Origin of the sequence: Providencia rettgeri, assembly GCF_023205015.1 — a bacterium.
Classification (GTDB): domain Bacteria; phylum Pseudomonadota; class Gammaproteobacteria; order Enterobacterales; family Enterobacteriaceae; genus Providencia; species Providencia rettgeri_E.
On the sequence record NZ_CP096258.1, the window covers coordinates 1095758 to 2018503 of the forward strand.

The following is a 922746-nucleotide window of genomic DNA, read 5'->3' on the forward strand; positions in this document are numbered from 1 at the left end:
TGATGGTTCATTGACTGGGCACGTTACAAAAGTCACCCCTCAAATGACAAAAGAAAATATTCGTTCACTTAATCGTGAAAATGAGAGTGCTCAAATATTATCTAAATCAGGTTTTCATGTAGAACAAAACCCGGCCGTTTTAGGAAATAAAGACCCTGATTATCGTATTAATGGTGAAATTTTTGATAACTATGCACCTAAGTCAAGTAGTGTGCGAAATATATGGTCTGAGGTAAAAGGAAAAATAGATAAAGGACAAACTAACAATGTAGTTATTAATATGTCCGATACTAAAGTTTCTGTTCCTGAGTTACAACAGCAGCTTACTAAATGGCCAATTATGGGATTGGATAAAGTGATTATTATTGATAAATCTGGGAATGCTGTTAGAGTGAAATGAGGGTGATATGTCTATAGATTTAAGATGTTACACGACTTTATCGGTCGATGAGTTACAAAAAAAACTGGATGTATTTCTGACTAAATACCCAGAAATTTTCCCAAAGCATTATATTTTATATAGAGCAAGAGAATTAGGACCATTTGACAAAGAAATTTCAAATGAATACGGTTTAGATCCTGAGTCTTATTTCTATATTAGTGTATCGAATAAATTACTTGAAATATGTACAAATGAAATTGCTCACCTAGTTAAAGAAGAGTTAGGGAAAGATAGGGTTATAGTCCTTCATAATGGTGAAGATCTAATATGAGATATGATCCCAGTTCAATACTGGGATCTCTTTAGCGGTTTTACTCCCCCTCAGCCAACCGGATAATCAACTGTCCGGCTTAGCGTGTGAGGGTAAAGTGATTGCCTACCGTAAACCCCAACTCATTCAGCCACTTACCACTTAAAGTGAGTTGTGGGCTGGGGTTGGGTTTACCTCGGTTCGGGGTGTAACCCACTGTATAGTGTCTGGTTTTAACCCCTTCTTCTTTATCTGTCGGTGTTTTTACACGACAATCGCGCTTAGCCATGGTGACTACTTCGTATAGTTGTTGTGGTTAGCGACTGTTGTGAGGTGTGAACTCATAATTGCCATGCGTTCTATCTCAACGTTTTATGCTGTTAGATCTCGTTGAGATCCGTTAGACATATTTCAGTCATAATCTAAATAAAAAATTTAAAGGTTTTATTAAGTGTAGAGAGTCTGGTTTACTGTTAATTATAAATATCTTTATATTTCACCAAATAATGTGATTACTATAACGCTTGAAATACAAGTTAAAAATAAATATATAATAAATCAGTTATATATAATTATAGTTTCTTTAAGTCAATATAAATATTGATAGCAGTTGAAAGCTATTTTAATCATTTGTTTTAAATCATATTTACATGCATTTTATGATGGGTAATAAGTTAATTTATTGATTTTAAATAATAATAAAATTCCCAATAATATTGATCAACTAATGGATAAGAAGTGATATATTATCGAGTATATTGTTTCTGTATGTTAGTTCAGGATAAATTGATAAAAAGGCAGCATAGAATGCACAATATCTTATCGCTAGATAGTGATAATTTCTCGAGTACACTTTACCCCCTAGAGCAAGATGAGCAACAAACTGTAGTTGTTTATTTTTCGGCATCGTGGTGTTTACCTTGTAAAAATATGAAACCTATTTTCATTAAACTTTCTGAATATTTTCAAGGAAGTAATATCATTTTTGGCATTGTTGATATTGCTCAATCGCCCACTTTAGCTCCTCGATATGGTATAAAATCAGTGCCGACAATTGCGGTTTTCCAAGATACTCGGTTAATCGATATTATTGCAGGAGAAGTACCATTTAATAGGGCATTAATGGTATTGGAGAAAACGCTCGGTAAGCGTTAATATTCAGCGAATATATTTAATAATAATGATAAGAAATTCATAATGTTAATATTGATATTAGAAGGGTTATTGATAGGCTGTCTACTCGGTTTGACGGGAGCTGGCGGGGGAATTCTTGCTGTTCCTGCTTTAATGGCAAGCCAAGGTTGGAGTGTTGCACTCGCTGCGCCTGTTGGGCTTCTAGCAATTACAATAGCGGCTTTTATCAGCGTTATTCAAGGGCTTATAAAAAAAAGTATTCGTTATAAAGCCGCAATTTGGATAGCATTATTGAGTATCCCTTCTGCTAAGTATGGTATTTACCTTGCCCATATTGTACCTCCAGTTTGGTTAACACTTATTTTTAGCCTTGTTATGCTTTATGTCGGGGGGCGTATATTTTTCAATAGGGTTGATGAGCAAAATGATGCACATTGTTTAATTAATACAGAAACTGGGAAATTTATTTGGAACACTAAAACAGCGTTAATCTTTGGGGGGATTGGTGTCATTACAGGATTACTTACTGGTATGCTAGGTGTCGGTGGTGGTTTTATTATTGTTCCTGCATTGCGAAAGTTCACTAATTTGAATATGAAGAGTATTATTGCAACATCGTTAATGGTTATTTTCTGTATTGGTAGTATTAGTATTTTTATTAATGTTTTGAATGGGTTTCAATACCCTAAAGAAATTAGTATTATATTTATTGTCTCTTGTGTCATTGGTTTATTAATCGGTCGATTAATAATGCATTATATTTCCAATAGAACCATTCAAATGCTATTTTCAATTGTTGTTATTTTTGTCGCTTTAGGATTGATTTTATCAGTGCTGATTGAGCTAAAAGTTATTTAAAATATATTTTAAATGTCAATTTGTTTATTTAACATTTCTAATTCATGCGGTATGTCAATATTTTGAATTATCAGTCATTTATTCTTCTTAAAGAAAGTGAAATTGATTTATCTTCAAGCTCAAAACGGTATAATGAATAATCGCATATTTCTCCCTGATAATAGCCAAATGGATTACTAGCCTATTCTTCAGGGGATTCATTAAAGGTTGACTAGTATAATTATGACAAAACAAGATAGCTCAACAACAATAATTGATATAGCAAAACGTGCCAATGTAACCGATATTACCGTCTCTAGAGCATTTAATCATCCTGAGATGGTAAAGAAGGAAACTCGGGATAAAATATTAGCTATAGCACAAGAACTCAATTATGTGCCAAATCTTTTTGCACGTAATCTGAAAAATAAAAATAGCCGTATAATAGGTGTGGTTACTGACAGCACATTTAACCCATTTTATGTTGTGCTTATTCAAACAGTCTCACGCTTAGCGAAAGAAAAAGGCTATCAAGTCATGATTTTTGATTCAGATAGCGATGAAAAAGCAGAGAAAACAGCAATTGAAACGTTAGTCAGTTACAAGGCGAGCGGTATTCTATTATCCCCCGTTCGTGACGATAAAGATTACCAACCAAGTTATTTATCATTAATTGATAAACATAATGTGCCTTTAGTCTTTGTTGACCGGTCAATTTATGGCTATCAAAATAAGTACTCGGGTTTATTTTTGAAAAATTTTGAAATTGGTGCCTTAACAGGAAAATTTCTTAGTCAACAAAATAGCGAAAATACACTTATTGTTTCAGGACCAGAAGGTTCTGAAATTAGTTTGTCTCGTTTAGCGGGTATATATGAAAATTTTCCCAATAGAAAAAATATTAATGTCTTATACAGCAGTTATATGTTTAATAAGAATGATGAAGATTATCTAAGAAGAAAAGTTCAAGAGCTTTATACACCTAATATGTACATCGTTGGGTTAAATGGAATTATTACCGCTGGGATGTATAAAATTATTATAGAATTAGGCCTCTCTTGCCGTTATTTTTCTGTTGATTTACCTCCTTATGCAGATACTTACCATTTATCTATTTCAGGTGTACATCATGACTCGGTATATCTTGGTGAATTAACGACTGAGCTATTGTTTTCTGAGATAGAGCGAGACTCCCATAAAGGTCATAAAACTAAGCAAATATTTGTTGATGGGAAACTTGTTGTTTATGAATAATAGTTAAAGTGTAAATACAAGTAGGCAGGTAATGATACCTGCCTACTTTAATAGTTATGAGGGGTAATTCATTTAGCGTTTCATTGAGCTAATTAATGTCGCCCCCCAAATAATTAGTCCTTTTACAATATATTGAACATAAGGTGAAATACCTAATAAATTTAAACCGTTATTAAGTACACCTAAGATCATTGCGCCAATGAGTGTGCCAATGATCATACCACGGCCTCCTGCTATTGAGGCGCCGCCGAGTACGACCGCAGCAATCGCATCTAACTCAAAGCCTACGCCTGCATTGGGTTGCCCACTCATGACTCGAGAGGTAAATATTAACCCAGCGAATGCAGCAGTAAAACCGCTAATAACGTAAACTAACATTTTATAACGTTCAACGCGGATACCACTCAGGCGTGCTGCTTCTTCATTACCACCAATAGCGTAAATATAACGGCCAAAAGAGACATGATTTAGTACAACATAGAAAATAAGATAAAGGCCAAGCATTAATAAAATAGGAACTTGAATTCCCATTAATTCTTCTCGTCCCCAAAAAGCAAACTCTTGAGGTAATCCTGAAACTGGGTAGCCACCGGTATAAATTAAGGCTAACCCTTTAGCAATAATCATGGCGCCTAAGGTGACAATAATTGGTGGCATTTTACCATAAGCGGCTAAAATCCCATTAATAAAGCCAAAAGCAACACCCGATAATAGTCCAAGAGCGATGGCTGCATAGGGGTCCATTCCATAATATTTCATCAAGCCAGCCATCAAGGTTCCAGACAGCGCCATAACAGCACCAACGGACAAGTCAATTCCACCTGTTAAGATAGCAAATGTCATACCGATAGCGATAATGGCATTAATAGAAACCTGACGAGCAATGGTCGAAAGGTTATTTACAGTTAAAAAATGTTCATTAAAAATGGACATGCAGACAAATAAAAGAATTAAACCAACAAGTGGTAAAAATGCAGGTATTTTTGTTAGCTTAGAAAAACTAAATTTATTTTTAGTTAATGGAATTGCACTTTGATTAGACATAGTCGTTATCCTATATAATATTGCCGGCCGCATGTACCATGATCTGAGTTGAGTTTATTTCGTCTCCAGTTAACTCAGCGGCAATTTCACCATCTCGAAAAACCAAAACTCTATCACTGACACCAATAACTTCTGGTAGCTCCGATGAAATCATAATAATGGAAATTCCTTTTTCAGTTAGAGAGCGCATTAATTGATAAATTTCTGATTTTGCCCCAACATCAATACCTCGAGTGGGTTCGTCGAAAATAAGAATTTTGGCTTGTTTATTTAGCCAGCGAGCAATAACAACTTTTTGCTGGTTTCCACCGCTTAAAGTAGAAACTGCAGTGTGAGGCTCTGGTGTTTTAACTTTTACTTGGGAAATTAAATCAATAGATAAAGTGAGTTCTTTTTTGTTTTGAATTAAAAATAATTTTTGAGCGTGATTGTTTAGCCATATATTTTCTTTAACGGAAAACGGCAATACAAGTCCTTGAGTTTTTCGGCTTTCTGGTAATAAACCGATACCTAATTGCAGTGCAGTCGCAGCTGATTTAACTTTAACTTCTTTGCCTTCTAAAACAACTTTTTTCTTGTAAGCCTTATCAGCACCAATCATGGCAAGAATAGTTTCTGTGCGACCTGAACCGACTAATCCAGCAAGCCCTAAAATTTCACCTTTTTTTAGTTGAAGGTGGTTAGTTGGGCTATATGAAAAACGCTGAACTTCCGCATCTAAGATGACTTCTTGCTCGTTAAATTGGCGTTTATGAGGGTAAATATTTTCAACCTCACGGCCAACCATCATTTCGATAATAACGTCTAAATCTGTTTCATCGACCTTACGCGACCCTATATATTGTCCATCGCGTAGTACACTGATGGTGTCACAGATTTCATAAATCTCTTCTAAATGGTGGGAAATAAAAAACATTCCAACCCCTTTAGCTTTTAAATCGCGCATTACATCGAATAAATGGTTTGCTTCATTGGGGGTTAATGTCGCAGTTGGCTCATCTAACACTAAAATTTTAGCATCCAAAGACAGTGCTTTTGCGATTTCAACAAACTGTTGTTCTGCAATACTTAAATGGCTAATGGGTTCATCAATATTGATGTTTACACCCAGCTCAGCTAGGATTTCCTGCGATTTTTTTCGCATTAATTTTCTATCTAATAAACCAAACTTATTTTTCAACTCTCTATTTAAAAATATATTTTCAAAAGCATTTAAATAAGGAATAAGAGAAAATTCTTGGAAAATAATACCTACGCCTGCTTTTATTGCATCTCTGTAGTTATTAAAGGTGTGTTCTTTGCCTTCAATCAGAATTTGTCCGCTATCAGGTTTATGTATTCCACATAACACTTTCATTAGCGTTGATTTACCTGCGCCGTTTTCACCTAATAATGCGTGAACCTCCCCCTTTTCTAGGGAGAGATTAATATTATCTAACGCCTTAACCCCAGGGAAAGTTTTACTGACATCTTTTAATGCTAATAATTGCATCATATTGCTTCCCTATATTTCTCAACTGCTTAAAAATGGGTAACAAAGCCATTTGGAATTTTTATTCCAATATGCATTTAATAATTAATATTTATGAAAATGTATTGCACCGAACATCAGAAATACAGGTGCAATACATCGGTTATTGATAACTAACGATTACCAGTGAAAGTCTTTAGCATTTGTTTTGTCAATCAATTTAACATCAATTGGGACTTCTTTAGGGACATTGGCGCCCCAGTATTTTGCTAAGCCCATAGCTAAACCAATACGAACTTGGTCACGAGGGAATTGCGCCGAAGTAGCAATAAATGGCGAGTTACCTTTGGCAATCTCAGCAACCGCTTCAGGAGAACCGTCAACACTCACTAATTTGACATCACGGCCAGAAGACTCAATCGCTGCTAACGCACCTAAAGAACCGACATCGTTAACACTGAAGATCCCATTGAGGGTCGGATTTGCTTGCAACATGTTTTCTGTCACATTCATCGCAGTATCGCGTTCTTGTTTACCGTTCAATTTAGTTACGATTTTAATATTTGGGTATTCTTTCATTGCCGCTTCAAAGCCACGAACACGCTCAAGAATTGGTACAACAGGGATACCATCTAAAATTGCTACTTCGCCTTTGCCGCCTAATGCTTCACCTAAACGTTTGCCCGCCATTAAGCCCGCGTCATAGTTTTTAGAACCGACGAAAGAGTCAATTGGGCCATTTGCTTGTGCATCAATGGCGATAACTACAACTCCGGCTTTTTTCGCAGCCAGTACAGCCGTTTCAGCACCCACGCTATCTGCCGGGTTAATTAACAGAATATCGATTTTTTTCTGTAACATATCTTCGATATCACTGGTTTGTTTTGATACATCATGAGCCGCATCTGAGATATATAGTTGTGCGCCCATATCGCCTGTAGCGCTCTCTAAGGCTTCCTTCATGGTGACGAAATATTCATTGTTTAATTCTTGAAATGACATGCCCACTGAAACTGGCTTAGCGGTAGCGTTAAATGCCATACCTAAAGTCAGTACACTTGCAGCGACAGCTAACTTTTTAAATTTACTCAGCATAAGATGTTCTCCTAAAAGAGCGTTTAATTATATGTAGGGTTTTTACTTATTTAGTGTTTATTTGAATTATCAATTATTACTGCCAGTTAAAACATGTTTATGGCTTGATGACGACTTTAATTGAGTCTGCCGATTTCGCCATGACAAAAGCTTCTTCCCACTCATCGATGGAATAGAAGTGAGTAACGATATCATCAGCGCTAACTAAGCCACGGCTAAACAGGTCTATAGCAACTTCATAACTATATGGGCCTAAGTGGGCTCCGCGGATATCGAGTTCTTTGCGGTCACCAATGATTGACCAGTCAACAGTTGTTTCTTTACCGAATACGCTAAATTCCACGAAACGGCCAAGTTTGCGGATCATTTCTAGTCCTTGAGTAACACCAATTGGCGCGCCCGTTGCTTCAATATAAACATCACAGCCATAGCCTTCCGTCATATCTTTAACTAATTTAATGGCATCTTCTTTCAGTGGGTTGATAACAATATCAGCACCAAATTTCTTTGCTAATTCAAGGCGTTCATCAATCGCATCGATAACAACCAGTTTTTTCGGTGTTTTTAATTTGGCGACTTGGATCATACACAGCCCTAGTGGGCCTGCACCCGCAATGACGACGACGTCATTTAAATCGATATCACCACGGCGTACAGTGTGGATAGCACAAGCCATTGGCTCAATTAATGCGGCATCTTTATCGGATAGTTCATCAGGGATTTTATGGATAATAGCGCGTTCTGAAAAACGCATATATTCAGCCATACCACCGTCGGCAACTTCTTTTTGGAAACCGTAAATATCATGGGTTTCACACATCCAGTATTTACCTGATTTACAGAAACGGCATTCCCAACATGGGACAATTTGTTCTGCTAAGATGCGATCGCCGATTTTCAATTTGAATTTTTCAGCGGAGCCTTCACCTAGCTCAGCAACGCGGCCATAAAACTCATGGCCAGGAACTACTGGGGCTTTGATCCATGGGTCATCACCCCAAAACATTTGAGCACCATCGTTGGCTTTACAGTCACCCGCACAGATCCCGCATCCATCAACTTTGATGACAACTTCTCTAAATCCTGGCGTTGGTCTTTTAATATTTTCAAAGCGATAATCATGTGGGCCATGACAAACAACTGCTTTCATTTTTTCAGGTAGGTTACTCATGTTCTAAGACCTCTTTCTAGTTGTTAACCCTAATGTTGACGTCAACATTAAGCGTTTTTTTATAACGCATTTGCTTTAGTTTTTTAACGCTTAACTATGAACAGTGTATGTATGTAAGAAAAATGGTTATTTAATGTTATAGATAAAATAAATTTTTTTTAATATGACGACGTCGTCATTTTTGAAAGTAAGTATCTTAAAAACTAAAATTTGTGATTCAAACCCTAATCTTAGTCACTTAATTGAGTACTTTCATTGGGAAATGAGACTGCCGAAATTGACTCTGTAACATGATGAAAATCATGATAAAAATCTTAATTCATTCCTTGTTTTGTTTTTTTAGAAATGAATATGAAGTCGAGTATAATTATTTTAACTATTTTCAGAAGCGGATATTTCATGCAAAAACATTTCAGCTCACACTTTTGAATGAAAACAAACTTAAACTACATTTAATAAAGAGATATTGAATGGCTAATAGGCCATTATTTTTAATTTATAAAATTTAATTTAAAAAATTAAATAGAGTAATGAGTCATTTTGATACGCTGTCATAATATTTTTTGCAGATATACCTATGGGTATGAAAAAAATAGCTTTATACCTCGTAATTGTATTTTGCCAATTAAACAAAGTATAAAGCTAAATAGAGCCAAAGTTTAACTTCATTTTGTCAATAAAATCATTTTATTACAGCGTAAAGGGTGTGAGGGAGACTCACACCCTTGTGCTAGACAATCATTGGTGCAATGATAAAGCCGAAAGCGACACCGGCAATAATTCCACCTAGCCCTGGTAACATAAAGGGATGATTTAAAATATATTTTCCGACTCGAGTAGACCCAGTAGAGTCGAATTCAATGGCAGCTAATGATGTTGGGTAAGTGGGTAAGACAAATACCCCGGTGACGGCGACAAAAGAGGCCAAAATTGCCCATGTCGGGACATCTAAGGCAATGGCTAATGGAATTATTAACGGTGTTGTGGCACCTTGCGAATATAACAAGGCACAGGTCAAGAACAGAACTAAAGCCAATAAAATAGGATATGCAGATAATACATCTCCCGCGATGGCCTTGATTTGGTCCATATGGGCATCAACAAAAGTGGTACCTAATGTCACAATTCCGAGGATCACTGCAAGAGAACTCATTCCTGAACGGAATGTTGGTGCTAATACAATGGAATCCGGTGATGTTTTACAGAAAACCACCATCAAACATGCTGCACTTAGCATACAAATGATGATGATATCTCGTGTTCCCATCGGCTTACCGATATCAAAACCGGGACGTAATTGTGGGAATGCAGCGAGGATCACGATAGCAATCGTGGCAATAATAAATAGAACAACAGAGAATTTTTCTCTCGTTGTGCTCTCGCCTTTTTTCTCTTCGTATTTATGAACTAAGCCTTTTTGTAAACGTTCTAAATAGACCTCATCGTTTTCAAGTTCGCAGCCCTGACGTGATGCAATAAAAGCGGCAACCATGGCAGCAACAAAAGAGGCGGGTAAACAGACTGACATAACCACAATAAACGTGATGCCGTTACCTTCCATAATGGTCAGCATCGCGGCCATTGCGGCACTGATTGGAGAACCGGAAATCGCAATTTGTGAAGCAACCACTGAGCCAGCTAATGTTCTAGATGGTCGGATGCCCGAATCTTTTGCAATTTCTGCTATCACAGGCAGCATAGAAAACACAATGAAACCTGTACCAGCCATGATAGTCATCACCCAAGTGGTGATTGGCGCTATAATGTTTAGATACTTAGGATTTTTACGCATAAATTTACTGGCTAGGCGGACTAGATAATCCATCCCGCCCGCAGCTTGTAATGCAGATGCTGCTACCACAACTGTCATAATAATCAGAATAACATCAACAGGTGGTGAACCTATAGGTAAACCAAATCCGATAGTTAATACCGCTAATCCTAACCCACCACAGAGTCCTATACCTATTCCGCCCATGCGTATACCAAAGAATATTGCACCTAATACAACAATGATTTCTAGCCAAACCATAATCGTCTCCAATAGACAATATATTGTCATTAGTAATATTAAAAAATTAATTTTGATATTTGATATAAGTTAAATATTTTTATTTATCATTAAATTTTGTTTTCCGACTCTGTTTTCATACCAGTGAATACTTGCTCTGACTAATGAGCTGGTTGAGTCGATATATTTATCTGGATAACTATTAATTTCATTTTCAAGAATAACGGGAACCTCGGTGCAGCCAAGAATAATAATTTCAGCGCCTCGGGAAAATAAAATTTCAGCTTGCTTTTTCATAATTGACTCAGCAAATTTTTTATTTCCTGATTTTAATAAATAAATGCTTTCCATTACATTTTCTTGGCTTTTTTTATCAGGGGTAATGCAGTTTAAATGTTTATTCTCTATATTTTTTTGATATAGTCCCATATACATAGTGGCATTTGTTGCAAGTAATCCGATATTTTTTTTCTTGGTTTCTAGTACTTCTTTCATTGTCGTCTCAACAATGCTTAGCATGTCGACATGGCAAAATTTTTTTAGTTCACTAAACCAAAAATGTGCTGTATTACAAGGTATAACAATACATTCGGCCCCGGCACTTTCTAGTTTCTTTAAATAGTCAGTCATTAAAGGTAAAGGTGATTCACCATGGTTTAATAGCGCTTCTGTTCGATCTGGTATATCAGGAATAGATGATATAATTAAAGGGATATGCTCTTGGTCTCTATTTGCTACGGTATAGCTTACAAATTTATTAAATAAATCAACAGTAGCGGCAGGCCCCATACCACCTAATACACCAATTAAACCTTTCATTTTAATACCCCTGCATTTCATTAGCCTTTTTATAAAATAAAAATCAATAAATGCTTATCTTTCTTCATTTATTTAACATATTGGTTAATATTCAAATGATTATTAACTTACTTATTGCTGCTTAACTTGTGGTTAATATTTATCAATGTTTGTCTTGGATGAGAAATGCAAGTAAGTATGGTTTGATGCAAGATACGCATTAAGAACTTTTATTCAAAATAAAAATATTTTTATAAATTGCTCTGAAGGCCTGAATAGGCTAGGTTTTATGAATTAAATAAATTAAATAAAATTTATTTTTGATTTTTGTTAATGTTTTAAATGGTAGGGCTATGCATAATACAAATAACATAACTACAAATCTAGCTTTGTTATTTAACTAGTCATTAACTTAAAATATCAATAAAAATACGTTTTATTTTTTATATTTTAACAGCAAGTCAATTTAAGGCTTAATAAAATGAAAAATATAGAAACAAAATGGCTATATGATTTTTTAACTCTAGAATCATGTCGACATTTTTCTCATGCAGCAGAACAGCGGAGTATTTCTCAGCCCGCATTTAGCCGTCGTATTAAAGCTTTAGAGGAAGCCATTGGCGTTGAATTATTTGATAGAACGACTTCCCCTTTACAGTTGTCTGAAGAGGGCAAAATTTTTCATTCTCAAGCGCGTAGTTTATTACAACAACTGGAATGTAACTTAAATGAACTATCCGGTCACAATGTATTGAGCCTACCGAATATTAAAATTGCTGCCGCTCATTCGCTGTCACTGACATTACTGCCTAAATTGGTTCATGGGCTGTCTGGTTACGGTGAGGAGTTTGTTTACCATGTTGAAGCCATTGATGTGGTGCAAGTTGTGAACACATTGAGAGAAGGGAAAAGTGATTTTATTATCTCATTTTATGATGAAGATTTAATGCAATCCCCATTTTCCTCATTGAATGTATTTGAATCTGAATTATACCCAATTTGTGCAGCGGATGAGCATGGTAAGCCGCTATTTGATATCTACCAACCTCAAGTGCCATTGCTGAATTATACCAGTGCTTCATATATGGGAAGGTTAGTTAATCGTCGGTTAAGTGAATTTGGTGCGATCAATTCGAAAACACTTTTCATGTCATCAATGAGTGAGTTGTTAAAAAATATGGCTTTGGATGGCCATGGAATTGCATGGTTACCCATTTATTCGGTAGTGAATGAATTAAAAGAGAAAAAGCTAGTTTGTTTGGAGACCCCTGAATTAACAATACCTATCCAAGCGTATATTTACCGCATGGATACACGGCTAAATAAAACCGCAGAGGACTTTTGGCGCATTTTGAAAAAGAATATCCCTGAGGATTTACGGAATTTATCGTAGTAGAAGGGGCTTTTTCATTATCACCTCTACAATTTGTTAGGCAGAATTTAATTATAGCTGTCTTATTTTTTAAGGGAAGTGAACAAATCAGAGGTGGGTAAATCAATGAAATTGTCATTTCCTTGGGAGATAACATGCTATGTCCACCTAAATGGGGCAGATATGAGGGCGAGTTGAATTTAGTTGAGTTGAAATTGGGCGAGTGTTGACCTCAGAGAGGTATAAAGCAAAAACCCGCCTTTTGGGCGGGTTCTTTGAATAAGTGGTGCCCGGACTCGGAATCGAACCAAGGACACGGGGATTTTCAATCCCCTGCTCTACCGACTGAGCTATCCGGGCAACGGAGCGTATTAAACCTGATTTCATTGGTTGAGTCAAGGCGCTTTCAATAAACTTTTGACTGTATGCGCTTTTTTTCAACATGTTAGCTAGTTTTTAATCGAAATAGTATGGAAATACTAGGGTTATTATCAAACGCCAGTCTTCGGTTACTTGGACTGGCGTTTGAATGCATAAAAATTTTAGCGGTGATAATTTTTCTGTGCTTTATTCACTTTAATGAGGTAATTACGTGACTCAGCAGCTGGGTGCTTAGTGGACAAGGTTTCATACACTTCACCCGGTTCTAAATTATTAATACGCTGCGCGGCTTGCTTTTTATCGCTGTGGAACACCCGCAGAACGCTGCCTGCGCCGCCATTATATGCGGTAATAACAGCATAGCGGCGTGAGGTTTGGTTACGAATATCGCCTAAGTAGGTGTTTTGCAATATAGCTAAGTAAGCTGTACCCGTATCAATGTTTTTCTCTGGGTCAAATAAATAGCTACGGCTAGGAACACCGGATTTTCCTTGTGAGCGGAAAACATCTTTGCCGGCTGTATTTGGCATAATTTGCATTAAACCAAGCGCATCAGAGCGGCTAACCGCATAAGGGTTGAAACTCGACTCAATTTGCATAATCGCAAGGATTAATGACTCATCTACGCCATATTTGGCCGAGGATTTCTTAATATAAGGTAAATATTTATGAGCCCGTTTATCTAAATGGTTTGGTACTAGTTGCATAGTTACGGACCAAACAACATTCATACCCGATTGGCGGCGCTGCATTTTATTTTCAATCAGATAATCAGCAAACTTTGTGGCTCGCCATTCCCAACGAATCGCTTCACCTGTGTTATCAAGCACTTGGCCAAATAAAAAGGGTTCTTTGCTATGGGGAATGTCATTGATATCAGAATAGAGGTCAATGGAACTTGGGTCGTCTCCCATTAATAAGGTGGTGACAATCGCTTTTTTTAAATACTGTGAAGGTTCTACCGCTGAAATAGTCTCTACAGTAATGGTCCCCGCTTCAAAATTAATATGGCTACGAGTTCGGTACTCATCGGTATATTTAACGTAGTCTTTTGGACCAGCAATTAACACTTCTTTAATGCCCCAAATATTTTCAATATTGTGGGCAAATTGGCCCATTAAGATATTGAACCCATTGGTATCTTTGACATAATCCGGGTTAAAGTCAGGTTTTTGCTTGCTTGAACAAGAGATAATTAGAGGGATCAATAAACTCAGCGCAAATAGTTTTTTCATACGATTCACAGTCTTGGGGCAAAAGTCTACCTACTGAGTAGGTAGACAAACAGATTATTTTTCAGGTGTATAGCCATCAATATGGATGTCATGGCCTTCAAACAAGAACTTAATCATTTCTTGTTCTAACATTTTACGATCATCGGGGTTCATCGTATTGAGTTTCTTTTCATTAATGAGCATGGTCTGCTTAGTCATCCACTGACTCCACGCCTCTTTTGAAATCTCGTTAAAAATACGTTTTCCTAACTCACCTGGGTAAAGCTGAAAATCTTGCCCATCTGCATCACGTTGTAAAAATGTACAAAAAATGGTTCTACTCATTAATTTTTCCTCAAATATCAGGTAGTAAGGCGAGCTGTTTTAGTAAACTTTCAACTGGGGCTGCAAGGCCGATAGTTGCGCCTAGGTGTAAGTTATACCAGAGTCCTTTGCCTTCATCCATGGCAGAATTAAATGCCTGAATGTTAACTTTTACAGGGATAATATCTAAATGAAAATGGCTAAATGTGTGGCGGAAAGAAATTAATTGCTCTAATTGAGAATATTCTAAGCCTGATTCGGCCAGATAATCATTAAGTTGCTCTAAAGAGTCAAACTGTGGGAAGGCAAATAGGCCACCCCAAATGCCAGATGGTGGACGCTGTTCTAGCCACACATTATCGTCGTACTGCATAATCAAAAACCAAGCACTTCTCTCAGGGATTTTTTGCTTAGGTTTTTTGCCCGGGTAGTTTTGCCATGAATGATTGGCATAGGCCATGCAGCCAAAATTAAGTGGGCACAGCTCGCATTTTGGCTTACTTCGGGTACAGACCATCGCGCCTAAATCCATCATCGCTTGATTAAAAAACTCGACTCCCTCTTTGGGGGTGACATCAGTGCTGATTTCCCACAAACGGTTTTCGACTTCTTTTTTACCCGGCCAGCCATCAACCGCATAAGCGCGAGCTAATACGCGTTTAACATTACCATCTAAAATAGGATAATGCTGTTTTTGCGATAATGATAAAATTGCCCCAGCAGTGGAGCGGCCAACACCGGGCAGCGCGAAAACTTCATCAAATGTAGTGGGAAATGAGCCACCATATTGAGTCGCGATCACTTGAGCGGCTTTATGGAGATTTCGAGCCCGAGCGTAATAGCCGAGCCCTGTCCATAAGTGTAAAACTTCATCAAGAGGTGCGTTGGCAAGGGCGGTGACGTTCTCAAAGCGAGAAATAAATTTCTCAAAATAGGGGATTACCGTACTCACTTGGGTTTGTTGCAGCATAACTTCAGATAACCACACATGGTAGGACGATTTTTCCTGTTGCCATGGCAACGTTTTACGACCGTATTTGTGATACCAGTTGAGTACTGCAGATGAAAATTGTTGAGCTTCCATTAATAATTTTATTTTTTATTGATATTTCCAGTCATGATAGGAATTGCAACATAGACGAAGAGGGCTGTAAACCGCTATTGTGTTGTTTAGTGTAAAGTTAGCGAATTATCAACTGCATCCTTGTGGAAGTTTTGCTAAACTCCGATATCCGCCATGCCTCAAGGGTAAGATTAATCACTATTACTTAGGCATTTAGGGCTGTAAATTGATAGATTTGGTAACAAATCACTTTATAAACTTGATTGTTGGCACATTAACTTAATTGGGCACTCATTTTAGAACCTTTATTATGATCAATAATGTTATCTCCCCCGAATATAATGAAGATGGGCGGGTTATGCGCCGAGTCCGTAGTTTTGTCCGCCGTCAAGGGCGTCTGACAAAACGTCAGGAAGACGCATTAGAAAAAGAATGGGCAGAAAAAGGCATTGATTTTATCAATGAGCCTTTTGATTTTGCCAAAGTATTCAATAACTCAAATCCAGTGACTTTGGAAATTGGTTTTGGGATGGGCGCCTCATTGGTGACCATGGCATCTCAAAATGCAGATAAAAACTTTTTAGGTATTGAAGTTCATGCACCCGGTGTTGGCGCATGTTTAGCATCGGCAAAAGAAGAAAACGTCACTAATTTACGGGTGATGTGCCATGATGCAATAGAAGTTTTAGACTGCATGATCCCAAATGGTAGCCTTGAAATGGTTCAGTTATTTTTCCCTGATCCATGGCATAAAGCGAAACACAATAAGCGTCGTATTGTGCAAGTTCCATTTGCAGAAAAAATTCGCAGCAAACTAGCTATCGGTGGTGTTTTCCATATGGCAACGGATTGGGAGCCTTATGCAGAGCACATGCTTGAAGTGATGACGAGTGTCGAAGGGTATAAAAACTTATCACCATCAGGTGATTACGTTCCTCGTCCAGAAACAAGACCAGAAACAAAATTTGAAAAGCGCGGCCAGCGGTTAGGGCACGGTGTATGGGATTTAATGTTTGAGAGGATCAAATAATGGCTAAACAACCACGTAGTCGTCGTTTACGTAAAAAATTACGCTTGGATGAGTTCCAAGAGTTAGGCTTTACCGTTAAGTGGAGCTTTAAAGAAGGTACGCCGATTGAGGAAGTTGACAGCACCGTTGACCAACTGATTGCAGAAGCGATTGAACCGAATGGTTTAGCGTTTGAAGCTAGTGGCTATATGAGCTGGGAAGGGATCGTTTGCCTGCAAAAAATTGGTAAATGTACCGAAGAGCACCGCCAAATTGTTGAAAATTGGCTAAAATCAAAAGGGATGAATGACGTCGTCGTTTCTGAGCTTTTTGATGTTTGGTGGGAATAATAATTTTATTGAGTAAATCTCAATAAATAAACTGATTTTTCAGTCGATTGAAGAGGCATCCAAAAATTGGGTGCCTTTATTTTCTGTTGCAAATACTATCTGGAGTCAACGTTTTGAGCGCCATGTTTTCTAACCAGCTACTCAACGATATCCTAGACCAAGTTCGCCCACTGATTGGGCAAGGTTGTGTTGCAAATTATATTCCTGCTTTAGGTTGCGTACCTTCCCACCATTTAGGCATTGCGGTATCCACGATTGACGGTGATATTTTCACCGCAGGGGACGCATATCAACGTTTTTCAATTCAATCTATTTCAAAAGTATTAAGCCTCACGCTTGCAATGACACGTTATGAGGAAGAGGAAATTTGGAGCCGCGTAGGTAAAGAACCCTCAGGGCTACCCTTTAACTCGTTAATTCAAATTGAAATGGAAAAGGGGATCCCACGAAACCCGTTTATTAATGCGGGGGCAATTGTTATTGCGGATATGCTGCAATCACGCCTAAGCGCACCGAAACAGCGTATGTTGGAGTTTGTCCGAAAGCTATCTTGCGAACCTGATATCAGCTATGACACGGTTGTTGCTCGCTCAGAACTGGAACATGCCAGTCGTAATGCCGCTATTGCTTATCTTATGAAATCTTTTGGGAATTTTGGAAATGATGTTTTAACAGTTCTCGAAACTTATTTTCATTATTGTTCTCTAAGTATGAACTGTGTTGAATTAGCGAGATGTTTTTCCTATTTAACATCGCAAGGAATGTCATCTTGTTCCATTGATCCTATCATCACACCGCTACAATCAAGGCAAATTAATGCATTAATGATGACTTGTGGTATGTATGACGGCTCTGGTGAGTTTGCATTTCGGATAGGAATGCCCGGAAAGTCAGGCGTTGGCGGGGGCATTGTCTGCGTAGTACCAAACCAATTTACTGTTGCGGTTTGGTCACCTGAGCTAGACTCAGCGGGGAACTCTTTAGTCGGCTGTGCGGCTTTAGAATTGCTATCGAAACGAATTGGGCGTTCTGTTTTTTAATTCATGCTCTACTAGGAGATTTTATGTTACGCCGTACATTAATTGCATTTTCACTCCTTGCTTGTGCAACGAGTCAAGCTGCAGACTATAGCTGTTCTGTAACACCAAAGGATGACATCTTTATGACACCTGAAAGTGTGCAAGTCATTGGTGCGAGTGGCGATTTAAAAATTACGCCAAATGGTGATATCACGCTTAACGGTAAAAATATTGCTGCAACAGATGCCCAAAAGCAGCAAGCTATTCGTTACCAAGCCGCTATTCGTCAGGACTTACCTTGGATAAAACAAGAATCAGAAAAAAAATTATCAGCCTCCAGGGAAACGATAGACAAAGTTGTCGTTAAAGTGGTCGGTAGCGATAGCAATATCCGTAACCGGTTAACAAAATTAGAAAAAGAGCTTAATGGGCAAATCAATCAAATTATTGAGACTCGCCCTAGTGGTTATGTGTTTCACCATGAAGCCATGAAAACTGTTGAAACGAAAGGGCGCGAGCTAGTTAATGAAAGCCTAGGTGGTATTTTACAAGACAGCATCAACGAAATGGGGCGCAAGCAATTGTTATCAGGTGGTGACGCCAGTAAAGCGCTACAAGGCATGTTAGGGAACTTAGGTGGGTTACAGCAAGAACTCGAATCAGAATGGAAAAAACAAGAGAAAAGTTTCCAGCAATTTGGCCAACAAGTTTGTTCTAAAGTGACTTCAATAGAACAACAGCGCGCTTCGTTACTTAATTCAATCAAAAGTAGCTGATAGCGCTAAAATCACCAATAACCTTATGAACAGTAATGTATTTTTTGTACATTACTGTTTTTTTATTTAGCGATATTATTGTCATCATCAATTTGTGTGATATTAATTCCATTAATGGGAATGAAAATGAAATTGATTCTTATTTGATTGACATCTAAGCCACTCACTTTACAATGCGGGTTTGGCTTAATGACTAAATTGGGATCATTTAAATGAAAAAATTCATACCTGCTCTACTTGTTTCTGTGTTGTCATTCTCTGCGCCTATCGCTCTAAGCGCTGAATCTACCACTTTCACGCCAAATGCGGTGATAGCGCAAGGTGCGGAGAAAGTAATGATCAAACACCTATCAGGTGAAACTGAAGTCGTGAAAAAACCACAAAAAGTGGTTCTGTTTGATTTTGGTGTTTATGACTCAATGCAAAAACTCGGCTTAGGCGACAAAGTTGTTGCACTCCCAACAGGCAATGCTCCCGCTTATATAAAAGGCAGCATTCCTGCATCAATGGAAAATGCAGGTGGAATGAAACAACCTGATTTAGCCAAAATCGCGCAATTAAAACCTGACCTGATTGTGATCACGGGTCGTCAAGGCAAGTCTTATGATGAGTTATCAAAAATTGCACCCACTATTAATTTAGGTTCTGATAGCAAACACTACATTGATTCTGTGAAAGCCAATATTGGTGTGATTGGCGAACTTTATGGTAACCAAAAAGCGGTTGATGAGCAGTTAGTCCAATTAGATAAAGTCATCGCAGACGCCCAGAAGAAAGCGGCTGATTCCAATAAAAAAGTTTTAGTATTGATGCATAATGACGGCAAATTAATTCCAAATAGCCAAGCCGTTGTTTACAGCGTTGTGAAAGCGCAACGCGCTGACCTACCGGTTGATGAAAGTGCAGATAAAGCAAAACGCCGTGTAGTGGATACCAAAACTATTGCTCAAGCTAATCCAGATGTGATCCTGATTGTTGACCGTAGCGAAGCGATTGGTGCTGGTAAATTGGATAAAACAGTATTTGAAGATAGCAACATTCAAGAAACCAAAGCGTATAAAGATGGCAAAATTACTTACCTGCAATCTGACTTATGGTATTTGTCAGGTGGTGGTTTAGTTAGCTTAACAGAGCAAGTTAATGCGGTGGTGAATGCTCTATAACAGATATCTGCCACTGTCTTATTGATAGTGGCAATATGTATTACCTCAATTGTTATTCTTGTCTATTTCGTTTTTACCTCTAAACAAAAAGCCCACTTTAATTTGAAGTGGGCTTTCATCTAATTTACAAGCGAAATGATTTATAAATGAACGGAATAACCGCTATTCTTCACCTAAAAATAACTCTAATAGAGAATTGAGAAACAATTTTCCATGCTCTGTGATCTGCCATTCATCCGCCGTTTCTGTGATATAACCTTTAGCTAAGGCTTCATCAATAGCCGCTCTAACTGTTGACTCTGGTAACCCAGTATATTGGGTAAACTCAGTTCGAGGCATGGCTTCAAGTAAACGAAAACGGTTCATGAAATATTCAAATGGCCTATCAGAGGCGTCAACATCATAAGATTGATGCATGTATCGGCCTTCCATATAACCTCGAGGATGCTTTGTTTTTACGGTTCGTAAAATTTGCCCATCTTCAAAAGAAATTTTTCCATGAGCGCCACAACCAATACCTAAATAGTCACCAAAGCGCCAGTAGTTGAGGTTGTGTTGGCATTGGTAACCGGGTTTAGCATAGGCAGATGTTTCATATTGCTGATAACCTGCCGCACTCAATAATTTATGGCCTTCGGTATAAATATCCCATAGCGTATCGTCATCGGGTAATACCGGAGGACGTGAGCCAAATTGGGTGTTTGGTTCAATGGTTAATTGGTACCAAGACAGGTGTGGAGGTGCAAGTTCAATGGCTTGGCGCAGGTCAGATAAACCTTCAACTTGAGTTTGCGCAGGTAACCCGTGCATTAAATCGAGGTTAAAGCTTCTTAAATTAAGATTGGTGGCTAACTGAGCGGCGCGCTTCGCTTCATCAGCGCCATGAATACGGCCTAAAGTGATTAACTTGTCATTACCGAAGCTTTGTACGCCAATAGAAATACGGTTGATCCCTGCTGCTTGGTAACCAGCAAAACGGTCAGCCTCAACAGTACCGGGGTTGGCTTCCATGGTGACTTCCGCATGAGGGTCTAGAACAACTCGCTGACGTACGCCATCCATTAAGGCCTGCATTGACTCTGCACTTAATAAACTGGGCGTTCCACCCCCAATAAAAATGGTTTTTACCGAACGCCCAGCAACTAATTTTGCATCAATGTCTAAATCGGCCAATAAGTGCGCCACATATTCTTGCTGAGGGATTTCCCCTTTAAGTGTGTGTGAGTTGAAGTCACAATAAGGGCACTTTTGCACACACCAAGGGATATGGATATACAGGCTCAGCGGAGGTAATTTAAGCATTCTTTAGCACATCCAACATCATTGTGAGTGCTCTTCCACGATGTGAAACGGCTTGTTTTTCTGCTTTAGTTAACTCTGCTGAGGTGCAACCTAATTCAGGAACATAAAATATTGGGTCATAACCGAAGCCACCTTGGCCTTTGCGTTCATGAGTTATAACACCGTGCCAGCGACCATGAAAAACCAACGGCGTTGGGTCTTCTGCATGGCGTAAATAGACTAATACACAGTTGAATTGAGCCTGACGTTGGTCATCAGGCACATTTTTCATTGCTTCTAATAGCTTAACTAGGTTTTGCTCGTCTGTTGCTTCTTCACCTGCGTAGCGGGCAGAGTAAATTCCCGGCGCGCCACCGAGGGCATCAACGGAAATTCCTGAATCATCAGCAATTGCGGGTAACCCGGTTTGCGCTGCTGCATGGCGCGCTTTTAGGATCGCATTCTCAATAAAGGTTAAGCCCGTTTCTTCTGCGGACTTAACACCTAATGAGGTTTGAGCGACGATATCCATCCCAAAATCACGTAGTAGGTCAGCTAACTCATTCACTTTTCCCGGGTTACCGGTGGCTAAAACAACTTTTTGCATTATTTAAAACTCGTTTTTACATAATACCAATGGAATACATCATTGCAGTTAATGATGGGTCAATCATCAGTGAAATATCAACACGCAAATAATTCAGAGCGATTAAAATAAACATGACAATCATTGCGGAGAAATCTAACCCGCCCATCGCAGGGATGATTCGGCGAATTGGTGCCATTAAAGGTTCTGTTAATTGGTACAATAAATAATCTACAGGGTTACGGCCTTGGCTAACCCAGCTTAAAATCGCACGGATTAAAATCATCCAAAAAATCAATTTACCAGTATAGGTTAATAATAAAATCAGCCCCATAGGCAGAATGCTTACACCTAAAATTGGGAGTAAGTTAGTCGCCCACATACCAAAGATAATGGCTGCAATCGCTAAAATAAACGCAACAACGACAGATGCGGTATCTATCGCACCAAAAGAAGGAATGACTCGGCGCAATGGTGCGACAATAGGTTGTGTTGCTTTAACGACAAATTTAGAAAAAGGGTTATAGAAATCTGCACGTACCCACTGCATCCATACGCGCAGTAGTAATACAAAAATGTACAGTTGGATCAGGGTCGTAACGACGAATACTAAGGTCTGCATGGTGAGTTCCGCGATTAATTTAAAAAAGTTTTTCCATTTCTTCAGCTCTATTTATTGCGCTTTGCATTGCATCGGCAACAATCTGCGGAAGATTTCCATTATAAAATTGCTCTAAAGCCATCGCGGTGGTACCGCCTTTAGAGGTGACTTGTTCACGTAGAGTCGAAAAAGCCGTATCGTTTTGCGACTTAGCAAGCTCTACAGCCCCTTCAATCGCCTGAAGAACAAGGTCTCTAGCTTGCTGTTTATCATAACCGAGTTGTTCCGCTTTTTGTTGCATCGATTCCATAAATAGAAAGAAATAAGCCGGAGAGCTACCAGTAATGGCAATAATGTTATTGATTTCTTGCTCTTGTTGGCACCAAATCGTGGAGCCGACACTCTGCATCAGTTCTTGTGCAAATTGTTTGTCTTGCTCTGAAACTTTCCCTTGAGCAAATAGCCCACTAACGCCTTTCCCTACCAATGATGGTGTGTTTGGCATGATGCGTACTAAATTCAGCGAATGAGCGAAATAGTCGTTATAACGTTCAGCTGGGATCCCAGCCGCAATGGTGAGGATTAATTTTTGCTCAAAATCAGCCGCATTTTGTAGTGGTTCACATACTTCTTTCATCATTTGCGGCTTAACAGCAAGGACAATCACATCTGCAGCTTTAACAGCGGCTAAGTTATCATCACTGCTGATAATGCCATATTGTTCAGCCAGTTTTTCTCGACGTACAGGCGTAGGAGAACACACCGTGATCATCGATGCAGGGTAACCATGGTTAACCTGCCCAGCAATGATGGCGTGAGCCATATTTCCGGCGCCGATGAAGGCAATTTTACGATGTTGCATTCTGTTCTCCTATTTATGGGTGATATTGGCGCGCGCCAAAAATAGCGGTTCCTATGCGAACAAGTGTTGAACCGCAATGGATTGCTGCGCGCATGTCGTCAGTCATCCCCATTGAAAGCGTGTCAACTGTGGGATAAGTAATTTGTAATTGCTTAAATGCCTCATTCATTTGATGAAACACAGCACATTGGCGCTCATAATCCGTTTCAGGTGCAGGAATTGTCATTAGCCCACGTAACACAAGGTTGGGCATAGTCGCGACTTGTGCAGCGAGCTCTGCCACTTCTTCTCGCGTTATACCCGATTTACTGTTTTCATCGCTGATATTAATTTGGATTAGCACATTGAGAGGGGCTTTTTCACTGGGACGCTGGTCATTTAAGCGCTGGGCAATTTTCGCTCTGTCTAAGGTATGGAACCAGTCAAAATGTTCAGCGACAAGGCGGCTTTTATTTGACTGTAACGGGCCAATAAAATGCCAAATAAGGTCATTTCTGTTCGAAAAATATTGAATTTTTTCAACACCTTCTTGAACATAATTTTCACCAAATTGGCGCTGACCTGCCTCAATGGCTTCTAAAATAGCCTCACAAGGTTTTGTTTTACTTACCGCAAGTAGCGTAATGTCTTGTTGTGAGCGCTGACACTCTGCGGCAGCATGCTCAATACGCGCGGTGACATCAGAGATATTATTTTGAATGGTCATTGTTTTATTCAATATAGTTTATTCAATACTATTTTATTCATGTCATACATGAACAGCGACTGTTGACCATAGTGTAAAGCAAATTACATCAGAGCGGCACCTTTGCATGAGATTAAGACGAAAAATAACCTCATATTCGTGTAAATTTAAAGATGTTGCTCAAACCAGCTTTCAAGGATCACTACGGCAGAGGCTGAATCCACTTTGCCCTTACTGAGTGCGCGATAACCACCTTGTTCAAAAAGACCTGCTTTTGCTTCAACAGTGGAAAGACGTTCATCATGTAATTCGACTTTAACACCAAAACGGCCATGAATGCGATTTGCAAAATTACGGGCTTGGCTTGTAACGAGTTGCTCGGTACCATCCATATTAAGGGGAAGTCCAACAATAACCAACTGAGGTTGCCATTCTTTAAGTAACTTTTCGATTTGTTGCCAATCAGGGCGGCCGTCACTCGCTTTTAGTGAGGTTAATGGTCGTGCAGTACCTGTAATTTCTTGTCCAACCGCTACACCGATGCTTTTGGTTCCAAAATCAAAGGCTAACAAAGTTCTTCCAGACATTAAGCATGCCCCGCTTGCATTGAAATGGTATAAATATCAACACCAATTAATTTAGCCGCAGCGCTCCAGCGCTCATGAATGGGGGTGTTAAAAATAAGCTGAGGAGAAGCTTCGACAGTTAGCCAGCTATTTTCCATAATTTCCCGTTCAAGTTGGCCAGGTTCCCAGCTTGCATAACCTAGCGCAACTAATGAGTTTGCAGGTGAGTGCTCACTTCCTAACGTTTCTAAAATGTCTTTTGACGTTGTCACCATCACTTCATCATTTAAATGCAGGCTAGATAAAAAACCCTTAATCGGTGTGTGTAAGATAAACCCATGCTCTTCTGCAACTGGGCCACCTGCGATGACTGGCTTTTTTAAATTACGATCATCAACTTTATCTGAAATTGTGATTTCGAGTTTTTTGAGCATCGTATCGACGGAAAAGTCATCAATAGGTTTGTTAATCACAATCCCCATCGCCCCTTTTTCGTTGTGCTCACACACATAAACGACCGATTGTTCAAAATAAGGGTCTGTTAAGGATGGCATGGCGATAAGAAAATGGTTTTGCAGATTCAAACTTAGACTCCAGCAAATTTAATCATAATTAATAGAATACAATAAAAGGTTAGATTATAGGTGGTAGAGCAAACTGATGACGTTTACCGTCTAAAAACAGTAAAAATCATCAGTAAAGATAAACCACCGCTATAAATTATTTATTGAGACGGCGTTCAATGGCATCCATTAACATACCGGTAATGGAGATATCAAATGCAGCTTCAATTTCCCGTGCACATGTTGGGCTAGTCACGTTAATTTCGGTTAAACGGTCACCAATGATATCGAGGCCAACAAAGATTAAGCCTTTTTCTTTTAATGTTGGTGCAACGGCTCGTGCAATGGCCCAATCACTTTCACTTAAAGGACGCGCTTCCCCGCGCCCACCTGCAGCAAGGTTACCTCGGGTTTCGCCTTGAGCTGGAATTCGCGCTAAGCAATAAGGAACAGGTTCACCATCAACAACTAAGACACGCTTATCACCATCTTTAATTGCCGGCAGAAAGTTTTGTGCCATGCAGTAGCGAGAGCTATGTTCTGTTAGCGTTTCAATAATCACACCCACATTTGGGTCATCTTGCTTGAGGCGGAAAATCGAAGCGCCACCCATGCCATCTAGTGGTTTAAAAATGACATCGCCATGTTTTTGGTGGAATTCTCTCAACTTTTGTGGGTTGCGAGTGACTAATGTGTCCGGTGTTAGCTCAGCAAACCAAGCAGTGAAGAGTTTCTCATTGCAGTCACGTAGGCTTTGTGGTTTATTCACAATTAAGGTGCCAGCTTGCTCCGCTCTTTCTAGAATATAAGTCGCATAGATAAACTCAGTATCAAAAGGCGGGTCTTTACGCATTAAAATGGCATCAAGAGAACTTAGCGCAATATCTTGCTCTCCTTGAAACTCATACCATTTTTCTGGGTTTTCTTCGACCGTCACGATTTTGGTTTGTGCGCGAGCTTCACCTTGGTGTAAATACAGGTCATTCATTTCCATATAATGGATTTCATAACCACGACGCTGAGCTTCCAACATCATTGCAAAACTGGTGTCTTTCTTGATTTTGATGGATGAAATAGGATCCATCACTATACCGAGCTTGATCATTTTTTCTCCTTACCCCAGATCACCTAAGCGCACTTGCAGTGCTGTGATAGCGGTTAGCGCAGTCGTTTCTGTTCGTAATACTCGAGGCCCTAACAGTATATCGGTAAATTGATAATTTGCTGTCATGGCAATTTCGTCTGCTGACAAGCCACCTTCAGGGCCAATCAACAATCGTACTTTCTTCAGTTCAGTGGGTAACGTATTAATACTTTCTGTTGCCCTTGGGTGCAAATTGACTTTAAACGCGCCGTCATTTTCCGCGCACCAGGCTTCAAGGGGTTGCACTGGGCGAATTTCTGGAATTCGGTTGCGGCCGCATTGTTCACAGGCTGCAATTGCAATTTTTTGCCACTGCAGTAATTTTTTTTCGAGCCGTTCACCGTCTAAGCGAACACCACAACGTTCTGATAATAAAGGTGTTATTGTATTAACCCCGAGTTCAACAGATTTTTGGATGGTAAATTCCATTTTTTCCCCACGAGACATGACCTGCCCAAGGTGTAAATCGAGTGGGGATTCTCTATCGTCAATTTGGCTATTTTCAATATGCACGAATACATTTTTTTTAGTAGCTTCAGTAATTTCAGCGCTAAAGATCTGATTGCTGCCATCAAAAAGTTCGAGTTTTTGGCCCGCTGTCATGCGTAGTACCCGACCTACATGGTTTGCAGCATCATCACCAAGAGAAATCGTTGTCTTTATTTGAAGAGGCTCAGGGTGATAAATGCGTGGAACGCGCATAGTTTTTCCTTAGTACAGACTGGGTTAATAAATAATATAGCTTTGATGAATATGGGGGTTGAATTGTTAAACTCAAGCACTGCTACCTAGTTTATAACGAAATACTGGCCTTTTATAGTATGTCTGTGCCATAAGGGACATCATTAAACAGTAATGAAAGTGAACTAAGTGATAATAATATTCGAATAAACCGACTTTAATCTACGGAATTAAAGTGTTTGGACTAGATGAAATTCACAGTATATTTATTTTTATCTCCATAAAGGAATAAGGAGTTAATATGAAGGAACTAATCTGTGTTTTAATATCATCGGTTATATCTATTATTGCACCATCAGAGCAACTCACCCCATCGTGTCAAAATGAATCTGGTATCTATTTCATTGATTTTGTTTATATTTTCTTTTGTTTTTTTATGTTGTTAATATCGATTTTCTTAACTAAAAAACTGCTCATCTATTTGCCGGTTGTTTGTTTTGATAAATCGGCAATCATTATGAAAAACACTATTTTGTTTCTAATATATAGTGCGTTAATTTCTATAATATATTTGGTATCTAATGATTTTAGAATGATTTTATTTTTAATTTTATATATTAATTTAATAATTCCATTATTTATCATTGATAATAAAATAGGTTATCTTCCTGATATCCTGACATACCCATTATTATGGTTGGGGCTGTTATATCAAATCCATTTGCCGAATGGGAATGTCGTTTCCGCTATTTATGCGGTGTTACTCGGTTACTTAGTGATGCTAATGGTGGTGACATTGGTTGAGAAAAAAACGCATCAACCACAAATGGGAAGAGGGGATTTTAAACTCGTTGCAGCTTGTTCGGCCTGGCTTGGGGTTTGGCAATTACCTTACTTTCTGGGGGTTGCCGCAGGGGTGGGGCTATTACAATACTGGGTAACCTATGGGTTATTGCCTAAAATATACACAAAGAAGCAACAGACAAACCTAGCTGATTTTGAGGGAGCATCTTTGGTACAAATAGCTAAAGAAACGAAGACAATCCCATTTGGGCCTGCGTTAATTATTAGTGCTAGCGTATGGTTGTATTTATCAATAAGGGAATACTGAATAAAAAAACAACCATACGTGCATACAGGAAAGGGAATTTATTAAGATGCTGCAGTGACTAAAGAATCTAAAAACTGCTGCCACTTACTCGGTTCACCAAGGTAATTTTGTAATGGAACGCGTAACCATTTATCTTGCTGTTGTATCAACAGCGTTGGGAAACCGGAAGCCCCTGACTGTGCTAACAGCGCCTTACTGCTTCCGATGTGGGCTGGAGTTTCATGCTGTTCACATTCGCTGTAGTCGGACACATACTGGGTGACATCAAGGCCAATCTCTTTTGCGAGGTCGAGAAGCACGTCGGCATCTTTAATATGGCGCCCTGAAACATAGTGCGCTTTTTGGATGGCTTTAAGCATCTCAAAGCCTTTGCCTTGCTTGGTTGCCGCTAATATCGCGGTTTGTGGTGGCGTTGAATCCATGACCAAATTAGGTTCGTGTAGCATTTTTATGTAGCCATCGCCAAACTCTTGCCCAGTCATTGATGCAATTCGTTTATCGGATTGCAGGATATATTGGCGAAACTCATCATCTAAGTGTAAGCGTGCATTACCTGCTAACATGCCGCCACCGTGCATTTCAATGTTGATATTTGGGTGTTGGTTAGCAATTTCAACTAAAGGTGCGGCAGCGTAACACCAGCCGCAATAAGGGTCATAAATATAGTGTAGGGTGATGTTGCTCATAATCGTTCTCTTGGTTTGCTATTTTTAAGTAATTTGAATTAAGTTGTATCATTATCATCAAAAGATTAATACCACTATCATTCCATTAAATCAGCCAAATTGTTTTGGGTAAGTCATTCAGTGAGTAGATGCGGGATATACTCACTGAATGGCTGGAATAGTGAATATTACTTGGTTATTGAGGCCATTTCATTTCGCCTTTAATGACTTTCGCACTAAGCTCTAAACTTGATTTGTCATCTAATTGTGGATACTTCGCTGCAACTTTTTGGATGAGTTCATCTGAGTTTCTACTTGTTTTATATGCACTTTCAAAGTCCTGTAAATATTTTTGAGTGAAAGAAACCGTCGTTACATCTAATTTAGACGCCCCCGTAAAGTGGCCGGGAACAACGGTTGCTGGGTTCAGAGCTTTGATGTCTTTTAATGTTTGTAGCCAATTTTTGCGTGACTCTTCTGTTTGGGTATCCGCTACCCATACATGAATATTGTCAGAAACAATAACGCCACCCACAACGGCTTTTAATGATGGAACCCAGAGATAAGTTCTATCTGGTGACACGCCATCAAGGCCTTTAATTTCAAGTTTTTCGCCATCAACGGTGAAGTAGTCTCCTTTAATAACTTCAGGGACAATAACATGGGCAGGGGCTTCATCTTTTAATACACCGCCCCAGTAAGCCAGCTTGCCATCTTTAGTGGCTTTAATGGCTTCAACTGTGTTTGCTGTTGCGATCACTTTAGCCTCTGGGAAGGCGTTTGTTAGGGTATCTAGCCCAAAATAGTAGTCTGGGTCAGAATGGCTAATGTAAATCGTAGTTAATTTTTTATTGAGTTTTTTAATCTTATCAACCAATTGTTGTGCATCATTTTTTTGAAATTGTGCATCAATCAACACCACTTCACTTGAACCGCTAATTATTTCAGAGGAAACTGGAAATACGCTGTTATTTCCAGGGTTATAAACATCTAGTGTGAGTGTTTCAGCTTGGGCCAGATTTATCGTTGTGGCAAATAGCGCGGTTGCCGCTAATAAGGTCAATTTCATGTTGTATCCTAAAATGAAGTTATACAGAAAAGTTTGTTTTGCATGTCGTGTATACTAAATTGCAATGATGAGATGAAAAACCCCATAATTAGGTGTTGTTTGTTGCATAATTCGGTCAAATGAGAATGGTATGGATAGATTAAAAGCGGCGGAAGTATTTATTACTATTGTTGAACAGGGCAGCCTAAGCGGCGCAGCTGAAAAACTGGATATGTCTAGAGCGATGGTGACACGCTATTTGTCGGAAATGGAACAATGGGCGGGAGTACGTTTATTAAATCGCACCACACGGAAATTAAGTCTAACTTCAGCAGGGGAAGGGGTATATCAACAATCTTTGCAACTTAATGCGATTTCCCAAATGGTGCCTGTGCAGCAAGAGCTTGATGCAAAAGCATTATCTGGTTTAGTGCGTATTAGTTGTTCACAATCAATCGCCCAAAGTGCGCTTTCTGTGGCTATTTCTGAGTTTATGCAGCTCTACCCGAATATGGCTATTGATATGCAAATATCGAATAAATCGGTTAATTTGATAGAAGAACGAATTGATTTGGCTATCCGTATCACAAATCAATTGGAACCGAGTTTAATCGCAAAACCCTTGTCAACTTGCCATTCTGTCATTTGTGCTTCACCTGACTTTTTAAAAGGAAAAAAACAGCCTGAAAAGCCAGAGGATTTAGTTTTGCTTGATTGCTTAACCTACAATTTTTTTGGTCGTAGCTTATGGGTATTTGAAAAAGCAGGCGTGCAGTATAGTGTATTAGTTGATGGGCGCTTAAGTGCTAACGAATCCGTATTTCTCGCTGAAGCAACATTGCAAGGCGCAGGTGTCTCTATGCAACCTTATTATTCAGTTGCTAATCATTTGGCTTCAGGGAAGTTAGTTCAGTTATTACCTGAATATACGCCAATGCCGCTAGGTATTTACGCTGTGTATACTAGTCGGCAAAAAATGCCAACCGCCCTGAGGGTGGTGATTGATTATCTGGCCAATTGGTTTGAAACTTCACCTCACTGGCAGTTATTGATGCAACAGCGCGGAAGTTAGCTGGGTTTTTATTTGATTAAAGTTATCCTCTAAATGTTGAGTAAAAATATTGGTCAATTGTGATGAGGGGCGGTGAATAGGCCTTATCAAGCTAACAGTAAAAGGAATCGAAAAACTGAGTGGGCGCAGCGCTAACTTCCCAGCGGATTGTTGGTGAAAATCTAATGCAGTTAACGGGTTAACAATAGAAACTCCAATCCCTTTTAGTGCCATGGCGCAAATGGATGATGCCGAATGCGTTTCCATGACCATTTTGCGTTCGACGTGATGTTCCGCAAAGGTTGAGTCAATTAACTGACGATAGCTGTCAGTTAATGACAGGCTAATAAAACGTTGGCCTTGAAAATCGCTGGGGGTTAACACGTCTTTTTGGGTTAAAGGGTGGCTCGCCGGTAAGACACACACTTCATTTAAACTTCCCAGTGTTTGTTGTTCAGTTCCTGGTGGCATTTGTAGATGCTCTGTTAAGCCGAAATCGTAACGTTGGGCTGACAACCACTCTTCTAGTACAGGGGACTCTTGTGGGATCACCGTGATACTGACATCAGGGTAGTTTTCCATAAATGACTGGCAAACTTGGGGTAATAAAGATTGGGCGAAAGCCGGTAGACAGGTTATCGATATTTGTGCATGTTCGAAGCGGCGGATGGTTTCTGCTGAATTTTTAATGCGTTCCAAGCCATAATAAGAGCGTTCAACCTCTTCAAGAAAGCGTAACCCTTGTGCTGTTGGCTGTAAACGTCCTTTGACCCTATCGAATAACTTAAACTGTAAAAGGTATTCTAAGCGAGCAAGTTCACGGCTGATAGTCGGCTGTGAGGTGTTTAGCAGCGCAGCGGCTTCCGTTAGGTTAGGGGTCGTCATTACTGCACGGAATATTTCGATGTGCCGCCATGAAATGGCTTGCATAAAAAGTCCTTAAATAAAGTCCATATCAAATATGAATAGACTTTAGCAAAATAGATATTTTTTTTCCCGTATTATTCTTTGAATAATAGCTTTTAATATAATAAAAACTTGCAAACGAGAAAGACAATGACTTCATTCGCAACGACAACAAGCCAATATTTAACCCCTGAGTATTTACGCGCATTACCTGAGCAGTATGGTAGCCCTGTTTGGGTTTATGATAGCGCGGTGATCATTGAGCGTATCAAGCAATTACAAGTTTTTGATACCGTGCGCTTTGCACAAAAAGCGTGCTCGAATATTCATATCCTGCGCTTAATGAAGCAGCAAGGCGTTAAAGTCGATTCCGTTTCCTTAGGGGAGATTGAACGTGCGCTGGTGGCAGGGTTCCAGCCCGGGCGTGAAAACTCAGAAATCGTCTTTACAGCGGATGTGCTCGATAGGGCGACATTAGCGAAAGTCACTGAGTTAGATATCCCTGTGAATGCTGGCTCGATTGATATGCTTGAACAAATTGGCGAGCAAAAAGCTGGCCATCCTGTTTGGCTGCGTATCAACCCTGGTTTTGGTCACGGTCATAGCCAAAAAACTAATACTGGCGGCGAAAATAGTAAGCACGGTATTTGGCATGAAGACTTATCTTTAGCGTTAGAAAAAATTCGCCATTACAATTTGTCATTGATTGGTATTCATATGCATATTGGTTCTGGGGTTGACTATCAACATCTTGCCGATGTATGTGATTCTATGGTGGCGTTAGTCACAACCGCAGGGGTTGACCTTCATGCCATTTCAGCAGGTGGCGGGCTATCAACACCGTATCGTGAAGGCGATGAATTAATCGATGTGCAGCATTATTACAGCTTATGGGATAACGCTCGCCAACGTATCGAACAACACTTAGGACACAAAATTGAACTTGAAATAGAACCTGGCCGATATTTGGTTGCGGAATCAGGCGTATTGTTAGCTGAAGTGCGAGCCGTTAAAGATATGGGTAGCCGCCACTATGTGCTTGTAGACAGTGGTTTTAATGATCTAATGCGCCCAGCAATGTATGGCAGCTATCACCATATTTCAGTATTACCCACGGATGGACGTAACGTTGATGGGGCTCAACTAAAAGACACTATTGTCGCTGGCCCTCTGTGTGAATCAGGAGATGTATTTACCCAGTTAGAGGGCGGTTTAGTGGTAACTCGCGCTTTACCTGAGGTAAAAGTTGGCGATTTTCTGGTTTTTCATGACACTGGCGCTTATGGTGCATCCATGTCATCAAACTACAATAGCCGCCCATTATTACCCGAAGTGATGTTTGTGAATGGCAAACCACAATTGATTCGCCGCCGCCAGACGATAGAGGAATTATTGGCGTTGGAGTTGTAATTTAAATAATTCCTCAAAAAATTAATGGGTCCAGCTATTAAATAAATGGCTGGATTTTTTTGTTTTTAATTAAGGTTAAAATTACTCTTTTAGGTTATTTACAATACTTTTTTATATGTAAAAATAAATTTGTTTTCTTTTAATGATTGATTTTATTTAAATGAGAATAATATGAAATTGATGATTTTTATACTTGGCTTAGCCTTTTTAGAGTGTAAAGCTAATGGTTTTAAAAGAGATATCATTATGCCATCATATAGGATGTTATCATTTAATTATGATAGTAAGTATTTAATATATGAACCATCTATTAGTGATGAGTACCCACCACCAAGAAATGAAAAAGATTTCTTTTTGTTAGTTGAAAAGGCTGCATCAGGAGATTCAAATAGTAATTTATTATTATTTAAATTATTCCTTAAGGATTCTAATTGCAAGTATTTTGATTTTAAACCGTCGATACCTAATTTCATCTGCAAAAAAGCTGTTAATTACTTAATTGAATCAGTTAATATAAATCCTGATAATAATATGGCGTTATTTGAAATGAGTAAACTTTATCATAAAGGGGTTGTATTGAATAAAAATGAAAGTAAAGCAAATCTAATTCTAGATAAAATAATAAAAAAAGGAGGGAGAGATTCTGTATTAGTCTGTGACTACTTAGTTGAAATTACTCTTTTTGATGATGATGGAAATATAAAAAATATTGATAAATCTAGATATTATGCAGATATTGGAGCTAAAAATGGTAGCGAAAAATGTAAAAAATATCTCAATGATATAGATAACTATATGAGAAATTAATAGAGATAAAAGGGGGGATGTATGGATGTTAAAGAATATATACCAGAACATTATTTACAAAGCGTAAATGAAGGTGATAGTCGATTGTTTGAATTAGATGATAATGGTTTCTCTAGCTATGGAGGACCTAGCTTTACTATATTTGTTTCTCCGCCAGATAGCCAATATATAGATGTTGTAGGTGATAATACAAATATAGGGGATTCTTCTTTTGGTCATGTGTTTATTGGTCTTAAAGGCACAAATCCGGAAAGTAACCAATTTGAAAGCGTATCTATAGGTTTTAGTGCTGGTAATAGTTTTTTGACCAATACGGATAATATTTCATTCGATGATCATAATAAGTATTCAGAAGCATCATCTTTGACAATTGTGGGACAAGGACCTGTGTTTGATAATGATTTAAATAATAATGGAGTGGAAACTTTACCATATGATTTTGGTGTGCTATTTAAATTTAATGGAGAGCTAAAAAAAACCGGATGGGTTTCTCCCAGTGATGCATTATTGGTAATGGATAAAAACAGTGATGGTAAAACGCAGTCTGAAGAATTATTAGGTTTGAGTAAGGCCGGTATTTCATCTATAAGCTTAAATAATGAATTAATGACTACAATGAAAAATACACTACCATTTTTAAAATCAAATAACGATCGCGTATTTAATGGGTTAATATGAAATGGTTATTGGTTGTGCTAGTTTTTATTCTCAGTGGATATGATTCATATTCATACAGTGAAAATTTTTTACAAAGTAGTGACGTGAAACCTCCGTCGTATAGGATGCTTGCTTTTTCTACTAATAATATGAAGTATGAAGAAGAGAAAAAATTTTTTCAGGCCATGACACCAATTGAGACAGCAGAGAAATTTTATCTACTCAAAAATAAAGTAGATAAAGGTGACGCCAAAACCCATTATCTTTTATTTTTATTATATTTTGATGATTCGACCTGTTCTGAAAAAAGTCTAGTCAATTTAAAGCGAATTGCAGATGAAAATTGTTTAATTGGTTTAGAATATTTAAATAAAGCTGTAATGATTGATCCTAATTTCCAGCTGGGTTTATACCGATTAGCTTACTTTAATAATCACGGAGTTGGTGTGGATATTGATTTGGATCAGTCAATAAAATATTGGGAAAGGTTGATAGAAACTAAAGGTTATTACCGTCTATTAGCGTTAGAGGCCGCCTCTGAAATCTATTTTTATGAATTTGGAAAAATAGACAAAGCAAAAGAGTATCTAACAATTTGTGCAAATGAAGGTGGGGAGATTTGCCAATTTAAGCTAGGTGACTGGGATAATAAAATTAAATTACGACCTTATATATTAGAGGCTAAACAGCGAAAAAACTCCCCGAGTACGTAGAAAATTGATGTACAATTTACACTAATAAAAAACTCAAGGGGCGAATAACTCCTTGAGTTTTTTATTACTTAATAATCAATCAAGCCGCTTTCTTTTTCTTACTGGTTTCTTCATTTGACGGCTCATTTGGCGACTTTTTTGTAGGAAGTACACCCAAATCATCAAATTCAAACTCATCGACATTAATTGTCCGTAATCGACTTGCTTCTGCTCTACGCAAGATATCGGCTTCTTCTTGCGTAATCACATTTTCAGGAAGTAATTGGTCAGCAAGCTTATCTAAGCGAGTAAAGCTGAGCTTACGCTCTTTTAAGCGGCAAATACGTTCGAAAATAGGTTCAGCGGCAATGATATCCAGCAAGGCTTGGTTAACTAAGCCATGAGGGTTGTTTTCCGCAGGTGTTAAATACTGCCCACGGCCCAATCTGTCGCGCGTTTCTGATGGCTCCATCAGGATTTGAGCCAGTTTATGGTCAAGTCTGTCAGATGGCATAGACATTGAACGACCAATTGGGAACAGCGTGAAACGCATAACTGCTGCTACAGCTCTGTTTGGGAAGTTTTTCAATAAATCATCCATTGCCTTTTCAGACTGATACAAACAATCTTCAACGGCCCATTTCACGAGTGGTAAGTCAGCTTTTTGGCGGCCTTCATCTTCATAGCGTTTTAAAGTTGCAGATGCGAGGTATAAGTTACTTAAAATATCCCCTAAACGAGCTGAGATACGTTCGCGACGTTTTAAACTGCCACCTAACACGCCCATGGCAACATCGGATAGCAATGCTAAGTTGGCACTTTGGCGGTTTAGCATTTGATAGTAACGACGGGTTTCATCTTTGGTCGGAGCATGACTTCCACGGCCATTGGTCAAACCAAGCCAGAAGCTACGGAATTGATTACTAATTACATGACCAATATGGCCAAATACGGCTTTGTCGAATTTATGTAAGTTATTATCCTGTGCTGCGGCCATTTCTTCTAATACAAAAGGATGGCAACGGATAGCCCCTTGGCCAAAGATAATCATACTGCGGGTGAGGATATTTGCCCCTTCAACCGTAATGGCGATTGGTGCGCCTTGATAGGCTCTAGCAACAAAGTTTGAATCCCCAAGGCAAATGCCTTTACCGCCAGTAATATCCATGGCATCAATAATGGCGCGCTGGCCTCGGTGCGTACAATGGTATTTAACAATAGCAGATAGAACAGCAGGTTTTTCACCTAACATAATCCCAGAGGTAATGAGAGTTGCCGCCGCATCCATAAGATAAGTATTACCCGCAATGCGTGCTAATGGCTCTTCAATCCCTTCCATTTTACCAATGGGTAACTTGAATTGGCGACGAATATAAGAGTAAGCACCCGTTGCGATGGCAATACTCTTCAAACTACCTGTTGAGTTAGATGGCAATGTAATACCACGGCCCACAGAAAGGCACTCAACCAACATTCTCCAGCCTTGGCCTGCCATTTTTGGACCACCGATAATGTAATCGATAGGTACAAAAATATCTTGTCCGCGGGTAGGGCCATTCATAAATGGAATATTTAGTGGGAAGTGGCGATGACCAATTTCAACTCCTGGGGTGTTGGTTGGAATTAATGCACAGGTGATACCAAGGTTTTTCTCACCGCCTAATAGCTTATCTGGGTCTGAAAGTTTGAATGCGAGGCCTAATACGGTGGCAATTGGCGCTAAGGTAATATAGCGTTTGTTCCATGTTAAACGCATTCCTAATACTTGCTCGCCTTGCCATTCACCCATACAAACAACACCTGAGTCTGGGATAGCACCGGCATCGGAACCTGCTTCAGGGCTGGTTAGCGCAAAGCATGGAATTTCTTCACCCGTCGCTAAGCCAGGTAAATAACGTTGTTTTTGTTCGTCAGTACCATAATGTTGCAGTAATTCGCCCGGGCCTAATGAATTTGGCACACCTACCGTGATAGCAAGAATACCAGACACGCCTGCGAGCTTCTGTAGAACCTGTGACTGTGCATATGCAGAGAACTCAAGGCCACCATATTCTTTTTTGATGATCATAGCGAAGAAGCGGTGATCACGTAGGTACTGCCATACTTCAGGTGTTAAGTCCGCAAGTTCATGGCTCACTTCGAAGTCATTGACCATGCCACAAACCGTTTCAACAGGCCCATCAATAAACGCTTGTTCTTCTGCCGTTAATTGAGGTTTCGGGTAGTTGTGTAGCTTGTTCCAATCAGGAGCACCACGGAAAAGATCACCCTCCCACCAAGTTGTTCCCGCATCAATCGCTTCTTTTTCTGTACGTGACATCGGTGGCATGACTTTTTGGAACATTTTCATCGCACGAGCGGAGAAAAGAGATTGGCGGACTGGGCTGAATACAAAAGGAAATAATACCAAGGCGACTGGTAGTAACAGCCAGTAGCTCCAAAGGTTCATGGCGCCCATCACTGCGGTGTAGGCTAATAACAATACTGTGCTAAAAATTAAAGCGGTTCTGTGATAACAAAGTACGCCGATTAAGGCGAGAAATAACACAATGCTGAGAAGGATCATAATTAAGCTCCCATCCACTTGTAAGAGGTCTGACCTGTTTATTGCTTTAATCTATACCCATTAATAAAGAGTTAGCAATATATTTACATCTTAATTACAACTTAGCTCACAAAAACGTCATATAAAGGAAGTTATCGTCGGAATTTGTTTTATTGGCTTTATAAAAAGTAAGGTGATTGGTTATGAGTTCCGATGAACTTTGTCGATAGGATCAAGACAGCACAATCAAAAGTAGAAACAAAGTTATCCCTGTGCAACAATCTGACTATTAAAGATTAATTACTGATATCTATTTGAGTTTTGCCATGGAGCGCTATTTTTCTTTTAGGATAATTTGGATATGAATTAATCGTACTTTCTATAACGTATTCTTAATTAAGAGGAAATCTCATGTATCAAGACTTAATCCGTGGTGAGCTGACAGAAGCGGCCGAAACGTTATCGAATTTTCTTAATGATGATGCGAATATCGCTGCTATCCAACAGGCCGCAGTTCTACTCGCTGACTCTTTTAAAGCGGGTGGCAAAGTATTATCTTGTGGTAATGGAGGATCTCACTGTGATGCAATGCATTTTGCTGAAGAATTAACAGGACGTTACCGCGAAAATCGCCCTGGCTATCCTGCGATCGCAATATCAGATGTGAGTCATATATCTTGCGTGAGTAATGACTTCGGCTATGAATATGTGTTTTCACGTTTTATCGAAGCTGTAGGTATGAAAGGGGATGTTTTACTCGGAATTTCTACCTCTGGTAATTCAGGAAATATCATTAAAGCGATTGCGGCTGCACGTGAAAAAGGCATGAAAGTCATCACGCTAACAGGTAAAGATGGCGGGAAAATGGCCGGCACCGCGGATATCGAAATTCGAGTCCCACACTTTGGGTATGCCGACCGTATCCAAGAAATTCATATTAAAGTTATTCATATCTTAATTCAGTTAATTGAAAAAGAGATGGTGAAATAACAGTTATTACTGTTTCAGGAGTTTTTAAATGTGCGAGTTACTTGGCATGAGTGCCAACGTTCCAACCGATATTTCGTTTAGCCTAAGTGGGTTAATTTCCCGAGGTGGGCAAACTGGCCCACATAAAGATGGCTGGGGAATTACCTTTTATGAGGGGCTCGGGTGTCGCACATTTAAAGATCCCCAACCGAGTTTTTTGTCACCAGTCGCTCGCTTTGTGCAGGAATACCCGATTAAGTCAGAAAGTATTGTTGCTCATATTCGCCAAGCAAACCGAGGGGATGTGTCGTTAGTAAACACTCACCCCTTTACTCGAGAGCTATGGGGGCGCAATTGGACGTATGCGCACAATGGGCAGTTAAAGGGATATCGCACACTGAAAACTGGTCGCTATTGCCCGATAGGTGAAACCGATAGCGAATGGGCATTTTGCTGGATACTTCATCAACTCAGTGAAAAGTATCCACGCAGGCCATCGAATTGGAAAAGTGTATTCCGCTTTATTGCGACCTTAGCTGACCAATTGCGTCATAAAGGTGTGTTTAATATGTTGCTGTCTGATGGGCAATATATGATGGCATTTAGTTCAACGAATTTACATTGGTTAACGCGCAAGGCACCATTTGGTAAAGCTAAATTACTTGACCAAGATATTGAAATCGATTTTGAGCAATGCACGACACCTACTGATGTCGTTTCTGTTATTGCTACGCAACCACTAACGGGTAACGAAAATTGGCAGCGAATTGAACCTGGCAACTTTGTCTTATTCTATCTTGGTGAGCGCATATTGTGATTTAGACCCTAACAATTTTGTTGGGGTTTCAGTTTGGTCAATAACTGCATATTTACCGAACGCGACAGACACCTCGGCGGGTCTTCCTGTACGGTTGAAATAGTCGTAAGCAGGTTGGAGTTGTTTCCAAAAGCTATAGTGGCTGGAATTGCGGTAGCGCAGCATATTTTCATTTGTCATTCTAAATGGATAAATGCTGACGTTAATGACAGGTTGGCCACTGAGTAGGGCCGTTTCTACTCTTTGGTAAATTTCTCCCATATATTTATCCGTCATGGCATAACATCCTACAGAAACGCAACTGCCATGGATCATAAGATAGCTACCGTTATAGCCTTGTGCTTTATCAAACTCATTAGGAAAACCAATATTGATAGATCGGTAATACCGACTGTTAGGATTGAGCTGTTCTGCTGTAATTTGATAAAATCCTTCCGGGCTTTTCAGGTCACCCTCAATTTTTTTGGGACCTAGCCCGCCTGAAAATTTACAAATTGGGTACGTTTTCGATAACTCATATTTTCCTGATGGCGTTTTTTGATAGAGTTCTAATAAACCTTCTTGCTTAAATATTTGAATAAAAATAGATGTGTTTAGGTTATCAGATACGTTATTGTTAAGTAGAAATGAATAGTTACTCGCCTGAATAGCAGGGGAATATATGAGTGTAAATAAGAAAATTGCACTAAAAAATTTACTTAATTTCATATTTAAGCCATATCACGAAAATGTTATTGAATAAAAAGAGTACATATTTTATGCATTCTAGATGAGTAAATCGGAAATTAATATAGTTTGTTAATAGTTTTTAGATGGACCTTTGTTGCTTAAAAAATAAACATTAGTCGATAAATATGAGCTAAAGCATCGATAATAACGAATTGTTAACAGAAAAATTTAAATATTAATGCAATTTGCTTGAACTATGTCACTTCTATAGCCGGACATAGCGAGTGGGAACTGATAAAATTATAGTTGGCAGAAGATAAAATTTAGTAACAATTATGTGAGAATACCTGCTTAAGTGATGACAATTGCTTGAGCTATTTTTTATTTAATGAGTCGCTATCATTCATTGCTGAATCGTTAGCTTAGGGTTTAACTGATAAACTTGTGCAGATCTTATGATTAAAATTAAAAAAGGCCTCAACCTTCCTATCGCAGGTGAGCCAGCCCAAGTGATAGAAGACGGCCCGAAAATTCAACACGTAGCTTTGCTAGGTGAGGAATATGTCGGAATGCGTCCTTCGATGCTGGTTAAAGAAGGTGAGCGTGTAGTTAAAGGACAGGTTCTTTTTGAAGATAAAAAGAACCCAGGGGTTTTGTTTACAAGCCCCGCCTGTGGTCAAATTATTGCGATTAATCGTGGTGAGCGTCGTGTGCTTCAATCTGTTGTCATCGAAATTGATGGTGACGAACAAGAAACTTTCGCAGCTTATACTCGTGATGAGCTATCAACGTTAACTCAACAGCAAGTTGAAGATAATTTGATAAAATCGGGTATGTGGACATCTTTAAGAACGCGTCCATTTAGCCGTTCACCTCAGCCTGGTTCTTCACCTGTCGCTATTTTTGTCACTGCAATGGATACTAACCCACTTGCAGCGGATCCTGTTTTAGTTATTCAAGAGCAAGAACAAGCATTTAACGATGGGCTTTTGGTTTTAAGTCGCTTAACGGAAGGTAAAATCCATGTGTGTCATGGAGAGGGAGACTTACCGAAGAACACAACACATAACCAAATTTCTTATACTCAGTTTGCAGGGCCGCATCCTGCTGGTTTAGCGGGAACTCATATTCATTTCTTAGAACCTGTTAGTATTAAGAAAAAAGTTTGGAGCCTTAATTACCAAGACGTTATTGCTATTGGTAAGCTATTTGTTACGGGTCACCTATACACAGACCGCGTAATTTCATTGGCAGGGCCACAAGTTGAAAAACCACGTCTTCTGCGTACTCGCCTAGGTGCTGATTTATATGAATTAACACAAGGTCAGCTTAAAGCAGGTGAAAACCGTATTATTTCGGGTTCAGTCCTTTGGGGCGTGACATGCGATGATACTCATCACTATCTTGGTCGTTTTCATAATCAAGTCTCAGTGTTAGCCGAAGGTCGCGATAAAGAATTATTTGGCTGGATTATGCCTGGTGTTAATAAATTTACGATTACTCGTACCACAATCGGGCACTTCTTGAAAAATAAACGCTTTAATTTTACAACGACAATGAACGGTGGCGAGCGTTCGATGGTACCAATTGGTAACTACGAGCGAGTCATGCCTCTTGATATCATGGTCACTCATTTATTGCGCGATCTCCTTGCCGGAGACACTGACACATCACAAGAATTGGGCTGTTTAGAGTTGGACGAAGAAGATTTAGGTTTATGTACCTACGTTTGCCCAGCGAAATATGAATATGGTCCGGTATTACGTGATGTTCTGACCAAGATTGAGCTAGAAGGGTGATTCCATGGGTCTGAAAAATTTATTTGAAAAGTATGAGCACCATTTCGAGCCCGGTGGAAAGCTAGAAAAATACTATGCGTTATTTGAAGCAGTTTCGACTGTTTTTTATACGCCGGGTACGGTAACAAAAGGGCGTTCTCATGTCAGGGATACCATCGACCTGAAACGTATGATGATATTGGTATGGCTAGCGGTTTTCCCAGCAATGTTTTGGGGAATGTATAACGTTGGTAACCAAGCTATCCCAGCATTGCACCAATTATATAGTGGGGTTGAGTTACAACAAGTTCTCGCGAGTGATTGGCATTATAGCTTAGCGCAGTTTTTAGGCGCATCGCTTTCGATGGATGCAGGGTGGGGAAGCAAAATGCTGCTGGGTGCAGTGTATTTTCTTCCTATCTATGCAGTCGTTTTCTTAGTCGGTGGTTTCTGGGAAGTGTTATTTGCCATGATCCGCGGCCATGAAATAAACGAAGGCTTCTTTATTACCTCGATTCTGTTTGCCTTGATCGTGCCGCCAACTATTCCTTTATGGCAGGCTGCATTAGGTATTACTTTCGGGGTTGTTGTCGCGAAAGAAATTTTTGGCGGAACTGGGCGTAACTTCTTAAACCCGGCATTAGCGGGGCGTGCTTTCTTATTCTTTGCTTACCCTGCTCAAATATCAGGTGACTTAGTTTGGACTGCCGCAGATGGCTTCTCTGGTGCAACACCATTATCACAATGGGCAACTGGTGGTGAGCATGCGCTAATGAACACGGTGACTCATGAACCTATTACTTGGATGCAAGCTTTTTTAGGTAACATGCCAGGTTCAATTGGTGAAGTGTCTACACTGATGCTGTTTATTGGTGGGGCTCTTATCATGTTCTTCCGCATCGCATCATGGCGTATTGTCGCTGGTGTGATGGTTGGTATGATCGTAATGTCCTACCTATTCAACGCTATCGGCTCTGATACCAACCCATTGTTTGCTATGCCATGGTGGTGGCACATGGTACTCGGTGGCTTCGCATTCGGTATGATTTTTATGGCGACAGACCCAGTATCAGCTTCATTCACAGACAAAGGTAAATGGGCGTACGGCATTTTGATCGGTGTAATGTGTGTCCTTATCAGGGTTGTTAACCCAGCTTATCCAGAAGGGATGATGCTGGCGATCCTATTCGCCAACCTGTTTGCTCCTCTGTTTGACTATCTGGTCGTTCAAGCAAATATTAAGCGGAGAAAAGCTCGTGGCTAATGAAAAACCAATGAATAACGATAGCGTCGGCAGAACATTTCTAGTTGTTTTTATTCTTTGTCTAGTGTGCTCTATTGTCGTCGCAGGTGCTGCCGTTGGTTTAAAACCACAGCAGCAAGAACAAATTCAGTTAGATACTCAACGTAACATTTTAAGTGTTGCTGGATTGCTACAGCCTAAAATGACCGCTGAGGAAGTTCAAAATGTGTATAAGGAACGCATCGAACCTAAGCTTTTGAATTTTAAAACTAATGAATTATCTGACAGCACTAGCCGTTATGACTTAAATAGCGAGCTACGCAGCGAAGAAACGAGTATTGCACTCTCTCCTGCAGAGGATATTGCAAAAATCCGCCGCCGTGCCAATAGTGCTGAAATCTACTTGGTTAAAGATGAAGCAGGAAAAATATCACAAATTATTTTACCTGTTTATGGCTCTGGTTTGTGGTCTGTCATGTATGCCTTTATTGCGGTAGATGCAGATGGCGTTACCTCTCGTGGTATTACTTACTACGCACATGGTGAAACACCAGGGCTGGGTGGTGAGGTTGATAATCCTCAGTGGAAAGCACAATGGCCAGGTAAAAAACTGTTCAATGAACAGGGGATCCCGGCAATTAAAATCGTGCGCGGTGGTGCTACAGATAACCCATACGGTATCGACGGCCTTTCAGGTGCGACTCTAACATCAAACGGGATCCAACATATGTTTGATTTCTGGTTAGGGGATAACGGTTTTGGTCCGTTCCTGAAAAAAGTACGTGAAGGAGCGCTGAATAATGGCTGATTCAAAAGAAGTAAAACGCGTCCTGCTTGGGCCGCTATTTGATAATAACCCAATTGCTTTACAGATATTAGGGGTTTGTTCTGCATTGGCAGTGACAACAAAGTTAGAAACCGCGCTTGTTATGACGATTGCTGTAACCTTAGTAACGGCTTTTTCTAACTTCTTTATTTCACTCATTAGGAACTATATTCCGAGCAGTGTGCGTATTATCGTTCAAATGGCGATCATTGCATCTTTAGTTATTGTCGTTGACCAAATTTTACGTGCATACGCCTATGAAATATCAAAACAACTTTCTGTATTTGTTGGCTTGATTATTACTAACTGTATCGTCATGGGACGTGCTGAAGCTTACGCAATGAAAGCTCCACCAATTGAAAGCTTCATGGACGGTATTGGTAACGGTCTAGGTTATGGTGTGATCCTTGTTTTAGTCGGTTTTTTCCGTGAGTTATTTGGTTCCGGCAAATTGTTTGGTATCACAGTTTTTGAATCACTACAAACCGGTGGTTGGTACATGCCAAATGGCTTGTTCCTCCTCGCGCCAAGTGCATTCTTTATCATTGGTATGCTGATTTGGGGACTACGGACTCTGAAACCAGCTCAGGTAGAGAAGGACTAATCACATGGAACACTATATTAGCCTGTTCGTTAAAGCCATCTTTATTGAAAATATGGCATTAGCATTTTTCTTGGGAATGTGTACTTTCCTTGCGGTATCGAAGAATGTAAAAACCGCTTTTGGACTGGGTATCGCTGTAACGGTCGTTCTTGGGATCTCTGTTCCAGCCAATAACTTGGTATACAACTTGGTATTACGTGATGGTGCGATTGCGGAAGGTGTTGACTTATCCTTCTTGAACTTCATCACTTTTATCGGGGTTATTGCCGCGTTAGTTCAGATCCTGGAAATGATTTTAGACCGCTACTTCCCGTCACTGTATAACGCGTTAGGTATCTTTTTGCCATTGATTACCGTTAACTGTGCAATTTTCGGTGGTGTTTCTTTCATGGCTCAACGTGATTATAACTTTAGCGAATCGGTCGTGTATGGGTTTGGTTCGGGGATCGGTTGGATGCTCGCAATCGTATTACTGGCGGCTATCCGTGAGAAGATGAAGTACTCAGATATTCCATCGGGTCTAAAAGGGTTAGGTATCACCTTTGTGACAACCGGTTTAATGGCATTGGGCTTTATGTCCTTCTCCGGTGTGCAGCTATAAAGGCGAGAAGAATTCATGGAAATTATTATTTTAGGTGTCGTGATGTTTACCCTGATTGTCTTGGTGCTGACAGGTTTAATCCTGTTTGCAAAATCCAAGCTAGTCAATACAGGGAACATCAAAGTTGAAGTTAATGGCGATCCAGACAAAAGCTTTGAAGCTCCAGCGGGTGACAAGCTATTAGGCATGTTATCAAACCAAGGTATTTTTGTTTCATCAGCGTGTGGTGGTGGTGGTTCTTGTGGTCAATGCCGTGTGACAATCAAAGAAGGCGGTGGTGATATCCTGCCGACTGAGCTTTCTCACATTAACAAGCGCGAAGCAAAAGAAGGCTGCCGGTTAGCGTGTCAGGTCAACGTTAAACAAGATTTAAAAATTGAGCTTCCAGAAGAAATTTTTGGTGTGAAAAAATGGGAGTGTGAAGTTATTTCTAATGATAACAAAGCCACTTTCATTAAAGAGCTAAAATTGAAAATCCCAGAAGGCGAGGTTGTACCTTTCCGTGCAGGTGGTTTTATTCAGATTGAGTGTCCACCACATGTTGTCAAATATGAAGATTTTGATGTGCCTGAAGAGTACCGAGAAGATTGGGATAAATTTAACCTGTTCCGTTATGTGTCTGAGGTTAAAGAGCCAACTGTTCGCGCCTATTCTATGGCAAACTACCCAGAAGAGTATGGCATTATTATGCTAAACGTGCGTATAGCTACGCCACCTCCTCGTAATCCAGATGTCCCACCGGGGATCATGTCTTCTTATATTTGGTCATTAAAGCCAGGGGATAAAGTAACGATTTCTGGGCCGTTTGGTGAGTTTTTCGCGAAAGAAACGGATGCAGAAATGGTGTTTATCGGTGGTGGTGCAGGAATGGCGCCAATGCGTTCTCATATATTTGACCAGCTGCGTCGTTTGAATTCTAAACGTAAGATCAGTTTCTGGTATGGTGCACGTTCAGTCCGTGAAATGTTCTACACAGAAGATTTTGACCAACTGGCTGCAGAACATGAAAACTTTACATGGCATGTCGCGCTTTCAGACCCTATGCCTGAAGATAATTGGGATGGTTATACAGGTTTCATCCATAATGTTTTATATGAAAACTACTTAAAAGACCATCCAGCGCCAGAAGATTGTGAGTTCTATATGTGTGGGCCTCCAATGATGAATGCTGCTGTGATTAAAATGTTGAAAGACCTCGGTGTTGAAGATGAAAATATCTTATTGGATGACTTCGGTGGTTAAGCAACTCAGCTGATTTTATTAGACTTATCAAAGTCAGTAGACAGTAATACTTTAAAGAGGGGAAATATTTTCCCTCTTTGTGATTTTAGTAAATCGATTAAGTGCTAATTTGTTAGCATTTAATCGATATATTTATAATTATTTTGACTGGAACATTCTCTGCATGGGTGACGATGTAAAGTGTGTTAATAGTCTGGGCGACCTTAACAAAATGCGCTCATGATTGACGCGGAGAAAATTATGCTAAGTAAAAGAATCTATACCCCAATACTGCTATTTGTTGCGGCTCTGTTTCTTACTGCCTGTGGTGGACCTGAACAACAGAACCTTCAGGGACAAACGATGGGCACGTACTATTCGGTTAAATATGTTACAGACTCTTCGGAGCCAAAGCCTGAAGCTATTCAAGCTGAAATAGATAAACGGTTAGAAGAAGTTAACGACCAAATGTCAACATACCGCCCAGATTCAGAATTAAGTCGTTTTAACCAATTTAAAGAAGTGAATACACCATTCCCTGTTTCTGCTGCAACGGCAACAGTGGTTAAAAAAGCGATTGAAATTAATAAGCTGACAAGTGGTTCATTAGATGTAACGGTTGGACCTTTAGTTAATTTATGGGGTTTTGGCCCTGAAGGAAGAGTGACTAAAGCACCTTCAGATGAAGAGTTGGCTAAACGTAGAGCCTGGACAGGTATCGAAAAACTCTCCGTTCAAGATAATAACCTAATTAAAACAATCCCTGAGCTGTACGTCGACCTTTCCTCAATTGCTAAAGGTTATGGTGTTGACGTTGTTGCTGAATATTTAGAATCATTAGATATCAATAATTATATGGTTGATATTGGTGGTGAAGTACGTACAAAAGGAACAAATGGTAAAGAAGTACCATGGCGTATTGCAATAGAAAAACCTGTAGCGGATGGGGTAAGCCAAACAGCACAGGAGGTCATTGAACCCGGTGACCGTTCTATTGCCACATCAGGGGACTATCGCAATTATTTCGAACAAGATGGTGTTCGTTTTTCTCATACCATTGACCCGAAAACAGGAAAACCAATCACCCATAATTTAGTTTCTATTACGGTGATTGCAGAAAATTGCATGAGTGCTGATGGCTTATCTACAGGGCTAAATGTTTTGGGGCCTGAAGCTGGCTTTGCTTTAGCTGAAAAAATGAATATTCCTGTTTTCATGATTGTTAAGACAGATAAAGGTTTTGAAGAGCGTTATACTAAGGCATTCGAACCGTTTTTAACCAAAAAACAGTAGTTGTGGGAGGACAAAAAAATGCTTAATATTTTCATTGCAGCCTTTGCACTGTTTTTGTTGGCCTTTTTAGGCATGTCACTTGGGTACATTATTAAGCGTAAGAGTATTCAAGGTAGCTGCGGTGGGTTAAGCAGTATTGGTGTTGAAAAAGTGTGTGATTGTCCCGAACCTTGTGATGCACGTAAGAAACGCATGGCACGCGAAGAAGCACGTAAAAAACTGCTCAATAAAAACCGTATTATATAATTCAACTCTTCATTTATAGACCTTAGCTAACAGTATTGTTGGCTAAGGTCGCTATGAAAGACCATTATACAATTTAATCTTACAGACACGCTTTAATATAACTTGTTATTATGTAATAAAATAAAATGATTATTTTAAATAATGTAAGTTAAAACTAAGCTATTATTGAAATAACTTAGTTTTTATATTGAAGTATATTATTTTCTAAATGCTTTAGGTGAATCAACCATTACAGCATCAGCACCAATTTCTTTTGCGAGTTGGTAGTCACTTTCATTATTAACACCAAAAACAATGATATAAGCCTTGCCATTTTTTCTAAAACAATCAATAGCTTCTTTGTCCCATGAAATAACCGCAGGTGAACGAGCTTCACCTAGAGTGTATTTCTCAACAACTTCAATTTTTCGATGTAATTCAAAACCGAACCAACGGGTTTCAGATTCATGATTTTTCATAGGACATTGATGGCTTATCACACTATTTGCCAGTATAGTGCGAGTTTCATCTCGGCTTTCGAATAACTGTAATTTAGGCTCAAGAGTTTTTAGTGCATTTAAAAATGCGCCATTAGTTGAATAAAAACGTACTCGATTAACACTATGTGTGTCTTTCAATAGATTAAGAATAGCTTTTGCTTGAATATTAGGGTCTGCATCAGGTGATTTCAGGTCAACATAGAAAGTTGTATTCGGATATTCCTGCAAAATAGTTTTTAACGTACTAATCGTGGTTTTCTGCAAAGGAAATTGTTGATTATGTTTTTGGCTAAATTGGTAAGCTGCATTGACTTGGTTTAGTTGCTCAGCTGTGTAAGTGGATACCTTACCTTTTTTATCGGTTAGTTCATCCAATTTACTTGGACGATATAAAACTAATTGATTGTCTTTACTTAATTGTACGGTTACCCAAATCGCATCTGACTTATTTTTAATCGCTAAATCAATAGCGTAAAGCGTATTTTCAGGAGCATCCGCAGTTCCTGCTCGGTGCGCAACAATTTTAGGGGATAGTGCAAAAGCGGTCTGGCTAGCAAACAGTATTATGAGAGTTGCCATAAACTTAACATATTTTGATGTTGATATAATTGCCATAGATATAATCCATAGATAGTTTTCAAGGTATTGTCGTTGATAAAACAACTCTTTTTATTACTTTCTTGTTTAAAAGTAAGTATTAATGCTTGTTTTTAAGACAAACTTTAAATAAAGCATTTAATTAGGTAGCTTGGCAGATAATTATTGCAATATGATGAATTGACTAATTATCATTAAGTTATCTCCCTGCTCATCAATTTTATGGTGACGTAGCAATAATTGCATAGCCAATAAATATACTGTATATTTAATCAGGTGTTTGATTGGCAGAGCTAACCCGTGCGTAAAATTATTCATATTGATATGGACTGCTTTTATGCAGCGATAGAAATGCGGGACGATCCCAACCTTCGCAATGTGCCTATTGCGGTGGGGGGAAGTGCAGATCGTCGAGGTGTGATTAGCACTGCAAATTATGAAGCTCGTCGCTACGGTGTTCACAGTGCGATGTCCACAGCAATTGCACTTAGGCTTTGCCCGCACTTGAAAGTTGTTCCTGGGCATATGGCACTTTATAAAGAAACCTCTTTGCATATTCAAAAGATATTTGCACGCTATACAGACCTCATAGAACCGCTTTCTCTTGATGAAGCTTATTTGGATGTCACGGATTGCACACAATTGCACGGCTCTGCAACGTTAATCGCAGAGGCTATTCGTCAGCAAATTTTCGATGAACTGCAATTAACGGCTTCAGCAGGGATAGCGCCAATAAAATTTTTGGCAAAGATTGCTTCAGATATGAATAAACCTAATGGCCAATTCGTAATCACTCCGCAAAATATCGAACAATTCGTTCTTAACTTGCCTCTAAAAAAGATCCCTGGTGTGGGTAAGGTAACAGCCCAAAAATTAGCGGATATGGGGTTGATGACTTGTGCTGATGTTCAAAAATATGATGTTGTTGCATTGATTAAAAGTATGGGTAAATTTGGTCAGGTACTATGGGAGCGTTGCCATGGTATCGATGAGCGAGCTATTAACTCTGATAGGCTAAGAAAATCAGTGGGGGTTGAACGCACGCTTGCAGTGGATATTGACCAATGGACCGATTGTTTACAGTTACTTGATAAATTATATGACGAATTACAACGGCGTTTGGCGAAGGTAAAACCTGACCTACGAATTGCTCGCCAAGGTGTGAAATTTAAATTTGCAGACTTCCAGCAAACCACACAAGAACACGTATATCCAGTTCTTAATAAACAAGATTTGGTGCAAATAGCGAAACAAGTTTGGGATAATCGTCGCTTAGGGCGTGGTGTTCGGCTAGTTGGTTTACATGTCATGCTGCAAAGCCCGCAGCTTGAACGACAATTGTTACTCGAATTATAAAAACACCCATCTGGTGATGGGTGTTTGGCCTTTAGGTCATCAACAGTTTATTCTTTGACAGGAATAGCTTTTAAAACCGCTGTTAATAATTTCCAATACTCACCAACGCTTGCAATATGCACACGTTCATCAGGGGAGTGTGCACCGCGAATCGTTGGCCCAATTGAAACCATATCCATGTCTGGGTAAGGTTTTTTGAATAGACCACATTCAAGGCCTGCGTGGATCACCATCACATTAGGGATTTTACCAAACAGCTTGTTATAGGTCTCGCTGACTAAATGCATGACTGGTGAGTCTGCATCCGGCTGCCAACCAGGGTAACTGCCTTCTGCTCGGTATTGGGCTTGTGCTAGTTTACTGATAGATGTCAGCATGTTAACAACGTAGTTTTTACCGCTATCAATGAGTGAGCGAACAAGGAAGATAATTTCTGCTTTATCTTCAGTAAGGCGTACAACACCTTCGTTAAGTGACGTTTCAACGACGCCGATAGCAACATCACTCATGCGAATTACACCGTTTGGCGCCGCATTTAAGAAGAAAACAAAACGTTTTTGGCAGTCATCAGAAAGCGCTTTTAGCTCACTCTGTGTTTCGTCTAGTAGCAGCACAAGGTTAGGTTCGACGACAGCTAATTCGTTTTTCAGAATATCTTCATAGCGTGTTCTTAATGCCGTTAATTCAGTAACTTTGTTTGCTGGAACAGCAATAACGGCATAGGCTTCACGAGGAATCGCATTACGGACAGTACCGCCTCTGAAATCTAATAATTTTAGGCTTAAATCTTCTGCGTGTCCTGCCAGAAAACGCGCTAGCAGCTTATTGGCATTACCTAAGCCTAAATGTACATCACCACCTGAGTGCCCACCTTTCAAGCCTTTTAGGGTCATTGTGAAAGTTTTATAGCCTTGTGGTAATGCTTCACGAGTCAGGTCAAATGTGGTTGTGAAATCAACACCACCGGCGCAACCCATGTAAATTTCACCTTCTTCTTCTGAGTCGGTGTTAATCAGAATATCGGCTTGCAACCAGCCTGCTTTCAAGCCAAAGGCACCTTCCATACCGGCTTCTTCGGTCATGGTCAGGAGAACTTCCATTGGGCCATGTTCAACACTATCATCGGCAAGAACCGCCAATGCAGAAGCCAAACCAATACCGTTGTCAGCACCTAAAGTGGTGCCTTCAGCTGTGACCCACTCTCCGTTAACATATGGGCGAATTGGGTCGGTTTTAAAGTCATGTACCGTGTCGTTATTTTTTTGTGGCACCATGTCTAAGTGAGCTTGTAAAACAACACCTTTACGGTTTTCGTAACCAGGCGTAGCCGGTTTACGGATCAGAATATTGCCTACTTCATCACGTTCAACGTGAAAGCCTTTTTGTTTTGACCAATCAACAATATGTGCGGCTAAAGCCTCTTCATGGTATGAAGGGTGTGGAATAGAGCAGATTTTAGCGAAAATGTCCCATAGCGGTTGGGGGGATAATGTAGCAAGTTCAGACACGTTTTTCTCCTTTTCCCGTCATATTTTGAGTTGTAGCGTTGTTGGCTTCACTCGTAAACCCTAGTCACATACTTATGTATGTTCCTAGGGATTTTCTCATTTGCCGCCTAGCCACAACCCAAATTATTTAGGGAAAATATTTAATTTCCTTGGGGTATGGCATCACTAGTTTTATTGACCGAGCAACTCAAATTACCTCAGAGATTTTTAGTTGAGTTATGTTAGTTACTAGCTTGATATGCAAAATTAAATGATGCATTGCTGATAAACTCAGGATAACACTTTCTTTTAAGCAATGGACAGTGTAAATGATAATAATTAATGGTGAATGACGCTTTTTGCTGGTTTTTAACCGGCCAAATCACTATAATCTCGCGCAACCTTTTTTCCGCAAGACACATTTCAGATTTACTCAGCAGTCGGGACCCGAATTTTATGAGCGAAAAATATGTCGTAACGTGGGATATGTTGCAAATACATGCCCGTAAACTCGCACAACGTTTATTACCAGTAGAGCAATGGACTGGTATTATCGCGGTTAGCCGTGGTGGCCTTGTTCCTGGTGCACTTCTCGCACGTGAGCTTGGTATTCGTAACGTTGACACCGTTTGTATTTCTAGCTATGACCATGACAACCAGCGTGAATTAACCGTGATTAAACGCGCCGAAGGTGATGGTGAAGGCTATATTGTCATTGATGACCTAGTTGATACTGGCGGTACAGCACAAGCTATTCGTGATATGTACCCTAAAGCGCACTTTGTGACTATTTTTGCTAAACCAGCGGGTCGTCCATTAGTTGATGATTACGTAGTCGATATCCCACAAGACACATGGATTGAACAGCCATGGGATATGGGTGTCGTTTTTGTTAAACCGTTGTGTGAACAAGATAAATAAGTCTGTGTTTCAGGCGATTTTTAGGTGAAAAAATATTGTTATTATAAAGTGTTATCGACTTTATTGATTGCAAGAACACATTAATACCTAAAATATTTAAGCTAAACACGATATAATTTGGGGAATGCATTTTTGCATTCCCTTTCTTTTTTTTGGCCAAATTCAACTCCGATAGACAAGGAAATAGGGATGACTCAGCAAAACCTTTCAGAAAAACTTTTCAAACCTAAAGTCAGGCAAGTTGAAACGTCAACATTAGTCTCTTATTCATCTCAAACCATTTCTCAAATCAAAGAACATAGCGTGTTAAGTGGGTCCCATCATGCGGGGTGGTATCGTATGATCAACCGCTTAATGTGGATTTGGCGGGGGATAGACGCCTTAGAAATTGAAGATGTACTGAGCCGTATTGCTATCTCTGATGCACAGCGCAGTAATGATAACTTATTGGATACCGTCATTGGCAATCGTCGCGGAAACTGGTGTTTCGAATGGTCCCAGCAAGCCATGCATTGGCAACAAAAAGCATTAGAGTTTGAGAAAGGTGCAGAGGCAGGGGATGCTTGGTTGCGTTCAGCTAACTTGTACAGTATCGCTGCTTACCCATTTATTAAGGGCGATGAGCTTGCTGACCAAGCTATTTTGCTGGCATGCAAAGCTTATGATAGTGCAGCGAAATTTTCTCAATACCGCTTAAAGAAAATTCCATTTAAAGTTGATGGTGGAAAAGAAGTCTGCGGTTTTCTACATATCCCTTCACAGGGGCAAGGGCCTTACCCGACTGTGATGATCTGCGGTATGTTAGATAGCTTACAGATTGATTTTTGCCGCTATTTTCGTGATTACCTCGAACCTCTTGGCATTGCGATGCTAACACTGGATATGCCATCCATTGGTTATTCGGTTAAGCAAAAGTTGACGCAGGAAACAAGCACTTTACATGAGCAAATCGTTCGTCAACTAGGGGATATTGCTTGGATTGACCATACGCGTTTTGGTATTGTGGGCATGCGTTTTGGCGCAAATATAGCATTAAGATTAGCTTATATGTGCCCAGATAAAATTAAAGCAGTCGCTGTCATAGGGCCAATTGTGCACAGCTTATTGCATGAAGAGAAGTATCAGCAAGATATTCCTCGGATGGTTTTGGATGTGTTCGCCAGTCGTTTGGGTATTTATCAAGTTGATGGTTCTGCTTTACGGCATGAATTAAGCTGTTATTCACTTAAAAATCAGGGGCTTTTAGGGAAACGTAGTCAAGTCCCAATGTTATCAATTAGCCTTAAGGATGATATTTATAGTCCTAAAGCGGAATCTGATTTAATTCGACGTTCATCGATGGATGCTGACACGATAATGCTACCAAGCAAGCCTGTTTTTGCTAATTTCGAAAAGGCATTAAGTGAAACTACCAGCTGGTTGAAAGCAAAAATACTTTAATTTTATTTAATAACTTGCTTATTTTTTCCCATTTGTTAAAAAGGGGTCTTCCCAAGAAGGAGATCCTTAACATGGCTTTACCGACTGATTACTCAAATGGAAAGTATTTAAAGAAGTTTGCTACGATAGGACCTTATTTACGTGAAAAACAATGTGTAAATGGTTGTTATATATTTGATAGCCTTGTTGTTTGTGTAAACGCAAATATTGCGCCAGAAAAACGTGAATTTTGGGGGTGGTGGCTAAAATTGGTTGCAACTGATAAAGGCTTTGAGTTTACTTATCATTTTGGCCTATACAATAGCCATGGTAGTTGGCAAGTTAAAACACTGAAAGATGCAGCAACTATTGAGGCAATTGAGCAAAATTTAGTGTCTTTTCATCAAGCCCTTGCTAAACAATTATCTGAACTTGAGTTAAGCCTCTTTCCCTCCCCGCTAATGGCAGAATTAAAACTGGAATTAAGCGCATAAATTTGTTTTAAACCAACTTTTGTTGAATTTTGCGTTATGCCTGTTGGCATAACGCGCTTCTCCTGATAAAAATGATACCTACTTTTTGGTTTATTAATCCTAATGGCAGAAAAATGATGAAAAATAGCCAGACGCTGGTAGTTAAATTAGGGACCAGTGTATTAACAGGGGGCTCGCGCCGTTTAAATCAAGCTCATATTGTTGAGCTGGTTAGGCAATGTGCGCAGCAATATGAAAAAGGGCATCGTATTATTATTGTGACTTCTGGGGCAATTGCCGCAGGTCGTGAACACTTAAATTACCCCGAACTGCCGGCTACCATAGCATCTAAACAGTTGCTTGCGGCGGTCGGCCAAAGTCGTTTAATTCAGTTATGGGAACGGTTATTCTCCATTTATGGTATTCATATCGGGCAAATGTTACTGACACGAGCCGATTTAGAAGACAGAGAACGTTTTTTAAATGCACGAGATACCTTACAAGCACTGCTAGATAACGGAATCATTCCTGTTATCAATGAAAACGATGCCGTTGCTACTGCGGAAATCAAAGTCGGTGATAATGACAATCTCTCTGCTTTGGCTGCGATCCTCGGAGATGCTGACAAACTGTTATTACTGACTGATATCGAAGGCTTATATGATGCAGACCCACGCAGTAATCCAAATGCAAAATTGATCCCGGAAGTGTATGGTATTAATGATGAGCTTCGTGAAATGGCGGGGGGAAGCGTCAGCGGGTTAGGAACCGGTGGAATGGCAACTAAACTGCAAGCGGCAGATGTCGCGGGCCGCGCAGGGATTGATGTTATCATTGCAGCTGGAAATAAACCGGATGTGATTAATGCGGTTATTGAAAACCTTCCGGTTGGCACCCGTTTTTATGGGCAAAAAAATCCAATGGAAAATCGTAAACGTTGGATTTTCGGAGCTCCAGCCGCTGGGGATGTGTATATTGATGATGGTGCACAATTGGCGATCATGGAAAAAGGCAGCTCGTTATTGCCAAAAGGTATTCAGAAAATTGAAGGCGATTTCTCTCGAGGTGCAGTGATCCGTATTCGTAATATGGCAGGAAAAGACCTTGCTCATGGGGTCAGCCACTATAATAGTGATGCACTGAGAATGATTGCGGGGCACCATTCACAAGAAATCAGCAAAATACTTGGCTATGAACACGGTTCTGTGGCTGTTCATCGTGATGATATGATAGTGAGTTAATTATGTTAGAGACAATGGGTAAGGCAGCAAGGGTTGCTTCATGGCAATTAGCTCAGTTAAGCACCAAACAAAAAAATGCAGCATTATTACAAATTGCTGATCTATTAGAACAAGACAATGCCGTTATACTCGCAGCGAATCAAAAAGACATGGCGCAGGCAAAAGCAAGCGGTATGACCGAAGCGTTGCAAGACCGCTTATTATTGACGCCAGAGCGTTTAAAAAGTATTGCTGATGATGTCAGAAAAGTATGCCAATTAGCGGATCCTGTTGGGCAAATCATTGATGGAAGCCAATTGGATAGCGGCTTAAATTTACAGCGCTGTCGTGTCCCATTGGGGGTTGTCGGTGTCATTTATGAAGCTCGCCCTAATGTCACTGTTGATGTGGCCTCGTTATGTTTAAAAACAGGTAATGCGGTCATTTTGCGTGGCGGGAAAGAGACGCATCATACTAACCTTGCGGTGGTGGAAGTTATTCAAAAAGCATTGGAAAATAGCGGCTTGCCAGCAGATGCAGTACAAGCTATTAATAACCCTGACCGTGAATTAGTCGCACAATTACTCAAATTAGATCGCTACGTTGATATGCTAATCCCTCGCGGTGGTGCGGGTTTACATAAATTATGCCGTGAGCAATCAACGATCCCAGTCATTACGGGGGGAATTGGCGTTTGCCACACATTTGTTGATAAATCCGTAGATTTTAATAAAGCGATTAACGTGATTATTAATGCAAAAGTTCAGCGCCCAAGTGCCTGTAATTCACTTGAAACATTATTAGTTCATAAAGAGATTGCGAATGAGTTTTTACCATTTTTAAGTGAAAAAATGGCGCAGCAACAAGTGACATTGCATGCGAGTGAGAAAGCGCTTCCCTTGCTAAAAGAAGGCCCAGCAAACGTTGTTGATGTAAAACCTGAAAACCTTGTTGATGAATGGCTATCACTGGATCTTAACGTCGAAATTGTTGATGATATTGACGCGGCTATCGACCATATTCGCCATTATGGCACCGCACATTCTGATGCTATCTTGACAGAATCCATTCATCAAGCTGACTATTTTGTTCAGTGTGTAGATTCAGCAGCGGTATATGTTAATGCAAGTACGCGTTTTACCGATGGTGGGCAGTTCGGTTTAGGTGCAGAGGTTGCCGTGAGTACGCAAAAACTGCATTCACGTGGCCCTATGGGGTTAGATGCTCTGACAACGTATAAATGGATCGGATATGGCGACTTTTTAAGTCGCCCATAAAGAGTCAACATGATGAGATAGCCACACTTGTGTGGCTTTCTTTTTTTATTTGCCAAATAAGGCAATTTATCATAAGCAAATTTGTAGTTAGTATTGCTTAGTATTTATGATGATGGGATGAAATTTAATGTTTTACATTATCGGTCCAAGAGGTTCGGGGAAAACCACAATAGGTAAAAAACTTGCAGAATCTAAAGGTTATCAATTTGTTGATACAGATAAATTGATTTTAGAAAAAGCTGGAAAAAGTATTGCTGAAATTGTTGAACAGCACGGCTGGGATTACTTTCGTCAATTAGAGACTGACGTTCTTAAGTCGATTAAGCAAAATAACATGATTGTATCTACTGGTGGAGGCCTTGTTCTTGCAGAAGAAAATCAGCAAATTATGCGTAATAACGGCACCGTTATTTATTTAAATACCAATCCTGAAGTTTTAGCAAAACGCCTTGCTGCGGAACCACAAGCCGATCAGCGGCCAAGCTTGACGGGGAAATCTTTAGTTGAAGAAATTGAAGAAGTGATGCAGCAAAGGGAGCCTATATATCGCGCGACAGCACACCATATTATTGATGCTGCGCAGCCAGTCGACGATATCATCACACAACTTAATGATTTAACTTAAACGTATTTATGGTAAGTCATCGGTATTTTAGGAATATACCAATTAGAGTAAATGGAGCGGCTCAGTAAGATAGACGCAGCTAAGGGTAGAAACGTATCACTCTAATATATCAAAATATAATCATAGTATAGGGATTCATTATGTTGGCAAAGGTAGTCAAAACAGTACTTAAATTTTTATTTCGTGTACAAGTTATTGGCGATGCGAAAGAATTTAATCAAGATAAATGCTTAATTACACCTAATCATGTTTCTTTTCTTGATGGTGTATTGATTGCACTTTTCTTGCCTGTTAAGCCTGTATTTGCTGTTTATTCGACATTTGCCACACCAAAAATGGTGAAGCGCCTTAAGCCTTATGCAGATATTGTTCCTCTTGATCCCGCCAACCCACTAGGTATTCGTCACCTTGTTAAAGAGGTAGAAAAAGGTCGTCCGATAGTTATTTTTCCCGAAGGTCGAATTTCAGTTCATGGTTCTTTAATGAAAATATACGAAGGTGCAGCGTTTGTGGCAGCTAAGTCAGGAGCAAAAATTGTTCCTATTCGTATAGAAGGTGCACAATATAGCCATTTTGGGCGTCTGAAAGGGATTTTTCCATTAAAATGGTTCCCGAAGATCACATTGCATATCTTGCCGGCACAAGAAATTCCTATGCCAGAAGCTCCTAGAGCGGTAGAACGTCGTGCTCTGGCGGGTGAACATCTGTACCAAATCATGAAATCCGCACGTATGTCTTGTTTACCACAAGTCACATTAGTTGAAGAATTTATTCAAAGTGTCCAGTTTTTTGGGCGCCGCACGCCTTGTATTGAAGACATCGCATTTAAAGAAGATTCATATCAATCTCTATTGAAAAAAACCTTAGGGGTTGGTCGTATTATTGAACGTTATACTCATGAAAATGAAAGGGTTGGCTTATTACTGCCAAATGCGACAGTCACCGCGGCTGCAATTTTCGGTGCTTTAATGAGAGGCCGAGTACCTGCTATGCTTAATTACACTGCGGGCAGTCATGGTATTAGCAACGCGTTAAAAGCTTCTGCTGCAAAAGTGGTCTTTACTTCCCGCCAGTTTTTGGAAAAAGGCAACTTAACGCATATTCCAGAGCAAGTGCCAGAAGCTAGTTGGATTTACCTTGAAGATTTAAAAGACACAGTAACATGGCAAGATAAATTATGGATTATTAAGCACTTATTTAACCCTAAAAAAGCTATTATTCCCCGTAAACCGTCCGATGAGGCGATTGTTTTATTTACATCCGGCTCAGAAGGTACACCAAAAGGTGTTGTCCATAGCCATGCCAGTTTAATGGCAAACGTAGAACAAATTAAAACAATCGCTGATTTCACACCACGTGACCGCTTTATGTCGTCACTGCCGCTGTTTCATGCATTTGGTTTGACGGTTGGGCTATTTATCCCGCTATTTTCAGGGAGCCGAGTTTTCCTTTACCCAAGTCCATTGCATTACCGGATCATTCCTGAATTAGTCTATGACAAAAACTGTACCGTCTTATTTGGGACATCAACCTTTTTAGGTAACTATGCACGGTTTGCTCATCAGTATGATTTTGCACGTTTGCGTTATGTGGTTGCCGGCGCAGAAAAATTATCAGATAAAACGAAAAAGATCTGGTTTGATAAATTTGGTATCCGAATTCTTGAGGGCTATGGGGTAACTGAGTGTGCACCAATTGTATCAATCAATGTCCCTATGGCTGCGAAAGAAGGTTCTGTAGGGCAAATTCTACCTGAAATGGAAGCGCGAATTATCCCGATTTCTGGTATTGAGCAAGGCGGAAAATTACAGCTTAAAGGCCCAAATATCATGAAAGGGTATTTGCGTGTTGAAGCGCCAGGCGTACTTGAAACACCGCAAGCTGAAAATGCACAAGGTGAAATAGAGGAAGGTTGGTACGACACCGGTGATATCGTTGAATTAGATCATAAAAATTTCTGTACGATAAAAGGCCGTGTTAAGCGTTTTGCTAAACTTGCAGGCGAAATGGTTTCCCTCGAAAGTATTGAGCAAATGGTGGCCTCTCTTTCTCCTAATGCAAATCACGGTGTGGTGACAAAGCCAGATAGCAGTAAGGGTGAAGCGCTTGTTTTGTTCACAACAGATAAAGAATTAGACCGTAGTGCATTGTCTAGCGCAGCCAAAAGCAAAGGGTTAACCGAGTTAGCGGTTCCCCGCGATATTCGTTTTGTTAAAGAGTTGCCAGTACTTGGTAGTGGTAAAACGGACTTTGTTACATTAAAACAAATGGCATTAAAGGATGAATAAGATGCAAGAAAGTACTTCCAATTCGCCGCTAATGAGCAGAGGAATGAAAGCCGTACTTGCTTCACAGTTTCTCTCTGCATTTGCAGATAATGCACTATTGTTCGCCATATTAGCCCAGCTTAAAGCCGAGTTCTATCCTGAATGGAGCCATCCTATCCTGCAAATGGTGTTTGTTTTCACGTACATCGTTTTAGCGCCGTTTGTTGGGCAAATTGCAGATAGGTTCTCAAAGGGCCGAGTGATGTTGTTTTCTAACATCTTCAAATTTATTGGCGCATTAGGAATTTGTTTTGGCCTAAACCCATTCCTTTGTTATGGGTTAGTGGGGATCGGAGCCGCTTCATATTCGCCAGCTAAATACGGTATTTTGGGTGAACTGACCGGGGGAGATAACCTTGTTAAGGCCAATGGTGTCATGGAAGCTTCAACAATCGCAGCCATTTTAGTGGGCTCAGTTGTTGGCGGAATGCTTTCCGATATTAACTTAATCTTAGCGCTGGGAACATGTGCTGTACTCTACGCACTAGCCGTTATTGCGAATTTTTTCATCCCACATTTAGACGCTGCGAGGCCGGGAAAAGGTTGGGATCTTAAATTGCTGATGACGTCTTTTTTCAGTGCGTGCCGCGTGCTATGGGCAAACCAAGAAAGTCGTTTTTCACTAGTCGGAACCAGTTTGTTCTGGGGGGCCGGGGTAACACTGCGTTTTCTGCTTGTTGCATGGGTACCTGTGGCATTGGGGTTACAAGACAACACAACGCCGACTATTCTAAATGCGATGGTTGCCGTGGGAATAGTCGCAGGTGCTGGGCTTGCTGCCAAATTTATTACCCTAAAAACAGTTTATCGCTGCATTCCTGCAGGGGTTATTATCGGGATGATGGTGGTGTTACTTTCCTTGCAAACAAATATCATTCCATCCTATTTCATTTTAATCATTCTCGGTGTTTTTGGTGGTTTATTTGTTGTTCCATTGAATGCATTATTGCAAGAAAAAGGGAAAGAAACCGTTGGGGCAGGGAATGCGATCGCGGTACAAAATTTAGGTGAAAATAGTGCAATGCTGATTATGTTAGGCTTGTACTCATTAGCAATTAAAGCAGGTTTGTCAGTTGTGAATGCAGGTATTGGTTTTGGTGCTGTCTTCGCAATTGCGATAGCGGGTTTATGGGTTTGGGATCGCGCTCGTAAAAAAATGGCATAAAGGTAGATAACATCATGATAGATGAGAAGCGGCTTGAAACATTGAGTATTCAGGTTGGGCTGAAACTGAAAGAACAGGGTAAAACAGTCACAACCGCGGAGTCTTGTACTGGAGGCTGGGTTGCTAAGGTTTTGACTGATATATCGGGTAGTTCCGACTACTTTCAGCGCGGTTTTGTGACTTACAGCAATGAGGCAAAGCACCAAATGATCGGTGTTAAAAGTGAATCTTTACAGCGGTATGGCGCGGTCAGCCAACAGGTTGTTACTGAAATGGCGGAGGGCGCTTTACAAGCAGCTTGTGCAGATTTTGCTATTTCAGTCAGTGGGATTGCAGGCCCGGGGGGCGGTAGTGTAGAAAAACCTGTTGGTACGGTATGGTTTGGTTTTGCACAAAAACAGGCAGACCAGACAGTATTTGTCACTACACAGCATAGAGTGTTTCAAGGAAACAGAAACGAAGTTCGTTTTCAATCAACAGTTTATATACTCGAAACACTTTTAGAGCAGTTAAATTAAAAATTTTCTTGATACTGTATGATTATACAGTATAATTAATTTCAACAAACCGAATTCAATCGTTTTATCTGCAGTGGTCAAATCATTGCACTTAGGGAGTAAACATGGCTATTGATGAAAACAAACAAAAAGCACTTGCAGCAGCATTAGGCCAAATTGAAAAACAATTTGGTAAAGGTTCCATTATGCGTCTTGGTGAAGACCGCTCTATGGATGTTGAAACTATCTCAACAGGCTCCTTATCCCTTGATGTTGCATTGGGTGCTGGTGGCTTGCCACTAGGCCGTATTGTTGAAATCTACGGCCCTGAAGCTTCAGGTAAAACAACACTAACTCTGCAAGTTATTGCTGCCGCACAGCGTAGTGGTAAAACGTGTGCTTTCATCGATGCTGAACATGCTTTAGATCCCATCTATGCTAAAAAGCTAGGTGTAGATATCGATAACTTACTGTGTTCTCAACCCGATACCGGCGAGCAAGCCCTAGAAATTTGTGATGCATTAACTCGTTCAGGCGCAGTTGATGTGATCATCGTTGACTCCGTTGCCGCGTTAACACCGAAAGCTGAAATTGAAGGTGAAATTGGTGATTCACATATGGGCTTAGCAGCTCGTATGATGAGCCAAGCAATGCGTAAGTTAGCGGGTAACTTAAAAACATCTAACACTCTATTGATCTTCATTAACCAAATTCGTATGAAGATAGGTGTTATGTTTGGTAACCCAGAAACAACAACGGGTGGTAATGCATTAAAATTCTACGCATCTGTTCGCTTAGATATCCGTCGTATTGGCGCAGTGAAAAATGGCGAAGAGATCGTTGGTAGTGAAACTCGCGTTAAAGTAGTAAAAAACAAAGTTGCAGCACCATTTAAACAAGCTGAATTCCAAATTTTGTATGGTGAAGGTATTAATACCTTTGGCGAGTTAATTGACTTGGGTGTAAAACATAAGTTAATTGAAAAAGCTGGGGCCTGGTATAGCTATAACGGCGACAAGATTGGCCAAGGTAAAGCTAATTCAACAAATTATTTAAAAGAGCATCCAGACGTCGCTCAAGAAATTGATACTAAACTGCGTGAAATGTTATTGAACCACACGGGTGAATTTAGTAGTGCGGCAACAGACTTTATCAATGATGCTGATGAAGAAGAAGCACCAGAAGAATTTTAATATCAACATAATTATTTGATTTATATGTTATTTGTAGGCGTCCCGCTCAAGTGGTGGCGCCTGTTTTGTTTTAGACCTATCGCATTAATAGTTTATTGAACAGTTTTTCTGTGGAAAAATACATCAGTGCAAGGTATAAACATACTTTCAGAAAATATCTATACGCTTTACAATGAAAGCTGCGAATGGATGTATCTATATTTTACTTCTGCACAAAGAGACTTTATCTTATCAGTCACTTTTTAATCGGAGAGTTGATTAGAGGTGATGTTACATTCCATCTCAACAATTCGTAATTCTGTTTCCAGCTTGATATCGGGATAAATATGAGTAAAAGCACCGCTGAGATCCGTCAAGCGTTTCTCGACTTTTTCCATACAAAAGGTCATCAAGTGGTCTCTAGTAGTTCACTAGTGCCAAATAATGACCCTACACTATTGTTCACAAACGCAGGGATGAACCAGTTCAAAGATGTATTTCTTGGCCTGGATAAAAGAGCATATTCCCGAGCGACAACCGCGCAACGCTGTGTGCGTGCAGGTGGTAAACATAACGACTTAGAAAATGTGGGCTATACCGCCCGCCACCATACATTTTTTGAAATGTTAGGCAATTTTAGCTTTGGCGATTACTTTAAGCATGACGCTATCCGTTTTGCTTGGGAGTTATTGACTAGCGATGAATGGTTTAACTTACCAAAAGAAAGGTTGTGGGTGACCGTTTACGCAACTGATGACGAAGCTTATGATATCTGGAATAAAGAAATAGGTATTCCAGTTGAGCGTATTATTCGTATTGGTGATAACAAGGGCGCACCATATGCGTCAGATAACTTCTGGCAAATGGGTGATACTGGTCCTTGTGGCCCATGTACCGAGATTTTCTATGATCACGGTGATCATATATGGGGAGGGCCTCCGGGAAGCCCTGAAGAAGACGGTGACCGCTATATTGAAATTTGGAACTTAGTCTTCATGCAATTTAACCGTCAGTCTGACGGGACAATGGAGCCTCTACCAAAACCTTCAGTTGATACAGGAATGGGCTTAGAGCGTATTTCTGCGGTACTGCAGCACGTTAATTCAAACTATGAAATTGATATCTTCCGTGACCTTATCGCTGCGGCAGCTAAAGCAACTGGCGCAACAGATTTAGAAAATAAATCATTACGTGTTATTGCTGACCATATTCGCTCTTGCGCATTCCTTGTTAGTGATGGTGTTATTCCATCGAATGAAGGCCGTGGTTATGTTTTGCGTCGCATTATCCGTCGTGCTGTTCGTCACGGTTATATGCTTGGTGCAAAAGACACTTTTTTCTACAAATTAGTTGCGCCACTGATTAAAGTCATGGGGCCTGCGGCAGAAGAACTTGGACGACAGCAAGCGATAGTTGAAAAAGTTCTCAAGACTGAAGAAGAGCAATTTGCGCGTACTTTAGAGCGCGGTCTTCAATTATTAGATGAAGAACTTGCATCACTGAAAGGGGATACCCTAGATGGTGAAGCGGCATTCCGCTTATATGACACTTATGGTTTCCCAATTGATTTAACGGCAGATGTTTGTCGCGAACGCAATATTAAAGTCGACGAAGACGGTTTTGAGCGAGCGATGGAAGACCAGCGCCGTCGTGCGCGTGAATCCAGTGGTTTTGGTGCGGATTATAATTCTTTAATTAAAGTCGATAAGCGTAGTGAATTCTCCGGTTATCAATATGATGAGCAACAAGCTACTATTACTGCACTCTATAAAGATGGCCACCCTGTAGACAGCTTGAATGCTGGTGAAGAAGGCTTAGTTATACTCGATAAAACGGCATTTTATGCCGAATCTGGTGGGCAAGTCGGCGATACGGGTTACTTAAACAATGACAATGCAAGCTTTAAAGTCACTGACACACAAAAATATGGTCAAGCAATTGGGCATATTGGTAAGGTAGAGGTGGGGTCACTGGTTGTTAACCATAGAATTACAGCTTTTGTGGATAGCGCTAGACGTGATGCGATCCGCTTAAACCACTCAGCAACACATTTACTGCATGCGGCATTACGTCAAGTATTAGGCGACCATGTTTCTCAAAAGGGTTCATTGGTTAATGATAAATACTTGCGTTTTGACTTCTCTCATTTTGAGGCGATGACACAAGAACAACTACGTGAAGTAGAAGATATTGTGAATGCGCAAATTCGTAAAAATTCAGAAATTGAAACTGAACTAATGGATTTAGAAGGTGCTAAAGCAAAAGGTGCTATGGCATTGTTCGGTGAAAAATATGAAGAGCGTGTGCGCGTTCTGAGTATGGGGGATTTCTCTATCGAGTTATGTGGTGGCACACATGCGCGTCGCACTGGTGATATTGGTTTATTCCGTATTTTGAGCGAATCAGGTACGGCTGCAGGTGTTCGCCGTATTGAAGCGACGACAGGCTCAATGGCGATTGAAAGCATACATAATCAATCAGAGCAACTTTCGGCAATTGCACACCTAGTAAAAGGTGATATTAATAGCCTTGTCGAGAAAGTAAAAGCGGCATTAGATAAATCTCGCCAGCTCGAAAAAGAAATTGTGCAACTAAAAGATCAACAAGCATCTCAAGAAAGTGCTTCACTAAGTAGTAAAGCGAAAGAGGTGAAAGGCATCAAATTGTTAGTCACTCAATTAGGAGATACTGATCCTAAGTTATTGAGAACTATGGTTGATGACCTTAAAAATCAGTTGAAATCAGCGATTATCGTGCTTTCAACAACAAGTGGTGATAAAGTCAGTATGATCGTTGGGGTAACTAATGATTTGACGGCTAAAGTTAAAGCAGGGGATTTGATTTCCCACATCGCAAGCCAGGTAGGTGGTAAAGGTGGCGGTCGCCCAGACATGGCTCAAGCAGGAGGTACTGACGTTAGCGCATTACCTGCTGCTATGGCGAGTGTCGAAGAGTGGGTTGAAGCACGCCTGTAAGCACTTACAACGTTGCCTCATTGAAAAATGAGGCAACTTTAATCTGTTGCGGCATTGTTAATGTATCGTTTGTAGTGCTATATTTTGTTTGTAAATAATTAGAATGCTTGTATTGATGGCATCAATGCTTTAGGTGAATGTCATTGCTTTGCGTTTTCACGGTGTGTGATGGACAATAGCGGGGATACCTAGAGACCCGACTCTTTTAATATTTCAAGGAGCAAAGAATGCTTATTCTGACTCGTCGAGTTGGTGAAACACTCATGATAGGCGATGAGGTAACAGTTACTGTATTGGGTGTCAAAGGCAACCAAGTTCGTATTGGTGTTAATGCCCCAAAAGAAGTTTCTGTTCACCGTGAAGAAATTTATCAACGGATCCAGGCTGAAAAGACTCAACCAGATAATCAATAATAATGAATAAGCGTCCAATGATTGACCACACAGCAAGAATGGGCGCTTGTCTTACTCTCATTATTTCTAGGAACATCCTTTCTTTTTTATAACTATCTTTCCTCGAACTCATTTTATTGTTTAGTCTTAGGTCCCTTTGTGCTGAGAGTTTATTTTCTTTTGTTTGAAATATAGGCAAATCAATCCTGTGAACTCATTTTTATTCATTTATAGAATGATTTTGTCCCTGTATTTTTATTTATAAAGTTAGTGCCATAAGGGCTGAAATGTCTCTTTTTCGGTGTTAAACTAATCATCTTGCTTGTGAAATGTGCAAACAGACAACGGAATGCAAAAAGTTTGGAAAAATTGTTTGACTTCTAAGTCTAGGAAAGTAATATGTGCGCCACACAGCAACGAGATGTTTGAAAAAACAAATCGTGTGTAACTAAAATATGGTGAGGTGGCCGAGAGGCTGAAGGCGCTCCCCTGCTAAGGGAGTATGCGGTCAAAAGCTGCATCGAGGGTTCGAATCCCTCCCTCACCGCCATTTTAGATTATGCATCCGTAGCTCAGCTGGATAGAGTACTCGGCTACGAACCGAGCGGTCGGAGGTTCGAATCCTCCCGGATGCACCATCTTTAACCCTATGAGAACATCTGATGGGGTGTTGTTTCGGTTTTAGCAACCAAACAAAGCAGTAACTAAGAAATTGATTTATAGAAGTAGAAGTTGATAAAGAAGTTTGAGAGAGCAGCACATCTTGCATTAAGTATGCATCCGTAGCTCAGCTGGATAGAGTACTCGGCTACGAACCGAGCGGTCGGAGGTTCGAATCCTCCCGGATGCACCATCTCTTAGCTAATAACTTAGCGATATCAATAATACCTTATTAATTTAATTCAATAATAGTTATTGTAACTATCGATTTACTATCGACCAAATTTTGCATCCGTAGCTCAGCTGGATAGAGTACTCGGCTACGAACCGAGCGGTCGGAGGTTCGAATCCTCCCGGATGCACCATCATTAAGAAACTCCTCATTCGAGGAGTTTTTTTTTGTCTAAAATTGCCATTCATAAAATTAACTAAATCATATTTTCGATAGCTCTTTGATTTATTCCCTCATAAACAACACATCTAGACAGCGACAATTTCTGTGATTTAGGCTAAAGTAATTGCCTTAATAAAATAAATTAACATCACAGGCGGGAGGTCGACTTGATCCCGGACGTATCGAAAGCGCTCTCATGGTTAGAGGCGCACCCAGAAACACTAAATGGCATTCAACGTGGTATAGAGCGTGAAACATTGCGTGTAACCCCAACAGGCGCAATTGCAGAGACCTTGCATCCAGAAGGGCTGGGAAAAGCTTTAACACATAAATGGATCACGACAGATTTTGCGGAGTCCTTACTCGAATTTATTACTCCTGTAGATAAAAGCATTAGCCATAATTTGGCTTTTTTGCGGGATTTGCACCGCTATACTGCTCGTCACCTTCAAAATGAAAGAATGTGGCCGTTGAGTATGCCGTGCTTTATTGAAAGTGAAGATAGAATCACTCTTGCGCAATATGGCTCTTCTAATGTAGGGCAGTTTAAAACACTGTACCGTGAGGGCCTTAAAAATCGTTATGGCGCTTTGATGCAGACGATAGCAGGGGTGCATTATAACTTCTCTTTGCCGATTGAATTTTGGCAAGCATGGGCTGGTATTGAAGATGCAGAAAGTGGCAAAGAAAAAATTTCTGAAGGCTATTTGCGCCTGATTAGAAATTACTACCGCTTTGGTTGGGCTATTCCTTATCTATTTGGCGCATCTCCGGCTATCTGCGGCTCTTTTTTGAAAGATAGAGATACTACACTATCATTTGATAAAACGGACTGTGGTACGTATTACTTGCCTTATGCGACATCATTACGCATGAGTGACTTGGGGTATACAAATAAATCACAAAGTGATTTAAATATCACATTCAATAAACTGGATGAATACGTCGAAAGCCTAAAAAAAGCCATCCATAAGCCTTCAGCTGAATTTGAAAAACTGGGTGTAAAAAAAGATGGCAAATATATTCAACTGAATACGAATGTGCTACAAATTGAAAATGAGCTCTACGCCCCAATACGGCCTAAACGCGTACCTAAAGGTAGTGAATCACCGTCTGATGCGTTGTTGCGCGGTGGTATTGAGTACATTGAAGTCCGTTCACTTGATATTAATCCATTTAGTGCAATTGGTGTTAATGAAACTCAAGCTCGTTTTGTTGATCTATTCTTAATCTGGTGTGTACTTGCTGATGCACCTGAAATGAATGCACAGGAATTAGACTGTTGTCGTCAAAACTGGAATCGTGTCATCCTCGAAGGCCGTAAACCAGGTCAAGTTATTGGTTTCGGTTGTGGCAGTGAAGTTAAGCCATTAGTTGAAGTCGGGCAGCAATTATTTAATGACTTGATTCGCGTGGCTGAAGTATTAGACACTTGTTGTGATGCCAAGTATCAAGAGGTTTGTCACCAATTTGTTGCTATGTTTAAAGACCCTACTCTCACATATTCAGCACTTGTTATGGATGAAATGCTAGAGAAAGGCATTGGTGGCTACGGGTTAGAATTAGCTGAAAAATATTTTGAACAGTTAGTGAATGAGCCGTATGAAGTGATAACTGAAGAGCAATTTGAGCAAGCACGATTAGCTTCAATAGAGAAGCAAGCAAAGATGGAACAAAATGAGAGCGAAAGCTTTGAGGACTATCTGCGCATTCATGCAGGGCGTTAAAAGAAATGGCCACTCTAGGTGGCCAAATAAAAAATCTCTTAGAGAATTAGGGATGATAACAAATTGCGCGTCTTTCAATAATTCAGACTATGTATTTTCAAAATAGTTTCATTTATTTTAGAAAATATTTTTTATTTTCGAGGAGGTCACGAAATGCCATTATTAGATAGCTTTACTGTCGATCATACTCGCATGTCAGCACCTGCTGTACGTGTGGCAAAGACCATGAAAACACCAAGTGGTGATACCATTACGGTTTTTGATTTGCGCTTTACTGTGCCCAATGAAGAAGCCATGACAGAAAAAGGAACGCATACTTTAGAGCACCTTTTTGCAGGCTTTATGCGTGATCACCTCAACGGTAATGGTGTTGAAATTATTGATATTTCACCAATGGGGTGTCGTACTGGTTTTTATATGAGCCTTATCGGTCAGCCAGATGAACAGCGTGTTGCTAAGGCATGGAAAGCTGCAATGGAAGATGTTTTGCAAGTGAAAGATCAAAACAAAATTCCCGAATTGAATGTGTACCAATGTGGTACATACAAAATGCACTCGCTAGAAGAAGCTCAGCAAATTGCACGTAATGTTATCGCGTCAGAAATTGGAATCAATAAGAACGATGAGTTAGCACTACCAGCAGAGAAACTTGAGCAGTTACACGTTTAGTTTTTTATGGCATATCCGCTATTAAAAAGAGCCAATGAAGGCTCTTTTTTTATATGAGAATTTACTGGCAAGTTTATAGTCAACTCAAAGATCAGGGACTTGAGAACTAAAAGTAAGTGGCGTGATCCTCACCTGCTTAACGATATTTTCACTCATCGTTAATACTTCGATAAGGTAATGGCCTACCACGATTTGCTCTTCAGGTTGTGGGATGTCACCGATAACCTCTAAAACCATCCCATTAACCGTTCTAGGGCCATCTATAGGGAGATTCCAGTCAAAAGCCTTATTCAGTTCACGAATATTTGCAGTGCCGTCCACAAGAACACTCCCATCACTTTGTGGCAAGACTTCCTCGGCTAAGGATGGCGACATAGAGGTTGTAAAGTCACCCACTATCTCTTCTAATATATCTTCTACAGTGATAAGGCCTTGAATTTCACCGTATTCATCAACAATGATCCCGAGTTTTTCTTTATTGTGCTGGAAATTAACTAACTGAACATTTAAAGGTGTACTGTTAGGAATAAAATAAATGTTATCAGCAGCTTTTATGAGGTTTTGCTTATTAAACTCACGTTTTTCCATCATAAGACGGTAGGCTTCACGGACACGTAAAATACCAATAGAGTCATCGAGTGAATCACGGTATAACACAATACGGCCATGAGGTGAGTGGGTGAGCTGCCGAATAATTGACTTCCAGTCATCATTGACATCAATGCCAACAATTTCATTCCTAGGCAGCATAATATCGCCGACAGTGACTTTGTCTAAATCTAAAATTGAAATCAACATATCTTGATTTCGGCGGCTAATTTTATGCTTTGATTCGTTAACAATAGTGCGTAACTCTTCCTTATTAACCGCATCAGTTCTTGCGGTTAGTGATTTCACGCCAATGCAACGTAACAGCAACGCTGAAATCGTATTAAATGCCCAAACAATGGGCATCATGACCACTTGTAATGGTTTTAAGAAATAACTACTTGGAAATGCGATTTTTTCAGGGTAGAGCGCAGCCAGCGTTTTGGGCATAACTTCAGCAAAAATGAGGATCACAAAGGTCAGGATCCCCGTCGATATCGCGACTCCTGCGTTACCATACAGCCTCATACCGATAATCGTCGCTAATGCAGAAGCGACGATATTAATTAAGTTGTTACCGATAAGGACGAGACTTAACAGCTTGTCTGGATGTTTAAGAAGTTTTTCAACACGGATCGCTGAGCGATTGCCTTGTTTTGCTAAATGTTTTAACCGATAACGGTTTAGCGTCATCATCCCTGTTTCTGATGCAGAAAAATAGGCTGACATAAAAATTAAAACAATCAATATGATGATTAGCGTACTCGTGGACACATCATCCAAAACAAGTTTCCTTATGCTGTGAAAAGAGTGACTTTATTTGTGTCAAAATACCATAAACTCCTGTATTAGACGGTTACCAAAAAAAGCCATGGTTAAAATGATTGACCCGCCAACATGGAAAAATAAGACGCGCTTACCTCGCCATCCTCCATGGAAATGGCCCCAAAGTAGAGTGATATAAACAAACCAGGCGATCACGGATAACACCGATTTATGGATATTTTCTTTATCAAAAATATTATCCATATAAATAAAGCCGGTACATAAGGTAAGAGTCAGCAAAATGACGCCAACTTGAGTGACGTGGAACATTTTACGTTCAATTACCATCATAGGTGGCATATCGGGACTAAATTTTAAGGTTTTGTTTTTTAGCTGATGGTCAATTAAAGCCACTTGTAACGCATATAAGGCGGCAATAAGAAGTGTTGCATAGCTCAATAAAGCGAGGCCAATATGAACAAAAAGTGGTACTCGTGCTTCGAGATGCGTAATAAACTCCCCAGGCATTAGCGTCGACAACATCAAGTTAATGATGGCAAAACTATAGACGATGGGCGTTAAGTACCAAGCTTTTCCCCAATAAGCGACAACAGTCATAATCACACACATGAGCAAGCTCACTGTTGAGCCTAAATTCAGCAGTGTGAGGTTTTGTCCTTCGGCTTCACTGAAAATCAAAAATTTCAATGTAATAGCGTGAGTTACTAACGCAATCACAGCAAGAAAAAGTGCAAGATAGCGGTAGAGTGGCTGCTTACGCACTTGGCCAGGGACGATCAGTAATAGACTGACCATGTATGTACAAACTGCTATGACTGCAAATACGGGCATAGTATAGTGTCGTTAATCGTTTTTAGTGGAAAGTTATTTCATAGTATAACTTGTACGAGTGTAGGCTCCAACTATTGGACGGGCCAATCACAATATATTCATTGCTGATAGCACTTCATGCGCCTACTGCTTGGTTCGTATTATTAAATTCAAGCCATAATAACCTGTATCATCTGTTTCAAACAGGGGGCAGCGAAAAAACTGTGGGCATGTTACAATGGGGCATTATTTTGCCGCGATTATTTTTAGTGTTGGTTTCCCTTCATCATAGTGAAGGCATTGATGCTTATAATTCAAGTTGTTAGATAATGACACTTGAAATTATCTGTATTAGCAACCAGATCAGGCTGACATCGGCCCATCAACAGAATTGAGCTAAGACATATGTTTGATAATTTAACTGACAGACTATCGCGCACGTTGCGCAATATCAGTGGGCGTGGCCGTCTAACTGATGAAAATATTAAAGAAACACTACGCGAAGTTCGCATGGCCTTACTGGAAGCTGACGTTGCTTTACCAGTTGTCCGTGAATTCATTCAAAAAGTTAAAGAAAATGCCGTTGGGCAAGATGTCAATAAAAGTCTAACACCTGGCCAAGAGTTCATTAAAATAGTTCAAAATGAACTGACTAGGGCGATGGGGGACGAAAACCACCAACTTAATTTGTCTGCACAACCCCCCGCGGTTGTTTTAATGGCGGGGTTGCAAGGTGCCGGTAAAACAACCAGCGTTGCAAAATTAGGTAAGCTATTAAAAGAAAAGCAAAAGAAAAAAGTATTAGTTGTCTCTGCTGACGTTTATCGCCCTGCAGCGATTAAACAACTAGAGACATTAGCTGAAAGCGTTGGAATTGACTTTTTCCCTTCAGAAGTACAAGAAAAACCCGCAGCAATTGTTCAAAAAGCATTAAAACATGCACAATTGCAATTCTACGATGTGTTGTTGGTGGATACCGCAGGTCGCTTGCATGTCGATGAAGCGATGATGGAGGAAATCCAAGAGGTTCACCGCATTATTAAGCCCGTTGAGACCTTATTCGTCGTTGATGCGATGACAGGGCAGGATGCGGCAAACACAGCGAAAGCATTTAACGAAGCCTTACCACTGACAGGGGTTGTGTTGACCAAGGTGGATGGTGATGCACGAGGCGGTGCGGCGCTTTCAATTCGTGCGATTACGGGGAAACCTATTAAGTTCTTAGGTGTTGGTGAAAAAACTGATGCCTTAGAACCATTCCATCCAGAGCGTGTAGCGTCTCGTATCCTTGGTATGGGGGATGTGATTTCTCTGATTGAAGAGATTGAGCATAAAGTTGACCGTGATGAAGCTGAAAAGCTTGCTAAAAAACTTAAAACGGGAGATGGCTTTGATTTAAACGACTTTTTAAGTCAATTAAAGCAAATGCGTAATATGGGCGGCATGGCGAGCATGATGAGCAAAATGCCAGGAATGTCTCAGTTACCGGATGCCGTTAAGTCCCAAATGGATGATAAAATCACCGTTCGTATGGAAGCGATGATTAATTCCATGACACGTAAAGAACGTGAAAAACCAGAAATTATTAAAGGTTCACGAAAACGTCGTATTGCGGCAGGTTCGGGAACTACCGTGCAAGAAGTTAATCGCCTCTTAAAACAATTTGATGACATGCAACGCATGATGAAGAAAATGAAAAAAGGCGGCCTAGCCAAGATGATGCGCGGCATGAAGGGTATGATGCCACCGGGCTTTCCGGGGCGTTAAGCAATAAAGCCTCAAACAAAACGCACTTTTGATTGATTTTTGCGTCAAAGTGAGTAAACTTTTCGGGCTTTTTATATGACAGCCGGACTCTATCCCTCGATGGAGTCTGGTTGTTTTGTTAACTAATGAGGATGTTATGGTAACAATTCGTTTATCTCGTGGCGGCGCTAAAAAACGTCCGTTCTACCAAATCGTTGTGACTGATAGCCGCAATGCGCGTGACGGTCGTTTCATTGAGCGTATCGGTTTCTTCAACCCGATCGCTGCAGGTCAAGCAGAAGAACTGCGTTTAGACCTAGACCGTGTTGAGCATTGGGTTGGCTTAGGCGCAACTATTTCTGACCGTGTTGCACAACTGGTCAAACAAGCTAAGAAAGCAGCTTAATCTGTCGCGGTGGTAACAATGAGCAAGCAAACTAAACTACAGCCACCTGAAAACCCAATAGTATTGGGGAAATTAGGTGCGGCATACGGTATTCGTGGTTGGCTCAAAGTTTTTTCGTCCACCGAACATGCTGAAAGTATTTTTGAGTATCAGCCTTGGTTTATCCAACGTTCAGGTCAATGGCAACACATTGAAATTGAAGATTGGAAACATCATAACAAGGATATCATCGTCAAGCTGAACGGGGTCGATGACCGCGATGCAGCAGCACTCTTGACTAATTTTGAAATTGCGGTTGATTCAACCCAACTTCCTGAGTTAGAAAACGAATACTACTGGAAAGACCTGATGGGCTGCCACGTAGTGACGTTACAAGGGTATGACCTTGGTACCGTCACTGACATGATGGAGACCGGTTCAAATGATGTACTGGTCATTAAGGCGAATTTAAAAGATGCATTTGGCATCAAGGAGCGGTTGGTTCCGTTTCTTGATGGGCAGGTTATCAAGAAAGTCGATCTCGATGCCAAACTTATTGAAGTGGATTGGGATCCTGGTTTTTAAATCTCCGGTTGAACGGTTTTGATGAGTGGGACAAAATCATGTGGATTGGTGTAATTAGCCTGTTTCCCGAAATGTTCCGCGCAATAACCGAGTACGGGGTAACTGGCCGGGCAGTGAAAAATGGCCTGCTAACATTTGAGTGCTGGAATCCGCGAGATTTTACTCACGATAGGCACAAGACTGTTGATGATCGCCCCTATGGTGGTGGTCCAGGCATGCTGATGATGGTGCAGCCGCTTAAGGATGCAATCAACGCAGCAAGAACTGAGGCTGGTGAGGGTGCAAAGGTTATTTATCTTTCACCGCAAGGGCGCAAACTCAGTCAAGACGGTGTTTGCGAGCTGGCAACCAATGAGAAGTTAATTCTTGTTTGTGGCCGCTATGAAGGCATTGATGAACGTATCATTCAAACCGAAGTTGACGAAGAATGGTCAATCGGTGATTACGTTCTCAGTGGTGGGGAACTTCCCGCGATGGTGTTGATTGACTCAGTTTCACGGTTTATACCCGGGGTACTTGGTCATCAAGCTTCTGCCCAAGAAGATTCTTTTGCAGATGGTTTGTTAGATTGTCCACACTATACCCGTCCTGAAGTGTTAGATGGCATGCAAGTTCCTGATGTTTTACTTTCAGGAAACCACGCTAAAATAGATAGCTGGCGCATGAAACAATCACTCGGCCGTACCTGGCTTAGAAGACCTGAGCTTCTGGAAAGCCTAGCTCTGACTGACGAGCAGAGGATGTTGCTGGCTGAATTCCAACGGGAATATCAGTCTGAGCAACAAATGAATCCAGACAATTAATTGTCTAAATATATCAGTTTACCTAGGGTAAGAGAGTTATTATGAGCAACATTATTAAACAAATCGAAGAAGAGCAAATGAAGCAGGACGTACCTTCATTCCGTCAGGGTGACACCGTGGAAGTTAAGGTATGGGTCGTAGAAGGCTCTAAAAAACGTCTGCAGGCATTCGAGGGCGTGGTTATCGCTATTCGTAACCGCGGTCTGCACTCTGCATTCACTGTTCGTAAAATTTCTAACGGCGAAGGTGTTGAGCGTGTATTCCAAACTCACTCTCCAGTCGTAGATAGCATTGCTGTTAAACGTCGTGGTGCTGTTCGCAGATCTAAACTGTACTACCTGCGTGAGCGTTCTGGTAAGGCAGCTCGTATCAAAGAGCGTCTGAACGCCAAGTAATACGCTTTCGCTACATCCGAAAGTTATGTTATAGAGAGGCCCGCTTTTGCGGGCCTTTTTATTCGCCACTATATTCTTCATATTTCAAATTGTAGCTGTGTTGGCTGCGTTCAGTCACACTAGTCACATCTATATTCGTCATATTTCAAGCTGTAGCTGTGTTGGCTTTGTTCAACCACACAGGTCACATACTGATGTATGCTCCCTGCGATGTCCTCACTTTGCCGCCTTGCTACAACTTGAACTATTTAGAATATAGCTGGTAACTCATACTTATCTGTAAATAAATATTTACAGATAAGTGATTTTCAACTCTAATTTAAATGGTGGAAATATCTATCTTTCTTTAATTTATTTAACTATCAATTAGATATGTTTGTGTAAATAAAAATATACATCAATAGAGATATTTTACATAAATGGATTGAATTGTTTACGATGCATGGTATGTTATTACTCATGCACTCAAACACAATACGTAAATAATAAACTAAGCAAATATAAGCTAATAAGTAGGTAAAAAATGATCATGCAAAAAGATGTACTCAACAACGTGAATATTCAAGACGAGCAGGTATTAATCACTCCTGAGAGTCTGAAAGAGAAATATCCGCTGAGTAACAGCAGCCTGCATGCCATTGCGACATCGCGCCAAGTGATTGCTGATATCATTCACCAACGTGACCCTCGCTTACTCGTGGTATGTGGTCCTTGCTCAATTCATGACGTGGATGCCGCTATTGAATATGGTGAGCGTCTAAAAGTATTAGCCGAAGAATTAAGTGATAGCTTATATATTGTGATGCGTGTCTATTTTGAAAAACCTCGTACAACAGTGGGTTGGAAAGGCTTGATTAGTGACCCATTTATGGATGGCTCTTTTGAAATGGAAAAAGGCCTACATATTGCTCGTGACTTATTAACTAATTTAGTGAATATGGGGCTACCATTAGCAACAGAAGCACTGGATCCTAACAATCCCCAATACTTAGGGGATCTATTCAGTTGGTCTGCAATTGGTGCAAGAACGACTGAGTCACAAACACACCGTGAAATGGCATCAGGCTTATCTATGCCAGTTGGTTTTAAAAATGGGACAGATGGAAGCTTATCTACAGCAATTAATGCATTAAAAGCTGCTGCCATGCCACACCGTTTTATGGGAATTAACCAATCTGGCCAAGTTTGTTTATTACATACTAAAGGTAATAGTAATGGCCATGTCATTTTACGTGGTGGAAAAACGCCAAATTACAATGCGGAAGATATCGCGGCTTGTGAAGCGGAAATGAAAAAAGCAGGTTTAGCGCCATCGCTTATGGTGGACTGTAGCCATGGAAACTCAAATAAAGATTACCGCCGTCAACCATTGGTTGTTGATTCTATTATTGAACAAATTATTAATGGTAATGAATCAATTACAGGTATTATGTTAGAAAGCCATATTAATGAAGGGAATCAAACATCTGAACAAGCCCGTGACGCAATGAAATACGGTGTGTCAGTGACAGATGCCTGCATTAACTGGCAAACGACGGAAACGGTATTGCGTAATTTACATCAGGCATTGCTACCTGTGCTTGAACAACGTGCGCAAAAATTGAGTAAAGTGAGCTGATCAAGGTATTGGTATGTCTGTTGAGTTAACCCATTTACGGGAACAAATTGATGAAGTTGATAAATCTTTACTCGATTTATTAGCAAAAAGGCTGCAACTGGTTGCTGAAGTTGGTGAAGTGAAAAGCTTACACGGCTTACCGATTTATGTGCCTGAACGAGAAACAAGCATGTTGGCAGCACGCCGTGCCGAAGCTGAGCGTATGGGGATCCCGCCTGATCTGATTGAAGATATTCTTAGACGGATCATGCGTGAATCTTATGCACGTGAAAATGATAAAGGGTTCAAAACACTGAACCCATCAGCAGGACCAATTGTGATTGTCGGTGGTGATGGGAAAATGGGACGGCTATTTCATCGTCTCCTTAACTTATCAGGCTACCAAGTTAAAACCTTGAACGAAGGTGATTGGCCGCAAGTAGAGTCTATAGTTGCTGGTGCTAGCATCGTGATGATTAGTGTACCAATACATTTAACGGTGCAAGTCATTAACCAGCTGCCGAAACTGGATAAAAGCACGGTCTTGATGGATATTGCATCGATTAAGCAACAGCCATTAGAAGCGATGTTAGCAGCCCATGATGGGCCAGTACTTGGGCTTCACCCGATGTTTGGCCCTGATATTGGTAGTGTTGCAAAGCAAGTATTTGCTTACTGTAATGGCCGTAGCTCAGAGGCTTATCAGTGGTTCCTTGAACAGTTATTGGTTTGGGGAGCTCGCTTGAAAGAAATATCAGCCGAAGAGCATGATAAAAACATGAGCTTTATTCAGGCATTACGCCATTTTACAACATTTACTTACGGGCGAAACCTTGCTGAGGAAAATATCGATTTACAGCAATTACTTGATTTATCATCGCCTATATACCGTTTAGAGCTTGCGATGGTTGGGCGGTTATTTGCCCAAGACCCTCAGCTATATGCAGACATTATTATGTCTTCAAATGAAAATGTTGAATTGATACGTCGATATCACCAGTTGTTAGGTGATTCAATCGCACTACTAGAGAACAAAGATAAAACAGAATTTATTCGCCAATTTAATCAAGTTAGCCAGTGGTTCGGCGAAGATGCCCATCATTTTATGAAAGAAAGTCAATCATTATTGCAACGAGCAAATGATAATCGGAAATAATCATCCCCCGCTCTCTATCGTATTTTATAGCGGTAGGGGGCTTTAATTTTTGTTAATTTATTATTATCTTCCATAGCCTCCTGTTTTAGCTAATCTTTCCGTATATATTTATTTAAAATAAGCAATTGTACTTATCTATATAATTTCTATCGAATAATATGCCACTCAGTCAAAAATTAAATTTATTCACTATTTAATTCTAAATTAATCGATTTATAAAATTAATATTTATGAATCGATCGATTTATATGATAAAGATTTCATCTATTTTACCGATAACACTACTCATTAAATGATGGTTAGCGTGGTAAATATATGTTTTTTAAAAATCTTAAAATCAGTATGAAGTTAACGGTAGCATTTGGTAGTTTTGTTGCGCTTATTATCTTAAGTTCAATATTTTCTTTAGCGAATATGAACCGAGCTAATGATGGCATGAAACAAGTGTTGTATGAAAGTTATCCTATCGCCTCTACCGCAGGGCAAATGATGGATAACTTCTATTCTTTTATAGGGATCCAAGAGCTAATTTTACTGGATGATCGTGGTAGTGATAAACGCAGAGAAGAATTGGCTAAAATTACATTAAAAATTAATGAATTGATGGAAAACTTAGAAAATAACGTTACAGATGATCGCTCTAAAGAAGTCTTGGCTGATTTGCGTGTTATTCGCCAACAGTTTCATTCATCAATTACTCGCATCAATACCTTTTTATCAGAGAATAATCGCCAGGCTGCTATTGACGAAATGATGACGAAAACGTCGAGTATTCAGCGTGATTATCGAGAACAAATTCAAACGTTAATGGCAATTCAAGATTTGCAGATGCAAGAGATTGGCCGGAAAGTTAATGCAGACTATGAAAGTAATAAAATATTACTGGCAGTGCTATCGATCTTGAGTATTGGCGTGGGCTGCGTAATGGGGTGGTATATTACGACAATAATTACCAGGCCATTGGAAAATGCAGTTAATTTCGCTCAGTCAATTGCAAATGGGGATTTGACTAAAGATATTCAGGTTACTTCAAAAGATGAAACGGGTGTGTTGCTAAATGCACTGAATGCGATGAAAGAACACTTACTGGAAATCGTCCAAGAGGTTCAGCAAGGTTCTGAAAGTATTTCGGCAGCAGCAGGGCAAATTGTTGCGGGGAACCAAAACCTGGCCGCGCGTACTGAAGAGCAAGCCGCATCAGTTGAAGAAACAGCCAGTTCAATGGAACAAATCACGTCAACGGTTCAAAACACGACTGAACACACTCATGAAGCAAGTATGCTTGCAGACCAAACTGCGATTATTGTACAAAACAATGGTGATATGATGAGCCAAGTTACGAATAAAATGCGTGCAATTAATGGCTCATCATCACAGATGACAGAAATTATTAATCTCATCGACTCCATTGCATTCCAAACTAATATTTTAGCATTGAATGCATCGGTGGAAGCGGCAAGAGCGGGTGAGCATGGGCGAGGCTTCGCTGTTGTTGCTGGAGAAGTAAGGTTGCTAGCACAGAAAAGTGCTGCTTCCGCGAGTGATATTCGTGGGTTGATTGAAAATTCATCGTCCCAAACACAAGAAGGCATGGAACTTGTCGAAAAAGCAACGCAACAAATACATGGCATGGTTGATAGTGTAAAAGAGATGAATGCGTTATTACGTGAAATTGGGCAAGCTAGCCGTGAGCAAAGCGATGGTATTTCTCAAATTAATAGTGCGGTCGGGCAGCTTGATTTAACCACACAACAAAATGCGAGTTTAGTTGAAGAATCTGTTGTCGCAGCGGACTCATTAAATGAACAGGCGTACCATTTGAAGGAGCTAGTCAATTATTTCAGAGTGAAATCGTCGAATCACCAACCTGAAGTGAGAGTATAGTTTCAGTTTAATAGGCTGCACTGAAAAATGCAGCCTAACTATATCTTATTAAGGTGTAATTTTTTCAGGTTCAACAGGAACCACATTTTCGGATGGGTAGCAGCCTAATATTTTAATTGACCTAGTAATTGTTGAAAGTTCTCTTAAAGCTTGTTGCATATTATCTGAACGCAAGTTTGCATGAACATCGACATAAAACATCTCTTCCCAGGGTTTTCCATTAATTGGGCGTGATTCTAACTTGCTCATAATTATCTTATTATTTTTCAAAATAACTAATGCATCAACTAAAGCACCAGCTTGTTGGCCAGTGGTCAGAAGCAGTGTTGTTTTTGCAGGAACTTGTTCTGTGACTTCAATTGGTTGTGGTGCAACAACAATAAAGCGAGTCATATTAATTTGCTGATTAGCAAGGTTATGCTCTATTACACTTAAATCGTATAATGCGCCACCGGCTTCACTTCCAAGAGCTGCGACACTCGGTGAGTTTTGATCGGCAACCATTTGCATTGCGGTTGATGTGCTATCACAATATTTTATTTCCCAGTGTGGGAATTGCGCTAAGTACTGGCTACATTGCTGGAAAGGCTGTGGGTGGCTATAAACGGTTTTGATCTGGCTGAGATCGGTATTTCCTGTCGTTAAGAGGCAATGATTAATTGGGAGTCGAATCTCTCCGACGATTGATAATGACGTATTTTGCAGTAAATCGTAAACATCGTTAATTGCACCTGAACTGGTATTTTCTATTGGCAAAATACCGTATTCTGCTTGCCCATTTTCAACTAATGAAAAAATATCTTGGAATTTGTGGCAACTGCATTCAACCAACTGGTCAAAATGACGGGCTGAGTACTGGCGTGCAGCAATGTGTGAATAAGAGCCTTTCGGCCCTAAAAATGCGAAACGGGCAGTGTCACTAGGGGTTAAATTTAAATGCTTTTGTAAAATCGCCTGTTGTGTAAGAACAGAGTCCTCAATAATCATTTGAAATAAACGAGTAATATAAAAACCATCAAGTCCTAGAGGTTTGCCTTTGTTAATTAAAACATCCAAAAGCTGGCGTTCACGGTCTTTATCGCGAATCGGGCGGCTATCATCAATTTTTGTTTCAGCAACTTCAACAGCATAACCACGGCGCTTTGCTAAAAGATTGAGTAACTCACTATCTAGTTGGCTTATTTTTTCTCTTACTTTCAATAAATTAGTGCTGTTTTCCATTCTGCCCACCCCTGTTAATATTATGATATAAAAAAAGCCCCCTAGAGGGGGCTTTTTAATTTTGTCTTCTTTTCTTTCTCGAACGACAAAAGCCCCTAATTAGGCGTTGCTAAAGAAGAAAAAGAAAACAAAATTAAGATTCATATGGATACCTTTCGTCAGATTCAATTTAAATAAACCCGATACTCACTCAGAAGTCAATAGATAAGGATCAGAAACATAAAAAACGCGCCCATAGTGAGCGCGTTTATAAGGTTCAAGATTAGTTGATAGATAATATAAAATTATAACGTAACAGTATTATTCGCTTCTTTTACACTATTATAGGCTCTTCTTGATTCTCCTTTATGTTGCACTTTATTGAGTTGTCTTTCGAGTTTGTTAATTAGTTCATTAATTGCAACGTACATATCTTCATGCTTGGCACTTGCGACCAATTTTCCTGTCGCTGTTTTTATGTTGGCATCAACCATAAAACCTTGTGGCTCTTTTGATAATACAACATGGGTATTTATCAGAGATACTTGCCACTTGTCGAGTTTTGTTAGACGGCTCTCAATGTGCTCACGAATCGCTGGGGTAATGTCCATTTGCTTGCTAGTAATGTTCACTATCATATAGTTACCTCTCATTGTTTCCGTCTTTGTTGAGTTCAGAATACCTGTTCTTGCTAAGAAAAAATTGATGTAGATCACATCTCATTCAGGGGAAGAGTTGCACCCATCCGAAGTGTGATTTCACGTAAAAAAGGGGCGAAAAAGCATTGCCAAGATGAATGGTTTAAGGGAAACTGATTGGGTTGGCTAACGGAACGGTTATTGGCCTGAGTTTTTTTTGGGTTAAAATTAGTAACTTAAATGAGCAAGCAACTAAATCACTGCTAACAAAGAAAAACAGCAGCCATGGCTGCTGTTTTAGATCTTACGATGGTATTATTGTGGGTTTACAGCAATAATACTCGCAACTTTATTCGCTTCTTGGTTTAGCCCCATCTCATTATAAGCAATTTCCATGTATGCTAAGGCATTACGTGTTGCTTCTGTGTCTGGGTAGTCTTTTAGCATTTGTTGAACACGATTAACAACCGCGACATAAGCACCGCGTTTGTTGTAGTATTCGACAACAGAAAGGTCGAATTTCGCTAAGCGGTCTTTTAAGAAGACTAACCGCTTACTCGCATCATTGGAGTATAGGCTGTTAGGGTAGTAGCGCACTAGCTGACTGAAATCTTTGAATGCAACTCGTGCATGCTGTGGGTCTCTGTCTGAGCGGTCGATACCAAAAAGGCCTTGCAATAAGCTATCATCCAGAGCCATTGCGGTTAAGCCTCGCATATAGAGGACATAATCAATATTTGGATGAGTTGGATTCAAACGCATGAAACGGTCAATCGCGGCTATCGCCATTGGCAGCTCTGCTGATTTATAATATGCATAAATCAGGTCTAATTGAACCTGTTGAGCATATGGACCAAATGGATAACGGTTATCAAGAGCTTCAAATTGTTTAATCGCTGCTTTAAAATTGCCGTCCTGTAACTTTTGCTGACCCGTTGCATATATTTCAGCAGGGGAGCTATCAGGGCTGACTTCAGGAGTGCTGGAACAGCCGACTAAAATCAGGCTCAACGTGGCTGCAGCCACCAGATTTTTCATACGTATCATCACGTGTAGGTTATCCTCTGAGTGTTTCGAGGGAGTCTATCCATAAGGCTCCCGGCAAAATTCGAGTTACAATAGCATATATTTTAAATGAAACGGCGCTGCCGTCAAAATACAAACACCAAAAAGTAGATTAATTTATGGCTCAACAAGTACAACTTAGTGCAACTATCGCTGAATCACAGCTTGGTCAACGTTTAGATCAGGCTTTGGCCGAATTGTTCCCTGATTATTCACGTTCTCGCATAAAAGAATGGATTTTAGCTGATAGAGTGCAGGTTAATGGCAAAGTTATCAATAAGCCAAAAGAAAAAGTTTTCGGCAGTGAACAAATTTTAATCGATGCCCTCATTGAAGAAGATAATCGCTGGGAACCACAAGATATCCCACTTAATGTGATTTATGAAGATGAAGATATCCTAATTATTAATAAACCACGTGATTTAGTTGTTCACCCTGGTGCAGGGAACCCTGATGGCACAATTTTGAATGCGTTGTTATATCGCTATCCTGAAATTGCAGATGTGCCAAGAGCCGGTATTGTTCATCGTTTAGATAAAGACACCACTGGCTTAATGGTTGTAGCAAAAACAGTTCCTGCTCAAACCCACCTTGTTGAAGCATTGCAACGTAGAGAAATTACGCGTGAATATGAAGCGGTTGCGGTAGGCCGTATGACAGCGGGTGGCATGGTAGAAGAGCCTATTTCACGTCATCCTACCAAAAGAACGCATATGGCTGTTCATCCAATGGGGAAACCTGCGGTAACGCATTATCGAATAATGGAGCACTTTAGAGCCCATACTCGGTTACGTTTACGTCTGGAAACGGGGAGAACCCACCAAATCCGTGTTCATATGGCCCACATCAATCATCCATTAATTGGTGACCCTTTATACGGTGGCCGTCCGCGTCCATTAAAAGGGGCGACAGAAGAATTTCTGGAAGTGATGCGTAATTTTGATAGGCAAGCACTGCACGCCACCATGTTACGCTTATATCACCCAATTTCAGGTATTCAAATGGAGTGGCATGCACCGTTACCTGATGATATGGTTAAGCTTATTGAAGCTCTAAAAGCAGATACTGAACTGCATAAAGACGATATGGACTGGTAATGAATACATTGATTTTCCCTGATTGGCCACAACCTAACAATATAGCTAGCTGTAGTACAACGCGTGCTGGTGGAGTGAGCCTGCCACCTTTCGATAGCTTGAATTTAGGTGATCATGTTGGGGATATCCCCAATGCCGTCAGTGAAAATCGTCAGCGTCTTGAAAAACTTGCTCAGTTACCGCAACAGCCTGTTTGGCTTGATCAAGTTCATGGGACGGATGTACTCAATCTTGTTGGTAAGAAAGTTCACAATAGGCAAGCAGATGCCGTGTATAGCAATCAGGTAGGGCAAGTTTGCGCTATTATGACAGCGGATTGCTTGCCTGTGTTATTGACTAACCAAGCAGGAACGGAAGTGGCAGCAGCCCACGCAGGCTGGCGTGGGCTATGTCATGGGGTTCTTGAAAATACAGTTGCTCAATTTATTAGTCCTGCAAATGAAATTATTGCTTGGCTTGGTCCCGCTATTGGTGCTGAGAAATTTGAAGTCGGTCAGGAAGTCAAAGCGGCTTTTGTTAATCAATCATCTGATTTAGCCTCTGCTTTTATTCCTTATAATGATAAATATCTGGCTGATATTTATTTATTAGCACGTAAAAAACTACAGGCTGCTGGCGTAACGAAGGTCTATGGTGGTGATTTTTGTACCGTAACAGACAAAAACAGATTTTTTTCCTATCGAAGAGAAGGAAAGACCGGTAGGATGGCTTCGTTGATATGGATAAATACCTAGTTTTGGTTTTTTATTCTAAATTAACGAATATAACAAAAATAATTCCTTGCAAAACTTGAATATTTAAAAACTGACCTCATCTAGTATCCAGTAGCAAATTTAATCTCATTTATTGGAGGTGTTATGCGTCTGGACCGTTTAACGAATAAATTCCAGCAAGCTCTCGCTGACGCCCAATCACTAGCCCTTGGGCGCGAAAACCAGTTTATCGAACCTATTCATCTATTAAGCGCCCTTTTTAATCAAGAGGGTGGCACCGTTCGTCCATTGCTGACGACGTTAGACGTGAATGCCGTACAATTTCAGCAAAAAGTCGAAGATGCATTAGGGCGTTTACCTCAAGTGCAAGGTGTAGCAGGCGATGTTCAACCATCAAGTGACTTAATACGTCATTTGAATTTATGTGATCAGTTGGCACAAAAGCACGGAGATGAATTTATCTCCTCAGAATTATTTCTTGTCGCTGCTTTAGAAGCCAATACGACATTAGCAGATATGCTCAAAGCTGCTGGTGTTAATAAAGATAATTTAAAAAAGGCAATAGAACAGATGCGTGGTGGAGAAAAAGTGAATGACCAAAGCGCTGAAGACCAGCGCCAAGCCTTGAAAAAATACACTGTTGATTTAACCGAACGTGCAGAGCAAGGCAAATTAGACCCAGTGATTGGTCGAGATGAAGAAATTCGTCGGACCATTCAAGTACTGCAACGCCGTACTAAAAATAACCCAGTGCTGATTGGTCAGCCAGGTGTTGGTAAAACAGCCATTGTTGAAGGGTTAGCACAACGTATTGTAAATGGTGAAATACCTGAAGGGTTAAAAAATAAGCGCGTACTATCCCTAGATATGGGGGCGCTGATTGCAGGTGCGAAATATCGTGGTGAGTTTGAAGAGCGTTTGAAAGCGGTTCTAAATGACCTTGCTAAACAGGAAGGTAACGTCATTCTGTTTATTGATGAGTTACACACCATGGTTGGTGCAGGTAAAGCCGATGGTGCGATGGATGCGGGTAACATGTTAAAACCGGCTCTAGCTCGCGGTGAATTACATTGTGTTGGTGCAACCACATTAGATGAATATCGCCAATACATAGAAAAAGACCCAGCTTTAGAGCGTCGTTTCCAGAAAGTGTATGTGGCAGAGCCATCGGTTGAAGACACAATTGCCATTTTACGTGGTTTAAAAGAGCGGTATGAATTGCATCATCACGTACAGATAACAGACCCAGCGATTGTGGCGGCAGCAACGTTATCGCATCGGTATATTACTGACCGTATGTTACCTGATAAAGCAATTGACTTGATTGATGAAGCGGGTGCGAGTTTACGTATGCAAATGGATTCGAAACCTGAATCCTTAGATAGGCTGGAACGTCGTATTATTCAGCTCAAACTCGAACAGCAAGCATTGAAAAAAGAATCGGATGACGCGAGTAAAAAACGTCTTGAAATGTTAGAAGAAGAGCTCGCTGAAAAAGAGCGTGAGTATTCTGCGTTAGAAGAAGAATGGAAAGCTGAAAAAGCATCATTAACGGGTACTCAGCATATTAAAGCTGAACTTGAAAATACACGTATAGAGATGGAAAAAGCACGCCGTATGGGTGATTTGGCAAAAATGTCCGAATTGCAATACGGTAAAATTCCAGAATTGGAAAAACAGCTGGAAGCAGCAACGAAAGCTGAAGGTAAAAGCATGAAACTGTTACGTAACAAAGTAACAGATGTCGAAATTGCTGAAATCTTAGCGCGTTGGACTGGTATCCCAGTATCTCGAATGCTAGAAAGCGAAAGAGAAAAACTGTTACGCATGGAACAGCAACTCCATCAGCGTGTTATTGGGCAAGACGAAGCGGTCGTTGCCGTATCGAATGCAATTCGTCGTAGCCGTGCAGGGTTATCTGACCCAAATCGCCCAATTGGCTCGTTTATGTTCTTAGGGCCAACTGGGGTAGGTAAAACTGAGTTGTGTAAAGCGTTAGCAAACTTCATGTTTGATAGCGATGATGCAATGGTTCGTATCGACATGTCTGAATTTATGGAAAAACATGCGGTATCACGCTTAGTGGGCGCACCTCCAGGTTATGTCGGTTATGAAGAAGGTGGGTATTTAACCGAAGCTATTCGACGTCGTCCATATTCCGTCATTTTATTGGATGAAGTTGAGAAAGCACACCCTGATGTTTTCAACATTTTATTACAAGTGCTTGATGATGGACGTTTAACAGATGGGCAAGGTAGAACGGTAGACTTCCGTAACACGGTGATCATTATGACATCTAACTTGGGTTCTGACTTAATCCAAGAAAGGTTTGGCATGATTGGTTATTCAGAAATGAAAGATATGGTCATGGAAGTGGTATCCCATAGTTTCAGGCCTGAATTTATTAACCGTATCGATGAAGTCGTCGTGTTCCATCCATTAGGTAAAGAGCAAATTACGAATATTGCCAATATTCAACTGGCTCGTTTATACAAACGTCTTGAAGAGCACGGTTATGAAGTCAGTGCGACACCTGCTGCACTGGAGAAAATTGGGGAGGCTGGTTTTGACCCAATCTTTGGAGCAAGGCCATTGAAACGTGCAATTCAGCAGGAAATTGAAAACCCTCTGGCACAAGAAATCCTGTCAGGTAGGTTATTGCCAGGTAAACCAGTCATTTTAGATGTAGAAAATGACGAAATCATTGCTAAACAGTAATTGATATTATTGTAGAATTAAAAGGTGGCTATCATTAGCCACCTTTTTTATATCAAATTACGTATAAAACCGCTTTTTTTGGTTGCGAGTTAGCCGTAAAGTATAAAATATAGTCACTTGAGGGTTTTTTTCAAAAAAACACTTGCTAGATTTTTCTGACTCCCTATAATGCGCCACCACTGACCGGGAACAAGACAACGCAAAGCGCGATGAACACTGAAACGGCAGCGAGAGATTCTGAAAAGAAAAAGCAAAAAATTGCTTGACTCTCACGGAGGAAAACGTAATATACGCCTCCTCGCGACAACGACCTCGAAGTCGAAAATCGAAAGATTCAGTCGCAACGCTCTTTAACAATTTATCAGACAATCTGTGTGGGCACTCACAGGACACTATCAAAAAAATATTTGATTTTAAGTCTTGAAGAGTGACTAACACGTTAATTCATATATATGAAATAAGGTAGTAACGCTTATTTTGGAAGGATAACGCGAAGGCAAGCAGAGATAACCCGAGGCAGTACTTAGGTACGGCGAGGGGAAGCGATGCGAAGCCGACAAAGTTAGCCGAACAAAAGAACGTTACGGTCAGTAAGACATTCTTTGAGCATCAGACTACTTTTAATTGAAGAGTTTGATCATGGCTCAGATTGAACGCTGGCGGCAGGCCTAACACATGCAAGTCGAGCGGTAACAGGGGAAGCTTGCTTCTCGCTGACGAGCGGCGGACGGGTGAGTAATGTATGGGGATCTGCCCGATAGAGGGGGATAACCACTGGAAACGGTGGCTAATACCGCATAATCTCTTAGGAGCAAAGCAGGGGAACTTCGGTCCTTGCGCTATCGGATGAACCCATATGGGATTAGCTAGTAGGTGGGGTAATGGCTCACCTAGGCGACGATCCCTAGCTGGTCTGAGAGGATGATCAGCCACACTGGGACTGAGACACGGCCCAGACTCCTACGGGAGGCAGCAGTGGGGAATATTGCACAATGGGCGCAAGCCTGATGCAGCCATGCCGCGTGTATGAAGAAGGCCCTAGGGTTGTAAAGTACTTTCAGTCGGGAGGAAGGCGTTGTTGCTAATATCAACAACGATTGACGTTACCGACAGAAGAAGCACCGGCTAACTCCGTGCCAGCAGCCGCGGTAATACGGAGGGTGCAAGCGTTAATCGGAATTACTGGGCGTAAAGCGCACGCAGGCGGTTGATTAAGTTAGATGTGAAATCCCCGGGCTTAACCTGGGAATGGCATCTAAGACTGGTCAGCTAGAGTCTTGTAGAGGGGGGTAGAATTCCATGTGTAGCGGTGAAATGCGTAGAGATGTGGAGGAATACCGGTGGCGAAGGCGGCCCCCTGGACAAAGACTGACGCTCAGGTGCGAAAGCGTGGGGAGCAAACAGGATTAGATACCCTGGTAGTCCACGCTGTAAACGATGTCGATTTGAAGGTTGTTCCCTTGAGGAGTGGCTTTCGGAGCTAACGCGTTAAATCGACCGCCTGGGGAGTACGGCCGCAAGGTTAAAACTCAAATGAATTGACGGGGGCCCGCACAAGCGGTGGAGCATGTGGTTTAATTCGATGCAACGCGAAGAACCTTACCTACTCTTGACATCCAGAGAACTTAGCAGAGATGCTTTGGTGCCTTCGGGAACTCTGAGACAGGTGCTGCATGGCTGTCGTCAGCTCGTGTTGTGAAATGTTGGGTTAAGTCCCGCAACGAGCGCAACCCTTATCCTTTGTTGCCAGCGATTCGGTCGGGAACTCAAAGGAGACTGCCGGTGATAAACCGGAGGAAGGTGGGGATGACGTCAAGTCATCATGGCCCTTACGAGTAGGGCTACACACGTGCTACAATGGCGTATACAAAGAGAAGCGACCTCGCGAGAGCAAGCGGAACTCATAAAGTACGTCGTAGTCCGGATTGGAGTCTGCAACTCGACTCCATGAAGTCGGAATCGCTAGTAATCGTAGATCAGAATGCTACGGTGAATACGTTCCCGGGCCTTGTACACACCGCCCGTCACACCATGGGAGTGGGTTGCAAAAGAAGTAGGTAGCTTAACCTTCGGGAGGGCGCTTACCACTTTGTGATTCATGACTGGGGTGAAGTCGTAACAAGGTAACCGTAGGGGAACCTGCGGTTGGATCACCTCCTTACCATTGAAGTGTTTTTGTGAAGTGCTCACACAGATTGTCTGATGAAATAGAGTAGCGGTATCGATAGGCTTGTAGCTCAGGTGGTTAGAGCGCACCCCTGATAAGGGTGAGGTCGGTGGTTCAAGTCCACTCAGGCCTACCACTTTTCTCTTATGCTGCGTTATGGCTCAGCTCGTTTACCCAAAAGTAAACGTCGCTAATCCACGCCTTGCCTAAGAAAAAAGACCTCGAATAAGAAAGTCTTATAAAGAGATTCATCGATACCAAAAATACCTTTATGGGGCTATAGCTCAGCTGGGAGAGCGCCTGCCTTGCACGCAGGAGGTCAGCGGTTCGATCCCGCTTAGCTCCACCATAAATTTTTCTGATTATTCAGAATAGATTAGTCAACTAGTCTATTGCGAATAATTATGCTCTTTAACAATCTGGAACAAGCTGAAAATTGAAAACAACGCACATTGTTTATCGCTTAAACAATGTGAGAGTCTCTCAAAATTTCAGACCTGAAATTTTCGGTCACTTTAGCGAGTGGCATGAGCGAGCACTGCCCAACAAAGAAGGAATGCACGCACAGCCATGACAGTAAGGTGAACGTTGAAACAATTTCGGGTTGTGAGGTTAAGCGACTAAGCGTACACGGTGGATGCCTAGGCAATCAGAGGCGATGAAGGACGTGCTAATCTGCGATAAGCGTCGGTAAGGTGATATGAACCGTTACAACCGACGATTTCCGAATGGGGAAACCCAGTGCAATTCGTTGCACTATCGTTTGATGAATACATAGTCAAACGAAGCGAACCGGGGGAACTGAAACATCTCAGTACCCCGAGGAAAAGAAATCAACCGAGATTCCCCTAGTAGCGGCGAGCGAACGGGGAGCAGCCCAGAGTCTTAATCAGCATTAGCATCAGGAGAACGGTCTGGAAAGTCCGGCAGTAAAGGGTGATAGCCCCGTATCCGAAGGTGTTAGTGTTGTGAACTCGACGAGTAGGGCGGGACACGTGTTATCCTGTCTGAATATGGGGGGACCATCCTCCAAGGCTAAATACTCCTGATTGACCGATAGTGAACCAGTACCGTGAGGGAAAGGCGAAAAGAACCCCGGCGAGGGGAGTGAAATAGAACCTGAAACCGTGTACGTACAAGCAGTGGGAGCCCCACCACCAAAGCATTTTCTGGTGTTGAGGACAACTTTGAAGTGACATTCAACACGCGTTGGCGGAGCGCTTTTTGCGACGCCCAACACACAAAACAAGCAGTGAATGTGCTTTGGGGTGGGGTGACTGCGTACCTTTTGTATAATGGGTCAGCGACTTATATTCTGTAGCAAGGTTAACCGTATAGGGGAGCCGTAGGGAAACCGAGTCTTAACTGGGCGAATGAGTTGCAGGGTATAGACCCGAAACCCGGTGATCTAGCCATGGGCAGGTTGAAGGTTGGGTAACACTAACTGGAGGACCGAACCGACTAATGTTGAAAAATTAGCGGATGACTTGTGGCTGGGGGTGAAAGGCCAATCAAACCGGGAGATAGCTGGTTCTCCCCGAAAGCTATTTAGGTAGCGCCTCGTGAACTCATCTTCGGGGGTAGAGCACTGTTTCGACTAGGGGGTCATCCCGACTTACCAACTCGATGCAAACTACGAATACCGAAGAATGTTATCACGGGAGACACACGGCGGGTGCTAACGTTCGTCGTGAAGAGGGAAACAACCCAGACCGCCAGCTAAGGTCCCAAAGTCATAGTTAAGTGGGAAACGAAGTGGGAAGGCTCAGACAGCCAGGATGTTGGCTTAGAAGCAGCCATCATTTAAAGAAAGCGTAATAGCTCACTGGTCGAGTCGGCCTGCGCGGAAGATGTAACGGGGCTAAACTATGCACCGAAGCTGCGGCAGCGATATGTAAATATTGTTGGGTAGGGGAGCGTTCTGTAAGCCTGTGAAGGTGTACTGTGAGGTATGCTGGAGGTATCAGAAGTGCGAATGCTGACATAAGTAACGATAATGCGGGTGAAAAACCCGCACGCCGGAAGACCAAGGGTTCCTGTCCAACGTTAATCGGGGCAGGGTGAGTCGACCCCTAAGGCGAGGCAGAAATGCGTAGTCGATGGGAAACGGGTTAATATTCCCGTACTGGTGATAATTGCGATGGGGGGACGGAGAAGGCTAGGCTATCCGGGCGACGGTTGTCCCGGTTTAAGAATGTAGGCAGGTGAATTAGGCAAATCCGGTTCACTACATGCTGAGGTTCGATGACGAGTCACTACGGTGATGAAGTAGCTCATGCCCCGCTTCCAGGAAAAGCCTCTAAGCTCTAGATTATCATTAATCGTACCCCAAACCGACACAGGTGGTCAGGTAGAGAATACTCAGGCGCTTGAGAGAACTCGGGTGAAGGAACTAGGCAAAATGGTGCCGTAACTTCGGGAGAAGGCACGCTGGCGCTAGGTGAAGTCCCTCGCGGATGGAGCTGAAGCCAGTCGCAGATACCAGCTGGCTGCAACTGTTTATTAAAAACACAGCACTGTGCAAACACGAAAGTGGACGTATACGGTGTGACGCCTGCCCGGTGCTGGAAGGTTAATTGATGGGGTTATCCGTAAGGAGAAGCTCTTGATCGAAGCCCCAGTAAACGGCGGCCGTAACTATAACGGTCCTAAGGTAGCGAAATTCCTTGTCGGGTAAGTTCCGACCTGCACGAATGGCGTAATGATGGCCAGGCTGTCTCCACCCGAGACTCAGTGAAATTGAACTCGCTGTGAAGATGCAGTGTACCCGCGGCAAGACGGAAAGACCCCGTGAACCTTTACTATAGCTTGACACTGAACATTGAGCCTTGATGTGTAGGATAGGTGGGAGGCTTCGAAGCGTGGACGCCAGTCTGCGTGGAGCCAACCTTGAAATACCACCCTTTAATGTTTGATGTTCTAACGTTGCCCCGTTATCCGGGGTGCGGACAGTGTCTGGTGGGTAGTTTGACTGGGGCGGTCTCCTCCCAAAGAGTAACGGAGGAGCACGAAGGTTGGCTAAGCATGGTCGGACATCATGCGGTTAGTGCAAAGGCATAAGCCAGCTTGACTGCGAGAGTGACGGCTCGAGCAGGTACGAAAGTAGGTCTTAGTGATCCGGTGGTTCTGAATGGAAGGGCCATCGCTCAACGGATAAAAGGTACTCCGGGGATAACAGGCTGATACCGCCCAAGAGTTCATATCGACGGCGGTGTTTGGCACCTCGATGTCGGCTCATCACATCCTGGGGCTGAAGTAGGTCCCAAGGGTACGGCTGTTCGCCGTTTAAAGTGGTACGCGAGCTGGGTTTAGAACGTCGTGAGACAGTTCGGTCCCTATCTGCCGTGGGCGTTGGAAGATTGAAAGGGGCTGCTCCTAGTACGAGAGGACCGGAGTGGACGCACCACTGGTGTTCGGGTTGTCATGCCAATGGCATTGCCCGGTAGCTAAGTGCGGAAGAGATAACCGCTGAAAGCATCTAAGCGGGAAACTTGCCTTGAGATGAGTCTTCCCTGACCCTTTAAGGGTCCTAAAGGAACGTTTAAGACTAAGACGTTGATAGGTTGGGTGTGTAAGCATAGCGATATGTTGAGCTAACCAATACTAATGAACCGTGAGGCTTAACCTGACAACACCGAAGGTGTTTTAGAGAGATTGGGTTGTTTTTGATAGTGAGTGAGAAGCCGAGAGGTGAAGGACACACAGCTTGTTTGAGATTGACGTTTTGGTTTAGTGAATAAAAAAGCTAAACGGGAACAAACAGAATTTGTCTGGCGGCAATAGCGCGGTGGTCCCACCTGACCCCATGCCGAACTCAGCAGTGAAACGCCGTAGCGCCGATGGTAGTGTGGGGTCTCCCCATGTGAGAGTAGGGAACTGCCAGACATTAATTAAAAGTTTATTGCTCAATAGCAGTAAGCTGCCGAAAGGCAAAAGAATAAGTGGAGCGGTAGTTCAGTTGGTTAGAATACCTGCCTGTCACGCAGGGGGTCGCGGGTTCGAGTCCCGTCCGTTCCGCCACTTATTTAAAGCCCCGTGATGAAAATCACGGGGCTTTTTTACATTATTAACATATTGAATTTTATGGATAATGACCCATTGTGGCTTGGAGCGTTATTTGAGGAAAACACAGTCTTACGTCTGCTTTAATTGGTTCTACAACTATATTATTAAATCGTTTTAGGATAGAAAGTAACTGTTCACTATTTGGGGGGAGAATTTAAGCTATATTAATATCAAATATACGCTTTAAGGCTTTTTTACCATCCGAAGTAAAAGTAACTTCTCTATAGCCTTTTGTTTTATCTATCCATTTGTTTTCTTCAAAGAATTGTAGCAGTAATGATCCTGCGAGCCCTCCTAAGTGCATACGTCTTTCACTCCAATCTAAACAAGCACATGCTATTTTCCGTTTTGTATGAGGAACAATATCTATCCCCAATTTTTTGAATTGGTCGGTACCAATCATCGATAATTTATTTTCTTTAGCTGTAAACCAGCCATTTTTATCCATAAATTCGTAGATCTGAACGGCAATTTCTCCTGCTAAGTGGTCATAGCAGGTGCGTGCTTTTCGTAGATGTGTAGGTGTTGTTATTGGGTGGGTATACTCTAATTTCATAGATACCCCCATTAATGTTTCTAATAATTCGGCAATGTCTGAGCCAGCAAGTCGATAATAGCGGTGCCTTCCTTGAGATAGACAACTAATTAAGTGGCTATTTAAAAGCTTAGCTAGATGTGCACTTGTTGTTGATGGAGCTATATCTGCAACTGCGCTTAATTCAGTTGCTGTCCACGCTCTGCCATCCATTAATGCACACAAAATGCTGACCCTTGAAGGATCAGCAATTGCAGAAGCAACTTTTGCGATGGATTGTTCTGATGGTTCTTTTTCTTCAATGAGGATGCTATTTTTGCTGGGTATCATGGTAGGCTTTCCCATGGTTTTGTCACTTCAGCAGTTACTATATCATTGTCTGTTATTAATATTAGCCTGTTATTGTGGTCGCTATATTGGACTAAGATATTAATGTGGTGAAGCGCGAGTTGCGAAACAATTTCGCCGAGCTCGCCAGGACGCTCTTGCTTTAATTTGCGGATAACCGGTTGTGTAATACTCTCAATCTGTAAACCCACCGTTGCTAAGGCACTACGCGCTTTTTCTGGCTGGGTAACAAGAAAATGCGCGTGGCTTTTTCCTTCGATAGAAAAAACACCACCGCCTTCAAGACCAACACCATGTTTCCCTAATGTTGTTGCCAATAGTGCTAAAGTTTCCACTTGGTTTTCAAGAATAACATGAATGTCATACATCGGAACTATCCTCTTTATTGAATGAATAATCCTTTAGTGTATGGGCAATTCGAATTCGATAATGAGAAAAAATGGCTTGCTGCCCTTCAACTTGTGCATTGATATGCATGAAGTGGTTTTTCCATTTTTTTATAGCTTCTTCTGTTTCCCACCATGAAAGTGAGAGGATTTTTCCTTCTGTTGTGACAGATTGAAAACGCTCGACAGCAATGAACCCTTCAATGTTCATCAGTTCAGATTTAAGTTTGGCTGCCAATTCGAAATAACGGTCTTTTTGCGCAGGTATTGGGATGGCTTCAAAAATAACGGCAATCATAAAACTCTCCTTAATGTAGATGGCTCAACTATAAGGATTTAATTTATAGTTACTTCGATGGTGAGCGAAATATTGAAAATAGGAATGTAAAAGATTGGAAAAAGAAAGGTGAGGATCATTTGAAGGATTGATACATGCTATATCCAGCGACTGCTCCGGCGACATCATAGGCAAAATCATGCCAACTCCAACCGGTGCCCGTAGGCCTACTATCATAAAGCTCTTTTGCTACGCCAAGAGATACAGAAAAAAGAATACCAAATATCGCTGCATCACGGTGTTGTATATTTTGTTTATCTGCATAAGCATTGCCAGCGGCAGCCATAGCCGCTGAAAATGCAAAATGCTGAGCTTTATCTTTACCTTGCCAATTATCATTAGCCCAATGAAAACCATGACATCCAGCCAAAATAAACATAAATAAGCTAATGATTAGTAATTTGAGCATATTTGCTGAAATACCTAGAAAATTAAAGTTGCAAAATAAAAGCGCCACTGGTGTGACGCTTATTGTTTAAATTCTAAAGAATGCGGCTAATTAAACGATCGACCCGTATTCGACGTAGCCGTCGGATTAATTTTTTCACTTTAACTGGATAGGTTTGAATGCTGTCCAGTTCACGATAATGGTTAACAACTTTTGTATGCGTTCGGATACACGCGAGTTCGTGGCTACGCTGTTCTTGCAATTGTTGTTTTGGATCGTGAATTAATACTGCATTTTCAAGATCTAAGCCCCATGCACGAGGGTTTAAGTTATTACCCGTGATCAACTGCCACTGATTATCAACCCACATGCCTTTTAAGTGATAGGTATTATCGCCATCTTTCCAGAGCCTGACTGTGAGTTGTTGGCTGTCAATAAAGCGTTGTAAGCGGCTGACAAAACGACGCAGATTAATTTCGTAGAGATAGGGTAATGCACCTATAATTTTAAACGGCTCTTCGGGAGGAATATAAAAATCATTGGCGGTTTTATCACCAATGATAATTTCAACCTGTTTACCATCACGCAGTAACCTGCTGATAATCCGGACTAAAACCGCGGGTAAATTAAAATAAGGTGTACAGATAGTTAATTTATTACTGGTCGAACCCATTAAGTGGGTGATGACTCGGTTTAAATCGTTTTTCTTACCAAGCCCGACAAAAGGGGTAACCGATAATGCGTCATTTGATGTATTTCCTGTAAATTGGTAAGAAGCTCCCCTTAAGCTTAAGCGAAATTGTTTGATTAAATGCTTAAATTCTGCTGTTTTAGGACGAGGTTCAGTATTGAGCAAATGAACCGCTTCAGCAGGCAATAATGATGCATCAATGAATTTTTTCATTGATGCGGTGAGCTGCCCATTTTTAATCAGGTGGTATCTGTCATAACGGTATCTATCATGACGTTGTAAATACACGTCATTAATACTCGCTCCGCTATATAGCAAGGTATCATCAAATAAAAAGCCTTTGAGGTGTAGTACACCAAGGGCTTCTCGTGTATTGACAGGAATACCATAGATAGGAATTTCGATATCAGGATAATGCTGAGCAACATCATAATACCAATCGGCATTAGTTGCATTTGCAGCAACGCCTATACGCCCTCGTTGAGCACGGTGCCAGTCTACGAGAATTTTGATATCCAATGATGTATTAGCTTGTTTTGCAGCATATAGCGCATGAAGTACGTCTTTGCCTGCATCGTCTTTCTCTAAATACAAAGCCGTTATGTAGATAGTATTTTGAGCTTGAGAGATTTGCTTAAGCAGTTCATCACGAAAATCTTCTGTCTTATATAGCGTTTTTACATCAGCAACTTCTTGAGATAGTTTTGGTAAACTGGCCAAATATTGTTGATGTTTTGCTTGTTTTAATTTTGACAACATCACAGTGTGAATTTTCTCTTATTAGTCCAATAGCAACTCGCTTTGCGCACATTTTTAAGCGAATGATCTGTGGATGATAGCATATTTAACCAAACCATTTAGTATAAATTGACGACTTGTTTAATTACTATACAAATTGAGCCCTGTTCTTAGGGGTTTTTATAAATGAAGCGTCAGATTAACCACTCCATCTTCAAACTGAACGTCAATCTCAAAGCCCAGTTTTTTCGCTAGGCTTATCATATTACGGTTTTCAGGCATGGTTATTGCTGTTAGCTTTTTAATGCCGTGACTCCGAGTGTAGCTAAGTAGCTTTTGCATAAGTTGATAACCCAGTGTTTGCCCCTTCATATCGGAGCGAACCAGTACTGCAAATTCGGCTTCTTGGTTATCAGGGTCAGCCATTGCTCGTGTGACCCCGATAATTTCAGGCGCAGTATTTGGGTTTTTTACCGCAACGAAAGCCATTTCTCGGTCATAATCAATTTGGGTCATATTGGCGAGGTCATCATGGGTAAATTCGCTGATCTCGCTAAAATAGCGATAATAAAGATCCTCTTTTGTCACTTGTTCTATAAAGGATTTTAGCAACGGTTCATCTTCAGGAAGGATCGGACGTAGCAAGCACGTAAGATCTTCTTTTAAATGGATTGTTTCTTCTAGTTCACTAGGGTAAGGCCGGATCGCTAGCCTTGATGTGGTCGCATCATCTGTTGGGCTTAATGTCATTGAGACATCAAGTAAAGTGAATTCATCCCCTGAAGCGAGCAATGGGTGGATGTCTAACCTTGTAATATTTGGGCAATCTATAATTAAATTTGAAACGCGCACTAATAAAGCTGACAGCCCTATAATATTTAAGGGTTCTAAAGCGCTTCGAGATTTGATTTTATAACTTTTGATAGCATTAATAACGAGGTAGCGAGCTAAAGCCATATTTAGTGGAGGAAGAGCAACTGCCGCTTGGCTCTCTTGTTGCCACTCAATGCCACCTTCTCCGAGCATGATAAGAGGACCAAAAACAGGGTCTAGCTCAACAGCGATTCTGAGTTCTTGAGCGCCAGCTCGATTTGCCATACTTTGTACTAATAGCCCTTCAATTCGAGCATTAGGAAAATTTGTTGAAACACGCTCCATAATCGCTTTCGCTGCATCTTCTACCTCTTTAGCATTGCGCAAATAGAGCATGACCCCTTGTACTTCTGACTTGTGTACAATATCAGGAGAACGCAGTTTCAAAGCAACGGGGTAACCAATTTTTTCTGCAATTTCAATGGCTTCATTGCTAGAGTGCGCTATCCATGTGGGTAAACTATTTAACCCGTAGGCTTTTAAAATAGGTTGAACTTCATGTGTATCCAGGTGCAACTTATTATTTTCCAATGCTTGCTGAATATATTCATGAGCCTGTTGTGTATTAGCGGTGATACCTACTGGAAGGGCTGGCGTTTCTTTTAATTGTTTTTGGTTGCGGCGATATTCCACCATATGCATGTAAGCGGTTATTGCCCCTTCTGGGGTACGGTAGGTTGGGATCCCCGCTTCACTAAATAGCCGACGAGATTCTTGAGATGAATATTCACCACACCAGTTAGTTAAGATAGTTAGCCATTTTCCGCGTGGGTGCTGTTTTATGGTTTTAATGATTTTTTCTGCCATGGTTTTGCTTTCAGTAATCGCACTGGGGGTGTGGATAAGCAATAAAGCGTCATGGTCGTGACTGTCGAGCATTTTGTTCAATACATTGATATAGCGCTCAACGGTGGAGTCATCTCCTAGGTCAATTGGATTTTTCGTCGATAAATCAAGCGGTAGAAGTGAACTTAATTCATTTTCTGTTTCAATACTTAACGTTGCAAGTTTGCCACTTCGCAAGAGAAGTTCATCGAGTGCCATCGCGGCAGGGGCTGAGCCATTGCTCATGATTGAAAGGCGTTCACCGCGTAATGGCGTCATGTAGCTTAATGTTTCGACAGCAGAAAACATTTCGTGAGTATCTTGTACACGAAGTAGCCCTGCACGCTGTATCGCAGCATCATAGGCAGCATCTAGGCTCGGTTTATCGCCTAGAAGTTCTTGTGCTTTGCGGGTTCGACCGCTTTTTATCACCAATATAGGTTTATTACGTGAGGCACTGCGAGATGACGATAAAAAGCGCCGTGCATCACTAATGCTTTCGAGGTACAACAAAATGGCACTGGTTTTGCTGTCACGCGCTAAATAATCGAGTAAATCGTCAATATCAATATCGATGCTATCACCCAAGGCAATAAAATAAGAAAAACCGATGTCTCGGTGCCTTGCCCAATCCAGAACGGTATTTGATACCGCAGCAGATTGAGAGATAAAAGCGAGTTTTCCTTTTAAGATTGGAATTGGCGAAAAACTGGCATTCAAGCCCTGCCAAGGGGCTAAAAAACCTAGGCTATTCGGGCCTAATAGGCGAATTTGATATTGCTGGGCAACTTTTTTTAATTCATTAAACTGAATTGAAGGGGACGATAAAATAATCACCACTTTACAGCCCGCTTCCCCTAATTGCTGTAAACAGGTGATATTACGAGAGTAATGAGTACAGATAACGGCAAGGTCAGGTTTGAGCGGTAATTTATCTATAGACGGATAGGCAAGCACACCAAGAACAGAGTCTCGGTTTGGGTTAACAGGCAGAATAGGGCCTTTAAAGCCACTGGTAAGAAGGTTTTTCATCATTACCGAACCTGCACGGCCCGGATTTTCAGATGCTCCAATGACAACGATAGACTTTGGCCTGAATAAAGATTCTAACTGACTGACTAAACCCATAGTTGATAACCCTTTGCTTTGCTGAACGAGATAAGCGGCCAATAGATAAAAATTGGCTGAGTAATACTTATGAATACTATGCCTTATCTTTGCGATTGCGCTAGTTTATCCGGTGAGTTTAGTTAATTTATACAAGCACGTTCACGTTTTATTAGCACGACGATCTAAAAGTTGTCATTTAATGGTACTGGGCTCGAAAAGAAAGAGGAAAACAGTACCAATAAATAGTTAGAGGTAGGATTCGGTAAGTAGCTTCTGTGCAATAGGGTGGTGTGGTTTTCCTTCAAGATATTTTTGACGGAAAAGATTGAAGTGGCTAAATAGTTGTTTTGACGCGTTTAAATCTCCCGCGAGTTCTAAAACGGTAGCGGCGACCTCAGCAGTACAATGTTGTTCTTCCCTTGATGGCGTACGTAGTAAATAATCCGTTCTTGCTTTGGTATTAATTGAAAGCATCGGAATATCATTAAGATAAGGACTTTTACGAAACATTTTACGTGCTTCTGGCCAGGTTCCATCGAGTAAAACAAATAAAGCGGGTTTATCCGACAAAGTAGGTTCATTGACCACGACACGTTCATTTTGAGCGTAGCTTTCTGGAAAAATAAGGTAAGGTTGCCTTGTAGTGTCTTGCAATGCCGCCAGTAGTTGCGCATCAGGCTCTGTTCTTGACCATTGAAAGGCCAAAGTATCGGGTAAAATATCTGCAATCAGTTTTCCCGTATTACTTGGCTTGAATACTTCGCCATCAAACATAATCAAGCAGAATTGACTTTTTGCTTGTGACGATATGGTGTCTTGGCACAGGCATTGTGGAATAGGTAACAAGCAATATTGGCAACGTTTTACTCGGCAGCCCCGCGCTTTAAACGGTTTAGTCGATAACGCGAGGCGTTGTTGACGCAGGTGATAAACGGCATTCGGAGTCATGTTAAGTGATATTTTTTAGGCCTAAAATGAAAGCGCATATTGTACGCAAAACGATTTCTATACGATAGAAGTATATTCAATAACTTTTAGATGAGATAATAGTGTGAATCGGTAGCGTAGCCATGCAACATCATGTAATCTTCGCGCCATAGCTTAGTAGGGGATAGTGATGAACGACTCGAATGATTTTAGTGGTAAAAACGGCAAAGTAAAAGTGATGTATGTCCGCAGTGAAGAGCAGGGCAACACGACAGGTAATGATAAACGCCGAGGCGGTGGCCGTGATGATAGGCGTGGTAATGACAAACGTGGTGGCGATAGACGAGATGGTGCTCGCCAAGATCGTGGCGGTCGCTCAAATCGCCCTGAAGGCGGTCGTGAAGGTCGTCGCTCCGATAACCGTAATGATGCACCTCGTGAACGTTCACCTTGGCGCACTGTTTCTAAGCCAGATAGCGAAGAGTTAGCGAATGACCATGGTGGAATTGTCGGTAAGAGCCAAATTGACCCTGAACAATTGCGTAAGCAGCGCCAAGAAGAAACCCGTATCTATGGTGAGAATGCATGTCAAGCCATGTTTAAAAACCGCCCTGATGCGATTGTTCGCGCGTGGTTCTTGCAATCTGTCACGCCACGTTTTCGTGATGCATTAAAATGGATGGCTGCAAATCGCAAGGCTTACCACGTTGTCGATGATGAAGAGTTATCGAAAGCATCGGGAACTGAACATCATGGTGGTGTGTGTTTTATCATCAAAAAACGTGGTGGTATGAGTGCCGATGCTTACTTGCAGCAAGCGACAGGCAATGACTGTGTATTAGCGCTGGAAGATGTGGGAAATCCACATAATCTGGGCGGTATTATGCGTAGTTGTGCGCACTTTGGTATCAAAGGGGTGATTTTGCAGGATGCTGGCATGCTGGAGTCTGGTGCGGCAATTCGTACCGCAGAAGGTGGTGCTGAGCACATTAAAGCGATTGATGCCGATGGATTAACGGATACTTTGGATAAATTCCGCAAAGCGGGTTATACCATTGTGACGACTTCCAGCCATAAAGGCAGCCAAGATCTCGCAAAAGCGAAGTTACCTGCCAAAATGGTCTTAGTTTTAGGCCAAGAAAGTGATGGTTTAAGTGATAGCACGTGGGACCAAGGTGATATGAGCCTGTATATCGGCGGAACAGGTAAAGTGGAAAGCTTGAACGTGTCTGTTGCAACGGGAATTATGCTGGCGCAGTGGTGGCAGCAGAACCAAGTTAAATAATACTTTTTCGTTATAAGATATCTAAAGCCATACATAAAAGGATGTGTTTCCTGCTATGTATGGCTTTTTGATATCTGTCATCAAGACGACTTAGTGGGATGGCCTCATTAATGAGCACCACCGTCTTTTGAACCCGCCCCAAATGGGGGCTTAGCGAACCAAACAATTACCATCAATAGGATAAAGATCCCAGCGGAGAGCCAAAATATCTCATTGGCTGACATGATCAGCCCTTGGTCAGTAATGGTTTTAGCTAGGTAGGCTGCACTTTGCTGCTCATTCATACCCATTTTTGCCAGTTCACTGTACATCTGTTGGGCATTTGGGTTGTATGGGTTAACAAACTCAGCAAGGTTTTCGTGGTGCATTGACTCTCTTTGGGTCCACATGGTTGTGGTAATCGATGTCCCGATCGCACCAGCTAAGGTACGTGTAAAGTTGGACAAACTTGATGCAGAGGCCATTTTTTCTGGTGGTAAGCCAGATAACGTAATGGTTGTTAAAGGCATAAAGAAGCAAGCGATGGCTAAGCCCTGCACAAATTGTGGCCAAGCGGCTTCAGCAAAACTCATTCCAGGTTCGAAAGTATAAGCACGCCAATAGTAACAAACGGCATAGATAATAAAGCTGAATGTAACTAAATAACGCATATCAATTCGGTTACCAAAGCGGCCTATAATTGGCGTAATCAGTAGCGGTAATAACCCTACAGGAGCAGAGGCTAACCCAGCCCAGGTTGCGGTATAACCATAAACCTCTTGCAGCAATTGTGGCAGTAAGACAATCGTCCCAAAATAGAGCATGTAAGCCAGACTTAGGGACAAACAGCCAATCGTAAAGTTGCGTTCTTTAAACAGGGACAAGTCGATGACAGGATGGTCGTCTGTGAGCTCCCAAACAATTAAAAAGGCAATTGCGACAACGGCAATAACGGTTAGGACGATAATTTCAGTCGAATTAAACCAATCCAACTCTTTGCCTTGGTCAAGCATGATTTGTAACGCACCAATACCGACAACCAAGAGTACTAAACCAATAGTATCAATACGCTGAATAGATATTTTAGTTTCACGGCCTTTTAAGGTATGCATGATGGCAAAAATAATCGCAATACTAAATGGTACATTGATAAAAAATATCCAGCCCCAATGGTAGTTATCACTAATATAGCCACCAAGAATAGGTCCACAAATCGGGGCAATCACGATAGTCATTGACCAAAGCGCGAGTGCCATATTGCGTTTAGCGGGAGGGTAATTATTAAGCAGCAGACTCTGGGACAAAGGAATGAGCGGCCCTGCAACTAAACCTTGTAAAACACGGAATAAGATCAACATCTCTAAGCTGCCGGAAATACCGCACAACCATGAAGTTAAAGCGAATAAGCCTGTAGACCATAAAAATAGCCTGACTTCACCAATCCTACGCGCTAACCAACCAGTAACAGGGATGGAGATGGCATTGGCAACACCAAAAGAGGTTATTACCCATGTCCCTTGTGAGTTGGATGCTCCTAAGTTTCCAGCAATGGTCGGAATAGCTACGTTAGCAATTGTGGAATCAAGAACTTGCATAAATGTTGCCAACGAAAGGGCAATCGTCATCCAGGCGAGTTTTGATCCCGTTAAAGGTGCTGTCGTCACGATTGCACCTCCACCTATTGATTTCCTAGGTTATTATTAATTATCTCAGTAACTATTTTGTCGGCAGGAGACATATCCACCGCTAGTGCAGCAGTATGGTAAGCGGGAGTGTCGCGCATCCCTTTAGAAAGTACTTTGCCGTTTTTATCTAACGTATCAACCGTCACTTCGGTGGATAAACCGATACGTAGTGGATGCTCTTCAAGCTGAGTTTCATCTAAGGCAATACGTACAGGAAGGCGCTGGACGACCTTGATCCAGTTACCACTGGCATTTTGTGCAGGTAATAAAGAGAATGCGCTACCTGTCCCCATATCAAGTCCCACAACAGTGCCGTTGAATACGATATCTTTACCGTAAAAATCAGTCGTGACCTTCGCTGACTGGCCGATTCGCATATCTGCAAGTTGTGTTTCTTTAAAGTTCGCATCAATCCACATTCCCTTGGAAGGGACGATGGCCATTAACGGTGTTGAAGGGGTGATTTGTGAGCCCACTTGTACACTGCGACGAGAAACATAGCCATCAACAGGGCTAACAATCTTAGTTCGTTGTAAGGTCAGCCAAGCATTTCTAACTTGGGTCGCTGCTTGTTCTACAGCCGGTTGTTTTTCAATTGAGCTATTTAAAACGATGGCTTGATTCGCATTATACTGTTCTATTGCCATGTCTAACGCAGCTTTTGCACTGACAACGGCTTCTCTAGCGTGTTGCAGTTCTTCTTTACCAATAACATGGCTGCTGCCTAACACTTCTCGACGTTTTAAATCATTCTGTAAGCGGTTTAATTCAGAACGTTTTACCTGAATATTGGCTTGGAGTTGGCGGCTATTAACCATGTGCTGGCGGGTCTGACGCACGCTATTTGCTAATTCTGTTTTTGCTTTATCGAGGGTTAACTCGGCATCTCGTGGGTCGAGTTCAACCAAAACGGTACCACTGGTTACAAAATCGGTATTATCCACATTGACCGTCATGACGCTCCCGGAAACTTGGGATTGTATTTGCACCTGATTCCCCGCGACATAAGCGTTGTCTGTTGACTCATAGTGGCGAAGAACGAGATACCAGTAGACCCCCCAGCCAACGCCTATAATAAGAAACAATAGCGTCAAAAAGATAAGCGCATTTTTGCGTTGTCTTTTTTTATTTGGTTGGTGAGTTTGCGTTTGTTGCATTTCCTCAGGGGAACTCATACTCGTATTTCTCCATTTTTATGGATAAGGATCACGGTTGTTTCCAGTAGTTAGGTGTTAACCACTGGAAACTGAGACTACAAATGATTTTGCTGTTTGATGGGATATCGTAAAGCATAAGGGTGAAAGGATAATGATATATTATTGGGTGAAAAGTTTTTTTTCACCGTTGAGCTTAAGAATGGCTCAAATACATTAACCTTACAAAAATAATGGTTAATCTTTTATAGTATCCAGTTTTGTCAGTAATTTACGCATCAGCGTATTAAGTTGTTGTTTTTCATCAATATCTAAAACAGACCAAATATCAATTAATGCGCTGTGTTGAGGTGGTAATAGACCATTTAAAAATTCAGCCCCTTTTTCTGTGAGGTGTAGATGAAGGCAACGTCTATCATTGTGACTCTCTTTGCGTTCAATCCAACCATTTTTTTCCAGTTCATCTGCAATGCGTGTCGCATTGGTTCGAGAGGAACCAAGGGCAGCACTGAGTTCAGATGGCTGAATACTGCGGGAGTCTTTTGTATCAAGGATCATGAGCGCCATAAATAGTGTTTCATTAATACCTTGGGACCTTAACATATTATTTCGCGCTTCAAGTAATTTCCCATGAACATGCATACATAGGCGTGTTAAAAGAATTTCTTGATACGGAATAGGGTTTTCATGTGAATCTTGCTGTTCTACACGAGTATTGAGTAACTCTTCAGTAGGTGTAAATGAACTTTCCATTATTGGGATACCTTATTAGTTTCAGTTGGTAAGATTACAACTGTCATCAACCATCTAAATGGTATATTAAAAGATAGAATTAGCAATTGTACTTAATTAATATCGCCGATTTTATTTTGATAATGATACATGATTCATAAATTTTATGAATGTAATTTACCTATTCTAGTATAGCGTACTAACTATTTTATACTGATAGCGTCACTTTTGGTTGCAAAATAACCAATTTAACACTCAATTAAAGGCTAATTTCAATCATATGAAACAATATATAATCACATGACATTAACTCAATACCATTTTTTTTGTTACCCAATAATTACAACTTAGATAGATACACTTAGCTAATAGGTATAACTACCTATTTTTGTGTAATTAAAACATTATTTGACGTAACAGTAATTTGAGATCTTAACAGTTATACTACCTTTTTATAGAGTCATTGTATTTGTTTAACTGTGTCATTCACTAATATTTACTTTGTTTACTATTACAGTTGATAACTATTAGTTCTATGATAAATGGTTTACTTGTTCAACATATTGGTAGATAAGATTGAGGCTCATCACTTTAATGTATTATGATTTTTTATATATTAAGGAGAGCTCAAAAAATCGTTATCTAAAAAGAGATTGATATCAGTATGAGTAGCAACTAGTCATCAGTTATGGTGATGATGGGATCAAAACGAATACCAATAGCCCAAATGATTAAACTTAGGGTCGTCAAAATAGCCCCTGCAACAGCTACGCCTTCCCAACCTGCATGTTCATAGGCATAACCTGAAAGCAGGGAACCGAGTGCTCCGCCTATGAAATAACTCGTCATATAGCCGGCCGTTAGGCGATTGCGCGCTTCGGGTAATATACGATATAACGTACTCTGGCTCGTGACATGGACGGCTTGCACCGCAAGGTCTAGCACCAAAACTCCGATGATAAAGGCGACGAGAGAATATTTAGCTAAACCGATGGGTATCCAGGACAATAGTAATAAAACTAGTCCGATTGTTGTGATGATTTTTCCTTTTCCTTTATCGACAAGATGCCCTGCTTGGGAAGCCATGAGTGCACCTGCGGCACCGACTAGGCCAAATAAGCCAATAGTCCCTTCAGAATAGTTGAATGGTGGGCTGGCTAACAAAAAAGCCATTGCTGTCCATAACAAACCAAAATTGGCAAATGATAATGCACCGAGCGAAGCGCGTACCGCAAGTACTGGGGTTCCAAAAAATAGTCGGCCAATAGAGCAAATCAGCTGAAAATAGTTTAGGTTGGTTTTTTGATGGTAACGAGGGAGTTTAATTGCTAGAACAATCATTAACAGCATCAATAATGCAAAAGCCACCCAATAGATAGCACGCCAACCACCGACCATAGCAACAGCGCCTGAAACGGTTCTTGCAAGTAGAATTCCCAGTAATAACCCACTCATGATCATTCCTACCGCTTTACCGCGTTTATGTGGCTTAGCAATAGATGCAGCGAGTGGGATCAGGACCTGTGCGACAACAGAAAACAGCCCTGTCAGGGCGGTACCTAAAAGGATTTGCCAAACATTATTTGAAAGCGCTGTAATTAATAACCCTAATGCCGAAAGAAAGGTCATGGTTAAAATTAAACGCTTACGTTCAAACAAGTCGCCCAAAGGGACTAAAAAAAGTAAACCTGCCGCATAGCCCAGCTGGGCCGCAGTGACAATAAACCCAGCCATATTCGTGGTTAAATTAAACTGCCCCGCAATAGTGTCTAAAAGCGGTTGAGCATAGTAATTACTGGCAACGACGAGACCTGTGGCAATGGCCATTAAAATAGTGAGGCCTGTTGTTAGCTCTGCAGTTTGGGTCTGTTTCATGAGGATTACCTATTATTAGCTAGGCGACTACTATAAACAAAATTTATTACCTTGGTTTATTTCTTTTTGTCATTGATACAAAAAAGCCACCGGCTAGGGTGGCTAAGGTTATTAATTGGGTTGTTTGTTCTTATTTAGCGGCTGCTTGGGCTTCCTTTACCCAACCATCAAAAGTGGATTGGTGAGCTTTGATCCAAGCATTTGTGTGGCGCTGAATGTCTGATTGTGATGCTTCACCGTTATGCATTCTTAAATTCTGCGCATTAATATCGGCAATAGGCAGCTTCATTACTTCAAATAATTTTGCTGCAGCAGGGTTATCCGCAGCCCATTTTTTATTGGCGACGATATGCATGGTATTCGGTGGGAAACCATAGTTTTTTCCGTTAGGTAATGCGGTATCTGTTTTTTCACCATTTGGCATCGAAGAGAATGGTACTTCTAACCAGACCACGTCACGACCCGGCTTGAGGACATCACTTATCCAGTAAGGCGTCCAAGTATAATATAAAATAGGCTTACCTTCTTTATATCGGGTAATGGTATCCGCCATCATCGCGGCGTAGTTACCTTGGTTATGGTCGACCGTTTTTTCTAGGTCATAAGCTTTTAAGTGGTTATTAATCGCAGCTTCACAGCCCCAACCTGGGTTACATCCCGTTAAATCCGCTTTACCATTACCATTTGAATCGAAGAGTTTAGCAATTTTAGGGTCTTTGAGTTGCTCAACATTGGTAATGTTGTATTTCTCAGCCGTTTTTTTGTCAATAAGGTAGCCTTGGGCCGCATTGACAACGTAGTTGCCTTGGCGGTAGAACACATTATCACCGCCAGCGGCGTCATATTGCGCATTATGTAAAGGAACCCAGCTGGTGGCTAAGTAAGTTGCATCACCGTTCGCAATAGAGGCGTAAGCCACGTTATAGTCGACCTCTTTGATAGGTTGAACATCATAGCCGAGCTCTTCAAGGGCTTTCGCCACAATCAGTGTTTGGAACGTTTCCTCACTGATCGTACTTTGAACAGGGTTAATTTTTATCCCTTTGCCCGGTAGGTCGTCAGCACTTGCTAATGGGACGGTAAATATGGCTGTTAGTGCAGATGCAAGAATGATTTTATGTTTCATTATATTGTTCCCTCTGTTTTTTCGCAGCGAGCTTGGCTTTAAAGTTAAGAGCCAAGTTAGGTGCCACGTGAATGGCACTCAGGTGAATGGAGGATGTTTTGATTAATGGTTTTTTTTACAAAATGGGCGCATAACTAACCCAATAGGGCCTTTTTGATACCAACGACATGATGTTTTGCCGCGCGTATCTTGCCCCAAAGATTGGGTAAAACGGTCTAAAATGATAGCTAGGATAACAATACCGACCCCTCCGACAGATGCGAGACCCATATCAAGGCGACCAATACCCCGTAAGACCATTTGGCCTAAGCCTCCGACGGCGATCATTGATGCGATAACAACCATCGACAGCGCTAACATTAAGGTTTGGTTTACCCCGGCCATAATGGTTGGCATTGCCAGTGGCAATTGCACTTTAAATAGCATTTGGCGGGGACTTGCACCGAATGACTCAGCGGCTTCAATTAAGTCAGCTGGGACTTGTTTGATCCCTAAAATGGTTAAACGAATGATTGGCGGTAGAGCAAATATTATGGTGACGACGACACCAGGCACATTACCGATACCAAATAACATAACAATCGGGACTAAATAGACAAATGCGGGTGTGGTTTGCATCGCATCAAGTAATGGGCGAATAACTTTAGCGGCTCTATCACTACGCGCTAGCCAAATACCTAACGGTAGTCCTATCACAATACAAAATAGTAAAGACGTGAGGACCAGAGAGAGTGTCACCATGGCTTCCGACCAAGCCCCAATTGCTCCGATGACTATCATCGAAATAAATGTGGCCACACCCATTGCACGTCCTGCTAATTGCCAAGCGAGTAACGCGAAAATGATAATGGCAACGGGGGACGGAAGTGAGGTAAGAAATTGTTCAAACCCACTCAAAATGAAATCAATAGGGGCTCGTATCCCTTGGAATACCGGACGAAAGTTGAGGACAACCCAGTCAATTGCATGCGCAACCCATGAATCAAGGGGGATCAGTGTGTGCTGGAAGGGATCCATAATATTAAACTGGTCAGGTATGATGCTATCTGTTGGGGCGGCATCAAGCCAATCACTCGAACTGGTATCAGCAGGTGTTGTTGTGTCCGATGCATTGCCCCAAGGATCATCCGCAGAGGTATTTGTCTCGCTAGAGCTTGTTGCTGCCCATGGGTCATCAGCTGGTGTATTTTCAGTACCTTGTGTTGGTGTATCAGTGACTTCAGTATCAGCCCATGGATCTTGTTGATTCGTCGTTGTTTCTTGATTTTGCTTACTCATTTGGTGTCTCCTTATCCAGCGCTTGTAACAGCATTCCTTTTGAAATCACGCCCAAATACCGGTTTTTTTCGTTAATAACCGGAACGGCGCAAGGGGCCTGTGCTACTGTAGAAATAACTTCATTTAAGGATGTATCACCTTGAATGGGTTCGATATCAGTTAAAATTGCGGCTTCAATACCTGCTTTTTCATGAAGCGCTTTCTCTAAGGATTCAACAGAAACCACACCAGCAAAAGTATGTCCTCGGGAGATTAAATAACCGTGATAGCGATCTTCATCGTTGAGGACTTTTAGCGCGGAACGGGGACCAAAACCCGGTGCGATGTGCAATAGAGCATTTGGCCGTCTGCGTGCGATGTCCTTAGCACTGAAAACTTGGCTGATATCTACACCACGGAAAAAGGTCTTAACGTAGTCATTCGCGGGGTTATTGAGTATCTCATCAGGTGTGCCGACCTGAACGACAACGCCCCCTTGCATAATGGCAATGCGGTCACCAATTCTCATGGCTTCATCAAGATCATGGGAAATAAAGACAATCGTGCGTTGTTTGTCCCCTTGCAAGGAGAGCAGTTCATCTTGCATTTCAGTACGGATTAATGGGTCGAGAGCTGAGAATGCTTCATCCATTAACAGAATATCAGGATCATTGGCGAGTGCTCTGGCTAACCCGATACGTTGGCGCATCCCGCCAGATAGCTCATCTGGATATGAATTTGCCCATTTTTCAAGGTTAACTTGCTCAAGCGCATTCATGGCTTTCTTATGGCGCTCTTCTTTTGGGATACCAGAAAGTTCCATGCCAAAAGCAGTGTTATCGATAACGTTCATATGTGGCATCAATGCAAAGGATTGAAACACCATACTAATTTTTGTTCGCCTAACTTCGCGCAGTGCTTTGTCAGAGATATTGGAAATATCGTCTCCATCTATCATGACTTGCCCGCTAGTCGGTTCTATCAGGCGATTGAGGAGGCGCACCAAGGTCGATTTCCCTGAGCCAGAAAGTCCCATGACAACAAAGATTTCGCCTTCTTCAATCGTCAGATTAACATCTTGAACACCTACGGTAAGGCCTGTTTTTTCAAAGATATCATCTTTATTCATACCTGATTCTAATAGCTTAAATGCTTGATCAGGGTTATCCCCAAATATTTTATATAAATTTTTAACTTGTAATTTTATTGCCATATATTATTTACCCAATTTTCAATCAACAAGGAAGATAAATTACCTATATTGAATGTGATGAATTCTATAGTGATAGCTAACACTATGTTTCCTAACTATGCTTTCTAACTATGATTATCCTTTGAAAATTATTAGGGCAGAGATTCCTATATTTAGTTTAATGGGCTAGTTAATTATGGATTAAATTCAAATTCCTCCGTTTGAGTTATTAGTAAAATTTGCAAGCAATAAACCCTAGCATAATAAAATCAGCTGACAACCCTAGGTTAAGTATAATTAATCAAAAAATTAGAGAGGAATAATGATTTTATTCGTGTAAATAAAATCGATATCTAAGCTATATACTAATGACCTCTATAATATTCATGTTAATGTTAACTTGCTGGTGAGATTGAATTTATTTAAAAATAATTTACATTTAATTTATCAATGTGGGGATTACATGTTCTGTTCTATTTTTAGGTGAAACAGATGCTAGGTTGATAGGTGAAAAAAAAGAAATTAACAGTGAATGTATTAATTAAATTTATCTAAAATGAAGTGAAACTTGATTGAATTGAGAAATAAGGCCAGATTAACTCATTAAAAATGAACAATTGAACAGATATACATATAAAAAACGAACGAAATTGTTCGTTTGTTGAACTAAAAAATACCATGATAAATAATTTCGTTATAATTCATCATGGTATGATTTTTATTGTGAGTTGTTTTTATTGATAAACCAAATTAACGATTTGATTAAAAATCCCAGTCATCATCTTCGGTACTCACTGCTTTACCAATAATATAAGATGAACCTGAGCCTGAAAAGAAATCATGATTTTCATTTGCATCAGGAGATAATGCCGATAATATCGCGGCACTCACATCGGTCACAGTATCTGGAAATAAGGCTTCATAACCTAAGTTCATTAATGCTTTATTTGCATTGTAATGAAGGAATTTTTTGACATCTTCCGACCACCCTACATAGTCATAAAGTTCTTGGGTATATCTCACTTCATTTTCATATAAATCGAATAATAATGAGAATGTGAAATCCTTAATTTCTTTTTGGGCATTCTCATCATATTGTGTTAATGATTTTTGGAATTTATAACCAATATAATAGCCATGTATAGCTTCATCTCGAATAATTAAACGTATAAGATCGGCGGTATTAGTTAACTTCCCTCTACTTGACCAATACATTGGTAAATAGAAGCCTGAATAGAATAGGAATGACTCTAAAAAGACGCTAGCGACCTTTTTCTTTAAAGGGTGTGAATCACAATAGTAAGATAGGATGATCTTCGCTTTATTTTGCAATGCAATGTTTTCTTCACTCCAGCGGTATGCATCATCGACATCAATCGTTGAACAAAGTGTTGAAAATATTGAGCTATAAGAGCGTGCATGTACGGCTTCCATAAAACTAATATTTGATAAAACCGCTTCTTCATGAGGTGTTTGAGCATCTGGCATTAAACAAGGCGCACCAACCGTATTTTGAATGGTATCTAGTAGAGTGAGGCCAGTAAATACACGTATAGTCAGCTGTTTTTCTGCAGCAGTTAGGGTATTCCAAGAAGGAATATCATTAGATAATGGCACTTTTTCTGGAAGCCAGAAATTACTGGTTAATCGGTTCCATACTTCTAAGTCTTTATCATCCTGAATGCGGTTCCAATTAATGGCTTTTACTGGTGTGTTAGATGTGCTGGTGGTCATAAATATTTTCCTATTACAAAGTGCAAGATACGCAGCCTTCGACCTCTGTTCCTTCGAGGGCGGTTTGGCGTAATCGGATGTAATACAATGTCTTAATTCCTTTTCGCCAAGCATATATTTGCGCTCGGTTAATATCTCGTGTTGTGGCATCATCTTTAAAAAAGAGTGTCAGAGATAAACCTTGGTCAACGTGCTGAGTTGCCATGGCGTAAGTATCAATAATTTTTTCAGGACCGATTTGGTAAGCATCTTGGTAATATTCTAAGTTCTCATTCGTCATAAAAGGAGCAGGATAATAAACACGACCAATTTTACCTTCTTTACGAATTTCAATTCGTGAAACAATGGGGTGGATGCTTGATGTTGAATTATTGATGTATGAGATAGACCCTGTAGGCGGGATCGCTTGCAAGTTCTGGTTATAAATCCCATAGGTAATGACAGACTGTTTTAAGGCTTGCCAATCTTCACGAGTTGGAATTTCGATACCCGAACGCCGGAATAATTCCTGAACGGTTTGTGTTTTTGGTAGCCAAATATTGTTGATATATTTATCAAAATAATCACCAGAGGCATAAGTTGAATGTTCAAAACCAACAAATGCAGTTTTTCTTTCAATAGCTAATTGATTGGATGTTTTTAATGCGTAATAGGTGACGGCATAAAAATAGATATTGGTGAAATCGAGCGCTTCTTCTGAGCCGTAATAGATATGCTCCCTTGCCAAGTAGCCATGTAAATTCATTTGACCTAACCCAATCGCATGTGATTGCCGGTTACCTTCAGCAATGGAAGGGACAGAACGAATATCACTCATATCTGAAACCGCACTCAATGCTCTAACAGCAGCAGCTATTGATTGAGCGAAATTTGGTGAATCCATCGTTTTAGCGATATTCATGGAGCCTAAATTACAGCTAATATCTTTACCAATTTGTTGATAGCTTAAATCGTCTTCATAAACACTTGGGCGATTAACTTGCAGTATTTCTGAGCACAGATTGCTCATATTAATGCGCCCTGCGATAGGGTTAGCTCGGTTGGCCGTATCTTCAAATAAAATATACGGATATCCAGATTCAAACTGGATCTCAGCTAAAGTTTGGAAAAACTCACGCGCATTAATTTTGTATTTTTTTATCGCTTTGTTATTGACCATTTCATGGTATTTGTCTGTAACACTAATCTCAGACATAGGGACACCATAGATGCGCTCAATATCATAAGGGGAGAACAAATACATGTCCTGGTTATCTTTCGCTAGTTGGAAAGTGATATCAGGGATCACGACCCCTAAAGATAGTGTTTTAATCCGTATTTTTTCATCCGCATTTTCACGCTTAGTGTCAAGAAAACGCATAATATCAGGGTGATGAGCGTTCAAATAGACTGCACCAGCACCTTGCCTAGCACCGAGTTGGTTCGCATAAGAAAATGCGTCTTCCAACATTTTCATGACAGGAACAACCCCAGAAGATTGGTTTTCAATCAATTTTATTGGGGCGCCTTGCTCGCGTAAATTAGTCATCAGAAAGGCGACACCACCCCCGCGTTTGGATAACTGCAAAGCGGAATTTACTGAGCGGCCAATGGATTCCATGTTGTCTTCGATTCTTAAAAGAAAACAAGAAATTAGCTCACCGCGTTGTTTTTTTCCGCAGTTCAGGAAAGTGGGCGTTGCAGGTTGAAAACGACCCGTAATAATTTCATCGACATATAACTTAGCAAGGGACTCATCTCCTTGAGCAAGTGTTAAGGCAACCATACAGACGCGATCTTCATAGCGTTCGAGATAGCGTTTGCCATCAAAAGTTTTCAGTGTATAGCTAGTGTAATATTTAAAGGCACCTAGGAATGTTTGAAAACGGAATTTGTGAGCGTATGCCTGTTTAAATAATGCTTTGATAAATTCAAAGTCATATTGTTCTAATACACTTTCTTCGTAATAATTTTCTTGTACTAAAAAGTCTAACTTTTCTTTTAAATCATGGAAAAATACGGTGTTTTGGTTCACATGCTGTCGAAAATAGTGGTGAGCCGCTTCTTTGTCCTTATCAAATTGAATACGGCCTTCGTTATCATATAAATTTAACATTGCATTGAGTGCATGATAATCGACATCTGATGTATTTTGCATTTTATCCATTTGAAATAACTCTAGTTGTTTGTACGTTGCCAAAACGTTTTTAGGCCTCGTTGAACGGATTGAACATCTTTATCAGTACCAAGAAGTTCAAAACGATATAGGTAGGGGACATGGCATTTTTGCGCGATGATATCTCCAGCGATCGCATAGGCATCACCAAAATTGGTATTACCCGCGGCAATAACACCACGGATAAGTGCGCGATTGACGTCAATATTAAGAAATTGGATCACTTCTTTTGGAACGGCACCTTTTGTTCCGCCACCACCGTAGGTCGGTAGTAATAAAACATACGGCTTTGTTGCAATTAGGCTACTTTCATGATTGCCAATAGGTAGCCGTGTTGCAGGGACATCTAGCTTTTCAATAAAGCGATGACAATTTTCTGAGCGACTTGAAAAATAGATGAGTGATTCCGTTTCCATGACGTCACCTAAGCGGCTAATAGGCTAATCATGTCTGGCCGAAAACCCGCCCAATGTTTGTCACCCGCAATAACGACAGGGACTTGCTGATAGCCTAATTTTTTTACAAGTTCAAGGGCTTGACTATCTTCAGTAAGGTCAATTATTTGGTAGGGAATCGCTTTGCGATCTAAGGCTTGATAAGTAGCATTACACTGAACGCAGTTAGGTTTACTATAAATGGTAATCTCAGCCATGTTATTTACCTTTTGAATGTTTATTAGCATTAAAAATAAGATATGCGATACACAAATACTATATATGGATTTTAAATTTATCAACCATACAATATGTAGTGAATATGAAATGTTGAATGATAATTATTCTAATTGTTGGCTAGGTGGTTATTAACATTGAAAATAAAAAAATAGTGTATTAGATGATTCAAAGAGACACTCTAAGAAAAAAGATCATTGCAAAGTGGAAATAATTTACTCTATAACTGTATATACAATCAGGTAATTGAGTCCTTTTGAGGAGATACTATGTACCATCAATATTTAGCAACCCCGGATAAATTTCCTAAACCGTGGATCCATATTACGGCTGATGATGACGGAGTAACTAGCCTCTATTTTGTTGATGAAAAAACAGAAAAAGAAACGAAGAATGATCATTCCAAGCTTTGCGTGAAAGAATTAAAGGAATATTTTAATCACAAAAGAACCGCGTTTACGGTTGCATTAAACCCACAGGGAACAGAATTTCAGAAAAAAGTCTGGAAACACCTTTGTGGGATCCCTTATGGGGAGCGATGGAGTTATAAAGATTTGGCCTTAAAGCTAGGATCCGTTAATTATTGCCGTGCAGTCGGTATGGCAAACTCCCGTAATCCAATCTCATTAATTGTTCCTTGTCATCGAGTTCTTGGACACGATGGGAAATTAGTGGGATATACAGGGGGCTTAGATATTAAAGATTGGTTACTGTTGCATGAGAAGTAAAATCTAAATAATTAACTATAAGTAATACTATTAGTTGTGATAATTACTATTGTTAAGAATTATTATCGAAATTAGAGCCTATTCTGTCGATAAATAATATTTTTTTACCTTTTTAGTCCATTTTCGTGATCTAGGTTGTAGACAAGTAACTGAGAAATCTGATGTACTGAGCTCGATACAGATGGTGTGTCTATTTTATTTTAAAGGTAATATTTGATGTCTAAAGTTAAAGGTAACGTTAAGTGGTTCAACGAATCTAAAGGTTTTGGTTTTATCACTCCAGAAGATGGTAGCAAAGATGTATTTGTTCACTTTTCTGCGATTATGGGCGATGGTTTTAAAACCTTAGCTGAAGGCCAAAAAGTGGAATTTGAAATTACTGAAGGTGCTAAAGGCCCATCTGCTGCTAACGTTATTCCTCTGTAATTTTTATAATTACGATTAAAACGAACAGCTGAAAACTCGCCCTAGCTATCTAGGGCGAGTTTTTTTATCTATAAAAAATAAAAAAGGCCTGATATAAACCAGACCTTTTCATCTATAAATTAACCCGTTGAGACTATTTAACTTCTTCACCTTTAGCTTGTAAATCAGCGTGGTAAGAAGAGCGAACGAATGGGCCACAAGCCGCGTGAGTGAAGCCCATAGCCATGGCTTCTTCTTTCATTTCATCGAACTCAGCAGGGCTGACATAGCGTTTGACGGGTAAGTGATGGCGACTTGGTTGTAAGTATTGGCCTAGTGTAAGCATCGTTACACCATGGCGACGTAAATCGCGCATAACTTCAATGATCTCTTCATTGGTTTCACCAAGACCGACCATTAACCCAGATTTAGTTGGGATGTCGGGGTGCGCTTCTTTAAATTTTTCGAGTAATTTTAAAGACCATTCATAGTTAGCACCTGGACGAACTTGGCGGTAAACACGCGGCACGTTTTCAAGGTTATGGTTAAACACATCTGGCGGTGTTGCGGTTAAAATCTCTAACGCGCGATCCATACGGCCGCGAAAATCAGGAACCAGTGTTTCAATTTTAATTGATGGGCTTTTTTCACGAATAGCACGAATGCAATCAGCAAAATGTTGTGCTCCGCCATCACGTAGGTCATCACGGTCAACTGATGTGATGACAACATAGCGTAATGCCATATCTTTAATTGTTTGCGCTAATTTTTCAGGTTCGTTTGCATCCGGTGCATTGGGTCGACCATGGGCCACATCACAGAATGGGCAACGGCGGGTACAAATAGCGCCCAAAATCATAAAGGTCGCAGTACCGTGGTTAAAACACTCAGAAAGGTTAGGGCATGAAGCCTCTTCACACACAGAGTGTAAGCCATTTTTACGCATGGCGGCTTTAATACCTTGAATACGAGTGGAATCAGCCGGCAGCCTAATTTTCATCCAGTCAGGTTTACGTAGAATCTCTTCTCGTTCAGTCACAACGTTTTTGACAGGGATCAGCGCCATTTTGTCGGCGTCACGATATTTAATTCCGCGTTCTATCTGAATTGGTTTACTCATAATATGACGGTTCCAGTTATCTTTTATGCTGATGGATAAGTGATAATTCTAAATAAAACTAAATGGAGGCTGTTATCCATTCATTAAAATAATTTTTAAAATTGTTAAAAATTATAGCATTATTATTGAACAATATGAAATCCCAGTGTGTCACAGAATTGGCGAATTAGCACAGGCTGAACATCAGAAACTGACACTTTGGGAGCAAGGTCACTCACCTGAGTCATTTTTAATTCGCTGTAACCACAAGGGTTAATGCGGTTAAAGGGTTCAAGATCCATATCAATATTTAATGCGAGACCATGAAAAGAACAACCTTGCCGTATGCGTAATCCGAGGGAGCAAATTTTATCGCCATTAACATAGACACCAGGAGCATCAGGGCGAGGATACGCTGCAATATTAAAATGGGCAAGGGTATTTACGACGGTATTTTCTAGTGCGCTGACGAGTTCTCTGACACCAATTTTATTGCGTTTTAAGTCAAGCATCACGTACATCACTTGCTGTCCTGGGCCATGGTAGGTGACTTGGCCACCTCTATCACTTTGAATGACTGGAATATCCCCAGGCGCCAGAACGTGTTCTGCTTTTCCGGCTTGGCCTTGAGTAAATACGCGAGGATGTTCAACCAGCCATATTTCATCATGAGTTTCAGGCGTACGGTGTTCAGTGAAATGGTGCATCGCATCAGAAACAGTTTGATAAGGAGCAAGGCCGAGTTGGCGTATGGTTATACATCTATCTGACAAAATTTAGGTGTCCACGTTGTCTTTATCGTTGCGGGCAGTATAACGCCTATGTTTGCCATACTTCAAGCTAACATCGTATCTGGTACTTGCATAAAATGTGATTCAAATTGGAATCAAATGTTATTTAGATGTAAATGTAATCCACGCTAAAGTAGAGGAACAAAACGAAAAAAGGCCGAATAGCAACAGACTATTCGGCCTTTGATGTGGGTCTTTAATACAGTTTTGATTAAAGCACTACTTTCACTAACTCTAATGCACCTAACTCAGTATACAAGGTTTCAACTTGTTCAATATGAGTTGCATTAATAGTAATAGAAACTGAGTGATAATTGCCTTTGCTACTTGGTTTTACGTCTGGGCTATAGTCACCTGGCGCATGGCGCTGTACCACTTCAACCACTTGATCAACCAGTTCAGGCTGTGCCAAGCCCATTACTTTGTAGGTTAATGGACATGGGAACTCAAGCAGTTCACCTAATTTCGTTTTCATGGGCACTCCTAATTTTTAAATTGGGCTGCTGGCTGAAAAAGATTGGCTGGTATTATTAAACCAGCCAATGAGAAGTATTCATCCAACAAACATTTCGATACTTACTATATTTCAATATTTACTATATGAGGGCGACTTGTTTTAGTTTCAAGTCTTAACCAAACCAGCGATGAAAGAGTAACTTGATGTAGTCAATTAATCGGCTGAAGAAACCACCTTCTTCAACATCTTTTAACACCGCTAGAGGGTGTTGTTCGATGATTTTGCCATCAAGCTGAAAGCTAATTGTTCCGACTTGTTGGCCTTTGGTTAACGGGGCTTCGAGCTCAGCTGTCGATAATTCATAGCTAGCTTTTAAATCTTTTAAGCGGCCACGTGGGATTGTGAGGTATAAATCTTCTGTGACACCTAATTTTACTTCATTTTCATCACCAAACCAGACTGGCACACTGGCAAAGTCAACATTGGCTTGTAATGGCTTAACGGTTTCATAAAAACGGAAGCCATAAGTGAGTAATTTTTTGCTCTCTGCATCACGGCCTTTGCTGCTTTTACCCCCCATAACAACGGAGATCAGGCGCATGTCGCCTTCGGTTGCTGATGCGACAAGGTTGTAGCCCGCGGCATTAGTATGGCCTGTTTTGATGCCATCAACAGCTAAGCTCTTATCCCACAGCAGCCCATTGCGATTTGTTTGGCGGATATTGTTAAAGGTAAATTCTTTCTCTTTATAGATAGCGTATTCTTCAGGTACATCACGCACTAGCGCTTGGCCAATAAGGGCCATATCACGGGCTGAGCTGTACTGACCATCCGCATCTAAACCATGAACCGTTTCAAAATGGGTGTTTTTTAGCCCTAATTTGTTCACGTAGCCATTCATTAATTGTACAAAGTTGGTTTGGTCACCTGCAATATAGTCGGCCATTGCAACACAAGCATCGTTACCTGATTGCAAATTAATACCCCGAGTTAACTGGGATACGCTAACGCGATCGCCAGGCTTTAAGAACATCAATGATGAGCCTTTAAATATTGGGTTACCCGTCGCCCACGCATCATTTCCAACCGTGACAATATCATTTTCACCAATTTTGCCTGACTTAATTGCCTGACCGATAACATAGCTGGTCATCATTTTAGTCAAACTCGCAGGGTCGCGACGTTGGTCTGCATTACTTTCAGCAAGAACTTTGCCTGAATTATAATCAATTAATATATAAGCTTCTGCATCAATCGCAGGTGCAGCAGGAATTGATGGGGTCGGGAAAGTTTCATTAGCATTTGCAATATTAGCAGTCATAAGAAGGAGTGCGGAGCCCAGCACTGTATGACGCACGATGCGTGATGGAGCGACATTATTCATGGTTTTACCATTACATCCGAAATTCGGTTAACACAAGGAGGCGCAGTTTAGCAAAAGAAAGGGGTAAGAAAAAAGTGACTTTTGCGCTGCACCAATGATTTTTTGTCAGTTCAATATTGCCTGAATTTAGGTTGCTCCAAATAGACGTGAGCGACCTAAGTTAGCATCGTTTTATGGCGCAACGACCATTGACGATTGATTTTTTTCAGACTGTAAACGGCCTTGAACCTCAACAGCTTGCTGTCTTGTACTAAATGGCCCTAATTGTACTCGGAAAATACCGTTGTAGGGTTGTAACCGTCCAGGGACATTAAATTGCGTTTTCAATTCATTCAGCATGTTTTGTGCATTAGTTTGGTTACTAATCGCACCAGCTTGAACGAGAAAACCACGTTCTGGCACAGGTTCTTCAGCGGTAGTTGCAGTTGGCGGTGGTGTAGGGGTTTGCAGGTTCATATCTGGCATAGTAGGCTGCATTGGCTCTTTTGGCTGCTGAACGGGCAATGTATTTTCTGGCGTTGGCAAGTTCTCCATTACAGGGGTACCCATTGGGCCAGAACCTAATTGTGGGCGCCCTGGTAATGCATAACTTTGTTTCACAAAATTAGAACCTACGGTCCCAGGACCTGACAAGGTACCATCTTGGGCAACTTGAATAGCATCAATTTTAATTTTTGTCGTCGGCATTAAATTCAGGCGGTCAGCGGTCGCTCTTGATACTGCAATACTTTTACCCGGGACATAAGGGCCGCGGTCATTAACACGCACGACCATCATGCGACCATTCATCATGTTAGTGATACGAACATAACTTGGGATAGGCAAAGTAGGATGAGCGGCAGTTAATTCCACAGGGTTAATACGTTCACCTATCGCTGTCATATTGCCGGCAGACTCCGCACCATAAATGGATGCATAGCCTACTTGGCTAAATTGTGATGGGTCACGCACAATTTGGTATTGTTGGCCATTACGTGAGTAATCATTATTTGCGGTTGGATGATACGGCTCATAATGAGGCTCTGCACCTAATACATCTTGAGTGGGTACATTGGTTGGCACTTGGGCTGGTTGTTTAACATTTTCTGTCACACAGCCACTAAGTAGCGCGGCTGTGACGCCAAGCATTATCCATTGTAAACGCATACTAAGCCTCATCTTATAAACTTTTAGAAAGGAATTTTCGGTGTGTATGTATCGACATGATAATACCGAATCCAGCCATTAAAACAATCAAAGCGGATCCCCCGTAGCTCACTAAAGGGAGGGGAACACCAACCACAGGTAATATACCACTGACCATACCGATATTCACAAATACATAGACAAAAAGGATTAATATCAAACCACCAACCATAACCCGGCCAAATGTATTTTGTGCGCTAGCAGCAATATAAAGTCCGCGAATAATCAGTAAAAGATATAGGCCAAGTAAAATAAGCACCCCGACTAAGCCAAGTTCCTCTGCTAACACGGCAAAAATAAAGTCGGTATGTCTTTCTGGCAAAAATTCAAGCTGTGATTGTGTGCCATGTAGCCAACCTTTCCCCACTAACCCACCAGAACCAATCGCAATTTTTGACTGGATAATATGGTAACCAGCCCCTAATGGGTCAGTTTCTGGGTCTAATAACATCATGACGCGGGCTCTTTGGTAGCCATGCATCAAAAAGAACCACAGCAATGGAATAAAGGCAGCGAGAGCAATGGCTGCGACAGCAATAAGCCGCCAGCTCATCCCAGCAAGGAACAAAACAAACAAGCCGGAAGCGGCAACTAAAATTGAGGTACCAAGATCTGGCTGTGCAGCCACTAATAGTGTCGGTACAAAAATCAAGACGAGTGCGATTAAGGTGTTTTTGAATGAAGGAGGGCATAGGTCTCGGTTCATGAAGCGAGCGACCATTAAAGGGACGGCAATTTTTGCAATTTCAGAGGGCTGAAACCGAATAAACCCCAAGTCTAACCAGCGCTGAGCCCCTTTACTTATTTGCCCGAACACATCAACAAAAACCAATAAAATAACGCAAAAGATAAACAGGTGAGGTGCCCAGTTTTCATACATTCTAGGGGGGATCTGCGCCATCACGATCATGACGATGAAGCCTGATGCTATCTGCCCCAATTTGCGTTCCATCATTTCAGGATCTTGACCGCTAGCACTCCACATAATAAATGCGCTGTATGCAAGCAACGCGATAATAATCAGAAGCATAGGCACATCTATATGCAGACGTGTGGATAACGAAATCTTTTTCTTATCGTCTGTCATATTCTTTATAGCCCATGGTTATTCATTAGATTGTGCATCAGCGATCTTCTCCTGGATTGGTTGCTGACACCGGGACATCAGTGCTGTTATCACCAAGAAGAACGTGGTCAAATATTTGCCGCACAATGTCGCCGACTGCAGGGCCCACGCCCCCGTTTTCTAAAATAATCGCAACAGCGATAGTGGGTTTATCATACGGAGCGTAAGCAATCATCAACTTATGGTCGCGTAAGTGTTCAGCAAGTTTACTGGCATTATAGGTTTCATAACTGAAGACTTGCGCGGTACCCGATTTGGCCGCAGCTTTATACGGCGTACCAATGAAACTGCGGCGGCCCGTACCATTTGGTGCGTTGGCAACACCGTACATGCCATGCTTAGCTAATTCCCAAAAACCTGAATTCACGTCGCCAATTTGCTTGGTTTCTTTATCTTCATAAGGCACCATGGCATTACCCAATTTTGTGCCGTAGAGCAAATGAGGCGTTTTAACTTGGCCATCATTAATTAATGTCATCAATGCTTTTGACATTTGAATTGGCGTTGCGGTCCAATAGCCTTGTCCAATCCCTACAGGAATAGTATCGCCTTGGTACCAAGGTTTTTTATAGCGTTTTTGTTTCCATTCACGGGTCGGCATGATCCCTGAGCGTTCTTCAGCAAGGTCAATTCCTGTATAATCGCCAAAGCCAAACCGGCTCATCCACTCAGAAATACGGTCAATCCCCATGTCATAGGCGACTTGGTAGAAGAAGGTATCCGCAGATTCAATAATCGATTTTGATACGTTGAGTTTGCCGTGTCCCCAGCGCTTCCAGTCACGATAACGTTTTTCTGAACCGGGTAATTGCCACCAACCAGGGTCAAAAATGGTGGTGTTGGGCGTGATCACCTTTTCACTTAACGCAGCGACAGAAATAAACGGTTTTACTGTCGATGCAGGGGGATAAAGCCCTTGAGTTGTTCGGTTAATCAATGGCCTATCAGGGTTATTCAATAATGCTTGATAATCTTTATTGGAGATACCGTTAACAAACAAGTTAGAGTCATAACTTGGATTCGACACCAGAGCCAAAATTTCCCCATTACGCGGGTCAGTGACGACGACGGCTGCACGGCTGGTGGTTAACAGCTTTTCGATATAAATTTGCAGTTCGAGATCAATGGTGAGGTAGATATCTCGACCTGCTTGCGGTGGTTGCTCATGAAGTTGGCGAATAACACGCCCGCGGCTATTCACTTCAACTTCTTCGTAGCCTGTTTTACCGTGTAAAATATCTTCATAATAGCGTTCGATACCTAATTTACCGATATCGTGACTAGCGGCATAGTTGGGTAATAAACCTTCTTTATCAAGACGTTCAATATCTTTATCATTGATTTTTGCCACATAGCCAATCACATGGGTTAATGCAGAGCCGTATGGGTAAGAACGACGTTGGTAGCTTTTGACCTCTAAACCAGGAAAACGATATTGATTAACAGCAAAACGCGCGACTTGGACTTCGTTAAGCTGTGTTTTTAGTGCAATAGAGGTAAACCGACGTGAGCGCTTACGCTCTTTTTCAAAGTTGGTGATGTCTTCGTCAGTTAAATCGACCACACTACGAAGATTATCTAAGGTTTCTTGTAGGTTACTGACTTTTTCCGGCACGATTTCTAGCTGATAAAACGTGCGATTAAGAGCGAGTTGGGTTCCTCGGCGATCATAGATAATCCCGCGGCTTGGTGCGATAGGCACTAATTTGATCCGGTTATCATTTGACCGCGTTTGGTAATCTTCGTGGCGGACAATTTGCAAATGATACAAATTGGTCACAAGAATAGACGTTAAAATGACAATCACACCGAAGGCGATAAGCGCTCGGCGGATAAACAAAACTGATTCAGCGGTATGGTCGCGAAAAGGGGTGCGTTGTGTTTTCATCCCATTGCCATTTTGAACATATTTAAACCTGACTATTCCCTGTGATAAGGGTGGTTAGTCGTAATACTCCATGCGCGATACAGACTTTCGGCAACAAGGACACGAACCAGTGGATGGGGAAGCGTAAGTGGTGAAAGTGACCAGCTTTGCTCCGCGGCCGCTTTGCAAGCGGGTGCAAGACCTTCGGGACCACCGATTAATAAACTGACATTACGGCCATCTTGTTTCCATTTATCGAGCTGTACGGCAAGTTTTGGAGTGTCCCAACGATCGCCTGGAATATCCAGAGTAACGATGCGATTTCCTTTGCCTACCGCAGCGAGCATTAATTCGCCTTCTTTTTCTAGAATGCGTTTTATATCTGCATTTTTTCCACGTTTCCCTGCTGGAATTTCCGTTAATTCAAAGGGCATATCTTTAGGAAAACGGTGGAGGTAATCCATAAAGCCGGTCTGGACCCAGTCCGGCATTTTTGTTCCAACGGCGATGAGCTGTAATTTCAAACTCAGCTCCAGAGCTTTTCTAATTCATACATACGACGACTTTCATCTTGCATTATATGAACAATGGCATCGCCAAGGTCGACGACAATCCAATCAGAAATACCTTGCCCTTCAACACCTAATGGCATTAAACCATTTTTGCGGCAAGCTTCGATTAATCTGTCAGCAACTGACATCAAATGGCGGCTTGATGTCCCTGTACAGATGATCATCTGATCAGTAATACTTGATTTCCCTTGAACATCGATAGTAATGATATCTTCTGCTTTAGCATCATCAAGCTGATCGATAATAAATTGTTGGAGTTCAGTTCCTTGCAAAAGGTTCACCTTTTATTCAAATAAACAGAATATCACGTTAAACACTGTTTGTAGTTTGTCGATAAAATAATCGCTGATAATGAATCAAAGACATTAACAGCCTTGCTATTTTACCCTAGATTTTAAGAAAAATCGGCTAAATTCTTTTTTATTCATTGTGGAGTGAAATTTATAGGGATATCCGTACATTTGAGCAAGAAGTTTGTGCTAACTTTACAAAATAGCGCTAAAAACTGTTCCCCAGATAAATATTTTAGGATGAGATACGTATTGTGCAAATAATTAAACCAAAAGTTTTTATATTTGAAGGGATTAATCACCTGCCTGCTAATATTTATCGGCAAGTGAATTCTACGGTTGAATTTGTAACGAGTTTTTCCCATGAGGACGTGCAGGACAAAGTTAATGGTATTATCTGCTCTCAGCCGCAATTCAGTGAATTACAAGGGCTATTCCCTGCAAGCATTCCGATATTAACCGATGATAAACTACAAAATGTTGCGTTCTGGGACTGCTTTTTGACGAAATTATATACGATACAAAGATTAAATGGCTTATATCGCGTGTTAACACATCACAATATTATCCAATTTCATAGTTGCCACAAATATCTCATTATGGCGTATTCCCCAGTTGGCTATCAGTATACCGGGCGCTTAGTGGCAAGTATTAAAAGCAATACCGATCTTGAGTGTTTTTTTAATCAATATAAAGCCTGTTTAATGGAAATATTGGCAACGGTACCTTCAAGAAACATTGAAGTTAATGCGCTAAGTCATATGCAAGGCTATTTTAAACACAAAGCTACGAAAGATGAGAAAAAACGCTTATTGTGGCTGATTAATGACTACTTAGCGGGGAATTTACCGTTAAACCGGCCGTTAGCGATGATGAAACAGTTGCTTGTTCAATACCCAGACAACTATTTAATAGAGCAAGTTATTTTTGAACCATACCCTAATTGTAATTCAATAAGAGAGATCCCTTATTGCTGATAAAGGTGTTGTTGATGAATATATTGCAGAACCGCATCTGGAATTAAATCCTGACACGAGTCACCGGAGCTTAATTTTTCACGGATTTCGGTTGCAGAGATATTTACCAATGGGGTATCCCCAATAAAAATATACCCATTCGCTATTTGGTTTAAGGTAATAGGGTCTGTTGTTTGATGCTCTAACAGCCAATTTTGCATTTTAGGGTCGGCAAACTGCGTGGCATATCCCGGTCGGGAACAAACTAATAAATGGCAGTTATCAAGAATGCGATCCCAACCGTGCCATTTATTAATCGACAATAAGGAATCTTGGCCAATAATAAACGCCAGGGGTTTTTCTGGCCCAATTTCTTGGCGTAATTCAATTAGCGTTTCTATTGTATAAGAAGGGCTATTTTTCGCTAATTCACGGGTGTCGATAGTAAACAACGGCAGGTTTTGAATCGCAAGTTTCACCATTTCTAAACGTTGTGATGGCGTCGCTTCGGGTTGTGGGCGATGGGGGGGGACGTGGTTAGGTAACAAGAGAACTTTTTCGAGACCAACCTGTTGGGCAAGGGCTTGCACTGGGCGTAAATGGCCAAAGTGAATAGGGTCGAATGTCCCTCCGAATAGCGCTAGCAAGTTATGTTGTTTTGGAAAAGAATTACTCATGAATAAAGTTCTCTGCAAATGCTTTACCACATAATAGCATAGACAGTGACTGTAGGTCAGGCCATGGGGAATGGCTAAAATCTTGTTTAATATTGATTTCTGCTTGCGTTAATAACATTAATGCAGATTGCAATTGATGCAGTGTTAAACGTTGTAAAGCTTCCGTGAGCACACCTCGGCGGTTTTGCCACACTTTGTGTTGATCAAATAATGTCTTTAGCGCGGTGGTTGCAGATTGGCGTTTTAATGTAATAAGCAACATGAGATCACGTTGGATTGAACGCAATAAAATAACAGGCTCGACATCTTCTTGTCGCAACTGCTCTAAAATATGCCATGAACGGCGGGATTTACCAGCCAATAGGGCATCAACCCAATGGTAGGGGGTAAAATGCGCAGAATCATTAACGGCACTTTCGACCCGAGGGTAGGTGAGTTTACCGTCTGGATAAAGAAGAGACAGCCGCTCAAGTGCTTGCGCCAAACCAAGTAAATTGCCCTCATAGCAGTAACAAAGTAGCTGGTTAGCTTCAGTTTCTAACGAAAGCCGCATACTGTAGGCGCGTTTAGAAACCCATTGTGGTAACCGCTGATATTCAGGAGTTAGGCAGCTGATATAAATAGCATCTTGGCTAATTGCTTTAAACCAAGCACTGTTTTCTTGTGCTTTAGTGAGCTTATGACCGCGTAACACAAGAAGGAGATCTGAATGCAGTAGTTGTGCTAGTTGGTTCAGCTTTTCTGCCATGGCGGCGTTAGGGCCATTTTCAGGTAATAATAGCGTCAGAGTTTGGCGGCTTGCGAATAGGCTGAGGGCTTGGCAGAGGCTAAAAATTTCATCCCAATCGGTATTTTGTTCAAGAGAAAACGAAAAATGCTCTTCAAAGCCTTGCTCTTGTGCGGCTTTTCGGATGGCATCTTGGCTTTCTTGAAGAAGAAGGGGCTCATTGCCCCAAATTAAATAGCGGCCTCTTAGAGACTCTTGTAACGAAGAGGCCAGCTGTTCAGGGTAAATACGCGTCATTATGGTTGAGTATTCGTATCAGCCGCTTGGTTTTTTGCTTTTTCAAGCTCTGCTGAATGAACAAGCAATAATTTACGCACGATATTACGTGCAGCTTGTTCTTGCATTTCTTGTCTAACAATTTCTTTTTCTGCATCTTTTGCAAGTGCTTCTAAAGGGTTGTCGAAGAAAGTGCGTTCAACACGGCTTTGTAATGGATAGATAGCACCATCAGGCATTAACACTTGCACATTCATTACCAGTGTTAATTGTTTCTCTGCTGCTTTACCATCTTGATAAACGGATACAGTTTCAGTGTTTTCATTAGAACTCAGAACTTTCAAAATGGGAACACCGGCTCTTCCAGTTTCGAGAATGGTCACATTATTGAGCCGCAGTTGCTCCCTAAGCGCTCTTGTGAGGTAGCTATATGGGTCACTTGAACTTAGCTGCAAAGTTCTCAGTTCCTCAGGAATTTGAGTTGTTCCTTGAAGACGAAAACCGCAACCTGCGGTGACTAGCACCGCCAGGCTCAAAAATAAAGTTATCAGATAACGCACCTGGCCTCCTTATCAGCCAACAACCTAATATTAACCTACAACAAGGTTTAGCAATTTGCCTGGGACATAGATTACTTTGCGGATGCTAACACCTTCAAGGTATTTCGCTACGCTTGGCTCATTTTTTGCCATGTCTAGGACAAACTCTTGGGTTGCATCAGCCGGAACGGTAATACGGCCGCGAACCTTACCATTAACTTGAACGACAACCAGCTTGGTATCGTCAATCATGGCTTTTTCATCAGCAACAGGCCACTGTGCAAAGTCAATGTCTGTTTGGTGACCGAGCGCTTTCCACATTTCAAAGCAAGCATGTGGAATGATTGGTGATAACATTAATGTGATAGCTTCAAGAGACTCTTGGACTAATGCACGGTCTTGTTCAGTTTCTTGTGGTGCACGAACTAATTTGTTTAAGAATTCCATGATGGCTGCAATCGCGGTATTAAATGCATAACGACGACTGAAATCATCAGAGACTTTAGCAATTGTCTTGTGTAGAGCACGACGTAAGTCTTTCTGTTCTGGTGTCAGTGCGCTGATATCTAAAGGCGAAGTCGCACCTTTTTGAGAATGTTCATGCACTAAACGCCAAACACGACGAACGAAGCGGTTAGCACCTTCAACGCTAGACTCTTGCCACTCAAGGGTTAACTCAGGTGGCGCTGCAAACATCATAAACAGACGAACAGTATCGGCACCGTATTTCTCGACCATCAATTGTGGGTCAATACCGTTGTTTTTCGACTTAGACATTTTGCTCATACCGGTATACACCAGTTCATGACCTTCACTGTCTACGGCTTTAGTAATACGGTTTTTATCGTCACGTTCAACAATAGCATCTGCCGGGGAGACCCAAACACGTTGGCCATCGCTGCCGGTGTAATAAAATGCATCAGCAAGCACCATGCCTTGGCACAGTAAGCGTTTTGCTGGTTCATCGGAATTTACTAACCCTGCATCACGCATCAACTTATGGAAGAAGCGGAAATACATTAAGTGCATGATAGCGTGCTCGATACCACCGATATATTGGTCAACCGGTAACCAGTAGTTCGCTGCCTCTGGGTCTAACATGCCTTCGTCATATTGTGGGCAGGTATAACGTGCATAGTACCAAGATGATTCCATAAAGGTATCGAAAGTATCGGTTTCACGTAGTGCAGGTTGACCATTAATGGTCATTTTTGCCCACTCAGGATCAGCTTTAATTGGGCTGGTAATGCCGTTCATCACGACATCTTCTGGCAGAATGACAGGTAATTGGTCTTCAGGAACAGGCACGACAGTACCATCTTCCAGTGTTGCCATTGGGATTGGTGCGCCCCAGTAACGTTGACGTGAAACGCCCCAGTCACGTAAGCGATAGTTTACTTTACGTTGGCCTGCGCCCAGAGATACAAGTTTATCTGAAATCGCATTAAAACCAGCTTGGTGGTCTAGTCCATTGAACTCACCTGAGTTAATCAGGGAATTCTTCTCGGTCATCGCTTCTTGGGATAAATCAGGTTCATTGCCATCAGCATCGGCAATAACAGGTTTGATGGGTAAGTTGTATTTGTGGGCGAATTCCCAGTCACGTTGGTCATGGGCTGGAACGGCCATAACCGCACCCGTACCGTATTCCATTAAAACAAAGTTAGCGACCCAAATTGGCAGTTTTTCTTGGGTTAATGGATGAATAACGAATAAGCCCGTAGCCATCCCTTTTTTATCCATGGTTGCCATATCTGCTTCTGCAGTTTTGGTGTTACGGCACTCATCAATAAATTGGGCTAATTCAGGGTTATTTGTCGCAGCTTCTCTCGCCAGAGGGTGACCAGCTGCGACAGCGACATAAGTTGCCCCCATAAAGGTATCAGGGCGAGTGGTGTAAACCGTTAAGGTTTCATCACGGTCTGCAACATTGAAAGTGATCTCAGTCCCTTCGGAACGGCCGATCCAGTTGCGCTGCATGGTTTTAACTTGCTCTGGCCAGTCATCTAATTTGTCGAGGTCGTTGAGCAATTCTTCTGCGTAGTCGGTAATTTTAATAAACCATTGTGGGATTTCTTTGCGCTCAACAGGAGTGTCACAACGCCAGCAGCAGCCATCAACCACTTGTTCATTCGCTAAAACGGTTAAGTCGTGAGGGCACCAGTTCACCGCAGATGTTTTTTTGTATACTAAACCTTTTTCATACAGTTTAGTGAAGAACCATTGTTCCCAACGGTAATATTCAGGGGTACAAGTCGTGACTTCGCGATCCCAATCGTAACCGAAACCGAGCATTTTCAGCTGGTTTTTCATGTAATCGATATTGGCATAAGTCCATGGTGCAGGAGCGGTATTATTTTTAACCGCAGCACCTTCAGCAGGTAGACCAAACGCATCCCAACCAATGGGTTGGAGAACGTTTTTCCCCAACAAGCGTTGGTAACGAGAGATAACGTCACCCATGGTGTAGTTACGTACGTGGCCCATGTGTAGTCGACCAGAAGGGTAAGGTAGCATGGACAGGCAGTAGTATTTTTCTTTGCTGTTGTCTTCAGTCACTTTGAAAGTTGCTTTTTCATCCCAGTGACGCTGTACTTTAGGCTCTATATCTTCTGGACGATATTGTTCTTGCATGGCACCGATAATCCTATGGTGAGTAAAGGCTACATTAAGTAGCATTAATGTCTTTCTTAAATTAGATCCGCATAGCATAACGGATCATACCCGAAAACAACAATGCCTTATCACAACAATCGTTGATTAGCTGAACCGATAGGGGAAGCTGGATCTTGTTTTTGGGGGGCGAAGTTAGAATTTTACATTCCAATGACCATCAAACTTAACCAAAAAACAGCAAGATTGGTAGTGTTTTACACAAAAAAAAACGAAACTATCAAATATTTTATAGTGCCGTTTTTAATTGTGGAAGGCATGCATCCAATGAACATCAATTGGGCTTTTAATTTTTATTTGTGCCTTATTAAAAATGGAAAAGGCACAAAATCATTAAGCGGGTGAGTGGACCTTTGCTTTATAGTGGCTGCTATTAATTTATCTGACAACAATTATACAATTGTGGAATTGTTATGGAAAAAAGAGCTCAATGCCACTGTGGTGCAGTGAAGTTTAAGGTTGTATTAACAGATGGACTCAATACAAAAAGACGCTGTAATTGCTCTTTTTGTCGAATGCGTGGAGCTATTGCAGTTTCAGCCCCTTTGTTAGGGATCACTATAATAGAAGGGGCTGACAAACTCACCGAGTATCGTTTCAATACCCAGAAAGCGGTTCACTTTTTTTGCTCTGTATGTGGTATTTATACTTTTCATCAGCGCCGTTCTAATCCTGAGCAATATGGTGTGAATGTTGCGTGTCTTGAAGGTATCTCTCCATTTGATTTTGCAGAGGTTGATGTTATGGATGGCGTGAATCACCCCAAAGATGGCGGGGGAGGCGTTATTGGGAAGCTTATTTATAAAAAAGTAAATGAAAAATAGTGCAGTTAATGGTGAATGATTTTAATCAGGAAAGTGGCAGAAAACCTGATAGTTCTCTGCCAAATAATAAATAAACTTAATGCAAGATTTTCGCTAAGAAATCTTTTGCACGATCAGATTGCGGGTTTGCAAAAAAGTCTTCTTTTTTACTGTCTTCAACAATCTTCCCTTCATCCATAAAAATCACGCGGTTAGCCACTTTCTTGGCGAATCCCATTTCATGGGTCACCACCATCATGGTCATGCCTTCATTGGCTAATTCAACCATAACGTCAAGAACTTCGTTGATCATTTCTGGGTCTAGCGCTGAAGTAGGCTCATCAAATAGCATTGCGATGGGGTCCATACACAGTGCGCGAGCGATAGCGACACGTTGCTGTTGCCCACCTGAAAGTTGAGCCGGAAATTTATTGGCATGGCTAGATAAACCTACACGCTCCAATAATTTCAAACCTTTTGCTTCCGCTTCTTTTTTATCGCGGTTTAATACTTTAACTTGCGCTAATGTCAGGTTTTCAATGATCGACAAATGAGGAAATAGCTCAAAGTGTTGGAACACCATCCCAACTTTAGAGCGAAGCTTTGCAAGGTCAGTTTTTTTGTTATTAACTTGAATGTCATTCACAAAAATCTCACCCTGCTGAATAGGTTCTAAACCATTCACTGTTTTTATTAATGTGGATTTACCAGAACCAGATGGCCCGCACACCACCACAACCTCACCTTTTTTAACTTCAGTTGTGCAGTCTGTAAGCACCTGAAATTGGCCATACCATTTGGATACATTTTTCAGGGTTATCATGAAACAGTCCTTTTCTTAAGATAATTCACTAACATAGAAGCGCCAAAACTGATAATAAAGTACACCAGACCCGCAAACAGAACCATCTCTACTTGTGTTCCATCACGCTCGCCTATATTGGTGGCGGTACGGAAGAAGTCGGTCAAACTGAGCACATACACGAGAGAGGAGTCCTGAAACAGTACAATCCCTTGAGTTAACAACAAAGGCACCATGGCTTTAAAGGCTTGCGGTAATACGACGAGCCGCATGGTTTGCATATTTGTCATTCCCAAGGCTAACGCAGCGGAGGCTTGTCCTCGAGAAATACTTTGAATACCAGCACGAATGATTTCAGAGTAATAGGCCGCTTCAAAAAGAGAGAAGGCTATCATTGCAGAAATTAAACGAATATCATTTTTTGGTGATAAGCCTAGAACATTTTGTAATAAGCTAGGCACAATTAAGTAGAACCACAGTAAAACCATGACTAATGGTATGGAGCGAAATGTATTCACATACAGAGCTGCAAACCAGCTAATGGGTTTGAATGTGGATAACCGCATCACAGCAAGGACAGTACCCCACAAAATCCCCACCACTATCGCGGTCAGTGTAATTTTCGCGGTGACAATAAAGCCATCGATTAAAAAGGGCATACTCGGAGCAATTGAGCTCCAATCAAATTCATACATCATTTTACCGCCCTCCAATGGTGCCAGGTAAGCGAACTTTGCGCTCTAATAACGTCATTAAAATCATAATAATGACGTTAATTCCGACATAAGCTAACGTAATTGCGGTAAAGGATTCCCATGCGTGAGCGGAGTAGTCCAATAGTTTCCCTGCTTGTGCCGCCATATCAACTAAGCCAATGGTTGACGCAATGGCTGAGTTTTTGACTAAGTTCAGCATTTCTGACGTCATGGGGGGCAAAATGACTCGATAGGCGTTGGGTAATAAAACGTAGCGATAGGTTTGTGGCAAAGTGAGCCCCATTGCGAGAGCAGCGCTTTTTTGTCCTCTAGGTAGTGATTGAATGGCTGCACGTACTTGCTCGGTCATTCGCGCTGCAGTGAATAACCCAAGGCAAAGCATTGAAGATATAAAGAATTGATAGTTAGGATCTAAATCCATTTTAAACCAATCCCCGATTGAGCGAGGAAGCAGTTCGGGGATCACCAAATACCAAGTAAAAAATTGCACAATAAGCGGTACGTTGCGAAATAGCTCTACGTAGGCGGTTCCTAAAAAGGCTAAAAAACGGTTAGGTACGGTACGTAAAATACCGAAAAATGAGCCAACTAAGAATGCGATAATCCATGCGCAAATGGAAAGCGTGACAGTGACTTCGAGGCCAGATATTAACCACCCTAAATAGGTGGTATTCCCAAACGGGGCTTCCTGAAGGAAAATCCCCCAATTCCAATTAATAGACATAATATTGACTTCCTGTGGGCAATGAAATTCCCGAATACTGTCGTAAAAGAGGATGCAAGGCGGGGAACGACCGCCTTGCAATTCTTACTTCAGTAATACCCTGTTTGTCTTTTTATTAGTTTAATGCTTTGTCATTCGGTTCTTTAAATAAGGCTTTCATTTCATCGGACAAAGTAAATTTCAGGTTCAGATTTTTCGGTGGAATAGGTTGGTTGAACCAGCGGTCAAAGGATTTCTCAGCGGCACCCGAGGTTTGTGCATTCGCAATGGTTTCATCGATAAGCACTTTAAATTGAGGGTCGTCTTTACGTAACATACAGCCATAAGCTTCTTCAGTTTGTGGCTTGCCGACGATTTCCCAGATCTCTGGTTTTTTCGCTTTTGCTCTCTCACCCGCTAACAATGCGTCATCCATCATAAAGGCGACAGCACGACCAGATTCCAAAGTACGGAACGAGTCACCATGGTCTTTCGCGCTGATAATGCGCATTTTCATATTTTTTTCATCATTTAACTGATTTAACAGAATTTCAGACGTCGTACCTGAAGTCACGACGACATTTTTACCCGCTAAGTCAGCAAAGTCTTTTACACCAGAGTCACCTTTGGTGAGTAAGCGCGTCCCAACCACAAAGATAGTGTTAGAGAAAGCGGCTTGTTTTTGTCTTTCTACGTTATTGGTTGTTGAGCCACACTCAAAATCAAATGTGCCATTTTGCAGGAGTGGAATACGGTTTTGTGATGTAATTGGAATGAGTTTGACCTGCAGATCAGGCATGTTTAATTTTTTCTTCACTGCATCAACAATGGCATTTGAATAATCCTGCGAGTAACCCACCACTTTCTGGCTATTGTCATAGTAAGAAAAAGGGACGGATGATTCACGATGACCAACAACTATTACACCGTTGTCTTTGATTTTTTTCAGAGTGCCGTTTAATTCTTCTGCTTGGACTGCGCAGGTTGCACCTAAAATCATCATCGATAATACAAGTTTACTTATACGCATAATTACAACTCCTTTAGAACATCGGTGTAAGCCCGCTGTAATTTTAAGGGGCTATCGCGAGATAACGCCTGAATTACTGTGGTTTTGTTGTGTTGTGTTTGCAAATATTTCGCTGATTTAGATAACACCGCGATTATCCGCTATATGTTTTATTCTTGTTAAAAAGTAATTAAAATTGTTAATTAATGAAAACAAATTGTTTCAATTTCGGGAGCTGTCTCGCATATTATTTGGGTAATTTTTGAGTTACCGCACTAACATGGTGGTTTGCTATCTAAAATTGTTTGAAACTGATAATCACGCACTATTAAAGTGCAATTTATCTTCGTATCATGGCATACATTGGATTAAGCAATTTACGTGCCGAGTTTTGATGGAATTGCATGTTTACTGATTTGAAATGGAATAATATTTGTAAAGTTAGCTGATGGTACTTGTACGGAATATTTTGCTGTGTAAGATGTAACCTCTATTTAACTTATAGATAGATGGGGTAATGGTATTAGCCAAAGACTGGTTTTTATCGTTATGGTTATCAAAGTCGCATAATGAGTGTTATTTCAGGAAGTTATACAAAGATGCGCATGAACAGGCATTTAAGATTAGGTAAAGGATTAGTGTTATTCGCCTGTCTGATGGTATTGGTTTGTATAAATCAACGCGCCGTCGGAGAGCGTCTGTTCGCCAATTTTTTTGTGCCGGATGTACTCGCGCAAGCACAAATTAATACGGGAATTAACCTTTCTTACATCAGTGAATTCCAAGTAAATCAAAGTGATAGCGGCAGTGCGCAGCTTTCCAGTTGTGAGCTGAGTGCTAAGTCATTGATGACTTTGCTACCTGCTGTTCTTGAACCTCTCTTCTTCATGTTTCTTTCTTTAGCGGCATTAACGTTATTTTGTACTAATCTATTTATATCTAGAGCAAATAATGAAGAGAAACATGCCCCTCCAAGAGTCAGACGACACTTACAGTTTTGTAATCTTCGGAATTAGCGCACAACGAATAGGGACTTGTTTGTGTAATTTATTCTGGAGGAAACAATGCGTTTTTTAATTAATTCATTTTTTATATTTTTTGCACTATTTTCGAGCAGTTTATATGCTGCGGATACGGGGTGGTTGCAACCTGCGAATACGGGGTGGATGAGTGATAATACCCCGCAGCATGCGCAGGTCAGGTTATTAAGTTCGGCACAGGAAAATGGCAAAGTCGACATTTTGCTAGATGTAAAGCTTGATGAAGGCTGGAAAACCTATTGGCGCTCGCCTGGTGAAGGCGGAGTTGCGCCTGAAATTGTGTGGTCGTCACCTGTTGAATCAACGGATTGGCAATGGCCAACGCCGGGTCGCTTTGATGTTGCGGGCGTTTCAACTCAAGGCTACATGGGGGATATTGTTTTCCCCATTACAGTCACAAGTAATGAAAAGTTGGATAAACTTGAAGGTACGTTAACATTATCAACGTGCAGTAATGTTTGTATTTTAACAGATTACCCGTTTGAGCTCGATTTAACAGAACCTGTTCCAGCTGACTTTACTTGGGCGTTTAATCAAGCCAAAGGTGCGGTTCCACCATCAAGTGGTTTAGTTGAGCAAACTAAAGTTGGTTTTGCGAATGATAAGCTAATCATTGAATTGCAAAAAAGCACAGGAACCGCGTGGGAGCAACCGAATATTTTCACTGATGTGGTTGAAGGGGCGGCATTAGGCGTGCCTGTAATAGAAACATCAGGTGACCATTTAACAGCAACAATAGATGTCAGCGATGATTGGGGTAGCGATTCTCCTGATTTAACTGGAAAAACCATTTCTTTTGTTGTTGCAGATGGCGATATTTCACAGCAAGTTAGCCATCAAGTTAGCCCATTTACCGGCACGGTAGCGTCTAAAGTGAGCAGTGCTTCTTTATGGCAGGTGATGCTATTTGCTCTTTTAGGGGGCTTGATCCTTAATCTAATGCCGTGCGTACTTCCGGTGTTAGCAATGAAACTTGGTTCTGTTTTGATGGTGCCTAATGGTGAGCAAAAGACCATTCGCCGCCAGTTTTTATTGTCCTCTCTCGGTATTCTAGTTTCCTTTTGGTTACTGGCGCTCTTGATGACGTTATTACGAGTCGGTCAACAAGCAGTTGGCTGGGGTATTCAGTTCCAAAACCCGTGGTTTATCGGCTTTATGGTGCTGGTAACGGCGTTATTTACGGCGAATTTATTTGGCTTATTTGAAATCAATCTCGGCAGTAAGGCCAATACATGCTTGGCGACAGCAGGCGGTCATGGTAACAGTGGCCATTTTTGGCAAGGGGTATTTGCGACATTACTGGCAACGCCTTGCTCTGCACCATTTTTGGGCACAGCCGTGGCATTTGCATTGGCAGCACCAATGGAAGAGTTGTGGTTGATCTTCACGGCATTAGGTGTCGGAATGAGTTTACCGTGGCTACTGATCGCGGCTTTTCCGGTTATCTCTCGTTTACTACCAAAGCCTGGTATGTGGATGCTGAAGCTGCGTGCTGTACTTGGGTTAATGATGCTGATATCCAGCTTATGGTTAATTAGCTTATTAATACCGCATTTTGGTGTCACCACATCGACCGCAATTGCTGTTGTTTTCTTAGTGTTATTGGTGGTCTTTATCGCGATAAAACGGGGTATTAGGGCGGCAATCTTACCATTGATATTATTTGCTGTTTTTGCTGGTGGGTTTGTCTGGATGACACAAGAACAGCATTCCGGTAGCCGCTCTCTCGTTAAAGATACCGTGAATTGGCAGCCGTTAACTGAACAGGCAATTACTGACGCGTTAGCGGATAATAAACGGGTATTTATTGATGTCACCGCGGAATGGTGCGTAACCTGTAAGGCAAATAAATACAATGTACTGCTAAGGGATGATATCCAACAACTGCTCAGTGAACCTGATGTGGTTGCTTTACGTGGGGATTGGACCAAACCTTCACCTGAAATTACAGCATTTTTACAAAAACGTGGGCAGGTCGCTGTTCCATTCAATCAAATTTATGGCCCTAACTTGGCCGAAGGCGAAGTACTGTCAACGATACTTGATCGTGAATCGCTAATATCCATTATGAATCAGGCCAAAGGAGCCACAAAATGAAAAAAACAATTTTAGCTGTCTTATTTTCATCACTAATGATGGGAACAGTAGCACAGGCGGCACCTTTGAGTGCAGACCAAGAAGCACAAGTGCGTAAATTAGTGCGTGATACTTTAGTTGAAAACCCTGAAATTTTAGAAGAAGCCATTGTTGCCCTGCAAGCGAAACAAGGGGAAAGACAACAAGCTCAGATGAAAGAAACGTTAAAAGCGGAGCAGGATGCTCTGTTTAATGACCCAACCAGCCCACTTATCGGTAAAAAAGATGCGAAGCTCGTCTTAGTTAACTTTACGGATTTCAACTGCCCATTCTGTAAGCGTTTCGACCCTCAACTGATGGATATTGTGAAAAAATACCCTAATGATGTGGCTGTGGTAATCAAATATTTACCATTTAAAGGCCAAACATCAATGGATTCAGCTCAGTTAAGCATGACGTTATGGCAAGAAAACCCGAAAGCATTTGAAGCTCTACACCACAAATTTATGCAAAAACAGGGCATGCTATCAGATGCAAATATCAAAGATGCCCTCAAAGCCACTGGTAATGATAAGCTGAAAGCGAGTGATAAGAGCCGTGATGGTATTCGCACCAATATGATGTTGGCAGAGAAATTGGGTGTGAATGGAACGCCAGCAACATTGGTGGGGGATGAGTTGATCCCTGGCGCTATCGATGCGCAGCAGTTTGAAGAGATAGTGAAGGAGCAGCTCGCTAAGCTCAAATAATCCTCGTTATCCTCGTCATACTTCGCGCTGTGGCGTTGTTGGCTGCTCTCGACTACGTGAGTCACATACTTGTGTATGCTCCTCACGATAGTCTCGTTTGCCGCCTAGCCACAACACGAATTATTTAGAGGATAAAGTTAAGCTAAAGATTTACTTAGAAAAGTATTAGCGAATTAGGAAAGAAAGCATTTTAACTTAATAACAAAGCATTAATTTCGATTAAATGCTTTGTTTTCCTATACGTTAAATTTGGGCTATTTGAAAACTAAGTGGTTAAAAACGTATGTCTAGACTAAAAAAGTGGTCTAAAGAAATTATTGTTTTGGCAATTATTTTATTTATTGCTTTTACAGTGATGGATTTATGGCGCAAGCCACAAACCCTTGCACCTGTATTATTGGAACAGCACACGCTAGTGAATGGTGAGAGCGTTTCACTAGCTGAGTTAAGCAAAGAAAAACCAATATTGGTTTATTTCTGGGCGACGTGGTGTGGGGTATGTAATTTGACTTCGCCAACGGTATCAGAATTAAGCCAATCAGGTATGCCAATTATTTCAGTAGCGATACGCTCAGGTGAAACATCTCGCTTAATCAAGGGAATGGAAAACAAAGAATTAACGTTTCCTGTGATTAACGATACCAGCGGTCAGCTTTCCAATGCGGTCGGGGTCAGTGCGACGCCCACCTTTATGGTGATTGATAACGGCGAATTAGTTAGCTTTACATCGGGTTGGACTAGCTCTTACGGCTTAAAAATGCGTATGTGGTTTGCATCGTTTTAATTTTGCTATATCCCCTTTAGATAAAAAAGGGGACTTTTCTGCCTATAAGTTTAATTTATCATTATGGTAAACTCATTCGGCTATATAAATAATAAAATAGGTGAGTGGGATGGTTATGTTTAAAAAAGTAGTTGGATTATTTTTAGGGGCGGTATTAATCACAGGATGCTCCCCTGAGGTGGAAGAAAAAACAACAACGAAACAACCGTCAGAAACGATAAAAAATTCAAAAATAGACCAGCGCTATGATGAAATAAAAGCCAACTCGACAGAAGATAAAATCAATGCATTTAATGCAAAAGGGGATGATGACCCAACGATGTTACGGGGCATTTTTCTGTCTGATATGGCTAAATCTCTACCTATGTTGATTGATGATGTAACTCTATTGACGGAAGTGACTGCTAAAAATGGCATGTTATTTTACCAATACACGATCAAAGGGATCCCTGACAATATATTGGAAGGTGATAGCTGGCAGCAAAATATGCGTGAGATTTTAAACCGCAACTACTGTGATAAAAATGCAGGTATGGATATTCTGCATGAAATGTTCCCCGAAGGCATTACACATAATTATCATAAGTCGAACAAACTCATTTTTACCTATATTGTGACTCCAGCTATTTGCCAATAGCATTCATTAAAGTGCCTGATAATATTTATTTATCAGGTATATCAATTACTAAAATTCTAAATTACGAATAAAACGGTAATCCGCGGATTGTGGTTTTAAACGATACAAATTAGCGGGACGGCCGCGCTCGTGGCGTTTTTCTCCAGTATCAATCAACAAATCTGCTTGTTCGAGCCGACGTCTGAACGATTTGTTTTGCAAAGGTTTGCCAATCAAAACTTCATGGACATGTTGCAGCTCAGCTAAGGTAAAAACGTCAGGAAGTGCGAAACCTGGCACGATTGAGTAGAGTGATTTTTGCTTTAGACGCTCTCTTGCTTGTTGATAGAGTTTGAAGTGGTCGAATGCAAGAGAAAGCTGATCTATCTCATCAATAGAGACCCACCTGACAGAATCCACCGTATCAATATGCGCTTCGCAGGATTGGTAAGCAATTAACGCCGTATAACAAACAGTGACAGACCAGCCTCGAGGATCCCGTTGATGGTTGCCTTCAGTACAAAGCTGCTCAACATAGGGTGGGATAACCCCTGTTTTTTCTTTCAGCTTACGTAACACCGTCTCTTCTAAATTTTTATCATTTATTTCATCAATAAAACCACCCGGCAACCCCCACTTTCCTTTTTCTGGAAAATTAGCGCGCTCGACAAGTAATACTTTCAGCGTGTTTTCATGATAGGTAAATACTACAGCGTCGACAGTGATAAGCGGCGATAGAAATTTTTTTCTATCGTAGTGAGCTAAAAATTCTTTTTCATTCATTTGGTTATCACTCAAAGTCTGATTGGCATTGATGAATAAACTATACGCTAAAAAACAGTTAATGTCATTAAGACAATTATTGCTTGACTAATTAATGTCTATAGGACAATAATTAATTAAAGTCATAAAGACAATAATGAGGAGCACACTATGATTAACTTTAAATATTTCAAAGCAGATTCATCGACTTTTGTTATTCAATCCGTGAATGGGAAAGTGCGTAAGCAAGGTAAAGGGCTCAGTTTTTGGTATAACTCCGATAAAACCTCCATTGCGGCGCTTCCATTGAATGCACAAGAAGCCCCATTTATTTTTAATTTACAAACAGCTGATTTCCAAAGTTTACGTATTCAGGGGCAAATTTCTTTTCAGGTAAAACAGCCCGAAAAAACAGCGGACGTCTTAAATTTTAACTTATCTAAGGACGGGAAAAGTTACGCTTCAGAAGACCCCCTTAAATTAAATGATCGAGTCGTACGAGCGGCTCAAACGGTGATCCAAGCCAAAATACAAACCACTTCACTGCGGGATGCATTGTTAATTAGTCAATCATTAGTTGTTTTGGTAAGCCAGCAACTCGCCGTGCAGGCGGTCATTGAGTCTCTGGGGATTGAAATCTTGGATGTTTCTATCTCAGCCATTGCACCGTTACCTGAAACGCTTAAAGCATTAGAAGCACAAGCGAGAGAATCCATACTGAAAGAGGCTGATGATGCCATTTATGCAAGACGTAAATTTTCTGTCGAACAAGAACGCACAATCAAAGAAGCGGAATTAGAAACCGACTTATCTGTTCAAGCCAAAGAACAGCAAATTGAAGAGGCGCGCCTTGATAATGAGCGGAAAATATTGCGAGAGCGAGCAGAAATCGAGCAAGAGGAGTTAATCGCACAGGTGAACGCAGAAGCAAAACGCAATGAATTGGTTGCGCTTAGTGTTGAAAACCAACGCATACAGTCGGACGCCGATGCTTACTCTATTGAATCTAAAATGAAAGCCTATAGTCAATTACCGGTTGAAAACTTAAAAGCATTAGCGTTAGCAAAAATGGGACCAGAACAATTGATGGCGATGGCATTCGAATCATTAGCACAAAATGCCGGTAAGATTGGTGAGCTCAATATATCGCCTGATTTATTTGGCCAGCTAATGAAGAAAGGGGGGTAAATAATGCAAAGGAATAATGACGTACGTTTTGTCTTAGTAATGCGTAAAACACGTTTGCAGGAATTGATTGAGCGCTTTAATACTTGGCCTCAAGCCAAATTTTACTTGGAACACAACCATGTAGAGGTGAGTGACTACTTAAATGAACATGACTTATATCAACGCCAACTAATACAAGCCGAATCGATATTGAAATCATTAGGTAGGTTTCAATTATTGGAGAGAAAATTATTGCCCAGTTACCAATTTTCTAAACACGATATTGTTATCGTGATTGGCCAAGATGGTTTAGTGGCGAACACCTTGAAGTACTTAAACGGACAACCGGTTATCGCTATTAATCCAGATCCTGAAAGGTGGGATGGTCAGTTGCTTCCTTTTGAAATAGGACAATTGCAGGAAGTGGTGATGAATACCTTAAAAGGAAAAATAGCGCAAAAAAAGGTGACATTCGCACAGGCAACGACCAATGACGGGCAATCCTTACTCGCGGTGAACGATTTATTCATTGGTCCGAAAAGCCACACGTCGGCACGTTATTTGTTAAATTGGAATGGAGAGCAAGAGTTTCAATCATCCTCTGGCATTATTATATCCACAGGACTTGGGTCAACAGGGTGGTTTCAATCTATTTTAGCGGGAGCACAGGCAATTATGGGGGGACATAATCATCCGTTGGCAAAAGGGTTTGGCTGGGGAGAAAGTAAATTACAGTTTAGTGTTAGGGAGCCATTTTTAAGTAAAACAACAGGAACGAAATGGGTATTTGGCACGATTGAGCCAGGGAGCCCGTTAGCCATTGAATCATTAATGCCCCATAACGGTGTTATTTTTTCCGATGGTATCGAAGATGATTTCTTACAATTCAACTCAGGTTGTATTGTGACAGTGAAAATTGCGGATCTACAAGGGTTACTGGTTGCTTAGCGGGTTACCCCACCTCATTGATAGCGACTGAGGTGGGGTCAATATCGTTATTTTTGACGGCGATTCAGAGCAAAACCAAGAATACCAAATATAACGACTACTCCCCACATCGGATAATGGCTCCAACGTGCGTAAGGTGTCAGTCCAGTTGTTGGTGTGACTTCAGTAGCAAGCGTCGCTGCTTTAAATTGTGGCAGCATATCTTGTATTGAGCCATCTGCACTGATCACCGCAGTTATCCCGTTATTGGTGGAACGTAATAATGGGCGTCCCAATTCTAATGAACGCATACGCGCCATTTGGAAATGCTGCCATGGGCCGATAGATTGACCAAACCATGCATCATTGGAGACGGTAAGTAAGTAATCGCTATCAGGTTTAAAATTATCCCTGACCTGTGTACCTAAAATAATTTCATAGCAAATAGCGGCAGTTAGATGAATATTACCAACCGCTAATTGCGCTTGCTCATAATCGCCACGGCTAAAACCTGACATTGGCAAATTAAAGAACGGTGCGATAGGGCGCAGCAAATCTTCTAAAGGTACATATTCACCAAATGGCACTAAATGGTGTTTGTTATAGCGGTTTTTAGATGGGTACAAGTACGGGTTTTTATCGCCTAATACAATGATTGTATTATAAAAAGTATATTCACCATCTATCGGGCGTGCATCCACAATTCCAGTAATTAATTGGGTATTCGACTCTGCCAATAATTGGTCGAGAGATTTAAGCCACGTTTGGTTATCGAGCTCAACAGAAGGGACCGCTGATTCAGGCCAAATAATCAAAGACGCTTTGCCGATATAAGGGCGAGAGAGCGCCATATAGGTGTCTTTGGTTTTTTGTAAGAAGCTGGCTTCCCACTTCATTGATTGGGGAATGTTGCCTTGAACCAATGCCACTTCCATTTTCTTGCCTTCAAGGGGGGTAAACCACTGTACATTTTTGGCGATTAATGGGGCAAAAATGAAGGCAGCTGCAACGGCGAGCGCGATAAAGCTGCGGCGTAGGATAGCGAGTACTAACAGACCACTAATGCTAAATAAAAGCAATGTGATCATTTCTACCCCAAATACAGGGGCGAGTGCTTTCATCGGCCCATCAATCTGGCTATAACCAAATTGTAGCCATGGGAAGCCAGTTAATACCCAACCCCGCAGAAATTCAGTGACTTGCCAGAGCGCTGGCGCCATAAAAACGAAACGCCAAATATTAGCTTTAGGAGCAAGCTTAGCCAGTAAACCACCAAAAAGGCCAGTATAAAGCGCGAGGTAAGCGGCTAATAAAATAACAATAAATACGTTTACAGGGCCCGGCATGCCACCAAAATCGGCAATACTGACGTAAACCCAGTTAACCCCACTACCGAATAAGCCAAATCCCCAAGCGAAGCCAATAGCAAAAGATTGTTTGGCTGTACGCTGCAAGGTCAGTAGTTGGAGGAAAAGGATAGAAAGCAGCGCGGCAGGCCAGATGTCGAAAGGCGAAAAAGCCAGTGTTCCACTGGCTCCGAAAATTAAAGCCAGCAATAACCGTAACCGCTGGCTTTGATAAATAGACGTTGAGTTCATTAAGTCTGTTCTTCTTCCAAAGTTGGAACTGGCGCGTCGTCTGGAATTTTCACGTGAAGCAGAAGGATCCTGCGGCTGTCAGCCATCGCAACTTTAAATTGGTAGTTGTCTATCGTGATGATTTCACCACGAGAAGGCAGATGTCCAAAGGCTTGCATAACGAGGCCACCAACGGTATCGACTTCATCGTCACTAAAATGAGTCCCAAAGGCTTCATTGAAATCTTCAATCTGTGTAAGGGCTCGGACAGAATAAGAATGACGGCTGAGTTGACGAATATCAACATCGTCTTGGTCGTCATATTCGTCTTCAATTTCGCCTACGATGAGCTCTAAAATATCTTCAATGGTCACTAGACCAGAGACGCCACCAAACTCATCGATCACGATAGCCATATGATAGCGTTGAGAGCGGAATTCTTTGAGTAGTCTGTCTACTCGCTTACTTTCAGGGACAACAACCGCTTGGCGTAATACCTTATCAATACTAAAAGGCTCTGCGTCGGTACGCATAAATGGCAGTAAATCTTTTGCCATCAATAACCCTTCGATATGGTCTTTGTCTTCACTAATAACAGGGAAGCGTGAGTGAGCTGAGTCAATAATGACATCAAGGCACTCATCAAGCGTTTGATTACGTTTTAAGGTAACAATTTGGGAACGCGGGATCATAATGTCGCGTACGCGCTGATCCGCAATATCCATTACCCCTTCAAGCATTTCGCGGGTATCAGGATCGATCAAATCGTTTTGTTCAGAGTCGCGGATTAATTCGACTAAATCATCACGATTTTTAGGTTCACCATGGAATAGGTGATTTAACAGTGCAAAGAACCCTTTCTTAGGACCAGGGTTATCGCTACTCGAAGAGTTATCGTCGCTCATGGCGGTTAATTTAATATTCCTCAAAAAAATACTCGTCATACTTCGAACTGCAGCGTTGTTGGCTGCACTCACTTACCCTAGTCACATACTTATGTATGCTCCTAGGGATAAGCCTCGCTGGCCGCCTAGCTGCAATTCGAATTATTTAGAGTATTCACTCGTCGTATCTCGAACTGCAGCGTTGTTGGCTGTACTTGGTACCAAAAGTAGGCCAAGTTAAAGTATTTGGAGCTTAGGTTAGTTAATAAAAACAGCTTACTGGATTCTTTTTAGCATAAAATTGACGGTTTATCTGCAAAATAACCGTCAATTTTTTGTAAAGTAATGCTTTCTATCAGAAAGGCATTTCAAAAAATTATAGTTAGGTCACTCTTTTTCTGCAAGATATGGGTCTTCATAGCCCAATTCAGCCAGAATTTCGGTTTCTAAACCTTCCATTTCTTCTGCTTCATCATCTTCAATATGATCATAGCCTAAAAGATGAAGGCAACCGTGAACAACCATGTGTGCCCAGTGTTCTTCTGCCGTTTTTTGTTGCTCAACCGCTTCTTGTTCAACGACTTGGCGACAAATAATTAAATCACCGAGCAAAGGAAGCTCAATTTCAGGTGGGGCTTCAAAGGGGAATGACAACACGTTAGTCGGTTTGTCTTTACCGCGATAGGTTAAGTTCAAGTGATGGCTTTCAGGTTCATCAACTACCCGAATAGTGACTTCACTTTGTGCTTGAAATTTCGGCAACACCGCGGTTAACCAACGCTGAAACTCGTCTTCCGAAGGCAAACCATCAGGGTTTTCACACGCAATTTGTAAATCGAGAATAATTTCGATGTCACTCATTTATGGGTTTTCCTGCTTTTCAAATTGCTTTTGTTGTTCTTTTTCTTCACGTAATTGTTGGCGACGTTTATTATCTTGTTCTTCCCATGCTTCATAAGCCATGACGACTTTTGCAACGACGGGATGGCGAACCACGTCTTCGCTGTGGAAGAAATTAAAGCTTAAATCATCCACTTCAGAAAGCACTTCAATGGCATGACGTAACCCTGATTTACTACCGCGAGGTAAGTCAACCTGAGTAATATCACCCGTCACAACCGCTTTGGAATTAAAGCCAATACGTGTTAAAAACATTTTCATCTGTTCGATGGTGGTGTTTTGGCTCTCATCTAAAATAATAAACGCATCATTCAAGGTACGACCACGCATATAGGCGAGCGGTGCAACTTCGATAACATTACGTTCAATGAGTTTTTCAACTTTTTCAAAGCCCAACATTTCAAATAGCGCATCATAAAGTGGACGTAGGTAAGGGTCGACTTTTTGGCTGAGATCCCCAGGCAAAAAACCCAGTTTCTCGCCTGCTTCAACCGCTGGACGGGTAAGCAAAATACGACGAACTTCTTGGCGCTCTAACGCATCAACAGCCGCTGCGACTGCTAAGTAGGTTTTACCCGTTCCGGCGGGGCCAATTCCAAATGTAATATCATGGTCTAAAATATTGGCGATATATTGCGCTTGATTTGGGGTGCGTGGTTTGATCACACCACGTTTAGTTTTAATATTCACCGCCTTGCCATAGTCAGGCACGCTATCGGCAGATTGCTCTAAAACGCGGCTATCCATAATGGCTAAGTGAATATTTTCAGGGTCGATATCAGGGGTCACACCGCGCACGGGTGCGGTATCGACATACAGTTGACGCAAAATTTTGCTCGCCGCTTGAACATTCAGTGGCTTACCCGATAACTTAAAACGGTTATCACGGCGATTAATTTCGATAGCAAGGCGGCGTTCTAGCTGCTTGATATTATCGTCAAATGGCCCGCAGAGGCTCATTAAACGCTGGTTATCTGCGGGTTCTAGAAAGATTTCTTGTGTTGCGATTTGCAAATTTTTTGTCTCGGTCACTGAATATCCTATGGTTGCGGCTTAGGGTTGAAAGCTACCAACACCTAGCTCATCTTCTTTACGGGTACGTGCAATAACAGATTCTGGCGATTCATGAACGCGAAGACCCATTTGGTCTTCTGTACGAATGACTTTACCGCGTAATGAGTTGGTATAGACATCCACAATTTCGACATCCACAAATTTACCGATCATATCCGGTGTGCCTTCAAAGTTTACCACACGGTTATTTTCAGTACGTCCAGATAGCTCCATAACGTTTTTACGGGATGTTCCTTCAACTAAGATACGTTGAACGGTTCCCACCATTTGGCGGCTGAAGCTTAGTGCCTGCTGATTAATACGCTGTTGCAGTAAGTATAGACGCTGTTTTTTCTCATCTTCAGTTACATCGTCAGGTAAATCTGCAGCGGGTGTGCCAGGACGTGCGGAGTAGACAAAGCTGTAGCTCATGTCAAAATTCACGTCTGCAATGAGTTTCATTGTTTTTTCGAAGTCATCGGTTGTTTCACCGGGGAAGCCCACGATAAAGTCCGAACTGATCAGAATACCAGGGCGTGCTTCACGCAGTTTGCGAATAATGGCTTTGTATTCAAGTGCGGTGTGCGCACGTTTCATCATTGTTAGAATGCGGTCTGAGCCACTTTGCACGGGGAGATGCAAGAAGCTGACTAATTCAGGGGTATCGCGGTAGACTTCGATGATGTCGTCAGTAAATTCAATTGGGTGGCTAGTGGTAAAGCGCACACGGTCGATACCATCAATTGCAGCGACTAAACGCAATAATTCTGCAAATGAGCAAATTTCACCATCAAAGGTTTCACCGCGGTAGGCATTCACGTTTTGGCCAAGCAAATTAACTTCACGTACACCTTGTGCCGCTAACTGCGCGATTTCAAACAAGATATCATCACAAGGGCGACTAACTTCTTCACCTCGGGTGTAAGGTACTACACAGAAGGTGCAGTACTTGTTACAGCCTTCCATTATCGAAACGAAAGCCGTTGGTCCTTCGGCACGAGGTTCAGGTAAACGGTCAAACTTTTCAATTTCAGGGAAGCTGATATCGATAACTGGGCTACGAGTGCCTTGAACTTGGTTAATCATCTCAGGCAAACGGTGCAAAGTTTGCGGGCCGAAAACGATGTCAACACTTGGTGCACGTTGGCGAATAAAATCCCCTTCTTGTGAAGCGACACAGCCGCCTACACCAATAATAATGTCAGGGTTTTTGTCTTTAAAAAACTTCCAACGACCAAGTTGATGGAAGACTTTTTCTTGTGCTTTTTCACGAATTGAACAGGTATTAAGCAGTAATAAATCGGCTTCTTCTGCAATTTCAGTGAGTTGATAACCATGGGTATTTTCTAATAAAGATACCATTTTGGATGAGTCATACTCATTCATCTGGCAACCCCAAGTTTTAATGTATAGCTTTTTATTCGTCGACATGTCGTATATCCGGTGTTTTCGAAGCGGCTAGTGTAATGGACTCCGAAACGCGTTGTAAATCCAAAGTCCTACCCTTTATATTTGGGAAGTCGCATGCATTTTGATTAAGGACATCATTGTATGATGGGATAAATGCAAAGATATTTAAAATAATATCACCACACGAAATCTAAGGGCAGGCAATTTGCCTATTGTTTTAAAATTAGCACGTATTGTATTCATTTGCGGCATCAGTGACCAGAGGATGTTGCGAAATTGTGGTTGTTTTTTGTGCAAATCAAAATGTTTTCAGCAAAATACACTATTTGTAAGGTTATAAAGAAGAGAGAAACGCATGAGCTCTAAGCCTTCAATACCTATATTTCCTGTGACAGCCATCATTTTTCGGTACAATACCTTTATTAACGTGGTCACTGTTATCAAACGATAACCTTTATTAAACAATAAATAGTAGCGAACGTATGAATAAATTAATCGAATCTTATGATGTTGTCGTCGTTGGCGCAGGGATGACTGGCGCGGCAGCAGCATTGGGCTTTGCTCAAGAAGGCATGCGAGTCGCTTTGCTTGAAAAAGCACAACCTGCGGCCTTTGACTCACAAAGTGCTCCTGATGTTCGTATTTCTGCGATTAGCCGCGCTTCTGTTGAATTGTTGGAACAATTAGGGGCTTGGCAACATGTGAAAGCAATGCGGAGTGCGCCATATCGCCAGTTAGAAACATGGGAAGAACCCGATAGCAATGTGGTTTTCGATGCTCAAAGCCTTGGGTTGCCTGAACTCGGTTTTATGGTAGAAAACCGTGTGTTACAACTTGCATTGTGGCAAGAATGTGAAAAATACAGCAATCTAGACCTTATCTGCCCTGCGAGACTTATCAATTTATATCAATCTAAGCAGCAAAAAGAGTGGATGTTGGCATTAGATGATGGCCGAACTTTACAAGCTAAGCTTGTGGTCGGCGCTGATGGCGCTAATTCGCAAGTCCGTAAAATGGCAGGAATTGGTAGCCGCGGCTGGCAGTATCGCCAATCATGTATGTTGATTAGTATTCAAACACAGCAGCCTCAGCAAGACAAAACATGGCAGCAGTTTTTTCCGTCAGGGCCGAGGGCATTTTTACCTCTGTATGATAATTGGGCCTCATTAGTCTGGTATGACAGTCCCGCAAAGATCAGACGTTTACAAGGTATGTCAATGGAACAATTGACGGGAGCGGTTTCTGAAGCTTTTCCTGAACGCTTAGGGCCGATCACTGCGATAGCTTCCGGGGCGTTTCCACTGACCCGTCACCACGCAAGTCGCTATGTAATGGATGGGCTGGCACTGATTGGCGATGCCGCTCATACTATCAACCCTTTAGCGGGGCAGGGAGTGAATTTAGGCTATCGAGATGTTGATGCATTGCTCAAAGAAGTGACTTACGCGCGTGAATACATACAACCATGGAATTCCATTGATGTATTGAAACGTTATCAACGCCGTCGTTTACCTGATAATTTAATCATGCAAGCTGGAATGGATGTGTTCTATATGGCATTTAGTGAAAAGTTACCGGGATTGAAAATAGTTAGGAATCTTGGGTTGATGGCGGCACAGCGCGCCGGAGAAGCAAAAAAACTGGCTCTGAAGTATGCGTTAGGGTTATAGAACTTATCTTAGATATATAAATAGGCCGCAAAATTAGAGGCCTATTTATAATTAAATGAAGAAGTTAGCGCTATTTATTATTAGCTAAATCAATTGGCTGAATGTGACTTATATCTGTATTGATGCTGTCGTCTTCAGTAATCACTGAATCTATTGTTTCATTTTTTGCTGAAAACGCATGAGCCAGTTTTTCTGTGTCGAGTTCTTTTTCCCAACGTGCAACAACGATACACGCACATGCGTTACCGACTAAGTTAGTTAAAGCGCGGCACTCAGACATAAATCGGTCGATACCTAAAATAAGCGCCATGCCTGCAACAGGAACGCTTGGTACCACCATCAAAGTGGCTGCTAAGGTAATAAAACCTGCACCTGTTACACCAGCTGCCCCCTTCGAGCTTATCATGGCAACTAGCAGCAATGAAATTTGTTCCCAGATAGTCAGCTCAATATTGGTGGCTTGGGCAATAAATAATGCGGCCATCGTCATGTAGATGTTGGTACCATCAAGGTTGAATGAATAACCAGTAGGGATCACTAAGCCCACAACAGATTTTTCACACCCCGCATGCTCCATTTTTCGCATTAAACTTGGTAATGCGGCCTCAGAAGAAGAAGTCCCTAATACTAACCAGAGTTCATCTTTGATGTACTTAATCAGTTCAATGATTGAGAAACCGTTATATTTGGCTACCGCTCCCAACACCAGTAAGACAAATAGCAGTGATGTTATATAGAAAGTCATAATCAGCATCATTAAATTGCCGATAGAGGATATTCCATATTTACCAATGGTAAATGCCATTGCACCGAATGCCCCGATAGGGGCGAGTTTCATTAGCATCGCCACCATTTTGAACACAGGTTCAGAAAAGTTTTGCAGTAACTTAACGATAGGCTCGCCGTGTTTACCCGTTGCAGCTAGCGCTAACCCAAAAATAACTGCAATAAACAGAACTTGCAGAATATTTCCATTAACTAATGGGCTGATGACGGTATCAGGGATGATATTCATCAAAAAGCTGACAATCGAGGATTCGTGTGCTTTTTCAACGTAGGTGGCAACTTTGCTGCTATCCAAAGTCGCTGGATCAATATTAAGCCCCGAACCTGGACGAATGATATTCGCGATGATAAGACCGATGATGAGAGCAATTGTCGAGAAAGTGATAAAGTAGAGCATTGCTTTACCTGCGACACTTCCCACGGCCTTCATGTTTGACATCCCTGATATACCGGTGACAACAGTTAAGAAGATAACTGGTGCGATAATCATTTTAACGATTTTGATGAATGCATCACCAAGCGGTTTTAGTGACTCACCAATGTCTGGAAAAAAGTGACCAAGTGCTATACCCAGAACGATGGCTACTATCACTTGAACATATAATATTTTATATATTGGTTGCTTTATCATGTTTCGCATAAATTTTCTCTGTAAAAATGTTGCGTTTGGCAATTTATAATTATTAGGTTTAAAACTTTTATTAGAGTTTTTGAGAGCTAATTTAGTTGGAATGGAGGAAGGGGCTGAATTCATTAGTACCAGTGAGTGATAATAATTTGACTGGTAATAATCATACCTAACTACAATTCCATGGAAGGTTACCACTTTAAGTGGTTATATAAAAATGATTGAAGTCACATATTTGATATAAAAGTTACCCAAACGTAAATTTTATAGGGTAAATGTTGCTCTAAGATCACTTTTAGCGATTAAGTTGCTACTTATTTAGTAGTGTTGGGATTAAATAAATAAAGATATCGCAAAAAATAATCCGTTAAGCTAAAAAACAGAGGTGAAAATATAGAAAACAGTGGAAATGGATCCCCTGTTTATTAAAAATCGAACGTGTCTGCTGTTTTTTTTATTTTTGTTTCATTTATCAATAAAAGTGATAAATGAAATTAGAGGTAGGGTTTATACATAAATACGTTATGCCTAAATGCACTACGGGGTGTTAAGGGAAATCTAATTTATGGGGGATTAAAGAGAGAATGGCTGGGGTACCAGGATTCGAACCTGGGAATGCCAGGATCAAAACCTGGTGCCTTACCGCTTGGCGATACCCCAACAAAAAGAAATGGTAGCTACGACGGGATTCGAACCTGTGACCCCAACATTATGAGTGTTGTGCTCTAACCAGCTGAGCTACATAGCCATTATTATTTCTTTGGAATGATTGTTGCAACAAGAAGGGAAGTAGATGGCTGGGGTACCAGGATTCGAACCTGGGAATGCCAGGATCAAAACCTGGTGCCTTACCGCTTGGCGATACCCCATCCGGGAAATTCTACTATTGATTGTATTAAGATGGCTGGGGTACCAGGATTCGAACCTGGGAATGCCAGGATCAAAACCTGGTGCCTTACCGCTTGGCGATACCCCAATCTTAAATTCAATACTACCGAGAAGGAAAATGGTGCGGGAGACAAGACTTGAACTTGCACACCTTGCGGCGCCAGAACCTAAATCTGGTGCGTCTACCAATTTCGCCACTCCCGCAAAATAATGGTGGCTATGACGGGATTCGAACCTGTGACCCCAACATTATGAGTGTTGTGCTCTAACCAGCTGAGCTACATAGCCATCTTTTTTTGCATTACCTTCGTCGGCGTTGCGGGGCGCATTATGCTAATTACACACACGACAGTCAATAGCTTTTTGCACTATTTTTTAGAAAACGTGACTGTTTGTTTGTTGAATAATCATTTTGTCGATAAAGCCAGCAAAAAACAAGCCCGTATTTGAAAAAAATCACTTTTTGTCTTACCTGTTAGATAAATGTAATTTGGTGACGCGTGAAGTCATACAGTGAAAGAACGCAAAAATTTGTAACAGGAACAAAGGAGGGAGAAGACGACGCGATAGAAAAATAGCTTATGAAACGAAACGTTCAGATTGTCGCTAATAAAAAAGCAGGTATCTCGACCTGCTTTAAAGAGAACAACGGTAAAAATTAGCTTTCAAACAGTTTTTGTAATAATTCACCATTGAGCATTGCCCGTTTAGTGAGTGCGAAAGCGCCTATCGCAGAGTTATGAACTAACTGTGACGTGACGATGGGGAGATTCTCCCTAAACCCTTTTAAGGCTTGTGTGTCAATGCAGCTTTGAATCGCGGGTAACAGAATTTGTTCTGCTTCCGTGATATCGCCTGCAATGACGACTTTTTCAGGGTTAAACAAGTTTATTGAGATAGCAATCGCTTTACCAATTTGACGGCCAACATGCTGAATAACTTCATTGGCAAGTGGGTCTCCTGTATTGGCGGCTTGGCAAATATGGGAAATCGTACAATTTTCCAATGTAAGGGAGCTTGAATAGCCTTGTTCTAAACGTTGTTTTACACGAGCTTCAATCGCTTGGTTTGAGGCAATGGTTTCTAAACAACCAAAATTGCCACAGTGACAAAGTTCACCGAGTGGGTCAACTTGGATATGGCCGATTTCCCCGAGGTTACCTCGGTGGTTGAGCAATATCTCTTTATTGATGACCAAACCTGCCCCTGCCCCCCTGTGAATACGGACGAGGAGTGAGTCTTCGCAATCACGGGTTGCACCAAAGTAGCTCTCAGCGAGCGCTAGGCTGCGAATATCGTGCCCTGCATAACACGTTATTCTAAAGTGCGCTTGTAAATTATCGATGAGATGCCAATTGTCAACTTTGATATGTGGCATGTAGTAGACAATTCCACTATTTGGGTTAACTAACCCAGGGAGAATAATCGAAATTGCGATTAACTCTTTTAAGCGTTTTTGATTATGTTCGATAAAATCTTCAAGGGCGGAAATCAGCTTTTGTTCTACCGCTTGCTGAGAAGGTTCCGTGATAGGGTAATGAGCATCGATAATCATTTTGCCACCTAAGTCGTATAAGGCGATGGTGGCATCATAGCGGCCTAAACGAACGCCAATGGTGTGAAAATTTTTGTGTTCGGAGACAATCGATATGGCACGTCGGCCCCCAGTGGAGGCCTGTTGGTCAACTTCTTTAATTAAGCCACGTTCGAGTAGTTGGCGAGTGATTTTAGTGACACTGGCTGGGGCAAGTTGGCTTTGCTCCGCGATTTGAATTCTTGATATCGGGCCATGTTGGTCAATCAAACTATAGACGACAGCGCTATTGAGTTGTTTGACGAGATCAATATTACCAATTTGCTTCAGCGAGTGGCTTTGATTCATTAGCTAGTTACTCATTTTTTGTAGACTTCTGCTCCGTTAACATAGGTTGCGAGGACGTCGAAGTCGTGGTTAAACGCGGTTAAATTCGCAATTTTACCCGGAGCGATAGACCCTAACGTCTCATCAACTCCAATGGCTCTTGCGGGGTAGAGCGTTGCCATTCTCAGTGTTTCATCTAATGGAATACCCACGTACTCTACACTGTTTCTTACTGCTTCTATCATTGTTAGTGATGAGCCGCTGAGTGTGCCATTTTCATCTACACATAATCCATCGCGGTAGTATATGGTTTTACCTGCGAAGATAAAATGATCCATTTCACCAGTTTGAGGATCTATTCCTGCGGGCGCGGTGGCATCAGTCACTAAAATTAATTTATCACCTTTTAAGTGTTTGCTATTACGGATATTTGCCCATTGGACATGTAAGCCATCCGCAATAATTCCGGCGTAAACTTCAGGGGTGTCATAAATAGCCCCTACTAAACCCGGGCCACGGCCTGAAATATATGGCATGGCGTTAAAAAGGTGCGTTGAAAAGCGGATTCCGGCTTTAAAACCTAGTTTGGCTTCCTCGTAAGTTGCATTTGAGTGCCCAGCTGAAATCACAATCCCTGCATCTTTCAATTGATGAATATAATTAACTTCAACCATTTCAGGTGCTAATGTGATTTTCGTTATCGCATCTGCATGGGCGGCTAAATAATCAATCATCTGCGCGGATGGTTGGCGGATAAATTCAGGGTTATGTGTGCCTTTTTTAATAACATTAATATATGGGCCTTCTAAATGGAGCCCGAGAGCTTGGTTCTTGTGGTCTTTTAAATACTCGGTCATGACCTCAATACCATGCTTCATTAATTCGTCAGAGCACGTAATCAGCGTTGGCAAATAACTGGTACATCCCGTGCGTTCATTGGCTTTTTGCATGATATCCAAATTCTTTAATGTGACATTTTCTTTATTATCATTGAATTGGACACCACCACAGCCGTTGACTTGCAGGTCAATAAACCCAGCGGACAAGATTGCACCTTGTAGGTCATGCTGTGAAATATGGGAAGGTAATTCAGAGACAGGACAAACATCTTTGATGATTTCACCATCGACGATGACCGCATGGTTATCCAGTCTTTCATGACCTGTATAAATAATGCAATTTGTTAATGCATACATGGCTTAAACTCCTGACCTCTGGAAGGTGGGTCACCGATCAGCCTTCGCTGACCGGGTGATTGATAAATATAATATTAGTTAAACTTTTCAATAATTTCAGATTCTAGCTGTTTGAAATATTTAAGCGTTTTGACTTTTAATTCGAGTGTTGCGGGTTCATCACAGACGACCAGTGCTTTTGGATGCATTTGCACGCAGCTTACTGTCCACATATGGTTGATTGAACCTTCTACCGCAGCATGAACTGCATTGGCTTTATTTGCACCTGTCGCGAGTACCATTAACTCTTCAGCATCCATTAATGTGGCAACTCCCACAGTTAAAGCGAATTTTGGTACTTGGTTGATATCGTTATCAAAAAAACGTGAGTTAGCTTGGCGTGTTTCGGGCGTTAATGTCTTAATGCGAGTACGAGAGTTCAGTGAAGACCCCGGTTCATTGAAAGCAATATGACCGTCGTTACCTACGCCGCCCATAAATAAATTAATTTTGCCGTAAGATTTAATTTTATCTTCATAACGTTGGCATTCTGCATCAACATCAGGGGCATTGCCATTCAGTAAATTAATATTTTGCGCTTGAATATCGATGTGGTTAAAGAAATTCTCATGCATAAATGTGTGATAGCTTTGAGGATGATTAGCTGGAATACCAATATATTCATCCATATTAAATGTGACCACATGCTTAAAACTGACTTTTCCTGCGTTATATAAAGCAATCAGTGCCTTATAAGTTGCAAGAGGGGTGCCACCTGTTGGTAGCCCAAGAACGAAAGGGCGATCAGCAGTAGGGTTGAATGCGTTGATTTTATCAGCGATATACTGTGCGGACCAAATGCCGACATCATGCGCATTGTTAAGTGGAATTAGCCTCATGTCTTAATTACCTCTAATAAGTCTGTGAAATCTTTCATATATATATGTATCCCTGATGTTATTCATTAGATATAGGAATACTCGTTATACTTCAAATTTATTGTGCATTATCACTTGCTTGACCTGCTGTTTTTGTTTCAGTTCATGCATTCAAGTGTGCTGAGAATATACAGGTTAATAGCATAAAAAAGTTATTTTTAATCATAAAATAAGTTTTCAATAATAGCTAGTAATTTAGTCATATCAGTAACTCTTTCGTTGATATTTATCACAAATCGAACCTATTTATTTTGCATCGCGAAACAATTAATTTAGACTATGAAATTGATACTCTCAATAACCTAAATTATGATTTAGGTGTGTGAACAAGAAGATCCCGTAAATGGGACAAAAATAGGGCGATAAAGGGGGAGTTTGTGAATATTCTTAGCTACTTACAGCGGATTGGTAGGGCACTTATGGTGCCAGTTGCGGTACTACCAGCTGCAGCAATCCTGATGGGGATTGGCTATTGGATTGACCCAGATGGTTGGGGAGCCAATAGTGCAATCGCGGCGTTACTGATTAAATCGGGCGCGGCTATTATTGATAATATGTCCGTGCTATTTGCTATTGGTGTTGCTTATGGGATGTCAAAAGATAAAGACGGTGCTGCTGCACTGACCGGTTTTGTTGGCTTTTTAGTCGTGACAACACTGTGTTCGCCTGCATCTTATTCCATGATCATGAATGTTCCGTTGGAAAGCGTTCCTGCGGCATTCGGTAAAATAAATAACCAGTTCGTGGGTATCTTAGTTGGGGTACTGTCTGCAGAATTGTACAACCGCTACAGTGGCGTAGAGCTACCAAAAGCATTGTCTTTCTTTAGCGGCCGTCGCCTTGTACCCATTCTGACATCATTCTTAATGATCATCTTAGCCTTCATACTGATGTATGTGTGGCCAGTGGTCTATAACGGTTTAGTCTCTTTCGGTGAAAGCATTAAAGACTTAGGCTCTGTGGGCGCGGGGATTTACGCATTTTTCAACCGTTTATTAATTCCTGTGGGTCTCCACCATGCACTTAACTCAGTGTTCTGGTTTGACGTTGCAGGGATCAATGATATTCCAAACTTCTTAGGCGGTGCTAAGTCAATTGAAGCAGGCCTTGCAACAGTAGGTATTACGGGTCGTTATCAAGCGGGCTTCTTCCCAATCATGATGTTTGGTTTACCTGGTGCGGCATTAGCGATTTACCACTGTGCACGTCCAGAAAATAAGGCAAAAGTTGCTGGTATTATGATTGCCGGTGCGTTCGCGGCATTCTTCACCGGTATCACTGAGCCGCTTGAATTCTCCTTCATGTTCGTGGCACCGATTCTGTACGTAGTCCACGCATTGTTAACCGGTATCTCGGTTTATATCGCAGCAACAATGGAATGGATCTCAGGGTTCGGCTTCAGCGCAGGTTTAGTCGATATGTTATTGCAATCACGTAACCCATTAGCCGTTCAGTGGTATATGTTGATTGTCCAAGGCCTAATCTTCTTCTGCATTTATTATGTCATTTTCCGTTTCATGATCCGCAAATTCAACCTGTTAACCCCAGGCCGTGAAGAGAGTGCAGGGGATGAAACTATTGATGGTTATGACGAAAGCATTAGCCCTGCCGATAGCAGTGATAGTGATATTCAAAAAGAAGCTCGCCAATATGTTGCAGCGGTGGGTGGTAGCGACAACATCGTCAGTATTGATGCCTGTATCACTCGTTTACGTTTAGGTGTTAAAGATTCAGCGATTGTTAATGACGCCATGACAAAACGTTTAGGGGCTTCAGGTGTTATCCGCTTAAGCAAACAAAATGTGCAAGTGATTGTCGGTACACGTGCTGAATTAGTGGCAAAAGCAATGACTGAAGTGATTGCAAAAGGCCCAATTGCAGGTTCTGCGCCAGTTGCAGCGGCAGAAGAGAAAAAAGCCACAGAGCCTGCGAAAGCTAAAGGCAATGTGATTTTATCTCTGGTTGCGCCAGTGAGTGGTCAAGTTTTCTCACTTGACGATGTGCCAGATGAAGCGTTCTCTAGCCGTATTGTGGGCGATGGTATTGCCATCAAACCAACAAGCAGTGAAGTGTTAGCGCCGGCATCAGGTACGGTGGTGAAAATTTTCGAAACTAATCATGCATTCTGCCTTGAAACAGAAAATGGTGTCGAACTCATTGTTCATATGGGGATTGATACTGTTGCACTGAAAGGCGAAGGTTGTGCACGTTTAGTGGAAGAAGGAGCTGAAGTAACCGCTGGCACACCAATTCTGAACCTCGACCTTGCGTTCCTTGAGGCCAATGCTAAATCAATGATTAGCCCAGTTATCATCAGCAATATTGATGACTTCGCTGGTGTCGAGATTTTAGTTGAAGGCGATGTGAAAGCAGGCGAAACGGTTATTTATAATGTTCTGAAATAATTTAGTTTAATATTATAAGTGAGTAAGAGGGTGGCTTAGGCCACCCTTTTTTTATGGTGGTTAAATAAGAAAAAGATAATCATACAGGGTATAACAAATAATGATAATCACTATCAATTGAGTTTGGTTTATAAAGAAAATATAATTAATTGTTAGCTTTGTGGGGAGGTGTTTTTTCTAAAATACGCGAATAATTAAAATTAAAGCGCCTAAAATAATTATAAAAAAGTATCTATAAGGAGAAAGGAATGGGATTAAAAATTCATTTGGTTTGATAAATAAACCAAATGAATATGTTGGTGAAGAGTATTCTCTTGGCTTAGGGGATGATGGTAGCATTATAGAAAAACTATTAACCCTGAAGGAAATATTATTATAATGGTTGTTTTGATGTGCTTTTTGATTGGGTCTCTAATCTTCAAAAGCATATAAAAAATAAAGTTAAATATTAATAAATATGATTATCAAGTTTTATTAGATTATCGAGAAGAATGGTAATTATCTATATTTATAAATTATTAGTAAATAATTTAATTTACTTGTTTTATACAAATTAATATTTATCTAAAACAAAAACATAAGGAATATGTAATATGACTGAATTAGTGAAATACTTATAACTTCACTCTCGACTTATGATTTAGGAGAAATTTCGTGAGGTTGATTTCATGGTTTATCGTTATAGGAGCGTTCATAATAGGGACTCCAACTTGGGGAGGAAATACAAATCCTCCTTTAATTCCAACTGTAAGAGATCGTCTATATACCATTGGGTATAATGAAACAGAACTACGTTATGACCCTGACCTACCTAAAAAAGTTTCTTATCCTGCAAACCAACAGCAAGTGCTTGAGTTATATCATCGGGCATTAAAAAATAATAATGAAGATGATAATTATGTCTTGTTTTCTTTTTTCAGAATTGGTTGCACCGATTTTAAGCATTTACATAATGTGAAAGCTGCAAAAGAAGAGTGTGCACTGGCAAATTTCTTTTTGAAGAGAGTATTAAAAATTAATTCTAATAATGGGTTAGCTCTGTTATTTACAGGGGTAAACTATCAGCATGGTAATGGGGGGGAAATAAATATGCCAGAAGCAATTTCATATTATGAACGAGCTTACCACCTTCATGGTAATAAGGTACTTGTCGCAGTAAAAAATCTTTCGACGATTTATTTACATGGACTCGGCGGGATCCCTCAGGACTTTAATAAAGCTAAATACTATTTAGAAATGGCCGCAAGAGATAACCCAAAGGGGCAAGATGCATATTACCTCAAGAATTTTGATACATATGTTGATTTACTCAAAATATCAAATGAAGGTGATAAATGTAAGCAACAAAACCCGAATAACCGTATCTGGGTAAAAGAATGTAATGATAAAGTAGAAAAGAAAATAGAAGCGTACTTAAAAAAACATAGAGGAAATCAGAAAGAGAAAGATGCGATTGGTTAATTTACCAAAATTTTATTTTATGACTAATATGAAAGGTAGTTATGAATAATACGTTAAAAATTGCATTTATTAATAACATTGGCGAAATCTCAAACAAGGTTGTCAAGTTTGCATAAGCAAGGCGCTTTTTTCATCGATAAGATAACTTTTCAATGACTCATGAGGACTTATCTGTGGATTGGCTACTGTGTTTATTTGGATTCATTTCAGGAATAACAACGGCACTATTCGGCTTCGGTGGCGGTTTTATTACGGTTCCACTGTTATATGCCTTGATTACCTTAGTGTGGGGGCCACAAAGCGATGCAGGAACTGTGGCAATGCAGATTGCGGTGGCAACTTCAACCTGCGTGATGATTTTTTCATCAACGTTATCAAGTCGCGCTCATTATTTAAAAGGGAATCTCAGCTGGCCAATTATACGTCCTTTTATTATTCCAATTTCAATTGGTGGCATATTTGGGGCAATTGTTGCGCTATCCGTAGATAGTGCATTAATTCGTTGGATATTCATCGGTTATCTCATTATCACTATTCTAGATTGTTTTATACGTCCTGGTTTTATGAAAACAGGATCTATAGGTATACAAGCCTCCCGTGGTGGTATTTTTGCCGATACCCCGATTGGAGTGGTGATTGGTGCGGTGGCGGCATTTTTAGGTGTTGGTGGCAGTGTGATGACAGTTCCTTTAATGCGACGTAGAGGTGCGAGTATGATCCAAGCCGCTGCCTTTGCGAACCCATTGACATTACCAATGGCAATCACGGGTACATTAACTTATTTTTATTTCGCCATTGATAAACACATTGACCTCGGAGCAGGCTTTCTGGGGATGATCTATATCAAAGGGGCATTAATTCTCATTGTGACATCGTGGTTAGGGATCCGTTTTGCTTCTTTATTAATGCCTTACCTGAGCGATAAACGTCATGCTCAAAGTTATCCGCTACTGTTACTCATTGTTTTGACTGTTATGTTACTGGCTTAAAAATAGCGTATATCGGCGGGTAAAGATGGGCTTTTTGCCCTAAATTCTTCTAGGTCATCGCTTTTGCTGCACTTGGCGCAATCAAACGGTTGTTTCCTGATTGATTATGGTAGAATATATTCAGATACTACACGCTTTTAGCGCGCTTTTGGCATTGAGGAATGATGACAATGAATGAGGCAGATGCTCGCCCAACAAATTTTATCCGTCAGATCATAGATGAAGATCTGGCGACTGGAAAACACACGTCAGTGCATACGCGTTTTCCACCTGAACCGAATGGCTATTTACATATTGGTCATGCTAAATCAATCTGCTTGAATTTTGGCATTGCCAAGGATTATCAGGGCCAATGTAACTTACGTTTTGATGATACAAACCCTGTAAAAGAAGATGTCGAATACGTTAACTCAATTCAAGAAGACGTTAAATGGCTTGGTTTTGAGTGGAGCGGCGATGTTCGTTATTCCTCTGACTACTTTGATACCTTGTATCAATACGCGATCGAGCTGATCAAAAAAGGCTTAGCTTATGTTGATGAGCTCAGCCCAGACGAAATTCGCGAATATCGTGGGACACTCAAAGAGCCCGGTAAAAATAGCCCATACCGTGAGCGCCTAATTGAAGACAACTTAGCATTATTCGAAAAAATGCGTGCGGGTGGCTTCGAAGAAGGAAAAGCGTGTTTACGTGCGAAAATCGATATGGCATCCCCATTTATGGTGATGCGTGACCCAGTTTTATATCGTATTAAATTTGCGGAACATCACCAATCTGGCAACAAATGGTGTATTTATCCAATGTATGACTTCACGCATTGTATTTCTGATGCATTAGAAGGGATTACGCATTCATTATGTACGCTAGAGTTCCAAGATAACCGTCGTTTATATGATTGGGTATTAGATAATATCACCATTGATTGCCATCCACGTCAGTACGAGTTTTCTCGTCTGAATTTGGAATACACGGTGATGTCTAAGCGTAAATTGAACCAACTAGTCACCGAAAAACATGTTAATGGTTGGGATGACCCACGTATGTTAACCATTTCGGGTTTACGTCGTCGTGGTTATACCGCAGCCTCAATTCGTGAATTTTGCCAACGTATCGGCGTGACTAAACAAGACAATAACGTTGAAATGGCCGCTTTAGAGTCTTGTATTCGTGATGACCTGAATGAGTCAGCACCACGTGCGATGGCGGTTATCGACCCAGTTCGTGTGGTGATTGAAAACATGCCTGCTGGCGAAGAGATTTTAACAGCGCCAAACCATCCAAATAAACCGGAGATGGGTACGCGCCAAGTACCATTTAGCAATGAAATCTATATTGACCGTGCAGACTTTCGTGAAGAAGCGAATCGCCAATATAAGCGCTTAGTATTAGGCAAAGAAGTTCGTTTGCGTAATGCATACATTATTAAGGCAGAGCGTGTTGAAAAAGACGCTGATGGTAATATCACAACTATTTACTGTAGTTATGATGCAGGCACACTGAATAAAGACCCGGCAGATGGCCGTAAAGTCAAAGGCGTTATTCATTGGGTTAGCGTCGCTCATGCATTACCAGCAGAAATTCGTCTGTATGACCGTTTATTTACAGTACCAAACCCTGGTGCAGAAGATGATTTCTTATCAGTTATCAACCCGGAGTCACTGGTTATTCGCCAAGGTTTTGTTGAGCCAAGCCTGAAAAATGCAGAGGCAGAAAAGGCGTATCAGTTTGAGCGTGAAGGCTATTTCTGTGCTGACAGCCGTTTAAGCAGCGAAGATCATTTAGTGTTTAATCGTACTGTGGGGTTGCGTGATACTTGGGCTAAGCTCGAGTCTAACTAAAATCCTCGTTATCCTTCGCGCTGTAGGTGTAGTAGCTTCACCCATTTGCCCTAGTCACATACTTATGTATGCTCCTAGGGTCTAGCGGTCTTGCTGCTTTCCTACAACACGAATGAGCCCCTGATAAATGAATTATTTAGAGGGCTGTTCGAGAGCATTTGACTAGTCCTGATATAGGTTGACAACTTTTCAGGCATAAAACGCTCGGTGAACCTCATCGGGCGTTTTATAGTTTAATGATAAATGCGGGCGCCTTTCATTATAAATCTGGATTGATTCTTCAACCAACCTTCGTGCCTGCTCTAAATTTCTTGGTTTTACTAGAAGATACTCCATTTTTAATATTCCATTAATTCTTTCTGCTAAGGCATTTTGATAGCAATCATAGCCATCAGTCATAGAACATTGAATATTATGATTTCTATGTATTTCTTGATACTCCGACGAACAATACTGTAGCCCACGATCTGAATGATGGATCAGCGATGTTGTCGAACAGCGTTTTTTTAAAGCCTGAACCAGCGACTTCTTCACCGAACTTGTTTTCATATTGTCATCTAAATGATATCCCACGATTTTTCGCGAGTACGCATCCGTAATTAAACTTAAATAGGTATCACCCTCATGTGTCGATAAATAGGTAATATCCGCTACCCAGAGTTGCTCAGGCTGTGTGGGGATAAATCCTGACTTAATTAAATTTGGATGTCGATGAAAACGATGATGGCTTAAAGTTGTTCTATGATAAGCCCGCTTATTCGGCACAAGTAACCGATGTTCCTTCAATAAAGTAAATAGCCGGTCACGACCAATAATCATTTGTTTTTGCTTTAAAATAAAATGTAACTTACGCCCTCCCAGTCTGGGATGAAAGGCGCGTTCAGACTTAACAATATCAATAATGGCCGTATCGATTTTTTGTCGTTCTTCAGTCTTATCCTGTCGCTTGTAGTAGGCTTGCCGGCTAATATTCATAAAACGACAAGCTATTGTTACGGTGAGGTTTTTAACCGTTTTTTCTTTAATAACTCGGCCTTGCGCTTTTTTGACAAGCGAACTCCGAAGTCTCTATCCATAACTTTGACAACAGCTTCAAAGAAATCGGATTTAAGCCGAGCTTCTTCAAGTTCCCTTTCGAGTAGTTTGATGCGTTGTTCTGGGGTTTGTTGCTCAGGAGTTTGGGTCATAGCAGTACCTTTATAAAGAGTATTGGGCGTACCTTCAGACCAATCTAATCTACCATGTTTACGAAGCCATACCAAAACGGTAGAACATCCTTGTATCCCATATTGATATTGAGCTTGTTTATAGGTGAGTTCGCCTTTTTCTACTTGGTCAACAACCTGTAATTTAAAAGCGAGGGAATAATCGCGTTGAGTTCGTTTAGTGATTGCTTTCATTACACTCTCCAATTTTAGATTGGAAAAGTGTCAACCTTATTTAGGATGGGTCAATTAGAACAAAAAAAGCCGTGATATTTCTAGTTAATATCACGGCTTTTTCTATGGGTAATACGACTTATTGAGGTTTGTTATCCACTTTTTCTTTTAATAATTCATGCAAATATTTATTGGCTGAGATCACATTTCCTTGTGCATCTTTGACTTGATACTCTTCACCAGTAATGGATGATTTTGAAGCAACGTTATCAATAAATTGTTCTGCAGTATTGAGGCGTTTCTCTGTTTTACGTAGTTTTAATCGCAAGTGAGACTCAGCATCGACAGCGGAATACTCAGTGCCATTACGAGTAAAAGTAAGATCCTGCTGTTTACCAAGTGCTGCTAATAATGATTCAGTACGAATTTTTTCTTCAGGACTCAATGCAAGGGCTTGAGTGGTTACAAAAACACTTAAAAAAAGCACTAATGCAGATGAAAAACGATTTGATAGTTGGGTGGTAAGCATTTGCACGAATTTCTCTCCATAGAAATAAAGGTGAAGAAATTATAAGCAGACTTTTAATTTAAACTATCGGTAAGATTCTTAGAATTCAATTCTTAATAGTCGATTAAGGCATAAAGCGATAACCAATCCCTGTTTCGGTTAATAGGTGAATTGGGCGTGCTGGGTCATTCTCCAACTTTTGCCGTAGATGGCCCATGTAGATGCGTAAGTAATGATTATGTTCCACATAATTAGGCCCCCACACTTGTAGTAATAAATGCCGTTGAGTCAATACTTTGCCACTATTAGCCACCAGTTCACTGAGTAAACGGAACTCAATCGGGGTAAGGTGGAGCTCTTCACCTTGCTTGGTAACAATTCGATTAATAAAATCGATAGTGATATCCCCAAACTGGCATTTTGAGTTTTCTTGAGTTACTTTGCCAAAACGCCGTAAAGCGACTCTAACACGAGCCAGTAATTCACTAATACCAAAGGGTTTTGTCAGGTAATCATCAGCGCCGGCATCCAATGCAGCCACCTTTTGCGACTCCTCTTCGCGAGCGGATAAAATAATGATAGGGATACTGCTCCACTGGCGTAGTTCACGAATTAAATTGAGTCCATCGCCATCAGGTAAGCCAAGGTCTAAAATCAATAAATCAGGTTGTCGCGTACCGGACTCAATGAGGCCGCGTTGATAGTTTTCCGCCTCAAAGACTTTCCAGCCTTCACCTTCCAGCGCCAAGCGAACAAAGCGACGAATTTCTTTTTCATCTTCAACAACTAGAATTTGATGGCTAGTGCTCACAATATGCTAATCCTTTATGTTTCTACTTCGATATCAGGTAGTTGCTTTAGAGGTAAGACAAAGTGGAAACTGGCTCCACCTTTATTATTATTCTGCGCCCAAATTTCCCCTTCATGTAATTGAATTATAGCACGGCAAATAGCGAGCCCTAAGCCAACCCCTGGGATCGCTGACTCTTTTTGCGCCCGAGAAAATTTGTCGAAAATATTTTTTTCTTGCCCATTTGGGATCCCATTGCTGGCATCCCATATTTCAATATGAATTTTTTGCCCTTCAACGGCAGCTCGAATACCAATCGGGGTATCGTTATGGCTGTATTTTACGGCATTTTCTAATAGATTGATTAGAACCCGTTCAATCAAATTAGCATCGCAATAAAGTAATAAATCGGCTGGAATATCAATTTCTAAAGGGTGACTGTGTAAGGTGTAATCTAAGGTTCTAACGGCACTACTGGTAATTTCTTGTAGTGATTCCCATGCTAAATTGGGTTGAATACTACCCGATTGCAAGCGAGCCATATCCAATAAATTATTCACTAAACGCGAAGTGCTAAGTACTTGTTGGCGCATTTGGTTGACTTGCTCTGTTAATGGCGAGTTTTCCGCCGATAAATTCAACATTAAAATTTCGGTTTGACCGAATAAAACGGTGAGCGGTGTTTTTAGGTCATGAGAAAGTGCAGCAAGTAACGAGTTTCTCAGTTGTTCACGTTCAATATCTAATTTGGCAGACTCAGCTTGTTTGGTCAGCTGTAGACGAGCAAGAGCACTCGCAATCAGCCCCGTAAAGGTTTGCAGCATACGCTGTTGCTCAGGGATCAATAATTGGCGCATATTTTTTGGCTCAATCGCAAGAACAGCAAGGGTTTGATCTGCCGTGGTGATCGGTTGTAATTGATAAGGAACACTTGGCAAAGTATCCGTACCAGCACCAGCAGGTTGGCGCTTATCAAAACTCCACTTAGCAATGGCTTTATCAATTTGCATTGCAGTATAGCCATCACATTGCAACGGTGTTAATTGGCCATCCTCATCAGGTAATAATAAGCAACTTTTGGCTTGGAAGGCATTATTGAGAAAATGGTACCCTGTTTTTCCAATATCATCTGTGGTAATGGCTTGGCCTAATTCTTTTGTCATTTCATATAAATGACGTGTCCGTTGTTCTCGATACCGAGCGATACGTGCTTGGTATCGCATACCCGCAGTTAAATTCCCCACAACAACCCCAACAATTAGCATCACCGTAAAAGTGACTAAATATTGCATGTCCATGATCGCAAGGGAAAAATGAGGTTGAACAAAGAACAGGTCAAAACTGATCACGTTGACCAGCGCGGCAAAGACAGAGGGCCGTCGACCATAAAATAATGCAATTAACACGACACCTAATAGATAGAGTGTCACGAGGTTGGCTTTATCGAGGGCCAATAAAAAGGTACGTGAAAATAAAGTGATAGCGGCGCACATCACAATAGCCATTAAATAGCCATTCATATCCGATCGCCATTTTTCAGAGAATGGTTTTCTTTCCGGCTCTTTATCCCACTCACTTTGCTCTTCAAGTGCGACGATCACTAAATCTAGATCAGGGCCGAGCTTACCAAGACGATCGGCAAACCCGGGACGTAAATTGAGCTTAAACCATTTGTTTGCTTTATTACGCCGACCAATTAATATTTTCCCTAAATTATGTTCTCGTGCATAACGTAATATGGCTTTTTCTTCTGAAGGATCGGATAACGTGGCCGTTTCTGCCCCTAAGTCTTGAGCAAGGCGTAACGCTTTTAAGATAGCTCTGCGCTGGGTTTCAGGTAGCTGATGAAGTGAAGGGGTTTCAACATAAACAGCATGCCAGACACTGCCAAATTTTGCGGCAAGTCGCGCGGCTGTACGGACTAATTTTTCATTTCCCGTATTATGGCCAATGCATAGCAAGAGTCCATCGCGAGTGTGCCAAACAGGTGCTTGGCCTTTACCGTCGCGAAATTCACGCATCTGGTCATCAACCCGGTCGGCAGTACGGCGAAGAGCGAGTTCACGAAGTGCAATTAAATTTCCTTTACGGAAAAAATGTTCAATGGCGCGTTCGGCTTGTCCTGGGATATAAACTTTGCCTTCTTTAAGGCGCTGTCGTAGGTCGTCAGGAGGAAGGTCGACTAATACCACCTCGTCTGCAGCATCAAAAATATGATCTGGAACCGTTTCACGTACACGAATACCTGTAATGCTTCCCACAATATCATTCAGGCTTTCAATATGTTGAACGTTGATGGTTGTCAACACATCAATACCAGCATCTAATAATTCTTCGACATCTTGCCAGCGTTTAGGGTGACGGCTGCCATTAGGGTTACTAAATGCTAACTCATCCATTAAAATTATGGCTGGATGCCTAGCAATTGCGGCGTCAATATCGAAGCTGTTTAGACGACGACCGTGATGAATAATACGTCTGGGGGGCAATAGTGAAAGGCCGTCAAGTAGCGCGGCCGTTTCTTCTCTTTCATGGGTTTCTACTACGCCAATCAGCACATCTAGCCCTTGCGCTCTGAGTCTTTGTGCTTCTTGGAGCATGGCATATGTTTTTCCAACACCCGCACAGGCCCCGAAAAAAATCTTTAATTTGCCACGTCCAATTTCATTGGCTTTGACCAAGAGTTCATCGGGGTTAGGGCGGATAGGTTCCTGATTGTTCATCATAGCCCCTAGTGAGTTTGACTATTTATTTGTTGTTGATATTCATCAAGTGCTAAGTTCAGTTTTAGCACATTAATGACGGGTTCGCCTAAAAAGGATAACAATGTCTGTTCAGTATGCGTTTCTATCAATAATTTTACCGCATCCAATGGAATTTGCCTGCTTTTTGCAATGCGTGGCGTTTGGTACAACGCGGCATCAACGGAAATATTGGGGTCTAAGCCACTGGCAGACGATGTGAGTAAATCGGCTGGAATGGCATGACTGGCATCGGGATTTTCTGCGCGCAGTTGTTCACTGCGTTCAGTCATAACTTGTTGTAATAATGGGTTGCTGACCGCTAAATTACTTCCACCAGAAGCTAATGTATTGTAGGGGCTATCAATAGTTGAGGAGGGGCGACCGTGAAAATAGCGGGCGTCATCCACATTTTGCCCGATCAAGGCTGAGCCAACAATGCGTTCATCTTGAGTGAGCAAAGAGCCGTTAGCTTGCCATGGAAAGAAAACATGGGCGAGGCCGGTTACCATTAATGGGTAGGCTATACCAGTAAAAAGCGTGAGTATTAATAGCATAATAATCGATGAACGGATCATATTCATAATCAATTCCTTATATCCCAAAGAGACTAATAAATAGGTCAATGAGCTTGATCCCAATAAATGGCACGATCAGCCCGCCTAAACCATAAATGCCTAAGTTACGTTGCAATAATGATTGTGAGCTCATTGGGCGATAATTAACCCCTTTAATTGCTAGAGGGATCAGGAAAATAATAATTAATGCATTAAAGATCACTGCGGAAAGAATTGCAGAGGCCGGTGAGTGCAAATGCATTACATTTAATGCGTTAAGTTGTGGCCATGTTACGGCGAAGGCCGCAGGAATAATCGCAAAGTATTTAGCAATATCATTGGCAATACTGAAGGTAGTTAATGAGCCTCGGGTCATCAGCATCTGTTTACCAATGTGCACCACTTCAATCAGCTTGGTTGGGTTAGAATCTAAATCCACCATATTACCGGCTTCTTTTGCTGCTTGGGTGCCTGAATTCATTGCCACCGCAACATCCGCTTGCGCGAGTGCCGGTGCATCGTTGGTGCCGTCACCAGTCATGGCAACCAAGCGACCTTCAGATTGATATTGGCGGATCAACGCGAGTTTGGCTTCAGGAGTGGCCTCTGCAAGGAAATCATCGACACCTGCTTCGGCTGCAATTGCGGCGGCTGTTAAGTGGTTATCCCCCGTGATCATCACGGTTTTGATGCCCATACTGCGCATTTGTGCAAAGCGTTCTTTCATACCCCCTTTGACGATATCTTTTAATGCAACGACACCTAAAACCGTTTTATTATCAACCACCACAAGTGGCGTTTCACCTAAATGGGCCACTTTTTCGACCAGCTGATCCGCTTCAACAGGAAATTTACCGTGGTTAGCTTCAATATAACGGCGGATGGCATCCGCAGAACCTTTGCGGATCATTCGTTCGCCAATATTGACGCCACTCATACGTGTCATCGCGGAGAAAGGAACAAAGGTTGCATTCAGGGCGTGAATATCTCTTTCGCGTAAATTAAACTTTTGTTTTGCTAGCACCACAATGCTGCGGCCTTCGGGTGTTTCATCGGCTAGGGAAGATAATTGCGCGGCATCAGCTAGTTGCTGCTCAGTGATACCCGTTAGCGGTAAAAATTCGGAGGCTTGGCGGTTGCCCAGTGTAATCGTTCCCGTTTTATCGAGTAATAGAACGTCAACGTCTCCTGCTGCTTCCACAGCACGACCGCTGGTGGCTATTACATTTGCCCCTAACATGCGGCTCATCCCTGCTACACCGATAGATGAAAGCAAGCCTCCAATGGTGGTTGGAATTAAACAGACTAATAGGGCAATCAATACTAAAATAGAAACCGCATCACCGGCACCTGCATAATCTGAGGCAAAAAGGGTAAAAGGGTACAATGTTGCACAAACGAGGACAAAAATTATCGTGAGTGCAGTTAACAAAATAGTTAACGCAATCTCATTGGGCGTTTTACGGCGTTGCGCACCTTCAACCATGGAAATCATTCTATCTAAGAAGGTTTCACCGGGGTTAACGGTACACTCCACGATCAGCCAATCGGAAAGTACGCGAGTTCCTCCTGTTACAGAGGAAAAATCACCACCGGATTCACGGATCACAGGGGCGGATTCCCCTGTGATTGCGCTTTCATCCACCGAAGCACCACCTTCGATGACTTCACCGTCACAAGGAATGGTTTCTCCTGCGCGGATCAACACAATATCACCTTTACGTAACTGGTCTGAACTCACTATTTCTTGACTTGCCTCCAGTGAGGGGGAAGCTAAACGTGTTGCGCTGCTTTGTTGTTTAACACCTTTTAAGCTTTGGGCTTGTGCTTTGCTTCGTCCTTCAGCGAGCGCTTCCGCAAAGTTAGCGAAAATAACCGTAAACCATAGCCAAAGTGTGATCATTCCACTGAACCAAGCACTGCCTTGCGTGTAATCCATTACCATGGCTAACCAGAGAAACGTGGTGATAATACTGCCAATAAAAACTACAAACATCACAGGGTTACGCCATTGCGCTTGTGGTGTACATTTCTTGATAGATTCAAAAATAGATTGTTTGATTAGCTTATTATCGAATAATTTAATATTTTTATTGTTCATATTTTCCTCCTCATCATCCCGCAAAACCAATGTGTAATTGTTCAGCAATTGGACCTAAAGCAAGGGCTGGTACAAAGGTCAGGGCACCAATGAGAAGCACAGTGAAAATCAGTAACCCAATGAATAAAGGGCCTGTTGTGGGTAAAGTAGCGTGGCTTTGGGCTTGTGGTTTTTTATTGGCCATAGAACCCGCGATCGCTAAAACAGGAAGAATGACACCAAAGCGACCGATAAACATTGCTATCGCAAGTAGCACATTGTAATACGGGGTATTTGTGCTGAGACCTGCAAAAGCGCTACCATTATTATTAGCAGCAGAAGAAAAAGCATATAACACTTCACTAAACCCATGAGCGCCTGGATTTAAAATCCCAGCACGCCCAACTTCAGTCATTAATGGAATAGTTGTACCTAGTAGCACTAAGGTTGGGGTGACCAAAATCGCCAATGCGACCATTTTCATTTCGCGCACTTCGATTTTTTTACCGAGGTATTCAGGGGTCCGGCCAATCATCAGGCCTGCAAGGAACACGGCAAGTAGCACAAATAGCAACATACCGTATAAACCGGAGCCGACACCACCAAATACGACCTCACCAATTTGCATTAACCACATTGGTACCATGCCGCCCATCGCGGTAAAGGAGTCATGCATTGCATTAACCGCACCACAAGATGCAGCGGTAGTAACGACGGCAAATAAAGCGGAGCCAACGATCCCGAAGCGACTCTCTTTTCCTTCCATATTGGCGGAACTCGTTGCGTGTAGCTCGGTTAAAAACGGGTTTCCTACATATTCCGCTTTAACCACGACGATGGCAGCAACCACAAAAATGATCCCCATAACCCAGAGTAAGGTATGACCTTGTTTGTTGTTGCCGACAACACGACCAAAAGCAAAGCAAAGGGCGGTAGGAATGAGGAAAATAGCTAGCATTTGCACAAAATTACTGAGTGCCGTTGGGTTTTCAAAGGGGTGTGATGAGTTAGAGCCAAAAAATCCACCACCATTTGTGCCGAGCAATTTTATCGCTTCCTGCGAAGCAACGGGCCCCATCGGCAATAACTGCTCACTGCTATCTAAAGGATGAATAAGTAAATAATTAGAAAAATTTTGAATAACGCCTTGGCTGACAAAAAATAGTGCAAAAATAATCGCTAGAGGGAAGAGTAAATACACCGTAATTCGGTAAATATCTAACCATGCATTGCCAACCGTTTTACTACCATGGCGTGAAAATGCACGAATAATTGCGAAGGCAACGGCAAGTCCTGTAGCTGCAGATAGAAAGTTTTGCACTGTCAGTCCAGCCATTTGGCTTAAATAGCTTAATGTATTTTCACCACTATAGGCTTGCCAGTTTGTATTAGTGATAAAACTAACTGCGGTATTGAAGGCTAAATCCCAGCTCATTCCCTCAAAATGTTGTGGATTAAGCGGTAAATAGCCTTGATTCATTAAAATAGCGAATAATAAAATAAAACCTAAAATATTAAATAATACAATCGCTAAGGCGTATTGTTGCCAATTCATCTCAGCCATGTGTCTTCCTGGCTGTTTAACACCGGTTAAACGCCAAAGTAGGGATTCACTTGATGCTAATCGACGGGGAATGTCATTGTCGATTAACCGAGCGATCCCATTACCTAAAGGTTTTGCTAAGATGAATAGGATCAGCAAAAAACTACCTAAAAATAGCAATGTGGTCGTCGTCATATCAGAAATCCTCCGCGTTAAGCAGGGCATAAATCAGATACGCTAGCAGTAAAATGACAAGAACTGCCCCAGTAATGGAAAGTAATGACACGGTGTTTTCTCCTTATTATTTCCATGTGATAAGGCTAAAGGGTTCGCTGTAAAGAAGCTGATAAAAAGCATGGGCTGGGTGTAAAAAAAGTATAAAAATAACGATTTATTCGCTTGGAAGAGCGGGTGGTTGTTTATGAAATGAACTGCCTATTGTTAATTAGTTGTGATTTTTATGTTCAAATAAAACACCACTTGGTTAAATTATGTAGTAAAAATACGGAATGGTCAGTTTTTTTAGTCATATTTACATTTTAAGTGGTCAGATGAGTGGTTTTATTACACAATTTGCAGTATTCTAATCACAGTCAATATATTTCATATTATCTGCTCGGTTTTAGTCGCTCTTTACTACTGTGTTAATGAAAAATGTGTATTAATGGGGAATGATAGGGCAAAGCTAGGATCGGCAAATAAAGTGGCAACTGAAGGAGGATGTCGATGTCCACATATCGCGAATATTCCCGTAATCAGGTACTTGCACGCCGCACTGCAGCTGTAACAGCTGGCATTATTGCGTTTCCGGTTATGGTTTTTTATCCAAAAAGAGCAAAATTTTATAGCCATTTACATAAGGTTTGGGCTAAGACCAGCGATAAACCCGTTTGGCTAGAACGCTCAGAGACAACGCTGGAAAGTCATCGCTAATTTAAAACTTAGTGTCCAGTCATAACCCCTGCAATGTCGAGTTGTGGGGGTTTTGTTTTTTATCTTCCATTCTTTATTTAATCGCCAGTTATTTTTCATGGGCAATAGACCTGATTTGCTCTAAATAATACAGAAAAAAATCATGTTTCCGTTTATGCTTATTGATTATCAGTTAATTACCTTCAAACTGGTGGGTAAACCGTTTAGCTGTGCAGTAAAAAGGACAATATAATGCATAACTTAAGATTAGAAGAAATCATTAATGATGAATTGAAAGTTAGTGAGTTCCAAGATTTTGCACCGAATGGATTGCAAGTTGAAGGGCGGCCACATGTACATAAAATCATCACCGGTGTGACAGCTTGCCAAGCTTTGCTAGATGTCGCTGTTGAAAAGAAAGCCGATGCCATCATTGTTCATCATGGCTATTTTTGGAAAAATGAGCCAGCGATCATCAAAGGGATGAAAAAGAATCGCTTAAAAACATTATTAGCGAATGATATCAACCTGTATGGTTATCACCTCCCATTAGATGCGCATCACCAATTAGGTAATAATACCCAGCTTGCTTATATTATGGGGGTGCAGGTGAATGGCCAAATCGACCCGTTAATGCCATTTGGTTTTTTTGATCAACCCATTACACCTTCAGAATTAACGTCTCGCTTAGAAACTCGCCTTGGCCGTAAAGTTCTTCATTGTGGTGATAATGCAAAAGAAGAAATTCGCCAAATTGCATGGTGTACAGGTGGAGGGCAAGGTTTCATCCTACAAGCGGCGGAATTTGGCGTAGATGCTTTTGTAACAGGGGAAGTTTCTGAGCAAACCATTCATATAGCAAGGGAAATGGGGATCCATTTCTACAGCGCAGGGCATCACGCAACGGAGCGTTATGGGATCAAAGCACTGACTCAGTGGCTCGTAGATGAACATGGGTTAGATGCGGAGTTTGTTGATATCGATAACCCAGCCTAATTTTCGTCATATTTTGTGTTGCGGCGGTGTTGGCTTCTCTCGGCTACTTGGGTCACATACTTGTGTATGCTCCCCAAGCTATCCTCTTTTGCCGCCTAGCCGCAACACAAACTATTTAGAAAATTGAATTTTCGTTCTATTCGAGCGGCGGCGGTGTTGGTTTCACCTATAGTCAGTTGTTCTTTGTGTGAAAATTACTTATCAATATTATTCACTTTAAAATAAAAATAATCAGATTAATACACTGTTAATTTAAGACGGTGATCTCACTGAAATTGAAGTCAGTTGACGGTTTTCATTTTAATTGTTTTAAATCAATACATTACATCAAGTCTATCGGCTGTAACATTTAGTAACATAGTTTATTTCTATGTACATTAGAACTTACTGGGCTTATCGCGGTTTAGTCTATTTTTCACTCGATGATTATTCTGTTTTCGTTTGTTTGTGGTGTTTTTGTTAGCATTATATAGCGATATTTCAACCAGTTTACGCTAAGTCACTTATCCTAGAGAGATACGTAAGTAGTACGTGTATTTACACGCTATTCATCTGCTTTTATCATCCTTAACTCAAATCTTACCGTGCGCACGGGCTGAGATGACGGAAATTAATCGATAATTATGTCGACTTAACCCAATTTGTCATTCTTGATAAAGGATATCGCTATGCCAACTCCATGTTATATTTCCATTGAAGGAAAAACCCAAGGCAACATCACTGCCGGTGCATTTACTGCGGATTCTGTGGGCAACATCTATGTACAAGGTCATGAAGACCAAATGTTAGTGCAAGAGTTCTCTCACGTTGTGACAGTGCCGACTGACCCACAATCCGGTCAACCTTCAGGCCAACGTGCGCACAAGCCGTTCCGTTTTACCGTGGCGTTAAATAAAGCGGTTCCGCTGCTGTATAACGCATTAGCGTCTGGCGAGATGCTGCCGAAAGTGGAACTGAAATGGTACCGCACATCGGTTGAAGGCAAGCAAGAGCATTTCTTCACCACTACCCTGACCGATGCAACCATCGTCAATATCGATTGCCAAATGCCACACTGCCAAGACCCAGCGAAAGCGGATTTCACGCAGTTAATCGAAGTCTCTCTGTCTTACCGCAAAGTGGACTGGGTGCACACGGTTGCAGGCACTTCGGGTGCGGATGACTGGCGTGCGCCGCTCGAAGCATAAGTTCGAATTTAGCGAGCCTTTCGAGGCTCGTTTGCGTTTTTCGCTTTTTCTCCTATAGAGGAAACCCCCATGTCTTGGACAGACCCCAATAAAAACAAACGACTCGGCAGCCCCGAAAATAACCCGCTTATTCACGGAGGGGGCTATGCGGGTGGCAGAACCTATGCACAGGACCAAGCCTTGCAAGAAGCCCATGGTCAACTGCTAGACCGTATTATGAATGGCGAAATGGGGACGGGATTAGTATTTACCTGCACGATTGGTGGACTCCCTGAAAATACGTTTCAAGTGACCCAGTTTGATTTGCAAGAAGGGCTTTCCCAACTCTTTTCACTGTCGATTCAGGCGGTCAGCCCGTTACCCGAGATTGATTTTCAAACGGTATTGGGTGTGGCCTCCTCGCTGACCGTAAAACGAGATGGAAAAGTTCTTCGCACAGTACAAGGCATTTTAGCCGGGGCAGAGCAAGGCAACACCGATGGGGTTAAAACCTGGTATCACTTTGTGATACGCCCTGAAATGTGGGTGATGACGCTTAAGCAAGATAGCCGAATTTTCCAAAATATGACGGTGCCCCAAGTTCTTAAGGTGTTACTGGATGAAGCGCGTGTGAAGCACGATATGCAATTCTACCATTCGGAAGAGCATTCTGAACGTCCCTATATCACCCAAAAGCGCGAAACGATGTATGAATTCTGGTGTCGACTTGCTGCTGAAGAAGGGATTAATTACTGGTTCGAAGAAGGTCCACAACTGTTTTACAGTGACCGCCACTTAGGCATGAAAGCGGGTATTTCGCTCACCTATAATCCGCAATCTGAAACGGATATCACCGACAGTACGGCCACCACATGGCGTTACGCTGAACAGTTGTGCAGCGATATCCGCGTGGATAAAGACTACAACCAACTCCGCCCCTCTTACCCACTGAGCCACCAAGTCACCGGCGAAGTCCATCAACAACATGAAGTGTTTGAAAGCTATGGTCGTTTTCAAGAGGATGCAGAAGGTAAACCCTTAAATCAAATTCGTTACGAGCAATCGCAAAACCAGCGTCAAATAGGAACGGCTACGACGAACTGCATTGAGTTAGCACCGGGGCGTATTTTTACCTTGTCTAACCATCCTAGCCCTCGAATGAATACGACGTGGCAGGTGGTGAGTGTCTCCCATCATGGCGTGCAACCCCTTGCCGATAACAGTGGCGGTGAAGGGACTCAGATGAGTAACCAGCTGTCCTTTGTGCCTAGCACCCAAGAGTGGCGACCGCCCTATCGGTATAAACCTACAGCGGATGGGGATGAGCTGGCTACCGTTGTCGGGCCGCCGGGTGAAGAAATTTATACCAATGCGCAAGGCGCTGTGACCGTCTATTTCCATTGGGACAGGCGCGGCAAACCTGACCATAGCGCGTCTTGCTGGGTACGAGTCGCCCACGGTTGGAACGGCGATGGCTTTGGGTTTATGTCCATCCCGAGAGTTGGGCAGGAAGTGATTGTTTCCTATCTTAACAATGATATAGATAAACCGATTATTACGGGCTGTACCTATAATGGCCGTAATCGACCGCCCATTGATTTACCGAAACACAAAACACGCACGACATTTCGCACCAAAACCCACAAAGGGGATGGGTTCAATGAGCTGCGTTTTGAAGATGAAGCTGGCCAAGAAGAAATCTATCTGCATGCGCAAAAGAATTTGGCCATCAATGTGCTGAACTCACGGGGTGAACGGATTAATTACGACCGGACAACCAGTATTGGTCATAACGATGAACTGGTTGTTGCCAGTAATCGGACCGTGACGGTTGAAGGTAATCAAGCGCACAAAACAACCGGTAACTACCAAGACAAAGTTGAGGGAGACCACCACCTTTCGGTTGAGGGCGACCTAGTTGAGGCAATACAAGGTGTGGTCAGCGTGAATGCACAAGGGGATATCACCTTACAAAGCAGCAGTAAAATCACGTTAAAAGTGGGCGGAAGCTTTGTTGTCGTTCACAGCGGTGGCGTGGATATTAAAGGACCTGCGATAAACTTAAATTCAGGAGGAAGCCCTGGGGATATCCTGCAAGCGACTAACCCTGCGGTACTCAAAGCGGCGGCGAGCAGTGGCGCGGCCTTTGTGGCGCATTGTCCTATGAAAGAAGGGCAAGAGGAGGCTGAAAATGGTTAAACCTGAAACGTGCTATGCCATTATCGATGCGGCTTCCGAGCCTGATGTTTTTAATTTGTTCGCCGAGCACGAACCGCCGGCGAGTTGCTTATACAGCGAACCGATTCAACCGGAGATTGTATCATTAGCGCCCTATTTAGTGGAAGTCACCGAAGAGGTGCAACGCTGGTTAAGTACGCGAGAGACGCCTTGGGGAATTTATGTTTATACGCACGCAACCATGCGTGAGTTACGTCAGCATCTGCGCAAATACTTGATGGTGATGATACCGGGACAAGAAAAGCCGGTCTTTTGGCGTTTTTATGACCCTCGCAATGTGTGGGATGTGCTTGGAACCTTTGATAATTGGCGTTTGCATGTATTTTTAGGTCCTATTACGAAACTGAAGACATTGTTATGGGGAGAGGAAACCGCTTCCCGCTTTGAGCGTGAGCGCCGCGGATTTCCCGATAATGCAAAGCTTGGGGGCAAGCTGATGCGTTTTACTGATGTAGAAATGAAATTATTATCTCAACAAAAAATAGCGTTATTAACAGCGAAAATGGCACTTTTTTTTGTTCGAGCAACTGAAAAATATCAGACCCAAAAAGAACATGAAACGATTGAAAGTTTAATCTTGCAAACTATCTGTAATCCCAAAATACGTTCATTAAAATATTTTACGTCAGATTTGTGTCATGAAAAAACATGGGCATTTTACTTTGAGTATGCAAAAAGGATCGTAGATATTTGTTATGAACACGATATCAATCACGAAAAATCAATAAGTCTATTTTGTTATCTTCTTGTCTATTACGAAATATATGATGTGGATTCTCTTCCTTCGGAATGGCGTGTGATTTTATCAATACCGGATGCAATGGACTTTTATAAAATTGAAAAGTTATCGATGATGTTAATAAATACCATTCCAGATTTTTATCGGCAGTACAGTGCCTAAGGAGATTGTAGTGCCTAACCGGCTATTACCAATAAAACTAGTTAGTCCTGAGGGACTCATATTTCACTACTATCCCTACTTATCCACTATTAATGGAAAAGTGACGATTGTTCGATAAGGAACTAATTTATGCCCAAAATTATTCTCATGGGTGATTCCGATACTGGCCATGGCAAGTATGGCCCTACCCAAGTAATTACAGGTTCATCAACAGTAAAAGTCGATGGCAAGGCAGTGGCTCGGCAAGGAGATGCGTTAGCGCCCCATGGTGGGCATTCAAGAACTATCGTTGGTGGTTCAAGTAGTGTATTTATTGATGGCAAACCTGCGGCTCGAACTGGCGATCCGGTAAGCTGCGGCGGTGTATTAATGGGTAACTCGTCGGTAACGATTGGTTAATTGATAGAAACGAATATAACCTTCAGGGATTTAATTTTTTATCTAGCATAGTCACCAACATTTTTAATGTCTTTATCTCGGCAGAGGTTTATTTTTTTATAATACCGAAACGTGACATTTCTAAACTGGGGCTACTGCGGAAGCTTGCTTAAGCACTCTTATATTAAGTTAAAACTAATATTTAACTTATGTATTTACAGTCTACCTTGTAATACCTAAAGCTAAGTAAGGGATTATGATGTCTTCATCTGAAAATAAACAGTCAAGTGTATTTGCGAATATTTGCCAATCATGCAATATCCCCACAAACTGCACTTTAGAAGCCACAATAAATTTTGATGGGAAAACTGAAATATACCGTCAAGAACAACATTTTTTTAGGCGATTTACTTATCTAATAGAACCTAAAAAAGGTAAAACGGTTCCATTAAAGTTAATGGCTACACCAAAAGGTTGTATTTCGCATAATCCTAACTGCCCTATTGGGAACGTATTTAATGAAAATGGTTCACTCTATGGGGATTTTTCCCCACAGAAAGTATTTGATGATGTCCTTGTTTATACCAAAAGAACATCTGAGTTTTCTTTCGGGGAAAATAATCCAATATCTATGCTTGATAGTTTTATTTATCGAAAAGGTTTCACTGATGACCCTCGTTATCGTCAAAGGTATGGTATGAGATTATCAGAATGTGGAGCGGCGCCATTTCTGACCGTTCCCAATGCCATAAAATTACTCCAGGTGACACTGAACCCAGTGACTCATGGTACTGCTTTACTTTTTAAAGAAGGAAAAAAGCATCTAGCATCCGCTCAATTTGATCTTATTTTATACCGTGAATTTAAAGTTAGTGTTGAGATCGGCCTTGAATCTGCATTAGAGGAAAAGAGTAACGAAGCTCGAAAAGCTGAACAAACAGCAAATAATGTAGCGAGAGGATACAGACCAACGCACAGTGGCTGGACTAAACACACAAAAAAATACGGTATTAAAACTGGATTAGGTATTAAAGGTGAGATCTCTAGTATTATAGGTGATGAAACAGTCGCCTTTAACACTGAGCTTAAAAAAGAGTTTCTTACAAATAAGAATAAGCTCAACTTAACAAATAGTATTGATACTGCATTTAATAAAATCAATTCTGTATTAAGCTCAGGAAATAGAGTGCAATATCCCTTGGTTTCAACTGAATTCTGCTATCCAGTACTAAAAATAGAAGGAGGAATAAAAACACATCAATCTTCAAATTATGGTGTTATTACTCAAGGGAATGTTTCGGTTGGTTTTGCGCCTCTATTTGGTTTTCAAATTACTGTAGACCTATTAACCGCTTTTGCTACCTATGCACATGTTGATTTTGTTGTTAACAATGCACGAGAATTCCTTGAGAAAAATGAAGAAGCTGTTAAGGAAGGCAACGAAGGTGCTTATGCCAAAATGGTGCTTGAACTCACGTTTAGCTGTGGATTGCATGGTAACTTTAAATTTAAAACTGACGATGAAGGTGAGTTTGAGTCTGACGGACGAGATATTGAAATTCAAGGTGAATTAATCGGTAATGCGCACTTAGAAGCAGGTATTAACTATTGGGGAATACAAGGTTTTTTTGAAGCTGGTGCTGAAATTGCGGCTAAACTAAATATCGCTTTTGACAAAGAAAAGGGGGACGATTTAACGGTTGTTATTTATCACGAAGGCATTAAAGCAAAAGTTTATGCTAAATACGGAGTTGGAAAAGATAAAGATAAAAACAAAAATAATAAAGATCTTCCAACCTCTATAAAACCAGGTGTCTATCAAGAATGGATAATTTATGAGGCTTTGAATAAAGATGAATCAGACTGGCGTTTTACATTGGGTTAAAATTGTATTTTTGTTGTTTGGAATGGTGGGCGTTATGAGTAATTCAAATGCAGAAGAAAAAATGAAAACAAACTATATCGTTAGCTTTAATACTAATGATGCTTTGTGTTTTATAAAAATTAACGACATGTTGGTTATGGATAATGTAGATTCAATTGAGGGTAATTTTACTATAGGAAAAACCATAAGTTCCTATCTTCAAAATGGAGATAATAAACTCAGCATTACTATGCTAAATGATTCATTAAAAGGTGACCATAAAGTAACTAGTAATATGTGGTGCTCAGCAATTGTGACCGAAGTAAACGGAAAACATCCAGTTTCAGGAGTTAAACTTATAGTCGAAGACGGTAAAGTTTCGGTTGACCCACATTTTAACCCAAGGGAAATATCTTATTTTGGCAATAGTCCAAGGTCGGATGGCAAAGAAAAAGGTATGATCGAAGTTTCTCAATCTTTTCATGCCAGTAATTTGCCTAATTGGGCATGGACAACAGCAACACCTATGACGGAAAAAGACATCCCTGCCATAAAAGAGTTTTATGTCTCATTGCAAAATGATTTTAAAAATCAAAATTTGAATACCATATACCAAAAAACAGAAGGAATGTGGCATTCATTAGCAATAGAACAAGGTAGTACACCACAAAAAATGTGGGAATCTATGCCATTTAAACGTTTTTTTAATGATGGTTACAAAGCAATTCCTATTGATTGGGAAGATTATGAGCTTAATTCATATATGAATGGGCGCATTTTTAGATTTGAAACAGGGTATGATAGAATTTCTCCATTAACAATTGAGAATGATGACAGGGTTTTTTCTCTCATGCCTTATTTATCAATAATCGATGGTAAAGTAACGGTTGTTAAATAAAATCCGTAAGATAATTTATTAATACAAATAGTTGTAGATCCAATTTAGTAGTGCCACTTTTTGCGGCATAAAGGAGTAAACCTTTTGCCGCGATAAGGACATTCAAAATGTGGAGTAGATATAGTTACTATTCACTCAAGGCTCTTATACCCAATTAACTTGAAGATGCAGGTTTCAGAAAAGTGTCCTAATTTTGTTGCGCAGAACAGAGATTGGGAGAAATACATCAAAGGTATTAATGATGGAAAGCTAACGATTACTAACAAGCCTACAGGATTAAAAATAATGACAATTGAAAATAACCAAGGCGGTGAATTGATACTTGTTATCAGAAAATATATTGATATTGAGTGGAACAGAACGAGCCGACGTTTTGTGAAAAAGTATATTGACCCCACTAACTTTATTGATGGAGAGCTTTATGTTGCTGATACTATTAATGAGTTGCCATCTACAATTTTTCGTCCCAAAGATGAACGCAATCATCAAGATTTTATTGCTATCTTAAAAGCGGCTGTTGAATCTTATCACGGAAAAATTGATTGGGTTTTAGCCGGAAGACAAAAAACGAATACGCCAGAATATAATTGGGCTGTAGTACCTTCTATTTTTTTGGAGCTTTTAGCATTCTTGTAATACTTGTTAATCAAAGCGTCGAACGTGAATATGTCTAATCTAAACCTAAGTTAGAGCAAATTGTTCATGAAAAGGTAAGTAGTATAAAAAAGCGACAATGGATGCAACTAAAGGAAAAGCGTAGATTGCGCCATTGCGTTACCGAAACGGTGATCCTGATGATAAACTTTATGGCTGTATTGATGAGGAAGGCACCGAATGACGAGTTTATATACGGCAACAAAGCACCCAGAGCAATTAGAAACCACGCCATTGATTGAAGAAAGTCATCACTACGATGATCCGTTGGAGCCTCAAAAGCTGGTATTTTTAGATACGGTCAATAAACAGCGTTGTGTGATTAACTCCCCACAGCGAAATAGCCAGCTCACCAACACGATACCTTTTTTTATCGTGCTCTTAGTAATGGCATTTTATACGCTGTTCGGGTTTATTGAAAACCATAAGTCAAATTATTTTACCCTTCAAGATAGGTCTAGCTACTACAATGAAAAATATGGGGTAGATAAGTTACCAAAAGAGTTATCGCGATATTTGCCATATATGAAAGCTAAGGAAATCAGTCTTGGAACATATTTGGTCGATTACTATACTGATAAAATTTATAGAAATGATGATCTTAAGGTATTGATGATTATCGGCTGGCTAATTTTTTTCCCCGGTTTTTTGTGGCTATTGGGTTATCTCTCTTTCTTCACTCCTCCGGTTTACCTTATTGCGGATAGGCAAAGAGGAATACTGTATAGCTATGGGATGGGGAAAGTACGTTTAACGCGCTATGAAGATGCACAATTCGGCTATGCAGGTAAAATGCTGGCGATTAAACTGTATGGCATTGATGAAAAAACAGGGCAATTGAAAACCATACTTTACAAGCCAAATGTTTCCCATTACTCCAGTTTCCTGACCAGCACCGACAGTGAAAACCATCGTTTTATCACGTTTCTCAATGCTTATATGCAAGAGGGGCGAGATGCCGTTTCGTCTGTCGATTACCAAGCTCGTAAACCCTTTTTGTTTTTTGGTAAAAACCCACTTCCTACTGATTTTGAGCAACAGGTCGAACAGATTTTAGCAAAGCTTGATCAGGAGAAAAAACGCAATGCGTAGTCTTGTGAATGGCAGAAAACTCATTTTAAAAAGTGATACGACGAATACTGGTGGCACGGTTCTAACGGCTTCTTCTCTCGCCAAGCAAACCCAAGGAATCGCCTGTGTGGGCGACTCTGTTTATTGTCCTTCATGTAAAAAAACAGGGACTATCGTTGAAGGCGATAGCTTAATGAAAATTAATGGTATCCCTGTTGCATTAGAAGGTCACAAAGTCGCTTGTGGATGTTCTGGGGGCTGTGTACTTGTTGCTGTAGGCTAAATGTTAATGTGTTTTAACTTGCTCATATAGCTCGCATATCAGTATCACGTGTTGCTGCTTTACTTTGGTCACTCGTTAGTGAGATAAAACTAACCGTTTAATCAAGCGCACAAAACAACCGGTAACTACCAAGACAAAGTTGAGGGAGACCACCACCTTTCGGTTGAGGGCGACCTAGTTGAGGCAATACAAGGTGTGGTCAGCGTGAATGCACAAGGGGATATCACCTTACAAAGCAGCAGTAAAATCACGTTAAAAGTGGGCGGAAGCTTTGTCGTTGTTCACAGCGGTGGCGTGGATATTAAAGGACCGGCGATAAACTTAAATTCAGGGGGAAGTCCTGGGGATATCCTGCAAGCGACTAACCCTGCGGTACTCAAAGCCGCTGCGAGCAGTGGCGCGGCCTTTGTGGCGCATTGTCCTATGAAAGAAGGGCAAGAGGAGGCTGAAAATGGTTAAACCTGAAACGTGCTATGCCATTATCGATGCGGCTTCCGAGCCTGATGTTTTTAATTTGCTTGCAGAACATGAACCGCCGGCGAGTTGCCTATACAGTGAGCCGATTCAACCGGAGATTGTATCATTAGCGCCCTATTTAGTGGAAGTCACCGAAGAGGTGCAACGCTGGTTAAATACGCGAGAGACGCCTTGGGGAATTTATGTTTATACGCACGCAACCATGCGTGAGTTACGTCAGCATCTGCGCAAATACTTGATGGTGATGATACCGGGGCAAGAAAAACCGGTCTTTTGGCGTTTTTATGACCCTCGCAATGTGTGGGATGTGCTTGGAACCTTTGATAATTGGCGTTTGCATGTATTTTTAGGTCCCATTACGAAACTGAAGACATTGTTATGGGGAGAGGAAACCGCTTCCCGCTTTGAGCGTGAGCGCCGCGGATTTCCCGATAATGCAAAGCTTGGGGGCAAGCTGATGCGTTTTACCCCCATTCAATATGATGCAGTAAATCTCGTTTTTGAACGCCAATTTTTAGACCAGTTAATTTACTTTTTTATTCACGCCAAAAGTATGAGTTATCAATCACAAATGGATTTTTCATTAGAGGATTGGGTTGTCAGTGCGTTTGAACGGCCAGCACCGAGAGCACAAAAAATACAAGAGCGTTATGGTGAAACCACTTGGCGGCAAAATTGGCAATTAGCGAGTGATTTGTCGTCATTTTGTCAGCAGCATAGAATTGATGATAAACATTCCTATCAGTTAATTGCTTATATGCTGGCATTATACCAAATTTATCGAATTGAAGATGTTCCTGAAGAATGGCGTGTGTCTTTAGCTAATGAAACGGGCTCCGGAAATTATCGGATACATAGTTTGGCTAGTCGTATCTTAAATATGTTGCCAGACTTAACAAAGGAAAATGGACAATGAGTGATAAATTAATATCACCTAAAGTAGGGTGTGCAACGCAAACGTGTGACATACCGGAACCTTGTTATCTGGATTTACTTGTCAAAGACACCTCAAAGGATAAGGTGATTTTAGAGTAGCGAGGTGAAAATGTTATATCACCGGAAACAGTGATTGATGAGGGTGATGGGGTTCCATTAGAAATCCTGCTCAATGATAAGAAACATAATAATGCCCAACATAATGCAATACTCACTTCAAAGAACTATGAACAAGCACTGAGTTTGGGGTCTTCTCAATCGGTTTCAGTTTCCTATAATGCAAGTCGTGATGCGGGTACTTTTAGCGCAAGTAATTTACTCAATACCTTTGTCAATATGCTGGCGCCTATTGACGCATTCAAATCGCCAAGAAGGTACAATATTACAGCGGCTAATTGTCTTGGTACGAAACAAGATTGGTTCTTTGATGTTATTCCTTCGGTGAAGTTTGGGTTCTCTGTCAATTTTAGTTACTCCTTTCAAACTCGAGAAGCGAATGATAAAGAGCGAAAAGATAAGCAAATTAGTAAATTAAAGTCAGAACGACTCAAGGGCGGGCCAGGGAAAAATACGTTACCGAAGAAGCTGAATAAGTACCATAAAGGCTGGACATTAGCGCCGATCCCATTTGTCAAAACGACCTCACTAGGTATTGATGTCGGCTTTTTTTATGAGCTAGCAGGGCATCCCTATAATTTAACGCCCATTAAGCAAATAAGCGAAACAAAAACGTTTCTTGATGACTTGTCAGGTATATTGAAAGTCAGTCAAATTATTAATGATATCGAAACAAAATTTTTATATCAGCAAAAAGGTAAATTGACCCCTTTCGCCGATAAATATCCTATTTTCTCTTTCGATTTCTCAGATATCGAGATTGGATTAACCTTCTTTATGGAGAATGTGACTCAGCGTGATTCAGCTCGATTAGTTTGTGCATTAGAAGGGAAGCCTTTTTGGGGAGGGTCATTTAAAATTGATGTTTTGCAAGTACTTGCGCTTTATGGTGGCAAAGCCTTGAGCAGCGGTATCAGTAAGTTACGTGAAGCTTTAGAAGAAAGGAAAAAAGGTAAAGATAAATTTAGTGCGGGTATTAATATTGATATTACTTTCTCTTTTGCTGTTCACTGTTTTGTGGGGATGGCGCAAACTCCTGACAAGCAACAAGAGTTTGCATTTGATGGCAATAATAAGTTTGAGGTAGGCTTTAAAGCCGATGCGGGGGCTTATATCAAAGCTAATGTCCTTTTTTTAGAGGCGTGTTTTGAATTTCATCTACGATTCGAAACAAAAGGTGCGCTTGCTTTAGATGCCCATGACGATGGAATAGACTTAGTGCTTTGCCATGATGGTATTGTGCTGAAATTTCAATTTACGGCGGATGTTTCTCTTCGAACCAAAAAAGATGATAGTGCTTTTTATGAGGGTGCTCCACTCGACGCAGATTGGACTATCTACCAATTTGCAGACCCTTTAGCACTTACCGAGTCAGATATTCGTTTTAATTTAGCGGGGCAAGTTAGAAAAGTGCCTGAAAGACAACGACCGGAATTAGCCACACTTACTTCAGCAGTCAATGCCGTACCGACATCTATAGCAGGCGCGGCTATAAAAAATACTTTTGAAAAAGGTTAATGATGAAACTAAGCAACTTACTGTGTATGACGACAATCTTAATATTAGGAAATATGTCTATGAGTTATGCCGATGATAATGACTTTCTTATTCGTACTTCTGTCGATATGAAATACGCATTTTGTGATGTTAAAACCAATGGGGTAAGTGGAACTAATAACCGCTCAGGTCTTGTAAGTGGCGGATTAGGTTTTGGTACGACAAGCACAAACTCGATGATAATGATGCGTAATGGTGAGAATACTATTACCATTGAGATGGCTTCGCCAAATTGGTTTTCAACTAAAGGTATATCCGCAGACAAACTCAATCAATTTAATCCAAATGCAAAATGTGAGATTACGGTTAATAAAATAACAGATAATGGCGATATTATCCCATTAACAACTCTACTGGTTAAAATTAATGAAAAAGGTGAGCCAGAAGCGTATCAAGGTGATGCTCTGGACAGACAAGTAGAGAAAAAATTGATTAAAGCTCCCAATATAGAAAAAGTGCATCAGAATAGAATACGCCAGAATATTCGACCGAATAAATACCCACGCGATATGACTGTATTCCAATTTGATAAAAAGATAAGTATGGCGGGGTTACCTGAATGGGAATGGGTGAACTCTGACAGGTATCAAGATACCGTGGAGCAACGGAAACTATTACAAATAGCGTATTCAGAATTATGGGCGGCTTTTAATCAAAAAAACTTATCAAAAATAGAACAAATATTGACTCCCTCACTTAAAGTTTGGGCGGAAACAACTGGAGGTACAATCCATGAACAATTTGAATCGCATGAATTAGCAGAAGCATTTAATCAAAAGGATTTCGCAATGATCCCGCTTAATTGGGATAATTTTGAACCTTTAATTATGAATAATGGAAAAATGGTGAGGTTAGTTTATAAAGAAGATTTTGATTATTCCCCGTTATCATACAGTTATATCGATAATGAAAATGATAAGGTAACTGGATTCTACGCACCTATATTTTCCTTAGTAAATGGAAAATTCATTCCAGTCATATAGTCGGGTACTATTATATGCCAAACATTATTCTTATTGGTGATTCTGATACAGGCCATGGAAAACATGGCCCTACTCAAGTAATTACAGGTTCATCAACAGTAAAAGTCGATGGTAAAGCGGTTGCTCGGCAAGGAGATGCGTTAGCGCCTCACGGTGGGCATTCAAGAACTATCGTTGGTGGTTCAAGTCGTGTATTTATTGATGGTAAACCTGCGGCCAGAACAGGTGATACAGTAAGTTGCGGTGGCGTATTAATGGGTAATTCAACGGTAAAAATTGGTTAGAAAATACGATGTTATGACGGATAATGATTGAGTTCGCTAGGATTGATGATAGTAAAGAAATTAGTGCTACACCAGATAGTCAATATTAACATTAAGTGGTTAATATAAGGATATTTAATGCGCAAGTTAGCGATCGGTTTGGTATTAGTGATAGTTGTAATTTTTACTCTGTTAGTTAATTCCTACAATACAATCCAAAAAAATGATGAGTTAGTCTCTGCGGCAGCGTCAGAATTATTAAACCAATATCAGCGTCGATTTGATTTGATCCCTAATCTGGTCAATACAGTTAAGGGATATTCAAGTCATGAAAGCAATGTGTTACAAGAAATTGTAAAGGCGAGAGCGTCTGTCGGAAAAATTAATGCGGATAGTCGCGTGTTTGATGATCCTGAAATTTCTGCGAGCTATCAAAAAGCTCAAGATAATTTAGGGCAATCTCTATCACGTCTGTTAGTCATTTCAGAAAATTACCCTGAATTGAAAGCAAACTCACTCTATCAAGACCTGATGGTACAGTTGGAGGGGGCTGAAAATCGTATTTCAGTTGCAAGAGGGCGATATATCGAAGCAGTACGAAATTATAATACTCAAATCAGGCTGTTCCCTTATAACTTCATTGCGAAATTTATGGGGTACGATAAAAAAATTAATTTTAACGTTGAGAATGTGCATGAAATCAAAAAAACACCAATGGTGGATTTTAGCTCATGATACGCAATATTTTATTTTTATTCTCTTTACTATTATTGAGTGTCATTGCGAGCGCATCAGTGAATAATATACCTCCATTGAAAATGGATCGGGTCATTGATCGTGCAAATTTATTGACGGCGCAGCAATTTAAAACGCTAAACAATTTATTGATTAATTTTGAAAATAATCGAAATGATGGTTCACAATTTGTTGTTTATATCGTTCCGACTACTGGGAGTGAAAATATCGAAATTTTCGCAAATCGTGTTTTTAATCAATGGGGGATAGGTAAAAAGGGGCTTGATAATGGATTATTGCTTGTTGTGGCAATAAGTGACCGCAGTGTTCGCTTTGAAGTCGGGTACGGCTATGAGGAGACATTTACCGATGTTCTTGCTGGGCGAATTATTCGAAAAAATATGTTGCCGTATTTTAGAGCAGAAAACTATTATAAGGGTATTGAGCAAGGGATTATAAATGCCATTCATGTAGCTAATGATAGACCAATAAGCTCAACGAATTCTCTGATAGATCTTATTCCCCTTAAAATATTACAAACACATTTTATTTTAATTTATATGGTAATATTAGGGCTAATTTATTGTTTTCAGCTTGTATTTTCAACGAAAAAACTGAAAAGAAAAATTAATCACGTGATAGCACAGTCAGGTAAAAAAAAGAAAGATTCAGAAAAGCGGGGATATAAGTTAGGTGCAAATCAGCTAAAACGGTTAAAAAATTATCTGAATTACTCATTCTATTTTCCAACATCATTTTCGCTGTATTTCCCTGTAGTGTTTTGTTCAGTCGTTGTCATTTTTTATACACAAATAATTTTTAATGGTATTGTTAACCCTTTTATCTTGTTACTGATGGTGGTGTTATCATTATTCTTTAACCTTATTTCATTAACCGTGCTGTTTATTGGCATTAATATCTTATTTCCGATTTATCGACAGCAGAGAAAAGAATGGAAAGCGATTTGTGAGTTCAGTCGATTGGGTTCGCCTTTTTATCAACCTTCATATTCAGTAAACACATCCCATAAACACGCTTCTAATTTTACTTCCAGTCACGATTTCAGTTCATCGAGTACATCGAGCTCATCAAGTTCATCAAGCTCATCAAGTTCATCAAGTTCATCAAGTTCATCAAGCGGTGGGGGAGGCGGCTCTAGCGGGGGTGGCGGTGCTTCTGGCCATTGGTAAAGTATCTGGACTTGGCTTTTTAATAAGTTTTATATTGCTGTTAAGGAGGGGGAACTCATATTAAAACTAAATAAAGGATATGAACCTGCTGGAATCGATTGGAGTAGATACACATTTAGTTCATATGAAGATAATCGTACTTTCCGTTATGAAATTAATTTTAGTCGGCTATCACCAATAAAATTAGTTATTCCTGAAAGTCGAGCATTTCACTATAATTTCTACCTGTCGATTATCGATGGAAAAGTCATCATAGTTCGATAATAAAGGGGGGATTAACGATTAGTTCCCAAACAAAGTTTATTTTGTTAAAAAACTAATAATAGGACAGAATTGACCTACTGTTATGTTTTTATTGGGATGGCTTATCCTCATAATCGTTCTCGCTGTCAAGTTAGCGATAAATTTTGGGCGAATTGTCTAAATGGATTATTCAGACTTGTTTTAAATGTGGTATTTAAGATAGTAAAGTCAGTCTGGAGATATTATTTTTCACTCTGCTATCATTGGCAGCTAATTTAATAAGGAACATTAATTACTATGTCTATGGTTCATAACCGATTCAGCTTGATTGCTACCATCATTGGCGCGTTTAGCATTCTTGTCATACTTGCTAGTCAAAGCTTTGAACGCGAATACGCTCAATCTAAACCTAAGATAGAGCAAATAGTTCATGAAAAGGTAAGCAGCATTAAAAAAGCAACAATTGATGCCATTAAAGGAAAAAAATATCAGGAGCCACCTGTAGACGAAGCCAAAGAACAGCGACAGATTTTGCTCGATAAAATTGAATTAGCAAAACAGCTCAGTATCACTCTTGGCGTATTTGGGATTATTTTTGCAGCCATTTCATTTATCCGTGGTGAGAATAAAAATTCAGGTCGGATAGCTTTGGCGCTCAATGGCAGTGTACTGGCTATCTCACTTTTATTATACGCAGCGACAGGCTTAGCCGGTATTGTTGCGGTTTTACTTGTTATTTGGTTAATTGGTAACTTTTTTGATATTTTTAGCATTTGTTAACTAGGTTTTGAATGCTTGTTTATCCTGAGGCTACGGTTAATTTATATTCTATAAAAAGCACTTTTAAGGTTATTGTGGGGACACGGTAACGTTACTCCTCTAAAAACTGAAGAAAAGTTATCCGTGTCTCTGAATTATGGGCCGACCATAGGCTCAAACAGGCATTTTTGAACTGATAGCGACATAAAAGGGGTTCTCTAAATCTATTTAGTGTACTTGGCTACTCCATCTTAGTGATGCAAAAACCAATACCAAACCCGAAACAGTGAGTACTAAGCCTAAGTGTTGGCTCCAGCCAGCGACCATTAGACCGATGGCGAGTCCGATGTAGTAAAATAAACCTAAAATTGCGCCAGCGGTGCCTTTTCTGTCACCATAACGGTTTAATGCATGGGCAAGTATGTTCGGGATCGCAATTCCGTAACCAATAACGACTCCGATAACGGGTAAAACGAACCAAATTGAATCCATTAGCACAAAAACCAAACAGCCACTCACTAAGGAAATCGCGCTAGACAGTTTTACAAGCTGCTCAGATGTGTGTTTTTTAGCCAATAAATAGCGATTTGCTATCGAACCTAAACCAACCCCAAGCGCTAATAATATCCCGGTTAATCCAAACTGTTGTTGAGTGAGCATTAATTGTTCAAAACTGAATGGAGCCAGCTGATAATAGCTAAATAAATTAATGTTGAAAAATGCAATCAAGATCACATTTCTAGCAATTTCTTTATCAGCGATCATGCGTAAAAATGTCTCAGTAAATGAGACTTGGGTCACGTTTTCAGGCTTAGTCTCAGGTAAACGACAGGCTGACCAGAGAAAAAGCACCACAGCTAAAATAGCTAAGCCGATAAAAACAGTTCGATAACTGCCAAAGCTGACGAGTCCAGCACCCGATAACATTCCCAAGGCGGGACTGATTGCCAAAGCAACACCCATGATAGAAAAAACTTTCGCTAATTCATGGCCTTGGTAGCTATCACGCATAGCGGTTTGTGTTCCGATTGAACCGACGGCAGCGCCAAATGCTGACAACATTCTCATTAATAATAATAAATAAAAATGTGTGACAAATAACGCACCAATAGACGCAATGCCGTAAATCAATAAACCCGCCAAAATAGTCGGGCGACGCCCTAAGGTGTCACACATACGTCCCCAAAACACCACGCCCAATGCAAAAGCAAAGAAATAAAGCGACAGTGTTTGTGAAGCTTGTTCCGCATTTACTGAGAAAGCGCTGGCAATATCAGTGAGAGCGGGGCTGTATATGGTTTCCACAATTTGAGGAAACATCATTAAGGCAACAGCAAGCCATAATGAAAGAGGATGTTTCATACTTTTTCCTACCAATCTACTAAAAAGAAAGGGTCTAATCAGACACAACGATTCAATGGCAGGCAGTTTAGTGTTATTTTTATTGTCTTATTACAATAATAAAGACTATAAATATCAAAAAAGAGACATTATGGCTTGGTTAAATCAAACAGATGAGTTTCAAACGCATTGGTACAGCGCCCCAGTATTGGGCATTGCAGCAAAAATGGGGCAGCATGACTCTGGTTTTCATAAACATGAAATGGGACAACTTTTGTTTACACAACAAGGGTGTATACGAATTTCACTGGAAAATCGCCTCTCTTTGCTTCCTCCTGGTCGGGTGGCTTGGATCCCACCATTTGTCCTTCATCGGGCACAAATGCAGGCATCCGTGGGGTATCGTTCGGTTTATTTATCAGAAGAATATGCCAAAGAAATTGGAAACGATGTGGTTATTTTGAATATTTCCCCATTGCTAAGGGAAGTGTTAGAACGTATTGCGATTGCGCCGTTTGAGAGTGATTGGCTGCGGGGGCGTTTGGCCAACTTATTACCGGTATTTATCGATGAATTACAAAGTGCAGCTTTAGAGCCAACACTGTTGCCATTACCGCAAGATAGACGCTTTAAAGGGATTGATATCGAGCAATTACCACCGAATTTAAATCAGTTAGCGCAGACTATCGGTGCGAGTGAGAAAACAATCACGCGTATTTTCTTGAAAGAAACAGGCATGACATTTCAAACATGGCGACAACAATGGCGGTTTATTAAAGCGATTGAATTACTCGCACAAGAAAAACCTTATCACTATATTACTCAAGAACTTGGTCTGACAAGTGATAGCGCGTTTATTAGTTTTTTCCGAAAAATGAGCGGGATGACACCAAGGGAATATCAACAGCAGTAAGCTGAATGATCCTCGTAAAAAAGAAAAAGCCCCGAAAATTCGAGGCTTTAGCATATGTAGGGGTTCAGATTTAATTAAATATTATTTTTTTGCTAATTCAGAGTTGAATTCACGTTTGTCATAGCCGGTATATAGCTGGCGAGGGCGGGCAATTTTCAGGCCGTCATCGTGCATTTCATTCCAATGTGCAATCCAGCCAATGGTACGTGCGATGGCGAAGATAACTGTGAACATTGAAGATGGAATACCCATTGCTTTCAAGATGATACCTGAGTAGAAGTCAACGTTCGGGTACAGTTTTTTCTCAATGAAATACGGGTCGTTCAATGCGATGCGTTCTAGCTCCATTGCAACTTCCAGCAGGCTGTCATTCAAGCCCAGTTCGTTCAGAACTTCATGGCAAGTTTCACGCATTACGGTTGCACGTGGGTCGTGGTTCTTATAAACACGGTGACCGAAGCCCATTAAGCGGAAAGAGTCATTTTTGTCTTTAGCGCGCTCGATAAATGCTGGGATGTGCTCAACGGTTTGGATCTCTTCCAACATACGTAAGCAAGCTTCGTTAGCCCCACCGTGAGCAGGCCCCCACAGTGAAGCAATACCTGCCGCGATACAAGCAAATGGGTTTGCACCGGATGAACCTGCAGTACGAACTGTCGATGTTGAGGCGTTTTGCTCGTGGTCAGCGTGCAGAATCAAAATACGATCCATTGCGCGCTCTAAAACAGGATTAACTGTGTATTCTTCACATGGTGTCGAGAACATCATATGCAAGAAATTACCCGCGTATGACAGGTCATTACGTGGATAAACAAAAGGTTGGCCAATTGAATATTTGTAACACATCGCTGCGACTGTTGGCATTTTCGACAGCAGACGATAAGCCGTAATTTCACGATGGCGAGGGTTATTAACATCCAATGCATCGTGATAGAAGGCTGCTAGTGCGCCAGTAACACCACATAATACAGCCATTGGGTGTGAGTCACGGCGGAAACCATTAAGCATGCGAGTAATTTGCTCATGGATCATGGTATGGCGAGTCACCGTATTTTTAAATACGTCATATTGTTCTTGAGTTGGTGCTTCACCGTATAGCAGGATATAACAAACTTCGAGATAAGAGGCTTCAGTGGCGAGTTGATCGATAGGGAAACCACGGTGCAACAGGATGCCTTGATCACCATCGATATAGGTGATTTTTGATTCACAGGATGCAGTAGAAGTAAAACCAGGGTCGTAGGTAAAAAACCCTTTAGAACCTAAAGTTCGGACATCGATAACGTCTTGACCAATCGTTGGGCTTAAAATATCTAGGTCAATATCACCCTTACTACCAGTCGTTAGCTTAGCTTTGTTATCAGCCATTACGGTCTCCTTAGCGCTTGATAATCGACACCCAACAACCCAGAAGCCCAGCGTTATACTGTGTCTTCGTGCATTGTTCTACCGGTATGCTTTGGAAATCAGCTCGCTATCACATAAAACCTGAAATCTGAGACCGACGACAATGTAGTTAGGTTGTTTATGAGTGTGTAGATGTTATGTTCTTTTTGTTGTTTTCCCTACAATATCATTATTTGTGGTAAGAGGAACAACTTTCATAACTTTTGTTATTAATACCCATCATAGTTCAAATTGAAGAGTATTTAACATTGCAACATTCACGTTTTTTTCTTTTACGATGAAGTGTCAACAGCACCGTTAAGATAATTCTGCCAGACCTATATGTAAGATAAATGTTGAATCATTGTCAAATAAGATAAGCACATTTATACAAAATGTTTAAATCGTGATCCCTCTCACTGTTCGGGCTAAATGTCTCCAAACATTTTGTGTGGGAATTGTAATGGCATTGTGAAGACTTTATACTAGCGGCAGGTCTCCGGATTACCCTGTAGTAGGAGCTCCCAGCGTGATCAGTATGCAACTTTATTTAAACATGATGGATTAGAGTTTGTGTTAAGTTGCATTTTGTACCCCTGTCGCTGTCTGATTTCCACCCCAGGTCCGGAGGATGGAAAATAATAAAGAGCTGTGTGGGCAAAATTGTGAAAAAACAAAGACCTGTCAACCTTGATTTGCAGACGATTCATTTCCCGATCACTGCAATATCTTCGATCTTGCACCGTGTCTCTGGCGTCATTACTCTCATCGCAGTTGGTATTCTGCTTTGGTTGTTAGGGACATCTCTCTCCTCTCCAGAAGGTTTTCAATACGCGTCTGAAATAATGACTGGCTTTTTTGCTAAGTTCATTCTTTGGGGCATCTTGACAGCTTTGGCTTACCACATCTGTGGTGGTATTCGTCATATGCTAATGGATTTCGGTTGTGTTGATGAAACGCTTGCTGCTGGTAACTCATCTGCAAAAATTACATTTGTCATTACCGTGATTTTAGCAATTCTGGCGGGGATTTTAGTATGGTAAGTAATGCTTCTGCTTTAGGCCGTACTGGTATCCAGGACTGGCTATTAATCCGTGGTTCTGCGATTGTTATCGCGCTCTACGTACTCTACATTGTTGGTTTTGTTGCTATTAACGACATTACCTATGACGTCTGGCGTGGCTTTTTTGCTTCTTCTGTGACGAAAGTATTCACTATCCTCACGTTGTTCTCGATTCTTGTTCATGCGTGGATTGGCATGTGGCAAGTGCTGACTGACTACGTTAAACCTTTAGCAATTCGTTTAGTATTGCAACTGGCTATCGTTGTAGGTCTGTTGGCTTATTTAATTTACGGAACAATTGTTGTGTGGGGTGCATAAATGAATCTGCCAATCAGAGAGTTTGACGCTATTGTTATCGGTGCGGGTGGCGCAGGTATGCGCGCAGCACTTCAAATTTCACAGATGGGCCTATCTTGTGCGCTTCTGTCAAAAGTTTTTCCAACCCGTTCTCATACTGTATCAGCGCAAGGTGGTATCACGGTTGCTTTAGGTAACACGCATCCTGATAACTGGGAATGGCACATGTATGACACTGTTAAAGGTTCCGACTACATCGGTGACCAAGACGCTATCGAATATATGTGTCAAACAGGGCCAGAGGCTATCCTCGAATTAGAACACATGGGGTTGCCATTCTCTCGCCTTGATGATGGAAGTATTTATCAACGTCCATTTGGTGGTCAGTCTAAAAACTTCGGTGGTGAGCAAGCTGCGCGTACTGCAGCCGCAGCTGACCGTACTGGCCATGCACTGTTACATACCTTGTATCAGCAGAACTTAAAAAACCACACAACCATTTTTTCTGAATGGTATGCCCTTGATTTAGTTAAAAACCAAGACGCCGATATTGTAGGTTGTACAGCAATTTGTATGGAAACCGGCGAACTGGTTTATTTCAAAGCGAAAGCAACTATTTTAGCAACGGGTGGTGCGGGTCGTATTTACCAATCAACCACTAACGCGCACATCAATACGGGTGATGGCGTGGGAATGGCTGCTCGTGCAGGAGTACCACTGCAAGATATGGAAATGTGGCAATTCCACCCTACGGGGATCGCTGGCGCGGGTGTTCTCGTGACAGAAGGTTGCCGTGGTGAAGGTGGTTACCTGTTGAATAAAGACGGCGAGCGTTTCATGGAGCGTTATGCGCCGAACGCGAAAGACCTTGCGGGTCGTGACGTTGTTGCGCGTTCAATCATGATTGAAATTCGTGAAGGTCGTGGTTGTGATGGCCCATGGGGTCCACATGCTAAACTGAAATTGGACCACTTAGGAAAAGAAGTTCTGGAATCTCGTTTACCGGGTATCCTTGAGTTATCTCGTACCTTTGCTCACGTTGACCCAATCAAAGAGCCAATCCCTGTTATCCCGACTTGCCACTACATGATGGGCGGTATTCCGACTAAAGTTACAGGCCAAGCCATTCGTTATAACGAAAAAGGTGAAGATGAAGTCATTCCTGGCTTGTTTGCAGTCGGCGAAATTGCCTGTGTATCAGTACACGGCGCTAACCGATTAGGCGGTAATTCACTGCTCGACTTAGTGGTATTTGGTCGCTCAGCGGGTCTGCATCTGAAAGAATCCATCATGGAGCAAGGTTCAATGCGTGATGCATCTGAATCTGATATTGATGCAGCAATGACACGTTTTAACCGTTGGGAAGGTGCTCGCACGGGTGAAGATCCAACTGAAATCCGTAAAGCACTGCAAACCTGCATGCAGCATAACTTCTCGGTATTCCGTGAAGGTGATGCAATGGCGAAAGGTTTAGAAGAGCTGAAAGTGATCCGTGAGCGTTTGCAAAATGCACGCCTTGATGATACTTCGACTGAGTTTAATACGCAGCGTATCGAATGTTTAGAACTGGATAACCTGATGGAAACGGCTTATGCAACGGCACAAGCTGCAAACTTCCGTACAGAAAGTCGTGGTGCGCATAGCCGCTTTGACTACCCTGAGCGAGATGATGCGAATTGGTTATGTCACTCATTATATTTACCGCAATCTGAAACGATGACGCGTCGTGAAGTCAACATGCAGCCAAAATTGCGTGAAGCCTTCCCACCGAAAATTCGTACCTACTAATGCGTGGTGTTAATCCAGTTGCGGAGAAATAAACTATGAAATTACAATTTTCGATTTATCGCTACAATCCTGATGTGGACAACGCACCACGTATGCAAGATTACACGCTAGAAGTTCCTGAAGGGCGTGACATGATGTTACTGGATGCGTTAATCCAAATCAAAGAGCAAGACCCAACACTCTCTTTCCGTCGTTCTTGTCGTGAAGGGGTATGTGGTTCCGATGGCCTGAATATGAACGGTAAAAACGGGTTGGCGTGTATTACGCCATTATCCGCGTTAATCCGTGGTGGGAAGAAAATTGTCATTCGCCCATTACCGGGTCTGCCTGTTGTGCGTGACCTGATTATCGATATGACTCAGTTCTATACCCAATACGAAAAAATTCGTCCATATTTGATTAATGATAACAAAAATCCACCAGCGCGTGAGAATTTACAAACTCCTGCACAACGTGAAAAACTCGATGGTTTATATGAGTGTATTTTGTGTGCTTGTTGTTCGACTTCTTGCCCATCGTTCTGGTGGAATCCAGACAAGTTTATCGGGCCTGCAGGCTTGTTGGCAGCGTATCGCTTCTTAATTGATAGCCGCGATACTGAAACTGATTCACGATTAGATGATCTGAACGACGCTTTTAGTGTCTTCCGCTGTCATAGCATCATGAATTGTGTCAATGTATGCCCTAAAGGGCTAAATCCAACGAAAGCTATCGGTCATATTAAATCTATGTTGCTAAAACATAGCGCTTAATTATGAATATTTAACCCACAGTGCTTAGGTGCTGTGGGTTAAAATAGGAATAGCACAAAATAAAAACATAAGTTAAAAGAATCGCGTAAAGTAAAAACAATATTAGGAGTTTAATGCGCGGAAGCTCACAAAAGCGCGAAAACGAAATACCAACAAAGAGCATCAGAAAGTAACATTGTCACCCATAAAAAGTAGTACTTATTAAAACGTTGTCATTACAAAAGCGTAAAAAAGTGAAAGCAAAGAAAGTAACAGTAACAAGTAGAAAAAATAGCCAACTGCAAAAGATGAAGACGACAGCCCACGCATAGGGGCCTTTAAAAACCGCAGCCAGTTTTTAAAGGTTCCTTAAAAGGGAAACCCTTACTGATAAAGGGCCTCCCAAAGAGAGAACATGCATAAAGCACGTCCAAGAGAACCTTTATCGAGGTCGCTTAAATGCGGCAATTAGTTAACCACGGCGAAAACTAAAGCTTTAAAAGCTTAAGGGATCACAATGCAGAACGGCGTAATGAAGGACTGGCTGGATTCAAGCTTTCTGGCAGGCGCGAACCAGACTTATATAGAACAGCTCTATGAAGATTATCTGACTGACCCTAACTCTGTCGATGCCGAGTGGAAAGCAATTTTTGAGCAACTTCCTGGTGCAGCACTCGGCACTAGCGGTGAGCAATTCCACTCCCAAGCGCGCGATTACTTCCGCCGCTTAGCAAAAGACTCTACACGTTATCACACTTCTGTTAGCGATCCAGCTATCGACGCAAAACAAGTTAAAGTTTTGCAATTAATCAATGCGTTCCGCTTCCGCGGGCACCAAAATGCGAATCTTGATCCGTTAGGTCTTTGGAAACGTGAATCTGTTCCAGATTTAGACCCAGCATTCCATAACCTGACGAAAGAAGACTTCAACGAAACCTTCAACGTGGGTTCATTTGCGATTGGCAAAGAAACCATGAAGCTGAGTGAGCTATATGACCACCTGAAACGTATTTATTGCGGTTCTATCGGTGCAGAATATATGCATATCACTAATACAGAAGAAAAACGTTGGATCCAACAGCGCCTTGAGTCTGTTGACGTTTCTAAAATCTTCTCAGTAGAAGAGAAGAAACGCTTCTTAGCAGAATTAACAGCAGCTGAGGGGCTTGAGCGTTACATCGGGGCTAAATTCCCAGGTGCAAAACGTTTCTCATTGGAAGGTGGTGATTCACTGATCCCAATGTTGAAAGATTTAATCCACCACGCAGGCAAACAAGATACCCGTGAAGTTGTTTTGGGAATGGCTCACCGTGGTCGTTTAAACGTTCTTGTTAATATCTTAGGTAAAAAACCGGGCGAATTATTTGATGAGTTCGCGGGCAAACATAAAGACCACTCTAGTGCGGGTGACGTTAAATATCACCAAGGTTTCTCCTCTGACTTTGAAACCGCAGGCTCTCGTGTTCACTTAGCATTAGCATTTAACCCGTCTCACCTTGAAATTGTTAGCCCAGTGGTTATTGGTTCCGTACGTGCACGCCGTGACCGCCTGGACGAAGGCCGCAGTAACATGGTTCTGCCAATTACCATTCATGGTGACTCAGCAGTCACTGGCCAAGGCGTTGTGCAAGAAACATTGAACATGTCTCAAGCTCGTGGTTATGAAGTTGGTGGTACTGTACGTATCGTGATTAACAACCAAATTGGTTTCACAACTTCAAATCCGAAAGACACCCGTTCTACAGAGTACTGTACAGACGTTGTGAAGATGGTACAGGCACCAATTTTCCACGTGAATGCGGATGATCCAGAAGCCGTGGCATTTGTAACGCGTTTGGCATTGGATTTCCGTAATACGTTCAAGCGTGATGTCATGATTGATTTAGTGTGTTATCGCCGCCATGGCCATAACGAAGCGGATGAGCCAAGTGCAACTCAGCCAGTGATGTATCAAAAAATCAAACAGCATCCAACGCCACGTAAAATTTATGCAGACCGTTTAATTGCTGAAAACGTATTAAGTGCCAATGATGTCACTGAAATGGTTAATCTGTATCGTGATGCATTAGATGCGGGTGACTGTGTGGTTGAAGAATACCGTGAAATGGGCCTGAACTCATACACGTGGGCTCCATATTTAAACCATGAATGGGATGAGTCGTATAAATCAACTGTTGATATCAAACGCCTAACTGAGCTAGCAACCAAAGTTAGCACAATCCCTGAAGGTGTGGTTGCGCAATCACGCGTTGAGAAAATCTACGCAGACCGTGCCGAAATGGCGAAAGGTGAAAAATTACTCGACTGGGGCGCTGCTGAAACTTTAGCGTATGCAACGTTAGTTGATGAAGGTATTCCAGTGCGTTTATCGGGTGAAGACGCGGGTCGTGGTACATTCTTCCACCGTCATGCCGTTGTTCACAACCAAACGAATGGCTCAGTTTACGTTCCGCTGCAAAATATCCATAACGGTCAAGGCGTCTTTAATGTTTGGGACTCTGTTCTGACTGAAAACGCGGTATTAGCATTCGAATATGGCTATGCCACTACTGAGCCTCGTGCACTGACTATTTGGGAAGCCCAATTCGGTGACTTCGCTAACTGTGCGCAAGTGGTTATCGACCAATTTATTAGCTCTGGTGAGCAAAAATGGGGTCGTATGTGTGGTCTGGTAATGCTACTGCCTCATGGTTATGAAGGTCAGGGTCCAGAGCACTCATCTGCACGTTTAGAACGTTACCTGCAACTATGTGCTGACCAAAACATGCAAGTGTGTGTGCCGTCAACACCGGCTCAGGTTTATCACATGTTACGTCGCCAAGCCTTACGTGGCATGCGTCGTCCTCTGATTGTGATGTCACCAAAATCTCTGCTACGTCATCCATTAGCGGTCTCTAGCATGGAAGAATTGGCAAACGGTAAGTTTGAGCCAGTTATCGGTGAAATCGATGAAATCAATCCGAAAAATGTGAAACGCGTCATTCTGTGTTCAGGGAAAGTCTATTACGATCTGTTAGAACAACGTCGTAAAAATGAACAAACTGACGTTGCTATCGTGCGTATCGAGCAGTTATATCCGTTCCCACACGAAGACATCCAAAAAGCGTTGGCGCAATTTACTGATGTAAAAGACTTTGTATGGTGTCAAGAAGAGCCATTAAACCAAGGTGCTTGGTATTGCAGTCAACATAATTTCCGTGAAGCTATCCCAGCAGGGGCAACTTTACGTTATGCAGGTCGAGCTGCTTCTTCATCTCCAGCAGTTGGCTATACGTCCGTACACCAGGAACAACAAAAAGCCCTGGTTAATGACGCTTTGAACATTGAATAATTAAAGGATAGAAAATGAGTAGCGTAGAAATTCTTGTTCCCGATCTTCCTGAGTCCGTTGCAGATGCTACGGTTGCCACATGGCATAAAAAACCAGGTGACAGTGTTCAGCGTGACGAAGTACTGGTTGAGATCGAAACAGATAAAGTCGTATTAGAAGTTCCTGCAAGTGAAGCTGGTGTATTAGAAGCTATCGTTGAAGATGAAGGTGCAACGGTGTTGTCTAAGCAGTTACTGGGGCGCATTCGTTTAGGCGATAGCACAGGTATTCCTGCTGAAGTAAAAGAAGCACAAGAATCAACACCTGCCCAACGTCAAACTGCAAGCTTAGAAACAGAAAGCAACGATGCGCTGACGCCAGCTATTCGTCGTTTAATTGCTGAGCATGACTTAAACCCTGCAGATATCAAAGGTACGGGTGTTGGTGGTCGTTTAACGCGTGAAGATGTTGAAAAACATTTAGCTGCAAATAAATCTGCGGCGCCAGCGGCGAAAGCACCAGCGGCTCCACAAGCGCCTTTAGCACACCGTAGCGAAAAACGTGTTCCAATGACGCGTTTACGTAAACGTATTGCTGAGCGCCTGTTAGAAGCGAAAAACACCACTGCAATGTTGACGACCTTTAACGAAGTCAATATGCAACCAATCAAAGACTTACGTAAACAATATGGCGAAGTATTCGAAAAACGTCATGGTGTTCGTTTAGGCTTTATGTCTTTCTATGTGAAAGCTGCGGTTGAAGCACTGAAGCGCTACCCAGAAGTGAATGCTTCTATTGATGGCGATGATGTGGTTTACCATAACTATTTCGATATCAGCATTGCGGTTTCAACACCACGTGGTCTGGTAACGCCAGTTCTGCGTGATGTCGATGCAATGAGTATGGCGGATATCGAGAAAAAAATTAAAGAACTGGCTGTTAAAGGTCGTGACGGTAAATTAACTGTCGAAGACTTAAGTGGTGGTAACTTCACTATCACTAATGGTGGCGTATTCGGTTCTCTGATGTCTACACCTATCATTAACCCACCACAGAGCGCGATTTTAGGCATGCATGCCATTAAAGACCGCCCTATGGCTGTAAATGGTAAGGTAGAGATTCTTCCTATGATGTATTTAGCACTGTCTTACGACCACCGTTTAATCGATGGTAGTGAGTCAGTTGGCTTCTTAGTCGCTATCAAAGATATGCTGGAAGATCCAACTCGTTTACTGCTGGACGTATAGCAACATAACAGGGCAGGATACAACTTGCCCGGTCTGAAGTAACCGATGCAACCCGTTCGCGGGTTGCTAAATCAGTAACAATTGCAGGAGGCGAATAAACGCCTCTTCAGACTCAATTATGGATAGAACATCATGAATTTACACGAGTACCAGGCAAAACAGTTGTTTGCACGTTATGGGATGCCTGCACCGACAGGTTATGCCTGTTCATCAGTCGCTGAAACCGTCGATGCTGCTAAAAAAATTGGCGACGGCCCATGGGTAATTAAATGCCAAGTTCACGCAGGTGGACGCGGTAAAGCTGGCGGCGTAAAAGTCACTAGTGATATCAATGAAGTTAAAGCGTTTGCAGAACACTGGTTAGGTAAAAACTTAGTCACTTATCAAACAGATGCAAATGGCCAACCGGTTAACCAAATTTTGGTTGAAACGGCAACTGATATTGCGAAAGAACTCTATTTAGGTGCGGTTGTAGATCGTAGTACTCGTCGCGTTGTATTCATGGCATCTACCGAAGGTGGCGTGGAAATTGAGAAAGTCGCAGAAGAGACTCCAGAGTTAATTCACAAAGCGATTATCGACCCACTGACTGGCCCAATGCCTTTCCAAGGTCGTGAGTTAGCATTTAAATTAGGCTTAACTGGCAAACAAGTTAGCCAATTCGCGAAAATTTTCATGGGTCTGGCTACATTATTCTTAGAACGCGATTTAGCATTAGCGGAAATCAACCCATTGGTTATCAGTACTGCAGGTGATTTAGTTTGCTTAGATGGTAAATTAGGTATCGATAGCAACGCGTTATATCGTCAGCCAGAAATTCGTGAACTGCGTGATGAATCACAAGAAGATGCACGTGAAGCACAAGCTGCTCAGTGGGAACTGAATTACGTAGCATTAGACGGTAATATCGGTTGTATGGTTAACGGTGCGGGCCTTGCTATGGGTACTATGGACATCGTTAAACTACACGGTGGTGCACCGGCTAACTTCTTAGATGTTGGCGGCGGCGCAACAAAAGAGCGTGTAACTGAAGCATTTAAAATCATTCTTTCTGATGAAAACGTGAAAGCGGTTTTTGTTAACATCTTTGGTGGTATCGTTCGCTGCGACCTGATTGCAGACGGCATCATTGGTGCAGTTGAAGAAGTTGGCGTAAATGTACCAGTCGTTGTGCGTTTAGAAGGTAATAATGCAGAGTTAGGTGCTAAAAAACTGGCAGATAGCGGCTTGAACATTATCGCTGCAAACAGCCTGACAGATGCAGCTAAGAAAGCAGTAGCAGCAGCGGAGGCTAAATAATGTCTATTTTAATCGATAAAAACACTAAAGTAATTTGCCAAGGTTTCACTGGTGGTCAAGGTACATTCCATTCAGAACAAGCGATTGCTTATGGCACGCAAATGGTCGGTGGTGTAACACCAGGTAAAGGTGGCACTGTTCACTTAGGTTTACCTGTATTTAACACCGTTCGTGAAGCCGTAGAAGCTACGGGCGCAACAGCCTCTGTTATTTATGTTCCAGCACCATTTTGTAAAGATTCTATCTTAGAAGCTATTGATGCTGGCATCAAACTGATCATCACTATTACTGAAGGTATTCCAACACTGGATATGCTGACAGTTAAAGTGAAATTAGACGAAGCAGGCGTTCGTATGATTGGTCCTAACTGCCCAGGTGTTATCACGCCGGGTGAATGTAAAATTGGTATCCAACCAGGCCATATCCATATGCCAGGTAAAGTCGGTATCGTTTCACGTTCAGGTACGTTGACTTATGAAGCTGTTAAACAAACAACAGATGCAGGCTTAGGTCAATCAACTTGCGTAGGTATCGGTGGTGACCCAATTCCAGGTTCAAACTTCATTGATATTCTGAAGTTGTTCCAAGAGGATCCACAAACTGAAGCTATCGTGATGATCGGTGAAATCGGTGGTAACGCAGAAGAAGAAGCGGCTGATTATATTAAAAAGCATGTGACTAAGCCTGTTGTCGGTTATATTGCTGGTGTTACTGCACCAAAAGGCAAACGTATGGGCCACGCAGGTGCAATCATTGCAGGCGGTAAAGGGACTGCAGATGAGAAATTTGCTGCACTAGAAGCTGCTGGCGTGAAAACCGTTCGCAGCCTTGCAGACATCGGTGATGCAGTCAAATCACTGTTGAACAAATAAGTAATTCGCTAGGTAACTAGCAAGAGTAAGAGACGAAAGCCCGTGCTCAGTGAGCGCGGGTTTTTTTATCTCTTTAAAAAATTATCCAAATAATTTTTATAGGGTTATGCGGTTTTTTGAAAAGTATGCCTATACTTAAAAATACGTTCTATAGGCTTATATGAAGGCAAATAGATTATAAAAAGGCAATTTAGGTAAGCATGGGCGATGTTAATCGCACTTTATGCAAAAAAGAGAGAAATTGCGGCATATCAATATTTAAAATATTGTCGGTTATTCAATTTGGCCAATATAACAGTTTTGTTGAGAAAAACGGCTATATTAATAAAATTCATAATAAGTTTAAAATAAGATACTATTACAAATTAAATATTCTTTTTTCGAGTCGTTAATTCAATGATTATATTTTTTGTTAATCTTTAGAAAAATTAAGAACATTTATGTCATTATCAATAACAGCAATTTAACAAGTAAATAACCATTAATTGACTGACAGGTATAGCAATTAACAACAGGAAAAAAATTGACGCAAATCAATTCATTGCCTCTGGCTTTATTTGTTCAAATTGCTTAAATTGGTGCTCGATCAAATACTCGATTTTCTATTAAAGGGTATAATTATTGATGTAAATTCAGAATTCAAATCTGAATCACGTAAAAGAAGTTTATTGTGTGTGAAGATAAGCGTACTATTATTATAGTAACGTTTGTTCTTTTAATTTTGTTAATTTTTTGTTGTTTTGAGGCATTTTTTGCTGGTAGTTAAGAGGCTTTCTAAGTATTTAAAACTGGAAGCTGGGTTGCCGCAAGTCGGTGTCTTCCTGCTAGGAGCAAGGAGTCAAGATGTTTGATATTGTCGAACTGTCACGATTACAGTTTGCCTTAACTGCGATGTATCACTTCCTGTTCGTACCATTAACGCTAGGTATGGCGTTTTTGCTTGCGATCATGGAAACGGTATATGTACTGTCAGGCAAGCAAATTTATAAAGATATGACTAAGTTCTGGGGTAAGTTATTTGGTATTAACTTTGCTCTGGGTGTTGCAACGGGTCTGACCATGGAGTTCCAATTCGGTACTAACTGGTCTTACTACGCGCACTATGTTGGAGATATCTTCGGTGCACCTCTTGCAATCGAAGGTCTGATGGCGTTCTTCTTAGAATCAACGTTCGTCGGTTTATTCTTCTTTGGTTGGGATCGTTTAAGCAAAAAACAACACCTAGCTGTAACATGGTTAGTTGCTTTAGGTTCTAACTTCTCTGCTTTGTGGATCTTAGTTGCGAACGGTTGGATGCAAAACCCAATCGCTGCTGATTTCAACTTTGAAACAATGCGTATGGAAATGGTTAGCTTCTCAGAGCTAGTCTTAAACCCAGTTGCGCAGGTTAAGTTCGTCCACACAGTTGCTGCGGGTTATTGTACCGGTGCAATGTTTGTCCTTGGTATTAGCTCTTACTACCTACTTAAAGGTCGTGATGTTGCTTTTGCTAAACGTTCTTTTGCAATTGCTGCAAGCTTTGGTATTGCTGCCGTACTGTCTGTTATCGTTCTTGGTGATGAATCAGGTTACGAAATGGGGGACGTTCAAAAAACCAAATTGGCTGCTGTTGAAGCAGAGTGGGAAACCCATGCTCCACCAGCTGCGTTTAACTTAATCGCTTGGCCGGACACTGAAAAGCAAGAAAATAAATTTGCTATCTCGATTCCTTGGGCGATGGGTATTATTACAACCCGTTCAATCGATACGCCTGTATTAGGTCTGAAAGACTTAATGAAACAACACGAAGTTCGTATTCGTAACGGTATGATTGCATACGGTCAGTTACAAGAGCTTCTTGCAGGTAATAAAGACCCTGAACTGCGCTCAGCATTTGAAATAAACAAAAAAGATCTTGGATATGGTCTTCTGTTAAAACAATATGCACCAAATGTTGTTGATGCAACTGAAGCTCAAATCCAAAAAGCAGTGAAAGATAGTATTCCTAACGTTGGGCCTCTGTTCTGGGCATTCCGTATCATGGTTGGCGTTGGCCTCCTGTTACTATTGATTATTGGCTGGGCATTCCTGTCAGTAGTTCGTAACCGTATTGGTCAAAATAAACTGTTGCTACGTATTGCACTATTCGGTATTCCACTACCATGGATTGCAATTGAATCAGGTTGGTTTGTTGCAGAGTATGGTCGCCAGCCATGGGCAATCGGTGAAGTGTTACCTGTTTCGGTTGCACACTCCAACTTGACGACTCATGACCTGATCTTCTCTATGGTATTGATTTGTGGTCTGTACACACTGTTCTTAATTGCAGAAATGTTCTTAATGTTCAAATTCGCTCGTAAAGGGCCTAGTAGCCTGAAAACCGGTCGCTACCACTTTGAACAGAAAAACACTTCTACACACGACGTTCAGTAAATAGGAGCCACTTATGTTTGATTATGAAGTTCTTCGATTTGTGTGGTGGATCCTTATCGGTGTATTACTGATTGGGTTTGCTGTCACGGATGGCTTTGACATGGGCGTTGGCTTCTTATTACCTATTTTAGGTAAAACAGATACTGAACGCCGTATCATGATTAACGCCGTTGCACCGCACTGGGATGGTAACCAAGTTTGGTTAATCACAGCGGGTGGTGCGATGTTTGCTGCATGGCCTCAGGTTTATGCTGCATCATTCTCCGGTTTCTATATCGCGATGATTTTAGTGCTAGCAGCATTGTTCTTCCGTCCGGTTGGTTTCGATTACCGTTCAAAACTGGAGAACCAAAAATGGCGTAATATGTGGGACTGGGGTCTGTTTATTGGTGGTTTCGTTCCACCATTAGTTATCGGTGTTGCGTTTGGTAACCTGTTATTAGGTGTTCCACTGCAAATTGATAACCAACAGTATTTGACCTACACAGGTAACCTGTTTGGTCTGCTAAACCCATATGGCCTGTTGGCGGGTGTCGTTGGTTTAATGATGATTGTTACCCAAGGTGCAACTTATCTGCAAATGCGTACCACTGGCGAACTGTATCTACGTGTGCGTAAAGCAACCTATATCTGTGCGTTAGTCACATTGTTAACATTTGCGGGTGCGGGTGTTTGGTTAGTCATGGGCATTGATGGTTATGTTATCACTTCAACTATTGATACTATGGCTGTGTCAAACCCACTGAACAAAACAGTCGCTGTTGAATCAGGTGCTTGGTTGACTAATTTTAATACTTACCCAATCCTGTGGGCATTGCCTGCTCTGGGTGTAGGATTACCGTTAATCACAATGCTGTTTAGTAAAGCAGACAAAAATGGTTGGGCGTTTGTGAGTTCTTCATTAACTATCGCTTGTATCATTTTAACCTGTGGTGTAGCAATGTTCCCATTCATCATGCCTTCAAGCATTATGCCAAACGCAAGTTTGACCATGTGGGATGCAACATCTAGCTTGTTCACACTGCAAGTAATGACTGTTGTTGCTATTATCTTTGTACCAATCGTACTGGCATACACCGCATGGTGTTACTACAAAATGTTCGGTCGTTTGGACAAAAACTTCATCGAAGGCAACAAGCACTCACTGTATTAAGGAGCATAACTATGTGGTATTTCGCCTGGATCCTCGGCACGCTGTTAGCTTGTAGTTTTGCAGTGATTGCAGCATTAGCGTTAGAGCACTCTGAAGACTCTAAAGCCGCTAAAGATGGTGAGTAATAAAAATGCTGGTGGATAAAACCTATCAGCTATTGGATAAGGGGCCGATAAGGGCCCTTATCCTTATTTTAGCTTTAGTTACTGCAGGTGCAGTCATGTGGGATCCAACCCTATTTGCTGCAAAAACCAGTTCATTTCAAATATGGCAAGGGCTGTTGTTAATATGGGCAACGTGTACCGCGATGATTTTTGGTGTGGGTTTTAAACCTAAAAAAGTTATCTTTCGTGCAATTTTTCATCCATTGCCTGCTGCCATCATTCTTATTTGGGGACTTTTTCAGGTCTTTAGATAATTCTAATTGCTAATTATGGGTCAATGGACCCATAATTATTTTTGATATCTTTACTTTCAAAGTGATTCCAAACTGGCACTGTCTTGCGTATAGTGGCACCGTTAATTAATTTAACCTAAGACGGAGTGATTGTTATGTTATTTCGCTGGCCTGTTCGCGTGTATTATGAAGATACAGATGCGGGCGGTGTTGTTTATCATGCACGCTATTTAGCCTTTTTTGAGCGAGCAAGAACTGAGATGCTGCGAAATAAAGGTATCAATCAACAAAGTATGCTTGCTGAGAACCTTGGCTTTGTTGTGCGAAGCATGACAATTGATTTTGTTAAAGGGGCGAAGCTGGATGACCTGCTGGAAGTTGAAACACAAATTATTGAAATGAAACGTGCTTCACTCACTTTTCAGCAAAGGTTAGTTGATTCGCAAGGTAACCTGCTTTGTGGGGCTAATGCCCTTATTGCTTGTGTGGACACATCAAAAATGAAGCCGATTGCGCTTCCTAAGTCTATTGTCGCGGAGTTTAAACAGTGACTGACATGAATATCCTGGATTTATTCCTTAAAGCGAGCCTTTTGGTTCAGCTCATTATGTTCGTTTTGATCGGTTTTTCTATCGCATCATGGGCGATCATTATTCAAAGAACAAAAATTTTAAATGCGGCAACGCGAGAAGCGGAAGCATTTGAAGATAAGTTCTGGTCAGGTATCGAGCTATCGCGCTTATATAAAGAAAGCCAAGCTCGCCGTGATGAATTAAGTGGTGCCGAACAGATTTTCCACTCTGGTTTTAAAGAGTTCGTTCGTTTACACCAAGCGAATATTCATGCACCCGATGCGGTCGTAACAGGCGCTTCTCGTGCAATGCGTATTTCAATGAATCGTGAGCTTGAATCAGTTGAAGCGCACATCCCATTTTTAGGTACTGTAGGTTCAATTAGCCCATATATTGGTTTATTTGGTACCGTTTGGGGGATTATGCATGCGTTTATTGCATTGGGCGCGGTAAAACAAGCAACATTACAAATGGTTGCACCGGGTATTGCCGAAGCACTTATTGCAACCGCAATTGGCTTATTTGCAGCGATCCCTGCCGTTATGGCATTCAACCGTTTGAACTTACGTGTTAGCAAATTAGAGCAAAACTACGATAACTTTATGGAAGAGTTTTTGGCCATCTTGCATCGTCAAGCCTTCTCTGCTGATAAGAAATAAGACGGGGAGATAAGCGAATGGCGCGCACAAGTCGCAGACGTGAGCTGAAATCCGAAATCAACATAGTTCCATTACTGGACGTATTGTTGGTACTGTTGCTGATATTTATGGCAACAGCACCGATTATTTCTCAAAGTGTGGAAGTTGAGCTGCCGGATGCAACAGATACACAAACCGTATCATCAAGTGATAACCCACCGATTATTTTAGAAGTGTCGGGGGTTGGCCAATATAATATGCGTCTTGATGGTGAGGTTTTAGAATTGCTACCACCAGAGCAAATTGCGGCAGAGGCAAAATCTCAATTAGAGAAAAACCCCAAAGCAGTTTTCTTGATTGGTGGAGCAAAAGAAGTCCCTTATGAAGAAGTGATTAAGGCGCTGAATATATTACACAGCGCAGGGATAAAATCGGTTGGCTTGATGACTCAGCCTATTTAGGCTGGGTTATTGTCGTTTGAATAAGTCACAATTCTTTTTTTGGATACCAGAGTGGGAAAGACAAAAGAGAAAAAAGATAACTTAAATCGATCATTAGTGATGTCAATCGTATTGCACATCCTATTGATTGGGTTGATTGTTATAGGCTCTTTAGTTTCCGTCGTCAAACTTGGTGGTGGCGGGGAAGAGGGAACTGTCATCGATGCGGTGATGGTTGACCCGGGCGTGGTTGTTGAGCAATATGAAGAAATGCAAAGGCAGCAAAATAACGTCAGACAAGCGGCGAAAGAGCGCAAAGAGCAGGAACAAAAGCAAGAGGCTGAGCTCAGAGAGCAGCAAGAAAAGGAACAAAAGCGTCTTCAGCAACTTGAAGAAGAGCGTATAAAGACTGAACGGGCAACGGCAGAGCAACAAAAGCAAGCTGAAGAACAACAGAAAATAGCATTAGAAGCGGCTAAAAAAGCGAAGGAAGAGCAAAAAATAGCCGAAGAAGCTGCCGCGAAAGCGAAAGCAGAAAAAGAAAAATTAATTAAAGAGCAAGCCGCTGAAAAGGCGAAAGCTGAGGCACAAGCTCAGAAAGAAGCAGAAGCGGCGAAAGCCAAAGCCGAAAAAGAAGCCAAGGAAAAAGCAGAAAAGGACGCGAAAGTAAAAGCTGAGAAAGAAGCGAAAGCTAAAGCGGAAAAAGAAGCCAAAGAAAAAGCAGATAAAGAAGCGAAAGCCAAAGCGGCAAAAGCTAAGGCTGAGGCAGCAAAAAATGCCGCTTCCGTTGACGATTTACTCGGCGATTTAACTGCATCAGGCCCTAGCAAGCAAGGTGGCGAAGCTGCAGCTGGAAAAGGCGGCGGTAAAAAATCGGGCGCATCCAATGCGGATGTGGACAGCTATGCGGGCAAGGTAAAAGCGGCTATCCAAAGTAAGTTTTATGATTCGGATACTTTCCGTGGGCGTACTTGTGAACTTCAATTGAAGCTTGCACCTGATGGGCTATTAGTGAGTATTACACCAAAAAATAGTCCAGCTAATGACGCAGCGCTTTGTGATGCAGCAATCCGAGCAGCAAAACTTGCAACGATGCCTAAGCCACCTAGCAGAGAAGTCTATGATACATTTAATAAAGCAGGTAGCACAGTCGTGTTTAAGCCTTGATTTTCAATAACTCAGAGCAGTCTGTATTGATATTATTAAGGCAATAGCATAAATAGTTTGTGTGGTATCTAGTTTTGTTATTATACCTTTGTTAAAATTCAGCGAATTATTGCGGTAGTAAATAATCCGCAGTAAGGGAGATAAGAATGAAGCAGGCTTTTAAAGTAGTTTTAGGGTTCCTAATGCTATGGGCGACAGTGGCTCAGGCTGAAATACGTATTGAGATCACTGAAGGTGTTAACTCAGCTCAACCTATTGGTGTTGTGCCGTTTAAATGGTCAGGTGCTGGTGCGCCACCACAAGAAGTTGGCCAAATAGTGGGCGCTGATTTGCGTAATAGCGGGAAATTTAACCCTATCGAACCAAGCCGTATGCCTCAACAACCGGGTACCGCTTCTGAAGTGATCCCTGAAGCGTGGACTGCATTAGGTATTAATGCCGTTGTTGTAGGGCAGGTTCAGCCTGCAGCCGATGGTAGCTTTGTTGTTAGCTATCAGTTAGTCGATGTCGCAGCTAACCCAGGGGCTGTTTTATCTCAGAACCAATATAAAGTAACCAAAGAATGGTTACGCTATGCAGCGCATACTGCAAGTGACGAAGTCTTTGAAAAATTGACGGGTATTCGTGGCGCATTCCGTACACGTATTGCTTATATTGTTGTCAACAAAGGCGGTCAATACCCATATGAATTACGTGTTTCTGACTATGACGGTTTTAACCAGTTTACGGTTCACCGTTCACCAGAACCTTTGATGTCGCCAGCTTGGTCACCAGATGGTGAGAAACTGGCTTACGTTACATTTGAAAGCGGTAGTTCAGCACTTGTCATTCAAACCTTATCGACAGGAGCAGTTCGTCAGGTCGCATCATTCCCTCGTCACAATGGGGCACCTGCATTCTCTCCGGATGGGACTAAATTGGCATTTGCATTGTCTAAAACTGGCAGCTTGAACTTATATGTAATGGACTTAGCAAGTGGGCAGATTCGTCAGGTAACCGATGGTCGTAGTAACAATACGGAACCAAGTTGGATGCCAGATGGCCAAACTTTAGTCTATACTTCAGATCAGGCGGGACGTCCGCAGATTTATAAAATCAATATTAATGGTGGCAGCCCTGAGCGTGTATCCTGGGAAGGAACACAAAATCAGGATGCTGATGTTAGCCCGGATGGCACTTTCTTAGTGATGGTCAGCTCCGGCGGCGGTCAGCAACATGTCGCCAAACAAGATCTGGCAACGAACAACGTTGAGTTTTTAACGAAAACGTTCCTAGATGAAACGCCGAGTATCGCACCTAACGGCACTATGGTAATTTATAGCTCCTCTCAAGGCTTGGGGACTATATTGCAGCTAGTTTCGACCGACGGGCGTTTCAAAGCGCGTCTTCCGGCTACCGATGGACAGGTTAAATTCCCTGCCTGGTCGCCGTATCTGTGATGCATAATAATAATGTGTGGCAAAAAATATTAAGGATCAAAACGATGCAACTGAATAAAGTGCTTAAAGGGCTGATGATCGCGTTACCAATCATGGCAGTCGCAGCTTGTAGCTCTAACAAAAACAATGACCAAGATGGCGTAGATACTTCTACTAACCAAACTAACACTGGTCTGTCTGCGGAAGAGCTGGCACGTCAGCAAATGGAACAGCTGCAACAAAACAACACTGTTTACTTTGGTTTTGACAAATACAACGTATCTCCAGAGTACGCTGACATGTTAGATGCGCACGCAGCATTCCTGCGTAGCAACCCATCTGTACGTGTTGTTGTTGAAGGTCATGCGGATGAGCGTGGTACTCCAGAATACAACATCGCGCTGGGCGAGCGTCGTGCTAATGCAGTTAAAATGTACCTGCAAAGCAAAGGTGTTTCTGGTGACCAAGTTTCACTGGTTTCTTACGGTAAAGAAAAACCAGCTGTGTTAGGTCACACTGAAGCAGACTACGCGAAAAACCGTCGTGCAGTCATTGCATACTAATAGATAAGCGAAATTATCTATTATGAACAGTAACTTCAGACACTTACTAGTCGGTCTGTCGTTATTGGTTGGCGTAGCGGCCCCTTGGGCCGCTATTGCCCAAGCGCCAATCAACAATGTCGGATCTGGTTCAACAACAGACCGCCTTACCCAACTTGAGACAGCAGTTAGCTCTCAAGGTCAAATTCTGTATCAAATCCAACAGCAACTCGCTGACAACCAACGCGACATCGATATGTTGCGCGGTCAGATTCAAGAAAGTGAATACAAATTGAATCAAGTCATTGAGCGTCAGAAAGATTTATACATGCAATTAGACAATGCAGGTGGTGGTAACTCAGCAGCTTCAGGCGATACAACAACGACTGGAACGAATGCATCGTCTTCCTCAACAACACCTGCGGCAGCGGCCAATACGGGTGGGAATGAGAAAGATGATTACAATGCCGCAGTCAAACTAGCTATGGAAAGCAAATCCAAAGCTCAAATTGACCAAGCAATAGGGGCATTACAAGGTTTTATTAAAGCCTACCCTAAGTCTGGGTATCAATCTAACGCCAATTATTGGTTGGGGCAGTTAAACTACAACAAAGGTAGCAAAGACGATGCTGCTTTTTATTTCGCCACTGTAGTTAAGCAATATCCTAAATCCCAAAAAAGCAGCGAAGCCTTATATAAAGTTGGGCTGATCATGCAAGATAAAGGACAAAAAGATAAAGCGAAAGCTGTTTACCAACAGGTATTGAAACAATATCCAAACAGTGCTGGTTCAAAATTAGCCGAAAAAAAACTGAGTACACTTTAATTTATAGCCCCGAAGCAATATTACCGAATATTTCGGGGTTATCAGTATGATAAGTGCGCATTTAAACTTTTTTTTAAAAAAAATCGTTGCACCCTCGTCAGAAATCAGTAATATAGGCCGCCGTTGAGACGAGAATGTAGTTAGCCAAAAATCTCGAGATACAGAAAGAAATTTAGTTAGAAATATTGTTTTAGATGGGTCGTTAGCTCAGTCGGTAGAGCAGTTGACTTTTAATCAATTGGTCGCAGGTTCGAATCCTGCACGACCCACCATCTAAACAATACAAAATCAGAAATTTCAAGATGGGTCGTTAGCTCAGTCGGTAGAGCAGTTGACTTTTAATCAATTGGTCGCAGGTTCGAATCCTGCACGACCCACCATCTCAAAGTCGTAAATTCGAATACACCCCTAATCAAGTAAGCACTCAGTCGCTAAGCCATGCCTCGACAAGCTGGTTGCAGGTTCAGCCCGTAAGGTAAATCCGAAGGATTTAAATCCTGCACGACCCACCATCTTAAGCCATTCCCAAACAAAGAATCCAAATCAATAATCACCTAAGTAAGCACTCAGTCGCTAAGCCATACCTCGACAAGCTGGTTGCAGGTTCAGCCCGTAGGGTAAATTCGAAGGATTTAAATCCTGCACGACCCACCATCTTAAAATATCTAAAAAATAAACGGACTGAAGAACCTAACGTCTATATTGGCGTAGAGCACGGACGAAAAAAGCGTGTTTAGGTTGAAGGGAATTAAAATACATATGTAACTAAAAACACAGCACTCCTTTGCTGTATTTTAAATGGATCACTTAAAATATTTCAGGTATTAATCCATTGTCCTGCAAAATACCAATAAGTAATTCTTGCATATTCTCTGCCATCGCCTGCATGTTATCGAAGCCTTGAAGGCTAGCGACCTCGGTAGTGGCCTCATTAAAGTAACGCATTAAGCATTGAAGAGACAGTGCGGCACTTTGTGCGGTTGCACAATTAAAGATAATTTCTAGCGCTTCGATATATTTCTTAGGCATCCATTCATGGTAGTTACGTCCTTTATACCAAACATCATTATTTTGCATGGCGACTAGACGCTCTATCATGGTCAAAAAATACTGTTTCATATCAGCACTTCTTGACCATGCGACCCATAATTCATCTCGAGTTAAAGCTACCGTGACCTGATGAGCTTCATGCCAAAAGTCAGAGACAACTTCAGTAAATTGCTCCGCAGTGAATTGAGGTGGTGTGAGTACTTGTTGATTAATACTTTCAGGTAAGTTTTCGGTGATCCCTGTTTTATCGAGTAATACAGCAAAACCACGAGAAAAAGTGGCATCTAAACCTTCCTGCTTCATCTTAGATAATCGCTCAGGTTCAGCAAAAGTAAAATCTACTTTACGACCCTCTTTAAAAATGACCAAACAGGTTGGCCAATCAGGCGCATCTTCTTCAAGATTTAGCAAATGAAGAGCAACTAAAGGTTCACCAAACTGATTAATCCAAGACTTCTGCTTAAATATTTCAGTTGTACCATGGCCAATCAATTCAATATCAATATCTGAATAGCTATCAGCGTCTTGTTCCCGAGCGCGAGACCCCGTCAATATGACCGCTTCAATTCTTGGATCGAGTAATGAAATAGAGATAATTTTATTTATTAAAGATGCAGGTGATTCCATAACTGGCCTATTAAGTATAACAATGGCTGCTACGATACCGATAAAGGCATATAAAAGCGAAGGTTTAAACGTAAAAAGTGTAAGAAAGCCGAAATATGAGCTCAAAAGGTCATTCGATAGGTAAAAAGAAAGGAGACTTATTAAGCTAAGTGGGGTATCTTGTTTAGTATATAAAACAAAATGTGCGTAAACTTGCGGTTTTAAACTTATATAAGGTGATAAAATCGCTTTTTGCTAAACAGAGGCAACCAATGAGCGTGTTTATCGATTTTGACCAGTCAGTTTATCCATTCCCAGCAAAACCAGCACGATTAAGCTCGGATGAAAGCGCTTTTTATCGGCAGAAGATTAAGTCGCTTTTGGTTGAGAAAAATGCGGTAATCGTTGCACACTACTATACCGACCCTGAAATTCAAGCATTAGCTGAAGAAACGGGAGGCTGCGTTGCAGACTCTCTGGAAATGGCGCGTTTTGGGGCTAAACATTCAGCATCTACATTAGTTGTTGCTGGAGTGAAATTTATGGGCGAAACCGCAAAAATTCTCAGCCCAGAAAAGCAAGTATTAATGCCAACATTAGAAGCCCAATGTTCTCTGGATATAGGCTGTCCTGAAGAGGCGTTTATTCGTTTTTGTGATGAGCACCCTGATAGGACTGTTGTGGTGTATGCGAATACATCAGCAGCAGTAAAAGCGCGGGCTGATTGGGTAGTGACATCCAGTATTGCTGTTGAGTTAATCGAGCACCTTGACAGCTTGGGTGAAAAAATCATTTGGGCACCAGACCGTCATCTTGGGCGTTATGTTCAACAGCAAACAGGTGCTGATATTCTTTGTTGGGAAGGGGCTTGTATTGTTCATGATGAGTTTAAAACCCAATCATTAGAAAAAATGAAAGCGTTGTACCCCGAAGCTGCGGTATTGGTTCACCCTGAGTCACCACAAGCGATTGTCGACCTTGCGGATGCGGTGGGTTCTACAAGCCAGTTAATTAAAGCCGCACAAAATTTACCTAACCCATCGATGATAGTGGCGACGGATAAAGGTATTTTTTACAAAATGCAGCAAGCTTGCCCGGAGAAGACGCTTTACATCGCTCCGACAGCGGGTGAGGGCGCAACATGTCGAACTTGTGCACATTGCCCTTGGATGGCAATGAATGGCTTAAAAGCGATTGCTGAAGCTTTAGAAGGGAGTGCCCAAGGCCACCAAATTCAAGTTAGTGAAATATTACGAGAAAAAGCATTACGGCCATTAAATAAGATGCTAGATTTCGCAGAGAGTCTAAAATAATAAAATACCCTTTAAATGAAGTACTGAGCAATACAAGATTAACGATCACTTATAAAGGATTTTGGGATGGATTTCTTTAGTACAGCCAATACGTTAGTGCAGATCCCACTCTGGGGTTCAGTTTATGATTTGTCTTACATTGAAGCGGTGGGGACGGTTGCTGGTTTACTTTGTATTTTGCTTGCTAGCTTAGAAAAAACGATTAATTACCTGTTTGGGCTAATTAATGTTTCTCTCTTCGCAGTTATTTTTTTTCAAATTCAGCTGTATGCAAACTTATTGCTACAAATATTTTTCTTCGTTGCCAATATCTATGGTTGGTATGCATGGAGCAGAGTCTCCAGTTCGCAACAAGCAGAGCTAAAAATTCGTTGGTTAAGCTTACCAAAGGCCGCTATCACACTCGTTATTTCAGTCATCGCTATTATTTATCTGACATTTAATATTGATGCGGTATTTGGTGTGCTGGCGAGATGGGCTGTCGAGTTATTAAACCTATTTGGTGCCAACCTTGCGATGCCTACGATAGAACCTGACGCATTCCCATTCTGGGATTCAGCAATGACCATTCTTTCTGTTGTCGCAATGATTTTAATGACGCGTAAGTATGTTGAAAACTGGTTATTGTGGGTCATTATTAACGTCATCAGTATTGTGATTTTCTTTATTCAAGGCGTTTATGCCATGTCATTAGAATACTTAATTTTATTAGGTATCGCCCTAAATGGCTCTAGACTTTGGATAAAATCAGCAAAAGAAAACGGCTCTTTGCCTATTTCCCGTACTTAGAGAGAAAAAATCGACTAAAACAGCGAAAGTGACATTATCGTCATTTAGCTGTTTTAGCTATTATTTGCTCTGTAAAATGCTATTCTTGCTGACTTATTGTGCTGAATTTCAACATTTCACCTCATTTTATAATTGGCGACTAATAAACTCCTGGTTTTATCGTGCGCTTGGCTGTTTACAGATGTCTGTTGAACGGTTAGATTAAAATTTCGATGCTAATTATCTTTTATCCTTTGGGTACAGCGAAGAAACTCAGCTGTCTACTCTGCGCTTTGTTCGAGCGAAACTAACGTGGATAAATTTGGCATGTAAATCAACTACAGTAAAAAATAATAAACATTGGATATACGGGTATGAATTATCAGAACGATGACGTCAGAATAAAACAAATTAAAGAATTATTACCACCAATTGCTCTGCTCGAAAAATTTCCAGCAACCGACAAAGCTGCGTTTACCGTTCATGAAGCACGCCTGGCAATCCACAATATTTTAGCCGGTAAAGATGACCGTTTAGTGGTCGTCATTGGCCCTTGTTCAATTCATGATACTAAAGCGGCTTTAGAATATGCTGAGCGCTTGGGTAAATTACGTGAGGAATTAAAAGGCTCATTGGAAATCGTGATGCGGGTGTATTTTGAAAAGCCGCGCACAACAGTAGGCTGGAAAGGGCTAATTAATGATCCTAAAATGGATTGTAGCTTTGATATTAACGAAGGTTTACGTATTGCTCGTGAATTATTGCTGACAATCAATAACCAAGGCTTACCAACTGCGGGTGAGTTCTTAGATGTCATCAGCCCACAATACGTGGCAGATTTGATGAGTTGGGGGGCAATCGGTGCTCGAACCACTGAATCACAAATTCACCGTGAGCTAGCGTCTGGTTTATCTTGCCCTGTTGGTTTTAAAAATGGTACAGATGGCACAATTAAAATTGCCATTGATGCAATTAACTCTGCGCGTTCAGCCCACTGTTTCTTGTCAGTGACCAAGTGGGGACACTCTGCGATAGTGAACACCAGCGGAAACCCAGATTGCCATATTATTTTACGTGGTGGTAAAGAACCAAATTACAGTGCTAAGCACGTGAAAGAAGTCCGTGAAGGGCTAGAGAAAGCAGGGCTTGTGCCTAGCATCATGATTGATTTTAGCCATGCGAATAGCTGTAAAAAATTCGAAAAACAAATGGAAGTAGCAACGGATGTTAGCGAGCAAATTAGCCAAGGCGACCGCTCGATTACAGGAATTATGATTGAAAGTAATCTTATTGAAGGTAACCAAAACCTCGAATCTGATGAGCCACTCGTTTACGGTAAAAGCGTGACGGATGCGTGTATTGGTTGGAGTGATACTGAAAAAGTATTACGTCAATTATCGGATGCAGTAATTGCCCGCCGTAATAAATAATTTAATAATAATAAATATATCAAGCCAGATATTTTAATATCTGGCTTTTTTTATATATATACAGCACGATGGAGTTTTATATTTTTTATTATACAAAAAATAAATTAGTTTTTTATTCTAAGCTGCATTATTATTTTTTTGTCATTTTTATTAATGGTATTCTTTAAAGTTAGTTAAGTTTTAATATAAAGGAGTATATAAAATGGTATTAACTGATAAATCAAGAATTAATTATGAAATCAATCTTAGAGTACTTTCTGCTAAGCTGAAGAAAGATGCTGAAATAATGCAAGAAAGTATTATGAACGCTAGGGAAGAGCTAGAGGAAGACACGAAAAAACTGATTAATGATTTGGATGTTAGCATTGCAGCTGGCTGGGGAAGTGAGAAAGATAGAATAGATTCATTTAAATATGCTGATTCGTTAAATGAATATCTAAACAAAAGAGCTAGTGAATATAAGGATAATATTAAGTTATCTGAGTTAATAGATGAGTACATTGAAAACCCAGATAAAAGAACGGCTATCTTAGCGAAAATCCGTCCTCTTGCGGAAAAGGTGAGTCAATTAAATGATGCATCCATTTTGTCTCGAAATGATTATCCAACAATGGATTCAGCAATTTGGTACGACTTGAAAGCAAATATCTCTAGACCTAGATTAAATAATGATTTCAAGTATGAAGTTGAAAACATATTTAATTTAATGAATGCAGAAATAGATTACAATAACGATTATATTTCTAATAATATTTATAGCTATATGGAGGATATTCGATATATTCGTGAAGGGATTTCTCGTATGGAGGCATCTATTTTAGAGTATGAGGCAGATTATGCAGCGGCGGAGAATTTATTTCACAGTGTTGAATATTATAATGATTTCATATCAAGTTTAAAAAATGAAGTTAAAGAAAATAAAAGAATAGTTTCTATTATTAATGAAGCTATTAAAGAATATGGAGTTGAAAATCCAAATAGTACAATTCATTTAAGTGGGAACAGTGGTTTTTCTCCAGTGGATATTTTAGGGGAATGGACCGTTTCATTCATCGATAACAACTTTATTAGTATAGGATCTCCAAGTGAAGTGAATATTATTAACCTTACTCCACCTGCACTGCCTAGTATACCTTACGCATATTAATCATAATGGCTGCAGGCTTGTAAGCCAGCAGCCATTTTATCAACCAGTTACTGATTTTGGGGAATTTGGCGAAGGAAGGTATCCAATTTTGTTTTTTCTTCCGGTGTTGCATTCGCTGGTGTTGCCGTTAATTGTAGTACTCCATTATCGGTCTGAACATCAAAGTGTACTTTACCTTTCTCGCCTTTAACATATTTCACCTCTTTTAATGGAATACGATAGCAGTAGGCAAAAATATTTGGGCGAATATAGAAATAGGAATCTTTAGTCGCTAAATAGACACCATCACTCGCTTTTTTGCCAAAGTAACCAAGGAAAATGGTGAAAACAAAGAGGAACATCCCCAAACTTTGGCTCAATATAATAAAAGTGACACTGATTAAACCAAGTGCAACGACTAAAATACGGTTATTGCGTTTGTTAAACTCAACGCGTTGGTCAAATTGAACATTTAAAGAGGTATCAAATTGGGTTAACTGGTGATAACGCCAACGGATCGCAGAGAAAATCATGCCCATGGTAAACACAATGGTGATTGGCATTAATGCGAGGCTACTTAATACGGCAAGAACAATGGATAACCTAGGTTTATAAGTCATCACCATCATACTAATAATTTGTACTGGAAAACTGACACAAGCAATGATCATTAAGGTTTTCATCAGTTCGGCATTAGCAGCACCATTTGAACCATCAACGACGAGTTCACCGCCTTGGATCATATATAACAGAGAACCTAATATACTGGCACTAAGTACAAGACCAACCCAAACATACATATTAAATTTATTCATTTTACTGTTTTATCAACCTTTCAATCTGTTTTCCCTATGATAATCGGTTATTGTGATTTCTTACACCTTGAGTTAATGAATTTTGTGGGAAAGGAAGATAATCATAACAAAAAAGGGCTAAGCTTTCGCTTAACCCTCTATTGATAATAACCGTAAGTGCTTACTTCGCTTTACCTTGGTTTGCTACAGCAGCTTGTTTAGCTGCGATTTCATCTTGGTTACCTAAATAGTAACGTTTGATTGGTTTCATGTTTTCATCGAATTCATAAACCATTGGAACCGCAGTTGGGATATTCAGGTTTAGAATTTCATCTTCACCCATGTTATCTAAATATTTAACTAAGGCGCGTAAAGAGTTACCGTGAGCTGCAATGATGACTTTTTCACCGCTAGCAACGCGAGGTTTAATCACTTCTTCCCAATAAGGGATAACACGTTCGATCGTAGTTGCTAAGCTTTCAGTGACAGGTAGCTCTTTTTCTGACAGTTTCGCATAGCGAGGGTCATGGCCAGGGAAACGCTCATCATCTTTAGTCAATTCAGGAGGGGTGATGGCAAAACCACGACGCCATAATTTAACTTGTTCGTCACCGTATTTTGCCGCAGTTTCTGATTTGTCCAAACCTTGCAGTGCACCGTAATGGCGTTCATTCAGTTTCCAGCTTTTTTCAACAGGCAACCATTGTTGTTCAACTTGATCAAGGATATTCCATAAAGTATGGATAGCGCGTTTCAGAACGGAAGTGTAAGCAAAATCAAAAACAAAACCTTCGTCTTTTAGCAGTTGGCCTGCAATTTTTGCTTCTTCGCGGCCTTTATCAGACAGTTCTACATCAGTCCAACCGGTGAAGCGGTTCTCTTTGTTCCACTCACTTTCACCGTGTCTTACTAAAACCAGTTTAGTTACAGCCATAGCTAAAACTCCTATCAGTACACTCAAATTAAAAATGAATTATTGCTGACCTACATTATAGGGATAGTCAACTCGAACGCCAGTAGCAACTTACGTTTTATCTAAACCAAATCAAAAAAGTCACGATCAAAGAAACTTTCATGTGAAACTCAGTTTAAAATTCGTTGACTTGCCTTTTTATTGACTCATCACCATTTTTACAGGATAAGTAAAAAATAACAGATGCCCCAAATTTAACCCGAAGTGAATCGATACAGCAAGCCATAATTTACCGCTCCACATCCAAGCTAGGCCATAAATCAAACCCGCTAACGTAGCGAAAAGAATTAGCAACGGCCCACCTGCAAAATGCACGGCGCCAAATAATAGCGAAGCAATCACTAATGCGAGGTATGGGGATTTAAACCAAAGGGTTAAACGTTGCTGAAAATAACCTCGAAATAGTGCTTCTTCAGCTAATGAAACAAAAAATAGATTACAGAGCACAAAAGCAGGTAACCAACTTGGAAAATGCCATTCAAAGGCTAATCCACCGGCGGCTGTCGCAATCAGTAATAAAAGTGGCACAGAAACAACCAGCAGAGCCCACTGAACTTTAGTTGCATGTTTGGCTGGCCGGCAAACAAATAATGTGGGTAAGCAGGCGAGTAAAATAAAAGGAACCAGTGCTTTATCAAAATTAAAATACATTGTGAAAGGAGCACTATGTTCCCCTACGGTAACTTTATCGAGATATCTCAGGTTATTAAACCCAGGGAATAAGTGAATAAATAACCCAATCGTACATGTTAGTAAGGTGATTTCACTGATAATTTTGATGGATAGATAGTGTTGGAAACGCAAACGAATAATGGCAATTATTGTAATACAAATCAATAACAGAATTGCTTGCCAATCAATAAGCTGTGTAAGTGCTGCGGTAATAATTGTGCATACGAGTAAAAAAAGTGCAATTAAACGATGTGTTGCAAGCGCTGTGAGTGAAGAGGCTAACATTAACCAAGCCATAAAAATACCCATTAAGATGTCTAAATTATTAGAAGGGGCGCAGTGTAATGGTTTTGTGTGAACTTTCTAATTTAAAATAATCAAAAAAATGACAAATTAAATAAAATCAATTAATTGTAAACATGTGATTTCGTCGCTATCTATTAAACAGTAGATTGAATTTGCCAATAGTTTTATCGTATCTATTGGCAAATAAGTTAAAAATTAAAGTTCTTCAATATCGTAACGGTATGTCCCATTGTCAGGGACAAAAGTGAGCCGATGTGTAATACAAGCAGGAGCGTCTTCTTGATGATGGCTGACAAACAAGAGCTGTGTGTTACCTTGGCTTAGCATGACATCAATAAACCGCAGAACTAACAACCTATTAAGGCCATCGAGCCCTTGCAATGGCTCATCTAAAATTAGCATGGCAGGGTGTTTAACCAGAGCTCTGGCTATTAGAACTAAGCGCTGTTGCCCCCACGAAAGACTGTGGAAAGGGTTCTGAGCTATTTGCGTTGAAAAACCTAACAAAGCTAACCATTCATACGCTAATTGGATTTGGCGGTCGGAAGGGGTTTGGTACAAGCCAATAGAATCATGAAAACCGGAAATAATCACATTGAGTACGCTGGTTGCGACACGGTATTCTTGGTGAATGCTATTGCTGACGTAACCAATATGACGCTTGATATCCCATATGGTTTCTCCTGTTCCACGACGGTGACCAAATAAGGTTAAGTCATTACTATAACCTTGAGGGTGATCCCCTGTGATCAGGCTCAGTAACGTTGATTTTCCAGCCCCATTTTCACCGATAATTTGCCAGTGTTCGTTTGGGTTTACCTGCCAATTTAACCCGTGCAATATCGGTTTGTCATTGTAGCTAACAGTTCCATTTTTCAAAATAATACGAGGTGTCGTGTCATCCAGTTTTTCGTCTGTGGTGGGGTCCTCTGTTTCAGGGATGGAAAGCCGCTTAATTTTCTCGCTGTGTTGTAATTGCGTTATTAGCGTGTTAGCGAGTACTGACTCTCTATCTCCTGCCATGGTTAACTTGCAGTCAGCGACGACACCGATGTTTTCAATAAAGTCTGGGAGCTCATCGAAGCGGTTTAGAACTAATATTAAAGTTAAGCCTTTTTCAGACAAACTGGATAGCAGCTCGCTAAGATGGCCTCTGGAATAGACATCTAGACCATCAAATGGCTCATCGAGGATCAGTAGGTCAGGGTTGCCCATTAATGTTTGGCATAATAGTACCTTGCGTGTTTCTCCTGTGGATAGGTATTTAAACCGACGAGACAACAAGTCACTGATACCGAAGCGAGCGGCAAGCTCGAGGCAATATTCATTGTCTTTATGGTTAAATTGGATGATTTCAGCGGCGGTATACCCTGTGTCATCTTCATCATCACTGAGCAGATCAGTGTTATTGCGCTGCCACTCTTCATTGATGATTTTTTGTAATTGTTCAAATGATAGACGAACCGGAGAGGTGAATGTATTTTTTACTACGCCAGAAAGTGGTGGGAGCTCATTGGAAAGTACCCGAGCAAGTGAAGATTTACCGCTGCCATTAGCACCAATAAAAGCCCAACTTTCCCCTTTTTCGATGTTAAGTTGTTGAATGTCTAAAGTTTGTATTTCACTGAGCTTAAAGTTGCCATGTTGTATTGTTATTGTGCCCATCAAGCTTCCTTATCATGATTATTTACCGAGTCATCTATCACAAATAATCAGGATTGAAGCTAAAGTCAACAACAGAACGATATGATAAGGAAAAAAGGTGAATGCTTACTTACTTTTATTGTAAGTAAGCAAGGCAAACTAACAAAGTGTGGCAACAATTACTTGGTCCGCATTGAATAATGCGGTAACGCTATTATTCACTTTCAACGATTGATTATCAATTTCACTGTTTGGCATGGTTGAACATAATGTTTCACCACCTGTGAGTGTCACAATCACTTCACTGTTCTCATCACCCCGCTCTAAGGTGGTAATTTTCCCTTCAAGATGGTTATCAAAGCCTGTTGGGTTAGGCTGTTTAGTAATTTTGACCCAAGGTGCTTTAATTAATGCGAGCACTTCTTTACCTTCCGTTAACCCTAAACGGTTAGCACTCTGCTCTGTTAGTGCGGCATTAATCACCGTACTGTTATCTGACAAGCGAATTTGCACATGTTGCTGAACTTGCATGTGGTCGCGTGCAATTAAAGTCCCAAAAAACTGGTTGCGGGCACTAGTTTGCAGTGAAAAACGCGAAATAGCTGCTAATAAGCTGTCTAAAGGGAGATTATCTTCTTTGAGTACATCAAAGGCTTTTTGCTGAATTTGTGCTAGTAGATCATATAGTTGAAGTAATCGCTCACCATAGTGAGTGAGTGTTGTACCGCCACCGCCTTTACCCCCAGTTGCACGGTCAACAAGGATATCATCAGTAAGCTGATTCATTTCATTGATGGCATCCCAAGCACTTTTATAGCTGATCCCTGCAAGTTTGGCACCTTGGCTGATTGACCCTGTCGCTTTAATTTGTTTTAGTAGCGCGATACGGCGAGGATCAGCAAATAAACTGCCCTGTAGTTTCAATGTGAGTAAAATTTCGGCCTGCATAAATTCCTCCCTTCCGGTGTGGCTGGTGATGACAGACGTAAAAAGCACGTTTAGTATGTCGTTAGTATAATATTTTGTCTAAAATAGTCTCCATTATAACGTAATTGTGCGTTATTATTTTGATTTGATTTATACTCAATATATTGAGAGTCAAGTTTTCCCTCGTCAGCGTATCTTGTAGGCTGGTGGGTACAGTATCACTGAAGAGGTTTTTTCCTATGTTTGAACTAATTAAAAGTTTGGGTTTTGCCCTGATGATGGTTCCTGTCGTGATGTTTTTGATCATGGGCTTGATTTATGGTCTTGGTGCGTTCTTTAACTTACTGTCTAAAGCGCACGTACCTCATCATCACAATACTGAGAATAAGTAACGTTTAGCGAATACTATTCGAATTAATTATAGACCCCTTGATGGTAAATGCTGTCAGGGGGTTTTTCATATAGCAGTGGGCATTATAATGATAGATATTTGCTATCATGGTAATTTGAATATAGCTGTCTGCGGTTTTGAATATTAAACTCTTTTTGTTCAGCCATCGTCTTTTTTATAAAATTTTCTTGAAATTCTTTTAATGTATCATAAGGATCTTGCTGATTATTTTCAGTGAGTTGCTTAATAGCTTCAACAACAAATAATCCACATCCGTTAGGGACTTGTTGTTGGATATTCCCTTCAATATAGGTTATATCTTTTTCTATGATACCTGCCTTTTCTGCGGCTTTTGCTATTTCATTAGTAATTTCAAGGCTGACATTTTGGTATGAATTAAAGACGACACATTTCATATCTTGCTTATGTTCTGGCTGATAGAACACAGCTAAGATCCAATGATTATCATTGATATTGATAGGAAATAACTCACATTTATCTAATGTTTTGTTATTTAAAATTTTTTGTTCAATTACATCGGCTAATAAATTGTAGCCATTTTGCATAAGTCCTATTGAGCAATTGATGGTCATGTTTGATGGCAACGTTGGGTTATTTTTATTGCTTGCATCAATCTCATCACTTGTTGTCATCCTGTTATTATCCCAAAGAGTGGATCCCTTGGGTTCATTTTTCATCAATAGTTTTGTTAAACTAATTTTATCAATAACTTTTTCTATTGCAGATCCGACAATATAGAGGAGTTTAGAAGGGGTCGTTAGTTTCGAGTCTGTTAGGTGTTTTTTGATTTTTGTATTAAGGTGTAATTGATATAATTTTTTGCTCGTTTCTTGTATTTCTTTATCTATACCTTTCTTTGCGGGTAGCTTTCCACTAAATAAATCAAACAGAATATTTTCTGCTTTTCTTCCTTCGCTGTCGTGCCGTAGAGCGATATTGTGTAGTAAATCAATGCTCTCTAAGTTCCCATTACCCGCTGATTCTGCTAAAGAATCTAAGGTTTCAGGCGCTATTTTTTTATCAAACAACCCATTAAATTGTTCGACTGTTAACTCGGCCATAAGATGAGTAGTTAGTTTTGCTGGAAACATCACCATATCATTACCTTTGCTATGTGGTTTATAAAAATGGAATGAAATACTGAAATGTGCACAATTTGTGCCGATAAAGTTACAAAGGATATAAATTGTTCTCTATATAAAAACGATTTTATGGGTAGGGAATTTTTCATCATTCGTGAGATTTTAGAGATAAGATACAACAAAATTGCATCATTTCTTGCGCCAGCACACTTTTATCACGAGTTTGACTTTAAGTTATCGCTGTGTCCTGTTATATATAACGTGTCGATAAATACTAGGGTAGATAAAAATGAAAAAAGGTTTGGTATCACTTCTTGCTGGCGCAACATTGACGTTAGCGATGGCTAGCAATAGCTTTGCAGCTGATAAAATTACGGTTTTTGCAGCGGCTTCTTTGACAAATGCATTGAACGAAATTTCAGAGCAGTATAAGAAAGACACAAAAGTTGACGTTGTTGCTTCTTATGCGTCTTCTTCAACATTAGCGCGTCAAATTGAGCAAGGTGCACCCGCTAACTTGTTCATTTCTGCTGATCAGCAATGGATGGATTACGCTATCGATAAAAAGTTGATGGTGGAAGATACGCGCTATACATTATTAGGTAATGAGTTGGTGCTAATCGCACCGAAAGATGCAAAAATCGATAAAGTTGAAATTAATAAACAAACGGACTGGAAAAAACTGTTAGACGGTGGCCGTTTAGCTGTTGGTGACCCTGACCACGTTCCAGTTGGTATCTATGCAAAAGAGGCATTAAGCAACTTAGGTGCATGGGAAACGGTTAATCCACTATTAGCACGTACAAATAACGTGCGTAGCGGTATGGCATTAGTTGAACGTCAAGAAGCCCCTTTAGGGATTGTTTATGGTTCTGATGCCGTAGCAAGCCAAAAAGTCAAAGTGGTCGGTGTATTCCCTGCGGATACTCATAAACCTGTTGAATACCCAATGGCAATTGTTAAAGATCAAGATAACCAAGCAACGCGTGATTATTATGAATACTTAAAAACTCCAGCGGCTTCAGAAGTATTCAAACGCTACGGTTTTGAACCTCGTACTCAATAAACGTTAAGAGAGCATTTTTTTGCAGATGTTAAGTCCTTATGAATGGGAAGCGATTTACCTAAGCCTAAAAGTATCCAGTGTGGCAGTCATTTTTAGTTTGCCATTAGGTATTTTAGTAGCATGGGTGCTAGTTCGCTGTAATTTTCCTGGAAAAACACTGCTCGATAGTATTATCCATCTACCACTGGTGCTGCCGCCAGTGGTCGTGGGTTATTTACTGTTGATCAGTATGGGTAAACGCGGTTTTATCGGTGAGTGGTTATATAACTGGTTTGGCTTTAGTTTTACTTTTAGTTGGCGTGGTGCTGCACTTGCATCTGCGGTGGTTGCATTTCCACTGATGGTGCGTGCTATCCGTCTAGCGCTTGAGGCTGTTGACCAAAAATTAGAACTAGCCGCGAGGACACTAGGCGCAACACCGCTACGTGTCTTTTTTACGATCACTATTCCGCTTTCTCTTCCCGGTATTATTGTCGGAACGGTATTAGCATTTGCACGCTCACTGGGTGAATTTGGTGCAACAATCACGTTTGTATCGAATATACCTGGTGAAACACAAACCATCCCATTAGCGATGTACACCTTAATTGAAACGCCGGGAGCTGAGGTAGACGCGGCACGCTTATGTGTGATCGCAATTATTTTAGCCTTGATTTCATTATTGATTTCAGAGTGGCTCACCCGTTGGGGTAAAAAGCGTTTGGGGGTGGCTTAGCATGTTAGAACTCGATTTTTCTCAAAAACTAGGGGACTTACAGCTTGAAGTCACAACACAATTGCCAACGGAAAGTATTACCGCGGTTTTTGGGCTTTCAGGTGCAGGTAAAACCTCGCTTATCAATGTGATAGGTGGGTTAACAAAACCCAATACAGGGCGCGTTGTTTTAAATGGTCGCACATTGGTGGATATCGAAAAAGGCATTTGTTTACCGCCTGAGCAGCGCCATATCGGCTATGTATTTCAAGATGCACGGTTATTTCCTCATTATCGAGTGAAAAACAATTTGCGTTATGGCATGTCCCCCGTAATGAAAGACCGCTTTGATGATATTGTGGGCTTACTGGGTATAGAAAAACTGCTCAATCGTTATCCCATCACACTATCTGGCGGTGAAAAACAGCGTGTCGCTATTGGGCGAGCGCTATTGACAGCCCCTGAGATTTTGCTGATGGATGAGCCGTTAGCCTCTTTAGATTTACCTCGAAAACGCGAATTATTGCCCTACCTAGAGAAACTGTCCCAAGACGTTAAAATCCCCATTTTGTATGTCAGTCATAGCTTGGATGAGATTTTACGTCTGGCTGACAAAGTCATTGTGATGGCGCAAGGAAAAGTTAAAGCGTTTGGCGCCTTGGAAGAGGTTTGGGCAAGTAGTGCATTGCGCCCTTGGTTACAGCAAGAAACACTGAGCAGTGTGGTCAGTGCAACCGTACATAGTCAGCACCCTGATTATGAGATGACCGCCGTGACTGTTGGTCATCAAAAACTGTGGATCCCTAGAGTTGACGCACGACAAGGCACTAACGTTCGGATACGTATTGATGCATCGGATGTATCTTTGGTACTCGAAAAACCACAAGTGAGCAGCATTCGCAATATTTTAGCCGCAGAAGTGGTTGAATGGATTGAAGATGCTGAACAAGTGGATGTGAAACTCGATTTAGGCGAAGAACATTATTTATGGGCGCGGATCACTCGCTGGGCAAGGGATGAGCTTTCTATTCGCAAAGGACGTAAAGTCTACGCGCAGGTGAAGGCGGTGTCGCTTTCTCGCCACCTCTAAATCCCCGTTATAGCTCATGCTACCGCGTTGTTGGCTACATTCAGCTGTAGTATAAACTACCTCGAGGGTTAAAATTTTATCAAAACAAAAAGGAAAGCTGAGCTTTCCTTGAATTGATAATTAATGAGTAGATTACAGAACGTATTTGCGGATAACTTCAGCAATACCCGGCTCTGTGTTGATGCGAGTGACTAATTTAGCCTGCTGTTTGATTTCATCCACGGCATTGCCCATTGCGACACCGAGACCAGCGGTGGTTAGCATGCTTAAATCATTGAAATTATCTCCAAAAGCGACAACATCATTCATTGTCATCCCTTGAGATTCAACCCATTCCTTTAAGCGTTGGCCTTTGCTATTGCCTTTGCGGCCGACATCCACTTGATCTGCCCAAGACCATTCACAATCTAAACCAAAGTCATTTTCAATTTCGCTAACGACCTGATGGAGCTGATCAATATTCGGTGAGCTAACGGCAAATTTCCAAATAAAATCATAATCATGCATCACATTTGCATAGTCTTCTACGAACTCGATAGTAGGACGCTGTGCAGCAGGTAATGATTCCGCCCAATTAAGTGTACGCTGGATTCCCTCTGTTTTTGCGTTGTATAACATAGCGTTATCAACATACATTAAATGCTGAATATCCGTTCCACGCAGCTTGTCGATCATTTGCGTGACGGAATCGAGGGTCATAGGGTCTGATTTTAGAACTTTTTTACCTAAATAGTCGTATAGGTAGGTTCCGTTACAGCAAATGGCGGGGGTATCAAGATCTAAAGTTTGATAAAACGGGTGAATCGCAACATGATGGCGGCCAGTGACGATGATCACTTTAACGCCTTGGCGACGTGCTTCTTGTAAGGCGGCTAAAGATTCTGGCAGAATTTTCTTTTGGTGATCAAGCAGTGTTCCATCAAGATCGAGCGCAATAACGCGGTATGACATAAACGGCTCCACGTGATTTAGTAATGACCTATCTGCCTAAAGAGGCAGAGATAGGCAGAGGATGAATTTTTAATAGTAACGAGAAATTATTGCTATAAAAATAGTCAACTTGATATGATTTATCATCATAACGTTAACTGAACCGTTTTAGTATCATTATTATTTTTTCTTGATACGATATATAACAGCCGCAATGGCGCTATTTACCCAACGTAATTTACCTCATATAGAGTATAGTGCAGTCAATATAGTGGACGATAGATACGGTTTTGTATTTTTATCATGAATTAAGGAGTCAGGATGAATCAGGTTGTTTATATTGCGAGTCCCGAAAGTCAGCAAATTCACGTGTGGTCGATGAATGAGGTAGGGGAGCTTACTCTTCTGCAAACGGTAAATACACCAGGCCAAGTGCAGCCTATGGTACTGAGCCATGATAAAAAACACCTTTATATTGGTGTACGCCCAAATTTCCGTGTTGTAACCTATGAGATTGAAAAAAAAGGGTTACTACGTTTAAAAGCGGAGACATCAATTCCTGGTACACCGGTTCATTTATCCCTTGATAATACTGGCAAATATCTATTTGTTCCTTCATACCATCAACATAACTTATCAGTGTTAACCATTAATGAAGAAGGCGTTCCAGATCGCGTTGTTCAGGTGATTGAAGGCTTACGTAATCCACATTCTTCCCATGTTGATGTGGATAATCAACAGCTTTGGGTTCCTTGCTTGGGCGAAGACCATATCCGTTTATTCAATTTACATGAAAATGGTTATTTAACTGAAGCCACCGCAGATCAGATTACCACGGCTGCGCAATCGGGTCCTCGTCACTTAGCCTTCCATCCAACTGAAAAAGTTATTTATTGTGTGAATGAGCTAGATTCAACGGTAGGCGTGTATCGTAAATTTACTCGCTATCGTAACATGCAAACTTTGGCAAATTACCCATTAGGTAACGAAAGCCAGCGCTGGGCTGCCGATATCCATATTACGCCAGATGGCCGCCATTTATATGTTAGTGAGCGCTCAGAAAGCTACCTTAGCCACTATCTGGTTTCTGATGACGGTTGCGAGCTAACATTAGAAGCACGCTACCCAACAGAGACGCACCCAAGGGGCTTTAATATTGATGCAACAGGGCGTTTCTTAATTTCCAGTGGGCAAAAATCAGACCATATTTCAGTCTCTGAAATTGACCCAATTACGGGGAAATTGCGTTTGTTAGCACGTTATGGGGTAGGGAAAGGTCCTATGTGGATCACTATCCTTTAATCTTCGTCATACTTCGAGCTATAGCGGTGTTGGCTTCACTCGGCTACTTGGGTCACATACTTGTGTATGCTCCCCAAGATATCCTCGATTGCCGCCTTGCTATAACTCGAATTATTTAGAAGATTCTCTAGTTAAAAATTCAGTAAAAAATCGACTTAGATTAAGATTGAATTTATTGCGTTATCTCAACACGTTTGCCATTGTATTTGTCACTTTACTGAGTTGCTCGGGGGTGATGATATACGGTGGCATCACATAAATCAGTTTGCCGAATGGGCGAACCCAAACGCCATTTTCTACAAATACTTTTTGTAAAGCCGCTGTGTTGACAGGCTGCTTCATTTCAACCACGCCAATGGCACCCAAAACGCGCACATCTGCCACGCTTGGGTGGGAGATTAAAGGCATCAGTTCAGCTTTAAGTTGTTGTTCGATAGTCGCAACGGTTTCCTGCCAAGGGCTATTGAGTAATAAGGTCAAACTGGCATCGGCCACAGCACAGGCAAGAGGATTTCCCATAAAGGTTGGGCCATGCATAAAACAACCCGCTTCCCCATTGCTAATGGTTTCTGCCACATGGCGGGTTGTAATTGTTGCCGAAAGGGTCATATAACCACCGGTTAATGCTTTACCCAAACACATAATGTCGGGTGATATATCAGCATGCTCACAAGCGAATAGTTTCCCTGTACGACCAAAACCAGTCGCAATTTCATCAGCAATCAATAGCAAACCATACTGATCGCACAAATGGCGGACTCCCTTTAAATATTCAGGGTGATAGATACGCATGCCACCAGCCCCTTGAACGATCGGTTCAAGGATGATCGCCGCAATTTCATCGCTATTCTCAGCAAGTTGTATCTCAAGAGGATGCAAATCGGCGCTGTGCCATTCGTCGTAAAAACCACACTGAGACGCTTCCACAAAAATATGCGGAGGTAAATACCCCTTATATAGGCCATGCATTGAATTATCAGGGTCACAAACGGCCATTGCACCGAAAGTATCACCGTGATACCCATGGCGTAATGTGAGGATGCGCTGACGTTTTTCCCCTTTGGCTTGCCAATATTGCAATGCCATTTTCAGAGCAACTTCAACCGCCACAGAGCCGGAATCGGCAAGAAATACACATTCTAGCGGCTCTGGTGTGATAGAAACCAATTGCTTACATAGGTTCACAGCAGGTGGGTGGGTGATCCCACCAAACATCACATGGGACATTTTCGCTAATTGCGTTGTTACCGCTTGGTTTAATACAGGATGATTATAACCATGAATAGCAGCCCACCATGAAGACATACCATCAATTAATTTTTTTCCATCGGCCATGATTAGCTCAGCGCCATGGGCTTCAACTATCGGGTAAGCCGGAATTGGTTGGCTCATCGAGGTATAAGGGTGCCAAATATGTTTGGCATCAAACTGAATATCTACATTATCCATTTGCTATTATCGTCAACTTTTTTAGATCATTTTAGTTGACATGATAGTCGCAATATTTAAACTGGCAACAACTTTTTCAACTGGAGAGTTTCCGTGAGCCAATTAAAACAGTGGACAATAAAACAAGCTAATGAACTGTTTTCAATGCCTTTTTTTGAATTATTATTTCAGGCACAGCAAATTCATCGCCAACATTTCGACCCGCAGCAAGTGCAAGTGAGTACGTTGTTATCGATTAAAACCGGGGCTTGCCCTGAAGATTGCAAATATTGTGCGCAAAGTGCGCGCTATAAAACAGGGCTAGAAACTGAAAAGTTAATGGAAGTTCAGCAAGTTCTGGAATCCGCGAAAAAAGCGAAGCAAGCAGGCTCAACCCGCTTTTGTATGGGGGCTGCGTGGCGGAATCCGAAAGAACGCGATATGCCTTATCTTGAGATGATGGTAAAAGAAGTGAAGTCATTAGGGATGGAAACCTGTATGACATTAGGGATGATTGATAATTCCCAAGCTCAACGCTTAGCAGAAGCAGGATTAGATTATTATAACCATAACCTTGATACCTCTCCAGAATACTACGGCAATATTATTACGACTCGCAGTTATCAAGACCGCTTGAATACACTCGAAAATGTCCGAGATGCAGGGATCAAAGTCTGCTCTGGTGGGATTTTAGGCTTAGGCGAAAAAATCAGTGACCGAGCGGCATTATTAGTGCAATTGGCAAATTTACCAAAGCCACCAGAAAGTGTGCCGATCAACATGTTGATGAAAGTTGAAGGAACCCCAATGGCGGATAACGAAGATGTCGATGCATTTGATTTTATTCGCACGATTGCCGTTGCACGTATCATGATGCCAACGTCATACGTTAGGCTATCGGCAGGTCGTGAATATATGAATGAGCAAACTCAGGCATTGTGCTTTATGGCCGGTGCAAACTCCGTATTCTATGGGTGTAAATTGCTGACGACGCCGAACCCAGATGAAAATAAAGACTTGGCACTATTTAGAAAACTGAATATTAACCCTGAGCGTATTGAAACCGACGAAGGGGATAACCATCACGCCGCTAAGTTAGCTGAAACGCTGTTAACCGCTGATAACCCTCAATTTTATAACGCAGCAGTATAATGAGTTGGCAATCATTTATACAAAACCAGATAGCGCAGCGTAAGCAGGCTTCTATCTGGCGTCAACGGCAGTGTATTGATAGTGCCAATGGTCGTTCGCTTTTTCTAGCTGGAAAAGAATTTCTTAATTTTTCATCCAATGATTATTTGGGATTAGCCCATCATCCTCAAGTGGTTGCCGCGTGGCAACGTGGGGCTGATGAATATGGTGTGGGAAGTGGGGGATCGGGGCATATTACCGGGTTCACCAAAGCACATGATAAATTAGAGCAAGCGCTCGCTGATTGGTTAGGCTACCCGAAAGCCTTATTGTTTATTTCAGGTTTTGCTGCGAACCATGCGGTGATCACGGCATTAATGACGGCAAATGATCGTATTTTGGCTGATAAACTCAGCCACGCATCGATAATGGAGGCCTCGATTCATTCGGGGGCTCAATTAAGGCGCTTTCAGCATAATAACCCTCTATCACTAAATAAGTTAATTCAAAAACCCGTTGTAGGAAAAACGCTTGTCATCACGGAAGGGGTTTTTAGTATGGATGGCGATAGCGCCCCCCTTCAACAATTGCAGGAAATCGCTAGAAATCAGCAAGCTTGGTTGATGGTTGATGATGCTCACGGTGTTGGCGTTACCGGAGAGCAAGGCCGTGGCAGCTGTTTTGCGAGCGGAATTAAACCTGAAATTTTAGTCGTCACCTTTGGCAAAGCATTTGGTTTAAGTGGCGCAGCGGTACTGTGTGATGAGCCTACGGCGGACTTTTTTGTACAATCCGCACGTCATTTAATTTATAGCACGTCAATGCCACCTGCTCAGGCTGTCGCGCTGCTAGCAGCCGTTGAGCAAATTAAACAAGCGGATGAATTGCGCGCTGATCTAAATCAACATATTGAATATTTTAGAGAAAATGCTGAATTCTCAGGAATGAGATTGGCTAATTCAACGACGGCTATTCAGCCACTAATTGTTGGTGAAAACCAAGCGAGCCAACAGTTAGCCAATTTTTTACGCCAAAAAAATATTTGGGTGCAAGCGATCCGACCGCCAACGGTTCCACCAGGGAGTGCTAGGTTACGGATCACATTAAGCGCTGCACACCAACGTCAAGATATCGATCAATTATTGGAGGCTTTACATGACTTTATCGCTCAGTCGTGAAAAGCATAAAATTGCAGCGGCATTTGGCCGCGCAGCTAAGAGTTATGATTCTGTAGCAAGTTATCAACGATCAACAGGAACACAGCTACTTGGCCAACTGACTTCGGTCTTAAACCATTCATCGTCAACAGCGCCATTGGATATTTTAGATGCTGGGTGCGGTACGGGGTATTTTAGTCATAAGCTGAAAGAGAAGGGACATCGTGTCACGGCGTTAGATCTTTCTGCGGGGATGCTCGAAATGGCGCAAACGAAAGCGGTTGCCGATCATTATTTATGTGCGGATATAGAATCCATTCCATTGGATCCACAACTCTTTGACGTGGTTTTTTCCAATTTATCGGTTCAATGGTGCCGAGATCTCAATAAAGCATTAAGTGAATTATATCGAGTGACAAAACCGGGGGGAGTTGTGGTATTTACCACACTTGCAGAGGATTCTCTCGCTGAATTATCCTCAGCTTGGTATTCACTTGACGGATATTCGCATGTGAATACCTTTCTCAGTGCTCAGCAGATACAAAATAGTTGTCAGTCATGGAGAAATGAACTTACTTTACAACAAGATACGCTCTATTTCTCTGGGTTGACAGAATTACTACATTCACTTAAAGGCATTGGTGCGACACATTTAACTACGGGGCGTAAAGCCGGCTTGATGACGCGCCAACGTTTGCAACAACTCGCCTTAGCTTACCCAATAAAAGCGCAAGGCTTACCTTTAACTTATCATACGGTGTTTGGAGTGATTTATCGTGACTAAAGTGTATTTTGTAACCGGAACAGATACTGAAGTCGGAAAAACGGTGGTGAGCTGTGCTTTGTTGCAAGCTGCAGGGAAACAAGGTTGGAAAACAGTGGGTTATAAACCTGTCGCATCAGGAAGTGAACGCACGGCAGAGGGGCTACGTAATAGTGATGCGTTATTATTACAAGCCAATAGCCAGGTTAAATTACCCTATGAGGCGATTAACCCGATCGTATTTGAGGCGCCAACTTCACCGCATATTATCAGTGAAGAATTAAATCAACCTATTGAATTTTCAGTGATAAATAAAGGTTTGGCTTATTTGAAGTCCCAAGCAGATTGGCTATTAGTGGAAGGTGCTGGTGGCTGGTATACCCCGTTATCCAGAGAAAAAACTTATGCAGATTGGGTGATTGAACAGCAGTTACCCGTTATTTTGGTCGTTGGGGTTAAGTTAGGTTGTATAAATCATGCACTGTTAACCATGGAATCTATCAAAGCTTCAGGTTTATCAGTAGTAGGCTGGGTAGCCAATGAAGTTGAACCTGCAGGCGTTTTCCAATCGCAATATTTGTCGACACTTAGTCGAATGATTAAAGCACCTTGTTTAGGCGTGATCCCGCACCAAAAAATACTCAGTGGTCAATTAGGACGCTATTTGGATCTTTCTTTATTAACTATTTGATTATATCAAAATAGACATGTTTTCCCCAAGCAACGTGAATGGCTTGGGGTTGTTCGATTGTTAAAAAAGGATCCGATCTTTTTTAACGTTCTCAACTTAAATACTGTCAAGTTTTTCAGTAAAAATACCACTCAGATCTGAATAAAAAATATAAAATCTGTTTTTCATCGCGGTTACTACGTAAAAATTTTTTCATTAAACTGCCATCTTTTTGTCATTTAGCTTTCATTGAACAAATCTTCAAGATCTCGTGAATCCATGAGCCGAAAGGGCTTCAAGAGTTATCCACCATTTCTGTGGATAACCTTGTGCATTAACGTTATAAAACAAGTTCTATGCTAGGTGGCAAGCGGCTTTGACTTTATTTGATGTGATTCTGGACTTTAAATTAATCTATAATAAATACAAATGGTTAAATAAAATCAAGACTTCAATTAGTATTTGAGATACGGCATAAAAAGGCAATAGCATAAAATATAAAGTTTCAAAAAGGTCAAGTACTTTTTTGGGGATAACATTTTTATAAACATATCAGAACGGAGAATAACAGAAAATTTAGCTTCAATACTTGAAGCTGGTTTTTTATCCAGTATCATAATGGAAGAAACTAGTTAAGGGGCGTTAATATGAGTAAGGATTTTAAGCTGTATTCTGATTTCCAGCCGAGAGGGGACCAGCCGGAAGCCATCCATAAACTAAGGGAAGGGCTACAAGATGGACTCGCTCATCAAACTCTATTAGGTGTAACCGGGTCCGGTAAGACGTTCACGATTGCCAACGTTATCGCGCAAGAGAACCGCCCTACCATGTTAATGGCGCATAATAAAACCTTAGCCGCACAGCTTTATAGCGAAATGAAAGCTTTCTTTCCAGACAACGCGGTGGAATATTTCGTTTCTTACTATGACTATTATCAGCCTGAAGCATACGTCCCAAGCTCAGATACTTTTATTGAAAAAGATGCCTCTGTAAACGAACACATTGAGCAAATGCGCCTATCTGCGACCAAAGCCTTACTCGAACGCCGAGATGTGATTGTGGTGGCTTCTGTGTCCGCTATTTACGGTTTGGGTGACCCAGATAGCTACTTAAAAATGATGTTGCACCTCACCGATGGCATGATCATCGACCAACGCTCAATTTTAAGGCGTTTAGCGGACTTGCAATATTCGCGTAATGACCAAGCTTTTACACGAGGGACTTTCCGTGTCCGTGGTGAGGTCATCGATATTTTTCCTGCAGAATCAGACGAATATGCCTTACGTGTTGAGTTATTTGATGACGAAGTTGAACGGTTGTCATTATTTGACCCATTGACAGGGCAAATACAGCATCGTGTTCCTCGCTTTACCGTTTATCCAAAAACGCACTATGTCACACCAAGAGAACGTATTCTTGAAGCCATGGAACAGATTAAGGTTGAATTGGCAGATAGGCGAAAAGTCTTACTGGAAAACAATAAATTACTTGAAGAACAACGCATTACTCAACGAACACAATTTGACTTAGAAATGATGAATGAGCTCGGTTATTGTTCAGGAATCGAAAACTATTCACGCTACTTATCCGGTCGTGCTCCCGGCGAGCCACCGCCGACATTATTTGATTATTTGCCTGCAGATGGCTTATTGGTGGTGGATGAGTCCCACGTTACCATTCCGCAAATAGGTGCGATGTATAAAGGGGATCGTTCAAGAAAAGAGACCTTAGTGGAATATGGGTTTCGTCTCCCTTCTGCATTAGATAACCGTCCAATGCGCTTTGAAGAATTCGAGGCTTTAGCACCGCAAACTATTTACGTGTCGGCAACACCGGGTAACTATGAGCTCGATAAGTCAGGCAATGAAGTGATTGAACAAGTTGTTAGGCCAACAGGCTTACTTGACCCAATTATTGAAGTTCGCCCAGTTTCGACACAAGTGGATGATTTACTTTCTGAAATTCGTATACGTGTGCAGAAAAATGAACGTGTATTAGTCACCACATTAACTAAACGCATGGCAGAGGATTTAACGGAATATCTTGAAGAGCACGGGGAGCGAGTACGCTATCTTCACTCCGATATCGATACCGTTGAGCGCGTGGAAATTATTCGCGACCTGCGATTGGGTGAGTTTGATGTATTAGTCGGGATCAACTTGTTAAGAGAAGGTTTAGACATGCCAGAGGTATCGCTGGTGGCTATTTTGGATGCGGACAAAGAAGGTTTCTTGCGTTCAGAACGTTCGCTAATTCAAACCATAGGGCGTGCGGCTCGTAACTTAAATGGTAAGGCAATCCTCTATGGAGACAGGATCACCAACTCCATGCAAAAAGCGATCACAGAAACAGAACGTCGCCGAGCGAAACAAATGGCGTTCAATGAAGAACATGGCATCATTCCACAAGGTTTGAATAAGAAAATCGGTGATATCCTACAGATTGGCCATAAAGTGGGCGGTAAAGGAAAAAGCCGTACGAAAGACAATGGCAAAAATAATAACTCGGTTGATATCCAATCACTGTCGACAAAAGAGTTGGAGCAACGGATTTCGCAGCTTGAAGCGCAAATGTATAAGCATGCTCAAGACCTTGAATTTGAAGCGGCAGCGCGAGTCCGAGATGAATTGCAGGAGATACGCTCCCAGTTTATCGCTAATTCCTAATTTTCATCATTTTCTTCATACTTCACGCTGTAGGGGGTTGGTTTCGTTCAGTCACTCGGGTCACATATTTATGTATGCTCCCCGAGCTGCCTTCACTTGCCGCCTACCCACAACGCAAAGTATTTTGAAAATAGATTTAGTGGAAATATGGGAAACATGGGAAACATAGGGCTAATTTTAGGGAAGGTTTTCCGCTGCGGGTATTTAGCAGCGGAATAAGAAAAATTATAGCAAGTTGATGGTTTCTTCGATGGCTTGTAGTAACAGCTTTCTATCATGGCGATAGGGAATATCGTCAGCTTCGAGTACCCGTTGGATTATTTTACGCTCAGGGCTGATATTGCTTGTTTGTGTGCGAGGACCTAAGATCAACGCATCTATTTTTTGGCAGCCAATATAATGTTCCATCATTTTTAGTTTTTCAGGCAAAGACAGTTTTGCAGCTGGGGAACTGATTTCTTTTGCTAAATTGCCAATATAAATCATTGGGGCTTTACATTCGCGCAGTGCAGCCGCAATTTCATCCAAAAGCAGTAATGGCATTAAACTGGTAAAAAAACTGCCAGGGCCGATAATAATTAAATCTGCTTGGTGGATGGCTTGTAAGGCTTCTTTCGTTGCCTTGACGGTCGGGTACAAACGTAACTCTTGTGGGATTTCATGTAAGGCATCAACATTCACCTCACCGTATACTTCATTGCCCATTTCATCGATAGCCATTAAATCAACAGGAGACTCCGACATTGGGATCAACTGCGCATCAACTTTTAGCATATTGCGGATAAGATTTATGGCTTCTAGCGGGCGTACACTTAGGTGGTCTAATGATTTTAACATTAAATTACCTAAATTATGGCCTGAAAGTTCGCCATTACCGCTGAAACGGTATTCAAACATCGCTGAAGCAATAGATGGCTCAGTAATTAGCTGATTCAAACAGTTACGCATATCTCCCCAAGCGATCCCGCCTTCGGAACGACGAATACGACCTGTAGAGCCTCCATTATCGGTTGTGGTGACAATACCCGTTAAACGAGAACCTAAAGAAGAAAGTGAAGACATCACGCGACCAAGTCCATGCCCGCCCCCAAGAGCGACAACATGCCTAAGATCCGCCAGACTGCAATTCGGCATAGTGTTCCTATATCAGTTAATTTCCAGTACTTATAAAAGCAAGTAAACCAGCGAGTTACGAAATGTGTTTTTTACACTAAAGCCCGTTTTATAGCGACTAAAATAAATTGGGCGTTAATCTATCATAAAACATCATTCTTAGCTTAAGTACTGTGACAAAAAACAATAAAAGAGAGGATTCTGTATTGATGTTGCCCTTAGACGGAAAAATACGCGCGAGAGTTTTCATTTTAAATTATTATCTATATTATGTAAATAATTCTCATTTTCATTGTTTATTTTGTGGATCAATATGTCTGATTCAGAATTACAGCGTCTGTTTGCTCGCCATTCGTCGTCGTTATGCCGTTATCTGAACATCTACCTTAAAGACCATAGTTTAAGTATGGATATCACGCAGGAAAGCTTTGCTCGGTTGGCCGAGTTGATGAAAAATCCCGCCATTCAAGATTTTGAGGCTTATTTGTATCGAATTGCGAAAAACCTGATGGTCGACCATTTCCGCCTACAGAAAAAACAACGATTAATGGCGATCAGTGACCAACAGTGGGAAGAGATCCCATCGCGGGTGAAAGGCCTTGAAGCTACCGTTATTTATGATCAACAACTAGAACAAATTCAGAAAATTATTCAAACTTTGCCATTCAGGACTCAGGAGATATTTCGCTTGCATCGAGAAGAAGGATTAACCCAAACGGAAGTGGCGCAGCATTTAAATATTTCATTAAGTACAGTCGAAAAACATTTAGCCAATGCATTGGCAATGCTAATTCATAAATGGAGAGACTAGTCATGAAGCCATCTGATAGTCCATCTGAAATTGAAAACAAAGCCGCAATGTGGGTTGTGAAAACAACGCATCGCGAGTTGACGCCGCAAGAGAATGAAGCATTTCAGTCTTGGCTCAATGCGTCAGAACAACATGTATCAGCTTACTACCGTGCTCGGCAATTATGGGCACTAACGGCGAGTAAACCGCGACAACAAACAGCAGAAAATCAACAGGCAATGAAAAAAAAGAGACGCCCTCGCTATGTTGGTTTATCGATCGCCGCGGCTGTGCTAGTGAGTGTGTTATCCATGTCAATTTGGTATTTTCAATATACACAGCAAGTGGATTACTATGCGAAAACCGGTGAAATACAGCATATCACCTTACCGGATGGTAGCCGTGTAGATCTCGACAGTGGCGCACAGTTGCAATTAGCGTTTAACTCGCAGTACCGGCAAGTCAATTTGTTACGGGGGCGTGCTTACTTCACCGTCGCACCCAAAACGAGTACGGAACCAAGGCCTTTTCAGGTTATGGCGAAAAATGGCATAACTCAGGCGCTTGGCACTGAATTTTCAGTTGATAATGAAAATAGCGAAGTGGCGGTCAGTGTTTACCAACACAGTGTAAAGGTGTCGCTATTATCAGGGCAGGAAATGGTTATTCCAGCAGGAAACGCCACACAATATCAGTCAGAGATAACACCTATGACTCCTATGGTTAACTCGCATTCTACAGTATGGCGCGAAGGGCAAATTATTTTTCAACAGAAAACATTTTCAGAAGTTATCGCTGCAATAAATCGTTACCGAGACAAGCAAATTATTTTGTTGGCTGATAAACGAGCAGATCACATTAGTGGTGTATTACAAATTAGCACGCTCGATAGTGGGCTAACGCATCTGGCATCATCGTACAATCTATCTGTTTATGAAATTCCATTTTTTACTTTAATTTATTGATTATAAATAATTAATATTGATGTAGATAAATAATGAATAATTTTTATAAAAATTTATTTACGGGTTTTCCTAATCCCTACGTCTTAACCTAAGTGATTATGATTTTTATTACCATTATCATTTTAGGGATGGGAAATGACTCAAAAAAAGCACCACTATAAAAAAGCAACACTTTGTGTTCACCTTGCATTATTTACGTTACCTGCATTTTCGTTCTTTAATCTAGCACAGGCAAACCCAGCGGTAGCGCCTACACAACAAGAAGTCGCCTTTTCTGTTGCAGCGGGCTCGCTTGAAAACAGCTTGCTTCAGTTCGCCCAGCAAGCAAAGGTAGAAATTATTATTCAGAGCCGAGAAATTAATGGTCTACAAAGTCAGGGCTTGAAGGGGAGCTTTACGCCACAGGAGGGGCTACGCCGATTAATCGGTTCAAACCCTGTGCAATATCAGTGGCAAAATAACCGGATTACTATTGAGCGTATTGCGCCTGCTACCAGTGATCCAGTGATTGAGTTAGACAATATTACCGTCACAGCAAGCCAGATCCAGCAAGGGGACTGGGTATATAACAGTCCATCGTCCGTCAGTGTGATCAGTAAAAAACAAATTGATGACCGCCCACCAAAGCACATAGCCGATGTGCTAGAACTCACGACAGGCGTCTATTCGAGTGTTAGCCAGCAAGACCCTTCCTTATCTGTGAATATCCGAGGGATACAGGATTATGGTCGCGTGAATATGAATATCGATGGTATGCGGCAAAACTTTCAAAAAAGTGGCCACGGGCAGCGCAATGGTTCTATGTATATCGATTCAGAACTGCTTTCTGGAGTGGAAATACAGAAGGGCAATACGAGTGGAATGGGGAGTGGTGGAACCTTAGGGGGAGTAGCGACATTCAATACGGTCAACGCGTCTGATTTTTTATCAAAAGATAAAACCTTTGGAGGAAAATTGCATGCGAGTACAGGGTCAAATAATACGCACTTTATTGGTAGCAGTGTGCTGGCATTAGGGAATGAAAAAGCGGATTTACTGTTTGCGGCAAGTGAACGGCGTCTTGGGGATTATAAACCGGGAACTCACGGTAATATTGGTAATATACGTGTCAACAATGGAGCCGGACATTACGATGAACTTGCGAACCAATTAAAGCACACTCGCATTAATGACAGTAATTACAGAATGACCTCTTATCTGGCAAAAGCCGGTTGGAATATCAGTGATGAGCAGCGTTTGCAATTTAATTACTTAGAAACCAAAGTGGCCACGCCAAATGCAGGAACATTAACGAACTTAGGTGGTACATGGCCCTACAAGTTAGGGTGGAAAAGTAGCGGTTTCAGTGATGTAACCGCCAAAAATTATTCTCTTGATTACACCCAATTTAGCGATAACCCATGGAGCACTGAGTTAAAGGGAAAAGTGTATTTTGTTGATACAAAAGACAACACAGACACCTATTCCACAAGCCAAATTTATAATAATGGCTACCAGATGGACACGCGAGTCAAAACGGTAGGGGTACAGCTTGAAAACCATTCAGAAGTTGAATTTAACCATAACAATGTATTAAAAGCACATTATGGTTTGGAAACCTTTCAAGACAAAGCGAGTAGTAGTTCAACACGTGAAGCGGCGAGTGGCGTGACACCGGATGGAAAGCGTTCATTGAGCTCGTTATTTACTAATTTAACCTATGAATACGATGATTGGTTAACATTAGAGGGGGGAATGCGTTATGACCATTATTCTCTCAAAGGACAAACCAGTATGCGTTATGGCGTACTTCCTTATACTAAAGATAATCCATGTACAGGAAGACGGTTACGTGATTGCAAAGTTGTTATGACGACTGAGAGTTGGGACGTTGATAACTCAGAAGGGGCATTTTCACCCCATATTCGTTTAGCGGTACGCCCTAATCTTGAGTGGATGGAATTATTTACCAGCTATGGGCGATCATGGCGCCCGCCTGCCATTACAGAAACGTTAACCACAGGAAGTGCTCACAGTAGTTCGACCCAATTCCCGAATCCGTATTTAAAACCTGAGCGTTCAAATGCTTGGGAGGTGGGAATGAACATCAATTATCCGCAATTGTTCATTGAAGAAGACCGATTTGTCGCGAAAATTGCCTATTTTGATACCCGAGTGGATAACTACATTAATTTAGCAATTGACCGTAAAAAACCAGGGATGGTTAGCCCTAATATTGGTAATGCCGCATACAGCAATAACTTGGTTGCAACCCGTTTTAGAGGGTTTGAATACCAACTGAATTATGATGCTGGTTTTGTGTATGCAGACCTGACCTTTACCCACATGATCGGCAAAAATAAATTCTGTTCACGGCCCGCATGGTTAGGTGGCGTATTGAAGTATGGCGAAGACGTTGGCCCCGGTAACTGGTATGTTGAGCCAAATGAAGCATCAAATAACCATGTGGATTGTGATAGCAGCGCCATTTTTAGTAGTGCTGCGAATTTACCCGGTGACCGTGGTTCCTTTACATTAGGAGGGCGAGCGTTTGATAGAAAACTCGATGGGGGAATGGTCATTCGCTTTACACCTGGTTTTCAAGACTATTCAACAGGCTCTAATTCCCCTTACTTAGCCGACTGGCCTAAATATACACTGATTGATTTATATGCAAGTTATGCATTAACTGACAATTTAACGATCCGAGGAAATGTCGAGAACTTGACCAATCGAGCGTATGTCGTTAGTTACGGGGAAAGTTTGGCGAATACCTTAGGCCGAGGACGAACGGTATCGGGAGGGATAGAGTACCGTTTCTAAATACACGTCATACTTTACGCTGTGGCGTTTTGGTTAATAAATTTTGCGCCTTATTATTTATTTTTAATTGATATGCCAATTATTTAATTTGAAAAAACGGATTTGATAAGCGTTAAGTGTTGGTATTTACAACGTAAACAATTAGATGGGGAGCTTGCTCCCCATTTTAGATCTATATCAATAAATGTTTAATTAAATAGTTAGAGATGTTAATCAATTAACATGGAATTATGCGTTTTATAGGGAGTCAAAACAGAAAATTGTCAGTGATAATAATAGCTTCGGTGAACTCATGGTATCTTTTGTAAGTCGTTGTATATAATGATATATATCGAATTGCGATTCGCTTTTTCAATTTCTATCGGCTAGAATCCTTACATAAATTAAGTGAACAGAGTGACGTATTTTATAGTTTAAAATCAGTAACTCGGTTCCAAATAAAACTCCTAGCCTTTGCGTCTAAGTTTGAACGACTGAATATGATGCACTGGCCGTGGCTTAGAGCCACCAGGGTGCAAGATAGAAATGTCTGCATCTCCCGTACTTGGAAAGGTGTGATTATGCAGCAACTTGTCGATCAATTTGACCGGAAATTTTACTATCTTCGGCTCTCTATAACAGATGTTTGCAACTTTCGTTGCACATACTGCCTACCCGATGGCTACAAGCCAAGCGGTCGTCATGAATTCTTAACATTAGATGAAATTCGTCGTATCAGTGCGGCATTCGCAGAATTAGGCACAGAAAAAGTGCGTATTACGGGCGGAGAGCCAACTATGCGCAAAGACTTCAGTGATATTATTGCTGCCATCAATGAAAATGAATCAATCAAAAAAATAGCCGTGACAACTAACGGCTATCGTATGGCGAGAGACGTGCAAGAATGGAAAGCAGCAGGGCTGAGCGCGATTAATGTGAGTGTTGATAGCTTAGATCCACGTCAATTTGCCGCCATCACAGGGCAAGACAAATTCTTTCAGGTGATGAAAGGCATTGATGCTGCTTTTGAAGCTGGCTTTGAGAAAGTAAAAGTCAATGCCGTGCTCATGAAAAATGTCAATGACATTGCGTTGAAGTCATTCCTAAATTGGATCAAACATCGTCCAATTCAATTACGTTTTATTGAACTCATGGAAACTGGTGATGGTAGTGATATCTTCCAACGTTTTCATATTTCAGGCGAAACTATTCGCGAACGTCTAATTGAAGATGGTTGGTACATGCTTCCTCGTTCTCGTAGTGATGGGCCAGCGCAAGTCTTTAGTCATCCAGATTACCAAGGCGAAATCGGGCTTATCATGCCGTATGAAAAAGATTTTTGCCAAAGTTGTAACCGCTTACGCGTTTCCTCATTAGGAAATCTGCATTTATGTTTATTTGGTGAAAATGGCATTCCGCTTCGTGATTTATTGGGCGCAGATGACCAAAACGAAGCGTTAAAAGCCCGTATTCAGCGAGGCTTGCACCATAAACGAGAAACCCATTTTCTGCATATGGGTGATAGCGGAATTACACCAAATTTATCCGTAATAGGCGGCTAATCCTTTTTTGATTTCAGGAGAAAATATGTCCCAACTGACTCACCTCAATGCGTCGGGCGAGGCGCATATGGTTGATGTTTCAGCCAAAGCTGAAACTGTCCGTGAAGCTCGCGCAGAAGCTTATGTCACTATGAACCCAGCAACCCTAACGATGATCGTTGATGGTAGCCACCATAAAGGGGATGTGTTCGCCACAGCGCGTATTGCGGGTATTCAAGCGGCAAAAAACACCTGGCAGCTTATCCCATTATGTCACCCACTATTGTTAACTAAAGTTGAAGTGATCCTGAAAGCGGAATCTGAACATCACCGTGTTCGTATTGAAACGTGTTGCCGGCTAACAGGAAAGACAGGGGTCGAAATGGAAGCGTTAACCGCTGCATCTGTTGCTGCTTTGACGATTTATGACATGTGTAAAGCGGTACAAAAAGATATGGTGATTGGCCCTGTTCGTTTGTTAGAAAAGACAGGCGGTAAGTCTGGACATTTTAAGGTGGAATAATGATCACAGTATTATTTTTTGCTCAAGTCCGTGAGCTAGTTGGAACGGATCGCTTAGAACTTACAGAGACTTACCAAAAAGTGGAAGATTTACGTCAAGCTCTTTCACAAAAAGGCGATCGCTGGGCGTTGGCACTTGAAGATGGCAAATTACTTGCCGCTGTTAATCAATCATTTGTTTCACTAGACCACCCACTCTCAGAAGGGGATGAAGTGGCCTTTTTCCCTCCGGTCACAGGGGGGTAATATGGAAAACACTCATATTGCAGTACAAACAGAAAATTTTAGTGTTGGTGAACAATATCAATGGCTTGCACAGTGTGATAGTGATGGCGCTGTTGTGACTTTCACAGGAAAAGTGCGTAACCATAATTTAGGGGACAGTGTTGCGGCATTAACGCTCGAGCACTACCCAGGAATGACCGAAAAAGCCTTAGCAAATATAGTTGTAGAAGCAAAAGAACGTTGGCCATTGCAGCGAGTCAGTGTGATCCACCGCATTGGTACCTTACAACCAGGTGAAGAAATTGTTTTTGTTGGGGTCACGAGTGCCCATCGTAATGCTGCATTTCAAGCGGCTGAATTTATTATGGATTATTTAAAGACTAAAGCTCCATTTTGGAAAAAAGAAACCTTACCTGAAAATGAACGTTGGGTGGAGGCGAAAGAAACTGATGAAGCGTCTGCAAACCGCTGGTAATCGCATTTTTTCCGCTAAAAAATACGAATTTGCTGAATGGTATTGTCAAAAGAATGTGTTAGACTTTGGTTAATTTCTCCGATTGCAGTATTTTTACTGCGTCGATTTTTCTTTTAGCGAAAGGGTAACCATCATGGGTCAGTTTGATCAACGTAATGATTCTCTTGTCCAGGGTGCCAATACTGGCGTTCAGGCATTTATGTCGCAAGTATACGGCTGGATGACAGTCGGTCTACTGCTGACAGCTTTTGTTGCATGGTATTCAGTTAGCAGTGGTTTGTATTACACCATTGCAACCAATAAAATCCTCTTTTTTGGAATGATTATTGCTGAACTTGGTTTAGTGATGGGGATTTCATTTTTGCTGCAAAAAATTAGTGGCATGGCAGCAACGGGCATGTTTATGCTCTATTCATTGCTCACCGGCTTAACAATTTCAGTTATTCTTGCTGCGTATACTGGTGAGTCCGTTGCGGGCACATTTGTCATTACCGCGGTGATGTTTGGTGCATTAAGTTTTTACGGCTATACCACTAAGCGTAGCTTAACAGGTATGGGTAACTTCCTGTTTATGGCACTGATTGGTATTGTTGTCGCTTCTTTGGTTAACATCTGGCTGCAAAGCACCATGATGTATTGGGTGATCACTTACGGTGGTGTTTTACTGTTTGCCGCTTTAACCGCTTATGACACTCAAAAACTGAAAGAAATGGGTTCACAAATTGATGAAGACGACAGAGAAACAATGCGTAAATACTCTATTATGGGGGCACTGTCTCTGTATTTAGACTTCATTAACCTGTTCTTAATGTTACTGCGTATTTTCGGTGACCGTCGCTAAATTCAGTGACTCTCCTCATAACGCGATGAAATGAGGGGATAGAAGCCGTTAAAAATGAAGACCCTTGTTACTTTGGTAACAAGGGTCTTTTGATCTAAATGCTACCCTAAAATATGATTTGGATATTAGTAGATTGCTTGCTATTCAAAGCATTAATTATACTTCTAAAGCGGAATATGATTTCTTTTTATCACGCTATTTTCTTCCTAAACAAATAATAAGCCACTGAGCTGGTTATTATCGTAATGATAAATAATGGCCATAAACTGTGGAAGATAACTGAAAAATCGGCATTTTTTAAGTAAATCTGTTTGGTGATTTCAGTGAAATGGCGAATTGGGTTAATCCAAGTAATTTGTTGCAGCCAAACTGGCATATTCTCGACGGGGGAAATGTACCCCGATAACAGCACCGCTGGCATCATAAATACAAATACTCCAATGAACGCTTGTTGCTGAGTTGAGCACAACGCTGAAATGAGTAACCCAAACCCCACCAAGGACAATCCATAGAATAACATGGTGGCATAAAAGAGGAGTAGGGAGCCCGCAAAAGGAATTTGATAGAAAAAGATCCCAATAACGAGAACCAAACTTGCCTGTGCAGTCGCTACTATCAATGCAGGCACCGCCTTACCAATAAATATTTGCCAAGTGGTCAGGGGAGAAACCAGCAATTGGTCCAGGGTGCCTTGTTCTCTTTCCCTCGCGATAGAAAGGGACGTCACAATCAATACCCCGATTGTGGTTATCAAAGCGACCAATGAGGGCACAATAAACCATTTATAATCTAAATTTGGGTTGTACCAATTACGAACGATTAATTCACTGTTGTTTGGCAGAGTCTGTGATTGTATTAGCTCGTGTTGGTACTGAGTGACAATTTGTGCTACATAGTTTGCGGCAATTTGCGCACTATTTGAATTACGTCCATCAAGGAGTAACAGCATATTAGCGTTATGGTGGCTGGCAATATCAGCACTAAAGTTTTGCCCAAAACGGACAACCAGCAGAGCCTTGCGGTTATCCAGCGTTTCACGAATTTCATGTTCATTCTTCAATAATAACACCTGAGAAAACGCACTGGCTTTGGCGAGACGTTGAGTCAACTCGATAGAATGCTCACCATTGTCTTGGTCAAAAATTGCAATGGTGGTGTTAGTGACCTCAAGCGTGGCTGCTAGGGGAAATAAAATCATCTGAAATATCACGGGTAAAATCAAAATAGCCCGTGTTTGTGGTTCTTGAAGCAATGACTGAAGCTCTTTCATAATTAAGGTGTATAGGCGATAAAACATAACTTCACCTCAATCCAAACGACGGCGAGTTTTTAGTGCCGTCAGTCCAATAAATAGTATTGCAGAAGCGATTAGTAACAGGAAATCTATCAATAAAACAATATAGATATCACCCGCAAGAAAGAGAGTTTGTAAGCTGCTGACAAAGTAGCGGGCAGGGATAAAATAAGTCACAGCTTGAATAATAGCTGGCATACTATCAATTTCAAAAATAAACCCAGATAGCATAATGGCAGGTAAGAAGGCGGCATTCAGAGCAACCATCGCTGCATTAAATTGGTTACGAGTAATTGTTGAAATTAATAACCCCATCCCCAATGCCGTTGCCAAATAAAGGCTGGTAATGACAAATAATACTAATAGAGAGCCGCGATAAGGTACTCCTAAGACAAAAGTGGTGACAAACATGCATAACACCATCACAAAAGACCCAAGCACTTGGTAAGGCAATAATTTTGAAAGTAATAATTCAGTTTTAGTGATTTGGGTTGAAAGCAATGCTTCCATCGTGCCACGTTCCCATTCTCTTGCGATAACCAAAGAGGTCAAAATAGCACCAACTACAGTAATAATGATACTAATTGCCCCTGGAATAATAAAATGCTGACTAATTGCAGCTTCATTAAACCAATAGCGCATATTGAGCTCGATTAATGGATCTGTTGGGTAGCCTTGATTTACCCCTTGCTGCACCAGCCAGGTTTGCCACACACCTTGGGTATAAGCTTGCACAAAGTTGGCCGTATTCGGTTCGCTGCCATCAGTAATGACTTGAATTGCGGCATGACCTTGTTTTTGCAGCAATTGGGCTGAAAAATTGACAGGAATGACGACAATACCGCGAATTTCACCCGCTTGCATTTTATCGATTAATAAATGGCGGTTATTACTAATAGTTGCATCGATAAATGGCGAACCCGTGAAGGTATCAACTAATTCACGAGCTTGCGAACTTTGTTGCTCAAGTAAAATACCGACACGCAATTTACTTGAGTCTAAATTGATACCATAACCAAAAATAAATAATAACATCAATGGAATAAGTACAGCGATAAGAGCGCTGCTAGGATCCCGCACAATTTGTTTACTTTCTTTCCAGCAGAGTGCTTTAAGCCTACGCCATGAAAAATAAGAAGCGGTGTAAGTCATTGTGCCTCCTGTTGCTTATCATAATTCATGATGAGCTCAATAAATGCATCTTCCATGGATGGGTCAGGGTTTTCAGCACTTGCAACTTGCTGTTTCAGTTCATCAGGGGTTCCCGCCGCAATAATTTTTCCATGGTAAACCAGCCCTATACGGTCACAATATTCTGCCTCATCCATAAAGTGAGTCGTGACCATAACGGTAACGCCTTTATCAACCATTCCGTTGATATGTAGCCAAAATTCCCGACGAGTTAGTGGGTCAACGCCTGAGGTTGGTTCATCTAAAAATAAGATATCAGGCTCATGCATCAACGAGCAGGCGAGGGCTAAACGTTGTTTATAACCCAGAGGAAGGGATTCAGTAACCTGATTGATAATCGGTTTGAAATTAAAAGCCTCAACCATTTCGTGGATTTTTTGGGCTTGTTGCTGATGGTGTAATCCATAAACACCTGAAAAGAATTTCAGGTTTTGTCCCACCTTCAGGTTGCCGTACAGCGAGAATTTTTGTGCCATATAGCCAAGGTGCTGTCTGACTTTGTTTGACCTCGTTTTTAAATCCATCCCAAGAACGAGTGCTTGCCCATCAGTGGGTTTCATTAGCGCACACATCATTTTAAAAGTTGTCGATTTTCCCGCACCATTTGGCCCCAATAAACCAAAAATCTCTCCGCGTTTAACTTGGAAATTTACGCTGTCAGTTGCGGCAAACTGGCCAAATTTTTTGGTTAAATTACGTGCTTCTATGACAGTTTCTTCAGGATTAGGTGGAATTTGCGGTACGATAGCGGCTAATTCCGAACGGTGAGATGGACCCCCACCTAATAAGTCAATAAATGCATCTTCGAAACGAGGCTGCGCCTCAATGAGTTTCCCATCTGCCATATTTAATGCGGTTAACAAATTTGTCTGTGATGCATTCGGCTTCAAAATTAAACGAATATATTGGCCTTGGATCACACCATCGGTGGTTTCTGGTAATACGAGTGCGTTTTGTAATATAGTGCGTTTTTGTGTGGCTGGTACATCAAGTAAAAACGAGCGTCCCGCCATTTTTTCAGTTAATAGCTCGGGTTTGCCAGCATAAAGCTGTTTGCCTTTATTTAATAGCAGCACATTTTTACATTGCTGAGCTTCATCTAAATAGGAAGTACTCCAAAGAATTAGCATTCCATCATCAGCAAGAGTATGAACCATTTGCCATAGTTCGCGTCGAGCGATGGGGTCAACACCGACACCAGGTTCGTCGAGTAAAAGAACCTTGGGTTTTCCTAATAATGTACAGGCCAATCCGAGTTTTTGCTTCATTCCTCCCGATAATTTACCAGCTAGTCTATCGGTAAAAGGGGCTAGGCTGGTGAATGAAAGCAATTGCTGATAGGTTTTTTGGCGTTCTTCGCCGAGTACCCCACGCAAATCTGCGTACAAATTTAAATTTTCTTGTACGGTCAGATCTTCATATAAACCAAATTTTTGGGGCATATAGCCAAGACTAGCTCGCATAGCAATACTGTCGTCGATGGGGTCGAGCCCCATCACGCTAATTTTTCCTGCATCTGGCTTTAATAGCCCTGCAATCATGCGCATTAAGGTTGTTTTTCCTGCGCCATCAGGGCCGACAAGGCCAGTTACAGATCCCCCATGAATATCGATTGTTAAGCTTTCAACGGCAGGTGTATCCAAGCCCGCAAAAGTTTTTTCAACGTTGGATAGGTGAATACTGTAATCATCACTCATAGCAAACTCTTACTGTTTATTATCAGTGAACTGAATAGTCACAGGCATACCTTGGCGTAACGCATCATCTGCATCATTGACGACGATACGTAATCGATAGACTAAATCGGTTCGTAAATCCGGTGTTTGTACGCTTTTAGGCGTAAATTCGGCGGTAGGGGAAACAAACCCGATGGTACCATGGTAGGGTTGATTTGGACGGCTATCGGTATACAGTAAAACTTCTCTACCGGGGATGGCATCACCAAGGTGTGGCTCGCTAACATAGGCTCTGACCCAAACAGGGTTTGTTAAAGTGACGCTAAATACGGTATTACCTGTACCGATGATTGTGCCCGGTTCTATTGCTCGGGTTAAAATAGTCCCAGAGGAAGGCGCAATTAAAACGGTGTCTTGTAAGTCGAGTTCAGCTTGAGCGACAGCCGCTTCGGCTTGTAACCATTCGCCTCGAGCGGCAGCTATCTCTTCTTGACGAAAGCCGCTTTGGTATTGATTCAGCTTATCTTTTGCTGCTTGAAGGGCTGCAAATGCTTGGTTTCTATTGTTCTTCGCGTTATCTAAATCATTAGCTGAAATAACGCGGGAGGCAGCCAGCCCTTGCTGACGTTTATAGAAGTTGTCGGCATATTGCCAAGCCGCTTGTTTTTGAGCCACTTCAGCTTCAACTTGCGCAACCTCTTGAGTACGGTAACCACTTTCTTTTAAAGCAAGTTGTGCTTTGGCTGTGTCGCGCACCCCTTTGGCTTTATTTAATGCGTTAATGTAGGGAGCGTCATCCAGTTGACCAAGTTGCTCGCCTGCAATAATTTTTGCACCTTCATCAACACTTAGGGATTTGAGCTTACCTGACACTCGAAAACCGAGATTTACCGTGCGCACATCAACATTGCCGTAGAGTGTTAATGTCTTGTCCTGCTGTGATTGATAGTAGTAATAACCACCAATTGCAGCACCGATTAATATGAGAATAATGAAAACAACAACAGAACGGTTTTTATTGCTCATAGCTAACCTTACTTAAAGAATCCACGAGATGAAAACAAATTTGTTGTTAGAGGCTGCTGTTTTTAATGGAGAAGTGTGGCACCAGCTGCAATAAAATCACCAACCTCTAGTTATTATCAATGTGAATGAATCACTTTAATTATTTTATCATATCACTTTTCATATTGTTTGCGATGGCGCAAGCCCGCTAATAATATATTTGTATGTTCAATAAGAACTTGATTAATAATTTTAAATTCATTTTCATTAATATGTTTCCAGCCGGTTTGACGTAATAATGTTTCCCGAGCAATACGAAATGAAAGTGTTTCGCCAAGGATCGCGTGTGTGTGAATCAGTGTTGTTAAATGGTTGGGATCCGCACCAATGTAAATGGCAATCAAACGGTTTAGACGCGAATGTATTGGGCCTAAAGCCTGCTCGTGGATGATGGTGTAGGCTTCGGTTGGGTTGAGTTGTTCGCGGGCTAAGATGCGAGAAAAACTTAAATTTTTCTTTTCCAACTGAAAGTGATTATAGGCAATGACTGTTTTTTGGAGTAAATCAAGTGCATCATCAGTGACTTGAACTGATAAAGGTTGATTTAGAAAGTTGTCAATTTCTTGAAAAACATCATAGAAATCGTCCCGGATTGTTTTTGTTATAAGCTGAGCTACAGCTAAGTAAAGTCCTTCTTTTGAGCCAAAGTAATAAGAAATTGCGGCAATGTTTTGCCCTGATGCCTGTGCGATTTTGCGTGTGGTAGCGCCATCAAGCCCTTGTTCTCCATATACATCAGCAGCAGTGAGAAGCAATTGCATTTTCGCATTTTCTCCACGTAATGTTGACGATGAACTTGTATTCATAACCATTCCTTTAAAAATTCAGAATTAAATAACATCTAATTAGCTCTTAATGGCTTTTCGTGTTTATAAAAAGTAAAAAACGACATCTCATAGTATCATGTAAGTATATATACTATACGGATGAGATTTTATATTAATTTATTAACCAAACTAAATTAATATATTTATCATCAGCAAATAATGTTAGAATTTTACACAGTGTCGCACGGCAGTTTGCGCTTTTCTTCTGACTCACTTCCCCATAACTGCCACATTCAATTTGAAGCGGTGAAGCCCGGAGTAATTAATTTGACTACATTTTCAGACCTCGCGTTAAACGAGGAAATCTTGCTTGCCATTAATGAATTAGGCTATGAAAGCCCTACGCCTATTCAACAACAAGCTATTCCAGCTGTGCTTGCAGGAAATGACCTTCTAGCTAGCGCCCAAACCGGTACGGGTAAAACAGCGGGTTTTACATTGCCAATTTTACAAAAGCTTATTACAACTCCTCGAGCTGGGAAGGATCGCAAGCCTATTCGTGCGTTAATTTTGACGCCAACTAGGGAACTTGCAGCGCAAGTTGCTGAAAATGTAAAAGAATATAGCCGTCATTTACGTATTCGTTCTTTTGTCGTCTTTGGTGGGGTAAGTATTAATCCACAGATGATGAAGTTACGTGGTGGCGTTGATATCTTAATTGCAACTCCGGGGCGCTTATTAGATTTAGCGCACCAAAATGCGGTAGATCTTTCTCAAGTCGAAGTTTTCGTACTTGATGAAGCTGACCGTATGTTAGATATGGGGTTCATTCATGATATTCGTAGAGTGATTAATAAGTTACCCAAAAAGCGCCAAAACTTATTATTTTCAGCAACATTTTCTGACGAAATCAAACAACTGGCGAATAAACTACTTAATAACCCAGTGACTATTGAAGTTGCTCCGCGAAACTCAGCCTCTGAGCAAATCACCCAGTATGTACATCTGGTTGATAAAAAACGAAAAGCAGAGTTACTTTCGTTTATGATTGGCCGTGAAAATTGGCAACAAGTCCTCGTCTTTACACGTACAAAACATGGCGCAAACCGTCTTGCTGAGCATTTAAATAAAGATGGCGTTAAAGCTGCGGCTATTCATGGCAACAAGAGCCAAGGGGCACGTACTCGTGCACTAGCTGACTTTAAATCTGGAGATATTCGTGTTTTAGTGGCAACGGATATTGCAGCTCGTGGTCTTGATATTGAACAGCTTCCTTATGTGGTGAATTTTGAGCTACCTAATGTAGCAGAAGATTATGTTCACCGTATTGGCCGTACAGGCCGTGCAGAATCAACTGGGATGGCCGTTTCCTTAGTATGTATCGATGAGGCTAAGTTACTCAAGGATATTGAGAAATTATTGAAAAAAACGATCCCATTGATGGCGATTGAAGGCTATGAGCCCGACCCATCCATCAAAGCGGAGCCTATTCAAAAAACACCACAACGGAATGAACGTCGTTCAGGCGGTTCTGCTGGTGATAGGAATCAAGGCAAAGCGCCTCGTCGTAGCAGTGCCCCATCGTCAAAGTCGAGTTCAGTGAAAGGGGCAAGTTCTCCATGGAAAAACGCCCAGAAAAAAGTCAAACAAGGACGTAGTGACAGTTAACCTCCCATAATCTTGTCGCTCTTTTTAATGTTAATAGCATTGACTAGACTAACTTGAAGATCATTTCAAGCTAGTCTCTTGTCACTCCTACCTTAGAATTTTTCCTGCTTATCAATTAAATAAACGGTATGATAAGCAGGAATTATTACGTTTTTTGTGAGTCACTTATGCGCGTTTTATTAGCTCCTATGGAGGGGGTTTTAGATCCTCTAGTTCGTTGTTTACTAAGTGAAGTTAATGACTATGACCTGTGCATAACAGAGTTTGTTCGTGTGGTTGATACCCTTTTACCCGCAAAAACATTTTACCGTTTATGCCCTGAGCTAAAACATGGGAGCCGTACTCCTTCAGGGACATTAGTCCGTGTACAGCTGTTAGGGCAGCATCCTCAGTGGTTAGCAGAAAATGCAAACCGAGCGGTCGAATTAGGCTCTTGGGGGGTTGATTTAAATTGTGGTTGTCCATCAAAAACAGTCAATGGCCATGGTGGTGGTGCGACGTTATTGAAACAACCTGATTTGATTTATCGAGCTGCTAAATCAATGCGTGAAGCGGTTCCAAAAGAATTACCTATTTCGGTTAAAGTCCGTTTAGGGTGGGATAGCTCTGAATTTGCTTATGAAATTGCAGATGCGGTCCAACAGGCAGGAGCAACAGAACTCACTGTTCACGGTAGAACGAAAGAAGACGGTTATAAAGCAGAATGTATTAATTGGTCCGCTATTGGAGAGATCCGCCGTAAATTATCGATCCCAGTGATTGCTAATGGGGAAATTTGGGACTATGCGAGCGCACTGCGCTGCCTTGAAATTACAGGATGTGATGCCGTGATGATTGGCCGTGGCGCATTAAATACGCCAAACCTTAGCCGAGTGGTTAAATGTAATGAATCTAAAATGCCTTGGGAGCAAGTTGGTAGGCTGTTATTAAAATATACAGAACTTGAAAAACAAGGAGATACTGGTCATTACCATGCTGCTCGAATCAAGCAATGGCTAGGTTATTTACGCAAAGAATATCATCAGGCAGATGAACTCTTTTCTCAGGTTAGATCATTAAAAAATGCCCAACAGATTTCGCAAGTGATAACTGAAATAGTGAACAATTGATTATGAATAATGTTAATAAGCCAAATTTTATATTTGCGAAATTAACTTATAGGGTCTTTACTTAATTGGTGTAAGAACGATTTAATTTATTTAAAGCTTATACTGTTGTCTGAGAATATTTTGATGTATATAGTGAAATTACCTAGTCTGGGAGGCGTAAGATGGGCGTAATTGCTTGGATTATTTTTGGTCTAATTGCTGGTGTTTTAGCTAAATGGCTGATGCCAGGTACTTACCACATGGGGTTCATTATGACCACCGTGTTGGGAATTGTTGGTGCTGTTGTGGGTGGTTACATCAGCACTTTCTTTGGTAAAGGAAAAGTTGATGGTTTCAACTTTGGGAGCTTTGTTGTCGCGGTTATCGGAGCCATAGTCGTGCTGTTCTTAGCTGGGCTATTTGGTAAATAGCTATTTTCTCTACTCGATAAATCTTTATTCTATAAGCCACTTGAATCTCAAGTGGCTTATATTTTTATGGCAAAGGTAGGTTACGACTCAATTGGCAGGCCGTTATCTTGCCCCCATTGGGCCCATGAACCATCATACAAACGTACGTTTTGGTTACCTAATAATGTTAATGCCATTAATACCACCGCAGCGGTCATTCCTGAACCACAGGTCGTTACAGAAGGAGCATGGATATCCACACCTTGCTTAGTAAAGATAGCTTTAAGTTGTTCTGGTGATTTGAATTCACCTTTTTCAACGAGAAGATCCCATGGGACATTTTTGCTCCCAGGAATATGCCCCATACGCAATCCCGGACGAGGTTCTGGCGCTTGGGCGAGAAAGCGTGGCTCAGCACGAGCATCAATAATTTGAACCTTGCCTTGATTAACAATATCAAGAACTTGTTCTTGATTCAGCGCGTTCGCGTCTTTACGTGTTGCATGGAATTGCTTCGGAGCCGGTGGAGTGACTTCCCCAGACTGAACATCAAAGCCTGCCGCTTTCCAAGCATCGATGCCACCAGCTAGAATTTTAACGTTTTTGCAGCCCATAGTGGTAAATGTCCACCATGCCCTTGGAGATGAAAATAAATTATTTTGCGAATAAATAATAACTTGGGTGTCATTGCCAATACCCATAGCACTAACTGCTTGGCTAAAAACATTAGCACTTGGCAGCATATGGGGCAAATCACAGCTTTTGTCTGCAATTTCGTCTTGATGAAAGAACTGAGCATTAGGAATATGCTCTGCTAAATATTGTTGGCGGCAATCATAAGGTGCTGTAGGTGGGGGAGACGAAGCATCAAGTACAATGATATTGTCATCAAATAGATGTGAATTTAACCATTGTGGGGTGACGAAATAATCGTTGTACATAAGCTATCTCCATCCTGGGTTGATAAATTATTTTAAAATTACTGAATTTGATTGGGTGCTGGCAGTGCTGAAGGGGATTGCGGCTGCCCTTGTTCAAGGGGAGTTGTTGAACGTGTATAAATGTTCATACCCGCTAAAACAATACCGCCTACAGAACCAAAAGCACATAATGCGCAAAGTGCGATAACAACCTTTTTCATTTTTTATAGCCTGCCTAGTGATAAAAACCCAAATAGTATATGAACTCAAAGTATAACCGGATGAGTGTTGCAAACAAGTTAAAAGCTATTTTTTCTGTTGCATAATGGGCGTTTTGCAAAAAGCTTCCCAATTTTTATGTATAATGGGTATTAATACAGTAGTTTTGCGAAGCGGTTGGCAAAAGCGTCTTTTTCATATTTCGTTCTGTTGTCGGCTTCGTTATTTTTCATCTTAACTTTGGTCACCTGCACAATTTATGTCCCTGTCAAAGAAAACTAAAGAACAAATAACTCAGTGGTATAAAGGGTTGTCCATACAAATTGATGGGTTTGTTTCCCGAGCCCCACAACGGGAGATGATCGCGCAAGTCGCAAAAAATCTAGCTGATGATGATGGTCGCCATTTGGTCATAGAGGCCCCTACAGGGGTGGGGAAAACGCTATCTTATTTAATACCGGGGATTGCCGTTGGTAGGGAAGAAGGCAAAACCTTAGTAGTCAGTACGGCAAATGTGGCGCTACAAGACCAAATTTATAGTAAAGATTTACCGTTATTAAGCAAAATTATTCCTGATCTAAAATATACGGGGGCATTTGGGCGTGCTCGTTATGTTTGTCCGCGCAATTTAGAAGCTATTTGTGCAGCAGAAGGCGAACAAATTGATTTAATGTTATTGGTGGAAGATAAAACAGAAATAGCGAATAGTGAAGAGCGGGCAATTTGTCAGCAACTGAGGCATGATTTTCAGAGCTTTGCATGGGACGGGTTAAGGGATCACCACAAACGTGCATTTAGTGATAGTTTATGGCGTAAAGTTAGTACTGATAAAATGAATTGTCTGGGGCGTAATTGCCAATTTTATCAGCGGTGTCCATTTTTTATTGCTAGGCGGGAAATCGAAGATGCCGATGTGGTGGTTGCTAACCATGCATTGGTTATGGCTGCAATGGAGAGTGAGTCGGTTTTGCCGGACCCAAAAAATTTATTATTAGTGCTTGATGAAGGCCACCATGTCCCAGACGTTGCGAGGGATGCCCTTGAAGTGGAAGGCGAGATTACGTTAGTGCAATTAACGGCACAGCTTGATAGCTTTATTCAGCATGTTGGGCAATATATGGGGCAATTTCGTCCCGTGAAGCCACCAAAGCTAGCTAATCCTGAGCGGTTACAGCAGCACGCAGAAAAATTGCGTGAAACATTTCGCGATTTTTCATTATTAGCGAATGCATTATTACCAGAGACATCAAAAGAAACTGAATATTTATTTCCGCTTGGAGTATTGCCTGAAGCTATGCAACTGAGCTGTCAAGCCTTGTTTAAGCAAACTGATGCATTACAGGGACTGGCGGAAGCCATCTTAAATGATTTGACGGAACAAACTGCGAAGCAAGATATTGTCCGCTTACATCGCTCCATTATTGTGACTAGTAGGGCAATGGGGTACTTTGAAAACATGTCGAAACTTTGGCGGTTGGCGGCATTAGAGCAAAGTTCAGGTGCCCCTGTGTCAAAATGGTTAAGTCGGCGTTATGAGAAAAACCAATCGCGTTTCTTTATGCATTGCGCAGGGATCCGAGTAAGTGAACAGTTACAACATTTGTTATGGCGTAACGTGCCTCATATTGTCATTACCTCGGCAACACTGAGATCGTTGAACAGTTATTCACGTTTTATGGAACTTACTGGGTTATCCGAAAAAAGTGATGACCGCTTTGTGACATTGTCTTCTCCTTTTAACCATGTTGAGCAAGGAAAAATTATTATTCCTAAAATGGAATATGAGCCAACTATTAATAATGAAGCTGAACACTTAGCAGAAATGGCGGTATTTTTCCGCGAGCAATTCACTCAAAATACTCACCGCGGAGTACTGGTTTTATTTAGTAGCCAAAGAGCGATGGAAGGTTTTCTTGAGCACGTAAAAGATTTACGTTTACAGCTTTTAGTTCAAGGAGATCAACCTCGTTACCGATTAGTTGAAACTCATTGTGAAAGAATTAACCAAGGGCAAGCTAGTGCCTTAATTGGTTTACAATCGTTTGCAGAGGGGTTAGACCTAAAAGGGGAATATTTAACTCAGGTCCATATTCATAAAATTGCATTTCCACCAGTAACAAACCCGGTAATCATCACCGAAGGGGATTGGTTGAAATCGTTGAAGAGATACCCATTTGAAGTACAAAGTTTACCAAGCGCTTCATTTAATTTAATACAGCAAGCTGGCAGGCTAATACGTAGTCATGAGTGTTATGGTGAAATTATTATTTATGATAAACGTTTGCTAACTAAAAATTATGGTAAAAGGCTATTAAATGCATTACCTGTATTTCCGATAGAACAACCCGAAATACCTAAAAAACAGTAAATAATAATCATTAAGTTAACGTGTTTTATTTTTAAGTGACTTAATTGCAATAAAGGTTTGATTTATTGTTAATTATCATAAAATAAAATGGCCACTTTTCAGTGGCCACTGGTCAATTATAATTGACTCTATTTACGACATTACTCAATATTCGCTTCTAAAAACCAGAGGAATTTATCCATATCGCGGGAAGCCGCAGTAAACATATCTGCAGTGTCTTCGTCTTCTACTTCATCGATGGCTCTACGGATATCATTCGCGACAACCGCATAACGGTCTGCTAATGCTTTCAAATGGTCTTGTACATTGTGAATATTAATTGGGTAAGCTTCTAATGATGTGAAGCGGTTAACCTCTTGGGTTGTACCAATAGCAACACCACCCAATTGAACAGCACGTTCAGCGAATTCATCTAAGTGTTCTACTAACGTAGTCCTAAAGCCATCTAACATTTCATGTACAGCGATAAAATTGCGGCCGCGCATATTCCAGTGGGCTTGTTTAGTCATTAGAGAGAGATCGGTAAAATGGACCACCATAACATTAAGAATTCCAATGGTTTCCAATTTTACACTGTCTTCCATATCATTACGGGTATATAAAAGTTCAGTTGAAGATGCTTTAAATAATTTAGCTGTGCTCATGATTCATCCTCTCTTAAATATGAATTTGTCTAGTAACCTCATCTGTGAATAAATATAAAACAATCTAACGGCTTTGTCATAATGTAATAAACGATTAGTATAATAGGTCTATTCGATATATTTTATTAACTGTTGTTTTATTGTGGATCTTGAATACTGATTATTTTTAGCAATAAGTGCTATAACCAAAATTAGATAATAAAATAAAAATAAAAAATGATTATTTCAAATTGATGAATAAATCTTTACACGAAAAAAGGTTAATAAATATCAACATGTCGAATTTATTAACCTAATCGGTCTTCTTTGTTATAGATTTCGTGGCTAGGTCACTTTTTCGATTTTTGACTTTGGCACCGCTGTAGAGGTGGAACCAATAGAAGCACAAACAATACATAATAATGCTAACCATTGAGTCATCGTTAAGTGCTCATTTAGGAAAACAATTCCTAAAAATGCGCCCATACAAGGTTCTAGGCTCATCAATGTACCAAAAGTTCGGGCAGGCAAACGCGTTAGCGCGATCATTTCTAATGTATAAGGAAATGCGGTTGATAAAATCGCGACTGCTAGTGCAATGGGTAAAATTGAGGGATCAAACATCACTTCTACCCCGGTTTGCATTAAGCCGATCGGGAAGAAAATCATCGCAGAAATAAATGAACCGATAGCCACGGTGGCCGCACCATAGCCGGCTCCCGCTCGTTGGCCAAATATAATATACAATCCCCAACAGACACCAGCTCCGAGAGCATAGATGGCACCGAGTGTATCAATGGACTCAATATTATCGCCAATTGGAAGCAAAAATAGTAACCCAACGATAACAAGGGCTATCCACAAAAAATCAATTGGGCGGCGGGAGGAGAACATTGCAACAGCTAAAGGGCCAGTGAACTCTAGTGCAACGGCTATTCCTAATGGAATGCGCTCAAGGGAAAGGTAAAATAAATAATTCATCGTACCTAGGGATAAGCCGTAGGCTAGCAGTGGAACTAACGAGCTTCTTCTGAATTTTAAACGCCAAGGTTTAAAAATAACAAATAATATAATCGTAGCAAGCAATAAACGTAAACCAGTAACACCGGGAGCGCCGATAACAGGAAATAAAGTTTTAGCTAAAGAAGCTCCGCTTTGAATAGAGGTCATAGCAAGCAGTAATAACCCTATAGGTAATAGCGGAAATGCGCTCTTTTTAGTGTCGGCAGACATAAATAAGTAAACCTCGGAAAACGTAACTTAATTGATAATAAATATTTAGAAAATAATTATTCAGTGATGAAAAATAATTTCTTAAAGATTATCTCATAAAACAGCACGGTTTTATATTTGTTTATGGTTTAGCTATATAGAATAAGGGGGTAAATGTGCTCTATTGGTTGCCAACATGTTGGTTTAGGTGAATAGCAGTGCTATAAACATGAATTAGTCTCATTTTATTATGGCGAAGAGTGAAGCTTGAGCTTCTTTATTAGGCTCGTATAATTCAGTGCTCTAACTAAAAAGTCACAATAAAAATGGAAAATGAGGAACAAATGGGAAAAATTAAAAGTATTGCAGTGTATTGTGGTTCCAGTATGGGAAAAAATAAGGTCTATCAACAAAAAGCCATTGAGTTTGCTAAAGAAATGGTTAAACGTGATATCACGTTAGTCTATGGTGGAGCGAGTGTGGGGATTATGGGAATGGTTGCTGATACCGTATTGTCATTAGGTGGTAAGGCGATTGGTGTGATCCCATCATTGCTAGAAGAACGTGAAATTTCTCATAAGAATTTAACTGAGCTGTATAAAGTTGAAACGATGCATCAGCGTAAAAGTAAAATGATTGAACTTGCCGATGCTTTTGTCGCTTTACCTGGCGGTTATGGCACGCTTGAAGAGTACGCAGAAGTCTTTACTTGGAGCCAAATTGGTTTACATACTAAGCCATGTGCGTTGTTTAATATTAATAATTATTGGCAACCATTGATAGATATGACAAATAAAATGGCGGATGAAGGTTTCCTACATGAGAAATATCGTCATATGGCGATTGTGAATGATTCTTCCGCTGAGTTATTAGAAAGTTTTGAATCTTATGTTGCCCCACCAATTAAAACCTACGACTAGCGTTAATATCAAAATCACAGAGAGGAATGCATGCTGATAAGGGAAGCTATTAAAAGTGATATAGAATCCATTTTATCGCTTTACCAAATTTTGTTTTCGGAAATGGCACTGCTTGACCCTGAGCGCTTACAACCTGCAGAGCAGGCTGGGGAATTTATTGAAAATGCGATTATCGATGATAAATTTTATTTGTTAGTTGCTGTATTTAACGGTGAGATTAAAGGTTTTTGCATCGCGCAACAACAAGTTTCAGATCCTTATAACTGCATTGTTCCTCGAAATTTTGGTTATATTTTTGACTTAGTGGTTGACCCCAATTTCCGTGGTGAAAAAGCAGGACAAAAATTACTCGATGGCATGAAAGCATGGGCGAAGAGTAGGCAGTTTAGCCACTTGGAGCTGTCGGTATTAGCGCAAAATCGTAAAGCCATTAAGTTTTATGAACGAGAAGGGCTAACAGAAATCAGCCGTACTATGGGGATCACGCTTTAGTTTGGCATTTAGTCAGCCTTTCCTTCCGTGTTAATCAATTTGCTGAAAACAGCACAAGATCTAAGCGGCGTAATATGGCATAATGCGCCGCTATTTATACCTGTCGTACTCTAATGACCATGCATGGAATGTATTTCGCTGCTCAAATCACTATTTTGGGTTGTTTTGCACGCCGCAGTCATGGGCCTCTAATCATCGCAGGCTATTTTACACCGTTTAATTTAAGGCATAGCAGTGTTAACAACGAACAATATCACTATGCAGTTTGGCAGTAAGCCACTGTTTGAAAACATTTCAGTTAAATTTGGCACAGGCAACCGTTATGGTTTGATCGGCGCAAATGGCGCGGGTAAATCCACATTTATGAAGATCTTAGGGGGAGATTTAACCCCTACAGCTGGAAATGTGAGCACGACTGATCCAAATGAGCGTATTGGTAAACTTCGCCAAGATCAGTTCGCATTTGAAGAATTTACCGTACTTGATACCGTGATTATGGGTCATAGCGAGCTGTGGGACGTCAAACAAGAGCGCGATAGAATCTACGCCTTACCTGAAATGAGCGAAGAAGACGGCTACCGAGTGGCTGATCTCGAGGTCGCTTATGGTGAAATGGACGGTTATAGCGCGGAAGCTCGTGCCGGTGAATTATTGTTGGGTGTAGGTATTCCTGTCGAACAACACTATGGGCCGATGAGTGAAGTTGCACCTGGCTGGAAACTGCGTGTACTGTTGGCACAAGCCCTATTTTCTGACCCAGATATTTTATTACTCGATGAGCCGACGAACAACTTGGATATCGATACGATTCGTTGGTTAGAGCAAGTGCTGAACGATCGTAACTGCACGATGATCATTATTTCCCATGATAGGCACTTTTTGAATACCGTATGTACGCACATGGCTGACCTAGATTACGGTGAATTGCGTTTATTCACAGGTAACTATGATGAATATATGATTGCGGCAACCCAAGCGCGTGAGCGCCTATTATCGGATAACGCGAAGAAAAAAGCGCAAATTGCTGAATTACAGTCTTTCGTTAGCCGCTTTAGCGCGAATGCCTCTAAGTCGAAACAAGCGACTTCTCGTGCACGTCAAATTGATAAAATTCAATTGGATGAGGTGAAAGCGTCTAGCCGTCAAAACCCATTCATTCGTTTTGAACAAGAGAAAAAATTGTTCCGAAATGCACTTGAATTAGAAGCAGTGACCAATGGTTATGATCAAGGGCCATTATTCAAAAACGTCAATTTATTATTGGAAGTTGGCGAAAAAATGGCGGTTATTGGTGCTAATGGTATCGGTAAAACGACATTCTTAAAAACGTTGGTGGGCGAGCAGCCTGCAACGAGCGGAATGGTTAAATGGTCAGAAAACAGTAACATTGGTTACTATGCCCAAGACCACGCAGAAGATTTTGAAACAGATTTAACCGTGTTTGACTGGATGAGTCAGTGGAAAAATGAAGGGGATGACGAGCAAGCGGTGCGCAGTATTTTAGGCCGTTTACTGTTTTCTCAAGATGACATTAAAAAGAAAGTTAAAGTGTTATCCGGTGGTGAACAAGGGCGTATGTTATTTGGCAAGTTAATGATGCAACAGCCAAACATTTTGATTATGGATGAACCAACCAACCACTTGGATATGGAATCCATCGAGTCATTAAACTTAGCCCTCGAATTATACAAAGGAACGTTAATTTTCGTTTCCCATGACCGTGAGTTTGTTAGCTCGTTAGCGAGCCGTATTTTAGAAATCAAAGAAGATAAAGTAATTGATTTCAAAGGTAGTTATGATGAATACCTGACAAGCCAAGGTGTCGTTCTTTAAATCTGGTTTTTGGATGAAAAACAAAAAGCCCTCAATTTTGAGGGCTTTTTAATGGGCGAAGTAAACTTAGTTTTTCTTCACAAACTCAGATTTCAATTTCATTTGACCGAAACCATCAATCTTACAGTCGATATTGTGGTCGCCCTCGACCAAACGGATACCTTTAACGCGGGTACCGATTTTTAGCATTGAAGAGCTACCTTTGACTTTGAGATCTTTAATCACGGTGATGGTATCGCCATCAGCTAGCAGGTTGCCATTGGCATCTTTTACAATCAATTCATCAATATCAGCTACAGGCTCGGCATCATTCCATTCATGCGCGCACTCAGGGCAGATATACATATCGTTATCAGTATAGGTGTATTCAGACTGGCATTTCGGGCAAGGAGGGAATTGCATATTCATACTCTCAGTAACTTTATCAAAAGAATAAACAGTGGTGATATTTAAACCATCAAGCACCACAAAAGAGAGATAGTATAAGGTGAAAGGACAATTAAATTATTTTTTCAGATTATTCTTAATTTTGATATGGTGAAAATAGGTAAAAGGCGAGAAAACCTCGCCTGAATGATGAAAAAAGTCAACTTGCTCGAAAATTTAGCCGTTAGCCTTTAGCACAGACTTCACAATGGGGGTCTTTGCTAAGTTTAAATTGGCGAAAATCCATGGTCATTGCATCAAATAACAATACTTTTCCTGAGTTAACTTTCCCATAATTAGCTAATAATTTAATGGTTTCCATCGCTTCTAGCGTACCAATGGTACCCACTAAAGGGGACATAACCCCTGCTTCCACACAAGTTAAGTTATTTTCACCAAATAAACGGCTTAAACAGTGATAACAAGGGGTGCTTTCTTCATAAGTGAAAACAGATAATTGCCCTTCCATACGGATGGCTGCACCTGAAACCAATGGTTTTTTCCGTGGTAAACATAAGCGATTGAGCTGTTCACGAATGGCGACGTTATCGGTGCAGTCTAAGATCACATCATGATGTGCGATTAATTCATCAAGTTGCACATCATCTAGCTGTGCATTGACGGTGTCAATTTGAATATGTGGGTTAATGGCAGCAAGCTGTGTTTTCGCAGAATCAACTTTTGGTATATCAATGGTTGCATCACGATGCAACACTTGCCGTTGCAAGTTAGATAATGACACGGTGTCGAAATCCACCAATGTCAGGTGACCGACACCCGCAGCGGCAAGGTATTGCGTTGCTGCGCAGCCTAAACCGCCGAGGCCAATAACCAGCACTTTACCAGCTTTAAGTTTTTCTTGCCCATCGAAATCAAACCCACGGAGGATGATTTGACGGTTATACCGCAACATTTCCAGATCGCTAAGCTCTTGCACAGTTATTATTCACTTTTTAATAAATAGTTAAACATTTCGACTTCAACCATTTCACCGGCTTCAACACGCCCACGCTCTCGTTCAAGGACAATAAAGCAGTTAGCTAAACTAAATGAACTAAACACGTGTGAGCCTTGGTGGCCCGTTGTGGCGACTTGCAACTGCCCTTGTTCATTGGTACTTAGAATGCCACGTTGAAAATCTAAACGTCCTGGGCTTTTCTTCAACGCAGTAGTAACTGGAACCTTAAAGCGTAACGGAGCGCGCCATTGGCTGTGCCCTGAAAGGCGAGCAATCAGCGGTTGAACCAATTGGTAGAAGGTGAGCGCCGCGGAAACAGGGTTCCCCGGTAGACCACAAAACCAAGCGTCACTCAGCTTGCCAAATGCAAAGGGTTTTCCTGGTTTTATAGCTAACTTCCAAAAACCAATGGTGCCTAATTCATCCAAAATTTGTTTGGTATAGTCGGCTTCACCCACGGAAACGCCACCACTACTGATCACTAAATCAGCGTGTTGGTTAGCTTCGATAAAGGTTTGTTTGAGTTTTTCTGGCGAGTCCGGTATCACACCTAAATCGAGTACTTCGCAGTTAAGTTTTTCCAGCATCAGACGGACGGTAAAGCGGTTAGTATCATAAATTTGCCCATCTGCTAAAGGAAGGCCAACCGCTTGCAGTTCATCACCCGTTGAAAAAACGGCAACTTTAAGGCGACGATATACGGTGACATCTGCAATACCTAGTGAAGCAATTAAAGGCAACTGAGCGGTCGTTAATAAAGTGCCAGTAGAGAATACCGCACTACCTTGGGCAATATCTTCTCCTGCTTTACGAATATTACTGCCTTGTTTAATGGGCTGGGTGAATACAATACCTTGTTCAGTTTGCTCTGTAGACTCTTGCATCACAACGGTGTCCACACCTTGAGGAATGGGTGCGCCTGTCATAATACGCACGCAGCAACCTGCTTTGAGTTCGCCTTCCATTGGGTTGCCCGCAAAAGATTTACCCGCTACAGGCATTGGTGTTTTACCATCCCAGTCGGCAAAACGTAAGCCATAACCATCCATCGCAGAATTATCAAATGGCGGAACATTGATAGGGGAAATTAGGTCTGTCGCAATGATGCGCTGTGCAGAGGAGGTCAGTGGAATGATTTCGGTATCTGTGACGGTTTTCGTTTGAGATAGTAATTTTTCCAATGCAACATCTAGAGAAATCAAATCGTTAGTATGACACTGATCCATAAATAATGACCCTCATTATTGTTATCTGCCTTGAGGCTTTAAAATGTGTTCGTAATGCATATTATGGCAGAAATCCATTAATGGGTGAATGAATAGAAATTGATTACAGATAGCTTTTGGTCAGATTTAACCAAGAAGGTGGCATTATTACAGGCAAAATTATGCACAGAATGGTTAATGCTTAGGTTATTTATTGTGTTACTTATTGGCGGGTTATTGGTTTCTCACCATTCAAGGTTAAAGGATTGATAAAAAATGTGCTACAAATCACGTTATATAAGGTGTAAAACCGTTTAAAGAAAGCATTCATTGGGTGAATGAATTGCAGGGTTAAATGCAATTATTTCACGGCAATTATCTATGTTGTACTGGATTATCTGTACCTGCTGTTTTAGAGTACCGCACACCTGCATTTTATAAAAATAGTTATACCATTTGTGGAGGATCACATGTCATCTCTGAGTAAAGAGGCCGAATTAGTTCATGCCGCGCTGGAGGCTAGAGGCTTAGAAACGCCTTTACGTATCCAGCCAAAGTCAGGCGACGAACGTAAGAAACTGATTGAAGGGCACATGACAGAGATCATGACGCTGCTAAATTTGGATTTAACCGATGACAGTTTAGCTGATACCCCTCGTCGTATCGCAAAAATGTATGTTGATGAAATTTTTTCAGGACTTGATTACGCAAACTTTCCAAAAATCACTTTAATTGAAAATAAAATGAAAGTGGATGAAATGGTCACGGTGCGTGATATTACGCTCACAAGTACCTGTGAACACCATTTTGTTACGATTGATGGAAAGGCTACGGTTGCCTATATTCCAAAAGACAAAGTGATTGGTTTATCGAAAATTAATCGCATTGTGCAATTTTTCTCACAGCGCCCACAAGTGCAAGAACGCTTAACGCAACAAATTTTGGTTGCTTTGCAAACATTATTAGGAACAACAAATGTGGCAGTTTGTATAGATGCGGTGCATTATTGCGTGAAAGCACGTGGTATTCGCGACGCGACAAGTGCAACAACAACAACGTCACTTGGTGGGTTATTTAAATCAAGCCAAAATACACGGCAAGAATTTTTGCGTGCAGTTCGTCACTTATAATTTATGACAGCAACGACACCGTCAAGCCGCATTGACCAACTTGACGCTGTTCGTGGTATAGCAATTTTAGGTATTCTTTTAATGAATATTTTTGCTTTTGCTTTACCACAAACAGCGTATTTAAACCCTTATTATACCAATACAACATCCGATTCAGAGGCCTATCTCTGGGGTGTTTTCAATGTCCTTTTTCAAGGTAAAGTTCTCGCGATTTTTTCAATCCTATTTGGAGCAACACTTGCTTTATTACAGTCTCGCTCTCTTCGTTGGAACCGGTGCCGTTTATCTGTTTTAGCCCTATTCGGGGTGATCCATGGGGTTGGACTTTGGGATGGTGATATTCTGTTGGCTTATGCATTAACCGGCTTGTTGGTAACCTATTTGCTTAATCAATATGATGATGGTTTTTTATTGAAAATAGCACTATCAATCTATTTGATTGGGTTAGTTATCTTGCTCATGTTGGGGAGTAGCGTGGACCCTTCCGGTTTTTGGCAAGCCTCGGATGAGCAACTGGCATTTGAATATGCGATGCATACCTCGGGGGGAATGGATGGCGTGCTTTATCGTGCGTCAGAGATGCTAAAAATGGTTGAAATGTTGGTTATCCAATATGGCTGGCAATTAGCGGCATTGATGATTATTGGCGCACTATTAATGAAAAATGGTTGGTTGCAAGGGCAATTTAGCGCTCAACACTATCGTAAAACAGCCTACATATTTATCTTGCCATCGATATTAGTCCAAATATTTTCGCTATACATGCAAAGCCAATTTAATTGGAGTTATTTTTCAACGTCGATCATTGGTTACATTATTAATGAGCTAGTTATTCCATTCCAATCTTTAGGATATATCGCTTTGGTATATGGTTTTTGGGAAAAAATCACAAATAGCAAGGTAATCCATGGACTGCAATATGTGGGGCGGGTGGCGCTGAGTAATTATATTTTGCAAACGCTAATTTGCACCACACTGTTTTACCAATTAGGCTATTTTGGTCAATTTACACGGTTTGAATTAATTGTCTTGGTTCCCATTATTTGGGGAATAAATATATTGTTTTCTTATTATTGGTTGATATTTTTCAGGCAAGGCCCACTTGAATGGTGTTGGCGCAAATTAACAGTGAAGTTAATAGGTAGATGAGTATTCATCTACCTATATATCTACTTCAATTTATTGACTTCATCCGGTGAAACCGCCGGATAGCCTTTAATTCCAGCAGGCATTTTAATCGGGGCTGGGATTGATTCTTGTTCACCTAAAAATTTAGGTTCCCGTTTTAAGATATATAAATCTGCTAAAGCGCCTAGCCGTGCAAACACTTCACGTACTCTCACTTTATACATCCCAGAAGGTGTCGGAACCGCTAAACATTGTGCATCAATGCCTTTATGTTTGGCGATAAAGACCGCTCGTTCACAATGAAAACGCTGGGTAATAATCGTAAAATTATCGGTATCAAACACTTTTTTCGTGCGTACTACGGAGTCTAATGTCCTAAAGCCAGCAAAATCGAGCACAATTTTAGAGGCTGGAACCCCTTCTTTAATTAAATCTTTGCGCATGTTGATTGGCTCATTGTAATTATGAGCCCCATTATCACCACTGAGGAGCAAATATTTCACTTTTCCACTGTGGTATGCCTCAGCCGCACCTTTAATGCGATAGGTATAATAGAGATTATTAACTCCAGAGGCATAATATTTGGATGTACCAAGTACCATCCCGACATCGCGCGCAGGCAATTTTTCTACATCTTCATAGATATAGGGGGCGGTATCCCAGCTTATCCAGCGATCAAGCAACATTATGGTCGTAAATGCGATCCCTGCAAGAATAATAAGACCAAAAAACAGACGTTTCCTCATGTCCTAGCCTTGATAATAAAGAGTCATAATCCGAAATTGTTAGCCTCAGTAGGCCTGTGTCTCTAGGCTACTTGACTTAAATTAGTGACGCAAGTCGCGTAACGTAAAGTCATGTCAATGTCTACACACTAATCAAAGTTGACTAATATTAAGCCTAATAATTGAATCAAAATTAATCAGACATTGGATGAAAAAGATAAATCACGTTCTCATCAAAGAGTGAGTAGCTTCACATCATGGTAGTTTTTATGGAATGAAGCTATATATTATGAAATTTTAATTCTATATTTTTATTCTGAAGTGAAATATTGTTTCTTTGATGGTTTTTTGTGGATAGCAGATCTTTAATTAGATAGGTGAGGAAAGTATGAAACTAACGACATTATTAGCCGTGAGCGCTGTATTTGTTACCGCGGGTGTGGCGGCGAAAGAGTACCAAATCAATCATACCGCTCAGTTAAAATCACTCGATGATGCGACTAAAAGTACGGAAGTTTGGGAAAAAGCAGAGGTATTAACCGATTTTACTTACCCATGGGAAAAGGAAGCAGCTCCTAAAACAGATTTTCGCGCTTTATGGAGTGATGACGCATTATATTTCCGCTTTATTGCAGACGATAAAGATATTCAGTTAGGTGATAACCCAGATAAAGACCAAGCGGTGTTAGATTCTGACCGAGTCGAACTCTTTTTTGCGACTAGCCCTGAATTAAAACCTTATTACACGGCTGAAATGGACCCGAAAGGGCGTACTTTCGATGCAAAAGCTAATTATTACCGTGAAGTTGATCCAAGTTGGAACTGGGAGACATTACAAACCGTGGGTGAAATAACGCCAAATGGTTATGTATTAACGGGAAAAATTGATTTGGATGAATTTACCAAACTCAATTTATGGCAAGACGCGGACAAGCAGACACTAATGTGTGCCATTTTGCGTGGAGAGTTCAGCGCGGGTGAACCTAAGCAAGTGCGTAAATGGATTAGCTGGATCAAACCTGATTCCGTTAAACCTGATTTTCACATCCCATCCGCCTTCGGAACCTGTAAGTTCGTAAAATAGGGCTATCGCCGGTGGCTTTCGTCACCGGTATTTTTCAATACAAACCTATTATTGTGAGAAAGATCATAACCCGCAATTAAGTTGTACAAAATTGCAGTGATTTAAATTGAAATAAAAATTCATTTAATGTATTTTTTAGTGAAATTAAATTTCATGAGGGCGTTTGAATGTCTCTAGCCGAAAATACTCTGAGTGACTGTCTACACAATGAATTCAACCAGGAAACGCAGCAGTTTTCACGTTTGGATACGCTATCGATGGTGAACGTCATTAACCAAGCTGATAGCACGGTTGCAGGTGCCATTCAGGTTGTGCTACCTGCGATTGCTCAAGTGGTTGACGCTGTTGCTGAGTGCTTAAAGCAAGGTGGACGTTTGTTTTACATTGGCGCGGGTACTAGCGGTAGGTTAGCCGTATTAGATAGTGCAGAATGTCCACCCACATTTGGTACTTCACCTGAAATGGTGCAATCGATTATTGCGGGTGGCCAAGATGCCATGCTAAACGCGGTTGAAAATATTGAGGATTCAGTAGAGTCAGCGATTGAAGAGCTAAAAAAACGCCAACTCTGTGCCAAAGATGTCGTGGTGGGTATTGCAGCCAGCGGACGCACACCATTTACCTTAGCAGGTATTGAATATGCCAATGAAATCGGTGCGTTAACGGTGGCGATTACTACGCGAGGCCGAGGGCTAGTCAGCGAAGTAGCTAAATTGGCGATTGCCCCCGATGTTGGCCCTGAAGTGTTATCAGGTTCGACTCGCATGAAAAGCGGTACTGCGCAAAAAATGATTTTAGGCATGCTAAGTACTTGTGTGATGGGGAGATTAGGTCGTATTCATACTAATTTAATGGTTGATGTTGTTGCGAGTAATATCAAATTACTGCGCCGCGCAGAACGGATTGTAAGTGAAGTCTGCGGTATTGATGAACACACCGCAGCAGGGTTATTGGCACAAGTGGATTATCATCCACGACGCGCAATTTTAATGCATGAGCTACAAATTAATGCACAGCAAGCGACGGATATCGTTCAACAACATCCAAATACCACCTTGGATAGCATGTTAGCAATTACCGTTAAGTAATGGGATAGCATGTTGAAGAGCGGGTTTATTGGCTCAGTCAACACCGGGGGAATAATATGGCTAATAAGATAGAACATCTGGATGTACTCGCCAGAGAAATAGAAAAATATGCGGGCGGCTTTGATAACGTGGCAACATTAACGCATTGTATGACGCGTATCCGTTTAGTTTTAAAAGATAATAGCAAATTCGATGCTGAGGCCTTGAAGCAAATTGAAGGCGTAAAAGGCGTGATTTTCAATGGTGAACAACAACAAGTGATTGTTGGGATGGGCACGGCAGCGAAAGTCTTTTCGGTGATGAACAAACGAATGCAAGGTAGCACCTCTACGGCAACAGAGAGCGTAGCACAGGCAGAGAAAAAAGCGTTTTCAATTCGTCGTACTTTAAATACGTTAGCGGCTATATTTGTCCCAACCATTCCAGCTTTGATTGGTTGTGGTTTGATTATGGGGTTAATCAATATCGTCCGCTTGGTTGCTCCGGGTGTTGTCGACCAATTCCCTGAGTTATTTAAGTTATTAAAATTGATTGGTAGCGCAGTCTTTGTTTATCTTTCAATTATGATTGGGGTGAATACCGCGAAAGAGCTTGGTGCTTCCACCTCAATTGGTGCGGTCATGGCTGGGCTACTTTCGATGCCAGGTTTAGCGGATATCACCTTATTTGGTTCGAAATTAGTCCCAGGTAGTGGGGGGATTTTTGCGGTACTGATGGTAGTCGTTTTCTCTTCTAAATTTGAAGTGTGGTTTAGAAGTATCATTAAAGAAAGCCTAGATCTTATCGTGACGCCATTTGTGACCATTTTAGTCTCTGCGATGGTCGCAATTGTGGTGTTCCAACCTGCGGGGCATTACTTAAACCAAATTTTAGCGCAAGGCGTTTCTGTTGCGCTGTTAAACAGCGGTGGTGCCGCCGTGGCGACGGGCGGTATTTTAGGCGGCAGTTTCTTATTCTTATTATTAACGGGTTTACACCAAGGCTTGATCCCAATTCATGCTGAAATTTTACAAACCTTTGGTCTGAATTACTTGTTCCCAATTTTAGCTATGGGTGGAATGGGGCAAGTGGGTTCATGTTTCTGGGTTTATTTAAAAACCAAAAACCAACGTTTGAAGAAAACCTTAGTCGGTGCGTTACCTGTGGGTATTTTTGGTGTCGGCGAACCGTTATTATTCGGTGTGTCATTACCATTAGGAAAACCATTCATTGCAGGTTGTATTGGTGGAGCGGCTGGCGGGGCATTAATGGCATTCTTCCATGTCGGGATCATCATTCCTTTTGGTACTGCTGGGTTATCATTAATTCCATTAGTGGGTGATGGCCAAATCTTGGATTTCTTAATTGCAGTTGCGGGTGCATGGATTGTCGGGTTCATTGCCAGTATGATAATAGGCTTCACTGATCCAGAAAAATAATTAGAAGGAAAAGCCATGTCGACACTGACGGTAAAACTGGAAAGCTTGCAGACACGCGGTAAAGGCACAGAACAACGTATTGCCACATTTTTGCTGGATAACCGCGAAAGTCTTATCGCGATGAATGCAGCGGAATTGGCACAGGCGGCTGGGGTCAGTAGTGCATCTGTTATCCGCTTTTCACGCCAAATGGGGTACCGTGGCTATCCTGAATTTAAAGTTGATTATTTGTCTGATGAGAAGCAACACAAAGCAGAAAGTTTATACGGTAATCTGAGTCGTCACGATGATACCTCTCAGATTATCGCCAAAACAGGGCAAATGTTTATTTCGGCTATTGAAAAATCACTGGATTTACTTGAGCCCTCTGTCGTAGATACCATCGCGCAAAAAATGTTTCAGGCCAAACGTATCGTGCTGTTTGGTGTCGGGTCTTCAGCCATTGTTGCCAGTGATATTTTCCATAAATTAATTCGCATTAATAAACACGCACTGTTTAGTTATGATTTGCATGTTCAGCTAAGTTACTCGGCAAACTTAGGGCCGGAGGACCTTGCTATTGCAGTAACGGCGCGTGGAAACACTCAAGAAATCAATAGCATGCTTCGTGCTGCAAAAGAAACAGGTTGCTCGACAGTCGCACTGACACGTTTTGGTCAAGATGAAGCAATAAAGTTAGCGGACTTCGCTTTGCCTTATTTTTATGATGAGCAACATTCCCAATTAGGCATCATCACCCCACAAGTATTACAGATGATTACTTTCGATACATTATTTTTTAAATACCTCACGTTAGCAGATAGTGATGCAAATGAAGCATTACAAAAAGGGCGACGCGCACTGATACAAGGCAAGAGTTAATGATTGTAACGGAGTTAGCGATAGGTGCACTTATTGGGCTGATTATTAGCACAACGGGTGTCGGTGGTGGTGTGATTGTATTACCGATACTGACCTATTTTTTTGGGCTGAATGCATTAGCGGCAGTCGCCACGGCCAATTTCCTTTCGATGCTAATGAAGGTTTCTTCTTCTTATATGCATTTTCGCTTAGGCAATATCCCCTTTAAAGGTGCACTCATTGTATTAGCGATTATGTTGCCGAGCACCTTTCTCTCAAGTCTGTTTGTGACATTGCTGGGGGGATTACCGGGGTATGAAAAACAAGTCGAGTGGGGTATTAACCTGTTAGTGGCTGCTGCCATTATATTTTCGCTCTATTTATTTGTTCAGCGAATGTTTTTTGTTTCGATCATCAAACAAGAAGCGGCAAAAGGAGATCAGCTAAAATCCATGGCTGTGCCAGCTGTTCTAGCGGGTGTTGTACTTGGTGCAACTGGAGTTGGTGGTGGGGTGGTTGTTCTCCCAATGTTGTTGCGCTATATGCAACTGAATATTAAGCAAGCAATTGGCACATCGATTTTTGTAACAACTGTGTTGTCTGGCTCTTCTGCTTTGGCCTATGCGCAAGACGGTTATACCGATTTAAAATTGGCGCTGATACTGTGTGCGGGGGCATTGATTGTGATGCCACTGGCTAAATATTTACTGATCCGTTTATCCGAACGCACTTTCCAATACATTACATTGTTATTAATTACCTGTAGCGCAGTTATGATGACAATGAATTTATTCACTTTCTAGATTTACGCGTCCTATTATTGACGGTATCAATAATAGGACTGCTCTCTTACCAAAAAACGGTATTTTTTATCGCTGATTAAGTTCTTTTGCCATTTCTTGGTAAATAAACTGGCGCTCATAGTTTAGGTCTTCGTCTTGTAAGGAAGAAAACTGGCTGAGTGTCATGGCCAGTAAGGTGGCAGCTATAAGTACAATTAAGCCACTAGACAGCAGTTTTGCCCGAAATGTTGCTTGTGGCGCAAGCACAAAAGCACCGCTAATAACCGCACCAAGTACAGCGCCACCAATATGAGCAGCGTTATCAATACCTGACTGCAAACCATTGATGAGAGTTAGTGCAATCATCCCAATAATATTATATAGCGGGCGTTTTAATTGGTTGAGTTCTTCAAGAGAGAGACTCGGGTTATTAATTCTTTTTAATAAATCAATTACAGAAGCGGCAGCTAACCCCATAATAGCGCCAGATGCGCCAATACCCACGGTAATATATACCGTGTTATCAGGTAAATATAAACTATTCCACGCATTCATTGATGCTCGGTTCGCTACTGCATTAATGGCTTCACTGTATTGCCAATAAGCACTAAAAAATGCCGCGCCAATACCTGAAAATAGGTATATCGCGAGCATCCTAAATTTTCCATAGGTACGTTCGCATTCAATCCCAATAACAAACAAAGCCAACGTATTCAAAGCAAGGTGCATACCACCTGAGTGCAATACCATACTGACTGGATAGCGCCACCAATCCCCCGTTAATGAAAGTTGGTAAACATTGGCACCAAATAACAATAAGTTATTTTCTTGGGAATCGAGTGGGGCGGCATAATTGAGCTGGTAAGAATAAACAACAATATTCAGCGCTGCAATAAAAAGTGTTAGAGCTATTGCCCATAGGGAAAACTTAGGTTTCTGTGGAATAGCAGCATTGAGGTCGCCAGTCATGTCAATATCCTATTAATCAGTCATGGTCGTTATCTTAAATAAGTGATTTGTTTAGCGCAATTTATCATTATCTGAGAATGCAGATATCATTCTGTCGGGGGAGGAACATAAAAAAACAAAAAAGGAGCTCTAAAGAGCCCCTTTCGATGGAATTACGTGTGATTAAAACGAAGTCCGTTTATAAGTACGGTACTCAGGCTTCCAGAAATTCCGTTCAATGGCTTCATCCAATGCGCTATCAGAGGTGACCGTTGCCACACCTTGAACTTGTGCTTCTTTGGCCACTTGTTTAGCAATAATGCGAGAAACATCTTGGATATCAGATAGCAGAGGCAATAGCGCACCTTCACCATTTTTAGCAAGAGGTGAACAGCTGGCAAGCGCACGGCTGGCAGCCATTAACATGCCATCAGTAACGCGTTTAGCACCAGAGGCAATCACACCAAGACCGATACCCGGGAAGATATAGGAGTTGTTACATTGTGCAATTGGGAACACTTGGTCTTTGTAAGATACTGGGCTAAATGGACTGCCTGTTGCGACCAATGCTTTGCCATCAGTCCAATTGATAATATCTTCAGGGCGAGCTTCAACACGTGACGTTGGGTTAGATAACGGCATCACGATAGGGCGTTCACAGTGTTTATGCATCTCTTTAATGATTTCTTCTGTGAATAACCCAGCTTGGCCAGACACACCAATCAATATGGTTGGTTTGGCATTGCGTACGACATCTAACAGTGAAATTGAGTCACTGTTAACATCCCAGCTGGCTAAATTCTCACTGTTTTGCGTTAACTTAGCTTGGAAATCGAGTAAATTAGGCAGTTTATCGGTTAATAAACCAAAGCGGTCAACCATATAAATACGTGAACGCGCTTCTTCGTCGCTTAACCCTTCAGATTTCATTTGAGCGATAATTTGTTCTGCGATACCGCAACCCGCTGAGCCTGCACCTAAGAAAGTCACGCGTTGGTCACTTAGCTTACTGCCTGCGGCATGGCTGGCGGCAATTAAACTACCTAATGCAACCGATGCGGTGCCTTGAATATCATCATTGAAACAGCATAGCTCATCACGGTAACGGGTTAATAAAGGCATCGCATTTTTCTGGGCGAAATCTTCAAATTGCAGTAATACGTTTGGCCAACGGCGTTTTACTGCTTGAACAAATTCATCAATGAACTCGTTGTATTCATCACCCGTAATACGTGGGTGACGCCATCCCATATACAGAGGGTCATTCAGACGCTGTGGGTTGTTGGTTCCTACATCAATAACAATAGGCAAAGTATAAGCAGGGCTGATACCCCCACAAGCGGTATAGAGAGAGAGTTTCCCAATTGGGATACCCATACCGCCGATACCTTGGTCACCAAGGCCTAAAATACGTTCGCCATCGGTAACAACAATCACTTTCACATTTTGTTTGGTGGCGTTTTGTAGCATGTCGTCGATATATTCACGGTTTGGATAAGAAATAAATAAACCACGTGCACGACGATAAATGTCAGAGAAATGCTCACAAGCTTCACCCACGGTTGGGGTATAGATAATTGGCATTACTTCTGTCAGGTGGGCATCTATAAGGCGATAAAATAAGGTTTCGTTGGTATCTTGAATATTTCGCAAATAAATGTGTTTATCAATATCTGATTTAAAATCAATTAATTGACGGTAGGCACGTTCAACTTGTTCTTCGATGGTTTCAACTTGTTCAGGAAGTAAACCATGCAAGTTAAAATTTGCACGCTCTTCTTCGGTGAAGGCGCTTCCTTTATTCAGCAAAGGGAATTCAAGCAAAATTGGGCCAGCGTAGGGTATATAGAGAGGGCGTTTTGTTTCGTACTCATGTTCCATGAAATATCACTCTTCGGACGATTAATCAACAAAGTCAGGGTAGATCCTAAGCTAAACAGCAAATATGTACAGTAAATAATGATAAAAAAGCGTTAAAAAATTTACTGAAAAATATTGTGCATATGATAAGGAGTTTAAGCGCGAAAGGAAATGAAAGCCGATAACGGCATACGCATTACGGTAGGTAGATCACGGTTAGCCAAGTATGAATGAATTCTTTTTATCTCAGCGGGTTTTTAAACAATGGTTTAACTTCCTTATGGATAAATTTTCTTAATGTTTTTTTCTCTATTTTTAATGAGTTAGTGAGTGAAAAAATTAGTTTACTGTAAGCGAAATTATATTTTCAAATATCATATATTGCTGCATGTTTTTAACTGTTTTAGCTTAGGGTTATTAATTTATATTTCAATCTTGGGGTAAATCATAGATGAAAATTAAAAACATATTAATAATATTCATATTATTGATTATTTCTCTTTGCAATCTGTCATATGGAAATGGCTTTTTAACAAACAAAAAAGAGAAAGTAAAATCAGATAATATTGAAAATTCTTATAATAGTAAGAAAGAAATAGGTATTTTTATTATTTTGATTAGAGAATATATGAAGCAAGTGATGGTTGAATATAATAAACCATTATCAAATAAAGATTTTAATAAATACCATTATGAACACGCATTAGCTCATCTAGAAGTGCTTTTAAAACGTTTTGAAAATGGCAGTACTACGACTCGCAGGGATATTAGTTATCAAGAGGCTGCTGAAATAAATAAAAAAGCATTTGCAGCCTGTGACATGCCCTTTGATGCTTGGTTCTTTGCAGATGTTTTTGATGTCTTAGATCATGAAACTAATCAAAAAATTTGGGATGACATGCTAAATGCATTGGCGAATGATTCCCATGAAAGTGAAAAAAAAGTATTTTTATTTCTTTGGAATAAAATGAAAAATGTATCGGATTTAGATAAGATCGAAAAAAGCAAAAGATGGCTTAATAGACTTGAGCGCGTAATTATATCATTTAAATCATGATTGGAAATTATATTTTATTATTCTAGTTTTTATAATTTAATTATTATTAAATTAGTTCAATAGGTGAAGTTATGGAATTTGGTGTTTTTGTCAACTATATATTTAAGTTAATTATTAATGTATTTCTATTATTAATTTCTATAAATGTTTATGCAGAAAATAGACCGGGCTTTGTTTGTGGGCAGTTTAATAAGAATATTATAGAAATTCCTAGCGAGTATGTTTTTTTATTTGCTGAATATGAAGGGTATAGTTATTTTGACCCAAGGTTTATTGAAAATAAAAAAGGGTGTGAGGCTAATTTTAGAATTCTGCCAATGAGGATGTCATGGCCAGATTTAAAGCCATTTAGTGAAGTCAGCCATGATGTTAAAATGATAGAAGTCTATATTGAGCCATTAAATAGTGACCCTGAAAAATATTTCAGTCATAAAAAAAATATATACCTAAATATGGGGAGGCTTAAAAGAAAGGGTGAACTATATTATGATGAGGAATTAGAACTTTATTTTAATGAGGTTTCTATTGAGTTTAAACATATTAATGGTAATAAAGTGGATGTCAATATAATAAAGTATGGTTACTATTGGGATGAAGATAATGGTGAAGTCAATGTTTTAATGGAGTGTTCATGGAGACAGTTAGATGATAGTTATCGGCGTTGTAAATTATTATCATTAATGCCTGAGTTTGGTCTTAAATATAGTGTTTCATTTGAATTTTCAAATCTTGTTAATTGGGAGACTATTCAAAACAAGGTAAGGCTATTTTTATCTGAATATATTAAAAATTAGGGGGTAAAAATATGAATGGTCGCGACCGTAGGCAGGGAAACTTAGAATTAATATCAACAGATTTATCTAATGTTACCCGAATTTTAATGGTTAGTAAGAATCTAGAGATTATGTATGATTAGTTTATTTTAATAGGTATAAATATGAGACTTAAACTAATAATTAGTTATATAATTAAATTTACAGTTAATTGTCTTATGCTATTAATCTCAATAAATAGTTACGCTGATAATCGTCCCGGTTTTGTCTGTGGGCAGTTTAACGGAACAGTTATAGAAGTTCCTGACAAGTATGTTTTTCCATTTGCTGAATATGAAGGGTATAGCTATTTTGACCCAAGGTTTGTTGAAAATAAAGAAGGATGTGATGCTAATTTTAGAGAATTAACATTAATAACGCATTGGCCTTATATGACAAGTGTTGATCCCCAAAAAAAATTTCATCTTGAAATAGATGAAAAAACGATAAGAATTATATTGAGACCAATTAGAGAGAAAGATTATTCATTAACACAAAAAATGAAAAATTATCTAAATGCATCATATTTAGGAAAGCGAAGTCAAATATTTTATGACGATGATTCCGAACTTCAATATGTTGACTATTTTGATGAATATAATGTATCTGAAAAACTATATAGTGGAAAAAAAACTCAAAAGAAAAGATCTTTTTTTTGGTTCGAAAAAGAAAATGAAGTTATTGCTATCTTAGAATGCTTATGGCTACCATTGGAAAATAAATATTCAAGTTGTAATATGAGTTTTTCAATATTAGAAAAAGGTATACTTGCAGAGATTAAATTTGGTTTTGATAAGTATAATCAATGGAGGGATATAATGAATGAAGTTAAGGTTTTTGTCTTCGGTTTTATTAAGGATGAATATTATGAGTAAAGGTATGGCTAGTTTTTCAATTAATTATAATGATATCGCAAGTTTAAATGTTATTTTATTAGAAAGTAAATTTGCAAATTCTATGGGCGAAGAAAATGTTTCAAGTATACCTAGTGAGGATATTTTTATAATTTAAAATATATTGATTTATTTAAACAGGTGCAGTATGAAATTTGAAATGATAATTAATTATCTAATTAAATTTACAGTTAATTGTCTTGTTTTATTGATTTCCATAAATAGTTTCGCTGATAATCGCCCCGGTTTTGTCTGTGGGCAGTTTAATAAGAATATTATAGAAGTTCCTGGCGAGTATGTTTTTCCATTTGCGGAATATGAAGGGTATAGCTATTTTGACCCAAGGTTTATTGAAAATAAAAAAGGGTGTGAGGCTAATTTTAGAGTGCTGCCAATGCGAATGTCTTGGTCTGATTTGAAACCATCTAATGAGGTAAGTAATGATGTTAAAATTATAGAGGTTTATGCTGAACCATTAAAAGGAAACCCTGAAAAATATTTGAGTTATAGAAAACACCTGTATTTAGATATGGGGTACCTCAAAAGAAAGGGGGAGTTATATTATGATGAAGAGTTGGATCTTTATTTTACTGAAGTGACTGTAACAATACGAAGAAGTATTGGTCATAAAGATGATATGTATTTTAATAAAAAAGGATATTATTGGAAGGAAATTAATAATGAAGTGTTTTTTTTAATTGAGTGTGAATGGTTACCAATTGATGAGAAGTATCATAAGTGTTTTCAATATTTTTTGATTCCAGAAATAGGAACTAAGGTTAAATTTTATTTTGATGCTAAAGAATTATCTAATAGCAATATAATGAGGGAAAAAATACGAATTTTTTTACTCGACCATGTTAAAAATTAGGAGATGATATGAGAAATCAAGAAATCAAGAAATCAAGAAATCAAGAAATTAGAAAGGGTGATTTAAAGTTAACTCGTAGTGATGTTTCTAATGCAATTAAAATTTTATACGTAACCAAAGAACCAAAGTTGATGTATGAATATTTGGAAAGTAAAGGAGACCGATATGCTAAATTAGCTAATAGTGTGGTTAAAGGTGATTCTCTTTCAGGTGCTTTTGCGCTTAATTATTTAGATGAAGCTATTTTAGCAAGATGAGTTTATAATTGAGCTTATTCGCTATGATATGGCAATAGCTTATGTTCAAACCCTAAAAAATAGATTTGAAGATGGAATGGATGTAATCTATGGTGATATAAATCACATAGAGGCTAAATTATTTCATAGTAGTGTATTTTCTTATTATAATCTTCCTTCTGATGCATGGACTTTAGAACCTGTATTTTTTGTGTTACCTAGAGAACAAAGAGAGAGTTATTGGCAGAGAGCTTTAAATTCTGTAGGTGATATAGAAAGTGAAACATTATTAAGTATAAATACTAAAGATATAATGTTTAGAGCATTATATGAAGCTCCAGCGCATATGCAGCCTAAAATACATAGTTGGACTAAACGAGTTCTGGATATTGATAATGTAGTAGATGGCGTGGTGGTTACAGCCAAGAAATCTTATCAAAATATTATATCTCATATAGAAGAAGATAATATGGATAGAATAAATACAATTATTTATAATACAGGAAACCCTTTAATTGATAGAGGAACAGAGCGTTTTTCATTTTGGGATTATCCTTCACAACATTTAGAATCATTTCAAGTACAAACAGATTGGCGTGGCCAAACGGAATTTACACATAAAAATCTATTGTCTGAATATTATTTAGAAAGACCTGACTATATATTACCAGAAACAGGCTTATTTGATTCACCATCAGTTAATTATCAACCAGATGTTGCTCATTATGATCGTATGATTGATGATTTAAGGGGAAATATGCCATCAATAAACAACAAGCCAACACCTCCAATTAAGTATCCACATAATATGGTAGATAAATCGATATTGGAAAGCACTTATCCAAAATCCGAACCGAATAGGCAATTAGCACCTCGTACAACAAACCTACTTGATAGGTTTAAGGATAATGAAACACCAACAAATTATTATCTAGAACGCCCGAGTGTTGTTCTTCCGGGAACGCCAGGATTTAAAGACTTCCCTACAGATACCATAAGAAATAACCATCATTTTGAAAATATGATTGGCCAGTTAAGAGACAATATGTCATCAATGAACAATTCAATGGACTCATTTGATGATAAATACTCAATACCCTCAATGCCAAGTATACCTGAATTTAGTTATAGTGGTTATTCTTCTGGAGGATCTTTTAGTTTTAATTAATATTTAAAAAGTCCGCTTATAATAAAATAAATTATTTCAGTTATTAGTAATCTAATGGTGATTGCTGATGTTTTTTTGTATGTGGGCAATGTTTTTTTACATAATTGTTTTTAATATTATTGGTTTCTAACTTTATGAATAACAAGGATGTATATGAATTATAAATTAATATTTTTGCTTTCAGTTTTTCTTCTCAGTGCTTGCCAAAATCCTCAAGGAAATAATGTAAAATATAATAAAAAGAATATAATTAGTTTTTGTGAAACAAAAGGTGTTAAAACGCCACGTCTTTTCTTTATGCTACAGATGTTATACTTTTCTGAATCTAAGGATTTAATATTTGATAGAAAAAAATTAGTCATTTTTAAGGGTGAAAAAGATAATAACCCAATGTTAGAATTTTTAAAGTATCCAAAAGAAGCATTTATTAAAAAATTAAGCCATGAACAGGCAATGGATTTTTATCGTGAGAATTTAAATGAAATGGGAATGTCTTATCATGCTTGGATTTTAGCAGATGTTTTAGATGTTATTAATGAGAGAAACCGAGAGGCACTATGGCAACAGTTCGTTTTTGTGATGAATAACAACGATCCTGAGAAAGAAGCTAAATTATTCATAATGCTCTGGTATGCAATGGTAAGGGAAGCCGCTAAACCATTATCAGACAAGCAAATTAAAAGTAAAAAATGGCTGGAAAAAATGAGGCGGATTACTTTAGTTAAAAATATAGAAAAAGAATTAGACTTTATGTTTGAAGAAATGATTAATGATTCAATGAACTTTAATAAGAATAAAAGGAGTTCTAATGATGGTTTCTAAATCTATTATTCCTAAATTAATTTTTATAATTTTATCATGTTTAATTCTCATAAATAAAGGTTACTCTTTTAATGAAAAATATAACCCTCAAAAGGTAAATGATTCAAGTGATAAATATTTCAGTATTTTTATTTATCTAGAAAAAGAGTTTTTAAATAATTATATGAAGGCACAGGGTGAATCATTCACCAGTGAAAAACGGAGTCGGTATCAAAAAGAAGTCAAATTAGCATACGGACGAATTATGAAAAATCGCAAAGAAAGTGATAACATCCCAATTGGTGATATTACACATCAAGAATTTATTAAAATAAAAAAAGAAGCGATGTTAAATTCAGGAATTCCTTATGAAGGTTGGTTGTTTAAAGATGTATTTGAAGTATTATCTATAGATAAACAGAATAAAATTATAGGGAAACTATTAAATAGCTTTTCTAATAAATCACTTAATGGTGAATCAGCGTTATTTGCTAGCATTTGGCTAGACATGAAAGAAGAAGCCGCGCAATCTGCATCGATAAAACAGCAACAAAGCCAAGCTTGGCTAGATAAAATGCGAAAGATCCCTTTAGTTATTACATTAGAAGAGACGATAAATGAAACAGAGAAATTGTTTAATGAATTCACTTACTAGGGCATATATTAATCAAAACTAGTGAGTCCTATTATGGATGGCCACTTTGCAGGTAAATGGTTTTGTGAACAAGATTAAAGTTCTAATAACAACTATACGGTTATTGCTATTTATTCAAGCTCCCAGCAATAACCGTTATATTTAAATAAATATAAAATTAATCCAAATAAGCTAATTCAATATTTTGGCAACCCAGTGCTTGTAATGTATTTTCGGTAACATACCAATGTTTGATAATTGCATCTTGCTTTTCAACAAACTTAGCTTGGTCGATGGCGTGAATATCTTTACCTGCAAGGTTAATCATAATTAAAGCGGCTTGTAGTGGCGGTAAACTTGGGTTAAATGCGGCATTTTCTGCGTAGCGTCCGGTAAACAGTGAGCCATCTTTTAATTGTAACGCAATTCCTGAATGGGATTGGCTATAAGGTGCATGGGATTGGTTTGCAGCCTCAATTGCTGCACTTAATAACCGGTCACGGCTTTGGTTTTTATAGCCATGGTCAACAGGGTCGAGTAGTAAAGTAGTAATGTTTAAGTCAGACGGCCCAAATGAGTCGGGTAAATAGTGGTGTAGTACTGCGGGTGTGCGGCCTGGTAAATTCACCATAATTTTACCACCTTCACGTAATTCATTCATAAATTGGCGGCAGTGGCCACAAGGTGTGTAATTCACAGTAATTGAGGTAATCTGCGTTTCACCTTTCATCCAAGAGTGTGTCACTGCACACTGTTCTGCATGGATCACTTGGCCCATTGATACATGGCTAAATTCCATATTGGCACCAAAATACAAGTTACCACTTGCTCCACGTGCGATTGCACCCACGTTAAAATGGGAAATAGGAGTGAGGGCATAGGCAGCAGCAAAAGGTAATAATGCAAAGGCTAACTCAGCGTCGTCTACACTTGTTTCAGCTTTAATCTGTTTAACTTGTTCCGCCGTTAACATGCCTTGAAAATCAGATTTATCAATGATAGGTCTAAGTACTGACTGTAACTTTTCTGGAAGCTCGGCCCAAGCGGCCTTAAATCTTGAATGCATGAGTTACTCTCCCTATTTTAATTGTTTTTATTCTATTCAATAATACGTAGAACTATATGTGATGATTGTCACTATTTTGAATGTAATACATGAAACATATTCTTTTGTTGTGAGATATATCTCATATTTTATCAGTGTGCGTATGAGCAAGAGGCTATTGAACTCCTCTTACCCATATATTTGGTTATTGGCTTAATGAATTAAGCTTAGCTAAAAAGATGTAAAATGACAGGGAATATAAACGGGGCAATAAGTGAGGTGATAACCCCACAGGTCATTAATGCAAGAGAACTATAAGCACCTTCAATGTAATTCACTTCGGCACAGCGGGCAGTGCCTAGGGCGTGGGAAGCGGTTCCCATCGCGAGCCCTCTTGAGGCGTGGGTTCGTACACGCAGTACATCAAATAAGCTATGGCCAAACATGGCGCCTAAGATCCCAACAAACAACACGCAAGCGGCACTAATCGCAGGGATCCCGCCAACCGAATCAGCAACAGCCATCGCAATAGGGGTAGTGACAGATTTAGGTAAAATAGAACCCGCGATATCCGGGGTTGCCCCCAACCATAACGCGATGGCGGCACCGCTAAACATGGCCACTAAACTACCTGCAAAACAAATACTTAATAAAGATTTCCACTGGGCTCGAATTTGGTGCATTTGTTCGTAAAGTGGAAAAGCGAGCGCAACGACTGCGGGTTGTAGTAAATCATTGAGTATTTTGCTACCTGCAAAATAGTGCTCATAAGAAGTATTTGTGACGACCAATAGTGCAATCAATACCGCAATAGTAATTAATAGTGGGTTTAAAATCGGTAACTTAAATGTAGTCGACAACTTACGAGCCAAATAAAACACCACAATAGTCAGCGGCAATGACCACCAAATATGTTCTAACATTATTCATTCCCCTTAGTTTTATCATTATTAATGACCGAAGAAACTGGCTCTTCGGGGGGTAAAGGAACGTCATCAGGTTGAGCCCCAACGACAGGGCGTTCCTTATGAATATAGTTGGAGCTGATGGCGACAACGACCATAACGATTAAGGTACTAACCACACAGGAAACGATAATAGGAACCATTTGTTGGCTAATTAATTCATAGTAATTCATTATGCCAACACCAATAGGAACAAACAGGATGGTCATGTTTTTCAACAAAATGCTGCAACCGGGTTGTGCCCACTTTGCGGGGATAATTTGTAACGCAAGCAATATGAATAAAATTAACATGCCGACAATGCTGCCGGGAATGGAGAATGGAAGTAGTGTTGAGATAAGGTTTCCAATAATCAGGCAAAGGTAGAGTATTGCGAAAGCTCGCAAATACTGCCATCCCGTTATCAGTACCTGTTTAAATGACATGAGACTGGTCCTGTAATGTAATATCTATTCATCATACAATTAACTTTATTATTGTGCTACCGATCACAATAAAAAGCCAATAAAAAAGTGGGAAGTATTTAGCTTCCCACTTTTGATGAATAACAGACTAGAGCAAGTATGGGTTATTTAACTTGCATACCGGGTTGTGCGCCACTGTCAGGGCTGAGTAAGAAGATATCTTTACCGCCAGGGCCAGCAGCCATTACCATACCTTCAGAAATACCAAAACGCATTTTACGAGGTGCGAGGTTGGCAACCATCACCGTCAAACGACCTTCTAATGCTTTAGGGTCTGGATAAGCGGAGCGAATACCAGAAAATACTTGGTGCGTTTCACCACCGATATCTAATTGTAATTTCAGCAGTTTGTCTGAACCTTCAACAAAATCAGCTTGCTTGATTAATGCAATTCGCAGGTCAATTTTCGCAAAATCATCAAAAGTGATGGTTTCTTGAATTGGGTCATCGGCAAGTGGCCCTGTAAGTTGCTGTACGGGTTTGATGCTCTCTTTTGAGGCTTCAACCATCGCATCCACTTTTGCCATTTCAATGCGGTTAAACAGCGCTTTGAACGGAGCGACGCTGTGCTTCAATAACGGGGTATTAATCGCATCCCATGACAGTTCACTATTTAAGAAGGCTTCAGCACGCTCAGTGAGGCCGGGTAAAACCGGCTTCAGGTAAGTCATCAGAACGCGGAACAAGTTGATGCCCATCGAGCAAATGTCTTGCAGTTCTTGATCTTTACCTTCTTGTTTTGCCACAACCCAAGGGGCTTTTTCATCAACATAGCGGTTTGCGATATCGGCTAATGCCATGATTTCACGGATCGCTTTGTTATATTCACGGTTGTTATAATCCTCACCGATAACTTTAGCTGCATCAATAAATTGTTGGTATAGCTCAGGCTCAGCCAGATTTGCCGATAATTTGCCATCGAAGCGTTTAGCAATAAAGCCCGCATTACGTGATGCCAAGTTAACCACTTTATTGACGATGTCGCTGTTGACGCGCTGGACGAAATCTTCCAAATTGAAATCGATGTCATCAATACGCGAAGACAGTTTTGCTGCGTAGTAATAGCGCAAGCAGTCGGCATCTAAATGATCTAAATATGAACGCGCGGTGATGAATGTTCCGCGAGATTTAGACATTTTTGCACCGTTAACGGTGACATAACCATGCACAAATAGGTTTGTTGGTTTACGGTACTGGCTACCTTCTAACATTGCAGGCCAGAACAGGCTATGGAAGTACACGATATCTTTACCGATAAAGTGGTAAAGGTCTGTTTTCGAGTCTTTATTCCAGAATTCATCGAAATCAAGGTCGCCACGTTTGTCACACAGGTTTTTAAAGGAGCCCATGTAACCGATAGGGGCATCTAACCAGACATAGAAATATTTACCCGGCGCATCTGGAATTTCAAAACCGAAATAAGGTGCATCACGGGTGATATCCCATTGTTGTAGGCCTGATTCGAACCATTCTTGCATTTTATTAGCGACTTGCTCTTGTAGCGCGCCTGAGCGAGTCCACGCTTGAAGCATGTCGCTAAATGCAGGAAGATCAAAGAAAAAGTGTTCTGAATCACGCATGACAGGTGTGGCGCCAGAAATCACTGAACGTGGGTTAATCAGTTCTGTTGGGCTATAGGTTGCACTACAGACTTCACAGTTATCACCATATTGGTCTTCGGCTTTACATTTTGGACAAGTGCCTTTAACGAAGCGATCCGGTAAAAACATGCCTTTTTCTGGGTCGAAAAGCTGTGAAATAGTGCGGTTTTTAATAAAACCGTTATTTTTCAGTTTCCCATAAATCAGCTCTGATAAAACTTTGTTTTCTTCACTGTGTGTGGAGTGGTAGTTATCATAACTAATGGCGAAACCAGCAAAATCGTTCTGATGCTCTTGGTTCACTGCTGCAATCATCTCTTCTGGCGTTACGCCAAGCTGTTGAGCTTTAAGCATGATTGGAGTTCCGTGCGCGTCATCGGCACAGATAAAGTGAACCTCTTTGCCGCGCATTCGCTGATAACGGACCCAAATATCAGCCTGAATGTGTTCCAGGATATGACCAAGATGGATTGAACCGTTAGCATAGGGTAACGCACAGGTTACCAGTAATTTATTCGCGACTTGAGACATAGTAACTTTCTTACTTCCATTATTTGAAAAGGGTCTTTGATGTTAACCGATCAAAACCATCGCTGCTAGGGGTATAAAATATTAATTGGAAATTTGTTTGAAAAAGAATTTTTACCTCTTCGTGGCTTTTCCTATCTCGATATAATAACTTTCTCCCTGTTCTCTGTTATGATTAATCTCAGTCAAAGTATATCCGCCCAATTTTCTGTAACTTATTCTAGGATATACATAGTTCAAAAATATAAATAAAGGAGCCGGGATGAACGATAAATCCCCCGAGCAGAACAAACCAGAACTGCTGACTGAACAAGTCTCCAAAGTTTTGGCTTCATTTACACACCCAACACTGCAACGTAATTTGGTTTCTATCAAAGCGTTACATCATTGTGCAATGTTGGACAACGTGCTGCATGTCGAATTAGTTATGCCATTCGTTTGGAAAGGGCCGTTTCAAACTTTAATTAGTGAAAAAACCGCTGAATTAAAGCAACAAACAGGGGCTCACGCTGTTGAATGGAAACTGCGCCACGATATCACCACATTAAAACGTGCAAATGATTTGCCGGGTATTAATGGTGTTCGTAATATCTTAGCCGTCAGTTCGGGTAAAGGTGGTGTTGGTAAATCCAGTACTTCTGTAAACTTAGCGCTCGCACTGGCACAAGAAGGGGCAAAAGTCGGTATCTTGGATGCGGATATTTACGGCCCATCAATTCCAAACATGTTAGGCACAACATTAGAACGCCCAACTTCCCCAGATGGTCAGCACATGGCGCCAATTATGGCCTATGGCTTGGCTACCAACTCCATCGGTTACTTAGTAACGGATGACAACGCCATGGTTTGGCGTGGCCCAATGGCAAGTAAAGCATTAATGCAAATGCTACAGGACACGTTATGGCCTGATTTGGATTACTTAGTTATCGATATGCCACCAGGAACAGGTGACATCCAATTAACACTTTCCCAAAACATCCCTGTAACAGGGGCGGTGGTGGTGACAACACCACAAGATATCGCCTTGGTTGATGCCATGAAAGGTATCGTGATGTTTAAGAAGGTCAATGTCCCAGTATTGGGGGTTGTTGAAAACATGAGCGCGCATATTTGCAGTAATTGTGGCCATGTTGAGCCAATTTTCGGTACCGGTGGTGCTGAGAAATTAGCCGAAAAATACCATACTAAATTATTGGGGCAGGTGCCTCTGCATATCTCTTTACGTGAAGACCTTGACCGTGGCCAGCCTACTGTCATGCGTGATCCAGAAGGTGAATTTGCAGATATCTACCGTGAAATTGCTTCAGGTATTTCAGCCTTGATGTATTGGGAAGGGGACAAGATCCCAACAGAAATTTCTTTCCGTGCAGTTTAACCGATTGCAGTTTAATCCGTTATAAAGCAAAAAGGCTATTTAGTTTTACTACTAGATAGCCTTATTTATTATTGATACTTTTCTTTACTAAACACGTTGACTTTAACCTTCTATTTTTCTTAATTGTTCGCGGAACATTTCTTTATTGAGTCATGTTCGCGTAGAATAGCCACATCTTTTATTTAATCAGTTTTCTTTCTACGGGTAACCCGAAAAGGTGACTATGAAATTTTTAATTTTTATTGTTGTCGTGGTGCTGATCGTTATTTATTTTTATAACCGTATCGTTGCATTGCGAGAAGCTGTTATTTCGAGTGAAACAGAGATTTCAGTTCAATTAGATCGTCGCGGGAAAGTATTTGATAGCTTATTAGCAACAGTTAAAAAATATTTAAGCCATGAAACCGAAGTGTTCAGTAAAATTACTGAGCTACGAACACAAGCACAAAATGCGACAGGGGATAAAGCCCGTGAAGCCGAAGATGCGCTTTCAAAAATGGTGACAAGTGGGGCAATTAATGTCGCAGTTGAAGCTTATCCTGAGCTAAAATCAGATGCCATTATGGCAAATTTACAAGAAGAAATCGTTTCTTCAGAAAATAAATTGTCATTTGCTAAACGTGGTTATAACCGTTCATTAGAAACTTATAATGCGTATATTGCTTCTATGCCCGCAGCGCTAATTGTTGGCATGATTCCTAGCTTAAAAATTTCAAAGGAATATTGGCGTCTTGATGAAGAAACCATTAAGACTGAGGAATCACGTCGTATTAATTTCGATTAAAAATCGCTTAGCCTTTGAAGTGATAAATCATCGGAATGCCTTATGGTGTTCCGATATTTTATGAGCGGTAGATAACAGGTCACATTATGGATTTTAGAAACGTCATTCGTAAAAATAATATTCGCACACGTTTGGTGGTGGCGAGCTATATTTTTTTAATGCTAATTATTGGCTTACTGGCTGATGTTGCAACGCATCCAAATGAACAATTGGATTTAGTCGATAATGCAATGATGTTTGTGACATTTCATGAATTACCTATCGCCACATTGATTGTTTTAGGCTTAACTTTCCTTGGGCTAATTTATATTCATTTTAGAGGCCATAAAATGATGTTAGCAGGGATGAATGCTAGAGAAATTACCCAAGAAAGTGCGAGCAGCCCCCAAGAAAAGCAACTTTTCAATATTATTGAAGAATTAAGTTTAAGTGCCAGTTTAGGCTACATTCCCCGTTTATATATTTTAGAAACGGATGAACCGAATGCTTTCGCCGCAGGGTGGAATAATCGTAATGCCCTTGTGGGGGTGACAAGAGGCTTATTACAGACACTTAATCGGCAAGAGGTTCAAGCCGTTCTTGCTCATGAAGTTGGCCATATTATTCATGGTGATTCGAAATTAACCTTGTATGTTGGCATTCTGGCCAACGTAATTTTAACTGTGACTAATTTATTTAGTCAGATTTTTATTCGAACAGCAGGGCGCAGTCGCAATAATGCGGCGAACAAAGCGCAAATGATCCTATTAGTTCTGAATTTTGTTTTACCGTGGATAACTCAAATCCTCTATTTTTATTTATCTCGTACCCGTGAATATATGGCGGATGCTGCAGCGGTGGATTTGACCTCAGATAACCAAGCCATGATAAGTGCGTTGAAAAAAATCTCAGGTAACCATGAAACCCATGAATATGATGACAGCACGACTGGACAAGCTTACCGAAAAGCCGCTTATATTTTTAATAAAGGGGATTCTGTGTTTTCAACTCATCCCTCGATTGAAAATCGAATTGCAGTATTAGAAGGAAAAAAACAGTTTTAGAGTATAAATGACATTTTGTCCGCTTCGATTTACGGTATTTCCTCTCAAATGGGTGTTTTTTTAGCGAACTTTGTTGAGGTATGCTGGAACAACACGCCATTACCCCCTATAATTCCGCCAACATGACATTTTACTGTTGTGTATTTTCATTTCTAATATTCAACCAGGTTATCATTTTATGACTGACATAGCGCATCACTGTACCATTGTAGGTATATCGGGAGCCTCTGCATCTGGCAAAAGCTTAATTGCAAGCACGTTATACCGTGAGTTAAGGGAACAGGTCGGTGATCATAATATCGGTGTTATTCCAGAAGATTGTTATTACAAAGACCAAACCGATATCCCAATGGAAGAACGCCTTAAGGTAAATTATGACCATCCTAACTCGATGGACCACAGTTTGCTTTATGAACATCTCAAATCACTGAAAAGTGGCAAAGCAGTAGAAATTCCACAATACGACTATGTCGCTCATACACGCAAACAAAAAACCATCACGTTTAAACCAAAGAAAGTCATTATCATTGAAGGTATTTTATTATTAACAGATAAACGTTTACGTGGTGAAATGGATTTTTCTATTTTTGTTGATACACCGCTCGATATTTGTTTGATGCGCCGTATTAAACGTGATGTTAATGAAAGGGGCAGAACGCTTGATTCCGTTATTGACCAATATAATAAAACGGTTCGCCCAATGTTTTTGCAGTTTATTGAGCCATCAAAGCAATATGCCGATATCATTGTACCTCGCGGTGGGAAAAACCGTGTTGCGATTGATATCTTGAAAGCGAAAATTGGCGAATTCTGTCAAGATTAGACCGCGCAGAAATTAAAATAATGAAGGGGGAAACAACCATGCGTCTTTGTGACCGCGATATTATTCAATGGATGGATGATGGTAAATTAGTGATTAGTCCACGCCCACCAGTTGAACGAATCAATGGTGCAACTGCAGATGTTCGTTTGGGGAATCAATTCCGCGTTTTTCGAGGACACACGGCCGCATTTATTGACCTGAGTGGCCCTAAAGATGAAGTTAATGCCGCATTAGATCGCGTCATGAGTGATGAAATTGTTCTTGATGAAGATGAGCCGTTTTTCCTGCATCCAGGGGAATTAGCACTTGCAGTGACGCTAGAGTCTGTTACGCTCCCTGATAACCTTGTAGGCTGGTTAGATGGGCGCTCTTCATTAGCGAGGTTAGGTTTGATGGTGCATGTCACTGCACACCGAATTGATCCCGGTTGGCATGGGCAAATCGTGCTAGAATTCTACAATTCAGGTAAATTGCCGTTAGCGTTGCGTCCTGGTATGGTGATTGGCGCATTAAGCTTTGAGCCGTTATCCGGCAGTGCGGATCGACCTTATAATAGTCGACAAGATGCTAAATATAAAAACCAACAAGGTGCTGTTGGTAGCCGTATCAGCGAAGACTGATAATCGCTGAACTTTGCGGAAATTGTTACGTTTAATGGATATTAAACAGGTAATTTCCGCCCATTTTCAAGGATAGGTTTGAGTTCATTTTGTGGCGAGCGCAAGCGGAATTTAAGAGAGGGAAGGATGAAACGTTTTTTGACGACACTGATTATTTTACTTGTGGTGATTGTAGCCGGGCTAACAACACTTGTAATGCTAGTGAACCCGAACGATTTTCGTCATTATATTGTTGAACAAGTAGAGAACAAAAGTGGTTATCAACTTGAATTCAACGGTGATATGCGTTGGCATGTATGGCCAACTTTAAGCATTATTACTGGGCCTATTTCCCTTACCGCACCGAATGCCGCTAAGCCTATTCTAAGTGCCGATAATATGCGTTTAGATGTTGAGTTATGGCCACTCATTTCCCATAAGCTTTCTGTTGAGCAAATTGTTATCGATGGCGCTGTTATCCGCAAAACGCCAGATAGCGAAATCCAAACTCACCATAACGCTCCTGTAGCACCTGGCGGAGCACCGGCATCAACGGCTTCACAAGAAAAAAATAGCTGGTTATTAGATATAGAAAAAATTAATATTTCTAATAGCTTAGTTATTTGGCAAACATCTAAAGATGAATTTAACCTGCGGAACATTGATTTATCACTGAAGAAAAGTGATAAAAATCAGGTCGCTGTTAAATTCAGTGGAAATCTAAATAAAAACCAACAAGAATTCGCATTTAATTTACGTGCGGATATCGATTTATCAGATATTAATCAAAAGATTAGCGGAGAGTTAACACAGTTTGACTATAAACTGAGTGGTGTCGATTTGCCAGAAAGTGGTATTGAAGGGCAAATAACCAGTGATTTTCTATACACCAAAGGGAAGGTGGAAAGTGCGAGTTTAAGCAAGCTGGCAATAACGGCCAATCAAAGCGCTTTATCAGGGGATGTCAGTATCCAATTAACCGATACACCGCAAATTGTGATTGAACTAGCCGCAGATAAACTGGATTTAGATAACTTATTAGGCACGACTTCGGTAAATGTTGGTTCAGAAACAGAAACGAATAATAACCGTGTAGGTGTTAAACCTGTTATTTCAGGCTCTAATCCTCAACAGTATGACTTATCAGGGTTAAAGGCTTTTACCGCGAATATTCGCTTAGGAATAAATCATTTGATTTATCGTGGAATGACAGTAAATGACGTCATTTTTGAAGCGCAGAACCAAACCCCGCGTTTAACTGTTTCAAAATTACAAGGTAAAGCCTTTGGTGGTGAATTTTCATTACCCGTGACATTTAATTACAGCTCAACGCCTGCCTATGTTTCAGCAAAACCAGATTTAAAAAATATCGACCTAACACCGTTATTAAATGCCTTCAATATGCCACAAAAATTGAGTGGGGTTATTTCGTTAAATGCGGCGTTATCAGGTGTGGGTTATGATGACAATGCAGTGAAAAACCAGTGGCAAGGGCCTGTTAATTTTGAGTTAAGAAATGCAAAATTACAGGGACTGAATATCCCGCTATTAATTCAGCAATCCGTTTCTAGAGTAACCAGCAAGATTAATGCACCAGTCAATTCTGGAAATTTCACGGAAGTTGATTTATTCACTGTGGCCGGTAAATTGAATAAAGGTAATTTGAATATTTCCTCCATGAATGCAACCTCAGCTTTAGTTAATATTAGCGGGCAAGGTCGGATAAATATTCCTAATGAAACCATTAATGTCAATTTAGGGGTGAATATTGCTAATGGCTGGGGTGGGGATTCACGTTTAGTCCAGCAATTGCAAGCAATGACTATTCCATTGCGAATTTATGGTGGTTGGAATAATTTAAAATACCAATTAGATGTGGAAAAATTACTGCGTGATGAGTTACGGACCCAAGCTAAAGAAGCCATTGGTAATTTCTTAAAGAAAGAAGAAAATAAAGGTCTGAATGATCTATTGAACGTATTGTAATGATCGATGTATCTTTGGTTCATGTCATCATGTAGCCACCTAACATAGGTGGCTTACTTTGTCGTGTTTATTTACTGGTCATCAAATTTGGATGGAGTTTTTTTCCCCTGACTTAAGTCAGATGCTTTTTGTGTATTATCAAGAAGAACTTGCTTATCTCTAATAACATTAAACTGATTGTTTCTTTCTGCCTTACTCATCTTTCCAGTCACTGTTGATAATTTAGTTTCTAGCGTGGTGATTGTTTTCTGCTTTGAACTATTATGTGCGTATGAAGAGCTATTTAACTTATTTTGATAGTTATTGACTGATGTAGTTAGCGCCTTTAGTTCTACCTTTAATTCATTGATTACATTATTTTGGAAAGGAGCAGATATTTTGTCGCTTAGAATTGCGTCCAGTTTTGATTTAATCTTACTTAATCCAGCTGTAACGTTATTATTCAGTTTTGTAATGTCTTTTTTATGAACGGTTTTTTCTGATGTAGTCACAGGACATTCTTGATTATTGTTACTAACGTTGTTAGCGCGTCCACTTATACCTTTCGATGACTTACTTGTATTTTTACTCACATGATGAGTCATTGTCTGTGTTATGTTTGAATTCTGAATTGGTTTTGGCATGATATTACCTTTATTAAAGTTTGGGTGTATTTAATGCTATGAATTATTCAGTGTTTCAATGTTATTTTCTTTAATAAAACGCTACTGTTTTTATTGTTAACGGGTAAAAGGATAATATCTGCGGTTTTTAGACAAAAAAATACCGGCTCTATAGGCCGGTATTGTAGTAAAGAAATAAAACTAATTAGTCATCTTCATACTCATAACCATCCCCTTCAGGGGCTGGTGGCGTGATTAATACTTTATTGACGCGGTGGCTATTTACTTCTAATGGTTGGAAGATACAACCATTGATGGTGATCTGCTCCCCCACTTCTGGAACGCGTTGTAAGTGTTCCATTAAAAGACCAGCAATCGTTTCGTACTCACGCTTATCATCCAATTCCATCGGTATAAACATGATAAGGTCTTCAAGTGGCATAAATCCGTTGGCTATCCAGGTGCCATCATCCAGTTTTTGAATGTCATGGCGTGAGTCATTTTCTTCATCACCCACTGGCAAATTACCCGCGATTGTTTCCATCACGTCGGTCAATGTGACAATACCTTCGATAGAGCCAAACTCATCCACCACAAAAGCAAAGTGAGTATGGGCTTTACGGAATTGCTCAAGTGCTTTTAACAGTGATAACCCTTCAGGGAAGATCAACGGCTGGGTAATCAACGCACGCAAGTTTAATGGCTGGCCTTTTAATTGCTGTTTAACCAAATCCATCACATGTACAACACCGACAGGTTCATCGCTGATAGTTTCATCAATGACAACTAAACGTGAGTGTGGGTTCTTCTCCATTAATTGCAGTAAATCTGCAGAAGATTTACTAATGTCGAGATAGTCCACATCATGGCGTGAAGTCATGATGCTTTCAACGTTGCGCTGAGCCATGCCAAGTACGCGAGCAATCATCAAACGTTCTTGGGGATCAAAAACCGACTGATTATCAGCGATAAGGTCAGAAGTATGGGGGTCTAATTCCCCACGCTCACTATTACCGCTAAGAATACGTAATACAGCTTCTGCCGTACGCTCACGTAATGGGCGAGAGCCTGTTAGGAACTTACGACGGTTAAATTGGGCAAATTGGTTTAGGACTTCAATCATGATAGAGAAGCCAATTGCAGCATATAGATAACCTTTAGGAATGGCATAACCAAAACCTTCGGCAACTAAGCTGAAACCAATCATTAATAAGAAGCTTAAACACAGTATGACAATGGTTGGGTGCTGGTTAACAAAGCTTGTTAGCGGCTTACTTGCCCAAATCATTAATACCATCGCAATGGTTACAGCAGCAATCATTACACCGATATGGTCAACCATACCGACAGCGGTGATCACTGAGTCCAATGAGAATACGGCATCAAGAACAATAATTTGTGCAACAACAGCCCAGAAATTCGATGTCTTTCTTTGGGTATTGGCATGTTCGTCTTTCCCCTCCAACCGCTCGTTTAGCTCCATTGTGGCTTTAAACAAGAGGAATAGACCACCCACTAACATGATTAAGTCTCGAGCACTAAAGGCGTGATCAAAGAGAGTTAATATCGGTTTCGTGAGGGTAATGAGCCATGACAGGCTAAATAGAAGCGCAACACGCATAATCAGGGCTAATAAAAGTCCAGTTACACGGGCTCTATCACGCAGCTTTGGCGGGAGCTTATCGGCCAGAATGGCGATGAAGACGAGGTTATCAATACCAAGAACGATTTCTAGAACGATTAGGGTAGCGAGGCCCGCCCAAATCGAAGGATCTGCGATCCATTCCATACAGTTTGTTTTACCTTCTGATATGACGGCTTATACCGACGAGTGAATAATGCGGTTTGTTGAACGAAATATCAATAAAAAATCACGTTAATTGGACAATTCTTGACAAAAATGGCCCTGTATACGTCATCGATTGCATCAATAACTACCATGCAACACAATCCTAGGTTAATATGTGATCCCGTTAACAGAATGTCAGCACGGTCGAGGCTGACTTAGTCCTAATCAGACAGGAGTTGTTCATGTCAAAGCAGCAGATTGGTGTTGTCGGAATGGCAGTCATGGGGCGTAACCTTGCGCTCAATATTGAAAGCCGTGGTTACTCAGTGTCTATCTTTAATCGTTCTAAAGATAAAACAGACGAAGTGATTGCCGAAAATCCAGGGAAAAAATTAGTTCCCAACTATACGATTGAAGAGTTTGTTGACTCTCTGGAAAAACCTCGCCGCATCTTGTTGATGGTAAAAGCGGGTGAAGCAACGGACAAAACCATTGCCTCGCTGACTCCTCATCTGGACAAAGGGGATATCTTAATTGACGGTGGTAATACCTTATTCACTGATACTATCCGTCGTAATCGTGAATTATCCGAGCAAGGCTTTAATTTCATCGGAACTGGTGTTTCAGGTGGTGAAGAAGGTGCACTTAAAGGTCCTTCAATTATGCCTGGTGGCCAAAAAGAAGCTTATGAATTAGTTGCGCCAATCTTAAAAGAAATCGCAGCACAAGCCGAAGGCGAACCTTGCGTGACCTATATTGGTGCAGATGGTGCGGGCCACTATGTGAAAATGGTTCACAATGGTATCGAATATGGTGACATGCAGTTAATTGCAGAAGCCTATTCATTATTAAAAGGTTCACTGAACCTCAGTAACGAAGAATTAGCAGGTATCTTTGCTGAGTGGAACAAAGGTGAACTGAGCAGCTACTTAATTGAAATCACAGCTGATATCTTCAAGAAAAAAGATGAAGAGGGTAAATATCTCGTTGATGTGATCCTCGATGAAGCCGCTAATAAAGGTACTGGTAAATGGACTAGCCAAAGTGCGCTGGATTTAGGCATCCCTCTGACTTTAATTACTGAGTCTGTCTTTGCGCGTTATATTTCTTTCTTAAAAGATCAACGTGTTGCGGCATCTAAGGTATTAACAGGTCCAGTCCTAAAAGCGGTTGAAGGTGATAAAAAAGACTTTATTGAAAAAGTTCGCCGTGCGCTGTATTTAGGTAAAATTGTGTCTTATGCACAAGGCTTCCAACAACTAAAAGCGGCATCAGAAGAGTATAATTGGGATTTAAACTACGGTGAAATCGCAAAAATCTTCCGTGCTGGTTGTATTATTCGTGCGCAGTTCCTGCAAAAAATTACGGACGCCTATAACCAAGATGCGAAAATTGCCAACTTGCTGTTAGCTCCATATTTCAAGCAAATCGCTGACGAATACCAGCAAGCACTGCGTGATGTTGTTTGCTATGGCGTACAAAATGGTATTCCAACACCAACATTCTCCGCCGCTATTTCTTATTATGATAGCTACCGTTCAGCAGTATTGCCTGCAAACTTAATCCAAGCGCAGCGTGACTACTTTGGTGCTCACACTTATAAGCGTACCGATAAAGACGGTGTTTTCCATACTGAGTGGATGGAATAAAATTCGTTATCATTTATTTTTGATAACACAAAAGGCGCTAGGTTTAGCGCCTTTTTTGACTTTGAAGAGCAGTAAAATGTTTAATTTATAATTATAAGTAACTTATTAATTTTGTGGTAATTTTTGATTTATTTTCATTGATTATATCGCATGTTTTCTGAACTACATTTATTGAGTCTAGGCATGGTTTATGCGTAATTTTCTTATCTTATTACTTTTATTAGTATTACTTGGTCCATTAGGGATTGATTTATATTTGCCAACAATACCTGATATTGCGAGGGATTTGGGAAGTAGTGAGTCAGTGATTCAGTCTACGATTGCCTTGTTTATTTTAGTTTTGGGGTTAGGGCAGTTAATTTCGGGCCCATTAGTTGATAGATATGGTCGAAAACCTATCGCGATTTTGGGCATCGTGTTGTACATCATTGGTTCAGGTGTTGCTATTGTGGCAACAACACCCACAATATTTATTGCCTCGCGTTTATTACAAGGGGTTGCCGTTTGTTGTACTTCGGTGGTGGCATTTAGTTGTGTTCGTGACCGAATGAATGGCACAGAAGCGGCTCGAGCCTTTGGTTTCTTAAATGGGACATTAAATATTGTTCCCGCGTTAGCGCCACTACTAGGAGGTCTGCTGGCAGAAGCATGGGGCTGGCGGGCACCGTTTTGGTTTCTTGCTTTGTATGCATTGGTCATATTAGCGCTAATTGTGTTTTTGTTACCGGAGACACGTCCAGTTAATTTACCTAAAGCCAAAGTTATTCCGCTGAAAACCTATTGGCGAATTTTGGGAAATCATCAATTTATTATTTTTGCTTTAGTGAACGCAGGCACGATGGGTATGGCATTAACATATGTGTCACTTGCACCAACTGTGCTGATGGGGGATGCCGAATTAACCCCGCTTGAGTTTTCTATAGTATTTGGTGTTAATGGTTTTTGGATCATGTTTGCCAGTTATATCGCTAATTACTTTATTCATAAAATAGGGCGACCAACCTGTTTATTAGTGGGTAGTTTAATGATGGTACTTGGCTGCTTAGGATTATTGCTAGGTTTTATCGTATTGCCGATAGAAATACAAAGTCATTGGCTTGTTTATATGTTACCTGTCGCTTGTGCTTGTACAGGGCTAGCTTTTATGATGGGAACGGCGACAAGCTATGCTTTAGAACCGTTTGGTAATGAAGCAGGCACCGCATCTGCCTTAGTGGGGTTTGTTCAAATGGCAGGGGGAGCAACTCTCGGACTTTGTGCAATCGGTTTGCCTATCGCGCCAAAAATGTCATTGGCATTAGTTATGTTGGTAGGCTGTTTGTTTGGATTGCTTGCAAGAAAAAAGAGTTTATTTCTTGTTAAATCAATATAGAGTAGGCCGTTTGAAGATTTTATTTTTCGTTATGTCGTATATAGTTATCACTAATTAATTTAGGTAATTAGTGATAACTTAGATAATATTATGCAATATCACCATTAATCGTTGTTAGGAGCTTATTCTTTTTGATTTCAATTTCTCTAGAATGAACAATTTTATTATCAATATAAAGATTAGCTTTTATAGGATTCAAACTTCGTTCAATATTAATATGAAACTTATTCATCATCTCTTCATTTGAACGGAAGTTATTAAGTTGGTAGTGGCTTATTGTTCCATCTTCAAAAATAACCTCTAAATATGGCATTTGAGTATCTATTTTTTTATCATGACTATAAACCATGCCATAAGAACCATATAAAGAAGGGTAGATATAGCTATCGATTACATCTTTAGGGTCATAGAACCCCATTAAAGTCACAATAGGTACTCCTTGTTTATAGGGAACTTTATAGAGGATTGTTTCATTATTATCTTTTCTCTTCCAATTGTAACAATCTGAAATATAGCAAATTAAATCATTTTTTTTGATTGGTTCAATCTGGTTGTTAATATGAAGCTCACTATCGAAATCTGCGCCTGACTCTATTCTTAAAACGGCATTTTTGTTATTTTCATTTGCTAATGGAACGTTAATTCTTGGGGCGTGATAACCATTTCCATTATAAATAGTAACGTTATTATTTTTTTCTAATAGTGAGCTTAGGTCGTCAATTGTAATATCTGAACCATTTATTGCAGTAAACTCGATGGCATTAAATGGGGAAAGGTCTAAGTATGCATCTACCATTTCCTTTATTTCTGGATCCCATTTTTTATATCCTGTTTTTGATTCAGGACTAAATACATAGCTATTTTCCAATCTATTTTGAATTGCAATGAAAGAGCTGGGCGTATAAGCCGTATAAGCGTTGTAACGAGTATCATAAGCTTCACCTCCACTCATTGCATCATGATTTAATGTACCATCTTGATATGTATTTGGAATAAAATAGTTATTATCTGAATCCCACAGCCAGGTTGAATTTCTTTTATTGGCAGTAGCATGGGAGCCGCCTTCATCTCCTCCATAGTAATCACTTAAGCCAAAATTATGGCCGAATTCATGACTAAGTTCGTTACTATCTGTCCTATTTAAGGTTGCTTTACCTCCACCACCAGACCAGCCGTGGACGACTCTACCATTTTTATACATCCCGACAGAGTTATAGGCAGTTATTTGGGAGGTTGGAACAAAAGAATCAGCATCAGGAGCCGAACTATTGACACCATAATTTGCCATATTAACGCCGTTAGCGTAAAAGTCTTTCGTGATCCACTCTCTCATGCTACCACTATGGCCGCCTCCTTCATCGGGGGCTTTGTCTGTAAAAACTCGACCATCAGGCATAACCACTTTTAATAAATGGATGGGTTCGTAGCGAGAAACGATGAGTTTTTTGACTGGGATCGTTTGATAATACTGACGATTTAGTTCAAATTTATCTAGAAAAAGAAGCGTGTCTCTTGGTGGTGTCAGCAATCCAATATCAAAAGTATTAATGAGTAACTCATTTGGTGCACCTACATCAATATGAGATAACATGCTTTTCTGACCTTGATAAATAAATTCAAGTTTTATCTCAGGATGGATATATTCTTTTGGGATTGTCGTAGACCATGTATTCTCGATATATTCGAAGTTGTTAATAAAATTTTCTTTATTATTTTGATTAATAGGAACCCATTTTTTATCTAAATCATAGGTAAAAAGGATACTTTCACCCGTTTGTAGCTTCAAGGTATTTTTTCCATAATGAATTTGGCTACTATATGATGCATTCGAACTAAATAGTATTTTTTTATTATGAAATGCATCATTTTTATCAAGAGTGAAGTCACGACTCCAATTACCATCACTTGTAGATATTTTTATCGAATTATTGTTTTTTATTAATTGATTGAAGTGCTTTTGCTTTTTGGAAATTTCGATAATCGCTTTATTATTATCTACAGTAATATCGAATTTACTCGGATGTGAATCGTTAATTTTTGATTTGTTATCAGGAACTAAAATATTTTTCCATATTCCATTAGAATTACAATGGAATAGTAATAAACCGTCTTTTTTTAGTTCGTAAACTTTATTTTTAGTTTGGATAAAGGTGGGCTCTTCGGATTCTGATGTAAATATAATTTTTTTAGAGGCGAATTTTTTGTTCTGCATGAGTGTGAGTTTTTTGACTCTATCATAATCCATTTTAGTTATTTTTATGGTGCCATTTTTTTCTAGTATATCTTCAAAGAACTCGGTATCTATTTTTTCTCCATCTATATCTGGTAGATTACCAATTTCATAATCGATAACTGGAAGCGTGTTTGAATGTGTTTTTTTAGGTGGGCTGTAATATTTTATTTGTTTAACGTCGTCCTTTGTTAGCCAATACCCATTTTCATCGCATATAAATCGAGTCGCTGATTTTGATGGTAGAGTGACGGTGTTATTACCATAGTTAACTTCAATTTCATTATTATTAGTGTTGTGTAGGGTTACCGTTTTACCGCTATAGTTGATGTTATTATGTAGAATAAACGGTTTTTCTACATGATTAAGTTTTAAGTTTATTCTATCATTATTTAATATTGTTTCATGTAAGTGGTTTTGATTTTGGGATATTTCGATTAATTCACTGTTAGACCTAATGATAAGGTCGAATTTTACTGGCGATTTAAAATCATGAGGCGATAAATTAGTTTCTTTTAGGCTGTTATTGGCTATTTTTGGGAGTTTAGATGGAGGGGATAGTAGCTTGTTTATTATTAGCTCATCATTCTTATCATAAATATTTAATTGAATCTCATTGAATTCAGGGATATGTGCATGAGGTTTAAACATAATTAATGTTTTTCGCTCTTTAACTAATTTAGGCTTGCTATCTCCATCTATATGGAGTTTAGATGGGATGATATTAGCTTGAGCGAAAAATACATTTCCTTTTAACTCCCCCGTTACATCACTCGTGAGTCGGTTATTGTTGAAATAATGTTTGCTTTTTTCATTTTGTAAAAAGGAGAGATTGTCAAACGATTTGTTTATTTCTGATATTAAATGAAAATAATCAATAACGGAATTAAATTCATTTTTGGTGTCTATAAATGAATGGTTTTCTTTAATTGAATGTGAGTAGTTATTTAAGCTATTAATAAATAATAAAGATGAGGTCGGGCTTAAGTTTTTATTTGGCATAAATATTATCTTATCTGTTTTGATTTAGTAGAAGCGGGTAGGACTTATAGTTGATGGTAAAATAAAATATCTTTAAAAAAAAGATATTTTATTTAATAGTTACTCCTAAATGATACGCGAAGTATTGGAAGACACACTATGAGTGAGGAAACTAATTTTATTTGAATTTGTGAGGTTAAAATAAATTATTACTAAACAAGCCAATGATTACTTGGTGTAATGCATATTGACGGTGAATGCATCACCAGAGAAAGCGTTCTGTGGTAAATATAAATAATTGATGGAGGGGGATCCGGTGGAGTCCCCATTTTGTATAAAGGACTAATTATCTTCTGTGCGAATAAACTCAACTAAAGTCGGTGCAGCTATTCTTTGATAATCTTCTGTATTTAAAATAATAGAGCGCTCTAATGTACCTGCATTAAAGGCGAGCTCTTCAAAGCGTTCAAAAAGTAGTGGGTCCGCAATTAATTTTAAATTGGGGTGAAAACTAAAAGGGGGGATTGCCCCGAATACACACTGAGTGAGCTCATCAACTTCCTTTGGGCTTGCTAGGGATGCGCGAGTCCCGCCAATCGCGGTGGCAACCTTATTTAAGTCAGCTTGTTTATCGGCAGGTAAAATTGCCAGTACGTGTTGGCGGATCCCATTTCCTTTTACATGACAGACTAAACCTTTAGCACCTTGACCAAGTTGCGTACCACGTATTTTCGCCACTTCTTCTGATTTACCTGCAGTGGGATGCTCCATCACCCGATATTTGGCATTATTTTTATCAAGTAATTGTGTGAGCTGCAAAAAAATAGAATTTTCAGACACCGTTTTTTCCCTTTAAAACCACATCAATAGCAGGGAATGATATCAAGTTCATTGAGAGATACAATCGTAAAAAGAAATGAATCTAAAATCATACTGTTGGGAAATTTTTTAAATTGCATATCAGATGCTGTTTTTATCAGTATTGTTATCTTAATGCTGCTTTTTTCTATTGGATATTCTGCCTGTTATTTTATTTTTAATAAATTCAACTAATTATAAAAAAATATTTCAATGGGGTAATGAGAATACATATTGTTAAGAATTGAGTTTGATCATTTACGGTGCATTTTATTCTCGGTAATATAAAGTTTTATATAATGAAAATAGATAACATGAAACGTAAAATAAATTTATATGTTCTAATGCCTCTTATTGCAGGGATCGCCCCATCATTTGTTGCTGCACAATCCTCTGAGCAACCTACGAGTTCCAAGCAAGACAAAATGTTGGTGACAGCGGCTTCAGGGGATGTCACAACAGAAGCTCAAGCCGGCGCGGGCTTCTTTACCTCTCAAATTGATTTAGGCCCGTTAGGGGATTTGGATTGGATTGATACTCCCTATTCCACAACAACAATCAGTCGTGAAATGATTGATAATCAGCAAGCGAAAAGTATCAGTGAATTACTTAAATATGCCCCGAGTACTCAAATGCAAGCACGTGGAGGAATGGATGTGGGACGCCCACAAAGCCGTGGGATGCAAGGAAGTGTCGTAGCGAATAGTCGGTTAGATGGCTTGTATGTCGTCTCTACAACGGCATTTCCGGTTGAAATGTTGGATAGAGTGGACATTATTAATAGCCTTACGGGGTCTTTGTACGGTCCTTCTAGCCCTGCGGGTCAATTCAATTTCACGGCAAAACGCCCTGAAGATATTCAGCGATTATCTTTAGGTTATCAAAGTCGCAATGCCTACAGCGGCCATGTTGATCTTGGGGGATATTTTGATACAGATAAGCGCTTTGGTTATCGTTTAAACTTAATGGATGAAGAAGGAACGGGAAATTTAAAGGATAGCACTCTACGTCGTAAGTTGGCTTCTGTTGCCTTTGATTGGAACATTCAACCGGGGACACAGTTACAGCTCAATGCTAGCCACTATAATTTTGTACAAAAAGGGTATGTGGGGAGCTTCAGCTATGGCCCTAAAATTAATTTACCAAAAGCACCGGATCCGCAAGATAAAAACTTAGCTATGCACACCGCGGGGAATGATTTAACCACAGATACAGTGAGTACTCGCTTACTTCATGATTTTAATGAAGATTGGACATTGAATGCCGCAGTCGGATATCAACAAGCAGATAGAGCGATGCGCACGGTGACCAGTATGGTGGTCAACGATAAAGGTGACATTAAGCGTTCACTCCGTGACTCTCCGGCTTCTGGGCGTTTTCGTGTACTTAGTAACTCAGCGACACTTAATGGACATGTAGACACGGGGGCTATCGGACACGATTTATCATTCGCGACGAATGGCTATATTTGGTCTATTTATAGTGCAAAGGGGGCAGCTACGGCCTATGACCTTGGCTCAACGAATATGTACCACCCATCGTCATTGATAGAACCTGCAAATGGTAAAATTTACACTGGCGGTTCACGCTATAAATCTGCGGAAAATAGTCAACAAAGTATCACTATCGGCGATACCGTTACATTTGACCCACAATGGTCAGCGATGTTTTATCTCAGCCAAAGTTGGATAGAAAGTCGTAATTTTGACAAACAGAACCATAAAACCAGCCAAACTAACGCCAAGGGGTTAAGCCCAAATGCTGCCGTGATGTACAAAATTACTCCACAATTGATGACTTATGTAAGTTATGCAGACTCATTGGAGGAAGGGGATACGGCTCCGATAGGACAAGGCGTTAAAAATGAAGGACAAACTTTAGACCCATATCGTAGTAAGCAATATGAAGTGGGGGTTAAAGCCGATGTGGCTGATTTAAACCTTGGTGTGGCACTGTTCCATTTAGAGCGGCCATTTGCTTATGTGGATAGCGATAGTGTGTTTCGTGAGCAAGGCAAGCAAGTGAATAGAGGGCTTGAGTTAACCGCCACAGGTCATGTGTGGCAGGGGTTAAATGTTTATAGCGGCATAACATTTTTAGACCCTAAACTGAAAGACACAGGCTCTCCAACCACTCGGGGCAAACGCGTGGTTGGAGTTCCAAAAGTCCAAGCGAATATGCTAGTTGAATATGCGCTGCCAGCTATGCCTGAGTTGGTTTACAGCGCAAATGTGCATTACACCGGTAAACGAGCAGCAAATGATACTAACTCAAGTTGGATTGGTAGCTACACAACGTTAGACTTAGGAACTCGCTATAGTACGAAAATTAGCCAAGTCCCCACCACTATTCGCCTCTCGGTCGATAATGTCACAGACGAACGTTATTGGGCGTCTATTTTCCCATCAGGCAATAACGGCCAAGGTGGCGGTAATAGCGCATTCTTAGGCTCTGGCCGTGAAGTTCGCGCAACTGTCACATTTGATTTTTAATAGCCGAACAATAACTGTAAGGAGCACCCTTCTTTATGATGAAGTAAAGAAGGGGCATTAAGATGAGAAAAATAACGTTCTTACAATCCGTGATTTTGCTTGCCGGGTTACTCGTCAGTAGCTTATTAAATGCAAAAACGGATAACCCCGAGTTGCGTATTGCAACACCATGGCCTGCACAGAACACCATTATTATGATGTTGGGTTATGGTGAGCAAATCGTTGGTACATCAATGATAGCGAAAAAAATTCCACTATTTCGTCAAATGTTACCCAATATTGATAATGTTCCAGTTATCAGTATTAGCAATCAATTAAATCCAGAGCAAATAATTTCATTACGTACGGAATTATTGTTTGTGGCGAAAGGTATGGAAGTCCCTCAACGGGATATACTAGAAAGTGCAGGGGTAAAAGTTGTGGAGTACCCTGCAAATTCATTAAAATCGTTACAAGAAAGGGTGCAAGCCACAGCAAAAGAACTAGGACCAGATGCACAAAATAAAGCGATTGAATATCAACGCTATTTTGACCGTAATATCAGGTTGGTAAATGAACGCTTAGTCGGGTTAACAGAAGCAGAAAAACGCAGTGTGTATCATAGTATGGGAAATACATTATTTACCTCGGGGCGCCCTTCGTTAAATCAAGATTGGATGGATCTAGCGGGAGCCAAAAATGTGGCTGAAATTTGGTTTTCGGATAAAAAAAATAACTCAGGTGAGGTATTACTGGAAACGATTATTGCAGCCAATCCCGATGTAATTGTCGCAATGAATAAAGAAGATGCGAATATCATCCGAACGTCTTCCCAATGGAAAGCCATTAGCGCGGTAAAAAATCAACGGGTGTATGTCAACCCAAAAGGGATGTTTTGGTGGTGCCGTGAAACCTCAGAAGAAGCATTGCAATTTTTATGGTTAGCACAAACGCTTTATCCTGAGCGCTTTGCGGATATCGATATAAAACAAGAGACTGCCGATTTTTACCTGAAATTTTTTGGAATTTCACTGAGTGATGCGCAAATCGAGGCTATTTTGCACCCATAAAATAAACTGCCAGCGAGGCTGGCAGTTTATCGATTACTGATGGCGCTCTTTTAACCGCTTGATTATCGTGCTTAAATCAAGTTCTTGGTCTTGCAGTAATACCATTAAATGGTACATCAAATCAGCGGCTTCATTGGTCAGTTCTGCGCGGTCATTAACGGTTGCCGCCAATGCGGTTTCAACCCCTTCTTCACCCACTTTTTGCGCAATACGTTTAGTACCGCTCGCATATAAACGTGCGGTATAAGAGCTTTCAGGGGAAGCGGTTTTACGCTCTTTGAGTAAGGTTTCTAACTCAAACAAAAAGCCCCAGTCACTTTGTGCAGGCGCGAAGCAGCTTTGTGTGCCGTTATGGCAAGTAGGGCCATCGGGCAGTGCGAGAGCCAGCAGGGTATCGCTGTCACAGTCAGGGTAGATATCCACTAAATTTAAAAAATTATTGGAGGTTTCGCCTTTCGTCCACAAACGTTGTTTTGTGCGAGAGAAAAAGGTGATTTTACGGCTGTCTAAAGTGACTTTTAGTGCTTCAGGGTTCATATACCCAAGCATTAGCACATCACCTGAAACCGCGTGCTGTACGATAACAGGCATCAGATTATCGACTTTTTGCCATGCCAGTTGGCTACATTGTTCTGTGGTTAACATACTCTAATTTGAACTCCATTTTCGGCTAGGTATTGTTTTAAGTCACCGATATTAATAATTTGTTTATGAAATACAGAAGCGGCAAGCGCGCCATCAACACCTGCGTCAGAGAAGGCATCAAGGAAATGCACTTTTTCACCTGCACCGCCAGAGGCAATTAATGGCACTTGGCAGACTTCACGGACTTTCTTGAGTTGTTGTAGATCATATCCTTGGCGTACACCATCTTGGTTCATCATATTTAACACAATTTCACCCGCGCCACGTTGTTGCACTTCTTTTACCCAATCAAGGGTTTTCCATGTGGTTTGTGTGGTGCGTTTTTCATCACCGGTAAATTGGTAAACGAGATATTCGCCTGTGCTTTCATCGAACCAAGTGTCAATACCGACGACGATACATTGTACGCCAAAGCGTTCAGCTAAGCGGCTGATTAATGTTGGGTCAGATAACGCAGGGGAGTTGATGGAAATTTTGTCAGCGCCAAAAGAGAGAATTTGTGCAGCATCATCAACACTTTTAATCCCCCCTGCGACGCAAAAAGGAATATCAATCACTTCAGCGACTTTAGCAACCCAGCTTTTATCTACCACTCGGCCATCAGACGAGGCGGTAATATCATAAAACACCAGTTCGTCAGCGCCTTCTTGGGCGTAGCGTTGTGCTAATGGAACAATATCACCGATGATTTCGTGGTTACGAAATTGGACACCTTTAACCACTTGACCGTCGCGAACGTCCAAACAAGGAATTATGCGTTTTGCCAACATTTGATTGCCTCCGCAACGGTGAATTTACCTTCTAATAATGCACGACCCACAATCACGCCAGCCGCACCAGATGGCGGGATAGCCGCGATATCGTCTAAATCCCCAATGCCGCCCGATGCTTGAAAAGCAATATCAGGGAATTTTTGGCTAATTTCTTGATATAAATTCACATTAGAACCCGTCAATGTTCCATCTTTGGAAATATCCGTACAAAGAACATGTTTTAAACCATAAGGGCGATATATTTCAATGGCTTGTTCTAACGTTAAATTTGAGTTCTCTTGCCAACCGCTAATGGCGATTTCTTTTATGCCTTTGTCATTAATACGTACATCTAAGGCAAGTACGATGGCCTCACCACCATAGGTTTCAAACCAGGTTTTGACCAGCTCAGGTTTAGTGACCGCCGTTGAGCCGATGACGACGCGGGTCGCTCCGGCTTCCAGTAAGGCTTTAACATCTTCTTCGGTACGAATACCACCACCAACTTGTACTGGAACACTGACGCCAGCTAATAATTTTTTGAGCAGCGGAATTTGGCGTTTTTGCGGGTCTTTAGCACCCGTTAAATCCACGAGGTGCAATAATTTTGCCCCTTCTTTTTCATATTGCTGCAAACGTGGGAGCGGGTCATTGCCATAATCAGTTTGCTTGGCGTAATCCCCTTGGTGCAATCGCACCACCGTGCCATCAATTAAATCTAATGCAGGAATGATCATGGTAATTACATCTCCAAAAAGTTTTGAATCAAGCGTGAACCCGCGGTGCCAGAACGTTCTGGGTGAAATTGGACACCATAGAAGTTATCGCAATTCACCGCGCTGCTAAACGGGTTGCCATACTGGGTTTGCGCAATGGTATGACTGGAAATTGGCATCGAATAACTGTGTACAAAATAGAAATAGGCGTTATCTGGGATATCGCGAAACAGTGGGTTTCCTGCTAGCGCTTTGACTTGGTTCCAGCCGCTATGTGGAACAGGAAGCCCATTGGCATCCATTTTTTGTACAGGGCTATCAATTAACCCCAGTAATGGCACCGTAGATTGGCCTTCTTCACTAAAGGAACCGAGTAATTGCATACCTAAACAGATGCCTAATACTGGTTGGGTCAGTGCTTTGATTAACGGCACTAATTCACGTTCAGTCAGCTTTTCCATGGCTGCGCTAGCCGTACCGACACCGGGTAAAAAGACTTTGTCGGCTTGTAAAATGGTGTTGGTATCGCGACTCACTACAGGGTTATAGCCTAGGCGTTTCACCGCATAGGTTACGGAGGCTAAATTTGCACAGCCGGTATCAAGGATGACAACGTTCATTACAGAACCCCTTTCGAGCTAGGTAACGTATCCCCTTCAACACGAATTGCTTGGCGCAGTGTGCGGCCGAACACTTTAAACAAGCTTTCTGCTTTGTGGTGATCGTTTTTCCCTTTGGTTTTCAGGTGTAACGTACAGCCCATTGCATAGGAAAGCGAGCTAAAGAAGTGCTCAATCATTTCTGTGCTTAAGTCACCGACGCGTTGGTATTTAAATTCGGCTTTGTATTCAAGGTGTGGGCGGCCAGAAATATCCAGCGCGCAGCGCGCTTGGCATTCATCCATTGGCAGCACGAAACCAAAACGTGCGATACCGCGTTTATCGCCAAGTGCCACTTTCAGTGCTTCACCTAGTGCAAGGCCGGTGTCTTCCACGGTGTGGTGGTCATCGATAAACAAGTCACCATTGACCTCAATGTTTAACCGGAAACCGCCGTGAGTGGCGATTTGGTCTAACATGTGGTCAAAGAAGCCCACGCCAGTGCTAATTTTGCTGCCACCTTCTTGGTCTAACCACACTTCGACTTGGATATTGGTCTCTTTTGTGACGCGTTTGACCAGTGCATGGCGGTTGCGTTTTGTTAATTGGGCGGTGATGGTTTCCCAGTCAAGTTCAGTTGGGTTATAACGTAACCCTTTGATACCCATATTTTTAGCGAGTTGAATGTCGGTTTCACGGTCACCAATCACATAGCTATTTTCGCTATCAAGGACATTGCTATCTAAATAGCGCTCAACTAGCTGAAGTTTAGGTTTACGGCAAGCGCAGTTATCTTCAGGCTTATGTGGGCAAATTAATACTTCATCAAATTTAACGCCTTGTGATTCAAATACCTGCATCATTAAATTATGCGGTGGCTCGAAATCTGCAGTTGGAAAGCTATCGGTGCCTAGGCCATCTTGATTGGTTATCATCACTAAGCGGTAATTCGCTTTTTGCAGGGCAAGTAAGCTAGGAATGACCGCCTTTTCAAAGGCGAGTTTACTTAAGCTATCAACTTGGAAGTCGGTTGGCGGCTCGGTAATTAATGTTCCATCACGGTCGATAAATAAAATTTTCTGGCTCATGAGTCATTCCTAATTAGCAAAGTGCTGCAATAGCTTCAATAACACGGGTATTTTCTATTTCTGTCCCAACAGTAATACGCAGGCAATTAATGAGACCGGGTTGTTTGCTCTGGTCACGTAAAATAATGCCTTGGTCCCACAGGGCTTTAAACACTTTATTACCATCGATAAAACGTACCAAAATATAGTTAGTTTCACTTGGATAAACGTGTTCAACCACCGATAAGTCGCGCAAAGCCTCACAAAGTGCAATGCGGTCTTCTGTTATCGTTGTTACGCGGTTTTTCATCGTCTCAATGCCTTGAGGTTCAAGAGCTTGAGCAGCAATCATCGCAACAGGGGTTGATAAAGGGTAAGGGGCGATAACCTTCAATAGCACTTCAATTACTTCAGGGGACGCTAAGGTAAAACCACAGCGCAAACCAGCTAATGCAAAGGCTTTGGATAAGGTTCTTAAAATAACGAGGTTAGGGTATTGCGCTAACCAGCTTGCCACACTGTATTCTGGGCAGAATTCAATATAGGCTTCATCGACAACGACTAATGCACGGCCCGCAGCCATATCTAGCACTTCGCGTAAATCTTTATTGTCGATGATATTGCCTGTTGGGTTATTTGGGCTGCAAATATAAATCAGTTTGGTATTGGATAGATTTTCACGGATCGCATTAACGTTTAATGCCCAGTCTGGCAACGCCATGATTTTCTTTTGTTCAACGCCAAAGGTTTCTGCACTGACGCTATACATGCCATAGGTTGGCGGGCAAAACATCACCGCATCTTTGCCTGGTTCACAAAATGCGCGGATTAACAACTCGATGGACTCATCGGCTCCACGGCAAACGAGTACTTGCTCGGGTTTAACTTTGGCGTAAGCCGCGTAGTTATTGATCACTGCAACCGGTTGGCATTCAGGGTAACGGTTAAGGTTACGTTCACTGAATTGGTAATCAGGTGCAAGCGGATATTCATTGGCATTGAGCCAAACGTCCCCATTTCCCCCTAAACGTCGTGCAGACATATAAGGCGTCATGGTTTTAACATTTTCACGTGCAAGACTGGCGGCATTAAATAGTTGGCTCATGACTTACTCCTGATTTTGTTTTTTTAGTTCGTTAACGCGTAAAGTAACGGCATTTTTGTGAGCCGTGAGTTGCTCTGCTTGAGCTAACGTTTCGATGGTGTCGGCTAAGCCTAATAAACCTTGTTTTGACAGTTTTTGGACTGTCATTCGCTTCATAAAATCCGCGAGCCCAAGGCTTGAATAGGTTGCGGTATATCCATAAGTAGGCAATACGTGGTTGGTGCCTGATGCATAGTCGCCAGCCGACTCTGGCGACCAGTCGCCAACAAACACCGAGCCCGCGCTAGTAATTGCATCTACTAAATCATCTGCATTGCGTGTTTGCAGTATTAAGTGCTCAGGGCCATAACGGTTGCTAATTTCAACGCATTGAGAGATGGAATCAGCGATGATGACACGGCTGGCGCTCAGGGCTTCTCTCGCAATTTCTGCACGTGAAAGTTGGGCTAATTGTTTTTCTGTTTCTTCGATCACGCGTTGGGCAAAGTTTTCATCGTCAGTTAATAAAATGACTTGCGAATCAGGACCATGTTCTGCTTGAGAGAGTAAATCAGAGGCCGTAAACGCGGGGTTTGCTCCGCTATCTGCGATCACTAACACTTCAGAAGGCCCTGCCGGCATATCAATGGCGGCTCCATCATGGCTTTGGCTCACTTGGCGTTTTGCTTCAGTGACATAGGCATTACCAGGGCCAAAAATTTTATCAACCGCAGGAATACTTTGGGTACCAAATGCCATTGCAGCAATCGCTTGCGCACCGCCTACTTGGAAAATATCGCTGATGCCACACAGTTTCGCTGCATACAAAATTTCATCGGCAATAGGTGGGGGCGAACACAAAATAATTTTGCGACAGCCTGCGATATTCGCTGGGGTTCCCAACATCATGACCGTTGATAACAGGGGGGCAGACCCTCCCGGAATATACAAACCGACTGCATCTATTGGGCGCGTGACTTGTTGGCACACGACGCCTGCCTGTGTTTCCACTGTAATCGGAGTGGGCTTTTGAGCCTCGTGAAAACGACGAATGTTGCTAATCGCTGTTTTCATTGCAGTTTTGATTTCATCACCAAGACGAGCCTCTGCTGCGTCAACCGCATTTGCAGGAATACGCACCGTTTCGATTTCAGCTTTATCGAAACGACGGCTCAGTGCTTTGAGGGCGGTGTCACCCTCGTTACGGACTTGGTCAATAATTTGGCTTACCGCAGTACTAATGCTGCCAGAGGCTGCAATCGCAGGGCGCATCAGTAAAGCACTTTGTTGCTCTTGGTTACAAGCCGACCAGCGAACAGGTTGGTTAAATCCCATTTTCATGGCAGCTTACTCCATCATTTTTTCGATTGGTAGAACAAGAATCGAGCTTGCACCTAGCGCTTTTAATTTTTCCATGGTTTCCCAGAACAGCGTCTCGGAGCTCACCATGTGCATAGCGACACGGCTTTGTTCACCCGCTAGCGGTAAAATGGTTGGGCGTTCAGCGCCCGGCAGCAAGGCAATGATCTCTTCCAGTGTTTCACTTGGTGCGTGTAACATAATGTATTTAGATTCGCGCGCTTGGATAACACCTTGGATGCGGGTCATCATACGGTCAATAAGTTGTTGTTTTTCCGGTGACATTTCGCCATCACGTTGAATTAAACAGGCTTTAGAGCGGTAAATGACTTCCACTTCTTTTAGGCCGTTTGCTTCAAGAGTTGCCCCTGTAGAGACGAGGTCACAGATGGCGTCGGAAAGACCAGCGCGCGGAGCGACTTCGACTGAGCCATTTAACAGACATGATTTAAATTGAATGCCTTTCTGGTCGAAATAGCGTTTTAACAAGTGAGGATAGGAAGTTGCAACACGTGAGCCATTTAGGCATTCTGCTCCTGTGTAGTTAAAATCTAATGGTGCGGCTAATGATAGGCGGCATCCACCGAAATCGAGGCGGCGTAGTGTTTTGTATTGAGGGTTTTCACCTTGAGCACGGCGGTTTAATAACTCTTCTTCAAGAACGTTTTCACCGATGATCCCTAAGTCAACGACACCGTCCATGACCAGACCAGGGATATCGTCATCACGAACACGAAGTAAATCAATAGGCATATTTTCTGCATAAGCAATCAAACGTTGTTGTTGTAAATTAATTTTGATTCCACAGCGAGAAAGTAATTCTCTTGATTCTTCACTTAGACGACCTGATTTTTGTATTGCAATACGTAAACGTGATTTATCCAACATGACTTTACCCTTATCCCTTTAAAATTTTTTGTTTAATAACTCTTTGTTCAAGAATAAAAAAACCCTCGGAAGATTATCTTCCGAGGGTTCTCTCAATTCGCATTTCAGCCACCGGAAGATTCGTTGAACGTCTTCCAGCACACATCGCCCGAAAGACTAGTCAGGATGATGGTGGTGATGATGGTTGCGTGAAATACGATTCATAATGTCTTCCGTTCTGTTATTTAAGTGAATGACTAAACATTCATTGTGCTAACTAAATACTCATTGCTATCCAACCTATCCGATTTCCCACTATGAATGCAACCTTTTTTTTAAAAATAACCAATAATAATTAGTTGTTCACTTTTTATAGTGATAAATCCCTCAGAAATTGTATTCGGAAGTTTTATGGTTTTCAGCTACTCTGTGGTTAATTTCAGTCAGTTGAACGATTGGGGAGTTATCATATGAAGAAAGTCACTATCATCGGGTTAGGGTGGGTTGGGCTCCCCCTTGCTCAGGCCTTATTGTCTCAAGGCATTCATGTGGTTGGAACTAAAACAACAGCAGATGGTATTGAAGCCGCTCAAGCGGTAGGAATAGAGTGTTATGCATTGAAATTAACCCCAGAACTTGAGTGCGATGATGATGATTTATCACAATTGATGACTCAAAGTGATGCTATCGTCATTTTGCTTCCACCCTCTAAAATTAATACTGGATACTATGTGACCGCAGTTGAAGCTCTGGTGAATAGCGCAATAGCATTTCAAGTGCCTAAAGTTATTTTCACATCATCTACGGCAGTTTATGGGGAACAAAATGGCGAAATGACTGAGAATAGCCCATTGGATGGCGTGACGGGATCCGCTAAAGCCTTGGTGGCGACAGAGCAGTGGTTGCATCAGTTACCGAACATATCGGTGGATATTCTGCGGTTAGCGGGATTAGTTGGTGAAAAACGACATGCAGGGCGTTTTTTAGCGGGGAAAACCGGGGTGAAAGGGGCAAACCAGCCTGTCAATATGGTACATCAAGATGATGTGATTGATGCCATTTTATTATTGCTCCAGCAGCGGCAAGGGGAGCATATTTATAACCTCTGCGCGCCAATTCACCCAACACGAGCCGAATTTTATACTCATGCAGCGCAATCTATTGGTTTAGTCCCCCCTCAATTTATCGATGAGGAAAATGCGTTAGTGGGGAAAATTATTAACGGTAATAAAATTTGCCAAGAACTTGGATTTGAATACCAGTACCCAAACCCAAGTTTGATGAATATGACCCTGTAATTATTTAATTGGGATCATAACAATTTTTTGGAACGCAGGGCGGGTGGTTAGTTGTTGGTACCAGCGCTCCAAATTGTTAAATTCAGGGCGCTGCGTGACAATTTCATGCCAAGGGTAAAATAGTGGCGCGATGGCAATGTCTGCGATACCAAATTTATCACCACTAAAATAAGCTTGGTTAGCTAATGCATTATCAGCAATGGTTAGTAACCGATTGATATTGCCATAAATAATTTTAGCTTGTTCTGGGTCTCTATCCGCTTCTGGGACACGAACAATTTTGTTCATCATCTGTTTAATGTGGTCGAATAAATTAGCACCACTCCAATCCATCCATTTATCAGCGGCAGCTCGTTCTTGTATGTCTTGTGCGAGTAATAAGTGAGAATGATCAAATTTTTCCGTAAGGTAACGTAAAATCGCATTCGATTCCCACAGTGCAAAGTCATCATCCTGTAGAGTTGGAATTGTGCTGTTTGGATTCATTTTTATATATTCAGGTGTATCTAGCCCACCAAATGGGCCACCCACATCTTTTTGATTGTAAGCGATATTTAATTCTTCTAAGCACCAAAGTACTTTTTTGACATTGGAAGAGTTGACGCGTCCCCAAACAGTTAACATGGCAGTCTCCTAAATTGATTTTTTTGGCATCGGACACGGTTAAGATAGATTAAATCCACTTATAGGCAAATGTTTATTTGTTACTGGTGGCCTCTATGAAATTAAAGTCTTATATTAGGTCTAGTTATCGAATTTTGTCACAGCGATGGGTTCTCGTTTAGTGATGTTGAGTCAATGACAGTAATTTAAATGTGTAGAATTAAGTGAAGGAATAACCGATGAGTAAGAAAATGTTGTCTTTAAAAACCCGTCGAGCTGGTATTGGGTTGAGTCTTTTGGTTGCCGTAACTACCAGTGCTTATGCGGCGCAGACACCGGTTGCTCCTCAAGTCGATGCAAAAGCGTTTGTTCTGATGGATTATAATAGCGGTAAAATTTTAGCTTCAGGGAATCCTGATGAGCGCTTAGATCCCGCCAGTTTAACAAAAATTATGACCAGTTATGTGATTGGCCAGGCCGTCAATGCAGGGAAAATCACGCCACAAGACATGGTCACAGTAGGGGAAGATGCGTGGGCGACGGGTAACCCTGTTCTTAAAGGCTCCTCTTTGATGTTTCTAAAGCCAAAAGACCGTGTTTCTGTATTGGATCTAAATAAAGGGATTGTGATCCAGTCAGGGAATGATGCCAGTATTGCCCTTGCTGATTATGTTGCAGGGAGCCAAGACTCATTTGTGAGTCTAATGAACCAATACGTGCAAAAGATTGGTTTGAAAAACACCCATTTTAAAACGGTTCATGGCCTAGATTCAGAAGGGCAATACAGTACAGCGCGGGATATGGCATTGTTAACGCAAGCCATGATCCGCGATGTGCCTGATGAATACGCGCTGCACAAGGAAAAAGAATTTACCTTTAATAAAATTCGCCAGACTAATCGTAACCGTTTGTTATGGAGCCAAAACCTGAAAGTGGATGGCGTAAAAACTGGGCACACGAGTGGTGCTGGTCATAATTTAGTCGCCTCTGCAACAGAAGGCGATATGCGTTTGATTTCCGTCGTATTGGGGGCACCAAGTGACCGCGTGCGTTTTTCTGAAAGCGAAAAATTACTCACATGGGGTTTCCGCTTCTTTGAAACTGTCACGCCAATTAAGGCTGATGCCACATTGAAAAAGCAGCGTGTCTGGTTTGGTGATACTTCAGAAGTTGATTTAGGTGTTACCGATGATGTTTCTATCACGATCCCTAAAGGGCAGTTACAAAACTTAAAAGTGGATATTCAACTAGCTAATGATTCACTTGAAGCACCATTAGCTAAGAACCAAGCGGTAGGGACGATTAACTTTATTCTTAATGATGAAGTTATCGAGCAGCATCCTTTAGTCGCAAAAAGTGCCGTTGAGGAAGCCGGGTTCTTCGGTCGTATTTGGGATTACATTATGAAAACGATTAGCGGCTGGTGGAGTGCTATTTTCGGTTAATAATGATTAAATTGAAAATGATGTGAACACAAAAATGCCTGCTAATGCAGGCATTTTTATAGCACCTCATTGATAAACAAGACTATTCACAGTGAGCCAATTTAATTGCTAAGCCGCCTTGGGAGGTTTCACGATATTTAGCGTTGATGTCTTTGCCTGTTTCATACATGGTTTCAATGACTTTATCGAGGCAAACCCGTGGGTCACTGACACGTCGAAGTGCCATACGGGCTGCATTGACGGCTTTGACAGAGGCAATAGCGTTGCGTTCAATACAAGGGACCTGTACTTGCCCACCAACAGGGTCACAGGTTAAGCCTAAGTTATGTTCCATAGCAATTTCTGCTGCGATACACACTTGCTCAGGGCTGCCCCCCATTAGCTCGGCTAATCCCGCAGCAGCCATCGAACAAGCTACACCGACTTCCCCTTGGCAGCCTACTTCAGCACCGGAAATTGAGGCATTCATCTTATACAGCGCACCAATTACACCGGACACCAAAAAGTAACGGGTATAGGAGTTTTCATTCACCGGGCGAATGAATTTATCATAGTAAGCTAATACCGCAGGAATAATACCGCAAGCTCCATTCGTTGGCGCTGTCACAACACGACCACCCGCTGCATTTTCTTCGTTAACGGCAAGGGCGTACATATTGATCCAATCAATCACTGCCATTGGGTCCATGTTGGTGTTATCGGTTGTTACGAGTTGACGACGTAACGCAGCAGCTCTACGTGGCACACGTAATGGGCCCGGTAGTAAACCTTCGGTTGTCACCCCACGTTCAATACCAGACTTCATGACATCCCATACGGATGAGAGATATTGATGAATTTCTTCTTTACTACGCAGCGCTAATTCATTTTGCATCACGAGAGCGGAAAGTGATAAACCAGTTTCTTTACAGTGTTTTTGCAGGTCAGCCGCATATTTAAATGGGTAAGGGACTTGAACGACACTTTCGTCAGACTGGCCAAAGTGTTCTTCATCGACGATAAAACCACCACCGATAGAATAATAATTTTTGGTGTAAATAACATCATCACCACTAAATGCCGTAATACTCATTCCATTTTCATGGAGAGGGAGATTGGTCGTATGAAAATTCATCCCCCCTTCAGTAGGGAAATCAACTTCATGTTGCCCATGTGCAAGGGAGAGCCTTTCAGTTTGCTCAACATTACGCATAAAAGCAGGAATAGCGTCAATATCAATGGTGTCCGGTAAGTTACCTGCAAGGCCCATAATAATCGCCATATCCGTTGCATGGCCTTTACCCGTTAAAGAGAGCGAACCATATACATCAACTGCAATTCGTGTTGTGCGAGAGAGTAATTTTTGCTGGATAAGGTCGTCAACAAACTGTTTGCCCGCTTTCATTGGGCCGACGGTATGGGAACTTGAAGGGCCGATGCCAATTTTGAAGATATCAAATACACTAATCATATTCAGTGCTTCCTTTTGTAGAAAGTCATTGAAATTAGGTAGCTTCCGTTGTTGGTCGCTACCTAGTGGCTTCAATTAGAAGAATAACTTATATGTTGCCGCAGAGATAGCGACTAGACCCATAATTACGATAAATACATTACTGATTTTACCTGAGTATTTGCGCATTGCAGGTACCTTGCTAATTGCATACATTGGCATCAAGAACAGTAAGATAGCGATAACAGGGCCACCGAGGCTTTCAATAATATCCAGCACACCTGGATTCAATGTTGCCACTAACCAAGTTGTGACTAACATGAAGATTGCAGTGCCACGGTTTAACTTGCGAACATCAATTGTTTTGCCTTTTGCACGGTAAGCACGTTCGACTAGGCCATTGAAACCTTCGCGAGCACCTAAATAGTGACCAAGGAAGGATTTAATAATTGCAATAAAAGCAATGATTGCAGCGGCATATTTAATGAATGGCTGGTCAAAATAGCCAGACAGGTAGTCAAGAATACTGATATTTTGTGCTTTAGCTTGTGCAAGATCTGCTGAAGATAAGGTAAATACACAGCTTATCACGAAGAACATAACGGTCAGCACCATCAGAATGTGTGCAGAAGCAAGGATCCGTGAACATTTTTGTTCAGCTGCATCACCGTATTCTTCACGTTTTGCAACGGAGAAAGCAGAAATAATTGGCGAGTGGTTAAATGCGAATACCATCACAGGGATTGTCAGCCAAATAGTGACCCAGATGCTTTGTCCACCCGTATTTTTTGTTGCTTCAGTGATTCCTTCCCAAGTTAAAGTATTCAGTACATCACCAGACCAATGTGGGATCATATACAGTGAGAATGCAACCAATACGGCGATAAATGGAAACACTAACATGCTCATGACTTTGACGATGTATTTTTCGCCGAATGCCACAATCGCCATTACTCCGCCTACAAGGATCAAGGCAAGTAACCAGCGTGGTGGCGCGCCAACGCCCAATAATTCGGTTAAAAATTTATTGACGTTATTGGTAATGGAAACACCATAAACAAGAAGGATAGGATAAATAGCAAAGAAGTAGAGCAGCGTGATCCAGTTACCTGCTGTGCGACCAAAATGTTCTTCTACGACCTCTGTAATATCACCGTCTGGTTTTGAACCAGACAGAACGAAGCGTGTTAACCCGCGGTGAGCAAAAAATGTCATTGGGAAGGCTAATACCAGCATCAGTAAAACAGGTAATAAACCACTCATACCTGCGTTGATGGGCAAAAATAACACACCAGCACCGATAGCTGTACCATATAAACCCAGCATCCATACTGTGTCAGTTTTGCGCCAAGCATTACTCGTTACTGTTTGCGAGGCTGTTTTGTCGATGGAACCAACTTTTGTTGCATCCATAATAGTCTCCGAAAATATAAGTCAAAAAAAATCATTTAGCGTAACGACAAATGCATTACGAACTTTAATCTTTTGGTACGAACAATTATCCAATAACCATTGTTTTCTTTTGCGTAACAAACTGATTGAAAATAAAACTCATATTAGGTCTAAATTTATTTTCAATCAGTTTTGCATTTTTATCATAAAATTTTAAATGTGGATTTTGAGGGTGTGAATGTATAGTTTACCAGAATAAAATGCCGTGATCATCATCTCAAAAGAGAAATATCTCCTTAGATTGCGATAGATAATCATATTTTATAAAATTGTTAATAAAATTTGTGTTAGGTTTGCTTTTTTTATAAGTAAGATACAAGGTAAATAAGTTTAAATTTTCTTGGTTTTCAACAGAATTAAATTCTGCTGAAAAAATATTATTATATTAATGATTGAAATTGAGCTGGTTAAAACATCATCCATATCAATATAAATATTGAGCTTTACTGTAATCATAGTACAAATGAAACGTTAAGATTGAATTATAACGAATTGATAATAAATGAAATATTTTTATTTTTCAGATTGGTTCATTGCGTGACTAATTAGTTTAAAAACTAGAGGAAAGATAACTATATATTAATTATTTTACGTTTTTTTTGTGCTTATATTTGCTACTTTTTTTGCAACGAAAAAAATAATTAAAATAGGTAACAAGATATTTGTTAACTGATTGTTTTAATAATTTCATTGATAACTTCAAAAAAGTTTTAATCATGAGAGTGGAAATAAACAGAAACTTTGATTTAGCGCAATTTTTATAATGCTAAAAATACTGGCATTAATTAATGCCAGTATTTGAATATACATTATTATGGTTGAAACCAACCTTTACGAATAAGAGAGGCAAAAATAAAACTATATAGCCGAGTGATAGGTAATTGAATTTTATACGCACCAACAGACCAGAGGATTTGAGCTAAACCACATGCGACAATCGCAAGTATAAAGGCGCCAGCCATATCTAGAGGCCAGTGAACGCCGAGGTAAATACGCGACCAAGCAATGACAATAGCGGGGATCATCATGACAAGCCCTACCCAAGTCCTTAGCCAGAACAGGAATGCGAAAGCGAATGTAAAGACAATCGTACCATGGTTGCTCGGGAATGAAGGCGTGGCTTCATGCTCGGAGAAATTAGTGCCAATTCCCATGACAAATGGGCGGTCATGAGGTGCAAAATAGCCCACTAACCATGAAATTGTTAAGCCAATGACGATGGCAATGGCTGCTTTACAGGCAAAGGTACGTTGGCGAGTCATATTTGGCTGGGCGCCCCAAAACCAACAAGCAACAGTAAATAGTGGAAATAATAGGATTAAGCGTTTCGCAATTACGTTTGCTACAGCAATGGTTCCACTTGCGGTTTCTGGAGTAGCATTGATCAAGTTGAATAGATCAAGGTTAAGTTGTTCCAGCACAGTTTAGTACCTCGGACAGATAGTTAGTAAGACAGAATAGATATAAAAGGAAGATTAAAGTGTCTTAATGAGCAGGTAAAGTCCCTTTGTCTTATTATTGAAAGCTTTGTGCGACAAATTTACTTGCGGTTTAACTATTACTCAATAATTATTGAGTGCAGTAACAGATTTAGATAAGTAAAAGGGAGAGAAAGTGATGTGGTGGCAAAAAGAGATACAACTTAACGCAAAAGCGAGAGGATTTCATTTAGTGACAGAAGAAATTCTCAGACAGCTTCCTGAACTTAGCTTAATTAAGATTGGTTTAGCCAATATTTTTATTCAACATACATCGGCATCTTTAACGATCAATGAAAATGCAGATTACACTGTCAGAGAAGACTTCGAGAGTTTTTTTAATCATGCAGTTCCTGAAAATGAGCCTTATTATAAGCATGATTATGAAGGCAGCGATGATATGCCCGCGCACCTAAAAAGCAGTTTATTGGGTGTAAGTTTGACTATTCCGATTACGAAAGGGCGTTTAAATTTGGGAACGTGGCAAGGGATTTATTTATGTGAGCACCGAAACTATGGTGGAAAGCGTAGATTGGTCATTACATTGCAAGGCGAACCCAGTCGTTAGAAACAAAAAACCCGATAGCATGAAAATAAACAGTTGGCTATCGGGCTCCTCAATATGGGGACATCAAAGAAAAGCAGTGGCATTAATTAAGACCTCGTCTAAAAAAGAAAGTTCTTACTTAGATGAAAAAAGTGCAATATTTTTATTAAATTTGGCTTAAATAGCACAAAAAGAACAAGCAGAGCGTTAACACTTATAAATAAGTGAACAACTTTGCTTGTTGGGATGTAAAATGGATGTGACTAACTACTTGTATAAATTCAAATTTTCTTTAGCGTAAGCTTCGAAATCTGTGCATCCACCGATGTGTTGCTCATCAATGAATATTTGTGGAACGGTTTCAACAGGTTTACCGACAGTTTTAGATAAATCTTCTTTAGAAATACCTTCCGCTTGAATATCAACATAACGGTAGTCAAAATCTTCACGCTCATTTTTCAATTTTTCAGCGAGTTCTTTTGCACGAACACAGTATGGGCAGCCAGGACGACCAAAAATAACAGTATACATAGTATCTCCTTTTTATCTTGAGCTCAGATTCTAATTGCAATGCTCAATACTATGCCTACATAAATTATGAAATAAAAGTCGAATTTTCCTGTTATACCTATAGGTATGTCATATAATTCACAGTTTGATAAAAGAGTCTCAATAATGAGAGGAGAAAAAGAATGGGTCATAAACCTCAATCTAAAGGGACAATGCGTTCATTGGCAGATATGCCAAAGCCCATTATCGTGTTAGAAGGTGTGGGCATCATTCTGCTTATCATTGTTTTGTTAGCACTCAATGACTATATTACACTGCCAGAGCCTTTAATGCAGTCAGGGGTGGTCGTGAGCATGATTATGGTCGGTATTGGTTGTTTGGTGCCTGCAATGATCAATATTGTCTGGCGAGCAATTCATGGTCTGAGTTTTTTGGGTATTGATCATAAACAGCCAGAAAAGAGTGCATCTAAAAAATCAGACTCTGCAGATAATAAACCTGATGAGTAAGTAGATTAAGCGCAGTTTTACTGGTGTTTCGCCCTACAATATGTGAGAATTATTCGTTTTTTTCGTTAGGGGAAAATGTGCCAAAACCCTAACAAATCGATATTGCACGACTATTTTGAGTTGAAGAAGGTTACTACCCATGGATTCTATTTGTTACCCTGACATCACTAAGTTACGTGAATGGCTAGACCAACTCAAAACCTCTTATTTCGAGTGTGATTCCTGCTCTGCGTTACATTTACCCCATATGCAAAATATAGACGGTATTTTTGATGCAAAGCTCGATATTTTAAATAATGTTTTGGTGTTATCTGCATTAGCTGAGCTTAAACCGACAGCGATTGTGACGTTAGTGGCGAATATCAGCCAAATCAATGCCAGCTCATTAACGGCAAAAGTTTTCCTTGAAATAAATAATGAAAACTTGCCTAAATTGATTGTCAGCCAATCATTTTCATTAGAAGCAGGGATGACGTATCGTCAATTCGGCCATTTTTTACAGCAAGCAGAAGATCAAATTTCAGCCATTGTATTTGAAATCTTTAGCAATAATTTGCTGTATGCCAATCAGGATGATTTCAGCGAAGATGATGACAATGTTGATGAAGACTCTGAACATTCCCTTGACGACAAACCTTCAGTCATTCTCCACTAAGTTTTTCTATGCATTGTGAAAAATATGCCACAGGGCAGTGCCATTCATGCCAATGGCTAACATTAACGCCTGAACAGCAAATTACCGAAAAGCAGAGCCAACTACAGGCTCTTTTGCCGGCTATTGATATTTCTCTATTTCAGCCTCCAGTGACAGGGCCGCAAACGGCTTTTCGCAATAAAGCCAAAATGGTGGTCAGTGGTAGTGTTGAAAAACCTGTTTTGGGTATTGTTGGGCGAGATGGACAGGGCGTTGACTTGACTAACTGTCCTTTATACCCAGCTGAGTTTTCTGACGTATTTGCATCTTTAATTCCTTTTATCGCAAAGGCTGGCCTGACACCTTATAACATTGAGCGCAAACGCGGTGAATTAAAATACCTATTATTAACCCAAAGTCATTACTCTGGGAAATTCATGCTGCGCTTTGTTTTGCGCTCAGAGAAAAAAATTGAACAGCTAAAAAATGCACTCCCGTGGTTACAGGAACAGTTACCACAGCTTGGGGTGATTACTGCAAATATTCAGCCAGTGCATATGGCAATACTCGAGGGTGAAGATGAAATTTTCTTAACGGAGCAACGCACGCTACGTGAAGAGTTTAACCAAGTCCCCTTGTTTATTCGCCCGCAAGGTTTTTTCCAAACGAACCCTATCGTGGCTGCAAAATTATACCAAACAGCAAGAGAATGGGTGAAAGAGCTACATATCGATAGCTTATGGGATTTATTTTGTGGTGTTGGCGGTTTTGGGTTGCACTGTGCTGAAAAAAACACTCGCTTAACCGGGATCGAAATCAGTGCTCCAGCGATTGCCAGCGCACAGCAATCAGCGAATGAACTTGGATTAAAGCATGTTGAGTTTAACGCACTGGATTCAACGGGTTTTGCCACGGCACATCAGGATATCCCGCAGCTTATTTTAGTCAATCCGCCACGCCGAGGAATAGGTAAAGAATTATGCGATTACCTTTCTCGTATGCAGCCTGAATATATCCTGTATTCCAGCTGTAATGCGCAAACAATGGCGCAAGATTTACAGCGGTTGACGGGGTATCACGTATGTAAGGTGCAGTTGTTTGATTTGTTCCCTCATACGTCGCATTATGAGGTGTTGACCTTATTAAAACGGATAACTAATTAGTCAATTGCATAAAAAAGCTTGGTTTTTATACCAAGCTTTTTTACGTTTAGGCGAGAAAAAAGTTAGCCTCTGTGCTCAAATTCCAACGCTTTGCGTTCAATTAAACGCATTAAAATAGTTAAGATTGCATTGACCACTAAATAAATAATCCCTGCCGCAACAAATGCTGTCACATCCCATGTTTGACCAAAGATAAGCTGGCTGTATCCCATGACATCTAGCATGGTAATGGTACTGGCCAGTGAGGTACTTTTGAAAATTAATACCACTTCGTTGGAATAGGACGATAATGAGCGTTTGAAGGCATAAGGTAAAATGATCCGCATGGTTTGCATTTTGCTCATCCCAAGGGCTTGGCACGATTGCCATTGGCCTGATGGAATGGCTTTAACTGCGCCGTGGAATAACAACGTGGAGTAAGCTGCGCTATTTAAGGCTAAAGCGACCATTGCACAGACCCAGGGTGTGGAAATAATCTCCCACAGCATAGGGTAATCTTGCAAAGATTTAAATTGGCTTGGGCCATTATAAATTAAGAAGAATTGCACCAATAACGGCGTACCCGTAAACAGTGTAATGTAGACCTTCACTGCTTGAGAGATCACTGGCGTTTTTAGCGACAAAATTAAGGTGAATAATATGGCTAACAGAAAAGCCACAATGAGTGCGCTAAACGTCAGAGATAAACTGGTTGGAAGTCCCGGTAATATTTTTAATATTAAATCTATCATTTCGATTCACCTCGCTCAAAGCGGGTGGTCCGTAGCTCAATACGCTTTAGTACTAGTTGGCTGATTAGCGTAATTGCAAGGTAAATCAAACCGACAATGGCATACCACGTAAACGGTTCCTGAGTACGGTTTACAATGGTTTTAGTCTGTAACATCAAATCATTAACACTGATGAGTGAAACTAACGCGGTGTCCTTCAATAACACCAGCCACTGGTTGCCTAACCCTGGTAGAGCATGGCGCCACATTTGCGGCATAATGAACCGAAAGAAAATAGTGCGTTTGTTTAAACCCAACGCAAAGCCGGCTTCCCACTGACCATAAGGGACGGCTTTTAATGCGCCCCTAAGCGTTTGAGATGCATAGGATGAATATAATAAGGCGAGGGCAATAACGCCACAAACAAATGGGGTATAGTCAAACTCGCCGCTATTAGCAAAGAAAATACTTGGGTCGATTTGGATGGTGGTTTGCCAAAAACCAAGGTTTATATCAAAACCGTCACCAAACATATTGATCAGTTGTAGGGTACCGAAGTAGACAAACAACACAACCAGTAATTCAGGGAGGCCGCGGATCAAGGTAACCCAGCAAGTTCCTAGAAAGGCGATAGGTTTAAAACGGACGGACTCCCATGCGGTAAACAGCATGGCCAGAACCAAACCCAAAATCAGCGCAGAAACAGCAAGGCCGACGGTGATACCGGCGGCACTTGTTAAAAATAGAAAGTTGCTCATTAATTATATCGATTACTGTTGAAACCATTTTTTGTGGATAGCATCATAAGTGCCGTCTGCTTTAACTTCTGCTAAGGCTTTATTCATTTTATCCAGCAGCTCTTTATTTCCTTTACGAACGGCAATACCTAAACCAATACCGAAGTATTGTGGATCAGTGACTTTTTCGCCAACTGCCCCCAAGTTTTCATTACCTTTCCCTTTTAACCACTCGTCAGCGACTGCGGTATCACCGAAAACGGCATCGATACGGCCATTTTGTAAGTCTAAAATAGCTGATTGGTAGTTATCATAAGGAACGGTTGTCATCCCTTTATGTTGTTCCATGATGTATTTTTGGTGAGTGGTTCCGTTTTGCACGCCAATTTTTTTATCTTTTAATTGGTCTATTGAGCTGATTTTTTCTTTAACGGCAATAAATTCCGCTGAGTTAGGGTAGTAAGTCTCAGTGAAATCGACTTGCTGTTGGCGCTCAGGGGTAATATCGATACCTGCCATTAATGCTTCAAAGCGACGGAATTTTAAGCTAGGAATTAAGCTGTCGAAAGATTGGTGAGTAAATGTACAGGTTGCATTCATTTTTTCACACATTGCATTGGCTAAATCAACGTCAAAGCCAACGATTTGGTTATTTTTATCGAACATTTCAAAAGGCGCGTAAGTCGCTTCTGTTGCAAAACGAATAGTTTCTTTTTCCGCAGCAGTTGCAGATAGGGTTACAGCGCCCAGCAGTGCAGCTAATATAATTTTTTTCATTGCTTAATCCTATATCTATTAGTGTGACAGATAATTTGCAAATGCTTCTGTTTGAGGTGCAGTGAAATGGCTTGCATCCCCTTGTTCTACTATATGGCCGTTTTCCATATACACGACACGGCTAGCGGTTTTGCGCGCAATTTCCACTTCGTGAGTGACGATCACTTGTGTAATTCCAGTTGCTGATAGTTCACGTATGATATCAACTACTTGTGCGGTAATTTCTGGGTCAAGTGCAGCCGTTGGTTCATCAAATAATAAAACTTTTGGTTCCATCATTAGTGCTCTTGCAATCGCAACACGCTGTTGCTGCCCACCAGATAAGTGTAATGGGTAGCGCTCAGCAAATTGCGACAACCGTAAGCGTTCTAATAGCTTAGAGGCTTTTGCTTGCGCTTCTTGCTTTGACAATTTTAACACGCGACAAGGTGCTTCAATTAAGTTGTCCATGACACTCAGATGAGGCCACAGATTATATTGTTGAAATACCATTCCCACATTTTGACGCAGCTCACGGATCGCTTTCGCATCTGGTGCAGAAGTAAAGTCAAATTGCTGACCCACAATGTTTAAGTGGCCTGAACGTGGCATTTCTAATAAATTGAGGACACGTAACAACGAGCTTTTACCTGCTCCGCTTGGCCCGAGTAATACCATAGTCTCACCAGCAGAACACTCTAGATTGATATCAAAGAGTGCCTGATGGGAACCATAGAAACAGTTGATGTTTTTTAATTGAATGCTCATGTGTACCAATAATATCTTTTTTCACTATCTGCGATATTAATCCTATGAGCATATTTATGCAATAATTTCTGCATAAAAATTTGGTTTTTACGCTAAAATTAATCTGATTTAACGGTCAGTTGCTCTGCTTGCTGTTCTTTTGCGAGTTGTTTATCCCGCTCATAGGCCAGTTCGCTGATGCGTTTTGCCATACCTTTAAAAATAAATAAATGGGCAGGCATCATGGCAAACCAATAGAGTAGGCCGCAAAAGCCAGCTGGGTGCCACCATGCGCGAACATCAATAGAACGGCGGTTCCCGCTATCATGAATAGTAAAAGTTAAGCGGCCAAGGCCTGGCGCTTTCATACCAAATAACAAGCTAAGTTGTTTATTCGGTTCAAGATTAATCACGCGCCAGCCATCAATTTCATCACCGAGTTGGAGTTCTTCACGGTCGGGGCGGCCGTACTTTACTTTATTCAGCATCATATCGTCCATGATGGCGCGGGTTTTCCACAGGCCATTGGCATAGAAATAGCCGTTTTTTCCACCGATTTGTTGCACTGTATACCAGAGCGATTCCGAACTGGCTGTTGTTCCAAGGGTTGCTCCCGCTTGTTTTGGGTAATAGCCATAACCGGGGCGCCAGCGTTTTCTGACCTCTGGGTCATAGCCCCAATCTGCGTTATCAATAGCATCGGCTTCTTCTGCTAAAGTCGCTCTAACGGCATCATCAAAAGAGATTAAGGTTTGAGGGATCAGCTCTCGTAGCGCTTTATCATCTGCAGGGAGATCGTGCTGCAAGCCTTGGATTAACTCCTTAGCAATAGATGGGGGGACGGAGGTGATCAAACTGATGAAATGCACGGAAATCATACTAATCGGGATCGGGATAGGAATAAGTAAACGACGTTTACCACTGACCTTAATAAAGCGCTTAAATAGCTCTTGATAGCTAATATACTCAGGGCCGCCTGCATCGAAAATTCGGTTTTCGGTTGTTGGTATTTTCGCCAGTTGCGTTAAATAATACAAAATATTCGACAGAGCGATGGGGGATGATTTAGAACGGACCCAACGTGGCGGAGTTAAAATAGCTAAGTTGTAAACCATATCGCGCATAATTTCGAATGCGGCAGAACCAGAGCCAACGATAATAGATGAACGGATTTCGGTAACAGGGATTTGGCTTTCACGTAAAATATCGCCGGTTAAACGTCGTGCAATTAAATGCGGTGAATAGGTATGCCCATGCTGTAATGCGCTAAGATAAATAACATGTTTAACGCTTGAGCCTTCAAGGACTTGTTGCACATTACGAGCGGCTGTGCGTTCACGTTCGACTAAATTAGCTTGGTCGGCCATGCTATGAACAAGGAAATAAACAATATCGATGTCTTGCATGACATCTTTTAATGTTTCAGGATCGTGAAGATCTACATAAATGCATTGGGTATCTTGCCAGCCTTGGGATAACATCCAATCAACACGGCGTGCGCCAGCTGTTACGTCATATCCTTGCTCAATAAGTTTAGGGATCAGATTCTGACCAATATAACCACTAGCGCCCAACACTAAAACACGTTGTTTATCTGTCATGTTAATTTCCTGTTTCACGCAAAGTAACAGCTATTGTGACTGAAATTTTACCTATGTAAAGAAGGCCATGAGAATTGGCGTAATAAGACTAAGTACAAAGCCATGAACAATGGCGGCTGGGACAATTGAAACCCCACCGCTACGTTGTAAAACAGGCAGTGTAAAATCCATTGACGTTGAACCACAAATGCCAAGAGCGGTTGAACGATAACGATTAATAATAATTGGAATGAGCATGATTGCAGCAAGTTCCCTTGCTAAGTCATTGAAAAAAGCCGCGCTTCCCATGACTGGGCCATAAGCATCGGTGATTACAATTCCTGTTAATGAGTACCAGCCAAAGCCTGAGGCGACTGCTAACCCCATTTTTACTGGAAGACCGAGTAAAAACGCGGCTAATGCACCGCCCGCGAGTGCGCTGACCCCCATGACAAACGCAATAGTTGTTCCACGTCGGTTGATTAAGATTTGTTTAATACTCATTCCACTATTGCGTAATTGAATGCCAACAAGTAGCAACAGCAACATTAGTGCAACCTGGCTGCCTTTATCGGCATAGTGTAAGAAATTAAAACCCGTTAACCCGACAATAAAACCCAGCAATAACACCCCGCAAAGCTGCAGAGACTCTAAAACCATTTTGATCCTAGATGGCGGCTTTTCTTGTTTGTGTTGTGGAATTTTCCAAGGGTCAAATTTATCAAGTAATAACAAAGAGATAACATTTAATGAAAATATGCAGCCAAAAAAGGTAATGGCATAAATTAAAATAGAAATTAAGTGAATACTTAAGTTTTCAAGCAGTGCGAGAGTGATTCCCATTAGAAATAAAATAACATAGACCATTGAGTTAAGTGATTGGTGAACCCGATGAAGAATTTGTTTATTTCTAATAGTAATAAGGTAACCAAGTGTTAATGGTAGCAGTATAATCAAAAGTCCTGAATACATGGCCGGATCCTTAAAGGTTAACCCATAGACTAGGTAACTATAAACAAAGAGTTATGCTTATCTTTTTTATTTAGGTTATCGAAGCATAAACCTGATATAGCGCCGAGTAAGAAAAGAATTTTTTGTGATAAAATTTTTTTATTGGCGTCTCAATGAAAAATAGGTCAAAAACACTAAAAATGAAAGTTTTACTATTTTATAACACTGCTATTAGATGCTCAATATAGTTCTCTGTTTTGTTATGAATAATTTTTATTTAGCATATATTGTGATAGTAATGAATGTGGTTAATCGGTAAGCTTTGGTTATTATTCTTTTATATTTTCACTTGGCATAATCATTCAGTACGTAATGGCAACTGATGAAATAGAAGGGGGAATATAAATACTTCAAGGAGAGAGTAATATGTATCTGGAACGTGTGGAAATATACGGATTTAGAGGGATTAACCGGCTTTCTTTAGAACTAAATAATAGTACGGTTTTAGTCGGTGAGAATTCCTGGGGGAAATCGAGTTTACTTGATGCACTTGATCTTCTTCTTTCTCCTGAACACACAGATTACCAATTCAGTCTTCATGATTTTCACCATCCAGCAGGTAATGATGAATCGCGTTACCGCTCATTACAGATTGTTCTAAAATTTGGTGAGCGGCGAAAAGGGCGTCATCAATCATATCGTTTTCATAATCTTAGCTCTGTATGGGTCGATAACGGAGATGGCCTTAAACATATTTTCTATCGTGTTAGTGCAGAGCTTAGAGATGATGGCTCGATAGCCGTCGATAAAACCTTTTTAAATGCAGGCGGCAATAAGCTTTCTTTGGATAATGTAGGTAAATATATCAAAGAAATTATTCGGTTGTACCCAGTTATTCGCCTACGAGATGCCCGATTTTTACACTCGCTTAACCCAGAAACGATAGTTTCAGGGCAAAAAGAGGTGCGTGACTTATTTAATGCCCGTATTAAGGAGCTAACCAGTGCATTGGTCAACAACCCTGAGCGCTTAAGTGATGAAGACCTTGGTGATGGAATTGATGCTATGCAACAGTTGCTTAGCCATTATTTTTCTGGGCAAAGCTCCCATATTATTCGGTCAGATAATTCAATTGTTAAAATAGAGCCACGTAAGCGTGGCTGGAAAGCGCTTGATAACATTAGTCGTTTAATTGCAAAGCCAAATCAACGCAATATTCGATTAATTATTTTAGGAATGTTTTCTTCATTATTACAATCAAAAGGTAATATTCACTTAGATAAACATGCGCGGCCATTGATTATTGTTGAAGATCCAGAAACGCGTTTACATCCGATTATGCTCTCTATCGCATGGGGCTTATTTAGTTTATTTTCTCTACAGCGGATTACGACGACGAACTCAGGAGAGTTACTCTCATTAGCGCCTCTGGAAGATTTGTGTCGTTTGGTTCGCAATACCAATAAAGTTTCAGCTTATCGTTTGAATGAAAATGATCTAAGCGCTGAAGAGTTACGTAAAATTTCTTTCCATATTCGTTTTAATCGTCCATCAGCCTTATTTGCTCGTTGTTGGTTATTAGTTGAAGGAGAAACAGAAATTTGGTTGATGAATGAGTTTTCGCGCCAGTGTAACTATTACTTTGAAACTGAAGGAATAAAAGTTATTGCATTTGCACAAAGTGGCTTGAAACCTTTGCTGAAGTTTGCCAATAAGATGGGAATTGAATGGCATGTTTTAACCGATGGTGACGAGGCTGGGCGTAAATATGCGGCAACCGCGACACATTACGCTCACAAAATTAATTCCTCAAATAGGGATAGGCTAACGATGCTACCTGCACCAGATATGGAACATTTTCTATATCGCGAAGGGTTTAAAAGTCTTTATCATGAAATTGCGGATATCCCAGATAATGCAAAGGTTTCAACAAGGCGGGTGATTCTTAAAGCGATTTCTCGCACATCGAAACCAGATTTAGCGCTAGCCACGGTGAATAGAGCTGCAGAATTAGGCCCTGATAGTATTCCGCTGCAATTGAAAAGTATGTTTTCTCGTGTGGCATGGCTGGCAAGGGGAAAAGCAAATTAATGGTAATATTGATAAATTTTACTTGTTGTTGATTGATCGTTGAAGAATGGCTATTTCATGTTGAATCAATTGATAACTTAAGTGATATATAATTGGGGCATTAGTTTTTAGCTGGCAACAAATTGGAAACTCGCTCCTTTTACAGGTTGTTAGCAATTTAGAGGGCTATGCCCTCTTTTTGTTCATAGGAAGTAGGTAAACATGAAGGCAAAGCCTAAAAAAAAGTGGCCGATTTACTTGGTAATCATTATTTTTGCCCTAGTCACTGCTGGGTTTCTTTTTAATAGAGAAAAAGAAGCGGTTTTCCAAACTGTAGATGTCATACAGGGCGATTTAGACAAACAAGTACTGGCAACGGGAAAACTCGATGCAGTACGTAAAGTCGATGTAGGGGCTCAGGTGAGTGGGCAGTTACAAACACTGTATGTTAAAGAGGGCGATTATGTTAAAAAAGGTGACTTATTAGCGGTTATTGACCCGAAAAAAGCCCAAAATGATGTTATTGAATCTGAAGCAACAACACGTGAACTCGAAGCCAATTTATCATTAGCTCAAGCAGAGCTTCGCCTTGCCCAAGTGACTTATCAACGTCATTTAAGCCTAGCAAAACAGCAGGCCGTTTCTCAGCAAGAACTTGATAAAGCGAAAACCGATGTAGAAGTAAAAAAAGCGCAAGTCGCCACTTATCAAGCTCAAATTAAGCGTAACCAAGCCACCCTAGATTCAGCAAAAACAAATCTAAAATATACGCAAATTACGGCACCAATGGATGGTATTGTCACCTTTATTAAAACACTACAGGGGCAGACGGTTATCGCTGCTCAGGAAGCTCCAACAATTTTAACCCTTGCGGATTTGGACACGATGCTCGTCAAAGCTGAAGTTTCTGAGGCCGATGTGATTTATTTGGAACCGGGCCAAGATGCCTCTTTTACCGTTTTAGGGGCTCCAGATAAAAAATTTGCTGGGCAATTAAAGGATATTTTACCGACACCTGAAAAAATTAATGATGCCATTTTCTATTATGCGCGTTTTGAGGTGCCTAACCCGCAACATTTGTTGAAATTACAAATGACTGCACAGGTCACCATTGAATTAGACTCACGTAAAAATGTGCTGTTACTGCCGCTATCTGCATTAGGCAATGAAATTTCACCACAAACCTATGAAGTGGATATTCTGCAAGAGAATAAAGTCGAGAAAAAACAAGTTAAAATCGGTGGTCGAAACGATGTGTATGTGGAAATTACCAAAGGCCTTAATGAAGGCGATAAAGTGGTCATTGGGCACAGCGAGACGGAATACTAACTATGTCTGCGTTAATTGATCTTCAAGGGATCACTCGCCGCTATGGGGAAGGTGAAAACCAAGTTACAGTCTTAAAAAGTGTCTCACTACAAATTAATGCAGGTGAGATGGTGGCGATTATTGGCGCTTCGGGCTCAGGTAAATCCACACTCATGAATATTATTGGGTGCCTAGATAAACCAACAGAAGGGAATTATTGCATTGATGGCCAAAGCGTCGCAACGTTAGATAATGACCAATTGGCAGAACTGCGCCGAGAACATTTTGGCTTTATTTTTCAACGTTACCATTTACTGAGTCATTTAAGTGCGGAACAAAATGTTGAGGTACCTGCGGTATATGCAGGGGCGGGTAAGAACCAACGTCGTGAGCGAGCAGCCCAGTTATTACAGCGTCTAGGGCTAGGGGAGCGCGTGGATTATCGTCCAAGTCAGTTGTCTGGTGGGCAACAACAGCGCGTGAGTATTGCTCGCGCTCTTATGAATGGTGGGCAGATAATTCTCGCGGATGAGCCAACAGGAGCGCTGGATAGCCATTCGGGAGAAGAGGTCATGAATATTTTAAAAGACCTTTGTGCCCAAGGACATACAGTGATCATTGTCACGCATGACCCTGAAATAGCTCAGCAAGCAGAACGTATCGTAGAAATTAAAGATGGCGAGATTTTGAATGACTCAGGTAGCAAAACCACAACACGAACAAATTCATTACCAAAAGCCCCTGCAAGAAAACTGACATTAAACCAAATGTATGGTCGGTTTAGCGAGGCTTTGTTAATGGCTTGGCGTGCCATGGTCGTTAATAAGATGCGTACATTGCTAACGATGCTTGGGATTATCATTGGTATTGCGTCGGTGGTATCCATAATGGTGATCGGTGATGCCGCGCAAGGTATGGTCCTTAATGATATAAAATCAATCGGGACGAATACCATTTCAATTTATCCAGGGGAAGACTTTGGGTACGATGATGCAAAAAATCGTCAGTCCTTGAGAGCCGCAGATATTGATGCATTAGCAAAACAGCCTTATGTGCACGCGATTTCTGGCGAACTCAACCACTCTACACGCTTAAGAAAAGGGAATGTTGACGCTTCGGCACAGCTCACCGGTGTTGGGCGGGATTATTTTAATGTTTATGCCTCTAAATTTTCAGAAGGTATGAGTTTCACGCAAGATATGGTGGATAAGCGCGCACAAGTGGTGGTTATTGATGCCAATACTAAGCGCCGCTTTTTCCCTAAACAAGAACATGTTATTGGCGAAACTTTGCTCATTGGTAATATGCCTGTAACGATTATCGGTGTGCTTGAAGAGAAAAAATCGACTTTTGGTTCGAGTAAGTCACTATCGGTTTGGTTACCGGATACCACAGTAAATAGTAAAATTCTGAACCGTCCATACTATGAGAGCTTTGTTGTTAGGGTGAAAGACGGTTACGATGCGAAAACGGTAGAACAGCAACTGACCCGCTTACTCACGTTGCGCCATGGTAAAAAGGATATTTTCACCTATAACCTCGATACCTTTATTAAAACGGCAGAGAAAACAACCCAAACAATGCAGTTATTTCTCACACTAGTGGCGGTTATTTCATTAGTGGTCGGAGGAATTGGTGTGATGAATATTATGTTAGTTTCCGTTACTGAAAGAACGCGAGAAATTGGTATTCGAATGGCGGTAGGCGCTAGAACTAGCGATGTGATGCAGCAATTTCTTATCGAAGCCGTACTAGTCTGTTTGATAGGAGGGCTAATGGGTATTGGACTATCGTATGGGATTAGCTTATTGGCTCAAATGGCGTTACCGGGCTGGACATTTTCTTTTGATCCCGTGGCGTTAGTCAGTGCTTTTGTGTGTTCAACGGCCATTGGTATTATTTTTGGTTTTTTACCTGCTCGAAATGCGGCTCGCTTAAACCCAATTGATGCGTTGGCGAGGGAATAGTATACAGCTTAATTATTTATGAGCTAAATGTTCGTTGGGTATCTTCTGCATCATAGGATTTGATGCAGAAGATGAGAGAAGATATTAAATGCTAACTTGAAGAAATATCTACTCAAGAGTAGTTCCATTTATTGGAACTGAGTTCCTCAATTAAATTCTGCTAATTAAATACGTTATTTTTAACTCCTTAATTTTCTAATAATATTTTTTTTAATCTATATATTCCCTCGTTTCTTAAAATATTTCATAATAAAAAACTGTCTGAAAAGATAAATTCTGCTTGCGAATTGGTATCGATCATGGATATGATTTGCCCTGTAGAATAAATGAAACCTAGTTCCATATAATGGAACTTATAATAAAGCCAGTAAAAAAACTAAGCAAAGACAACCACACAGTAGGTGCAATATGGCGAATAAAGCAGGTGAAGATTATTCTTTGGCTCGGGTGCCTCAAAGTGCTCGTAGGCCGTTTTATGAAGTGTTAATTCTACGAATAGGTGCACTAGCTTGTGTTTCACAAGTTATGCTAGGTGCGGCTCTTGGTTATGGGTTAACTTTTTGGCAGGCGTTTTGGGCAACAATGCTTGGCTCTGTAATTTTACAGGTTGTCAGCTGGGGGCTTGGAGCGGCTGCATGCCGTGAAGGAATGTCGATCAGCCTACTGTCTCGGTGGGCGGGTTTTGGTAAGTTAGGCTCAGCTCTCATTGGTGGCGCGATTGCTATCTCCTTAATGGGCTGGTTTGGCGTACAAAATGGTTTCTTTGCGGATGGAATGTATAAAGCGACTAATGTGCTAACACCAGGGACTTGGTCACTTATTACAGGTATTGCGGTGACGGTTATAACAGTATATGGGTATCGATTTTTATCTATTACTGCCAATATCTCAACGCCGCTATTTTTATTCGCGTTAGGCTGGGCGACATATAATTTATTATCAGGTCAAGATATTGGTACGCTTATCAATGACACTGAACCCGCCGGGCCATTAATGACTATGCCTGCGGCCATTACAATGGTTGCTGGCGGTTTTATTATTGCAGCCGTCACAACACCCGATATCAGCCGCTTTATGAAAGGGCCTAAAGATGTGTTTTGGATGACGCTCATTGGCACATTTTTTGGTGAGTTACTGGTCAATATGATAGCTGTATTGATGGCGTTATCATTACGGACGAGTCAAGTATTTGATTTAATGATGGCACTGACGGGCCTATTAGGCGCATCGATTGTTATCTTTTCGACAATAAAAATGAATGATATCAATCTGTATTCATCGTCGTTAGGTTTTTCAACACTGTTAAATGCCATCTTTAATAAGCGTTTTGATCGTCGTTATTTAACTTGGGTGATTGGCATTTTTGGGACTATCGCTTCAATGTTAGGGATCTTAGATAACTTTATTGGATTCTTGATCTATTTAGGAATAGCGATCCCACCTGTCGCAGGGATTATGGTTGTTGATTATTATCTGTTAAAACGTGACCGTAAAGAGTTAGATCTCACTCGAGAGCAAGGAATATTACCGCCGAGCTGTGAAGCATATAACCCTGTAACACTAATCGTGTGGGTCATTGCAGTGCTGGTTGGGTGGGGGACATCAGAGTTAGGTCCACTGCACGCTGACTATGGCATTCCTGCACTTAACTCTTTAATTACTGGCGCGGTCGCTTATTGGATAGGAATGCGCTGGCAGGCGAAAGCCAAAGGTGTTGAAACGGTACACTTTCGCAAAGTGTCTCATTTAGATTAAGGATTAAACCATGTCAGGTACAAAAGTTAAAGTTGCTCTGGCTCAGTTTGATTCAGAACTTGGCAATAAAACAAATAATTTGCAACGTATGGCACAGTTGTGCCAGCAAGCTGCGGATTCAGGGGCAAAATTGATTTGTTTCCCTGAACTGGCGACAACGGGTTACCGTGGTGACTTGTTGACTACCAAGTTGTGGGATTTAAGCGATTCCATCGGAAGTGAAACTTATACGTTATTTAGCGAACTTGCTACTCGTTTAAATATCACCATTGTTAGCGGTTTTGTTGAACGCGGTGAATATTTAGGTGATATCTATAACTCTGTCGGTGTTTGGAACCCTGGGTGTGATGGTATTAGTGGCGTTTTTCGTAAAGTTCATGCCTTTGGTATAGAGAAACAGTGGTTTGGACGAGGTGATAGTTTCCCTGTGTTTGAAACCCCCATTGGTAAAATCGGTGTCATGATTTGTTATGACATGGGTTTTCCTGAAGTCGCACGAATTTTAACATTACAAGGCGCGGAATTATTATTAGCGCCTTCAGCTTGGTGTGTTCAAGACCGAGATGTCTGGGATATTAACAGCGCCTGTCGAGCATTAGAAAATGGAACCCACTTACTTGCAGTGAACCGTTGGGGTTATGAAGAAGACCTGCATTTATTTGGTGGTAGCAAGCTTTTAGGTCCTCGCGGCCAAGTACTTTGTGAAGCGGGCTGTGAAGGTGAGGAGCTATTAATCGGCGAGGTTGATTTTTTAAACCAAGCCCATACGCGCTTAAATGTGCCTTATCTGCGAGACAGAAAGCCACAAAGTTATCGTGTATTAACCCAAGGTTTAGGGTCATGAGTATTTTATCTAGCGTTGTTGATGTTTACCAATTATTCCTGCGTTCAGGGAATGAGCTGACGGTAACAACATTAGTTAATGAGTTAGGTATGCCTAAAAGTTCTGCTTCTCGTCTATTAAAGCAAATGGCTGAGCTTGGGTTACTTGAAAAGAAAAACAATGCACCGATATATCGCCCGGGTTTGCTGATTATGGAATTAGCGCATCGGGCCAGAGGAATGAATCCATTAATCGATATGATGCTTGAAGCACTTGATGAACTTGCGAAAGATAGCGGGTTTACCAGTTATGTGTCGGCACTTGATGATGATATGGTTCGTGTCGTTCATGCGCGCTTTGGTAATAGCATGCTGCAAGTGATCACTCAGCCGGGTACGCGGTTACCCATATTGGGGACTTCAACAGGGCGTGCGTTATTAGCAAGGTTATCGCCAAATGAACGGTCAAAAATTATTGAACGTGAACTAAAAGAAGAGAAAGCACGAGTTAAATTAGTTGAGCGTTTGGACCTCGTGGCTGAGCGTGGCTGGGAATTTTCGACGGATGAATCTGTTGCTGGCGTCGCGTCAATATCAAGCACGGTTTTCGACCCAGCGCAAAATACGTTGTATGCCTTGTGCTTAAGTTTACCTGCAACACAAATGAATGATGAGGTCAAAGCACAGTTATCTATAAGTCTTTGCCATAAAGCCGCCTATCTTGGTTGTATGGTGGGTGACCCATATTGGTTGCAAAAAAGCATAAATAAGTCATAAGCTGATTTTGTTCATAAAAGTAAACAGTAGTAAGAAGTAGGTAGTAGAAGTAAGCAGTAAATTATAAATATTTATATTATGAGTATTTTAAGTGCGTGAATACGCCTTCATCAGGAAAAATGGGGCCTCGATTACGTGAGGTTTCATCTAGAGCGAAATGGGGTTAACTCGCTATTTTAGGCGAGTTAACCCCTGAGTAGCTCTTCACTCCCATAAAAAAAATTAAAGGAAGTACAATGAGTCTAAAACAAACTCTTTGCGTATATGAGCTAATCGATTGCGCTAGTGTTAAAGGTGAAGACATTGTTGCATTGTTCCAAGATTTTCCACACATTGAAGTTATATCTAAAACGGTTAAGGATCATAAAGGGCAAAGTGATTTTGTTCGCATCCTTATTCCAGGAACACAAGGTAAATCACAACATAAAGAAGCTCCGACACTCGGGATCATTGGGCGCTTAGGTGGAATAGGCGCCAGGCCTTCTCGTATTGGTGTTGTTTCTGATGCAGATGGTGCGATTGCCGCACTTGCAACAGCGCTTAAATTGGCACAAATGCATGAAAAGGGTGACCGATTACTCGGTGATGTGGTGATCACGACCCATATCTGCCCAAATGCGCCAACACGCCCGCACACGCCTGTTGATTTCATGGATTCACCTCTTGATGATGCCACGATGAATCAACATGAGGCGATCCCAGAAGCGGATGCTATTTTGTCAGTAGATACCACGAAGGGAAATCGTTTACTTAATCATAAAGGGTATGCGCTATCGCCAACGGTAAAAAATGGTTATATTTTACCGGTATCAGAGGATTTAATTCGCTTGATGGAGTGGAGTAGTGGTCAAAAAGCAGTGACATTCCCACTATCAATTCAAGATATCACGCCATATGGTAATGGCCTACATCACATCAACAGTATATTACAACCTGCAGTATCTACGTCTGCACCCGTGGTTGGTGTCGCTATCTGTACAGAGACCGTGGTGCCAGGTTGCTCTACAGGGGCTAGTCATGAAGTTGATATTGCGAGTACTGTGAAATTTATGATAGAAGTTGCGAAAGAGTTTACCGCGAATCAGTGTGCATTTTATGATGTTGAACAATATACATTATTAACGGCACTGTATGGTGATATGCGTCACCTACAAACCGCGGGTAATCGTACTTAGTCATTGCAGAGAATAGCCACAGTTAATTATTGTACTAATCAATGTAATTGAAATAATTAACTGTGCTCTATTGAGTATAAGCTTAGCTCGATTCGCTGCTATTAGCGGAATTGTCTTCAACTCCAATAGGGATAATAAGCTCAGCGTGGTTGCCTTTGGGCCCAATAGTTAAACTGAACTGAACTTTTTGGCCTGCTTTTAGTGTCCTGTAACCGTCCATTTGGATGCAGGAATAATGTGCAAAAATATCTTCTCCGCCATCAGCTGGGCAAATAAAGCCGAAGCCTTTTGCGTTATTGAACCACTTAACGATACCTGTCTCCATATTTCATCCTTCAAATTTACCAATATTTGCGTTTAGAACTATGTCTGCGTTTAGAACTATGTTTGCGTTTAGAATAATATATAAAAAAACATACGAGAGATAAGTATAAATACTGTATCGTTTGTTCGTAAAACATACTGTAATAAATTGCCTTCTAAGGTCAAGAGGTGAGGTTCAGGAATTAGTGTAAAGTGTTAAGAATTCTCTAATCAATAACGCTCATTTTTTGTAATATTTGATATGGCTCACAGATTGCTAATCATGGAAGCAAAGATGATTCCCATGCTACACTGTCATTTGATGCAATATAAACAAAAAATATCATAGTTACTAAATGGTATAGTTTTATGACGCTATCAATATGATTGATAGAAATCGTTGATAATAAAGACTATGCTTAAATTGAAGTTAAATACTGAGCAAGAAAGTAATGAGTGATTTTCTAGGCACATTTAAAACTGACGTCGTTTTTAAAGATGAAATAGAGCAAACCTTACAGCCGCCATCGATGTATAAGGTGCTATTAAATAATGACGATTACACGCCGATGGATTTTGTTGTTGAAGTGTTACAAAAATACTTTTCTTTTGATGAAGAACGCGCTACACAGATAATGTTAGATGTCCATATTCAAGGAAAGGGAGTTTGTGGAATTTTTACTGCAGAGGTTGCTGAAACTAAAGCGGCGCAAGTCAATATTTTTGCTCGTGAACATGAGTACCCTTTGCTTTGCACTATAGAGAAAGTCTAACTTGGCTTAATATCAATTTTGGGAGGTGCTTATGCTCAATCAAGAACTAGAGCTTAGTTTAAACGTAGCTTTTACGAAAGCGAAAGACAGTCGCCATGAGTTTATGACTGTAGAGCACCTATTGCTGGCGTTACTGAGTAATATCTCTGCGCGCGAAGCTTTAGATGCTTGTAAGGTTGATCTTGTTGCATTACGTCAAGAACTTGAACACTTCATCGCGCAAACTACACCTTTGTTACCCGAAAATGATAGCAGAGACACCCAGCCTACGTTGAGTTTTCAGCGTGTATTACAGCGCGCTGTTTTTCATGTGCAATCCTCTGGGCGCAACGAAGTCAGCGGTGCAAATGTATTAGTGGCGATTTTTAGTGAGCAAGAGTCCCAAGCTGCGTACTTATTACGGAAACATGATGTTAGCCGCTTAGATGTGGTTAATTATATTTCTCATGGCACGATAAAAGGCGAAGAGTCGTCACCAGAACAAGATATCTCCTCTAATAGCGTGCAAAATGAAGAACAGCCGGTCTCTGAAGACCATATGGACAACTTTACGACTAACCTGAACCAACAGGCCAAGAAGGGGAATATCGACCCGCTGGTAGGGCGTCAGGCCGAATTAGAGCGTACGATTCAAGTACTGTGTCGCCGTCGTAAAAATAACCCATTATTAGTTGGTGAATCAGGTGTTGGTAAAACGGCTATTGCCGAAGGGTTAGCGTGGCGTATTGAGCAAGATGACGTACCTGACGTCATGAAAGGCTGCACAATTTATTCATTAGATATTGGTTCATTACTGGCAGGAACCAAATACCGTGGTGACTTTGAGAAACGCTTCAAAGCATTACTGAAAATGCTGGAAAAAGATCCAAAAAGCATTTTATTTATTGATGAAATTCACACGATCATCGGTGCAGGAGCAGCATCTGGCGGGCAAGTTGACGCGGCTAACTTAATTAAGCCATTACTATCAAGCGGGCGCATTCGTGTTATTGGTTCAACAACATACCAAGAATTCGGCAGTATTTTTGAGAAAGACAGAGCGCTGGCGCGTCGTTTCCAGAAAATTGATATTGTAGAGCCAACACCAGAAGAAACAATTCGTATCATCAATGGGTTAAAACCTAAGTATGAAGCGCACCATGATGTGCGTTATACCGCAAAAGCAATTCAAGCAGCGGTAGATTTATCTATTAAATATATCACTGATAGGCATTTGCCAGATAAAGCCATTGACGTGATTGATGAAGCAGGGGCACGAACGCGACTGGTTGCACCGAGTAAGCGTAAAAAAACCATTGGCGTGCCTGAAATTGAAACTGTCGTGGCACGTATCGCTCGCATCCCTGAAAAAACCGTATCTTCCAGCGATAAAGACAAGCTCAAGACACTTGATTCACGTTTGAAAATGTTAGTTTTTGGGCAAGACAAAGCGATAGATTCGTTGTCTGAAGCTATCAAAATGAATCGGGCAGGTCTAGGGTTAGAAAATAAACCGGTGGGCTCTTTCTTATTTGCTGGGCCGACGGGGGTAGGTAAAACCGAAGTGACCGTCCAGTTAGCGAAAGCGTTGGATATCAAATTGCTGCGATTTGATATGTCTGAATATATGGAGCGTCACACGGTTAGCCGCTTAATTGGCGCGCCTCCTGGCTATGTTGGGTTTGATCAGGGTGGCTTACTGACGGATGCCGTTATTAAACACCCGCATTCAGTGGTGTTGCTGGATGAAATCGAAAAAGCCCATCCTGATGTGTTTAATATCCTATTGCAGGTCATGGATCACGGTACTTTAACGGATAACAACGGCCGTAAGGCGGATTTCCGTAATGTTGTTGTGGTAATGACAACTAATGCAGGGGTACAAGAAACTCAGCGTCGTTCTATTGGCTTTGCAGAGCAAGATAATAGCACTGATGCGATGTCTGAGATCAAAAAGGCGTTCTCACCAGAGTTTCGTAACCGCCTTGATGGCATCATTTGGTTTAACGCATTAACCCCAGAAATTATTACGCAGGTCGTTGATAAATTTATAGTGGAATTACAAGTACAACTTGATGAAAAGGGTGTATCAATTGAAGTTAGCGCCGCGGCTCGCCGCTGGTTGTGTGAGAAAGGCTATGATAAAGCAATGGGTGCCCGACCTATGGCTCGCACCATTCAGGACAACCTGAAAAAACCATTAGCAAACGAGCTGCTATTTGGTTCATTAACGAATGGTGGCTCTGTAAGTATCGGGCTTGATGAAAAAAGTAACACACTGACATACAACTTCAGTAGCGTGCACAAGGCCTCTCCGGAGGATGCGGTATTCTGACGAATAGACCACAGGTGTATCAATGCACCTGTGGTTGTCAGGCCTTGCCTGAAGAGAATATCAACGGCTACGGAAAATGATTCGGCCTTTGCTCAGGTCATAAGGTGTTAACTCTACAGTTACCTTGTCGCCTGTCAGGATGCGGATATAGTTTTTACGCATTTTTCCAGAAATATGAGCAGTCACCACGTGACCGTTTTCCAGTTCAACACGGAACATTGTGTTTGGCAGGGTATCTAAAACTGTGCCCTGCATTTCAATATTGTCTTCTTTGGCCATCTAATCCTCTAAGTTTAATAACCGTGATTTTTAACGGGCAAGATAATGCCCAAAAACCCACACTAAGTAAAGAAATGTCGCATTTTAACGCGAGCTTTATTTTTACATGAGGGTATAAATTTACTATAAAACCAATATTCGTTACTCGAAAATTGGCGGTATTTCAATCGATTGCGGTAACCAGCAGGCGGGGTCAATCGCTTTGTCACGCCACCGGTAAAGAATATGTAAAAAATCCCTACGGGATATCTCTTTCGCGCCCATCGAGGCAGTATGGTGGTTAAGTACCTGACAATCAAAAAGCTGCCCATTATAGCGCAAAAAATGAAAATAGAATGTAATAAAAGCAAATTTAGATGCATCATTCATTCTGCTAAACATAGATTCCCCACAAAACAGGTGCCCCATGTTCACGCCATACAGGCCTCCAACGAGTTTATCGCCATACCAAGCTTCAATGGAATGCGCCATACCTGCTTGGTGTAGTGCTAAATACCCATCTTGAACTTCGGGTAAAATCCATGTGCCTTCTTGGCGTATAGAACAAGCTGCAATAACTTGCTTGAATGCATGGTTAACAGTAATGCGATAAGTCTGCTTTTTTAAAACTTTCTTCATTGACCGGCTAATATGGAGTTCACCAACCATGAGTACGGCTCTAGGGTCTGGAGACCACCATAAAGGCATCTCTCCAGGATTAAACCAAGGAAAGATACCATCATAATAAGCAGCTTGCAGCCTTTTTGATGAAAGATCTCCGCCAATCGCTAATAAGCCATTGGGCTCCCGCATCGCTTCAGACACAGGAGGGAATAAATAGGAGTCATCATCTAATTGGTACATATATGCCTCAGAGCGGTTGCTGTGCCCAGTGGCGCTGGCGGAACTGATAATACTGGCCTTGCATAGCTAACAGCGCTTTATGGGTACCTTGTTCGATGATTTTACCATTATCCATCACACAAATGTTATCCATTTCCTCTAAGCCCTGCATACGGTGAGTAATGACAATTAATGTCTTATCAGCACATTTTTCTTTGAGTAGCGCTAAAATCTGTTGTTCAGTTTGTGCATCAAGCCCTTCTGTTGGTTCATCCATTAGAATTAATGGTGTGTTATGTAACAGCGCACGAGCAATGCCTAAGCGGCGTTGTTCCCCTCCAGAAAGTTGTCTACCGCCTTCACCCATCCACGCATTAAGCTTTAATTCGTTTTCTAATAAATTACCTAAGCCAACTTGCTGTAATACTTCGTTTAATTCGACATCAGACGCTTGTTCATTGGCGAGTAATAAATTATTGCGTAATGTATCACTAAAGACATGAACCCGTTGTGGCACAACAGACATCATATTACGTAACGATTTTTCGCTAAATTCGTTAATAGGCGTGTCATTTAAGTAAATACTGCCGCTATCGACATCCCAAGCACGGGTTAATAATTGGAGTAGCGTTGATTTACCGCAGCCCGTTTTACCTAATAAAGCAAGGTGTTGGCCTTTATTTAACGTTAAAGACACATTGTGAAGAACAGCAAATGGCTGTTCTGGGTAGGTAAATGAAATATTATCGACAGTCAGTTTTTCTAATGTTGCGATTGATGGACTTTCACTTGGGAACGTCACCTCAGGTTTCGCGGTCATTAACTGAGAAACGCGGGTCGCAGACGCAATCACTTGCCCCATATGTTGGAAGGCAACAGCAACAGGGCCTAATGCTTCGAAAGCGGCCAACGCACAGAAAACAAATAAAGCAATCAGTGCCCCCGGTTTAGTATCGCCCCCTACATGTTCAGCTGCCATCCAAAGGAGCAGTGTTGCAGTGATCCCAGAGGCAAACAAAATAATGGCTTGAGATAACCCAGTGAGTGCCGCTTGCTGCTGTTGGCGTACTTGCCATTTTTTTTCAATGTTAAGCAAATTTTGGCGAAAACGTTCTGTGGCACTAAATAATGTTAACTCAGCTTGTCCTTGCAGTGCCGAGGTTAAAATAGTGCGATAACTTCCACGCAATTCGGTTAGCTCACGGCCAATGGGCTTTCCTGCACGATAAAATATAAATGGCATGGTAAACAGTAAAAACAGCATGATGCCACCAAGAGTCCACGCAAGACGAGGGTCAAGATAACTTAAACCAAAAATAAGGACAAAGGTAACAAAAAAGGCCGTAACGATCGGCGATAATACACGTAAATAGAGGTGATCTAGGGTCTCTACGTCAGCGACCAGACGATTGAGTAACTCCCCTTGGCGAAAACGACTGATTCCACCCGGCGAAAGGGGCAATACTTTACTAAAAGCAAAAACTCGTAAATGAGCAAGCACCTTAAAGGTCGCATCGTGGCTAACTAAGCGTTCTCCATAACGGCCTGCGGTACGAAAAATCGCAGCACCACGGACACCCGCCGCGGGTAACATGTAATTAAAATAATAAATACCCGGAAACCCCGCAATTGCGGTTCCAGCTAAAAACCAACCGGAAAGGGTAAGTAAACCAATACTCGCCAGTAAGGTCACAATTGCTAATATGATGCCTAACGTAATTAAAAACCAATGGCGGCGGTAAAGGGCTAAGAAAGGTAATAAAATTTTCATTATCAAAGCTCCTCACTGCGGTGGGCAAGTAACTGGGCAAAAGTGCCTTCTGACTGACTCAATTGTGTGTAATTACCTTGTTGAATGATTTGCCCATTAGCCATTACCCAAATTTGGTCGTAATCAAGGGTTTCTTCCAGTAAATGGGTGACTAAGAGGGTCGTTTGCTGGCTTGATAGCTGGTTAAGTGCCTGCATGACACGTTGCTCACTGTGGGAGTCTAAGCTTGCGGCGGGCTCATCTAAAAGTAGCATACGAGAGGGTTTCAACAGGGTTCGAGCAACGGCAACTCGCTGAGCTTGGCCGACTGAAAGACGGGCAGCATAGTCACCGAGTTTGGTATTTAGACCGTCAGGCAAATGGGCTAAGAATTCGGAAACATAGGCATTATCAATAGCCTGTTGAATTTCTGCCTCTGTAGCATTTGGCTTGCCTAAACAGATGTTTTCAACCAGTGTTTGCTCTGGAAGGTGAGGGTTTTGCCCAACCCAACCCAGTAATTCACGCCATTTATCAGGGCATAATTCACGAAGTTCAATACCATTTACGGTGATAGAGCCGCGATAAGGTAAAAAACCTAACAATAAATTCAGTAATGAGCTTTTTCCTGCGCCACTTTGGCCCACAATGGCAATACGCTGTTGTGGTTCAATATTGAAATCTAACGGCCCTGCAAGGCGTACACCGTCATGGGATAAAATTTCTAACTGTTTAGCTTGAATATAGATAGCCTCATCGCTCAGAGTTTGGGTGCCTTGTTGAGCGCTTTGTTCTCCATCACTGCTTAATAACGTTTCGAGTGTTTCAGCGGCACCAACAGCTTGCGCTTTGGCGTGGTAGTACGTACCAAGATCACGCAATGGTTGGAAAAACTCTGGCGAAAGTATCAGTGCAAGAAAACCAGCAAACAGTGTGACAGGCAAACCATAGCTACCAAAGTTCATTTCGCCAAGATAGGAAAATCCAAAATAGACGGCAACAACAGCAATCGAAATTGACGCAAAAAACTCAAGTACGCCTGAAGACAGAAATGCCATTCTGAGTACTTCCATTGTTCTGGAACGAAAATCCTCTGTTGACTCGCGAATTTGCTTAATTTCTGCTTTTTCACGAAAAAATAACCGTAAGGTATCTAGGCCTCGTAACCTATCAAGAAAACTGCCACTTAAACGGCCTAATGCAATAAAATTACGACGGTTAGCGTCTGCCGCACCTAAGCCGACTAATGCCATAAAAATCGGGATCAGCGGGGCAGTGACAAATAAAATAAGGGCGGCCGCCCAGTTAAATGGGAAAATAGCAATCAGGATCATAATGGGGATGATCCCAGCTAAATACATTTGGGGAAGATAGCGTGAATAGTAATCTTGCATGTCTTCAATTTGTTCAAGAATAATCGTAGCCCAACTGCCCGCAGGCTTACCTTTTACCCACACAGGGCCAACTTCTTGAAGTTTATCGAGTACCATGGTGCGTATTTCTTGGCGTACAACTTGGCCACAACGAAAGCCAACACGTTCTCGTATATAAGTGACAATTGCGCGTAAGACGAAAACGCAGATCAAAAGCATAAAAGGGGTTAATAGCTGTTCTCGAGGAACGTTATCCATAATCAATGCTTGTAAGATAACAGCTAAGAACCAGGCTTGAGCAATAATCAGTAATCCGCTCAAAATGCCTAGTAACATAGAGATCCGCAACCAGCGCTTGGCAGGGGCACTGTGTTGTTTTAACCAACGTACCAATTCAGTCTGTCTTGATTTATCCATAATGATTTAGTTAGCAGGTGTAGTTTTAATGTCATTGAGTATAGTTAGGAAGTACCAACCTAACGTTGCTTTTACCATGCGTTAATTCAGCAGGGCTGTTTTAAACCGCATGAGAACGATAACTTTTTGATCGAGTCACGCATTGGGTAATTATAAGGAAATCTGCGTTTTTGATCTTACCCATAAATTCGAGTATTAGGCTACATCATAACAGCTTCGTCACCATATGTTGCATAATAAAAGTGGGTTATTTAAAGTGATTTGTGTTTTGTTATAAAATTGTTTTGTAAAGGTAAATTTAATATTTCAGTAGAGATTGATATGTAATAATATTGGGATGTTACTGTATTTTTACTTAATGAAAAGACGGCTTAACAAAGAATGTTAAGCCGCCAGCATTTTTAATTAGAATTAAGAACAAGGTCTATTATTAACCATAATGTTGAGAAAAAAATGGCGGATTTTACATGAGTAATTAGGTCGCTTATTGCATAAGGAACAAAAATTGTGAGCAAAATAGTGAGGTATATGGCGGTGCTTAATTGGCTGCGAAGACGATGTCTTGGATCGCGGAAAGTAAGACAATAGTAAAAGAAAAATAACCGCGATGGCATCACGTTCTATGTGTTGCCCATACATTGTATTAATTAATGTTATGCAAAAACAGTATAGGCAGTATTAAAGAAGTTCAGTATAAATTTGCTCTTAAAAATATATGTAAAACTAATAGTTAAGATTGGTATTTAAAATAATAAAATAGGCTTCAAATGATTAAAATTTGAAGCCTATTTAAATCATAGCCATTAATGGTTATTTAGATGCTAAACCATCTAGATAACGTTCGGCATCTAAGGCTGCCATACAACCTGTGCCCGCAGACGTAATTGCTTGGCGGTATATATGGTCCATGACATCACCTGCAGCAAACACACCTTCAACAGAGGTTTGAGTTGCATTACCTTGGGTGCCAGATTGTACTTTAATATAACCGTTATCTAAATCTAGTTGCCCTGCAAAGATGCCTGTATTTGGGCTGTGGCCGATGGCAATAAACGCCCCCATGACAGGGATATCTTCAGTTGTATGTGTTTTAGTACACTCTAAACGCACACCGGTTACGCCCATATCATCACCTAATACTTCATTTAATGTACGGTCTGTATGCAGAATAATATTACCGTTTTCAACTTTATCCATTAAACGATTGATAAGGATTTTTTCTGCACGGAAACTATCACGACGATGAATAAGATGCACTTCTGAAGCGATATTAGAAAGATACAATGCTTCTTCTACCGCTGTGTTTCCACCGCCAACGACAGCGACTTTTTGGTTACGATAGAAAAAACCATCACAGGTTGCACAAGCTGAAACGCCACGGCCTTTGAACGCTTCTTCTGAAGGCAGACCGATATAACGCGCGGAAGCCCCTGTTGCAATAATCAAAGCGTCACAGGTATATTCATTTTCATCGCCAATTAAACGGAAAGGACGTTGTTTTAAGTCCACTTTTTGGATATGGTCAGAAATGATTTCGGTTTCAAATTTTGCTGCGTGCTCATGCATGCGTTCCATAAGCCCTGGACCAGTTAAACCTTCTGGGTCACCAGGCCAGTTTTCAACGTCAGTTGTGGTGGTCAATTGACCGCCTTTTTCCACCCCAGTAATCAAAGCTGGGTTTAAGTTTGCACGTGCGGCATAAACTGCTGCAGTATAGCCCGCAGGGCCAGAACCAAGAATGATTAACTTGCGATGTGTTGTTGTGCTCATGAATTCCTCTTTAATCTAAAAAGCATTTACAAGATTGTAGGAGAAATAAGAGACTAACAAAAGTGGTTTAAGTATAAGTTAGTTTTATTTAGCTTATTTTATCAATAGGTAATGCCTATAAAATGTAACAAAAAGTTACTTGTGTCACGCATCACAATTTTTAGGAATTATCTTGAATTAAGGCTGCGAAACGTTTTACTGGAAAAAAAAGCGAAATCTTGTACTGATTTTTATTCATTTGCTTTGACAATCGGCTGCGCATTTGCGAAAACATCAGTGTAAGAGTTAATTATCTAGCGGATAAATGGAAATGGCGCATTTTTGTTCTTATTGGAAGATTAACTTTACACTACTTACAAATTTAAAAGACAAGTAAAAATTGTGGGTGATACTTACATTCACACTAACTTCAGCATTATGAATAAAATTTGCTCCTGAACACAAATTCCTAAATGAATAAAGGTGGTGGCTAAGGTGCTTATTTTAAGATGTAGAAAATAACAATTAGAGAAAGAGAGATAAAGAGATGATTGACAATAAAAAGCGTCCTGGCAAAGACCTTGACCGTATCGACAGGAATATATTAAACGAGCTACAAAAAGACGGGCGAATTTCTAACGTAGAATTATCTAAACGAGTGGGGCTATCACCAACACCTTGTTTAGAGCGTGTACGTCGTCTTGAGAGACAAGGATTTATCTCTGGCTATACGGCGTTATTAAACCCACACTACTTAGATGCATCTTTGCTTGTATTTGTTGAGATTACACTCAACCGTGGCGCTGCAGATGTGTTTGAGCAATTCAACACTGCAGTTCAAAAACTGGAAGAAATTCAAGAATGTCACTTAGTTTCTGGTGACTTTGACTACTTGTTGAAAACGCGTGTGCCTGATATGTCCGCATATCGTAAACTTTTAGGTGAAACTCTGTTACGTTTACCAGGCGTGAACGATACTCGCACCTATGTCGTTATGGAAGAAGTTAAACAAAGCAATCGTTTAGTGATCAAAACTCGCTAATTATTGCTTTTTTAACCTCAATTCAGCACAGCATTTCAGCTTTGTTGCCGCACTGCAGTTTCAACGCTGAGTTTACTCAGCGTTGTTCCGTTTTTCTCACCTCATCTGTTGCTTTATCAAAACGCCGTATTTTGTTGTTTAATAGCTTCAATTGGTTGCTATCTAAAACTTTCTATTGTGTTTTACGTCAATTACTTAGCAATTGATAAATTTTATTTCCAATTTATTGATTCTAAAGCTATAAATATTTAGGATTTTTGACGAGAAATAGAAATTGAATCATCATACATTAGATGGAATACTGCATCTTAGTGCTTTGGTGAGGCCCTGATTTCCCTTAGTCGTTGTAAAGCAGGCAGAGTCAGGGGTTTAATGGTAGAATAAATCTAAGTTAGTCAAGAACATCAGTTAGCAAAGAAACAATAATGAGCCAAGAATATACAGAAGATAAACATATCAAATTTAAAAAACTAAGTAGCGGAAGACGGCTATTAGAGGTTATTTTGCTCGCAATATGCTTGAGCGCTCTCTTCTTAATGGTGGCTTTATTGAGCTTCAGCCCTTCTGATCCAAGCTGGTCACAAACGACTTGGAATGCCCCTGTACAGAATCTAGGAGGGAGTGTTGGTTCATGGAGTGCAGATATCCTTTTCTCTGCTTTTGGTATTCTTGCATTTGCAATCCCTCCATTATTGCTTTTAGGGTGTTGGGCGATTTTCCAATATGAAAGTCAACGCCGATATATTGACTTTTTCTCTTTATCATTAAGATTAATTGGTGGGCTAGCACTTATTTTATCCTCTTGTGGTCTCGCGGCTCTCAATTTTGACGACTTGCCTAACTTCGCCTCTGGCGGTGTGATTGGCAGCGTATTTAGTAGTGCAATTATGCCGTGGTTCAATTCATTAGGTGCCACTTTAGCATTACTGTTTTTATGGGCGATAAGCTTTACGCTGTTTACTGGGTGGTCATGGCTTACCATTGCAGAAAAAATTGGTGCTGCCGTTCTTCTCCCGATCACGTTGCTAACAAATCGAGCAAGGGGAGACGATTTAGATGATTATGATTACGATGTTGAAGAAACTGAAGGGGCTTTACAGCGTGCGCAAGAAGCGGAACACAGAGCCAATGATGATCTAGAACATCTTGATGTAGATGATGTTTTATTTTCCGCCCCCACAGTGACGGAATTAGTCACAGAAGTCGCCCCAACAACGGAAAAAGTGACGAGCGAAGCGATTACAGCGCCAGAAAGTCCAATCCCTTCGGTCAATCAAAATGAATTAGAACAAGATCCAGTACCCACTTTCTCGACAGTTGATGAACCGAGTACATATCATTTTGAAGTACCAGAAGATTACCAACCTAAGCTCAGCGCTGGTTTTGACGCAATATCAGAAACAGCTTCAGAAACAGCGAATGAGCCGTTAGTTCAATCGTCTGCGTATGTTGCACCAGAAGAATCGATGTTTGGTGTTCATCATAATCAACAAACAGAGCCTCAAAAACAGGATAACATCGCTTCTCCAAAGTATTCGAATAATCAGGTAACATCTGTTAATCAAGCGGCATTTGAACCACAGGCGACATCAGTGCCATCACTTGATCCTTCAAATATCACGCAAAACATTATTCCGTCATCTGTTACTGAAAGGGTTTCTAATCCTGCAGCATTAGCGGCTGCGGGTATTTCAGTCGCGGCACTGGAGCGCCATGCCCAAGTTAAACAAAATATGGAGCCAGAGCTTCCGCGACCTAATCCTGTTCGCTTACCGACGCGTCGTGAATTATATGGCATTCGCATTCCTTCGTTACGTGATGCAGAACTACAACGGCGTGAAGAAGAGGCTTCTAAACGTGAGCAGGTATATCAGCAGTGGTCTACGAGTGAAGTTGACGAACCTGCAATTGATGATGAAGCGCAACAAGACGAATTACTACGAGCGCAGTTTTTAGAACAGCAACGCGAACGTTATGGTGACGTTGATGAAACTGATTATGAGGCGCCGTTAAATAGCGGATATTCTGATGAAAACCAATGGCAAAATGAGCCAATGGCAGAAAATAAAGCCAGTGCATTTACGCAGCCAGCGATTGAACATCGCTGGGCGTCGACGTCACCATTATCCAATAATATTCATACTATTCCAGAGCCTGAAGAAGCCCCAACAACTGTGGATAACGGCTATCAGCCGCAGTTTACACAAGCACATTCTTCCCAAGAACAAGACGACTTTGAGCCTAAGATTGATTTAAGCAAAGAGTTCTCTGTACTGGATAGCTTTACCCCTGTTGATGATTTGGTTGACAATGAGCCTGCTGACCCATTATTTATGCCGTCATTTAGTGCGACTTCCGTTCCACCGGAGGTTCCACAAAATAATGTTGTAGAAGGGCTTGGCAGCTCACCATCCGTAGCGCAAACTTTTGTGCAGCCACAGCAGCCACAGCAGCCACAGCAGCCACAGCAAGATAGCTTATTCCACCCGTTCTTAGTGCGTAATGATCAACCATTACCAAAACCTACAACGCCAATGCCATCTCTTGATTTACTGGCTAGTCCACCAGCGCAAGAAGAGCCAGTGGATATGTTCAAACTAGAACAAACAGCAAGGCTGATTGAAGCAAGGCTAAATGATTATCGTGTTAAAGCTGAAGTCGTTGGGTTCTCTCCAGGGCCTGTCATTACTCGGTTTGAACTTGATTTAGCACCAGGAGTAAAAGCAGCGCGGATATCCACATTGTCACGTGACCTTGCTCGTTCATTATCAACCGTAGCAGTACGCGTTGTCGAGGTGATACCAGGTAAACCATATGTGGGTCTTGAACTTCCTAATGAGAAACGGCAAACCGTTTATTTAAGTGAAGTTTTAGATTGTGATGACTTCCGTAAAAATTCGTCTCCACTGACAATCGTACTAGGTAAAGATATTGAAGGCGATCCTGTCGTTGCTGATTTAGCGAAAATGCCGCACTTACTCGTTGCAGGGACAACGGGCTCTGGTAAGTCTGTTGGGGTGAATGCGATGATCCTCAGTATCTTGTATAAAGCGAAACCCGAAGATGTCCGCTTTATCATGATTGACCCAAAAATGCTCGAATTATCCATTTATGAAGGTATCCCACATCTATTGACGGAAGTGGTTACTGACATGAAAGACGCAGCAAATGCCTTGCGTTGGTGTGTGAATGAAATGGAACGTCGTTATAAATTGATGTCTGCGTTAGGGGTACGTAACCTCGCGGGTTATAACGAGCGCATCAAAGCGGCAGAAGAAATGGGGCGGCCAATCCCTGATCCACATTGGAAACCCGGAGATAGCATGGATGTCGAACATCCAATGTTGAAAAAAGAACCTTACATTGTCGTCATGGTCGATGAGTTTGCTGATTTGATGATGACAGCGGGTAAAAAAGTGGAAGAGTTAATTGCACGATTAGCACAAAAAGCGCGTGCAGCAGGCATTCACTTGGTATTGGCAACTCAACGGCCATCGGTTGATATTATTACAGGGTTAATCAAAGCGAATATTCCAACGCGAATTGCTTTTACGGTATCCAGTAAGATTGACTCACGCACGATCCTTGACCAAGGCGGCGCGGAGTCTTTACTTGGTATGGGGGATATGCTGTATTTGCCACCTAACTCTTCAATACCTGTGCGGGTACACGGTGCATTTGTTCGTGACCAAGAGGTTCATGCGGTTGTGAATGATTGGAAAGCTCGCGGTAAACCACAATATATTGATAGCATTACCACCTGTAGCGATGATAGCGAAGGTGGTGGTTACGATAGTGGCGGCGAAGAGCTCGACCCACTATTCGACCAAGCAGTTGAATTTGTTGTTGAGAAACAACGCGTTTCCATTTCTGGGGTCCAACGTCAATTCAGGATAGGCTATAACCGAGCTGCAAGAATTGTTGAGCAAATGGAAATCCAAGGTATTGTCAGTGAGCAAGGGCACAATGGTAACCGTGAAGTTCTTGCACCTCCGTCAATGGGACATTAATAATTTTAGTGTGCTAATTGCTGGTTTAATTTAAGGGGTGTATAAAGACGTAACACCTCTTATGGTAATAATTTTAAGGTCTTTCATCGATGAAAAAAATGATGTTATTGGGTGCGTTAGCCCTGAGTTTACATATTGGCCAAGTATTTGCGGACGCAAGCCAAGACCTTCAAGAACGTTTAAATAAGGTCAATAGCTTTCAAGCTAGCTTTTCACAAAAGGTGACGAGCCCAGAAGGTGATTTGATTCAAGAAGGTGTTGGGGATTTATGGCTTGAGCGGCCAAATTTATTTAATTGGAACATGACATCACCGGATGAAAGTGTACTTGTGTCAGATGGAAAAAACTTGTGGTTTTATAACCCGTTCGTAGAACAAGTGACCGTGACTAACTTAGCGGATGCCACGCAGGATACGCCATTTTTACTGATTACGCGTAACGACCCGAAAGATTGGAAACAGTACTCAATCATTCAGCAGGGAAATACGTTTGATTTAAAACCAAAGCAAACTAGTGGAACTTTAAAGCGTTTCTCGATTACGGTTTCTCCCGAAGGGACGATTGAGCAATTTTCAGCAGTTGAGCAAGATGGCCAAACGAGTGCTTATCAATTAAAAGAGCAGAAAAATGGTCGCGTTGATGCAAGTAAATTCAAATTTACAGTACCAAAAGGCGTCACTTTAGATGACCAGCGCTCAAACGCAAAATAAGCTTGATTAGAGAAAATATTAGCCAGCAACAGTCGTGCTTGTTGGTTAATAAATAAGATATTTTAAGTGGTAAAAAAGAGGATATAGTGGGTAACCTGTCTCTTGATTTTTCGCAGAATGAATTTCAACCTTTAGCAGCAAGAATGCGGCCTGAAACCCTTGAGCAATATATTGGGCAAAAGCATTTATTGGCAGAGGGGAAACCGTTGCCACGTGCGATTAAAGCGGGTCATCTGCACTCCATGATTTTATGGGGACCGCCAGGAACAGGTAAAACAACGCTTGCTGAAATTATTGGTCATTATGCACAAGCCGATATTGAACGTATTTCAGCAGTCACCTCTGGTATTAAAGAGATTCGAGAATCTATTGAAAAAGCTCGGCAAAATCGTAGTGCAGGGCGAAGAACCATTTTATTTGTGGATGAGGTTCATCGTTTTAATAAAAGCCAGCAAGATGCATTTTTACCGCATATAGAAGATGGCACGATCACCTTTATAGGTGCGACAACAGAAAACCCATCATTTGAATTAAACTCTGCATTGTTATCACGTGCTAGGGTGTATTTGCTTAAATCTCTTGAAGAGAATGATATTGAACAGGTATTGTTGCAAGCACTGGCTGACGCCTCTCGTGGCCTTGGTGGGCAAAATATTGTTCTACCCGATAGCACACGTAAAATGGTCGCTCAGTTGGTTAATGGGGATGCTAGGCGTTCATTAAATCTGCTGGAAATGATGGCAGATATGGCCGAAGCTGACACTCAAGGGCAGCGCGTTTTAACCACGGATTTATTAAAAGAGGTTAGTGGTGAGCGTACTGCTCGGTTTGATAACAAAGGCGACCGCTATTACGACTTAATTTCTGCTTTGCATAAGTCTATTAGGGGCTCAGCACCAGATGCCGCACTGTACTGGTTTGCAAGGATCATCACTGCGGGGGGGGATCCACTGTATGTTGCTCGCCGATTGCTTGCCATTGCATCAGAAGATGTGGGGAATGCAGACCCCCGGGCGATGCAAGTGGCTATTTCAGCGTGGGATTGTTTTACGCGAGTAGGGCCCGCGGAGGGCGAGAGGGCGATTGCTCAAGCCATTGTTTATTTAGCTTGTGCGCCGAAAAGTAACGCTGTGTATACCGCCTATAAAGCAGCGATTAAAGATGCACAAATGCAGCCAGATTACGATGTGCCGGAACATCTTCGAAATGCCCCAACTAAACTATTAAAAGAGATGGGGGCAGGGAAAGAATATCGCTATGCGCATGATGAACCCAACGCTTATGCGGCAGGGGAAAACTATTTCCCTGAAGCGATGCAAACAACACGTTATTATTACCCGACAAAACGGGGTCAAGAAAGCAAGTTTGCTGAAAAACTAGACTGGTTAGCCCAACAGGATCAAATTAGCACCACAAAACGCTATCGCTAAACTGGGCAATGCGGTAAGGTTATATAGCGAAATACTTTATTTTATTTGTCGTGCTGGAATGCACCTCAAAAAGTATCATTAATTACTCACAATAATCACAGGATAAGCATGCTCGATCCCAATTTACTGCGTACGGAGCTAGACGCGGTTGCTGAAAAACTGGCTCGCAGGGGTTTTACCCTTGATGTGGAAAAGCTGCGTGAATTAGAAGAACGCCGTAAAGTTTTACAAGTTGAAACTGAAACCCTGCAAGCAGACCGTAACTCGCGATCGAAAACTATTGGTGCGGCGAAGGCTCGTGGTGAAGATATCGAACCATTACGTCTGGAAGTTAACCAATTAGGCGAAAAATTGGATTCTGCAAAAGCGGAGTTAGATAAGCTGCAACAAGAAATCCGTGATATTGCTTTAAGTATCCCGAATATTCCAGATGACCAAGTACCTGATGGTAAAGATGATTCTGACAACGTTGAGGTTGCACGTTGGGGTGAACCTCGTCAGTATGATTTCGAAGTTAAAGACCATGTCAGTCTTGGTGAGTTATCTGGTGGCTTAGATTTCCCAGCTGCGGTAAAACTGACAGGTGCACGTTTTGTTGTTATGAAAGGGCAAATTGCTCGCATGCACCGTGCATTGGCACAATTCATGCTTGATTTGCATACTGAACAACATGGTTACCAAGAGTTGTATGTTCCGTATTTAGTCAACCATGACACGCTGTATGGAACTGGCCAATTACCAAAGTTTGGTGAAGATTTATTTCATACTAAACCACTGGAAGAAGAAGCTGACAGCAGTACTTATGCGTTGATCCCAACTGCTGAAGTACCTGTGACTAACTTGGTTCGTGATGAAATTTTAGATGAAGATTCACTTCCTCTGAAAATGACGGCACATACGCCTTGCTTCCGTTCTGAAGCGGGATCTTATGGTCGTGATACACGCGGTTTGATCCGTATGCATCAATTTGACAAAGTTGAGTTAGTGCAAATTGTTCATCCAGAAAAATCTATGGATGCACTGGAAGAGCTAACTGGCCATGCTGAAAAAGTGTTGCAATTACTGAACTTACCTTATCGTAAAGTGATTTTATGCACCGGTGATATTGGCTTTGGTTCACGTAAAACTTATGACTTAGAAGTGTGGTTACCAGCACAAAATACATATCGTGAAATTTCATCTTGTTCAAACATGTGGGATTTCCAAGCACGACGTATGCAAGCACGCTTCCGCGGTAAGAGTGATAAGAAAACACAACTTGTTCATACTCTGAATGGTTCTGGTTTAGCCGTTGGTCGTACATTGGTGGCGATTTTAGAAAACTACCAATTAGCTGATGGCCGTATTGAAGTTCCAGAAGTATTGCGCCCATACATGAAAGGGTTAGAGTTTATCGGTTAATTACTCATTAACCTAAATATAGACCGCGGCTAGTGATAGCTGCGGTTTTTTTTAACTTATTAAATAACGTAATAAAAAAAGGGAAAGCATTTGCTTTCCCTTAGAGAATGACAGAATAACAGCGTTATTCGAACCTATTTTACTTGTGAGAAAAACAGGCTACGGTAGCTGCTGTAATAGCAAACATACATAATTGGCATAGAAACTAATAAACCTAAACCTAATGGAATAACTGAAATTATCATTAAGATAGAGATAACGATAAAGAACAGAATACCTGGCAGGATGTTTTTCTTAACGGCTTGTAAGCTTGCAGAAATTGCAGCGCCAACAGTGAAATCATGGTTCATCACTAATGCAGGAGCAAACCAAGTTAAGGCTGTACCCACTAATGCTGCAATGGCCATTATGATGATTGCAAAGAAGAATGTACCTGAAGAGGCAAGGATAGCTGCATCAGATGGTGAACCATATTGGTTGCTTTCCATCAGTAAACCGAACATTGCAGAACCACCGATAATAAATGCGATGATCATTCCTACTAAGTTAGCAGCAAAGTTGATTGCTCCAACGGCAAATAGGGTACCAAATTTATTTTGGAAGCCTGCAAATAATAAGCCGATTTCTGCTTGACCTGTTTTACGTTGATTTTCACTGATAGCAATAATACCACCGATAAAAATAGGTGTAATAAATGTAATTAATAAATTTAAGAATGGGATCATTGAAATGATAAAGATCACAGCAAACAGAACAATGTTAATCAAGATCCACATTCCCAGTTTTTCTTTAACGAGAGACCATGATTGGCTGATCCAGTTAACACCTTCGCCTGCATCTACTGCACGCGGTTCTGCGTGAAAAACAAATGTATCAGCTTGAGTTTGCGCATTAATTGTAGGTGCAGGGTTGTTATCTGCACTGAAGTTTTCATTATTCATAATAAAAAAGGAACCTGTTAGTCGTAGTGAATTAGCGATTAATTATTATTAATAAGTTTTTTGAGCTTATACTCATTCTTGTAACTTATCGGCGGTAGTATGCAGATAAGTTAGCTTATTATAAAGCAGACTATTCTGGTAAGGTATTTTTGATTAAAATTTTCTTGTATAAAATATTTTTATCGTGATAAGACAATTATCTATATACTTTTTAGTTTGCTTGCTCAATCTTGCTGTACATATAATTAATATCAGCAAGAATTATTAGAACATAAATATAAAAATATTCAGTTAGCTGGTATTGGGCTGGTAGGATATAAAAAGGCAGTTACTCAGATAATTGGCTATTTAGCACTGTTCAAATAAAGCTGAGGCTCTATAAAGAGCCTCAGATTGGTTAGTACATCACTTTATGACCATAACTTTCTAGAATACTTTTAACTCGTTCCATCACTTCTTTTGATGGTGGTCTAACGCCATCTAGTTTGTATTCTTCACCCATGGTTTCCCATTTGTGTTTACCGAGTTCATGGTAGGGGAGTAATTCAATTTTCTCGATATTTTTCATATCTTTGGTAAATTCACCCAGTAAATGTACCGAATGGTCGTCATCGCTCCAACCTGGCACGACAACATAGCGTACCCAAGTTTTCTGGTTACGTTTGGCAAGGTAACGAGCAAATTCCAAAGTACGATGGTTAGAAACACCCACTAATTTTTGATGAATTTCATCATCGATTTGCTTTAAATCTAACATCACTAAGTCAGTGACATCCATCAGTTCATCAATCACTGGGTCGTAGCGGCGCACGAATCCATTGGTATCAAGGCAAGTATGAATATTTTCTTTTTTACAGGCACGGAACCAGTCACGTACAAATTCAGCTTGTAAGATAGCTTCTCCGCCTGAGGCGGTAACACCACCACCTGTAGCATTCATAAAATGGCGATAGGTAACGGCCTCTTTCATTAATTCTTCGACGGTAACGATGTTGCCACCGTGAGTGTCCCAAGTATCGCGGTTATGGCAATAGAGGCAGCGCATTAAACAACCTTGGAAAAATACAATGAAACGGATCCCAGGACCATCGACCGTTCCGCATGATTCAAATGAATGAATACGGCCGAGGGTTGCAGGCACTTCAGTTTTAGTGATATCAGTTGTTGTAATTGTATTGGCAGACATAGCAGGTACTCCAAAATATCCGTCATACCGCAAACTGTAGAGCAAAAATATCGTTGCTGGTATAGATAAAAAGACCCCGTAAAGCGGGGTCTTTAATTTACTTTATTTTAATGAGCTAATTATTATTACATTGAACTTGTGAAAGTACGAGTAATAACGTCTTGCTGTTGTTCTTTAGTTAGTGAGTTGAAACGTACAGCATAACCCGATACACGGATAGTCAATTGTGGGTATTTTTCTGGGTTTTCCATTGCATCTAGCAGCATTTCACGGTTCATAACGTTAACGTTCAGGTGCTGGCCGCCTTCGATAGACGCTTCGTGGTGGAAGTAACCATCCATCAGACCTGCTAAGTTAGTTTTACGAACATCATCATCTTTACCTAACGCATTTGGTACGATAGAGAAAGTATAAGAAATACCATCTTTCGCGTAAGCAAACGGCAGTTTAGCAACCGAAGTCAGTGAAGCTACTGCACCTTTTTGGTCACGACCGTGCATTGGGTTTGCACCTGGTCCGAATGGCGCACCTGCACGACGACCATCTGGTGTATTACCTGTTTTCTTACCATACACAACGTTAGATGTGATGGTCAGGATTGACTGAGTTGGTACCGCGTTACGGTAAGTAGGCAGTTTCTGGATTTTCTTCATGAAACGTTCAACTAAGTCACACGCGATATCATCTACACGTGAATCGTTGTTACCAAATTGTGGATATTCACCTTCGATTTCGAAGTCGATAGCGATACCGTCTTCATCACGAATTGGTTTAACTTTCGCATATTTGATTGCAGACAGTGAGTCAGCAGCAACAGATAGACCCGCAATACCACAAGCCATGGTGCGATAAACATCACGGTCATGCAGTGCCATCAGAGAAGCTTCATAGCTGTATTTATCATGCATAAAGTGGATGCAGTTCAGTGCAGTGACGTACTGAGTTGCTAACCAATCCATGAAGTGGTCCATTTGGTTCATCACAGTATCGAAATCTAAGACTTCGTCCATGATTGGCGCATGTTTAGGACCTACTTGCATTTTCAGTTTTTCATCAACACCACCGTTGATGGTATACAGCATGGTTTTCGCTAAGTTTGCGCGAGCACCGAAGAACTGCATTTGTTTACCAACAATCATTGGGCTAACGCAACATGCGATTGCATAATCATCGTTATCGAAGTCTGGACGCATCAAGTCATCGTTTTCATACTGAACTGATGAGGTATCGATAGACACTTTTGCCGCGAATTTTTTGAAATTCATTGGCAGTTTTTCTGACCACAGGATAGTCATGTTTGGCTCAGGAGATGGGCCCATGGTATACAGTGTGTTCAGGAAACGGAATGTGCTTTTCGTTACCAGAGTACGACCATCAAGGCCCATACCTGCTAATGATTCAGTTGCCCAGATTGGGTCACCAGAGAACAGCTCATCGTATTCAGGTGTACGTAAGAAACGTACCATACGCAGTTTCATGACCAAGTGGTCAATTAACTCTTGCGCTTGTTGTTCGGTGATTTTACCTGCTTCTAAGTCACGTTGGATATACACGTCTAAGAAGGTAGAAACACGACCAAATGACATTGCAGCACCGTTTTGTGATTTAACTGCGGCTAAGTAGCCGAAGTAAGTCCACTGTACTGCTTCTTGTGCATTTGTTGCTGGTGCAGAAATATCGTAACCGTATTTTGCAGCCATTTCTTTCATTTGACCCAATGCACGGTGCTGTTCAGCAATTTCTTCGCGCAGTTGGATAGTCATTTGCAGGTCTTCACCTTTTTCTAATCTTTCTTGCAAAGAGGTGAATTGGTTAAATTTGTCTTTCATCAGGTAATCAATACCGTACAGTGCAACACGACGGTAGTCACCGATGATACGACCACGACCATATGCATCAGGCAGACCTGTTAAGATACCTGATTTACGGCATTTTAAGATGTCTGGCGTATAAACGTCGAAAACACCTTGGTTGTGAGTTTTACGGTATTCAGTGAAGATTTTTTTGATTGTTGGATCTAAAGTACGGTCGTATGCTTTGCATGAGCCTTCAACCATTTTGATACCACCGAACGGGATAAGACCACGTTTCAGAGGTGCGTCAGTTTGTAAACCAACAATTTTTTCTAATTCTTTAGTAATGTAACCTGCATCATGGGAAGTGATGGTTGAAGCGACATCTGTGTCAAAATCAACAGGCGCATGGGTGCGGTTCTCGATTTTGATCCCTTCCATGACTTTATCCCACAACGTGTCAGTTGCTGGAGTAGAGCCTGCTAAGAAAGATTCATCACCTTCATATGGAGTATAGTTTTTCTGGATGAAGTCACGTACGTTGACGTTATTCTGCCAGTCACCTTGGTTAAAACCTTGCCATGCTAAAGCGAATTTTTCATTTAACTCGGACATGATACTTTTACCTTTTAACAATGGATCTTTTAGGGATCTTAATAAATCTTTTCGTGTGTGTCAGTGGCTATTAATGTTTTTGGCCACTACGTAAATGCATAAACCAATAAATGAGGCCGACTAAAATCGCGCCGCCAATAATATTTCCGATAGTAACTGGAATTAAGTTATCAGTAATAAAGTTACCGACTGTTAGGTGTGAAAATTGGTCAGGAGACATATTGATTTGAGACCAATATTCAGCGGGTGCAAACTCTTTAATCATAATGCCTAATGGGATCATGAACATGTTTGCGATACTATGTTCAAAGCCGCTCGCCACAAACATCGCGACAGGTAAAACTAAAACGACCAGTTTATCCGTTAAGCTACGACCTGAGTAACTCATCCAAACCGCAAGGCAAACCATTAAGTTTGCTAAAATTCCTAATGTAACCGCTTCAATAAAGGTATGGTGTAATTTATGGCTGGTGGTTTGTAATACATTTAACCCCCATTGGCCATTGGCTGCGGTGTATTGCCCTGCAAACCAAATCAGCGCAACAAAAAATAGCGCACCAATTAAGTTACCAATATAGACATTAAACCAGTTGCGGAACATTTGCCCCCAAGTAATTCTACCTGTGGCTTTTGAGACGATAGTGAGTACGGTGGAAGTGAAAAGGTCTGCGCCACATACAACCACTAACATCAGACCTAAGGAGAAACAGATCCCGCCAATAAGTTTAGTGAAACCATAAGGCGCTTCAGCTGCCCCAGTTGTTGCTGTGATATAGAATACAAACGCAATAGAGATAAAAATACCGGCAGTGAATGCTGACAAGTAAGTAATTGCAGGATGTTTATTTGCCTTATAAAAAGAGGCATCATCTGCGACTTGCGCCATTACAGCAGGTGGCAATAAATTAAAAGGGTTGTCAGCTTTCATACCAACACTCTCTTACAAAGTTGATTAATTATAGCACGCAATAATAGTAACAAAGGGGATAAATGGGAAATTTGATGTGGATCATGAACTCGCTAGAGAGAGAGGTGAAAATGGTTAATGCAATGTTAAAATTAAGCGTAACTCAATGAAATTAATGATAAAAATATTTTTTAAAATTTATTGAAAATTTTTATAAAGTCAGTTTTGAACATTAAAATAAGTAAAAATATACGCGTAAATGTTAACTATTTAAGATGAATATGATCCTTTTGGCAGTTAATTTAACTTATGTTTGCATAATGCCCTATTTAATTAGGGGGGATCCCGATATATATTTCTTAGCCAAATCGTATTTTTGCAATATTTATCTAACAATTATGCAAATAATAAAAGATTCATATAAATAAAACTATGAACTAAAGCGATATATCTTAATTAAACAATCAGTTTTTTTGATGGAACTTACACCGAGAATCCAATTGTACCAGTTTTAAAAATATCGACCAATAGCGCAATTGCAACACGTTTGTCAGACATAATTGATTATGATTGCGGACCAATTATTGATGGGGTTCCATTACCGACAATAAGTAAAGGGTTATTTGAACGGGTGATTGAAACGGCAAGTGGTGACTATCAGGCCCAAGCGGATAGGCTAGAACAGTTTGATTTCTTATTATGGAAATTATGGAAACGTTCATTGGATTTATAATTAATATAAACCAATAAAATGCAAAAATGTTGACGGGGCAAGTTCCCCGTCAACGATTTAATTCACATTATGCATTATCACGCTTTGCTTTTTGCAGCTTTTCATAAGCGGCCAGTAAGGCTTGATGCGCAGGAAGTGCTTTAAGTTCTTCGTCAATAGACCACAAGCCATAGAAGCATGATTCCCCAGCGATAGCGGCTGATGCCGCATCTACTGCTTCTTGCCCATACATCCGTACAAAGGCGTTGTAGTATTGCGCAGGATCACGCTCTTCTTCTTGGGATAACAACAATAGGGTTTGCAGGCAACGATAATAATTCGCACGCTCAGCAGTAAATACCGAGCTATTGAAATCTTGTGTCCATTCAACCCAAGCAAGTGCTTGCTCGAGGTCACCACCAGCCAGTGCTAACATGGATTTTAGTTCGCCAATACGTAGGTTACTCCACCCATTGTCTTTACCTACAGCCAGACCAAGTAATTCACGAACACGGGTAAAATCATCTAAGCCGTCATCATCTAATTGCTCGATAAGGGCAAGATAATCTTGTTTTTCCCATTGGCTATCAGGTAGGTTGATAATGGTGTCACGTAAATAAGCGCCCATCGCATTATTGGCAATATGTAAGTCTTCTACTGGGTAAATATCAGACATACCTGGGACTAAAATACGGCAAGCGTAGACACCCAAATGGTTATAATCTGCAATATAGACTTCAGCATCTAATGTATTGAAAATACTGATAAGTGTTGCAAATTCTTCTTGAGTTGTGCCTTTAAAACTCCAATCTGCAAAGGCATAATCGGCATTATCTTTAAACAGATCCCAGCTAATTAAACCGCTTGAGTCAATAAAGTGAGTTTCAAGATTCGTGTGCTCTGCTACTTCTTCGTCATCAAAGGTTGGTGCATTAAACACATCGAGGTCTTTTAAGCCACGGCCTTGCAGCAATTCTGTGACAGTACGCTCAAGGGCCACACCAAAGTCAGGATGAGCACCAAATGAGGCAAAGCACGTCCCGTTCTGTGGATTGAACAACACCACACAAATTACAGGGTATTGACCGCCTAGTGATGCGTCATAACAGAAAATTGGAAAACCTTCTTTCTCTAAGGTTTCAACCGCTTCAACGACTGCAGGGTAGCGCGCCATAACATCTTCTGGGATAGCTGGCAGGCTAATACTTTCAGCGATGATTTTATTTTTCACAAAACGTTCAAAGACTTCGGAAAGACCTTGTACACGAGCTTCATTGGCTGTATTTCCCGCAGACATACCGTTAGAGACATACAAATTACCGACAATATTCATTGGAATATACACGGTTTGGTTGTCTGATTGGCGGGTAAATGGCAGGGCGCAGATACCACGTTCTTCATTGCCGGATTGTAAGTCAATTAATTGGCTAGCGGCTAAGGCGTTGTCGGGGTCATAAAACTTAATCAAACGATTGTCTAATAACCCTTCAGGTAAACTATCATCTTCGGTTAATGGGAACCATTTTTCATTAGGATAATGAACAAAATCCCCTTCAGCGATAGATTTACCAAGGTAAAAGTCCGCAAAGAAGTAATTCGTTGATAAACGCTCAAAATACTCACCAAGCGCTGAGGCTAATGCGGCTTTTTTGCTCGCCCCTTTACCATTAGTAAAGCACAGTGGGCACGCTTTATCGCGGATATGTACAGACCAAACGTTGGGTACGGGGTTTAACCAGGAGGCTTCTTCAATATCAAACCCTAATTTCTTTAATTTGGTTTGAAATGCATCGATGGAATCTTCAAGAGCGGCATCTTTGCCGGGAATAAATGTTTGGCTCATATTGTCAGTCACTTGTGAATAGAGTGTTTCAAGCGGGCTATGATACGGATTTTTGCAGTAAGCCTCACGCTTTTTATTCATTCATAGATAAATCATCTTAAGATTCATTATTTATCCTAAAATAATTATATAGGTCACATAAAATTCAGCATAAATCCACATAATAACTGAAGTTTATTTATTGAAGGAAAATAGGATGAAAAACAGAAATAAAGCGCTTTTAGCGACACTCGTTGCATTGTTTGCCGCATCTGCTATCGCTCAACCCAATATTACGGTATTGGCGACAGGAGGAACGATAGCAGGTGGGGGGGATTCAGCGACTTCCTCAAGTTATCAAGCGGGTAAAGTCGGGATTGATGCCTTAATCAATGCGGTGCCTGAAACCAAAAAAATTGCCAATTTAAGCGGTGAGCAATTGGTGAATATTGGTTCACAAGACATGAATGACCAAGTCTGGCTGACACTGGCTAAAAAAATTAACCAAGATTGCGATAAAACAGATGGTTTTGTAATCACTCATGGTACTGATACTTTAGAAGAAACAGCATTTTTTCTTGATTTAACTACGCAATGTAAAAAGCCGATTGTTTTGGTTGGTGCAATGCGCCCTTCAACGGCTTTGGGAGCGGACGGCCCTCTGAACTTATATAACGCGGTGGTTTTAGCGACAGATAAGTCTGCCGCAGAGCGTGGTGTTTTGATGGCAATGAACGATAAAGTTGTGCAAGGCCGTAATGTGATGAAAATGAGCACCACTGAAGTACAGGCATTTGATGCCGTTAATGGTGGGGCAGAAGGCTTTATTCATGATGGTAAAGTTACCTATTTCCAAGCACCGCAACCACGTGGTGATAGAGCAGCATTCGATGTCAGTAAGCTCGAAAAGCTTCCTGCAGTAGGTATTGTTTACAATTATGCTAATGCTTCAGCCGCTCCTGTGAAAGCCTTGAGAGAAGAAGGGGTTGAAGGAATTGTAAGCGCAGGTGTGGGTAACGGTAATATGTATAAAGCGGTATTTGACGCTTTAGCAAAAGCCGCAAAAGAAGATGTAGTTGTCGTTCGTTCAAGCCGTGTGCCAACAGGTTATACAACAAGAAATGCCGAAGTGGATGATAACTTATATGGATTTGTTGCTTCAGAAAGGTTAAACCCGCAAAAAGCGCGTGTGTTGCTACAATTAGCATTAACCCAGACTAAGGATCCTCAGCAAATTCAGGCATTATTTGAGAAATACTAATTATTAAAATAAGTGTTAATTTAATACAGCGGGGTGCAGTAGCCTGTACCCCGTTAATTTTGCTGTGACATTAATGTAATATTATTGAATCCACGAATTACACAATATCATCGATAACTCCACCATCAACACGTAAGGCCGCACCGGAAGTGGCTGACGCTTGCTCAGAGCAGGTATAAACCACCATATTAGCAACTTCTTCGACAGTCGCTGCGCGTTGGATCACTGAGCTTGGGCGGTGAGCCATCACAAACTCTTTTGAGAGGGTTTCAAGCGATTTCCCCGTTCTCGCAGCTTCATCTTCCATCATATTGGCAAAACCATCAGACAGTGTTGGCCCCGGTAAGACACTATTTACGGTAACACCACTACCGGCGACATATTTTGCTAGCCCTCGAGAAAGGGAGAGCATAGCCGTTTTAGTCACACCATAGTGGATCATATCCGCAGGGATATTGCGTGCCGATTCCGATGAGATAAATACCACACGGCCCCAGCCTTTTTTTACCATTGCAGGAAGTAAGGCTCTGGATAAACGCACCGAGGACATCACATTTGTTTGCCAGTAATTATCCCAGTTAGCATCATCCATTGTATAGAAATCTTCTGGCCCATAAATACCCGCATTATTAACCAAAATATCAATTTCATTAATTTCGCTGAGTAGCTTATCAACGCTTTTTGCATCACTGACATCCGCGATAGCTGGAAATACCTTGGCGTTTGGTAACTCTTTTTTCAAGCGAGAAACTGCATCATTAACGCGCCCTTCATTGCGGCCATTAATCAAAACTTCTGCGCCACAATTAGCGAGACCTTTAGCGATAGCATAGCCAATTCCAGCTGTTGATGCGCTGACTAATGCACGTTTACCTGTTAAGTCTATTTTCATAGATGAACTCTTTATGTTGAAAAGGAGAGTTTATAATATCAAATACCAATACGAGGCTTTTCTTATTAATGCTGTTAATTTTATTTTATTATTTATTGGTAAATTTTATATATATGTATGTTATTTTTCAGCATAACAACATTTATCCTAATCATTTCACTCAATATCTGATTTTTTTTAAGACAATTAGGTCAATGTGGTGATAGAAATTAGAGAATTCTTATCAAATAGCAAAAATTAAGGTCCAAAGGGTTAATTTACTGATTTTATCTTAAGCCCCACCTAATGGGTTTCTCTTCATTATTTTTCATATTTATCAATATATTAAATTTCATTTTTAGTAAGGTCATCACCGGTGATAATGGCAGTTAATTAAAATTAATGTGCCGTTGATCATATTTTGGCAACAAAGCCTGTATCTGTGTTGATAATTCGCGTTGCAAAAAATAGGCTAAATACATCGCAAGAGGCATAACTCATTGTGAATATTTAGATTTAAATGGAAAGTTAAATCGTATTTCGGCCGAAAAATAAAATTAAAAAATATTAGAGGAATACAAGAATGGTTAATAAAAATGTCAATACTGGCAGGAAATTGCTCGTCTTAAAAATTGCGATTGCGATGCTTCCTATCGGTTATCAGCCTATCATGCATGCAGAACAATTTCTTGAGGATTCAAAACTTACTGGTGGTCTTTATTACTGGCAGCGAGATCGTTCACGTAAAGATTTAGACCCAAATAGCGATAAATATAAAAAATATGCAGATAATCTTAAGCACTCAACATTTAATGCGAGTCTCGATTTTTCATCCGGTTATTTCCAAGACATCATCGGGCTTGATTTAGCCGGTTTTACTGCCATTGAGTTATCAAATAGTGGGCCTGCTGCGCCAAATGAAATCGGATTTAGTGATGCAAAATCACGTTGGGATGAAAAATGGACCGGGGATCGCAGTGGTGTGACTTTCTATAAGGCCGCTGCAAAACTAAAATATGGCCCTTTCTGGGGGAGAGGAGGCTATATTCAACCAACGGGACAAACTCTATTAGCTTCCCACTGGAGCTACATGCCTGGGACATACCGCGGGTTAGAGGTAGGTGGGGTGTTTGATTTTGAGCAAAATGGCGAGCTGAGCATGTCCTATATGTGGACCGACCGCTATAAAGCGCCTTGGTACCGTAGTATGTATGACTTTCGTGAAGCGGATGGTAAAACTGGGATCAGCTATTTATACTCAATTGGCTTTAAATATGACTTTAAAAACAATCTAGTTCTTGAAGGTGCATATGGGCAAGCTAAAAGTTATATGGATCAATATTTTGCCAAAGTTTCTTATGCGGCTCCTGTTGTAGGTCGTGATTTACGTATGTCTTATCAATTTTATGGAGCAAAAGACAAGGTTTCAGACGGCGGAGTTAACGATGTTTATGACGGCTTAGCTTGGTTGCAAGCGATGACATTAGGTTACACTTACGATGAGTTTGATTTTAAAGTTGAGGGAACCTATGTAAAAGCTAAAGGTAATCAAGGTTATTTCCTACAGCGTATGACCCCTGGTTGGGCAACATCAAATGGCCGCATGGATATCTGGTGGGATGGCCGTTCAGACTGGAATGCTAATAATGAAAAAGCCGTTATGGCGGGTGTTATGTATGATTTAAAAAATTGGGATTTAGCTGGATGGAAGGTTGGAACCTCATATATTTATGGATGGGACGCTAAACCAAGTACGAATAGCCAATATGCTCAAGATGTACGCTTAAAAGAAAGTGCATGGAACTTTGATATTTTATATACCGTGCAGTCAGGTAGAGCAAAAGATACACTATTTAAGCTGCATTTTACCAAGTATGATAATCATACAGATATTCCGAGCTATGGCGGTGGTTACGGAAATATCTTCCAAGATGAAAAAGATATTAAGTTTATGGTGATGATGCCATTTACTGTATTTTAAAGTATAAAATATTTTAGTCACAATGACTGCTATAGGGGAAACCATGGCAGTCATTAAAAGGTATTACCTTATATTTTTAATAATGAATGGGATATTAGCGTAAGGATAAATGCCTATATTAAAGCTTAAAAATAAGGTGAGTATTTTCACCTTATTTTTATTGTGATTATAAAGATGCATTATTTACACTTTCATTGAGTATCAAAGCGTCTTGTTTTAGTTTATCTTTTAATACGGTAACTTTTTCTGAATGATGAGCTGGATTTTTAACTTGTGCTTGACCAGATAAAATCCCACCTTTTTTAATCGATAAACTGCTGTAATGGATAGTACCGTGGATTTCTCCATTATTTTCAATACTGATAGTATCAGAGTGGCATTCACCTTCAATACGCCCATTTACCACCAGTTCTTTGCAGGTGATATTTCCTGTCACTTGGCCGTTTAACATGACTTTAACCGTATTATCTTTTCCGGTTATATTCCCAATGACTTTTCCATAGATATGCACTTGCTCATTAGAGGTTATATTTCCTTCAAAAACAACGTCCCTAGAGATAATTGTATTCGTTTTTTCTTCACTAATCGTTGGGGTTGATAGTGTGACTTGTTCTTCTATCTTTACAGTCACTTCAGGCTCATGACTTACCGAAGGGGGAGTCGCTGTAGGCGCGGGCTTGTTTTGTCTTTTGGTGAACATTTTACTTACCTTTTTTTGATTGAAGTGTACGATCAAGAACAGTATTGATAATGCAAACGAAAATAAGGCGCTAGTTAAATAACTAAAGAACCACCCTATTAAAGTAAGAAACCAGAAGAAAAAACTTGTATTGAGAAAAAGATATGTTTTTTTCATCAGTTAATCTCTTACAAATTGCTAAAGTACTCAATAAGTTTAGCCAATAAATACAATTACACATTTAAATTGTACGTTAACTTTATGACTACATTTGAATCACTAACTCTCTAATTTAGAGTTAAAATTATAGTAAGGTAATTAAATAATTTTAAATAGTATGAAATGATAGAAATCATCTATGATGTTATTTATATACCACATTGATTGGTAAAGCATAATTCTAGATAACAAATTATAATTATCCGTGAAATAATATAAAGATTTTGATTTGAATTGCAACTATTAAGGTTTTTAATAAAATTCGTATTATCGGCGAGATCTAGTGGTAAATAGTTATGTTTAGGTTATTCACTAGGAATTATCACTAATAGAGTGTAAGAGTATCAATACTTAAAATAAAAAACCCCGATAAAATTGTTTTATCAGGGTTTTGGCATTTTTAACCATTACGTTTCATCAACGATGGTTGAATACTGTTACTCTTTGGCTTCGTGTGCGTCAGCATTGTCACGGCAATCGCCATCTGCGCAATGACCATATAGATATAAACTATGGTTAGATAGTTTAATGCCATGGCGAGCAGCGATATTTTTTTGGCGGGTTTCAATGGATTCGTCAGTAAACTCAATCACTTTTCCACAATCTAAACAGATTAAATGGTCATGGTGATGTTGCTGGGTTAATTCGAATACAGATTTACCACCCTCGAAGTTGTGACGGGTAACGATACCGGCATCATCAAATTGGTTCAATACGCGGTATACGGTTGCTAACCCGATCTCTTCACCCATATCGATCAGCTTTTTATAGAGATCTTCCGCACTGACGTGGTGGCACTCAGGCTCTTGAAGTACTTCCAAAATTTTTAATCTTGGAAGAGTGACTTTGAGTCCAGCATTTTTCAATGCTTTATTGTTGTCTGTCATGCGGGTTTTGTCCTGTATCTTAAATCATAAATTTAACAATAATGAGACATTTTTAACATCAATACAGTTGTCTTCTAAACTGATTTACAATTATAGGCATGGAAAATAAAAATAGAAACCATGCATTGTCTCATTATTTTGATAATCTCGTGAGAACCTATCCTATTAGGATACCTTATCGGTTATTTTAGATTATGCCACTGGCTTAGATGATTCATTTTGTGCAAAACAGTGGCGTAACCTATGGGTAAGGGTTCTTTACATGACCTATTAGCCTAAAATTTCAGCTAAAGACATTTCTTCAGAGATTTGTTTTACCCATGCATCAACACGTTCATCAGTTAGCTCAGGTTGACGATCTTCATCAATCGCTAAACCAATAAAGTGGTTGTCATCTGCCATGCCTTTGGATACTTCAAAGTGATAACCTTCAGTTGGCCAATGACCAACAATAACTGCACCACGAGGTTCGATAATATCGCGGATCGTACCCATTGCATCACAGAAATATTCAGCGTAGTCTTCTTGGTCTCCGCAACCAAATAAGGCGACAAGTTTACCTTCGAAATCAATTTCTTCGAGAGTAGGGAAGAAATCATCCCAATCACATTGGGCTTCACCATAATACCAAGTTGGAATACCGAGAAGTAGAATGTCAAAAGCTTCAATATCTTCTTTGCTACATTTTGCGATATCGTGAACTTCTGCTACATCTTTGCCTAATCTTTCTTGGATCATTTTGGCAATATTTTCTGTGTTACCTGTGTCACTTCCGAAGAAAATGCCTATGACTGCCATAAAGTGATTAACCTCTTGTTTTTCTAAGAGAGCTAGAGGTGATAACTCGCCTTCTAGAGCCCATTTAGAACGAAAATAGATAGAATATTACGCCTTATTTTGGCGAAAAAATGTTGCTAAGTCTGTCAAATTTGTGTGATTTACCAAGATAACGCTATTTGAGTATTGATGTATCAACATGCTCAAGTTGTGACATTAAAATTTCTTCGATCAATTCACTACGGCTTATATTTTTATCTTCAGCTAACTGATTCAATACCGCGACAGCTTCTTCGTTCAGTTTCAATTCAACTCTGCGCAATCCTTTCACTTTATCTCGTTTCAGTTGGTTGCGTTTGTTGATCCTTAATTGTTCATCCCGTGATAGCGGGCTTGTTTTAGGTCGCCCAGGCCTTCGTTCCTCAGCGAACAAATCTAGCGTAGTTCGGTCTGTTTGTTCTTTTGCCATGTTTATAACTGCTAAAAGGGTGTGCCAGTAATTCAGCGCGCCATGATACCCTAGCTAATTCCCTTGTGCTATAGCTTCATCTATCATGATTTGGTTTAATTGGTTGTAAAATGAGCACTTTTAGTAAAAAAGCACCACTTGCCATAGACGTGATGCTTTTTTATCCATGTTATTGCGTTTGTTGGTACCATAAATTGGCGTATAAGCCATTTGAGTTGAGTAAGTTTTCGTGAGTATCCATCTCGTGTACTTCTCCTTGGCAAATCACACATATCCTATCAGCGTGCATAATCGTATTTAGCCGATGAGCAATGCTAATGACGGTTCTTCCTTGAGTAATTAATGGCATATTTTCCATAATGGCGGCTTCTGACTCGTAATCTAAAGTCGAAGTGATTTTGAATTTTGGATGTGTGAAATTAATCGTTTTACATCAGCCAGTTAAAAGTGTTAGATGCGGCTTTTGACTGGCTTCATTCTTCGACTGTGTCGAAATTGTGACATGCTCACTATATTTGGTTAAATGCTGACCGCTAAAGTGTGCGTATTTCTGAACCATTTCTAGTGTTTCCCATCCACCCATTTCTTTTAATACCATCAGCGGAGTTCCACTTTGTGCGTGCCAACTTGCCCATGTATGTCTGAGGTCGTGAAAAGTGAAATCAGTTATGCCAGAATCATCCAATGCTTGGTAATAGCATTCACGATAATAGTTACTCCTTCGCTTTCCTTCGTTGGAAAATACATAGTCGCCATCCTTTTCAATTCCATTTAGAATTTCAATGGCCACATCATTTAGCGGAACCGGTCTAGCTCGTCCTGACTTTGCATTATCGGCTGTTACATGAGCAACTCTTCTAACTAGGTCTACACTTTTCCATTTAAGCGATAATATCTCGCTTTTTCTCATACCCGTTAAAATAGCAATGGAAACAAAATCCTTCATCCACTTAACTTTGATGTTAGACAGTAGTAGTTCAGCTTCCCACTTTTCTAGCCATCGAACCCTAACAGTGGGCTCTTTCATTCGTGGTATATAGGATGACTTGGTTAACCATCCCATTTTGTGCGCTAGTGAAAAAGCTCTTAGAATAAATGAGCGATATCTATTCTTTGTTGCACTTGTTAACTTACGCTTAGTAATGGGGCTATAATCCGGTATTGCATTTGCAATATCATCACTAGTGATTGATGAGAGCTTTTTTCCACCTAAAATAGCGATAAAATACTTAGAGTAAGCTTGCTTAGTTTTAAAGCTTGTTTGCCCCTTGGCATCTTTAAGAGCCAAAATGATTGCATCCTCAAATATCCGATCTGGTTGCTTCTCAAGCTTATCCTGCTGCCACAGGTCATGCTTTAGTTTGTCGTGATATTCTTGTGCTTTTATTTTGTCTGAGGTGCCAGTAGAGCGTCTAATTCTCTCGCCAGTTGGGGTGGATACATCGACCCAATACTTGCTGCCTCTTTTGTATATTGGCATTTGGTTTTCCTCTTACTACCGACCAAAGCCAGCCGATAGACATTATTGTCGTTAAACTGCGCCTGTTCAAACTTTTTCAGGCTTTCCTTGTTTGCACGCCATGAGACGCCGACTTTAAACATATAATATTTCGATGGCTTTCTATAGATAGTGCCTTTTGATAGATTCAATAGCTTTGAATATTCTTCGACAGTGTAATATTGGTCATCCACTATTAATCTCCTTATCGATAGAGTTGACGTAATAAGTCAACCACATAATCGGTGGGAATTTCTTGTGCTTTTCGCTGAGTGTTAATTGAAACTTTGGAAGGTAATCTTTGAGTATTGCTGTACTTTGTTTATCGCTGAGTTTTTTGAGTTGCTTTAATTTGTCACGGCATTCCCTTGCTATCTTTCGGCGTCCGTTTTCTAATATCTGTTCATTCATATCCTCTGCCTTTCATTTCTCATTGTTACCATATAAGACTTTTGACAGTTTTGAATTTCGACAGGGTAGATATTCTTTCCTATCTTTATTTTGTGATTAACGATTATACCTGTTCTACTGTGATTCTTTTTATGGGCTTCCAATGCCGCATTAATAGCAATCCTTTCTGTGGGCGTGACTTCGCCGCGAATTATTAATTTCATAATTCACCTATGCTATTTTCCATTCATTTAATATTTGATTGCCGATATTTAATAAATAATTTCTATTTACAGTATTGATTACCCTGCGAGGGTTTATATAAGGCCGCCATATTAAAAACATCGAGCCTTTATTATTTCCATTAACTGGCTTTTTTGTTAACGCATTAATAAATGATATTCGACCTCCAGTAATTAATCTTACTTCGTCAACTGTTTCCAGCGCAGACTCATACCAGCCTACTGATGTATCATTAGGAATTAACATAACAACGGGCTGTAATTGTTTTTTACATTGCTCAGCGGCTTTATTAATCCACGGCTGAATTTCACTGTACGGGGGATTCACCCAAATAGCGCCGTAACTTTCCCAGTCACAATTTAATGAGTCGTCTTTTTCGGTGAGGTAATGAGCACAAAGATGGTTATTTTTATCGGCGGCGGAATCTAAATAGAAAGCGAATTCAGCGTCCAATGCTGTAAATAAAGGTAGGGGAGTTTGCCATCTATCACGCAATTCCTTTGGTGTGTGGCTACCTCCGTAATCAGCTTTCATCCTTGCTATCACTTATATTAAAAGGTAATCCATCCGCTTCCATTGGCTTTATGTGAGTAAACGTACATGGAATAATTAAACCACCGAACTCTTGAGCAAACATCAATGCTTGCTTTGTTTGCAGTAAAACATATTGTTTTGGTAATGCTATTTGATAAGTAACGCCATCAATTAATACTAGTGTCGTCATTGCTTGAACTTGATTCATTAATTAACTCCCAATATTCACAAGTATTTTTCTTAATAATCCCACCCGCTTCCAAGTGACCAATCACACAACTAACCTGACTCCTTGAATAATCAGGGCTGCATAAGTGATATAGCTCGTCTGTGGTAAGCTGATTGCATTGAAGAACTCCTATTATTCTCTCTCTTAATTTATCCATTCTCTCATCACCTAACCACAAACTATTTCAACATCCCGCACCTGCATTATCTGCATAGCACGACTCTCGCATTCTTGCTGTGTGTATATTTGCTCAGATACAGGCACAGCAGAACCCTGTATTAGCATGAGTAATACATATCCGATTATTTGCATTGTTGTTTAATCTAATTTATAGAGTGGAATATTTATTGAGCCTGATTGCTCGGCGTTAATATGAGTGAATCCATGCTGATTGATATAATTAATACCATTTGATTCCATATAACCAACAGGCTCCAAGTTATTAATTAAACTCTCGCGTGATGCTTGCCAGCTAATCCACATTAAATCAATGTCACGGTCAGCGTAATTTAATCCGTTATTTGCGCGTTTAAGTTTTGATTCAAATTCTGACGGGTCGCTAAGTTTCTTTATTGTTTCTTCAAATTGCTGCCTTGATTTATCCATCACTCCACCTTTTTAGCTGAAAATACTGGCTCAAATTCACGCTCAACCTCAAATATCCCTAGGTATTCATCGTCAATCCAGAGCATAAATAAGCATGGAAATCTGCTCTCCCATCCATCACAGTCATGGTGATAATATCCTGCGCATTCTTCAATGCATGAATCGAGGTCATCATCAGCACTGAAATTATGGTCATCTGGTAATTCATAACGGAGGTTGTTGGTAATTTCTGATGGGTCTTCATCTTTGCTGTCAGCTATGTAAAACTGAATTATTGCCATTATTCATTCCTCTTATCGCATCTATTTAATCGATATGATTAAAATAATTCATCAATGTTTTTAATTTATGACCTATAGTTAATTTGAACTTTCTAATTATTTTTGTAGTCCTCGCCGATTCTCCCTGTGTCGGCATTTTTTTATCTAGCTTCCTTGCTAAATTCCATGCCTTAACTATTCTTAAACTGCATACACAGATAAATTATAAGTTTCATTCCTGCACGTCCCCTTGCCGTCCTCTCTGTGGCGGCTTTTTTATTCATTGCATCCTTGCAAATATATCCATGGTTATATCCTTTGGTTAAATCACATAAATAGCGTGGCGTGGGTAGGGGAGCCCGATAGGAGCGAATCACAAAGACTGGAAGGATGGCAGTAATTCACCTTCTTCTATTTTGTAATCCGCCCATTTACTGGCTAGTGTTTCAGGTATTGAAATCATTGAGGCGGCAGTTACAATTTCATTCGGCATCAGAAAAACATGCTCAGTTTCATTGTCATCATTAAGAGCGTATAGAACGAAGAAGTCAGCGGTATCCTTTTGTTTGTTTATGCAATAACCCCATCTTGGGGCTGCATTTTTAATGCCTCTCCCTTGCTGTTTTCGCCTTATTCTTGACGTTTTAACATCTATCGTTATATTTCCAATGGTGAAATCAATATCTGCTTGATACTTCAAGTCATTATTATCTATGGCTATTGGAACTGCCTTCTTAAACTTTTGCTCACCAATAACCGCTATTCTATCTGTAACTGAACCATATCTAGCTTTATCGCCAGTTACTGGATAATCCGCCTTCCTTAGCGTGCTATATACCGATTGCCACGGCATACCTAGCTCCATGCCAACTAACTTAAGGTTTTTATGTCGAGAGTAACTTTCTATACATAATTGCGTATTATCCATTCTCGATTCCTTCTAAAACGGGATCATATCATCATCAAAGTCTAATGGTGGCTCATTCTGCGGCGCTTGTGACTGCTGAGGTTGTCGCGTTGGTTGCTGGCTTCCTGCCTGATTATTGCCACCGTTACCGCCTAGCATTTGCATAGAGCCGCCGATATTTACCACTACTTCTGTTGTGTATCGGTCTTGACCGCTTTGGTCTTGCCATTTACGCGTCTGTAAAGAACCTTCGATATAGACTTGTGAGCCTTTTTTCAGGTATTCACCTGCAATCTCAGCTAATTTCCCGAAGATGCACACTCGATGCCATTCAGTTTTCTCGCGCATTTCACCTGATTGCTTATCACGCCACGATTCCGATGTGGCTAGTGTGAGATTTGCTACTGCGCCACCTGCTGGCATGTGCTGAATTTCAGGGTCTTGGCCTAAGTGACCAATGAGTATTACCTTACAAACTCCACGGCTTGCCATTATTTTAATCTCCCATTTTGGTCTCTTTTTCTGTTTTTAATGTTCTCCAGAGCGTGATGCCTTGCGTGTGATTCTCTGGTCATTAGTTGAAGGTTTTCTGGTGAGTTATTACTTCTATTGTGGTCTATGTGATGAACGCACTCATTCGGCATTAGCTTTCTCCCTATTATTTTTTCCATAATTACAACGTGGGCTGACCTTCCTTTGTTCTCGCCCATAGTTATTTCAATATATCCGCTAGGTTTTAGTGAGAATCCTTTTCCTATTCCAGACCTGCCTTTAGATATATTTTCCTTCCATTCTTTGGTGAATGTTCTTTTCTTTCCTAGAAGTCCTTTGCCGAGCTTGCCTTGCGATGACGCTAGCCTTATTGCATCAACTCTACTTCTGAGTATATTTTTCTTTTTTAATCTGAATCGAATTGTTGATAGTGGGATTCCAGTTTTATTACTGATTTCTGTTATGCTCATTCCTGAGAGGTATAGCTCCACTTCATCCATAATCGCCACCAATAAGTATGATCTTATTTACGCCTTTACTTGCCATTTACGCCGCCTTTTTAAGTTCGTTAATTCTAATGCCTGTTAATCTATGGCATTCATCCTGAAGTTGCTTATTGCCTTCCAGTGCGCCCCACGTTTCCCTATATTTAGTCATGATTTCGTCTTCATTGGTCGCCTTTAATAGATAGGCTGTAAAAACATCAAGTGGAGTCTCAGCTTCCTGCTGTTGGTTCGCTTGCTGTTTATGTTCATTTCGTGGCGCATTAGATGAAGGTAGTGCCCATGCTGGTAGTGTAGGGATTTCCCACCAAAATATAGTTCCATCCTTGGTTTTGGCTCTAACCCATCCATTTTGATCTTTGGGCTTTTCAGTAACGCATTTGGTAAATGACTCTTCTAGTTGATACAGGTATCTACCAATGCCCCACTGAACTGCCGCGCGTTTCATTGAGCCAGACATACCGCCTTTTACCGCTTCCACTGCGGTATTTTCAGCACCATCCCATTTAGTGATCCATTCGTTATCAATTTTTATTGATATTCCACACATGACGCCTTTATCTGGTGCTGGGGTGAATTCATTTTTCCAGCCTTGTTTTCCGCAAACTTCATCCAATCGCTTTTGAATAGCTCGATTTGTCACATATGCGAGAACCATTGCCCAGCAAGCACCTTTGTTTGTTTTTCCTGATTGCTGAACTCTCCATTCAATATCGTTAGGGCTGAATGGCTCATCTAGTTTGTTTAAGTCCATATTTACCTCTCAAGCCAATAATTAATACTAAACTCAACATCAGGGTCTAAATCAGGTTGGCCTAGCAGCCAAGTTAAATACCCTGCGTTTTCTTTCTTTACTTCGGTAAATGTGATCCCTTTGTACTTACCGAAACGCAACTTGCTTAATAGTGATGGCTGATTAGTTATTTCTAACATTTCCGTATCTGACCATCCGGAATCATCCTTGATCCGTTTAAATAATGACGCTGTAACAATGCAGTCATATAGAGCTCTGTGAGCGTGTAGCTCCTCTGGAACATGAACATCAAGTTTCAGTGCGTAGCGTAGATATTGATTGCTGTGACTTTCTAGCTCAGGCCATAAACGCCTCGCTAGTTTTAGAGTGCAAATAAAAGGCACGTCCATTTCTGGCATCATTCGTTTATCGAACTCGGCATTATGTGCAACCAGATAATCAGCGCCTTTATAAACATCAATTACATCTTCAATAAGCGGGGATAGCTCAACCATCTCATCGGTGATATGGTGAATAGCCATTGCGCTTATTGAGATTGGTTTCTGAGGGTTTATAAAGTGGGATTGCTGCGAGTTATAATCAATTTCTGAGTTGTTTAAATCGATGCTTGCTATTTCAACAATTCCGCTGTCAAAGTCGCAAGTTTCGGTATCTATTGTTCTGTATTTAGTCACCAACTTTTCTACCTCCCATTGACAATTCTGTAATGTTTAGATAAGGGTCAAAGTTACCTTTGGATATATGCCTTGCGTACCGCTTCAAGTCAGCCTGTCTTCGTTGCGCTTGAATGTGTTCAGGTAGAGGAGGGTAGAATTGAGACATTTCTAAGTTTTGACTTTTAACTAGTGCGGCATGAGCTAATTCTAGTGTTGAAACCCTTTCAACTGGTTGAATTTCATTGCCAGTTAAGTCACGCACTCTTCGCCTTTCGATATCATCATCAATCATTGAGAAAGCATATTTCAGGGCGGCATCCTTGCTTTTATGACTAGGGAATGCAGGTATTAAATACTTACCCATATTCACCTCTCATCCACCTGTTAGGCGTTGACTGAGGCTGAATACCAAGGCTTTCCATGCGATAGTATTCAGCTTCTTCCTCACGCTCCCTGCGTCGCTTCTCGGCATCCTGCCTTTGCTTGAGTTCATACTCTGAAATTCTCATGCTGCGCCCTTACGTGAATGCGAATGACCCACGATTATTAACTTGACGTAAAATGCGATTTGTCTTTTCGCATTGCTGTTTAAATCTCCAATCAGCAAACAATAATTCGACTTGTTGCTCAGTCATTTCAGACTCGCGAAGTAGGGTGAATATCTGTTGCTTTGCGTGTTTCTGCTTTGCGTTCATGTTGTACTCCGTATGCTGTTTTTAATGTTTCGTTTGCTTCGCTCCATCCGTTCTCATCCTTGAGATAACGTGCAATTCCAGCTTTGCTTTGGGCTACACGTAATTTGTATTTATCAATGTTCATGCTTACCTCCAGATGTGCGAAACCCTCACGTATCTTTCGATAGCGATTGTTATTTAGGTTCTGGTGTTGGTGCGGTGGGTTACTGCTGACCGAGGGCTTTTGCGATTGCTAGAGTGGTAATTCTAACTTGGCGACAACTTCATCAAAATCAACTTCGAACTCTTCGCAGTAGTCTCGCAGAACAGTAAATTCAATGGAATTATTTACAGCTTGAGCCTCATCCTGAGTAAGCAAATCATCACGGTAATCATAGAATGCTGCGGCTGTTAATCGACCACCTAAAATATCCGTTCCTGCATTTATAGGCGGCTCCTTCCCATCCTCATACTCAACTACGAATGTCATTTTTCCCATATCACCCCCTAGCCTTTAACATTGCATCTGCCAGCTTATAGGCCTCAGTGGCGAATTCATCTTCTGACCAGTTGTGATACACGCCCTGAGTTGCCGCATCGTTGTATATGCCGATGATTACAGCATTCAGTGCCGCCATTGCGAACTTGTCGCGCAGCTCTTCCAGTTGCCACGGTAAACTCTGTTTATCTGTCATACTCCCTCCGTTATTAACTAAACACGATGCTAGTTGCTTTCACATTTTACGCCACAGAAAGGGCAGAATGAGAACGTAACGGGGAAATCCTGCTTTGTTAGGCGGGCTTTCGGTGTGCCGTCCTTTTTGACTTCCTGATAACTGGCGTTGTATTCAATGAAATAATTAACTGACATGACGCCGCCAGACATAAACAAGCCTGATTGTTTCCAGCCAGAAGACCGTAGGCTTGCGCCTTCAGGTAGTTTTGCTTTGATGCGGCTTTCCATGTCATCGCCTAATTTTGTAAAGCAATCACACATATCTCTATCTCCTATCTATTAATCACCAATCCATTCAAGGTATTGCATCTCTTGAATAACTTGCTCGTCTGTTGGCTCTCGATTCTCTTTATTGCACTCCTTGCAATTTGTTGCCGCTACTGGTTGACCCATGCAGCCACATTCACGACCAGAGCAACAGGTAATAAACTCAATGCCGTCTTGGCAATATTTATTGCTACACTTCATTGCAGCTCCTATCTATTAATCAACTCACCAACCTATTGATAATCCACACTCTCGCAGTGGACGCGCTCATGCCCTTGAGTTCATGTCGCATATAGCCGCTAATAACTGGTGCGTATTTGGCTTGTACGCTGCTTTACCAGAGCATATTCGCTTATTAACCCTCACAACGGTGTGCTAAACCTGCTCGCCATTACGCGACTCGGGGCTGAATCATGACTTCAGCTTGCAAGATGCGGTCTATCCGCTTACTTGTTACATAAATCCTCCGATTCAGACGGTACTTTTCGTAAAGACGAGACCGATTTATCGCCTTTGGTTTATTGTCGTGCTGTCAAAAAAGCTACCTCACCACAGCCCACCTTGATGGACTGTAATTAGTTAACTGTGCCTGCTTTTAACCACGTCAGGCGAGGTGGTTTCCTTCCTTTCCACAGTCAAGGAAAATTGATATATTGGTTATTCCACAGTCAAAATAAGGAATGTTTTTCAAATGGCAGATTATTTTGTAAGAATTGAAATTTATAATGCTGATATAAATGAATATGAATCTCTTCATGAAGCAATGGAGCTTTTACATATGCATAAATATTTTGATAATGATTCGCGAGTAAGAAAGGATTTACCTGATGGTACTTATGCGGGTCAATCTACACTATCAGCGGCTGAATTAAGGGATGCTATTACTAAAATAGCGACTCCACTATCTTCACAGACACCATCTATATTTGTTTGTGAGTTTAGTAACTGGGCGTCACTTTTATACTCCCACAATACCAAACCCTGACCCTTTTTCAGCCGTACCAGTAGGTAAGCTGGCTTGTCTGTTATTAATTAACTTCACAACCAGCTTTATTGCCTCCTGTCGTGAAATACCTTCATTTTCAGCTACTGTATTGATTAAACTTTCTAATTCTTCCATTGTGAATCTCCTATTTAACGTGCCGTAACACTTCCATCACTCATAATCGGCTTGCGTAGCCGTTGTTGCTTGCGTTCTACATCGGGTATGTCTTTTATCCCGATAAGTAAGTTGGCCAGTACATCGGTTTCGTCTACTGGTTTGATAATCGAATCCCATATTTCTTCCACTGAGCGGCTTTTAGGCTTCGCTGCATACTCCTCACGCTTTCCGTCCCAGAACGCCATTTGCTTTGCTAACCGGCGGCTCTTCGCGTTGTCTTTCTTTGGAATAACATTAATTGTTGCCATAACTCCCTCCTAAGTGATCTTTGGTGGTGATGCCGAATGCCTCCGGTAGCTGTCTTTCGCCCACAAGGCGACTGCTTGTCTTTTCGACCATCACCCCAAAAACCACTCAGTGGTGATCTAACGCTTAGTCAGATCTGGTTCCTAATTATTAAAGAGCATAAGGCGTATATTTCATGTTGCTTGCCTTCGATGGAGTTAAATGTATACGATTCGTAGATGGTTGTAAATACAAAATGTAGACCTTGTTTGCGTAATGGTGTCAACTATTTGTATTTTCAGGCAATTTATTTTCAAAAATTATTTATCTTGCGAGGAAAATCACACAGACGGGGAATTGCGGGCACAAAAAAGCCCTCGCGGGGAGGGCTGGAAGGGCTAATCGTCAGATTTTAATTTCTTTAGAAGCTCTTCTTTTTTCTTTTTCTTATCAGCTCTATGTATCATTAAATTCTTAAACGACTGAATTTCATGCATTATTGAGCGAATGTATATGAGTGTTGATAGCGAAGAAAAAATCAAGCCAAAGCAAATAGAAATGATTGTGCTCATACTTATAAATTGCTGTTCAAGCAAAAATAGCACTACAAAAATTATGGCTGAAACGAAATAAAAGCAAATAAGAGCATACAGCCTATTTTGTTTTGCGGTTACTATCCCTTTTAACCTACGAATCTCCGAAGATGTTAGTTCGGTGTGCTCGCTAGACTCTGGTAATTTAAGCATAGCTTGCACAGAAAAGGTGGCTGGGAATAATAAAAGCGTCACGAGTATCCAAGGCGTTATTGTGGTGTTTATTGCCATGTAGTTAGACGCAATCTTAGTAACTAAAAAACCAATAATGAAGGCTACTATCATATTAAAAAGCAATTTTTTAGTGCTCATATAGCCTCCTATTTACTTAATCTTTAGCTCCGATCTCCCCCGCATCTACTTTGGATAAAAGCCATTTATGCATTTGCAAATATAAGTGATTTTCGTCAATTAGTCCATTGTTGTATTGAACGTTTAGATTGCCTCTTAGCCTTAGCTCACTGCCTTTTATCATACCTCCACCATCCAGATCTATTTGTATATCTTCCTCGTCAATATGTCTCATTGAGCTTGCTAAGCTGTCTAACACAGCTTGTCCTGATTTCGATGTTTTTCTAAAGTAAGTTATCTCTAAAGTAACTTGAATATTGGCATCATCTAAGGCGTCTTCTAATTTGAGGTTGCTGAATTCCTTATCCCCAAGCATGGCTCTGATTATATTGCCACCTCGTCCAGTTGGCATATATTTTATTTTTTTGACTCTTTCTTGCTTGCTTTCTGATTGGTGTTTAATTGAGATATCGCCATTTCCACTTTCTGCTTTAACTGGAACGCTGCCAAGTTTTATTTTTCGAACTGGGGTGCTTTCCATAATAGATATGGTTTTTTCTGCTGGCTTATCTTGCAAAATAAGACAACCATCATCATTTAACTGATCTGAAAAACTATGTATTAACCAGTTGAAGTGGGTTTCTATATCCTTTGATGTCAATGCCTTGGATTGAACTATCATTACGTGATTCTGGAAAACGCCGAAGTGTAGGATGGAGTCAATAAATTCCCTTTTTATTCTTTTTGTATCCTCTTTGGTTAGCTCCTCATCAGATAAAAGCTGTATTTGTTCAGATGTTATTGAGTTAATATCATAAAATTCAGAGTCTTCATTAATGGTCATCAAGGCTTGGCTTTTACCCTGCTCAAAAAGAATTAACTGACCAAATAATATCGTCTTATATAGCTCATTCTTGTTCACCATTCGGAATGGACTATTAGTGTCTAATGGAGATATTTTTTCCCGTCTATCAGACACTTTAGATGCAGTCCCGCCTTTGGATATAATGGAGCTTAATATTTCTTGCAGAGTTGCTTCACAATTAGGAATAACCGCTCTTTTGTAATGAACTACCTTGCTTCTAGTATCCTTAGCCATCCTTACCATTCCTATGAATTAAAATTATTTGATAATTTATATTAACACCACTCACACCCTAAAACGTGTCGTCAGGCCACTGAGACTTAACTACTTTACCGATGATCTGGCAATTGCCATTAATTGGGATAAGGTCAAACCGTGGGTTCAACGGCTCCAAATAATCTTGCCCCGACTCTCTAATTAACCGCTTAAATGTAAACTCATCACCATGTAATCGTGCTATACAAAAATCACCGAAGTCTACATCTTGATCGGGGTCAACAAGTATCAGCATACCTTCAGGAAAACTAGGGCGACCACCTTGAGGGGCTGTCATTGAGTGACCTTCAACCTCCAGCCAGAATGAGCTATCACTTGCCTTCTTGGCTGTTGGTATCCATGCGATGGCATCTTTCTCTGTATATGAATTACTGTTTTCGGTAAATGATCCAGCCTGTACTTTAGAGAGTAATGGGTATTCATAGGTTGGTTCAACTCTACTAATCGACTCCTCATCAATGCTAATCGTGCCATCTTGATTTATGGTCGGGTTATTGACGCCAACATATGCAAGTATCCCAGCTATTTCACTAAATGCTGGTTCTCTCTTTCCTGTCATCCAATGCCCAACGGCACCTTTCGATACTGAAAAATGCTCAGCCAGATGATCGTATGTAATGCCCTTATCTTTCATAAGGGACTTGGCTAGTTCATACCATTTCATTTTCATAACCCAATAATACGATATGTATACATAAATGTAGACAGACAATATGTATACTTTTATATTGAAATTACGGATACTTTATGTATACTCTCGTAATGAACAATAAGGAGGTTCAGATGAATTACATAAGCCGATATAGAAAAAAACTTGGGCTTACACAGACAGATTTAGCTAAAGAGCTAGGCTGCACAAAAGGAAACATTAGCCATTATGAAAATGGCAGACGTAAAGCAGACCTTGAAGTATGCAGACAGCTAGTTAGCTTTTTTAACAATAACGGGATTAACGTCACTATCGATGACATTTTTCCGCCTAAAGCAGCATAGATTTACTCGTTCTTTAACATCGCTAAACCGCTCTGAATATGCGTTGGAGCAAAACTTAACTCACAGGATCGTGAGCAACGGACTAACTACGTCAAAAGGAATTTAACAAATGGACTACGCAATTTCACGCAACGTGCGAGCAATTGAGGCTCGTATTCGCAAAGGGATCATCTTAACCACACCTAAGCAAGTTGCTAAGGCTGTCGGTGTACACGAATCCCAAATCACTAGATGGCAAGCTGAGAACGGCTTTGTTGAGAAGGCAGCAAGACTGCTGGACGCAATAGGGTTCGATGCGCCAATTCAAGATGTGATTATTCAGGGTGATGAGGCTAGGGCATTAATTCAGATGCTAGAGCATGTCAGATACCCAAAAAGAAAAACCTCAAAGGCGGCAACCGATGAGGCTCAAATTAGTTTAAACATCTAATTGTAGTTACCCATTAATACTGGACGAATATTCAGTGTTAGTCAAATGATTTGATCACTCATAGATAAGCTCGTTAATTTATTTTTAATGGGCTTTAAATTCATGGAGTTAAAAAGTATATGGATAATTATGAGTATAACGTCAATGTTTTAATGCCAAGTTATTATTTTGAACAAGATGAAAACTGGATAAGAGAAATGCTATTGAGACTAAGGCCATCAGTAAGGCCAAAGGTATCAGTTAAATATTCTGAGGTTTATCAAGAACATTTCGACGACGAGCCTATATCTTACAAAAAAATAAATGCTGGCAGAAAAGCAGCAAATACGAGGCTGAGAAACTTTGTAAAAAACTACGCCTCCTATCTCGATGGGCATGTTTCTGATCCGAGAGTTTTTCAACAAGGCACTAGCCAGAAGAACCAACCATCTCAAGGCGTCGCCTGAATCACCGAATTCAATACAAAAATATGGCCTGTTCCTTGGAAAGTGTAGCAATGCTGATGCATGGCACTAGGCATAAGTATCTGATTCAAAAACCAAAAAGAAGAAAATCCGAGTTCTGAATTTACCCCTATAAGGACAAGGAGAGGGCAATTAAGAAATTCGTTAAAAATCATGAGGTTAATCAACATCAAAACGACAGGGTTTGTCGCTTTTTGCGACAGGTTCGGTCGCTTTGTTAAAAATCAATAGGTTACGATTTTATGCACAAATGGTCACGAGTTTTTAAAGCCAAGGAGCTGTTTAAACGAATGGCTGGATTGTCTCCCGTAGCAACGGAGCTGTACGGACATATCGTTGAGAATTGTGACTGGCGGCATGGGCGTTTTGTTGCAACTTCGGCAGAGGTAGCAAGTGAGTTAAACGTCACAGCGCGAAGTATTCAGAGAGCCAACAAAGAGCTTGAGGTTGCAGGTTTAATCAAATTCAAGCGTGGCATATACGCAATAAATCCAGAATTTAACTGGGGGGGGAGGAGCTGGAATATATCGAAATCCTGTTACTACACGATGGACAGAAAAGGTGCTCAGGTTATTGATTTTAATGACGCAGCAGAAGCCATTAATTCAAAAAAGCTTGAGGAGATAGCCCGAAAAACCTTGAGGGAGGCAAACGGGCGTAACGCAAAAAGGAATTAATCATGCTCAGTATAACGCCAAAAGCTAAGCAAGTCACCGCATTGGATATGCTCAGGCAAAACTGGAATCAGCATCGAACGATGTTACTTTCGGCAAGTGTGGGGTTTGGCAAAACGGCAATAGCCGCATTCATGGCAGATGGCCTAGTTTCTAGGAAGCTGCGAGTTATGTTTGTAGCGCCTTACACAGTGTTGTTAGACCAGACAGCCACACGGTTTGTTGAATATGGTTTGCCGCCGGACGAAATCAGTTATGTGTGGCGAGATCATCCACTGTATGACCCCGACAAGCTAATTCAAATTGCATCAGCAGATACGCTAATTCGTCGTAAGTTTCCTGACAATATCGATTTACTCATCATCGATGAAGCCCACATGAAGCGAAAAAAAATACTCGAAATTATTCGAGATACGGATATTCGCGTAGTTGGATTATCAGGAACGCCATTTGCTGGGTGGATGGGGGAATACTACGAAACACTGATTAAACCAACGACGATGAAAGAGTTAATCGAAATTGGTGATCTGAGTCCTTACGAGTTTTACGCGCCAGATAACCCTGATGTTAGCGGTGTGAAAACATCAAAATTATCAGCATTCGGTAATGACTACAACGAGGAGCAGTTAGCCAAAATCATGGGCGATTCTGATTTAGTCGGGAATATCGTTAAGTTTTGGCTAGAACATGGCGAGGACAGGCCAACGGTTTGTTTTTGCGTCAATGTCAGCCATGCAAGCTACGTCACGATGGAATTTAACCGAGCGGGGATCAACGCTGAGGTAATGACGGCAGATACTCCACACGATGAGCGGCAATTGATTATTAACCGTTTTGAGAGTGGGGCGACAAAAATCATCGTTAACGTTGGGGTTCTAGTCGCTGGGTTCGATAGTGATGTTCGCTGCATCATCTACGCAAGGCCAACAAAGTCAGAAATTAGATGGGTTCAGTGTCTTGGGCGCGGATTGAGAACAGCGAAAGGAAAAGACAAGTGTCTCATATTCGACCACTCAGGATCAGTTCACTTACTTGGCTTTCCTGATGATATCGAATACGACGATTTGCAAAAGAAAAACGATGGGATGAAAACTCAAAGTGGCTACAGCGAGAAAGAAAAAGCTGAGAAAAAACCTAAAGAGTGTCCATCGTGTCACTACATGAAGCCAGCAGGTGTTTATGTTTGCCCTAAGTGTGGATTTAAACCACTGATGGGAGAAAACGTTCAAGTCGATGAAACTCGCGAACTCAAAAAGCTGAAAGCGGATGAGCAGATATTCACCAAGGAGCAAAAACAGAGTTGGTGGTCACAAATCAAGTTTTATCAAAAACAGCGTGAGATATCAGGTAAGCCGATTTCAGATGGTTGGTGTGCTCACACATACAAGAAAAAATTTGGTGTATGGCCTCGTGGTTTACACGACTCACCACAGGAAATAACACCCGAAGTCAGTAACTACATTCGGTCAAAAAATATCGCCTTTGCAAAAATGCAGGAGAAGCAAAACGCCAAAGAGGTAAAGCCGAAAACAGAGTCTGAAAAAATGGACTCTGCAAAGTCACACCTGAAAAGCATACGAGAACAACTCAGTTTAGGAGGTAATCGTGAAGACGGTAGAAGCAGTAGTAGGTCGATGGCCTGAAATATTTGAGTATTACAAATTACCGCCAATCACAGGGAAAAAACATTATCTAGGTGAATGTCCAATATGTGGCAAGAAAGGGAAATTCAGGATAGACGATAAAAACGGAAAGGGATCTTGGATATGTTCATGTGGGGCTGGGGATGGTTGGAAGCTACTGGAACTTACCCAGCAAAAAGATTTTAGAGTTTTAGCCAGTGAGATAGACCGATTAATCGGAAATAGTTATTCAGGCCAAGCAGTACCGCAAGCCCAATCAGATGTAAAAGCCACTCATTCAAAAGTTATCGCAAAGTTCGCCTCACTAATCCCTCTTAAAGACACATCCGCTCACCGTTATTTGATGGGCAGGGGGATCAACGTTTTACCGTCTCAGCATATCAGATACAGCAGCATGCAACAGAACGGATTTACTTCGCTCTGGTCAATTGCAACAGATGATCGCGGTGCTGGCTGTTATCTGCATAGGACGTTCTTGGATGGTGAAAAAAAGGCAAACTTTGAAGGAAATAAACGCCTTACCAAACTACAGGAAGATAATTATTTAGATTTTGCTGGCTCTATCGCCATTCGAATGACCCCAGTAGCATCAACGCTGGGTATCGCCGAGGGAATAGAAACGGCTCTTTCCTGTCAGCAAGTCTACGGCTGTAATACATGGTCGACGCTTAACGCCAATTTCATGCGTAAGTTTAGAGCACCGAAAGGCGTTAAACATCTCATCATATTTGCAGACACGGACAGCAACGGCACAGGGCTAGCAGCCGCCTTTGAGTGTGGCAATAGAAACATTCTAAGTAACAACGATGTTGAAAAAGTCAGCGTCCGATGGATTGACGGAACAGGCGATTTTAACGACATGCTAGTCAATGGGGCAAAGGTATTTCAACAGGAGTTATGGCGCAAGCAAGCAGCCTAACACACCAAATCATAAGGACTTCTAGATGAGCGTATTATTTCACAAGGATTACCCATATTCAGATTTAGATAACTGCTACAAAAACTATGAGTTGCTAATCGATAGTCAGCAATGGATAAACCACCCACTGGTAGACACCGCAGATCACCCAATCAAAAGAAAAGCAACGCGATTGATTAGGCAAATGAACAGGTGTTTTCCAAGAGGCAAGGCATACATGCGAGTTAGTAAGCGCGAGTTTATGGCGGGCAATTAAGCGAGGTGTTGAGTGATGAAAGGAACAACGTTAATTGAACTAACGCCCGAAGAACTTCAAATATTGATTGGGGTATTAGAGTATCAATTTAGCATCGGATTTGAAGATGAAGAAGTATGCGATTTATGCGAAAAACTAAAGGCCGCGGAGGCATCTAATGCAGGGAACTAATTGGGTTAAGACGGCAAATGAATTACCAGAAGACGGTCAGTGGTGCGTTGTTTATGTAGACAGTGTAATACTCGATGTCGCTTGCTATGACGATAACATGCGTTGTTGGCAAGGTGATAATTTCAGCTACAACCATGAGAGCATCAGCCACTGGTTAGCACTCCCACCAATGCCAGAGGGTGAATGATGGAATCACCACTTACAAGAATGATTAAGCAACAGGTATTCGACGCCAACGTTGACAGGATTGTTGCACTCAATGATGAGCAATGGGATTTCATACTGAATGACCAAGACGAACGCGCATGGTCTGGCGGTAATTACTACGGTCACGATTATAACGGGTGGGAAATTTACATTGCCTACGATATCAAATATGTGAAAACAGGATTACGGGAGCCGTTGTTATGATAGGAACAAAAGTAATTTATGACACAGGGAATAATTGGAATTGCTGGGCTGTAATAGTGTTTAGCTATGGTCGTTATATTGAATGTTACCGTCCATCCAAGCCAACAAAAAAGCAATTAAGAAAGATAAAAAAAGACTCCATTAGGATTATGAAACTTGACGATTAGGAGAGCTAACAGTGAGTGATAAAATACCCGCAATAACAAATCCATTGGGTAAGCACTGGAAACAGCCAAACCCTGCAAATATCACAATTGACGACACGCACGCCATGATGACCCGTTTAGATTATGAGTTACTAGCTGACTACTCAGGCTCAGTGCCATCAGGAGTTTATGTTGGGAAGATGTGGAAAGCGGTTGCTCCAAGTGGTAAAGCCTTTCTTCGTTGGTTCGGCATAGTTCCTGAGCGCGATGATGTATGCAGCAATAACCAGCGAGAAATATTGATAGTTGATTAGGAGGCTAACTTGGAAGCAGATTTCCTCTTCCACGAATCAACCAAAACCGCAGCATGGCAACACCTCAAAGAAGTTCTAGCAACAAACCAACCACACCGAATCATTATCAAGCCTTGGAAGTCCACACGCTCACTATCTCAGAATTCCACTTTCCATATGTGGTGCGGAGAGATAAGCAAGTATCTATGCAAGAAAAAGTCTAATTTCACGCCTGAGACCGTCAAGGAGATGTTAAAGCATACATTCCTAGGCTATGAGGTCACTGAAATGATAGACGCCACCACGCAGGATATAGAGCGCGTCAGGACGCTACGGAAAACATCAAAGTTAGATACGGGTGAAATGTTCCACTTCATGGAGCAGGTTGAATGCTGGGCAGCGGGTATAGGTTGTCTCGTGACAATCCCAAACAATTCGGAATACATGAAACTCAAGGAGCAGCAAGAGAGATGAACATCATATCAAAAATGGCAATCGCTATGGCTTCATTAGTATCACATAGCGCCTTATGGAGTATCAACCATAGTCGCAGTTGGTACAGCTACCCAATATCAACTAAGCGCATCACAGGTCACGCAAAGATAAACCGAGCAGCCAAGAAGCGGAGGGCGAGAAAATGACACCTCAAGAAAAACTAAAGCAACTAGATGAACGCTTAGATGAAGTGCATAAGCTAATTGTTTATCTAAATGAGTGCCGCAGGGAGTTAATAAATCGTCACAATCTAAACAAGGAGAAGTTATGACTCAGCAAGGTAAGAACGCGATTGAAATAATCAAAGCGGTTAGAGAGCTTGAATATTTCACCACAAAACAAGCGCAAAATATAACAGGAATCCCTTACTCAACAGTAAGTTACATTATCAGCCTAATGCGTAAATTTTCGGCTGTGTCAGTTGTAGGGAAAAGCAAAGGTACATTGAAATACAAAATATCACCTGATGCTGTGCAGATTGTTAAGCGTGAATTTACTGAGGTTTTCAAGCCAGCACCTAAAAAAATAGACGATGAAATAGTAGGCCGTGGAATGGTCTATGTCGAAAAGGCTAATGTGCAAGGTATGGGTAGCGCATTCCTAAAACGCATGGATTCTTTGTTGAGTGAGGTGAGGGCATGAAGAAGCAATTATTCTTTGGTCTCATTGTTGGCCTGATAGTTACCGCAGTTTGTATTTTCGTGGAGGCTGTTAAATATGGCTAACCCAAGGCGACGGCGCTGTAAAATATGTAGAGAGTGGTTTTATCCCAAGTACGAAAATATAGAGTGGTGTAGTCCGGAACATGGAGCAGAATTAGCAATCAAACGGCGAAGTAAGGAGAGAGAAAAACTAGAAGCCAAACTCAAGAAAGAACAGAAGCAAAAAGAAGTAAAAGCCCGTGAAAAACTCAAAGCCCGCAAGTTAGCAGTAAAACCCCGCAGTTATTGGATTAAACAAGCACAACAAGCCGTCAACGCATATATCAGAGAAAGAGACCGTGATTTGCCCTGCATATCATGCGGAACGTTCCAATCTGCTCAGTGGGATGCTGGTCATTATCGGACTACCGCTGCGGCTCCACAACTGAGATTCGATGAGCTAAACATACATCGGCAATGCGTTGTTTGTAATCAGCATAAGTCGGGGAATCTAGTTCCGTATCGCGTAGAGCTTATTAATCGAATAGGACAGAAAGCCGTTGAGTCTATCGAGTGTGACCATGATCGCCACAAGTGGACTGTTGATGAATGTAAAACCATCAAAGAGGTTTTCAGGAAGAAACTAAAGGAGCTGAAAGATGTTCACTGACATAGACGCAGCAATTGAAGAGGCTAGATATCTGAAATCTCAATCAGGTGGTCGAGTTAATTTCTATGTTCTTCAAGTAATGGAATGCATGGAAGTGTTATGCGGAATTATGGAAGGCGTTAGGTATTTATATTCAACAGCCGATGACGACCATCACACAGTATTGCCGGAGGTAAGATGAGAAAGGCTTCATTTGAACAAATAGCTTACTTCAGAACTGAAAAGGAAATGAGGAAAAAGCTTTTCGGATCACTTCCAAAATTAAGTCCATCAGAAAGACCATGGACTAGATATATGCTTACCATATGGGGAAGAAGCCACCAAGGAGACGATTCTCCAGATGGCCTAAATATAAATGTTATTGGTCGACTAATGACAAGGGATGAATGGGACGACGGCTCAGCAACTTTGATTCGCGCCACTTTCGATAACTGTAGAAAGATGGGATACACAGGCAATGAGCTAATCGAAAAGGTAAAAGAAATTATTGCACCAAACAAATCAACACTCGGCGCACTTCGCCTCGCCAAAGAAAAAGATGACGCCGAATTTGTTGAAAAGTGTATTAACGAAATTTTACCAACGAGCAACCCGCTTCGTGATGTAGTTATTAAACGCTATAAGCAATGCAAAAGCCCGCAAAACATTCTAGAGGAGCTATCGAGGAAAACAGGTATAGACCTAGACTCAGCTAAACGTCGAGTTAGATGGGCTTGTGCGATGATTGAAGATGCTATTCATCCTATGGTTAGTGATATCAAGTAGCATTATTTTCTATGTAATTTATTAATAGGAGAAATCTATTGCATTCTGCGCCTAAATAGTATACTGTTTATGTTATGCTCGGTCGTGAAAGGCAAAGAGCAGGTAACAAGGTAAAAGAGGCGGCACTTGTTATCGATCCCGCCTAGTTGGTCACTTCGTCTATTTGGACTGGAACTCCAACCGCATCGGCTGAGAGGTCGAAGAAAACAGAGCCTCACTTCGGTGGGGCTTTTCTCGTTATAGAGGTTTATATGCTTGATGAATTCGAAGGCTTCGACGAATTTGACGGATTTTAATTCCCCCGAATTCGAGGGAATAAACAGAACGTGGTAACAACGGGCATATCGCCTTAGTAAATCCCGACTGGTGCATGAGTAACGTTCCATGCCGTTAGCCCACGAAACGGGCATTAATTCCAACTCTCCGGAATTTCCGGATAGTTCATATTCAAGAGGTCGCCTAGTGCGGCTTTTTTCGTATTAAGCTTTAATGATTTGTATTTTCAGTGTAGAGGGTATAATTAATGTGCAATTTAATTATGAATAAGGATTATACATTTATGACTGAAATAGATTTCGAAGCTCTAGGTCGTTGTCATCACTTAAGGTCTAAGATTGCAGATGCGGCTCGTAAGCGTGATGATGCATTTAGAGGTATGACAGAAAAATACTGCCCAGACCCTAACCCGTATGAGAGAGTCCACGAAGTTGATATTCAAGAGTTTCATCAAAAATCAAAAGAATTTGAGTCAGCTAATGATGAACTTACTGCGCTTGTAAACGAGTATAACAAATGGGCAGAAAAGGCGGGTGAGCGCCCAATGAAATGGTTTAAAACCCGCTATTGATATTATTCAAATATAAAAGATCACTTCGGTGGTCTTTTTTCGTATACGCCGCCACAGAATTCTAATCACACACACTTAATTGACGCATAGAGATTGTGCGCGGCTATCTATTAACTAAATTCCTCCAACGTAGGGGGTGAGTATGAAATATATGAATAACACTCCTGAATGGCTGGATCATTTTCTTGGTTGGATTTCCTCAGCAAAAGAACAAGCTGCTGCGGCTGGTCTAGCTGGGACTGTTGCAATATTGCGTGGGATGTATAACGGCGGCGGCTGGAAGAAGACCCTGCTAGATGGTGCGTTGTGTGCATTCTTCGGGTGGTTCGCTAAAGACTTACTAGCAGCTATGGGTATGAACCCTGAATTTGCTTATTTCACTAGTGTACTGATTGGCTACTGGGGCGTAGAAACGCTGAGTAAAATGATTAAAGGTAAGGCAGGAGTGAATAATGACTGAACCTAAATGGCTAGCTGAAGCCAGAAAAGAAATTGGCGTATCTGAACATACTACGACTGGCTCTCAAGCCGTCGATCAGATGTGGATTGATAGCAAGTTACGTGGATTAGTTGGTACAGCAAAAACCGTTCCTTGGTGTGCTGGTTTCGTCAATGCCATGTTAGAGCGAGCAGGTATTAAATCCCCTCGCAAAGATGCCTCAAGTTCATTCGATACTTTCGGACAGAAACTAACTGAGCCTAAATACGGTTGCATCGTTCGCTTCTCTCGTTCGGGTGGTGGTCATGTTGGTTTCTGTGTCGGTAAAACTGAAAATGGCTCACTTCTTATCTTGGGTGGTAATCAATCAGACGCAGTAAACATCAAAGCGTTTGGAACTGACCGAGTAGTCGCTTATCGCTGGCCTGATGGCGTTGAAGTAGATAACCGACCGCTACCTATTGGTGATGCTGCGTTATCAGTGAAAGAGTCGTGACATGAGTGATATAGCCAAAGAGTTATTAAAAATAGCGATAAAGTATTTGATTGCTTTCATACCGCTATTAGTTGCGCTCTTTTTTATTTATCAAAACTCAAAATTAGAGCGTGAAATTAAATCACTGAATGGCGAATTATCAGCAAGCCAGATACTAAACAAAGTAACCCAATCAGCCATTACTCTTCACTATCAAGTATCACTCGACAACATCAAAGCAAAGCAATTAGAGGACTCAGAGCATGTCAAAGTTAAGACTGCTATCAAAACAGTGCTCAAGGACAATGAGTGCGCTAATACTGCTGTGCCTGACGATGTTGTTAGTGAGCTGCGGAAGTACGAAAGAGATTTACGTGCCCGTGCAGCCAGTACCGATACCAGCCCACTTAACCGCTGATTGCGAATTACCAGTCATACCAGAAAGGATGAAGTGGGGCGACTTGCCTGTGTTGCTAACGGATGCGATGAACTCAATAGCAAAGTGTAACTTGGACAAGAAAGCTATTAGAGAAATCGAAAAAGCGAGGATGTCCCCGCTTTAACTAATCATCCAACCTTGCGATAAGGGTAGCCAGCTTTTTTGATATAGACATCAAAATACTGACCTTTGGATGGTGCGCTCATTAATCCGCTATGAATATGAGCAGGTACATTTAAATACTGATAAATGCCACTGCTGTGAAATGCAATTTCTAACACATGAGTGGCTGGGTCATAACCAACTGATTGAAGGTTTGAAGATGAAACAGGAACACGATTCAATTTCTAAATCTCCTATTAACGGGAAAAGTCCCGAGGAAATATTAGAACATTTTAACAAATATAACTTCGTTGACGATCACGGACACCGATTGGAGTTCTGTCAGGACTTCATTGATCTTGTGACTCTTACCACAAAGTTAAATAAATCTTAACTCTCGACAAAAAAGCAATACGGGAAATTGAACAACAAAGAAATGCCCCAAATATCGGGGCGAAGCGAGAATAACAGTTCATGAATGTGACGTCACTATACGTTAATCGTGAATTACTACAATATTAAAAAGGTAGTAATCTCAATCAGATATTACAAATCAGAGTCTCTCAATAGCGGGGCTTTTTAATGCCTACAGGAGAATCAAATGCAACCACATCAACAACGAGTAGTAGATGAGAAAGCTGAGTTAGACGACAAAATCACAAAGCTGACAACTTTCATTAATGGCGATATCTGCAAGACGCTAGAGCATCGCGACCAAGAGTTATTGAGTAATCAATTAGGTCATATGCGCAGTTACTCTGAAACTTTATCTCAGCGCATTGAGCGATTCTAAAGAACAACCCCGACAGGGTTAGATAAATCGTTTATCCATTAAGGAGAGTGATCACTATCTTGACTGCTAGGAACAGACTAGAAGTGGCTTAGCAGAGTATCGCTAGGCTGCGAACTCTACGCATTTCACCGCTCATTCACAGAGCAATTCTAAAACGTCGAATCCAATCACTTTGATATGAGCCTTCGAGGAAGTCAGTTATAGCTGGCGAGCTTCGACGGGCTGATTTTCTATGTGAACGAGGGTTCATTTCAAATGAAGGTAATACGTATGAATAATATTATTCCTCTCGAATATGATGGACACCCTGTGCGTTTTAATAACGACGGATGGATCAATGCTACCGATATAGCAGCTAAATTTGGGAAAGTGCCCAATGAGTGGGTCAGGCTTCCTGAAACAATAGCATATATTCAAGCACTTGAAGGTAGATACGGGAAAATCCCGTATGTAAAAACTAGCAAAGCTAGGAAAGATAGGGGTGGCGGAACATGGCTACACTCTAAATTAGCTGTGCGTTTCGCTCGCTGGTTGTCTGTTGATTTTGAAATATGGTGTGATGAACAAATTGATGCTCTTATCCGTGGCAATATGCCAGTTTATAACGATGAGAGAATCAATGCGATATTCTTACTTGATAAGCCAACATCATGGGAAAAGCGTTTTCAACAACCTTTCTATCAAGCATTAAGCCGAATGTCTGGCTTGCCTTATTCTGGTCATGTCGGCGGTTGCCCATCGTTATTTGGGATGATAACAGCTAAGTGGGTATATCAGGCTGTACTACCTGATTCTGTTTATGAAGAAGCTAAGCAGATGGCAAAGGACAGTAAAGATAAAATACACCAATACCTAAAACCAGAAGCTTTACAACTGGTGCAGGATCAATTAGTCGCTGTCACTACTTTAGCTAACGGTTGCATTGACTATAAAGACTTTGAAGCTAGATGCGTTCAGGCTTTTGGAAAGTCAGGAATGCAGGGACTTCTAGTCTTTCCAAGCAATCGACAGCCATCACACACTGTAACATTACAATAGGTCGCTCAGCGGCCTTTTTTATTGGGTGGAATATGAAAACAGGAACATTGGAACTACAAATTTCAGTGAAATTTAAATGGTGGGTCAATCCATACATATCCACCTTAAAACTATTTTGCCTAACGCTTGGTATTGAACCGAACTACGAAAAGGTAGGCGAGTTCATTGCTAAGCATGGGCTGATTACAACGAAACACATAACAACAAGGTAAATCATGACTACTGAACTAACAGCAAAAGAGAAAATCCGCTTAGGTTTACTTAAGCTAACAGGCAATAACACCGCAGCAACCGCAAAGGCAATAAAACTCATCAAGGATGACCCACTTGAGTATGAGTTATTTTTCCAACTGTGGAGTAATAACAACGGCAACTTTGATAACGGCAGCGTCGATACATTAACGAAAGTTGATTCCGTCTATCAACGAGTGCAGGAAACAAAGAAAACGTTATTCAACGATGAAGTAACAGAATAACCAATTTATAAAATTCTACAAACGTCATTCATGGAGTGGCGTTAATAGAGATTTATATAAGTTTATGACGGCAAAGGTATCACTGATTGCCGATGGTATATAAACATAACCAGTTAATTGTTCTGATTGAGGTTAATTAATGGCGACTAAAACAAAAATGGGTCGCCCAAGTAAATTTGCAGAGAGTTTAGTTAAAGCAAAAGAATACTTAATGGGCGGATATGAAACGGTTGGTGATGTTGTACCAAGTGTGGCTGGTCTAGCCTGTTATTTAGGCGTATCACGTAAGACAGTTTATGAATGGGTAAAAGAAAGTACCGACTTAAGTGACACGTTAGAAGGCATTTTAGCAATGCAAGAAAATAAGCTCATCAATAAGGGGCTTAACGGTGATTTCAATCCAACAATAACCAAGTTAATGCTTGCCAATCATGGCTACAGCGAGAAGCAGGAGGTTGACCACAAATCCTCTGATAGCTCAATGTCACCAACAAAAATAGTTCTGGTTGCCGGAGGTAACAATGACGGTAGCGAGGATTGAAATACCGCCTAAATTAATTCCAGCATTCGAAGGTAATTATCGCTATCGCTGCTCACACGGTGGGCGTGGCTCTGCAAAGACAAGAACATTCGCATTAATGACGGCTATTCGTGGCTACATGGCTGCGATGAATGGTCAATCTGGCGTAATACTTTGCGCTCGTGAGTATATGAACTCACTAGAAGAATCATCAATGGAAGAGGTTAAACAGGCGATTAGGTCTGTGCCTTGGCTAAATGATTTCTATGAACTTGGTGAGAAATACATTCGCACTAAGTGCCGCTCAGTTAGCTATGTGTTCGCAGGGTTACGGCATAATTTGGACAGCATCAAATCCAAGGCGAGAATATTAATCGCATGGGTAGATGAGGCTGAGTCAGTATCAGAAATAGCATGGACAAAACTAGCGCCTACTGTTCGTGAAGCTGGCTCTGAAATATGGGTGACATGGAACCCTGAGCGAGACGGTAGCGCGACAGATAAGCGATTTAGAAAGAATCCACCTGACAATGCTGTCGTGGTTGAAATGAACTACGATGATAACCCATGGTTTCCATCAGTGTTGGAAGATGAGCGGTTAAATGACCAAGCCAGATTAGATTCCGCTACTTATGCGTGGATATGGGAAGGTGCTTATCTTGAAAACTCTGATAAGCAAGTATTAGCCAATAAATATGTCGTTCAATCATTCCCTGATGATTTATGGCAGCAAGCAGATAGGTTACTTTTCGGTGCTGACTTTGGTTTTGCTAAAGACCCCAACACGCTTATTCGCATGTTTATCTTGGATGACTGTCTGTACATCGAGCGCGAGGCTTACGGCGTTGGCGTTGAACTTGACCATATGCCAGAGTTTTACGATGAAATACCTGAAGCTCGTAAGTGGCCTATTAAAGCCGACTCCGCGCGACCCGAAACTATCAGTTATCTGAAGCGACAGGGATTTAATATCTCAGCCGCTAAAAAGTGGCAGGGCAGCGTAGAAGATGGCATCACACACTTGCGTGGCTTCAAGCAAATCATCATTCATCCTCGCTGTAAAGAAACAGCAAAAGAAGCCCGTCTCTACTCATATAAAACAGACCGAACTACTGGTGAAGTATTGCCAGTGATACTGGATGCTAATAACCACTGTTGGGATGCTGTTAGATATGGGCTTGATGGGTATATCACACAAAAATCTAACGCAGGTCTACTGGTTCCAAAAAGATTACTTAGGAGGTAATGATGGAGGCATTGTTGATCGTTTTGGTGCTGATAATTATTGAAAAAATCGATGATATGAAGTGCCGCCACAAATCATCTCTTGGATATCACCATAACCGCAAGTTAACATGGAAAATCAAGCCTCCACCAAAGAATCCATAGAGGGATAAAATGCAAGAAAACATGAAACTAGCCGTCAATCACCTAGTGAATGATGCGATAGCTCGTGCCCGTATGGCTTTGGTCAATCCAACCATGGGGCTTGACGCTAAGCGATCATCTGCTTGGTGCGAATACGGATTCAAACAAGATTTAACCTTTGATGATTTATACAAACTATTTCGCCGTGGTGGGATTGCATACGGCGGGGTAACTAAATTAAGTGGCACGTGCTGGAAAACATCTCCGCAAGTCATTGAAGGAGATAGTGCCGATGAGTCGAAAGATGAAACGGCGTGGGAAAAGTCTTTCAAAAAAGCAATTAACAAACGCATATGGAAAGAGTTTAAAGAGGCAGATCAGCGCCGTCTTGTCGGTCGCTATTCTGGCCTAATCCTTCACATCAATGACAATGGCAAATGGCACGAGCCGGTTAAAGCCTCAAAGCTTTTGAGAAAGGTTACTCCTGCATGGGCTAGTGCGATAAAACCTACTGAGTGGGTGACTGATATTAACTCGCCTGATTACGGTCAGCCGAAGATGTGGCAATACACCGAATCGCTACCGAATGGCGGTACTAGAAACATCAATATTCACCCTGACAGAGTGTTCATTCTAGGTGATTACTCGATTGATGCTATTGGCTTCCTTGAGCCGGCGTATAACGCATTTGTGAGCCTTGAAAAAGTCGAAGGCGGTTCTGGTGAGTCATTCCTAAAAAATGCAGCCAGACAGCTGTCAGTGAACTTTGACAAAGAGGCCAAGCTTGATGATTTAGCAAGAGCCTACGGCGTTGAAATGTCAGAGTTGCAGGAGATTTATAACGATGTTGCTAGGGAAATAAACATAGGCAATGACGCAGTTATGATCACTCAGGGAGCTAACGTTAACCCGTTAGTTACTGCTGTATCAGACCCAACGCCTACATATAACGTCAATCTTCAAACTGCCGCCGCAGCAATGGATATCCCATCGAAAATACTCGTCGGCATGCAAACAGGAGAAAGAGCCAGCACCGAAGACCAGAAGTATTTTAATTCACGCTGTCAGTCGCGTAGGGAGAGTGAGCTTTCATTCGAAATAGAGGACTTCATTGACCACTTAACACGAATCAAAGTACTAGAGCCTGTACCAGAGAAAACGGTTATTTGGGATGACCTGAACGAGCAATCAGCTACTGAGAAGCTTGATAGCGCTGAGAAGATGAGCCGTATTAATCAGGCATCACTAGCAACTGGAGGGCCTGTATTTACGGTTGAGGAAATTAGAACAGCAGCAGGGCCCGACTACGAAACTGATAATAAGCCACCGCTAGGTGAATTCGATGAAAATCCAGAAGATACGAACCGCGATAAGAGCAGGAACGAAAGCCGATCCGACAGCGGTTGATAAATTAGAGCGCGGAGCAATGAAGGCCTTTGCAAAGCGCATTAAAAAAGTATCACAAGGCTACATACAGCTACTCAATAGAATTCCATTCGAGCCCGTAGTTAATAAAAAATACCAATTTGACCTAGACCCTAACTATCTTTCAATCATCTTGAGAGACGGTGAGCTCATGGTCGATGAGGTGTTATTGCAGGGTGGTGAATTCAATAACTTCTTTTTCAATGAGTACGTCAGTACAGCATATGAACGAGGAACAGCGCAGGAGTATGCAAACTTAGCGCAACAATCAACGGCATACGCAGCAACACAACAAAGTGTGGCAACGATATTGCTCAGTGAGCCTTATCAGCTTCGCATGGCATTGGTTCGAGCTCGTGTGTTTGAGGAAATGAAAGGGCTGTCTGCTCAAGTCAAAGCAGATATGGCTCGCATTCTTACCGATGGCATAGCAAGAGGGCTAAATCCTCGTGAGGTAGCTAGAAATCTGAATGAGCAATCAGGTATCGAAATTCGTCGTGCTAATCGTGTGGCCAGAACGGAAATCACCACAGCATTGCGTAGGGCAAGAATGGATGAAGCTGATGAGGCTAGTGAAGTTCTTAACCTTGAAACTCGTCAGGTCCACATATCTGCGCTGAGCCCAACAACTCGACCTAATCATGCATCACGTCACGGAAAAATATTTACCACTGACGAGCAGCGCGATTGGTGGGCTAGAGATGGTAACTCAATCAACTGTAAGTGCTCGACGGTGACTATTCTTACCGACAAAGAAGGCAGGCCATACAACGATACATTACTCAATAAATTGAAAGAGGAAAAAGAAGCCATGAAAGAACGTGGTTACCAATGGGCGGAGGAATAACGATGCCGATTCAAGTAAATGTCACGACCAAGGTTAATAGCGCATCAATCAGGCGTGAAACCTATAACGGCCGTGAGCACATTATCATACCGAGCTACACACTGCCAGCAAACGTCATCATGAATGGCGAGTTCTACCCAGAGGCAGAAATAAAAGCTAACTACCTAAGCATGGAGGGGACTATCGCCCCACTTGGACACCCGACTGTAGATGGGCATTTTGTTTCGGCTTTTTCACCTGAAGGCCTTAATCAAGGTTTTGTAGGCGCATGGAATAGGAACGTAAGCCTAAAAGGTAATCGTGTTTATTCAGAGAAGTGGGTAGATGTAGAAAAGGCCATGGAGTCATCTGGCGGTCAGCGTCTTATGGCTAAATTAACAGCACTAGAGAAAGGGGAGTCATCTGACCCTATTTGGTCAAGTGTCGCCGTATTCAGGGAGCGAACCGAAGCACCAAAAGAATTGCAAGAGCAAGGCGCTCAGTGGGTGGTGAAGATTCATACCATTGACCATGACGCCATATTGTTAGATGAACCACCTGCGGCAGGGCCCGATAAAGGCGTAGGCCTTATGGTTAACGCTGACCAAGCCATATCACTAAAACCAAACTCTGGCGCTCTTATTGGTGAATCCTACCGTGAAAAAGAGAACCGAATCGAACGAGCAGTAAAAGATAAGTTTGTCATAACACAGGATGATTACGCATGGGTTGCTGACTTTACGGACTCTCAACTTGTGATTGTTCGAAACGGTGGAAAGGCAGAGGTATTTGGTTACACAAATGAAGGCGGGAAAATACTCATTGATGACTCTGGTAGCCCTGTAGTTAGGCAGGAGTCATGGGTAGTTATGGCTGCTAACAAATTTAAATCACTATTTAGTAAACCGCAGGCAAGCCCTGCAATCAACAATAGCACGGAGGGCGACATGCCTTTAACTCAAGAAGAAAAGAAAGACTTAGTAGGCGATATCACACGGGCATTAGCGGCAAACTTTGCAGAGCAGTTAAAGCCAATCAATGAAAAGGTTGATGCTCTTCAAGTCAACCACCAGAAGCTGGAAGAGTCATTAACCGCTAACCAGCGCGCTGAAGAAACAGAAATGCGTAAAGAGGTAGCGGCTAAATATGGCGAAGTGGTTGCAAATTCACTGCAAGGCCAAGCGTTAATCGATATGCATAAGCAACTCGGTGAAGCAGCATCATTAGCTGGCAACTCAGGCGCACAGCAGGAACAAGTTGGCGCACCAAACCCAGCGGAATACTTTAAAGGAGCTCAATAATGGCTACTAGTCGTTACCGCCGTGTAAATCTTGACGGCAAATCAATCACAGAAACACGCGCAGCAAAGGCGAATGTGTTGCCCGGTACTTTCGTAGTTATTGATGCAAATGATGAGTTTGCACAAGCGGCAGCGCTAACAGGTCGCATCTACATTACTAATCCTGCATATCACCAAGGGCTGACAATTCGTGATGCGATTCCTGCTGGTGACTCTGCTGTCGGTGAGTATGTGGAAGAAGGTCGAGAGCTTGCTTTATTGGTTCCTGCTGGCACTTACAAAAAAGACTCGCCGATTAAATTTGGTGCGGATGGTCAAGGTGCTTTGGCAACTGCTGATACCGACTCGGTTATTGGCTACAGCCAAGATGAAGTAACTCTGTCTAGCGCGGATTTCATTCGAGTTCGCTTCCGTGTTGGCACTGTTGCCGCTGCATAATTAAAAGGAAAAACTATGTTTTATACTGCTGAAACTTTAGCAACAAATAGCCGACTGCAACGTCAGTGGGAAGGGTTATGGGCGACACGTAATATTTACAATACGCAGCATAATCTGATGATAAATCAGTATCAGAACGTGATGGATGGTGAAACTTTAGCTGCAAACCAAGTCGGCGGCTTCGCTCGCGAGTTTTGGGCTGAGATTGACAGTAACATTATCCAATTGCGTGACCAAGAAACAGGCATGGAAATCGTTAATGATCTAATGGGCCTGCAAACAGTATTGCCAATTGGTAAGACTGCTAAGCTGTACAATGTGGTTGGTGATATTGCTGACGATGTATCAATCAGTATCGATGGTCAAGCTCCATATTCACATGACCACACTGAATACGGTTCAGACGGTGACCCGATTCCAGTGTTCACCGCTGGTTATGGTGTTAACTGGCGTCATGCGGCAGGTCTAAGCACTGTGGGAATCGACTTAGTATTAGATTCTCAAACTGCAAAGATGCGCCAATTCAATAAGAAGGTTGTTAATTACTTCTTGAATGGTGATGACAAAATCAGTGTCGATGGTTACAAAGGCCAAGGCATGAAAAATCACCGCAACACAGCAAAAATCGATTTAGGCACATCTGGTGCAAACATCGACTTAACTACTGCTGATTTACCAGCGCTGTTAGCATTTTTTGGTTTCAAAGGTGCATTTGGTCAAACCGCTTTCAATAACAAAGTAGATTTCTACGATGTTATGTGGGTGAGCTACGAAGCATGGGGTAATCTGATTAAGCCTACAGTGGTTGCGGTTGGCGCAGGTGCTGGCAATAGCGTAGTGAATGGTCGCGTTATTGATACCTTGCTGCCATATGCAGGTGTGAAGGAAATTCGCCCAACTTATGCGCTTAAAGGAACTGAGTTCATCGCGTATCAGCGCCGCAAAGATGTAGTAACCCCTTTAGTCGGTATGGCAACAGGTGTTGTTCCTAAGCCTCGCTTTATACCACAGGACAACTACAACTTCCAAATCATGAGCGCGGCAGGTCTGCAAATCACTCGTGATGGTGAAGGTAAATCTGGTGTAGTTTACGGCGCGAAACTGAGCTAAGGAGATAAAATGGCTAAGTATGAAGTTATTATCCCTTGGCATGGAGTTATTAAGGGGCAGGTAGTTGAGTTTGAAGAATTGCATCCAGTGTTAAAACCAAATGTGCGCTTGCTGTCAGATGAAGCCGCTGCGGCATTAACACCATCAGTTGAGCAGACTAAAAAGCCAACCAAGAAAGAGGTAATCGAAAAGCTCACCGAGTTAGGCATTGAGTTTGACGAGAAAGCCAAGGTCGATGAGCTAATTGCTCTGCTTCCAGAAGAATAGCCGCGAAAGCGGTTTTTTTATGCCCTCGAAAGGGGGCTTTGCTTTGTGAGGTAATCATGATCACAAAAGAGCAAGCCAAAGAATACCTGACGGGGCAGGGAATAGAGTTACCTGATTTTATTCTCGACGCATTGATTGAGCAGGTCGGTAGTATTCAGGAATGCCTTGATAAGCATTACCCAGCGGCAACAGCGCTATTGATTCAGATGTATTTGCTTGCACTCATGGCACTTGGTCAGGGTGATAAGTATATCAGCTCACAATCAGCCCCCAACGGTGCGTCACGGTCATTTCGGTATCAATCATTTGGTGATAGATGGAAAGCAGCTACATCGCTTCTACGTGGCTTAGATAAGTACGGATGCGCTAATGGGCTAATCCCTTCTGACCCGACTCAAACAGCTCATGCTGGATTGTGGATTGCGAAAGGTGGCTGTATGTGCGGAGGTGGTCGATGAGCACTACCGCTAACTGGTCATATACCGCACTCGCCACTATTTACCCTGTTATTCGCGGCGGTGGAAAATGGGATGACACAATCACCTATGGCACTCCATATCTTATCGACTGCACATGGCAATCTAGCAATGAAGTAGTGAAAGACGATATGGGGAAGGAGTTTGTTACCAATAACGTGTTTTACACTGAATTGAAGCGTACCGGTGTAGATGTGCAAAGGCCAGAGCGCGGCTTCTACATTGCCAAAGGTGATACCACTTCTCAATCTGACCCGAGAGTCGCTGGAGCTGACATTATCATCACAGTTAAAGAAGATGATATGAGCTTTTTCGGTGAAGAGTTCGACTACGAGATAAGGACGTGATCATGGGCGTAAAAGTCAAAGGTATCAGGCGAGTTAGAGGGAATATCAATAGCGAATTAGAGGTTATTGCCACACAGCGAACAGCCCGAGTTATGCAAGAGATATCTATCACTGGTGCGGCTTATGCTGCGGCAATTACCCCTATCGACACATCCAATCTCATCAATAGTCAGTATCGACAATTGCAGAAAATACCCAGCGGGTATGAGGCCAGAGTCGGTTATTCAGCAAACTATGCCGCAGCGGTTAGCCAGATGAAAGGCAAACTTAAAGGTCAGCCAAGAGAGGATTTTGGCAAAACTCGAAGCGGTGTCTCATTTGGTGGCGGTACTGGCAAAGGGCGATATTGGGACCCTAACGCAGAGCCTGATTTCTTACGCAAAGGTTTTGAAAACGCAGCGCCAGAAATACAGGAAATCATTAAACGAGGCTACAAAATATGAAGCCTAGTGATATTTACAGCGAAATTACTGAGTGGCTGGAGGTTAATCACTTCTCTGATGGTTTCGATGTTCAGTATCGATTTTGGAAAGATGGTCAGCAACTAGATAAATTTATCGTCATTCAGCGAATGGGCGGTGCTAAGCCAGAGGAAGCACTAATACGTGACTCTTACCGAATGCTGCTTATATCTGAGGTCGATGGCGGTCAATCAGCACTTGAAGACCTAGCTTTTAGTATTAGAGAAGCATTAATCCGAGACCACAAAATCGGATGCATGACCTATGTAGAGCCAATCGGCGGTATCAACCAATCAATGAGCGACAGAAATCGCTTAGTCCTCGAAATTAATTTCAACACAATAATCTCACGATAACGGAGTAAATAAACATGGCATGTGAATCAGGTGCATTCACAGGGCGCGACGTGGTTGTATTTTATGCAATTGCGTGTCCTGAGAACAAACCATCACCAATGGACTACGGTCGCCTTGGTATGATGCGCGGAAAGTCGTCTGCTACTGAATGGGAAACGGTAGACGCAACGGGCGATATGTCGCCACAAAATACACAGGAAAGCTTAGTTTCGTACAAAAACGTCACTTTCTCGGGTGATGGCGTATCTCGTAAAGAGTCTTTATACGGTCAGAAAGAGCTTAAGCGCCACGTTAACAACCCTGAAACTACATCAGGTCAGCCTTACGTATGGTTCAAGATTGTTAGCCCTACAGATATCACTGAAGGCTGTTTCTTAGTGACTAGCTGGAGTGATGAATATCCACACGATGACGTAGCGACTTGGTCTATTGAAGCTAATAGCGCAGGTGGTGTCGATATCCGTGATATTCCAGAAGAAATCGTAATCACCAAACAGCCAGTAGACCAAACACTGACGGTAGGCCAAACGCTAACTTTATCTGTGGAAGCTAAATCCACCGATGGCTCGGCGCTAACTTATCAGTGGAAGAAAGGTAACAGTAATGTTTCTGGCGGTACTACTGCTACATTTACCAAGCAGGCAACTGTTGCTGGTGATGCAGGGGAATATACTTGCGTCATTACTTCAACTTCTGCGGGTAGTGTTACTTCTAGTCAGGCAACAGTCACCATTTCTTAATCTAAGGGGCGCAAGCCCCTCTATTGAGGTCTCATGCAAGTATTAACGGATGTAGGGCAAATAGCGGTGATTGTCGATGGTAAGTCGTATCATTTAATCCCTTCATTTTCGGCAATGGCTAGGCTATCTCAAAACTCACCCACACGATTAACTGATATTTTCGTTACTGTACACGGAGGTCGATTTCCTAATCTAAAGGACCCTAAGCTAGCAAAAAATGCAGAGGCCATTTGCTTTGCTAATATGGTCATGGAATGCAAAGAAGTGATTGAAAAGTGCTGTAACGAAAAAGTCAGTACGTTAATTGGCAATCTCAGCGTCAACCGTAAAGGCTGGCTAAGCTATCGAGAAGGGCGCTTGAAGTTACAGGATATTATCACTCTTGCTCGTCACCTCATGCGTCACGGCATCATGGGCGACCAAAAGCCTGATGAAGACGAAGAGCCGCAGGGTAAATTCACAAACGAATTCGACCCGCGCGTTTATGTCTATCTTGCCGTAGCCCATTTGGGCATTAGCGAACAGGAAGCTTGGGGAATGACAATGACGGGTTTCCGCGCTGCCATGGAAGCTAAATTTCCCCGTAGTGAGAAAGATAAAATCCCATCCAATAAGCGGTATGAAGAAGCTATGGATTGGGCTGATAAAATTATTATGCGTGATAATGCGAGGTAGGGTATGGCTGAGTTAAAATGTAATTTCTGTGGTCGTAGTCAAACTAAAGTTCCAATTCTTATTTTAGCAAATGATAAGACTGCGGGAATCTGTAGTACATGCGTTGGTAATTGCGTGCAGCATATGGGGTTGTTAATCAAAGAAAGCAAGACCACATTTGAGCTTCCGACAGAAGAAAAAGAGGGTTGATATGAGAGAACCAAAACCAACAACAAAGCCTGTTCCCTCATTCGATATCAAAGATGGCGTTTCTTATTTCTGCCCTGAATGCTCAGAAAGAAATCAGAGAGGGAAAAGTCAGTTGCAGGTAGCTAAAGAAGCACTTGAAGTACTTCACCGCATGAGTACAGAAGAATTAGTGGCCACATTGACAAAAGCTGGGTTGATAGAAAAAGATGGTTGTGATTTCAACCATGTTAAAAAACAAATATTTAAAATGGTTTTCATGAATGAATTGGTGGATGGTAAGTTTATTATTACCGAATTCAGTAATGGAGAAATAAGTTTTTACACGCAAGAAAAAGGTAAAGAGACTATCCTAAACAAAACAATGCCATACAACGAGAGTGATTCTACTTACTCCACAATGGCATTGGATATAATGAAGCGATCATTAGGTCAAATAGATTGAATTGCCACCTGCACAACGCGTAGTATTTCAGATGGGTTATTCAATGCTGTATCAATGGCTTTGGTCATTACATGGCGTAACCCGTCAACTGGTAGCTTCTTTAGTTCGTTTTTGATTGCGTTTTTCTCGCCATCGCTAACATTCATTTTGTCAACATATGAAGATAGAGCCGATAAAGTATCATCATGTAATTTGATCACATTGACATTCAGTATCGCACTTAACCCACCATCGGCTCTGAGAAAATCTACTCCTAAGTTGGTTATTCTTATAAAAGAAGGGTCAAGAAGTAGCGGCGTGTTAGCCTCAAACTCATCGTCAGCGCGAGATACAGGGCAATCTGCTGTATTAAGTAGACCACTATCGGACAAGTAAATTATGTTATCGTAGAAATCCTTATAAGTTTCATAAGGCTCACATAGTTCATTCCATTGTTCTCTGCTAACTCGTCCATTTTTGCAGTGATAAAAGGCGAGTAATATATTTTGTTGCCACTCAGGATTATATCTATCATAAGTCATCACTTGTTATCCTTGTCGTAAAGTTCCATTAGAGTGCTGAATACCATTTTTTTAACTTCCTCGGCTTGGTGTTCAGCTAACTTTTTGGTTTCTGTATTACTTGACTGTGTTTCATTTTCGCTTTCAAGAGCGTCCAAGACTATCTGCAATAGCTCAGAATTAAATGACCTGCCATTGCATTCAGCCCTTTCTTTAAGTTTGTCTCTTACTTCTGGCGGCATTCTGAAGGTGAATTTAGGCTCATCTCTAGCCATTTATTGATCCTTTTTGTAGAGTTTAACTAATGTATCAAATACCATTTTTCTAACCTCATCAGCCTGAGTGGCTGCCATTTTCTCTACGTCATCCTTATAGCCAGATACTGATGATGGTGTAGATAAAGCTTCATCTATTATTTGCAATAATTCTGCATTAATTGATCTGCCATTCATCTCAGATCTTACTTTTAACTTATCTCTTGTTTCTGGCGGCATTCGCAATTTGAACTGCGGGTATTCTCTGCTCATATAATCACCTTTATTTTTCTTGACAGTCTATAACGGTGATAGTACATTCTCAATTGAACCACGGTGACTCTATATGGAGATGTAAAATGAAAGGAGCGAGAAAGCTACCACAGCTTAATTTTCGTTGGCCTGAAAAGGATATTGACCTAGTTAAGCAGTGGGCAGAAAAAAACGGAAGATCTTTAAATAATGAAGTTCACAGAATTGTGATGGATTTTTTGAAGAAAGAAGGTGTTGTGAGTGCTAATTAACAGCGAAGCCCCAACTGCGGGAACAGTCGAGGCTTCTAATTTAGTCCGAAACCTAGAGAGAAACGAACTATGAATACTATATCAACAATTAACGTACCTTTCCACGGTAACAATTTATATGTTGTTAATTATAATGGTCAGCCTTATGTTCCTATGCGCCCTATCGTTGAAGGGATGGGAATGGACTGGACAGGTCAGTTAAACAAGCTAAAACAAAAGTTTAAATCAACCGTAGAGGAAATCTCTATAGTTGCCGCGGATGGTAAAGAGCGAAATATGATTTGCCTAGCTCTCCGTAAACTTGCTGGCTGGCTTCACACTATCAGCCCTAACAAAGTTAAACCTGAAATCCGCGATAAGGTGATCCAGTATCAAGAAGAATGCGACGACGTACTCTATGAGTATTGGACTACTGGCGAGGTTAAGGCTAAACACAAATCAACGGTTCAGGAACGCAACCCATTAAAGAACGCTGTTAATTTACTGGTGAGCAAAAAGGGGATTATGTACCCAGAAGCGTATTCACTAGTGCATCAGCAATTTAATGTTAGCGGAATTGATGAACTAACAGCCGACCAGATACCAATGGCGGTAGAGTATGTTCACAAGCTAGTAATGGAAGGTGAATATATTCCCAAACAGCAGCTACCACAGGTTGGACTTGAAAGCCTTGCGATGCCAATGTCATTCTTTGATGAATATGACTGGTTGTTTGATCTTGAGGGTGTTGATAAAGCAGAATCACTATCTGAATTCTATAGGTATCCTCAAAAGATGCTTAAGAATATGGCTGAATACCCGAACCCACTAATTGAAATACTGACTAAGCTTAGAGGTATGGGTGTAAATATAGATGCAGCCTATTTTTGGCTAAAAGCACTACAGCATCGTTACGAAGTTAATACTAGTAGTTTAAATCGAAAAGAAAAGCTGCTATCAGATGTTTTGTTAAGCAATACTTCTGTGGCTCACAATATCATCAAGTCAATTATAGATGAATGGCGAAACATACTAGCGCCAGCAATTAAAAAATTAAATCCAGCCTTAGAGTCAGAGGTAACCAAGCAGTTATCTGAACTGAATGGAGTTATTTACTGCAACTTATTAAGCCTTAAAGAAAAGCCAGAAACTAAGTTATTAGCCTGACCCACACATAGCCCAAGGATGGGCTAGCAAAACCTAATGATTTACTGCTATTCTATACATATAGATAGTTGGGAGGTAATTATCATGACTATAAAGAAAACAAATCAAACTGGAACATCACATACAGTAAAAAAGTATGATGGAGTCTCTTTCCCTTCCTCTGGCATCGTAGGGACATCTAGCGGTACTATAAAGCGTTGCATGAGGTCAATCACTACGACTTCTGACTTTGAGCAGGCACTTAAAGATACACAACTAGAGTATGCTCAAATAATTAAAGATTTAGAAGATAAGTGATGAGTGTATGCGATTATTAACAGTCGAAGAGGTTGTCAAGATACAGGAAAAAACTCTACCTAATAGTGGTGAGCCGAGTATCGACAAGCTATCAGGTGCGCTTGGTCGCGTTCAATCACTTATTGACTATGAAAATAATAATGATGTGTTTGATTTGGCTGGAATGTACCTTGTTGCTATAGCTAAGGCTCATGCTTTTAATGATGCTAATAAGAGAACAGCTTTTCAGGCCGCAACAATATTCTTGAAGCTTAATGGTGTGAAATTATTTCCTTCTGTTTATTTGGTTAAGTTAACAATTTTATCAGCCATGGGTGAATTTGATTACAAACAAGCATCAACCACTCTACGCATTCTATCTGACTATAAAAATGATTTAGTAGAAGAAACGCACAGCGGATACATCTAATCCATTCACATTATCCTACGCGCCTCTGAATTGAGGCATTTTGCTATGCTGTAAATAAGATCAGTAACGCTTCCCCTAAAACAAATGGTTAAATATCTCTCATTAATCTATGGGGGATTTATGACAGAAGATGAAGCTAAATCCGAAGGGCAGAGAATGCTCAAGGAGAATGAAGCTAAGCTTTGGGAGATGTTCAAGCAAGTAACTGATGTAAAATTTCGTGAGTTTCTGCTTAGTAACGGGGTGGAGAGCTTAAAGTGTCCAATATGTGGCTTTGATGGAATGGGCTTTCCATCAATTAGCATTAATGACGGCGAGTCTTTTCTTGTGCCGATCAAATGCGAAGACCTTGCAGGTAGATATCCATTTAACCCACTTAATTTCAAGTATCGGGCTATATGCAAAGATTGTGGTTATGAAATATACTTTAACGTATCTAGAGTAATGAAGTGGATGGGGCTTTTTGATAGAAAATCAGGAGCTGGAAATGAGTAGAGCAATGACAGCTGATGAGGTCTTTAAAGGTAGTGATATAAAAATAACAGACTTTAATGATATCTATCAAGCTCCAAAGAATAAGGTTGAGGGCAGTAATGACATGAGCGATTCTAAATTATCAAAAACAGAACTAGATGCATTGCTTAGAGCAAGCAAGGCAGAGGTTGATGCTGTTGCTGCTGGTATGCGTGAAGAGATGGCTAAGTGGAGGGAAGAGCAAAACACTCAAATGTCTCAACTTAACGCAACATTGTCGACTATATCATCTAAGATTGATTCTAAATTTGATGCTGTTGATGGGAAAATAGACGGGTTAAAAACTAGCCTAACAACCACCCAATGGAGCATGACTATAGGCATAGCGCTTGTGACAATAATTCTATCTACGGTAATGATTTATTCTAGTTCAATTATTGCTAGCGCAGAAAAGGCAGATACAAAGCAACCTCAACCTACCGTTATCTACGTTCAACAACCATCGCCACATTCAATAGAACAACCAAGCCATCAAAAATAATACATCTAACCTGCCTCGGCAGGTTTTTTGTTTGCTTCAATTTGCACTCCCGCTAAGCTAACATTACTGAAACTAATTGATGGGATGGTGAGATGAAAAGAATATTAGCAGTGGCTGCGGTGGTTGCTTTGCTGGCTGGATGTGATAGCAAGCAAGATGCCCCGTTTGGCTTAAAGTGGGGGCAGAGCATGGATAGCGTCAGCTTCATTAATGATGGTCACTGTGAGAAAAAACGAGCTGAAACTATCTGCACTTTTGATAACACCCCTCCGTTTAATGAATGGACTTATGAAAACAGGCTTAAATTCAAAAGCGATAAGCTAGTTGAAGTAAGTTCATTTCTTAATGCTGTTGATGATAAAGAATACTTCTGTGTTTTATTGAGAGAAGAAAGTAAATATTTGACTGGGGTGATTAAAGATGGCGAAAAGCTATTTGATGCTGCAAAAAGCTGCCCTGACATTAAAGTTCAACCAGATGCAGTAAGGGACGCTTTTTACGAGAAATTTAACACCACATATGGAGAGGTCAGAATTTATTTAACACTAGATCCTTATGTTGGCTCTGTAACTTATTCACCACCTGAAAAATAACCAAACATAACTTTTTAGCTAACAGCCCTGTCAATTTTGACGGGGCTTTCTTTTTTATAGAGGTTAATCATGACATTAAACGCTGGGTCAGTAGAGTTCATCATAAAAGCCGATACCGAACAGTTATTAGTTGCTAATAAACAGGTCGATAGGAGCTTAAGCGATCTTGATGTTAGCTTTGATAAAGCTGCCAAGTCAGTAAATAAAACAGAAAAGGCAATGTTTGCTCTTTCTAAGACGGCTGCATTAGTAACTTCTGCAATCTCTGTTGGTGCTGTTGTAAGTATGGTTGATGAGTGGGGACAGGTTGCAGCTCGAATAAAAATGGCGCTCAAGTCTGTTGAAGGTGATATCACCAAATACGGAGCAATACAGGAACGCTTCTTAGAGATAAGTAACAGAAACGGTAAAGCAATAGAAGACACTCAATTACTCTATGTTGGCGCAGCAACATCAATGCAGGAGTTGGGATATAACACAGATCAAACTGTAGATTATATTGAGTCATTGTCTTCCTCGCTAACAGCTAACGCATCAAGCGCAAACGAAACCCAGTCAATGATTAACGCGCTAAATAAATCAATGGTTGCTGGTAAAGTCGCAGGTGAAAACTGGAACTCCATTATGAATGCAACGCCAACCATTATTGGCGATATTGCAAAAGAGTTATCAGTTATGCGAGGTGGCGTAAAAGTCACTGAAACAGAAGTTAAGAAAATGGCTTCTGAAGGGAAAATCTCATTCCAATTATTTGCTGATGCGGTTATCAAAGCTAAAGAAGCTAATAATGCAATGGCTGATAGCATGGATAACACTGTTGCTGATGGTTTCACAAAGTTAACGAACTCAGCCAAGGCATACTATGGTGAGCTAAACCAATCTCTGGGAATAACCAGATCAGTATCCGCTGGATTTGCTGTGCTTACTGAAAACTTTGATTATCTAGCTAGCGCCATTGCAGCAGTAGTAGCCATTGGAGCTGCTAAATATTTTGGAGATTTATCTAATAGAATTGTTAAGTTTGGCGCTGACTCTGCCAAGGCAGCCATTGACAGCAAGAGACTAGCTGTTGAAAAACTAAACACCGCCAGAGCATCATTGCAACAAATTCAAGCAGAGAAAGCTTTTGCTGTAGCTACACAACAATCTTTAAGTGCTCAACTATCGGCAACTCAAGCAGAGTCACGGCGCTCATCTATAAGACGTCAGCTTGCGGCAAACTCTGCTGAGATAACCACATTAACCAAGGCAGAAACAGCAGCCACTAATCAACTTGCAGCAGCTCAATCAAGGCTAAGTGTTGCATCAAGAGCTGCATCTGGTGCTATGAATTTGCTGAAAAGCGGATTTTCATTAATAGGTGGGCCAGCTGGTGCTGCAATGCTTGCAACTGGTGCAATATTTTACTTCTATCAAGAAATGCAGCGATCTCGTGATGAGGCAGTCAAGCTAGCTAATGGCTTGGATGGGCTAATCACTAGAATGCAGGATATGAATAGGGAGCAAAAAAAATCAGAATTAAGCAATATAAACACAGCGCTCTTAGGATTGGCTCAGGTTGTAGGAAAATCTGGCGAAGCAGTAAGAGAGGCTCAGGAAGAGCTTAATAATTGGAACCAAAAGTTAAGCAGAGCAAAAGAGGGAAGCGATGCTTATGTCGTAGCACAAAAGGGCGCTGAAAGGGCGCAGAAATCCCTGACAGCAGCTATCCAAGAATCAGAAAAGGCTTCAAATGATTATCAGAAAGCGAAAAGCGCCATAAGGATCCTTCAAGCTGACCTTAACGGTGAGTTGAAACAAGGCGCAGAGTTATTGTCTCATGAGGCTAAAACTCTGTTACCGAATGGCAGTGCAGCTCTAAGGCAGTACGGTGTAGACCTTGATAATGCAACCAAGAGTAAGCAAAAATTCAACTCTCAAAGCCTGATGTTGGATTTCGGCGGAGATGATGGTCAAAAGTTAAAGCAAAGACTAGAAAGGGATTTAGCATTATCAAAATTAGAAGGTGAAGCAAAAGTAAGGTTGCAGGTTAAATTTGCGGCTGATGATTCTGGCGTCATTGACCCAATGGCAATACAGAAATTACAAGATGATGCTGTAGCTACTTACCAGAACAATGAACAAAAGAGAGAAAAAAATAAGCTTGATAAACAAGGGGCAAAAACAGCCAATGAAGCAGCCGATGCATTAAAAAGTCAGTATGAAGCAGTTGCTAGACTTAACACTGGGTATAAAGATAACTCATTGGAAATGGCTAAGTATGATGCCGTTGTGAGACTTGGTAATAAAGCGACACAAGAGCAGATTAATAAAGCCAAGGAATTAGCTGAGGCACAATGGAAGGCTGAGGAAGCGGTAAGAAACCTAGCTCAAGCAGAACAGGGAAGAAAGTACGCCAATCAAGAGATAGCCGCTGCCAAGGTTGCTGAAAACCCTTACACCGATACAGCAGAAGACCCACTAGCTCAGATAAACCTACAGGAACAGCAAAAGTTAGAAGCCTTAGAAAAGTATCGGCTTATTGATACTGAAAACGCTCAACTGTATGAGGATGCTAAAACCGCAATCATGCAGCAAGCCGCGTATGAGCGAGAAGATTTATTAAAGAAGGAGCAAGAAGAATATCAAAATAACATGCTAAGCCTCATTGGTTCCACGTCTGAGTTTGCGAGTTCACTTGCTGGAGCGTTCGGTGATGCGGTAGGCGAGTCAAATGCAGCATATAAAGCGTTGTTTGCGGTTAGTAAAGCGTTTGCAATTGCTCAAGCATCGTTAAACCTTCAAACGGCAATCGGCAATGCTCTTGCTATTCCGTGGCCTAAAAACATTCCAGCAATAGCGCAAGCAATGGCGGCAGGCTCTCAACTGGTTAATGCTGTAAGAGGTGTTAATTACGGTGGTCGTCGCTACGGCGGTAACGTATCAGGCGGTAATCCATATCGCATTAATGAATCGGGTGAATCTGAGATATTCCAGACTTACGACGGGAAACAGGCTTTCATTCCGAATAAGTCAGGGAAGGTTGTACCAGCGGATAAGGCTGGGGGCTCAAATCTTCCTCCTATCATCAATGTATACCAACAAGCTTCTGGCGCAACGGTTGATGTAACGACTGAGAAGGGGCTGAACGCACAGGATGTAATTAATATTGTTGTACGCAATATCATGGAAGGTCGAGAAATAAGCGGGGCTGTATCAACTCACCATAACGCACCAAGAAAAGCAACTGGGTCACTTTAAACAATCAAGAGGTAACATATGAAAGTATCAATCGAAGTAAACGGAAAAACAATTTGGTATCGCGACGAAGAAAAGCTAGAAGGCATGGCATCAACAGGTTACATAAAGGACGGGACACAGGAAAAGATTATCGCCGCCCTTGAGAACGCCTTATTTCAAGCTAAAGGCGAATTATCATGCTGGAATGACTGAAATAGAATGTTTTATGGTGGCTGACCCACCACCCAAGTCTATCGTCACATTCCAATAACCAGAGTGAGGGGCTTGCAACCTAGCTGGCAAGTGGGTAAAGAAACCACCGCCACCATGATGCTGATACCCCCTGCCATTTCGATAACTATTGAAATTTGAATCAGTTGTTAATCGAATATTGCACTGATGGCTGCAGTCAACAACAACTATATCTCCTGCATTTAAGTGCATCCTTTTATGTAAAAACTGCATAAGTGAATCCTATTATGAGAATTATCAGCCATATTCTCAGTCTATTTCTCTGGGCTGAATGTTAAACATAACCTAAATTAATCTATTGTGAACGCTGATGATTGATTAGTTATTAAAATGATGACTTATCTCACAAGCTTTAACTGGTGAAATATGGACGAAATTATTGATTACCCTCGCGGTATGCCATTGCCGATTAGGGCAGATAAAAATATGACCATCGACACGGGATTTAGGACTGACCAGCCACAGGTTGGCGCTCCTATTTTCCAATCTTTGACAGATGATTTGAAAACCGTTTGGAGTGTGCGATGGGTATTGCGGCGAGAGCAGGAAAGGCGATTTGCTCAATGGCTGCGAAGCCCTAACTATCTTGATAACGGTAAGCGTTGGTTTCGGATGGAGATTGATTTGGGCGGTAGTGGACTGCAAGAGCAAATAGTTCACTTCGTTCAAATGCCAGTGCAGACGTCGATAGTTGCTGGTGTGGTGACATGGACGGGAAGCATTATTTGCCGAAAACTGAACAATACAGATGATGAGTTCGGAGACCTGATAGTCGAGCTATTACCTGAAGAATGGGGCTTGCTCGATATCGTCGTCACTGAGCGATTACCGAGATGCAAGGGGGGAGAATGAAGTTAAGAGAGTACAGAGCGCAACGACCAATGCGCACATTCTACGAAACTATTCAATTCTATCACCCATCATTCGGAAACATTCATCTAGTCAGCTTGCAGATAGAGCCTAAAGTGCTTGGGGGTATTGAGTATCAGCCGTGCAACTTCGAACTTGCTGAAAGCCAGCAGAGCAAAACGCCGATTATCGATGCTTCGGTTAAGTTCAGCCGAGTCGCACAGGACTTTAAGCAGCAACTCAAGCTATGGCGGTCAAACACTCGAATGAAGCCAATTATCGCAACGTTTAGATTGTTTGATTCAGCCGACAAAGATAACCCGATAAGCGAGTGGTCGCTGTATGTGAAAGACTGCTCACTCGATGCCGAGTCGGTCACTGTCACACTGTCGATGAATAACCCGCTGAATAAGAACGTTGGGCGCATTTACACGATGGAAGAATTCACAGGCTTGGAGACTGTTTAATGACGAAATTAGAGTTTATTAATCGGATGATTGGCAAGCCGTGGAAGAATCGGGCGTGTACGCTTGATGCGTGTGATTGTTGGGGCCTTGTCGTGTTGTATTTTAGGTACGTACTAGGTACGGAAATTCATCATGACGCTGGCTACGAATCGGACCATGATTTTGTAACTTGCTATGAGAATGAAGTCGAATTCTGGCAGCGCACAGAGCACCCAGTGGATGATGGGATATTCATTGGCTATCGCGGCTCTAAGCCAGCCCATATCGGATTAATTATCGATGGCAATGCATTTCATAGCCGAGGAGAGAATGGGGCTGTAAGAATGGATAGGCTCATTGTGCTTGAGAAGAAATTCACAAAATTGGAGTTTATGAAATATGCCGATAGTTGAAATTCAACGAATAGCGGGAACACCTAAAGAAAGGGTCGATTTAACAGTCGGCTCTTTTTTTTATAGCGATTTTTTAGTGCATCAGCAATTGCATAGCGATGCGACGATTATCGTTAACGGTCGTGAGATGCAAGATGATGACGAGTTAGATTTCGAGATAACACCGACGCACTTTATTCAAGTATTCGACCAACCTAAAGGCGTTATCGGCGATATCCTGAATCCAGTGTTTAACTTGGTTACAAAAGTATTTTCGTTTCTTGCACCAAAAACACCGTCGTTTTCTGCTGCTGAGTCGAATGTCAAAGATAGCCCAAATAACCGACTCACAGGACAAACAAACGTTGCTCGAGCATACCAAGCAAGACCAGAAATACACGGTCAAGTAAGGGCGTTCCCTGACCTCATTCAGCAGTCAATGTTTGAGTACAATAACAACCTCAAGACAGTAACTGAATGGCTAAACATCGGCATTGGCGAATATAAAACGGAAAGTATCCGATTTGCCGAATCTGATTTTACAGCGATGGCGGGGGCTAGCTACAAGATATACAAGCCGAAAGAAGTTATCCCACTGATTAACGAGGGTTTCGAGTTCCCTGACATCGACGGACAGGAATTACCGGGTCCCAATGAAAGTAAAGATATCCCGCAGCAAACGGCGACAGCAAATGAGGTCGTTTCGGGTGAGATAAAAGGTGGCGAAGCTGCGATAAAAATCGTTAAACAAGATGAGTTTGAGTACTTCTACGAACTCACAAAACCGCGCTCTATTTCAATGACTGTAAATGTGAGCTACGACACGCCTCAAGGTTCGGTAACTAAAGATGTAAAAATCGACGCTCAGTTAGTTGATGCAAAAGAGAGTGACGACGGCTCATTGATTAACCCTGCTGAGTATTACGAATTCTTCTTTACCAACCTAAGCGGAACAGACTTAGCGCAACTTCCACCAAATGCAGTAGTGAATACGACAAAATTCATTCTCTATGACAATCAGTTTTTAACAGTGGGCCCGTTCTTCTCTCCTGTCGACGGTGACCAGATGTGGATTCATCTACAGGCGCAACTTGGTGGCGGTGATAACTGCAATGCAACTGTTGAAATCTGGAAGATAGACACGGATAACGAGGAAATAGCGGGTACTCGTCAAAGCTTCAATACAGCACTAAGTGCTAACAATGGTGCGCGAGTTTATTACAAAACAGACAAAGTGACTCTGAATTCAGGACGTGGACGTTACGCTGTACAGCTCACTCGACGCAATAACAGTAGCGACCAAAGCATCATGAAAATCGAAAACGCTCACATTGTCCGAGTTCGTGAGAATGTTGTTTTTGATAATGACACTATTGTTAATGTGTCAGTGAGGGCAACGGAAGCGCCAACAGGAGCGAGAGAGCGTAAATACAACTTGTTGGCCACACGCATGCACATTTCGTATGACCGAGTATCAAAGCAAGTTGATTACACGCTCAGGCCATCGAGAAGTTTTGCTGATGCAGTTCTGCACACTTGGCTGATTACCGCAGGCGAAAGTGAGAAGAATATAGACATCGACGGGTTATATCGAATTAACGATAGCTTGCCAGATGAGCGGCTAGGGTATTTCGATTACACCTTTGACGATGAGGATATTTCTCTTGGTCAGCGCATCGAAACTATCTGTAATGCTGCGAGAGTAACCGCTTATTTCGATAATGCCGTGCTCACATTCTCCCGTGAGCAGTCTAGTGAATTCCCAATGACCACCTTCAATCGCTCGAATATCACAGGTAACGACATGAAAATATCGTATGACATGTCCATGCCGAGTGGCTATGACGGCATTGAGTTGGAGTATGTCGAACCTGTTCGCAATAAAAAGGATTATATCCGCTTTCGAGTTAATGAAAACGGAATTACGGAAGGGCTATCACGCACACCAAACAAAATAATTTTACAAGGCTGTAGAAATCGATATCAAGCACTGGATAGGGCTCTGCTAGAAGCTAACCGACTCATTCACCAACGTACAAGTATCAGCTTAACGACCCTTGCTGACGGCGGGAATGTGTACCCATCAGACATGGTGCTAATTGCTGATACATACGATTCAAACCAGCAAGCAGGTTATGTAACTGAGCGAAACGGAGAGGCATTCACAACCAGTGAGAAAATCAAATTTGATGAGGAAATGTGGGTATATCTCACTGATTCTATGGGCTACACAACGCAGAAATTCAAAGTAGAGCCTCGGAATGATACTGAGCTCGGCTTTATCGCAAGTGTGCCAGAATACATCGAGCTCAATTTCTACGATGGATATAACAAACAAGTTGCATCACGTTACATCATTGCCACTTCAGATGAGTTAGAAATGACTAAATGGGTCATCACGGACAAACGCCCACTCGGTGGAGAGCGCTACACAATAACTGCAACCGAATATTTCGACGCAAAATTAGACTATAACGCATAACAGCAATCATTAACCAACAAGCCAGCCATAGAGCTGGCTTTTTTATTGGAAAAAATAAGCATGAGAGAAGTTAAACCAACACAAAAGCCAGTTCCAAGTAGTGATATCAAAGACCTTTTCTTTAACTCAGGATTATTAGATATATGGGCCACATCCCTAGAGACTAAATACATTGACCGCTTTGGTAACTGCCATCTTACTGCGGCGGGCATGGAGTGGTTGTTCAAAGAGTTGGTCGAGAAATTCAAAATAGACATGAACACCGCCATTGTCGCTGCTGGATATATTACTATCGATAGCTTCCAGCAAGGTGCTGATTTACCAAATAACGAATTAACTCAACGCAACCATATTCTTCGCGATGAAACTACAGGCGAATATTACCGATGGGATGGCGACTTACCTAAACAAGTCCCAGCAGGGTCAACTCCGCGATCTACTGGAGGCATTGGTAAAGGCAATTGGGTTAGTGTTGGTGATGCTAGCTTGCGATCTTATATTAAGTCAAGTTCAGGTGCAGGGTTAATTGGCACATCAAGCGGCTTAACTGTTCAAGAAATTATTAATCGTGGCACAATTTATATTGATGATTTAATAACTTCAAGAGATGGTGATGTTGATGCTTCTGCACCCATTAACGCCCTGCTTGAGCAAATTAGAAGCATGACTGATAGACGCTGGATTGCAAAAATTGTCGGCACGAGAGGTGCAAAGTACAGACTTGATTCAATGATAGATTTGAGGGGCGTATCGGGAATAGAAATTGACTTTGGATTAGCAACAGTAATAGATAATGTGCAAGGCAGACAAACTAACGGAAGGTCTAATCCAACATTCTTGTCGTATAACAATAAAAATACAAAAATAAAAAATATAATCTACGAAGTATCAGATACTAGAGATAATTCATACAAAGAAACAAGAATATCATCAGTGGTTTTTTGGATTGGCGGCCAGCAGTTTGGTAATGATGTAACGACTAACTCTGAGGTGGAGAATTTCTACGCGACAGACTCTAACTTTGACGGAGGTATTGTTGCTGCTATCCAGGGTGAATCAAGGTCAGTTAGATTATACAATTTCAATATAGTAAGGGGAGCATGGAGATTTGGTGTTGATGTTGAGTGGGGCAGGGCTCCTACTGACCCAGCGATTGATAATTCAGATGAAAACGGCCGGCATCCTCACAATGTAACTATAGAGTCATTTAACGGTGAATCACTAAATGCAATGCAAGGATTTTTAAGAACCGCCGGATCATATAACGTTGAATTTTTGAATTGCACTGGGTTAGATGTCCCTGCATTTATCGATGTTTACGGCGGTGACAGGGGAATATCCAGATGCAATCAATCGGCAATATTCACAAACTGCAAATCAAGAATAATAACCCCTACATTAACACCCAGAAATATAGTAAGCATACAAATACTAGATACTCTCGAGGGAGTAGTAATGCCGGAATACATTAAATTTGATTCTCAAGTCATATTTAACAACTGTGAGTTTTCAGGAATAGGTAACTCTAGCTGCGTTCGCTTTATAGGGAATAAAGGTAGTACTGTGTTTAACTCATGCTTAATTAGTGGTGGGTTGTTTGGCTTATACGCTGAAAAAAATAACACTGTAAGTTATGAGCAAATATTATCCTTAACATTCAACGACTGTTCATTCATAAAGAATAATCAGCACGTAGTTGTTAGCGCGATTAAAGGGGTTGTGTTTAATTTCTGCAAATACAAAAATCACACTAGCACTGATACACCTATCGTTATCCGAGGCTTTGCTGATGATACTAAATTTTACAGTTGCTTGTTTAATGGAAAAGGAACTTCTGGTTATCTATCCATACGCTCATCAATAAACTGCCTGTTTCAAAATAACACATTCACCGGAAGCGGAATAATGATTGATTCAACAAGTAGAATGCTGGGCAGTTTGAACTCGTCACATTCCAAGCTCGTTTCTGATTCTGTTAGTGCTAAAAGGGTCATCGGTGAGTCATCATCTGGTGTTAGGGTAATAGATTCTGTATCAACAAGAAATATAGACTTTGAGTGCGTAGAAACTGGAGTTGTGACAAGCGGTTTGGTTATTTTATCTAGTATTACAAACGGGAATATAGGTGACAAGATTACGTTTTCGGGTAGCAATGGGGGGCACTTAGAGCTTCAGCATAGTGCGTCAAATGAGCCACAGGTCGGGTCTAAGTTATTCATGAAGAGTGGGAAAACAACAACATATACAGCGCCATTGTGGTGCGTATCATTAGTTAAGCTTAGTGATGGTTGGTATGAAATGTAATCAATCATTGATCAATACACCGAGCTGTGCCGAAATTGTGACACAAAAATGATATGAATGGGTAAAAATAGACAAAAATAAGCAAATCGCAAAAATGCTGGCTGGCTTGTAGTGCGGCTTTGCTAGCTAAAAATCGTTAATCAATATTTGCACACCCTGTGACTCGTAATCGAGTGCGGAAGTTGCTTCATCGAGAATTAAAATATCGGGTTCGGTGAGCAACGCACGCGCAAGTGCAATTCGTTGACGTTGACCACCTGAAAGATTCGATCCTTTTTCTGATAAGGGATAATTAAAATTATCAGTCAATGTCATGATAAATTCATAAGCACCAGCCAATTTTGCAGCGTGAATAACTTGTTCGTCAGTCGCTTGTGGATGACTTAATCGAATATTATCAGCGATAGACCCGACGAATAAGGTACTTTCTTGTAATACGACGCTCATTTTTCGGCGTAATGAAACGGTATCTGCGACCGCGAGATCCATACCATCAACAATAACTTGCCCATGTTGTGGGACATAAAGCCGTTGTAATAATTTTGTTAGGGTACTTTTCCCGGAACCTGAAGGGCCGGTAATGCCAATAAATTCACCTGCATTAACCGTTAATGACAAATTATTGAGAACTTCGGGCGTATCAGGCTGATAACGAAAACGGATATTTTGAAACTCGATTTTTCCGTGAATATTTGACGTATTTGCAATCCCCTTGCGTTCATTTTCTATAGGTTCATCAAGAATATCTCCCACTCGACGTAGGGAAATGATGGTGTGTTGGAAGTCCTGCCAAACTTGGGCAAACCGCAATACGGGTTGTGTAACATGCGCACTTAGCATATTAAATGCCACTAATTCACCAGGCGAAATCCCGCCATTTAATACCTCTTTGACACCCACCCATAAAAGAATTGCGGTAGTTATTTTGCTCACGAATGTCATTAATTGGGAGGCCACTTCACTGCGCATTGAAACTTTAAAGCTTTGAGTCAGCTGTTTGCTAAATATTTTTTTCCAACGTTGATTAAAGTATTTTTCTGTCGCGGTCGTTTTTATGGTTTCAATCCCCGTAATACTTTCAGTGAGAAATGTGAGACCATTTTCATCGGCTTGATAGGATTTTTCAGTTTGCTGGCGAATAATTGGGCCTAGGATCATCCATAAAACAAAAAATACCCCCATAGAGCCTAATAAAATCCACGCCATCAAACTACTGTAGGAAAATAAAACAGCGACAAAAAGAATGACAAAGATAAAGTCTATAAATAGCATGAGCGTTGAACCCGTTAAAAATTGCCTTATATGGGCTAATTCACGGATCCTTGCGATAATTTTACCTGTTGGCCTTAGTTTAAAATAATTTAAAGGTAAGGCCATTAAATGGCGATAAATTTTGCCTGATAATTCAGCACCGATCTGGCTGCTACTATGACTAAAAATTTTATTACGAATAAAGCCATATATCGGCTCTGCAACCGCAATGGCAAAAATCGCCAACGCAATAACATGTAAATTTGAAAGGCTTCGACCAACCAACACTTTGTCGATTAAGTTTTGAAATAATAAAGGGCTAATTAAGGCGAAAAGCTGAATAATGGCAGAGAGAATAAAAATATTTCGTAATTTAACATGTTGCCGAAAAATAGAGGGGATAAACCAACTAAAGCCAAAGGCTTTTTTTTGCTCGGACTCTAGTTGTTCTTTAATGAGTAATACGTCAAATTCAGTATCTGGAAGTGCACCAGAGTTATGAATGGGTTCCTGTTTGTCATTAATAGGGTTTATGAGTGCCAATTCATTTTCTTGGCTAATTACTTGCCAAAAACCATCTATATAGATTAAAGCAGGCAAAGGCAACGTGCTTAATTGTGCATATTGCGCGGTAATAAGCTCGGTTTCATACCCTAATGTATGTGCACATTCTCTAATTTCCCACTCAGTAGGGGATAAAGTTTGCATACCAATTGCATGCCTGAGTTGATCAGATGAAACAGTGTTTTGGTAATATTTAGCCACCCAAACTAAGGCATCCAAGCCATGATTATTTAACTGTTCCATCGATTATTTCTCCCTCATCGCGTTTGAGGTGTATTCATTGATTGGGCTAAGTAAGTAATCAATAATACGGCGTTTATCTGTTTTTATTTCTGCCACAATGGATAAACCGGGTGTCAGTTCAATAGACTCACCATCAACTACTAGTTCTTTTTGGTTAAGACCGATTTGCCCTAAGAACACTAATCCAAGATTTTCATCGAGAGTACTGTCACGAGAGACGGAAATCACTTCCCCTTCAACTGTGCCATAACGAGTGTAAGGGAAAGCATCTATTTTCACCTCTGCTCTTAACCCTTCATGGATGAACCCAATATCTTTATTCAAAATTTTAATTTCAGCTAATTGAACATCATTGTTAGGTACTACAGCCATTAACTGCTGTGCGGGTTGTAGCACTGCACCTAAAGTGTGTGTGGCAAGTTGTTGTATCGTGCCATCAACGGGAGCCCGTATGATTTCTAATTGGTTTCTTTCTTTATTTTTTAATAATTCTTGTTCAAGAGAAACTCGCTTAAAGTCGGCTTGTTTGTATTTTTCATCCCACTCTTGGTTTTTTTGTGCTTTCATTCTGCCCATCTTTTCATTTAAGGCGTGATGCTGGCTTTTTAGAATTGATAACTCAGATAATTTGGTGACTTTTTCTTTTTTAGCGATTAATAGTTCCCGCTCTTGTTCTAAAAACTCTTTCTGGCTGATTAACTGCTTTTCTGTTAACGAATGGTGTGCATCAAGGCGCTTTTTGATGTTCACAATGAGGGAGTTGATGGTTAGTAATTCATCTTTTCTAGCTTGTTGATTAACAATATTTAATTGAATTTCATTGTTAAGTTCATTAATTAATGAATCAAATTCTATTTTTTGTGTTTGATAGCTAGCCCGTGTATTGTTCTGTTCTGTTTCAGTTAATTGACTAAATAAAGGCAACTGCTCAAGGGGCTGTTGTGAAATCAATGATTGATAAATTAATATTTCAGATACATGGAAATTATGCTGATAATTTAAACTTAGAATATCTTGGTCAACGCCGAGCACATTGACAGTGATTAAAGGATCCCCTTGTTTCACGATTTGCCCATCAGTAACATGAATGTGTTCTAAACGACTTAATTCAAACGCTTGAATTAACTGTGTTCGTCCCGAAACAATTAGTTTGCCCTGAGTTGTTGCTTGAATATCCAACTTGCCAAAAAATGACCAAGTTACAGCAAGAAAAACGCCTATACCAATAGAAATAGCGACATAGAGAGCCAAATAAGACGGAGGTGTCTTTAATATCGCTAAGTGTGAAGGCAAAAAGCTGTTATAACGGTTTTTGTCTAATCGATGTTTCATTTTACGTCCATGTCTGATTTCAGAGACTGCTGTAGAGTCCACAAGTGTTTATAAAAATTACCTTGTTCAATAAGTTGCTGGTGGCTACCTTGCTCAATGATTTCCCCATTTTTCATCACAATGATCCGCTGGTGATGGCGAATAGTTGATAAGCGATGAGCGATAGTGATGATGGTTCTTCCTTTTGCAATGATATGCATATTTTCTTGAATAACGGCTTGGGACTCGTCATCTAATGCGCTAGTCGCCTCATCAAATATAATTACTCTCGGGTTTGAGAGTAGTGTCCGAGCAATTGCAATACGTTGGCGTTGACCGCCAGAAAGGGATGTTCCTCCCTCGGCAAGAACGGTGTCGTAACCTTTTGGCAATTTCAAAATAAAATCATGTGCTCCCGCCATTTTGGCCGCATGAATGACTTCGTCCATGGAAGCATCCGGTGAGGTTTGAGCAATATTGTGAAAAACGGATTGGCTGAATAAAAAATTCTCTTGCAGCACAATGCCAATTTGTTGACGAAGGGAGTGTAAGTTAATCGCGGATATGGGCGTGTGATCCACGAAAATGGTGCCACTCTCTGGGGTATAGAGCCGCAGTAACAATTTAGCAAGGGTACTTTTACCTGACCCGGAAGTACCAACAATACCAATAGTTTCACCCGCTTTAATATTTAAATTAAAGTTTTTTAGAACAAATGGCATGTTAGGTTGGTAGCGGAACGAGATATTCTTTAAATTTAAGTGCCCTTGAAGAGGCAATTTATTTTCTTGCTGAGACTGTTCAATAGGTAAGTTGATAATTTGGGAAAGTTTTTCGATAGCGACACGGGTTCGAATGTAATCCCCCCACAGTTTAGTGAGTTTGATGAGAGGCTGGTTAGCATGATTAACCATCATGTGAAAAGCAATAAGCTGGCCAATTGTCATCTGCAATGCTAAAACTTCAGAGGCACCAACCCACAATACAATGGCACTGGTGATTTTTTCAATAGCCATAACCAGATGTTCAGAACGTGAGCTTATTTGCCCTGATACAAAGTTAGTTTGGCTCATATCAGCGGTTTGGCCGTCCCAGCGACGAGTAAAATTTGGTTCTACGGATAAGCTTTTCGCAGTTTCGATTCCATTAATGCTTTCGGTCAAAAAAGAGGTATTGATGGCGATATTGGTAAACTGTTGTTGTGCTGCGGATTCAATTTTAGGTGTTAACCACCAAGCTAATAAAAGATAAAATGGAATAGAACACAGAAATATTATTGTGAGTGTTGTAGAGATTAAATTCATCACAAAAATAAATACAAATAAAAATAGCACATCGACACATAGAGTAAAAAAGCTGCTGGTTAAAAATTCACGAATAGTTTCGAGCTCTTTCACTCGGGTGACAATTGCGCCTATTTGCCTACTTTTAAAAAAGGGGATAGGCAGCCTAAGTAAATGATCAACCAGCTTTAAGCCGAGTGTCATGTCAATGCGGTTAACGGTATGGTGATAAATATACTCACGTAACCCTTTCAATGTCACTTCTATTAGTGCTGCAATAATTAACCCAAAAATTAAAACATCCAAGGTGACTAAGCTATTATGAACGAGCACTTTATCCATAATAACTTGCATAACAATAGGGGAAACTAATGCAAGTATTTGCAATATAAATGAAAAGAATAAAACCCACAAAATAATGGATTTGTATTTCATAAATTCAACTTGGAACCAAGTGATGTCAAATTGCCCCTGTTTAAGGCTGACCTGTAGCCAATGACCACTCCATTGCTGATTCAGTTCTTCAATACTCCATATCTCTGGCGGTGTATGGCCAAATTGCTGGACGAGCACTTGTTCTTGGTTGCGGTTAGCTAATAGGAAAGCCTCTCCTTTGGTATTATATAAAATAGCAGGGCAAACTATTTTAGTTAGATTTTTATTTCTCTGATATTTATTCCTACAGCGAATGGAGTATTTCGATTTAATAAGGTTAAGTTTTTCATTGTAACTAATAGGTTCATTGAGTGTTTTTTCCAGTTCTTTAGGGTTTATCCCCCCTGATAACTTAGCAATAACACTAATAAAGTATAATGTCGATTTTGATTTGAGACTATCCATTTTCTATATTAATAAATTCCTTAAGTTATTTTAATTTCTTAATTAAAACCTGTGTTAATAAAATATACAGTAGGTAATAATAAAATAGGGCGGAATTTGGATAATACAGGGTTTGTAATTCGCTGTGTATTGAAGTTAGTCTCATTATGTAATTAATGAAGAAATTATATTTAACCGCAAATATATTTAAAGATATTGAAAAGTTGTATATCTCTTCAATATCTATATTTAAATGTAATTAATTATTCGGGGATAGATAAAAACCGATGGATAGCTCTTAAAACATGGTCTGGCTTTTCTGCATGAACCCAGTGGCCTGTATCAGCGACAACCCATGCTTTGGCTTGCGGAAACTGTTGTGCGATTTGGTCTTTATATTCAGCTTGTACATAGGGGGAGTTTCCACCGGGGATTAACAATACGGATTTGTCCCAGGCAGGTACTGTTTCCCAACCAATAATGCTTTCATAATTAGTTTTGAGAGCAGGTAAATTAAATTTCCACTCACCTTGTTTAAAAGATTTAAGCAGAAATTGGATTACGCCATCTTCGTTAATGTAATCACGCATAATCACGGTAGCTTCTTGGCGAGTTTTTGCATTTTTTGCTGTGACTGCATCAAGAGCCGCAAATATTTTATCATGACGACGGACTTGGTAAGCAACGGGCGCCATATCAATCGCCACGATACTATCAATAAAATTAGGGGCGATTGCGGTTGCTGCCATGGCAATTTTCCCCCCCATTGAGTGGCCAATTAAAATAGCATTTTTGTAACCTAAAGATTTTACTAACGTAATAACATCTTGAGCCATTTGCTGGTAGCTCATTTGCTCATCACGAAATGAGTCGCCATGATTACGAACATCAATTTGGATCGTATCGAAATATTGTTGTAAATTACGTCCTAAAACACCTAAGTTATTAAGGTCACCAAATAACCCATGGATGAGTACTATAGGGCTATTTGAGATTGGATTTTCAGGTTTATGAATAGTATGGTTAAGTAATACAGTCATATTTGTTTGATCAATTCGTCAGCGGTACATGCGCCTTATCATGTCACGGCTCTGCATAAAATCCAAATGGTCAAATAAACGGCAATCTTGGCTGCTGTAAATTAATGGGGGGATAACTAAGGGGATCGCCGCCAGTAAATTTCAAAAAATTGAATTGGGTCACTGAGGTGAAATATTGAAAGTAATGGCGTGATAACCCACTGAATTATCTTTGAACATTAGAATAATGTTTACTTTAAGTCATTGAAATTTTAATTGTTTTGTTTTTTTTAAATCTGTCTTATAATCACACCGCAAATTTTAGTTAAATAAGTACTGGGAAAAAATGAAAACGATAGAAGTTGATGAAGAGCTTTACCGCTATATTGCGAGCCATACACAGCATATCGGTGAAAGTGCATCGGATATTTTGCGCCGTATGTTAAATTTCAAATCCGGGCAGCCAGTACAAGCAAAAGAAATGGGCCAGGAACATGCTGTTATTAAAGCTGAACCTGCGATGAGTATACCTGCTGTTGCATTAAATCCTGTTAGAGTCATGAGAGAGCTTCTGCTATCTGATGCTTACGCAGAAAAAAGTAAAGCGATTGACCGCTTTATGTTGATTTTATCTACTTTATATAGTTTAGATGCAAATCGTTTTGCGAGTGCGACAGAGCTAATGCATGGCCGAACTCGTATTTATTTTGCTGGTGATGAACAAACATTACTTGCAGCTGGTAAACAGTCTAAACCGCGTCATATCCCAGGAACACCCTATTGGGTGATCACGAACACGAATACGAATCGTAAGCGTAGTATGGTGGATGCGATCATGCAGGAAATGCAATTTCCAGCCAATGTGATTGAAAAAGTTTGTAATACTATTTAAAACTGAAAGGCCACTGATGTTGATAGCAAAGCATCAGTGCTTTGGGAGAAAACAAGTGACAATACATGAACGTGCAGGGCAGCTTCCGTTTCAAAGTGACTTGATCAATGTCGCTCAATTAACCGCTCAATATTATACACAGCAACCGCAACCTGGAAATGCATCTCAAGCTGTTAAGTTTGGCACATCAGGGCATCGTGGTAGTTCATTGCGTAAAAACTTTAATGAAAACCATATATTAGCTATTGCACAAGCGATTGCTGATTTACGTAAAAAGCAAGGCGTAACAGGCCCTTGTTTTGTGGGGAAAGACACCCATGCGTTATCAGAAGCGGCATTTATCACGGTGGTTGAAGTCTTAGCGGCAAATCAAGTTCATGTTATTGTTCAGGAAAATAATGGATTTACCCCAACGCCTGCCGTTTCTCATGCTATTTTGAGTTATAACCAATCACATCAGGATGTTGCGGATGGTATTGTTATTACCCCATCACATAACCCACCTGAAGATGGCGGTATTAAATATAATCCTGCGAATGGTGGGCCAGCAGATACCGATTTAACGTCTGTCATTGAGAAAAATGCTAACCAATTACTAGCCAATCACCTTGAAGGGGTTAATAGAACCAACTTTGATAGCGCGATGGCGAGTGAATACGTCATTCAGCAAGATTTGGTTATGCCTTATGTCTCTGCATTAGGCGAAGTTGTTGATATGCAAGCAATTGCTAAATCTGGTTTAAAAATTGGCGTAGACCCATTGGGCGGCTCTGGTATTGAATATTGGAAAAAAATTGCTGAATATTATCAATTAGATATTGAAATCGTAAACGACCAACTAGACCAAACATTCCGTTTTATGCCTTTAGACCATGATGGTGTCATCCGTATGGACTGCTCATCAAGTTGGGCAATGGCAGGTTTGCTTGGGATGAAAGAAAAATTTGATTTAGCTTTCGCTAATGACCCTGACTATGACCGTCATGGTATTGTTACACCAGCTGGTTTAATGAATCCCAACCACTATCTCGCAGTGGCAATCGACTACCTATTCCAACATCGTCCTCAGTGGGGGAAAGACGTTGCTGTAGGGAAAACACTAGTCTCAAGTGCAATGATTGACCGTGTTGTAAACGATATAGGGCGTGAACTCGTTGAAGTGCCTGTTGGGTTTAAATGGTTTGTTGATGGGTTATTCAGCGGCCAGCTAGGTTTTGGCGGTGAGGAAAGTGCTGGGGCATCGTTCTTAAAGTTCGATGGCACCCCTTGGTCAACAGACAAAGACGGTATCATCCTTTGCTTACTTGCAGCGGAAATTACAGCTGTTACCGGTGAGAATCCACAACAACGTTACAATAATTTAGCGAAAAAATTTGGGGCTCCGATTTATAATCGTATTCAAGCGAAAGCCAGCCATGAAGAAAAAGCGAAATTAAGTAAATTATCGCCGGAAATGGTTGCAGCAGACACATTGGCGGGAGATAAAATTACACAGCGTTTAACCGCTGCCCCCGGTAATAATGCGCCAATTGGTGGTTTAAAAATCATGACTGATTATGGCTGGTTCGCAGCAAGACCATCAGGCACGGAAGAAGCGTATAAAATTTATTGTGAAAGCTTCCGTGGAGAAGCGCATTTACGCCAAATAGAAAAAGAAGCGATTGAGATCGTTAGTAAAGTTATTCGCTAATTTTTTAACCCTTCATAAAAGACATTTCAATAAATATCCCGAATGCAACGCTATGATGTAATTCGGGATATTATCGCTTATTTATTGTTAATTTCTCCATAAAATGATGCTTGTCGAGAGTGTGACGAGATTAACAAAATTCTTTTCCTCATTATCAAAAAATAACGCCCTTTTCTTTTTTTTGCTTGCTGACAATAACCGTTGCAGCTAAAGGCTTGGAGTGGTACAACTTTATGTATCTGAGTGAATTTTATTAACCATAATTGAAGATGGATAGGGTGAGGTCAATGAGTCAGGTTTATAATTTCAGTGCAGGCCCAGCTATGCTACCTGTTGAAGTCATGCGTCGTGCTGAACAAGAATTTTGTAACTGGAAAGGTTTAGGTGTTTCTGTGATGGAAGTTAGCCATCGCGGAAAAGACTTTATCGAAGTGGCAACGGAAGCAGAGCAAAATCTACGTGATTTATTAAATATCCCTGATAACTATAAAGTTTTATTTTGTCACGGTGGGGCTCGAGCCCATTTTGCAACGTTACCCATGAATTTATTAGGTGATAAAACGACCGCAGACTATATCGTAAGCGGCTATTGGTCAGAGTCTGCAGCAAAAGAAGCTGAAAAATACTGCACACCTAATGTGATTCAAATTACCGAAGAAAAAGACGGTGTTGTAAGTTTAAAACCTATGAAAGATTGGCCATTAAGTGATGATGCCGCTTATGTCCATTATTGTCCAAATGAAACCATTGGCGGCTTAGCCATTCATGAGGAACCTGACTTCCCTGAAGATAAAATTATTGTTGCTGACTACTCCTCTTCTATCTTATCTAAACCGATTGATGTCAGTCGCTATGGTGTGATTTATGCAGGGGCCCAAAAAAATATTGGGCCAGCTGGGCTTACCATCGTTATTATCCGAGAAGACCTACTCGGTAAAGCTTCACCTCAGACCCCATCGGTATTTGATTACACGGTATTAGCAAAACACGATTCAATGTTTAATACTCCACCGACTTTCGCTTGGTATCTTGCAGGGATGGTCTTCAAATGGTTAAAAGAGCAAGGCGGTTTGCAAGAAATGGCTAAGCGTAATTATGAGAAATCACAATTACTTTACAATGCAATTGATGATAGCCAGTTCTATATTAACCGTGTTGCAGTTGAAAATCGGTCTTGGATGAATATACCGTTTCAAATGCAAAATCCGGCTCTTGATGCAAAATTTATCGAAGAAGCCAAAGAGCAAGGCTTACTTTCGCTAAAAGGCCATAAAGTGGCTGGTGGTATGCGTGCATCAATCTACAATGCGATGCCATTAGCAGGTGTACAGGCTTTGGTTGACTTTATGGCAAACTTTGAACGCCATAATGCTTAACATATTGAGTAAGCTGGTAAAATAGGACGTTTTGCCAGTTTTCGGGCTCTTTTATAGTTAATTAAAAAGAAAAAAGAGCTCGGTTATTTTTATTTGCAAACTTCACTGGAGAACCTGCTTTCTATGCAATCCCTGACATTACAACCTATCTCTTCAATTAACGGCACGATTAATTTGCCAGGGTCTAAAAGTGTTTCAAACCGCGCACTGTTATTAGCCGCGATGGCTAAAGGAACGACCACACTCACTAACTTATTAGACAGTGATGATATTCGCCATATGCTGAATGCATTAAGCCAGTTAGGTGTGAAATATCAACTATCTGAGGACAAAACACGTTGTCGTGTGGAAGGGATAGGCGGAAACTTATCTCATCCAAATGATCTAGAGATATTTTTAGGCAATGCCGGAACGGCAATGCGCCCACTGGCTGCTGCATTATCACTAAGTCACAATAATATTATTTTGACGGGTGAGCCTCGCATGAAAGAGCGCCCAATTGGGCATTTGGTCGATGCATTAAGGGAAGGTGGCGCAGAAATTGAATATTTAGAGCAGGAAAACTACCCGCCACTACGCTTAAAAGGTGGTTTCATCGGTGGTCAAATTTCAGTTGATGGGTCTGTTTCCAGCCAATTTTTAACTGCGTTATTAATGGCAGCGCCCCGTGCAGAACAAGACACAACAATTACAATTATTGGCGAGTTAGTTTCCAAACCTTATATTGATATCACGTTAGCATTAATGAAAACATTTGGTGTTAATGTCGAAAATCATCAATATGAACATTTCGTTATCAAAGGTCAGCAGCAATATCAGTCACCAGGTGAATATTTAGTTGAGGGTGATGCCTCATCCGCATCTTATTTCCTCGCAGCGGCTGCCATTAAGGGAGGCGTAGTGCGTGTAACAGGAATTGGGCGTAATAGTTTGCAAGGTGATACGAAATTTGCCAACGTTTTAGAAAAAATGGGAGCAACTATTCGTTGGGGTGACGACTTCGTTGAATGTGAACGCGGCACATTGACGGGCATTGACATGGATATGAATGCGATCCCTGATGCGGCAATGACCATTGGAACGGTTGCTCTGTTTGCTGAAGGCGAAACGGTTATTCGTAATATTTATAACTGGCGAGTCAAAGAAACCGACCGGTTATATGCGATGGCGACAGAGCTACGAAAAGTTGGCGCTGAAGTGGAAGAAGGATATGATTATATTCGTGTCGTTCCACCGGAAAAATTACAACATGCTGAAATTGAAACGTATAATGACCATCGTATCGCGATGTGCTTTTCGTTAGTTGCATTATCGGATACACCAGTAACAATTTTGGATCCCGGCTGTACTGCAAAGACTTTCCCAGATTACTTTGAACAATTGGCGCGATTGAGTCACTAATCTACTGGTTAGGTTGGTATTGTTTTTTTGATATCAACCTGATTTTTATTGTTCAAACATCAACTTTTCTTATTTTTTAGTAATCATCAGAACCTGCTTATTTCACAAATCTACTGAATTGGTATAATACTTTCACAGATTTTAATTGCGGGTAGCTAGGCTATTTGCAGAAAAGGAGATTTTTATATGGTGGCGATAGCCCCTGTAATCACCGTTGATGGACCAAGCGGAGCAGGTAAAGGTACACTTTGCCAAGCATTAGCAAACGAATTTGGATGGCAGCTTTTAGACTCTGGTGCAATTTATCGTGTATTAGCGTTAGCGGCGTTGCATCACCATGTTGATATCCAATCCGAAGATGCGTTAGTTCCTTTGGCTGCAAATTTAGATGTGAAATTTGTTCCTGAAAATAATGTCCTGAAAGTGATTCTGGAAGGGGAAGATGTTTCGAATCAAATTAGAACCGAAACAGTAGGGAATACAGCATCCCAAACAGCAACTTTTCCTCGCGTACGTGAAGCGTTACTTCGACGCCAACGTGCATTTAGAACCTTACCCGGGCTTATTGCTGATGGCCGTGATATGGGAACGGTAGTTTTCCCAGATGCCCCAGTCAAAATTTTTCTTGATGCCTCCGCAGAGGAACGTGCTCATCGGCGGATGAAGCAGTTGCAAGAAAAAGGTTTTGATGTTAATTTTGAACGTCTTTTAAGCGAAATTGAAGAGCGTGATTTTCGTGATCGTAATCGCTCTGTAGCGCCTCTCATTGCCGCGAAAGACGCATTAGTGCTGGATTCCACAAGTATGTCTATTGAGGAAGTTATTGAAAAAGCACACACCTATGCAAAAAAAATTCTACAATTATCGTGATAATAGGCTTTATTTTAGCTTATAATTAGATAAGATACGCAATTACCGCTATGTGATTATATTATTAGCATAGCATCAACCTTGCGACATGGAATGTTGTGGGGTATGTGAAACAACCCCATTTGGCGGGAAGCTAAGTGGACGTTAAATAAAAACTCTTGAAGATCATTAATATGACTGAATCTTTTGCTCAACTCTTTGAAGAATCCCTGCAGAATATTGAAACTCGTCCTGGTTCTATCGTCCGTGGTACTGTTGTTGCCATCGATAAAGACGTAGTCCTTGTTGACGCAGGTCTTAAATCAGAATCTGCTATCCCAGTAGAACAGTTCAAAAATGCTCAGGGTGAGCTAGAAATCCAAGTTGGCGACGAAATCGATGTAGCTCTGGATGCAGTAGAAGATGGTTTCGGTGAAACTATCCTGTCTCGTGAGAAAGCTAAACGTCATGAAGCATGGCTGATGCTGGAAAAAGCTTACGAAGAAGCTGAAACTGTAACTGGTGTTATCAACGGTAAAGTTAAAGGTGGTTTCACTGTTGAACTGAACGGTATTCGTGCGTTCTTACCAGGTTCACTGGTTGATGTACGTCCAGTTCGTGATACTACTCACTTGGAAGGCAAAGAGCTTGAGTTCAAAGTAATCAAGCTGGATCAGAAACGCAACAACGTTGTTGTTTCTCGTCGTGCTGTAATTGAATCTGAAAGCAGCGCTGAGCGCGATCAACTGCTGGAAAATCTGCAAGAAGGCATGGAAGTTAAAGGTATCGTTAAGAACCTTACTGACTACGGTGCATTCGTTGATCTGGGCGGTGTTGACGGCCTGCTGCATATCACTGACATGGCTTGGAAACGTGTTAAACACCCAAGCGAAATCGTCAACGTTGGTGATGAAATCAATGTTAAAGTTCTGAAATTCGACCGTGAGCGCACTCGTGTTTCTCTGGGTCTGAAACAACTGGGCGAAGATCCTTGGGTCGCAATCGCTAAACGTTACCCAGAAGGTACTAAACTGACTGGTCGCGTTACTAACCTGACTGACTACGGCTGCTTCGTAGAAATCGAAGAAGGCGTTGAAGGTCTGGTTCACGTTTCAGAAATGGATTGGACTAACAAAAACATCCACCCATCTAAAGTTGTTAACGTTGGTGATGTTGTTGAAGTTATGGTTCTGGATATCGATGAAGAACGTCGTCGTATCTCACTGGGCCTGAAACAGTGCAAATCTAACCCATGGCAGCAATTTGCAGAAACTCACAACAAAGGCGACCGCGTTGAAGGTAAAATCAAGTCTATCACTGACTTCGGTATCTTCATCGGTCTGGACGGCGGCATCGATGGCCTGGTTCACCTGTCTGACATCTCCTGGAACGTTGCAGGCGAAGAAGCAGTTCGTGAATACAAAAAAGGTGATGAAATCGCAGCTGTTGTTCTGCAAGTCGACGCAGAGCGTGAGCGTATTTCTTTAGGTGTTAAACAGTTAGCTGAAGATCCATTCAATAACTACTTAGCAGCAACTAAGAAAGGCGCAATCGTAACTGGTAAAGTAATCGCAGTTGATGCTAAAGGTGCAACTGTTGAGCTGACACTGGGCGTTGAAGGTTACCTGCGTGCATCAGAAGCTTCACGTGACCGTGTTGAAGATGCAACACTGGTTCTGAACGTTGGTGATGATGTTGAAGCTAAATACACTGGTGTTGATCGTAAGAACCGTGTAATTAACCTGTCTGTTCGCGCTAAAGACGAAGCTGATGAGAAAGACGCTGTTGCAGCTGTGAACAAACAAGAAGATACAGCATTCGGCAACAATGCTATGGCTGAAGCTTTCAAAGCAGCTAAAGGCGAATAATTAAGTGGGGGCAACAGTAGCGTTGCCCCTTTGTAACGGTAGTTTAGGGAGGTACTATGACCAAGTCTGAATTAATTGAAAGACTGGCTAGCCAGCAGTCTCATCTTTCAGCAAAAACCGTTGAGGAAGCTGTAAAGGAAATTCTTGAGCATATGGCGGATACGTTAGCTAACGGTGAGCGTATTGAAGTCCGTGGTTTCGGCAGTTTTTCTCTTCACTACCGTGCTCCACGCGTTGGCCGTAACCCAAAAACTGGTGATAAAGTGGAACTAGAAGGTAAATATGTTCCTCATTTTAAACCAGGTAAAGAATTACGTGATCGTGTAAATATTTACGGCCAATAATCAGGCTGTAAATCTTAATTATTACATCAAAACAGTGCTTGTATTTTATACGGCACTGTTTTTTATATCTAGCCAACACCAACACCAACACCAACACCAACACCAACACCAACACCAACACTTTTAATGCCTATAAAACAATAAAATAAATCCAAAATCAGCTTTAGAGATATAGACATGTTTTGCGAAGCGCTTCGCAAACTAATATGTATCTTCTTGTTAGCAAAAAACAGATTGGGAAGCGTTACGTAAAATAAAAAAATGAGACTTAAAAAATGCATAGGAATAAATAAACTAAAGTAAATAAACGCTATGTAGGGATACAAAAGTTGATAAAAAACATCATCTACATAATAAGATGGCTAAATAACTCACTCAAAAAATATAATTTAATCTTTAATAGGGAATTACCTGTTTCGATGACAATGGTTTCTATTGCTTTGATTTTAGGTATATTACCACTTTTATTTATACCTAAAATTTTAATACTGAGTGAATTATTATTTGTTTTTTTGTTTGTATCGGTATTAATAATATTCTTTATATTTGGTAAATCAGGAAAATTTTTAGCACTAATTATTATGTTTTTTCTATGGGCTAATTGGCATGGAGTTAATATAATTAATCATATTAATTATCTATCTGAAAAAAATAACGATATTGATGTGGTTATTGTTGGTATTCCTTTGAATAACAAAGAGCAAAAAATCAAAGTACGTATTGATAAAATTAACAATCGCATTGTTTTTCCTCCGCTATATGCTACATGGAAAACGAAGGAAACGGTTTGTGCTGGGCAGTCTTGGCGGGTCAATGGCAAAATAAAGCCACTTCACAGTTCACTAAATGAAGGCGGATTTAACCTACAACGTTATTATTTAGCTAATAGGATCATAGGAGTTTTGAAAAGCCAAAAAGAAAAGCCATTAGAAAAGGCGTGTTCTGTAAGGCAAAAAATCATTTATAACTATATGGAACTAATTGATTCATTATCTAATAAAGGAATTATTTATGGGTTAATGTTTGGCGATAGAAGTTTATTGCCCGCAGATCAAACCTATTTACTGCAGAAAACAAATTTGACACATTTAATGGCTATCTCGGGCTTACATATTGGCTTAGCTTACTTGTTTGGCTTTCTTATTACTCGAGGAGTTCAATATTTTTTACCAATAAAATATATTAATGAAATACTCCCAGTAGTAATAGGTATAGGGCTAGCTATTTTTTATGCGTGGATCTCGGGGTTTGCTATCCCTGCAACACGGGCACTGTTTGCCTTACTATTATGGGTATATATTAGAAATAAGCCTGCAAGGTACTTTGCTTGGCAATGGGCACTTTGGAGCATAGCGGGAATATTACTGTTAGATCCATTAGCTATTTTGTCGGATAGTTTTTGGCTATCTAGCTTCGCTGTACTCGCTATTCTGTATTGGTTATCGATATTTCCATTAACCTACCATTTAGCTAAAGGGGGGAAAGGTAAAATTATAGGGTTAGTACATTTACAAATAGGCTTACTCATCTTACTAATTCCAATGCAACTTATTATATTTAATGGTATTAACATAATGGGGTTAGTGGCTAACGTTTGGTTTGTTCCGTTAATTTCTTGGTGTGTTGTTCCTGTTATTTTGGTCGTGTTTTTAGTGCCAATAGAGGTGGTTCAGCAGTCTCTTTTATATGTAGTAGACAGGGTGATAGATATAGGGCTAAAGCCATTACCTTACTTCAGTGCTTTTTGGTCAGAGTTTATTAATGTACCTTATTATTTATTTTTAATATGTTGGCTAAGTGTCATTGTCATTTTATTTAAATGGTACAAACGTTATTTTGGGCTGATTGGCTGTGTGATTATCTCAATTTTCCTTGAAAGAGGAAGTAGTAAACAGCACAAAGAAGGCTGGAAAATGACGGTATTGGATATCGGGCATGGTTTAGCCGTTGTGATAGAGCAAAATAACTTGGCATTACTCTATGATACTGGAAATGCGTGGAAAGGGGGGAGTAATGCACAGCGTCAAATTGTTCCTTTTCTTAAATACCATGATATAACCCCCATCGGGGTAATTTTAAGCCATGATCATTTAGATCATACCGGGGGAGTGAATTATTTAATTCAACAATACCCATGGTTAAGTGTAAGAAGTAGTTTTGGACCCCAGAACACTTTGGTATACAAGAAAAAAAATAATAATATAAAAAAAATGAAACATCTTCCCTGTTTTAAAGGCCAAAAATGGCAGTGGGGAATATTAACTTTTGAAGTATTATGGCCTGAGAAGTTAGCACCAATATCGCATAATGATGATTCTTGTGTCATTCAATTGACAGATGGGTTTCATAAAATTTTATTAACAGGAGATATCGAAAAACAAGGGGAAAAATCACTTGTCGCAATGTACAAGAACCGGTTACGTTCGAGTCTTCTTTTCGCCCCTCATCATGGAAGTAGCACTTCATCAACTGATTTATTGTTAAGAAATGTTCAACCTTCCATGGTGGTAGTCTCATCTGCAAGGTATAGTGCATGGAAAATTCCGTCGCAAAAAGTCTATTTTAGATATAAAAATAGTAATATTAAATGGTTAAATACAGCAGAAGATGGTCAGTTAACTTTATGGTTTAAAAAGGAAAAAATTAAAATCTCACGTTATCGCTATGAAATTCAGCCTCGCTGGTATCATCTGTGGTTTGGCTTACCGCTATTTCCCGAGTAGAATAGTGCGCTTACATTAAGTCTGGTAATTAAAAGTATGAATGATAAAGACCTTTCGACAAAACAAACTTTTCGTCGCTTGTGGCCGATAATTGCGCCTTTTAAAGCGGGTTTAATCGTTGCAGCAATAGCACTTATCATAAACGCAGCAGGTGATGCATTTATGATTTCTTTATTAAAACCTTTATTGGATGAAGGCTTTGATAAAGCAGATAATGACGTTTTAAAATGGCTTCCGCTTGCGGTGTTAGGGTTAATGGTTGTTCGTGGTGGGTCTACCTTTGTTTCAACCTATTGTGTTTCGTGGGTAGCAGGTAAAGTCGTGATGAACATGCGACGTAAGCTGTTTGGTCATATGATGGGAATGCCCGTTAGTTTTTTTGATCAGCAATCAACAGGAACACTATTATCTAGAATTACCTACGACTCAGAACAAGTTGCATCTTCTTCTTCTGGGGCATTAATTACAATTATTCGTGAAAGTGCTTATATCATCGGGTTATTTGCGATGATGTTTTATTATAGCTGGCAACTTTCTCTTATTCTAATCGTGATAGCCCCTATTGTATCAATCACTATTCGCATCGTCTCTAAGCGTTTCCGTAAGATTAGTAAAAATATGCAAACGGGTATGGGGCATGTGACGGCAAGTGCCGAACAGATGTTAAAGGGTCATAAAGAAGTATTAATTTTTGGTGGGCAGAAAGTTGAAACTGAACGTTTTAATAAAGTCAGTAACAACATGCGCCGCCAAAATATGAAAATGGTAACCGCTTCAGCAATCTCTGACCCTATTGTTCAGTTAATTGCATCATTTGCATTAGCATTTGTTCTTTATGCTGCGAGTTTTCCCGAAATTCGCGATGAATTAACATCAGGAACCATTGCCGTTGTTTTCTCATCAATGTTCGCATTGATGCGTCCATTAAAATCATTAACTAACGTTAACTCACAATTCCAACGTGGTATGGCGGCTTGCCAAACGTTATTTGCAATCTTAGATTCGGAACAAGAAAAAGATAACGGAACTAAAGTACTAAAAGAGGTTAAAGGGGACATTAAATTTGAACATGTCACTTTTACCTATGCAACCAAAGAACATCCTGCGTTAGACGATGTTTCGTTTACTTTGCCTGCTGGAAAATCAGTTGCTCTCGTTGGGCGATCAGGTTCAGGTAAGTCTACTATTGCAAATTTGATTACACGTTTTTATGACATTGATGAAGGCTCTATTCAAATTGATGGTCATGATATCCGTGAATACACATTATCCTCATTACGTAGCCAAGTCGCGTTAGTTTCTCAACATGTTTATCTATTTAACGATACGATAGCGAATAATATTGCTTATGCAACAGATGGTAGCTATAGCCGCGAACAAATAGAGAAAGCAGCAGAAATGGCCTATGCAATGGATTTCATTGCTAAACTTGAAAAAGGCTTGGATACGGTTATTGGCGAAAATGGCGTTATGCTTTCTGGCGGACAACGTCAAAGAATAGCAATTGCTCGCGCACTTCTACGCGACGCGCCAATTCTTATTCTTGATGAGGCAACATCTGCACTAGATACAGAGTCAGAACGTGCTATTCAAGCTGCTCTTGATGAGTTACAGAAAAATAGAACATCCTTAGTCATTGCTCACCGGTTATCGACAATAGAAAATGCGGATGAAATATTAGTTGTACAAGATGGACGGATCATTGAGCGTGGCAACCATGCATCTCTATTAGCTCAAGATGGCGCATATTCACAGTTACACAGCATTCAGTTTAAACAATGATAGAACGTATTTGGTCTGGTAAATCATGGCTGTATCTTTTATTACTGCCGTTGTCTTTCCTTTATGGATTGGTAACGGTAATTAGAGATATGGCTTATAAAATCGGGCTGAAACGTTCATGGAAAGCGCCAATTCCAGTGGTAGTGGTGGGAAACCTGACAGCGGGGGGAAATGGTAAAACCCCTGTTGTTATCTGGTTAGTGGAGTCACTCACCAAAGAAGGCTACCGCGTGGGGGTTGTTTCTCGAGGGTATGGCGGTAAAGCTGAAAAATATCCGCTGATACTTGATGAAGCGACCACAACCGAAGTTGCAGGGGATGAACCTGTATTAATTTTTCATCGTACAAAATCCCCTGTAGCAGTCGCGCCCAAGCGAAGTGATGCCGTTAAAGCCTTACTCGAAAAATTTCCGTTAGATGTGATTATTACTGATGATGGGTTGCAACACTATGCGCTGCAACGTGACTACGAAATTGTCGTTATTGATGGCCAACGCCGTTTTGGTAATGGTTGGTGGCTACCAGCAGGGCCAATGCGTGAAAGGGCTGGGCGTTTAAAGCGTGTTAATGCTGTCATTGTTAATGGTGGTGAGCCACAAGAAAATGAAGCTTTAATGGCTCTTGAAGGCGATGTTGCTTGTAACCTTGTTAGTGGTGAAAAACAAGCGGTTACACAATTGCCTGCAGTTATCGCAATGGCAGGTATTGGTCATCCTCCTCGTTTTTTTGCCTCATTAGAAAATAAAGGGGTCGAGGTCATTAGTACCCATGCTTTTGCTGATCATCAGTCATATGAATTAAAACAGCTTTCACGGTTAGTTAAAAATGAACAAAACTTATTAATGACCGAAAAAGATGCTGTAAAATGCCGTGCTTTCGCACAACCAAATTGGTGGTTTCTTCCAGTCCAAGCACATTTACAAGCTCCAGACGCTGAAAAAATCTTAAGCGGAATAAAAAAACTTATCACAAATAACAAAAAAACTTGTCTATAACGTTCTTCTGTGATAATAATATCGCCAATGTGATATAGATCCACTTATTATGTATCTAGATGCAATACATTGATAATTGGATTTTATACTAGCTTAAATTTCACGCTCCGTTCTTTAGTTAGTCTTCATATCCTCGCATAATCTATACTGTAAAGTCGCTGTCACCGTGTTTTGTCATCATAATGTCAAAATAGACTGTTAACTTCACAGTAGATTTGCGGTGTCTGAAATTTACATATATGAGCGTTATAAAATATGCACAATGATTTGTGCGCATGAATTGGTAAAGTTTAATTACTCTTTGATGTATTAATAGATCGGCAGTTTATAAATGGGAAGCAAGAAAGAGTAATGATACAAAGATAAAAAAAATATTGTTCTCAGAACAAAAGGAGTTTTAATATGAATTTTCAATTACATATGGGTCGAGTTAAATGGTTTGACGCAAAAGAAGGTTACGGTTTTATTTCCCCATTCAATGGTGGTGATGATGTATTTGTGACAACAAAGTCAATTGCTAATAAAAAAATCAAATCATTATTCGAAGGTCAAAGCGTTGAGTTCTCTGTTACTCGTAATTCGGATGGCATAACGGCAGCTGACGTTATCGCTTATTAGATAATAAACAGAACAATTTCTCCTGCCTTTATCCTCTCATCTCTCGCAGGAGATCTTATTCAGGAAGATTAAAGTTAACGGTGATATCTGCATGTGATATCCTGACTCCAAGTGAGTTAAAATCCATTCGGGAGAAAACATGGATCACCGTTTACTTGAAATCGTTGCCTGTCCTGTATGCCACGGCAAATTAAGTTATAACAAAGAAAACCTCGAACTTATTTGTAAGTTTGATCACTTAGCCTATCCCATTCGTGATGGCATCCCTGTATTGCTAGAAAATGAAGCGCGCCCTGTTTCATTAGATGAAGGCCAGTAATCATCATGTTTACGGTTATTATTCCTGCTCGTTATGCATCAACACGTTTACCAGGGAAACCTTTGGCTGATATACATGGTAAGCCAATGGTTGTTCGGGTGATGGAACAAGCTATTAAGTCGGGGGCTAGCCGGGTGATAGTTGCGACAGATCACTCTGATGTTGCTAAAGCGGTGATTGAAGCGGGCGGTGAAGCCTGTATGACAGACCCAAATCATCAGTCTGGAACAGAAAGATTAGCTGAGGTTATTGATACTTATGCTTTTTCTGACAATGAAATCATCGTGAATGTGCAAGGTGATGAACCTTTAATTCCACCTGAGATTATTAGTCAAGTGGCTCATAACCTTCAGGGGAGCAAAGCTGAGATGGGGACACTGGCTGTACCTATTAATGATGCTCATGAAGCGTTTAATCCAAATGCAGTCAAGGTTGTTACTGACCACGAAGGTTATGCACTGTATTTTTCTCGAGCAACTATTCCTTGGGATAGGGACAACTTTGCCAAAAGCCATGATGTAATAGGCGATACCTTTTTACGCCATATCGGGATATACGCTTATCGCGCAGGGTTTATTCGTCGCTACATTAAGTGGGAAGCAAGTCCATTAGAAAAAATCGAAATGCTAGAGCAACTTAGGGTGCTTTGGTACGGAGAAAAAATTCATGTGGATGTCGCGAAAACTACGCCAGGCGCTGGTGTTGATACCCCTGAAGACCTTGAACTTGTTAGAAAGCAATTTATCCAGTAGTCAGTATTTTCTTAATGGTCAAAATGGCCAATATGCGATTTAGCTAAATAAAGGTGTAATCTCAATAGGTTACACCTTTTTTGTTGTTATTCAGCAGCAATAGCTTCAGGTGTAGCAAGTTGATCGTCTAATGCCTGTATATTATTGGGTTTTAAATGCCACCAAATGGTACCAAGAAATTCATACCAAGCACGCTCACTATGACCAAAATAATATGAGGAAGGAATGTATTTCTCCCATGGATTAATTTCACTCGTGATAACTAACTGGTTTGCGGGTGCAGGGAAAGGATTCATTCCTCGTTGAGTAAACATGGGCATCGCACGAGGCAGGTGATTAGCTGAAGTGACTAATAAAAAAGGTGATTTTCCAATAATTTTTTCAACTTCATAAGCTTCTTCTTGTGTATCTTTGGGTTCAGTGAGGGGAATTATATCTTGTGCAGGAACACCTAAGGATTGCGCAACTTGTGCGGCAACTTCGGCACTGCTGATGGTACTACTCGCTTTACCGCCGGTGAAAATAAGTTTACTACCAGGGTGTTTAAGATAAAGGCGAACACCTTCAGTCACTCTAGGTAAGCTATTATTCAATAGGTTAGAGCTTGGGCTCCAATCTGGGTTGTATGTAAAGCCGCCCCCTAGCACAACAATGTAACGTACATCTTGAGGGGGTGTTTCAGTAATCAGTTCATAGCGTTTATTAAATTGCTTTTCTGCAGGGGCAAGCAAAGTATCTGAAACAGGTTGTAACCCCAACAGAGTTATTAAAACTAAACTTAGAGTAGTCAAAGTCTTCCCACAACGCTGCCAGCGTGTGAACCAGAGTAAAAGCAGCCCGATAAACCCGACAATGAGCAATAATGGTAATGGCATCAATAGAGAGCCAATATATTTTTTTAAGATAAATAACATAACTAAGCCTATTCTTATGGGGGTATCGAGCCACCATTGCGGTGGTATCTGCAGAAAAAATACGTAATAAAACGGCTAAACTAGAGGAAAAATAACAACATGGTGTTTAATAGCGTCAAAATGAAATTTGCTGGGCACAATAAAGTACTATGCAAAAATATAGCTATTATCTGTTATAATTCCTGTTTTAACAGTCGCCTCGCATTGTATGTGATAAGTGCAATGTAATGTGAGAATATTTCTGGTTAGCGTTGATTTTCTCCATAATCAAGATGTAATCAACCATTTTACGTTTTTTCGCGACAAATTGGCTCATAAACCGCTTTAAATAATAGATGATAGGTAACCGGATAGCACATGGCAGACCGCAACTTTGATGATATTGTCGATAAATTTGCAAAAAATATCTACGGAACGACAAAAGGAAAAATACGAGAAGCGGTAGTCTGGCAAGATTTGACTCAATTATTGCACAGCCAATTTGAGGGGAAAACCCTAAAAATACTTGATGCAGGTGGTGGTGAAGGGCATTTTTCACGCAAACTCGCCGAAATGGGGCATCAGGTGATACTTTGCGATTTATCTGAAGAGATGTTGGAACGAGGCAGGGAACTTGCCAAGGAACAAGGTATTAGCGATAACATGCGTTTTGTACATTGTGCGGTGCAAGATGTTGCACAATACATTGATGAACCTGTTGACCTTGTTCTGTTTCATGCGGTACTTGAATGGATTAGCGATCAAAAATATGCAATTGAACAACTGGTAGATATAATTAGACCAGAAGGCGTATTTTCTGTCATGTTCTATAATGCAAATGGTTTGGTGATGCGTAACGCAATTTTGGGAAATTTTCATCTTGCAACGCCACATATCCAACGTCGTCGCAAACGCTCGTTATCACCGCAAAAACCACTTTTTCCTCATCAAGTTGATGCTTGGTTGAGTGAGTGTAATATGCAGATTATCGGTAAAAGTGGTGTTAGGGTATTTCATGACTATTTACAAAGTCGGCAGTTACAGCAAAAAGATTTTCCAGCATTGTTGGCATTAGAGCAGCAGTATTGCCGTGAAGAACCCTATATTAGTATGGGGCGTTATATTCATGTCATGGCACGCAAACAAATACAAAAGGACGATTTATGAGTGATTTTTCCCAGACCGTCCCTGAACTTGTGTCTTGGGCACGAAAAAATGATTTTTCGATTTCACTTCCCGCTGAACGTTTGGCATTTTTGCTTGCGGTGGCGGTATTAAATAGTGAAAGAGTCAATGGTGAAATGAGTGAAGTGGAGCTGGTTGATGCCTTTCGTGAGGTTTGCAAAGGGTTTGAACAGACCACAGAATCTTTGGCGGTAAGAGCCAATAATGCCATCAATGATATGGTTCGCCAGAAGATATTTAACCGTTTTGCCAGTGACATTGTTGAAGGTAATGCCATTTACCGCTTAACCCCTCTGGGGATCGGTATCAGCGATTATTATATTCGTCAGCGAGAGTTCTCAACATTAAGACTTTCTATGCAGCTTTCTATTGTTGCAGGAGAGCTGCAACGTGCCGCTGAAGCCGCAGAGGAAGGGGGCGATGAATTTTATTGGCATCGTTATGTATTTGCCCCACTAAAATATTCAGTTGCTGAAATTTTTGACAGTATTGATTTATCGCAACGCATTATGGATGAACAACAAAATTCAGTAAAAGAAGATATTGCGGCATTATTAAATCAAGATTGGCAGGCGGCTATTGCTAACTGTGAGCAATTACTGTCAGAAACATCAGGTACATTGCGTGAATTGCAAGACACATTAGAAGCCGCAGGGGACAAACTGCAAGCGAATTTATTACGTATTCAAGAAGCCAATATGAATGCGCCAGTGTTCTCTGACATAGTAGATAGGCTGGTTTTTGACCTGCAAAATAAACTAGACCGTATTGTTAGTTGGGGTCAACAATCTATCGATTTATGGATTGGCTATGATCGTCATGTTCATAAGTTTATCCGTACAGCTATCGATATGGATAAAAATAGAATATTTTCTCAGCGGTTACGTCAATCTGTTCAGCACTACCTTGATAGCCCTTGGGCACTCACTTACGCCAATGCGGATCGGTTATTCGATATGCGTGATGAAGAGCTCGCGTTGCATGATGAAGAAGTGATGGGTGAATTACCACCAGAGCTTGAATTTGAAGAGTTTAGTGAATTAAATGATAAGCTTGCTGAGCTAATGGAAGTTGAGTTAGCCATTTATAAAGCAGAGCAACGGCCGCTCGATGTTGGCCGTGTGTTGCATGACTATTTACTGCAATATCCACAAAAACGTCATTTTGATGTAGCTCGAATTATTATCGACCAAGCTGTTAAACTAGGTATCGCAGAGGCTGATTTGGCGGGGTTACCGGCAGAATGGCAAGCTATTAATGATCACGGAGCCAAGGTACAGGCACATGTCATCGACAAATATTGAACAATTTATGCCAGTTAAGCTGGCTCAAGCATTAGCTAACCCGATTTTTCCAGAGCTAGACAGCCAATTGCGTTCAGGTCGCCATATTAGTGTTGATGACCTTGATAACCATGCATTTTTAATGGATTTTCAGGAAGCATTAGAACAATTTTATGCACGATATAACGTAGAATTAATTCGTGCCCCTGAGGGGTTCTTCTATTTACGTCCGCGCTCAACAACCTTAATACCTCGCTCTGTGTTATCTGAATTAGATATGATGGTTGGGAAAATTCTTTGTTATCTCTATCTCAGCCCCGAACGCTTGAGTAACCAAGGTATTTTTACCTCACAAGAGTTATTTGAAGAGTTATTATCATTAGCGGATGAAAGCAAATTACTTAAATTTGTTAATCAACGTTCGACAGGTTCTGATTTAGATAAACAAAAACTGCAGGAAAAACTCAGAACATCACTCAACCGTTTACGTCGCTTGGGAATGGTGCACTTTCTGCAAAATGATCCGAGTAAATTTATTATTAGCGAATCTGTCTTCCGTTTTGGTGCCGATGTGCGCAGTGGCGATAACCCACAAGATGCCCAGTTACGGATGATCCGTGATGGTGAAGCTATCTCTCTTGAAGGGGAATTATCGCTGAAAGACAGTGAAGAAGAGGGTGGCGAAGAGAATCAAGAACCGGCAGAAAGTGATGAGGATGAAGAATAATGATTGAACGCGGAAAATTTCGCTCACTGACGCTGGTGAATTGGAACGGTTTTTTTGCCCGAACTTTTGACCTTGATGAATTAGTGACCACATTATCGGGTGGTAATGGTGCGGGTAAATCAACAACCATGGCGGCATTTATTACCGCGATGATCCCAGATTTAACCTTGCTTCACTTCCGTAACACAACGGAAGCGGGCGCAACCTCTGGCTCTCGTGATAAAGGCTTACATGGTAAGTTACGTCCAGGCGTCTGTTACGCAATTTTGGATGTGTTAAATTCGAAGCATCAGCGTGTCATGGTGGGTGTGCGTTTACAACAAGTCGCCGGGCGCGATAAAAAAGTGGATATTAAGCCGTTTATGGTCCAAGGCATTCCATTGGCGACGGTGCCAACGGAAATATTGACGGAGGTTATTGATGGTCGCCAAGCCAAAGTCATTCCACTCAACGAGTTAAAAGAACGTCTTGAAGAACAGGAAGGCGTTTTGTTTAAGCAGTTTAACTCAATAACTGACTACCATTCGACTCTGTTTGAATTAGGGGTTTTACCTAAACGTTTACGTTCCGCGAGTGACCGAAGCAAATATTATCGCCTGATTGAAGCGTCACTATATGGTGGTATTTCTAGTGCCATTACTCGCTCATTACGTGATTATTTGTTACCTGAAAACAGTGGGGTACGTAAAGCATTCCAAGATATGGAAGCGGCTTTGCGTGAAAACCGTTTAACATTAGAAGCCATTCGTGTAACGCAATCAGACCGTGACTTATTCAAGCATTTGATTAGCCAAGCGACTGATTACGTTTCTGCGGATTATATGCGCCATTCCAATGAAAGACGTATTCACCTTGATGCAGCACTGGCTGCACGCAATGAGCTATTAGCCAGCCGTAAACAACTGCGTGTTGAACAGGTTCGAAGCGTCGAAATGGCGCGTGAGTTGAATGAGCAGAATGGGGCTTCTACAGAATTAGAAGCAGACTACCAAGCGGCCAGTGACCATTTAAATTTAGTGCAAGCCGCGCTGCGTCAGCAAGAGAAAATTGACCGCTATCAAGCGGATATCGAAGAACTGACCTATCGTCTTGAAGAACAAAGTGAAGTCGTTGCTGAAGCAACTGAAACTCAAGAAGAATATGAAGCACGAGCTGAAGCTGCGGAAATTGAAGTTGACGAATTAAAAAATCAACTCGCCGATTACCAACAGGCTCTGGATGTACAACAAACACGCGCTATTCAGTACCAGCAAGCCTTGCACGCCTTAACGCGTGCTCGTGAATTGTGCCAGCTTCCTGAATTATCCATTGATAACGCGGATGAATGGTTAGATACCTTCGAGGCACGCGAACAGCAAGCAACCCAAGCGTTATTAGCGCTTGAGCAAAAAATGAGTGTGGCAGATGCCGCACATAGCCAATTTGAGCAAGCCTATCAATTAGTTAGAAGTATGGTAGGGGAAGTTAGCCGCAGTGATGCATACCAGCAAGCGCGTACATTACTGCGTGATTGGTCATCACAACAACATTTAGCAGATCGCGTGCAGCCGTTGCGTATGCAGTTATCTGAATTGCAACAACGTCTGAATAGCCAGCAAAATGCTGAACGCTTATTGGCAGAGTTTTGTAAGCGTCATGGCCAAAGTTATGAGCCCGATGAGCTTGATGCATTAATGGCTGAGCTGGAAGCACAGCAAGAAGAACTGAGTATTGGTGTGAATGAGAGTGGCGAAAAACGGATGCAAATGCGCCAAGAATTGGAGCAGATCCGCCAGCGTATTAGCCAACTTTCATCTAAAGCCCCTGCATGGATTATGGCTCAAGAAGCGCTAACGCAGCTTAATGAGCAATCCCATGAAACGTTTGAGTCAAGTACTGCTGTGACTGAGTTTATGCAGCAACTCCTCGAACAAGAACGGGAAATAACGGTTGAACGAGATGAAGTAGCTGCGCAACGGAAAGATCTCGAAAAACAAATTGAGCGACTAAGCCAGCCAAGTGGTGCGGAAGATAGCCGCATGTTAGCGTTGGCAGAACGTTTTAATGGTGTGTTGTTATCTGAAATTTATGATGATATTACCATCGAAGACGCGGCTTATTTCTCCGCGCTATATGGTCCTGCACGTCACGGAATTGTGGTGCAAGACCTTGATGTAGTTCGTAATCAATTGGATTCGTTACAAGATTGCCCAGATGATGTGTATTTTATCGAGGGAGATCCATCTTCTTTCGACGATAGCGTTTTTGATGCGCAAGAGTTTGAAAATGCGGTATTAGTCCGTTCGTCTGAGCGTCAATGGCGTTACTCTCGTTATCCTGAATTGCCTTTATTTGGTCGTGCCGCACGTGAAAGCCATTTAGAGTCGTTAACGGCTGAACGTGATGAGCTGGCAGAGCGCTATGCGAATCTGTCATTTGACGTACAGAAAATTCAGCGTTCACACCAAGCATTCAGCCGGTTTATAGGCCAACACATTTCGGTGGCTTTTGAGGATGATCCAGAAGCTGAAATTCGTACACTCAACCAAAAACGTTCGGAGATTGAACGTGCTTTAGCTCAATTTGAAGAGCAAACTCAGCAACAACGTCAACAATTTGCCCAAGGTAAAGAAAGCCTTGCGGCTCTTAATCGTTTATTGCCTCAAATGGGGTTATTACTCGATGAAACATTGGCGGACAGAGTTGAAGAGATAAACGAAGAGCTAACGGAAGCAGAAGAAGCGGCACATTTCCTGAATAAACATGGCGATGCGTTAGATAAATTAGAGCCGATTGTGACGGTGTTACTCAGTGATCCTGAACAACACGAGCAATTACGCAAAGATTATGAGTCAGCAAAACATAGCCAGCAAAATGCGAAACAGCAAGCTTTTGCATTAGTAGAGGTTGTTCAGCGCCGTGCTCACTTTAGTTACAGTGATTCAACCGGAATGGTGAATGAAAACGCGGACCTAAATGAAAAACTACGTCAGCGTTTAGAGCAGGCAGAAACCGAACGTACACGTGCTCGCGAGCAATTACGCCAGCACCAAGCACAAAGTGCGCAGTTCCATCAGGTTCTTGCCTCGTTACGCAGTTCTTTCGATACCAAACAAGAGATGTTGAAAGAGCTCGAAGTCGAGATGCAAGAGATCGGCGTAAAAGCCGATCCTGATGCTCAAGAGCGCGCTCGTATTCGACGCGATGAGTTGCACCAGCGTGTCATGGAAAATCGTAGCCGTATTAACCAGTTAGAAAAACAGCTGACATTATGTGAAGCCGAAATGGATAACTTACAGAAGCGCCTTCGTAAGTTAGAAAAAGACTACTATATGCTGCGTGAGCAGGTCGTGACGGCAAAAGCAGGTTGGTGTGCGGTAATGCGCTTGGTGAAAGACAATGGTGTCGAGCGTCGTTTGCATCGCCGTGAACTGGCTTATACTGACGGTGATAGCTTACGTTCCATGTCGGATAAAGCCTTAGGTGCGCTGCGTTTAGCGGTTGCGGATAACGAACATTTACGTGATGTATTGCGTTTATCCGAAGATCCAAAACACCCAGAACGGAAGATAAAATTCTTTATCGCCGTATATCAACATTTACGTGAACGTATTCGCCAAGATATTATTCGTACCGATGACCCGATTGATGCAATCGAGCAAATGGAAATTGAACTGGCGCGCTTAACAGAAGAACTAACCGCGCGTGAGCAAAAATTGGCAATCAGTTCAAAAAGTGTGGCGAATATTATTCGCAAAACCATTCAGCGCGAACAAAATCGAATTCGTATGCTAAACCAAGGGCTGCAAGCGGTGGCGTTTGGTCAGGTTAAAGGGGTTCGCCTCAATGTGAATATTCGAGAAAGTCATGCATTGTTACTGAGTGTGCTCTCTGAAGAGAGCGAAATGCATCAAGACTTATTCACCAGCCAACGGTTAACATTCTCTGAAGCAATGGCGAAATTATACCAACGCCTCAACCCTCAAGTGGATGTTGGGCAGCGGTTGCCACAAACCATCGGTGAAGAATTACTCGATTACCGCAACTACTTAGAATTAGAAGTTGAGGTTAATAGAGGTTCAGATGGCTGGTTAAAAGCAGAAAGTGGTGCGTTATCCACCGGTGAGGCTATTGGTACAGGTATGTCCATCTTAGTGATGGTAGTACAAAGCTGGGAAGAAGAGTCTCGCCGTCTGCGTGCTAAAGATATTATTCCTTGCCGGTTATTATTCTTAGATGAAGCTGCGCGATTAGATGCTAAATCAATTGCAACCTTATTTGAACTGTGTGACAGGTTAGAAATGCAGCTAATTATTGCAGCGCCAGAGAATATTAGTCCTGAGAAGGGCACAACTTATAAACTAGTTCGTAAAGTGGTTGGTAATCATGAACATGTGCATGTAGTTGGCTTAAAAGGCTTCGGGCAAGAACCCCCGACTGTACAAGCCCCAACATTGCAGTAATAGTTTTGTGAGTGAAATGAAGGCCGGTATTTAGAAATAAATATCGGTTTTTTTATATGGTAATTAAGTGGCAAAGAAAGCGTTAGGTAAACTTTTAATTAAAATAAAATTCATCTATGTTTAAACCACGAATACACTGTTGAATTCCCTATGATGAAAATAATTCTTTTTCTCATTAATTGTTAACTTAGCAGTACATAATCTGAAAAAAGGAAAATTAGCCTATTCCTATAACATTACTGCTAAAATTAAATAGAATAAAATTGTAATTATAATAAAAATATTATTATCCATGTTGTAAATTAAGGTGGATGTATGGCAAAGAGAAGAGTGAGAGCTCTGCAAGTCTCGGTAATATGCGGGTTGATGGCGTTACAGTTTCCCGCATTCTCAAATGAAGAAAATACGCAGCAAAGTGTTTCTGAAGTTCAAACGATAGCTTCGGTGACACCAGCAGAAAGTTTAGTCAAAATAACACAGTCGCTTCCTGCGGATGTGAAACCTATCTTTTCTACGCAATTAGCAAAATTATACGCTGATAGGCAAATGCAGCTATTGTGGCAAGATGAAGCGGCAATTAGCCAATTTCAGCAACAATTGGCAGAACTATCCCTTTCTGGCGTTCAGCCTCAATTTGGGGAGTGGTTAGCGATACTGGAAAATAATCAGTTAAACGAGCTAGGCCGTGACGTTGTTTTATCTGATGCCATGCTTGGTTATTTACAGTATTTATCGTCGATAGAAGCGAATGGGCAATATTGGTTATACACTAATCGACCTTATAAAATTATGGCTCCAACGGCCGCTCAAATGAAACCATGGATAGATGCCATCGAGTCTAATAACTTAGGTGATTGGGTTAAATCGCAAGCCCCGAGTCACCCAATGTATTTGCCAATGCGCAAAGAAATGTTGAAATTATTAGCGATCCCTGAAGATAACCTGGAAATTGTGGGAACGAAAACATTAAAGCCAGGGCAGTCTAGCGATGATGTAGTTATTTTGCGTCAAATCTTGCAACGTGAAGGGTTACTTGAAGGCGGAAATGTAACCGAAGACATCGCGCCTCCTGAGACCATGGCTCAAGTAGCAGAACTGGCAACTGAACAAGCCACTGAATCGACAGGAACACTTGATGCACCTGCGAGCTCTGTGTCGAAAGTCTATGATCAAGAGCTCGTCGATGCGGTAAAAAAATTCCAATTGCAATATGGCTTAGAAGCAGACGGTGTTGTTGGAAAAGGCACGCGTGTTTGGTTAAACATGCAGCCTAAGCAGAAAGCAGGTTTAATGGCACTCAATATTCAACGCTTACGTATTATACCTGCAAGTAGTGGGACAGGGATTTTAGTGAATATTCCTGGCTACTCTTTAGATTTCTATTTAAATGACGAAGTGATTTTAGACTCTAAAGTGATTGTTGGTCGTGCTGATCGCAAAACACCAATCATGAGCAGTGCGCTAAACAATGTAGTTATTAACCCACCTTGGAGTGTGCCGACCAGTATGGCACGTAAAGATATCGCTCCAAGAGGAAAACAAGACCCAAGTTATTTTAGTCGTAAAGGATATACGGTTTATTCAGGGTGGGGCTCAGATTCTTACGAAATTGATCCTTATGCGATAGATTGGGAAAATATCACCCCCGCAAATTTCCCATACCGTATTCGGCAGGCACCAGGCCCAACTAACTCATTAGGACGCTATAAGTTTAATATGCCGAGTTCAGATGCGATTTATTTACACGATACACCAAACCATAGTTTATTTAATCGTAATGCACGTGCAATAAGCTCTGGATGTGTACGAGTGAATAAAGCAAGTGAGCTAGCGAGTATTTTATTAGGTGACGCAGGTTGGGAAAAAAAACGCATTGATGGTGCGTTGAAAGAAGGGTCAACACGGTATGTCAATATACCCGATAGGATCCCCGTTTTTCTGTATTACCAAACCGCATGGGTAGATAAAGACCAGCAACCACAATATCGAGCCGATATTTATCAATATGATAATTCGATTAATAATGCAGATAAATATTTGCCAATGTTGAAAAAGATTTTACACTAATTGTAGGTTTTAATTTGAAGGGGGGAATTTTCTCCCCTTAATTATTTTAAGAGTTAATTGCTTGAGCGCAGTTTTTTACACATTTCCATTCTGTGACCTTACCTCTAGGATCCGTTTTTATCTTATTTATTCCGTTGTTTTATGGTTGCTCAATCATTACTATTTTGCTTACCTTTGATAAAGGCAGCATATTTTGTGTCTTAAATTGCATGTTTCGAGCAGTTCTAGTGATAAAACTCTCTTTTTGACGAAAAATGCAATAAAATTTCTGCGAAGTATGCATATCTTTACATAATTATACATTAAAGATAAGCGTGATTTGCTAGACTCAATAGGTTGCCAAAATTTTATCGATTAATACTGAAAATATTAGAATCTGAGCTATCACCTATGGATATAATTGATCAATCCCGCAGGAAGTGGTTAGGTATTGGGGCCGCAACAGTTGGCCTTAGTTTATTACCAAGCCATGTATTTGCTGCGATGACGACCCCTAGACCACGTATTTTGCGTTTTCAAAACATTAATACAGGCGAATCGCTAAAAACTGAGTTTTTTGACGGGCGCCGTTATAATAAGTCTGAATTAGCGCGTTTAAATCATTTTTTCCGTGATTACCGTTGCGACAAAGTAAAAACTATTGACCCAAAACTGTTTGACCAAATCTATTTATTACAAATGATGATGGGAACAAACAAACCTGTCCAACTGATCTCTGGTTATCGTTCTTTAGAGACTAACAATAAATTGCGCAGTAAAAGCTCTGGCGTGGCAAAGAAAAGTTACCATACCCGTGGGCAAGCGATGGATTTCCATATCGAAGGGTTACAACTGAGCAATATCCGCAAAGCTGCGCTAAAAATGAAAGCGGGTGGTGTTGGTTACTATCCTCGAAGCAATTTTATACATATTGATACAGGACCTGCAAGAACGTGGTAATCTGTGCATAGGTGACACAGATTACGGAGTAATTGCTCGATGAAATATACTATTATCCCAGTAACACCATTTATGCAAAATTGCCACGTTATTTGGGATGAAAATACGTTAGATGCGGTTGTTGTTGACCCCGGCGGAGAAGCAGAGAAATTAATTTCTGCTATTGAAAACTTTGGGCTGAAGTTAACTAAAATTCTGTTAACACATGGTCATTCTGACCATATCGGTGCATCAGCTATTCTTTCTAAGCATTTTTCAGTGCCTATCTATGGCCCGCAAAAAGAAGACGCTTTTTGGATTGAAAACCTCGCAGAACAAAATGCGATGTTTTATATTGGTGAATGCCCTGACTTTACGCCGGATTACTGGTTAGAAGAAGGGGACAAAGTGACTTGCGGCAATATGGCATTTGATGTACTGCATTGCCCTGGTCATACACCCGGCCACATTATTTTTGTGAATCACGCCGATAAATTAATTTCAATGGGTGATGTCCTTTTTAAAGGGGGAGTCGGCCGAAGTGATTTTCCACGCGGTAATCATCAAGACCTAATTTCCTCTATAAAAAACAAAGTATTACCTCTAGGTGATGATTTTCAGTTCATTCCAGGGCATGGCCCCATGTCAAACTTAGGTTTTGAGCGTAAAACAAACCCTTTCTTGCAAGATGAACAACCTGTTTGGTGATTGATTTTGAAGAGCTTAATAGTTTGATGTAAAAGGCACCTAGTTAGGTGCCTTTTGTATTAGATAGCATGTGCTAAGTAATGATTACAGCACTTTAACGATAGCATCACACAGCGGAACCATGTTCTCTAAAGTTAAGCCCGCCACGTTAATACGGCCAGAGCTAACGGCATAGATACCAAATTCGCTACGTAGACGCTCTACCTGCTCTTTTGTTAGGCCACTGAAGGAGAACATACCGTTTTGGTTGATAATGAAGCTGAAGTCCTGTTTAGCGCCTTTTTCTTCCAATGTTTTCACTAACAGTTGGCGCATGCGTTTAATACGCTCACGCATTGCGGTTAATTCTTGGATCCATTCCGCTTTTAACACGTCATCAGAAAGGATAGTTGTCACCACTGCCGCACCGTGTGCTGGTGGGTTTGAGTAGTTTGCACGAATAACCGCTTTCGCTTGGCTAAATGCACGCTCTGCGTTGTCACTGTCTTTAGCAATGATGGTACAAGCACCGACACGCTCATTGTATAAACCGAAGTTTTTAGAGAATGAGCTCGCAACAATCATTTCAGGGTTGTTTTTGGTGAAAATACGCAGGCCTTCGGCATCTTCATCTAAGCCTTTTGCGAAACCTTGGTAGGCAAAGTCAAAAACTGGTAATAAGCCTTTGTCTGCACATAATGCGGCTAGTTTTGTCCATTGCTCAGCCGTTGGGTCAATACCCGTAGGGTTATGGCAGCAGCCGTGTAGAACAATCACATCACCGGCCACAGCAGATGACAGGCTGTTAAGCATACCGTCGAAATCCATACCATGTTTTGCAGCGTCATAGTAGTTGTAAGTTAAAACTTCTAAACCAGCTGCTTCAAAGATATTTTTGTGGTTAGGCCAAGTTGGGTTGCTGATCCAAACACGCTTTGCGTTGGTTTGTTTAGCAATAAAATCTGCAGCGATACGCAGTGCGCCAGTACCACCCGGTGCTTGCGCTGTACGTGCACGTTTTGAGGTGACAATTTCATGTTGTGCACCGAATAACAGTTCTTGTGTTACACGGCCGAACTCTGGCATTCCGCTAATCGCAAGATAGTTTTTGGTGTTTTCGTTATCCAGCAGGAATTTTTCTGCTTTTTTAACGGTATCAAGCACAGGGGTTTTCCCTGATTCGTCTTTATAGACGCCAATACCTAAGTTGATTTTATTATCGCGGGGATCAGCACGGAAACTATCAGCAAGACCTAAGATTGGGTCAGCAGGGGCAGAAGTAATTTTTTCAAACATGTTGTCGATTCCAAAGCTCTGTAGTGGTACCCAAGACAATTTACAGTGTATGAAGGCGTAAGTGAGAATGCTTTTGGCTATCCTTGCTTGTAAACAGCCCATACAACTAAAATTGATGGATATAGCTGAAAACGGGTTTAGTCGAACGAGTCGAGTTCTCAGGGTAACGTGATAAAGGCTTTTTGCCAACCGTTTTACCAAAAATTGGCGAGATCTTGTGAGCTAGGTAGGAATTGCATGTAATCTAACCATAAATATCTATAAAGGTGGTGAATCAGTCTGTCTTACCGATAATTTGAGTGTTTCTAGGGGGGAAGTTTGAGGGAGAGGAAAAAATAAAAAAGCAGCGCCGAAGCGCTGCTTACAAAAACATGTTACTGTTTTCTAACTTATCAGTTAACTGATAATTAGAATTGGTAAACTAAACCTAAACCAACTACGTTATCAGTGCTGATACCGTATGCTTTGGTGAAATCATTTTTATCTAACAGGTTGATTTTATAATCAACAACTGCAGACATGTTTTTGTTGAAGTAGTAGTAAGAACCTACAGAAATATATTTAACCAGATCTTTGTTACCGTAAGTGCCTAAGTCTTTACCTTTAGATTGGTTATAACCTAAAGATGGTTTCAGACCGAAGTCGAACAGGTATTGTGCAACTAACTCAACGTTTTCAGTTTTGTTAGCAATACCTGAATCAAATTTAGTACCGCCAGCACCGTAACGAGTCATGTTTTGAGTTTGACCGTACATTGCTGCTAAGTAAACATTGTTAGCGTCGAATTTACCACCAACGTTCCAAGCTTCAGCTTTTTTACCACCAGCGTTAGGGTAGTTTTTCTGTGCAGGTGTACGTGAAGAGTTAGAATAACCACCACCCAGTGTTACGCCCCAGCCTAAGTCATAAGCGGTAGAGAAACCGAAGCCATCACCGTTGTCTTTACGAACGCTTGAGCTAGACAGGTTGTCGTCACCGTTTTTACCTTGGTATTGCAGAGCAAAGCTCAGGCCATCAACATAACCGAACGCGTTGTTGTTACGGTAAGTTAACAGGTTGCGGTTACGGCTAGTCATGAAGTTGTCTGCTTGATCCATAGTGTCCGCACCCCATAATGGGAATACGTCGGTCCATGCGTTCGTGTCATAAACCACACCGTAGTTACGGCCGTAGTCGATTGAACCGAAATCAGCAAAACGTAAACCCGCATATGCTAAACGGTTTTTGTTTTCGCCTTCGTTCTCAGCTTTGTTAGTTTTAGTTTCCCACTCGAAACGACCAAAACCAGTCAGTTGGTCAGTGATTTGAGTATCACCTTTCAGGCCTAAACGAACGCGTGAATCATCACCGTCTTGGCTTGGAGCATCTTTGCTGCTACCGTCAGCGAGGTAGTGACGAACGTCAACTTTACCGTAAACGTCTAATTTGTTGCCGTCTTTGTTGTATACTTCAGCTGCGTTTGCTGCACCAGCAGCTAACAGAGCTGGGATAACCATTGCAAGAATATTGCGTTTCATCATTATTATTACCCTCATTGGTGTTATTCGGACACCTGCCACTGCCAAAAATAATTCGCAAAAAATAATTGGAACTATTTGTGAGAGATTAGTGTCGTCTATGTCGGCGACCAGTGTTCCATTGCTAAATAAAATTATCCACCCTCAAAGTGCTACAAAATCAAAGATTCTGAAACAAATGGTAACAAGATGTTTCAAAATGTAAAAAATAGACCAATAAATAACCACTCATCGTACCAGTTTAAAAAATATTACAAAAATTAGGGAACTTTTTCAAAAGACAAATTGGTTTTTTTTTGAGCAGTTTAGCGAATGTAAAGTGGTTATTTATCACCAGTAAAAAGAGGATCGTGAGATTAAAAAGCAGATTATTCTTAGCGGTAGCAGATTGGTGCCATTTTGGGGTGAATTATAAGGTGATAACGTAAAAATTGTGATCGGGTTATCATGTGGCTGCAATTTTATGTAATGGACTGAAATAGTCCATAGTTAAAAATATATTAGAGTGAAAAATAACGGGTCAACATTAGTTGACCCGTTATTTAGGGGGTTAATACAGAAAAGCGGTTATTAGAACGCAGCATTTCTTGGGGTACGTGGGAATGGAATGACTTCACGCACGTTACCGACACCAGTGACATAAGCTACTAAACGCTCAAAACCAAGGCCGAAACCTGAGTGAGGAACGGTGCCATAACGACGCAGATCACGGTACCACCAGTAATCTTCTTTATTCATCCCCATTTCTTCAAGGCGTGCATCTAGCATATCAAGACGTTCTTCACGCTGTGAGCCACCGATGATCTCACCAATACCCGGTGCTAATACGTCCATCGCGGCAACCGTTTTGCCATCTTCATTGAGACGCATATAGAAAGCTTTGATGTCTTTCGGGTAGTTTTTCACAACAACAGGCGCTTTAAAGTGTTGTTCTGCTAAGTAGCGCTCATGTTCAGACGACATATCGACGCCCCAATAAACTGGGTTTTCGAATTTTTGACCACAAGTTTCAAGGATTTTAATGGCATCCGTGTAATCAACTTGTGCAAAGTCTGAGTTAACAAAGCTTTCTAAGCGGTTGATAACGTCTTTATCAACACGTTGTGCAAAGAACTCTAAGTCGTCGCGGCGTTCTTCAAGAGCAGCTTTGAAGGCGAACTTCAACATTTTTTCTGCCAGACCTGCGACATCGTCTAAAGAGGCAAAAGCCACTTCAGGTTCGACCATCCAGAACTCAGCTAAGTGACGGCTAGTATTTGAGTTTTCAGCACGGAAGGTTGGGCCGAAAGTATAGACTTTGCTAATTGCAGTTGCGTAAGCTTCACCATTCAGTTGGCCTGATACAGTTAAGAACGCTTCGCGACCAAAGAAGTCTTCGCTGAAGTCCACTTCACCTTTGTCATTACGTGGCAGGTTGTTGTAGTCCAGTGTGGAAACACGGAACATCTCACCTGCGCCTTCGGTATCGGAAGCGGTAATGATTGGCGTAGAAACCCAGAAGTAGCCTTGTTCATCAAAGAAACGGTGGATTGCTTGCGCTAAAGTGTGGCGCACACGTGCAACAGCACCAATTAAGTTAGTGCGCGGGCGCAAGTGCGCTGCTTCACGTAAAAACTCAACACTGTGGCGTTTTGCTGCCATTGGGTAGGTGTCAGGGTCTTCAACCCAGCCAACGACTTTTACAGCAGTGGCTTCAAGTTCAAATGATTGACCTTGGCCTGGGGATTCTTTTACGGTACCCGTAACTTCAACTGAACAACCCGTTGTGAGGTGCAGGACTTCGTCATTATAATTAGATATATTATTATTAATGATAGCCTGTAACGGATTAAAGCAAGAACCGTCATAAACGGCGAGGAAAGAAAAACCAGCATTTGAATCTCTCCTTGTACGTACCCAGCCTTGAACGGTGACTTCTGTGCCTACCGCCACTCGGCCTTGCAGTACGTCGACTACAGGCGCTACTATCATATAATTCACTCTCTTCATATTTAACGATATCTACTTCGACTATCTCAATCCGTCATACTTCGAGCCGTAGATGCGTTGGCTTCACAAACCGACCCTAGTCACATACTTATGTATGCTCCTAGGGCTCACTTTGTTTGCCGCCTTCCTACAACTCGAATTATTTAGGATGTAATTCAAATTGTTTTAAATCCATTCGACCGCTTATATCTATGAATATTATTCAAAAAATGTCATCGGCTTATGGCGATTAAAATAGTTAAAGTAGGGATATTAACGAAATCCCATTTTTCAGGGGCCAAAGCTCTATGTTACTTGCCATTTATTAGGAAACAAGTAAAAAATCGCGATAAAACATTTCTGTTGAAGCGAAGCGTGGGTATTGAGCTTAAAAGCTATAGTAATAGTAAGTGAATAAAAGAAAAAGAGGGTTTTGAAGCTCTGGGCAAGAAAAGTGCAAATTCTTACTCAGAGCTGGGGAAAAGCGACTTAGTTAACAGGCCTTTTCCATTTTAGGTAGGTCGAACGCTTTTCTGAGTTGATTGACGAACTCATCATCTTCACAAATGGTTTTTCCTGGGCTATCAGATAGCTTAGCGACAGGCTTACCATTGCACTCTACGAGTTTAATCACAATATTCAACGGGGTTACATTTGGAATATTGCAGGTTAGACGCGTGCCGATACCAAAAACAAGGTTAATCCGCTGATGAAAATAACGATATAATTCAAGTGCTTTTTGCAAGTCTAAACTGTCTGAGAACACTAGCGTTTTGCTCATCGGGTCAATCCCCAATTTTTGGTAATGAGCAATGGCTTTTTCACCCCATTCGATCGGGTCCCCTGAATCATGGCGCAATCCTTGGTAGCGGTTCGCAAAGTTAACATCAAAATCACGCAAAAAGGCATCCATGGTGATACAGTCAGTTAATGCGACACCCAAGTGATTAGGATATTCATCTAGCCAACTTTGTAATGCCTCGCGTTGGCTATTTGCTAATTCAGGGCTGATTTGCTGGTGGGCTTGGAACCATTCATGGGCTTGTGTGCCAACAGGGGATAAATCTAATTCGTGTGCAAGTTTGTAATTGCTTGTCCCAACAAGATAAGGAAATTCTTGTTTAAGCATTGAAACAATGGCGGATTGTACGTCGTAGGAGAAACGGCGGCGTGTACCAAAGTCCATGAGCTTAAAGTGAGACAAATCAAGCTGGTGTTCATCGGCTTGTTGATAGAAAACATTTAGCAGCTTTTTGAGTTGCTGAACAGCATCGTCAGGATGAATGTTTGGATGCCTATCTTTTTGGATGATTTCACTGACCAATGCAAGGAGTGGTACCTCCCACATGATCACTTCACGCCAAGGCCCACTAATGCGAATCGCTAACTGACCTTCATTTGTGGTACTAACAACGACTTGTTCTGGGTTAAAGCGGAATGACTTTAACCACATAAGATAGTCTTCTTGGAAGAAAGGTAAGCGGCGGAGAAAATTCAGCTCATCATCAGAAAGTGACAATTTAGCCATTAACTGAATTTGTTGCCTAATTTCATCGGCGTAAGCACCTAAGATCTCACTGCTACGACAGCGGAACTCAGCGACAACCGGTACCTGATAGTAACGGTGGAAAACGGCCTGCTGCATATGAAGCTTGTAAGCATCGGTATCAAGCAGTGATGTAATAATTGGTGTAGCGTCTAGATTCATGGAACGCAGACATCCTCGCGGAGCTTATCTTTACCACTAATGCTGTTAATTTTTACTCTTGTTTCTCTTGAAAGCTGTTTGATTTTCAAAAAGTCACAATGAGATAAAAGTTGCAATAGTTGTTAGCTAAATCGTTAAAGTTGCAAAAGTATACCCACTTTAGCAAAAGATAGAAGTGTTATTCTACCTCTTGCTTTCAAGGAGCACGGCAATCTAAATTCGCGTATTGCTTTTTTGTATGACTATTTTCTGTATTACTATGGAATCAAATAAATACGCTTTATTCGTATTGTGCCTCATAGAAACAGATGAAAGCATTAATCACCAAAAGATACTAACACGCCATAAAATATTTAATAGTGCAATAGCACCAACAAGCAAACGAATTTTTAACAAAGTTAAGCACGGTGTGTTATATAAAACTAACATGGCTATAAAAATAGATAACATTTTTTGATGAAAATGTTTCTCAAATCCATTCACATTATTGTGGCTTATAGTATTGTATAAGTAATAAAGCAGTACGATATTGAATATAACGAATTAAAAGGTTACTTATGACCCAGTTAAGACAAGCGAAATATCGTCAGGATTATCAAGCACCTGATTACACAATTACAGAGATTGACCTCGATTTTAATCTTGACCCAGTGAAAACGATTGTTACCGCAGTAAGTAAGGTAAAACGCCTTAATCCGCAATCTTCAACGCTTGAGCTCAATGGCGAAGATTTATCGTTAGTCAGCCTAGAAGTCGATGGCAAAGCGTGGCAAAACTATAAAGAATCCGAAGGTAAATTAATTATTGAATCATTGCCTGAATCTTTCACACTACGGATTGTGAATGAAATTAGCCCTGAGAAAAATACTGCGCTAGAAGGGTTATATGTTTCAGGTGATGCGTTATGCACACAATGTGAAGCAGAAGGTTTCCGCCATATTACCTATTACCAAGACCGACCAGATGTATTAGCTCGCTATACCACCACAATTACAGCGGATAAATCACGTTATCCTTATTTACTTTCAAATGGGAACCGTATCGCAGAAGGTGAGTTAGAAGACGGCCGCCATTGGGTTAAGTGGGAAGACCCATTCCTGAAACCAAGTTATTTATTTGCCTTAGTCGCAGGTGATTTTGACGTTTTAAAAGACACCTTTGCCACTCGCAGTGGTCGTGAAGTTGCGTTAGAGCTCTTTGTTGATAAAGGCAATTTAGACCGTGCTCCTTGGGCAATGCAGTCCCTTAAAAATGCCATGAAATGGGATGAAGAACGCTTTGGTTTAGAGTATGACCTTGATATCTATATGATTGTTGCTGTTGATTTCTTCAACATGGGAGCAATGGAAAATAAAGGGTTGAATGTCTTTAACTCGAAATATGTTTTAGCCAAAAGCGAAACCGCGACAGATAAAGACTATCTGAATATCGAATCCGTGATTGGCCACGAGTATTTCCATAATTGGACAGGAAACCGCATTACTTGTCGTGATTGGTTCCAATTGAGCCTTAAAGAAGGGCTAACCGTTTTCCGCGATCAAGAATTTAGTTCAGATTTAGGTTCTCGCTCTGTTAACCGTATCAACAATGTCAAAGTAATGCGTTCAGCCCAGTTTGCTGAGGATGCAAGCCCAATGGCGCACCCAATTCGCCCAGATAAAGTCATTGAAATGAACAACTTCTATACTTTGACTGTGTATGAAAAAGGGTCGGAAGTTATTCGCATGATCCACACTCTGTTGGGTGAGGAGATGTTCCAAGCAGGTATACAACTTTATGTTCATCGCCATGATGGCAGTGCAGCAACCTGTGACGATTTTGTGCAGGCGATGGAAGATGCGTCAAATGTTGATTTATCACTATTTCGTCGTTGGTATAGCCAGTCAGGGACACCCGTTTTAACTGTGCGTGATGAATATTCACCAGAAAAACAGCAATATACGCTACATGTTAGCCAAATGACGCCACCGACGGCAGATCAAGCAGAGAAGCAACCATTGCATATCCCATTGGATATTGAGCTCTATGATGAGCAAGGTGGAATTATCACGCTAAAACGTGAGGGTAGCGTCGTGAATTCGGTGCTAAACATTACGCAAGAAACTCAAACGTTTGTTTTTGATGAGGTGACAAGCCGCCCAGTTCCATCTTTATTACGTGAGTTTTCAGCCCCTGTAAAATTAGATTACAACTACACAGATGAGCAACTGGCTTTCTTGATGCAGCACGCAAGTAATGAATTCTCTCGTTGGGATGCGGCTCAACAACTCATTAATAATTATGTAAAAATTAATGTGGCTCATTATCAAAAAGGTGAAGCATTAGTTTTACCTGAGCCAGTGGTAGATGCTTTTCGGGGTGTATTATTAAGTGATTCGATTGATCCTGCATTAGTCGCATTGATCTTAACGTTACCTTCCGAAAACGAGCTAGCAGAATTATTTACGGTTATCGACCCTGTTGCGATCCACGAAGTTGTGAACTTTATTCATCATCATTTAGCGGTAGAAATGCATGATGAACTTCTCTCGGTTTATCGATCCATACATATTGATGGTTATCGTGTTGATCACCAAGATATTGCTAAACGCTCATTGCGTAACATTTGCCTGCAATACTTAGCCGCGGGTGATGATAGCGAGCTGGCGAACAAACTAGTGTTGGAACAATACGAATCAGCGGATAACATGACGGATTCATTGGCCGCATTGACCGCAGCAAACGAGTCACAGTTACCTTGTAAAGCCCAGTTAATGTCAGATTTTGATGAGCGCTGGCATCATGACGGGTTAGTCATGGATAAGTGGTTTACATTACAAGGGGCGAACCCTGCAAAAGAAGCGCTTGCTAATGTACGTGAATTATTGGATCACCGCTCATTTAGCATGGGTAACCCTAACCGTGTTCGCTCACTTGTTGGGGCTTTCACTGCGGGGAATCCTGTTAATTTCCATGCAGAAGATAGCAGTGGTTACCAATTTTTGTATGAAATTTTAGTTGATCTCAATACGCGCAACCCGCAAGTGGCTTCAAGACTGATTGAGCCGTTGATCCGTTTAAAACGTTACGACGAAAAGCGCCAAGCACAGATGCGTAAAGTGCTTGAGCAATTAAAAGCACTTGATAACCTGTCTGGTGATCTATTTGAAAAAATAACCAAAGCGTTAGAAAGCTAGTTTATATATAGCTAGCTAGTTGTTGGTTTTAATAAGCCGCTAAAAAATTTCATTTAGCGGCTTATTATTGTTTATGACAAAAGTGGAATATTAAATGAGAGATAACTCTCATAAAATGCTTGTTTTCCCTCGAAAACCCAGGCAAACGCATTTTTATTGATTTTTTCATAGTAAAAGGGTGGTGAGATAGGGTAATCTATAGCGCGTTTTATCCGACGAAAAAACCGCATGTATGAATGAAAGCTCGGCAAATTGTATTTGGCGGGGTTTTAGCGTGCGATATGATGTCTACTCTATTGAAACGTACTAGTAAAAATAGGTTATTGGATATGCTATATCACCTTGCCCGCAAGGCACTGTTCCAGCTCGACCCTGAAAAAGCACATGAATTGACTTTTCGCCAGCTTCAACGTTTGAATCATTCCCCTTTCCAATGTCTTATTCGCCAATCTGTTGCCACTAAACCCGTTCAATGCATGGGGCTTTCCTTCAAAAACCCACTAGGGCTCGCCGCGGGTTTAGATAAAGATGGTGAATGTATTGATGCATTTGGTGCCATGGGGTTTGGGTTTATCGAAATTGGTACGGTAACCCCTCGTCCTCAGTCAGGTAATGACAAACCGCGGTTATTTCGACTTGTAGAAGCTGAAGGTTTAATTAACCGGATGGGGTTTAATAATAAAGGTGTCGATAACCTTGTAGAGAATGTTAAAAAATCGAATTATGGCGGGATCATTGGTATCAATATTGGTAAAAATAAAGATACACCAGTCGAACAAGGTAAAGATGACTATTTAATTTGCATGGATAAGGTCTATGCACATGCTGGTTATATTGCTATTAATATTTCCTCACCAAATACGCCTGGGCTACGAACATTACAATATGGCGAAGCACTGGATGATTTATTAAGTAGCATAAAAGCAAAGCAACTGGAATTACAATTACAGCACCAAAAATATGTGCCTGTTGCTGTAAAAGTTGCGCCTGATTTATCTGAAGAGGAAATTATCCAAGTTTCAGATAGCCTAGTTAGACATAATATCGATGGCGTTATTGCGACGAATACCACGTTAGACCGCTCTTTGGTTCAAGGGATTAATCATTGTAATGAAACGGGGGGATTAAGTGGTCGTCCTGTGCAATTAAAAAGTACGCAAGTTATTAAACTTATTTCACGTGAGTTAAATGGAAAACTGCCAATAATTGGAGTCGGTGGAATTGATTCTCTTACGGCTGCACGTGAAAAAATGGAAGCGGGTGCCTCTTTAATTCAAATTTATTCTGGTTTTATTTACCATGGGCCAAAATTAATTAAAGATATTGTTAATCATATCTAGTAATAAATTGTAAATTTACGTATCAAGGGGGTTTATTTATGCCCCCTTTTAAACTATATTGCTAATAGTGGCTATTTTTATATCAAATTGATACCAATTTGCAGCTAGTTTGCTATTTAGATAACGACATTATCCGACTATTTATAAAGTAATTTATTTAGCAGTTAATTTAGCGCATAAAAATACACTTTAGAGTAAATTTAGAAAAGATCATGATATCGATCCTTTCTGTTATATTTACCGGTAAATCGCTAAAGGATCGTTTATGAATATTAAACCTGATGATCATTGGCGTTGGTATTTTGATCATGACCATAATAGGGTGATGTTAGATCTCGCCAACGGCATGATATTTCGTTCATGTTTTCCTGCTAAGATGCTAACGGTTTTTGCTCGTAATGAGATGCCATTTAGCATCGAAGATGCAGGTGAATATTATTTATTCGATGAACAGGCTAAAAGATTAAATATTACTCATGAAGAAAGAGCTGAATTAGTCTTAAATAGCTTAGTTGCTTTTCGTTTTTTAAAACCACAGATGCCAAAGAGTTGGTATTTTTCTTCATTTCACTATATTCGTGAGCCTAAGCAAGGGCAAATAATTCAAGTGTGTTTAGAAAATACGAACCGTTACTTCACATTTATTATTGCGGAAGCTGGTCCATCTGCGAGTTTATGTTTATTAGCTGAACCAATATTAGAATTACCCGATCGAACTTTACGGTTTTGCGATCCTATTAAGATCATGAACGATCGCATGCTTGAGTATTCATCTAAAGTGAAACGTCAACTATATGGTAATGCTATTTAGGTGATCACTTAAGATCGTGGAAAAAAGAATAACTAAATAAATAGGCTTTTTGCTAATTTAATGAATCCCAGTTTGCGTGTTTAACACCATCATAGAATTGAACCCTTGATGGTGTTAAAAATAAAACCAGTGCTTAGTTAAACGCTAATTTAACAGATGTTTTCGGGATACAACTACAGGCGAGTATATAACCGTTTTCTTTAATGGCGCTTTGTTTTAATGGGGTGACTTCTCCTGAAATCAGTTTAATTTTACAGCGGCCGCAGATACCAGCACGACATGAATAAGGGATAGTTAAACCATTGGATTCTAATTGCTCAAGGATCACATTTTGGTTATCACCTTCATATTCTGTTTCTTCAAAAACTAAACTGACATTATTGGCTTGGGTCTTCAAGCTATTAGCTGCTAGGTCACTTTCACGTTCTTGAACTAAATATTGTTTTGCTGGTTTAGTTTCTAGTACCGTCAGGGTATCACCAACACGAATAACCCCCGTATTTTTAATAATCACATTTTGTCCGAAATCGACATCACCAGTTTCATCTGAACGGAAGGTTTGCAGTGTCGCAAGTGGCTCACTGTGGGGATGTTTAATTCCTTTTTCTGGGCTAACGGTCGTTAAAATGCACCGGCTACATGGCCTATCTAATGTAAAAACGACATCACCAATTTGAATGGTTTTCCATGTGTCTTCTTCAAAAGGCTTGGCACCTGTAATGATTAAATTGCCACGAAACTGCTCTAATTTAATACTCGCAGGGCAACGGCGCTGTAGTTCTTGGACTGAAGCTTCGTTGATCAGTAAGAAAGGGTAGCCATCAGCAAAAGACATCGGCACATCTTGGTGTTCTTTGACACGGCGAGAAAGCTGTGGGCTCAGCCAGCGTAGTTGTACGGGCTCATCAAAAAAGGTACTTAACCAACTATTTATCGCTTCAGGTGCAATAAGTGCATGAAAATGATTACCCCAAACTTCAGTAGGGCTCTGCTTCTCGTTAAAGTCCTGATACAATACCGTTGCACTTTCGCCATTTGGTGCTCGCAAGTGAAGACCATTATTGAGCATTACCGGTGTAAAAAGTAACATTTGTGGATATTTTCTCGCCGTAATAAACTTACCTTCCAGCGTGGTTACCATAAAATTACGATCAAAAGTCAAACCGCTAATATCAGCGAAGGCGTGGGATAAACGAACTCCTCGCATAGATTTAACTGGGTGTGTGTAAAGGCGCGAAAGCGTTATCATTTTTTAATCCTTATAATTGTGCGTAGCAACTTTATGACAACTGCATAAGATTAGCTATAATGCGCAACAATTTTTCATCCAAATTGGTAATAAATACTATGAATTCTCTGTTTGCCAGCACAGCTCGCGGCCTTGAAGAACTACTGAAAACGGAATTAGAATCGCTTGGCGCTAGCCAATGCAAAGTGGCCCAAGGGGGTGTCTATTTTCAGGCCGACGAACGTGTGATGTATCAAAGCCTACTGTGGAGTCGGCTGGCATCGCGTATTTTATTGCCACTGAATGATTTTGATGTCTACAGTGACCTAGATTTGTACCTCGGTGTACAAGCTATCGACTGGAGTGAGATTTTTTCAGTCAATGATACCTTTGTTGTTCATTTTACGGGGACTAACGAAGAAATTCGCAATAGCCAATACGGCGCATTGAAAGTGAAAGATGCTATCGTAGACAGCTTTGTACGCAAGCTTGACCAGCGGCCTGATGTGGCTCGCCAGCAAGCGGATATTCGTATTAACGTCTATCTGAATAAAGAGAAAGCCAGTGTGGCTCTCGATTTGAGTGGTGATTCATTACATATTCGTGGCTACCGTGATTTGGCAGGCCAAGCCCCCTTAAAAGAGACACTGGCAGCAGCAATTATTAACCGTTCAGGTTGGCAGCAAGGAACTCCCTTGGTCGACCCGATGTGTGGTTCAGGAACATTGTTAATTGAAGCCGCAATGATGGCAACGGATAAAGCCCCCGGCTTACACCGTACTCATTGGGGGTTTTATGCATGGTCTAAATTTAACGCGGAACTTTGGCGTGAATTAACCACGGAAGCGCAAGTGCGTTTCCGCCAAGGTTTGAAAGAGACGACATCGCGCTTTTATGGTTTTGATATCGATAAGCGTGTACTTGAAATGGCTCGTGCGAACGCACGCCGGGCAGGGTTACAAGATTTAATCACCTTTAAGCAAGGTGATGCCGCTGCATTGGAAAACCCAGTTAAGGTCGATACGTTAGGCACAATCATTAGCAACCCCCCGTATGGTGAGCGTTTAGAAAGTGAGCCTGCTTTAATTGCGCTACATAGTCAGTTAGGGCGGATCGTGAAGGCCCGCTTCCCTGGTTGGCGTTTATCGATTTTTAGTGCTTCTCCCGAGCTACTCAGCTGCTTGCAACTGCGTTCAGAGCGTGAGTTTAAAGCCAAAAACGGCCCTTTAGATTGCGTTCAAAAGAATTATCAATTAGCGGCTACACCGTCAGAGACCATCGCGGAGATTTCACCTGATTTTGCAAATCGCTTACGTAAAAATATCAAGAAATTAAGTAAATGGGCAAAGCAGCAAGGGATCGATTGCTACCGTGTTTATGATGCCGACCTACCTGAATACAATGTTGCGGTTGATATTTATGGCGATAAGGTGGTGATCCAAGAATATGCACCGCCAAAAACCGTTGATGAACGCAAAGCTCGTCAACGCCTGTTTGATGTGATCACTGCAACAATGAATGTGCTAGAACTGACATCGAATCAGCTAGTGTTAAAAACGCGCCAGCGCCAAAAAGGCAAGCAGCAGTATGAGAAATTAGCGCAAAAAGACGATTTCTTTTTAGTGCAAGAATACAATGCGAAAATGTTGGTGAATTTGACGGACTATCTGGATACGGGGTTATTTCTTGACCATCGTATTGCCCGTAAAATGTTAGGCCAGATGAGTAAAGATGCAGATTTCTTAAATTTGTTCTGTTACACCGGTACCGCGACTGTACATGCGGGGCTTGGTGGCGCGAAAAGTACCACTTCCGTTGATATGTCACGTACTTATCTTGAGTGGGCTGAAAAAAATCTACAAGCGAACGGACTTACAGGTCGCCAGCACCGTTTAATTCAAGCGGACTGCTTGAGTTGGCTAGCGAATAGCCGGGAACAATTTGATGTGATCTTTATTGATCCCCCAACATTCTCAAATTCAAAACGCATGGATGGTACGTTTGATGTGCAACGGGATCATATCCAATTGATTACCCACCTAAAGCGGTTATTACGCCGTGGTGGAACCGTAATGTTTTCTAATAACAAACGTGGTTTCAAAATGGATCTTGAAGCAATTAAAGAATTAGGTTTACAAGCGCAAGAAATCACAGCGAAAACACTGTCAGAAGATTTTGCTCGTAACCGTCAAATACATAACTGCTGGCTAATTAGCCACGCAGAGTAAGGATAGAATCAATGGCTTTAATTAATTTGTCGGGTGCATACCTTTCGTTTAGTGATGCCCCATTACTGGATAATACCGAAATTCATATCGAAGATAACGAACGTGTATGTTTGGTTGGCCGCAATGGTGCAGGTAAATCAACGTTAATGCGTGTGTTAACGAAAGAACAGCCGTTGGATGATGGCCAATTGGTTTATGAGCAAGATTTAGTTGTTGCACGCTTGCAGCAAGACCCTCCGCGTAATATTGAAGGCACTATTTTTGATTTTGTGGCTGAAGGTGTTGCAGAACAAGCTCAGTACCTCAAAGATTATCACCATGTTGCGAAAGAGGTCGAAACCGACCCGAGTGAAAAAAATCTAAATAAATTGGCTGAATTGCAAGAGGTGTTAGATAACCGTAATTTATGGTTATTAGATTCTCGTATCAGTGATGTGCTGAAAAAACTCGGTTTACCTGCAGATGCAGAACTGTCTTCATTATCAGGTGGTTGGCTACGTAAAGCGGCTTTGGGCCGTGCGTTAGTGAGTAACCCGCGAGTACTCTTTTTAGATGAGCCAACCAACCACTTAGATATAGAAACAATTCTTTGGCTGGAAAATTTCCTAAAAGATTTCCAAGGTAGCATCGTATTTATTTCCCATGACCGTTCATTTATCCGTAATATGGCAACCCGTATTATTGATTTAGACCGTGGGAAATTAGCATCTTGGCCGGGTAATTATGATGACTACTTGGTGAATAAAGAAGAAGCTTTGCGTGTTGAAGAGATGCAAAATGCGGAATTTGACCGCAAATTAGCCCAAGAAGAGACGTGGATCCGCCAAGGTATTAAAGCGCGACGTACTCGTAACGAAGGGCGTGTTCGTGCGTTAAAAGCCCTACGGGTAGAGCGTTCACAGCGTCGTGAAGTGATGGGCACAGCGAAAATGCAAGTGGGTGAAGCCGCCCGTTCTGGCAAAATTGTATTTGAAATGGAAAATGTGAATTACCAGATTGATAATAAAGTACTGGTAAAAGATTTTTCAGCTCAAGTATTACGTGGCGATAAAATCGCGCTAGTTGGGCCAAACGGTTGTGGTAAAACAACATTATTGCGTTTGATGTTGGGGGATTTGCAAGCAGATAGCGGACGAGTGCATTGTGGGACTAAGTTGGAAGTTGCTTATTTCGACCAGCACCGCGCAGCATTGGACCCAGATAAAACCGTGATGGATAATTTAGCGGAAGGTAAACAAGAAGTCATGGTGAATGGTAAGCCACGCCATGTTCTCGGCTATTTGCAAGACTTTATGTTCCCGCCAAAACGTGCAATGACACCGGTTAGGGCACTTTCTGGAGGTGAGCGTAATCGGTTATTGCTTGCGCGTTTATTCCTAAAACCAAGTAACTTATTGATCCTCGATGAACCGACTAACGACCTTGATGTCGAAACTTTAGAGTTACTTGAAGAATTAGTTGATGGTTACCAAGGAACGGTTTTATTGGTTAGCCATGACCGAGAGTTTGTCGATAACAGCGTGACGGAATGCTGGATCTTTGAAGGTAATGGCGTGATTAACCGTTTTGCTGGCGGGTATTACGATGCTCAACAGCAAAGAGCACAAACCGTGAGTTTGAAAGCAGAACAAACAGGTAAAGTGGCTGGCCAAGATAAACCAACGAAACCGAAAGAAGCGGTAAAGCGGTCAAATAAGCTCAGTTATAATTTATTACGTGAATTGGAACAGTTGCCAGCAAAATTGGAACAACTTGAAAGTGATATTGAAGCACTACAAGCTCAAGTTGGCGATGCAGATTTTTTCAACCAACCGCATGATGTAACAGAAAAAACGCTGACTCAGCTATCTGCAAAAGAAGCTGAATTAGAGCAAGCGTTTGACCGTTGGCAAGAGCTTGAATTACTGAAAAACGGCGAATGACGCTTTAATTAAAGGAGCAAATACACTTTGTGCAACCATGAGTCTCATGAACATGTGCTTTGTCCTCAGTGTGACATGTTGGTTGCAGTTCCTGAATTGGAACAAGGGAGCAAAGCAACGTGTCCACGCTGCGAAACCACATTGGTCTCAAAGTGGCGATATCCGTATAAGCAGCCAGCAGCATATGCATTTAGTGCATTAATTATGCTATTTATTGCCTGCTTATTTCCCTTTGTTAAGATGGGCGCCGCAGGGATTGAAAATGAAATATCGTTATTCCAAATAATTGAAATTATAGCTACCACGCGCTATAGCGGTTTGGCGCTATTTTTTCTGTTTTTTTCATTGGTTATTCCTGCATTTTGTATGGTCACAATCATCCTTTTAGGGGTGCAGGTTCATATTCCTAAAAATATTAAAGTGGTGATCACCCGTATTTTGTTCCAAATGAAAACGTGGTGCATGGCTGAGATTTTTCTAGCGGGGGTCTTAGTCAGTTTTGTTAAATTGATAGCTTACGGCGATATTGGTATCGGGTTAAGCTTTTTACCTTATTGCGCGTATTGCATGCTGCAAGTAAGGGCTTTCCAATGCTTAGACCGCCATTGGCTATGGAACCGAATTGAAGCTGCGCCGAAATTAGATAGGCCGTTAATTGTCGGCCAGACGGGGATTAAGCAAGATGTACGCTTATGTCTTGTGTGTACGGCAATTTTACCGGCTGAACAATCAAAATGCCCACGCTGCCACTCACATGGTAGTGTACGTAAAAAACAAAGTTTACAATGGACTTTGGCTCTTTTAATGACATCAATTATGTTGTATATCCCTGCGAATGTGTTGCCGATGATGACCACAAACACGTTAGGTACAGCATTAAATTCGACTATTATTGATGGCGTCATTTTACTGTGGGAAGACGGGTCATATCCTGTTGCTATGGTGATTTTTGTTGCCAGTATTATGGTGCCTACATTGAAAATGATAGGAATTGCATGGCTTTGCCTAGATTCCAAAGGGTATGGTAATCGGGACCCGCATCGTATGCATTTTATTTATGAGCTGGTGGAGTATGTTGGCCGTTGGTCAATGATAGATGTGTTTGTTATCACCATTTTAGCCTCTTTGGTTCAAATGGGGCAATTGATGAATATTGTCCCTGCGATGGGGATTATTTTCTTTGGTGTGGTTGTTATTCTCACAATGTTTGCAGCGATGACCTTTGACCCCAGATTAACTTGGGATCGCTGTGAAAGAAGAAATGCAGTAAATACTGTTGAACAAGAAGGAGTCATCGGGTGACTGATAAAGAAACACCACAGGCCAATGCCAAAATTAGTAAGTTAAAAAGTTGGTCGCCTGTATGGGTGATCCCAATAGTGACAGTCTTGCTTGGCGCTTGGGTCTTATTTTACCATTTTAGCAACCAAGGCCCTGAAGTGACATTAATCACTTACAATGCTGAAGGAATAGAAGCAGGTAAAACCAAAATTAAAAGCCGTAGCGTCGATATTGGCGTTGTGGAAAGTGTGACGCTTGATGACAATTTTAGTCGAGTGGTCATTAAAGCGCGTTTGAACAATGAAATGAAAGAATTACTGCGTACTGATTCTGCGTTTTGGATTGTAAAACCAACAATTGGGCGTGATGGCGTTACTGGGCTAGGTACATTACTTTCAGGTGCTTACATTGAGCTTCAACCGGGCTTAGCGGCAAAAGAGCATTTCGAGTTTACCTTATTGGATACCCCACCTCTTGCATCACCTGATGCTAAGGGAATTCGTGTTGTATTGGTGAGCGATAAGGCAGGACAATTAAATCCAGGTGACCCAGTGTTATTCCGTGGTTACCGGGTCGGTTCTGTTGAAACGAGCGACTTTGATATGGATAAACGCGATATGCGTTATCAATTATTTATCAATGCGCCTTATGACAAATTGATTAGTTCAAATGTACGTTTTTGGAAAGATAGCGGTATAGCTTTTGATATGTCATCCCAAGGCGTGCATGTTGAAATGGGCTCAATTGCGACATTATTGACCGGTGGTGTGAGTTTTGATGTTCCAACCGGGTGGGTTCCTGGTGCTAATGTGAAGGAAAATGCTGAATTCCAACTGTTTGACAACCAAAGCAGTATTCAAAATTCCTTGTATACACAGTATCAAGATTTTGTCTTATTCTTCTCAGACTCAGTGCGAGGCCTACAACCGGGCGCGCCGGTAGAGTTCCGTGGTATTCGTTTAGGTACTGTTGCACAAGTGCCTTTTTATACCGAAGGTTTAGACCAATCACTGGATAATGACTTTAGAATTCCTGTTTTGATCCACATTGAACCAGAACGTTTTTCTAAGGATGTCGGTAAGAACTTTAATTTAAAAAATGAATTAAATTTAGCTTTGAAAGATGGCTTAAGGGCATCACTAAAATCAGGGAATTTATTAACGGGCGCGTTATTTGTTGATCTGGATTTTGTGCAAAATGCAGAGCCTTATAAAGGCCCAACCGTGGTTGCCGGCTATAAAATTATCCCAACAACCAGTGCAGGTTTAGCGCAAATTCAACAAAAAGTCATTGCGGTGTTGGATAAAATTAACAATATGCCAATTGAACCGATGCTTAACCAAACGACACAAACATTGGCAGAAGGGCAGAAAGTTGTTAAAGAAGCTAATGCGATGTTGGCTCAACTCAACAAAGTTATGGCGAGTAAAGAGTTCCAAAATTTACCTCATGACTTGCAAAAAACACTGCAAGAAATGAACCGTGCAATGCAAGGTTTCCAACCTGGTTCTCCAGCTTATAATAAAATGGTGGATAACATGCAGCGTTTAGACCAAGTATTAAGAGAAGTTCAGCCGCTTCTACGTACTTTGAATAATAAGAGTAATGCGTTAGTTTTCGAAGCTGAGCCAACGAAGGATGTTGAGCCTAAAGGAGTGAAAAAATAATGAGATATTTACTATCAATATTTGTTTTATTATTGGCAGCTTGTAGCAGTACCCCAGAGAAAAAGTACTACCAACTGCCAATGAAAACTCCTCAGACACAATCTGCAGAGGTGATGAATAAAGGCCAAGTGTGGTTACAACGCATCATGTTATCAGATGTGCTGACATCAAATGGGATTACTTACCAAACGACAGATGTCAGTTATACCAATGCAAGTACGCATCTATGGGCGAGTCCTTTAGAACAACAGCTTGGTCAGTCGATGGTGAGTGAATTATCTGCAGCGTTACCTGAAAAACTCGTGTCTTTGCAGCCATTACAAAACTCACCGGATACACTTGATATTACTTTGACGGCCTTTAATGGGCGGTATGATGGTAAAGTATTAATCCAAGGCTTTTGGACTTACACTCATGATAAAAACGTGATCCGTCGTAATTTTGATGTACAGTTAGACCAAAATGAAGATGGCTACCCTGAGCTAGTTCGCACGTTATCAATGGGGTGGCAGCAAGTCGCTGAGAGTATTGCGAAAGAGATAGATAAATACTAATCATTGGTTATTACTTAAGTAATTTATATTAAATGCACCTTGAATATATGTGGTTTATATATTCAAAGTGCATTTTTAATTTCATTAAATATAGATATTATTTTTATTTATATATTAGTGAATAATAATTGATTTTGTTCTCTAATATTATGATAAATAAAAGAATGTTTTTATTTTCAAATCAAATCAATAGGTTGTGTTAATTGTCATATACAAGTCACATTTATGCCATTTATGACAAATATATGAAAATCTTTACTTGATTTTTTTTTCAACGGGCGCTATTTCTATAGTGTACCTATTAAAAATAGTAGGTACTGTTTTCTTTTCCATTTAAATGATGAGGGAAGTAAGGCATGAAAAGACAGAAGCGAGACCGTTTAGAAAGAGCTTTATCAAGAGGTTATCAAGCAGGTTTAGCAGGGCGCTCTAAAGAGTTGTGCCCATATCAAGCAGTAGATGCTCGGTCGCATTGGCTAGGTGGTTGGCGAAAGGCGATGGAGGATCGAACCATAGCGGTGGTGTAACCCCAATATTCTTTGAACGTTTAGCTTAAATAGCCTGAGCTTGTTTTCTTGCATATTTTTGGGTTTTTAAGCTGAAGGTATTCATTCATTTAAAAACCTCCGCCATTGCGGAGGTTTGCATTTCAAATATTTAGAATGCGCTGGTGTCTTTAAAAAGACCCACTTTTAAGTCTGTTGCAGTATAAATTAATTTACCATCAACTAAGACTTCACCGTCTGCTAACCCCATGATCAGTTTACGGTTGATCACGCGTTTAAAGCTGATGCGGTAAGTAACTTTTTTCGCGGTAGGGAGAACTTGGCCAGTAAATTTAACTTCGCCAACACCTAAAGCGCGCCCTTTACCTTCACCGCCGAGCCAGCCAAGGTAGAAGCCAACTAGCTGCCACATTGCATCGAGGCCTAAACAACCAGGCATGACAGGGTCGTTTGTAAAGTGACAGCCAAAGAACCAAAGGTCTGGATTAATATCCAATTCAGCTTCCACATAACCTTTGTTAAATGTACCGCCATCTTCAGTCATACTGACGATACGATCCATCATCAACATATTTCCAGATGGCAATGGAGGACCATTTTCTCCAAATAACTCACCTTTACCAGAAGCAATTAAATCATCTTTTGTGTAGGATCCGCGTTTCTCAACCATGTTCTTAAGATAGCCTTTATTAAGTGTAGGTCTACAGGATAGCTTACACTTGTACGCTGAACAACTCCGATCTGCTATTTTTTACGCAATCTTTACTTAACTTATCCATTTTAAGAACCAAGGAAGTCGGGCTTTATCAGGTGAGTTTGCTTGATTGATCCGTTCTTGAATTAAAGCTAACAGGTGTACATTTTCTTCTTCAGCTTGTTGTTCAAAGTAAGGTTGCTTAGTCAATATAGTAATGGCTTGGGCGACATGTTCAACAGGCCAAATGTGGAATTGACCTTCTTTTACGGCTTCAACGACAGCAGACTTGGTGCATAAATGGCGAACATTTGCCATCGGGATGATGACACCTTGGTTGCCAGTTAACCCACGTTTTTCACAGATATCAAAGAAACCTTCAATTTTCTCATTCACCCCACCAATAGGTTGGACATAGCCAAATTGGTCAACTGCACCCGTGATAGCAACTTGCTGGTCAATAGGTTGTAGTGATAATGCGCTAATTAAAGCGCACAGCTCTGCGAGTGATGCGCTATCACCATCAACTTCACCATAGGACTGCTCAAAGACGATAGAGGCGGAGAAAGGCTGAGGCTGCTCTAATTTTAGCTCGTAATTTAAATAGGCTTGCATGATCATCATGCCTTTGGCGTGGATATTCCCACCCAGCTCTGCTTTACGTTCTACATCCGTGAATTCACCGTCACCTAAATGTGCGACACAGGTAATACGGGATGGCTCACCAATAGCGTCAGGGTGCCCTGGATATTGTAAGACAGACAAGCCATTAACTTGGCCGATAACTTCGCCTTCAGTTTTAACGAAGATTTGTTCTTGCAAAATATCGTCCTGAGTACGTTCAGCAAGAAAACTGTGGCGCCATTGGCGGTTTTCATTTGCTTGCTTAAATGACTCTTGAGTCAGCAAATGGTTAACATGGTAGTGGCTGGCATCAACAAGAGAGCGAACTAACCAAAGAATATCAAGAGGAAGATTAAATTTATCTTCACAGTAACGAACAGCTTGTTGGATGAAAGGGACCCAGCCATCAGCAGAAATATGTGGTAATTTATTGGATTCAATAATGGATTTAACATAACGCATCCATAAACTCAATTGTTCTTCATCTTCGAAGAACATAATAGGCTCATATTCGCCATAAATTGCGCAGCTAAATAGTTCCGGTGATGTAAATTCAAACTCTTCTAAAGCTAATCGGTCACCAACAATAATGACTTTAAGTTCTAAAGGTTGTGGTTCAATTTCAATCGGTAAAGGCTGATTCTCAGAATAAGGTAACCATTCAAGTTGTTGACGGTTAACCATATTTTTTAGGCGAGCCCACATTAAAGGTTGGCTAATTAATGCGCTAGCTGCGATAACTAAGATCCCGCCATTAATTTGGTGAAGTAATCCTGGCACTAAATTCAATGAAGGGGTGACATAGCCAAATAATTGTTCGGGTTCTATCCAACTACGGTAAGCAATTTTTTCATGGGAAGAGAAACGGCTTTTAACACCACTTTTCCATTGAAAAAGACGGCTATCTTCAGATAATTGATAATCACCATCAATGGTATTTATCTCTGCCAGTAAGGGGGTAATTGCATTAGCATAAAGGCTAAGATACGCCTCACTGTCATCAGACTTGATAAACATGAAGCGAGTTTGGGCAAATTCATCAACGAAATGTTGTATGCCATCAGATAGCCTAGGCTGAATATCTGATAAAAGTATAGGGGGCAACGTTTCTGAAGATACAAATTTCGTCTGAAATGACGATAAGTTAGGAATTAGGCCTTGCCATGTTAGTTCTTGACTGATCACTATAATTATCTGCTATTAATAGGGTTATAAATAAAATGCCTGCCAATAAGCTGGGCGTATATGCCTGAATAAGGTTTATTTAATAAATTTGCTAAATAACATTGTTTGTTTTATAAACAAATTTCAGGCTCATTCATTACCCAATGGGCAAGCTTGCTATATTAGCCTTTGATAGGCAATCTTGCAGCAATAATTGTTGAATTATCGACTAGAATAACGAAAACATAAATACAATGGGTAGTGTCATCGGCCAAGTCAAGCCAATAAGTATGGCGCTCAGCAAGCGCATAAAGCAGTTAGGGTCTTTTGTTACGAGTAGGGTAAATAGCATTGCGCATACACCGCCAATCCCATAGATGACGAGTATGTATTCAAATGTGGACATGCAGTTTTATTAATTTGTTAACAGATAGGGGCGGATTGTACACTATTTTTACAAGAGGAGGTCATCTTCTTTATTGAAAGAGTGAATATTCCACTAAATCGAATATCTGCTTGAGTATTTTGTATATAATCTTGCTAATATAAAAATAGGTTCAATTTTCTTCAGGAAAAATTATGAAATATCAGCAGCTTGAAAATCTTGAATGTGGCTGGAAATGGGAATACCTCGTCAATAAAGCAAGGGGTGGCGAAGCAATTACCCGCTATATAGAAAGAAGTGCAGAAAAAGAAGCGATAGACTTGCTGCTAAAAATGGAAAATAGACCGGTTGATGTACTAAAGTGGATCTCTCTGCATATGAACCCAGAGCTTGATAACCGAATGAAACAGAGTATTCGGGCGAGGCGTAAGCGTCATTTTAATGCAGAACACCCACATACACGTAAGAAATCAATAGATTTAAACTTTTCGGTGTGGCAGCGTTTGTCTAACCTTGCCGTGAAGCGTAATAAGACGTTGTCTGAAACTATTATTCAGTTGATTGAAGACGCAGAACATAAAGATAAATATGAAAGCCAGATGAGCTCATTAAAACAAGATTTGCAAGCGATCCTTGGGACACCAAAGGAAACGGATAACTAAAGAAGATCAGTGATGATCATCACTGTAGCAAGTATCTAAGCAAGATACCGTTATTATAGAATTAAATCTTTTGAAGTGTATTTTTAAGCTGTACTGATTTTTTGTGATTTTTGATGATAAAAAAAACCCCAATATTAATTGGGGTTTTTTTATGTTTAGTTCGAAATTCAAACTAGGGCTAAGAATTAAGCACCTGGTTGAGTTACAACTTCAGTTGTACCTTGGATTTCGATTTCAACACGACGGTCTGGCGCTAAACACTCGATCAGAGCAGCACGGCCTTTAACATCGTCACATTTGTTACCAGTTACTGGATCTTCTTTACCACGGCCTTCTGCAGAGATTGCGCTAGCTGGAACGCCTTTAGCAACTAAGTAGTCAACTACAGACTGAGCACGTTTTTGTGACAGTGGTAAGTTGTAGTTTTGTGAACCGATACGGTCAGTGAAACCAACTACCAGTACGCGACCTTGAGTTGGGTCGATGCTGCTAAGTTCGTTGTACAGCTCATTCAGAGCTTCTTGACCTTCTGGTTTCAGGCTTGCTTTGTTGAAGTTAAACAGAACGTCTGAACGCAGAGTAAAGCGTTTGTTTTCAACAACTGGAGCTGGAGCAACAACTGGAGCTGGCGCAACAACTGGAGCATCAGCTTGACCGAAACGGTAAGCAACACCAACGCTCAGCATGCCGTTGTCTGGACGAGTACCGATGTTGTCTTTATCACCTAAGTTGCTAACCCATTGGTAGTCTAAACGAGTAGCCCACTCTGGAGTGATTGCGTACTCAAGACCCAGTGCGTATACAGGTGCAACGCCAGTGTCAGTTTCTTTGTAGTTACGTTGGTTCGCTTTAGCTTCTGTACGGTAAACCATACCACCTAAACGAGTGTAAACGTCTAAGTCATCCATGATTGGATAGCTTAATTTAGTAGTTAATGAAACACCCATAGATGTTAAGTCGCCTTTGTCAGCGCCTTTGTATTTCATTTTACCAAACCAGTCATAACCTAATTCGAAGCCCATATACTGGTTGTATTGGTAACCAGCAAATGCACCTGCGCCTAAAGTATCACGTTCGGTAGAACTACCTACTGAAGGGCCATCGTTAGGAGTGAATTTAGTGTCTTCATAGTGAGACCAACCTAATTTAGCACCGGTATACCAAGTGTTATCTTTTGGAGCTGCTTGTGCAACGGTTGCAAAAGCTGCTACTGCCACTGCTACTGCGATAGCTGTTTTTTTCATTTTTACGCCTCGTTATCATCCAATATTGGCTTGGCTTCGCTGAGCCTTATTATATGCCATTGGTTTAATTTACTTGCTAGGTTTCGCAGACATTATCTACAAAAAAATAAGAAAAGTAAAAAAATAATGCCATAAGCCGAACAAGCTAAAGTCTACAACGAACTTAAAAAGATACAAGTAGAGTGAGCAAAAATCGTTAAAAAAAGTGTTTTTTTAGTGTATAAATCAGAGAGATATGTATATTTTTAACAATGATTATATTTAATCTATCTGATTGATCTACAATACTTTTAATTTAACTTTAGAGACAAATATACCTAAAGGTTAAATTTAGTAAGAAAATTCTTAATCTTAGCTAGTGGTAATGATTTGAATGAATTTTTAAGTGGTTTGGCTGTCTTGCTTGTGTACTAATCATATTATACGTTTTCTGTGGACGCATAATTAAGCCAATAGAACAGCCTTCTTGAGCAGCATATTGCAAACGAATAAAATCTTGCTCGCTTATTTCCGGTAGCCACCCTAGAACCACGCTATAATTCCCACTTCTTAAGGCTTTTTCCATGGCATCAATCGTGGTGATATCTTCCATATGATTTAATTGCATAACTTTATTAGTGGGTATACCTGATTGTTCTAACCAGTGTTTACTGAGTTTTTTATTAGGGCTTAACCAGAGTAACCAGCGTGATTGGACCCCAAACTGGCGAAGCATGGGTAATAAAATGTAATCCATAATAGGGTGTTTTTCATCGTAAACAAGTTCGCTCACCATACCTTGTTGCATAGAGCTGTTAGTAAGCCCTGTCGCAGGGATTGACTGTGCGTAATTATTAAGAGAATGTTCTGTTGAGTTGTTCCAAGAATAGATGCTCATAATTTACCTCGTTACAATGCTGTATGAACATACAGTAACTGTATATCCATCCAATATCAAGACTATTTTTTCAAAGCGCTTCGCAACTTTGTTGTTTTTATCTGCATTCTTCTTGGCATTTTTTATGGATGCTCTCAAAATTGGTTATGCGTAATTATCTGTAAAAAAAGAAATTATAAAATTAATTTTCTCAAGGATGAAAATTAAGCATATCTAAAAAGGAGTTTAGTAATGTTGTCAAAAGATGAAAAATTTTTTTATTTGTCCCGTTTGTTAAGTCAATTTGGCGAATTAAAGCGCAAAAACCATTTTGGTGGGTTTTGTCTATTAGTCGATGATGCAATTGTGGGGTTAGTGCTTGATGGCGGCTTTTATTTGCGTGGCTGTTTAGTTGCGAGAAGCCATTTTGAATCCTTAGGGTTTAACCGGCTAGTTTATAGTAAAAAGGGTATTCCACTGGAAATGCGTTATTATCAACTTTCGGAACAAGTTTGGCATGACGAGGCTTTGTTTCTCCAATATATTGAGTTGGCGTACCGTTCAGCCATTGAAGAATTTAAACAAAAACAATCAATAACTATGCGAATAAAAGATTTACCTAATATGAATATGTCAGTTGAGCGCGCACTAGGGAAAATCGGTGTATCTCACGTTGATGATTTGCGTATGATGGGCGCAAAGGCTTGTTTTATGAAGCTAAAAAAGCATGGTAGGAATAACCCTAGTATTAAGTTACTCATAGGCTTAGCGGCTGCAATAGAAGGGTGTCATAGTGCGGTTTTACCAAAGGATATCAAGCAAGAGCTAATTACTTGGTATAATAGTTTTGAATTGACGTCAGCTTAAACTCGCGCAAAACCACGGTTATTATTAATATAGTTAATACTATAATATGCAATATAAGAATGAGCGGGTATTTAGAATTATAATACCCGCTCATCGGTATAATTATGATGCACTAATAGTTCGCATAATTTGTTTTATTTCAGGGACCAGCTCGAGCAATAATTTAGTTTGTTCCATGATTAGTAAAGTTTTTTCGTCATCACTGGTTGAAATGTTATCTATCCGCTGTAATAGACTGTGACGAAGTTTATCTGATTTTTCATCAATGACGAGCGGGTCAATGGTGGTGATTTGTAGCGATGATTCAACATAGCAAATAGCATCGTTGAGTAGTGAAAGGTTATCTTCATTTTGCATTTTTTCACGATGCGCGCCTAATGCAGATATATAGCTGAGTAAAGTGTGGTTTAAGCAGAGAAGGCGAAAAGCCTGTTCTTGAGTGATTCGATAAGACTTAGGATCCGATGCCATATTGGACACAATAGAAGCGAATTCAGCATCGTTATTATGTGCCTCTCTACGTGCAATTCGATACTCAAGGCGGTTGTCTTTACCTTGGTAATATTGTTGTAAAATAGCATCTAAATAACGGCAATTGCTATCCATAGTTTTTTGAATGACTTGGGGGAGTTGGCGGAATTTCCAGTCAGGCCAAATAAAGCTGACGGCAAGTAATGCAATAAAACAACCAATTAATGTGTCAATGATCCGTGGCAGTGCAACGTCAAACCCTTCTCCGAGTAGGTTAAAACAAAACAAGACGAGTAGTGTGATAAATAAGGTTGCTTGGGCATATTGGCTACTGCGAAACATAAAAAACAGTAAACCAGAAATAACAATTAGCGTGAGCTGGCCTTCCATTGAAGGGATTAAATTCAGCAAAGGTAAGCCAATGAGAATACCAACAATAGTGCCTATTATACGTAGAGCCAAACGGCGTTTAGTGGCGCTGTAGTTAGGTTGGCATACAAATAAGCTAGTGAGTAATATCCAATATCCTCTTTCCATATCAAATAGTTGGATAATGACATAGCCAGTACAAAGGAGAATTGACATTCTGACCGCATGGCGAAATAAAGAAGATTTCGGGGTTAAATGGTGTTTAACGCGTGAAATAATATCACGAATACCTGATAACGATTCGTCAGATAACTGTTCTATTTGTTTATTATTTTGCTGCCATGCACTTTGCTCAAGGCTCAGGCCTTTAAGTTGAACATCAATTCCTTTTAAGTTTTTAAGTAAGTTGTACAGCGCTTTAATTTCATGGAGCTCAGGCGATTGCTGCTTTAGAAGCTGTAGCGATTTTTCAATGTAAGCGAAAGTGCGCTCAAAACGAGGGTTATGTTGGTATTGTTTACGCCATAAAACAGATTGAGCAACTTGCTGGCAGGCTCTCGCTTGCATAGTTAATAGGCGTTGGAAACGAAATAAAATATCACAATGACGTAAAGTACGGCTAAGTTGTTGGTATTGTATGTGAGATGAACTTGCTCGTTCGTGAATATCTTGGGCAACAAAATAATAATGCAGTGAATTTCGGGTACCTTTTTGTCCTCGGTCTCCTTTTAACCGACTCAGTAATGCAATTTTTGCTTGGTTCATGGTGCTAACCAAGTGACTGTTTACTAGCGCTAAATCATAAACAGAGCGTTGGTAGTCATCTTCTAAGTCAGGGTCAAATAAGTTAGCTTTTGCATCTAAATAAGCTGAAAGTTGCTGATAGCATTGGGTTATTGCATCTTGTAGTGGCCTAACAGGAAATAAAATATGGCCAATCAAAGTTAAGATATTATACCAAATTGCCCCTGTGAGTAATAATGCAGGTTGTTGGTACCAAGTATCAAATATGGGTACACCGAGCATGGTATAAATAGCAATTAACAGTGCACCAAATGCGATGGTTGCGTATCTCTGCCCTAAAGCACCGAGAAGAATAAAACCACATGTGGAAAAGGCGAGACCAAAAAAGAAAAATAAAGGGTATGGAAACAGCAGTTCAATTGAAACGGATGCAATAAAAAAACAAAAAAGTGTAATAATTAAATTTTTTATTCTACCAGTTAGCCTATCATCTAAGTCAGTCAGTGCAGCAGCGACCACACCTAAAGTAAGTGGGATAGTGGTCTTAGGCTCTTGGTTTAACAACCATGGCACTAAGGTTGCGCCTGTCAGGGCTATAAAGATTCGGATATAATATAAAATATGGCTGTTATATAGCACACGACGATAACTGGTAAGCAGTGTTAACACAAAGTACCTCAAAGGTAAGACAAGCCCTAGTCTATATAGGATAGCTTGTTTGCAAGGAATAAAAAACCGTTTGGAATCAAGCCAACCGTATTTTTGTCATTGATTTTCTCAGGTGCAGGATGTATGGAACTGAAATCAACACAGATTGGAAAGCGTCTGGCTCAGCATCCCTACAATCGGGTTCGCTTACTCAACGCAGGTATTGAAGTGAGTGGTGAAAACCACCAATATCTTATCCCATTTAATGAACTCATTGATATCCGTTGTAAGAGAGGGATTGTTTGGGGGGAGTTAGAATTTGAAATAGTAAATGAACAAGTTGTTCGTTTACACGGTACTGAATGGAAGCAAACTCAGCGCTTTTACCATTATTTAAATGAAAAATGGCAACAGTGGAGCACTGAAATGAGCCTAGTCAGTGCTAGCGTATTGGCTGAATTAGTTCATTCGATTGAACAACTGACGCAACACGACCATTGGTTAACGTTGCGCCAATTGACTGAAATAAAAAATAAAATATCACAAAAATTCTCATCGCTACCTATGCCTTTGGCGCGCCTTTCATTATTTGAAAATTGTGTAGCACAATATCACGAGTGTCTGAATTGGCTGAATAGCGGTCAAGAATGTCGAAAACAAATTAACGATCACTGGTGTGAGTCTGTTTTAGTTCGTTATCACGACTTTTTCCAGCAAGTAGAAACATCACCACTCAATTATTCACAGTCCTTATCTGTGATTAATGGTGAGGATAATGTATTAGTGCTAGCAGGGGCTGGGAGTGGTAAAACATCCGTCCTCGTGGCTAGGGCTGGTTGGTTAATCTTGCGAGGCTTGGCAGAGCCAGAACAAATCCTATTGCTAGCTTTTGGTCGCAAAGCGGCAGATGAAATGAATGAGCGTATTCATTCACGACTACAACAAGATGACATTGAAGCAAAAACCTTCCATGCGCTTGCATTACACATTATCCGTGAGGGCAGTAAAAAATCGCCAGTAATTAGCGAGTTAGAAACTGATACTCAAAAACGGCAAACGCTATTATTAAATGAATGGCGAGAGCAGTGTTCAGCAAAGAAAGCGCAAGCAAAAGGCTGGCGAGAATGGCTTTCTGAAGAATTGCAGTGGGAAATTCCAGACGGTGAGTTTTGGAAAGACGAAAAAATTAGCAATAAAGTGGTTACTAGGTTAGACCGCTGGCTAAGCTTAATGCGTATGCATGGGGGTAGCCAGAAGGACATGATTGATAATGCGGAAGAAGAAATAAGGGGACTTTTCCAAAAGCGTATTCGTTTAATGGCGCCGTTATTGAAAGTGTGGAAAAGCGCATTGAAAGATGAAGGTGCAATTGATTTTTCTGGATTAATCCATCAGGCCATTAATATTTTAGAAAAAGGGCGTTTTATTAGCCCATGGAAACATATTTTAGTCGATGAGTTCCAAGATATTTCGCCTCTAAGAGCTAAATTATTGCAGGTACTACGACAGCAGAATAAGCAAACGACGTTATTTGCTGTTGGAGACGATTGGCAGGCTATCTATCGGTTTAGTGGTGCAGAATTAGACTTAACAACATCGTTTGAACATAACTTTGGTATTGGAGAACTTTGCGCTTTAGATACCACTTATCGTTTTAATGAACGTATTGGTGAGGTAGCTAACCAGTTTATTTTACAAAATCCTATGCAGCTAGATAAGCCATTGAATAGCTTAACTAAAGGGAATAAAAAATCGGTTGTTCTTCTTTGTGAGGATGCCTTTGAACGTTTATTGGACAAAATGAGCGGCTATGTGCTTGATGATGAAACGGTATTAGTGCTAGCCCGTTATCATTATTTAAAACCTGATATTTTAGATAAAGCTAAAACTCGTTGGCCAAAATTAAATATTCAGTTTATGACTATTCATGCATCAAAAGGGCAGCAAGCAGACCATGTGATCATTTGTGGTCTGAATAGCGGAAAGGATGGTTTCCCTGCGCCTGCACGCGAATCAATCATTGAACGAGCTTTATTGCCTAAACCAGAAGATTTTGATCACGCAGAAGAAAGACGTTTACTGTATGTCGCATTAACACGGGCTAAGCAGCAAGTTTGGTTACTCTATAACCCAGAAAAACCGTCAGAATTTGCGGATGAACTGAAACAATTGGGCGTTCCAAAGCAAAAGAAACCGTAAAGCGATATTATGACCTATGAAATGAGGAGCGATGAAGTGCTAGAACGTTCTGGCACTTCACATTGATAGATTAGTTAGTTCGTTTATTTAAATAGCTTTGATAATCAGGGATAACGACGTCTATCGTATTATCAAAATAGGGTGACGTGATTAAAAAATCAGCAGTTGCAGGGTTGGTCGCGACAGGAATATTCCAAACTGTAGCCAAACGTAGCAATGCTTTAACATCAGGGTCATGAGGTACAGCATTAAGAGGGTCCCAGAAGAAAATCAAGAGGTCGATTTTTTGTTCAGCGATCATTGAGCCTATTTGCTGGTCTCCCCCCATAGGGCCACTTAGCATACTCGTGACTGGCAACCCAGTGTGTTGGCTGATTAATTTGCCTGTAGTCCCTGTTGCGTATAAATTGTGAGCTTGAAGCCGTTCATTATTTGTCTTAGTCCAAGATAATAGTGAAGATTTACAATGGTCATGGGCAACCAAAGCAATATTTTTTGAGGCTGTAATTTTACGGGTTGTTGATTCCATTATATTCCCTTAAGTAAGATGCGAGATAGACATCTTTAAAAATTGAATGAGCAAAGATATACAACATATATCATAATGCTAATGAATAGTTTATAGGTTTTGGGAGATATTTTGATGAGAGATCAAGAAATTGCTGAAATTTTAAAGCGTGTTCGAACAATTGCTTTAGTGGGAGGGAGTGATAAGGTCAATAGGCCGAGTTATGAAGTCATGGAATATCTTTTACATCAAGGCTATACCGTTATTCCTGTGAGCCCTAAATTGGCAGGTCAAACCTTATTAGGGCAGCTTGTATATGAGAAGCTTAGTGATATACCCGAGCCAATAGATATGGTCGATGTGTTTCGTAATGCAGAAGCGGCTGTAGGAGTAGCCAGAGAAGCAGTTGAAGTGAAAGCTAAAGTTTTGTGGTTACAAAAAGGGGTGATTAGCGAAGAAGCCCAACAAATTGCTTTGCGCGCTGGTTTACAGTTTGTTATGGATAAATGTCCAAAACAAGAAATCCCAGCATTAGGTCTTGAAAAATAAATTGCTTTTAATACTAAAAAGTAAAGCAGCTAGCTAGCTGCTTTACGGTTGCGTTCATAAATAACACTATCAATATTTGAAGGTTAGTTGCGAAGGCGAGGTGCTTGCAACTGAGACCTTATGGATTCCGCTAGTTCATCCATTGAGGGTTGCTCTGGATGGTCTTCTACGGTTTCATAAGTAATTTGAGCTTCAGCCAAATAAGTATGAACAGCATCCCCATTGTCATCTTCCATAACAACATGATACCAAGGTAGATCGCGTAGTGTGCTGTTAGCGGCAATATCATCATCATGTGGTTGTTCGAGCGAATACTCAGCGTCTACATCGACAACGACGCCTAAGTAGCCGAGAAGTTTGTGCCGAACTTGTTGCCCGATTCCATATTTACTGGTGATCATCATAGCGACCTCCTAAAAGCCTTGCTTATACTTCAAACTATATATGGGCAGTGCTACGCGTTTTCAAGCTAAGATATAGACAATTATCAATAACGCAATACACTGTCTTTATACGTAACGATCAAAAGCAGTGCCTCATTTAGCAGATTATCTGTTCAATGAATAAAAAACAACTGTTAAAAGAAGGTATCAATACATTATGCTCTGACAATGGAGGCTCACATGATTACATCAGGTCGATATTTTTATATTTATGGTCGTGTTCAAGGGGTTGGGTTTCGTTACCAGACCTATCATTGGGCTAATCAGAATGGCATAAAAGGCTTTGTGTGTAACCGGGATGACGGCAGTGTTAAGCTAGCCGTTTATGGCTCAGAGCAAGATATTGAATTTGTTGATGAGTGGCTGAAAGCGGGTGGTCCCCCAGGCGCCAAAATAGACCATTTTTTCACCGAAAATTGGAAGGCAGAGCCAATAACGGACTTTAGTGTCCGCTATTAGTAAGAAATTAAATACATTTCACCGGTTTTGGCAGGCCAGCAAGTTTAGTGGCTTGTTTAGCTGGGCCTTTTGGAAATAGCCGGTATAAATAGCGGCTATTTCCTTTTTCTTCCCCAAACTGCTGGGAAACTGCTTTAACCAACATACGAATAGCCGGTGAGGTATTAAATTCCAAGTAGAAGTTCCTGACGAAACGGATAATTTCCAGGTGTTCATTGGTAATTTCAATATCTTCTTGCTGCGCGAGTAAAGGGATTAAATCTTCACTCCATTGTTGGCTATCAAGCAGGTAGCCTTGTGCATCTGTTTCTATTTCTTGATTATTAAAAACCAACATACTCTTATTCAACTCAAATAAAATTAGAACGTAAATTTAGCAAAAATTGGGATGTAACCCAAGTAAAGTCGTTAGAATGTCGATATTTTCATCTAACAGTATGAAGGCCGTATATTTTTAAAGCGAACGACCAAATTAGGGGTTTACATCCAATGAGAGGATGTTTATAGTGCACGTCATTGCGGAGGGGTGGCCGAGCGGCTGAAGGCAGCGGTCTTGAAAACCGCCGATGGGAAACCATCCGAGAGTTCGAATCTCTCCTCCTCCGCCATCTTCACTTCTAGTAACGTCTTCCAAAGTCTTTCAATCCCCTAAAGTTATAAAAACAAGCAATCAAGCATTCCAACTAAATTCCATTATTCCAACATCTACTAGCGTCTATTGAAAACTACCCCCTTTAGGTGGTACATATGGGGGGCATCAATGCCATTCAAAGGTTGGTTATTTAACATTAGAAAAAAATATCATGAACTCAAAGAGGCTGCTTAGACCTTCTACTGAATCTGCTGTTCATTTTAACGATCGTAATGATGGAACGATGGTATTTTTGAATGTCTTTTTTAATGCTTAGAGCAACGATTTCTTCACCGTCTTCATTTTCATGTTGCCATCTAAATGATATCCCAAACTTTTTATGAATAAGCATCTGTAATTAAACTTAAATAAATATTGCCTTCATGAGTCGATAAATAGGTAATATAAGCGACACAAGATTGTATTGGTTGCGTGGGAGTAAATTCTGGCTTAATTAAATTTGGATGCAGATGAAAATAATGATGACGTAATGTTGTTATATGATAATTTCGTTTAGTTGGAACTAATAATCGATATTTTTTTAATAAAGAAAATAATCGTTCATATCCAATAATTAATCGTTTTGTTTGAAAGTAAAGTGCAACGACGAACTCTTAATAGAGGATGAAAAATGTGCCAGATTTCACTAAACAGATAATAATATCTTCTGACTTCTCTTTTTATTAGATGTATCTTGTCGTTTGTAATCGGTTTGGCGGCTGATCTTCATAAAGCGACAAACTGTGGTTGTTGTGAGTTCTTTTGATGGTTTTTTCTTTAATAACAAATCGTTGTGTTTGATTGGTATGCCAGTTTAAAATTTTTATCTATGCGCCACTCTCAACCTCGACGACGTTTAGTCTTAAATAGCTAATTTAAACTTTAACGCTTCGTCAGTGTTAAAGTTTAATCTACTAATACTATCTATTATTGACTATCTTATATTAAAATTTAAACGTTAAAATGAACAACTCATTATTTTTGTTATGGTTAATAATTCTATTGATTATCTCACTGAATGTTATATTATGAAAATAGACAACTAAGTAATTTCACTTTAAATATATAAACAATTATTAAACTGCTATAAATATGAAATAATTATTACTTATTTCGATATTCTAAATATGAATACATTCATTGGAGAGTATTAATTAATGAATAATATACTTGCAGTATTGGATGTCCCAAATACAGCATTTATGCTGCTTTGTACAAGTCTTGTTATGCTAATGACTCCTGGACTTGCTTTTTTCTATGGTGGATTAGTCTCTCGTAAAAGTGTTATTACCATTATGTCCCAGAGTTTCTTTTCTATGGGGTGGGTGGCAATTATTTGGTTCGTGGTTGGTTATTCATTATCGTTCGGTCCCTCGATTAATGGGATTGTTGGCGACCCATTTTATTATGCATTCTTGAATAATATAAGTCCTCAAACGATGTATACCGGTAATGATGGCGGCTTACCAATACTGGTTCATTTTGGATATCAAATGATGTTTGCGATTATTACCCCAGCCTTGATTACAGGAGCTTTCGCAAATAGAGTTAATTTCCCTGCTTATCTCATCTTTTTAACCTTATGGACATTATTTGTCTATGCACCGTTCGTTCATATGGTTTGGAGCCCAGATGGCATCTTTGCTAAATGGGGAGTTGTTGATTTTGCGGGTGGTATTGTCGTTCACGCAACAGCAGGCTTCGCTGCAATAGCTTCGGCGTTATATGTAGGAAAAAGAGTCGTTAAGTCAGATGGTACTCATAATATTCCTTATATTGCACTTGGCGCGGCTTTATTGTGGTTTGGTTGGTATGGTTTTAACGCTGGATCTGAACTGCAAGTCAACACCGTAACCGTTTCGGCGTTTATTACTACCGATATTGCGGCTGCATTTGCAGCAATTACTTGGTTTATTATTGAACGCTTGCATACAGGAAAACCTAAACTTGTCGGCTTTTTAACAGGTGCAGTAGCAGGTTTAGCCACGATTACACCTGCTTCAGGTTATGTTTCAATTGGTTCTGCGGCAATTATCGGGGTTATTGCCAGTATCGTCTGTTATACCTGTGTTTTCTTAGTCCGACGCCATTTAGACGATGCATTAGATGTATTCGGTGTGCACGGTATTGGTGGTATTACAGGCTCGATTTTAGTCGGTGTATTTGCATCAACGGTTTGGAATGCGAAAGGGCCAGCAGGGTTAATTGAAGGAAACGGAATGCAAATTGTGAAGCAAACTGTGGCCGTTGTCTTTACCAGTATTTGGTCCTTTGTCTTTACAATCTTAATTCTTTGGATAATCAATAAATTTACGCCAGCCAGAGTTGACCAAAGTGCTGTTGGTGACAATTTAGATACCGTTGAATTTGATGAAGATGCATATCGAGAAAAAGCAGATTAGTTATCAAATATATTATTTCTTGCAGTTTATCCTAATTGGTGGGTTTATTTGAACCATCGGTTGGGATAGCAGCTAAATACAACTGGTAATTTAGGATGGGTATATGAAAAAGAAGATAGCAATAGCTATTCAGGCTATTTGTTTTATGGGGCTATCGATGGGAGCAAATGCTGCGACCGATATACAGCAACCACAAACTTTGCGTCTAGCGATTGGCTCTGAGCCAACCGAAGGGTTTGATCCGATGTTAGGTTGGAGCCACGGCAGCTATTTACTTTTGCATAGTCCATTATTAAAACAAAAAGCTGATTTATCATGGCACAGCTATATGCTTGAAAAATATGAGCATTCAGATGACGGTAAAGAGTGGACGTTAAAATTAAAAGACGGACTAAAATTTTCCGATGGCTCCCCATTAACCGCAAAAGATGTTGTTTTTACCTATAACAACGCCGCCGAAAGTGGTGGAAAAGTCGATATGGGGAACTTTGCGAAAGCAGAGGAAATCACCCCATCTACTGTGAGAATGACTCTATCTGCTCCACAAAGTACCTTTATTAACGTATTAGGTTCATTAGGGATTGTTTCTGCGGATAAATATGATGCGAAAAAATACGCTCATAATCCTATCGGAGCAGGTCCTTATCGCTTAGTGAACTTTCAACCAGGTCAGCAATTAATTGTTGAAAGAAACCCATTTTATGCGGGGCCTAAAAACGATTTCGATAAAATGGTTTTTGTTTTCTTGAATGAAGATGGTGCTTTTGCTGCCGCTCAAAGTGGTGAATTAGATATTGTTCGTATTCCTGCAGCCGTGGCGAGTAATGCAAAAGATGTGAAAAGCATGAGGTTGATTGAGCGTCACAGTGTTGAAAACCGAGGGATTTCCTTCCCAATTCCACCTGCGGGAGAAAAAAATGCATCAGGCGACCCAATTGGTAACGACATTACTTCCGATGTTGCTATTCGCAAAGCGATCAACTACGCCATTGACCGTAAGCTATTAGCAGATGCGGTATTAGAAGGTTTTGCGATCCCCGCATATACTGGCGTTGAAGGCCTACCTTGGAATAATCCTCAATCTTCATTCAAAGATGGAGATGTCGAAAAAGCAAAAACGATACTTGAAGATGCTGGCTGGAAGCTGAATAAAGACGGCTTAAGAGAAAAAGGTGGCAAAGTGGCGAAACTGACGCTTTGGTACGCCAGTGGTGACAGCACTCGTCGTGATTTAGCTCAAGCCGTAAGGGCTAGCTTAAAGCCAATTGGTATTGAGATGGATTTAAAATCAGGCAGCTGGGAAACCGTGGAAAAGTACATGCATGCCAATCCAACATTGTTTGGGTGGGGGAGTCTTGACCCGATGGAACTGGTTCATAACTACAGCAGTAAAGCCGCTGGTGTGGGGTTCTATAACGCGGGTTACTACAAAAATCCAGCAGTCGATAAGGTGATAGAAGAAGCACTTCGTCAGCCAGACCAAGATGCAGCAATTCCATTTTGGCAGAAAGTGGATTGGGATGGCAAAACAGGAACAGGTATCCAAGGTGACGCCGCTTGGGCTTGGTTAATGAACGTACAACATCTTTATTTATTGAATAACTGTGTTGAGCTAGGTAAGGGAGCACCTGAAATTCATGGTTCATGGTCAGTATTGAATAATGTGGATGATTGGGCGTGGACCTGTAAATAATGCGGACAACCATCAGGCTTTTATTGCGGTTTATTTGTTTATTATTAGTGACGGCATTTGGGGTTTTTATTCTCCTAAGCTATTCACCAATAGACCCAATTAAAGCCTACATTGGCAATGATTTAATGCATGTTCCCCCCGAGCAATATCCATTGATTGCAGCTCGTTGGGGGCTTGATCAGCCATTATGGATGCAGTTCTGGCATTGGTTTTCTCAGTTATTACAAGGTGATATGGGGTACTCCATGCTCTATAACACCCCTGTTTCACAAGTTATTGCTGATAGGTTAGCGCCTTCATTAGCTTTGTTATTATCGGCATGGCTATTTTCTGGAGTGATGGGTTTTGGTTTAGGGTTGGTAGCCGGGCGTTACCTAAATAGATGGCCGGATAAAGCCATTTCAACACTATCTTATTTATTGGCTTCAATTCCTGTTTTTTGGGTTGGCTTACTTTTATTGTCACTTTTTGCCGTTTCATTACAGTGGGCGCCAATTTGTTGCGCTTGGCCTATAGGCTTAGATGAACAAACATCAACATTGTCACAAAAAGTGCATCATCTTGTGTTACCTGTAGTGGCTCTAGGGATGTTGGGTATTGGTAATATAGCTCTGCATACTCGTTCGAAAGTTGCTGAGGTGATGAACAGCGAGTTTATCCACTATGCGAAAGCACAAGGGGATAAAGGGTGGCCAATGGTTAGCTTTCATGTTGTAAAGCATGCGATTACACCCGCAATATGTTTACAGTTTGCTTCAATGGGAGAATTGCTCAGTGGTGCATTGCTAGCAGAAAAGGTGTTTGCTTACCCAGGCTTAGGGCAAGCAACCATTGATGCGGGTTTGCGGGGTGACATCCCTTTATTAATGGGGATCGTGATGTTATGTGCGGTAGTGATTTTCTTTAGTAACAGCATTTCTGACATGATGCTCAAGAGCGTGAATAAAGGGGTACTCCGAGAGCCATGACTTATAACCCAAATAAGGCTTTAATTAAGTTAGTTATTTCCTTGTTGTGCTTATTCGCTTTAGGGGCTTATGCTGCATGGCTTTCCCAAACTGATGTGGAAGTGAATTTACTCGATCGCCGGCAAGCGCCATCGTGGATACATTTATTTGGTACTGATAATTTAGGTCGAGACTTGTGGGACAGAGTATTCCAAGGAATAGCGACCAGCTTACAAATTGGCACCATTGCAGCGGTATCGAGCGGAGCGATAGCCCTCGTGATGGCAAGTTTATCCTCATTTAGTAAGACGATGGATTATGTTATACGTGGATGTATTGATTCGTTATTAGCACTACCTCACTTGTTATTGCTGATATTGATTTGCTTTACATTAGGTGGTGGCAAAGTGGGCGTAATTTGGGCGGTTGCGTTGACACACTGGCCAAAGTTGACGTTGATTTTACGTTCCGAGTTGCTCCGAGTGCAGCAGACAGATTACATCATGTTATCGAAACGGATTGGAAATAGTGCGCTCTACCGATGCCGATATGACTATTTACCGATGATCCTTTCACAATGGTTAGTGGGGACATTATTGATGTTCCCACATGCGATACTACACAGTGCAGCACTGAGTTTTTTGGGTTTTGGTTTGTCTCCACATGAAGCATCGTTAGGCATTTTACTTTCCGATGCATTGCGTTACTTGAGCACAGGAGCATGGTGGTTAGCCATGTTTCCGGGCATCGCATTAGTTGGTTTAGTGCTGTTATTCGATCAATTTGCTAAAGCAGTACAACAATTATGGTTGAGGAGCGATTGATGCTAAGTTTTGATAACCTTACGATTGATGTTGCGAAATTTCGCTGGCTAGGCAAAAAACAGTGGTCTCCGCTTTTACAAGATATTTCATTGGATGTGGTTCCAGGTGAAATGGTTGCATTGGTAGGAGGAAGTGGGGAAGGGAAAAGTTTACTACTGCAAAGCAGTTTAGGTTTGTTACCTGAAAATATGCGTTGCCGTGGTGATATTGTGCTAAATGGACGTCAGTTAACAGAAAAGTCAAAAAAACAATATCGCGGTAATTCATTGTGCTATATCCCTCAAGGGGTTAGCGCATTAAACCCTCTTATTAAGATAGGACCTCAACTTGAACGTGCCGCTATCTTAAGTGGGAAACATATTCAAATGCATGACGTCGCGTTGCACTTACAACAATATAATTTACAAGCAGATTTAATCCATAGTTATCCCAATAAGCTTTCCGGGTGAATGGCAAAACGAGTTCTGGCTTGTAGCGCGACACTTTCCCAAGCTGAATATATTCTTGCGGATGAAATTTCATCTTGGCTAGACGATGAACATGCGATGCAACTTCTACGACATATCAAATCTCTTTGCTTTGATGGTAAAGGTGTTTTGTGGGTTACTCACGACCTTGCAATGGCTGTTCGTTTCGCTGATCGCATTGCGTTATTACGTAATGGTGTTTTAGAAGAAGTACTCAGTAGTGAAAGATTAAAGCAAGGCGGAGGCGGGAAATGGTTTCAATCTCTATGGAATTCTTTGCCGGAACAACAATTTATGAATTGGACTAATAAAAAATAAAAAATAAAAAATAAAAAATAAAAAATAAAAAATAAAAAATAAATATTAGGAATAGCCAATATATATCCTGTCTTATTTTGATTAATTAAATTGGAATATTGATTGGTTAGAGTTTTATTAAATTTGTCGTTATTAGATGTTTAATTCAATTTATATTTTATAAATATAGCGAGTATTAGCTCGGAAAATGATTATTTATCAATATTAACAATGTTAAGTTTTATCAATTGAGGAGGCGTTATGCAATTAACCCCAAGAGAAATTGAAAAATTGATGGTTTATACACTCGCAGATGTGGCTGAAAAACGTCGTGCACGTGGTGTGAAATTAAATTATCCAGAAGCTGTTGCCATTATTACAGTCACTGCCCTTGAAGGGGCTCGTGATGGTAAAACTGTTGAAGATGTAATGAAAGAAGCAGCGACTGTTTTAACAAAAAAAGACGTAATGGATGGTGTAGGAGACTTAATTCCAAATGTGCAGGTTGAAGCGATTTTTACTGATGGTACTCGTTTAGTGACAGTCCACAATCCGATTAAATAAATGAAGGAGAGGTGAATCATGAGTAATTCAAAAGTAGACATTAAAGTTCCGACTCCTTTAGGTGGTGTTATTTTTGCTGATGATCCTATTGAGTTCAATGTCGGTAAACCTGAAACAAAAATTAAAGTTCGTAATACGGGCGACAGGCCAGTGCAAATTGGTTCCCACTTCCATTTTTTTGAAGTTAACCATGCATTAGAGTTCGACCGTGCAGCGGCTTACGGTAAGCGTTTAAATATTGCCTCTACAACGGCAATTCGTTTTGAGCCAGGTGATGAAGTAGAAGTTTCACTGATCCCTTACGGCGGAAAACAAAGTGTATATGGGTTTAATAACCTTGTTGATGGTTGGGCGGGTGATAACGTTGCCGCTACTGAACGTCCTGCTAAAGCAATCGCCTTAAATAAAGCAATTGCTCGTGGTTTTAAGCATAAGGAACAGTAAGCGCATTAGATGTCAGCAATGATAAATAACAATTCACCTTCTTCACATTAAGGTAAATAACATGCCAAAAATTTCTAGACAAGAATACAACGGTTTATTCGGGCCAACAGTTGGCGATAAAATTCGTTTAGGCGATACTGACTTATATATTGAAATCGAAAAAGATTTACGTGGATATGGCGAAGAGTCTGTTTATGGTGGTGGTAAATCTTTACGCGATGGTATGGGCGCGAATAATACTTTCACTAGCGATAATGGTGTTTTAGATTTAGTAATTACTAACGTCACCATCGTCGATGCGCGTTTAGGCGTGATTAAAGCGGATGTGGGGATTAAAGCGGGTAAAATCGTTGGTGTTGGTAAAAGTGGTAACCCAAATATTCAAGATAACATTACACCGGGCATGGTTGTTGGGGTATCAACAGATGCTATTTCTGGTGAACACTTAATTTTAACAGCTGCAGGTATTGATACTCATATCCATTTAATTTCTCCGCAACAAGCTTATGCGGCGTTATCCAACGGTGTGACAACCTTCTTTGGCGGTGGTATTGGTCCAACCGATGGAACTAACGGTACAACAGTAACCGCAGGTCCTTGGAATATGCGTTCTATGTTACGTGCAATCGAAGGCTTGCCAATTAACGTGGGTATTTTAGGGAAAGGCAACTCTTATACGCGCGAACCATTGATAGAACAATTGGTTGCGGGTGCAGCGGGTCTGAAAGTGCATGAGGACTGGGGCGCAACAGGGAACGCTATCCGCCATGCGCTACGTATTGCTGATGAGTTTGATGTACAAATTTCTGTGCATACAGATAGTTTGAATGAAGGTGGTTATGTTGAAGATACCATCGAAGCATTCGAAGGCAGAACTATCCACACTTATCACACAGAGGGTGCTGGTGGTGGACATGCCCCTGATATTATTAAAGTTGTTAGCCAACCTAACGTATTACCAAGCTCAACAAACCCAACATTACCGTTCGGTGTTAACAGCCAATCAGAGTTATTTGACATGATTATGGTATGTCATAACTTGAACCCAAATATTCCGTCGGATGTTTCATTTGCAGAAAGCCGTGTTCGCCCTGAAACCATTGCAGCAGAAAACGTACTACATGATATGGGTGCTATTTCGATGTTCTCAAGTGACTCACAAGCAATGGGACGTGTGGGTGAAAACTGGTTACGTATTGTTCAGACTGCCAATGCGATGAAAGCTTCTCGTGGCAAACTACCTGAAGATGCACCGGGAAATGATAACTTCCGTGTTCTACGTTACGTGGCAAAAATCACTATTAACCCAGCAATTGCTCAAGGTATCAGCCATATCTTAGGTTCGATTGAAGTTGGGAAAATGGCTGATCTCGTATTATGGGACCCGCGTATGTTTGGGGCTAAACCTAAACTGGTTATTAAAGGTGGCATGATCAACTGGGCTGCAATGGGTGACCCAAATGCTTCCTTACCAACACCACAGCCAGTTTTCTATCGCCCAATGTTTGGTGCGATGGGTAAAACTGTTAATGACACTTGTGTGACTTTTGTTTCACAAGCCGCATTAGATGATGGCATTAAAGAAAAAGCAGATCTTGAACGCCAAGTGATTGCTGTTAATAACTGCCGAGCAATCGGGAAGCGTGATTTAGTGCGTAACGGTGAAACACCAAATATCGAAGTTGATCCTGAAACTTTTGCTGTAAAAGTGAATGGTGAACATGCAACTTGCCAGCCGATTAGCGAAGCCGCAATGAATCAACGTTATTTCTTTAGCTAATTGTACATGTTTGGATTATCTGCCTGCCAGTGGTGGGCAGAATTAACATAAAAGGTAATATTATGATCATTATTGAACATATTCTTGGCAATGTTAAAAAAGACCCAGTGTGGCAAGCACGCCAGAAAAATGCCGATGTTGATACGTTGATTCTTGATCAACGAGAAGCACAGAAAAGCCGCTGTCGAAAAAATACGGAAAAAGGCCAAGACTTGGGTATCGCGCTGGACAGAAACGTCTTGTTATCGGATGGCGACGTTCTGCTATTTGATGAAGCCACCAACACAATGACGGTAGTTCAGATCTCTTTACGTGACGTCATGATGGTCAATTTATCCCATCTGAAAAACTTAAGCACAGAAGAGCATATTCGTATTAGTTTTGAATTAGGGCATGCTTTAGGAAACCAACATTGGAAAGCTGTTTTAAAGGGGGATCTTGTTTACGTGCCATTAACGGTAAGTGAAAAAGTGATGGGATCAGTGATGCGTACACATGGGTTCGGTGAAGAAACATTTGCCTTTGTGAAGGGTGAAAGCATTTTACCTGAATTGAGTCACTCTGAAGCACGCTTATTATTTGGTGGTGCAGAGGAAACGGATACGCATGTTCATGTGGAGTTAGGACAGATCCACGGACACAACCACAGTCATGATCACAGCCATGGGCACGATCACAGTCATAATCACCATCATGACCACACTCATACACACAAATAACGTTCGTGTTCATGAGTAAGGAAAGTGATATGGAAGCATCTGACCTAATTAGAATTATGCAATTTGGTGATTCAGCGCTACCAGTTGGTGCGTTCACATTTTCAAATGGGGTTGAATCCGCCATTCAAAAAGGTGTTGTCCACGACAAAGAAACGTTGAAATCCTTTGTTCACACGTCTTTGAAGGTCGCAGCTCATTCAGATTGCATTGCGATTGTGGCGGCACATCGTGCCATTCTTGCACAAGATCATGACGCATTAACGAAGATTGATTGGGCAGTGCATAATCGCAAGTTGAATGAAGAAGCGCGAATAATGACGACTCGAATGGGAAAAAAACTCGCTGAAATCTCAGTTCATATTTTTGATGACCCACAAGTGAGTGGGTGGCTTGCAAAAATTAAAGCCAATGAGGTTCCAGGGACCCAGCCGGTCATACAAGCCATTGTTATGGCGGTACAGGGGATCACCGAAAGAGATGTTGTTGTGATGCACCAATATGGTATTGCCATGACAATCTTAAGTGCTGCGATGCGATTAATGCGTATCACACACTATGAAACACAGCATATTCTTTTTGAATTAAATGAAGAAATTAAGGCTTTTTGTGACATCGCAGCCTGTGGTGATATAGAGCAAATGTCCTCATATGTTCCTGTTATTGATGTCTTAGCTGCGGTACACACTAAATCGTTTGTTCGTTTATTTATGAATTAGCGAACAACTAAAAATTTTGGGGAAAAACGATGAAAAAAATGACTCGGATTGGAATTGGTGGGCCTGTTGGTTCAGGAAAAACGGCAATTATTGAGGTGATCACCCCGATCCTTATTGAAAGAGGCATTAAACCACTAATCATCACAAACGATATTGTGACGACCGAAGATGCGAAACAAGTAAAACGCACCTTGAAAGGTATTCTTGATGAAGAGAAAATTTTAGGTGTTGAAACTGGGGCATGTCCTCACACTGCGGTACGTGAAGACCCAAGTATGAACATTGCTGCAGTTGAAGACATGGAAGAACGTTTCCCTGATAGCGACGTGATCATGATTGAAAGCGGTGGAGATAATTTAACATTGACCTTTAGCCCTGCACTCGCGGACTTTTACATCTATGTTATTGATGTGGCTGAAGGTGAAAAAATTCCACGTAAAAATGGCCCAGGCTTAGTACAAGCTGATATTTTAGTTATTAATAAGATTGACTTAGCGCCGTATGTTGGTGCTAGCCTTGAAGTGATGGAGCATGACACTAAAGTCGTTCGTGGGGACCGTCCTTACGTACTAACTAACTGTAAAACAGGAGAAGGGGTTGTTGAGCTAGTTGATATGATCATGGATAAATTCCTCTTTACGCACCAAGTTCCAAGGGGGTAAAGATGACGAATTTCAGGGCTGATATAGCAAATACTCCAGCGCGTGTTAAAGCTCATATTTTAGGTAGCAATGCCCCTGAACTCGCCGCATATCAAGATGAACCGAAGCAAATGCAAAGTGGTGCAGTTGGTAAAAGTGGTTACTTAAAATTAAGGTTTGCTCAGGGTGAATATCGTAGTGAGCTGGTGGAAATGGAGCGTCGTGTTCCCTCTTTAGTGCAAAAAGCGCTGTATTGGGATGAATTGATGCCCCAGCTACCCTGCGTCACTATGATCTCTACCTCTGGTAGCTTATTACAAGGCGATAGACAAGCTCTTGATATTATAGTTGAAAAGGGTGCTTGTGCTCATGTAACAACGCAATCTGCGACCAAAGTTCATATGATGGAAGCGAACTATGCTACTCAGTACCAAAATATTATTGTTGAGGAGGATGGGTATTTAGAATATTTACCCGATCCTATCATTCCTCACCGTAATTCTCGGTTTATTACTGACACGCGGATTAATATTCACCCAAGTGCAACGATGATTTACTCAGAAATATTGATGTCAGGACGAAAGTATCATCATCCTGATGAACAGTTTGGCTTTGATGTTTTCTCATCACATATTCGAGCAGAGTCATCGTCCAATAAAGAACTGTTTGTTGAGAAATACATTTTAGAGCCAAAAAAATCACCGCTAAATATTACTGCAGTTATGGATAGCTTCGATACTTTTGGCAATGTGATTTTATTGACACCGAAAATTCACCATGAACGTATTCTAGAACGTCTAGATGCGATATATGACCCGAAAAATGAAATTGCTTTTGGTGCAACTCAATTACCGAATGATTGTGGATTAATATTTAAAGCGTTGGGTGTTGATAGTCCAAAAGTAAAGGATGCTGTTAGGTATTTTTGGCAAATAGCGAGAGAAGAAATATTAGGTATTTCGCTACAAGAGCCTTTTTTATGGCGTTAAATATGATTCGATGTATTAAATGTATTTTATTGCATTTAATACATCGTGGTAATGATTGTCATAAAATGACTGAAATAACCTGCTAGGTTATCAAGGTAATTTATTAATATATTATCAGTAGAGTGATTTTTATAAATCCTCTACTGATATTCCTATTAAGGAATTATAGGATGGAAAAAGTAATAAATCAGAACGCTTGGAATAAGTTAGCCAGCGAAAATATGACGATTCAATTTATTGATGTCGTCTTGCGTGGATGTGCTCAAGTTATGTTTCAAAATAACGCACTAACCGGACTTCTATTTTTTATTGCGATTTTCATCGGTGCGTTTTTAGAAGGAATGCCACAAGTCGCTTTAGGCTGTTTGTTAGGTACGGTTGTCGCTACGCTGACAGCTTATATTAGTAAATTAGATACTGAATCGTTGCGCTCGGGGCTTTATGGTTACAATGGTTGTTTAGTGGGGGTTGCATTACCGACTTTCTTAGAGAATGCCCCATTTGTTTGGGTAACTATCGTATTGGGGAGCATCGTTTCGGTTATAGCGACTATCTCTTTAATGGATTTTCTTAAGAATTGGAAAGTTGCAGCACTAACAGCGCCTTTTGTTTTAGTATCATGGATTATTTTGCTTGCGAGTTACAACTTCTTAGGTATTGAAGGCGTTGCATTACCGACTCCTGCACTACCTAAACAACTTATTGAACCTATTGGGTTAATTCCACATAGCGATCTGGTTGCTGATGTTTTCCGTGGTATTTCTGAAGTTTTTTTACTTAGTAGCATGATTGTTGGCATCATCTTTGTCATTGGCCTAGCGGTTAGTTCTATATGGGCAGCGATATTTGCTGTATTTGGTTCTCTTCTTGCCTTTATTGTTGCAACTCTTTTAAAAGGTGACTTTGCGAGTATTCATACTGGGTTATATTCGTTTAGTGCTGTATTAACTGCAATTGCTTTAGGTTCTACCTTTAATAAGCCGAGCTATCGCGTGGTCGTCTATGCCATCGTTGGTGTGATATTTACCGTATTTGTTCAAGGGGCACTCGACATAATTCTTGAACCATTTGGTATTCCGACCTTAACGATGCCATTTGTTCTCGCATCATGGTTATTTCTAGTACCGAACCAAGATATTATGCCTAAGCATCGACAGTAATATTTGCACTAAAACTTTTGGTATTCAATTATGAAAAAAAATGCAATATATAAATATATTCAAAATATGAGAATGCTACGCTTAGTGCTCGCATTATTAATACTTGCTGATGGGATATTGATTATTCTCCCCATAATCTCAACTTATGATCTTCATTTATACCCCCAACATTTAGGTTTTGTTGATTGGCTACAATCATTAGGACTGGTTAAATTATTAGATATTCCAAGATTTGCTATTGGCATTGTGCTCATTATTCTAGCTATTCCTATTTACTTAGGTCTACGCATCGGTTGGTTATTCAGCTGTTTTATGCTGTTTATTATCATGTTAATTAACTTGGTATTAGCAAGAGAAAATGTTCTGACTGGAACTTTTTCACTAATAGTATTGATTATTGCCGCTGCAAATTGGAAAGCATTTAATCGTCATAGCTTATCTGGTGCAGGCTTTGTTGCTTTCATGAGCTTAAGCGTACTATTAGGTTATTCTGTATTTGGTACTTTATATTTAGGCGAGCAATTTCAACCCCATGTTACTGACATCTCATCTGCATTCTATTTTGCTTTGGTATGTATGACGACGGTAGGCTTTGGTGACATTGTTCCGATTAGTGTTGAGGCAAGACTGTTTACAATTTCGATTGTTATTTTAGGTATTACAATTTTTACAACCTCTATTGTGTATTTTCTAGGGGTATTTGCAAAAAGCACACAAGAAATTGTTAAGAAGAGATTATTCCGTATGAAAAACCACTATATTATTGTTGGCGCAAGCCCCTTAGCTTTAAACACCTACCACGGATTAAGAAAGCGTGACTTAGACGTTATGGTACTTTGCCATGAAGATCAAAAAAAGAGCTATCCAGATAATGCGCAAGTTATTACCACGGAACAAATTAATAAACATGCATTAAATAGTGCTAACTTAGGTCAGGCAAAAGCCTTATTTATTCTTGGTGGTTCTGATTCGGAAAACACCATCTCTATGTTAGCTGCGAAAGAAATTGTCGGCGGAAATATTAAAAGCGTCATTGCTGTAAATGATGATAAAAATTACGAAAATATGCAACTATTACATGCAGATTTACTTATTTCGCTTTCATCTTTAGGAAGTGAAGTCTTGATTAAAATGATCTTTGGCGAAAACATTAATAACCAAGTGATGGAGAATATTATTTTTTCAAACAACATATTAGATTCGTAATATGCTGGGAGGGCCAATGGTAAAATTGCTACTCGAGTATCTACAGTTTTATCATTTATACGAAGAAATAAAAATATAGATAAGAGATAGAGAGTTTATTATGGATCTAACCGTTATTATTTTTATTTTAGTGTATGTCGCAATGGCTTTTGGGACTTTTCCAGGGATTAAAATTGACCGTACTGGTGCATCTGTAGCGGGTGCATTAGCCATGATAGGGTTTGAGATTATCTCACCAAAATTATCTTGGGATGCAATTGATTATAGTGCAATTGGGCTATTATTTGGCTTAATGGTAGTATCTGCATCATTTACAGTATCAGGTTTTTATCACCAAGCAGCACAAAAAGTGGCAAGCTTAAACATTAGCCCACCTAAATTAATGGCCGTTTTTATTATTGTTGGGGCACTTCTTGCCTCGGTACTTACAAACGATATTGTGGTGGTGGCGATGACACCTTTATTGGTTTCCATCACATTATCCCGTGGGCTTAACCCTATTCCATTTTTACTTGGTTTTTGCTTTGCGGCCAATAACGGTGCCGCAGGATCTTTAATTGGTAGCCCTAAAAATATGGTTGTGGCACAAGGATTGGATTTATCTTTTATTGGAATACTCAATATTACAGCCATTCCAGTCTTATTTTCAGTTCCCATTGTATGGTGTGTGATTACCTTGCTTTATCGTAATCATTGGTATTTATCTGAAGATAAAAAATCATTAATGCCCCATGTTGAGCCTTCGATTATTGAATTCAATTGGTGGGAAACGATAAAAGCTGCTACGGTTTTATTTACTGTTATTTTGGCGTTTTTATTTAGTGATTTTCCGCGTGAGCTTGTTGCATTATCGGCAGCCTGTTTTTTATTGTTAAACAGAAAAATAGCATCCAGTGACATGTTAAAGCATGTTAATGGTGACTTAATTCTTCTAATGATGGGCCTATTTATTATTAATACTGCATTTTCCAATACAGGTATCCCTCAGGAAGTATTGCACTACTTATTGGGTAAAGGTATCGATCTAAATAGTCCTATTACGTTATTTTTGGTCACCATCGTGATGAGTATTTTTGTAGGGACAACACCCACGGTGATTTTATTAATCCAGTTTGTTTACCCCCATGGAAATGTTGATTTGTTAGGTGCCGCTTTAATTTTAGGTGCTTGTTTTGCAGGTAATATATTTATATTTGGCAGTATTGCTGGGATTATTGCTGTTGAGCAATCCTCAGCTCATGGTATTAAAATATCGTTTTTAGAGTTCACAAAATCAGGCGGTATTATTTCCACTATTTGTATTTTTATTGCTGTTGTTTGGTTATCCATCTATTAGCTTATAGAGAGTTTCAGTATGCTTGAAGTCAAAAACCTATGTATAAAGCAAGATAACCGTACATTATGGGATTCTGTGTCATTTTCATTGAATAACAATGAGCGACTAGGGATTTCAGCACCGAGTGGTTTTGGTAAAACAACATTAGGTCGCGTATTAGCCCAATGGCAAATGCCTACACAAGGCGATGTGCTATTTAATGGAAAAAAATTATCTCAAAAAGGGTATTGCCCTATTCAGTTAGTTCCTCAGCACCCTGAAAAATGTTTTAACCCTTATCGAACAGTTGGTGACAGCGTGAAGGATGCTTGGGAGCCTGATCCATACTACCTTGAACGGTTGTTTATTAAATCAGAGTGGTTGGTTAGAAGGCCCAGTGAACTTTCAGGGGGGGAACTTGCTCGAATTGCCTTATTAAGAGCATTAGACCCAAGAACAAAAGTTTTAATTGCAGATGAAATTACTGCACAATTAGATGCGCATTTGCAGAAAGATATATGGCAGTTTTTAATTCAACTTTCTGAAGAAAGACCATTATCGATGGTTGTTTTTAGCCATAATAAATTTCTATTGAAAAAGGTATGTACCTCGATTTGGAATATAGCCATATCAGAATGAACCGTTTTATAAGGCTAAATAAAATTACGGGGCATTTAATATTATCATTTAACGACTAGTGGTTAATCATATTCAATTAATGTGTGTAATTTAAACTTATTTTAAAAATGATATTTTTATATTTATGATATTAAATAGAAGAGGGCTGCAATGGTAGCTATTGAAATTTTACTAGTTGGCTCAGGTGGCGGTATTGGTTCACTACTTCGTTGGTGGATTGGTCGCCTAGTGGGAGAACGTTATCATGGGATGTTTCCATTATCCACATTCATTATTAATATTTCTGGCGCATTTTTTATTGGTTTTTTAAGCCGTTATTTTGCGATCGACTGGGATGACCGTTATGGGACATTTCTTCAATCAGCTATTTTAACTGGGCTACTCGGTGGCTATACGACATTCAGTAGTATGCAACTTGATGCTTTAAAATTGACTCAAACTAAACAAAAATTACTCGCACTATTTTACTTATTACTTTCGGTTTTATTTGGGTTAGCTGCGGCATTTATTGGTGCTTGGTTAGCAAACTAACAGGGGCTAAAAATGAATATTATGATCTTAGTTTTCATTGGTGGTGCAATTGGCGCAATTTCCAGAGAACTACTGATGGTGTCTGTTCCTACCATGAACAATCATTTCCCCCTTGATATATTTGTAGCAAATATTGTTGCATCCTTATTATTGGGCGTTGTTGCAGGCTTACTTATGAGAAATAAAATAAGCCAAGGGATGAATGCCTTTTTGGCTACGGGGATCATGGGAGGATTATCGACATTTTCCAGCTTCGTTTACGGTGTAGTAGAAATAATGAAGTCTCCGCAGTTATTATTGGTTGGAATGAGTTATTTGGTTTTAAGTATCGTTATTGGATTCGTTGCTATTTATATCGGATATTCAGTAGGTAATAGACAATACAGTTAGCTCTCATTCTGATATTTTTAAATTTATAAGTGAGTAAGAGGTTTTTGATATGAAAATAGGTAAATCAATATGGCATGGGATCACTTCAAAGCCTTATAGATTACAATTATTATTTGATATAATACTTTTAATATTATCACCCGTGATCTTCATAAGTATAATTGGATTTGATACTAAAACTCTAGATATGGATGTTTTTATTGTTACATTAGTTATTTTGATTTATATTTACATTACACGTTGGTTTAGCCATTGGTATTGTAAGAAACGTGAAAATAAATAATGCATTTGTGACAATCTGATAAAACTACATTCGCTTTTTTATTATAACTTGCGTTTGTTGTGGTCTAAAAAGAGGGGGCATGGTTTATTAAGATGACGCCCCTTGTTTTTCCTTGCTATTAACCTATAATTTCCTTTTTCTTTATAACCCTAAAAATGTTTAAAACTAAACTAGCAAGGATTGCAATAGCACCACCGATAAATGTCTCGTATACCCTTGATATCGGTAGTAAGTAACTTGGATCATGTAAAAATTGAGTTTCTTCAAGAAGAAGTAGAACAAAAACAGTAATAGAAAATGTTTTTAGTAGATAATTTAAACGAAAAAGTGTTGGAATGAAAAAGACAATAAAAGCTAAAGCTGCTAGGTAAATATAAGTTTCCTTTGATTTTGTTAGGCTAAACATGGAAATAACAAAAATAGCCGCCAATAGGCTTCCTAAAAATCTAAGCAAAGTAACCTTTATTATATGCATTTCTTTTGGGTGGAGTAACATAATAAATGTTAGGGGCGCCCAATAAGGTTTATATAAATTTAGGTAGTCAGGTATTGAAAGGCTTAAAAATAGGAAAAAACTGAACAAAAAAGCGCGTATATATATTTTTTCGTCACTATGATATATTTCTTTTGAAAATAATCCATTTTTAAATGCATGACTTTCAAAGTTTTTATGTTTTAGTAAGCTAAAAATAGTTAGACTAATAGCAATCCCTGAGATATAGGCCATTGGCAGGTCAAGGCTAATAGAGCCAAGTGTTGTCCCCATGGAAGAAAAGATAATCAAAAATGGAAATGTACGATCTAAGTAATCATCTTTTTTATAAAATAGATAATAGCAATATGATAAGATAAATAAGTATATATAAAAATAAACTGTTAGCTTTAGTATAAAACCAATGCCCCCACCAACGATGACCAAGCATAATAAAAAAAACACATAAAAAATATTACTACTATCAGGTTTTGTATCATAAACGATATTAGAAAATAGTGTTGTTAAAAGGCCAAATGTTCCACCAATGACACCAAATAAAAAGAAACAGACAGTTGAATTGACGATTGCAGTAATCAAAAAAACTCCGTTATTTCTAAAACTGATATATTTATTTTTATTACTCATAGCTTTCATATAAGTCACTCATTTTGTCTTTTTTAGTCGTTTTTTATCATATTTTAATTGAATTATATCATAGGCTAATGCATTTTTTATATATTACGATACTTAGAATTTGATGAAATACAGGGATTTAAGATTATAAATATTTGCTCTGAGGAATATGAGGAATATGAGGAATAACAAGTGACGGGCCGGCCACAATCAAACGCCATCTTTCTCATAATCAGAACAGATTGCGAGTAGAATGCTATAAAATTCACAGGATATTGAATAGGATAAATAAGATTAAAATTCCTTTTTCCTCATCTGCAAATTGGCTGCTCACCGATGAAAACTATCTGCTATATCTTAATTGAAACTAATCACTATTAATTTTAGATTAACAGATAATTATACTGCCAGTTTAAGCTGGTCATTTTATTGGTAGTGAAGATAATTTGAGTTTTTTGTTTTATTTGTATTAAATCATATAGTTATGATGTTTTTTTTGGAATGAAACATTTGGTTACATAGTTTATTTCTATGTACATTAGAACTTACTGAGCTTATTGCAGTTTGGTCTATTTTTTGTTCGATGATTATTCGGTTGTGATTCATTTTTTAGTGTTTTACTGGAATTATATAGCGATATTTCAACCAGTTTACGCTAAGTCACTTATCCTAGGGAGATACAAAAAGGCCGCTAGGTTTACAGTCTATCCGTAAGCTTTTATTATCCTTAACGCAAATCTTACCGTGCGCACAGGCTGAGATGACGGAAATTAATGGTTAATTATATTTACTTAACTCAATTTGTCATTATAGATAAAGGGTATCGCTATGCCAACTCCATGTTATATTTCCATTGAAGGAAAAACTCAAGGCAACATCACCGCGGGCGCATTTACTGCCGATTCTGTGGGCAACATCTATGTACAAGGTCACGAAGACCAAATGTTAGTCCAAGAATTCTCTCACGTTGTGACAGTGCCGACAGACCCGCAATCTGGTCAACCTTCAGGCCAACGCGCACATAAACCGTTCCGTTTCACGGTAGCGTTAAACAAGGCGGTTCCCCTGCTGTATAACGCGTTAGCGTCAGGTGAAATGTTGCCGAAAGTGGAACTGAAATGGTACCGCACATCAGTAGAAGGTAAACAAGAGCATTTCTTCACCACCACACTGACCGATGCAACCATCGTCAATATTGACTGCCAAATGCCTCACTGCCAAGACCCAGCGAAAGCGGATTTCACTCAGCTTATCGAAGTGTCTCTGTCTTACCGTAAAGTGGACTGGGAGCACACCGTTGCAGGCACATCCGGTGCCGATGACTGGCGCGCGCCGCTCGAAGCGTAATGCCCTTTTGACGAGTCCTTTGGGGCTCGTCACCGCTTTTATTTCGTTCCTCGCTCCTTATCCATTTTGTCATGGAGACTCGTGATGTTTAGCAAAGACCCCAAAAAAACCGCCATTGATCCTGCTTCCATGATAAAAGATGAAGCCTTAAATCAAATTAAAAATATAGTGCAATCTCAAGTCAATGAGCGGGTGTCCAGTAAAGTACAAAAAGCGGCGGCCTTGGCACAGCAAGGTGGGGCTTTGGTATCAACAGCAGCATCCATGGCAACGCAGGCGACATCCCCATTAAACAGTGTAGCCAATAATCCGCTCATTCACGGCGGTGGGTTTGGTGGTGGGTTAAAACTCGGGGGCGGGCAAACTTATTCAGAAAGTCAGGCATTACAAGCGGCTCACGGGGCATTATTGGATGCACTAGGTATGGGAAGCCTGGAAAGTGGCTTGGTGTTTACTTGCTCGATTGCTGGGTTACCGGATGAGACCTTTCAAGTCACCGAATTTAATTTAACAGAAGGGCTATCATCGTTATTTTCCCTTTCGATTAGTGCTGTCAGTGCCTTACCGTTTATTGATTTTCAGAACCACCTTGGCATCGCCTCTTCCTTAACCGTTAAGCGTGATGGTGTTCAAATCCGTAAAGTGAATGGCATTTTAGCGGGGGCCGTTCAAGGAAACACGGATGGCGTAAAGACGTGGTATCACTTTGATATTCGCCCTGAAATGTGGGTAATGACCCTTAATCAAGATAGCCGAATTTTTCAAAATCAAAATGTCCCGACGATATTAAAAACCTTGCTGGATGAAGCGCATGTGAAGTCGGACTGCAAATTTTACCGTGAGGATTTACATCCCCAACGGATTTACACCACCCAAAAGCGCGAGTCTGCGTTTGATTTTTGGTGTCGCCTTGCCTTTGAGGAAGGGATTAACTTTTGGTTTGAAGAGGACCAATTATTTTACAGTGATGAACACATGGGGATGACGGCAGGAATTTACCTGACGTATAACCCCCAAGCGGATACGGATATCAGTGACAGCACCGCCATGACATGGCAATGCGGTGAATACCTGTGTGTGGATGAAACCATTCATAAAGACAATAATTTCATTCGTCCTTCTTACCCACTTCAACATGAAAATAAATTGGAAAAAGGTGGGCAGCACAGCGTTTTTGAAAGTTACGGCCGCTTCCAATTGGATGAAGAAGGCAAACCATTCACCCAAATTCGTTTTGAACAGCTACGTAATGGGAGCAAAGTGGGTAATGCCACAACAAACTGCTTTGCCCTAATGCCGGGTAAAATTTTTACGCTATCGAATCACCCCCACCTACCAATGAATGACAGCTGGCAAGTGATCAGCGTGAGCCATCATGGTGTTCAACCTCTGGCAGACAATGGTGGCGGAGAAGGTACTCAGTTGTCGAACAGTGTTTCTTTTATCCCTGGCACGCAAGAGTGGCGGCCACCTTATCGTTATAAACCAACCGCGGATGGGGATGAAGTTGCCACCGTCGTGGGCCCTCCGGGTGAAGAAATCTATGTCAATGAACATGGTGCGGTGAAAGTCCATTTTCACTGGGACAGACGTGGAGAGCCTGACCACAGTGCCTCGTGCTGGGTGCGTGTTGCCATGGGTTGGAGCGGTGGCGGCTATGGTTTTTCTGCGGTACCACGCATTGGGACGGTCGTTCAAATCAGTTACCTGAATGGTGATATCGATAGGCCGATTATCACAGGATGTACTTACGATGGGCGCAATGCGACTCCAATCAGTTTTCCTGAAAATAAAACCCGTACCACGTTTCGGACGAAAACCCATAAAGGGGAGGGGTTTAACGAACTGCGCTTTGAGGATGAGAACGGCAAGCAGGAAGTGTTTATTCATGCCCAAAAGGACATGAATACTAAAGTGTTGAATAATCGGACTACGCATGTGCTTCATGACCATGTAGAGGTTATTGATAACAATCAAGCCATGTTGGTCAAAGGCAATCGAACTGAAAATATTGATCAAGATAACACGGAAACGGTGGGGCAACACAAGCGCATCACGGTGGGGAATACCCTTTCAATCAATGTGGGCGACGTGATTGAGCTGCGTTGTGGCGCAAGTGTTCTGCGTATGGACAGTGGCGGCCATGTCACGATCAATGGAACGGAATTTAAGTTTAATGCATCAGGCCCAGTGCAGATTACGGGTAAAGATGTGGATATAAATTAAGGAATAACCGATGTTTGAGGTGATGAATTATACGCCATTTCCACATTTGCTTTACCAAAAGTATGGTAAACAAGGTGCGTTATTTAATGTACTTGCATTTCGGCAAACATTTCGACTTAAAACTGGGGGGCATTATTCCGATTTAAATAATACACAGTTTCCACTCGTTATGGCGGATGATTACTATCATACTTCGGAAAGCAGCAGCCTTATTGATGAAACTGATTTAGTCCTTGGGCGTCCTTGTACCAATATCCACATTCGTGGGGTGGCAAAACCTAAAGATGGTATTCCTACAGAACAATGGCGAGCGGGAATCAGAGTCAAGGATTTTTCTCATACATGGACTTTAACGGGCCCATCCTATTGGCAACATGAAAAAGATAATTGGCAGTTAACCGCTCCTTTATTGACTGACGGAGTAAGTTTGCGTCATGAAATGGCATATGGAGGTCGTTGGATAAATACCCAAGGAGAAACTGACGCTTACGCAGCAAATCCGGTTGGAATAGGTTTCTATCCTGATATTTCCGCATTAGATAAATCTAAGCGATATCCAGCTCCGCAAATTATTGAGGACACTATAACGACACCAAGAGAACATCACGTCATTAATGAAGAGCAATTAACATTGGGCTCTGGTCCAATATCCCGTTGGTGGATGGGGCGTCTTGAGTATGCTGGAACCTATGATAAACATTGGGAAGAAACGCGGTTCCCTTTTTATCCTGATGATTTTGATGAGCAATTTTTTAACTCTGCACCTGTCCATTTACGTTACCCCGGTTTTTTAGCGGGTAATGAACCCATTTTATTGGAAGGATTGTTACCCGAATCTTCAACGGTCGTCACAGCTTTGCCCGATTACCAGTACCTTGTATTGCTTCAGGATATTGAGGGGGAGTTGTTTCCTGTTACACCTTTACTCGACACGTTAACCATTGACCTTGATAACCGATTTATTTCGGTCGTTCGTCGGGTGCGCATTCCTGCTGAATACCCCATAAAACAAGCTGTCATTTCAGTTGTTGTCCCTTCGCAGACAAAAGGAGCATGTCATGTCGGATAAACACATAGGTGATGCAGAAGGCGGTTTTAAAGCAGTCAGTAGTGCGCCTGATGTTTGCAAGGTGGGCAATGCCGTAGTGCCGTTTGATAGCTATCAAAGCCTCAATCATATCAAAAAATTTGCAACATCCGTTAGAGCTAGGGGGGCTCTCACGTTAAATGTGGGCTCTATCATTGCAGGCTCTCAAAGTAATGCGGGCTCAGGAGTGATGTCTGGCACATCTCAAGGGAGTGGTGACTGCATAATACTGACGGGCAGTACTTCCGTACGTATTGAGGGGCAGCCAGCAGCGATGCATGGTTCGCTTGTCGCCATGAACAATAAAAATACGTTAGGGACATTAATCACGAATGAAGCGTCCCCTGGTAATCCCGTTGAAAGTAATAAAATACCCTGTAATGACCCTCCAGTAATTTCTGATTTATTACGAAACTTGGTCACGGAAAAAGAAGCGCTACAGCAAAGCTTTGTCAGTCAAGCAATAGTTGCAAAAGAGAATGCGGTTAATCAGGCAGATAAATATCTTGATGAGAAAATTGACAGTATTCGGTCTGAGCCTGTTGAAGGATGGGGATGGGCGGGGGATGCGTTTAATTTTTATCGGGATGTTAGAGATGGAGCAAGGCGGGCTACGCTAGGGCTTGTGAAAGACACGGGTATCGGTTTAGTACATATGTCTGATGCTATCCCAATAAACCCCATTCAAATGGTTAAAAATGCTGAAAATACACTAGATGCTTTAATCCTTCTCGAAAATACTCGTTTAGGCAATGTTTGCCAAGAAAGTATGTCTGAGAGTGCTAAAGAGGCATGGGAAAATACCAAAAAAGCAGTGAGTGACGCGATGGAGCGTTTGGAGAATAAATGGGATAAAGGCACCAGTGATAAAGCGGAGATCGTGTCCCGAGGAATATTAGAAATTGCGACAATATTATTCCCTGCGAGCAAAGCAGGTACGGTAGGTAAAGCTGGGGAAGGTGTAAATGCCATTAAAGGGGCTAGGGCTCTTGATGCGGTGGCGGACACCTCAAAAGGTATTACAACTCTGAAGGAACTTAGAGCTGCTGAAGCCGCTATTGCCGCAAAAGAGGCGCAAGTTGCTGAAAAATCAGTTCAAACAATCACTGATATTGCGAAAGATGCGGAACGAGCATTACCTGCGCCAGGGCCCCGTATTTCACCGAAGGTTGAAGCTGCAGCTGAAAAACCATCAGCGACACCTAAAAATACCGATGTGAAAGCTGAAAACCCCGCACCGAAGAAAAGTGATGATGTAGGGGGGACTTGTACTGCTGGCGCAACATGTAAAGGTGAACCTGTTAATGTTGCAACAGGGGATTTTATTCAGCAGTGGCAAGTTGTTCGTATTCCCGGGTTATTACCCATTATCTTGCATCGAACATATCAGTCAACATCTGCTGCCAGTGGTCTTTTCGGTCCAAAATGGACTGATGAATGGTCACGTTGTTTACGAATTGACAACAACAAAATTATTTTTAAAGACAGCGATGGAGCTCAATTTGATTTTATTGCTAAAGAAAATACCGTTCGCTCCCGAAATACTCACGCACCGCATTATTTGTTGGCGGGGTCTAAAAATGAATCATTGACGATTTTTGATAGCATACAGCAACATACCTTATCTTTTGCTCACATTGACGGTGACTATCGCCGCTTAAGTGCTATCACGGATCGGAACCAAAATAGCATTCATTTTATTTATAATGACACTCACCAGTTAGCCGAAATAAGAAGAAATGATGGCTTCCTTTTAGAGCTTGAATATCAAAAAGGTCAATTGCAGCGCATCATTGGAGGCAAACAGAAAGATGAGCAGCATGTTTTTGCCGTGTGTGCGTATGATCCCCAGGGGTATTTATCGGAGTGTGATGCCTATCAACAAAATCGCCTTTGGCACCGCTATACCACTGATGGCTTAATGGTTCAGTGGGGGGATACCGATCAAACTGAATTAACACTCACTTATGATGATAAAGGCCGTGTCATTACTACTCACTCCTCTTCAGGGTATTGGCATGATCGTTTTATCTATGATGATACCCAACGAATGACCACCTACATTGATGGTGAGGGCGGCTATTCACGCTATTATTATAATGAAGATAATCTAGTTACTCGGGCGATTGACCCTCTTTGGCGTGAAACCCATACGCAGTGGAAGCAGCGTCAAAAAATATCAGAAATCAATTCATTAGGTGAGAAGACAGAGTATGGCTATCATTTTGATGGCCAATTGGCTTACCTGTTCCTTCCTGATGGGCGTCATGTTTATTATGACTATAATGAGATGGGGCAATTGATTTCCTACACGTCGCCATCGGGAGAAAAATGGCTGCTTGATTACGACACCCAAGGCAACCTAACGACCCTCACCGACCCTCAAGGTCACATTCAAGCCTACGAATACAGCCAACACGGTGAGCTGCTCAAAGCCATTCACCCCAACGGGGCGCAATGGCAGTATGAATACAATGATAGCCATCAACTAATCAAAACAACCAACCCGTACCAAAACAGCACTGACTATCAGTTTGATGAGCTGGGGCGCTTGCAAGAATATACCGATGCTCTAAAACACACTACCCGCTATCGTTACAGTTCAGAGCATGCAGGCGTCAATGGTAGCGTCAGCGATATTTTGCTGCCGGATGACGCGCATCAATACATTGAATATGACAGCGAACGCCGTGTGGTTGCTGTCACAGACGGTGAAGGTAAAATCACCCGTTATCGTTATGGCCCCTTTGATTTACTGCTGGCGATGGTACGTCCAGACGGTACAGAAGTCCGTTTTGAATATGACTCTTTGACGCGTTTAAAAGCGGTGATTAACGCTACAGGGGATAAATACACCTACGAGCGTGACCGCGCGGGGCAAATTATTCGTGAAACCGACTTTACAGGGCGAGTGCAAGAGCACCGTTATGATCAGTTAGGTCGCCGAATAACAACACGTTATCCAGACCAACACGAATTACGTTGGCGTTATGATGTATCTGGGTTGGTTGTTGAACAAAGTGAATGGCTGGATAATGGCGTTGAAAATAAATGTTTATCGACCACGACCTATGAGTACAACGCACGTTTGCAATTGGTGAAAGCCACCAACCCCGATTCAGTGGTTGAATTTGAATATGATGCGCAGGGGCGTTTAACGTGTGAGCGAATCAATGGTCAAGAAATCAAACATGATTGGGACAGCGACCATTCGACGTTAGCGCGTACCGCTTTCGGTGACCGTGAACTTCATTATGCCTTTGGGCAACTCGGTGAATTAACCTCACTACAAATCAACCAGCACGCGCCGCTGCAATATAGCTACAATGCGGTCGGGCAAGAGTACCTTCGCCGCAGTGAGGCGGGGTTCGCCAATTCAAGCCATTACACCGCCACCGGATTGTTAGCCCATCAACGGGCGGGGCGTGGCAGTGAAAACTTCTTGCAATCACTGCAACAGGATCCGCAGCAGCCGCCATTTTGTACCGATGTGCACCGTTCTTATCAATACGACCGTGCACACAATGTGGTGCGTATTGAAGATGACCGTTGGAAGCAGACCACCTATCGGTATAACGCGAACGACCAAATCACCGAAACCCAATACAGCAACCAAATTGGCAATCGTGATGAAAAGTTTCTTTATGATGCGAACCTAAACCTCACCGAGCACATGACATTGCCGTCGGATGCGCAAGGGGCGATGTTACAGTTATTCCAGCAACAACAAGCGGGGCGCGTCACACGGCGGGATACGGCAAGGGGCTATCAACTTTACCATTACGATGTCAATGGGCGGTTAGAGAAAAAGGTTGTTTATGAGCATGGCTATCGACCAAAAGAGTGGCGCTATCTGTGGAACACTCAAAACCAACTGACCGCGTGTTTCACACCAAAAGGGGACTGCTGGCGTTACACCTACGATGCCTTTGGCCGACGGCTGAGTAAAACGCAAACCGTGGATAGCCAAGCGGCTCATGTCAATCCACGGTTTCCTCAGTTGAAACCGAAAGTTACAGCATGGCACTATTTGTGGTCAGGCGACCAAATGGTGGAAGAAACGCCAATCTATGCCGATGGAACACTGGCTTATGATTCACAAATTCAATGGCTGTACGAACCGGGGGCTATTACACCGACAGCGCGCTATCAAAATGGTGATCTGGTCAAGCTAGGCCGCACACTTTTTCCTTACACTTTCAAACTCAATTGGCGACATATCATTTAATGAAGTATGAAGCCGAACTGAGTTGTAGTATTTGATGTATTTCTCTACATCAGTTTTCATGCTTTCTCTGGTTAAATGGTAAACATTTAATAGCCATTCATTTTTCAAGCTGCCGAAAAACCTTTCAACCACAGCATTATCTAAACATGCTCCACAACCACTCATTGATGGCGTAATTCGATTGCTCCATAGCAATGATTGAAAACGCTTACTGGTGTATTGTGAGCCTCTGTCGCTATGGAAGATCAAGCCTGCTTTGGGTTGACGCAGGTTGATAGCCATTTGCATCGCTCTCATGGTTAAATCAACCGTCATGCGTTTACTCAACGCCCAGCCAATAATACGGCGAGAATGCAAATCCATCACAACAGCTAGGTACATCCAGCCTTGATGCGTTCTTAGATAGGTGATATCACCCGCCCACGCCTGATTTGCTCTGGCTGGATTGAATTGGCGCTTCAATAAGTTATCAGCAACCGCATGGCTATGTTTGCGCATAGTCGTCACTTTATAAGCCACTCGCTGTTTAACGACTAAACCGAGCTTTTTCATCAAGCTCTTAACCCGACAAATACCAATTTTAAAGCCTTCTTTGCGTAGCAACTTCATTAAGGTTCTGGCACCAGCACTACTGCGGCTATCATCAAATAACCTCTTCATGCGACGATAAAGCATTAACTCTTCAACACTAATAATCTTGGCTGGTCGCCTCAGCCATGCGTAATAGGCTGACCGACTCACTTCTAGAACCTCGCACAAAACGCTAATTGGAAAGCGCCATTGCTGCTCTTTAATATATTCGAACTTTATTTCATTTCTTTCGCAAAGAAGGCACTCGCCTTTTTTAAGATCTCACGCTCCATCTGTAAGCGTTTATTCTCTTTTCTGAGCTTAACCAGTTCAGCTCTCTCATCTTTGCTTAATGCTTCGCCTGAAGTTTGCTTGGCTAGTTTGTCTTTCCAGTTGTAAAGCAGCTTAGTTGTTATGCCTAATGATTTGGCTGCTTCAGTAACACTGTAACCTTGTTCAGTGACTAGCTTTACAGCTTCTTCTCTGAACTCATCAGTATATTTTCTAGGTTTTCTTCGTTGGGTCATTTTCACACCTTTGTTGTTGGACTAATTATCCTTCACAAAAGTGTGCGGTGCCATTAAATCAGATCATGGCAAATTGCACTATGTGGTGACCGACCACCAAGGCACGCCACGAGAGATTTTCACGGAAGCGGGTAAGGCGAGCTGGGCAGGGCGCCTGAATACGTGGGGGCAGATGCAGTTTTGGCAATCCCGCGATGGCCTTGCCGATAATGACCCCAATTATACGGAGTGCCACTTTCGTTTTGCAGGTCAATATGAAGACCGAGAAACGGGTTTGTATTACAACCGCTTCCGCTATTATGATAAGGACAACGGGCAGTATATTTCCCCCGATCCGATAGGGCTACTGGGTGGGTTTAACCCGTATGGGTATGTGTACTGTCCGACAGGTTGGGTAGATCCGTTTGGGTTGGCGGGTGGTAAGGGGAATAAAGGGGATCTAGATGGTTCGGGTAGGCCATTAGCTAGCCCAAGATACTCTGTAGCATTTGAAACAAAAATAGATAGTAAATTCTATCCCGGACGTTCTGATAAGGTTCATTTTCAGGAAGCTAATAGAAATCTTCATGAGGCTATGAAAGCATACCCTATATTTGCTAAAAAATTGGAAGATATGTATCCGGGAATAACTCAAGGTATACAGCCCGGTCCTAGAGGAGCATACCCAAGACGCTCACCTTTGCCAGAGCTGACATGGCATCATGAGGCTAATCAACCAGGTGTAATGCAATTAGTGCCTATAAAGCAACATCAAGCTCCTGGAGTTGTTCAGGATTCTCTCCATCCTGGAGGGAAAGGAGGAATGAGTAATTGGGGAGGGGGACGATAATATGATCGAAGAAACACTGAGAAATGTTTTACAAAAAGTAATAGATATACCTTGGAATTTAGCGCTTTATCTGCCTAAAGATACATTAAATTGGGATTTAGATACTCTTGCTATGATTGAAGATCCTGATGACGTTGAGTCAGATGAACTAGATGATGACCCTGAAGTTATAAAAGAAGCTAATTATAGGTATGTGCTAACGATCCAAATGTTACAAAGCATTGTTACCTATGCTAAATTACAAAAAGCTAATGTAACTGAAGAAGAGTTACTTCAATGCCTTATTTATTATTTTAATAATGATGCTTATTTAACTCTTTAGCTATATAGCCAGAAGATCCTTCAACCTTCTGGCTTACTCATTTTTAAGAGCCGCTCAGTTTTGCCTTTAGCCGCTAATATACTCTGCCATCAGCTCGCGCATCGTATGCCGTATGGCGGTTAGCTGTGCTTGCTGTTGTTGGCTTTGCTGCTTCATTGCTCGGATATCTTTGCTGTCAGGTATCAAGACCAAACAGCCCTCATTTCTTGTGATTGCGAGCTGAATAATGAGTTTGTGCAAGAATACCTTCGCTGTAGTGAGATGGGCTTTATGAATTCTAGTCATTAAACAGAGATAGGATTATTAGCCCTTTACAACAGCGAATCACTGCAACCTTGAAACTTTAAAAGCAGGCAACGCTGCCTTATAAGTTCATAGGGCGGGGATGCAATTGAAGCGTTTTTGCGCCACACTTTTTATGCTCCCCTTTACTATATTGAGATAGTCTTTGGGATACTTTAATTAGTTACTCATTAAGAGAGATAATTAAATCATTGACTTATGTCCTTTTAGGGGGGATGGAGATAAATGCCACATTGTTTTTTTCTCATCATTCAGTGTCACAGACATCTCTAATAACATATTTTCAGATAGGCAAAATGGAAAAAAGTGATAGAGATGAGTGGTAAATACAAAGGCCTCACCTTCGCTTTCATATTGGGCGTTATCAAGTAGTAGAGATAAAGATAAACACCGGTAAGGTTTACCTTTTAATATATGGTCATATAAATGTGTTTTCAGCTCAATGAGCCCAGACAGTAGTCGCTCACATTTTCGTGTCACTTGCCTATCAGTATCTCGATAGAGAATATAATCAGCAATTAGGTGTTTTATGCTTTCTAACGACATTAGCATTGAGGCATTAGCACTGTAATGGGATAGTAATTGCCAAAAATGGTGGTTATTGACGATGGGAGGATAGCAAGGTGACAATAACGTGATATTTCCCGTTTTAATTCCGTCAGGCATTTTTTCACTGTGTTGGTTTAATAAGCCAATTTCGTTTTTTTGGTTACGTTCAAAGCCTGTATAAATACATGAAAAATGTAAGCTGGGCGGTGTTACCATAGGGGCGCCTTTATTATCAAAAAAATTTAAATAATAAAGGGTATGTCCCGTGATATTTTTCTCCATCGTTAAGGAGTAAAAAAGGGTTTTATGGTATTGAGGCATAAGGCGTGAAGATGCCGTCAATTCTGTCGTAGGATAAAAATGACAATATATGCCTCTCTCTTGTTCATGTGGCTCAAGTGAAAGTTGGATTTCAAAGAGGTCAGCCAAGTAGTGATGGCTAGGGATAGGAAGTAAATAACTTGATTTATTTTCTTTAAAATCAATTAGCAAGGTGTGTTGTGCTTCGGTATCTATTGCAGGAGCACAATTTAAATAAAAGCTATTTTCACATTCCTCTTGTGTCAAAGGAAGCTGTTGATTTAAATAGATGTTAACTGTAAAACGCCTTTCTTGCTCCCAATCTAGCTCAGTGACAACTTGGGGAATATTGAGCTCAACAAAATGATGAACATGAGGTAAATAAAGGCCTTCTAATAATTGCTGTGGAGCACTGAGTGATACATTTTCTTGCGGGAAAATTTTATAGGGCTTTCCAATTTTGGGCTCGAAAGCGTAATTAAGTGGATCACCCTCATAGCGAATATGATTATGGATGACTTCAATTTTTTCAAAATACTGGCTAAATGCGAGTAATAAGATTTCTGATGTTTTTTTATTGGCTCCTAAAAAAATATCAAGTGAACTTGTTGAATGAAATTTAGTTTCACCTCGATACTGTATTTCAAGCGAAATACATGAGCGATTTGGGTGTTGAATAATTTTCCTATCAAGAAGACTATAGGGTGTCACGACGAGATCATGACAAAAGCTAAAACGAGCCCCATTATTACCTAAGACAAGATGGTCTTTATTTATCTCTACTGGAAAAGAAAGCAATTCATTTTGGTCAATTTGTACAATAGTCGTCGATGGAAGCCCTTTTATCGCTTGGGAATCAAGCCGTTGCAGTAGAGGTAATGTGATTTCAGGAAATGCATCATCAATTTTATCTTGTAAACGTGCAGACAAAAAAGCAAATCCTTCCAATAGATAACTCGTTTGTGGATCTTGAGGGTCTAACACATCTGCTAAATGTGGTTTCTTATCGGCATATTCACTGAATAGCTTTTGTAAGTATTGCTTTTCTTTAATATATTTTATTTCACTCATGACTTAATCCAAAAGATGAATATGAGCTGGGTTTTAAACCTTTTTGCTCTGCTTGTTTTTGTAATTCATAGTAACGAGCTAATAATCCATTAATTTTATTATCAATATTGATGAGTGTGGCAGGGGAAACTGGCTGCCCATTTTTAATTTGTAGCGATAATTGACGAAGCTTTTCTTCAATAGGCTCCACTTTGTTGTGCTGCTTTTGAATGTCATAGATGGCGGTTTTTAAATAGGATAATGTAAAACTACCTCGGTTTTTCTCTTGTTGAATAATTTTATTTGAAAGTTGCTGTAATAACATCGCTGTTTCAGACCAACTATCATTAATAGGCATATTTTCTAAACGCGTCTCATATTGGTTTTGCCAATTTCGGCTGAAGTAAGCCTGATCAGCATCTGCAGGCCAATAAGATTTTGCTTTTTCTTGCATGTTCTCGATCAGTTTTAAATTAGCGAGAGGTGAACGCTTTTCAAGCAAAGCTAAATGATATTCATAGGTATTTATGTCGGGTTTAAATAACCATTTGGCAACAGCACCTTCAGGAATGGACGTTATAGCCTCCATCTCATGTTTAAGATACACATAGGCGCTAAATCCACAGACTAAAAAGAGTACACTACTGAGCACACAACCCCATATAAAACCACGGGTAGCGCTCATTTTTTTAGTTGTTACTGTTAATGTCGATGCGGGCTCAGGGGGTTCAAAAATAAATGTTGGTGATGGTTGTTCTACCTGTTTAGCGGGTTGTTGGATATACACTAAAGGCGGGAGCGTGACAGATTCGGATGTATTCTGTTTTGCATATTCTTCCTGCTTTTCAAGCTGTTTGGCTAAGTTTTGAAAGAACCATAACAAGTTTTCAATTTTAGGTAGTTTTTCCCACGTTGTTTTAGCCAGTTTATCAATGATTAATTGTAGTGCGCGTTCTGAGCGGTAAACCAAACGGAGGTCTTTTGTTTCATAGGTTTGCTGGCGGAGCAGGGCGCTAGCCTTTGTATTAAACCAGTTGAGTGCTTCTGTTCGTTGATTCGGTTTTTCAGGCCATAACGCATCCCAATGAGTCACAATAACACTCGCTAATAATTCGCAGCCTTCAGTAAAGCCACTGAGTCCATGGCGTTGTAGCCGTGCAATTGTGTAATAAGCCCCGCTTTGTAGGTCAATACCATGATTTTTAAAGAGAGATAAACAAAGTGACTCAATGAGTGTCCAACTAACCTCTGGGCGTGCAGGATGACTTAACTTGTTAAATTCTGTTTTAAGAGCAATAAATTCAGGAGTATCTAAAGGGGAGTTCCCGATTTTAATGACTAAATGTTCTGATTTCATCTCGTTGAATATCCTATGCCTCCACATAAAGTGGAGGCAATCACATTAGTAAAGGGTTTCAGGTAAACGGAATTTTGTGAATAATCCACCGAAGAAAGGATTATTAGACTCATCAACGAGTACTCGATAAGTCATATCCCCACTATCAATCGTGAAGCGAATATCGAATGAATTAGATTTGATATTCATTAACTTTGCACTATCGACCAGACGCATTTGTGCCCATGGCCCCGAGAAACTAACAGAACGAGGTGATTTATCACCAGAAAGAGGAACCAGAGTCAGTTTGCTTTCAATATTTGAGCGCATCGAGTTTGGCCAAACGAGATGCGTGACATGGCTACGGCTATGAGCATAATCAATGAGTTGACCGTCAAGGTTTAAGATACTACGACGTTTATTGCCACTTAATGAAAGCGGTTCAACTGCAAATTGTGCTTCTAAATTACCTTGTGCATTAAAAAAGGTTTCTCTTATGCGATTTGCAGTTTCAATTTGCGCTAAAACATCAGAGCGGATCAGCGATTGACTATCCCGATTATCGACTAAGTTATTTTCAACAAATAAACGTAAGTTCTGTTGATAGAAGCTATCGAGTGTGCCATTAGGTTTAAAGAAACGTTCAAACTCACTTAATGGAACATCTTGTTTTGAGTTTGGATTAAACGGATAGCGACCCGCAATATAGGTATTATATTGTTTTACAACATTTTCATTCCATTCAACTTCCATATGTCGAATAGCTTCTTTCTGGACAACATTCCAAGCTTGCTCAGCGATTTCATCTACCCAACGATTGAGCGGTTCAGGCAATGTTTTAGCCATTTGTGATAGTTCAAATATGGCATCTTTATTATTATCATTGAGTCTCATGGATACGGCTTTAAGTGCCGCTTTACCCGGTACTGGAGAGTTTTGTATTCCCAACAAATATCGATGCAAATCATTCAATTTTTGATTAAGATTTTGTAAGTTTTCACCTTGATTACTGACCAGTATTTCCGTTTGGGGTGTGAATTCTCTATCTAAACGAGTTAATAAACGGTAAGAAGGTTCTGCCATCAAGCTTTTTTGTTTCTCAATAGGTAAACTTTCATCAATTGATGGAATGACCGTATTATCACGCAAAACTTGTAAGGCACGACGTAAAGGCTGTTCTCCGCTGATGATTTGTTCAAGAGCGATGATTTCATCTTGGATTGAGTCAAATTCACGAATTTCTAAATTACTCATTCCGTTACGCCATTGAGCGATATAATCACTGATATATTGCTCACTGATTTGACGTTGAATTTCTTTACGGTCATTCTCACTATATTGGGTATTTGATGTGAGATTGAGCACCCAAGCATCAAGCAACGTGAGTTCAACTAATTTGTCATTTTGGCGAATAAAATAGTTTAATAATCCTGAACGTGTTAAAAATTGTGGGATTTCTAATTTATCCTCATCAATCGCGGTAAAAACAGTATTAAAACTTGGGCCTATCTGATATTGCAAATTTAAAGGCGCTGAAAGTTCTTGGTTGGCTTTTAACCGTAACGCCTGGTACACACGTTGATAAAGCGATAACACACTGAGTTCTTTCTGGGCATTTTTAATGGGGGTCGCAAAAGGCGTGAAGGCCTTAATCGCAGTCATCAGACCGTTGTCTCGTTCCGCTTTCCAATCAGTGTGTTCAAGTGCATAACGTAAGTGTGCTTTTAATAGCATTTGTTTTTCACGTTGCCCAGTGAATAGATGGCTCCAATAATTCGCCATAAAGTCTTCAACCATGCCATTATTACGCCCTGTTTTGTCTTCTAACATGCGCATAATACGTAAAATTTCGAGTTTATCTTCACTGCCCTTATCTGCATTATTAAGCTCAATTAAAAGCCCTGACATAATTGCAGGTAAGAAACGCTCGGTCAGTAATTGCAGATAAACTTGCTCAACTTGTGGGCCGACTTTTTGGCCTTGATACAGTCCCATATCAGAAAATAGCACATTTTTATCGCGGTGGTTCCCATAGGCAAGCGTCGCTTCACGTAATGGGTTGAGGACAGGAAGTTGTAAGCTACCATCAGTATCTTTTTGGACGTTATTATCTATCGTTCTGAATGCTTTAACCTCATTAAGCACACTCTCACCGGCGCGGTAGTTTTTATCATAATAGTGGTTCCAACCACTCCAAAGTGCAATTAAACCAGCAAAACTGGCCAGTGTTGTGACTAAGAGGCGAGAACGGTGCTTTTTGACCCAATATTGATTTTCAGCGGCTAAATTCGGCTCACTGAAGAGGACTTGATCAAATAAATTATGTGTAAAATAAGGGTGGCTATCATTGATTGGCCAAGTTGTTAGTGGGGCTGTTGGTAAATGGTATTGCACGGATGCCGTTTGGCTAAAGACATCGTCTATTTGGCCAATCTGCAATGCAGAGGTGAGATAAACGCCCCTTAAACAAATGTTATGTTGCTCGTTATTAATCAACAGTGCATTAATTAATGTTATAACGTGGCTCTGTAACCCTTCTATTTGACGTACAAAGCTGAATAAATCACTACGTTGGTTACCTTCTGCTCGTTGTAGCATCATTTCTGGTAGTGCGCTATTCATTTGGCTAACCCACTGTAACCAGAAATGCGTTAAACCCGTCTTCCAATCTTTTTGAGATTTAAGATCGAAAGAAACCCCCAGTACTTGGTTACGTTGTTGCGCATCCAATGACTGGTACATTGAATCGAAACCACGTAATAAATCTAGCTTCGTTAATACGATATATAATGGTAGTTGACTATTAAAAGTCATTCTAATTTCTTCAATACGCATTTGCAGGTCAGCAATTAATTGGCTATTTTGTTCTTTCGTATTGGTGAGTAGAGATAAGGTATCTACCGTTAAAATAATCCCGTTCATGGGTTGTCTTGAACGATTAGTCTTTATCCAATTAAGTAACTCTTCCCACAACCGATGATAGAGCTGAGGTTTTTCATGATGTTCATTTGGTTGAGTCAATAGTTTGCCGTTAGGAACGAAAAGAACGGCATTATCCGTCAACAAGCACTCAATATTTAAAGGCAGCTTTTGTTCATTAACGATATTGTCACTTGGCGCGATATCCAATGGATTTAGCGCGTTTTTTAATAAGCTATGTTTTCCGCTTTGGTTTGCACCTAAAACAAAATACCAAGGGCGTAAATAAACGGCCTTAGTATGGCCATTTAGGTGGCGCGTAAATTGAGATTTCCAATAGTCTAAATAACGATTTTGGAAGTCTATATCCTGCCTAACGGGATCAACAACGGTTAACTCAACATCGAGTTTTAAGGCTTCAAGTTTTTTTACTCGACGCCATGTAACTAAACCTATCCAACTGACAACAAGCAAAATAATAATTAACGTAGCAAGCCAGCGTGAGGTGAGTGTACTAAATGGCTTTGAGTCTTGATAAGTGAATGTCGGCCCCCACCACCAAATCCACACAATGACGAGAGCAGGGAGTAACGCTAATAAAAATAGGAAAAAGGAGGCAATTTTTGGCCTATCAGCAAAAAACAGTTTTTTTACCGAATTGGTTATGTTTGAAATGGAGAAAAACGGTAATTTCATTATTGTAGATCCCTATCCATAGTCATTGTTGTTTCTTGTGTTTTGTCTGTTTTTTGAACGAGTTGTCTTACGAGGCTGGGTTCCCAATCCTCGAGTGAAATGTGTAAAGTAGCGGTATAAAGTTGCTGATATAAGTGGGCCGCCATATAGCCCATTCCTGAGAGCTCGAATAGTTGCGCTGACAATAATTGCCCATAAAATTTATCTCTAGGCTCTATTGCAGTGACAAGGCTTGACTCAATGAGTTTCAATGCGGCTTCAAGCCCTTGTTGTTCATAGCACAGTAAAACATCTTGCTGTAATAATGTGGTATTTGAATGAGATAATTGGCCACTCTCTGTTTGGCGACAATCTTCTAACCATTCTTTCACGCTGTCGGGGACGAAAGGGCTCATATCAGAAAAATGCAAATTGACGAGGTTTGGAAGGCGAGCTAAAAAAAGACGTAACTCTTCTGCGATACCATCCGCGACTTCTGAATAACCCAGTTTAGCTGCTGCTTGTGCTGCAAGCATGTGGCCTTCTAGCCAATAAGGCGATAGTGATAAGCTTTGCTCTATATTATTTAATAGGGAGTTTGATGGTTGAGAAAGTTGGGCTCTGTAATCCATTATGCGATCCATCGAAACCGGCGCTAATGGGGTTTTACCTTGACGATCGGCTTGAGGCAGCATTGTAATGGAATGCCAGATAGCATAACGTCGTAAGCGATAACCAATTGAACTTTCAGGTATTTGCAAACAAATAATCTCTGAAATTTGGAGTAGCGTTTGCTTCCATTGTCTTTCGTCATGCTGATTTATATTGATTGCTGGCATGACAAGGCTATTTGCTGGTGGTTGTACAGCTTCTGTAATAGGTCTTGCGGCTTCTTTTGGCGCTGAAGCTAACACGATGGGCTGTTCGCTTTCTTCAATTCGTTGATAACCTCGACTCAATGCATCAACTTGTTCAGAAAGTTCGGGGCTCTGTTCATGCCAAAATTGAGCTAAATAGGCAAAAGATCCCAGAATATCATCACGCATTTTGCTATTAGCAGAACGGCAAAAAATATCGTTCACTGATTCGAAGCGTTTTAGTATTTGGTTAGCTAGACGTACCTTGAGCTTAATATTCGTTGGATAGCAGACATGCCAATACTGGCGCGTAAAATCAGAAAGGATCTGCGCTGCTAAAACTAACTCTTTAGGTTCACCAGCATGCTGTAAGGTACGTAATAAGTGAACGATTAAGCGGAAATCTTTTGTCTGTGTTTCAAGCAACCGCAAACACCGACGTTGAATTTCTTTAACATCTAATTGGCTGTGACTAAGAGAGCCGAATTTTATCATTTCACTATCGATATACTCCCAGTCGGGGTCACTATCGTTCACAGCACGACACACCAGCTGCTCATCAAGATGGGCAAGCAACTGTTCTTTCCAAGAATAAGGGGTATTGTTTGTCATTATTTTTACCAGTGGCAAGCGGCTCTTAATGGTTTAATTTCTTGGGACATCCCTGAAATATTGAACGTTAGTTTTTCGTTATTCGTTAATTTCAAGGTCAATTTTTCGCCATTTAATAAACGCTTGATTTCATCTATGCCAGGTAAACCACGGCTTGATTCCAATACATAGCCATTTTCACGTAAAAACCATTCTGCAGTGAATTGCGTTCTATCGGTTGAGACCATGACACTGCCTGCATCTTGTTTATTGGGTAAAATAATTTGCATACGGGTAATGTTGTCGATGCAACTCAACATGAGAACAGGACGAGGAGGCTGAAAACCAATGGCTGGAATGGTCATAATGACGGGGTAATCACCATCTTCAGGTATTGAGACTAAGAAACCCGCACTATTTTCGACACGTTTCATTTCGTGTTCATAAGCTTGGCGCCAAGTTTTTCCCATTTGAGCGATATTAGGTGAAGTATTGGCCGCAGGCGTAGAGGACAGCGCTATTTTGTCATAGCAATCTAAGCGAATAAGCTGAGAAGATTCTAGACGACACTGGGTGAGTTCTTCAGCGATCTTCTGGCTGACATTGCTTTCAGCCTTTCCAGACAAAGTGAAGAAAACTGGCATCAAAGAGCAAAAAAAGAGTTTCAGTATTTTCATTTTATACTCCGTACTTCTTCAATTTATATATCAGCGCACGCTTAGATATGTTGAGGTGTTCTGCCATTGCGTTGATATCTCCCTTTAGCTCTCGCCGCTTGTTTAATAAAATTTCTTTTTCATAGCCCTCTACGGCAGCTTCTAAGTCGTTAATATTATTTGGATTATTTGTTGTTGGTTCCATGCTTGTGATTGATGCCGTTAATATGTTTAAGGCCTCATTGAGGCTGACTTCCTTTTCCTTCTGCAACTGATTGAGATATTGCAAGTGAGAAATTTTTTGTTGCGTATTTGCCAATTCAAGAATGCGTTTTAATTGCTGATGAAAGAGCTCACAATAAATAGGGAAAATGCCCTGTTCGAAATTTTCCAACTCTTTTGCCTGCCCTAAAAGAATAATGGCGCCGCATGGTTTATGGTTCAGATCATGCAGTGGTAAGCTATACAGCCCAGTATTAACTGGAAGTTGCGAAATAAAATCACGTAATGACGCGTTATTAATGTAGCTACCTTGCTGTAAATTCTTCCAAAATGTGGGTTCCCCCTTTAATACAAGTTGTATTAAAGGGTGATCGGCATCAGTAATATCAGTGTCTAAAAAATGGCTTTGAACTTGGAGTGAGTGGTCAATGTTCCAGCTTTCTAATCTATTTTCGGTTTTATTGACCAATGAAATAATTAGCCCGCTGAATACGCTGCGCGAAAAACTATATGTCAAAAATTGAACGGCTAGCGCTTCTATGTCATGGCACTCAAGAAGAGCAAGGGCATTTTTTAGTCTTGCTTTCATTTTTCTTTGTTAACCTCCGCAATAAATTCACCATTTTCCGTTGTTAAACGAATATGGGAGATGGTTTCATTACGGGCACTGAACTGAAGAAGTAACAAAGAAAGAGGCGGCAATAAAGCACCATCAATAATTGATTCTAAGATACGTGCGCCATTTTCCGCGCGAGAAGCTCGACGTAAAATTTCACTAGGGACGTTTTCTTCTAACTGAATTTTTGCATTAAAACGTTGTTTCAATAAGAGCATAAGACGCATCAGCTTACTATCAACAATTTGTCGTAAAATAGCAGTCGAAAGAGGTAAATAAGGGACAACTTCCATGCGGGCCAGTAGCGCGGGTTTAAAAAATGTGGTGAGCTCAGGATAAAGTGCATCTTGCAGCTCATCTGGCTTGTCCGCATAAGCGCTAATCACATGGTCACCTAAATTAGATGTTAGGAAGAATGCGATATTTTTGCAGTCAATAACTCGTCCTTCACCATCCGCTATCTCGCCTTTATCAAATGCTTGATAAAACAAGTTTAGAACGTCTGGATGCGCTTTCTCGACTTCATCAAGTAGAACAACAGAATAAGGCTTTTGACGAATAGCTTCTGTTAATATTCCGCCCTCACCATAGCCGACATAACCAGGAGGTGAACCGATGAGACGAGATACAGTGTGTTTCTCTTGAAACTCAGACATATTGATGGTCGTTAGGTATTGGGTTCCACCAAACATTAATTGGGCAATTTGGATCACGGTTTCTGTTTTACCGACACCACTTGGCCCTGCCAATAAAAATGCACCTAAAGGGCGACCTGGTCGGCGTAAATCAGCGCGTGCCGTTAACAAATGTTTGTGTAAGCACTGTATTGCTAATGATTGCCCTTTAATGCTTTCTTCTAAGTAGGTAGGAAGATCGGTAACAATAGATAAAGCATCTTGTGATAATCGATTTAGTGGCACACCTGTCCATTCTGCGATGACAGCTGCAATTTGCTTTTTATCGACGTGTGGTGAAACGAGTAAGTGTGTTTCATGCAGCTGTGCAAGTTGCTGGTCTAATGTTTGCAATTCCTGTTTCAGTTCATCTGAATGACGAGCCTCTTCGGACTGGAGCTCGGTATTTTCATCGTCTAATAATATCGAACGCAAAGTAATAATTTGTGAAACAAGCGCTTGTTGCTGTTCCCATGCTTGTTGTATATCGGAAGCTTTTTGCTCAATCGCATTTGCTTTTGATGCTAATTCCTCAAGGCGCTCTGAGTGATTATCCAAGCCAAGATGATGTTCTCTTTTTAATATCACTGTCTCCATCTCTATTTGCTGGAGATCTGTTTTTAATGAAGAGAGCATTTTTGGTGGTGAAGATAAATTGATCGCTGCTCTTGCACACGCGGTATCTAATACATCAATGGCTTTATCGGGTAATTGGCGTCCTGAAATATAACGTTCACTCAGTTCAGCACTGGCTCTAAGAGCCTCATCATCAATAAAAACATGATGTGCTTTTTCATAAATAGAACGTAAACCACGCATAATGATAATTGCGTCCGCAGATGTTGGCTCTTTGACTTGAACTAACTGAAAACGGCGAGCTAATGCAGCATCTTTTTCGAAATATTTTTTATATTCGCTCCAAGTGGTTGCGGCGATTGTTCTCAATTCACCACGCGCTAACGCTGGCTTTAATAAATTAGAAACATCGAGGCCACCTTGTTGGTTACCAGCCCCAATTAATGTGTGTGCTTCATCGATGAATAGAATTATTGGATGAGGAGATTGAGAGACTTCTTGCATGATGCCTTTAAAACGTTTCTCAAATTCGCCTTTAACCGCTGCACCAGCTTGTAATGCACCTAAATCTAAGGTTAGAAGTTCACACCCTATTAATTTTTCAGGGATTTCACCGGCGATAATACGCAATGCGAGGCCTTCAATAAGCGCGCTTTTTCCGACTCCGGGTTCCCCAACAACAACAGGGTTATTTTTTCGGCGACGGCAAAGGATATCAATCATAAGGTCGATTTCATGATCGCGACATAAAACAGGGTCAAGTTCATTATTTCGAGCTTGTTCGGTCATGTTTTGCGTAAATTTTGCTAACAATGAGTCCGACGCGATTTTGCCGTTATTTTGAGGTGCTTGTTCGTCAAAAGGTGATTCAGCAGACCCTTCTGTCCACTTATCAAAACTGAGTTTTAGTTGCTCCCGGTTTACTTGCGAAAGCATGTCTGCAACAGGCTTTGGGAGGTAACGCAATGGCATTTGTAATAATGTCAGAAAGAGAACGCCTGAGCGAAGTTCACTGTGGTTGAATTCCGTGGATGCAAGTAACCAACTGTCTTTCATCCACTCCACTAATAATGGGGAGAAACTCGGGTAGCTCTGTGTTATGGCTTGATGAGGTGGAATTTGAATATCTAATAATTCAGACAACTTATTAATATCCAAGGTACTCTTCTGGCTGATTAGGCGAATGTCAGTTAATGGTGTCTCAATGAGTTTCTGAAGAAACTGAGCAATCGTAATTTCAGGCTGTTGATGACTTACACAGTAGGCTGCTGCGCTTTCTAACGCATGCTTAGCAATCGGGTGTAATCGGTTTACAAGTGTTGAGAGATCAATTTGGATCATAGTGCGCCCTAGCCGAGTAAAGTATTAAGTTGTTCCACAATACTGAGTGTTTGGTAATTCAGTTGGGATGAATATATTTGATAAATAATGAACGCAAATATTGCAGTACCAATGATGATGTAACGCATACCTAACCGTTTACCTAAACGGTAGCGGCTCTGCTTGTTATCGCCTTTCTCAAAGAGAACAACTGGTTTCGGATCACCTTTAAGTTGTTGTATTTGTTTCTGTAAGCGTCTAAGTAAATGATTAAATTCATCATTCTGACCCGCAGATACTTTGTAACGACCGCGGTATCCAAGACAGAGACAAAGGTAGATAAACTCAATGAGGTCGAGGTAACGTTTGGGTTCACCTAGTAATCTTTCAATTAAAATAAAGACCTTTTCGCCCCCCCAAGACTCATTATGAAAGTGAACAAGTAGTGACTGTTTTACCCAGCCATTTTCTTGATCCCAGCCCAATCCAAGAGCTGTTTCATCAATGAAAGTGCACAAGACATAGCGGAACGAAACAATGGCCCCAGGCTCGTAACCTTGTATTTGTAATTGTTGTTCAATCGAAGTGATGTCCATGACCACTTGCTGGTAAAGTTTTTCTGAAAGTGGTGTTTCAGACATCGCTTTCATTCGTAAAACCATACCTAAAAGAGGTGTTGCAGCATCAATCATTGGATTAATGTTGTTACCCCGCAGTGGGATTTGGTAATTTTTTTGCGAAATACCACTATCAACATCATGATTAAGCAAAACATTATCAGTCATAGAGTGCTCCATCTCTTATTGCCCACAACTGAATATCTAAATCAGGGAAATTCCCAGAGACGTGGAATGCGATGTTGCCATCCTGTTGGATCCCTTTCCATTCATTACCTTGTTGATCAAAATGGAAGTAGTTATACCCGGAATGATAAGGTAATTGTCGTGGGGCGGTTGAAAGGGGAGATAAAGGAACCCCCGGTATTTGAACACTGACCAAGCTACGAATGTTATTTACCGTTGTTACTTTAGTTTGTTGTGGGAACTGTTTGCGTAATTGTTCCTGAGGCATCTGCGACTTAACTGCAATAATAAATTCAGCTTTTTGGAGCAGTTGTTTGTCATGAATAGTGGCCACTCGAATACCGTGTTCTTGGATCTGTAACGGAATAGGAATTGCTCGAGGCGTCAAGACAACACTCAATGCTTCACGGATATTTTTTATTAATGGGAGAAAGCTATTTGTTAAATCAAAGTGTTTATATTTTGCAATGGTATCGGGTAAGCGTGACGAATTCGTGAATGTTTGTAGCTCACCACAAAGTTCTAATAAGTCCCGAAAGAGTTTTTCAGGATGAATAACTGGTTCTTGCGCATAGTGCGAATAAAGAGGATAGCTACGGTTGAGTACTTGTAGCATCATAAATTCAGCGACATCCGCAACACCTTGCTGGCCAGGGGCGCCAATTCGGGAGGCAATTTGCTTACCCCGTTCATACAAAGTACCTTCAATCTCAGTGAGAAATTCATTCAGTAATAGCGATGCTCGAATATTCAAAAGGCTTGGAATATAATCGTCATCAAGCGTTATGCTTCCGTTGGCATTACGCTCTCTAATGCGGCATATAGGCAGTGCCACGTAGGCATCTAAGCCACTTTTACCTTGTTTAAGGATGGGGTTTAGTTGTGCAACATGGATAGTGCTTAAATCGCCATTTTCTGTATGTAAATCACGAACATTTTCTATACATTCGCTATAACGTGAAAGTAAACGACTCCCATTATGCTCGTTTGATATTTCGTTGACGTTTCCATTAGTCAAAGGAAAGGCGAGATAAATAATATTACTATCACTGTCGGTAATATTTTGTATATCAATTGGTTGAGGTGACAAGTCTTGGTTAGGAAAAGAAAAAATGGTACCGTCAGGCATAACACCAGATGCTTCCTTAATACCAATACGGCCTAAAGAATATAAATCGTTACTTAAAGATAAGTGACTGAATCCCCAAAAATGAGAAATAAAATTTTTGAGAATACTTTCTGTAACGTAATCTTGATGACGTTGTTGTTGCTGGAAATGCTGAGGTTTGATAAATAGCCCTTCACGCCAAATTACTCTATTTTTAGTCGACATATTAATCATCCTCTTCTTGTCTAAATTCGATTTCGTTTTCTCTAATGTGAGCTAAAATAAAGTAATGGCGTCCCTTACCTCGGGCTTTGACTATTTTTTTCCATTCGGCATTATCAGGGTCTGAATAATAGGCAATAATGCCGATATAACGATTAGATGCCTGCAGCGTCATCGTCGGGAAGGGCTTATATTGGCCAGGCAAGATAGTGTAATCTTGGTGATCAATATAATTTTTCTTCAGCACTTTCTCTAAGTCCCCATCTTTAGCTTCTATCTGGTCATGATCTAAAGAACCAAATAAAGAATCTTCATTAAGATAAACAATTTGGATATTTATCGGTGCAGCTTCACCTTCCTGATTAGGGTTAATATAGGGCTCGGCGAGGATGGTTAAAGCAACCGTGGATGGCTGATCTTTTGGATAGCCAACGGGAATAGACGGGTCTAATAGAATTTGCCCCACTTTTGACGCTGTCTGTAGCGATTTACTACACCCACTCAAAATGAAAAATGAGGCAAATAGCAATAACACTGAAAAAGTCCTAAGCTGCATTTTAAGCTTCCTCTATCCCTTTTCTTAATGCTCGGTCATAAGCATGGGAATAAACTTCATAGAATAATTTTTCAAAACCCTGTTGCCGAGATGAAGAAAGCTCTTTGTAGTAGTTGCTGTACATTTCCCATGCCCAGCCATCAGTCATTGGCGTATTATCTGAAGCACGTCGATATTGGGAAAAACGGTTTAATAAATGTTCTGGAGAAAAAGCCGCAAGCATTGTTGCTAAAGCAGTCGATATCGCTTCTTGATTTGCATGGTAATGCAACTGCATATTGTGCAAACTTTCAGTGACGGCGGAGGGTGCTGAAAGGTGAACAGGGCTACGTTCATCTGTAAACATCAATTTCATCGTATCTTCATAACTACTGTTTAGACGTAACGGATTATCTTCAATAGGTCGGAGTTGCTTATCTTGTAAACTCTCCTGCTGTTGCTGCAAAGCGAGTAAACCTTCAACAGCAGCTTTCATTGTTTTACCGAGCTCGATGAGAAAGTCATTAGCTTGCTGAGAGCTAGCTAAATTAAGATGGACACCTAAACCATGCATGAGAGGGTTAACGGCCACATGATCAATATCGGTCATGTGTTCATCTTCGAAAGGTGTAATTTTGGGTAAATCAATAAATTCTTGTACCATGGTATTCTCTTGATTATCAGATATCGCAAGGGTAGGTGAATAAGAGAGTGGGCTACTCAATAAAGAAGGTTCAGAGACGACGGATTGACTCTTAGAAATTAAACTGAGATTTTCATTTTCTAGCGCTTGTAAGGGATCCGCCGTGAAAGCACCTTGAACAGTTGGAACAAATGGGGATTCTTTGTTTTCATTATTGACCGTATCAATATCAAATAATGAATCTAAAGGATTATGATCTTTTGCAACAATCGATTGAGGTGTTGCTACCATCATATTTTGTACTGGCTGCCCAGTTAAACTAATATTGGTTGTAATAACCAGTTTGCCCACTCTGATTTGGTCTCCTTGGGCAAGTTTCACGGCATCAAGATGTATAGGAATAATTGCGTGATTAATGTAAACAGAGTCTGAGTTTACTTTTAAGCAAAAATGCTGATCTTTCCAGAAAACAGTAAACTGACAGGCAGAGATAGCACCATCAGCATCTTGAATTTTCCAGTCACATTGATTGCCACTACCAATTAGGCCACCATGTTGAGTCAAGGTTGCGCTCGGAAGATAACCACTTTCTAGCTGTTCACTATTCGTTATACTAAATGAAATTATTGGCTGATGTTTATCCATGTCTTTTATTCCAATACCGTAATGGTGATATTTGGTTTTTTAGCGGGTTTACCTAAAAAGCTTTGCCAGCCTAATTGGTTGTGATTTTTTTTACCTAAACAGAAACCTTCAGCTTGATTCTCTGCGATACTAAGACGTAAATCCCAAGCTAATTGCTCATGAAAAATGTATGAAACGAAGGCAACGAGAGGAGCGAAATCACTACCATTAGGTAAAAAACGCATATAACGTTCTATAGTTAATCCACTGATTTCTATAGTGCATTTTCCATTGCAATCATCTATGTGAGACCCAAGACTAAAATTTTCACCTAATAACATTCGAGGTTGAGATTTTTGCCCAGGTTGATGAGAAATAATGCCTAACTTATTTTGCTGTGATTCCGGGATAGGGACACGACGGGTTTCCCACTCAATAACATCTACATTTTCTAAGTCAAAACAATGAGATATTAGGCTACTAATGACATCTGCTGAACGGCTGGGGCTCGCTAAAAGGCCAGCATAAGCGAGCATTTTGCTGTGATTGATTTTAATCCGTCCACGGTTAGCCCCATTCCCTAATCCTACGAGAGAAAACATATACTGGGAAAATGAATCTTGGCCTTCATTTTCAAAACAAATGTAATAGCGGTATTTTCGCCAGATACGATAGAGCAGAGAGAGCAATCGATGATTAAAGATATTTAAAAAATCAGAGATCCCTGGGATTTGCTGCGCATCTTCCCAAGCAAATTCATCAAGGTAATAGCCAGGAAGTGGCGACTGGCTTCCTTGCAGCCCGAGAAAAGCAACCTCCAGCTCATACTGATGAGTGGCATTCTTTTCAAAAGACACGATATCTCTCGTTGGAAATGCGACATTAGAGTGTGATTTAAAGTGAATAATATCGCTATTATCACGAGTGATATCCATGTCTTGATGAATCATTTTGTTTAATAATTCAACAAGTTGATAAAAATTATACTCTGTAACCGATGAGCCAGCTTGTTCCAGCCAGCGATCGATTATTTCAGTATGTGCTGGTTGATTTGTGCTGGCCACTGATAAATTTCCTTATTATCAAGGTTAAGAACTTCTAATTCATGAAACATATTAATGCTGGTATACAGCCTAAAAAATTGAGCAATAACAGTACAAAATAAGAATAAGCTTCCTTCAGAAAGAAACGCGTTCTGACGTACGACTAAGGTTGTTTTTAATCCACGAACTGGCAGTCCTTTGTAGATACGTTCGATATGCTCTGAATGTAAATCAACTAATGCATCCAAACGTTTTTGGGATTGCCTTGCGGTCTGCTTGTCATAAACTGAAGGTAAATCATAAAGTTGCAATATTTTTTTTAATGAATCTAGATTCAATAAAGATTGATAGTTTAGGGATAAATTCGTCAGCTCAGACCAATACAGCGTTTTATCAAGTAGGGGATATAAGGGAACTGTTGGCTTGAATAAGTTTTTAGCTGATAAAGCCCCATAAGGTATGAATGAATTATCTAAGTCAATTGATCGCGTGGATAATTGGGAGGCGATATAGCGATTAGTACAATTGAGTGAAATCGAAACCGTTTCGTCACATTGCTGTAATTGGTGTTCGTGTTGACGAACAAAAGAAAGCCGATGGGCATAGCCATAGGTACGCTCTTTTTGGGTTACCTTTAAACGATAATATCCATCATTTTGCTCGTGATGGTTCTGATGATAAAAGCTTTCAAATGGGGTATAGGTGACCGGGTAAGCTTTACCTTCAGATGGATAGCGTAATCCATAAACTTCATTAATGGAAAAAATATCAAAACAGTGGGCGTATTGGTAATTAGGACTTAATACATATTCCTCATCTTTTCCTGTGAGATTGATTGCTTCACTGTCAGCACGGAATAAATTCACGATGGGAGTACAATTTAGTTTAATACTATCGTTATGAAGAATAACCCCATCGGGGATTTCTTTATCAAAGTTAATAACAAGTTTGAATTGCTTGGTTTGGATAGCTAAGGGAATGTCATCCATTCCTTGAATATCCAAAAATAGAAAGGCTTCAGGAAAACAGAAAAACTCTTGTAAGATGCGGTAACCATCATAACTATTTTTTGGATAAGGGAGTAATGCATCCTGTTTTTGAAAACCAACAGGTTTCACTGCAAACTGGTTAAGTGGTAATACATGCTCATCTGTGATTAGTGAGGCATTCTGTATATGCTGGCTTAATAAAAAATAAAGCTGATTTGTTGTAAATGGAGAACCATTTAAATAAAAACATAATTTATTTAAACCAATGTTTGCGAGAGGTTGTATTTCATCCAACTCAAATGTTATTTCAATGGCGGTTGTTCTTTGTAAGGTTTGCGTAATTTTCGCTGGTATTAACCAGAGGTCACGACTTTGACTAAATCGACATTGAAATAAAGTTTCTTGGTTGGTATTTTCATTTTGTACATAAATAGGTATTGCATTAAAGAATTGGCCCGCTGAAATTTTTATCGCATGTTGGCATTCTGCATAATTAGGTTGGTATTCAACAATTGTCATGCTAGGTACAGGACGTGCGTAATTAGGCCATAGCATATTTGCTAAGCTATTAGTTAATTCAGGAAATTGCCTATCTATTTGTTGCCGTAAATTACCTGATAAATACGATAGCCCGTCGATAATACGGGCACTATCAGGATCTTGAATTTTATTAGATAACAAATTGACAAGTTGCGGCTTTTCTTGCGCAACTTCTTCTGCTAAATCATTTAAGTATTCTGATTCATTCGTAAAATAGTTTTTTGATGACATAAGAGTGCTACTTTAACTGGTATCTACGATTGCTATCCAAATACATATTGAATTCAATAAGCTGCTTTTGGTCATCTAAATCAATACAAGCATTAATACTGAATTGTAAAGATAAACTATCTGCATCATTTTCAATGAATTGCACATCAACACTTGTGATCCTAGGTTCATAAGTGAGGATGCAACTTGCAATGCTATTCTCTAATTCGGCTTTAAAATCAACCGCAGATTGAGTCGCATCATTTAAATCAGGTATCCCTAAACATGGTGAGCCTTGGCAACCATTCGGCCGACTATTCAGGACATAATTTAAATTTTGTTTAATTGATTCAATGAGTGTATTTGTACGTGAACGAGAGGAAAAACTCGCATTTTTCCTCTTAATTCGATCGAATAAGCTGGCTCCGCTGTTAGGGGACCAGCCGTGATTAAATGACATCTCCGCTATTCTTTATCAAGGCGGCCAACAAGTGATAGTTCAAAGTTTGCACCCATATATTTAAAGTGAGGGCGAACTTGAATTGCGACTTGATACCAACCCGGATCACCTTCAACATCAAGCACTTTAATTTCAGCTGAACGAAGAGGGCGCTTACTACGAACATCTGCTGGTGGGTTTTCTTGGTCCGCTACATATTGTTTAAGCCAGATATTCAGTTCACGTTCAAGATCTTGTCGCTCTTTCCATGAGCCAATTTGCTCACGTTGTAGCACTTTAATGTAATGAGCTAATCGGTTGATAATAAACATGTATGGCAGCTGGGTTCCTAACTTATAGTTAGTTTCTGCCATTTTACCCTCAGGGGTATTTGGGAAGGTTTTGGCTTTTTGAACTGAGTTTGCAGAGAAGAAAGCCGCGTTATCACTTCCTTTACGCATTGTTAGGGTAATAAAACCTTCTTCTGCCAGTTCAAATTCTCGACGATCAGTAACTAAAACTTCAGTTGGTATTTTAGTTTGTAATTCACCCATCGCTTCAAAAATGTGTACAGGGAGGTCATTGACGGTACCGCCACTTTGTGGGCCAATAATATTTGGGCACCAACGGTATTGTGCGAAACTATCATTGATGCAGCTTGCGAGTAAGAATGCGGTATTACCCCATAAGTAGTGCTCATGGTCTTGTTTAACATTTTCGGAATAGTTAAACATTTTCACTGGATTTTCTGTTGGGGAGTAAGGTAAGCGTAATAAGAAACGTGGTGCCGTCAATCCTAAGTAACGCGAATCCTCTGCTTCTCTCAGAGAGCGCCACTTCGTATGAGCAGGGCCTTCGAAAACAGATTTAAGGTCTTTAATTGCCGGTAATTCAGCATAACTGTTAATGCCGAAGAAATTAGGGGAAACAGATGATAAGAATGGTGCATGTGCCATCGCTCCGACAGTGCTGACATATTGCATTAACTTCATATCAGGCGCGGTGTTGTTAAATGCATAGTTCCCAACAATTGCTGCGACGGGCTCACCACCAAATTGCCCATAACCAGAAGAATAAACGTGCTGATAAAAACCAGACTGAACGATTTCAGGAGAGAACTCAAAGTCTTCTAATAACTCTTCTTTTGTTGCATGAAGAATATTGATTTTGATGTTTTCTCTAAAATCAGTACGGTCAACAAGTAACTTCAGGGAGCGCCATGATGCTTCAATTTCTTGAAATTTAGGTGCGTGAATAATTTCATCAACTTGGGCGCTTAGTTTGTTATCAAGTTCAACCAGCATTTTATCAATTAATAATCTATTGATTTGTTGATCTTCTGATTCATTAGCGAAAAGATTACTGATGAAAGCGGCAACGCCTTGCTTTGCAATATCATACGCTTCAGTCTCAGGTGACATACGTGACTGAGCCATGATTTCATCTAGAAGAGAGCCGTTAGATGCTGGGGCTTGTTGGCCTAGAGCTTCAGTATTTAGTGACATGAAATAATCCTCTATAAACATTATTTTTGATTAGCGGCAATATCGAGTTCTTTTAGAAGTTGTTCGCGTGTTTCTTTGTTCTCAAGTAATTCTTGAAGACGCTTTCTAAAAGCAGGGACATTGCCTAGAGGACCTTTTAATGCAACTAAAGCTTCTCGTAATTCAAGAAGTTTATTTAATTCTGGCACTTGGCGAGCAATACTATCGGGTGAAAAATCTTGTAGTGATTTCACATCAAGATTGACATTAAGCTCAGAATCATTAGTATTTTCAAGGGTATTACGGACGTTGATATTTAAATTAATACCCGCACTTTCCATAACTGAATTGAAATTGTTTTGATTAATTGAAATTGCTTTTCGTTCTTCTATGGGGGTCTCTTCAGTTTTACCTGTCATATCTCCCACAATCAGCATATTTAAGGGAAGTTCAACTTCAGCCTGAGCTCCACCTGTATTAGGTGTATATTTGATATTAATTCTTTCTTTAGGGGCAACACTACCGAGATTTTTCTTACTCATTTAAGTGAATCTCCTTGTATGAGTATACGATAACTTCTTCATTCCATAAATTTAAATGCCTAAATTAATAATAAATTTAGGGCATACATTTCCCTACACAGAATGAATTCTGTGTTAAGATTTTTTTTCCCAGTAAGGTGTTTAAACTGCCAATTTGTATATTTTATTTTTTTTCAGCTTTTTATGATATACAAATTTAACTTAGGATCAACAAGTAAATTGTTATCTAAATATAATTTAGTGATGTTGATTTTATAAATTCACTCTATTTGTATTTATTTTTGGTATTTATTGCTGTCGCTAATCATTTAATGTGTGCCTGCAGTTTATATGACTATTATTTGTATTCTTACAGTATTGGCTATAAGTATTTTTAACATCACAATGTATGTGAATCAATGGAATAAGTATAAAAAGTCTGTGATGCGGAATTAATATGCTTACAATGTGTTACATATTTACACATTTGTGTTGAGTGATTTAATATTATTACCTATTTAATGTTACTCAATAAAAACTGGATTTATCTTATTGCAGGTTTATATGACATTCATTAGGTCTTTTATCTAAAAACTCCTACATTGATAGAGAGGGGAAATCTTATTTTTTTCTAAATAACTCGATTTGGTCCGATGGAGGAATAGTGGGTGAAATTGATTCTGCAAACTCAATTCTTTATTATAAGTGGGTCATTTATTACTTGCCATTCAACGAAAAGTGTTTCACCAACTTCCCAAGAGTCAGGAACAAATGAGTAACATTCTCTAGCATACCAAAAGCAATGAGGATATTTACAGTAAACCATTGCATATGAGTACCATTTACATTATTTACACCATAAAATCTACCTCGTTGGTGGAGTGGACAATGCCACGATTCTAGCTTTATGACAGAATTTAGCGATAAGGATTGTAATTTTTAGAGTTTATATTATCTTTAAAATATCTAAGCTTTCAGTGTCTAATTTTAAATTAACCCACATTGGGAGTAATACATTGTTACATTTATAGTGTGAGTTTAACACTCATATATAGAGTAATGAGGTATGATCCTAATTGAATTTACATAAGGTATAGATGGGCCACCATGTAAAATAATGATAATACTTGATAGAGAATGAGTGTCTTGTATTTTTAGAAAAACGTATTCTGGGCGTAAGCATCATTATGAAAATAGAACAACCAAATTTAATGTGTTACCAACGAGTAGCTAGACGGTTAACCGCTATCCTATTGTTTGGAATATCTTTATCAGCAGGGGCTGCAGATAAATTAACAGTAAGAGCCGGCCAAACTGGCTATTTAGGCGAAATATACCCATCAGTAAGGGTGTTTGATAATAATTCGCATCCGATAGAATCTACCGCTCCAACAGATCCAAATGTTAATTATCCTATGCTGCCGAAAGTGAATGACTATATAAAATTTATGACTACAAATGGTGGTTCTTTCGCTGAACATAATTCAGGGTATGGAATTAGATTAGTCAATGAGAACGATAGCTCTCGAATTATTGTATTGCTATTTAATGGCACAGTAACTGCAAGATTTAAAGGGTATTATGGTAGTGATGTAACAAAATCTGCAGTCTTAAAAGAATCGAAACAAGTATCAGGAAATCTTGTACCAACTGGTATTTTGACGTGGGCTCTTGAAAGTGGTGGTGTAGATAGACCAAACTATTTTTATCCAAACGCTAAACGAAATGATGGCCTTACCCAAGTGAGCATTTCAAGTCTCTCTGCTTATGCAAGTTCCGTTTCTGGCGGCAATGCCACGGTAGTTAAAGGTAGGTACTCTTTATTACCTGGTGAGTCTATTGCTTTTGGACATAAAGGTGAATTATATAGAAGTAATTCAGGATGGTTTTTTTTATACCCTTTCTTTTTAGATAACGAAAGTTTAAGTGTTGAGGCATTAGACTCTTGTACTGTAGCGCCTGTTACCACAACTAATATTATTTTTAGTAATCAAATGGCAGGCCGGAAACAGAACCAATTACTTGAAACTAGGCCTGCAAGTATAAATGTTAATTGTATAACGGCTGGTAAACTTTTGATGGTTGTTTCCGCTAATCAGCAACTACATGGGCAAAGTAGTGCTGGAAATACTTCAGATACAAATTTGGCTGGGATGGCTTTGGATTCACTTAGTGGAAATACGGCTGATTCAACAGAAAGACCATATATTGTAACCTCAAGAACTATATCCTCCTCAGATATTTGCAGAAATGGAAATAATGATGCTATTCCCTATTATGACCGTGTTAAGTTAGGGACTATGTCAAATAGTAGTGCTAAAGAAACATTATATTTCAACCTTTGTCATAATGGAAATATCAAAGCAGGAAGATATCAAGGAAGCATTGATGTTTCATTTTTCTTAGAGTAATCACTTTACTTTCAATTTAAATGGAAATATCCGCTTCGGCGGATTTTTTAAAATTATTTCCGAACTGTTATTTTAATAAGCCATGAATATATTTTATTGTTTTAAGGCTAATTATTACTCATCAAATTACGATGACTTCATGGGAAATTGTTCTAATTCGCGTAGCTCTTCTTCGAGTGGCTTTCTTTGATTAAAATGTTGATGTACATTAAAAACAATCGCTTATATCATCAATATATCATAAGGTGGGTTATTCATCTGTAAAGTAATTATTTTTTGTATTTATAACTATTAACGCTTCGTTTATAACATTTTATTAATTTAAATATGAATAAGACGGAATAGTTACAGTATTTTTTAGTATTCAATATAAGTAGAGAAAAATTCAAACGGAGTGATGAACCAAAGGTTTGATGTGTATCAGAGGATATAAATAGTAACTTGTTGTAACTGTTTTATAAATATATTATTTAGCATCTTAACTCCATGGATTTATCAAGATGAATAAATTATTAATTCCTGCTTTTTGTATTGCTTCTTTATCTGGATGTGCGGTAACTGAGTATAACTATGTTCCTGACTCACAAAAAATCAGTGAACCTAAAATAGGCCAGGTCAATCATATTACTGTAGGGCAACCCTTAGTAAGAGAAGGCAATATTAGTAAAATAGATGGAATTAAAGTACTAAACCCAGTACAGATAGATTTGGCTTACAAAATTATCCCCGGTGTATTCAAGAAAGTGGGTTCAAGTGATAAAGGCGATTTTTATATGCCAGACCAAATCGTTGATTCTGGCTCGGTCGTCGTTGAGGTTTTAGGGCAACCGTGGAATTCACTGTTAATTAAAAAAGGGTCTGGTCCTAATGAAATCTGTATCGTGACAGATGTGAATGTCGCTGTTTGTAGTGATAAAGCACAAGTCGAACAGGTAAAACTAAATAATTCGGATGGTAATTCATTTGAACAAGCCTTAATTTTCAATGGGATAAATGACAAGATTGTCGATGTGAGTTATCAGAAAATAGGTTCAAATATTGAGAATCAAGGGTTTGGAGATAACATTCAGTATAATCTTAAACATAGCGATATTATTTCCTATAGAAACGTGAAATTAAAAGTCATTGATAGTTCAGAAAATTCATTAACCTATACGGTGATAAGTAATTTTTCTGACAATTAATGTGTATTATATTAATGAGTTAGTTGAAAAAACAGCGTTAGACTAAATTAGCCTCTAGTTAAGCGCTGTCGCAGCATATTTTCTCACTTTATTCTTATTCTAACTTCAAAATATTTGGATCACATCGGCAATTGAAGAATATTGTCTTTTCAGCATACCTCACATACTCTAAATCAAATGGATTTAACTTAGAGGCGTTATTTATGATGAATATCCAATCCGATCACAATAGCTTTTTTATTTTATCTGATGACAAGCAAACGCGCCTTGCCGAGATAACTTTTGTTTATACTGGTGATGACTTAGTGATTATTGATCATACAGTGGTTGATGAAAGCTTAAAAGGACAGGGAATTGCAAAGCGATTAGTTGCTAAGGTTGTTGAGCGAATGAGAGAAGAAGGGCGAAAAATTATCCCATTATGTCCTTTTGCAAAAGCAATATTCGATAGAACACCTGAATACAGTGATATCCGCCAATAATATTTGTTAGTTACTGATGAGATGAGGTAAGCATGAGTATTCAACATGATGATAAAATACCTGATTTACAGTTAATTACAGCACGTTCAAAAGATGTTGGGGGGCTTCCTGTTGCACGGGTTTTACCCACAAGAGAACGGAGATTAATCGGTGCTTGGTGTTTTCTTGACCATGCGGGGCCTACAGTTTTTAAAGGTGATTCAGAGGGGATGAAGGTATCACCTCACCCTCATACGGCTTTACAAACATTCACTTGGATGATTGAAGGTGAAGTATTACACCGGGACAGCCTTGGCTATGAACAGGTTATTCGACCAGGGCAGGTCAATTTAATGACTGCGGGTTATGGGATCAGCCATTCTGAAGATACCCATGGAGAAAGTCGCCAGTTACATGCGGTACAATTGTGGATTGCTTTACCTGAAGCAGTTAAAGATATTGCCCCCCGTTTTGACCACTATCCTACGTTGCCACGTTGGTCTGAAGGCGAAACACACTTCAATTTACTCGTTGGGGAATATGGAACTTATAAAGCACCAACCTTAACATTTTCTCCGTTGATTGGACTCGATATTATTGCGAAGAAAACCGCTCGACAAATTTTAACGTTACGCTCTGAATTTGAATACGGTATTTTTGTTGTAAGTGGCGGTGTTGTTATTGAAGGGCAACAAGTTAATAGTAATGAATTAGTTTATTTAGGCAAAAGTATCACTGAAATTTCTGTAGAACTCGCCACAGATAGCCATATTCTATTACTGGGTGGCGAGCCTTTAAATGAATCAGTGCTGATGTGGTGGAATTTTATTGGTCGAACTAAAGCTGATATTCAAGCTGCAGTTGAGGAATGGAACCAAGGAAGCTCTCGTTTTGGGGGGGGTTTTAATGATAGGCGCGAGCCAACACCTGCTCCAATTATGCCATAATCAGTTTAAGTTACTAAAAAATAATCTTATTGAAGTCGTATTCTATTAGGTATAGGAGATGTTTAATGGCTATTTCTGCAAGAAACCAACTTTCAGGTGTTGTTGAGTCTATTGTCATGGGCTCAGTAAATGATGAAATTATACTCGATTTAGGTAATGGTGAAAGTATTGCGGCAGTGATTACTAAAAACAGCACCCAACAACTGGGTTTAGAAAAAGGTAAACTGGCAACGGCAGTAATAAAAGCACCTTGGGTTGTACTTGTTTCTAATGCTGAAGAGTATAATTTCTCAGCTCGTAATCAATTTGATGGCGTGATTGAGTCCATTGAAAAAGGCAGCGTTAATTCTGTGGTAAATTTAAAAACCAACGCAGGAACTTTATTATCTGCAGTGGTAACAAATAATAGTACCGTAGAGTTGGGATTAAATGTTAAAAGTAAAGTGACAGCCATTATTAAAGCTTCTAGTGTTATTTTGGCAACTAAGAAGTAGTCAAAATTGTTGAAAGGCTGTTATGGCAGCCTTTTGTAATTCACTTTCAGTCAGTTAATCTTTTCTAGGTTAATAATTTTAATTTTTTTACCTTTAAGCTCAATAAGCTTACCTTCAACTAGTTTTATTAATGTACGGTTTAGTTGCCTGACAGACACACCAAGCATGGCGGCTAATGAATCGCGATTTTCCAATTTAAAGGTGAAATTTATGGGCTCTATCTTGGGTGGTTTTTTATGTCGATAAAAATTATTGGTTTGTTTTTTATCACAGCGTTGGCTGAAATCGCAGGTTGTTACTTTCCTTATCTTTGGATGAAAAAACAAGGTGGGTCTTGGTTATTAATTCCTGCAGCCTTAAGTTTAATGCTGTTTGTTTGGTTGCTGACATTACACCCAGAAGCGAGCGGACGAATTTATGCAACTTATGGCGGGATATATATTGTCACCGCATTAATTTGGCTGAAAGTGGTTGATGGTGTCTCTCTTACCGTGACTGACTGGGTTGGTGCACTTGTTGTACTTCTAGGGGCAGGGATCATTATTAACGGTTGGAAATAGAAGAAACGTTATATTGTCACCTTAAAGAATGGATTATTTATTTTAAGGTGACTTTAATATTATTCCGTTATATTAATTTTATTAAACAAAGGATAAATCCATATTTGTATTTCAAATTAAATTTGAGATTTGTTTTTTTGAAAAATGTTAATTAAAATGTAATTTAACTAAAATGTTTTCAAATGTAACATTTGATCCAAGTCAATTTAACAATAAATACTCTATTGGTAGTAATTTTAATTGATGTTTAACTACTCAGTTAATATTAATTAAACTTTTATTTTCACTTTCATTGATTTTAGGCAATATCTAATCATATTAGGCTGCTATTCTCTCATCGATTTATACAAAAAATATAAAGAGGTAGCAATGAACGTTAGTCGCAGAAAGTTTTTTAAAATCTGCGCTGGCGGGATGGCAGGTACAACTGTAGCTGCGTTAGGTTTTATGCCTGGAATGGCAATAGCTAATGTACGTGAATATAAATTACTTCGCTCTAAAGAGACGCGTAATACTTGTACTTACTGTTCTGTCGGTTGTGGATTACTAATATATAGCATGGGCGATGGCGCCATGAATGCTAAATCCGCGATATTCCATGTCGAAGGTGACTCAGACCACCCGGTAAACCGTGGTGCTTTATGCCCTAAAGGGGCCGGCCTACTCGACTATATCCAAAGCGAAAATCGTTTACGTTATCCAGAATATAGAGCGCCAGGCTCTGATAAATGGGAACGCATTAGTTGGAATGATGCTTTCACACGCATTGCACGCTTAATGAAAGATGACCGTGATGCGAATTTCGTTGAAAAGAATGCGGAAGGAACAACTGTAAACCGTTGGTTATCAACAGGGATGCTTTGTGCATCAGCTGCCAGTAATGAAACGGGAATGTTGACGCAAAAATTCGCCAGATCGCTAGGAATGCTAGCGGTTGATAACCAAGCGCGTGTCTGACACGGACCAACGGTAGCAAGTCTTGCTCCAACATTTGGTCGCGGTGCGATGACCAACCACTGGGTTGATATCAAAAATGCCGATGTTGTCGTCGTTATGGGCGGTAATGCTGCGGAAGCACACCCTGTTGGGTTCCGCTGGGCAATTGAAGCGAAAAATAACAATGATGCCACACTGATTGTCATAGACCCGCGTTTTACGCGTACTGCATCAGTTGCTGACCATTATGTACCGATCCGTTCAGGAACCGATATTACCTTCTTATCGGGTGTTTTACTGTATCTGATTGAAAACCAAAAAATCAATGCGGAATATGTTCAGAACTATACCAATGCCTCGTTGATTGTTAGAGATGATTTTGACTTTAACGATGGCTTATTCAGTGGTTATGACGCTGATAAGCGTAGTTACGACAAAACCAGCTGGAACTATAAGTTCGATGAAAATGGTCACGCATTACGTGATGACACATTACAAGATCCACGTTGTGTGTGGAATTTACTTCACAAACACGTATCACGCTATACGCCTGATATCGTTGAGCAAATTTGTGGAACGCCAAAAGCCGATTTCTTGAAAGTTTGTGAAATTTTAGCCACAACAAGTGCGGCAGATAAAGCTGGGACTTTCCTGTATGCATTAGGCTGGACACAACATACTGTTGGCGCACAAAACATTCGAACTATGGCCATGATCCAGTTACTGCTTGGTAACATGGGGGTTGCAGGTGGCGGTGTGAACGCATTGCGCGGGCACTCGAACATCCAAGGCTTAACCGATTTAGGGTTACTATCAACCAGTTTACCGGGTTACTTGACGCTGCCTTCTGAAAAGCATCAAGACATTGATAGTTACTTGACTGCGAATACACCAAAAGCGACATTGCCGAATCAGGTGAATTTCTGGAGTAATTACCCTAAATTCTTCGTGAGTTTGATGAAGTCTTTTTATGGTGATTCAGCGCAAGCAGAAAACCAATGGGGTTATGACTGGTTACCTAAATGGGACCAAGCTTATGATGTGATGAAGTATTTTGACATGATGAGCAAAAACCAAGTGACTGGCTATATCTGTCAAGGGTTTAACCCAGTGGCTTCATTCCCTGATAAGAATAAAGTGGTTAGCTGCCTCAGTAAACTGAAATACCTGATTGTTGTAGACCCATTAGTCACTGAAACGGCTAATTTCTGGCAAAATCACGGTGAGATGAATGACGTTGATACGGCTTCGATTCAAACCGAAGTGTTCCGTTTACCATCGACCTGTTTTGCGGAAGAAGATGGCTCGATAGCAAACTCAGGTCGTTGGTTACAATGGCACTGGCAAGCCGCGGATGCCCCAGGCGAAGCACGTAATGATGGCCAAATCTTGACCGGGATTCTGTATAAGATCCGTGAATTGTATGAGAAAGAAGGTGGTCAAGGTCAAGATCCTCTGATGCAAATGAAATGGAATTATAAACAACAATTCCATCCTGAATCAGAAGAAGTGGCGAAAGAAAACAATGGTGTTGCACTGGTTGATCTCTATGATGCCGACGGTAACTTACAAGCGAAAAAAGGTGAATTACTCAGCTCATTTGCTTTATTGCGTGCCGATGGTTCAACCGCCTCTTCTTGCTGGATTTATACCGGTAGCTGGACTGAGAAAGGCAACCAGATGGCAAATCGTGATAATAGCGACCCATCCGGTATCGGTAACACATTGGGCTGGGCATGGGCATGGCCTCTGAACCGCCGTGTGATTTATAACCGTGCATCTTGTGATACCCAAGGTAAACCGTGGAATAAAGACCGCGTGCTTATCGAGTGGAATGGTAAAAAATGGGTCGGTAATGATATTCCTGACTTTAATGCGTCTGCACCTGAAGTAGGAACAGGGCCATTCATTATGCAACCAGAAGGTTTAGGTCGTTTATTTGCTATCGATAAGATGGCAGAAGGACCATTCCCTGAGCATTATGAGCCATTTGAAACACCACTTGGCACTAACCCGTTGCACCCGAATGTGGTTTCTAACCCAGCGGCGCGAATTTTTGATGAAGACAAAAAACGTCTTGGCGACCACAAAGATTTCCCTTATGTAGGAACCACGTACCGCTTAACAGAGCATTTCCACACATGGACCAAGCATGCTCGCTTGAACGCGATTGCTCAACCAGAGCAATTTGTTGAAATCAGCGAAACACTAGCGAAAGCCAAAGGAATTGCGTTAGGCGATAAGGTCAAAGTCAGTAGTAAGCGTGGGTTTATCAAAGCAGTTGCGGTTGTCACTCCTCGATTACAAACGCTGATGGTGGATGGGAAACCAATTGAAACTGTTGGATTACCGATTCACTGGGGCTTTGAAGGCGCGACTCAAAAAGGGTTTATCACCAATACGTTAACGCCGTCTGTCGGCGATGCTAACTCTCAGACACCTGAGTATAAGGCATTCTTAGTTAACATTGAGAAGGCGTAAGGGAGGGAACATGTCCATGCAATCTCAAGACATTATTAAACGTTCCGCGACCAATAGCATTACGCCTCCGCCACAAGCGCGTGATGATAAGCTTGAAGTCTGTAAGCTCATCGATGTGTCATCCTGTATCGGCTGTAAAGCTTGTCAGGTGGCATGTTCTGAGTGGAATGATATCCGTGACGAAGTTGGTCACTGCGTTGGGGTTTATGATAACCCAACCGATTTAAGTGCAAAATCGTGGACGGTGATGCGTTTTAGCGAAACAACTGAAATGGGCAAGCTAGAATGGCTGATCCGTAAAGATGGTTGTATGCACTGTACCGATCCTGGGTGCTTGAAATCTTGCCCATCAGCAGGAGCAATCATTCAGTACGCAAATGGTATTGTGGATTTCCAATCAGAGCACTGTATTGGTTGTGGCTATTGTATCGCAGGTTGTCCATTCAACATTCCTCGATTAAACCCGAAAGATAATCGAGTGTACAAGTGTACCTTGTGTGTTGATAGGGTGAGTGTTGGCCAAGAGCCGGCTTGTGTGAAAACGTGTCCAACGGGCGCTATCCGTTTCGGTACGAAAAAAGAGATGTTGGAATACGGTGCAGAGCGCGTAACAAAATTACAAAATCGGGGTTATGCGCAAGCGGGAATTTATGATCCTGAAGGTGTGGGTGGTACGCATGTTGTTTATGTGCTTCACCATGCTGACAAACCTGAACTGTATCATGGCCTGCCTAAAGACCCACAAATTGATACACCAATCAATCTGTGGCAGGGCATCTTGAAACCACTTTCTGTCGTTGGATTTATCGCGACCTTTGCAGGGTTGATTTTCCACTATGTGGGAATTGGTCCAAACAAAGAAGTGAGTGATGAAGAGGAGAAAGATGACCATGAGTAAGAAAAGCAAAATGATTGTGCGGACTAAGTTTATTGACCGCGCATGTCACTGGACAGTTGTCATCAGCTTCTTCTTGGTTGCTTTGTCGGGGATCGCGTTATTTTTCCCAACATTGAAATGGTTGACGGAAACCTTTGGTACGCCACAAATGGGACGGATTTTACATCCTTTCTTTGGTGTGTTGATTTTCGTCGTGCTGATGTTTATGTTTGTGCGCTTTGTAAAACACAATATTCCAGATAAGAAAGACTTACCTTGGATTAAAAATATTGTTGAAGTACTCAAAGGTAATGAACATGAAGTGGCAGATGTCGGTAAATATAACGCCGGTCAAAAAATGATGTTCTGGAGTATCATGAGCCTAATTTTTGTGCTCTTGGTCACGGGGATTATTATTTGGCGCCCTTATTTTGCGCATTTATTCCCAATGTGGATGGTGCGTTGGGGGCTGTTGATCCATGCTGTTGCTGCGATTGTCTTGATCCATGCCATTTTAATTCATATGTACATGGCATTTTGGGTTAAAGGCTCAATTAACGGAATGATCGAAGGGAAAGTTAGTCGCCGTTGGGCGAGAAAACATCACCCTCGTTGGTACCGTGATGTTGAAGCGAAAGAAGCCAAAGCCGAAGCTGAAAGTAAAAAATAATTTATTTTTAGGTTAACGAAACCGCTGTTGTGTGACTAAGCATGGCAGCGGTTTTTTTATTGGGGGAAATAAGCTTGAATTGTGAGCAATTTCATTGTGGCAAACTAACGGTTGTCAGCCGTTAATCGATATAGCACGTGTTCTTGCAACCAGTGGCCATCAGGGAGTGCTGGGTGATAAAAGTTATTGGGGAGTTTTATCATTCCAAGTCTTTTCATAACAGACTCTGATGGTGAATTGACCACCGCGGTGAACGCAACGATCTCTTCTAGTTTTAGTTGGTCAAATGCAAACTTAATTGCTGCATGGGCTCCTTCCGTCGCATAGCCTTGATGCCAATATTCCGGCAACAAGCGCCAACTTAATTCGACACAAGGGGAAAAAGGTAAATTAGCGGCGGGAATATTCAAACCGATAAACCCAATGAATTGTTGGTTGGATTTTAATTCTACAGCCCATAGTCCCCATCCCCCTTGTTGAGCGAATTTATCTATGATGGTTTCCATAAACTGTGCATTTTGCTGTTCGTTTAGCACTGAAGGAAAGTAGCGCATGACATCGGGGTGGCTATTCATTTGGTAAAGTGGCTGTTTATCTTCTTCTTGCCACCCACGTAGTCGTAAACGTTCTGTTTCTAATTTAATGATTTTCATAGTTATTGTTTATTAAGGCGCATGTGGAGAATAGGGAACGGATTACCTTCACCATCGAGTTCAGAACGTGCGTATTGTGTAAAACCCATGTGCTGATAGAAGCCGATGGCTTGAGGGTTTTGTTCATTAACGTCCAGTTCAGTAATGCCTAACATGTCAATGGCATATTGAAGGAGTTTTTTCCCAGTACCTTGGCCTCTATTTTCTTGAGAAATAAACAACATTTCGAGGCGGTGTTTATCACAGCCTAGAAAACCGGTCATGTTTCCTGTGTTATCGAATGCGACAAAAACAGCTAAATGTGGTAAATAAAGCTGTTTGATAGCAACTTTCAGCTCTGCAATTTTTTCTTCAGTTAAAAAATGGTGGGTTGCTCTAACTGAAGACTCCCAAACACGAATAATATCATCATCGTGTGCACGTGTAGCACTTTGGACTATCATTATATTATCTCCATGTATTAACTGGAAATCCTAGCTTTTGTTTTTTTTATGTCAATCGCTTATTTTAAATTTACGTTAAGGTTGTTTTTGAGATATTTATCGCAGAAAAAAAAGCTAACTACTTCATTATTAGACTAGCTACGGCGTAATTTTTTCGCCAATTATTGAATATAGCGATAAAAGTACTTTTCTTTGTTAATTTAATCGTAGGGGTATCTTAATGAAATATAAATTATTAACTCTTTGTTTATCTACGGCACTATTAACACCAATTGCACCTGTATTCGCGAATACAGGCAGCGGATCAGATATGATTTTGGACCAAGTTTTAGTCCTTAGCCGCCATAATTTACGTACTCCTATCGTAAATACCGGTATTCTTACTGAAGTGACTGATAAAAAATGGCCAGCTTGGGATGCACAAAGTGGCTATCTCACAACGAAAGGCGGCGCACTTGAAGTCTATATGGGGCATTATTTTAGAGAATGGATCGATCAAAATAAATTACTTGCAGATGAACTGTGCCCAACGAGTAATGAAGATGTGTACCTTTATACGAATAGTCTACAAAGAACGATAGCAACCGCCCAATTTTTTGCAGCAGGTGCATTTCCTGGGTGCAAGGTGAGTATTCATCATCAGCCTGAAATTGGCAAAATGGATCCTGTTTTTAACCCCATTATTACGAATGACTCCCCTGAATTTAAGCAAAAGGCACTCGCGGAGATGGAGCAATATTTTAACGGGTTATCGCTTACAGCGGGTTATGATGAATTGGATGCGGTTCTGAATATTAAAGACTCCCAAAAATGTAAAACAGATAAACTGTGTAATTTAAACAGCCAAAAAAATAGTTTTATTATTGAAGCAGAAAAAGAACCGGGCGTCAGTGGCCCATTAAAAATTGCAAATTCAGCTGTAGACGCTATTGATCTGCAATATTATGAAGGTTTTCCGGCTAATGATGTGGCTTGGGGACTGGTGAATATCCCTGAAAAATGGAAAAAACTGAATACGTTAAAAAATGCTTACCAAGAAACGTTGTTTACACCAAAAATTATTGCTAAGAATGTGGCTCATCCAATACTGAATTATATTGATAAAGGCTTTGTTTCTGTCGATAAAGGAGAAACTGCAAAATTTATATTCTTAGTCGGCCATGATTCGAATATTGCGTCATTGATGTCAGCAATGGATTTTAAGCCATATCAATTACCAGAGCAGTATGAGCATACCCCGATTGGGGGGAAATTAGTATTCCAACGCTGGACGGATAAGCAAGCTAATAAAGATTTCATGAAAGTAGAATATGTTTACCAAACCTCTGATCAGCTTAGGGATAACGCGTATTTATCATTACAAACACCTCCTAAGCATGTCACATTAGAACTGAAAGGGTGCCCAATAGATAAAAGCGGCTATTGTTCTTGGGAAGATTTCCAGAAAGTCATGGCGACAGCCTTAGAACAGTAATCACGCTATATTGATGCCCTACTAACTTGAGTGGGGCACCATTTTTTGGGAAGATAGCCACATTATATATTTGGTTTATTAACATCTTATGTGGACAAATTAGTCACTATGCCTATTCAATTTCTTCAACTAAAGCAAATTGCTATCGCAGATCTTATCGCATTAAATACCCATCCAGCTGTGCTTGAACATATGCCATTAGGTAGCTGTCTTTTTGATGAGCAAGCCTGTCATGAGTGGGTTACAGGAAAAGAGCAGCATTGGGAGCAACATGGCTATGGCGTATGGGCCATTATGATTGATGGTCAGTTTGCAGGCTGGGGAGGGTTACAAAATGAAGCGGGTGACGCGGATTTAGCGTTAGTTTTACATCCCAAGTTTTGGGGAAAGGGAAAATACATTGTTGATAATATCATTCATAAAGCTTTTACATCACTGAAGGTTGAGTCCGTTACAATTCACTTACCGCTAACGCGTAAGAGAATATCAGCGATTTTGCGTTATGGTTTTATTGAAGAGGCTATTGTTGATTTTGACGGTATTCCTTTTAAGCGTTTTAGATTAAGCCATTGAACCCGTTTTGTTGCATAAAAAAACCCTGCTAAAAAGCAGGGCGTGAAAATCACGAAAATGTTCATGAGCCTTTAATTTACCCTAAATCAGCGGGCAAATAGCCTTATAAAGTGTATGTCTTTGCTGTTTTTTGTAACAATCATTAAGACTAAACCTTTTATTTGTAAAATACGTTGGTTTAGCTGAAAATGTCGCTTTAATCCTGATTATCTAACCACTAATACGCTAGTTTTCGCATAGCGAACTACTGAAGCGGCATTCGAACCAAGTAAATAGGTTGACATACTTGGGCGGCGTGAACCGAGTAAAATAATATCAGCGTTAATATCTTCTGCTGTCGCGAGAATTTCGTCTCTAACTGAACCGACGGTTGCTTTTGCCTTGATCTTATCTGCAGGGATATCAAATAATTTAATTTTTTCTTTTAACTCGGCAAGAATAATTTCAGCTTGTTTTTCGTCATCAGGGAAGTCCCCTGGTAGGATAGTGCCACCGTAGCGTAAATAATTTGAAATTGGTGCGGTTACAGCAAGAAAGTGTACTGTTGCATCATTCAATTTTTGTAGCGAATTAACATGAGGCACTAATAAGTTAGTGAGAGCATCTTCGGTTACATCGATAGGAACTAAAATTGTCTTGTACATAATATCTCCCTTTTTCTTTTATATTATAAGTTTAGAACAATATCATACATTGTGAATTTGATTATTAATAGTAATGGATTTATTGCCCAAAGGGTGTGAGCAAGTAGCCGTAATAAGATTTTTCATCAAAAAAAGAGAGAGGCCTGATGCCATTACAATGAATAATATCAGGCAAAATGCAGGGAATATTAGGATAGGTTTATTTTTTCACGCAAGCTTCTTTTAAGCCAGCTTTGCAGGCTTGAGCTAAATATTCGGCCGCGGATTTCTCATTTATTTCAACGCCTTCACCACTTTCTAGCATCTTACCGACTTGGTATTGTGCTGGTGGGAATTTTTTATCGGCTGATTTTTTGAACCATTCAAACGCAATAATATAATTTTGTTTTACACCAATACCTTGATAGTAAAATTGCCCCATATAGTTTTGGGCTTCAACATTGCCTTTATTCGCTGATTTTTCGAATAAGTCCATGGCCGTTTCAAGGTTGGCTTCAACACCATTACCATTTAAATACATATCACCTAAAAACAACTGAGCATCAGAGTTGCCCTTATTCGACGCCATTGTTAGCCATTTTTTTGCTTTACCATAGTCCTGTTTAAGCTCATTTCCAAGATAATAGCCAATCCCTAACATGACTTGTGCTTTTATGTCCCCTTTTTGTGCCTCTTGCTCGATACGTTTGATAGCTTCTTTGGGAACTGCAGCGACACTTAGGTTAATTGAAAAGGCACATAAAATAATAAATGAGAGAATTCTAAGCATGATTTGATATCTTATATTAGCGTTATTTATTTCTGTTATTAATACGATGTCTCAATGAGATTTATTGTCAACAAAGTAAAGCATATTATATAAAGAAAATTCACATCAAAATGCGTAATATAAAACAAGCGATATACTATGTGTCTTTACGCATTTTTAGGGTAATTAGTAACTACCCATACTCTACGATTTTAATTGAAAAATATCAATATATAATAAAAAATACAATATATTTTAGTATGAAGTTTAATGTCTTTTAGTAATGTTATGTATCTGTTGTTACAAGATATTAATAAAAAATGATTGAAAGTCGTATGAGCAGACAAAAGTATAAGTGGATGAAATATTAATTGATAAGTTGGGTTTTAGACGATTATTTTTAAAAGCATTTAATATTAATAAATTATCGACATAAAACACATCTAAGGTGAAGAAAGTAAATAAAATAAGGCGTGACACATATTCTATTAGATAGGTGTGAATTGGAACTTACCGAATACACACCTTAACAAGATGATAAAAAACGACCTGTTGATGGTTTAAAAAAGCTTATGACTCAAATAATGGCGTCGGTTTACCGTTATCATCAATGGTGACATTTACACCTATGACAGCAAAAGACAACCTTAGTCATCTTATTTGTACAAGTATTTGTTATTTAATGATTTAATAAAATCCCCATTGACAAGTTAAGACAGGTTAAGCCACCATAAGACATACTTAATGTGTCCACCAGTGTGTCCATCAAAACTGGATGACAATTGTAAAAATGGGGCAACAATGGCAATAACAGATACATTTTTGCGAACAAATCAGGGCAAAAAACAATCATCGGTTATCGAAAAATCAGATCGTGACGGTTTGTGGGTGCGCATTTCTAAAAATGGCGTGGTGTCTTTTTTCTATCGATACCGATTTCTAGGTAAGCAGGATAAGATGACTATTGGGAAATACCCTGTAATGTCACTCAAAGAAGCCAGATCTAAGGTTTTGCACTGGTCAAAGGTTCTAAGTGAGGGGCAAAACCCAAAACTGGTTCAGTCCTTGGAAATTGAAACTATCAATCAGAATAGCTCATTTGAAGACTTATATCGACAGTGGCATGAGATGCATTTTGAAGGGAAGGTAAGTTCAGTGAATGTATTGAGAACTTTTGAAATACACGTATTCCCTAAGTTAGGTAAGTATTCACCAGAGCAGTTAACTACAAAAATATGGGTTTCTTATTTAGATGGAATGTCTAAAAAGTACTCAGAAATCACGAAGCGCATTTTAAATAACTCAGCTGAATGTTATGAGTGGGCTAGAAAGCGGAACATGATAGCTCTAAACCCGCTATTAAATCTTAGCCCTAAAGATTTCGGTGTTAAAAAGGGGCAAGGTTCACGCACGTTAGACGACTCAGAAATTTACTACATTTTAAAAGCTAGCAAAGAATCAAGAATGGAAGAGAAAAACGCTTTGTTTGTGTTTTTATGCCTTTACTATGGTTGTCGTGTTGGTGAGCTTCGATTAGCCAAAAAAAGCGATTTTGACTTCAATAAAATGATATGGGTAGTTCCTGCAGAGAACCACAAGACAGGAGGCTCAACAGGAATGCCATTAATAAGACCAATAATAGAAGACTCTGTTCCTGCTATACAAAGGCTTATCGAGTTAGCTGATAGTGAAGTAATTTTTAACTCAGGAACGGATGTTATATCTTTTAATTTTCACCTATCATTTCCTAAAAATCTTATTCGATACTGCAAAAGAAGTTATGATGTAATCATCCCTCATTTTTCTATGCATGACCTAAGACGTACCGCTAGAACGAATTTCTCAGAATTAACCGCGCCTCATGTCGCAGAAACAATGCTAGGTCATAAATTACCCGGGGTATGGGGTGTTTATGATAAATACAGCTATATGAATGAGATGAGAGAGACTTATAAAAAGTGGTGGGATAAATTGGAGTTAATAACGAAATTCGCCCCAAGTTAGGGGCGTTATTTTCATTTGTGGCTCGCTTTACTTAGTTCCGAATCTTTCGTTTGCCATTCTAAAACTTTATATTTAAACCATCTATTTTCAGATCCTTGATAGCTACAGTCAGGTTCGGGAAATGGTAATACTGCACGCTTTCTTCTTCTGTCTAGCGTTCTTGAAGAAATTCGTAGATGTTCACATACATCTTTAGTGGTCATATATGCATTATCAAGGGTCACTTATCACCTCCCTTCACATATCCATTCTTCAATATTGCCGCTGCAACTTCAGCTGGAGTTCCTAGCCACATAGCATCATCGATAATGGCGTTTAGGTTTCCATAGCTGAGGTCTTCAACTGTTTTTGGCCATACATTTTGCGGGACGCCATAATAAACACAATCGGCTATCTGGCTGGTGGTCATTTGAATGATTTCCTCAGTGGTGAAATTCATTCTCTGATAACCAGCATCCCAAACAGCCTCAGTTACATCACCCGGATCACCACCTGTATTTTTAATGATGCTGACGAGATTGAAATCAAGCGTTGTCATTAGCTTCACCTCGTAGTTCGACCAATACGTCATGAGCAGAGTTAATTTCTGGTGGACAACATCCTATCGTTGGCACTAAAACGCCTTCATTATATCGCTCAAGTAACTGTTCTAATGCCAGAGTGGCGAGCTCAATGAGGTGCTTGAGATTTACATTTCTGGCTCTTTCCTCCTCGAGGGCCATAGCGGTGTAATACAAAACCTCAAGTGGTAACCTATCCATAGCATCATCAGGATGAACTTCGTCTAGGTCAGCAATGCAACCTTTGCGGACGTCTCGCCAATCATTAGATCCGTTAGTAACGTGAACCGCTACGCTATTTTCATGATTTTTATGTATGTTCACTAAAACAACAGGGTTCTCAATTTTGCTCATCACTCACCTTCCTTGCTCGTTTTTTCTTTTTGGTGATCGGAATTAATTTTGGTTCAACAACTTGTGGTGCTGGTGGTAGAGGAGGGTATATACCCATCCTGATATAACAGCGTTGTCTGATCCCGTGAATAATTCGAGCCGTCCAATCGCAACCATCATCCACATAGTGAGTAACCCGAACTATCACATCGTCGTAATCAACCATTTCATGGTCAGTGTTGTTTTGTTCAATCACTTGTTAGCCTCCTTGCTAATAATTTTGTAGGCATGTAATACATGGTTAGCCTTACCGTAAATCGTTGTTACTCGAAAAAAGAAACCTGTAGACGCTTCATGGACTGGTGCGCTTAGCAAGGCTTTATCTATCAGCTGATTTAACAATCGACGCTCTGTAACAAAAGATAAAATGGTTATCTTTGCTGTGTTGCCCATGGCGATATATTCAATTTTCATTTTTTACCGTCCTTAGTGCATGGTTGGCATTGCAGGGAAACCACCTTCTGATTCCAGTGCACGGATATAATCATCGTGAAGAATGCAAAGACCTTCGCGTCCTTTGGCTGATAGACGAGGACCGTGTTCTAGTGAGATATCAAGAAAATCGATATACACTCGGACAGTAAAGTCAGCCCATAATGCTTTCCCGACCGTTTCAACCATGATCCGTTCTAAGTTTTCACTTAGAGCAAGACGCAGAGGAGCAGGGTAAATACTCAGTGACGATTTGCCATTGCTATAGATGGTCGCTAAATCAATGCCGCCGCTACCATTTGGCACCTCAATAGTGCCGTTTTTCTCTTGTTGTTCGCGGATAAAGCAAGCCACTACCACCCAGCGCCAAACTGAAACGCGTTGTTCAGGTGTTAGGGTGTCTGGTTCATCAGCTAACTTGCCCACCACAGCAGCAGCCAAATACAGGCCTTTTAGTAACTCCTTATCGTAGTGACCACATTCAAGCGCCTTAACTGCGTCAGAATAAGAAATCAAAGTGCCATCGTCGGCAATAACGCCATTACCTGCATCAGTAAAATAAGCCATTATTTAGCCTCCGTTGTTGGCAATGCTTCACGCTGGTTCCAGACGAGAACTGCTGTATCTTGATAATCTTCGGGTTGTTTGGCGCCACAGCAATCGCAATGGATCACAAACAAATCCTCACCATCCCAATTGGAATAATTCAGTTCAACTTCGTCATTGCCGCAGAACGGGCAAGGCAGTAGCTTAATTTGGCCTCTTGGTGGGCATAGATTAATTTCTGCTAAAGTGCCCATACCAAAACCAACCGGAACTACTGAATAAAGGGTGTGGTTGGTTGATTTGATATCATTGTCGCTAAGAATTTCTTTTGATTTTTCGATGGCATCAGAAACGCCTATCGCTTTAATTTCCATCGATAGTGTGTGGCGGTGTCCGCAAGGGTAATCACCTAGATAAGTCACTTGGTAGCTTGTCATTTCCATTTTTATCCCCTTACTTTGAACCGAATAATTTTTTAAGATCAACATCATGAATTTCTAGCCAAGCTTCAGCGGGCCATGACTTAACACTACCGAACCGAGGGTCGGGTACTATCTCAACCTCAATCCCTCGCTCTTTGCACCACTTGCGCATTGGGTAAGGGCTATGCTTGATGCCAGTTGCATTCTGTACTGCGGTAATAGTTGCGTGTTTTACACTCTCACCTAGTCGTTCTGATAGCTGGCGATTTTGGCGAGTGGCGGCGCTTAACTTTCCAAGTGCGGAAGCTTCTCGGCTGCGACTAATTTGTGACTTGGTGCGCTCGGCGATGTCTGCTCGCTCTTTTTCAGCAATGCGACCCGCCTCTGACTCCATAGCCATTTGAAGAATTTCCATTTTGCTAAGTACTGGCTGGGTAGCTGCAGGTTTCGCTTGCCCAGTTTCCAGAGCGTGCCAACGGTCAATAATTGCCGCACGGCGAACTACGTCATAGCCCGAAATAAGAATTTCAGTATGTCGACGGTCTAGCTTGATTTCAGATATATAACTACGGGAGTCAATGACAGCAATTACACCTTCAATCAATGTAATTTCTTGATTTTTATAATGACCCAAATTTGGTTCATCTTTTTTAATGCTATAGAGCTGCTCAAGCATCACCCATATATCTCTTATGACGTGCGTGTGTTTTTTACTTGTAAGTTTCGCAATCTCTTGACTGCCCATCATTGGTTGGTGATTTTGTGTAATTAATTCGCTCATAATTAAACCTTCTTAATATCAATTTTTAACTTCTTGGCTAATCGGCGCTGTTGTCTATTTAGTGGCATTCGAATGTCATCGCCGTTTCTTTCAAATTGGGATAGGTGTTTGCAGACATTGGCATAATCTTTAACTTCATTTCTTTCTAAACTAAGCCCTTGGGCAATTGTCATGCCTGCAACACCTTGCTGAGTTCTGCTGCGTTTTCTTTTGCTCATAAATAACTCTCCGTCACTTTAATTTTTGCTTTAGATAAACAACGGTCAGTTGCTTGACTACTTATTTTCTGTTGATCACTTAACGCGCCATTTACTGGCGGTTTGGCAATGTAAAAAGCTTTGTTATATTGCTCAGCGGCACGTCGATATAACCTTCTATCTTCAAGTGACTTGCCAGTATTCATATAATGTTCAAAGTTACTCACAGCTCACCTCCGAAGTTTTATTAATATTGGCTTCCAGTAATTCAGCTTCTTTTTTACTTTTAATTTTTTCCCTTGCTTTTTTATTACGTTCTTTTTGTTGTTCTTCATATTCAATTGCGCGAGTTAATAAAGAATTACGCAGTGAGTTGTGCTCTATTCGATATTCAGCCCACCGCAAGTCTTTTTCTGTTCTGGCTAAATATTTAGCCTGCCCCCACAATATGGATGCTTCTAAATAATCACCGGCTTGTTCTGCCTTTGCTGCCTGTTGTGCAACACTTAAATAACTTGGCTTCATTTATTCATTTCCTTTTGATGTAAATGTTCAGCAATGAGCAAAGTAATATCACTAATGAACTCTTTGCCTTCATCAGTTAGCTTTCCGTGTTTATTGTAAAAACTATCGTAGACTTCAATTATTTGCTGGTCGGTTGCTCCTGCTTCTTTACGGCAAATGTTATTTTCGTATAAGTTGATTAATGATTGTTTTAATACCTCAGTATCTAAATCAACTCGGTATTTAATACCATCGACAGTTCGCTCGAATGTTGATGCTTTCTTTTTACTTTTTAGATAATCAAAGATTGCATCAATAAAATGTTTTCTTCTTTTGTCTAATAAAGTTAATTTTTCCATTTTCTTATTCCTGAATTTAGATAAGGGGATTCCCTCAGCATTGACGCTGATTTGAATTTAAATTTGTTTTTTTAATTATTTATTGGTTATTGCTTCTTGAAGTCTGCCGTATTTTATTGCCGCATCTTCCTTTGCTTCTTCGAATTTGGTGTTTGCTTTCTGCCATTCCTTTTCTAACTGTAAAATATGTTTTTCTTTTTTAAGCTTTTGTTTTAAATCTCGATATATTTCAGCTTGCCTATCTATATACTCTGGCAGCATTGCACCGCGCTTAAAGGCATGAGTACCACCAGGCAACTGTGTTTTAATGTCTGGCTCGTTAGTTGGCTTGCCTAGCTTACTAAATTCATCACTAGCAAGGATGTGTGCATATTTATTGATAGCTGCATCTTCAGTGAAATAGCTTTTATTGCACGGCTGAACAAAATAAACCTCACGAGTAATGACCTGAATGTCGTGACCTGTTGTTATTTCTATAGGCTTTGCTTTGTTTGTCATTTTAATTTTCCTTAATAAGAGTGTCTAAACTATTGAGTGTTTTACTTAATGTATTTGCCATTAAATCTAATTGTGCATATAGCGTTGGGGTATCTGGTTCATTTTCGTATATGTCACTTTTAAGTTGATGCAGAGAAAGCTCGACATTATTAATATCCCCAATAGCACCATGTAATTTATTTTCTGATAACTTACTATTTTGATTGGGGGGGGCAGAACGCCGTTTAATTTCCTCACTAGAATAATAAACATTATCATCTAATGCTTTAGCAATAATAATTGACTCTTGAATCAATAAACCTATTTTACATAGAACGTCTTTTGATAAAGGGTCATTGTCACTACATGAAGAGTCAAACAATAAGGTACCAATTGCTCCGACACCTTCAATTAATGCTTCTGATGTCATTTCGTTATTAATAGAAATTCCACTAAGTTGCTCGATTGAGTAGTTTTTGAAATCTTTTATTTTTATCGTATCGCTAGTTTTCATTTTCACTTCCCAAGATTAATTTTAATTAATGACTCATGGGCGCGAATCACTGATAATAAGGCTACAGCCAAAGTATTTAGGGTGTTTTCATTATCAATAAATCCTGAATCTAAAATTAAATTAATAATGGCCTTTGCGTAGGTTAATTCAGTGTTAGCTGCATCTCTTAATTGAATATTGTCATTCACTATTCTTTCTCCAAAATATCATCGACCTCAGTTTCACATTGAGCGATTAATTGATTGGCTATATGTTTTTCACTGTTGTCTCTATTTAGATATTGAGCGGCAATTAAAAACGCTTTCACTCGGTTAAACACATCCATACATTCACTAACTTGTACTTTGGGGGGGGCTGTTTTATTCATGTCCATTATCCCGTTGTGCATTTTCTTCAATTAACCAACCGGCTACAGGGTTGGATAGTTCGTAAGCCAATTCAATTAAACTATCGATAACTGGATCGCCTGCAAATTGGCTATTTAACTGGAATAGTACTGCATTCAGTTGGGCGCTTTTTTTTGCGGCGACACTTAATTTAATTTCGTGTGACATGTCACGCTCCTACAGGTGTTTGTGATGCCAGTGATAAAACATAATCACGTACAAGTTGTAATTTTGCTGATTTCAAATCAGCTGCATAAACCTCTTTGCGTTCTCCTTTGGCTTGTGGATCACTACGCTTTACGGCAAAGAAGCAGAACTTAAACAGACCTGTACGGATATCAGGTTTAAGTACGTTGGTATTTGACGCATAATGTATAGTCGGCATTTTTTAAACCTTAAAATTATGATGTGCTTTTAGTATTACCACTAGTGATAAATAAGTCAACACCGCAAGTGATATTATTTCATCACTAAAGGTTATATATTTGATTTTGAAAGGGATAAAAAATAAAAAAGCCCGGCGTATTTATCGCTCGGGCTTGGGGATTTGATGTGTTGGGGGAGTTAAAACGTGTCGTCAGGCCACTGGGACTTAACTACTTTGCCAATAATATGGCAGTCAACTCCACAGGGTATTAGTTCATATCTAGGGTTCAGTGGTTCAAGGTATGGTCGGCCCGCATCTCGAATTAATCGTTTAAATGTGAACTCATCGCCATTCATTCTAGCGATACAGAAGTCTCCCGCGTCAACAGGCTCTTCAGGATCAACAAGTATCAGCATCCCTTCAGGGAAGCTAGGGCGTCCACCTTGTGGAGCTGTCATCGAGTGACCTTCAACCTCTAACCAGAATGCGCTGTCGCTTGCTTTTCTAGCTGTAGGAATCCATGCAATTGCATCTTTTTTGGTGTAGGAATGTTCATTTTCAGTGAATGAACCTGCTTGTACCTTTGAAAGCAAAGGGTATTCGTATGTATTAATAATCTGTTCTGAGTTTGATAAGACGGATTGATAAACCTCCCGAATTTCTTTAGCTAGAAATGGGCTTATGTCCTCAACGGGGACGTCCAATATTTTAGCAAACTTAGCTGCATGCTCATGATTGATGGCATTTACACCATTTAACAATTGAGCTACTCCGCTTTGTCCCATTCCAAGCATTTCACCAAGAATTTCTTGCGAAAGCCCTAGATCTTTTTTCTTAGATTCAAAAATAGATTTTAGGCGAATGGCATCTGCTTTCTGTTCATCAGTCAACGGTTTCTTTTTCATGTGGCAATAATATCACCTCTGGGAATAAAAACAATCACCGCAGGTGTTGATTATTTTATCATTAGCGGTGATAATTGTCTGAGGAGGGACATTCATGGAAAAAATTGAATTGTCAGTATTAGTTTCAATGCTGGGGCAAAAAAAAGTTGCTGATCTGTTTGGTATTCAGCAAAGCGCGATTAATAAGGCGATAAAAACTAATCGAAAAATTTTCGTCATTAAAGTTGGTGGCGAAGTTGTCGGCGCAGAAGAGGTTAAGCCTTTTCCTAACAAGCCTAACAGTGATTTTTATGCACCAGATACACAACATACCGATGCCTAAGCATTACTTTCCTGATGACGCTAAGTGGATTCAGGAAATGTTATTGCAGCTGTCACCGAGTGCGAGAAACAGGGCGCTGGTGGCTTATTCCGAAGTGTATCAGGAGCATTGGGAATTAGAGCCAGTTTCATACCGCAAAGACAACAAAGCGAGACATGAAGCGAACTCAAGACTAAGGCAGTACGTGAGACGTTATTCGAAGGCAATGCAAGGTTATACCTCAGCGCCGTTGTTGGTTGGTCAGTAATTTCATTAAGGGAGTATTCAGGGGTTAAGACGTTTAGCCGTCTAGACTGTTTTCTGGGGAAGAGGGGAAAACTTTCTAGGGGGGTAAGGGGGGTGATCTTTGAAAGGGGTGTTAGGGAAGGCACTGCCAAGGAAGGAGTTAGATCTTAAATATAGATCTCTATAGGGGTTATAAATACCACCAGCCGTTTAGATGGCTAAATGATAAATATTCCAAAGGCTTCGTCCTTGGCAGGGTAGATTATTCAAGTGAGGAACGGATGTTAAACATTACGCCAAATTTTGCACAGGAACGCGGTTTAGCTATGTTGCGTGAACACTGGAAGCAAAACCGCACGTTTATGATTTATAGCCCAACAGGGAGTGGTAAAACAGGGTTAGCCGCATTTATCACAAACGGTTATATCAATCGCAATATGCGAGTTATGTTCTGTGCGCCATATACAAACCTGATCGCCCAAACATCTGAGCGTTTTCAAGAATATGGCATACCAATGGAAGAAATCGGATTTGTTTGGGCCAATCATCCCAATTATGACCCAACAAAATTAATCCAAATTGCCTCAGCAGATACGGTTATTCGTCGTGAGTTTCCTGACAACATTGATTTACTCATCATCGACGAGGCCCATTTACGCCGAAAGAAAATACTCGAAGTCATTCGTGATACAGACCTCAAAGTAATCGGGCTTTCTGGAACACCTTTTTCCCCATTTCTTGGTGAATATTACGAAAGGCTGATTAAACCTACGACGATGAAGGAGCTTATTCAGCGTGGGGATCTAAGTAAATACGAATTTTACGCACCGACAAAACCAGATTTATCAAAAGTGAAATCAGTTCGTAGTGAGGAATTCGGTAGTGATTATAAAGAGGCTGAAATTGCTGAAATTATGTCAGGTGCGGATTTGGTTGGCGACGTGGTTGATAACTGGCTGGCTAATGGTGAAAACCTACCAACGATCTGTTTTTGCGTCACTGTCAGCCATGCAAATTATGTCACTGTTGCTTTTAACCGATCAGGGGTAAATGCGGAAGTCATTACAGCTGATACGCCACATGATGAACGTCGAGTCATCATTCACCGTTTCGAACAGGGTGCAACCAAGATCATTGTTAATGTCGGAACGCTTGTCGCAGGTTTTGATAGTGATGTTCGTTGCATCATTTACGCCCGACCTACTAAATCAGAAATCCGCTGGGTGCAGTGTCTTGGTCGCGGATTACGTAAAGCGCCGGGCAAAGATAAATGTCTCATCTTTGATCATTCCGGTTCTGTCCATCGCTTAGGCTTTCCTGATGATATCGAATATGACGAATTGCCAAGCAAAAATGATGGCATGAAAGAGGTTAATAGTTTTCGTGAGCAAGAAAAACGCGAGAAGAAACCGAAAGAATGTACCTCATGCCACTACATGAAGCCTGCAGGTGTTTACGTTTGCCCTAAATGTGGATTTAAGCCACTCGCCGGGGAAGACGTAGAAGTCGATACGACACGCAATATCAAAAAATTAGGTAAGACTGAAAAAGTTTACACCCAGCAAGAAAAGCAAAGTTTCTATTCCCAACTTAAATATTACCAAAACGTCAGAGCGGTTGAAGGCAAGCCGATTAGTGACGGGTGGGTAGGTCACACATTTAAAGAAAAGTTCGGTGTATTCCCCTATGGGCTACACAGCACTCCTCAAGAGATTACACCAGAGGTTAGCAATTTTATTAAACATAAGCGGATCCGTTTCGTAAAAGGTCAGCAAAAAGCAAAAGAGCAGTTCGCTCGTATTAAAGGTCAGTTAAAAAATAACACACCACAGCAAGGAGCATTACTTTGAATACAATTGAAGCCGCAAAAGGACAATGGGCAAAAATCTTTGCGCATTACGGGCTACCCCCTATAACTGGGCGCAAACACTTTAAAGGCAAGTGTCCATTATGTGAGAGAAAAGGCAAGTTTCGTATTGATGATAAAAATGGGCTAGGTACATGGATTTGCACCTGTGATTCGGGTACTGGCTTTCAATTACTGGAAAAAACACAAGGTAAGAGTTTTAAAGTTCTCGCTGATGAAGTGGACACGCTTCTTGGCAATCATCGAGAAAATATAGCACCTAAACCACAAACTAAAGATACCTCAATTGCAGGGTTTAGAGAGCGGATCATCAAGTGCTATTTAAACCTAAAATCACTGAAAGATACCTCAGCAGCGAAATATCTACACAATCGCGGTATCTATGAGCTGCCGAGTGAACAGGTTAAATTTTGTGATAAGCAACCCGTAAAACATAACCCTAACAGCTTTCAAGCGATATGGGCGCTTGCAACAGACTCAAAAGGGCAGCTCTGTTACCTGCATAGGACGTATTTAGAAGGCGATAAAAAAGCGCGGCTATCTCTGGTCAAACGAATGGATGCGCTACAGGAGGATAACTACTTAGAGTATGCAAGTTCCGTCGCTATTCGTATGTTCCCCGTAGCTTCAACGTTGGGAATTGCTGAAGGGATCGAAACTGCACTTTCCTGTAAGCAAATCTATGGCGTCAATACTTGGTCAACAATGAATGCGGGCCATATGGCAAAATTTGTCGCTCCAAAAGGTGTTAAGCATCTAATTGTCTTTGCGGATAACGATTGGAGTGCAACGGGCGAGGCGGCTGCTTATGAATGCGCCAGAAAAAACCTAGTGGCCAACAATGATATTGAAAAAGTAAGCGTCAGATGGCCCGACTTAAACGATTTTAACGACATGCTCACACAAGGTTGTGACGCAAGAGAACGTGTTTTTATTCGGAAACAGAGAGAGGCGGCTTAATGCGTGATATACAACAGGTTTTAGAACGATGGGGCGCGTGGGTCGCTGATAATAGTGAATCAGTCTATTGGCCATCAGTTGCGGCAGGATTCAGTGGACTAATACCAAATAAAGTTAAGTCTCGCCCTCAATGCTGTGAAGATGATGCCATGATTATTTCTAGCTGTATGGCCAAATTAAATCAGAAAGACAGCGAAATGCATGACTTACTTTTTGATTACTATGTTTTTGGCAAAACGTTTATGCAGCTCGCTTATGATAGGCATTGTTCAGATGGACATATAGGTAAAAAGCTACAAAAAGCAGAAGGTCAAATAGATGGGATGTTAATGATGCTCGATATCTTACTTGAAATGGATAAATATGTAGAAAAAATTACATGAAAGGCTTTACGTACGTAAAAATGATGATATTGTGATAAGACTGACATCAAGGTCAACTAGCTTATGAACCTCGCCAACGGCGGGGTTTTTATTTGTGCTGGATGTCTATAAATACATTAATTATTTTTTAGATATAGCGCTAAGTTTTGAACTGCCTTTGTTTGCCTTTATTTTTTATGTGGTAACCTACGAAATAATTTGAGTTATGTGAATTGATGATTGAATCCACATAAGTCGATTGGTTAATTACGTTTTAAATTAAAGGAATTCGATGTGGCCAATGATGAACCTATTGAAATCGAAGTAAGAAATGTAGTTGTTCATATTCTTAATAAAGAACAGCATGGTGATGCAAGTCAAACGCTTAGCCCTGCTATTAGCGCTGTAACTCCTGCATCGCAAAGGTTGATTGATGCTCTCTGCGAGCGCTATTCAGGAAGAACAGGTAAAGGTTATGGTCACTTTGAGGGAGATACAGATAATTATCCAATGGAAAGGATTGTTACTGATTATTTAAATGCTCCTGATTCATTCTATCAAATTTCAGTTCGCATGATGAATCATCTAGTTGATCGCTCTCAACAGGAGACCATGGCAACAGGAGGATACGTTCTGTTTTCTCATATTGTTATTGGGCAGCATGAACATATACTTATAGCCATGGTAAATGCTACAACCGGTTCAGCAATTACTGATAATTTTATTATTGAAGATAGTGTATATTTAGATATTGCGAAGTTACGAGTTGCTGGCCGTATCGATATAACCGCTTGGCAGAATGGAGCTGAACGCTATATTAGTTTTCTTAAAGGGCAGACATCCGTTTCAAATTATTTCAAGCGATTCTTGGGATGCAATGATGTTTTAATAGCAAAACAAGAGTCTGAAAAGCTGAAAGAGGCTCTTCAGGCATTTGCTGTTGAGCAGGAGCTTGAAGGTGAAGAAAAAGAAAATTTTCTTGGTAGAGCTTTTGAGTATTTGAGAGACCTGAGTAAAGCTGATGAGCCTTTAAATTTAGAGACTTTTGTCAATGCGATATGGCCACAGGATCCAGATACTTTATCGGCCAAATTATCATCAGAAGAATTTGAGTTATCCGATGGGTTTATCCCTGATGGTCGAGTAATTCGAGGGTTAGTTAGCTTCAAAGGGAAATCACAGTATTGGGAATTGAAGTTTGACCGAGCTGGCATAAATGATGGCTCAGTGGAATATAATGAAGAAAATAATGAAATTATCCTCAGAAATATTTCAGACGAGCTCCGGAAGATATTCTTAGATGAGGTTTAATGGTGAGCGGTTCAGTTTCATTTGAGCAACTTATAGAACTATATAGAAGAATTGAGTTTGTTGATAACTCAATGACAGTTTCTTTTTTGCTTGAAAAACAAACCGATTGCGACTTTATAGCCCAGTTACTTGATGACGAGCAAAAGTATGGAATTATGCTTGATTCAGGGGATTTGGTTATAGGACAAACGCTTCGTTTAACTATTGGCTTGCCAAGAATGTCATTTGGGCGTTTTTTCCTTAATGTCAAGGAAATGCTACAGGCTCCTAAAAATCAGTGTACTGAGCTGGATAACTATTTTATTTTTGATATTCAGTTTGCAAAAAAAGACACGGAAGTTCCGCAAGAGATAAAAAACTATAGGATGGTAATTAGTTTTTTATCTCTGCTAGAGGAAGGTTCTGCATATTTTGACAAAAGTACATATCAATATATTTTTCTAGGCACTGAGGTTTTCAAACTTTCTCCACGCTACTCTTATGAAACTATAAGAGACTTAGATAATGCATCTTTAGAAAACTTAATGTCATGTTTTAAAGAAGATACCCATAGAGAACAAAAATTAGATATTTTAGTTAAGAGTATTCAAGCGATTACTGAAGATATTGATGATCAGGAGAAATTTGAATACATGCTGAACAACCTTCAAAAACTTAAGGAGCAGTTTTTAAAGGGGTATAAGATTTTTGCTTCAGGATTCTCATACGATAAGATCATGGATCAACTGCGTACTGCTAAAGTAGAAGAAATGGGGAAAATACATAAAGCATTTTCAGATATCCAAAATCACATACTTGGCATTCCAGTTGCCTCAATCATCGTTGCGACTCAGTTTAAAGAAGCATCGACATGGCAAGGGCAAGGAATAACCAATACTTTTATTTTATTAGGGTGTTTTATATTTATTTGTTTAGTTTTCTTGGTGTTATGCAACCAAAAACAAACTCTTAAGGCTATAAGTGAAGAGCTAGTACACAAGAAAAAACAAATAAACAAAGAGTATTCATTTATTAAAGATGATATTGATGGCGTTTTTAAGTCAATAGATAGCCGACTGACTATACAACGTTGGGCATTCAGAGCTATAGGAGTTATATTGGTTGTAGGGCTGGTTTCGACAGTGCTTGCTTATATCTTAGTAACTAAGCCAGTTCTAGCTTATGTTACCGCTCATTGCAGTTGGTTTGCATCATTTGTAGAACTACTCAATTAATAATCAATATCATCATTTTATGACAAAGGTCACTTCGGTGGCCTTTTTTATTATCTAAATATCGGGCACTCCGTAGGGGGTGAAATCATGCGTATGGATAAATATAGCAACGCAGCCTACGGTAGTGCTGGGCTTACAGCATTCTTTGCAAGCTTATCGCTTTATGAATGGGGTTTTATTATCGGGATGGCGTTCAGCATCATCCTAGGCTTGGCGACTTTCTTCATGAATAGGCGGGAACAACGAAAGCGAACACGTTTATTTGAAGAACTCGTTAATAAAACCGACCCTCTAAACCCGTCAGCTACTGCACGAAAAGCCGCCGAACTTATGGCGAAAGCCCCTAAGGATATCTAATGTCACTCAAACAAAAACTAACTGTGCTTGTCAGCGCAGGGGCTACGGCTATCGCTTTAATAGTGATTGCTCATTTTGAAGGTGTTAGATATGAGCCTTATGAAGACGTGGGTGGTGTACTGACGGTTTGTTATGGCCACACAGGAAAGGACATCATTCCTAATAAAGTTTACTCAAAAGATGAATGTAACGAATTGCTTGAGTCAGACTTTCAGCGCACTAAACAGCAGGTAGATAAGTTGGTTAAGGTGCCAACTGATGATTACACCAAAGCCGCGCTGTATTCATTTGCATTTAATGTTGGTACCGGCGCATTTGCTAAGTCAACAATGCTCAAAAAGCTAAATGCAGGTGACCAATATGGCGCATGTGAAGAACTGAAAAAGTGGGTTTACGCTGGTGGTAAGGTATGGCGTGGACTTGTAAATCGTCGAGAAGCGGAGGCAGCTATATGTCATGGAAGCCTATAGTGGCTGTAATTTTCTTTATGCTGCTTGCGATATCAATAATTGCTTTCGGTGCTTACCGTATGACAGATAACACATGCGGTATTGATAAAGTCAGTTTAGAAAAGCGTTGTCAAAAAGCTATCGATCACTACAAGGGTAGGCAGGTGAATTATGAAATTCGATAAATCATTCTGGCTATTCATTATGGTTGTTGGTCTAGGCTGGTGGGTTGTTACTGTTCACGATAACAACAAACTACTTGAAAAAGAGAATGAGAGACTACAAAAGGACAATACAAATCAAAGCAAGATAATTGCCAGTCAATCATTTGAGTTTAACCGCATCAATCAGCTAACCAGTACAGCATACCGCAATGGGCTTCTATCTGAAGCGAAATCGCAGGAGAAAGTCATTGAATACCGAACCATTCTCAAGAAAGAGCCTACTTGTGATCTTGTTGTGCCTCAGTTTGTTACTGATGGGCTGCTCAACTACACATACCGTTTACGAGCCAGCACCTTGTATGGAAATCCCGAGCGTATTGACGCAGCAGGTGTTGGTGCCATTACCGCCAGAAAATTAACATATTGTCAGGCTATCGAGTGGATAGATCCTTTATTGAAAACCATCGATAAAGCAAATACGCAACTTGAAGCCATAGAACAAGCAAAGAAAAAACCACAGGCTAATTAACCTAATTCCCATGATGAGGAACGCGCCGCATTGTCGCTGTCTCATATGTTAGCTATGACCTATCTTCCTTATGTAGTGAGCGCATGCTGAGAATCAAAAACAATGAATACCACCGTTTTGGTTATTTGTCGGGCATATCACAGTAACGTTTGCTGTGGGTAGAAGAAATGACGTGACTGCGGGAGAGACCGCATGAGTTTAATCTACATAATTAAAGGTATCCAATATAATGAAGAATAATAAAGAATCTACCCAATCACTAGGTATTACCCTTGACTGCCACTCACTAACAATAAGAAATAAAAAGGGAGAAATAGTGTTTTCAACCCTTTCTAGTGCAAAAGAAACTGACGATTCCAAATTAGCCTTGAGAATATTAAATGAGGCTATAGCAGACCTAATCCGAGGCGGGTAAGTCAACAGTATGAACTAGTGCTCCAACGAGTATAGGAGAGGATAAAAGAACTTCTAGCTTAGGTGGCCTTCGCTCCCCTGTAACTGGCGCATGATTTGTTATTTCCCCCCACCAGTATCTTTTAGCATATTCGAGGTAATCAGCGTCATTGCTAGGTTTGTAATCCAACCAATTGCTATCACACGTGAAGAATTTATCAGCAAATACTTCATAAATATTTATTTTTCCATAAATAATTGGAGTTATGCTTTTAGCGAAATAAATAGCATCTTCAATAGATAGCGCAGCAAAAAAAGAGCTAAGGCGGCTAGGCCTAATAGAAAAAGCAGAAATATTTTGTCTTACATATTCAAGAGTGCGCTCTCGATTTTCTGAATCACTTAAATCCTTAACAGTTTTATGTAAGTCATATATGTTTGTGTATTGTTTGCCAAACATAGATAACCCATCTATATCTATGATCATTCCTGAATGTAATGAATTGGCTCGATCAGCATGATAAAAACGATATTTTTGCATAATAAAATCTCAGGCTTTAGTTAAAGCGGTCATGTCCGTAACTGATTTTTTTCATTGGATAATATTATGCCTAACTTAAGTATTTTAGTTAATTAGAAAGCCTACTATTGAGTAAGTTTTCCAATAAGCTAAGGAGATAAACACGATGGCTAAACCGGATTGGGGGACGCTACAACAACAGTTCCTCGCCGCTCATGCCGAATCAGGAATATCCCCGAAAGAGTGGTGCGAAGAACAAGGGTTAAAATACTCAACTGCGAAACGCTACATTAAGATTGCGAACGGTAGTGCGAATTCGCAAAAAAAAAGTGCGAATGAAACTGCGAATAAAAGAATTCGCAAAACTGAGCAAAGTACACCTAGCACTAATGCTACTCAAAACGAACATTCAGATAATTCGCAGAATGAAGCGACGGAACCCGCGGGGATATTAAAGCCTCAGCACGAAAGCTTTGCACAGAATATTGCGCAAGGGATGACGCAGAAAGATGCTGCAATTTGCGCAGGATACTCACCAACGCGAGCAGACACTCAAGCCCCAATATTATTAAAGCGTCCTGATGTTCGCAGGCGCATTAGAGAGTTGCGCCAAGAAGCAGCATTACTTGTCACGTTCAATGCTAAAGATTTGGCTGACCTTTCATTCAAAGCAGCCAAGGATGCCCTTGAAGATAAAAAGTTTGGTCAGGTAGCACCAAACATAAAAAACGCCGCACAGCTAACCGGTATTGAAATGAGCACCAATAAAACAGAGGTGAACGTTGAATTAGCCGGGTTAAGTTATGGAAAAGTTTGTATCGTCACTCCAGCTACGTGCCCTCCTGAAGTTTGGGATGCACACATGGAGAAACTACGAGAGGGAAAGCAGAGCACCCAACAATAATAGATGGCGTTCTTTATTCGTTTAGTAGCGATTGGGTTCCTTCGGTTCTATACGATAAGCCGATTGGTTCAGTTCGTTGGCGCTGGACTTATGGCGGGCGCGGTGGTGGTAAATCTGTAGAGATTGCCCGAGCGCTTGTATTGTTGGGTGCTAATGAGTCAATGACGATACTTTGTGCTCGTGAGTTCCAAAATTCTATCAATGATTCTGTATTGGCATTGCTAGAGTCTGAAATCTATAGCCTTGGTTTATCTCACTTCTACAAAGTGAAGAATAATGAAATTGAAGGGTTGAACGGAACTCGATTTACCTTCAAAGGTCTGCGTAACAATATCAACAGCATTAAATCGATGCATGGCATCCGTGTTTGTTGGGTAGAAGAAGCGCAAACAGTATCACAAGATAGTTGGGACATTTTAGGCCCTACTGTTCGAGCTAATAAATCTGAGGTTTGGGTGTCGTTTAACCCGCGAGAGGAAACGGATCCGACCTATCAGTTAATGAAGCGACACGAGGCTGACCCGCCTGACGGTGGCGTTATTATTTTTCGTGTTAATTACAGCGATAATGCTTTTTTCCCTGATGTACTTCGCCATGAAATGGAGTATTGCAAGCGCGTTGATTATGAAGCTTATGAGCATATTTGGTTAGGGCTGCCTCGGGCAATTAGTGAGGCGGTTATCTTCTCTGGTAAGTATCGAGAAGAAATGTTCCCTGATGATTTGTGGCAACAGGCAGATCGCCTCTTTTTCGGTGGTGACTTCGGCTTTGCCAATGACCCCAGTACATTAATTCGTTGTTTCATCATAGGGCGCAAGCTTTATATCGAATATGAGGCATACGGAGTAGGCGTTGAGCTTGATGAATTATGGAAGTTCTACGCTGGTAAGGATGGGGCAACTGCTGAACAGCTTACACAGTGGAAAGAGGGCGACGAAAAGAAATATCCTGGTATACCGCAATCAAGGAAGTGGCCTATTCATGCAGATAACAGCCGGCCAGAGACAATAAGTTATTTATCTCGCCAAGGCTTTGTTATTGATGGCGCAACTAAATGGCCCGGTAGTGTTGAAGATGGTATCGCATATCTTAAAGGCTTTGAGGAAATCATTATCCATCCTCGATGCAAGCACATGTTAGAAGAAGCCCGACTGTATTCTTATAAAGTAGACAGAATGACGGGTGAGATTTTACCTGTAGTGCAAGATAAGCATAACCACTGTTGGGATGCGGTTCGCTACTCCCTTGATGGTTACATTACAAGCGAAGGTGATCTGGGTGTTTGGGCTTCCTTGGGTAAACAGACCTAATTGCTAGAAATAGCTCTTTCAGATTGAAATGGCGTCGAAATTGATTTCTGGTTTTCATTAACAAATCAATAACAATATAACGGGCGATTTAGAGTGAGAAAATATCTACTTTTGCCCGTTATAGGTGACATTTTAATTGAGTTGGAAAGTCGCGGTACACATAAGCACCATTATGTTAAATAGCCCTCCTTTTTAATAAATTATCATGAGGTTTAAATGTCTCGTAAGCAACGCCGAAACGGCGCAAAAAAGCCCGTTAAAACAGCTGACGGGTACAATAACTTCCAAGCCAAAATTGGCCCAGAAACACAGAACATTCAAACGGGCGGCACTTATGTTCCCGGTTACATTACCCGTAACCGAACCATGCTTGAATTCGCTTATCGTTCATCGTTCTTAGTTGGCGCGGGTGTTGACGCTATTGCAGATGATATGACCCGAAAAGGCGTCAGTATTAGCTCAAGGCTCAAGCCAACGCAAAAGGGTAAGATTGAGAATTTCTGGGATAACGCAGCTATCTGGGATGGATTAAACGATACGTTAAAATGGTCTCGTCTTTATGGTGGCGCAATTCTTGTTGTCCTTATCGATGGACAAGATATTTCAACAGAGCTAAACCTAGAAACAGTGGATAAGGGGCAGTTTAAGGGCGTAATGTGCCTTGATCGCTGGCAGTTAGACCCAACCTATGATGATTTAGTGACAGAGTATGGCCCGCATTTCGGAAAGCCGAAATATTACAGAGTCATCGCAGGCAATAACGAAGCGCAAGGCTGGAAGATACACTATTCTCGCGCAATACGAATGGAAGGTGACAAGTTACCCTATCAGCAAGCACTGACTGAGAATGGTTGGGGGATGTCGGTAGTAGAGCGTATTTTTGAGCGGATACAAGGTTTTGATACTGCAAGTGCAGGAACAACTCAGCTTATTCATAAAGCACACCTTAGAACTTACAGCATCAAAGGTTTAAGGCAGATACTGGCAACCGGTGGTGATTTAGAAAAAGGATTAATGCGGCATTTAGATATGATCCGCGAATTTCAAACTATTGAGGGCATGACGCTGATGGATTCAGACGATGAATTCGCCACTCATAGTTATTCTTTTTCAGGTATCGCTGATGTCATATTGCGCTTTGCTGAACAGGTATCAGGCGCTACAGGCATCCCACTTGTACGTTTGTTTGGTCAATCTCCCTCGGGGTTCAGTACGGGGGACGGTGACTTAGAAAACTATTACAGCCGTATCAACTCACTACAAGAGCGACACTTAAGGCGGCATATTCGTTGGTTGATGGATATTTCTTGGCGTTCATTATTTGGCGAAGAATTACCGGAAGACCTGACCTTTGAGTTTAATAAGCTCTGGGATATGTCAGACGCCGACCGAGCAACAATGGCAAATAATATTGCTACAGCACTGGGCACATTGGTAGACCGACAGATTATCCCTATTCATGTGGCCATGAATGACCTACGGAACATTTCTGATGTGATAGGTATCGGGGGGTCAATCACAGACGAGGATATTGAAGATGCGAAAGCCCAGTGGGAGACGGATGAATTTGAAACCGGCACTGCGCCGTCGTTCGGAGATCCAATACCAACAAAGCCTACAGGCGATAGTGAGCCAGATAAACCAAATCGTCACTGGCTCTTACGATGGTTCTGAGCATAGCGCGGGGGTCATCACCAGCAACCTAATTGATTATTCTCACATGCTGGATGAATGGTCTACGCTGGTGGCCCATAAAATGTTCTCGCAAGTTGAGCGTGAAGAGTGGGGGCAGTGGCACTCTGTATCAGAGCAAATATCTGAGGGGTTGCGTGACGTGGTTGGCAATACACCAGTCGGTCAGGTGGCTCAAGATATTGTCTATCGACAAATTCAGTTAATGAAATCAATTCCGATTGAAGCTGCTGAGCGTGTTCAAGATATTCAATCCCGAGCAATTGAAGCAGTTATCAATGGTGAGCGCCCTGATGCGCTGTATCAAATGATAATGGAAACGGGCAACGTAGCGTCCAGCAGAGCGAAGCTCATCGCCAGAACTGAAATAGGGCGAGCTACAGGCGCACTTACTCAAGCGAGGGCATTATCAATTGGCTCGGAGGGGTATTGGTGGCGAATAGAGGGCGCAGGCACTAGACCGTCACACAAGAAAATGCGTGATAAATTCGTTTATTGGCATAACCCACCTACGCTAGACGGCATGACCGGGCATGCGGGATGCCTACCTAACTGTAAATGCTGGTCAGAGGTACATGTACCGAAAGCCAGATTCTAACAGGTCGCCTAGTGCGGCTTTTTTATTGTCTGCAATTTGGCAGGTAAAGCATGAAATACTTTTTTGTCACTAAGCTGGGGGAAACGAGATATCTCCAGCCTGATGGCTCATTGCTGTGTAAAAACGTTCCCATTGCGCGTACTGGCTCTCAAGTCTACTTACCCGAAGAAATCGGATTAGAGCCTGATACTAGTGGAACGGTGACGGTGTACCGAACTGAAGATGAAGTGTTTTCAGAAGAAACAATGGCTTCATTTGAAGGTGTCGCAGTCACATTAAGGCATCCAGAAGATAAAGACGGCAATATCGTTTTTGTTAACCCCTCTAATTTTGCCGAATTAGCGCATGGACATATTCAAAATGTTCGCAGAGGGGAAGGTGATAAATCAGACCTACTCATTGCGGATGTGTTGGTTAAACGGCAAGAAGCTATTGACGCTATCAATGCGGGGCTGATTGAGGTCAGTTGTGGCTATGATGCGCAATACAAGCAGCTATCACCGGGTAAAGGGAAACAATATCAAATCACGGGCAATCACTTGGCTGTTGGACTTGAAAAAGGCCGGGCGGGTGTTCGTTGTTCTATCGGGGATTCAGCCCCAACCAAAAAGAAGGAGAGGCCTGTAATGTCATGGCTTAAAAAATTGGGTATCGCAATCAAAACGAAAGATGAGGCTGCATTACAGCAACTTATCGACGAAGCGCCGGATATGCCATCTGAGGGCATGAATTCTATTCCGGGTGTCACTATCAATATGAATACGCCTTCACAATCAACCGCATTACCTGTCAGTGAGCGCACCACAACCGATGAGGGTAAAGATAAGCCTGAAAATCAGACCGGTGATAATGAAATCCCCGAGTGGGCAAAGGCTATCTTATCGCGCTTAGAGAAGCTAGAAGGCGAAACGGCTGATACGGATCCTGACGATGATACCAAAACAGGCGATGATGACGAAGAAGAGGATAAAAAGGTAACGGGTGATGCGGCTTACCGTCGAAGCCTCATTGCGGATGCTGAAATCATTTGCCCGGGCTTTAAGCCTACAGGTGATAAAGGGATCAAGCGCCAAGTTCTTGATCATGCTTTCCGCACAGGTGATAGCGCTTACCTTAAATCATTTGGTATTCAAGACTACAGTAAAGCACCAAAAGCCACGGTTGATGCGGTCTTTAAAGGTGCAGTCGAGCTGAATAAAGCCAAAAATCATATTGCGCCTATCAATCAGGGTATTTCTACCACTGATAGTGCAGCGCGTACAAAACACATGACACCAGCGGAAATTAACAAAATGAACGCTGATTTCTGGAAGAAAAACAAATAAAGGTAATCACATGGCAGGAAATGCATATTTAACCCGCATGCCAATCGGCATTGTCGGGGGTATTACTCGTCCTCGCGAATCGACAGTAGAAGCCGTTACGTTGGACAATAAAAAGCCATTCTTAAGTTATGGGCTGGTGGGTAAATACGATTCAGACAAGTTCGTGCCACTCCAAGAAGGGGACACGGCAGATAAGGTGAAAGGTATTTTAGTTCGCCCTTACCCAATCACGTCATTAACGGACTTAGCCCATTTAGGCATTACAGCTAACCAAGTGGCTGACAATCTCAAGCGAGGTTATATCTGCGTTAAAGCGACTGGCGGAAATGCGCTGAATGCGAAAAAAGGCGATCCGGTGTTTATTCGTGTTGCTGGTGGCACTGAAGCAAGTCCGATTGGTTCGTTTGTTTTAAAAGCTGATGCAACAGCAGAAAACACACCTCAGCTACCTAATGCTGAAATTATGGGGCCGGGTGAAGCTGACGGTCGCATTGAAATTGCTTACAACATCTAAGGGGTATTGAATGTTTACAGTTGATAGAGCAACCATCGACTCAGCCGGTGTATTTTTAGTTGGCGAATTAGAGCGGATGGATCAGACGTTAAACTTACCATTAGCGTCAGTAAAATGGACGCGAGATATGCCATTGCGCAGCGATATCTCGATTGCAGATGAAGTGTCTTCATTTACGAATACCGATTTTGCTAGTGTCGGTGGTCCAAATCCTAACGGTAAAAACTGGATGGGTAAAAAAGGTACCGCGATTGCTGGTATTGAACTAAGCATTGATCCAACCCGTAACAACTTGACGCCGTGGGCGCAGGAAGTGGGCTGGACAGTTTTAGAGTTGGCTTCTGCTCAGAAATTAGGGCGTCCTATCGATACCCAGAAATATGAAGGTATGAAGCTGAAATGGCAAATGGACACCGATGAGCAAGTGTATATCGGTGATTCTGAGCTAGGAGTACCAGGCTTACTCAATTTACCAAGCGTGTCACCTGTTGCAGCTGCTGCGCCGTGGACAGCGACTACCGACCCTGATGTTATTGTGCAGGATATCAACTTAGTCCTGACGGATGCGTGGGTGCGTTCTGGTTATGCGGTCTGCCCGGGTAAAATTGGTTTAGCGCCTGAGCTTTTTGGTTTACTGGCCAGTAAAAAAGTCTCTTCAGCAGGGAATATCTCTGTCTTGGAATACGTGAAAATTAACACAATTGCATTCCAAGAAAACGGTGAGCCATTAGAAATCGTTTCGATGAAGTTTGCTTCTAAGCGTGGTGCTGGTGGCGCTCATCGTATTGTTGCGTATACCCAAGACGAGAAGTATGTCCGCTTCCCAATGGTTCCATTGCTGAATACGCCACTTGAGTATCGCGGTATGCAACAGTTGACTGTTTACTACGGTAAATTAGGTCAAGTGGAAACGCCTTATTCAAATACCATCTCTTATTTGGATATTCCTGCCGCTTAATGCTGGCGGGGAAACCCGCCCTTTTATTGGAGTTACACGATGAAATATATCGTTGCCAAAGGTGCTAAATTAAGCTTTCCTGACGGCACTCATTTTGATTTGCTTGAAGGCATTCATGATAGCGCTGAATTTTCTAAGCAAGTGACAGAACATTGGGCGTTTTCAGCGTATGCGAAACCTCTTGATGAGTCTGAGCTACAAAAAGAAGAAGAAAGCAAAAACATGGGTGTAAAGATTAAATCGCTTGAAGATGAAATCATAGCCCTGAAAGCCACACTGAAAGAAAAAGACGATCTCATCGCGAGTCAGTCGGATGAAATCACCGCTCTGAAAGCGGCATCTACAGTGGAAACCAAAACAGATAAAAAACAGGGGGCTGCGGATGGCAAGAAACAGTCTTCTGCCGACAGTTGATAAATTCCGCACTGACTTCCCTGAATTCACCGATACCGCTAAATATCCCGATACCTCAATCAGTTTTTACTTAGGACTTGCTGATACTTTGCTTGACCAAGATAAGCATGGTGACCAGTTTGTTTATCTATCCGAACTGTTCACGGCTCATTACATGGAGTTAAAAGGGCGCTCACTGGCAGTCTCTGCTATGGGCGGCGGGGTTAATAGTTCAGGCGGCGGTGTTGTCTCATCTAAGTCGATTGATAAAGTTTCTGTGGGTTATGACACTTCCGGCACAGTTAACCCTGATGCTGGGTTTTGGAATAACACGGGTTACGGTCGAGAGTTCTATTGGTGGTGGTCAATGTTTGGCGCTGGTGGAAGGCAATTACTATGAGTGGCGTAAAGATAACTCGGGATAATGCGGATGCCATTTTGACGGCAATTAAAAAGCTATCAAACATGGATGTATTGGTGGGTATTCCCGCTAACAAAGCACAGCGTGACGATGGTGAATACCTCAATAATGCTGAACTGGGCTATCTACAGTCAACGGGGGCAACAATCAGTATCGGTGGTGAAACGGTGACATTGCCGCCACGCCCCTTTCTCGATATGGGGATCGAAGATACACGAGATATCACTTCCAGCCATTTAGTTGCCGCTGCGGATTATGCCATAACAGGCAAATTTGAAGCAGCCCAACGGGAATTAGAACGAGCCGGTATGGTTGCCTCGAATGCAGCTAAAAAAGTTATCAGTGATGGTGATCGCCTTGAGCCACTTTCAGAAGCAACGCTACAGAAACGTAGAGCTAAAGGGATGGATGGTGAAAAGCCACTCTATGACACCAGTAGCTTACTTAAATCCATCACCTACCTTGTCAGAAATAAGGGGGAATAATGCCTTTACTCGATGTTAGCGAAATTTTGTTAGATCCTGATTTTGTCGATATGTCGCTGGTTTGCCATCGAAGCACTCAGGTAACTGATGATGATGGATTCACCACAAATAGCACGCAAAACCTACACTTTGCTGGTGTTGTGACCGTTGACCGTTCTCTCGAGGCAAAACGGATGGAAGCAGGACAGGCCATTGGTGGCGCGATCTTAATTGTCACGCAGTTTCGTCTAACTCAAGGCTATCAAGGTGTTGATGCCGATATCGTCACGTATCAAGGGCGAAAGTATCGCGTTACATTTGTTGATCCCTATACAGCTTACGGGGCTGGATTTGTTCAGGCCCATTGCGAATTGATGGAGTTTGACGGAGGGCAGCCTATTGAGTAACGACAGCACTTCATCTGGATATCTAACACCGGTAGGGGCAATGCCCGATTACGATGAAGAACTGGAACGTCAAATCAGTCGATGGATAAGAGCGGTTTCAGGGCTTCCGGCAAAAATGGTGCTGCCACGATGGACAGAAACGCAACCCAAAATACCTGCTGCAGGTACAAACTGGTGTGCATTTGGGATTATGGATTTTGATAATGAACATAGTCCTGCTGCTGTCCAGCTTTCCGAACACCATCATGAACAATGGTCACATGAAAGCATGCAAATCTTATGCTGCTTTTATGGCCCACAAGGGCAACGCATAGCCACTCAGTTTCGTGATGGTTTGTTTGTTAGTCAGAATAACGCGGAACTATCTCGGGTTAACCTTTCTTATATCGACTGCGGTCGGATCCGACCCGCCCCTGAGCTTATCAACAATCAATGGGTAAGACGTTACGACATTACGGTGACATTACGCCGCAAAGTGGTTCGTGAGTACGGCATCAAAACAATCGTAGACGCCCCCGTTAAATTCTTTGGAGAATAATCTATGCAGGGATTACCTGTTTCTAACATCGTCAATGTGACGGTGAATATGGCTGCGCGTGCTGCACAGTCTCGTAATTTTGGCTCCCTGCTTATTCTCGGGGCCAGTAACGTTATTGATGCGCATGAGCGTATTCGTCAATACAGTACACTCGATGCTGTTGTGGCAGATTTTGGGGTGGATTCACCTGAGTATAAAGCCGCTCAATTGTACTATTCACAGTCACCTCGCCCTATTGATCTCTTTGTCGGAAAATGGAACAAAACAGCCACGCTGGCGGTATTACGTGGTGCGATACTGACGAAAACAGAACAAGCGATGGCAAACTTTAACACCATTGCGGATGGCTCGTTTAATATCACGGTAGCCGGCAAAGAAACGACTGTTATCGGTGTAGACTTAACCAAGGAAACCAACCTTAACGGGGTTGCTGAACGAGTCTCCGAAAAGCTGACCGATGCAGAGGTTGTCTGGACAGGCGATCGCTTCACTATCACGCTCACCAAAACGGGGGAGCTTGGTTACTTTTCGACGGGTTCAGCCGGAACTTACCTTGGTGGCTTGATGAAGTGTGATGAAAGCACTGGCGCGTTGATTGTCTCACCTCAAAAACCTGAAACTGCGCTAGAAGCTGTGGTGAAAATGGCAGATATCTCCGGTGCGTGGTATGGCTTAGTGATCGCTGATGAAAGCCTGACGGATGATGATGTGCTGGCGGTTGCGGATTATATCGAAGCCGAATCGCTGTCGCGAGTTTACGGCCACACAGTCATGAAAACGACGGTTCTTGATGCAGATGTTGATACTGATATTGGCTCAAAACTCAAAGCGGCTAAGTATGCGCGTACGTTCTGGCAGTATACGTCCAGCAAACCTTATGCAGTCGCTTCCTTATTTGGTCGTATGTTTACGGTCAATTTCAATGGTAACAACACCACGATCACCCTGAAGTTCAAACAAGAGCCTACCGTGACGGCTGAAACACTCACTGTTTCGCAAGCAAAAGCCATTAACGCCAAAAGCGGTAACGTGTTTGTAAATTACAACAATGACACCGCCATTATCCAAGAAGGGGTCATGGCTAACGGTGATTTCATTGATGAGCGCCACGGGCTTGATTGGTTGCAAAACTACGTGCAAACCAACTTGTTTAACTTGCTCTACACACGCACAACCAAAATACCGCAAACGGATGAAGGTGTGACGTCACTGATCACTAATGTTGAGCAATCACTCGACCAAGCGGCAACAAATGGGTTAGTTGCTCCTGGTGTATGGAATGGTGATGAATTTGGTGCATTAACGACAGGTGCGATGCTAACCAAAGGAAGCTATATCTATGCGCCACCAGTTGCAACACAAGCCCAATCTGACCGTGAAGCACGTAAAGCCCCTGTATTGCAATGTGCGATCAAACTTGCTGGTGCTATTCATTACAGTGACATTATTATCAACGTGAATCGATAGGTGACTCATGTCTAATACATATTCTTTTATGGATGTATCCGCCTCCATTGCGGGGGTGGGTGGTTTATTTGAACTCGGCTACGGGGCAGCAGTTTCCGAAGAAGGGATTACCGTTTCAATGGCAGAAGATAAAAACACCATGACCATTGGCGCAGACGGTGAAGTTATGCATTCATTGCACGCAGGAAAAGGCGGTACGGTGACGGTTGTGTTACTAAAAACCAGCCCGACAAATGCTAAGTTAAATATGATGTATAACCTGCAGCAATTTTCCTCAGCAACATGGGGGAATAACGTGATCACTATTCGTAATAAAGTGAGCAATGACACCACAGTTTGCCGTTCGGTTGCGTTCAAGCGTATTCCCGATTGGCAGAATGCAAAAGTAGGTAATACCGTTTCTTGGGTATTTGACTGCGGTAAAATTGATACACAGCTAGGAGTCTTTTAATGGAATTTACAATTAACGGCAACACATATCGCTCAGGTAAGTTAAATGCATTTCAACAACAAGACTTAGCCTTTGCGCTGGTTCCTGCATTTGGTGCATTGGCGCCACTGCTAAAGGATAAAGGAAAAAGCTTCAGCCAAGATAATTTAACGGATGTGTTGCCGGCTATTTCCGAGGCGGTTCGTGCGCTGGGTAAAAAAGAACGTGCTGAAATTAATGATATTTGTCTCTCCGTTGTTAGCCGTAAATCAGGGGACACATGGTCCGCAATTTATGCTAACGAGCAGTTGATGTATGACGATATCAACGGTATTGATCTGTTTAAAATTGTTGGCCATGTTATTCAGGAATCCCTTAGCAGTTTTTTTCCTATCCCAGCCGTGACCGACGAGTCAATCTAACAAACTCTCTTCAACTCGAAACTTTACCGGATGGTCGTTACTTTCTGATGCGACCAGTCGGTAAAGGGATGTGTAAGTATGAATCATTATTGGATGGCACTATATCCCTTGGGGATATCGCTCGAATGAATGATTTTCTGGATGTCGAAGCCGAAAACGAGGCGTTAATCGAAAGGTACCGTAATGAGCAATAACGTTGAAACAATGCGTGATTTTTTGGTCTCACTCGGCTTTGATGTTGATGAATCGGGAGCTAAGAAATTTTCCTCAGTGTTGGGTGAAATCACCTCGATAGCATTCAAAGCTGGCGCAGCGGTTGAAGGTGCCGCCGCTGTTATTCTTGGTTTTACTGCGCAGATATCGAAAGGGTTAGATGATTTATATTGGCAAGCACAGCGAACCGGTGCGACAGCCAATAGTATCAAATCATTGGGTTATGCGGTTAAACAGGCTGGTGGCGATATCAATGGGTTTAATCAATCTGTTGAGCGTTTGGGGGCATTTTTACGTAATACACCAGGAGGTGAGGGTTTCCTGAAAAATATCGGGGTGCAAACTCGTGATGCGAATGGAAACCTCCGAGATACCGCTTCACTGGTTGCTTTAGTGGGTGACCGGTTATCAAAAATGCCGATGTATCGCGCGACCGCGTTCGGGCAAGCGTTGGGTATTGACGAAAACACCTTACTGGCCATGCGCCGTGGTTTACATGGGTATTCCTCTGAATACACAATGATGATGAAAGCCATCGGTTATAACCCCGATCTTGCTGCGAAGCAAGGGAATGCGTTTATGACGCAATTCTCAAAACTGACTGCAGCGGTGGGGATCGGTAAGGATAAAATCGGTGGTGAACTGGCAAGGGTATTGACGCCAAGTATTGAGCGGTTCACAGAATTATTGGTTAAAAATTTCCCAACAATTGAAAAAATCATCCTAAAAATTGTTAACGCTATTTTGACGTTAACGGAAATACTTAATCACCTTGTGTATCGAGCTGGTAAGGGAATACGGGATTTAATTGGCTGGTGGCATACGCTTGATGATTCTAGTAAAGGGCTGATTAAAACGTTTGGTCTTGTGCTGGCGGCTTGGTGGGCGTTAAATAAAGGCTTTCTCACCTCTCCAATCGGATTAATGATTGCCGCATTAACTGCCTTGTTCTTATTGTGGGATGACTACCAAACATGGAAAGAAGGTGGCAAATCAGCCATTGATTGGTCGGAGTGGGAAGGTACGATTGACTCTGTCACTGAATCACTACAAAAAATTTGGGAATGGGATTCCGGTTTTGTAGAGATGATTGGTGGCTGGGAAACTGTATTCTGGGGATTTGCTTTATTCCTTGGTGGTAAATGGATGCTTAGCATTCTGGCCACGCTAACTAAGGTTGGTGCCGGCTTCATTAGAATGTTTGGCTTGCCGGGTTTATTGATTGGCGGCGCTATCCTTACTTTTGATTTAATGAAAAGTAAAATTGATGAAGTATTCAAGGAGCTAGAAAAATTCAATGACAAGGCGATAGAAAAGGTTGGTAATGCTGCGGTTGCCGTATATACCTTTAAAAATCCTAACGCAACCAATGAAGAGAAGGCTATAGCATTTGCCAATGCAACCAATGGCATAATACCCGGAACAGGTTTTATTGGTGACATGCTGAAACTGAAAAACGGTCACTTAAGTAATGCATGGGATGCTATTAAAAATAGTGAATTAGGTAAAAGAGTTTCCAATTCAGGCGGCTTATCCTTTTCTGGAACACAAACACCAAAAGGCATTCGGAATAATAACCCACTTAACTTAGTGTACGCTAAGCAGAGAGGGGCTTATAAAAAAGAAGGCAGTATTTTTGCTTCATTTGGATCTGCATATGAAGGTCTCCGAGCCAATGCACGACAACTGATGATGTATTACAACGGAACATCTCAAGCCGCTGAATATCAAAAGCTTCAAACAGTTGAGGATATCATTAAATTTTGGGCGCCAAAGTCCCATAAAGGTAACGATACCGAAGCATATATTAAACGAGTGAGTGATGAGCTAAACGTTAAGCGTAATCAGAAGCTTGATTTAAATGATCCAGATGTTATGCATGCTTTGATGAGAGCTATGTCACTTGTCGAAAACTCGAATCAGTTCCCATACTCAAAAGAACTGGTCACTGCAGCTATCACAGGAGCGCCTGACCCAACAATCAAGGCATCTGCACCGATAAATCTCAATGCGGAAAGCATGAACCGAGCCGCATCAAACCTTGGCAGCATGGGGCAATCAGGGCAGTTTGTGCCTGAGTATCTCATTCGCAATGACTCTAATTCATCTAAGCAGGTATCAATTAGTCCGATATATAACATCAATGTGACAGGAGGGCAGTCGCCACATGAGACCGCAGCGTTAACGGGTGAGACTGTGGGACGACAAAATCAGATATTGGTACGCAACTTAGAAAACAAGGTGGGTTAATGGATATTTTAGGTACGCTGTTTTCTCAAGGCACTCGAAAAATCGGCATGATAGTCCCCAGCGTGGTGATATCAGAAAAGCACTCTGACAGCTCTGAAATTACCGAACATCCTGTTCAAGTTCCGGGAGGCGAAGGGTTTACAGTTAGTGATCACACTTTCGATAGACCCTCAGAAGTTGTGATGGAAATTGGCTTTGCTGGTGGCGGTTCGCTAATCGATGGCTTCGACACCTCCACGATGTTTGATGTTTCTACGGGGCTAAAGCTGGGTAGCAGCCCCCGCGAAATCTATCAGCAATTATTAGACCTTCGGGCAACTAAGCAGCCTTTTGATGTTATCACTGGTAAACGTGATTACAAAAATATGCTTATCCGAGCGATTGAAGTTACAACGGAAAAAACCAGTGAAAACGTCCTTATGGTCACTTTGACATTAAGGCAGGTGATCATTGTTGAGACTAAAAATAAAAATGTGGCTCCTTTAGAAAACCAAAGAATTCCCGAAGTCACTGGAGGGACAGTTGATAGGTGGACGGTAACGCCCAAACCTGTAAATCAGAGCGCATTAGAAACAATATTAAATATTATTCGTTAGGTAAGTATGATGGATATTTTAGAGATACCACTATCAAATAAAAACCAAGAATTTGATATTCAACTTGGTAACAAAACATACCACCTGAGAGTAACATTTAGAGAATATTGCGGATGGGTATTGGATATTATGACTCAATCTAAAGAAGAAATCATTTCAGGTATTCCTTTGGTTCATGGTGTTGATATTTTTGAACAATATCAATATCTAGGGTTTAATGGTAAATTAATTTTTCATTGCAATGAGGCAGAGTCGGAGTTTTATAACTTGGGGAATAGTAACAAGTTATATTTTCATTCATTATAAGTTAATATGGCTCAATAAACCTGAGTGTCATTAAAGGAAAATTTAATGTTAAAAAAAACGATATTAGGCTTGATGTTTGTACCTTTATTGGCAACGTCGTCAACTAAATTTAATGGACTGTATCGAGATGAAAACTTCAATTTAATGTCTTATCAGGGAGTGTATGAGTGTCAAATATTACCCCTACCTAAAGATGTTATGGATACAAAAAGTTATAGTGACAAGGTAATAGGAAGCGCAAGTGTAAATGTCGAAAATGACGGTCAGGATAAAATACTTTTCGTTAATTTAAATAATGGGAAAAATATTGATATTCCTAAGCTACGTCTTGTTGATAAAGGCTCTAATGTAACTAATTATGGTTATCGCACAAATGAGCTTATGGTTGTGTATACATTAAATACTGATTTTGGTGTGATGATAGGAATACAAAATAAAAATAAAGGAAATGAACTAAGTATCTTGTTAGATAATTGCTACATGGTACGCAACCATGAAACAGGAGCTCCCGCAGACCCTTGATAGCTAATTTATCACTAATAGCCGCCTAGAGCGGCTTTTTTAATGCCTATAATTGGAGCTTGTATGTCTAAAAACTGGATCCGTGAGTGTCAGGTCATTGTTGCTGACGAAAAAGGCGAAGGCATCGATTTATCTGAGCTAAGGGTTACATTTAATATCACTCGACCTAATTTCGCTTATCCAACAACGGCGATTGTTAAAGTTTTTAATTTAAATAAAGAAACTGAAAACAAACTGCGTCAGTACGAATTTAAGCAAATAGTGATAGTTGCTGGTTATCAAGATAACAGTAGCCAAATATTTTCTGGCCAGATCCAATATACCTATTCTGGTCGTGACAATGTGACAGATACCTATGTAGTCATTCAGTCAGCGGAAAGCGATCAGGCATATAATAACGCGATAGTGTCTACCACAATTGCTAGCGGATACACACAGGACACGATTGATAAGGCACTGATGAAGAGTGTTGAAAAATACGGTGTGCTGGCGGGTATGCGAGGGGAGTTCACTGATACCGTGGCGCCACGGGGTAAAGTTCTATTTGGCATGCACCGTGATGAAATGACTCGTTTTGCGGTGCAGAACGACGCGGATTGGCGTTATTCCAGCAATAGCCTTGAAGTTGTACCAAAGTCTAATTACATCAATGAAATCATATTGAATTATGAGACTGGTCTTGTTGGAACTCCGGAGCAAACTATTGGTGGCGGTATCAATGTGACCTGCATGATAAACCCGAACATCAAGCCCGGAACATTAATCCAATTGGATAATTCAGGCATCAATCTAGCTGGCTTATCAAATAAAGAAATCGGGTTATATGGTAGTCACAGTGGCACAACAGAACAGCCTTCACCACTTGATATTGATGGTGAATATAAAGTTATCAATGTGAGCTATTACGGTGATACGCGAGGCAATACGTGGTACCAGGAGTTAATTTGTATAGCACGTTCTGTTGAAACTAAGCTAAGCCCATCGGCAATACAAGCAATGGCGGCAGAAGAATGATCACCAATGATGAACGAATAGGGCGCCCAGAAGCGCCTTTTTTATTGATGAAAGAAAGCGTGATGTCGGGATTATTTGTTGCTCTGCCTTGCATTGTACAGTCATTCAACGCTGATGCGGTGACGATTGAAGCGCAACCGGCCATTAAGTGGCGAATTAATGACGATGGCATTGATAAAACAGTTCCACTTCCTTTGCTGGTGGATGTACCTGTTATTTTCCCTCGAGGAGGTGGCGCAACATTAACCTTTCCAATTAAAGCGGGCGATGAGTGCTTAGTCATATTCGCTGACCGTTGCATTGATTATTGGTGGCAAAGTGGTGGGGTGCAGGAAGCGGTAGATCCTCGGAAACATAATTTATCGGATGGGTTTGCATTAGTCGGCCCTCAATCACAAGCGCAAAAAATTAGTGGAATTAGTACCTCTGAAGTTCAACTACGAAGTGATGACGGTAGTGCGTATGTTGCTATTAATACGGGAAGTAAAGATGTGACCGTTATTACCCAAGCCAAATTAACAGCAACTGCAAAAGGTGGTACCGAAATCAACTCACCAGAAATTGTGTTAAACGGTAATGTCACAATTAACGGCAATTTATCACAAGGTATGGGAGAGAGTGGCGGTGAAGCCAAAATGAATGGACCTGTTACTGTGAAAAATGATGTTACGGCTGGCGGCATAAGCTTAACTAAACACAAGCATGGCGGTGTTCAAACTGGTGGTGGCAATACAGGAGAGCCTAAGTAATGCAATATCGCAAAGAAGATGATGGAGACTATACCTTCGGTTCAAACCAATTCCTTATTAACACCCCAGAAACGGTTGCTCAAGCGGTAAAAAGCCGCCTGAAACTATGGTTAGAGGAATGGTTTCTTGATGATCGCATTGGTACACCCCATGCTCAAAAGGGTTTAGGGAAGCACGTTGCTCAAGGTTATGCGCTCTCGATAAAAGAAATCATTCAAGGTACGCAGGGAGTGGTGAAAATTCTCGATTTTGGTGTTGATCTTAATACATCAACACGAAAGGTAACCATCACAGCAATGATAGAAACTTTGTACGGCACAACGAGTATTAAAAGCGAGGGCTAATGTTAAATATCGAAACGGTTGGGCTTGCGCCTGTGATAACGGAAAAAGGGATCACCTCACCCGATTACCCAACCATACTTCAACGGCTTCAAGAGTTGTTTCGGCAAATATACGGTAATGATGTTTATCTCGAGCCTGATAGTAAAGATGGCCAGATGTTAGCAATCTATGCGCTGGCAATTCAGGATGCGAATAATGCAGCGGTAACGGCCTATAACTCATTTAGCCCGTCAACGTCTACAGGACAAGCGCTATCAAATAATGTGGCCATTAATGGGTTATCACGTAACCCTCAATCAAATTCAACGGTTGATGTGTTAATTACAGGTCAGGTTGGTACAGTGATTAGTAATGGGACAGTAAAAGACGTATCAGGCAATATTTGGTCACTTCCCGAATCAGTCGTGATAGGTACACATGGTGATGTTACCGTGACAGCGATTAGTCAAAAGGCAGGGGCTATTATTGCGTTACCGGGGGAGGTTAATCAAATTGGTACGCCAACCCGGGGCTGGCAATCAGTCACTAATATCGCAACAGCAACTCCTGGTCGAAAAGTGGAAACCGATGGCGACTTGCGTATTCGTCGTAGTAAGTCTGTTGCCTTGCCTTCGCGAACTGTACTCGATGGTGTGATTGGTTCAGTGAGCCAAATAGTCGGAGTTGCTAGATTAGCGGCATTTGAGAATGATACAAGTTTGACAGATAGTAGAGGTATTTCCCCTCACTCTATTGCATTGATTGTGGATGGCGGCGATGCAAGAACAATCGCTGAGGTTATTGCACTAAAGAAAACGCCCGGAACAGGTACGTTTGGAAATATAGAAACTATTGTGACAAATCACTATGGCGTGACGTTACCCATTCGCTTTAGTCGACCTGAAAGTGTGCCTATATTTGTTAAAATAACACTTGAGGCTTTTGAGGGATACACAACATTAGTTGGCGATAAAATTAAAAAGGCAGTGGCTGAATACTTAAATAACCTTGAGATTGGCACTGATATTTATCGTACTAAGCTATTTTCACCCGCTAACCTGCAGTCAGATCCAGAAGGTGGCACCTTTTATATTTCAAAACTCGAAATAGGGTTGTCAGCTGGTGGTGTCGCTGAAGATAACATTACCCTGAAATATCACCAGTTCGCGACTAGCAACATTGAATATGTGGAGATAGTGACAACATGAGAGATTATCTCAAGCTGATCACCTCTCAACACCGAACCGCCAATAAATTTTGCAATCACATCAATTTAATTACTAAATCCCTAGCTGAAACAGCCAGTTTTGCTCATCAATTAAATAATTATTTCTCGTTGGATGATGCTGTCGGCGTTCAGCTAGATATCATTGGTGAGTGGGTTGGTATATCCCGATATATACAGACGCCAATTGCAGGGGTGTATTTTGCATTAGATAGTGACGGAGTCGGTCTTGATGAGGGCTTTTGGCAACGTGCTTTCGACTCTGATAGTGGGTTTACTGAATTAGATGATGAAACGTACCGAACCATAATTAGAGTTAAAATTAAGGCTAATCATTGGGATGGCACAACTGAATCATTGATGGATATTTATGATTCACTTCTTCCTGATAAAGATACCAAATTATTTTTTATCGATAACTTAGATATGAGCATGGATGTATTTATTACAGGCTCTTATGTCGATAACGTTACTAAGGCGATTGTTAAGCAAGGCTATCTCGGTGTTAAGCCCGAAGGTGTTCAAGTTAATCATTATTACATCAATTCTGTTCCTAAATCCCCCATGTTTGGATTCGACATATCCAATAACTACATAGCCGGCTTTGATATAGGCGGCTTTGCGGTTCCACTTTAAGAGGTCTTATGGCTAAGAATGAATTTCTACCTTTCGGTATAGCCGAAGGGGCAAACGTGCTTTCAAATCAGGAGTACGAACGGCTCGCGGCTCGTTTTAATGGCTTTATTAGCGGCGTGGCCAAATCAAAAGAGCTTAATACAGTCTGGCGACAGTCGTCTGTTATGTCTAGCGCATTAGCTCAATTTATTGTTGATTCGGACAATAAAGATTTGCTTGATAACGGTGATGTTGCCAGTATTAAAACCCGCTTAGTTGCAGCGATTAAGCAAACCATTTCAGGGGTAGGGTATGTTACTACCGCTGCAATGAATTTAGAACTTAATAAAAAAATCGACAAAGCGAGCATTTCAGGCCAGAAAGGCAACGATAACGACAAAGTCCCTAGTCTGAATTTGTTTACGACTGAGATTGGTAAACTTGCCGCGCTTGGGTACAGCTATTCAAAAATTGAATCAGACGGCAGATATCAACCTAAAGGAAATTATGCCCCTGCGGACGACTACGCAACCAACGCATCGCTTAACAGCGGGCTAAATGAGAAAGTGAATAAAACAAATGGTGAAATACTGGGGCGGCTCGGTATTAAGGCGAACGATGATTATCCATACTTAAATTTAGTGGGTGCAAGTGGTGCGTTAACGACACTGCAAGCTAATGTATCGGATGCTGCAAACATGATAACTATTGTTAATCGTGATAGCGCTGGTACAGCAAAAAACTCCGTTCGCATCCCAAATCGTACGGGCATTACAATGTTAGTTGGCGATTATGGGATAGGTTCTAAAGTGTCCCCTATTGTGAAGGGTAACGAGTTGGTATCTGGCATCCCTGCGCAGATGTTCAGGCAAGGGGGAGGAAATAATGATGATACTAATACTTTTACTACGTGGGGTTCTGGAATCTCAATACCTTACGATGCAACTAGACAATACGGGCTTTTTTTTAGTGGCAAAGGCAACTTAGTACAGCATTATGCAAGTATTGCCGGAGTGATAACTAGATATTCATTATATTCAACCGCAAACGCAGTAACAGACAGAAACGGTAATTTAAAAGTTTCTAGTTCTTCTGATGAACTAAGTGATTATCCTGTGGGCGCTCCTATTCCATGGCCTCAGGCTACCGCTCCAGCAGGTTTTTTAGTCTGCAATGGACAGTCATTTAATAAAACAACCTATCCACTTTTAGCAAAAGCATACCCAACAGGAATTTTACCTGATTTACGAGGAGAGTTCCTTCGAGGTCTAGATGCGGGGCGAGGTGTTGATTCAGGTCGTGCAGTTCTATCGGCTCAAGGAGATGCATTTAGAGCACATAACCACTCGGTAATTGGTGAGGATTCAGGCTCTGGTACTGCCTATTTTGGTCGAGGTAACGGTAGCCGTAGAGGAATTTCAAAAGACGCGATGAACCTTGAAGGCGGAACTGAAACACGTCCGCGCAACATTGCATTTTTATATATTGTGAGAGCAGCATAATGAAAAACTATAATTTAGATATTGAACAGGCCGAAATTGGTGAGAATGGTTTAGCAACAAAAGCGGGTTGGATTAAAGTCTATATTGCAGACCCGCAAACGCGTGAATATTTAAACGCCAGCATGGAGAATATTTATTTTGATGTAAGTGTGTCTGCTGGCGCTTATATTGATGCGCCAGAATTACCGACAAAAGCCGGTTTCGCGGTTATACGCAGTGAAGATGATTCTAAGTGGGAAATTGTGACAGATAACCGAGGGAAAACGGCTTACAGTACGGAAACCCGCCAACCGATTGAAATTGATTTTATTGGTGATTTACCCGATACGCTAACTCTTTTAGAGCCGAAAACAGAATTTGATAAGTGGAGCGGCAAAAAATGGGTAACAGATACTGAAGCTCAAAAAGCGGTATTGGTTGCACAAGCCGAGCAGGAAAAGGCGCAGCGATTAGAGGAAGCGAATGCCACTATCACGTATTTACAAGATGCCATTGAAGTCGGTCTTGATAATGACGATTACCAAGCAAAATTAACAGCGTGGAAAACATACCGTGTTTTGTTAAACCGTGTTGATACCTCACTCGCACCAAATATTGATTGGCCAGAAAAACCTTAACTCCCACCAAAAATAAAGCCGCTGTAAAAAGCGGCTTCTCATCACATCCAATGTCATAACATTGCCATTCTAATTATACAACGATACAAGAAAATAATGTGTCCATCGCTGTGTCCATTAATGTGTTTCTTGCTATTTTAACTCATTAAAACTTTATATTAATCAAATAGTGGGGTAGGTTTGCCATTGTCATCAATGGCGACAAAATTAAATTGGCCATGTATCACTTCTTCACGACCATCAGAATACATATCCTCTAAAAAAATGGATACATTAACCGTTAAACTGGTTCTTCCGACTCGAATGACTTTACCTACCAACTCAACAATAGTGCCTGAAGGGATTGGATGGGTGAAATTAATTTTTTCAGTTGATACGGTCACTAAACGCTTACGGCTAAAACGCGTTGCGGTAATAAATGAAACCTCATCCATCCAAGCTAGGGCTGTACCACCGAACAGGGTACTATGATGGTTAGTTGTCGTTGGAAATACGACTTTAGAGACGCGAGAAATGGATTGCTCTATTTTTTGTGCGATGACATCGTCAGCGATGGAACTCATGGTCTACCTTACAAGTGTTACTTAGTATGTTAGTAATTGTTAAAAGCAATAATGTTAGAGGCTAAGTGTAATACTCCTTTCAAATTAATTCAGCAATAAATGTGACGTGAATCGTTCCAGTTGGAAAAGTTTTTTAGATATCCGTATTTAGTCAAGTGGAGGGAGATTACAGCTTGAGAATTAGACTATGAATCTTTTATTTCCCAGCAATAGCAATAAAAGCAGAGCTAGTTATCTAAATATTCGGCACTTATGCGAATTGTTTTTGCATTGTTACCAGCAATCATGTCCTTTAATTGCTTTACGGTATAACTTTTTCAGCGGAAACCGTAGTACTTAATAGTGAAATAGCAATTGCCAATAGTCATTTGCTCATAACTACTTAATTTGATTTAAGTCTCGAATGATGAAAAATAAAGCCACTATAAGTAATAAAAAACCCTTCAATATGAAGGGTTTTTGTGGGTAAATATTTCAAGCCAATTTAGCTGAATCTGTACAGGCTAAATGGTTTAACATTTAATGATGGCTCTTTACCCAGTAACAAGTCAGCGGTAAGTTCAGAAGAAACTGGGCTTTCAGTCATTCCCCAACCTGTCGCGGTATTAATGACAAGACCCGGATATTCATTAACTTGAGAAATAATTGGATGCTCATCTGGTGCGATGGCCATTGCACCACTCCATTGGTCAATGAGTTTAGAATCCTTAAATGCAGGGAATTCAGTTTTTAGTTTCTCAAATGATGCATTCAACTCAGGTAAATCAGGCAGTGCCGTCATATTTCGGTGTTTTTCGAATGGTGAAATTTCGTCCAATTTCCAGCTGGTTGGTTCAGTAAATGAATTAATTAACTGCTCATTTAATGAAATATGCACAGGGAAATCAGGCATAGACAGCAATGGAATGTATTTATAACCATAAACGAAGGAATCTTTAACAACAGGGGCAACAATTACACGTGGAGATGTTGCGTAGGTGCCGTCAGCTTGTTCACGGAAGAAAATATTGCCAGGTAAGGCAACGTTACCCCCCGGTGCAGTCGGTGACCCAGTGATCAGTTGTTGAGATTGATAAGCGGGTAGTGTTGGGACATCAACACCTAAGTTTTGCATAAACAGCCTTGACCATACGCCACCAGCGACAACAACACGCGAAGTCTTAATAGCCCCTTTCTCGGTGACGACATCAGAAATGACACCTGCTTGGGTTTCTAAGCCTCTAGCTGCACAGTTAGTATAAATTTTTATACCTAATTTTTTCGCGTAATCAGCCATGACAAAGGTTGCAATTTCAGCATCTAAGCTACCAGAGTCTTCTTCAAAACCAGCGATAGTCCATTTAGATTGTGCACCATTCAAACGTTGATTGAGCTCAGCACCTTCGATAATACGTGTTTTGAACGGAATATCTGAACCGACGTTTTTACTGCGAGTATCAATCCACTCTCTAACATTGACAAGATCTTCTTCATCGAATGGCACTTCAACGCGGCCTTGAGTACGATAGCTGGTATCTGCACCGACTTTCGCGTTCATCTCTCTCCAACGCTGTTTCCCTAAGTGGTGTAGTAAGAAAGTTTCATCTGGCATTTTATACGTGATAACTTGGCCGTAGAAGCGGGATGATTGTTCGCCTGCGATATTACCTTTTTCAACAATAACAACGTCTAAACCGCGTCCAACCAGTTCAATTGCAGTCATGATCCCCAAAATTCCAGCACCAATAACAACGACGTCAGCTTGTTGCGGTAGAGAACCTTCAGTTCCTTCCACAAAACCATGTCGCGGTTTGCCAGGCACGAAACGGCCTTCACGCGTTAACATTGGAGTTAAAATTCCGGCCCCTGCGGCAACGGCAACAACACCACCACCAATCAAAAATTTTCTTCTAGTAATAGCCATCTTATTAAGTTCCTTATATCGAATGAGTTTCTAACAATTGACCAAAGCTTCAATTAGAAATATTTATAATTGTAATTATATCTTTAATAATAATTATAATTGTAAACCAAATTGCTTTGAAATTAAAATATTTAATGAAATGTTAAATATTTTTTTTTGGGGATATAAAATAGGCGCCACTATTTTCAAGAAAAATAATAGCGCTAGTAGTATTTAGATAGAGGAGGAGGCAGAGAAAAAAATGATTTTTTATACTAATTTGATTCGTAAGGTTAAATGTGGATTTCACCTGTTAGAAATAAGACGGCTTTACCTGTTAACTTTATTCGTTCAGCGGTCAGATCACATTGAACTACCCCTCCGCGTGATGAAATTTGTTGGCCAACTAACTGCAATTTATTCAGCCGGTCTGCCCAAATTGGTGCGATAGCACAATGTGAGGTACCTGTTACAGGGTCTTCATCTACCCCTTTTGCAGGAGCAAAATAGCGAGAAACAAAGTCACAGTCGCCATTAGCACTTTCTGCTGTAATTGCTAATCCAGGCAGAGAAAGCTGCGAAAGTTTTAACATGTCCGGCTGACAGTCTTGAACGTGCTGTGCACTTTCAAGAAAACACAGGTAACGGTCTTTCGCTATCCAAAGCTCTTTGATTTTAACGCCAAGGATGTCGGCGAGTTGCGGGTACTGGTTTGGGTCGCTTTGTACGGATCCTAGTATTGGGAAATCAAGAGTAAATCCTGGGCCATTTTGCGTCACAACTAGCTCACCAGATAGAGAGTTAAATATTAAAGGATGAATATCTTGTTGGCGCACATGATTTAACACAAAGGCTGCGGCAAGTGTTGCATGACCACACAGTTTTACTTCAACTTTAGGGGTGAACCATCGGATATGACGGCCGACTAAAAATGCGGTTTCTGATAAATTCACCTCTGCAGCAATGGCAATGAGCTGTTCATCTGGTAGCCAGTTATCGAGTAATACAACCGCTGCAGGATTACCGCGAAAAAGGGTATCAGTGAAGGCATCAACATAGTAAATAGGGGCGGATAGGCTCATTGAATGATTTCCTAAAGTTATTATGGGACGGTGAGAGAGCAGTATAGCGCCTATTCTATGAAATATAATAAGCAAATTATTAGGTAGTTAATCATGTAGGAGAAGTCCGGTAGCGAGCGAGCCGCTACCGGATAGAGGACAATTAATGCACGTTATTAAGCATTTGCTTCATTTTTGTCTGCATTTTTAAGCATTTTTCTAACAGGAATTATTAACGCTGCCAATACAATGGCGCAGATAACCAGCGCGATAGAGACGTGAGAGAAGAGCTCAGGCATGGAATCTAATTGGTCTTTGCGGATGTTACCACCCATGATGCCAGCCGCAAGGTTACCCAATGCACTCGCACAGAACCATAACCCCATCACTTGGCCGCGCATTTTTTGTGGCGCAAGCAAGGTCATTGTTGCTAACCCGATAGGGCTTAAGCACAGTTCCCCTAATGTCAGTAATAAGATACTGCCAACTAACCAGAAAGGTGAAACGCCACTTTGTGTTGCAAGTACTTGGTTTGCCGCTACCATCATGATAGCAAAGCCGCCCGCAGCAAATAAGATGCCAATCACGAACTTGGTCATGCTGCTTGGGTTCATATTGCGTTTAGCCAGCGAAGGCCAGAACCAGCTAAACACTGGCGCTAACAATATAATAAACAGCGCATTGATGGATTGGAACCAAATGGTTGGGATTTCAAAACTACCCATTTGACGGTCAGTATAGTCACGAGCAAAGATATTAAATGAAGTGGGCTTTTGCTCAAAGGCTGACCAGAAAAAGGCGGCTGCAACCAGTAAAATTAAGCAAGCTAGTAATCGAGAACGTTCACTGCTGGTTAAGCCACCAAGGAAGAACATAAATAAGAAATAGATGCCCACACAGGTCGAGATAACATAAGCAGAGCTTTTCGCGATTATTGAGGCATTAAATGGGATCGTACCATTATCAATCAAGACAACCAGTATGGCTAATAACACCATGGCAAAGGTCACCCATTTCCCCACGTTTTTGCGCTCAACTGTTGGACGGTTCCAAGTGGAATCAAGGCCAACTTCTTTATCATAGCGACGCATTTGAGGAATGGCGTAAAAACGGAAGATTAACAGCGCAATTAACATGCCTAAGCCACCCAGGCCAAAACCTAAATGCCAACCATACTTTTCATGAAGTGGACCAATAATTAACGGGGCAATAAATGACCCCATGTTAATTCCCATATAGAACAGAGAGAAACCGCCATCACGACGTGTATCTTCTTTCTTATACAGGGTTCCTACCATCACGGTAATACAGGTTTTAAATAGCCCTGTACCCAATACGATGAGTAATAATCCAACGAAAAAGAAAGTATTTGATAAAAACGCAGACATTGCGATAGACAAATGCCCAAAAGCAATGATTAATGAGCCATACCAAACAGCGCGACGTTGGCCTAACCAGTTATCGGCTAACCAACCGCCGGGTAATGAGGTGATATAAACCCCGCCCGCAAAAATACCAACAATAGCGGAAGCTTGCTCAATAGGTAATTCCATCCCGCCTTGTAATAATGCCGCACTCATAAATAGGATAAGTAACGGCCTAACTCCGTAAAAAGAGAAACGTTCCCACATTTCTGTGAGGAAAAGTGAACTCAATGGGTATGGATGCCCAAAAAAAGTTTTTGTTTTAGTCGCAGAATTATTCATCTGTGAACTCCCATAAATACTCTCTTGAGAGGTTGTGCATGATATAAAACACCAAGCCGTGCGCTCGAGTGTCAATTGTTATTGATATGTTAACATGAATATGTGAAACATATTTTTAACATACATTATTATAGAATCACCCATATACAGAATGAATTTATTGTAAAAGGTGTATTTTTAAGGTGAAAAGTCGATATCACTCTCATTTCTCACGATAAGCTAGGGGAAGATACAGGATTTTAGTTGACAATAAAAGAAAGAATTTTGAATCGATTAAGTTGTTTTAAATCAACTAATTATACTTATGATATTTGGATTTTAGGCAAGGTGAGACAATAAAGCCTATAAACCATCAGGTTTTTGTATAAAAAATAGCAAGACGTTTATTGGTCGGTAGGGGTGGCTCGCAATCCATCAGATTGACGCCGGATGACTAGCCACGAATAGATTAAGTTGAAGAGAACTAATGCTGCAGTGAAAAAGAATACGGCCCTAAAGCCATAAGTTGCGGCGACAAAAGAACCCATTAATGGTCCTGTCACGTTTCCAACGTCTCGTAATGCTTGGTTATAGCTGAAAATACGTCCGGTTACTTGGTGGGAAATATTATAGATAATTAACGTTTGCACTGCCGGTAATAAGGCCGCATTTAGGGCTCCAAGCATAAACCGGAGAAAGCCTAACTCCCAATAGCTACTGACTAGCCCCATTGGAAATAACACAAAAATAGACGCGCCGAGAACGGCAAGTAACACTTTTTCAGGGCCTATTCGGTCACTGAGTTTACCTAACATGGGCGCACTGATTAAAGCTGCCACACCAGGAATGGAGGCTATCACACCACTGATAAATGCTAAGTTTTCGAGGGAAACGGATAAGTCACGTACATAAAGCGTGATGACAGGGTTGATTGAGCCCATTGCAGCTTGAATAATCATGGTGGTAAAAAAGAGGCTGATGACTAAATTTTTATTACGTAAAGAGGCAAAAACTTGTTTGCTCGTTAATGCATCTTTGCGCGAAACCGGTGTAAAGCGTTCTCTGACATAAAAAAGTGTGACAAAAAAGCAGATAAACAGCACTGTTGCGGTAATAAAAAAGACGGGGCGTAAGCCATATTGGTCAGCAAGAAAACCGCCAATGAGTGGGCCAATAAGAGCGCCACTGACCGCACCAGTTGCAAGAACCCCCATAGCCCAACCACTTTTTTTCACGGGAACTTGAGTGGCAATCAGCGCGTTAGCATTAGGAACAAAACCGCCCAATAAACCTAATATGGCTCTTAAGGCTAATAATTGCCAAATATTCTGCGCAAAGCCAATTAACACCATGACAATCGCCATACCTAGCGCGGATCGCAATAGCATTAATTTTCGACCCTTGCGATCGGATAATCGTCCCCAAAAAGGAGCGGCAATAGCAGAAAATAAGAAAGTGATACTAAAAACGGCGCCAGTCCATAAATTTAGAGAAGCATGGTCTTTGACGCCAAGTTCTTCAATATAGAGAGGGAGAAAAGGCATGATCAGGCTAAAGGCGGCGCCTGTTAAAAAACAGCCAAACCACACGACGTATAGGTTACGTTTCCAATACTCTGTTTTTCCCGTCATAATTTTCTCGTTATATTCAGTTCTACAGCAGTGTTGGCTTCATTCAGCTCTCCAAGTCCCATGTTTATGTATGCTTCTCGGGATATCTTCATTTTGCCGCCTAGCTGTAGACCCGATTATTTAGGGAAAACAGTATGAAAAACAGCAAGAAAAGCATCATAAAAAACAGTTGAAAAATCACGCCATAATTTATCTGATTACGTTAATAATTAATGATGGATTTTGTCTAAATCCCCGTATAGCGAAGGCTCGCCGTCAGGACGTGTTTTAAAACGACGATGTAGCCACATATATTGTTCTGGTGCTCTGAGGATCTCTTTTTCGATAATTTGGTTCATCATGGTTGCTGTAGCCACATTATCTTCAATTGGGAAATCATCAATGGCAGGTTGAATGATTAATTCATAACCTTTACCGTTAGGCAAGCGCCTTGGGGTAAAGGGCACCACTAAAGGAGAAGCAAGACGCAAAATAATTTGTGAACCATTGGTCGTAGCCGCATTTTCTACAGCAAATAACGGTGCAAATGTACTATTGCGAGGGCCGTAGTCATGATCTGGGGCATACCACAAAATTTCCCCATTTTTTAAGTCGCGCACCATGCCTTTCATGTCTTTGCGATCCAACATATATTTGTTGGAGCGTAACCGCCCACGGGTTTGTAGCCAATCAAGCAGGTCATTATCATTGGCGCGATATACACCGATCCCCGGGTTTAACATGCCAAAGGCACGCGCACCAATTTCCAAGGTCAAAAAGTGAACGCCGAGGGCAATAATGCCTCTACCTGTTTGGCGGGCAGCAGCCGCATTTTCTTCCCCAATGACGTTGACCCAACGACGAACGCGCCAATCAGGCCAAAACCAAGCCATGCCCGTTTCAAATAAGCCCATCCCAACAGATTCAAAGTTTTTGTCGACACAGCGTTGCCGCTCTTGCTCGCTCATGTCTGGAAAACATAATTGCAAATTGCGCTCTGCGACTTTCACTCGCTTTTTCAAAAAGCGCTTGGAAAATAACCCTAAACGCGTTCCCATCCAATAAATGACAGGATAAGGCAATAATACAAGAAGATATAATATGCCAATGCCTAGCCAAGTTAGCCAGTAACGAGGGTGGAGAAACCGTTTTTGAAATTTTGGAGCTAGTATCATTGTTATCCGAATATATTAGTCATAAATTAATAAAAGGCATGCTTAAACTATATCAAATTATTCGTTTAAAGCGTTAATTGCCTGCATGGTGCTCATTAACTCAGCTAAGTTACGAACTGCCATTTTTTCCATGACTCGGGACCGATGAACTTCAACAGTACGCACAGAAACACAGGCCGCCTCAGCAATTTCACGGTTAATTAAGCCTTGCAACACATAACCACAGATATCTTTTTCGCGAGGAGTGAGTGTTTCATAGCGCTGCTGAATTAAATACCTTTCAGTGGCTTTGGTGGTTTGTGATTGAGCTTGTTTTAATGTTTTGGCAAGCAACTGGCTATCTATAGGTTTTTGTAGAAAATCGACAGCACCGAGTTTCACTTGTTCCACCGCCATTGGGATATCGCCATGGCCAGACAAAAATATCACGGCTAATGTGCTTTGCTGCTCTCTAAGGTATTGGTGAACTTGCCGGCCATCTAACTTTGGCATTCGCATATCCAATAACACCACCCCCTCTTGGTGTAGTGCTGCATTTTGGATAAATATTTCACTATCATTCCAAACAGTGACGCTATAGCCCAATGTTTCAAGTAAGAATTGGCAGGCATCCGTTACATCGGGGTCATCATCCACGAGATGGATCACTGGCATACATATACCTCGTCGTGTAGAGGGTGACAAAATAGGGTGCTTTATATGATGAGCATTGATTATCGTAATGAAGCCATTGTCACATATAGTTAATATGAATGTTATCAATTACGTGGCAAAACATGCTTAATCCACGATTTTATTGTGATAATTGAAAATAAGAGTCACCATTAAGCCACGCAACCCATCATCACTCAGGTTGTTTTCGATACGAATATCCCCACCTTGGCTTTGGATCAAACGCTGGCAGATCACCAAACCCAACCCTAAACCTTCTTTTTTAGTCGTAGCAAATGGCGTGATACCTTGCTCTAATTGCTCGGAAGGCATTCCTCCCGCATTATCCTGCAGAACAAGTAAAAAATGCTGCTGTGAAAAATGAAACTCAAAACGCAGTAGGGTTGCGCCTGCCTGTAAACTGTTACTGATTAAATTGGAGAGCAATTGCTCAAGTAATGTGTCTGGCAACATCAGGGTGATATCAGGGGTTTCAGGTAAAATTAACCTCGAATTGGGGTAGTGCTGGTCTGCGCGCAATAATTGCCAAATATGGTTAATAGCCTGTTTAACTGATTGTGGGCTTAATGCGACTGCGGGGTCATGGCCCGGTTTACCCGCCCAGAGACGTAAGTTACGAATGATGTCGGCCCCACGTTGAGCTTGGTCGTCGATTTTAGTTAATGCGCTAATTAATGGATGGCTTTCAGACTCTTTAGTCAGGCGTAGAATACACCCTTGGGCATAATGGCGGATTGCAGACAGCGGTTGGTTCAATTCATGGGCAAATCCAGAAGCCATTTCCCCCAAAATATTTAACCGCTGCGCCTTTTGTAAATTAGCTTCTTGCTCTCGTAAGCGGTCATGTGCTTCTTCTAATTGGCGGCTGCGGCGCCTGACCAAAAAGGCAATCCAAACATGGTTAATACCCAGTAAAACGAAAAATAAGGCGACAAGGCTGATAGTGATTTGGTTTTGAATCGTCCAACTGACGATATCCTGCCAAATCTGGCGCTGTTGTGGATGTTGGTTAACGTCTCTGAGCAAGGTTTCGACTTGAGTCACCGATGCTGGAGCTCCCCAACGCATAGCAGCGTTATCTGTTGATAATAATGTTTTGGTCACTTTGTCGACCAAATTGTCTGGAACTTCGCTTAAGGCGGCAAAAGACCAATTTGGATACAGTTCTGTGCTAGTTAAACAAGAGAGAGAGCTTGGATGTTGAATTAATGGACGAAATTGTGTTTTATCAATCAACCCTTCGCTATGCATGTTTTCTAATAAACAGACAGGAACTATAGCAGCGGATAATGAATCATCACGCAGAGCGTATAATAATGCATCTGCAGGGAAGCCTAAAAATTGCATTTTAAAGTCTTTGGCTGCGTCGTATCCCATATCCCTTAACACTTTGTAACCTAACAAATAGCCACCAAAAGCATCAGGTGAAATTGCTCCGACTTTTTTGCCTATTAGGTTTTTAACGTCTGAAATATCACTATCTTTACGAACTAATATTAAGCTGCCAATAACATTACGCGTTGTGCTGTTGGGCTCCACGTCTGAGCGAAGGGAGAGCAACCAACGTAAATGATAGCGGTTATCTAACTGAATAAATTGGGCAGGGTTCGTCAGCAAAAAATCAATCTTACGATTGGAAATCGCCTCTTTCATCTCATCTAAATTGAGGGGCTGTAATGTAAAACGCTCCCCAGGAATTGATTCATTGAGTGTATCAATCAAAGGCTGCCAATGAGATTGAGTAGAGCTTGGGCCGCGTAAGGCTAATACCCCAATAGTCCATTGGGCCGAAATTGCCGGCAAAGACCACGCCAGTAGCATGATTAACAGTATGTGATACAACGGCCTAGACGATTTTTTTAACATATTTGAGTTATTCGTTGCGTTAGATCAATTTAGCTACGGGTATGTGGTAAACCACAATAGGGCAGTGGCTCCACTCTTCTTACAATGGCACTACAAGTTCTATCAAGGTAACCCAACGGGTTTAAAGAGAAATAACAATTTCAATGGTTATCTTAACGAGACTGTACCCATTGTCAATAACGCATGTAATACAAATAACATATTGATTAATAACTTTTATTTTCGCATTAGCAATGTCAATACTGGAGCCAATTATGGATCTGAGTAAACGAAAATTTCTACAACAAATTGGAGCCGTAACTGCAGGGGCATCATTAATTCCCATTGCAGAAGCCGGGCTCAATTTTTCCCCAACACGCCGAGAAGGCAACCCAGAAAAACGTTATGGAATGTTGATTGATTTGCGCCGCTGTATCGGTTGTCAGTCATGCACAGTAAGCTGCTCGGTTGAAAACCAAACGCCACAAGGTCAATTTAGAACGACAGTGAATCAATATCAAGTCGCAGTGAAAGGCGAAGAAGGGTTCACTAATGTGTTGTTACCCCGTTTATGTAACCACTGTGATAACCCGCCTTGTGTTCCGGTGTGTCCAGTTCAAGCGACTTTCCAGCGGGAGGACGGCATTGTTGTCGTTGATAACGAACGCTGTGTTGGCTGCGCTTACTGTGTGCAAGCCTGTCCATACGATGCGCGTTTTATCAACCACTCTACCCAAACTGCGGATAAATGCACATTCTGCGCTCATCGCTTAGAAGTAGGCTTATTGCCAGCTTGTGTTGAATCCTGTGTGGGTGGCGCACGTATTATTGGGGATTTAAAAGACCCTAACAGTACGATCCGTAAAATGCTGACGGAGCACGAGGCTGAAATCAAAGTACTCAAACCGGAAAGTGGCACCTTACCACAAGTTTTCTATATTGGTTTAGATGATGCATTCGTGCAGCCGCTGCAAGGCAAAGGGCAGCCCGCATTATGGCAGGAGGTGTTCTGATGAATGGCCAAGTGACTTATATTTCAGAAATTATGGCTCAGCCACAAGAGTTCTTCTGGCTTCCTTGGGCGGTACAATATTTCTTCTTCATTGGAATTGCGTCTTGCGCGGTACTGTACGCTTGCTATCTTCATTGGAGAAACAAACCTGAAAACAGCCGCTTAGAGATGATTGCTGTATTTATTGCTATCACGATGGGTATCACTGCACCGTTAGCATTAACCGCAGATTTACATCAAACCGCAAGGGTATGGCATTTCTACGCACATCCAACAATATGGTCTTGGATGTGGTGGGGTTCTGTGTTGCTACCATTATTCACCACATTTATTGGTTTATATTTTGTTGCATTAGTGGTGAAACTGATTTGGAAAAAAGAATTCAAAGCAACGCGTTGGGTTGCCTTGCTAGCCGCACTTTCAGCCATCGGCCTATTGTTATATACCGGCCGTGAAGCTTCAGTGTTAAATGCACGTCCAATTTGGTATAGCTGGTGGATCCCAGTATTGATGTTCCTGAGTGCTCTGCAAGTCTTACCTGCTTTGATTAGTCTAGGTGCACGCCGTGAACCTCAATATCAAAACCGCTTAGCTCGCTTCCAAGTGGTGACATTATTGCTATTCGCTGTGTGTTTTGCGCTATGGCTCTCAGGTGATACCACCTCAGGTATTGCTGTACGCCAACAGTTAGATACTGCAAGCCCTGGGTGGTGGATGCTGATGGGCGTTTGTGCATTGTGGGTAATCACTTTTGCGATGTCCGTCAGTAATTTAAAAGTGACTCGCTCCATCCCATATATCACTGTTTTAGCCTTAGTTTCAATGGCTTTTGCTTGGACGTTACGTTGGATTTTCCTGATGGAAGTTCAGGCGGTTCCAAAATATAACATTATCGCCAACCCATACCATTTCCCATTGGGAACTGACGGACTACTAGCTATCGTCGGTACATTCGGTTTATGGATTGCGTTAACAATTATTGTTCGTGAAGGTGTTCGCTGGTTTGCGAGGAGAGTGCAACATGGCTAAATTCTCAAGACGTCAATGGCTTAAAGGTGGTTTGGTTGTCGGTGGTATCGCATTATTTGGTGCAAGCTACCGTGATGTTGCCAAACGTGCAGTCGATGGTCTGGTTAATGGTACGTCAGGTAAAGTCACTCTTGATCGCATCAATGGTAACTCGTTACGCCCTGAAGGACAGGCACTGAAAGGTTGGCAAGAAAACCCAGAACAAGTGGTTGCGATGACCCAGTGTTTTGGTTGTTGGACTCAGTGTGGTATTCGTGCTCGCGTCGATACAGCAAAAAATGAAGTGTTGCGTATCGCGGGGAACCCTTATCACCCACTTTCTCATGAAGAGCACTTTCCTTATGGTATGCCGCTGAAAACCGCATTTAATAAAATGAGCGGGGAGTCAGGCCTTGAGCACCGCTCTACTGCCTGTGCTCGCGGTGCGACGTTAATGGAAGGCTTAACAAGCCCATTGCGTATTCTTGAGCCAATGAAACGTGTGGGTAAACGCGGAGAAGGCAAATGGGAGCGCATCAGCTTTGAACAACTAATTAAAGAAGTGGTTGAAGGGGGTGATTTATTTGGTGAGGGGCATGTGGATGGCTTACGGGCAATTCGTGACTTAGAAACGCCTTTAGACCCATCTCAACCTAAATTGGGGCCAAAAGCGAACCAATTATTAGTGACCAACGCAGGTGATGACGGCCGTGATGGTTTTATCCGCCGCTTTGCCCAAAATGCTTTCGGTAGTAAAAACTTCGGTGCCCACGGTTCTTATTGTGGACTGGCTTACCGTGCGGGTTCCGGTGCATTAATGGATGATTTAGACAAAAATGCCCACGTTAAACCCGATTGGGATAATGTTCGTTTCGCGCTATTCCTCGGCACATCGCCTGCGCAATCAGGTAACCCATTTAAGCGCCAAGGCCGACAGTTAGCGACAGCGCGTTTGCGCGATTCATTTAATTATGTGGTGGTTTCACCTGCATTACCATTAACAACGACTTTAGCGAATGACCACGGTCACTGGGTCCCCGTACAACCGGGCACTGATGCCGCGCTAGTGATGGGGATGATCCGTTGGATCATCGAAAACGAACGTTACAATGCAAAATACCTCAGCGTGCCAAGTGAAAAATCCATGGAAGCAGCGGGGGAGAAAAGCTGGACTAACTCAACCCATTTAGTGATTACGGATGATAACCATCCATTAGCTGGCAAATTGTTAATTTCTTCTTATATCACAGGGGAAGGTGACAATGAGAAAGCCTATTTAGTGCAAGATGCTGCGGGTGAGTTAAAACTGGCGGATGAAGCCCCTACAGCTGAGCTGTTTGTGACACGCCAAGTGACCTTGCACGATGGCAGTGAAGTGACCGTAAAATCCAGCTTCCAGTGTTTAAAAGAAGCGGCAAACCGTATGACGTTGGAAGAGTACAGCCAGCGTTGCCATGTTCCAGTAAAAACTATTGAATCACTCGGTAAAGCATTAACTTCTTACGATAGAAAAGCTGCGGTTATCTCCCATGGCGGTATGATGGGCGGTAATGGTTTCTACACCGCATGGTCAGTTATCATGCTTAACGCCTTGATTGGTAACTTAAACTTAAAAGGCGGTGTCTCTGTTGGAGGCGGTAAATTCAACGGGGAAAACGATGGACCACGTTATAAAATTGCCAGCTATAAAGGTAAAGTGAAACCTAAAGGTGTGGTGTTATCGCGCAGTAATGAAGTGTATGAAAAGTCCGATGAATTCAAAGCGCGCCAAGCAGCAGGAGAAAACCCATATCCAGCGAAAGCGCCTTGGTACCCGTTTGCTAAAGGTCAACTGACCGAGCAACTAGCATCTGCCTTGATGGGATACCCCTACGCACTGAAAGCGTGGATCACCAATATGACTAACCCTGTATACGGTATTGCTGGTATTCGTCAGGTGATGGAAGAAAAACTGAAAGACCCAAAACATTTACCGTTGATTATTGGTATTGATGCCTTTATGAATGAAACCACGGCATTAGCCGATTATATTGTGCCAGATACCCATAACTTCGAGAGTTGGGGGTTCAGCGCACCTTGGTCTGGTGTGCAGGTTAAAGCCAGTACGGCACGTTGGCCAATTGTGGAGTCACGTACAGCGAAAACTGCGGATGGCCAGCCAGTTTCGATGGAAAGTTTCTGTATCGCTGTAGCGAAAGAACTTAATTTACCCGGCTTTGGCGATAACGTGATTGAGGACATGGATGGCAACATGCATTCACTCAATACAGCGGAAGACTATTACTTAAGAGTGGCTGCCAATATGGCATGGTTAGGGGAAAAACCAGTCCCTGAAGCCGCAACAGAAGATATCCAAATCAGTGGCGTGGAGCGCATTTTACCGGCTATTACGCGGACTTTAAAACCGGAAGAAGTGCGTCGTGTTGCCTATATTTTCACACGCGGTGGCCGTTTTGCACCTTATGAAAAAGCATGGGATGGCGATGCAACAGGCCCTCAGTGGAAAAAAGGCCTACAAATATGGAACCCAACGGTGGCCGTTAATCGCCATGCCATAACCGGTGAACGTTATAGCGGTTGCCCGACGTATTACCCGCCTCGTATGGCGAATGGGGATGATGTGAATGCGGTATTCCCAGAAAAAGAGTGGCCGCTGAAACTGATGTCATTTAAATCCCATGTCATGAGCAGCTCAACGACTGTTATTGAACGTTTACGCCATGTGAAACCGACCAATCTAGTTGCTATCCACCCTGATGATGCAGCGAGAATGGGGGTAAAACATGGGGATTGGATCCGCATCACCACACCGGGTGGCCATGCTGAAGCCCAAGTGAGCGTGCTTGATGGCGTAATGCCGGGTGTGCTAGCAATTGAGCATGGCTATGGGCACACAGAGATGGGGGCGAAGCAGCATTACCTTGATGGCCAGCCAATGCCAATGAATGCGGCAAATGGCTCAGGAATTAACTTAAACGACCTTGGGTTCGCTGACCCGACACGTGAAGTTGCAAACACGTGGTTAGATTGGGTTTCGGGGGCATCGGTACGCCAAGGCTTACCAGCTCGTATTGAGTTAATTGGTTAAATGAAGTAGTAAGGATGGTGAGTGATGAGGACCTGCATAGCTTCATCATTAGCCATCTGGTAGTTGGCAATAAAATTGGACGTTGTAATAAGTAGTAAGCAGTTGACATTGCGCATAAAACGGTGTGTTACTGCACCGTGACTTCGGCAAATGCCTGGGAGGGGGAGCCCTCCCTTTTTTAATGGTTTACCGCAACAGTGGGGAAACCGATTGTTCTAAGCCAATACTTTGTAGCATCAGAACCCCCATCAAAACGAATAAAATACCCGCCAAAATTTTTAGTGTGATTGCCCAATAAGGGGAAAGTGACTTTCCTTTTAAGCGTGATACGCGAACCGCATTATCACGCATTAAATGAACAAAAAGAGCAATTAAACAAATAGTTAATGCTGTCCCCATTGCCATCGCTAAGGCTGCGATAACTCCCCATGCATATACTTCAATGACATAAGAAAACAGCAAGACAAGAATTGCTCCAGAGCAAGGACGGATCCCCATCGATAGGATAATCAATAACTTGCTTTTAAAACTAGATTGTAATTGATGGGATTGGATAACGTGCTGATGACCACAGTCACAGTTGTGCGAGACATTATGGGGCTAAGTTTTAATTATTGCCTTACTTGCTGAATTCAATGGCTGAATGCTTTTTATTGTGAGTGATGCCAAATGATTTGATTTGCGTATTAGCCAGACACGACGTATAGCGGAGATGCATAAATAGCTACCCAGCAAAATGACAAATAGATAACTGGTTTGCTCTGCATATAAACTGGCTTGGTTGAGATGCTTAGTAGAGAGTTGGAATAGGATCAGGACTAAGGAAACTAAAGTGATCGCAACAAGTCCTTGTAAGAGCGAAGCTAATAAACTAATGATAACACTCTGTTTTAAATGAGTCGCTTGGGTGGCAATATAAGTAGTGATAATTAATTTGCCATGTCCCGGGCCAAGTGCATGTAAAAAACCATACGCAAAACTAGCAACCACCAGTAACCCGCCTGCATACCATGGGCGAGAGGTGGTTTCTTGTAATAGGTAAGATAGCCCTTGGTTTAACTGTTTTTGCCAAGCTAGGCTAAGTTGTAACCATGAGCCCCAGTGGGTGTATAGCTGCCAAGCGGCATAGGTAATAAGCCCCATAAACAGCGCAGTAATTATTAGTCTTTGCGTACGTAAAGGCATTATGGACATTGAATATCAACCCGTTGTGCAAATTGTTTGCCAAGTGCCAAATCTTCTTCTGGGCTATCACTTTTGTCTAAAGAGAAAGCGTAGGCGCGCATTGAGTCGGTGACATTTGCTTCTTGTAGTTCCATCTGGCAATTTGCGGCAATATCCAAAGGCAGGTGAATTTGCTGTTTATTTGGGTAAGTCATGCTGACGTAGAACGTTGGGTCGTAAGTTTGAATTTCTACATGGGAACCTGCAATAGGCAAGGGCTGCATAAAGGAAGCGCTAAAGAAAAAAACTAAAGAAAAGCCTTCTTTTTCTAAATGATAGCTATCAGGAATACGTTTAAAGCTGACTTTCTTTCCTTGATAATAAAAGTCAGTGAAATAATCCTGCATCAACACATTCGCCATAATAATAGCTTCTTGCTGTTTCCAACGCGGGTCATCAGGTTTGATGCCTTTTAATTCATATGCGATATCCGCTGATGTCATTGGGTCCATTTTCCAAACATAGCTAATCCCTGAATATTTATCTTGTTTACTTTCAAGGGAAATTTGCATCTCAATAAAACTATGAGGGTGTGCCGCTGCGTGTGGAGCAACGATAAACAGAAATAAAAAATAAAAAGGAAAAAATCGCATCATTCAGTCAGCTAAATTGTTTTATCAAAAAAATGTTATAACATAACGAAGTGAAAACTAAAAAGAAAAATATCCGCTAATGATTGAAAATGGTATCTAAACGATTGGTTAATATTTCCATCACAATAACCCTGCAAATAAAGGGTTTTTTATTAACAAAATAACAGCGATAATATTTAATAATGGTCAAGTGTGGACACTTCGTGGACACCATTCGATTTTTAGCTTTAGAAATTAACTCGTTACAAAGGAAAAGAGAACACCATGCCAGTGTTACACAACCAAGTTTCAAATAAAATTTTAAAAGAGCGTATGTTGGCTGAAACGGAGCCCCGTACCACAATCTCTTTTTATAAGTATTTTAATATTCAAGACCCAAACGCATTTCGTAATCAATGGTATCAACAATTTAAAGCATTAAGCGTTTTTGGACGTGTTTATATTGCGAAAGAGGGTATTAATGCGCAAATCAGTGTGCCTGAATCTAATGTGGACGCATTGCGCGAACTAATCTATGCAACAGATCCCGCATTAGAAAACCTACGTTTAAATATTGCCATTGATGATGACGGTAAATCGTTCTGGGTGCTGCGCATGAAGGTCCGTGAACGTGTGGTGGCTGACGGTATTGATGACGAAACATTTAACCCTGCAAATACGGGGCAATATCTAAAAGCTCATGAAGTGAATGAGATGATTGATGACCCAAATACTGTTTTCGTTGATATGCGAAATCATTATGAGTATGAAGTCGGGCGTTTTGATAATGCCATTGAAATACCGTCAGATACGTTTAGAGAGCAACTGCCAATGGCGGTTGAAATGCTGCAAGAACAAAAAGACAAAAACGTTGTAATGTATTGTACTGGTGGGATCCGTTGTGAAAAAGCCAGTGCCTATATGCTGCATAACGGCTTCAAAAATGTCTATCATGTCGAAGGTGGGATTATTGAATACGCACGTAAGGCGAAAGAACAAGGCCTACCTTTACGGTTCAAAGGGAAAAACTTTGTTTTTGACAACCGCATGGGGGAGCGCATTACAGAGGACACATTAGCACAATGTCACCAATGTGGGGCACCTTGTGATGCACATACAAATTGCCGTAACGATGGTTGCCATTTGCTGTTTATCCAATGTCCTAATTGCGCAGAAAAGTATGAAGGTTGTTGCAGTCTATCTTGTACAGAAGAAATGAAACTTCCAGAGCAAGAACAACGCGCACGTCGTGCAGGCCGCGAAGTCAGCAATAAAATCTTTAATAAATCACGGCACCGCTTATCTGATGGGTTATTAAATAAAGATAACTAATTATTAATATTCCCGATAATGAGACAACTCTGCAATTAAGGGCGGGGTAGATCAAGATAATGAATTGAAATAAACAGTTATTTTATTCGATGTCATCATGTTACTTATACCCCCATGTATTTCGTATGAAATTCATGGGTTTTTTATGGTTTACAACAAATTACGCATTTTTGTAAAGAAATGTAAAACAGAGCTTGAAATACGAACTATCGACACTATATAAGAATTGCACCAAGAGAAAGCATTATCCCATACTAGGTTTATAATTAATGGTGCAGAGTCGTATATGTTTAGCTTGATATTAAAATACTGAAGGAGAAATTATGTCTAACATTAGATCTTTTTCATTATTCCCAACATTATCCGATAGCCTACTTTCTAACAGATTTGACCAAATGGATCGCTTGTTTAGCCAACTAACAGGTAACAGGCCGTTAACTTCAGAACATCCATACAATTTAAAACAAATAAATGAAACAAGCTATCAATTAACTGTAAGTGTTCCAGGTTATAAGGAAGAGGATTTAAATGTATCCTTAAAAGGTGGGAAATTGTATATTCAAGGTGAGCAATCAGCGGAATTAGTTGATGATTCTGAGAAATGGATCCATCAAGGAATAACGCAAAATAAGTTTTCACTTGAATTTAACCTTGGTAAAAATGTGAAGATTAAAAGCGCTGGATTAACTAGTGGATTACTAACTCTGGATATTGAATACGAAATTCCAGAAGAAGAGAAACCTCAAGTAATAGCTATTGAAAATAAAGATATAAAATCATAGTGTTATAAATTTAAACCATCAGCGATTGAAGTTAGTTCATAAAGTTGAATGCCGTTACTGAACGGTTAGTAAGGCCTGATTTCGCTTTTAAAGCGGAGTCAGGCCTTTTAACGTTTGTTTAGTCGATTTAAATTAGATTGTTTTTAATATAAATATTTAAATACATTATATATAAAAAATAACTCAATTCTATTTTTGACGAAAACTTTAGAAGCAATATGCCTTTTTTGTGAATAAACAGTACTGTTACTGATCCCTAACTTTCGAGAAATAATATGATTAGGGGTCTCATTCATCCAGTTATTAATAATTTTTTGTTCTTTAATTGTAAAAATGGATGATTCTATATTATTAGCAAGCTTGGTGATTTTTTCGATTTGCTCATGGTCTCGGATAACTTTATCAAGTGTTTGAGTAATAATGCTTTTTGATAGGATGAAATAATTATCCTTTAATAGTAATGGGTTGTTTGTTTGTGGGTAAGGGGCATTTATATAAATATAGAACCGTGTATTATTCGCATTGTTTAATAACTTCTGTAGGACAGGGCAGTAATTAGAGTAATTACAATAGTATGTTAGATTCACCAATATAATACTTGGTAATTGTGTATTTATAAAACCTATGGCTTCCTTTATACATCCTGTGCTAATAAATTCGAGCTTTTTATTTTTGGATAAGTATTCTGTAATGCCAAGACGTGTATAATAACATTCATCAATAACTAATATTCGCATTGGAACATCCTTGTTCGAGAAGATATCTTACAATAAATTGGAATTGATAGATAAGTCAACCAAGGATTAATAAAAATAATAAATAGTGTTCTTATTTGCAATTGCAAATTATTAATCAATTGATTAGGTAATTATATAAGGATATATAATTACCTTCATGAATATATAAATAAATGGATATTAGTAACACTAATATCCATTTATTTCCCTAGTGTGTTTTAAAACCAAGCTCGACATATTCTCCTGACTCGATTTTATCTACGCCAGCTTGCAGAATATGAATGAGTTGTTTCGCCACATCAGTTGTTAGCCACATGGTTTTATCCACAATAGCGTCGCCTGTGTGTTTATCTTGTTCAGGGAGGTAGTGCAAACGCAACATCATAGCGTCGTAATCATCGACAGTGCTGATGTCCCAGCCAACTACTGGGTGGGTTTGAATGACATCATTTTTTTTATTCATATAAACCTCCTAATCAAACATCGTGATAAATAATAAATATCTATAACTGACTAAGAGCAATGATCTCGTGATGAGTCCACTTTAGTATAAGGAGATTTCGCTAATAAGAAAGCAAATAAAACATTTTTTTTGCTTATATAGCAGAAAATGCATAAAACAGATAACAAGGGTTGAAAAAACAGAATGGGAAGCATCTTGAACTTCCCATTGGCGTGTTCACTACTGACCTAGAGAGATTGTCCAGCGAGCATCTTCCCCGGCTAAGAAAGGAACTAACTTATCATTACAGCAGTCAATAGATTCACAAATGATATTTTGTTCTTTAGTTAGCGTGATGGTGCCTTCATTCACAGGTAAATTATAGAATTTAGGACCATTTAATGAACAAAAAGCTTCGAAATGGGCCAAAGCCCCAAGCTCTTCAAAAACACTTGCGTAAGCCGCTAATGCCGTGGGGGCGTTAAAGACCCCTGCACAACCGCAGGAGGACTCTTTACGTGACTGTATGTGCGGTGCAGTATCGGTACCAAGAAAGAAACGGCCACACCCCGAAGCAACAGCTGTGCGTAGTGCTTCTTGGTGCACATTACGCTTCAAAATAGGTAAACAAAATAAATGCGGTCTGATGCCACCAACTAACATGTGGTTACGATTAAACATTAAATGTTGAGGTGTTAAAGTTGCAGCTGTAAATTCATTGGCTTCTTGGACATATTGAGCCGCTTCTTTGGTTGTTATGTGTTCAAGAACAATTTTCAATTTTGGAAACTGTGCCCGTAGTGGCAACATAACTTGTTCAATAAACAATGCTTCTCGGTCAAAGATATCGATATGGCTTGCAGTGATTTCACCATGAATAAGCAGTGGCATTCCTGCCTCTTCCATTGCCGCTAATACCGGGTAAATCTTTTTAATATCGGATACGCCATGGCTAGAATTAGTTGTTGCATTAGCCGGGTAGAGCTTACAGGCGGTAAACACGTCTTCGTTAAAGCCACGAATGACTTCAGTAGGATTTGTGCTATCCGTAAGGTAGCAGGTCATTAAAGGGGTAAATTGGTGCCCCTTAGGAACCGCGTTTAGAATGCGCTCCCGGTATGCTTTTGCGGCTTCAATCGTTGTGATTGGCGGAACTAAATTCGGCATGACAATTGCACGGCCAAAAAATTCACTGGTATAGGGAACGACCGTTTTTAACATATCATCATCGCGAAAATGAACATGCCAATCATCAGGGCGGCGGATCGTTAGGGTAGTTACAGTTGTCATTAAACCGGCTCCATAAGGGAAGAGTGAATGATGAGCGAGTGCTCAAGCCGGAATAGAATGATAAAGGTAAAGTGAAAAAATAGCTATGAGAAATCGCGATTATAGCGTATTTCAGAGGCTGATCGCGCAAATGGCGTAAATAAGTTATTTATTCAGGTCGTTAATAGCAAAAAACCTGCTCAAGTTTCCTTAAGCAGGTTTCTCTAAATTTTGGCTCCTCCAGCTGGACTCGAACCAGCGACATACGGATTAACAGTCCGCCGTTCTACCGACTGAACTATGGAGGAACTCCTTGGTACGCAGAGGATATTAGCTTTCTCTTATTGTATTGTCAAAGGAGAATAACGAAAAAAACGTTTGTTTGCCTGTTATCTGCACGAACTGTCGTAAGTTTGATCGAAAATAGGCTGGTGGTGATAAATCAAAGCGATATATTAACGAAAAGCGTGCCATAAATCTGTGTTGATGGGCTGTATATTATTGTGATTTTAGTGGCTAACCGCAGTTAACCACTGGGTAATAGCTGGATATCATTTACCAGAAATATCTACAGTGGAATGACGAGAACGGGTTGGGTGATATCGTCGAGTAAACTACGAGTCACCGAGGTATTAAGCCAGCGCCCAAGTGAAGAAATATGACGATGAGAAATAATTAATAACTCGCAATTATACTTTTCCATTTTTTTTGGGATGGTATTGATCGGTGTACCCGCCGCGAGTAGCCCTTCGGCTTTAAACCCCATGTTGTTTAAGGCGGCTGTGACTTCTTTTACCTGTTTTTCTGCCAAAGCTTCTTCTTTTTGCGCGGCAGGGTATTCATTCCACTCATCACTCTCTTTAGTTAATCCAGTACGACTTAGTGCAAAGGAATTATCAATAACAGTTAATACAATCACATTGCTGACACAGCCAGCCATACGTTGCATAAAGCTAAGGGCATTACTGCTATTTTCAAAGCTGTCGACCGCTAACAATACATTATTAATCATGATTATTTCCTAATAAGCGACCTAAATAGCGCTCTTAAAGTTAGATTCCCCTTTCTTCCAATACCCTTTGGCAAACAGTGAGGTTTTGGGGATCATTCGTTCATTGATAAATTTAAAACAACCCACCATTCGGTGGGCAAAGTCGCTGAGTTTTGTGTGGAGCCCAGTTTTGTTCATCAGTGGCTCCCATCCCGTGTATTAATGGTGACATCTGCGGACATGCCCACTCGCAGCGCATTCATCATCGCAGCATGGTCGGTGTTGTTATCAAAAATAATCTTTACAGGTATGCGCTGTACAATTTTAGTAAAATTACCTGTCGCATTTTCCGGAGCAATGGGGGAGAAACTCACACCAGACGCCGGCGCAATACTATCGACATAACCTTTCAATATTTGCCCTGGGAAGGTATCGATACTGATATCAACGACTTGGCCGTGAGTAATATTTTCCAATTGAGTTTCTTGATAATTCGCGATGATGTAGAGCTTGTTTTGGGGAACAATGGCCATTAAAGCATCACCTGGCTTGACAAACTCACCGACACGCAAACTTTTTTTACCAATGACACCACTAATAGGTGCAGTAATACGGGTATAGGAGAGGTTAAGCTCGGCCATCGCTTTTTTAGCTTGGGCCAACGTCAACTCAGCATTGCTATCGGCCTGTTTTGCTTCTAAAATTTGTAACATATTTTGGGCGGCTTTTAATGATGCTTCGGCTTGTGCAACACTTGCCGTCATTGTTTGCACGCGTGTCGTTGCTTGTTGCGCAGCTTGTTGTGAACCAGCACCGGTATTGGCCATTTTGTGGTAGCGAATTTTTTCTTGGTGCGCAAATTGCAGTTCAGCTTTAGCAGATTGTAGTTGGGCTTCTGCGGCAGCGATCAAGGCTTGCTGACGAGTTAAATTGGCTTTTGCGTCATCTTGACGTGCGCGAGCAGATTGCTCTTGTGCAGCGGCTTGAGAAAGTGCAACAGTGAATTCTCTAGGGTCAATGACGGCTAATAATTCACCTTCTTTGACCCATTGGTTATCTTGTACAAGGACTTCGGTCACTACGCCTGAAATTTGTGGTGAAATACGTGAGATATCTGCACGGATATAAGCATCATTGGTATTTTGAGCGTTTTTTTTAATCGCGAACTTATTAATTAATAACCCTCCCATCAAAACAGCAATAGCGGTGATAGCCAGAGCGACATTTTTATTAATTTTTAATTTGATCTTACTCATTCTAATTTCCTGATAATCAATAACTAAACAGCGGCAACAGACCGCGGTGGGTAAATACGAGTTGGCATCACTAAAATCAGCCCGGTTAATAACAGTGCTAAACCAGAAACCAGCAAATACAGGTCAGAGCTAGCTAAAACATGTCCTTGGCTTGAGGCGAGTTTAGTGAGCTCGCCAATAGAGTTTGTAGCAGTATCGCGATAAGTACTGCCGTAGCTGTCAGCAATCACGCCCGAATGGAAATCGCCACGCTGGCGGCTAAACAGGGCGATTGCTCCCCCAGCAGCCGTTGCTGCAAACCCTTTAACGGCATTAAACCAAGCCGCAGCAAAGGGGCCATCAGTAGGTAATAATCCACCAGTTGCCATCATCAATAGCGGAATGACGGCCATGGGTTGGGCTACGGCTTGTAAGAGGGAAATCAATCTAAAATTATCGCCATTCCAATCAGGGGTTAGCTGCGATGCGAGAACACAAGCGGTCGCCATCAAAAGCAAACTCATGGCGAGCACCCAACGGCAATCAACTTTTGGGGTATTACAAATAATGGCAACGATAGGGAGCGTAATGAGCTGTGGGAGTGATACCCATAGCATCATGTCTGAGGTTTGTTCTAAGCGATACCCTTGAATAGCCGATAAATAGCCAGAGGTAATATTCACCAAAGAAACCATAATCAATAATACACCACCAAGGGTGATTAATGAGAATGACAAGTTTCGTTTGCCAAGTAATTGTAAATTGAAAAAGGGTAATGGGTGATACCACTCGTTTATCAAAAACAGGGCTAATAGGCCAAGGCCACCAATTAATAAAACATAAATTAATGATGAATTTAACCAATCAAGGCGCTCTCCTTGGGAAATCCCTACGGTGAGCATGGCAAGTGCACTTCCACCGAGAAGTAAACCTCGCCAGTTAAACTGTTTGAGTCGTTCTAAACGTAAAGGGTCTTGTGGCAAACCAAAGCCAATACAGATGGTGGCTATCGCCATGAGTGGTAAATTCCAATAAAAATATCCACTCCACCCCCAGTGAAAGGCAAAAGCGGCTGCAGTGACACCAAAAGTCGCACTCCACGCAGAAACCCAACCATAAGCCCCTAAACCTAAAACTTTAATAAGTGGAGGCATAAAACGCAGCACTACCGTCATTAACATCGGGGGGAGAGCACCGCCAGCAAAGCCCTGTAAACTACGTATTGTCAATAGAAGGGCATAATGGTTTCCAAGCCATGGTGTAATTAACCCACCAATCAGATAAATAGAACACATAACAAGTGCGACACGACGTAGTGAGAACGTCGGCCAAAAGCAAGGTGTAAATCCCGAGCCAATTACAAAACCGGTTACATAACAAGTGATTAGCCAACTTCCAGTATCGATATTTAATGCCATTGCGCCCTGAATATCGCCTAGAGCGAATTTACTGGCGTTTTCTCCCACGCCACTCGCCATTACCGCTAAAAAAACACCAAATAGCCCCATCCATGTGCGACCACTGATCTCGTTCGCGCTGGCTATCCATTTGTTTTTTTTGGGTTGTGTGATAGACGCATCAACCATTTCAAACTCCTGCTATTTAAAAATTTGTTCTGTCATTTTTCAGCAGTAGTATCTAAACTTTATTTAATTGTTTAAAATGAAATGATGTAATTAAACTATTGCATAAAACGCAATCCACTAATAAGGAGGACTGCTAAGGGGCGAGGAGGGTAAATGCCACAAAAAATTGATTTCAATTTGATTTATGCGTTGAATTTATTGTTGGAAGAGGGAAGTGTAGGAGGAGCAGCCGAAAAAATGAACCTGAGCGCTCCTGCCATGAGCCGAATTTTAGGGAGAATTCGTGAGCAATTTAATGACCCGATCCTAGTCAGGGCGGGGCGTAAATTAGTACCCACGCCGAGAGCATTAGAACTAAAAGAACAACTTAGCCATATTATTGCTCAAGCGGAAGCGCTAATAGATCCTGACGAGTTATTCAATCCAAAAACATTAGAAAGAACATTTGTTATTCGTGCGAATGATATTTTCATTGGTGCTTTAGGTGGCGGGTTATTAGAAAAACTGAGGGAGCTGGCACCACAAAGCCGTTTAGTTTTTATTGCAGAAAGTGATACAGAAGATGATTCTTTGCGTAGTGGTAAGGTAGACTTGGTTATCGGTTCTTCTCGAGATTGGCACCCTGAAATTAAAGCTCAGAGCTTATTTACCAGCACTTTTCAGGCGTTAGTTCGCCCTGAGCATCCGATTATCGGGCAGGTGACGCCTGAAAGTTTAACCCATTACCCGCATATTAGCGTATCACGGAGAGGGCGAACGTTAGGGCCAATTGATGACGCATTACGGGATCTTCAATTACAGCGTAATGTTGTATTAACCTTACCTAGCTTTCATTCAGCCATGATGCTAACAATGAATTCTGATTATATTTTGCCGCTTCCTCGTCATGTGCTACAAGGGGTCAAGAGTGTGAATTTGCCATTAGTTGAAATTGAACTTCCTTTAGAGTTGGAATCGATATTTATTGTGCAGGCATGGCATCCAAGATTGGATAGGGACCCTGCGCATCAATGGTTACGCCAGACGATCAAACAGTTTTTTTTAGAGAAAGAATAGGCATTTATTTTATGGTGGGAACACTTGTATTTGCCGTAAATAAAGTAATGCTAAGAAGAGTAACTTTCAGCTAGAGAGCAAAAAGCCCGCATTAAGCGGGCTTTTAAAATTTGGCTCCTCCAGCTGGACTTGAACCAGCGACATACGGATTAACAGTCCGCCGTTCTACCGACTGAACTATGGAGGAATTGCTTTGTTCCTGAGAACGAGGCGCATATTACCCATCCTGTTCACTGTTGTAAAGTATAAAAATGAAAAAAATAGCCAAGTGAGTGTTAAGTAATCGATTTGGTGATTATCTATCCTAATGCATGACATATGGATTAGGGAGGGGGATTATTCACAGTAGAGATGAATGATACATTAGTGAGAGATATATCAAGCAGATAGCAAAAAGCCCGCATTAAGCGGGCTTTTAAAATTTGGCTCCTCCAGCTGGACTTGAACCAGCGACATACGGATTAACAGTCCGCCGTTCTACCGACTGAACTATGGAGGAATTACTTGTTCCTGAGAACGAGGCGAATATTAACGATATCATCTCAGGCTGTCAATCATAAAAACAGAAAAAACATCTAACTGCTCATTCACTGCACATTATGATGAAGTTTTGCTCTAGTTAATTGATATTGAATTAATTTTGAGCCGCAAGTGCGCCTGGTAATTGCGTAGAAACTTCAGGATAAGCGACGTGATAGATGTCATAAAATGAAATCATCCCCTTTAAAGCAATTAAACGCGATATTTCTTGTTTGATAGCTGGGCTTACATCTTGTGAATCAATAATTTTGCTTATTGCGTTATCAGAAACGGGCTCAGTGACAAACCATTCTCCGTTATAACAGACACGTAAATCTAAGACGCCAATATCTTCAAAGTGATAAACAGGTTTGATGTCAAAAAGTAGTACACTTGCTAATACAATAAAAAGAATGGTGATACCTAGAGCCCAATAAGGGCCAAAATAAGGGGCATACCAAAGAATTATGGCCAGGGGGACATAAGCCGCAACCATGCCAATACATAAATAAGGGTGGTTGGCGAGAAATTGGCTATTAAAATAAGGTTTCCCATCACGGTTTTCGCGTTTATTGATGGTAGCCAAATCTTCGACGAGTATTTGTTTGATAATATCCATGTGTATAACTCTCTGTCAGATATCTATACTAGGAGGGTATCACGAGCAATTAAGATTGTTATATATCAGTTAAAAAAAATATTTACACAGATTGTCATTGTATCAGATAGTTCTCACTGACATTTGGTGGCGGCTGCTTTTTTAGATTAAAGTTTTCTTTAAACTATCAACTAAATGCAACGATTTTGTTAACGTTATAGTCGATAAAAGTGATGTAATCGAAAAAACGGCATATTTTTCAGGTTTGCTCGTATAAAATAGTTGCTATTATCTTTAAGTCATGAGTTAATGAGTGTCGGCCTGTTTAGCAGTCCTATTTGATGTATGATTACTGAGTTAGTGTGTTCTAAAGAAGAAAGTTATCACAGATAGCCTTTGACCGTGACGCTGCATCTTGGTGTTTCCCTGATTAAATAGTTGACTCTGGCCCGTATATGCCAAAAGGCAAGTTTTTTTGATGTTATATAGGAAAAGTCAAATGTCCGACAAAATGAAAGGTCAAGTTAAGTGGTTCAACGAGTCTAAAGGCTTCGGTTTCATCACTCCAGCTGATGGTAGCAAAGACGTTTTCGTCCACTTCTCTGCCATTCAGGGCAATGGTTTCAAAACTCTGGCTGAAGGTCAGCAAGTTGAATTCACCATTGAAAACGGTGCAAAAGGCCCAGCAGCTGCTAACGTAACTGCTATCTAAGCTAATTGCTTAACTGATTTTCTAAAGCCCGTCATTTTTAATGACGGGCTTTTTCGTATGCGTTACATTTATGGTTAATATATTTTGTTGGAAAAGAATGTTATGAATATTAATGACCGTGTTTATGTAAAAACAGACGGAGAAGAGCGTCGAGAAGGAACTATTTTACTTATTGAACCCTTCAATGAAGGGGTAATGTATTTAATTGCATTACCTGATTACCCTGAAGGTATTTGGTTCTTTAATGAAAAAGAAGGCGATGAAGGGATTTTTGTTACGCCAATTGAAAGATAAGTTCAATTTAATGGGCACTTTGTCCTTTACTTAATAATTTTCCCCACTTATACTCCTTCCATCTTTTATTTAGGAGATTATTACTTGGACAGTCAGAGTTGGAATAAAAACTTAATTTAATGGCAAGCCAGTAATCGTCTTTTCTTTTCACTGCTTGCCACAACGGCGGGCGGTGTCTGATGTTTCCTCATCATACTACTCCCTTATAATTGTATTTCACTAGATAGCGTATTATAGCTGTATTGAGTGTGTATTATGTTGGTCTATATTTATTCTCTATTTCCTCCTGGCAATAGCTAATGGTTTTTGAGTAATTATTTTACTCAAAATATGGCTATATGCTTTTTATTAAGCATATAAATCATTATCCAAGTTATTTTTGGAGGGATTATCATGCTTTTTTCCCCTGATATTTTAAATTTACTGTCTGCTATGTGTTTTGGTGCATTAATTGGTGCTGAGCGCCAATGGCGTCAACGAATGGCGGGATTGAGAACGAATGCACTGGTTGCAACTGGAGCGGCGGTATTTATTTTAAGTTCTGTAACGACATCGCCAGATAGCCCCGGGCGTATTGCTGCTCAAGTGGTGTCTGGAATTGGCTTCCTTGGGGCGGGTGTGATTATGCGTGAAGGCATGAATATCCGAGGGTTAAACACTGCGGCGACGCTTTGGTGTTCTGCAGGGATCGGTGTTTTATGTGGATTAGGGCAATACTCTTTGGCATTGATGGCGACATTATTAATTTTATGCGCCAATATTTTGTTAAGAGAAGCGGCTTCACGAATTAATAAACAACCTCAACAGCAAGCGCTCGATGTCGAACAACGTTATAAAATTCGTGTCATGTGCCATCAAACGGATGAAATCTTAGTAAGAACACTTATTTTACAAGCAATTAACGGATTGCATATTCGATTGCGATCGTTAAGCAGCGCAGACACATTGAAACCTGAACAGCTGGAAGTGTGTGCTGAGTTTCTTGCGACACCTGCCGAACAGAAAGAAATTGAAGCATTGGTATGCAGAATAAGCCTTGAGCAAAGTGTTAGTGCTATCAATTGGAAAGTGGCATCAGAGCTACCGGCCTGATGACTTTAAATTAACACACTATAGGAGCTGAAATGGACGACCACCCTCCGTCATGGAGATGTAAATTGGAGCTATCCTACTGATAATAATTTTATTTCAGTTGGATAGCGTAAAAATCACGAGTGTTGTATTCGAGACAACGTTATGACTGAAATAAGAGAACCGCGCAAAAGCGTCAAAGCAGCTGTTCGCCAAAAATTTATTGTTGGCGAACAAGCGAGTAAAAATATTGAGCAAGTGCTCAACGAATATCAAACAAATTTATTAGGCTTACCAGAGAATGAGGCGATGGATCGCTTAGTGACTGAAGGCGAAAATGAAGTTGCTCATGAAAAAGCCCCTCCAGCATGGAAACAATTGATCTCTTCCTTTAAAAATCCATTCATATTCGTACTGATTATATTAGCCATTGTGAGCTTTTTTACGGATTATGTTATTCCCAAACGTCAAGGTGAAGAAACAGATTTAACCGGGGTGATTATTATCGTCACGATGGTTTTACTGAGTGGATTTTTACGTTTTTGGCAAGAGTATCGTACCAATAAAGCGGCAGAAGCCTTGAAATCTTTAGTTCGTACGACAGCGACTGTATTTCGTCGCGACAATAAAACGGGGCGCTCAGTTCGAAAAGAGGTACCGATTAAATGCTTAGTACCTGGGGATATAGTGTTGTTATCCGCAGGGGATATGGTTCCTGCTGATTTAAAGTTAGTCGAATCAAGAGATTTATTTATTAGCCAAGCGATTCTAACGGGGGAGTCCATACCAGTTGAAAAATATGACACATTGGGTGATGTTTCAGCTAAAAGTTTAGAACCTGTATCGCCAACAGAAAATGAGTTGTTAGAAATTTCAAATATCTGCTTAATGGGAACTAATGTTACCAGTGGTACAGCCCGTGGAATTGTAGTCGCAACAGGCGGAAAAACCTATTTAGGCTCACTGGCCAAATCGATTGTGGGAAGCCGTGCACAAACATCGTTTGATCGTGGTGTGAATAGTGTCAGTTGGTTATTGATCCGTTTTATGTTGGTCATGGTACCAATTGTCTTACTTATCAATGGGTTTACTAAAGGAGATTGGTTCGAAGCGACATTATTCTCACTGGCTGTTGCTGTGGGGTTAACGCCCGAAATGTTACCGATGATTGTAAGCTCAAACTTAGCCAAAGGGGCAATCGCCATGTCAAAACACAAGGTGATTGTCAAAAGATTAAATGCGATACAAAACTTTGGTGCAATGGATGTGCTGTGTACGGATAAAACGGGAACTTTAACGCAAGATCGTATTATTTTAGAACATTATTTAGACAGTAATGGGCTGAGAAATAGTAAAATCTTGCAACTGGCTTGGCTAAATAGCTTCCATCAAAGTGGCGCTAAAAACATGATGGATCAGGCAATTATTCGCCGTGGTAGAGGTAACAGTGAAGTTGAGCAGCTAAAAGGATTTCAAAAAATTGATGAATTACCCTTTGATTTTATTCGACGCAAATTGTCAGTAACTGTGAGAACACCGGAGGGTGAAGCCCTACTTATTTGTAAGGGAGCGGCTGAGGAAATGTTAGCTGTTTGCCAAAGTTACCAACAAGATGGTGAACTTCATTTACTGGATGACCAAGCAAGAACAAAAATTACCGAGCTAGTGAGTGACTATAACAGACAGGGATTTCGTGTATTGTTACTCGCTACTCGTTATTTGAATAAAGCGGAAGCCAGCTTACCGCTTTCGGCTCAAGCAGAGCATCAGTTAGAATTGCAAGGCATTTTAACTTTTCTTGACCCCGCAAAAGAAAGTGCAATTTCAGCTATTGCTGCACTACGTGAAAACGGTGTGACGGTTAAGGTGTTGACGGGGGATAATGCGATTATTACTGAAAAAATTTGTCATGATGTTGGTTTAAATATCAGTGAAATCATGACCGGCTTAGAGGTTGAAGAGCTGACAGACGAAGAGTTGAGCCAAAAAGTTGAACAGGTTTCCGTTTTTTGTAAATTAACACCCTTGCAAAAGTCCCGTATTTTAAAACGGTTACAAGCTAATGGACATACGGTTGGTTTTCTTGGTGATGGGATCAATGATGCGCCTGCGTTACGTGATGCTGATGTGGGAATTTCAGTTGATACAGGGACGGATATTGCTAAGGAGTCTGCGGATATTATCTTACTTGAAAAAGATTTGATGGTATTAGAGCAGGGGGTGATTAAAGGACGAGAGACATTCGGTAATATTATTAAATACTTAAATATGACCGCGAGCTCTAACTTCGGTAACGTATTTTCTGTATTAATTGCGAGTGCATTTATTCCCTTCCTACCGATGCTAGCTATTCATTTGCTCGTTCAAAACTTGCTGTATGATATTTCCCAGCTTGCATTGCCATGGGATAAAATGGACAAAGAGTTTTTAAAACGCCCCCGCAAGTGGGATGCAAAGAATATCGGCCGTTTTATGATTTGGATTGGGCCAACATCATCTATCTTTGATATTACGACTTTCGCACTAATGTGGTACGTGTTCCAAGCAAATAGTGTTGCTCATGAAGCGTTGTTCCAATCGGGTTGGTTTGTTGAAGGGTTACTTTCACAGACGCTAGTTGTTCATATGTTAAGAACACAAAAAATACCGTTTATACAAAGTACTGCCGCACTACCTGTTATGCTAACAACGGGGTTAATTATGGCTCTTGGGCTATATATTCCATTTTCTTCATTTGGTGAAATGATAGGATTACAACCGTTACCAATAGAATATTTCCCATGGTTAGCGCTCACATTAGTAAGCTATTGTGTTGTCGCTCAGTTGATGAAGCAATTTTATATCAAACGTTTTGGAACTTGGTTATAAAATAGCGTTAAAGGGGGGGAGGTTCAATAACCTCTTATCTGTTTTGTTAGGTATCTAGTGTGGGTTATTTATTATTTACTGTAACTCATTAATATTCAAAAAATAAAAAGAGCCATAATGACAATGGCTCTTTTTGATTTTACAGAATAAAAAGAATAGGGCTTATTGCAGGCCTAAAGCAGTTTTCATCTGTTTCATTGCATCAATACCTTGTTGGCAAGCTTTATCTTGCTGATCTTTAGGTAGTGCAGCAACTTGTTTTTTACCTTCTTCCAACTGGCCTTTCATTGCATCTAACTGCGTTTTTGCTTGCGGATTTTCCGAAGCTTTAGCAATTAAGCTATCAACTTCAGCAAAGTAAGCATTACAAGTTTCAGTTGCACCAGCAACTTCGCCTTTTTTCTCTTCTTCTGAACAAGCAGTGATCGTCAGTGCCAATAACCCCATACCACAAGCTAAAATCAACTTTTTCATAATCAACCTTATTAAAATTATTTATATAGCGAATTGAGTATATAAGAGATGTTTTTAATATCAAACGTGACAAATCCTAAAATAATATTTTAGCTAATCGATTAAATTTCAATTTAATAGGGCTATCATGTTTTATTTTTAGATGTTTTCATTACATAATTTCATTTCTTTATATTAAAACCTTTTTTATCATGTGGTTATGATGCAGTCTTGACGACTCTACCTATATTTAGAGTGATTACTGGATAATGTAATCGAGGTTAGAGAGAAGACAGTTAAAGGCTAGCTTGTAGAATGAGGACAAGTGGAGTTACGGTTTCTTAATTTAATAAACATATTTTTTGGCAATAATTATGTTTCAACTATCACGGTAGAATTATATTTAATGCGTGAAATTACTTAAGCAAGCTACCTATATAAGTTCTTTTAATATCGATATAACATTTTCTTATATTAAATTAAATCCATTACAAAAACGTTTATTTGTAACAAAATGTTTACGGTCGAATGATGCGTTTTCACTATGAAATATTTACAGAATTAATAGCTGTTCATTTAAGATGCAATTATAGATGTGAAAGGTGAGCTACTTCACAAATTTAAGAATAAAACCTTTGTATTAGTATAAGTTTGATTTTTAAATCAAATTTTCTTTGTACGCAGATGAAATTATCAGGTAAAGTCTTTGTTTTTAAGCGAACTAACATATCAATAGCGCTTAAGTAATAGTTAATGATAGGTGTACAGAGTTAACGACAACTCAGTTAATTTTGTTGACGCTAACCCAAATTCGTACCAAAATTGACTTATCATAGAAATTCGCCAAAGAGCGAAAGACGGGTTAGAATGCGTTTAATAAAGGGCAATAACTTTTCTTACTATACATTTATAGGGTGATTAGTTCTCCAAAGGTAAAGTAAGAATATATGATATGGCTTAGCTATATCGCGATGCAACATAGCAGATATTATATTAATGCTATGGGCATACAATGTATGTAGCCTGATTTATCTGGTTACACTTTTATATTTAGACTTACACACAGGGCTTTACCATTATGTCTGCTTCTATTGTAAAGAAACGGCCTCTGAGTCGTTACATCAAAGATTTTAAACACAGCCAAACTCATTGTGCACATTGTCACAAGACTCTTGATCGCATCTCTTTAGTTTTCAACGATGACATCTTAAATAAAGAAGCTATCGCTGATATGACTGAATTGGTTGATGAGGGCACTTGGGGGGAGCTACAAGGTAAATTTACTGCACTTTGTCGTTTTTGTAGTGAAATTTATTGCAATAGTAATACTGATTATTTTGATATTATGTCATTTAAACAGTATTTATTCTTACAGACTGAGATGAGCCATAGCACAGTTCGTGAATATGTTGTTCGCTTACGCCGTTTAGATGAGCTGTTATCCTCATCTAATTTTTCTATGAAAGAATTTACTGCGAGTAAAGTTCAAGATGAATTAAGTGAGAAAATGACAGATTCTGCGTTCAGTAATTACAATATTGCATTACGTAAATATGAGCAGTATTTATTCTGGGAATCAGAAAAACGCAATAATTAGAATAACATATTGAAAATAAGCGTCGCTATTTTCATTGTTATTTTTAAGTAATGGTGTCCTTATGGGCACCTTTTATGTTTTTAGCGCTTAGATAAGTGTATTTTTAAACAAATCGATTGTGATGTATGGCCTGACCATCGTAGATAACGAGGTCAGGCCTTTTGTTTATTATCCAATTGTCATTAAGCTAGCATTACCGCCTGCTGCAGCGGTATTGACGCTCAGTGAACGTTCATGGAGTAAGCGTTCAGTCAGCAAGTTAGTTTCACCACGTTCAAAGCCTTGTACTGAAATAATTGGCCCTTTACGTTGTGCAACCACCGCGCAAACCTCTTTTAGTTGATCGCTGTCACCATGATAAATAACCCCTTCGATTGGTTCTTTAGCTTCTATCCAGTTTTTAGTTAGTGATATGGTTTTTCTCACTTTTTCAGGCAGTGATTTAAACAGCTTCTGATGGAGTTCGCTATCTGGCCATAACACCTGACAACCCGCAGAAAGTACCGCGGTTAGCTGGGTTAAACCATCTTGTTCATTGTCACTAAGGCATAAAATCAATCCACGTGGGCGCAAAGTGTAGGTGTTTCTTTCACCTGTAGGGCCCGGTAACACTCGGGTGGTTCCTGTTTGACTATGGCGTGTAAATAGTTCAATCGCTGAAGGCGAAATAATCGAGTTTTGTTTTTCAGACCATTGTGTCAGTGCTTCAAATGGCTCAAGTAAAACAGTTCTAGCACTGGCATCCATGGGGAAATGGCTATCTTGTCGTTCTAGGGTATTTGAAACTGCGTTATCTGGGCGTTCGCTTAATAAACGATAGAGGTATAATGGCCCACCTGCTTTAGGGCCAGTTCCAGATAAACCTTCACCACCAAAAGGTTGTACGCCAACAACGGCACCAACCATATTGCGGTTTACGTAAAGATTGCCAACTTTCGCTTTTGAAACGACTTGGTTGATAGTTTCATCGATACGAGTGTGAACACCCAGTGTCAGTCCATAACCGGCAGCATTAATTTGTTCAACAAGTGCTTCTAGCTCATCTCGTTTAAAACGTACAACGTGGAGAACAGGGCCAAAGATCTCTTTTTTCAGCTCACTAACATCATCAAGTTCTATTAATGTCGGCTTAACATAGGTTCCTTCTTGTTGCTCTTGCTGATCATCATGATTCTCAAATGCAGCTTGGAAGACTGATTTCCCTTTACTGCGCATTTTTTGAATATGTTGATCGATATTCTCTTTTGCTTCACGGTCAATCACAGGGCCAATATCGGTCGATAAATGCTCTGGGTTCCCCATACGGCACTCTTCCATTGCGCCTTTTAACATGCGAATAGTTCTATCTGCGACATCTTCTTGGATACATAAAATACGCAGGGCTGAACAACGCTGGCCCGCACTATCAAACGCAGACGCCACAACATCAGTAACAACCTGTTCTGTTAGCGCGGACGAATCAACGATCATGGCATTTAATCCGCCTGTTTCTGCAATCAGCGGGGTAGGCCGGCCTTGTGCATCTAAGCGCCCAGCAATATTACGTTGAAGTAACCCTGCGACTTCTGTTGACCCTGTAAACATGACCCCGCGAACACGAGCGTCGCCAACGAGTTGGGCGCCAATGGTTTCTCCTTTACCTGGTAAAAATTGCAGTACATCGCGTGGAATACCCGCTTGATGCAAAATAGATACCGCGATAGCGCCGATTAATGGTGTTTGTTCAGCGGGTTTCGCGAGTACGGTGTTACCTGCTGCGAGAGCCGCCGCAATTTGGCCTGAAAATATTGCTAACGGGAAGTTCCATGGACTAATACAGACCACAGGCCCTAAAGGACGGTGAGTGTTATTATCAAAATCATTTTTGACTTGGGTTGCATAGTAGTTAAGAAAATCTACCGCTTCCCTAACCTCTGCAATCGCATTGTTGTAAGTTTTACCCGCCTCACGCACTAAAATATCTAACAGCGGTTGTAGCTGCTGTTCCATGAGATCAGCCGCTCGTAATAAGATAGCCGCTCGCTCAGAAGGCGGGGTTGCGAACCAGATAGTACCTGCATCGTTAGCGGTATTTAATGCGTGCTCAGCTTCTTGCTCTGTAGTTTCACGAACGTAGCCGACAATATCTTTGTGGCAGGCAGGGTTAATAATTGGTGTAGCTTCAGGTAACGTTTGCGAAGCTTGGAAATCACCCCCTAACAGTGGTTCTGCGGTTTTTTGCTGCATAGCCGCGCTCAGAAGGGCACTTGATAACGAAGCCAATCGATGTTCGTTTGATAGGTCAAGCCCCATTGAATTCACACGTTCTTGGCCGTACAGATCACGTGGTAATGGAATTTTTGGGTGTGGTAAGCCAATTTGCCCTTCAGTTTTAGACAGTTCTAAAACATCTTTAACTGGGTCGACAACTAATTCATCGAGAGGAATAGTAGCATCAGCGATACGGTTTACAAATGAAGTATTTGCGCCATTTTCTAATAATCGACGCACCAAATAGGCTAATAAAGTTTCGTGTGTACCAACAGGTGCATAAATACGACAAGGGCGGTTTAGTTTGCCATCGGCAACTTTACCAACAACTTGCTCATAAAGTGGCTCACCCATTCCATGTAGACATTGGAACTCGTACTGGCCAGGGTAGTAGTTTTTACCTGCAATTTGGTAGATGGCAGAGAGGGTGTGTGCGTTGTGTGTTGCAAATTGCGGGTAAATTAAATTGGGAACCGACAAGAGTTTTCGTGCGCAGGCAATATAAGATACGTCAGTATACACTTTACGCGTATAAACTGGGTAACCTTCTAGCCCATCCATTTGAGCGCGCTTGATTTCACTGTCCCAATAAGCACCTTTTACCAAGCGGATCATTAAGCGGCGTTGGCTTCGTTCAGCTAAATTTATAATTGAATCAATCACAAATGGGCAGCGTTTTTGGTAGGCTTGGATAACAAAGCCTATCCCATTCCAACCCGCAAGCTGTGGTTCGAAGCAGAGTTTTTCTAGCAAATCTAAAGAGATTTCTAAGCGGTCGGCTTCTTCTGCGTCAATGTTAATCCCTACATCGTATTGATGTGCTTGTAATACAAGGGATAACAGGCGTGGGTAAAGCTCTTCCATCACGCGAGAGTATTGTGCACGGCTATAACGTGGATGCAATGCAGATAACTTGATTGAAATCCCCGGGCCTTCATAAATACCGCGGCCATTTGATGCTTTGCCAATAGCATGGATAGCCTGCTGGTAAGACACCATGTAATCTTGCGCATCTTTTTCCGTTAATGCGGCTTCCCCTAGCATATCGTAAGAATATCGGAAGCCTTTATCTTCGAGTTTGCGTGCGTTAGCGAGTGCTTGGGAGATTGTTTCGCCAGTGACGAATTGCTCTCCCATAAGGCGCATCGCCATATCAACGCCTTTGCGCACGAGGGGCTCACCACTTTTACTAATGATGCGATTAAGTGAGGTTGATAGCTTTGCTTCATTATGTGTAGAAACTAATTTGCCCGTAAACAGCAATCCCCAAGTTGCGGCATTGACAAACATTGAGCTGCTTTGGCCAAGGTGTGATTGCCAATTCCCATTGCTAATTTTGTCACGGATAAGTGCATCTCGCGTTGCCTTATCAGGAATGCGCAATAAGGCCTCTGCGAGACACATTAGTGCGACACCTTCTTGAGATGAAAGTGAAAATTCTTGGAGTAGCCCTTGAACTAAGCCTGAACGGCCGATGCCATTTTTTTGATTACGTAGTTTTTCAGCGATTGAATACGCTAATTTATGAGCGGCTTCAGCTTGTTCTGTCGGGAGTTGTGCTTGTTGCAATAACATTGGGACAGCTTGTGTTTCAGGAATTCGATAGGCAGAAGTAATTGCAGAGCGTTTTACAGATTGTGGTAAAATGTGCTCTGCGAAATCTAAGAATGGTTGATAGTTAGATTCAACGGTGGTGTCTTCATCAGAAGTTTGATTTTCTTTTACATCGATACCTGGTGCGAGCTCTGGAAAGGCTTGGCCATTATCGAGTTGTTCTAGGTAATTATAAATAGCTTGTTTGATAAGCCAGTGTGATGTGCGGTCAAGACGCTGAGCGGCATTTTTAATGCGTTCCCGAGTTGCTTCATCAAGTCTCACACCCATAGTTGTAGTGCTACTCATCTTAATTCCTCTAGGTCACGAGTCATTTTAATCAAAAAGTTACACCACATTATCTTAATGTTGCAACTTTGTGCAACATTGTTACGTGTGGTTTCTGAAGGAAATGTGAAACATATCGAGTTTTTTAAGTTTTATTATTTTTAATTAAATTGATATTTATTAATTTATCATATTTTACATGTGTTTATGCTTATTTTGTTTCAGGGGTGTAGTTAAACGCTCGATTGTTAATTTAAGTTTAAATTTTAACATTTGTGATATGGATTCTATTTATGCAATAAAAAATAGTTAATTTCTTGTTAATTTAATACGAGTCTGTCTAGGATGGGATAGCTAAGATGTTAAATTAGTGCAACACAAATAATCACAACCTATTTTGGTGTTCGCGTAGATAAATTAAATATGTGCAATAAAGTGCAACACCATGAAATTACAAGTTATCAGCGGAAACTTATAAAGATAACTCACAATTTTAAAGCTACTCAATGGAGAAAACAGGATGACTGTAAGCACTCCGATGATCATTATGTTCGTCGTATATATTACTGGCATGTTATTAATTGGCTATATGGCCTATCGCTCAACGAAAAACTTTGACGATTACATTTTAGGTGGGCGAAGTTTAGGTAGCGTCGTAACCGCATTGTCCGCTGGAGCCTCGGATATGAGCGGTTGGTTGCTCATGGGGTTACCGGGTGCGATTTTTTTAGCCGGGATTTCTGAAAGTTGGATTGCTATCGGTTTGAGTCTCGGGGCATACCTTAACTGGTTATTTGTCGCAGGGCGTTTACGTGTCCAAACAGAAAAAAATAATAATGCACTAACATTGCCTGATTATTTTACGAGCCGTTTTGAAGATAATAGTAAGATTTTACGTATTATTTCTGCTGTTGTTATTCTAGTTTTCTTTACGATTTATTGTGCGTCAGGTGTGGTCGCAGGTGGCTTATTATTTGAAAGCACATTTAACATGAGTTATGAAAAGGCAATGTGGTTAGGGGCACTCGCGACTATTGCTTATACTTTTTTAGGTGGCTTTTTAGCGGTGAGTTGGACTGATACAGTGCAAGCTTCATTAATGATCTTCGCATTGATCCTAACACCTATTGTTGTGATCCTTTCTTTAGGGGGAATAGATACCTCTATTGAAGTGGTTAAAGCTAAAAACCCCGAATATCTTGATATGTTTAAAGACATGAATATCATCGCAATTCTGTCATTATTAGGTTGGGGATTAGGCTATTTTGGGCAACCTCACATTTTAGCGCGTTTTATGGCTGCGGACTCTGCTCGTACTATTCGTTCTGCTCGACGTATTAGTATGACATGGATGGTGTTATGCCTAGGTGGAACGATTGCGGTTGGTTTTTTTGGAATCGCTTATTTTGAAAATAATCCGGCTTTAGCGGGAGCGGTCATGCAAAATAATGAGCGCATATTCATGGAGTTAACAGGTATTTTGTTTAATCCATGGGTCGCTGGCATTTTATTATCAGCCATATTAGCCGCAGTAATGAGTACGTTAAGTTGTCAATTATTAGTTTGTGCAAGTGCGTTAACGGAAGATTTATACAAGCCCTTTATCCGTAAGAGTGCAAGCCAAAAAGAGTTAGTGTGGGTAGGGCGCTTTATGGTGTTGTTGGTTGCTGCAATTGCCATTTATATTGCGCGTGATCCAAATAACAAAGTTTTGGCCTTAGTAAGTAATGCGTGGGCGGGTTTCGGTGCAGCATTTGGCCCTGTTGTTTTAATTTCTGTAATGTGGAAACGCATGACCCGTACGGGGGCACTTGCAGGAATGCTAGTTGGCGCGGTGACAGTGCTAGTTTGGATGAAATACAAATGGTTTGACTTGTACGAAATCATCCCCGGTTTCTTATTAGCAACCATCGCTATTGTTGTTGTGAGTTTAATGACTAAAGCACCAAGTGCAGCCGCTCAAGCTCGTTTTGATGAAGCTGAGGCCGAATATAAAGCTAGTTAACCTAGTGGGTTTATAAAATTTTAAAGGCCGAGTAACAGCATTGTTATTCGGCCTTTTTACGCGGAGTCATTAATGGTTTTTTCTACGCTTGGCGAATTGATAACCAATAAATAGTAAAATAAACCAGACGGGAGTTGCAATTAAGGCTTGTCTTGTGTCGTGCTGAAACGCCAATAACACGACCATAAAAGCGAAAAAGGCGAGGCTAAACCATGACATCACAATTCCAGCAGGCATTTTGTAATGAGATGCTTTGTGCATTTCAGGGCGTTTTTTACGGAAATTTAAGTAGCTATATAAAATCATGCTCCAAATAAACATAAAGAGAATAGCAGACACGGTGGTGACTAGCGTGAATGCATGCATGATATCAGGAATAAAATAGATTAGGACAATACCAAAACTGAGGCAGATACAGGTAAAAATTAACCCAGTAGCAGGTACTGCTTTTTTCGATAATTGGCTGAATTGTGTTGGTGCATCACCTTCTTTTGAAAGCCCAAATAGCATTCTGCTGGTGGAAAACACACCACTATTTGCAGAAGATGCCGCAGAAGTTAGCACCACAAAGTTAACAATACTTGCCGCTGCCGGTAGGCTTATCAAGACAAACATTTCTACAAATGGGCTTTTATCGGCCAATATGGTTCGCCAAGGAGTGACAGCCATGATGACTATTAAAGATAAGACATAAAATGCAATAATCCGGATAGGGATCGCGTTGATAGCTTTTGGCAACGATTTTTCTGGATCGCGTGTTTCTGCTGCTGCCGTACCCACCAATTCAATTCCCACAAACGCAAAAATAGCAATTTGGAAGCCAGCAAAGAAACCACTGATCCCCATCGGGAACATTCCTCCATCGCTCCAAATGTTACTTAAAGATGCAGTATGGCCAGTAGGGGATTGGAAATTCATGGCGATTAATGTGCCGCCTACAGCAATGAGAGCCACAATGGCAACAATTTTTATCATGGCGAACCAAAATTCGAGCTCACCAAAAAGCCTAACAGAAACGAGGTTAAGCGTTAATAGAGTGACAACGCAGATAAACGAGGTTACCCATTCAGGAAAATCAGGGAACCAAAAGCTCACATAGGCTGTAATGGCAATGATATCGGCAATACCGGTGATAACCCAGCAGAACCAGTATGTCCAACCGACAAAAAAGCCTGCCCATGGGCCGATAAGGTCAGAAGAAAAATCACTGAATGATTTGTAGTTCAGATTAGAAAGTAGCAGTTCACCCATTGCGCGCATCACGAAAAATAGCACAAAGCCAATTATCATATATACAAAGATAATCGATGGGCCTGCGAGTGAAATGGTTTTGCCAGAACCCATAAATAAGCCAGTGCCGATTGCGCCACCAATCGCAATAAGTTGTATATGGCGGTTACTAAGGCTACGTTTTAGCTGATTACGATCAGTATTGGGTTGTGTTGATAGTGAATTCGCATTTTCTTCCATACTAAAGATGTCCGTAATGGTTTGTGATAATTAGCCACAGTCTTTTTTTTAATTTTGTGGTTATGTTTGCGTGAAATATTGTGACACAAATCTCAATTAGAGTAAGGAAAAGTTATCTTGTTAGAAACGAAGTGATGTTTATTCAAACGATATTTTTCTTAAAATTTACATTAATAACTTAAAATTAACTTAGGTAATAAAAATAGCAGAATCATATTGACTGTAGCAATTGTTAGGCGTTAAATAATTTGTATCGGGTTGTTAGCTCAGTTGGCAGAGTAGGTGACTCTTAATCACTCGGTCGTGGGTTCGATCCCCATACAACCCACCAGGTTTTCAAAGAGTTATGTGTTAGTTGAGTTACTTATCCGTACTATTTGGGACGTGACCATTAAATACTGCATCAATTTGTTTAGCATGTTCGCTAAGTAATCTGGTACTAAGAATGCATATCGCAGAACCATCTCAATACTTCTCTAATCGCCCCTTTCTTGCATAGCTGATAGAGGCAAGGGAAATTCTAGAATAAATAAGGGCACATAGAAGTGAAAATGGCAAATCCACAGATAAGTGGCTATGTGTTGCAACAAGGAATGAGTATAAAGAAGAATACGAAGTTGGAATAAAAAGATACTCTAGTGGGTTTTTTATTGCCTGAGCTGTCGTTGCCCAGGCAATAAGTTACTTATTCTATTTCCTTATTCTGTTCATATAATTTAGCGCCCTTTGCTCGCAGTTCCCCATCGACAATTTCGATAGAATCAGCTTCTACGATAATCTTTCCCTGTGGCCCTTTGTCTGATTGTGTTCCGTTTAACTTAATAGTGACTTCAGGGGCACTAATAACACCATCTTTTACCTGTACAGATTCTGATGAGGTTTGTATAGAGTTGGCCATAGCGAACGTAGATAGTGTGATTGAGATTACCGCTAAAGGTGCAATATATTTGCGCATAAAACACTCCATTGTGATGAATTCAATGGGATACTATCAAATGAATATTAAATGGGTTACAAGTTTTGTAAAGGTTCTGTTCACATTATCTATGCCAATAATATATTTGACATTTAAGAGGATGTCATTACATCCTTCATGAATTTATTATTTCAATTTATTAGAGCGAAATACTGGTTCAATAAACCAATGAATAATTGAATTTGACGCTAATAAAAGTGCGAGAATAATTGTGACTAAAGTTGATATCACCATGAGAGTGAAGTTAAGCTCTATGCCTAAATGATTTAAAATTTGTAATATAACAAAGCAGATAATAGGGTGAATTAAATAAACACCTAAGGCATTATTTGATATTTTTTCATATCTACGAGTTGATAATGCAAAGTAAATAATACCCAACCCTAATATTAGACTTACTGTGAAATTGAAAATATAGATAAAAAAGGAGTCGGCTAATAAGTGAGGGGTAATTGTGTTAAATATGGATCCAAAAAAAACATCTCGATAATTAAGGAACAAAACAGTTAAGATAGTTATGGTGAAAATAGATATAATAGGCGCCTTTCTTAACGAAGATATATTTTCATTATTAATAAAATAAGCTGTGACAAAAAAAGGAAAATATAAAAAAACCGAGAAAAACCCAGAGAGGGTCATGAGATAACTCTTTGTTATATAGGATATTAATAGGGATATCGCTAAAATTATTGATAACTTGAATTTGTTTGATTTAAAGCTCTCTGGTAATAATAAAAAAACAGCTTGCCATATAGGTGTTGCTAAAAAGAACCAAACTCCGTACTGAGGGGAAAGTAAGAATGCTTTTAACGTTAACTCACCAGTAAAGTAAAGTGGGAGCATATCGATTGTTTGAAACGTAAAATAAATGATAAAAGCTGGAAGAAGGTGAGATAGTAATTCTTTCCATGTTGTGTTTTTTGTTATAAATGCGACTATAAATACAAACATAGGAATTAATGTTAGGTCAAAAACATTAATAAGCAATGAATATTTTCTTTTATCAACTAAATTTAAATAAAAATTAAAAACAATTAATGAGCTTAACATTAATTTTAATGTAGGCCAGTATGGTTGGTCGTTGTTTTTTATATTTGAGATTAGGTGTTTTTCTTTTTTCATATATATACCCCATATAAAACGTATCGATTGTACCTCATTGAGGCTTTAAATTAAAACAAATTATTCTAGGGATTATAAAATAGTTAAAGGCCAATCAAATATTGATTAGTCTTTTTACGTTAATATTTAATTCATAGTAAGGAATTAGTTAGTTTAGGGGCAGTATAAAGTTATCTCTCAACTTTTTTGGACTTAATAGCAGGATAAAATGACAGGCTATTAGAGCGCGGAAGTAAAGAAGTGAGTGGCTATTTGAAGGGAGAGTTGCTTTTGGTTGGGAACGTAAAATTTGATTAGGTTTTGAGCAGTTAAAAAGAGGCGGTTTGAAATAGGGGCTATTATTTTATAAGGAACTGAATATACAAGAATTATTTTAACTGCAGAGTTTGAGATGTTAGGAGCTAAATTTAACTCAAGCCTCTGCTATTACATTAGCACTTATTAGTATATCGAATAAATCAGTAAAGGGATCCTGGTTTTTTCCATGATATTTTCATTATATTGACCTTGAATTGTGGCTAACTTAGCTGTTATCAAGCAATTTTTGCGTCATAGTAATTGAAGCTTCGACGCCTAATAAGTATAAGGCTTGCTCTAAAAGGTCAATTTTAGATGCGTAATGAATATCCAGTAAACGTTCTATTTGTTGTGCATTGATATTCAACCTGCGAGCAAGATCGGCACGTTGTATTGCGGAGTTGAGAATGGCGTTATGCAAAGCAATTTTTAAGCAGCAGATTATCGGTAAATAAACAGTAAAGGTTGCATCACTTTTTGTTGGCGCAGCCAGTGGGATTGGTTTCCTGAGTTCAATATATTCTGCAAACGAGCCTAGTAAAATTTCTTGGGCCTCTAACTCAACATCTTCTTTACAATAGCTAACACCCTGTAAGTCAGGAAAATCGCTAAAATTGATTTCATATATATTTTCTTCCTCAATAAACTCAACGGATGCTTGATAAGTGAACATGTTTTTCCTTCAAATTATATTCCAGACTGTTAAGTGTTGCATTGGTGCATGAGGAAAACAAGTTTGTCACTTCACTTACCTAGTCATTCGTTCTTTTATTTTTGTATCTATTGGCTTGGATATTGCTCAGTAGTTGTCATTAGAATGATTAATGTGATCTCATTGTCATAAATATACGAATGTAACAATCGTTTTATTCGGAAATTATTAGGAAATAAAGAAAACAAGAGTGAGGGAGATCACATATTGGAAAGAATTTTCACCATGAAAATGGGGGGTAAGGTAGCTTCTTTTGTAAACAAGTTACTCACTGAATTATTTTAACGAAAAGTAATTTATTTTTTAATTCCTCATTATTCCACTAAGTGATTTCACTTAAGTCTTATTGCTATTTAGGGGCTTTTGTTAAAATAAAAGTATATAGTAATCAATTGTTACTATAACTTTAGTTAATTAATTTTAGGAGGGAGACGTGAAAACGGCTAAAAACGATAAAAATGAAGACAGGCAATAATACCTTTAGTACTTTTATTTTTAGTACCGTTCAAATATTTTAAAAGTGATATAAAAACCGAAAGAAAGCGGAATGTTCTTAATTGAAACCTTGATTTTTTGCTCTTGACATAAATGTGATAGATTGGCGTAGGTTGATCTTTTTATTAAAAAAAATGAAATTTCAGTTATTTTATATAAAAAAGAAAATATTAATTAATCAAAAAAATCACTTTAATGAACTAATAACAAAATAATTACTTAAGATACTAAATAAACAAAATACGCTAACAGAATTATTTCAACTAAATAGATTTTTATTATTGGTTAATGATGTAACTTTTATAAATTTTATTAATATTGCCATGTTGTGGTATTGAAATCATTGTTTAATGATTCTAATGAAAGTTGAGAGGGAATAATTCATATGTATGACAATATAATGAGTATTTTTATGATAACTACGATTGAATAATTTTGAATGATGGTAGAAGTATAGATTAAACTTATTGAAAATTAATGATTAAGTTTTATTCCAATAATGCCGATAACACCTTAATGCACTTATGTGCAACTTAGTTTCTTAATACTAAAAATTGATTTGGATCAATATTTTGTTTTTGATGTTGTGATTGGTTCTTTTTGCTTAGTTATCACATCTAAAGAGTTGTTAGTTTGATTAAAATCCTACCATTTTGCTTAGGGTGACTGAAAATGTTGTTGATATTTAGGATGAGGTGATAGAAGATAAAGAGATAATGAAGATTATTTAATGAATTAATGGGTAATCATCTCATTGGTACAAAAAGAAACATAAGTACCTTGAATAGTTAATTTAGTGGTGCATAATAATTGGCGACTAATAATGACATCAGCAATTTCTGATTCTTATGGAAATCGATAATTTTTTGGTCACCCCTTATTTTGTTGTAGGTATTCAGGAAATATATTTAATTTAGGTTTGGAAGTCAGTGTATCTATACTCCAATTTGGGTATTTTTGAATGGATGACATGGGAAAATAATGGAATTTCATTTACCCAATTTAATTACTTTTTAAATTTAACAATTTGATTACACAATACTTTCAAATTCATATTTGTTCTTTTTGCACACAGATCGCACAGATGTTGATAATATTCGGAAAGGAAAAAAAATGAGCTCGACGACAGATTTTCTGAAGCATATATACGATATTAACCTCTCATATTTGCTATTAGCCCAAAAACTCATCTCTCAAGAGAAAGCCTCTGCGATGTTTCGTCTCGGTATCTCTGATGCAATGGCAACGACTTTAGCAGATCTTACACTTCCTCAATTAGTCAAATTAGCAGAGACAAACCAGCTAATCTGCCAGTTTAGATTTGATAATAGTGACACAATTGAAAAGCTAACCCGTGATTCAAGAGTCGATGAATTACAACAAATTCATACAGGTATTTTACTTTCGACCCGATTATTGCAAACGCATAATGAGGGCGACACCGAAATAGCGAGAAAAAGATGAGTACCTCAGCTGAAAAAAGTATAGTCCAAGAAGCGAATGATATTCGCCTAGCTATGGAATTGATCTCTTTAGGCGCTCGCCTTCAAATGTTAGAAAGTGAAACTCAAATCAGTCGTGGTCGTTTAGTTCGTTTATATAAAGAGCTAAGAGGTTGCCCTCCACCAAAAGGGATGCTGCCTTTCTCCACAGATTGGTTTATGACGTGGGAACAGAATATTCATTCATCCATGTTCTATAATGCTTATCAATTTTTACTTAAAAGTGGCCAATGTCGCGGTGTTGATGCCATATTACGAGCATATAGATTATATCTTGAACAGTGTATTCCAGAACCCGGAGAAGAGCCTTTATTGGCGTTAACACGCGCTTGGACGTTGGTCCGCTTTGTGGAAAGCGGTATGTTACAAAGTTCGCAATGTAGTTGTTGCCATGGCTCGTTTATTACTTACGCACATATTCCCGAAAATAGCTTTACTTGCAGTTTATGCCAACCGCCATCACGAGCAATAAAAAAACGTAAACTTTCCGAACATCTAGCCGATATTACGGTATATCGACAGGATGGCATTACTAAAGCGGTAATGTAATTGGATTGATTTGGTTAACAGGCAAAGGTTTTGCCTGTCACTCCTAATATTCCCTTTGACTGCCATCTGTTAACCAACGGAGTGAAAGGGAATATTGTGTTAATACTCATCGGGTATATCATTGTTACAGTTGCGGTTATTGGCGGATACTTAATGGTCGGTGGCCATTTAGGTGCGCTTTATCAACCCGCTGAATTTGTCATTATTTTAGGTGCAGGATTAGGTGCCTTTGTTGTTGGTAACAGTGGCAAATCCATCGTCGCCTTGTGTAAAGTATTACCAAAACTCTTCCGTCGTTCCTCTTACAATAAAGCAATGTCAATGGACTTAATGGCGTTGTTATTTCAATTACTGAATAAGTCACGTCAACAAGGTCTGCTTGCTCTTGAAAAAGACATTGATAATCCAAGTGAAAGTGACATTTTTTCTCAATATCCCCGTATTTTAAACGACGAATCCACCATGATGTTTATCGTGGATTACTTACGTCTGATGGTAAGTAGTAACTTACAAAGCCATGAAATTGAAGCCTTAATGGATGAAGAGTTAGAAACTTTTCGTCAAGAAAATGAAGTGCCTGCTTCAGGCTTAAATATGGTCGGTGACTCTATGCCTGCTTTTGGGATCGTTGCGGCTGTACTGGGGGTGGTTAATGCTTTGGGCTCAGCGGATCGCCCTGCGGGTGAGTTGGGGGCTTTAATTGCTCATGCAATGGTAGGGACATTTCTAGGTATTTTAGTGGCTTATGGTTTTATTTTACCTTTAGCTGCATTGATTAGGCTGCGCAGTAGTGAACAGTTGAAAATGATGGAATGCATTAAAGTCACTTTCCTCTCTGCATTGCAAGGCTACGCTCCTCAAATAGCGGTTGAATTTGGCCGTAAGGTGTTATTCAGCGCAGATAGGCCTTCATTTGTTGAACTCGAAGATAAAGTTCGGGAAGTGAAAGTAGGTGCTCGCTCACAAGAAACAACAGAGGAGTAACTAACGGATGGCAGCCAATACACCTCATGTTATTCGAGTTAAAAAGCGCAGTTCGCATCAGCAAAACGGGCATGGTGGTTCATGGAAAATCGCTTATGCCGATTTTATGACAGCGATGATGGCGTTTTTTTTAGTAATGTGGCTGATCTCAATTTCAAGTCCTCAAGAATTAACACAAATTGCTGAATATTTCCGCACCCCCTTAAGCACAGCTATCAACCCGGGAAGTAAAAGTGGGGATGCCACAAATCCGATCCCTGGTGGGGGTAAAGACCCTATTTTTCGTGATGGGGATGTGATGCCAGAGCCCAATAATATCATTGATGGTAATGCAAACTATCGTTTTGAAAAATTAAAAGAATCTCTTGAGCAGGCTATTTTAAAAGACCCGCGTTTGAACGAATTAAAGCCCCATTTACTGATTGATATGATTAATGATGGGCTACGTATACAAATTGTTGATAGTGAAAATCGACCGATGTTTAAAGTGGGTTCGGCAACGGTTGAACCCTATATGCGCGATATTTTGCGCGCAATAGCGCCACTTCTTAATGATGTACCAAACCGTATTAGTGTCTCAGGGCATACCGATGATTTGGCGTATGCCAATGGGGCTAATTATAGCAACTGGGAATTATCATCTGACCGGGCAAATGCTTCACGCCGCGAGTTGATCCGCGGTGGAATGGATGAAAACAAAGTCTTACGCGTGGTAGGAATGGCTTCAGCGATTCATTTAGATAAAGAAAATGGTTTTGCTCCGATTAACCGTCGGATAAGCATTATCGTGTTAAATGATGAAGAAACAAAACAGATCCTCCGTGAATACGATGGCGCGAAGCCGATCAATGATGTGCTCAATAAACCGCAAAAGCCCATGTCAGAAACGGCCGTGGGTGTTGTCGCTGCGGTGAAAATACCGTGATGAATGGCTGTTATTTGAATTTATTAGATAACTTGTTTAGTTGTCTGCCGGGTTGCTCGGCAGTCAGCGTTAAGTGAAACGTAAGCGAAATTGGATAAAAACCATGGATATTACCGAGTTTTATCAAACATTTTTCGATGAAGCTGATGAGTTGCTCAGGGATATGGAACAACATTTACTTGATCTTGATCCTTTTGACCCGGATAGCGAGCAACTCAATGCCATCTTCCGCAGTGCCCACTCAATAAAAGGAGGGGCTGCAACCTTTGGTTTCACTCAGTTGCAGAATACGACTCATACATTGGAAAACCTTTTAGATAAGGCGCGTCATGATGAGTTAACGCTCACTCCTGACATCATTGATGTTTTCCTCGATGCAAAAGATGTCATGGCGTCACAGTTAGATGCCTATAAAAATGATTCTTTACCAGATGAAGACACTTTCAAACGTATTTGTGAGGTACTTAGCCGAGTCGAAAATAGAGCAGAGGAGGTTGCTGATACAGGTACTGCGCTAGTTGAAACTAAAGTTGAAGATGCGGTTGTTGAAAACGCACCCGCGGAGCAAAGTGAATATTCACACTACTTTATAATCTCGTTAAATCAGCTCAAAGAAAATGAAGTTGATTTACTGGCGGATGAACTCAGTTTATTTGGGCATTTATATCATACTGAAAAAACAGCAAATAGTTTGCAAGCATGGGTAGGCACTAATACGGGTATTGATGATATTAGTGGAGTGTTATGTTTTGTGGTGGATGAATCGCAAATTAACCATGAAGCGGTTTCCTTTGCCGATTGCCGCGCTTTTTCGAAAGAAGAAACGTTATTCAATGGCGACAAAGTTGAAACAAGTGCAATTGAAACCGAGGTAAGTGATACCGTAGGATCGCAAGATACGCCGCAAACCTCGGTAAAACCTGTTATACCGGTGCCTGCTACCCCGGCTAAAAAAACGGCAATCGCTAAACCGAAAGGGGATTCGAGCAGCATTCGTGTGGCAGTAGAGAAAGTTGACCAGTTGATCAACTTAGTGGGTGAGTTGGTGATTATCCAGTCCATGCTGACCCAACATAGTCAACATGTCGATCAAAACGAATACAGTGATTTGTTAAGCTCAATCGTGCAGTTAGAGCGTAATTCACGGGCCTTGCAAGAATCCGTTATGTCAATTCGCATGATGCCAATGGACTACGTGTTTAGTCGTTTCCCGCGCATGGTACGCGATATTGCTTCCAAGTTAGGTAAAAAAATCGAACTGAAAGTCGAAGGAAGCTCAACTGAGTTAGATAAGAGTTTGATTGAGCGCATCGTCGACCCCCTGAATCACCTTGTTCGTAATAGCCTCGACCATGGGATTGAAAAGCCTGAAGTTCGTGTGGCAAATGGTAAGCCAGAGGCTGGCACATTGACCTTAGCGGCCGCACACCAAAGTGGCAATATTTGCATTGAAGTTCGTGATGACGGTGCAGGGTTAAATCGTGAACGTATTTTGGCGAAAGCGAAATCACAAGGCATGAATGTGCATGATGGTATGAGCAATGATGAAGTTGCGATGCTGATTATGGCTCCGGGTTTTTCAACCGCAGAGGTCGTAACGGATGTTTCGGGGCGTGGTGTTGGAATGGATGTGGTTAAACGAAATATCCAAGACATGGGCGGCCGTATTCAAATCGGTTTTACCGAAGGTAAAGGCACTATTATCCGCATCTTATTACCGCTCACTTTAGCCATTTTGGATGGTATGTCTGTGAAAGTCGCGGAGGACGTCTTCATCGTTCCATTGAGTGCCATTATTAGCACCTTGCAACCTCGCCAAGAGGATATTTATCGCTTAGCTGGCGAGGAAAAAATGCTGCTTGTGCGCGGTGAATATTTACCACTTGTTGAATTACACCAAGTATTTTCCATCGAAGAAGCCGAGCGAAATCTAGATAAGAGTATTGTGCTGATTATTCAAAATGCAGGTCACCGTTTTGCGTTGTTAGTCGATAAATTAGTTGGGCAACAACAAGTCGTCGTAAAAAATATTGAAAGTAATTATCGCAAGATCCCGGGTATTTCAGCAGCAACGATTATGGGCGATGGTTCTGTTGCATTGATTTTAGATGTGGCTGAGCTACAAAAAATGAATAACAGCATTTTGATTAAAAAGAAACAGCAGGTTTCTCAACCTGTCGTGCACTAAATAGAGGCCATACACCATGTCTATGTTAGATGATGATTTAAATAAACACGAAGAAGAAAAAAACGGCGAAGGCTACCTCATTTTCACTTTAGGTGAAGAAGAGTACGGCATTGAAATCTTGAAAGTGCAGGAAATACGTGGTTACGAGCAAGTGACCCGTATTGCGAACACCCCTGATTTTATCAAAGGTGTAACTAATTTGCGTGGAGTCATCATCCCGATTATTGATTTACGGGTGAAGTTTTCCCATGAAAACGTGGTGTATAACGATAACACCGTGGTTATTGTGGTGAATTTAAAAGATCGTGTCGTCGGAATTGTCGTCGATGGCGTCTCAGATGTGCTGGTTTTGAATGAAGAACAAATTGCGCCACCGCCTGATTTTGCAGTGACATTATCGACTCAGTATTTGACAGGGCTCGGAACATTAAATGACCGTATGTTGATTTTAGTTGATATCGAAAAATTATTAACTAGCGATGAAATGGCGCTGATTGACAGCATGGCTGAGTAACGCTCAGCCCCAATAATTGTTCAAATAATAATAAGTCATTAACTAAAGTTTTTGGTTGGATGACCGATATCCAAAATACAACAAAATTATGTTAGTAAAACGTCATGTACAGTCGAATTAAAATCGTATCGGGACTTTTGTCCGTCATTTTTATCTTTATTTTGCTGCAACTGGTATCCAGTGGGTTGATGTTTACCAAACTGGGCGATAACAGCGACAGCATCAGTTACTTGAATTCATTACAACGCCAAAGACAAGTATTAACAGAAAGCTGGGTCAATTTGTTACAAGCTCGAGCTAACTTAAACCGCTCTATCAATGCCTATTTACTTGAAGGTCGTAAAATTCAAGATGATGCAACGACAGAAGAGTTGATTAAAGCCGCTAAACGTAACTTTAAAGCCGCTGATGATGCTTATGCCCGCTATAACAAGCTGATGCAAAGTTCAGATTATGATAAAGCCAAATTTGAAAAACTGTTTAGCACCTATGAAACCTATCGTGATGCGCTAATCAAGTTAAGTGAATTTGCGGAAAAAGGTGATCTTGAAGGTTTTTACGCACACAGAACGTCAGGCCACCAAGTAAAATTTGAAGAGCAATTTAATGCGTATTTTGCCGATATCTCTGCTGATTTCCAGGCCGAAGTCGTCAATGCAGATAATAACTATCGCCAATCATTATATATGTTGGTGACGTTATCTATCTTACTCGCCTTAATTGGTTTCTTCAGTTATCGCTATGTACGTAAAGGTATTATTGAGCCACTCAATATCTTAATTGAACGTATTACAGTTTTTGCGTCAGGCGATTTAACACCGAACGTAACCACAAATGCCAACAATGAAATCGGTGAGTTGGCCAATGGTGTTCAACATATGCAGCAGGAACTGATTAATACCGTTCGTGGTGTGCTAGATGGTAGCGAAACTATTTACCAAGGTACAACTGAAATTGCTGCAGGTAACAATGACTTGTCGGCACGAACTGAGCAACAAGTCGCTTGCTTAGAAGAAACCTCCGCCAGTATGAGTGAGTTGACTGCAACCGTAAAACAAAATACCGAATACGCTCATCAAGCCAGTGAATTTGCAAACCAAGCTTCAGTGATAGCGAAAGAAGGCGGCAAAGTGGTATCGAATGTCGTCAGTACCATGCTAAATATTGCAGATAGCTCACAGAAAATCTCTGATATCACCGCAGTTATCGATAGCATCGCTTTCCAAACTAATATCTTAGCGCTCAATGCGGCTGTCGAAGCGGCACGGGCTGGTGAGCATGGACGTGGCTTTGCTGTAGTGGCCGATGAAGTGCGTAATTTGGCGCAACGCAGTGCTGATGCCGCGAAAGAGATTAAAACGTTAATTGAAGATTCAGTGTCAAGAACAGGGACAGGTGCTCGCCAAGCAGAAGATGCAGGTGAAACGATGACCAAGATTGTTGAGTCTGTCACACGAGTGACTGACATTATGACGCACATTGCGACCGCATCTGATGAGCAAAGCAAAGGGATTGCACAAGTCAGTATCGCTGTTGCAGAAATGGACAAAGTGACACAGCAAAATGCGTCGTTGGTTGAACAATCTGCAGTGGCGGCCAATGTCTTGGAAGAACAAGTGGCGAAATTGTCGCAACTGATCTCTATCTTCCGTTTACCACCATTAAAACAAAGTGAAATACGCAATATTCAGCCGGCAGCAAGAACGGTTTCAAATATCGTGAAAACACCGGATCTGACAAAACTGTCATCGAAAGAACATAAAGATGATGACAATTGGGAAACTTTCTAAGGATTAAGCTCAGCTTTTCGCTGCAAAGCCTCGGTTTTGCAGCGTTTCTGTGCATTAGAAAACAAGGCAATGTTTCAGAGGTTCAGTTCTCTTAGCTGGCACAAGTGGGGATTTCTATGTTTGGTAAAAATATCCGAATTTCGGTGAGTTTGTATCTACTTCTCATTTTATTTTGTGGGATGCAGATTGTGTCTAGCGGGGTTTCTGTTGGGATTGTAGTAAGTGAATTAAAATCTTTAGAGCGTATTGATTTGGGGTCTGATAAGCGAGCAATGCTTGAGGAAACCAGTAAACACTTAATGCAAGCACGCAATAGCCTAACGCAAATTGCTTTGCTGCATAAAGTGGGTGGTAACGAACCATTAATTGAAGAAACGAGAGTAACTTTTGATAAGTTACTCGAAGAAGCTGAGAAAGATTACACTACGTTTAAAAATCAGCCTCTTTTGAGTGAGAAAGAAAATCTTGCGGCACTTGAGACTCGGTATCAAGCATTTGTATTGACACTCAAAGCCTTAAAAGCGCATTTAGATAACAATGACATTGCTGCCTATATTGAACTTCCTGCCCAAGAAAACCAGGACCAGTTAGAGCAAGTTGTTGAGGAATACCTTGAATTACTGAATGCGGAAAACGATGAATCTCTTGCAGCAGCCAGAATGTATAACACGTTTGCGTGGAGCTCATTCGCTTCAGTGATCGTCATCATCATCGCTGTTATTACATTTGCGCACTATTGGATGAAACGTAAAGTCATTAACCCACTGAAAAGTATGGGAGAGCACTTTGCATTAGTGGCTGACGGTAAACTCAATCAGAAAATTGAAGTAACGACTGGTGATGAAATCGGTGAGGTATTTGGCAAGCTAAAGGATATGCAGGAGTCTTTAGTGACTTCAGTAACAGCATTGCGCTCGAATACTGATCAAATGTATACAGGGATCCGTGAGATTGCTTTAGGAAATAATAACTTATCATCGCGTACTGAACAACAAGCTGCATCGCTCGAAGAAACTGCAGCCAGTATGGAAGAGCTGACAGCAACTGTTAAGCAGAATGCGGATAACGCACGCCAAGCGAGTGAACTGGCGGTGAGTGCATCAAAAACCGCAACGAAAGGTGGGGAGATCACGGAAGACGTGATTGACACCATGACCTCGATTTCCAATAGCTCACAAAAAATTAGCGCCATTATTAGTGTGATTGATGGCATCGCCTTCCAAACCAATATCTTAGCATTGAATGCCGCCGTTGAAGCCGCTCGAGCGGGTGAACAAGGGCGTGGTTTTTCTGTGGTTGCCGGTGAGGTCAGGGCATTGGCGCAGCGCAGCGCGGAAGCAGCAAAAGAAATTAAAACATTGATTGATGAATCTGTTGGCAGAGTGAGTCAAGGTTCCCAACTGGTTAATGAAGCAGGCGCGACCATGAGTGAATTGGTTGCAGCCGTTAACCAAGTTACGGAATTAATGGGGAATATTGCCTCTGCTTCCAATGAGCAAAGCCGTGGTATTGAGCAAGTCGCCACAGCAGTAAGCCAAATGGATTTAGTGACACAACAAAATGCGGCATTAGTGGAACAATCGACCAGCGCGACAGCGGCACTAGAAGACCAAGCGAACAACTTAGTCGACACCGTTGCATTCTTTGAATTACCCGAAAGCCATTTAAATCGCAATTGGCGTTAAGTGTAGTGAAAATTCGTTTTTGAATTTTCGGTGGATAAACGTAATTAATTGTTTTTTTTAGGTTATCTACCCTAAAAGGCAGCCAAATAACTGGCTGCCTCTGGGTTTTTATTGAATAGGACGACAAGTACGATGCTTTTTGTACCACAGGTAGAACCACTGACTGATGATGAGTTTGGTCGGGTTTGTCGATTTATTCATAAAAAATCAGGCATTGTCCTCACCATGAATAAAAAAAATATGGTCTATAACCGGCTATTGAAGCGGTTACGTGATTGTAATATCGACAATTTTTCAGATTATTTACGGATGTTAGAGCGAGAGCCTCACCATGCAGAATGGCAAGCTTTCGTGAATGCTTTGACGACAAATTTAACGGCATTTTTTCGTGAGCCACATCATTTTGTGACGTTAGCCGAGTTTGTTCGTACACGTAAAAATAGCGCCATTAATATTTGGTGTGCCGCATCTTCAACAGGAGAAGAGCCATATTCGATAGCAATGACACTGAGCGATGTTCTTGGGCCAAATGCAATTAATGCCAAAGTGATTGCCAGTGACATTGACACGGAAGTGCTAGAAAAAGCGAAACAAGGTGTGTATCGCATAGAAGAGCTGAAGTCTTTAACGGCATTACAGAGACAACGTTATTTTATGAAAGGCGTTGGCGAGTTTGATGGCTATGCGCGAGTCAAGCCGGCATTGCGCCAAATGATTGAATTTCGTTATTTAAATTTGAGTGATCATGATTGGCAAATGCAGCACCGATTTGACGTGATTTTTTGTCGTAATGTCATGATTTATTTTGATAAAGAAATGCAAATCAAAATGTTAGAGCGCTTTGCTACATTGCTTAAGCCAGATGGCTTGCTATTTATTGGGCACTCCGAAAATTTATCACAGCTATCGCAAAGTTTCGTTATTAAAGGGCAAACCGTCTACAGCTTACAAGCTGCGAGGAGGGGGTAATGAAAAAAATTAAAGTGCTATGTGTGGATGACTCAGCACTGATGCGCCAATTAATGCGTGAAATTATTAATAGTCATGAAGACATGGTGGTGGTCGATACTGCACCAGACCCTTATGTCGCACGTGACTTAATTAAACAGTATGAACCGGATGTGATCACGTTAGATGTGGAAATGCCACGAATGGATGGTATTGATTTCTTAGAAAAATTAATGCGTTTACATCCAATGCCAGTGGTAATGGTTTCAACATTAACGTCGAAGGGTTCAGAGGTGACGTTAAAAGCATTGGAATTAGGTGCTGTAGATTTTGTTACAAAACCCCAAATTGGTATTCGTGAAACCATGATGAGTTATCGCGATATTATTGGTGAAAAAATCCGTGCGGCAGCTATGTCTAAAATTACGCAACGGAGCCGTTTTGCTCGTCCAGAAAAAAAGATCAATGAGCCTGTTTCCCAAGCCAAAGCGCTCTCTCCCTATGTTTGCAATAGTCGCGTGATTGCGGTGGGGGCATCGACGGGCGGAACGGAGGCGATACGTCAATTTTTGGAAATGTTACCTCATGAATGCCCTCCAGTGGTGATTACTCAGCATATGCCTGCGGGTTTTACCCGTTCTTTTGCGGATCGCTTAAATAAACTCTGTGTACTGACTGTAAAAGAAGCCGAACACAACGAGTTATTACAAAAAGGCTATGCCTATATTGCACCAGGCGATTCGCATATGTTGATTACGGATAAAGGCAAGGGATTTCAAGTCATTTTACAGCAAAGCGAACCTGTTAACCGCCATCGTCCTTCTGTTGATGTGTTGTTCGATTCAGTAGCTCAATGTGTTGGGCGAAAATGTATTGGCATCTTATTGACAGGGATGGGGATGGATGGTGCGAAAGGACTACTAAATTTACGTCAGCAAGGGGCAATCACTTACGCACAAAACGAAAGTAGCTGCGTGGTGTTTGGTATGCCTCGTGCGGCGATTGAAATGGGGGCTGCGGATGAAGTGCAAGATATCCTCAAAATTGCCCCAAGTGTTTTAGCAAGACTTTCTTCTGTCACGGTTTAAACCGAGGCAGGAACTCACAATTGTATTTTGAAGGAGTGGTTATGGCCGCTAAAGATCTCAGTTTTTTGGTTGTCGATGATTTTTCTACGATGCGACGTATCGTCCGTAACTTATTAAAAGAGCTCGGATTTAACAAAATAGAAGAAGCGGAAGATGGTGTTGATGCATTAGAGAAAATCCGTACAGGCAACATTGATTTTGTTGTTGCTGACTGGAATATGCCAAACATGGATGGCCTTGAATTGCTTAAAACTATTCGTGGTGATGATGCTTTGAAGCATATCCCCGTACTCATGGTGACAGCGGAAGCGAAAAAAGAAAATATTATTGCTGCAGCGCAAGCGGGGGCAAGTGGTTATGTCGTTAAGCCCTTCACTGCCGCTATTCTAGAAGAAAAATTGAATAAAGTATTCGAAAAAATGGGTTTGCAATAACAGGGCGTGCCAAAGGAGAGTTTCATGACTGAACAAGTGGGTATGGAAGGTATTCGCAATGGTAATGATGATTTAAAACAAGTCATTACGCGCATTGGTACGCTAATGAGAACCCTGCGTGAGAGTATGCGCGAATTGGGCTTAGAAAAAAGCGTTCAACAAGCCGTGGCCAGTATTCCAGATGGAAAAGACAGACTGCGTTATATCGCACAAATGACAGCGCAAGCAGCAGAAAAAACCTTAAATGGCATTGATGTCATCAAACCACTGCAAGTGGACATGAATAAAAATGCGCAGGTATTGCAGCAACAATGGCAAGAAACCGCTGGTGATACGGTTCCAGCGCAATTGCGTGAGTCAACAGAAGCCTTTTTAGGACAAGTGATCCAAGACAGCGAAGCGACTAAAGCAGAGCTGTTGGAGATCATGATGGCGCAAGATTTCCAAGATTTAACAGGGCAAGTCATCAAAAAAATGATGGAAGTGGTTGAAGAAGCAGAGAAACAACTGCTCGCACTGTTAATGGAAAACACGCCACCTGAAATGCGTGCGAAAACGCAAAACGAAGGTTTGCTCAATGGTCCGCAAATCAATAAAGAAGGCGTTAATGTGATGGCATCACAGTCTCAGGTTGATGATTTACTTGATGAACTGGGCTTCTAATTGCCAACAAGTTTTCTAATTAAACTACTCTAATTACATAGGGTTAGGGTAGTTTTCTTGTATTTGAGCGACAAGGAGAAAATTGCAATGATCAATAACGATTTAATTTCAACTTTGGTGATGAAAGAACAAGCTGAAATAGTTCAAGAAAATGATGGGGATAGCGATGAATGTTATTCTGAGTTACAAGTGAGGCAAGCGTTAATCAACCAGCTCAAAAAAGCGCGTTTAGCCAATAATTTAACTCAAATGCAAATCGCAGAAAGAATGCAAACGCAAAAGCAAAATGTGTCACGTTTGGAAAAAGCGCAGTTCGACCCGAAATTAGGCACGTTATTAAAATATGCAGAGGCGGTGGGGATGCGGATTACCTTAGATTTTCCACCCAAATAATCGACTCGTCATACTTCAACTTGCAGTGTTGTTGACCTGTGCTCATTCGCACTAATCATGTTGATAGACTGCGATGATCTTACTGCCAAGTATTTGTGCAAATAGCTCAATAAAATCATCGCGGATATCCCAGTGATGAAAACTAAAACCTAAATTGCCGAATGCCCATTGTGGATCAAATTGCCACGCATTAAGTGGACCATGAAAATCGCAACCAAAACAAGCGAGGTTTTCTGGTTTTCCTTCATACCAATCAGACACCGCATCGCTCCATGCATGACTCTGTTCGCTTTGTTCACTAGCACATTGTGGGCAGTAAATACCGAGACCATTTCCCCCTGCATGGAACACAGTGCGTTCGGTAACGATAGATAAATAGTTTTTCAAGGTATCTTCAGGTAACTGAGTCGGCACGATCTCATCATTAATGACATATAAAATGGGTTCTTTGTGAGCGGGGGTAGGACGATAAATGACTTCGCCATATTCAACGCCTTGGAAATGTGGGTCAATGATGCCTTGTTCTTTTAGCCAGCCAAGCATGCGCTGGGCATGTTTGGGGGCATCTTCTAAGGAAATATCTGGGGCAACAAGGTGGCAAATATCCATAATAACCCTTTATCGTTAAAAGCCATTAATAAGTAAGTCGATTGCGTGTTTAATGGTGTCTCGTTGGTGAGTCAAATCAACGATTTCTTTTCCTAATAATGAAAGAGGAACACAAGCCATTTGATGCGTCATTAAAATAAAAAACTGCCCGTTGATAACGAGTTGTGGGTTTAAGCGGGCGGGTAATGGTTTTTTAACTAGCCTGCTATCGAATAACGGGATGACTAAGCGAGTATTTAGTATATCAATAATATTACTTTGAATATCCAGTAAATATGAGTATTTGATAGCATCATCTCGATTTTGATAGAGGCAATATTGCATTAAAAATCCTTGTATTTATCTGAGAGTAATCCATATTCTTCATTGATCCTATTTAACTCATTAAAGCCGTCAATATTTTCACTTTTCCATTTTTGTGCTTCGAGGCGTTTTAATTCAGCTTGTAAAGCACAAGCTAGTACCGCAGAAAAATTGAGTTTGGCTTTCCTAGCTTGTTCATAGAGTTCAGGTGTTATAGTGACACTGACGGTTTTTTTCATTCTTTGAGCCGTTGTACTCATGGTATTTCCTTAATTACACGTGTTCGGGTATGTGTAATTAAGCATGCTTATTGCTCATATAGGGATTTTATTCTTTATTAATGCTAAATATAGGATTATCTTCAGTGGGAGTTCATATCTGCGAAACCCTTCGCAAAATTGCCGCCTTATTGCTCAATAGGCAAATAACCCCCTTGAACTGCGTCTATTTTTCACCATTGATTTTTTTACACTCTGTCATGCTATAGCGATAACTCGTATTTTCATTAAATTTTGGAACCGCGGTGTCCGACGAGAGTGATGTAGAAAAAACCGAAGAGCCCACCCCCCATAAAAAGCAAAAAGCCAAAGATGATGGGCAAATCGTTCGTTCAAAAGAATTGAGCTCGCTAATGATGATGTTAGCAGGCGTGAGCTTGCTATGGCTCAGTGGTGGGCATCTGGCGGCTCAGTTACGTCAAATCGCACGACAAGGTTTTATATTTGATGGCCATTACTTACAAAATACAGGTTTGATGCTCAGTTACTTAGGGCGCGTTGTGAGTGAGGCGTTATTTGCTTTATTACCCGTTATTGGCGGATTAGCGTTAGTGGGTATTTCTGCGTCATCGTTAGTGGGAGGACTCGTTTTTAATAGCAAGTTGATTAAATTTGATTTGAAAAAATTAAATCCAATCAAAGGGCTAAAACGTATTTTTTCGATGAATGCGTTATCTGAGTTGTTTAAAGCGATTTTAAAATCGTTGTTTGTGGGGTTAGGGGCATTTATTTTTCTTTGGCAAAGTTGGCCCTCATTACTGCATTTAGTGATGGAATCACCTATTACCGCGCTGAGTAATGCGTTGCAGAAAGTGATTTTTGCTGGATATTTAATTGTGTTTTTGCTTATCCCTATGGTGGCTTTTGATGTTTTCTATCAGTTTCGCTCCCATTTGAAAAAATTGCGCATGAGTCGCCAAGAAATCAAAGATGAATTCAAGCAGCAAGAGGGGGATCCGCAGATTAAGGCCAAAATTCGCCAACAACAGCGTGCGATTGCGCGTAACCGAATGATGGCGGATGTCCCAAGTGCGGATGTCATCGTCACTAACCCAACGCACTATGCAGTAGCCCTTAAATATGATGACAAAAAAATGGGGGCGCCAAAAGTCTTAGCGAAAGGTGCAGGTGTATTAGCACAGCGCATCAAAGAAATTGGTGAAGAGCACCGAATATTACAGCTAGAAGCCCCACCGCTTGCTCGTGCGTTATATCGCCACGCGGAGATAGGGCAAAGCATTCCTGTTGCATTGTATGCAGCGGTTGCAGAAGTTTTAGCATGGGTTTACCAACTGCGTCGTTGGCGTCGTGAAGGTGGGCTCAGACCAAAAAAACCGAAAAATTTACCAGTGCCACCGACGCTGGACTTTGCTGGAGATAACAATCGCGATGGCTAATTTGGCTACCTTATTAAAATTGCCGAAAAACTTACAGGGAACGCAGTGGCAAATACTGGCCGGGCCGGTTCTTATTTTATTGATTTTGTCGATGATGGTATTGCCATTACCGGCATTTTTATTGGATTTACTGTTTACCTTTAATATTGCACTTTCCATTATGGTGTTATTAGTGGCGATGTTTACCAAGCGTACATTGGATTTTGCCGCTTTTCCAACCATATTACTGTTTGCAACTTTATTGCGACTCTCTTTGAATATCGCCTCTACCCGGATCATCCTAATGGAAGGCCATACAGGCCCAGATGCTGCAGGGCGCGTGGTTGAAGCGTTCGGCCATTTTTTGGTCGGGGGAAATTTTGCCATTGGTATCGTGGTATTTATCATCTTAATATTGATTAACTTTATGGTTATCACAAAAGGGGCGGGACGTATTGCTGAAGTGGGCGCTCGCTTTGTGTTAGATGGTATGCCGGGTAAACAGATGGCCATCGATGCCGACTTGAACGCAGGTATTATTACGGATGATGAGGCGAAAAAACGCCGTGCGGAAGTGACTCAAGAAGCGGATTTTTATGGCTCAATGGACGGTGCGAGTAAGTTTGTCCGCGGGGATGCTATTGCGGGGATCATGATTATGGTGATCAACGTAGTGGGTGGGCTGATTGTTGGTGTTGCTCAACACAATATGTCTTTGGGGGATGCGACAAGCACGTACACCTTGCTGACTATTGGTGATGGGCTTGTGGCGCAAATACCTGCTTTGATTATCTCAACGGCGGCGGGTGTTATTGTTACGCGAGTGGCAACGGATGAAGATGTGGGTGAGCAGATGGTCACCCAGCTATTCAATAACCCTCGCGTGATGTGGTTGAGTGCGGGCGTTCTTGGTTTAATCGGTTTGATCCCGGGGATGCCTAACTTTGTCTTTTTACTGTTTACCGCGGCATTGGCTGCCCTTGGTTGGTATTTAGTGCGTAAATCGCAGCAACCGGAAAGCAGCGCTGGGGATAATAGCCAATCGCAGCATTTCCAAGAAGCCAATAAAGTGGTTGAAGCCACGTGGGATGACGTGCAATTAGAAGACTTACTGGCGATGGAAGTGGGGTATCGATTGATCCCATTAGTGGATAATGACCAGCAAGGTGAATTATTAGGGCGACTACGTGGTTTACGTAAGAAATTTGCTCAAGAAGTGGGGTACTTGCCACCGGTGGTGCATATCTGCGATAACTTAGCACTTTCCCCATGTGAATACCGAATTCTGATTAAGGGTGCGGAAGTTGGACGTGGTGAAGCACAACCAGGGCGCAGTCTGGCTATTGACCCTGGCAATGCCGCGGGGACGCTACAGGGGGATATCACTAAAGAGCCCGCGTTTGGTTTACCCGCTATTTGGATTGATGATGATTTACGTGAACAAGCACAAATCCAAGGGTATACGGTGGTATCAGCGAGTACTGCGGTGGCCACTCACTTTAATCAAATTTTACTGCAAAACTCCAGCACCTTATTTGGCCGCCAAGAAGCACAAATGCTGTATGACCGTGTGAAAAAAGAGATGCCAAAACTGGCAGATGACCTGATCCCAGATACGATTTCGTTAACGATTTTGCACCGTGTACTGCAAAATCTATTAATGGAAGATGTGGTGATCCGCGATATGCGCACCATCATTGAAACCTTGGCAGAAATGGCCGGGGAAAACGGCGAAAACAAAGATACCGATTATTTAACATCCCAAGTGCGCATTGCATTGGGCCGAGCAATCACACAGCAGTGGTTTGGTCATGCAGAAGAAATTCAAGTAATTGGTTTAGAGGCTAGCCTTGAGCAGATCTTATTGCAAGCCGCGAAGAACGGCGGTGGGTTAGAGCCGAATTTGGCACAGTTTATTCAAACTCAAGCGGAGCAAGCCGTGGCACACCAGGAGGCGATGGGGGCACCAACGGTATTATTAGTCAACCATGGTTTGCGTTTGATTTTATCGCGTTTCTTGCGTCGCAGCCTGCCGCAGCTGGTGGTCATGTCGAATTTAGAAATGACGGACCATCGTAAGATAAGAATGACTTCGATGATAAGCGGAAGCTAATTTTTATACTTATCGTGAGTGACTAAATATAATTTTTAGAAGAGGAAAGTTCTCGCTATTAAGTGACAACTTTTCTCTTTTTTTATTCCAAGACTTTGCTTAATTAGGATATTCTTTTCCCTTTACTATGGTAATTTTTACCATAGTAAAAATTATGGTGGACTGATGCTAACCTGTTGGTGGGGATTCATTATGAGTAATAAAATAAATGAGTTACTGAAATTTGCTCAAGAAATGGAAGCAATTGGTGCTGCTGATGATACTGCGGCTCGCCGTATCGAAGCGCGGATAAAAGCACAAGAGCTCAAGAAAAAATTCACTAATCCTAAGCCTATGATAGGAGCGGATATTAAACGTATTCGTGAGCAAAATAATATTTCTCAGTCTTCTCTCGCTTTGATATTAAATATGACTAAGGAAAGTGTTTCCAAATGGGAAAGAGGGGAGATTAAACCAAATGGTGCAGCATTAAGGCTACTCACATTGATTGATGAAAAGGTGTTTATTATCTAGTAAATAAAAGGGCGGTTTTTAAGTTTACAAAGGCAATATCCACCTTAAATCGAAATTTTCTTACCTAATGCAGGGCTTTTTGACTCTAAACCATCCGCACCATAAGTGGATTGGTTATTATGTTTTTTCACAAAATTGAGGCGCTGAGCGTTGAGCTCAATATGCAACTGTAGCATTTGGTGATTACGATAATTCAGCTCTTTTAGCTCAGTTGTTAAGCTTTTAATGGCTTCCCATACACCCGTTAGTGCATCATTGCCTTCATAAGGTGCACTGATCTCAGATTGTGCTTCTAACGCTAGGCGGTTTGTTTCACCATGGCCGATCGCAGCAACTAAAAACCGCTTTTGTTCAGTGGTTTCTTGAAAAGGCGAAGGCGGCACACGGTGATAACCTAGTAATAGCTCTTCATTTTTCATCACTATTTGTAATGATTGCAAATGGGCGAGTTGTTGCTCAAGTAATATCAGTAATTCGTCAGTCATAGTGGTTATTTATTTCATTGATAACATGCATTCATGAGCATCGCGCAAAATGCCATCAGCAATTTTTTCAGCATCCATTGTTAGGGTGCCATCTTTGATTGCTTGTTTAATTTGTTCAACTTTAGCACTATTAATATCACTTGCCTGTGGTTGCAATAATTTTTTCTGTAGCTCACTAGGAGCAAAAGAACTTTCTTTAACGACTTCATTGGTGGACACTTTTTTGTCCCGTACCGGAGCTACTGTGTCTTGTGGGTCGCGGTTTGTCACCTGAGTCAGCGCAGAAATTGCAGATGTTTGCTCAATAGCCATAATGTGTTTTCCTATTCCCGATTTTTTTCATATGTGAGTTATCGGCTTATATTGATGAATCTTTAGTGTCTATAGTGTTACAAAATATTGCATCATTCACCAGCTATACTCGTCATACTTCAATTTGCAGCGTTGTTGACTGCGTTCAGCTCGCCGAATCACATACTCATGTATGCTCATCGGTCTCTCTTCACTTGTCGCCTAGCTGCAACTCGAATTATTTAGAGTATATACTCGTTATACTTCAATTTGCGGCGTTGTTGACTGTATTCAGCTCGCCGAATCACATACTCATGTATGCTCATCGGTCTCTCTTCACTTGTCGCCTAGCTGCAACTCGAATTATTTAGAGTATATACTCGTTATACTTCAATCTGCAGCGTTGTTGACTGTGTTCAGCTCGCCGAATCATAGACTTATGTATGTTCATCGGCCAATCTTTATTTTAATGCCACTTGAACACTGCCATTTTCGAGCGCTTCCCCATTCACCACTTGCCCATTTAATAAGCGCACTCGGGTATTTTGGCCAGCCGTGGCATTATTGATCGCACGACCCTCATATTTCACTGAAAAATTATCACCATTGGCGAACACAAATACCGTTTGTCCCGCTTTTATTGCCCATGGCTGCCGCGTCATTGATTTTGTGAATGTTTGTCCGGCAGGAATATTACGCAAGGCAATCGCTCCGCGAAGTGCGATTTTATCGGTGCTCGCACCTGCAGGTAGCTTATGTAATAAGCCCTTTTTGGTTCCGATATCAACAAACTGTATGGATTCCCCTCTAGTTATATTACGTGTGGCCACGTAATACTGGCCTGTCACATTCACCGTTAGCTGAATAAACTGTTTTTTCTTGCCACATTGTACGGGGAGGGAAACATTTCCCATATTGCGTCCACCAATCGGTGGGTTGATTTGAGGGTGCTCACAAGTCGGCCAACGCTCAATTGGGGTTTTAATTTCTATTGAAATGTGCGTTTTCTTGCCATGAATTTGGTGAAAATAATGGTTAATATCTTGGGGTAACGACGCTTGAGAAAGCGCTGGAGTAAGCCCTAACAAACTGATTGCCATATATAATGGCATTTTTTTAGCATAATACATCCCGTTGTATTCCCCCCAACAAACAAACTTTTTCACGATTGCAGTTTACGCAGCTCCGTAATAATGAATGAGCCAAATAGGTCAATTATTTTGCCTTTATCTCGCCATTAGATTTTTTAGTAGGCCGCTAAGATATGCGGGTCGAATTTTAATTTTTACTCGCGAACGCCCAAATCCAAGGATCGCGTTATTTCCAGTGAGGCCCACTATGATTGATAAATTAAATGCCACGTTTGCTTTCCAGCAACAGGCTTTGTCAATACGCGAAGCAAGGCAGACCGTATTAGCTTCAAACATTGCTAATGCCGACACTCCCGGCTACCAAGCACGTGATATTGACTTTAATCGTCAACTTCAACAGGCCATGGATAAAGGTGTGGTAGGGGGAAAAGGTGTGACGCTCGCGGTGACTTCAAAAGGGCATATTGAAGGGCGGGGGATCAAAACGCCCAATATTGACCTGAAATATCGCGTGCCTTACCAAACCTCAATGGATGGTAATACGGTAGATATGGATATTGAACGCAGCCAATTCGCAGATAACACCCTGAAATATCAGGCCGACCTTACATTCATCAATAGCCGCGTCAAAAGTATGCTGGCTGTCTTACAGCAAGGGTAACCTTCATGGCTTTACTGAGTATTTTTGATATCTCTGCATCGGCATTGACCGCGCAATCTCAACGCTTGAATGTCAGTGCGAGCAATATGGCAAACGCAGAAAGTATTGCAGGGCCAGATGGCCAGCCATATCGTGCAAAACAAGTTGTTTTTCAAATGGCACCGCAAGGGCGCCACGAAGTGGGGGGCGTGCGTGTGAGTGAACTGATCGAAGACCCAACGCCACCCCGAATGGAATATAAGCCGGGTCACCCGTCAGCGAATGAAAAAGGCTATGTGCAAATGCCAAATGTCGACATGGTTGGTGAAATGATCAATACCATTTCAGCCTCCCGTAGCTATCAAGCTAACTTAGAAGTGATGAATACAGCAAAAACCTTGCTGCAAAAGACACTCACAATAGGCCAGTAAGGGAGCGTTTTCATGGGAATTGCAGCCACAATGTACGACTCTTTGGATAATACGACAGCCGGTCCTGAGCCGGCTGCGAGCAATGTGCCAAAGAAAAGTCAAAGTGACGATATGCGCGACACTTTTTTAAAAATGATTGTCACGCAGATGCAAAACCAAGACCCAACAAAACCAATGGAAAACACGGATTTAACCAGTCAATTGGCACAAATTGCCACGCTTGAAAGCATGAATAAACTCAGCGATAGCGTGAGTGGAATTTCTCAACAAATTGGTTCAGGTCAGTCATTACAAGCCACTCAGCTTGTCGGAAAAGGAGTGCTTATTCCGCGCAATGAAATCATTTTAGCGCCTCTCAAGAAAGAGAGTACCGGCGAAGACAGCTCGGTCACTAAGCCATCAAACCCGCTTCCAGACGAAGGCATCAGCCCAAATAGTCCTTCAACGTTTGGGCTTAGCAACAAAGATGCGATTGAAGGTGAAGAGGGCGCTGAAGCGCCGCAATCTGAATATATTTCCTCGCCGTTTGGTTTCTTTTTACCGAAATTGGCGGACAACGTTGAAATTACTATTCGCGATAAAAACCGAATGGTTGTGCGAACCATTACCTATGATACGGAAGTTAAACCCGATATCTATGATATGGCATGGGATGGTCGTGATAACAACGGCAACTTGGTCACGGATACAACAGGAAAATATTACTTTGATGTGAAAGCCGTCAGTTCGGGGGCTGAAATCGAAGTGACCAAACTGGGGTATACCCGTGTTAACGGTGTGACCCCAGGCTCTGACGCACCATTACTTGATGTTGGCATTGGGCAAAGTGTCCCGCTGAGCAGCATTTTCAAGGTTTATCCATCTTCTTAATTTACCCCCAATACTCATGGAGAAAATATGTCTTTTTCACAAGCAGTCAGTGGCTTAAATGCAGCCTCAGCGGGGCTTGATTCAATTGGTAATAATATTGCCAACTCCGCAACAAATGGTTTTAAAGGCGCGACGACCTCATTTGCCGATATGTTTGCAGGTTCAGGTGTTGGCTTAGGTGTCAACGTGGCCGCAGTGACCCAAAATTTTAAAGATGGCCCAATCACGCGCACGGATAGAGCGACAGACGTTGCCATCTCAGGTAATGGTTTTTTCCGCGTACAAGACCAAAACGGTGATACTTACTACAGTCGTGATGGCCAATTCTTACGCGATAAAAGCGGTAATTTAGTCAATAACCAAGGGATGGTAGTCACAGGTTACCCCGCGAGTGTTGATGAAAAAGGCAATGTTACCATTCAAAGTGGTGGTGTTCCTGCTGGTTTGAATATTCCAACGGATATGATGGATGCAAAAGCGTCGGAATTAGCGAAATTAACCATTAACCTGAACTCAGAAGATAAAATCAAAGATAAACCTTTCGATGTAAACAATCCCGATGATTCAGCAACTTACAATTTCAGCACGACTATGACGGCGTATGATAGCCAAGGTAACACGCATGAAATCTCCGTGTACTTTGTAAAAAGTGCGGATAATGAATGGAAAGTGTATGCCAAAGATGCGAATGACAAAGTTGCAACGCAATTAATCAATACTGAGGATGTAGACGATACCGTTGTTGTTCATAATAAATTAATTTTTGATGGTAACGGGCGTTTGTCAGCACCGACAGATGCCACTTTTGATTTTAATTATAAAGGGCTAAATGGCGCAAATGATGGTGTTCTTCGCGTTGACCTAAACAAAACTCGCCAACAAAAAGTCAGTGAATCTTCCGTTAGTGCCATTGATGTGAATGGCTATCCAGCCGGTGAATACACCACCTTTAAAATTGAAGATAACGGTTTAATTACCGCTAACTATTCTAACCAACAAAAACGCGTGGTTGGCCAAGTGGCATTATCCGCTTTCGCAAACCCAAATGGTCTGGTATCCCAAGGTGGCAACGTTTGGGCTTCTTCCAATGCGTCAGGTAACCCGATGGACGGCGTTCCGGGTGTCGGCCAGTTCGGTAAATTAACCAGCGGTGCGTTGGAGTCTTCTAACGTGGATATGAGCCAAGAGTTAATTAGCATGATTGTGATGCAGCGTAATTACCAATCAAACGCGCAAACCATCAAGACACAAGATCAGATGTTACAGACGCTGGTTAACTTACGATAAAACAAGAGGGTGGCCATGGATCACGTCATTTATACCGCGATGGGAGGAGCGCGTCATGCGCTGGAAAACCAAGCGATTGTTTCAAATAACATTGCCAATGTGTCAACTGCGGGCTTTAAAGCACAATTGTCCGCAATGCGTGCAGTCCCCGTGAATGGTGACAGCGAGCAAACCAGAACGCTGGTGGTCGCCTCTACTCCCGGTGCGGATATGAGCCAAGGGCCACTCAATTATACGGGTAAGCAAACCGATGTTTCGTTAAATGATAAGCATTTTTTGGCTGTTGAGTTAGCCGATGGCACAGAAGCTTATACCCGTAACGGTAATATTCAAGTGTCTAGTGAAGGTGAACTTGTCATTGGCGAGCGTCGCTTACAAGGTGATGGCGGGCCAATTAACGTTCCGCCAAATGCAGAATTAACCATTGGTGCAGACGGGACAGTTACTGCGCTGTTAGCCACTGACCCACCAACGATGTTAGGGCAAATCGGGCGTTTGAAAGTGGTTGAGGCACAGCCTCAAGACTTGATCCGAGGTGAGGACGGTTTGTTTCATTTATCACCACAAGGGCAAGCGGCAAATGGCAATGTTTTGCCGCAAAGTGAACGAGGAATTGTCACTGCGGGGGTGATTGAAGGCAGTAATGTCAACGCCGCAGAAGCGATGGTTTCCATGATTGCCAATGCAAGGCACTTTGAAATGCAAATGAAAGTTGTCCGAAGTGCTGATGAAAATGCACAACGGGCGAACCAACTGCTCGCTGTTAGCTAAATACAGTAAGGAATTATTATGATCCGCTCATTATGGATTGCTAAAACAGGGCTTGATGCTCAACAAACTAACCTTGATGTTATTTCGAATAACTTAGCCAACGTTAGTACCAATGGTTTCAAGCGCCAACGCGCTGTTTTTGAAGATTTAATGTACCAAAACATTCGCCAACCGGGAGCCATGAGTTCAGAACAAACTTCGTTACCATCGGGTTTGCAAATGGGAACGGGGTCACGCCCGGTTGCCACAATGCGTATTCATGCACAAGGCGCATTAAATAAAACCGGAACAACGACAGATATCGCGATTAAAGGCCAAGGTTTTATCCATGTGCAAATGCCGGATGGTACGGATGCCTATACGCGAGATGGGGCATTACAACGTAATCAAGATGGCCAATTAGTGACATCCAGTGGTTACCAAATTGTCCCAGCGATTATGATCCCCGATAACGCTAACAGTTTGACGATTGCGCGTGACGGCACGGTATCTGTCACTGTGTATGGAGATACTCAACCGCAGCAAGTTGGCCAAATTACATTAACCACCTTCATTAATGATGCTGGTTTAGAAAGTATGGGTGAAAACCTGTATATGGAAACCGCCAGTTCGGGTGCACCAAATGAAAGTGCACCGGGTACCAATGGCGCCGGTTTACTTTATCAACATATGTTAGAAACCTCTAACGTCAATGTGGCCGAAGAGTTGGTCAACATGATCCAAACTCAACGTGCTTATGAAATCAACAGTAAGGCGGTATCCGCTTCTGACCAAATGTTGCAGCGCTTAACGCAATTGTAATTGGTAAAAATAACTCATTGCGATAGTGATGAGTTATCTGTGAGAGGGATCTCTTCGTGATGATAAAACGTACACAGCAGCAAAAGAGTAACATGATGATTGAAAGCGGCACGATTTCTCAACAGCAAAAAGCAGCGTTGTTAACGCGTTTCATAACGCCTAAACAGGCAGGGTTACTTGCCATTTTGGTCTTAGTTACCAGCGGTTGTGCACAAATCAAATCGCGTCCATTAGTGGACACCCAAACCACGGCAATCCCAACAGCACCAACAGCCCCTGCACCGAATGGCTCGATATTTCAAAGCGCTCAACCCGCTTACTATGGTTATCAACCATTGTTTGAAGACAGGCGCCCTCGTAATGTTGGCGATATTTTAACCATCAACTTACAAGAAAACGTGAGTGCGAGCAAAAACTCCTCTGCGAATGCGAATCGTAGTGGAAAAACAGGTTTCTTAGCCGCGATATTACCAGGTTTTATGCAAGGGTGGATTGGCGGTAAAAACACAGAATTAGATATTAAAGGTAACAGTGATTTTAGTGGCAAAGGCGGTGCCAATGCCAATAACACCTTTAAAGGGACGATCACTGTCACTGTAGACCAATTATTGGCGAACGGTAACTTACATGTGGTTGGTGAGAAACGTATTGCGATAAACCAAGGCACGGAGTCGATTCGTTTTTCAGGAGTGGTTAACCCCCGCACTATCGGTTCAGACAATCATGTGAGTTCGACACAAGTCGCAGATGCACGTATTGAATATGTGGGTGACGGCTATATTAACGAATCGCAAAACATGGGATGGCTACAACGCTTTTTCTTAAATGTTTCCCCTTATTAATTAAACATTAGCGAGAAAACAGCCGAGATAATTCAATGAAAAACAACGTATTAATTTTGCTATCACTATTTTTTTGCTTCGCTTTTTCAGCGCACAGTGAGCGTATTAAAGATTTAACTACCGTTCAAGGCGTGCGGGATAACGCCTTGATTGGCTATGGTTTAGTTGTGGGTTTAGATGGGACTGGTGACCAAACCATGCAAACGCCGTTTACGACACAAAGTTTGAATAACATGCTGTCGCAAATGGGGATCACCGTGCCACCGGGTACCAATATGCAATTGAAAAATGTGGCTGCCGTTATGGTCACTGCGAAATTGCCTCCGTTCGCACGTACAGGTCAATCCGTGGATATTGTTGTTTCCTCCATGGGTAACGCGAAAAGCTTACGTGGTGGCACGTTGTTGATGACACCGCTCAAAGGGGTTGATGGGCAAATTTATGCGATGGCTCAGGGGAACATTTTAGTGGGTGGTGCAGGTGCCAGTGGCGGCGGTAGCAGCATTAAAGTCAATCAACTCAATGGTGGCCGTATTACTGGTGGAGCCACTATCGAACGCGAATTACCGAGCAGTTTCGGGCAAAGTGGGGCAATTAACCTGCAATTAAACGAAGATAGCTTCACATTGGCACAAGATATTGCGGATGCAATTAACCGTATGGGCGGTATGGGAACCGCGTCTGCGTTAGATTCAAGGACGGTACAACTACTGGTGCCAGCTAATAACCGTGATCAGGTGCGTTTTTTAGCCCGGGTACAGGAACTGAATGTACGTGCGCCAGTGGCTGAAGCGAAAGTGATCCTCAATTCACGCACCGGCTCTGTGGTGATTAACCGCAGTGTCACACTAGATAGCTGTGCTGTTGCACACGGTAGTCTAGCCGTCACGGTAGAGAGACAAACTCAAGTGAGCCAGCCGGACACCCCATTTGCGGGTGGGCAAACCGTGGTGACAAGAAACACCAGTGTCGGAGTACAAGATAGGGGCGGAGCATTGCAAAAAGTCAACGCCAGTGTGCAATTAAACCAAGTCATTCAAGCGCTGAATACACTCGGTGCAACACCGAACGACCTGATGTCGATACTGCAAGCGATGGAAAGTGCAGGCTGTTTACGCGCGAAACTGGAGATCATCTAATGAGTAACATGCAGCTATTGCAAGGTGCCGCATTTGATTTACAGTCGCTGGGGCAGTTAAAAGGTGAACTGAATAAGAATTCGGAGCAAGGGCTGCGCCATGTCACGCAGCAACTTGAGGCAACATTCGTTCAATTGATGCTAAAAAGTATGCGTGACGCACTCCCACAAGATGGCTTATTTTCCAGCGACCAAACACGCATGCTCACCAGTATGTATGACCAGCAAATCGCCCAAGATCTGTCGCAAAAAGGCTTAGGTTTTGGGGATATGATGTACCAGCAGCTTACGCGAGACCAGCACACTTCAAGTGAGCCAATACCCAATAGCCTGCTACCGTTAGATGAAAAAACAGCGCAATCATTACCGCCATTTAATATGGAACAAATGATGCGCCACTTTGCCCCAATGGGCGATGCGTTATCGGCACCATTCCAAAAAATCAAAGCGTTATCGCTAAATAGCAGTAATTTTATTAGCCGCTTAATTGAACCCGCAAAAGCGGCAAGCCAAAAAAGTGGTATTTCACATTTTCTGGTATTGGCACAAGCGGCATTAGAAAGTGGATGGGGGCAGCGCGAAATTCTGAAATCAGATGGAAAAACCAGCCATAACCTATTTGGGATAAAAGCGGGAAAAAACTGGCAAGGGCCTGTCACGAATATTATGACAACAGAAGTGATTAACGGCAAAACCATCAAAATGCGTGATGATTTTCGCGTTTATGGCTCTTATGAAGAGGCGATTGCTGATTACATCAACCTATTGACCGAAAACCCGCGTTATAAAGATGTCAAAAAAGCACCGACACCAGAGATTGCCGCGCGTCGTTTACATCAAGCTGGATATGCCACAGACCCCGGTTACTCGGACAAGCTTATCACCTTGATTAATCAAATACGCGGCCATCAACCGACAAGTAGCCTCTCGACGTCAAGGGCGGTTCAGGCTTACACCATCGATTTGAACGATATTTTCTAAAAATACGGAATTATTGCGAGTTTGGGCTAAATAAATACGCTGAATTTCCGATAACCAAATATGCTCTAAATACTTTGCGTTGCTATCGCTTTTATTGTGTCAGCCAATGGGGGCGATGAGCATCCAGAACAGGAAAAGCTTATGCTGAACAATGTAATGAATAATGCGCTCAGTGGTGTGAACGCTGCACAAGGCGGGTTAAGTGTGATTTCTAACAACTTAGCCAACGCAGGTGTAGGTTACTATCATCGCCAAAGTGCTGTTTTCGGGGAGAATCCCGGTACGATGACACCTAATGGCTATTTTGGTAACGGCACTTATTTCAGCCATGTTCGCCGTGAGTTTGATGAATTTGTCAATGCGCAGTACAGCCAATCCCGCGCGCGTAGCGGCGACTATGAGGCGTACGTTAAGAACTGTAATAAAGTTGATGATTTGCTTACTAATGATATTGAAGATATCTCGAGTAACATTGGCAGCTTTTTCACCGCGTTAGATGCGGCCAGCAGTGATGCCAGTGATAAGACGTTGGTTGATGTTTTTTTAGGCAACTCAAATGCATTATTGAGCCAGTTTAAAGAAGCAGATCGTCGTCTGCAAGAAATGGAACGGGATACAAATCATCAGATAGAAAACAAAGTTAAAGATATCAATATCTATGCTGAGAAAATTGCCGGTTTAAACCAGCAAATTTCGCGGATCCGTTCTGTGAGTGGTTCCGAGCCAAATGACTTACTGGATGTTCGTGACCGTTTAGTCAATGAAGTTAACTCATTGATTGGTGTCAAGGTTATTGAACAAAACGGAAACTATAACGTGACGTTTGCTAATGGTTTACCGTTAGTCACGGGTGAAAAAGCGAATCGCCTAGAAGCCGTTCCGTCTTCTAAAGATGATAGCCGTTTTAGTATAGGTTTTGTGGGCGCGAATGGGCAAGCGCGTGAAATCCCTGATGAATCATTCCGTGGTGGGGAACTCAGTGGTATTTTGCGTTCTCGTCAAGAAGTCATGGACCCGGCTTATCAAAAGCTCAATAAATTAGCATTGGTTTTTGCGACCAAATTCAATGAAGTACACAGCAAGGGGTACGATGCCAACGGCAACACCGGTAAAGACTTTTTTGAAATTGGTAAAGGTTCTGTTGTTAGTAACACCCATAATAGTGGCAAAGCGGATTTTGATCTCAGTTATAGCGATGTGTCTAAAGTGACAGGCAATAACTACGAAATGCGTTTTGATGGCACTGAATGGAATGTCACACGTTTACCCGAAGGCATTAACGTTCCGGTTGATTCAAATACGGCAGGCACACTGAAATTTGATGGTTTAGAAATCAAAATCAGCAATAGCACTGGTATGTCAAAAGGCGACTCATTTCTGGTGAAGCCAGTGAGTGGTGTGATCAACGGTATGCAGGCTTTGGTGAGCAATGCATCCGATTTTGCAGCCGCGGGAAGTAAAGACAGCGGCCCTGGTGATAATGAAAACATTAAACAACTGGTGAAATTGCAAGATGAAAAACTCATTGATGGTAGCTCCACATTTTCTGATTTCTATGCAACATTAGTTAATGATGTGGGCAGCAAAACCAAACAAGCGCAAATTGATTCTGAAACACAGAACAAAATGACAGAAAGCTTCTATGAACAAGAGCAAGCTATCTCTGGCGTAAATATGAATGAAGAAAGTATTCAGATGCAGAAAATCCAACAGTTTTTCAATGCCAATGCGCAAGTGTTAAAAACGGTGGATGATTTATTTAACGCATTGATGCGTGCATTCTAAATATTAGCGATAGAATAAGGATTTAGCGATGCGTTTAAGTACCAATATGATTTACCACCAACGCTTGCAAGACATGAATAGCGCGCAAGCGCGTTGGATGGACGCCGGAAGCCAATTAGCGTCAGGTAAACGTGTAAGCAAGCCTTCTGATGACCCGCAAGCGTCTTCGCAAGCGGTGCGGATTAACCAGTCAGAAAACCGTAATCAACAGTATGTGGCGAGCCGTGGATTTGCTAAAACAGGAATGACCCTGCAGATGAGTATTTTGACTCAAATGACAGATGTGACCACGCAAATCGATACCACCATTATTCAGGCATCAAACCAAGGTAGTTTAAGCGATAAAGACCGTAATACCTTGGCAGAACAACTCACGGGTTTGAAAGAGCAGTTAGTGGCGTTGGGTAACTCGACAGATGGCAATGGCCGCTATATTTTCGCGGGTTTTAAATCAGATAAACCACCATTTGAAATCGATGCTAACGGCGAAGTGCTTTATCACGGTGGCGACAAAGCGATTATGCAGAATGTGGCGAGTGACCGTGAGATGACGACTTATTTCACTGGCGCGCAAGTGTTTGATACGGACAGTAAAGGTGTTGTGAATATTTTCAAATCACTGAATACGGGTATTGAGTCACTGAAAAAACCACTGCAAGGCGCACCACAAGCAGATTTAGACCAAGCGCAATCTGAGTTGGGTGAAGCGAACCGTGCCATTAAATCCGCATTAGATCAAATTTCCAATATTGAAGCTAAGCAAGGTTTACAATTACAAGAAATTGATAAATTGAATTTTTTAGCTGACACGCGCTCGATTCAAAACGCAGCCCGTAAAAGTGAGTTGTTAGAAACAAATTGGACTGGCACCACCACAGATTATTATAAAGAAAAAGCGATGTTTGAAGCTTCACAAAGTATTTTCAAAGACTTAAATAGCATGTCGCTTTTCGGCAGCCGTTAATTATTTAATATTCTTTTTACTCACCGCGCTTTGGAGCCATTCAAGCGCGGTTTTTTGTTTGGTTTTTTTAGTCACCACTTCAAAGTTTGAGTTCACTATTTGTGTTTTTCATATTGCATAAATTTGCGTTTGTTTTACCCTAATTTGACCTTTGATTTTTGCTCTTTAAAAATCCATTGACTAAACAATAAGTTACAACCAGTACTGAAAATAAAGGTATTTTTCATTTTTTAAAGCTAGCACGTTGTTTTTATTTGTTTTAATCTACGAAAGTTATAGTTCACTGCCATACAGGCAGCTTAGAAATTGCGCATTAATATAATCATTCACTTTGTCGAGTTCACTGCCATACAGGCAGCTTAGAAAAGCACAACCCATGATTGCGTTAATCATGTTGTGTTCACTGCCATACAGGCAGCTTAGAAAACAAGAGCGGAAGAAGAGCAAACGCAAGCCAAGTTCACTGCCATACAGGCAGCTTAGAAATCAACCATTGGTGTTGTCTGTACGGGTGATGAGTTCACTGCCATACAGGCAGCTTAGAAAATGCTGAAAGCTCACTAGCAGAAATGGGGATGGTTCACTGCCATACAGGCAGCTTAGAAATTTAATACGCACAAAATCAGGACTCGTAACCAGTTCACTGCCATACAGGCAGCTTAGAAAATTCAAATGCCCCAGCCACTGGATGTATGTAAGTTCACTGCCATACAGGCAGCTTAGAAACGAAGCCACCGAATACATGGGGCAAATGTTTAGTTCACTGCCATACAGGCAGCTTAGAAAGTGATATTTGGCTCAAAGCTAACGTCTTTTTCGTTCACTGCCATACAGGCAGCTTAGAAACCACGCGCCGGTAACGCAATTTTGCCGTCAGTGTTCACTGCCATACAGGCAGCTTAGAAATCTGAATCCGATAGGTTGCGGCTTCGCATTTCGTTCACTGCCATACAGGCAGCTTAGAAATAAGTCACCGACATTCGGCAATGTAGCTGGCTGTTCACTGCCATACAGGCAGCTTAGAAAAAATATGGCAAGAGTATTGAGGGCAATTTAAAGTTCACTGCCATACAGGCAGCTTAGAAATAACAATCACCGATGTAATGGCCTCGCTTGGTGTTCACTGCCATACAAGCAGCTTAGAAACAAGCGCCTTTTCCGATACCGCCAGTAGATTGGTTCACTGCCATACAAGCAGCTTAGAAACAAGCGCCTTTTCCGATACCGCCAGTAGATTGGTTCACTGCCATACAGGCAGCTTAGAAATGTCGTCCACAACATATCTTCCATATTGAATTGTTCACTGCCATACAGGCAGCTTAGAAAAAAACGTTTTTTACAATCACTGATAAGCCCACGTTCACTGCCTCATAGGCAGCATAAAAAAGCTATCAAAGCGTTTTTTTTACGCACCATTTTGTGAAACCCTTCGCAGATTGGACTTTAGTCATGGATTAAGGCTTGTTTAGTGGGAGAAAGGTTATTTTAATAGGATTAATTGATTTAAAAATCTTATTATTTAAGGACGAAAATTAGCTCATATGGATGATTTTTCACCGAATGACTTAAAAACTATTTTACATTCGAAACGGGCCAATATGTATTACTTGGAACATTGCCGAGTAATGCAAAAAGACGGTCGAGTGCTCTATTTCACCGAAGCCAAAAACGAAAATCTCTATTTCAATATCCCAATAGCAAACACCACCGTTTTGTTACTGGGAACAGGAACCTCCATCACTCAAGCTGCGATGCGAATGCTATCCCAAGCAGGGGTGCTTGTTGGTTTTTGTGGTGGTGGGGGAACGCCACTGTATATGTCCACCGAAGTTGAATGGTTAACACCACAAGGAGAGTATCGGCCAACGGAATATCTGCAAGGCTGGTTATCCTTTTGGTTTGATGATGAAAAACGTTTAGCAGCAGCCAAAGTACTACAGCAATCACGCATCAAATACTTACAACAAGTTTGGCAAAGCTCCCGTGAGCTACAAAATGAAGGTTTTACCTATAACGACAGCACTATCCAATCCGCATTAAACACCTTTCACCAACGCACTGACGCAGCCCAAGATACACAAGAATTATTACTCACCGAAGCCCAACTGACTAAAACCTTATATAAGTACGCATCGAATAATACAGGGCAAACGAATTTTACTCGTCAGCACCAAGCGACGGACAAAGCTAATGACTTTTTAAACCATGGTAATTATCTGGCTTATGGGTTAGCTGCAAGTTGCTTATGGGTATTAGGTATTCCTCATGGCTTTGCTGTGATGCACGGTAAAACTCGTCGTGGGGCTTTGGTCTTTGATATTGCTGATTTAATCAAAGATGCCATTATTTTGCCATGGGCGTTTATTTGTGGCAAAGAAGGAGCGAGTGAGCAAGAATTTCGCCAGCAAGTTTTGCAATCTTTTGTTGAGCATCAGTCCCTTGATTTTATGTTCGATACCGTTAAATCACTGGCTTTGCCAGCAAAGAAAAATCCACAACAGGTCATGCCACTATGATGGTTACCTTTGTTTCCCAGTGTGAAAAACATGCCTTAAAGCGAACTCGACGAGTGTTAGGTGCATTTGCGAACCGAATTGGTGATAACACTTGGCAAACGCTGATCACTCAAGAAGGCTTGCAAACGCTACAAAAATTATTGCGGCGCAGTGCCAGCCGCAATACTGCGGTGAGTTGCCACTGGATACGCTCTCGATCGCGCAGCCAGTTACTTTGGGTGGTTGGGAATAAAAGTAAATTTAATGCACAAGGGCATGTTCCCGTTAATCGAACAGAAAAATCCCTACTGGGTAGTGAACGTGAAAATAATTGGAGGTATTTGCCACTCATCAATGGGTTTGCTCGGTTGGCCGCGTTGCTCCATGACTGGGGAAAAGCTTCGCAACTTTTTCAAGACAAGTTAAATCCACATGTTAAAATCCATTTTAAGGGGGATCCCCTGCGCCACGAATGGGTATCTTCATTGCTATTTAGCGCGCTGGTAAAAAGCCAAGCCGAACCACAACGGGATGAAAGCTGGCTTGACGCGTTAGTTACCTCCTCATGGCATGAGCAGCAACTGCAAGCTTGGGTAAGGGAAAACAATCAGTGCGAAACACCACTGAGCCAATTACCTGATGCCGCTTCACTTCTGGTTTGGTTGATTGTTTCACATCACCGATTGCCCTTTTTGGCTAGTAAACAAGCTCGTTTGCGATATGAGGGTAAAAGCTGTGATTCATTAGCCGAATTATTAAAACTGGTGGATAAACAGTGGGGCTATCAAAATTATTATGATGAGGCTGAATATTCACAGCGTATCCATCAATGTTTCGAATTTCCTCATGGGTTATTGAGTGAGTCAAAAGTTTGGCAACAAGCGCTCAGTCAGGCGGCAGAACACCTTAAACATCAACTGCCACTGTTGAATGAAGCACTCGAAAATGGCTGCTGGCGGCTAGTTGCAGAACAAGAACGCTTGTGTTTGATGCTAGGGGATCATAATTATTCCTCAAAAGAGGCGGATCCAACATGGCAATCAAATATTCCATTGTATGCCAATACACGGCGTTTACATGGGCAATCTGCGTACAAGCAACAGCTTGATGAGCACTTGGTCAACGTCGCTAATATTGCCGCTAACGTTACGGAATACCTGCCCTTTTTTGCAACAGAACCCCCAGTAGCAAGTGATATTAATGAACTTAAACATAATAAAAATGCGACTGGAAAATTCAGTTGGCAGGAAGATGTGGTTAATACCATCAATCAGTATCGGGATGATCAACACGATAAAATGCAAGGGTATTTTATCGTTAACATGGCGAGTACTGGCTGTGGCAAAACAGTTGCCAATGCCAAGATTATGCAGGCACTCGCGGAAGATAAACAAAGTTTACGGTTTATTCTTGCTTTAGGGCTGCGCACATTGACACTACAAACTGGGGATGAATATCGTCACCGATTAGGCGTCGAAGATGATAACCTTGCCGTGCTGGTTGGTTCAAAAGCGGTATTAGAACTCCATCAAGAACATCTCAGTGAGCAGATGTTTATTAAGGATGCTCATCAATTAGCCGAGTTTGGTTCTGAATCTCAAGAAAGTCTTTTTGATGATGAAGGGCTCGAATTGAACTGGCAAGGCAGTTTACCAGAAGAAGAACTTTCGACTGTATTAACACGACCAAAAGACAGGGCATTGCTCTATGCCCCTATCTTAGCTTGCACCATAGACCATATGATGGGAGCAACAGAAACCACTCGAGGTGGGCGCTATATTCTTCCCTATCTGCGCTTAATGTCATCTGACTTAGTTATTGATGAGATTGATGATTTTACAGGAGATGATTCTAAAGCCATCGGGCGTTTAGTCTATTTAGCGGGCGCATTGGGTAGAAAGGTCATGATCTCATCCGCAACTATCCCCCCTACATTGGCTCTTTTCTATTTTAAGGCTTATCAACTGGGTTGGCGGGTTTATGCGCTTAGCCAGCAAAAATCACCGCAAGTGGGCTGTATTTGGGTGGATGAGGGACAATATGACAGTAAAAAAGATAAATGTACCCACTCATGCCATATTGCAACGATCACTGCGGCAGATGAAGAAGAAACACTCAATTATTATCGCCAATACCATCGTACTTTTATTGAAAAACGTATTAAGACGCTTAAATCACAAGTTGCACGACGTAAAGCATTTATTGTACCTATGCAAAAGGAACAAGGTTCTGACCAACAAACACACTATTTTTCTCACATTCAGCAAGGGATCTTAAGGCTGCACCAAGCGCATTCATGTACTGAAATGCAAACTCAGCTTCAAGTTTCCTTTGGCGTCGTGCGTGTCGCCAATATTTCGGTTTGTGTTGCATTAACCCATCATTTATTAGCGAGTGAATGGCCGGACGGGGTAGAGATTCGCACCATGGCCTATCATAGCCAGCAAGTGTTGCTATTACGTCATGAGCAAGAAAAACACCTTGATGCTGTATTGAAGCGTAAAGAAAAAGTAGGAGAGCAACCTAATGCTTTCCAAAATCCAGTTATTCGGCAGCATATTGACCACGTTCACCAGCAAGGCCAAGCGAAACACCTTATTTTTATTCTAGTGGCGACGCCTGTTGAGGAAGTTGGACGTGATCACGATTTCGATTGGGCGGTGATCGAACCTTCATCTTATCGCTCTATCATTCAGATGGCAGGGCGGGTTCGTCGGCACCGAGAGGGGGAAATAACCCACCCCAACGTCGCTTTGCTGCAATACAACTGGAAAGGATTCATTGAAGAAAAGCCACTGGATGTTTTTTGTAAACCGGGTTATGAAAATGGCAATCTAAGTCTTCGTTTGTCCACCCATGACCTGTGTGAGCTAGTGGATGAACAGCAACTATTAAAATCTGTCGATGCAGTACCTAGAATTCAACAAATCGCGAATTGGAAAAATCAGCAAAATAACAACTTGGCTTGTTTAGAGCATGCATCTATCGAACAATTGATGGGGGATGTGGCAGAAACGCCTATGCCTAAAACAACCGTGAAAACGCGATCTTCTCATTTATCAAAAATAGAATTATCTAAAAATAGGCCGCCTGTGCTTTGGGGGTATACCTCTGGGGCTTTGGGGCTAACAGCGCTTTCTCAGCAATTTTTTTCATTTAGAAAAAGTGAGCCGACAATTTGTTTATCTCTAATTTTATCAGCAAAAAATAAACTGCATTTTTGTGAATATGAGAAGGACAGTGGTTGGGTAAAAATTGATGGGGCATACGGGATAAATTTGCAACCACTTGCAGAGTCATTAAAACGCAGGCTATGGCTAGTGCGCGATTATCAGCAATCTTTAGAAAACCGTGAAAATGAATACCAGTCAGCGGAACAGCTTTCTCAGCGCTATGGGGAGATCAGTTTTATACCACGTAAAAAAAGTGGCATTCATTTTTATTATAACGACCAAATGGGACTCAGCACGTTTAATAATTCCAAGTAAAAACTCCAGTCACAAGGACCATTTACTATGTTAGATCCAGCAATAGAGGCCTTTTTTGCAGAGCGCAAAGAGGGATGGCTTAAAAAAATACAAAAGCATCAATGAGTGACAATGAAATGCGGCAATTGCAACAGGAATGTGATGCCATTTTTTCATTGCCACAATGGTTGCCGAATGCGGCAAAGCGAGCAGGGCAAATATCGTTATCAACCCACCCCTGTACTTTTAGCCACCCAAGCTCTAGAAAGAATAAAAATGGTTATGTTACTGCGATATTAGCGAATTCAGCTTGGAAAAACGAAGGGTTTTTACGCACTGGAAACGTGATTGTGCAAACGGATGCATTAGGTAATGCAGCAGCCCTTGATGTGTATAAATTTCTTACGCTTGAATTGCAAGATAGCAAAACATTATTGGCTCATATTGAGGATGAAACCGCATTAGCAAAAGAGTTGCTTAGCCATGGAAATGAACACTACCAAGTTCTTAGGGATGGGTTTCTTGAGATGATTGGGGTAGATAATACGGTAGTGACTAGTTCGAAAATCAAACAAGTTTATTTTCCTGTTTGGCTAGAGGATAGCGAATATCACTTATTATCACCATTAACACCATCAGGCTTAGTTTTCGAACTGCGTAAACGCATTGATGCTATTCGATTTTCTGAACAAACTAAAGCACTGCGAGACTTAAAACGTAAAGGGGAATTTAGCGACATTGGCTATCAAGAGATTTATGGTCTTACAACCATTGGCTATGGGGGAACTAAGCCACAAAATATTTCCGTGCTCAATAACCAAAATGCGGGTAAGGCTCATTTGTTACCCTCACTCCCTCCTAAAATAGCGCAACGAAAGCTGCGTTTGCCTACCTTCGATTTCTTTTCAAATACATTGGACCCTTGGCGGGTAAAAGAAAGCTTAGAGGCTTTTCATCGCTTAATTTCACTACCAAAAGAGCAGCGTGGTAGCCGTTTTATTGAATATCGTAATAGACGTATTCAAGAATACTTAGACTACATTATGTTAACTATGTGGGAAGTCCGGCGTGAATTTGAACAAAATGGTATTCAATTACCAGCCCAGCTTGTAAAAGAGCAACAGATTTGGTTGTTTCCTGATCAACAGCGGCGCAATCACTCAGATGAATGGTTAGAAAGGTTGGTTAGCCTTATTGCCCAGCAATTTATGTGGCATTACAAAAAAGTGTTGGGGAAAAAAGCGATTCGTTTAGGGAATGATGAACTTGCGGCTATCGCGGAAGTTATTGCCCTCAATAAGGAGCTATTACGATGACGCCAACTTATATACTCAAACTTCCTCGCATCAAAATACACAATGCCAATGCGTTATCTAGCCCTTATACCATTGGCTTTCCTGCCATGACGGCTTGGTTAGGGTTTATGCATGCCCTAGAACGAAAACTCCGCGCTGCAAGTGAATTGGATATTATTCTTGATTCTCTGGCCGTGATCAGCCACCGCTGTGACTTACAAACCTACCGTGGCGCTAATGATTATGTGAGTTCCATTGTGGGGACGGGGAATCCATTAAATAGCGATGGGACTCGTTCAGCATTTATCGAAGAAGCCCGTTGCCACTTAGAGGTTTCTTTATTGATTAAGTATGCCATTAACCAAAATGGTGAGATTGAAGCACTGCCTGAGCATTCAGCCATACTGGATATGATCCATGACTTGGTAATGACAATGAAATTAGCCGGGGCGATATTCTGTCACTGGCGAAGCCAACGACACATATCCTGCCGTTTGAAGATGCAGATGGAAAAGATATGCAAGCTTTACTGAATAGTGTCATGCCCGGCTATGCCCTGATTGAACGTCGTGACTTAATGATTGAGTCTATGGATAAAGGACAAGATGCAATGGATGCCTTACTGGAACATGTGGTTGTGGAAAATAATTGTGTTGAAGTTGAAGAGAAAAATGGGCACAAGGCGTCATTTGAATGGCGGACTCAACGTAAAACAGCAGGCTGGATTGTGCCTATCTCAACAGGATATCAAGGTATTTCCCCGTTAGGGCAAGCAAAAAACCAGCGAGATCCAGAAGTCCCTCACCGATTTGCAGAAAGTATCGTCACACTTGGCGAATTTGTTTTGGTAAACCGTATTAACAACATCAATGCAATATTATGGGAATACGGCTATGACGAACTTAATAACCTTTATTTATGCCAACAAGTGGCAGCTAACTTTATTTCGAGTGGAGAGTAACGAATGGCGAAGAATAATGATGTTGCATCGGTTTTAGCATTTGAAAAAAAACTGGTTCCATCGGACGGTTATTTCTATGGTACTTGCTGGGATAATAAATCGCAATTTGCGCCGTTATCATTACAAGAGAAATCAGTAAGAGGAACGATTTCAAACCGCCTTAAAGGCGCGGTAAAAAATGATCCGTTGAAGCTCAACTCTGAAGTAGAAAAAGCCAACTTACAGACGGTGGATGCCTGCGCGTTAGGGACTGAACAAGATACTTTAGTTCATCAATTCACTTTAAAAGTACTTGGTGGCGTTGAAACCCCATCGGCTTGTAATAACGCATTATTCAAACAAAGCTATGCAAAAGCGGCTAAAGATTACATTGAAAAGCAAGGCTTCCAAGAACTAGGTCGCCGTTATGCACAAAACATCGCCAATGGGCGCTTTTTATGGCGCAATCGCGTGGGAGCTGAACAAATCGAGGTGGTTGTCAACGTCCTCAATAAAGGGCAGCCCATGGAATGGGTGTTTGATGCCACACAATATAGTATTCATCAATTTGATGCTAAAGATGAAAAAATCACACAGTTGGCGGAAAAAATTTCGGCGGCCTTAGCCCATCCTCAAGGAGCCTTATTACTGGAAATCACCACTTATTCTCAACTCGGTAAAGCGCAAGAAGTCTATCCAAGCGAAGAGTTGGTGATGGATAAAGGCAAAGGGGATAAAAGTAAAATTCTCTATCATGTGAATGGGCATGCTGCGATGCACTCACAAAAAATTGGTAATGCTTTGCGATCGATTGATACATGGTACCCTGCGTATGGTAGCGAAAGTGGCGCCGGGGCTATTGCAATTGAACCCTATGGTGCGGTGACTAACCTCGGTACGGCTTATCGCACACCAAAAGATAATCAGGACTTTTATACTCATTTTGATAAATGGGCTCGGGGTGAAAAACTGCCACGTATTGAAGATGAACACTATGTAATGGCGGTTTTAGTGCGTGGCGGTGTATTTGGTGAAAGTGACAAATAAGGTGGGCTATGAATTATTATCAGGAGGTCACTTTATTGCCGGACACCACTATTCCATTGGATTTTCTCTGGCAAAAAGTTTATCAGCAAATACATATTGCGCTAGTGGATAATAAAACGTCTCAGGGGCAAAGTGCGATTGCAGTTGCCTTTCCTGAATACGGTAGCGTGGGGTTTCGCTTAGGTAGAAAAATTCGTTTGCATGCGACAACACAAGGTGAACTTGAACAGTTAAATGTGCAAAAGTGGTTAGTACGGTTAATGGATTACGTGCATATTAAATCGATTCAAACCGTACCTGAACAGCATATTCAAGTCAGTTATATTCGAAAGCATGTAAAAGGCCAGCGCCGAATTGAAGCTGATATGCAGCAAAAAGCACGGTTATGGTCCGAAAAGTCAGGGCAACCATTAGCACAGTGTTTACAGGCGTTGTCTGCGAGCAAACCGAAAGCGAACAATCGCTTGCCATTTCTTTGGGTTGAAAGTTTACATGCCAGAGATAAGCAAGCAGAAAGCCGACCTTTTCCTTTGTTTATTGAACGGTTAGACGCAGGGCAAATGCAAGTTGGGGGATTTAGTTGTTATGGTCTGAGCCAAATAACGGGTGATACTGTTTGTTTAGCAACGGTTCCACATTTTTGACCTTTGTTTTTTGCTCTTTTAAAATAAGCTAATAAATCAGTAAGTTATAATTATCAGCAAATAAAAGGGTATTTTTCAATAAATACCCTTAACTGATTGTTATTACTTTATTTTTATTTTAAAGTGCATAGTTCACCGCCATACAGGCGGCTTAGAAATACTGCCATAGAATTACCTAGAGCACGATAGCGTTCACCGCCATACAGGCGGCTTAGAAAATTTGCGCCTTCACCGTACATCACGATTGCATGTTCACCGCCATACAGGCGGCTTAGAAAAGTAAAAAGGCTTGCCCTGATTGTGATGGTGGGTTCACCGCCATACAGGCGGCTTAGAAATTATCAGTGAATGCAGGCCTGACATTATCTTTGTTCACCGCCATACAGGCGGCTTAGAAATGCATTATGACAATGTATTTACTGTGGGTGGTTGGTATGTAATACAGACGATACAATGGAATGTGATTTGCACTAAAAGACAATTTGCATTACAGTGCAAATTGCGATGAGGGAATATGTATACAGTAAAATATCATTCTGAGGCTGAAAAAGAAGCAAATGCACTACCTTTAAAAATCAAGGTAAAATATGACCGTCTAATTAAAAAATTAGAGTTATCAGCTAATAACTTAAGAGAGCCAGCGACTAAATTGCTGGGAGAGGGGTTATTTGAAATAAGAACCATGGGAAGTGAAATAGCTAGGGGGTTATGGGTTTATCACAAAGGTAAAACAATTTTTATGCTCAGGATCTTTATCAAAAAGTCACAAAGAACCCCAAAATCAGAGTTTTATTTAGCTAAGAAACGTTTATTGGAGCTACTAAACGATGAAAACACATAAAGAGCTACATGATGAATGGATGACAGATCCAGAATACCAAGCTGCTTATGAAGAAGAAATTAGAACTGAAAAATTGCAGGCAATGCTTAAGGAGTGGAGAGAGTCAGCTGGGTTAACGAAAGTTCAAATCGCTGAAATTATAGGGGTTAATCCATCAACGATTACAAGGTTGGAGAGTAATGTGAATAATGCGAGCATTAAAAGCATTGTAAAGTATGCTGCTGCATGTGGTATTAAACACCCAATAATCGCCCTTTAAGATTATCTGTTTTTATTATAATGACTGCACTGGCAGCTAAGAATTCAGTACTGACATGGTAAGTGTAGAAAAATAGTTCACCGCCACATAGGCGGCTTAGAAATTATAAGAAAATACCCATTATTTATTATTGTCTACGCTATTTTAAGATAAATTTTATTTACTTTTAATTAGTCATCCCATATTAACTTTTAATCTTTACGTTAAAAACAATTCATCTTAGATTTCTCTGCGTACCGCATTAATTAAGTAAATAGATAACTGTCAATTGACAGCTTAGAAACGAAACAAGTAATGGGTATGTTCACCGCCATGCAGGCGGATTTTTATGAGAATCGCCCGAAAAAAGTAATGGGTATAATATGTCGGTTTAATAATAGGAGAAATCAATGAATATTGAATTCAAAATAAGTTTTTATAGCTTTACCTTAATAATTAGAATTACCAAATGGTTTTATTAACTAATTAATTCATAACATATGTATCGATACTCAAACAAACAAATTAAACATCAACGATAACTGTTCGAAAGCTTGGTGGATAAGTCGTTCGGTATAGCGGGGAAGGATCGAAATAATCACCCCTAACATACTGATACCAATGGTTAAGGTGAGGGGGAAACCCACTACAAACACCGACAATTGCGGTGTCATGCGGTTTAGAATACCTAGGGCAAGGTTAAGAATGAGAAATAGTGTAATGAACGGCAGTGCTAACATTAACCCATTAATAAATATAGTATTAGCGAATTGAACAAATACCCAAAAACCATCACGATTTAATGGGGCAGTTTGAATTGGGATAAGCTCAAATGAATTGACCACAATATAAATAAGCCACAAGTGCCCATCGAAAGCGAGAAATAATAAAATAGTGATGACGTTAAATATGCGGCCTAAAATCGGCATGTTGGGCCCACCTGTCGGGTCAAAAAAGGTGGCGAAGGATAACCCCATTTGTAAACCAATCACCTCCCCCGCATGGCGCACAGCAGCAAACGCCATTTGCATTGTTAAGCCCATCGCAATACCAATCACCATTTGCTGCACAATAACCCATAACCCCATGGCAGAAAATAAGGGAATATTCACAACAGGAAGTTGGGGGGAAACAATCAAGACGACAAAAAAGGCCAATGCGACGCGAACTTTGGTAATTGCCTGTTTTTCATTAAAAAAGGGCGCTGTACCAAGCAGCGCCAAAAGGCGTATGAAAGGGTAGAAACCTTGGCTTAGCCACAATGTGAGCGTTTCACTGGTAATGGTTAGCATTGTTAGCCAATAATAAACGGTAAATTGCTCAACAACGAGCGCATGTAGTCGATGAGCAAATTCAGCATCCAGGGCCCTGCAATAATGATCACAGAAATGACCGACAAAATTTTAGGAATAAAAGACAATGTCATTTCATTCACTTGCGTGGCGGCTTGCAGTAAGCTGATAATTAAACCCGCGGCTAAAGCGGCTAATAACAAAGGAGCCGCTAGCATCAGTGCGATTTTCATCGCCTCTGTTCCCATCGCCATCACTGATTCAGGTGTCATGACTACTCCAAGTAAAATAAACCTAATTAAAAAAGCTTTGCGATAATGAGCCAAGCAATAATTGCCAGCCATCGACTAATACAAACAGCATTAATTTGAATGGCAATGAAACTGTTGCAGGGGGAACCATCATCATCCCTAATGCCATTAAGACACTAGCCACCACTAAGTCGATGATTAAAAATGGAATAAAAATGGTAAAGCCAATTTGGAATGCGGTTTTGAGTTCGCTGGTAATAAAAGCGGGCACTAAAATACGTAACGGAACATCTTTCGCTTCTTGAATTTCACCCACTTTCGCTATCCTTGCAAACAGGGCTAAGTCAGATTCCCGTGTTTGTCCTAACATGAAGGTTCTTAATGGTGCGGTTCCTTTCTCTAAAGCCGTTTCGAGGCTAATTTTATCTTCACTAAACGGTTGGTAGGCTTCGCGGTAAACTTGGTCAGCAACGGGGGACATCACAAAAAAGGTTAAAAATAGCGCCAAGCCTAGTAAGACTTGATTGGGCGGTGCGGAGGGCGTTCCGAGTGCGTTACGCAATAAACCTAAAACAATAATGATGCGGGTAAAACTGGTCATCATTAACAATAAGGCGGGAATAAAGCCTAATAAAGTTAAAAATAACAGTGTTTGAACAGGTAAAGACCAAGTTTGCCCACCATCAGCAAGGGAGTGGCTGACGATCGCTGGCAGCGCCGCAGAGGCGGAATTTGGCAATAAAAACAAGAGGGCAGTAATCGTAAATAGAGATTTAAAAGATAACATGAGCGTTTCCGATTACTTATGCATAGGTGTCACTGAAGCTGAAAATCTTGCAGCCTCTTGTTTTTTCTTTAATAAAGACTGAAATGTGAGCGGTTCAACTGGCAATACCGTTGTGTTCTCAGGTTCTGGTGAGTACTGGTGTAAGAGACTGATATTGTGTGCGGTGACACCTAATACCAAACACGCATTGTTCACCTCGACAACCACAACTCGCTCTTTATTACCTAATGAGCAGCTACTTTTGACGTTTATGATTTGCGCTTTACCCATTTTCTTTGGCGCAAATCCTAATTTTTTCACCAACCAAGCACCGGCTAATATCAATAAAATGATCCCCCCCAAAGCGCCCGATATCTGCGTTAAGCTATCATTGTGGTCAATAGCCGGCGCATTAGGTTCACTGGGGGAAATGGTTGTTGATAAAAAAGGCACAGATGTTGGTGCCTGCTCAGCTTGATTGGATATTGCCATTATTAGCGACTCATGTTGTTATTTAACGACTTAAACGGCGCATACGTTCGGAAGGCGTAATGATGTCAGTAATACGAATACCGTAATTATCTGAAACCACGACCACTTCACCTTGTGCGATTAAATAGCCATTGATTAAAATATCCAATGGTTCACCCGCTAAGCCATCCAGGGACACCACAGAACCTTGGGATAAGCTCAGTAATTTTTTTATGGTCATTTTAGTGCGACCCAGCTCCACTGAAAGGCGCACTGGGATGTCCATGATCATATCGATATCGGACAATTGGTTTATTGGGTTTTGTCCATCAAAGTTATCAAAAGCCTGTGCACCAGCTGAGGCGGATTCCGCTTTTTTTTGCTGTTCCAGCGCTTCAGCCCATAGGTCTTCACTGTCGTGATTGGTTGATGCATCAGGAGAATTCTTCGCCTCACTCATTGGTACTTTCCTCATCTAGAGTGTTTAATACAGGGTTAATCAAATGTTCTACACGCAATGCATACTGGCCATTTTGAGTACCGTATTGACTGGTTAATACGGGAACACCATCAACATTAACGATGAGACGGTCAGGCTTCTCAATGGGGATCACATCCCCTTTTTGCAGTTGCAGTAAACGAGAAATTCGCATTGGAATGTCAACAAAGTTGGCGACCAATTCAAGTTCAGAGCGTTTCACTTGGGTAACAAGGTTGGTTACCCAAGTTTCGTTTTCTTGGTGACCTTGTTCCATTGGTGGGTTAATTAAGCGCTCACGCAATGGCTCAATCATGGCGATCGGAATACAAATACTGAATTCACCAACGGTATTGCCTATCTCCACTAAAAACGGTGTGGTGACCACGATGTCATTTGGGGACGTCGTGATATTGGTGAATTTGACTTGGATTTCAGAACGCACATATTCCACTTCAATATCGGCAATCGGTTTCCATGCATCGCGATAAGCCCCTAAGGCCAGTTTCAACATGCGATTGATAATGCGTTGCTCAGTATTGGTAAACTCTTTACCTTCTTGGCGCACCGGAAAACGGCCATCTCCACCAAACAGGTTGTCGACAGCGATATAAACTAACGCAGGCTCAAAGGTAAACAATGCTGTGCCCCGTAATGGCGGCATATGAATTAAGTTCAAGTTAGTCGGGACAGGTAAATTACGTGCAAATTCGTGATAAGGTTCGATTTTAATCCCACCCACCGTAATATCTGGGCTGCGACGTAACATATTGAACAAACCCATACGGAATTGGCGAGCAAAACGTTCATTAATGATTTCGAGAGACTGCATTCGTTCCCGAATAACTCGGCGTTGAGTATTCGGGTCGTAAGGGCGAACATTATCTTTCCCTTGCGTCTCTGGTACAGGCGTACTGCTTGATGGCGCATCGTCATTAAGCAGCGCATCAATTTCGGCCTGAGATAAAATATTATCGCTCATGAATATTACCGCAGAATAAAAGTAGTGAATAACACATCAGAAATATCCTGATCGGTATCCCCCGGGATCAGGGTAGGGGTGAGGGTTTGCTTAATATCTTTCATTAACTGCAACTTACCTTCATGTGTCTCGATATTTTTTGCTTTTTGCTCCGAAAGCAGCAGTAACAACCGGCTACGGACTTCAGGGAGATATTCATGAAGCTGTTTACGCGATTTTTCATTCGCGAGTCGTAAAGTCACATGGATATAGAGCACGCGATCAGGCGCATCAGCAGCACCAGTTAAATTGACGGTAAATGGCTCTAATTCCATAAAAATAGGTTGTGGCATATTCGGACGCTTTTCTTCCTCACTATCCGTTTGTGCACCTTGTTGTGTCGTCCACCAGGTATAACCCCCAAACCCTGCGCCAGCAAGGGCTAGAAGGGCAAATAGAATAATCAACCCTTTGTTGGAACTGTTTGATTTTTTGCTCGACGACATTTAGCTGAATTCCTGTTTCTTGGGTGCTAAACCCAGATGGGTTTTTACGTTATGATCTCTAGCATTATGGCTTGGTTGCCAAGAGTTAAAGGAGTGAAAAACGAAACAAAAAGGCGGTAACTCGGCGCTTTAGCTAGGAAATTACCGCAATTTGTTTGTTTTTTATGCAAAAGTATTAATGCCACCTTGTCGTAATGCTGTAGTTATTGGTGAAACAGTTGCATTTGCTTCGCTAATACCAACAGCTCCCATGGATGGATGTGTTGCTTGAATTTGTCCATCTGGTTGGTGGGTACCTTGTTGCGGATTATCTGACTGATGGTTCAAATTATCTTGACCGACAGAGCCCTGAGCAAGGTGGATGCCGCTTTCTTGTAGTGCGCTACGCAAAACTGGCATCATGGATTCCATAACGGCTCGCACATGACTGTGCGGGGAGACAAAATGCATCACGGCTTGGTTATCTTCGATACGTAAATGCACATTGAGTGAGCCTAACTCTTCTGGATGCAAACGAATTTGTGCCTGAGATACCCCTTGGCGAGAGAAAAACAGCATATGTTGGCTTAATTGCTGCTGCCACGCTTCGCTGCCTAATTGACTGGCTAAATGCATAGTTGGTGTTGCCGTGGGCGCATTCATTGCAGCGGCCTGTGTGGTCGTTGCCGTTGGCATCATACTAACTGGCATCGTTGTTGTGTGCTGTGAAGATGCGGTGGTAAACGCGCCCGTTTCAGTTTGTAGCGTAAATGCACCTTTTGCGGTCTGGTTTAGGGCATCGCTTGATACGTTTTGTAGGTTCAATATGGGCTCTTTATCACTCACTTTTTTATTCAATGGCATAAAATCCGCAGTTAAATTTTTGCCACGTATTTCGCGTTGGTTATCAAGGGGAAAATGAGATTGGTCACGACGCTCTTCTTTTTCATTCTTAATAAATACCCCAAGTTCCGGGCTGTCTTCTTCGCCTGCTAACTGTAGCTGTGAACCTTCAAGGTGTTTGCCATCATCGTCATTAATGATGCCATTGGTATTATCCGTTAAATGCTGCATTTTTTGAGTAAACGCGCCTAAAACTGGATGGGATTCAGTTTTGATTGCCGTATTCGCCACCGTTTGCACTTGGCCAGTTAATGACTGTTTTAAGTTATTTAGCCACGCTTGCTCGTTGGCATCTTTGCCTGTCAATAACTCAGTATTAAGTGCAGTTTGCACGCTATCGGCACGCAGGCTACGGCTAAAATTCAGTTGTTCAATCGTGTTTTCAGCATTTTTTTGCCCAACTTGGGTTTGTTCAACCGTTTCTTTACTCGCTATTGCCAGTTTGTTGTCAACAATGTCTTTGTTAAGCGCTTCTTCATTGACTGGTTGATTGGCGACATGTTGTTTTTCAATCGGTTGCTGGTTATCAAGCATGGCTTGGAAGGGAAGCGCAGGGGCTTGATTTTCATCAGTGCGCGATTCATTTTGTTGGGTATTATTGTTTTTAGTTGATGACGCAGTTGGCACATTCAGGGCATTGATATCCATTTATTGAGGTCTCCGTAAAGTTGCTCGCTGAGCAAACTCGTCCATTTGTTTTTGTTCTAAGCGGTTTTGACGTTGGTATTCAGTATGTTCAGCACGTTGAATTAATGTGTCGAACGCATTGACACGCTGTTGTTTTTCTTGCCAATGACGATTAGCTTCACTAACGCGTTGTTCCCATAAGTTTAGCTGCTGTTGCTGTTGTTCGATGGTCAGCTCCAATGTGACCAAAAATTGCTGATAATTCTGCCACTTATCCGATTCCATACCCGTATGTAAAGTTTGGTTGAGCTTTTGACGATACTCGGATTGGTAGTTTTCCAACATATTCAGTTGCTGCGCCATTTGTGTATGGGTTTGGCGCACTTGAGCTAACACCTTAGCCGCTTCTTCTGAGGCTTCGACGGCTAAGGTGAGTAATGTTGTTAAGGCATTATTTTTGGCCATTTATCCCCTCGTTATTCGTTGGGAACCACTTGAGTGAGCTGATCACATGCGGTTTGATAGTCACATCGTTCATCAATATCCTGCTGCAAAAACGTCGACATCCGCGGATAATACTGAATTGCCGTATCTAACATAGGGTCACTGCCCATGGCATATGCGCCTACGTTAATTAAGTCTCGGTTACGTTGGTAACTGGAGGTTAACTGTTTGAAACGTTGTATTTTTCGGTAATGCTCTTTAGGAATGAGTTCAGTCATTGCTCGGCTGATGGATGCCTCGATATCAATCGCAGGGTAGTGCCCTGACTCTGCCAAGGAACGTGAAAGGACAATATGACCATCCAAAATCGCCCGAGCTGAGTCGGCGATCGGGTCTTGTTGGTCATCTCCCTCAGTTAAAACGGTATAGAAGGCTGTAATTGACCCACCATTTTTCCCATTTCCTGCCCGCTCAACTAAAGCAGGCAATTTGGCGAATACAGATGGTGGATAGCCTTTGGTTGCAGGGGGCTCGCCTACGGCTAACGCAATTTCACGTTGCGCCATACTGTAGCGGGTGAGTGAGTCCATAATCAGCAACACACTTAAGCCTTTATCGCGAAAATACTCTGCGATACGCGTGGCATAAGAGGCGCCTTGCATGCGTAATAGAGGGGACACATCGGCGGGTGCCGCAACGACAACAGCACGTTTTAAGCCATCAGCCCCTAAAATATTTTCAATGAAATCTTTAACTTCACGACCACGTTCACCGATCAACCCAACGACGATAATATCGGCTTGAGTAAAGCGCGCCATCATGCCGAGTAATACACTTTTACCTACACCAGAGCCAGCGAATAGACCCATACGTTGGCCTCGGCCAACCGTCAATAACGCATTGATTGCCCGAACACCGACATCCAATACACTGCTAATGGGCGTTCGTTCCAATGGGTTAATGGGGGGGGTAATTAAGGGGGCGCGTGTTTTTACCTCCAAGGGGCCTTTTCCGTCTAATGGGTTGCCTTGGGCATCAAGTACTCTGCCTAATAATTCATTACCAATGGGTAATAAGCGGCTGGTTTGCCCGTCATCTCCGGTTGATTGCGCATAAACACGCGCACCAGGAGCGATCCCCTCGAGGTCAGCTAATGGCATCAATAGCATTCTTGGGCCGTTAAAACCGACGACTTCACAAACCACCTCGTCTGAGCCGCCATTAATTGAGCGCTCAATAAAGCAAGTTGCCCCTAAAGGCATTTTAATGCCTTCGGCTTCCATCACTAAGCCGGTGATTTTTGTGAGGCGGCCATAACGGCGCACCATCGGGATCCCTTTCATCCGTGACTCTAAATCGTCCAACGAGGCAATCCAGCGTCCCAATCGTGCAGTCATGAAAAGCTCTCCGGTGCATATAAACGGCACAACTCTTGCCAGCGTGTCGCCACAGTCATATCGATTTCACCGTCTTCTGCGACGACTCGGCAACCACCGAGATGCAATTTAGGATCTGCCACTAAGCGCCAACCATTTAAGTTGAGCAGGGAACCGAGATGCTGTTCAATCAATTCAAAATGATTTGGGTTGACGTGCAGTTCAGGCTGCCCTGCAAAAATTGGTTTTTGCTGCAGTAAATGGCTGATTTCTTCCAGCAAAGCGGTGCCATCACAAACGGTAGATTGCCCTAAGACTTGCTTCGCTGCGGTTAAAGCTATCTGCAGCAGCTTTGTGGTCACCACCGTATCAAAGGTATCAAGTGAATAATTAAATTCAGACAGCAATTTTTGCCATGTTTCAATCACGGGTTGTTGCATAGCGAGCGCTTGCTCACGCCCTTGTTCTTCTCCAGCTCGCAAGCCTTGCTCAAAGCCTGCTTGGTAACCTTCTTGCTGGCCTTTTTCATGCCCTTGTTGGAAACCAGTGCGCTGAGCATCTTCTTTAATGTTATCGAGCAAGTTAATTTGCTCTAACACTTCTTTCGGCTCAAGGCACGGGACTTTTGGCGCATCAGGCTCAGGGACATCGCTTAGTGCAGGGATACCTGAGTTGAGGTCCCATTGATTAAGCTCACGCAGTTGCCAAGGCTGCCATTGGTCATTTGGAATTGTTGACTTAGACATAGACATCGTCTCCACCACCTATAGCGATTTCGCCTTTTTCGACTAAACGGCGAACGATAAGCAAAATAGCTTTTTGTTCGTTTTCCACTTGGGACATACGCACAGGAGAGCGCGATTCCAAATCGTCGCGCACGATTTCTGCAGCACGAGCGGCCATATTGTTGAGGAAGTGGTCGCGCAGAGCTTGGTTGCTGCCTTTCAGGGCAATAACCAGTGAGTCTGTCGAAACATCCTGCAAAATACGTTGAATGCTGCGGTTGTCCACCTCGATAAGGTTTTCGAATAGGAACATTTCGTCAATAATGCGTTGAGCCAGTTCACCATCGTAATCACGCATTGCATCGATAACGCTTTCTTCTTGCTGGCTTTTCATCAAGTTGATGATTTCTGCCGCAGTTCTCACGCCACCCATTTTGCTGCGTTTGAGGTTTTGGCCATCCAGTAAGTTGTTCAATACCTCGGTTAATTCCGCTAATGCAGCAGGTTGAACCCCCCCAAAGGTGGCGATACGTAACATAATATCGTTGCGTTGGCGCTCTTCGAATAATTCGAGGACATCCGCTGCAAGGTTGCGTTTTAAGTGAACCAAAATGGTGGCGATAATTTGTGGATGTTCATCACGGATAATATCGGCAACGGTTTGGGGTTCCATATAGTTGAGGCTTTCGATCCCTGAAGTCGTTTCTTGTTTTTCAAAGATATCCTCAAGTAGGCTTGCAGCGCGTTCTTCGCCAAGTGCTTTCACCAATACAGAGCGCAGATAGTCATTCGTGTTGATATTGAGAGCCGCGAATTGGATCGCTGACTCTTCAAATTCCGTTAATACTTCTGCCAGTTCGTTATTTGAGATTTGGCGCATGTTTGACACCGCCATACTCAATTGTTGAACTTCTTTAGGATTCAGGTGCTTAAAGACTTCTGCAGCCTGGTCTTCACCGAGCGTCATTAACATCACGGCGCTTTTTTCTGTTCCACTTAAACTCATTGGGATTTTCCTAACCACTGACGGATAACCATTGCCACGATTTGTGGGTCTTTTTCTGCCATTTCACGTATGCGTTGGCTTTGGATCTCAGCACTAACGCGTTGACGAGTCAGGCGACGGCGTGTTTGCTCATCCATTTCTTCATCAATCGCTTCATCAACCACGAGCGGAGTTTTCAGTTGTGTGGCAACAAAAACCTCAGCTTCGGCTTGGGCTTGCTGTGTTTTACGGTATTTAACCCATTGTGGTTTGATACCAAAACGCCACATAAACCACGCAATAATGGCAATAAGCAGTATTTTTCCGTAATCCAGAAGCTGAGCAATAAATTGTGGGCTTTCAAGTAACGAAGGCATTTCTTCAACTGGGGTTTCATTGGTAAACAATGAATTCGTAATGTTGAGAGAATCCCCACGTGCAGTGGAAAAGCCCATTGCTTCGCGTGTTAATGCTTCAATTTGTTGCAGCATCTCTGGCGGCAATGGCTTCATTTCTGGACCATTTTCACCATCTTGGGAATGGTAATTGACAATAACTGCGACCGAGAGCCTATCGACGACACCAATTTGCCGTTGGGTATGACTAATTTTGCGATCGACTTCGTAATTTGTGGTTTCATCGCTTTGTGAGTTCGAAACGCTATTACGATTATTTGCCGTTTGAGCGCCATCTTTATTGTCTTTATTGGTTTCAATTGGTGCATTTGGCGCACTAACGGGTTGATTGGAAAGCGAACCGGGCACTCCACCTGTTCCGCCATTGTTATTTTGCATACTTTGGCTGTTTTGGCGGGAACGAATAGCGGCGCTGTCTGGTGTTTGGTTGGGCTTATATTCCTCTGAAGTTTGCTCAACTTTCGAGAAATCCATTTGTGCGGTGACTTGGGCATGAATATTGGCACGACCGACTAACGGAGACAGAATATCTTCGATGCGCTGTTTGAGATGGGATTCCATCTCTTTGGTCATTTTAATTTGTGCGCTGTTTGCCGATTGCTGGCTATTATCGTTATTGGTGAGTAAGCGACCCGCTTGGTCAACAATAATGACATTACTGGCGGTTAGGCCTGTTACGCTACTCGATACCATATGGACAATGGCGCTGATTTGTCCCTCATCAAGCATTCTTCCCGGTAATAAACCGACCGTCACCGAAGCGGTTGGTAGCTTTTGCTCTCGCACAAATAAGGTCGGTTTAGGAATGGCTAAATGCACCCGAGCACTTTGTACTGGGCTTAGTGATTCAATAGTTCGAGAGAGTTCACCCTCTAATGCGCGTTGGTAGTTGATTTGCTCACTAAATTGGCTGATACCAAATTGTTCTTTATCTAATAATTCAAAACCGGTATTGCCGCCTTTGGGTAAACCTGATTGAGCGAGTTTTAAACGTAATTCATGCACTTTATCTGCAGGAACTAAAATAGCGCTACCATTATCAGCAATTTGATAAGGCACATTCATCTGAGTTAGCTGGCCAACAATATCGCCACCATCTTTAGCACTTAAATTGCTAAGAAGCACACGGTAGTCAGGGCTGCGTAACCAGAGGAGAAGGGCGACAATAATTGAAACAGCCGCAGCCGCCGCAATCATTAACGGTATTTTAGGATCAGCTTTAATCCTTTCAACTATAGAGGCAAAACCCTTTTTGGCCTCCCCCGTGTCTTTAGATGCGGCACTCATAAATATTCCCTGCTTGGCAGACTACTAGACGGATGAAAATACTTTTGGTGAAACAATGTTATTTCCCTCTTCGTAACGTCACTTTTTCACTTTGCTATTATTTCTTGTTTTTGAGGGTTCTAATGACGGAATCAGCCTATAAAATTGGTGTTATTTATCGGCTTCAAGTTAAAAAGGGTGTGATAGGGTAAACTGGCCAATATAGGTTAGTGAAAAATTCACAGTAATTAATGAGAAGAGAATCGAATGACAGTTCAAGCGATTGAAGGGGTTATTTCACAATTAAATGTCGTGGCAACCCAAGCCACTAACCCAATTAAACCAGCAATTGAGCCAGTTGGATTTGCGGATCACCTGGTTGCTTCTGTAAATCAAATTAATAAAACGCGTAATGATTCAGCGAAGCAAGTTGAAAACTTTACGTTAGGAAAGCAAGATATTTCCTTGAATGACGTGATGGTTGATATGCAAAAAGCGAGTTTAAGTCTGCAAATGGGAATTCAGGTGCGTAATAAGCTGGTGGCAGCGTATCAAGAGATTATGTCTATGCCAGTGTGATTTAGCTATCAGTTTGAATATGATAAATTGATTGCCTTGCTATTACTCTTTTGGGAAAGTGGTGGGGCATTTTTATTGCCAATAATAATCGGTTCGCATATTGTAATTAGGTACTAAAGTATAGGAAGAACAGTATGAAACAAATTATTGATAAGTGTTTTGTTATAGTTTCATTCGTGATTGTTGGTTTATCATTTGTATTTGCTGGCGGAATTCCGTTTGATCCAACTGAGAAAAATAGTCAATCATAACTATAATGGATTACAAAATTTGCAAGCTGCGTGATGCGGCTTTTTTGTTATCTTAAATCCTACTTTATATATTGTTATGGGTCATTAGCACTCATTTTACCAACGAAATATCGAAATAATAATTTAGAAAGCTGGAAAGTGCTGGTATGATTGGTAGGTATTTATACCTATTATTTTATGCGAACAAAAACACAAGCAATCATTATGAAACTAATTACCGCACTATTTTCTCTTTTCTTAATTACAGGCTGTACATTCACACCTTCTTTTGAACCTAATAAATCAACATGGCCTAAACCGCATAAAGATATCCGCTCATCGGAACAAATAAAAGCCGATAGAGAAGCGGTTCGTGAACAACAGCGAGCCGTAATGAGAGGTGAAAGACCGGACTATGGTGTTTTTGATAGGTACTAAACGTGAAAGTGTGCAATTTTCAGACTTTAAAAGGTTCAGATAAACAGCAAGTTATTTGTTTAGTGAACTGACGTTAAAATAAAATTTGCCATTTAATTATAAGTGTGGCCTAATGTGTTCACTGGTTTGGATGTACAGGCCTATTTATGTTAGTCAGTTTTAAGATGTTCACCATTAAGCGTTATCTCAGATACCTCTTCATTGCGAATTCCTTCTAATTAATTCCCATAAGTACCACAAGAACAAACCGCAACATGCCTTATGGCAATTTTAAAATATTAAAGGAAATTCTATGTCTAATACAATGACTGGTTCAGTAAAATGGTTTAACGATGATAAAGGTTTTGGCTTCATTACACCTGCAGATGGTAGCAAAGATGTATTTGTTCATTTCTCTGCAATCCAAAGCGAAAGCTTCAAAACTTTAGCAGAAGGCCAACAAGTTACATTCACCATTGAAAATGGTGCGAAAGGCCCTGCAGCAGCTAACGTTATCGTTAAATAACGATAAATTAAAAGCTAAGCATTCAAAACCTCGCCAAGTGCGGGGTTTTTTCGTTTTGTTGTGTGCACTTTTCAATAAGTATTAAATTAATATCACTTATAATGGATATCTATATATCAAACAGTGAAACTGTCACCGTTTGATATACATGTAATTTTTACTAGAGAGGTGTTCATGTTTAAGGATGTTGACTATTAAGGGTCATTCAGCTGCTTTTTGTATGGCTTCGCCACCCGCTTCTATGTCTTCACCAACCCCTTTAGTGGTATTACACGCACTTAAAGAGAATACAACCGCTAATGAACAGGCTAAAAAACAAATTTTTTTAATCATATCTTCTTCCTTTCGTTATGTTCAATTACAGGCCATAAGATATTTATTGTTCAAGTATAGCAGATGGATCAGAATGCAATTTTAACTTCACGTAATTTTATGATTTGATAATGCAAATTTCACCAGGCTATCATCCTATTTTATCTCAATTTCCAGTTTTATAATCCAGTGATTCAGTTATTAAAAGTGAATCACATTAATTTTTTTAAAAAATAGGGTTTGTCTATTTTTGATAACAGAAGGATGCAGAAAAATCCGAATTACACTTTGTAATTGTATTAATGAATGTTGATAAGGTCGATATTTGACCAGTTATATAAGCTTGGTTAATATAAAATGAAGCTTAATCTCAGAGGATTATCATTTTATTAACAATATTATCATTATTATATTTGTAAATATAAGTAAAGGTACTTAAGGTCCCTATCTGATTAATTATTAGTTAAATCAAAATGTTATATCTTGCTGTTGAGGAAATTTAATGTAATATCGAATTCGTTTGAAATTCCCTTGGTTTCATTGATTTATTTAAACCGCCATATTGGCGGTTTTTTTTAGCCGTTATTTGATGAGAATTTTTCAAATAACCAAAGTCCACTCCTCTTCATTGCAAAACCAAATAACACCCCGATAAGCAATGATTGAATGGTTACCAACCAAGCACCTTCAGCAGCAAAAATAGTACAGGTACCGACAAACGTACCGGGTATATAAGAAAGCCACTGTTTTTTCGCTTGTATGCACATCAAAAAGGCAACTATACCGGTAACAAAGTACCCTACAAAGTGAGGTAATTGTTGCAGGTAGCCACCGCTATGAAGGATCACTAACCCCCAAAATACGCCGCTACTGACAGTTAATGCGGTAATACCTAAGCCTTTAAGCCCATCTTTGGGGTAAGCAAAATACGCAGTACAGCCTAAAAAGCCGGCCCAGCCGATTAAACCTAAGCTATCTGCAACCCAAGCCCATACTCCAGAAAGAATGGCGGTTGTTAAAGAAAGACAAAATAGTAATTTCACAATATATACTTTACGTTATGGTTATTTATTAATAATGCCGCTAATGAATGATTATCTGCAGTTCACTTATCAGTGACAAAAACCATCAGTGACAAAATCGAACAGCTACAAAATCAATTCATCATAGAGTGGAGTTGTCACGATTCAGCTATGTTATTATTCAAGGGCCATCTAGGGGTTTTAGGTATTACTAGAGGGGTAACTGATTAATAATATGGTGGTTATCTGTCATTGTCGTGACACTGGGGCTGTATAAAGCAGAGCATTGTATAGAGCCAGCGGAAATCTGGCAATGAGTATACGCTGATTTATATGTTTTAACTTTATCTTATTGATAATGATTAATTATATGTGAATTTCGTGTTAAGCAAATTACTTGAAATTTGAAAATCAATTTGTGAGTGAGTTACTGGTTGATGGTTTTTTTACTTTAATTTAACCACGTCCCCCTGTAGCATAAAGTAAATTGGCGAGTGAGGTGAGAGTATGAAATGGATGATAGCTGGGGCTGCTGCGCTGTTGTTAGTCGGGTGTGATGATGCATCGACTGCGCCATTTGGCTTAAACTGGGGTCAAAGTATGGATAGCATCAGCTTTATTAAGGCGGGGGATTGCCAAGTCAGCGGTAGTAAAACGGTTTGCACTTTTGGGCAACAAAAGCCGTTTAATGATTGGAGCTATGAAAACCAACTCACTTTTGATGGCGGTGCACTCATTCAAGTCGCAACCACACTGGTTGGAGTCGAAGATTATGCTTCACCCAAACCCGATTTTGCTAACTTTCAACAAAAGCTAGAAAACGAAATGGGCTATTTGACAAAACTGGGCTTTAACTCGCAAATTGCCAGTGAAGTTCTCACCCAATGCCAGTCTGAAACCAGCTGTAATAAAGTGAGTGAGTCATCGAACACGCGTATTGGTATGTCTAACCTTTGGGTTACTATTAACTCAACACCAATCGCGATTGTGACTTATCAGCAAAATTAATTTTAACTCAGCGCGAGTTAATTTAGATATAGGCCAATTAGGGCGATTAAAAATAGTACCAATATATCATTGGTACTATAGGTTAATGTTATATAAATAATTTATAAGGTTATATGAAAAATAGGCGTTAGAGAGTTACCAACCGAAGGCCACACCCGCTCCGATAACGGCAGCATCTGAATTGTTCCAAGAAACAGAACTGCGTAAGTTGATATTTTCTTTTAATTGATATTGAGCACCAGCAGCAATTGCTGAGCCATTTTTGTAATTCCCCACGCCAACCCCAGCACTAAAGCGGGTATTTGTTGCGTAAGGGATATTGCTCATTGCAGCAACGGATGCAATACCCGCATTGGCTTCTTGGGCATGCTTATCTATTTTGCTCTCAAGCTGGCTGACCCCATGGTTAAATTTATTTTCTAACTTTGTGAATTTAACTTCGTTTACTTTTTGTGTTTTTGCTGCATCACTTTTTAGAGTCTTGATTGATGACGTGTTTCCAATGACTTTTTTATCGAGATCCTGAATATTAGTATTTAATTGTTCAGTGACTTGGTCGGCTGCATTTACACCAATTAATGCACCTTGCACATATAATTCGACCTCTTTTAATTTTGAGTCAAATGCATGGTGTTTTTTTTCTCTGTCTTTGTTTATTGATGTAACTTGGTCATTAATTAAATCAGTGTTGTTTTGTATTTTATCAGCGTTAACATTGTAATAAGCAAATATAGAATCATCTATGGTGTCTCGTAATTTTGCTAACTCATTTCGTATATTCGCAGTTTCTGATTTAAGCCTATTGTTATTATTTTTCTTTAACTTCTTAATGTTATTATCGAAATCTGAATTCATTTGGCTAACGTTGTCTTTAATTTCATTAATTTGTCTATTGATGTAAACGATCCTTCTAGTATTATTATGAACACCTTTAGTATTATTGCTAATCCCTTGTGCATTGATATCACTTAATGTTGGCGCGGGCTTTGTCTGTGTAGTGTCGGCTGCTGCATTATAAGTCAAACTGCTGAGTAATATGGCCGCTAAATAACGGACTAATGCTTTCTTTTCCATGTGTTAATTTCCGTATTATTTAAATTATTATCTAAAGAAGAGTGAAGAGGGGATTTGTTTTCTCAACTTATTTATAATAGGGGCATTTCTTTGGCGGGTAAAATCGATTTTTTAAATTATATTTATTCGGGATATTCGTGTTTGATTGGAATAAATACAGTGCTATCTATTTTCTATATGGAATGTAGAGCTGTTTATTTGAATAGATTATAAAATGCAATGCTTATTATTTTTTATATATTAATTTAATTGAAAACAATCTCAATGTGGCCTAAATATAATTCGATGATAAAACTGTAAAATACAAAAAAGTAAAATAGTAAAGCGAACAAGTAAAGAAATGCCATCAGAGGGGGGAGCCCAAAATGGCAGGAAGTCGACAAAAGAGCGCTCTTTTTTCTATTTTAGATGTTTTTTTCCAAATAACGTGTTATTTTTCTGTAAAATTTTATGTGTCTGGTGTTGCATCAGCAGATAGGTTAAGTTGGCTGGCGCTAATCTATTGATATTTAAAATAAAATTATCTATCTGGTTAATAATGCCACTTTTTGCATGTTGTTGATGAAATAGAAAGACGATAATATTTTGTCTGTTCGCCATACTTCACAGGCAGGGCTGTGACGGCAGTTAACGGCGTTAAAACCGTGGTTATTGCATGTCGTCACTGTAGTTTAAAGTATTTTGAATTATTGATATTTGAATAAAAGCAATCGAATTTATAGGGTTTAAATTATGGCAGTAAGAGAAATTATTGAAATTCCAGATGAACGACTGCGCATTAAATGCAGCCCAGTGACAGATTTCGCTGCAGTACAAACCTTAATCGACGATTTGTTAGATACCATGTACAGCACCGATAACGGCATTGGCCTCGCTGCTACGCAAATTGCTGAAACTAAATCCATTATGGTGATTGATATTTCAGAAAACCGTGATGAGCCGATGGTATTTGTTAACCCTGAGATTGTCGAAAGTGAAGGGGAAACTAGCTACCAAGAAGGCTGCTTGTCAGTACCGGAGATCTACGCGGATGTAGAGCGTTTCCTGCGCGTTAAAGTGAAAGCGTTCGATAGACACGGTAAAGCGTTTGAAGTGGATAGCGACGAGTTCTTAGCGATTGTCATGCAACATGAAATCGACCACCTACACGGTAAAGTGTTCCTCGATCACTTATCACCGCTAAAACGTAATATGCTGTTGAAAAAACTGAAAAAGCAGCAACGCTTAAAACAGCAACAGTAGGCTGTGATCCGAAAGGGAAGAGGGTGTCAGGTTTGTTGGCCTGACACTTAAATTCATTCCATGGGGCGAACGACTAACGGGGTGTCTGGCTCATCAAATTGGCCATAGCTATTATTGAGTACCCGTTTTTGGTCTAATTGCTTAATTTCTTTGCTTAAAAAGTTTAAATGCTGTTGTAAATATTCTTTAGTAACACGTTCATTTTCGATAATTTTATGCAGTAACTGAATAAACTCTTCAGTGATGGGCTGCTGTTGTTCGAACGCTTGCGTTAACTCGGTGAGGTTTTCCACCGCAAGGACATATTCTGTCTCTCGGGAGACCAACGTCTCCCATTCCCCGGATTGCGCTAAGGCAACTAAATTTTCACTTAATACTAAGACATTACGGTATATTTCTTGTAAATCGATAGGATTTTTATTGTCCACCTGATTATCTTTCATCCACATTTGCACCGATTTGTTGCCACGCAGAGGCGATATCGGAGAGTAACTGGTAAACTTCTTGGACATAAGCCACGTTGTTTTCGAGGTTGGCGCGAAGTAACTGCATTGTCATGTACTCATACAAACTTGCCAAGTTTTCTGCAAGTTCGCCGCCAGCTTCATAATTTAACGACTGCTTTAACCCTGTGTCAATGATGTCGATAGCTTTTGAGATTTCTTTACCTTTTTCCGCCACCTTACCCTGCTGCATAAAAATTTCCCCGCGTTTTAGGGCACTTAGCGCCCCTTTAAACAGGATTTGGATAAGTTGGTATGGGGTCGCGTTGGTGATTTCACTCTCCAAATCGACCTGCTGATAGGCTTGCTGTGCGTGTCGTTGATACATATTTTTAACCTAAAAGTATTAGCCTAATAATCGGCCTAATGAATTACTGGTGCTATTCAGTGACGTCATCATTTTATCGAGGTTTTGGAATTGACGACGGTACATGTCCATGGTGTTTTCAATTTGTTTATTGGTCTGCTCAATGCGTTTGTCTAAGTTTTTCTTTTTCTTTTGGATGCCATCGGTAGCGTTATGCAGCGTGCCTTCTTTGCTGTCCAAGGTGTCCTTTAAGTAGTTAAAGTTTTCAGTACCAAAACCGGTTTCTTTACCGTCACCAGCAAAAAACACTTTGACGCTCGATGGGTTTTCTTTGAGAACTTTATCCAGCACTTTATTATCAATTTCTAAGGTGCCATCCAGTTTTTGCTTAATCCCCATTTTACTCAGAGTGTCAATGTCCCCACTTGCTTGAGGAGCCCGAACTTGCGTGCGTAGGGTGCTCTGGATCATGCGTAAAGTGGAATCACCAATCAGTGGACCATTGGTTTTATCTGGCGCGGTGCCTTTTTCCGTTGGCGTGTATTTGGTGAGTTCTTTGGCTAATGTTTGGAATTCGTTATAGGCATCCACCCACGCTTTAATTTTACCTTTGGCGGGTTCGATATCTTCAGAAACGATTAGGTGGTCGGCTTTACCGTCTTCGCTTTCTTTTTTCAGCGTTAAGGTTAAACCGGGAAACAGGTCTTTGGCTTCATTGGTTTGTGACTCTAATTTGAAACCATCGATTTCCAGTAAGGCGGTTTGTGGGGCTACTTTTTGCACCATACCACTGGTATCGGCATTTTTTAAGGTAACCTTACCATCCGCATCAATTTCAGACTCAACATTAAGAATAGCAGCCAGTTTGTCATCGCCTTCCACATTGATGCTAATACGGTTTTCACTACCTTCTTTTTTAGAAGTGACGACAAGGTGGTAAATATTGTCTTTGTCTTTAATGACCGATGCAGAAACGCCTTTATCGGTTTTATTGATGGCATCCGCAATTTCTATCAATGAAGTGTGCTCGTTATCCAATTTGATAACGATTTTATCTTTATCTTCTTTTTGTGATGGTTGCGTGATGGTAATCGTTCGCTCAGGTGCACCATTGCCCAGCAATTCTTTATTGCTATTGTTAGGTGTGCCTTTGGTGGCGATAGTTTGTGCTTTTGCTAACTGAGTGACTAACACATCATGTACACCCGCTACCGCTTTACCATCGGTTTTCACGTCAAAGGCTTTGTATTCGCCATTCACTTTGGTGGTACTGATATCGCCGTATTTTTTTAAGTCTTCAGCCGCTTTTTTGAGTTTTTCTAAGGACGACTGCATTTTGCCAAAGGCGCTAATTTGTGCGTCATAACTGGCTTTTTGGGTGGTTAATGGCTCTAAACGACGGCGCTCCATTGCTTCTAATTGGTCCATTTGTACGTTTAAATCTAAGTTTGACCCGATACCGAGTGTGGATATGCCTGCCATGTTTTCTCCTACGCTATTCTCGTCATCCTTCAAGCTGCAGGGGTGTTGACTTCGTTCAGCTAGCCGAATCACATACTTGTGTATGCTCATCGGTCTATCTTCACTTGTCGCCTACCTGCAACCCGAATGATTTAGAGCCTATGCCTGTGTTATTAACTCTGAAATAAAATTTATTTACAGTCTTATCGGCAAAACGGAGCAAAATTTTAGACTATTCTGAAAAAGAGTGATGGCGAGAGCTGATAAGAGAAAAGTAGGTAATTATCCCTATTGAAATTAAATAATAAGAAAATTAATAAAAATAAATGGATATGTTAAAAATGAAAGTGTTAAAAATAATGGCATTAAAAGCGGGTTGTAAAGCCATTTCCAACCTGACAGATAAAAATTTTCATCAAAAAGCCTAAAGGGGACTTTTTTGTAGCCGATAACCTAGTTGCTAACGAAATTCATCAAGTTAAGCATTTTGGCTTAACGCATTAATTTGAATAATAAGGATCACATCATGGCACAAGTTATCAACACTAACATTCTGTCTCTGACGACTCAGAACAACTTAAACCGCTCACAAGGTTTACTGGGTACTGCGATTGAGCGTTTATCATCCGGTTCACGTATCAACAGCGCAAAAGACGATGCGGCAGGCCAAGCGATTGCTAACCGTTTTACTGCAAACGTCAAAGGTTTAACTCAAGCTTCACGTAATGCCAACGACGGTATTTCTATCGCACAAACTGCGGAAGGTGCAGTTAACGAAATTAACGATAACTTACAACGTATTCGTGAGCTGACTGTTCAGGCGAAAAATGGCTCAAACTCTGTGTCTGATACCAAATCTATCCAAGAAGAGGTAGATGAACGTTTAGCAGAAATTACGCGTATTTCTGAACAAACTCAATTTAATGGAATTAATGTTTTATCGGAAGGTAAAACATTAGCATTCCAAGTTGGCTCTAAAGATGGCGAAAACATTGCTCTTGCAATGGATAAAATCGATTTAGAAACATTGAATGTTAAAGGTTTCAAATTGGAAGCAGCCGTTCCAAAGAACAATAATGTAATAGAAAAAGAATTTGCAGATGAGGATGCTATTAAAGATTTATCATCTCTCACAGAGAAAACTAAGGTTACAGTAGATAAAGGGGATGCTGAAAGCCTAATGCAGGCAGCTGATGGAACCTATTACGCTAAAAAAGGTGATTCATATTTTAAAGCTGACGTTAAGGTAGAAGATAAAGATGACGACAGCGCAGGTAAAGTAACTGTTACTTTTGAAGAAAAAAATGGAATTAAAGCTGATCAATTTGTATCAAAGGAAGATGCAGCTAAAAGTACTGAAACAGCATTAAAAACTTTAGATGATGCATTGAATAAAGTTGATACTTATCGTTCTAAACTGGGTGCGTTCCAAAACCGTATGCAATCTACCATCAACAACCTGAACAACTCTGTTAACAACCTGAGCGCAGCACGTAGCCGTATTCAAGATGCTGACTTCGCTACAGAAGTTTCTAACATGAGCCGTGGTCAGATCCTGCAACAAGCAGGTACTGCTGTGTTAGCACAAGCTAACCAAGTTCCACAAGGTGTTCTGAGCCTGTTACGTTAATTCGTAATTGGTGAGTATTGAAGGCCAGTATTGCTGGTCTTAGAGTACTGACAAAGCCCTAACTTATTCGTTAGGGCTTTGTTTTAATAAGGCGAGTACCAATAACAAGCTAACCAATAGGTTAAAAGAACCTTTTATTTACGGTGGTTTTGTCGTTTAGGGAACATGCTAAGTTTATCGTTAACTAAGTCAAATACTAAAGCTAATATCTGCTAATCAGTGTTAAATTTCTTCGTCATGCCTTCCGATTTAGGCCCTACAGTTTGGTATCCCATTTTTTGATAAAACTCAGGTTTATCCGCAATCATAGAGACGTAAGAACCTTCTAAGACGGCCGAATTTAAATAGCCTTCAATATGCTCCATCACCACTCGTCCTAGCCCTTTCCCTTGCCAATTAGGGTCAACCGCAATATCCACAATTTCAAAATTACAGGCTCCATCCCCAACGACTCGCCCCATCGCAATTAAAGTCTCACCATCTCGAATTGAAACAGCAAATAAACTATTTGGTAGTCCGATTTTCGCCGCAGAGAGTGATTTCATCGATAACCCGGCTTTAATACGTAAATCACAATATTCTTGTGCAGAGGGGGGAAACTTTTCAATTTGGTACATACTATGTTTTAACCTTATGTTTTTAATCGTTATTAGAGATGGAGGGTGGTTGAAATATATTTTTTATTTGATGACTTAAGTTAGGTAAACGTCGTAGTAAGTAAAAAACGACCTATTCAAAACCCATTTGTAGTTTATCAAACATCCTCATTTCACGACAAATGGCACTCTTATATCTTTTGGCGACTCAAGACTAACTACACCATAGTAAACTCATCTTAAATCACCTTATATATCAGTTAGATGATAGCTTGTTTTTACAATTCTCTTTTTACTTAAATAGATAATTAATGTCGGATCGATCACATTAATTAACTATTCTTGTGATCATCTCAATCTAATTATGGTGTACTAGGTATACAAAATTATTTGGGGATTACTATGAATACAAATCTAAAAGGTATTTATTCAGCACTGTTAACACCATATCGCAGTGATGAAAGCATCGATGAAGCGTCTTTGCGAAATTTAGTTCAATTTAATATGCGACTTGGGGTTGATGGCCTATATGTTGGGGGATCAACAGGGGAAGCGTTTATTCAATCTGTTGATGAACGTGCTGAAATTCTAGAAATAGTAAAAGACGAATCCGCAGGGAAATTAAAACTTATTGCACATGTCGGGTGTATTAGTACCAAAGGAAGCGAATACTTAGCGAACATTTCATCAAAGCTTAAATATGATGCAGTCTCTGCGGTAACGCCGTTTTATTATCCTTTTGGATTTGATGAAATTGCAGAACACTATAAAAGCATTATTAGCTCAGCAAATGGCTTACCAATGATTATTTATAATATTCCTGCTTTAAGCGGTGTTAAATTAACACGTCAGCAGATCCTAGATTTACTTAATATGGAAAAAGTGGCAGCGATAAAGCAAACATCAGGTGATTTATATCAACTTGAACAAATAAGAAGGGATGCGCCAAATAAAATTATTTATAACGGCTATGATGAAATCTTGCTTTCCGGCTTAGTTGCGGGTGCTGATGGTGGGATAGGGAGTACATATAACATCATGGGGGCGAGATATTGTGCAATATTAAAAGCCTTTAAAGAAGGTGACATTACCAGAGCAAAACAACTTCAATCAGATTGTAATGAAGTCATTGATACATTAATTGAAGTGGGTGTTTTTAAAGGACTAAAACAAGTCCTTAAAAATTTGGGTATTATCGAAAACGCGATATGCAGAAAACCATTTAGTCCAATTAATCCAAAGCACCATGAAAAATTAACGTTAATTAGTGATACTCTTTCTAAAGAGCTAAACCTTAAATAATAAATATATTAACAATGAAAGGTGTTGAAAAACACCTTTCTGAGGTTACCTTTTATGCTAAACAAAATAGAACTACCCTGGTATAAGCAATTAACAAAAACACAGTGGAAAGCGTTCTCAGCGGCTTGGATAGGCTATGTGTTAGATGGTTTTGATTTTGTCATTATCACGCTAGTATTAACAGAAGTAATACAAGAGTTTGATTTATCTACAGTACAGGCAGCAAGCCTGATTAGCGCAGCATTTATTTCTCGATGGTTTGGGGGCTTAGCTTTAGGGGCGCTTGGCGATAAGTATGGTAGAAAGATAGCTATGGTCACAAGTATCTGCCTATTTTCGGTAGGGACATTGGCTTGTGGGTTAGCGCCAAGCTATACCGTACTGTTTATTGCACGGCTTGTCATTGGTTTGGGAATGGCTGGGGAATATAGTTCCAGTGCAACCTATGTCATTGAAAGCTGGCCTCAAAAAATGCGAAATAAAGCCAGTGGCTTTCTTATTTCTGGTTTTGCGGTTGGTGCTGTTGTGGCGGCTCAGGTATATAGCCTCGTTGTTCCTATATATGGTTGGAGAATGCTTTTTTATATTGGTATCTTTCCTATTATATTTGCACTTTGGCTTAGAAAAAACATTCCTGAAACTGAAGACTGGATAAAACACCAAGCGAATAGCGCGAATATGCCAACAATGGTAGGGATCCTCTATAAAGGGAAAAATAAATACATCAATGTTGTATTAACAATTTTAGCGGGTGCTGCACTCTACTATTGTTTTAGTGGGAAGGTTGATTCATCACTTATTATTATTTTATTGGGTATTTTGGTTTCGATTGTCTTTATTAGTTTTATAGTTCAAAGTAACGGAAAGCGATGGCCTACTGGGTTGGGCTTAATACTCGTTGTGCTTTCAGCGTTTTTATATTCTTGGCCTATACAATCGTTATTACCGACTTATTTAAAAACAGACCTTGGGTATACCCCCGCCAGTGTCGCTGATTTACTTTTTTTTAGTGGGTTTGGCGCCGCTATTGGTTGTTGTGTTGCTGGCTTTACCGGTGATAAATTCGGGACGAGAAAGGCATATGTCTATAGTTTATTACTGTCACAGCTCTTTATTATACCGGTGTTTGCTATTGGCGGTGAGAGCTTATGGTCGCTAGGTATTTTAATATTCTTCCAACAATTATTTGGTCAGGGTATTTCAGGTTTATTACCTAAGTTGGTTGGTGGTTATTATGATACAGACCAACGCGCAGCAAACCTTGGCTTTATCTATAATGTTGGGGCGCTCGGTGGTGCATTAGCTCCGATAATCGGCGCATTAATCGCACAAAATCTCAGTATGGGGGTTGCATTAGGATCGCTGTCTTTTGGCCTGACATTCATTACTATTCTGGTGATTGGTTTTGATCTCCCATCGAGACTACAAAAAGCAATTTACCCTGAATATCTCAGAATGAATGATGCGGTTGATGGTAAACCTTTTACTGTAGCAATTAACTACGCTGCAAAATTAGAAAAGAATAAATAATATGATATTACAAAAATATGAAAATTTAATTAACTCTAATATATTACCTGTATCAGTAAGAGAATTACTTTCTCAATATACGATAAACGACTTAAAGCGGCTTAATGATGGTTTTTACAGTTTTGATGGCATAAGTTCCGAAGATATAAATTTAACGCGAAAAACATTGACAACCGAGCCTAAAGAAAAACGTGTCATTGAAATGCATTCTAAATATATTGATATTCATATTCCATTATCTGGAGATGAGAAAATATTACTCTCCATTGATGATGGTATTGATAATATATGTTTTGAATCTTCTGAAAAAGAAGATTACAAACTATTCAAACAGATGTGTTGTGAAAAAGAAATTATATTATCAACCGGTGATGCTTTAGTTATTTTCCCTGGAGAACTTCATGCCACCCAATTAGAAGTGGATAAATCACAAGAACTCTCAAAAATTATTATCAAAATAAGGTATGACAAGTTTTATTGATTTGTAGAAATCGCTATTTCGATTGTGTTTATGAAGAAAAAGGGATGTGTTATAGTTCTTCTTAATAATTTGATTATTAGGGAGATAGCAATGACATCGCCAAATGACGAGAAAAAACACAACATAAAAAGGCCCGTTAAACGGAGAAAGTTATCAGATGTTATTGAAGAACAATTAGAAGGCATGATCCGACAAGGTGAATTTAAAGAGGGGGAGCGCTTGCCTTCTGAGCGAGCTTTGATGGAAATGTTTGATGTTGGGCGCCCATCGATACGCGAGGCAATTGCAGGTTTAAAGCGTAAAGGGCTAGTCCAATTATCAAACGGTGAAAGGCCGATAGTCACAACGCCATCAGCGGACACCTTAGTTTCTTTGATGTCTGGCGCTGTTAAGGATTTATTGACTCAACCTGATGGGATTCGATATTTCGAACAGCTAAGAGAGTTATTTGAAATTGGTATTGTTAGGTATGCTGCGGAACATGCAACAGAGGCGCAAATTAATGAGTTATATGATGCTTTAGTTTTAAATAAGAACTCGTTAGAAAATCATGATAAATTTGTTTATACGGATATCGCGTTTCATCGTGTTCTGGCATCAATTCCTAGCAATCCATTATTTTTATCTATTCACTCCGCATTATTAAAATGGCTAATAGAGGCTAGAATTAGGTTTAATAATACAGAAAAAATGATAAAAAATAATACACGAAGCTATCATGAACATGTTGCCATTTATGAAGCGATTAAAAATAAAAATGTTATGGAAGCCGAACGTGCAATTAAGATACACATTGAAAATGTGTTTGAGCACTATTACCCTTAGCCGATAACAAAATTCAGTGAGGAATGTATGTTAAGTATTGGTATCGATATTGGTGGTACTAAAATAGAAGTTATTATAATTGATGAGTGTGGAAATGTTATTCATAAAGAACGGTTTAAAACGATTAAATCGAGTTATGATAACTTTTTAAATTTATTGATTAAAATAATAAAAGATACAGCTTCACTGTATAATGAAGAAATGAGTTTAGGTATTTGCCTCCCTGGGAATTGTGATATTGAGACGGGTAAAATAAGAAACTCAAATATATTAGTTATCAATGGTAGGGTACTGCTTAGTGATTTAGAAAGTCATGTATCTATTCCTATTTCAATAAGTAATGATGCGAATTGCTTTGTACTTTCAGAGCAAGTTGATGGTAGTGCATCAAACTGTCAGTCTGTTTTCGGTGTTATTTTAGGAACTGGATGTGGCGGTGGCTATGTCGTACATGGCAAACTACTCAATGGTATAAATGCATGTGCAGGTGAGTGGGGGCATAACCCTTTACCGAGTTACTCACTAGACGTTGATGGCGAAAGTACGACTTGCTACTGCGGTAGAATAAACTGTATTGAATCGTTTATTTCAGGAACCGGTCTTGAAAGACAGTATTTATCAAGAACAGGGGAACACTTAACATCACATGAGATAATAGAGTTAATGAGAGGGAATGATCCTGACTCGCTAATGACTTGGGATTTATATAAAAATCAATTACACCGATGCCTTGCATCCATTGTTAACATGTTAGACCCCGAAACCATTGTACTGGGAGGCGGTCTGTCAAACGTGCCTGAAATAATGTTGAACATTAACCAATGTGTTGGTCAATATGTATTCGGTGGTGTTTGTAATACCCATTTCGTTACTGCTAAGCACGGGGACTCAAGTGGAATTAGAGGCGCTGCATGGATGGGACGCCAACTATACAAGCAAAAAAGAACACGTTAGATATTAAGAGTGCTAAAACTAATATTGCATCTGAAGACGTCACAGCCCAAAAGCAATTAAAGGGCTGTCATATAATCTCAGCTACATTCCATATGAGCTTTGGCACAGGCGTAAATTAATATATTTGATATCAGAATAAAAATAATAATAACCAGAGGGGTGTTAACCAGAAAACCAGACTCATAAGCATAGGGTAGGGCAATTCCACCAAAGATATCCCCTGTCAAAAATGCGGTTTGTATTAAACCAAAAATATGCTCGGCATTTCCTTTGCGTGCAATCTCCATCTCAACCAAATTAATTAATAGTGAGCAAACGGTTCTAAACATATACATGGCAATAACCGAGATGGCGAAAACAATCGGGGAGCTAAATTTTATTGACCAAAACATACCATAGAGCATCAGCATGCATAAACCAGAAAAAACGAGTAATGAGATAGGTTTATCTTTGTCAGAAAAAATAAACATAAAAAGGTTCTTGAGTACTAGCCCGGTGATCACACCTAATGATAGCACTAGGCCAACATTTGTATCTGAAAAGTGCATGTTTTTTAAATACACCGGAATAATGGGTAAGATCAGTGCCCAACTGGCGCCACTGATAATAAATGCAATAAATAAAATTAAATCTGCTTTACTGAGAAAAGGGAAAAATGAAGTGTTTTTTTGGGAGCCTTTTTTTACTAATGGTTTCTCAGTTTTTGGTATTTTTAATGAAGGAATGGCTACAATGGCGATTAATACCATGACCCCGCTAATCAATAAGGCGGAACGATATGGGGTTTGATCGATAATTGATAAAATCGTCACTAGCCCTCCTGCAATAAAAGCCCCAAGGCTTTGTGCAATTGTGCTTAAATTATCGGTGTGTAGCAGGACTTTATTTTGTTCCTGTTTATCAATATTAAAAATCAGTGATTTAAGTGCAATAGCGATAATACTTGCCCCCATTCCCGCTATCAAACCTGACGTGACAGCGATAGCCATGCCTGTGGGATAGGCTCTAAGAACAAGGCCGCCTCCATATAGAAAAAAGCCCACCATTAACCCATGCTTAGTGCCAATTTGGGACAGTCCTTTGGCATAAAGTAGTGAGCAGGCCCCCGCAATTGCCATCATTACGTACGAAATTGAAAATAACGTTAATTGCGCCTGCTGTTCCCAATAGATGGGCTGCAATGTTTTGGATATCCACATTGGGAAAAGATAGAAAAAATAAAAGAAATATATTTTGTATATCATTTTTCTTCTTAATTATTTAAGTTTAAATTAAAAGATAATAACCTCAAAATATCTATGTGCTATTTTACTTCTTAATTAAACTAATATGCTATTACATTAGTGAATGTAAAAATACATTATATAATTTAAATCTGTCAAATAATAAGTTGTTTACCTTGTTAGTTCGAATTAACTTAATGTTTAATTAATATTAATTGTATTTAATAATGATATTATTTATATATAATCCATTAATCTGATTATTTTCATTGCCATTATTTCCCATATCTAGTGCTATGTTTACTTTGGTTATCATGCTTAGTGTTAAGCTAGCTTGCTGCTTACCGATAACTTTACTTGCTTTAAGAAGGCTAATTTAGTCAATAACAAAGTCTAAAGCCCAAATCTGCAATTTAATGACAAAATCACATCTCAACAAAACAACTACTCCCACTTGTATCACCAGTAAAATTCCCTAAAAATTGTGTTAAAACAATCGTTAACATTGCAATCATTCAAATTTTACCTATTTAGGATAAGGCAAATAAAGCTATATTTAGTGCCTTACTCTACGGATTGAATTCAAAACCAACACAGATAATGAATACCTTTTATAGAGCTTGAAGGGTGATTCAGGTTGTGAGTGATTTGTATACTGCCGAAGGTGTGATTAATAAAAATAGCCTATGGGAGCGTTATTACCCTCTAATACGCCATGAAGCCCTGAAACTGCAAGTCAGACTACCCGCCAGTGTTGATATCGACGACTTAATTCAAGCGGGGGGCATCGGTTTACTGCATGCATTGGAACGTTTCGATGTCACCCAAGGGGCGTCATTTGCCACTTATGCAGTGCAAAGAATTCGGGGTTCGATGCTAGATGAACTGCGTAGCCGTGACTGGGTGCCGCGCAGTGTGCGTCGCCAAGCACGAGAAATGACTAAAGCCATTGGCGTGCTGGAGCAATCGTTAGGCCGCAGTGCCACTGAACCGGAAATTGCTAAAGCGCTGGATATCGACCTTGCGGAGTATCGCCAAGCATTACTGGACACCAACAATAGCCAACTGTTTTCTTATGATGAGTGGCATGAAATTCATGGGGAAAGCTGTGAGCCGCAAATGGATGAGGACGATGGCGGTAACCCGTTGAGTCTGTTGCTAGATTCCAGCTTGCGTGACCAAATTGCTGCGGCAATCAATCAGTTGCCAGAACGCGAAAAAATGGTGCTGACGCTGTATTACCAAGAAGAGCTAAATCTGAAGGAGATTGGGGCGGTGCTGGAGGTTGGGGAGTCGAGGGTGAGTCAGCTTCATAGTCAGGCTATTAAGCGTCTCCGCGGCCGCCTCAGATAGATGCTCGTCATACTTCGCATTGTGGGGGTGTCGACTGCGCTCGGCTACTCGGGTCACATACTTATGTATGCTCCCCGAGATATCCTCTCTGGTCTTCTACCCACAATACGAATTATTTAGAGCATCAGCATCGAGGGATTTTTAATAAAACCTAAATTGAAACTATTTTTTAGATATTTCCAGTGTTTTTCATACTGATGTATGCTATTAGGGCTAAACTAGCTTGCCGCCTAGCTGTAGCACGAATTATTTAGAGCATACGCATAGGGGTATTTTAAAGCTCATTTAAATTTGTTTTTTCTACTATATTTCTACGTTTTTAACGATGTTACTTTCTATTATTCATCCAGCTCTGCCGATCTAGCCAAATAATTCCCTGCCGTGGTGTGCCAAGCTCTTGGGGATTGGGTGAAGCCCAGTTTTAAATATTCGGTGAGGTTGCTGTCGGTGGCGAAAAATAAAATCTGGCAGTCGGCGGGGAGTTCTTCAGCGACGAGGCGCATTAATTGGCGGTCGATGCCGTGTTTTTGATACTGAGTATCAACGGCCAGTTCGCAGATATAACAACAAGAACTAAAATCCGTTACCGTGCGGACAAAACCGACCACCTGTTCCTCATCCCATGCACTAACCAATAAATCTGCGTTATTTAGCATTGCATCCAATTGAGTAAGATTATCGGTTGGCACCATTTCCTTAAATGGAGACTGGCGAATTAACCGAATAAAATCCTCGATAGAGATGGCAAAATTGACTTTATAGTTCAGGCGATTGGCGAGAGTATCCATAGAGTTCCCCTATTAATCAAACGACACTCTTATAGGTTTAGCTTGAAATAGCGTAATTTTCCTGTTTTTGTGTAACTTTATCATGGCCTAGCTATTCCAATTAATGCGTAAATGTCCTAAGTTAAATTCAAGGTAATCGTGATGTTTAGCCCAACTGGGTAAATACCATAAGAATTCTATTCAACAGATAAGTGAACGAGATATGACTATGGAACTAAAGGATTATTACAGCATTATGGGTGTTAAGCGCACCGATGATTTAAAAACCATTAAGACCGCGTATCGCCGTTTAGCGCGAAAATATCACCCCGATGTCAGTAAAGAGCCGAATGCTGAAGCGCGATTTAAAGAAATTGCAGAGGCGTGGGCGGTACTCAGCGACAAAGAAAAACGCGCAGAATACGATGAAATGTGGGAGCACAGAAATGACCCCTATTTTAACCAAGCCAATCAAAGCCAACAAAGCCACACATATTCTCAGCAAGGGTTTGATGCAGGTGGTTTTGATGACATTTTTTCATCGATGTTTTCCCAACGTGCACGGGGTGGCACAAGGCAGGCACGCAGCCGTCGCGGGCAGGATTTAGAGGTTGAACTAGCTGTTTTCCTTGAAGAAACCCAAGAACCCCATAAACGTACCATTAGTTATAACTTACCGGTCTATAACGCATTTGGTTTTATCGAAAATGAAATTCCCAAAACACTTAATGTGACTATCCCCGCAGGGGTGATTGATGGGCAACGTATTCGCTTAAAAGGGCAAGGCACTGCGGGGGAGAATGGCGGTGAAAATGGCGATCTATGGATAACCATCCGAATTGCACCGCATCCATTATTCGATATTAAGGGCCATGATCTTGAAGTGGTTGTACCATTAGCTCCTTGGGAAGCCGCTCTAGGGACAAAAGTCACCATTCCAACATTAAAAGACCCGATTGTGATCACCGTTCCTGCTAATAGCCAAGCTGGCCAAAAATTACGCCTTAAAGGTAAAGGGCTGAAACATAAAGGTACAGCAGGGGATCTGTACGCGATTATAAAAATCGTGATGCCGAATAGCAGTAATGCAGAAGCGGATGCACTGTGGCGGAAATTAGCGGAGACTCAACAGAGTTTTGACCCACGTAAAAATTGGGGAGACAAATAATGGAACAGTTCACATCATTAACCGTTATTGATTTTTGCGTTCATACCGGCATTGCTGAAGATGAATTACAGGAAATCGTCGGCCTTGGGATAATTCAACCCATTGAAACGACTAATGAGTGGTTGTTTGATGACCAAGCGGTGGTCATTATGAGAAGAGCCGTGCGTCTTTACCATGAATTAGAAATTGACTGGCCGGGCATCGCAATGGCAATGAGCCTATTGGATCAAAATGAAATGCTCCGACGCGAAAATGAGATGTTGCGTTTACAGTTAAAACGTTTTATTGGTTAGTTAGCCAATAATTTAATTATTCATCACCACAAGCCTTAATAAGTAAATTAGGTTTGTGGTGGTTATTTATGAGAATGCTATTATTTTCTAATATTTGACTATCTTACAAAAAATAAAGAAGCGATAAGTGTAAAAACATTAGATACGGGAGCTAAAACATATCAAAACCCAGTTAAGATCAGTTCAAAAATCAACGGATATATAAATGATGTGGTTAATTTTAAAGGGATAGACCAATCAAGACTCACACTATTAAATTCAGATATCAAACTAAGGACTATAGAAATAGCAATCCCAAGTAAAACAACTTCAGCTCAATGGGTGGAAATTAATAAATCCATAGCTTATTCTATAGAGAATAATATTAATATGAAAATTACAGTAGTAAAATAGGGGAGAGAGATGGAAAACTATGACTCTGGAAATAATATATCCATTCGAGTAAATGATTTTTTTTATTTTATTATGGTTTTGTCAGGGTATCATTTATTTGTAGTAGATGATACGGTTCCTATAGTATCACTTAATAAAAAAGTCACAAATAGTGAGCTAGGTAAATTATCTAAAGTTGCTCTAAAAAAATGTAGAGTTATAGATCCTCATGTAGATAGCTTTTTTTTTAATAGAGATCGCCTTGCAGAGTGTGAAAAAAAATGGCTCAGTGAAAACTTATCTTCTCTTGGTTTCAAAAATAAAAAAAATTTTTATCAATCAATGATGTTATGCAATATTAGAGAGAAAAATGGTTTTTTAACATTAAGGCCAACACTCCATAAAAAACTAGAAACATGGACGGGGGATGGGTTTACTGAGGATGACTATATTGTTTTGCCGGATAGTGTTTCTGATGAAGAACTCGGTGAAGCCATAAAGGAAGTACTTTCTCGTTGCCGAAGTGTGGTCAAGTAAAATGTCTAGGCTGTAGTGAAGGTGTTGGCAAGCAAGGCTATCCATTTGAAGATTATATTGGTAAATCTAGAAAACTAGCGGATAGTGAAAGGTTACCTGCGGGGACGGAAACATTTGACTATTTTACAAAAAATAAAGAAGCGATAAGTGTAAAAACATTAGATACGGGAGCTAAAACATATCAAAACCCAGTTAAGATCAGTTCAAAAATCAACGGATATATAAATGATGTGGTTAATTTCAAAGGAATAAACAGCATTAAATTTAAGCTTGAAAAGTCAAGTGTAAAAAATAAAACGATAGAGTTAGCTATACCGTGTAAAACTACTCCAGCGCAATGGATTGGAATTAATAAATCAATAATTTACGCTAATGATAAAAACATAAAACTTAATATAACGGTTGTTAAGTAAGGAACAATATATGCTTGATTATGATTCTGGGGATAATGTATCAATCCGAGTTAACGAACGATTTTATTTTATATTTGTTCTTTCGGGATATCATTTTTTTGTTAGAGATAATGAGACGCCCGTTTATTGTTTGGAAAAAGATACTACTGAAGAAAAGTTAGGTGAAATGTTAAAGTTAGCATTAAGTCAGTGTCGAATTATAGATCCGTATGAAAATTCTTATTTTTTTGATAGAAAGAGGATTGATGAAGACTATAAAGAGTGGGTTGGTGATGTGTTAATTAAATGTAAGTTTAAAAGTATAAAATCACTTTTTTTAAATATGATGTCATGCAGTATTAAACGAATTAATGGTAACATTATATTGCAACCTAGTTTGCATAAAAAACTAAAAGATTGGACGAGAGATGGATATAGTGATGATGATGATATTATTTTACCGGATACAGTAACAAACGCAGAATTAGGTAAAGCCATAAAGGAAGTGCTTTCTCGTTGCCGAAGTATGGTCAAGTAAAATGTCTAGGCTGTAGTGAAGGCGTTTACAAGCAAGGCTATCCATTTGAAGATTATATTGGTGTACATAGAAATTTTAAGAAAGCAGAAAGAATGCCATATGGGTTTGAAACTTTCGATTATTTTTCAAAGGGAGAAGCTGTAAGTGTGAAAACCTTAAATACCAGTGCAAAGACATACCAAAAGCAGAATGAAATAAATCGAGTACTTAACAGTTACATTAATAAAGTAAATGATTTTAAAGGTGCTAGTAAGTCCGGCGTTGAATTGAAAAGCTCAGATATAAAAACTAAAACAATAGAGCTAGGAGTTCAAGATAAAACAACAGCATCACAATGGCTGGAAATCAATCAGTCAATAATATATGCAGCAGAAAAGGATATAAGTCTTAGAGTAATAATTGTAAAGCAAGGAGGATAGATGAGTAATTCTTCTACTAAAGAGTCTTGGGTAAGCATTTACTTTAATGAGGAGTATTATTTTATACATACCATTTCGCGTTATAATCTCCGTGTTTTGGACTATAAAATGCCTATTTATCATCTTTCGAAAGAGGTTGATACGCGGGAGTTAGGTAAAACAATATTTTTAGCGCTGGATAATAGTAGAATAATTGATATAAATACGCCCGAGGATATTTTTAGTCGTGATGGTGTATCTTTGGCCTATCAAAAATGGATTGATGATGGGAAAAAAATATGCAAGTCGAAAAACCGTAAAAGTTTTTTATTAAAAATGATGTTATGCCACATTTGTCGAGAGGGTGATCATATAATAATTACGCCAACACTCCATAAAAAACTAGAAACATGGACGGGGAATGGGTTTACTGAGGATGACTATATTGTTTTGCCGGATAGTGTTTCTGATGAAGAACTCGGTGAAGCGATAAAGGAAGCTATATCTCGTTGCCGAAGTGTTATTTGAATTTTATATTATTAGATAGTTAATAATATTTTTAATGTGGTATATAAGTAGTATTAATAAAATTAACTTTACTGGTTTTATTCTGTTAAAATAAAATGTATTCGGTTTAATTTAATTTTTATTTATTTGTAAATTATTTAAGTAAATTTATAATTTAAATTATTAGTAAATTGTATTATATTCTTTGACTAATTTGATAAAGCTAATAATTAAACAATATTTTAATGAACACGAACAACAAAAAAACCCTTACCATCCAGTAAGGGCGCAATAACAACAACGAGATTTTTATTATTAATTAAATAGCCGCTGCTTCGGCAATGAGTTTGCCGAGCTCTTGCCAGTTTTCACTGTCAATAAGGTCATTCGGCACCATCCATGAACCGCCGCACACTAATACAGAAGGTAATGCGGTGTATTCTTTAATGTTTTTCACACCGATCCCGCCAGTTGGCATAAATTTAACCGGGTAAACGGCGCTGAGTGCTTTGAGCATGGCAACTCCGCCAGAGGCTTCGGCTGGGAAGAATTTCAATGTGGTGAGGTTAAATTCAAGGGCTTGCTCCACTAAGCTTGGGTTATTCACCCCAGGAATGATAATTACGTTCTTTTGTTGGCAATAAGCCACAATTTTCGGGTTAAAGCCTGGGCTGACGATAAAATCCACACCCGCTTCAATGGCTTGGTCAACTTGCGCAGTGGTTAATACCGTACCTGCGGCAATCAGTAATTCAGGGTAGGCCGCGCGCATATTTTTAATCGCTTGTAGCGCTGCAGGGGTGCGGAAGGTGACCTCTGCACATGGCAGGCCATTTTCCACTAAGGCTTTTGCCAATGGGGCACCATGTTCTGCATTATTAATGGTGATCACAGGAACAACATTGAGTTTCTTAATTCTTTCAACTAATTGATTCATGGTTAAAGCCTCTTAACATTTTACTAAAGCAGTGGTTGGCATGGCCTCGGATGGAATAATCGCTCCCCGGTGTTGGATGACGGTTCCAGCCAGTAAATGACCTGATTTTGCCGCTTCGCATGGGTTGCCACCTAAAATACGGCAAGCAAGGTAGCCGGCACTAAAGGAATCCCCTGCGGCAGTGGTATCAACAACATGGCTTATTTTATTCGCAGGGACTTCAATACGTTCGTTATCAATAACGACGAAGCAAGCCTTAGCACCGCGCTTGATCACGATTTCATTCACGCCATATTGTTGGGTACGTGCAATTGCATCATTTTCATGAATGTCGCCATAAAGTAACTGTTCGTCATCAAAGGTCAAAAAAGCGATGTCGGTTAAAGTGAGAATTTGCTGATAAGCCTGTTGAGCGGCTTGTTTGGAAGACCAAAGTGCGGGGCGATAGTTATTATCGAAGACAATTTTGGCACCATGCTGTTTAGCTTGCTGCAACATTTCAAATAACAACTGGCGTGAAGCGTCAGGCAAAATGGCTAAGCTGATGCCACTTAAATAGATAAATTGTTGTGAATTAAGTACTTGCTGTGTGTGGGCTTTGCTATTGCTATCAAGACAGACGGCATCAAGCCAAAATTTTGCCGCGGCATTATCTCGCCAATAGAAAAAGCGACGTTCGCCATCAGCGGAGGTTTCGATTAAATACATCCCAGGCAAATGTTTATCCGAAATAAAGACTTCGTCAGTATTGATGCCTTCTTGTTGCCAACTGCTTAGCATTTGCTGGCTGAATGGGTCCTTTCCTAAACCGGTGATGTAACGGGTTGTCACGCCATGGTCTTTGGTCAAACGAGACAGGTATAGTGCGGTATTGAGTGTATCTCCACCAAAGGTTTGCTTATATAGCTCCCCTGACTTTTGCAATTCAACCATGCATTCGCCAATAACGGCAACTTGCGGATGTGTATTCATTTTCACCACCTGCGTGATTACGACTTAATAAACTATTGCGGACTTAATGATGCTATTAAAACCCATTTCAAATAGAACTTCAATAAAAATGAAACGCTGTTTTAAAAATATTAAATCGCCGTTCTTGTTTTTATCATGATAGCCACTTATGCTATCCGCTAGGGTGTAATGTCGATATCAATTTATAGGATGATGGAAAAGTAATGGATAAAACGACTCAAACGGATGCCGTTTCAGCGGTAGTTAAGGTATTCAGCATTCTTAGTGCCCTTGGTGAGCAAAAAGAGATCGGCGTGTCTGAGCTTTCGCAGCGCTTATTAATGTCAAAAGCCACCACATTTCGTTTTCTGCAAACGATGAAACAGTTAGGTTATGTGGATCAAGAAGGTGAAGCGGATAAATATTCCCTAACATTGAAATTATTCGAGTTGGGAGCGAAGTCCCTTGAGTATGTGGATTTAATTGAAATTGCAGATACAGAAATGCGCCGTATTGGCCAATTGACCCATGAAGCCGTACATTTAGGGGCTTTAGATGAAGATGCTATTATTTATATCCATAAAATCGACTCGAGTTATAATTTACGCATGTATTCACGGGTTGGGCGTCGTAACCCATTGTATTGCACCGCAATCGGTAAGATTTTACTCGCTTGGCAAGATGAAGGATCCATTCGTTTAGCATTGAAAAACGAAACTTTTAGCCAAAAAACGGCAACAACGATTTTAACGTTAGAAGACCTGCTGGTGGAATTAGCCACCGTTCGTGAATGCCATTATGCGCAAGACCGAGAAGAGCAAGAACTAGGCCTGCGCTGTATTGCTGTGCCAGTATATGACCGGTTAGGTCATGTGGTTGCAGGGTTATCTATTTCGTTCCCAACCATTCGTTTTGATGAGCAGCGTATTGATGAATACGTCCAATTACTGAAAACAGCGGGGCGCAATATTTCAGAGAAAATGGGTTATCACCAATATCCATTATAGGGGGATATAACAGAATTAAGCCATTTTCAATAATGTATCAATCAATTGATTTAATAACCCAGGTAAATTATTTATTTGAATATTAAGGTTTTATAAATTTCACCTATTATTATTCAACACCATGTGTTGCTGCTGACATATAATATTTGCTTATGGACACAGCAGGAAATAGATATGTTTAAAAAGGTTATTGTTGTTATTTTTCTTTGTTTCACTTCTTATGGCTTTGCCAACGATTTTACATTTAAAGAAAAGTCACCCGCTGATCGCGAGTTTAATCAAGACTACCAAGGAATTAAAAAATTACAGACACAACAAAAGTTTGTCTTTGATCCCAAAAAGAAACTTCCACAAGAAGAACAAAGTTATCAAGCTTTGTTAGAACAGCGAAATGCAGATGAAAATGCGTTTTCAAAACATTTTAATGTGTGTGATGTTAACCCGACGGGAGCGGGGTGCCCTCATTCAATGGCTTGGATGAATGACCGCCAGAAAATGAAGAAAATGCTAGAGCAAGCGGGCCGCCCTTATTGATAAGTTGTTCATTTGTTGACTCTAAGGGAGCATCGCTCCCTTAGAGTTCAAGCTAGACAGATTCAGGGAATGTTAAGGTTGCCCCGGGGGCTTCACGGCTTAAATGAATGAAATTCATATGTTTTTCATATTGGTCTAGAATATCGCTAATCACTTGTTCTTTGGTGTAATCCATTAAATCATTCCCTTGTGAGCCTTCCCATAAGAAGGTTTCTAAGCGGTAATAATGGGATTTCCCTGAACGTGCGCGATAGGTAAAACCGGGAACTGAATAGCGCTGTGGCCACACTTGGTAAATAAAGCTTTGTTCTTCGCCTAGGTCGACCGTTAATTCTAAATGGTCTAATCGCTCATCAGCAATGGGTGGCAAGGTGTTAAATTCCACTTTTGCTCCCCTTAAACTGAGCTCTTTTGCCACTTCTTGCATGGCAGGAATGCAGACCAAATCAAGCATCCGCTGGGTATAAGTCGTTCCCGGGAAATTCATCACTCGTCCCAAACGCTGTTTCCAATTGAGTGTTCCGTTGCCATATAGTGGTGCAGGGGCATTGGTATTTAGCGAACTAACGCGTCTAAAGTCCTCAACTTTTAATGACTTATATAGCCCAGCCATAATAAAGAAGATAACAAAACTAAAGGGCAAGCCCATGATCACCGTCGTATTTTGTAACGCAGCGACGCCATCCGTCATTAACATCCCTAAGGTAAGTAAGCCAATTGCGACAGACCAGAAAATTCGCAACCAATTAGGGGCGTCATTGTTAATATCACTGAGTTTTGAGGTGAAATTGCCTAATACTAATGAACCGGAGTCAGCAGAGGTGACATAGAACAACAGCCCAGTAATGGTTGCAACAGAAGCGGTTAGGCCAAAGCCGGGGTAAAGTTCAAGCAGTGAATAGAAGCCTTTTTCGGGGGCGTCGAGGACGGTTTTTGCAAGTTCACTATTGCCGTGAATGATTTCATATAATGCACTATTACCAAAAATAGATAGCCATAATAGTGTGAAAACAAATGGAATAATTAATGTGCCAATCACAAACTGTCGGATCGTTCGTCCGCGCGAAATACGAGCAAGGAATAACCCAACAAATGGTGACCATGCTACCCACCATGCCCAGAAAAACAGCGTCCAGCTATTCATCCAATCCGTTGGGCGGTCAAAGGCAAAGCTGTTGAGGGTCATACCCATAAAGCGGTTAATATAGTCCCCCACATTCAGCACTAAGGCATTGAGTAGGAACTCAGTATCGCCGACAAATAAGATAAATAAAATCAAACCAAATGCTAAAAGCACATTGAGCTCGGATAACACCCTAATACCTTTATTTACCCCAGATGTGGCGGAAATTACAGCCATAATCACCGATAGCAGGATCAACCCACTTTGCACGGGGAGCCCTTGAGGTAAGTCGAATAAGACTTTGAGACCATAATTCAGCTGAACAACCCCAATCCCCAATGTTGTTGCGATACCGAAAATCGTCCCTAATACCGCAGCAATATCCACAGTATGGCCAATTGGGCCGTCAATCCGCTTGCCAAATATTGGATAAAGTGCGGAGCGAATGGTCAGCGGCAAGTTATAACGATAACTGAAATAACCCAGTGCAATTCCCATTAAGGCATACATAGACCAGCCCGTTAGGCCATAGTGGAACAGAGTCCACACCATCGCCTGACGAGCTGCTTCTAAGGTTTCGCCTTCGCCCGTTGGCGGCAGCATATATTGGGTGACCGGTTCAGCGACGGAGAAAAACATTAAATCGATACCAATTCCTGCGGCAAATAGCATCGCAGACCAACTGAGCACGCTAAATTCAGGTTTAGATTGCTCTGGGCCGAGTTTGATATTACCAAAGCGTGAGGTTGCAACGAAAATGACAAAAACAATATAAAGCGTTGCTGCTAACAGATAATACCAACCAAAGGTTTTAGATACCCAGCCAAGGGCGGCAACGATCCACTGATTTGCTGTTTCGGTCATCAAGATGGTGAAAAAAGAAAACGCCAGAATAAGACCGGCGGAAGTAAAAAAAACCACAGAGTTCAGTTTATCCTTCTGCTTATTTTTTGGACTGTTTTGAGTTGTCATTGGACATTCCACATTTTTATTTATTTAACAGGTTAAAATTACTTTCTAAGCTAATTTATTGATTTATCAGCAAAGATTTGGTTTTTGTTATCTTCTCTCTTATGTTAATTGTGAATGGATTGTTGTAAACAATAGTTAATATTGATTGAATATTCAATCAAAAAAACGTTTAATACAAGGGATCAATGTATTTTTTAGGTTCAAATACTATGCCGAAGATAGGAATGCAGTCGATACGTAAACAACAGTTAATTCAAGCCACATTGGCTGTGATTAATGAAGTTGGAATGCAGGATGCCAGTTTTGTGTTAATTGCCCGTAAAGCCGGGGTTTCTACAGGAATTATTAGTCATTATTTTCGTGATAAAAATGGCTTGCTTGAAGCCGCTATGCGCCATATTCAATACCAACTAGGGTTTGCGGTGGCAATACGTTTGCGGATGTTAACCGGAGCGGAGCCAAAACGACGAATTCAGGCAATTGTTGAAGGCAACTTCGACCCAACGCAAACCAGTGAGGCCGCGATGAAAACGTGGCTAGCCTTTTGGGCTAGTAGTATGCATCAACCGAATTTAAATCGTTTACAGCAGGTTAATGACCGGCGCTTGTATTCAAACTTAAGCTATGAGTTTGGGCGGGTATTAAACAAAGCGGATGCGCGGATGGCCGCGAAGGGGCTGGCGGCGTTAATTGATGGCTTATGGTTACGTAGTGCTTTGAGTAATGAGCAATTTCCTGTTAAGGATGCACTCAAAATCACTAACGAATATATCGATATGCAGCTACAACGTGCTGAGGTTTTAGAAACTTAATAACCAATTCAGAGGAGATAATATGCAACATCCACCGATACATAAGCTTTATATTCATGGTGGTTATGTCGACAGTTCACAACCTGAATGCGGGCAATTTCCTGCAATCAACCCTGCAAATGGCGAAACTATCGCAAATCTGCAATCTGCGACCCTTGAAGATATCCAATGGGCGGTAGAAAGTGCCAAACAAGGCCAAGAAGTCTGGGCGGCAATGACCGCGATAGAACGCTCACGTATTTTACGCCGTGCGGTAGATATTTTACGGGAACGTAACGACGAGCTGGCCTACCTCGAAACCCTTGATACGGGCAAACCACTTTCTGAAACGCGTTATGTGGATATCGTCACAGGGGCTGATGTCCTTGAATACTATGCAGGTTTAATCCCTATGCTGGAAGGGCAACAGATCCCTCTGCGTGACAGCTCGTTTGCTTATACCCGTCGTGAACCGCTGGGGGTTGTCGCTGGAATTGGCGCATGGAATTACCCTATCCAAATCGCATTATGGAAGTCAGCACCTGCTCTGGCTGCAGGTAATGCGATGGTGTTCAAACCCAGTGAAGTCACGTCGTTAACTGCATTAAAGTTAGCTGAAATTTATACTGAAGCGGGGGTGCCTGCCGGGGTGTTTAACGTGGTGACAGGCCAAGGCGGTGAAGTGGGGCAATGGTTAACGGAGCACCCTGATATTGCCAAAGTTTCATTCACTGGGGGGATCGCAACGGGTAAAAAAGTGATGGCGAATGCGTCGGCCTCTTCTTTAAAAGAGGTGACGATGGAACTAGGCGGCAAATCACCTCTAATTATTTTCGATGATGCAGATTTAGATAAAGCTGCAGATATCGCCATGATGGCGAATTTTTATAGTTCCGGCCAAGTGTGTACCAATGGAACACGGGTTTTTGTGCCAGAATCGCTTAAATCACAGTTTGAAGACAAGATCACGGAACGTGTGGCGCGCATTAAAATAGGTTCTCCGATTGACGATAATATTAACTTTGGGCCATTAGTCAGTTTCGCACATATGGAAAATGTGTTGCGTTATATTGAGTTAGGCAAACAACAAGGTGCGAAATTATTGTGCGGAGGTGAACGTTTGATGGATGGCGATTTCGCTCAGGGAGCGTATGTTGCACCAACGGTATTCACTGATTGCCACGATGAGATGCAAATCACACAGGAAGAAATTTTTGGTCCTGTCATGAGTATTTTAAGTTACCAATCAGAAGATGAAGTGATTACCCGTGCAAACAATAGTGTATATGGGCTTGCTGCTGGGGTTGTGACACAGGATCTCACGCGTGCGCATCGTGTTATCCATCAATTAGAAGCAGGGATTTGCTGGATTAATACATGGGGTGAATCACCCGCTCAAATGCCAGTAGGGGGGTATAAGCATTCCGGCGTTGGTCGTGAAAATGGCGTAATAACACTGCAAAATTATACACAAGTGAAATCCATTCAAGTGGAACTGGGGGAATTTGCATCCGTTTTTTAATCACATCATTTTAATTTGACTGAAACAGAGGAGATAACAATGGTCTACGACTATATTATTATCGGTGCTGGTTCAGCCGGTAACGTTCTTGCTACCCGCCTGACAGAAGATCCAGATGTTACTGTGCTGCTCCTTGAAGCAGGAGGACCGGACTACCGGTTCGACTTTCGCACACAAATGCCAGCGGCATTAGCCTACCCATTACAGGGGCGACGTTATAATTGGGCTTATGAAACTGATCCTGAACCACATATGAATAACCGACGAATGGAATGTGGTAGAGGGAAGGGGCTCGGAGGCTCATCATTAATTAATGGGATGTGTTATATCCGAGGGAATGCTCTAGACTTTGACGGCTGGGCTGAGGCGCCTGGCTTAGAAGACTGGCGTTACCTCGATTGCTTACCTTATTTTAGAAAAGCAGAAACGCGTGATATTGGCCCGAATGATTACCATGGTGGAGATGGCCCAGTCAGTGTGACAACACCGAAGAATGGCAATAATGTGCTATTTCATGCGATGGTGGAAGCGGGTGTACAAGCTGGGTATCCACAAACTGATGATTTAAATGGGATCCAACAAGAGGGTTTTGGCCCGATGGATCGCACGGTCACTCCTCAAGGGCGACGAGCAAGTACAGCAAGAGGATATTTGGACCAAGCGAAAAAGCGCCATAACCTGACCATTCGTACCCATGCCACTACGGATACCATTGAGTTTGAAGGGAAAAAAGCGGCGGGTGTGAAGTATTATCAAGGTAATAGCACTACGCCAACGGTGGTAAAGGCGCGTAAAGAGGTTCTGTTATGCGCAGGTGCGATTGCATCTCCACAAATTTTGCAGCGCTCTGGGGTTGGGCCTGAAGATGTGCTGACGGAGTTTAATATTCCAGCCGTGCACGTTTTACCCGGTGTAGGGCAAAACTTGCAAGACCACCTTGAAATGTATTTGCAATATGAATGCAAACAACCAGTTTCATTATATCCAGCCTTAAAATGGATAAACCAACCCAAAATAGGCGCTGAATGGCTATTTAAAGGGACTGGAATTGGCGCAAGCAACCAATTTGAAGCGGGTGGGTTTATTCGTACCAGTGAAAAATTTGCTTGGCCAAATATTCAATTCCACTTTTTGCCTGTGGCGATTAACTATAACGGTAGTAATGCCGTTAATCAGCATGGTTTTCAAGCCCATGTAGGCTCAATGCGTTCGCCTAGCCGAGGGCGCGTTCGTTTGAAATCTTTAGACCCAAGGCAGCATCCGAGTATTTTATTTAACTACATGTCATCGGAACAGGATTGGGAAGAGTTTCGTGCTGCTATTCGTATTACCCGTGAAATTATGGCTCAGCCAGCACTTGACCCATATCGTGGGGAAGAAATTAGCCCTGGTAAACAGATTAGTACGGATGACGAGCTAGATGCATTTGTCCGCGAGAGAGCTGAAACTGCTTTTCATCCATGTGGTACATGCAAGATGGGGCACGATGAGATGGCAGTGGTTGATGGTGCAGGACGTGTTCATGGAATTGAAAATTTACGAGTTATCGACGCATCAATTATGCCGCTGATTATTACGGGTAATTTAAATGCAACGACTATCATGATCGCGGAGAAAATCGCCGATAAAATTCGAAACCGACCTCCGTTGCCCACAAGCGATGCTGAATATTATGTCGCTGGTGATAGGCCGGTAAGAAATCAGCCATTAAGAGGCTAACTTTATGCACTAAGGCTTTACGTACAAAGTGATTGATATTTATATCAGTCGCTTTTTTTTGTTAGCTAGACAGAATATGTATTGGTGAATTTTAGGCAAAAAAAACCTCCAAATATAAAGGAGGGAAAATAAATATAAAGCGAGCTTATTTATATAGCATTAATTTTCGGTAAACCATAGCCGACCAGTTAAATTTATTTATACAAAACGATTCTAGCTCACAATTTATAACGTTATTGTTATTAAATTCAGATTAATACCTATTATTTAACGGAGCTAATCAGCCATCGTAAGTAATTATCTTCCACTTGGCTTGGGTCTAAGCGAATGAGTTCAGGAGTTTCATATGGGTGTATTTCTTTTATTGCCTTAAACAAATTGAGTTGATTTCCTTGGGTCGTTTTGATCAAAAGCAAAATCTCCTTATCTTGCGTGATATTATCATGCCATAGATAAACTGATGTTATTTCAGGAAGTAGAGAAACGCATGCAGCTAAACGATTGGCTAGTAAATGTTGGGTAATTTTAATTGCGTTTTCATGGCTATTCGTCGTGCATAACACAATACATGGGCTTTTTGCATTTGTGGTATAAATTTCATTAGTGGACATTTCATTTCCTTCTTAGTCATATTTGGATGTGTTTTGTTGCTCATATTTAGATTAGGAATAAAAATTTTATTGAAAAAAGCATAATCACTATAAGTGTTTTTTAGCATGATTAGATTAGATAATAAGTAATGATAATTAAGGATGAAGCATCGTTCCAATGGTGGCCTGTGTGTTTTTTGCTCAGAAACTGCCATTGTTATAATTTTTTATATATTCAATATAATTTAGAGTATTTCTTGATTTTATTTTATTAATTCGATTCAGCAAGCATAAATTGAGGGCAAACTATAAAAATAATTGAAATTTTAGTATATTAAGAAACAAATTAGATTATGAGATAAATGTGAGTGCATGTGCTGCTAGCCGAGTAATAGAACAAATAATAAGCCCAACTTTATTTTTACCCTTATTCATTTAAGGGTAGGCTTATCTTTTTATGCAAAAAATATGAAAGATTAATTACTGAAATAATATATTACGTCCCGTTACAAAATAACGTGAATTTGTATTATAAAAGAATCTACGTACTGATAAATATCAAGGTTTTTTTGCTATATATTGTTAATCTAAAGACAAAATTAGAATATATAACTGAAATTACTCTGTATTTCCATCTTTAAACGTGTATGGATAAACCTTATGAATAAACTAACACCTTTAAAACCTGTTCCAACATTAATCGCAGTTGCAATAACATTAATTATTTGGTTTTTAATTCCTGTTCCTGAAGGTGTTAATCCAAATGCGTGGCATCTTTTAGCATTATTTGTAGGCACAATCGCTGCTATTATTGGTAAGGCTTTACCAATAGGCGGAGTTTCTATTGTCGCAATTTCATTAGTTGCAGTTACTGGAGTCACTAATCCTGAATCAACTAAAGGGGCAATTGCGGATGCATTAAGTGGTTTTTCTAATGACTTAATTTGGTTAATTGGTATTTCTATCATGGTTTCCATGAGCTTGAACAAAACAGGTTTAGGGGCAAGGATAGGGTATTATGTCATTTCTTTATTTGGTAAAAAAACATTGGGTATTGCTTATTCATTGGCAATAGCAGAAACAATATTGGCTCCTGTGACACCAAGTAATACCGCTCGAGGTGGGGGAATTATTCACCCAATTATGCGTTCTATCGCTGATAGTTTTGGGTCTAAGGCGGATGATGGTACTGCTGGGAAAATCGGTCGTTATTTGGCTTTGGTCAATTACAATATTAACCCGATTACGTCTGCAATGTTTATTACGGCAACAGCCCCAAACCCACTGATAGTCAGCCTGATTGTCAGTGAGTTAGGGCAAAAAGGGGAGCTAACTTGGGGAATGTGGGCTATTGCCGCATTTGTACCAGCCATTATCTCTTTGATTTTAATGCCATTGGTCATTTATTTGATGTACAAGCCTGAAATCACCTCTACGCCGGATGCGCCTAATTTTGCCAAAGAACGTTTACAGCAATTAGGGCCAGTTTCATTACCTGAAAAATTAACATTAGCTGTTTTTGGGTTGCTATTACTGATGTGGGCAGGTGTACCAGCAATGATCTTTGGGCCTGCATACAGTGTGAATGCAACAACAGCAGCATTTATTGGTTTAAGTATTTTATTAGCAACAGGTGTCATCAATTGGGATGATGTCTTAAAAAATAAAGGGGCTTGGGATACGGTAGTTTGGTTCTCTGCTTTAGTGATGATGGCATCTTTCTTAGGAAAATTAGGCTTAATTAAATGGATGTCAGTTTCAGTCGAGGGAGCCATTGCGAGTATGGGAATTAGCTGGGTATGGGGGATGTTGATCCTTGTTCTTATCTATGTTTATTCCCACTATTTCTTTGCCAGTACAACAGCGCATATTACCGCAATGTACGCTGCATTTTTAGCCGCGGGATTATCTCTCGGTGCACCACCAATGTTGTTAGCATTAACGCTTGCTTTCTCATCATCATTAATGATGTCACTCACTCATTATGGAACAGGTACCGCACCAATTATCTTTGGTTCTGGCTATGCCACATTAGGCGAGTGGTGGAAAACCGGTTTTGTTATGAGTGTCGTTAACTTAGCCATCTGGTTCTTTATTGGTAGCGTTTGGTGGAAGTTCTTAGGTTACTGGTAATTAGCTAAATTAGTGATTAAAGATATTTAATAGAAATCGGGCTATTAGCTCGATTTCTTCGTTTAAAACCCCATGCTATAAATAAGTGGCTATTGTAACAACCAAACCACTAATTATCGAAATCAGCATCACTTTTCCCCAACTGAAGACTGACGACGATTTTAATGCGTGTTGCCATAACAAACTTATTTCATCCGCATGCGCATATTTTCTCTTATTGATCGCAATCTTAATTTTTTTGATTGTATCGTTATCTATCGGTAATGTTTTTTGAATAACCATACTATGACCTTCCCTTAAGCTGAAGATGTAAATTCAATCAGTAAGACTGGTAGTTGTTTGTTTACCTTAATTATCTCAGGTCATATAAAAAGAAAAATTGATGGGCTTGCATGCAAACTTCCTCATTTATCGTATTTGAAATGAGACTTAATCTATTTAGTAAGAAAAAAGCCAGCTTGGAAGAAAAATTACCGTTATTAAGAGGAAATAACGCTTAATTTAAGGTCATATTTATCATTTTTTAACGAGATATTATTATTTGGAACGTTCGGAGTTAAAGGCTATAAATGGGATTGGTTTACATGAAAAAGTAGGTATGATGTAGTAGAGGGTCATTTAATTCGTTCGAGGAACACATGTATTCACAAAGAAAGGCAGAGTTTTTCTTGGTGCTTACCACGATAATTGCGGCTTGGGGATGGGTGTTTTCCCGAGAAGCAGTGCAGGGAATGCCAATATTTGCCTTTCTTGGTAGCCGTTTTTTATTCGCTGCTATCATTTTAGCCCCTTTTTGTGGGGGCGAGAAAAATAGAATAGCGGTAAAGCAATTACCCAAAATATTAATGACTGGCGGTTGGATGTCATTAAATATGGTGCTTTGGATCCACGCAGTTGCGATAACAGACTCAATTGGAGAAGGGGCCTTTATCATGAGTCTGGCGATGTTGTTTGTTCCCCTAGTTGCATGGGTGATTTTAAAAAATAAACCTGTACGTTATTTCTGGGAGGCACTTCCTGTCGCTGTTCTGGGGCTGGCATGTTTAACACTATTCAAGGCTCAACTTGAGTTTAAGGCAAGCCAACTATGGTTTCTTGGCGCTGCAATTGTTCAGGCTATCTATTTTTGTTATACCAGTTTATATACTCGAACAATTCCTCTGTTGCCGTTAACGACCATTCAACTTGCTTGTACTGGAGTGACAGGGCTAGTTTTGTCACTCTTTTTGGAAGAATGGCCAAGTAGCATCACAGTACCCACTATAATGTGGTTTATTGCTAGTGTGGTGATAGCAACGAGTTTGCGGTTTGTATTACAGCTGATTGGTCAAAAAAATACCACAGCAGGAAATGCGGCAATTATTATGATCCTTGAACCTGTTATGACTGTATTTGTAGCGGCTATTTGGTACAGTGAAAGAATGCCTTTTATCCAAATTGTTGGCTGTGTGCTAATTTTATCATCATTATTCTATTATCGATGGCGTTGTTCTAATTCATTGCCCAGGTGAAATACACATAATAAAATATGGGACAAGACAGATTTTTTATAAGAAAACAGCTATGATTAATATGAATAGTCAGTGATAGGGATGTTAATCTTAATAAGAGCGTCTTATTTGGTGAATTAAGATTAATGGTATTGAAAACATAAACAAGATATCCAAAATAGCGTGAACTAGGAATAATAGAGGTTTATTATTATCATCTTAGTTAAAGCTAAATAGGAAATGGGCATAAAATGAAAAAATTAGCATTAATATTAGGTATGGCAGGAGCAATGGTTGTGTTGTCTGCATGTTCTGATGAAAAGTCAGAAATTGCTGAATATAAAGAGAATTTTGTGAATACCTGTGTGGTTGCATCAGGAAACCCGCAAGGTGAAACGGCAAATGCAGTCAGTGCAATTTGTGGTTGCGCCTACGATAAAACAATTGAAAAATATGGTTTAGCTGAGTTTAAACGTATGGATGCGGAAATAGAAAAATCAGGTACTGCAGAGCCTGAATTCCAAAAAACCATGATTGAATTTGTGCAACAGTGTTCGACTAGCGCGCGTTAATAATTTATGACTCGCAGCTATTATCAATTAACAATAGCTGCGAGTTTATTACTTTACTTAAATAAGTGCTTAAATTGATGTGGGGCACAGCGCCGGTATTGTGGCGCAACGTCTATTTGTTCATTCAATTCACTCGCAGCTCGCCAAGGCCATCGCGGCTCAAATAAGATCCCCCTACCAATAGCGACAAAATCAGCTTGATGGGTTGCAAGTATCGCTTCGGCTTGCAACGGCTCTGTAATCAGACCTACAGCAATCACGGGCATCATACTTTGTTCATGGATCGCTTGTGCTAATGGTACTTGGTAATTCGGGCTTAATGGTATCTGTTGTTCAGTTGATAACCCGCCAGATGAGACGTGGATATAGTCACAACCTAAATCTTCTAATAATTCTGTTAGCTCAATTGATTCAGGTACGCTCCAACCCGATTCAAGCCAATCTGTTGCGGAGATCCGTACACCAATTGCAACATTAGGGCTAATGGCTTCTCTCATCTCATGGAAAATATTAATCAGTAAGCGAGTACGATTCTTAAAGCATCCACCATATTCATCTTGTCGTAAGTTTGATATTGGTGATAAGAATTCATGCAGTAAATATCCGTGAGCAGCATGGATCTCAATAACGTCAAAACCGGCTTTTTCAGCACGAATGGCGGCGTCAATAAATTGCTGTTTGACCTGTAAAATTTCATCAATCGTTAATGCATGTGGGATTGCGTTCTCACCAAAAGCGATTGCTGATGGTGCAACAGTTTGCCAACCATTGGGTTGTGTAGGCTGGATACTGTTACCCCCTAACCAAGGTAACTCGGTTGATGCCTTTCTACCTGCGTGAGCAATTTGTACCCCGAAACGCGCATCTGAAAAATGTCTGATATCGTTGAGCATTTTCTGCATGGCGACCATTTGTTCGTCATTCCATAAGCCTAAGTCTTTGTAGGTAATACGCCCTTCAGGAACAACAGCACTGGCTTCTACAATCACTAAGGAGGCCCCTGATAAAGCAAGGTTCATATAGTGGGCGTTATGCCAAGCGGTTGGCATGCCATTTTCTGCGGAATATTGGCACATCGGGGGAACAATGATTCTATTTTTCAACGAAACTTGGCTTATTGATGCAGGTGAAAAAAGGCGGCTCATTGGAACATTCCTTATTAGCAAACTTAAATTATTTTAATATTATACTGAGTTTGCCAAAGTTTTTTTGTGAGATGGTGTGGTATTACGGGGCAAATTTTATTTTTACAGCGGATTGGTAATAGAAAATCAAGCGAATTTTTGAATATTTGACCAAAATCATAAAAAGTATATTTCCCTAGTAACATGATGAAAAAGGAGGGAGAAAATATAAAAAAATAAGAGAAAAAATAAAATATTATAATAATCATTGATTTTTGATTGTTATAATTCTGTAACTTATAAATAAAATAATAACTCCCACGCCAGAATGGTGTTAATGCTTGTTTATGGTTTTAATGGTTCTAATAGAGAATAAAACTATTTTTTTATTTTAAATGATAATTTAAATAATGATTAATACATTGTTTGTGAAGCAAAAATATAAAATATTCCTTGCGGTTATATTAAATGGTTTATATAAGAAATATGCTTATTAAGCTAATGCGAGCCAAGCTGAAATTTGTGTTCACCTGAAAAATATAATTCTAAGAAGGAAGTTGATGTGCTGACAATTATTGGTATTTTAATCATTATATCGATAGTAACATTATTGATGATGGGGAAAGTTAGCCCAATTATCGCAATGTCTTGTATTCCCTTTATTGGTGCTTTATTTGCTGGTTATTCGGTTGCTGAAATTTCAGTATTCTTTGAAAGTGGAATTAATAAAGTTTCAAAAGTCGCAGCGATGTTTTTATTTGCGATTTTATTTTTTAGCTTAATGAAAGACCTGCATATCTTTGATCCATTGATCCGTTTAATGGTTAAAATGACGCGTGGGAATATTATTGTTGTTTGTATTATGACAACGTTAATTGCAGGAGTTGTCCATTTAGATGGTTCAGGCGCTGCGACATTTTTAATTATCATTCCTGCATTATTACCTTTATACCGTCAACTGGGGATGAGCCCATATCTCATGTTGCTGCTGATGTGTGCCAGCATGGGGGTCATGAATATGGTGCCTTGGGGCGGGCCGTTAGGCCGTGCTTCGGCTGTCACTGGCATTGATGCTTCGACCTTATGGCAACATTTGATCCCAGTACAACTTATTGGTATGGGGGGAGCAGTGGTATTTGCTACGTTAATGGGATTTCGTGAGAAAAGACGTATTGCCGCAGCGAGTTTGAAAGGAACAACGCCATATGAAATGGATTCTTTGTTACCTGTTAGTGATGACACTGCCGATATAACCGAAACGGTACAAAAACCTAAGAAACCACTTATCAATGGTGGGTTAATTGTCGCCTCTGTTGTCTGTTTAGCATTTGGTTTATTATCTGCACCTTATGTTTTTATGATCGCACTTTCCATTGCCTTGATGGTTAACTTCCCTAACCCTAGGGACCAAATGAAAATTTTGGCAGCCCATGCGCCACAAGCATTGGGAATGGTTGCCATTATCTTAGCGGCAGGAGCATTTTTAGGTATTTTATCTGAAGGTGGCATGCTTGAGTCAATTGCAACAGACTTAACCGCTATTTTACCAACAGAATGGGTTTCTAAAGTCCATATTTTTGTCGGTATTTTAGGCGTGCCGATGGATATTTTTACCAGTACCGATGCTTACTATTTTGCCTTACTACCAATAATTCAACAAATTGCCGCCACAGTTGGTGTTGACCCATCTTCCGTTGTTTATGCGATGGCGATAGGTAACAACGCAGGGACTTTCGTGAGCCCATTCTCTCCAGCAGCATGGTTAGCAATGGGATTAGCTGGAATTGATATGGGGCGCCACTTACGTTATTCGTTTGGTTGGATTTGGTTGTTTAGTTTCTTTTTGTTAGCAGTTGGTTCAGTGATCGGTCTTTACTAGGTTTTTTTGTTCTTAACTACTTGAGAACATTGAAAGATGTTCTCAAGTATTATCCAAAGATGATTATTATTTTTTCATCTTTATAACTATTTATGATAGATTAATATCCAACCTTAACGAAAGGTGTTCCGTAGCTCCTATCTCTATTGATTACCTTTCCTACATAAAGTTTACGCACTGAGTCTTCAGCTTTACGTCCGATAAATTCCCACCTATCACTATCACGTTTAATATTGTCTCGAGTAAAATTAGGCTTATTTGGGCTTCTAGATTAATAGGGAGTAGGTGATTTTTGTGTGTAGAGCTAAATTAGGAATAAATTGATAGTCTTCTTCTTGACAATTAGACTAAAATTCAACTGTTTTCCTTCAATTTCGCTAATTTTGACCCTTAGCTAAGTAAAAATGAGGCCGTTACTCGGAATAGATATGTAATACCTACACTTGATTTCTCAACAATTAAAGACGCAAATCTAGCAAAAAGATTTGTGGTTATTTCTATTTCTTTAGAGAAAGCATGATGAATATGCAATCAAGAAAGTATGGTAGAACGTATCACTATCCGTTCTCCCCAGGTACGACGAGTGATGATCGCATCAATAGCGATTGGTGGTCGCACATCCAAAATATAGACAAACTGGTTCATACAGAAAAACTGGATGGTGAAAATAATTGTTTAAACCGTCACGGGGTTTTTGCTCGCTCTCATGGAGCACCAACCCAATCAGCATGGAGCCAGCAAATTCGCCAACGTTGGCAGCTGATTAAAGATGATTTAGGGGATATTGAACTATTCGGTGAGAATCTTTACGCAATACATTCCATTGAATATCAACATATTGAAGATTACTTCTATGTATTTGCGGTGAGGCAGGGGGAGTATTGGCTCAGTTGGGAAGAGGTGCAATTTTATGCAGCTCTATTTGATTTTCCAACCGTCCCTCAATTAGATTTATCACTCAGTAAACACATGAACAAGCAAGAATATGCAAGTTCATTAATTACTGCTGCATCATTAGATAGCCAATTTATTGCGTGTGATACTCATACAGGGGAAGCCTGTAGCATGGAAGGTATTGTGAGCCGCGATAGCCAAGGTTTTCATGTGGATGATTTTATGGCGCATGTTTTCAAATATGTGCGTAAAAACCATGTTAAAACGGATATCCACTGGAAGCGGCATTGGCAGAGAGCCAAGCTGGCCTTTGAATTACAAGGAGAACAGCCATGAGTTGGCAATTAACCCAATGTCGTGACTGGACACAGCTTGAAAAACAGTTCGATTTTGTGCGTGATATGCAGTATGTGCCGCAAGACCGTTTGCACCATGCGGAAGGTAACGTGGCTATTCACACCCAAATGGTGTTAGCGGCTTTAGAAGGTTTGTCTGAATATCAACAGCTTCCTGAGCTTAAACAACAAATCGTTTGGGCGGCAGCCTTGCTGCATGACGTCGAAAAACGCAGTACGACAAAAGAAGATGAAGAGGGGCGGATCCATTCACCTGGACATGCCAAAAAAGGTGAGTTATCTGTACGAAATATATTATTTCGACAAATAGAAACGCCCTTTGCTATTCGTGAACAAATTGCGGCTTTAGTTCGATTCCATGGCTTACCGCTTTGGTTAATGGAAAAGCCAGATCCTGAGCGCACGTTATTTGCTGCATCTTTGCGGGTTGAAATGTCTTTATTATGTATGTTAGCGAAAGCGGATGCGATGGGCCGTGCGTGTGAAGATAAAGCGGAACTTTTGGTCAGAATCGAGCTATTTGAACTATTCTGTCGTGAGCAGGGTTGTTGGGACCAACCTAAATCATTTGCGTCACCAGCTGGGCGCTTCCAGTATTTTCATCATCAAAAGGGCACTACGGATTACCAGCCTTTTGAAGAAAATGGAAGTGAAGTGATAATGTTATGTGGTTTGCCGGGGATGGGAAAAGACCATTTTATCAAACGGTTTTACCCACAAACGGCAGTCGTGTGTTTAGATGATATTCGCCGAGAACATAAAATCAACCCAGCAGATAAAAATGCACAAGGGTGGGTCGCTCAGCAAGCGAAAGAGCAAGCAAAACGATTGTTACGCACGAAAACCCATTTTATTTGGAATGCGACGTCATTGAGTACCTCCTTACGAGGAACCATGATCAGCTTATTTGAACGCTATCAAGCCAAAATCCATTTAGTTTACTTGGAAGTGCCATTTAAACAGTGGCGGCAACAAAATCAACAACGTCAATATGCGGTACCGGAGCAAGTTATGGAAAAAATGGCAGGGAAGTTAGAATTGCCGACGCCAGATGAAGCTCATCAAGTTTCCTATTATATTGATCGTAATTTTGAGCCGTTACTTGCCGAAAAATAAAATTCATCACCTGCCTCTAGATAAGAGGCAGGCTAATATTAGTTTGAAGGAACGTATACGTTGCCTTCAAACAGTTTTCTTGCTGTTCGAATAATTGAAGCTTGAAGCCCTTCCGGTGAGTTGCCTTGTTGACTTAATGATACCTCAAATTTACCACTTAAATGCTCAATAGAAATGTTGCTCATATCAACAGACTGAATGTATTGCTGAGTAATACTGTCCGGGATCATAGTGCTTGTGGCAATGGCGATAGCACCAGTGACGGCAAGTGCGCCATGGCATTTATGCGGCATAAAATAGCGGACATTAATTGTTCCACCGTGAATGGCAGGTGAAATCAATATGGGTTTAGGAATGACTTTTTTACTTACATCACCAAGCCCCATCATTGCCCCTGCTTTTATACGAATAGCCTCTAGCTTTTGCATAAACTCGGCATCGGACTCCAGTTGTTCCGCAGTTTCATAACCTGTTTTGTTGAGTTGAGGGGCATCAATTAACACCACAGGCGTCGCCATATCAATGCAGCTGACATCAATATCTTCAATAGTATCAATTCCATGGCCTGTAGGGAGCAATTTCCCTGTTTTTGTTCCACAAGCATTTAAGAATGTCAGTGCTACAGGCGCTGCACGACCAGGTACGCTAGCAATTTCGGTATTTCCCTCATAAGTTACATGGCCATCAGGGGTTTGTACCCTAGAGTTGATGAAAGTATTCGTATTGACATTGCGGATCCTGACGGTGGTTGTCTCACCAGAGACCGGCACCAATCCTTTTTCAATAGCAAAAGAACCCACTGCACAAAGAATATTTCCGCAATTCGGTGCGGTATCAACAAGACGTTCAGTAATAGAAACCTGAGCAAATAGGTAATCAATATCGGCATCAGGGTGGGGGGAAGGGCTAATAATAGCGACTTTACTGGTCTGTGGGCTGCCTCCACCAATGCCATCAATTTGCAAAGCATGGCCAGAACCCATAATAGCGAGGATCAGTTCATCACGTTGTTGAATATCAGTTGGAAGGTCATCAGCTAATAGAAAAACGCCTTTTGAAGTTCCGCCACGCATTAGTGTGCAAGGGATTTTTTTCATCTGTTTACCCATCATATTTCGCGCTGTAGCTGTGTTTGCTACACTCAGCCCCTCAAGTCACATACTGAAGTATGCATCCTTGGGATGTCTTTGTTTTGCCGCCTTGTTTTGTTGTTAAATAGGGCACAATCATGATTGTGCCCATCGTGTCGGTTTATTGACGAAGAATTAAATTAATCCAGTACTGATTAAAATTTCCCACCAACCTAAACCGATAGTCATGTGAACGAATAAGCTAATGAAGGCAACTAACCCACCGATGATCCACCAAGAACGGATATCGTTATAACCTGCACCGAATACGATAGGTGCTGCCGCGCCGCCATAGTGAGTCACGCTGCCGCCGTAGGCATTCGAGAACAACAATCCCAGTGCGAGTAACATCGGAGGAGCCCCAGCAACCATACCCACAGTGGCAAATACTGGAACCATGGCTGCAACGTAGGCACCACCGGAGGCGAATAAGTAGCGAATGGCAACACTGATAAACATGATGACAAAGAACGCTAACATTGCTTGATCACCGAAGGAAAGGTATTGGCTCATGGTATCGGCGAGCCACTTGAAGAAACCTGCTTTTGTGAGTACGCCTGACATGCTGATAATACCACCGTACCAAATCAGGGTATTCCAACCGCCTTTATTCTTCAGCACGTCATCCCAAGTTACAACACCAAGGATCAGGGTCAATGCCATAACTGCAATCGCGACGCTAGAGGCGCTGACGCCGATAAGGTCAGAGAAAATCCAGCCGCACAGCGCGATAACAAAGACAATCCCCAGCAACTTTTCACGCATAGTCATTGGGCCTAAATCTTCAAGGCCTTTGGCTGCGATCTCTTTATTGTTCACCTTTTTCAACTCAGGTGGATACAGTTTGTAGATCATTAATGGCGTCAAAATCAGCATAATTAAACCTGGCACGGAGGCTGCAAGTGCCCATCCGCCCCAACTTAAATGGATGCCCATAATGTCACTCATCATGGCAAGGGCGAGTGCATTCGGCGCCATTGCAGTTAAGAACATATAGCTGGTGGTTTTGGTCACCATATAGACGTTGACGAGGAGGTAGTGGCCTGCTTTACGTGGGCTTTTTTCTGGATCAGATCCTAAAGCAACGGCCACACTATTGATGATTGGGAAAACAATTCCCCCAGCACGCGCGGTATTCGATGGGGTTGCAGGCGCGATAATTAAATCAAGGATTGCGGTCACATAACCGAGCCCTAATGTTGTACCGCCTAACTTGCCAATCAAAATATAAGAAAGACGTTTACCTAAACCAGTAATAACAAAGGCAGCACTCAGAGTAAATGCAGCAAATACAAGCCATGTCGTACCGGATGCATATCCGCTTAAAACTTCACTTGCTTTGACATCTTTAGTCCCTGTTACCCCAATAATTACCGCACTCGCAGCAATAGTGGCTAATAGAATAACAGGCTCTGAATAGGGTTTAAGTACCAATCCAACAATAGCGGCAAGGTAAAGACCAAATAGCAACCATGCAATATGTGGTAGCCCCGCAGGTGTTGGTATTAAAGCAATAATAATTGGAATGGCTATTAAAACTAATAGCTTCCATATTTTTTCTTTTTGCATAAGCCAATTTCCTTGATTAAATCAATATTAAATTTATTTAATATTAAATTGAATGAACTTTAATATTAGGAATTTGTTAAAGTGACAATGTTTTTAATATGGCTGTATCTTGAATGAATATAATGAATCTTATTTTCATTACTCATTCACTCTAAGGTATATAATTTATTTAAATAATTAATTGGTTTTTATTTGGTTAATTCGTTTTAATTTTTTAAATTATCCCTGTGTTAATTAATATTAAAATAGTTACTTTATGTTAATTAAAGACTGGTTGGGTAATCGGGCAAAAAACCAAGTCAAAATTAATAAATCCGCACTTCCTCCTGGACTCATGTTTAGTTGAATACATTCACTGTCGAATTGTTTAACCTTAACTAAATCATCATCGGTATTAATACCTGAGATTAATAGCTGTTTTGCGCGTTGCTTTACCCATGTTAATCCTTTGACGCCACCGCGATTGACAATGTTTGTATCGTCATTCAGGCTCATGAGGAGAATTAAAGTATCAAGCAGGGCGATATCCGCGAGTTTGCCCTTGGTGAGTTGCTGCAAATAATAGGGAAGTGAATGTTTGATTACTAACGAATAACCGCCTTCCGCTTCACCTCTTGCGCCTGTTAACCCATGTTCCTGATATAAGCGGCGGCCAGCGGTAGGGTTTTCGGTTTTTTGTTTAAGTTCATTGGTAATTCCCTTACACATACTGGCAACCAAGAAGCTCACACTTTCAGGTGAAACAAATTGTTGTTGTGCAATCAAACGGCCTATTACGGTTAAAACTAAACCCAAGGAAAAGATACTGCCTTTATGGGTATTAACCCCTTTAGTCGCACGGAACATCGACTTTTCGCAATCTATGCCGATAGGGCGAATGAGGGGTAATAGTTGTTCGATAGGACAATCTTTATATTGGGCACCTGCCTGTAAAAACCGAGGAAAATGTATTGCGATGGCATTGGCACTTAAATGAAAGTCAGTAAGGGCCATATCTTTATGGGCACCAGTATTGTGTCTGTCGACTAACCCAGGCTTAGGAGTTAAATTCACTTCGGCTAACATCGCATGCCATGCTAATTGGCTGTAATAGCTAGCTAATTTCTCATTTATATGGCTGAGCTGTTTAGTAGGTTGCATTCGCTAGCGCCTCAATACGATTAAGTATCTCAACCAATGAATGTGTTCGCTGACGAGCACAAATTTTCGCTTCATTTTCACAAATTAAGCATTGCCTTGGTGGTAAATTTAACTGGGAGCGCGAATATTGCTGCCCATTCGCATCAAATACATCAAAATCCCATAATCGACCAGCAGGAGACGACTCTTCTAGGTAAATTAACGCTTTTTTAATCTCGATAGCATCGCCGTCAACAGCGACCAAACACTCTGGTCCAGTTTTTAACGCCCACGATTGTTGTGATAAAAACACCCACTGCCCGCATGAAGCAATTTGTTTAAGCGCATTTAGGCCCTGATTAAACACATGTCTAACAAGAGAGTTGTCTTTGACAGCTCCAGGAAAAACGACAGTAAATGAAATCAAGGTTACCTGATGGAGACCAATCCATGCTTGTTGACGAGCCAGACGGGCATCTCGGCTATCCAACAGTTCAGGTAAAGAAATTTCAAATTGCTCTTGAGTATCAGGCAGTGGGCAAAACATAGTTTACTCCTTCACTTGATGAACAACATCAATGACTGAGCCATCACGATAACGCACAACAGCAACGACTTTATCTGTAAATTCAATTGGGTTAGGCGTTCCAGTGAGTAATTGTGCTCGTTCTCTTAACCAGCTCATTGAAACGGTTTTGATACCTTGGTTTTCAAGTTGCTGTTTTAATTCAGGACGAGCAGGGTTAACGGTGATCCCATGGTCAGTGACCAAAATATCTACACTTGACCCCGGCGTTACACAAGTGAGCACCTCGTCCACTAAAGTTGGAATGCGTCCACGCACCAGAGGAGCAACAATGATAGACAGTTTAGAGGCAACGGCAGTATCGCTATGGCCACCAGAAGCACCACGAATAACCCCATCAGAACCCGTTAACACATTGACATTAAAGCGTGTATCGATTTCTAGCGCACTCAGCACAACCACATCAAGCATATCAACAGAGGCACCTTTTGAGTCAAAACAAGCGTATTGATTTGCACTGATTTCAATGTGATTTGGGTTGCGAGCGAGCGACTCAGCCGCTGCTTTATCGAAGCTTTGAACGTCTAATAATTTGCGAATTAAGCCTTTTTCATGCAAGTCAACAATGGTTGATGTAATGCCACCTAAAGCAAATCCCGCAGTAATATTATGGCGTCTCATTTTATCTTCAAGGAAACGAGTCACGGCAAGAGAAGCACCACCCGTGCCGGTTTGTAGTGAAAAACCCTCTTTGAAGTAGCCCGACTTTTCGATCACATCAGCGGCAGTACGTGCGATCAGAAGTTCACGAGGGTTTGATGTCATGCGAGTCGCATCAGCCCCGATTTTATCTGCATCACCCACGCGTTTAACTTTGACGATATAATCGACTTCATCTTGTTTAATACTGGAAGGGTTATGAGGGTAATCTAATACTTCCTCAGTCAGCATCACCACTTTTTTTGCGGTTTCAGCATCAATTTTGGCGTAACCTAACGAACCACAGCAGGCTGTTCCTGTATATCCGTTTGCATTACCGTATTCATCACATGATGGGACGCCAATAAAGGCCACATCAATAACGAGTTCACCATTATGAATTAGATTGGCTCTTCCTCCATGTGAATGGATTTGTACAGGTTCTTCTAATTCACCCCGTGAAACAGCTTCAGCGAGTGGACCCCGGATACCTGAAGTATAAATTTTACGAATAACGCCATGACGAATATGATCAACAAGAGGTGAGTGGCAAGCACTTAATGAACTGGATGCAAGTGTTAAGTTGCGAAAGCCCATTTCTGCAATAACTTGTATCACCATGTTGACGGTAAGATCGCCGCCACGGAAGGCGTGATGGAAAGAAATTGTCATGCCGTCTTTAAGGCCAGAACGACGAATAGCGACTTGTAAATCATCACACAATTTGCGGTTTCTCGGTTTTTGCACTTGCTGCTGCACTTTACCGATATCTTTGAATTCACGTAGTACATCATCAGTACTTGGTTGTAAGTAGGCTGATACGCGAGCCTGGCGCTGAGTATTATTTGTCATTTTTATTGCCTCACTCTTCCCTAATTCCTGATAATGCTGCTCGTGATAACACGAGACGAGCTCTGTCAATAACTGGGCCATCGACCATTTTTCCGTTCAATGAAACTACGCCTTTACCTTCAAGGGCTGCGGCATCAGCAGCTTCTACAACACGCTGCGCATGGTCGACTTCTTTTTGAGTTGGTGCATATAAATTATGAAGTAACTCAATCTGTCTTGGGTTAATTAATGATTTGCCATCAAAGCCGAGTTGTTTAATGTGAGCGGCTTCGCGTAGGAAACCTTCTTCATTATTCGCATCAGAATAAACGGTATCAAATGCTTGAATACCAGCTGAACGAGCGGCTTGTAAAATGGCGCACCGAGCATAGAGGAGTTCTACGCCGTCTGGAGACCGCTCGGTGCGCAAATTGCGGACATAGTCCTCGGCACCTAATGCGATGCCTATAAGTCTTGGTGATGAATGAGCAATATTCACTGCTTGAGTGATGCCCATTGGTGATTCGATAGCCGCTAACAACCCTGTACTACCTTCTTCACGGCCACAACTTTTTTCTATACGTAAGATTTCACTTTCAATATCAATCACATCTTGCGCAGTATCTGTTTTAGGAAGACGGACGACTTTCGCACCACCACGAACAACGGCTTCAAGGTCAGCAACACCAAAGGCGGAATCTAATGCATTGACCCGTACAATGGTTTCAATATCTTGATAAAGTGGATGTTGCAATGCATGGTAAACCAAGCGACGAGCCGTGTCTTTTTCGCGTAAAGTGACCGAGTCCTCAAGGTCAAACATTAAAGCATCGGCTTTATAAATAAAGGAATTACTCAACATCGCTGCATTGGAACCGGGAACAAACAGCATACTTCTGCGTGTACGTGATTTTTGTTCTGGAGTCATTATTTATCCTCCCAAGGCAGATAGTCGATATCACAGGCGCGAGCCAATAAGGCTTCTAAACGCGCTTTAAGTACGCATTCCAGTGCACCTTTATCATCTACAATGATTTGTGCCCCTTGAATATCATGCAGCTGAATCATTTCTTGTACGATTTTTGCGATAGCATCTCCAAACTGTTTTTCAACGCTACTGGTAATTTGTATTGAGACCTCTTGAGTGTCTTCTAGCGGCTCTATGCGAACCATGACATCACTTGATTCAAGTGTGCCAGCTACTGCTGCGTGTTTTATCTTCATATTTCACCTATGACTAATTCAGAACTTTCGGTGTGGCTTTGAGCTGATGCGATTTGGTTAGCAACCATTTCTTGCAAATATTGATAGGTTGCCTCAGGCACAATCGGCTTAATTGCCACAAGATCTTTTTTAGCGAGCAATCGTCTAACTTGTGAGGCAGAAACTGCCGTTCCATTGATGATTGTTCGCGGAAATTCAACGAGTTCTATAGGTGGAAAATTCATAGCATCGGTTTTTAACCAAAAGCGCATGTCTTGGTTATATTGGTTGGTGACTTGGCAAAAAGGTTCCGAACCTACGAATCGATGGGTTATCCCCAGAGCAGGGGCGATATATTGGCGAAATATCTTAATGTCTATTTCGGTGTAACAGTTATTGGCAACCGTTTTGTCTTTAATAAAGTAGCAAGGAAACGTCGCTCGAGAAATAATGTATTCGGAGCCTTTATGAATAGTGAGGTTTTCTATTCCTTTTGTCCCTGCTTCGATTAAATTTAATCTCACTTTATAAGGAAAACGCGATGTATCTTCTTTGACAACAAATAGGTGTAGCCAGTCACAGGCCTTCGCGGCTTGCTCGATTAAATAGCGATGGCCAAGGGTGAAGGGATTGGCATTCATGACGATTGCACCAATCTTTTTGCCTTCTTTACGTTGTGCTTTTAAACTTTCGATATAACGCTTTAGATAACAACAACTGTTCTCCATCAACACCATAATATCAGGAACGGCGGCAATGGTATGAAAACCACATTGTTGAAATAAGCTTTCATTTTGGAATTTGGTATAAATAAATAAATGCGTTGTATTATTTTCGTAAGCAAGATTAACCAGTTCTGTTGCTAATTTTAATGCAAGCCCTTCACCTCGAGCATCATCACTGATAGCAACGCATTTAATAACATTTTTTGCTAAACCACCACACGCAATTAATTTTTCATTGCGAGAAATCGTAATAAAAACGTCAATACTTGAATCAAGCTCTAAGTCGTTTTCCTTTAAAAACTGAGTTATTTCAGCAAGTTTCCTGTTCTCATGACGTTTTACTTGGTTAAACGTTATGTTTTCGAACATAATAGTATCCTGCATCTCATTTAGAGATGTTTTTAAAATGTTGCTAATGTTAAAGTTAATTAAATAAATTCTCTTTCGTTATTCTTATAATAATAAATAGATTTTCTTATTTAATTACCCTCTTTGATATTTATATTAAAGGTACTGTATTTAATATATTTGACCTATTTCATGTTTCTCAAATGAGATTGTATTTGTTTAATGGTTTTAAAGTTTTTAATTATTTGATAAGTTTTTTATTGCTTGGTTTTAATGTGTTTAATTATTAATATGTGTATTATAACTTTGGCTTGAATCCGATTTATCGGTTATCCTACCATTTCTGAGTTAACAAAATTTTTACTTTTCAGCCAGTAACGAGATATAACATGAAAAAAGAATATGCACTCTCTTCATTGAAAAAAGTAAATTCAGTTTCATTTTCAGTACGAGTATTTTTTCTGTTATTGATAGTTTCTGTTTTTTTAACTCTCGGGTTGGGTAAGTACTTTACAGATACAGCTGAAAATCGATTAATTGCGAACATTCAATCATTGGCGATGAGCCAAGCAAAGTTAATTGCTTCTATTGATGGTGTTGTGCAATCAGTAAAGAATAGAGATATTCCTAGGCTGAAAGTTATTGCCGATAAACTAAACCAAGATTCTAACTACGATTATGTGGTTATTGGTGATGAAAAATCAATTCGTCTATATCACCCAAATAGCCAAAAAATTGGTTTTCAAATGCAATGGAACAAGCCTGGAGCTTTAGAGAAAGGGGAAAGCTATTTCATTAATGGTGAAGGATCAATGGGAAATGCGGTTAGAGCAAAGACACCTATTTTTGATGAACAAGGCAAAGTGATTGGTGTTGTGTCCATTGGCTACCTATCCAACAAAATAGATACATCACTCAGTGAGTTGTTTGTACAGACAGGCGCTACTTTTTTGGGAATACTGGTTATATTGCTCTTCTTATCGTGGGCATTTTCACGTTTAATTCAAAAGCAAATGTTGGGTATGGAGCCTGAAGAAATAACCCAATTAGTTTTAGTGCAAAAAGGGATATTTGACGCTGTTTTTGAAGGTATTATTGCAGTAAATACTCAAGGGCAAATAATTAATATTAATTCTAACGCTCGGAAAATGTTATCTCTAAGTAAGCCATTGGGCCAGTTAACGGGAAGCTTTGTGTCGGAGCATATTTCGCCAACTGATTTTTTTATGACCGATATTGAAACGACCAAGCATGACGTAATCTGTGAGTTTAATGGCCTAAATGTGATTGCAAGCCGTGTGGCGATTCGTGATGAAGAACATCTTGTGGGAGCGGTTATTAGCTTCCGTAGCCAAAATGATATTGAATCGCTAAACTCACAGTTGACTCAAGTTCGTCAATATATAGAGAGTTTACGGACTTTACGACACGAACACCTTAATTGGATGTCAACACTTAGTGGATTATTGCAAATGAAAGAATATGACCAAGCATTGGCACTGATTAAAGGCGAATCAGAATCTCAGCAGCAATTAATTGATACACTTCGTGGGCAGTTTTTTGATAAGCAAGTTGCGGGTTTATTATTTGGTAAGTACCACCGAGCCAAAGAATTAGGGTTAAAATTAAAATTTACTGAGGGTAGTCAGTTACATGAACTGCCTGATTCCTTAAATGGTACTGAATTTTGTGCCATATTGGGTAATCTACTCGATAATGCGTTTGAAGCAAGCTTGAAAAATAATCAGGGTAATAAACAAGTGGAATTATACCTTTCTGACGAAGGAAAGGAGATTGTTATTGAAGTTGCGGATCAAGGGTGTGGTTTCCCGCCAGAAATTCAAAGTAAATGGTTCGAGCGCGGTGTGACAACCAAAACAGATGTAACTGATGACCATGGTATCGGGCTCTATCTTGTTGCGTCTTATGTTAAACGCTGTAATGGTGCGGTTCTTATTGAAGAAAATCAACCGCATGGTACAGTATTTTCAATATTTATTCCGAAAGTGAAGATATAAAATGATTAAGATAAAAATCCTCATTGTGGAAGATGAGTTGCTGCTTGCCGAAATGCACAGTGAATATATAAAAGCCTATCCTGCATGTGACAAAGTTTGGCTTGCAGGTAATCTTGCCGAAGCAAGAAAAATGGTTGAATACATGAAACCACACCTGATCTTGCTAGATAATTATCTACCTGATGGAAAAGGCATTGATTTGGTTCACGAATTAATACAAGAAAGAAATAATGCAGACATTGTATTTACTACAGCTGCAAGTGATATGGATACCGTCTCTGAAGCGATCCGTTTAGGCGTTTTTGATTATTTGGTGAAGCCGATTGCCTACGAGCGCTTAGGACAAACATTAGATAGATATATTCAACGTAAATCTGTTGTACAGGAAAATAGCAAAACGAATCAAAGTAAAATTGATGATATGTTTAATACTTATGCACGTGGGGAATCTAAGGAAGAACTTCCAACAGGTATTGATATTATTACCCTTGAAAAAATACTCGCGTTGTTTACTGAACCTGATGTGCAATATACGGCGGAAAGTATTGCTGAAACAATCAAACTTAGTCGCACTACAGCAAGACGTTATTTGGAATATTGTTTAGCGAAAGATAAAATTGAAGCCGAAATTGAGTATGGTAAAGTTGGCCGACCGCAACGGATTTACCGTGCCAAGTTGTGAGCGATTGAATTAATAGTATATGTCGACAGACACCCTGCATTGGTTATAAACAATGCAGATTTTCTTTATCTTACTTATATCAGTGCTACAACAGTAAGTTGGAAAAATAGCGTTTATTGTTGCTGATTTTCTAAAATTAACACTTTCTTTTCAGCTCTCTCATGGCCTTTGGCCGCTGCGAGCTGGTACCAACGTAGGGCTTTTTTATTGTCAGGTTCAACACCCATGCCATATTGATAGCAAGCCCCGGCGGCATATTGTGCATCGACACTGTTTTGCTGTGCGGCTTTTATAAACCAATGACAGGCTTTCGCTTGGTCAGCCTTGATACCATCGCCGCGCGCATAGATAAGCGCGACATTAAATTGAGCCGACACTTCACCTTGTTCAGCCGCTTGGGTTAGCCACTTTATGGCGGATTGGGTATCTTTTTTAGTGCCCTGTCCAGTTAAGTACAACATACCTAAGCTATTCTGGGCGGGAGAAAACCCTAATTCTGCGGCGCGGGTAAAATATTGAAAGGCGAGAGGGTAGTTTATTTTATCATACATGCCTACTGCAGCTTGATAGCCTAATAGATAGAGTGCTTGAGGGTGGTTTTTCTCAGCGAGAGTAAGGTATATTGTTTGTGCCTTTTGCGGGTCTTTTGTGACGGCTTTTCCCTCTTCATACCAATAGGCTAGAGTGAGCATCGCAGGTTGAAAATGTTGTTCAGCCGCTTTTTTTAGCCATTGCTCAGCTTCTTCTGGGTTTTTCTCTAATAAATTATCAAGGCCGTGTAGGGTGTATTCGGCCATATTCATCTGGCCAATAGGGTCGCCATTTTCGGCAGCGGTTTTCATCCAATACAACATTTGTTTTTCATCGAGCGTAACGCCAGTTCCTTGCTGGTACATCAAACCAAGGTTAATTTGAGCTTTTGTAAACCCTTGATCAGCAGAGAGAAGGTACCAGTGTAACGCTTGGTCAAATTGATGATGCGACTGATAAAACATGCCTAAGTTAAATTGAGCTTCAGCTTGCCCTTGTTCTGCAAGTGTGATTAACGCTTTTTCATTGATGAGTGGCGTGGCCTCTTCTGCGAAAGCCTGGGGGAGAAATACGTTAATAAAGATAAAAAATAATAAAAATATTTTTTTCACATGACATCCTTTCGACTGAGCGCTCAATGGCTAAGTTATCTTGTTAGGTAAGTTCCTGCAACGATAGATAGATATTTTATATTAATTCTACTAAATCAAATGGTTAATTATTGCTATTAGCACATTGGGCAAAAAGACATAAAAAATTTTTAAAAAAGAGGAACTTTTCCCGTTATAACCACTCTTATTAATATCTATATACTGTTTGCTTGCGTAAACATTCATATATTTACCCTCATCATTCATTTCTTTACACGAAGTAATGTAATAATGCACCTACGTAGTGATAGTTTGAATTTAGCAAAAGATCCTTGAGTAGAATGCATTATGCCCAGTTTATTACTGGGCTTTTTTTTATCCAAAATTCCCGTTTGAATGCTTCTTCAGCGACATCTTCTAACGTCTTTCCTACCAATAAAAGTAAAAAATAGAATTACCTTGAAATGGATATTTTTAGCTTTCCATAACCTATACAGCAATAAATCATAGTGTGATAAATAGCGGCATTATAATTTCAATACAGTACAATATTCTTAACATTTAACGAACAAATGATTAATTAGTAATCGATGATAATTTGGTGGTTTTGTAAAAAATTGAAGTAAATCACGATTAAATTTAATTGATGTAGTAATTAATACTAGCTAATTCTTTAATTTTGGTGCATAAATAACGTATATGGCTTAATTGATTATTGGGTTCTTTGCGGGTTATCTGCCAGTTAATGTTGAATAAATAATCAAATATGCTTTAACTCATTGAATTTATGTTTGAGATCCATAAACAAGTCTACACACAGTTTTGTTTGTTTTGAGGTCAGGGAATGATACTCCTCCTACCAAAAGTGAATCTTTTCAACTTTGAATTCTTGAGACCATAACAATGCGAGAGCGCATAGAGCGTTCCGTGGTTTTTTTGCATATGTACAGGTTGTACTAGAGGTAACTTGTGTCCACAACAAATAACAAAGAGGAAGTTAGTCTTAACGCGTTTAAGCAACCTCGCTCATTCTATCTTATTTTTTCTATCGAACTCTGGGAGCGTTTTGGTTACTACGGTCTTCAAGGGATCCTTCCAATATACCTAAGCCAAGTGCTGGGTATGTCAGAAAAAGAATCAATTACACTTTTCTCAGCGTTCGCAGCATTAGTTTATGGCTTTGTTGCCGTAGGCGGCTGGTTAGGGGATAAAGTCCTCGGAACAAAACGAGTCATTGTTCTTGGAACAATCACTCTGATTGCAGGGTACGCATTTGTTGCTTTCTCAGGGCACGATGTGTCGATGGTCTATGTTGGCTTGGCAACCATTGCGGTAGGTAATGGTTTATTTAAAGCGAATCCATCATCACTTTTATCAACCTGTTATGAAAAAGATGACCCACGGTTAGACGGCGCATTTACCATGTACTACATGGCCGTTAATATTGGTTCATTCTTCTCAATGATTGCAACGCCATGGTTAGCAAAACATTATGGTTGGGATGTTGCGTTCTCTCTTAGTGTTGTGGGCCTGATTATCACATTGATTAACTTCTATATGTGTAAGAAATGGGTTTCTCAGCATGGTTCAAAGCCTGACTTTGCTCCTGTTGTTATTTCAAGGTTAGTTGCTACCGTTGCGGGTGTTATTGCATTAATCGCGATTTCTACATGGTTATTGCATAACCTTGGTATTGCACGTGCAGCATTAGCGATTATTTCTTTGGGTATTTTAGTTATCTTTATCAAAGAAACATTAGCGCTAAAAGGTACGGCTCGTCGTCGCATGATTGTTGCATTGATTCTAATGCTTGAAGCGATAGTATTCTTCGTTCTTTATAGCCAAATGCCAACCTCACTAAACTTCTTTGCACTACATAACGTAGAACATGAAGTTCTTGGTTTTGCTATTGAACCTGCGCAATATCAAGCTCTGAACCCATTATGGATTATGATTGGAAGCCCAATTTTAGCCGCGATTTATAATAAAATGGGTGATAACTTACCAATGCCACATAAGTTTGCGATTGGTATGTTGCTATGTTCCGCTGCATTCTTAGTTTTACCTCTAGGCGCTAAATTTGCAAATGAAGCAGGGATTGTTTCCGTTGAATGGCTGATTATTTGTTACGGTTTCCAAAGTATTGGTGAACTGATGATCTCAGGCCTTGGACTTGCGATGGTGGCTCAGTTAGTCCCGCAACGTTTAATGGGCTTTATTATGGGGGCATGGTTCCTAACCAACTCAGCAGCTGCATTTATTGCGGGGTATGTCGCCTCAATGGCAGCGGCACCTGAAGGTGAACTGACCAGTAAAGTCGAATCTTTGGCCGTGTACAGTGATGTATTCTTGAAGATTGGTGTAGTGACCGGTGTGATTGCAATTTTGATGGTTTTAACCGCGCCGATGTTAAATCGTATGACACTTGAGCGTTAATTTTTATCTTAAGTTGCAATAATCAAAAGGGCTAATAAGCCCTTTTGATATCGGTGACATACAGTATTGGTGTATTAATTAAAATAGCGATTATTAATCAGTTTTAGCGAGCGGTCACGGCCGTTAACTAAAATGGTATTCGAAATACGGCTGTACGCATCTATTGATACACCATCCATCAAGATGGTTGGTGTGATAGCGGTGGCGGCAAAGATGACATCAGAAGTACTGACCATCTGGTCTAAAGATAAAACCTCACCAATTTCTAACCCCATTTGCTGACAACGCAAAACTTCTTGTACCGCGAGTTGTTTGTTTTCTTCGCTATCTCCTTTTGCTTTATCTCGAGAAACGAGTCTTGCTTGCATGTCACCACCTAAAGCGCGCGCGATGGCTGCACTAATAATGCCTTCAGGGGCACCACCAGTTCCATACATCATATCAATTGGGTGCTCAGGGAGGATAGTGAGTAATGAGGCGAGTACATCGCCATCAGGGATGGTAATCACATTTGCACCGAAATTGCGGATAGTCTTAATAATATGTTGATGGCGAGGTTTATCAAGTACCGCGATTGACAGACTTGAGATTGGTTTATTCAATGCAGAGGAAAGAAATTCTAAATTTTTCTCTAGGGGATTAGCAAGGTGGACAGCCCCTTTAGCTGCGGCGCCAACAACAAGTTTTTCCATATACATATCAGGTGCTTGAAGTAGAGTTCCTGTTGGTGCTGCCGCAAGTACGGCAATAGCATTTTTTTCATTGCAAGCGACCATACGAGTTCCATCGATAGGATCTACAGCAATATCTAGTCCAACAGAACCAGATTGTTTGCCAACTTGTTCACCAATATATAGCATGGGAGCATCGTCAATTTCACCTTCACCAATGACAATTTTACCATGGAAATCAATTTCATTTAGGCGATTTCTCATCGCTTCTACCGCGGCTTTATCTGCCGCATTTTTATCTTGTTTACCCACCCAATCGAAGGCAGCGACTGCAGCGACCTCGGTAACGGAAGCGATAGCAGAGGCTAACTCATCACTAATTTTCATTTTTTGTTTGTGTCCCAGATGTATAAAAGAAAAGTATTTATACTATGATACGTTTTTTGTGATCTATCTGGCAAATAATGGGTGATTAAATCGACAGGAAATTTGATGTTAGAATCGAATGGTAGCCTAAACATCGGCTACCATTGATTTGAAAATTAAAGCATTTCGACGATAGTAATACCGGCGATAATCGAAATTAAGGCAGCTAATGTACTTAATAACACGGTTCCTGCTGAGGTTTCAGTATAGGCTTGGTTGCTAATGGCCAATGCGGGAACTGCGGTTGCGGTGGGTAATACGCCAATAATAAATGCCGCTTTCAGTAAATCATCTTGTAAACCTAAAGCGAGTCCAGTTCCTAAAATTAGGGCTGCTTGAACAAAGTTTTTAATAAAAACGTTAAATACAATTTCCTTACTAATTGTCAGTTTGATCCCAGAAAGGAGCAATCCAAGGAAGAATAGGGCGACTCCACCTGCTGTTTTTCCTAATTCATTGACTGAATTTTGTAATATCTCCGGTAATTTAACGCCCAAAATAGCCAGTATTGCCCCTAGAATAGGAAGAAAAACTAAGGGTTGGGCAATGGCTTTACCAACAGATTTTAAGATACTGTTTCCTTGTTGTGACCCGCTGATCATTAAGAGAGTAAATGGAATAATAATAACGGTATAAATGAGGTTACCTAACACCATCGCTATTAAGCCTGATGAGCCTACAGTTGCGAGCAATACAGGTGGCCCACAGTAAGCCATATCAGGAAAAGAGACCGATAAGGCTTGCATGGCTGCATCTTTTTTATTATGGCGAAAAATAAATTTACCAAAAATAAAGCCAATCACGTATGTTGCGATTAATCCTACGGCCAATGCTAATAAATAGTCAATATTGAGCAATACCGAGGGTGGGGCTTGTGCTGCAGCAAGAAATAATGCAAACGGTAATGCTATTTTAACCACAAAGTCAGCAAAGGCTTGGGAATACTCTAGTTTGATGAACCCATATTTCCCTGATAGCCAACCAACGGCTAACCCAAGAACAATGGGCCCTAAAGCAGCAAGTATAATGTGAGTGAGCATTCAAAATTCTCCCGATAATATGCGGTAAGCCTTGTTTCATAAAAAAGTCAATGAAATGACAGTTAACATTTTCCCTTGTGGTTAATCTCATTCTAATTAAAACATTTATATTTTTATCAACGTGTAATAAAGAAAACAATTAATATTATTTTAAATGGATACAGTCATTAAAGGACTAATAAATATTAGTGTAATGTATTGAAGATAAAAGTATTATATAGATAGCATAATAAAAATAATTGTACTAATAAAATTTTCATTATTAATTCGTTGTGTGTCTGAAAATGAATATCGGAAAATAGACAATCAATCCATTATCTATTTTTTTGAATTAAACTATCATTAAATGATGATTAAGGGTTTTCTTAGTTACTAAAATACCGAATGGGAGTATTACTAAGTCATAAAAAAGAGGGAAAGGTGCCGCTTACTTTTTGTTCGTAGTATAGCTAATAGTAGAGTGTAATGAATTATTTTGTAACAGTTTATTACATTTAGTTGGCAAGGAGATCAATGCTATCTACACTAGCAGAAAGCGTGCTCTTTATTTTCCAGATTCTAAATTGTGAATTTTATTATGAGGAAACCTATTTGTGGATACTTGGATACTAGTAGGACTCGTATTCGTTTTTCTGCTAGTGCTAGCTCCGATACTTGCTATCATTGCCATCAATCGAACTGGTCGGTTGCAGTACCAAATTTCGCTGTTAAATCAGAAGGTTTCCTCATTAGAAACTCGACTTTCTAACTCTGAACCCTCACAAAGTGTATCTGTTGATGGTGTAACGGCTCCCCAACCAAGCTTCGATGATAAGCAAAGTGCCTCCTCGATGAGTCATATTGTTTATCAGAAGGCTGAAAAAGAGCCTGTTTTATCTGACCATGTTTTATCTAGTAATGTGAGCTCGGTTCCTATTACGGAACAAACTCTTCATAAAGACCCTCTCGATTGCTCCCTAACTAATGAAAACATCAATCCAAATAGGTTTGATAACTCGGCAGCATCGCAAGTAGATCCAAATCGGTTTAATCATAATAAACGTGAAGAAAATCAAAATAATCAAAACACGGCGAGTCATGATAAATCAATATTTAGCCATTTCTTTAGCTGGCTAATGAAAGGAAACCCTGTTGCGAAAATAGGTATTCTGCTGTTATTCCTAGGTGTAGCCTATTTACTGAATTACAGCGTGCAAAATGACATTGTTTCCCCGCAAATGCGTTTGATTTTTAGCGCAGTAGGGTGCTTAGGCTTACTTGGAGTAGGTTGGTGGTTACGGAATAAAAAGGCATTATTTGGGTTGATTTTACAAGGGGGGGCAATAGGCTGCTTGTATATCACTATTTTTGCTGCCTTTAAATTATATACGATGGTGCCATATGGAATGGCATTTGCCTTTATGTTGCTTATTTGTGCTGCAAGTATTGCTTTGGCATTATTGCAGCGAACAATTAGCTTAGCGGTTTTGGCATCAATAGGCGGGTATTTAGCACCTGTATTACTATCTACTGGTGGTGGAAGCCATGTTGTTTTATTTTCTTATTACTTGATGCTATCAATCGGTATTTTAGTTATTAGTGTGTGGCAGGCTTGGCGCCCTTTAAATTTAGTCGGTATGGTGATGACTTATGGCGTTGCCGTTTTATGGGGGGTAGATAATTATCAGCCAGACTATTATTTATCCTGCCAACTCTTTATTATTGCTAATTTAGTCGTATTTAATGCTTTAACTCAACTATTTTCACTACGTTTTGAACATAGCAAGCAACTTATCGTTGATAATACGCTTTTGTTTGTTCCGCCTTTTATCAGTATTGCTCTTCAATTCTTTATTTCACAAGGGGAAGGTTTGCTGCCAGCCTTTATTTCTCTGATTATAGGCTTGCTATATCTGGTTACGGGTTTACAAGTGCATAAACGCTATAAATCTGCTGGCAAGAATATGGCATTAGCAAATATTATTATTGGTGTTGGATTTATCACGTTAGCTATTCCACTGGCATTAACATTTGAGTGGACCTCGATTATTTGGTCATTAGAAGGCCTGTTAATTCTTTGGTTTGGTTTACAGCAAAACCAGAAAAAAATGGCGACGATAGGCTCTTTATTGATAGTTATTAGCGCAATGACTTTATTAAGTGATTATCCTTATCTATATTGGAGTCGCAGTAGTACTTATATGGTTCCAGTACTATTAGTCGCATGCTTTATGGCGGGAGGGCTTTTCCATACACGTCGTAAAGAAGATGGTAACTTTACTTTATTTAGTTACGGTTTCTTAATTATTGGTTTGGTGACTTGGTTCTGCTGGCTACCTTTATTCACCGACATTTTGTCATGGAGTCGTGAATCTGAAGGCTTTATTATTTTAGTCTTGGTTGTTATTTCTGTTTGGCTTTGGCGTTTATACGCTATCCATATTAATTGGGTACCGTTATTACTATGCCAGTCTATCTTGTGGATTGCGGGGTATTATTATCTTAGCCTAGATTTCTTTAACGACCAAAACCCGATGGGGCGTGGTGAAGGTTCTCTTATATGGCCAGTTGTTTTGGGCAGTTCTGTTTTATTTGTTATTCATGCATATAAGCTTCGCGATCCCTGGATGCAAAGATGTCTCCATAGCGCTAATTTATGGTTAATTCTTGCGTTTATTGGTACTCAAGTAAATTGGTTCGTTTCTATTTTACCTTGGGGAATGCATGAAGTCGGGTATTTTATGTATATCATGGCCATAACGCTAACCATTATTGTTCTGTATTGGCTACAAAAAAATAGAATGCCACCGATGAAACGCAATGGACTGATTTATTGGTATTCGATGCTTCCTGTTGCTGTCGGACTAATTATATTGTCTGGCTATGCTAATTTAGAAGATGGCAAACTGACGTTTTGGAATTACATACCTTTAATCAATCCATTAGATGAAGCTGGGTTATTTAGCATTGCTGCTCTAGTTTTAATACGTAGAGGGTTCATACAAAAAATACGTAAAGTGACAGTCGTTAATTTCTGGGTTCTGCGTAGTTTATTCGTAGTCATAATTGCACTTTCTGCTTATTGGTTTAATGGCATTTTAATTCGTGCAACAGCAGATTTTGCCGCGCTGAGCTGGAATTATGAAACCCTCTATGATTCGCGCTTAGTACAAACTGTACTTTCTATCAGTTGGGCACTGGCTGCATTAGCCTGCATTATTATTGCCACTATCAAGAAAAATCGTATTTGGTGGTTTATGGGGGCAGGTATTTTTGCGTGTGTTATTGCCAAGTTATTCTTAATTGATATTTATGGGCAAGGTGGTATTTCTCGTGCAATTTCCTTTATTGGTGTTGCATTGTTAATTTTAATTGTTGGGTATTTTTCGCCATTACCACCAAAAGAAGCAAAAGGGAAAGTCGAACAGGAGATACAACCATGAGTTTAATAAAAAATACAAGACTAGGTAAGTTTATTACTGTCCTCTCTTTATCATTGTTTTCTAGTTATATGAATGCAGAGACAGTGGAAGAGACGACACCTTATAGTTTTTATCAAGGCTCAGAAATAAATGTGCTTGATACATCGACCCCTTTTTATTGGTTAGAGCTTCCCGTCAATGCGTATATTAATTCAGCGTACCCTAAAACGTTGCAAGATGTTCGAGTTTTTAATGGTACTGGTAATGAAATGCCTTCCGTATTATTTTCTGATACTGAAAAATCCGTCTCTAATGAAAAAGTAGTTTTTACACCACAACGTTTAGTGACCCAAGTTGACAGCGTTAATTCCGATGATGATGTGCGTAGAGAAAGGCAACATCTACTCGTCGAATCTATCCCTGGTAAAGTGAATAGAATTGAGTTGCCTAGTATGCAAGCGAAAGATAACGTTGCTTATCAGGCTTATTTATTAACGAGAAATCAAAACCAAACTAAAGATGCACCCGTTAAGAGCCTGACATTAAACTGGGCTAAAAGTGAGAAAGAGTGGCAGGCAAAGGTATCTATTTTTGCTAGCGATGATAAAGAAAATTGGTTAAATGTAGCATCGAACCAGCCAATTATGAATTTAAAATTAAATTCTGAAACTATTGCAAGTAACAATATTGAATTATTGAATGGTAATTCAAAAGCATTAAATGCGCCGTATCTTATGGCTGTAATTGTAAGTGCTCCAGATATTGTTATACCCGATTTATTAAAAGTAGATGCCAATTCTAGCATATTTAATTCAACTGACCGCCAAGAACTATTTCATTTTGAGATGACAAACGATGGCGTTTCAAAAGATCATATAATCTATCAGTTACCTAGAGCACTGCCGTTAAGTGAATTACAAATACAGTTGCAACAACCAAACCGCGTGATCCCCTTAAAAATCGAGTATTCATCTGATCGCGGTGAAAGTTGGAAATTACTCACTAATATTGTAGCCTATAATCAAACAATAAATGGTGATTTAGTCAGTAATCCAAGCACTGCACTTTATGGCGAAATGGTAGGGAAAGTAAAAATTTCTGCTCTCAAAGGCAGTTGGGAGGATCAACCGCCAAGGTTAACGGGAAAACGAGATGCTTATAACCTTATTTTTAATTTACAAGGTCCCGCGCCGTATTTACTTGTTTGGGGAAATAAACAAGCAAGTTTTGATAAATTAACTACAAGTCAGCTTGTAGGTAAACCAGATAACATTGATGAATTAATGACGAATTACCCCCAGTTATTTCTTGATAACACGATCATTGAGTTGGGAGGGGTAGATAGATTAACTTCAGTAGAAGAGGCTGATGATAATTTTAACTGGTTGACAATGACGTTATGGATACTGTTATTTATTGGTATCTTAGCATTAATCTATTTTTGCTGGTATTTACTAAAAGAAGTCAATTCTTCAGATAAAGCTAATCATGAAGAGTTATAACTAGACATTTTTATTAACCAAATAGGGAATTGTACTCTATTTGGTTCCAAATTACGTCTTTGACAATTCTGACATCTCTTTACTCAAGCATGAGCACACTTACCTTTAGTCTGTTTTTTCTGACAAGGATTTGCGCTAAAACAGTCATAACGAAATAGGAGATAATGATGGAAAGAACATTACTGGCTCGTATATTTATTATGATTGTTATTTTGACCGGCTTTTCAATAACAGCCCAAGCTGCAAGTAATACAGTATTAACAGAAATTGTAGCACATAATCAAGTGAGATATGAGTATGTATTACAAAATACAAACCAAAGTGAAGCAGACATAGAGTTTGAACGAGAAACAAAAGAACGTGATAGTTCCCAATTGCGTAGTATTATTAATGATAAACGTTTTACTGGTCGGCAGTTTAGAATATAGACAAATAAATAATAACTAAATTTTTACTATATACACTAATGTTGATTATTAAGTGAACGTTCTAAATAAAGGAAATTCTATGCATCAAGGCGAATGTTTATGTGGTTCAGTAAAAATCACAACAGCAAAAGATATTAGTCATGTCAGTGTATGCCATTGTGGAATGTGTCAAAAATGGAATGGCGGCCCAGGCTTTAGTGTTGATTGTGGTAACGATTTAATGGTAGAGGGACAAGACTCGGTGACAATCTTTGCATCATCCCAATGGGGCGAGCGTGCATTTTGTAATAATTGCGGTTCACACCTTTTTTACCATTTACTTTCACCTTCAACATACTATGCATCAGCAGCTTTATTTGAAGAGAATAAAGATGCGCAATTGAGTATGCAAATTTACATAGATAGTAAGCCCCAATATTATAATTTTGTAGAAAAAACGTCCATGCTGACAGAGAAAGACATTATGGAAATGATGTCCCCGTCATCGGATTAAAATTTCTAATTATTACTTTAATAGTAAGCGGTAAGGGGGGGAGTAGTAGCCACCTAAACTGTATTTTTTTGGTGCTATTGGTTAAATTAATTTCTTGTTTGTCATGCGAGTAATTTAAATTTGTTTTACAATTAAGAAAATGACTAGGTTTAAACGTTGTTCAGAAGGATAACAAATGAATAGTATGAAAGGAATGCGTCATGCGAGTAATATTGCGTGGGTACTACAATGGATACTAAATATTGGCTTGATCTCACTCGCTGCTGTACTTGTATTCTTTTTAGCTAAAGAAACGGTAACAATGGCTTCATTAATGTTTGGTAGCTCAAAAGGGGCAACGGCCTATGAATTATTAGAAGGCATTGTCATTTATTTTCTGTATTTTGAGTTTATCGCCTTGATTATAAAGTATTTTATGTCAGGGTATCACTTCCCATTAAGATATTTCATCTATATAGGTATTACAGCAATAATTCGTTTAATTATTGTTGACCATAGTGATCCAATGACAACGCTTTTGCATGCAGGGGCAATTTTAGTATTAGTTGTTGCACTTTATATTGCAAACACTGAAAAATTAAAGCGTGAATAACATACATTAGTATAATTTACTAGCATACAAAAAATGTGTAATTATTATTCCTTTTTTTGTATGCGTAACCTCCTAGTAAAACACTTAAGTAATATATTCTGTATCTAAATCTATAAATTAATAAAATTTAAGATATGGTATATGTGGCAATTAAAATTAACATAAAAATTTCTAATATTTTATTTTGAAACTGGTTTATCCTGTTAAAACTAATCACAAAAGTATTTTACTTTTATATATAGGTTATTTACTGTTATAACGTTTCTATTCTAATAACATAAGTAGCTTGTAAATATGACAACTAAAACACTCCCCAAGAAGAAAGGGTTCTTAAACCGTGTTGAGCGCATTGGTAATGTTATGCCTGATGTGACTATGCTGTTTGTTTATGCCCTGATTATATGTTGGTTTTTATCTTATCTACTTTCTTTTGTAGATTTTAGTTATTACCATCCTATTTCAAAAGATAAAATCGCTATAGTTAATATGTTTCAGTATGAGGAAATAATATTATTTATTACTGCGGCAGTTAAAAACTTCATTAATTTCCCTCCTCTTGGTATAACGATAGTGGCAACATTAGGTATTGGTATTGCTGAAAGCAGTGGTTTTATTAATACCGCATTGAAAAAAATGCTGTCGTTTATTTCACCTAGAATGCTAACGCCTACAGTGGTATTTGTGGGGATCGTTTCTCATATTGCTTCGGATTCTGCCTATGTCATTTTAATGCCAGTTGCAGCGATGATGTTTTATGCAAGTGGTCGTCACCCGTTAGCTGGAATTGCTGCTGCATTTGCAGGTTTAGCGGGGGGATTTACTGCAAGTTATACACCTTCAATTATTGACCCAATAATGCAAAGTTTTACGCAAGATGCTGCGCAAATGCTAGCACCAGGTTATAGCGTAAATGTTTTATGTAACTATTTCTTTAGTTTGGGCGGTACATTTGGCGTTATTTTCACTTGTTGGTTTATCACTGAAAAAATTGTTGAGCCATGGTTAAATAAAAACTGTCCGATCAGTGTAAACGACGTTGATACTGATTCTGAAAAAGATTTAGGTAAAATCACGGTTGCTGAAAATCGTGCATTTCGAATTGCAGGTTTAGTGCTAATTGCTTTAGGTATCGGATTATTTGCATTGTTATGGCCAGAAAATTCGCCATTACGTGGGCCTGACGGTAGCTTAACTAGCCCGAAAGCACCTATTATGCAAATCGTTGTGCCTTTACTATTTATTTTCTTTGCTTTACCAGGCATTGTTTATGGCTACATGACGAAATCTTTTACATCAACAAAAGATGTTGTTAAAGCAATGGAAAATATTACTAAATCACTTATCCCATTTATTGTTTTTGCTTTTTTTGCTGCCCAATTTTTATATTCATTTCAACATTCTAATTTAGGCACATTATTAGCGCTTTCAGGGGCTGAACTATTACGTACACTCGATATGCCATCTGGAATGACTGTTTTTGGCGTAATTATATTAACGGCTATTTTAAATATTATGATTACTTCAGCGACATCAAAATGGGCAATTATGGCACCTGTATTGGTACCGATGCTAATGGCTGTAGGAATTTCACCTGAATTAACCCAAGCGGCATTTCGTGTTAGTGACTCAGCAATGAACGTGAGCACACCGATGTTTCCGTTTTATCCGTTAATTCTAATGTATTGTCAAAAATATTATAAAAATGCAGGAATAGGAACATTGTGCTCAATGATGATCCCATTCACTGTTGGGTTATTAATTATTTTGACTTCAACATTATATTTATTCTGGGCTTTTGATATCCCAATTGGTTTCGATAGCGGTTACACGTGGCATCCTGCACAATAAGTAGAGCCTATACCCTATCTATTTATTAAATTAATAGATAGGGTAAATATAGTCAATGCAAGGAATATAAAATGAACGAATTAGGTAAACAATTAGAGCAGCGTTTTTACCGCTATCTCGCTATTGAAAGCCAAAGTGACGCAGCAAACACGATTGTTCCAAGTACAGAGGGACAACGTGAGCTAGCAAAATTACTAGCGCAAGAGCTTGAAAGCTATGGTCTTAAGGATGTTTATATTGATGACCATGCCATCTTATATGCAATGCGACCAGGAAATAAACCTTCCGCACCCAAAATAGGTTTTGTCACTCATCTAGATACGGTCGATGTTGGTTTATCTCCCATCATTAAGCCTCAAACCTTGAAGTACGAAGGTAATGATTTATGTTTAAATGAAAAAGAAAATATTTGGTTTAAGGCAGCAGAGCATCCAGAAGCCGCACCTTATGTGGGTGATGATATTATTTTTAGTGATGGTACTAGCGTACTGGGCGCTGATAATAAAGCCGCTGTAACGGTTGTGATGGAATTAATGAATAAGCTGCAACATGCCGATTTTGATTGTGGCGATATCTACGTTGCGTTTGTACCGGATGAAGAAATTGGCCTGCGTGGCTCTAAAATTATGGATTTATCCCGTTTTAACGTTGATTTTGCTTATACGATTGATTGCTGTGCACTTGGTGAAGTTGTGTATGAAACGTTTAATGCTGCTTCTATTGAAGTTTCAATTAAAGGTATTACCGCACATCCTATGTCAGCTAAGAATGTATTGTTGAATCCTATTCGTGTAGCTCATGATTTTATTGGTTGCTTTGATCGTTTTGATACCCCAGAACATACAGAGCATCGCGAAGGCTACTTTTATGTGACAGATTTAATAGCAAACCCTGATAATGCTAAAATTAAAATGGCGATCCGTGATTTTGACCGCCATAGTTTTGCAGCACGAAAACGTTTTATAGAACAATCGATTGATTTAATAAAAGCTCGTCATCCGCGAGCAAAAATTGAATGTAATATTGTTGATGTGTATAGCAATATTAGCGATTCATTAGGGGATGACCGTACAGCGATCGATTTAATTTTTGATGCATTGAAAATCCAAGAGGTTGAACCTAAAGTAATTCCGATGCGTGGCGGTACGGATGGTTCTGCTCTGTCGGCAAGAGGCGTTTTAACCCCCAATTATTTTACGGGTGCACTGAACTTCCACTCATGTTTTGAGTTTCTACCAATACGCTCTTTTGAGAAAAGTTATTTAGTCTCAGAAACTATTTGTCGTTTAGTTGGAAAAAAATAATCTATCATTTTATTTTTAATATAAAGACCACCCGATAAGGTGGTCTTTAATTATTAATAACAATGAATCATTCTTTTAAATTATAATTTAATGTTATTTTTAATGAAACAAAGATAAATAAAAAAGTGTATATAAATTTTTTATTTATTCATTTATTATTTTTGCAATTAATTTTAAAGTCCAATAGGTGAATTAATTGATTAATATAATAATAATTGATGATAATAAAATTGCAATTCGTGGTTTTGAGGCATTTTTTTCACGTCACATACGCTATAAAGTTGTTGCTTCTTTTCCATTAGTAGAGCATGTGGTTACATGGAATCGATGCCAAAAAGCAAATATGATTTTAATCAGTAGTGATAGTTTTCGTTATGACTCACTAAAAACCATACAAACACTTCGCCGAACTCAACCGGATGTCGGGATCATTATTTACAATGTCAGAAATAATCCTTCGTTTTTTTTAAAAGCGTTAGATATCGGTATTTTCGGTTTACTTAGCATCAATGTGACAGAAGAGGACATCATTGAAGCTATCCAAATAGTGAGTGCTAAGCGGCGGATAATATCTCCAGATATTGCCCAAGATCTTGCTCTTCAGCGGTTAACTTGTAGTAATCAACAAGATTTATATGATTTATTATCGGGACGTGAGTTAGAAATTATGTTGATGATCACTCAGGGAATGCCTATCAAACAGGTGGCAGAGTCACTTTCCTTAAGCCCTAAAACAGTCAATACCTATCGATATCGAATGTTTAGTAAACTTAATATCTGTAGTGATGTAGAATTAACTCATATAGCCATCAGTTATGGTTTAATTACAGCAAAACAGGGTTTATTCGCGTGTCAGAACAGTTCGAACCAAAAGCTTTCTTAAAAACAGTGACTAATCAACCTGGTGTATACCGCATGTATGACGCTGGGGAAACGGTTATTTATGTAGGAAAAGCAAAGGATCTCAAAAAGCGCTTATCAAGTTATTTTCGTGAAAATGTGGGGAGCCGCAAAACAGAGCAGTTGGTTAAGCAAATCGCCTCTATTGATGTGACGGTGACTCATACTGAAACAGAAGCGCTATTACTTGAACACAACTATATTAAGTTGTACCAACCACGTTATAACGTATTGTTACGCGACGATAAATCGTATCCTTATCTATTTTTAAGCAGTGAAGCACACCCTAGAATTTCGATGCATCGAGGGGCTAAACATGCGAAAGGTGAGTACTTTGGCCCCTTCCCAAGCTCTTATGCGGTGAGGGAAACATTAGCATTAATGCAGAAGTTATTTCCGATACGTCAATGTGAAGATAGCATGTATCGAAATCGCTCAAGGCCTTGTTTACAATATCAAATTGGCCGTTGCTTAGGCCCCTGTGTTAACGGTTTAGTTTCTGATGAAGACTATAATCAACAAGTTGAATATGTTCGTTTATTTTTAACTGGAAAAGACAAACAAGTTTTAGCTGGTTTAGTTGAACGTATGGAAAAGGCGAGTTTAGAGCTACGTTTTGAAGATGCAGCCCGCTTTAGAGATCAAATTCAAGCAGTCAGGGCAGTTACCGAGGAGCAATATGTATCGGGTGACAGCGATGATCTGGACGTTATTGGTGTTTCTTTTGAATCGGGCCTTGCTTGTGTGCATGTACTTTTCATTCGCCAAGGAAAAGTACTTGGAAGTCGCAGTTATTTCCCCAAAATTCCAACAGATACACAGCTTGAGGAAGTGGTTCAAACCTTTTTAGGTCAGTTTTATTTGCAAGGAAGTGAAAATAGAACGTTACCTGGCGAAATATTATTAGATTTTGCATTAACAGAAAAAGAATTATTAGCTGAGTCTCTTTCTGAGGTCGCTGGGCGTAAAATTAATATTCAAAGTCAGCCTCGTGGTGTGAGAGCTCGTTACTTAAAATTAGCGAGAACGAATGCATCAATTGCACTTTCAACTAAATTAGCACAACACTCGACAGTACAACAGCGCATGGAAGCACTTGCTAAAGTGGTTCATTTAGAAAATATCAACCGTATGGAGTGTTTTGATATTTCACATACGATGGGGGAGCAAACCGTCGCTTCTTGTGTTGTATTTGATAAATCGGGTCCAGTTAAATCTGAATATCGTCGTTATAACATTACTGGTATCACTCCTGGTGATGATTACGCAGCTATGCACCAAGTTTTAACGCGTCGATATGGTAAACATATTGATGAAAGCAAAGTTCCTGACATTATCTTTATCGATGGAGGAAAAGGCCAATTAGGGCAGGCAACGGATGTATTTAATTCACTTGACGTTCATTGGGATAAAAAACACCCATTGTTAATTGGTGTTGCTAAAGGTAGTGACCGGAAAGCGGGGCTTGAAACGTTATTTTTAAAGCCTGAAGGAGAAGGTTTTTCATTGCCCCCTGATTCGCCAGCTTTGCATGTAATACAGCACATCCGAGATGAGTCGCATAATCATGCGATTACGGGACATCGACAACGACGAGCAAAAGTCAAAAGTACGAGTGCATTAGAGTCAATTGAGGGGGTTGGCCCGAAACGTCGGCAGATGTTGCTAAAATATATGGGCGGGTTACAACCTTTACGTAATGCAAGTATAGAAGAAATCGCAAAGGTGCCCTCGATCTCATACGCCCTTGCAGAAAAGATTTATAATGCATTGAAACAGTGAGTGTCTTAGGGCAACATATTCATAATATCCAACTTGGTCAAAAAGTTAGTGAGCGTGATGAAATTAAACATACCAACGTGGTTGACATTATTTCGCGTCATCCTAATACCGTTTTTTGTATTAGCCTTTTATCTCCCTACCACTTGGGGGCCGTTTGCATGTGCGCTTATTTTTGTTATTGCAGCGGTAACTGATTGGTTTGATGGGTTTTTAGCAAGGTTGTGGAAGCAAACTACAAAGTTTGGTGCTTTTTTAGATCCTGTTGCTGATAAAGTTATGGTCGCAACAGCGCTAGTGTTAGTCACAGAAAGTTATGATGTTTGGTATGTAACGTTACCTGCAGCAACTATGATTGCACGTGAAATCATTATTTCGTCTTTACGTGAATGGATGGCAGAGATAGGTAAACGCAGCAGTGTGGCAGTTTCTTGGATTGGTAAATTTAAAACAACGGCTCAAATGATGTCATTAGTCGGTTTATTGTGGCGTCCAACACCATTAATTGAAAACCTTTCAATTGCACTAATGTATGTTGCGGCTATCTTAACATTTTGGTCAATGTTCCAATATTTAAAGGCAGCATGGGGCGATTTGAGCGAAGCGTGATCGAAATGATTGAAAAAACAGCGAACGATCCAATTATTTCAATATTTGTATTGACTCGATAGGTGAAATCAGTAGAATGCAACGCATCGAACGGCAACATGGTTTACGAAAATAAATAAGTAAATCAGCCAGTTTGAAAGCATAAGCTGAAAAGTGAAGCTTAATGCGGGAATAGCTCAGTTGGTAGAGCACGACCTTGCCAAGGTCGGGGTCGCGAGTTCGAGTCTCGTTTCCCGCTCCAAATTTCGAAAGAAATTCGGACAAGGCGCGTTAGCAAAGCGGTTATGCACCGGATTGCAAATCCGTGTAGCTCGGTTCGACTCCGGGACGCGCCTCCAAATTTAGCCCAGGTGGTGAAATCGGTAGACACAAGGGATTTAAAATCCCTCGGCCTTTAGGCTGTGCGGGTTCAAGTCCCGCCCTGGGCACCAATTTAAAGTAATTAAATGCTATTAAGTGTTTAAGTTTGCTAATCACAGTGTATTTTATAGAATGCATGGGTTAGCTGGGTAAGTTAATAATTTACCCAAATTTTAGAGAAAGACAATTTAGCCCAGGTGGTGAAATCGGTAGACACAAGGGATTTAAAATCCCTCGGCCTTTAGGCTGTGCGGGTTCAAGTCCCGCCCTGGGCACCATCTAAATTTCCAATCAGCTATGATTTGAAATTAGCAATTAGCCACCTAAAGGTGGTTTTTTTGTGTCTAATTTCCTTAAAGTGTTTTGTATCCGCTCAATTAATGTCAATTCCTAGTAGTATTTCTTATTTTTATTCAATGGCTTATTAAAAAGCAAAACGTTTTTTTATTGTGTCAATTAACGCGTAATTCGTGTAAAAAACCGTAAGTCAGACCGTTCCGTTAGTGTTTTATGTCACTATTCTGGTTCTTGAAGAGGAACGGGCTATGTCTAACATGAAAACTGAAGTTGTAGTTGTACGATTAACTAAACATGAACGAGCATTATTAGATACAGTAAAAACAAAACCTTTATTGGCTGACTGGTTGAAGGAAATTGCTATGGCAGAGGTTAAGCAACAGGAAAATAAAAAGAGTAGTTAATTATGCAGAAATCAATCGAGTCATTTAATGTGATGATAGAAAAGTTAATTTTTTGATTAATTATTCGTTTTTGATAGTATCAAATTAGATGACTTAATTGGAATTTGAGAAGTGATGATAAAAGGACTTTTGTTTACGTTAATACTCGTACTTGTGTCTGGTTGTACAACGAAAAAACTGGATGCCCCTTATGGTTTTAGGTGGGGGCAAACCCCCGAACAGATACGTAAATTGCATTTAAAAGAATTACAATGTACTGAATTCCAAGAGGGAGGTGCATTATGTTCATCAACGGACTCCCCTCAAATAGCAAATAAGCTGTTTTTATTGATGTTTTCCCGGGAAAAAAATACGTTAATGCTAGTTTCTTCCCAAGGAAAAGTGAGTCGAGACCAATCAGTCATTTTGGCTGAGTATGATGCAATTAACCAGAAAATGTTTGAAGTTTATGGTTTACCAAAGCAAACAATCGAACGCTATAAACGGGATGTTTATTTCTTAGATAAGATATCGGATGACGAAACAACGCCATTTAAGCGAGTCTATGAAAAAGATGGCATGCAGATTATGGTCGGTATTGTTAGTAATGCCCATTTTCGCAAAATTCACGATAGAAAAGACATTGTTTACTCAGTGATGGTTATCCATAATTTAATACCAACTAAGCCACAATAAGCAGCTATTAAGCTGCTTTACACTCGTTAATGCTATTTGTTCTTTCATTTGGCAATGCGTTTTCATCTATTGTTTTGTCTCTAGATGCGCTCTTGGCTTTGTTAGGCAATCAGCCCAGAGGAAAAATAATTAACTTGAATCGATAATTAGATTCATGACGACGTGTTATTGAAGCTATTAATGATTTTAAATGAGCAATTAATGGGAAAATCATCAATAAACTGGTCTGTTCTCCTTATTTATTGTCACACTGTCTTAAGTAAATGGATAATATCAGGTATATTAGAGCCTGATTGTTAGCTACCAAGAAAAAATACTATGATTATCAAACCTAAAATTCGTGGTTTTATCTGCACTACAGCTCACCCAGCAGGCTGTGAAGCCAATGTGCGTGAGCAAATTGCCTACGTGAAATCACGTGGCGAACTGAAAAATGGCCCTAAGAAAGTTTTAGTTATTGGTGCATCCACCGGTTACGGTCTTGCCTCTCGTATCAATGCTGCATTTGGCAGTGGTGCGGCTACCATCGGTGTATTTTTTGAAAAGCCAGGCAGTGAAGGTAAAACAGGCTCTGCGGGTTGGTACAATTCTGCAGGTTTTGACAAGGCAGCAAAAGAAGAAGGCCTGTATGCAAAAAGCATTAATGGTGATGCTTTTTCTGATGAATGTCGTCAAACCGTTATTGATTTAATTAAACAAGATTTAGGCCAAATTGATTTAGTTGTTTATTCACTGGCCTCTCCAGTGCGTAAAATGCCTGAAACGGGCGAAATCGTACGCTCGGCCTTGAAACCTATTGGCGAGCCGTATAAATCTGTTGCGTTGGATACCAACAAAGATGTGCTGATTGAAGCTGTTGTTGAACCCGCAAACGAACAAGAAATTGCAGATACAGTAAAAGTCATGGGCGGCCAAGACTGGGAGCTGTGGATGAACGCATTAGATGAAGCCGGTGTTTTAGCCGATAATGCACAATCTGTAGCTTATTCTTATATTGGTACGGACTTAACATGGCCAATTTATTGGCATGGTACATTAGGTAAAGCGAAAGAAGATTTGGACCGTGCGGCTTATGCAATCAACCAAAAATTGCAAGCTAAGGGTGGAGCCGCTTATGTTGCGGTATTAAAATCCGTCGTAACTCAAGCCTCTTCTGCAATTCCGGTGATGCCTTTATATATCTCTATTGTTTTTAAAATTATGAAAGAGAAAGGGATCCATGAAGGTTGTATTGAACAAATTCAGCGCTTATTTGCCACTAAATTATTCAATGGCTCAGTACCAGATACTGATGAAAAACATCGTCTACGCTTAGATGATTGGGAATTGCGTGATGACGTACAAAATACATGTCGTGAAATTTGGCAGCAGCTGAATGATAACAACATCAATGAGCTAACGGATTACCAAGGTTATAAAGCTGAGTTTCTCCGTTTGTTTGGCTTCGGCTTAAATGGTGTCGATTATGATGCAGATCTCAGCGGTGAAGTAAATTTTGAAGTGAAAGAGCTGATTTAGTCATATTAAGCACGATTTTAAATTTCTTAGAGACCCGCTATTTGCGGGTTTCTATTTTTAACTATCTTTGTAAATCACATGTTTTTGTCTTGTTAGCTGAATTATTGTAATACGATAATTTCACCATCACGGATCACGGCTTTAGAAATAACAGTTCCATTTTCATCAAATTCAGTGACTGTGCCAACCAGATCGCCATTTTTAAATGTACCAGTAATGTTTGGTTTATTACTCGGAGTGTCGTGATAAATTTTAAATGGTCCCGATAGTTTACCTTGTAGCGCAGTGAATTCGGTATCGATACGGCCACTTTCATGGTAGTTACGGATAGTTCCATTTACATTACAATTTTTAAGTTGAATTTGGGATTCAGGCTTGCCATTTTCATAGTAGGTCTTGATATATTTATCAAAGCATCCTTTAGATACCCATGTTTTAAATTTTGGCTGACCATTATCGAACTCAGTCTCAAATGCTCCTTCAGAAAGGCCTTTCGGAGCCTCTATGGTCGGAAACTCTATCTTTTTTAATTCACTTAACTCCCCAAATTTCGAATCTGAGTTTGAATTGGAATTTGTTAAGCTTCCAAGTTGACATCCAGAAACAAATAAAACTAAAGAAAGTAATGCAATAGATTTAATTGGTTTTAGCTTGAACATGTAGCACCTATTATTGCTGTAAAAAAAATAATGGATTCAATTGCATATAAAACTATAGCCTTTTTATGACTGTATATTGTGAGAATCATCCTAAACTACTTATTTTAATAAGCTATAAACGATTTTTAGGGCGTGGTAAGTGAATAAATATTGATGTTAGTCATCTTGATAATAAGGTAGTTTAGTAAGTTAATGCGATTTGTATAATCAGGGAGTCATGAATGTTAGTTGTTGAAATGTTGAGTACCGGTGATGAAGTTTTGCACGGACAAATAATTGATACAAATGCAGCTTGGTTGGCAGACTGTTTTTTTCAACAAGGTCTCTCTTTGAGTAAGCGAACCACTGTTGGCGATAATTTAGAAAGCTTAGTCGCTACTTTTCTTGAACGTAGTTTGTCTGCAGATGTTCTGATAGTAAATGGCGGACTTGGGCCAACGAGTGATGATTTAAGTGCTTTGGCTGCGGCTAAAGCTGCGGGAGTTCCATTAGTTGAGCATTTGCAGTGGATTGAAGTTATGGAGCGTTATTTTATTGCTAGAGGGCGAGTTATGCCTGAAACAAATCGCAAACAAGCACTACTTCCCGCCAATGCTGAATTAATTGATAACCCTGTAGGGACGGCTTGTGGCTTTTCCTTAGTTTTGAATGATTGTCTGATTTTTTTTACTCCAGGGGTTCCTTCTGAGTTCAAAGTCATGGTAAATGACCAAATTTTGCCTAGGTTACGTGCACGTTTTACTTTGCCAGAGCCGCCAATTTGTTTACGCCTAACGAGTTTTGGCCGCAGCGAAAGTAGTCTTGCGAAGCAATTTGATAGCTTACCTTTACCTGAAAATTGTGTTTTAGGTTACCGTTCTTCAATGCCTATTATTGAATTAAAATTAACAGGCCCTGCGTCACAAAAAGAGTTGATGGAGAGGGGGTGGCAACTCATGAAGCAAGGAGTAGGGGATAATTTGATATTTGAAGGTACTGAAGGTTTAGCTCAAAAAATTGGAAAATCCCTAAAAGAAAAGAAATTACACGTAGTCGTTAGTGAACAATTTAGTGCAGGGTTGTTAAGTTGGACATTAAATTCTGCTGGAATAGTCATGTCTTCCAGCCAAATCCTATCACTTGATGCGGGACAAACATTAGAAACCCTTGTGCAAAGAGCTCAAAAAATAGCGGCTAATCATCCGTTATCTATTGCTTTAGTCGTTGGTGAATATCATGAGCAATATTTAAACGTTGTATTATCAACACCAGATAAGTGTTATGCGCAAAGAATTCACTATTTACCAAATAACCATTCACAGAAAGAAAAGCAAGAAGTCAGTGTAATGTTAATATTAGATATGCTGTCTCGTTGGTTAAATGGTCGAGAGGTTATTGGCTATTACGAATGGTTAGTACAAACTGAAACACTTATCCTTGAGAGTTAGCAGGTTATGAAGTTAAACGATTATGAGTATATTCCTGTTCTTGAAGAGAAACCGTTTCAATCGGAATTTAAGTTAATAATAACAGAATCTATTAATTGGCTTAGGTGCATATTAAAAGAAAAACTCCATAGCGTTTATGTGTATGGCAGTGTGGCAAAAGGCTGTGCAAAGCCACAACAATCAGATTTAGACCTGTGTATTGTACTGTGTGATGGTCTTACTCAATTAGAGGCTACCAAACTTAATGAATTACAAATTCAATTAATGATTAAGCACACCGAAGTCAGCAAAATTGATTTTGATATTGGTATTATTACGGATGTGATGAGTGAGGCTAATTTATATAGTTGGGGGTATTGGATTAAGCATCACTGCCGTTGCATTTATGGGGATGATTTAGCAACATGTTTTAACCAATTTACCCCTTCACGAGCAATAGCCGAAGCCGTTAATGGTGATTTTGTTGATGTGCTTAATGCTTATATCGACCAAATCAATAATTGTAATGATGATGCTGAGTTAACGTTATTATATCGGGCGGCATCGAGAAAGCTCATTCGTTCGACAGATATTTTACGTTGGAAAAATGATAATGACTGGCCAGAAACATTATCTGAATATGCACAAAAATTCGTTCAACGTTATCCAGAACGACAAAATGAAATAAATTATTTTTTATGTCAAAGTTTACAGCCTTTTGTTGATGTGCAATTCTTGGAACATTTAGTCCAGTTTATCTGCTGGTTGGATGTTGAACATTCTAATATTATTAATAAATGAGCCAATTATGGCTCATCGGGTTGTAGTGTATCAATGATATAATTAATACTTGAAATTCCGCTCTTGCAAGCTTTGTCTTTTAAAACAGTCGGCGTTTTATCAATGGCCATTTTTACTGAAGATAACTGTTCGGTGTAGGTTTGCGCTCCAATAATCTCTGGATTATTATGTAAGTATTCAATAACTCCATCGACTTTTTGATAAAACTGGTCACATGAGTCGCCATCCATTTTTAAAGTTTTTAGCTCATTAAGATAATTTGGAATAAGCTGTTTCGTTTGCTGCTGTATTTGCTCGACATACTTCCCTGACTTTACTTGCTCAACTATAGTCATTACCTGGTTTTTCATGTTAAAAAATGAGGTAATAGCGATAATTAAAGCGACAGCTAGAATAATATTGATGCTAATACTGATCCAAAGTAAGTATTTTTTCATTACATTCCTTGAGTGAAAAATAAATCTGTAATATCAATATATAGTCTAATTACGTGATTAACACTTATATATAAGATTAACACGAAAAAAAAGGTAACCGAACAATAGGCTACCTAGATTATCATAATTGATAACGCCTATCGCACAGTCAAAACAGAAATTTTTGAATTTTGAATAACCATTGATGCTGTCGAACCTAAAAAGTATGTGGACATGCCAGGGCGCTTTGAGCCAATAACGATTAAATCTGCAGAAATTTCTTCAGCAACACGTAAAATTTCATCTCTTGGTGTTCCCATTAAAACTTGTGCGCTGTACTTATCACTTGAAAGATTAAATTCTTTAATAATCTCCGCGAGTTGCCTTGTAACGTTATCTTGTTCACTATCCGCTTTTTCAGCAAAACCAAATCCCATTGTGGTATAGAAAGGGATAGTAGGGATAATTGCTAAAAAATGAATATGTGCTTTTTCATATTCTGCAAGGTATTGAATATGAGTCATAACTAAATGTGCTAAGCTTTTTTCTGTTATATCAATAGGAACTAAAATTTTATTATACATGTTTTTCTCCAGCTTTTATTTATTGAGTTCATGTAGTAATCGGGTCGTTAGTTTATAAAGAGTAGGGTTGTTAAATCAGTAGATGGCTGAGTCAATCAAAATAATGTTAACTGACACATAGGAATTACACGCCTCGGGTTTCATCATAGCGGATCAACAACATAAATACTTTGACAGCGGATTTAACTTAAGAAACTTAATGGTGATATCTATAGGCTGCTTTTCATGCGCTTTGTGCTATGCAAAACTTGAGTGCTTTGAATCATCTTCTTCCTGTTATATGATCTATACATGGTTTGTATACATATCATATTGTTGAGGTTGCTTTGGGGATCGTAAAAATTTCAGATGAACTGCATGATTATCTACGCCATGCGAGCCAGGTTATGTCCCGTTCGATTAATTCACAGGCAGAATTTTGGATTAAAATTGGTATGCAAGCTGAACTAAACCCGAATAAGACATTTACTATGTTAATCAATGAAATGTTAGAGAAAGAGTCAATTGAATTAAAAGGAAAGGTTCATGAATAATATTACAATTAAAACAGCAGAAGAAATTGAACTAATGCGTGAGTCTGGACGACTTTTAGCTAGTGTTTTTAAGATGTTGGATTCATTTATTGTACCGGGTATTTCTACAATGGAGATTAATGATAAAGTTGAAAACTATATCGTTAATGAATTACAAGCAAGGCCTGCGAGTAAAGGCCAATATGGCTACCAATATGTTTTGAATACATCGTTGAATGAAGTCGTTTGCCATGGTGTTCCAAAAATAGATGAAATTTTAAAAGTAAAAGACATCATTAATGTTGACATTACGCTAGAGAAAAATGGTTTTATTGCTGATTCAAGTAAAATGTATGTGATGCCTGAAGCTTCACCACTGGCACGTAAATTGGTCAAAGATACTTATGCTGCTATGTGGGAAGGAATAAAACAAGTTAAACCGGGTGCGACATTAGGAGATATAGGTTCAGCTATTCAACATTATGCGGAATCTAAAGGTTATAGCGTCGTGCGCGAATATTGTGGGCATGGTATTGGCCGTGAAATGCATGAAGATCCGCAAGTTCTTCATTATGGAGTTCGAGGGAAAGGGGTTGAATTAAAAGAAGGGATGACATTTACGATAGAGCCAATGATTAACCAAGGTGGGATGAAAATAAAAACAAAGAAAGATGGCTGGACGGTCGTAACGAGAGATAAAAAATTATCAGCTCAATCCGAACATACGGTATTAGTCACTAAAGATGGATACGAAGTTTTAACATTACGTGATGAAGAAAAATAGCGTTAAAAATAGACTTTATAAGCTTGTTACCATAAAGGTAACAGGCTTTTTTTAGATTAATTTTTACTATTGTCTCAATGCTATTGCTATACGGTTAAAGGCACTCATTAAACCAATAGCGATAGTTAAATCAGAAATTTGTTCATCAGAAAAATGGTGTTTTAATTCATTAAAGAGAGCATCTGATGTACCACTGGTAGCTATATTAACGACAGCTTCGGTCCAAGCTAATGTAGCGCGCTCTAATGAATTAAAATGATGACTAACCTGCCAGCCAGCGAGAGTATCAATTTTTTTGTTACTGACACCATTTGAACGTAATGAGCTTGCATGCATATCTAGACAAAATGCACAGCCATTGATTTGTGAAACTCTTAAATAAACAAGCTCTATTAGTTCTTTGCCTAACCCGCTTTTATCCAATGCTTTTTTGCAATCAATAAGCCCCCAGCGCAAATTTTGCGCTGGTTACACCGAGACATCAAAGCCCAACAAATGCTGTTTTGTCATTAGAAAGAAGGTTGTCATTACTTGAGTGGGCGCATAAACAAGGTAGCTGGATTATTGAAGATGACTATGATGGTGAATTTCATTATCAAGGAAGACCTTTGCCCGCATTAAAGAGCTTAGATAGCCAAGAACGTGTTGTTTATTGTGGCACATTTAGTAAAACATTATTTCCTGCCTTACGTCTCTCTTATATTGTGGTTCCACCATCTGCGATTGAGCGTTTTAAGTCTACTGCGAATATTTTAGGTAATCAATGCTCAGTATGGCAACAGCAAGCCACTAGCCAGTTTATTAATGATGGGCATTTTTTACGACATTTACGAAAGATGCGTAATTTATATCGTCAACGGAAATATTTTCTTATAGAAGCCATTTCGGAGGTACTGCCTAATATATTTGAAATTCAACCTCAAAGTGGAGGAATGCATATTTTAGTTAAGTTGGTCAATGGTAAATCTGCTGGAGACTATGTGAAGTTGGCAAACGAATATGGGCTAAAAATAGAGTCTTTGAATGAATGGTCGATAAAGAATAAGGTATCACCATTTTTATTATTGGGATTCACCAATATCAAAAGTAAATTAGAGGCCGTAAGCCTTTGTGATCAGTTAAGGATAATTGATAGTAAACTTTTCTAATTTAATTATAGTGCTAATTATTTTTTGTCAGTTGAATTTTATAAGTATTGATGATTTATAATTAAATAAATTAGAAGTTTAAAAAACATTGTAATTTATAAAAAATACACATGGACTAAAATCAGTTATATTTAAGATAAATAATGATATCTTATTGTATTTAAATGAAATCAATAGCTATGCATTTTTTGCATGGCTTTTCGCCCATTTGCATTTCTCTTTAAGTTAAAAAAATGTAACTATCGGCTTCAGGCTCAAGAGTCGCATCCAATAAAGGGTTATAGTTTATTTCTATAACGATAAATAAAATAGGGGTACGAATGAACAGACATAAACTTATGAAACAAATAATGATAGCTATAGTTTTAGGTATCATATTAGGTTGGGGTTGTCATAATTATGCTGCATCAGTAGAGGAAGCAAAAGATATTGCATCTTATATGAATATAATTACTGATGTTTTTTTACGTCTAATTAAGATGATCATAGCACCATTAGTATTTGCGACAATAGTTTCAGGAATTGTCTCCATGGGTGGTTCCTCATCTGTGGGTAGTATTACTATAAAAGCCATGGTTTGGTTTATTTCAGCAGCAGTAATTTCATTATTAATAGGGATGGTTTTTGTTAATGTATTCCAACTAGGCGTTGGGTTAAATTTAACTGTTCCAGCAGTTGCTGTGGATAGTGGTTTAAATACATCTGGATTTACATTAAAAGCATTTATTACACATATTTTCCCGAAAAGTTTTACAGAAGCGATGGCAAATAATGAGATTCTACAAATATTAGTTTTCTCGATTTTCTTTGGCTCAGCTCTCGCATATATTTGCAAAGATAAAAAAAGTCCGATCGTCACATTAATCGAAGATTTATCACGTATTATGTTCCGTATTACTGACTATGTGATGAGTTTCGCGCCAATTGCAGTATTCGCCGCAATAGCCTCAGCAGTCACCGTTGAAGGTTTAGGGTTGCTTTATGATTATGGCAAACTTATAGGGCTTTTTTATGTAGCATTAGCGGTATTATGGGCGGTGTTATTCTTTGCTGGTTATGTTTTCTTAGGAAAATCTGTATTCAATTTAGGGAAACTTATTCGAGAACCTGTTGCACTCGCATTTGCGACTGCAAGTAGTGAGTCTGCATATCCAAAAACAATGGAAGCTTTGAATCAGTATGGTGTACCTAAAAAGGTGACCAGTTTTGTATTACCTCTGGGATACTCATTTAACCTTGATGGCTCAATGATGTATCAGTCTTTTGCCGTGTTATTTATTGCGAATGCTTACGGAATTGACCTGAGTATTACAGAACAAATTCTTATTCTTTTAACCTTAATGGTAACGAGTAAAGGGATGGCGGGCGTGGCTCGTGCTTCGATTGTTGTTGTTGCGGCAACGTTACCGATGTTTAGTTTGCCTGAAGCAGGTATATTATTATTACTTGCAATTGACCAATTCCTAGATATGGGAAGAACGGCAACAAATGTCGTTGGAAATAGTATTTCTACGGCCGTAATCTCACGTTTAGAAGAAAGAAAAGGGCGGGTTAATTTAGAGTCAGAAGTTGAACTAAATGATAATGTATCATCTACACTATAGTCGCATATACTATAGTTATTAATGTTAAACATACCCCTTCTTATAAAAATAGTTATAGAAGGGGTTTTTATTCAATATGAAACGCACTAAGTTGTTTGATTACGCATAAATTGCCAAAAGCGTTCTGACGATATATTTAGTCGAGCTTCAGTACGGTAAATATAAACTCCCATATTTATTGATAATTTAGGGTCGAGTATGGCCAGTTCATTTTTTTTAATTTCATTTCTAATTGAGTAATCAGGCAACCAGCCAACACCACTGCCATTTAATACCATACGTTTTAATACATCACTCATTGATGAAACAAATGAGAGCTCAAAGGGGAGGTTAGCTGATTTATTCATTAACTGATTAACTTGCCTTCCCATATAACTTTCATCAGTGTATTTCATTAAGGGCAGTATTGAGCCATCAAGAGTATAAATTGGTTTCTTCTCTTTATCACATAGAGAGACTAAGTGTAATTGACTATCTAATATTTTTGCATGTAAGAATGGTGATGACATCAGCTCTTCATTATAAAATGATAAAATAAAATCGCTTTGGCCTTCTTTTAGCTTATGAACAGCCTCATCGACATTTATTGATTCAACAAAGAAAATTTTGTCGATATTTTTAGAGAACTGAGATATAAAATCAGGAAGTAAAAATACAGAAAGTGAATGAGCTGCCGAAATATTTACCCTCTGTTTGTCATTATCAACTCCTTTAATTCTATTTATTTGGAAGTAAATATCATCAAGTAAATTTCTTGCATAAACAATAAAGCTTTTTCCCTGCGGTGTGAGTTGTAGTGGGTTAGTATTTCTATCGAATATTTCAAAACCAACTGAAGACTCAATGGACTGAATTCTTCGACTAAAAGATGATTGAGATATATTTCTTTTTTCTGCCGCCAATGTAAAACTACGGCACTCTTCTAGTACAACAATATCGTGCAACCATTTAATTTCAAGATTACTGATCATTGCGTCCTCTAATGATTATAATTATTAATTTTGCTATGCAAATTTAGCATAACTTATAGAAACTCTGCAATTACGAAAGGAAAACATTATGTCATGATATCATCAATTTGAAGGAGGTATTATGAAAAAAATATTAGGTATGTTAGGGGGAATGGGGCCCAGCGCAACTGCAGATGCTTTTTCAAAACTCATTAGTCATACAGATGCAAAAAATGACCAAGAACATATACCTGTTATTATTGCGTCAATACCTGATATTCCAGATAGAACGGAAAATATTATTTATAACGGCCCATCGCCACTGCCTGCAATGATAGCATCCCTTAAAATACTGGAGAGTGCGGGAGTGTCTTGTATTATTATGCCCTGTAATACAGCACATTTTTGGTATGAAGATTTAATCAAAGAAACACAGGTTCATTTTATTAGTATTATAAATGCTGCATGTAATAAAATTTTTAAAGATAATGTGAAAGAAGTCGCTTTATTAGCGACGACAGCGACTATTCAGACAAGATTATATCAAAATAAACTGAGTTTACATGGAGTTGAATGTATTGAGCCTGATGAAATAAATCAATATAAAATAATGCAAAGTATTATTGCATATAAATCAGGTGATTTTAATAAATCAAAAGAGCTTATTTATCCATATATAAATAAATTAAGGTCAATAGGTGTTAATAAATTTGTTATGGGCTGTACGGAAATCCCGTTAATATTAGAAGAGTTATCTAGAGATTACCCCGAGCAATTTATAGATGCAACAGAAGCATTAATAAATGAAGCCATTGATTGGTATAGTTATAGTGATGAGATTAAAGAGGCTGGGGCTAATCAGTTAAGTTAATTAGATGGTTTAATCGGGCCTGCACTAGGGAATTTAATAATTATTAAAACTAATACTCATTACATAATGAAAGTATAAGCATATGTAAAAATTACATGTGTATTTTTTACGTATGCATTAGGTAAGTGAAAAGCGATGCTAATTTGAACGTTTTCAGTTATTGAGCAGTTAAAATTTAGGAATATTAGACTTGTAGTTAGAAAATAAGTAGTGACAATAGACGGCTTATTATAATGACTAACTACTGTTTGATAGGGATTAACTCATGCAATTTAAATCAATGATTAAATTGGTTGTCGGTGCTGCATTACTTCTCGTTATTGGCCTCGTTGGTATTAACTCATACACCATTGTACAGGATGGCTCGGTTAAGGTGGGGACATTTTTAGGAAAAGTCGACCCAGTTGCTTATGATGCAGGTTTACATTTTCCAATTAATCCGTTTACAACATTTGATACGTATTCAACAAAAGATATTCGAGTATCTCTAAAAGAGTTAAGAGTACCTTCGCAAGATAAATTAAAATCTATTGTTGATATTACGGTAATGCTTCAGTTTGATGGTGCGAAAGCGCCTGTATTACGTATTAATGGGGGAACAGAAAGCGAAGCTTTGGATAAATATGTACGTCAAAAACTGATCTCAACGATTTTAGAATTTGGTAAAGATGTTGCTAATGCTCAAGATCTTTATACTGCGGATACACAGAGAAAATTACAAGAATCTATTCGTGATGCTATTCAAGGGTATGCTTCCCCTTATGGCTATACAATAAAAGAAATTATGATCCAAGATATTACTTTGCCTGAAGTTGTACAAGAGCAAGTAGTTAATACTAAAATGCGTCAAGAGCAAATTAACCAAGCAAAAGCTGAGGCTGAAAAAGAACGTGAATTAGCTCAGAAAAAGGTTGTTATTGCTGAAGCGGAAAGAGAGTCTGCTGAACAACAAGCCATCGCTAGAGAGCGTAACGCACAAGCAAGTTCATTTGCTATGCGCCAAGAAGCTGATGCAAAATTGTATGCTGCACAGAAGGAAGCTGAAGCGAATGCGATATTGCAACGTACTATTACCCGTGAAATGATCAATTGGAAACAGTTAGAAATTGAACAAATCAAAGCCCATAAATATAAAGGTGAGGTACCTAATATTGTTGTTGGTGCAGACTACGATGGTAAAATGATTATGGATATGCGTAATAGCCAGTAATTTTAATGAATAAGAATAACTGCATTTAAAATCAGTTTTATTAATCTTTAAGTGAAAATATAAAGTTTAACACTTTTATTCGCTGTTTAAATAGCCTGATTTCGATATCGAACTGGGATCAGGCTATTTAATTTATAGAGGGTACAGCCAATGTTCACATAAATTAATTACAAGATGGTTTACCAGTACGATGATTTAGAGCGCCATTATCAATAAGTAATTTTTGCATTTCTGGAAGATTGTTCTTACATGCATAAGTTAATGCACTTTGGTCATAAGAAAACATGGTTACATCATCAGTCGTTGTGCTTCGGTTAATATCTGCTCCTTGCGATAATAAATATTTAACTGTTTCCATTCTATTATTACTTGCGGCTATCATGACTAATGTTTCACCATCACTTTCAATTTGTTGATTATTCAAATCTACTTCATCTTTCATCAGTTGATGGACTTTTTTTACAACATTGACATTATTACCAAGCACCGCTGATTTTAGTACGTTATATACGTCCCCCGTATCGGTAGCCCAAAGATTTGCATTTTGCGAGATAAGATAATCAACCATTGCTTCATCGCCAATAAAGGCAGCCCATCCCAGAGCCGTTTGGTCTAAGCTACCGGTGTCTTTGGCTTCGATATCTTGCCCTTTAGCGACCATCTGTTTTACTTTATCTAAATCTCCCTGTTTTACGGCATCAAACCATTCGGCATTGGCACCTTCACTAGGGCTTTCATAGAAAACTCTCCAAGGTAAGCGTTCTTTATTCGCGAGTTCGAGCATAGTCGTGTAATCTGTTTTAAAATGCCTATATTCTGGAGGGTTATTATTATTAACGACTTGGGCTTGAGATACCGCCCCAAAAGTAATTAATGAAAAAGCAAATATAACTTTTTTAATAATCATGTTGAAACCTTATTAATATTTATTGATGTATTAGTATTGAAAAATAAATGGTATAAAGCAATAAAAATCATGTTTATTCTATTTTATATGGTTATTCTGATTTGTATTATGCTTATTGATAGAGGTTATGTTATCAATTTAATTAATGGTTATAACAACCGCCAGCAAACAGAAGAAAATGAAGCTATTGGTACAGCATACCAGCGAGCACAGCTATTGAGTACAGATGATAGAAGTAAAGCCTCACAGCTTATTCAACAATATTTGGAAGCTCGGATTGAGTTTTTTAAGTCGGGTATCAGTGACGAAAATAACCAATGGTGGATGACTTCTTTGGAGAAGCAAAGCCAGTTGTGGGGAAATAGCGGTAAAAGAAGCAAGTCAAACACCAAACCCAATTGTGGCTTCTGTATTAAATGCATTTAGTGGCCTTTATCTTTCTCAGCAAAAGACGATGGCAAGTTGGCGACACCAAATTCCAAATGCCACTTGGTTTTTACTGATCTTTTTTGCTATCTGTTCAAATACTCTTAATGGCTACAATATACGCGGAACAAAAGGGAAAATGGCTTGATACTCATATTGCCGTCATTAACCACGTTGGCGCTATTTATGATTGCTGAAATTGATGTTCCTGGTGAAGGTATGATCCACGTGACACCGGATGATTTGATTTTATTACAGGAATTCTTATTTAGGGATGGTGTTTGATTGGGAAAGTAGTGTAGCTGTAAAAAAACTCCCCGCTAGCAAATTTGCCATGGGGAGTTCTGTTTTAGCGGACGATAATGCCTAATAAAATTCCGATTGCGCCAAAGTCAGCGTCACTGAATGTAGTATTAGCAATACCAATATCCCCAAGAACAGGTAATAGGAATACGGGTAGGAAGGTAATCAGCAATCCTTGAGCAAATGCACCCAAGATAGCGCCACGACGACCGCCTGTCGCGTTACCAAACACACCAGCAGCTGCACCTACGAAGAAATGGGGGACAACGCCTGGAATAATAACCGTCATATTTAATGCATATAGAACGAACATTCCCAAAACACCCGCAGCAAAACTACTTAAAAAGCCGACTAATACTGCGTTTGGTGCATATGGGAAGACCACTGGGCAGTCTAAAGCAGGTTTTGCGTTAGGGACTAATTTGTCAGAAATACCTTTAAATGCAGGGACGATTTCTGCAATAACCATACGCACACCTTGCAGGATAATGTATACGCCCGCAGCAAAGGTAATGGATTGCATTAATGAGAACATGAACCAATTCTTACCGCCACTGACTTCACGAACGAAGTCACCGCCTGCAAACAAGCATGTGATGATAAAAATAATGAACATGGTGAAAGAGATAGCAACAGGTGTATCTCTTAAAAATAGTAAGCTTTTCGGGACATTCATGTCTTCTGTTGAATGTTCTTTATTACCGAATTTGCTGCCGATGAAGCCCGCTAGGACATACGAAATTGTTGAAAAATGGCCAATCGCAACATCATCTGAACCCGTCACTTTTTTCATGTAAGGGTGGGCAATGGCAGGGAAAAACACCATACAAAAACCAACAATCAGTGAGCCAACAGTCACTAACAGTGTACCTTCCATTCCTGCAGTAGCTAAGATAACCGCAATCATCATGGACATGAATAAAGTATGATGCCCTGTGAGGAAAATAAATTTCCATGGGGTTAAACGAGCAATCAAAATATTGATTAGCATCGCAAAAAACATAATCATTGCCATTTCACGGCCGAAGCTTTTTTGTGCAATAGAAACAATAGCTTCGTTATTTGGTACCACACCATTAATACCAAAAGCATGTTGGAAAATAGCTGAAAAATCACCTAACGAGCTGACAACTAATCCCGCACCAGCACCTAAGATCACAAAACCCATGATGGTTTTGATGGTGCCTTTAATACATTCAGTTACTGGTTTTTTCTGCGCGATCAAACCAATAAGTGCGATTAAACCCACAAGAATGGCTGGCTCAGATAAAACATCCTGCATCAGAAAACGAAAAAATGACATAGTGCCTCCGCTTACATTGCACCAAGTTTTTGTAAAGCAACAGTCAGGCGTTCTTTCATTGCTACTTTATCAATCATATTTTCGAGAGCAACGATTTCGCCACCAACTTGTTGTGCAACTAATTGTTCTGCAATATCGCTTGTCCCAACAAAGATGTCACTCACAGTGCCTTTTGCTGATCCTAAATCGACATGGTCAACATCAGCGCTAACTTGTAAATCTTTCAAGATATTTTTGATGCTCATTTCCATCATCAGACTGGTACCTAAACCATTCCCACAAACAACAGTAATTTTCATAATGTTTACCTTAATATTGAGTTTATTCGTATTTAGCGATGATTTTTAGAATGTCATCGACGTTTTCTGATTGCATGATGTTATCTACATCTTCTTGGTTATCAAATAGTTCAGCTAATTTTGCGATAGCACCAATATGGCTATTGCTATCAGTTGCTGCCAATACAATTAACAACCGGATTGGGTCATTGCCTTCGGAACCAAATTCAACACCTTGCTTGATAACGGTTAGTCCAAGAGATAATTGGTTTACTCCGTCTTCTGGGCGCGCGTGAGGCATGGCAATACCAGGGCCTAATACATAATAAGGGCCGATTTTTTCGTGTGATTGAATTATTGCATCAATATATCTCGGTTCGATGAATTTATTATTAATTAATGGATTACAGGCGATTTTTATCGCTTCTTGCCAATCACTGGCACTGTCAACAACTTGAATGACGCTAGGGGTCAGTAATGTCGTTAGCATTGGGTTGCTCCTGGTAGAGTGAAATTATTATCTTTGTAATGGTTGAATGAATAGTAGTGCTCTATGGTAGCGCTATCTAGTTGAATCTTTCATTTTCGTGATAGCGCTATCATTTTGAGAAAATATAGCGAACAAATATGAAATGAGTACACTTGTCGGCTGATTAACAAATTCAACCTGTGGTAAGTTAATTGAGTTGGCGTTTTTTACTGTTTTTTAGATCTAATATAATGATATTGGCTATCTTTTAGTGTATTTAATTGAAAAAACGATAAAAAGTAAAAATACAGAGACAATGGTTACCAAAGATCTGCGTATCTTAGGGTTAATAATCAGCTTAGGCTAAGTAAAAGTATTACATGCAAAAATTACGAAAAAGAAAAAATACAGGGCGAGTCACATTGCAGGATGTCGCAAAATACGCAGGTGTTGGATCCATGACGGTATCTAGGGCTTTGCGTACACCTGAATTAGTATCTGATAAGCTACGAGAAAAAATTAATGCTGCAGTTGAAGAGCTTGGTTATATACCTAATTCTGCGGCAGGTATTTTAGCTTCAGGTCAAAGCCGTACAGTTGCTGTTTTAATTCCGTCTTTGCGTGATCATGCTAGTTCAGTTTTTCTGCAATCTTTACAGGAAGCTCTGAACAAAAATAGTTATCAAGTTGTTATTGGTAGTCATGATTACCAGCAGAAAAAAGAGTCTGAAGTCTTATTGACACTGTTGCAGAGCACCCCGGCTGCCTTGATCATTTTTGGGGCGATAAATTCAGAAAATGTGCTTAATTATCTAAAAAATTTAGATATTCCAGTTGTCAGTGTTGCAGGGGAGTCCAATCATCCAGTCACGTTGAACATCAAAAGCAATGTTGGAGATGCTGTCAGCTTTTTAACCAACTATATGTTACAAAAAGGATATAAGAAGATAGGCTATATTGGTGCTCAAATGGACAGCAAAATGCAAAGTCAGCAACTCAGTGGCTGGAACCGAGCGATGCTGACGTATAACCAAAGTGCAGACCAAAGTATTACAACTCCGTATGTGGCAACGATGGATTTTGGTCGTCAGGCAATTAGTGAGATGTTGACCCGTCAACCAGAACTCGAAGCTGTGATTTGTAGCCATGAAATGATTGCACTTGGTGTCATTTTTGAGTGCCAGAGGCGTTTAATTCAGATACCTAAAATGTTAGCGATTGCTTGCGTCGAAGGTTCTTCTAATTGTGATCATATCCATCCATCACTGACTTCAGTACGGATTGATTACAGTAAAATGGCTCGAGAGACAGCGAAAAGATTACAAAAATGGCTTGCTGATGCCGATTGTGATTTTATCGAACGTAAAGAAGGTGTTGTTTTCCCTTATAAATTTGAAGCAAGACAAAGTGCATAAAATTTAATTTTTATATTGGTCACATTTTTTTTGAATATTTTGCTTATCTTTAGCGCCTAATGGTGTGGTAACTCACTACTTTGATGGTTAAAAATGGTTTTTTTTTCTCTCAAAATAAGATTGTCGGTTTGGTCACTATATCTTTTTTATTCTCTGTTAATGTATGAAAACTGCAAGTTGATGAATTCAGGTTAGCTAGAATTTCATTTGATACTTGCATTATTTTGTCATATTGGACATTAACAGGGGAAAATAATGAAATTACTGAAAATAGCTATTTCTGGCGCAATTTTAGTTTCTTGTGGTGCAATGGCAACGATGACGGGTTCTGAAATTCTGAAGGTGCAGGACGGGGGAACACCGAATAAAGTTTATATTTCAGACAAACCTACCATTAAAGTAGCCACTTATAACATTGGTAAAAATGAGTTGGCATCAGATGTCAGTAATTTTGATGGACTGAATACAGCGATTGCAAAAATAGATGCAGATGTGATTGTTTTAACTGAAGTTGATAACAAAACAACCCGCAGTAAAAAAGTTCACCAGCTAGAAGAAATAGCTAAAGCCAATAAGATGGATTTTGTTTTTGGTAAGGCTTTGGATTTTGATGGGGGGCAATATGGTGTCGGAATTTTATCGAAATATAAAATCGATAAATCTAAAGTGATTAATTTACCCTCTGGTGATGCAGAGCAACGTGTTGTATTAATATCTCAGATATCAAAACCAGGCTTCGATACGCCAATTATTGTAATGGGTACACACCTTGATTGGCAGAAAGATCCAACCATTCGCATTGGGCAGGTTCGTCATATTTTAGATGCGAGTATTGGGGATACGGATACGGGATTTGATAATATTGCAGCCTCAATAAAAATATTAGCGGGAGATTTTAATTCAACAGCTAATGAACAGCCTATCCAAGAAATTCGTTATATGTGGAACCCAGTTGAGTTAAAAGGTGTTGATTATCGTAGTTGGCCAGCTGTGAACCCAGCCATTGATATTGACCATATTTTTACATTTAAAGGCCAAGTTTGGGATGTGAAAAAAATGGAAATTCCAACGGATAGTAAAGAGTTTCAATGGTCTAATGTTAGTGACCACCTACCTATAATTGCGGAATTAGAGCTACAAGAGCAATAAACACTTAACAGAAAAATTTTTGATAAAAGGCCTCATTTAGTTTGAAGGCCTTTCCAACTGTAATGATAAGTTAATTGGCTAGTATTTTTTTCCTTTCAATATAGCGTTTTTCAGCTATGCCTAAATAATACTCAACTGTTGAATATATTTTTTGGTGCTGTTCAGTCAATTGTTGTGATGTATCTAATGTCGCACTCATTTGCTGTTTAAAAACGGTAAGAAAACTTTGTATGCTATCGAAATGACCGACGATATTAGTATAGTAAAATTGGTATACATAAGATTCCTGAGAGTGGCTTAACTCGGTGTTATTTTTGATGTTATTAGTTGCAAGTAATAGTAATTGAATATTTGTCATGGTTTACCCTTTTCTTTGGGAAGCAATGCTACATGAGATGGAAAAATTATTTTGTCAAATTTAGTCGGATAATTTTATATATTGGCTAAAAGAAGTAATTTTCCCTAGGAATAATCCGTAATTTGCATTGGTTGGATATATCGAAAATTGGATAAAAGTAGGTATAAAGAGAAATCTAATGGCAAATTACTATATAGATATTGTTAAATATTCTAATGTTTTTTGTGTTAGGTGACTGCTGTTAACTTTTTTTTATCAAAAAACAAACATTCTGTTAATTAAATCGAATTTAATTTTAATCTTATTAATCAAGTGATTGCGGTTTATTGTGCTTAAGTTAAAACTGTGATTTGGTTAATTTTCTCTAAAAAAAGAGACACAAGATAATCGTACGTTAAAAGGGAGAGGGGAGATATAATATAAATCAATGTTTTTTATATTGAATTGAATTTTAAGTGTTTTCTTGTTTGGGTGAGTTAAAGTAGTCGAATGAGGAATTATTTTAAAATAAGGAATATATTATTAATTAATTTAAATTTACGCCTAAATTGAGTTAAAACGTGCATCTAATGAGTTAAATAATATTTAGACATGGTTATTATTAAATTGAATTGTTTTATTACATGTTTTTGCTTTTTTTTGTTAAGTTATGATGAACAATTAAATCTTATTATTGTTTTCGGTTTTTAGTGGGAAAAATTTTTTTAGTTTAAAAATTAAAATTGAAACAGTTAATGTTTTAAGTACTATTTATATTCTTGGTTTAATATTGACATGTTTACTCACTCAGTGAGTGAAATGAAGGGTAAATAAGGATGACTATATAAATTTAATTGTATTTTTTCTCTGTTAGTGGTGGTTATTGGTTATGGTAATTAGAGATAAATAAGCTGTCTTATAAGGTATTCTTATATAGATAGGGCTAGCAATTATTAAAATAATTATTATTTACTTACAACCAACCAAGGGTAATTACTTAGGTCTATTTTTGGGCTGGACTATTAGGTCATTTTGGTCAATTGGTATGTTATTGAGTAAATGAGAGCTTAAGAATATGAATATCATAAAGTTGCTCACAATTTTGTTGTTAACCGGGGGTTCTTTTATTTTAGGCGTAACATTGAACTACGCCCCTACACCTGATCTTGTGAAATTGGCAAAGAGTAGTGTTGAAGACTATTTATCTTACCCAGAATCTGCTGCATTTAAAAATGTGAAATATAATTTTATTCGCCAAACTACGGATAAAGGGGATTTAGGTTATGTATGTGGCGAAGTGTTTCGAATTAAGAATGCAAGGTTAGAAGGCTATAAAAAATTTATAGTGAAAGCATACAGTGATAAACAAGGAAAGGTTTCCTTGTCTATTCCAATGGTTGAAGGTGATTACGATTTGGTACCAAAGGAAATGGTCGATTCGCTATGGACAAGATATTGTTTCTAAAAGTGAGTTATAACACAGGTTTTTCTATTAAATAAAACTCGATAAGCAAAACGAATTCTAATAAAGAAAGCCGATTTACGGCTTTCTTTAGTTTAAATATTACCTGAGTCTTGTATCAACGTGATTAACCTTTTAATTCTCTAGCACATTGCTGCAAATGCAAGAAAGAGGCGAATCTTGTATCATGGCGACTTTTATAAGCTTTATTGGCTTGGTAGGTTAAGTCAATCGCACTAAATTGGTCCATGGCTTGCGCGACATCCGCACAGGCTTTCCCTGCAACTGCACCAAGGATAGCAGAGCCAAGCAATACGGGCTCACTGGCTTGTGTTGAAATCACTGGGACGCCACACGCATCAGCAAGTAGCTGGCGGATTAATGGGTGTTGGCCTGCACCGCCACTGATAGCAATATTGTCAATCTCAGCGCCAGATTTTGCCTGTGCTTCAATGATTTGTCGTAATCCATAGCCGATCCCACACACACCAGCAACATAGAAAGAAAGTAAATTTTCTAGGCTGTTATCCATGGTTAAACCAGCGATGACGGCTCTGGCATGAGGGTCAGCAAAAGGTGCTCGATTCCCTAAAAACTCAGGAACCACGTGTATTTTTTCAGCTAGTTCAACAGACTGTGATGGTGAAGATGCTTTTTCTAATACTAAATCCGCTAACATAACAGGCAAAGGTTTACCTTGTTCTTTTGCCGTGAGTTCTGCTTGTGCTGAAGCGGGGTGCAAAGAAAGTAGCTGGTCAATTGCAGCGCCAGCCGCACTTTGTCCACCTTCATTTAGCCACATGCCGGGTACCATTGCACTAAAGTAAGGCCCCCATACCCCCGGTATAAAGATGGGCTCTTTGGTGGTTGTCATTGTGCATGAAGACGTACCAAATACATATGCCATATTGGCGGTTGCATCGCCATTAACGCCAACAGTACCAATACCACCAGCGTGAGCATCTATCATACCAGCGGCGACAGGAGTTCCTGCTAGTAAGCCCATTTGTTGGGCCGCGGCTTCAGTTAAGCCTTCACCACACGGCGTTCCAGGTTCCACAATAAGTTGACCAATACGTGCGAAATTTTCATCTGCTAATTCAGATAAGCCAATCTGTTGAAAGTAGCTCGCATCCCAACGTTTTTCATGGGCAAGATATGTCCACTTGCAGGTGACAGTGCAAGTTGAACGAGCTAAAGAATCAGTTGATTTCCATGTCAAAAAATCGGCTAAATCAAAAAATTGCCATGCATTATCATAGGATTGACGTAAATTTTCTTTTAGCCATAGAATTTTAGGCGTTTCCATTTCAGGCGAAATTTTACCGCCAACATAGTTTAAAACAGGGTGTTTTAATTGATTAATCCGTTCTGCTTGTTCAGTTGCACGGTGATCCATCCACACAATAATATTGCGTTCAGGATCATTTGATGGGCTAATCGTAATCGGCTGTTTATCTGCTCCAATGACAACCAGTGAGCAGGTTGCATCAAAGCCAATACCCGCCACTTGTTGTGGTTGTGCTTTTGATAATGCCATCGCTTGTTTGACACTATAACAAACCGCTTCCCAAATTTCGTTACTTGATTGCTCTGCAAAATTGGCGTTATCACGAAACAGTGTAATATCACGCTTGGCAGACGCTAACATCTTGCCAGACATATCAAAGACACCTGCGCGAGCACTGCCTGTGCCGACATCGATACCAATAACGACTTTATCGTTATTTTTTATTTGTGCATGTGAATTATTCATTTTTCCTCCAAGGTGCTAACTGCAATGAATTGCGAGATGACAAGTTAGAGATCAACACTGTTCGGTACAATAACAAGGTCACGAATAGTGACATTGCGTGGGCGGGTTAACATAAATAATACCGCTTCAGCGACTTCAATCGGTTGCATTAAGCTACCATTTGCTAAGGCTTCTTCCATTTTTTCTTTCGGCCAATCATCAAGTAATGCAGTAACCACTGGGCCGGGTAATACTGCACCAACACGGACACCATGTTCCGAAACCTGACGGCGTGTGGAATGGACGAAGGCTTGGACAGCAAATTTTGATGCGGTGTAAATCGGTTCCCAGATCACAGGGACAACACCCGCAATTGAGCTGGTGAATAATACATCACCGGATTTTTGGGCAATAAAATGAGGTAACACCGTGCGAACACAGCGGAAAGCGGCATTAATGTTTAAATTTAAGACATTATCCCACACATCAGGGTCACCCTCAGCAACAGGGCCACCAATATAGGCACCGGCATTAGCATGGAAAATATCTAAACGGCCAGCTTTTTGTAAGATGGCATCTAACATGCCATCAACTTGTTCTGGTTTCATTAAGTCGACAACTAACGGGATCGCGTTTTCACCTAATTCTTCAACAAGCTGGTTTAATCGCTCTTCTGCACGGTCAATTAAAACGACTTTTGCACCTGCTTTGATGAGTGTGCGGGCACATTCAAGACCGATACCGGAAGCAGCTCCGGTAATTGCTGCGACTTTGTTCTCAATAGAAATGGCCATAATTTACTCCAATCGGATATTTTAGCGAAATGTAAGAATAAAAAGCGCCTGAAATTAATGAAACAGCAATGAGTCACAGGGATGGATAGGTGGCTACATGGGATGGTTGATAGTCTTTATTTTGCAGTATATCAACTCATGTGTCATCAATTTCAATGTTGCTCAATCGATGTAGCAGTATTGCGACTTTTCGACTTTGGTGTCAAGCTAGTAAAAAATGGAGATGAGAATCTGTGACAAAGATCAGACAAAATAAGAAAACAACGATCTATGACCTTGCTGAATTAGCCGGGGTTTCAGCGAGTGCAGTGAGTGCAATACTTAATGGTAATTGGCAAAAAAGGCGAATTAGCGCACAGCTTGCTGAAAAAGTGATCCGCATCGCCGAAGAACAAAATTATGCGGTCAATAAGCAAGCCAGCTTGTTGCGCAGTAATAAATCGAAAATAATCGGCATGTTAGTCCCGAAATATGACAACCGCTACTTTGGCTCTATTGTCGAACATTTTGAAGAAATGGCGCGTGAAAGAGGCTTGTTCCCAATCATTACCTGCACGCGACGTGACCCTGAGTTAGAAATAGAAGCGGCGCGCGCAATGATCTCTTATCAAGTGGATTGGTTGATTTCAACGGGTGCAACCAATCCAGATAAAATCACCGAACTTTGCCAAGCTTCGGGGGTTTCAACCTTGAATTTAGACTTACCAGGCTCGTTGGCGCCTTCGGTTATTTCAGACAACTATATTGGTGCAAAAAATTTAACTCAACGCATTTTAGACAAAAATACGTCTCAATTATCAACAAATGAAGCCTTAATTTTTATTGGTGGTCGTGAACATGACCATAACACGCGTGAACGTATTCGTGGGTTTATTGATGCGCATAATGAAAAAGGTATTACAGTTCCACAAGAAAATATTTTGGCCTGTGGTTATGCACCAGAAAAGGCGGAAAGAGCGCTTTCACGGTTTTTCGAACAGAATAATGATGACCCACAGAGAATAGTGAAATGCGGTTTATTTATTAATTCAACCATTTCATTAGAAGGGGTTATTAATTGGTTAGGTAAAAAAGGCTACATTGGCGCTCATCAACCACATTTAGGCTGTTTTGACTGGGATCCCTTTGTTGCACTTTTAGGTAATGATATCGAAATGGTCAAACAAGATGTGCCAACGATGCTAAACCATATTTTTAAGTTGATAGAGAATGAAAATAACCAAGCACAGTTAATCGAAGTATTACCTGTCGGCGTGGCTAAAGAGTGATATTGAGTGAGAGCCGCTTATCGTTGTTGACTGATAAGCGGCGAAAGGTCATTATTTATTCAGTGTTGTAACCAATAATTGGTGGCGTTGGTTATAGAATTTTGTATAGGTCATATAACCTGCTAATATGGTTGAAAGGCTTGCCGTGCCTAACAGCATAAAAGTCACCATAATCTGGTATTTAACGGCTTGTAATGGGTCGACTCCAGCAAAAATTAAGCCAGACATCATCCCCGGAAGGCTAACAATTCCCACTGTTTTTGCAGAATCCACCGTTGGGATCAACGATGCACGAATACTGTCACGGATAATAGCGGCGGAAGCAACTTTTGGGGTTGCCCCCAAACTTAACATTTCTTGAATCTGTTGTTGCTGGCTTGAAAACCGTTGACCGAGGTTATTAAAGCATAATCCTACTGCAATCATGGCATTACCTGCGATCATACCTGTAATAGGAATGACCTGCATAGGCGTAAACGCGATGGCATTGGTTAATATCAGAATTAACAATGTAAGAAATGTACCAGAGGTAATGGCAATTAATGCAGTAACATAAATTTTATCAATATATTTACTTCTTTTCTTAGCGTTCCACGCGGCATTGACGCAAATAAACATCACCAATGCAATCGTGAGCAATTCGTGATCCACTCTAAATATGTATGTTAGAATATAGCCTGCGATCAATAGTTGAATAATCGCGCGGCACGTACTCCAGATAATATCTTTTTCAAGGGACAGTTTTTCTTTATGGCTAATAAAAATAGCCACTAGGACTAACAGGATAGAAAAGGTTAATGATTCATTGGAAATAGTTGGTTGGTGCACAGTGATATCCTATGATTCGTTATGATGAACAGGAAGGGTAATAATTTCATTAGTATGAGCAATTTCATCTTGATCATGGGTTACCCATAACACGCCTATTTTTTTATCTATCGCTAAATGATGAATAAATTCATTCACGATAATTTTGTTTTCTTCATCTAGGGCACTGGTGATTTCATCTAATAGTAAGACTTGCGGAAGAAATTGTAAGTTCCTAATAAGAGAAACACGCTGTTTTTCTCCCCCAGAAAGTTCATTAATTCCTTTTTCTAAAATAGAAGCATGTAGAGAAAACTGCTGCAAATCACTGATAACTTTGTCTTTGTTAAATGACAATTTTCTGATTTTATACGGAAAAACGAGGTTGTCATACACAGTCTGCCCAAACAAAGCAGGCGTTTGGGTACAGTATGAAACCAGCTGACGATACGTTTCTGGGAGGATGGTATTGATATCTTTCCCTTGAAACTTGATGGTTCCTTGAGTTGGTGAAATTAACGAGGCGATTATTTTTAATAAGGTGCTTTTACCACAGCCGGAAGGCCCCGTAATCAGTTTAAAGTCGCCTGCTTGTAAGTTAATCTGCACATTATCAAGAATTAATTTTTGCTCAATGCGATAGCCAATGTTATTAAGTTGTAAGAGCAAGTTACTTTCTTCCATATTATCAATAACCTATAAATTAAGTGTGCAGTATTTAGTGCAAATGAGATTCATTTTAACATCTTACTCGATAACTCAGTGCTGATGTTGTTTAATATCAATTTAGATATAACTACTAATATTATGCGCCAATTAGTAGGAAAATTATAGGGGAAGAAAAATACACTTTTAACGAGATATTAGAACGTAAATGCGTTTTTAGACGAATTTTTACAGGTAAAATAAAATACAAATATTCATTCGAATTATTATTTTGAACATATGTACATTTAGAATTTAGTAAATTATTTAATTTGAGAGATATCTCTTTTTTTTAGCTGAATAATATAGAATTTAACCAGTGATACTATTATATTAATAATACCAAATAATTTAATCTGCGCTTAATATTTTGTTGTCTCCCTAAGACAACCTTATATTTATTTCATCAGTATACCAAATATTACATCATGATATTAAGGAATTAAAATGAAAAAATTTAGTGGCTATAGCACCAACTTTTCACTTGATGGTAAGGTTGCATTAATTACAGGGGGGGCTGCTGGTATTGGCTTAGCGATTGCTCAACTGTATGTTGAAAAAGGGGCTAAAGTCGCCTTAATCGACAAGTCAGATAAAGTGATAGAAATTGCGGAAAAACTAAAGAATTCAATTGGTATTCAATGTGATATTACGAACTCTTCAGCCGTTTCTCAGATGGTGGAGAATGTGATTGAACATTATGGTGCGTTAGATATTGTCGTCAATAGTGCAGGGATAGTCGCGCTTGCTCCCGCTGAAAACTTAAGTGAATCAGATTGGGATTTAACGATGAATGTGAATTTAAAAGGGACTTTTTTAGTCTGTCAGGCCGCAGGTAATGCAATGATTAATAATGGAAAAGGGAAGATTGTTAATATGGCTTCTCAAGCGGGGGTGATTGCCTTAGACCAACATGCCGCCTATTGTGCCAGTAAAGCAGCGATTATTGGTTTAACCCAAGTATTAGCACTTGAGTGGAGCCCAAAAGGTATACAAACCAACGCTATTTCACCAACGATTGTCATGACGGATCTGGGTAAAAAAGCGTGGGAAGGTAAAAAAGGTGATGAAATGAAAGGAAAAATTCCTGCTAGGCGTTTTGCGGAACCATCTGAAATTGCCGCCTGTGCGTTATTTTTGGCCAGTGACGCATCTGACATGATCACAGGGCATAATTTAGTGATTGATGGTGGTTATAGTATTCAATAAGGATATTAAATTAATAATAAATAAAGCGAATATGAGTGCTATTTGCTTTATTTTTATTTTAAATAAAAATAAGCCAAATAACATAGTCACTATTTGGCTTGTAATAGAAAATTACAAAGTAGGATAACAGATATTAATTATTGCTAGGTCAATTAACCATTAGGTTTTAATAATGAGTGTGACATAGTAATAAGCTTTTCTACGGTGAAACCAAAATGCTCAAATAATTCATTTGCAGGGGCTGACTCCCCAAAGCTATTCATTCCCATAACTAATCCATCAATTCCTACATATTTACGCCAGTAATCACTAATACTGGCTTCGATAGCAATACGATGGCGAATGTGATTTGGTAACACGCGCTGCTGGTACTCTAAAGGTTGTTGGTCAAAGGTATCTGTTGATGGCATCGAAATGACATTCACATGAAAACCTTGTTCAGTCAGTAGCTTCCATGCTTCAACCGCTAATGTGATTTCAGAGCCAGTGGCAATTAAGAGTAATTCAGGGGTTTCACTACTACTGCGCAAAATATATCCACCACGTGCGATATTGGCGAGCTGTTCCGGTGTTCGCGAATGCTGTACTAGGTTTTGACGGGATAACACAAGTGCGGTTGGGTTCTGTTGATGAATGATAGCCTGCTTCCAAGCCACGGCGGTTTCTACTTGGCAACAAGGGCGCCATACTGACAAATTAGGTGTTGCACGTAGTGACACAAGTTGCTCAACAGGTTGATGTGTTGGGCCATCTTCACCTAAGCCAATTGAATCATGGGTATAAATAAGCACTTGCGGTAATTTCATTAATGCGGCCATTCTCACGGCATTTTGTGCATATTCCGAGAACATCAAAAAGGTCGCTGTGTAAGGGCGAAAACCGCCATGTAATGCAATGCCATTGGCAATGGCGGTCATACCAAACTCTCTGACACCATAGTGAATATAGTTCCCTGTAGGTTGTTCATTAATCGGTAGTGACCCAGACCAGCAGGTCAGGTTGCTTGGGGCTAAGTCTGCGGAACCACCGATTAATTCAGGTAAAACAGGGCCAATAATATTTAACGTGTTTTGTGAGGCTTTACGTGTCGCTATCGTTGCAGGGTTATCATTTAATTGTTGAATAAAGTTATCAATGATATCCGTAAATTTTTCAGGAAGTTGATTAGATAGCCGCAGAGTTAGTTGCTCGGCGAGTTCAGGATATTGTTTGGCGTATTCTCGTAATGCTTGTTCCCAACGTAATTGCTGTTCAGCACCACGCTCTAAGGCATTCCAAGGTTGATATATTTCGTCAGGGATCACAAAAGGAGGGTATTCCCAACCGAGTTGTTGGCGAGTCAGTGCGATTTCATTTTGCCCGAGAGGAGCTCCATGAGAATCTGCCGTACCAGCTTTATTGGGGGATCCGTAACCAATCGTGGTTCTGCAGATAATAAGTGTGGGCTTCGCGGTTTGTTGGCGAGCTTGTTCAATAGCCGCTTTAATCGCAGGGCGCGAATGCCCATCAATGGATCTAATTACATGCCAGCCATAGGCTTCAAAACGCTTTGCGGTATTATCGGTAAACCAGCCTTCCACATCTCCATCAATAGAAATGCGGTTGTCATCATAAAACGCAATGAGCTTATTGAGTTTTAACGTTCCCGCTAATGAGCACACTTCATGGGAGATCCCTTCCATTAAACAGCCATCACCTAAAAAAGTGTAGGTATAGTGGTCGACGACAGGGAACCCCGAGCGGTTAAATGTAGAGGCTAGCGTCTTTTCTGCTATTGCCATGCCAACCGCATTGGCAATGCCTTGGCCTAGAGGGCCTGTCGTGGTTTCGACTCCGGGGGTATAGCCTAATTCGGGGTGCCCCGGTGTTTTGGAATGGAGCTGTCGGAACTGTTTTAAATCATCGATAGATAAATTATAGCCTGTTAAATGAAGCAAGCTATAGAGCAGCATTGACGCATGGCCGTTTGACAAGACAAAGCGGTCACGGTTAGGCCAGTGCGGATCTGCAGGGTTGTGCTGTAAATAATCTCGCCAAAGAACTTCAGCAATATCGGCCATTCCCATAGGGGCGCCTGGGTGGCCTGAATTGGCTTGTTGTACCGCATCTATTGAAAGAAATCGAATGGCATTGGCTAATTTATTTTGTGGTTGAGTGGACATTACAAAGCTCCCAAAGTAAAAGCGCCTAACGTAAAACTAACGTTCCCCATTTTCATACTCACTGATCCGAGCTACTTTTGGTGCCGAACGTCCTCCTTCATAATGGGAAGCCAGCCATGTGTCGACAATGGTTTTAGCCAGTTCAGGGCCAATCACACGAGCACCAAAGGTAATTATTTGCGCGTCATTACTTTTCTGAGCCCGCTCAGCGGAGTATGTGTCATGGCACAGTGCTGCTCGAATGCCTGTGACTTTATTGGCAACTATGGACATACCAATTCCGGTACCACAAATTAAAATACCGCGCTGGTGCTTGCCTTGTACGATAGCAGTTGCAACCGCATGGGCAACATCAGGGTACATTTCGTCTGCAACCCCAGTGTTTAAACAGTAATCAGTCACTTCAATGTTTAGTTCTGCTAAGTGAGCTTTAATCAAATCTTTCATTTCAAATGCAGCGTCATCCGCGCCAATAGCAATAGATAGCATGATAGAGATCCTTATTGTTGAACAAAAGTTCATAAACCAATCAAATGTACTATTTAGAAAATAGGATCTTATGAACAAATAATCAATAGTTGAACATATGTTTTTATTTTTATGATGATGAATTCTGTGATCTACAGCTTCAAATTTAATTTTTTTTGCAGAAAAGGTAAAAAATAGTCGTTTTAAGGCGATTTTATGAGAATTTTTGCACTGAATCACACTTTGACACTCTCACTATGGGCAAGGATGAAGAAAAGAAGGTATGGTTAATTTGTATCTTCATTGAACTTATGTTCATTTTACAAACCGCCGAGGATAGAACTATGTGTGAACACTGTGATTCAAAAGCAACGATGAGCGCGGGCATTCCAGAAAAAATGAAAGCCGTGGTTGCTTATGCACCAAAAGACTACCGTTTAGAAACAGTCGATGTCCCTAAAATTAGTGAAGAAGAGATTTTGGTTCGCGTAGAAGCTTGTGGTATCTGCGCGGGTGATGTGAAGGCTTTTGAAGGTGCCCCTAGTTTTTGGGGAGATGCGGAACAACCCGCTTATATTAAAGCACCAATGATCCCAGGTCATGAGTTTATTGGTCATGTTGTAGGTTTTGGCTCAAAAGTTGAAGGTTTCGCATTAGGTGACCGTGTTATTTCTGAGCAAATCGTACCTTGTTGGGAATGCCGCTTCTGTAAACGCGGTGAATACTGGATGTGTGAAAAACATGACTTGTATGGCTTCCAAAACAACGTTAATGGCGGCATGGCGCAATATATGAAATTTACCAAAGAAGCTATCAACTACCATGTGCCTGTTGAGATGCCAATCGAAGATGCCATTTTGATTGAACCTTACGCCTGCTCTTTACATGCCGTGCAGCGTGCGAATGTCAAATTGGGTGATGTTGTCGTGCTTTCGGGTGCGGGAACATTAGGCCTCGGTATGATTGGGGCTATTAAAAAATCCGGTGCTGGTAAGTTAGTCGTTCTGGATTTATTCGATAAACGCCTTGAATTAGCAAAAGAATTTGGTGCTGATATCGTATTAAACCCTAAACGTGATGATGTAGACAAAATTGTCAAAGAGATGACTGAAGGTTATGGCTGTGACATTTACATTGAAGCGACAGGGGCGCCTAAATCGGTAGAGCAAGGCCTTAAGATGATCCGTAAATTAGGTACTTTTGTTGAGTTTTCTGTATTTAAAGACCCAGTGACCGTGGACTGGAGCATCATCAGTGACCGTAAAGAACTGGATTTATTAGGTTCTCACCTTGGCCCATATTGCTACCCATTAGTGATTGAAGGCATTGGTAATGGCGATTTCCCAACCAAGGGGGTTGTGACGGATATTTTACCTTTAGATAAATTTGCGGAAGGTTTTTCGATGATGGCGAAAGGCGACCCGCACATTAAAGTGGTTCTCGACCCGAACCTGTAGAGCTGTCGTGGGTTGAAAAAAAGACGAATTTAAAAATATAACGATAAAAATTGGACCTGAATAAATGTCACCCTACCAAGGCTTGTTATTCAGGTCCTAACCCAGCGAACAAGCACTGAGGTCAACAATATGATAATCAATAAACTGTCTAAAGTAACGGGGTTTTCACCAAAGTTACTACTTGGCTATTTTGGCGTTCTGATCTTTATGATGGGAGAAGGCCTAGAACAAGGCTGGCTGTCACCTTTTATAATTAGCCGTGGAATGAGTATTGAAGAATCATCATTACTATTTAGTGTGTATGGTTTTTTTGCCGCTGTCGCCGCGTGGTTGTCCGGTGTGTTGGCTGAAATTTATACCGCCCGTCGTGTGATGATTTTTGGTTTTGTGATGTTTGTCATTGGCTCGATTATTTTCTTGTCTGTTGGCTTACCGAGTAACAGCCTGTCTATCATGATCCCAACCTATGCGCTGCGTGGTTTTGGTTATCCAATGTTTGCCTACGGCTTCTTAGTTTGGGTGGCCTATGAGGCGCCAATTAAAAAACTGGGCTCTGCAGTCGGGATCTTCTGGTTTGTTTATAGTGGCGGACTCGGTGTTTTAGGTGTGATGTATTCAAGTTATGCGTTGCCAGTTTTAGGTGAAATGGCAACGTTATGGAGTGGACTGATTTTTGTCACTATCGGGGCATTTATTGCTATCGCACTTAACCGCAACAAAGCGGGAGATACACAAGATGCACCGAAAGAAAAAGTCTCGCTCAGCTATGTATTTAAAGGGATCACCATCGCGTTTGAAAACCCAAAAATTGGTTTAGGCGGCATTGTTCGTACCATTAATACTTCAGCAGCGTATGGTTTTGTGATCTTCATGCCAATGTTTCTTGCTGACTTTGGATTTTCTCGTACAGAGTGGTTACATATCTACGCGGCACTTTGGACAGTGAACATCGCTTTTAATCTGATCTTTGGTGTAGTCAGCGACCGTATCGGTTGGCGCAACATTGTGATTTGGTTTGGTTGCGTAGGCTGTATGGTTTGTACCTTAATGTTTTACTATGTGCCTTATTATTTTGGGCACAGCTATACCCTGATGATGATAGCTGCTGGCTTATTTGGCGCATGCCTCGCAGGATACGTACCGCTTTCAGCCATCATGCCGAGTTTAGCGCCTGAAAATAAAGGCGCGGCGATGTCAGTTCTTAATTTAGGAGCCGGTTTAAGTACCTTTGTTGGCCCTGCATTAGTTGGGCTCTTTATTAGTAGCGTAGGTGCACTTGGCGTAATTTGGATCTTCTCGGGGCTCTATCTATTTAGTGCGATATTGATGAAATTTATTACTGTGCCGGAAGAATTACTTGAACAGTCGGCAAAGATGCAGCTAACACCAGAAAATAAGTAAATGAGGGAATTATGAATAGAATCATTAATGAACCTGATCTCGTTGTTGAAGATGCAATTCAAGGGTATTTGAAAGCGCACCCTGAATATTTTGCACAAACTGATAACGCGCGCGTTCTAAAATACCCAAAAGCACCAATACAAGGGAAAGTGGGCATTGTCACTGGTGGTGGTTCAGGTCATGAACCTGCGTTTTTAGGCTACGTGGGCGAGAATATGCTAGATGCGGTGGCCATTGGGGAAATTTTTTCCTCACCCACTGCGGGCGCTTTTTTAGACGCGTTTAAAGCAGCCGATAGCGGTGCGGGTGTTGCCTGTCTATATGGTAACTATGCGGGTGATAACATGAACGTCAAGATGGCGATGAAAAAGGCAGAAAAAGCGGGGATGCAAGTCAAAACCGTGGTTGCTACCGACGACGTTGCTTCAGCACCTGCGAGTGAAAAAGAAAAGCGCCGTGGTGTTGCGGGTGAAATTCTTATGTGGAAAGTGGGCTCTGCCGCAGCAAGCAAAGGCTATGATTTAGACGGTGTGATTAATGTAGCGCAAAAAGCGATTAATAACTGCCACTCTATTGGTGTTGGGTTAACGTCTTGCACTATTCCAGCTGTGGGTCATCCAAATTTCCATATTGAAGATGGGATGATGGAACTAGGCATTGGCCACCATGGCGAGCCAGGCATTGAAATCATGCCAATTCAATCTGCCGCGCAAATGGCACAAACCATGTTAGCGCCAATTTTAGATGATATGCAGGCAAAACAAGGTGATGAAGTGGTCGTCTTGGTTTCAGGGCTAGGTGCGACACCGGTTATGGAGCTATACATCTATTATGCAGAGGTTGAAAAACAACTCAGTGAGAAAGGTGTACGGATTGTTCGTAACTATGTTGGTAACTATTTTACCTCACTAGAAATGATGGGGGTCACGCTGACATTAATGAAAGTGGATGATGAATTGAAAACATTGATGGATGTCCCTGCATATTCATTGGGTTTAACACAGGTTAAATAAGGAGACAATTATGCAAGTTATTTCAACGGGCAACGGCAAGGAAATTACCCTTGATTTAGTGAACATTATTGTTTCTAACCGTGAATACCTCAGTGAAATTGATGGCGCAATAGGGGATGGAGACCACGGCATCAATATGGCAAAAGGTTTTAATTTATGTGCGAAAGCAATCGCAGACCGTGAATTATCTCTCAGTGAAGGCTTTGAAGAGATTTCTGATGCTTTGATGGAAGGTATTGGCGGCTCAATGGGACCACTTTATGGCAGTTTCTTTATGGGAATGTCAGACAGCATTTCAGGGAAAAATACGCTATCACAACAAGATTTCCTCGATATGCTGAAAAATGGTTTATCTGAGCTGCAAGACATCAGCAGTGCGACAGTGGGTGATAAGTGCTTGATGGATACATTGATCCCCGCAGTTAATGCTTTTGAAGAGGCGACAAAAGCAGGGGGAAACTTTAAACAAGCGCTTGATGCGATGCAGGCCGCTGCTATTGCAGGTCGTGATTCCACTGTAGATTTAGTGGCTAAAATTGGTCGTGCAAGCCGCCTTGGTGAACGTTCAAGAGGGGTATTAGATGCGGGGGCCACTTCTTGTTGTTTATTATTATGTCAATTAGCGCAGAGTATTGAAAAACAGGATGCATTAGCTAATGCATAATTGTTTTATATAATTCTTTCGTGGATATATAGTCAAATATCATTGCTATATATCCACTCTCTTTTATAACTCACTTATTAATTGCCACTAGAAACGCTATACTAAAACCTTATCACCCTTGTTGCGATTAACACCAATAAAGAGGAAATCACTATCTTATGGATAGATCACAAACATCTTCCGAAATCGAGCTACTGACTGAAATTGCGATAGCTTATTATCGTGATGAAATTACTCAGGAAGAGATCGCCAATAAGTTTGGTATATCGCGAATTAAGGTAGGGCGCTTACTCAAGCGGGCAAAGGAAGAAGGTATTGTAGAGATCAATGTTCGCTATCATCCTATTTTTAGCACTCAGTTAGAACAACAGTTACTTTCTCGCTTCCCGATTTCCCGTGCATTGATTGCCCTCGACCATCCCGACGAAGAAGAGCAACGTTACCAAGTCGGCACTCTCGTCGCTAACTATTTATCAACAACGTTACGAGACAATATGATAGTCACGGTCGGCCAAGGTCGCAATGTTGCGGTAGTAGCTGATAGCGGTGGGGCCGTCCCTGAAAAAGATTGCCGTTTTATTTGTGGGATAGGCGGAACCCATCGCCCAGGTGATTCCATTAATGCGGATCATATCAGTCGTCGTTTAGCTAAAAAGTTTGGCGGAACTAGCGAAACCCTATACGCCCCAGCTTATGTTGAAAATAACGAATTAAAGCAAGCGTTTATGAAAAATGGCACCATTAAGGAAACCTTAGATCGTGCCCGTAAAGCGGATATTGCTTTAATTGGTATTGGCGATATGAATGAAGATAGCTATATGGTCAAACTAGGCTGGTTTACACCACGTGAAATCGTTGATGCGAGCTTGAACCAAGGGGTGATTGGCGATATCGCGGGATATGATTTTTTCAATGCACAAGGGCAACATGTAGATACAGTGATGAATGACCGAGTGATTGGTCTAAGCATTGATGAACTCAGAAAAATCCCCTGTGTAATCGCAATTGCATCAGAGTCATCAAAAGCAATGGCGATTATGGGAGCGCTACGTACGGGGGCGATTGATATTATTGCGACGAGTGCGAGTAATGTGCGGACGATTTTAAAGATGTCCCAATAGCTCGTCATACTTCAAGCTGTCGCGTTGTTGACTACGCTCATTCGCATTAGTCACATACTTGTGTATGCTCCTAATGACTCATTCACTTGTCGCCTAGCGACAACTTGAATTATTTAGAGCTATTATTTTGTCATACTTCAAGCTGTCGCGTTGTTGACTACGCTCATTCGTATTAGTCACATACTTGTGTATGCTCCTAATGACTCATTCACTTGTCGCCTAGCGACAACTTGAATTATTTAGAGCTATTATTTTGTCATACTTCAAGCTGTCGCGTTGTTGACGACACTCACTTATTCGTTTTCTGCTTAGTTATGACTCCTAACTATTTAGGGTATCTATCATAAATTAGGTTTGCATCACCTAATTAGTTGCCTTATTATTTTTATGTAAACCTTTGGGAGATGGCATTCCTCCTCATGTGAAACCGCCCGCAGAGGGCTGATGATGCCTACGCTAACCTTTTCAATGAATAGGGTACGTAGGTATTATGTGCCCTGGATTTTGGGCATAAATGCGGCAATAGGAAACTTTCCTTTCATTTATCCCACCAATATTAAAGGAAGTTTCTATGTACGCCTCTTTATTTGCAATCGCGATTGGTTCTGTTCTTGGTGGATGGCTAAGATGGTTTGTTAGCCTAAGACTTAATCATCTTTACCCAAATATTCCTCTAGGTACCGTCGCAGTCAATTTGGTTGGCGGCTTTGTCATTGGGTTTGCCATTTCGTATTTTGCCAATGCAAATATTAGCCCCGCTTATAAATTATTCATTGTAACTGGTTTCTGTGGTGCATTTACCACCTTTTCGACCTTTTCACTTGAAGTCTTGGTATTGATCCAAGAAGGTAAATTGGGTTTTGCCATTAGTACCATCGCCATCCATGTGATTGGCGCCCTGATCTTTACCTTGCTTGGAATGTTATGCCATCACTGGTTAGCACAGGGGTGATTTATTAGCTAACAAATGATGTGCAGTAGCTTCATCGGTCACTAAACCTGTTACCCAACCACCATTCATAACAGCTTGAATTGCTTTCGTTTTGTGTGTGCCACCCGCAAATGCGATCACCGGTTTATTCGGGGAACGGAAAAGCGGAACACTGGTGTGTGTGGCATCTAACGCGGTAGAAAGCCGTTCACCGTTAGCTTGGATAAAATGCCCCAGTAACTCCGCGGTCACCCCTTTTTCTAACAACATTTCCATTTGTTCATCCGTGACGAAACCTTCAGAATTGAGTGGGCATCCTTTACCGACTTCGCCAATGCCAATAAAAGTGATGTCCGCATTCAGTGCTTTTTCGGTAACTTCTTTATACACGCGATGTTGGCACCACATTGCTTTATCTTCTGGGCTATCGGCGTACAGTGGCGCAGGTAGAATATAGTGCCGGCACTGTAATTTTTCTGCAAAGCGCAATGGGATATCATAGCGAGTTGCTGAGCTATCACGAGCAATCGCACCAATTAGTGAAACACATTGGTGCTGGGCGGTTTCTAGGTAAGGAAGGGCATCAATAATACTGCGTAATGTTCTACCTGAACCAATACCTATAACTTGGGGTTTATCGGGTTCGATTAATTGTTCCATCAGTTCAGCACCGGCCACTGAAATCATGTCGAGCGTGGCTTCTGTATCAAGTTGACCTGACGGGACAACAAAGCAATGTGTTAGGTGATACTTTTGCTGGATTTGATTAGCGAGTCTTAAACACTCCGTAATCGGGTGTGTGATTTGCACCTGAACCATACCTTGCTCTTTTGCTAGTGAGATAAGGCGCTGGGCGACTTGTCTTGATAGCCCAAGTTCATGCGCAATTTCTTGTTGTGTTTTACCTGCCACAAAATATAGCCATGCCGCACGCGCAGCTTGTTCCATTTTTTTTAATTCTTTCTGCATGGACGTTCTCCTGCTGGTTTCGCTTATTGTAATTCTGGGCAATTGTTTATTAAAAGGGCAAAAGTCAATAGTGTGAGCATTATCGCAGTAATTGTGATCAGATTGAAACTAAAATATAACAAACGGGCATATGCCCAATAAAATAGCAATTATTTAATTTTAGGTTAAGGAGTCACAATGTTAAAGCAGAAATCAGTGTGGATGCACATCGGTGCTGGGTCATTTCATCGTGCTCACCAAGCGTGGTATTTGCACCGCTTGATCCAACAAGGGGATGATAGTTGGTCAATTGCCTTAGGGAATATTCGCAATGATACGAATTCATTGCTTGATAACTTAACCAAGCAAAATGGGGAATATACCCTTGAAACTGTTTCACCTGAAGGTGAGCGCCATTATGAAAAAATCACTTCAGTGCGTAAAGTATTGCATTGGGATGAGAATTTAAGCCAGTTAGTCGAACAAGGCCGTGATAAAGCAACACGCGTGATAGCCTTCACGGTCACGGAGGCGGGCTATTATTTAACCCCACAGCATGAATTAGATGCAGAACAGCCAGATGTTAAAGCAGACTTAACGGGCAAAATGAGCACCATATATGGTGCGTTAACGCATATTTTACGTGCACGTTTAGCTGCGCATGGTGAACCCGTAACCTTATTAAACTGTGATAATTTACGCCATAACGGTGAGCGTTTCAGACATGGCTTTTTATCTTTCTTACAGCTAAAAGGTGAAAGTGAGTTATATCAGTGGGTGAAAGAACATACCCGTTCACCGAACACTATGGTGGATAGGATCACCCCTCGGCCAACATCAGATGTGGCTGAGCGTGTTAAACAACAAACGGGTTGGGATGATAAAGCTCCTGTTATGGGGGAAGCATTCATTCAGTGGGTGATTGAAGATGACTTTATTAATGGGCGCCCTGCATTAGAAAATGTCGATGTAGAAATGGTTGAATCCGTTTTACCGTGGGAAGAAGCAAAAATTCGTATTCTGAATGCGAGCCACAGTTGCATTGCTTGGGCTGGAACCTTAATTGGTTTGAGCTTTATTGATGAAAGTACCCGCCAATCCGCTATCAAACAAATGGCATGGAATTATGTCACATATGACGTGATACCGTCATTGTCACCGAGCCCTCTCGATTTAGAACAATACCGCGATGTGGTACTCGCACGCTTTAGTAACCCTTATATTCAGGATACTAACCAGCGTGTTGCCGCTGATGGTTTATCAAAAATTCCCGGTTTTATCACGCCAACATTGCAAGAATGCTATCAGCGCCAGCAAACTCCAGCCGCGACAGCGGTGCTTCCTGCTTTATTCTTCGTGTTTTTACAGCGCTGGGCTCGTGGTGAATTACCGTATGAATATCAGGATGGCGTGTTAGATGTACCGCTATATCAAAAAATGATGAATAGCAGTGACGCATTGTCGCAATTTGTCTCAAGTGACATGCTGTTCGGCTCACTCGCTCATTCTACTGAATTTCACGAATTGATGAGCAACACGGTTGAAAAAGTTGAAAATTGGCTCAAGTCACCTCAACAACCTCTGTAAGGAGAAAGGCGATGTACCTCGGAATTGACCTAGGCACTTCAGAACTTAAGGCTGTATTAATTAATGCTCAGGGCGAAATTGTTGCCTCAAGCCATATGGCATTAACCGTACAAAGGCCACATTCTCAGTGGGCCGAGCAATCGCCAGATAGCTGGTGGGAAGCCACCAACGCAGTTGCGGCTACGTTGCGACAAAAATCCCCAGAAGCATGGGCGGCGGTAAAAGCAATTGGCTTATCAGGCCAAATGCATGGTGCGGTACTGCTTGATGAGCAAAATCAAGTGCTGCGTGATTGTATCTTATGGAATGACACCCGCAGTGCGAAAGAATGCGAATGGCTGATGGAGAATTACCCCGAGTTTCTAACCATTGGCGCTAATTTGGTGATGCCAGGTTTCACAGCGCCCAAATTATTGTGGGTTGCACGTCATGAGCCTGAAATATTCAAGCAGGTTGCTAAGGTATTGCTTCCTAAAGATTATCTGCGTTGGAAAATGACGGGGTTATTTACCAGTGACATGTCCGATGCCTCAGGTACATTATGGCTAGATGTGGCTAAGCGTGATTGGTCTGATGAACTATTGGCTGCAACTAATCTAACTCGTGAACAAATGCCTTCTTTAGTTGAAGGTGCTGAAAAAAGCGGTGTGTTACGGGCGGATTTAGCTTCCCAATGGGGGCTTAGCGCCGATGTAATTATCGCGGGTGGAGGCGGTGATAATGCGGCTTCTGCTGTTGGTGTTGGTGCGGTTAATGACGGTGATGCTCTAATTTCCTTGGGCACCTCTGGCGTCATTTTTGTGGTTAATAATCAGCTACAAGCCGCACCACACCAAGGCGTCCATGCTTTTGCCCATGCATTGCCAAATCGTTGGCACCAAATGAGTGTGATGTTAAGTGCTGCCAACTGTTTGCGTTGGCTTTGCCAGCTTCTTTCCACAACGGAAAATCAGCTAATGGATGAAGTGGGGCAATTGACCGATGACCAGAAAAAGCAAGCTCCGGTATTTCTGCCTTACCTCTCAGGGGAACGAACGCCCCATAATGACCCTTATGCTATGGGCTCATTTTTTGCGTTGAGAAATGAAACAACTCGGGCCCAGCTTGGTTATGCAGTGATTGAAGGAGTAACCTTTGCTCTGGCAGATGGCATGCAAGTACTTAAACAAACGGGGACGCAAGTAAGCCGCTGTAGTTTAACAGGAGGCGGTGCGCGCAGCCCAGTTTGGGCGCAGCTGATTGCGGATGTTATCGATATACCGATTGTGACCCACCCAGCGAGTTCATCAGGGGCTTTAGGTGCGGCTCGTCTGGCATGGCTGGCGGATGGCGGCAATACAGAAATGGTGTGCCAAAAACCAGAAGTGTTGAATACCTATTTACCACAAAAACAGTACCAAACTTGGTTAAATCAACGGCTCGATGCTTTCCGCTTATTATATCAACAGCAAAAACAAGCAAGAGAATTATTGCCTCAGTAGGCAATTGTGGCGGTGTTTCCCTACACATCACCGCCACAGTTATCTCTTCGCGATTGATTAAAATAACAAAATTAGAATGAGGAAACTGCAATGGAACAGAAGCAGTATTGGCTTGGTCTACCTAAGCATTTGTTCTGGGGTTTTATTGCCATCGCTATTTTTATGAGTGGTGATGGCTTTGAAATGGCTTTTTTATCGAAACATATCACTGATTTAGGGTTTACACCGGCACAATCAGCGATGGTATTTACTGTCTATGGCTTAATGGCAGCCGTTGCCGCATGGGCATCTGGCGTCGTAGCTGAAATTATCACCCCCCTAAAAGCCATGATGATCGGGTTTATTCTCTGGATTGTCATGCATGCCTTATTTATGGCATTTGGCTTAGGCATGAAAAGCTACGGTATGATGTTGTTATTCTATGGGATCCGTGGGCTAGCTTATCCCTTGTTTATCTATTCATTTATGATGATGTTAGTGCAAGTCATCCCTCGAGCGCATCTTGCTGCTGCCACGGGGTGGTTCTGGGCGATGTATTCTGTCGGAATTGGCGTGATTGGGAGCTATTTACCCAGTTTTTCAATTCCAATGATAGGGGAGACAGGAACATTATGGATGGCCATTGGTTGGGTCGCTATTGGTGGTGCAATTGCGTATTTTAGCCTACGCAATGTTCCAGTTGACCGCTCTAAAGTCAATTTACCGATGAAAGATAAAATGGCCGAATTATCGCGGGCTGCCACCATTTTATTTACCAACAAAGACATCTTTATGGCGAGTTTAATCCGTATTATCAATACAATCTCATTGTTTGGTTTTGCGATTATTATGCCATTACTGTTTGTTGACCGTTTAGGGTTTACCATTTCTGAATGGTTACAGATTTGGGCTGTTTTCTTCTTTGTGACTATTTTTACGAATATTTTTTGGGGAATTGTTGGTGAACATATTGGGTGGGTTCGTCAGGTCAGGTGGTTTGGTTGCCTAGGTATGGCAATATCTAGCCTGATGTTCTATTACTTACCGGTTTATTTTGGCCATAATTTTGCGATTGCTTTAATACCTGCGATTTTACTGGGGATCTTTGTGGCTGCATTTGTTCCAATGACGGCGGTATTCCCAAGTATTGAGCCACACCATAAAGGTGCTGCGGTCTCAATTTATAACCTTTCAGCGGGGCTGAGTAATTTTGCTGCACCGGCAATAGCCAGTTTAGTATTACCTTTCTTTGATATTGTGGGCGTTGTTTGGGCATATACAGGTTTGTATCTCTTTGCAGGAATACTGACATTTTTTATTAAAGTGCCACAACCTGGATTTGAAAATAATCGCAAAATAAAATCAGTGAAGTCGATGACAGAACAACAAACCAGTCATTAATTTACTTTATCTAATATTTATCGAGTCCTGTAGATAGTGAATATCTATGGGGCTTTTCTTTATTTAAAGAAACGCTATTGTCGTGACAAAGTAAATTGCAGATGAAGGGATATCGTCCTTTACAACAGCAATATAAAGAGAAACGGTTTAAAAAGAAAATAAAGTAGAATATTTCCTATAAATAGAAATATGATTCATATTTATAAGGTGATTTTTTATCTTGTTGCGATTTTTATTGAAAATACAGCACTAGACAATAGAATATAATTTCATAGACTAAAAAACAATCTATAGTCAATTCGTTTATTAAAAGAAATTTAAATGACATAAAATATTAGATTACAAACCTGCATTTAGAGAATGTTAAGGCACTTACCCATTTCGATGTTATATCTGACTATTAAATTCACTGTATACCTTTATTCCAAGCAATTTAAATCCTGTTTGACTCTCTATACATCTGAATTTTCGGTGTTATGATGAATTTTGTTGCAATTTTGTATGTTTGCAGCGAAATACTCTCTACATTGGTGTTTTGTTGTGCCAAATAAAATTTATAATCTAATCCTAATTAAAATTAATAGTTTTCAATACCAAAAAATAATCTAATAAAAAAAGATAAGTGCGGGGAAAAAGTTATGTCACAGATGTTAGCTCTGTTTCTGATAGTGGGAATATTATATATCGGGGATGCTATAGCCGTTAGAACTAAGGCTTGGATCCCCTCCGTATTTGTATGCGCAGTGCTCTTTCTTTTAGGTTATTGGACTATTTTCCCGAAAGATATTGTAAGTATTGCCGGTATTCCTCAAGTAGTTGCGGTGACCTTGATGTATTTGTTAATTACAAATATGGGAACCTTATTATCGCTAAAAGAATTGTTGCGCCAATGGAAAACCATTCTTATCTCCTTAGCTGGGATTTTAGGTATCATTTTCTTAACCTTTATTATTGGGGTTGCCTTATTTGATTTAAACACGGTATTAGTTGCAGTTCCTCCGCTAGTTGGCGGTATTGTTTCTTCGTTAATTATGTCAAAAGGTGCAGCTGAGGCAGGTTTGGTTGACCTTTCGGTTTTCGCAATCTTAATTTACGTTATGCAGGGATTTGCTGGCTATCCATTAACAGCCATAATGTTAAAAAAAGAAGGACGCCGGGTTCTAGAGAAATATCGAAGTGGCCAATGGCAGGAAACTTTATCAGTTGATGGCGCCAAAGAGGTTGAAGTGAAAACGGTGGTATCTGAAGATGAAATGCCACGTATGTTTAAAAAAATTCCTAATCACTATAACACCAGCTATTTTAAATTCTTGCGCTTAGCGGCGGTAGGGTATTTGGCTTATTTGGCGTCGTCCTTTGCTGCTCCTTATGTGAGTATTAGCCCATTTGTATTGTGTTTATTATTTGGTGTTATTGCCTCTTCATTAGGTTTCTTAGAAAGACAGCCGCTACAAAAAGCCAATGGCTTTGGGTTCGCAATTATGGCTTTAATGTTGTTTATCTTTGATACATTAAACCATGCGACCCCGGATATGTTATTACGCCTAGTTTATCCGATGGTGGTGTTAATTTGTGCTGCGGTTATTGGGATGTACCTTGCATCATGGGTCGTTGGTAAAATATTAGGTGTTACCAAAGAAATGGCGTTTGCCGTTGCGCTAACGGCATTATATGGTTTCCCAGCAGATTACATTATTACGAATGAAGCAATAAATGCATTAACGAAAGACGAAAAAGAACGCCAGGTATTAACTAGCCATATGTTAGGGCCGATGCTAGTTGGTGGCTTTATTTCTGTGACCATGGTGTCTGTCGTGCTAGCCGGTATCATGGTGGCTTATATTGTTCCAATTGCAGGGTAAAAAATAATGGAAACAAGTACTTCAAGAATTCAGCGCCATTTAGAACAGTTGGCAGAATACACCGCAACTCCGGGTCAGGGTACTACGCGGATGAGCTACAGCGAACAAGATAAACAAGCTCGTGCTTATCTCAAACAAGAAATGGCTGCGCTAGGCTTGCAAGTCCGTGAAGATGCGATTGGCAATATCTATGGGCGTTTAGAAGGCCTGCAAGCTGATTTACCTGCGGTTATTGTGGGCTCTCATTTCGACTCAGTTCCTCATGGAGGGGCATTCGATGGCCCCGCGGGGATTGTTACGGGTTTGGATGTTGTCGCGCGCATTCGCGAGCAAAACTTAACACCAAAGTATCCCTTAGAAGTGATCGCATTAGTTGAAGAAGAAGGTACCAGTTTTGGCCGCGGTTTGATGGCGTCGAGTGTAATAACAGGGCTGATAGGCACAAAAGAATTATACCAATTGAAAGATAGTCAGGGCGTGAGTGCCGCGAAACGTATGGCTGATGCAGGGTTCAATGCAGACAATGCATCCCAAGCGGTGCTTGACCCTAAAAAGGTTAAAGCATTTTTAGAGCTACATATCGAACAAGGTCCAGTATTAGAACAGGTCAATGAAGATGTAGGGATCGTAGAAACCATCGTTGGTATCAGTCAGTTAGAAATTAAACTGACAGGTAAAGCTGGCCATGCAGGTACTACGCCAATGAATATGCGAGCCGATGCATTAGTGTGTGCGAGCCAAATTATCAGCCAAATTCCTAAACTCGCGAAAGCGGCGGGCGATAATACCGTTGCGACAGTGGGGCGTTTAGCGGTATTACCGAATGGGGCGAATGTTATCCCAAGCGAAGTCACCTTTAGCGTCGATATCCGTTCTAAAAATGATGTCGCGTTACGTAAAGTAATTGAGCAAGTAATTGAGTTAACAGAACAAATAAGTGATTCGTTAGCTATTTCAAGCGATATTGTTCAGCCGTTATATGTTCAGCCAACGGAGCTCAATAGCGATATTCATCAACTGATGCGACAGCATGCCAGCGACCAAAACTTACGTTTTCGTTCAATGGTCAGTGGTGCAGGGCATGACACAATGATTTTTGCGGGTATAACTCAAACAGGGTTGATATTTGTGCCAAGCCGTAATGGGTTAAGCCATCATCCTGATGAATGGACGGATTATGCACAAATTGCACGCGGGGCAGATGTGATGTTTGCTACTGTTAAATCATTAATAGAATGTTAATAAATTAGCTAGATAAAGTATCTGGCTGTGTAATAGGGTAAAAGGTAGAAAAATGATCAACAAAATAATTACAGCCGCAATCAAAAAACACACACCTGAAATGATTGCTTTTCGTCGTGATCTACACGCTCACCCTGAACTACCGTTTGAAGAAATACGCACGACAAAACGTATTGCTGAAGAATTAGACAAAATTGGAATAGCGTATCGATTAACTGAGCCTACAGGTGTCATTGCTGAAATTAAAGGCGGTAAGCCAGGTAAAACGGTTGCTCTACGTGCAGATATCGATGCTTTACCCGTTTTAGAGTTAAATGATTCATTAGAATATAAATCAACAATTGAAGGAAAAATGCATGCTTGTGGCCATGATGCTCACACCGCAATGCTATTAACCGCAGCCAAAGCGCTATATGAGGTGCGTGAAGAATTAGCGGGTAATGTACGTTTAATTTTCCAACCTGCTGAAGAGATTGCTCAAGGCGCATTAGCTATGATCAAGCAAGGTGCAATCGAAAATGTCGATAACGTTTTTGGCATGCATATTTGGACAACCACACCATCTGGAAAAGTGTCTTGCAATGTGGGTGGGTCTTTCGCATCCGCGGACTTACTGAAAGTCACTTTTAAAGGACGGGGTGGCCATGGTTCAATGCCAGAGGCCACCATTGACGCTGCGGTTGTTGCGTCTGCATTTGTTATGAATTTACAAGCGATAGTTTCCCGAGAAACGTCTTCTTTAGACTCAGCGGTGGTCACGATAGGTAAAATGGATGTCGGGACTCGCTTTAATGTCATCGCTGAAAATGCGGTGTTAGATGGCACGGTACGTTGTTTTGATATTGAAACTCGTAACCGCATCGAAGCGGCTATCCGTCGTTATGCGGAACACACGGCGGCTATTTATGGGGCGACGGCACACGTTGATTATATCTATGGGACATTACCAGTTATCAATGAAGAGCGGAGCGCGTTACTGGCTCAATCCGTGATTTCGCAAGCTTTTGGTGAGCAAGCGCTGATTAATGAAAGACCGACACCGGGCGGTGAAGATTTCAGCTTCTACATTGAAAATATCCCAGGATGCTTTGCTCTACTAGGCACAGGAAATGCCGAAAAGGACACTCAATGGGCACATCATCATGGCTGCTTTAATATTGATGAAGACACGATGGCGACAGGTGCTGAGCTTCATGCTCAGTATGCATGGAGCTATTTACAGCAACAGGAGTTTTAATTGAGCCTGTTAATGCTATTAGGGTTAGTTGTTTTACCAATACCAGGATTACCACTAACCCTACTGCCGATTTATTTTGGTTATTAAGATAAGTTAAGAGCGCGAATAGCGGCGAGTTGTGTAGCCGCTATTAATTATGATGAATAAAAATAGCGTCTCTTAAACGTTGTTGTTGTTCAAATCGTTGTTCTTGGTTGATTTGTGGATCATGGGATAGCTGCATTAGCATTTCATTCATATTATGAACTGAGTTTTCATCAATCAATCGATTTACTTTTTCAACAATTTCATCATAGTAGGACATCACACAGGCTCCAATTAATATTCATTAAAGTTATCATAACGCAAAATCTATTGGGTTAGATAGGCGATTAATTCTGTTTGTCGATCACCATAACCGCCATCGTATTCGGTTCTAAGGCTCGCATTATATGCGGCTCATCCCCAGGGTAGTGAATATAGTCGCCAACCTGTAACTCAACAGGGTTATCCAGTGGGCCGACTAATGCTCTGCCGGACATAATAATGATGTGCTCGCTGACGCCATGCATATGAGGTTCTGAAATACGATCGCGGCCGGGCTGGGCCACCACAGTATAAATATCACGTCGCGAATCTGCGGGAGCTGATGAGAGCAAAAAGGCCAAATAATTTGCGTGCTCAGCACTAACAGGTATCGCCTCCCCATGGCGGATCACCGTGACAGCTTCTTGTTTCTCTTCAATTAATCGCGCGAAAGGAATATCTAACGCCACACAAAGTGCCCATAAGGTTTCAATACTTGGGTTACCACTACCCGATTCCAATTGAGAAAGTGTCGATTTAGCGATACCTGCTTTGCGAGATAGTTCTGATAGGGATAGCCCGCTTTTTTGTCTTTCACGAACAAGGGCTTTCGAAATCAACTCAATGGGAGGAGAAGGTAGATTCAATTTTCATTTCCTATTTAGATTGCACTTTACACTACATGTCGACATAATGAACGAATGTATTATATATCGAACAGTCTAGGAATGCTAACGTCAATAAGCTCAACATTAAATCATAGCACAGTGAAAAACATAGCTCTTGTCTGTTTTGCTGACTTAATTGTCGGCATTTCTTATGGCGCATTGGCGCTTTCACAAGGATTTGACTGGTGGGTACCACTCACTTTATCTATTTTGGTGCTCGCAGGGGCGTCTGAGTTTTTGTTTATCGGTGTTATTTTTGCAGGAGGTAGCCCGCTTTCTGCTGCACTTGCAGGGTTATTAGTGAATTCACGACATATTCCTTTTAGTTTTGCAACCAGTGATTTAACGGGTAAGGGAGCAAAGTCATTACTGGGCTTTCACATCATGAATGATGAGAGCGTTGTATTTGGTTTAGCTCAAGAAACTGAATCAGAAAAACGTGCGGCTTTTTGGTTGTGTGGAATAGGTATTTTACTGTGTTGGCCAATAGGTGTCGTAATAGGTGAGGTATTGGGTAGCTTTATCAGTGATACACACATATATGGGATGGATGCGATGTTTCCTGCGATTATTTTAGCGCTTTCCTTGCCTGCATTCTCAGATAAACGCCTGAGGTTAACTGCAATAATTGGTGCGGTCATCGCGGTTGCAACTACACCGATATTGCCTGCAGGGATCCCTGTATTACTCGCGCTATTGAGCTTGGTTATTTATATAAGGAAATAAATGATGACAAATAACCCATGGTTAATTATTAGCGGTATCTTACTGCTGGCGGTTGGTACTTATTTAATGCGAGCATCAGGGGCTTTGCTGCGCGGTCGAGTAGTCCTTTCGGAGAATAGCAAAGTATTATTTTCAGCAGCAGCTATTGTTATTTTATTCTCGGTTGCGGCCACATCTACGTTATTTTCCGGTGATGAAGTTTCTGATTGGCCTAAAATTGTAGGGGTGTTAGTGGCAGGGATACTGACATGGTTTAAAAAGCCATTTATTATCATTGTCTTGTCAGCTGCGATTGTGACTGCGTTACTTAGGTTAATTTGAGACTAACTTGAGGTTAATCAGAGCTATTTAACCTGAAGAAAGGTTACTATGAACAATGGACTGAACCGCCGCTAATTTGAATCGTGCTGATTTATGTAAGCTTTATAACTAACAGATAAAATAGCCAACAGATAAAAAAAGTAGCCCCGACTTGAAAGGAGTGGGGCCACTGAAATTTACTCAGTTAGATCTTTTATTGTTTCAGAAGAGCCATTTTTTTGGACAGAGGCAATCCCTTTAAGCGCAGATTGCTTCGATGCATACATTTCACTTTTAGCAATCACTTCGTGATTTGCTGCTTTTAAAACGAAATAGTAAGGCTGAGCAACGTCTTTAGTGGATTTTTTTAATTCAAAATACCCCATGATAAGCTCCTGATTTTCTATTGAAAGGATGTTAAACAAAGTGTTAATAAGTCGCAGTTATTAACAATCTGCTTGAATTAAGATTAGTCGCTATTAGGTGTTATTACTAGGGGAAAGGGTTCAATTCAGATAAACTTTTTTCTAAAAAAAAGCCCCTGTGATACAGAGGCAATCGTAGGATATATAGAACTCTTTATTATTTAACTAAAATATCGGTTTTTACTCTCTACAGCTATCTGGTTGTACTTATCGATATAAAAGGTTTTGCCGATAACTTAATTAATATTCATTAATATTAACTATTGATTTGCTGCTGGCGCGCTAATTGGTTTCGGTGTTGGCATCGTATTCATTGCTTTAAATTCAGGGACTTCTATCACGGTAACTTTGACAATATAGCGTTTGCCATCTTCAATTTTTGGGGTATTATTGGCCAGTTTTTTTGCAGTTTCATTTGGTGCCGTCGTTTGTTCTGCAACGCTATATATTATGTTGTGGTGGTTACCCATGTGTTGACGAGGCATTTTCTGGTTAACGCCATTTGCTGCCGCGGTAAAACCCACGGTTAATAATGCTAATGCTAATAAACTGGTATTTAATTTTTTCATTTCAATTTCCTCTGTATTGTTGATGAGTAAATCATTCACCAATTCATTTTGCCCCGCAATCGCTTTTACCTCCCCTGACGGAAGCTCCATAATTACTGCACTTTTTATTCAAGCTTGTTCCATAATTTTTATAAAACAGTGGGTTAGTAGACGATAATTTACATTTTTAGACCACTTGTGCTAATGCAAATTTCAGTGCTGGAGACATCAAGGAGGATCGTCTAGGATGATAAGTTAGGTTCGTAAAACTCTTACAAAGTGAGTGTGTATGTCAGATAAAAAAATTCCCCTTTCTTTACTCGATCTTGCGCCAATTATTGAGGGTTCCACAGCGAAAGAGGCCTTTGCTCATTCCCTTGACATCGCCCAACTCGCAGAAAAACTGGGTTATCACCGCTATTGGTTAGCGGAACACCACAATATGACGGGGATCGCCAGCGCCGCTACGTCGGTATTGATTGGCTACCTTGCCGCGAATACGCAATCACTACGACTCGGTTCTGGTGGCGTGATGTTGCCGAACCATTCACCGTTGGTGATTGCAGAGCAATTTGGCACATTAAATACACTTTACCCTGAGCGTATCGATTTAGGCATAGGACGTGCACCAGGAAGTGATCAACGAACGATGCAAGCGTTACGCCGCCATATGAATACGGATATCGATAATTTTCCTCAAGATGTGGCTCAAATTGTCAATTGGTTTGATGCAACTAACCCAGATCCAGTCGTGCGTCCCGTTCCGGGATTTGGTGAAAAAATCCCCGTTTGGTTATTGGGTTCAAGCTTATACAGTGCAAGGCTAGCCGCGCAAATGGGACTGCCATTTGCCTTTGCTTCCCATTTTGCCCCTGATTTATTGTTGCAGGCGCTGGATGTTTATCGTGCTAATTTCCAGCCATCGCAGAGACTCTCTAAGCCGTATGCGATGGTGTGCATCAACATCATTGCCGCGGACACTCAACGTGAAGCGGAGTTTTTATTTACCTCGGTGCAGCAAGCGTTTGTCATGTTACGTCGTGGCCAGCCTTCTCAATTGCCTGCACCAGTCGAGAGTATGGAAAATATCTGGTCGCCTGCCGAGGAATTTGGTGTTCAACAAGCACTAGGTATGTCATTGGTAGGGGATAAAACTAAAGTACGCCATGGGCTAGAAACGATATTGCGACAAACTCAAGCCGATGAAATTATGGTCAATGGCCAAATTTTTGATCATCAAGCTCGTTTACACTCTTTTGAGTTGGCAATGCAGGTCATGAACGAAATTATGTAATGTATATAGTGGAATGCTTAACACCAATGCAAGGACGCATTTTCAGGCTGGGTTTAAAAAATGATAACCCAGAAAAATCTGGGTCATTGACGGCTAGCAAGCTATTTGTGGTTGATGAGGCTCTAAAGGGGGTAAACCATGAGCAGCACGTGCTCTATCGCAGGCCTCATTGTAAATACCATCCTGCCAAGATTGTTCGAACTCACGACACGGTGTGGGTCTTTGTGCATAAATCGAACAAGAGACACACTCACCAATAGTGCCTTCTAAGGCCTTACAGCGAGTATTTTGTTTTTGATTAGTCCCCTGCATACAACTCATAAAGGGGGTGACCTGCTCGGTTAAATGTTGGGGCACAATACCGCCTCCACTTTCAGCTTCAGCCCAATAAAAAGAGACGCGAAAATAGGCACAACACGCACCGCAGCTGACACAAGGGTTATCTGAAGGATCAGTTTTTAGGATATGGACATTATTAGTCATATTAAAAAACCATAAATGATTGTTGATAAATCCCCATAGGAAATGGGGGGACGCAACACAAGCAGGAAGCTCAAGAAAACGTTGCTCAAATTTTATTATCTTATGTAATCCCAGCTTATTGCAATAGAACTCAGCACAAAAAACTGGGTTTTTTGATATTATCCAAGGTAAATAAAATCAAAATAGTTATAGCAACGATAAAAAAACCTGCCGAAGCAGGTTTTCTGATATAGATAACAGTTTAATTATTAAACATGTTTTAAATCTGCATCATCATTTTGATTGAATATTGCTTTATCTGTTTCACCCATCAACTGGCTGGTCACTGTCCCTGCTGTCATTGAACCACTGACATTCAATGCAGTACGGCCCATATCAATTAACGGTTCAACTGAAATCAATAGGGCAACTAATGTGACAGGTAAACCCATCGCTGGAAGTACAATTAACGCTGCAAAAGTTGCACCGCCACCGACACCGGCAACACCCGCTGAACTGATAGTAACGATACCAACGAGTGTTGCTATCCAGAGTGGGTCGAATGGGTTAATGCCCATTGTTGGTGCGACCATCACGGCTAACATTGCAGGATAGATACCCGCACAACCATTTTGCCCAATTGTTGCACCAAAGGATGCAGAGAAACTAGCAATCGATTCAGGGATACCAAAACGACGTGTTTGTGTTTCAATATTCAGTGGAATACTTGCAGCACTTGAACGGCTAGTGAATGCAAAGGTTAAAACAGGGCCTGCTTTTTTAAAGAACTTAATCGGGTTCAAGCCTGTTGTCGCAACTAAAATGCCATGTACAACAAACATAATGCCTAACGCAACATAGGACGCAATAACAAAAGTTCCTAGGTTGATGATGTCATGTAAGTTTGAACTTGCTACGACTTTAATCATCAGCGCCATCACACCATACGGCGTTAAACGCATGACTAAACGAACTAATTTCATTGCCCAAGCCTGCATAACATCAATCGCTGCTAAGGCTTTTTCACCACGTTCTTTATCGTCTTTAAACAATTGTAGTGCGGCAACACCCAGGAAGGCGGCAAAAATAACGACACTAATAATTGATGTTGGGTTTGCACCCGTTAAATCCGCAAATGGATTTTTGGGAATAAACGATAAAATTAGTTGAGGTACGGTTAAGTCGGAAACTTTCCCAATATAGTTGCTTTCTATTGCAGATAAACGTGCTGTTTCGGATTGACCTTGAACTAAGCCTTCTGCAGTTAAACCGAATACATTGGCAATTAAAATACCTACTAACGCTGCAATAGCAGTGGTAAATAACAAGGTGCCAATTGTTAAAAAGCTTATTTTACCCAGCGAAGACGCTTTATGTAGCCTTGCCACTGCACTTAGTATTGAAGCAAACACCAATGGCATAATCACCATTTGTAATAGCTGCACATAACCATTTCCGACAATATTAAACCACAGAATGGAGTCTTTTACCGTTTGGTGGCCACTGCCATATACGAGGTGCAGTACTACCCCATAGGCAACACCGAAAACCAGGCCAACTAACACTTTCTTAGATAGGCTCCAGCCTTTAGCCCCTAGTTTTGCTAACAGTATTAGTAGTGCTACAAAACCGAGCACATTAATAATTAAAGGAATATTCATTCCGAACTCCAAATCATATTTTTATAAGGTATGTTACTTGCCCTTTAGTCCTTATTGGTTATAAGGATTTAGTTGCTTCAAACAACTGGTTATATGTTATCAGCTGATAAAACACATTTCTTATACCAAAAAGTAATAAGATAGTATTATTCATACTTACATTATATTACAAAACTATAATTTATGTGGGGAGATATATATCTATTTGATTATGAATATATTTTATAATCACATCAATATGACTATAAAAATCGAATTGATAACCTGCAGGTAACAGGCAGGCACAAACAGTCAAAACAATGGCAACAAAGCGTTCTCCACGTTGGCTATTTTTACCGCGGATCATGGGAAAACAAAAACGCTGGGGGAGTGGCCATAGTAATGGTACTCCAGAAGGAGTGAGCATATCGGCGACGAGATGACTGATATAGCCCAATAAAAAGGCTTGAATAATATCATTTGGGATTGCCCATTCAGCAGGTAGCCATTGATAACAAGAAATCATCAAGAGAAACCATGCAACTAGGCTATGAGTAAACCCTCGGTGCCCACACAACTTGGAAATGGGTAATGAAAAAATTCGCAGTAGTCGTCCAGGAATTGAAGAAGGGTGGTCAATATCGGGCAATAATGCGCCTAATAAGACGCCTGGAACCATGTGCAGCCAATCACCATGAGCAATCTCTGGGGTGATTTGAAGTTTATGAGCCATTATCAAAGAGGCGACGGAAAAAAGCAGATGCCCTTCAGCTGTCATGGTGGATAAAATACCATCTGTTTATCTATACAGTTGATTGGCAGTATAAAGTGTTTGAAAAGAATATGATAGTAGTAGAAAGGTAAAAAAACTCTTATTTATTAGCAGATAAGGGAAGAATTTTATAATTTTACATAATTCCCCTACCTAAGTTAGATAGGGGAGAACACTTATTAAGCACACAAAGTATTTTTAACGTAAATGTTCAGCTTTTAAGTCATTCAGTGAGGCCAATTTGATATCCGCTAAACCAAAGCGCGGGTCATTAAAATGTTTGCTATCAGGTACTACAATTGAACGCATTCTGGCGGCCTTTGCAGAAATCATACCGTTAAATGAATCTTCTAATGAAACGCAATTGACGGGTTTAGTCGATAACTCAGCTGCGGCTTTAAGATAAACTTCAGGATGAGGTTTACTCAAAGGTAAATCAGACGCAGAAATAACCGCAGAGAAATAGTCACGAATATCCAGAAGGTTTAATACTTTTTCCAACATATACAAAGGAGAGGCGGAAGCCAGCGCAATTTTTAAATCCATTGAACGGCAAAGTTCCATGGCATGCTGCACTCCGGGTAGAATAGGGCGAGTTTCTTCAACTAAGCCAACAACACGGTCAATGATACGTTGTGTGGCTTCTTCTTGGCTGCATCCTTGCCAAGGGGAGGCGTGGTACCAAAGCTCCACCACATGGTCAATACGTAAACCTAAAGTATCAGGCAGGGTATCTGCAATTGAAACGTCGACACCCAATTGTGAAAAAATCTCAAGTTCAGCCTGTGCCCAAAAAGGTTCCGAGTCGATCAGTAAACCATCCATATCAAAAATGACTGATTGGATGGGAAGATTATGGTACATGTCAAAACTCCATTCATGTCGTATCTATTAGCGAAGGAGCAATGATATCAGTAAACTGACCTCAAGCGTATTACTTGGGTTAGTATTAAAACAATATTAAAGAATATTCGGACTGCATGAAGTAGAAATATCATGATAAAAGATAACCACACTATTTTGATTAGTCTGAAAGTCTAAACATTGTTATCAATTATGAATTGAAATTTGGAGGCAATGAATATTTTCAGCTATGATTAGCCTTGAGAAATCATTGTAAAAACTTATTAAAAATAATAACGCTGAGGAAAAGCAGTAATGAATTACCATAATGCCAATTATGTCGCAGTCGGCAAACGTATTCTGGGTTGGGTTGTTTTTCTGTTAGCATTAATTTCGACATTGGTGTCTTTAATTAAATTGGCTGGCATGAAGGGGCTCGCAGGTGAAGGGGTCAATGCGGTCGCTAATGATTTTATTAAATTAATGGCGGAAATGACCCGTCAAACTACACCATTCCTAAATTTCTTTTGGAATAATTCACCAGTACCTCAAGTCGCTAATGGGTTTTCCGGTAGCAATATCAGTTTTATCATCATCTTTATTTTTATTTTTGTTGGGCTGGCGCTAAGTGCATCAGGTTTGCGCATGTACCGACAAATTAAGTTTATTCGTGAAAGTTTAGAAGACCACGTGATCATAGAAAAAGCAAAAGGCGTAGATATCTCGAAAGAAGAGCTTGAAGCTAAGGTGACTATTCCACGACACACAATTTTCACTCAATTTTTTCTTCTTTATTTTTGGCCAATTGTATTGGGGGTAGGGTTGTATTTTCTTTTGCGCTTCCTTAATTGGTAATTTTCGTCATACTTCGAACTGTAGCTGTGTTGGCTTCTTTCGGCTATTTGGGTCACATACTTGTGTATGCTCCCCAAACTATCCTCACTTGCCGCCTTGCCACAGCTCGAATTATTTAGAAAATTCATTATTTGTCGTACGCCATACTATGAGGGTGTTGGCTTCTTTCGGCTATTTGGGTCACATATTTGTGTATGCTCCCCAAACTATCCTCAATTGCCGCCTTGCCACAGCTCGAATTATTTAGAAAATTCATTATTTGTCGTACGCCATACTATGAGGGTGTTGGCTTCTTTCGGCTATTTGGGTCACATACTTGTGTATGCTCCCCAAATTATCCTCGATTGCCGCCTTGCCACAGCTCGAATTATTTAGAAAATTAATTATTCGTTATACATAACGCTAAAAAATTTATTTTTCACTCAGTAGGTTATCAATAATCGTGCGTGCTTGCTGGTAGCTTTGTTCGTTACCAAAGATATGGGCTTGGTTAAGTAAATAGTAAAGTTGGTATATTGGTTGTCTATTTAAAAAACCATTGGGCAGTGGCCAAACACTTTGGTAGCCATCAATAATTTGGATCGGAAGATCTTGATATAATGGCAACATCGCAATATCACACTCCCTATCACCCCAATAACATGCGGGGTCATACAGCACCCCTTCAAGATTTTGAGTGATAGCACAGTTAGCCGGCCATAAATCACCATGTAATAAAGAGGGCTGTGGTTGATGCCCAGCAAGTTTGTCCTTAACAATATCGACAATTTGCTGAATATCAGCAAATACCGTCCCTTTTTCAGAGGCGAGTTGTAATTGTAAGCCAATACGCTTTTCTGCAAAAAATGAATTCCAACGCTTTTCCCAGCCATTAGGTTGTACAATTGTGCTTAGCATAGTATCAAAATCAAACCCATAACTAGGCTGTTCTTCCCATTGATGTAAACGCGCTAATTGTTGACCAAAATGCCATGCATTAGTGTTATCGAAAGGTTTGAGAGGGAAATATTCGAGCAGAAGAAAACTGTGGTGCTTATTGCTGCCAACGCCGTAAACCTTAGGAACGGTTATTGTTTGGCTTTTAGCGAGCATTTCAAGTTGTTCAGCCTCTTGTTTAAATAAAGGCAAAAACTCACGCCGGTTTTGTTTAATAAACACGGTGTGTTCGCCATAGTCAATTCTTAACGTATGGTGAATATCACCACCAGACAGAATGACTTTGTTACGTAGCTCCGCCTCTCCTAAGTGTTCACTTAATAAACGACACATTGCTTGCCACATGACTCACCTCGCTCTGCTTTGGTCTTCATTAATATAATACTATAGCGACAGTTTAGGAATTAACAGTGATAATTGTTTAAAAAGAAGAAGCTATCACGAAATTATAGAACAATTATTAGGTGAATAAATATTAATCTAGCCTATGTTCAGCCAAATGAGAATGTTCAGATAATTTAGCTTGAGCTCAAGATCTTGACGCCATTTGCGAGCGATTTCAGGTAAACTGCAAAAAATACTTTCATACTTAAGGAGTGCTATGAACACGGATTTTCAAAAACCGCGCTGGTTAAGAGACTTACTGCGATTCATTCCGCTGAAAAGCCAGTTTGTTCTATTTGGTAATGTTCGAGACCTACAAGCCAGCGAAATTGCACCCACTATAGTGACACCGCTGCCATTTAATCAAGCACTCTTTAATCACTTATTTCAGGCAGGATATGCCTATGTGATTACCTACACGCCACTTATTGGCTTCCAATGCGTGGCAAACCCCAAAGAAAATCCGCAAGCGAGTGCCACATTGATGCAAAACTTAGGTTTGCATATGGCTGATGATAAAGCCGCTGGTGGTATTGATATGCTAAATCATTTGCTGGAAAAATTTATTAACTACAAGCAGCAGCCAATTGCATTATGTATTGATTTCGCCTCTTGCTTGATTTCCCATCGCGATAACCTAACTCCAGCTGAGCACAGCTTATTTACTCGGGCTCTGATGGTTTCTCATCAAGCTAAAACGCGACCAGCAGGGGAAAATAACCAACCGTTTTACAATTCTATTTTTTGGATTGTGGAGAAAGAGACTGACTTGCCGGATTGGTTTTTAGTCAATAACCCTCGAATAAGAGTCATTCCTGTGGCGAAGCCTGATAACCAAATTCGTCGGGTGCTCACGCCGATGCTGCTAGCTTCTTTGACTGATATTAATGGCATAGAGCAGGCAGATAAAGACAGCTTATTTAATGACTTTATTGATGAGACAGAAGGACTCTTATTACTGGACTTAACGGCGATAGTGCAGCTAGCGCGGATTGAAAATGTCCCTGTGACGCGAATTAGTGATGCAGTAAGACGTTATAAAGTGGGAATAACGGAAGATCCGTGGAAAAAAATCGATAAACAGAAAATACATGACGCGCCACAGATAATTTCTCGCCGAGTTAAAGGCCAACAACATGCCGTCACCCATTTATTGGATATCATTAAACGTGCCATGACGGGAGTGGGGGGGCATAAAGGAGGCCGACCTCGGGGCGTTTTATTTTTAGCGGGGCCAACGGGGGTAGGAAAAACAGAACTGGCGAAAACAGTGACTCAATTGCTATTTGGTGATGAAAGTGCCTACATCCGTTTTGATATGTCTGAATTTAGCGCTGAACATGCAGACCAACGCTTAATTGGTGCTCCTCCTGGTTATGTCGGGTATGACTCTGGTGGTGAATTGACGAATGCCATTCGTGAGAAGCCATTTAGCGTGGTGCTGTTTGATGAGATAGAAAAAGCGCATCCGCATTTAATGGATAAATTTCTACAAATTATTGATGATGGCGTGTTGACATCAGGCCGTGGAGATCGTGTCTATTTCTCGGAATCTTTAATTATTTTCACGTCAAATCTCGGTATTTATCGTTTAGATGCGAATGGTGAGAGAGTAGCGAATGTGCAACCCAGTGAGCCTTTTGAAACGGTGACACGCAATGTGAAAAGTGAGATCGAACGTCATTTTAAATTAGTACTAAATAGGCCTGAGTTACTCAATCGAATTGGGGAAAATATTATTGTTTTTGATTTTATTCGCCCCGATGTGGCACAACAAATATTTGAGCAAATGGTGGACAATATTCTTTCTGGTTTGGAAAAACAATCGCTGACGATCACCATTTCCCCACAAGCAAAAGAAACGCTAAAACAGCATTGTTTAGCCGATTTATCGAATGGGGGGCGAGGAATACGCAACCAATTGGAAAGCTACCTAATTAACCCGTTATCTCGTGCTATTTTTGACCAAGATTTACAACCTAATTCGGCCTATCAAATCGTCGAAATTACCACAGGTGAAACCACCCAAATCACTTTAGCTGCGATGGGTAATTGATGTGATGAATATTAGTATTTCACGAATTCATTTTCCAATTATGGCTTTAGGCCCCGGAAAACGTATTGGTATCTGGTTTCAAGGCTGCTCATTACGCTGTAAAGGCTGCCTTTCTCCTGATACATGGCAAGTGAAAGACAATAACATCACGGTAGAACAATTACTGGAACAGATCACTGAGTGGCTACCATTGGCGGATGGCATCACGATTTCAGGGGGAGAGCCGTTTGAGCAGCCGGAAGCCTTATCTGCATTAGTCAGTGGAATTAAACAGCGAACGGATGCGGATATTTTGGTTTATAGCGGTTATCAATGGGAACACATCGAAGAGAGTGTTTCACAAATGGCTCCCTATATTGATGCGTTGATCAGTGAGCCCTTCAAAGTGGCGCTTCCGCAAACCCAAATGCTTAAAGGTAGTGATAATCAACAATTACATATGCTGACGCCATTAGGTAGGACGCGGTTTATAGCATATCAGCGTGCGACGACACCCGAGGATAAAGTGTTGGATTTAGCGTTTGACGAAACTGGGCGGCTATTTTTGGCTGGTGTTCCTGAACGTGACGATATGTTGCGCCTGCGTACTCTGATTGAACAGCAAGACCAGTCTTTGCAACAACTAAAAAAATAACTAATTGGATGAATGGATGACCATGATACGTTTTTGCCCTCACTGCCAAACAGAGCGACCGTTAACTGAGATTTTTTGTGCTGGGCAAATTAAAACACCGCAAGGAGATAATCAGCTTTGTGGTTGGGATTTAACCCTTGAACCCATTCATGAGTCTGGTTGGCGTCCTATTGATGTACCCAATAGCTCGGTTGAGCGTCCACAACTCCATATCGATGAAAACAATCAGAATAACCAAATTATTGAGCAAAGAGTTTGTGTGAACGGGCATCCAATGGGCGAGGGGGATTTCATCTGCCTCGAATGTGGGGAAGATGCCGCTGTCGAACTTAGAAATACTGAGGAACCATCTCAAACACGGATAGGCAATTGGCGACTTGAGCGACGTATTAACCAAACTGATAGTCCAAGGGAACGTTACTTAGTTACACATATTGAAAGTGAAAAAAGTGGCGTACTAACCTTATATCAAAAAGGTGAAGAACCTGATCCCACTATTTACCAAGTACTTCAACTGATCCCAACAGACCACGTGCCTGAGTTTTATGAAACGGGTCGCTGGGAAAACCGTGCTTGGCATGTGACAGAATTACTGGAAGGTGGCTCACTCAACCAATTTATTCAGCAAGGGGATTTTTGGCAACCTCATGAAATTCCAAAATTAGTTGAGGAAATGGGGCAAGCGATAGCGGCATTTACCGAGCATGGTTTGCGCCATCGTAATCTGTGTCCCGCTAATTTATTGATCCGCAGCCGTGAGCCTTTAGATATCGTGGTTATTGAATATGGCTCTGCGAGTTTGTCTGAATTTGACCTTGATATCGTAACACCTTTGGATATTTCCCGTTATAGCGCACCAGAAACTTTAGCTGGTGGTGTGAGTGCTGCATCAGACTGGTGGAGTCTCGGGGTTATTCTATTAGAGCAACTAACCCGAGGGCAGTGTTTCGCCCAAATTCATGATAATGCATTTTTAATCCGAGTCATGACCAATGGTGTTGATTTACCTGATGATTTAGATCCCAACTTACAACTATTATTACGTGGATTACTGTGTCGGGATCGTTTTTTACGTTGGCAATGGCCGCAGGTGTCCGCGTGGTTGGAGGGGAAAGCCGTCCAAGCCCCACAAACCGCGATAGCAGGCTCGTCAGCTCAATACCATCAAGTCCAGTTTGCAGGTCAGCAATTTTCTCAGCCAGATACTTTTGCCATGGCTGCAGGTGAACAAGCGCATTGGGATGATGCAGTCCAATTTTTGTTACGCGGGGAGTTAACATCATGGCTCGCAAAATTTGATAATAGTCAGGAGCAGCTCAAGCAACTTCAGGGCTTTTTAGACAGTGAAAAATCGCTAGATGAGTCTGAGCAGAGTGAAATAAATCAAGATATTAAGCTCACTCTAGCCTTAAAAATCCTCAACCCGAATATGCCATTTATTTATCGTGGTGAAATTATTACGCCTGCATGGTTATTAGAACAACCCGCTCTTGCCTATGCACTCATTAGCGAGCCATTAAATCAACACATTCAGTATATTGATCCACAACATTGGCTCGTACAGCTCTACCATCGCCAATGTTTAGTACGCCAACGCGCTGAACAATTGAATATATTACTCAATGAAGAAAGCCTGAAACTGTATTTGTTGATCACGTCAATTAGCCAGCTCGCTGCGCGTTGGGAATTGCTGCATAGCCAGTTTCCTGACTCTCATAACGAAAGCCTACAAGCCTTATTAGATAGACAAAATCGACAAGAAATTGATTATATTTTATTGCTAAGTGCCGATCTTGGGCAGTTTATTGCTTTGAGCACGTTAGTCGAGCAAGCCTTTGAATTAGCGGAACAAAATGATATCCACAGTTTTGATAAAGCAATAGCCAAAAACCAACTTTTGTTACCAAGAGGGGAGCTATACCAGCTCATTAACCTCCGAGTCAGTGATTTTAAACGTATTGGGCTTCCTGAACTCGATAGTTGGGTGGATAACTTTTTATTAACGCGTCGCTTGCCGTTAGAAAAAATACTCGTTTTGCTCGCTATTCCATTCGAACATTGGCAAGTCCCCGAGTCACAAAAATATGTTCTTGAAGTTCTAAGGTTTTTTACACAAAAGCTCACGTCAGTGACACAACGTGGAAACCTAGTGCGCATGCGTTTAACGCAAAATACTGGACGAGTCGATTTAATGGAATGCGATAGCCCGGTTCGCCGTGCGAATATGCTACTCGAACATTTATTGAATCGTAAAAAAAGTGCGGTTACCATTGATAGTGATTTGCTATTACAACATCAAGGTGTTAATAACCGGTTACGGATCCTACACTCAGATACGCAGTTATATCAACGGGATACAGGTATTGATGGCATGTATCTTGGTTTCCCATTCTTATTATTGCACACACAGCCGAACCAAATTAAGCCACGAATAGCGCCTTTGTTTTTATGGCCGGTTTCGTTGCGTACTTCTTTAGCTCAAAATAGCCCCATTCAGCTTAGTTTTGATCAGGAACGGGGGGCAATACGCTTAAATCCAGCACTAGCAAGCTTTGCGGGTATACCTTCAGTGACTGAATGGCAAACAGTATTAGATAATTTATTATCTAAAGCGGGTTTAACCATTGAAGATATGATGGAAACACTTTCGTCTTTATTGCCGATACAAGGTACGGAACTGACGCCACTACCGTCGATCACTGCTCCAATTGCAGAGAATAGTGCACAAATCTGTTGTTCAGCGGTACTCTTCCATACCTCGTTTATTGGCCAGGCGATGAGTAGCGATTTACAGCAAATTGCTGGGCAACCGATTTCTCAAACAGCCTTAGCGACAATGCTAAAAGTCACGCCGCTCGACAACATAAATGGAATACAGTCAGATAATTTACTTAACCAGTATGCGTTGTCATTGGCCGATCCATCACAAGAACAAGTAGTTCAAGCTGCTCAAGGGAATACGGGACTATTGATTGAAGGGCCGCCAGGAACAGGGAAAAGTCAAACCATCGTGAGTTTGATTGCGGATGCAATAGGACGTCAGCAAACCGTTTTAGTGGTATGTCAAAAACCTGCGGCACTAGAGGTAGTCTATAAGCGTTTGATTGCGAATGGATTAGGAGATAGAGCGCTATATATCAGCCAAAGTCAAAGAGGGCGTGACACTATTTTGGCAGTGAGGGAGCAAATTGAGCAACTTTGGGAACAAGGAAAAAGCCAGCTCAGTGAGCGTGATTGGCTAGGAGAAAGAACTCATCTTGTTAATCGCGTTCAACTTTTTGAACGAAAATTAGACAGTTATTTTCACTCGCTGAATAATATCGACGAAAAGTTTCAAGTATCTTATAAACAAGTATTAATCCAATTGATTGAACTTGAAAAGCTTCCTCATTTTGATATTGATGAACAGAAAATTAAGCCATTATTAGCACAACTTGATAGTCATACGATTGAGCAACTAACGGATGACTTGAAGTTACATACATATACATGGTGGCAATTGGATTATGAAAATAATGCACTAAACGCCTTAGCGCAGTTTACGGCAGGCGATCCTCAATATTTATTGTTTAATCAATCTATTACTACATTGATTGAGACGGAAAAGCAGCGTGATGAAGCCTACCAAACAGAATATCAGCAAATTACGTTGACTCAATTATCGACTCATGAGCAATGGTTAACACAGTATGAAACACAATTTAACCAACTAACGACTGAACAATGGCAGGCACTCTCCCGTTGGTTACCACTCTTTAGTGGTGAAGCGGGAAATTCCATTATTCGCCAACTTCAGCAGTTGTATGAGCGTTTATTATCGATTAGTGAAGAGAATACAGACCCGTTATTATTCCCTGTACTTAGGGAGGTTGATAATCAGCATCTTGCCCAATTATCTCGGGCATTGATGGAAACAATACAAGGGTCATGGTTGCGTTTCTTGAACCCGTATTACTACCGTCGGCAAAACCAATTAAAGTCATTTATGGCAAGCAGCGGCTTAGCATCTACGACTGAAAAACAGACGTCAGTGCATAACACCATCGCCGCTGAGCAACAATGGCGTTTGCTTGCACAGGAATTACAGCCGCTATATCAACAGCTTGGTCTTGAACTTCAGTTGGGTCACCAATGGCGTAGTACATTGCAACCGCTAGTCATGCAACTAAAACAAGTCGCGGATATGGCTGAGCTTCTCGCTCAGTACCCTGAACCAGTGCATTTTATAGACGCGATTATTCAGCAACAAAAAACAGGATTTACTCATCAATGCTATGAAGTCAGGGCGGCCATAGCAAAATTACGCGCAGGAACGGAAAGCTTAAACCAGCTGAGTGAGCTAGGTAGCGTATTTTCATCAGAAACAGTTGAACGGTTTAAAATGGCCATAGTAAACGGCGAGTCATATACCGCTGAACTGGTGAAAATCGAGGAACAAAAAGAAAATTTATTACGTTACCAAACATTTAGGTCGGATACTCAACACTTTTCGCCGCAGCATTGGGGACTCCTTGGGCTATTAAAACCGGCAATTCAGTCGCTTATTGCCAATGACAATTTCACAACGCAATGGCGAGAACAATTAGTCCAAACTGTTAACTATTACTTCTGTCTGTTCACTAAAGCGCAGTTAGTGGCAACATTGCCTGCATTAAGCACCAACCACGACCAGCTGATGTCGGATCTAGCCGAATTAGAGAATGCCCAAAGACAATTACAACAATTCAATAAATTGGCATTGACGGCGAATATAGATATCAAAATGTTAGGAAGCCGTCGTGAATGGGAAGAAATTACTCGTTTAGCAGGGCCAAGAGCTCGACGTTTGAGGGAGTTTATACAAGAAGGTCGAGAGATTGGATTAATGCAACTACGCCCCGTTTGGCTGATGACACCCGATGTGGCGAGCCAAGTACTTCCACTTGAAAGCGCTATGTTTGACAGTGTTATCTATGACGAAGCCTCACAGATGCCAATTGAATTTGCATTATCGACCTTATTTAGAGCTAAGCAGGCTATTGTTAGTGGCGATGAAAAGCAAATGCCGCCTTCAAAATTTTTCACAGGAAAGCTAATTGAAGAGGATATTGATGACGAAGAGGATGACCAACAAGAATTGGCGGGAGAGCAATGGGATTATCGGCAAATCAGTGATTGTCCTGATTTATTGCATTTAGCGCGAACCGTATTACCTATTCATACGCTGGATATTCATTACCGTTCTGCCTACCGAGAACTAATCAATTTCTCCAATTTCGCCTTTTATGAAAATAGGCTCAATATTCCAGCGCACTTTTCAGCCAAAATGGTCAGTGAAATTAAGCCATTACAGCTTATTCCAGTTAATGGTACTTATGTTAACCAAAGCAATGAAGCGGAAGCTATCGTCATCGTAGAACATTTGGCCTCAATGTGGCAGCGGCCTTTCGAGCAACGCCCTTCGGTGGGGGTAGTTACATTTAACCAAAAGCAAGCTACATTAATTAACCAAATAATTCAATTACGTGCAGCACAGGATGAAGACTTTCTTCAAGCCTATGCGAAGGAAACCAAACGCACTCATAATGACGAAGATATGTCATTTTTTGTGAAAAATGTGGAAAATGTGCAAGGTGATGAACGAGATGTGATTTTATTTTCTACCACATTTGGTCGCAATACACAGGGGACATTCAGACGTAACTTCGGGGTATTAGGGCAAACCGGTGGAGAACGGCGTTTAAATGTTGCTATTACTCGTGCTCGTCAGCAAGTCGTGATTATGTCATCGATGCCAATAGATGAAATTTCTGATTTATTAGCCACTTACCGCAAACCAGAAATCCCACGGGATTATTTACAAGGCTATCTGGCTTATGCATTAAATGCATGTAACCCATTAATGCAAAAAGAAAACGAAAAACTTCTCCACCGCATGTGCCATACGCGGTCTGCAGTTGATAGCGAAACGCTCCCGAAAAATGCGTTTGTCGATTCGGTCATGGATTTTATTCGACAAAGTGGCTGGCAGGTAACTACCGCAAGCCAAAATGGGGTATTCCATTTTGATGGTGTTGTTGAGGAGCAAACCAGTGGTCGTTTGCTCATCGGTATTGAATGCGACATACCATCACATCCATTATTGAAAACAGCCCGTTCTAGGGAACTGTGGCGTAGCGCTGTTTTGACGCGAGTGGTACCCGCGCGTTATCGAGTTTCTCTTATCGAGTGGTATCAAAATCGTGATTTGGCACAGCAACGGCTGCATGGCGCCATTTCTCAGGCTTTATTAACCTCAACCTCCTCTCAAATAGAGAGCTTAGACCCGCAAGAAGGTGCGTTATGAGTTCATCGGTTCATCGTATAACTGTTAGGGAAATGAATGAAATTCAGTGCCGGCGTCAGCTTGTGGTAGCTAAACGTCGATTTAAACAGTGGCAAATATTGGCAAACAATAGCCAATATCATCAGCCGCGTATTGCACAAATCACACAAGCTTATCAGCAGCTAATGGAAAATGCTGCTCAGCTTGCCACATTGTCATCACGCAATTTAAGCTTATTGAATAACCAATTGGTTGAGTTTACTGGGACACTGAATAACGAAGTACAGGAAGTTCGTGAGCAACAACTTGAAAAACAAGCGTTATTAGCCCGGACAAAAAAACACAGAGAACATAATTTGGCTGAGTTAATCACATTGGTTCGTGAAAAACTGCCAAATGAAGTCGAACTACTTGCACAATTAGTTTCGGCAAGTGAACAGGATGAAAATCAATCGAATAAACTGATTTTTAAAGCACTCGCTTTATTGAGTCCGCAATCAGCAGCATTAACGCCAACAGCTGTGGCATTATTGAATCAACTAAAAGCACAATCTGAAGGCGTAAAACAATTCTGGCAATCAGGCTTACCTCAAACGCCGTTTGCTAAGCAATGTGAACAGATCCTATTGATGATTGAAAAACTGAAATTGATGACCTCAATTGATGATGCTCAACGTGCTGAGCAACAACTGGTTGAGCTTCGGGAGCTTAAAGAAGGCACACAGCGCCATTTACGTGCCGATTCATTGATCATGACATTGGCGGAGCAATTAAAGTTAAGCCAGCAACGCGTCGAACTTATCGATAAAATTGAACAGCTTTGTGATGAATTGGCTATTTTTGCGAGTGACGAAAATGAAGTCATGATTTCGAATGCGCTAGCGAGTATACAATCAAGCTCGATAGAAGCGTTAACCACATGGATCGATAAGCTAGGCAGCGCAGTGAGTGTAGCCGAGCAACAAGTTGTTGCTGCTGCACAAAGGAAAACGGTCTTAGATGGGTTAGGGAAACTCGGTTATCAAGTTCAAGATACGGATGTTAAAGCATGGCTGGAGGATGGCAAAGTGGTTGTCACACATCCTGCCACGCCGGGATATGGGCTTGAATTAGGCGGGAAACAAGCGCGTTTTCAAGCGCGTACAGTGGCTTTTTCTGCAGGGCGAGATAATTCACGAGACTTGGATGTTGATGCAATTTGGTGCAATCAGCACCAACAATTACAAGATATTATTGCTCAAACAGATGCGGAACTTGTTGTTGAACAGGCGCTACCAGCTGGAAGTGGCGAAATGAAAGTGTATGAAACTCAATCTGAAGAGCAACGTCGCAATATTGCTATAAACCAACCCAAAACACGCAGTAAGTAAATATGGCTAAAAAAGCTTTAGTCGCATATTAGGAAATTATTTAAAATAAAAAAGCTGAATTCGTTAGGCGCGAATTCAGCTTTTTTGTTATGTCTGCCATTTATTATGCGGTATGCATACTTTGTGGGTTTGTTTGTCCTTTTTTACGGGCTAATACGATTTTGCTATACAGTAATGCAATCACAAAATACACAGCCTGAGTAACAACGATAGTTGGCCCAGTTGTCGCATTGATGTGGAAACTCAAAATAGTGCCTATGACGCTGGATGTCACTGAAGCGATGATGGCGACTACCAGCATTTTACCGAAGCTCCGGCATAGGACAAATGCAATAATTCCCGGTGAGATCAGCATGGCAATAACTAAAATGATCCCAACCGCTTGCAGTGAAGCGACAATGGTTAATGCAAGTAAAGACAGTAAACCATAATGTATCAGTTTGACGGGTAGGCCAATCACTCGGGCTTGGTTAGGGTCAAAACAATATAGCATAAAATCTTTACGTTTCAGTAAGATAATCGCAATGGTGACGCCTGCAAATAACAAGATTTGTTTAAATTCGCTATCCGTGATCCCTAAAATATCGCCAAAAAGAATATGTGTTAGGTGCTGTTCTGTATCTATTTTAGCGAACATCACTAAACCGACAGCAAACATCCCGGAAAACACAATCCCCATGACGGTATCTTCTTTTATCCGACTATTTTCTTTTAAATATCCCGTTGCGACAGCGCAGAATAAGCCAGAGGCGAACGCACCAATAGCCAAGGGAATACCCAATAAAGAGGCAATGATGATCCCAGGTAACACGGCGTGGGAAATTGCATCCCCCATGAGTGACCAACCTTTTAATACTAAAAAGCACGATAAGATGGCACACACGGTTCCGCTAACAATTGCGGTTATCAATGCTTTTTGCATAAACGGAAATGCAAATGGAGCCATCAATAAGTCAATGAAATCACTCATGAGATGCTCCTTGTTGGTGTGATTGGTGTAGTTGAGCGACTTCCTTTTTGGCTTTACGTTTTGAGGCAAGAATACCGTGCTTAGGTGCAAAGAAAAATGCCAGCAGGAAAATAATAGTCTGTAGGGTGACAATTAACCCACCGGTAGCACCATTAAGGAAATAACTGATATAAGCGCCAACAGCACTGGTTACGGTACCAATCGTGACTGAAATAATGAGTAAGCGTTTAAATTGATCGGTTAATAAATAAGCGGTTGCACCTGGTGTAACAACCATCGCAATAACAAGGATTGCCCCAACAGTTTGTAAGGCAGCGACGGTACAAGCACTTAATAAGGTAAAGAAAATAATTTTTAGGCGTAATGGATTCAAGCCAATGGACCGCGCGTGGCTTTCATCAAAAAAAACGGCTAATAAATCTTTCCATAAGCACAACAGAACAATAAATGAAACGCCGATAATAATTTCTACTTGTAACACGTCAGAATCCGCAATACCTAAAATATTACCAAAAATAATACTTTGCACATTGACGGATGTTGGGTTCAATGAAACGATCAACAAACCTGCCGCAAAAAAAGTAGAAAAGATAAAGCCAATAACAGCATCTTCACGTAAACGAGTTAGATGCTTTATTAATGTCATGGCAAGTGCTGCAAGGATCCCGGTAAAAAAGGCGCCTGCCGCATAGGGTAAACCTAAAGCATAAGCACCAGCCACTCCTGGGACAACGGAGTGGGAGAGCGCATCTCCCATTAATGACCAGCCTTTTAACATCAAATACGCTGATAAAAATGCACAGACAGCACCAACAATGGCGCTGACCCAAATGGCTTTTATCATAAAATCATATTCAAAGGGCTGTAATAACATCTCAATCATTCGGAACCCTTAGCTTGGTTTTTTCGAACAGGCGCATCATGGTCATGACCATAGAATACAGCTGCTCTTTCATCATCGGTAATGACGGTGACAGAGCGTGGGTCATCATCATCATGAAGCTCTTGACCTGACAGGTTAATATGACGCAGCACACCACCAAACGCATTTTGTAGATTACGCTGTGTAAACGTGGTTTCGGTTGGGCCACTGGCTAACACTGTGCGATTGATTAAAATTACGTGGTCGCAAAACTCAGGCACACTGCCCAAGTTATGTGTTGAAACGAGGATAAGGTGGCCTTCGTCACGCAAACTACGCAGCAGGTCAATAATGGCGTTTTCAGTTTTAACATCAACCCCCGTAAAGGGTTCATCAAGGAGTAAAACTTTGCCTTCTTGTGCAAGTGCTCGTGCTAAAAAAACCCGTTTTTTCTGACCGCCTGAGAGCTCGCCTATTTGGCGATGCTCAAGTCCTGCAAGATCAACCCGTTCTAATGCCATTTTGACAGCGTCTTTATCGGCTTGTTTAGGGATGCGAAAAAAACCCATCTTGCCATATCGGCCCATCATCACAACATCTGAAACGAGAACAGGAAAGTTCCAGTCTACTTCTTCTGTTTGTGGGACATACGCAATCACGTTTTCTTTCAGAGCCGTTTTTATCGGCTGGTCATTTAATGTCACACTGCCAGAAGATGGGGTGACAAGCCCCATAATGGTTTTAAATAGCGTGGACTTTCCACTTCCATTTACGCCAACTAAGGCACAAATAGAGCCACCAGAGATTGTAAAGCTTGCGTCATAGATGGCGGTGTGACCATTGTTATATGTCACTGTCGCATCATCGACGATAAGATTCGGGTGTTCGAATTGACTTGAGTGATTCATATTACTGTGAAAATCCTTTCGCTATCGTGTCTACAGTCGTATTTAAAAGGTCTATATAGGTTGGTACCGGGCCATCGGCCGCTGACAATGAGTCAACATATAATACGCCACCGTATTTTGCCCCTGTTTCTTTGCTGACTTGGCGAGCAGGCTTATCAGAGATTGTACTTTCACTAAATACCACAGGAATGTTGTATTTACGGACGGTATCAATCACCTTTTTTACTTGTTGAGGAGAGCCTTGCTCTTCCGCATTGATTGGCCATAAATAGACTTCTTTAAAGCCATAATCTTTTGTTAAATAGCTAAATGCGCCTTCACTTGAAACTAACCAACGTTCATTTTCTGGAATGCGGTTTAAGCGCTCACGTAAAGGGGCATCAAGCTCAGCAATTTGCTGCGCATATTTTTTCGCATTAGCATTATAGGTTTCTGCATTTTCAGGATCATATTTGACTAATGCTTGACGAATATTCTCAATATAAATCTTAGCATTGGCAGGTGACATCCATGCATGTGGGTTCGGGTTATCTTTATACTCACCTTCACGAATTGGCATTGGCTCAATACCTTCGGTGACTACGACAGCAGGGACATTTTTAAAGTTTTCAAAGAAACGTTTGAACCAAACTTCCAGGTTCATCCCATTCCATAAAATTAAATCAGCGTCATAGGCTTTCATAATATCTTTAGGCGTCGGTTGATAACCGTGAATCTCAGCCCCTGGTTTCGTTATAGACTCGACAATTGCCGCATCTCCAGCTACATTTTGAGCGATATCTTGGATAATAGTAAAAGTGGTGACAACCTTAAATTTTTTAGCAAAAGCTGGCTGGCTAAAAAAGATGACTGCTATCAAAGCAAACATACTGGTTAGTAAAGGTGCAGATAATCGAGATACGTTCTTCTTCATAAAAGTTGACCCTGACATTATTAGTTTAGCGTTTTTTAACATAGAGTTGTTAAGGTTTATAACAATTATATTTTATATCTCAATTGATAATGATAATCAATATCAATTGAGGAAAATAAACATAAAAATTGTGGAATAGCATTATTTATCATTATAGGCTTCTAAGTCCCATGGCTATTTGTATGACTAAAACACGTCCTGAAGTAAAAGTTAAGTAAAAATTATTTTATTTTTCTTGGGATTAGTTATTCTGCCATCGGCTTTCATCGCAGAGGATTCGACAGTGAAAAAAATAATTGGCGGTACTTTTGTGCTACTGCTACTTGCAGGTTGTTCAAGCGAGCCAGATAGGCCTGTAACAAAACAGCGGATGTTAGAGCCTACAGGGCCAATAACAGCACAAAATACGGCATTCCCAAGAACGCCTTTTGATGAGTTTATTCGTGAGTCTGCGGCTCGTTATAGTGTTGATGAAGCTTTAATTAGAGCGATTATTGAGGTCGAATCCAACTTTAGGCCTGAAGTTGTCAGTAAATCCAATGCAATAGGTTTGATGCAGATTAAAGCTTCGACAGCGGGGCGTGACGCATACCGTTATCAGGGGAAGTCGGGAGAGCCGAGTTCTCGTGACCTAAAAGATCCACAAAAAAATATTGATATTGGTACAACTTATATTCGTATTTTAAGGGAACAACACCTTGCTGGAATAAGCCACCCTCAGACATTATATTATGCAACGGTTGTCGCATATGTGAACGGGGCGGGGGCATTATTAAGAACATTTGATAACGATAAAGGCCGTGCAATTGCGATGATTAACAGCTTATCACCGGAAGAATTTTATCAGCATGTACAAACAAAGCACCCTGCACCGCAAGCCCCGCGCTATTTGTGGAAAGTTAAAAATGCTTACAATGCATTAGCGATGTCTTATTGATATTCTTTCATTAAATGTGGGAGCTGCGCGACAATTTCAACAATACCGTTGATAACAAATTGCACTCCCATACAGATTAATAAGAACCCCATTACCCGAGCGATCGCATCAATACCACTATTACCTAACCATCTCATAATTGAAGTTGCACCTTTTAAACCAATCCAAACGATAAGACTAGCAATAAAAAAGGTGATCACGGGGGCGATTTTTAAAACCCATGGAGCAAAGCTCACATTACCTTGTAATGATGCTGTGGAGCTGATGATCATGGCGATAGTACCAGGGCCGGCAGTACTTGGCATTGCGAGGGGAACAAAGGCAATACTAGGGGATTCTTGGCGCTTTTTGGGAACATTTGGGTCATCAAGGGCATTAGTCGTCGGGTCTTCCCCAACATCACTACTAGGAAACAGCATACCAAAGCCAATAAATGCCACAATTAATCCACCTGCAATTCTAAGCCCCGGTATTGATATTCCGAATGTATTCATGACTAATTGGCCCGCGTAAAAAGCGATAGTCATAATTGCGAATACATAAATAGAAGCGAGTAATGATTGATGGTCACGCTGTTCTTTTGTCATATTAGCAGAAATGCTTAACATGACCGCAATAGCAGTTAAAGGGTTGGCTAGAGGAAGTAGTAGCACAAGACCAATACCAACGGCTTGAAATAACTCAAAAAAATTTGTCATGGAAGTTCGATTCCAGCTCCTGATTAATGAAAATAAAGCGCCTTATCTCAAATGATAGCAAAATTTCTTATAGATCTGTAGGTTAGCATTTATATCTAGTGAGACACTTTATGGAGGTAGGTGGTTACGATACTGAAGAATAAGGATTGATATCATTTATTAGCTTATAGATAATTGAAGTTGTTCACATTAACTGTGGATAACAAGGGCTTTCATCTGTGAATAACTTGTATTATCTATTAAATAACAATGAGATATGATGTTGTGGCAAAAGTATTCAATTTTTACAGGCAAAAAAAAACCTTTTTATAGGGGATAAAAAGGTTAAGGGCATTTAGTAACAGGTTGTCTTTAAGTTGATATGGGATTTATTATATCTGCTGCAATGTTATTTACTGATAATTTATGTAAATTCATTAAAAGAATTCAATGTAACAGACGACCAAAGAGTAAAAAAATATGTTAAACGGAATCAACCATTTAACTTTAGCTGTAACTAATCTAGATAAAAGTATTGGTTTTTATCAATCACTACTTGGTATGACGTTACATGCGAGTTGGAAAAAGGGCGCCTATATCTCCTGTGGCGATTTATGGTTATGTTTATCATTAGATACAACTCGCCAATTTTCGTCCCCAGAAAAAACGGATTACACACACTATGCCTTTAACGTTGATGCGAAAGACTTTCTTATCGTTGTTGATAGGCTAATGCAAGCGAATGTTATTGTCTGGAAAGAAAATAAAAGTGAAGGAAATTCTTTTTATTTTCTTGATCCTGATGGCCACAAATTAGAATTACATGTAGGCGGTTTATTGCAACGCTTAAAGAGTTGCCAAGAAAAACCGTATGAGGAAATGAAATTTTATTAAAAAGAGTTATGGATTTCTTTACAAAGGATTTTTAGTTTTAAAAATAGCTTTACGCAGAGTTGTATATCCTATTTTCAGTTAATTTTGAATAATAGGAAAAAAAATGAAAAAACTCATAGCAACATTAGCTGGGGCGTTTATGCTATTAGTTTTGGCATTTGCCATGTTACTAATCATTTTTCCTCAGCAGTGGAAACAAAGTATTTATCCAAGTTTATCTCAAGTATTGCCTGCATCGCTCAGTACTGTCTTGCCGCAAGGTTTAGCAAGTAATAATATTTGTGATAGCTTGGAAGATAATTTGCAAAGTTTTGCTGACTATTTAAAAGTTAATCAAGACGTTGTAGATATTAAAGGCATGAATAGCTTAGATGAACAGTTAGCGAATATCCAAGCTCGAATCGATGCAATGCCAAGTGATGTGCGGAATTTAGTTTGCCAACAGGAATATAGTAAGTTAGAAGGCTTAAAAAGTGTCTTTTCATTAGGTCCCACTAACTAATTATTTTTGCTATTAATATTACTCCTCTACATATTCTTCCACTCAAATTTATCTATTCAATTATGATATGCTAATAGCAACATTTTGGCTTGCAGGTAACATAATGAATATATTTAAATTGCCATTATTGAATTGGTTAGTTGCTAATGGGATAGCGGTTTATTTTCTTTTTAGACAAGGGCTTTTAGACTGGACGTTTTCTGGTTGGATGGGAATTTTAGGTATCTTAGTGGCGCTTGAAAGTGTAAGTTGGGTTGTGGCGAGTCTTTATTATTTTTATAAACATAAAACATCACCAAATCCTACTGTAAAGGCAACGCATTTAGTGACTAATGGGCCCTATCGATTTTCACGTAATCCAATGTATTTAGCTTTTACATCAATGAGCTTAGCTTTAGCTTTTTTCTCGCACTCTCCTTATTTTTTGGTAGCAGGTTTGGTCTTTTGGTTAATTACCGATCTGTACACTATTCCCCAAGAAGAACGCTTTTTAGCGGAAAGATTCACTGAAGAGTGGGAGCGTTATCGCAAGCAGACACGACGTTGGCTATAATTACTGAAGAATTCATTGTATCCAGTGGATCGCATTGGTATTCACTTTCTTTCGCAAAAAAAGAGAAACTATTTCCTGTATTAGATAGCTTATTTGCCATTTAATCGGGAAGGTATTGATTTTTCATATGAAGAATAACAATTAGCGGCTTTACGCTATCGCCATAAAATAGGTCTGTGTTATCATTAGTAATTGAGTTACTCACGATGTGGGGAAATAGGGCGCTTAAGTTGTCTATATTTGTGTACATATCTCGCATAGTGAAGTGAGAAATCGTTAGTAACGTATTGATTTATAACTTTGGAATAATCAAGCAAGTGATCTGGCGTGTGGGTCACCACTGCTGATAAGGATTTTTTAATGCCTGTTATTACTCTTCCTGATGGAAGTCAGCGTCAGTTTGAGCATCCCGTTTCAGTGATGGATGTTGCTCGTGACATCGGAGCGGGTTTAGCTAAAGCCTGTATCGCGGGTCGAATTAATGGTGAACGTGTTGATGCATGTGAAATAATTGAACATGATGCAAACGTGTCCATTATTACGAGCAAGGATGAAGACGGACTCGAAATTATTCGTCACTCTTGTGCTCACCTGTTAGGCCATGCCATCAAGCAATTATGGCCAAATACGAAAATGGCGATTGGGCCTACTATCGACAATGGTTTTTACTATGATGTCGATTTAGACCACATGCTGACGCAGGAAGACTTGGAAAAGCTTGAAAAGCGTATGCTTGAGCTTGCCAAAACAGATTATGAAGTGGTGAAAAAACGTGTTTCTTGGAGTGAAGCTCGTGAAACTTTCGTTGCCCGTGGCGAAGACTATAAAGTTGAAATTTTAGATCAAAACATTAGTCAAGATGACCGCCCTGGTTTATATCATCACGAAGAGTATGTTGATATGTGTCGCGGTCCACACGTACCAAACATGCGTTTTTGCCACCATTTTAAATTACAGAAAGTGGCTGGCGCATACTGGCGTGGTAACAGCGATAACAAAATGCTGCAACGTATTTACGGCACCGCATGGGCTGATAAAAAACAATTAGCAGCCTATTTGTTGCGTTTAGAGGAAGCTGCTAAGCGTGACCACCGTAAAATTGGCAAACAATTAGATTTATACCATATGCAAGAAGAAGCGCCGGGTATGGCGTTCTGGCATAATGACGGTTGGACAATTTTCCGTGAACTGGAAACCTTTGTACGCACTAAACTGAAAGCCTATAATTATCAGGAAGTGAAAGGGCCATTTATGATGGACCGCGTCTTATGGGAAAAAACAGGTCACTGGGATAACTATAAAGATGCCATGTTCACGACGTCATCTGAAAACCGTGAATATTGTGTCAAACCAATGAACTGCCCAGGTCACGTACAGATTTTCAACCAAGGTTTGAAATCGTATCGTGACTTACCATTGCGCATGGCAGAATTTGGTAGCTGTCACCGTAATGAGCCATCAGGTGCGCTGCATGGTTTAATGCGTGTGCGTGGCTTTACTCAAGATGATGCACATATCTTCTGTACTGAAGAACAAATCTTAAGTGAAGTAACTAGTTGTATTGAAATGATTTATGATGTTTATGCAACTTTCGGTTTTGAAAAAATTGTTGTAAAACTATCAACCCGCCCTGAAAAACGTATCGGCACTGACGAAATGTGGGACAGAGCGGAAGAAGACTTAGCGAATGCCCTGAAATCAAAAGGTATTGAGTTTGAATACCAGCCAGGCGAAGGTGCATTTTATGGTCCGAAAATTGAGTTCACGCTGTATGACTGCCTTGACCGTGCATGGCAATGTGGTACTGTCCAGTTAGACTTCTTCTTGCCGGGCCGTTTAACAGCGTCTTATGTAGGTGAAAATAACGAACGCATCGTTCCTGTAATGATCCACCGTGCAGTGCTAGGTTCACTAGAACGCTTCATTGGTATCTTAACAGAAGAGTATGCAGGCTTTTTCCCAACATGGTTAGCACCACAACAAGTGGTCGTAATGAACATTACTGATGGTCAAGCAGACTATGTTCAAGAATTAGTTAGCAAGCTGCAAAGTGTTGGCATTCGTGCGAAAGCGGACTTACGTAACGAGAAAATCGGCTTTAAGATCCGTGAACACACGCTGCGTCGCGTCCCTTACATGTTAGTATGTGGTGATAAAGAAGTTGAATCAGGCAAAGTTGCTGTACGTACCCGTCGTGGTAAAGACTTAGGTAGCCTTGATGTCAACGAATTCATGACAAAACTGCTCGAAGAGATCCGCAGTCGTCAACTCAATCAGATGGAGGAATAAGGTATTAAAGGCGGAAAAAAACTCCCTACAGCGCGTCCAAATCGTATTAACGATGAAATTCGTGCAACAGAAATCCGTGTCACTGGTTTAGACGGTGAACAACTTGGCGTAATGAGTGTGCGTGAAGCCCTCTTTAAAGCAGAAGAAGCTGGTGTCGATTTAGTCGAAATCAGCCCAAATGCCGAGCCGCCAGTTTGTCGTATCATGGACTACGGTAAATATCTTTATGAGAAGAGTAAATCTCAAAAAGAACAAAAGAAAAAACAAAAAGTTGTTCAAGTGAAGGAAATTAAATTCCGTCCGGGAACAGACGAAGGAGACTACCAAGTTAAACTACGTAGTTTAATTCGCTTTTTGGAAGATGGTGACAAAGCTAAAGTAACACTGCGTTTTCGTGGTCGCGAAATGGCTCACCAACAGATTGGCTTAGAAGTGCTTAACCGCATCAAAACCGATCTGGATGAACTGGCATCAGTTGAATCATTCCCATCAAGGATTGAAGGACGCCAGATGATCATGGTATTGGCACCAAAGAAAAAATAATTAAGCCAGTCTGGTTATAGCGAAGTCTTGCTAGAGTCTAGCAGCGCTCATTTGGGCGCTGCTTCTCTGTTTTATTCGTAATGAAAAATATTATTATCGATGAAAACAATGCCATCTCAGCTAAGACAATCGGCATATTTGGCATCTTGTTATTTGTTTCATTAATGAATGGAAATAATCGTGTCAAAGTGATAATTGGCTTCAAAAGCCAAGTTTTCAAATAGTTCAGTACGATTTATTGCAAGATTTACTTGAGTAATCCAGCAAGAAGCATTAAAATCCGCGGTCGAATCGCTTTGTTAGCGTATAGTGCATTAAGACAAAGCAAGAATATCGTACATGCGTCAGGCAGTAACTATTGAGTGACGGGTGTATTTGCTTGAGAGAAGCAAATCTCTTTATCCAATTGGAGGAATGAAGTATTAAAGGCGGAAAAAGAATCCCAACAACACGTCCAAATCGTATTAATGATGAAATTCGTGTTCCAGAGGTCCGTTTAACAGGTTTAGACGGTGAACAGTTAGGCATCATGAGCGCACGCGAAGCGCTTGAAAAAGCTGAAGAAGCAGGTGTAGACCTCGTTGAAATCAGCCCAAATGCTGAACCGCCAGTTTGTCGTATCATGGATTACGGCAAATTCCTTTATGAGAAGAGCAAATCTCAAAAAGAGCAAAAAAAGAAACAAAAAGTTGTTCAGGTGAAGGAAATTAAATTCCGCCCTGGTACAGATGAAGGTGATTATCAGGTCAAACTACGCAACCTGACTCGCTTTCTGGAAGATGGTGATAAAGCTAAAGTAACACTGCGTTTTCGTGGTCGTGAAATGGCTCACCAGCAGATTGGTCTGGAAATGCTTAACCGCATCAAAGCTGATCTGGAAGAGCTGGCATCCGTGGAGTCTTTCCCTTCAAGAATTGAAGGGCGTCAGATGATCATGGTGCTGGCACCGAAGAAGAAATAGTTAGGCCTGCAAGTAATATTCGTTTATAGCAATATAGATGTTATTCGCCTAATTAATTCGTAGTTAATCACAATGCGAAGTTGGAAATAAAAGAAATGCCAAAGATTAAAACTGTACGTGGCGCAGCAAAGCGCTTTAAAAAAACTGCAGGCGGTGGCTTTAAGCGTAAGCATGCAAACCTTCGTCATATCCTGACTAAAAAGTCAACTAAGCGTAAACGCCATTTACGTCCGAAAGGAATGGTATCTAAGGGCGATCTGGGTCTGGTAGTAGCCTGCCTGCCTTACGCATAAGTAAACAATTTAGTTAATTAAGATAAAAGACGATAGGAGATAGCTATGGCTCGCGCAAAACGTGGTGTAATCGCACGTGCACGTCACAAAAAAATTCTGAAGCAGGCGAAAGGTTACTATGGTGCACGTTCACGTGTTTACCGCGTAGCGTTTCAGGCGGTAATCAAAGCTGGTCAATACGCTTACCGTGACCGCCGTCAACGTAAACGTCAGTTCCGTCAACTGTGGATCGCACGTATTAACGCTGCGGCTCGTCAGAATGGCCTGTCTTACAGCCGTTTCATCAATGGCTTGAAAAAAGCTTCAATTGAAATCGACCGTAAGATTTTAGCAGACATCGCAGTTTTCGATAAAGCAGCATTCACTGCTTTAGTAGAAAAAGCGAAAGGCGCTTTAGCTTAATTGTTTGCTTGAAAAGAGGAGGGTAACTTCCTCTTTTCATTTATAGTGATTTGTGTTAATACTTTAGATACAGTCAGTTATTGAGAGTTCGCTACATGCATTCTGTTATTTTTCGTTTCTTTTTTTACTTTAGCACCTGAATCTCGGGGGCTTGTGCGCGTAAATAGAAAGAAGAAATGAAAGATTACGCTAAAGCCTCCTTAGGGAGGCTTTTCTGTTTCTAGTTTTAGGTTAAGTACAGTAAAATCAGTTAAGTATTCATTCATTACCAAATGGAATGTGAAGCTTAATATATATAGTGAATAACTAGCAAAAAGACCAATTGGTCATAAAGGGGAAACAATGCCACATCTCGCTGAGTTGGTTGCACAGGCAAAAGCAGCCATTGAACAGGCCCAAGATGTTGCTACGTTGGAATCAGTGCGTGTTGAATATTTAGGCAAGAGCGGCCATTTCACACTACAGATGAAAACGTTGCGTGAACTGCCTGCTGAGGAACGTCCAGCAGCAGGGGCTGTGATAAATGAAGCTAAAGTACAGGTTCAAGATGCTCTGAACGCCCGTAAGGACGCGATGCAAGCTGAAATCCTTAATGCGCGTCTGGTATCAGAGAAAATTGACGTATCATTACCAGGGCGTCGTATGGAAAATGGTGGGTTACACCCGGTGACCCGTACAATTCAGCGAATTGAAGAGTTTTTTGGCGAATTAGGTTTCTCTGTTGAAACAGGCCCAGAAATCGAAGATGACTATCATAACTTTGATGCGCTAAATATCCCTGCTCACCACCCTGCGCGTGCAGACCACGATACTTTTTGGTTTGATGCAAAACGCTTACTGCGTACGCAAACATCAGGTGTGCAAATTCGTACAATGAATGGCCAACAGCCACCGATTCGTATCATTGCCCCCGGTCGTGTATATCGTAATGATTATGACCAAACACATACACCTATGTTCCATCAAACAGAAGGCCTGATTGTTGATAAAGATATTAGTTTTACCAATCTAAAAGGCACACTGCATGATTTCTTGAATAACTTTTTTGAAGAGGAAGTTCAAGTACGCTTCCGTCCATCCTATTTCCCATTCACCGAACCTTCAGCGGAAGTTGATGTGATGGGTAAAAATGGCAAATGGCTGGAAGTATTAGGCTGCGGAATGGTGCATCCAAATGTATTACGCAATGTAGGTATTGACCCTGAAGTTTACTCTGGATTTGCATTTGGTATGGGAATGGAACGTCTAACAATGCTACGTTACGGTGTTTCTGACCTGCGTGCATTCTTCGAAAATGATCTTCGTTTCCTCAAACAGTTTAAATAAGGCGGGTCTATCTCATGAAATTCAGTGAACTATGGTTACGCGAATGGGTAAACCCGGCGATCAGTAGTGAAGCTTTATCCGACCAAATCACGATGGCGGGTTTGGAAGTTGACGGTGTAGATGCAGTTGCAGGCCAATTTCACGGCGTTGTTGTTGGTGAAGTGGTTGAGTGTGGCCAGCACCCAAATGCAGACAAACTGCGCGTTACAAAAGTTAACGTAGGCGGTGAGCGTTTATTAGATATCGTCTGTGGTGCACCAAACTGCCGTCAAGGCCTAAAAGTTGCTGTTGCAACCGTGGGTGCAGTATTACCGGGCGATTTTAAAATTAAAGCGGCAAAATTGCGTGGCGAACCTTCTGAAGGCATGCTGTGTTCTTATTCTGAGCTGGGTATTTCTGATGACCACAGCGGAATTATTGAATTGCCACTAGATGCCACTATCGGTACCGATATTCGTGAATATCTAAAGCTTGATGATAATGCGATTGAAATCAGCATTACACCGAACCGTGCAGATTGCTTGAGTATTCTTGGGGTTGCACGTGATGTCGCTGTTATTAACAAATTAGCGCTAAATGAGCCGGTTATTAACGCCGTGACCGCAACGACAAAAGATACATTCCCAATTCGAGTCGAAGCACCAAATGCCTGCTCACGTTTCTTAGGTCGAGTGATCAAAAATATTGATGTGTCAGCGCCAACGCCAATGTGGATGAAAGAAAAGTTGCGCCGTGGTGGCGTCCGTTCTATTGACGCGGTTGTGGATATCACCAACTACGTCTTATTGGAACTGGGTCAGCCTCAACACGCTTATGACTTAGACCGTTTAGATGGCGCTATTGTTGCTCGTATGGCAAAAGAAGGGGAGAAACTGGTTCTCCTTGATGGCAGTGAAGCAACGTTAAAATCAGACACATTAGTGATTGCTGATGAATCAAAAGCATTGGGGATTGCAGGTATTTTTGGCGGTGAACACTCAGGTGTTAATACGGAAACCAAAAATATTTTATTAGAGTGTGCATTCTTCGACCCATTATCAATCACTGGCCGCGCACGTAATTACGGTTTGCACACAGATGCATCTCACCGTTTTGAGCGTGGTGTTGACCCTCAATTACAGTTTAAAGCGATTGAACGTGCTACTGCGCTAATTGTTGAGATTTGTGGTGGTGAAGTCGGTGAAATTATTGATGTAACCAGTGAACAGCATTTACCAAAAGCCGCAAATATTAAACTGACCCGCAATAAATTAGACCGTTTGATTGGTCACTTTATTGATGATGAGTTAGTGACTGATATTTTGACGCGTTTGGGGTGCAAAGTCACAGCATCTGCAAACACATGGGATGTTGTTGCTCCAAGCTGGCGCTTCGATATGCAAATCGAAGAAGATTTAGTGGAAGAAGTCGCTCGTGTTTATGGTTATAACAGCATTCCTGATGTGCCATTACGTGCTGATTTGACCATGACTAATCACAAAGAAGCTAACTTACCTTTAAAACGTATTAAAGCAATGTTAGTTGACCGTGGCTATCAAGAAGTCATCACTTACAGTTTTGTAGACCCTAAAGTGCAAGCTTTACTGCACCCACAACAAGACGCGTTGATTTTACCTAACCCGATTTCGGTTGATATGTCAGCGATGCGTTTATCATTGTTGACTGGTTTATTAGGAACGGTTGTCTATAATCAGAATCGTCAACAAAATAGAATTCGTTTATTTGAGACGGGTCTGCGCTTTACTCCTGATAATCAAGCAGAATATGGGATCCGTCAGGAACCAATGCTTGCAGGGGTTATTACAGGCAATAGATTTGAAGAACATTGGTCATTAGATAAACAAGTTGTTGACTTCTTTGACTTAAAAGGTGATCTTGAAGCTGTTTTTGAATTGACTGGGAAACTAAATCAAATTACATTTAAATCTGAGGCACATCCTGCATTGCATCCAGGTCAAAGTGCTGGGATTTATCTGGAAAATGAACACATTGGCTTTATTGGTGTGGTTCACCCAGAATTAGAACGCAAACTCGATTTAAATGGTCGTACGGTGGTGTTTGAGGTTCGTAGTGATGCGATAGCACAACGTGTCATCCCTGAAGCTAAGGCGATTTCGCGCTATCCATCGAACCGCCGTGACATCGCTGTTGTCGTGCCAGAAGATGTGGCTGCTGCTGAAGTTTTAGCAGAGTGTAAAAAAGTTGGCATAAATCATATAGTTGGCATAAACTTATTTGATGTGTACTGTGGTGAAGGAATAGCAGACGGCTACAAGAGCCTTGCTATCAGTCTTGTCTTCCAAGATACCCAACGTACCATGGAAGAAGAAGAGATCACTGCTACCGTTGATCTGTGTATTGCTGCGTTAAAACAGCGATTCCAAGCCTCCTTGAGGGACTAAACCTATGGCGCTTACTAAAGCTGAAATGTCAGAAAATTTGTTTGAAAAACTGGGTGTTAGCAAACGCGATGCTAAAGACCTTGTCGAAACTTTCTTTGAAGAGGTTCGCCTTTCCTTAGAAAATGGTGAGCAAGTAAAATTATCTGGATTCGGTAACTTTGATTTACGTGATAAAAATCAACGTCCCGGACGTAACCCAAAAACTGGGGAAGATATTCCAATTACTGCACGCCGTGTTGTTACTTTCCGCCCAGGCCAAAAATTAAAAAGCCGTGTAGAAAAAGCAACACCGAAAGAGTAATTATATCGTTTGATATGAAAAAAGACCGCCTAGGCGGTCTTTTGTTTTTTTTGTATAACTAATTGTTTTATAAATGGATTTATAAAGCATCATCCACATTACATCCACATGTAACCCACCTTTAGCATTAGCCCCGTGTTATAAGGGGCTTCACATTTATTCTATTACCATATGTAATAATGCATCTGAATACAGTCAAATAGGAAAGTATCATGGCTAAACCTATAATTTTCGGGGATTATCAATTTAAAACTAAAAAGTCTGCTATAGAGGAAATCAGGAGGAGAATTTCTTTTTATCAATTTTGCCAGAAACTCACTGAGGAAGATGAAATTTTTTTCTCAGAATTGTTTAAATTACATAGCGAATATGAAGAAAAAGTTGGGTGCGGCATAGCAAGTATCACAGTAGAAAAAGATTTTCATAATAACAAATGCCTTTATATACACCGTCAGGATGGTAAATCTACTGACATTAGTTGGGTTCACTGTGTTAAGCCTGCATCTCAAAAAACTATTGTATCTTATGCATTTAGGAGAGCAGTTAAGGAAGCCATTGTTGCCTTTAAAAAAGATAATCTTAAAGAAACAATATATTGTCCAATATTGCATATTCCATTAAATTTTGAAAACAGCCATGTGGCATATATAACCCCCTCATTTGACCAACTATTCTTAAGCTTTTTAGAGCTAGTTGAACAAAATATTGGCTCCATAGAACTAAAAAATCCAAACTCTGATGATTATGACCAAAGGGGAGTAATTAGTGATTCACGTTTAAAAGAAAAGTGGGTGCAATATCATCAAGAGAACGCACAATTGAAACTTCTAAGTGCTAAAGCTAACTTAAGTAGAAAATCATAATTGATATTATTTAAATCATAAAAGCCCCTTGTTCATAGGGGGTAATTTTATAGCGAAAGCGTTTTTTGCTGGTATTTATTCGGATGCGGCTCAACAACATTAATATGTGCGGGTTTTACAACAATTTTGGTCACTGATTCGTGACTGACAAATGTGCAACCACAATTAATATTTTGGCACTGGTTATAGCGTTCTTTGGTTTCGGATGAGACTTGATAGGAACTACGTGTATGTGCAGCGTGACCGCATTCGGGACAATTCATCATGATTATGTATCCTTTGTCATGATGTTGATGTTACGTAAATTATACCATGTGTATCCATACAGTCTAAAAAATTATTCATCAGCCATATCTAAATCTGAAATCTTAACCTCCAACTCCAAAGCTGAAGTAAACCCGCTGTCATTCAGTGAATGAACGACTCGCGTTAATGTCCAGTCCGCGTTATCAATTTCTGGTTTAAATCCGCTGACGGTGACAGGCATTTCAGGGTAGAGATCTGCACGGCCAACCGCGAGTTGAATCGAAAATGACGCTACACCACGTTGGATTTTTTCCCAGTTGGCTTTTGCGGCTCGAGCGGCATTTTCTTTCGGTTCAGCAGGTTTTGTAGGTTGTTTGCTTTTTCGCTTACGTTTTACCGTCACTGTTTTTTTCTTTTTCAGCTCATGTGTGTCAAGCCAGGTACCAATTCGGATTAGGTTTCGAATCAAACGTAAAATTTCGGTATTATTCATAAAACATAGATTGCCACGGATGAAGAACGAGGCGCATGTGTATGACCTTGTACCATCGTTGGCACAAACCAAATAATGTGAAGTTCATGAGCTTTACAAGGTGTAGTTTATAAACTACACTTTAAGCATGAAAGAACTTAAACAGACCGACGCATTCCGTTTATGGGAATCAAAACTAAAAGATAAAAGAGCGCGCACCATGATTGCCACGCGGCTATTTCGTTTAGCAAATGGTTTAGCGGGGGATGCAATGCCAGTGGGTGAAGGGATCAGTGAATTAAGAATTCATTATGGCCCTGGTTATCGTGTCTATTATCAGCAACGAGGCAATACGATAATCCTTTTGTTGTGCGGTGGTGATAAAGGCTCTCAATCACGCGATATTACATTAGCTAAGACACTGGCTAAAAAGTGGATTTTAGAGGAAAACAATGATGAGTAATTTAACAACTTATGATCCAGCGCTCGCGCTAGTCGATGATGAAGAGATTGCTTTTTTCATGGCCGATGCCATCGAAACGGGTGATTCTGCTTATATTGCAAAGGCGTTAGGGATTGTGGCCAGAGCGAAAGGAATGAGCCAAATCGCGGCAGAAACAGGGCTTTCTCGTGAACAATTATACCGCTCATTTAGTGAAGATGGTAACCCGACATTAAAATCAACGTTGGCGGTAATGAAAGCGCTAGGTGTTGAGCTAACGGTAAAAACTCACGTTAATTAATTTTTCATTGAGCCAGAAAATCAATAATCTGACTTTCAATATGCCTGATTTCTTTTTGTCTATAACCCTGCGTTAAAAAATGCCTTACTGGTTTGTATAATGGTGCTAATTAACGTATCACAAAACTCGTAACTTATCGAAAAATATTGCTAGCCCCGATGTTCTGGGGCTGGCAATGACCGCCTAGGCGGTCTTTTGTTTTTTTAAACTTCAAGCGTACAATTTAGTGTGAATCAATGCCTCAATAAAGGTAATCATTCTATTATTTAATGTCATACTCTCTATTGAAGGGACTTTAAATTGATCGCCTAGTAGCCTAGGTGCTAGACATATAGCAAGGTTTTTGGCATCCATTTTTGCTGCTGGGTTTTTAGCGATATCAGCAAAAAGGGATGTAAGTATGTTGAATGGCATTGAAGGTGTTATCTCATTAATTCTGTTTTTTGTCTGGATTAATATGTCTTTGGCTTTCTCGTCGGTGGGTTCTTTTTCTTTCGTAAGTGAGATGGTATCTCGTTGACTTTTATAAGCATCTTCTAAAGCTTTATCAGGTGATTTGTTTAAAAAATAGGTAGTAAAGTTCTGTTTTTCCATGATCAGTCCAAATAATTTTTTATAAGCCAAGGTAATACTTGGAAGGCTAATATTATTATCTTCAATAAATTTTTGAGTAAGAGGCTCATTGGAATTTAAATGCTGAAAGATTAAATTTATATCTTTGTCTTTACCTGAGAGCCTGAAAATCCCCGTTGTTGACGCAAAATCTGGATGTAAACGGATTGCTCTATCTAGTATATTTAAGTGGTGATGCATTCTTCGTTCATCATTCGAAATATCGTTTTGTGCATCAATTAAGCGTATGTTTATTTTAAATTGAGGGATCACCGCTGACCTATCAAGCTCAATTTCTGAATCGCTTTTGAGTGCATGTGTTATATCACTTGATAATTTACTAATATCATTAATAGGTTGAGGTAAATCATTGGGAATAACATTAGAGGTTTTTGAGCAATATATTGGGTTTTCATATACCTTAAATTTAGTTTTGTTGCTAAATAACGGATAAAAAAATATTTTATTACAGATAGTTTTAATTTGTTGCCAAAATGAAGGCGATTTATGCTTTTGGGCAAATGGGTTAGTTATTTGCGTGGAGTTTGTAATAGTGGGCTTAGTTAAAATAGGCATAGTATCCTCTGGTTTTGTGGTTAATGAAACTCTACTGATCATAGGTAGTTGGTATCGTATTTCTTTCATAAATAGATATAATTGAGAATTCCCCCAACACTATTTTAAATATTATTAACATAATGAATAATCACTTAGTAAAGCTTCAGAGAAACCAGCTTCGCGATGATATGCGATTAATTATTATGCTGATTATTTTTTTATTAATCATGTGGATGGTTTATTTAAGCGTGGGAGAAATTCAGCTATGGCCTAGCCAATGGGGGAGCGAAAGTGCTCAGCTTTTTGTGTGGCAAATTCGTTTTCCGCGCCTGTTAGCCGTGATAATCGTCGGTGCTTCACTGGCAGTCACAGGCGCTATCATGCAAGCCTTATTTGAGAACCCATTGGCAGAACCAGGACTCTTGGGAGTAAGCAATGGTGCGGGTGTAGCTGTGGTATTTACGGTATTGCTATCTTCAGGCGTGACGCATTATTGGTTAATAAGTGGTAGTGCGATTATAGGAGCCTTACTATTTACATCCATATTGCTCTATTTTGCTCGTCGTAAGAATTTGAATAACTCCAGTTTATTGCTTGTCGGTGTTGCACTCGGTGTGATTAGTGGTGCCTGTATGACATGGATGGTGTATATGAGCAGTAATCTTGATTTGCGGCAATTATTATATTGGATGATGGGAAGTTTTAGTGGGATTGGTTGGCGCCAAATTGGTCTGGTTATTGGTTGTTTACCGTTTTTAATTTGGGCGCTTTTTCAAGGGAATATACTAAATTATCTTTCATTGGGAACGGTACAAGCTTACCAATTAGGCATTTCAATTCATAAATGGCGCGTTATATTAATTATTATTAGTGGTGTATTAATTGGTCTGAGTGTAGCGATAGCGGGGGCAATAAGCTTTATTGGTCTGGTAATTCCTCATATATTGAGATTAAGCGGCTTAACAGATAACCGTGTATTATTGGTTGGTTCTGCGGTGGCAGGGGCGTTAGGGTTATTAACTGCAGATTTATTGTCTCGGTTATTAATCGCCAATGCTGAAGTTCCTATTGGTGTTATTACGGCAACGCTAGGGGCTCCGATATTTATTTTCTTATTAATTCGTCATCAACAGTGGCGGTAGATATGATGGATAATAAACTGATTATTGATATTAAGAATATTACCATCGATACACGACTCGTTAATGTTTCCGCTCAAGTACTGGCTGGGCAACAAATTCATATATTGGGTGCTAATGGTGCGGGGAAAAGCACATTATTAAGTGCAATAAGTGGCTATTTACCCATGGATGGCGATATTTTAATAGATGGGAAAAGTATACGGCAGTATCGTATTGCTCAATTGAGCAAACAGCGAGCTTACCTTCCACAATGGGTTAACGAACCCCCTATACTTAAAGTTTTTCAATATATTGGCCTGTTTTCGCCTAAAACAATATTTTCTGCAGGTATCTTTGAGCACTTATGTACAGACTTTCAACTTACATCATTATTGGGTCAGTCTATTAGTCAACTTTCGGGTGGAGAATGGCAGAGAGTTCGAATTATAGCTGCATTTTTGCAAGTCTGGGACAATCAACAATGCGAAGGAAAGTTTATATTATTGGATGAGCCAACCAATAATTTAGATATTATTCAGCAAGCAATGCTTGATAAATGGATTAAATATTTTTGTGATTGCTTAGGAACCGTTATAATGAGTGGTCATGACCTTAGTCATTCGTATAAAAATGCATCTTGTATTTGGATGATGAAACAAGGGCAGTTAGTTGCAGTAGGGAAACCTGAGTGCATCATGACAGAAAAAAATTTATCTGACATATTTATGTCTGAAATTAAGTTAGCAAACAGCACATCCCACCGAGTATGGCAGGTGATAAATTTAGCCGATGTGCAATAAGTTGTTTGTATCACACATTTTTGCATGATAATACCGCAATGTTTGCAGGTGTTGAGGTTCGGTTAAAGTATAATTAACTAGAATATTCTATTCACAACGAAAACTAGGCTATAAACAATATGAGCAATTTCTTACCATTTTCAAAACCAGCAATTGGTGATGAAGAGGTCAAAGCAGTAGAAAACGTTCTGCGTTCAGGCTGGATAACAACAGGCCCACAGAATCATCAACTAGAAGACGATTTTTGTCAGCGCTATGGCTGCAAGCATGCAATTGCATTGTCATCAGCAACTGCAGGTATGCATGTTGTATTAATGGCATTGGGTATTGGTCCTGGTGATGAAGTTATTACGCCTTCTCAAACATGGGTGTCAACAATCAATATGATTGAGTTGCTTGGGGCAACCCCTGTCATGATTGACGTTGATCGTGACACACTGATGATCCAACCTAATGCCGTAGAAAAAGCGTTAACAGAAAAAACAAAGGCCATTATCCCAGTACATTATGCAGGGGCGCCTTGTGATTTAGACGCGTTACGCTTAATTGCTCAAAAAGCGGGTGTGGCTTTAATCGAAGACGCTGCGCATGCCGTTGGTACACGATATAAAAACGAGTGGATTGGTGAAAAGGGAACGTCTATTTTTTCTTTTCATGCCATCAAAAATGTGACCTGTGCGGAAGGTGGGCTAGTTGCCACAGACGACGATGAGCTCGCTCAGCGTGTACGCACGCTTAAATTTCACGGCTTAGGCGTTGATGCGTTTGATAGGCAAATGCAAGGCCGTAAGCCTCAAGCAGAGGTTGTTGAACCCGGTTTTAAATATAATTTATCGGATATTCATGCCGCAATAGCCGTGGTGCAGTTATCACGAGTAGAGCAATTGAATCAGCGTCGTGCAGAGCTTACAGCTCGTTATCGTGAGCTGCTAAAAAATTCCCCTTTACAAATGTTGAGTGTCCCTAGTTACTCACATTTACATGCGAATCACTTATTTATGGTGCGTGTTGATAAAGCCGAATGTGGTATTGATCGCGATACATTCATGGAAAAATTGAAAGAGCATGATATTGGAACAGGGTTGCACTTTCGCGCAGCACATACTCAAAAATATTATCGTGAAAAATACCCTGAATTAGTTTTACCTGAATCAACATGGAATAGCGCCACATTGTGTTCGTTACCTTTATTTCCCGATATGACTGATGCAGATGTTGAGCGGGTTGTTAAAGCTGTAGAAGCAGTTCTTTTGGAGTCAAAATAGTGTCACACGCAGATGAATTTGATGAGATTAAAAAAGTCTCAGTAGTAATCCCTGTCTATAATGAAGAGCAGAGCTTACCGCAATTGCTAGAACGTACTATCAAGTCATGTAAACAATTAACTCAATCCTATGAATTAATTCTAGTTGATGATGGTAGTAGCGATCGTTCAGCGAAAATGCTGACAGAAGCAGCGGAAAACCCCGATAACCACGTTATTGCAATTATTTTAAACCGTAACTATGGTCAACATTCTGCAATTATGGCTGGCTTTAACCAAGCTGATGGCGACTTAGTGATTACTTTGGATGCAGATTTACAAAACCCACCAGAGGAAATCCCTCGTTTAGTCCAAACTGCAATGCAAGGTTATGATGTCGTTGGTACGCGCCGTGCGAATCGCCAAGACTCTTGGTTTCGCAAAACAGCTTCTAAAATGATTAATGCGATGATCACGAAAGCAACAGGGCGTTCAATGGGCGATTACGGTTGTATGCTACGTGCATACCGCCGTCATATCATTCAAGCTATGTTGCAGTGCCATGAAAGAAGCACATTTATTCCTATTCTAGCGAATACATTTGCACGTAGAACCATTGAAATTGATGTAGCGCATGCAGAACGTGAGTTTGGTGATTCTAAATACAGCTTTATGAAGCTGATTAATTTAATGTATGACTTATTAACTTGCCTAACTACGGCACCACTGCGTTTATTGAGTGTTGTCGGAAGTGTTATCGCGATTGGCGGTTTTTTATTAGCGGTATTGTTAATGGCGTTGCGTTTAATTTTGGGCGCAGAGTGGGCAGCAGATGGCGTATTCACTCTGTTTGCAGTACTCTTTATGTTTATTGGTGCGCAATTTGTTGCCATGGGGCTTCTGGGCGAATACATCGGTAGGATCTACAATGATGTGCGCGCGAGACCCCGTTATTTTATTCAAAAAGTCGTTGGAGCAGATGCGAAATCCGACAAAAATCAGGAAGAAGACTAATGAAAGCTATTGTTTTTGCCTATCATGATATTGGCTGCGTAGGGCTAAAAGCGCTTGAAAAAGCAGGTTTTGATATCCAAGCTGTGTTTACACACACTGATGACCCAAATGAAAACCACTTTTACTCCTCAGTTGCGCGTTTAAGTGCTGACATGGAACTTCCTGTTTTTGCGCCTGAAAACGTTAATCACCCATTGTGGATTGAGCGCATTCGCGAAATGAAACCGGATGTCATTTTCTCTTTCTACTATCGTGATATGTTAAGTGAAGAGTTGTTAGCAATCGCGCCTAAAGGTGCGTTTAATCTCCATGGCTCATTACTCCCTAAATATCGTGGTCGTGCACCTATCAATTGGGCATTATTAAAAGGTGAAAGCGAAACAGGTGTAACCTTACATAAAATGGTCGCTAAACCAGACGCTGGCGATATCATTGCTCAAGAAAAAGTGGCTATTACCGATACAGACACTAGCCTGACTTTACATGCAAAAGTCCGTGAAGCAGCGGAAGTTTTATTGGATAAAACACTGCCATTAATCGAAGCAGGTAGTTACAAAGCCGTTGCGCAAGATGAAAGCCAAGCAACGTACTTTGGTCGTCGTACCGCTGAAGATGGCTTGATTAACTGGAACAATAGTGCAAAAGAAGTTAACTGCTTGATTCGTGCAGTGACTGAACCTTATCCAGGTGCGTTCACTTATTTAGGCGCACGTAAAATGGTTATCTGGCGCGCACGCATTTTAGATGATAACCAAGGTAAGCCCGCTGGTACGGTGTTGTCGAGTGACCCACTGCGTATCGCTTGTGGTCAAGGTGCTATCGAAGTCATTAGCGGCCAAAGTGAGACAGGTTTATATATGCAAGGCAGCCGTCTTGCTAACGAAATGGGTATCGTGACTGATGTCCGCGTTGGTGCAAAACCAACAGCACAAGTTAAGCGTCGCACACGTGTTCTTATTTTAGGTGTCAATGGCTTTATTGGTAACCATTTAACGGAACGCCTGTTAAAAGATGGCAACTACGATATCTATGGTATGGATATCGGCTCTTCTGCGATCGAGCGTTTTATTGGTAACCCTTGTTTTCACTTTATTGAAGGTGATGTTAGCATTCACACAGAATGGATTGAGTACCACATCAAAAAATGTGACGTTATTCTGCCTCTGGTTGCGATTGCGACGCCAATTGAATATACCCGTAATCCACTACGCGTTTTCGAATTAGACTTTGAAGAAAACTTGAAAGTTGTACGTTACTGCGTGAAATATAACAAACGCATTATCTTCCCATCGACCTCTGAAGTTTATGGTATGTGTGATGATAAAGAGTTTGATGAAGACGAGTCACGTTTAATTGTTGGTCCAATCAATAAACAACGTTGGATTTACTCAGTTTCTAAACAATTACTTGACCGAGTGATTTGGGCATACGGTGCGAAAGAAGGGTTGAAATTCACCTTATTCCGTCCATTCAACTGGATGGGACCTCGCTTAGATAGCTTGAATTCTGCACGTATTGGTAGCTCACGTGCTATTACTCAGTTAATTCTAAATTTAGTTGAAGGTTCGCCAATTAAACTGGTTGATGGCGGTGCACAAAAACGTTGTTTTACAGATATTAAAGACGGTATCGAAGCATTGTTCCGTATCATCGAAAATAAAGATGGTAAATGTGATGGCCAAATCATCAATATCGGTAACCCAACAAATGAAGCGAGTATTCGTGAATTAGCAGAAATGTTGTTGGAAAGCTTCGAAAAACACCCACAACGTGGAAAATTCCCTCCATTTGCGGGCTTCCGTGAAATCGAAAGCAGCAGCTATTATGGCCAAGGGTATCAAGATGTTGAACACCGTAAACCAAGTGTTGAAAATGCACGCCGTTTACTGGACTGGGTTCCAACTATCGATATGAAAGATACCATTGAAGAAACGTTAGACTTCTTCTTACAAGGTGCCGTTGAAGAGTTAGGTAATAAAGACTAATGAAAAAAGTTGGCTTGAGAATTGATGTGGATACCTACCAAGGTACTTTAAAAGGGGTTCCACAGTTACTCAAAGTGCTCAAAGAGCACAATATTCAGGCCAGCTTTTTCTTCAGTGTAGGGCCCGATAACATGGGGCGCCATTTATGGCGCCTTTTGCGTCCTAAATTTCTGTGGAAAATGCTTAGGTCTAATGCAGCATCCCTTTATGGGTTAGATATCTTATTAGCGGGCACAGCATGGCCGGGTAAAAAAATTGCTAAAGATTTAGGCTACTTGATGAAACAAACCTTGGATGCCGGCCATGAAGTTGGCTTACATGCATGGGATCACCAAGGTTGGCAGGCTAAGGTTGCTAAATGGACTAAACCACAACTGACCGAGCAAGTTAAGTTAGGGGTTGATGCTCTAGAGCAAGCCATTGGGCATCGTGTGACGTGTTCAGCTGTTGCGGGCTGGCGAGGTGATGAGCGCGTGCTAGAAGTTAAACAGATGTTTAACTTTGACTACAACAGTGATTGTCGTGGCAAATATCCATTTAGGCCAATTTTAGCCGATGGCTCACTTGGGACAGTGCAAATCCCTGTTACACTGCCAACTTACGATGAAGTTGTGGGAACAGTCGTAAGTGATGAAGCATTTAATGATTTTATTCTTCAAGCAATTAAAGAAGATCAAGGCGTTCCAGTTTATACTATTCACACAGAAGTGGAGGGAATGTCTAAATCGGAACAATTTTCACAATTATTGGAACGAATTACACAAGAAGAAATCCAATTCTGTACATTAAGTGAATTACTGCCAGACGATTTAAATTCATTGCCAAAAGGGCGTGTGGTGAGGGCACCATTCCCTGGACGTGAAGGCTGGTTAGGCTGCCAAGAAGAGGAATAAGCAACCTATGTTGAATAACCGAGCGAGCAAAGTAGGAGCCTCTCTGCTGGCTCTTTTTTTTATCTTAACCTATTTATTGCCGTTGAATAGCCGTTTACTTTGGCAACCGGATGAAACTCGATATGCGGAAATTAGCCGTGAAATGTTACAGCGTGGAGATTGGATTGTTCCTTACATGCTGGATGTGCGTTATTTTGAAAAGCCGGTAGCCGGTTACTGGATAAACAATATTAGCCAAATGATCTTTGGTGAAACTAACTTTGCTGTTCGTTTCGGTTCGGTTTTTTGTATTCTTCTTAGTGCATTACTTGTCTATCGTATGGCAAAAATGATGTGGCGTAATAACCACGTTGCTTATGTTGCAAGCCTCATTTATATCTCGATGTTCTTGGTGTTCTCCATCGGGACCTACAGTGTTCTCGACCCAATGTTGTCCTTATGGATAGCAGCAAGTATGTTTTGTTGCTTGTGGGCAATGAAGTCGAGGGAAGTCAAATCTAAATTAGCGGCATGGTTTTGTCTTGGCCTAGCTTGTGGCATGGCCTTTATGACTAAAGGCTTCTTAGCCCTCGCTATTCCAGTGATTGTCATGCTTCCTGTCACAATTTACCAAAAGCGGTTCCTTGAATTACTTAAGTATGGGCCGCTCGCAATCGTTTCTGCGGTTATTATCAGTTTGCCATGGGCATTAGCCGTTGCAAAACAAGAGCCTGATTATTGGCATTATTTCTTTTGGATTGAACACATTAAGCGTTTCACGGCAGATGACGCTCAGCATATAGCACCGTTTTGGTATTATATTCCGATTATCATTCTTGGTGCTATTCCATGGGCTGGGTTGCTACCGGGTGCGCTAATGAAAGGCTGGAAAGAACGAAAGTCTAGCCCCGATATGTTTTTCTTACTGTGCTGGTTTGTTGTTCCGGTTATCTTTTTCAGTATTTCTCGTGGCAAGTTACCTACATATATGTTGCCGTTTATGGCGCCACTTGCATTGCTTATGGCGAAATACGGGGTTGATTGCGTTCGTAATGGTAAAATGAAGGCATTGAAAGCCAACGGGATTATTAATATTGTATTAGGGGTCGCGGCAGTTATCGCGGTTATTGTCATTAGTACGGTGATCAAAAAGCCATTGTACGAACCAGATGAATGGTCAAAAATGGTGTTGGGCGTTGTTGCATTTTCTATCTGGGCGATTATTGGTTATCTATGTACGGTATTAAATGCAAAATACTGGTTATGGGCAGCCTCATGTTCTTTAGCCGTTAGCTTATGTATTGGTGGTGCTTTGCCAAACAACACCATCGATTCTAAATTGCCTCAAAACTTTATTCATCAAAATCATGACTTACTAATGAATAGTAAATACTTGATGGCAAGTAATGTTGGGGTTGCCGCCGGACTTGCGTGGGAGACGCAGAATTCCAATATCTATTTATACAATAGCAGCGGGGAGCTCAGTTATGGTTTGGAATACCCAGATAGCCAACATCGCTTAATTAAGCCAGATCAGTTTGCACAGTGGTTAGAAAAAGCACGCAAAGAAGGGCAGGTAACAGTTGTCTTTTTATTAGGCCGTAAAGAAGGCTTACCTGACATTCCTAAGCCAGATGAAGTTATTAAAAATTCACGTATGGCGATAGTGGTTTACCATCAACAATGATCGTACAACTACTGCTGCTATTGCTTGTGAGTGTTTTGACCTGTGTTGGGCAAGTTGCTCAAAAGCAAGCTGTCGTCAATTGGCAGAGTAAGAAAACCAATAAAACCGCATCAGCCCTTCGGTGGCTGGTGCTGGCGGTTTTCATGCTAGGGCTTGGCATGTTGTTTTGGCTGAAATTATTGGAAACCATGCCGCTGAGTATTGCTTATCCAATGCTAAGTATTAATTTTGTATTAATTACTCTTATTGGGCAGTTTGTGTATAAAGAGCAAACAGGGCTTAATCACTGGTTAGGGGTTGCGGCCATTATGTTTGGTATTTTGCTAATGAGTATCAGCGTATGAATAAGGGCTATTTATGGGTGATTGGCAGCGCGTTATTAGTCACAGTCGCTCAACTGAGCTTAAAAGCAGGGGTAGTTGAACTTCCTTCATTCACACTTGGCTGGCATTGGCTACAATTTGATTGGTTACTGGCTAACATTGCTAGTTTAAGCATTATTTTTTTAGGGTTAGTGTGCTATGCGTTATCGATGCTATGTTGGCTATTCGCATTAAAACACATAGCATTGAATAAAGCTTATCCGCTTATTAGTCTAAGCTATGTTTTCGTTTATTTATTAGCGGTTTTTTTACCTTGGTTTAATGAACCTGCGACAGGGCTAAAGGCCATTGGAATTGGTTTTATTTTATTAGGGGTATGGCTAATTAGTCGGCCTAATAAATCATCAAGTGATAGAACGGAATAATTTCTTAGTTGCTTATATTATCGTCTTCACGCACTATAATATAAGCAAGTTATCGCAATAAGATAGACGAAGAAGGTGCTTTATGGTTATAAAAATACAACACCTCCCACTATTATTGTGTTTGGTTTTAATTGGGTGTTCATCGACACCGGTTAAAAGAACGCCACCACCACCGTTAAAAACACAGTTGTCAGATCCCATCATGACAATAGCGCAATTAAAAGACCAGCTAGAGCAGTGGTATGGTACGCCTTATCATTATGGCGGAATGAATCAAAATGGTGTGGATTGTTCCGGTTTTGTCTATCGCACATTTAACGACCGTTTTGCCATTCAGTTACCTCGAACAACAGTAGATCAAACTCAATTAGGCACACGGATTGATAAATCTGATTTGATGCCAGGGGATTTGGTGTTTTTTAAAACAGGTTCAGGGGAGAATGGATTGCATGTGGGGATTTACGATACCGATAATACATTCATTCACGCATCAACGAGTAAAGGGGTGATCCGTTCATCAATGGATAACGTTTATTGGCGAAAAGTGTTTTGGCAAGCAAGACGTATCTAAATTCACTATTTTATTCAGTGATTATGCTATCTTAAGGGCAAGTTTTGTTTTAAGGATAGCTTAATGTCAACAGTACGTTTACTCATCTCTGGATCCTACGACCCTTGGTTTAACCTTGCGGTTGAAGAAACTATTTTTCGACAAATGCCAACTGACCAACGTGTTATGTTTCTCTGGCGAAATGCTGACACGGTGGTTATCGGGCGTGCGCAGAATCCGTGGAAAGAATGTAACACCCGAAGGATGGAAGAAGATAATGTTCGTTTAGCTCGGCGTAGTAGTGGTGGTGGCGCTGTTTTTCATGACTTAGGTAATACCTGTTTTACGTTTATGGCAGGAAAGCCGGAATATGATAAAACGGTGTCTACACAAATTATTGTTGATGGGCTGGCGCTTGTCGGTATTAACGCAGAAATATCAGGTCGTAATGATTTAGTCTTAGAGACTGAAAGTGGCCCGCGAAAAATTTCGGGGTCTGCATACCGAGAAACGAAAGATAGAGGTTTTCATCATGGAACCTTACTGATTAATGCAGATTTAGGTCGCTTAGCAAATTATCTGAATCCAGATCCTAAAAAATTACAGGCCAAAGGGATCACTTCTGTACGTTCTCGTGTGGCGAATTTATCAGAGCTTGTCCCCCATATTTCTCATGAAATTGTTTGCGAAGGAATAATTAAGAGCTTTTTTAATTACTTCGGTGAAACGGTCGAAGCAGAGTATATCTCCCCTGCAAAACTACCTGACTTGCCAAATTTTGCAGAAACCTTTGCTAAACAAAGTAGTTGGGAGTGGAATTTTGGACAAGCACCCGCTTTCTCCCATTATTCAGATACCCGTTTTCCTTGGGGAGGAGTCGAGTTTCATTTCGATATCGAAAAAGGTGTGATAAATCGCTGTCAGTTTTTTACGGATAGCTTAGACCCATCTCCTTTGGAGTGGTTAAGTGAGCAATTGGCGGGTAAAGCATATCAAACAGAAACGATACGCGCTTTGAGCAAAGAGATGGCCGTGAAATGGCCGCAATTGCAAGGACAGTTGGCCGATTTAGAAAACTGGTTAGTCCATGAGTTAAGTTAAAAAAAGAGCCGATATAATCGGCTCAGACATAGACTATAAAATTGCAAATAATTAATAGGAAAGGACGTTCGAAAATAATTAGTTATGACAGTTACAGGTCATAAAGCTTTTGCATTCAGGTAACTCACCTGATTGGCGAAATTTTGCAGGGGTTGTATCAAAGTGTTTCTTAAAGATACGGGTAAATGTCGCCTGTGAACTGAAGCCATATTGCAATGCGATATCAAGAATTGGTAAGTTACCTTCACGTAATGATTTAGCTGCTTCTAATAAACGACGTTTACGGACGTATTCGCCAAGCGTGCAACCTTTCATTTCTTTGAAAACACGCTGTAAATGCCATTTTGAATAACCGCTTTTATCGGCAATTGTGTCGATTTTGATGCCTTCATTGCGCTGCAACTGGCTTTCAAGCCATTTAACAATATCGTTGACTACACTTTCTGACATATTTACCTCCTACTCAAGTAGGCTATTGTTCATTAATAACTAATAATAACTCACGAAATTAGGGTCTATTCTTCCTGTTTTTCCGATATATCGATAGGCTAAACGTGCGGTTTTTTAATGAGAATAGCTATCACTACAATAGATGTTGAAAAAATTAACATTTTAAACATACACTATTGTATGTTTAAAATTCTTTAAATTCAAGTGATTGCATTTTATTTGTTATTTTTTTAGGTGGTGGTAAGGCACTATGTTCATTATGTTCAAAATAATTGTCCAAGCTATTCGAAATTATTAACCAAGTAAACAATTGAAAAATTATTGTTTCTTTTATAATCGTTTTTTTATAACAATAGACAGGAAATCCCGAGGTAAATTATTCTGGTGGATAATCGCCATAACTGGCAATTTTTTAGGAGGGATCACTCATGTAAGTGAATTAAAGGGTTCTATGGTAAATTTCATCTCTAGCTTAATCCCCATTTGGGGTTGGAAGGTATTCAGAAAATTACCATTAGAAGCCCATTTATCTATTTATTATTCTTTTATTTTATGCGAGATATAGAAAGAATTTGTTTGCTCCATTCTATTTGTTCTGGTGTGCCTTCTATGCGCTGGCCATACATTTGAATAATTTGGTTACCTTGGGTATCAAAGACCTCAAGGCTTGTTACAAAGCCATCTTTAGTTGGCTTGCGTGTGACCCAGCACTCAGAAATGCCACTTTCAATGAGATGAAGTTTAAAGTTTGTACTTGAAATATTTAACCAATCAGTTTGAGAGCTTTCAACAGAGAGTGATGATAGTTCATTTATTTTTCCTGTAAATATTTGCACGCATCCACGGTTTCCTACAAAGAGCATCACTTCATTTTGTGCTTGGTATGCAAGGGAAAGCAGATCAGATAAGGCCGTTGAAGGTACTTGCCATGCTAATTCTTGGCTAACAGCGCGAAAAACTTGCTGACGACTTAGATTGTGTTTCTTTAATATGCCAAAAAACTGATGAACATTTGTCATATCACGCCATTGCTGTTCTAATTGAGAGGCGAGTTCTTCGCTGATTTTCTGTTCTGAAAATGGTGAAATGGTTTTAGGTTCTATAGGCGGATTCTCTGATGTGCTGTAGCGTTCTATCAAGGCTTGCCAAGCCGCTATATCAGTGTTGTCGGTGGAAAAAACCTTGTGTAAAGAATCTCCATATTTATCGAAAAATTGAATGCTGTGGCGAGTTCCCTCTGACGTTTTTTCAGAGAGTGCAAAAATTGAACTCCATTGTGCAAAGAACATACGTAAGTCTAATGCTTTAGGGTTTAGAAATAGCCCACCGTGATTGCTAAATTTCGGGTTATTATATGCACCTGTTTGAATACTAACAGCGTACTGATTACGAGTGATCCCTATAGCTTTCCCTATTGTGGTTAAATCTTGTAGGATATCAACAGGTTTACTGACCAATCGTTGAACATTATCTTTGCCGACACGACAATGAATTAATTGGGCTTCTGATACGCCAAGTAAGGCCGCTATTTCTTGGGCGTGCTTATGAGTGTACGTTTTTTTAGCTTGTAGGTAATCATGATAGAGGTCTGAATTCACAAGTTTTTCCTTAATAAAATGACAAAACACAGTGATGAGTTATCAACTGACAACCGATTTATTTCTATACTGCAGATAAATTCAATAAAATCAGTTGATAACATGGTTTTTTACTACTTAACTACCAGTTGTAATTTATGTTGATATAAAAGTTTCGGCCTTCCTGAGGAACTCCCATAGAAGAGACATATTGCTTATCAAATGCATTTTTCATTGTGAGAGTCGAACTTAATCCTTTTATGAATTGATCTGCTTGGTAATTTACATAGAAATCATGAATGCTATAGCCTGCATGCTGAATGACTTCTTTATGATAACGATCTAAACCTTGGCTTGATTTGTGATGCCACTTTTTATATTTATCATTACCTTGAAGTTGAGTTTTTGCAGAGAATTCCCCAATCCAGCCTAGAGTAAAGCCAGTACTAGCAACCGGTATATTTAACCGAGTCGTTAGTGTTTCAGGGCGTATAGACGAAAGAGAATAATGAGAGCTGTCTTCTCTACCTGTGGTTTTATTGTGATTGATATTTAATTCAAACCATGGTGTTCTGTAGCTTATAAAGCTATCGATGCCATAAATGGATGCGCTGGGAATATTGATATAATAAAGCTCATCGGGGAACCATTGGCCATACCTTGGCGTATAGAGGCCTTCAAGGGCAATATGGTTTTTAGATTTGGTCTTAAAGTAGGTTGAACCAAATTGAAGGTCGCTATTATCAATAAGTACCCCATCAAAACTGAATTTTACGCCTGTTTCGAGGGTTTTATTCGTTTCTGGACGTAAATCAGGCGATGGGCGAAAGTTTGAGCGAGTGCCAAAAAAAGGTATAGTGAAATGGTTTGAATTATTATAAAGCTCAGACATACGTGGAGTACGGTATGCCTCAGCGTATGATGAAAAAAGATTGAGCCAATGGGTTGGAGTAATACTAACAGCCATACGGGATGACAAGTTGGTATGTTTACTTTCAGGGAAATTATTCCTCGATGCGCGGTATTGTGTAAAGCGCGTTCCAATTGATAAAGTTAACGGTAATTGATGCAATGTCATGTCATTAACCAACCAGCCTGACATGTTGTCGAGTTCTGCTGGTGGATAACTTATTGCGTACTGATTTGACGTTTGCTTTTGCTGATAATATTCGAAACCACTTTGAATATGATGATTTACCCAGTTATGCATAGGTAAAGTGAAGCTATTAGTAAATTTAGTCCCATAGGTATATTGATTGCGAGCTTCAGAACCATACTCTTTTGGTTTTTTCTTGATCTTAACTGTATCAGTTTGATCTAAATATAAATCTGTATAATAAATATCCCACTGAGCTTGCCAATTTATCTCATTTTTGGGTGTAAAAAATTGGCTAATGGCAATATCTCGCTGATGGCTTTGCCTTTCATGCGGTGTATTTGGATATCTATTTTTTTCTGTGGGTTTAGCGGGTTGTTTTACCCCTAAACTATTGTTGCGATATTCTTTTAATTGTAACGTCAAATAATATGAAGGGTGGGCAAGCCAGCTGCTTTTGAGCATCCAGTTATTTAGCTGTTCAGTATTATCAACGTTTTCAAATTCGGGTGAGCCGAGTAGGTACTTTTTACGTTGACTGTAGCTGAATAGGGTATCCGTTGATTCAGTTCTGCCCAACAGCGTTGCACCTGCATAGTAACCGTGGTTATTACGGTTAATACCGCTGAATACCTGACCGCCGAATTTTTGCCCAGGTTTTAATATATCAGCTGCAGTTATTGTTTTGAATGAGACAACCCCAGCCAATGCACCGCCGCCATGATGTACAGATGATGCACCTTTATGGATAAATACTTTTTTTATTAAGGTGGGGTCAATAAATGTAGCTTCATATAGGCCTGAATAAAAGTCCTGAGTGATATTATCAACAGTAACTTTCACGCCTCGTGAATCATAACCTCGCATTTGAATGCCTTGGCCATAAGTGCTATTGGAACCAGAAACAAAGACCCCAGCTTGGCCTTTTAGTAAATCTAAGGCGGATGTTGCAGATTGATATTCAGGTGATTTTGCATCAATGACATCGACTTGTTCTGCTACAGCGATATTTTCTAAACTAAGAGGGGAGCTAGAAACATGAATAATGTCCCGAGTATCCGTTTTTGACATTGTATTTGTAGGTGATGAATTTTCAGCCAAAACTGTGTTACTAAACCCAGTCATGACGACAGTAGCAGCAAGCGCGGAGAATGATATTTTGTGTTCTTGATGGGCTGATGTAGAGATCGATTTAAACAACATAGGAAATCCTTTCCTTTGGTTTCAGAATTTGCTGGCTGCCTGGATAAATTATCTGGGTGGCATGCAATAAGTATTTACGTAACGTATTTGTTTATTTGAACTATTTGGTTCTGTAATGTTGTAGCGAATAGCAGGGGCTAGGCTACTGGTGATCTAACGGATAAATTCGTTCGTAGTGAGAATTATTATCGTTAGTGAGTGGTGGGTCAAGATATTTCTGGATTAAAATATCGTTATCTTGTAATTAACTGAATTATTATATCGCAGTGGTTATATTTAAATGATAATTATATTTTTTTGAATATAAAAAGCCCTTTAGTGTTTATTTTACTAAAGGGCTTATCGTAAGAAATAAGTTGGAATTATGGGGGTTATTTAAAACGAGACTCAACAGCTTGAGCAAGAATTTCAATAAGTTGTTCGGTATCTTCCCAGCCAAGGCATGGATCGGTAATCGATTGACCATAAACTAGCGGTTGGTCAGAAACCACTTTTTGTGTACCTTCAATTAAGAAGCTTTCTGCCATCACTCCACTGATAGCGGTCGAGCCATCTTTTATTTGTTCCGCAATATCTCGTGCAACTTCGAGTTGGCGACGATGAATTTTTTGGCAATTACCATGACTGAAATCGACCACTAAATGCTCTGGCAATTCAAACTTACGTAGTTTGTCGCAAGCTGCGGCTAAGTCACCGGCAGTGTAATTCGGCTGTTTGCCGCCACGCATAATAATATGCCCATGCGGGTTACCACTGGTTTGGTAAATGGTCATTTGCCCGTTTTTATCCGGTGATAAAAACATATGCTGTGCTTTTGCCGCTCTTATCGCATCAATAGCAATATTTATATTACCGTCAGTCCCATTTTTGAATCCAACCGGGCAAGACAGTGCGGATGCCATTTCACGGTGGATTTGGCTCTCTGTTGTACGGGCTCCAATAGCTCCCCAACTAATGAGGTCTGCAATATATTGTCCAGTAACCATATCAAGAAATTCGGTTGCTGTAGCTAGCCCTAATTGATTAACTTCAATCAGTAACTTACGTGCTAAGCGGATGCCTGTATTGACTTGGCAAGAGTTGTCGAGGTTAGGATCAGAAATTAACCCTTTCCAACCAACCACAGTACGTGGTTTTTCAAAGTAAGTTCGCATGACAATTTCTAAACGGTCTTGATGGCGTTCTCTTAATACATTTAATTTTTTCGCGTATTCAATCGCGGCATCAATGTCATGAATCGAACAAGGGCCGACAATGACAAGTAGACGAGGATCTTTACCAGATAGAATTTGTTCAATTCTTTTACGTGACGTTGTCACGTTATCAGCCACTTTTTGGGAAATGGGAAACTCATCAGCGAGAGTTTGTGGGGTAATTAAGCTATCCACTCTCGCAGTACGTAATTCATCAGTTTTGTGCATTTTCTTTCTCAAAGAACTTTAATAGGCATATGCCCTATAAGTGATTAAGATCACAATAAACGAATGTGGCTTAATTTCAACCTCCAACTTAGCAGGAATGAATATTTTTTTTATTTGTATTCATTAAAATATTCGTCTTTGTAAGCCCATGGTATCAATCACTTTTGCAGAAATTTCTTCAACAGAATAGTTCGTCGTGTTTAAGTAATTGATTTTATTTTGTCGAAATAAAGCTTCAACTTCCGCTATCTCAATACGACATTGTCTGATGGAGGCATAACGGCTATTTTCACGGCGCTCTTCACGAATGGCTGCTAACCGTTCAGGGCTGATCGTTAAACCGAATAACTTATGAGTATATGGGCGCAACGCGGCAGGTAACTGTAAGTTATCCATATCATCAGCCGTAAACGGGTAATTTGCGGCTTGGATCCCAAATTGCATCGCTAAATAGAGGCTTGTCGGCGTTTTACCGCAACGTGAAACACCAATAAGTATCACTTGGGCTTGGTCTAAATTACGTAAAGAAATCCCATCGTCATGAGCTAGTGTGTATTCAATAGCAGCTATACGTGCATCATATTGATTCATATTCTGCATAGACAAACCATGAGTTCGGTTGAGTTTTGGCTCAGGTTCTAGGCCAACTTCCTTTTGAATTGGCGCGACTAAACTTTGGACGATATCTTGGCAAAACCCAGCACTTTGGGTGATGATTTGCTTTACTTCAGGGGAGATAATCGAATAGAACACTAAAGGGCGTAGCTGGGTTTCTTGGAAAATAACATCAATTTTTTGTTTAATTTCCTGTGCGCGGGTTTCGCTCGTCACAAACGGCAGAGTATAAGAAATAAATGACAGAGGAAATTGAGAAAGTACGGCGTGCCCCAAAGTTTCAGCGGTGATCGCGGTTCCATCAGAAATAAAGAAAACAGTACGTTGAACTTGGCTTGCCATATTATTCATTGTTCCTAATTCGGTCATCATTATTTGTCTCTTATTGTATTTATCACTGGATATTGGGAGATATTATCTTTGTTTAAAGTTTAAAAATTAGTTTATAGGGGGAACTATAGCCATTTTTTGAACGATTTTTAGAACAAAAAAGTTTTCTTCAGTGATGGAACGATTCACTAGTCCATCTTCTCTTATCGTCTGTGCTAGTCTATTTCACGAGGCGAATTTTCGCCAACGAGATTTTTTACGATTTGTACTCTGTCACTAAATTGCTATAAAAGGATCGCTTTCAATGTCCACAAATGGCCTCACTCCGTGTAATGTACTTTGGTATAACCAATTAGGGATGAATGATGTTGACCGTGTCGGAGGCAAAAATGCTTCTCTCGGTGAAATGATCACTAACTTATCTGATCTGGGAGTATCCGTACCTAACGGTTTCGCGACAACCGCACAGGCGTTTAATGATTTTCTGGAGCAGAGCGGTGTAAATCAGCGCATTTATAACCTGCTAGATGAAACGGATATTGATGATGTGAACCAACTGGCTGTAGCAGGTGCTCAGATCCGTCAATGGGTGATTGATACTCCACTGACGAAGGAGTTGGAACAAGATATTCGTGATGCATTCGCGCAACTGTCAGAAGGTGAAGCGGAAGCCTCATTTGCAGTTCGCTCATCGGCAACCGCAGAGGATATGCCTGACGCTTCGTTTGCAGGGCAACAGGAAACATTCCTTAACGTTCAAGGGATAGACGCAGTATTAGTTGCGATTAAACACGTTTTTGCTTCACTGTTTAATGACCGTGCGATTTCATATCGTGTTCACCAAGGTTATGATCACCGTGGTGTCGCACTTTCCGCTGGTATTCAACGGATGGTACGTTCAGATCTAGCCTCATCTGGCGTTATGTTTACGATTGATACTGAATCGGGCTTCGACCAAGTGGTATTTATCACCTCTGCGTATGGTTTAGGTGAGATGGTGGTGCAAGGCGCTGTGAACCCAGATGAATTTTATGTCCATAAGCCAACACTAACAAATAGCCGTCCCGCGATTGTGCGTCGTACACTGGGCTCTAAAAAATTACAAATGGTGTATGCCAACAGTAAAGAGCACGGTAAACAAGTACAAATCGAAGATGTGCCAGAAGCGCTACGCAATCGTTTCTCTTTAGCTGATCATGAAGTTGAAGAACTGGCTCGCCAAGCTTTGCAGATTGAAAAACACTACGGTCGTCCAATGGATATCGAGTGGGCTAAAGATGGCCACAATGGGCGTTTATACATTGTGCAAGCAAGGCCAGAAACCGTTCGCTCTAATCAACAAGTGATGGAGCGTTATCAATTAAAACAACAAGGACAAGTTTTAGTTGAAGGACGTGCAATTGGTCATCGCATTGGCTCTGGGGTTGTTAAAGTCATTCATAACTTGAGTGAGATGGATAGAATTCAGGCCGGTGATGTACTTGTTACCGATATGACTGACCCTGATTGGGAACCTATCATGAAAAAAGCGGCTGCGATTGTGACGAATCGTGGTGGACGTACTTGCCATGCTGCAATTATCGCTCGCGAATTAGGTATCCCAGCCGTTGTGGGATGTGGTGATGCGACTGACCGTTTGCATGAAGGCCAAGAGGTGACCGTTTCTTGTTCAGAAGGGGATACGGGCTTTGTGTATGAAGGTAAATTGGCATTTGAAATTCACAGTTCTGAAGTGAGTGATATGCCAAATCTGGATGTCAAAATCATGATGAACGTGGGTAACCCTGATCGTGCATTTGATTTTGCTTGCTTACCTAATGAAGGCGTGGGCTTAGCAAGACTTGAGTTTATCATCAATCGTATGATTGGTGTTCACCCAAGAGCACTGCTGGAGTTTGATAAACAATCTCCTGAGCTGCAAGCCGAAATTCGCCAAATGATGGCGGGTTATGATGATCCGATTGAGTTTTATATTGGTAAATTAACCGAAGGAATCTCGACTCTAGCCGCGGCTTTCTGGCCAAAACGCGTTATTGTCCGTTTATCTGACTTCAAGTCAAATGAATATGCCAATTTAGTCGGCGGGGATATTTATGAGCCTGAAGAAGAGAACCCAATGCTAGGTTTCCGTGGTGCTGGCCGTTATGTGTCTGACAGCTTCCGTGCCTGTTTTGCATTAGAGTGTGAAGCGGTGAAACGTGTTCGTAATACGATGGGCCTAACGAATGTTGAAGTCATGATCCCATTTGTGCGTACCGTTGCACAAGCGGAGTCAGTAATAGCAGAACTGGCGAAACATGATTTGAAACGCGGTGAAAACGGTCTAAAAGTTATTATGATGTGCGAAATACCATCAAATGCTTTACTGGCGGACCAATTCCTCGAACATTTTGACGGTTTCTCTATTGGTTCGAATGATATGACTCAGTTAACATTAGGCCTTGATAGGGACTCAGGTGTTGTTTCTGAATTATTCGATGAACGAAACGATGCAGTTAAAGCGATGTTATCCATGGCGATACAAGCTGCAAAACGCCAAAACAAATATGTAGGCATTTGTGGTCAAGGGCCATCCGACCATCAAGACTTCGCCCAGTGGCTGGTAGATGAAGGCATTGATAGTTTATCTTTAAACCCCGATACTGTCGTACAAACGTGGTTAACGATAGCTGAAAATCAATAGTTATCTCATTTATTAATTATCAGGCTGAATGTGAATAACATTCAGCCTTTTCATTTACTTGATTAAAATGACCTATTGTAGAAATTGATAAATACGATTATCAGTAGATTAATATTAAACAGTTCTGGATAACTGTTCATATAATACTTCTTGGGTATAAGAAAAAAATAAATTAAATATAATTACCCGCATTATGTGTATTAAGTTTTACAAGAGAAACATATCCTAAATAGGCGTAACGAAACTTAATTAATTATATAACGCTAAAGGAGTAAGATTACTGATAATAATGACAGAAATTGATGTTAATCAATAATTATAAACTGATGTTCTGATTGTGACATGAATAGTATTCATATTAAATTAAGATAAAAAAAAAGCCTATCATGGGCTGACAGGCAAAGACTACACACAGCAATTTAGTTAATAAAACCACGCCTAGAAGGGGATGGCATAGTTTTTTAGATCTAGATAATTGAATAATCGAATGTTAAACCATTCATATTATACTATCATTAAGAACACTCTCAATATTAATATTAATCATTGTTACTTAACGAGAATTAATTCAATAGATTTATGTTAACATAAATTAGGCTAAATACTAACGTTAGAATGTTAAATATTGTTTCTAAATATTAATGAGCGGCATTTATTAAGTTAGCAGGCATGCATAGCTTGAACATGCCTGCAACTAATTTAGTGCTATACTACTTTTTAATCGAAAACTCTTCTTCTAGAAACTTTTCAGTTTCTGTTAAGTCTTCATTTGGAACAGCGACTTCATTCATCCAAGCTTTTAGTAAGCTATATGAAACAGCTAATACAACTGGGCCAATAAACAACCCAATCATACCAAATGATAGAATTCCACCAATAACACCAATAAGGATCAAAACCATTGGTAAGTCTGCACCCATTTTAATTAACCATGGGCGTAGAACGCCATCCATGGTAGCAACAACTGCGGCCCATATAGCAAGAATAATTCCCCAGGTTGTATCACCTGTCCAAAACAGCCAAATGACGGATGGCACCATAATGAGTAGAGGCCCCAATTGCGCCACACAGCATATAAACAACAAGACAGTCAAGATGGCGGCATAACCAATACCCGACAAGGCAAGTCCAATTCCCCCGACGATGGCTTGAATTAGCGCGGTGACGACCACACCAAGGGCAACAGCCCGAATCGATTGCGCTGCTAACACGACAGCTGCATCCCCACGGATCCCAGCAAGACGTACAGCAAAGTGGCGGATGCCAACCATCACTGATTCACCTTTAAGGTAAAGCAAACCACTAAACAACAGCATGAGCATCAAATGAAAAACAAATCGTCCCGCGCTAATAGCTTGAGTGGCAAACCACCCTGCAGCTTGGCCAAAGTAGGGTTGAATTTTAGCCAGTAAAGCATTACCACCACTGGCGACTAAACTATGCCATGCATAGTAAATTTTCTCACCGACCATTGGGATGGTATTTAGCCATTCTAAATCAGGCAATGTTAGGCTAGATGGTGATTTGGCTAAATCAATAAGTGGGGTACTATTTTCAATAATGCTGCCGATGAGAATACCTAATGGGATAACGAATAGCAGTAATATAAGAAGAACCATCACTAATGTCGCTAACCAGCGCTTGTGCCATAAGCGAGCTTCTAGCTTTAATAATAGTGGCCAAGTAGCAATGACCATCATTCCAGCCCATACAAAGCCAAGAATAAATGGATTAAGTACCCAAAAGCAGGCTGCTATCATTAAAACGATGGATAATAGGCCGAAAATAAGTTTGGGAAGATCCAAGCGTTTTTGCGATTTTTCCATTAATGACTGATCCTTTACAAATGAAAATTCTGCGTGTGTGGCAAGTTTTTAGGTGAAAATAACGTAATTATTTTTCACGGTTAAAAAAAACAATATTGTGGTATGGTTCATGATGGCAATGTCATCAGCGGCTGTGCTCTCTTTACAGGCTGTGAGGGTAATTCATCATAGACCTCAGACACTATTGTGCAACTTTAAATAAAGATAGTACATAACGAGTAATGCGAACACTAAACAACAAGAGTCATCGTTAATAATGATCCCGTGTATATCAGAAGCTCCTCATCTTAGTCATTTAGTCATCGAGTTCTTGCATGAGCTACAAGAACAGGGTTTTACTGGGGATAACGGCACCAGCTATGCTGAGCGTTTATCTATGGCGACGGACAACAGTATTTACCAACTATTACCTCAAGCGGTTCTGTTTCCACGTTCGAGTGCAGATGTACAAATTATCACTCGTCTTGCAGGGCAAGCAAAGTTTCGTGAGCTTAGCTTTACACCTCGGGGAGGAGGGACGGGAACTAATGGGCAATCCTTAACTGAAGGGATTGTTGTCGATATGTCCCGTTACATGAACCGTATTTTAGAAATAAACCCAGAGCAAGGTTGGGTTAAAGTTGAGGCAGGGGTCATCAAAGACCAATTAAATCAGTACCTCAAGCCTTACGGTTATTTCTTTTCACCTGAATTATCCACCAGTAACCGAGCAACGTTAGGTGGGATGATCAACACTGACGCATCAGGCCAAGGCTCATTAGTTTATGGAAAAACGTCTGATCACGTATTAGGTGTCAAAGCCATGGTGTTAGGTGGTGAATGCCTAGATACACGCGCTATGCCTATCGAACTCGCCCAAACGATTGCGTCAGAAGATTCTACGGTGGGGCGCATTTATAAAACGGTGTTAGAACGCTGTTTAGAGCAACGTCCATTAATTGAAGAAAAATTTCCTAAGTTAAACCGTTTCCTAACTGGCTATGATTTACGTCATGTATTTAATGATGCACTAACCGAATTTGACCTTACCCGCATTTTGACTGGGTCTGAAGGGTCTTTAGCCTTTATTACCGAGGCGACGCTTGATATCACACCTTTGCCAAAAGTACGGCGCTTAGTAAATGTAAAATATGACTCTTTTGAGTCCGCATTGCGTAATGCGCCTTTTATGGTTGAAGCGAAAGCACTGTCTGTTGAAACCGTGGATTCAAAAGTACTTAACTTGGCAAAAGAAGACATCGTTTGGCATTCCGTAAAAGCCTTAATTACAGATGTGCCAAATAAAGAAATGTTAGGGTTAAACATCGTCGAATTTAGTGGTGACGACGAAGATGAAATCAATCAATTGACTGAAAGCCTGTGCCAACGCTTAGACGAATTAATGGCAAGCAACCAAGCCGGAGTGATTGGCTATCAAACTTGTCATGATCTTGAAGATATTACGCGTATTTATAACATGCGTAAAAAAGCGGTTGGGTTGTTGGGTAATAGTAAAGGCGCAGCGAAACCAATTCCATTTGTTGAGGATACCTGCGTTCCCCCTGAGCATCTCGCAGACTATATAGTAGAATTTCGTGCATTATTAGACAGTCATAACTTGAATTATGGCATGTTTGGCCATGTAGATGCAGGTGTCTTACACGTTCGTCCCGCACTTGATATGTGTGATCCGCAACAAGAAGTATTGATGAAACAAATTTCTGATGAAATTGTGGCATTAACCGCGAAATACGGTGGACTACTGTGGGGGGAGCATGGGAAAGGTTTCCGTGCACAATATAGCCCTGAATTTTTTGGTGATGTGTTATACGCTGAACTGCGTAACATCAAAGCCGCTTTTGACCCCGATAACCGTTTGAACCCGGGTAAAATCTGTCCGCCTGCAGGGCTAGATGCACCGATGAAGCAGGTTGATGATATCAAGCGAGGAACGTATGACCGGCAAATTCCAGTCCAAATGCGCCAAGAATTCCGTGGTGCAATGGAGTGTAATGGCAATGGGCTGTGTTTTAATTTTGATGTGAAAAGTCCGATGTGCCCGTCGATGAAGGTGAGCGGTCAACGAGTCCATTCCCCGAAAGGCCGCGCGACACTTGTTCGCGAATGGTTAAGGTTACTCGCGGAACAAGGCGTTACACCAGAACACCTTGAAAAAGGTATTACACAAAGCCAACCAACATTGCGTGGTCTCATAGAGAAAACCCGTAACACTTGGCGTGCGAAGCAAGGCGATTATGACTTCTCTCACGAGGTGAAAGCCTCAATGGCAGGGTGCCTTGCCTGTAAAGCCTGTTCAACTCAATGCCCGATCAAAATTGATGTGCCCTCATTTAGAGCGAAATTTTTAGCGTTGTACCATGGCCGCTATTTACGTCCTATTCGGGATCACATTGTTGCGAACGTTGAAGCAAGTGCCCCATTATTTTCCAAAGTGCCGGGGGTATTTAATTTCTTTTTGCGTCAACCAATGGTGCAAAAATTGAGCCAACACACTATAGGTATGGTGGATTTACCGTTGTTTTCTCAACCCACGTTAAAACAAGAACTTTCAGGGCATGCCGCAGTTTCTGTCACGCTTGAACAACTTGAAAGTATGACGGGTTCACAGCGTGAAAAATATGTGCTGGTGGTTCAAGACCCTTTCACCAGTTATTACGATGCCAAAGTAGTGGCAGATTTTGTCCGCTTAATCGAAAAATTAGGCCTTAAACCTGTATTGTTACCGTTCTCACCGAATGGAAAAGCACAACACATCAAAGGTTTTTTAGCGAAGTTTGCGAAAACAGCACGTAAGACTGCGGACTTTTTAAATCGAGTGGCAAAGTTACAGCTGCCAATGGTTGGTGTTGACCCTGCGCTGGTACTTTGTTACCGCGATGAATATCATGAAATTTTAGGCAAAGAACAATGCCAATTTACGGTGATGTTGGCGCATGAGTGGTTAATGACATTGCCTGAACCACACAATATGCAAACGGCATCGGCTCAACCGTGGTATTTTTTCGGTCATTGTACGGAATCAACGGCTTTACCTAATAGTGCGAATCAATGGGCAGCGTTATTTGCTCGCTTTGGGCAAACATTAAATAATGTTAGTGTTGGATGTTGTGGCATGGCAGGGACTTATGGGCACGAAGTAGCGAATCTTGAAAATTCAAAAGGAATTTATAACTTATCGTGGAAAGGTGCAATGTCTCCTTTACCAAAAGATCGCTGTTTGAGTTCAGGTTACTCTTGCCGTAGCCAAGTTAAGCGAATGGAAAATGTAGCAATAAAACATCCTATTCAAGCCCTGTTGGAGATAGTTTAATGATTTGGAAACGTCAATTTAATTTGCAACAACTCGCTGAAATGTCAAAAACCTGCATGTTAGGGCATCTCGGTATTGAAATAACGGCAATTGGAGATGATTATTTAGAAGGAATAATGCCTGTTGATCATCGTACCAAACAGCCTTTTGGGTTATTGCATGGTGGTGCTTCCGTTGTATTAGCTGAATCCTTAGGTTCAATTGCGGGTTATATGTGCTCGGAAGGGGAACAAAAGGTGGTCGGGTTGGAAATCAATGCAAACCATGTTCGTGCTGCTCGTTCAGGGGTTGTGAAGGGGATTTGTAAACCTATTCATTTAGGGCGTCGCCAGCAAGTGTGGAATATTGAAATTTTCAATGAACAAGGAAAATTGTGTTGTACTTCTCGCCTGACAACTGCGGTATTATTTGAATAATAACCATTTTAAATATAGGGTTTTTGGCTAATCAAAGGCTGGATAACCCTATAAAACCCTTTTCATTGTGTGGCTTTATGGCCATTCTTTCTATAAATTCATTTTTATCAAGTTAATTAAGTTGTATAATAAATGCATCTTTATTAATTTGTGTCATTTAAGTGTATTATTTAGTACAAATTTAAATGAAAAACACAACTCTATTTACTTGTTATTTATCAATGAATTATGCTGGTTTTTCTAGGGTGCTGTTTGTTTTTTAATCTAAGAGTGAGCAAGAAAAGAGCTAAAATAGCTATAACCTCTTAAAACAAATGGTTGAAGTCAATTAGCTAATCATTACCATAGGGTAGGCAGAGTTAATCTCTTGATAACAGGCTGAAAAGCCATAAGAAATGTGGGGTCAATATGACTGACGGTGTAGAGACATTTTCATTTGATGAAAACAATTGGCAGGGAGTTAACCTGACACAAAGCGCTGCAAAACAAATCAAAAAATTGATGGTGCAAAACCCAAACACAAAAGGGCTTTCACTCGGCGTAAAACAGTCTGGCTGCGCAGGTTTCGGTTATGTGTTTGAGATGATCGAAAACCCAACAGACCAACACCTGTTATTTGAACTCGATGGCGCACACCTTTATGTGCCAAAAGAAGCAATGCCATTTATTGATGGCACAGTCGTTGATTTTGTCCAAGAAGGGCTGAATCAAATTTTCAAATTTAATAACCCGAAAGCCCAACATGCCTGTGGGTGTGGTGAAAGCTTCGGCGTTTAACATGTGAAGTCAGATTATGTCACAGAGCAATGTAGAAGTTGGCGATGATGTTCAAAGCTGGCTTGATGACCAGCGTTATAAAGAAGGCTTCTTTACTGAAGTCGCAACTGATGAAATGGCGAAAGGTATCAACGAAGATGTGATCCGTGCCATTTCAGCAAAACGTAATGAGCCTGAGTGGATGCTCCAATTCCGTCTTGATGCCTTTAATCACTGGAAAGGCATGGAAGAACCTCATTGGCTGAAAGCGAATTACCCAAATCTCGATTATCAGGACTACAGCTATTACTCAGCGCCATCTTGTGGCTCATGCGATGATACTTGTGGTTCGCAAACTGGTGCGACACAAGGCACTGGTGTGGCTGAAACCAATAATTATTTAACCGCTGAAGTTGAAGAAGCCTTTAACCAGTTGGGTGTTCCTGTCCGTGAAGGGAAGGCCGTTGCGGTAGATGCAATTTTTGACTCGGTCTCGGTATCAACAACGTACCGTGATGACCTCGCGAAACATGGGGTTATTTTTTGTTCGTTCAGTGAAGCTATTCAAGAGTACCCTGAACTGGTACAGAAATATCTCGGCTCAGTTGTTTCGAGCCATGATAACTTTTTTGCGGCATTAAATGCGGCGGTAGCTTCAGATGGTACGTTTGTGTATGTACCAAAAGGCGTACATTGCCCAATGGAGCTATCAACGTATTTTAGGATCAACGCAGCCAAAACAGGCCAGTTTGAGCGTACGATTTTAATTGCCGATGAAGGTAGTTATGTCAGCTATATCGAAGGGTGTTCTGCACCTGTTCGTGATAGTTATCAGCTTCATGCTGCGGTTGTTGAAGTGATTATTCATAAAGATGCTGAAGTGAAATATTCAACAGTCCAAAACTGGTTCTCTGGTGGAGATAGCGAAGCGGGTGGGATCCTGAACTTTGTGACTAAGCGCGCACTGTGTGAGGGTGAAAATTCTAAAATGTCATGGACGCAGTCAGAAACAGGCTCTGCCATCACATGGAAATACCCAAGCGTCATCCTAAAAGGGGACAACTCAGTCGGTGAATTTTACTCCGTTGCATTAACAAACGGCAATCAACAAGCGGATACCGGAACGAAAATGATCCATATCGGGAAAAACACCCGTTCCACGATCATTTCTAAAGGTATTTCTGCGGGTAAAAGCCAAAACAGTTACCGTGGTTTAGTAAAAATTTTACCGAGTGCACATAATGCACGTAACTTTACCCAATGTGACTCTATGTTAATTGGTACACAGTGTGGTGCACATACTTTCCCCTATGTGGAAGTGAAAAATAATACGGCACAGCTCGAACATGAAGCAACAACCTCACGCATTGGGGAAGACCAGTTATTTTACTGTTTACAACGTGGTATCAGCGAAGACGATGCAATTTCAATGATTGTAAATGGTTTCTGTAAGGATGTGTTCTCGGAGCTCCCATTAGAATTTGCCGTAGAAGCACAAAAATTACTGGCGATCAGCTTAGAGCACAGCGTGGGCTGATCCTAATCGAGTTTATTTGCGCTAAAGCGCTAAAGGCATGTAAATATGTTAAGTGTTAAAGATTTACACGTGAGTGTAGAAGGTAATGAGATTTTAAAAGGGTTATCTCTGGAAGTAAAACCGGGGGAAGTTCATGCCATCATGGGGCCAAATGGCTCAGGTAAAAGTACATTATCAGCCACACTTGCTGGCCGCGAAGAGTATGAAATTGATAGCGGTGAAGTAACGTTTAAAGGTAAAGACCTGTTTGAATTAGATCCCGAAGAGCGTGCAGGGGAAGGTGTTTTTCTCGCATTCCAATACCCAGTCGAAATTCCAGGGGTCAGTAACCAATTTTTCTTACAAACGGCAGTTAATGCGGTTAGAGAATATCGCCAGCAAGAAGCATTAGATCGTTTTGATTTTCAAGATTTTATTGAAGACAAAATCAAATTATTAGAAATGCCAGAAGATTTGCTTGCGCGTTCTGTCAACGTAGGTTTCTCCGGTGGTGAGAAAAAACGTAATGATATCTTGCAGATGGCAGCACTAGAACCTCAATTGTGTATCCTCGATGAAACTGACTCCGGTTTAGATATTGATGCACTGAAAATTGTGGCTAACGGGGTGAATTCATTACGCTCGCCAGAGCGTTCATTCATCATTGTCACTCACTATCAGCGTATTTTGGATTATGTGAAACCTGACTTTGTCCATGTGTTATATCAAGGGAAAATCATCAAATCAGGTGATTTCAGTTTAGCGAAAAAACTGGAGGAGCAGGGTTATGGCTGGCTTATTGACCAACAGTGAAAGAGCACAAAAACGTGCAGAAGTTGCGAAGCTGAATGAGCAAGCTATGTCACGTTTTTCTGAATTATTTGAGCAGCGACACGGTGCGAACTCCCAACATGCTAAAACGCATTGGGAAATGGCAAAACAAGTTGGCTTACCGGTGTTCCGCCATGAAGATTGGCACTATACACCACTAAATACGGTACTTGAGGCTCAGTATCGTTTTAGTGACGGTGATGTTGTAGAAAAAGAGTGTGAGGCATTGGCTCTGCCGATTGATGCATATCGCCTTGTTTTAATTGATGGGCGCTATAGTTCAACATTAAGCTCCATTGATATGGGGCCATTCCAAGTGGCTTTGCTTGATAACCAAGACTTGCTTCCTTCGCCTGTAAATAGCGAGATCTTCTTGCATTTAACTGAAAGCTTGGCGGTACAACCGTTAGTTATTCACCTTGCGGCAAATAAAGTAGCAGAAAAACCATTATATCTGCTGAATATTTCAACGGGGAGCGGCGATAAACAAGCAACAAATATTAGCCAGTATCGCTACCATTTAACGTTAGATGCAAACAGTAAAGCCCAAGTCATTGAGCATTATGTCAGTTTGAATGACGAAATGCACATGACGGGCAGCCGCTTAACGGTTGAAGTTGGTGATAATGCAGACTTTAGTCACTTTAAGTTAAATGTTGAAAATGGTCAGTCTCAGCATTTTGCTCACAATGATATTGTTGTTGGTCGCGATAGCCGTGTGAAAAGTACGAGTTTTTTACTTGGCGCATTATTAACGCGTAACCATACCAGTGCTCGCCTTGATGGTGAAAATACTGAGTTAGAACTTAACAGTATATTGTTACCTAAAGGCAATGAAATTGCAGATACGCGCACGTATTTAGAGCACAATAATAGCTACTGTAATAGTCGCCAATTACACAAAGTCATTGCAATGGATAGCAGTAAAGCTGTCTTTAATGGCATGATTAAAGTGGCACCGAACGCATTAAAAACGGATGGTCAAATGACTAACAACACGTTGTTGTTAGGTGAGAAAGCAGAAATTGATACCAAGCCTCAGCTTGAAATTTATGCTGATGACGTAAAGTGTGGTCACGGTGCAACAGTCGGTCGTATTGATGACGAACAACTGTTTTATCTGCGTTCAAGGGGAATTGAGGGGAAAGCAGCAAAACATATGATTATTATTGCATTTGCTGCGGAACTTACAGAATCTATTGAATCGGAAGAATTAAAACACGCTGTGATGGCAAACATCCGCCAGCGCTTAGCGGAGGTTTAATATCCATGTCATTCAATGTCGCATCAGTCAGGCAGGATTTTCCTGCCTTATCTCAGTCAGTCAATAATCATCCGCTGGTTTATTTAGATAGCGCTGCAAGTGCGCAGAAGCCTTTGCAAGTTATTGAAAAAGAAAGCGAGTTTACACTGCACCAATATGCCGCGGTTCACCGCGGTATACATACTCTTAGTGCAAACGCGACGACAATGATGGAAGACGTTCGTCAAAAAGCAGCCGCTTTCATTCATGCCGCTTCAAATGAAGAAATCGTGTTTGTTAAAGGTACGACGGAAGGCATTAACCTTGTTGCAAACAGTTTTGGGCGGAAGTATTTCCATGAAGGGGACAATATTGTCATCACTGAAATGGAACACCATGCGAATATTGTACCTTGGTATATGTTAGCAGAGGAAATTGGCTTTGAAATCCGTATTATACCAATTTCAGATGATGGTAGGCTGCAATTAGATGTATTAAAGGATGTCATTGATTCACGCACGCGATTGCTGAGCTTTACACATATCTCTAATGTATTAGGAACAGTTAATCCCGTTCAGGATATCATCAAGCAAGCACGAGCCATTGCGGCTTCAAAAGGCGGTGAGATCGCGGTATTGGTCGATGGCGCGCAAGGTGCAATGCATCAGCAGGTTGATGTGCAAGCCTTAGACTGTGATTTCTATGTGTTTTCAGGTCACAAGCTATATGGCCCGACGGGTATTGGTATCCTTTACGGTAAAAAAGCTATTTTGGATATGATGCCTCCATGGGAAGGTGGTGGGGCGATGATCCGCCAAGTTAGCCTGACCAAAGGGATCACTTTTGCTGATGCACCATGGCGCTTTGAAGCAGGAACACCGAATGTAAGCGCAATTATTGGTTTAGGGGCGGCATTCGATTATTTAAATGCACTAAATTTATCTGATGTATTTACTCATGAAGCCGAAGTGATGGCTTATGCGTCTAAGAAATTACAAGAAATACCGTCCATTAGATTGTATGGTAATGACCAACGGGAAGGGGTACTCGCTTTTAATTTAGGGGAGCACCATGCCTATGATGTGGGGTCTTTTCTTGATAGATATGGTATTGCAATCCGTACTGGCCATCATTGTGCTTTACCGTTAATGGAACATTATCATGTTCCCGCTATGTGTCGTGCTTCAGTAGGAATTTATACCACTAAGGAAGAGGTTGATTTCTTATTCAATGCGTTACAGCGCATCAAAAAATTGTTAGGCTAAGCACATAAGAAACACAGAGTAAAGGAAATGAGCATGCCCGCATTACCCGATGAAAATAAGTTATTACGCAATTTCTCTCGCTGCCAAGATTGGGAAGAACGCTATCTCTACATGATAGAATTAGGGGGGCGTTTACCTGAACTCACCGCGGTGCAAAGATGCGATAATAATTTAATCGCCGGTTGCCAAAGTCAAGTGTGGATTGATATGCAAAAACAAGCTGACGGGACAATTACGTTTGCAGGTGACAGCGACGCTGCAATCGTTAAAGGGTTAGTTGCTATTGTGATCATTCTTTTTCAAGGTAAAACGGCCCAACAAATATTAGCACTCGATGTTAAGTCATTTTTTGAGCAATTAGCATTGGAGCAGCATTTAACACCTTCACGCACTCAAGGCTTAAATGCGATGATCCGTACAATTTTATCGCGCGCGGCACAATTCGAGTGATCCTACCGAGGGGAGCGTTATGCATGCTCCCTTACCTATATTTTACTTCTTAGGTGTTACTCTTTATCTGGGTAACACACTAAATTCACCGTGTTTAACGATATCTAACTATATTTTAACCATCATAAAAAGACAGCGCTCTTATTAATACTTAATAAAAATATTTATTTAGTATTAAAGATATGAAAGATAGTTGCTATTATGAACAATAATCATTGAATTATTGTAAGAATATTATTTTCCTTGGAGTAGATATGAAAAGAGTTTTGACGGTGGTAAGTTTGTTTGTCATGAGTGCCTTATTGGCTCCAGTTCAAGCAAAAGAATACCCATTACCTGATAGTAACACTCGCCTTATCGGGGAAAATTATACGTACATCGTCCCCAATGATGGGCGGCCGTTGGAAGCCATTGCCAGTGAGCACCAAATTGGCTTACTCGGTATGCTTGAAGCTAACCCAGGAACAGATCCATACCTTCCTGAAGCGGGTAAAGAACTTATCATTCCAGCACAAATGCTATTGCCGTCAACACCAAGAACAGGGATCGTGATTAATTTGGCAGAGCTGCGTTTATATTATTACCCAGCGAACAGTGAAGAAGTGATCGTATACCCTATTGGTATTGGTCAATTAGGTCGTGATACACCTGAAATGGTGACTTCAGTAAGCCAATCAATTAAAGACCCTACATGGACACCCACGGCAAATATTCGTAAAAATTATGCGAAAGAAGGTATAACGCTTCCTGCTGTCGTTCCTGCTGGCCCTGAAAACCCAATGGGCTTATATGCATTACGGCTAGCACATGGGCGTGGTGAATATCTGATCCATGGTACTAATGCGGATTTTGGGATTGGTATGCGAGTGAGCTCCGGTTGCATTCGTTTACGTCCTGATGATATTGAAGCATTATTCAAGACAGTACCAAGAGGAACACGTGTTCAAGTTATTGATCAGCCGGTAAAATATTCTAAAGAACCTGATGGTAGTTATTACATCGAGGTGCATCAGCCATTATCACGGACAAGTAATGATGACCCTCAAACCATGCCAATCAAGCTATCTGACGATTTTAAGCGTTTTCTTGAAAATGAAGGGGTTGATAAGGCTTTAGTAGAAAAAGAGCTAGCAAGGCGTTCTGGTATGCCTGTGCGTGTTAATAATGATCAGGGTAACAGTATTCCTGAAAGTGAAACACAACACGAAGGTTTAGTGCCTATTGAACCATTCTCTATTTCACAACCAGAACCTATCTATGATGGTAAAGTTGGTGCTTTGTTACCTGCGAAATACCGTTCTTCTGTTGTAAATCAATAATCCTGACAAATAATAAGGGCCTATTTTCATAGGCCCTCATAAATACTATTAGCTTCAAAGAAGCGTCGTATCAGCTAGATAACGACCAAATCGAACTTATTTTTTGTAAGTACGAACTTGGTTATCTAAACGCTGGTTAGCGCGTGCTGCTTCTTCTTGAGCTGTCTGTACGTCAGAACGCAGAGACTGAACGTCGTTGCTCAGTTGATCAACTTTACCATTCAGAGTTTGCACGTCTGAAGAGAGTTTTTGCACTTCAGTGCTGTTAGAACAACCCGCTAGTAATGCTGAAGCTAATACGATAGAGCCCAGTACAATTTTAGTACGAATCATTATTTTACCCTCTAGATTGATTTATCTTGAAAATATAAAAAAGCAAGTCACCAAACAATAGAGCTAAGCTTGTTATCTTAAAGCTTGCTATATCCCTTTAAAACAACCTAATGAAAATTAGGGTATGGCACTTACTATGTCTTATGCTAGTACTAAATATAAAGTTTTGCTAGAAATACTTTATATTTAGTACTAGGAAAAAGGAGAAAAATTTAAACTAAGAATAATAAAGGTTGTTATTTGACCAATCCGAGTGTGTTTTATGATATCACTCTTAAATTGCGGTAAGATATTTACTAAAGAAAAGGAAATAAAGGAATAGTTACATCAAGGAAGCACTTAATGTTAAATCTAAATAAAAAAGGCCGATAGCAAAAATAGTCACTATCAGCCTCTATAAGGAAATTAAAAATTAAAGTACATGAACTGAAGATGTGTTGGTTGTGCCACTTTGTACTAATGCTCCAGAAACCATTACAACAGCATCACCAGAAACCGCTAAGCCACTTTCAAGCGCTGCGCGTTTACCTTCACGATAAAAATCATCTGTGGATGTAAAACCACCTACAATCATTGGGATCACACCTTTGACTAACAGTAACTGGCGGGCAGTTTCTTCATTAGTCGTTAACGCGAGGATTGGCGCAGTAGGGAAATATTTACGAACAGATTTAGCAGACTTACCGCCGTAGGTTGCAACAACGATTAGTGGCACGTCTAATTTTTCAGACATTTCCACTGCACCACGACAGACTGCCTCAGTGACACGTAAGCGTTGGCTTGGTTTTTGGCTATCAATGCGAGTTTGCATGATACGGTCTGTACGCTCACAGATAGTTGCCATAATGGTAACAGCTTCTACTGGATATTTACCTTTAGCGCTTTCACCAGACAGCATAACTGCATCTGTGCCGTCTAAAATAGCGTTGGCCACGTCGCCTGCTTCTGCGCGGGTAGGGCGTGGGTTTTTGATCATTGAATCTAACATTTGCGTTGCAGTAATGACGACTTTACGTGCAGCGACACATTTTTCAATCATCATTTTTTGTGCAAAAATAACTTCTTCAACAGGGATTTCAACGCCTAAATCACCACGAGCAACCATGATGCCGTCAGAAGCTTCTAAAATTTCATCAAAGTTATTTAAACCTTCTTGGTTTTCAATCTTCGAAATAATTTGGATGTTCTCGCCACCATGTTTTTTCAGATGAGCACGAATTTCTTCAACATCAGAGCGCTTACGGATAAAAGAAGCTGCTACAAAATCAACACCTTGTTCGCATCCAAACACTAAGTCTTCTTTGTCTTTTTCAGCTAACGCTGGCAGGCCAATGGAAACGCCTGGTAGATTAACCCCTTTCTTCTCCCCGAGGTCACCGTTATTTAAAACCTCACAGACGACTTCAGTCGCAGTGACATTAGTCACTTTCATACCAATTAAGCCGTCATCAACTAATACGGTATTGCCGACTTTTAAATCTGAAGTTAAGCCTGAGTATGTCACAGCAACTTTATCTTTATTACCGATCACGGAAGTGTCGGTAGTGAATGTAAAGGTTTGGCCTGCAACGAGAGAAACGTCGTTACCACCTTCCAATTTCATGGTGCGGATTTCAGGGCCTTTAGTATCGAGTAAAATAGCAGCTTGTTTACCTGTTTTTGCACAAACAGAGCGAAGATTTTTAATACGTTGACCGTGTTCTTCATAGTCACCGTGAGAAAAATTTAGGCGCATGACATTCATGCCCGCATCAAGGAGTTGAGTCAGTTTTTCTTCTGATTCGGTTTTTGGACCGATAGTACAAACAATTTTAGTTTTTTTCATGGCAGTCTATCTAATGTTATAAAGGAAATCGGTATTGCCGCCGACGCTTAGTACATTTAATAAATCGTGCGCATATAAAATTTTGTTGCGCAACTCATTTACAAGAATAGGCGACAGTCTGGTGTTTAATGCATTTATACACTTAAATTTGTCACATTTTGATTCTTATTATAGTGTAGATGACAAATTCAATTAAAGCTAACGTATTGATTTGCTACTGTTGAAACCTTTCAGCCAGCGCGGGTATTATAGACAACAAAAAACTGTGAGACAAATCAAATTTTACTAAATTAGAAGAAGAGGCCATTTAGATCAAAAATTCAATTGATATTAAGTAACCTAATTTGTTGCGCAACAAATTAAGGGAATGATAGTAAACAATCAAGAAAAATTTTAAGGTGGGAGGCATGATAACAAAATGGTGCGTCCGAGTAGACTCGAACTACCGACCCCCACCATGTCAAGGTGGTGCTCTAACCAACTGAGCTACGGACGCACTGAAAAGTTTGGATTGTGTTAATTTGAAATGGTGCGTCCGAGTAGACTCGAACTACCGACCCCCACCATGTCAAGGTGGTGCTCTAACCAACTGAGCTACGGACGCACTGAAAATTAACATTGTGTTCACTAGAAATGGTGCGTCCGAGTAGACTCGAACTACCGACCCCCACCATGTCAAGGTGGTGCTCTAACCAACTGAGCTACGGACGCATTTAAAAGTTATCTAGGTGACAACGGGGATGAATATTAACGTTATGAGGTTCATCTGGCAAGGGGAAAATGTATTTTAGTGATAGTTTGCTCGTATTTAAAACTATCTGGTGCGAAATACACCTTCCCCCATAATAAAAAGCTTAAAAAACCGTCAATTAGCGTGCTGAGCGAAGTAGAATAACATCCTCTGTCTGCTTATGGATCCACATAATACGTGTTGCCATACCTATCGCAGCTGCGCTTAATCCAATGATAAAGCCAATCCAAAAGCCTTTAGGGCCCATAGCCGGTGCGATAATATCAGTTAATGCTAAGATATAACCGGAAGGTAAACCAAGTAACCAATATGCGGTGAAGGTAATAAAGAAAATAGAACGTGTATCTTTGTAGCCACGTAAAATTCCCGCACCAATAACTTGCACAGAGTCTGATAATTGATAAATAGCGGCATATAGCATCAAACTACTCGCTAAAACAACCACTTCAGGGTTTTTGTTATACATCATTGCAATCGGTTCACGGAAGACCGCAGTGAGAACGGCGGTAAAACAAGCGATCATTAAGCCAACAGCAATACCAGTATAAGATGAAACTTTAGCGGCTTCAGTCGATTTCTGTCCTAAGTTATAACCTACGCGAATGGTTGCAGCTATTCCTAATGATAATGGGAACATAAACATCACGGAGCTGAAATTTAATGCAACTTGATGGCCAGCGACTGCAACAACACCTAATGGGGCGACTAACAAGGCGACGACGGCAAATAAAGTGACCTCAAAGAAAAGTGCCAGACCAATAGGGGTACCTAATACGATAATTCGCTTTAAGATTAATGGATTTGGCGATGTGAAAGAGACTGTAGGGCGAATATCGCGCTGCGCAGTAGCACGTTTCACATACCATCTCATCATCAGACACATAGCCCAATACACTGATGCGGTCGCGACACCACAGCCCACACCACCTAAAGCTGGGGCACCAAAGTGACCATAGATAAAGATATAGTTAATGGGAATATTAATCATCAAGCCAAGAAAACCAATCACCATCCCCGGTTTGGTTTTTGAAAGCCCTTCACATTGACTACGATACACCTGATAAAATAAGTATCCTGGGGCTCCCCACATAATAGCATGTAAAAAACGGACAGACTTATCCGCCAATTCTTTATCAATATGGGGCATATTGCTGATAATAAGCTGGCTATTATAAAGAAGACACATAATACCTAAGGCTAAAAGCAGCGCTAACCACAGCCCTTGTTGAATTTGGTCTCCAATCAAGTTACGACGGCCTGACCCATTCATTTGTGCAACGATTGGAGTTAAAGCCATCAAAATGCCCTGGCCAAAAAGAATAGCTGGCAGCCAGATGGAAAACCCAACTGCAACTGCGGACATCTCAATTTCACTAACACTTCCAGCCATAACGGTATCCACAAACCCCATTGCAGTTTGTGAAAATTGAGCCAAAACGATAGGAATACCAAGTGCCAACAAGCTACGCGCTTCTGTAAAATATTTCTGCACGCATACACCTTTGTAATAAAAGAAAATAAGAGGAAAAAATCAGAAAAATAAATGAGTTACTAAGTTCTCATTGATTATTAAAAACCGCTCATTCTATCCCTTTTCTAAATGGATTCCAATAATGATATGGTAACAAACTATAAAAGAGCATTTTAGAACCTAATATATGGATAAATACTCGATTTATTAACGTCTTGTTTATCACTCAAATAGGATAGATCTCTAAAAATTCTGATGTAAACTGAGCTTATTAATCCACTACACTGGGAATCATTATGTTTACAGGCATTGTCCAAGCGACCGCTCCTATTATTGAAATTACAGAAAGAGCCAACTTTCGAACTCATGTAATGAAATTTACCCCTGAATTACTTATAGGTTTAGAAACAGGGGCTTCCGTTGCGCATAATGGTTGTTGTTTGACGGTAACGAAAATCGATGGTGAGAGAGTCAGTTTTGATCTAATTAAAGAAACTCTGAGATTGACTAACTTAGGGGAATTACAAGAAGGTGATGTTGTTAACATCGAACGCGCCGCAAAATATGGTGACGAAATTGGCGGCCATATCGTTTCTGGTCATATCATGACAACAGCTGAAATTAGTAAAATTTTCACATCCGAAGATAACCACCAAATTTGGTTGTCAATTCATGATAAAGCTTTGATGAAATATATTTTGCATAAAGGCTTTGTGGCGATTGATGGCATCAGTTTAACGGTGGGTGATGTCATCAATAATCGGTTTTGTGTACATTTAATCCCAGAAACATTAGAGAGAACAACACTAGGTAAAAAACGCTTGGGTGATAAAATAAATATAGAGATAGACCCACAAACGCAGGCAATTGTTGATACGGTTGAACGCGTTTTAAATCAAAAAGAACAAGAAAAGTTATTACAGCAAGCAGAAGAGTTGGCTAATGTAGCAAAAACAGAGTGAATAGGCATTAAAGCAAGCAATTGCGTTATTTATGTTAAAGATAAATAGCGATATAAGCAATCAGGTAGGCTATAGCAATAGTAGTTTATGCTATAGCCTGAATAAAGTATGGTTGGATTTTGTTTATTGAATATAGGTTACGGAGTTCTATTAAATAAAGAAGGTTAAAATTGCTTAAAAATACAATGCGCTCTAGTTTTCATTATTAATAGATCATTTTTCACTAAAATTGACAGAAAAGCTAGCGTTATCACGTTCAATTGCTTCAACTAATCGCTTGAAATGCGGACTGTTTTTATGCATCTCTAATGCCTGAGTGTCTTCCCATTCCTCGAAAACAATGTAACCATTTTCTTTAGCCATAAGATCATATTGAATGCATCCTTTCTCTCGGCGGCTTAGTTTTGCTAAGTCACGAACGATTTCTTTCGTTAAATACCCATCCGTCCTTTCTGTTGTAATTTGGGCATACACAACAATACTCATTCCGTTCTCCTTATGTATTAAGAACTATCTTAATGGGTACTTAGTTTTTGTATTGTAAAAAAGCGAATAACTTGATTTTAAAAATGCCGACGGCGTCATAGTAAAGTATCTTTTAAAATCACGGTAAAAGTGGGATTGGTCATAATAGCCTGTTTCAAACCAGCGGTAGGTATCTGGTTCTACTACCATACTTTTTAAAACGTGCTCTAAGCGACAATTGATCTGGTACCTTTTTGGTGTAATACCGTATTCTTTTAAAAACTCTTTTTGAATGACTCGGAGATGTAAACCTGTCTCTTCGGCAATTTCAGTGATTTTTTTAGTTGGGTTACGATATAGCAACTCTAAAATTTCATCTGTGAAATGAGACTTTTTCTTGGCTTTTGTCCTATTAAAGCAATCCAACAACTCTTTGAATGAAGAGTTAGCTAAAGCTTCAAACCAACGGTCTTTCCATATGTCATTTAGTGCGATGGGTTTATCAGTATAATTTAGTGTTCTTTGAGGCAGAAGAAAACGCAATGCATCATGACGAATACGTAATACCATAACTTTTGAAAAATTAGGGCTAGCAGTAAATGTGTTGACTCTAGGAATAATCAGCTGATAAGGGTCTGCGACTGAGTTGCTTTCAGTTGTCATGTGAAATGTATCTGATGAAACCCAGATTTCAGCACCTGTTCCAGGAAAAATTTTAATTGCCTCTGTAAACTCTTTGATTATTAAAATAGAGCTAACAAAGGATTTTAATTCATCTGGTGGATAATACTGTTTTAACATCATTCTTGAGCACTCATTATTTAATGTCGCAATGATAACGTTTTTTAACAAGAAAATTAACCATGAAACATCTATATCTTAGTAGATAACAAAAAAAAAGCCTTATTTATTAGTGAAATCCGCTTAGGTTAAGGGGTTTTGACAAGAAAGTTCAGGTTTTGTGAGCTAAGAATAATGGGTGATATAGAAAAATACTTAATAAATGTTACGGTATAACCATAAGAGTTATACATTGGAAGAAGTTTTTGGGAATTAGTTAAATATCAATCATGCCGATTATATACGGCATGATTGATTCGACAAGCTATACTTTAGGAGGTCGTTTGGCAATCGACCTGCTCAAGATCTTGATTATTTTTATTGCCGCAGCGTTGCATAAAATAACCAATGGTCATTGGAATAATGGTAACCGCCATGACACCCGTTGTTGCTAACAATGGGTCTAAACTCAGGGCTGAAACAAGTAGGCTTGCTAAGAAACATAGACCTAATTGTAAGGCATTTTGCAATGCAGCTGCTTTACCACTCGCGCTAGGAAATACATTTAGTGCTTTGGATACTGCAATAGGATAAGAGGCCCCGTTCATTGCCGCCATAAAGCAAAATGGGATCAATATCATGGTTAATGATGGTGTGGTATAGATAGCCATGATAAATAAAATAGACATGCTTACCGCGTAACCAATTAATAATAATGGAAATAGCGTTTCTGCGCGAACTTTTGCTAATAAAATGCGGCAGCCATATCCACCAACAATAAAGGCTAAAGTTTGTGGAATATAGCTCAAACCAATATCAGCAGGGTTGAAGGCCATGTCACGTAAGATAAAAGGTGACCCGGTTAACCAAGCGAAGAAACCCGCGCTACAGGATGCATAAACCAGCACGTTACCGCTGAAAACAGGGGAACTGAGCAAGTTTGAGAAAGAAATCTTAGTTTCTGGTTGGTTATCATCAGTTATTGTTTTAACTGAAACATTTTTCAAAAAGAGTGTCGGTAATAAAAGTAGTATGCCCACCGCCATTAGGATCAGGAAAATTGCTTCCCATGTTTGGTGCTCTAGAACCCATGCTCCTAATAATGGGGCTAAAGCCGGGGATAGCGCGACTAGTGGCATGATAGAAGCAAAGACTTTCTGGGTATTTGCCTCATCATAGCGGTCGATAACAAGGGCTTGCCATAAAACTGCCGCGGAGCAGACCCCAACAGCCTGTAAAAAACGTAGTGTTAATAGCTGTGTTGCGGTTTCGACCCAATAAATGGCTAAGCTACTGATAATGAAAATAGTTAAGCCCACAATTAGCACAGGCTTACGGCCAAGTTTGTCTGATAATGGCCCCCATAATAGCTGAGCAAAGGCAAAACCAGCTAAAAAAATACTGAGAGAAGCACTGATGGCGCCTTCAGAGGTATGCAAGGTGTTTTGCATAGCGCCAAATGCAGGTAAATACATATCAATGGCTAAAAAACCTAGCATACTAAGTCCTGCAAGGTAAACCATAAAACCCGGAGAATTTTTTTTCACAGTATTCGACATAATTATTACTTATCTGATATTTAAAAAATTGTTAATGATGATGTCATTGTATAGGCTATTTTTTTAGGTTGTGAAACGGTAATATTTGGATCTTGCCATCAAAATTTTTGAAAGGAGAGGTTATGTGGTCTGCGCATGCACTCGAAGTGATTGATGCAGTTGCTCGAACTGGAAGTTTTAGTGGTGCTGCTGATGAATTGCACCGTGTACCTTCTGCAATCAGTTATACCGTCAAGCAAGTTGAGGAATGGCTTGCTGTTCCTCTATTTGAACGCCGACATCGCGATGTTGTTCTGACAGAAGCAGGGGCGATATTTATTAAGGAAAGTCGTTCTGTTATCAAAAAAATGACAGATACAAGACATCAATGCCAGCAAGTTGCAAATGGCTGGCGCGGGCAATTTAGTATTGCTGTTGATTGTATTGTTAAACCCCAAAGGACAGAACAATTACTTATTGATTTTTATCGTCATTTTCCCGATATTGAACTTTTTATTCACCCTGAAGTGTTTAATGGAGTGTGGGATGCACTTGCTGACGGACGTGTAGATGTTGCGATTGGAGCGACTCGAGCGTCCCCGATAGGCGAAAGATACAGCTTCCGTGATATGGGTTTTATGCCGTGGATGTGTGTCGCAAGTCCAGAACACCCATTAGCCCAAATAGGTGAGAAACTGACTGATGACCAAATGAGAGAGTACCCGAGTTTGTGTCTTGAAGATACCTCTCGTAACCTTCCCAAACGTGATACTTGGGCACTTGATAACCAACGTCGGCTTGTCGTGCCTTACTGGGAAAATGGTTTAGCTTGTTTGGTTAATGGGCTATGTGTTGGAATGGTACCGGAGCATCGAGCAGCTCCGCTTTGTGAAAAAGGCCAATTAGTTGAACTAGCATTAGCACAGCCATTTCCACCCAGTCCTTGTTGTTTAACTTGGGTGGAAAATAGTACATCACCCGCGCTCCGTTGGTTATTGGATTACCTTGGTGATAATGAAACGCTCAACGCAGAGTGGCTTTCAACTTAACGATTTGTCTTATCGACGATAATCGATAAATGGCCCGTCAGCGACAGAGCGACGCTCTACAAGGCGAGGGTGAACTTCAATTGTTTGAGCATCTTCGCGCTTATTAATGATACGGTCGAGCAGCATGGTGAAGGCCATTTGGCCTAAACGCTCTTTGGGTTGGTGGATAGTGGTCAATGCTGGTGTGAAATAGCGCGCATTTCGCACATTATCATAACCAATAATTGAAATGTCTTGTGGAACGCGTAGCCCCATTTCATCAGCCGCACAAATGGCTCCCATCGCCATGATATCGCCACCACAAAATACCGCAGTAGGACGTTGTTTATGGCTTAAAATTTGCATCATTGCTTTATAGCCAGATTCAGGTTCGAAATCACCTTGTACTATCCACTGGTCTTTCAGTGTGATCTTTGCTTCTTCCATTGCTTTTTTGAAGCCTGTTAAGCGGCCGATACCGGTGTTTCTTTCAAGCGAGCCAGGGATCACACCAATATCACGGTGCCCACGGTCAATTAAATAGCGGCCTGCAAGATACCCACCATGGAATGAATTATCAATAATACTGTCTGTAAAATCACCTCGGGAGGTTCCCCAATCCATCACCACCATTGGGATATTACGATAGTCTTCAAGCATACTAATTAACGTATCTGGATATTCAGAACACATCACAAGTAGGCCATCAACGCGCTTTTGCGCTAACATTTGCAAATATGCTTTTTGTTTTCCCAAATTATTATGAGAATTACAAAGTATAAGTGTGTAACCTTTTTCATAACAACTATTTTCAACTGATTCAATTACTTCTGCGAAATAAGGGGCTTCGCTTGAGGTTGCGAGTAAGCCAATCGACTTTGTATGATTAACTTTTAAACTACGGGCAACCGCACTTGGCGAATAATTAAGCTCTTTAATTGCAGCCCAAACCGCAGCCTTAGTGTCATCAGCCACAAAGCGCGTTTTATTAATAACATGGGATACGGTTGTGGTGGATACGCCAGCGCGCTTCGCCACATCTTTAATCGTTGCCATGGGGGAAAAAAACTCCTGACCAATAACCGGTCTCTATAATAATTCTTGTTAAAAAATTACCTGCATATTGATGCATTGATCCTTTGCTGGCAATAATTTAGCGATTTGTTGTCGATTTTGTCTGATCTAGCGCAAAAACGAAAGAAATAATTGATGTTATAACATGTGATATAGACACTAGTTTTACTTTTTTAGATATGTATACTTAATAACCTTAATTAATGAGTGGTTATTTGTTAATTCAATGACATTAAAATGAGAGGAACTCATGGATACAGATTTTAAATATGGATTGCTTGCTGCATTGGGCTCATTAGCACTGATTATTTTTCTTGCTGCACATATTTTCTGATTTTATTCCAGCCTCGAGTAGGTGAAATAAAAGGGCGAGTATATCTCGCCCTTGTCAATTTAGTCTTTGTTTCGATACTTGCTAGAGGACTATGCTAAGTTTTCTTCCACAAATTTCCAATTAACCAGTGCCCAGAAGTTTTCTAAGTATTTAGGACGGGCGTTGCGGTAATCGATATAGTATGCATGCTCCCAAATATCAACGGTTAACACAGGTTTGTCGTCACCAGAGATTGGGGTCGCAGCATTCGATGTATTGACGATTGCAAGGCTACCATCTGCTTTTTTTACTAACCAAGTCCATCCAGCACCGAAGTTTTTGGTTGCGGCATCAGTAAACTGAGCTTTAAATTCAGCAAAAGAACCGAATGCTTTATTAATCGCTTCCGCAACTTTGCCTGTCGGCTCGCCACCAGCGTTTGGCGCTAAGCAATTCCAATAGAAAGTGTGGTTCCAAACTTGTGCCGCGTTGTTAAAAACCCCAGCTTCAGAAGTTTTGATAATTTCTTCTAAAGATTTTCCTTCAAAGTTAGTACCTTTGATGAGGTTATTTAAGTTAACAACATAAGTGTTGTGGTGTTTACCATAGTGATATTCTAAGGTTTCTGCAGAGATATAAGGTTCTAAAGCATCTTTTGCATACGGTAAAGCGGGTAGTTCAAATGACATTGCGTACTCCTTGATTGCTTTTATATCAAAATACTCAGGGTGTTTGCTCTTAAAATGAGCAAAATAATATGTCACAGCTTATCATTAGAGTTTCGCCTATTGGCGATATGATACTTAATATATTAATAATAGCACGATCAACCTTACAAAGGTAAAGGTAATGATGCGGCTAAGATGCTAACAGATAAATAGAAAAATTACAGATAAAAATCATATAGATATTGTAGGTGGGGAACCTAAGTACATTAAATTTCAGTTCTTACCTAGAAATAGCTACTTGTTTGACTTAGGTAAAGAGAAGATAGAAAAGGTGCCTTTTTGTTTTTTGGAATGTTATAGTAATGCCCCTATAAAACTGGCATATTGTATGAAACAATTCAGTTTCTTATTATATCAGTCAATGTGTTCTGTTAAGTTGAGGTAGACTCTCAGTTACCGGCTGACTGCAAAACCTGCATCTTTGTTTTAAGGAAGTTAAAAATGACAACTATTGAAAGAATTGAGCGCCAAATTAAAGAAAACCCAATTTTATTATATATGAAAGGCTCTCCTAAACTTCCGAGCTGTGGTTTTTCTGCTCAGGCAGTACAAGCTCTGTCTTCTTGTGGTGAACGTTTTGCCTATGTTGATATCTTGCAAAACCCAGATATTCGTGCGGAACTGCCAAAATATGCAAATTGGCCAACTTTCCCTCAACTGTGGGTTGATGGTGAGCTAGTCGGTGGTTGCGATATTATCATGGAAATGTTCCAGCGTGGTGAGCTGCAATCTCTAATTAAAGAAACGGCTGATAAATACCGTTCAGCAGATGAAGCTAGCGCAGACTGATTTAAACAATAAATAAAAGACTAAAAAACCGTATTTGGTAAAAGCATTGATGACTTTCTACTAAATACGGTTTTTTTATATTATTGCTATTGATAAAAAGTTATTGAGAATCTTCAATAATTGGCCAGCCACCCAATTTTTTCCATTTATTAACAATTTCGCAAAATAGCAGAGCGGTGCGATTCGTATCATACAGGGCGCCGTGTGCTTGTTTGCCATCAAATGGGATACCTGCAGAAACACATGCTTTTGCTAAAATTGTTTGACCAAATGTTAAGCCACTTAATGCCGCGGTATCAAAGGTTGCAAATGGATGGAACGGGTTACGTTTTAAACCTGCTCGTTCGGCGGCATTCATGACAAAACTGTGATCAAAATTTGCGTTATGAGCAACAATAATTGCGCGATTACAATCAGTATTTTTCATGCCTTTGCGGATGACTTTAAATATTGCATGAAGAGCCTCATATTCGCTAACAGCACCGCGTAGAGGGTTAGTTGGATCAATTCCAGTAAAGGCAAGAGCGGATGGCTCAAGATTTGCGCCTTCAAAAGGTTCTACATGAAAATGTAATGTTTCATCCATGGAGAGCCAGCCGTCTTTATCCATTTTTAAGGTGATGGCTGCAATTTCTAACAGGCCGTCAGTTTTTGCATTAAACCCACCTGTTTCAACATCAATAACGACAGGATAGTATCCCCTGAATCGGTTCACTAGGGCATTTGGATTGTTTTTTTCAGACATTAGGACTTTCAGTTTTAGTTTTCTGGTTGGATGACATTATGCCAAAACCAGTAAAAATTTGCAGGTAAAGGGTGATAAAAGTTTAGGTGTTAGAATAGGCACCTAAACTTTTAGATTATATAGCTAATTAATGGCCTAAGCCTTTACTTGCGCTTTTGTTTTCGATCAGCTCAATTTTATAGCCATCTGGGTCTTCGACAAATGCAATTATAGTTGTTCCGCCCTTAACTGGGCCTGCTTCACGTGTTACGTTACCACCTGCACTGCGGATAGCATCGCAGGTTTTTGCAACATCATCGACACCTAAGGCGATATGACCATATGCGTTACCCATATCATATTGGTCAACCCCCCAGTTATAGGTTAGCTCTATCACAGCGCCTTCACTTTCATCGCTGTAACCAACAAATGCGAGAGAGTATTTATACTCTGTATTTTCACTGGTTCTTAATAAGCGCATACCTAACACTTTTGTGTAAAAGTCAATAGAACGCTGCATATCAGTAACACGTAACATAGTATGGAGTAAGCGCATTTTTAAACCTCTTGGAATCAGCCTGAATCGATTTATCTATTAATATAACGTGCTTAAATTAATAAATACAATGATTACAGTTTGTTTTTTGAACAAATAATGGTAATACTCATTTCTAGGAGTATATCATACATTTATGGTGATTTTTTCTTTTTAAGGGGAAAGTTATGGCTGAACAACTTGAATTTTTTGAGATCCCCAGCCCTTGCCGTGGTATATGTCAAAGTAATGAACAAGGCTATTGTCGAGGTTGCTATCGCACTCGTGATGAGCGCTTTAATTGGTTAAAGTTTTCGGATAGTGAAAAACGAAATGTACTTCGTTTATGTCGTCAACGTCATTTAAGAATATTAAATAAAAAAATAGCTCAAGAAAATACCATCGATACACAACAACAACTTTTCTAGTTTTCTGTTTGAAAATAATGATAAAAAATCAAATGTTTTATTTTCAATATAAATTAATCCTCAATAAATTATTAGCATGCTATTTATTTCTTAGTTTATATTTCAATGAAATTTTATTTATTAAAAATTAGTATAGGTTAAATTAAAATGACTGTAATTAACATGATTTTAAGATTAACTATATTTGTTTGTTTTTTAAAGGCTTATGAAGCATTGTTTTTTTTATTGTTATTCACGACTGCTATAAGAGCTAAAATAGATAGATCAAAAAGGAGAGTGCGGCTATTCTTATTAATAAGATAATTGATAGATTATCTCGTTAAACTCAGGTTGAAAAAATGTAGGAATCAACGACATATTAATTAGAGTTATATCGCATAATAAATCAGCTATTGTAACTAGATATAGGTATTTAATGGCTAATATATAAATAAAAAGTTGTAAATATAAAGGGAAATTAATATATAATCCAAAAATAATATGAAGATGGTATATTTTTTTGACATTATAATTATATAAAGGAGGGTAAATTGGAATCACAAATTGGGACAGAGTTATCACGTGTTGTTCGCATGTGGAGAGCATTAATCGACTATCGTTTGAAGCCTCTTAAACTAACACAAACACATTGGGTGACATTACATAATATAAGTCAACTACCGCCTGAACAATCTCAAATACAGTTAGCGAAAGCGATTGGTATTGAACAGCCTTCATTAGTAAGGACTCTAGACCAATTAGAGGAAAAAAAACTTATTTCTAGGCATACTTGTACAAATGATAGGAGAGCTAAAAGGATAAAGTTAACGGAAGAATCTGAACCCTTTATTAAAACGGTAGATCAAGTCATAAACAATACGCGTATAGAGATATTGAATAATATTAGTAAAGATGAACTTTATCAATTATCACAGTTACTTATGAAGCTTGAAAAAAACATTTTAAGATTACAAAATGATTCATGATGTGAAAATAATATACCTAACTAATAAATAGTGTGCTAATCATTAAACTAACAATTAAGTAATCGGCCTATGTGATTTGTATGATGGTGAAATAGAAATAGGCAATGGGAATAATAATTACACCCAGTTATGACTTTTTATAATTCATTGCCTTTAAATATAATTAAAGCTGTTAATTATATTTACCTACGGTTTTCTAATTGTTAGCTGGATAATTTATTAGTGCGTATTAATTAATAATAAAAAATTTATAAAAAAGGGGGCTAAGTAGCTTTTAGGCACGAAAGCAAGGGGGTTATTTGTAAGCGAGAAACTGTATTACCTAAAAGCGATACATGATGAATATAAAATATAATTATATAACATAAAGTAACTATATTATTCAGCAATATTATTTTTAAGGCATACTCACTGGCTAATGTCGGTGAGTATACCTAATTTAGTATCGTAAGATTACCGAGGAGACACAGTCACTGTATTTCCGCTATTTGCAATCATAACACGTTGGCCATTACGGAAGGTGCTAGGGTCTTGTTTTTGAACAACAACAATGTTTTTACCGCTATCGAGGCGGATCTCTAATTGAACACCTTGGCTTCTATTTAATGCGCCTTGAGCTTCCTGACCAGCTAAACCACCAGCAATAGCACCTGCAGCTGTTGCTAATGTGTTACCTGTACCACCACCGATGGTGTTACCTAATAACCCACCAAGTACAGCTCCACCAATTGCGCCAATTACGTTACCGTCTTCACCAGCTTGAATAGTCACAGGGCGAGCATTCAGAACAGTACCATAAGTCACAGTCTGTACCTGTTTCGCATCCTTGGCAGAAATAGTATCACCAGAAAGCGTACTGGTATTGACACAGCCTGATAAGGCTGCAACTGCTACAACACCTACAAAAACTTTCTTAAGCATAAGAACTCCTATGAGATTTGCTGTCTGTGGCACTAACATAGCATCGTATATTTGTTTTCACCATAAACACAACAAAGTATCAAAATAATGGTATTAAAAGCGATGGTTAGATTACCGATTCTGATTTAAATAGAGCGTAAACACTAGGTAAAATATCTCAAATTCGTGATTATTTCATTCAATAAGGCACTCTTTGTTAAATATTCACATAGGGTAGTCAGCTTATGAGCATCATTTCGCACAAGTTGCCAAACAGGATAATGTTTTAAACTTTAACTGAAGCGCGGAACAGTAATGCTGAGCTGATCGATATATTATGTACCATAATATTGAAAATGAAAATTTCAGATATTACAAAACGACTTTTTTATTTGGCTTGTCTAGCAATTTTTAGTTTTAAAGCACTTATTTATTATTCCTGCGAAGCGCGCCGAGAAATTGCATCGAATTGTTGACAAAATTTGTCATCAAAGCACAATCTTTTGTAGCTGAATATTGTAAAGTTAATGTGCACTCTGAAGGAACAAGAATAATGATGAAATCAGGTCGTTACATAGGAGTTATGTCAGGAACTAGCCTAGATGGTGTTGATGTCGTTCTTGCCGCAATCAGTGACAAATTTGTCGCAGAGCAATCCAGTTTGAGTGTTGCATTTCCCATCGAGTTAAAAAAACGAATTTTAGATATATGCCAAGGGCAGGCAACAACGCTATCAGAGATTGGTAAAATTGATAGAGAGCTAGGTTCTTTATATGCAGATGCGATAAACCAACTTCTGATTCAAACAGGACTAACTGCCGAGGACATCATTGCGATTGGTTGTCACGGCCAAACTGTTTGGCACGAGCCTGATGGCGAGCAGCCTTTTACTATGCAGTTAGGTGATAACAACCGTATCGCAGCTTTAACAGGGATCACAACGGTAGGGGACTTTCGCCGAAGAGATATGGCTTATGGGGGGCAAGGAGCGCCTTTAGTTCCTGCATTTCACTTAGCTGTTTTAGGGCATTCTACAGAAAAACGAATTGTACTGAATATTGGTGGAATTGCTAATGTGACAGCTTTATTACCTGGGGCCTACGTTAAAGGCTATGACACAGGACCGGGGAATATGTTAATGGATACCTGGAGCTGGCGTATTCAACAAAAAGCCTTCGATGAAGGTGGTGAGTGGGCTAGTCGTGGTCAAGTTGACCATGGGTTACTAAAAGCCATGCTAAGCGACCCATATTTCAGACGTTCGTCGCCGAAAAGTACGGGACGTGAATACTTTAACACGCAATGGTTAGAACAGCATTTAGTTCATTTTCCATCAATTTCAGCGAATGATGTTCAAGCAACACTATGCGAATTGACAGCGGCCTCTATCGCAGAGCAAGTATTACTATGTGGTGGGTGTGAGCGCTTAATAGTTTGTGGTGGTGGAGCAAAGAATACTTTTTTAATGCAACGAATGGCCGCTTTGCTTCCGGGAATTGAAGTGGCGCCAAGTGATAAGTTTGGTCTCAGTGGGGATGATATGGAAGCCTTGGCGTTTGCATGGCTAGCAGCACGAACGATATCAGGTCTTCCAGGAAATTTGGCATCCGTTACTGGTGCAAGTAAAGAAACTGTGCTTGGGGCAATATACCCTAAAAATACCGATAAAAAATAACTGTGGTAAAGGATATAAAAATGAACGAGCTAGATGAAATAGATCTTGCATCGGTACGTCGCGAATACACTAAAGGCGGGTTGAGACGTAATGACTTAACAGCAAACCCACTGGCACTTTTTGAACTATGGATGAAGCAGGCATGCGAAGCTCGATTGAGTGATCCGACAGCCATGTGTGTTGCTACTGTAGATGAAACTGGGCAGCCTTACCAACGCATCGTATTATTAAAACATTTTGATGATAAAGGCCTTGTATTTTATACCAATTTAGGTAGTCGAAAAGCGAAGCATCTAGAGAAGAATAATAAAATAAGCCTGCATTTTCCATGGTATCCATTAGAGCGCCAAGTTAATTTCACAGGGGTTGCTGAGCGTTTGAACCCCATTGAGGTTGTTAAATATTTTCATAGTAGGCCGAAAGACAGCCAGATTGCAGCATGGGCATCAGCGCAATCTTCTAAAATATCAGCACGTGGTATTTTAGAAGGGAAATTTTTAGAGTTAAAACAAAAGTTTAAAAATGGAGATGTCCCATTGCCGAGTTTTTGGGGGGGATATCGAGTGGTATTTGATAGTGTTGAATTTTGGCAAGGTGGCGCACACCGTTTGCACGACCGTTTTTTATACCAACGAGAAGGTGATAGCTGGAAAATTGATAGATTAGCCCCTTAGGATCATGTTTTTTAGCTGGCACTTAATTGATATGCGCTTTATGCTATAGCTTCATTTAAGAAAATTGACAAATTACACTGGTGAGCTTTTGATAAACATCTCAAACTCACTGGTCATTCAAACTAAAATAGATAGACAAAATACAACTGATGGAGTCATTGATGTCTAGCAATAACCTGATTAAACAATTGCAAGAGCGGGGCCTCGTTGCCCAGGTAACGGATGAGGATGCGTTAGCAGAGAGACTGGCGCAAGGCCCTATCTCTCTCTATTGTGGCTTCGATCCTACCGCAGATAGCTTGCATTTGGGACATCTGGTTCCTTTGCTGTGTTTAAAACGATTCCAACTAGCCGGGCACAAGCCTGTGGCGTTGGTAGGTGGCGCAACGGGCCTTATTGGCGATCCGAGCTTTAAAGCTACTGAACGTAAATTAAATACCGCAGAAACCGTTCAAGAGTGGGTAGGAAAAATCCGTAACCAAGTTTCACCGTTTTTAAGTTTTGATTGTGGTGATAACAGTGCACGCCTTGCTAACAACTATGATTGGTTTGGCAAAATGGATGTACTGACTTTCTTACGTGATATTGGTAAGCACTTTTCTGTTAACCAAATGATTAACCGTGAGTCTGTTAAGCAACGTTTAAATCGTGATGACGTTGGTATCTCTTTTACTGAGTTTGCCTATAATCTTTTACAAGGTTATGACTTCGCAAATATGAACAAAGAGATGGGCGTAGAACTGCAAATTGGTGGTTCTGACCAATGGGGTAACATCACTTCGGGTATTGATTTAACTCGTCGCCTACACCAAAACCAAGTATTTGGTATGACCGTTCCTCTAATTACTAAAGCAGACGGCACTAAATTTGGTAAAACAGAAGGTGGTGCAGTTTGGTTAGACTCCAAAAAAACCAGCCAATATAAATTCTACCAGTTCTGGATCAACACGGCAGATGCTGACGTTTATCGCTTCTTAAAATTCTTCACATTTATGGAAATAGATGAAATTAATGCATTGGAAGAAGAAGATAAAAATAGTGGTAAAGCGCCTCGAGCTCAATATGTATTAGCAGAATTAGTCACTAAATTGGTACATGGCGAAGAAGGCTTAGCAGCAGCGAAGCGTATTACCGAAAGTTTATTTTCTGGTGCAGTATCTGATTTAACTGAAGCTGATTTTGAGCAATTAGCTCAAGATGGTATGCCTTGCATTACATTAGAAGCAGGCGCTGATTTACAGCAAGCCTTAGTTGATTCAGAGTTGGTTCCTTCTCGTGGGCAAGCAAGAACGGCTATTAGCTCTAATGCGGTATCTATTAATGGCCAAAAACAAACAGAGCCAATGTATGTATTTTCTGATGCAGACCGTTTGTTTGGTCGCTATACATTGATCCGTCGTGGTAAGAAAAACGACTGCTTAATTAATTGGAAATAGCTCTGACTAACCTTTGTAATATCAGCCCGGAATTTTCCGGGCTATACTCGTCATATTTCAAGTTGCATAGGTGCTGATGGCAACGAGTGCTCCGTATTACATACGGCTGTATTCTTATCGTAAGCATCTTGCTATGTTACATGCACATGTAATTCGAATTATTTAGAGTATATCCATATTAGCAACGGGTAATCACTGATTTCTCTTCATTCGACATAACAATTCTTTGGGTTCTCAATGAAAAGCGTATTATCAATTCAATCCCATGTTGTTTTCGGCCATGCAGGAAACAGTGCTGCCGCATTTCCTATGTGCCGAATGGGCGTAGATGTGTGGCCACTCAATACCGTACAATTTTCGAATCACACACAGTATCCACAATGGACTGGAAGTGTTTTTTCGGCCCAGCATTTAACTGATATCGTTGATGGTTTAGCTAAAATCCATAAATTAGAGATTTGTGATGCTGTATTAAGTGGTTATATCGGCTCAGCTGAGCAAGGAGATGATATCCTTGCGATCGTAAAACAAGTGAAAGCAGCTAATCCGCAAGCTATCTATTTTTGTGACCCAGTTATGGGGCATCCTGAGAAAGGTTGTATTGTGGCACCCGGTGTTGCTGAGTTCTTGTGTGAACGTGCACTGGCTGCAAGCGACGCCATAGCACCAAATTTACTAGAGTTAGAAACATTAACGAACAGAACAATAAAAAATGTTGAAGAAGCAGTTCAAGCTGCTCGCGAATTGTGCCATAAAGGTCCTAAAATCGTTCTTGTTAAGCATTTAAGTCGTGCAGGGTATCGTGCTGATCGTTTTGAAATGATCCTCGTAACAGCAGAACATAGTTGGCATGTTAGCCGTCCTCTCGTTGATTTTGGTGAAAAACAACCTGTCGGTGTTGGTGATTTGACCAGTGGTTTGATGTTGGTTAACTTATTGAAAGGTGAGCCTTTAGATAAGGGATTAGAGCACGTTGCAGCCGCGGTATATGAAGTGATGATAAAAACCAAAGAAATGGGTAAGTATGAGTTACAGCTCGTCGCTGCTCAAGACAAAATGGTTAATCCTGAACATAATTTCTGTGCAACACAATTAGATTAAATTAATTTGTATGATTGAAAATAGCGCTCTATTAGAAGAGCGCTATTTTGTAGATTAGATTAAACCTTCCGCTTTTAAGGCATCTTGAACATTAGGGCGTTTAGCGATCTTAGCAATGTAATCTTGCAGGTGAGTCAGGCTAGTCAAATCAAGCCCAACGTGTTTTGCCCAATTACTAACCGTGAATAAGTAGGCATCTGCGACACTAAAAGTATCGCCAGCAAAGAAAGTATGTTTAGCAAGCACGCTATCGACATACTCAAATTTATTAAACAACACTTTGCGTACAGTATCTTTATACTCTTCCGGTGTTCCTGGTGTGAATAAAGGTGAGAAAGTTTTATGGAGTTCTGTCGAAATAAAATTCAAAGCTTCTAACTGGTGATAACGTTT

The 922746-nt window shown here is 40.6% G+C and carries 888 protein-coding genes, 28 tRNA genes, 3 rRNA genes, 5 pseudogenes, 2 CRISPR repeat arrays, 2 riboswitches and 3 other annotated features (2 of these 931 only partly in view); of the genes and pseudogenes, 542 read left to right on the forward strand and 382 right to left on the reverse strand.

The genetic code is table 11. The annotated features are described in order from the left end of the window. Both M0M83_RS21685 and M0M83_RS04695 read left to right on the forward strand, forming a co-directional pair. On the forward strand, positions 1 to 400 hold the final stretch of the coding sequence (locus M0M83_RS21685; protein WP_248467724.1) for a VENN motif pre-toxin domain-containing protein. 1586 nt of this gene lie to the left of the window's left edge; the window shows 400 of its 1986 coding nt (coding positions 1587-1986); the start codon falls outside the window, past its left edge; the stop codon is at positions 398 to 400. 7 nt (positions 401 to 407) lie between these two features. After that, on the forward strand, positions 408 to 713 hold the full coding sequence (locus M0M83_RS04695; protein ID WP_166268390.1) for a hypothetical protein: 306 nt from the start codon (positions 408 to 410) through the stop codon (positions 711 to 713). A 79-nt stretch (positions 714 to 792) separates the two neighbouring features. Here M0M83_RS04695 and M0M83_RS04700 read toward each other — a convergent pair whose 3' ends face one another. Further along, positions 793 to 981, reverse strand: a complete 189-nt coding sequence (locus M0M83_RS04700) for a SymE family type I addiction module toxin (protein WP_248467726.1) — start codon at positions 979 to 981, stop codon at positions 793 to 795. Between the two features lie 479 nt (positions 982 to 1460). Here M0M83_RS04700 and M0M83_RS04705 point away from each other — a divergent pair, with 479 nt between their 5' ends. The 3 genes from M0M83_RS04705 (at position 1461) to M0M83_RS04715 (ending at position 3917) form a co-directional block, all read left to right on the forward strand. Continuing rightward, the gene (locus M0M83_RS04705; RefSeq protein ID WP_272686967.1) at positions 1461 to 1847 is read left to right on the forward strand and encodes a thioredoxin family protein; all 387 of its coding nucleotides are present in this window, start codon (positions 1461 to 1463) and stop codon (positions 1845 to 1847) included. A 42-nt stretch (positions 1848 to 1889) separates the two neighbouring features. Next, positions 1890 to 2684 carry a sulfite exporter TauE/SafE family protein gene (locus M0M83_RS04710; RefSeq protein WP_248467730.1) on the forward strand — a complete coding sequence of 265 codons (795 nt, stop codon included), beginning with the start codon at positions 1890 to 1892 and terminating at the stop codon, positions 2682 to 2684. A 222-nt stretch (positions 2685 to 2906) separates the two neighbouring features. Continuing rightward, positions 2907 to 3917 (forward strand): LacI family DNA-binding transcriptional regulator, encoded by a 1011-nt coding sequence (locus tag M0M83_RS04715; RefSeq protein WP_213912883.1) that lies wholly within the window; start codon positions 2907 to 2909, stop codon positions 3915 to 3917. Positions 3918 to 3989: 72 nt separating this feature from the next. Here M0M83_RS04715 and M0M83_RS04720 read toward each other — a convergent pair whose 3' ends face one another. The 6 genes from M0M83_RS04720 to M0M83_RS04745 form a co-directional block, all read right to left on the reverse strand. Beyond that, on the reverse strand, positions 3990 to 4961 hold the full coding sequence (locus tag M0M83_RS04720; RefSeq protein ID WP_004905244.1) for an ABC transporter permease: 972 nt from the start codon (positions 4959 to 4961) through the stop codon (positions 3990 to 3992). A 10-nt stretch (positions 4962 to 4971) separates the two neighbouring features. Beyond that, positions 4972 to 6456 (reverse strand): sugar ABC transporter ATP-binding protein, encoded by a 1485-nt coding sequence (locus M0M83_RS04725; RefSeq protein WP_248467732.1) that lies wholly within the window; start codon positions 6454 to 6456, stop codon positions 4972 to 4974. 156 nt (positions 6457 to 6612) lie between these two features. Continuing rightward, a complete protein-coding gene (locus M0M83_RS04730) occupies positions 6613 to 7473 on the reverse strand; it encodes an ABC transporter substrate-binding protein (RefSeq protein WP_370661211.1) in 861 nt (286 codons plus the stop codon). A 151-nt stretch (positions 7474 to 7624) separates the two neighbouring features. Then, entirely contained in the window at positions 7625 to 8698 is a 1074-nt protein-coding gene (locus tag M0M83_RS04735; RefSeq protein WP_248467733.1) for a zinc-binding dehydrogenase, read from the reverse strand. A 730-nt stretch (positions 8699 to 9428) separates the two neighbouring features. Then, on the reverse strand, positions 9429 to 10730 hold the full coding sequence (locus M0M83_RS04740) for an anaerobic C4-dicarboxylate transporter (RefSeq protein WP_094963063.1): 1302 nt from the start codon (positions 10728 to 10730) through the stop codon (positions 9429 to 9431). A 69-nt stretch (positions 10731 to 10799) separates the two neighbouring features. Further along, the gene (locus M0M83_RS04745; RefSeq protein WP_248467735.1) at positions 10800 to 11528 is read right to left on the reverse strand and encodes an aspartate/glutamate racemase family protein; all 729 of its coding nucleotides are present in this window, start codon (positions 11526 to 11528) and stop codon (positions 10800 to 10802) included. Positions 11529 to 11988: 460 nt separating this feature from the next. Between M0M83_RS04745 and hypT the strand changes: the two genes are divergently transcribed. Next, entirely contained in the window at positions 11989 to 12900 is a 912-nt protein-coding gene (gene hypT / locus M0M83_RS04750) for a hypochlorite stress DNA-binding transcriptional regulator HypT (RefSeq protein WP_140172740.1), read from the forward strand. 263 nt (positions 12901 to 13163) lie between these two features. Here hypT and M0M83_RS04755 read toward each other — a convergent pair. From M0M83_RS04755 to mutY, 4 genes are all read right to left on the reverse strand, one after another. Continuing rightward, a tRNA-Phe gene (locus tag M0M83_RS04755) sits at positions 13164 to 13239 on the reverse strand. A 182-nt stretch (positions 13240 to 13421) separates the two neighbouring features. Beyond that, positions 13422 to 14495 (reverse strand): membrane-bound lytic murein transglycosylase MltC, encoded by a 1074-nt coding sequence (gene mltC / locus M0M83_RS04760; RefSeq protein WP_125893706.1) that lies wholly within the window; start codon positions 14493 to 14495, stop codon positions 13422 to 13424. A gap of 54 nt (positions 14496 to 14549) precedes the next feature. Next, entirely contained in the window at positions 14550 to 14819 is a 270-nt protein-coding gene (locus tag M0M83_RS04765) for an oxidative damage protection protein (protein WP_004264665.1), read from the reverse strand. A gap of 10 nt (positions 14820 to 14829) precedes the next feature. After that, entirely contained in the window at positions 14830 to 15882 is a 1053-nt protein-coding gene (gene mutY / locus M0M83_RS04770; protein WP_248467737.1) for an A/G-specific adenine glycosylase, read from the reverse strand. Between the two features lie 289 nt (positions 15883 to 16171). Between mutY and trmB the strand changes: the two genes are divergently transcribed. From trmB to M0M83_RS04795, 5 genes are all read left to right on the forward strand, one after another. After that, positions 16172 to 16891: a tRNA (guanosine(46)-N7)-methyltransferase TrmB gene (trmB, locus tag M0M83_RS04775; RefSeq protein ID WP_248467739.1), complete on the forward strand. Its 720-nt coding sequence runs from the start codon at positions 16172 to 16174 to the stop codon at positions 16889 to 16891. Further along, positions 16891 to 17220 carry a YggL family protein gene (locus tag M0M83_RS04780; RefSeq protein WP_004914167.1) on the forward strand — a complete coding sequence of 110 codons (330 nt, stop codon included), beginning with the start codon at positions 16891 to 16893 and terminating at the stop codon, positions 17218 to 17220. The genes trmB and M0M83_RS04780 overlap by 1 nt, the downstream gene beginning before the upstream one ends. A gap of 113 nt (positions 17221 to 17333) precedes the next feature. Further along, positions 17334 to 18260: a glutaminase B gene (glsB, locus tag M0M83_RS04785; protein ID WP_248467741.1), complete on the forward strand. Its 927-nt coding sequence runs from the start codon at positions 17334 to 17336 to the stop codon at positions 18258 to 18260. A gap of 23 nt (positions 18261 to 18283) precedes the next feature. Continuing rightward, positions 18284 to 19015, forward strand: coding sequence for a DUF2884 domain-containing protein (locus tag M0M83_RS04790; protein ID WP_213912880.1), 732 nt, complete (start codon positions 18284 to 18286; stop codon positions 19013 to 19015). 212 nt (positions 19016 to 19227) lie between these two features. Continuing rightward, positions 19228 to 20178, forward strand: a complete 951-nt coding sequence (locus tag M0M83_RS04795) for a siderophore ABC transporter substrate-binding protein (protein WP_248467742.1) — start codon at positions 19228 to 19230, stop codon at positions 20176 to 20178. A gap of 162 nt (positions 20179 to 20340) precedes the next feature. On the opposite strand, the gene hemW is transcribed toward M0M83_RS04795, so the two are convergent. The 9 genes from hemW to rsmE all read right to left on the reverse strand — a co-directional run bounded on the left by hemW (position 20341) and on the right by rsmE (position 27168). Further along, positions 20341 to 21480: a radical SAM family heme chaperone HemW gene (gene hemW / locus M0M83_RS04800; protein ID WP_125893696.1), complete on the reverse strand. Its 1140-nt coding sequence runs from the start codon at positions 21478 to 21480 to the stop codon at positions 20341 to 20343. Next, positions 21473 to 22066 carry an XTP/dITP diphosphatase gene (locus tag M0M83_RS04805; protein WP_248467744.1) on the reverse strand — a complete coding sequence of 198 codons (594 nt, stop codon included), beginning with the start codon at positions 22064 to 22066 and terminating at the stop codon, positions 21473 to 21475. The genes hemW and M0M83_RS04805 overlap by 8 nt, the downstream gene beginning before the upstream one ends. Before the next feature lie 16 nt (positions 22067 to 22082). Then, the gene (locus tag M0M83_RS04810; protein ID WP_102139769.1) at positions 22083 to 22667 is read right to left on the reverse strand and encodes a YggT family protein; all 585 of its coding nucleotides are present in this window, start codon (positions 22665 to 22667) and stop codon (positions 22083 to 22085) included. A gap of 19 nt (positions 22668 to 22686) precedes the next feature. Next, entirely contained in the window at positions 22687 to 23508 is an 822-nt protein-coding gene (gene proC, locus M0M83_RS04815; protein ID WP_248467746.1) for a pyrroline-5-carboxylate reductase, read from the reverse strand. A gap of 13 nt (positions 23509 to 23521) precedes the next feature. Beyond that, a complete protein-coding gene (locus M0M83_RS04820) occupies positions 23522 to 24214 on the reverse strand; it encodes a YggS family pyridoxal phosphate-dependent enzyme (RefSeq protein ID WP_248467747.1) in 693 nt (230 codons plus the stop codon). Between the two features lie 146 nt (positions 24215 to 24360). Further along, positions 24361 to 24780, reverse strand: coding sequence for a Holliday junction resolvase RuvX (gene ruvX, locus M0M83_RS04825; protein WP_125893688.1), 420 nt, complete (start codon positions 24778 to 24780; stop codon positions 24361 to 24363). Further along, a complete protein-coding gene (locus M0M83_RS04830) occupies positions 24780 to 25343 on the reverse strand; it encodes a YqgE/AlgH family protein (protein ID WP_125893686.1) in 564 nt (187 codons plus the stop codon). Before M0M83_RS04830 ends, ruvX begins: the two co-directional genes overlap by 1 nt. 136 nt (positions 25344 to 25479) lie before the next feature. Next, positions 25480 to 26427 (reverse strand): glutathione synthase, encoded by a 948-nt coding sequence (gene gshB / locus M0M83_RS04835; protein ID WP_213912877.1) that lies wholly within the window; start codon positions 26425 to 26427, stop codon positions 25480 to 25482. A gap of 9 nt (positions 26428 to 26436) precedes the next feature. Continuing rightward, the gene (gene rsmE / locus M0M83_RS04840) at positions 26437 to 27168 is read right to left on the reverse strand and encodes a 16S rRNA (uracil(1498)-N(3))-methyltransferase (protein WP_125893682.1); all 732 of its coding nucleotides are present in this window, start codon (positions 27166 to 27168) and stop codon (positions 26437 to 26439) included. Between the two features lie 571 nt (positions 27169 to 27739). Here rsmE and M0M83_RS04845 point away from each other — a divergent pair. Then, a complete protein-coding gene (locus M0M83_RS04845) occupies positions 27740 to 28258 on the forward strand; it encodes a prepilin peptidase (RefSeq protein ID WP_248467748.1) in 519 nt (172 codons plus the stop codon). 41 nt (positions 28259 to 28299) lie between these two features. Here the strand turns inward: M0M83_RS04845 and M0M83_RS04850 are convergent, their stop codons facing one another. Further along, a complete protein-coding gene (locus M0M83_RS04850; protein ID WP_248467749.1) occupies positions 28300 to 28944 on the reverse strand; it encodes a DsbA family protein in 645 nt (214 codons plus the stop codon). A 175-nt stretch (positions 28945 to 29119) separates the two neighbouring features. Beyond that, on the reverse strand, positions 29120 to 29992 hold the full coding sequence (locus M0M83_RS04855; RefSeq protein ID WP_248467750.1) for an MBL fold metallo-hydrolase: 873 nt from the start codon (positions 29990 to 29992) through the stop codon (positions 29120 to 29122). Between the two features lie 130 nt (positions 29993 to 30122). Between M0M83_RS04855 and M0M83_RS04860 the strand changes: the two genes are divergently transcribed. After that, positions 30123 to 31043, forward strand: a complete 921-nt coding sequence (locus M0M83_RS04860) for a LysR family transcriptional regulator (protein ID WP_248467751.1) — start codon at positions 30123 to 30125, stop codon at positions 31041 to 31043. Here M0M83_RS04860 and M0M83_RS04865 read toward each other — a convergent pair. Next, complete coding sequence (locus M0M83_RS04865) at positions 31017 to 31952, reverse strand: LysR family transcriptional regulator (protein ID WP_213912873.1); 936 nt, start codon at positions 31950 to 31952, stop codon at positions 31017 to 31019. The two genes, M0M83_RS04860 and M0M83_RS04865, sit on opposite strands and share 27 nt — an antisense overlap. A gap of 126 nt (positions 31953 to 32078) precedes the next feature. Here M0M83_RS04865 and lysA point away from each other — a divergent pair, with 126 nt between their 5' ends. The 4 genes from lysA (at position 32079) to M0M83_RS04885 (ending at position 35515) form a co-directional block, all read left to right on the forward strand. Continuing rightward, positions 32079 to 33338 carry a diaminopimelate decarboxylase gene (lysA, locus tag M0M83_RS04870; protein ID WP_112307884.1) on the forward strand — a complete coding sequence of 420 codons (1260 nt, stop codon included), beginning with the start codon at positions 32079 to 32081 and terminating at the stop codon, positions 33336 to 33338. Between the two features lie 171 nt (positions 33339 to 33509). Then, positions 33510 to 34145, forward strand: a complete 636-nt coding sequence (locus tag M0M83_RS04875) for a sel1 repeat family protein (RefSeq protein ID WP_248467752.1) — start codon at positions 33510 to 33512, stop codon at positions 34143 to 34145. A 21-nt stretch (positions 34146 to 34166) separates the two neighbouring features. Beyond that, positions 34167 to 34823, forward strand: a complete 657-nt coding sequence (locus M0M83_RS04880; RefSeq protein ID WP_213912871.1) for a hypothetical protein — start codon at positions 34167 to 34169, stop codon at positions 34821 to 34823. Continuing rightward, the gene (locus M0M83_RS04885) at positions 34820 to 35515 is read left to right on the forward strand and encodes a hypothetical protein (protein ID WP_248467754.1); all 696 of its coding nucleotides are present in this window, start codon (positions 34820 to 34822) and stop codon (positions 35513 to 35515) included. The genes M0M83_RS04880 and M0M83_RS04885 overlap by 4 nt, the downstream gene beginning before the upstream one ends. 79 nt (positions 35516 to 35594) lie before the next feature. On the opposite strand, the gene fadE is transcribed toward M0M83_RS04885, so the two are convergent. After that, a complete protein-coding gene (gene fadE / locus M0M83_RS04890; RefSeq protein ID WP_248467756.1) occupies positions 35595 to 38060 on the reverse strand; it encodes an acyl-CoA dehydrogenase FadE in 2466 nt (821 codons plus the stop codon). 390 nt (positions 38061 to 38450) lie between these two features. Between fadE and lpcA the strand changes: the two genes are divergently transcribed. After that, entirely contained in the window at positions 38451 to 39029 is a 579-nt protein-coding gene (gene lpcA, locus M0M83_RS04895) for a D-sedoheptulose 7-phosphate isomerase (protein ID WP_125893661.1), read from the forward strand. 28 nt (positions 39030 to 39057) lie between these two features. Next, positions 39058 to 39825 carry a class II glutamine amidotransferase gene (locus M0M83_RS04900; protein ID WP_125893659.1) on the forward strand — a complete coding sequence of 256 codons (768 nt, stop codon included), beginning with the start codon at positions 39058 to 39060 and terminating at the stop codon, positions 39823 to 39825. On the opposite strand, the gene M0M83_RS04905 is transcribed toward M0M83_RS04900, so the two are convergent. Then, a complete protein-coding gene (locus tag M0M83_RS04905; RefSeq protein ID WP_213912867.1) occupies positions 39796 to 40533 on the reverse strand; it encodes a L,D-transpeptidase family protein in 738 nt (245 codons plus the stop codon). The genes M0M83_RS04900 and M0M83_RS04905 overlap by 30 nt on opposite strands. 416 nt (positions 40534 to 40949) lie before the next feature. Between M0M83_RS04905 and M0M83_RS04910 the strand changes: the two genes are divergently transcribed. The 8 genes from M0M83_RS04910 (at position 40950) to nqrM (ending at position 48306) form a co-directional block, all read left to right on the forward strand. Beyond that, complete coding sequence (locus M0M83_RS04910; RefSeq protein WP_125893655.1) at positions 40950 to 42293, forward strand: Na(+)-translocating NADH-quinone reductase subunit A; 1344 nt, start codon at positions 40950 to 40952, stop codon at positions 42291 to 42293. 4 nt (positions 42294 to 42297) lie between these two features. Next, a complete protein-coding gene (locus M0M83_RS04915; RefSeq protein WP_248467758.1) occupies positions 42298 to 43536 on the forward strand; it encodes an NADH:ubiquinone reductase (Na(+)-transporting) subunit B in 1239 nt (412 codons plus the stop codon). Continuing rightward, a complete protein-coding gene (locus M0M83_RS04920) occupies positions 43529 to 44323 on the forward strand; it encodes a Na(+)-translocating NADH-quinone reductase subunit C (RefSeq protein ID WP_213912865.1) in 795 nt (264 codons plus the stop codon). The genes M0M83_RS04915 and M0M83_RS04920 overlap by 8 nt, the downstream gene beginning before the upstream one ends. Continuing rightward, the gene (locus tag M0M83_RS04925) at positions 44316 to 44945 is read left to right on the forward strand and encodes an NADH:ubiquinone reductase (Na(+)-transporting) subunit D (RefSeq protein ID WP_213912864.1); all 630 of its coding nucleotides are present in this window, start codon (positions 44316 to 44318) and stop codon (positions 44943 to 44945) included. The genes M0M83_RS04920 and M0M83_RS04925 overlap by 8 nt, the downstream gene beginning before the upstream one ends. 4 nt (positions 44946 to 44949) lie before the next feature. Beyond that, on the forward strand, positions 44950 to 45546 hold the full coding sequence (gene nqrE, locus M0M83_RS04930) for an NADH:ubiquinone reductase (Na(+)-transporting) subunit E (protein WP_125893647.1): 597 nt from the start codon (positions 44950 to 44952) through the stop codon (positions 45544 to 45546). Positions 45547 to 45561: 15 nt separating this feature from the next. Further along, positions 45562 to 46788 (forward strand): NADH:ubiquinone reductase (Na(+)-transporting) subunit F, encoded by a 1227-nt coding sequence (nqrF, locus tag M0M83_RS04935; protein WP_213912863.1) that lies wholly within the window; start codon positions 45562 to 45564, stop codon positions 46786 to 46788. A 240-nt stretch (positions 46789 to 47028) separates the two neighbouring features. Then, positions 47029 to 48060, forward strand: a complete 1032-nt coding sequence (locus M0M83_RS04940) for an FAD:protein FMN transferase (protein ID WP_125893643.1) — start codon at positions 47029 to 47031, stop codon at positions 48058 to 48060. Between the two features lie 18 nt (positions 48061 to 48078). Continuing rightward, positions 48079 to 48306, forward strand: a complete 228-nt coding sequence (nqrM, locus tag M0M83_RS04945) for a (Na+)-NQR maturation NqrM (RefSeq protein WP_102139747.1) — start codon at positions 48079 to 48081, stop codon at positions 48304 to 48306. A 197-nt stretch (positions 48307 to 48503) separates the two neighbouring features. Here nqrM and M0M83_RS04950 read toward each other — a convergent pair whose 3' ends face one another. After that, entirely contained in the window at positions 48504 to 49400 is an 897-nt protein-coding gene (locus M0M83_RS04950; RefSeq protein ID WP_248467760.1) for a glycerophosphodiester phosphodiesterase family protein, read from the reverse strand. Positions 49401 to 49682: 282 nt separating this feature from the next. On the opposite strand from M0M83_RS04950, the gene dinB reads away from it, so the two are divergent. After that, positions 49683 to 50738 carry a DNA polymerase IV gene (gene dinB / locus M0M83_RS04955; protein ID WP_248467761.1) on the forward strand — a complete coding sequence of 352 codons (1056 nt, stop codon included), beginning with the start codon at positions 49683 to 49685 and terminating at the stop codon, positions 50736 to 50738. Between the two features lie 47 nt (positions 50739 to 50785). Here the strand turns inward: dinB and pepD are convergent, their stop codons facing one another. Continuing rightward, entirely contained in the window at positions 50786 to 52246 is a 1461-nt protein-coding gene (gene pepD, locus M0M83_RS04960) for a beta-Ala-His dipeptidase (RefSeq protein ID WP_125893637.1), read from the reverse strand. 435 nt (positions 52247 to 52681) lie between these two features. On the opposite strand from pepD, the gene gpt reads away from it, so the two are divergent. The 18 genes from gpt (at position 52682) to luxS (ending at position 70138) form a co-directional block, all read left to right on the forward strand. Further along, entirely contained in the window at positions 52682 to 53146 is a 465-nt protein-coding gene (gpt, locus tag M0M83_RS04965) for a xanthine phosphoribosyltransferase (RefSeq protein ID WP_102139783.1), read from the forward strand. 189 nt (positions 53147 to 53335) lie between these two features. Beyond that, on the forward strand, positions 53336 to 54586 hold the full coding sequence (gene frsA / locus M0M83_RS04970) for an esterase FrsA (RefSeq protein WP_248467763.1): 1251 nt from the start codon (positions 53336 to 53338) through the stop codon (positions 54584 to 54586). Between the two features lie 71 nt (positions 54587 to 54657). Further along, positions 54658 to 55059 carry a sigma factor-binding protein Crl gene (gene crl, locus M0M83_RS04975; RefSeq protein WP_213912860.1) on the forward strand — a complete coding sequence of 134 codons (402 nt, stop codon included), beginning with the start codon at positions 54658 to 54660 and terminating at the stop codon, positions 55057 to 55059. A 116-nt stretch (positions 55060 to 55175) separates the two neighbouring features. Further along, positions 55176 to 56279, forward strand: coding sequence for a glutamate 5-kinase (proB, locus tag M0M83_RS04980; protein WP_102139782.1), 1104 nt, complete (start codon positions 55176 to 55178; stop codon positions 56277 to 56279). Positions 56280 to 56281: 2 nt separating this feature from the next. After that, positions 56282 to 57535 (forward strand): glutamate-5-semialdehyde dehydrogenase, encoded by a 1254-nt coding sequence (gene proA, locus M0M83_RS04985; RefSeq protein ID WP_248467765.1) that lies wholly within the window; start codon positions 56282 to 56284, stop codon positions 57533 to 57535. Positions 57536 to 57662: 127 nt separating this feature from the next. Then, positions 57663 to 58160 carry a shikimate kinase AroL gene (aroL, locus tag M0M83_RS04990; protein ID WP_125893629.1) on the forward strand — a complete coding sequence of 166 codons (498 nt, stop codon included), beginning with the start codon at positions 57663 to 57665 and terminating at the stop codon, positions 58158 to 58160. Between the two features lie 140 nt (positions 58161 to 58300). Further along, positions 58301 to 60448 (forward strand): bifunctional acyl-ACP--phospholipid O-acyltransferase/long-chain-fatty-acid--ACP ligase, encoded by a 2148-nt coding sequence (gene aas / locus M0M83_RS04995; RefSeq protein WP_248467767.1) that lies wholly within the window; start codon positions 58301 to 58303, stop codon positions 60446 to 60448. A gap of 1 nt (position 60449) precedes the next feature. Further along, entirely contained in the window at positions 60450 to 61652 is a 1203-nt protein-coding gene (lplT, locus tag M0M83_RS05000; RefSeq protein ID WP_248467769.1) for a lysophospholipid transporter LplT, read from the forward strand. A gap of 14 nt (positions 61653 to 61666) precedes the next feature. Continuing rightward, complete coding sequence (gene pncC / locus M0M83_RS05005) at positions 61667 to 62170, forward strand: nicotinamide-nucleotide amidase (RefSeq protein ID WP_125893623.1); 504 nt, start codon at positions 61667 to 61669, stop codon at positions 62168 to 62170. Positions 62171 to 62274: 104 nt separating this feature from the next. Next, positions 62275 to 63342: a recombinase RecA gene (gene recA, locus M0M83_RS05010; RefSeq protein WP_125893621.1), complete on the forward strand. Its 1068-nt coding sequence runs from the start codon at positions 62275 to 62277 to the stop codon at positions 63340 to 63342. Positions 63343 to 63668: 326 nt separating this feature from the next. Beyond that, positions 63669 to 66296, forward strand: coding sequence for an alanine--tRNA ligase (alaS, locus tag M0M83_RS05015; RefSeq protein ID WP_213912856.1), 2628 nt, complete (start codon positions 63669 to 63671; stop codon positions 66294 to 66296). 227 nt (positions 66297 to 66523) lie between these two features. Continuing rightward, the gene (gene csrA / locus M0M83_RS05020; protein WP_004264815.1) at positions 66524 to 66709 is read left to right on the forward strand and encodes a carbon storage regulator CsrA; all 186 of its coding nucleotides are present in this window, start codon (positions 66524 to 66526) and stop codon (positions 66707 to 66709) included. Positions 66710 to 67145: 436 nt separating this feature from the next. Further along, positions 67146 to 67238, forward strand: a tRNA-Ser gene (locus M0M83_RS05025). Between the two features lie 11 nt (positions 67239 to 67249). Beyond that, a tRNA-Arg gene (locus M0M83_RS05030) sits at positions 67250 to 67326 on the forward strand. A 138-nt stretch (positions 67327 to 67464) separates the two neighbouring features. Beyond that, positions 67465 to 67541 (forward strand) — tRNA-Arg (locus M0M83_RS05035). Between the two features lie 95 nt (positions 67542 to 67636). After that, positions 67637 to 67713, forward strand: a tRNA-Arg gene (locus tag M0M83_RS05040). 196 nt (positions 67714 to 67909) lie between these two features. Continuing rightward, a complete protein-coding gene (gene gshA / locus M0M83_RS05045) occupies positions 67910 to 69469 on the forward strand; it encodes a glutamate--cysteine ligase (protein WP_248467771.1) in 1560 nt (519 codons plus the stop codon). A gap of 153 nt (positions 69470 to 69622) precedes the next feature. Further along, the gene (gene luxS / locus M0M83_RS05050; protein WP_125893615.1) at positions 69623 to 70138 is read left to right on the forward strand and encodes an S-ribosylhomocysteine lyase; all 516 of its coding nucleotides are present in this window, start codon (positions 69623 to 69625) and stop codon (positions 70136 to 70138) included. Positions 70139 to 70222: 84 nt separating this feature from the next. Here the strand turns inward: luxS and M0M83_RS05055 are convergent, their stop codons facing one another. Both M0M83_RS05055 and M0M83_RS05060 read right to left on the reverse strand, forming a co-directional pair. Further along, on the reverse strand, positions 70223 to 71509 hold the full coding sequence (locus M0M83_RS05055) for a CNNM domain-containing protein (RefSeq protein WP_125893613.1): 1287 nt from the start codon (positions 71507 to 71509) through the stop codon (positions 70223 to 70225). Between the two features lie 42 nt (positions 71510 to 71551). Continuing rightward, positions 71552 to 72343: a cytochrome C assembly family protein gene (locus tag M0M83_RS05060; RefSeq protein WP_102139731.1), complete on the reverse strand. Its 792-nt coding sequence runs from the start codon at positions 72341 to 72343 to the stop codon at positions 71552 to 71554. A 384-nt stretch (positions 72344 to 72727) separates the two neighbouring features. On the opposite strand from M0M83_RS05060, the gene ffh reads away from it, so the two are divergent. The 8 genes from ffh to M0M83_RS05100 all read left to right on the forward strand — a co-directional run bounded on the left by ffh (position 72728) and on the right by M0M83_RS05100 (position 80873). Next, a complete protein-coding gene (gene ffh / locus M0M83_RS05065) occupies positions 72728 to 74089 on the forward strand; it encodes a signal recognition particle protein (RefSeq protein ID WP_004914034.1) in 1362 nt (453 codons plus the stop codon). A 136-nt stretch (positions 74090 to 74225) separates the two neighbouring features. Further along, positions 74226 to 74474 (forward strand): 30S ribosomal protein S16, encoded by a 249-nt coding sequence (rpsP, locus tag M0M83_RS05070; protein ID WP_004264823.1) that lies wholly within the window; start codon positions 74226 to 74228, stop codon positions 74472 to 74474. Between the two features lie 18 nt (positions 74475 to 74492). Further along, complete coding sequence (gene rimM, locus M0M83_RS05075) at positions 74493 to 75038, forward strand: ribosome maturation factor RimM (RefSeq protein ID WP_125893611.1); 546 nt, start codon at positions 74493 to 74495, stop codon at positions 75036 to 75038. 38 nt (positions 75039 to 75076) lie between these two features. Next, positions 75077 to 75841 carry a tRNA (guanosine(37)-N1)-methyltransferase TrmD gene (trmD, locus tag M0M83_RS05080; RefSeq protein ID WP_125893610.1) on the forward strand — a complete coding sequence of 255 codons (765 nt, stop codon included), beginning with the start codon at positions 75077 to 75079 and terminating at the stop codon, positions 75839 to 75841. A gap of 41 nt (positions 75842 to 75882) precedes the next feature. Continuing rightward, the gene (gene rplS / locus M0M83_RS05085; protein ID WP_096864779.1) at positions 75883 to 76236 is read left to right on the forward strand and encodes a 50S ribosomal protein L19; all 354 of its coding nucleotides are present in this window, start codon (positions 75883 to 75885) and stop codon (positions 76234 to 76236) included. Between the two features lie 523 nt (positions 76237 to 76759). Then, a complete protein-coding gene (locus M0M83_RS05090; protein ID WP_282561488.1) occupies positions 76760 to 77854 on the forward strand; it encodes a 3-deoxy-7-phosphoheptulonate synthase in 1095 nt (364 codons plus the stop codon). A 13-nt stretch (positions 77855 to 77867) separates the two neighbouring features. Next, positions 77868 to 78989, forward strand: a complete 1122-nt coding sequence (gene tyrA, locus M0M83_RS05095; protein WP_248467773.1) for a bifunctional chorismate mutase/prephenate dehydrogenase — start codon at positions 77868 to 77870, stop codon at positions 78987 to 78989. Positions 78990 to 79304: 315 nt separating this feature from the next. Next, complete coding sequence (locus tag M0M83_RS05100) at positions 79305 to 80873, forward strand: methyl-accepting chemotaxis protein (protein WP_125893603.1); 1569 nt, start codon at positions 79305 to 79307, stop codon at positions 80871 to 80873. 48 nt (positions 80874 to 80921) lie between these two features. Here the strand turns inward: M0M83_RS05100 and pheA are convergent, their stop codons facing one another. The 3 genes from pheA to bamD all read right to left on the reverse strand — a co-directional run bounded on the left by pheA (position 80922) and on the right by bamD (position 83758). Then, positions 80922 to 82094, reverse strand: a complete 1173-nt coding sequence (gene pheA, locus M0M83_RS05105) for a bifunctional chorismate mutase/prephenate dehydratase (RefSeq protein ID WP_004264832.1) — start codon at positions 82092 to 82094, stop codon at positions 80922 to 80924. A 27-nt stretch (positions 82095 to 82121) separates the two neighbouring features. Further along, positions 82122 to 82239, reverse strand: a sequence feature (Phe leader region). Positions 82240 to 82378: 139 nt separating this feature from the next. Further along, the gene (gene raiA, locus M0M83_RS05110) at positions 82379 to 82711 is read right to left on the reverse strand and encodes a ribosome-associated translation inhibitor RaiA (RefSeq protein ID WP_036958924.1); all 333 of its coding nucleotides are present in this window, start codon (positions 82709 to 82711) and stop codon (positions 82379 to 82381) included. Between the two features lie 315 nt (positions 82712 to 83026). Beyond that, entirely contained in the window at positions 83027 to 83758 is a 732-nt protein-coding gene (gene bamD / locus M0M83_RS05115; protein WP_248468416.1) for an outer membrane protein assembly factor BamD, read from the reverse strand. A 137-nt stretch (positions 83759 to 83895) separates the two neighbouring features. Here bamD and rluD point away from each other — a divergent pair, with 137 nt between their 5' ends. The 9 genes from rluD to M0M83_RS05160 all read left to right on the forward strand — a co-directional run bounded on the left by rluD (position 83896) and on the right by M0M83_RS05160 (position 94491). After that, entirely contained in the window at positions 83896 to 84873 is a 978-nt protein-coding gene (gene rluD / locus M0M83_RS05120; RefSeq protein ID WP_102139721.1) for a 23S rRNA pseudouridine(1911/1915/1917) synthase RluD, read from the forward strand. Beyond that, positions 84873 to 85607 carry a purine nucleoside phosphorylase YfiH gene (gene yfiH / locus M0M83_RS05125; RefSeq protein WP_248467775.1) on the forward strand — a complete coding sequence of 245 codons (735 nt, stop codon included), beginning with the start codon at positions 84873 to 84875 and terminating at the stop codon, positions 85605 to 85607. The genes rluD and yfiH overlap by 1 nt, the downstream gene beginning before the upstream one ends. A 123-nt stretch (positions 85608 to 85730) precedes the next feature. Then, positions 85731 to 88304 (forward strand): ATP-dependent chaperone ClpB, encoded by a 2574-nt coding sequence (clpB, locus tag M0M83_RS05130; protein ID WP_248467777.1) that lies wholly within the window; start codon positions 85731 to 85733, stop codon positions 88302 to 88304. A gap of 621 nt (positions 88305 to 88925) precedes the next feature. Continuing rightward, positions 88926 to 90465: ribosomal RNA gene (locus M0M83_RS05135) — 16S ribosomal RNA — on the forward strand. A gap of 65 nt (positions 90466 to 90530) precedes the next feature. Then, positions 90531 to 90607: transfer RNA gene (locus tag M0M83_RS05140), tRNA-Ile, on the forward strand. Between the two features lie 137 nt (positions 90608 to 90744). Continuing rightward, a tRNA-Ala gene (locus tag M0M83_RS05145) sits at positions 90745 to 90820 on the forward strand. Positions 90821 to 91081: 261 nt separating this feature from the next. Next, positions 91082 to 94099 (forward strand): 23S ribosomal RNA (locus M0M83_RS05150). Between the two features lie 141 nt (positions 94100 to 94240). Next, a 5S ribosomal RNA gene (gene rrf / locus M0M83_RS05155) occupies positions 94241 to 94356 on the forward strand. The 16S, 23S and 5S rRNA genes sit together here with 3 tRNA genes alongside, the layout of an rRNA operon. A 58-nt stretch (positions 94357 to 94414) precedes the next feature. Beyond that, positions 94415 to 94491: transfer RNA gene (locus M0M83_RS05160), tRNA-Asp, on the forward strand. Positions 94492 to 94690: 199 nt separating this feature from the next. On the opposite strand, the gene M0M83_RS05165 is transcribed toward M0M83_RS05160, so the two are convergent. The 7 genes from M0M83_RS05165 to M0M83_RS05195 all read right to left on the reverse strand — a co-directional run bounded on the left by M0M83_RS05165 (position 94691) and on the right by M0M83_RS05195 (position 101715). Beyond that, entirely contained in the window at positions 94691 to 95416 is a 726-nt protein-coding gene (locus M0M83_RS05165) for an ArsR/SmtB family transcription factor (RefSeq protein WP_420793957.1), read from the reverse strand. After that, positions 95398 to 95787: an amino acid-binding protein gene (locus M0M83_RS05170; protein ID WP_248467779.1), complete on the reverse strand. Its 390-nt coding sequence runs from the start codon at positions 95785 to 95787 to the stop codon at positions 95398 to 95400. The genes M0M83_RS05165 and M0M83_RS05170 overlap by 19 nt, the downstream gene beginning before the upstream one ends. Further along, complete coding sequence (locus M0M83_RS05175) at positions 95780 to 96103, reverse strand: antibiotic biosynthesis monooxygenase family protein (RefSeq protein ID WP_102138272.1); 324 nt, start codon at positions 96101 to 96103, stop codon at positions 95780 to 95782. Before M0M83_RS05175 ends, M0M83_RS05170 begins: the two co-directional genes overlap by 8 nt. A 115-nt stretch (positions 96104 to 96218) precedes the next feature. Beyond that, complete coding sequence (locus tag M0M83_RS05180; protein ID WP_125894248.1) at positions 96219 to 96551, reverse strand: YfiM family lipoprotein; 333 nt, start codon at positions 96549 to 96551, stop codon at positions 96219 to 96221. Between the two features lie 73 nt (positions 96552 to 96624). After that, entirely contained in the window at positions 96625 to 97980 is a 1356-nt protein-coding gene (gene pssA, locus M0M83_RS05185) for a CDP-diacylglycerol--serine O-phosphatidyltransferase (protein ID WP_248467781.1), read from the reverse strand. Between the two features lie 159 nt (positions 97981 to 98139). Beyond that, positions 98140 to 100785 carry a bifunctional acetate--CoA ligase family protein/GNAT family N-acetyltransferase gene (locus M0M83_RS05190; RefSeq protein WP_125894244.1) on the reverse strand — a complete coding sequence of 882 codons (2646 nt, stop codon included), beginning with the start codon at positions 100783 to 100785 and terminating at the stop codon, positions 98140 to 98142. A 228-nt stretch (positions 100786 to 101013) separates the two neighbouring features. Continuing rightward, positions 101014 to 101715 (reverse strand): tRNA-uridine aminocarboxypropyltransferase, encoded by a 702-nt coding sequence (locus M0M83_RS05195; protein WP_185746945.1) that lies wholly within the window; start codon positions 101713 to 101715, stop codon positions 101014 to 101016. Positions 101716 to 101884: 169 nt separating this feature from the next. Here M0M83_RS05195 and M0M83_RS05200 point away from each other — a divergent pair, with 169 nt between their 5' ends. After that, the gene (locus M0M83_RS05200) at positions 101885 to 102979 is read left to right on the forward strand and encodes a tRNA/rRNA methyltransferase (RefSeq protein WP_125894242.1); all 1095 of its coding nucleotides are present in this window, start codon (positions 101885 to 101887) and stop codon (positions 102977 to 102979) included. A gap of 107 nt (positions 102980 to 103086) precedes the next feature. Here M0M83_RS05200 and emrB read toward each other — a convergent pair whose 3' ends face one another. The 11 genes from emrB to nrdH form a co-directional block, all read right to left on the reverse strand. Further along, positions 103087 to 104622: a multidrug efflux MFS transporter permease subunit EmrB gene (emrB, locus tag M0M83_RS05205; protein WP_125894240.1), complete on the reverse strand. Its 1536-nt coding sequence runs from the start codon at positions 104620 to 104622 to the stop codon at positions 103087 to 103089. Positions 104623 to 104636: 14 nt separating this feature from the next. Next, positions 104637 to 105818 (reverse strand): multidrug efflux MFS transporter periplasmic adaptor subunit EmrA, encoded by a 1182-nt coding sequence (emrA, locus tag M0M83_RS05210; protein WP_248467783.1) that lies wholly within the window; start codon positions 105816 to 105818, stop codon positions 104637 to 104639. 216 nt (positions 105819 to 106034) lie between these two features. Continuing rightward, the gene (gene mprA / locus M0M83_RS05215; protein ID WP_125894236.1) at positions 106035 to 106550 is read right to left on the reverse strand and encodes a transcriptional repressor MprA; all 516 of its coding nucleotides are present in this window, start codon (positions 106548 to 106550) and stop codon (positions 106035 to 106037) included. A gap of 654 nt (positions 106551 to 107204) precedes the next feature. Next, the gene (locus tag M0M83_RS05220) at positions 107205 to 108404 is read right to left on the reverse strand and encodes an MFS transporter (RefSeq protein WP_213914219.1); all 1200 of its coding nucleotides are present in this window, start codon (positions 108402 to 108404) and stop codon (positions 107205 to 107207) included. 130 nt (positions 108405 to 108534) lie between these two features. Beyond that, a complete protein-coding gene (proX, locus tag M0M83_RS05225; protein WP_102138282.1) occupies positions 108535 to 109530 on the reverse strand; it encodes a glycine betaine/L-proline ABC transporter substrate-binding protein ProX in 996 nt (331 codons plus the stop codon). Between the two features lie 102 nt (positions 109531 to 109632). After that, positions 109633 to 110808, reverse strand: coding sequence for a glycine betaine/L-proline ABC transporter permease ProW (proW, locus tag M0M83_RS05230; RefSeq protein WP_125894232.1), 1176 nt, complete (start codon positions 110806 to 110808; stop codon positions 109633 to 109635). Continuing rightward, positions 110801 to 112000, reverse strand: a complete 1200-nt coding sequence (gene proV / locus M0M83_RS05235; protein WP_125894230.1) for a glycine betaine/L-proline ABC transporter ATP-binding protein ProV — start codon at positions 111998 to 112000, stop codon at positions 110801 to 110803. Before proV ends, proW begins: the two co-directional genes overlap by 8 nt. Before the next feature lie 741 nt (positions 112001 to 112741). Next, positions 112742 to 113713 carry a class 1b ribonucleoside-diphosphate reductase subunit beta gene (gene nrdF, locus M0M83_RS05240; RefSeq protein ID WP_248467785.1) on the reverse strand — a complete coding sequence of 324 codons (972 nt, stop codon included), beginning with the start codon at positions 113711 to 113713 and terminating at the stop codon, positions 112742 to 112744. A 13-nt stretch (positions 113714 to 113726) separates the two neighbouring features. Further along, on the reverse strand, positions 113727 to 115859 hold the full coding sequence (gene nrdE, locus M0M83_RS05245; protein WP_248467787.1) for a class 1b ribonucleoside-diphosphate reductase subunit alpha: 2133 nt from the start codon (positions 115857 to 115859) through the stop codon (positions 113727 to 113729). A gap of 11 nt (positions 115860 to 115870) precedes the next feature. Then, positions 115871 to 116284, reverse strand: coding sequence for a class Ib ribonucleoside-diphosphate reductase assembly flavoprotein NrdI (gene nrdI / locus M0M83_RS05250; protein WP_125894224.1), 414 nt, complete (start codon positions 116282 to 116284; stop codon positions 115871 to 115873). Between the two features lie 8 nt (positions 116285 to 116292). Then, a complete protein-coding gene (gene nrdH, locus M0M83_RS05255) occupies positions 116293 to 116520 on the reverse strand; it encodes a glutaredoxin-like protein NrdH (RefSeq protein WP_125894222.1) in 228 nt (75 codons plus the stop codon). A gap of 288 nt (positions 116521 to 116808) precedes the next feature. Between nrdH and M0M83_RS05260 the strand changes: the two genes are divergently transcribed. Together M0M83_RS05260 and cspE (M0M83_RS05265) are read left to right on the forward strand one after the other, a co-directional pair. After that, positions 116809 to 117267 carry a methylated-DNA--[protein]-cysteine S-methyltransferase gene (locus M0M83_RS05260; RefSeq protein WP_125894220.1) on the forward strand — a complete coding sequence of 153 codons (459 nt, stop codon included), beginning with the start codon at positions 116809 to 116811 and terminating at the stop codon, positions 117265 to 117267. A 216-nt stretch (positions 117268 to 117483) separates the two neighbouring features. Beyond that, positions 117484 to 117693: a transcription antiterminator/RNA stability regulator CspE gene (gene cspE / locus M0M83_RS05265; protein ID WP_004257099.1), complete on the forward strand. Its 210-nt coding sequence runs from the start codon at positions 117484 to 117486 to the stop codon at positions 117691 to 117693. Positions 117694 to 117826: 133 nt separating this feature from the next. Here the strand turns inward: cspE (M0M83_RS05265) and lipA are convergent, their stop codons facing one another. The 9 genes from lipA to rsfS form a co-directional block, all read right to left on the reverse strand. Further along, entirely contained in the window at positions 117827 to 118792 is a 966-nt protein-coding gene (gene lipA, locus M0M83_RS05270) for a lipoyl synthase (protein ID WP_213914222.1), read from the reverse strand. 122 nt (positions 118793 to 118914) lie between these two features. Continuing rightward, complete coding sequence (lipB, locus tag M0M83_RS05275; RefSeq protein ID WP_125894217.1) at positions 118915 to 119544, reverse strand: lipoyl(octanoyl) transferase LipB; 630 nt, start codon at positions 119542 to 119544, stop codon at positions 118915 to 118917. Between the two features lie 229 nt (positions 119545 to 119773). Next, the gene (gene ybeD / locus M0M83_RS05280; protein ID WP_125894215.1) at positions 119774 to 120037 is read right to left on the reverse strand and encodes a DUF493 family protein YbeD; all 264 of its coding nucleotides are present in this window, start codon (positions 120035 to 120037) and stop codon (positions 119774 to 119776) included. A gap of 154 nt (positions 120038 to 120191) precedes the next feature. After that, a complete protein-coding gene (dacA, locus tag M0M83_RS05285; protein WP_125894213.1) occupies positions 120192 to 121403 on the reverse strand; it encodes a D-alanyl-D-alanine carboxypeptidase DacA in 1212 nt (403 codons plus the stop codon). 171 nt (positions 121404 to 121574) lie between these two features. Continuing rightward, positions 121575 to 122549 carry an endolytic peptidoglycan transglycosylase RlpA gene (gene rlpA / locus M0M83_RS05290; protein WP_248467789.1) on the reverse strand — a complete coding sequence of 325 codons (975 nt, stop codon included), beginning with the start codon at positions 122547 to 122549 and terminating at the stop codon, positions 121575 to 121577. A gap of 13 nt (positions 122550 to 122562) precedes the next feature. Beyond that, the gene (gene mrdB / locus M0M83_RS05295; RefSeq protein ID WP_213914225.1) at positions 122563 to 123675 is read right to left on the reverse strand and encodes a peptidoglycan glycosyltransferase MrdB; all 1113 of its coding nucleotides are present in this window, start codon (positions 123673 to 123675) and stop codon (positions 122563 to 122565) included. Positions 123676 to 123712: 37 nt separating this feature from the next. Further along, entirely contained in the window at positions 123713 to 125602 is a 1890-nt protein-coding gene (gene mrdA, locus M0M83_RS05300) for a peptidoglycan DD-transpeptidase MrdA (RefSeq protein WP_248467791.1), read from the reverse strand. Between the two features lie 32 nt (positions 125603 to 125634). After that, positions 125635 to 126105, reverse strand: coding sequence for a 23S rRNA (pseudouridine(1915)-N(3))-methyltransferase RlmH (rlmH, locus tag M0M83_RS05305; RefSeq protein ID WP_004908925.1), 471 nt, complete (start codon positions 126103 to 126105; stop codon positions 125635 to 125637). Positions 126106 to 126107: 2 nt separating this feature from the next. Further along, positions 126108 to 126434, reverse strand: coding sequence for a ribosome silencing factor (gene rsfS / locus M0M83_RS05310; RefSeq protein ID WP_080641496.1), 327 nt, complete (start codon positions 126432 to 126434; stop codon positions 126108 to 126110). Between the two features lie 263 nt (positions 126435 to 126697). On the opposite strand from rsfS, the gene M0M83_RS21690 reads away from it, so the two are divergent. Further along, entirely contained in the window at positions 126698 to 127420 is a 723-nt protein-coding gene (locus M0M83_RS21690; protein ID WP_248467793.1) for a YbgA family protein, read from the forward strand. Here M0M83_RS21690 and nadD read toward each other — a convergent pair. The 4 genes from nadD to leuS are packed head-to-tail and all read right to left on the reverse strand — an operon-like array spanning position 127411 to position 132252. After that, positions 127411 to 128076 carry a nicotinate-nucleotide adenylyltransferase gene (gene nadD / locus M0M83_RS05320; RefSeq protein ID WP_125894203.1) on the reverse strand — a complete coding sequence of 222 codons (666 nt, stop codon included), beginning with the start codon at positions 128074 to 128076 and terminating at the stop codon, positions 127411 to 127413. The two genes, M0M83_RS21690 and nadD, sit on opposite strands and share 10 nt — an antisense overlap. Beyond that, positions 128069 to 129100: a DNA polymerase III subunit delta gene (gene holA / locus M0M83_RS05325; RefSeq protein ID WP_213914227.1), complete on the reverse strand. Its 1032-nt coding sequence runs from the start codon at positions 129098 to 129100 to the stop codon at positions 128069 to 128071. Before holA ends, nadD begins: the two co-directional genes overlap by 8 nt. Continuing rightward, positions 129100 to 129639 carry an LPS assembly lipoprotein LptE gene (lptE, locus tag M0M83_RS05330; RefSeq protein WP_036957952.1) on the reverse strand — a complete coding sequence of 180 codons (540 nt, stop codon included), beginning with the start codon at positions 129637 to 129639 and terminating at the stop codon, positions 129100 to 129102. The genes holA and lptE overlap by 1 nt, the downstream gene beginning before the upstream one ends. 30 nt (positions 129640 to 129669) lie before the next feature. Continuing rightward, on the reverse strand, positions 129670 to 132252 hold the full coding sequence (gene leuS / locus M0M83_RS05335; RefSeq protein ID WP_248468418.1) for a leucine--tRNA ligase: 2583 nt from the start codon (positions 132250 to 132252) through the stop codon (positions 129670 to 129672). Positions 132253 to 132704: 452 nt separating this feature from the next. On the opposite strand from leuS, the gene M0M83_RS05340 reads away from it, so the two are divergent. Then, a complete protein-coding gene (locus tag M0M83_RS05340; RefSeq protein ID WP_125894199.1) occupies positions 132705 to 133115 on the forward strand; it encodes a GFA family protein in 411 nt (136 codons plus the stop codon). 76 nt (positions 133116 to 133191) lie between these two features. Here the strand turns inward: M0M83_RS05340 and M0M83_RS05345 are convergent, their stop codons facing one another. From M0M83_RS05345 to M0M83_RS05360, 4 genes are all read right to left on the reverse strand, one after another. Then, positions 133192 to 133917: an amino acid ABC transporter ATP-binding protein gene (locus M0M83_RS05345; RefSeq protein ID WP_004257041.1), complete on the reverse strand. Its 726-nt coding sequence runs from the start codon at positions 133915 to 133917 to the stop codon at positions 133192 to 133194. After that, on the reverse strand, positions 133914 to 134591 hold the full coding sequence (gene gltK / locus M0M83_RS05350) for a glutamate/aspartate ABC transporter permease GltK (protein WP_109913215.1): 678 nt from the start codon (positions 134589 to 134591) through the stop codon (positions 133914 to 133916). Before gltK ends, M0M83_RS05345 begins: the two co-directional genes overlap by 4 nt. A 4-nt stretch (positions 134592 to 134595) precedes the next feature. Next, positions 134596 to 135336: an amino acid ABC transporter permease gene (locus M0M83_RS05355; protein WP_102138300.1), complete on the reverse strand. Its 741-nt coding sequence runs from the start codon at positions 135334 to 135336 to the stop codon at positions 134596 to 134598. A gap of 115 nt (positions 135337 to 135451) precedes the next feature. Beyond that, positions 135452 to 136318: a glutamate/aspartate ABC transporter substrate-binding protein gene (locus M0M83_RS05360; RefSeq protein ID WP_423811137.1), complete on the reverse strand. Its 867-nt coding sequence runs from the start codon at positions 136316 to 136318 to the stop codon at positions 135452 to 135454. Between the two features lie 611 nt (positions 136319 to 136929). Here M0M83_RS05360 and M0M83_RS05365 point away from each other — a divergent pair. From M0M83_RS05365 to M0M83_RS05385, 5 genes are all read left to right on the forward strand, one after another. Further along, entirely contained in the window at positions 136930 to 137340 is a 411-nt protein-coding gene (locus M0M83_RS05365; protein ID WP_125894265.1) for a metal resistance protein, read from the forward strand. Positions 137341 to 137388: 48 nt separating this feature from the next. Beyond that, positions 137389 to 139461 carry a protein-disulfide reductase DsbD family protein gene (locus M0M83_RS05370; protein WP_248467795.1) on the forward strand — a complete coding sequence of 691 codons (2073 nt, stop codon included), beginning with the start codon at positions 137389 to 137391 and terminating at the stop codon, positions 139459 to 139461. Further along, a complete protein-coding gene (locus M0M83_RS05375; RefSeq protein WP_125894190.1) occupies positions 139458 to 140189 on the forward strand; it encodes a DsbA family protein in 732 nt (243 codons plus the stop codon). Before M0M83_RS05370 ends, M0M83_RS05375 begins: the two co-directional genes overlap by 4 nt. Positions 140190 to 140472: 283 nt before the next feature. Beyond that, the gene (locus tag M0M83_RS05380; protein ID WP_125894188.1) at positions 140473 to 140973 is read left to right on the forward strand and encodes a protein disulfide oxidoreductase; all 501 of its coding nucleotides are present in this window, start codon (positions 140473 to 140475) and stop codon (positions 140971 to 140973) included. A gap of 115 nt (positions 140974 to 141088) precedes the next feature. Beyond that, positions 141089 to 141610, forward strand: coding sequence for a protein K (locus M0M83_RS05385; protein ID WP_213914232.1), 522 nt, complete (start codon positions 141089 to 141091; stop codon positions 141608 to 141610). Between the two features lie 48 nt (positions 141611 to 141658). On the opposite strand, the gene M0M83_RS05390 is transcribed toward M0M83_RS05385, so the two are convergent. After that, positions 141659 to 142372, reverse strand: coding sequence for an NUDIX hydrolase (locus tag M0M83_RS05390; protein ID WP_125894184.1), 714 nt, complete (start codon positions 142370 to 142372; stop codon positions 141659 to 141661). Between the two features lie 150 nt (positions 142373 to 142522). Here M0M83_RS05390 and M0M83_RS05395 point away from each other — a divergent pair, with 150 nt between their 5' ends. Both M0M83_RS05395 and M0M83_RS05400 read left to right on the forward strand, forming a co-directional pair. Next, on the forward strand, positions 142523 to 143539 hold the full coding sequence (locus tag M0M83_RS05395) for an SPFH domain-containing protein (RefSeq protein ID WP_231068692.1): 1017 nt from the start codon (positions 142523 to 142525) through the stop codon (positions 143537 to 143539). A 3-nt stretch (positions 143540 to 143542) separates the two neighbouring features. After that, positions 143543 to 144466, forward strand: coding sequence for a sugar kinase (locus M0M83_RS05400; protein ID WP_125894180.1), 924 nt, complete (start codon positions 143543 to 143545; stop codon positions 144464 to 144466). A 47-nt stretch (positions 144467 to 144513) separates the two neighbouring features. On the opposite strand, the gene lnt is transcribed toward M0M83_RS05400, so the two are convergent. The 5 genes from lnt to miaB all read right to left on the reverse strand — a co-directional run bounded on the left by lnt (position 144514) and on the right by miaB (position 150290). After that, a complete protein-coding gene (gene lnt / locus M0M83_RS05405; protein WP_213914233.1) occupies positions 144514 to 146043 on the reverse strand; it encodes an apolipoprotein N-acyltransferase in 1530 nt (509 codons plus the stop codon). After that, a complete protein-coding gene (corC, locus tag M0M83_RS05410) occupies positions 146043 to 146927 on the reverse strand; it encodes a CNNM family magnesium/cobalt transport protein CorC (RefSeq protein WP_125894263.1) in 885 nt (294 codons plus the stop codon). Before corC ends, lnt begins: the two co-directional genes overlap by 1 nt. A 366-nt stretch (positions 146928 to 147293) precedes the next feature. Continuing rightward, positions 147294 to 147767, reverse strand: coding sequence for an rRNA maturation RNase YbeY (ybeY, locus tag M0M83_RS05415; RefSeq protein WP_213914234.1), 474 nt, complete (start codon positions 147765 to 147767; stop codon positions 147294 to 147296). Beyond that, positions 147768 to 148820 carry a PhoH family protein gene (locus M0M83_RS05420; RefSeq protein WP_125894261.1) on the reverse strand — a complete coding sequence of 351 codons (1053 nt, stop codon included), beginning with the start codon at positions 148818 to 148820 and terminating at the stop codon, positions 147768 to 147770. A gap of 39 nt (positions 148821 to 148859) precedes the next feature. Next, entirely contained in the window at positions 148860 to 150290 is a 1431-nt protein-coding gene (gene miaB / locus M0M83_RS05425) for a tRNA (N6-isopentenyl adenosine(37)-C2)-methylthiotransferase MiaB (protein ID WP_213914235.1), read from the reverse strand. Positions 150291 to 150751: 461 nt separating this feature from the next. On the opposite strand from miaB, the gene ubiF reads away from it, so the two are divergent. Continuing rightward, positions 150752 to 151939 (forward strand): 3-demethoxyubiquinol 3-hydroxylase, encoded by a 1188-nt coding sequence (gene ubiF, locus M0M83_RS05430; protein ID WP_248467797.1) that lies wholly within the window; start codon positions 150752 to 150754, stop codon positions 151937 to 151939. 70 nt (positions 151940 to 152009) lie between these two features. Here the strand turns inward: ubiF and M0M83_RS05435 are convergent, their stop codons facing one another. The 10 genes from M0M83_RS05435 to nagB all read right to left on the reverse strand — a co-directional run bounded on the left by M0M83_RS05435 (position 152010) and on the right by nagB (position 158176). Next, on the reverse strand, positions 152010 to 153353 hold the full coding sequence (locus M0M83_RS05435) for a dicarboxylate/amino acid:cation symporter (RefSeq protein ID WP_248468419.1): 1344 nt from the start codon (positions 153351 to 153353) through the stop codon (positions 152010 to 152012). Positions 153354 to 153938: 585 nt separating this feature from the next. Next, positions 153939 to 154013, reverse strand: a tRNA-Gln gene (locus M0M83_RS05440). Between the two features lie 11 nt (positions 154014 to 154024). Next, positions 154025 to 154101, reverse strand: a tRNA-Met gene (locus M0M83_RS05445). A 46-nt stretch (positions 154102 to 154147) separates the two neighbouring features. After that, a tRNA-Gln gene (locus M0M83_RS05450) sits at positions 154148 to 154222 on the reverse strand. 32 nt (positions 154223 to 154254) lie between these two features. Further along, positions 154255 to 154329: transfer RNA gene (locus M0M83_RS05455), tRNA-Gln, on the reverse strand. A gap of 31 nt (positions 154330 to 154360) precedes the next feature. Then, positions 154361 to 154445, reverse strand: a tRNA-Leu gene (locus M0M83_RS05460). Between the two features lie 7 nt (positions 154446 to 154452). Next, a tRNA-Met gene (locus tag M0M83_RS05465) sits at positions 154453 to 154529 on the reverse strand. A gap of 370 nt (positions 154530 to 154899) precedes the next feature. Then, the gene (gene nagC / locus M0M83_RS05470) at positions 154900 to 156123 is read right to left on the reverse strand and encodes a DNA-binding transcriptional regulator NagC (protein WP_213914238.1); all 1224 of its coding nucleotides are present in this window, start codon (positions 156121 to 156123) and stop codon (positions 154900 to 154902) included. A gap of 11 nt (positions 156124 to 156134) precedes the next feature. Further along, positions 156135 to 157298: an N-acetylglucosamine-6-phosphate deacetylase gene (nagA, locus tag M0M83_RS05475; RefSeq protein WP_213914239.1), complete on the reverse strand. Its 1164-nt coding sequence runs from the start codon at positions 157296 to 157298 to the stop codon at positions 156135 to 156137. Between the two features lie 74 nt (positions 157299 to 157372). Beyond that, positions 157373 to 158176 carry a glucosamine-6-phosphate deaminase gene (gene nagB / locus M0M83_RS05480; RefSeq protein WP_004909001.1) on the reverse strand — a complete coding sequence of 268 codons (804 nt, stop codon included), beginning with the start codon at positions 158174 to 158176 and terminating at the stop codon, positions 157373 to 157375. Between the two features lie 416 nt (positions 158177 to 158592). Between nagB and nagE the strand changes: the two genes are divergently transcribed. The 5 genes from nagE (at position 158593) to glnS (ending at position 164908) form a co-directional block, all read left to right on the forward strand. After that, a complete protein-coding gene (gene nagE, locus M0M83_RS05485; RefSeq protein ID WP_213914240.1) occupies positions 158593 to 160620 on the forward strand; it encodes an N-acetylglucosamine-specific PTS transporter subunit IIBC in 2028 nt (675 codons plus the stop codon). A gap of 271 nt (positions 160621 to 160891) precedes the next feature. Continuing rightward, a complete protein-coding gene (locus M0M83_RS21975; protein ID WP_213914241.1) occupies positions 160892 to 160999 on the forward strand; it encodes a colicin E3-like toxin immunity protein in 108 nt (35 codons plus the stop codon). A gap of 275 nt (positions 161000 to 161274) precedes the next feature. Continuing rightward, complete coding sequence (locus tag M0M83_RS05490; RefSeq protein WP_248467798.1) at positions 161275 to 162081, forward strand: sel1 repeat family protein; 807 nt, start codon at positions 161275 to 161277, stop codon at positions 162079 to 162081. A 173-nt stretch (positions 162082 to 162254) separates the two neighbouring features. Further along, positions 162255 to 163070 (forward strand): sulfite exporter TauE/SafE family protein, encoded by an 816-nt coding sequence (locus tag M0M83_RS05495; RefSeq protein WP_213914248.1) that lies wholly within the window; start codon positions 162255 to 162257, stop codon positions 163068 to 163070. A gap of 170 nt (positions 163071 to 163240) precedes the next feature. Beyond that, on the forward strand, positions 163241 to 164908 hold the full coding sequence (gene glnS / locus M0M83_RS05500; RefSeq protein WP_148099020.1) for a glutamine--tRNA ligase: 1668 nt from the start codon (positions 163241 to 163243) through the stop codon (positions 164906 to 164908). A gap of 189 nt (positions 164909 to 165097) precedes the next feature. Here the strand turns inward: glnS and M0M83_RS05505 are convergent. The 8 genes from M0M83_RS05505 to kdpF all read right to left on the reverse strand — a co-directional run bounded on the left by M0M83_RS05505 (position 165098) and on the right by kdpF (position 174792). After that, a protein-coding gene (locus tag M0M83_RS05505; RefSeq protein WP_423811116.1) for an IS3 family transposase occupies positions 165098 to 166308 on the reverse strand; the annotation gives its coding sequence in 2 pieces (ribosomal slippage) (positions 165098 to 165966 and positions 165966 to 166308; 1212 coding nt in all). 118 nt (positions 166309 to 166426) lie between these two features. Then, complete coding sequence (locus tag M0M83_RS05510; RefSeq protein WP_125894257.1) at positions 166427 to 166816, reverse strand: DUF5329 family protein; 390 nt, start codon at positions 166814 to 166816, stop codon at positions 166427 to 166429. 103 nt (positions 166817 to 166919) lie between these two features. Beyond that, positions 166920 to 167609: a two-component system response regulator KdpE gene (gene kdpE / locus M0M83_RS05515; protein WP_213914249.1), complete on the reverse strand. Its 690-nt coding sequence runs from the start codon at positions 167607 to 167609 to the stop codon at positions 166920 to 166922. 11 nt (positions 167610 to 167620) lie between these two features. Then, positions 167621 to 170308, reverse strand: coding sequence for a two-component system sensor histidine kinase KdpD (gene kdpD, locus M0M83_RS05520; protein ID WP_213914242.1), 2688 nt, complete (start codon positions 170306 to 170308; stop codon positions 167621 to 167623). 8 nt (positions 170309 to 170316) lie between these two features. Continuing rightward, positions 170317 to 170910: a potassium-transporting ATPase subunit KdpC gene (gene kdpC / locus M0M83_RS05525; RefSeq protein WP_248467800.1), complete on the reverse strand. Its 594-nt coding sequence runs from the start codon at positions 170908 to 170910 to the stop codon at positions 170317 to 170319. A 10-nt stretch (positions 170911 to 170920) separates the two neighbouring features. Beyond that, positions 170921 to 172984, reverse strand: coding sequence for a potassium-transporting ATPase subunit KdpB (gene kdpB, locus M0M83_RS05530; protein WP_248467802.1), 2064 nt, complete (start codon positions 172982 to 172984; stop codon positions 170921 to 170923). Positions 172985 to 172997: 13 nt separating this feature from the next. After that, positions 172998 to 174701 (reverse strand): potassium-transporting ATPase subunit KdpA, encoded by a 1704-nt coding sequence (gene kdpA, locus M0M83_RS05535; protein ID WP_248467804.1) that lies wholly within the window; start codon positions 174699 to 174701, stop codon positions 172998 to 173000. A gap of 1 nt (position 174702) precedes the next feature. Continuing rightward, positions 174703 to 174792, reverse strand: coding sequence for a K(+)-transporting ATPase subunit F (gene kdpF, locus M0M83_RS21980; RefSeq protein ID WP_125894147.1), 90 nt, complete (start codon positions 174790 to 174792; stop codon positions 174703 to 174705). 440 nt (positions 174793 to 175232) lie between these two features. Here kdpF and M0M83_RS05540 point away from each other — a divergent pair, with 440 nt between their 5' ends. From M0M83_RS05540 to M0M83_RS05630, 19 genes are all read left to right on the forward strand, one after another. Further along, a complete protein-coding gene (locus tag M0M83_RS05540; RefSeq protein WP_036957942.1) occupies positions 175233 to 175439 on the forward strand; it encodes a YbfA family protein in 207 nt (68 codons plus the stop codon). 231 nt (positions 175440 to 175670) lie between these two features. After that, positions 175671 to 176414 carry a type 2 GTP cyclohydrolase I gene (locus M0M83_RS05545; RefSeq protein ID WP_125894146.1) on the forward strand — a complete coding sequence of 248 codons (744 nt, stop codon included), beginning with the start codon at positions 175671 to 175673 and terminating at the stop codon, positions 176412 to 176414. Positions 176415 to 177082: 668 nt separating this feature from the next. Then, positions 177083 to 177601, forward strand: a complete 519-nt coding sequence (locus M0M83_RS05550; protein WP_248467805.1) for an Hcp family type VI secretion system effector — start codon at positions 177083 to 177085, stop codon at positions 177599 to 177601. A 69-nt stretch (positions 177602 to 177670) separates the two neighbouring features. After that, the gene (locus tag M0M83_RS05555; protein WP_248467806.1) at positions 177671 to 179779 is read left to right on the forward strand and encodes a type VI secretion system Vgr family protein; all 2109 of its coding nucleotides are present in this window, start codon (positions 177671 to 177673) and stop codon (positions 179777 to 179779) included. Next, complete coding sequence (locus M0M83_RS05560) at positions 179772 to 180719, forward strand: DUF4123 domain-containing protein (RefSeq protein ID WP_248467807.1); 948 nt, start codon at positions 179772 to 179774, stop codon at positions 180717 to 180719. The genes M0M83_RS05555 and M0M83_RS05560 overlap by 8 nt, the downstream gene beginning before the upstream one ends. A gap of 129 nt (positions 180720 to 180848) precedes the next feature. Next, positions 180849 to 181118 (forward strand): type VI secretion system PAAR protein, encoded by a 270-nt coding sequence (locus tag M0M83_RS05565; protein ID WP_165880336.1) that lies wholly within the window; start codon positions 180849 to 180851, stop codon positions 181116 to 181118. A gap of 238 nt (positions 181119 to 181356) precedes the next feature. Next, positions 181357 to 182982, forward strand: coding sequence for a hypothetical protein (locus tag M0M83_RS05570; protein ID WP_248467808.1), 1626 nt, complete (start codon positions 181357 to 181359; stop codon positions 182980 to 182982). Next, a complete protein-coding gene (locus M0M83_RS05575; protein ID WP_248467809.1) occupies positions 182951 to 183859 on the forward strand; it encodes a hypothetical protein in 909 nt (302 codons plus the stop codon). The genes M0M83_RS05570 and M0M83_RS05575 overlap by 32 nt, the downstream gene beginning before the upstream one ends. 165 nt (positions 183860 to 184024) lie before the next feature. Further along, positions 184025 to 184495: a hypothetical protein gene (locus tag M0M83_RS05580; RefSeq protein ID WP_248467811.1), complete on the forward strand. Its 471-nt coding sequence runs from the start codon at positions 184025 to 184027 to the stop codon at positions 184493 to 184495. Between the two features lie 198 nt (positions 184496 to 184693). Beyond that, positions 184694 to 185605 carry a hypothetical protein gene (locus tag M0M83_RS05585; RefSeq protein ID WP_248467813.1) on the forward strand — a complete coding sequence of 304 codons (912 nt, stop codon included), beginning with the start codon at positions 184694 to 184696 and terminating at the stop codon, positions 185603 to 185605. After that, positions 185598 to 185867 (forward strand): PAAR domain-containing protein, encoded by a 270-nt coding sequence (locus tag M0M83_RS05590; protein WP_248466659.1) that lies wholly within the window; start codon positions 185598 to 185600, stop codon positions 185865 to 185867. The genes M0M83_RS05585 and M0M83_RS05590 overlap by 8 nt, the downstream gene beginning before the upstream one ends. Before the next feature lie 204 nt (positions 185868 to 186071). Then, on the forward strand, positions 186072 to 186326 hold the full coding sequence (locus tag M0M83_RS05595; protein WP_185746872.1) for a hypothetical protein: 255 nt from the start codon (positions 186072 to 186074) through the stop codon (positions 186324 to 186326). Next, positions 186319 to 187260 (forward strand): DUF4123 domain-containing protein, encoded by a 942-nt coding sequence (locus tag M0M83_RS05600; protein WP_248467814.1) that lies wholly within the window; start codon positions 186319 to 186321, stop codon positions 187258 to 187260. Before M0M83_RS05595 ends, M0M83_RS05600 begins: the two co-directional genes overlap by 8 nt. Before the next feature lie 149 nt (positions 187261 to 187409). After that, positions 187410 to 188915 (forward strand): hypothetical protein, encoded by a 1506-nt coding sequence (locus M0M83_RS05605; RefSeq protein WP_248467815.1) that lies wholly within the window; start codon positions 187410 to 187412, stop codon positions 188913 to 188915. A gap of 59 nt (positions 188916 to 188974) precedes the next feature. Continuing rightward, positions 188975 to 189937: a hypothetical protein gene (locus M0M83_RS05610; protein WP_248467816.1), complete on the forward strand. Its 963-nt coding sequence runs from the start codon at positions 188975 to 188977 to the stop codon at positions 189935 to 189937. A 14-nt stretch (positions 189938 to 189951) separates the two neighbouring features. Further along, positions 189952 to 190221, forward strand: a complete 270-nt coding sequence (locus M0M83_RS05615) for a PAAR domain-containing protein (protein WP_248467817.1) — start codon at positions 189952 to 189954, stop codon at positions 190219 to 190221. 117 nt (positions 190222 to 190338) lie between these two features. After that, on the forward strand, positions 190339 to 190935 hold the full coding sequence (locus M0M83_RS05620; RefSeq protein WP_213913424.1) for a LemA family protein: 597 nt from the start codon (positions 190339 to 190341) through the stop codon (positions 190933 to 190935). Further along, entirely contained in the window at positions 190932 to 192125 is a 1194-nt protein-coding gene (locus M0M83_RS05625) for a TPM domain-containing protein (RefSeq protein ID WP_213913425.1), read from the forward strand. The genes M0M83_RS05620 and M0M83_RS05625 overlap by 4 nt, the downstream gene beginning before the upstream one ends. Before the next feature lie 540 nt (positions 192126 to 192665). After that, positions 192666 to 193148 (forward strand): hypothetical protein, encoded by a 483-nt coding sequence (locus M0M83_RS05630; protein ID WP_125895160.1) that lies wholly within the window; start codon positions 192666 to 192668, stop codon positions 193146 to 193148. Between the two features lie 207 nt (positions 193149 to 193355). Here the strand turns inward: M0M83_RS05630 and M0M83_RS05635 are convergent, their stop codons facing one another. Further along, a complete protein-coding gene (locus tag M0M83_RS05635) occupies positions 193356 to 194489 on the reverse strand; it encodes a multidrug effflux MFS transporter (RefSeq protein WP_248467818.1) in 1134 nt (377 codons plus the stop codon). Positions 194490 to 194619: 130 nt separating this feature from the next. Here M0M83_RS05635 and M0M83_RS05640 point away from each other — a divergent pair, with 130 nt between their 5' ends. Further along, entirely contained in the window at positions 194620 to 195381 is a 762-nt protein-coding gene (locus tag M0M83_RS05640) for an AraC family transcriptional regulator (RefSeq protein WP_213913426.1), read from the forward strand. Between the two features lie 81 nt (positions 195382 to 195462). On the opposite strand, the gene M0M83_RS05645 is transcribed toward M0M83_RS05640, so the two are convergent. Further along, entirely contained in the window at positions 195463 to 196749 is a 1287-nt protein-coding gene (locus M0M83_RS05645) for a citrate synthase (protein ID WP_004909058.1), read from the reverse strand. Positions 196750 to 197420: 671 nt separating this feature from the next. On the opposite strand from M0M83_RS05645, the gene sdhC reads away from it, so the two are divergent. The 21 genes from sdhC to M0M83_RS05750 all read left to right on the forward strand — a co-directional run bounded on the left by sdhC (position 197421) and on the right by M0M83_RS05750 (position 217319). Beyond that, positions 197421 to 197810, forward strand: a complete 390-nt coding sequence (gene sdhC / locus M0M83_RS05650; RefSeq protein WP_004909059.1) for a succinate dehydrogenase cytochrome b556 subunit — start codon at positions 197421 to 197423, stop codon at positions 197808 to 197810. After that, positions 197804 to 198148: a succinate dehydrogenase membrane anchor subunit gene (gene sdhD, locus M0M83_RS05655; RefSeq protein ID WP_004256832.1), complete on the forward strand. Its 345-nt coding sequence runs from the start codon at positions 197804 to 197806 to the stop codon at positions 198146 to 198148. Before sdhC ends, sdhD begins: the two co-directional genes overlap by 7 nt. Continuing rightward, a complete protein-coding gene (sdhA, locus tag M0M83_RS05660) occupies positions 198149 to 199915 on the forward strand; it encodes a succinate dehydrogenase flavoprotein subunit (protein WP_248467819.1) in 1767 nt (588 codons plus the stop codon). A gap of 35 nt (positions 199916 to 199950) precedes the next feature. After that, on the forward strand, positions 199951 to 200667 hold the full coding sequence (locus M0M83_RS05665) for a succinate dehydrogenase iron-sulfur subunit (RefSeq protein ID WP_004256824.1): 717 nt from the start codon (positions 199951 to 199953) through the stop codon (positions 200665 to 200667). A 496-nt stretch (positions 200668 to 201163) separates the two neighbouring features. Next, positions 201164 to 203977 (forward strand): 2-oxoglutarate dehydrogenase E1 component, encoded by a 2814-nt coding sequence (gene sucA, locus M0M83_RS05670; RefSeq protein WP_213913427.1) that lies wholly within the window; start codon positions 201164 to 201166, stop codon positions 203975 to 203977. A gap of 14 nt (positions 203978 to 203991) precedes the next feature. Continuing rightward, complete coding sequence (gene odhB / locus M0M83_RS05675) at positions 203992 to 205203, forward strand: 2-oxoglutarate dehydrogenase complex dihydrolipoyllysine-residue succinyltransferase (protein ID WP_102138330.1); 1212 nt, start codon at positions 203992 to 203994, stop codon at positions 205201 to 205203. A gap of 132 nt (positions 205204 to 205335) precedes the next feature. Continuing rightward, positions 205336 to 206502, forward strand: a complete 1167-nt coding sequence (sucC, locus tag M0M83_RS05680) for an ADP-forming succinate--CoA ligase subunit beta (RefSeq protein ID WP_004909077.1) — start codon at positions 205336 to 205338, stop codon at positions 206500 to 206502. Beyond that, positions 206502 to 207374 carry a succinate--CoA ligase subunit alpha gene (gene sucD, locus M0M83_RS05685; protein ID WP_125895170.1) on the forward strand — a complete coding sequence of 291 codons (873 nt, stop codon included), beginning with the start codon at positions 206502 to 206504 and terminating at the stop codon, positions 207372 to 207374. The genes sucC and sucD overlap by 1 nt, the downstream gene beginning before the upstream one ends. 843 nt (positions 207375 to 208217) lie before the next feature. Further along, on the forward strand, positions 208218 to 209786 hold the full coding sequence (cydA, locus tag M0M83_RS05690) for a cytochrome ubiquinol oxidase subunit I (RefSeq protein WP_125895172.1): 1569 nt from the start codon (positions 208218 to 208220) through the stop codon (positions 209784 to 209786). Between the two features lie 13 nt (positions 209787 to 209799). Then, positions 209800 to 210939 carry a cytochrome d ubiquinol oxidase subunit II gene (gene cydB, locus M0M83_RS05695; protein WP_213913429.1) on the forward strand — a complete coding sequence of 380 codons (1140 nt, stop codon included), beginning with the start codon at positions 209800 to 209802 and terminating at the stop codon, positions 210937 to 210939. Between the two features lie 11 nt (positions 210940 to 210950). Next, the gene (cydX, locus tag M0M83_RS05700) at positions 210951 to 211064 is read left to right on the forward strand and encodes a cytochrome bd-I oxidase subunit CydX (RefSeq protein WP_004909083.1); all 114 of its coding nucleotides are present in this window, start codon (positions 210951 to 210953) and stop codon (positions 211062 to 211064) included. A gap of 5 nt (positions 211065 to 211069) precedes the next feature. Beyond that, positions 211070 to 211357 carry a cyd operon protein YbgE gene (gene ybgE / locus M0M83_RS05705; RefSeq protein ID WP_004256791.1) on the forward strand — a complete coding sequence of 96 codons (288 nt, stop codon included), beginning with the start codon at positions 211070 to 211072 and terminating at the stop codon, positions 211355 to 211357. A 134-nt stretch (positions 211358 to 211491) separates the two neighbouring features. Continuing rightward, the gene (gene ybgC / locus M0M83_RS05710) at positions 211492 to 211887 is read left to right on the forward strand and encodes a tol-pal system-associated acyl-CoA thioesterase (RefSeq protein ID WP_004256789.1); all 396 of its coding nucleotides are present in this window, start codon (positions 211492 to 211494) and stop codon (positions 211885 to 211887) included. After that, the gene (gene tolQ, locus M0M83_RS05715) at positions 211884 to 212567 is read left to right on the forward strand and encodes a Tol-Pal system protein TolQ (RefSeq protein WP_004256787.1); all 684 of its coding nucleotides are present in this window, start codon (positions 211884 to 211886) and stop codon (positions 212565 to 212567) included. Before ybgC ends, tolQ begins: the two co-directional genes overlap by 4 nt. A 17-nt stretch (positions 212568 to 212584) precedes the next feature. Beyond that, entirely contained in the window at positions 212585 to 213007 is a 423-nt protein-coding gene (gene tolR, locus M0M83_RS05720; protein ID WP_102138335.1) for a colicin uptake protein TolR, read from the forward strand. Between the two features lie 51 nt (positions 213008 to 213058). Continuing rightward, positions 213059 to 214153 carry a cell envelope integrity protein TolA gene (gene tolA, locus M0M83_RS05725; protein ID WP_213913430.1) on the forward strand — a complete coding sequence of 365 codons (1095 nt, stop codon included), beginning with the start codon at positions 213059 to 213061 and terminating at the stop codon, positions 214151 to 214153. A gap of 146 nt (positions 214154 to 214299) precedes the next feature. Next, positions 214300 to 215592 carry a Tol-Pal system beta propeller repeat protein TolB gene (gene tolB / locus M0M83_RS05730; protein ID WP_248467820.1) on the forward strand — a complete coding sequence of 431 codons (1293 nt, stop codon included), beginning with the start codon at positions 214300 to 214302 and terminating at the stop codon, positions 215590 to 215592. A gap of 44 nt (positions 215593 to 215636) precedes the next feature. Beyond that, positions 215637 to 216134: a peptidoglycan-associated lipoprotein Pal gene (pal, locus tag M0M83_RS05735; RefSeq protein WP_047756402.1), complete on the forward strand. Its 498-nt coding sequence runs from the start codon at positions 215637 to 215639 to the stop codon at positions 216132 to 216134. A gap of 22 nt (positions 216135 to 216156) precedes the next feature. Then, complete coding sequence (cpoB, locus tag M0M83_RS05740; RefSeq protein ID WP_125895179.1) at positions 216157 to 216939, forward strand: cell division protein CpoB; 783 nt, start codon at positions 216157 to 216159, stop codon at positions 216937 to 216939. A 196-nt stretch (positions 216940 to 217135) separates the two neighbouring features. Next, positions 217136 to 217211: transfer RNA gene (locus M0M83_RS05745), tRNA-Lys, on the forward strand. 32 nt (positions 217212 to 217243) lie between these two features. Further along, positions 217244 to 217319 (forward strand) — tRNA-Lys (locus tag M0M83_RS05750). A gap of 427 nt (positions 217320 to 217746) precedes the next feature. On the opposite strand, the gene M0M83_RS05755 is transcribed toward M0M83_RS05750, so the two are convergent. Beyond that, positions 217747 to 218616, reverse strand: coding sequence for an aminoglycoside 6-adenylyltransferase (locus M0M83_RS05755; protein WP_248467821.1), 870 nt, complete (start codon positions 218614 to 218616; stop codon positions 217747 to 217749). 251 nt (positions 218617 to 218867) lie between these two features. Here M0M83_RS05755 and nadA point away from each other — a divergent pair, with 251 nt between their 5' ends. The 4 genes from nadA to M0M83_RS05775 all read left to right on the forward strand — a co-directional run bounded on the left by nadA (position 218868) and on the right by M0M83_RS05775 (position 223253). Beyond that, positions 218868 to 219908, forward strand: a complete 1041-nt coding sequence (gene nadA, locus M0M83_RS05760; RefSeq protein WP_248467822.1) for a quinolinate synthase NadA — start codon at positions 218868 to 218870, stop codon at positions 219906 to 219908. A 66-nt stretch (positions 219909 to 219974) separates the two neighbouring features. After that, entirely contained in the window at positions 219975 to 220697 is a 723-nt protein-coding gene (pnuC, locus tag M0M83_RS05765; protein ID WP_213913433.1) for a nicotinamide riboside transporter PnuC, read from the forward strand. A gap of 353 nt (positions 220698 to 221050) precedes the next feature. Continuing rightward, positions 221051 to 222106: a 3-deoxy-7-phosphoheptulonate synthase AroG gene (gene aroG, locus M0M83_RS05770; RefSeq protein ID WP_213913434.1), complete on the forward strand. Its 1056-nt coding sequence runs from the start codon at positions 221051 to 221053 to the stop codon at positions 222104 to 222106. Between the two features lie 202 nt (positions 222107 to 222308). Further along, positions 222309 to 223253: a hypothetical protein gene (locus M0M83_RS05775; RefSeq protein WP_248467823.1), complete on the forward strand. Its 945-nt coding sequence runs from the start codon at positions 222309 to 222311 to the stop codon at positions 223251 to 223253. A 47-nt stretch (positions 223254 to 223300) separates the two neighbouring features. Here M0M83_RS05775 and M0M83_RS05780 read toward each other — a convergent pair whose 3' ends face one another. From M0M83_RS05780 to modE, 5 genes are all read right to left on the reverse strand, one after another. Continuing rightward, positions 223301 to 224047, reverse strand: a complete 747-nt coding sequence (locus M0M83_RS05780) for a hypothetical protein (protein WP_213913436.1) — start codon at positions 224045 to 224047, stop codon at positions 223301 to 223303. 160 nt (positions 224048 to 224207) lie between these two features. Further along, positions 224208 to 224960 carry a 2,3-diphosphoglycerate-dependent phosphoglycerate mutase gene (gene gpmA, locus M0M83_RS05785; protein ID WP_125893426.1) on the reverse strand — a complete coding sequence of 251 codons (753 nt, stop codon included), beginning with the start codon at positions 224958 to 224960 and terminating at the stop codon, positions 224208 to 224210. Between the two features lie 177 nt (positions 224961 to 225137). Beyond that, on the reverse strand, positions 225138 to 225968 hold the full coding sequence (locus M0M83_RS05790) for a CPBP family intramembrane glutamic endopeptidase (RefSeq protein ID WP_125893424.1): 831 nt from the start codon (positions 225966 to 225968) through the stop codon (positions 225138 to 225140). Between the two features lie 204 nt (positions 225969 to 226172). After that, positions 226173 to 227642 carry a molybdate ABC transporter ATP-binding protein ModF gene (gene modF, locus M0M83_RS05795; protein WP_248467824.1) on the reverse strand — a complete coding sequence of 490 codons (1470 nt, stop codon included), beginning with the start codon at positions 227640 to 227642 and terminating at the stop codon, positions 226173 to 226175. A 138-nt stretch (positions 227643 to 227780) separates the two neighbouring features. Then, positions 227781 to 228569 (reverse strand): molybdenum-dependent transcriptional regulator, encoded by a 789-nt coding sequence (modE, locus tag M0M83_RS05800; RefSeq protein ID WP_213913438.1) that lies wholly within the window; start codon positions 228567 to 228569, stop codon positions 227781 to 227783. 218 nt (positions 228570 to 228787) lie between these two features. Between modE and M0M83_RS05805 the strand changes: the two genes are divergently transcribed. Further along, complete coding sequence (locus M0M83_RS05805) at positions 228788 to 228940, forward strand: AcrZ family multidrug efflux pump-associated protein (RefSeq protein WP_004909125.1); 153 nt, start codon at positions 228788 to 228790, stop codon at positions 228938 to 228940. An 82-nt stretch (positions 228941 to 229022) separates the two neighbouring features. Here the strand turns inward: M0M83_RS05805 and M0M83_RS05810 are convergent, their stop codons facing one another. Then, positions 229023 to 230057, reverse strand: a complete 1035-nt coding sequence (locus M0M83_RS05810) for an ElaD/SseL family deubiquitinase (RefSeq protein ID WP_248467825.1) — start codon at positions 230055 to 230057, stop codon at positions 229023 to 229025. Positions 230058 to 230331: 274 nt separating this feature from the next. Between M0M83_RS05810 and modA the strand changes: the two genes are divergently transcribed. From modA to modC, 3 genes are read left to right on the forward strand one after another with little or no spacing between them, the layout of a single operon-like run. After that, positions 230332 to 231108, forward strand: coding sequence for a molybdate ABC transporter substrate-binding protein (gene modA, locus M0M83_RS05815; RefSeq protein WP_423811130.1), 777 nt, complete (start codon positions 230332 to 230334; stop codon positions 231106 to 231108). A gap of 25 nt (positions 231109 to 231133) precedes the next feature. After that, on the forward strand, positions 231134 to 231823 hold the full coding sequence (modB, locus tag M0M83_RS05820; protein ID WP_004256724.1) for a molybdate ABC transporter permease subunit: 690 nt from the start codon (positions 231134 to 231136) through the stop codon (positions 231821 to 231823). A gap of 1 nt (position 231824) precedes the next feature. Continuing rightward, positions 231825 to 232892 (forward strand): molybdenum ABC transporter ATP-binding protein ModC, encoded by a 1068-nt coding sequence (modC, locus tag M0M83_RS05825; protein ID WP_248467826.1) that lies wholly within the window; start codon positions 231825 to 231827, stop codon positions 232890 to 232892. A gap of 132 nt (positions 232893 to 233024) precedes the next feature. Here modC and M0M83_RS05830 read toward each other — a convergent pair whose 3' ends face one another. Continuing rightward, positions 233025 to 233843: a pyridoxal phosphatase gene (locus M0M83_RS05830; protein ID WP_125893412.1), complete on the reverse strand. Its 819-nt coding sequence runs from the start codon at positions 233841 to 233843 to the stop codon at positions 233025 to 233027. Between the two features lie 300 nt (positions 233844 to 234143). Between M0M83_RS05830 and pgl the strand changes: the two genes are divergently transcribed. Further along, a complete protein-coding gene (gene pgl / locus M0M83_RS05835; RefSeq protein WP_248467827.1) occupies positions 234144 to 235124 on the forward strand; it encodes a 6-phosphogluconolactonase in 981 nt (326 codons plus the stop codon). A gap of 180 nt (positions 235125 to 235304) precedes the next feature. Here the strand turns inward: pgl and bioA are convergent, their stop codons facing one another. Further along, complete coding sequence (bioA, locus tag M0M83_RS05840; RefSeq protein WP_248467828.1) at positions 235305 to 236573, reverse strand: adenosylmethionine--8-amino-7-oxononanoate transaminase; 1269 nt, start codon at positions 236571 to 236573, stop codon at positions 235305 to 235307. Between the two features lie 93 nt (positions 236574 to 236666). On the opposite strand from bioA, the gene bioB reads away from it, so the two are divergent. The 5 genes from bioB (at position 236667) to uvrB (ending at position 242939) form a co-directional block, all read left to right on the forward strand. After that, entirely contained in the window at positions 236667 to 237704 is a 1038-nt protein-coding gene (bioB, locus tag M0M83_RS05845; protein ID WP_248467829.1) for a biotin synthase BioB, read from the forward strand. Continuing rightward, a complete protein-coding gene (gene bioF / locus M0M83_RS05850) occupies positions 237704 to 238861 on the forward strand; it encodes an 8-amino-7-oxononanoate synthase (RefSeq protein WP_248467830.1) in 1158 nt (385 codons plus the stop codon). The genes bioB and bioF overlap by 1 nt, the downstream gene beginning before the upstream one ends. Further along, on the forward strand, positions 238839 to 239624 hold the full coding sequence (gene bioC, locus M0M83_RS05855) for a malonyl-ACP O-methyltransferase BioC (protein WP_248467831.1): 786 nt from the start codon (positions 238839 to 238841) through the stop codon (positions 239622 to 239624). The genes bioF and bioC overlap by 23 nt, the downstream gene beginning before the upstream one ends. Further along, on the forward strand, positions 239617 to 240294 hold the full coding sequence (gene bioD, locus M0M83_RS05860; protein ID WP_248467832.1) for a dethiobiotin synthase: 678 nt from the start codon (positions 239617 to 239619) through the stop codon (positions 240292 to 240294). Before bioC ends, bioD begins: the two co-directional genes overlap by 8 nt. A gap of 626 nt (positions 240295 to 240920) precedes the next feature. After that, entirely contained in the window at positions 240921 to 242939 is a 2019-nt protein-coding gene (uvrB, locus tag M0M83_RS05865; RefSeq protein WP_248467833.1) for an excinuclease ABC subunit UvrB, read from the forward strand. Between the two features lie 225 nt (positions 242940 to 243164). Here uvrB and M0M83_RS05870 read toward each other — a convergent pair whose 3' ends face one another. After that, positions 243165 to 244073: a gluconeogenesis factor YvcK family protein gene (locus M0M83_RS05870; RefSeq protein WP_125893396.1), complete on the reverse strand. Its 909-nt coding sequence runs from the start codon at positions 244071 to 244073 to the stop codon at positions 243165 to 243167. A gap of 292 nt (positions 244074 to 244365) precedes the next feature. Between M0M83_RS05870 and M0M83_RS05875 the strand changes: the two genes are divergently transcribed. From M0M83_RS05875 to M0M83_RS05910, 8 genes are all read left to right on the forward strand, one after another. Further along, on the forward strand, positions 244366 to 244863 hold the full coding sequence (locus tag M0M83_RS05875) for an RNA polymerase sigma factor (protein ID WP_125893394.1): 498 nt from the start codon (positions 244366 to 244368) through the stop codon (positions 244861 to 244863). A gap of 2 nt (positions 244864 to 244865) precedes the next feature. Beyond that, positions 244866 to 245807 carry a FecR family protein gene (locus M0M83_RS05880; protein ID WP_213913446.1) on the forward strand — a complete coding sequence of 314 codons (942 nt, stop codon included), beginning with the start codon at positions 244866 to 244868 and terminating at the stop codon, positions 245805 to 245807. Positions 245808 to 245942: 135 nt separating this feature from the next. Next, positions 245943 to 248609: a TonB-dependent hemoglobin/transferrin/lactoferrin family receptor gene (locus M0M83_RS05885; RefSeq protein WP_213913447.1), complete on the forward strand. Its 2667-nt coding sequence runs from the start codon at positions 245943 to 245945 to the stop codon at positions 248607 to 248609. Between the two features lie 431 nt (positions 248610 to 249040). Beyond that, a riboswitch (molybdenum cofactor riboswitch) is annotated at positions 249041 to 249180 on the forward strand. Beyond that, positions 249170 to 250150, forward strand: a complete 981-nt coding sequence (moaA, locus tag M0M83_RS05890; protein WP_248467834.1) for a GTP 3',8-cyclase MoaA — start codon at positions 249170 to 249172, stop codon at positions 250148 to 250150. It overlaps the preceding riboswitch by 11 nt. A gap of 25 nt (positions 250151 to 250175) precedes the next feature. Further along, positions 250176 to 250652, forward strand: a complete 477-nt coding sequence (gene moaC, locus M0M83_RS05895) for a cyclic pyranopterin monophosphate synthase MoaC (protein WP_248467835.1) — start codon at positions 250176 to 250178, stop codon at positions 250650 to 250652. Beyond that, on the forward strand, positions 250652 to 250897 hold the full coding sequence (gene moaD, locus M0M83_RS05900; RefSeq protein ID WP_102138367.1) for a molybdopterin synthase sulfur carrier subunit: 246 nt from the start codon (positions 250652 to 250654) through the stop codon (positions 250895 to 250897). The genes moaC and moaD overlap by 1 nt, the downstream gene beginning before the upstream one ends. Before the next feature lies 1 nt (position 250898). Further along, positions 250899 to 251351: a molybdopterin synthase catalytic subunit MoaE gene (moaE, locus tag M0M83_RS05905; RefSeq protein WP_102138368.1), complete on the forward strand. Its 453-nt coding sequence runs from the start codon at positions 250899 to 250901 to the stop codon at positions 251349 to 251351. 133 nt (positions 251352 to 251484) lie between these two features. Then, complete coding sequence (locus M0M83_RS05910; protein ID WP_004256664.1) at positions 251485 to 252192, forward strand: Bax inhibitor-1/YccA family protein; 708 nt, start codon at positions 251485 to 251487, stop codon at positions 252190 to 252192. A 190-nt stretch (positions 252193 to 252382) separates the two neighbouring features. Here M0M83_RS05910 and M0M83_RS05915 read toward each other — a convergent pair whose 3' ends face one another. From M0M83_RS05915 to cecR, 5 genes are all read right to left on the reverse strand, one after another. Continuing rightward, entirely contained in the window at positions 252383 to 253489 is a 1107-nt protein-coding gene (locus M0M83_RS05915) for an ABC transporter permease (protein ID WP_248467836.1), read from the reverse strand. A 9-nt stretch (positions 253490 to 253498) separates the two neighbouring features. Further along, positions 253499 to 254638, reverse strand: a complete 1140-nt coding sequence (locus M0M83_RS05920; RefSeq protein ID WP_248467837.1) for an ABC transporter permease — start codon at positions 254636 to 254638, stop codon at positions 253499 to 253501. Further along, positions 254635 to 256374, reverse strand: coding sequence for an ATP-binding cassette domain-containing protein (locus M0M83_RS05925; protein WP_248467838.1), 1740 nt, complete (start codon positions 256372 to 256374; stop codon positions 254635 to 254637). Before M0M83_RS05925 ends, M0M83_RS05920 begins: the two co-directional genes overlap by 4 nt. A gap of 9 nt (positions 256375 to 256383) precedes the next feature. Further along, positions 256384 to 257379: a secretion protein HlyD gene (hlyD, locus tag M0M83_RS05930; protein ID WP_248467839.1), complete on the reverse strand. Its 996-nt coding sequence runs from the start codon at positions 257377 to 257379 to the stop codon at positions 256384 to 256386. 152 nt (positions 257380 to 257531) lie between these two features. Continuing rightward, positions 257532 to 258230, reverse strand: coding sequence for a transcriptional regulator CecR (cecR, locus tag M0M83_RS05935; protein WP_125893377.1), 699 nt, complete (start codon positions 258228 to 258230; stop codon positions 257532 to 257534). A gap of 282 nt (positions 258231 to 258512) precedes the next feature. Here cecR and rhlE point away from each other — a divergent pair, with 282 nt between their 5' ends. From rhlE to M0M83_RS05950, 3 genes are all read left to right on the forward strand, one after another. After that, positions 258513 to 259853 carry an ATP-dependent RNA helicase RhlE gene (gene rhlE, locus M0M83_RS05940; protein WP_125893376.1) on the forward strand — a complete coding sequence of 447 codons (1341 nt, stop codon included), beginning with the start codon at positions 258513 to 258515 and terminating at the stop codon, positions 259851 to 259853. Between the two features lie 167 nt (positions 259854 to 260020). Beyond that, a complete protein-coding gene (gene dusC / locus M0M83_RS05945; protein ID WP_125893374.1) occupies positions 260021 to 260962 on the forward strand; it encodes a tRNA dihydrouridine(16) synthase DusC in 942 nt (313 codons plus the stop codon). A gap of 161 nt (positions 260963 to 261123) precedes the next feature. Continuing rightward, positions 261124 to 261372, forward strand: a complete 249-nt coding sequence (locus M0M83_RS05950) for a GlsB/YeaQ/YmgE family stress response membrane protein (protein WP_125893372.1) — start codon at positions 261124 to 261126, stop codon at positions 261370 to 261372. 80 nt (positions 261373 to 261452) lie between these two features. Here M0M83_RS05950 and sseA read toward each other — a convergent pair whose 3' ends face one another. Then, positions 261453 to 262292, reverse strand: coding sequence for a 3-mercaptopyruvate sulfurtransferase (gene sseA, locus M0M83_RS05955; RefSeq protein WP_213913452.1), 840 nt, complete (start codon positions 262290 to 262292; stop codon positions 261453 to 261455). Between the two features lie 38 nt (positions 262293 to 262330). Beyond that, positions 262331 to 262492: a hypothetical protein gene (locus tag M0M83_RS05960; RefSeq protein WP_004256593.1), complete on the reverse strand. Its 162-nt coding sequence runs from the start codon at positions 262490 to 262492 to the stop codon at positions 262331 to 262333. A gap of 257 nt (positions 262493 to 262749) precedes the next feature. On the opposite strand from M0M83_RS05960, the gene dinG reads away from it, so the two are divergent. Further along, on the forward strand, positions 262750 to 264858 hold the full coding sequence (gene dinG, locus M0M83_RS05965; protein ID WP_248467840.1) for an ATP-dependent DNA helicase DinG: 2109 nt from the start codon (positions 262750 to 262752) through the stop codon (positions 264856 to 264858). A gap of 140 nt (positions 264859 to 264998) precedes the next feature. Here the strand turns inward: dinG and dps are convergent, their stop codons facing one another. Then, entirely contained in the window at positions 264999 to 265502 is a 504-nt protein-coding gene (gene dps / locus M0M83_RS05970; protein ID WP_248467842.1) for a DNA starvation/stationary phase protection protein Dps, read from the reverse strand. Between the two features lie 324 nt (positions 265503 to 265826). Beyond that, positions 265827 to 266714 (reverse strand): threonine/homoserine exporter RhtA, encoded by an 888-nt coding sequence (gene rhtA / locus M0M83_RS05975; protein ID WP_125893366.1) that lies wholly within the window; start codon positions 266712 to 266714, stop codon positions 265827 to 265829. A 323-nt stretch (positions 266715 to 267037) separates the two neighbouring features. On the opposite strand from rhtA, the gene M0M83_RS05980 reads away from it, so the two are divergent. The 3 genes from M0M83_RS05980 to M0M83_RS05990 all read left to right on the forward strand — a co-directional run bounded on the left by M0M83_RS05980 (position 267038) and on the right by M0M83_RS05990 (position 269938). After that, positions 267038 to 267613 carry a TIGR00730 family Rossman fold protein gene (locus M0M83_RS05980; RefSeq protein WP_125893364.1) on the forward strand — a complete coding sequence of 192 codons (576 nt, stop codon included), beginning with the start codon at positions 267038 to 267040 and terminating at the stop codon, positions 267611 to 267613. 33 nt (positions 267614 to 267646) lie between these two features. Beyond that, positions 267647 to 268105, forward strand: a complete 459-nt coding sequence (locus tag M0M83_RS05985) for a GNAT family N-acetyltransferase (RefSeq protein ID WP_213913504.1) — start codon at positions 267647 to 267649, stop codon at positions 268103 to 268105. Positions 268106 to 268363: 258 nt separating this feature from the next. Then, on the forward strand, positions 268364 to 269938 hold the full coding sequence (locus tag M0M83_RS05990) for an ABC-F family ATPase (protein WP_423811138.1): 1575 nt from the start codon (positions 268364 to 268366) through the stop codon (positions 269936 to 269938). A 66-nt stretch (positions 269939 to 270004) separates the two neighbouring features. Here the strand turns inward: M0M83_RS05990 and M0M83_RS05995 are convergent, their stop codons facing one another. The 3 genes from M0M83_RS05995 to moeA form a co-directional block, all read right to left on the reverse strand. Beyond that, positions 270005 to 270340 carry a zinc ribbon domain-containing protein YjdM gene (locus tag M0M83_RS05995; protein ID WP_004909208.1) on the reverse strand — a complete coding sequence of 112 codons (336 nt, stop codon included), beginning with the start codon at positions 270338 to 270340 and terminating at the stop codon, positions 270005 to 270007. Between the two features lie 208 nt (positions 270341 to 270548). Further along, complete coding sequence (moeB, locus tag M0M83_RS06000) at positions 270549 to 271301, reverse strand: molybdopterin-synthase adenylyltransferase MoeB (RefSeq protein WP_213913454.1); 753 nt, start codon at positions 271299 to 271301, stop codon at positions 270549 to 270551. A 5-nt stretch (positions 271302 to 271306) separates the two neighbouring features. Next, complete coding sequence (gene moeA / locus M0M83_RS06005; RefSeq protein WP_125893358.1) at positions 271307 to 272548, reverse strand: molybdopterin molybdotransferase MoeA; 1242 nt, start codon at positions 272546 to 272548, stop codon at positions 271307 to 271309. Positions 272549 to 272997: 449 nt separating this feature from the next. On the opposite strand from moeA, the gene folE reads away from it, so the two are divergent. Both folE and yeiB read left to right on the forward strand, forming a co-directional pair. Next, a complete protein-coding gene (gene folE / locus M0M83_RS06010) occupies positions 272998 to 273657 on the forward strand; it encodes a GTP cyclohydrolase I FolE (RefSeq protein ID WP_004256561.1) in 660 nt (219 codons plus the stop codon). Positions 273658 to 273660: 3 nt separating this feature from the next. Further along, positions 273661 to 274806, forward strand: coding sequence for a DUF418 domain-containing protein YeiB (gene yeiB / locus M0M83_RS06015; RefSeq protein WP_248467844.1), 1146 nt, complete (start codon positions 273661 to 273663; stop codon positions 274804 to 274806). 20 nt (positions 274807 to 274826) lie between these two features. Here the strand turns inward: yeiB and sanA are convergent, their stop codons facing one another. Then, the gene (gene sanA, locus M0M83_RS06020; RefSeq protein ID WP_125893354.1) at positions 274827 to 275531 is read right to left on the reverse strand and encodes an outer membrane permeability protein SanA; all 705 of its coding nucleotides are present in this window, start codon (positions 275529 to 275531) and stop codon (positions 274827 to 274829) included. 367 nt (positions 275532 to 275898) lie between these two features. Here sanA and M0M83_RS06025 point away from each other — a divergent pair, with 367 nt between their 5' ends. The 5 genes from M0M83_RS06025 to M0M83_RS06045 all read left to right on the forward strand — a co-directional run bounded on the left by M0M83_RS06025 (position 275899) and on the right by M0M83_RS06045 (position 280743). Continuing rightward, positions 275899 to 276594, forward strand: a complete 696-nt coding sequence (locus M0M83_RS06025) for a carbohydrate-binding family 9-like protein (protein ID WP_213913456.1) — start codon at positions 275899 to 275901, stop codon at positions 276592 to 276594. Positions 276595 to 276761: 167 nt separating this feature from the next. Beyond that, the gene (murQ, locus tag M0M83_RS06030) at positions 276762 to 277682 is read left to right on the forward strand and encodes an N-acetylmuramic acid 6-phosphate etherase (RefSeq protein WP_248467846.1); all 921 of its coding nucleotides are present in this window, start codon (positions 276762 to 276764) and stop codon (positions 277680 to 277682) included. Between the two features lie 56 nt (positions 277683 to 277738). Continuing rightward, positions 277739 to 279100, forward strand: a complete 1362-nt coding sequence (locus M0M83_RS06035) for a PTS transporter subunit EIIC (protein WP_248467847.1) — start codon at positions 277739 to 277741, stop codon at positions 279098 to 279100. A 15-nt stretch (positions 279101 to 279115) separates the two neighbouring features. Then, positions 279116 to 279961, forward strand: coding sequence for a MurR/RpiR family transcriptional regulator (locus tag M0M83_RS06040; protein ID WP_248467848.1), 846 nt, complete (start codon positions 279116 to 279118; stop codon positions 279959 to 279961). Beyond that, positions 279961 to 280743, forward strand: coding sequence for a sulfite exporter TauE/SafE family protein (locus M0M83_RS06045; RefSeq protein WP_248467849.1), 783 nt, complete (start codon positions 279961 to 279963; stop codon positions 280741 to 280743). Before M0M83_RS06040 ends, M0M83_RS06045 begins: the two co-directional genes overlap by 1 nt. Positions 280744 to 280809: 66 nt before the next feature. Here the strand turns inward: M0M83_RS06045 and M0M83_RS06050 are convergent, their stop codons facing one another. Together M0M83_RS06050 and M0M83_RS06055 are read right to left on the reverse strand one after the other, a co-directional pair. Continuing rightward, positions 280810 to 281691, reverse strand: a complete 882-nt coding sequence (locus M0M83_RS06050) for a rhomboid family intramembrane serine protease (protein WP_248467850.1) — start codon at positions 281689 to 281691, stop codon at positions 280810 to 280812. 162 nt (positions 281692 to 281853) lie between these two features. Continuing rightward, positions 281854 to 283551, reverse strand: a complete 1698-nt coding sequence (locus M0M83_RS06055) for an NAD-dependent malic enzyme (protein WP_248467851.1) — start codon at positions 283549 to 283551, stop codon at positions 281854 to 281856. Positions 283552 to 283981: 430 nt separating this feature from the next. Between M0M83_RS06055 and M0M83_RS06060 the strand changes: the two genes are divergently transcribed. The 9 genes from M0M83_RS06060 to M0M83_RS06100 all read left to right on the forward strand — a co-directional run bounded on the left by M0M83_RS06060 (position 283982) and on the right by M0M83_RS06100 (position 290023). After that, on the forward strand, positions 283982 to 284587 hold the full coding sequence (locus M0M83_RS06060) for a hypothetical protein (RefSeq protein WP_248467852.1): 606 nt from the start codon (positions 283982 to 283984) through the stop codon (positions 284585 to 284587). A gap of 71 nt (positions 284588 to 284658) precedes the next feature. Further along, positions 284659 to 285381: a hypothetical protein gene (locus tag M0M83_RS06065; protein ID WP_248467853.1), complete on the forward strand. Its 723-nt coding sequence runs from the start codon at positions 284659 to 284661 to the stop codon at positions 285379 to 285381. A gap of 143 nt (positions 285382 to 285524) precedes the next feature. Further along, positions 285525 to 286274 carry a hypothetical protein gene (locus tag M0M83_RS06070; RefSeq protein WP_248467855.1) on the forward strand — a complete coding sequence of 250 codons (750 nt, stop codon included), beginning with the start codon at positions 285525 to 285527 and terminating at the stop codon, positions 286272 to 286274. Beyond that, entirely contained in the window at positions 286267 to 286410 is a 144-nt protein-coding gene (locus M0M83_RS06075) for a hypothetical protein (RefSeq protein ID WP_213913466.1), read from the forward strand. The genes M0M83_RS06070 and M0M83_RS06075 overlap by 8 nt, the downstream gene beginning before the upstream one ends. A 30-nt stretch (positions 286411 to 286440) precedes the next feature. After that, the gene (locus M0M83_RS06080; RefSeq protein ID WP_248467856.1) at positions 286441 to 287163 is read left to right on the forward strand and encodes a hypothetical protein; all 723 of its coding nucleotides are present in this window, start codon (positions 286441 to 286443) and stop codon (positions 287161 to 287163) included. A gap of 8 nt (positions 287164 to 287171) precedes the next feature. Next, entirely contained in the window at positions 287172 to 287420 is a 249-nt protein-coding gene (locus tag M0M83_RS06085; protein ID WP_248467857.1) for a hypothetical protein, read from the forward strand. A gap of 28 nt (positions 287421 to 287448) precedes the next feature. Continuing rightward, a complete protein-coding gene (locus M0M83_RS06090; RefSeq protein ID WP_248467858.1) occupies positions 287449 to 288567 on the forward strand; it encodes a serine protease in 1119 nt (372 codons plus the stop codon). Positions 288568 to 288720: 153 nt separating this feature from the next. Continuing rightward, a complete protein-coding gene (locus tag M0M83_RS06095; RefSeq protein ID WP_248467859.1) occupies positions 288721 to 289389 on the forward strand; it encodes a hypothetical protein in 669 nt (222 codons plus the stop codon). Continuing rightward, a complete protein-coding gene (locus M0M83_RS06100) occupies positions 289376 to 290023 on the forward strand; it encodes a hypothetical protein (RefSeq protein ID WP_248467860.1) in 648 nt (215 codons plus the stop codon). Before M0M83_RS06095 ends, M0M83_RS06100 begins: the two co-directional genes overlap by 14 nt. Before the next feature lie 157 nt (positions 290024 to 290180). Here M0M83_RS06100 and cdd read toward each other — a convergent pair whose 3' ends face one another. The 4 genes from cdd to metG all read right to left on the reverse strand — a co-directional run bounded on the left by cdd (position 290181) and on the right by metG (position 294608). Beyond that, on the reverse strand, positions 290181 to 291068 hold the full coding sequence (gene cdd, locus M0M83_RS06105; RefSeq protein WP_004256516.1) for a cytidine deaminase: 888 nt from the start codon (positions 291066 to 291068) through the stop codon (positions 290181 to 290183). Positions 291069 to 291274: 206 nt separating this feature from the next. Then, positions 291275 to 291970, reverse strand: coding sequence for a CidB/LrgB family autolysis modulator (locus tag M0M83_RS06110; RefSeq protein WP_102138398.1), 696 nt, complete (start codon positions 291968 to 291970; stop codon positions 291275 to 291277). Continuing rightward, positions 291970 to 292437 carry a CidA/LrgA family protein gene (locus M0M83_RS06115; RefSeq protein ID WP_248467861.1) on the reverse strand — a complete coding sequence of 156 codons (468 nt, stop codon included), beginning with the start codon at positions 292435 to 292437 and terminating at the stop codon, positions 291970 to 291972. The genes M0M83_RS06110 and M0M83_RS06115 overlap by 1 nt, the downstream gene beginning before the upstream one ends. Before the next feature lie 143 nt (positions 292438 to 292580). After that, positions 292581 to 294608: a methionine--tRNA ligase gene (metG, locus tag M0M83_RS06120; protein WP_248467862.1), complete on the reverse strand. Its 2028-nt coding sequence runs from the start codon at positions 294606 to 294608 to the stop codon at positions 292581 to 292583. 259 nt (positions 294609 to 294867) lie between these two features. Here metG and apbC point away from each other — a divergent pair, with 259 nt between their 5' ends. The 6 genes from apbC to asmA all read left to right on the forward strand — a co-directional run bounded on the left by apbC (position 294868) and on the right by asmA (position 301215). Then, entirely contained in the window at positions 294868 to 295980 is a 1113-nt protein-coding gene (gene apbC / locus M0M83_RS06125) for an iron-sulfur cluster carrier protein ApbC (RefSeq protein ID WP_102138401.1), read from the forward strand. Positions 295981 to 296203: 223 nt separating this feature from the next. Then, complete coding sequence (locus M0M83_RS06130) at positions 296204 to 296764, forward strand: LemA family protein (protein ID WP_125893320.1); 561 nt, start codon at positions 296204 to 296206, stop codon at positions 296762 to 296764. 86 nt (positions 296765 to 296850) lie between these two features. Beyond that, entirely contained in the window at positions 296851 to 297807 is a 957-nt protein-coding gene (gene htpX, locus M0M83_RS06135) for a zinc metalloprotease HtpX (protein WP_213913472.1), read from the forward strand. Between the two features lie 178 nt (positions 297808 to 297985). Next, positions 297986 to 298630, forward strand: a complete 645-nt coding sequence (gene udk, locus M0M83_RS06140; RefSeq protein WP_125893316.1) for a uridine kinase — start codon at positions 297986 to 297988, stop codon at positions 298628 to 298630. Positions 298631 to 298668: 38 nt separating this feature from the next. Continuing rightward, complete coding sequence (gene dcd / locus M0M83_RS06145) at positions 298669 to 299250, forward strand: dCTP deaminase (RefSeq protein ID WP_004909269.1); 582 nt, start codon at positions 298669 to 298671, stop codon at positions 299248 to 299250. Positions 299251 to 299376: 126 nt separating this feature from the next. Continuing rightward, on the forward strand, positions 299377 to 301215 hold the full coding sequence (gene asmA / locus M0M83_RS06150; protein ID WP_248467864.1) for an outer membrane assembly protein AsmA: 1839 nt from the start codon (positions 299377 to 299379) through the stop codon (positions 301213 to 301215). A 71-nt stretch (positions 301216 to 301286) separates the two neighbouring features. On the opposite strand, the gene M0M83_RS06155 is transcribed toward asmA, so the two are convergent. Then, entirely contained in the window at positions 301287 to 301838 is a 552-nt protein-coding gene (locus tag M0M83_RS06155) for a hypothetical protein (RefSeq protein ID WP_248467866.1), read from the reverse strand. Between the two features lie 184 nt (positions 301839 to 302022). Next, positions 302023 to 303606, reverse strand: coding sequence for a TerC family protein (locus tag M0M83_RS06160; RefSeq protein WP_213913475.1), 1584 nt, complete (start codon positions 303604 to 303606; stop codon positions 302023 to 302025). 242 nt (positions 303607 to 303848) lie between these two features. Between M0M83_RS06160 and gndA the strand changes: the two genes are divergently transcribed. Beyond that, entirely contained in the window at positions 303849 to 305255 is a 1407-nt protein-coding gene (gene gndA, locus M0M83_RS06165; RefSeq protein ID WP_125893308.1) for an NADP-dependent phosphogluconate dehydrogenase, read from the forward strand. 190 nt (positions 305256 to 305445) lie between these two features. Continuing rightward, complete coding sequence (locus M0M83_RS06170; protein ID WP_248467868.1) at positions 305446 to 306627, forward strand: multidrug effflux MFS transporter; 1182 nt, start codon at positions 305446 to 305448, stop codon at positions 306625 to 306627. Between the two features lie 88 nt (positions 306628 to 306715). On the opposite strand, the gene M0M83_RS06175 is transcribed toward M0M83_RS06170, so the two are convergent. Together M0M83_RS06175 and M0M83_RS06180 are read right to left on the reverse strand one after the other, a co-directional pair. After that, on the reverse strand, positions 306716 to 309859 hold the full coding sequence (locus M0M83_RS06175) for a M66 family metalloprotease (protein ID WP_248467870.1): 3144 nt from the start codon (positions 309857 to 309859) through the stop codon (positions 306716 to 306718). Between the two features lie 321 nt (positions 309860 to 310180). Next, the gene (locus tag M0M83_RS06180) at positions 310181 to 310678 is read right to left on the reverse strand and encodes a YbaK/prolyl-tRNA synthetase associated domain-containing protein (protein ID WP_213913478.1); all 498 of its coding nucleotides are present in this window, start codon (positions 310676 to 310678) and stop codon (positions 310181 to 310183) included. A 332-nt stretch (positions 310679 to 311010) separates the two neighbouring features. On the opposite strand from M0M83_RS06180, the gene M0M83_RS06185 reads away from it, so the two are divergent. Beyond that, on the forward strand, positions 311011 to 313188 hold the full coding sequence (locus tag M0M83_RS06185; RefSeq protein ID WP_213913479.1) for a TonB-dependent receptor: 2178 nt from the start codon (positions 311011 to 311013) through the stop codon (positions 313186 to 313188). Between the two features lie 62 nt (positions 313189 to 313250). Next, positions 313251 to 314237: an ABC transporter substrate-binding protein gene (locus tag M0M83_RS06190; protein ID WP_213913480.1), complete on the forward strand. Its 987-nt coding sequence runs from the start codon at positions 313251 to 313253 to the stop codon at positions 314235 to 314237. Positions 314238 to 314270: 33 nt separating this feature from the next. Here M0M83_RS06190 and hisIE read toward each other — a convergent pair whose 3' ends face one another. The 8 genes from hisIE to hisG are packed head-to-tail and all read right to left on the reverse strand — an operon-like array spanning position 314271 to position 321347. Then, positions 314271 to 314882: a bifunctional phosphoribosyl-AMP cyclohydrolase/phosphoribosyl-ATP diphosphatase HisIE gene (gene hisIE / locus M0M83_RS06195; RefSeq protein WP_125893294.1), complete on the reverse strand. Its 612-nt coding sequence runs from the start codon at positions 314880 to 314882 to the stop codon at positions 314271 to 314273. Continuing rightward, positions 314876 to 315652: an imidazole glycerol phosphate synthase subunit HisF gene (gene hisF, locus M0M83_RS06200; protein ID WP_213913482.1), complete on the reverse strand. Its 777-nt coding sequence runs from the start codon at positions 315650 to 315652 to the stop codon at positions 314876 to 314878. The genes hisIE and hisF overlap by 7 nt, the downstream gene beginning before the upstream one ends. Next, complete coding sequence (gene hisA / locus M0M83_RS06205; RefSeq protein WP_248467872.1) at positions 315634 to 316371, reverse strand: 1-(5-phosphoribosyl)-5-[(5-phosphoribosylamino)methylideneamino]imidazole-4-carboxamide isomerase; 738 nt, start codon at positions 316369 to 316371, stop codon at positions 315634 to 315636. Before hisA ends, hisF begins: the two co-directional genes overlap by 19 nt. 5 nt (positions 316372 to 316376) lie before the next feature. Beyond that, positions 316377 to 316970: an imidazole glycerol phosphate synthase subunit HisH gene (gene hisH, locus M0M83_RS06210; RefSeq protein ID WP_125893288.1), complete on the reverse strand. Its 594-nt coding sequence runs from the start codon at positions 316968 to 316970 to the stop codon at positions 316377 to 316379. After that, positions 316970 to 318037: a bifunctional histidinol-phosphatase/imidazoleglycerol-phosphate dehydratase HisB gene (hisB, locus tag M0M83_RS06215; RefSeq protein WP_125893286.1), complete on the reverse strand. Its 1068-nt coding sequence runs from the start codon at positions 318035 to 318037 to the stop codon at positions 316970 to 316972. The genes hisH and hisB overlap by 1 nt, the downstream gene beginning before the upstream one ends. A 13-nt stretch (positions 318038 to 318050) precedes the next feature. Continuing rightward, a complete protein-coding gene (hisC, locus tag M0M83_RS06220; protein WP_213913484.1) occupies positions 318051 to 319121 on the reverse strand; it encodes a histidinol-phosphate transaminase in 1071 nt (356 codons plus the stop codon). Between the two features lie 3 nt (positions 319122 to 319124). Beyond that, complete coding sequence (gene hisD, locus M0M83_RS06225) at positions 319125 to 320441, reverse strand: histidinol dehydrogenase (RefSeq protein ID WP_125893282.1); 1317 nt, start codon at positions 320439 to 320441, stop codon at positions 319125 to 319127. 6 nt (positions 320442 to 320447) lie between these two features. Further along, a complete protein-coding gene (gene hisG / locus M0M83_RS06230) occupies positions 320448 to 321347 on the reverse strand; it encodes an ATP phosphoribosyltransferase (protein ID WP_004256451.1) in 900 nt (299 codons plus the stop codon). 53 nt (positions 321348 to 321400) lie between these two features. Continuing rightward, positions 321401 to 321528 (reverse strand) — a sequence feature (His leader region). Positions 321529 to 321796: 268 nt separating this feature from the next. On the opposite strand from hisG, the gene M0M83_RS06235 reads away from it, so the two are divergent. Next, complete coding sequence (locus tag M0M83_RS06235; RefSeq protein ID WP_213913485.1) at positions 321797 to 322624, forward strand: SDR family oxidoreductase; 828 nt, start codon at positions 321797 to 321799, stop codon at positions 322622 to 322624. Here the strand turns inward: M0M83_RS06235 and M0M83_RS06240 are convergent, their stop codons facing one another. Further along, positions 322625 to 323248 (reverse strand): glutathione S-transferase family protein, encoded by a 624-nt coding sequence (locus M0M83_RS06240; RefSeq protein ID WP_248467874.1) that lies wholly within the window; start codon positions 323246 to 323248, stop codon positions 322625 to 322627. It abuts the gene before it with no gap. Between the two features lie 218 nt (positions 323249 to 323466). Between M0M83_RS06240 and M0M83_RS06245 the strand changes: the two genes are divergently transcribed. Beyond that, positions 323467 to 324672: a serine hydrolase gene (locus M0M83_RS06245; RefSeq protein WP_213913487.1), complete on the forward strand. Its 1206-nt coding sequence runs from the start codon at positions 323467 to 323469 to the stop codon at positions 324670 to 324672. 82 nt (positions 324673 to 324754) lie between these two features. Here the strand turns inward: M0M83_RS06245 and M0M83_RS06250 are convergent, their stop codons facing one another. The 3 genes from M0M83_RS06250 to ybjG all read right to left on the reverse strand — a co-directional run bounded on the left by M0M83_RS06250 (position 324755) and on the right by ybjG (position 328974). After that, positions 324755 to 326122 (reverse strand): L-serine ammonia-lyase, encoded by a 1368-nt coding sequence (locus M0M83_RS06250; protein ID WP_248467875.1) that lies wholly within the window; start codon positions 326120 to 326122, stop codon positions 324755 to 324757. Positions 326123 to 326197: 75 nt separating this feature from the next. Next, complete coding sequence (locus tag M0M83_RS06255) at positions 326198 to 327514, reverse strand: serine/threonine transporter (RefSeq protein ID WP_004909352.1); 1317 nt, start codon at positions 327512 to 327514, stop codon at positions 326198 to 326200. A gap of 851 nt (positions 327515 to 328365) precedes the next feature. Continuing rightward, on the reverse strand, positions 328366 to 328974 hold the full coding sequence (gene ybjG, locus M0M83_RS06260; RefSeq protein ID WP_125893272.1) for an undecaprenyl-diphosphate phosphatase: 609 nt from the start codon (positions 328972 to 328974) through the stop codon (positions 328366 to 328368). Positions 328975 to 329170: 196 nt separating this feature from the next. Here ybjG and M0M83_RS06265 point away from each other — a divergent pair, with 196 nt between their 5' ends. Beyond that, entirely contained in the window at positions 329171 to 329599 is a 429-nt protein-coding gene (locus M0M83_RS06265) for a secondary thiamine-phosphate synthase enzyme YjbQ (RefSeq protein WP_248468421.1), read from the forward strand. Between the two features lie 246 nt (positions 329600 to 329845). On the opposite strand, the gene M0M83_RS06270 is transcribed toward M0M83_RS06265, so the two are convergent. Further along, positions 329846 to 330109, reverse strand: coding sequence for a GrxA family glutaredoxin (locus M0M83_RS06270; RefSeq protein WP_004256424.1), 264 nt, complete (start codon positions 330107 to 330109; stop codon positions 329846 to 329848). Between the two features lie 161 nt (positions 330110 to 330270). On the opposite strand from M0M83_RS06270, the gene M0M83_RS06275 reads away from it, so the two are divergent. The 3 genes from M0M83_RS06275 (at position 330271) to rlmC (ending at position 332394) form a co-directional block, all read left to right on the forward strand. Beyond that, the gene (locus tag M0M83_RS06275) at positions 330271 to 330597 is read left to right on the forward strand and encodes a YbjC family protein (protein WP_125893268.1); all 327 of its coding nucleotides are present in this window, start codon (positions 330271 to 330273) and stop codon (positions 330595 to 330597) included. A gap of 139 nt (positions 330598 to 330736) precedes the next feature. Then, entirely contained in the window at positions 330737 to 331252 is a 516-nt protein-coding gene (locus tag M0M83_RS06280) for a YbjN domain-containing protein (protein WP_125893266.1), read from the forward strand. 8 nt (positions 331253 to 331260) lie between these two features. Then, positions 331261 to 332394 carry a 23S rRNA (uracil(747)-C(5))-methyltransferase RlmC gene (gene rlmC / locus M0M83_RS06285; protein WP_248467876.1) on the forward strand — a complete coding sequence of 378 codons (1134 nt, stop codon included), beginning with the start codon at positions 331261 to 331263 and terminating at the stop codon, positions 332392 to 332394. Between the two features lie 62 nt (positions 332395 to 332456). Here the strand turns inward: rlmC and artM are convergent, their stop codons facing one another. From artM to M0M83_RS06315, 6 genes are all read right to left on the reverse strand, one after another. Continuing rightward, the gene (artM, locus tag M0M83_RS06290; RefSeq protein ID WP_125893262.1) at positions 332457 to 333125 is read right to left on the reverse strand and encodes an arginine ABC transporter permease ArtM; all 669 of its coding nucleotides are present in this window, start codon (positions 333123 to 333125) and stop codon (positions 332457 to 332459) included. Continuing rightward, positions 333122 to 333862 (reverse strand): arginine ABC transporter permease ArtQ, encoded by a 741-nt coding sequence (gene artQ / locus M0M83_RS06295; protein ID WP_213913491.1) that lies wholly within the window; start codon positions 333860 to 333862, stop codon positions 333122 to 333124. Before artQ ends, artM begins: the two co-directional genes overlap by 4 nt. A 12-nt stretch (positions 333863 to 333874) precedes the next feature. Beyond that, positions 333875 to 334618 carry an arginine ABC transporter substrate-binding protein gene (artJ, locus tag M0M83_RS06300; protein WP_102138435.1) on the reverse strand — a complete coding sequence of 248 codons (744 nt, stop codon included), beginning with the start codon at positions 334616 to 334618 and terminating at the stop codon, positions 333875 to 333877. Between the two features lie 18 nt (positions 334619 to 334636). Continuing rightward, entirely contained in the window at positions 334637 to 335365 is a 729-nt protein-coding gene (artP, locus tag M0M83_RS06305; protein ID WP_125893258.1) for an arginine ABC transporter ATP-binding protein ArtP, read from the reverse strand. 98 nt (positions 335366 to 335463) lie between these two features. Beyond that, positions 335464 to 336945 (reverse strand): DUF2867 domain-containing protein, encoded by a 1482-nt coding sequence (locus M0M83_RS06310; RefSeq protein ID WP_248467877.1) that lies wholly within the window; start codon positions 336943 to 336945, stop codon positions 335464 to 335466. Positions 336946 to 336996: 51 nt separating this feature from the next. After that, positions 336997 to 337896 (reverse strand): lysine exporter LysO family protein, encoded by a 900-nt coding sequence (locus M0M83_RS06315; RefSeq protein ID WP_213913493.1) that lies wholly within the window; start codon positions 337894 to 337896, stop codon positions 336997 to 336999. Positions 337897 to 338301: 405 nt separating this feature from the next. On the opposite strand from M0M83_RS06315, the gene M0M83_RS06320 reads away from it, so the two are divergent. The 7 genes from M0M83_RS06320 to M0M83_RS06350 all read left to right on the forward strand — a co-directional run bounded on the left by M0M83_RS06320 (position 338302) and on the right by M0M83_RS06350 (position 347749). Continuing rightward, positions 338302 to 339966 (forward strand): DUF2813 domain-containing protein, encoded by a 1665-nt coding sequence (locus M0M83_RS06320; protein WP_248467878.1) that lies wholly within the window; start codon positions 338302 to 338304, stop codon positions 339964 to 339966. 201 nt (positions 339967 to 340167) lie between these two features. Then, positions 340168 to 341274 carry a macrolide transporter subunit MacA gene (gene macA, locus M0M83_RS06325; protein ID WP_125893250.1) on the forward strand — a complete coding sequence of 369 codons (1107 nt, stop codon included), beginning with the start codon at positions 340168 to 340170 and terminating at the stop codon, positions 341272 to 341274. Positions 341275 to 341276: 2 nt separating this feature from the next. Next, positions 341277 to 343220 carry a macrolide ABC transporter ATP-binding protein/permease MacB gene (gene macB / locus M0M83_RS06330; protein WP_248467879.1) on the forward strand — a complete coding sequence of 648 codons (1944 nt, stop codon included), beginning with the start codon at positions 341277 to 341279 and terminating at the stop codon, positions 343218 to 343220. A gap of 408 nt (positions 343221 to 343628) precedes the next feature. Further along, on the forward strand, positions 343629 to 344975 hold the full coding sequence (locus M0M83_RS06335; protein ID WP_213913496.1) for a purine-cytosine permease family protein: 1347 nt from the start codon (positions 343629 to 343631) through the stop codon (positions 344973 to 344975). A gap of 10 nt (positions 344976 to 344985) precedes the next feature. Next, a complete protein-coding gene (locus tag M0M83_RS06340; RefSeq protein WP_213913497.1) occupies positions 344986 to 345819 on the forward strand; it encodes a nitrilase-related carbon-nitrogen hydrolase in 834 nt (277 codons plus the stop codon). After that, on the forward strand, positions 345816 to 346574 hold the full coding sequence (locus M0M83_RS06345) for an IclR family transcriptional regulator (RefSeq protein WP_125893237.1): 759 nt from the start codon (positions 345816 to 345818) through the stop codon (positions 346572 to 346574). The genes M0M83_RS06340 and M0M83_RS06345 overlap by 4 nt, the downstream gene beginning before the upstream one ends. 236 nt (positions 346575 to 346810) lie before the next feature. Next, entirely contained in the window at positions 346811 to 347749 is a 939-nt protein-coding gene (locus tag M0M83_RS06350) for a DUF1177 domain-containing protein (RefSeq protein ID WP_248467880.1), read from the forward strand. Positions 347750 to 347831: 82 nt separating this feature from the next. Here the strand turns inward: M0M83_RS06350 and cspD are convergent, their stop codons facing one another. After that, on the reverse strand, positions 347832 to 348074 hold the full coding sequence (gene cspD, locus M0M83_RS06355; RefSeq protein ID WP_125893234.1) for a cold shock domain-containing protein CspD: 243 nt from the start codon (positions 348072 to 348074) through the stop codon (positions 347832 to 347834). A 430-nt stretch (positions 348075 to 348504) separates the two neighbouring features. Here cspD and clpS point away from each other — a divergent pair, with 430 nt between their 5' ends. Both clpS and clpA read left to right on the forward strand, forming a co-directional pair. Next, the gene (gene clpS, locus M0M83_RS06360; protein ID WP_125893232.1) at positions 348505 to 348825 is read left to right on the forward strand and encodes an ATP-dependent Clp protease adapter ClpS; all 321 of its coding nucleotides are present in this window, start codon (positions 348505 to 348507) and stop codon (positions 348823 to 348825) included. A 31-nt stretch (positions 348826 to 348856) separates the two neighbouring features. Next, positions 348857 to 351139 carry an ATP-dependent Clp protease ATP-binding subunit ClpA gene (gene clpA / locus M0M83_RS06365; protein WP_125893230.1) on the forward strand — a complete coding sequence of 761 codons (2283 nt, stop codon included), beginning with the start codon at positions 348857 to 348859 and terminating at the stop codon, positions 351137 to 351139. A gap of 60 nt (positions 351140 to 351199) precedes the next feature. Here the strand turns inward: clpA and infA are convergent, their stop codons facing one another. The 5 genes from infA to trxB all read right to left on the reverse strand — a co-directional run bounded on the left by infA (position 351200) and on the right by trxB (position 357550). Next, positions 351200 to 351418: a translation initiation factor IF-1 gene (gene infA / locus M0M83_RS06370; protein WP_004244560.1), complete on the reverse strand. Its 219-nt coding sequence runs from the start codon at positions 351416 to 351418 to the stop codon at positions 351200 to 351202. Positions 351419 to 351559: 141 nt separating this feature from the next. Continuing rightward, the gene (gene aat / locus M0M83_RS06375; RefSeq protein WP_125893228.1) at positions 351560 to 352261 is read right to left on the reverse strand and encodes a leucyl/phenylalanyl-tRNA--protein transferase; all 702 of its coding nucleotides are present in this window, start codon (positions 352259 to 352261) and stop codon (positions 351560 to 351562) included. 7 nt (positions 352262 to 352268) lie between these two features. Continuing rightward, a complete protein-coding gene (cydC, locus tag M0M83_RS06380; protein WP_125893226.1) occupies positions 352269 to 354011 on the reverse strand; it encodes a heme ABC transporter ATP-binding protein/permease CydC in 1743 nt (580 codons plus the stop codon). A gap of 2 nt (positions 354012 to 354013) precedes the next feature. Then, positions 354014 to 355780, reverse strand: coding sequence for a heme ABC transporter permease/ATP-binding protein CydD (gene cydD / locus M0M83_RS06385; RefSeq protein WP_248467882.1), 1767 nt, complete (start codon positions 355778 to 355780; stop codon positions 354014 to 354016). Between the two features lie 810 nt (positions 355781 to 356590). Then, on the reverse strand, positions 356591 to 357550 hold the full coding sequence (gene trxB, locus M0M83_RS06390) for a thioredoxin-disulfide reductase (RefSeq protein ID WP_125893222.1): 960 nt from the start codon (positions 357548 to 357550) through the stop codon (positions 356591 to 356593). Between the two features lie 526 nt (positions 357551 to 358076). Between trxB and lrp the strand changes: the two genes are divergently transcribed. From lrp to serS, 5 genes are all read left to right on the forward strand, one after another. Then, positions 358077 to 358571 (forward strand): leucine-responsive transcriptional regulator Lrp, encoded by a 495-nt coding sequence (gene lrp / locus M0M83_RS06395; RefSeq protein WP_004256338.1) that lies wholly within the window; start codon positions 358077 to 358079, stop codon positions 358569 to 358571. A 425-nt stretch (positions 358572 to 358996) separates the two neighbouring features. Continuing rightward, complete coding sequence (locus tag M0M83_RS06400; protein ID WP_248467884.1) at positions 358997 to 362581, forward strand: DNA translocase FtsK 4TM domain-containing protein; 3585 nt, start codon at positions 358997 to 358999, stop codon at positions 362579 to 362581. An 89-nt stretch (positions 362582 to 362670) separates the two neighbouring features. Continuing rightward, positions 362671 to 363291, forward strand: coding sequence for an outer membrane lipoprotein chaperone LolA (gene lolA / locus M0M83_RS06405; RefSeq protein WP_125892472.1), 621 nt, complete (start codon positions 362671 to 362673; stop codon positions 363289 to 363291). A gap of 86 nt (positions 363292 to 363377) precedes the next feature. Continuing rightward, positions 363378 to 364721, forward strand: a complete 1344-nt coding sequence (locus M0M83_RS06410) for a replication-associated recombination protein A (RefSeq protein WP_125892474.1) — start codon at positions 363378 to 363380, stop codon at positions 364719 to 364721. A 108-nt stretch (positions 364722 to 364829) separates the two neighbouring features. Then, positions 364830 to 366122 (forward strand): serine--tRNA ligase, encoded by a 1293-nt coding sequence (gene serS, locus M0M83_RS06415; protein WP_004256329.1) that lies wholly within the window; start codon positions 364830 to 364832, stop codon positions 366120 to 366122. Positions 366123 to 366256: 134 nt separating this feature from the next. On the opposite strand, the gene M0M83_RS06420 is transcribed toward serS, so the two are convergent. The 4 genes from M0M83_RS06420 to focA all read right to left on the reverse strand — a co-directional run bounded on the left by M0M83_RS06420 (position 366257) and on the right by focA (position 371585). Then, on the reverse strand, positions 366257 to 367063 hold the full coding sequence (locus tag M0M83_RS06420) for a BPSS1780 family membrane protein (RefSeq protein ID WP_125892476.1): 807 nt from the start codon (positions 367061 to 367063) through the stop codon (positions 366257 to 366259). A gap of 397 nt (positions 367064 to 367460) precedes the next feature. Further along, entirely contained in the window at positions 367461 to 368249 is a 789-nt protein-coding gene (pflA, locus tag M0M83_RS06425) for a pyruvate formate lyase 1-activating protein (RefSeq protein WP_125892478.1), read from the reverse strand. A gap of 125 nt (positions 368250 to 368374) precedes the next feature. After that, positions 368375 to 370657, reverse strand: a complete 2283-nt coding sequence (pflB, locus tag M0M83_RS06430; RefSeq protein WP_213914553.1) for a formate C-acetyltransferase — start codon at positions 370655 to 370657, stop codon at positions 368375 to 368377. 70 nt (positions 370658 to 370727) lie between these two features. Next, a complete protein-coding gene (gene focA, locus M0M83_RS06435; protein WP_004256299.1) occupies positions 370728 to 371585 on the reverse strand; it encodes a formate transporter FocA in 858 nt (285 codons plus the stop codon). A 457-nt stretch (positions 371586 to 372042) separates the two neighbouring features. Here focA and M0M83_RS06440 point away from each other — a divergent pair. Further along, positions 372043 to 372297 (forward strand): annotated as a pseudogene (locus M0M83_RS06440) (altronate dehydratase); the annotation flags it as partial. Positions 372298 to 372364: 67 nt separating this feature from the next. Here the strand turns inward: M0M83_RS06440 and ycaO are convergent. After that, positions 372365 to 374119 carry a 30S ribosomal protein S12 methylthiotransferase accessory factor YcaO gene (gene ycaO, locus M0M83_RS06445; protein WP_125892740.1) on the reverse strand — a complete coding sequence of 585 codons (1755 nt, stop codon included), beginning with the start codon at positions 374117 to 374119 and terminating at the stop codon, positions 372365 to 372367. A gap of 196 nt (positions 374120 to 374315) precedes the next feature. Here ycaO and ansB point away from each other — a divergent pair, with 196 nt between their 5' ends. Then, positions 374316 to 375359, forward strand: coding sequence for an L-asparaginase 2 (gene ansB / locus M0M83_RS06450; RefSeq protein ID WP_248467886.1), 1044 nt, complete (start codon positions 374316 to 374318; stop codon positions 375357 to 375359). A 97-nt stretch (positions 375360 to 375456) separates the two neighbouring features. On the opposite strand, the gene M0M83_RS06455 is transcribed toward ansB, so the two are convergent. Beyond that, complete coding sequence (locus M0M83_RS06455) at positions 375457 to 376251, reverse strand: SDR family NAD(P)-dependent oxidoreductase (RefSeq protein ID WP_125892484.1); 795 nt, start codon at positions 376249 to 376251, stop codon at positions 375457 to 375459. Between the two features lie 562 nt (positions 376252 to 376813). Here M0M83_RS06455 and chiP point away from each other — a divergent pair. Then, the gene (gene chiP, locus M0M83_RS06460; protein ID WP_125892486.1) at positions 376814 to 378211 is read left to right on the forward strand and encodes a chitoporin ChiP; all 1398 of its coding nucleotides are present in this window, start codon (positions 376814 to 376816) and stop codon (positions 378209 to 378211) included. Between the two features lie 166 nt (positions 378212 to 378377). Here chiP and M0M83_RS06465 read toward each other — a convergent pair whose 3' ends face one another. The 25 genes and pseudogenes from M0M83_RS06465 to M0M83_RS06585 form a co-directional block, all read right to left on the reverse strand. Beyond that, positions 378378 to 378911, reverse strand: a complete 534-nt coding sequence (locus M0M83_RS06465) for a bactofilin family protein (RefSeq protein ID WP_248467887.1) — start codon at positions 378909 to 378911, stop codon at positions 378378 to 378380. A gap of 635 nt (positions 378912 to 379546) precedes the next feature. Beyond that, a complete protein-coding gene (gene fur / locus M0M83_RS06470) occupies positions 379547 to 379996 on the reverse strand; it encodes a ferric iron uptake transcriptional regulator (RefSeq protein ID WP_004256285.1) in 450 nt (149 codons plus the stop codon). A 270-nt stretch (positions 379997 to 380266) separates the two neighbouring features. Next, positions 380267 to 380794, reverse strand: a complete 528-nt coding sequence (fldA, locus tag M0M83_RS06475; RefSeq protein WP_004256261.1) for a flavodoxin FldA — start codon at positions 380792 to 380794, stop codon at positions 380267 to 380269. Between the two features lie 154 nt (positions 380795 to 380948). After that, complete coding sequence (gene ybfE, locus M0M83_RS06480; protein WP_102138471.1) at positions 380949 to 381242, reverse strand: LexA regulated protein; 294 nt, start codon at positions 381240 to 381242, stop codon at positions 380949 to 380951. A 169-nt stretch (positions 381243 to 381411) separates the two neighbouring features. Further along, positions 381412 to 381636 (reverse strand): annotated as a pseudogene (locus tag M0M83_RS21695) (type I secretion system permease/ATPase); the annotation flags it as partial. A 39-nt stretch (positions 381637 to 381675) separates the two neighbouring features. Then, positions 381676 to 382722, reverse strand: a complete 1047-nt coding sequence (locus M0M83_RS21700; protein ID WP_248467889.1) for a tyrosine-type recombinase/integrase — start codon at positions 382720 to 382722, stop codon at positions 381676 to 381678. Further along, a complete protein-coding gene (locus M0M83_RS06495; protein ID WP_248467890.1) occupies positions 382626 to 382934 on the reverse strand; it encodes a hypothetical protein in 309 nt (102 codons plus the stop codon). The genes M0M83_RS21700 and M0M83_RS06495 overlap by 97 nt, the downstream gene beginning before the upstream one ends. Beyond that, the gene (locus M0M83_RS21705) at positions 382927 to 383151 is read right to left on the reverse strand and encodes a hypothetical protein (RefSeq protein WP_248467891.1); all 225 of its coding nucleotides are present in this window, start codon (positions 383149 to 383151) and stop codon (positions 382927 to 382929) included. The genes M0M83_RS06495 and M0M83_RS21705 overlap by 8 nt, the downstream gene beginning before the upstream one ends. After that, positions 383148 to 383354 carry a DUF4060 family protein gene (locus M0M83_RS06505; RefSeq protein ID WP_248467893.1) on the reverse strand — a complete coding sequence of 69 codons (207 nt, stop codon included), beginning with the start codon at positions 383352 to 383354 and terminating at the stop codon, positions 383148 to 383150. Before M0M83_RS06505 ends, M0M83_RS21705 begins: the two co-directional genes overlap by 4 nt. Before the next feature lie 7 nt (positions 383355 to 383361). Further along, on the reverse strand, positions 383362 to 383907 hold the full coding sequence (locus tag M0M83_RS06510) for a phage N-6-adenine-methyltransferase (RefSeq protein ID WP_248467895.1): 546 nt from the start codon (positions 383905 to 383907) through the stop codon (positions 383362 to 383364). Continuing rightward, the gene (locus tag M0M83_RS06515) at positions 383897 to 384115 is read right to left on the reverse strand and encodes a hypothetical protein (protein ID WP_248467897.1); all 219 of its coding nucleotides are present in this window, start codon (positions 384113 to 384115) and stop codon (positions 383897 to 383899) included. The genes M0M83_RS06510 and M0M83_RS06515 overlap by 11 nt, the downstream gene beginning before the upstream one ends. Before the next feature lie 339 nt (positions 384116 to 384454). After that, on the reverse strand, positions 384455 to 384742 hold the full coding sequence (locus M0M83_RS06520; RefSeq protein WP_248467899.1) for a hypothetical protein: 288 nt from the start codon (positions 384740 to 384742) through the stop codon (positions 384455 to 384457). After that, the gene (locus tag M0M83_RS06525; RefSeq protein WP_248467900.1) at positions 384742 to 385023 is read right to left on the reverse strand and encodes a hypothetical protein; all 282 of its coding nucleotides are present in this window, start codon (positions 385021 to 385023) and stop codon (positions 384742 to 384744) included. The genes M0M83_RS06520 and M0M83_RS06525 overlap by 1 nt, the downstream gene beginning before the upstream one ends. A 352-nt stretch (positions 385024 to 385375) precedes the next feature. Next, positions 385376 to 385930, reverse strand: a complete 555-nt coding sequence (locus tag M0M83_RS06530) for a hypothetical protein (RefSeq protein WP_248467902.1) — start codon at positions 385928 to 385930, stop codon at positions 385376 to 385378. A 12-nt stretch (positions 385931 to 385942) separates the two neighbouring features. Continuing rightward, positions 385943 to 386401: a single-stranded DNA-binding protein gene (ssb, locus tag M0M83_RS06535; RefSeq protein ID WP_248467904.1), complete on the reverse strand. Its 459-nt coding sequence runs from the start codon at positions 386399 to 386401 to the stop codon at positions 385943 to 385945. Continuing rightward, positions 386401 to 386901: an HNH endonuclease signature motif containing protein gene (locus tag M0M83_RS06540; protein ID WP_208292102.1), complete on the reverse strand. Its 501-nt coding sequence runs from the start codon at positions 386899 to 386901 to the stop codon at positions 386401 to 386403. Before M0M83_RS06540 ends, ssb begins: the two co-directional genes overlap by 1 nt. Positions 386902 to 386947: 46 nt before the next feature. Continuing rightward, entirely contained in the window at positions 386948 to 387658 is a 711-nt protein-coding gene (locus tag M0M83_RS06545) for a Rad52/Rad22 family DNA repair protein (RefSeq protein ID WP_248467905.1), read from the reverse strand. 2 nt (positions 387659 to 387660) lie between these two features. Further along, the gene (gene exoX / locus M0M83_RS06550; RefSeq protein WP_248467907.1) at positions 387661 to 388335 is read right to left on the reverse strand and encodes an exodeoxyribonuclease X; all 675 of its coding nucleotides are present in this window, start codon (positions 388333 to 388335) and stop codon (positions 387661 to 387663) included. Beyond that, entirely contained in the window at positions 388325 to 388678 is a 354-nt protein-coding gene (locus M0M83_RS06555) for a hypothetical protein (RefSeq protein WP_248467909.1), read from the reverse strand. Before M0M83_RS06555 ends, exoX begins: the two co-directional genes overlap by 11 nt. After that, the gene (locus M0M83_RS06560; RefSeq protein ID WP_248467910.1) at positions 388671 to 388823 is read right to left on the reverse strand and encodes a hypothetical protein; all 153 of its coding nucleotides are present in this window, start codon (positions 388821 to 388823) and stop codon (positions 388671 to 388673) included. The genes M0M83_RS06555 and M0M83_RS06560 overlap by 8 nt, the downstream gene beginning before the upstream one ends. A gap of 127 nt (positions 388824 to 388950) precedes the next feature. Beyond that, positions 388951 to 389133 (reverse strand): host cell division inhibitory peptide Kil, encoded by a 183-nt coding sequence (locus M0M83_RS06565; RefSeq protein ID WP_210789361.1) that lies wholly within the window; start codon positions 389131 to 389133, stop codon positions 388951 to 388953. 108 nt (positions 389134 to 389241) lie between these two features. Continuing rightward, positions 389242 to 389478 (reverse strand): hypothetical protein, encoded by a 237-nt coding sequence (locus M0M83_RS06570; RefSeq protein ID WP_248467912.1) that lies wholly within the window; start codon positions 389476 to 389478, stop codon positions 389242 to 389244. 10 nt (positions 389479 to 389488) lie between these two features. Next, complete coding sequence (locus tag M0M83_RS21710; protein ID WP_248467914.1) at positions 389489 to 389683, reverse strand: DUF5086 domain-containing protein; 195 nt, start codon at positions 389681 to 389683, stop codon at positions 389489 to 389491. A 29-nt stretch (positions 389684 to 389712) separates the two neighbouring features. After that, a complete protein-coding gene (locus tag M0M83_RS06580; RefSeq protein ID WP_036982994.1) occupies positions 389713 to 389985 on the reverse strand; it encodes a hypothetical protein in 273 nt (90 codons plus the stop codon). 18 nt (positions 389986 to 390003) lie between these two features. Next, complete coding sequence (locus M0M83_RS06585; protein ID WP_248467916.1) at positions 390004 to 390192, reverse strand: hypothetical protein; 189 nt, start codon at positions 390190 to 390192, stop codon at positions 390004 to 390006. A 490-nt stretch (positions 390193 to 390682) separates the two neighbouring features. Here M0M83_RS06585 and M0M83_RS21715 point away from each other — a divergent pair, with 490 nt between their 5' ends. Further along, entirely contained in the window at positions 390683 to 390976 is a 294-nt protein-coding gene (locus M0M83_RS21715; protein WP_248467918.1) for a DUF2622 domain-containing protein, read from the forward strand. Here M0M83_RS21715 and M0M83_RS06595 read toward each other — a convergent pair. From M0M83_RS06595 to M0M83_RS06615, 5 genes are all read right to left on the reverse strand, one after another. Further along, complete coding sequence (locus M0M83_RS06595; RefSeq protein ID WP_248467920.1) at positions 390950 to 391111, reverse strand: hypothetical protein; 162 nt, start codon at positions 391109 to 391111, stop codon at positions 390950 to 390952. The two genes, M0M83_RS21715 and M0M83_RS06595, sit on opposite strands and share 27 nt — an antisense overlap. 14 nt (positions 391112 to 391125) lie before the next feature. Further along, the gene (locus M0M83_RS06600; RefSeq protein WP_248467922.1) at positions 391126 to 391401 is read right to left on the reverse strand and encodes a hypothetical protein; all 276 of its coding nucleotides are present in this window, start codon (positions 391399 to 391401) and stop codon (positions 391126 to 391128) included. A gap of 375 nt (positions 391402 to 391776) precedes the next feature. Then, entirely contained in the window at positions 391777 to 392283 is a 507-nt protein-coding gene (locus tag M0M83_RS06605; protein WP_105881157.1) for a hypothetical protein, read from the reverse strand. Positions 392284 to 392299: 16 nt separating this feature from the next. Next, a complete protein-coding gene (locus M0M83_RS06610) occupies positions 392300 to 393361 on the reverse strand; it encodes a hypothetical protein (RefSeq protein WP_129467312.1) in 1062 nt (353 codons plus the stop codon). A 58-nt stretch (positions 393362 to 393419) separates the two neighbouring features. After that, positions 393420 to 394067 carry a LexA family protein gene (locus M0M83_RS06615; RefSeq protein WP_248467924.1) on the reverse strand — a complete coding sequence of 216 codons (648 nt, stop codon included), beginning with the start codon at positions 394065 to 394067 and terminating at the stop codon, positions 393420 to 393422. 119 nt (positions 394068 to 394186) lie between these two features. On the opposite strand from M0M83_RS06615, the gene M0M83_RS06620 reads away from it, so the two are divergent. From M0M83_RS06620 to lysC, 20 genes are all read left to right on the forward strand, one after another. After that, positions 394187 to 394396, forward strand: a complete 210-nt coding sequence (locus M0M83_RS06620) for a helix-turn-helix transcriptional regulator (protein WP_070929292.1) — start codon at positions 394187 to 394189, stop codon at positions 394394 to 394396. A gap of 109 nt (positions 394397 to 394505) precedes the next feature. Beyond that, a complete protein-coding gene (locus M0M83_RS06625) occupies positions 394506 to 394826 on the forward strand; it encodes a CII family transcriptional regulator (RefSeq protein WP_108478621.1) in 321 nt (106 codons plus the stop codon). A 119-nt stretch (positions 394827 to 394945) separates the two neighbouring features. Then, entirely contained in the window at positions 394946 to 395272 is a 327-nt protein-coding gene (locus M0M83_RS06630; RefSeq protein ID WP_210845396.1) for a hypothetical protein, read from the forward strand. Between the two features lie 308 nt (positions 395273 to 395580). Continuing rightward, positions 395581 to 395967: a hypothetical protein gene (locus M0M83_RS06635; protein ID WP_226693973.1), complete on the forward strand. Its 387-nt coding sequence runs from the start codon at positions 395581 to 395583 to the stop codon at positions 395965 to 395967. Between the two features lie 2 nt (positions 395968 to 395969). Next, positions 395970 to 397607, forward strand: a complete 1638-nt coding sequence (locus M0M83_RS06640; protein ID WP_248467926.1) for a DEAD/DEAH box helicase — start codon at positions 395970 to 395972, stop codon at positions 397605 to 397607. Next, entirely contained in the window at positions 397570 to 398526 is a 957-nt protein-coding gene (locus M0M83_RS06645; protein WP_248467928.1) for a primase-helicase zinc-binding domain-containing protein, read from the forward strand. The genes M0M83_RS06640 and M0M83_RS06645 overlap by 38 nt, the downstream gene beginning before the upstream one ends. A gap of 25 nt (positions 398527 to 398551) precedes the next feature. Beyond that, positions 398552 to 398782 carry a hypothetical protein gene (locus tag M0M83_RS06650; protein ID WP_248467930.1) on the forward strand — a complete coding sequence of 77 codons (231 nt, stop codon included), beginning with the start codon at positions 398552 to 398554 and terminating at the stop codon, positions 398780 to 398782. A 15-nt stretch (positions 398783 to 398797) separates the two neighbouring features. Further along, a complete protein-coding gene (locus M0M83_RS06655; protein WP_248467932.1) occupies positions 398798 to 398953 on the forward strand; it encodes a hypothetical protein in 156 nt (51 codons plus the stop codon). Continuing rightward, on the forward strand, positions 398940 to 399140 hold the full coding sequence (locus M0M83_RS21720) for a DUF551 domain-containing protein (protein WP_248467934.1): 201 nt from the start codon (positions 398940 to 398942) through the stop codon (positions 399138 to 399140). The genes M0M83_RS06655 and M0M83_RS21720 overlap by 14 nt, the downstream gene beginning before the upstream one ends. Continuing rightward, on the forward strand, positions 399137 to 399364 hold the full coding sequence (locus M0M83_RS06665) for a hypothetical protein (RefSeq protein ID WP_248467935.1): 228 nt from the start codon (positions 399137 to 399139) through the stop codon (positions 399362 to 399364). The genes M0M83_RS21720 and M0M83_RS06665 overlap by 4 nt, the downstream gene beginning before the upstream one ends. A gap of 178 nt (positions 399365 to 399542) precedes the next feature. After that, positions 399543 to 399824, forward strand: coding sequence for a hypothetical protein (locus tag M0M83_RS06670; protein ID WP_248467936.1), 282 nt, complete (start codon positions 399543 to 399545; stop codon positions 399822 to 399824). Positions 399825 to 399833: 9 nt separating this feature from the next. Then, positions 399834 to 400277, forward strand: a complete 444-nt coding sequence (locus M0M83_RS06675; RefSeq protein ID WP_248467937.1) for a YbcN family protein — start codon at positions 399834 to 399836, stop codon at positions 400275 to 400277. A 288-nt stretch (positions 400278 to 400565) separates the two neighbouring features. Continuing rightward, positions 400566 to 400940, forward strand: coding sequence for a hypothetical protein (locus M0M83_RS06680; protein WP_248467938.1), 375 nt, complete (start codon positions 400566 to 400568; stop codon positions 400938 to 400940). A gap of 75 nt (positions 400941 to 401015) precedes the next feature. Further along, positions 401016 to 401609 carry a recombination protein NinG gene (locus M0M83_RS06685; protein WP_248467939.1) on the forward strand — a complete coding sequence of 198 codons (594 nt, stop codon included), beginning with the start codon at positions 401016 to 401018 and terminating at the stop codon, positions 401607 to 401609. A 177-nt stretch (positions 401610 to 401786) separates the two neighbouring features. Then, positions 401787 to 402374, forward strand: coding sequence for a hypothetical protein (locus tag M0M83_RS06690; protein ID WP_248467940.1), 588 nt, complete (start codon positions 401787 to 401789; stop codon positions 402372 to 402374). 559 nt (positions 402375 to 402933) lie between these two features. Next, positions 402934 to 403221, forward strand: coding sequence for a hypothetical protein (locus M0M83_RS06695; protein ID WP_248467942.1), 288 nt, complete (start codon positions 402934 to 402936; stop codon positions 403219 to 403221). A gap of 142 nt (positions 403222 to 403363) precedes the next feature. Then, positions 403364 to 403681: a phage holin, lambda family gene (locus tag M0M83_RS06700; RefSeq protein ID WP_248467944.1), complete on the forward strand. Its 318-nt coding sequence runs from the start codon at positions 403364 to 403366 to the stop codon at positions 403679 to 403681. Beyond that, positions 403674 to 404156: a TIGR02594 family protein gene (locus M0M83_RS06705; protein ID WP_248467946.1), complete on the forward strand. Its 483-nt coding sequence runs from the start codon at positions 403674 to 403676 to the stop codon at positions 404154 to 404156. Before M0M83_RS06700 ends, M0M83_RS06705 begins: the two co-directional genes overlap by 8 nt. Before the next feature lies 1 nt (position 404157). Continuing rightward, positions 404158 to 404553, forward strand: a complete 396-nt coding sequence (locus tag M0M83_RS21725) for a hypothetical protein (RefSeq protein WP_248467948.1) — start codon at positions 404158 to 404160, stop codon at positions 404551 to 404553. After that, entirely contained in the window at positions 404471 to 404698 is a 228-nt protein-coding gene (lysC, locus tag M0M83_RS21985; RefSeq protein ID WP_423811131.1) for an Rz1-like lysis system protein LysC, read from the forward strand. Before M0M83_RS21725 ends, lysC begins: the two co-directional genes overlap by 83 nt. A gap of 4 nt (positions 404699 to 404702) precedes the next feature. On the opposite strand, the gene M0M83_RS06715 is transcribed toward lysC, so the two are convergent. Beyond that, positions 404703 to 404918 carry a KTSC domain-containing protein gene (locus M0M83_RS06715; protein ID WP_248467950.1) on the reverse strand — a complete coding sequence of 72 codons (216 nt, stop codon included), beginning with the start codon at positions 404916 to 404918 and terminating at the stop codon, positions 404703 to 404705. Positions 404919 to 405277: 359 nt separating this feature from the next. On the opposite strand from M0M83_RS06715, the gene M0M83_RS06720 reads away from it, so the two are divergent. The 19 genes from M0M83_RS06720 to M0M83_RS21735 all read left to right on the forward strand — a co-directional run bounded on the left by M0M83_RS06720 (position 405278) and on the right by M0M83_RS21735 (position 417923). Continuing rightward, positions 405278 to 405469 (forward strand): crAss001_48 related protein, encoded by a 192-nt coding sequence (locus tag M0M83_RS06720; RefSeq protein ID WP_248467951.1) that lies wholly within the window; start codon positions 405278 to 405280, stop codon positions 405467 to 405469. 270 nt (positions 405470 to 405739) lie between these two features. Next, on the forward strand, positions 405740 to 406507 hold the full coding sequence (locus M0M83_RS06725; protein ID WP_248467953.1) for a KilA-N domain-containing protein: 768 nt from the start codon (positions 405740 to 405742) through the stop codon (positions 406505 to 406507). A 215-nt stretch (positions 406508 to 406722) separates the two neighbouring features. Beyond that, positions 406723 to 406983 carry a DUF2560 family protein gene (locus M0M83_RS06730; protein WP_248467955.1) on the forward strand — a complete coding sequence of 87 codons (261 nt, stop codon included), beginning with the start codon at positions 406723 to 406725 and terminating at the stop codon, positions 406981 to 406983. Between the two features lie 139 nt (positions 406984 to 407122). Continuing rightward, complete coding sequence (locus M0M83_RS06735; RefSeq protein WP_248467958.1) at positions 407123 to 407524, forward strand: DNA-packaging protein; 402 nt, start codon at positions 407123 to 407125, stop codon at positions 407522 to 407524. Next, positions 407505 to 408749 (forward strand): PBSX family phage terminase large subunit, encoded by a 1245-nt coding sequence (locus M0M83_RS06740; protein ID WP_248467959.1) that lies wholly within the window; start codon positions 407505 to 407507, stop codon positions 408747 to 408749. Before M0M83_RS06735 ends, M0M83_RS06740 begins: the two co-directional genes overlap by 20 nt. A gap of 152 nt (positions 408750 to 408901) precedes the next feature. Further along, on the forward strand, positions 408902 to 410278 hold the full coding sequence (locus tag M0M83_RS06745; protein ID WP_248467961.1) for an anti-CBASS protein Acb1 family protein: 1377 nt from the start codon (positions 408902 to 408904) through the stop codon (positions 410276 to 410278). Next, the gene (locus M0M83_RS06750) at positions 410214 to 411143 is read left to right on the forward strand and encodes a phage minor head protein (protein WP_248467962.1); all 930 of its coding nucleotides are present in this window, start codon (positions 410214 to 410216) and stop codon (positions 411141 to 411143) included. The genes M0M83_RS06745 and M0M83_RS06750 overlap by 65 nt, the downstream gene beginning before the upstream one ends. Positions 411144 to 411145: 2 nt before the next feature. Then, positions 411146 to 412423, forward strand: a complete 1278-nt coding sequence (locus M0M83_RS06755; protein ID WP_248467963.1) for a hypothetical protein — start codon at positions 411146 to 411148, stop codon at positions 412421 to 412423. Then, entirely contained in the window at positions 412423 to 412860 is a 438-nt protein-coding gene (locus M0M83_RS06760) for a phage cement protein (protein ID WP_248467965.1), read from the forward strand. The genes M0M83_RS06755 and M0M83_RS06760 overlap by 1 nt, the downstream gene beginning before the upstream one ends. A 15-nt stretch (positions 412861 to 412875) precedes the next feature. Next, positions 412876 to 413970, forward strand: a complete 1095-nt coding sequence (locus M0M83_RS06765) for a major capsid protein (protein ID WP_248467967.1) — start codon at positions 412876 to 412878, stop codon at positions 413968 to 413970. 9 nt (positions 413971 to 413979) lie between these two features. Beyond that, positions 413980 to 414237, forward strand: a complete 258-nt coding sequence (locus M0M83_RS06770; protein ID WP_209102105.1) for a hypothetical protein — start codon at positions 413980 to 413982, stop codon at positions 414235 to 414237. A gap of 56 nt (positions 414238 to 414293) precedes the next feature. After that, entirely contained in the window at positions 414294 to 414695 is a 402-nt protein-coding gene (locus M0M83_RS06775) for a DUF7370 family protein (RefSeq protein ID WP_141173681.1), read from the forward strand. Continuing rightward, the gene (locus M0M83_RS06780; protein WP_248467969.1) at positions 414692 to 415060 is read left to right on the forward strand and encodes a hypothetical protein; all 369 of its coding nucleotides are present in this window, start codon (positions 414692 to 414694) and stop codon (positions 415058 to 415060) included. The genes M0M83_RS06775 and M0M83_RS06780 overlap by 4 nt, the downstream gene beginning before the upstream one ends. Before the next feature lie 2 nt (positions 415061 to 415062). Beyond that, on the forward strand, positions 415063 to 415503 hold the full coding sequence (locus M0M83_RS06785; protein ID WP_248467971.1) for a hypothetical protein: 441 nt from the start codon (positions 415063 to 415065) through the stop codon (positions 415501 to 415503). After that, complete coding sequence (locus M0M83_RS21730; protein ID WP_166687351.1) at positions 415500 to 415877, forward strand: phage tail termination protein; 378 nt, start codon at positions 415500 to 415502, stop codon at positions 415875 to 415877. Before M0M83_RS06785 ends, M0M83_RS21730 begins: the two co-directional genes overlap by 4 nt. 14 nt (positions 415878 to 415891) lie before the next feature. After that, a complete protein-coding gene (locus M0M83_RS06795) occupies positions 415892 to 416617 on the forward strand; it encodes a phage tail tube protein (protein WP_248467973.1) in 726 nt (241 codons plus the stop codon). A gap of 33 nt (positions 416618 to 416650) precedes the next feature. Next, complete coding sequence (locus M0M83_RS06800; protein WP_248467975.1) at positions 416651 to 417292, forward strand: DUF6246 family protein; 642 nt, start codon at positions 416651 to 416653, stop codon at positions 417290 to 417292. A 3-nt stretch (positions 417293 to 417295) separates the two neighbouring features. Then, entirely contained in the window at positions 417296 to 417481 is a 186-nt protein-coding gene (locus M0M83_RS21990; RefSeq protein ID WP_423811132.1) for a ClpX C4-type zinc finger protein, read from the forward strand. A 1-nt stretch (position 417482) separates the two neighbouring features. Further along, positions 417483 to 417923: a hypothetical protein gene (locus M0M83_RS21735; RefSeq protein WP_248467976.1), complete on the forward strand. Its 441-nt coding sequence runs from the start codon at positions 417483 to 417485 to the stop codon at positions 417921 to 417923. Here M0M83_RS21735 and M0M83_RS21740 read toward each other — a convergent pair. From M0M83_RS21740 to M0M83_RS06820, 3 genes are read right to left on the reverse strand one after another with little or no spacing between them, the layout of a single operon-like run. Then, the gene (locus M0M83_RS21740) at positions 417911 to 418444 is read right to left on the reverse strand and encodes a hypothetical protein (RefSeq protein WP_248467977.1); all 534 of its coding nucleotides are present in this window, start codon (positions 418442 to 418444) and stop codon (positions 417911 to 417913) included. The genes M0M83_RS21735 and M0M83_RS21740 overlap by 13 nt on opposite strands. Beyond that, positions 418444 to 418698 carry an Arc family DNA-binding protein gene (locus tag M0M83_RS06815; protein WP_248467978.1) on the reverse strand — a complete coding sequence of 85 codons (255 nt, stop codon included), beginning with the start codon at positions 418696 to 418698 and terminating at the stop codon, positions 418444 to 418446. The genes M0M83_RS21740 and M0M83_RS06815 overlap by 1 nt, the downstream gene beginning before the upstream one ends. After that, positions 418699 to 418950, reverse strand: a complete 252-nt coding sequence (locus M0M83_RS06820) for an Arc family DNA-binding protein (RefSeq protein ID WP_248467979.1) — start codon at positions 418948 to 418950, stop codon at positions 418699 to 418701. An 86-nt stretch (positions 418951 to 419036) separates the two neighbouring features. Between M0M83_RS06820 and M0M83_RS06825 the strand changes: the two genes are divergently transcribed. The 9 genes from M0M83_RS06825 to M0M83_RS21750 all read left to right on the forward strand — a co-directional run bounded on the left by M0M83_RS06825 (position 419037) and on the right by M0M83_RS21750 (position 426093). After that, positions 419037 to 419201: an Arc family DNA-binding protein gene (locus M0M83_RS06825; protein ID WP_181488359.1), complete on the forward strand. Its 165-nt coding sequence runs from the start codon at positions 419037 to 419039 to the stop codon at positions 419199 to 419201. Positions 419202 to 419270: 69 nt separating this feature from the next. Further along, the gene (locus M0M83_RS06830; protein ID WP_248467980.1) at positions 419271 to 420347 is read left to right on the forward strand and encodes a phage antirepressor N-terminal domain-containing protein; all 1077 of its coding nucleotides are present in this window, start codon (positions 419271 to 419273) and stop codon (positions 420345 to 420347) included. Positions 420348 to 420431: 84 nt separating this feature from the next. Next, positions 420432 to 420644 carry a hypothetical protein gene (locus M0M83_RS21745; RefSeq protein WP_248467982.1) on the forward strand — a complete coding sequence of 71 codons (213 nt, stop codon included), beginning with the start codon at positions 420432 to 420434 and terminating at the stop codon, positions 420642 to 420644. Between the two features lie 7 nt (positions 420645 to 420651). Next, a complete protein-coding gene (locus M0M83_RS06840) occupies positions 420652 to 421053 on the forward strand; it encodes a type II toxin-antitoxin system death-on-curing family toxin (protein WP_248467984.1) in 402 nt (133 codons plus the stop codon). A 120-nt stretch (positions 421054 to 421173) separates the two neighbouring features. Continuing rightward, positions 421174 to 421548, forward strand: coding sequence for a hypothetical protein (locus tag M0M83_RS06845; protein ID WP_248467986.1), 375 nt, complete (start codon positions 421174 to 421176; stop codon positions 421546 to 421548). Continuing rightward, a complete protein-coding gene (locus tag M0M83_RS06850; RefSeq protein WP_248467988.1) occupies positions 421541 to 422068 on the forward strand; it encodes a hypothetical protein in 528 nt (175 codons plus the stop codon). Before M0M83_RS06845 ends, M0M83_RS06850 begins: the two co-directional genes overlap by 8 nt. 92 nt (positions 422069 to 422160) lie before the next feature. Then, complete coding sequence (locus M0M83_RS06855; protein ID WP_248467990.1) at positions 422161 to 422661, forward strand: hypothetical protein; 501 nt, start codon at positions 422161 to 422163, stop codon at positions 422659 to 422661. 69 nt (positions 422662 to 422730) lie between these two features. Then, positions 422731 to 425901, forward strand: coding sequence for a tape measure protein (locus M0M83_RS06860; RefSeq protein ID WP_248467992.1), 3171 nt, complete (start codon positions 422731 to 422733; stop codon positions 425899 to 425901). An 18-nt stretch (positions 425902 to 425919) separates the two neighbouring features. Further along, complete coding sequence (locus M0M83_RS21750) at positions 425920 to 426093, forward strand: Rrf2 family transcriptional regulator (protein WP_248467994.1); 174 nt, start codon at positions 425920 to 425922, stop codon at positions 426091 to 426093. Here M0M83_RS21750 and M0M83_RS06870 read toward each other — a convergent pair. Beyond that, on the reverse strand, positions 426076 to 426345 hold the full coding sequence (locus M0M83_RS06870) for a DUF1883 domain-containing protein (RefSeq protein ID WP_248467996.1): 270 nt from the start codon (positions 426343 to 426345) through the stop codon (positions 426076 to 426078). The genes M0M83_RS21750 and M0M83_RS06870 overlap by 18 nt on opposite strands. Positions 426346 to 426498: 153 nt before the next feature. On the opposite strand from M0M83_RS06870, the gene M0M83_RS06875 reads away from it, so the two are divergent. The 5 genes from M0M83_RS06875 to M0M83_RS06895 all read left to right on the forward strand — a co-directional run bounded on the left by M0M83_RS06875 (position 426499) and on the right by M0M83_RS06895 (position 432605). Then, positions 426499 to 426984, forward strand: a complete 486-nt coding sequence (locus tag M0M83_RS06875; protein WP_248467998.1) for a hypothetical protein — start codon at positions 426499 to 426501, stop codon at positions 426982 to 426984. Next, positions 426981 to 427448: a DUF1833 family protein gene (locus M0M83_RS06880; RefSeq protein ID WP_248468000.1), complete on the forward strand. Its 468-nt coding sequence runs from the start codon at positions 426981 to 426983 to the stop codon at positions 427446 to 427448. The genes M0M83_RS06875 and M0M83_RS06880 overlap by 4 nt, the downstream gene beginning before the upstream one ends. 92 nt (positions 427449 to 427540) lie before the next feature. Continuing rightward, entirely contained in the window at positions 427541 to 427840 is a 300-nt protein-coding gene (locus M0M83_RS06885) for a peptidoglycan endopeptidase (RefSeq protein WP_336432234.1), read from the forward strand. Next, a complete protein-coding gene (locus tag M0M83_RS06890) occupies positions 427827 to 430301 on the forward strand; it encodes a host specificity factor TipJ family phage tail protein (RefSeq protein WP_248468004.1) in 2475 nt (824 codons plus the stop codon). Before M0M83_RS06885 ends, M0M83_RS06890 begins: the two co-directional genes overlap by 14 nt. 60 nt (positions 430302 to 430361) lie before the next feature. Next, positions 430362 to 432605 (forward strand): hypothetical protein, encoded by a 2244-nt coding sequence (locus M0M83_RS06895; protein WP_248468005.1) that lies wholly within the window; start codon positions 430362 to 430364, stop codon positions 432603 to 432605. A gap of 126 nt (positions 432606 to 432731) precedes the next feature. Here M0M83_RS06895 and M0M83_RS06900 read toward each other — a convergent pair whose 3' ends face one another. The 4 genes from M0M83_RS06900 to ybfF all read right to left on the reverse strand — a co-directional run bounded on the left by M0M83_RS06900 (position 432732) and on the right by ybfF (position 439116). After that, positions 432732 to 434663: a type I secretion system permease/ATPase gene (locus tag M0M83_RS06900; RefSeq protein ID WP_248468007.1), complete on the reverse strand. Its 1932-nt coding sequence runs from the start codon at positions 434661 to 434663 to the stop codon at positions 432732 to 432734. 3 nt (positions 434664 to 434666) lie between these two features. Then, complete coding sequence (locus M0M83_RS06905; protein WP_213914550.1) at positions 434667 to 435995, reverse strand: HlyD family type I secretion periplasmic adaptor subunit; 1329 nt, start codon at positions 435993 to 435995, stop codon at positions 434667 to 434669. Next, entirely contained in the window at positions 435992 to 438097 is a 2106-nt protein-coding gene (locus M0M83_RS06910; protein ID WP_248468009.1) for a peptidase domain-containing ABC transporter, read from the reverse strand. Before M0M83_RS06910 ends, M0M83_RS06905 begins: the two co-directional genes overlap by 4 nt. A gap of 242 nt (positions 438098 to 438339) precedes the next feature. Beyond that, the gene (gene ybfF, locus M0M83_RS06915) at positions 438340 to 439116 is read right to left on the reverse strand and encodes an esterase (protein ID WP_213914548.1); all 777 of its coding nucleotides are present in this window, start codon (positions 439114 to 439116) and stop codon (positions 438340 to 438342) included. Between the two features lie 325 nt (positions 439117 to 439441). On the opposite strand from ybfF, the gene seqA reads away from it, so the two are divergent. The 13 genes from seqA (at position 439442) to kdsB (ending at position 454704) form a co-directional block, all read left to right on the forward strand. Then, on the forward strand, positions 439442 to 439987 hold the full coding sequence (gene seqA / locus M0M83_RS06920) for a replication initiation negative regulator SeqA (RefSeq protein WP_125892619.1): 546 nt from the start codon (positions 439442 to 439444) through the stop codon (positions 439985 to 439987). Between the two features lie 55 nt (positions 439988 to 440042). Continuing rightward, on the forward strand, positions 440043 to 441677 hold the full coding sequence (pgm, locus tag M0M83_RS06925) for a phosphoglucomutase (alpha-D-glucose-1,6-bisphosphate-dependent) (protein WP_125892621.1): 1635 nt from the start codon (positions 440043 to 440045) through the stop codon (positions 441675 to 441677). Between the two features lie 287 nt (positions 441678 to 441964). Continuing rightward, positions 441965 to 443053, forward strand: coding sequence for a 3-phosphoserine/phosphohydroxythreonine transaminase (gene serC, locus M0M83_RS06930; RefSeq protein WP_125892623.1), 1089 nt, complete (start codon positions 441965 to 441967; stop codon positions 443051 to 443053). A gap of 123 nt (positions 443054 to 443176) precedes the next feature. Then, positions 443177 to 444454: a 3-phosphoshikimate 1-carboxyvinyltransferase gene (gene aroA / locus M0M83_RS06935; protein ID WP_248468011.1), complete on the forward strand. Its 1278-nt coding sequence runs from the start codon at positions 443177 to 443179 to the stop codon at positions 444452 to 444454. A gap of 186 nt (positions 444455 to 444640) precedes the next feature. Then, the gene (cmk, locus tag M0M83_RS06940) at positions 444641 to 445324 is read left to right on the forward strand and encodes a (d)CMP kinase (RefSeq protein WP_125892627.1); all 684 of its coding nucleotides are present in this window, start codon (positions 444641 to 444643) and stop codon (positions 445322 to 445324) included. A 173-nt stretch (positions 445325 to 445497) separates the two neighbouring features. Beyond that, positions 445498 to 447171: a 30S ribosomal protein S1 gene (gene rpsA, locus M0M83_RS06945; protein ID WP_004909559.1), complete on the forward strand. Its 1674-nt coding sequence runs from the start codon at positions 445498 to 445500 to the stop codon at positions 447169 to 447171. A 56-nt stretch (positions 447172 to 447227) separates the two neighbouring features. Next, the gene (ihfB, locus tag M0M83_RS06950; RefSeq protein WP_004256221.1) at positions 447228 to 447515 is read left to right on the forward strand and encodes an integration host factor subunit beta; all 288 of its coding nucleotides are present in this window, start codon (positions 447228 to 447230) and stop codon (positions 447513 to 447515) included. 419 nt (positions 447516 to 447934) lie between these two features. Beyond that, positions 447935 to 450238, forward strand: coding sequence for a DNA internalization-related competence protein ComEC/Rec2 (locus M0M83_RS06955; protein WP_248468013.1), 2304 nt, complete (start codon positions 447935 to 447937; stop codon positions 450236 to 450238). A 36-nt stretch (positions 450239 to 450274) separates the two neighbouring features. After that, positions 450275 to 452020 carry a lipid A ABC transporter ATP-binding protein/permease MsbA gene (gene msbA, locus M0M83_RS06960; protein ID WP_248468015.1) on the forward strand — a complete coding sequence of 582 codons (1746 nt, stop codon included), beginning with the start codon at positions 450275 to 450277 and terminating at the stop codon, positions 452018 to 452020. Next, on the forward strand, positions 452017 to 453015 hold the full coding sequence (lpxK, locus tag M0M83_RS06965) for a tetraacyldisaccharide 4'-kinase (RefSeq protein ID WP_125892633.1): 999 nt from the start codon (positions 452017 to 452019) through the stop codon (positions 453013 to 453015). The genes msbA and lpxK overlap by 4 nt, the downstream gene beginning before the upstream one ends. Before the next feature lie 402 nt (positions 453016 to 453417). Then, complete coding sequence (locus tag M0M83_RS06970; protein ID WP_125892635.1) at positions 453418 to 453633, forward strand: cold-shock protein; 216 nt, start codon at positions 453418 to 453420, stop codon at positions 453631 to 453633. Positions 453634 to 453772: 139 nt separating this feature from the next. Further along, positions 453773 to 453952 (forward strand): Trm112 family protein, encoded by a 180-nt coding sequence (locus tag M0M83_RS06975; protein WP_004256203.1) that lies wholly within the window; start codon positions 453773 to 453775, stop codon positions 453950 to 453952. A gap of 5 nt (positions 453953 to 453957) precedes the next feature. Next, on the forward strand, positions 453958 to 454704 hold the full coding sequence (gene kdsB, locus M0M83_RS06980; protein WP_213914613.1) for a 3-deoxy-manno-octulosonate cytidylyltransferase: 747 nt from the start codon (positions 453958 to 453960) through the stop codon (positions 454702 to 454704). 86 nt (positions 454705 to 454790) lie between these two features. Here kdsB and elyC read toward each other — a convergent pair whose 3' ends face one another. Beyond that, on the reverse strand, positions 454791 to 455618 hold the full coding sequence (gene elyC / locus M0M83_RS06985) for an envelope biogenesis factor ElyC (RefSeq protein ID WP_248468017.1): 828 nt from the start codon (positions 455616 to 455618) through the stop codon (positions 454791 to 454793). 357 nt (positions 455619 to 455975) lie between these two features. Here elyC and cmoM point away from each other — a divergent pair, with 357 nt between their 5' ends. The 7 genes from cmoM to M0M83_RS07020 all read left to right on the forward strand — a co-directional run bounded on the left by cmoM (position 455976) and on the right by M0M83_RS07020 (position 466927). Beyond that, positions 455976 to 456764, forward strand: coding sequence for a tRNA uridine 5-oxyacetic acid(34) methyltransferase CmoM (gene cmoM / locus M0M83_RS06990; protein ID WP_213914615.1), 789 nt, complete (start codon positions 455976 to 455978; stop codon positions 456762 to 456764). Further along, a complete protein-coding gene (mukF, locus tag M0M83_RS06995) occupies positions 456761 to 458086 on the forward strand; it encodes a chromosome partition protein MukF (protein WP_125892643.1) in 1326 nt (441 codons plus the stop codon). Before cmoM ends, mukF begins: the two co-directional genes overlap by 4 nt. After that, positions 458067 to 458792, forward strand: a complete 726-nt coding sequence (gene mukE / locus M0M83_RS07000; RefSeq protein WP_102138489.1) for a chromosome partition protein MukE — start codon at positions 458067 to 458069, stop codon at positions 458790 to 458792. The genes mukF and mukE overlap by 20 nt, the downstream gene beginning before the upstream one ends. Continuing rightward, positions 458792 to 463234 (forward strand): chromosome partition protein MukB, encoded by a 4443-nt coding sequence (gene mukB / locus M0M83_RS07005; RefSeq protein ID WP_248468018.1) that lies wholly within the window; start codon positions 458792 to 458794, stop codon positions 463232 to 463234. The genes mukE and mukB overlap by 1 nt, the downstream gene beginning before the upstream one ends. Positions 463235 to 463549: 315 nt before the next feature. After that, positions 463550 to 465301 (forward strand): L,D-transpeptidase, encoded by a 1752-nt coding sequence (gene ldtD / locus M0M83_RS07010; protein WP_213914617.1) that lies wholly within the window; start codon positions 463550 to 463552, stop codon positions 465299 to 465301. Positions 465302 to 465691: 390 nt separating this feature from the next. After that, a complete protein-coding gene (locus M0M83_RS07015) occupies positions 465692 to 466240 on the forward strand; it encodes a YcbK family protein (RefSeq protein ID WP_102138492.1) in 549 nt (182 codons plus the stop codon). Between the two features lie 39 nt (positions 466241 to 466279). Next, the gene (locus tag M0M83_RS07020) at positions 466280 to 466927 is read left to right on the forward strand and encodes an MBL fold metallo-hydrolase (RefSeq protein ID WP_248468019.1); all 648 of its coding nucleotides are present in this window, start codon (positions 466280 to 466282) and stop codon (positions 466925 to 466927) included. 84 nt (positions 466928 to 467011) lie between these two features. Here the strand turns inward: M0M83_RS07020 and M0M83_RS07025 are convergent, their stop codons facing one another. The 4 genes from M0M83_RS07025 to pncB form a co-directional block, all read right to left on the reverse strand. Beyond that, positions 467012 to 468202: an amino acid aminotransferase gene (locus M0M83_RS07025; RefSeq protein WP_213914618.1), complete on the reverse strand. Its 1191-nt coding sequence runs from the start codon at positions 468200 to 468202 to the stop codon at positions 467012 to 467014. A 407-nt stretch (positions 468203 to 468609) separates the two neighbouring features. Further along, positions 468610 to 469719 carry a porin gene (locus M0M83_RS07030; protein ID WP_248468424.1) on the reverse strand — a complete coding sequence of 370 codons (1110 nt, stop codon included), beginning with the start codon at positions 469717 to 469719 and terminating at the stop codon, positions 468610 to 468612. A 570-nt stretch (positions 469720 to 470289) separates the two neighbouring features. Then, on the reverse strand, positions 470290 to 471690 hold the full coding sequence (gene asnS, locus M0M83_RS07035) for an asparagine--tRNA ligase (RefSeq protein ID WP_125892655.1): 1401 nt from the start codon (positions 471688 to 471690) through the stop codon (positions 470290 to 470292). A gap of 490 nt (positions 471691 to 472180) precedes the next feature. Then, positions 472181 to 473395 (reverse strand): nicotinate phosphoribosyltransferase, encoded by a 1215-nt coding sequence (gene pncB, locus M0M83_RS07040; protein ID WP_248468020.1) that lies wholly within the window; start codon positions 473393 to 473395, stop codon positions 472181 to 472183. A 557-nt stretch (positions 473396 to 473952) separates the two neighbouring features. Here pncB and pepN point away from each other — a divergent pair. The 3 genes from pepN to M0M83_RS07055 all read left to right on the forward strand — a co-directional run bounded on the left by pepN (position 473953) and on the right by M0M83_RS07055 (position 478722). Continuing rightward, positions 473953 to 476571 (forward strand): aminopeptidase N, encoded by a 2619-nt coding sequence (pepN, locus tag M0M83_RS07045; protein WP_248468021.1) that lies wholly within the window; start codon positions 473953 to 473955, stop codon positions 476569 to 476571. 329 nt (positions 476572 to 476900) lie between these two features. Further along, the gene (pyrD, locus tag M0M83_RS07050) at positions 476901 to 477911 is read left to right on the forward strand and encodes a quinone-dependent dihydroorotate dehydrogenase (RefSeq protein ID WP_213914479.1); all 1011 of its coding nucleotides are present in this window, start codon (positions 476901 to 476903) and stop codon (positions 477909 to 477911) included. A gap of 265 nt (positions 477912 to 478176) precedes the next feature. After that, positions 478177 to 478722 carry a cell division protein ZapC gene (locus M0M83_RS07055; RefSeq protein ID WP_102138502.1) on the forward strand — a complete coding sequence of 182 codons (546 nt, stop codon included), beginning with the start codon at positions 478177 to 478179 and terminating at the stop codon, positions 478720 to 478722. Positions 478723 to 478855: 133 nt separating this feature from the next. Here the strand turns inward: M0M83_RS07055 and M0M83_RS07060 are convergent, their stop codons facing one another. Then, positions 478856 to 479971, reverse strand: coding sequence for a YcbX family protein (locus M0M83_RS07060; RefSeq protein WP_125892661.1), 1116 nt, complete (start codon positions 479969 to 479971; stop codon positions 478856 to 478858). Between the two features lie 98 nt (positions 479972 to 480069). On the opposite strand from M0M83_RS07060, the gene rlmKL reads away from it, so the two are divergent. From rlmKL to rmf, 6 genes are all read left to right on the forward strand, one after another. Continuing rightward, a complete protein-coding gene (gene rlmKL, locus M0M83_RS07065) occupies positions 480070 to 482178 on the forward strand; it encodes a bifunctional 23S rRNA (guanine(2069)-N(7))-methyltransferase RlmK/23S rRNA (guanine(2445)-N(2))-methyltransferase RlmL (RefSeq protein WP_125892663.1) in 2109 nt (702 codons plus the stop codon). A gap of 11 nt (positions 482179 to 482189) precedes the next feature. After that, entirely contained in the window at positions 482190 to 484100 is a 1911-nt protein-coding gene (locus M0M83_RS07070; protein ID WP_213914474.1) for an ABC transporter ATP-binding protein, read from the forward strand. Between the two features lie 27 nt (positions 484101 to 484127). Next, positions 484128 to 485402, forward strand: a complete 1275-nt coding sequence (gene pqiA / locus M0M83_RS07075) for a membrane integrity-associated transporter subunit PqiA (RefSeq protein ID WP_213914473.1) — start codon at positions 484128 to 484130, stop codon at positions 485400 to 485402. Continuing rightward, complete coding sequence (gene pqiB / locus M0M83_RS07080) at positions 485399 to 487048, forward strand: intermembrane transport protein PqiB (protein WP_125892669.1); 1650 nt, start codon at positions 485399 to 485401, stop codon at positions 487046 to 487048. Before pqiA ends, pqiB begins: the two co-directional genes overlap by 4 nt. After that, a complete protein-coding gene (gene pqiC, locus M0M83_RS07085; RefSeq protein ID WP_125892671.1) occupies positions 487048 to 487602 on the forward strand; it encodes a membrane integrity-associated transporter subunit PqiC in 555 nt (184 codons plus the stop codon). Before pqiB ends, pqiC begins: the two co-directional genes overlap by 1 nt. Positions 487603 to 487958: 356 nt before the next feature. Continuing rightward, positions 487959 to 488129 carry a ribosome modulation factor gene (gene rmf / locus M0M83_RS07090; RefSeq protein ID WP_004256131.1) on the forward strand — a complete coding sequence of 57 codons (171 nt, stop codon included), beginning with the start codon at positions 487959 to 487961 and terminating at the stop codon, positions 488127 to 488129. Positions 488130 to 488259: 130 nt separating this feature from the next. On the opposite strand, the gene fabA is transcribed toward rmf, so the two are convergent. The 3 genes from fabA to M0M83_RS07105 all read right to left on the reverse strand — a co-directional run bounded on the left by fabA (position 488260) and on the right by M0M83_RS07105 (position 490996). Continuing rightward, complete coding sequence (fabA, locus tag M0M83_RS07095) at positions 488260 to 488778, reverse strand: bifunctional 3-hydroxydecanoyl-ACP dehydratase/trans-2-decenoyl-ACP isomerase (protein WP_004909641.1); 519 nt, start codon at positions 488776 to 488778, stop codon at positions 488260 to 488262. 96 nt (positions 488779 to 488874) lie between these two features. Further along, positions 488875 to 490611 (reverse strand): AAA family ATPase, encoded by a 1737-nt coding sequence (locus M0M83_RS07100; RefSeq protein ID WP_213914472.1) that lies wholly within the window; start codon positions 490609 to 490611, stop codon positions 488875 to 488877. A gap of 208 nt (positions 490612 to 490819) precedes the next feature. Continuing rightward, positions 490820 to 490996 (reverse strand): GhoT/OrtT family toxin, encoded by a 177-nt coding sequence (locus M0M83_RS07105; protein WP_004909646.1) that lies wholly within the window; start codon positions 490994 to 490996, stop codon positions 490820 to 490822. Positions 490997 to 491169: 173 nt separating this feature from the next. Between M0M83_RS07105 and matP the strand changes: the two genes are divergently transcribed. After that, positions 491170 to 491637 (forward strand): macrodomain Ter protein MatP, encoded by a 468-nt coding sequence (gene matP, locus M0M83_RS07110; protein ID WP_248468022.1) that lies wholly within the window; start codon positions 491170 to 491172, stop codon positions 491635 to 491637. A gap of 185 nt (positions 491638 to 491822) precedes the next feature. Here matP and ompA read toward each other — a convergent pair whose 3' ends face one another. Together ompA and sulA are read right to left on the reverse strand one after the other, a co-directional pair. Then, positions 491823 to 492881 (reverse strand): porin OmpA, encoded by a 1059-nt coding sequence (gene ompA / locus M0M83_RS07115; RefSeq protein ID WP_125892677.1) that lies wholly within the window; start codon positions 492879 to 492881, stop codon positions 491823 to 491825. Between the two features lie 355 nt (positions 492882 to 493236). Then, positions 493237 to 493758, reverse strand: a complete 522-nt coding sequence (gene sulA / locus M0M83_RS07120; protein ID WP_248468024.1) for an SOS-induced cell division inhibitor SulA — start codon at positions 493756 to 493758, stop codon at positions 493237 to 493239. A 231-nt stretch (positions 493759 to 493989) separates the two neighbouring features. Here sulA and M0M83_RS07125 point away from each other — a divergent pair, with 231 nt between their 5' ends. Continuing rightward, a complete protein-coding gene (locus M0M83_RS07125) occupies positions 493990 to 494604 on the forward strand; it encodes a TfoX/Sxy family DNA transformation protein (RefSeq protein WP_125892681.1) in 615 nt (204 codons plus the stop codon). A gap of 102 nt (positions 494605 to 494706) precedes the next feature. Here M0M83_RS07125 and yccS read toward each other — a convergent pair whose 3' ends face one another. Then, a complete protein-coding gene (gene yccS, locus M0M83_RS07130) occupies positions 494707 to 496857 on the reverse strand; it encodes a YccS family putative transporter (RefSeq protein WP_125892683.1) in 2151 nt (716 codons plus the stop codon). 123 nt (positions 496858 to 496980) lie between these two features. Between yccS and helD the strand changes: the two genes are divergently transcribed. Further along, positions 496981 to 499035, forward strand: coding sequence for a DNA helicase IV (helD, locus tag M0M83_RS07135; RefSeq protein ID WP_248468026.1), 2055 nt, complete (start codon positions 496981 to 496983; stop codon positions 499033 to 499035). Positions 499036 to 499105: 70 nt separating this feature from the next. On the opposite strand, the gene M0M83_RS07140 is transcribed toward helD, so the two are convergent. After that, a complete protein-coding gene (locus M0M83_RS07140; RefSeq protein WP_125892687.1) occupies positions 499106 to 499564 on the reverse strand; it encodes a methylglyoxal synthase in 459 nt (152 codons plus the stop codon). Between the two features lie 114 nt (positions 499565 to 499678). Here M0M83_RS07140 and M0M83_RS07145 point away from each other — a divergent pair, with 114 nt between their 5' ends. Further along, complete coding sequence (locus M0M83_RS07145) at positions 499679 to 500092, forward strand: CoA-binding protein (RefSeq protein WP_248468028.1); 414 nt, start codon at positions 499679 to 499681, stop codon at positions 500090 to 500092. Positions 500093 to 500175: 83 nt separating this feature from the next. Here the strand turns inward: M0M83_RS07145 and hspQ are convergent, their stop codons facing one another. Then, on the reverse strand, positions 500176 to 500496 hold the full coding sequence (gene hspQ / locus M0M83_RS07150; protein ID WP_004256095.1) for a heat shock protein HspQ: 321 nt from the start codon (positions 500494 to 500496) through the stop codon (positions 500176 to 500178). 219 nt (positions 500497 to 500715) lie between these two features. Between hspQ and M0M83_RS07155 the strand changes: the two genes are divergently transcribed. Next, entirely contained in the window at positions 500716 to 500994 is a 279-nt protein-coding gene (locus tag M0M83_RS07155) for an acylphosphatase (RefSeq protein WP_185746919.1), read from the forward strand. 7 nt (positions 500995 to 501001) lie between these two features. Here the strand turns inward: M0M83_RS07155 and M0M83_RS07160 are convergent, their stop codons facing one another. After that, complete coding sequence (locus M0M83_RS07160) at positions 501002 to 501331, reverse strand: TusE/DsrC/DsvC family sulfur relay protein (protein ID WP_125892692.1); 330 nt, start codon at positions 501329 to 501331, stop codon at positions 501002 to 501004. Between the two features lie 183 nt (positions 501332 to 501514). Between M0M83_RS07160 and M0M83_RS07165 the strand changes: the two genes are divergently transcribed. The 19 genes and pseudogenes from M0M83_RS07165 to M0M83_RS07255 all read left to right on the forward strand — a co-directional run bounded on the left by M0M83_RS07165 (position 501515) and on the right by M0M83_RS07255 (position 519349). Further along, positions 501515 to 501602, forward strand: a tRNA-Ser gene (locus M0M83_RS07165). Positions 501603 to 502782: 1180 nt separating this feature from the next. Next, complete coding sequence (locus tag M0M83_RS07170) at positions 502783 to 504027, forward strand: ammonium transporter (protein WP_248468030.1); 1245 nt, start codon at positions 502783 to 502785, stop codon at positions 504025 to 504027. Positions 504028 to 504172: 145 nt separating this feature from the next. Continuing rightward, positions 504173 to 505720 (forward strand): ABC transporter substrate-binding protein, encoded by a 1548-nt coding sequence (locus M0M83_RS07175; RefSeq protein ID WP_248468426.1) that lies wholly within the window; start codon positions 504173 to 504175, stop codon positions 505718 to 505720. Further along, positions 505720 to 506688, forward strand: coding sequence for an ABC transporter permease (locus M0M83_RS07180; protein ID WP_125892697.1), 969 nt, complete (start codon positions 505720 to 505722; stop codon positions 506686 to 506688). Before M0M83_RS07175 ends, M0M83_RS07180 begins: the two co-directional genes overlap by 1 nt. Then, complete coding sequence (locus M0M83_RS07185; protein WP_004256081.1) at positions 506685 to 507491, forward strand: ABC transporter permease; 807 nt, start codon at positions 506685 to 506687, stop codon at positions 507489 to 507491. The genes M0M83_RS07180 and M0M83_RS07185 overlap by 4 nt, the downstream gene beginning before the upstream one ends. Then, positions 507491 to 508276 (forward strand): annotated as a pseudogene (locus M0M83_RS07190) (ATP-binding cassette domain-containing protein). The gene M0M83_RS07185 and the pseudogene M0M83_RS07190 overlap by 1 nt, the downstream one beginning before the upstream one ends. A 240-nt stretch (positions 508277 to 508516) precedes the next feature. After that, positions 508517 to 508819 carry an urease subunit gamma gene (locus tag M0M83_RS07195; RefSeq protein ID WP_004256079.1) on the forward strand — a complete coding sequence of 101 codons (303 nt, stop codon included), beginning with the start codon at positions 508517 to 508519 and terminating at the stop codon, positions 508817 to 508819. 18 nt (positions 508820 to 508837) lie between these two features. Next, a complete protein-coding gene (locus tag M0M83_RS07200) occupies positions 508838 to 509263 on the forward strand; it encodes an urease subunit beta (RefSeq protein WP_125892701.1) in 426 nt (141 codons plus the stop codon). 61 nt (positions 509264 to 509324) lie between these two features. Beyond that, positions 509325 to 511043 carry an urease subunit alpha gene (locus tag M0M83_RS07205; protein ID WP_004256069.1) on the forward strand — a complete coding sequence of 573 codons (1719 nt, stop codon included), beginning with the start codon at positions 509325 to 509327 and terminating at the stop codon, positions 511041 to 511043. A 62-nt stretch (positions 511044 to 511105) separates the two neighbouring features. After that, positions 511106 to 511762, forward strand: a complete 657-nt coding sequence (gene ureE / locus M0M83_RS07210; protein WP_125892705.1) for an urease accessory protein UreE — start codon at positions 511106 to 511108, stop codon at positions 511760 to 511762. Positions 511763 to 511791: 29 nt separating this feature from the next. Then, positions 511792 to 512478, forward strand: a complete 687-nt coding sequence (locus M0M83_RS07215; RefSeq protein WP_125892707.1) for an urease accessory protein UreF — start codon at positions 511792 to 511794, stop codon at positions 512476 to 512478. Between the two features lie 29 nt (positions 512479 to 512507). After that, on the forward strand, positions 512508 to 513140 hold the full coding sequence (ureG, locus tag M0M83_RS07220) for an urease accessory protein UreG (protein ID WP_125892750.1): 633 nt from the start codon (positions 512508 to 512510) through the stop codon (positions 513138 to 513140). Positions 513141 to 513142: 2 nt separating this feature from the next. Continuing rightward, positions 513143 to 514108: an urease accessory protein UreD gene (locus tag M0M83_RS07225; protein ID WP_248468032.1), complete on the forward strand. Its 966-nt coding sequence runs from the start codon at positions 513143 to 513145 to the stop codon at positions 514106 to 514108. Positions 514109 to 514278: 170 nt separating this feature from the next. Then, positions 514279 to 515268, forward strand: coding sequence for an urea transporter (gene yut / locus M0M83_RS07230; protein ID WP_248468033.1), 990 nt, complete (start codon positions 514279 to 514281; stop codon positions 515266 to 515268). Positions 515269 to 515298: 30 nt separating this feature from the next. Then, positions 515299 to 516474, forward strand: a complete 1176-nt coding sequence (locus M0M83_RS07235) for an ion channel (protein ID WP_125892711.1) — start codon at positions 515299 to 515301, stop codon at positions 516472 to 516474. 100 nt (positions 516475 to 516574) lie between these two features. Then, on the forward strand, positions 516575 to 517810 hold the full coding sequence (locus M0M83_RS07240; RefSeq protein ID WP_248468034.1) for an SLC13 family permease: 1236 nt from the start codon (positions 516575 to 516577) through the stop codon (positions 517808 to 517810). Between the two features lie 18 nt (positions 517811 to 517828). Further along, the gene (locus tag M0M83_RS07245) at positions 517829 to 518428 is read left to right on the forward strand and encodes an ATP-binding cassette domain-containing protein (protein WP_125892715.1); all 600 of its coding nucleotides are present in this window, start codon (positions 517829 to 517831) and stop codon (positions 518426 to 518428) included. Positions 518429 to 518578: 150 nt separating this feature from the next. Continuing rightward, a complete protein-coding gene (crcB, locus tag M0M83_RS07250; RefSeq protein WP_248468035.1) occupies positions 518579 to 518959 on the forward strand; it encodes a fluoride efflux transporter CrcB in 381 nt (126 codons plus the stop codon). 12 nt (positions 518960 to 518971) lie between these two features. After that, positions 518972 to 519349, forward strand: coding sequence for a CrcB family protein (locus M0M83_RS07255; protein WP_248468036.1), 378 nt, complete (start codon positions 518972 to 518974; stop codon positions 519347 to 519349). A gap of 401 nt (positions 519350 to 519750) precedes the next feature. Here the strand turns inward: M0M83_RS07255 and M0M83_RS07260 are convergent, their stop codons facing one another. Beyond that, positions 519751 to 520761 (reverse strand): FUSC family protein, encoded by a 1011-nt coding sequence (locus tag M0M83_RS07260; RefSeq protein ID WP_125892723.1) that lies wholly within the window; start codon positions 520759 to 520761, stop codon positions 519751 to 519753. An 807-nt stretch (positions 520762 to 521568) separates the two neighbouring features. On the opposite strand from M0M83_RS07260, the gene M0M83_RS07265 reads away from it, so the two are divergent. The 4 genes from M0M83_RS07265 (at position 521569) to M0M83_RS07280 (ending at position 529628) form a co-directional block, all read left to right on the forward strand. Then, the gene (locus tag M0M83_RS07265; RefSeq protein WP_004250011.1) at positions 521569 to 522087 is read left to right on the forward strand and encodes an Hcp family type VI secretion system effector; all 519 of its coding nucleotides are present in this window, start codon (positions 521569 to 521571) and stop codon (positions 522085 to 522087) included. An 84-nt stretch (positions 522088 to 522171) separates the two neighbouring features. Further along, complete coding sequence (locus M0M83_RS07270; protein WP_248468037.1) at positions 522172 to 524313, forward strand: type VI secretion system Vgr family protein; 2142 nt, start codon at positions 522172 to 522174, stop codon at positions 524311 to 524313. 10 nt (positions 524314 to 524323) lie between these two features. Then, positions 524324 to 525382 (forward strand): DUF2169 family type VI secretion system accessory protein, encoded by a 1059-nt coding sequence (locus M0M83_RS07275; protein WP_248468038.1) that lies wholly within the window; start codon positions 524324 to 524326, stop codon positions 525380 to 525382. Further along, positions 525372 to 529628 carry a DUF6531 domain-containing protein gene (locus M0M83_RS07280; protein WP_248468039.1) on the forward strand — a complete coding sequence of 1419 codons (4257 nt, stop codon included), beginning with the start codon at positions 525372 to 525374 and terminating at the stop codon, positions 529626 to 529628. The genes M0M83_RS07275 and M0M83_RS07280 overlap by 11 nt, the downstream gene beginning before the upstream one ends. On the opposite strand, the gene M0M83_RS07285 is transcribed toward M0M83_RS07280, so the two are convergent. Further along, positions 529572 to 530725, reverse strand: a protein-coding gene (locus M0M83_RS07285) for an IS3 family transposase (protein WP_102140835.1) whose coding sequence is annotated in 2 segments (ribosomal slippage) — positions 529572 to 530479 and positions 530479 to 530725 — 1155 coding nt in all. Because the reading frame shifts where the segments join, the coding sequence is not laid out codon by codon here. The genes M0M83_RS07280 and M0M83_RS07285 overlap by 57 nt on opposite strands. Positions 530726 to 530807: 82 nt before the next feature. On the opposite strand from M0M83_RS07285, the gene M0M83_RS21500 reads away from it, so the two are divergent. Together M0M83_RS21500 and M0M83_RS07300 are read left to right on the forward strand one after the other, a co-directional pair. Next, positions 530808 to 531554, forward strand: a complete 747-nt coding sequence (locus tag M0M83_RS21500) for an RHS repeat-associated core domain-containing protein (RefSeq protein WP_282561448.1) — start codon at positions 530808 to 530810, stop codon at positions 531552 to 531554. Position 531555: 1 nt separating this feature from the next. After that, entirely contained in the window at positions 531556 to 531876 is a 321-nt protein-coding gene (locus M0M83_RS07300; RefSeq protein WP_125890733.1) for a DUF7716 domain-containing protein, read from the forward strand. Between the two features lie 66 nt (positions 531877 to 531942). On the opposite strand, the gene M0M83_RS21505 is transcribed toward M0M83_RS07300, so the two are convergent. The 17 genes from M0M83_RS21505 to tssB all read right to left on the reverse strand — a co-directional run bounded on the left by M0M83_RS21505 (position 531943) and on the right by tssB (position 553702). Next, positions 531943 to 532068 (reverse strand): hypothetical protein, encoded by a 126-nt coding sequence (locus M0M83_RS21505; RefSeq protein ID WP_275959721.1) that lies wholly within the window; start codon positions 532066 to 532068, stop codon positions 531943 to 531945. A 294-nt stretch (positions 532069 to 532362) separates the two neighbouring features. Next, the gene (locus M0M83_RS07305) at positions 532363 to 534099 is read right to left on the reverse strand and encodes a type VI secretion system baseplate subunit TssF (RefSeq protein WP_125890734.1); all 1737 of its coding nucleotides are present in this window, start codon (positions 534097 to 534099) and stop codon (positions 532363 to 532365) included. Next, positions 534092 to 535435 carry a VasL domain-containing protein gene (locus M0M83_RS07310; RefSeq protein ID WP_248468040.1) on the reverse strand — a complete coding sequence of 448 codons (1344 nt, stop codon included), beginning with the start codon at positions 535433 to 535435 and terminating at the stop codon, positions 534092 to 534094. The genes M0M83_RS07305 and M0M83_RS07310 overlap by 8 nt, the downstream gene beginning before the upstream one ends. Positions 535436 to 535480: 45 nt before the next feature. Next, positions 535481 to 539029, reverse strand: coding sequence for a type VI secretion system membrane subunit TssM (tssM, locus tag M0M83_RS07315; protein ID WP_248468042.1), 3549 nt, complete (start codon positions 539027 to 539029; stop codon positions 535481 to 535483). Then, on the reverse strand, positions 539029 to 540477 hold the full coding sequence (gene tssA, locus M0M83_RS07320; protein ID WP_213914122.1) for a type VI secretion system protein TssA: 1449 nt from the start codon (positions 540475 to 540477) through the stop codon (positions 539029 to 539031). The genes tssM and tssA overlap by 1 nt, the downstream gene beginning before the upstream one ends. A gap of 5 nt (positions 540478 to 540482) precedes the next feature. Next, positions 540483 to 541133 (reverse strand): type VI secretion system-associated protein VasI, encoded by a 651-nt coding sequence (vasI, locus tag M0M83_RS07325; RefSeq protein WP_213914121.1) that lies wholly within the window; start codon positions 541131 to 541133, stop codon positions 540483 to 540485. A gap of 1 nt (position 541134) precedes the next feature. Continuing rightward, positions 541135 to 541923 (reverse strand): helix-turn-helix domain-containing protein, encoded by a 789-nt coding sequence (locus M0M83_RS07330; protein WP_248468044.1) that lies wholly within the window; start codon positions 541921 to 541923, stop codon positions 541135 to 541137. Continuing rightward, on the reverse strand, positions 541920 to 544541 hold the full coding sequence (tssH, locus tag M0M83_RS07335) for a type VI secretion system ATPase TssH (RefSeq protein ID WP_248468046.1): 2622 nt from the start codon (positions 544539 to 544541) through the stop codon (positions 541920 to 541922). The genes M0M83_RS07330 and tssH overlap by 4 nt, the downstream gene beginning before the upstream one ends. 8 nt (positions 544542 to 544549) lie before the next feature. After that, complete coding sequence (gene icmH / locus M0M83_RS07340) at positions 544550 to 545305, reverse strand: type IVB secretion system protein IcmH/DotU (protein WP_125890740.1); 756 nt, start codon at positions 545303 to 545305, stop codon at positions 544550 to 544552. Continuing rightward, positions 545298 to 546656 carry a type VI secretion system baseplate subunit TssK gene (gene tssK, locus M0M83_RS07345; RefSeq protein WP_185746842.1) on the reverse strand — a complete coding sequence of 453 codons (1359 nt, stop codon included), beginning with the start codon at positions 546654 to 546656 and terminating at the stop codon, positions 545298 to 545300. The genes icmH and tssK overlap by 8 nt, the downstream gene beginning before the upstream one ends. A gap of 1 nt (position 546657) precedes the next feature. Next, the gene (tssJ, locus tag M0M83_RS07350) at positions 546658 to 547209 is read right to left on the reverse strand and encodes a type VI secretion system lipoprotein TssJ (RefSeq protein ID WP_125890742.1); all 552 of its coding nucleotides are present in this window, start codon (positions 547207 to 547209) and stop codon (positions 546658 to 546660) included. 1 nt (position 547210) lies between these two features. Next, positions 547211 to 548476: a type VI secretion system-associated FHA domain protein TagH gene (gene tagH, locus M0M83_RS07355; protein WP_213914120.1), complete on the reverse strand. Its 1266-nt coding sequence runs from the start codon at positions 548474 to 548476 to the stop codon at positions 547211 to 547213. Positions 548477 to 548481: 5 nt separating this feature from the next. Beyond that, positions 548482 to 549519: a type VI secretion system baseplate subunit TssG gene (gene tssG, locus M0M83_RS07360; RefSeq protein WP_213914119.1), complete on the reverse strand. Its 1038-nt coding sequence runs from the start codon at positions 549517 to 549519 to the stop codon at positions 548482 to 548484. Next, positions 549483 to 551258 (reverse strand): type VI secretion system baseplate subunit TssF, encoded by a 1776-nt coding sequence (tssF, locus tag M0M83_RS07365; protein WP_248468048.1) that lies wholly within the window; start codon positions 551256 to 551258, stop codon positions 549483 to 549485. The genes tssG and tssF overlap by 37 nt, the downstream gene beginning before the upstream one ends. 7 nt (positions 551259 to 551265) lie before the next feature. Further along, positions 551266 to 551697 (reverse strand): type VI secretion system baseplate subunit TssE, encoded by a 432-nt coding sequence (gene tssE, locus M0M83_RS07370; RefSeq protein WP_125890745.1) that lies wholly within the window; start codon positions 551695 to 551697, stop codon positions 551266 to 551268. A 5-nt stretch (positions 551698 to 551702) separates the two neighbouring features. Continuing rightward, positions 551703 to 553181 (reverse strand): type VI secretion system contractile sheath large subunit, encoded by a 1479-nt coding sequence (gene tssC, locus M0M83_RS07375; protein ID WP_096864201.1) that lies wholly within the window; start codon positions 553179 to 553181, stop codon positions 551703 to 551705. 20 nt (positions 553182 to 553201) lie between these two features. Then, on the reverse strand, positions 553202 to 553702 hold the full coding sequence (gene tssB / locus M0M83_RS07380) for a type VI secretion system contractile sheath small subunit (RefSeq protein ID WP_125890746.1): 501 nt from the start codon (positions 553700 to 553702) through the stop codon (positions 553202 to 553204). Between the two features lie 1106 nt (positions 553703 to 554808). Between tssB and M0M83_RS07385 the strand changes: the two genes are divergently transcribed. The 5 genes from M0M83_RS07385 (at position 554809) to M0M83_RS07405 (ending at position 559178) form a co-directional block, all read left to right on the forward strand. Then, on the forward strand, positions 554809 to 556092 hold the full coding sequence (locus tag M0M83_RS07385) for a hypothetical protein (RefSeq protein ID WP_213914117.1): 1284 nt from the start codon (positions 554809 to 554811) through the stop codon (positions 556090 to 556092). A 500-nt stretch (positions 556093 to 556592) separates the two neighbouring features. After that, entirely contained in the window at positions 556593 to 557276 is a 684-nt protein-coding gene (locus tag M0M83_RS07390; RefSeq protein WP_213914116.1) for a hypothetical protein, read from the forward strand. 206 nt (positions 557277 to 557482) lie between these two features. Continuing rightward, positions 557483 to 557758 (forward strand): GNAT family N-acetyltransferase, encoded by a 276-nt coding sequence (locus tag M0M83_RS07395; RefSeq protein WP_213914128.1) that lies wholly within the window; start codon positions 557483 to 557485, stop codon positions 557756 to 557758. A 32-nt stretch (positions 557759 to 557790) separates the two neighbouring features. Continuing rightward, positions 557791 to 558684 (forward strand): pirin family protein, encoded by an 894-nt coding sequence (locus M0M83_RS07400; protein WP_248468050.1) that lies wholly within the window; start codon positions 557791 to 557793, stop codon positions 558682 to 558684. Between the two features lie 65 nt (positions 558685 to 558749). Continuing rightward, positions 558750 to 559178 carry a TOBE domain-containing protein gene (locus tag M0M83_RS07405; protein WP_213914114.1) on the forward strand — a complete coding sequence of 143 codons (429 nt, stop codon included), beginning with the start codon at positions 558750 to 558752 and terminating at the stop codon, positions 559176 to 559178. Between the two features lie 50 nt (positions 559179 to 559228). Here M0M83_RS07405 and M0M83_RS21995 read toward each other — a convergent pair whose 3' ends face one another. Further along, entirely contained in the window at positions 559229 to 559345 is a 117-nt protein-coding gene (locus M0M83_RS21995; protein ID WP_423811139.1) for a hypothetical protein, read from the reverse strand. Positions 559346 to 559414: 69 nt separating this feature from the next. Here M0M83_RS21995 and M0M83_RS07410 point away from each other — a divergent pair, with 69 nt between their 5' ends. The 4 genes from M0M83_RS07410 (at position 559415) to fdnI (ending at position 564702) form a co-directional block, all read left to right on the forward strand. Continuing rightward, positions 559415 to 559738, forward strand: coding sequence for a YnfA family protein (locus M0M83_RS07410; protein WP_213914112.1), 324 nt, complete (start codon positions 559415 to 559417; stop codon positions 559736 to 559738). A 369-nt stretch (positions 559739 to 560107) separates the two neighbouring features. Further along, positions 560108 to 563155, forward strand: a complete 3048-nt coding sequence (gene fdnG / locus M0M83_RS07415; RefSeq protein WP_213914111.1) for a formate dehydrogenase-N subunit alpha — start codon at positions 560108 to 560110, stop codon at positions 563153 to 563155. Between the two features lie 10 nt (positions 563156 to 563165). After that, positions 563166 to 564053 (forward strand): formate dehydrogenase subunit beta, encoded by an 888-nt coding sequence (gene fdxH, locus M0M83_RS07420; RefSeq protein WP_004909723.1) that lies wholly within the window; start codon positions 563166 to 563168, stop codon positions 564051 to 564053. Beyond that, a complete protein-coding gene (fdnI, locus tag M0M83_RS07425) occupies positions 564046 to 564702 on the forward strand; it encodes a formate dehydrogenase-N subunit gamma (RefSeq protein ID WP_125890756.1) in 657 nt (218 codons plus the stop codon). Before fdxH ends, fdnI begins: the two co-directional genes overlap by 8 nt. Before the next feature lie 104 nt (positions 564703 to 564806). Here the strand turns inward: fdnI and M0M83_RS07430 are convergent, their stop codons facing one another. Both M0M83_RS07430 and M0M83_RS07435 read right to left on the reverse strand, forming a co-directional pair. Beyond that, a complete protein-coding gene (locus M0M83_RS07430) occupies positions 564807 to 565355 on the reverse strand; it encodes a GNAT family N-acetyltransferase (RefSeq protein ID WP_213914109.1) in 549 nt (182 codons plus the stop codon). 2 nt (positions 565356 to 565357) lie between these two features. After that, complete coding sequence (locus M0M83_RS07435; RefSeq protein WP_213914108.1) at positions 565358 to 565798, reverse strand: GNAT family N-acetyltransferase; 441 nt, start codon at positions 565796 to 565798, stop codon at positions 565358 to 565360. Positions 565799 to 566018: 220 nt separating this feature from the next. On the opposite strand from M0M83_RS07435, the gene agp reads away from it, so the two are divergent. Together agp and M0M83_RS07445 are read left to right on the forward strand one after the other, a co-directional pair. Continuing rightward, the gene (gene agp / locus M0M83_RS07440) at positions 566019 to 567272 is read left to right on the forward strand and encodes a bifunctional glucose-1-phosphatase/inositol phosphatase (RefSeq protein WP_248468051.1); all 1254 of its coding nucleotides are present in this window, start codon (positions 566019 to 566021) and stop codon (positions 567270 to 567272) included. Between the two features lie 108 nt (positions 567273 to 567380). Continuing rightward, the gene (locus M0M83_RS07445; RefSeq protein WP_248468052.1) at positions 567381 to 567845 is read left to right on the forward strand and encodes a GNAT family N-acetyltransferase; all 465 of its coding nucleotides are present in this window, start codon (positions 567381 to 567383) and stop codon (positions 567843 to 567845) included. Positions 567846 to 568051: 206 nt separating this feature from the next. Here the strand turns inward: M0M83_RS07445 and M0M83_RS07450 are convergent, their stop codons facing one another. Together M0M83_RS07450 and M0M83_RS07455 are read right to left on the reverse strand one after the other, a co-directional pair. Then, entirely contained in the window at positions 568052 to 568489 is a 438-nt protein-coding gene (locus M0M83_RS07450; RefSeq protein ID WP_125890761.1) for a universal stress protein, read from the reverse strand. A gap of 199 nt (positions 568490 to 568688) precedes the next feature. Beyond that, entirely contained in the window at positions 568689 to 569258 is a 570-nt protein-coding gene (locus tag M0M83_RS07455) for a tetratricopeptide repeat protein (RefSeq protein ID WP_125890762.1), read from the reverse strand. Positions 569259 to 570038: 780 nt separating this feature from the next. Here M0M83_RS07455 and M0M83_RS07460 point away from each other — a divergent pair. Continuing rightward, entirely contained in the window at positions 570039 to 571241 is a 1203-nt protein-coding gene (locus M0M83_RS07460; protein WP_248468053.1) for a tyrosine-type recombinase/integrase, read from the forward strand. Positions 571242 to 571252: 11 nt separating this feature from the next. Here M0M83_RS07460 and xis read toward each other — a convergent pair whose 3' ends face one another. From xis to M0M83_RS07555, 19 genes are all read right to left on the reverse strand, one after another. After that, complete coding sequence (gene xis / locus M0M83_RS07465) at positions 571253 to 571444, reverse strand: excisionase Xis (RefSeq protein ID WP_248468428.1); 192 nt, start codon at positions 571442 to 571444, stop codon at positions 571253 to 571255. Positions 571445 to 571461: 17 nt separating this feature from the next. Then, a complete protein-coding gene (locus M0M83_RS07470) occupies positions 571462 to 571779 on the reverse strand; it encodes a hypothetical protein (RefSeq protein ID WP_248468054.1) in 318 nt (105 codons plus the stop codon). Next, positions 571766 to 572155, reverse strand: a complete 390-nt coding sequence (locus M0M83_RS07475; protein ID WP_248468055.1) for a hypothetical protein — start codon at positions 572153 to 572155, stop codon at positions 571766 to 571768. Before M0M83_RS07475 ends, M0M83_RS07470 begins: the two co-directional genes overlap by 14 nt. Then, complete coding sequence (locus M0M83_RS21755; protein ID WP_248468056.1) at positions 572142 to 572390, reverse strand: hypothetical protein; 249 nt, start codon at positions 572388 to 572390, stop codon at positions 572142 to 572144. Before M0M83_RS21755 ends, M0M83_RS07475 begins: the two co-directional genes overlap by 14 nt. Next, a complete protein-coding gene (locus tag M0M83_RS07485; protein WP_248468057.1) occupies positions 572387 to 572608 on the reverse strand; it encodes a hypothetical protein in 222 nt (73 codons plus the stop codon). The genes M0M83_RS21755 and M0M83_RS07485 overlap by 4 nt, the downstream gene beginning before the upstream one ends. 12 nt (positions 572609 to 572620) lie before the next feature. Beyond that, complete coding sequence (locus tag M0M83_RS07490; RefSeq protein WP_248468059.1) at positions 572621 to 573193, reverse strand: hypothetical protein; 573 nt, start codon at positions 573191 to 573193, stop codon at positions 572621 to 572623. Beyond that, positions 573193 to 573615, reverse strand: a complete 423-nt coding sequence (locus M0M83_RS07495; protein ID WP_248468060.1) for a Lar family restriction alleviation protein — start codon at positions 573613 to 573615, stop codon at positions 573193 to 573195. Before M0M83_RS07495 ends, M0M83_RS07490 begins: the two co-directional genes overlap by 1 nt. A 10-nt stretch (positions 573616 to 573625) precedes the next feature. Continuing rightward, the gene (locus M0M83_RS07500) at positions 573626 to 574375 is read right to left on the reverse strand and encodes a Rha family transcriptional regulator (RefSeq protein WP_248468061.1); all 750 of its coding nucleotides are present in this window, start codon (positions 574373 to 574375) and stop codon (positions 573626 to 573628) included. A gap of 2 nt (positions 574376 to 574377) precedes the next feature. Then, a complete protein-coding gene (locus M0M83_RS07505) occupies positions 574378 to 574593 on the reverse strand; it encodes a hypothetical protein (protein ID WP_248468062.1) in 216 nt (71 codons plus the stop codon). After that, on the reverse strand, positions 574590 to 574799 hold the full coding sequence (locus M0M83_RS07510) for a hypothetical protein (protein ID WP_248468063.1): 210 nt from the start codon (positions 574797 to 574799) through the stop codon (positions 574590 to 574592). The genes M0M83_RS07505 and M0M83_RS07510 overlap by 4 nt, the downstream gene beginning before the upstream one ends. Beyond that, positions 574792 to 575097 carry an ANR family transcriptional regulator gene (locus M0M83_RS07515; RefSeq protein WP_248468064.1) on the reverse strand — a complete coding sequence of 102 codons (306 nt, stop codon included), beginning with the start codon at positions 575095 to 575097 and terminating at the stop codon, positions 574792 to 574794. Before M0M83_RS07515 ends, M0M83_RS07510 begins: the two co-directional genes overlap by 8 nt. Next, positions 575094 to 575435, reverse strand: a complete 342-nt coding sequence (locus M0M83_RS07520) for a hypothetical protein (RefSeq protein ID WP_248468065.1) — start codon at positions 575433 to 575435, stop codon at positions 575094 to 575096. Before M0M83_RS07520 ends, M0M83_RS07515 begins: the two co-directional genes overlap by 4 nt. A 75-nt stretch (positions 575436 to 575510) precedes the next feature. Further along, a complete protein-coding gene (locus M0M83_RS07525; protein WP_248468067.1) occupies positions 575511 to 575933 on the reverse strand; it encodes a hypothetical protein in 423 nt (140 codons plus the stop codon). A 1-nt stretch (position 575934) separates the two neighbouring features. Then, positions 575935 to 576426 carry a hypothetical protein gene (locus tag M0M83_RS07530; RefSeq protein WP_248468069.1) on the reverse strand — a complete coding sequence of 164 codons (492 nt, stop codon included), beginning with the start codon at positions 576424 to 576426 and terminating at the stop codon, positions 575935 to 575937. Between the two features lie 2 nt (positions 576427 to 576428). Continuing rightward, positions 576429 to 576614 carry a hypothetical protein gene (locus tag M0M83_RS07535; RefSeq protein ID WP_154633109.1) on the reverse strand — a complete coding sequence of 62 codons (186 nt, stop codon included), beginning with the start codon at positions 576612 to 576614 and terminating at the stop codon, positions 576429 to 576431. Then, positions 576614 to 576793, reverse strand: a complete 180-nt coding sequence (locus M0M83_RS07540; protein ID WP_248468071.1) for a hypothetical protein — start codon at positions 576791 to 576793, stop codon at positions 576614 to 576616. Before M0M83_RS07540 ends, M0M83_RS07535 begins: the two co-directional genes overlap by 1 nt. After that, a complete protein-coding gene (locus M0M83_RS07545; protein ID WP_248468073.1) occupies positions 576786 to 576980 on the reverse strand; it encodes a hypothetical protein in 195 nt (64 codons plus the stop codon). Before M0M83_RS07545 ends, M0M83_RS07540 begins: the two co-directional genes overlap by 8 nt. Position 576981: 1 nt before the next feature. Next, positions 576982 to 577197 (reverse strand): host cell division inhibitor Icd-like protein, encoded by a 216-nt coding sequence (locus tag M0M83_RS07550; protein WP_248468075.1) that lies wholly within the window; start codon positions 577195 to 577197, stop codon positions 576982 to 576984. Positions 577198 to 577376: 179 nt separating this feature from the next. Beyond that, positions 577377 to 578084 (reverse strand): LexA family protein, encoded by a 708-nt coding sequence (locus M0M83_RS07555; RefSeq protein WP_154633106.1) that lies wholly within the window; start codon positions 578082 to 578084, stop codon positions 577377 to 577379. Between the two features lie 94 nt (positions 578085 to 578178). Between M0M83_RS07555 and M0M83_RS07560 the strand changes: the two genes are divergently transcribed. The 10 genes from M0M83_RS07560 to M0M83_RS07610 all read left to right on the forward strand — a co-directional run bounded on the left by M0M83_RS07560 (position 578179) and on the right by M0M83_RS07610 (position 585844). Then, entirely contained in the window at positions 578179 to 578406 is a 228-nt protein-coding gene (locus M0M83_RS07560; protein WP_423811133.1) for a Cro/CI family transcriptional regulator, read from the forward strand. A 506-nt stretch (positions 578407 to 578912) separates the two neighbouring features. After that, positions 578913 to 580481, forward strand: a complete 1569-nt coding sequence (locus M0M83_RS07570) for a DEAD/DEAH box helicase (protein ID WP_248468077.1) — start codon at positions 578913 to 578915, stop codon at positions 580479 to 580481. Continuing rightward, positions 580478 to 581458 carry a DUF7146 domain-containing protein gene (locus tag M0M83_RS07575; RefSeq protein ID WP_248468079.1) on the forward strand — a complete coding sequence of 327 codons (981 nt, stop codon included), beginning with the start codon at positions 580478 to 580480 and terminating at the stop codon, positions 581456 to 581458. Before M0M83_RS07570 ends, M0M83_RS07575 begins: the two co-directional genes overlap by 4 nt. Beyond that, positions 581458 to 581841: an antiterminator Q family protein gene (locus M0M83_RS07580; RefSeq protein ID WP_248468081.1), complete on the forward strand. Its 384-nt coding sequence runs from the start codon at positions 581458 to 581460 to the stop codon at positions 581839 to 581841. The genes M0M83_RS07575 and M0M83_RS07580 overlap by 1 nt, the downstream gene beginning before the upstream one ends. A gap of 273 nt (positions 581842 to 582114) precedes the next feature. Continuing rightward, positions 582115 to 583131 (forward strand): nucleoid-associated protein, encoded by a 1017-nt coding sequence (locus M0M83_RS07585; RefSeq protein WP_248468083.1) that lies wholly within the window; start codon positions 582115 to 582117, stop codon positions 583129 to 583131. Continuing rightward, positions 583131 to 584345: a hypothetical protein gene (locus tag M0M83_RS07590; RefSeq protein ID WP_248468085.1), complete on the forward strand. Its 1215-nt coding sequence runs from the start codon at positions 583131 to 583133 to the stop codon at positions 584343 to 584345. Before M0M83_RS07585 ends, M0M83_RS07590 begins: the two co-directional genes overlap by 1 nt. Positions 584346 to 584432: 87 nt before the next feature. After that, positions 584433 to 584702, forward strand: a complete 270-nt coding sequence (locus tag M0M83_RS07595) for an HP1 family phage holin (protein WP_004918813.1) — start codon at positions 584433 to 584435, stop codon at positions 584700 to 584702. After that, entirely contained in the window at positions 584702 to 585172 is a 471-nt protein-coding gene (locus M0M83_RS07600) for a lysozyme (RefSeq protein WP_248468087.1), read from the forward strand. The genes M0M83_RS07595 and M0M83_RS07600 overlap by 1 nt, the downstream gene beginning before the upstream one ends. Beyond that, positions 585154 to 585336, forward strand: coding sequence for a hypothetical protein (locus tag M0M83_RS07605; RefSeq protein WP_248468089.1), 183 nt, complete (start codon positions 585154 to 585156; stop codon positions 585334 to 585336). The genes M0M83_RS07600 and M0M83_RS07605 overlap by 19 nt, the downstream gene beginning before the upstream one ends. 19 nt (positions 585337 to 585355) lie before the next feature. Then, entirely contained in the window at positions 585356 to 585844 is a 489-nt protein-coding gene (locus M0M83_RS07610; protein WP_248468091.1) for a hypothetical protein, read from the forward strand. A gap of 397 nt (positions 585845 to 586241) precedes the next feature. Here M0M83_RS07610 and M0M83_RS07615 read toward each other — a convergent pair whose 3' ends face one another. Then, complete coding sequence (locus M0M83_RS07615; RefSeq protein ID WP_248468093.1) at positions 586242 to 586778, reverse strand: hypothetical protein; 537 nt, start codon at positions 586776 to 586778, stop codon at positions 586242 to 586244. A 145-nt stretch (positions 586779 to 586923) separates the two neighbouring features. Between M0M83_RS07615 and M0M83_RS07620 the strand changes: the two genes are divergently transcribed. The 27 genes from M0M83_RS07620 to M0M83_RS07745 all read left to right on the forward strand — a co-directional run bounded on the left by M0M83_RS07620 (position 586924) and on the right by M0M83_RS07745 (position 608532). Beyond that, positions 586924 to 587661: a terminase small subunit gene (locus M0M83_RS07620; RefSeq protein ID WP_248468094.1), complete on the forward strand. Its 738-nt coding sequence runs from the start codon at positions 586924 to 586926 to the stop codon at positions 587659 to 587661. Between the two features lie 62 nt (positions 587662 to 587723). After that, positions 587724 to 588971 carry a PBSX family phage terminase large subunit gene (locus M0M83_RS07625; protein WP_248468431.1) on the forward strand — a complete coding sequence of 416 codons (1248 nt, stop codon included), beginning with the start codon at positions 587724 to 587726 and terminating at the stop codon, positions 588969 to 588971. 216 nt (positions 588972 to 589187) lie between these two features. Further along, positions 589188 to 590645 (forward strand): DUF1073 domain-containing protein, encoded by a 1458-nt coding sequence (locus tag M0M83_RS07630; protein WP_248468096.1) that lies wholly within the window; start codon positions 589188 to 589190, stop codon positions 590643 to 590645. 67 nt (positions 590646 to 590712) lie between these two features. Next, positions 590713 to 591261, forward strand: a complete 549-nt coding sequence (locus M0M83_RS07635; protein WP_336432238.1) for a phage minor head protein — start codon at positions 590713 to 590715, stop codon at positions 591259 to 591261. A gap of 50 nt (positions 591262 to 591311) precedes the next feature. Then, entirely contained in the window at positions 591312 to 592586 is a 1275-nt protein-coding gene (locus M0M83_RS07640) for a DUF2213 domain-containing protein (RefSeq protein ID WP_248468098.1), read from the forward strand. 10 nt (positions 592587 to 592596) lie between these two features. After that, positions 592597 to 593100: a structural cement protein Gp24 gene (locus tag M0M83_RS07645; RefSeq protein WP_248468100.1), complete on the forward strand. Its 504-nt coding sequence runs from the start codon at positions 592597 to 592599 to the stop codon at positions 593098 to 593100. A 10-nt stretch (positions 593101 to 593110) separates the two neighbouring features. Next, complete coding sequence (locus tag M0M83_RS07650; RefSeq protein ID WP_248468102.1) at positions 593111 to 594058, forward strand: DUF2184 domain-containing protein; 948 nt, start codon at positions 593111 to 593113, stop codon at positions 594056 to 594058. 39 nt (positions 594059 to 594097) lie between these two features. Then, positions 594098 to 594472, forward strand: a complete 375-nt coding sequence (locus M0M83_RS07655) for an STY1053 family phage-associated protein (RefSeq protein WP_248468104.1) — start codon at positions 594098 to 594100, stop codon at positions 594470 to 594472. Continuing rightward, positions 594441 to 594851 (forward strand): DUF4054 domain-containing protein, encoded by a 411-nt coding sequence (locus M0M83_RS07660; protein ID WP_105881000.1) that lies wholly within the window; start codon positions 594441 to 594443, stop codon positions 594849 to 594851. Before M0M83_RS07655 ends, M0M83_RS07660 begins: the two co-directional genes overlap by 32 nt. Next, complete coding sequence (locus M0M83_RS07665; RefSeq protein WP_048606721.1) at positions 594848 to 595357, forward strand: hypothetical protein; 510 nt, start codon at positions 594848 to 594850, stop codon at positions 595355 to 595357. The genes M0M83_RS07660 and M0M83_RS07665 overlap by 4 nt, the downstream gene beginning before the upstream one ends. After that, positions 595357 to 595743: a head-tail adaptor gene (locus M0M83_RS07670; protein WP_248468106.1), complete on the forward strand. Its 387-nt coding sequence runs from the start codon at positions 595357 to 595359 to the stop codon at positions 595741 to 595743. Before M0M83_RS07665 ends, M0M83_RS07670 begins: the two co-directional genes overlap by 1 nt. Next, complete coding sequence (locus M0M83_RS07675; RefSeq protein WP_105881002.1) at positions 595736 to 596281, forward strand: phage neck terminator protein; 546 nt, start codon at positions 595736 to 595738, stop codon at positions 596279 to 596281. Before M0M83_RS07670 ends, M0M83_RS07675 begins: the two co-directional genes overlap by 8 nt. A 3-nt stretch (positions 596282 to 596284) precedes the next feature. Next, entirely contained in the window at positions 596285 to 597748 is a 1464-nt protein-coding gene (locus M0M83_RS07680) for a DUF3383 domain-containing protein (RefSeq protein ID WP_248468108.1), read from the forward strand. A 7-nt stretch (positions 597749 to 597755) separates the two neighbouring features. After that, positions 597756 to 598199 (forward strand): DUF3277 family protein, encoded by a 444-nt coding sequence (locus M0M83_RS07685; RefSeq protein ID WP_226693594.1) that lies wholly within the window; start codon positions 597756 to 597758, stop codon positions 598197 to 598199. Next, positions 598199 to 598600, forward strand: a complete 402-nt coding sequence (locus M0M83_RS07690) for a phage tail assembly chaperone (protein WP_248468109.1) — start codon at positions 598199 to 598201, stop codon at positions 598598 to 598600. Before M0M83_RS07685 ends, M0M83_RS07690 begins: the two co-directional genes overlap by 1 nt. Before the next feature lie 68 nt (positions 598601 to 598668). Beyond that, on the forward strand, positions 598669 to 598794 hold the full coding sequence (locus M0M83_RS21510; protein ID WP_264188032.1) for a DUF6889 family protein: 126 nt from the start codon (positions 598669 to 598671) through the stop codon (positions 598792 to 598794). After that, positions 598784 to 601063: a hypothetical protein gene (locus tag M0M83_RS07695; RefSeq protein WP_248468110.1), complete on the forward strand. Its 2280-nt coding sequence runs from the start codon at positions 598784 to 598786 to the stop codon at positions 601061 to 601063. The genes M0M83_RS21510 and M0M83_RS07695 overlap by 11 nt, the downstream gene beginning before the upstream one ends. Then, positions 601063 to 601659, forward strand: coding sequence for a phage baseplate protein (locus M0M83_RS07700; RefSeq protein WP_248468111.1), 597 nt, complete (start codon positions 601063 to 601065; stop codon positions 601657 to 601659). The genes M0M83_RS07695 and M0M83_RS07700 overlap by 1 nt, the downstream gene beginning before the upstream one ends. A 6-nt stretch (positions 601660 to 601665) precedes the next feature. Beyond that, positions 601666 to 601965 carry a phage baseplate plug family protein gene (locus tag M0M83_RS07705; protein ID WP_248468112.1) on the forward strand — a complete coding sequence of 100 codons (300 nt, stop codon included), beginning with the start codon at positions 601666 to 601668 and terminating at the stop codon, positions 601963 to 601965. 45 nt (positions 601966 to 602010) lie between these two features. Next, on the forward strand, positions 602011 to 602487 hold the full coding sequence (locus M0M83_RS07710; protein WP_248468113.1) for a hypothetical protein: 477 nt from the start codon (positions 602011 to 602013) through the stop codon (positions 602485 to 602487). A gap of 63 nt (positions 602488 to 602550) precedes the next feature. Next, entirely contained in the window at positions 602551 to 603501 is a 951-nt protein-coding gene (locus M0M83_RS07715; protein WP_248468115.1) for a phage protein, read from the forward strand. Continuing rightward, entirely contained in the window at positions 603498 to 604250 is a 753-nt protein-coding gene (locus tag M0M83_RS07720) for a Gp138 family membrane-puncturing spike protein (protein WP_248468117.1), read from the forward strand. The genes M0M83_RS07715 and M0M83_RS07720 overlap by 4 nt, the downstream gene beginning before the upstream one ends. After that, complete coding sequence (locus tag M0M83_RS07725) at positions 604250 to 604594, forward strand: hypothetical protein (protein ID WP_154633299.1); 345 nt, start codon at positions 604250 to 604252, stop codon at positions 604592 to 604594. Before M0M83_RS07720 ends, M0M83_RS07725 begins: the two co-directional genes overlap by 1 nt. Beyond that, positions 604594 to 605781 carry a baseplate J/gp47 family protein gene (locus M0M83_RS07730; protein WP_248468119.1) on the forward strand — a complete coding sequence of 396 codons (1188 nt, stop codon included), beginning with the start codon at positions 604594 to 604596 and terminating at the stop codon, positions 605779 to 605781. Before M0M83_RS07725 ends, M0M83_RS07730 begins: the two co-directional genes overlap by 1 nt. Continuing rightward, complete coding sequence (locus M0M83_RS07735) at positions 605778 to 606434, forward strand: DUF2612 domain-containing protein (RefSeq protein ID WP_248468121.1); 657 nt, start codon at positions 605778 to 605780, stop codon at positions 606432 to 606434. Before M0M83_RS07730 ends, M0M83_RS07735 begins: the two co-directional genes overlap by 4 nt. An 8-nt stretch (positions 606435 to 606442) precedes the next feature. Further along, positions 606443 to 607915, forward strand: a complete 1473-nt coding sequence (locus M0M83_RS07740) for a phage tail protein (protein WP_248468123.1) — start codon at positions 606443 to 606445, stop codon at positions 607913 to 607915. After that, positions 607915 to 608532: a tail fiber assembly protein gene (locus tag M0M83_RS07745; protein ID WP_248468125.1), complete on the forward strand. Its 618-nt coding sequence runs from the start codon at positions 607915 to 607917 to the stop codon at positions 608530 to 608532. The genes M0M83_RS07740 and M0M83_RS07745 overlap by 1 nt, the downstream gene beginning before the upstream one ends. Positions 608533 to 608690: 158 nt before the next feature. Here M0M83_RS07745 and M0M83_RS07750 read toward each other — a convergent pair whose 3' ends face one another. The 8 genes from M0M83_RS07750 to ttrS form a co-directional block, all read right to left on the reverse strand. Beyond that, positions 608691 to 609095, reverse strand: coding sequence for an acyl-CoA thioesterase (locus M0M83_RS07750; RefSeq protein WP_248468127.1), 405 nt, complete (start codon positions 609093 to 609095; stop codon positions 608691 to 608693). A 484-nt stretch (positions 609096 to 609579) separates the two neighbouring features. Beyond that, positions 609580 to 610998, reverse strand: a complete 1419-nt coding sequence (locus tag M0M83_RS07755) for an NAD(P)/FAD-dependent oxidoreductase (protein WP_125890763.1) — start codon at positions 610996 to 610998, stop codon at positions 609580 to 609582. A gap of 272 nt (positions 610999 to 611270) precedes the next feature. Next, positions 611271 to 612059 carry a PhzF family phenazine biosynthesis protein gene (locus tag M0M83_RS07760; RefSeq protein ID WP_248468129.1) on the reverse strand — a complete coding sequence of 263 codons (789 nt, stop codon included), beginning with the start codon at positions 612057 to 612059 and terminating at the stop codon, positions 611271 to 611273. Positions 612060 to 612214: 155 nt separating this feature from the next. Next, complete coding sequence (locus tag M0M83_RS07765) at positions 612215 to 613744, reverse strand: peptide MFS transporter (RefSeq protein WP_102139547.1); 1530 nt, start codon at positions 613742 to 613744, stop codon at positions 612215 to 612217. Between the two features lie 383 nt (positions 613745 to 614127). Next, positions 614128 to 615354 carry a multidrug efflux MFS transporter MdtG gene (gene mdtG, locus M0M83_RS07770; protein WP_125890766.1) on the reverse strand — a complete coding sequence of 409 codons (1227 nt, stop codon included), beginning with the start codon at positions 615352 to 615354 and terminating at the stop codon, positions 614128 to 614130. Between the two features lie 209 nt (positions 615355 to 615563). Then, entirely contained in the window at positions 615564 to 616508 is a 945-nt protein-coding gene (locus M0M83_RS07775; RefSeq protein ID WP_248468130.1) for a Kdo(2)-lipid IV(A) acyltransferase, read from the reverse strand. A 57-nt stretch (positions 616509 to 616565) separates the two neighbouring features. Then, positions 616566 to 617162, reverse strand: a complete 597-nt coding sequence (gene ttrR / locus M0M83_RS07780) for a tetrathionate respiration response regulator TtrR (RefSeq protein ID WP_248468131.1) — start codon at positions 617160 to 617162, stop codon at positions 616566 to 616568. Between the two features lie 126 nt (positions 617163 to 617288). Further along, positions 617289 to 619046: a tetrathionate respiration histidine kinase TtrS gene (gene ttrS / locus M0M83_RS07785; RefSeq protein ID WP_248468132.1), complete on the reverse strand. Its 1758-nt coding sequence runs from the start codon at positions 619044 to 619046 to the stop codon at positions 617289 to 617291. Positions 619047 to 619300: 254 nt separating this feature from the next. Between ttrS and ttrB the strand changes: the two genes are divergently transcribed. From ttrB to ttrA, 3 genes are read left to right on the forward strand one after another with little or no spacing between them, the layout of a single operon-like run. Beyond that, on the forward strand, positions 619301 to 620038 hold the full coding sequence (gene ttrB / locus M0M83_RS07790) for a tetrathionate reductase subunit TtrB (RefSeq protein WP_036957869.1): 738 nt from the start codon (positions 619301 to 619303) through the stop codon (positions 620036 to 620038). Next, complete coding sequence (gene ttrC / locus M0M83_RS07795; RefSeq protein ID WP_125890770.1) at positions 620020 to 621066, forward strand: tetrathionate reductase subunit TtrC; 1047 nt, start codon at positions 620020 to 620022, stop codon at positions 621064 to 621066. The genes ttrB and ttrC overlap by 19 nt, the downstream gene beginning before the upstream one ends. Next, the gene (gene ttrA, locus M0M83_RS07800) at positions 621059 to 624133 is read left to right on the forward strand and encodes a tetrathionate reductase subunit TtrA (RefSeq protein ID WP_213914104.1); all 3075 of its coding nucleotides are present in this window, start codon (positions 621059 to 621061) and stop codon (positions 624131 to 624133) included. Before ttrC ends, ttrA begins: the two co-directional genes overlap by 8 nt. Before the next feature lie 186 nt (positions 624134 to 624319). Here the strand turns inward: ttrA and M0M83_RS21760 are convergent, their stop codons facing one another. From M0M83_RS21760 to M0M83_RS07815, 3 genes are all read right to left on the reverse strand, one after another. Further along, entirely contained in the window at positions 624320 to 624646 is a 327-nt protein-coding gene (locus M0M83_RS21760) for a hypothetical protein (protein WP_248468133.1), read from the reverse strand. Between the two features lie 87 nt (positions 624647 to 624733). Continuing rightward, a complete protein-coding gene (locus M0M83_RS21765; RefSeq protein ID WP_248468134.1) occupies positions 624734 to 625327 on the reverse strand; it encodes a nickel/cobalt transporter in 594 nt (197 codons plus the stop codon). After that, complete coding sequence (locus tag M0M83_RS07815) at positions 625318 to 625953, reverse strand: DUF1007 family protein (RefSeq protein WP_140170732.1); 636 nt, start codon at positions 625951 to 625953, stop codon at positions 625318 to 625320. The genes M0M83_RS21765 and M0M83_RS07815 overlap by 10 nt, the downstream gene beginning before the upstream one ends. Positions 625954 to 626214: 261 nt before the next feature. On the opposite strand from M0M83_RS07815, the gene M0M83_RS07820 reads away from it, so the two are divergent. Both M0M83_RS07820 and M0M83_RS07825 read left to right on the forward strand, forming a co-directional pair. Continuing rightward, positions 626215 to 627261, forward strand: a complete 1047-nt coding sequence (locus M0M83_RS07820) for a rhodanese-related sulfurtransferase (RefSeq protein ID WP_213914102.1) — start codon at positions 626215 to 626217, stop codon at positions 627259 to 627261. A gap of 323 nt (positions 627262 to 627584) precedes the next feature. Continuing rightward, on the forward strand, positions 627585 to 628043 hold the full coding sequence (locus M0M83_RS07825; protein WP_125890774.1) for an Hsp20 family protein: 459 nt from the start codon (positions 627585 to 627587) through the stop codon (positions 628041 to 628043). Positions 628044 to 628186: 143 nt separating this feature from the next. Here the strand turns inward: M0M83_RS07825 and M0M83_RS07830 are convergent, their stop codons facing one another. From M0M83_RS07830 to M0M83_RS07865, 8 genes are all read right to left on the reverse strand, one after another. Then, positions 628187 to 628780, reverse strand: a complete 594-nt coding sequence (locus M0M83_RS07830) for a LuxR C-terminal-related transcriptional regulator (RefSeq protein WP_213914100.1) — start codon at positions 628778 to 628780, stop codon at positions 628187 to 628189. Positions 628781 to 628988: 208 nt separating this feature from the next. Then, positions 628989 to 629243 (reverse strand): biofilm formation regulator BssS, encoded by a 255-nt coding sequence (gene bssS / locus M0M83_RS07835; protein ID WP_004909784.1) that lies wholly within the window; start codon positions 629241 to 629243, stop codon positions 628989 to 628991. Positions 629244 to 629462: 219 nt separating this feature from the next. Continuing rightward, positions 629463 to 630512, reverse strand: coding sequence for a dihydroorotase (pyrC, locus tag M0M83_RS07840; RefSeq protein WP_248468135.1), 1050 nt, complete (start codon positions 630510 to 630512; stop codon positions 629463 to 629465). Between the two features lie 211 nt (positions 630513 to 630723). Then, positions 630724 to 630799 (reverse strand) — tRNA-Asn (locus M0M83_RS07845). A gap of 260 nt (positions 630800 to 631059) precedes the next feature. Next, positions 631060 to 631503 carry a universal stress protein gene (locus tag M0M83_RS07850; protein ID WP_213914098.1) on the reverse strand — a complete coding sequence of 148 codons (444 nt, stop codon included), beginning with the start codon at positions 631501 to 631503 and terminating at the stop codon, positions 631060 to 631062. Positions 631504 to 631524: 21 nt separating this feature from the next. After that, the gene (locus tag M0M83_RS21770) at positions 631525 to 631680 is read right to left on the reverse strand and encodes a siderophore-interacting protein (protein ID WP_248468136.1); all 156 of its coding nucleotides are present in this window, start codon (positions 631678 to 631680) and stop codon (positions 631525 to 631527) included. Then, positions 631680 to 632738, reverse strand: a complete 1059-nt coding sequence (locus tag M0M83_RS07860) for an HlyD family secretion protein (protein ID WP_213914097.1) — start codon at positions 632736 to 632738, stop codon at positions 631680 to 631682. The genes M0M83_RS21770 and M0M83_RS07860 overlap by 1 nt, the downstream gene beginning before the upstream one ends. Positions 632739 to 632761: 23 nt before the next feature. Continuing rightward, positions 632762 to 634303 carry an MFS transporter gene (locus tag M0M83_RS07865; RefSeq protein ID WP_213914096.1) on the reverse strand — a complete coding sequence of 514 codons (1542 nt, stop codon included), beginning with the start codon at positions 634301 to 634303 and terminating at the stop codon, positions 632762 to 632764. A gap of 153 nt (positions 634304 to 634456) precedes the next feature. Here M0M83_RS07865 and M0M83_RS07870 point away from each other — a divergent pair, with 153 nt between their 5' ends. Continuing rightward, the gene (locus M0M83_RS07870; protein ID WP_248468137.1) at positions 634457 to 635359 is read left to right on the forward strand and encodes a LysR family transcriptional regulator; all 903 of its coding nucleotides are present in this window, start codon (positions 634457 to 634459) and stop codon (positions 635357 to 635359) included. A 111-nt stretch (positions 635360 to 635470) separates the two neighbouring features. On the opposite strand, the gene M0M83_RS07875 is transcribed toward M0M83_RS07870, so the two are convergent. From M0M83_RS07875 to M0M83_RS07885, 3 genes are all read right to left on the reverse strand, one after another. Beyond that, a tRNA-Asn gene (locus tag M0M83_RS07875) sits at positions 635471 to 635546 on the reverse strand. 236 nt (positions 635547 to 635782) lie between these two features. Next, positions 635783 to 635858: transfer RNA gene (locus M0M83_RS07880), tRNA-Asn, on the reverse strand. 135 nt (positions 635859 to 635993) lie between these two features. Continuing rightward, positions 635994 to 636497 (reverse strand): YlaC family protein, encoded by a 504-nt coding sequence (locus M0M83_RS07885; RefSeq protein ID WP_213914095.1) that lies wholly within the window; start codon positions 636495 to 636497, stop codon positions 635994 to 635996. 478 nt (positions 636498 to 636975) lie between these two features. On the opposite strand from M0M83_RS07885, the gene cspE (M0M83_RS07890) reads away from it, so the two are divergent. From cspE (M0M83_RS07890) to mgtA, 4 genes are all read left to right on the forward strand, one after another. Then, the gene (gene cspE / locus M0M83_RS07890) at positions 636976 to 637188 is read left to right on the forward strand and encodes a transcription antiterminator/RNA stability regulator CspE (protein ID WP_004909801.1); all 213 of its coding nucleotides are present in this window, start codon (positions 636976 to 636978) and stop codon (positions 637186 to 637188) included. A 102-nt stretch (positions 637189 to 637290) separates the two neighbouring features. Continuing rightward, on the forward strand, positions 637291 to 637482 hold the full coding sequence (gene dsrB / locus M0M83_RS07895) for a protein DsrB (protein WP_004255792.1): 192 nt from the start codon (positions 637291 to 637293) through the stop codon (positions 637480 to 637482). A 393-nt stretch (positions 637483 to 637875) separates the two neighbouring features. Continuing rightward, positions 637876 to 638574, forward strand: coding sequence for an MgtC family protein (locus M0M83_RS07900; protein ID WP_042847948.1), 699 nt, complete (start codon positions 637876 to 637878; stop codon positions 638572 to 638574). 144 nt (positions 638575 to 638718) lie between these two features. Then, on the forward strand, positions 638719 to 641421 hold the full coding sequence (mgtA, locus tag M0M83_RS07905; protein WP_248468140.1) for a magnesium-translocating P-type ATPase: 2703 nt from the start codon (positions 638719 to 638721) through the stop codon (positions 641419 to 641421). 162 nt (positions 641422 to 641583) lie between these two features. Here the strand turns inward: mgtA and M0M83_RS07910 are convergent, their stop codons facing one another. After that, positions 641584 to 641895: a DUF5339 domain-containing protein gene (locus M0M83_RS07910; protein WP_125890783.1), complete on the reverse strand. Its 312-nt coding sequence runs from the start codon at positions 641893 to 641895 to the stop codon at positions 641584 to 641586. Between the two features lie 1057 nt (positions 641896 to 642952). Here M0M83_RS07910 and fliZ point away from each other — a divergent pair. Further along, entirely contained in the window at positions 642953 to 643471 is a 519-nt protein-coding gene (gene fliZ, locus M0M83_RS07915) for a flagella biosynthesis regulatory protein FliZ (RefSeq protein ID WP_248468142.1), read from the forward strand. Between the two features lie 168 nt (positions 643472 to 643639). On the opposite strand, the gene putA is transcribed toward fliZ, so the two are convergent. Next, the gene (putA, locus tag M0M83_RS07920) at positions 643640 to 647623 is read right to left on the reverse strand and encodes a trifunctional transcriptional regulator/proline dehydrogenase/L-glutamate gamma-semialdehyde dehydrogenase (RefSeq protein WP_248468144.1); all 3984 of its coding nucleotides are present in this window, start codon (positions 647621 to 647623) and stop codon (positions 643640 to 643642) included. Positions 647624 to 648122: 499 nt separating this feature from the next. Between putA and putP the strand changes: the two genes are divergently transcribed. Continuing rightward, positions 648123 to 649607 carry a sodium/proline symporter PutP gene (putP, locus tag M0M83_RS07925; RefSeq protein ID WP_125890786.1) on the forward strand — a complete coding sequence of 495 codons (1485 nt, stop codon included), beginning with the start codon at positions 648123 to 648125 and terminating at the stop codon, positions 649605 to 649607. A 69-nt stretch (positions 649608 to 649676) separates the two neighbouring features. Here putP and cycA read toward each other — a convergent pair whose 3' ends face one another. After that, positions 649677 to 651077 (reverse strand): D-serine/D-alanine/glycine transporter, encoded by a 1401-nt coding sequence (cycA, locus tag M0M83_RS07930; RefSeq protein WP_248468146.1) that lies wholly within the window; start codon positions 651075 to 651077, stop codon positions 649677 to 649679. Between the two features lie 255 nt (positions 651078 to 651332). On the opposite strand from cycA, the gene M0M83_RS07935 reads away from it, so the two are divergent. Continuing rightward, positions 651333 to 651408 (forward strand) — tRNA-Lys (locus M0M83_RS07935). 354 nt (positions 651409 to 651762) lie between these two features. Here M0M83_RS07935 and M0M83_RS07940 read toward each other — a convergent pair. From M0M83_RS07940 to M0M83_RS07950, 3 genes are all read right to left on the reverse strand, one after another. Further along, the gene (locus M0M83_RS07940; protein ID WP_248468148.1) at positions 651763 to 652032 is read right to left on the reverse strand and encodes a hypothetical protein; all 270 of its coding nucleotides are present in this window, start codon (positions 652030 to 652032) and stop codon (positions 651763 to 651765) included. A gap of 147 nt (positions 652033 to 652179) precedes the next feature. Next, on the reverse strand, positions 652180 to 653175 hold the full coding sequence (locus tag M0M83_RS07945) for an acetyltransferase (protein ID WP_248468150.1): 996 nt from the start codon (positions 653173 to 653175) through the stop codon (positions 652180 to 652182). A gap of 523 nt (positions 653176 to 653698) precedes the next feature. Then, a complete protein-coding gene (locus tag M0M83_RS07950) occupies positions 653699 to 654145 on the reverse strand; it encodes a hypothetical protein (protein ID WP_125890790.1) in 447 nt (148 codons plus the stop codon). Positions 654146 to 655792: 1647 nt separating this feature from the next. Here M0M83_RS07950 and flhD point away from each other — a divergent pair. The 13 genes from flhD to M0M83_RS08015 all read left to right on the forward strand — a co-directional run bounded on the left by flhD (position 655793) and on the right by M0M83_RS08015 (position 668342). Then, the gene (gene flhD, locus M0M83_RS07955; protein ID WP_004909823.1) at positions 655793 to 656143 is read left to right on the forward strand and encodes a flagellar transcriptional regulator FlhD; all 351 of its coding nucleotides are present in this window, start codon (positions 655793 to 655795) and stop codon (positions 656141 to 656143) included. After that, a complete protein-coding gene (gene flhC / locus M0M83_RS07960; RefSeq protein WP_102139579.1) occupies positions 656140 to 656730 on the forward strand; it encodes a flagellar transcriptional regulator FlhC in 591 nt (196 codons plus the stop codon). Before flhD ends, flhC begins: the two co-directional genes overlap by 4 nt. Positions 656731 to 656826: 96 nt before the next feature. Continuing rightward, positions 656827 to 657714 carry a flagellar motor stator protein MotA gene (motA, locus tag M0M83_RS07965; RefSeq protein ID WP_125890791.1) on the forward strand — a complete coding sequence of 296 codons (888 nt, stop codon included), beginning with the start codon at positions 656827 to 656829 and terminating at the stop codon, positions 657712 to 657714. A gap of 7 nt (positions 657715 to 657721) precedes the next feature. Then, positions 657722 to 658639, forward strand: a complete 918-nt coding sequence (motB, locus tag M0M83_RS07970) for a flagellar motor protein MotB (RefSeq protein ID WP_248468151.1) — start codon at positions 657722 to 657724, stop codon at positions 658637 to 658639. Between the two features lie 103 nt (positions 658640 to 658742). Then, entirely contained in the window at positions 658743 to 660827 is a 2085-nt protein-coding gene (gene cheA, locus M0M83_RS07975; RefSeq protein WP_248468152.1) for a chemotaxis protein CheA, read from the forward strand. 16 nt (positions 660828 to 660843) lie between these two features. After that, the gene (gene cheW, locus M0M83_RS07980; protein WP_004909833.1) at positions 660844 to 661341 is read left to right on the forward strand and encodes a chemotaxis protein CheW; all 498 of its coding nucleotides are present in this window, start codon (positions 660844 to 660846) and stop codon (positions 661339 to 661341) included. 104 nt (positions 661342 to 661445) lie between these two features. Then, positions 661446 to 663131: a methyl-accepting chemotaxis protein gene (locus tag M0M83_RS07985; RefSeq protein ID WP_125890794.1), complete on the forward strand. Its 1686-nt coding sequence runs from the start codon at positions 661446 to 661448 to the stop codon at positions 663129 to 663131. Positions 663132 to 663247: 116 nt separating this feature from the next. Further along, complete coding sequence (locus M0M83_RS07990) at positions 663248 to 664816, forward strand: methyl-accepting chemotaxis protein (RefSeq protein ID WP_248468153.1); 1569 nt, start codon at positions 663248 to 663250, stop codon at positions 664814 to 664816. 132 nt (positions 664817 to 664948) lie between these two features. Next, positions 664949 to 665785, forward strand: coding sequence for a CheR family methyltransferase (locus tag M0M83_RS07995; protein ID WP_248468433.1), 837 nt, complete (start codon positions 664949 to 664951; stop codon positions 665783 to 665785). Beyond that, the gene (locus M0M83_RS08000; RefSeq protein ID WP_248468154.1) at positions 665785 to 666852 is read left to right on the forward strand and encodes a protein-glutamate methylesterase/protein-glutamine glutaminase; all 1068 of its coding nucleotides are present in this window, start codon (positions 665785 to 665787) and stop codon (positions 666850 to 666852) included. Before M0M83_RS07995 ends, M0M83_RS08000 begins: the two co-directional genes overlap by 1 nt. A gap of 41 nt (positions 666853 to 666893) precedes the next feature. Then, positions 666894 to 667286, forward strand: coding sequence for a chemotaxis response regulator CheY (cheY, locus tag M0M83_RS08005; RefSeq protein WP_034782834.1), 393 nt, complete (start codon positions 666894 to 666896; stop codon positions 667284 to 667286). Between the two features lie 24 nt (positions 667287 to 667310). Beyond that, the gene (locus tag M0M83_RS08010; RefSeq protein WP_248468155.1) at positions 667311 to 667949 is read left to right on the forward strand and encodes a protein phosphatase CheZ; all 639 of its coding nucleotides are present in this window, start codon (positions 667311 to 667313) and stop codon (positions 667947 to 667949) included. A gap of 87 nt (positions 667950 to 668036) precedes the next feature. Next, entirely contained in the window at positions 668037 to 668342 is a 306-nt protein-coding gene (locus M0M83_RS08015; protein WP_125890798.1) for a helix-turn-helix transcriptional regulator, read from the forward strand. A 51-nt stretch (positions 668343 to 668393) separates the two neighbouring features. On the opposite strand, the gene M0M83_RS08020 is transcribed toward M0M83_RS08015, so the two are convergent. The 3 genes from M0M83_RS08020 to M0M83_RS08030 are packed head-to-tail and all read right to left on the reverse strand — an operon-like array spanning position 668394 to position 669514. Continuing rightward, on the reverse strand, positions 668394 to 668951 hold the full coding sequence (locus tag M0M83_RS08020; protein WP_248468156.1) for a hypothetical protein: 558 nt from the start codon (positions 668949 to 668951) through the stop codon (positions 668394 to 668396). Between the two features lie 15 nt (positions 668952 to 668966). After that, a complete protein-coding gene (locus M0M83_RS08025) occupies positions 668967 to 669275 on the reverse strand; it encodes a CcdB family protein (protein WP_248468158.1) in 309 nt (102 codons plus the stop codon). Further along, positions 669275 to 669514, reverse strand: a complete 240-nt coding sequence (locus tag M0M83_RS08030) for a type II toxin-antitoxin system CcdA family antitoxin (protein ID WP_248468160.1) — start codon at positions 669512 to 669514, stop codon at positions 669275 to 669277. The genes M0M83_RS08025 and M0M83_RS08030 overlap by 1 nt, the downstream gene beginning before the upstream one ends. Positions 669515 to 669777: 263 nt before the next feature. Between M0M83_RS08030 and flhB the strand changes: the two genes are divergently transcribed. The 3 genes from flhB to M0M83_RS08045 all read left to right on the forward strand — a co-directional run bounded on the left by flhB (position 669778) and on the right by M0M83_RS08045 (position 673534). Beyond that, positions 669778 to 670929 carry a flagellar biosynthesis protein FlhB gene (gene flhB / locus M0M83_RS08035; protein ID WP_248468162.1) on the forward strand — a complete coding sequence of 384 codons (1152 nt, stop codon included), beginning with the start codon at positions 669778 to 669780 and terminating at the stop codon, positions 670927 to 670929. Beyond that, a complete protein-coding gene (gene flhA, locus M0M83_RS08040) occupies positions 670922 to 673021 on the forward strand; it encodes a flagellar biosynthesis protein FlhA (protein WP_213914081.1) in 2100 nt (699 codons plus the stop codon). Before flhB ends, flhA begins: the two co-directional genes overlap by 8 nt. A gap of 192 nt (positions 673022 to 673213) precedes the next feature. Further along, positions 673214 to 673534 (forward strand): helix-turn-helix domain-containing protein, encoded by a 321-nt coding sequence (locus tag M0M83_RS08045; protein WP_248468164.1) that lies wholly within the window; start codon positions 673214 to 673216, stop codon positions 673532 to 673534. Positions 673535 to 673578: 44 nt separating this feature from the next. On the opposite strand, the gene M0M83_RS08050 is transcribed toward M0M83_RS08045, so the two are convergent. The 3 genes from M0M83_RS08050 to flgA all read right to left on the reverse strand — a co-directional run bounded on the left by M0M83_RS08050 (position 673579) and on the right by flgA (position 675410). Then, positions 673579 to 674019, reverse strand: a complete 441-nt coding sequence (locus tag M0M83_RS08050) for a flagella synthesis protein FlgN (protein WP_248468166.1) — start codon at positions 674017 to 674019, stop codon at positions 673579 to 673581. A 9-nt stretch (positions 674020 to 674028) separates the two neighbouring features. Beyond that, on the reverse strand, positions 674029 to 674331 hold the full coding sequence (gene flgM, locus M0M83_RS08055; protein ID WP_248468168.1) for a flagellar biosynthesis anti-sigma factor FlgM: 303 nt from the start codon (positions 674329 to 674331) through the stop codon (positions 674029 to 674031). Positions 674332 to 674771: 440 nt separating this feature from the next. Further along, a complete protein-coding gene (flgA, locus tag M0M83_RS08060) occupies positions 674772 to 675410 on the reverse strand; it encodes a flagellar basal body P-ring formation chaperone FlgA (RefSeq protein ID WP_213914125.1) in 639 nt (212 codons plus the stop codon). A 238-nt stretch (positions 675411 to 675648) separates the two neighbouring features. On the opposite strand from flgA, the gene flgB reads away from it, so the two are divergent. The 19 genes and pseudogenes from flgB (at position 675649) to M0M83_RS08155 (ending at position 696899) form a co-directional block, all read left to right on the forward strand. Then, positions 675649 to 676062, forward strand: coding sequence for a flagellar basal body rod protein FlgB (gene flgB / locus M0M83_RS08065; RefSeq protein ID WP_125890807.1), 414 nt, complete (start codon positions 675649 to 675651; stop codon positions 676060 to 676062). 5 nt (positions 676063 to 676067) lie between these two features. Continuing rightward, the gene (gene flgC / locus M0M83_RS08070; RefSeq protein WP_004909868.1) at positions 676068 to 676472 is read left to right on the forward strand and encodes a flagellar basal body rod protein FlgC; all 405 of its coding nucleotides are present in this window, start codon (positions 676068 to 676070) and stop codon (positions 676470 to 676472) included. A gap of 12 nt (positions 676473 to 676484) precedes the next feature. Continuing rightward, entirely contained in the window at positions 676485 to 677342 is an 858-nt protein-coding gene (locus M0M83_RS08075) for a flagellar hook assembly protein FlgD (protein WP_248468170.1), read from the forward strand. Between the two features lie 27 nt (positions 677343 to 677369). Then, complete coding sequence (flgE, locus tag M0M83_RS08080) at positions 677370 to 678629, forward strand: flagellar hook protein FlgE (protein ID WP_102139597.1); 1260 nt, start codon at positions 677370 to 677372, stop codon at positions 678627 to 678629. Between the two features lie 15 nt (positions 678630 to 678644). After that, complete coding sequence (locus M0M83_RS08085; protein ID WP_248468171.1) at positions 678645 to 679400, forward strand: flagellar basal body rod protein FlgF; 756 nt, start codon at positions 678645 to 678647, stop codon at positions 679398 to 679400. Positions 679401 to 679418: 18 nt separating this feature from the next. Further along, entirely contained in the window at positions 679419 to 680201 is a 783-nt protein-coding gene (flgG, locus tag M0M83_RS08090) for a flagellar basal-body rod protein FlgG (RefSeq protein WP_166266893.1), read from the forward strand. A gap of 59 nt (positions 680202 to 680260) precedes the next feature. Beyond that, positions 680261 to 681043: a flagellar basal body L-ring protein FlgH gene (locus M0M83_RS08095; protein ID WP_375373117.1), complete on the forward strand. Its 783-nt coding sequence runs from the start codon at positions 680261 to 680263 to the stop codon at positions 681041 to 681043. Between the two features lie 35 nt (positions 681044 to 681078). Beyond that, positions 681079 to 682182, forward strand: a complete 1104-nt coding sequence (locus tag M0M83_RS08100; protein WP_102139600.1) for a flagellar basal body P-ring protein FlgI — start codon at positions 681079 to 681081, stop codon at positions 682180 to 682182. Beyond that, on the forward strand, positions 682182 to 683162 hold the full coding sequence (gene flgJ / locus M0M83_RS08105) for a flagellar assembly peptidoglycan hydrolase FlgJ (protein ID WP_248468174.1): 981 nt from the start codon (positions 682182 to 682184) through the stop codon (positions 683160 to 683162). Before M0M83_RS08100 ends, flgJ begins: the two co-directional genes overlap by 1 nt. 141 nt (positions 683163 to 683303) lie before the next feature. Further along, positions 683304 to 684947 carry a flagellar hook-associated protein FlgK gene (gene flgK / locus M0M83_RS08110; RefSeq protein WP_248468176.1) on the forward strand — a complete coding sequence of 548 codons (1644 nt, stop codon included), beginning with the start codon at positions 683304 to 683306 and terminating at the stop codon, positions 684945 to 684947. 28 nt (positions 684948 to 684975) lie between these two features. Further along, the gene (flgL, locus tag M0M83_RS08115) at positions 684976 to 685911 is read left to right on the forward strand and encodes a flagellar hook-associated protein FlgL (RefSeq protein WP_125890814.1); all 936 of its coding nucleotides are present in this window, start codon (positions 684976 to 684978) and stop codon (positions 685909 to 685911) included. 278 nt (positions 685912 to 686189) lie between these two features. After that, positions 686190 to 687297: direct repeats of the CRISPR family, unit length 28 nt; unit sequence GTTCACTGCCATACAGGCAGCTTAGAAA. A 155-nt stretch (positions 687298 to 687452) separates the two neighbouring features. Beyond that, the gene (gene cas1f, locus M0M83_RS08120; protein ID WP_248468177.1) at positions 687453 to 688427 is read left to right on the forward strand and encodes a type I-F CRISPR-associated endonuclease Cas1f; all 975 of its coding nucleotides are present in this window, start codon (positions 687453 to 687455) and stop codon (positions 688425 to 688427) included. Further along, a complete protein-coding gene (gene cas3f, locus M0M83_RS08125; protein WP_248468179.1) occupies positions 688424 to 691894 on the forward strand; it encodes a type I-F CRISPR-associated helicase Cas3f in 3471 nt (1156 codons plus the stop codon). The genes cas1f and cas3f overlap by 4 nt, the downstream gene beginning before the upstream one ends. Before the next feature lie 101 nt (positions 691895 to 691995). Next, positions 691996 to 693189 (forward strand): type I-F CRISPR-associated protein Csy1, encoded by a 1194-nt coding sequence (gene csy1 / locus M0M83_RS08130; RefSeq protein ID WP_248468181.1) that lies wholly within the window; start codon positions 691996 to 691998, stop codon positions 693187 to 693189. Then, a pseudogene (gene csy2, locus M0M83_RS08135) lies at positions 693186 to 694129 on the forward strand (type I-F CRISPR-associated protein Csy2). Before csy1 ends, csy2 begins: the two are co-directional and overlap by 4 nt. A gap of 3 nt (positions 694130 to 694132) precedes the next feature. After that, positions 694133 to 695155: a type I-F CRISPR-associated protein Csy3 gene (gene csy3, locus M0M83_RS08140; RefSeq protein WP_248468182.1), complete on the forward strand. Its 1023-nt coding sequence runs from the start codon at positions 694133 to 694135 to the stop codon at positions 695153 to 695155. Positions 695156 to 695163: 8 nt separating this feature from the next. Continuing rightward, positions 695164 to 695799, forward strand: a complete 636-nt coding sequence (gene cas6f / locus M0M83_RS08145) for a type I-F CRISPR-associated endoribonuclease Cas6/Csy4 (protein ID WP_248468184.1) — start codon at positions 695164 to 695166, stop codon at positions 695797 to 695799. A 130-nt stretch (positions 695800 to 695929) separates the two neighbouring features. Then, a CRISPR array of direct repeats spans positions 695930 to 696197; the repeat unit is 28 nt; unit sequence GTTCACCGCCATACAGGCGGCTTAGAAA. Between the two features lie 116 nt (positions 696198 to 696313). Then, on the forward strand, positions 696314 to 696640 hold the full coding sequence (locus M0M83_RS08150; RefSeq protein WP_248468186.1) for a type II toxin-antitoxin system RelE/ParE family toxin: 327 nt from the start codon (positions 696314 to 696316) through the stop codon (positions 696638 to 696640). After that, a complete protein-coding gene (locus M0M83_RS08155; protein ID WP_248468188.1) occupies positions 696627 to 696899 on the forward strand; it encodes a helix-turn-helix domain-containing protein in 273 nt (90 codons plus the stop codon). The genes M0M83_RS08150 and M0M83_RS08155 overlap by 14 nt, the downstream gene beginning before the upstream one ends. A 491-nt stretch (positions 696900 to 697390) precedes the next feature. On the opposite strand, the gene fliR is transcribed toward M0M83_RS08155, so the two are convergent. The 13 genes from fliR to fliF form a co-directional block, all read right to left on the reverse strand. Continuing rightward, positions 697391 to 698170 carry a flagellar biosynthetic protein FliR gene (gene fliR, locus M0M83_RS08160; protein ID WP_125890816.1) on the reverse strand — a complete coding sequence of 260 codons (780 nt, stop codon included), beginning with the start codon at positions 698168 to 698170 and terminating at the stop codon, positions 697391 to 697393. Positions 698171 to 698172: 2 nt separating this feature from the next. After that, the gene (fliQ, locus tag M0M83_RS08165; protein WP_125890817.1) at positions 698173 to 698442 is read right to left on the reverse strand and encodes a flagellar biosynthesis protein FliQ; all 270 of its coding nucleotides are present in this window, start codon (positions 698440 to 698442) and stop codon (positions 698173 to 698175) included. 22 nt (positions 698443 to 698464) lie between these two features. Beyond that, entirely contained in the window at positions 698465 to 699208 is a 744-nt protein-coding gene (fliP, locus tag M0M83_RS08170; protein WP_125890818.1) for a flagellar type III secretion system pore protein FliP, read from the reverse strand. Positions 699209 to 699220: 12 nt separating this feature from the next. Further along, positions 699221 to 699679, reverse strand: a complete 459-nt coding sequence (fliO, locus tag M0M83_RS08175; RefSeq protein WP_248468190.1) for a flagellar biosynthetic protein FliO — start codon at positions 699677 to 699679, stop codon at positions 699221 to 699223. A gap of 22 nt (positions 699680 to 699701) precedes the next feature. Further along, positions 699702 to 700118 (reverse strand): flagellar motor switch protein FliN, encoded by a 417-nt coding sequence (gene fliN, locus M0M83_RS08180; RefSeq protein WP_213914072.1) that lies wholly within the window; start codon positions 700116 to 700118, stop codon positions 699702 to 699704. Continuing rightward, the gene (fliM, locus tag M0M83_RS08185) at positions 700111 to 701118 is read right to left on the reverse strand and encodes a flagellar motor switch protein FliM (RefSeq protein ID WP_094961179.1); all 1008 of its coding nucleotides are present in this window, start codon (positions 701116 to 701118) and stop codon (positions 700111 to 700113) included. Before fliM ends, fliN begins: the two co-directional genes overlap by 8 nt. A gap of 5 nt (positions 701119 to 701123) precedes the next feature. Next, a complete protein-coding gene (fliL, locus tag M0M83_RS08190; protein ID WP_125890820.1) occupies positions 701124 to 701603 on the reverse strand; it encodes a flagellar basal body-associated protein FliL in 480 nt (159 codons plus the stop codon). A 162-nt stretch (positions 701604 to 701765) separates the two neighbouring features. Further along, on the reverse strand, positions 701766 to 703133 hold the full coding sequence (locus tag M0M83_RS08195; protein ID WP_248468192.1) for a flagellar hook-length control protein FliK: 1368 nt from the start codon (positions 703131 to 703133) through the stop codon (positions 701766 to 701768). Continuing rightward, positions 703134 to 703577: a flagellar export protein FliJ gene (fliJ, locus tag M0M83_RS08200; protein ID WP_102139621.1), complete on the reverse strand. Its 444-nt coding sequence runs from the start codon at positions 703575 to 703577 to the stop codon at positions 703134 to 703136. It abuts the gene before it with no gap. An 11-nt stretch (positions 703578 to 703588) separates the two neighbouring features. Then, positions 703589 to 704953, reverse strand: coding sequence for a flagellar protein export ATPase FliI (gene fliI, locus M0M83_RS08205; protein ID WP_102139622.1), 1365 nt, complete (start codon positions 704951 to 704953; stop codon positions 703589 to 703591). After that, the gene (gene fliH / locus M0M83_RS08210) at positions 704950 to 705678 is read right to left on the reverse strand and encodes a flagellar assembly protein FliH (protein ID WP_102139623.1); all 729 of its coding nucleotides are present in this window, start codon (positions 705676 to 705678) and stop codon (positions 704950 to 704952) included. Before fliH ends, fliI begins: the two co-directional genes overlap by 4 nt. Beyond that, positions 705671 to 706663 (reverse strand): flagellar motor switch protein FliG, encoded by a 993-nt coding sequence (gene fliG, locus M0M83_RS08215; RefSeq protein WP_004255600.1) that lies wholly within the window; start codon positions 706661 to 706663, stop codon positions 705671 to 705673. Before fliG ends, fliH begins: the two co-directional genes overlap by 8 nt. Then, complete coding sequence (gene fliF, locus M0M83_RS08220) at positions 706660 to 708345, reverse strand: flagellar basal-body MS-ring/collar protein FliF (protein WP_248468194.1); 1686 nt, start codon at positions 708343 to 708345, stop codon at positions 706660 to 706662. The genes fliG and fliF overlap by 4 nt, the downstream gene beginning before the upstream one ends. A gap of 246 nt (positions 708346 to 708591) precedes the next feature. On the opposite strand from fliF, the gene fliE reads away from it, so the two are divergent. The 3 genes from fliE (at position 708592) to cspE (M0M83_RS08235) (ending at position 710076) form a co-directional block, all read left to right on the forward strand. After that, a complete protein-coding gene (gene fliE, locus M0M83_RS08225) occupies positions 708592 to 708903 on the forward strand; it encodes a flagellar hook-basal body complex protein FliE (RefSeq protein ID WP_102139625.1) in 312 nt (103 codons plus the stop codon). A gap of 455 nt (positions 708904 to 709358) precedes the next feature. After that, on the forward strand, positions 709359 to 709571 hold the full coding sequence (locus tag M0M83_RS08230; protein WP_248468195.1) for an AAA family ATPase: 213 nt from the start codon (positions 709359 to 709361) through the stop codon (positions 709569 to 709571). Positions 709572 to 709863: 292 nt separating this feature from the next. Next, positions 709864 to 710076, forward strand: a complete 213-nt coding sequence (gene cspE / locus M0M83_RS08235; protein WP_102139626.1) for a transcription antiterminator/RNA stability regulator CspE — start codon at positions 709864 to 709866, stop codon at positions 710074 to 710076. A 201-nt stretch (positions 710077 to 710277) separates the two neighbouring features. Here the strand turns inward: cspE (M0M83_RS08235) and M0M83_RS08240 are convergent, their stop codons facing one another. Both M0M83_RS08240 and M0M83_RS08245 read right to left on the reverse strand, forming a co-directional pair. Continuing rightward, entirely contained in the window at positions 710278 to 710409 is a 132-nt protein-coding gene (locus M0M83_RS08240; RefSeq protein WP_125890826.1) for an entericidin A/B family lipoprotein, read from the reverse strand. Between the two features lie 554 nt (positions 710410 to 710963). Continuing rightward, positions 710964 to 711431, reverse strand: a complete 468-nt coding sequence (locus tag M0M83_RS08245; RefSeq protein WP_248468197.1) for a DUF1097 domain-containing protein — start codon at positions 711429 to 711431, stop codon at positions 710964 to 710966. A gap of 486 nt (positions 711432 to 711917) precedes the next feature. Here M0M83_RS08245 and M0M83_RS08250 point away from each other — a divergent pair, with 486 nt between their 5' ends. Further along, positions 711918 to 712418 carry a hypothetical protein gene (locus tag M0M83_RS08250; protein ID WP_213913337.1) on the forward strand — a complete coding sequence of 167 codons (501 nt, stop codon included), beginning with the start codon at positions 711918 to 711920 and terminating at the stop codon, positions 712416 to 712418. Positions 712419 to 712553: 135 nt separating this feature from the next. Here the strand turns inward: M0M83_RS08250 and M0M83_RS08255 are convergent, their stop codons facing one another. Beyond that, positions 712554 to 713492, reverse strand: a complete 939-nt coding sequence (locus tag M0M83_RS08255; protein WP_248468199.1) for a YadA C-terminal domain-containing protein — start codon at positions 713490 to 713492, stop codon at positions 712554 to 712556. A 732-nt stretch (positions 713493 to 714224) separates the two neighbouring features. Between M0M83_RS08255 and def the strand changes: the two genes are divergently transcribed. Further along, entirely contained in the window at positions 714225 to 714734 is a 510-nt protein-coding gene (def, locus tag M0M83_RS08260; protein WP_102139319.1) for a peptide deformylase, read from the forward strand. A 53-nt stretch (positions 714735 to 714787) separates the two neighbouring features. Here the strand turns inward: def and fliT are convergent, their stop codons facing one another. Genes fliT through fliD form a run of 3 tightly spaced genes read right to left on the reverse strand, consistent with a single transcriptional unit; the run spans position 714788 to position 717026 of the window. Next, positions 714788 to 715177: a flagellar protein FliT gene (gene fliT, locus M0M83_RS08265; protein ID WP_102139318.1), complete on the reverse strand. Its 390-nt coding sequence runs from the start codon at positions 715175 to 715177 to the stop codon at positions 714788 to 714790. Next, positions 715167 to 715565, reverse strand: a complete 399-nt coding sequence (gene fliS / locus M0M83_RS08270) for a flagellar export chaperone FliS (RefSeq protein WP_004909969.1) — start codon at positions 715563 to 715565, stop codon at positions 715167 to 715169. Before fliS ends, fliT begins: the two co-directional genes overlap by 11 nt. Positions 715566 to 715583: 18 nt before the next feature. Next, complete coding sequence (gene fliD, locus M0M83_RS08275) at positions 715584 to 717026, reverse strand: flagellar filament capping protein FliD (RefSeq protein ID WP_248468201.1); 1443 nt, start codon at positions 717024 to 717026, stop codon at positions 715584 to 715586. 505 nt (positions 717027 to 717531) lie between these two features. Between fliD and M0M83_RS08280 the strand changes: the two genes are divergently transcribed. Continuing rightward, positions 717532 to 718635 carry a FliC/FljB family flagellin gene (locus M0M83_RS08280; RefSeq protein ID WP_248468203.1) on the forward strand — a complete coding sequence of 368 codons (1104 nt, stop codon included), beginning with the start codon at positions 717532 to 717534 and terminating at the stop codon, positions 718633 to 718635. A gap of 212 nt (positions 718636 to 718847) precedes the next feature. On the opposite strand, the gene M0M83_RS08285 is transcribed toward M0M83_RS08280, so the two are convergent. After that, positions 718848 to 719252: a GNAT family N-acetyltransferase gene (locus M0M83_RS08285; protein WP_423811134.1), complete on the reverse strand. Its 405-nt coding sequence runs from the start codon at positions 719250 to 719252 to the stop codon at positions 718848 to 718850. Between the two features lie 381 nt (positions 719253 to 719633). Between M0M83_RS08285 and M0M83_RS08290 the strand changes: the two genes are divergently transcribed. The 5 genes from M0M83_RS08290 to M0M83_RS08310 all read left to right on the forward strand — a co-directional run bounded on the left by M0M83_RS08290 (position 719634) and on the right by M0M83_RS08310 (position 724323). Then, positions 719634 to 720533 carry an N-acetylneuraminate lyase gene (locus M0M83_RS08290; protein ID WP_248468205.1) on the forward strand — a complete coding sequence of 300 codons (900 nt, stop codon included), beginning with the start codon at positions 719634 to 719636 and terminating at the stop codon, positions 720531 to 720533. Between the two features lie 54 nt (positions 720534 to 720587). After that, positions 720588 to 722063 carry an MFS transporter gene (locus M0M83_RS08295; RefSeq protein WP_248468207.1) on the forward strand — a complete coding sequence of 492 codons (1476 nt, stop codon included), beginning with the start codon at positions 720588 to 720590 and terminating at the stop codon, positions 722061 to 722063. A gap of 1 nt (position 722064) precedes the next feature. After that, positions 722065 to 722544, forward strand: a complete 480-nt coding sequence (locus M0M83_RS21775) for a YhcH/YjgK/YiaL family protein (RefSeq protein ID WP_248468209.1) — start codon at positions 722065 to 722067, stop codon at positions 722542 to 722544. A 90-nt stretch (positions 722545 to 722634) separates the two neighbouring features. Next, on the forward strand, positions 722635 to 723369 hold the full coding sequence (gene nanR, locus M0M83_RS08305; RefSeq protein ID WP_248468211.1) for a transcriptional regulator NanR: 735 nt from the start codon (positions 722635 to 722637) through the stop codon (positions 723367 to 723369). A gap of 27 nt (positions 723370 to 723396) precedes the next feature. Next, positions 723397 to 724323 carry an ROK family protein gene (locus M0M83_RS08310; protein ID WP_248468212.1) on the forward strand — a complete coding sequence of 309 codons (927 nt, stop codon included), beginning with the start codon at positions 723397 to 723399 and terminating at the stop codon, positions 724321 to 724323. A gap of 77 nt (positions 724324 to 724400) precedes the next feature. Here M0M83_RS08310 and M0M83_RS08315 read toward each other — a convergent pair whose 3' ends face one another. Further along, positions 724401 to 725567 (reverse strand): MFS transporter, encoded by a 1167-nt coding sequence (locus M0M83_RS08315; protein ID WP_248468214.1) that lies wholly within the window; start codon positions 725565 to 725567, stop codon positions 724401 to 724403. 618 nt (positions 725568 to 726185) lie between these two features. Here M0M83_RS08315 and M0M83_RS08320 point away from each other — a divergent pair. After that, complete coding sequence (locus M0M83_RS08320) at positions 726186 to 726899, forward strand: RNA polymerase sigma factor FliA (protein WP_248468216.1); 714 nt, start codon at positions 726186 to 726188, stop codon at positions 726897 to 726899. A gap of 338 nt (positions 726900 to 727237) precedes the next feature. Here the strand turns inward: M0M83_RS08320 and M0M83_RS08325 are convergent, their stop codons facing one another. Continuing rightward, positions 727238 to 727687, reverse strand: coding sequence for a GNAT family N-acetyltransferase (locus tag M0M83_RS08325; RefSeq protein WP_213913330.1), 450 nt, complete (start codon positions 727685 to 727687; stop codon positions 727238 to 727240). A 208-nt stretch (positions 727688 to 727895) separates the two neighbouring features. Between M0M83_RS08325 and cbpA the strand changes: the two genes are divergently transcribed. The 8 genes from cbpA to M0M83_RS08360 all read left to right on the forward strand — a co-directional run bounded on the left by cbpA (position 727896) and on the right by M0M83_RS08360 (position 731892). After that, on the forward strand, positions 727896 to 728834 hold the full coding sequence (gene cbpA, locus M0M83_RS08330; RefSeq protein ID WP_248468435.1) for a curved DNA-binding protein: 939 nt from the start codon (positions 727896 to 727898) through the stop codon (positions 728832 to 728834). Next, entirely contained in the window at positions 728834 to 729127 is a 294-nt protein-coding gene (locus M0M83_RS08335; RefSeq protein WP_213913329.1) for a chaperone modulator CbpM, read from the forward strand. The genes cbpA and M0M83_RS08335 overlap by 1 nt, the downstream gene beginning before the upstream one ends. A gap of 123 nt (positions 729128 to 729250) precedes the next feature. Then, positions 729251 to 729520, forward strand: a complete 270-nt coding sequence (locus M0M83_RS22000; protein WP_423811140.1) for a hypothetical protein — start codon at positions 729251 to 729253, stop codon at positions 729518 to 729520. Between the two features lie 9 nt (positions 729521 to 729529). After that, positions 729530 to 730036: a contact-dependent growth inhibition system immunity protein gene (locus tag M0M83_RS08340; protein WP_248468218.1), complete on the forward strand. Its 507-nt coding sequence runs from the start codon at positions 729530 to 729532 to the stop codon at positions 730034 to 730036. Further along, positions 730015 to 730449 (forward strand): hypothetical protein, encoded by a 435-nt coding sequence (locus M0M83_RS08345; protein WP_248468220.1) that lies wholly within the window; start codon positions 730015 to 730017, stop codon positions 730447 to 730449. Before M0M83_RS08340 ends, M0M83_RS08345 begins: the two co-directional genes overlap by 22 nt. A gap of 10 nt (positions 730450 to 730459) precedes the next feature. Continuing rightward, positions 730460 to 730966 carry a contact-dependent growth inhibition system immunity protein gene (locus tag M0M83_RS08350; RefSeq protein ID WP_248468221.1) on the forward strand — a complete coding sequence of 169 codons (507 nt, stop codon included), beginning with the start codon at positions 730460 to 730462 and terminating at the stop codon, positions 730964 to 730966. Then, complete coding sequence (locus tag M0M83_RS08355; RefSeq protein ID WP_125890845.1) at positions 730945 to 731385, forward strand: hypothetical protein; 441 nt, start codon at positions 730945 to 730947, stop codon at positions 731383 to 731385. The genes M0M83_RS08350 and M0M83_RS08355 overlap by 22 nt, the downstream gene beginning before the upstream one ends. Beyond that, entirely contained in the window at positions 731386 to 731892 is a 507-nt protein-coding gene (locus M0M83_RS08360; RefSeq protein ID WP_248468222.1) for a contact-dependent growth inhibition system immunity protein, read from the forward strand. It abuts the gene before it with no gap. 298 nt (positions 731893 to 732190) lie between these two features. On the opposite strand, the gene M0M83_RS08365 is transcribed toward M0M83_RS08360, so the two are convergent. Beyond that, positions 732191 to 732808: a bifunctional 4-hydroxy-2-oxoglutarate aldolase/2-dehydro-3-deoxy-phosphogluconate aldolase gene (locus M0M83_RS08365; protein ID WP_125890847.1), complete on the reverse strand. Its 618-nt coding sequence runs from the start codon at positions 732806 to 732808 to the stop codon at positions 732191 to 732193. Between the two features lie 12 nt (positions 732809 to 732820). Next, on the reverse strand, positions 732821 to 733780 hold the full coding sequence (locus M0M83_RS08370; RefSeq protein ID WP_213913325.1) for a sugar kinase: 960 nt from the start codon (positions 733778 to 733780) through the stop codon (positions 732821 to 732823). A gap of 203 nt (positions 733781 to 733983) precedes the next feature. Between M0M83_RS08370 and kdgR the strand changes: the two genes are divergently transcribed. Next, positions 733984 to 734766: a DNA-binding transcriptional regulator KdgR gene (kdgR, locus tag M0M83_RS08375; RefSeq protein WP_125890849.1), complete on the forward strand. Its 783-nt coding sequence runs from the start codon at positions 733984 to 733986 to the stop codon at positions 734764 to 734766. A 174-nt stretch (positions 734767 to 734940) separates the two neighbouring features. Then, complete coding sequence (locus M0M83_RS08380; protein ID WP_248468223.1) at positions 734941 to 735300, forward strand: hypothetical protein; 360 nt, start codon at positions 734941 to 734943, stop codon at positions 735298 to 735300. A gap of 52 nt (positions 735301 to 735352) precedes the next feature. Here M0M83_RS08380 and M0M83_RS08385 read toward each other — a convergent pair whose 3' ends face one another. Further along, positions 735353 to 737395: a choline transporter gene (locus M0M83_RS08385; RefSeq protein WP_004255510.1), complete on the reverse strand. Its 2043-nt coding sequence runs from the start codon at positions 737393 to 737395 to the stop codon at positions 735353 to 735355. Between the two features lie 209 nt (positions 737396 to 737604). On the opposite strand from M0M83_RS08385, the gene betI reads away from it, so the two are divergent. Genes betI through betA form a run of 3 tightly spaced genes read left to right on the forward strand, consistent with a single transcriptional unit; the run spans position 737605 to position 741427 of the window. Next, positions 737605 to 738207, forward strand: coding sequence for a transcriptional regulator BetI (gene betI / locus M0M83_RS08390; protein ID WP_213913323.1), 603 nt, complete (start codon positions 737605 to 737607; stop codon positions 738205 to 738207). Positions 738208 to 738229: 22 nt separating this feature from the next. Continuing rightward, on the forward strand, positions 738230 to 739708 hold the full coding sequence (betB, locus tag M0M83_RS08395; RefSeq protein ID WP_248468224.1) for a betaine-aldehyde dehydrogenase: 1479 nt from the start codon (positions 738230 to 738232) through the stop codon (positions 739706 to 739708). Between the two features lie 39 nt (positions 739709 to 739747). Beyond that, positions 739748 to 741427: a choline dehydrogenase gene (betA, locus tag M0M83_RS08400; RefSeq protein ID WP_248468225.1), complete on the forward strand. Its 1680-nt coding sequence runs from the start codon at positions 739748 to 739750 to the stop codon at positions 741425 to 741427. Between the two features lie 263 nt (positions 741428 to 741690). Here betA and cutA read toward each other — a convergent pair whose 3' ends face one another. After that, a complete protein-coding gene (gene cutA / locus M0M83_RS08405) occupies positions 741691 to 742038 on the reverse strand; it encodes a divalent-cation tolerance protein CutA (RefSeq protein ID WP_125890855.1) in 348 nt (115 codons plus the stop codon). A gap of 639 nt (positions 742039 to 742677) precedes the next feature. Here cutA and M0M83_RS08410 point away from each other — a divergent pair. From M0M83_RS08410 to M0M83_RS08420, 3 genes are all read left to right on the forward strand, one after another. After that, entirely contained in the window at positions 742678 to 744150 is a 1473-nt protein-coding gene (locus tag M0M83_RS08410; protein WP_102139301.1) for an anion permease, read from the forward strand. 638 nt (positions 744151 to 744788) lie between these two features. Continuing rightward, complete coding sequence (locus M0M83_RS08415; RefSeq protein ID WP_125890857.1) at positions 744789 to 745661, forward strand: DMT family transporter; 873 nt, start codon at positions 744789 to 744791, stop codon at positions 745659 to 745661. A 230-nt stretch (positions 745662 to 745891) separates the two neighbouring features. After that, on the forward strand, positions 745892 to 746212 hold the full coding sequence (locus tag M0M83_RS08420; RefSeq protein WP_213913320.1) for a hypothetical protein: 321 nt from the start codon (positions 745892 to 745894) through the stop codon (positions 746210 to 746212). Between the two features lie 53 nt (positions 746213 to 746265). Here M0M83_RS08420 and M0M83_RS08425 read toward each other — a convergent pair whose 3' ends face one another. Next, positions 746266 to 747357, reverse strand: coding sequence for an NADH:flavin oxidoreductase/NADH oxidase (locus M0M83_RS08425; RefSeq protein WP_248468226.1), 1092 nt, complete (start codon positions 747355 to 747357; stop codon positions 746266 to 746268). Positions 747358 to 747898: 541 nt separating this feature from the next. On the opposite strand from M0M83_RS08425, the gene M0M83_RS08430 reads away from it, so the two are divergent. The 3 genes from M0M83_RS08430 to M0M83_RS08440 all read left to right on the forward strand — a co-directional run bounded on the left by M0M83_RS08430 (position 747899) and on the right by M0M83_RS08440 (position 751581). Continuing rightward, positions 747899 to 749215 carry a CitMHS family transporter gene (locus tag M0M83_RS08430; RefSeq protein WP_125890860.1) on the forward strand — a complete coding sequence of 439 codons (1317 nt, stop codon included), beginning with the start codon at positions 747899 to 747901 and terminating at the stop codon, positions 749213 to 749215. Between the two features lie 519 nt (positions 749216 to 749734). Next, a complete protein-coding gene (locus M0M83_RS08435; RefSeq protein WP_125891097.1) occupies positions 749735 to 750445 on the forward strand; it encodes an RNA ligase family protein in 711 nt (236 codons plus the stop codon). Beyond that, positions 750442 to 751581 (forward strand): AAA family ATPase, encoded by a 1140-nt coding sequence (locus M0M83_RS08440; RefSeq protein WP_248468227.1) that lies wholly within the window; start codon positions 750442 to 750444, stop codon positions 751579 to 751581. Before M0M83_RS08435 ends, M0M83_RS08440 begins: the two co-directional genes overlap by 4 nt. Before the next feature lie 38 nt (positions 751582 to 751619). On the opposite strand, the gene M0M83_RS08445 is transcribed toward M0M83_RS08440, so the two are convergent. The 8 genes from M0M83_RS08445 to citC all read right to left on the reverse strand — a co-directional run bounded on the left by M0M83_RS08445 (position 751620) and on the right by citC (position 759752). Then, entirely contained in the window at positions 751620 to 752678 is a 1059-nt protein-coding gene (locus tag M0M83_RS08445; RefSeq protein WP_213913318.1) for a 4-oxalomesaconate tautomerase, read from the reverse strand. A gap of 168 nt (positions 752679 to 752846) precedes the next feature. Further along, entirely contained in the window at positions 752847 to 754280 is a 1434-nt protein-coding gene (locus tag M0M83_RS08450) for an anion permease (protein WP_125890862.1), read from the reverse strand. 249 nt (positions 754281 to 754529) lie between these two features. Next, complete coding sequence (gene citG, locus M0M83_RS08455; protein WP_248468232.1) at positions 754530 to 755420, reverse strand: triphosphoribosyl-dephospho-CoA synthase CitG; 891 nt, start codon at positions 755418 to 755420, stop codon at positions 754530 to 754532. Further along, positions 755407 to 755946 carry a citrate lyase holo-[acyl-carrier protein] synthase gene (gene citX / locus M0M83_RS08460; protein ID WP_125890864.1) on the reverse strand — a complete coding sequence of 180 codons (540 nt, stop codon included), beginning with the start codon at positions 755944 to 755946 and terminating at the stop codon, positions 755407 to 755409. Before citX ends, citG begins: the two co-directional genes overlap by 14 nt. 3 nt (positions 755947 to 755949) lie before the next feature. Further along, positions 755950 to 757476 carry a citrate lyase subunit alpha gene (gene citF / locus M0M83_RS08465; protein ID WP_248468234.1) on the reverse strand — a complete coding sequence of 509 codons (1527 nt, stop codon included), beginning with the start codon at positions 757474 to 757476 and terminating at the stop codon, positions 755950 to 755952. A 10-nt stretch (positions 757477 to 757486) separates the two neighbouring features. Next, positions 757487 to 758383, reverse strand: coding sequence for a citrate (pro-3S)-lyase subunit beta (citE, locus tag M0M83_RS08470; RefSeq protein WP_102139288.1), 897 nt, complete (start codon positions 758381 to 758383; stop codon positions 757487 to 757489). Next, the gene (gene citD / locus M0M83_RS08475) at positions 758383 to 758679 is read right to left on the reverse strand and encodes a citrate lyase acyl carrier protein (protein ID WP_125890867.1); all 297 of its coding nucleotides are present in this window, start codon (positions 758677 to 758679) and stop codon (positions 758383 to 758385) included. Before citD ends, citE begins: the two co-directional genes overlap by 1 nt. After that, positions 758676 to 759752, reverse strand: coding sequence for a [citrate (pro-3S)-lyase] ligase (gene citC, locus M0M83_RS08480; RefSeq protein WP_248468236.1), 1077 nt, complete (start codon positions 759750 to 759752; stop codon positions 758676 to 758678). Before citC ends, citD begins: the two co-directional genes overlap by 4 nt. Positions 759753 to 760120: 368 nt before the next feature. Here citC and dpiB point away from each other — a divergent pair, with 368 nt between their 5' ends. Together dpiB and dpiA are read left to right on the forward strand one after the other, a co-directional pair. After that, positions 760121 to 761749, forward strand: coding sequence for a sensor histidine kinase DpiB (gene dpiB / locus M0M83_RS08485; protein ID WP_248468238.1), 1629 nt, complete (start codon positions 760121 to 760123; stop codon positions 761747 to 761749). Between the two features lies 1 nt (position 761750). Beyond that, a complete protein-coding gene (gene dpiA, locus M0M83_RS08490; RefSeq protein WP_248468240.1) occupies positions 761751 to 762431 on the forward strand; it encodes a two-component response regulator DpiA in 681 nt (226 codons plus the stop codon). Positions 762432 to 762544: 113 nt separating this feature from the next. Here dpiA and M0M83_RS08495 read toward each other — a convergent pair whose 3' ends face one another. Further along, positions 762545 to 763573, reverse strand: coding sequence for an SEL1-like repeat protein (locus M0M83_RS08495; RefSeq protein WP_248468242.1), 1029 nt, complete (start codon positions 763571 to 763573; stop codon positions 762545 to 762547). A 948-nt stretch (positions 763574 to 764521) separates the two neighbouring features. On the opposite strand from M0M83_RS08495, the gene dtpA reads away from it, so the two are divergent. After that, complete coding sequence (gene dtpA / locus M0M83_RS08500) at positions 764522 to 765988, forward strand: dipeptide/tripeptide permease DtpA (RefSeq protein ID WP_248468244.1); 1467 nt, start codon at positions 764522 to 764524, stop codon at positions 765986 to 765988. A 74-nt stretch (positions 765989 to 766062) separates the two neighbouring features. On the opposite strand, the gene glpX is transcribed toward dtpA, so the two are convergent. Further along, the gene (gene glpX, locus M0M83_RS08505; protein WP_248468436.1) at positions 766063 to 767040 is read right to left on the reverse strand and encodes a class II fructose-bisphosphatase; all 978 of its coding nucleotides are present in this window, start codon (positions 767038 to 767040) and stop codon (positions 766063 to 766065) included. A 161-nt stretch (positions 767041 to 767201) separates the two neighbouring features. After that, positions 767202 to 768125: an AEC family transporter gene (locus M0M83_RS08510; protein ID WP_248468246.1), complete on the reverse strand. Its 924-nt coding sequence runs from the start codon at positions 768123 to 768125 to the stop codon at positions 767202 to 767204. A gap of 593 nt (positions 768126 to 768718) precedes the next feature. Between M0M83_RS08510 and M0M83_RS08515 the strand changes: the two genes are divergently transcribed. From M0M83_RS08515 to fabV, 17 genes are all read left to right on the forward strand, one after another. After that, the gene (locus M0M83_RS08515; protein ID WP_248468248.1) at positions 768719 to 771547 is read left to right on the forward strand and encodes a DUF2339 domain-containing protein; all 2829 of its coding nucleotides are present in this window, start codon (positions 768719 to 768721) and stop codon (positions 771545 to 771547) included. Beyond that, a complete protein-coding gene (locus tag M0M83_RS08520) occupies positions 771544 to 773028 on the forward strand; it encodes a DUF3999 family protein (RefSeq protein WP_125890876.1) in 1485 nt (494 codons plus the stop codon). Before M0M83_RS08515 ends, M0M83_RS08520 begins: the two co-directional genes overlap by 4 nt. Positions 773029 to 773195: 167 nt before the next feature. Beyond that, complete coding sequence (locus tag M0M83_RS08525) at positions 773196 to 773456, forward strand: hypothetical protein (RefSeq protein WP_125890877.1); 261 nt, start codon at positions 773196 to 773198, stop codon at positions 773454 to 773456. 79 nt (positions 773457 to 773535) lie between these two features. Continuing rightward, positions 773536 to 773949, forward strand: coding sequence for a GFA family protein (locus M0M83_RS08530; protein ID WP_213913308.1), 414 nt, complete (start codon positions 773536 to 773538; stop codon positions 773947 to 773949). A 184-nt stretch (positions 773950 to 774133) separates the two neighbouring features. Continuing rightward, positions 774134 to 774541 carry a phosphate-starvation-inducible protein PsiE gene (gene psiE / locus M0M83_RS08535; RefSeq protein ID WP_172412229.1) on the forward strand — a complete coding sequence of 136 codons (408 nt, stop codon included), beginning with the start codon at positions 774134 to 774136 and terminating at the stop codon, positions 774539 to 774541. A gap of 294 nt (positions 774542 to 774835) precedes the next feature. Further along, the gene (locus M0M83_RS08540) at positions 774836 to 776389 is read left to right on the forward strand and encodes an AbgT family transporter (protein ID WP_125890879.1); all 1554 of its coding nucleotides are present in this window, start codon (positions 774836 to 774838) and stop codon (positions 776387 to 776389) included. A 71-nt stretch (positions 776390 to 776460) separates the two neighbouring features. Further along, on the forward strand, positions 776461 to 777693 hold the full coding sequence (gene pepT, locus M0M83_RS08545; protein ID WP_248468250.1) for a peptidase T: 1233 nt from the start codon (positions 776461 to 776463) through the stop codon (positions 777691 to 777693). A gap of 196 nt (positions 777694 to 777889) precedes the next feature. After that, the gene (locus M0M83_RS08550) at positions 777890 to 778576 is read left to right on the forward strand and encodes a LuxR C-terminal-related transcriptional regulator (protein ID WP_125890881.1); all 687 of its coding nucleotides are present in this window, start codon (positions 777890 to 777892) and stop codon (positions 778574 to 778576) included. Further along, entirely contained in the window at positions 778543 to 780375 is a 1833-nt protein-coding gene (gene uvrC / locus M0M83_RS08555; RefSeq protein WP_248468252.1) for an excinuclease ABC subunit UvrC, read from the forward strand. Before M0M83_RS08550 ends, uvrC begins: the two co-directional genes overlap by 34 nt. 57 nt (positions 780376 to 780432) lie before the next feature. Further along, a complete protein-coding gene (pgsA, locus tag M0M83_RS08560) occupies positions 780433 to 780981 on the forward strand; it encodes a CDP-diacylglycerol--glycerol-3-phosphate 3-phosphatidyltransferase (protein WP_248468254.1) in 549 nt (182 codons plus the stop codon). Between the two features lie 165 nt (positions 780982 to 781146). Continuing rightward, positions 781147 to 781222, forward strand: a tRNA-Gly gene (locus M0M83_RS08565). 23 nt (positions 781223 to 781245) lie between these two features. After that, a tRNA-Cys gene (locus M0M83_RS08570) sits at positions 781246 to 781319 on the forward strand. Between the two features lie 6 nt (positions 781320 to 781325). Next, positions 781326 to 781412: transfer RNA gene (locus tag M0M83_RS08575), tRNA-Leu, on the forward strand. 120 nt (positions 781413 to 781532) lie between these two features. After that, a tRNA-Leu gene (locus tag M0M83_RS08580) sits at positions 781533 to 781619 on the forward strand. Positions 781620 to 781886: 267 nt separating this feature from the next. Continuing rightward, a complete protein-coding gene (locus M0M83_RS08585) occupies positions 781887 to 782042 on the forward strand; it encodes an MbeCy (RefSeq protein WP_125890884.1) in 156 nt (51 codons plus the stop codon). Between the two features lie 114 nt (positions 782043 to 782156). Continuing rightward, positions 782157 to 782717 carry a hypothetical protein gene (locus M0M83_RS08590; RefSeq protein ID WP_140170666.1) on the forward strand — a complete coding sequence of 187 codons (561 nt, stop codon included), beginning with the start codon at positions 782157 to 782159 and terminating at the stop codon, positions 782715 to 782717. Between the two features lie 318 nt (positions 782718 to 783035). After that, positions 783036 to 784235 carry an enoyl-ACP reductase FabV gene (gene fabV / locus M0M83_RS08595; protein ID WP_125890886.1) on the forward strand — a complete coding sequence of 400 codons (1200 nt, stop codon included), beginning with the start codon at positions 783036 to 783038 and terminating at the stop codon, positions 784233 to 784235. A gap of 101 nt (positions 784236 to 784336) precedes the next feature. Here the strand turns inward: fabV and M0M83_RS08600 are convergent, their stop codons facing one another. Next, positions 784337 to 784894, reverse strand: coding sequence for a toxin-antitoxin system YwqK family antitoxin (locus M0M83_RS08600; RefSeq protein WP_125890887.1), 558 nt, complete (start codon positions 784892 to 784894; stop codon positions 784337 to 784339). Between the two features lie 221 nt (positions 784895 to 785115). Between M0M83_RS08600 and M0M83_RS08605 the strand changes: the two genes are divergently transcribed. Continuing rightward, entirely contained in the window at positions 785116 to 786321 is a 1206-nt protein-coding gene (locus M0M83_RS08605; RefSeq protein ID WP_248468256.1) for a nicotinamide mononucleotide deamidase-related protein YfaY, read from the forward strand. Positions 786322 to 786327: 6 nt separating this feature from the next. Next, positions 786328 to 787101, forward strand: coding sequence for a nucleotidyltransferase domain-containing protein (locus M0M83_RS08610; RefSeq protein ID WP_248468258.1), 774 nt, complete (start codon positions 786328 to 786330; stop codon positions 787099 to 787101). 5 nt (positions 787102 to 787106) lie between these two features. On the opposite strand, the gene M0M83_RS08615 is transcribed toward M0M83_RS08610, so the two are convergent. Together M0M83_RS08615 and M0M83_RS08620 are read right to left on the reverse strand one after the other, a co-directional pair. Beyond that, positions 787107 to 787538: a hypothetical protein gene (locus tag M0M83_RS08615; RefSeq protein ID WP_248468260.1), complete on the reverse strand. Its 432-nt coding sequence runs from the start codon at positions 787536 to 787538 to the stop codon at positions 787107 to 787109. A gap of 137 nt (positions 787539 to 787675) precedes the next feature. Further along, the gene (locus M0M83_RS08620; RefSeq protein WP_125890891.1) at positions 787676 to 788101 is read right to left on the reverse strand and encodes a universal stress protein; all 426 of its coding nucleotides are present in this window, start codon (positions 788099 to 788101) and stop codon (positions 787676 to 787678) included. Positions 788102 to 788427: 326 nt separating this feature from the next. Between M0M83_RS08620 and M0M83_RS08625 the strand changes: the two genes are divergently transcribed. After that, positions 788428 to 788634 (forward strand): ParD-like family protein, encoded by a 207-nt coding sequence (locus tag M0M83_RS08625; RefSeq protein WP_004910200.1) that lies wholly within the window; start codon positions 788428 to 788430, stop codon positions 788632 to 788634. Beyond that, entirely contained in the window at positions 788627 to 789397 is a 771-nt protein-coding gene (map, locus tag M0M83_RS08630; protein WP_248468261.1) for a type I methionyl aminopeptidase, read from the forward strand. Before M0M83_RS08625 ends, map begins: the two co-directional genes overlap by 8 nt. Positions 789398 to 789463: 66 nt before the next feature. On the opposite strand, the gene M0M83_RS08635 is transcribed toward map, so the two are convergent. After that, entirely contained in the window at positions 789464 to 789853 is a 390-nt protein-coding gene (locus tag M0M83_RS08635) for a carboxymuconolactone decarboxylase family protein (protein ID WP_248468263.1), read from the reverse strand. A gap of 47 nt (positions 789854 to 789900) precedes the next feature. Between M0M83_RS08635 and M0M83_RS08640 the strand changes: the two genes are divergently transcribed. Then, positions 789901 to 790545 (forward strand): PLP-dependent aminotransferase family protein, encoded by a 645-nt coding sequence (locus M0M83_RS08640; RefSeq protein ID WP_336432236.1) that lies wholly within the window; start codon positions 789901 to 789903, stop codon positions 790543 to 790545. Between the two features lie 320 nt (positions 790546 to 790865). Beyond that, positions 790866 to 792149, forward strand: coding sequence for a dicarboxylate/amino acid:cation symporter (locus M0M83_RS08645; RefSeq protein ID WP_125890895.1), 1284 nt, complete (start codon positions 790866 to 790868; stop codon positions 792147 to 792149). An 86-nt stretch (positions 792150 to 792235) separates the two neighbouring features. Here the strand turns inward: M0M83_RS08645 and M0M83_RS08650 are convergent, their stop codons facing one another. After that, positions 792236 to 793120, reverse strand: coding sequence for a LysR substrate-binding domain-containing protein (locus M0M83_RS08650; RefSeq protein WP_125890896.1), 885 nt, complete (start codon positions 793118 to 793120; stop codon positions 792236 to 792238). Between the two features lie 121 nt (positions 793121 to 793241). Between M0M83_RS08650 and M0M83_RS08655 the strand changes: the two genes are divergently transcribed. Then, entirely contained in the window at positions 793242 to 793970 is a 729-nt protein-coding gene (locus M0M83_RS08655) for an aspartate/glutamate racemase family protein (RefSeq protein WP_125890897.1), read from the forward strand. A 265-nt stretch (positions 793971 to 794235) separates the two neighbouring features. Continuing rightward, the gene (locus tag M0M83_RS08660) at positions 794236 to 795180 is read left to right on the forward strand and encodes an SPFH domain-containing protein (protein ID WP_004263460.1); all 945 of its coding nucleotides are present in this window, start codon (positions 794236 to 794238) and stop codon (positions 795178 to 795180) included. Positions 795181 to 795343: 163 nt separating this feature from the next. On the opposite strand, the gene M0M83_RS08665 is transcribed toward M0M83_RS08660, so the two are convergent. Beyond that, positions 795344 to 796087, reverse strand: a complete 744-nt coding sequence (locus tag M0M83_RS08665; protein ID WP_248468265.1) for an ankyrin repeat domain-containing protein — start codon at positions 796085 to 796087, stop codon at positions 795344 to 795346. A gap of 108 nt (positions 796088 to 796195) precedes the next feature. Between M0M83_RS08665 and M0M83_RS08670 the strand changes: the two genes are divergently transcribed. Both M0M83_RS08670 and M0M83_RS08675 read left to right on the forward strand, forming a co-directional pair. Beyond that, complete coding sequence (locus tag M0M83_RS08670; RefSeq protein ID WP_248468266.1) at positions 796196 to 796513, forward strand: hypothetical protein; 318 nt, start codon at positions 796196 to 796198, stop codon at positions 796511 to 796513. 144 nt (positions 796514 to 796657) lie between these two features. After that, positions 796658 to 796798 carry a hypothetical protein gene (locus M0M83_RS08675; RefSeq protein ID WP_248468267.1) on the forward strand — a complete coding sequence of 47 codons (141 nt, stop codon included), beginning with the start codon at positions 796658 to 796660 and terminating at the stop codon, positions 796796 to 796798. Positions 796799 to 796862: 64 nt separating this feature from the next. On the opposite strand, the gene M0M83_RS08680 is transcribed toward M0M83_RS08675, so the two are convergent. The 3 genes from M0M83_RS08680 to M0M83_RS08690 are packed head-to-tail and all read right to left on the reverse strand — an operon-like array spanning position 796863 to position 798887. Continuing rightward, on the reverse strand, positions 796863 to 798119 hold the full coding sequence (locus M0M83_RS08680) for a PTS ascorbate transporter subunit IIC (RefSeq protein ID WP_036958647.1): 1257 nt from the start codon (positions 798117 to 798119) through the stop codon (positions 796863 to 796865). 11 nt (positions 798120 to 798130) lie between these two features. Beyond that, positions 798131 to 798418 (reverse strand): PTS sugar transporter subunit IIB, encoded by a 288-nt coding sequence (locus M0M83_RS08685; RefSeq protein WP_004910231.1) that lies wholly within the window; start codon positions 798416 to 798418, stop codon positions 798131 to 798133. A gap of 22 nt (positions 798419 to 798440) precedes the next feature. Beyond that, complete coding sequence (locus M0M83_RS08690; RefSeq protein WP_125890898.1) at positions 798441 to 798887, reverse strand: PTS sugar transporter subunit IIA; 447 nt, start codon at positions 798885 to 798887, stop codon at positions 798441 to 798443. 359 nt (positions 798888 to 799246) lie between these two features. On the opposite strand from M0M83_RS08690, the gene M0M83_RS08695 reads away from it, so the two are divergent. Then, complete coding sequence (locus M0M83_RS08695; protein ID WP_248468269.1) at positions 799247 to 800281, forward strand: LacI family DNA-binding transcriptional regulator; 1035 nt, start codon at positions 799247 to 799249, stop codon at positions 800279 to 800281. A gap of 255 nt (positions 800282 to 800536) precedes the next feature. After that, positions 800537 to 801430: an endonuclease/exonuclease/phosphatase family protein gene (locus M0M83_RS08700; protein ID WP_213913295.1), complete on the forward strand. Its 894-nt coding sequence runs from the start codon at positions 800537 to 800539 to the stop codon at positions 801428 to 801430. A gap of 70 nt (positions 801431 to 801500) precedes the next feature. Here the strand turns inward: M0M83_RS08700 and M0M83_RS08705 are convergent, their stop codons facing one another. Continuing rightward, entirely contained in the window at positions 801501 to 801788 is a 288-nt protein-coding gene (locus M0M83_RS08705) for a hypothetical protein (protein WP_125890901.1), read from the reverse strand. A gap of 1054 nt (positions 801789 to 802842) precedes the next feature. Between M0M83_RS08705 and M0M83_RS08710 the strand changes: the two genes are divergently transcribed. Next, positions 802843 to 803232 carry a hypothetical protein gene (locus M0M83_RS08710; protein WP_213913294.1) on the forward strand — a complete coding sequence of 130 codons (390 nt, stop codon included), beginning with the start codon at positions 802843 to 802845 and terminating at the stop codon, positions 803230 to 803232. A 124-nt stretch (positions 803233 to 803356) separates the two neighbouring features. On the opposite strand, the gene M0M83_RS08715 is transcribed toward M0M83_RS08710, so the two are convergent. Together M0M83_RS08715 and M0M83_RS08720 are read right to left on the reverse strand one after the other, a co-directional pair. Continuing rightward, on the reverse strand, positions 803357 to 804964 hold the full coding sequence (locus M0M83_RS08715; protein WP_248468437.1) for an FGGY-family carbohydrate kinase: 1608 nt from the start codon (positions 804962 to 804964) through the stop codon (positions 803357 to 803359). 65 nt (positions 804965 to 805029) lie between these two features. Continuing rightward, positions 805030 to 805758, reverse strand: coding sequence for an SDR family oxidoreductase (locus tag M0M83_RS08720; protein WP_213913292.1), 729 nt, complete (start codon positions 805756 to 805758; stop codon positions 805030 to 805032). A gap of 233 nt (positions 805759 to 805991) precedes the next feature. Here M0M83_RS08720 and M0M83_RS08725 point away from each other — a divergent pair, with 233 nt between their 5' ends. After that, positions 805992 to 807026, forward strand: a complete 1035-nt coding sequence (locus tag M0M83_RS08725; protein WP_213913291.1) for a substrate-binding domain-containing protein — start codon at positions 805992 to 805994, stop codon at positions 807024 to 807026. A gap of 51 nt (positions 807027 to 807077) precedes the next feature. On the opposite strand, the gene fetB is transcribed toward M0M83_RS08725, so the two are convergent. Beyond that, on the reverse strand, positions 807078 to 807854 hold the full coding sequence (gene fetB, locus M0M83_RS08730) for an iron efflux ABC transporter permease subunit FetB (RefSeq protein WP_125890906.1): 777 nt from the start codon (positions 807852 to 807854) through the stop codon (positions 807078 to 807080). Positions 807855 to 807863: 9 nt separating this feature from the next. Beyond that, positions 807864 to 808517, reverse strand: coding sequence for an iron efflux ABC transporter ATP-binding subunit FetA (fetA, locus tag M0M83_RS08735; RefSeq protein ID WP_125890907.1), 654 nt, complete (start codon positions 808515 to 808517; stop codon positions 807864 to 807866). A gap of 468 nt (positions 808518 to 808985) precedes the next feature. Here fetA and M0M83_RS08740 point away from each other — a divergent pair, with 468 nt between their 5' ends. Then, entirely contained in the window at positions 808986 to 809747 is a 762-nt protein-coding gene (locus tag M0M83_RS08740; RefSeq protein ID WP_248468270.1) for an SDR family oxidoreductase, read from the forward strand. A 152-nt stretch (positions 809748 to 809899) separates the two neighbouring features. Here M0M83_RS08740 and tkt read toward each other — a convergent pair whose 3' ends face one another. After that, the gene (gene tkt / locus M0M83_RS08745) at positions 809900 to 811909 is read right to left on the reverse strand and encodes a transketolase (protein ID WP_125890909.1); all 2010 of its coding nucleotides are present in this window, start codon (positions 811907 to 811909) and stop codon (positions 809900 to 809902) included. A 36-nt stretch (positions 811910 to 811945) separates the two neighbouring features. Beyond that, positions 811946 to 812398: a ribose 5-phosphate isomerase B gene (gene rpiB, locus M0M83_RS08750; RefSeq protein WP_004263541.1), complete on the reverse strand. Its 453-nt coding sequence runs from the start codon at positions 812396 to 812398 to the stop codon at positions 811946 to 811948. Positions 812399 to 812721: 323 nt separating this feature from the next. On the opposite strand from rpiB, the gene M0M83_RS08755 reads away from it, so the two are divergent. The 6 genes from M0M83_RS08755 (at position 812722) to crcB (M0M83_RS08780) (ending at position 818985) form a co-directional block, all read left to right on the forward strand. Next, complete coding sequence (locus tag M0M83_RS08755; protein WP_004910265.1) at positions 812722 to 813834, forward strand: MDR/zinc-dependent alcohol dehydrogenase-like family protein; 1113 nt, start codon at positions 812722 to 812724, stop codon at positions 813832 to 813834. Between the two features lie 129 nt (positions 813835 to 813963). Next, on the forward strand, positions 813964 to 815235 hold the full coding sequence (locus M0M83_RS08760) for an MFS transporter (protein ID WP_125890910.1): 1272 nt from the start codon (positions 813964 to 813966) through the stop codon (positions 815233 to 815235). An 11-nt stretch (positions 815236 to 815246) separates the two neighbouring features. After that, positions 815247 to 816248 carry a dihydroxyacetone kinase subunit DhaK gene (locus tag M0M83_RS08765; RefSeq protein WP_213913289.1) on the forward strand — a complete coding sequence of 334 codons (1002 nt, stop codon included), beginning with the start codon at positions 815247 to 815249 and terminating at the stop codon, positions 816246 to 816248. A gap of 10 nt (positions 816249 to 816258) precedes the next feature. Beyond that, complete coding sequence (dhaL, locus tag M0M83_RS08770; protein WP_213913288.1) at positions 816259 to 816912, forward strand: dihydroxyacetone kinase subunit DhaL; 654 nt, start codon at positions 816259 to 816261, stop codon at positions 816910 to 816912. 158 nt (positions 816913 to 817070) lie between these two features. Then, entirely contained in the window at positions 817071 to 818033 is a 963-nt protein-coding gene (locus M0M83_RS08775; RefSeq protein ID WP_125890912.1) for a sugar-binding transcriptional regulator, read from the forward strand. Positions 818034 to 818424: 391 nt separating this feature from the next. Next, positions 818425 to 818494, forward strand: a riboswitch (Fluoride riboswitch). 110 nt (positions 818495 to 818604) lie between these two features. Then, positions 818605 to 818985: a fluoride efflux transporter CrcB gene (gene crcB / locus M0M83_RS08780; RefSeq protein WP_125890913.1), complete on the forward strand. Its 381-nt coding sequence runs from the start codon at positions 818605 to 818607 to the stop codon at positions 818983 to 818985. On the opposite strand, the gene M0M83_RS08785 is transcribed toward crcB (M0M83_RS08780), so the two are convergent. Further along, a complete protein-coding gene (locus tag M0M83_RS08785) occupies positions 818971 to 819933 on the reverse strand; it encodes a sugar-binding transcriptional regulator (RefSeq protein WP_213913286.1) in 963 nt (320 codons plus the stop codon). The genes crcB (M0M83_RS08780) and M0M83_RS08785 overlap by 15 nt on opposite strands. Positions 819934 to 820110: 177 nt before the next feature. Here M0M83_RS08785 and dalD point away from each other — a divergent pair, with 177 nt between their 5' ends. From dalD to M0M83_RS08815, 6 genes are all read left to right on the forward strand, one after another. Continuing rightward, complete coding sequence (dalD, locus tag M0M83_RS08790) at positions 820111 to 821499, forward strand: D-arabinitol 4-dehydrogenase (protein ID WP_248468272.1); 1389 nt, start codon at positions 820111 to 820113, stop codon at positions 821497 to 821499. Between the two features lie 11 nt (positions 821500 to 821510). Then, positions 821511 to 822980, forward strand: coding sequence for a xylulokinase (gene xylB / locus M0M83_RS08795; RefSeq protein ID WP_125890917.1), 1470 nt, complete (start codon positions 821511 to 821513; stop codon positions 822978 to 822980). A 90-nt stretch (positions 822981 to 823070) separates the two neighbouring features. Beyond that, positions 823071 to 824360 carry an MFS transporter gene (locus M0M83_RS08800; protein WP_248468273.1) on the forward strand — a complete coding sequence of 430 codons (1290 nt, stop codon included), beginning with the start codon at positions 823071 to 823073 and terminating at the stop codon, positions 824358 to 824360. 638 nt (positions 824361 to 824998) lie between these two features. Next, the gene (locus M0M83_RS08805; RefSeq protein ID WP_125890919.1) at positions 824999 to 826222 is read left to right on the forward strand and encodes a hypothetical protein; all 1224 of its coding nucleotides are present in this window, start codon (positions 824999 to 825001) and stop codon (positions 826220 to 826222) included. A 6-nt stretch (positions 826223 to 826228) separates the two neighbouring features. After that, positions 826229 to 827464, forward strand: a complete 1236-nt coding sequence (locus M0M83_RS08810) for a Zn-dependent hydrolase (RefSeq protein WP_213913282.1) — start codon at positions 826229 to 826231, stop codon at positions 827462 to 827464. Between the two features lie 52 nt (positions 827465 to 827516). Then, positions 827517 to 828701, forward strand: coding sequence for an amidohydrolase (locus M0M83_RS08815; protein ID WP_125890921.1), 1185 nt, complete (start codon positions 827517 to 827519; stop codon positions 828699 to 828701). A 130-nt stretch (positions 828702 to 828831) separates the two neighbouring features. On the opposite strand, the gene M0M83_RS08820 is transcribed toward M0M83_RS08815, so the two are convergent. Further along, a complete protein-coding gene (locus M0M83_RS08820) occupies positions 828832 to 829005 on the reverse strand; it encodes a DUF2526 family protein (protein ID WP_125890922.1) in 174 nt (57 codons plus the stop codon). Positions 829006 to 829072: 67 nt separating this feature from the next. Next, complete coding sequence (locus M0M83_RS08825) at positions 829073 to 829633, reverse strand: helix-turn-helix domain-containing protein (protein WP_144140111.1); 561 nt, start codon at positions 829631 to 829633, stop codon at positions 829073 to 829075. Between the two features lie 81 nt (positions 829634 to 829714). Between M0M83_RS08825 and M0M83_RS08830 the strand changes: the two genes are divergently transcribed. Both M0M83_RS08830 and M0M83_RS08835 read left to right on the forward strand, forming a co-directional pair. Then, the gene (locus M0M83_RS08830; protein WP_248468275.1) at positions 829715 to 830380 is read left to right on the forward strand and encodes an AzlC family ABC transporter permease; all 666 of its coding nucleotides are present in this window, start codon (positions 829715 to 829717) and stop codon (positions 830378 to 830380) included. Between the two features lie 3 nt (positions 830381 to 830383). After that, positions 830384 to 830701 (forward strand): AzlD domain-containing protein, encoded by a 318-nt coding sequence (locus M0M83_RS08835; RefSeq protein WP_410480058.1) that lies wholly within the window; start codon positions 830384 to 830386, stop codon positions 830699 to 830701. Positions 830702 to 830877: 176 nt separating this feature from the next. Here M0M83_RS08835 and M0M83_RS08840 read toward each other — a convergent pair whose 3' ends face one another. Then, positions 830878 to 831066, reverse strand: coding sequence for a YegP family protein (locus M0M83_RS08840; protein WP_004263611.1), 189 nt, complete (start codon positions 831064 to 831066; stop codon positions 830878 to 830880). A gap of 299 nt (positions 831067 to 831365) precedes the next feature. Beyond that, entirely contained in the window at positions 831366 to 831764 is a 399-nt protein-coding gene (locus tag M0M83_RS08845) for a hypothetical protein (RefSeq protein WP_248468276.1), read from the reverse strand. Between the two features lie 178 nt (positions 831765 to 831942). Between M0M83_RS08845 and M0M83_RS08850 the strand changes: the two genes are divergently transcribed. Beyond that, the gene (locus M0M83_RS08850; RefSeq protein WP_248468278.1) at positions 831943 to 832947 is read left to right on the forward strand and encodes a luciferase-like monooxygenase; all 1005 of its coding nucleotides are present in this window, start codon (positions 831943 to 831945) and stop codon (positions 832945 to 832947) included. A 93-nt stretch (positions 832948 to 833040) separates the two neighbouring features. Here the strand turns inward: M0M83_RS08850 and M0M83_RS08855 are convergent, their stop codons facing one another. The 4 genes from M0M83_RS08855 to hxpB all read right to left on the reverse strand — a co-directional run bounded on the left by M0M83_RS08855 (position 833041) and on the right by hxpB (position 836685). After that, positions 833041 to 833430, reverse strand: a complete 390-nt coding sequence (locus M0M83_RS08855) for a YkgJ family cysteine cluster protein (protein WP_102139226.1) — start codon at positions 833428 to 833430, stop codon at positions 833041 to 833043. Positions 833431 to 833678: 248 nt separating this feature from the next. Continuing rightward, on the reverse strand, positions 833679 to 835070 hold the full coding sequence (locus tag M0M83_RS08860; protein WP_125890927.1) for an L-cystine transporter: 1392 nt from the start codon (positions 835068 to 835070) through the stop codon (positions 833679 to 833681). A 181-nt stretch (positions 835071 to 835251) separates the two neighbouring features. Continuing rightward, complete coding sequence (locus M0M83_RS08865) at positions 835252 to 835827, reverse strand: metal-dependent hydrolase (protein WP_125890928.1); 576 nt, start codon at positions 835825 to 835827, stop codon at positions 835252 to 835254. Between the two features lie 192 nt (positions 835828 to 836019). After that, on the reverse strand, positions 836020 to 836685 hold the full coding sequence (gene hxpB / locus M0M83_RS08870) for a hexitol phosphatase HxpB (RefSeq protein ID WP_004263628.1): 666 nt from the start codon (positions 836683 to 836685) through the stop codon (positions 836020 to 836022). A 294-nt stretch (positions 836686 to 836979) separates the two neighbouring features. On the opposite strand from hxpB, the gene M0M83_RS08875 reads away from it, so the two are divergent. Beyond that, the gene (locus M0M83_RS08875; protein ID WP_102139224.1) at positions 836980 to 837519 is read left to right on the forward strand and encodes a YniB family protein; all 540 of its coding nucleotides are present in this window, start codon (positions 836980 to 836982) and stop codon (positions 837517 to 837519) included. A gap of 411 nt (positions 837520 to 837930) precedes the next feature. On the opposite strand, the gene M0M83_RS08880 is transcribed toward M0M83_RS08875, so the two are convergent. After that, positions 837931 to 838800, reverse strand: a complete 870-nt coding sequence (locus tag M0M83_RS08880) for a fructosamine kinase family protein (protein ID WP_248468280.1) — start codon at positions 838798 to 838800, stop codon at positions 837931 to 837933. Positions 838801 to 839056: 256 nt separating this feature from the next. On the opposite strand from M0M83_RS08880, the gene M0M83_RS21780 reads away from it, so the two are divergent. The 4 genes from M0M83_RS21780 to M0M83_RS08900 are packed head-to-tail and all read left to right on the forward strand — an operon-like array spanning position 839057 to position 849203. Then, a complete protein-coding gene (locus M0M83_RS21780) occupies positions 839057 to 840895 on the forward strand; it encodes an AAA family ATPase (protein WP_248468282.1) in 1839 nt (612 codons plus the stop codon). Between the two features lie 4 nt (positions 840896 to 840899). Then, positions 840900 to 841529 carry a 4Fe-4S single cluster domain-containing protein gene (locus M0M83_RS08890; RefSeq protein WP_248468284.1) on the forward strand — a complete coding sequence of 210 codons (630 nt, stop codon included), beginning with the start codon at positions 840900 to 840902 and terminating at the stop codon, positions 841527 to 841529. Positions 841530 to 841545: 16 nt separating this feature from the next. Then, positions 841546 to 847854 (forward strand): protein kinase domain-containing protein, encoded by a 6309-nt coding sequence (locus tag M0M83_RS08895; RefSeq protein ID WP_248468286.1) that lies wholly within the window; start codon positions 841546 to 841548, stop codon positions 847852 to 847854. Beyond that, positions 847851 to 849203 carry a hypothetical protein gene (locus M0M83_RS08900; protein ID WP_248468288.1) on the forward strand — a complete coding sequence of 451 codons (1353 nt, stop codon included), beginning with the start codon at positions 847851 to 847853 and terminating at the stop codon, positions 849201 to 849203. The genes M0M83_RS08895 and M0M83_RS08900 overlap by 4 nt, the downstream gene beginning before the upstream one ends. 103 nt (positions 849204 to 849306) lie before the next feature. Here the strand turns inward: M0M83_RS08900 and M0M83_RS08905 are convergent, their stop codons facing one another. The 4 genes from M0M83_RS08905 to M0M83_RS08920 are packed head-to-tail and all read right to left on the reverse strand — an operon-like array spanning position 849307 to position 852856. After that, the gene (locus M0M83_RS08905) at positions 849307 to 850173 is read right to left on the reverse strand and encodes a metal ABC transporter permease (protein WP_125890935.1); all 867 of its coding nucleotides are present in this window, start codon (positions 850171 to 850173) and stop codon (positions 849307 to 849309) included. Next, on the reverse strand, positions 850166 to 851056 hold the full coding sequence (locus M0M83_RS08910; protein WP_125890936.1) for a metal ABC transporter permease: 891 nt from the start codon (positions 851054 to 851056) through the stop codon (positions 850166 to 850168). Before M0M83_RS08910 ends, M0M83_RS08905 begins: the two co-directional genes overlap by 8 nt. After that, entirely contained in the window at positions 851053 to 851943 is an 891-nt protein-coding gene (locus tag M0M83_RS08915; protein WP_102139218.1) for a manganese/iron ABC transporter ATP-binding protein, read from the reverse strand. Before M0M83_RS08915 ends, M0M83_RS08910 begins: the two co-directional genes overlap by 4 nt. A gap of 1 nt (position 851944) precedes the next feature. Next, positions 851945 to 852856, reverse strand: a complete 912-nt coding sequence (locus M0M83_RS08920; RefSeq protein WP_125890937.1) for a metal ABC transporter substrate-binding protein — start codon at positions 852854 to 852856, stop codon at positions 851945 to 851947. 283 nt (positions 852857 to 853139) lie between these two features. Between M0M83_RS08920 and M0M83_RS08925 the strand changes: the two genes are divergently transcribed. Beyond that, complete coding sequence (locus tag M0M83_RS08925; protein WP_213913273.1) at positions 853140 to 853793, forward strand: transglycosylase SLT domain-containing protein; 654 nt, start codon at positions 853140 to 853142, stop codon at positions 853791 to 853793. Here the strand turns inward: M0M83_RS08925 and M0M83_RS08930 are convergent. Next, positions 853787 to 854491 (reverse strand): MarC family NAAT transporter, encoded by a 705-nt coding sequence (locus M0M83_RS08930; protein ID WP_248468290.1) that lies wholly within the window; start codon positions 854489 to 854491, stop codon positions 853787 to 853789. The genes M0M83_RS08925 and M0M83_RS08930 overlap by 7 nt on opposite strands. A 459-nt stretch (positions 854492 to 854950) precedes the next feature. Between M0M83_RS08930 and fos the strand changes: the two genes are divergently transcribed. From fos to M0M83_RS08990, 13 genes are all read left to right on the forward strand, one after another. Then, a complete protein-coding gene (fos, locus tag M0M83_RS08935; protein ID WP_213913272.1) occupies positions 854951 to 855364 on the forward strand; it encodes a fosfomycin resistance glutathione transferase in 414 nt (137 codons plus the stop codon). A gap of 103 nt (positions 855365 to 855467) precedes the next feature. Beyond that, positions 855468 to 855866: a hypothetical protein gene (locus tag M0M83_RS08940; protein ID WP_125890941.1), complete on the forward strand. Its 399-nt coding sequence runs from the start codon at positions 855468 to 855470 to the stop codon at positions 855864 to 855866. 103 nt (positions 855867 to 855969) lie between these two features. Next, entirely contained in the window at positions 855970 to 856419 is a 450-nt protein-coding gene (locus M0M83_RS08945) for a methyltransferase family protein (protein ID WP_125890942.1), read from the forward strand. 360 nt (positions 856420 to 856779) lie between these two features. Then, positions 856780 to 858708: a threonine--tRNA ligase gene (gene thrS / locus M0M83_RS08950; protein ID WP_125890943.1), complete on the forward strand. Its 1929-nt coding sequence runs from the start codon at positions 856780 to 856782 to the stop codon at positions 858706 to 858708. A gap of 3 nt (positions 858709 to 858711) precedes the next feature. Beyond that, positions 858712 to 859251: a translation initiation factor IF-3 gene (gene infC, locus M0M83_RS08955; RefSeq protein ID WP_071524538.1), complete on the forward strand. Its 540-nt coding sequence runs from the start codon at positions 858712 to 858714 to the stop codon at positions 859249 to 859251. Between the two features lie 421 nt (positions 859252 to 859672). Further along, positions 859673 to 860212: a translation initiation factor IF-3 gene (gene infC, locus M0M83_RS08960; protein ID WP_071524539.1), complete on the forward strand. Its 540-nt coding sequence runs from the start codon at positions 859673 to 859675 to the stop codon at positions 860210 to 860212. Between the two features lie 95 nt (positions 860213 to 860307). Next, positions 860308 to 860505, forward strand: coding sequence for a 50S ribosomal protein L35 (rpmI, locus tag M0M83_RS08965; RefSeq protein ID WP_004263702.1), 198 nt, complete (start codon positions 860308 to 860310; stop codon positions 860503 to 860505). Positions 860506 to 860550: 45 nt separating this feature from the next. Beyond that, positions 860551 to 860907 (forward strand): 50S ribosomal protein L20, encoded by a 357-nt coding sequence (gene rplT / locus M0M83_RS08970; RefSeq protein ID WP_004263714.1) that lies wholly within the window; start codon positions 860551 to 860553, stop codon positions 860905 to 860907. A gap of 89 nt (positions 860908 to 860996) precedes the next feature. Then, positions 860997 to 861126, forward strand: a sequence feature (Phe leader region). Further along, positions 861003 to 861047 (forward strand): pheST operon leader peptide PheM, encoded by a 45-nt coding sequence (pheM, locus tag M0M83_RS22005; RefSeq protein ID WP_136134757.1) that lies wholly within the window; start codon positions 861003 to 861005, stop codon positions 861045 to 861047. It overlaps the preceding feature by 45 nt. Positions 861127 to 861249: 123 nt before the next feature. Then, complete coding sequence (gene pheS / locus M0M83_RS08975; protein WP_102139209.1) at positions 861250 to 862233, forward strand: phenylalanine--tRNA ligase subunit alpha; 984 nt, start codon at positions 861250 to 861252, stop codon at positions 862231 to 862233. A 14-nt stretch (positions 862234 to 862247) separates the two neighbouring features. After that, a complete protein-coding gene (gene pheT / locus M0M83_RS08980; protein WP_248468292.1) occupies positions 862248 to 864635 on the forward strand; it encodes a phenylalanine--tRNA ligase subunit beta in 2388 nt (795 codons plus the stop codon). 4 nt (positions 864636 to 864639) lie between these two features. Beyond that, positions 864640 to 864936 carry an integration host factor subunit alpha gene (gene ihfA / locus M0M83_RS08985; RefSeq protein WP_004263721.1) on the forward strand — a complete coding sequence of 99 codons (297 nt, stop codon included), beginning with the start codon at positions 864640 to 864642 and terminating at the stop codon, positions 864934 to 864936. 212 nt (positions 864937 to 865148) lie between these two features. After that, positions 865149 to 865799 (forward strand): DCL family protein, encoded by a 651-nt coding sequence (locus M0M83_RS08990; RefSeq protein ID WP_248468294.1) that lies wholly within the window; start codon positions 865149 to 865151, stop codon positions 865797 to 865799. Between the two features lie 47 nt (positions 865800 to 865846). Here the strand turns inward: M0M83_RS08990 and M0M83_RS08995 are convergent, their stop codons facing one another. Both M0M83_RS08995 and M0M83_RS09000 read right to left on the reverse strand, forming a co-directional pair. After that, the gene (locus tag M0M83_RS08995; RefSeq protein ID WP_248468296.1) at positions 865847 to 866065 is read right to left on the reverse strand and encodes an ogr/Delta-like zinc finger family protein; all 219 of its coding nucleotides are present in this window, start codon (positions 866063 to 866065) and stop codon (positions 865847 to 865849) included. Between the two features lie 71 nt (positions 866066 to 866136). After that, positions 866137 to 866493, reverse strand: a pseudogene (locus M0M83_RS09000) (phage late control D family protein); the annotation flags it as partial. A gap of 172 nt (positions 866494 to 866665) precedes the next feature. Between M0M83_RS09000 and M0M83_RS09005 the strand changes: the two are divergent. Both M0M83_RS09005 and M0M83_RS09010 read left to right on the forward strand, forming a co-directional pair. Next, a complete protein-coding gene (locus M0M83_RS09005) occupies positions 866666 to 866980 on the forward strand; it encodes a type II toxin-antitoxin system RelE/ParE family toxin (RefSeq protein WP_248468298.1) in 315 nt (104 codons plus the stop codon). Beyond that, positions 866973 to 867260, forward strand: coding sequence for an addiction module antidote protein (locus M0M83_RS09010; protein WP_117162001.1), 288 nt, complete (start codon positions 866973 to 866975; stop codon positions 867258 to 867260). Before M0M83_RS09005 ends, M0M83_RS09010 begins: the two co-directional genes overlap by 8 nt. A 210-nt stretch (positions 867261 to 867470) precedes the next feature. Here the strand turns inward: M0M83_RS09010 and M0M83_RS09015 are convergent, their stop codons facing one another. After that, positions 867471 to 868448, reverse strand: a complete 978-nt coding sequence (locus M0M83_RS09015) for a RhoGAP domain-containing protein (RefSeq protein ID WP_248468300.1) — start codon at positions 868446 to 868448, stop codon at positions 867471 to 867473. A 122-nt stretch (positions 868449 to 868570) separates the two neighbouring features. Here M0M83_RS09015 and btuC point away from each other — a divergent pair, with 122 nt between their 5' ends. The 11 genes from btuC to M0M83_RS09070 all read left to right on the forward strand — a co-directional run bounded on the left by btuC (position 868571) and on the right by M0M83_RS09070 (position 879551). Beyond that, positions 868571 to 869572: a vitamin B12 ABC transporter permease BtuC gene (gene btuC / locus M0M83_RS09020; RefSeq protein WP_248468302.1), complete on the forward strand. Its 1002-nt coding sequence runs from the start codon at positions 868571 to 868573 to the stop codon at positions 869570 to 869572. Positions 869573 to 869574: 2 nt separating this feature from the next. After that, entirely contained in the window at positions 869575 to 870351 is a 777-nt protein-coding gene (locus M0M83_RS09025; protein ID WP_248468304.1) for an ATP-binding cassette domain-containing protein, read from the forward strand. Positions 870352 to 870470: 119 nt separating this feature from the next. Beyond that, a complete protein-coding gene (arnB, locus tag M0M83_RS09030; protein ID WP_213913267.1) occupies positions 870471 to 871616 on the forward strand; it encodes a UDP-4-amino-4-deoxy-L-arabinose aminotransferase in 1146 nt (381 codons plus the stop codon). After that, positions 871616 to 872608: an undecaprenyl-phosphate 4-deoxy-4-formamido-L-arabinose transferase gene (arnC, locus tag M0M83_RS09035; RefSeq protein ID WP_248468306.1), complete on the forward strand. Its 993-nt coding sequence runs from the start codon at positions 871616 to 871618 to the stop codon at positions 872606 to 872608. Before arnB ends, arnC begins: the two co-directional genes overlap by 1 nt. Then, the gene (gene arnA, locus M0M83_RS09040; RefSeq protein WP_248468318.1) at positions 872608 to 874593 is read left to right on the forward strand and encodes a bifunctional UDP-4-amino-4-deoxy-L-arabinose formyltransferase/UDP-glucuronic acid oxidase ArnA; all 1986 of its coding nucleotides are present in this window, start codon (positions 872608 to 872610) and stop codon (positions 874591 to 874593) included. Before arnC ends, arnA begins: the two co-directional genes overlap by 1 nt. Continuing rightward, entirely contained in the window at positions 874593 to 875486 is an 894-nt protein-coding gene (arnD, locus tag M0M83_RS09045) for a 4-deoxy-4-formamido-L-arabinose-phosphoundecaprenol deformylase (protein WP_125890952.1), read from the forward strand. The genes arnA and arnD overlap by 1 nt, the downstream gene beginning before the upstream one ends. A 7-nt stretch (positions 875487 to 875493) precedes the next feature. Continuing rightward, positions 875494 to 877152, forward strand: coding sequence for a lipid IV(A) 4-amino-4-deoxy-L-arabinosyltransferase (gene arnT, locus M0M83_RS09050; protein ID WP_248468320.1), 1659 nt, complete (start codon positions 875494 to 875496; stop codon positions 877150 to 877152). Continuing rightward, entirely contained in the window at positions 877149 to 877496 is a 348-nt protein-coding gene (arnE, locus tag M0M83_RS09055) for a 4-amino-4-deoxy-L-arabinose-phosphoundecaprenol flippase subunit ArnE (protein ID WP_213913264.1), read from the forward strand. The genes arnT and arnE overlap by 4 nt, the downstream gene beginning before the upstream one ends. Further along, the gene (gene arnF / locus M0M83_RS09060) at positions 877493 to 877900 is read left to right on the forward strand and encodes a 4-amino-4-deoxy-L-arabinose-phosphoundecaprenol flippase subunit ArnF (RefSeq protein ID WP_125890955.1); all 408 of its coding nucleotides are present in this window, start codon (positions 877493 to 877495) and stop codon (positions 877898 to 877900) included. The genes arnE and arnF overlap by 4 nt, the downstream gene beginning before the upstream one ends. 82 nt (positions 877901 to 877982) lie before the next feature. Continuing rightward, entirely contained in the window at positions 877983 to 878471 is a 489-nt protein-coding gene (locus M0M83_RS09065; protein WP_125890956.1) for a C40 family peptidase, read from the forward strand. A gap of 63 nt (positions 878472 to 878534) precedes the next feature. Beyond that, positions 878535 to 879551, forward strand: coding sequence for a lipoate--protein ligase (locus M0M83_RS09070; RefSeq protein ID WP_248468328.1), 1017 nt, complete (start codon positions 878535 to 878537; stop codon positions 879549 to 879551). A gap of 78 nt (positions 879552 to 879629) precedes the next feature. Here M0M83_RS09070 and M0M83_RS09075 read toward each other — a convergent pair whose 3' ends face one another. The 5 genes from M0M83_RS09075 to ppsR form a co-directional block, all read right to left on the reverse strand. Continuing rightward, the gene (locus tag M0M83_RS09075; protein WP_125890958.1) at positions 879630 to 880001 is read right to left on the reverse strand and encodes a helix-turn-helix domain-containing protein; all 372 of its coding nucleotides are present in this window, start codon (positions 879999 to 880001) and stop codon (positions 879630 to 879632) included. A gap of 545 nt (positions 880002 to 880546) precedes the next feature. Then, a complete protein-coding gene (locus tag M0M83_RS09080; protein ID WP_213913262.1) occupies positions 880547 to 881599 on the reverse strand; it encodes a hemin-degrading factor in 1053 nt (350 codons plus the stop codon). Between the two features lie 121 nt (positions 881600 to 881720). Continuing rightward, entirely contained in the window at positions 881721 to 883877 is a 2157-nt protein-coding gene (locus M0M83_RS09085; RefSeq protein WP_248468330.1) for a TonB-dependent receptor domain-containing protein, read from the reverse strand. Positions 883878 to 884248: 371 nt separating this feature from the next. Further along, the gene (locus M0M83_RS09090; protein ID WP_248468331.1) at positions 884249 to 885298 is read right to left on the reverse strand and encodes a 3-deoxy-7-phosphoheptulonate synthase; all 1050 of its coding nucleotides are present in this window, start codon (positions 885296 to 885298) and stop codon (positions 884249 to 884251) included. A 123-nt stretch (positions 885299 to 885421) separates the two neighbouring features. Further along, positions 885422 to 886282, reverse strand: coding sequence for a posphoenolpyruvate synthetase regulatory kinase/phosphorylase PpsR (ppsR, locus tag M0M83_RS09095; protein ID WP_413776180.1), 861 nt, complete (start codon positions 886280 to 886282; stop codon positions 885422 to 885424). Positions 886283 to 886547: 265 nt separating this feature from the next. Between ppsR and ppsA the strand changes: the two genes are divergently transcribed. Continuing rightward, a complete protein-coding gene (gene ppsA, locus M0M83_RS09100; RefSeq protein ID WP_213913259.1) occupies positions 886548 to 888926 on the forward strand; it encodes a phosphoenolpyruvate synthase in 2379 nt (792 codons plus the stop codon). Between the two features lie 710 nt (positions 888927 to 889636). On the opposite strand, the gene ydiK is transcribed toward ppsA, so the two are convergent. Then, positions 889637 to 890752, reverse strand: coding sequence for an AI-2E family transporter YdiK (ydiK, locus tag M0M83_RS09105; RefSeq protein ID WP_125890964.1), 1116 nt, complete (start codon positions 890750 to 890752; stop codon positions 889637 to 889639). Positions 890753 to 891008: 256 nt separating this feature from the next. Here ydiK and ydiJ point away from each other — a divergent pair, with 256 nt between their 5' ends. The 9 genes from ydiJ to M0M83_RS09150 all read left to right on the forward strand — a co-directional run bounded on the left by ydiJ (position 891009) and on the right by M0M83_RS09150 (position 901858). Further along, entirely contained in the window at positions 891009 to 894062 is a 3054-nt protein-coding gene (ydiJ, locus tag M0M83_RS09110; protein WP_248468332.1) for a D-2-hydroxyglutarate dehydrogenase YdiJ, read from the forward strand. Further along, complete coding sequence (gene menI, locus M0M83_RS09115) at positions 894062 to 894478, forward strand: 1,4-dihydroxy-2-naphthoyl-CoA hydrolase (RefSeq protein ID WP_094961759.1); 417 nt, start codon at positions 894062 to 894064, stop codon at positions 894476 to 894478. Before ydiJ ends, menI begins: the two co-directional genes overlap by 1 nt. 408 nt (positions 894479 to 894886) lie before the next feature. Continuing rightward, positions 894887 to 895255, forward strand: a complete 369-nt coding sequence (gene sufA / locus M0M83_RS09120; RefSeq protein WP_102139709.1) for a Fe-S cluster assembly scaffold SufA — start codon at positions 894887 to 894889, stop codon at positions 895253 to 895255. A 16-nt stretch (positions 895256 to 895271) separates the two neighbouring features. Next, positions 895272 to 896771, forward strand: coding sequence for a Fe-S cluster assembly protein SufB (gene sufB / locus M0M83_RS09125; protein WP_213913257.1), 1500 nt, complete (start codon positions 895272 to 895274; stop codon positions 896769 to 896771). A 45-nt stretch (positions 896772 to 896816) separates the two neighbouring features. Then, on the forward strand, positions 896817 to 897563 hold the full coding sequence (gene sufC, locus M0M83_RS09130) for a Fe-S cluster assembly ATPase SufC (protein WP_004263776.1): 747 nt from the start codon (positions 896817 to 896819) through the stop codon (positions 897561 to 897563). Next, complete coding sequence (sufD, locus tag M0M83_RS09135) at positions 897538 to 898845, forward strand: Fe-S cluster assembly protein SufD (RefSeq protein WP_248468333.1); 1308 nt, start codon at positions 897538 to 897540, stop codon at positions 898843 to 898845. Before sufC ends, sufD begins: the two co-directional genes overlap by 26 nt. A gap of 5 nt (positions 898846 to 898850) precedes the next feature. After that, positions 898851 to 900089, forward strand: a complete 1239-nt coding sequence (sufS, locus tag M0M83_RS09140) for a cysteine desulfurase SufS (protein WP_213913255.1) — start codon at positions 898851 to 898853, stop codon at positions 900087 to 900089. A 33-nt stretch (positions 900090 to 900122) separates the two neighbouring features. Continuing rightward, entirely contained in the window at positions 900123 to 900539 is a 417-nt protein-coding gene (gene sufE / locus M0M83_RS09145) for a cysteine desulfuration protein SufE (RefSeq protein WP_125890970.1), read from the forward strand. 254 nt (positions 900540 to 900793) lie between these two features. Next, on the forward strand, positions 900794 to 901858 hold the full coding sequence (locus tag M0M83_RS09150; protein WP_213913254.1) for a L,D-transpeptidase family protein: 1065 nt from the start codon (positions 900794 to 900796) through the stop codon (positions 901856 to 901858). A 96-nt stretch (positions 901859 to 901954) separates the two neighbouring features. Here M0M83_RS09150 and M0M83_RS09155 read toward each other — a convergent pair whose 3' ends face one another. The 6 genes from M0M83_RS09155 to M0M83_RS09180 all read right to left on the reverse strand — a co-directional run bounded on the left by M0M83_RS09155 (position 901955) and on the right by M0M83_RS09180 (position 906259). Next, on the reverse strand, positions 901955 to 902191 hold the full coding sequence (locus tag M0M83_RS09155) for a major outer membrane lipoprotein (protein WP_004263789.1): 237 nt from the start codon (positions 902189 to 902191) through the stop codon (positions 901955 to 901957). 412 nt (positions 902192 to 902603) lie between these two features. After that, on the reverse strand, positions 902604 to 904016 hold the full coding sequence (gene pykF / locus M0M83_RS09160; protein ID WP_125890972.1) for a pyruvate kinase PykF: 1413 nt from the start codon (positions 904014 to 904016) through the stop codon (positions 902604 to 902606). Positions 904017 to 904435: 419 nt separating this feature from the next. After that, positions 904436 to 904512: transfer RNA gene (locus M0M83_RS09165), tRNA-Val, on the reverse strand. A gap of 31 nt (positions 904513 to 904543) precedes the next feature. Then, a tRNA-Val gene (locus M0M83_RS09170) sits at positions 904544 to 904620 on the reverse strand. Positions 904621 to 904650: 30 nt separating this feature from the next. Then, positions 904651 to 904727: transfer RNA gene (locus tag M0M83_RS09175), tRNA-Val, on the reverse strand. Positions 904728 to 904885: 158 nt separating this feature from the next. Then, positions 904886 to 906259, reverse strand: a complete 1374-nt coding sequence (locus tag M0M83_RS09180; RefSeq protein ID WP_125890973.1) for an MATE family efflux transporter — start codon at positions 906257 to 906259, stop codon at positions 904886 to 904888. A gap of 275 nt (positions 906260 to 906534) precedes the next feature. On the opposite strand from M0M83_RS09180, the gene M0M83_RS09185 reads away from it, so the two are divergent. After that, the gene (locus M0M83_RS09185) at positions 906535 to 907200 is read left to right on the forward strand and encodes a riboflavin synthase subunit alpha (RefSeq protein ID WP_248468334.1); all 666 of its coding nucleotides are present in this window, start codon (positions 906535 to 906537) and stop codon (positions 907198 to 907200) included. 213 nt (positions 907201 to 907413) lie between these two features. On the opposite strand, the gene M0M83_RS09190 is transcribed toward M0M83_RS09185, so the two are convergent. The 3 genes from M0M83_RS09190 to punC all read right to left on the reverse strand — a co-directional run bounded on the left by M0M83_RS09190 (position 907414) and on the right by punC (position 910004). Next, positions 907414 to 907686, reverse strand: coding sequence for a putative quinol monooxygenase (locus M0M83_RS09190; RefSeq protein ID WP_102139700.1), 273 nt, complete (start codon positions 907684 to 907686; stop codon positions 907414 to 907416). Between the two features lie 24 nt (positions 907687 to 907710). Next, positions 907711 to 908517 carry a helix-turn-helix transcriptional regulator gene (locus M0M83_RS09195; protein ID WP_248468335.1) on the reverse strand — a complete coding sequence of 269 codons (807 nt, stop codon included), beginning with the start codon at positions 908515 to 908517 and terminating at the stop codon, positions 907711 to 907713. Positions 908518 to 908777: 260 nt separating this feature from the next. Further along, positions 908778 to 910004: a purine nucleoside transporter PunC gene (gene punC, locus M0M83_RS09200; RefSeq protein ID WP_248468336.1), complete on the reverse strand. Its 1227-nt coding sequence runs from the start codon at positions 910002 to 910004 to the stop codon at positions 908778 to 908780. 122 nt (positions 910005 to 910126) lie between these two features. Here punC and punR point away from each other — a divergent pair, with 122 nt between their 5' ends. Next, complete coding sequence (gene punR, locus M0M83_RS09205) at positions 910127 to 911032, forward strand: DNA-binding transcriptional activator PunR (RefSeq protein WP_213913250.1); 906 nt, start codon at positions 910127 to 910129, stop codon at positions 911030 to 911032. A gap of 9 nt (positions 911033 to 911041) precedes the next feature. On the opposite strand, the gene purR is transcribed toward punR, so the two are convergent. Beyond that, positions 911042 to 912067: an HTH-type transcriptional repressor PurR gene (gene purR, locus M0M83_RS09210; RefSeq protein WP_125890977.1), complete on the reverse strand. Its 1026-nt coding sequence runs from the start codon at positions 912065 to 912067 to the stop codon at positions 911042 to 911044. A 441-nt stretch (positions 912068 to 912508) separates the two neighbouring features. Then, positions 912509 to 913087, reverse strand: coding sequence for a superoxide dismutase [Fe] (sodB, locus tag M0M83_RS09215; protein ID WP_102139696.1), 579 nt, complete (start codon positions 913085 to 913087; stop codon positions 912509 to 912511). Positions 913088 to 913567: 480 nt separating this feature from the next. Between sodB and M0M83_RS09220 the strand changes: the two genes are divergently transcribed. Further along, positions 913568 to 913915 (forward strand): Grx4 family monothiol glutaredoxin, encoded by a 348-nt coding sequence (locus M0M83_RS09220; RefSeq protein WP_102139695.1) that lies wholly within the window; start codon positions 913568 to 913570, stop codon positions 913913 to 913915. Between the two features lie 100 nt (positions 913916 to 914015). Here the strand turns inward: M0M83_RS09220 and rnt are convergent, their stop codons facing one another. Both rnt and gloA read right to left on the reverse strand, forming a co-directional pair. Further along, positions 914016 to 914660: a ribonuclease T gene (gene rnt / locus M0M83_RS09225; protein WP_248468337.1), complete on the reverse strand. Its 645-nt coding sequence runs from the start codon at positions 914658 to 914660 to the stop codon at positions 914016 to 914018. A gap of 127 nt (positions 914661 to 914787) precedes the next feature. Further along, on the reverse strand, positions 914788 to 915195 hold the full coding sequence (gloA, locus tag M0M83_RS09230) for a lactoylglutathione lyase (protein WP_125890979.1): 408 nt from the start codon (positions 915193 to 915195) through the stop codon (positions 914788 to 914790). Positions 915196 to 915362: 167 nt separating this feature from the next. Between gloA and M0M83_RS09235 the strand changes: the two genes are divergently transcribed. Both M0M83_RS09235 and slyA read left to right on the forward strand, forming a co-directional pair. Next, on the forward strand, positions 915363 to 915602 hold the full coding sequence (locus M0M83_RS09235; RefSeq protein WP_125890980.1) for a DUF1289 domain-containing protein: 240 nt from the start codon (positions 915363 to 915365) through the stop codon (positions 915600 to 915602). 530 nt (positions 915603 to 916132) lie between these two features. Then, positions 916133 to 916567 carry a transcriptional regulator SlyA gene (slyA, locus tag M0M83_RS09240; RefSeq protein ID WP_094961765.1) on the forward strand — a complete coding sequence of 145 codons (435 nt, stop codon included), beginning with the start codon at positions 916133 to 916135 and terminating at the stop codon, positions 916565 to 916567. Between the two features lie 453 nt (positions 916568 to 917020). On the opposite strand, the gene M0M83_RS09245 is transcribed toward slyA, so the two are convergent. Next, complete coding sequence (locus M0M83_RS09245) at positions 917021 to 917488, reverse strand: glycine zipper 2TM domain-containing protein (protein ID WP_036958672.1); 468 nt, start codon at positions 917486 to 917488, stop codon at positions 917021 to 917023. Between the two features lie 532 nt (positions 917489 to 918020). On the opposite strand from M0M83_RS09245, the gene anmK reads away from it, so the two are divergent. From anmK to pdxY, 4 genes are all read left to right on the forward strand, one after another. Next, positions 918021 to 919142, forward strand: coding sequence for an anhydro-N-acetylmuramic acid kinase (gene anmK, locus M0M83_RS09250; protein WP_185746849.1), 1122 nt, complete (start codon positions 918021 to 918023; stop codon positions 919140 to 919142). A gap of 20 nt (positions 919143 to 919162) precedes the next feature. After that, a complete protein-coding gene (gene pdxH / locus M0M83_RS09255; protein ID WP_125890981.1) occupies positions 919163 to 919816 on the forward strand; it encodes a pyridoxamine 5'-phosphate oxidase in 654 nt (217 codons plus the stop codon). A gap of 161 nt (positions 919817 to 919977) precedes the next feature. Continuing rightward, entirely contained in the window at positions 919978 to 921252 is a 1275-nt protein-coding gene (gene tyrS / locus M0M83_RS09260) for a tyrosine--tRNA ligase (protein WP_102139691.1), read from the forward strand. Positions 921253 to 921489: 237 nt separating this feature from the next. Then, complete coding sequence (pdxY, locus tag M0M83_RS09265) at positions 921490 to 922353, forward strand: pyridoxal kinase PdxY (protein WP_125890982.1); 864 nt, start codon at positions 921490 to 921492, stop codon at positions 922351 to 922353. Positions 922354 to 922407: 54 nt separating this feature from the next. Here pdxY and gstA read toward each other — a convergent pair whose 3' ends face one another. Then, positions 922408 to 922746 carry the 3' portion of a glutathione transferase GstA gene (gene gstA / locus M0M83_RS09270; protein ID WP_248468439.1) on the reverse strand. 267 nt of this gene lie beyond the right edge of the window, so 339 of the gene's 606 nt are visible here — the last part of the coding sequence; the start codon falls outside the window, past its right edge; its stop codon occupies positions 922408 to 922410.

Bases quoted from the DNA above. Each gene is read 5' to 3' on its own strand.
- M0M83_RS04695 (WP_166268390.1), top strand. From the start codon at position 408: ATGTCTATAGATTTAAGATGTTACACGACTTTATCGGTCGATGAGTTA.
- M0M83_RS04700 (WP_248467726.1), bottom strand. From the start codon at position 981: ATGGCTAAGCGCGATTGTCGTGTAAAAACACCGACAGATAAAGAAGAA.
- M0M83_RS04705 (WP_272686967.1), top strand. From the start codon at position 1,461: ATGTTAGTTCAGGATAAATTGATAAAAAGGCAGCATAGAATGCACAAT.
- M0M83_RS04710 (WP_248467730.1), top strand. From the start codon at position 1,890: ATGTTAATATTGATATTAGAAGGGTTATTGATAGGCTGTCTACTCGGT.
- M0M83_RS04715 (WP_213912883.1), top strand. From the start codon at position 2,907: ATGACAAAACAAGATAGCTCAACAACAATAATTGATATAGCAAAACGT.
- M0M83_RS04720 (WP_004905244.1), bottom strand. From the start codon at position 4,961: ATGTCTAATCAAAGTGCAATTCCATTAACTAAAAATAAATTTAGTTTT.
- M0M83_RS04725 (WP_248467732.1), bottom strand. From the start codon at position 6,456: ATGATGCAATTATTAGCATTAAAAGATGTCAGTAAAACTTTCCCTGGG.
- M0M83_RS04730 (WP_370661211.1), bottom strand. From the start codon at position 7,473: ATGGCATTTAACGCTACCGCTAAGCCAGTTTCAGTGGGCATGTCATTT.
- M0M83_RS04735 (WP_248467733.1), bottom strand. From the start codon at position 8,698: ATGAGTAACCTACCTGAAAAAATGAAAGCAGTTGTTTGTCATGGCCCA.
- M0M83_RS04740 (WP_094963063.1), bottom strand. From the start codon at position 10,730: ATGGTTTGGCTAGAAATCATTGTTGTATTAGGTGCAATATTCTTTGGT.
- M0M83_RS04745 (WP_248467735.1), bottom strand. From the start codon at position 11,528: ATGAAAGGTTTAATTGGTGTATTAGGTGGTATGGGGCCTGCCGCTACT.
- hypT (WP_140172740.1), top strand. From the start codon at position 11,989: ATGAAAAATATAGAAACAAAATGGCTATATGATTTTTTAACTCTAGAA.
- mltC (WP_125893706.1), bottom strand. From the start codon at position 14,495: ATGAAAAAACTATTTGCGCTGAGTTTATTGATCCCTCTAATTATCTCT.
- M0M83_RS04765 (WP_004264665.1), bottom strand. From the start codon at position 14,819: ATGAGTAGAACCATTTTTTGTACATTTTTACAACGTGATGCAGATGGG.
- mutY (WP_248467737.1), bottom strand. From the start codon at position 15,882: ATGGAAGCTCAACAATTTTCATCTGCAGTACTCAACTGGTATCACAAA.
- trmB (WP_248467739.1), top strand. From the start codon at position 16,172: ATGATCAATAATGTTATCTCCCCCGAATATAATGAAGATGGGCGGGTT.
- M0M83_RS04780 (WP_004914167.1), top strand. From the start codon at position 16,891: ATGGCTAAACAACCACGTAGTCGTCGTTTACGTAAAAAATTACGCTTG.
- M0M83_RS04790 (WP_213912880.1), top strand. From the start codon at position 18,284: ATGTTACGCCGTACATTAATTGCATTTTCACTCCTTGCTTGTGCAACG.
- M0M83_RS04795 (WP_248467742.1), top strand. From the start codon at position 19,228: ATGAAAAAATTCATACCTGCTCTACTTGTTTCTGTGTTGTCATTCTCT.
- hemW (WP_125893696.1), bottom strand. From the start codon at position 21,480: ATGCTTAAATTACCTCCGCTGAGCCTGTATATCCATATCCCTTGGTGT.
- M0M83_RS04805 (WP_248467744.1), bottom strand. From the start codon at position 22,066: ATGCAAAAAGTTGTTTTAGCCACCGGTAACCCGGGAAAAGTGAATGAG.
- M0M83_RS04810 (WP_102139769.1), bottom strand. From the start codon at position 22,667: ATGCAGACCTTAGTATTCGTCGTTACGACCCTGATCCAACTGTACATT.
- proC (WP_248467746.1), bottom strand. From the start codon at position 23,508: ATGCAACATCGTAAAATTGCCTTCATCGGCGCCGGAAATATGGCTCAC.
- M0M83_RS04820 (WP_248467747.1), bottom strand. From the start codon at position 24,214: ATGACCATTCAAAATAATATCTCTGATGTCACCGCGCGTATTGAGCAT.
- ruvX (WP_125893688.1), bottom strand. From the start codon at position 24,780: ATGTCTGGAAGAACTTTGTTAGCCTTTGATTTTGGAACCAAAAGCATC.
- gshB (WP_213912877.1), bottom strand. From the start codon at position 26,427: ATGATCAAGCTCGGTATAGTGATGGATCCTATTTCATCCATCAAAATC.
- rsmE (WP_125893682.1), bottom strand. From the start codon at position 27,168: ATGCGCGTTCCACGCATTTATCACCCTGAGCCTCTTCAAATAAAGACA.
- M0M83_RS04845 (WP_248467748.1), top strand. From the start codon at position 27,740: ATGATTTTATTTTTAATTTTATATATTAATTTAATAATTCCATTATTT.
- M0M83_RS04850 (WP_248467749.1), bottom strand. From the start codon at position 28,944: ATGAGCAACATCACCCTACACTATATTTATGACCCTTATTGCGGCTGG.
- M0M83_RS04855 (WP_248467750.1), bottom strand. From the start codon at position 29,992: ATGAAATTGACCTTATTAGCGGCAACCGCGCTATTTGCCACAACGATA.
- M0M83_RS04860 (WP_248467751.1), top strand. From the start codon at position 30,123: ATGGATAGATTAAAAGCGGCGGAAGTATTTATTACTATTGTTGAACAG.
- M0M83_RS04865 (WP_213912873.1), bottom strand. From the start codon at position 31,952: ATGCAAGCCATTTCATGGCGGCACATCGAAATATTCCGTGCAGTAATG.
- lysA (WP_112307884.1), top strand. From the start codon at position 32,079: ATGACTTCATTCGCAACGACAACAAGCCAATATTTAACCCCTGAGTAT.
- M0M83_RS04875 (WP_248467752.1), top strand. From the start codon at position 33,510: ATGAAATTGATGATTTTTATACTTGGCTTAGCCTTTTTAGAGTGTAAA.
- M0M83_RS04880 (WP_213912871.1), top strand. From the start codon at position 34,167: ATGGATGTTAAAGAATATATACCAGAACATTATTTACAAAGCGTAAAT.
- M0M83_RS04885 (WP_248467754.1), top strand. From the start codon at position 34,820: ATGAAATGGTTATTGGTTGTGCTAGTTTTTATTCTCAGTGGATATGAT.
- fadE (WP_248467756.1), bottom strand. From the start codon at position 38,060: ATGATCCTTCTCAGCATTGTGTTATTTCTCGCCTTAATCGGCGTACTT.
- lpcA (WP_125893661.1), top strand. From the start codon at position 38,451: ATGTATCAAGACTTAATCCGTGGTGAGCTGACAGAAGCGGCCGAAACG.
- M0M83_RS04900 (WP_125893659.1), top strand. From the start codon at position 39,058: ATGTGCGAGTTACTTGGCATGAGTGCCAACGTTCCAACCGATATTTCG.
- M0M83_RS04905 (WP_213912867.1), bottom strand. From the start codon at position 40,533: ATGAAATTAAGTAAATTTTTTAGTGCAATTTTCTTATTTACACTCATA.
- M0M83_RS04910 (WP_125893655.1), top strand. From the start codon at position 40,950: ATGATTAAAATTAAAAAAGGCCTCAACCTTCCTATCGCAGGTGAGCCA.
- M0M83_RS04915 (WP_248467758.1), top strand. From the start codon at position 42,298: ATGGGTCTGAAAAATTTATTTGAAAAGTATGAGCACCATTTCGAGCCC.
- M0M83_RS04925 (WP_213912864.1), top strand. From the start codon at position 44,316: ATGGCTGATTCAAAAGAAGTAAAACGCGTCCTGCTTGGGCCGCTATTT.
- nqrE (WP_125893647.1), top strand. From the start codon at position 44,950: ATGGAACACTATATTAGCCTGTTCGTTAAAGCCATCTTTATTGAAAAT.
- nqrF (WP_213912863.1), top strand. From the start codon at position 45,562: ATGGAAATTATTATTTTAGGTGTCGTGATGTTTACCCTGATTGTCTTG.
- M0M83_RS04940 (WP_125893643.1), top strand. From the start codon at position 47,029: ATGCTAAGTAAAAGAATCTATACCCCAATACTGCTATTTGTTGCGGCT.
- nqrM (WP_102139747.1), top strand. From the start codon at position 48,079: ATGCTTAATATTTTCATTGCAGCCTTTGCACTGTTTTTGTTGGCCTTT.
- M0M83_RS04950 (WP_248467760.1), bottom strand. From the start codon at position 49,400: ATGGCAATTATATCAACATCAAAATATGTTAAGTTTATGGCAACTCTC.
- gpt (WP_102139783.1), top strand. From the start codon at position 52,682: ATGAGCGAAAAATATGTCGTAACGTGGGATATGTTGCAAATACATGCC.
- frsA (WP_248467763.1), top strand. From the start codon at position 53,336: ATGACTCAGCAAAACCTTTCAGAAAAACTTTTCAAACCTAAAGTCAGG.
- crl (WP_213912860.1), top strand. From the start codon at position 54,658: ATGGCTTTACCGACTGATTACTCAAATGGAAAGTATTTAAAGAAGTTT.
- proB (WP_102139782.1), top strand. From the start codon at position 55,176: ATGAAAAATAGCCAGACGCTGGTAGTTAAATTAGGGACCAGTGTATTA.
- proA (WP_248467765.1), top strand. From the start codon at position 56,282: ATGTTAGAGACAATGGGTAAGGCAGCAAGGGTTGCTTCATGGCAATTA.
- aroL (WP_125893629.1), top strand. From the start codon at position 57,663: ATGTTTTACATTATCGGTCCAAGAGGTTCGGGGAAAACCACAATAGGT.
- aas (WP_248467767.1), top strand. From the start codon at position 58,301: ATGTTGGCAAAGGTAGTCAAAACAGTACTTAAATTTTTATTTCGTGTA.
- lplT (WP_248467769.1), top strand. From the start codon at position 60,450: ATGCAAGAAAGTACTTCCAATTCGCCGCTAATGAGCAGAGGAATGAAA.
- pncC (WP_125893623.1), top strand. From the start codon at position 61,667: ATGATAGATGAGAAGCGGCTTGAAACATTGAGTATTCAGGTTGGGCTG.
- recA (WP_125893621.1), top strand. From the start codon at position 62,275: ATGGCTATTGATGAAAACAAACAAAAAGCACTTGCAGCAGCATTAGGC.
- alaS (WP_213912856.1), top strand. From the start codon at position 63,669: ATGAGTAAAAGCACCGCTGAGATCCGTCAAGCGTTTCTCGACTTTTTC.
- csrA (WP_004264815.1), top strand. From the start codon at position 66,524: ATGCTTATTCTGACTCGTCGAGTTGGTGAAACACTCATGATAGGCGAT.
- luxS (WP_125893615.1), top strand. From the start codon at position 69,623: ATGCCATTATTAGATAGCTTTACTGTCGATCATACTCGCATGTCAGCA.
- M0M83_RS05060 (WP_102139731.1), bottom strand. From the start codon at position 72,343: ATGCCCGTATTTGCAGTCATAGCAGTTTGTACATACATGGTCAGTCTA.
- ffh (WP_004914034.1), top strand. From the start codon at position 72,728: ATGTTTGATAATTTAACTGACAGACTATCGCGCACGTTGCGCAATATC.
- rpsP (WP_004264823.1), top strand. From the start codon at position 74,226: ATGGTAACAATTCGTTTATCTCGTGGCGGCGCTAAAAAACGTCCGTTC.
- rimM (WP_125893611.1), top strand. From the start codon at position 74,493: ATGAGCAAGCAAACTAAACTACAGCCACCTGAAAACCCAATAGTATTG.
- trmD (WP_125893610.1), top strand. From the start codon at position 75,077: ATGTGGATTGGTGTAATTAGCCTGTTTCCCGAAATGTTCCGCGCAATA.
- rplS (WP_096864779.1), top strand. From the start codon at position 75,883: ATGAGCAACATTATTAAACAAATCGAAGAAGAGCAAATGAAGCAGGAC.
- M0M83_RS05090 (WP_282561488.1), top strand. From the start codon at position 76,760: ATGATCATGCAAAAAGATGTACTCAACAACGTGAATATTCAAGACGAG.
- tyrA (WP_248467773.1), top strand. From the start codon at position 77,868: ATGTCTGTTGAGTTAACCCATTTACGGGAACAAATTGATGAAGTTGAT.
- M0M83_RS05100 (WP_125893603.1), top strand. From the start codon at position 79,305: ATGTTTTTTAAAAATCTTAAAATCAGTATGAAGTTAACGGTAGCATTT.
- pheA (WP_004264832.1), bottom strand. From the start codon at position 82,094: ATGGAAAACAGCACTAATTTATTGAAAGTAAGAGAAAAAATAAGCCAA.
- raiA (WP_036958924.1), bottom strand. From the start codon at position 82,711: ATGATAGTGAACATTACTAGCAAGCAAATGGACATTACCCCAGCGATT.
- bamD (WP_248468416.1), bottom strand. From the start codon at position 83,758: ATGATACGTATGAAAAATCTGGTGGCTGCAGCCACGTTGAGCCTGATT.
- rluD (WP_102139721.1), top strand. From the start codon at position 83,896: ATGGCTCAACAAGTACAACTTAGTGCAACTATCGCTGAATCACAGCTT.
- yfiH (WP_248467775.1), top strand. From the start codon at position 84,873: ATGAATACATTGATTTTCCCTGATTGGCCACAACCTAACAATATAGCT.
- clpB (WP_248467777.1), top strand. From the start codon at position 85,731: ATGCGTCTGGACCGTTTAACGAATAAATTCCAGCAAGCTCTCGCTGAC.
- M0M83_RS05165 (WP_420793957.1), bottom strand. From the start codon at position 95,416: ATGGGAAAGCCTACCATGATACCCAGCAAAAATAGCATCCTCATTGAA.
- M0M83_RS05170 (WP_248467779.1), bottom strand. From the start codon at position 95,787: ATGTATGACATTCATGTTATTCTTGAAAACCAAGTGGAAACTTTAGCA.
- M0M83_RS05175 (WP_102138272.1), bottom strand. From the start codon at position 96,103: ATGATTGCCGTTATTTTTGAAGCCATCCCAATACCTGCGCAAAAAGAC.
- M0M83_RS05180 (WP_125894248.1), bottom strand. From the start codon at position 96,551: ATGCTCAAATTACTAATCATTAGCTTATTTATGTTTATTTTGGCTGGA.
- pssA (WP_248467781.1), bottom strand. From the start codon at position 97,980: ATGTTGTCAAAATTAAAACAAGCAAAACATCAACAATATTTGGCCAGT.
- M0M83_RS05190 (WP_125894244.1), bottom strand. From the start codon at position 100,785: ATGGGTTTAGTCAGTCAGTTAGAATCTTTATTCAGGCCAAAGTCTATC.
- M0M83_RS05195 (WP_185746945.1), bottom strand. From the start codon at position 101,715: ATGACTCCGAATGCCGTTTATCACCTGCGTCAACAACGCCTCGCGTTA.
- M0M83_RS05200 (WP_125894242.1), top strand. From the start codon at position 101,885: ATGAACGACTCGAATGATTTTAGTGGTAAAAACGGCAAAGTAAAAGTG.
- emrA (WP_248467783.1), bottom strand. From the start codon at position 105,818: ATGAGTTCCCCTGAGGAAATGCAACAAACGCAAACTCACCAACCAAAT.
- mprA (WP_125894236.1), bottom strand. From the start codon at position 106,550: ATGGAAAGTTCATTTACACCTACTGAAGAGTTACTCAATACTCGTGTA.
- M0M83_RS05220 (WP_213914219.1), bottom strand. From the start codon at position 108,404: ATGAAACAGACCCAAACTGCAGAGCTAACAACAGGCCTCACTATTTTA.
- proX (WP_102138282.1), bottom strand. From the start codon at position 109,530: ATGAAACATAAAATCATTCTTGCATCTGCACTAACAGCCATATTTACC.
- proW (WP_125894232.1), bottom strand. From the start codon at position 110,808: ATGAGTAAGCAAAATCAAGAAACAACGACGAATCAACAAGATCCATGG.
- proV (WP_125894230.1), bottom strand. From the start codon at position 112,000: ATGGCAATAAAATTACAAGTTAAAAATTTATATAAAATATTTGGGGAT.
- nrdF (WP_248467785.1), bottom strand. From the start codon at position 113,713: ATGACCACCAGCACATCTAACACACCAGTAAAAGCCATTAATTGGAAC.
- nrdE (WP_248467787.1), bottom strand. From the start codon at position 115,859: ATGGATAAAATGCAAAATACATCAGATGTCGATTATCATGCACTCAAT.
- nrdI (WP_125894224.1), bottom strand. From the start codon at position 116,284: ATGGAAACGGAATCACTCATCTATTTTTCAAGTCGCTCAGAAAATTGT.
- nrdH (WP_125894222.1), bottom strand. From the start codon at position 116,520: ATGGCTGAGATTACCATTTATAGTAAACCTAACTGCGTTCAGTGTAAT.
- M0M83_RS05260 (WP_125894220.1), top strand. From the start codon at position 116,809: ATGTACCATCAATATTTAGCAACCCCGGATAAATTTCCTAAACCGTGG.
- cspE (WP_004257099.1), top strand. From the start codon at position 117,484: ATGTCTAAAGTTAAAGGTAACGTTAAGTGGTTCAACGAATCTAAAGGT.
- lipA (WP_213914222.1), bottom strand. From the start codon at position 118,792: ATGAGTAAACCAATTCAGATAGAACGCGGAATTAAATATCGTGACGCC.
- ybeD (WP_125894215.1), bottom strand. From the start codon at position 120,037: ATGAAAACGAAATTAGGTGAACTGCTTGAGTTCCCATGTCCATTAACC.
- dacA (WP_125894213.1), bottom strand. From the start codon at position 121,403: ATGAATAATGTCGCTCCATCACGCATCGTGCGTCATACAGTGCTGGGC.
- rlpA (WP_248467789.1), bottom strand. From the start codon at position 122,549: ATGCGTTTACAATGGATAATGCTTGGCGTCACAGCCGCGCTACTTAGT.
- mrdB (WP_213914225.1), bottom strand. From the start codon at position 123,675: ATGACAGACGATAAGAAAAAGATTTCGTTATCCACACGTCTGCATATA.
- mrdA (WP_248467791.1), bottom strand. From the start codon at position 125,602: ATGAAAACACAACGCACCCCTTTTCGCGACCATACCGCTGAATCAGTT.
- nadD (WP_125894203.1), bottom strand. From the start codon at position 128,076: ATGAGTAATTCTTTTCCAAAACAACATAACTTGCTAGCGCTATTCGGA.
- holA (WP_213914227.1), bottom strand. From the start codon at position 129,100: ATGACGCGTATTTACCCTGAACAGCTGGCCTCTTCGTTACAAGAGTCT.
- leuS (WP_248468418.1), bottom strand. From the start codon at position 132,252: ATGCAAGAACAATATCGTCCAGAAGATATAGAGCCTAAAGTACAGCGT.
- M0M83_RS05340 (WP_125894199.1), top strand. From the start codon at position 132,705: ATGGAAAAAAGAGCTCAATGCCACTGTGGTGCAGTGAAGTTTAAGGTT.
- M0M83_RS05345 (WP_004257041.1), bottom strand. From the start codon at position 133,917: ATGATAACCCTGAAAAATGTATCCAAATGGTATGGCCAATTTCAGGTG.
- gltK (WP_109913215.1), bottom strand. From the start codon at position 134,591: ATGTATGAATTTGATTGGAGCTCAATTGCTCCGAGTATGCCCTTTTTA.
- M0M83_RS05355 (WP_102138300.1), bottom strand. From the start codon at position 135,336: ATGTCTATTAATTGGAATTGGGGGATTTTCCTTCAGGAAGCCCCGTTT.
- M0M83_RS05360 (WP_423811137.1), bottom strand. From the start codon at position 136,318: ATGATGATTTTAGGTGCAACCTGCGCAGTCCAAGCAGAAGAATTAAAC.
- M0M83_RS05365 (WP_125894265.1), top strand. From the start codon at position 136,930: ATGAACAGGCATTTAAGATTAGGTAAAGGATTAGTGTTATTCGCCTGT.
- M0M83_RS05370 (WP_248467795.1), top strand. From the start codon at position 137,389: ATGCGTTTTTTAATTAATTCATTTTTTATATTTTTTGCACTATTTTCG.
- M0M83_RS05375 (WP_125894190.1), top strand. From the start codon at position 139,458: ATGAAAAAAACAATTTTAGCTGTCTTATTTTCATCACTAATGATGGGA.
- M0M83_RS05380 (WP_125894188.1), top strand. From the start codon at position 140,473: ATGTCTAGACTAAAAAAGTGGTCTAAAGAAATTATTGTTTTGGCAATT.
- M0M83_RS05385 (WP_213914232.1), top strand. From the start codon at position 141,089: ATGTTTAAAAAAGTAGTTGGATTATTTTTAGGGGCGGTATTAATCACA.
- M0M83_RS05390 (WP_125894184.1), bottom strand. From the start codon at position 142,372: ATGAATGAAAAAGAATTTTTAGCTCACTACGATAGAAAAAAATTTCTA.
- M0M83_RS05395 (WP_231068692.1), top strand. From the start codon at position 142,523: ATGATTAACTTTAAATATTTCAAAGCAGATTCATCGACTTTTGTTATT.
- M0M83_RS05400 (WP_125894180.1), top strand. From the start codon at position 143,543: ATGCAAAGGAATAATGACGTACGTTTTGTCTTAGTAATGCGTAAAACA.
- lnt (WP_213914233.1), bottom strand. From the start codon at position 146,043: ATGAACTCAACGTCTATTTATCAAAGCCAGCGGTTACGGTTATTGCTG.
- corC (WP_125894263.1), bottom strand. From the start codon at position 146,927: ATGAGCGACGATAACTCTTCGAGTAGCGATAACCCTGGTCCTAAGAAA.
- ybeY (WP_213914234.1), bottom strand. From the start codon at position 147,767: ATGAGTGACATCGAAATTATTCTCGATTTACAAATTGCGTGTGAAAAC.
- miaB (WP_213914235.1), bottom strand. From the start codon at position 150,290: ATGTCGACGAATAAAAAGCTATACATTAAAACTTGGGGTTGCCAGATG.
- ubiF (WP_248467797.1), top strand. From the start codon at position 150,752: ATGAATAAATTAATCGAATCTTATGATGTTGTCGTCGTTGGCGCAGGG.
- nagC (WP_213914238.1), bottom strand. From the start codon at position 156,123: ATGAATCAAAGCCACTCGCTGAAGCAAATTGGTAATATTGATCTCGTC.
- nagA (WP_213914239.1), bottom strand. From the start codon at position 157,298: ATGTATGCATTAACAAATTGCATTATTTATACAGGTCATGAAAGACTG.
- nagB (WP_004909001.1), bottom strand. From the start codon at position 158,176: ATGAGGCTAATTCCACTTAACAATGCGCATGATGTCGGCATTTGGTCC.
- glnS (WP_148099020.1), top strand. From the start codon at position 163,241: ATGAATGAGGCAGATGCTCGCCCAACAAATTTTATCCGTCAGATCATA.
- M0M83_RS05510 (WP_125894257.1), bottom strand. From the start codon at position 166,816: ATGCTTACCACCCAACTATCAAATCGTTTTTCATCTGCATTAGTGCTT.
- kdpD (WP_213914242.1), bottom strand. From the start codon at position 170,308: ATGAACAATCAGGAACCTATCCGCCCTAACCCCGATGAACTCTTGGTC.
- kdpC (WP_248467800.1), bottom strand. From the start codon at position 170,910: ATGAATATGATCCGTTCATCGATTATTATGCTATTAATACTCACGCTT.
- kdpB (WP_248467802.1), bottom strand. From the start codon at position 172,984: ATGAACAATAAAAATATTAAATTATTCGATAATAAGCTAATCAAACAA.
- kdpA (WP_248467804.1), bottom strand. From the start codon at position 174,701: ATGACGACGACCACATTGCTATTTTTAGGTAGTTTTTTGCTGATCCTA.
- M0M83_RS05540 (WP_036957942.1), top strand. From the start codon at position 175,233: ATGTCCACATATCGCGAATATTCCCGTAATCAGGTACTTGCACGCCGC.
- M0M83_RS05545 (WP_125894146.1), top strand. From the start codon at position 175,671: ATGCATAACTTAAGATTAGAAGAAATCATTAATGATGAATTGAAAGTT.
- M0M83_RS05550 (WP_248467805.1), top strand. From the start codon at position 177,083: ATGCCAACTCCATGTTATATTTCCATTGAAGGAAAAACCCAAGGCAAC.
- M0M83_RS05555 (WP_248467806.1), top strand. From the start codon at position 177,671: ATGTCTTGGACAGACCCCAATAAAAACAAACGACTCGGCAGCCCCGAA.
- M0M83_RS05560 (WP_248467807.1), top strand. From the start codon at position 179,772: ATGGTTAAACCTGAAACGTGCTATGCCATTATCGATGCGGCTTCCGAG.
- M0M83_RS05565 (WP_165880336.1), top strand. From the start codon at position 180,849: ATGCCCAAAATTATTCTCATGGGTGATTCCGATACTGGCCATGGCAAG.
- M0M83_RS05570 (WP_248467808.1), top strand. From the start codon at position 181,357: ATGTCTTCATCTGAAAATAAACAGTCAAGTGTATTTGCGAATATTTGC.
- M0M83_RS05575 (WP_248467809.1), top strand. From the start codon at position 182,951: ATGAATCAGACTGGCGTTTTACATTGGGTTAAAATTGTATTTTTGTTG.
- M0M83_RS05580 (WP_248467811.1), top strand. From the start codon at position 184,025: ATGCAGGTTTCAGAAAAGTGTCCTAATTTTGTTGCGCAGAACAGAGAT.
- M0M83_RS05585 (WP_248467813.1), top strand. From the start codon at position 184,694: ATGACGAGTTTATATACGGCAACAAAGCACCCAGAGCAATTAGAAACC.
- M0M83_RS05590 (WP_248466659.1), top strand. From the start codon at position 185,598: ATGCGTAGTCTTGTGAATGGCAGAAAACTCATTTTAAAAAGTGATACG.
- M0M83_RS05600 (WP_248467814.1), top strand. From the start codon at position 186,319: ATGGTTAAACCTGAAACGTGCTATGCCATTATCGATGCGGCTTCCGAG.
- M0M83_RS05610 (WP_248467816.1), top strand. From the start codon at position 188,975: ATGAGTTATGCCGATGATAATGACTTTCTTATTCGTACTTCTGTCGAT.
- M0M83_RS05615 (WP_248467817.1), top strand. From the start codon at position 189,952: ATGCCAAACATTATTCTTATTGGTGATTCTGATACAGGCCATGGAAAA.
- M0M83_RS05620 (WP_213913424.1), top strand. From the start codon at position 190,339: ATGCGCAAGTTAGCGATCGGTTTGGTATTAGTGATAGTTGTAATTTTT.
- M0M83_RS05625 (WP_213913425.1), top strand. From the start codon at position 190,932: ATGATACGCAATATTTTATTTTTATTCTCTTTACTATTATTGAGTGTC.
- M0M83_RS05630 (WP_125895160.1), top strand. From the start codon at position 192,666: ATGTCTATGGTTCATAACCGATTCAGCTTGATTGCTACCATCATTGGC.
- M0M83_RS05635 (WP_248467818.1), bottom strand. From the start codon at position 194,489: ATGAAACATCCTCTTTCATTATGGCTTGCTGTTGCCTTAATGATGTTT.
- M0M83_RS05640 (WP_213913426.1), top strand. From the start codon at position 194,620: ATGGCTTGGTTAAATCAAACAGATGAGTTTCAAACGCATTGGTACAGC.
- M0M83_RS05645 (WP_004909058.1), bottom strand. From the start codon at position 196,749: ATGGCTGATAACAAAGCTAAGCTAACGACTGGTAGTAAGGGTGATATT.
- sdhD (WP_004256832.1), top strand. From the start codon at position 197,804: ATGGTAAGTAATGCTTCTGCTTTAGGCCGTACTGGTATCCAGGACTGG.
- sdhA (WP_248467819.1), top strand. From the start codon at position 198,149: ATGAATCTGCCAATCAGAGAGTTTGACGCTATTGTTATCGGTGCGGGT.
- M0M83_RS05665 (WP_004256824.1), top strand. From the start codon at position 199,951: ATGAAATTACAATTTTCGATTTATCGCTACAATCCTGATGTGGACAAC.
- sucA (WP_213913427.1), top strand. From the start codon at position 201,164: ATGCAGAACGGCGTAATGAAGGACTGGCTGGATTCAAGCTTTCTGGCA.
- odhB (WP_102138330.1), top strand. From the start codon at position 203,992: ATGAGTAGCGTAGAAATTCTTGTTCCCGATCTTCCTGAGTCCGTTGCA.
- sucC (WP_004909077.1), top strand. From the start codon at position 205,336: ATGAATTTACACGAGTACCAGGCAAAACAGTTGTTTGCACGTTATGGG.
- sucD (WP_125895170.1), top strand. From the start codon at position 206,502: ATGTCTATTTTAATCGATAAAAACACTAAAGTAATTTGCCAAGGTTTC.
- cydA (WP_125895172.1), top strand. From the start codon at position 208,218: ATGTTTGATATTGTCGAACTGTCACGATTACAGTTTGCCTTAACTGCG.
- cydB (WP_213913429.1), top strand. From the start codon at position 209,800: ATGTTTGATTATGAAGTTCTTCGATTTGTGTGGTGGATCCTTATCGGT.
- cydX (WP_004909083.1), top strand. From the start codon at position 210,951: ATGTGGTATTTCGCCTGGATCCTCGGCACGCTGTTAGCTTGTAGTTTT.
- ybgE (WP_004256791.1), top strand. From the start codon at position 211,070: ATGCTGGTGGATAAAACCTATCAGCTATTGGATAAGGGGCCGATAAGG.
- ybgC (WP_004256789.1), top strand. From the start codon at position 211,492: ATGTTATTTCGCTGGCCTGTTCGCGTGTATTATGAAGATACAGATGCG.
- tolR (WP_102138335.1), top strand. From the start codon at position 212,585: ATGGCGCGCACAAGTCGCAGACGTGAGCTGAAATCCGAAATCAACATA.
- tolB (WP_248467820.1), top strand. From the start codon at position 214,300: ATGAAGCAGGCTTTTAAAGTAGTTTTAGGGTTCCTAATGCTATGGGCG.
- pal (WP_047756402.1), top strand. From the start codon at position 215,637: ATGCAACTGAATAAAGTGCTTAAAGGGCTGATGATCGCGTTACCAATC.
- cpoB (WP_125895179.1), top strand. From the start codon at position 216,157: ATGAACAGTAACTTCAGACACTTACTAGTCGGTCTGTCGTTATTGGTT.
- M0M83_RS05755 (WP_248467821.1), bottom strand. From the start codon at position 218,616: ATGGAATCACCTGCATCTTTAATAAATAAAATTATCTCTATTTCATTA.
- nadA (WP_248467822.1), top strand. From the start codon at position 218,868: ATGAGCGTGTTTATCGATTTTGACCAGTCAGTTTATCCATTCCCAGCA.
- pnuC (WP_213913433.1), top strand. From the start codon at position 219,975: ATGGATTTCTTTAGTACAGCCAATACGTTAGTGCAGATCCCACTCTGG.
- aroG (WP_213913434.1), top strand. From the start codon at position 221,051: ATGAATTATCAGAACGATGACGTCAGAATAAAACAAATTAAAGAATTA.
- M0M83_RS05775 (WP_248467823.1), top strand. From the start codon at position 222,309: ATGGTATTAACTGATAAATCAAGAATTAATTATGAAATCAATCTTAGA.
- M0M83_RS05780 (WP_213913436.1), bottom strand. From the start codon at position 224,047: ATGAATAAATTTAATATGTATGTTTGGGTTGGTCTTGTACTTAGTGCC.
- gpmA (WP_125893426.1), bottom strand. From the start codon at position 224,960: ATGGCTGTAACTAAACTGGTTTTAGTAAGACACGGTGAAAGTGAGTGG.
- M0M83_RS05790 (WP_125893424.1), bottom strand. From the start codon at position 225,968: ATGGCTTGGTTAATGTTAGCCTCTTCACTCACAGCGCTTGCAACACAT.
- modF (WP_248467824.1), bottom strand. From the start codon at position 227,642: ATGGGCACAATAACAATACAACATGGCAACTTTAAGCTCAGTGAAATA.
- modE (WP_213913438.1), bottom strand. From the start codon at position 228,569: ATGCAGGCCGAAATTTTACTCACATTGAAACTACAGGGCAGTTTATTT.
- M0M83_RS05805 (WP_004909125.1), top strand. From the start codon at position 228,788: ATGTTTGAACTAATTAAAAGTTTGGGTTTTGCCCTGATGATGGTTCCT.
- M0M83_RS05810 (WP_248467825.1), bottom strand. From the start codon at position 230,057: ATGGTGATGTTTCCAGCAAAACTAACTACTCATCTTATGGCCGAGTTA.
- modA (WP_423811130.1), top strand. From the start codon at position 230,332: ATGAAAAAAGGTTTGGTATCACTTCTTGCTGGCGCAACATTGACGTTA.
- modB (WP_004256724.1), top strand. From the start codon at position 231,134: ATGTTAAGTCCTTATGAATGGGAAGCGATTTACCTAAGCCTAAAAGTA.
- modC (WP_248467826.1), top strand. From the start codon at position 231,825: ATGTTAGAACTCGATTTTTCTCAAAAACTAGGGGACTTACAGCTTGAA.
- M0M83_RS05830 (WP_125893412.1), bottom strand. From the start codon at position 233,843: ATGTCATACCGCGTTATTGCGCTCGATCTTGATGGAACACTGCTTGAT.
- pgl (WP_248467827.1), top strand. From the start codon at position 234,144: ATGAATCAGGTTGTTTATATTGCGAGTCCCGAAAGTCAGCAAATTCAC.
- bioA (WP_248467828.1), bottom strand. From the start codon at position 236,573: ATGGATAATGTAGATATTCAGTTTGATGCCAAACATATTTGGCACCCT.
- bioF (WP_248467830.1), top strand. From the start codon at position 237,704: ATGAGTTGGCAATCATTTATACAAAACCAGATAGCGCAGCGTAAGCAG.
- bioC (WP_248467831.1), top strand. From the start codon at position 238,839: ATGACTTTATCGCTCAGTCGTGAAAAGCATAAAATTGCAGCGGCATTT.
- uvrB (WP_248467833.1), top strand. From the start codon at position 240,921: ATGAGTAAGGATTTTAAGCTGTATTCTGATTTCCAGCCGAGAGGGGAC.
- M0M83_RS05870 (WP_125893396.1), bottom strand. From the start codon at position 244,073: ATGCCGAATTGCAGTCTGGCGGATCTTAGGCATGTTGTCGCTCTTGGG.
- M0M83_RS05875 (WP_125893394.1), top strand. From the start codon at position 244,366: ATGTCTGATTCAGAATTACAGCGTCTGTTTGCTCGCCATTCGTCGTCG.
- M0M83_RS05880 (WP_213913446.1), top strand. From the start codon at position 244,866: ATGAAGCCATCTGATAGTCCATCTGAAATTGAAAACAAAGCCGCAATG.
- M0M83_RS05885 (WP_213913447.1), top strand. From the start codon at position 245,943: ATGACTCAAAAAAAGCACCACTATAAAAAAGCAACACTTTGTGTTCAC.
- moaA (WP_248467834.1), top strand. From the start codon at position 249,170: ATGCAGCAACTTGTCGATCAATTTGACCGGAAATTTTACTATCTTCGG.
- moaC (WP_248467835.1), top strand. From the start codon at position 250,176: ATGTCCCAACTGACTCACCTCAATGCGTCGGGCGAGGCGCATATGGTT.
- moaD (WP_102138367.1), top strand. From the start codon at position 250,652: ATGATCACAGTATTATTTTTTGCTCAAGTCCGTGAGCTAGTTGGAACG.
- moaE (WP_102138368.1), top strand. From the start codon at position 250,899: ATGGAAAACACTCATATTGCAGTACAAACAGAAAATTTTAGTGTTGGT.
- M0M83_RS05910 (WP_004256664.1), top strand. From the start codon at position 251,485: ATGGGTCAGTTTGATCAACGTAATGATTCTCTTGTCCAGGGTGCCAAT.
- M0M83_RS05915 (WP_248467836.1), bottom strand. From the start codon at position 253,489: ATGTTTTATCGCCTATACACCTTAATTATGAAAGAGCTTCAGTCATTG.
- M0M83_RS05920 (WP_248467837.1), bottom strand. From the start codon at position 254,638: ATGACTTACACCGCTTCTTATTTTTCATGGCGTAGGCTTAAAGCACTC.
- M0M83_RS05925 (WP_248467838.1), bottom strand. From the start codon at position 256,374: ATGAGTGATGATTACAGTATTCACCTATCCAACGTTGAAAAAACTTTT.
- hlyD (WP_248467839.1), bottom strand. From the start codon at position 257,379: ATGAGCAATAAAAACCGTTCTGTTGTTGTTTTCATTATTCTCATATTA.
- cecR (WP_125893377.1), bottom strand. From the start codon at position 258,230: ATGGTTATGAATACAAGTTCATCGTCAACATTACGTGGAGAAAATGCG.
- dusC (WP_125893374.1), top strand. From the start codon at position 260,021: ATGCGCGTTTTATTAGCTCCTATGGAGGGGGTTTTAGATCCTCTAGTT.
- M0M83_RS05950 (WP_125893372.1), top strand. From the start codon at position 261,124: ATGGGCGTAATTGCTTGGATTATTTTTGGTCTAATTGCTGGTGTTTTA.
- sseA (WP_213913452.1), bottom strand. From the start codon at position 262,292: ATGTACAACGATTATTTCGTCACCCCACAATGGTTAAATTCACATCTA.
- M0M83_RS05960 (WP_004256593.1), bottom strand. From the start codon at position 262,492: ATGAAAAAGGTTGTTATCGCACTTTGCGCATTATGTGCTTTTGGTTCT.
- dinG (WP_248467840.1), top strand. From the start codon at position 262,750: ATGTCCCTGTCAAAGAAAACTAAAGAACAAATAACTCAGTGGTATAAA.
- dps (WP_248467842.1), bottom strand. From the start codon at position 265,502: ATGAGCACAGCTAAATTATTTAAAGCATCTTCAACTGAACTTTTATAT.
- rhtA (WP_125893366.1), bottom strand. From the start codon at position 266,714: ATGTCTGCCGACACTAAAAAGAGCGCATTTCCGCTATTACCTATAGGG.
- M0M83_RS05980 (WP_125893364.1), top strand. From the start codon at position 267,038: ATGGGAAAAATTAAAAGTATTGCAGTGTATTGTGGTTCCAGTATGGGA.
- M0M83_RS05990 (WP_423811138.1), top strand. From the start codon at position 268,364: ATGCAGTTTGGCAGTAAGCCACTGTTTGAAAACATTTCAGTTAAATTT.
- M0M83_RS05995 (WP_004909208.1), bottom strand. From the start codon at position 270,340: ATGCAATTCCCTCCTTGCCCGAAATGCCAGTCTGAATACACCTATACT.
- moeA (WP_125893358.1), bottom strand. From the start codon at position 272,548: ATGGATCAGTGTCATACTAACGATTTGATTTCTCTAGATGTTGCATTG.
- folE (WP_004256561.1), top strand. From the start codon at position 272,998: ATGTCATCTCTGAGTAAAGAGGCCGAATTAGTTCATGCCGCGCTGGAG.
- yeiB (WP_248467844.1), top strand. From the start codon at position 273,661: ATGACAGCAACGACACCGTCAAGCCGCATTGACCAACTTGACGCTGTT.
- sanA (WP_125893354.1), bottom strand. From the start codon at position 275,531: ATGAGGAAACGTCTGTTTTTTGGTCTTATTATTCTTGCAGGGATCGCA.
- M0M83_RS06025 (WP_213913456.1), top strand. From the start codon at position 275,899: ATGAAACTAACGACATTATTAGCCGTGAGCGCTGTATTTGTTACCGCG.
- murQ (WP_248467846.1), top strand. From the start codon at position 276,762: ATGTCTCTAGCCGAAAATACTCTGAGTGACTGTCTACACAATGAATTC.
- M0M83_RS06035 (WP_248467847.1), top strand. From the start codon at position 277,739: ATGGCTAATAAGATAGAACATCTGGATGTACTCGCCAGAGAAATAGAA.
- M0M83_RS06040 (WP_248467848.1), top strand. From the start codon at position 279,116: ATGTCGACACTGACGGTAAAACTGGAAAGCTTGCAGACACGCGGTAAA.
- M0M83_RS06045 (WP_248467849.1), top strand. From the start codon at position 279,961: ATGATTGTAACGGAGTTAGCGATAGGTGCACTTATTGGGCTGATTATT.
- M0M83_RS06050 (WP_248467850.1), bottom strand. From the start codon at position 281,691: ATGACTGGCGACCTCAATGCTGCTATTCCACAGAAACCTAAGTTTTCC.
- M0M83_RS06055 (WP_248467851.1), bottom strand. From the start codon at position 283,551: ATGGAACATGAGTACGAAACAAAACGCCCTCTCTATATACCCTACGCT.
- M0M83_RS06060 (WP_248467852.1), top strand. From the start codon at position 283,982: ATGAAAATTAAAAACATATTAATAATATTCATATTATTGATTATTTCT.
- M0M83_RS06065 (WP_248467853.1), top strand. From the start codon at position 284,659: ATGGAATTTGGTGTTTTTGTCAACTATATATTTAAGTTAATTATTAAT.
- M0M83_RS06070 (WP_248467855.1), top strand. From the start codon at position 285,525: ATGAGACTTAAACTAATAATTAGTTATATAATTAAATTTACAGTTAAT.
- M0M83_RS06075 (WP_213913466.1), top strand. From the start codon at position 286,267: ATGAGTAAAGGTATGGCTAGTTTTTCAATTAATTATAATGATATCGCA.
- M0M83_RS06080 (WP_248467856.1), top strand. From the start codon at position 286,441: ATGAAATTTGAAATGATAATTAATTATCTAATTAAATTTACAGTTAAT.
- M0M83_RS06085 (WP_248467857.1), top strand. From the start codon at position 287,172: ATGAGAAATCAAGAAATCAAGAAATCAAGAAATCAAGAAATTAGAAAG.
- M0M83_RS06090 (WP_248467858.1), top strand. From the start codon at position 287,449: ATGGCAATAGCTTATGTTCAAACCCTAAAAAATAGATTTGAAGATGGA.
- M0M83_RS06095 (WP_248467859.1), top strand. From the start codon at position 288,721: ATGAATTATAAATTAATATTTTTGCTTTCAGTTTTTCTTCTCAGTGCT.
- M0M83_RS06100 (WP_248467860.1), top strand. From the start codon at position 289,376: ATGATGGTTTCTAAATCTATTATTCCTAAATTAATTTTTATAATTTTA.
- cdd (WP_004256516.1), bottom strand. From the start codon at position 291,068: ATGCATTCAAGATTTAAGGCCGCTTGGGCCGAGCTTCCAGAAAAGTTA.
- M0M83_RS06110 (WP_102138398.1), bottom strand. From the start codon at position 291,970: ATGTTAGAACATATTTGGTGGTCATTGCCGCTGACTATTGTGGTGTTT.
- M0M83_RS06115 (WP_248467861.1), bottom strand. From the start codon at position 292,437: ATGTCATTTAAACAGGTACTGATAACGGGATGGCAGTATTTGCGAGCT.
- metG (WP_248467862.1), bottom strand. From the start codon at position 294,608: ATGTCTCAAGTCGCGAATAAATTACTGGTAACCTGTGCGTTACCCTAT.
- apbC (WP_102138401.1), top strand. From the start codon at position 294,868: ATGAACGATAAATCCCCCGAGCAGAACAAACCAGAACTGCTGACTGAA.
- M0M83_RS06130 (WP_125893320.1), top strand. From the start codon at position 296,204: ATGAAATTTTTAATTTTTATTGTTGTCGTGGTGCTGATCGTTATTTAT.
- htpX (WP_213913472.1), top strand. From the start codon at position 296,851: ATGGATTTTAGAAACGTCATTCGTAAAAATAATATTCGCACACGTTTG.
- udk (WP_125893316.1), top strand. From the start codon at position 297,986: ATGACTGACATAGCGCATCACTGTACCATTGTAGGTATATCGGGAGCC.
- dcd (WP_004909269.1), top strand. From the start codon at position 298,669: ATGCGTCTTTGTGACCGCGATATTATTCAATGGATGGATGATGGTAAA.
- asmA (WP_248467864.1), top strand. From the start codon at position 299,377: ATGAAACGTTTTTTGACGACACTGATTATTTTACTTGTGGTGATTGTA.
- M0M83_RS06155 (WP_248467866.1), bottom strand. From the start codon at position 301,838: ATGCCAAAACCAATTCAGAATTCAAACATAACACAGACAATGACTCAT.
- M0M83_RS06160 (WP_213913475.1), bottom strand. From the start codon at position 303,606: ATGGAATGGATCGCAGATCCTTCGATTTGGGCGGGCCTCGCTACCCTA.
- gndA (WP_125893308.1), top strand. From the start codon at position 303,849: ATGTCAAAGCAGCAGATTGGTGTTGTCGGAATGGCAGTCATGGGGCGT.
- M0M83_RS06170 (WP_248467868.1), top strand. From the start codon at position 305,446: ATGCGTAATTTTCTTATCTTATTACTTTTATTAGTATTACTTGGTCCA.
- M0M83_RS06175 (WP_248467870.1), bottom strand. From the start codon at position 309,859: ATGCCAAATAAAAACTTAAGCCCGACCTCATCTTTATTATTTATTAAT.
- M0M83_RS06185 (WP_213913479.1), top strand. From the start codon at position 311,011: ATGAAACGTAAAATAAATTTATATGTTCTAATGCCTCTTATTGCAGGG.
- M0M83_RS06190 (WP_213913480.1), top strand. From the start codon at position 313,251: ATGAGAAAAATAACGTTCTTACAATCCGTGATTTTGCTTGCCGGGTTA.
- hisIE (WP_125893294.1), bottom strand. From the start codon at position 314,882: ATGTTAACCACAGAACAATGTAGCCAACTGGCATGGCAAAAAGTCGAT.
- hisF (WP_213913482.1), bottom strand. From the start codon at position 315,652: ATGTTGGCAAAACGCATAATTCCTTGTTTGGACGTTCGCGACGGTCAA.
- hisA (WP_248467872.1), bottom strand. From the start codon at position 316,371: ATGATCATTCCTGCATTAGATTTAATTGATGGCACGGTGGTGCGATTG.
- hisH (WP_125893288.1), bottom strand. From the start codon at position 316,970: ATGAACGTTGTCATCCTTGATACCGGCTGTGCAAATTTAGCCTCCGTA.
- hisB (WP_125893286.1), bottom strand. From the start codon at position 318,037: ATGAGCCAGAAAATTTTATTTATCGACCGTGATGGAACATTAATTACC.
- hisC (WP_213913484.1), bottom strand. From the start codon at position 319,121: ATGAGCCAACTATTTAATGCCGCCAGTCTTGCACGTGAAAATGTTAAA.
- hisD (WP_125893282.1), bottom strand. From the start codon at position 320,441: ATGAAAATGGGATTTAACCAACCTGTTCGCTGGTCGGCTTGTAACCAA.
- hisG (WP_004256451.1), bottom strand. From the start codon at position 321,347: ATGTTGGATAAATCACGTTTACGTATTGCAATACAAAAATCAGGTCGT.
- M0M83_RS06235 (WP_213913485.1), top strand. From the start codon at position 321,797: ATGAAGAAAGTCACTATCATCGGGTTAGGGTGGGTTGGGCTCCCCCTT.
- M0M83_RS06240 (WP_248467874.1), bottom strand. From the start codon at position 323,248: ATGTTAACTGTTTGGGGACGCGTCAACTCTTCCAATGTCAAAAAAGTA.
- M0M83_RS06245 (WP_213913487.1), top strand. From the start codon at position 323,467: ATGAGTAAGAAAATGTTGTCTTTAAAAACCCGTCGAGCTGGTATTGGG.
- M0M83_RS06250 (WP_248467875.1), bottom strand. From the start codon at position 326,122: ATGATTAGTGTATTTGATATCTTCAAAATTGGCATCGGCCCTTCAAGT.
- M0M83_RS06255 (WP_004909352.1), bottom strand. From the start codon at position 327,514: ATGGATGCAACAAAAGTTGGTTCCATCGACAAAACAGCCTCGCAAACA.
- M0M83_RS06265 (WP_248468421.1), top strand. From the start codon at position 329,171: ATGTGGTGGCAAAAAGAGATACAACTTAACGCAAAAGCGAGAGGATTT.
- M0M83_RS06270 (WP_004256424.1), bottom strand. From the start codon at position 330,109: ATGTATACTGTTATTTTTGGTCGTCCTGGCTGCCCATACTGTGTTCGT.
- M0M83_RS06275 (WP_125893268.1), top strand. From the start codon at position 330,271: ATGGGTCATAAACCTCAATCTAAAGGGACAATGCGTTCATTGGCAGAT.
- M0M83_RS06280 (WP_125893266.1), top strand. From the start codon at position 330,737: ATGGATTCTATTTGTTACCCTGACATCACTAAGTTACGTGAATGGCTA.
- rlmC (WP_248467876.1), top strand. From the start codon at position 331,261: ATGCATTGTGAAAAATATGCCACAGGGCAGTGCCATTCATGCCAATGG.
- artM (WP_125893262.1), bottom strand. From the start codon at position 333,125: ATGATAGATTTAATATTAAAAATATTACCGGGACTTCCAACCAGTTTA.
- artQ (WP_213913491.1), bottom strand. From the start codon at position 333,862: ATGAGCAACTTTCTATTTTTAACAAGTGCCGCCGGTATCACCGTCGGC.
- artJ (WP_102138435.1), bottom strand. From the start codon at position 334,618: ATGAAAAAAATTATATTAGCTGCACTGCTGGGCGCTGTAACCCTATCT.
- artP (WP_125893258.1), bottom strand. From the start codon at position 335,365: ATGAGCATTCAATTAAAAAACATCAACTGTTTCTATGGTTCCCATCAG.
- M0M83_RS06310 (WP_248467877.1), bottom strand. From the start codon at position 336,945: ATGACAGATAAACAACGTGTTTTAGTGTTGGGCGCTAGTGGTTATATT.
- M0M83_RS06315 (WP_213913493.1), bottom strand. From the start codon at position 337,896: ATGTATTCAGGACTTTTGATTATACTGCTACCATTAACACTTGGTTAC.
- M0M83_RS06320 (WP_248467878.1), top strand. From the start codon at position 338,302: ATGTATCTGGAACGTGTGGAAATATACGGATTTAGAGGGATTAACCGG.
- macA (WP_125893250.1), top strand. From the start codon at position 340,168: ATGAAGGCAAAGCCTAAAAAAAAGTGGCCGATTTACTTGGTAATCATT.
- macB (WP_248467879.1), top strand. From the start codon at position 341,277: ATGTCTGCGTTAATTGATCTTCAAGGGATCACTCGCCGCTATGGGGAA.
- M0M83_RS06335 (WP_213913496.1), top strand. From the start codon at position 343,629: ATGGCGAATAAAGCAGGTGAAGATTATTCTTTGGCTCGGGTGCCTCAA.
- M0M83_RS06340 (WP_213913497.1), top strand. From the start codon at position 344,986: ATGTCAGGTACAAAAGTTAAAGTTGCTCTGGCTCAGTTTGATTCAGAA.
- M0M83_RS06345 (WP_125893237.1), top strand. From the start codon at position 345,816: ATGAGTATTTTATCTAGCGTTGTTGATGTTTACCAATTATTCCTGCGT.
- M0M83_RS06350 (WP_248467880.1), top strand. From the start codon at position 346,811: ATGAGTCTAAAACAAACTCTTTGCGTATATGAGCTAATCGATTGCGCT.
- cspD (WP_125893234.1), bottom strand. From the start codon at position 348,074: ATGGAGACAGGTATCGTTAAGTGGTTCAATAACGCAAAAGGCTTCGGC.
- clpS (WP_125893232.1), top strand. From the start codon at position 348,505: ATGAGTGATTTTCTAGGCACATTTAAAACTGACGTCGTTTTTAAAGAT.
- clpA (WP_125893230.1), top strand. From the start codon at position 348,857: ATGCTCAATCAAGAACTAGAGCTTAGTTTAAACGTAGCTTTTACGAAA.
- infA (WP_004244560.1), bottom strand. From the start codon at position 351,418: ATGGCCAAAGAAGACAATATTGAAATGCAGGGCACAGTTTTAGATACC.
- aat (WP_125893228.1), bottom strand. From the start codon at position 352,261: ATGTACCAATTAGATGATGACTCCTATTTATTCCCTCCTGTGTCTGAA.
- cydC (WP_125893226.1), bottom strand. From the start codon at position 354,011: ATGAAAATTTTATTACCTTTCTTAGCCCTTTACCGCCGCCATTGGTTT.
- cydD (WP_248467882.1), bottom strand. From the start codon at position 355,780: ATGGATAAATCAAGACAGACTGAATTGGTACGTTGGTTAAAACAACAC.
- trxB (WP_125893222.1), bottom strand. From the start codon at position 357,550: ATGAGCACAACAACACATCGCAAGTTAATCATTCTTGGTTCTGGCCCT.
- lrp (WP_004256338.1), top strand. From the start codon at position 358,077: ATGATTGACAATAAAAAGCGTCCTGGCAAAGACCTTGACCGTATCGAC.
- M0M83_RS06400 (WP_248467884.1), top strand. From the start codon at position 358,997: ATGAGCCAAGAATATACAGAAGATAAACATATCAAATTTAAAAAACTA.
- lolA (WP_125892472.1), top strand. From the start codon at position 362,671: ATGAAAAAAATGATGTTATTGGGTGCGTTAGCCCTGAGTTTACATATT.
- serS (WP_004256329.1), top strand. From the start codon at position 364,830: ATGCTCGATCCCAATTTACTGCGTACGGAGCTAGACGCGGTTGCTGAA.
- M0M83_RS06420 (WP_125892476.1), bottom strand. From the start codon at position 367,063: ATGAATAATGAAAACTTCAGTGCAGATAACAACCCTGCACCTACAATT.
- pflA (WP_125892478.1), bottom strand. From the start codon at position 368,249: ATGTCTGCCAATACAATTACAACAACTGATATCACTAAAACTGAAGTG.
- pflB (WP_213914553.1), bottom strand. From the start codon at position 370,657: ATGTCCGAGTTAAATGAAAAATTCGCTTTAGCATGGCAAGGTTTTAAC.
- focA (WP_004256299.1), bottom strand. From the start codon at position 371,585: ATGAAAGCTGACAACCCTTTTAATTTATTGCCACCTGCTGTAATGGCG.
- ycaO (WP_125892740.1), bottom strand. From the start codon at position 374,119: ATGAGCCAAACATTTATTCCCGGCAAAGATGCCGCTCTTGAAGATTCC.
- ansB (WP_248467886.1), top strand. From the start codon at position 374,316: ATGAAAAACAGAAATAAAGCGCTTTTAGCGACACTCGTTGCATTGTTT.
- M0M83_RS06455 (WP_125892484.1), bottom strand. From the start codon at position 376,251: ATGAAAATAGACTTAACAGGTAAACGTGCATTAGTCAGCGCATCAACA.
- chiP (WP_125892486.1), top strand. From the start codon at position 376,814: ATGGTTAATAAAAATGTCAATACTGGCAGGAAATTGCTCGTCTTAAAA.
- M0M83_RS06465 (WP_248467887.1), bottom strand. From the start codon at position 378,911: ATGTTCACCAAAAGACAAAACAAGCCCGCGCCTACAGCGACTCCCCCT.
- fur (WP_004256285.1), bottom strand. From the start codon at position 379,996: ATGACAGACAACAATAAAGCATTGAAAAATGCTGGACTCAAAGTCACT.
- fldA (WP_004256261.1), bottom strand. From the start codon at position 380,794: ATGGCAGTCATAGGCATTTTCTTCGGAAGTGACACAGGTAACACAGAA.
- ybfE (WP_102138471.1), bottom strand. From the start codon at position 381,242: ATGGCAAAAGAACAAACAGACCGAACTACGCTAGATTTGTTCGCTGAG.
- M0M83_RS21700 (WP_248467889.1), bottom strand. From the start codon at position 382,722: ATGCCAATATACAAAAGAGGCAGCAAGTATTGGGTCGATGTATCCACC.
- M0M83_RS21705 (WP_248467891.1), bottom strand. From the start codon at position 383,151: ATGAATGAACAGATATTAGAAAACGGACGCCGAAAGATAGCAAGGGAA.
- M0M83_RS06505 (WP_248467893.1), bottom strand. From the start codon at position 383,354: ATGAAATTAATAATTCGCGGCGAAGTCACGCCCACAGAAAGGATTGCT.
- M0M83_RS06510 (WP_248467895.1), bottom strand. From the start codon at position 383,907: ATGAAAGCTGATTACGGAGGTAGCCACACACCAAAGGAATTGCGTGAT.
- M0M83_RS06515 (WP_248467897.1), bottom strand. From the start codon at position 384,115: ATGAATCAAGTTCAAGCAATGACGACACTAGTATTAATTGATGGCGTT.
- M0M83_RS06520 (WP_248467899.1), bottom strand. From the start codon at position 384,742: ATGGATAAATCAAGGCAGCAATTTGAAGAAACAATAAAGAAACTTAGC.
- M0M83_RS06525 (WP_248467900.1), bottom strand. From the start codon at position 385,023: ATGGCAATAATTCAGTTTTACATAGCTGACAGCAAAGATGAAGACCCA.
- M0M83_RS06530 (WP_248467902.1), bottom strand. From the start codon at position 385,930: ATGGATAATACGCAATTATGTATAGAAAGTTACTCTCGACATAAAAAC.
- ssb (WP_248467904.1), bottom strand. From the start codon at position 386,401: ATGGCAAGCCGTGGAGTTTGTAAGGTAATACTCATTGGTCACTTAGGC.
- M0M83_RS06540 (WP_208292102.1), bottom strand. From the start codon at position 386,901: ATGGATGAAGTGGAGCTATACCTCTCAGGAATGAGCATAACAGAAATC.
- M0M83_RS06545 (WP_248467905.1), bottom strand. From the start codon at position 387,658: ATGGACTTAAACAAACTAGATGAGCCATTCAGCCCTAACGATATTGAA.
- M0M83_RS06555 (WP_248467909.1), bottom strand. From the start codon at position 388,678: ATGGGTAAGTATTTAATACCTGCATTCCCTAGTCATAAAAGCAAGGAT.
- M0M83_RS06560 (WP_248467910.1), bottom strand. From the start codon at position 388,823: ATGAGAATTTCAGAGTATGAACTCAAGCAAAGGCAGGATGCCGAGAAG.
- M0M83_RS06565 (WP_210789361.1), bottom strand. From the start codon at position 389,133: ATGAACATTGATAAATACAAATTACGTGTAGCCCAAAGCAAAGCTGGA.
- M0M83_RS06570 (WP_248467912.1), bottom strand. From the start codon at position 389,478: ATGACATTCGTAGTTGAGTATGAGGATGGGAAGGAGCCGCCTATAAAT.
- M0M83_RS21710 (WP_248467914.1), bottom strand. From the start codon at position 389,683: ATGACAGATAAACAGAGTTTACCGTGGCAACTGGAAGAGCTGCGCGAC.
- M0M83_RS06580 (WP_036982994.1), bottom strand. From the start codon at position 389,985: ATGTGTGATTGCTTTACAAAATTAGGCGATGACATGGAAAGCCGCATC.
- M0M83_RS06585 (WP_248467916.1), bottom strand. From the start codon at position 390,192: ATGAAGTGTAGCAATAAATATTGCCAAGACGGCATTGAGTTTATTACC.
- M0M83_RS21715 (WP_248467918.1), top strand. From the start codon at position 390,683: ATGGCAGATTATTTTGTAAGAATTGAAATTTATAATGCTGATATAAAT.
- M0M83_RS06595 (WP_248467920.1), bottom strand. From the start codon at position 391,111: ATGGAAGAATTAGAAAGTTTAATCAATACAGTAGCTGAAAATGAAGGT.
- M0M83_RS06600 (WP_248467922.1), bottom strand. From the start codon at position 391,401: ATGGCAACAATTAATGTTATTCCAAAGAAAGACAACGCGAAGAGCCGC.
- M0M83_RS06605 (WP_105881157.1), bottom strand. From the start codon at position 392,283: ATGAGCACTAAAAAATTGCTTTTTAATATGATAGTAGCCTTCATTATT.
- M0M83_RS06610 (WP_129467312.1), bottom strand. From the start codon at position 393,361: ATGGCTAAGGATACTAGAAGCAAGGTAGTTCATTACAAAAGAGCGGTT.
- M0M83_RS06615 (WP_248467924.1), bottom strand. From the start codon at position 394,067: ATGAAATGGTATGAACTAGCCAAGTCCCTTATGAAAGATAAGGGCATT.
- M0M83_RS06620 (WP_070929292.1), top strand. From the start codon at position 394,187: ATGAATTACATAAGCCGATATAGAAAAAAACTTGGGCTTACACAGACA.
- M0M83_RS06625 (WP_108478621.1), top strand. From the start codon at position 394,506: ATGGACTACGCAATTTCACGCAACGTGCGAGCAATTGAGGCTCGTATT.
- M0M83_RS06630 (WP_210845396.1), top strand. From the start codon at position 394,946: ATGGATAATTATGAGTATAACGTCAATGTTTTAATGCCAAGTTATTAT.
- M0M83_RS06635 (WP_226693973.1), top strand. From the start codon at position 395,581: ATGGCTGGATTGTCTCCCGTAGCAACGGAGCTGTACGGACATATCGTT.
- M0M83_RS06640 (WP_248467926.1), top strand. From the start codon at position 395,970: ATGCTCAGTATAACGCCAAAAGCTAAGCAAGTCACCGCATTGGATATG.
- M0M83_RS06650 (WP_248467930.1), top strand. From the start codon at position 398,552: ATGAGCGTATTATTTCACAAGGATTACCCATATTCAGATTTAGATAAC.
- M0M83_RS06655 (WP_248467932.1), top strand. From the start codon at position 398,798: ATGAAAGGAACAACGTTAATTGAACTAACGCCCGAAGAACTTCAAATA.
- M0M83_RS21720 (WP_248467934.1), top strand. From the start codon at position 398,940: ATGCAGGGAACTAATTGGGTTAAGACGGCAAATGAATTACCAGAAGAC.
- M0M83_RS06665 (WP_248467935.1), top strand. From the start codon at position 399,137: ATGATGGAATCACCACTTACAAGAATGATTAAGCAACAGGTATTCGAC.
- M0M83_RS06680 (WP_248467938.1), top strand. From the start codon at position 400,566: ATGACTCAGCAAGGTAAGAACGCGATTGAAATAATCAAAGCGGTTAGA.
- M0M83_RS06685 (WP_248467939.1), top strand. From the start codon at position 401,016: ATGGCTAACCCAAGGCGACGGCGCTGTAAAATATGTAGAGAGTGGTTT.
- M0M83_RS06690 (WP_248467940.1), top strand. From the start codon at position 401,787: ATGAGAAAGGCTTCATTTGAACAAATAGCTTACTTCAGAACTGAAAAG.
- M0M83_RS06695 (WP_248467942.1), top strand. From the start codon at position 402,934: ATGACTGAAATAGATTTCGAAGCTCTAGGTCGTTGTCATCACTTAAGG.
- M0M83_RS06700 (WP_248467944.1), top strand. From the start codon at position 403,364: ATGAAATATATGAATAACACTCCTGAATGGCTGGATCATTTTCTTGGT.
- M0M83_RS06705 (WP_248467946.1), top strand. From the start codon at position 403,674: ATGACTGAACCTAAATGGCTAGCTGAAGCCAGAAAAGAAATTGGCGTA.
- M0M83_RS21725 (WP_248467948.1), top strand. From the start codon at position 404,158: ATGAGTGATATAGCCAAAGAGTTATTAAAAATAGCGATAAAGTATTTG.
- lysC (WP_423811131.1), top strand. From the start codon at position 404,471: ATGTTGTTAGTGAGCTGCGGAAGTACGAAAGAGATTTACGTGCCCGTG.
- M0M83_RS06720 (WP_248467951.1), top strand. From the start codon at position 405,278: ATGCAACCACATCAACAACGAGTAGTAGATGAGAAAGCTGAGTTAGAC.
- M0M83_RS06725 (WP_248467953.1), top strand. From the start codon at position 405,740: ATGAATAATATTATTCCTCTCGAATATGATGGACACCCTGTGCGTTTT.
- M0M83_RS06730 (WP_248467955.1), top strand. From the start codon at position 406,723: ATGACTACTGAACTAACAGCAAAAGAGAAAATCCGCTTAGGTTTACTT.
- M0M83_RS06735 (WP_248467958.1), top strand. From the start codon at position 407,123: ATGGCGACTAAAACAAAAATGGGTCGCCCAAGTAAATTTGCAGAGAGT.
- M0M83_RS06740 (WP_248467959.1), top strand. From the start codon at position 407,505: ATGACGGTAGCGAGGATTGAAATACCGCCTAAATTAATTCCAGCATTC.
- M0M83_RS06745 (WP_248467961.1), top strand. From the start codon at position 408,902: ATGCAAGAAAACATGAAACTAGCCGTCAATCACCTAGTGAATGATGCG.
- M0M83_RS06750 (WP_248467962.1), top strand. From the start codon at position 410,214: ATGAAAATCCAGAAGATACGAACCGCGATAAGAGCAGGAACGAAAGCC.
- M0M83_RS06755 (WP_248467963.1), top strand. From the start codon at position 411,146: ATGCCGATTCAAGTAAATGTCACGACCAAGGTTAATAGCGCATCAATC.
- M0M83_RS06760 (WP_248467965.1), top strand. From the start codon at position 412,423: ATGGCTACTAGTCGTTACCGCCGTGTAAATCTTGACGGCAAATCAATC.
- M0M83_RS06765 (WP_248467967.1), top strand. From the start codon at position 412,876: ATGTTTTATACTGCTGAAACTTTAGCAACAAATAGCCGACTGCAACGT.
- M0M83_RS06770 (WP_209102105.1), top strand. From the start codon at position 413,980: ATGGCTAAGTATGAAGTTATTATCCCTTGGCATGGAGTTATTAAGGGG.
- M0M83_RS06775 (WP_141173681.1), top strand. From the start codon at position 414,294: ATGATCACAAAAGAGCAAGCCAAAGAATACCTGACGGGGCAGGGAATA.
- M0M83_RS06780 (WP_248467969.1), top strand. From the start codon at position 414,692: ATGAGCACTACCGCTAACTGGTCATATACCGCACTCGCCACTATTTAC.
- M0M83_RS06785 (WP_248467971.1), top strand. From the start codon at position 415,063: ATGGGCGTAAAAGTCAAAGGTATCAGGCGAGTTAGAGGGAATATCAAT.
- M0M83_RS21730 (WP_166687351.1), top strand. From the start codon at position 415,500: ATGAAGCCTAGTGATATTTACAGCGAAATTACTGAGTGGCTGGAGGTT.
- M0M83_RS06795 (WP_248467973.1), top strand. From the start codon at position 415,892: ATGGCATGTGAATCAGGTGCATTCACAGGGCGCGACGTGGTTGTATTT.
- M0M83_RS06800 (WP_248467975.1), top strand. From the start codon at position 416,651: ATGCAAGTATTAACGGATGTAGGGCAAATAGCGGTGATTGTCGATGGT.
- M0M83_RS21990 (WP_423811132.1), top strand. From the start codon at position 417,296: ATGGCTGAGTTAAAATGTAATTTCTGTGGTCGTAGTCAAACTAAAGTT.
- M0M83_RS21735 (WP_248467976.1), top strand. From the start codon at position 417,483: ATGAGAGAACCAAAACCAACAACAAAGCCTGTTCCCTCATTCGATATC.
- M0M83_RS21740 (WP_248467977.1), bottom strand. From the start codon at position 418,444: ATGACTTATGATAGATATAATCCTGAGTGGCAACAAAATATATTACTC.
- M0M83_RS06815 (WP_248467978.1), bottom strand. From the start codon at position 418,698: ATGGCTAGAGATGAGCCTAAATTCACCTTCAGAATGCCGCCAGAAGTA.
- M0M83_RS06820 (WP_248467979.1), bottom strand. From the start codon at position 418,950: ATGAGCAGAGAATACCCGCAGTTCAAATTGCGAATGCCGCCAGAAACA.
- M0M83_RS06825 (WP_181488359.1), top strand. From the start codon at position 419,037: ATGAAAGGAGCGAGAAAGCTACCACAGCTTAATTTTCGTTGGCCTGAA.
- M0M83_RS06830 (WP_248467980.1), top strand. From the start codon at position 419,271: ATGAATACTATATCAACAATTAACGTACCTTTCCACGGTAACAATTTA.
- M0M83_RS21745 (WP_248467982.1), top strand. From the start codon at position 420,432: ATGACTATAAAGAAAACAAATCAAACTGGAACATCACATACAGTAAAA.
- M0M83_RS06840 (WP_248467984.1), top strand. From the start codon at position 420,652: ATGCGATTATTAACAGTCGAAGAGGTTGTCAAGATACAGGAAAAAACT.
- M0M83_RS06845 (WP_248467986.1), top strand. From the start codon at position 421,174: ATGACAGAAGATGAAGCTAAATCCGAAGGGCAGAGAATGCTCAAGGAG.
- M0M83_RS06850 (WP_248467988.1), top strand. From the start codon at position 421,541: ATGAGTAGAGCAATGACAGCTGATGAGGTCTTTAAAGGTAGTGATATA.
- M0M83_RS06855 (WP_248467990.1), top strand. From the start codon at position 422,161: ATGAAAAGAATATTAGCAGTGGCTGCGGTGGTTGCTTTGCTGGCTGGA.
- M0M83_RS06860 (WP_248467992.1), top strand. From the start codon at position 422,731: ATGACATTAAACGCTGGGTCAGTAGAGTTCATCATAAAAGCCGATACC.
- M0M83_RS21750 (WP_248467994.1), top strand. From the start codon at position 425,920: ATGAAAGTATCAATCGAAGTAAACGGAAAAACAATTTGGTATCGCGAC.
- M0M83_RS06870 (WP_248467996.1), bottom strand. From the start codon at position 426,345: ATGCAGTTTTTACATAAAAGGATGCACTTAAATGCAGGAGATATAGTT.
- M0M83_RS06875 (WP_248467998.1), top strand. From the start codon at position 426,499: ATGGACGAAATTATTGATTACCCTCGCGGTATGCCATTGCCGATTAGG.
- M0M83_RS06880 (WP_248468000.1), top strand. From the start codon at position 426,981: ATGAAGTTAAGAGAGTACAGAGCGCAACGACCAATGCGCACATTCTAC.
- M0M83_RS06890 (WP_248468004.1), top strand. From the start codon at position 427,827: ATGCCGATAGTTGAAATTCAACGAATAGCGGGAACACCTAAAGAAAGG.
- M0M83_RS06895 (WP_248468005.1), top strand. From the start codon at position 430,362: ATGAGAGAAGTTAAACCAACACAAAAGCCAGTTCCAAGTAGTGATATC.
- M0M83_RS06900 (WP_248468007.1), bottom strand. From the start codon at position 434,663: ATGGAACAGTTAAATAATCATGGCTTGGATGCCTTAGTTTGGGTGGCT.
- M0M83_RS06905 (WP_213914550.1), bottom strand. From the start codon at position 435,995: ATGAAACATCGATTAGACAAAAACCGTTATAACAGCTTTTTGCCTTCA.
- M0M83_RS06910 (WP_248468009.1), bottom strand. From the start codon at position 438,097: ATGGATAGTCTCAAATCAAAATCGACATTATACTTTATTAGTGTTATT.
- ybfF (WP_213914548.1), bottom strand. From the start codon at position 439,116: ATGACTGTATTACTTAACCATACTATTCATAAACCTGAAAATCCAATC.
- seqA (WP_125892619.1), top strand. From the start codon at position 439,442: ATGAAAACGATAGAAGTTGATGAAGAGCTTTACCGCTATATTGCGAGC.
- serC (WP_125892623.1), top strand. From the start codon at position 441,965: ATGAGTCAGGTTTATAATTTCAGTGCAGGCCCAGCTATGCTACCTGTT.
- aroA (WP_248468011.1), top strand. From the start codon at position 443,177: ATGCAATCCCTGACATTACAACCTATCTCTTCAATTAACGGCACGATT.
- cmk (WP_125892627.1), top strand. From the start codon at position 444,641: ATGGTGGCGATAGCCCCTGTAATCACCGTTGATGGACCAAGCGGAGCA.
- rpsA (WP_004909559.1), top strand. From the start codon at position 445,498: ATGACTGAATCTTTTGCTCAACTCTTTGAAGAATCCCTGCAGAATATT.
- ihfB (WP_004256221.1), top strand. From the start codon at position 447,228: ATGACCAAGTCTGAATTAATTGAAAGACTGGCTAGCCAGCAGTCTCAT.
- M0M83_RS06955 (WP_248468013.1), top strand. From the start codon at position 447,935: ATGACAATGGTTTCTATTGCTTTGATTTTAGGTATATTACCACTTTTA.
- msbA (WP_248468015.1), top strand. From the start codon at position 450,275: ATGAATGATAAAGACCTTTCGACAAAACAAACTTTTCGTCGCTTGTGG.
- lpxK (WP_125892633.1), top strand. From the start codon at position 452,017: ATGATAGAACGTATTTGGTCTGGTAAATCATGGCTGTATCTTTTATTA.
- M0M83_RS06970 (WP_125892635.1), top strand. From the start codon at position 453,418: ATGAATTTTCAATTACATATGGGTCGAGTTAAATGGTTTGACGCAAAA.
- M0M83_RS06975 (WP_004256203.1), top strand. From the start codon at position 453,773: ATGGATCACCGTTTACTTGAAATCGTTGCCTGTCCTGTATGCCACGGC.
- kdsB (WP_213914613.1), top strand. From the start codon at position 453,958: ATGTTTACGGTTATTATTCCTGCTCGTTATGCATCAACACGTTTACCA.
- elyC (WP_248468017.1), bottom strand. From the start codon at position 455,618: ATGTTATTTATCTTAAAAAAATATATTGGCTCTCTATTGATGCCATTA.
- cmoM (WP_213914615.1), top strand. From the start codon at position 455,976: ATGGCAGACCGCAACTTTGATGATATTGTCGATAAATTTGCAAAAAAT.
- mukF (WP_125892643.1), top strand. From the start codon at position 456,761: ATGAGTGATTTTTCCCAGACCGTCCCTGAACTTGTGTCTTGGGCACGA.
- mukE (WP_102138489.1), top strand. From the start codon at position 458,067: ATGTCATCGACAAATATTGAACAATTTATGCCAGTTAAGCTGGCTCAA.
- mukB (WP_248468018.1), top strand. From the start codon at position 458,792: ATGATTGAACGCGGAAAATTTCGCTCACTGACGCTGGTGAATTGGAAC.
- ldtD (WP_213914617.1), top strand. From the start codon at position 463,550: ATGGCAAAGAGAAGAGTGAGAGCTCTGCAAGTCTCGGTAATATGCGGG.
- M0M83_RS07015 (WP_102138492.1), top strand. From the start codon at position 465,692: ATGGATATAATTGATCAATCCCGCAGGAAGTGGTTAGGTATTGGGGCC.
- M0M83_RS07020 (WP_248468019.1), top strand. From the start codon at position 466,280: ATGAAATATACTATTATCCCAGTAACACCATTTATGCAAAATTGCCAC.
- M0M83_RS07025 (WP_213914618.1), bottom strand. From the start codon at position 468,202: ATGTTTGAAAAAATTACTTCTGCCCCTGCTGACCCAATCTTAGGTCTT.
- M0M83_RS07030 (WP_248468424.1), bottom strand. From the start codon at position 469,719: ATGAAACGCAATATTCTTGCAATGGTTATCCCAGCTCTGTTAGCTGCT.
- asnS (WP_125892655.1), bottom strand. From the start codon at position 471,690: ATGATAGTAGCGCCTGTAGTCGACGTACTGCAAGGCCGAGTGGCGGTA.
- pncB (WP_248468020.1), bottom strand. From the start codon at position 473,395: ATGAATCTAGACGCTACACCAATTATTACATCACTGCTTGATACCGAT.
- pepN (WP_248468021.1), top strand. From the start codon at position 473,953: ATGACCCAGTTAAGACAAGCGAAATATCGTCAGGATTATCAAGCACCT.
- pyrD (WP_213914479.1), top strand. From the start codon at position 476,901: ATGCTATATCACCTTGCCCGCAAGGCACTGTTCCAGCTCGACCCTGAA.
- M0M83_RS07055 (WP_102138502.1), top strand. From the start codon at position 478,177: ATGAATATTAAACCTGATGATCATTGGCGTTGGTATTTTGATCATGAC.
- M0M83_RS07060 (WP_125892661.1), bottom strand. From the start codon at position 479,971: ATGATAACGCTTTCGCGCCTTTACACACACCCAGTTAAATCTATGCGA.
- rlmKL (WP_125892663.1), top strand. From the start codon at position 480,070: ATGAATTCTCTGTTTGCCAGCACAGCTCGCGGCCTTGAAGAACTACTG.
- M0M83_RS07070 (WP_213914474.1), top strand. From the start codon at position 482,190: ATGGCTTTAATTAATTTGTCGGGTGCATACCTTTCGTTTAGTGATGCC.
- pqiC (WP_125892671.1), top strand. From the start codon at position 487,048: ATGAGATATTTACTATCAATATTTGTTTTATTATTGGCAGCTTGTAGC.
- rmf (WP_004256131.1), top strand. From the start codon at position 487,959: ATGAAAAGACAGAAGCGAGACCGTTTAGAAAGAGCTTTATCAAGAGGT.
- fabA (WP_004909641.1), bottom strand. From the start codon at position 488,778: ATGGTTGAGAAACGCGGATCCTACACAAAAGATGATTTAATTGCTTCT.
- M0M83_RS07105 (WP_004909646.1), bottom strand. From the start codon at position 490,996: ATGTCCACATTTGAATACATACTCGTCATCTATGGGATTGGCGGTGTA.
- matP (WP_248468022.1), top strand. From the start codon at position 491,170: ATGAAATATCAGCAGCTTGAAAATCTTGAATGTGGCTGGAAATGGGAA.
- ompA (WP_125892677.1), bottom strand. From the start codon at position 492,881: ATGAAAAAAACAGCTATCGCAGTAGCAGTGGCAGTAGCAGCTTTTGCA.
- sulA (WP_248468024.1), bottom strand. From the start codon at position 493,758: ATGAGCATCTATTCTTGGAACAACTCAACAGAACATTCTCTTAATAAT.
- M0M83_RS07125 (WP_125892681.1), top strand. From the start codon at position 493,990: ATGTTGTCAAAAGATGAAAAATTTTTTTATTTGTCCCGTTTGTTAAGT.
- helD (WP_248468026.1), top strand. From the start codon at position 496,981: ATGGAACTGAAATCAACACAGATTGGAAAGCGTCTGGCTCAGCATCCC.
- M0M83_RS07140 (WP_125892687.1), bottom strand. From the start codon at position 499,564: ATGGAATCAACAACCCGTAAAATTACAGCCTCAAAAAATATTGCTTTG.
- M0M83_RS07145 (WP_248468028.1), top strand. From the start codon at position 499,679: ATGAGAGATCAAGAAATTGCTGAAATTTTAAAGCGTGTTCGAACAATT.
- hspQ (WP_004256095.1), bottom strand. From the start codon at position 500,496: ATGATGATCACCAGTAAATATGGAATCGGGCAACAAGTTCGGCACAAA.
- M0M83_RS07155 (WP_185746919.1), top strand. From the start codon at position 500,716: ATGATTACATCAGGTCGATATTTTTATATTTATGGTCGTGTTCAAGGG.
- M0M83_RS07160 (WP_125892692.1), bottom strand. From the start codon at position 501,331: ATGTTGGTTTTTAATAATCAAGAAATAGAAACAGATGCACAAGGCTAC.
- M0M83_RS07170 (WP_248468030.1), top strand. From the start codon at position 502,783: ATGAATAATATACTTGCAGTATTGGATGTCCCAAATACAGCATTTATG.
- M0M83_RS07175 (WP_248468426.1), top strand. From the start codon at position 504,173: ATGGGGCTATCGATGGGAGCAAATGCTGCGACCGATATACAGCAACCA.
- M0M83_RS07180 (WP_125892697.1), top strand. From the start codon at position 505,720: ATGCGGACAACCATCAGGCTTTTATTGCGGTTTATTTGTTTATTATTA.
- M0M83_RS07185 (WP_004256081.1), top strand. From the start codon at position 506,685: ATGACTTATAACCCAAATAAGGCTTTAATTAAGTTAGTTATTTCCTTG.
- M0M83_RS07195 (WP_004256079.1), top strand. From the start codon at position 508,517: ATGCAATTAACCCCAAGAGAAATTGAAAAATTGATGGTTTATACACTC.
- M0M83_RS07200 (WP_125892701.1), top strand. From the start codon at position 508,838: ATGAGTAATTCAAAAGTAGACATTAAAGTTCCGACTCCTTTAGGTGGT.
- M0M83_RS07205 (WP_004256069.1), top strand. From the start codon at position 509,325: ATGCCAAAAATTTCTAGACAAGAATACAACGGTTTATTCGGGCCAACA.
- ureE (WP_125892705.1), top strand. From the start codon at position 511,106: ATGATCATTATTGAACATATTCTTGGCAATGTTAAAAAAGACCCAGTG.
- M0M83_RS07215 (WP_125892707.1), top strand. From the start codon at position 511,792: ATGGAAGCATCTGACCTAATTAGAATTATGCAATTTGGTGATTCAGCG.
- ureG (WP_125892750.1), top strand. From the start codon at position 512,508: ATGAAAAAAATGACTCGGATTGGAATTGGTGGGCCTGTTGGTTCAGGA.
- M0M83_RS07225 (WP_248468032.1), top strand. From the start codon at position 513,143: ATGACGAATTTCAGGGCTGATATAGCAAATACTCCAGCGCGTGTTAAA.
- yut (WP_248468033.1), top strand. From the start codon at position 514,279: ATGGAAAAAGTAATAAATCAGAACGCTTGGAATAAGTTAGCCAGCGAA.
- M0M83_RS07235 (WP_125892711.1), top strand. From the start codon at position 515,299: ATGAAAAAAAATGCAATATATAAATATATTCAAAATATGAGAATGCTA.
- M0M83_RS07240 (WP_248468034.1), top strand. From the start codon at position 516,575: ATGGATCTAACCGTTATTATTTTTATTTTAGTGTATGTCGCAATGGCT.
- M0M83_RS07245 (WP_125892715.1), top strand. From the start codon at position 517,829: ATGCTTGAAGTCAAAAACCTATGTATAAAGCAAGATAACCGTACATTA.
- crcB (WP_248468035.1), top strand. From the start codon at position 518,579: ATGGTAGCTATTGAAATTTTACTAGTTGGCTCAGGTGGCGGTATTGGT.
- M0M83_RS07255 (WP_248468036.1), top strand. From the start codon at position 518,972: ATGAATATTATGATCTTAGTTTTCATTGGTGGTGCAATTGGCGCAATT.
- M0M83_RS07260 (WP_125892723.1), bottom strand. From the start codon at position 520,761: ATGAAAGCTATGAGTAATAAAAATAAATATATCAGTTTTAGAAATAAC.
- M0M83_RS07265 (WP_004250011.1), top strand. From the start codon at position 521,569: ATGCCAACTCCATGTTATATTTCCATTGAAGGAAAAACTCAAGGCAAC.
- M0M83_RS07270 (WP_248468037.1), top strand. From the start codon at position 522,172: ATGTTTAGCAAAGACCCCAAAAAAACCGCCATTGATCCTGCTTCCATG.
- M0M83_RS07275 (WP_248468038.1), top strand. From the start codon at position 524,324: ATGTTTGAGGTGATGAATTATACGCCATTTCCACATTTGCTTTACCAA.
- M0M83_RS07280 (WP_248468039.1), top strand. From the start codon at position 525,372: ATGTCGGATAAACACATAGGTGATGCAGAAGGCGGTTTTAAAGCAGTC.
- M0M83_RS07300 (WP_125890733.1), top strand. From the start codon at position 531,556: ATGATCGAAGAAACACTGAGAAATGTTTTACAAAAAGTAATAGATATA.
- M0M83_RS07305 (WP_125890734.1), bottom strand. From the start codon at position 534,099: ATGAGTGAAATAAAATATATTAAAGAAAAGCAATACTTACAAAAGCTA.
- M0M83_RS07310 (WP_248468040.1), bottom strand. From the start codon at position 535,435: ATGAAATCAGAACATTTAGTCATTAAAATCGGGAACTCCCCTTTAGAT.
- tssM (WP_248468042.1), bottom strand. From the start codon at position 539,029: ATGAAATTACCGTTTTTCTCCATTTCAAACATAACCAATTCGGTAAAA.
- tssA (WP_213914122.1), bottom strand. From the start codon at position 540,477: ATGACAAACAATACCCCTTATTCTTGGAAAGAACAGTTGCTTGCCCAT.
- vasI (WP_213914121.1), bottom strand. From the start codon at position 541,133: ATGAAAATACTGAAACTCTTTTTTTGCTCTTTGATGCCAGTTTTCTTC.
- M0M83_RS07330 (WP_248468044.1), bottom strand. From the start codon at position 541,923: ATGAAAGCAAGACTAAAAAATGCCCTTGCTCTTCTTGAGTGCCATGAC.
- tssH (WP_248468046.1), bottom strand. From the start codon at position 544,541: ATGATCCAAATTGATCTCTCAACACTTGTAAACCGATTACACCCGATT.
- icmH (WP_125890740.1), bottom strand. From the start codon at position 545,305: ATGACTGATAATGTTTTGCTTAATCATGATGTTGATAGTGGTATTTCG.
- tssK (WP_185746842.1), bottom strand. From the start codon at position 546,656: ATGTCGACTAAAAATAGAGTAATTTGGCGTGAAGGGCTATTTATCAAA.
- tssJ (WP_125890742.1), bottom strand. From the start codon at position 547,209: ATGCAGCTTAGGACTTTTTCAGTGTTATTGCTATTTGCCTCATTTTTC.
- tagH (WP_213914120.1), bottom strand. From the start codon at position 548,476: ATGGATAAACATCAGCCAATAATTTCATTTAGTATAACGAATAGTGAA.
- tssF (WP_248468048.1), bottom strand. From the start codon at position 551,258: ATGTCATCAAAAAACTATTTTACGAATGAATCAGAATACTTAAATGAT.
- tssE (WP_125890745.1), bottom strand. From the start codon at position 551,697: ATGTCATTTAATCACGGCTGGTCCCCTAACAGCGGAGCCAGCTTATTC.
- tssC (WP_096864201.1), bottom strand. From the start codon at position 553,181: ATGTCACTAAATACTGAAGCTCTAGGCCAACAAGCCCCAGCATCTAAC.
- tssB (WP_125890746.1), bottom strand. From the start codon at position 553,702: ATGAGTAAGAAAAATCTCGGTAGTGTTGCCCCTAAAGAAAGAATTAAT.
- M0M83_RS07390 (WP_213914116.1), top strand. From the start codon at position 556,593: ATGAATAAATTATTAATTCCTGCTTTTTGTATTGCTTCTTTATCTGGA.
- M0M83_RS07395 (WP_213914128.1), top strand. From the start codon at position 557,483: ATGAATATCCAATCCGATCACAATAGCTTTTTTATTTTATCTGATGAC.
- M0M83_RS07400 (WP_248468050.1), top strand. From the start codon at position 557,791: ATGAGTATTCAACATGATGATAAAATACCTGATTTACAGTTAATTACA.
- M0M83_RS07405 (WP_213914114.1), top strand. From the start codon at position 558,750: ATGGCTATTTCTGCAAGAAACCAACTTTCAGGTGTTGTTGAGTCTATT.
- M0M83_RS21995 (WP_423811139.1), bottom strand. From the start codon at position 559,345: ATGCTTGGTGTGTCTGTCAGGCAACTAAACCGTACATTAATAAAACTA.
- M0M83_RS07410 (WP_213914112.1), top strand. From the start codon at position 559,415: ATGTCGATAAAAATTATTGGTTTGTTTTTTATCACAGCGTTGGCTGAA.
- fdxH (WP_004909723.1), top strand. From the start codon at position 563,166: ATGTCCATGCAATCTCAAGACATTATTAAACGTTCCGCGACCAATAGC.
- fdnI (WP_125890756.1), top strand. From the start codon at position 564,046: ATGAGTAAGAAAAGCAAAATGATTGTGCGGACTAAGTTTATTGACCGC.
- M0M83_RS07430 (WP_213914109.1), bottom strand. From the start codon at position 565,355: ATGAAAATCATTAAATTAGAAACAGAACGTTTACGACTACGTGGGTGG.
- M0M83_RS07435 (WP_213914108.1), bottom strand. From the start codon at position 565,798: ATGATAGTCCAAAGTGCTACACGTGCACACGATGATGATATTATTCGT.
- agp (WP_248468051.1), top strand. From the start codon at position 566,019: ATGAAATATAAATTATTAACTCTTTGTTTATCTACGGCACTATTAACA.
- M0M83_RS07445 (WP_248468052.1), top strand. From the start codon at position 567,381: ATGCCTATTCAATTTCTTCAACTAAAGCAAATTGCTATCGCAGATCTT.
- M0M83_RS07450 (WP_125890761.1), bottom strand. From the start codon at position 568,489: ATGTACAAGACAATTTTAGTTCCTATCGATGTAACCGAAGATGCTCTC.
- M0M83_RS07455 (WP_125890762.1), bottom strand. From the start codon at position 569,258: ATGCTTAGAATTCTCTCATTTATTATTTTATGTGCCTTTTCAATTAAC.
- M0M83_RS07460 (WP_248468053.1), top strand. From the start codon at position 570,039: ATGGCAATAACAGATACATTTTTGCGAACAAATCAGGGCAAAAAACAA.
- xis (WP_248468428.1), bottom strand. From the start codon at position 571,444: ATGACCACTAAAGATGTATGTGAACATCTACGAATTTCTTCAAGAACG.
- M0M83_RS07470 (WP_248468054.1), bottom strand. From the start codon at position 571,779: ATGACAACGCTTGATTTCAATCTCGTCAGCATCATTAAAAATACAGGT.
- M0M83_RS07475 (WP_248468055.1), bottom strand. From the start codon at position 572,155: ATGAGCAAAATTGAGAACCCTGTTGTTTTAGTGAACATACATAAAAAT.
- M0M83_RS07485 (WP_248468057.1), bottom strand. From the start codon at position 572,608: ATGAAAATTGAATATATCGCCATGGGCAACACAGCAAAGATAACCATT.
- M0M83_RS07490 (WP_248468059.1), bottom strand. From the start codon at position 573,193: ATGGCTTATTTTACTGATGCAGGTAATGGCGTTATTGCCGACGATGGC.
- M0M83_RS07495 (WP_248468060.1), bottom strand. From the start codon at position 573,615: ATGGAAATGACAAGCTACCAAGTGACTTATCTAGGTGATTACCCTTGC.
- M0M83_RS07500 (WP_248468061.1), bottom strand. From the start codon at position 574,375: ATGAGCGAATTAATTACACAAAATCACCAACCAATGATGGGCAGTCAA.
- M0M83_RS07505 (WP_248468062.1), bottom strand. From the start codon at position 574,593: ATGAGCAAAAGAAAACGCAGCAGAACTCAGCAAGGTGTTGCAGGCATG.
- M0M83_RS07515 (WP_248468064.1), bottom strand. From the start codon at position 575,097: ATGAAGCCAAGTTATTTAAGTGTTGCACAACAGGCAGCAAAGGCAGAA.
- M0M83_RS07520 (WP_248468065.1), bottom strand. From the start codon at position 575,435: ATGGAAAAATTAACTTTATTAGACAAAAGAAGAAAACATTTTATTGAT.
- M0M83_RS07525 (WP_248468067.1), bottom strand. From the start codon at position 575,933: ATGACAAACAAAGCAAAGCCTATAGAAATAACAACAGGTCACGACATT.
- M0M83_RS07530 (WP_248468069.1), bottom strand. From the start codon at position 576,426: ATGAAAACTAGCGATACGATAAAAATAAAAGATTTCAAAAACTACTCA.
- M0M83_RS07540 (WP_248468071.1), bottom strand. From the start codon at position 576,793: ATGAATAAAACAGCCCCCCCCAAAGTACAAGTTAGTGAATGTATGGAT.
- M0M83_RS07545 (WP_248468073.1), bottom strand. From the start codon at position 576,980: ATGTCACACGAAATTAAATTAAGTGTCGCCGCAAAAAAAAGCGCCCAA.
- M0M83_RS07550 (WP_248468075.1), bottom strand. From the start codon at position 577,197: ATGCCGACTATACATTATGCGTCAAATACCAACGTACTTAAACCTGAT.
- M0M83_RS07555 (WP_154633106.1), bottom strand. From the start codon at position 578,084: ATGAAAAAGAAACCGTTGACTGATGAACAGAAAGCAGATGCCATTCGC.
- M0M83_RS07560 (WP_423811133.1), top strand. From the start codon at position 578,179: ATGGAAAAAATTGAATTGTCAGTATTAGTTTCAATGCTGGGGCAAAAA.
- M0M83_RS07570 (WP_248468077.1), top strand. From the start codon at position 578,913: ATGTTAAACATTACGCCAAATTTTGCACAGGAACGCGGTTTAGCTATG.
- M0M83_RS07580 (WP_248468081.1), top strand. From the start codon at position 581,458: ATGCGTGATATACAACAGGTTTTAGAACGATGGGGCGCGTGGGTCGCT.
- M0M83_RS07590 (WP_248468085.1), top strand. From the start codon at position 583,131: ATGGTGAGCGGTTCAGTTTCATTTGAGCAACTTATAGAACTATATAGA.
- M0M83_RS07595 (WP_004918813.1), top strand. From the start codon at position 584,433: ATGCGTATGGATAAATATAGCAACGCAGCCTACGGTAGTGCTGGGCTT.
- M0M83_RS07600 (WP_248468087.1), top strand. From the start codon at position 584,702: ATGTCACTCAAACAAAAACTAACTGTGCTTGTCAGCGCAGGGGCTACG.
- M0M83_RS07605 (WP_248468089.1), top strand. From the start codon at position 585,154: ATGTCATGGAAGCCTATAGTGGCTGTAATTTTCTTTATGCTGCTTGCG.
- M0M83_RS07610 (WP_248468091.1), top strand. From the start codon at position 585,356: ATGGTTGTTGGTCTAGGCTGGTGGGTTGTTACTGTTCACGATAACAAC.
- M0M83_RS07615 (WP_248468093.1), bottom strand. From the start codon at position 586,778: ATGCAAAAATATCGTTTTTATCATGCTGATCGAGCCAATTCATTACAT.
- M0M83_RS07620 (WP_248468094.1), top strand. From the start codon at position 586,924: ATGGCTAAACCGGATTGGGGGACGCTACAACAACAGTTCCTCGCCGCT.
- M0M83_RS07630 (WP_248468096.1), top strand. From the start codon at position 589,188: ATGTCTCGTAAGCAACGCCGAAACGGCGCAAAAAAGCCCGTTAAAACA.
- M0M83_RS07640 (WP_248468098.1), top strand. From the start codon at position 591,312: ATGAAATACTTTTTTGTCACTAAGCTGGGGGAAACGAGATATCTCCAG.
- M0M83_RS07645 (WP_248468100.1), top strand. From the start codon at position 592,597: ATGGCAGGAAATGCATATTTAACCCGCATGCCAATCGGCATTGTCGGG.
- M0M83_RS07650 (WP_248468102.1), top strand. From the start codon at position 593,111: ATGTTTACAGTTGATAGAGCAACCATCGACTCAGCCGGTGTATTTTTA.
- M0M83_RS07655 (WP_248468104.1), top strand. From the start codon at position 594,098: ATGAAATATATCGTTGCCAAAGGTGCTAAATTAAGCTTTCCTGACGGC.
- M0M83_RS07660 (WP_105881000.1), top strand. From the start codon at position 594,441: ATGGCAAGAAACAGTCTTCTGCCGACAGTTGATAAATTCCGCACTGAC.
- M0M83_RS07665 (WP_048606721.1), top strand. From the start codon at position 594,848: ATGAGTGGCGTAAAGATAACTCGGGATAATGCGGATGCCATTTTGACG.
- M0M83_RS07670 (WP_248468106.1), top strand. From the start codon at position 595,357: ATGCCTTTACTCGATGTTAGCGAAATTTTGTTAGATCCTGATTTTGTC.
- M0M83_RS07680 (WP_248468108.1), top strand. From the start codon at position 596,285: ATGCAGGGATTACCTGTTTCTAACATCGTCAATGTGACGGTGAATATG.
- M0M83_RS07685 (WP_226693594.1), top strand. From the start codon at position 597,756: ATGTCTAATACATATTCTTTTATGGATGTATCCGCCTCCATTGCGGGG.
- M0M83_RS07690 (WP_248468109.1), top strand. From the start codon at position 598,199: ATGGAATTTACAATTAACGGCAACACATATCGCTCAGGTAAGTTAAAT.
- M0M83_RS21510 (WP_264188032.1), top strand. From the start codon at position 598,669: ATGTGTAAGTATGAATCATTATTGGATGGCACTATATCCCTTGGGGAT.
- M0M83_RS07695 (WP_248468110.1), top strand. From the start codon at position 598,784: ATGAGCAATAACGTTGAAACAATGCGTGATTTTTTGGTCTCACTCGGC.
- M0M83_RS07700 (WP_248468111.1), top strand. From the start codon at position 601,063: ATGGATATTTTAGGTACGCTGTTTTCTCAAGGCACTCGAAAAATCGGC.
- M0M83_RS07705 (WP_248468112.1), top strand. From the start codon at position 601,666: ATGATGGATATTTTAGAGATACCACTATCAAATAAAAACCAAGAATTT.
- M0M83_RS07710 (WP_248468113.1), top strand. From the start codon at position 602,011: ATGTTAAAAAAAACGATATTAGGCTTGATGTTTGTACCTTTATTGGCA.
- M0M83_RS07715 (WP_248468115.1), top strand. From the start codon at position 602,551: ATGTCTAAAAACTGGATCCGTGAGTGTCAGGTCATTGTTGCTGACGAA.
- M0M83_RS07720 (WP_248468117.1), top strand. From the start codon at position 603,498: ATGATCACCAATGATGAACGAATAGGGCGCCCAGAAGCGCCTTTTTTA.
- M0M83_RS07725 (WP_154633299.1), top strand. From the start codon at position 604,250: ATGCAATATCGCAAAGAAGATGATGGAGACTATACCTTCGGTTCAAAC.
- M0M83_RS07730 (WP_248468119.1), top strand. From the start codon at position 604,594: ATGTTAAATATCGAAACGGTTGGGCTTGCGCCTGTGATAACGGAAAAA.
- M0M83_RS07735 (WP_248468121.1), top strand. From the start codon at position 605,778: ATGAGAGATTATCTCAAGCTGATCACCTCTCAACACCGAACCGCCAAT.
- M0M83_RS07740 (WP_248468123.1), top strand. From the start codon at position 606,443: ATGGCTAAGAATGAATTTCTACCTTTCGGTATAGCCGAAGGGGCAAAC.
- M0M83_RS07745 (WP_248468125.1), top strand. From the start codon at position 607,915: ATGAAAAACTATAATTTAGATATTGAACAGGCCGAAATTGGTGAGAAT.
- M0M83_RS07750 (WP_248468127.1), bottom strand. From the start codon at position 609,095: ATGAGTTCCATCGCTGACGATGTCATCGCACAAAAAATAGAGCAATCC.
- M0M83_RS07755 (WP_125890763.1), bottom strand. From the start codon at position 610,998: ATGGCTATTACTAGAAGAAAATTTTTGATTGGTGGTGGTGTTGTTGCC.
- M0M83_RS07760 (WP_248468129.1), bottom strand. From the start codon at position 612,059: ATGAGCCTATCCGCCCCTATTTACTATGTTGATGCCTTCACTGATACC.
- M0M83_RS07765 (WP_102139547.1), bottom strand. From the start codon at position 613,744: ATGAATAATTCTGCGACTAAAACAAAAACTTTTTTTGGGCATCCATAC.
- mdtG (WP_125890766.1), bottom strand. From the start codon at position 615,354: ATGACGGGAAAAACAGAGTATTGGAAACGTAACCTATACGTCGTGTGG.
- M0M83_RS07775 (WP_248468130.1), bottom strand. From the start codon at position 616,508: ATGATACTAGCTCCAAAATTTCAAAAACGGTTTCTCCACCCTCGTTAC.
- ttrR (WP_248468131.1), bottom strand. From the start codon at position 617,162: ATGCCAGTGATCCATCTCGTGGATGATGACCCCGATGTAACGGATGCC.
- ttrS (WP_248468132.1), bottom strand. From the start codon at position 619,046: ATGTTAAAAAAATCGTCTAGGCCGTTGTATCACATACTGTTAATCATG.
- ttrB (WP_036957869.1), top strand. From the start codon at position 619,301: ATGGATCTGAGTAAACGAAAATTTCTACAACAAATTGGAGCCGTAACT.
- ttrC (WP_125890770.1), top strand. From the start codon at position 620,020: ATGGCAGGAGGTGTTCTGATGAATGGCCAAGTGACTTATATTTCAGAA.
- ttrA (WP_213914104.1), top strand. From the start codon at position 621,059: ATGGCTAAATTCTCAAGACGTCAATGGCTTAAAGGTGGTTTGGTTGTC.
- M0M83_RS21765 (WP_248468134.1), bottom strand. From the start codon at position 625,327: ATGTCCATAATGCCTTTACGTACGCAAAGACTAATAATTACTGCGCTG.
- M0M83_RS07815 (WP_140170732.1), bottom strand. From the start codon at position 625,953: ATGATGCGATTTTTTCCTTTTTATTTTTTATTTCTGTTTATCGTTGCT.
- M0M83_RS07820 (WP_213914102.1), top strand. From the start codon at position 626,215: ATGCCAGTGTTACACAACCAAGTTTCAAATAAAATTTTAAAAGAGCGT.
- M0M83_RS07825 (WP_125890774.1), top strand. From the start codon at position 627,585: ATGTCTAACATTAGATCTTTTTCATTATTCCCAACATTATCCGATAGC.
- M0M83_RS07830 (WP_213914100.1), bottom strand. From the start codon at position 628,780: ATGCGAATATTAGTTATTGATGAATGTTATTATACACGTCTTGGCATT.
- bssS (WP_004909784.1), bottom strand. From the start codon at position 629,243: ATGAATAAAAAAAATGATGTCATTCAAACCCACCCAGTAGTTGGCTGG.
- pyrC (WP_248468135.1), bottom strand. From the start codon at position 630,512: ATGACAACTGTAACTACCCTAACGATCCGCCGCCCTGATGATTGGCAT.
- M0M83_RS07850 (WP_213914098.1), bottom strand. From the start codon at position 631,503: ATGATTAATAATGTATTGTTAGCGGTCGACAGCTTTGAAAATAGCAGT.
- M0M83_RS21770 (WP_248468136.1), bottom strand. From the start codon at position 631,680: ATGAACAAAACTGGGCTCCACACAAAACTCAGCGACTTTGCCCACCGA.
- M0M83_RS07860 (WP_213914097.1), bottom strand. From the start codon at position 632,738: ATGAGTAAGATCAAATTAAAAATTAATAAAAATGTCGCTCTGGCTATC.
- M0M83_RS07865 (WP_213914096.1), bottom strand. From the start codon at position 634,303: ATGGTTGATGCGTCTATCACACAACCCAAAAAAAACAAATGGATAGCC.
- M0M83_RS07870 (WP_248468137.1), top strand. From the start codon at position 634,457: ATGCCACAAAAAATTGATTTCAATTTGATTTATGCGTTGAATTTATTG.
- M0M83_RS07885 (WP_213914095.1), bottom strand. From the start codon at position 636,497: ATGGATATTATCAAACAAATACTCGTCGAAGATTTGGCTACCATCAAT.
- cspE (WP_004909801.1), top strand. From the start codon at position 636,976: ATGTCCGACAAAATGAAAGGTCAAGTTAAGTGGTTCAACGAGTCTAAA.
- dsrB (WP_004255792.1), top strand. From the start codon at position 637,291: ATGAATATTAATGACCGTGTTTATGTAAAAACAGACGGAGAAGAGCGT.
- M0M83_RS07900 (WP_042847948.1), top strand. From the start codon at position 637,876: ATGCTTTTTTCCCCTGATATTTTAAATTTACTGTCTGCTATGTGTTTT.
- mgtA (WP_248468140.1), top strand. From the start codon at position 638,719: ATGACTGAAATAAGAGAACCGCGCAAAAGCGTCAAAGCAGCTGTTCGC.
- M0M83_RS07910 (WP_125890783.1), bottom strand. From the start codon at position 641,895: ATGAAAAAGTTGATTTTAGCTTGTGGTATGGGGTTATTGGCACTGACG.
- fliZ (WP_248468142.1), top strand. From the start codon at position 642,953: ATGTCTGCTTCTATTGTAAAGAAACGGCCTCTGAGTCGTTACATCAAA.
- putA (WP_248468144.1), bottom strand. From the start codon at position 647,623: ATGAGTAGCACTACAACTATGGGTGTGAGACTTGATGAAGCAACTCGG.
- putP (WP_125890786.1), top strand. From the start codon at position 648,123: ATGACTGTAAGCACTCCGATGATCATTATGTTCGTCGTATATATTACT.
- cycA (WP_248468146.1), bottom strand. From the start codon at position 651,077: ATGGAAGAAAATGCGAATTCACTATCAACACAACCCAATACTGATCGT.
- M0M83_RS07940 (WP_248468148.1), bottom strand. From the start codon at position 652,032: ATGCGCAAATATATTGCACCTTTAGCGGTAATCTCAATCACACTATCT.
- M0M83_RS07945 (WP_248468150.1), bottom strand. From the start codon at position 653,175: ATGAAAAAAGAAAAACACCTAATCTCAAATATAAAAAACAACGACCAA.
- M0M83_RS07950 (WP_125890790.1), bottom strand. From the start codon at position 654,145: ATGTTCACTTATCAAGCATCCGTTGAGTTTATTGAGGAAGAAAATATA.
- flhD (WP_004909823.1), top strand. From the start codon at position 655,793: ATGAGCTCGACGACAGATTTTCTGAAGCATATATACGATATTAACCTC.
- flhC (WP_102139579.1), top strand. From the start codon at position 656,140: ATGAGTACCTCAGCTGAAAAAAGTATAGTCCAAGAAGCGAATGATATT.
- motB (WP_248468151.1), top strand. From the start codon at position 657,722: ATGGCAGCCAATACACCTCATGTTATTCGAGTTAAAAAGCGCAGTTCG.
- cheA (WP_248468152.1), top strand. From the start codon at position 658,743: ATGGATATTACCGAGTTTTATCAAACATTTTTCGATGAAGCTGATGAG.
- cheW (WP_004909833.1), top strand. From the start codon at position 660,844: ATGTCTATGTTAGATGATGATTTAAATAAACACGAAGAAGAAAAAAAC.
- M0M83_RS07985 (WP_125890794.1), top strand. From the start codon at position 661,446: ATGTACAGTCGAATTAAAATCGTATCGGGACTTTTGTCCGTCATTTTT.
- M0M83_RS07990 (WP_248468153.1), top strand. From the start codon at position 663,248: ATGTTTGGTAAAAATATCCGAATTTCGGTGAGTTTGTATCTACTTCTC.
- M0M83_RS07995 (WP_248468433.1), top strand. From the start codon at position 664,949: ATGCTTTTTGTACCACAGGTAGAACCACTGACTGATGATGAGTTTGGT.
- M0M83_RS08000 (WP_248468154.1), top strand. From the start codon at position 665,785: ATGAAAAAAATTAAAGTGCTATGTGTGGATGACTCAGCACTGATGCGC.
- cheY (WP_034782834.1), top strand. From the start codon at position 666,894: ATGGCCGCTAAAGATCTCAGTTTTTTGGTTGTCGATGATTTTTCTACG.
- M0M83_RS08010 (WP_248468155.1), top strand. From the start codon at position 667,311: ATGACTGAACAAGTGGGTATGGAAGGTATTCGCAATGGTAATGATGAT.
- M0M83_RS08015 (WP_125890798.1), top strand. From the start codon at position 668,037: ATGATCAATAACGATTTAATTTCAACTTTGGTGATGAAAGAACAAGCT.
- M0M83_RS08020 (WP_248468156.1), bottom strand. From the start codon at position 668,951: ATGGATATTTGCCACCTTGTTGCCCCAGATATTTCCTTAGAAGATGCC.
- M0M83_RS08025 (WP_248468158.1), bottom strand. From the start codon at position 669,275: ATGCAATATTGCCTCTATCAAAATCGAGATGATGCTATCAAATACTCA.
- M0M83_RS08030 (WP_248468160.1), bottom strand. From the start codon at position 669,514: ATGAGTACAACGGCTCAAAGAATGAAAAAAACCGTCAGTGTCACTATA.
- flhA (WP_213914081.1), top strand. From the start codon at position 670,922: ATGGCTAATTTGGCTACCTTATTAAAATTGCCGAAAAACTTACAGGGA.
- M0M83_RS08045 (WP_248468164.1), top strand. From the start codon at position 673,214: ATGAGTAATAAAATAAATGAGTTACTGAAATTTGCTCAAGAAATGGAA.
- M0M83_RS08050 (WP_248468166.1), bottom strand. From the start codon at position 674,019: ATGACTGACGAATTACTGATATTACTTGAGCAACAACTCGCCCATTTG.
- flgM (WP_248468168.1), bottom strand. From the start codon at position 674,331: ATGGCTATTGAGCAAACATCTGCAATTTCTGCGCTGACTCAGGTGACA.
- flgA (WP_213914125.1), bottom strand. From the start codon at position 675,410: ATGGCAATCAGTTTGTTAGGGCTTACTCCAGCGCTTTCTCAAGCGTCG.
- flgB (WP_125890807.1), top strand. From the start codon at position 675,649: ATGATTGATAAATTAAATGCCACGTTTGCTTTCCAGCAACAGGCTTTG.
- flgC (WP_004909868.1), top strand. From the start codon at position 676,068: ATGGCTTTACTGAGTATTTTTGATATCTCTGCATCGGCATTGACCGCG.
- M0M83_RS08075 (WP_248468170.1), top strand. From the start codon at position 676,485: ATGGGAATTGCAGCCACAATGTACGACTCTTTGGATAATACGACAGCC.
- flgE (WP_102139597.1), top strand. From the start codon at position 677,370: ATGTCTTTTTCACAAGCAGTCAGTGGCTTAAATGCAGCCTCAGCGGGG.
- M0M83_RS08085 (WP_248468171.1), top strand. From the start codon at position 678,645: ATGGATCACGTCATTTATACCGCGATGGGAGGAGCGCGTCATGCGCTG.
- flgG (WP_166266893.1), top strand. From the start codon at position 679,419: ATGATCCGCTCATTATGGATTGCTAAAACAGGGCTTGATGCTCAACAA.
- M0M83_RS08095 (WP_375373117.1), top strand. From the start codon at position 680,261: ATGATAAAACGTACACAGCAGCAAAAGAGTAACATGATGATTGAAAGC.
- M0M83_RS08100 (WP_102139600.1), top strand. From the start codon at position 681,079: ATGAAAAACAACGTATTAATTTTGCTATCACTATTTTTTTGCTTCGCT.
- flgJ (WP_248468174.1), top strand. From the start codon at position 682,182: ATGAGTAACATGCAGCTATTGCAAGGTGCCGCATTTGATTTACAGTCG.
- flgK (WP_248468176.1), top strand. From the start codon at position 683,304: ATGCTGAACAATGTAATGAATAATGCGCTCAGTGGTGTGAACGCTGCA.
- flgL (WP_125890814.1), top strand. From the start codon at position 684,976: ATGCGTTTAAGTACCAATATGATTTACCACCAACGCTTGCAAGACATG.
- cas1f (WP_248468177.1), top strand. From the start codon at position 687,453: ATGGATGATTTTTCACCGAATGACTTAAAAACTATTTTACATTCGAAA.
- cas3f (WP_248468179.1), top strand. From the start codon at position 688,424: ATGATGGTTACCTTTGTTTCCCAGTGTGAAAAACATGCCTTAAAGCGA.
- csy1 (WP_248468181.1), top strand. From the start codon at position 691,996: ATGAGTGACAATGAAATGCGGCAATTGCAACAGGAATGTGATGCCATT.
- csy3 (WP_248468182.1), top strand. From the start codon at position 694,133: ATGGCGAAGAATAATGATGTTGCATCGGTTTTAGCATTTGAAAAAAAA.
- cas6f (WP_248468184.1), top strand. From the start codon at position 695,164: ATGAATTATTATCAGGAGGTCACTTTATTGCCGGACACCACTATTCCA.
- M0M83_RS08150 (WP_248468186.1), top strand. From the start codon at position 696,314: ATGTATACAGTAAAATATCATTCTGAGGCTGAAAAAGAAGCAAATGCA.
- M0M83_RS08155 (WP_248468188.1), top strand. From the start codon at position 696,627: ATGAAAACACATAAAGAGCTACATGATGAATGGATGACAGATCCAGAA.
- fliR (WP_125890816.1), bottom strand. From the start codon at position 698,170: ATGCTAACCATTACCAGTGAAACGCTCACATTGTGGCTAAGCCAAGGT.
- fliQ (WP_125890817.1), bottom strand. From the start codon at position 698,442: ATGACACCTGAATCAGTGATGGCGATGGGAACAGAGGCGATGAAAATC.
- fliP (WP_125890818.1), bottom strand. From the start codon at position 699,208: ATGTTATCTTTTAAATCTCTATTTACGATTACTGCCCTCTTGTTTTTA.
- fliO (WP_248468190.1), bottom strand. From the start codon at position 699,679: ATGGCAATATCCAATCAAGCTGAGCAGGCACCAACATCTGTGCCTTTT.
- fliN (WP_213914072.1), bottom strand. From the start codon at position 700,118: ATGAGTGAGGCGAAGAATTCTCCTGATGCATCAACCAATCACGACAGT.
- fliM (WP_094961179.1), bottom strand. From the start codon at position 701,118: ATGAGCGATAATATTTTATCTCAGGCCGAAATTGATGCGCTGCTTAAT.
- fliL (WP_125890820.1), bottom strand. From the start codon at position 701,603: ATGTCGTCGAGCAAAAAATCAAACAGTTCCAACAAAGGGTTGATTATT.
- M0M83_RS08195 (WP_248468192.1), bottom strand. From the start codon at position 703,133: ATGGATATCAATGCCCTGAATGTGCCAACTGCGTCATCAACTAAAAAC.
- fliJ (WP_102139621.1), bottom strand. From the start codon at position 703,577: ATGGCCAAAAATAATGCCTTAACAACATTACTCACCTTAGCCGTCGAA.
- fliI (WP_102139622.1), bottom strand. From the start codon at position 704,953: ATGACTGCACGATTGGGACGCTGGATTGCCTCGTTGGACGATTTAGAG.
- fliH (WP_102139623.1), bottom strand. From the start codon at position 705,678: ATGTCTAAGTCAACAATTCCAAATGACCAATGGCAGCCTTGGCAACTG.
- fliG (WP_004255600.1), bottom strand. From the start codon at position 706,663: ATGAGTTTAAGTGGAACAGAAAAAAGCGCCGTGATGTTAATGACGCTC.
- fliF (WP_248468194.1), bottom strand. From the start codon at position 708,345: ATGAGTGCCGCATCTAAAGACACGGGGGAGGCCAAAAAGGGTTTTGCC.
- fliE (WP_102139625.1), top strand. From the start codon at position 708,592: ATGACAGTTCAAGCGATTGAAGGGGTTATTTCACAATTAAATGTCGTG.
- M0M83_RS08230 (WP_248468195.1), top strand. From the start codon at position 709,359: ATGAAACTAATTACCGCACTATTTTCTCTTTTCTTAATTACAGGCTGT.
- cspE (WP_102139626.1), top strand. From the start codon at position 709,864: ATGTCTAATACAATGACTGGTTCAGTAAAATGGTTTAACGATGATAAA.
- M0M83_RS08240 (WP_125890826.1), bottom strand. From the start codon at position 710,409: ATGATTAAAAAAATTTGTTTTTTAGCCTGTTCATTAGCGGTTGTATTC.
- M0M83_RS08250 (WP_213913337.1), top strand. From the start codon at position 711,918: ATGAAATGGATGATAGCTGGGGCTGCTGCGCTGTTGTTAGTCGGGTGT.
- M0M83_RS08255 (WP_248468199.1), bottom strand. From the start codon at position 713,492: ATGGAAAAGAAAGCATTAGTCCGTTATTTAGCGGCCATATTACTCAGC.
- def (WP_102139319.1), top strand. From the start codon at position 714,225: ATGGCAGTAAGAGAAATTATTGAAATTCCAGATGAACGACTGCGCATT.
- fliT (WP_102139318.1), bottom strand. From the start codon at position 715,177: ATGAAAGATAATCAGGTGGACAATAAAAATCCTATCGATTTACAAGAA.
- fliS (WP_004909969.1), bottom strand. From the start codon at position 715,565: ATGTATCAACGACACGCACAGCAAGCCTATCAGCAGGTCGATTTGGAG.
- fliD (WP_248468201.1), bottom strand. From the start codon at position 717,026: ATGGCAGGCATATCCACACTCGGTATCGGGTCAAACTTAGATTTAAAC.
- M0M83_RS08280 (WP_248468203.1), top strand. From the start codon at position 717,532: ATGGCACAAGTTATCAACACTAACATTCTGTCTCTGACGACTCAGAAC.
- M0M83_RS08285 (WP_423811134.1), bottom strand. From the start codon at position 719,252: ATGTACCAAATTGAAAAGTTTCCCCCCTCTGCACAAGAATATTGTGAT.
- M0M83_RS08290 (WP_248468205.1), top strand. From the start codon at position 719,634: ATGAATACAAATCTAAAAGGTATTTATTCAGCACTGTTAACACCATAT.
- M0M83_RS08295 (WP_248468207.1), top strand. From the start codon at position 720,588: ATGCTAAACAAAATAGAACTACCCTGGTATAAGCAATTAACAAAAACA.
- M0M83_RS21775 (WP_248468209.1), top strand. From the start codon at position 722,065: ATGATATTACAAAAATATGAAAATTTAATTAACTCTAATATATTACCT.
- nanR (WP_248468211.1), top strand. From the start codon at position 722,635: ATGACATCGCCAAATGACGAGAAAAAACACAACATAAAAAGGCCCGTT.
- M0M83_RS08310 (WP_248468212.1), top strand. From the start codon at position 723,397: ATGTTAAGTATTGGTATCGATATTGGTGGTACTAAAATAGAAGTTATT.
- M0M83_RS08315 (WP_248468214.1), bottom strand. From the start codon at position 725,567: ATGATATACAAAATATATTTCTTTTATTTTTTCTATCTTTTCCCAATG.
- M0M83_RS08325 (WP_213913330.1), bottom strand. From the start codon at position 727,687: ATGGATACTCTCGCCAATCGCCTGAACTATAAAGTCAATTTTGCCATC.
- cbpA (WP_248468435.1), top strand. From the start codon at position 727,896: ATGGAACTAAAGGATTATTACAGCATTATGGGTGTTAAGCGCACCGAT.
- M0M83_RS08335 (WP_213913329.1), top strand. From the start codon at position 728,834: ATGGAACAGTTCACATCATTAACCGTTATTGATTTTTGCGTTCATACC.
- M0M83_RS08340 (WP_248468218.1), top strand. From the start codon at position 729,530: ATGGAAAACTATGACTCTGGAAATAATATATCCATTCGAGTAAATGAT.
- M0M83_RS08350 (WP_248468221.1), top strand. From the start codon at position 730,460: ATGCTTGATTATGATTCTGGGGATAATGTATCAATCCGAGTTAACGAA.
- M0M83_RS08360 (WP_248468222.1), top strand. From the start codon at position 731,386: ATGAGTAATTCTTCTACTAAAGAGTCTTGGGTAAGCATTTACTTTAAT.
- M0M83_RS08365 (WP_125890847.1), bottom strand. From the start codon at position 732,808: ATGAATCAATTAGTTGAAAGAATTAAGAAACTCAATGTTGTTCCTGTG.
- M0M83_RS08370 (WP_213913325.1), bottom strand. From the start codon at position 733,780: ATGAATACACATCCGCAAGTTGCCGTTATTGGCGAATGCATGGTTGAA.
- kdgR (WP_125890849.1), top strand. From the start codon at position 733,984: ATGGATAAAACGACTCAAACGGATGCCGTTTCAGCGGTAGTTAAGGTA.
- M0M83_RS08380 (WP_248468223.1), top strand. From the start codon at position 734,941: ATGTTTAAAAAGGTTATTGTTGTTATTTTTCTTTGTTTCACTTCTTAT.
- M0M83_RS08385 (WP_004255510.1), bottom strand. From the start codon at position 737,395: ATGACAACTCAAAACAGTCCAAAAAATAAGCAGAAGGATAAACTGAAC.
- betI (WP_213913323.1), top strand. From the start codon at position 737,605: ATGCCGAAGATAGGAATGCAGTCGATACGTAAACAACAGTTAATTCAA.
- betB (WP_248468224.1), top strand. From the start codon at position 738,230: ATGCAACATCCACCGATACATAAGCTTTATATTCATGGTGGTTATGTC.
- betA (WP_248468225.1), top strand. From the start codon at position 739,748: ATGGTCTACGACTATATTATTATCGGTGCTGGTTCAGCCGGTAACGTT.
- cutA (WP_125890855.1), bottom strand. From the start codon at position 742,038: ATGTCCACTAATGAAATTTATACCACAAATGCAAAAAGCCCATGTATT.
- M0M83_RS08410 (WP_102139301.1), top strand. From the start codon at position 742,678: ATGAATAAACTAACACCTTTAAAACCTGTTCCAACATTAATCGCAGTT.
- M0M83_RS08415 (WP_125890857.1), top strand. From the start codon at position 744,789: ATGTATTCACAAAGAAAGGCAGAGTTTTTCTTGGTGCTTACCACGATA.
- M0M83_RS08420 (WP_213913320.1), top strand. From the start codon at position 745,892: ATGAAAAAATTAGCATTAATATTAGGTATGGCAGGAGCAATGGTTGTG.
- M0M83_RS08425 (WP_248468226.1), bottom strand. From the start codon at position 747,357: ATGAGCCGCCTTTTTTCACCTGCATCAATAAGCCAAGTTTCGTTGAAA.
- M0M83_RS08435 (WP_125891097.1), top strand. From the start codon at position 749,735: ATGAATATGCAATCAAGAAAGTATGGTAGAACGTATCACTATCCGTTC.
- M0M83_RS08440 (WP_248468227.1), top strand. From the start codon at position 750,442: ATGAGTTGGCAATTAACCCAATGTCGTGACTGGACACAGCTTGAAAAA.
- M0M83_RS08445 (WP_213913318.1), bottom strand. From the start codon at position 752,678: ATGAAAAAAATCCCTTGCACACTAATGCGTGGCGGAACTTCAAAAGGC.
- M0M83_RS08450 (WP_125890862.1), bottom strand. From the start codon at position 754,280: ATGCAAAAAGAAAAAATATGGAAGCTATTAGTTTTAATAGCCATTCCA.
- citG (WP_248468232.1), bottom strand. From the start codon at position 755,420: ATGCAACCTACTAAACAGCTCAGCCATATAAATGAGAAATTAGCTAGC.
- citX (WP_125890864.1), bottom strand. From the start codon at position 755,946: ATGTTTTGCCCACTGCCTGATACTCAAGAGCAATTTGAAATTTCTTTA.
- citF (WP_248468234.1), bottom strand. From the start codon at position 757,476: ATGACAAATAATACTCAGCGCCAGGCTCGCGTATCAGCCTACTTACAA.
- citE (WP_102139288.1), bottom strand. From the start codon at position 758,383: ATGACTCCAGAACAAAAATCACGTACACGCAGAAGTATGCTGTTTGTT.
- citD (WP_125890867.1), bottom strand. From the start codon at position 758,679: ATGAAGATAAAACACGCAGCAGTAGCTGGCACACTTGAATCAAGTGAT.
- citC (WP_248468236.1), bottom strand. From the start codon at position 759,752: ATGTTCGAAAACATAACGTTTAACCAAGTAAAACGTCATGAGAACAGG.
- dpiB (WP_248468238.1), top strand. From the start codon at position 760,121: ATGAAAAAAGAATATGCACTCTCTTCATTGAAAAAAGTAAATTCAGTT.
- dpiA (WP_248468240.1), top strand. From the start codon at position 761,751: ATGATTAAGATAAAAATCCTCATTGTGGAAGATGAGTTGCTGCTTGCC.
- M0M83_RS08510 (WP_248468246.1), bottom strand. From the start codon at position 768,125: ATGCTCACTCACATTATACTTGCTGCTTTAGGGCCCATTGTTCTTGGG.
- M0M83_RS08520 (WP_125890876.1), top strand. From the start codon at position 771,544: ATGAGTTTAATAAAAAATACAAGACTAGGTAAGTTTATTACTGTCCTC.
- M0M83_RS08525 (WP_125890877.1), top strand. From the start codon at position 773,196: ATGGAAAGAACATTACTGGCTCGTATATTTATTATGATTGTTATTTTG.
- M0M83_RS08530 (WP_213913308.1), top strand. From the start codon at position 773,536: ATGCATCAAGGCGAATGTTTATGTGGTTCAGTAAAAATCACAACAGCA.
- psiE (WP_172412229.1), top strand. From the start codon at position 774,134: ATGAAAGGAATGCGTCATGCGAGTAATATTGCGTGGGTACTACAATGG.
- M0M83_RS08540 (WP_125890879.1), top strand. From the start codon at position 774,836: ATGACAACTAAAACACTCCCCAAGAAGAAAGGGTTCTTAAACCGTGTT.
- pepT (WP_248468250.1), top strand. From the start codon at position 776,461: ATGAACGAATTAGGTAAACAATTAGAGCAGCGTTTTTACCGCTATCTC.
- pgsA (WP_248468254.1), top strand. From the start codon at position 780,433: ATGAAATTAAACATACCAACGTGGTTGACATTATTTCGCGTCATCCTA.
- M0M83_RS08585 (WP_125890884.1), top strand. From the start codon at position 781,887: ATGTCTAACATGAAAACTGAAGTTGTAGTTGTACGATTAACTAAACAT.
- M0M83_RS08590 (WP_140170666.1), top strand. From the start codon at position 782,157: ATGATAAAAGGACTTTTGTTTACGTTAATACTCGTACTTGTGTCTGGT.
- fabV (WP_125890886.1), top strand. From the start codon at position 783,036: ATGATTATCAAACCTAAAATTCGTGGTTTTATCTGCACTACAGCTCAC.
- M0M83_RS08600 (WP_125890887.1), bottom strand. From the start codon at position 784,894: ATGTTCAAGCTAAAACCAATTAAATCTATTGCATTACTTTCTTTAGTT.
- M0M83_RS08605 (WP_248468256.1), top strand. From the start codon at position 785,116: ATGTTAGTTGTTGAAATGTTGAGTACCGGTGATGAAGTTTTGCACGGA.
- M0M83_RS08610 (WP_248468258.1), top strand. From the start codon at position 786,328: ATGAAGTTAAACGATTATGAGTATATTCCTGTTCTTGAAGAGAAACCG.
- M0M83_RS08615 (WP_248468260.1), bottom strand. From the start codon at position 787,538: ATGAAAAAATACTTACTTTGGATCAGTATTAGCATCAATATTATTCTA.
- M0M83_RS08620 (WP_125890891.1), bottom strand. From the start codon at position 788,101: ATGTATAATAAAATTTTAGTTCCTATTGATATAACAGAAAAAAGCTTA.
- map (WP_248468261.1), top strand. From the start codon at position 788,627: ATGAATAATATTACAATTAAAACAGCAGAAGAAATTGAACTAATGCGT.
- M0M83_RS08645 (WP_125890895.1), top strand. From the start codon at position 790,866: ATGAACAGACATAAACTTATGAAACAAATAATGATAGCTATAGTTTTA.
- M0M83_RS08650 (WP_125890896.1), bottom strand. From the start codon at position 793,120: ATGATCAGTAATCTTGAAATTAAATGGTTGCACGATATTGTTGTACTA.
- M0M83_RS08655 (WP_125890897.1), top strand. From the start codon at position 793,242: ATGAAAAAAATATTAGGTATGTTAGGGGGAATGGGGCCCAGCGCAACT.
- M0M83_RS08660 (WP_004263460.1), top strand. From the start codon at position 794,236: ATGCAATTTAAATCAATGATTAAATTGGTTGTCGGTGCTGCATTACTT.
- M0M83_RS08665 (WP_248468265.1), bottom strand. From the start codon at position 796,087: ATGATTATTAAAAAAGTTATATTTGCTTTTTCATTAATTACTTTTGGG.
- M0M83_RS08670 (WP_248468266.1), top strand. From the start codon at position 796,196: ATGCTTATTGATAGAGGTTATGTTATCAATTTAATTAATGGTTATAAC.
- M0M83_RS08680 (WP_036958647.1), bottom strand. From the start codon at position 798,119: ATGTCATTTTTTCGTTTTCTGATGCAGGATGTTTTATCTGAGCCAGCC.
- M0M83_RS08685 (WP_004910231.1), bottom strand. From the start codon at position 798,418: ATGAAAATTACTGTTGTTTGTGGGAATGGTTTAGGTACCAGTCTGATG.
- M0M83_RS08690 (WP_125890898.1), bottom strand. From the start codon at position 798,887: ATGCTAACGACATTACTGACCCCTAGCGTCATTCAAGTTGTTGACAGT.
- M0M83_RS08695 (WP_248468269.1), top strand. From the start codon at position 799,247: ATGCAAAAATTACGAAAAAGAAAAAATACAGGGCGAGTCACATTGCAG.
- M0M83_RS08700 (WP_213913295.1), top strand. From the start codon at position 800,537: ATGAAATTACTGAAAATAGCTATTTCTGGCGCAATTTTAGTTTCTTGT.
- M0M83_RS08705 (WP_125890901.1), bottom strand. From the start codon at position 801,788: ATGACAAATATTCAATTACTATTACTTGCAACTAATAACATCAAAAAT.
- M0M83_RS08710 (WP_213913294.1), top strand. From the start codon at position 802,843: ATGAATATCATAAAGTTGCTCACAATTTTGTTGTTAACCGGGGGTTCT.
- M0M83_RS08720 (WP_213913292.1), bottom strand. From the start codon at position 805,758: ATGGCCATTTCTATTGAGAACAAAGTCGCAGCAATTACCGGAGCTGCT.
- fetA (WP_125890907.1), bottom strand. From the start codon at position 808,517: ATGGAAGAAAGTAACTTGCTCTTACAACTTAATAACATTGGCTATCGC.
- M0M83_RS08740 (WP_248468270.1), top strand. From the start codon at position 808,986: ATGAAAAAATTTAGTGGCTATAGCACCAACTTTTCACTTGATGGTAAG.
- tkt (WP_125890909.1), bottom strand. From the start codon at position 811,909: ATGTCCACTCAACCACAAAATAAATTAGCCAATGCCATTCGATTTCTT.
- rpiB (WP_004263541.1), bottom strand. From the start codon at position 812,398: ATGCTATCTATTGCTATTGGCGCGGATGACGCTGCATTTGAAATGAAA.
- M0M83_RS08755 (WP_004910265.1), top strand. From the start codon at position 812,722: ATGTGTGAACACTGTGATTCAAAAGCAACGATGAGCGCGGGCATTCCA.
- M0M83_RS08760 (WP_125890910.1), top strand. From the start codon at position 813,964: ATGATAATCAATAAACTGTCTAAAGTAACGGGGTTTTCACCAAAGTTA.
- M0M83_RS08765 (WP_213913289.1), top strand. From the start codon at position 815,247: ATGAATAGAATCATTAATGAACCTGATCTCGTTGTTGAAGATGCAATT.
- dhaL (WP_213913288.1), top strand. From the start codon at position 816,259: ATGCAAGTTATTTCAACGGGCAACGGCAAGGAAATTACCCTTGATTTA.
- M0M83_RS08775 (WP_125890912.1), top strand. From the start codon at position 817,071: ATGGATAGATCACAAACATCTTCCGAAATCGAGCTACTGACTGAAATT.
- crcB (WP_125890913.1), top strand. From the start codon at position 818,605: ATGTACGCCTCTTTATTTGCAATCGCGATTGGTTCTGTTCTTGGTGGA.
- M0M83_RS08785 (WP_213913286.1), bottom strand. From the start codon at position 819,933: ATGCAGAAAGAATTAAAAAAAATGGAACAAGCTGCGCGTGCGGCATGG.
- dalD (WP_248468272.1), top strand. From the start codon at position 820,111: ATGTTAAAGCAGAAATCAGTGTGGATGCACATCGGTGCTGGGTCATTT.
- xylB (WP_125890917.1), top strand. From the start codon at position 821,511: ATGTACCTCGGAATTGACCTAGGCACTTCAGAACTTAAGGCTGTATTA.
- M0M83_RS08800 (WP_248468273.1), top strand. From the start codon at position 823,071: ATGGAACAGAAGCAGTATTGGCTTGGTCTACCTAAGCATTTGTTCTGG.
- M0M83_RS08805 (WP_125890919.1), top strand. From the start codon at position 824,999: ATGTCACAGATGTTAGCTCTGTTTCTGATAGTGGGAATATTATATATC.
- M0M83_RS08810 (WP_213913282.1), top strand. From the start codon at position 826,229: ATGGAAACAAGTACTTCAAGAATTCAGCGCCATTTAGAACAGTTGGCA.
- M0M83_RS08815 (WP_125890921.1), top strand. From the start codon at position 827,517: ATGATCAACAAAATAATTACAGCCGCAATCAAAAAACACACACCTGAA.
- M0M83_RS08820 (WP_125890922.1), bottom strand. From the start codon at position 829,005: ATGTCCTACTATGATGAAATTGTTGAAAAAGTAAATCGATTGATTGAT.
- M0M83_RS08830 (WP_248468275.1), top strand. From the start codon at position 829,715: ATGCTAACGTCAATAAGCTCAACATTAAATCATAGCACAGTGAAAAAC.
- M0M83_RS08835 (WP_410480058.1), top strand. From the start codon at position 830,384: ATGACAAATAACCCATGGTTAATTATTAGCGGTATCTTACTGCTGGCG.
- M0M83_RS08840 (WP_004263611.1), bottom strand. From the start codon at position 831,066: ATGGGGTATTTTGAATTAAAAAAATCCACTAAAGACGTTGCTCAGCCT.
- M0M83_RS08845 (WP_248468276.1), bottom strand. From the start codon at position 831,764: ATGGAGCTTCCGTCAGGGGAGGTAAAAGCGATTGCGGGGCAAAATGAA.
- M0M83_RS08850 (WP_248468278.1), top strand. From the start codon at position 831,943: ATGTCAGATAAAAAAATTCCCCTTTCTTTACTCGATCTTGCGCCAATT.
- M0M83_RS08855 (WP_102139226.1), bottom strand. From the start codon at position 833,430: ATGACTAATAATGTCCATATCCTAAAAACTGATCCTTCAGATAACCCT.
- M0M83_RS08860 (WP_125890927.1), bottom strand. From the start codon at position 835,070: ATGAATATTCCTTTAATTATTAATGTGCTCGGTTTTGTAGCACTACTA.
- M0M83_RS08865 (WP_125890928.1), bottom strand. From the start codon at position 835,827: ATGACAGCTGAAGGGCATCTGCTTTTTTCCGTCGCCTCTTTGATAATG.
- hxpB (WP_004263628.1), bottom strand. From the start codon at position 836,685: ATGTACCATAATCTTCCCATCCAATCAGTCATTTTTGATATGGATGGT.
- M0M83_RS08875 (WP_102139224.1), top strand. From the start codon at position 836,980: ATGAATTACCATAATGCCAATTATGTCGCAGTCGGCAAACGTATTCTG.
- M0M83_RS08880 (WP_248468280.1), bottom strand. From the start codon at position 838,800: ATGTGGCAAGCAATGTGTCGTTTATTAAGTGAACACTTAGGAGAGGCG.
- M0M83_RS21780 (WP_248468282.1), top strand. From the start codon at position 839,057: ATGAACACGGATTTTCAAAAACCGCGCTGGTTAAGAGACTTACTGCGA.
- M0M83_RS08890 (WP_248468284.1), top strand. From the start codon at position 840,900: ATGAATATTAGTATTTCACGAATTCATTTTCCAATTATGGCTTTAGGC.
- M0M83_RS08895 (WP_248468286.1), top strand. From the start codon at position 841,546: ATGACCATGATACGTTTTTGCCCTCACTGCCAAACAGAGCGACCGTTA.
- M0M83_RS08900 (WP_248468288.1), top strand. From the start codon at position 847,851: ATGAGTTCATCGGTTCATCGTATAACTGTTAGGGAAATGAATGAAATT.
- M0M83_RS08905 (WP_125890935.1), bottom strand. From the start codon at position 850,173: ATGAGTGATTTCATTGACTTATTGATGGCTCCATTTGCATTTCCGTTT.
- M0M83_RS08910 (WP_125890936.1), bottom strand. From the start codon at position 851,056: ATGATTGAGATGTTATTACAGCCCTTTGAATATGATTTTATGATAAAA.
- M0M83_RS08915 (WP_102139218.1), bottom strand. From the start codon at position 851,943: ATGAATCACTCAAGTCAATTCGAACACCCGAATCTTATCGTCGATGAT.
- M0M83_RS08920 (WP_125890937.1), bottom strand. From the start codon at position 852,856: ATGAAGAAGAACGTATCTCGATTATCTGCACCTTTACTAACCAGTATG.
- M0M83_RS08930 (WP_248468290.1), bottom strand. From the start codon at position 854,491: ATGACAAATTTTTTTGAGTTATTTCAAGCCGTTGGTATTGGTCTTGTG.
- fos (WP_213913272.1), top strand. From the start codon at position 854,951: ATGTTAAACGGAATCAACCATTTAACTTTAGCTGTAACTAATCTAGAT.
- M0M83_RS08940 (WP_125890941.1), top strand. From the start codon at position 855,468: ATGAAAAAACTCATAGCAACATTAGCTGGGGCGTTTATGCTATTAGTT.
- M0M83_RS08945 (WP_125890942.1), top strand. From the start codon at position 855,970: ATGAATATATTTAAATTGCCATTATTGAATTGGTTAGTTGCTAATGGG.
- thrS (WP_125890943.1), top strand. From the start codon at position 856,780: ATGCCTGTTATTACTCTTCCTGATGGAAGTCAGCGTCAGTTTGAGCAT.
- rpmI (WP_004263702.1), top strand. From the start codon at position 860,308: ATGCCAAAGATTAAAACTGTACGTGGCGCAGCAAAGCGCTTTAAAAAA.
- rplT (WP_004263714.1), top strand. From the start codon at position 860,551: ATGGCTCGCGCAAAACGTGGTGTAATCGCACGTGCACGTCACAAAAAA.
- pheS (WP_102139209.1), top strand. From the start codon at position 861,250: ATGCCACATCTCGCTGAGTTGGTTGCACAGGCAAAAGCAGCCATTGAA.
- pheT (WP_248468292.1), top strand. From the start codon at position 862,248: ATGAAATTCAGTGAACTATGGTTACGCGAATGGGTAAACCCGGCGATC.
- ihfA (WP_004263721.1), top strand. From the start codon at position 864,640: ATGGCGCTTACTAAAGCTGAAATGTCAGAAAATTTGTTTGAAAAACTG.
- M0M83_RS08990 (WP_248468294.1), top strand. From the start codon at position 865,149: ATGGCTAAACCTATAATTTTCGGGGATTATCAATTTAAAACTAAAAAG.
- M0M83_RS08995 (WP_248468296.1), bottom strand. From the start codon at position 866,065: ATGATGAATTGTCCCGAATGCGGTCACGCTGCACATACACGTAGTTCC.
- M0M83_RS09005 (WP_248468298.1), top strand. From the start codon at position 866,666: ATGAAAGAACTTAAACAGACCGACGCATTCCGTTTATGGGAATCAAAA.
- M0M83_RS09010 (WP_117162001.1), top strand. From the start codon at position 866,973: ATGAGTAATTTAACAACTTATGATCCAGCGCTCGCGCTAGTCGATGAT.
- M0M83_RS09015 (WP_248468300.1), bottom strand. From the start codon at position 868,448: ATGCCTATTTTAACTAAGCCCACTATTACAAACTCCACGCAAATAACT.
- btuC (WP_248468302.1), top strand. From the start codon at position 868,571: ATGAATAATCACTTAGTAAAGCTTCAGAGAAACCAGCTTCGCGATGAT.
- M0M83_RS09025 (WP_248468304.1), top strand. From the start codon at position 869,575: ATGATGGATAATAAACTGATTATTGATATTAAGAATATTACCATCGAT.
- arnB (WP_213913267.1), top strand. From the start codon at position 870,471: ATGAGCAATTTCTTACCATTTTCAAAACCAGCAATTGGTGATGAAGAG.
- arnA (WP_248468318.1), top strand. From the start codon at position 872,608: ATGAAAGCTATTGTTTTTGCCTATCATGATATTGGCTGCGTAGGGCTA.
- arnD (WP_125890952.1), top strand. From the start codon at position 874,593: ATGAAAAAAGTTGGCTTGAGAATTGATGTGGATACCTACCAAGGTACT.
- arnT (WP_248468320.1), top strand. From the start codon at position 875,494: ATGTTGAATAACCGAGCGAGCAAAGTAGGAGCCTCTCTGCTGGCTCTT.
- arnE (WP_213913264.1), top strand. From the start codon at position 877,149: ATGATCGTACAACTACTGCTGCTATTGCTTGTGAGTGTTTTGACCTGT.
- arnF (WP_125890955.1), top strand. From the start codon at position 877,493: ATGAATAAGGGCTATTTATGGGTGATTGGCAGCGCGTTATTAGTCACA.
- M0M83_RS09065 (WP_125890956.1), top strand. From the start codon at position 877,983: ATGGTTATAAAAATACAACACCTCCCACTATTATTGTGTTTGGTTTTA.
- M0M83_RS09070 (WP_248468328.1), top strand. From the start codon at position 878,535: ATGTCAACAGTACGTTTACTCATCTCTGGATCCTACGACCCTTGGTTT.
- M0M83_RS09075 (WP_125890958.1), bottom strand. From the start codon at position 880,001: ATGTCAGAAAGTGTAGTCAACGATATTGTTAAATGGCTTGAAAGCCAG.
- M0M83_RS09085 (WP_248468330.1), bottom strand. From the start codon at position 883,877: ATGTTGTTTAAATCGATCTCTACATCAGCCCATCAAGAACACAAAATA.
- M0M83_RS09090 (WP_248468331.1), bottom strand. From the start codon at position 885,298: ATGCACAAAACTGATGAATTACGTACTGCGAGAGTGGATAGCTTAATT.
- ppsR (WP_413776180.1), bottom strand. From the start codon at position 886,282: ATGACCGAATTAGGAACAATGAATAATATGGCAAGCCAAGTTCAACGT.
- ppsA (WP_213913259.1), top strand. From the start codon at position 886,548: ATGTCCACAAATGGCCTCACTCCGTGTAATGTACTTTGGTATAACCAA.
- ydiK (WP_125890964.1), bottom strand. From the start codon at position 890,752: ATGGAAAAATCGCAAAAACGCTTGGATCTTCCCAAACTTATTTTCGGC.
- ydiJ (WP_248468332.1), top strand. From the start codon at position 891,009: ATGATCCCGTGTATATCAGAAGCTCCTCATCTTAGTCATTTAGTCATC.
- menI (WP_094961759.1), top strand. From the start codon at position 894,062: ATGATTTGGAAACGTCAATTTAATTTGCAACAACTCGCTGAAATGTCA.
- sufA (WP_102139709.1), top strand. From the start codon at position 894,887: ATGACTGACGGTGTAGAGACATTTTCATTTGATGAAAACAATTGGCAG.
- sufB (WP_213913257.1), top strand. From the start codon at position 895,272: ATGTCACAGAGCAATGTAGAAGTTGGCGATGATGTTCAAAGCTGGCTT.
- sufC (WP_004263776.1), top strand. From the start codon at position 896,817: ATGTTAAGTGTTAAAGATTTACACGTGAGTGTAGAAGGTAATGAGATT.
- sufD (WP_248468333.1), top strand. From the start codon at position 897,538: ATGGCTGGCTTATTGACCAACAGTGAAAGAGCACAAAAACGTGCAGAA.
- sufS (WP_213913255.1), top strand. From the start codon at position 898,851: ATGTCATTCAATGTCGCATCAGTCAGGCAGGATTTTCCTGCCTTATCT.
- sufE (WP_125890970.1), top strand. From the start codon at position 900,123: ATGCCCGCATTACCCGATGAAAATAAGTTATTACGCAATTTCTCTCGC.
- M0M83_RS09150 (WP_213913254.1), top strand. From the start codon at position 900,794: ATGAAAAGAGTTTTGACGGTGGTAAGTTTGTTTGTCATGAGTGCCTTA.
- M0M83_RS09155 (WP_004263789.1), bottom strand. From the start codon at position 902,191: ATGATTCGTACTAAAATTGTACTGGGCTCTATCGTATTAGCTTCAGCA.
- pykF (WP_125890972.1), bottom strand. From the start codon at position 904,016: ATGAAAAAAACTAAAATTGTTTGTACTATCGGTCCAAAAACCGAATCA.
- M0M83_RS09185 (WP_248468334.1), top strand. From the start codon at position 906,535: ATGTTTACAGGCATTGTCCAAGCGACCGCTCCTATTATTGAAATTACA.
- M0M83_RS09190 (WP_102139700.1), bottom strand. From the start codon at position 907,686: ATGAGTATTGTTGTGTATGCCCAAATTACAACAGAAAGGACGGATGGG.
- punC (WP_248468336.1), bottom strand. From the start codon at position 910,004: ATGTCGAATACTGTGAAAAAAAATTCTCCGGGTTTTATGGTTTACCTT.
- punR (WP_213913250.1), top strand. From the start codon at position 910,127: ATGTGGTCTGCGCATGCACTCGAAGTGATTGATGCAGTTGCTCGAACT.
- purR (WP_125890977.1), bottom strand. From the start codon at position 912,067: ATGGCAACGATTAAAGATGTGGCGAAGCGCGCTGGCGTATCCACCACA.
- sodB (WP_102139696.1), bottom strand. From the start codon at position 913,087: ATGTCATTTGAACTACCCGCTTTACCGTATGCAAAAGATGCTTTAGAA.
- M0M83_RS09220 (WP_102139695.1), top strand. From the start codon at position 913,568: ATGACAACTATTGAAAGAATTGAGCGCCAAATTAAAGAAAACCCAATT.
- rnt (WP_248468337.1), bottom strand. From the start codon at position 914,660: ATGTCTGAAAAAAACAATCCAAATGCCCTAGTGAACCGATTCAGGGGA.
- gloA (WP_125890979.1), bottom strand. From the start codon at position 915,195: ATGCGCTTACTCCATACTATGTTACGTGTTACTGATATGCAGCGTTCT.
- M0M83_RS09235 (WP_125890980.1), top strand. From the start codon at position 915,363: ATGGCTGAACAACTTGAATTTTTTGAGATCCCCAGCCCTTGCCGTGGT.
- M0M83_RS09245 (WP_036958672.1), bottom strand. From the start codon at position 917,488: ATGCTTAAGAAAGTTTTTGTAGGTGTTGTAGCAGTTGCAGCCTTATCA.
- anmK (WP_185746849.1), top strand. From the start codon at position 918,021: ATGATGAAATCAGGTCGTTACATAGGAGTTATGTCAGGAACTAGCCTA.
- pdxH (WP_125890981.1), top strand. From the start codon at position 919,163: ATGAACGAGCTAGATGAAATAGATCTTGCATCGGTACGTCGCGAATAC.
- tyrS (WP_102139691.1), top strand. From the start codon at position 919,978: ATGTCTAGCAATAACCTGATTAAACAATTGCAAGAGCGGGGCCTCGTT.
- pdxY (WP_125890982.1), top strand. From the start codon at position 921,490: ATGAAAAGCGTATTATCAATTCAATCCCATGTTGTTTTCGGCCATGCA.